The sequence below is a fragment of the Metabacillus sp. Hm71 genome (assembly GCF_051842955.2).
Classification (GTDB): Bacteria; Bacillota; Bacilli; order Bacillales; family Bacillaceae; genus Metabacillus.
This window is the reverse complement of sequence record NZ_CM200278.1, coordinates 803,700-1,726,445: the sequence shown is the minus strand read 5'-3', so window position 1 is coordinate 1,726,445 and position 922,746 is coordinate 803,700. Positions and strand designations below refer to the sequence as shown.

The following is a 922,746-nucleotide window of genomic DNA, read 5'->3' as shown; positions in this document are numbered from 1 at the left end:
CTTCATAAGATATTTCAAATGCATTAATATACATGAATAATTGCCCAAGCGTGTCTTCAAATTGGGAGGTGTTAAAATAACTTTGCTTCATATAATCGTTCTCATCATTTACTAGTGCGGTCAAAACACCGCTTATTCCAAAAGTAAGTAAAATAAACCATGTGACAATGGCAATTCTACTTTTCCATTTTGTATCCAATTCCCCATACCACCTTTAAATATCTCGGATTTTTAGGGTCGATTTCAATTTTTTCACGAATTTTACGAATATGTACAGCAACAGTGTTTTCTGCGTTATAGCAAGGCTCCTTCCACACCCGTTCGTAAATTTCAGAGATAGAGAATACTCGACCCGCGTTGACCATCAAGAGTTCCACGATTTTATATTCAATCGGTGTTAATTTAACCGGCTCGCCATTTACCGCTACTTCCTTTGCTGATTGGTCAATGGTAAGTCCGTTTAAATCAATTGTTTTCTTTATCCCTTCAAACGGTCCTAATTTTACATATCTTCTTAGCTGTGATTTGACTCTGGCAATCAGTTCTAATGGATTAAAAGGCTTTGTCACATAATCATCAGCACCGACCTGCAAACCTAAGATCTTGTCGGTATCTTCACTTTTTGCACTTAAAATAATGATTGGGATGTTTTTATCCTCACGTATTTTAAATGTTGCAGCAATACCATCCATTCTAGGCATCATAATATCTAATAAAATTAAGTGGACTTCATGTTCATTTATATATTCGATCGCTTCTATGCCATCCTTTGCTTTAAGCACGGTCATACCTTCATTTTTCAAATATATTTCAATCGCATCACGGATTTCTTTATCATCATCTACTACTAATACAACATAATCATTCATCTCCACATACCTCCTTTCCAAATTATAACATGAGTTTCATTTGCTTTTGATGACCTTAGTATAAACAGGAGATCTTAAAATAAAGATAGGGGAAAAATGAAGAATTTCTTAAACTTGAACAAAAGCGCAAGCTCCTTGGTCATCGCCGTATAAACTGGAGGAGCATCGACTGAGATAAAGGAAACACGGTAAGCAAAGCGAACCGATGTTGACTTATCGCAGGGAGATGATCTGAAGTTTGATAGGCGATAGGGAGGTGCTAGACACCAAAACTAAGTTCAAATTTTATGTTTATTACCTTTAAATAAAAACAAGAAAAAACCTCCATAGCACTATGGAGGCTCTTCAATTTATTCGTTTTTCATATAGGAAAGTATCAGGGGGGATACTGTCATTTTTTTACTACCCCCTGTTTGAACATCATAAACCTAATAATCTTACTTTTTTTATTTTTTAAGAGCTGTTGTATCAGGTCTTTTGATTTCCACTACATCAATACTAGGTGCTGGGGGCTTCTCCATTCCCTCACCGATAAAAAAGCTTGGATGCGGCGGTTGGTTGTACCCGACATTTTGCCATGCAATCGCTAATCGGTATTGCGGATCATGCATGAGCGTAAAGAGGCGATGATCTGTTTGCTCTGTTGTCGTAAAGATGCGTAATGCACTGCTATCTTCTGTACGCCAAATGATTTCCTCACGCCAATCGCCAAATAGGTCTGCTTGCAGCGCCGGAGTACCTTTCGTTGAGTTGTTAGAAAGGGTTCCTTCTGCAGTAAGCAAGTTTACTAGCTTGTTATTTTCATAATCACATTTGTCGATCTTACCTGCTCCTGTGCCTTTTGCTTCATCGTATTGGTGATCAGCTAATTCGCGAAGTAAATCACCATCCCACCAAATCGCAAAATTAGAGGTAGGAATACGATCAGAAATTTTTTCGCCTGTTGCTGTATGCAAACCGCCAACCTGGCTGTTCCACGCACCTGAAATGGCCCATGCTTCTGCACCAGCATGTCTTGGATCAATATCTGCGATCAGGCCTCTGCCTGTATCCTGGCCTGTTTTTTGGCCCCAAATGATTTCACCAGTTGCAGCATCCCGCATATCATAGCCATATTCCGCACTTTTATTTTCTTGTACAGCATATACTTCAAGCCCTTGGCGTTCTGGGAGGAAATCACTTACATGAAGAGCATCACCATGACCTAAGCCTGTTGTATATAATCCTGTACCGTCATCATCCACAACCATTTGGCCGTATACGATTTCATCCTTCCCATCCTTATCAACATCAGCAATGCTTAAAGAATGGTATCCTTGTCCGGCATATTCGCTGTTTCCTTCCTCTTGAGAGTCAAACGTCCACTGTTTTGTCAGCTGTCCGTCTCTCCAATTATAGGCAGTTAACACCGTTCTTGTATAATAACCGCGTGCCATCACGATACTTGGGCGTTCTCCATCAAGATAAGCAACCCCGGCTAAAAACCGATCGACACGGTTTCCGTATGAATCTCCCCATGAAGCGACATCACCGCGTGGCGGTTCATAGTTTGTGGATTGAAGCGCCTTGCCTGTCTTGCCATCAAAGACCGTTAAGAATTCCTCTCCTTGCAAGATATATCCCGAGCTATTGCGATGATCTGCATCTGTTCTTCCGATGACATTTCCTTGACCATCAATCGTTCCATCCGCTGTCTTCATGGCAATTTCAGCTGTTCCATCACTATCAAAATCATAAACTAAAAATTGGGTATAGTGAGCTCCAGCCCGAATGTTTTTCCCTAAATCAATGCGCCATTTTAATGTTCCATCAAGCTCATAGGCATCAATATAAACATTCCCGGTATACCCTGCTTGAGAGTTATCCTTTGAATTTGTTGGATCCCATTTTAACACCAATTCATATTCTCCATCACCATCAAGATCTCCAACACTTGCATCATTTGCACGATAGGAATATGGATCACCAAGTGGTGTTATCCCATCCTCAGGCTTTTGCAGGGGCACATCTAAATAATTTTTACTGAGAACCTTTGTTGTCTCTTGTTGTTTTAGTTCTTTTCCAGCTTCAACCGCTCGAATTTCATAGATTGAATCCATTTCTCCATATTTATCCATATAGTTCGTGCTGTCTGTAATTGGTGAAGAGGTTATTTTCTCGCCATCCCGATAAATATGGAAGCCTACTGTGTCTGGGTCTGTTCCTAATAGCCTCCAGCTGACAAACACACCTTCCTCCGTTTGTACCGCAACCGGTGAACGGCCTAAATCCTCCATTTGCCGTTTCAACACCGTAACAGCTGGTGTTTTAATAGTTTCTGATAGCTCGGAAATTCCACCTGCATTAACAGCTGCAACCTTATAATAATAAGGAATGGTTGTCAACACAGTTTCATCGATATATCTTGTCTTATCCGTTTTGCCAACTAAGACGAACTCTCCATCAGCTTTTTCTGAACGATAAATATTGTATGTGATCGCATCTTCCACCTTATCCCATTTAATAGTAAGATCATGTTTTTTCACTTTTGCTACTTCTAGATTCTTTGGTGCTTCTGGTACTGGCTGGGAAGGGTTAATCATGGAAACCTCAAACGGCATAGATGGAACCGTCTCCACATTCGCCCTGTCGATGGTTGTAACTGTGTATTCATATTTTAGACCAACATTAACAGTTGTATCTTTAAAGAAATTTGTTTCCGATTGGCCAACCAATTCATTTGCATCTGTGCCAGCCACTTTCCGATAAACATTGTATTTCTCCGCATCCTCAACTGATTTCCAAGAAAGGGTGACAGAAGGTTTTGAAGGATCAAGGTTTTTTTCCTCCACCTTAAGTTCTGAAGGAGCGAGCAATATTGGTGTCAGATCCACACCATTGACAATCCCTGTTGAACCGCCAAACTGAAAATTCATTTGGCCATCCTTAACAGATACTTCAGGAATCAGCTTCTCTGTATAATTATTTTTCGGTGCTGAAATTTGTCCATAATCCTGTCCTTCGATTTGAACAGTTGTTCTAGCACTTCCTGAGAAATCTCCTACATACACTTTTACGGCATAAAGCCCGTTTGGTACATCTGCATTAAATTTCCAGCCAACATTGAAATAACCAAGCCAGTCACGAAGAAGGTCACCGCCTGTTCCGCGATCCCTGCCGATCATCCCTGTTGCATCGACAATTCCGAAGCCTCTTTCAGAAGTATATAATGTTGAAAGATTTACTTCCGTATAGCCTTCAGCCACTGGCGTACCAGCTAAGCCAAAATCAAATTTTATTGTAGCTTGTTTTGTTTGGATGGTAACAACATCAGATTTCTCAGATTCACCTTTGCCGTTAACCGCCGTTACAACGACATCATAGGATTTACCTTCCTCCATTCCTGTCATGCTTAATCTTGGAACCGTTGCTGTTCCGATTAAATCAAAGGTGGATTCAGTTGAAGGTTTGCGATAAACTTTATAAATATCTGCTGTTTCCACCTCATTCCAAGTCAAAACAGCTCCTGCGTTGCTGATATTACTTGCCACTAAACCAGTTGGCTTATTCGGTACAGCTGCAGGTGGTTTAATATCAATAACATAGGATGATAATGGAATCTCTAGTTCTTTAATACCGCCAGATAACAATCTGGCAATTTGAATAGCACCATATTCTTGGAAATGAGTATTATCCTGTGAACCATTCGGAAATGCTGGATACATCCCCGGCTCTGTATGAAGAAAAACAGAAAGTGTTCCTTCTGGACCGATCGTATCATAATAAGCAACACTTAAAGAGCTTAGATCAACCAATGGGACATCAAGCTCTTCAGCAACTTCCTTCATTCCTTGAACATATTCAGGAAAGCTGACATTAAATTTGCCTGTATCTGCGTTGAAATCTCTGCGGCCAACAGGTGTAACCAAAATGGCCTCTGCTCCACGTTGACGAGTACCATTCACATATGTTCGTAAATATTCTTTATAATCAGGAACAGAAGTATAGCGTTCAGGTCGACTGATGGTTGCATCATTATGCCCAAACTGAATTAACAGGTAATCATTCGGTTTTATATTTCGCAAAATTGTATCAAGTCTGCCCTCATTATAAAAAGTCTTCGTACTTCTTCCGCCGATGGCATGATTATCAAAGGCAAGCTCAGAGCTGAAAAAACGAGAAATCATTTGACCCCAGCCCGCTTCTGGACGCCAATATTCATCATAAGTCTGAACAGTAGAGTCACCTGCCATAAATACGGTTGGGTGCTCACCCGCTGTACGTTCTGGAAGCTTTTCAATAATTAGTCCATTTAATTTTGGTGCTGAACCGGTAAATTCGATGGTAAGTTGTCCATCTATGAGTGCGATTTCAAACGTACGTTCAATATATTGGCCTGATTGAATTGAGGTATTTTGGATCTTCTGGATGCTTTCAGCCTTCACGCCAATTTCAGTCGCTTCTTGTTCATCACCAGAAATCACGGTAACTGAATAATCTCCTTTAGGCAGATCAACATTGAAGGAGGTTTCTATAGTTGTGATATAATCTGATTTTAATGGATCAGAACCAGTCCGATCGAAAGCTGTTACCTTGGAGGGATCGGCAAAACCATATTTGCTTTCGGCCGTATAACCTGTTTCAGGAGTAACCTTTGTATAGCCCTCCATAACCGGGCCCGTTTCAATACCAAAATCAAATTTCTTTACTTCAAACTCTTCTGCATTCGCTTGATGGGGAAAAACTGGAACTGATGACAATAGGAGTAATAAACTAAGAAGCATTGCAAAAATCTTATTTCCTTTGTTTGTTCGTTTCGTGGCCAATAAGTTTCCATCCTTTCAATATATAATATAAGCACCCTTCCATTTCGATGCTTCACCTCCATCCCACCAATAGAAAGCGCTTACAGGTAAATATTATCCGCTTGGCCATTTATTGGATATATAAAAAACAGATATTGTTGTTTAAAAAACAGATATGATCTAAAAAATAAATCTATTTAACTAACACTATTTTTATGACCTTAGGACTATACAAACTTAGTGTTTTGTTCTAAATGTACTTTTTCCAGTGTAAAAAGAACGAATAAAAAGCCTCCATAATAGGAGACTTTTATTCGTTCATTTTATCGTTACATAATTTGATAATGGAACATCCAGATCCTTTATTGCGTGAGCCATCAAGTACGCAATTTGATTAGCCCCATATTCCTGGAAATGTGTATCATCTTTAGCCCCATTAGGATAAGCTTTGTACACCCCTGGTTCGATATGTAAAAAGACAGAAAGTGTACCTTTTGGTCCTATTCGGTCATAGTAGGCAATGCTTAGAAGGCTTAAATCCACGAGCGAGGTATCAAGCTCAGCTGCGACCTCTTTCATTCCTTTGACATATTCGGGAAAGCTGCTTTTAAATTTACCTGTTTCCTTGTGAAAATCTCTTCTGCCTACAGGCGTAACTAATATAGGTATTGCGCCACGGGCTCGAGCTCCATTGACGTATAGCTTTAAATAATTTTTATATTCATGCACAGATGTGTAAAGATCATCGCGGTGTTTTTTGGCATCATTATGACCAAATTGGATTAATAAATAATCATTTGGCTTTATATGTCTTAATATTTTATCTAGTCTGCCTTCATTGATAAATGACTTTGAGCTTCTTCCCCTGATTGCATAGTTTTTAAAGGAAATCTTAGGACTAAAAAAATGTGGCAGCATTTGCCCCCAGCCAGCTCTTGGTTTCCATTTTTCAGAATATGTTTGCACTGTTGAATCCCCTGCTATAAAAACCGTTGGATGTTCTCCTGATGTCCGGACGGGAAGCTTCATTGATACAACAGGCACGGAAACCAACAATAAAAGCAAACTTAGGAATATTGCAATATACCGCTTATTCTTCCCTTTTTTTAACAAATGGTTCAAATCCTTCCCCTTTTATATCTTTTTCTCGTTTAAACTGTCTGGTATTTCAGCACTTCAATTAACGTTAAGTTTTGCATCACTTTATCTTTAAGAACAAATACTCACTTTTTTTATCATAACCTATAACAGGTTAGACATGTAATACTTTTCATGCTGAATTGGATTTATTTTAGCCATTTATAAACATCATTTTCATCATTCTAAAAAAGATTTTGAAAATTTCAAAAAACCAATTGACAAATCATAGAATAATAGAGAAAATGTACGCGTGTACATTTTTTTGGAGGTGAATGTCTTAGCTAACAGAAAAGAAGTGGCGAAACTGGCAGGTGTATCTGAAGCCACTGTTTCACGTGTTTTTAATAATATCGGCCCTTTGCGAGAAGAAACAAAACGCAAAGTCTTGCAAGCAGCCAAAGAGCTTAACTACCACCCAAATGCAATCGCGCAAAGCTTTGCAAGGGGGAAAAGCAACAATATCGGTGTGATTGTTCCGTATTTGCCAAAGGTTAACCTAATGTCAACCCATTACTTTTCTGAACTGCTAAGCGGGATTGGTGCCAGGCTCGGTGAATTAGGCTATGGCTTGCTGCTTTTATTTCAATCACCTGATGAGCCAAAAGACTATGTACAGCTGTTTCGTTCTCAAAGAGTAGATGGATGTATTATCCTTGGCTCTAAAAATATTCCTGGTGAAGTTGATGCGCTTGAAAAGCTTCATGACTTACATCTTCCCTACTGTCTTGTAAACCAAACATTTTCTGGCCATTCCTTCCACTCAATTGATGCTGACCATGTGGACGGCAGCTTCCAAGCAGTGTCCTCATTGCTAAGGAAAGGCTTTGAACATGTCATCTTTTTAAATGGCCCTATGGAATTTTCTAATAGTGCCGAAAGGTTACAAGGATATATAAAAGCGATCAGTCAAGCTGAAGTTGCATTCAATGAGAAAATTATTTTTAAAGGAAACTACAGTAGAAAAAGCGGTTTTCAAGCTGCTGCTGAAATTGCACCATTGCTGCCAGACTATAAAGCAATCTTTGCAGCAAATGACCGTATGGCAATTGGACTTATGCAAGGATTAAGTGAACACGGATATACAGCTGGCCATGATTACGCATTAATTGGATATGATGACTCAGAAATCGCCAAAATGACATCCCCTCCACTTAGCACTGTAAAGGTTCCGCTATTTGAAATGGGGCAAATGGCGGCAGAAAAGGTTTTTCAGCTCATTTCCAATGAAGGCAAAATAGCTGGCATTCAACGGCTGCCAGTTACATTGATCGAACGGGCATCATCGCTCTAGCGCCGTTAGAAAAAATAGTGAATGATTATCGGCGCTAGATTTTCACTATAAAAATACAAATAAGAAAAGGAGATTAGTATGGATAAGATTAGAGTTGGCATGATCGGCTATAAATTTATGGGTAAAGCACATAGTCATGCATATCGCGACCTACCATTATTTTTCCCAAAAACACTTCACCCTGAGATGAAGGTGATTTGCGGACGGAATGCACTTGGAGTAGCCGAAGCTGCTGCACAATTCGGCTGGGAGGAATATACAACAGATTGGCAAAGTCTTTTAGAAAGAGATGATATTGATTTAATTGATATCAATGCACCTAGTGATGTACATAAAGAAATAACGATTGCCGCAGCCCAAGCTGGCAAGCATGTTTTTTGCGAAAAACCGTTAGCGCTTACATTGAAGGATTCAAGAGAAATGCTTGAAGTTGTAGAAGCGGCTGGGGTTAAGCATATGGTCGGGTTCAATTATCGATTTGCTCCAGCTGTCATGTTAGCGAAAAAACTGATTGACGAAGGGAAATTAGGCGATATTTATCATTTCCGCGCATGGTTCTTACAAGATTGGCTGGTGGATCCAAACTTCCCGCTTGCATGGAGACTCCAAAAGGAGGTTGCAGGCTCAGGTTCGCATGGAGATTTAGGCGCACATCTCATTGACTTGGCTCATTATTTAATCGGTGACATCGATGAAGTCATCGGGATGAGCGATACATTTATTAAAGAGCGTCCAATTCCAACGAACATGACTGGCTTATCTGCTACCGGCAATGAAAATGCAGAAAAAGGTGAAGTAACCGTTGATGATGCTACACTGTTTTTAGCCAGGTTTGCTAATGGTGCCTTAGGAAGCTTTGAAGCAACCCGTTATGCTTCAGGCCATCGCTGCACAAATTCATTTGAAATAAACGGCTCAAAAGGCAGTGTCATCTTTGACTTCGAACGAATGAATGAACTTCAGGTTTATTTCACCGATGACAGAGAGGATGTTCAAGGCTTCCGTCGCGTATTGGCTACAGACCCTGCTCATGCTTATGCTGAAAACTGGTGGCCGCCTGGACATACAATCGGATATGAGCATACGTTTATACACGAAGTTGTTGAGCTTATGGAAGCACTCCGCGAAAACCGTCAGCCTGTCCCGAACTTCAAAGATGGCGTAAAATGCCAACAAGTTTTGGAAGCGGTTGATCTTTCAATTGATAAACGACAGTGGATTAGGATTTCTGACGTTTAAATAAAGAACGCTAGAATCACGCAGAAAATTGCAAGAATCCACTCGAAAGTTGCAAAATCACTACTGAACCTTATCCATTTATAAAAAAAGGAGTGTTTTCAAATGAAGAAAAGCGCATTAATCGTTTGGGGAGGCTGGGATGGTCATCAACCAGAGGAAGTTGCAGAGATTTTCAAAGGAATTCTGGAGGAGGAAAACTTCCAAGTAGAGATTTCAAATTCACTAGATTCTTATGCAGATCCCGATAAGCTAAAATCACTAGATTTAATCGTTCCTCACTGGACGATGGGAGAAATTGAAAAGAAATATGTAGTAAATATTTCTGAAGCTGTCATGAATGGCGTCGGCTTAGCTGGATGTCATGGAGGAATGTGTGATTCCTTCCGTAACAATGTTGACTGGCAGTTTATGACTGGCGGAAATTGGGTAGCACATCCTGGTAATGATGGTGTGGAATATATGGTCAATATCAAGCATTCGACAAGTCCGCTGTTAGAAGGGTTAACAGACTTTAAAGTGGTAAGTGAACAATATTACCTTCATGTGGACCCGGCTGTAGAGGTTCTTGCCACTACACGCTTCCCGGTTGTTGATGGCCCGCATGCAACAAATAAAGCTGTTGATATGCCTGTCGTATGGACAAAACGATGGGGACAAGGACATGTCTTCTATAATTCATTAGGCCATCAAGCAAATATCGTAGCCATGCCAGAGGTTTCCCTCATTATGCGCCGCGGCTTCCTATGGGCTGCCGAAGGAAAGAAACGAGCTCTAGAATTGGCAGCTTCTGGTGCATCAGGCATCGGAAATGGAAGAGTTTACACTGGAATGGGAGATAGTCAATAAGAAAAGCGCAAGCGCTTTGATCAGCCTAGGGCAAATAAGACGCTCATGAATAGAAGGTGTTCTTTGCCTTCAATTCATGAGTGGCTAGACCCTAGAGGGGCTAGGCGCTGGAGCTAGACACAAAAACTAAGTTAAAATTTTATACTTTCTTACCTTTTAAAAAAAGCGCAAGGCTCCATGCCCTAACTTACTATAACAATGCTTTTATAGAATGAAAAAAATGGAGGGTTACACTATGAAAAAGCTAAAAGTCGGTATTATTGGCTGCGGAAATATTAGTTCCATTTACATGGAGAATGTACAAAAGTTCGATCATCTTGAGCTTATAGCCTGTGCGGATTTAGATGAGCAGCGTGCACAAGCTCAAGCAGAAAAATACGGAGTTCCAAAGGCTTGTTCTGTTGAAGAACTTCTTTCTGATCCTGACATTCAATTAGTTATTAATTTAACGATACCGAAAGCACACGCAGCTGTTTGTATCCAGGCCCTTGAAGCAGGCAAGCATGTTTATACAGAAAAACCTCTTGCTGTTACACGCGAAGAAGGTCAGCTAATTTTAGAAACAGCTAATAAGCATCAGCTTTTAGTTGGCAGTGCACCTGACACCTTTTTAGGCGCTGGGATTCAGACAGCTATTCATCTTATTGAAAAAGGAGAAATCGGGGAACCAATCGGCGCATCTGCATTTATGATTGGCCGAGGACATGAGCATTGGCATCCAGACCCAGCCTTTTATTACGATATTGGCGGCGGCCCAATGTTTGATATGGGTCCTTATTATTTAACAGCACTGGTTTCATTATTAGGACCGATTACAAGAATCTCTGGTTCAGCCCGAATTAGTTACCCGGAACGTACAATCAGCAGCCAACCGAAAGCCGGCACGAAAATTAATGTAGCAACTCCGACACATATTTCCGGTGTCATTGATTTTGCATCTGGTGCCATTGGGACGATTACAACAAGCTTTGATGCCTTTGGCGGCACCTCCCTACCACCAATTGAAATTTACGGAAGCGAAGGCACCCTGCTTGTTCCAGACCCGAATACGTTCGGCGGTCCTGTCAAGATAAGAAAACGTGATGAAAAAGAATTTGTCGAGGTTCCCTTATCATATGGATATTCCCAAAACAGCCGCGGTTTAGGTGTGGCTGATATGGCTAAGGCAATCATTGAAGGAGGCAAATTCCGTGCAAATGGAGATTTGGCCTTCCATGTATTAGAAGCCATGCACGGTTTCCATGATGCGTCAGATAATGGTACACATTATCATATGGAAAGTACGTGTGAAAGACCTGAATCTTTAGCTGTTGAACAACAAGCTTCTAAATAAAATAAACAAAAGCGTCCAGAGCAGTTGCTTTGGGCGCTTGTTACTGCTAATTCGATTTCCCCAGATCTATATGATCTTTCACATGTTGAAGAAAACCATACGCAAGATAGGATAAACTAAACACTATGACAGTATCAACTAGTTTCCAGACGAAATGATCTGAAAAGGAATTCAAGTGCAAAAAGCTTAACGTCTTATCGATCATATCAATAAAAAAGACATGAATCGCATAGATCCCTAAAGCATTTGCTCCAATCCTTGTAAGAAACCTGCCCTTCCCCAGCTGTTTATTCGTTAAGATGTAGGAAAATAGTGAGAATGTTAAAAAGATGGTGGAAATAAAGTATTCTCCGTTTTTTGCCTCAATCACCTTTTCTAAAATAAAGCCTTCGACAACTTGAAGAATACAAAAAAGCGAAACAAATGACAGATATGCTTTCCTGCTTAAATGATTAACATCTGATTCAAGATTTAACGCAAAGAAAAAACCTAACGTCGTATAAAATATGCCAATAAATAAAGCATCACGGGTGTTTAGTGGAAATTCATAAAAGATAGCATAGGATTGCCCAAAAAGCCCTATTATGTTCAATACAAATGCAACGATGATGAGAATGTTTATCTTCTTCATCTTAAAAAAGAGATAAATAATGGTGATGCTCCATATTAAAGCGGGTAAAAACCATAATTGGTATCCGCTTGTCCCTTTTCCGTAATACAATACATTCAGCAATGTAAAATTTTTAACATAGTCCATTACATCACTCTGTAAATCATGGCTGCTTAATACGAGTATGAGAATATCATACATGGCATAGAAAACTACCCAGCAAACGTAAAGTTTTAAGATTTTAAGCACATATCTTTTAAAGTACCTGAAAGTTTTTCCATCTCGCTTCATTTTTTTCCCGAATAAATAGCCTGATGTTGAAAAGAAAAAAGGAACAGCAAATCTAGAAAGATTATCAAGAACGAACAGTCCAAAGATGCTATCCTTTGGGACAGTGTGAATAGTGACTACTGCTAATATCGCGAAAAATTTAATAAAATCTATGGCATAATTCCTGTCCATTTTGCCTCCTAGAGACTTTTAAAATATGAATATGCCCTTTTATTATTTGCCATCTTAGAGTAATCATTCCGTTTATTTAGAAAAGCGCAAGCGCCTTGATCAGCCTAGGGCAAATAAGCGCTCATGAATAGAAGGTGTTCTTTGCCTTCAATTCATGAGTGGCTAGACCCTAGAGGGGCTAGGCGCTGGAGCTAGACACTAAAACTAAGTACAAAATTTTATACTTTCTTACCTTAATAAAAAGACTGAGCTTTGTACAGAAGAACTGCTCTTCCATACAAACTCAGTCATTCAATCATCCTGTATGACTATAATCTCTTTTTGCCCGAAGCATAAATTCCTGTTGAAGAAGATTAACCTCAAATAATTTCAACGGATCATAGAAGATTTCTGGGTTTGCTTTCATCTCGCTTAGCCCTTCTTTACCCTCTTGAATCGTTGTCTCTGTTTCTTCGATGGTTTCCTTCACCTCATGAATTGGTCCAGTAAAGAATGAAGAAACATCTTGGCTTAATCCTTTTTCAAATAATTCAAACGGCAAGAAGATTTTTGTGACAATGGATTTTGTCACATCCTCATATGTTTCAATTTCAACATACTTCTTATATTGATTAACAAGCATCATTTTATTTTGATTGATCGCTCCAAATAATTTGCCAGCACTTTTTAAAATGAGCTGAGCCGGTTTATTCTTGAGCATAATATTTTCTTTTTCATAATGCATTCTACCTGTGATCCGATTAATATCACGGCGCCAATCGTCTATAATCGTAAACTCACATTGCAATAGCAGCTTTTCTTCCTGATAAATATCATTAAAAGTTTCGCTCATTTCAGCTAAGTATGCTTGACTATCAAGCAATTCTTCTTGAGAAGTTGTGATCCAATCTTCAAGTCTTTCACATATTTTTGGTAGCATATGCTGTTCAAAATAGTCCTGAATTTTAGCATTCATACTTTCATTTAGAACAAGATGAATTTGTTTAAGATCGCTGTCTTCTTTAATCAGCTCACTGCATTCCCTTAACATTTTCGGAATTGTCACCTTTGCTTCAGCTTTGCTTTCTTTCAAAAAGTCGTTATACGCTTTTAAAATGGAAGCAACTTTTTCCTGCTGAAGGTCAGTAAGTTTATTTGTAAAGCCCTTTAACCTTCCTAAGAGATCTTCATTCCACTGGATAGAGTCAATCAAGCCCTTCTCCATATCAACACGTTTTTGTAAAAGACTAGCTAAACTTTTACGGATGAGTGTTAATACTTTTGCTGTCCGTTTCTCTTGCTTTTCTTTTACATCATATTGAAAATGCGTATTGATAAATGTTGAAAGCTGGCTCAGTTGCTGGTGGAAAGGATGCAAGGACGAATATGGTAAAACGTCTGCTTCAGGATAGAGTGAGGCTATTTTTGCCTTAACTTCATCAGAAATGGCTTTAGCATCCGAATCACTTGCTATTAAATCAACTTTATTTAACAAAAAGTGGACGTTTAAACTTGGTGCAAACTTTTTCATTTGGGATAAAACATCATATTCTCTATCAGTTAATGGAGAAGTTCCATCCAGAACATAGAGCATTCCGTCAGCTAAAAGCAGGGAATCAAAAAGTTCATTTCTCATTTCCGCACTTCCATTTACAGGCGGTGTATCAATGATTGCACATTGATTCTCATGCAAGAATATACATGGACGCTTCACAAGAAAGAGCTCAGGATCCTCCCCCTGCATAAGTTCTACTAACTCACGTTGATTGTGAACAGGTCGTTTTTCAGCAGCTGAAATATGCTCCATTGAGATTTCATCATCATCATGCAGAACCACTAGGGAAGATGTCGACCCTTTGAATGGCTGATCACCTAATAAAGAATGCACAAACGTTGTTTTTCCGCTTCCAGCTTTTCCAGCTAAAAGGAAATGATGTTTTATTTTCGGATTGATCATTTCTTTCATCCACCAATTTATTTTATGATCAACCCCAACAGAATGAGTTTCTGCCCATGCATTAATTGTATTATAAAGCTGCAGCGCATTTTCTAAGCCGCTTTGTCCGTTGTCAGCTTCAAAAATAATGGTCTCTGCTTTATAAACAGCATCTGGAAGTACAGTACCAGGAAAGATTTCATTCCAAGCCAACACGGTTGCGGAAGGGAATAATCCATTAGCACGAGTTGAAAGCATCAGCCAATTTGCCAATAAATTCGGGATCACATCGTGCAGCTCTCTTAAATAATAAGAACCATCTGTTAACTCAAGAAATGTCTCTTCAAATAACACTGTGGTCTGACCCCAAGAATAGTCATTCTCTTCAAGGTCGACTGAAAAAAAGAAATCATTGATTGTTTTTAGCCATGTTAGGTATGATGTTTCATTTCGATAGCTTTCCCACAATGCTCCAATAAATTGGGCATAGGAGCTCTTACTTGCTTCAAATAACGTTAACATTGCTTCGGCAAAAAATTCAGGCTCAAACTGTTTCGTATATCCTGCTTTCACATACGAAATTAATACCTGGAACCATTCTTCCCGCTCTGTTCGAATGGATTCAGAAACCGCAAGCTTAACTGCATGGTCTGTATCATTTTTTTCTTCATAAAAGTCCCTGGCGATTCTTGTAACCTGCGGATAATCTGGGTTAATATGTAAGACCTTTTTAATAATGTCATAAGCATTTTCCACCTTATTTCTTTCTTGATAAAGCGAAAAAAGCTTAAGCGCCACTTCACTGCTTAATATTTTGTCTTCTGTTTCGATCGACGTGTATTTATCTTCAGCAGCAGAAAGCAGTCCTAGTCGATAATAAGCATCCCCAATATTCATCATGGCCCATGGCTCTAGCTCATTTTTTATATTCTCCCATTTAAAAATGGCTGCTTCATAATCCTGATCATGGTAATAAATTTCTCCCTGGGCATAACGTATATAGGACAAATCAAAGCTTTCATCACGATTTTGCTCCTCATAATAAGCTTCTCCAAGCACTTGAGAAGGCCGTCTTTGATCATGATCAGTCAAAAACGTCTCATAAAAAGTCTTATGAATTAATTGTTGTTCCGATGTCATGGTATCCTCCTGCAAAAAATGAAAGATAATCTAAAAACTTGTATTAAAGATATGGTTTGGGTCTACCTAAAGCTTTTGATCCGACAAAGCATTGAATGTGGGGGGGTATGCGTGATAAGTATCACTATCCATTTATTTTAGCAGAAATTCGCCTTGATAAAATGTAAATTTGATTTTAATTACGATCATTTATACTTTACTACCCTTTAAAAAAGAACAAAAAACCAAAACCTTCATATAAATTTCGAAAAAGGCTTTGGTTTTATTGGGGTAATAGGAATAAAAATAAAGAGTAAATGGAGTATTCAGGCAGTTGGTAAAAACGTTATCTACATGCTTGGGTAGAAAGACGGGATAGACGTTCACTTTTTATTCTTCTTAACAAAGTAAATAATCATCCAAATAATGTACCCAACAAGTAAGCCAGGAATAAGCGAAAGGATTGGCAGCCAGATAGGTCCTAATAAAACGCCATTTATTTTAAAAACGGGTGAATACATTAAGCCGACCGTAACAAAATAAGCACCAAAGACAAAGGGAAAAAATGAATATGGTGATCTATCTCCCTCAGCATCTTTAAATGCGTCCCACATCGCAAACATGTAGACACATGGATAAAACATGAGCCACTGATAATTAACAATGTGTACGGCTCTGTCAATTTCCCCTAAGAAGCTAGCCATAATGGCTGTGTTAAAATTACTGTTCACATTAATAAGGAATTCTAAAAAGATAAAGACAAAGCCTTTTAACAGTTTTCGATTAAGTATTTGGGCAAAACCCGGTAATGCTATGCTCCAAAATATTGCTTCTGTTTTTGACGTCATATTAAAGCTTCCTATTCTTCATTTTTAAAAATTTCGTTCAAAGTTCATTCAATGGTTAGTTGCTATACAAACATTTCAAAATACACTGGCTAACGTCTAAAACATCTAACTTTCATGAAAATTAGTGGTGTGTTCTCACGCATTCTTTGCTTATTACTATTTACAAAGCCTTCCAATTCTATTCTAAATTAATAAAAAAAAAGTAAAAATATGACAAAAAACATAACATTCTCATGAATTTTCCTTAAAACAAGCCTGTTTAACATTGAACTAACACCAATTTTTAAGAAATTCAATATCCTATCGTAAATTGTTTTTAAAGAAAGATGGTGATGTTAGTGATGACTGAAAATGCAAATAAGCAATACGCAAATACGCTGCCGTCAATTTGGCATGCGCTAAAAAAAATCAAGCAAATGCAGGAAAGAGCTGAGTATTTACGATCAACTCATAAATTAATTGAAGCTCCAGCCTATAAAACCATTCCTTTTATCCTGCAAACACAAAAAGGAGATCCCTTTTTTACATGGGGGAAAGCTGAAACAACTAATTATTTTGCAACAGTCTTCTTTAAAATTGTTAAACTGGAACATGATACAGGCTGTGCGACACTAGGGTTACTACGTCCAAATTTGTCTATCTGGGATGAAGAATTAGAACATGTAAAAATCGGTAAAATATATGAGATCGCTTTTGTAACGGAAACAGATGAGGTCGTGACAATTGCCCCCGCTAGCTATAGTGCAATCAAGTACTTTGATCCTGGGATGGTAGTGGAGGAAAATAAAGAGGAACATGACGAGAAAAGCGGATGACATGATAAATGGTCACCCGCTTTCATTCTTACTGGTTAATAAGTAAGTGATGCAGCAATAATCAAGCCAATAGAAACAGATAAAAATAATAAAAATAAGCCTACTGCCTGATTATCCTCGTCAATGGCTTTTGTAATATTAAATTTTGGAGTCAGCAGCTCGGCTGCATAAAAGATAATGATCTGAATAACAATAGCGACACTTCCCCAAACCACCATATCTAAAATGTTGACAGAGTTCGAAATAGATGAATACAAGACAATCGCTAAACCTAAAATCCGTCCGCCAAAAGCATAAACTGCTGCCTTATTTCCGTTTTTGATTAATTCAAATTCCTTATTCTTTGTTGTGACTTCAAATAGGGCAATTCCAATGATTAAAAGCACAACAGCTACTCCAATATAGGATATTGTCGATAAAAACAAATCTAAAAATGACATATTCTCATGTCCCTTCTTTAACGTTTTAGTCCAATTGGCAAGAAATAGGCATTATTATCGGTAATTTGCTTCCCTGCCCTTAACCCGATGCCAGATGGTTTTCCATTGATTAAAAAGCTTCCAATTAGCACTTTTCCTTCGTTCATTCCATCACATGTTTTTATTTCTTGGGCAGGCAGATCTATATACTTTTGAAAAACAGGCAATGATTTATCATAAGTTTTATGAGCATCCTCTAAGATTTTTTCTTTCCCTTTGTAAATGGATACGGTGTCTCCTTCTCGACCAAAACTTGGTTTTTTGACATACTTCACCCCGCTCTTTAAGAAAATGTCCTCTTCCAGATAAGTAGGTAAAAAATAAGTTGAAATCCATTGCTTTTCTTCTGCTGTAAAATAAGCATGATCACGTTCCATCATGCCCCAAATAACTGCTTGAACAGCCTTTGATTGCAGTAAAAATGCTGATATGGGGTTCACCATGTGCAGCTTGTTTAACGCAACAAGCTCAAGTAGCTGTACCCCGATTTCTTCATTTGTTTGTTCATCCATATCCTCAACCAAATGCTCTAACGGATAGGTTTGTCGATATAGGAGGTCAATTTTATTCCCTTCATCATCATACAACCCTTCTTGCTTTTTGATTGTCAGCTTATGTAAAGGAACATATTTTGCCGGGACATTGGCTGTTTCCATTAAAAACAAGGTCGTGTATTTGTCTTCCTCATGAGCTTCATGTGATGTAAACACAATGTTTGGTTCATGGTCAATCTCTGAACGGTGCAGCATTTCTGCTAACGCTTTGCGCATTTCTTTTCCTAACATTTCTGCTAAACCTTTATTGGGGTCTTCTACACCAAACTCTTTACATAGGACACCATTTACATAAAAAACCTCCTTTTCAAAGGTAGGTGTATCACTATTAAGCTCAAGCATCTTAAGCCCATCAGCTGTCTGAACTAAATCAACTCTGGAAATGACTGAATCAACGGGTAATGCACGATGCCTTATAAAGGGAAGGATGCTGTGCGGCAGATCCAACTGTAATAATGTTTCGTCTGATGAACTTCTCAGCAAGTTGCCTGTTTTAAAAAAAATGTGGCCGATGCGTAGCGTCGCTATGTGAATGTCAGCAATTTCCTGTTCTGTCATTAGAGCGATATCATATAACGCATATTCACTGTCATATAAATCGTGCCAAAAATGATTGACTTTGCTATAAGCATCACGCCGTTTGCTCAAATGCTCTTCTAAATGAAAGGAGTGTGACATTACCCGCCAAAACCTCCGCTAGAACCTTTACCAAATCCAGATCCGCCTCCTTTAAAGGAAGTGCTCGATTTATAGCTTTTATAAGTAGAGCTTGCGGTTAAGCTGCTTTTGGAATTATAGAATTTTCCGCCGTAATAATAATGACCATAATGAGATGAAGTATCATCATCACACTCCCAAACCCCTTCATCTGCTTCCCATTCCCAATCATCACAATCTGTTCCCTCTGGAACAGGCGGCAATGATTCATTATTACTGCAACCAGAAATCGTCATCATCGTTGCTGAAATGATTCCAGTTAATAATTTATTTGTCTTCTTCAATTGTCTTCCCCCTACTGTAAAAATAACAATCTAGTGATCTAATTAAGTAAACTCCTTAAAAACTGTTTAACTAATTTTAAATAATTCAAAAAGTCCATACATCATTTTCCACCCTCATATAGTATAGTAGAAATAGCCTAGACTTTGGAGGTAAATATGAAAAAAAACTATAAATTGGAATATCGTTTAAATGATGAGCAAAAAAATTACCCTGCATTGTATCATTATGAATTTTCTGAACCAACTGAGATTTTTTGTCGAAGACTATGTGATTATTTTATTAAAGATCAAAAGGTGTATCATAAGACATCAGCAAGTCTTGAAAAGGAATATTACGTTATTTATGTAGAATTAGATGAGGAAGAAGCGATTATTGAACATGCCAAAAGCTATACCCATGTTACGCTTGAAGTGCGTGACTATAAGGAGTATAGTGTGTCGCCGCTCATCCATACATATGATTTATATTCACATGAAGAGGCTTTATCCCTGATAGGAAATGATTTTTTATGGATAGACGAACAAGAATACAGAAAAATTTCTGCTGAAATTGATGAGGACCGGTCGACATATGTTCTTTACACGACAAAGGCATAGTCTCTAGAGGATTTTCATGGATCATTATAAAAAAGCTTGAATCTGCTGTTGGAGATTTTACGACTCTCTTATTCTTTATTTTACCAATTGTATTTTTTGTTGATTGGAACGGCTACAGCCCCTCAATTCTTTAGCTGGTGGTCCGCGAGCTGCCTAAAGGGTTTCTGAGCCCGCGGTGTCTCCTTTATTTCGTTGTTGCAGCAGTTATCCATAAATCAAACTAGATACATAGAGGACAACCGGCAATGTAACCAAGCTTAAAACCGTACTGAATAAAGTGGCTGTTGAAACGAATTGCGGTTCCGTATCGTATTGTAAGGCATACAGCGTTGTATTTGCAGCTGTCGGCATTGCTGAAAGGACAATCATAATTTGCTTTAATAAATCATCAATCGGCAGGATGAGGGTAATTCCAAACGCGATGACTGGTGATAAAAAGAGTCTTAACCCTAAGGAAAGCGAGAGCGGGGCAAACTCTAATTTTTTTACAGATATTTTCGCAAGCTGCATTCCTAAAATAATCATAATGGTTGGAACGGCCGCATTTCCAACCATCTCAATCGCTTCCATAAAAGAGCTCCCGATCGGAATCTCAAGGAGATGAAAAAGGATGCCGAACAAGGCTCCATATACGATCGGCACCTTTACAACCTCTTTCACAGCCATTTTTATTCCGCCTCCATCATGCGATCCCTTTGCAGCATAATAAATACCAACTGTGCACATAAGCAGCTGCTGAATAACCATCAAAATAACGGCATAATGCAGTCCGGCTTCTCCAAAAGCAAAGAAAATCAGAGGTGTTCCATAATTACCATTATTCATAAATGCAGAAGCTAGGATCATTCCACATGTTTTCTTTAAGGAATATCCTCTAATATAGGAAATGACATAAATAACAATGATAATCGAAAAGGCTAATCCTACCGTATAAAGCGTCATCATTGCATAATCAATCGTTAAATCCGTCGAATAAAATGTCTGAAAAGCCAGAAAAGGAAGCATTAAATAAATCGCCATCACCGATAGGGGCTTCGTATCAAACCCAATCATCTTCTCCCCAACGAATCCTATACCAAAAATAAAAAATATCGGAATTAATATCGTGAAAAATTCCATATCATCACCATGCCTACTCTTAATCTAAAATATTTTTTTACAAGGTAAAGCTACTCCATTCTAAATAGCTTTTATCTCTACCCCGTGTTCATAAAGGGTTTTCCTTATTTTTTTGGCAAATTCAACAGCGTTTTCGCCATCACCATGGATACAGATGGTGTCAGCAGAGATCGGCACTTCCACACCAGACACCGTGTCCACCTTTTGCTCTATTACCATTTTGAGCACTTGAGAAATCGCTTGGTTTTCATCCTTAATTAAGGCATTTTCCTTTGAACGCGGCGTTAACGTTCCATCTTCCATATACGTTCTGTCCGCAAATACTTCATTTGCTGTTTTTAATCCGATTTTTTTCCCCGCTTTGATCATTTCACTTCCTGACAGCCCATATAAAATCAGCTCAGGATTGATATCATATACCGCCTCGGCAATCGCTTCAGCCAGTTCTTGATTGACAGCTGCCATATTATATAAGGCACCATGCGGCTTCACATGGCTTAATTTTGCCCCTTCCGCTAAGACAAAACCGTAAAGGGCACCGATTTGGTATACGACAAGATCATATACCTCAGCAGCTGACACTGCCATCGTTCTCCTTCCAAATCCGTTTAAATCATTTAATCCGGGATGGACACCAATACTTACGGAGTAATCCATTGCTAGGCGAATCGTTTTCCTCATCGTACTTGGATCCCCTGCATGAAAGCCACATGCGATATTGGCTGAAGTAATCAAAGAAATAATCTCCTCATCAGATCCAATCGTATATCTGCCAAAACTCTCACCCATATCACAGTTCAAATCAATCCGAGCCATCATTCATCCTCCTAAACGCTTGTATTAATCCAATTTTGCATTTTGAAAACAGTTTTTCCCTTTGAAGCAACAGCTTTTGTGCATCAACAATACTAATTTCCTGAAACGTCAGTTGATTCCCCGGCAGAACCTGTGCTAATACAGGAAAATCAACACTGGCAACATACCCTATTTTCGGATACCCTCCAATGGTTTGACGATCTGCCATTAAAATAATTGGTTGTCCATCTTTCGGAACTTGAATGGTCCCCATTGTCACTGCTTCTGATAACAGTTCAAGATTTTTGCTTAATTCAAGTGGTGAACCTGATAGGCGGTAGCCCATGCGATCAGAATTCGATGTAACCTGATAGGAATCATTCAAAATTCGTTTCTTGGTTGCTTCCGTAAAGTGTTCAAAATGTGGCCCTTTTATAAATCGGATGACCGGATCTTTCTGATAATTCGGTTTCATTTGATAGCTGACTGTCCACGTTGTCGTACAAAACGAAGCTGAATTCATTCTCTTGCGAAGGAATTGCTCTAGCACCCTTGTATGACTGCTTTTTATTCCGTTCAGCTTAAGCACATCCCCCTTGTCAAGCGGACGACCGTGAAAGCCGCCAATCCCACCTCTAACGTAAGTACTGCGACTTCCCATGACAATTGGAAGATCAAATCCCCCTGCTGCCGCCAAATAGGTACGACAGCCTTGCTGTGGACGGCCAAAGCGCAAAATGCTTCCCTCTTTTACATAGACCGGTTTCCACAATGGCACCGGCTTGTCATCAATGGTTGCAGATAAATCTGCTCCGCAAATGGAAATAAGCGTGTTTTGCTGAAAAAGCAAAGTGGGACCCATTAAGGTCAATTCAAGTACTGCATCATTCTCCATGTTGCCAATAAGAGCATTCGCAATTTTGGCTGCTGTCTCATCCATCACACCTGACGCTACAACACCATATTGCTGATAGCCGACTCTGCCCAAATCCTGAACAGTTGTTGATAGACCAGCTTCCAGTAGTTTCATTGTCATCTGCCATCAGCCCCCCAGCTTTTAAATTGTTGTAGTGTGATTGGTTGAAATGAGACAAGATCTCCAGCTTGCAGAAGACTTGGCTGTTTCGCATCTTGCTGAAAAAGCTGCAGCGGCGTGCGGCCAATTATCTGCCAGCCGCCAGGACTTTCTATTGGATAAACACCTGTCTGCTCACCGCCTATACCAACACTTCCAGCGGGGATTTTTAGCCTTGGTGTTGCCTTTCTGGGCGTAGCAATTTCTTTCGCCATCCCTCCTAAATAAGGAAAGCCTGGAGCAAAACCAATCATATAGACTAAATACACTTGACTTGAGTGGATGCTGATGATCTCTTGCTGGGTTACTTGATGGTAATCAGCTACCTCTTGAAGATCTGGACCATAGTCTCCTCCGTAACAAACTGGAATGGTTACTGTTTTTGCTGGATGGTCAATTGTTTCAGGGAGTTCAGATAGCATTGATTTTAAGATGTTACTAACAATATCAAACGGAGAATTATTCGTCGCAGAAGCTTCAATCATGATGGGTTCATATGTAATCGTGACAGATGTAAAGCTTGGTATGACTTCAAGCAATCCAGAAAACGGGTGGGATTCAATGTATTTAGTGAAACTGATGACTTTACGGTGTATGTCTATATGTATGTAATCACCAAAATTTACGGTGACCGCCTTGTCACCTTGTGGATAAATAGTGTAAGTGATCAAAGTCTCCCCTCCTAGTGAATTTGCTCGATTTCATTCATCTAATGACTATTTTACCATCAATCGTTAAGTGTAAAAATAAAAGGAGCTTGCCCCTTAATTGAGGTACAGCCCCTTTCCGTTTTATTGACGAATCTGTCCGGTTCCATATACATAAAATTTACTCGAGGTTAAGGCATTTAATCCCATTGGACCGCGTGCATGAAGCTTTTGAGTGCTGATGCCGATTTCTGCGCCATAACCAAATTCAGAGCCATCTGTAAAACGTGTTGAGGCATTATGATAAACCGCTGCAGCATCAACTTTATTTAAGAATTTGGCAGCATGTTCCTGATCGGCAGTAATAATCGCCTCAGAATGATATGTTCCATATTTATTAATGTGATTTATTGCTTCATCAACACTTTGAATAACCTTTACACTGATCGAAAGTGCTAAATATTCTGTATACCAATCCTCTTCTGTTGCTGGCTTCGCAGCAGCAAGCACACTTCTTACGGCTTCATCTCCGTAAATTTCAACACCTTGGTCATGAAGTGAATCGAGGAGATCCTTGCCATATTGTGCAAACCATTTTTCATTGATTAAAATCGTTTCGATTGCATTACATACAGATGGACGCTGTGTTTTACCATTTATCACGATTGATTCAGCCATTTTATAATCTGCAGATTCATCAATGAACACATGGCAGTTTCCAGCGCCTGTTTCAAGAACAGGGACTGTTGACTCTCTAACGACTGTATCGATCAGGTTTTTTCCGCCGCGAGGAATTAATACATCTAAATATTCTTTTAAGTGGAAAAGCTCTTTTGCTGTTTCTCTGCTTGTATCCTCAATTAACTGGACAGCATTCACTGGCACATTGCTTTTTTCTAGTGCAGTGTGAATTGTTTTGACAAGAGCTTTATTTGAAAAGCTTGCAGATGAGCTTCCTCTTAAAATAACCGCATTTCCAGTCTTTAATGTTAACGTTGCCGCATCGACTGTAACATTAGGTCTTGCTTCATAAATCATCCCGATCACACCAAGTGGCACACGATTCTTTTTGATCAGAAGTCCATTGTCTTTTTGAATCGCTTCTAATGTCTCACCAACTGGATCCTTCAATTCGATTAATAGGCGAATCGCTTCTGCCATATCCGTGATCCTTTTTTCATTAAGCATGATGCGATCCAGGACGCTATCTGATAATCCATTCTCTTTTCCAGCTTCAAGATCCTTTTGATTTTCTTTTAAAATATACGCCTGATCTACTAATAACTGATCCGCTATTTTGGCTAATGCCTCATTTTTCTCCTCTGTAGACATATCTACCATTACAAAACTAGCTTCCTTTGCTGCTTTTCCCTTTTGTAAAACCTCACTCATGTTTTTTCCCTCCCTATGCTTTTACCCATTTATTTCGATGAATCACAACAATTGAAGAAAGAACCTTGTCCTCTCTCAATTCTTCACTTCGTTTCCCCATGATGTTTTTTAGCTCATCAGAAGAAAATAGAACCTCGCCCTTGCCCAGCAAGCCATTTGGTCCAACCACCTCAACAACATCACATTTTTCAAACGACCCTTTTATATCGTAGACCCCTGCAGGCAGAAGGCTTTTCCCGTTATAGACAAGGGCATCCTCAGCGCCTTGGTCCACATAGATTGTACCGGATATTTCAGAATGAAATGCGATCCACTGCCTGCTATTATTAATTGAGGCTAAGCCTTCCTTTCCGATATAGGTCCCATTTCCATCACCCTGAATAATCTCAATCAGCTTTTGACTTCCTTTTCCTAAACCAATAAACACTTGAACACCAAGTGATATTGCTGTTTTAGCCGCCATTAATTTTGACTTCATTCCACCTGTACCTACCTTCGACCCTGCTCCTTCTGCTGCTTTTAGCATGTCATCTGTTACTTCAGGAATGTAGTCGATTTTTTGTGCAAGCGGGTTCGTTCGTGGATTTGAATCATAAAGCCCATTAATATCAGTTAAAATAATTAGCTGATCAGCATGAACAAGACCGCTAACAAGTGCCGAAAGCATATCATTATCACCGAAGGTAAGCTCCTCTACTGAAACAGTGTCATTTTCATTAATAATCGGCAAAATCCCCCGCTCTAAAAGCTCTGAAATCGTTGCATAGGCATTTTTATAACGATCCTGCTTCGAAAAGTCATTTCGTGTAAGCAAAATTTGCGCAGGGATAATATCCAATTGACTAAATTGCTCAATATATGATTGCACAAGAAGACTTTGTCCAACAGCAGCTGCTGCCTGCTTACCTTTTAATGTAATCGGCCTCGTTGGATAGCCGAGCCTCGCAAAGCCAGCTGCCACTGCACCTGATGATACTAGCAGCACTTCGTGACCCGCTTTGCGAAGAGCGGCTACTGCCTGAACATGATCTGAAAATTTCTCCTGATCAATTTGCCCTTTGGCATTCGTTAACGAACTACTACCGATCTTGACAACAATCCGTTTCTTTTCCATGATTCTAAGCACCTCCACTTGCTTTGTAATTCTGCTGGGTTTGGAGAATTTGGGTATGGGGCGGGATATCGGTTTATGGGTGTGGTGCGCGGTTTATCGGCGAGTTTTCTGGGATATCGGCGGTTTTGCCCACTTTATCGGCGAGTTTTCCGATTTATCGGCGGTTTGCTCACTTTATCGGCGAGTTTTCCGATTTATCGGCGGTTTTGCTCACTTTATCGGCGAGTTTTCCGATTTATCGGCGGTTTTGCTCACTTTATCGGCGAGTTTTCCGATTTATCGGCGGTTTTGCTCACTTTATCGGCGAGTTTTCCGATTTATCGGCGGTTTTGCTCACTTTATCGGCGAGTTTTCCGATTTATCGGCGGTTTTGCCCACTTTATCGGCGAGTTTTCCGATTTATCGGCGGTTTTGCTCACTTTATCGGCGAGTTTTCCGATTTATCGGCGGTTTTGCTCACTTTATCGGCGAGTTTTCCGATTTATCAGCAACTTCCCCATTTTATCAGCGGATCTGCCTCTTTTTTCAGCGCCGCTACCTTCTTTTCAGCCACTCTATTACAAATCTCCACTCCTCAAGATGATTCCCTCTGCCAATGATACTAAAAAAGCCCTTTTCATCCCTATAAATAAGGACGAAAAGAGCTTGCTTCCGTGGTACCACCTTGATTGAATGTGAGAATTCACATCCCGCTTTGCCTCGTAACGTGAGGGGACGCCTATGTTTGCATAGGACTCGGGAGGTAGGTTCGGCGGCTTTAACGTTATGAAGTCTTCCAGCTTATAAACTTCACTCTCTATTACGAAAAGTCCCGCTTACTGATCCTCCGTAAACGTTCTCCGATTTTTTATTATTATGCCTAGTATTTGACAAACTGTCAAGAGGTTCCTCATTATTTTTAGAAAATTTGCACTTAGATAAACTAATTGTGTTAATTTTCACAATTGAATTTTACCTTTTTTATAAAGGAAACTTGGCTAGCGCCAAGCCTTAAGGCGCCGACGATTGCCTAGTTTCCCTTATACTTTAAACTTAACATTGTCCTCTACGTAGAACTTTCATCTTTGCTGACAATTTATGCTTTCTTAAAGTGTAAAAATAAAGGCATACACCCAAAAAGTGATATACCTCCTTTAAAAACATTTATTGTTCAATACGGTAAACTCGTGCTTCAAATGGTTTTAATGTTAATTTTTTTATAGCCACATGATCTTTCACATGATAATTGGCTAATAATAAATCATTTGAGCAAAGAGTAAAATCCAGTGCTTTTTCCCATGCAGCTGGCTCAGCAGATAGATTTGTAAATACGACAACCTTGTCATCATCCAGTGTACGGGTATAGGCATAGATTTGCTGATGATCTTCAAGAATAAGGTCATAGATCCCGTACGTAAATACTTCATGATTCTTCTTTAATTGAATCATTTTTTTATAGAAATGAAGCACAGAGGTTTCATCCGCCAATTGTTTTTCAACATTGATTTCCTTGTAGTTTTCATTTACACCAAGCCATGGTGTTCCTGTTGTAAATCCAGCATTTGGTTCAGATGACCATTGCATCGGGGTTCTTGAATTATCGCGGCTTGAAGCCCAAATGACTTCCATGATCTCGTCATGTGCTATGCCTTCTACACAATTGAAATGATAGAGATTTTTTGTTGCGACATCATTATATTGCTCTATATTCGCGAATTTGACATTCGTCATACCAATCTCCTGACCTTGGTAAATAAACGGTGTACCTTGCATAAAGAAATACATCGCCCCAAGTGCTGTTGCACTTTCATACCAGTATTCCGTATCATTCCCCCATGTAGACACTCTTCGCGGCTGATCATGGTTTTCAATAAACAACGCATTCCAGCCTTTATTTTCAAGGCTCTTTTGCCATTTTGTTAATACATTTTTTAACTCAATAATATCCAGCTGTTTCTTTTCACTTGCATCCCATAAAGACAAGTGTTCGAATTGGAAAACCATATTGAACTTTCCGTTTTCTTCTCCTACCCACTCGTCAAGGTCTTCCTCGTTGTCAGCCTTCACACCGTTTGCTTCACCAACAGTCATAATGTCATATTTCGAAAAAGTTTCGTCCTTCAGTTCCTTCAGGTATTGATGAATTCCCTCTACATTCATATGCTTATCAAAAGATGGTACATATTTTAGGCCCTTTTCATTTGGCATATCCTTTAAGCCTGCTTCTTTATTAATATGACTAATCGCATCAACACGGAAGCCGTCAATTCCCTTATCAAGCCACCAATTGATCATTTCGTACAAGGAATTGCGTACATCTGGATTTTCCCAGTTTAAATCAGGCTGTTTTGTTGAAAAAATATGCAGATAATATTGCTCTGTTTTTTTATCATATTTCCAGGCAGATCCGCCAAAAATGCTTTCCCAGTTATTTGGTTCCCGGCCGTCCTTTCCATCACGCCAAATATACCAATCACGCTTAGGGTTATTTTTAGAGGAACGGGATTCAATAAACCAAGGATGCTCATCACTCGTATGATTAATGACCAGATCAATAATAAGCTTCATCCCTCGTTTATGTACTTCCTCTAGTAATTGATCAAAGTCTGCCATTGTTCCAAACTCATCAAGGATATCTTGGTAATCACTAATATCATAGCCATTATCATCATTTGGGGATTTGTACATTGGACAGATCCATATGACATCAATTCCAAGCTCCTTAATATAATCCAATTTTGAAATCATCCCTTGAAGATCGCCGATACCATCACCATTTGAATCCATAAAACTTCTTGGATATACTTGATAAGCGACAGCCTCTTTCCACCATAGTTTCTTCATGTTGTTACCCCTCACTTTAATGTAGTCAAATGTTTCGTCTAGCCTTACTTTTTGCTTTTGCACGACTTTCGTTCTATAAACTTTGTCGGAATTGTGATTCGTTTTGGCAAGGTTTCAGGCATTTTTATTTTTTCAAGCAAACAATTTGTTGCTTCAAAGCCAAGTTGATAAATGCTTATATCAATCGAAGTTAATGGCGGTTTTGAATGCTCAGATAACATTAAATTATTAAAGCTGACAATAGAAATATCATCAGGGACTTTAATATTCATATCCTCTAAATGACTAATCATTTCATACGCGATTAAATCATCTTGCGTGACAAGTGCAGTCGGGGGATTTTTTAATGACATTAGCGATTCAATCGCTATTCTCCCGTTTTCCTTAATAAATTCCTCATGAACAAGATAGTCCTTATTAAATGGAATGCCTGCCTCAGCCAGTGCGAGCTTATAACCATTTAACCGATCGATGGTTACAACAAAGTCAGAACTTCCACCAACAAAAGCGATCGTTCGATGACCAAGTTCAATTAAATAATTGGTTATTTGTTTTGTAATATAAATATTATCATTGTCCACATATGTGATCCGTTCTTCATTTTCATAAGGTCTGCCGACAACAGAAAAAGGGAAGTTTGTTTCCTGTAAAAACTTCATTGCTTTATCATTAATACGTGAGTATAGGAGAATAATCCCATCAACACGTCTACCTTGTACCATTGACATAACCTCAGCATAAATCTCATCCTCTGTTGAGCCAGTCGATAAGTAGATCCCATACTTATTGGCATGAGCATTTTTACTGATACCTCGCAATACTTCAGGGAAAAATGGATTCTGGAAAGCATGATAAGCAGAATTTGGCATAATGACACCAATTGCTTGTGTGCTTTTAGCAGCTAAGCTTCTAGCTTGAAAATTTGGATGATACCCTAATTCCTCCATTACCTCCCGCACACGTTTCTTTGTCTGTTCACTAATACGAGGACTATTTGCAATAACTCTGGACACCGTTGAAGGTGCAACATTTGCTTTTTTTGCTACATCTTTTATTGTTACGATCATAGCTGCCTCCTTAAAAAATGTTTACTCTTTTGAGTTATATGTTTCCTTCCTTATTTACAACACCTTTTCCTGCTTCCATTGAAGGATACTTTTTTATATGATAAAACATATTGAACAATTTAAGCTAAAATCACACTCAAGGAAAACGTTTGCACTTATGTGTAAAAAATTTTCTTTTAACTCGTTAAAAATCAACATTTACACTGCTGATCTTCCTTCAAAATATTTTTGCGAAATCGTTTGCGCAACTTTATTTAAAATATATCATAAATCATTTATTTGTACAATGTTGAATTTTATTCATCTTACTCTTAAACGAGAGTAAAACTCCAACAACTGAAACTCTCGCATTTATTTATTATATTAAACCATTTTGTTAATGAGGCTGAATCAACAAAATGGTAAAAAACAAATCTTATATATTAATAATTGTACATAAAAAACCCGAATAAAGACCGTTATGATCTATACTCGGGTTTTTTACATTAGTGCATGGAGGTCATGACCCAAACAGTACCTACAACAATAACTAAAGCGATAAACGCTGCTGAAATCATTTTACCGACTTGCCAACCGCCGCTTGCTCCTTCAGATACGTGCATGAACATAAATAACTGAATGGCTGCTTGCAGAAATGCAAGAGAGAAAACAATGATTATCACTGTATTTAACGGCAGGTCTGTATAAAGCCCTAACCAAACTGCAAGAAACGTTAAAGCAATCGAAAAGAGGAAACCAATGACATGTGACCATGGAAAATGATGTTGATTACTTGTTTTATTTGCCATTATCCCACCAACCCTAATAGGTAAACACCTGTAAAGACGAAGATCCATACAAAGTCTAAAAAGTGCCAGTATAAGCTGGAGATAAATACCTTTTTAGCAGTATCTGGTGTTAAACCTCTTTTTGTTACTTGAAATACGATTAATAATATCCAAAAAATACCTATTGTAACGTGAAGTCCATGTGTTCCAGTCAATAGATAGAAACTAGACCAGAATGCATTTGTACCAAGAGTAGCTCCCTCATGTACCAAATGAATGAACTCATTGATTTCCATATATAAAAATCCAAGACCGAACAACAATGTGATAACGATCCAAATAAGCATTGATTTAACGTTGTTTCTTCTCATTTCATGAATTGCTAAGCCGCAAGTAAAACTACTTGTCAATAAAAGCATTGTCATGATCATTGTGTTCTTTAGATCAAAAAGCTCAGCAGGCAGAGGTCCTCCGCCTGTGTGGCCATCAAGTGTAAAAAATGTTGCAAAGATCGTAGCGAACAAGGCCATTTCAGCGCCCAAGAAAATCCAGAATCCAAATATATTCAGTCTGCCGATACTAGACTGATATTCTAAGGGCGTGTCAGGACTTAGTTTAGTATTTACATCTGCCATCAATCACGCCTCCTTTTTCTGTTCCGTTTGTATGATTTCTTCTACGCTGACATAATATCCTTCATCTTCTTTATGTGAGCGAAGTGAACGGAGTGCCATACATGCTAGAACACCGATTCCGCCTAAAATGGCCATCCACCATAGTTTAAATACCAATCCGAAGCCGGCAACAAAGAAAAGTGCTGACATCACAAATGGTGTACCTGCGTTACTAGGCATATGAATTGGCTTATACTCCACTTTTCCTTTATGCTTCTCTTGTTTCATAAGCCAGAATGCATCAAGACCCTTTACTTCAGGAACAACCGCAAAGTTATAGAATGGTGCAACCGCTGATGTTGTAGCCCACTCTAATGTACGGCCATTGCCCCATACATCGCCTGTAGTTTCCCTTTTTGAATAACGGAAGCTGTAATATACGTTATAAACTAACAGCATAAAGGCAATACCCATACCGACTCCGCCGATTGTAGAAATCACGTTTAATCCAGTCCAGCCGTCTTCAGGTCCGTAAGTGTATATACGTCTTGGCATACCGTCGAATCCTAATAAGAACTGCGGTAAGAAGCAGACATTGAAACCAATTGTAAAGAACCAGAATGTCCATTTGCCAAGTCGTTCATTTAATTTATGACCAAACATTTTCGGATACCAGAATACAAAGCCTGCAAAGCAAGCAAAAACCGTACCGGCAATTAACGTATAGTGGAAGTGAGCAACTAAGAAATAACTGTTATGATATTGGAAATCGGCTGCAGCCATTCCAAGCATAACACCTGTTACTCCTCCGATTAAGAAAGTAGGGATAAATCCAACCGACCAAAGCATTGGTACAGTAAATTCAATCCGTCCTTTATGAAGAGTTAATAACCAGTTAAAGATTTTTATTCCTGTTGGAATCGCAATAGCCATCGTTGTGATTGAGAAGACAGAGTTAACTGCCGCGCTTCCACCCATTGTAAAGAAGTGGTGAACCCAAACTAAAAAGCTCAGGAAGGAAATCGTAACGATTGAAATGACCATTGATTTATAACCGAATAATGTTTTCTTTGCAAACGTAGAGATAATCTCAGAGAAAATCCCGAAGGCAGGCAAGATAACAATATATACTTCAGGGTGTCCCCAAATCCAGAACAAGTTTGCCCAAAGCATTGGCATACCGCCGTCCGCCATTGTAAAGAAATGAGTTCCAAATAAGCGGTCAAAACTCATTAACGCTAACGTGACAGTTAATACCGGGAACGCAAATACAATAATAAATGCAGTAATGAGCGTTGTCCATGTAAACATTGGCATACGCATAAGTGTCATGCCTGGGGCACGCATTTTGATAATCGTAACAATAAAGTTAATTCCCGTTAATAGTGTACCGATCCCAGAAATCTGCAAGCCTAATAAATAGTAGTTAATTCCCGGTCCCGGGCTTCCTTCAATCGCTAAAGGAGCGTAATTCGTCCAACCTGCATCTGGTGAACCACCAAATACGAAGGAAATATTAAATAAAATCGCTCCAAAGAAAAATGACCAAAAGCTTAGTGCATTTAAATATGGGAATGCAACGTCTCTTGCTCCAATTTGCAGAGGAACGACAACGTTCATTAATCCCATAACAAAAGGCATAGCCATGAATATAATCATGATTGTACCGTGTGTTGTGAAGATTTCATTATAATGCTGAGATGTTAAAAAGTCATTATTAGGCACGGTTAATTGCGCCCTCATTAATAATGCATCAACACCACCGCGGAAAAGCATGACAACCGCTGCAATAATGTACATGATTCCAATTTTCTTATGATCGACAGTTGTTAGCCATTCTGTCCAAAGCCATTTCCACTTTTTAAAGTAGGTTAAAATAAACACGATCCCAATCGCTGTTAACAAAATGGAAATGTTAGCTGCAATAAGCATTGGATCATTTAAAATTAAATTATCCTTAATAAAATCGAACATATGGTGTTCCTCCTTCCTTAGTGGTGATGGTGTGAGCTTGATTCATTGCTTGTAGAATCACTCTCTTCTTGATTTTCTTGAGTATCTTTGTTTTCTTCTTGTCCGTGAGATTCTTCGTTACCGTGTTTATTAATAACAACTCCGTATTTCTCACGAACCTCTATTGCATATTCACCAGAATCTATCCCATGATCAACAATATCCAAATGGGTATTTGAGAACGTCATTTCATTCACTGTTTCTGGCAGCATTAATTTTTCATATGTCTCTTCGGTTAATTCAGGTGCGTTTTCTTGTGTGTCTTGTACCCAATCTTGATATTCACCTTCTGTCAGGGCAACGAAGTTAAACTGTTGATGTGACATCCCCTGACCTGTAAAGTTAGAGTTCATTCCTTCATATTCACCAGGTTCATCAGCCTGAAGATATAAGTCATTTACCATTCCAGGCATTCCATATTCCTGGCCGCCTATTTGCGGAACCCAGAAGGAGCTCATAGAATCGGCAGAAGTAATTTTAAAAAGTATTGGATGATCTTCTGGAACATTTACGTAATTAACTGTTTCAATATCTTCCTCTGGATAACTAAAAATCCATTTCCAATCCACTGAAGTTGCATGAATGACAATCGGCTCTTTATGAGCAGTCTCTTTTGGCGGTTCTTCCAATTGATAAAGAACCTTAACCGTAGGAATCGATAATGCAATAATGATAACAATCGGAATAAGCGTCCAAATAATTTCCAATTTTGTACTGCCATGAATGTCAGGTTCGTGATCCTTTGGATTGAAATTTTTGCGATCACGATATTTTACAATAACAAAGGTAAATAAAACGTAAACGACAATCATGATAAAGATCATAAAGTAAATGGAATACATAATAAGATCACGTAGTGTTTCAGCATTCGGCCCTTTCGGATCAAAGATTGCTAATTCACTACAGCCGCTCAAGATGGTTACAAAAAACAAACCCATCATAACACTTAAGAATGGTTTTACCTTTTTGAACATCTATGTTCACCTTCCTTTCTAAAAAGTAAGAGTTTCATAATTAATCAGATACATCACAATAACAAATTGTTTACATTTACACATAGTATCAAATTTTCAAAAAAACGAAATAGCTGAATCCGCTTTATTGAACAACATTCGAAATTTAGACTAAGTTTTTTCACAGATTGTTAACAATATTGGTAAAGTATTTAAAGATTGGTATATTAAAAATACCCTTTATGCTTTAAATCATAAACCATTGTATATTCGTTTTTTCAACTTTCAAAAAACTGTTACGAAATTGCAATAGCTTTATGACAATAGTGTGTATTTTTAATTTTGGAGAAGCAATTTCAGTACTTTTAGCTCATAATGAGAAAAGCGGAAGCGAATTGCGGTGCTAAGTGCCATGCTTATAGATAAAATATGGTACAAATTTTTACTTTATATAAAGAGGAGAATGGTTGTGAAAAACCCTGAATTGGTAGTAAAAGAATCATTTTCTTTGAAACATTATTTTTCATGGAAAGTGTTAAAACTGATCATAAAGACTGGAATTATTAAGTCCAATCTAATGGGAATGTTTGCAGGACTTTGTCTGGCTCTTTATGTATATGACATAAGCTTTGCTGAAAGGATTCCTGTCATTATTCTATCCTTAATTGGAACGGCCTTCGTTGTCGGAGGTTCCGGTGCAATAAACAATTATTATGACCGGGATATCGATGCAATTATGAAGCGAACACAAGACAGACCTACAGTTGATGGATCAATTCACCCGAAATTTGCATTATGGCTGGGCATCTTCCTTGTGGCGATCGGTATTGCGTTACTATTAGCTGTTTCCTATTTAGCAGCGTTTATTGGCTTTTTAGGCTTTGCCTTTTATGTATTTGCCTACACTATGCTTACGAAGCGGACAACGATTTATAATACGGAGGTCGGATGTCTTTCCGGAGCCATGCCTCCACTAATCGGATGGGCAGTCATATCAACAGATATTTTTCACCCTGTCGCGTTAGGTCTATTTGCCTTTATGTTCTTATGGCAGCCGCCACACTTCTATGCAATTGCCATACGGCGCTTAAAAGAATACAAGGCAGCTGGTGTTCCAATGCTCCCTGTAGTAAAAGGCATTTACCGGACAAAAGTTCAATCGATTATATACTTAGTTCTATTACTGGCTGCTTCTTTTATCTTTTGGCCATATAGCAAAATCATTGCCATTAGCATGTTTATCCTTACTCTAGCTTGGATGGTGCTTGGAATTTGGGGCTTCAAAAAGCTGAAGGAAGAAAAATGGGCTACGCTTATGTTTGTATTTTCCTTAAATCATTTAACAATTCTTTTCGGATTAATGATGATTATTTCGTTTATAGGTTAATAAGAAACAAAAGAGGTCAGTCCCCAACTTCGGGGTCTAACCTCTTTTGTGTAACAGCGCTATTTTACATTTCTTCTTTATCATGATCGATAAGATCCTCAAACCATTTTATTTTCTCGCGCAATTCAGCAACCTGACCAACTAAAACAATGGCAGGGTGTGTGATTTGATTTTTCTGCACTTCATCAACAATTGTCGCTAACGTTCCGGTAATTGCGACTTGTGAGGGGGTTGTTCCCCATTGGATAACCGACACTAGGGCTTCAGGACTTTTGCCGTATTCGATTAGCTTCTCGCAAATATAGGGTAAATTTTTAATTCCCATATAAAAGGCGATCGTATCGATTCCTTTTGCTAATGCTTCCCAATTAATCGTGTCTGTCTTCTTCTCTTCGCGGCCATGTCCTGTCACAATCGCAAATGATGAAGCAAAATCTCGATGTGTGACTGGTATCCCCGCATAAGCAGGTGCTGCAATACCAGAGGTAATACCTGGAATTACTTCATAAGGGATGCCGTTATTTCTTAACACCTCTGCCTCTTCGGCACCGCGGCCAAACACAAAAGGATCTCCGCCTTTTAAGCGGACAACCTCTTTCCCCGCAAATGCCTTCTCCACTAACACTTCATGAATCTGTTCTTGGATGAGTTCATGCTTTCCGGGCAGCTTGCCACAATAAATAAGCTCAGCGTCTTTTTTTGCATGCTTTAATAAATCCTTGCTTATCAGACGATCGTATACAATAACATCCGCCTTTTGAATGCATTCCAATCCGTACACAGTAATGAGCTTTGGGTCACCAGGACCAGCTCCAACTAAATAGACTTTCCCTATACTCACTGCTTCAACCTTCTTCCATAACCTTGATGATCATTTTGAATGTAGTTCATTTCTTTACAAGCTATTATAAGTGAAAAACACTCTAAAGTGGAAAAATATCAAAGAAATCCTGCATTTTTATTTGAAATTATCCTTAAATAAGAAGTTTTATTAAAAGCCAGAAAGGGCATATTACAACTAATCGCTTTTTGTTTGGAGGATACAAATGAATACAAAACCAGAATACATAAAAACTTCTTGTTTTAGTGAATATGATACCTTAAAAAGGGTTGTTTTATGTTCACCTGAATTTATGACGATTAGAGAACCAATTAATGAAACGCAAAAACAGTATTTAAAAGAAAATATTGATACAAAACTTGCAATGGAACAGCATCAACAATTTGTTGAAACCCTTCAACAAAACGGGATTGAAGTGCTGTTATTGCCCCCTTTAAAAAAATTTCCTGAGCAGGTTTTTACCCGTGATATCGGGTTTACTCTCGGAAATCAAGTATTTGTGGCAGAAATGGCACATGATGTTCGCAAAGGTGAAGAAAGACCTTTTGTGGATTTGCTGGAAAAGGAAGAAATGACATACACCAATCTTATCGGTGATAAAATTGAAGGCGGGGATGTGATCATTGATCGCAACACCATTTATGTAGGGATAAGTAATCGTACAAATGAAACGGCTATAAAACATTTACAAAGTTTATTGCCTTCTTTCGAAGTAATTGCGATCCCTTTCACCGATACATATTTACATTTAGACTGTGTCTTTAATATCTTATCTCCAAATGAAGCTTTAATTTTCCCAGGAGAAATTGAGCCTGAAAAAGGAAAAATCTTGGCAAGCCGTTATGATTTAATCGAGGTTTCAAAAGAGGAACAAGCAACATTAGGTACAAACGTCCTCTCGATCGGTGAGAAACGCGTCATTAGTCTTCCTATAAATAAGCAAGTGAATCAAAGGCTTAAAGAGCGCGGTTACCAAGTGATCGAGGTCGATATTACCGAAATTATCAAATCCGGAGGAGCTTTTCGCTGCTGTACACTTCCGTTAGTTCGGGAGTAAGGGAATTCGTAAAAATGAATAATCTTGATAAAGCTTCTTAATAATTTTTTTACCCATAAGAAAAATAAATTGTTGAGAAAGTACATGTTTAAAAAACACGTACTTTCTCAACAATCTGACCCTAGGGCAGTGATAAAATGCCTCCTGTATTTAGTGCAAACATGATGTGATACTTAAAATTCCAAGTCGTATGTACTAAACTCTATTAGTGTCTTTTGATATTAAAACTCCTCCTTGTGCTGATATTTTAGGTTTGCGAGCCAAAAATATTTTAGCACCGTGGAAGAGTTTTTTTAATACCACGCTGAAAGCTTTTTGGAACCCTAGTTTGCATACTGTTCTTTCCCCTTTTCATCCACTGGCCAATTTTCTAATGTATAAGCCATCTCCCAAAATGAGTATTCATATTGACTGCTAATAATAAAATGCTGTTTCATCCGTTCTCTGTCCGCTTCTGTCACGGTTTCAGCAATGGCATCTAAACGGGCAATTTGTTCCTCTACTAAAGTGCGGAACCAGTCAGAACCGTAGGCCGCAATCCATTCTTGATAAATGGGCTCTTCCGGCTTGGATCCTTTTAAATGTTCGCCAATTTCATAATAAAGCCAATAGCACGGCAAAATCGCTGCAATAATATCCCCTAAATGGCCATCATATGCAGCACGATACAAGTGCGATGTATATGCATAAGCAGTCGGTGCAGGTATAAAAGCAGCTTTTTCTTCTTCAGTAATACCTAATTTTTCGGAAAAGTTCCGATGTAAAGAAAGTTCCGCCTGATAGGTACCCTGTGCATGATGTGCCATACGGCTCGTCGTTTGAAGATCGGTTGCTTTCGCTGCTCCTAATGCTTGCACTCTGGCAAAATGGCTTAAATAATAGGAATCTTGCAGAACATAATAACGGAAACACTTTAAATCTAAGCTTCCTTCCCCCAACTTTGTCACAAATGGATGATGAAAACTTGCTTCCCAAATGGCATTCGCTTCTTTGCGCAGCAACTGAGAAAATGACATGTTAATCCCTCCTAGAATAAATGACAGGACCATAAAAATGAAAAAACCACTTTTTTCATACGTAAAGAAAGTGGTTTGGAATTCATTTTAATAACTAAAAGAACATACAAATGTCCCGTCACTTCCACTTTCCTACGCTGGCATCACCCAGATCAGGTTCTAGGGTCTCAAAGGTCACTTTGATCTCAGCCTTTCAATGGGCTCCCCTAGTGGATAGGTACCTACTATTAACTTTTCACTCTGACATTAACCATATCACAACTTTAGAAACTGTCAATTCTTTTTTCTATTTACATAGATTCAAACTTGTTTTCGTCTATGTTTCCACATAAGATAGCGATAGCGAATCGTACACCCAATACAAAATCCCATTAATGCAATACCTGCTGCTAAAGCAACCATAATACTAAAAATGACGCCTAATAATTCGTAACCAAAATAAAAGGATAATAATGATACACCTAAACATACTGTGGCTATCCATTGATTAAATAATTGTTGATCACGATCTTCTAGTACATATTGAGAATGTGGTTTTTTTAAGAATTTTTGCCCTATTATTATTACAAAGTTACGTTTTGTAATAAGGGTTAAAACCCCAATGATAAACGGAATAAATAATAACCATCTATAAAACAAAAGGGAAAAGAGAACAGTGACAACAATAAATGCCTGATTTGTTTGAACGAGTGGTTTAGGAATGTTCATATTAATACCTCCTTATATTAAATTAAATATGTCGTGTAACAATATATTTATTATTATAACAATGAAAGAATTCGAAAAAAAAAACTAAAAAAAGGTCCTATTAAATATAAGGACCTGGCTACGGTACAAGGTGATTTTTTCCAAATCCCATTTTTTATAGGATTTAGACTAATAATAATTATTTTTTCATTTACATCAATACCTTACACAGCTAACGGCTCGACATGCCTTAAAATCGTCTGTTTAAACTCCTCCAATGCTTTGTCAGTATCAATTGTATATCCACATTCCAGACCAACAAATCCGTCATAGCCTGTTTCCTTGATCGCATTTAAGATGTTTATATAATTCAATTCACCTGTTCCCGGCTGCTTGCGGCCTGGATTATCAGCAATATGGTAATGGTTGATCCGGTCGATATAGTTTGTGGCATTGCGAATCACATTGCCTTCTGTGATCTGTTGGTGATAAACGTCAAAAACAAGCTTAACATTCGGACTATTAACCAGATCAATAACAGCTGCCGCTCCATCTGAATATTGAAGAAAATGTCCATGATGATCAACAAGACCGTTTAATGGCTCTACCTCTAATATGATGCCAGCCTCCTCGCAAAGCTGGGCACATTGTTTCAATGTTTCAACCATTGCGTTCCTTTGAATTTCACGTGGAACACCTTCGATCACATTCCCTGTTTGGGTAATAATTGATTTTGTGCCAAGTATTTTACAGGCATCTATCGTTTGTTTTAATTCAGCTAGATATTCGTCACGTCTCGTTTCATCTACTAAATTAAAAATCTTTGTACATGTAGCAATAATTCCTACACCTATTCGTTCTTGTTCCCTTACCACCTGCTTTAGATCTAAATCCCACCAGCCGTAATACTCCAGACCATGAAATCCATGTTCCTTCACCTTTTCAAGATGGTAAATCACATCTTTCTCTTTATAGGCTCCAATGCATAGCGAGTATTTCATGTATGTGACAACTCCTTCAAAATAATTGACTACACAGTTTCTGCTGATTTTTTTCAGCCAATGTGACTTCATGCGTTATAAGGGCTTCTTGATTGTCTGTTAAGTTGTGAATAGCGTTAATAAAGACTTCATCCTCTACTAAACAACCTTAAGCAATCGATTAATCTTTAATCGCACCTGCTGCAATACCTGAAATAAACTGACGGCTGACAAACATAAATAAGATAATCAATGGAAGAGTCGCCAATAAAGTTCCTGCCATGACCATACCATAATCTGTGTTATAAATCCCATTTAATTGAGATAAAGTCACCTGTAAAGTATGTTTAGTCGGATCATTTAAGACGACTAACGGCCATAAATAATCATTCCACATGCTGATGAATGAGAAAATTCCCAGAAAAGCTAATGCAGGCCTCAATATTGGCAAGGCGATGTTCCAATATAAACGAAAGTTATTACAGCCATCCAATCTGCCGGCATCAAGCAGGCTATCGTGAATCGCTTCTTCTGAGTATTGCTTGATCCAGAATATCCCGAATGCATTCGCTAATCCAGGAATAATTAACGCCTGAAAGGTGTCGACCCAGCCAATCTTTGAAATCATGATGTATGAAGGAACAAACGATAGCTGAGACGGAATCATCATCGTAATCAAAAGTGAGGTAAAGAGAAACTTTTTCCCAGGAAATTGAAATTTAGCAAAGGTAAATCCTGCAAGTGAACAAAAGAATAAAATAGCGAGAGCTTGAGTTGTCGAAACAAAGATCGTGTTTACAAAGGATTTAAAGAAATCTACATTTTGCAAAACATTATTGATATTTGTAAACAGTTCCGAACCAAAGACAAGCTTAGGCGGAAATCTTAGAATATCGCTTGTCTTATTTGTCGACATGACCGCCAGCCAGTAAAACGGAAATATCGAAATAAATACACCTATTAATAAGAAGAAATGTAATATGACTTTTTTAATTCCAGCATTCTTTCCATCCATACAAGATCCTCCTCATGATCGTTACTTCGCTCCAGTTTTCTGAACAATTTTCCAATTTAGCAATGAAAACAAAGCAATAATGACAAAGAGCGCCCAGGAGACAACAGCAGCATAGCCATATTGACTATCACCGAAAGCCTGGTTATACATATATAATGTGATTGTCAATCCAGACCCGCCAACACCCCCGGAATTTCCAAGTAAAACTTGCGGTTCTGTAAATAGCTGCATCGAACCGATCGTTGTCATAAGCACGGTAAAGAGAATGATTGGTCTTAAAAGAGGAATCGTAATATGGAAAAACATTTGCATGAGGTTCGCTCCATCCATTTTCGCTGCCTCATATAATGAATTCGGAATTCCTTGTAATCCTGCTAGATAAATGATTGCATTATAGCCAGTCCAGCGCCAAACGACCATTGAAGCAATGACAATCTTGATTAAGAATTCTGATGAGAGCCATTCCAATGGCTCCAGACCAATCGTTGTCAAAACATAGTTTAGCAGCCCATAATTATCGCCAAAAATTGATTTAAAAATAATGGTAACTGCCACAATGGATGTGACATTCGTGACAAAAAACGCTGTTCGGTAAAACCCTTTAAATTTCAAGAATGGCGTATTCAGTAAAAAGGCAATCACTAGTGCACCGAACAGCATCGGAACGGTTGACAAAAACCAAATCGCAAAGGTATTTCCAACAGACTGCCAAAACACCGTATCCGTTAATAAATATGTAAATTGTTTAAATCCGACAAACTCCATTGCGCCAAGCCCGCCCCATTTGTGAAAAGACAAATATAAGGAAAATAAAATGGGGAATAAGCCAAAAATTAAAAATAATAGATAAAATGGGGAGATGAATAGATAAAGTGTTCGATTTTTATAGATTTCACGCCACAAGCTACCCTTCTCTGATGGCGTTAATTGTTGAACGCTTGCAACCTTTTTCGTATTTGCAACATTATTCATGAAATCCCTCCTTAAAGACCAGTGTCTGCGTTATAGCAAAAAGTACTAGGATGAAACAGGGTATCTATTTTACCTAGTACTTTTTGCTTTTTTCTATTAATTAGCGTGAAAGCTCTTTTTCGACCTGTTTCAATACCTCTTCCCAAGCCTTATCTGGATCAAGATCTTGGTTTGCCACATTTGTTAGTTGATCAAGGAACATCGTATTCACCGTACTGTAAGTCGGACCAAAATAGCGAGGTTTTACATTTTCAGCAGATTGACTAAAAATTTCCGTTGTGTTTTGATTCCCAAAAAACGGTTCCTCGCTGCTCATTTTCGGATCATCGAATACACCAGGAGTTGATGGAAATAAATCCATTGTCGTATATGCCTGCAGCTGGTTTTCCGGACTCATCAGCCATTTAATTACTTCATATGCCTCTTCTGGGTGTTTAGAGGCTTTTGTAATGCCGATGAACGAACCTCCATTATTTCCATCTCCGCCAGGAGCCCGTGCAACACGCCATTTTCCTGACGTATCAGGTGCTGCTTCCTCCAGGATTTTCTTTGTCCATACGGCACCGATAAACGAAGCAATCTCTCCATTATTCATGCCGGCATTCCACTCAGTTCCGTCTACCAAATTTGCGGCTAAGCCTTTTTCATGAACGGAAATAGCCATATCCCATGCTTTTTTTACATTTCCTCCATCGCCAATAAAATTGTCTTTTTCATCGAAGTAAACGCTGTCACTTTGACTGATATATTGAGTAAACACACGATTAATACTATCGAACATTTTCACGCCTGTTTCAGTCTTCAGCTTTTCACCGGCTTTTATATAGTCCTCCCATGTAGAGAGCTGTGCGGAAACCTCAGCAGGCTCTGTCGGCAAGCCAGCTTTTTCAAACAGATCTGCACGATAGAATAAAGCGGTTGGGCCTGTATCGATCGGCAGTGCAATTAATGTTTTCTTATCCGGTGTTAACGTATAATTCCATTTCCAATCTAAATATTGATCTTTTAATTCATCTGCTCCATAATCTAGTAGATTCACAAATTGATCGGAGTAAGGAAGAAATTCATTTGCCCAATCATTTAATGCAACGATATCTGGTGCACCAGATCCTGCAGCTAAGGTTGTTTGCAGCTTCGTTTTATAGTCTGCTCCATCAATTTTTTGCGGTTTAAGGTCTATATTTGGAAATTCTTCTTCAACCTTTTTGAGCAGCTCATCATCAAGTGAACGGTTCCAGTACCACAAGGTTAACGTAACCTTCCCATCACCATCAGAACTAGATTGTGAGGAACCACTGCAGCCTGTCATTGCAAAAACTAGTATTGACACTAAAAGAAAGCTGATTATTTTTTTCATCCCATACACCCCTTGTCATGTAATAACAAACGAGACCCAAAGTCAGCTGCTTTAAGTACTCACCCCCTTGAAAAGTACCAGCAACAATATGTATCCGCTTTCAATTAGGTTTAAAAAAATATAATCTCTGTCTCTAGGTAGCTGCTAAACCTAAATTGTAAGCTTGTCAAATTTATAATAGTATTAGTCTTGTCCAAGCATCAAGGGCGTAATTGAACATATGATTGGACAATTTGAACATGAAAGGAAGCTGTCTCATGAATGAGTTACCAATCCGTTTTGTAACCTCTCAGTTAAATAAGGATCTAATCCCATTGCAGCTCTATACAGTGGGTTCCAACATCCAAAATGCCCTTCATAGACCTAAGGGCTTTTCAGCAACTCAAGTGCTCATTACACTTAGCGGAAGTGGTAGAATCCGGATCAATGGGCAGCATGACCGGGTCGCAGCAAAAAAACATGCCTTTATCATTTATGAAGGCATCCCACATGAATATTTTCCAATATCGGATGAACCATGGCTGGTAGGCTTTATTTCAATAAGGGGTACTTGTGTTCCAACGATGCTGGATAATATGGAATTAAAAAACGGTGAGGTTTTACCAATCAATGAGCTGGAGCTGCTGTGGAAACTAGCCGAACAAATATGGACATTAGCTGAACATAATCGACCTGAACTAATATGGAAACTTTCCGAATTACTTTATTCTTTTCTATTAGAGTTTAGAAAACAGACGCTCTTCTTTCCCACACATACGCCAAAAGTCGATCATTCAAATCCAAGTGAAGCCGTTCTTGAGCATGTGACAACGATTTTAAAGGAGCATTATACACAACCTATTTCATTATCAGAGGTATCAAAGGCTTCAGGCTACTCACATCAGCATTTAAATCGATTGTTTCGCCAATATTATGGCGTCACCTTAAACCAATATTTACAAAACCTCCGTATTTTGCATGCGGTTGACTTAATTGAACGAAATAAGCATATCACATTGAACGAGATAGCCGATGAACTTGGTATCGATACAAGATATTTTACGAGATTGTTTAAAAAGAATATGGGAATGTCACCAGGGGAATATAAGCGGAAAGCCCATTGTTAATAGCTTGTGTTCTATTAATCATAAAATAAACAGAGGCAAAAACCTTAGCTAAGCATATGGAATGTAACCGATAGAAAGGGAATATCATTATAAGAAAACCATAAAAAATCTTTATTATAAAAAGATAAAAAGTTAGCTTTCAGTTTATTGCATAGTGGTGATGAAAGGAGATATTATTATGGATAAATATGCAATAATAATCCCTGTCCTTAATCCAGCAGAAAGCTTAGTTGAATATGTCCAATCTTTATTAGGAGCAGGCGCTGCTCATATCATTGTTGTCAATGATGGAAGCAAAGATGAATTAACGTATATTTTTACTCAATTAAAGACACTTGAAAGCTGCACAGTGTTAACTCATAACAAAAATAAAGGAAAAGGAAGAGCATTAAAAACCGCTTTTGCCTATTTTTTAACCCATTTTCAGGATTTGCAAGGAGTGGTTACTGCTGATGCTGATGGTCAGCATTCATTAGAAGATGTGTGCAAAGTGGCAAAAGCACTTGAAAACAAAAATGGTGAACTCATTCTTGGTGTTCGGGATTTTACCGGTACCAATGTCCCCTATCGAAGTTTGATTGGCAACAAGTTCACAAGTTTAGTCTATAAGCTTTTATATGGGTATAAATTGAAGGATACGCAAACAGGCTTAAGAGGGATTTCTAAGCTCCATCTCCCTTGGGTTATGAATCTTAAAGGAGAACGGTATGAATATGAAATTAACATGTTGATTCATGCGAAAAATAGGCATCTGTCATTCTATGAAATTCCGATTCAAACTATTTATTTTGATCATAATGCTGGATCACATTTTAACTCATTTCTAGATTCGATGAAGATTTTTATTAAGCTTATCTCTGGTTTTCTCCATTACTCATATGCCATTATCCTTTCAGGCATTATTGATATAGGCAGTTTTATTTTGCTTTCCAGCTTCCTTTTAAAGGGTCTGCAATTAGAACCGAGGGTTTTTTATGCGACATTTGTTTCCCGAATGCTCTCCTCATCATTCAATTTTTATATGAACCGGAAGTATGTTTTTAAAGCTGGAAATCATTTCATCCTTTCAATGGTCAAATATTATATATTATGCTTATGTCTCATCTACGCATCTTACCTTCTCATTACATCAGCCAATTTAGCAATTGGGATTCCAGTGATCATGGCAAAAATTTTTACAGATATCATCCTCGGCATCGCCAGCTATGAAATTCAACTTCATTGGGTTTTTAAAAACAATCAAAAAAACGTCGCAAAACAGTCTTCGTTAGGAGATCATCATGAAGGGTAGTCAGTACGGAAAGGTTTTTCGATTTTTTCAAGGACTGATTCGGCTGGTCTATCCAAAATATAGGATTCACATTCCGTTTGAACTAAATCGGCCTGTTGTTTATGTTGCACACCATCAAAATTTATTTGGACCATTTATCATCTTGCTTTGGTTCCCAAAATGCTTGCGTGCATGGATCCTCCATGTGTTTCTTGATCAGGAGGCATGCTATAAACAATATGTTAAATATACGTTTACGAAAAGATTCGGTTGGAACAAGAATGTTGCGAAAATATGTGCGTTACCGTTATCCTTTGCCATTACAACGTTTTTAAAATCTGGCAAGGGCATCCCCGTATACCGAGGATCGAGAAAAATCGTTCACACTTTTCATCAAAGTGTGGAAGCCCTTTGCAAAGGTGACAGTATCGTGATTTTTCCTGACATTGATTACACTGATTCTTCTTCACGAATAAAGGAGATGTATGATGGCTATCTTTTGCTGGATAAATATTATTATCAAGCCACAGGGGAGCATGTATGTTTTATCCCTCTATATATAAGTAAAAAGGAAAAATTATTGATTGCGGGTAATGAGATTTGCTTTAGAGATGGGGAAGATGTTAACCAGGAACGAAAGAGAGTGTATCAAGAGATCTCAAACACGCTAAATGATCTCGCAAATGAATTTGGGGATTAGTTGAGCAAACTAAGCAACTAATCCCCTGCACGTTTAATGTGGATAAAACGCATCAAATTCAGTTCCGCATGGACCTGAATCGGCATTCGTTTCCGGCTCGACCTTGCTGCCATTTTGCCGATATAATGGGCTGTAATAATGGCCAATTTTAGTCGTTGATTCTCCTGCATAGTGGCAAATAAAGGCTCTCCTAAATCGATCCTTTGATTTATTTCGATAAGAGCCATGAATTAAATTCCCGTTAAAAAACAGAACATCACCTTTATCCAATATCGCGGGTACTGCTTTTAATCCCTTTGGCACCTTAACAAAATGCTTTGTAAAGGATTCTTTTTCATCGGCTAATTCCGGACAATAAATTTCATCGTTATTTGTCTTTGGCACAACGAGCAATGTTCCATTTTCTTCATCAGCCCTGTCCACAGCTGTCCATGCTGCGATACATGTTCCCGGCTCAACTTTTAAATAGAAATTATCCTGATGCAACGCTTGGCCCCGTGAACGCGGCGGTTTAAAATAAAACATGCTTTGGGCAGCTAATGCTTGCTCACCATATAAATCAGCTAAGATGGTCATCACCTTTGGATGAAGCATGTATTTCATGGCCACATCATTTACACGATGAGGATGCATCATTCGCGGATAGCGCTTTAGCGGATCCTCATTCTCTGATTGTTCATCTATGACAGGTTCAAAGCAACCAGGAATCGCACTTTTGCTCATTTCCATAAAAGTCTCTTTAATTTCTGCTATTTCCTCTTGGCTAAATACTCCCTTCATGATTAAATATCCTTCTTTTTCAAACTGCTGCTTTTGTTCTTCAGAAATGGTTGTTAAACCTTCGACCATCAGATCTCATCTCCCTTTCCCCTTTATCGGGTTGTTACAAATAGTTTATAAAGTTGCGAGTAATTGTTGAAGTAACAATATAGCTAAAAACTATTACAATCCTGCTATAATGTATGGTAAATAATTATTATGAGGAGGGAGTAAGATGCCAAAACATGATTTTCCAACAGATTATGAAATTTATCCGGAGCCAGGCGTATTAATAGCAGGGCATTTTCTTGTAAAAGATACCTATCAAGCCGTGCGCTCTAAGGGGATGAGCGATTGGCTTATTACATTTACGCTCGATGGAGAGGGATTTTTTATCGCGGAAAACGATCAGATTACATGCAGAAAAGGTGACATTACATTATTAAAACCAGGAGTTTCCCATCACTACGGAACTAGTAAGGGGAAGGAATGGCATTTTCTATGGGCTCATTTTTCACCGGATCTTATTGAAGCAAAATACCTTTCAGACCAAAAGCTTATCAATCTTTCCTTTGAAAATGAGTATGCTCGAACTCGTATTAATAATGCTTTCGATCGACTTATCCAAGACTACCGGGAAAGACATAAATATTGGTATGAATTATGTCAAAATTCATTAAAAGAAATTCTTTTACTTGTAGCTCAAAGACATACTCATTCCCTTGATCCTCGGGTGGAAGAAATTCTCCATTTGCTGTCAAAGCGAATGAATCAAGTGATTACAATTGACGATCTTGCAAAAGAGGTCGGGCTCTCTCCATCTCGACTTTCCCATCTATTTAAGGAAAACACCGGAAAATCGATTATGGAAACATTTATTCAAATGAGGCTGAATCAAGCAGCCCTTTTATTAAAGTACACAGACCGAAATGCAACAGAAGCGGCTGCAGAGGTTGGTTTCGAAAACTATAATCATTTTGCTGTTCAGTTTCGAAAACGGTTTGGTATGTCACCAAGGATTTATAAAAATTGCAAGCAAGAAACTGATTAATATTTCTAAATAATCTTTGCTCAAATAAATAGTAAAGGAATAAACCATATTAAAAACAACATGACATCCTCTTAAATTACATATCACATTTAAGCTGAAATAAAATCTTTGACAAACTCATTAAAATGATGTAAATTATCCGATGGACGAACATTAAAACGTGAAAGCAATTTCAATATTCGTATTTAGGGGTGTGCAAATTGGAAAACGTATTTGATTATGAAGATATTCAATTAATTCCGGCTAAATGTGTGGTTAATAGCCGATCAGAGTGTGATACATCTGTAACATTTGGAGGACATACATTCAAGCTTCCGGTTGTCCCAGCAAATATGCAGACAATTATCGATGATAACATCGCTGTTTACTTGGCGGAAAACGGTTACTTTTATATAATGCATCGTTTTGAACCAGAAAAACGTGTTTCCTTTATTAAAGAGATGAAATCGCGTGGCTTGATCGCTTCGATTAGTGTTGGTGTCAAAGAAGATGAGTATCGATTTGTGGAACAATTAGCTGAAGAACAGCTTACACCAGAATTCATTACGATTGACATTGCTCATGGTCATTCAAATGCTGTAATTAAAATGATTCAGCACCTAAAAAAACATCTGCCAAACAGCTTTGTGATTGCCGGAAATGTTGGAACTCCTGAGGCTGTTAGAGAATTAGAAAATGCAGGAGCAGATGCGACAAAGGTAGGGATCGGACCAGGTAAGGTTTGCATCACGAAAATTAAAACAGGATTCGGTACAGGAGGTTGGCAATTAGCTGCACTGCGCTGGTGTGCAAAGGCTGCAACAAAACCAATTATTGCAGACGGAGGCATCCGTACACATGGTGATATCGCAAAATCGATTCGCTTTGGGGCATCAATGGTTATGATTGGTTCATTATTTGCCGGTCATGAAGAATCGCCAGGACAAACCTTTGAAATCGATGGAAAGCTTTATAAAGAATACTTTGGTTCAGCATCTGAATTCCAAAAAGGCGAGAGAAAAAATGTCGAAGGAAAGAAAATGCATGTAGAGCATAAAGGATCTTTAAAAGATACATTAATCGAAATGGAGCAAGACCTTCAATCCTCTATTTCCTATGCAGGAGGAAAAAATCTTGATGCCATCCGCCATGTCGATTATGTTGTGGTGAAGAATTCAATCTTTAATGGTGATAAGGTTTACTAATGATTTTGAAGAATGCTTGATTTTATATTTTACAGCTAGATGAGCAAAATACGTAAAGTACTTGCTCATCTATTTTTTGTATATAAGATTTGACATTTTGTATTCGAATGTTTTTTTAGTGAAAGATACTAGGAATAGTCATCGCTACACGGTATTCGTTTATGGGAGTTACATTAGGTATCAACGTAAATTCGAACGAACTGTATTAAAAATAACTTGTTTGAGTTCCGTTTTACCTTCCCCATGAATGGAAATATTTTTCCCTTTTTCCGGATCATATGCTGTAAAACTTACTACCTTCGCACCAGAGTTAATGAACAACTCTATGGTATGGAGGTCGATGAAAAATTCTAACGTCATTTCTTCATTTAAATTTTCGCAAATATGATCGATGTTGATTTGGTTCTGATGGCCGTAATCAGACACAAATGAAATCCTTAAGTTCTCCACATCGACTACTATTCGGGTAGATTGCGTTTCACTTTTGTTAAGTTCTATAGTAAACCGCTTCGTGTTTGAAGGAGAAAAAATTATCTTTAAATAACATGTGTGATCACCATTAATATCTACCTTTTCATTTGCATTTATCATAATTTGTTCATAATAACTAGAATGGGTGAAATATTCATCCAGTTTAACGGCTGGTTGTTGAATTAACTGATGTTTCTCTATCGTCAATCGTCTTGGGAGGGACATCATCCCATTAAATCCAAAATCTTTTGGAGGTGTCGTTTGATGCCAGCGATGCAACCAGCCAATTAGTAGTCGTTCTCCGTTTTTTCCTTCTGTTGATTAGGGAGCATAAAAGGTTTGGTCGTAATCAAGGAGACCATCACTTTCTGATCTAAATATTCCTTTTTCATAATCCATTTCCCCGATGACATAAACAGTTTTATGATTAACTTCCTCCTGAAATTCAGGGTCACACGGCATCACTGAGAAGAGTAATACATCCTTATTGCCTATACGAAACAAATCAGGGCATTCTAAAAGAGTATTTTCTTCAAATTTCGCTTGATAAATGGAAGAATGAAAGGTCCAATCTAGTAGATTACTTGACTTGAACATGATAATTTCCCCGCGTCTTTGTTTGTTTCTTACTGCCAAAACACAGTAATATACCCCATTTACCTGCATCACTTTTGGGTCTCTGAAATCACAAATCAGATATCCTTCAGGTAATTCTTTTTCACCAATAACAGGGTTTTGCTGGTACTTTTCAAATTGGATGCCATCATCAGAAAAAGCAATACATTGACGCTCAATGATTTGAGTTTCATCCCGATCAAACCCCATATTAGGGTCAATGTGACCTGTGTACATCAAATAAAGTTTTCCATCCTTTTCAATGGCACTACCCGAAAAACAACCATTGGCATCATACACTTTGTCATTAGCCATCGCGACAGGCTGGTAATTCCAGTTGATAAAATCATGAGTAGTTGCATGCCCCCAATGCATGTCATTCCAGACGACATCATAAGGGTAATATTGGTAAAATAGATGATATTTCCCCTGATAAAATGAGAAACCATTCGGGTCATTCATCCAGCCAATTTCAGGGGTGAAATGAAAATATGGTCGGTTTGATACCTTTTCTTTATTTTTTTGGATATACTCATTTGCTTTTTGTAATCTATTCATCATGCACCTCGCTTATTTGATACCACTTCGTACCGCACCTTCAACAATGTATTTTTGGAAAACAATATAGATAATGACGATAGGAATGGTTACAATCGTTAATGCTGCCATAATATGGCTTGTATAAATATTATAGGTGTCACTAAAAATGGCATTTAATGCTACTTGAATCGGCATTAAGTTTTCATTTGAAAGTGCCATTACAGGCCATAGGAAATCATTCCAAGACTCTAAAAACGTTAATATCCCTACAGTGACATACATATTTATACTGGATGGAACAACGATCCGAAAGAAACATCCGACCTCACCCAATCCATCAATCTTTGCCGATTCAATCAGTTCACCTGGAAACGATAGAAAGTGCTGCCTAAATAAAAATATATTCATAACATTAACAAAAAATGGTATTAGGTATCCTGGTACTGTATTAATCATCCCCATTTCATTTACGACTAAAAATAAAGGAAGAATGGTCGCTTCAATTGGGACAATCATGAGGGCTATGATAAATATTAAAATACCGTCTTTAAATGGAAAGACAAATCTAGCTAAGGCATACCCTGCTAACGAGTTAATGGTTAATCCAATAATAACAGTGACAGATGCATAAATTAAACTGTTTAATAAATTTCCAAAAATATTGTAGAAGCCAAGCAATTCAGTATAGGATTTCAGTGTTAAGTCTGAAAATTTCGGAACAACTGAAAAGATTGTACCGACATCCCTGTAAATGACCTCATCAATCTTAAAAGAAGAAAGAATCATCCAAATGAGAGGTACAAGGAATTGCAGCGCCAACACAATCGCTATCACGTAAAATAAGGCTTTCTTTACTTTCTTCACGCTGCTCTCTCCTCCCTAAATAGTTTCTTAATTCCTATAGATACAACAACCAAGAAAACCGTAAACATTAATGTAATCGCACTTGCATACCCAATATTTCGATGACGGAAACCGTACTCATAAATGTATTGCAGGATTGTCATCGTTGAATAGTCAGGTCCCCCGCCTGTCATGACCATTGGTTGTACAATAAGCTTAAATGCTTGAATGGTCGTTGTAATCACAAGAAACATCAAGATCGGTTTTAACGCAGGGAGGGTAATATACAAAAACTTATGCAGCGAATTTGCTCCGTCGATATCTGCTGCTTCATACATACTATTGTCAATGTTTTTTAATCCCGCCAAAAAAATCATCATTTGATATCCACAGCCAGACCAAGCAGATATCGCTACAATCGTAAGCATGGCTTGGTCAGGGCTAGTTAAAAATGGCTGTTTCGGTAAACCAGCATTCGCCAAAATAGCATTAATCAATCCCGAGGTAGGATTTAACATAACCGTCCAAAGAATGGATATCACGACTAAAGACAATACAGCAGGAGAAAAATAGGCAGTTCTAAAAAAGCTGATTCCCTTAATCTTTTTGTTCACGATCATCGCCAGGCCAAGGGCCATTGATAGTTGAAGGGGAACGACGAACAGGACGAATTTCATCGTGTTGTAAAAGCTTTTCATTAATATTTCATCTGTCAGTATTCGTTTAAAGTTTTCAAGACCAATAAATTGTTTTTCGTTAGGCTTTAATAAATAATAATCAGTAAACCCATACGTAAAAGCTAATATGATAGGTAGTACTATAAACAGGACTGCTAACACCATAGCAGGCGTTAAAAATCCAAATGCGGATATAGTATCGCTTCTCTTAAAGTGTTCGCTTTGTCTATAGTGTTCAGTTAGATTTCTCACTTTTACAAATTGCTTATAATTTAGATTTCTCACCGGTCCACATCCTTTCTCCTTTACATAAGAGGTGAGGGCCAAAAGCCTCACCTCTCGATCACACAGACTATTTTCTATATTTTTCAAACTCTTTATCTATTTTTTCAGTGGCTTCATCTAAATATTGTTTGATCGTTTCCGCATCGGTTGTTTTATTTTGTGCAATCTTTAAGAGGACATCTTTTGCAAACGTTTCAGATAAATATGGATATCCTGGTGATATCGGACGGGCCCTATTTGTATTTTCAACTTGATACTTTAATACATTCCAAGCCTCATTATAGTATGGATTATCAGTATTTGTATCAATTACATCGATTGCATTCATTCTTCCTGGAATCGATCCATCTGCTTGATAATATTCTTCAGCCGCTTCATCGTTAGTTAAATATTCCATCACTTCAACCACTTGTTTCAAACGCTCTTTATCTTCAATTTGTCCGTTTCTAACAAATGCCCAGCTACCTGATGGCGTATATAATCCATCGTAGTTCTCATTCATTTTCGGATAACGAACCGTTTTAAATTTTAAGTTCGGATAATTGCTTACAATTTCGTTAACATACCAGAACCCTGCAATTGCCAAAGCAGTCTTGCCAGAGTGGAATGCTTTTTCAGGCTCAGAAGCACTTGCCAACGGCTCTCCTTCAAATAATTGAGCATATTTTGTTAATGCTTCTACACTCTTTTCACTGTTTAGGACGCCATCTACTGTTACGCCATCATCAGCGACAATATTGGTATCATTCCCCCACATTAATGGTGCAAAATAATAAGTTCCCGTTTCATAAACTCCTGCGGTAACATCGGTTAGCAATAAGCTTGTCGCCAATTGATAGTCTTTAAAAGCTGGATCATTAGTTGTCTTTGCAAAATCATCAATTTTTCTAGCCAGCTTCACAAATTGATCCCATGTCCAATCTTCATCATGGGCTGGCACCAACGCTTTAATATCTTCAGGTAAAGCATTAATCATCTCTTCATTGTACATAACGGCAACAGCTGAATCCGTATAACCTAATGCATAAAATTTACCATCCACTGTTCCTTGATCAATCATTGATGGGGTGAACCCATCTTTAAATCCTTCACTCAAATAGCCATCTAATTCACCTACAACACCTGCTTCTACGTATGCTGCCACGTCTGGGCCGTCAAGGGTAAATATATCAGGCATGTCATTGGCAGTAATTGCTGCATTTAATTTATCAATATAACCTGAACCAGCACCAGCTCTTGTAATATTTTCAATGACAACCTGTGGCTTGTCTGGATTCTCTTTATTATATTGCTCTACTCGCTTTGCAAACATTTTTCCTTCCGGGTGGTCAGCTGCAGCTTGTGTCCAAATGACAATTTTGTCGTTCGTATTCGACTGAATCGAATTACACGCGACTAATGATACAGATAAAACTAATACTAGAATTGACAAGATTAATTTTTTCAATGTTTTTCCCCCTCTTTTCCTTCTATAAAACGCTTTCACAAGTAAATCATAATCCATATAAAGCGTTTTCAAAATGCGGTAATCCTCTCATTGATGTTTAAATTTTTCTACTAATTAAATTTTAAAAAAGGCTGACTCAAATTAATGGGTCAGACCTCTCAGGCCCCAATATATATATCACCTTAACTTATCTAAGGAACTACATATAGGGAGTATTTTGAGAGGGCGAACCCATTTTGAGTCAACCGCTTATTTTTGCTTGCTATTCATCAATCTCCGATATTCACTAGGTGTTTTTTTCATTTTCTTTTTAAAAACTTGGCTAAAATATCGTTGATCAGTATATCCCACCTTTTCCGCAATTTCATACGTTTTTAAATCCGAGTTCTTTAAGAATAGACATGCGTATTCAATTCGCAAATTTGTTAAATAATCAAGAAAAGTTATACCTGTTCTTTGTTTAAAAAGAAGACTAAAATAACTAACGCTTACCCCTACTTGTTCTGCAACTTGTTCCATACCCAAATCTTTCTGAAAATGGTCTTTAATATATGTCAATGCTTCGTCCATCAGGTCTGCAGCTGACTGTTTTGCCTTCATTTCCTCTTTTACCCGTTCTGCTGTAATAATATTTCCACTTATAAAATTTTCATATTTCATCAATTCTTTTGCATGGTGAACAGAATGTTTTATGTCAAATAAACAATCAACAGCTTTACCAATAGCTAATACGCATTTTTCGGGAACCTCATTTAATAGATGCTGTGCAAAATGATCACTAATGGTGTTTATCTGGTCTCTCAAGCAATTTGCTAATTCTACCACTACAATAACGATTTCGTCCGACATTTTGTAAACAAACAACTTTGTATTCTCATTCAAATATGGACCTTTGTTTCTAAGAATAATAGATTCCATATTGTTCGTCTTGGTTTTCACAATCATGGAAAAATAGGAAAGCTGTTTATTGATTACTTGGGAGTCAATTTCCCCTGTAGTGATTAATTCATAGATACCATATTTTTCATGCTCATACTCATTTAATTTTTGTCTTTCTAATTTATCAATCGCTCTTTCAATACATGTTTGTAATTCTTCATAATCAATTGGTTTTAAGATATAATCCCATGCATTATGTTTGAGTCCTTGTATAGCATATTCAAAATCATTATAGCCGCTGATTAAAATGACAATTGGTTTATGATGCATGCTGTTTATTTTCTTCAATAATTCAATGCCAGTAATGCCCGGCATTGAGATATCAGTTAATAATAGATCAACTTGGTGAATTTCCATCATTTCCAATGCTTCTTGTCCATTATGAGCAGTTCCAATTATTTCACAATCTAATCCTTGCCAATCTATGATTTGTGTTAGATTTTTTACAATTAGAAGTTCATCATCTGCAATGACTACTTTATATCTCATTTAATCACCTTTAACTGGAAATGAAATTTTTATAATTGTACCAGCATTTTCAGTTGAGCAAATGATTAGCCCATATTTCTCACCATAAAAAAGGCGTAATCGTTCGTCAACATTTCGGATCCCATGACCTAGCCGCTGATTGTTTTTTTCTACTTTCAAACTATTTAATTGCATCAATCTATTTTTATCAATTCCCTTACCGTTATCCTCAACCCATAATTCACCTTTTCGGTTCCTGATGGCACCTCTAATCTTGATGAACCCTTTGTGCTGATCTTGTTGTGAAAAAGCATGATGTAAACTATTTTCCACTAATGGTTGGAGAATAAGTTTTAGGACAGAATAATGATTCAAGTCATCCTCGACTTCGATTCCGTAGGAAAAGCTATTATCATACCTAATTTTCTGTATCTCTAAGTAACTAATGACATGACGAATCTCATCTTTAACCGTCACCTCATAACCGCCATTTATGCTTATTCGCAATAATTTCCCTAAATTTATCGTCATTTTACTGATTTGCTTCTGACCATTCATTGCAGCCAGTGCATTAATAGATTCAAGCGTATTATATAAAAAATGAGGGTTTATTTGCTGTTGTAACACCATGAACTGAGCTTCTCTTTTTCGCTCCTGTTCATTTTCCACGTCAACTAATAATTGTTGAATTCTCTTGACCATGTTATTAAATCCGATCGAAATATTCCTTAATTCTTTAAGCTTAAACGTTCCCATTCTCTTGTTTAGCCTTCCTTCTTCTACTTGTTTCATCCGTTTAAGAAGCTCTTGAATAAATAAAGAAATACGCTTTAAATATAAAACATTGAAAAAACCAGCGACCAATATCGTAAAAGCTACAATAACCAAGGTAGTGTTTCGTATTTGAACAATATCATTTCCGATCGTCTTCCAAGGTTTTATTGACACTAATATTAATGATGAATTCGTTCCGGTTTTAAAACTTGAAGGCATATAAGTAATCAGGCTTTTTTCATTGTTCCACTTATCAATTAAATATCCCATTTCATTCGTCTTCATCTCAGATATTTGCGAAATATCTAGATCCTGACCAATCAGATCCCGATTTAAGGAATACAGTATTTTCCCCTCATTATTTAGTATCATTTCATAAGAAGGACCGCCATAAATGTCTTCAAAAATAGTGTCAAATAGATTTAGCTTAATATTTAATACCAAGTACCCTAAATCATTAAGGGTATTAATATCCTTAATGACTCTTACCTGGGTTAACATATATTCCTCTTGTGGAAAAAGGTTCTTATTTTCATAGGGTGTTAACCATAGCGGACTCCCTTTTTGTTTTATAACCTGGTCAAAAACCCAACTCGATTTAAGTGTTTCCAAGGTTGGTACGTCTGCATGTGTAATATGGGTTACATTTCCATCTTGACGATAAAGAATAAAATCATCAATTTGTGAATTTCCATACATTGTACCTGCAATTGCTTGCTGCTTGTTATAAAATTCATAAATTGATGTAGTATCATTAGTACTTAAATAGGATTGAATCTCACTTGAAGAAATAACATAGTCAGAAAAGGAATCCACTTCAGAAACTGCCGCTAATAGGTTACGATCTACAGCACTTAATGTCTGAACAGTTTGGTTGCTTATATTTTGTTGAAGTGTAGCTGAAGAAATTGCGTAAGAAATGATGCCAAGTATAATAATTGGCAGTAATACAAAAAGTACAAAGGCTGTAATCATTTTATGTTGAAATCTAAGCATACAGGCACCTACTTCTGTTCATTCAAATCATGATATTTGTTAAACATGTTTTCTAGATTTGAAAGATAAGAATCAATATTCCTATCAAAATAAAACTGTAAAGTATATTTTCGAAAATCCGATTCTGCAGCAGTACCACCTGCCCAATAGTGATTAGGCCAATTTACTGATTTCCCCTCTTTTATTTTTTTAGAAAGTAAAGCGATTTCTTCCCGATTTATTGAGACCCCATTGACTGTACTTATCGATCCTTCAAAATTTGAAAGTCTTTTGGCATTTTCCTTTCTTGTCAAAAACGCTAAAAATTTCTTCGCTGCATTTGGATGTTTTGTATCAGCTGAAATAGCTAGTCCAATATCAACCCCTCCCAATACCTTATTATTCTCCGCTTGATTTGTTGCCGGAAATGGGAAAATGCCATAATTTAATTCAGGATTAACTCTCTCAATCGAAGATAAGGCCCATGTTCCCATAATGTACATTGAACCTTCACCATTTGCGAATTTTCGATTTACGGTATAATAATCATCCCGGAAAGAGTCTGGTTGGACATATGAAAGGACTGAAAGAATTTTCTCAGATACTTCTCTCCACTTTTTATCATTACTAATGGAAAACTCATCTTTTTCCCAATAACTACTATTAAATTCGTTAGCTACAAAGTTCAGATTAAATATACTAGAACGATTTGCTTCTTTATTTGGCATTAATATGGCTGTTTTTCCTTTAGATCTTAATTCTTCTAAAGTACGTACAAATGTATCCCATGTTTCCGGAATTGGCAGACCTAATTCTTGAAAATGATCCTTATTATAAAGGACACCAACTGCATTCTGGGTTAATGCAACACCGTACATCTTGCCGTTAACAAGATAACGATTTTGAATAGTTGGTTGGATATTTTTTAGGAATGGTTCATTTGTTAATTCAAGCAAATATCCTTTTTCCGCCCGAATGATATAATCTTGTTCAATTGGATAGGTAATAAAAATATCCGGTGTATCCCCTCTTGCAATTCTTGTTTTTAACACGGTCATTCCTTCAGGAATAATCACCTGATTAACATCGATACCAGGATTGAGTTTCTCAAACTCCTGTATTAACTCCTCAAAGATTCGTTCTGTTTCCGTTTTGTGTAAAAAAAATTCAAGTGTTATTTTTTCCTTTTTACTTATCGATCCTTCTAAAACGCTATCATTACATCCAGCTAATAATAGAAAAATAGTCAAGTGGATTAAACAAAAAAGAATTTTCATAAGTCTCCTCTCAAAAAGCAAAATAAATATTTGTTAAAACAATACTGTTTCTACATTTGATGCAAACTGAAAATTCAGAAAATATAGTCGTCTCTAAGGCGATTTAATCATTTTAAACTACTAAACCAAAAAAAGCTTCAATCCTTAAAAAAGGAAATGAAAGCTTTTTATAGTACAAGTGATTTCAAACAACCGATCTGCCTGTCAAAAGAATGAGTTATTATTTATTCTGTTGTCCCTCTCTGTGTAGAAATAAAATTCAAAATATGACGTTTTGCAGGAGCAGCATGAATCGCCCCTTTAACAGAGGCAGTTAGGGCACCACTAGCATTTGCAAAGGTGAGTATTCTCTCATGATTTTGACTAATTTGAAAACATAGATTTTCAATTGATATATCTATGGCTATTAATTCAGACAAAAAGCCGCCAATAAAAGCATCTCCCGCACCAGTAGTATCTGCAACCGTTACCTTAAAGCCTTTGTCTTCAAATTTTTTGCCGTTATTTAAATAAATAGAAGCACCCTTGCTTCCTTTTGTATACACAACCACTTTTACGTTTCCAACAAAAAGAGAGTCAATTGCTTCATTTTCTTCTTCAATTCCAGTTATAAACGTTAATTCCTCATCAGAAACTTTTACAATATCTGCAAGCGGCAAGAAATCGTTTATAGTTTGACGGCAGCTTTCCGCATCTGGCCATAAAGGCAGACGTACATTTGGATCAAAGCTTACGATTCCGCCTTTTTTCCGAACATCCTCTATCACTTTTTGATGTGTTTGTTTCATGGGACTTTCAATTAAGTCCACTGAACAAAAGTGAAGAAGATCTCCTTTCTGAAACCACTCTGATTTTACCTCTTCTGGTGAAAGCAATAAATCTGCTGCATTTTTCCGATAAAAGCTAAAGCTTCTTTCACCATTTTGGTCTACAGATACAAACGCTAATCCTGTCTCCCCTTCATCGCTTCGTAAACAATTTGACGTGTCTACACCATTTTCTTTAAGAACATCCATTATATAATCGCCAAAATTATCATTTGCAATTTTGGTGAGCATGACTGAATGTCCACCGTATTTTGCAATAGCAATCGCAACATTCATAGGAGCTCCGCCAGCTACACGTTCAAAATTTGTAACCTCTTTTAATGATTTATCCTTTTGTGCAGGAATAAAATCAATCAGTGTTTCACCAATACAAAAAACCTTTTTCAATATTTTCCCTCCATACCAAAGAACAAGTGGAAAACACTTGTTCTATTGCTGTTATTTTACTTCCATATATCTTTTAAATTCCAATAAGTAAATTCACTTACTTGTCCAGTACCATTTTCAGCAACTAATTCAATACCTAGTCTTTCTTCCTTTGGATAGATGCGGCTTGTCATTGTTGCCTCTCCATCATTTGCAAATACCTCAATAGAAGATCGGTCGATAAACACCCTTAAGGAAAGGTACTGGTTAGAATCAACCTTTGTACATCTAACCCCATCTTCCACCTTCCCGGACTTGGAGCAATCAAGGGTTAACTTTTGATTGTCAATATAATACATCAATCGTGTCTCTTCATTGTTAAGACCACGAATTTTTATACCAACAGATTCAGCAGTTGTAGCTGACAGGTCAAATTTTACTTTTAATTCAATAAGGTCAGCTGTTGTTTCCGATAGATAACTTTCAGAGATCGATTTGTTTGCACAGACATGATGCTCCGCTTCTCTTAATAAAGTTAGCTCTTCAACAGGATTCATTAATAGTTTGTTATTTTCACCTAATGTTAGCTCCCTTGGTAATGTTAAGGCACCACACCATCCATCTTCTTTCGTTGGCATGTTTGATTCCCACATATCCATCCATCCAATCGCAATGCGGCGGCCTTTATCATCAAGGAAGGTTTGCACGGCATAAAAATCATGTCCATGATCTAATTCTTTAAACTCGCCACGAGAGAATTCGAGTGTATCATAGCTGAAATCTCCTACAAGATAACCGGTTTGGAAAAGATTTAGATAGTTTTCACCTTCCGCTTTGATTCCCTGTGGTGAAAATAACAGAACATATTTCCCTCCTATTTCAAAGAAGTCAGGGCATTCCCACATATAGCCTTCTGTTCCGTTACTTTCAGCCAAAACACCAAGGTACTCCCATTGTCGCAAGTCCGTTGATTTATAGAGAACAACCTTCCCGGTATCTTCTTTTCGTGTGCCAACAACCATATACCAGTGGTCTTCATGCTTCCACACTTTTGGATCCCTAAAATGTCCTGATCCTTCTTCTGGATGCTTGGCAATAACCGGATTCGCAGCTTCCTTGGTGAAATGGATTCCGTCCGTACTTGTTGCAATGCATTGTGATTGGTCAAGTATATCTTTTTCACGATCTACAAATAGATTTCCCGTATAAATTAAGGTTAGTACACCATTATCATCAACCGCACTACCGGAAAAGCAGCCATCCTTCTCATATGCTTCAGTTGGGGCAAGAGCAACCGGCAAGTGTTCCCAATGAACCAGGTCTTTGCTTTTCACATGTCCCCAGTGCATTGGACCCCAATGTTCATCATATGGGTGATGCTGATAAAAGACATGGTACTCGCCTTTATACTGGACTAGCCCATTCGGATCATTTATCCAGTTCGCTGGTGCCATGATATGATAGCCTAAACGGTAACGATCATTGATTTTTTCCTTTGCCTTCTGAAGAGCTTCTTCTGCTTGTTGAATTCCTGTTTTTGTTAACATATTTAATCCTCCTAAACTACTTTTTGTAACACGTCGATATTTTTAGTAGTCGTTTTATTTTTTTTAGAATTTAATAAAGTAAAGATTGAAAGAATAGTAAAACCTAGTACTACCACTCCCATTATGAGATAGGTCTGGCGAAAACCGATACGATCATAAAGTATACCCGCAGCTGGCGAAAGGAAAGATTCGCCAATTTGTTTGGCAAATTGGAAACCAACCAGATATAATACAGAAGACAAGCGATTATCAAAATTAGCTGCCAAGTACTTAAAAATAGCGATTAACATAATCGGTAATTCTAAAGCGTGTATTAATTTCATCGATGAAATACCGATCGGCCCAATCACAAGTCCTGATCCAATAATCCGAATGGCCATTAATAATCCTGCTAAAATTAAACTATTCTTTGCACCAAGCTTATTGACCACAAAAGGTGCCAGGAACATCATTCCGGCCTCTAAAAACACTTGGAATGAATTCAAGTACCCAAATACTTGATTCCCCAGCGCTTCATTCGGGAATAACGATGAATAGTAAATCGGAAATTGTTGATCATAAACGCCGTAGATACATGTAACTCCAATAACATAAACCATCAGGAACCAAAAATCCTTTAATAGAAAGAGCTGACCAACATCTTTTAATGTAACGGAATCTGCTCTCTCCATCTCTTCGTTTGTCATTTCAATCTTCACAGATAAGATAATGGCAACTAAAATAACAGCTGAAATCGATGCTACCCAAAAATTAATATTTGGATTGATATTAAATAATTGACCAGCGAAAAAGGTAGCTGCTGCCCAGCCTAATGAGCCCCACATTCTTGATTTCCCATATTCAAAGTCATATTTACGGCCGATCTTTTCAATATAGGATTCGATTGCACCAATCCCAGCTAGAAACGCAGTCCCTAAGTAAAGTCCGCCAACAATTGCACCCACTATAACGTTATATTGTAATAACGGTCCATAAACATAGATATAAAATGGTCCGACAAATACTAGTAAAATACTGATAAAAAATAAGATATTTTTCTTTAATCCTATTTTGTCAGAAATATAGCCATAAAGCGGCTGCATACACAAAGCAAATATAGCGTTTACAGAAAAGATAATACCTGTTTCTGCTCCGCTTAAATGTATCTCTTGATCTAACCAAATTGAAAATAAAGAATAACTGGCAGACCAAGTGAAAAAGAAAAAGAAAAAATAGGCGCTTAATTTCCAATAGAGACTTTTTGATTTCGTCATGGTAACTTCTCCTTTATTGAATTTACATTATATTTGATGAAAGCATTTGCAACATTATTATATGTCAACCGATTTCATATGTCAACGGGTTGACATATGAAAAAGAAAAAAACATTGCTTCAAATGCAATGTTTTAAGCTGTCGTTCCTTTTACTAATTTTATAGGAAGATGTGATTCATGAGGAAGATCGGTCACTTCCTCCTCGATTTTTTTCATTAGCAAATCTATCGCTGTTTTGGCAATTAAATCGATAGGCTGTTTGATGGTGGTTAATTCAGGTAATAAGGTTTGTGTTGTTTCCGTACCATCATACCCAACGACCTTTATCTGTTCCGGCACAGCCCGCCCATTGCTGGTAGCAACATTTATAAAAGAAGATGCAAATAAATCATTTGTTGCAAAAACGCCATCTACTTCTGGACATTCTTGAAATATTTTACTTATAACATCTTGCTGACTTTGTCGATCAAATACTTCTGGAATTTCATAAATAATAGGAACCCTTCCATGTCTCTCCAATAGATCGATATAAGCTTTCCTTCTTAATCTTGCCGGTGTTTCTAAATCACCAACCCCATCAATTAGAACAATGCTCTGACATCCTTCTGAAATTAATAATTCTGTTGCTATTTTGCCGCCTTCATAATTATCAGAGCAAACAACAGGAATCGTCTCTGAGAGATAACGGTCAATTGCGACAACCGCTAAATTTTGCTTATGATAATCCAAAATGCCGCGGTTATGTGTCCCTACGATAATGCCATCAACTTGATTGCGCAGCAGCATCTCTAAGTATTTTTCTTCTTTATCAATCTGATTTAAACTATTGCAAAGCAACACCTTATAACCTCGAGCTGCACAAATAGTCTCGATATGAAACGTGAGTTCTCCAAAAAATGGATTGGAGGTTGTAGGCAGGATTACTCCAATTAAGTTCGATCTTTTATTAAATAACGAACGTGCCACATCGTTTGGGAAATAGTTAAGCTCGTTCATTGCTTTTTGAACCTTTTCTCTTGTTTCATTGCTTATATAGCCGCGATTATTTAAAACGCGCGACACCGTTGTTGGCGAAACACCAGCTAATTTTGCTACGTCTTCTATTTTAGGCTTCATTTTTAGTTCCTCCTGCATTCATTACAGACACTATTATAACAAAATAATCACGATGTCTTAGCAGAATTCTTTTTCGCAAGGCTCATGTCCTTCATAAAAATAAAGGTAAAAGCAATCAACGCAAGAAACATCAATAGTGAACTATATAAAAACACTTCTCTCATCCCTACTGACTCAGCCGTCATTCCGCCGAGAATACTTCCTGTTATTCTTGCGATTCCTAAGCTAATTAAGCCATACATCGTTTGACCGGAAGCCTTTAGCTCCTTTGGAACCTCTTCATTAATAAACATCGCCATTGTCACCATTAATACGATAAAGATCGCACCATGGAATAACTGAATTGGCAGAACAAGATAAGGACTTTCAACTAAGTAAAAGCAGAGCCAGCGTACCCCTGCAAAAAAGGCTGTACTTAATAAAATAAGAGGAACCCCAAACCGCTTAATAATCTTATCAGCAAAGAGGAGAAATGGGAGTTCACTAATGGCTGATACTAGCATTGACCAGCCCAGCAATGACGTATCCGCACCCAGTTCTTTATAAAAAATCGGGAAAAATGCATAATAATACCCTAAGCTTACCTGAACAATAAAGCTTAATAGAAGAAGAATGACGAGTTTACGATTTTTAAATACCACCCATATTCTTACTTTTTTGCCGCTGGCTTGATGCCCTTTTACTTTTGGCAATTTAAAGCTAATGACCATGGCAAGCAGCATAATCAAACTGTATACGATAAAGATCGAATCAATTTGATTCCGGGCATATAGGCCAAAACCAACTGACATGAGCGCAAATCCAATGGTTCCCGCTAAGCGGATCGGCCCAAAATTCCACTTTGTTTCCGTTAAATATTCAAGTGTGATCGCATCACTCATTGGGTAAATGGACGTTTGGAAAAAGGTAACCAAGCACATAATAACCAACAAATATACGAAGTGATTGGATAAAGGAAACAGCAGGACTGAGATAGCGCTCCCAAATAATAAGATCTGCAAAATAGTATTCTTTGTTTTAGAGCGATCCCCAATACTTCCCCATATCGGCTGTGCCAATATTGCCATGAGAGGCCCGAAGCTGAGCAAAGCAGCAATTTCTGTTTTACTTAAATCAATACTATCTAAATAAACAGGCAAAAACGTTAGAAATACGGCATTCCCCATATAAGCAACCGCATACAAAATTAAGAAAAAGAAATAGATAGTAGAAGACTTGCGGTCCACAAGATTCACCTCTTGCAATAGAATAAGATGGTATTTATTGTACACCTAATCTGTTAGCAGCCGCTACCTATTAATACTTAGTTATAAAGAAAACTTGGCTGGCGCCAATTCTTTAGGCGCAGTACGGCTGCCTAGTTGCACTTATACTTAATTCTTAAAATTTGCCACTACGTCGAATTCTCTCCTGCGCTGCAAATTTATTCTTTCTTAACGTGCAAAAAAAACCCGGGAAAAGCAAATTTCCTTCTGCATGGATCCCAGGTTTTACTAATTTTTTCACAAATATTTTCTAAAGCAAGCAAAACTCTTGCATACTTGCTTTGTTTTTCTTAAGAGGGTTATGGTAACTTACATATCCATCTTGACATTTCTTAAAGATTCATAGCAACGAAAATAGTTTTATTCTATACATCACTTGTTTCATTTGGAAAAATTTCCAATTATTATAACAACTTCAACCTATTTATTTTGCTCCTGCTTTTAGCAAAATTTTTCCAATCTCTTTAAAACCCTTTTCACGTGCATGTTGTAACGGAGTCACCTTATTATTGTCTGGAATGTTCACATCTGCCCCATGTTCTATCAGCAATTGCACCGTTTGCTGCTGCTTTTTGTCTCCATTATTTAAAATAATCGCCTCTAATAAAGCTGTCCAACCAAGATTATTGATATGATTTACATCAATATCCGTATGGGTAAGAAGTTCTTTGATTACTTCTACATATCCGTGTTCTGAGGCAGGGATTAAAGCAGTTCCTCCATACCTATTTGTAATTGTCGGGTCGGCACCTGCTTCTATCGTAAGTTTTAGAATATCGATATATCCTTCTGCACCAGCATAAAGGAAGGGATTGTTTTTCATATCATCCTGGATATTAACGTCTGCCCCGGCTTCGATAAGCACTTTAGCAGTTTTGACATCTTTATTATAAGTTGCGATCATCGCAGCAGTTCGCCCTTTTGAATCCTGTGCATTTATATTCGCACCTTTCTTAACGAGTTTGCCTATGATGTCTGCCTCTCCATGTTCTGCTGCTTGAAGTAGCTGTTTATTTAATTCTTCGCTCATAATTTCACTCTCCTTTTCTTGTTTTTTCTGTTCTCCATTGATGTTAGAGATGCAACCTTGAAGCAAGAGAATACACCCTATAAATGCCATCATCCACTTCCACATAAAATATCGGCCTCTATTCCAATAATGTTGTCTCTGGTCCTTAAGTGAGCTTTATTAATTCAATGTCTAGTTATTCCTTTGGAAGAGCTATTTGCTGATACTCCTTTAAATATTAGATATGATTTTTTTCACTAGCAAGAAATCATTTATTAACCTCCCTCAATGTTCTAGCTAACATCTGCAAAATTTTTCGCTTAAAAATGCATCGAGGTTTAAAACCGTTGTGAAAAATTTCTTTTCTTCTAAAATTATGATATCTTAGAAAGTAGTATATGAAAAATATAAAAAAAATTAATTTCACTTAAGTTTTTCATATAGTAAGGGAGTTTTTTCGCTGATGGATAACTATCTGCATCTTACGGGCTTAATACGGCTGAAAAATCATTATCTCTCAAAAACTGCTCAAAACTTTACTAATCTATTAACGAAGCACCTCCAGCAAAAAAACGGATTGACAGTGTTAAGGATATTCCAGTATTAAAAATCCCAATCTCTCAGTAATATCAATGAGAAATTGGGATCTAATTATATTTTAAACATCTCTGCTTCTGTTTTAGCTAACATGGCTTAATTTTTGATCTTCGTCTCCTACCATCACTTCTTTCGGAACGGCAAAGAAATAAGTGATAAAGAGTGCTGCAGCAAAAATGAGAATGGAAACCACAAGGTAAACAGCCAGCTGATTCCACTCATATATATACATTAAAGGTGAAAGTATAACAGCCAAGCCGTATGAATTTGCTTTGATGTTTAGAATAGAAAGAATCGCTCCTCCAACTGATGAACAAGCAATCATCACATAAAGCGGCTTCATACTATACCTCATGACAACACCAAACAAAGCGGGTTCACTAACACCGAGCAATTGTGTAGCAGTAGCACTTGCTCCCATAACTTTTACCGTACTTTTTTTCGCTTTAAGTGTAATTGCCAAGCAGGTGCCAGCATTAGCAAATCCGTACATTGCACAAAGAGTAATGAGTGGATTAAAACTTGTATTTGCAAGCAGAGTAGTTTCAATCATGATAAATAAATGATGCATCCCTGTCATTACGGCCAGAGGATAGATAAATCCGATCACAAGTCCGCCAATACCTAGTGGGGCTTCTATAAGTTGGGTAACAACTGTAATTAATCCCGTTTCTACAAAGTGCAATAAAGGTCCTAAAATGAGTAAGCCGGTAATCATCATACATAATAAAACAAAGAATGGAGTAAAGATTAAATCTAATGCATTAGGCATAACAGCTCGTAACTGTTTCTCAAGTTTTGCACCGAGAATCCCAACTACCAAAGCTGTCAGGACACTACCTTGATAACCAACAACTGGTATGAAACCAAATGCCATAATCGGTTCGACACCACTGTTGATGTCAGCTACAGCATACGCATTAGGAAGGGCAGGTGAAACGAGCATTAACCCAAGAACAAAACCAATAATCGGCATTCCTCCAAAATTCCTAAATGCAGACCAGCAAATTAAAGCTGGTAAAAAAGCAAAAGCTGTATCTGTCAAAACTGAAATTAACGTCTGCAAATAACCGGGTATATCATCAATGCTCATTCCCATTAATCCCAAAACCGCATCACTAAACAGCACACCTTTTAATCCAAGAAATAAACCTGTTGCCCCAATGATTGGGATAATCGGAATAAAGATATCTGCTAATGTTCGCACTGCCTTTCTAATTCCCTTGTCCTTACTAGTAGATGCGGCATCATTCTTAGTTTCCTCAATCTCTTGAGTGGTCCCATCCCCTCTTAAGGCTAAGTAGACTTTATTGACTGTACCAGTACCTAATATAACCTGATATTGTCCGGCATTAAAAAATACGCCTTTTACTTCATCAATCTTTTCAATTGCTTCATCATCAATCTTTTCACGATCTTTTACGGAAAAACGCAATCTTGTAGCACAATGGACATATGATTCAATATTATCCTCACCAATAACTCTTACAATTTCTTTTCCTATCCGCTCATATCTATTTTCACTCATGATGGCTCTCTCCTTGCTTTAAGAGTATTAGTGCTTGATATGGTTTTAAAAAGTATTCTTGCTCAGAAACCGTTTGTTTATCTTCTTTATAGTTGTCTAATAACACATCAAATTTATCATCTAACACAACTTTTTGCTCATCACATGAAAAATTAAAATAACAAACAATTTCTTCAGCATAATACTTCCGTTTATACGCAACAATTGTTGGGTGATCTTCTAAAATAGGTTCAATCTCTCCATAAATTAAGCATTCACTTTTTTGTCTAAGTTGAATGATTTTTTTATAAAAATGTAGAATGGAATTCGGATCCTGCTCTTGCTGCTCAACATTGATCGATCTGTAATTATCGTTCATTCCAAGCCAAGGCTTAACTTTTGAAAAGCCTCCATATTCCTGATCATTCCAATGAAATGGCGTTCTTGAATTATCACGGCTTCTTAAATTGATAAAATGTAATGCCTCTTCAGCGCTAAAGCCCTCATTCATGGATCGATAATACTGGTCAATACTTGAAATATCATCAAATTCTTCAATGCTCTTACGTTTAAAATTAGTCATGCCAATTTCTTGTCCTTGATAAATGAACGGAGTTCCTCGAAGATAAAAGAACAGTGCACCCAACATTGTTGCAGAATAAAAATTTCTGTTCTCTTCTTCTTTTATATACTTGCTTAATGAGCGATTCTGATCGTGATTCTCTAAAAAGTTTGCTCCCCAGCCGACTTTTTGGATTTCCGTTTGGCTTTTGAAGATCAATTTCTTGAGATCCAGTACATTCCACTCAACCCTTTTAAACCATTCACTACCTGAGGCTACATCAAGGTCTGCGTATCTAAAATCAAAAATCATTGAAAAGTATCCATTATCGCCGATGAAATCCCCGTACTGCTCATAAGGTACTCCAGGAGCTTCACCAATTGTCACACAATCATATTTAGTAAATGTCTCTTCTTTAAGTTCATGTAAAAACTCCTCAATACCCGCTTGATTTCGTGCCTTCTTCGTACATTTTACAAGTCCGTCAGCCCCATCAGCAGGAAGGTTATCAAAGTTTTGATCTTTCTTTATAAATGTAATCGCATCTACGCGAAACCCGGCAATACCTTTTTTTAACCAATAATTGACCATTTTATATAACTCGTTTCTAACCTGCTTGTTTTCCCAATTTAAGTCAGGTTGTTTCACCCCGAAAGAATGAAAGTAGTACTCATTAGTATTCTTCAAAGGCTCCCATACACTGCCTCCGAAAACAGAGCGCCAATTAGTAGGAGGCATGCCATCTTGTCCAGATTTCAAAATATAGTAATCTCTATATTTACTATCCTCTGGGTTCTTTAATAGATCTTGGAACCAAGGGTGTTCATCTGATGTATGATTGATCACGAGATCAAGGACAATTTTAATTCCTTTTTCTTTCGCTCTCTCTATTAATTCATCTAAATCTTTCATGTCGCCGAATTCTGGATTTAGTTGATAATAATCAGAAATATCATATCCGTTATCAGCCATTGGTGATTGGTAGATTGGACAAATCCATATCATTGTAATTCCCAATGACTCTAAGTAATCAAGCTTTTGCGTAATTCCTTTAATATCACCTATTCCATCATTATTCGAATCATAAAAGCTTTTTGGATAAATTTGATAAATAACTTCTTTTTGCCACCACTTCTTCTCCAAGTTGTTCCCTCCTAGTGTTTAAATAGTAGTTTCTTTGAATAACTCGATTGCCATCTGAGTATGGTATCGGTTCCATATATCTTCAAAAAAACAATTAGTAATAGGCGCTCGTTTACGTAAATGTAAAGTAAGTATTTATTCGACATATAAAGTTAAAACATCATAACAAAACACCTAAAACTATATGGTATCGGTTCCATATCTAATTAAAAAAACAGACAATTTAATCACTTGTTATTGGAACCGGTTTCCGTGTTTATTATACGTTTAGTATTTGTTCTCTGTCAACGCTTTCTTACAAAATTATTTTTTCTACATTATCCATTTCACCATACATTTCCTTGGTTTTCCAAGTATATCCCATAACTTTTCTAAAAAGAAAATACCAATCAGTTATGGGAATTTAACTTGTAGGAGGATCAATAATGCTTATTAACTAAGTGGACTGGCGAATAATTAATTCTATTGGCAACTCATAGTTTTTTATTTCTATCTCGGGATTATCAAGCATTTCGAGCATCACTTCTATTGATTTTTCTCCCATCTGATCAACAGGCTGACGAATGGTGGTTAATTTAGGGTCTAAAATTTCCGCAATTGGCTGATCATCAAAGCCAATGATTGCAAGATCAGATGGAATTGATAACCTCTGTTCTTTTGCTTCAATCATGATTCCAGCTGCAACTTGGTCACTTCCTGTAAAAATAGCCGATGGACGATCTTTCATTTCTAAAATTTGCTTTATTACCTGCTTTCCATCTTTAATGGTATGTTGATCGATAAAAATCCATTTTGGGTTGATCTTAATCCCTGCTTCATCTAATGCTTTTTGAAACCCTTGATTCCGATCTTTCCCTTTGCCCTGTTCATCAAACAAACCACCTGTACAGTAAGCAATTTTTTGATGACCTCTTTCAATCAAGTGCCTTGTGCCTAAGTATGCCCCTTTTGTCTGGTCCAGGCGGATCATTGGAACAACCGATTGATTTACGTAATCATTGCAAAGCAAAATAGGGCCGTATTGGTTATATGACTCAATCATTTCCCAATCATTTTCAATTGAGGTCATAATAATTCCATCTACCTGTTTTGTTTTTAATAAATTTAAAAATGCTAATTCCTTTTCTTTGTCTTCATAACTTTGTCCAATCAACACTTGATAGCCTCTTTTATAAGCCGCCTGTTCTATCGAATTGACTAAATAAGAGAAGAAAGGATTAACAATTTTAGGAACAATAACTCCTATTGTTGTCGTTAACTGTCCTCTTAGCCTTCTAGCAGATGGATTAGGTGTATAACCAAGCTCTTTCATTGCATTTAGCACTAATTCTTTCTTTTTATCCGAAACATAAGGATGATTATTTATCACACGTGAAACAGTTGTTTTTGATAATCCTGATAATTTTGCAACATCTGATATTGTAGCCACTTGCGATCACTCCACTGTAAAATATAAATATGAAATCAGTTCCATATTCATTTTACTTTATTAAAGAAACCTATTGCAATGGGATTTAATTGACCAAGTCATACATAAAATTATTCTGTGAGAAAATAGCAAAAACCCAGGAGAAGCAGATTTTTCATCTGCTTATCTCCCGGGTTTTTTCATTTTCAAATAACAATGCTAATTTATTCACTTGTTTGTTCAGTTAAACCTTCAACTGCTGCCTGTAAGGATGTTTTTGCAGCAGCAACCTTCTCTAGTGTGACTTGAGGATTTTTTATTACAGCCTTTGCCTCTGTTAATGCTTTATGGAAGGTGTTCCAGCTTTCTTTTGTGTAGTTTTTATGATCTTTATCCTTATTTGCTTCATACAATTGCTGTAATTGATCTTTGTTGACCTCCACTTTATTTCTTCCGGTAATAACATCAATACCGTCCAATACAAAAGTACCGGCCTTCACAACAACTTTAGCCGTGTGTTTGCTGTCCTTAAGTCCGCGGATGTGGTAAGAGGTTTGTCTATCACCTTTTGAATAAACTCTAACATCTTCATCAATTAATAGATCATCAATATATACATCTATTATTGAATCTGGTGTCGCTCCAAACAAATTGAAGCCTGAGCCTTCAAAATCGAAGATCATACTGCTGTTGCCTTCTTTAGGTGTACTGTAAATATTGACCCCGCGATAATCCATAAAAGTTTCTTTTCTTTCATTGTCTTTCAGCGATACCTTTAGGGTATGTGGATTTTCTTCCAAGCCTCTAACGGAATACATGACACCGTCTGCTCCTACACCAAAGTCGCCCATATTGACCCCATCAAGCTCGAAGTTATATTTCGACTTTACTCCGGTTCCGGCAAGGTAATCAATACCTGAGCCTGTGAAGTTAATCAAAAGGAATGGATCATCATCAAAATTCGCCCATGCATTGGTTGTATTTGAGCCCCAAGAACTATTCTTTCTAAATGCATACACCGTATTTTCTTCATTCCCAATTAGTGATTCATCTGATAGTTTAACAAGATCATTTGCTGCTAATTTTTCGACCGCTAATATTGCTAAAGGATCATTCGTCTCTATTTCTGCTTTGCTAAAGCTAGTATACTTGTCTTTTGCTACAACTTTCAGCGTGTGTACTTTTTCTTCAAGATTCTCTGCTGACCAAACAACCTGTTCAATAGAACTATTATTCACGTAATTGGCCTCGCCTACTAATTTGCCATCTAAATAAACATCGGCTGTTCCATTTGATGGATTTGTCTCGCCATACAGCCTGATTTCATTTCCCTTAAAGAATATTTCAAAGGAAGCACCTGCTGATCCCCAGGCATTTGCACTGTTCGATGACCAATTACCGGAATAGAACACTTTGTTTAAGGTCCCTTGTACCGTTGTTGAGTCACTGAAACCTACTGTTATTCCATTCCAAACAGGAAAATCTGTTTTCGCCGTCATTTGGGTACGGTTATGGTGCGCATACCCGGCTTGTTTATAACTCCAATCACCGATATAACCAATCGGATTCCATTTGTCAGTATTGTTTAAAGCTTCTTCTTCTGTTTCATATTTCTTACCTTGAGCATTGTCATATTTATCTGATTTATAGGTATAACCTTTAATTGGATCGATACGTAAATTATCGATAAAGGTTTCATAATAACCAGATCCCAGCACAACTCTTCCTGCCATTACAGTTGAATCTTCGTCCTTATAAGCAGCTATTTCTTTGCCGTCAAGATAAAGTGTAAATACATTTTCCTTCGCTTCAAACGCTAAATTATGCCAAACTGTGTTATCAAATCCTTCAATTGTACCTTCTTCTACAACATCGCCAAGTTTAAGGATTTCGTATCTTCCATCTGCATAGACACGTGCATTGTATGGTGCACTCGAATCTGCCCAACCTGCTTTCACTTGACGTACTCCAATTAAGGCATAGTTACTTCTGCCTTCTTTTTCAGGGGTATGAGTATCAAGTAAGAAATCATAGGAAACTTTATAGTTTACCCAGCGGAAATCACCAAGTACGGTGTGTGGATTAACACCAGACTCTGATCCATCTGTTCCACCCCAAACGGACCAATCTGCTCCAATAATGTCATGAGCTATTTTCTGTTGCAGCATATTTCCATGAGCTTCTTCATTTGGAATTTCTAAATCTACACGTTTTGCACTTCCACTAGCTGCCTGCTTGGTTGCATTTTCAACAACTTCAAAGGCACCAATCTGGTCAGTCGTATAACGTGGAGTGCCTCCGCGACGCTCAACATAATTTCTGCCTTGATCATCATTTTTATATTTTTTATATTCAAAATCATCTTTATATGGTAAAGGCATGATCGTGTCTTTTGATAAATCAGCTGGATTTGATTCATATTCAAAATCTTCAACTTCAGATTCCTTGTCCAATGTAGAGATCGTCACAATGGAATAAGGTTTCACTTCAATTTCATATTCACCATCTTCTGGTGTTATGACATTGATATTTTTAAACCAGTTTGCATCATAATTATCGCCTTCATCTGGTCCGCGTGTTTCCCATACGTAGACCTTTGCATTCTCTTTTCCACCTAGATTTGTAGCCTTAATCGTATACTTACGCGTATCATTTGTATTATTTGTAAATACGGTTGTATAGTCGTTTGTTTCAGGATCTTTTAACGTCATATAATTATGCGTACTCGTATCGACCTTAACTCCGCCATCACCTTCAGCACCGTCACTATAGGTAGCTCCCTTGACGTACATCCAGCGCTCGTTTTCTGTGGTTGTGCGATCATCATGCTCAACAAAGTTCATCACATGACGAACACCCTGTATCCCACCGTCTGCTTCATAAAAACCAGACCACGGATCAAAAGCACTAATTAGATGTTTTGGATTATATTGTGCACCTTGATAAAATGCTGCAACAGAAGGTTGGAAATCAAATGAAACAGCATTCAACGGATTTTTGGTTTCTCCAGTCCAAGAATAGATCGAAATAATCCTTGAAATGACATCGACAACCCCTACATTTCCTCCAATTCCATTATAATGCGGTTCCATATTTTCTCGATACCGAGCATTAATCATTGGTGAAACACCCTCAGATATCCAAACCTCTTTTGGTTTCTTTCCGTCAGCAATTAACTTGTTTTGCAATTGCGTAAGCTCATTTGATCCATTTAAATCATAGTGTGCACTTATTACATCAATTTCATCAATTAAATCTGGATTATTAAGCAGTACACGACTTATGGATGCTGTATCACGATAGCCATCTGCCGCAACTAGTTTAATATGTTTATAGTCTTCTTCATAATTTGGCTCTTCTTTAATCTTCGAAGTGAAGTATTTCAGCCAATCAACTTCTATTTTATTATTTCCACTTATTGCTCTTTCATTTTGAGAAATGCCAATATAATCTAGTTTAAAGCCATACTCCTCATATACTGCATCGATTGTTTGTTTATACCATTGATAGCGATTCTCGTACTCCTTATTAGCTGCCCCATTCCATGAAAAACGCGGCTCACCCCAACGTAAAATTTCGGTCGTGATATCAGGGTTGATTGATTTAGCATCAGCGGCAAATTGGAATCCCGCTCCCCTGAGCACATTTGCTGGTTCATCAGCATATCGCATCGTGGCAGGCTCGGTTCCAGAAGATGAATTAACATCAGCACCTAGCTCCACCTTGACATGAGTTAATCCAGCACCAGTATCTTTGTTAAACAGCTTGTTCATGATTTCCCAATATTTCTTCGGGTGCTCTTCTTTATAATCTAAAAGCAGCCGAGATGTATTATTAGCTGTAACCGTTCCAAACCCTTTGAATCGGTTATATTTATCTACATTGTTTCCATCGATTGTAATGGTTTTTGTGACAACTTCAGCTTTAGATTCATTTGGTTCGATAAAGCCAACAGAACCAATGAGCAAGACCGTAGCACATAAAAATCCGATGAATTTTCTACATCTTTTTCTTATCATCATCTTTCCATCCCTTCGCTAAAACTTTGAATCGTTTTGCTTACTGAGAGTTTCAGTTTGCATTTAGAGTTCGCCGAAATTTGCTTGATTAGCTGATATATCTGGGAGATCGCTGATATAAATTTGAATAGCGCCGATTCTCAATTTTCCGCTGATATTCTGATGATCTCCGCCGTAAAATCTTGGGTATCGCTGATATATTCAGTTTTTCGCTGATATATTTTGAAAATCGCCGATATTTTCGATTTTCCGCCGATATATTTGGAAATTCGCCGATATTTTCGATTTTCCGCCGATATATTTGGAAATTCGCCGATATTTTCGATTTTCCGCCGATATATCTGGAAATTCGCCGATATTTTCGATTTTCCGCCGATATATCTGGAAAATCGCCGATACCCCCAGCTATTTGCCGATAATAACGGTGCTTCCTCCAGCTGAACTACTAATCTTACAAAAAAATAATCCCCCCTTTATTATCAAAAAGGATGTTTATGTTAGCTGAATCAGGACCTCCTTCATCAGTTCTAACCCTCCATCTGAGTATTCGGATAATATTTTTTGTTAGCGTTTTCATTATTTCATATTACCTTTCATTTTTAATAACATTTTATTGACTTCATTTAATCTTTTTTTTACATCTTTGACTGTTTAAAAATCTCCTAGGGACCAAAAAATCCCGTCTCAGTCATAACCGAGACAGGATCATAGCAATTACATAATGATTCTAAATGAAAAACTCTCATCTTAATGGATCAATCTTTTGCTTAGATTACTATTGTAATTGTTTGTGCATTTGGTAAACGGACAATCATTTTTTCTGCGGTCACACTTACATCGGGAACATCGTCCCAACTACTTTCAAAACCTTTACCGATTGTTGGCTCACCATACACAGCGCTTACCAGCCAGCTAGTGCCAGGATTAATTCTCGTTTTAATTGTTGGAATAACAGTACGGGAGTTAATGAGATTAGTGTTTGAATTAGGATAAATAAGCTCTGCATTCCCATCTCCATATAGATTTTTAATCCCGGTTGCCCCCCATGAAACTCTAGCTAAGCATTCATTTTTATTTTGAGTTACTTCCATTTCAGCTTTCACATGTTTATTTTCTATTCCTAATGCAAATCCGCCATCAGCTGCATCCAAGAGTCTGCTTGATTGAATACAATGAATACGAATATGCCATGGAGTACCTGGTACAAGCCATGTTTTTACATCAACATCATGCCAAGGCTTCCATCTTGTATAAATAAATTGATCCTCTATAGCAAATTCCTCACAGTATCTTTTCACTCTATAGAGGTTATCACATTCACTTAAAGCCAGCATCGAATCAAACGCCCCTTGAGAGAGACCCCACTCAGCTCTGGGAACACTAAAACCAAAAATATTCGAATAAACAAATTTTTCATATTTTGCAGACGTATGTGTATGTTCATTTGTTGACATATGACCAGAGTTAAAAGCCAGTATATGTTCAGAATCCTTGTCCCTGCAAATGACCATATGTGGTTCCTTCTGAATAGAAGTATTCCCCAGTTCCGGAAGTGATTCTTCGTCAGCCTTCCAAAATGGATGCTCTTCATCTAATGCTAGCGGTAAAAACGTTTTTAATGCCCAATAAGGAGAGCCAGGAGAATTATAGTTTTCAGCCATTACTAGATTAGGATAAGTGTAACCTACTGTTAAAATGCCAGCGTCGTTAAACATTGGCTGCTTAAACCACCAGCGTAAATTTCTAAGAATGAGCCCTTTCATTACACCTAATGAAAAAGGTTCAATTTCAGCATAAACAGCAGCACTCCAAAATGATGACTGGGCAAAACGATAGGCAAGGCTTCTTCCATATGGGATAGAAGAACCATCAGATGAAAACCATGAAATAAAATCCTTAGCAAACACTTCAGCTCTTGTTTTATACTGCTGGGAACGAATTGGATCTTCTGTTTCCATTACTTTGGCGTAAATAAGACTATAATAATGGATTGCAAAAGGAACATAGTAATCACAATGTCCATTGATACCGTCTGAATACCAGCCGTTAGATAAATAAAATTCGTCGATACGATTTAAATTTTCCTCCATTATCTCCTGACTATAAGGTTCGCCTACATGTTTGAGACCTAGATTAACAAGAACAGGGAAGAAAAGCCAATTACAGTCCCAAACCTTGCAGCGATTAATTTGTCTTAACCAATGACTGAAATTACTTTTTTCTTCATCACTAAGAGGTTCCCATACCTTTTCAGGAATGAGTAAAAGCGCTAATCCAAACACAGCCATTTCTACTATTCTCTGGTCATAATCTTTTATATCTCCCCAATATTCATCATGATTAGGGTTCGTTCCATTTTTTATCCCTTGAAGCTGCATGTCCCATATTTCATATTCTTCATCAGTACCTGCAAAAAATGGGACTAGTCCCCATAACACCCTGGAAAAGCCCTCAAATTCAGCAATCGAATCAGCGTATGCAGCACTTGTGTTTCCCAGCTTTAGGCGAGCAACCCCCTTACTGTAATAAGGTTTTAATGGATTGCAGATTTGTTTCAGTAGTTCCCTTACATCTTCTCTTGTTTTAATCGGGTTCATTGTAATAGGTCTATGACTCGCAAGCATCTGGATCGTTTCACTCCTTTTTCGTCACTACATCATTTGTCTTTTCTATCTTTCACTGACATTACCAAAATAACTCTCTATGACCTTTTAAAATAGAAAGGCCTTCTAAAAAATAGTAGTCACCATAAATTAATGGGACATCAATGTTTTTGCCTTCTGGATAATGACTAGTACCACTAAGAATCAAGCCATCCTGATTAGGGTTCTCAAAATCACCATAATTTTCGTATAGGGATTTCAGAATCTTAACACCTGCATTTTCGTAAATTTCAGCTTCTGTTGGGGCTACTTGGTTAGCAAGAAGCAGTAATCCACATGCCGCGATTGCTCCTGCAGAGGAATCGCGGTATTTTGTTACTCCTTCTGGAAGCCTGAAGTCCCAATGAGGTACATAATCCTCTGGTAAATTCGCAATAAAGAAATGTGATACACTCTTTGCCGCTTGTAGATATTTATCCTCTTTTGTATGTTTATATAGAAGCGCTAATCCATATACTGCCCATGATGCACCTCTCGACCAAGCAGATTCAGGAGCAAAGCCTTGCCCGCCAATAGCTTCAACCCTTTCACCACTCTCTGGGTCAAACCTAATAATATGATGAACAGACCCATCTTTGCGGATAAAGTTTGACAGCACTGTCTCTCCATGCTTCTTGGCAACATGACGATATCTTGGATCACCTGTAACCTCTGATGCCCAAAATAATAGCGGCAAATTCATTAAACAATCAATGATTGCCCATCCAGAATTATCTTCACCTTCATGCCAAGGATTCCATGCCCTGATATAGTTTCCTTGAGCATTGAACCTTCCCATAAGTAAATTGGCTACTAAAAGAGCACGTCTTTTTGAATCTTCTTCGCCTAGAAGCTTATATCTTGCAACACTTGTTAATGTCCACATAAAACCCATATCATGGTCAAGCCTATAATAATCCGTAATGACTTTATCCAATTTTTCTTCACATTGCTCTGCTATTTTTTTTAGGGACTCGTCTTTCGAATCACGATAGACTAACCAAAGTAACCCTGGCCAAAATCCAGCTGTCCACCAGGAAGGCTCTTCTAATTGATAAATGCCATTTACACTTGCATGCGGAAAATTTGCCCCGATTTTTTTGCTCGTTCGATCAATCTTCGAGTTAACCTTAGACCATGCTTCATCTACCCATTCTAAATTGTTCATCATCATCTCACCTTTTTCTTAGATTAGCAGTATAAAATAAAGCCCTTACATAATAAATCAAGAAAAAATACATCTTCATACGTTCTATTAAACTTACTAAACTCCTTCTCTATTAAATGAAAATTTCAAGTTACACTCTTTCTCCTCTAAATTCAATTGGAGTCACACCTACATAATTTTTAAATACTTTGATGAAATAGCTTTGGTTGTCATAGCCTAATCTCTCACATATTTTTCCTACTGGATCAATTGTTTGCTCAAGTAATTCTTTTGCTCGATTCATCTTGGCTTTGGTCACGTACTCTACAAACGTTTCTCCGATTTCTTTTTTAAACAATCGACTAAAATAACTTGGATTTAAATAAAGATAGCTAGCAACTTCATCTAGCGTTATTTTCTTTTCCAAATTAAGTGCAACATATTTACAAGCTTCAACGACATCTTTTCGTCGTGATTTTGATGTAATTTCACCTACTGCAAAAAGCAGCGAATCAAAATAGTTGATTAACCATATTTTTAACTCATTTAATGAATCAATTCCGAGGATCTCTTCGTGGAGAACATCATCAGAATAGTTTGTCCCAAAAAACTGAAGCGCTTTTAATTTCACCTTTAGATCTAATAAAAGCTTTAACACCCAATCCTTTACAGCCTCAGCAGGATATTCTTTCTCCTGAAAAATTCCTGTCCACTTTGCCACAGTAGGGACAACTTTCTGTTTATCCTTTTCTATCATCAGCTGTCTTATTTCAACATATGCCTCGTCATACCATGAGAATAAGCCTTCAGATAATTTCATTTCAGATTGTTTTTTGGCAATTTCGCCATTTTTCATATAAAAACGTTGATTTGTACTTTTTAATAAACGTTCTAGTTCTGATCTAAAGGCTTCCTGGCTATCAAAGACATCACCAATGATAAAGGACAGTGAAATATTCAAAGAATGTAAAACAGCTTTTTGAATTTTACTTATACACTCAGTAGCTATGCCGAAGCTGTCGGATTTTAAGCTTGAACGATATGGAAAAAGAATAAAAGAATCTTTCTCTCCGAAAGTAATATGCACTGAACCATTGTTATACTCTCTTAGCACTTCCCCAATCACATTTTGTAAGGAAAAGACTAATGTTTCATTAGAAATATAGGCTTCCTTTGCTAAACGGAAATTTTGAACAAAGCATAACACAGGAATAAATGAAAGATTCTTTAAATCTAATCCTAAAGAATAGGCTTCTTTATACCATTCTTTCTCATTATAAATTGGTTGGTAGATTGTCTTTCTCAGAAAATCCCGTTTCATCGATTCTCGATTTCTCTCAACGATCGTTTCTAATTTAAATTCCTTTTGTTTTTTTGCACTTTCTTTGTCTAGATTTTCCTTTAATTTTATTAATAATATCGCTAAATCATCAGGATTTAGAGTATCTTTTAGGATATAATCCTGTACGTTTAACTTTAAAGCCTGTTGTGCAAACTCAAATTCATTATGGCAAGTTAGAACACATACCTGTATATTCGGATTTTGTGCTTTTATCTGTTTCGTTAATTCAATTCCGTTCATTTTGGGCATACCAATATCGGTTATTAATATGTCTGGCATTTCTTTTGAGGCATACTCTAACGCGCTAGCACCATTTTCATGTATACTTTGAAGTTTTAACCCCAGTTGTTCCCATTTAATCGTTTCAGACAACAACTCTAGTACAGGATAATCATCGTCAACTAGCATCACTTTATACATAAGATCTGTTACCTCCTCTAGAAACAAACATTATAACCTTTGTCCCTTTTCCTTCAATACTAGAAACTTGCATGTTAAATGCATCACCAAAGGTCATCTTCATTCGTTCATACACGTTGGATATGCCAATGCTTGAGAAACCTTTTTTATTTAGGGTATTAATTGTTTCTGTTTTAATACTTAAGTTTTTTCTTACATGATTTAATCTCTCTTCATCCATTCCCCGCCCACTATCTTCAATCATGATAACAAAATCATTATGATTGACAAACGCTTCTAACGAAATCGTTCCTGCACTTTGATTTAACCCATGTATAATTGAATTCTCAATTATTGGCTGTAAAATAAATCGTGGGATCTCTTCCAAATAAGCAGCTGGTGATACATTTATTTCCAATGTTACCTTTTCTTTTTGACGCATATTCATGATCTTGACAAAATCTATTACAATCTCAACTTCTTCTTTAAAAGAAATCATTCCTTTATCCTTATCAATCGTCATTCGTAATAGTTTTGATAAAGAACTAATCATTTCTGCACTCTCATAGTCACCTTTTCTCATCACTTTCATTCGAATCGAATTTAAAACATTGAAAAGAAAATGAGGGTTAATTTGCGCCTGTAACATAGCAAATTCTGCTTTTCGTTTTCTTACCTGTGTTTCTGTTATTTCTTTAATCATGTCATTAATTCGATCAAGCATTTGATCAAAAGAGTTTGAAAGCCTGCCAATTTCATCTTTACTTTTTAAATTTGAACGTACATTTAAATTACCGCCTTGCACAGTTGTCGCAACATTTCCTAAATGGACAAGCGGCTTTGTAATCGTTTGAAGTAAATATGTTAAGAGAAAAAAGAAAATGACAAATGAGATCAATTGCGCGAAAAATATTTTATTAAAAATTGAGTTTATTTTAAGAATTGCCTGTTTATATGGATTAATTGAAATAAGCTTCCACTTTGTATAAGGAATTTGATGTTCAGCATAAAGGTAATTTTCATTTGAAATTTCAATGATATTTGAAAAGTTTTTCTTGTTCACTTGTTCTGAATATGGGAACATTTGACCAATCATTTCGTTATCTTGATGGGAAAGAACTTTTTTTGATGAATCGAGTATCATCATTTCTTCACTACCAGGCATATTTTCAAAGGCTTGTTTGATTTTACTTTCCATAATTGAAACGATTACATAACCGTATATTTTAAAATTAGAATCTCTTAGCGTTCTTGCAACTGAGATTTGGTAAGGGCTGCTGCTTTGTTCAAATTTAAAAACAGTTGGCTGACTCCCAATCCAAATCGCTTCATACCCATAAACATGATCTAATTGTTTAAACCAAGGCTCCTTTATCAACTTCTTTGGATCATAGTCACTTACAGGGTAATTCGAATAAGATTTACCATTTTTAAGAAGAATCGTAACATATGATTTTTCACCAACTAATGTGATGTTTTCAATTGTTTTGGTTACCTTACGATCATCCAGATATTTCTGATATTGCTCACCTGGAACGGTACTTTCAGCTTTTTCAGTACCCATTTTTGCATTCTTTTTTAATATTGTATTTATTTCTGAATCAAGTTGAACAAAATTTGCCACATATAGCATATCTTCGAACAACTTTGTCACATATTCATTTGCTAATCTTAATTCTCGATTTGCATTTGAAATGGCTTGCTCCTTCATCGCATCTTTTGTTAAATAACTATTTATAAATAATGTAATTACTGCTGGAAGCACTAAACATATAACAGAAATCAAAATAACCTTAAAACGAAAAGAACGGGGCGCCAGCCTTTGCTGTATCCGATTCCACATAACCAACCTCCTCATCTAGAAAAATCTGAAATTTCGCCAAGGCTTTTGAGCGAGGTTTCAGTTTTTCTTATACTATCAGAAAATAAAAATTAGAGATAGTATAAAGAAAAAGATGGGGGCGGAAACGGTTTACGCCCCAACATTATTATTTTTCAAATCTTATTGATTATTATCAATAATTTCTTGTACACGTTCTTGAGCTGCTTTGATCGTTGCATCAATATCCTGCTCACCAAAAATTAACTTTTCGTACTCTTCACCAACTACTTTATTAATCTCAGATTGATAGGACACAGGTGGAATAATCTTTGAAGATTTAGCGTTTCTCAATACATTCACTAATGATTCTCGATCTACCTTCTCCGGAGTTGCTGTCCCTGCTAAAATTCCGTCAATAATTGATCCAAAATCTTCGTCACTTACACCATTCCAGGATGGGATGTTTTTACCTTGAACAATTTGTCCCTCTGTTGTGTACCAACGAATAAATGTATATGCTTCTTTCTTATGCTCAGAATTTGCTGCAACCGACATAAAGTCAGTTGTTACAGGAGTGTATCCACCTTCAGCACCAGCTTCATTCTTTGGATATGGCGCAACAGCTACATTAAAGTTTAGCGGGAACTGATCTGTTCCACCTAATTCTGTATTCATCCAGCTTCCAATTAAAATAGTACTAGCGTCTTGTCCAAAGAATTGATTACGATAATGAAGCTTCTGCGACATAATATCTGTATATGGTGTTGAGGATTTATCTTCTTTTTCCATTTTCACACGCATTTCTAATGTTTTACGGAACAGTGGACTATCAATGTTAGACGTCCCATCTGCTTTAATAAAGTCTACGTTATCCTCTTCACTAGCAAGTGCCAGTTTTAAGTATTCCATCCAACTATCACCTTGCGGGCCGTGGAAATAGGTTCCATAATGTTTATCGGTTGTTAGCTTTTTCGCGTATTCCATAAACTCGTCCCAAGTCCAGTCTGTTGGAACTTCAAGCCCTGCTTCATCTAAATGATTTTTATTTAGTAATACATACCAAGGATTAAATTTCCCTGGAAGAGCGTAATAACCATCATTTAATTTTGTATCAACTTTATATTCTTCAGAAACTGTATAGCCCTCTTCTTTAATAAATTCATCAATCGGTGCTACCATCCCTAATTCTACTCGTTGTGCATAGCTTGCTGGATCACTAAACATTAATACATCTAGTTGCTCTCCAGATGCAGCTGCTAAATCCAGCTTTTGAGTGGCTTCTTGAGTATCTCCTTTTTCACTTAGGATAACTAAATCTACATCAATTTTTGGATACTTTTCTTCAAAGGCTGCAATTGTTTTTTTCCAATTATAACTGGCTTCATTGCCATGTGTATGGAATTTAATCGTAACAGCCTCTTCATTCTTGTTGCTTTCTGCCCCTGATGTGCTTTCTCCGCTTCCACCTGAGCATCCAGCCAAACCGCCTAAGAGGATGGTTGATGCAAAAATAGTGGATAAGATCTTTTTCTTCATTTTATTTCCCCCTTTATTAGCAAATCAACTTAGAAAGCCCTTACAAACCGAATTATAGCAAAGGGCTATCACTATGAAATGTAAATAATTTTACCTATATTAATAAATATTTGACATTAATCTATTAAAATTTACCCTTTTACTCCGCCAAGCGCAATACCATCAATAACTTGCTTTTGACCTATAATAAAAATAATTAATAGCGGAAGGATTGCAGACACTGCTGCTGCCATGATAAGTGAATAAAATTCTCCATTTATTGTCGTAAACTTCTGCATCGCTAACTGAATGGTGTAAAGTGCATCCGTACGTAAGAAAATAAGCGGATTTTGGTAATCATTCCATGTCCAGATAAATCTTAAAATGGCATAGGTTGCAACTGCTGGACGAACAATCGGCAATGCAATCGACCAAAAGATTCTCCAGTGGCCGGCACCATCAATTTTTGCCGCATCAATATACTCATTATGAATCCCCATAAAAAACTGACGCAGCATAAATGTACCAAGAACACTAAAGCTTCCTAATAGAATCAATCCTAAATGACTATCAAACAAACCGATATTTCGATATAAAATAAACTGTGGTACTAAGCTTGCTTGAGGTGGAACCATATAAGTTGCTAAAACAATGATGAACAGCCATTTACCTGCTGGAAAATTCACCTTGGAAAACCCGTATGCTGCTAATGCAGAGACGACACAAGAAATGATAGTTGTTGTTACCGCTACTTTTATTGAGTTCCAATAGTAGATATAGAACGGATAATCTCCAAACCATACTTCATTATAATTATTAAAGCCGTTCCCTCTTTCAGGAATCCACTGAATCGGAAATGTAAAAACATCTGCCTCGATTTTAAAGGATGTAGAAAGCATCCAAGCAAATGGTAATAAAAATAAAATACTGACTAAAAAAACAATAATGGTTGTAATCATCTTTTGTAGATTTATTTGCTTTGTCACAACGTTTCCTCCCCTCAATAATTAACCCATTTTTTTTGACCGATCCATTGAAATATTGTAATTAAGAATACGATAAAGAATAAAATGACCGCCATCGCTGAAGAATATCCGATATCCAGATTAACAAATGCTGTGTCGTATAAGTGCCAAACAAGCATACTTGTTGAATGCATTGGACCACCTTTTGTTAAAACGGCGATTAGATCAAAGACTTTAAATGTAGAAATAATTCCAGTTATTAGTAAGAAAAATGATGTTGGAGATACCATCGGAAATGTAATTTGACGAAATTTTATCCATGAGTTTGCTCCGTCCATTTCTGCAGCTTCATATAGTTCTTTTGGAATCGATTGAAGACCTGCAATGTAGATAATTAAATTAAAGCCTACTGAAATCCAAATTTGAATAAACATAACTGAAATTAAAGCAAAATTCGGGTCTGCTATCCATTTCGGAGGATCGTCAATCCCTAAAGACATTAAGGTTTGATTAATTGGTCCAGCAGAAGGGTGAAATAATACTTGCCAAACAACTGCAATTGCGACAACACTTGAAATATAAGGCATGAAAAATGCTACTTTAAAGAAACTCTTCATGTAAACGCTTTTATCAATAACAACGGCTAACACTAAGGAAAAGATCATACAAATTGGTACAGTGAATAAAAAAATCGCATTATTTAGAAGTGACTTTTTAAATACTTTATCTCCCATTAAGTCTTTAAAGTTTTCAAAGCCCACCCATTTTAATTGGTCAATACTCTGTATAAATTTCCAATCAGCAAAACTTAAAATAAAGGTTGCAAAGATTGGGAGTAAAACTAATACTGAAACACCAATAAGCATCGGTGATACAAATAGAAAACCTGCCAGATTTTCAGTTCTTTCAACTGATGGCTTTCTCTTCCTTTCTTTTAGTACCTTTGAGGCAGAAGCTGTCTCCACCTTTGAACTCATAGGTCATCACCTCTTCTTGTAATATGGATTTATTATAAAAAATAAAAGACCTGGACACTTAACAGTATTTTGATGAGATTTGCAATAATTTTTACTTCTTGAAAAAAATTGTATGTTTCACTTATGAATGATCAGTTAAAAAGTATCCACTATTATAGTAAATTTTTTACTTTTATGAGGATTAATGTGCATTTATACATAACGTTATTAATCTTGAAGTCGCTGATAAAATCAGTATTCAGCCGATAAAATTGGAATTTCGCTGATATTTCTTGAATATCGCCGATAAAATTGGAATCCCGCTGATATTTCTTGAATATCGCCGATAATATTAGAATTCCGCTGATATATCTTGAATACCGCCGATAAAATTGGAATTTCGCTGATATTTCTTGAGAATCGCCGATAAAATTGGAATTCCGCTGATATTTCCTGAATATCGCCAATAAAATTGGAATTCCGCTGATATTTCCTGAATATCGCCGATTAAATTGGAATTCCGCTGATTTTTCTTGAATATCACCGATAAAATTGGAATTTCGCTGATATTTCTTGAGAATCGCCGATAAAATTGGAATTCCGCTGATATTTCCTGAATATCGCCGATTAAATTGGAATTCCGCTGATATTTCCTGAATATCGCCGATAAAATTGGAATTTCGCTGATATTTCTTGAATATCGCCGATAAAATTGGAATCCCGCTGATATTTCTTGAATATCGCCGATAATATTAGAATTCCGCTGATATTTCTTGAATATCGCCGATAAAATTGGAATTTCGCTGATATTTCCTGAATATCGCCGATAAAATTGAAATTCCGCTGATATTTCTTGAATATCGCCGATAATATTAGAATTCCGCTGATATTTCTTGAATATCGCCGATAAAATTGGAATTTCGCTGATATTTCCTGAATATCGCCGATAAAATTGAAATTCCGCTGATATTTCTTGAATATCGCCAATAAAATTGGAATTTCGCTGATATATCTAATGCAACAAGATTTACGGGTATCAGCCTAAAATAAAAAAACACTCATTACTCCCGTTGAAGCAAACAAGAGTTCAGAGTGTATTTTACATTTAAGTTAAACACTTGGTTCAATAGTAGTGAAAATAGAATAAGAAACATACATTAAAACAAAACTTAGACCACTTCCAAAAAAGAGAATGGCAACAGCTGGGAACAATAAGCTTACGAGAATACATGTCCCTATTGCAATGCCCATAAGGATCGTGCGGAAGGGAAAAGATGTTCCTAATAGTAGTGCAGATTTATAATAATGGAGAATCGTTCCCTCAAAGTGAACATACACAGGAAAAATAAAAATAAGAACAACTGTAAGCAAGAGAGCTATTAGTATAAAGCATGCTAAAAGAAAATAATGAAGAAATCCGCTCATCGAATTGATTAATACCCAATCAATATACATAAAAAAGAAAATGATTACTAATGAAAACCATAATTTATTAGCCTTTTTTAACTCCCTTTTATAAATTGACCAAAAGGAAGAAAATATAGAAATATCTTTCTCACCCATAATCCATTTTCTTACAATGGAAAACAAAGCAACCGTTGATGGAGCTAAACCGAAAATAATAAACCCAACAAATGTAAAAAATACCCATAGCAAATTTATATAAGCAAGTCTAGTCATCCATTCACAGATTCGAAATAAGCCTCCCGTCCAACCATTTGACTCCATTTTATCTCCTCCATTTAAAGAGAATGTTATAATGACTATTTTAGACTGAGTTGTTCCCTCTGGGTATGTATTTTTTTTACCTCTTTGACAATATTTTTACTATGTTAAAAGTAGCTGAATGTAGTTAAATCCAAAAAGGCGAGAAGACCATAAAATGATTGGAGCCTTCTCGCCACTTTTATTTGTTGATCGAATGCTTAAGAGATCTGTTTTGATCTTCCTAACAAATACTCAACATCCGCCTTTAGAAAAATATATACCTTTTCAGAAATTAGATTATTTTCTTTGTGATGGTCGAGCAACTCATTAAAATTTCCCAAATGATTGATGGCTTTTTTTATTTCATCCTTAGATAAAGTTTTTTACTTGTTCAGTTGTTTTCAACTTTATAAAACTTGAAATACAATTTCTACTTGAACAAAATCGCTTGGATTCTTCACAGCGAAATCCAACAATAACAAAGCTTCTTTTGCATCAAAATGGTTTATAAATTCAGCTTCTCTTATAAATAGTTCTAATTGTTCACGATTATATTTTACTCTTATTTTTTGCGTTCCATTCAAAATGAGGCCATCATGATCTTCCGTAATTTGAAGGAAAGGAGTAATAAATCGTTCAACAATTGATTCTGGCTTTTCAGAGAATTGATAAGTATCTCTCAATATCAGTTCAGGTTTAGCCTTCTTTTTCCATGAAAAATTTCTCCGCAACTTTTTTAGTGATTTAACATCATATGTGTTTGCCATATCGATTTCGAAAGTATCTATATCATCCGCTATTGAGGCATTCTTTACAGTCGCAAAATGATCTGCTCCCGCTGCTTGAAATTGATTATTTATGATTGGGACAGAATGCCCTTGTGAGCCATTACATAAGAGTGTATAACGCTCTTCACTAAAATAAGCTGCACTATACAATCCACTGCCTAAGTCTCTTAAAAATGTTTCACCATAAGCTTGCAAAATAAAATGGCCAATATCATTATGATTATGAGGTTCATCATTATGACCACCTTTACAGGCAAAAACAGAATGATCATTTCTTGATATAAACCATTGTGAGTCTCTAAGATAGTACGTATTATTTTGCCATGGCACGCCTTCTTCATGTTCATCAAACCATAGTAAATTTCTCAATGCCGGCGCCCATCGGCTGCAATGATCTTCAGTATATGAAGCTCGAAGGTCTACTTCAGGAGCTTCAACGTCTGGAAAGATCTTTTTTAAATAATGGCTAAGACCTAAAAAGATCGTTGCCTTTTGAACAGAATCTGAAAAATTAACAACTTGGTTTTTATATAGGAAGCACTTCTGCTGAAAAAGGGCAATCTGGTGGACTTTTTCTGAATCAAACAAATCTATTTTTCCATTTGTTTTTTTCTTAAGTAAATCCGCAAAATACACATAATATCCAAAGCCATATTGCCAATAACCATACCCTTCCATACAAGCACCATCATCATTAAATCCTTTTAAATAATAGTTCATGCTACTTAAGACACGTTCTAATATAGCTGAAAGCATTTCTTCATCTTCGATTATATGTAAAGCAGCTGAACCAATTGAACCTGCACATACGGAAGACCAGTTATGTGTCGATGTTTCCCATTCGAATGGAGGTTGATGGAAAAATGGTAAGAAAACCCTTCGATACACTTCCTCTACCATTCGTTTCTGAAGTAAAGGGTCAAGAAGATTCTTTGTTAACTTTAAAATTTCACTAAGGGTAAACGCTGTTTCAGCAGCAAATAAATCAATTGAATAGGTAGGTTGTTGTAAAGTCTGAGAAATTGATCCCTTACTATTTGTAGCCATCTCAGGACTATTTTTTAAATGAGCAGGTAAACACCAAGTATACTCATTACATATTGACCAAATGATATTTTGAAGCTCTTCCAAGTACTCTGAGTGCTTCGACTGCAGCAAAGTCATAATGACAAAGGTGTTAAGCCGTCTTCTTTTTGCAAAATATACCTTTTCATATTCAAGACGTGCCCCTGTATCTCTAAATATAGTAAAGGTGGAAAACGTTAATTCTTGAGAAGGTTCACTTAGCAGCCTATTCGCCTCGACCCTAATTTCTTCAAGCAAAGGCTGATAAGCAGTCTTTTTCTTTATCGTTTCGAACCAAATATCTTGTTCTTCTTGGCTTGAAAACAGAAGCGAACTCTTCTTATTGTCTATTACATTTCTTATTTGTTCAGAATTCATATACAAAATGGACACCTCATTCTTATATTTGTTCTTCAGTAACCTCTAAATGTCCTACTAATTTCATAAGTTGTTTTGACTAACACTAGCCTATTAAAAAAGCCGAAAGAATAAAGTAGTTTATGAGGTTGAAACCTACTCCTTACATTCCTTCGACGACTCTCGTATGATCTTAAAACTCGTGAAACTTTGTTGGAGATACATTAACTTATTTTGCAATATTATAAGGTAATGTTTTTTCACTTTTTCGACATCTCCCCATGAAACCGGTTGCAGTTTCACTATATAATTTATAAAAGTTCTTGTCAATTCATTGTCATACTAACGAGTGTCATTCTAATAAACTAAATTTTATGTTAAATAGCTAGCTCCACTACAGGCACTTGCCTTTTATACCAGTGTCCATGATCACTAAAGCACCCATCAATAAACATAATGGCACATTCAAAAATAGGCATTAGCAAAAAAAAACACTCTGATTCTCTAGAATCACAGTGTCATAATGTAATTTATAAATAGCTATGTCACCTTTTGACAGCCTTTCTCATACTATCCTATCTTAATGGTTTCAACGCACCGCTCCATGCTGCTACTTCATCAAGCATGACATTGACGTTTGTAAGATGTAATTCTTGAGGTTTAAATACAGAGCCATTTTCAAAGTCTGTAAATAAAGATAGGGTCGGATGTGTACGAACATCAGCAATTTTTAATTCACCGCAGATACCGCGTAGATGCTCAGCAGCACGTGCTCCGCCGGTTGAACCATAACTGACAATTCCTGCTGCTTTGTTGTTCCATGCCTCACGGGCAAAATCTAAGGCATTTTTTAATGCTCCTGTTATGCTGTGATTGTACTCTTGAACGATGAATACGAAGCCATCTAAGCTGGAAAGTTTTTCGTTCCACGCTGCAATTCCTGGTTCTGTACCATCAGTTGTTCCTAAAAACGGCAAGTTAAAATCTGCAATATCAACAATTTCATAGGTTGCATCCCCACGTTTGTCTGCAATGCTCTTTACCCACTCACCTACTTGCGGACTTACGCGACCTTGACGTGTGCTTCCTAAAATAATTCCAATCGTTAATTTTTCATTTGCCATTGTTTCTTCCTCCTTTGTTGAATGTCCAAATAGTTTATTTAAAAAACCCATGCTTTCACCACCTAACCTATTTCTCCTAACAAACTTACTTTCTTGTTTCCCTACGAATTATTGGAGCTACCTCTGTTGCTAGTAGTTCAATGCCTTCAGCTATTTTCTTAAACGGAATCCCGCCGATATCGATCTGTGCCATAAAACGATGGTGTCCAAACAGTTCATGCTGGTGCAGGATTTTTTCGATAATCTGCTGCGGACTGCCTACGAACAAGGCCGTATCCCCTCCTGTCAGCTGGTCAAAGTCTGCTCTTGACATCCTGCCCGTCATCCCGAGTTGACGGTTTACGTATGACCAATAATTTGAATAGTACGGGTAGAATTCATCTTTTGCTTGTTCGGTTGTCTTTGCAAGATACCCATGCCCTGTCACCCCAACTTTGAGGTTTTCAGAAGCATGCCCAGCTTCGCTACCGGTTTGACGGTACAAATCGACCAATGGTTTAAATCTTGCTGGATCACCACCAAGAATCGCTACAGCCATCCCGACACCGAGCCTGCCAGCCCGGGCTGCACTTTCCGGCGAACCGGCGACACCGACCCAAATTGGCAGCTGTTTCTGTAAAGGTCTGGGGGCTATTTCGGCATCCCTTAATGAGGAGCGGAAGTGACCATGCCAAGATGACATTCTCTCGTTTTCATTTAGCTTTAAAAATAACTCAATATTCTCCGAAAACAGGGCATCATAGTCATCCGTGCTAAAGCCAAAAAGAGGAAAAGATTCAACAAATGCTCCACGGCCCGCAATAATTTCCGCACGTCCATCCGAAAGTAAATCTAATGTTGCAAAATCTTCGAAAAGACGAACAGGATCAATTGTGCTTAACACGGTTGTTGCGCTTGTCAATTTTATTCTTTTTGTGTTTTGAGCAATGGCTGCCAAAACGACTGGGGGAGTTGATATCGCATAATCTAATCGATGATGTTCACCTACCCCGAAAATATCCAGTCCAGCCTCATCAGCAAGTTTTGCCGCTTCGATAATCTCTTTTAACCTTTGCCCAGCACTAATTGTCTGGCCGGTATTCGGATCAGGTCCAATATCTCCAAGAGTATAGAGGCCAATTTCGATCCCGGAATTCTGCTCTAGCATAGCTGCAATTACCTCTCTTTGCGAGTTCTCTATATCTGCACATTTTCGTCTAAGGTGATCTGCTTTCCTACAGTCGATTGATAGTTAAAAGTTAGTTACTTTATGTAAGTTATTATACTTTTATAATTAATTTTCGTCAAGTAACTAAATTGTTTTAAATCTATAAAGTTATCCACTTTACTTGATGAAAAGCATAATAAAAACACTAGTAACAGTGTTTACTGTATCTAGTGTTTTCTATCCCTCATTCCAACTTATAATTGCAGCCCCATCCACCTCCAATAAGTAAAATAGAAGACCATCATCACCATCAGATAAAGCGGCATTAATATGGCACTTAGCTTTACTAGATGACGTGCATCATATGAAATATTGTCATCTTCGTAAAAGAGCAGCAATGCTTTGGAGCTGACAGGAAGAGTTACACAATAGTTCATCCCTATTAAACTAAGAAAAACAACGGCAGAAGAATTTACACCGATTGTTTCACTAAATAATAGGAATCCTGGAATAAAGACGATGGCACGAGTTGTATGTGAAGTAATATACAAATGACTTGTTACCGTGACGGTTAAAATCATCAGTACAATAAACCAATCCGGAGCATCATTAAACAAATGCAAAACACTTAGCATGTTTTTTTCCATCCAGTTGACTACACCTGTATCCACTAAAACTTTCCCCAGTGCCGTTGCCGCAGCAACAAATAAAATTAAATTCCACGATATCGACTTTATCCCTTGTTTCCAGCTAATGATTCCCACATTAGGTGTCATCACTAAAACAGCACCTACCATCGTAATAAAGGCAAGATCATAGCCATGGATGCTTTCTGTCATCCAGCATACAACCAAAAGAGATACCAAAATCATTGTCTTTTTTTCTTTCCCATTAATCTTTTCTTTAGGTTTTCCCTCTTCTTCACGTTTTATATGACCTATTTCCTTCCAGCCGTCTTTCGGCCAAAGAAAAATTTTTATGATAAGAAAGGAAAGAAACGTCATCACTAACGCAAACGGTACTCCCCAGATAAGCCACTGAACATAAGAAATCGATTGATCCACAGTACTTTCTAGTAATCCCACTCCAATCAAATGCGAGCCCGCTCCGATCAGCGTGGCTGAAGTGCTCATTAGAATGATGACCGGTGTCATAATCGCCAACACCCTTTGTTCTGAAGCCGCAAATTTTTGACTAAGCTGATGAATCATCGGCAATGATAATGCTGCCCGACCGGAAGTGGACGGAATAAGAAATGCTGAGGCAAATAATACGGAACATACTCCAAGAAGCACATTGTTTTTTGTATTCAGGTTTTTTAAGAGAGAAAAGGTTAGACGGTTTGCTAACCCGGACTCCTTCACCGCTTCCCCTATAATAAAAGAGCCAATCATTAGCCATACAACTTCTTCTGACAGGGATTGGTATAACAAATCCTCTTCTCCGGCATTCATGATGATGATAAACACTATGAGGGATAGGGCGACAAAACCTGCAGGAATTTTTGTCGCCATCCAAAATATCATCGCCGATAAAAACGCAAATAACGCGATTTTTGCTTGAAAGTTTATGCCATCAATCATGAAAATGACGATTAAAATAAGTACATGCAAACTGCCAATAACAACTGACTTTGATGGATTATTTATCGTTAATTTAATGGGGTGTTCTTTTGCACTATGCCTCTCCATTCTTGTCATCATTTATGATAAACACCTTCACGAGGGAGCTTTCTCTGGGCAATTCCTAAGCCAATCGCAATTTGCCTCAAAACAGACTCCGTACTTTCTTCAATCCATTTTGGAGCTTTTTTCATTGCCTTTTTTAAGGAGGTTGGCTTTTGAATAATACTGCTATACGCATCTATGCCTGCTTGATAATTGACATTTGCCCCTTTCCCAATTGTTCCCGTAATGGCAATGACCGGGATGTTATTTTTTTTCGCAATCCGCGCAACCTCAGCAGGGATTTTCCCATTTGGAGTTTGGAAATCTATACTTCCTTCTGCGGTAAAAACAAGATCTGCTGCAGAAATTTTTTCTTCTATTTCTATGTAGTCTAAAATAAGATCAAATCTTGGATGTAAGATAGCTCCCGTAAAAGCAAGCAGCCCTGCACCTAATCCTCCAGATGCGCCGCTGCCTGGCATGGAACGGACATCAAGCCCCACCGCTTCTTGAATTAAAGCAGCATAATGATCCAATGCTTGCGATAATAGTTCAACCTGTTTTGGCGTTGCTCCTTTTTGCGGTCCAAAGACACGAGCTACCCCATTTTCCCCGCATAAAATATTCTTCCAATTACATGCAACATCGATTGAAACACGATGTAATCGTCGATCTAATTGAGTTGTTGTAATTGAAGCAGCCTTTAACAAATCCGCTCCGCCATTAATCTCAACGATTCGTTGGTTCTTATCATTAAACTGAACCCCTAAAGCTTGCGCCATCCCCGCCCCTCCATCTGACGTACCAGAATCACCGCAGCCAATTAAGATGTGATCAACACCTTCATCAAGTGCAGCCAAAATTAACTCTCCCACACCATAAGTCGTTGTTTTTAAAGGATTTCTTTTATTACTAGGAATGAGCTTTAAGCCGGAAACCGCTGCCATTTCAATGACAGCCGTACGCCTGCCATTTTCTCCATATACCCCAAAATAACTTTCAATTTGTCTGCCGACTGGCCCTGTCACTTTTCTGTAAACTAATTCTCCACCTTTTATATGAACGATTGTCTTCACAAATCCCTCGCCACCATCAATCATCGGGATTACGTCCAAATCGATCAACGGATCAAAGCGTCTTACACCGCGCTCCATCGCTAACGCTACTTCCTCTGCATCTAAGCATTCTTTAAATCCTGAGGGTACTATCACAATTTTCATCTAACTTTCCTCCCAAAAACTTTATTTCTTTGTAATGTACTATTAGAAAATGAAAGACTCATGAGAGGATGATGAAAAATCAGGCAGAAAAAAAGAAAAGTTTGATTAGAAGATCATTAGAGTGATTTAACTTTGTACTGTGCTTCACAATGTAACTAATGGACGAATAGTAAAAGAAAGACGACCTTCCACTCATTGCTGAATCAAAGGCCGCCTTTTCTTGGCATCATAATTTTCATTTAACTTATTTAACAAGGTCATGAAACGGACATTTACCTTTCATCGGTTTCGCATCATCTCCAATAAAATACTGTTTCCATTCGCGATGATCAGGATCACCGTAATGGCTGATATTTGGGTGCTTCGGCAGCTGATCCCATTTTTCCACACGTTCTCTTACCTTTTCTCTAGACATTGCCCCTCCTTTTGAGGTTCCCTCTAATCCCTCAAAAATACGGCGCGGTTGAAAACCTAAAACAAGACTGTTTCCTAAATTCCTTGTTTTCCGCTGTTTGTAAGCTGGTGCATTTCCAAAAACAAAAAATGGTTCCTTTGCAAATGAAAATGCCCACAGATGATGATCGGGATCATAGGGGATATCCTTTGGCCACGGTTTATCATCATTTTTATGTAAGTATTGCAGAATTCGCCAAAAATAGTTTCGATAATAGGTAATCGATTTCTCTTCTTTTTCAGGCTCTACGAAAAGAAATAAGCCGTGACGGACAAGCTTTGGAGAATCAAACAGCTTGATAAACCGTTGAATGGTATCAGGGAGATGTGACCAATCATCATGTGTAATGTATGAATAACGAAGTTCTCCCTTTTTCTCCGCACTCATTCCAAAATAACAAGGAAAAGTCGGATCTGTTACCGTTTCATTGAATGTTTTATATTCCTTAATCACCCATTCCGGCACAATCTCTTCGTTTACCATATCATCTTTTGTTAACAATACATCCATTTTTGTTTTCATTTTTTTCTCACCTCATTTTTGATTGTTCATTAATTAACCGAAGAGGCTGACCCTTCGGTGAGTCAACCTCTTCCTAATCTAACCTTTTTAATAAGAAGGGTTAGTCATTATTCCTTTGCTTGCTGCGAGCTTCGCCGCCTTTTTCGCCAATTTCTTGATAGAATTCCTTATCATGATTTTCAGATGTAGCTTCGCCGCCTTTTCTTCCAATCTCTTGATAAAACTCTTTATCATGATTTTCGGATGTAGCTTCGCCGCCTTTTCTTCCAATCTCTTGATAGAACTCTTTATCATGATTTTCAGAAGTCGCCTCTCCGCCTTTTCTTCCGATCTCTTGATAAAATTCTCTATCATGATTTTTTGATGTCGCTTCTCCACCTTTACGACCTGCTTCTTCTACTGTCATTTTTTTATCATCATTGTTTTTAGCCATTTTTAACTTCCTCCTTGTGAAATTTTGTGTTGTCCTCTCGGACTTAGTGTAACTATAACCTTCTTGTCCGTACGATAAACCATTAATTTTTAAAAAATAGTAATCTGTTACTTTTGGCTTATATAAGTCTATTTCTAGATTCTATTCATTCACAGTTTTAAGTTTTATAGGGAATGGGTAAGGAAACATAAAAGTCAAAAATGGAGGGAAAAAGAATGCTGACAAAAGAAGAACTTAAGTATTTTGAAAATAAACTATTAACCATCAAACAAGGAATTATTGATGAATTAGAATCTAATCACCAATTATCATTAGATGTTTACGGTGAGTTGTCCAGCTACGATAATCACTTTGCCGATACTGCCACTGAACTGGATGAACAAGAAAAACAAATGATGCTGTATGAGTCTTCCCAAAAACTTTTGGAGGATGTCAATGAGGCGTTGGAAAGGATCAAAAATGGAACCTATGGAATCTGTATCGATACAGGCGAACCTATATCTATTTATCGGCTAGATGCCCTGCCTTATGCAAAACGAACGATGGAAGCGCAAAAAAAGTACGAAGAAGAAACTAACCTAAAGCGCGATCAGGAAGAACGTTATATTGAACTTGATGCAGATAACGATATGCGTATCGATAAGGAATTACAACAAAAGCACGGAAACTCATCTCATTAATTTTTTATAAAATAGAAAGGATGACTTGATAATGGGAAACAAACCAGATCCAGTAAAGAATATCGTTATGGAGGAAAAACCGAAGATAACAAACGAAAATCCTCATGAAGAAAAAAATAAAGATCCAATCTCTGAAATTCGTTCTGAAATGCCTGTGAAAGAAGACCAAAATGGCCAAGAAATAACCAATCCTTATGAAATTGCCAAACGTTTAATCGAACGGGCAACCGAATCACTTCAACTCCCAAAAGGTGTCTATGAGATTTTAAAAAAACCAGCCAGATTAATGAAGGTTTCCATTCCGATTCGCCGTGACAATGGTGAATATGAAAGCTTCACAGGGATCCGCTCACAGCATGTAGATATCCTTGGTCCAACCAAAGGGGGGATTCGCTTCCATCCAAGTGTAACCGAGGATGAAGTAAAGGCTTTATCGATGTGGATGTCCTTAAAATCAGCCCTTATCGGATTACCATTCGGAGGAGGAAAAGGCGGAGTGATTGTTGATCCGCACGAGCTTTCAGAAAGAGAATTAGAGGAATTAAGCCGCGGATTTATTCGGGAACTCGAGCCGATTATCGGACCGGAAAAAGATATCCCTGCCCCTGATGTTAATACAAATCCGCAAATTATGGGCTGGATGCTTGATGAATTTGACCGGTTATCAGGTCATAGTGTCCCTGGATTTATCACCGGGAAGCCTGTGGTGATTGGCGGATCAGTCGGCAGGATCGAGGCAACTGGACGAGGAGTCGTCATCTCCATTCTCGAGGCCGCTAAACGGTTAAATCTCGAACTAACGAATCTTTCAGCTGTCATCCAAGGCTTTGGCAATGTCGGTTCCATCACTGCAAAATTATTACATCAATATGGAGTAAAGGTCATTGCGATTACTGATGCGAAAGGCGGAGTCTATCAACCAGAAGGCCTGGATATTATGAAGCTAATCGATTATGTCAATGAAACCGGAACGGTAAATGGGTTTGAAAACAATAAAAATATTACCAATGATGAACTATTCGCAATGGACTGTGATATCCTTGTGCCGGCCGCATTAGAAAACCAAATCACAGGGAAAACCGCCCCGACGATTAAAGCAAAAATAGTCGCTGAAGCTGCAAACGGTCCAACAACACCAGAAGGAAATCATATTATGGAGGAAAAGAACATCTTTGTCATTCCTGATATTTTATGTAACGCTGGGGGAGTAACTGTCTCCTATTTTGAATGGGTACAAAACTCCATGCATTATTTCTGGACAGAAAATGAAGTGAATCAAAAGCTGCAAGAAAAAATGACAAATGCGTTTGAAAGTGTGTATCGAATGAAAGAAGAGAAAAACGTGACGATGCGCGAATCTGCCTACTTAGTAGGAGTTGGACGACTAGCAGAAGCGATGAAGGCGCGCGGCTGGATTAAAAATTGGAAAATGCCGATTGAATGTTAGAGTAAAGGAAGCAATCTTCACCGGATTGCTTCCACTTCTTATTAATGTTTTTTTATTTGCTGCAGAAAATAATCTATCAAAATCGAGTGAATGATAGATTGAATCAAAGAATTAGTAATACAATTATTTATAGAATAACTTCCATGTTGAGGAGACTTATCCCCTCCTACACTTCTCGTGATTCTCTATACGTTCTAGCACTATTTGATAGCCTTCATTCCCATAATCCAATAATTTCTTAACCCTTGTTATTGTAGCAGATGAGGCGTTAGTTTCTAACTGTATGTCCATATAGGTATCGCCTTTTCTTAGCATTCTTGCAACTTCTAACCTTTGCATGAACGACTTTATCTCATTCATGGTACATAAATCATCGAAAAATGCTGCACACTCTTCTTCTGTTTTTAAGGAAAGGATAGCATTGAATAATTGGACAACAGTTTTCTCAGGTAATTTTTTTATATACATTGTTTTGCCTCCATCGTTTCCTCACGAATGAATTTTTATAGGTTTCTATTATCACTTGCTTCATGTGATATATAGTGCACTTTTTCAGATAATTTATCTTTTTGCGATTGATAATAGCAAAACAGGCAGACCCATCAACTTTTGATGATCTGCATGATTATTATTAATACTTATTATCCTTCTTTAAGAAAATTCTCTTTTTCAGTAATGTTCTCTTCCCTATAATTTGCGGCGTTTTTGACATAATGAAATGCACCTTGTTTTAAACGCTCGATATCTACCGAAGTAAGTGGACGAATGACCTTTGCTGGCACTCCGGCTACTAAAACACCAGGTTCGATTATTTTGTCTTCGGGAACAAGGGCTCCCGCAGCAACCAAAGCACCTTCCCCTATAACAGCGCCATTCAAAATGGTAGCACCCATACCGATTAATGCCCCATCCTTTACAGTGCATCCATGCAATACCACGTTATGTCCAATTGTGACATGTTCCCCCACATGAATCGGATATCCCGGATCAACATGGACAACCGCACCGTCTTGAATATTAGAGCCTTTCCCAATTGTAATTTTCTCGTTATCTCCTCTTAAAACGGCATTAAACCAAACAGATGTATGTTCTTTAAGTTCAATGTTGCCAATTACCTGAGCTCCTGGTGCAAGATAGGTGCTTGAATGTACCTCTGGAGAGTGCCCTTTAAATGCATACAACATTCTTTTATACCTCCGTGTTATTTAAATAGTGATTTCGATTAAAAAGTCCTCTAGAAAAACATGATTTAACAATCACGGTTTCATTAAAATATCTTCAATCTACCATAGCAAAATAATTCCTGAAAATATGCCAAAAATAATATAGATAAGCAGGATTCCAAGCGACCATTTTGCAGCATGTTTATGGAGATCACCTAATGAAATACCTGTTATATGAACTAGTAAATAAACCGATGCTACGAGCGGTCCCATAATACCGAAGGGAGTGCCATATAATGAAGCGGTTCCAATTTTTATAGCATCTATACCATAAGCTGCAGCCGTTTCAACCAAGACTGGAAGAATCCCGAAATAAAATCCATCAGGACCTATTAAAAAAAGAGCAGGCGCACTAATAATCGCAGTAAACAAGGCTAGAGAAGCTCCCATTTCTGTAGGAATAATGGAGGCCAGCGATTGGGCCATAGATTCAGAGACAGGAGTACCTTTAAAGATTCCTGAGAAAATTCCTGCAGCAAAAACCATGACAATAACGGCTAATGCATTAGGTGCGTGGGCAGCCAACCGATCCCGTTGATCATTTATATGCGGATAATTAATAAGCAATGCTATCGCGGTGCCAAGAAGAAATAGGACAGCTGCAGGCAGCGATTCAAGAACAATGGCAATCATAATCACGCTTGATAATAAAAAGTTAATCCAGATTAGTTTAGGACGTTTAAGGCTTTTGTCTTTTGGTACAATGTTTTCGATTGTAGCGCTTTCAATTGCAGCATCCATAATTCTAGCTTCAGACAAAGAAAGTGATTCACTGCTTTCCCTTTTATATCTAGCTCGTTCTCTCAAACCGATAAAGTAAGCAACGCCAACGACATACAGCAGGCTTGCAATCATTCCTGGCAGCATTTGAAGATATAATTGGGTTGGATCAAGATTCAGGACACTTGCTACCCGGCCTGCAGGGCCTCCCCAAGGAACAAGTGTGGTAATCCCGACTTGCATAATGGTGATCGAAGCCAGGATAATAGGGCTAATTCCCAATTTTTTATAAAGTGGCAGAAAAGCTGTAACAACAATCATCATTGTCGTAGAGCCATCACCGTCAAATCCAATAATTCCTGCTAACACCGCTGTTCCAACAATGATTTTAAGCGGGTCACCTTTTGCTAACTTAATAATCTTTGAAGTTAGTGGATCAAATAATCCTGTATCTAGCATGATACCAAAATACAAAATGGCAAATAACAAAAGAATGGCAGTTGGCGCTACACCTTGAATCCCTTCCATCATCAACGGTCCTAATTCTGTGCTAAATCCCCCGATTAAACCAAAAATAACAGGTACGATCGCCAAACCAAGAAAAGGAGATGTTCGTTTCGTCATGATCAAAAACAAGAAGGTGAAAATCATGGCAAACCCTAAAATCGACAACATATACTTTATTCCTCCCAATATTTGTTATGGATGCCGAGGGTACAAAATCAATGGTACCCTGACATTGATCGCTTCTGTTATGTAGAAGAGAAAGGTCGATTATTTGTCCATTGTTTGGCTATAAATGGTCTTTGGATTGTAAAAATTGAGAAGCGATGAAATCTATTAAACTCTTACTCTGAACGAGCTATTTTAGCTTACTTAGTTTTTCACCAATGACTTCTTCGTTATGTTGTCCAAGCTCAGGACCAATCCATTCAATGCTTCCAGGTGTTTCAGAAAGTTTTGGGACAATGCCTGGCACCAGTACTTGTTCTCCATCCGGTAAAGTAACAGGTTTAAGCATATCTCTTGCTTGAAACTGTTCATCGTTAACGATATCCTCAATGCTGTAGATAGGACCTGCTGGCACACCAGCTTCATCGAGAATTCTCTGTACCTCCTTCTGTGTATATCTCTTAGTCCACTCCTCAATGACCTGATCAAGGTATTCTGCATGCTCGGCTCTTCCCTGGTTATTTGAATACACAGGATCATTTGCAAAATCAGGACGTCCCATCGCAAGTGCAAACCTTTTAAAAATGCTATCACTATTCGCAGCAATGACAATATATTTGCCGTCCGAACATTGATACGTATTAGATGGAGCAATTCCCTCTAAAGTCGCTCCTGTTCTCTCTCTTACAATCCCCTTCATGTCATATTCCGGAAGAACACCTTCCAGCAGGGAAAAAACTGACTCCGTGAGAGCAACGTCTACGTACTGGCCTCTTTTTAAAGGATCCATATCTCTTGCTCTTAATGCTAATAACGTCCCATTTACGGCATAAAGACCTGCGATAGAATCACCAACAGCTAATCCGACACGGACTGGTGGCCGGTCAGGAAAACCAGTCAAATATCTAAGTCCCCCCATTGACTCAGCAACACTACCAAAACCAACCTTGTCTCTGTAAGGACCTGTTTGTCCATATCCGGATATACGAGTCATAATGATACTTGGGTTTATCTTTTTCAAATCTTCATAACCGAGCCCCCAACTCTCTAATCTTCCAGGCCGAAAATTTTCAATCACAACATCGGCTTCTTTTGCTAATTCCCGCACCATATCCTGACCTTCTTTTTCACGGAGGTTCAATGTAATCGATTTTTTGTTTCTTGCGTGCACATACCACCATAGTGAAGTTCCCTTATGCATAACACGCCAATTGCGTAAAGAATCGCCGCTTCTTGGATCTTCTACCTTAATCACTTCGGCACCAAATTCTCCAAAAATCTTTCCTGCGAAAGGAGCTGCTACAAAATTTCCTAATTCTAATACTTTAATACCATCTAATGGTTTTCTCATCAGACTCCCACCTTTGTTTCATTATTTGTTTATCTGATTTCAAAACTTTTTGCAAAACAGGTAAACTGAATATTCAGATAATGTATACAAAAATCAACAGAAGAAAAAAATCCTATCCTTAATCTTCATTACTTTTATACTGTTTTTGTTACAACTTGACCATCACTTAATAATTGAGGGAATGTACCATCAAATTTCTTTAGCATCTCTAAGTTCAAACCGGTTTTTATATTTTGTTTTTCCAAAAATTCCACAACACGGCTTGCCTGAATGTTTCCAGGAGACCCAGGTGCATATGGACACCCTCCCAAACCAGCTTGAGCTAAATCTATTAAATAAACGCCAGCCTGTATTCCGGCCATAACATTTGCCAGCCCATATCCATATGTGTCATGAAGATGCAAACCAATCGGGATGTTAGGAAATTTCTCTGCTAAACGGCTGCAATATTCATATACTTGTTTTGGAGTTGCCTTCCCGATTGTATCTCCAAGGCCCAGCTCATTAGCTCCATTGTTAACAAGAAACTCTGCTATCCTTTCTACTTCTGAATAAGGGACCACTCCAGAAAATGGACAGACAAAAGCGGTCGCAATCGCACCAATTGTCCTTCTGCCTCTTTTATTTGTTTCTTCAATTAAATCTTTTATTTCTAATAAAGATTCATCTGTACTTTTGTTTAAATTTGCTTGGTTATGTTTTGTGCTAGCAGAAAGGAAGAAAAGGGCGGTATGAATCTTTGAATCTAGGAATCTACTTAATCCCCGTTGGTTAGGGACTAAAGCTTCATACTCCACTCCATGATCCATCGGTAATTTTTGAGATAATTCATCTGCATCCTTCATTGCTGGAACCCACTTTGGATGAACAAAAGAAGTTACTTCCAAGCGTTCAAAACCTGCCGCAATTAATTGTTCAATCTTATTGATCTTTTGGTCAGTCTCGACAAAAACTGGTTCATTTTGCAAACCATCTCTCAATGTGACATCTCTTACTTTCATTCTTTTAGGAAAGATCAAATTCGTTCGCACTCCTTTACAAAATTTTTAGATTCCTTTTCTATTCACTCAGGTCTTCCCTCTTATCCGTTACACCAGAATGCATAGAATGATAAAATTGGAAATCACGTTGAATATGTGTTTTCATTAACTCCTCTGCCGCTTTCCCATCCCGGGATTGTATAGCCTGCCAGATCGCTTGATGTTCCTCAGCACCCTCTTCTAATCGCATTGGTATATTTAATACTGCATTACGGTAGAATGAAATTAACGAATACAACTGATTCATCATTTTTAATAAGTAAGGATTACCACTGCCTTTTACAATTAGGAAGTGAAACTGGGTACTTAAGGTTTTTAATTTTTCAATATCTTTCTTCCTAACCATCAGGTTCATTTCATCAACTACATTTGACATGTGGACACGACGCTTTTCATCCAAGCGTAAAGCAGCATAATAAGCAGCAGTTGGTTCAAGACTCAAGCGGCATTCGTATAGATAGTTAAAATCTGAAAAAGTTGGGCGATACACTCTTACTCCACCCCTCGGACTGACAGAAACTAAACCATCACTATTCAACCTTCGAATAGCCTCGCGGATCGGACTTCTGCTAACCCCTGTTTCCTGGGAAATTTGCTTTTCTACGATACGTTGACCAGGATTAATGTTTCCGCTTACAATTTTTTCGTGTAAATATTCATATACCTGATCTTGAAGAGTTTTAGATTGATCGATTTTTGAATTCAATTTGAGCCCACCAATTTGTCATAATTTTCTAATAATGTATACTAAAAATAATATAATATTTATCTTATAACAACTTGGTGCCTATGACTAGAGGGTCATGCCATTTTTCATCTCCTTTTTATATTTTAGCCCTAAATCCCCCTTTTTGCAGTTTTAAAAATTTGATGTAGCAAAAAAATCATTTTTCGATTTTTTTAAATCTTATAACCGAGTTTTTTTAACTGCAACCCTTTACATCAACGCGTTTTTTCTGTAAGTCAGTTATTCTTCACCGCATTAACGTAAAAGGTAAAAGCATGGAAGAACATGAACCTGGCATCAGTTCAGCGAGGCTTATGCTCTTTCATCTCTAGTTGAATTATTTTAAATCTCCCGTTTTCATCAATTTCAGTCTCAAATAAACCTTCTTTGGATAAATAGATTGAATACGCGTTCTTGCTAACTTTTTGATTGTTTATCTGGCGGATTGCTGAAGAAAACTTGCGAATATAATAATCTATATTTTTCTTTGACACATCAATTTCATTTACCAAGTATCTTTGCAGATAGACCATTTCCGTGTTCGGAAATGTTTTATAAAAGAATTCAAGGGGATGACCTTTTTGAAAATGATCATCAGAAGAGAAATAAGTAACACGGGACGTACCATCAGCTGCAAATCCAGCTAGCAAATAAACCGTTGCATAATCGTGTCCAGGATAGGAATGTTTGAAGAATTCCAAAGAAGCTCTAAATAATTTTTGAGAATAGGCTTCAATTTCTTCAAGTGAATTAGTTTGTAAGGAGAATGCTTTAATTTCTTCAATCGGCTCAATAATAATATTTTTGACACCAGCAAAGGCAAAAATGGCATTATGATTCAAAGCCATTATTTTTTTCTCATGATCTTTAAAGACATTCGTTCCCCTATAGGTAATTCTTCTATCAGCCATGATTAAAACACCATTTTCAAACTTTTTTCCAATCAATGCCGTCATTATATACTCCTTTAGAATAAGAGAATATCTTACTAATTTTAGCGTAGTGCTTTTCAAACATTTTACCATATATTGACCTATTCTAAAGGTTTGCAGACGATTATTCCCTTTGCCTTTATTATGCATCTTCCTGTTTGATCCCAGTTATATATTGATCAATTTTTTCATAAAGTTCCTCTGGCTCGTCTGTGACAATATTTTCACCATTGACAAGTGCAAATGGTTCCATTAAACATTGCCCGCAATACAGCAGGCATCTTTCTTCAATCACTTCTATATCACCGCGCTCTCTTAGCCTTTCTTTAATAGCTTCCAGCTCATCTTCGAAATTACAAGGACAGAATTTCACGCGAATATTCATGTTTACCACTCCTTAAATTTATTGGCAACATTTTAAGTTGATCGATAAAAAGCAAGCAAGAGCACACCTAGACGCAACCTAGTTTTAATATAATAAAGCATGAAAGCACTGTAGAAAAAACGCGTTAAAACCTAGGTTTGCGAGATACATTTTTCTGTCATATGATGGCTACATTACAGACAGTTTATTTAGAATATTCTGTCTACATAAAGAATGATAAGGAGCGGTGAAAATGGTAGAAAAAATGGGTCAAACACCTAAAGCAAAAAAAGAGGAAGTTTTTCCAGTCAAAAATGTACATTACGTTGAGATTTATACGGGAAATGCTAAGCAGGCTGCTTATTTTTACGCTAAAGCATTTGGTTTTAAGCTTGTGGCTTATAAAGGGCTGGAAACTGGTTCACGTGACCGTGTCTCCTATGTAATGGAACAGGGGACCATCCGTTTAATTTTAACTGGCTCATTATTAGATAGTACTGACATTGCTGCATTTATTAAGACTCATGGCGAAGGAGTAAAAGATATTGCCCTACTCGTAAAAGATTTAGAAAAAACATATGCAGGTGCCGTTGAAAGAGGAGGCATCCCTATCCGGAAGCCATGGATTGAAGAGGATGAAAACGGCAAAGTAAGAAAAGCCATTCTCGGCACTTACGGCGATACGATTCACACGCTTGTTGAACCACTTGATTATAAAGGCGTATTTATGCCGGGGTTTGAAGCTCGTGATGATATCTTATCTGCCAAGCCTACAGGCTTAATCGGTGTTGACCACCTTGTTGGTAATGTAGAAGTAATGGATGAATGGACGAGTTATTATGAGAAAGTATTTGGTTTTACTGTACTTAAACATTTTGATGATGAAGATATTTCGACCGAATACTCTGCACTAATGTCCAAAGTGATGATGAATGGTACAGGTCGCATAAAGTTTCCTATTAACGAGCCAGCTGAAGGAAAGCGGAAATCTCAGATTCAAGAATACCTAGATTACTATAATGGTCCGGGCGTTCAGCATCTTGCCCTGTTGACAAACGATATTATTGGCACCGTGGCTGCATTAAGAGCAAATGGTGTGGAATTCCTGACTACCCCTGATACTTATTATGAAGATCTCGCCAATCGTGTGGGAGAAATCGATGAAGATGTAAAACGCCTTCAAGAACTTAATATTCTAGTTGATCGTGATGATGAAGGGTATTTGCTCCAAATCTTTACAAAACCGCTTGTGGACCGCCCAACCTTGTTTATCGAAATTATTCAGCGTAAAGGTGCGCTAGGTTTCGGTGACGGAAATTTCAAAGCATTATTTGAATCGATTGAACGTGAACAAGCACTCCGTGGAAACATTTAATTTTTAAACCGGTCATACCGAGTTGATATCCGGTATGACCGCTTTTAACAGGAGGTGTAAGACGATTGCTAACAAAAGTCAATGTAAAGTGGAAAGAGGATGCGGTCAGTCATTTCATGACAGAACTTATTGATTATGCTGGACTGTTTCCGCCAGCTGCCCTTTCCCTTACGGAAGCAATAAAAAATTATCATTCGTATATCCATGGACCGAATAGCTGGATGCTTGGCCCATTTGTTCTCCCCGCTTCCCGATTGGGTGAACTGGAACCTTTTAGGGAGCAATTTAATGATCAGTATCCGCTTCGATTATCTGTTATCCTTAACAACTCTGGGAAGTTTGAACCGGAATTAATGACTTTACAACACTTTTGGGAAACCTACAAAAATGCAGGTTGTATAGAAGCCATTGAAGTCCCGCTTCCCTCACAGGTTGATTTAGCGTGTTTAGAGGAACTTGATAAACAGATTGCAGGTTACCGGATTTTTTGTGAAATAACAGGAACGAATGAGCAGCTACTAGCTAAGTTAGATTTGATTCAGAAGATCAATAAAATATCATCAAGGAGTTTCGGTATTAAATATCGTATGGGTGGCATCACTTCAAACATGTTTCCTTCTGCGAAACAAGCAGCATTTGTTATCCATGAAACCAAACAGCGAGGACTGGCCCTTAAATTCACAGCCGGCCTTCATCATCCAATCCGCCAATACCGAAAAGAAGTTGAAACATTTATGCATGGTTTCGTTAATGTTTTCACTGCTTCGATCATGGCATACTGCCGTTCAGTTAATAAAGCAACCATCCAAGCGATACTGCTTGATGAGAACAGCACCAACTTTTCATTTACAACAGACACACTTTCCTGGCGTAACTTGACCGTCAGTTCTTCTGAGATCAATCATGCCCGCAATTTTTTTGCAGCTTCATATGGGAGCTGCAGCTTTGATGAGCCGCGGGAAGAACTAGGAGAGCTTGCGATTTTTTATGGGGAGGGAGTACGGTGAACCATTCGTTTATCAAAACAAAACCAGATTCGCATTTTCCTATTCAAAACTTACCATACGGCATTTTTCAAAAAAGAGGCCATTCCCCGCGTGTCGGTACAGCCATTGGTAATTATGTTCTTGATTTATCTGTGATCGACGAAGCAGGATTATTTGACGGCACAGGAGCAGAAAGGAAAGAAATTTTTTCCGATTCTTCCCTCAATTCATTTATGGCCCTTGGCCGTCCTGTCTGGGCAGCTGTTCGTTCGAAGCTTCAATACCTTTTGAATGCAGACACGCCCGATTTACGTGATAATGAAGAACTGCGCACAAAAGCATTTCACTTAATGGCTGATGTGCAAATGCTTCTACCGGCTGAGATTGGGGACTATACAGATTTCTATGCCTCCAAGGAGCACGCCACCAATGTAGGTACGATGTTTAGAGGAAAAGATCAGGCACTGATGCCAAACTGGACACATCTGCCGGTTGGCTATCATGGACGGGCCAGTTCTATCGTTCCAAGCGGGACGCCCGTAAGACGCCCTTTAGGACAGCGAAAACCTCAGGATTCAGAATATCCGGTTTTCGGACCATCTATCCAACTTGATTTTGAACTTGAAATGGGCTGGTTTATAGGACCTGGCAACAATCTTGGAGAACCCATTCCGGTTAATAAAGCTGAAGACCATGTTTTTGGCCTTGTTCTTGTAAATGACTGGAGTGCGCGTGATATACAGGCATGGGAGTACCAGCCGCTTGGCCCATTCCTAGCTAAAAATTTTGCTACTTCCATCTCCCCTTGGGTTGTGCCGTTAGAAGCACTAGAGCCGTTCCGCGTAGCAGGACCGAAGCAGGAACCGAAACCGTTGCCTTACCTGCAGCAAACGAAAGATGGCGCCTTTAATATTAACCTTGAGGTTTATTTGACCCCAGAAAATCAAGAGGAAGCAACGAAAATTACCAAGACCAACTTTAACTATATGTATTGGTCAATTGCCCAGCAGGTAGCTCATCATACCATTACAGGGTGTAACATGCGACCTGGTGACATGCATGCTTCCGGAACAATCAGCGGGCCGGATCGTGCAGAACGTGGAAGCCTGCTTGAACTGACCTGGCGCGGTGCACAACCGCTTCGGCTTAATGGCGGAGGAGAACGCTGCTGGGTCGAAGATGGAGACACAATAACCATCAACGGCTGGTGTCAAGGAGACGGATATCGAATAGGCTTTGGTGAAGTAAGCGGCAAAGTATTACCAGCCGTTTCAATCACTGACATATTAGACGCCGAAAAAATGGAAATTTAACCGTTTTAATAAAAAGGTTAATGGAAGGAGTTTTTAATGATGACACATTACATTAAAATGGGACGCATTCCCCATAAACGTCATACTCAATTTCGTCAAGAAGACGGAAGTCTCTATTATGAGCAATTGATGGGCACAAAAGGGTTCTCTAGTATTCAATCGCTTATTTACCACATCAATCAGCCAACACAAGTAAAGAAAGCTGAAAAAATTCGTGATATACGGTATGAATATGAGGAAAAAGGAGCTCTGAGACACCGGCATTTTCGGTCATGGAACACGGAAGCGGGTGGTGACTTTCTTGAAGCACGGAAAATTTTCATGGCAAACGATGATGTGGCGTTAGGAGTCGCACGACCCAATCAACAGATGGATTATTTTTACCGTAATGGTGAAGGTGATGAATTGATATTTGTACATGAAGGAACGGGCAAAATTGAAAGTATTTTTGGCGAATTAAGTTTTCGGCCAGGTGACTACCTCGTTATTCCAATCGGAACAACTTATCGCGTCGTTTTGGAATCAGAAGAAGCCCGCTTTTTTATTGTTGAATCGAATTCGTCCATTCTAACACCAAAACGCTACAGGAATGAATTTGGCCAACTTCTTGAGCATTCCCCTTTTTGTGAGCGTGATATCAGAACACCAGAAAAATTAGAGCCGAAAAATGAAAAAGGCGAATTTGAAATTCGAGTACGTGCACAAGGAATGATCACTTCCTATACCTATGATTTCCATCCGCTCGACGTTGTGGGATGGGATGGTTATCTCTATCCTTACGCATTCAGTATCCATGACTTTGAACCGATCACTGGACGTGTTCATCAGCCACCTCCAGTACACCAAACGTTTGAGGCGCATAATTATGTAATATGTTCCTTTGTGCCGCGTTTGTACGACTATCATCCCGAAGCTATCCCTGCACCTTATGTACATAGCAATGTGGATAGTGATGAGGTTCTCTATTATGTGGACGGTGACTTTATGAGCCGCCGCGGCATTGAACAAGGATCCATCACCCTTCATCCGAGCGGACTCCCGCATGGGCCGCATCCAGGGAAAATTGAAGCAAGTATTGGCAAAAAAGAAACCCAGGAACTGGCAGTCATGGTTGATACATTCCGCCCTCTTTATATCGTAAAGGATGCTCATGCTCTAGAAGACGAGAAGTATATGAGCAGCTGGCTTGTAAAATAATTCACTACAACATCTATGCCGAAGCGGGATTCTATTTTGCTTCGGCATTTTTTGGATACTGACTACTCTAATTAGAAAACAATCCTATAGCAAGCTGATCAGCTGTAAAACTCCATGAAACATAGTAGGTGATTTAAAACTATAAATATAAATCTTTTTCTTCAAATACCTTTATTTTATTAATACGGGTTTCGTGTCTGCCCCCTTGAAAAGGTGTTGTCAGCCATATTTTAGCAATTTCCCGAGCTAATCCCGGTCCTATGACACGCTCTCCCATTGCTAATATATTTGAATCGTTATGCTCCCTTGTTGCTTTCGCGCTGAAAACATCATGTACGAGAGCACACCGAATTCCCAATACCTTATTTGCGGCAATACTCATCCCAATACCTGTTCCACAAATTAAAATCCCTCGATCAACTTCACCGTTTGCAACTTTTTCAGCTACCGGAATCGCATAATCTGGATAGTCAACAGATGTACTGCATTCACATCCAAAATCGACATACTCAATATTCAACTCTTCCATTAAAGAGATGATTTCCTTCCGTATCGTTATGCCCCCATGATCTGATGCAATTGCTACTTTCATTACTTTCACCCCTCATATATAATAGTTAGTCGCTCTTCTTAGGAACCTTAAAATAGGAAAACCCTTCTTGTTTCCTAATCAGAGATTCTATATAACAATTTAATAACAAATAGAGATATCCTAATTAAGATTAGCTTTTGTTGAAAAAGTGCAAAATGTTTCTAGCAATCTATTATTATCTTTATTGTCTGGCATTGTATTGTTTACATTTTCAAGCTCAACAGTCATTATTTTATTTTCTTTAATTCCAACAGCAAGGCCAGAATATCCATCTATTAACAGTTCTACTGCTTTTACTCCCATCTTACTTGCTAATACCCTGTCAAACGCTGAGGGACGTCCTCCTCTTTGTATGAAACCTAATACAGAGGTTCTTACACTAATCTTTAACTTTTCCTCAATAAACTTCTGAAGTTTTTGTATATCATGCATATTTTCCGTAATGATGATTACGTTATCATGCTTCCCAGTCTCTATTCTTAAACTTAATTGTGAGCAAATCGTATCAAAATCCAGTTTTCTTTCTGGTGTTGAGATAATTTCCCCTTCACCAGCAAGTGCGGTATAAATAGCTAAATCACCACAATTTCGTCCCATTACTTCAACGATAGTCGTTTTATCATGCGAAAAATTTGTGTCTTTAATTTTACCAATTGCATTCAAGATCGTATTTAAAGCCGTATCAAAACCTATTGAATAATCTGTATAAGTAAAATCATTATCGATTGTTCCAGGAATGGCTATAACATGAATGCCTAGATGATGTAATTTTTCTGCTCCTTTAAATGAACCTTCGCCACCTATAACAACTAAAAAATTGATCCCAAAACGCTTTAATTCGTTTGCAGCTTTTTTTCTTCCTTCTTCGTGCATAAATTCTAGGCATCGGGAAGTTTTTAACATCGTTCCGCCTTTATCTGCTAAATTCTCTACCTCGAAAGGAGTTAACCTGCAAATATTACCATCTATTAAACCTTGGTATCCGCCTTTAATTCCCAAGACTTCGACATTCTTTTGTTGTGCAGCTATCACAACAGCTCTTATTGCCGCATTCATTCCAGGAGCATCTCCCCCACTTGTTAAAATCCCCAATTTATTCATAGCTACCCCTCCTTATTCGTATATTTCTACTGATTAATATTTCTTACAATAAAACTTGTCAGGTTCGTACGAAACCATTTTATAGGCAGGATGGACTTCTCTTATCCCATATAATTGTTGTGGATAACGATTTCATTTATTTAGCGAGAATGCATTCGTTTGTCATCTTGTATACTAAGTTGACTTATATACATAGATTACTTATAATGTATGTAGGTGTCAATAGTGATGTTTACTTTTTTTATCATTATTTTTCATCATAGCTTGATAGAATGATAATTTATTTAGTACATAATACAAAGGAGGGATTTAACGTTTGTTGAATATGGAAGCGAAGGAACAACTCATCCATAACTATGTGGCAGCGATTGCAGCTGCACAATAAGCAGTACAAAAAAAGTTTTTTAAATTTGAGAAAAGAGTCGATAATCCCATCTCCTCAAAAAAATCCACCTGTAATCTGGTGGATTTCCCTGCTGCAAATGGCCATTCACTACTAAAAAGGTCTGCCAGCTCTCCAATAACTACCATATAAATTGTTCATATGAGCAGTCATCAATTCTACAGCTTCTTTTTCATTATGAATCCTCAATAGCTTTAATTAGTAATTGATGTTCTTTAAAGTTCATATCTCTATAGTCTGGACGAGTGACGGTTCGGTCGCGTATAAATTGCCACATTCCCTTTTTTTTCATAACTTGGCTAATAGCCGACATGAATGTAATAAATCAATCGTTATGTGAGGTTGTTGTAAATATGTCCCTGCTTATTCAATATACTTTTTAAGGTGATGGGTAGGTTTAAAAGCACTCGATGATCATCGAGTGCTTTTATGCAGATTACATAAATATATCTAAGATCATAATAAATCCTAACCCAACTATTGAAGTAATTGTTGAAATGACACTGTAGGTTGCAAACGTTTCTTTCATACTCATTCCCATGTATTCTTTTACCATCCAAAAAGCTGCATCATTTACATGTGATGCCATACAACTACCTGCCCCAGTAGCAAGTGTGACAAGAACTAGGTTAGCATCTGGTGTTTGACTAAGTATCGGAATAACTAAACCCGCTGTTGATAAAGTTGCAACCGTTCCAGATCCTAAAGCAATACGCAACAATGCCGCAACGGTCCACGCAAGCAAGATTGGCGAAATAGAAGTATCTTCAAATAGCTTAGCAATATAATCACCCACACCGCCATCAATAAGAACCTGTTTTAAAGCTCCACCTCCACCTATAATGAGGAGTAACATTCCTAATGCATTAATAGCTGAAGAACAAGAACTCATCAATTTTTTTATAGGAATTTTTCTTGCAATTCCCATCGTATAAACGGCAAATAGCAATGAAATCACAATAGAGGTTGAAGCGTTTCCAATAAAACGCATAAAGATAATAAACCCATTATCTGAAAATCCAACTGTCTTTTGTAACATATCAAATGCTGATCCTATGGTTATTAAGATTACTGGAAATATTGCTGTAAATACGCTAATACCAAATCCTGGTGTATCTTCTAATTCAAAATGCTTGTGTTCACCTATTGATTCAATTTTTCTATTAGTACTAAATATACCTGGCATAAATCTTTCAACAAACCTCGGATACAAAACACCCGCTATAATAACTGTTGGGATGGCGATAATAATACCAACAATTAATACCTTACCAATATCTGCACCATATTCCGAAGCAACAGCTGTTGCCCCTGGGTGTGGTGGAAGAAAAGAATGTGTAGCTAGCAAAGTTGCGCTCATGCGAAGACCTAATTTGATGATAGAAATGTTTAATTCTTTTGCAATTGTAAAGATTATTGGAATTAAAAGAACAAATGCTACTTCATAAAATAAGGTAATACCTACGATAAATGAAGCAACCACAACGGCCCACTGTATCTTCTTTTCCCCAAATTTGTTAATTAAGGTCATTGCAATCCGATGGGCTCCTCCGGCATCTGCTATTAATTTTCCAAGCATGGCTCCAAGTCCAAAAATTAGACCTATATGACCAAGTGTGCCTCCTATACCGCTTTCAATTGATGAAACGATATTTTCTGCTGGAATCCCTAATAACAAGGCTACTACAAATGAGACAATAATTAATGAAAAAAATGTATTTAATTTAAATCCCATTATTAAGATAAGTAGTAAGATAACCCCGATAGCTGTATATAATAATGGCATAATAATCCTCTCCAAATCATTTAATTATATCATTTATATAAACAGGCATACCAACCAATATGATATGCCTGTCTAAAAATTAGTCAACTATTAATCCATATGTGATCCACCGTTAATATCGATTTCCTCACCAGTAATATAAGAAGCTTCTTCTGAAGCCAAGAAAGCAATAGTTGAGGCAATTTCTTCTGTTTCACCTGGTCTGCCCATTGGAATTCCTGCAATAACATTTTTCGCATCTTCTTCCGGAAGTGATTTCCAAATCTCAGTATTAATAAGACCTGGTGCAACACAGTTTACAGTAATGCCATCTGTTGCAACTTCACGAGCTAAGTTTTTAGAGAATCCTAATACAGCAGCTTTAGATGCAGAATAGTGTGCTCCGCCGAATACTCCGCCTCCTCTTTTTGCAGATACAGAGGAAAGACTTACAATTCTACCAAACTTTTGTTTTTTCATTGTGTCTAATACCGCTTGAGTACATAAGAATAATCCAAACATATTAACATTAAAGACTTTTGTGATATCTTCAATTGTCATATCTTCAACTGTCACTTTTTGTGAAATTCCTGCATTATTAACTAGAATGTCAATACGACCATATTCTGCTAGAACCTTTTCAACCATCGCATCAACTGATTCTTTGTTCGTTACATTGAGCTCTACCCCTAACGCCTTTCCGCCAGCTTCTTGAATCGCATTTACTGTATCTTGGATTCCATCTACATTTAAATCAGCTATGACAACGGCTGCTCCTTGCTTTGCAAGTGTTAGGGCAATTGTACGTCCAATCCCTTTTTTTGAACCGCTTCCTGTAACAATTGCTACTCTATCATTTAATTCAAACATGTTCTTATTCTCTCCTCAAGTTAATAGTTTTATCATTAGAATTTGCTATTAAAGCATTTCTTTTGCAGTGTTAATAATATTTTCAACAGTAATGCCATTTAGTTCTAACAGTTTTTCATATGGAGCAGATTGTCCAAACTGATCTTGAACACCTATTCTTCTAACCTTTCCTTTGCCTTCTTCAGCAGCTACTTCACATACAGCGCTTCCTAGTCCGTTTAAAATATTGTGATCTTCAACCGTAATGATTCGGCCTAATTCGAGGCACTCTACGACAGCTTCGCGATCGATTGGTTTAATCGTATGCATATCTAGTAATTTGACAGAAATCCCTTGTCTTTCTAATTCCTTTGTTGCGTCTAAAGCAAGACGAACCGTGTCACCATTTGCAATAATAGCGATATCATTTCCATCTTTTAATTGTTTCGCTTTACCAATTGTGAACTCTTCATTTTCATCGTAAATGACTGGAACCGTGTCTCTAGTAAAGCGCAGATATACCGGTCCATATATATTGGCAGCCTGCTCGACTAGTTTTCTAGTAGAATAGTAATCAGCACCCATAATGACCGTCATATTCGGGAAACTTCTTAATACCCCCATATCTTCAATCGCTTGGTGACTTCCGCCATCATTAGCAGGTGTTAGTCCCCCATGAGAACAAGCGATTTTAACATTCAAATTTGGGTAGCAAACCTCTTGCCTAATTTGCTCAGCCATCCTTAACGAACCAAATACTGCGTATGTGCTTACAAACGGGATCTTACCTGTCGTAGCAAGCCCGGCAGCTAAACCGGCAGCATTTTGCTCAGCAATTCCGACATTAATATGCTGATCAGGTAATTCCTTAATGAAACCAGTTGTTTTACATGATTTTGCAATATCAACATCAATGACGTAAATATTTTTATTTTCCTTACCTAATTTTACGATTTCATCACCAAAGGCTTGTCTTGTCGCTATTTTTTTCGTTAGAGTTTTTTCCAAGATGCTCATTATTTTAAACCTCCTGCGATTTCTTCGATTGCCTGTTTGTACTCTTCATCATTAGGCGCAATACCATGCCAGTCGGCAACATCTTCCATATAAGAAACGCCTTTTCCTTTTACCGTGTCAAGGATGATGCATTTTGGTTTTCCATTTTTTAATTCTCTAATTTCATCTAATGTTTCCACAATTTCTTCCATGGAATGTCCATCAATTCGTTTTGTTTCAAAACCGAATGCTTCAAATTTTTTCTCTAAATCTAAAACTGGCATTACCTCATCTGTGAAGCCATCGATTTGAAGTCTGTTATGATCAACAAAGACAATTAAATTATCTAGCTTGTATTTAACTGCTGTTTGTGCTGCTTCCCAAATTTGACCTTCTTGGCACTCGCCATCTCCTAGTAAAGAGAACACACGGTAATTTTTCTTATCTCTTTTTCCTGCGATTGCCATCCCTACACCACAAGAAAGTCCTTGACCTAAAGAACCTGTTGAAATATCGATACCTGGGCACTTTTTCATATCAGGATGCCCTTGGAATGGAGAACCATATTCTCTTAACGTATAGACCGTTTCATATGGGACATAACCTAGTAGGGCTAATGCAGAATATTGGATTGGGCAAACATGACCTTTTGAAAGGACAAATCTGTCACGGTCTTCCCAAGTAGGATTTTTCGGATCAATGTTCATTTCTTTAAAATATAGCGCTGTCATAAGATCCGCAGCTGAGAGTGAACCTCCCGGATGACCAGATTGTGCATTGTGAATCATCGTTAAAGCTGTTTTTCGCATTTCAATCGCTTTTTCTTTTAATTCTTCTATACTTATGTTTTTCATCTCTGTCACCTCAATTAAGACTTTTAAAAATTCTAAACTTTCGACCTTGTTTACTTGTCTACTAAGTTTCCCTGTATGTGTAGTATACATTTCTTGTCGCAATTTGTCTACTAAGTACACAAAAAAATTCATCTTAATTTTTTATTAATTTCTTTCACTGAAAAAAGAGGCATAGTTTTTAAAACAATACGTTTGTATTTTAAGAACTTACACAATAAACACAGCTAACGAACAAACCTTTCGTTTATTAGACATTCACAATTAAACTAGAAAAAAACACCATATCGACATGTGGCGTTTTTTTCTAGTTTAAAATATTTATTTTTCCTTCTGATACTAATACAAAGGATAGACATTGGATCATCATAGTGCAAGAGCTGTGGCACGCAAAATCGTATACTCTTTTTTACAAAAAGAACGTAAACATTCCAATGCATTCATTCAACTTTCATTTAATTTTCATCAGTTTTTTATTTTCAGTACCGTCCCGGTCAATGACAATCATTTCCCAATATTCCAGGCAAGGAAGAGTGATTACTAACTCTTCTTTTTCCCATCTGTATTGAATTTTACTTAATTCTCCTTCATTACGATCCGGACTTGCTGTATAAACCTTTAAGTTAGGTAATTCATGTTCACTCTTACCGATTGGGTATCTTACTGATAAATTCTTATACACATCCGGTTTTAATGCTGCATTTCGCCAATTAGCGTCATTATTTAGTAGATTAACAAGATGAACGACATCGTAGTCTTCAAAGCCTTTATTATTTTTATTTTCACGGACTATAGACCAGATTGTATTTTTTTCTCCATCTCTGCTAACCTTAAGCGGCTGTCCCTTGTTTTCTACTTTAATCATCGAATCCGTTTCTTTACTATCAAATAAAAGATTTTCATAAGCAGCAAAGAATTTATAATAATCTTTCATCGATTCTTTTAAGGAACTGCTCATTTTTTTGCTTCGATTCGGGTAATATTCATGAGCCAACATGTTTGGCCCTTCTTTATATTTTTCCGCAGTACCGATTTCAATATGTGTTGCTCCCATTGCAGCTAAACCAGCATCCATTAAACGAACAGAAGGCTCGTCGAAAAGTCCAACGGTCATACGGCGCAAATTAATGGAACCTTTCTGTCCTTTTTCCTGTTTCAATGTCACTTTATGTTTCCCAGCTGATAAATGTGGTAAAACAACGTAGCCATCCTCACTATATGAGTCAATATTTCCCGTACTTTTAAATGCAACGGTGTAAGGGTTGCCTTTTTCATCTAGCACCGGTTTTCCATCTACATAAATTGTTCTTGCTGTTTCTGCTCCTGCATTCGCATATGTGAAAATAAAACTTGTTTCTCCTTCTTCTTTTAAATCAACATCAAATGTTACTTCGTCCCCTACATGACCAAAATTTAATAGTGTGTCTTTATAGATGTACATTGGCTGAAGGGCGGTCGCAGATTCAGCATGATACCTTTTATCTTTAATTTGTAAATAATCTAGCTTTACACCATCATCATCTATGTTTTCAACTTGAATCGTGATTGTGTTTTTCCCTTCTTTTAAAGGAATTTCTTTCATCGTAAGATCTTGCCACCCGTTACTAGATGGGAAAAGAATATTTTCGATTTTTTCTTCATTTACATATACGGAACGATTTGCATTACGCTTTGAGGCACTATCATTGTTATATCTCCAAGTTACATCATACGTTCCTGCTTTTGGACTATGAATATCAAAGGATAAGAAATCCCCTTCATCTTGAAAACCGTAAATATGTCCAATCGTTGTTGAGATTCCATGACCTTCAGGTGCAAATTCAGCTTCTTCAACCTGGTATTCCTCATCACCAACAAGTAAGCTATCTAAATTGATATACTCACCGCTTGATGCTAGTTCAAAGACAACTTCATGTTTTCCGGCAGGTATGGTTGCTTTTATTGATTTTTCAACCATTGCTCCGTCCCAGCCACCTGGTGTACTGGAGAATACGTTTTCTGAAATTGTTTTTCCATCCACATACATGTTGTTTGAAGGAATCAATTCTCCATCAACATAGATATTTACTCTAGGATTGTTTGCCGTTCGATATTTAAAGCTAAGAGTGCGTGTCTCCTTTTTGTTATTTACAGTAAAAATTACTCGTTGACCTTTATTCCCCAGATTGTTCGTAATTCCAGGAGCTGTGGAAACCTCGCTTGTTTTTGCTATAACAGGACTCCAACCGAGTTCAGCTTGCTCCGCTTCTATAAAGGTTTTATTTATTTCAAATTTGTCTATTTCAATTCCTGTTTCATCGGCTTGATCCTCCATCTTCAATTGAATCTCATTTATACCATTATAAAGATAAATGTTTGTTTCAACTTTACTCCAATTATCTCCGCTCGTTTGCGGCAGATGTACAACTCCTGCTTTTTTCCCATTCACTAGCAAGCTGCGTTTTGTTTCTTGGCCATTGTTCTTATAGAAAATAGAAATCGGAACCTCTTTTGCATTTTCTGAATCGATTTTGAATGTTAGATAATCTCCCTGTTGTTTAAAGTTGCTAATCTGATTTATTGCTTTTTCGATTAAAGGCTTCTTTGTTGGTTCCCAGCCGACTATGGCTTTTTCAGCCTGGTATCGTGTATCTCCAACAAACATGTAATCAATCTTTGCACCTGTATCATTAACATTTTCTACTTTTAATATGACTTTATTTTTACCAGCTTTTAATGGTACTTGAATGGCTTCTGAGTTTTTAAATGACTCCCATCCCCCGGTTGGTTCTAATTTAATAGAATCACTAACGGGCTCATCATTAACAAACAAATGACGATTGACTGCCACTCTTTCTACACCATAATGAAAGCTAATCGGATATGTGCCTGATTCAGCTTCATTTACCGTAAATTCAATAAAATCACCATCTGTTTCAAAATGATAGACATGTCCATATTTATCTACTTTACAGCTAATAAGCTCTGCATCCTCTGCTTCATATTCCTTTTCAAAAAAATCATTTTTAAGGATAATACTATCTACGTTTAACCAAAGATTATTCGTATTTAATTGCAGTTTGATTTCGTTTGTACCTTTTTTTAAATCTAACGTTACATTTTTAACAGCAATAGGATTTCCCCAGCCTGTTTTTTCATTAAAGGATATAGCGCTTTCTGCAAGTTGATCATTGACCGATAATTTCCCTTCAGGACTTTCACCATTATCATGTCCGTATTTAAGATCAACCTGATATGTTCCGGCTTCAGGAACATCAACAGTCCATATAATCTGATCCTCATCTTTTTTGCCGAAATCTCCAACCCAGCCTGGAACAATTTGAATCCGTGAGATAAATTGCTCTGACTTAGGAACTCCTTTGACATCGGCTGCTTCATAGTGATCTCCTGCAGCCTGCTTATAATTCATATAACCAGCGATAACAACTGCTTTTCCGCCATTTGTTTCCTGGGTTTCTTCCACCACTTTTACGAGATCACGGTAGTTGTCTTTATCCTGCCAAATTTCACTGTAATCAAAATCTGTTTTCGTTGATTCTACCGGAACATCCTGATAGCCTTCATTGCCGCCAACCATGTTAAACGTTACAACGCTCTTGTTCTTGTCATTATTTTCCAATGAAGCTTTTACAGAATTAATAAGAGAATCATAGTCTTTCGAAAAATGACGTTTATTTCCTTCATAATCATATAAATAATCATTATCGTGAAAGCCCCACTGATCAAGGTGCATTCCGTCAAAGCCAAATTCATTAACGCTTCTTACAAACTCTTTGTTTATGTAGTTTTGCCATTCTTTATTTCCTGGGTCTTGAAGAAATAAACCTGTTGGCGGATTTACCCAATCAAAGAAAAAACCTTCCTGATCAGCTATAGAAGGATGCGGAAACTTTGCTGATTTCTTATAAAGTCCCCATTCCTTTTTTACACCAAATGCTTCATAATTTTCCCTGGCCGCATAGTTCATTTGATAGGCCATTGCTGCTGCGTTGTATTTTTGCGCTGAATTAATTTGCTGTTTTACTGTTAGGGGATAAAGTTTACGTCCTAATAAATCATCGTAAGCAGTATCTTTATTGATCTCTTCAATAATAAAATTTCCATTTTCATCTAAAATCGGATTGCCTTTGCTGTCTGTTTTGGAATAGACAGATACATCATGGCGCCACATCCAGTCATAAAATTGAAACCCATTTAAGTAGTATTCCTGTGTTAGCTGCTTTATTTTCTTTTCACTTTCTGACGCTGACTCTTGAGGAAATTCGGTTGTATAGCCGTAGCGTGGAAAACGCGTCCAATCACTTGAAACATCTATCGCTGCTGTAAGCACTTGATCTGAACCCTCAATTGAGGCTTTAACCAGATAACCACGAAAATCATTAGCAGGCGGTGTCCACTCAATTTCCAATCCTTTCAGATTCTTTTTAACCTGTATATTTTTCTTCCCTTCAGCTATTTTTTCGTTTAATTGGAAGACCTCTAGATTTAGCTTCCCTTTCCAATCTTTTGAAGTATCAAATAAAAAGGACATTTTTACTTTTTCATCTGGATTATATCTTGCTTTGTCTACTAAGAATGCTTGAATTGGTTCATCAGGGAGCTGCTTTTTACTTGTTGAAATTTGTTGTGAACTGACCTGCTGTATTATTGTTTGGGCATTTGTTATATGTGTTACACTCAATGATGTCAAAGCCAAATTTAAGGCAACTAAACCAGCTAGCTGCAGCTTTAGTTTGCGTTTAGATAATTTCATGCCTTTCCTCCTTCATTTAAACAATATAAGAAAGCGTTGTCAAAAAAACCCAAAAAATATTAGATGACTCTCCTTTCATTAGATTTGGTGTATTTTCTTATATCCATTGTAAAAACGAAACCGCTAACATTAAGAAAAAAGTGTCATATATTATGTTTCTATTATTGATTGATAGGAAAATATATCCTAAATCTCTTTAAAAACAACAATTTTCAAAACTAAATGAGTCTTTTACCTTCTTTAAACCATATAAAGCAACATCTAATGCACTTTTTCCTCCGTAATTTTGAACAAACAGTTCAAGTGATAAAAAACCATTATAGCCAGTTTGAGAAAGCAGCTTTGCAAATTTTTCTGTGGGCAGGATACCGTCACCTGGAAACAATCGATCTTGATCTGTTATTTCTTCTCTCGAAGGAAACGATGGATAATCATTGACGTGAACAATTCCGATAGAGTCTCCGTTTAGAAATTTCAAACCATCAAAATCGCTTCCACCGGTATACATATGAAAAGAGTCTATCAACATTTTTGCATCATTCACCCCGCTTTTCAGGACAATATACATTGCTTCATAAAGTTTTGATAGTTTCCTAGCTTTTCCCCAAAACTCTAAGTAAGGTTCAATCCCAATATCGCGTGCAAGCTCTATTAAATTTGAAAAATAGTGTGCCATCGCTTTAAGAGATACATCTTCCACATTTCCGAAAGGGGGAGCTGTAACAGCTTGACAGCCTAAATCAGCAAGCATTTGCATTTCCCGTTTTGCCTGTTCAAATCCTTGCTGTCTTATTGTTTCATCTGCGTCAGACCATTTAAAAAAGGTAATGGCATTGACCAATAAAATACCTGTATCATCTATATAGCTTTTTAATTCTTTTACCGTTCCCCCTCCTTGAATATATGCTTCAATATCACTTACCCACAGTTCTATTCCTTCATAACCTGCCTTTTTGGCAATATCGATTTGCTCTTTAACATTCAGTTGAAAGGGCATTAGTGTTGATGTATTTAATGCAATTTTATAAGGAAACATAGTATTTATCCTTTCCTATGATCTGTTGACTTGTTCAAAGATTATCAAAACAGGATAGAATAATTGGTTCGATTTATTCAAATTTATTTTAGCTAAATACTTCACCTTATAAATCTCTCTGAATATTAATCAACTATTACCGTTTTTCCGCTTTCTGCAGACTGAATGATTCGTTCAAGCACTTTTTGGTTTTGATAGCCGTCATAGAAAGTCGGCGTTCCCGTCTGCTGATTGTTTGTTACCAGGTCAGCAAAATCTTCGAGTTGCTGTCTCTTATAACTTTCAGGAACTTTTTTTGTTTTAAAAACTGGCCGGTTATCTGTTCCATCACTGATGCAAATGTCGATCTCATCCGGCCGTTCGCAATTGACATGTATCGTACCATAATCACCGTATAATGTTACTTCGTGCTGGTTCCCTGACCCAACTGCATTTCTTGTCGTGATAAAATTGCCAATCACATGATTTACAAGCACCGCCTGAAAGCTCGCGTAGTCATCCACATCTACTACTATCATTTCTCCGCTGATTGGATCCTTTCTTTCGTGCACAAATGTTTCCATCAGTGCTGATACAGACTTGAATTCCCCAACAAAGAATCTGGCACTATCAATCATATGAGCACCTAAATCCCCGAGTGCTCCCGTCCCTGTAACAGCTTTATTAAAACGCCAGGCATAAGGTGCTTCGAATAGCGGTGCACCGAAAGATTGCAAATAACGGACAGCAATATGGCGAATTGCTCCAATCTGATTTTCTTCTAACAGCTTTTTCGCATAGCGAAATGATGGGACATAACGATAAGAAAATCCGACCATACATGGAATTGGCTGTTTTTCATATAACACTGCTAAAATCTCCGCCTCAGCAAAATTTAATGTAAAAGGCTTCTCTGCCATAATCGGCTTTTGATATTGAATGCATAATTCCAATGCCTTTGCGTGTAAAAGGTTAGGCACGATCGATATAACAGCATCAACATCCGGATCTGCAATCAAAGCTTCCATATTATTAAAACGCTTTTCTTGACTAATCCCTTCCTCTTCCCCAATTTTCGTTAAGAGTTCTTCATTCACATCACACAGAGCACCCAATTTTAATTGTTTCAATTCAGAGATCATTCTGCGATGGGCATTAGCCATTCCTCCAAGACCAATTAACCCTATAGTTATAACATCATTTTTGATCAAGTCTTTTCCTCCTTAAACAGCAAAGCTATTATATTTAATATCTATTGTAAAATGATCATAGACAGAGGAGAATACTTTTATTGAAAGCGCTTAATTAAAGACACCAATTCAGGAATATATAACACCAATTTATGCTATATCTACCTGCTATTTTTTGTACACCCTGTGTCAAGAAAGATGTGTGCAATCCTAAAACAAAATGCCTCCTTCCACAATACTGGAAGGAGGCATTTTGTTAAAAAAGAACTTGATACAGAACTCCATTTATATACCATTATCTTTCTTTTTAGCTTTTAGCAATTGATCAATTTCTGATGCAGCTTTTTTCAATCCTTCTTCTACACTGATCTTTTGAGTAAATATCAGCCTAATATAGTTATAATATACTTCATCAATTTTATCCCACTCTGCTACAGGCGGGCGCAGGAATGTTTGATCGATACTGTCTATATAACTTTTATAATAAGGATATTGCTTAATGATAGATGATATCTCAACAAGTCTATTTGTTGGTAATAAACCTGCTTGTAATAAAGCTTTTTGCGGGGTTTCAGTTGTCATCCATTTAATAAAGGTCCAGGCTGCTTCTGGATGTTTCGTGCCTTTTGTCATCACGATATTTTCTCCGCCTAAGATAGATGAAGGACCTCCATTACTAGGGAAAGGAGCGGAAACGGTTTGTTCATTTATTAAAGAAATCTCCTCCAATGAATGAACACTATAAAACCAAGGCCCATCATCAATCATAAAATAGTTTCCGCTTCTAACACTTTGCCATGTTTCAGGGTAACCACTCACGATTTGAGGAGGAAGATATGAATTTTTAAATAATTCTACCAGTCTCTTAATAGCCTGAATGCTTTCCCTGCTATCAAGAAAACCAGATGCTCTTGAATAGGATGGATCCGTTAACCTGCCGCCTAGCCCATAAAAATATGATAAGCTCCCCCATGAAGAAATATGTGTCATCCCGATCTTCAGGTTGTGCTCCTTAACAACCTGAATTAACTCATCCATTGTTTTAGGGGGGGTTAATAAACCAGCATCTTTTAGTAATTGTTTATTATAAATCGCTGACTTTGTATTTGTATTTAAAGGAAGACCGTAATATTTTTGTTCATATAAATTAGATTCTAAAGGTGCTTCATAGAAGCGCTCCTTTACTTTCTTAAAGTCAGCAAATTGACTAACAGGATATAAAAGCTGAAGTTCAGCAAATTTTGGAACCCATGTAATATCCATTCTTATGATATCCGGTTTCCTATTTACTGAAGCTCTTGAAATAAGCGCTGACTTTAATTGTTCATTGTAGGATTGACGTAAAGGCTTTACATCGATTTCTGGATATTTTTGCTCAAATAAAGGAATCAATTCGTTTTCAAAGATTCTTGTTTCTTCCTCACTATACGTATGCCAAATCTCAATCTGAATAGGTGCTTTTTCTTCAAATGTCATTGTAGGGTGACGGTCATCAATGATTGTTTGACTTCCGCAACCTGATATTAGGGATAATAAGAACAATAATAGTATCATTAGGAGTCGGAGCATTTTGCATTTCCTTTCCGCTTACTTACTTCTGATGATGGATTCTAAAATCTCCAGGGGATAAGCCTGTTACTTTTTTAAATAACTTGCTAAAATATTTCACATCATTGAAGCCCGATTTTCTAGCAACTTCATAAACCTTTAATGTAGTGTGAAGTAATAGCTCCTTTGCCTTTTTGACTCTAAGATCAATGACATAATCAATGAAGTTTTGCTCAAGATATCGTTTAAATAGGATACTAAAATAATTTCTACTTATATGGATATGGTCGGCAACATTCTGGAGTGTCAAATCTTGTGTATAATGTTCATGAATATAATAAAGCGCTTTGTCCAAAAGTTCGTTATCCGAATAAGGCTTACTTTTCTGATCTGATAATAGTTGGTGACATTCATCGATTTTGATCATTAACTGATGACGAAGATCATGAAGCGACTCACATGCCTCTATTTCAGAGCATTTCTCCAATAATAAAGCATGATCTAATGACAAAAAAAGAGTTGTTAAAATATCACATGCTTCACTTTTAATTGAGGCAGGTGTCATATGTTCACTAGCCCATTGCTGATATCGTTCTTGTAGAAAAGATTTAATCTTTGCTTCTTCATACGGCAAAAGCCCCGTTATTTGCCCTTTGCTAATAGGCTCAAAGGAAGTTTGCTCCGGCGCTCGATACGTAAAGACATGTTCATTTTCATAAAAAAAGTGTCGTTGAGATGCAAAAAGGCTGCGCCGATAGCCGTCTATTATTTCCGTCCATTTAGTAATCACATCATAGCCAAACGAAAAACTTATATTTGTCTGCTTTTCTATTTTAGCTATTAATTGATGGGTAACTGCAAGAGGATCACCGTTTTTTTTTATAAAAAACAAAAGCTCATTTTCCCCTATCGGAAAACAAACCCCATCTTCTTCCTCCATATAAAAACATTCTTGTATTTCTTCAAAGATCAGACTTTTATATAAAAAACCATACTTCTCTTCAACCATTCCAATTTGTTTCATTCTCATGCAAACGACAAGGAAAGGGAGATGACATCTCTCTTTCATTCTGTTATCATTCACCGTCTCTTTTTTAAAAAGAATTCGTTTCATTTCTTGTTCAATCTTTTTTCTTACCTGAAGTCGCTCCGTACGTTCAACTATATCTAACTTTTGTTTAATTGTTTGCTCTTCATCTATCTTTTGTACACATTTTTGAATGGTCTTTAAAAAGGATTCAGGTTCCAAAGTTGGTTTTAAGAGGTAGTCTACTGCACCATGTGTCAGGCCTTCTCTCACATACTCAAATTCATTATAGCTGCTAACCAACACAACCTTTAATTTTGGGTTTAATCGCAATGCCTTTTTCATTAATGTTAATCCATCCATAACAGGCATTTTAATATCAGTAATAAGGATATCAACACAACTCGTATTCTCCATTGCATGTAATGCTTGCTGACCATTTGAAAAGTCACCAAGTAACTGGAGATTCTCCCTTTCCCAATTAATAGAGGATTTTAACCCAAATCTAATAATTGGCTCATCATCAACAATTATGACGGTATACATGTTATTCACCTCTACTTTATAGGGATCAATATTAGTTTCACAATCGTACCTTCTTTGCTGCTTTGAAGTTCCACTTTTGAGTCTTGATGAAAGTAAAGTTTTATCGAATCATACACATGCCTCAAACCGATTCCAACAAATGAATTTGTTTCATTAGCAGATTGTTTTAACTGCCTTAGCAGCTTATGATCAAACCCTATGCCATTATCCCGGATTTCGATTTCAATTGCATTATTGATTTCCCTTCCAGTAATAGCAATTGTCCCTTCTTGACCAGTAGGAACAATTCCATGAAAAATGGCGTTTTCAACAATTGGCTGTAAAAGCATTCTTGGAAGTAAAAAATCTTCTAAACCTTTATCAAATTGAGTATGCAAAAAAAAGGTTTGTTCATAACGAATTTGTAAAATAACCATGAACTTCTTGATCATTTCAATCTCTTCTTTGATCGTTATAAACGTTCCTGTCTTGCCCATATTTGCTTCTAACAAACTGGATAAAGCCGAGAGCGCGTGATTTGCACGCTCTGTTTGATTGAATTGTACTAACCAGCGGATTGTACTTAATGTATTAAATAAAAAATGGGGGTTGATCCGATGTTTAATCGCCCGCAGCTCCGCTTCCTGCTTATGAAATTGCTCCTCTTTCACCTGTTCCAGCAGATCCTCAACCTGGTTGATCATATGATTAAACTGAATACTCATCATCCCGATTTCATCAGTTGAATTCACGCTCGTTCGAACATTAAAATCCCCATTACCAACAAGCTTCATTTGATTCGTAAGGACATTGACTGGCTCAGTTACTCTTTTAGCTAGTATAATCCCAATAAATATAGCAACAATTCCAAACAATGCTGAAGCTATGATGATTATCCTCTGGATCGTTGTAATTTCACCTGTAATTTCGCTTACTGGTACAACCCCTACAATTGACCAGCCATTCCCAATTTGTTGTTTCACACCATAAAAATTTACTTCATTTTCTTTAAATTGAAATTCTTGTTTCTTACTTAAAATGTGCTTACGTAAATCTTTATTTTCAACAGGGGAATTAATCGATTGTATATCAGAATCAATCATAATTTTCCCATCTTCATCTACAACGAAAAAATGACCTGTTTTCCCAAGCTTTATTTGGTTGATTTTTTCTAAGATGGCATTCCCGTCCAAACAAACTTGGATGTACGCAATATTATTTAGGTTATCGAAATCCTTCATGACACGGCTGATTGGCAGTACAAGATCTGTATTTTCACCTGCACCGCTAAACCGGTCGTATTGAAGTCCTTCCCAGACTAATTCCCCATCTTTTTCAATTGATTTCTTTACCCATTCCAGCTGAGGGAGATCTACCATAGATAATTTAAACGGTGAAAACGACCCGCTCCCCCAGCTTGTCCCTTTATCCTTTAATACATAGATAATTCTTACAAAAGAACTCGAATAAATAGTTGAGTTTAGATAGGATGTAATATACTCTTGACTTGATTCAAATTCAGCAGGTGAAAGACTTTCGTGTAAATCTTTTTTTACAATTTCCTGAATCCGTTCATTACTATAAATAAGGTCCGCCATATCACTGCCATTAGAAAAAATATATGAAAGAGAATCTGCTGCTTGCCGCGCTATCTGAAGGGATGATTCTCTTACATTTTCTTTTACAATATTTGAAGCAGAATGATAGAAAAAGAAACTATTAAAAACCGTTGGGATTAAACATACAATTAGTATCGCTACGATAACCTTTACAGCAAATCTTTTTTTTAATAGTTCAGTTATCATTGTTTAATCCCTCTTTGTGTAACATATTCTTGTTTTTATCATATCTATCGATTTTATATCTAGCAAGCTGTAATTTTGTTTATGATGTTACCCTTTGATTGCTCCTTCAGATTGACCGCCTTGGACAAATTTCTTTTGGAAGATGATATAAACGATCATAACCGGTAAAATGGCAATGATTGATGCGGCAAAAATCCATGCCCAGTTACTTGCATACTTCCCTTGGAACATCATTAGTGCAATTGGCAATGTTCTCATCGCCTCATCCTTGATGATTGTTAATGCAACAAAATATTCATCCCATGTTCCTGAAAAAGCAAAGATAGCCATTGTTCCTAAAGCTGGCTTCGAAAGAGGTAAATAAATTCTCCTAAAGATTGTCCAATTTCCCCCTCCGTCCATTAAAATTGATTCTTCTAATTCCTTTGGAACGGTTTCAAAGAATCCACGTAAAAAGAAAGTCGAACCAATAACCCCGCCTCCGACATAGATAAGCCATAAACCCCAATATGAGTTCACAAGACCTAACGATTTAATAACTGTAAATTGCGGCACGATGGCTAATACAAGAGGAATCATCATTGTAAATAGAAATATTCTAAATAAAACCTCCTTTCCAGGAAAAGTAAATCGCACAAATGAGTAAGCAGTCATCGCCCCTAAAAAAACACTTCCAATTGTCGCTACACCCGCAACTAATAAGCTGTTTAAGAAATAACGAAAAAAACTATTTTTATTCCAAACAATTTCATAGTTTTCAAGATTAGGAACAGCTGAAAAGACTTCATGTGGCCGTGGCAATGAATATGCTTCATTAATGAATGTTGTTAAGACCATATACACAAATGGCGTTATAAAAATCGCGACTCCAAGAATGAGCACCGTATAAACTATGAATTTCGTTAATAAATTTGCTTTCATTTTTCATCCCTCCTAGAATGCCTACATGAAGCGTTGATTTCCAAGCCTTTTCTGTTGGGTGAATGTAATAAGGAAAATCGTAAGCCCCATCATTACTCCTAATGCAGAGGAATAGCCAAAGTTAAAGTTGCTGAACGCTTCTTTATAAATCATGCTTTGCAATACCTCTGTTTGTCCCATTGGTCCGCCGTTTGTAATGAAATATACTTGCGGGAAAAAGTTAAATGCTCCCATAATTAGATTAATGAAGACAAAAGCAGTTATTGGTCCCAACATTGGAATCGTAATATGTCTAAACGATTTAAGTCCGTTGGCCCCATCAATTGCAGCAGCCTCGTATAAATTTTTTGGTATTCCTTGCAATGCTGCTAAGTAAATAACAACGGTCCAGCCTACCGTCTTCCAAATATGAAATAACCAGATGACAACCATCGCTGTCCATTGGTTCTGCAGCCAGCTGATCGGCTCATCTATTATTCCTAAATGTACGAGTCCATAATTGATTAAGCCATTTTCACCATCAGCGAATAAATAGCGAAATAGAAAGGCAACAACAATCCATGACGTGATAATCGGCAAATAATACAGTGTCCTGAAAGTAATCTTGTATTTTACAAATTGCAAGTTAATCAGACATGCAAAAAAGAGACCTAAAAACCAATTGATTGGAACCGTGACAACAGTATTTAAAAACGTATTTCGAACAGCAAATAAAAACGCTGGATCTGAAAAAGCCTTTTGATAGTTTTGAAAACCGACAAATGGGCTCTCTGCTCCGGGCATAATTTTATAATCCTGAAAACTCATCACAATCCCTTTCATTAACGGATAGACGACAAAAACACTTGCTCCTACTAACCCTATTAAAAGAAACGGCAGTACTTCCATCCATTGCTTAAAGCCTATTTTAAATCGTTTTGAAAAAGGCTTTTTCGGAATCATAATCGAAATATTATCTTCTATATTGTTTTTAACATGATTAGGCAGCATCGGGCTCCCTCCTTACATATCTTTTAATGAAAGAAGATACTCCACCGGCTAATAAACCTGGTGAAGTACCTTCTTTTATCGAACTACTTCTGAAGCAAGGCATCTGCCTTCTTTGCTGCATCATCCATTGCTTTTTTAGCACTCATTTTTCCACGTATAACTTTTTCAAAATTCAAATTAATGATTTTTTCTGCCTCAGACCATTGAGGAATCGGCGTCCGTGGCAATGCTGTTTCAATCTGTTTCACATAATCTGCAATATAAGGATTTTCTAAAACAGCTGGGTCATTAGCAGCTTTCTTATTTGTTGGAATTAATCCAGCTTCAGCCATCAATTTTTGCGGTTCTTCTGTTAACATCCACTTAGCAAAGGTCCATGCTTCTTCTGGATGCTCAGATCCTGTTAACGTAACTAAATTTTCCCCGCCGATAACGGAACGGCTTCCTCCAGGACCTTCTGGGATTAAACCGCTTACAGTATTCTCGATAGGATTGAATTTACTTCCTTTCTCATTCGCTAACACACTATAAAACCATGGACCATCGTCAATCATTAAATATTCATTGTTTTTCATGCCATCCCATGCACCTGGTTCACCGCCAAGTATAGTAGGAGCAACAAGACCATCCTTATGCCACTGTGCAATTTCTTCAACAGCAGCAATGCTTTCCGGACTATTTATAAACCCATCAAATTTTGTATAATCCTCATTTGTTAACGTGCCGCCTAAGCTCCAAAAGTAAGGCAGGAATCCCCAGGAATAGCTTCCGCCGATTCCAATCCCTCCTTTTGCACCAGATTCGACAGCCTTTTTAGCAATCTCTTTTAATTCCTCCAACGTTTTTGGCGCTTCGGAATAACCAGCTTTTTCTAATAACTGCTTATTATAAATAGCGATTTTCGTATTCGTATTAACAGGTACTCCATAATATTTCCCATTGTATAAGTTAGTGGCCATCGCTGATTCAAACACACTGTTTTTTACTTCTTCAAACCCTTCAAATGAACTTACTTCCTGCAATGCGCCCATTTTTGCAAATTCAGATACCCATACAATATCCATTCGCATTAAATCTGGTGCTTCCCCTCCTGATACACCGGCTATTACTTGTTGTTTTAAGCCTTCATATGGCATGCGGGTTAGCTTTAATTCGATTCCAGGGTGTTCTTCTTCAAATAGCGGCTTGATTTTTTCTTTTAATATCACTTCTTCTTGATCACTATATGTGTGCCAGTATTCGAGCACAACATTGTTCTTATTACCCCCATCACTACTATCACTACTACTTGATCCTGTTTCACTTGATCCGCCGCTGCATGCACTAGCTAAGAGCAGGATGGAAATGAATAAACCACCAACTAATGACTTTAATCGTTTCATTCCTTGAACCCCTTTCTTGTATTTGTGTTCATTATCTATGAAAATACCCCTATTAGTAACCGCTTACATTATGGAGATAGTGTCTTATATTTTGCTTTTTCATTTTGAATAATAGACAAATAACAAAAAGGTGTCGTAGATCTCTTTCGTAAGAGAATATACGACACCTTCTTTGATTTAAAATTGGAGGTTGCAACAATACCACCTCTCCAAGAATAAAAGAAAGGAAGCACCCCATGTACCTTATTTTTTCAGACTATTAAGCTCTCTAAATGTAAAAATAGAGTAGAGAAAAATTTCTCTACTCTACGGAAAATTAATACTTAATTTGCAGCTTTTTCATCTCATTAGCAGGAATATTTAAATAAAGAATTCCTTCTTTCTCATTAAAGAAATATGTTTCTTTATCTTCCTTCATTTCATCGATGCTATTTACTGCCTTATAAATGATGCTGGCTTGGATCGATTTTGGTTTCGTTTGGTCAGTGAGTTTCAATAGATAAGAAGAAAGCTTTGTATTGTTTTGTACGTTAAGGTCACGAACAATTTCAGTTTTGTTTATGTTCTTCTGATCCACCTTAAAGTAATGATTGTGATAGGCAGGGCTGAGCTGAATATTTTCAATCGTTAGTTTACCGCCAGCTTGTGTATTCGCTATATTTCCAATTTTCAAGATATCGCCTTCAGACACTTCTATATTAGAAATGGTGACCGTTGTCATGTCGTCGGTTTCTTGGATCTCTGCTGCTTGTTTGCATTTACCATTTTCCATATAAATAGCCGCTTCATCAAACTGACCGCTCCGTTTGACTTCAGCAGTCAACTTATAAATACCTGCTTTGGGAACAACATACTGCCAGAGGTCAGAAGTAAAAGCATCAGCACCAGCAATTTGCACGGCTCCATCAACAATTGATTGATTGACCATGTTGCTGCGGCTCCATTGGGCAAATCCGTCTTCGAAATCACTGTTTCTTAGAGATGAGGCTATTTCTTGATTCCTCGCTTCTCCCAAAGTAATCGAGTCAAGATTAAAGTTACCAGAGGCATAATCAATCTTTACAAGATTCGTTCCTTCATCAAGCTCAACTTCTACAGTTGCTTCTTTCCACTGATCATTCGTTGCCTCAAATGATACCTGTTTTGAAAGGGTATTTTTACCGCTCTTATCTTCTCTTACATGAACAGTTGCTTCACTATTTTCATCTGCATCATATTTCAAGTTCAGGTTATAGACTCCTTTTGAAGGGGCGTTTATTGCATAAGTAATGCTTTCATCCGACTCATTAAAGCCATTTAGATAACCAAACCCGGCATGTCTTTCCAATGTATTAGAGAATTCAACCCCTTTGGAATATGCCGCGACTTCTGCTTCAAACACTTTTTCAGCAGTTGCCGGGACAACTTTCAAAACAACACTATCATGAGCTTCAAGTGTTACTGAGTAAGAAGACTGAATACCAAGATCTTGATGAGACCATACATCTCGAACATGACCTTTTTCAATTCCAAGTTCTTTTTGAAAATTGAAATCAAACGCTTTGCTCTCATTCTGGCGATTGAACAATCCGATTACCCATGTACCATCAGGAAGTTGACCTGCCCAACGCTCACTGTCACGACTGTCGTTTGACTCTCCATAATGAACGGCACTTTCATAAATTGGTTTGCCAACAAGACCCATTTTATTAAACTCAATCAATTCAGTGTTTTGATAATACGGATAGTTGGCGCCAATTGTATCATACTGATCAGAAATGGCGATTGGAGATCCTGCAAGTGTATAAAGTGACAACGTTGTTTTCTTTTCATTTTCTGCATAAGGACCAGAGAATGTATTCAATCTGAGAAAATCACCATCCAAAATCAAGCTTGAACGACCCCCGATATCAGAAAAACCAGTAAACCCTTGGAAAGAATTCGCCCATTGTGACCAACCGGGTCTCCACTCTTGACGTCTGCCGCTGATATGCTCCCATCCTCCTGTAAACGTATCTTCATTTATGCGGATCATATCTCCATATTTATGTTCAAGTTCCCCATGATTTTTAAGGTGAGGCATAACAAGACTTAGGAAAACATTGTTTTCTTTAGAAGCTTCAGACATCCACTTTAACGATTTTTCATAAAGGCCTCTATCATGTGCTTGCCCTACTGTACCTATATTGGCATCTGTTCCAGTTTCATACCATGAAAGGAAATCAACACGTAGAAAATTAGCCCCCTGTTCAGCAAAAAAGTCAATGTAGCCCTTCACATATTTTTCAGCATCCGGGTGATTCACGTCCACCCAATAAAGTGCACGCTCATTTCCCTGACCACCGTTAAAACGGTCGCCATCTGTCGGATCATTTGGATCACCTTGATCAATTAAATCCACAACATATGTTGGACCATCAGGATTATTTTCCGTTCCTTTGACAATATATTTATCAGGGTTTTTCACTACCTCAGGACTAATCCAAAGCGGATTGTAGTAAATGCCAAATTCCATACCCTTTTCCTTTAAATAATCCCCCCAGAACTTCCAAGTGTGACCGTCTGGATATTTTTCAGATGGATACTGAAACGGTTCATTTTCATTACTGTCTTCCTCTGGTTTTTCACCAGTCTTATAAAGCTCAACATTATCAAGCTGGAATGAGCTGTGCTCTCCCTTGGCATCAATATAAAATTCAACCGTCAGCTGACCGTTTGTCACCTCCGACTGTAATTCGAAAAGTCCATAGCGTGCTTTACCGTATTCATCTGTCAATCCATTATTCAACTTAACTATTTGTTCAGGCGCTGTCTCCCCATCAGTTGCATCTGCATAGTTTTTTAACTTCATATTGGCTGTGCTCGTGCCACCAATGAAGTTATGAACATCATTAGGAAATTTCACCCTTGCCGTCAATGTATAGTTTCCATTTTCTAATCCTTTTACAGTTTGCGAAACCTTTGCTGTATGCGGCTTCGGGTCATACACCCACAATTTTACCCCTTCATAAGCATCGTTTGCATCTACCCCAAACATCGCATCTGTTTCTACTTGCCAACCATTAGCACTACCTTCTTCAAAATCTCCATTTTCAAGCTGACCAGGCGTGACTTCTTCTTCAGATCCATCCATATTTAATGGATTGGTCATCCATCTATCATTATGACTAACAACATAGCCATTTATATTCAGCAGTGTGGCACCCTCGATCCATCCATCCGTTGAAACCATGTTATATCCATATGGCAAGAAATGTTTTGCCATCCAATCAATATTTTCCTTAAGGCGTTTTTCGGGCATATAAGTATTTTTCGTCCATTGATGCTCATAGGTCATGAAATACATCGGCCCGGCTCCCTGCCTTGTAAATTGGCTGTCTTGCGCTGAAGCCGTTCCTGTAATCGCTGTTGCTAATGCTAGTGTTGAAAGAACAGAGAAGGCACGAACCCTACTGATCAAGCTCTTCTTTTTACCCCTATAGTTACTTATGCTTCTTTTTAAGCGTATACTCAAATAAACAACCTCCCCATATTTTAGTGAACATAGTTTCATTATGGTTGAAAGCGTTATCAAAATAAATCGCTTATATTATCAAAATAGTGTCTTATATTTGATATTTTCTAAATAAAATAAGTGTCTTTTCTTCCAGTTAAGAGGTTTTAAATGGAAGAAAAGACACCACCAAGCTGCGATTATTTATACTCTATCACAACCATATCCCAGTATTTAAGACTTGGAAGGGTAAAGCGAACCTCTTCATTTTCCTGTTTAAATGGGAGTGAAATCGGAATTCCGTTTTGGATGTCTGGTGAGGCCAGCCAAATTTTTTTAATGGACCTGGTCTCTTTAAGCTGTACATTTAGCTGCTTTCGATCTTGAGGCTCTGCTTGACTTCCATTTGTATCACGCCATTCTAACGTTTTTGCATCTACAAAATTAATGAAGTGAATGACTTTTATATTCATTTTTTGTTTTGCGTAATACCATACTTTCCCTTGTTCTGGTTGTGAAGAAAAAAGTACCCGATCATGTGAATGAATCGAGATTGGCACCTCTTGCAGATTATCTCGAAGCAAGTTTTCATAAGCAACAAGAAAATCATAATACTTGATCAGACTGCTTTGCAAAGATTGAGCTATTTTCAAATTTTTATGTGGAAAATATTCTTTTGATAGCATATGTTCTCCAAGTTCTAAGTGAGAGCCTCCTGCTGCAAAAATCACACTGTTTGCTAATAACACACCTGGTGTATTAAATTCCCCGGGCTGATTGGAAAATTCATAATTCATATAAGCAGCTAAGACTGTATTTTTATTTCCTTCTGAATAGTGTTCATTCTCATCAATGATGCGTTTTAAATCACCATAATATTTGTATCGATCCCATACCTCTGTATATAAAAAGTCTATAGTTGATTCTGCAATTTGCTTTTGACCAAATTGGTTGACGGCATTCATAACGATTCGTTTATCCATTGTCTCACTTTTTATTTTTTCTAAAAACGGTCGGAATGTATGATCTATTGCAACCTGATTTCCATTCACATCATAGACCTCTCCTCTTGGACCAAGCTGGTCAATATGCCAACCATCAAATGGAAGAGCATGATACACACTTTTTTGTTGACCAATAATATATGTCTGCCATTCAGGGTTTCCCGGATTCACCATAAACACATCACTTTTCCAGTCATCTGGAAGTGCATGATAGTCATGGGCATGTCCTTGCCGATCTTTAAATAATCGCCATTCTGTTTTAACTCCCTCTTTTTCAGCTTCAGCAAAAGCACCGTACAATAGATTATATGCCATCGTCTTCATATTCCGTTCATGAGCTAAATCAATATATTTTCTTATCGTAAGCAGGGATGTGGGACGATTGGCGATATCCTCCCAATAGGGGACAGGTTCATTGTTTTCCATTATAAGAGGCTGATGATGTTTATAATGCCAATCATAAAACTGCAATCCATTAATATGATAACGGTTCAACCTGGATATCACAGACTGCATCTCCTTAAACGATAGATCTTGAAAATTCGATAAAAATCCGTACCGAGGAAATTTAGACCAATCACTTGACACATCAACTGCAATTGTTTGGCTATCCTGTTTTGTATTGGATGTATACTGGACATGAACAAAATATCCTTTAAAATCTTCTTTTGGAGGCTGCCATTCCCACTTGGCTTCCTTATTGGTTACCTTTACTTCTTGCTTAAAAAGAATGTTCCCTAAATGGTAATAGGTAATGATTAGCATGCCATTTGAATGTCCATTCGTTAATTGAGCAGTAAATTTCACGGTATCCTTAACATGATAAGCTGCTTTATCCGTTGAAATATTTTTTATCATGTTTGTATGTTCGGGAATGATGTATGAAGTTTCTTTTTTGGAATCGTAATGAGGAGAAGAAGAGGGGTATTTTGTTACACCTATTATAATTAACAGTAATAAAATAATAGATAAGAAAATTAATATATTCACTTTTTTCGATAACATCAAATCTACTCCCAACTTGAAACAATATCCTATTTGAAGGAACTAACAATAAAGCTAGTCCCTCTTTTTTCTGCTTATTATTTATGCTTCGGCATATTGCTTACTTTTTCCAACTATAATCAGCATCCATTATCTTTTCAATTGGATGTCCGCCCTCAGTCAGTTTCTCTCTTCATTTCTATGTTTCATAAGGATGGCAAGAAGGAACTAGTTAATATTCCTTCTTGACCAAGTGCATACCCAAAATTATCGGATTTGAACTTTCTTCTCTTCATCTGCTGGAATGCTTACATATAGAACTTTTGCATTTTCATCATAGAAGAATGTGTTAAGGTTACCTTGAGTTTCCTCTAATGAACCAACTTGTTTATAATTCGTTTTTCCAGCTTGAATTTTTGTTGGCTTTACTGCATTATTTAATTTTAATGTGTACTGCTTCAACTGTGTTTCAGAATAATTCGTTGCCTTTTTCTTTTGTTCAAATGTAACATGGTATGGTTTTTGTTCCACTTTAAATTCAGTAACGTTATATTCACCATTCTTGTAGTCTTCAGTAGCACCATCATCTTCATAGAATGAATAAGCAGCCTCTTCTTTCAGATAAGTGTCTAGTACTAGATTTGTAAGCGGCTTTTCATCTGTATATTGTTGGACATCACGGGTTGGAATAATAGATTCATCTTTTACGAATATTGGCATATGTTCAAGCGGTACATCGACAGTAATTGTCTGTCCACCCTCATATTTTTTGCCTGTCCAATAATCTGTCCAACTAACGTCTTTCGGTAAATAAACTTCACGTGATGTTTGACCTTGTTTGACGACCGGAGCCAGCATCATCGAATCTCCGAACATGTATTGATCACTGATATCATGTGTCATTTCATCATGTTGGAATTGATAGACAAGCGGTTGCTGAACCGGTTTCCCGCTATCTGCTGCTTCTTTGAATTCATTGTATAGATACGGAAGCAATTTATAACGCATTTCAATGTATTTCTTACTGATTTTTTCCACTTCCGGACCAAATGCCCACGGCTCTTGACCTTGTTTCACGGTTGCTTTTGCATCACTATCATAGTGAATACGAGCGAATGGCAAGAATGCTCCTACTTCAATCCAACGAGCAAATAATTCTGCATCAGGACGTGATGCGAAACCGCCAATATCATTACCCACGAATGCAACTCCAGATAAGCCTACGTTCATGTTCATCGGAAGTGACATTTCTAAATGCTCCCAGTTACTGAAATTATCCCCTGTCCACAACGCAGCCCAACGCTGTGTACCAGCATACATATCACGAGTTAAGACGAATGGACGAGTGCCAGGCTTGTGCATTTTAAACGCATTATAAGTAGCTTCTGCTTCATCATGACCATATAAATTATGGTACTCAGTATGGAGAATTTTGTTGTCTTCAGTACCAAAATACGTATCAAGTGGCAATGTATGAGCATGTCTTTCATCATCACGGAAAACAGCCGGTTCATTCATATCATTCCAAATACCGTCAATTCCTTCGTTAAATAACACATCATGATTCTTTGCCCACCAATCACGTACTTCTTCTTTAGAGAAGTCAGGGAAAGCTGAATCTCCAGGCCATACTGGACCTATGTAAGGAGTACCATCTGGATTTTTTGCCCAAAAGTCATTTTTTGTACCTTCTTGATAAATTTTATAGTTTTCATCCTGCTTTACAGCCGGATCATTAATCGCAATCGCGTGGAAGCCTTCCATAGCTTTTAATTGTTTTAATGCATCTTTGTATTGTTGGTTCCAAGTAAACACACGATAGCCATCCATATAATCAATATCAAAGTGCATGGTATCTAATGGGATGTTCTTTTCACGGTACGTTTTCGCAACATTCACAATTTCCTCTGGAGTGTAACCCCATTTGCTTTGGTGTAAGCCTAATGACCATTTTGCAGGAACATCCATCTTACCTGTTAATTCAGTGTAACGGTCAATAACATCGCCAATTTCTGGGCCATATGCAAAGTAGTATGTTAATTTTCCGCCATTTGCATAGAAATAGTAGTAATCATCAGATTCACTGGCCATTTCGTAGTAGGAACGATGTGTGTTATCAAAGAAAATACCATATGCATTGTTATCTTTTAACCCAATAAAGAATGGAATCGAAGTATACAAGTATTTTGTATCCTTGTTATATGCGTAAGCATCTGTGTTCCATAAACCAATACTGTCTCCACGCTTATTAACTTCTAACCCTGCTTGCTCACCAAAGCCGTAAAAGTCTTCATCTTCATTCGTTTTCTTAAAGACGTAAGGCTTTCCGTTTTCATAACCTGATGTTGCACCTTGATTTAGGTAGTCTTCGTTAATGACATTCCCCTTTTTATCAAGGAATTTCACTCCAAACGGCTTCAATTTAATTTCAACTGTTATTTCCTTTGTTTTTAATGTGTAGGTATCTGCGCTAACGTTTGCACTGAATGGCACACTTTTCCATTCACTTTCTTTTTTCACGATCCCTCTTGATTCAAATTCTTCTTCACCTTTTTCCAGTACTGAAACTTTAACAAGATCTTTGGCAAAAACCCGAATATAAGCTTCGTATGTACCTAAATCAAGTTTGACCCCATTTGAGAGTTCAGTGACACCTTGGACACTTAACTTTTGGAGGTTTTCCTTTTGTAAAGGGGTATCCGCCTCCGGTTGTGTTACCGCTAGAGCACTTGGAACTGCAGTAGAAAAACTTACTGTAGCTGCAAGAGACAGTCCAGCTAATACTCGCAATGTTTTTTTGGATGAGAGCATTTTTTTCACCTCGTAAGAAAATTTTTGATTACGGATGAATCTTACCGATGGTAGAATTTTCTGTCAACTAACGAAAAAATCAAAAAATAAAGTAGGGAGATCATCTCAATGACATTGATACTTAAAGGATGAAAACGGCATACTTTTTCTTTGAAAACGTTTGTTAAAAAAAATGAAAATAAGGCATAGTATCTAGATTTTCACAATTTATTAATTTTTTTTTGGTTATTTAGAATCAATTATCACAATATTCTGACTATATTTCCGTCTTGTTCACGAGCTCTACTACAGACTAAATAGGCAAATGTCTCAACTTTTTTCTTTATCTACTTGTTATTTTTATTATTCTTACCTATACAATATTTTCCAAATAATTGCAGGATATATATTTCACCATAAAATTTAGAAGTATGTATTCATTGTCCCTTCCATTCAAAATCACTCTTTTTTTGTATCTCTATACATAAAATGTTATAAGGTTGAGTTTTTCTGATACAATGTAATGATTTACAAATCACTATTGTAAAATAACAACAAAACACGATCTTGCAAGAAGATCGTGCTGGCTGACTAATAAAAATAATGAATTACTCTTAATTATTTAAGAAATCTATTAATTGGAAAAGGTGTTTTATATTAATGATTTATAGTGAGATAAATAACACCATTTGAAATCTGGTAGGAGGGAGAGATTCCCCGACCTCTTACATACCAGACTTTTGACTATTCTCTCTCTCATACTTCTTTCGATCGTTGTTTCATTCGTATACCGTTTTGTAATTTGATTTGAATATCACTTTCTCTCATTAAATAAAACAGTATATTTCACTTGGTTCTTCCCATTTTCAGATGTAACAGTGATAACCGCTTCTCCAGGAATTGATGGAGGTGTTTCAATTTGATAGGTTGCAAATAAATTACTTGTTTCCGCCTCAATCGCCGGGACTTCCTGACCTTTCTTCTTTACGTTAACACGATATTGCAGAGTATCCTTATCAAATTCTTTTAATTGCTTCCCATTAATACGTATTGTTTCTAATGTTGCATCCCCGCTTTGACCTGGAATATGATTTTTGTTACCAATCCCTAATACCTCCATTTCAGAAATGGCGATACAAGTGCCTTCCCTTGCCTTCATGACTGTGCGAATATTTTTGGTTTTTAATGGAGTGAAGTCAATGGTTAGCTCCTTATTTTGAACATCGGTTTGAGTTCCTTCAATTTCCTTCCATTCTGTTCCATCAAAATATTCGAGATGCAAAAATTTTGCTGGTCTTGTGCCACCGTTGTCATCATAGAAGTGAAATTTCACTTCTGATATGGTTTCCTCTTTCTCAAATTCAACGGCAACCCAATCTTCTTCTCTCCAGTTATTTGGATCCCAATTCGTCCATCTCGCACTGGAGACAATGCCATCGTTGACATTCCTTGTGCTATCCCATTGGCCGGTAAAAGAAGCGGTTACTTTCGGATATTCATTGCCGGAATCAGAAGAATTTAAGGCTAGATTTTCTAATGCCGGTTCTGTCACCTGGACATTGGCAATTGCTTTCACTGGACTATTTGAAATCGATCCTTTTACTGAAAACTTACCTAAAGCTGCATATAGCGTTGGATCAATTTCTTCCCAATCAACCGATACATATCCAGATGTACCAATTTGCAGGTTTGCTATTACTTTATTTGGTAAGATTGGTGCATAGCCTGGTGTTGTTTTTAACTTGATCGGTTCAATACTTTCAATCTTACTGACTGTTATCGTTGCGACAGCTTTTATCGATGTTCCCTCAACAGATCCTTCAATCTTGAAAATATTTTCCTTTGCATATAACTTTGGATCGATTTCTTCCCAGACAACCTTTTTCTGAACCTTGTCTCCATTACCATAGATCGTTGTTACTTCAGTAGGTAAGACTGGTGCTGTCTTTTTCTTTGTCACAACAACATCAACCGGCTCTACTTTGGTGATACCAGCCTTGACAACCTTCCATTGCTGGTGGTTCCCTGTTGTCGGTTTCCACACGCCAACTTTTGCTCCTTCTTCCTTTGATTCACCGCCCACTTCTATCAAATCTCCGCTTTGAACGTTTATAAATGTGTACTCACCATTTCCATAGGTTGAGAGCATCCATTTTTGATTTGCTGAATCATCATTGTTTTGAAGCACAACTGAACCATTCTCTATACCAAGTACGCTTTCAGTAGCAGGATTCACAATCTTATAAATTTCTATTGTGCTATAACCATCTGTTATTTTTTGAATGCGAAAGCTTTGTGTTTCTTCTTCATGTATATTTGTTTTTTGAACAATTGATTTTCCATCTTGGTCAACAGCAAGCACTTTACCACTGTTTTTATTAATAAATTTGTATTCTTCGTCATTGTTCAAAAAGACATGATCCTTATTTACACCAGACACACCTGATATAACAAATGTTGTAATCGATTGTGGTTGTACGACTGCTGAGAGCTTTTTATCCGAGATCATGACATCAGATTTTTGGGCTAAATTATCCGTTTTCGATGTAACATAAGGTGTTGCTTTAGCACTTGCTGTTATGGTTTCAAAACCTGACAAATCAAAATTGATCGATTTCTCTTCTGCGGTAGAATTCGTATACACCACAACGACAGAATCCTCATCTTTGTTTATTGCGGCTAAGGTGCTGCTGTTAGTAGAATTAATCACTTGGTATCCTGGACGGATAAATTTGCTGTAATTCCCCATTGCATAGTATTTTTTGTTTTTATAAATTTCTACATCATCGAAATTTGCTGGAGCAAAATCTACTTGAATAAGTCCCCAGTTGCCATTTTCATGCTCTGGACTCATATTCACTTCATCTTCAATCGCTTGCCAGAGCACCCATGCTTCTGATTCTAATTGTTGAATATCCGTTGTGATTCGCTGAGATAAGGCAAGACCTGGTATGATATCTTCATGATTTTGTCCGCTGCCTGCACTAAGATCCACTTCAGACATCCACAGTTTTTTCCCTGCTCCCTTTGCAATATCCCTTGCACCGATCTGCTGGGTAGGACCATACGTATGCACGTTTAACTGTCCGATATTATTTCTAGTTGTGCTTTCATATTGCTCCCAGTTTTGTCTGAATTTTTGCGGATTTGTTTCATCCATAGCTGATACGACTGTGCCGAGACCTTTTTCAGCTAATTGTTTTTTAACTTCATTAATAATTTTAGCTTGTGAAGCTGGAGACCAGTTCGATCCTTCCTGTCTGCCTTTTGCTCGCCAATATCCGGTATTTGGTTCATTTACAGGTGAAAGAGTTTTAAATTCTATATCCATTTCCTTTTGTAAATGATCCACCACTGAAGTTAAGTATGTGGCGAAATTTCCAAATTGATCTGGCTTGATATTGTCATCCCATGGATTCCAGTTACCTGATACATAACCGCTTTGCGTCATAAAATAAGGCGGTGAGTTTGAAAATGCCTCAAACGTATCAGCTCCTCTCGCCTTTGCTGCACTTACCCACCAACGCTGGTTTGCGTCAGCTTCCCAATTCCAGTGCTCAGGATTTTCAGGATCCCACCAATTTTCTTGCTCGGTCCATTCTTCTGTAATCCCCTCTGGCGGGCCATATTCAGCAGGACGATTCCAATAACCTGGAACGGCTCCACCTTTCCGCATATATGGCTCTGTTTCAGGAGAATCTCCACCGCCAATATTGTAGCGGGCAATATTAAAATTCAGTCCTTCCTCACCAAATAGATCATCTGCAAGTTGATTTCGAAGTTCATCAGGCCAGCCTCCTGTTACATTTGCAAACCATACAAGTGCCGTTCCCCAGCCATCAAACGGTTCATGTTGATAGCTTGGATCTAGTGTTATGGACTCTGAAATGGAACTCACTTCATTTTCTGCCTCCTCCGCTTTCGTCACTGTAGGTAAAACCGGTAAAATACTTCCCGTTATAAGGAATACAAGGATACAAGAAATGAGTAACTTTTTAATAAACCCTACTTGTAACATTAAATAAACTCCCCTTTCGTTAGGTAATACAGAGAAAATGACGGTTTCTTCCCTGTTAACTACATTGATATTTAATTTCGTTTTTCCTCTTAAACGATCGATTTTGTACTGAACCTATCACCCCCTCAAAGGTAATGCTTAGATAGAAGAGCATGAAATGTAATCTTTAGAATAATAAAGACAATTCTTTGAAACGGGTTTCATTTTATAAAAAGACTAATAGTAATGACAAAATGAACTTTTCACTATTTCTTTTAAAATGTTTTATCAATTATATAGTTCTAATATTAAACGCTTTCAATTTTAAAGAAATAGACATTCTTTGGAGAAAAGTGCAAATTATTTCGATCCCTTCAAATCGAAAAAATGGTCTAAAAAATAGACTGTCATTTTAAGAACGACAGTCTATTTTTATACTATTCTCCTTGGATCCTCTTGTATCCTTCCTATTTAATAAAGCCTTTATAATGACGTTTCACCAGCTGACTTTCAAGCTGTTTCATTGTTTCAAGGGCAACCCCGACAACGATTAACAAGCTTGTTCCGCCAATCTGTGCAGATTGGGGCAGATCAGCAAATTGAATGAAGAAAACAGGAAGAACAGCTATAACTGCTAAGAAAAGAGAACCGACAAAAGTTAGACGATATAATACCTTTGTAACATATTCCTGCGTATTCTTACCTGGTCTGATACCAGGTATATAGCCGCCTTGCTTCTTCAAATTTTCTGCCATCTGCTCAGGGTTCACTTGAACAAATGTATAGAAGTATGTGAAAGCAATAATTAATGCGATATAGATGATCATCCCTATAGGATGAGTGTAATCAAATGTTTTCTGGATCCAATCCGTCACATCATTCGGACCAAAAAAGGCTGCTATCGTCGGTGGAGTAATAATAAATGACACAGCAAAGATAACAGGAATAACGCCGGCAGGGTTCACTTTTAAAGGCAGATGAGTTGTTTGACCTCCTCCCATATTGTTGTTCCCGGAACGCTTAGCGTACTGAATTGGAATCTTGCGAAGTGCTTGTTGGATGAAGATGACCCCAACGATAACGGCTAAAATAGCCAATACCAGAATGGCAACTGTTACAATTCGGATGAAAAGCTGATCGCCGGCATCTTGGAATTGTTGTGCATATATTTGGTTAATCGTTGAGGGAATGCCTGCTGCGATCCCTGCAAAGATAATAATGGAAATTCCGTTTCCAACACCTTTGGAGGTGATCTGTTCTCCTAACCACATTAAAAATGCTGTACCAGCTGTTAAGACAATCGCAATTAATAAGTACGTCCATATGCCAGGATTTTCGATTAACAATCCGCCTGACTGGGTATTGAACCCGTAGGACATACCTAACGCCTGGATGAAACCTAATATGATCGTAAAGTATCTTGTAAATTGTGCGAGCTTGCGCCGCCCAACTTCACCTTGCTTTGACCATTCAGTGAATTTTGGCACAACGTCCATCTGCAAGAGCTGGACGATGATCGATGCTGTAATATAAGGCATAATCCCCATCGCTAAGATCGAGAAGTTATATAAAGCACCTCCGCCAAATGTGTTTAAGATTCCGAAAACATTCAGTTCATCTTGTGCTTGCAACACATCAGCATTGACATTCGGCACAGGAATGAATGTACCAATACGAAATACAATTAACATTAAAAGGGTGAATATGATCTTATTTCGAATATCACCCACGCGCATAAAATTGGAGATTGTTTTAAACATTAGATCACCTCAGCTATAGTGCCAGCAGATTCAATTGCTTCTTCAAAAGCAGCGAATTTGTCAGCTTCACTTTAAGTTCAATTCTTTTTTCTATTTAACTAACATTAGTTTAATCAGTTATACATAATAAAACGAATAATAAAAGAAATACAAAAATCAATAATGGCAAAAAACACACTGGCAAATATAACTGTAGATAAAACTGTTATTGTATATCTTGTCAATTCCTTGCTCTTTGGCCAGCTAACCTTCTTCATTTCGCGATTAATATCTGCGAAAAACTTAACAATACCTCGTTTTTCTATGATTCTATCTGCTTTTAGCAACTCCTTATTCATAACAGCCCCCCCTATTTTTTAAATAGTAGAATTTTTCTCTTTTAATATGTATATACCCCATTGTAAAACGCTTTCATAACTAAAGAAATAGAAATTTTTTATAGAAAAGTAGAATTATTTTGTTTTCTCTCTTTTTTATATAGGTATTCTTCAGTACTCGTGAAATTTCATTTACATTCTATCGTTAACTTGAGTTTAAAAGCCAAAATATAAAGGTGTCCTAAAGCTAGGCTTTAGGACACCTTTTAATGACCATTTAATCCTATCATTGACGCAACTCACATTGTGCTGGTGTCAATCACGAAACGATACTTTACATCTGAAGCTAATACTCGTTCGTATGCTTCGTCAATTTGATCGGCTGTTATCACTTCAATTTGAGGAACAATGTTATGTTTTGCACAAAAATCCAACATTTCCTGAGTCTCACGGATGCCGCCAATCATTGAACCTGCAAATGAACGACGGTGACCGATGAGAGAGAACACATTAACTGCCAATGGCTCTGCAGGCGCACCAACATTGACTAGCGTACCATCCAGCGTTAACAGTGAGAGGTAAGCACTAATGTCGATACTTGCACTTACCGTGTTAATGATCAGGTCAAATGTACCAGCAAGTTTAGTAAATGTCTCAGGGTCGCTTGTCGCATAGTAGTTGTCTGCACCGAATTGCAAGCCATCATCTTTTTTCTTCAATGATTGAGAAAGAACTGTAACTTCTGCACCCATGGCGTGTGCAATCTTGACAGCCATATGTCCAAGACCGCCCAAACCAACAACAGCTACTTTTTTACCTGGACCAGCCTTCCAATGATTTAGCGGTGAATATGTTGTAATACCTGCGCAAAGTAATGGTGCTGCTGCATCTAGCTCAATGCTGTCAGGAATTCTGACTACGAAATCCTCCGTTACGACAATGTGGGTAGAATAGCCGCCTTGGGTTGGCTCGCCGTATTTGTCAACACCAGCATAAGTAGGGATATTTCCTTTGAGACAGTATTGTTCTTCTCCTTTACGGCAATTCTCACATTCGCCGCAGGAGTCAACCATACATCCGACCCCTACCCGGTCACCGACCTTGTACTTTGTGACCTCGGCTCCTACATCTGTGACAATCCCCGCAATCTCATGTCCAGGTACGAGAGGATAGTTCACTGGACCCCATTCGCCGTGTGCAGTATGAATGTCAGAATGACATATGCCTGCATATTTAATTTCAATTAGAACATCATGCAAATCAAGGTCGCGTCGTTTAATTTCAGCAGCTCGAAACGGTTTGTCAGGACCATCAACAGCTCGTGCTTTAGCAGTTATCATAAATAAAACCTCCTATAAATTTTACATTTCAAGAGAATGTGCTTGTACCAGGCAAATGAATAACGCAGGTGAAATCCTGCTTCATTCATTTCGATCCCTTCTTTTCCCTTACAAACCAATGTTAATACTTATAGTTAACTCTAGGTCAAGTGCTTAATTTATATTCCTTTTGAAAATCCTCCGGTCATACAGGTTTCATATCATCTATCAATCTAGCCAATAGTTAACTACATTTTTTTAAAAACTAAATATAACTCTATTTAACCGAGCACAATTTTCCTTTCCTTTAAGATGATTTTGACATTAAGCAAATACCATGATAGAATCCACTCATAAAAATAGAGTTAACTCGAGGTCTATATCATTAAGAAAGGGAGAGAAATGGTGAAGACATATTCTATCAGTGAAGTCGCAAAAGTGTTGAATCTTACAGTATATACATTGCGTTATTACGACAAAGAGGGACTTATGCCTTTTGTAGAAAGGACAACCAGTGGTACACGCTTGTTTAAAGAATCCGATATCGAAGCTTTAAAAGTAATTGAATGCCTGAAATCTACCGGGATGCCTATTAAGGAAATTAAAACTTTCATTGATTGGTGTTCTAAGGGGGATTCCACGTTGCAGCAAAGATATGACATGTTTATAGAACGGAAAGCTACTGTTGAAGCACAGATGGAAGAACTAAAAAAAACAATGGAAGTCATCGAGCATAAATGCTCCTATTACAAGACTGCATTGAATGCCGGAACGGAAGATATTCATAAAAACGATAAATTAGAGATTCCTATTACTAATTAACAGAAAGCCACCTGTGTATATCATTAATATGTATATAAAATACAGGTGGCTCTATTAATATTATTTACTACCAATGAACGTGTCTCTGAATTAAGCAAGCTACAATGGCGATTCTTCACCCACATATTATTTCAAACAAAAAATAAAGCTAGTTGTTCCATCCTACTTACTACGTGGTACTCCTGGAAGAATTCAGTGGAATTATTCGAACGTCATTAGGTTACTGATTTTCCCCCTTCTTACGCAAATATCTTGGTCGTTTCTGCACCAATTCCACTTGATTCCCCCATAATAACAACTTTTTCTGCAATGTTTCCCATGAACACCTACAATTTGGTTACCAAATCATCAGATATATGCTCCAACAAAAACACAGTAGGACTTTTTCCGAAAAACATTAATCGGTGCAATGGTCTGGTCATTGCCACATACAGTAATTTCAATTCAATTTCACTAAGCTCAAACACTTCGTCCAGCGCAAAAAGGAGGACAACATCAAACTCCAATCCTTTGGCTAGCTGTGAATGAACAATGATTACGTCTTCTTGGTTGATTTCTTCATTTTCACGAAGTAATTGGGTTCGTAACTCCCCGCCAGCGTGTTTCCTAAACAATTTTTCTATTTTTACACATTCTCTCTCTGTTTTCCCAATAACCGCAATGGTTTTCATTCCCTCACTAGATAAACGCTGAACTTCAGCTTTTATCTTTTCAACTGCTTCCTTTTCATCATTCCAATAATGAAATACCGGTTTATCGCCATGTCGAACGACTGGTTCTACTTTCGGAAGATCTAATGGCAATAATGAAAGAATATCATTCGCTGCCTGCATAATCTCTACCGTTGTTCTGTAGCTTTTTTGTAAAGTGGTATAAGTAGCTCTTGGAAAAATGTCTTTCTTTACTAGGCTCCAGTCGTTTAACCCTCGATACGAGTGAATACCTTGAGCTAGATCTCCTACGATTGTAAACATGTCTGTTTCCAAAGCACTTTTAAGTGCATACAGTTGAAAATAGCTGTAGTCTTGGGCTTCATCAATGACTACGTTACGGGCACGAAGCTCTTCCTTTATACCAAATATGTGATACTGTAAGTATAATAGACTCGCCAAATCTTCTACTTCAAATTGCCGTTTTTTTCTAAGATTTACTTGATAGTGATAAAAAAAGTCAAGTTGATCGTCATCTAATAGATCTCCGGCATATTTTACTAGTTGTTCTTTATCGGTAAAAAGTTCATCGAAATAATGAATCAGATCATGCTTTTCAACCTGCCTAATATATGCTTGGACCCCTGTTCGGGACTGCTTTTGAATGTCGTCCATAAGTTCAGCTTTTTTGTCCATTGCTTTTGTCACATAGCTTTTTCTTTTGTCAGGATCCAGCCTCGTACTAAATAGAGCCTTTTCAATTTTTTCATCGTAAAACTCTTCTACTTTTTTCAGTAGGATTTTCTTTTCTGTTCGAACATAGTTTTGCAAAACTTCCTTTACCTTTTCCAAACGTCGATAATAAGGTAGGTATGTGTATTCCTTATGCATGAGATGTTTTATTTTATCGGCACTATAAAGTTTAAATTTTGATAAATAAAAGTCCTTTTTAGGTGTAATAGCATTCAATATATCTTCTAAGTACCGGTCAATGATGGTTTTCATTTCTAATGAACCCTTAAAGCTAGAAATCCATTGGATCATTTCAGGATTTTCATAGGTTCGATCAATAAATTTTCCAAGCTTTTCAGATGGGGATGTTAGCTTGATTTTTTTCGAGATACAGGCTTTGACATAATCGCTGAACGTCATCTGTAAAATGCGGTCTACCCCAAGCTCGGGCAGGACCTCTGATATATAATCAATGAACAAATTGTTAGGAGCAAGAATCATGAGCTGCTCTGGTTTGAAATGTTCGGCATACGTATAGATAAAATAAGAGATTCGATGAAGAGCAATCGTTGTTTTTCCGCTTCCAGCTGCCCCCTGAACAATAATCGGTTTATTTAAATCCGCTCGAATGATTCGATTTTGCTCTTCCTGTATGGTTGAAACAATATCTGTTAACCGATTACTTGAACTAGCTGAAAGAGATTCCTGAAGCAGCTCATCTGTGGTTGTCAAATCGACATCTCGAATGTCTTTAAGCTCTCCCTCTTCAATGGTATATTGTCTTTTTAATGATAAATTCCCTTCATATAGTTCCCCTTCTGCTTCGTATGTTACGTCACCAAGCCGTCCATCATAATAAAGATTTGCAATAGGAGAACGCCAATCAACAATAATAGGATCTTGAGTTTCACGATCAAATAAAGACGCCTTACCAAAGTATAAAATCTCTTCATCACTTTTATCATTCGCCTTATAATTAATCCGAGCGAAATATGGCTTATGATAGATTTTTTTGAGACTACGTATTTCTTCTTCTGTTCGTTGAAGCATACTCGAATTTGTTAGCAAATTTAAATACCTTAAGCTGCTATCCTTTAAGTCAATTCCCTCCAATGATTCCTTGGCATTTTTCCTAAAGGATTCTTCATCAAGCTCCCTTGCTTGAATTAACATTTCCATATACTTTTTTGTAAACCTTAGCCGCTCCATTTCTTCGTAAAAATCAGGATGCTGCTTTTGTCCCAAATTTTTCACTCTCCTATTTAACCGAGTATTTTTCTTAAGGCAAACGTACAAAAACCATGAAAAAGGCATTTGAACCCTATCCATGGTATTAATAAGTATTTCTAAGATGTTAACAGGAAACCTATTCAGTTCTGACTAGTCGGAATTCCAATTATAAACGTTTTCATTTACATTTGCAATTTCCTTCCATTATTATTTTTGTTCTGAAGTTTTAAAAACCCGTCTATCATACTCAATCTCAGACTACTATGCGTAGATTGAATATAAAATTGTATATCCAGGGCCAAAAACGGACGGGTATTATTTTCAACCGTTTTTTACAAGTTCAGACTTTAGAGTGAGAAAAGTCTCAACTTATGGAGGATTACTGCCTTCCATCTATAATATAAAATAGTAAATAACAATTTTTGTAAGACCTCTATTCATCCTTATTTAGAGGGCATTGAACTTTATTATCTGGGAGAGTGATCCTTTTGTCAGAATTGATTTATGCAGGTTCATTACAGGCACTTGAAGATGAGGGAGCAAAGGTAATAAAAGGTGGCAGTCATGCAATTGCAGTATTCGTTTACGAAAAACAAGTTTTTGCGGTGGATAACCGTTGTCCTCATATGGGCTTCCCCCTCCATACAGGAAGCTTATGTGATGGGATTTTAACGTGCCACTGGCATCATGCTCGCTTTGATATAAAAAGCGGCGGAACATTGGATCCATGGGCAGATGATGTCCCAACTTACCCTGTCGAGATAAAGGAAGACGAGGTTTGGGTCCACCCTGTTCCTTACAATAAAGTAACAATCGAAAAATTAAGGCAGCGATTACGTGAAGGTCTTGAGCAAAATTTAAGTCTTGTCATCGCGAAATCGGTAGTTGGATTGATGGAAGCTGGTTTTCCAGCGACCGAGATTGCAAAGGTCGGAGTCAGCTTCGGAACCTCTCATAACCAAAGCGGCTGGGGCTCTGGATTGACGATTTTAACAGCGATGACAAATGTATTGCCTATATTGGATAAAACTGGTCAGATTTTAGCATTGTTCCAAGGACTGGTTCATGTTGCACGGGAATGTTCTGGAATGGGAACACATTTCTTACTAGGGTCCCTTCCTGTTTCAGAAGATAGGAATGCCCAATCATTCGAACAATTATCAGAATGGTATCGTCATTGTGTGAAAGTTCGTGATTCACAGGGAGCTGAACGAGTACTCTTGACCTCGATTGAATTAGGATTCTCGAATGAGCAGCTTGCTGACATGATGATGACAGCGATCACGGATCATTTTTATGTAAATACAGGTCATTCGCTCGATTTTCATAATAAAGCATTCGAGATTCTGGAGCAGATTGGTTCTGAGTACCGGCCATATGTTTTAACATCCTTGTTACCCGGAATCGGAAATGTATCCCGCAGTGAAGAATCCCATAGCTGGCAATCACCAGTGAACTTGGTCAAACCATTAATGGAAGCGTTTAAGGAATTGCCAGATATACTTGCAAATGCCCCATCACAAGGGGACACTGATGTGGATGAAGCAGCATTAGTTGAGCAAATTTTATCAGATAATGCGTTAAAAACGGTAAAGATGATGTTGGATACACTTAAAAATGGAGTCTCACCTGTCCGTTTGGCCCAGCTCGTAGCTTTGGCAGCGGCGGAGCGGATTTCCCGTTTCCATGTACAAAATGATTTCAGTGATTGGATTACTGTGCTTCATACTTTTACACACGCGCATGCGGTACATGAATCATTACGTCGTTCGACGACACCTGAATTGACCAGAGCTGTTTTCCATGGAGCGATGAGTGTCTATCTTGATCGTTTTCTCAATCTACCGTCTGCACGAAGACCGGAACCAAAGAATATAGAAGCTGAACCGCAGAATCCTGCTGAATTATTGGAGCTGATGAATAAACAGCAACAGGTTGCAGAATCAGCACGATGGGTGGTAAATTACCTGGCCCGCGGCGGTGATAAAAGTGAGCTCTTCAATACACTCGGTCACGCTTTACTTAGAGAGGATGCAGAGTTTCATTCGTTTCAAATGTTTGAAGCAGCGATGGTCGAACATGAGCATTGGCAACTTGAGGATTCCGAGCTTGCTCGTCATGCACAGGAAACGTTGATCCTCGCCGTAACACGTTATCTTGCAGGCCATGCCCCAACTGCCAGAGAAATGCCCCATACAGCACGGATTGCCATTCGCCTCCACCGCGGTGAAAAATTATTTGAAGATGAATAAGTAGTGAAAGGGTAAGGAAAATCTCGCTTGATCCATTTCAAGCGGGATTTTCTTTTAACTATCTATTTTCCCTCATGCCTTTCGAATTGTTCAATGAGGCAATTCAAACATTCATTACATGATTAAAATAAGCCTGAAACGATTTCTCCTTTGAACATCGTAGCTGCTCGTCGCGATCTTCTTGCAATCGCTTCAGCGGAACAAGATGCTTCAATAAACACGATGTTGGCATCGTCCCCGACTTGAGGCCAAACTTGTTCTCCAGTATGATTAAGCGGTGTTTTGCCGCCAGTAATAAAGTATAGAGCTTGTGCTAATGATCGTTCATCTATCCATCTTGAAACTTCCGCTAATCGGCCGGCACGTTCAAGCACATCTCCATTTCCAAACGGTGACCAAACATCAAAAATATTATCACAACCGACGGCAACCGATGCTCCTTTCCTGTGCAATAAGCCAACAGGCGGAAACTTTCTATCTAGCGGCACACTCGTAATAATAGTTATTCCTGCATCAGCCAATTGTTCTGCCATTTCTTCTGCTTGAGATGGAGGGATATCTCCAAGTCCAAATGCATGGCTAATCGCAACCTTGCCTTGAAGACCTGCTTCTTTCGTTAGCTGTGCCAATCTTTTCATTGTAAAGATACCTAAATGATCAGCATCATGTAAATGCAAGTCAATTCCCGCATTTCCTTCTACAGCGAGTTCGACCATCACTTGTAAGGAAGCCTCAATATCACCATCAACAGTAGCAGGATCAACGCCGCCCACCAAGCTTGCTCCTTGACGAAGGGCTTCCCTTACTAATTCCTTTGTCTTGGAACGCAATAAACCGTGTTGCGGAAAAGCTACAATTTCATAAGATAGCTTTCCTTCAAACGTTTGCAATGCCTTTTGGACTTCTTCTAAATTCTTTAATCCAACCTCTGGATAGATATCCACATGGGTTCTTAGATGTGTCACCCCGGATTTTAAATAATTGTCAATTAACTTTTCCGCACGTTCTTGCGTAGAAGTCTCCAAAGAAGGAAGAACTTTTTTCTCGATTTCGAGTCGTTCAAAAATACTATTAACAGGTGTTACAGAACGCCATCGATCGCCAAGCAATGTTTTATCCAAATGGCAATGGTTTTCTATAAACGATGGAAGAACCAACAACCCTTTCACATCTTTTTTTGGTAAATTGTCTGTAATGGTTTCATTAGAAGATACCATCTTTTTAATCTTCCCATCCTTAATCAATAAGTGGAAACATTCCGTTTTAGTTCCTGTAATGACGCCATGATCTACTTGGAAACCACTCTCCAACCGTGCATTTGTCAGCCAAAAAGGTAAGCTCATGACAATCTCTCCTTTCTATTTCAATAATTAAAGTACTCCAGCAGCTAAATTCCCTTTAAATAAAACAGCTACTCTTCTTGCTCTCCTTGCAATTGCTTCTGCTGAACAACTCGCATCAACCAAAACGAGATTGGCATCGTCCCCTACATTTGGCCAAATTTGTTTTCCTTCTTTATTTAAAGGAGTTACGCCTCCTGTAATAAATCCTAAGGTTTGTCCAAGTGAACGTTCATCACTTAAACCAAAACGCTCCGCTAACGTCCCTGCCTTTTCCAAGCTGTCTCCTTTCCCAAAAGGAGACCAATGATCTGTAATGCTATCATCACCGAGGGATACTTCCACACCTTTTTCATGCAAGATTGGAATCGGTATCGTCCTTCCGATCGGAACAGATGATGTAATTGAAATACCTTGATGAGCCAGCAGCTCTGCGACTTCACTCGCTTCCTTAGCAGAGATATCAGCAAAAGCCAACGCATGGCTTATGGTAACTCTCCCTTGCCATCCTGCTTCCTCAGTTAGAGCGGCCAATCGCTTAAACGTAAAAATACCCAGATGACCGGGGTCATGTATATGAAGGTCAATGTTTGCATTTGTTTCCACGGCAAGTTCCATTACCGTTTGTAATGATTTCTCAATATTTTCGTCAATTGATGCAGGGTCAACACCCCCTACTAATGTGGCTCCGCTTCGTAATGCTTCTCTTACTAACGGAACAGATTGGCTGCGTAATAATCCGTGCTGCGGAAAAGCGACTACTTCAACAGAAGCTTTTCCTTTATAAGCTTTCACTGCTTGTAAAGTAGCTTCCAGGTTTTTCAGCCCGATTACAGGATCGACATTGCAATGTGTGCGTATGTGAGTCGAGCCTGAATGCAGGAGTAAGTCTACTATTTTTTTCGCTCTTTCTTCGGCAACAGGCAATAAACGCGGAAGTAGTTCTTCCTCTTCTTCTAACCTTGTCAAAAGACCCTTAGTTGGAATCGTTGGCGCTTTCCAAGGACCTCCGTAATACGTTTTATCTATATGGATGTGCAAATCTCTAAATGATGGAAGCATTAAATAATGATTCGCATCCCGTTTAGGCAAATTGGTTTCTAACGATGTATCAGCTAAGACCATTTCATTTATTTTCCCATCTTCAATTCTCACATGGAAACGTTCTGTTTCTGTTCCTGTAACTTTACCATTTTCATAGTGGTAACCAGTTTCTAATCTGACATTCGTTAACCAGTATGCATTAGTATCTGTCACTTTCTTTTGCCTCCTTTTATTCGATTAAATGAAATGTTTCAAAAGATTCATTCCTAAAACATAGCCCATCACCTATCTTTACTGTGATGATAAGAAGCTCAAGCTGAATTATTCTAATCGCCCGTTCTTTAGAGGTAATACATCATGATCACAGTTGCTTTCACCTTATATATAAACATGGTAACATGGGGATAATTATATGAAAAATATAAAAATAATAAGATTTACTTAAGTTTTTCATATAATAAAAAGGAGTGTGTTTGACGATGGACATAAGACAGCTGCGATATTTTATAGCGATTGTAGAGGAAAGGAAAATCTCCGCTGCTGCTGAAAGACTTCATATCTCTCAACCGCCTTTAAGCCAGCATTTGAAATCAATGGAAGAGGAACTTGGCGCAAAATTAGTAGAAAGAAGCGGAAAATATTTTGAAGTAACAGAAGCTGGAAAAACGTTGTATAAATATGCCTTGGAAATGACCCAATTAATGGAAGAAGCCAAAATGGAAGTAAGGGGAGTCGGAAATGGGGTAAACGGAACATTGGCGATAGGCATCAATACATTTTCCGTTGCTGAGTTAACTGAAATACTTCATCAATTTAATACACAATACCCTAGGGTGACTTATAAAATTAAACAAAATGAATCCTCTCATCTTTGTAAATTAGTGAGAGACCGGATAGTAGAAATAGCGATCATCCGGATGCCGCTCGATCTGGATGATTTTTCAGTACTTCATCTTTATACAGAACCCTTTTACTTTATTACATCCCAAAAACAGAAACCGTTCGACTATGAAGTCTCACTTGATCAAATTAAAGACTATCCTCTCATTTTACCGAGTACAGAGGGATTAGGTGTACACTATTTAATATTGGAGGCATTTTCCCGGTTTCATCTGCGCCCCAACATTGTTGGTGAGTGTTCAGACATTACACTTTTGATGGATTTAATCTCATCTGATTTTTGTTCATCGATTGTTCCAGAAACGATGCTTAAACGACATAAAGGGTATTCTATACAAGCCCACAAAATTTCCAGTACAACTGAGATTTCTTCACCAGTCGGATTAATATGGCTGAAGAATCATAGCTTATCTAAAGCTGCTCAAAACTTTATCGATTTATTGAACAAGTGGTAAAGCCAACTTTTATCACTCAACTTGAGTTTGGCATTTCTTATGATTCTAGATTTAGAGATTATTGCCAAGCGTTTTTAATCTATCTGGACCTTATAAAATGAAGCGCTTATCCTTGATTTTTATGAAAGCACCCTTTTCTTGAATGGCGTTGAAATTCTTTATGTCAGTTAGAAATTCAGTGCCTTATTTTGTCGTATTCTTCCCCATCCGGCACAGGTCCATATGAATTCTTTTTGCCATCTGGATTACAGGACCATGCAAAATAACCTGCATGTGTCCCGTCAGCCATATACATGTTTTTCTTAGCTCATAACCAAATTCTGTAAAATCCGTCCTGCTTATCAAGTTGAACAGCATCATCATTCCATATGACATGCCCTCTGTGCGGACATCAAGATTACCTGTATCTAGTAAATATCCAGTATTATCTTCTTTTGTATAAAGGCACCTTTCACCTGTGTCAACCAAACATTCCACCTTTTTATGAATTGATTAAAAGTAAGCTAGATTATCATAAAAATTGAAAGAGATTATCTAAAACTCGTAATTTTCTGAAAAGATTTTTTGGGAAGTTGATTGACATCAAATAACAACGGCCAATTCTTCCTTCCTTTTACAGGAAAATTATCTAACCATGTATAATCATCTGCAACACCCCAGAAAGTAACGCTACTGATTACATCCCTATATTCCCTTATCATAGAAAACAACTGCTCATAGCGTTCCTCTTGTAACGCAATCATTTCAGTTGTTGGCTCTTTTAAATCTGTTCGTCCATCGGTAGAATCAAATACTGAAATATCTAATTCAGTAAGCTGAATTTGCAAGCCAAGAGATGCATATTTTTCAATTGCAGCACGGATGTTATCTAACGTTGGACTCGTTAAATTCCAATGCCCTTGCATGCCTATTCCATGTATGGGAACCTGTTTTTCGAGTAAAGATTTGACCAATTTATAAATTTTGTCACATTTTTGAGGGTGACACTCATTATAATCGTTATAAAAAAGCAATGCCTTTGAATCAGCTTCATGTGCAAACCGAAATGCCTTTTCGATAAAATCTTCTCCTACGATTTCCAAATAGTTTGATTTTCTTAAAAAGAGATCCTCACTGTCATCAATTACTTCATTCACAACATCCCAACTATGGATACGCCCTTTATACCGTCCTACAACAGTTGAAATATGCGTTTTCATGCGGTTTAATAGTAATTCTCTTGATGCAACTGAACCGTCTTGTGTCTTAAACATCCAATCTGGCGTTTGATTATGCCATACCAATGTATGCCCACGCATTTTCATATGATGTTCTTCTGCAAAAGCTACAAATTGATCTGCTATTTCAAACGAAAATTTGTTTTCATCAGGCTGGAGATTCTCTGGCTTCATTTCATTCTCAGCTGTTATACTGTTAAAATGCCTGATTAAGAGTTGTTTTGAGCTTTTAATTGTCCGTTGATTGATAGCTGCACCAATTGAAAAGTAATCACTATAAACATCTGAAAAAGATGGAATATTTAACTTAGATTGAAGCTGATTCATCTCTTCCCCTCCGATGACTAATTGATTTTATAAAGATTAAGTTATGCCGACCAACCTATACCTTGATTAATCCAAAATTAATTATTGTTTTATATAAGGCTTTTGTCCTCACTTCTTTTCTAGAACAGGAGGTTGCCCTCCCATCTAAAAAAGGCAGCCTGCGATGTTTAATCCATAATTGACCAATATGCAGGTTTCACGTTGTATTCAGGATCAAAAACAAATGGTGCATCTTTTCCGACTCCGTTATTGTACTGTTGTGCACGACCGTCTAACCATGTATGGTTATCAGCAATGCCCCAGAATGTGACATTACTAATCTTCTTATCTAATTTCTCATATAGAGCGAATAAAGCATCGTAACGTTCAGCTTGTGCTTGGAGCTTCTCTTCTGGAATGGATTCATAAGTCTCATAAGCAGGTCTTGGCGGCCAACCATAAAGACTAACATCAAGCTCAGTAATTTGATTATCTAATCCGAGACTAGCAAATAAATTAATCGAATCCTCAATCTGTTGATTAGATGGCCAGCCAATTTGGATATGAGACTGATGCCCCACACCATCAATTGGAACCCCCTGCTCCAATAAATCTTTCACTAAATTATATAAATTTGTTCTTTTTGGTTCTACTTCTGTATTGTAATCATTGATATAAAGCTTTGCGTCGTTTCCTGCATATTTTTTAGCGGTCTCAAATGCAACTTTTATGTAGTCAGTGCCAGTGATTTTGTACCATGGAGATTCACGTAAACCTTTTTCGTTCTGTGAGGAATCATCGATTACTTCGTTCACAACATCCCAAGAGTCTACCTCATTTTTATACCGCTTAACGATTGTTTTTACATGGGTTTCTAAGCGCTTTAATAAAAGTTTTTTGTTTTCCTCACGCTTTTTCGGTTCTGTCTCATCTACCATTGGATTTCCTTCCTTATCAAGGAAAAACCATTGTGGTACTTGGCTATGCCAGACAAGTGTATGAAAACGTAAGTCCATATCATTCTCTTTAGCAAACTTGACTATTTTATCTGCCTCTCCAAAATTAAACTTTCCTTCTTCTGGCTGTATATTAATAGGCTTCATAACGTTTTCTGCAACGATGCTATTATAATGGCGCTTTAGTATATCGGCAGTCTTTCCTTCTAATTGGTAAGGCTCTACGGCAGCACCAATTGAGAAAGAATCTTCATATCTTTCATCAATTGGTGCTGCATTTAAAGCGTCTAATGGTTGGTCTAAAGCAGATGCACCATTTGCTCCTAGAGGTATTAATAAGACTAATGCTAATCCAGAGAAAATTTGTTTGTGTGAAATTTTTAACATATATATACTCCTTTTCATTTTTTAGGATATTTAAAGTTACTTAAATGAGAAAAGGGACTTTTTTGAGTAAACATACGAAGTTGATATAGTTCTTAACTTGAAATTAAAAAATACCCCTTCGTTTATTCGTACAATAAACGAAGTTTTCAATAATTACTTTCTAATTTACTTCTCTAAAAATAGTATCTTCTATCCTGAAATAATCAAAATCTACGAATCCACCCGTTGTTTTTGTTGCATAGTTAAATAAAGCAAAACGGTAGCCCATAAAATGGTCTAATTTATAACGCATTTGAAGGATATTCCCTATTAGATTCCAATTAACATGGTCAAGACTATAATAAAAATATGCCTTGTCAGTCTGATTCCTGAAATTAAAATCAATCTTAAAATATACTCTCACCTGGGTAATAGGAATACTTTCAATAATCTCTGCAGAGCCAAAGCTCCCATTCACCATCACAATGGATTTAGAATCGCCAGACATTTTCACTCCAACAAACCCGTAATCTTTCTGAAAGGCGGCAAAACCAGAAACATCTCCGTCCCTCATGTTCGAGATTTCCATCGCAATATGAGCCGAGCATTCAGGTCCGAATGTTCTTTGGGTAAGCGTATTTTTAGCACCCTCTAAGTTTGTAGATATCCTTCCGTTTCTTAACCTCAGATAGCCAGGACGTTCGGTCAATGACCAATGTTCATTATCAGGATTATGATTCCATTGCCAAACTAATCCAACTTTATCGGTATCGGAATTAAATTCATCGGAATTCACAATGAGACTTCCAGACGTTTTATCACGAAATGGAAAAGTCATACGTTTTGGAAGCTTACTTTGCTCGCCAAAAACGGGCCACCCGTCTTCCCATGTAACTGGAATAAGACAAGGAGTTCGACCAACGGATTCGTTATCGCAAAACAACATGCCGTACCAAGTACCGTTAACTGTATCAATAATTCCTCCCTGTGCAATACCACTCGGATCATCCATAGCAATACGACCTTCATATTCACCATCAATACGCTTTGCACGGTGCACGAGTTGAACCCGGTTTCCATTCTTTGGCCATGTTATTGTGAATACGTAATAGTACCCATTAATTTTTTGGATGTGTGAACCTTCAGCCAGCAGACCTAAGCCCTCCTCCGCACTCGCAACTAGACTAGCATCTGAAATAATTACTTTGTTTAGTCCACCTCCTTTAATTGCTGTTACATCTTTAGTAAGCTCAATTACTTTTATATCACCATTACCATAAGTCATATACACGCGCTCATCATCATCAAATAGTAGTGACATATCATGGTAATACGCATCTAGAGTAAAGCATTTCCAAGGACCCTTTTCAATATTTTCCGTTTGAAAGATATAGGTTTTCCCAGTAGCTAAAGAGCCCACAACCACATAGAAGGTATCCTGATGATAACGAAGACTGCTTGCCCATGAACCTTTTCCATATTCATTCTTTCCGTTAATTAGCTTCTGTTCGTCGTTTTCAGCAAGAATATCATAAACATAATTAACGATTTCCCAATGCAAGAGATCGTACGATTTCATAATTGGTACCCCAGGGTTCATGTGCATAGTGGTACTAGTCATGTAATACGTATCACCTACCCTAATAACATCAGGATCCGGTACATCTGACCATATAATCGGATTTTCAAAGGTGTTTTGATCGTGTTTAATGAACAAGTTTGATTGTAGATTTAAATTTTCACTCATTGTTTTGATTTTCCCCTTAATCCCTTTCTTTCCTGGATTTTTCCTTTAGATGAAACCCACTGTGCTCCAAATTACTTGCTATATCCTTAAAATAAAGAGTAAATTATTTAACTGCCCCTAATGTCATCCCTTTAACAAAGTATTTTTGCAGAAACGGATACACACAAATAATTGGTAGACTCGCTACAATGGTCATAGTTGCCTGAATGGACTTAGGAGTAACAGCTTGGACAGCATGTTCACCATTTGCTTGGGCGGTATTCCAATCACCGTTTGAAGTTGCAGTATTTTGGAGAATTTTCATTAACTCATATTGCAATGTCGTTAGATTTTCATTGCTTGAGTTATACAAAAACACATCAAACCATTGGTTCCATTGGCCTACGGCAACAAATAATGCTACGGTTGCTAATACCGGCAAGGACAGAGGCAACACAATTTGAAAGAAAACTCTAAAGTCTCCAGCTCCATCAATTCGTGCTTGCTCAAAAATACTTTTTGGAAGACCTTCTATAAATGAACGCATAATAATAAGATTAAATGCACTTATTAATCCTGGTAAAATATATACCCAAAAAGTTCCGATTAAATGTAAATCTCTCATTAGTAGGTAAGTAGGTATTAACCCACCATTAAAATACATCGTCATAATAAAAATGATTGTTATTGATTTCTTGAAAATAAACTTTTCTTGTGCAATCGCATAAGCTACCATTGCAGTACATAATAATCCTATTCCTGTACCTATAACTGTTCTTGCTACAGAAACAATAATTGCTTGTATGATGGATGCTTGATTAAATACATACTCATAATTGCGCCAAGTAAATTCTCTTGGCCACATATATATTCCACCTTTTACAGAATCTGCTGCAGCATTAAAAGAAAGGGCTACTTGATTTAGAAAAGGATATAGCATTATGATACTAATTAAAATCATGAAAATAATGTTACATGTATCAAATATTACATCTTCTTTCGTTCTCATTAAACTCTTTCCTTTCTTACCTCTTTTCATTCTGTACCCCCCTAGTATAAACCGCCTTGTCCCATTTTTTTCGAGAATGAATTAGCTGCCATCAAGAATAGTAAACTAATAACCGTTTTAAACACTCCTGCCGCAGTAGCCATTGAAAAATTAAACATTGATATACCATAGTTGATAACAAATACATCAATATTTTCTGAGTACTCTACGTTCTGTCCATTCCCTAATAAATATTGAGGTTCAAATCCAGCCTCAATAATATACCCAATGTTCATAATTAAAAGAATCACAATAACCTGCTTCATTCCAGGAAGCGTAATATATCGTATTCTTTGTAATCGAGAAGCACCATCAATTTTGGCTGCTTCATATTGTTCTTGGTCGATCATCGATATTGCGGCTAAATAAATGATTGTATTCCAACCTACATTTTTCCAAACCTCTGAAGCACCTAAAATCCCCCAAAAATACTCACCGATTCCAAGCCAAAGAATTTCTTTGTCAATAAAATGAAGTCCCATCAATATTTCATTAATAATTCCATCGATAGACAATACAGACGAAACAAGTGCAGCTGCTACAACCCAAGAAAGGAAATGCGGTAAATAGCTAATGGTTTGAACGACTCTTTTAAATTTAAGGTTTGTTAATTCATTTATCAGTAGGGCTAAACCGATAGCAGTCACAAAACCTAAAACCAAATTAATGAGACTTTGAGCCAGCGTATTTCTAAGAACTCCTAAGAAACGATCATCTGTGAATAGAAAGAAGAAATGTTTAAAGCCTACCCATTCTTGTTCTGTAAAAGAACGAGCTGGTTTAAAATCCTGAAATGCCATTGTCCATCCCCAAACAGGAAAATACTTAAAAGTAAATACCCAAATAACAAATGGTACCGTCATCAATAATAATGATTTTTGACTACGGCATTTTTTAAGAAAATCTTTCATTCCCTTTGCTTGATTTGGTAACACAGCAGGGGATGAAAGTGCTTTTTCTTTTGTTTGTAATTGCATTTTATTCCCTCCTATTCCAATTTAATTAGTGAACTTTAATCCATAAAAACTATTGACAACAGATACAAAATCAGCAGCACAAAGGAACTTTTATACAAAGAAGGCTGAACTTCCTCATATAGATTATTCAGCCTTCACCTTAAATTCTTTTGTTCCTTAATTGGCAAGTTCAGCTTCTTTTTTAACCGATTCCTCCATTACTTCTTCATAGGCTTTATAAGGCAGCTTTTCAAATTCCTTCTTAAATTTTTTCCATTCGGCATCAAACTCAGATGGATCTGCAAGTATGATATCCGGATATGATCGTTTGATTAAATCGCGTGACTGTTGGTCATATAACTGAGCTTCAGAACCCGTCTCAATTGTTGCATCCCAAAACGGAAACCATGGTGCTGGTTCTGGCTCAGTGAATAAATCAGTAAACGTTTCTATGCCATATGCTTCTAAAAACTCTTTGTCCACTTCATCATAAGCAAGCTTGGCAACTTCAGGTTGCATAGCTGGATCAACAGAATTACCGTCATCAAATTTACCACTCATGATTGGCCAGTACCATCCTAGTGCAGAAAACCCAAATTCATCTCTAAACTCTTCTTTATTCACTAAATCAATTTGTTCCTGTGTACGATAAAAACGGCCATCCTCATTTACTTCATACGTTTCGCCTTCTATACCCCACGTAATAAGTTTTTGAGAATCAATTTTAGCGATGTGATCTAAAAATTTAATAATCCTAATTTGATCTTCTTCAGGAGTACCTGTCGTTAGTCCCATTCCTGGAGATGTTACAAAAGATTCTGGATTCAAGTATTGGTCTTTGATTCCTTCCTCAAATACAATAGGGAATCCCATAAAGTCATTATAAGGATCATCATCTTGCTCAAGTGTGTCTAAAGCTGTACCTGATTCCCATCGAGGTCCAAACCATCCTACAACACGTCCTGAAGATATTTTAGCTAAATACTCATCATAGTTTTGTGTAAAAGCTTCTCTATCAAATAGTCCTTTTGCGTTTAATTCATTTAATTTCCCTAACCATTTTTTGGTAATATCCTTATTATGATAAACGGAAACATCTAGTGTTTCATTATCAACAATAATTCCTTCCTGCTCACCCGATAAAAAGGCCGGTGGATCAAATAGTTGTCCAACATGCCAATCATATTGTAATAATGTATACGGAATTGTATCAGCACCATTTGTAGTTGGGTGGGCTTTTGCATATTTTTCAATGATATCAAAATATTCATCTATTGTTTTAGGATGTGGATAACCAAGTTCTTTTAGTGCTGCCCGTTTAATAAAGAATGCACTCTGTCCAACATTTGGAGGCTTTATATATCCATTGGATACACCAGATGGCAGAATATAAATGTTCCCATTCTCTTGTTTCATTTTTTCCCAGATTGGGTCATACAACTTTCTTAGGTTTGGAGCATGTTCTTCGATAAGATCATTAAGTGGTACAAATCCACCTGCATCAATCACGTCAGCTGTTGCATTTTGAGCATTTAATAATTCCGGATATTCACCACTGGCGATCATTGTACCGATCTTTTGGTTACTATCTCCTACAATATGTTCAATATCAAAGTTAACTCCTGTTGCCTCTTCGAACATTTTCCCAATTTTAGTATCACCCGTATTAACATCTTTTCCTGTTGAAGATGCATTAAAGAATGTGTAAGTAAAAACTTCTCCGTTTTTACTAGATTTATGATCTTTCCCCGTTTCTTCAACTTTCGAACATGCTGTAACGATGAACAACATGACTACTAAAGCAAAAGCTAGAAATTTGGATCTTCTTTTTAACAATTTGGCTCCCCCTTTGTTTAAGTTAAGCAATAGCAATGCAACCCCGTAATCGAGGCATTGTAAGCACTTTCATTATAGCCTGCTTGCTTTTTTTAAGTGACTATATAAAGTATAGTTTTTACTTTGTAAACTTTAGTACCTTTAGGAAAAATATCAATATAAGTGAAAAATATAGATTAATATGAAATAAGCATAGGAGGCAATAGGTTAAGTCTAGTTCTATCATGAAAATTACTCTCAAATACACTTTAATGCCAACACACATCAATCATACGACCGACACGTATTGGCATCAAAGTGTAGCTGTTTTAAAATGGATAGGGCTTAGACAAACCAGAAACTTCTAAGTTTGAAATGGTAAAACGATTCTAATTGTCGTTCCTGCTCCCCTCGCACTTTTCACTTTAAAATCAAAGTGATTTGCATAATGCAACTTTAAGCGAAAGTAAACATTTTTTATCCCCACATGTTCTCCTATGTTTTCAACCTCTTTTATGGATCGGATTAACCTTTCAAATTCCTCATTTTCCATACCTTTCCCATTATCGGTTATCTCACAAACGATTGTATCACCATCCCGCTTAATCGATATCTTTATCATTCCATTTCCTTTTATCGGTTCAATTCCATGTATACTTGCATTTTCTACAAACGGAATAAGAGACATATTTGGAATAATACACTTCTTAACTTCAGAATCGACCTCAATATGGTATTGCATTTTATCATCAAATCGATAATGTTGTATTTCTAAAAAGCACTTTATTAAATAAATTTCTTCTTCTACGCTGACCCAATCTTTTCCCCATATGAAAGATTTCCTAAGCATATTTGCCATATTTTGTATGATTTTTGCCGTTTCTTCCTCTTTCTTTAGAATACTTCTCATCCGAATGGTTTCCAATACATTAAATAGGAAATGTGGGTTAATTTGACTTTGCAGGGCACTTAGTTGTGCTTGTTTACGTTGTAATTCTAAATTCTTTTTCTGTATATCGGCTATATATACTTCATTGATAAGCTTCTTAATTTTAGAAGCCATCCGATTAAATGCTTGAGTAAGCTCACCTATTTCATCCTGATAGTTCACACCTTTAATAAGTTCAAAGTTTTGATCCTCTACTTTCCTCATATGCTTTAATATTCGTAATATACGTAAATGAAGGGAACTTGTCATATAAACAATAAAAAGAGATGGAAAGACTAAATTAATCAGAGCTAAATAGAGAATAAAATTGCGGGAACCTTCAACCTCCTCAAGTAATACCTTTTCTTGAGTAACACCGACTACCTTCCAATTATTTAAATAAGGGACATTAAATGATTCTTCAAAAACCAACGTATCATTTGATAAAGTAACAAAATGATATTGAGTATCTCCCTCTGACCATTTCACCTTTGGATTTGTTGTATATTCAATTGTTCCTTGCTCATCCAGTAAATAAATATCACCTGGAAACGTCACATTATGAAAAATATGATCCATTAATCCTAAATCAAATTGTAATTCCAGTATTTTCTGTGTGGAACCTTTTGTTGTAAAATAATCTAATTCTCGTATTATACTAAACGTATCTAGCTTTCCTGATTCTCCAAGTCGGCGAGTCAAAACAGGATAAGATTTTCTAATTACCTCTGATTCCTTATACCAATGAGACTCCTTAACAAGGGTATCAATTTTATTGACACCTCCTGCATAAATAACTGTATCATTATTTGTATATAGATTTAGTGAACGAACAGTTGAAAAAAGTGGTACTTCTTTATTAATTCCACTGTAATAATTTTGATAAGCATGGATAAAATCTATGGTTTTTTCGTATTTATTTTCTAGAAAATTGTACAACTCATAATCCGTATATAACTTGGATGAAATTTCTACTGCATCATCTATCGCTGTACGGAAATCATTTGAAATTTGCTTTACAGAAAGGGATATATCATTCATCTTTTGTGTTCTGACATTGTTAGAAGTAATTTGATAAAATGCGATGTGTGTTAATGTGATTGGGATGAAAACTGAGACAATATAAATAATTAACAGCTTATTTCTTAAACCAATATTATTAAAATTGAATCGATTCATTTTATCTCCATTTTTAAAATCTTCCATTAGAGTTTTTTTCGATATTGAGTTGGTGTCATACCAGTCGTTTTTTCAAATTGAGTGACAAAGTAATCAGGATTCGAAAAACCCACACATTCTGCTACCTGATAGATTCGCAAATCGGTCTGTCTTAATTTTCTTTTCGCTTCATTTATTCGGACTTGCAGAATATAATCTTTAAAATACATGCCATATGTTTTTTTAAACAATTGCCCCATGTAGACGGGGTTCATAAAGAATTTATTCGCTATCGTTTTCAATGTGAGAACTTCTTTGTAGTGGGCATCAACATATTTTTTTATTTTTCTTATGCTTCCTAACCCACACTCCTTATTGAGCCGATTTAACAGAGCAGCTGCCTCTAATAAAAAGTCTAGGAACAAGTTCTTAATTTCAGATAACGTTCGAGGCTCGTTGTCCCAATTTAACATACTTTGTAATGAGGCTAACTTTTTTTCATCACCATCCATCGACTGTAAGGTTTTAACCACTTCATGAACCACCCGATTTATAGATGTTTTTACTGCATCCTTCGCGAAAGCTTTCTCTTGAAACTGTTCAAACATCATCAAAACGTTTTTTCTAATCTCCGAGATTCGATTTTCTTCTATATGTTCCATTAACGATTGGTATTGTGATTGATCAAGCTCAATGTAATTAATAGACTTATTCTTCGTGCAGCCATATACGATCGGTTTATCTGATGCTTCTACATACTTAAATTGGAGGATCTTCATTGCAGTTTCATAAGAATCCTTTATATCAATTGGATGGTCTACTATCCTTCCGACGTAGATGGTGACATTTGCCTTCAAATGAATCGTTAGCTGAGCTTTTAATGTTTCTGAAAAATGAACAATATCCCTGCTTAATTGTTGAACTTCTTCATTTTTGACTAATAGGCCGATTCGGTTACTATCGTGTTCACGAAACAAAGTAGTGGCATTTAAATCCTCACCATGAATGGTTTTGCTAATGATTTCACGTACCTTTATCATATTTACAGCCACGTTATTTACCTCTATGATGACGTAGGCAAATCCTAATGTTTGATCAATATTCAATTTTTTGACACAATCATAGAGGAGATCTTCATCAAGTTCCCCTGTTATTAATTCATTGAAAGCTGTCGCTGCAAGAATATTTTCTCTATTTCTGGTTAATTGTAATTCTTTTGTATACTTATCTGCTACCTTTCTAAGTGTGTCTTCAATTTCTTCTTTATCTACTGGTTTTAAAATAAAATCGTGTACACCAAACTTAACAGCTTGTTGTGCGTAGCTAAAATCACTATACCCACTAATTATAATGAAGTTTGGGCTTGTTTTTTTTAGATCAACTGTATGCTTTATTAAATCAAGTCCATCGAGGACAGGCATCTTAATGTCTGTAATGACTAAATCTGGATTATACTTTTGAATATACTCCAAAGCATCCTCCCCATTATCTGCTTCTGCACAAACTTGGAAGCCGCAGCCTTCCCAATCAATAAGATTAATTAATCCTTTACGTACATAACGATCATCATCTACTAAAAATACTTTGAAAGCCACCGTAACCCATTCCTCCATTCACAAAGGACTAAATTAAAGCATGATCTTGACTATGAATAAGCGCTTTTATTTTATTTTTACATTTTAGCCCTACTAAAATCAGCTACAGTTCCCGGTTCGCTTGCTGCTTATATTCTAGTCTATTAAAATCATTTTTCAAACCCTTTAAATTAAGAAAACGGAACAGGAAAATTAACCCTTATAATTTTATCGTTTTTTGAATCACCTTTTTCATAAATGAGAAAATCAAACTATACAATGTGTAAATTCTTATATTATATCTTAAAAAAACGTATAGTCACTCTATAAAGTATAGGTTATACTTTAAAAACTATAGTTTTTTGTTTGTTTTCTTAAATTATTAAAGTTTCAAAAAGGAATATAATCGATCTGTCACGTTGTAGATTATCCTACTGCAAAGATAACTTATTTAAGAAACAAACTTTCCATCACTAACATGATAGATAACAAGACTATTTTATTTGGAAAAACATCGATCTTTTCTTCCGTCATAGTATTTCTGTTTTTCCTATTAAACACTTTACTGTAAAGTACTGGTTAAAAGAGTAAAGAAGCTGTGACTACTTATTAAGGACACAGCTTCTTGTTTTTTTAAGTTTTAGTTAGACAATAAGCGTTCTATTATAATTCGAGTGAAAAAACCTTTAGATTTATCTGCTTAATTAGGAACGACTGCTCACTTGAGCCATTTCCATAGTTGATAAGGATTCTTTCCTTTCCTCCAGCCATAATATGCTTGTTACACCTCTAGGGTAATACTTACTTCCAGTAATTTCACCAGAAATAATTTGGTCACTCCAGCTCCATACTGACAAAGTAGGATGTGTTAGCCATCCAACATGAGCGGCATCTGCTCTTTCCCCTTTTTCATCCCACTCAATTCCTAGGATCTTTCGAGCAATGAACTGACATAAGTAGATTTTACTTAGCCAAGAATTATTACTTGTTGATGATATTTTCCAGCCGCCATCCTCAAATAAGCAAATCCCTTCAACCAATACTGTTTCCAGATGCTTTTTTAGTGCTTTGATATAAGGACCGAAACGTCCATTTGGATCAAGGGCTTTTTGACAATTTGTATAATACGGGAAAATTAACCCCTCAATCGCAGGTATAATTTTTGAATCATTACCCTCGCCTACAACCGCCGGAATATAACCATCTTCTGTTACATGGCTAACAATGCTTACTGCACATTTTTCTGCTTGGATGCCTGCTTGTTTTGACAAATCATGAAATCCATTTTCAAAAAATAGTTTTTCTAATGCCACATAGGAAGACCAGCACTTTCCAGCCAGGTATATATTATTTCTTGCTTGGCCAAGTGAAACATCTAAACTATCATATGTGGTGATTTCTGCACCACCCATTACCCGTGAAGAATCTAACCCCATAATACCGTTTCGTTCGTTTGGATCTGGATGATCCCGATTTAGCATGCTTTCAAAGCATTTTATGAAAGTGTTCAAATTTGCTTGCAGCCACTCTGTATCTTTCGTGTTTTCGACGTAAACAGCTGCACATAACACCCAGTTTACTAACTGTTCATGAGTCATATGTGAAAAACAGCCATCAAGACCATACAATTCATAGGAGGAATAATGAGGTCTTGAGATCGTATTCGCAACACCCATATCATGGGTGAAGCTGATCCCTCCAGGATAAACCGTTTCGTCATTTGGAAAACGAACTTCATCCTCATAGCTAAAACGCTTAACAAACATATCTAATTCATTTTTAACTGTCCATGGATTCATTTTCAATTCAAAAAACAACTGATCAACGGTAAGATCAAATGTGTTCATCATTCGGTATTCACCTTCATTGACAACCCAGAATGGTTCTCCATCCACATCGAGAAGCTGTGTACAGCCAAAGTAGCTTCGGATGGAATGGGCCATCATAAAACGTTGATTCTCTGTTAAATGATCAGCATGCTCTATTAAATCATTTGCTATTTGTGCCCGTTTCATCATTTCTTTAGTGTTTTCTAATGAAAAGGCGGCCACCTCTTCGATATTTTTAAAATAGCGCGTATAGAAGTAACTTGCATCCAATCCCGCAGTTACAAACCCGGAACGATGAAAACAGATTGCAAATTGAAAAGTCCTGCATGTCCCAGCTGGCACATCCATAACCATCGCCCCAATTGGCCCTAAACCAAATCTCCAGTTCTCTTCAAACGGGGTTGTTAAAATATTCTCCATACTAAAGTGCAATGCTGACTTTACATCAGTATCGGCAGATGCTATTGCTGTGATTCTTCCTTGACCAACACCAGAAATCCCTTCACATGTATCATCCAATCGACGCATTGAGCTATAGGGATCATTTCCTTCATAGCCGAAAAATGCCCGCCTGCTTTTACTTCCTTTTGTATTATCAACCGTAACCTCTGCGATGACCGATGGTACAAGTGTTAGCATAAGCTCTTCTAGAGAAGCTGATGCAGGATCTGGTACAGACTGTGCTTGCGTATAAATGGTAAAGGTCAAATCCCCTGCTTTCCATGTGTCTGTACCAAGCTTGAATTCACGGACTATTTCATCTTTTGCAAACGGGAAAATGATTTTTGGTTTATTTTGGTCTGGATCCGGGTTTTCAATATCATAGCGCTTACTTTCATCTTCACTATAATCAAAAAATGGAAGTGCTTCGTAGATTCCTTCACGATTTAGTGACTCTACACCAATAAAGATATTTTTTCGGGGTGGACGGCCAAGCTCCAAATCCAAGCCGCCTCCGTTCCCCGGAAAACCTAATGTAAAGCTGGAAAATGCTCCAATTGGAGAGTGATGTGCATTAAAAAATTGATTTGTTACCATCGTACCGAACCCCTTCAACATATTAATATGGTAGTTTATCGTTTATCCTTTTACAGAGCCTGCAGCAATTCCCTCAACAATTCGATTGCTAAAGAAGAAAAAGGCAATTAAAATCGGGATGATACTGATCATGAGTGTAGCGCCGATTGCTCCCCAATCAGTCATATACTGTCCAATAAAGTTTTGAATTCCGACTGTTAACGTTTTATACGGATCAGAACTGATAAACGTATTAATGAACACAAATTCATTCCAGTTGTAAATCATATTAATAATCACAGTTGTTGATAAAACTGGTGTTGTCATTGGCAGCGTAATTTGAAAGAAAATCCGATGAATCGAGCACCCATCGATAATGGCAGCTTCCTCTACCTCACGAGGCAAGGTATAATAAAAACCAATTAAAATCATGATCGTAATAGGAAGGTTAAAGGCTGTATATGACGCAATAACCGCTAAAGGATGATCAATCAAATTGACTTTTTGAAAAAAGCTGAACAATGGAATTAAGGTAGAGTGCACAGGAATCATTAATCCTACCATAAACAAGCCAAGTACCAGTTTGCTTAGCTTCCATTTCATTCGCGTGATCGCAAATGTGACAAAGCTAGCTAAGAGCACCGTCAATAATACCGATAAAACGGTAATCCAGACACTGTTAAAAAAATAAAGACTAATATTTCCTTCCGTCCAAACCTTCAGATAATTATCCCATTTTGGATTTACTGGCAAAGCGAACGGTGAATTGTTGAACACTTCCTGATTATCTTTTAATGAGAAAAAGAATAACCAAATAAGCGGGTAAACCTGAAAGATGGCAATCAAGCCTAAGGCTAGATAGAGCAGTCCAAATCCGATTCTAGTTATCATTTTGTTCGATTGCTTCCCGGTTGAAAGAGGAGTAGATACGTTTGCTTGCGCTTGGTGATTTTGTAGAACACTCATGTTTTATTTCTCCTTTCTTAATATTGAATTTCTTCGTCAGTTGCTGTTAATTTTCGGATAACCCATGTGACAACAAGACAAATTAATAATAGGAAGAAACCAACCGCACTTCCGTAGCCAAAGTCATAGGTTCCAAAGGCTTTTTGATACATATAAGATGCCATTACTTCACTTGCCCCATTTGGTCCTCCGCCAGTCATGACGTAAATTAAGTCAAAATATTTTAAAGAACCAACAATCGCTAATACAATCGTCACTTTAATTACACCAGCAATTAATGGCACCTTTATTTTATAAGCAATTTGAAAAGCATTTGCTCCATCAATTCTGGCAGCCTCAATTAATGACTCAGGAATATTTTTTAATGCTGCATAATAAATCAAAATATAAAAACCTGCATACTGCCAGATAATTGGAACGAATAACGCTGCTAAAACAAGATTTGGTTCCGCCAGCCATGCTGGTGGATTTTTTATATCGAAAGATAGTAATAAACTATTTACTAATCCGTTTGAAGGGTGATAAATTTTAAGCCAAAGCTGTGCAATCGCAACAGAAGATAACAGCATCGGAATTAAATATATCTTTCTTAAAAAATTTGCCCCTTTTATTTTTCCAGCAAGAATTAACGAAATAACTAAATAACCGATTAAACTAATCGCAGAAAAAATAGCTAGTAAAAACGAATGATAGGCACTTTTCCAAAACTCTGCATCCTTAATGAGCTTTGTATAATTTTCAAGACCGATGAAAGTCATTTTTCCTATTCCATCCCACTTCATTAATCCGTAGTAGCCGGTTAATAGAATCGGCACATAGATTAGAACCATAATTAATAGAAGTGCTGGTAAGACATACAAGGTTATAACCAGTTTATTGGACATTACTTTATCCATGATAACCTCCCCTTTACTTTTTTGATTCATATTTCAGGCATAGAAAAGGACATATCACCTTATTTATCGATATGTCCTTTTCATGTTTACATCCTTACGTGATTACTAGAGTTCATTACTCCTGATTCGCAAGGGCTTCTTCCTGCTTGCTTGTAAATTCTTCAGGTGTAACTTCCTCTCCGAACAAAGCTTGGATTAAGTTCAAATGTTCTTGTGCAACAGATGCACTCATTTGAACATCTGCATATAACGTAATATTGCTGGCAGAATTTAATTCATTTAATACATCAATATACATTTGCGGCAATTCAACTTTAGATGTATCTACCTTGGTTGCAGGAATAACGCCGGCATCTGTTACAGAGCGTTCTCCCCATTTTTTTACAAAGAATTCAACAAATTTCTTTGCCTCTTCTTTAACCTTTGAATTTTCTGAAACGAATAATCCTACACCAGGACCGCCAACAAAACTGTTGATATCCCCTTTTCCATCTTCAACTGCTGGAAATTTAAAGAAGCCAACCGAGTCTCTAAACTCTTGTGGAACATCTTCATTCGTAGTATAGTTTGGTAATTCCCATGATCCCATTAAGTACATGGCAGCTTGTCCGTTCATGAATGGGCCTTTTGCTTCATCATTCGATAATCCATTGAAACCCTTTACAAAAGCATCCATTCCTACTAAATTCTGAATCTCTTCAGCTGCCTTTGTTAATGCAGGATCTTCAAAGGTTCCCGTGCGGTTTATTGCTTTTGTTAATGTTTCAGCGCCACCGATTCGATCTGCTAAATACATATACCACATGGATCCTGTCCAGCGATCTTTGTTTCCTAAAGTAATCGGTGTCACGCCATTATCAGCAAGTGTTTCCACAACTTGTTTAAATTCTTCATATGTTTTTGGTACTTCTATATTATATTGTTTAAAAATAGCTTTATTATAATAGACTGGGGCAATATTTAACTCAAGCGGTAACCCATAGGTGGTACCATCTACTGCAAATGCTTCCGTTGTACCAGAAATAAATTGATCTCCCAGTTCACCATCAAGTAAATCATCCAGCGGAGCAAACTTTTTCCCCTTTACATATGGTTCCATAAAACCGGCAGCCCACGTCATCCCGACATCTGGAAGTTCATTTGAAGCTGATAATACTTTTAATTTTTCCTTGTATTGCTCATTACTTAAAATTTCCTGTTCAATTTTGACACCCGGATTCTCTTTTTCATATTCTGCAGCAATATCGTTAACGATCTGATTATGTTGTTTAGAACTTCCTGCAGGCCATAGATGCATTAATTTAACCGTTACTTTGCCTCCTGAATCACCTTCACCGCCTGTCTCACTAGATCCTGAACAGCCAGATACAACTAAGCTAAGAATCATAGTAAGAGCAAACAATAGTGTAATCGCTTTCCTTTTCATTTAGAAATCCCCCCTTGGATTGATACGAGATGCGGTATTCGCATTTACAAGCTCATTATAGCATCGGAAAAATGCTGAAATAAGGTAACACTGATTGGGGAAAATTCTACTTTTTTTAGTTTTTACTCTCATTTATCGTGTTCGTTTTTCGAAAACGGCTAGGCGTCTGTCCTTCATACTCTTTAAACAGTTTAATAAAATACTTTGACGTGCTATAACCAACCTTTTCTGCAATATCAGCAACAGATAGAGTTGATTCGATTAATAAATTTTTAGCCTTTTGCAGTCTGCTTCTCGTCAAATATTCACTAAAGGTCATATTGACCTGCTCCTTAAACAGGACGCTAAAATAACTTGGATTTAGGTGTACATGATTCGCCACTTCTTTCATGGTAAGCTGTAAATCGATATGTTTATCAATATAATCTAAAGCCATAGGGATAGGTGCGTCTTCCTTGCGATCTCCCTGTTTTACTACATCCACCAGCTTTTCATCCACAAATTTATAGATCCTGCCTTCACGCTCTCTTTTTTCCTGGACTTCGATCGCTTGCTCTACGGCTTCTATAAGCTTTCGTTTATTCAAAGGCTTTACTAAATAATTGAGAACACCTAATCGAATCGCTTCCTGGGCATAATCAAATTCGGAATAAGCTGAAATGATAATCACAACCGGATTTTGTTGATAATCTTTTAAGAGCTTCAGCATTGCAAGTCCGTTTATCTCTGGCATCGAAATATCAGTTAGTAAAATATGAATCTTTCTTTCCTCAAAGATTGCAATAGCTTCATTTGCCCCCTCTGCACTGATCACTTCATAGCTTATATCTGCCCATCCTTCAAGTGTTTTTTTCAATCCTTGTCGTGTTTTCGGTTCATCATCAACGATTAAAATCGTCTTTTTTAGCATTAGCTGGCACCCCCATTTATTGGCACCTCAAATGTAAAACAGGTTCCATTATTTAATTCACTTGATATAACGATTTGTCCTAGATTATTTTCTTTATAGTAAAGCTGTAACCGTTTGTGTACGTTGGCAATGGCCATTCCATTTCCCTTAATGGAGGACACTTTCCCTGTATCAATGACAGTCATAATCCGGTCAATCGTCTCTTGATCCATCCCCGGACCATTATCTTTCACAGTGATGACCAAATGATCAGAAAATTCAGAAGGCTGAACACTAACGAGAACATAGCCTTTGCCGACTTTGTTCCCTACTCCATGTAAAATAGCATTTTCAACTATTGGCTGAATTAATAGTTTAGGTATTTTAACATGTTCAAATTCTTTGGGAATATCAACGCTCCAGGTAAAGCGATCTCCAAAGCGCATTTTCATTAACTGCATGTACATTTCCACATGCTCGAGCTCCTGCTTTATCATCACCCATTCATCTTGATGGTTTTTACTGATTGTGTAACGGAATAACTCAGACATCGCAATAACGGAATCCGCTAATTCCTCCTCTCCCTTTTCATCAAGTGACCAGTATAAAGCATCCAATGTATTAAACAAAAAATGAGGATTGATTTGGGATTGTAATGCTTTTAGCTCAGCCTGCCCCTTTAAGATTTCTTTTTCATAAACAACTTGGATTAAATGATTTGTATTTTCCACTAATTGGTTATAGGATTTATTTAATTCATTAATTTCAATTGTGGAGGCGATCTCTGGATTCAATTTGAGCTCACCATCTCCTGTCTTTTTCATCGTTGCTGTTAATCTTAAGATCGGTCGAGTGATCATCGAAGATAACAATATGGATAATATAAGGAAAATCATAAACCCAATGGCGCCTGATAAAAGGATCGCCATTCGTAAAACTGGGGTCCCTTTCATTAGTGCCTGAACTGGTGTTAAGATATGCATCGTCCATCCTGTAACCGAGGAAGTTTCTTTAACATGCATGAAATCGTTTCCATTTATAGCTGTAATGCTGCTTTTTTCTGGGATAATCGGTCCTATATCACCTTTAAAATTTGACATGATTGGATGACGATTTTGATCAACCAAAATCATATACTCTTGATCCCGATCTGTATCAGTAAACTCAAAATACTTTGCATTGATTTGTATCAAAAGATAACCGCCATTTGAAAACCACTGATCGACTAAACTAATTTGCCTGATTGCCAGAAAAAACTCAGGCTCTTTAGGATCTTGACCAATCCAAACCAATTTGCCTTCTGCACGATTTGCTTCCTTAATCCATTTGTAATCAATTCGAGAAAACAGTCCATCTCCATCTAGTGGTATGAGTTTTCGAAAATCCTTTGAATAGATTTCAAAAGCATTTATCCCATCTGAATACACTTGAAAGGTGGTGCCAACCTGCATCAATGCTTGTCTCTCACTAAAGCTTGCAAGCTTTCCTTTTGTTTCAGTTAATAACAGTTTTTGTACATACGAGTTAGTTGCCACCTGTTTAGTCAGCATATCAATTTGTTGAAATAATGATTCCATCCGTCCGCTAGCTTCGATAGCGGTTTGTTGAATTTGCTTTTCAGCGTTGGTTTTTAATAAATTTGATACAATGTGATAGGTCACAATTCCAACAAAACATAACACAATGATCATGACGGTTAAAAAAACAAGTAAGATTTGATTGCGCAATGTATTGTATTTTCCTAGCTTTAACCACATATACATTCAACCTTTCAAATGCAATAGAGAATTATTTCAACTTTTATCTTTTTTACTTTACCACACAAAATATTATTTTTACAGATTTCATATTGAAGGAAGTGAAGCTCCTGCTTAATCTATTAATCTAGTAGAAAAAGCTAAGAAATTGACTATATCTATATAGAGAAAGTATTACTATTTTATTGTTCTTAGCTTCCTGACGTAGGACACCCGAACCATTCCGACAAGAAGCTAAGAAGGCTAGTTAAAATCGGTCAACATAGAGAATACTCCCATGCATGACGGATACAAAAACCAGAATCACGATTATTTTTGACTCTGGTGGTTTAGAAGGAGCTTTTAAATTTATTTTTCTTTATAACGAAAATATTTAAAGTCAATATAATAGATTAAATCCTGCAGTAAGAAAAGCGCAAGCGCCTTGTTCAGCCTAGGGCAAATAAGACGCTCATGAAAGAAGGCGTTCTTTGCCTTCAATTCATGAGTGGCAGACCCTAGAGGAAGTCAAAAACGCGACGTCCTGTCGCACTGACTGCACTTACCACGCCCTGTGCTTCGGGGCTAGGCGCTGGAACTGGACACTAAAACTAAATTCAAATTTTATACTTTCTCTTAAAAAAGACGACCTTTATTCTACATCCTCGGTAATGACCGCTGGTTCGATGCTAACCTCTTCCATGTTCTCTAAGATCCGCTTTGCAATGAGTTTATATCCGCTAGTGTTCGGGTGGAAATTATCACCAGATAATAACTCTACATTAGAATTACTAAATAAATCAGAGATCGGAATATAATTTACATTATCAAATTCCTCTGTAACGGATTTACTAGATTCATTCCAATCGTTAACTATTAATTGTAATTCTTCAATATCACCAAAATAACGATCAAACGGATTATAAAAACCAATTAAATAAATATGTGTGTTTGGATTAATTTTATTGATCTTATTAAAGATTGCTGTTAATCTCTCAAGATAATCTGGTTTTTCTTGATTAAAAACTTCTATATTGAGATTGGTAAAATTGTTTCTGACAATCTTCATCATGTCGTTGGCGCCAATTGTAATGATAACAATATTAGCCTTTTGAATTGATTCTGCAATCTCTTTCTTTTCTAGCCGTTTTAATAATTGGTCTGTACGGTTTCCTCTTTTCCCATAGTTTTCAATAGTAATATTTATGTTATTATCTTCAAATGTGTTATTTAAGATCCCGACATAACCGCCGCTTTCTGTTTCATCTCCTACGCCTTGGGTGAGGGAATCACCAATTGCTACAACCTTTAAATCCTTTTTGAATAATTTTATTACACCATCTACTGCTTCCCTAACCGTTTTCCTGACATCTTCAGTCAATGTGATAAGTTTATTATTTTCGCCATCTGCTTCTTCTTCCTCTTCTTTATCTGCAATATTACCAGAAACATCTTCAACCTGTTCCTCTTTCTCAGGAGATGCATCTTCAGTAACCGTTTCTTCTTCAGTATGAGATTTACCTGTCATTTCATTAGAATCTGTCGCTCCATTTATAAACGATGTTTCTACATCTACCTGTTTTGTTTGATTAGAGTTTGAAAGAAATAAGTATAAGCTAAAGCATATTACTAGCAAACTAGCAATAATGATCGTTACTTTCAATCTCCCCATATTTAACCACACCCATCGATTTATCGAATTGTTCAGTTATTAAAAAAGCAACCTAAATAATATAAATAGTTTTTTTTATTTTAGCATGAATATTAGCCACAGCTTAAATAGTACCGTTCTTTGAGCATTAATAAGTTAGAAACATTTTATATATTTCATTAATTGTACTATAAAATTACAAACACTCTTGGGATTTTTCACCATAAATAGGCTGCTCCCATAGTTTCGGTATATTTCTTATAGATACTAGTCGGTTGTTAGGGTTCGATGACCTATAACAATCCCGAAATCTCTCATTACTATTTCTTCTTAGAATAATCTTTCAACAGGTTTTCCGCCCAAAGAAAAAAGCTAGCCAAAAGGCTAACTTTTATATTTTAGTTGAACTTTTTCCGATATTGCCCAGGGGTCATTCCTTCCATTTTTCTAAATGACCGAATAAAAGAAGCAGAACTGTTGTAATGGAACCTCTCAGCAATTTCCGATATTTTAATATTTGTTTCACTTAGTAATTTCTTAATTTGATTAATTCTATATCGCATTAAATAATCACTAAAACTGGAACCTGTTTCTTTCTTAAAAACTCTGCTAACATAGCTGGGATGAAAATTAATTTTTGATGCAACGTATTCAAGTGTAATATCTTTATAAAATTCATCTTCTATAATTGACAAAACACTTTCTGTAATATTCGTTTGCTGGTTTGTTCTTATCTCATTATACTTGTCGATTATGGGTGGGATAATGGATTGATTAAACCAGTCTTCAACCTCTTGAATAGTACCGAAACTGAATAATTCATCAAATACCATTGCTTTACCGAATAGTTGATCTGGGGATTCATCTACTTCTTGTACAAGTTCCAATATTTTAGATAATAATTGGGCCAATATGATTTGGCAATTATGGTAGGGTAGATTAAATTTTGTCATATAGGCGATAAATTCCTTTAACAATTTTCTAGATTCTTCTTGATTGGCACTTTTAATTGAATCAAGAAGCTCTAATGAAACTTGCTTTGGATAATTACACTTTACAGGATGGTTTACTGTAATATCATCGACATGTAAGATCACTCCAGGTTCCAAACGATGTCTATACTTCAGCGCTCCTATAGCCTCCTCATACCCTAGTGCGGTTTTTTCCAGTTGATCATATGGACGACCTATTCCTATACTAATTTTTAATCCCAGATGTTTTAAAACAAGAGTTTTTATTTTGGAGGCAACACTATAAAAATACTTTTTCTGATCAACAGAATTCTTTTCATTACTTAATAGGATGGTTACTTGGTAATCATTTAAAAATACAGGGCTAAAATGCTTGTCCTCAGCGATTATATTACGAACAATATTATTAATGGCAAATAAAAGTGATTCTTTGTCATCACTTTGATAGTTTGTATTTTCCAATTGATCTATGTTAATGATGACAACAGCTAACGCTTGCCAGGAAGTTGGAAACTTCAAATTCTCCAACATGCTATCTATCTCATTTGATTTTACCTGCCCCAAAAGTAATTTTAGCACGAAGTATTCCCTTAAATGGTTCAATTGATTATTTATTCGGTGTTCAAGCTGCAAATGACTGCTTTTAAAATCATGTATTTTTCTTTGGATACAATCAAATTCATCTTTTGAATCTGTATCATCTCCAGTTAACGAAACAACTGATTTATATACATTATGAATCGGGTTGTATAAGCGGCGTGACCATTGAAGGGCAATAATACTGATGATAATAATAATAACGATACAATAAATAACAGTATACCAAGCAATGTCTTTGGATTCTTTTGTAATAGCTTCTATCGGCACAACTGACAAATACGTCCATTGATTAAATGTAGATTTACTATAGTTGATGCCCACGCTTTTACCTTTAAGTTTCGTTGTAAAATAACCATTAGTGGACTTGCTATTTTTAATTTTATTTATTAAATCATTAAATAAAAAAGGGGACTGTTTAGGTGAATTATTTGAAATTAACTTATACTCCTTGTCCAAGACAACTATTTCATTTTCTTTGTTTTTTTCATTGATAAGTTCAGTAATTTTTTCATTAGTAATGGTAACAATTATTAGGCCTTTTGGATTTTTTGAAAGCAATGGAATTTTTTTAACTAGTTTAATCGACTGTCCGTTCTCCTCTGAAAATGTAAGCCAATCCGATGAATGGGGAGTTCTAGCTATTTTTAAATAGTGCTTTCTATAGTCTTCTTCCTTAAGTTGACTAAGACCTTTTTTATCTATCAACCATTTTTCATCATGATTTACCAGTTCCAAATTTTGATACCAAATTTTATCTGTTATAAATTTTTTCATAATTGTTGCAAGGTTTCTATATTCGATAAAGTCTTTTGGTGTAATGCTTTTTTGAAAATTGGAAGTAAAATCAGGTGACAAAATATTTGCGTTTACTTTTGTATCTAAGACCTCTAACTGATGTTCAACTCTCATTTGAGTTTGTAATAAAACTTGCATATTTTCTTTGGCAACTTTTTCTTCGATATCAGCCGAAGCTTTCGTATACGATAATATCCCTATTACAATGACTGGTAATGTTGATAATATCAAACTATAAATAAACAGCTTTTTATAATACCTATAATTAATGTTATTAATGGAAGATCCCCCCAAAAAAACGTTAAAATTATCTCAATAATCATCACTCACAATCATGTATTCCGGTTTGTTTTTTATGTGTAGGTTCTCCTCTGGAATAAATCGATTACTTTATGTGTAACATTCCATGTCATTTTGCTGATTTCCTGTCCTTAACATCCCCATCACTTTAATCGCTTTTTCACCCCCAACTACCTCCTTTTGCAAGATGTTATTCCTTGAGCCCTAGTCAAACTAAAACTACTGCACTCAAATAAATTAACTACTATCGTTGAAATAACAATAAAGTAAGCGCATTCAACCTTTTTTTAAATCTTACTTGCAGAATAAGATCGCTGTCAATCAGGCTTTAGTAATTTATATAAATTTATATACTGCAAGAAATTTAGTTCCCTTTCAAAATGAAAGTTTACAAGGATTTCATGCTCCTAGAAAGCCCATTCTCTAGATGAATGCACACAACACTTCCATCAAGGACTTGTTAAGCGGGATCTACATATACCTAGGTAAGGAAATATGGTCGGCTTCCCCAAAATCTCGGAGTCCATCTTGGTTCATCAAAACTGATCACTACTACCTTTCCACAGGTATCCTTACTCACAACTCGAAATAGAGTAAAGCGTACTAAAAAGACAGGTATATCTACCTGCCTTTTCGTATTTTTTTACATTTTTATCTTTTATTTTTTGTATTCTTTGGCATATTCTTCAGCAATTTGATCTCCGCCGCTGCTTCGCCAGTTTTTAATCTGTTCTTTCCATTCAACTGCATCTATTTCACCCATAATATATTTCGTATTAGCATCTTCAATAATCATATTTAATTGGGATCCTTTTTCAGCTTGTGTATCTGAAATTAAGTTAACCGCTGGATTATGAATGGCAAACGGTTCATTTTCTTTTGGAATTTCTATTTCTTTTGTTTCAAGTGGTGTTAATTCTCCTTTAAGTGCATTAACTTCTGCTGGTACAATTCCCAATGGTAATTGATATGGCAGTATTACCTCATTATGAAGATCTGATCCTTCGATAGGAACTGGTTTCCCATCAACCAATTCATAATGCCTTCCTTCAATTCCCCATTCAAACAATGTATGCATAGGCTCTTCCTGAAGCTTTTCAAAAAAGCCCAATAAATCTAGCAGTTCTTTTTCCGTTTTGACCGACGACTTAGGAAATACGAAGATTCCGTTATGGCCGCTCCCTGCTGGTACTCTTTTCCCCTGCGGGCCCTCAAGAAGACTAAATACACCTAACTCAACATTAGGATTCGTCTCTTTTATTCGATTATACATTCTTACAACCGCATTACTTGTATCAGGCCAAACACCTGCTTTACCAGTTGAAAAAGCCTCTTCCCATTGGGAACGCTCAATAACTGCAAAATCTTGAGTAATTAATTTATCATCATATAATTTTTTGAAGAAATCTAACCCATCTAAATACTCTTTGGTTGTTGCTGCGTGAAAGAATTTTCCGTTTTCTTCTCCCCACCCATTAGGTGCTCCAAATAATGGGGCAAATCGATTGATTAACCCTTGGCCCTCAACTGCCATTCCATACGTATCATCTTTACCATTTTGATCGGGGTCTTTATTCGTAAATGCATCAAGCATATCATAAAATTCATCCACTGTTTTTGGTTCTTTCATCCCCAAATTATCTAACCAATCTTTACGGTAGATATAAACATCACGAGCGATTGGACGTACTCGGGGAAGACCGTAAATTTTTCCATCTATTGATATGTTCTTGTAAATGATAGGATCTATACTAGATAGATTAGGAAACTGATCCAAATATGGCCCAATTTCCCAAAACACATCGCCACGGAATGCATTAATCATGTATGGTTCCCTAAACCAACTGCTTCCAATAATATCAGGCATATCTCCTGAGGCAACGACTGCTGGTAATTTTTCGGCAACAGTAGCCCCTGGCGCAGCTGATATGTCTAATTTTGTATCGGTATATTCTTCGATTGCTTTTTCTACTTCATTATCTTTTTTTGGAAACTCTAGTCCATCAAAATGCATCATAATACTAACTTCTCCATTAGAGTCTGAACCTGCTTGTCCCTCTTGATTACCACTAGCTTCTTCTTTATTGCTGCAACCAATAAGTGCAGTCGCAAGAACAATCATTAATAATATAGAACGACCAATCTTCCTTCTTACCTTCATTTCAGGCATCTTCTTCCCTCCAATATTGATAGAAACCGGGTCTATTTATGCACGACTAGCCTTTAACAGAACCTAATAATACTCCTTTTGCAAAATGTTTTTGCAAAAAAGGATAAACAATTAGGATTGGAACTGTAGATATGACAATGACAGCCATCTTTATTCCTTGTGAAAACACAACTGCATCATCAGCAATTTCACTTGAGTCCCCTATAGAACCCTGTGCTAAAATAACAACTTGTCGAAGTAATACTTGCACTGGCCATTTCAAGGGGTCATTAATATACAGAACAGCATTAAAGTATTGATTCCATAGCCCCACAGAGTAAAATAAGCCAAATGCCGCCATTGCTGGTAATGACAATGGGAGCACAATTTTGAATAAAATTCCTACTTCATGACAGCCATCAATTCTAGCAGCTTCTTTTAATTCTTCAGGAATACCTTGAAAGAAATTTTTCAAAATAATAAGATAAAAGGCGCTTATCGCATTTGGAATAATTAATGCCCAATACGAATCAAGCAATCCAGTCCCTTTTACAACAAAGTAGGTAGGAATCATTCCTCCGTTAAATAGCATTGTGAACACTATCATTAATAAAAATATTCGGCGGCCAGCCAAATGGGTATGGGAAAGCGCATATGCCATTAACGAGGTTAACAAAAGGTTAATAAATGTTCCTAGTACCGTGATATATACAGAGACTCCCATGCTGCGAGCAAACGTTTCGGTTGAAAAAATATACCGATAAGCATCTAACGAAAATTCAGTTGGAATTAATGCGCTTGTATTAGAAAACGATGAAATGACCACATAAATAAACGGTAGAACAGTTGCGAAAGCAACAATTGAGAGAAACGTATAATTAAAAATGTCAAAAATTCGGCTCCCAAGCGTCTTGTCGTTAGTCAATTTTCTTTCCCTCCTTTACTAGGCTTCTAGTAAATTCCCTCTTCACCAAATTTTTTCGCCAGTTGATTAGCACCAATTACTAAAATAAGTCCTACAACTGACTTGAATAATCCTACTGCAGCACTGTAACTAAACAGGCCTTGCCTAATCCCAACTGTATACACATAAGTATCAAATACCTCACCGACTTCACGGTTCATGGCATTTAACATTAAAAAGATTTGTTCAAAACCTAAATCTAAAAAGTTCCCAAGGCGAAGAATAAGGAGAATAATAATAACACTGCGAATAGATGGCAACGTAATATGCCACAAGAGCCTCCATCTATTTGCCCCGTCAATCCTTGCAGCCTCATATAATTGTGAATTTACCCCTGCAAGAGCGGCTAGGAAAATGATGGTTCCCCATCCTGCATCCTTCCAAACCATTTGAATAATAATTAGCGGTCTAAACCAATCTACATCCGTTAAAAATTGGACTTTATCTCCTCCTAAAGAGGCGATAAGTTCATTAATAACCCCACCCTCAGTACTCAAAAGAATGTAAGAGATACCAACGACAACAACCCATGAAAGGAAATGCGGTACATATACCATTGTCTGGACAAACCGTTTAAACATTTCTTTTCTAATTTCATTTAATAATAGCGCCAGGATGATTGTGATTGGAAAAAAAATAACTAAATCTAAGAAGGCGATATATAACGTATTCTTCATTAACATCCAAAATTGAGTTTCACTAAATAAACGTTCAAAGTGTTTTAGGCCTACCCATTCACTATTCCAGATACCTAGGTGAGGTTGATAATTTTGAAAAGCCATAAGCACTCCCCACATCGGAAAATACTTATAAATGACAAAGTACAATAAACCAGGTAATAGAAACAGATAAAGCCATCGATCCTTCCACAATCGAATATAAAGTGGTTTCTTTTCCACTTCTACCTTTTCTTGAAGTTTCGTCGTAATGACTTGCTGCGGTGATGTATTCAAGAAATCCCCTCCTTTAAATTAATTTAGATACAAAGAAATAAGTATTCTCCTTTCAGTTAACCAATTGGAAGCCCTTACATTTTTGTTTTGAATATTCTGAATAACTTAATTAGAACATATCAAACTAGATCATTTCATGTCCATATCCATCTCATGACAAGGTTGATGAGCCTTTGAAATATAGAGAAAAGTTGGTTTATATTGTAAAGATTTTCAAGGGAATATGCATTCTAAACTCTAAAACATCCATTTCATAACCTAGAAATAAAATTCTATTCAAGGCTCATTAAGACCTTCACTCATTTGCTGTGTGCAAATCAATGAGATTATAACCATTTATGCTAAGAAAATGAATGGGTTATTTAAGGACTTATAAAAGGGAAAATAAAGAATAGACAGATCAAAGGAAAACGATCCAAAAAGTAAGCGAGGTGATACGTCCGTTCATTAATAAAATGGACACTTTTGGTGTATACTTTAAAAGTTTAAATTAGATACGCCGCATCTCAGATGAATGATGGAAGTTTCGAATATAGTATGAAGTTCCCCACTGCAACAATTAAAGGACGAGCATGTGTCGTCGAGGGCAAATATGGATCTTTTCTATAAAGTAGAACTTGTAACATAAAGAAAATCTCTTTATTTGTAAAGGAGAGGAAATAATGAAAGATTTTTCCAACGTTGTCCACATAGGTGAATTAATAGCCGTTTCTAATGTTTTCCAACTAAATACATACCAAATGGTAACATTACTAGAAGATGGTTTAATGGAAGTATTCGAAAATAAGGAAGCTTTTTTAGAAAAATATGGAGATAAGGAATCTTATGGCGAATTAGATTGGTGTGAGTTAAATAATGGAAAAATCTTTACTAAACCAAAAATATAGGTAATAACGATAATATCTAGTTATTCTAGCCTATACCTAATGAGTAGAGAGGCTTTTTATTCGGTAATTTTTATAAGTATCATAAATTGCTCTTACAACTTCCACACAAATTAATTCGGTATATTAAAATAAAGAAAACTTGGCTGGCGCCAAGCCTTTAGGCGCAGTGCGACTGCCTAGTTGCACTTATACTTAATTCTTAAAATTTGCCGCTACGTCGAATTCTCTCCTGCGCTGCAAATTTCTTTCTTAACGTGTAAAAAACTAGCTTTCAGGTCCTAAGACTGGAAAGCTAGCTTATTTCTTAATAAATGTTTTATTGGCCTAATGCAAGGTAAAGCAACCTCTTATTTTACGCTCAATTGTTTTGATAAATTGATCAATAATTTTGCATTTTCTTCAGAAATTGATTTTCCACTTTGAGCTTTCACTTGATTTTCGTAAGCTTTTAGCTTGCCATTTACCGCTTCGTTGTTTCCTTTAGCTGCTGATGCTTTTGCAGATTGCAGCTTTTCGATTAGTGAATCAGCGACTTCCTTTTTCGTGACAAATTGTTCTGTCAACCTGCTTAAACTATCAATGTCAACAGTTATTGTAAATTGAATCTCAACTTTCGCACTATTACCCGCTTTGTCTGTCGCTGTAGCAGTGACTTTATTGATTCCTAAGTCGAATTTATAAGCTGGTCCTTCAACATTCGGACATTCTTTAGATGCAATTCCTGACAGCTCATCGGTTGCAATGCATGTGATGTTGATGTGCGAATCTGCCGAATAACTCTCTTGATGACCTGTAAATTGGATCACCGGTGCCTTTGTATCAATTGTGATCGTTTGCTTATACGTTTTGCTGATATTTCCGGCATAGTCCTTAAACTCTACAAATACGGTCTTCTCTCCATCACCTGATGGCAATGTTAATTCTTTTGTTGCTTTATACTCTTCCCAATCTGACCATTCTTTTGAATCAGTCGAATAGCGAACTTGATTGACTCCGCTTAAGTCATCAGTTGCTTTTAATGCTAAAGTGACGGTTTCCTTATTCGTAAACTCTGCACCAGCATTGATCGTAAACTGACCTTCTGGCGGTGTTGAATCTTTTTGCTTTTCAACCGTTACCTCACTCACAGCCATTAAACCGCCATCCACTGTTGACACGCTGATTTTTGCAATTCCTTCTTTGTGGGCAGTTACTTTTCCGTTTTCATCGACCGTTGCTACTTGTTCATTATTGCTTGACCATACAACCGCTTTATTGACTGCGTCATTAGGTGCAACGGTTGCGGTTATTTGTGCTGTTTTACCTTCCGAAAGCTTGAATGATTCTTGATCAAGCGTAACACTTGTTGGCTTTTGTTCCGGTGCTGGGACACGAACGGTTGGAACATTTGCCAGTAAAGCCTCATGCTCAGCTTTCGTAACCGGAATGACTGTTCCATGACGCGGACGTGCAGGTAAATCGTAGTTTTCAGACATCTTCCATTCACCTGACTGTAAATCGGTCGTTTCAAAAGGAACATATCCTCTGCCGCCAAACTCATCAATAAACATATACCATTTTTCTTCGGTATTCGATTTGAAGATCGTAGGTCCTTCACCTGCACCTATTGATCCTTTGCCAATTCCTTCTTGAATCAGCTCGAAGGTAGGATCAAGTACTGAATCTCCGACCTCTTGGAAAATAAATTTACCGTTTGGTGAAGATGGCGTATTGTTTCTTTCATCCTTTGATAAGCGATAGATTTTCTCGTCATGCTTAATCATCGTTGTATCGATGACGGAGTAGCCATAATCCATATAGACTTTTGGTTCTGTAAATGTATAGAAATCTCTTGTCTTACTGTACATCATTTTATTGTAGGGTGAACCAGTATGCTCTTCATTGTCATAAATCTTAGAAGCCCAGAATACAACATACTCGCCAGTCGTATCATCATAATAGACTTCAGGTGCCCATGTATTTCCTGCTTCTTTTGGTGCAACTTCGACCATTCTCTGTTCAGACCAATTGATTAAATCCGTTGATTCCCAAACCATGATCGATCTGCTTCCTGATCTTTGCGCACGATCCCAATTCCAATCCCCATTGATTTTTAGATCGGTTGCAATGAGGTAGAATTTATCACCTTCAGGGGAGCGAATAATAAACGGATCTCTCAATCCTTTTTCCCCTAAATTAGATGTGATGGCTGGTTCTTCATTATTCATCTCATTCCACTTAAGCGGATTGTTGCCATCACTTAAGGCGAAATAAATTTGCTCGCCGTTCGTGTAGCCTTCCCCGGTAAAATAACTAAAGACATACCCTTCATACTTTTCCTTTTTCGGCATTTCTTTGACTTTTGCTAAAAACGCCTTTGTAATCGATTCATTATTTAAGGCAAGTGTTGCCGTCAATTTAACGGTTGCATCACCTTCACCATGTGCAGGACGTATAACCTCGCCGGTTGGGGTAATGATCGATGAATTACTTGATTTCCAAGTAATTGAAGAGCCATTTTCCCCTGATGTTGGTAATGTTAGATTTCCGCGAACATCATGAATGTTATGAACCTTTAATGCTTCTGCATCTGATCTGACTGCGACAGAATCATGCGGTTTCTTTACAACAGTTACTGTAAATTCTTTTGTTGCCTCGTTCTTACCATCTGAAATCGTTGCTGTTATTTTCACTGTTTGGTTTCCTTCTTCAAAGGATGGTCTCGTAACCTTCCCTTCATTTGTAATGTTGTCTTGATTTTGTGATTCCCAAGTGATGGTTGTTCCGTTTGCTCCTGTCTTAGGGAATGATAGATCTGTTGTGATTTCATCCTTGCTTTCGTTTTCATTAAGGAATGTTGCGTAATCTAATTGGTTGATCGCATTTTGAAGCAATAAACCATCCATTTTTGCAATTTTTGCATCGGCTGCTTCTTTTAATTTGCTTACTTCTGTTGCTGTTAAAGCTCCATCATATACTTCAAAATCAGCCATCATTCCGCCAAAGTAAGGATCAGCAGAATAGAAGGAACGGCCAATAAATCCGCTTCTGCCATTACCATTGCTGATTTGTGCTAATGTATATCCGTTTGTAGATCCGGATGCCACTTCAACACCATCAATATACAATTTTATCGTTTTATCTTCACCAGACATAACGGCTGTCACCAGTTTCCATTCATTTGACTTTAAGGAACCCGTTGTTGCATTTGCTCCAGCCTCATTTTGCCAGCTTGTGATGCCAAGTCCTACCCGTGCAGATCTGTCACCTGAATTGCGTTTTGGTGTCATAAATAGATATTTATTGCTGTCCTGACCTAAAGCGAATAGCCATTCAGCCTCATTCTTGCCTTCCCAATTCACTAGTGAGGAAACGGTCACACTCTCCAGCCCGTTCAGTACGCCTTGAGGCATCTCAATATACGAGCTTGAGGAGCCGCCTTTAAAGCTGATAACTCCTGTCTCATCCCCTTTGATTAGTTCTGCATGTTGAGGATTAACAAGCTTTCCTTCAAAGGTACCTGTGTTATCTACTACTTTCGTGCCTTCAATCTTGCTCATATCATAATCAAGAATTAACTCAGCTTTTTCCGGCTCTTCAACTGGAGGCGCTGAAACTTCTTCATCTGCTAAACTAGCAATCTCTTCAGCGTTAAGAGCTCGGTTATAAATTTTAAAGTCATCAAATTTCCCGTTAAAGAGACTGTGATTTTCATTGCTGGACTTCCCTAAATAGTTCATTGTTGTTTCTAATAGCATTCTCGGCTCGACATTATACGTTGAGTTTCGTGACACTTCTTTTCCGTCTACATATAAAACGGCATCAAACCCTTCAATTGTTATCGCTACATGATGCCATTGTGCAGTTGAAAGCATTGGAGCTCTCACAGCATATTTATAGGAACTTCCTAAAAGTGAATTTTGATTTGCAAATTTTTCGGTGAAAGGTGTAACAATCGCAAATTCCACGTTACCTGAATCACCCTGTGTACTTAAATACATTGTATTGCGGTTTGCTACTCTTCCAGTATTTGAAGAAAAATCAAAGATTCGTTGGTTTGCTTGATTCCCCTCTACTTTCACCCAAGTAGACATTGTCATGCTTTCCAGGTTAAGGTCTTTAATCATATTTTCCGGCAGCTCAACATATCCTGTGCTTCCATCTAAATCTACTGCTCCTGAAGATTTGCCAACTGTGTCAGTTGCATCAATTTTCGCCCCGCCTACTAATGTTGCGTCAAAACCATTTTTGGAAACATCTTTTACAGTTGTTCCATCAACATCTTCCTGGTCAAATGTATAGTGTACAACAGGTTCCTCAGATGTCTCTGGTGAAGGCATGCCATATGTTTCTTGAAGGGCATTATATTCCGCGCGAGTGATTGGAATAACGGTCCCATGTCGTGGTCCTGGCGGCAGCGCATATTCAGATTCAGGGAGTAAATTGTTCACAAATTGTGATCCATCCTCTAAGTTAGTTGACCAGCGAACATGATATGGCCAAGAATCTAAGAACATATACCATTTATCTTCATGAATATCTTTAAAAATGGTTTGTCCTTCATTGTTACCTTGATGACCGATCAGTCCTCTGTTTCCATCTTTTGTACCCGAAATCACATCGTATTGAAATCCATTTTCCTTGATTCCGTCTTTATCTTGGAAAATATCTGTTGCTTTCTCGTAATACACTCTGTAATTGACTTCCGATTTTGTAAAACGATAAAATGTGCCATTATCTTCTACAAAACTTGTATCGATTGTCGGGAAGCCTTCATCAATAAACACTTTTGGTTCAGAGAATGTATGGAAATCCCTCGTTGTGGCGTAGTACATCACATTGTACTGTCCCGCCGGTCTTCCATTTGGGTAATCGCCATATGTTTCTTCATTTTTCATTGAAGACGCCCAGAATACAACATATTCACCCGTTTTTTCGTTATAAACGGCTTCAGGCGCCCACGTATTACCGCCTGTTTTAGGAGCCACTTCTACCATTCGCTGTTCGCTCCAATTGACCAAATCATCTGATTCCCAAACCATAAGAGAATGACTTCCAGTGATTTGCGCCTGGTCAAAGTTAGTGCTTTCACCCATTTTCAAGTCAGTCGCCAGCATATAAAATTTATCTCCTTCTGGAGAACGGATGATAAATGGATCTCTAAGTCCCTTTTCACCCATGTTTGACTGAATGACCGATTGACCATTATTCAAGGCACGCCATTTTAACGGATCTTCTGCTGTAGCGAAGGAAATTTCCTCTCCTCCTTCGTATTCTCCAGTGAAATAAGAGAAGAAATAAGCATCATACGTCAATTCACCTGGATTTTTCTTAACTGTAAGGTTAAATTCCTTTTTCGTTTCAGCGTTTCCTTTTGAAATGGTTGCTGTTAATGTAACCTTTGAATCTGCTTCAGGTCTTGTTACCCAACCAAGCATTTTATTATTTTCGGCTGCCTCTGCAGATCCTTTTACCATTACCGGGTTTGAGGATTCCCACGTAATGGTACTTCCTTCTTGACCTGATACTTGTAAGCTTAGATTTCCTTTTACGTTATCTGCATTAATAACGGCTAAGTTTGAAGCATCAAGCTCTACAACTTGTTCATCCGTATATTCCTTTAAAACAGTTACCGTAAATTGTTTCTTTGCTGTCAGACCTTCATAGGATAAGTTTGCTGTTAACTCAACTTCTGCATCTGACTCCGTTTTATCAGGACGAGTCACAGTGCCGTCATTTGCAATGACTTCTGGATTGCTTGAACTCCACGTAATATCTACGCCATGCTTGCCTTTTGCAGGAAGTGCGAGATCTTTCGTTATTTTGTCAATGCCTTCATCTTCACTGTCTACATATTCAGTAATATTTAAGGATTCTGTTGCATCATTGATAACAAGCTGATTGATTTTAGCAATTTTGCCAGATGTTTCAGTATATAAGTCTGTAACCTGCTCATCTGTCAATGCCCCGTTATATACACGGAAATCACCGATCATCCCTTTAAAAAAGGAATCGTTTTTAAAGATTGATTTTCCGATAAAACCAGAAAAACCTGCTGATGGATCAATAATTTCAGATAACTTTTTCCCGCCTGCTGATCCTGTTGCGACCTTCTCACCATTTACATATAAGGTAATCGTATTGGCTTGGCCAGAGAAAACAACCGTGGCTACTTCCCATTTATCCGCTTTCATGGCCGATGTTGCTTTGACTAGTGATTCATTTCTCCAGCCCGCTTTGGAAATTCCTGTTGCTGCTACATTTCCTGAGCCATGCTGCGGTGTAACGAAGAAATATTTATTGCCATTCTCAGCATCATCTGTTACAGCTCCCAATCCAAAAATCCAACGATTGGCCCCATCATTACTCCAATTCACAAGTGCTGAAACGGTTACATCTTGTAAACCAGTTAATAAATCTGAACCATTTTCGCTTTTTGGAATTTCGATATAACCGCTTTTTGATGTTGAACTTCCACCATTAAACGCTGCATATCCAACTTCCTCATTATGAACAAGTTGGCCATTTTCAGGATTTTTGAAAACCCCGTCAAATGTTGTGCCACTGCCGGACACATCTTTTATCTTCAGTTGATCCCCATCTTTTTCTGAAGTTTTCATGTCATAATGGAGAATCAGTTTAGGAGTTGTAGAGTTCGCTTCTTCCGCTGCTGAGACCTTAGGCCATAATCCGGAAAGCGTGTTAAACATCATAACCATCAATAAAAAGACGGACAATCTTTTTCTGTTTTTCATAATTCACACCCCTTTAATGTGCTGATATCGATGCTTGGTTCGACTTGCTTCTAGCTACGATGACTCGTTGTAAAACAATAAATAATAATAGCAAGGCTCCAATCGCAATCTTTGTCCACCAAGAGCTTAACGTTCCTTCAAACACGATCACTGTTTGGATAATCCCTAAAATTAACACCCCAACAACGCTGCCTGCTACATACCCGGCACCACCAGTAAGGAGAGTGCCGCCGATGACAACTGCTGCAATCGTATCTAACTCCAGCCCATTTGCATGTAATCCATAACCTGACAACATATAGAACGTGAAAATGAGACCGGCTAGGGATGAGCAAAACCCACTGATCGTATAGATCATAATTTTTGTTTTCCCGACAGGTAATCCCATTAATAGGGCAGATTGTTCACTGCCGCCTAATGCATAAACATTACGTCCAAATTTCGAGTAATGAGCAACAAAAATAGCGGCAATCACAACGACCATTGCGATAATGACACTAATAGAAATAAAATTCCCGCCGCCAACCGGGATTCTCGTGCTTGCCATAAAATTGAAAAAGCCATTGTCGATCGTAATTGATTCAACACTGATGAGATAACATAGGCCTCTCGCAAGAAACATGCCGGCAAGCGTAACGATAAATGGCTGTAAGTTAAAATAATGGATAAGGCACCCCATACAGAAACCAAGGACTGTACCAATAAGTAAACTGATTGGGATAACAAGAGCTGGAGAAAGCTGTGCGTTCATTGTCAAACTCGCTGCTACCATACTCGTTAGAGCAATAATTGAACCAACCGAGAGATCAATTCCTCCTGATAAAATCACAAAGGTCATCCCAACAGCTACAACAATTAGAAATGCGTTATCAATAAACAAATTTAAGAAAACTTGTGTTGAAAAAAAGCCAGTATAGCGAAGTGAGCCAAATAAGAACATTAAGATAAATAACAGAATCGTTGCTGTTAAAGGGAGATGTTTTGAGTCTAACTGGATCTTTTTCGTCATGATACGGTCACTCCCTCACGTTTCTTTTGTGATTTTTTCACTGCAAAACCGCCAAATACTTTCTTTCTGAACTCTGATGACTGCAATAGACAAACGAGTGATACGACGATTGCTTTTACTACAAGGTTGATTTCAGGTGCAATGCCAATCGAGTAAATCGTAGTCGTTAAACTTTGAATGATAAGAGCACCAATTACTGTACCCATTAAGTTAAATCGGCCGCCATTCAGTGATGTCCCGCCAATGACAACGGCTAAAATGGCATCAAGCTCATACCAAAGGCCTGCATTGTTTCCATCAGCACTCGCAACATTCGAACTTAAGATTAAGCCGCCGATTCCTGCACATATTCCAGAAAACACATAAACCATTACTAAAATATTTTTTGAATTGATTCCTGAGAGACGGCTAGCTTCCGGATTGGTTCCAACCGATTCAATAAATAATCCTATTGCTGTTTTTCTCGTTAAAAATGCAGCAATGGCCAAAACAGCAGCGACGATAAAAATGGAAAATGGCAGCATAAGGAGGTGCCCACCGCCAATGAAAGTGTAAGGGTCATAATAAACGGTCATGATTTGACCATCTGTTATTAGTTGAGCAATACCACGTCCAGCAACCATAAGAATTAATGTGGCAACAATTGGTTGTATTCCAATTCTTGATACAAGCACACCATTCCATAAACCGGCTATGATTGAGATCGCGATAACAAGAGCAATTGCCGTAAATAGCGGTCCTAAACCATCACCGTTTGCCCCGCTTACAGTCATAGCGCCAACTGCGCCAGCCATTGCAATTACTGAACCAACGCCAAGATCGACTCCTTTTGTCGCAATAACAAGGGTCATTCCGATCGAAACGAGTAACAATGGTACTCCCCTATTTAAAATATCAATTAAACTACCAGTTAAATAACCGTTTTTTACTTCAATAGAAAAGAAGTTTTTATCAAAGAAAAGATTGATTAATAAAATGATGATTAAGACGACGATTGGCCAAAATAATTTTGATTTCATTACGTTATCCCCCAGCCATTGCCTTCATTATGTCTTTTTGTGTCATTTGCTGATTGTTCTCAATTTCTGTCACCTTATGGTGATCCCTGAGGACAGCAATTTTACGACAAGTACGCAGCACTTCTTCTATTTCTGAAGAAACAAACAAAATTGACTTCCCATCTTTACTTAATGAAAGCATTAATTTTTGAATTTCTGCTTTTGCTCCTACATCTATTCCTCTTGTCGGTTCATCTAAAATGAGTAAATTCGGATTTGTAATTAACCATCTCGCAAGCAGAACCTTTTGTTGATTCCCGCCGCTTAAATTTTTGATTAATTGCTCCGGATTAGGCGGATTAATGTTTAATAGTTTGATATATTCATCCGCAATTTCCATTTGTTTTTTCTTTGGAATAAACTTGAACCATCCTTGGATACCTTGCATAGCTAAAATCATATTTTCTCGAATTGTGAGATCAGCAATAATTCCTTCTGTTTTTCGGTTTTCAGAACAAAAGGCGATACCATTTGAAATCGCTTGTTTAGGAGAGGAAAGATTCTCCTTTTTGCCGTTTATTTTAATTTCACCAGAATCAGCTCGATCTGCTCCAAACAGTAATCTTGCTAATTCCGTCCTGCCTGAACCGAGGAGTCCTGCAAGACCGACAATTTCGCCTTCATGGATATCGAGATCAAAAGGGGCAATTTTGCCTTTCTTTGAAACATTTTTTCCTTGCAAAAATAGCTTTTTCTTTTCAACGACATTGTTTTTTTCTCTTTCAGTCGTCTTAAGCTCATTTAGGTCCTTGCCGATCATCTTCGAAACTAATTCAAGCCTGTCAATTTCTTTCGTCATATATTCACCAATCCATGTCCCATTACGCAAGACGGTTAGCCGATCTGTGATTTCGTAAATTTGATCAAGGAAGTGACTGACAAAAACGATCGCTAAGCCATCTTGTTTCAATTTCCGCATGACATTAAACAATTGGTTAACCTCATTTTGATCAAGGCTTGAAGTTGGTTCATCGAGAATGAGTACCTTTGCAGATACTTTAAGGGAACGTGCAATCGCGATCATTTGCTGGATCGCTACAGAGTAGGATGACAACTGTTTGGTCACATCGATCTCTAGGTTTAGTCGAGCTTTTAGTAACTCCTTTGCCTGGCGAGTCATTTCTTTCCAATCAAGCCGGCCTCTTTTCATGATTTCCCGGCCGATGAAAATATTCTCAACGACTGATAAATTTGTACATAAATTAACTTCTTGATAAACCGTGCTAATCCCTAAATTTTGTGCTTCAAGAGGAGTGGTTACTCGAATTGGTTTCCCTTCCAACGTTACAGAACCTTCATCAAACGTGTATACACCTGTTAACACTTTAATAAGGGTTGACTTCCCTGCACCATTCTCTCCCATTAAGGCGTGCACCTCCCCAGGGTACAGCTTTAACTGAACATTTGATAAAGCTTTCACACCTGGGAACTCCTTGGTTATGCCTTGCATGACTAGTACTGGAGCTTGCTTCTTCACCATTTACCCTCCTAACAATCTTTTATTTTAATAGCCACTAGTTCGTAAATAGTAAGATTTACTACCTCCCCTAGTGGCCTTGTTTTCTATGTTAATTTCCTTGCTTAATATTCACGAGTTGGAAGAAGCTCTTCTGCTTGATCCATTGTATACATGCTTTCTTCTACCGCTACACGCTTTGGAATTTCTTCACCAGCAAAATGTGCCTCAATTAATTCAACCATTTGCGGACCAAATAACGGATTACATTCAACTGTGACATTCATTTTGCCTGCTGCCATTGCTTCGAATGCTCCTTTTACTGCATCAACACCAATGATTTTAATATCTTCACCAGGCTTTAATCCGTACTCTTCAATCGCTTGAATCGCACCAATGGCCATATCATCATTATGGGCGTATAACACATCAATGTTGTCACCTTCAGATTTTAAGAACGCTTCCATAACTTCTTTACCTTTTGCCCGTGTGAAATCACCTGTTTGTGATTTAATGATTTTAAGATTTTGATGATCTTTAATGACTTCTTCAAATCCTGATTTACGGTCAATCGCTGGAGCAGAGCCTACTGTACCTTGAAGTTCAACGATATTAACATCACCTTCTACATCAGCTGTTTCTTCTACTAACCAATTCGCCGCTTTTCTTCCTTCTTCCACAAAGTCTGATCCTAAGAACGTTACCCAAAGTGAATCATCTTGAATATCAACTGCACGGTCAGCTAGAAAGACTGGAATTCCTGCATCCTTCGCTTCCTGTAACACCGTTTCAAATCCTGTTTCAACAACTGGAGAGAAGACAATCGCATCTACTTTTTGCGCAATAAATGAACGAAGTGCCTTAATTTGATTTTCTTGTTTTTGCTGAGCATCTGAGAACTTCAATTCATGGCCAGCAGCTTTAATCGCATCCTGCATCGATTTTGTATTCGCTGTTCTCCATTCACTTTCTGCTCCAACTTGTGAAAAGCCAATGACCAGCTTATCGCCAGATTTCGAATCCCCTGAACCGGCACCAGCATTCTCCGCTTGTCCGCCTGTACCCGATGAGCTGCAAGCTGATAATAAAAGCATGAGCGCCATCATAAAAAATAAAATGGTTTTTCCTTTACATAATCTTTTCAATCTATTAACCTCCCTTTTTTCTTCCATTCAAAAATGTCCCCTAAGTCGTTTTTGAATTTGTATAAGCTGATTATAAAGCGTTTACAACCTTTGAGTGAATGGACTAACTTTCGAAAAAATTGTAAATTTATTTTATATGAAATCATCTATTGACCTGAATTTACTTCAAAATTTTTAAAAAAATTGCATTATTTTTTTACAAAACCTATAAATCTAAGTAGATGCGTGGTTACAAGATTTGCCCTCAATAAAATCACGTTTAAATTTGCTGGCTCTGAAATATTGAAGATTATCGCTCAATTTTAAAAAACAAATAATAGAATTTAAGATTCTGGCAACAATCATTTTTGTTGCCTGCAAAGGTAAAATATGTTAAAACTGTTTACGTTGCCAGCCACTGATGTGTTTTAAAGGATAAATTGAATAGTAGGTTAGGTTCAATGACATACTGAACTGGTTTTCTAGTTAGAATTAATAGTTATTAGAGGAGTGGGGAGGTTTTGTATCCTTACTAGTCAAAGAGAAAAGAGTAATAGAATTAGTACGTTGTAAGTATTTAGACAAGGAGTGTGATTCAGATGGCAAACATTTTAATGGTTAATTTTCCAGCAGAAGGACATATCAATCCTACTCTTGGCATTGTAAAAGCTTTTGCGGAAAGAGGAGACAACGTTCACTATATTACAACTGAAAAATTTAGAGAGCGCTTAGAAGGAGTTGGCGCAACTGTTCACCTTCAGCCCGATTTATTAAGTAAAGTTTCCATAGATCCTCATACAAATGCTGGTTTAAAAGCCTTTCTAAAAATTCAAATTCAAAATTCATTGGACACTTTAGAGATCACAAAACAGTTATCTCAGGACATAAATTTCCACTTGGTGTTTTATGAAAAATTTGGGGCGGGACAACTAGTGAGAGACTACTTGCAAATCCCTGGGATTTGCTCCTCAGCATCCTTTTTGTTTCCAAAAGAATTTCTAAAAAACATGCCTTTATCTCGATTGAAACCTGATGTAGAGGCTGAAAAGTTAATCGTACAAATGAAAGAATGTTATGGTATAGAGCCGGAGAGCATGGTTCAGTTTATGAATAATACAGCTGAATTAACGATTGTATTTACGAGCCGGTATTTTCAACCTCATAGCGAAAACTTCGATGATTCAAATATCTTTATTGGACCAACATTTCCACAAAGGGCTTCTACAGATAGCTTTTCCATCGAAACATTAGAGAACGAACAAGTTCTTTATATTTCAATGGGGACGGTTCTTGACCGTACAGAAGAATTTTTTAATACGTGTATTGATGCATTTTCTGATTTCAAAGGAAAAGTTGTCATTGCTACGGGTGAAAGAGTAGATATGACCAAAATTAAAGATGCCCCCGAGCATTTTATCATCTCTTCATATGTGCCGCAATTAAAGGTACTCGAGCACACGGATGTCTTTATTACCCATGGCGGTATGAATAGCGTGAATGAATCTATCCACTTCAATGTCCCAATGGTTGTTATCCCGCATGACAAGGATCAACCGATGGTGGCACAGCGTCTGAAGGATCTTAATGCTGGTTACAGAGTATCAAAAGACAATATAGAACCTGAGACGTTAAAGGATGCCGTTAAAGAAGTGCTAACCAACGAAAGTTATAAAGAGGGTATCAAAAAAATTAATGAAAGTTTTCAAAAATGCGGTGGAGCAGAAAAGGCTTTAGAAGTAATTGATGCCTTTGTTCAAAGCAAAAAATGAGGAGAGACACAAAGCCTTATTCAATTCGAATTGAATAAGGCTCTTTTTAAAAGTTGTTGCTTATTGATTACCTCCTAACAATCATCTACTTCGTTAATCACATCTTCTTTTAACTCCATACTGTTAAATTAAATTCTTTTTATAAGCATTTTTGTAATGCACCCTATTCTTGCATAACGAAAATTAAAGCGACATACGTATTTCTTTGTTAACTCTTATTACTCAATGCATAATTCTGAAAGATCCTTCCAGCCATACGCAACATCCTCTACTGTGGTTCCTCCAAACATACTAGTCCTATGAGTATATTCTTTTCCTCCCATACGTTCATAAAAACCAAGTCCAGATTTATTTTGTTTCATTACCCAAACCATCATTGAATAAATACCTTTTTCTATTAAATGCTTGGCAGTAGCTGAAACCAGCAGCCTTCCTATACCTAATCCTCTAGCTTCCTTTAAGAGATACAATGAATATAATTCTCCATCAAAATTTTCCTCATCGATTCTTTGACCTGATGCAAAACCAATCATTTTTCCGGCATCATTACTTGCAATGAAAATAAATGGTTCATTTTCATTTTTTAAAAAAGCAATCCACTTTGTTTCTGCCTCTTCGTAAGATAATGTGTCCAAATATTCATCAGGTACTAGACCACGATAAGTATTCTTCCAACTATCAACATAAACTCTTGAAACTACCTTTATATCCTCTTTACTTGCTTTCCTTATTTCCAAGTTAAGTGCCTCCAGTACAAAACATTTAAATACTATTATAACTATTCATGCTTTAACCCCAAGTAAACTTAACGAATGATATTCTATAATCTGGCAAGTTTGCTGAAAAAGAAAAAAATTATCCTGTATGTCACAGGATCTTTGATCAAACTTTTTTATATTATCGAATTTCATTTCAAAGATATATGTATACTTTGTTTCCTTAAAATAGAGCTAACAAGATGTTCATCATCATAGTTTCAATCATTTACCACAAAAATAGGATCATATCATTTTGCAGTTATAAGAATTATGGAAAGTAACTTCATTTCTCGCATGTTTCATTCTCAGTCACCCTAATAGAAAGTTGACACTTACTTTTTATTTATCTTTCAAAACATTGGTGTAGACCTCTGGTCGTTAATGGTGTATTATCTAACAATTGTAGAGATTGCGTGTTTAAAAATCATCTGCTGGTTTCCATTTGATTTAAAAACGATTGAAAATTTATCATGACCCTCAATTGTTCCTTTCATACGGAAACCATTTACTAAGATAAGCTCAATTTCTTTTTTACTGTTCATAATTTCATCTAATATCTTTGTTTGTAATTCCATTACATTTCTCCCCATTTTTTAAAATTAGCTATTTTTTATGGCATTTATTATTTTCGTCCTTAACTTCTCTGTTTTATTTTCACTGCTTAAAGCCTTCTCAATATTCGCCCAACCGATAACGTAAAGGATATCTTCATCTTTCTTAAATAATTCTTCATTCTTTAAATATAACTGTTTAAACCATTCTGTCGCTTTTAGTGATTCAATGTTCTGATTAATCCTTTTTTCATTTGGCATTCCACGAATAAACATAACATTAGTAAATATTTCAGTAAGCATCTCTTTCCCCACTAACTCAAAGTTGTTAATCTAATTATAGCAAAATATCCAAATTTTGTTAGCGAACTATTCTGCCTCGTTAGCATAATAATAAAGCGAACCTCCATTATCGAAGCATCGAACCGGTTTTAATCAATTTTCTATAATGCTGTTATTCAAGAAATTGACACGATTTTGAAGTATAACTAGGATGGTTTTTATATAGTCCAAAGAGAATCTATCTCTTCAGAAAAAAATGATGTTATACACGAAGTACTTCTTTTTATGATACTCCCTTTATACTATTATTCCATATTTCGCTTTTTACAATTTCCATTATTTTCATGTATAATTTTTCTTTAATACTTCAAACTACCATTAAGCAAGCTTGCATAATCTAATTCTTACAAACTTTAAGGAGATGATTTTATGGCACGTAATAATAACAGCAATCAATTAGTTGTTCCAGGTGCTAAACAAGCTATTGAACAAATGAAGTATGAAATTGCATCAGAGTTTGGTGTGAACCTTGGTGCTGAAACAACTTCACGCGCTAATGGCTCAGTTGGTGGAGAAATTACGAAACGACTAGTTGCAATGGCTCAACAATCAATGGGTCGTTTCTAATTATTGAATACGTATTAAGGAGGAGAAGAAACTTCTCCTCTGTTTATGTCATTTTTTTGGTTGCATGCTCTTAGGAGACATTGAACCTGCCATTCTACCATTAAACGAGATAAATGACCGGAATAAGAAAATTGATTTAGTTGTTTTTTTGAGATATGGATACCTTTACCCGCTTCAACATTGGTAACATCAGATAGCATACGTTTATATTCCTTTATTCACAGCATTTGATTTGACCTTACGAGTTTCGTGAGCATTTTTACTATTTACAATCCTTATTCCTGCCAGTACAAGTAATATCCCTGCTAATGTAGTCATTTTTAAGTTTTCATCCAAAAATATGATTCCAGAAATGACACCCACAATAGGTACAAGTAATAAAGAAATCGATGCTTTGCTTGCCTCTGTACGTTTCAAAATATGATTCCACAATACAAAAGCCAAGGCAGAGGCAACAACTCCAGAAAACAGAATATATACGGCCGGCATGAATCCCCAATCCGCTTCACCATGCTCAAATGAAAGAGTATATACCAATAATCCCATCGCTCCAATCGTCATTTGCCAAGTAGTAAATTGAATGGTATCACAATGCTTTAATTTTAGTTTAAAAAGCAAGTTAGCTATAGCCCAAGAAATAGCGGAGCTCAGTGCAAGTAACACAGTCCAAATGGATCCACCTAAATGAATGTTCATTGCAAGAAATAACCCCCCAATGCCTAGTATAATTCCAAACGACTTCCTTGCTGTCAACCGTTCACCAGGAATCCATCTATGTGCCATTATTGAGAGAAAAAGCGGCATACTGTAGGTCAAAACAGATGTAAGACCTGCACTAATGTAGTTTAGCGATATTTGAATAGCGATATTAAAATAAGTTGTTTGGAGCAGCCCGCATAAAACCAGCCACTTGAAATCCGATTTATTTGGCAGTGGTATTTTTCTCATCAAACACACACCCAGGAGGACAAAGGAACCGGTTAAAAATCGCCATGCTGCAAACTCGCCGGGAGGAAAAACACCATTTCCTAATTTCATGATAACAAAATTAAAACCCCATATCAGACATAAAATGGCTATCGCAGCTTTCATACGATTATTCCTCTCCCTTAAATAATCATTTTTTAGAAGTATGAAGTTCATCTAACAACGAATCTCATTTATTGTTCAGAAACATAGATCTAAGTCCAATTAAATTTCTCCAACTTCAGGTGTGTCAGTTCTTCCAGCTGTTCTCAAATTTCACTGATAACTAACATTTGAGGATCAATATATGGATTTTGACGAAACATTGTTGATTTGTTTTCATCTATAAAAAACTTTACAACGGGAATCAATTAGTGTCTAATATATAAAAATCACACTTTTAAGTCGTAAAACGACTTAATTGGAAGGAGTAATACCGTGGAGCTGCGTCAGCTAAAATATTTTACTGTTGTGGCAGAAGAGCTGCATTTTGGTCGTGCTGCCATGCGTTTACAGATGACACAACCACCTTTAAGTCAACAAATTTTACAACTAGAAAATGAACTTGGCGTAAAGCTGTTTGAGAGATCAAAAAGACATGTAGAGCTGACAAATGCGGGAAAGATTTTCTTGCAAGAAGTTCGTCAGGTCCTTACCAAATTAGAGGAGGCAAAGGCTTCAGCTCTTAAGGCACAAAATGGAATTGTTGGCCGGTTAGTGGTGGGGTTTGTTGGATCTGCAACATTTGATATTCTTCCTATCATTGTTCGCGGGTTTCAGGAACAGTTTCCATATGTAGATTTGATTCTTCACGAGATGCCTACACCAATGCAAATTGAGGCATTTCATAATAAGGAAATTGACATTGGTTTTGTAAGACCTCCTATAGTTGATCCGCTTTTATCACTCTTGTCAGTATATCAAGAGACATGCATCGCTGTCGTACCGAAGTTGCATCCATTTACGCAACGGGCTTCAATATCGTTGGCTGATCTGAGCACCGAACAATTTATTTTGGTGGAGAGGGAAATTTGGCCGAGTTGGTACGATGATATCATCTCTAAATGTCACAATGCTGGCTTCAGCCCCATCATACGTCAAGGAGTAAAAGAAATACAGACGGTTATAGGGTTGGTTGCCTCAGGATTGGGTATTAGTATCGTACCAAAATCAACATCGAATTTTCATATGCGGGATGTCACATATATAAACATAGAGCAAGAAGCCCCACGTGTAGAAATGAGTCTTGCCTGGCGGACGGATGAAGATTCAATTTTGGTTAAACAATTTCTTGATACAGCAACACAACTCATTAAATGCAGCAAGGATAGCAACAGTTAAAACCAACATTTATGAATAAAGGAGAAAGATTAAATGGAAGAATTAAAAGATTGGAAAAATGGAGCACGCGGGCATAAATTCATCACTTCTTTTAGCGGAGGAAAGGATAGTATTTTAGCTCTATATAAAGCAGCGAAGGTTGGGGAAGCGGTTGGACTAATCGTTATACTGGAAGAAAGAGGGAAACGTTCGAGATCCCATGGAATGCCTCCAGAGCTTATACGTGCCCAAGCTAACTCTATAGGTTTGCCGGTATATGCTGCGGCTGCAAGTTGGACAGATTATGAAAAAGTATTTTTGAACCTTTTAGAAACAGCAAAAAATCAAGGAGCAGAAGTGTTAGTAACTGGAGACTTGGATATGCCTGCTCATGGCTGTTGGCATGACAAGGTTACGAAAAAGGCTGGCTTAAAGCTTGGCATGCCTTTATGGGAAATGGATCATCGTGAAGCTGTCGAAGAGTTCATCAATCTGGGATTTGTAACGATGATTGTAACTGTTAATTTATCATTAGGAATGCGGGAAGACGATTTAGGGCGAACGTTAACCCATGAGTACGTGAAGGAGCTTGTAGACCGGGGTATTGACCCCTGTGGAGAAGGTGGAGAGTTCCATACCACTGTAATTGATGGGCCGATCTTTAAATATCCAATTCCCGTTCGTAAATGTGAAATGATTAAGGACGGAGAGTATGCTTTTTTGCCATTGGAGCTGGATCAGAAAGCATAAGCTAAAAAAGACTGTTCGGTGCTAGAACACCAACAATAGCCAGGTTCCCTTCAAGGGGATCTGCGATTCTTAGTACATGACTCACCCAATCTCGCTGCCAAGCATCAAAAATTGGTTATTTTTTGTCTTTAATAGATTTTCAATAAAAAATAGAATAGGTTTTCTTTTCATGAAAAAGTTCAGGGGCCACCCCCTGAACTTTTTCTAATGAGTTACTTGTTTACCTGATTATCTTTTTAAGGAATCAGCCAAAGACCCTAATAATTTACTATCTCGTTCGTGGTACCTGCTCAAGGTGTACTTCCACCAATTAGCAATTAACGGCATGCTTTGCACGATAATAAGAAAAGCGCAAGCGCCTTGATCAGCCTAGGGCAAATAAGACGCTCATGAATAGAAGGGTTCTTTGCCTTCAATTCATGAGTGGCTAGACCATAGAGGCAGTCACAAAAACGCGACGTCCTTATCTCTTGGCTGCACTTGCACGTCCTGTGCTTCGGGGCTAGGCGCTGGAGCTAGACACAAAAACTTGGTTAAAATTTTCTTTCTTACCTTTAAATAAAAAAATCGACTCCTATCTACCAAGGAGTCGATTCTTTATTTATGGACCTATAGTATAGAACCAATCAGGTATACTGTTCAATATAAAATGAGGTAGAAAGGTATTGCTTTAAAAAAAGTGATACATCCTCTGCTTCTTTAAGAGAACTAATACAAAATACTGTTTTTAAATACTCAATATTCTTAATATCACTTGAATCCAACAAAGCTGATCTACCGGTTTGCATGCATATAACAAGTGGTTTTCCCAAAAACATTTGGGTATAAACGATTCCAAAATCATATCGAATATGATCCGTTGTAAAGCCAACAAACCGTACGTCGGCTCTTTCATGCTCATCATATAATGTTTCATATAGTTCCAAAACAAACCCTCCTTATTTTTTTCACTTCTGTTGAAGAATCCGACTAGGTTCATGATTACTCAAGCAAAAAGCTAAAAAATGATAGAAGGAATCGATCATTCACTTTACAACAAAGCGAATATGTTTTTATAACAGGCGAAAAATGAAAGTTGAGCTTACATTGCAAGGTTTTATATTGGCTGGAAGGAAGTTTTCCTGGTTATCTCTCGAGATATCACGGAATGGTTAAAAACTGAAGAAAGAAAACTATTAAAAACAAGTGTTTATCAATTACTTGAAAAAAGCGAGTGAAGCGATGCCAATAAGAGGAGAAATTTTGGTTCTAAATCGATAAAAATGATTATATGTCTTCATTTATTACCTCCTTCTTTGTATCTTGTACTTATTATACATTATAGACATATTATTGGAAAGATTCTAAAGAATTTGATTTTTTTGTAGTGTTATATGCTTTTTCTGCTAATTTCTTATGTTTTTAGATTTTTAGTATAGAAGATCATTACGGTAAGTTGCATTAAGCATTAAAGACAAATCTCCGTCTAATTAAACGATATCGCCGGAAGGATTGAAAAATGCTGGATATTTGCAAAAAATATAAAATGATACATTGTTTTTATGACTCCCTTTTCAAAAACTGTAAAATTTTTAATTGAAATTGCATATTTTTTTTATCTACATTTAAATCTTTATATAGTAATATGGTTCTAAGAAGGAGGGATCATATTTGAAAGCGTATCCAAAGTTGTCTGATTTATCATTAAAGAGAAGATTAATTCTCGTTTTCTCGGTCATTCTTTTATGGTTGGCTACAGCTAACTGTGTTCAAATCTATCTTTTCCTTGGATATATTCAGCAGTATAACGCCATGATGGAAACGATTACGCTGACAAATTCAATTAATGGCTCGCTTAAGCAACAGCTCAATGATGAGATTAGAGAAATTGCTTATGGCAAGGTCCATTTTGAAAATGGAACCCAATACGACCATTTAAACAATATGTACCAAAATTTAGATAAAATCGAACGTGATGATAAAAATGGCCAATTTTCGAAGGAAATATCTGAGGTTCGCGAAACATTAACGACCACGACTGAATATATTGATAAGCTTGGCGAGCAAATACAAACAAATGTTTCAGCTGATCAACGAAATATCACATATGAATACATAACCATTCTTACCGACCTTATTGATGAAAAAGTTGAGGCACTTTTGCAAAAAACCCTCCTGGTTAAAGGAGAAGCGCAAAATATTATTTCCGCTAATTTAAAAAGAGACATAACCATTTATATTTGTGCATTTATTGGTATTATTATTCTCTCATTATTATTTGCTATCTATATATCAGGAAGTTTTGTCAAACCTATTCGCGCTTTAGGACAAAAAACAAATGAAATTGCGGAAGGAAACTTAACAGTAGGAGAAATATCGATTGCTTCTAAAAATGAAATCGGTGATTTATGTCGTGCCTATAATCGAATGTTTCATAATTTAAAGGATATTATTTTAAGCGTGAGAAATACAAATGATCTAGTCGTTTTAACTTCGAAGGATATACATCAAAGTATTCTTGAAAACAGATTGGCGGGTGAAGATGTTGCAGAAGCAACACAAACCATCTCAGTCAATCTTCATAAACAAGATCAACTCATTCAAAAATCAGTCTCTACATTTGAACATCTGCTTTTTAAATATAACGAGGTACTAGCAAAATCAAACAAAATGAATCTCCAATCAAACGAAACATTAAAAATGACGAATGAAATAAACAGCCAGCTTATTACCTTCCATGAGCTGCTTGAAAAAATAAGCCAAACTATACATCAAGTTAACCGTGATTCGGAGGAACTTCAAAAACTGTCAGGAGAAATGCATGAATATTTACGGCTCATTAAGCTTGTTGAACGGGAGACTAATCTATTGGCTCAAACGCTGCTTACTGAAATTCCTAAGAGCTCAGCAAATGAAAAAATTGAAAGCGTATTAACCCGGGTCAAAGTAGTCGCTGAGGAAGCGAACGCTATTTCCCAAGACTCTGATTCCAATATGAACCACTTAACAAACCTAATATCTACTATTAAAAAACAACACCTAGAGGCTCTCGAAATTATTCAATTTAGCAGAATCAAAACAGAACAAATAAATGGAGGCTTCCAAACGATTCGCTCCATTAGAAATAACCAGCAAGTCGAAATTGAAAGCATTAAGCAAGACATGCAGGAAGCGTTTGATCAAATGCTTTCTGTCCGTAAAATGATCTCAGACATTGAGCAGAGCTCCCAAATTAGTAATGCGGAAATTGCCGGAATTGCGGCCATGGGTGAAGAACAATTAACGACTCTTGAGGAAGTGTCTGATGCATCTTATAAGCTGGTCGAACGAATTCAAGAAATGAAAGAGAACATCAGGCAGTTTAAACTATAATCCCAAATCACTCTTATCATTATTTCAAATTCATTTATTCTATTATGGGCAGGTTGGATAAATCATGAAAATCACAAAATGGATTGCCTCTAGCTTACGTACAAAGCTTTTAATGATGTTTCTTTTTTTAACGGTCATACCACTCATCCTTGTTGGGGTAATCTCTTATCTGAAGTCCTATGATATTGTTGCGCAAAAGTCCTATTCACTAGCCCAAATTCAAATGGGTCAACTAAAAAGAGAATTTGATGTTGTTTATCAAGATATTAGAAGATTTACTGAAATTGGGAAAAAGGACAGCACCGTACAATTTTTAATTGACAAAGTAAATACGGCTGAGGAATCAAAAAGTATTTTAGGCATGATCAAGCTTTACAGAGAAAGTTATCAATTTAGTGACAGCATCATGAATATTAAAGTTATTGATCTTGAAGGGAAGGCAGTAAGTGAGGACCGAGGGGTTCATCAAATTGATAGAGAGACAATCACTAAGTCTCCTTATCTGGACCTGCGAAATCAGCCAACAAAGACAGTAATCGAACCGATCTATAAAAATAGTAATCCAGCCTTTTCGATGACAAGTACAATTGTATCGGACAGTTCTAAAAAAGTCATTGGTTACATTAATATTGTGATAAAAGCTTCCATTTTTAAAGATATTCTTCACGAAGCTTCATCAAGAACGCCCGGTACGATTCATATTGAGTCAGAAACAGGTCATCTATTATTTTCCCAGCCACAATTTGAAAAAGCTTCACCAATAACCGAGCGAAAACCTTTGGAAGAAAACCAATCTGGATATTTTACGGAGAATAAAACATTTATCGTCTATGATACATCTGAATTGACTGGCTGGAAATTTATTCGCTATGCATCGCTCGCAGAGATTACGAAGGAAGCTACTGAAATTAGAAGTTTAATTACATTAACTGTAGGGTCGATTTTACTTTTTACAATGGGATTCTATTTCTTTATCACATCTAGGCTGATTCTTCCGCTTCGTACATTAAAAGAAAAAATGAAACAAGCTTCTCAAGGTGATCTTGATGTGCAGATCGTGAACAAAGGGACAGATGAGGTTGCTGACCTGGGTGAAAACTTCAATAGTATGATTATGAAAATCAAGGCTCTATTAACAAAAAGTGTGAATGAACAAAAGCAATTAAAAATGGCGGAATTACGGACGATGCAGGCGCAAATTAATCCTCATTTTCTTTATAACTCACTCGAAACAATCATATGGATGGCAGAAGCCAAGAAAAGCCAGCAGGTCATTGATATCACAAAGGCCTTATCCTATTTTTTTAGAATTTCATTAAGTAAGGGAAAGGATTTTATTCTTATAGAAGATGAGATTAACCATATCCGCAATTATCTTACTATACAAAAAATGAGGTACCAAGATATTTTAGATGTTACGTTTCATCTAAATGAAGATATTTTGAACTATGAGATGATCAAATTAACCCTTCAGCCTATTGTTGAAAATGCGATCTACCATGGCATAAAAAATAAACGCGGGAAGGGATTTGTTCGCATTAAAGGAGATTTTACTCCAGAAGGATATATCTCAATTGATGTGATTGATAACGGGATTGGAATGAAAGAAGATAAATTACAAGATTTACGAAAACAATTATCTCAAGGAGTTCCCTTTGAAAAGAAACAAGGTGGATTTGGTATGGTAAATGTTCACCAGCGTATTTTACTACATTATGGAGAGCCATTTGGTTTAAAGATTAATAGCTGGTACGGCTCCGGCACTCGTGTTAGTGTAATTATTCCGGCAGAAAGGGGATCCCAATGAAAAAGGTATTTTTGGTCGATGATGAAATGGCGATCCGTGAAGGGATTGGCAAGAGCATTAATTGGAATCAAGAAGGATTTATTTTTTGTGGAGATGCTTCAGATGGCGAGGTTGCCCTTCCATTAATCGAAAAGCATCAGCCTGATATTGTGATTACTGATATAAAAATGCCGTTTATGGATGGACTGGAGCTAAGTCGAATTCTTCGCGAAAAAATGCCTTCCATCAAAATTATTATCCTTAGCGGACATGACGAATTTGAATATGCCAGAGAAGCGATGCGCATCCAAGTAACAGAATACTGCCTAAAGCCGGTCAGTTCACAGGATTTGCTGGCTATTTTGAAAAAGGTTGCCGCAAAAATTGATGAGGAAGAAATGAGCAATAAACGATTAAGTGACCTGGAAAGTCAATTATTGCAAACAAAATCTGCTTCTAGAGATAAGTTTTTATACGAACTTTGTGAAGGCGTCTATAGTTCTTCGTCTGCTATTAAAGAAGCTTCAAAATTAAATCTAAATCTTATCTCAAGCTATTATTATATTATTATTGTTGAATATACAAACGGGCCAAATTCCATTAATTGGATTGATCATGAATTTGTTTGTTTGCGCTTTAGCAGAAAAGTGAAGGAATCGATTTTTATCATGATGGGAGAATCGAAACAGGCGCTTGAAAGAGAATCCGAGATCATTAGACAACGCTTGATTTCTCATGACAATCTCCACCCAGACAACCCAATCATCTTTGGAATTGGCAGAGTAGAAAGCCGTATTCAAGGGATTACGTTATCATTCTCGGAAGCCGATGAAGAGAAAAGCTATTCAAGTATTATTCAGAAATACAGATCAAAGGAAACGGAGATTGATGCCGAGTCAAAAAAAGAATTGCAGCATTTTAATCGCCGGGACTTAATTGACTTTCTTAAAGTTGGACGATCAAGTGATATCTCTAGCTTTGCTCGTTCTTATTCATCCTATCTTGAAAAAGGAATGATTCGTTCTCCTTTTACCATGTATTACTTTTTAATGGATTTTACCATTTCCATCTCCCATTATTTAAAGGAAATGGAGATGGATAATCTTGACATCATGCAGAAAATCAATCAATTAGAAATAAAAGCAAGCTGGATTCGCTATTATCATGAAGCATTATCTTATATCGAAGAAATGCTGGATCTTGTTATATCAACTAGAGATAACCTTACTAGCAAATACTCTTCATCCGTACAAATGGCCGTAGATTATATTAACGAACATTTTGCTGACTCTCAGTTATCTCTTCAAGCTGTAGCAGACGCCGTAAATGTAAGCGCATCCTATTTAAGTCATATGTTTAGCCAAGAAACAGGAAAAACATTAATCGAATACTTAACGAACACCCGAATTGAGAGGGCAAAAAATCTTCTGAAGACAACAAATAATAAAACATATGAAATTGCCCATGAAGTTGGCTATAGTGATTCCCACTATTTTTGCAGAACGTTCAAAAAAGTGACTGGTTTGACAACAAAACAATTTAAAAACCAAACACATGTTTATACCGTTTAAATTTGTTATTATCCTACCAAAAAGCTTCCGCACTACTCATGTTGTGTGGAAGCTTTTAAAAATTAGAATATTACCAATAAACCCCATGTTTACATGATTATTATAGATGATAGGGCACGGTTTCGGTCAACTGTATAAAATAATCATTTCTAGTAATCTTATTTCGCAGATTTTACCGCTTCAATCGCTGCCTCATAATTTGGATGATTTGTCACTTCACTGACATACTCAGCATGTATGACCTTATCGTTAGAATCAATCACAAATACGGCACGCGCTAATAAACGTAACTCTTTCATATGAACGCCATATGCTTCACCAAATGAAAGATCACGGTGATCAGAAAGTGTTTTTACATGTTCAAGTCCATTTGAACCACACCATCTTTTTTGAGCAAAAGGTAAATCCACGCTAATTGTTAAAACTTCAACATTGTTTATACTGGAAGCATCTTCGTTAAAACGTCTTGTTTGAGCATCACAAACCCCTGTGTCAATCGAAGGCACGACAGAAATTAAGCGGACCTTTCCTTTTGAATCTGAAAGTGATACCGGAGATAAATCATGATCAAGAACTGTAAAATCTGGTGCTGTGTCCCCTACTTTTACTTCATTTCCTACTAATGTAACTGGGTCATTTAAAAATGTAATTGAAGCCAAATCAATTCCTCCTTTATTTTAGCGTAAATATAGATTGGTCATTAAGCTTGTAATAAACACTTTTGAAATTAGTATTCTTGTATACTAAGTATACCAATAACTATAGTTTACCAAATATCTTGCTAATGTCAATATGATGATAAAAAACCTCAAATCTAGTTAACTTATTTTAATAGAGACTAGCATGTCTGAATCCGTTCGTTTTCAAAATGACCTAAAACACGCAAGTTATCATCCAGAAGCCTTGAAAATACCTCCTCTCCGATTGGACTATCTATAAATCCAGAACGATTTTTATCGGAGATCCACTTTTCGTTAATGCAACCTCCATAGCATCACTAATTTGATCAAAATGAAACCGATGTGTGATTAATGTTTCCAGCTCGTACTTATTAGATGCGATTATTTCAATAGCAGTATGAAAGTCGTCTTTTACGTACATCGAGGATCCAAACATCTGAACTTCAGAAATCATAAATTTATTGAGATCAATCGCTACTTTTTCTTCAAATAAAGCAATGGAAATAACTTTTCCTTTTCTTCTTATGACAGACAAAGCGTCATCTAATATAGATTCATAGCCCGCCGTAAGAAAAACATGATCAAACTGACCAATAGTAGCAGAAACATAGTCATGCAAGGATTGAGATCTCACATTCACAACATGAGTTGCACATAGCTTTTTACCTATTTCTAAATTTTTATCGATGGCATCAGTCAGACAAATCGTTTCGGCCCCTTTATTATGAGCAGCAACTGCTGTAACCAGACCTATCGGCCCGGAACCAAGAATAGCTACTTTATCTCCTTTTTGAATGTCTGCAATATTTACCGCATGAACACCTACAGCCAAAGGTTCTGTTAGGACTGCTAATTCCGGTATTAATGTATCAGGGATTTTATATACAGCTTGCTCTGGAGCTACAATATATTCTGCAAAGCCTCCATCCCATTTTGTTGTTCCAAGCACCACTTTTTCTTCACATAAATTGTAATGCCCTTTTTTGCATGGATGACAAATTCCACAGCCTATCTGTGGTTCAACTGTCACCAAATCCCCAGCTCGAAAACTAGTTACCTTATTACCTTTATCTACTATTCGTCCAATTACTTCATGTCCTAATATACTTGGCGGATGACGAAAAGGATGCTTCCCTACATATGCATGCACATCAGAACCACATATTCCTGCTTGAATCACCTTTATGAATACCTCATGCTCCTTCATTTCGGGTGGTTCTTTTGCAATGACTGTAAAGTGGTTAATTCTATCAAATAATGCCGCTTTCAAGATTTTTTCCTCCCTTATACAACTATTTTGTAAGAAATAACGTTTTAGTAATCGCTTACAATTGTCCGGAAAACATTAATGAAACTGTAATAAATTTCTCAGCTCATCCTTGTCAGATATCTCAATTTACATTTACATAAGTAACTAGATTAATCGTCTAAGTTCCATTTTTTTAAAGCGATTACATCTTTAGCCAAACAATCATAATTTATGAACGGAATAATTTTAGATTTACAAATTTGTATACTAAGTTACTTATAAACAAAGTATATATACAGTTTCTAAGGATGTCAATGTCTATTAAATTAATTTCTGAAATTATCAATAATCTTGGACACGTCTTTTATTAGTAGCTACATGTTTTGGTCTAAGAAAAGCGCAAGGCGCTAAGCATAAGGCGACAAGCATAAGACGAATAGGAATAGAAGGTGTTCTTTTACCTTCAATTCCTATTTGATTAGACCCTAGAGCCGATGGCGCCTGGAGCTAGACACTAAAACTAAGTACAAAATTTTATACTTTCTTAAAGTCTAAAAAAACAAAAAGGAATGTATCAAGTATGGTTTCTTGATACATTCCTTTTCTTTATAAACAGATGATGTGTATATAACCTAGTAAACCTATTTAGTCTTTCCAATATCGATCGTACAAGTTCTGCATATGGGAAGTCATTAGCTCTACAGCTTCTTTTTCATTATGTTGTTCAATCGCCTGAATAAGCATCTTATGCTCTTTAAAATTAACCTCTCGATAATCTGGCCTAGTTACCGTACGATCACGAATGAATTTCCACATTTCCTGTTGCTTCATTGCATTACTAATTGCTGACATAATCTTAATAAATAGATCATTGTGGGAGGCCTTCGCTATACCATTGTGAAGCTCTTCATCTGTTTCAGGAACATAAATCCCTGCATTTGTTTCTTCTTCCATCTTTTTAATTGTCGAGCGAAGATCCGCTATATCTTGATCAGTAGCTCTTAAAGCTGCATATTTAACAATTAAAGGCTCAATATTCATTCTCGCTTCAACAATATCTTCTGGGGAAGTTGAATCAAACATAAAGGAAGACTCGGAGTTATTGGTTAACTGTGTATTTTTAACGTACACTCCTTCACCTTGGCGAGAATAAATAAACCCATTCAACTCAAGGGCGCTTAATGCTTGTCTTACTGGAGCACGACTAACTCCAAATTGCTCGCACAGTTCTCTTTCTGCTGGTAGTTTATCACCAATATTAAAGGATCCAGATTGAATTTCTGAAAGAATTTGATTATAAATTTGTATATATAATTTCTCACTTGATACTCGATTAAAGCTAATGTTAATCACTTCTCTCAATAAATATTCGTTTTAAACCACCATATAATTATAAGCGTTTCTTTTTTAAAGAGCAAGGTATCACTTGTATATTATGTTAATAAGTTTCATTAGTATTCAACATGATAACTTAACTTGACACAAAAGAGTGATGAATTAGATCATCACTCTTTTAGGAGATAGTAAAATTCTTATTCTTGGATCATTTGGTCAACATTCATCTTTATTGTAGTAATTTTTTATATTCTTTGCATCTCAATATCCGCAACTTTCCTTATACGATTTTCATGTCTTCCACCATCTTCATAAGAAGTTGTCAGCCATATCCTTGCAATTTCATGGGATAATCCGGGACCAATAACACGTTCACCCATGGCTAAAATATTGGAATTATTATGCTCTCTTGTAGCCTTGGCACTAAAGGTATCATGTACAAGTGCACAGCGAATTCCTTTGACTTTGTTTGCTGCAATGCTCATTCCAATCCCCGTGCCGCAAATTAAAATACCCCGATCTACCTCACCTTTTACCACCTTCTCTGCAACTGGAATGGCATAATCCGGGTAATCAACAGATATAGAACATTCACACCCTAAATCAATAAACTCAATATCCATCTCCTCCAATAAGGAGATCATCTCTTTTCGAATCGTGATCCCACCATGATCAGATGCAATGGCTACTTTCATAACATATCTTCCTCTTCATATTTTTTATCCTATTTTTCTATGTTTCTATTATCCTTTTTTGAATTATTACAGCACTCACACTTCGTATAAAGAACAGTTACCTTTTCATCCTCAAAATGATCAATTGTTACATTACAAATTTCACAAACTAATGTACCCATCTGTTCTTTTCCTCCAATCGTTAGCTTACTTTCATACTGATATATAAGGTATGATTAAACAGGCAGCCCAAACTGGAATGCCTGTTATCTCATTAATCCATGTGAGAACCACCATTAATATCTATTTCTTCTCCAGTAATATAAGAAGCCTCTTCAGTTGATAAAAATGCGATTGTTGAAGCTATTTCCTGAACTTCACCTGGTCTACCCATTGGGATACTAGCAATCACATTCTTCGCATCTTCTTCCGGAAGGGACTTCCATATTTCCGTGTTAATAAGACCTGGTGCTACACAGTTTACTGTGATGCCATTTGTTGCAACTTCACGTGCAAGATTTTTTGAGAAACCTAATACGGCAGCTTTAGAGGCTGAATAATGTGCTCCACCAAATACTCCTCCCCCCCTTTTTGCCGAAACGGAAGAAAGACTGATAATTCTTCCAAACTGTTGTTTTTTCATTGTTTCGAGTACTGCTTGAGTACAAAGGAATAAGCCAAACATATTCACATTAAAAACTCTTGTCATATCTTCAAGAGTCATATCCTGAACAGTGACTTTTTGCGAGATGCCGGCATTATTAACAAGTATATCGATTCTTCCAAATTCGCTTAACACTTTCTCTACCATTGCATCAACTGATTCTTTATTCGTAACATTTAATTCTACACCTAAAGCTTTTCCCCCAGCTTCAGTTATAGCGTTTACAGTATCTTCAACACCCTCTAAATTTAGGTCAGCGACAACAACAGCTGCACCTTGTTTTGCAAGCGTTAATGCAATTGTCCGTCCGATTCCTTTCTTTGAACCACTTCCTGTTACGATTGCTATGCGATCATTTAATTCAAACATGCATCTCCACTCCTGCATTTATAGTATGATAATTTTATTGTTTATTATTTAATAAGAAACACGCTTACTTTTTTATCGAAGCAGATCATTAGCTGTTTTAATGATATTACTTACAGTAATTCCATTGAGTTCCATTAATTTTTCATATGGAGCAGATTGACCAAATTGATCTTGCACCCCAATTCGTCTCACTTTCCCTTTCCCTTCTTCTGCTGCAACTTCACACACAGCGCTTCCTAAACCATTTAAAATATTATGATCTTCAACTGTAATTAAACGTCCAATTTCTAAACATTCGATAACAGCATCCCGATCTAATGGTTTAATTGTATGCATATCTAATAGCTTTACAGAAATACCTTCCTTTTCTAATTCCTTTGTAGCCTCTATTGCTAAATGAACCGTATCACCATTCGCTATAATGGCAATATCTTTTCCCTCTTGTAATTTCTTTGCTTTTCCAATTGTAAATTCTTCATTTTCATCATAAATTACTGGAACAGTGTCTCTTGTAAAGCGAAGATAAACAGGACCATACATTTTTGCTGCTTGCTCTACTAATTTTCTAGTAGAAAAGTAGTCTGCCCCCATGATAACAGTCATATTTGGGAAACTTCTTAAAACTCCCATATCCTCAATCGCTTGGTGACTTCCACCATCATTAGCTGGCGTTAGTCCTCCATGTGAACATGCAATTTTTACATTTAGATTTGGATAACAAACTTCTTGTCTAATTTGCTCAGCCATTCGTAATGAACCAAATACCGCGTAAGTGCTTACAAAAGGAACCTTACCAGTTGTCGCCAATCCTGCCGCCAGACCTGCAGCATTTTGCTCTGCAATCCCGACATTAATATGTTGTTCAGGTAATTGTTTAATAAAATTACTTGTTTTACATGATTTTGCAATATCAACGTCAATGACATAAATATCCTTATTCTCTTTACCTAACTTTACAATTTCATCACCAAAAGCTTCTCTTGTTGCTTTTTTTACTGTTAGCGTTTTCTCAATTATGCTCATTATTTTAAACCTCCTGTGATTTCAGCAATTGCCTGTTTGTATTCTTCATCATTTGGAGCTACCCCGTGCCAATCAGCAACATCCTCCATGTAAGAAACACCTTTACCTTTCACAGTGTCAAGAATCACGCATTTTGGCTTCCCATTTTTAGCTACTCTTATTTCATCAAGTGTCTCAACAATTTCTTTCATGGAATGGCCATGAATTCGTTTTGTTTCCAAACCAAATGCCTCGAATTTCTTTTCTAAATCTTGAAGTGGCATAACCTCATCACAAAAACCATCAATTTGTAGTCTATTATTATCAACAAAAACGATTAAGTTATCTAATTGATACTTTACGGCTGTCTGAGCAGCTTCCCAGATTTGACCTTCTTGGCATTCTCCATCACCTACTAAAGAAAAAACGCGATAATCTTTTTTATCTCGTTTTGCTGCTATTGCCATACCAACTCCACATGAAAGCCCCTGCCCCAATGACCCAGTAGAGATATCAATTCCAGGACATTTTTTCATATCTGGATGACCTTGGAACGGAGAACCATATTCTCTTAATGTGTAGATTGTGTCATATGGGACATATCCTTTTAAAGCTAAGGCAGAATATTGGATAGGACAAACATGTCCTTTTGAAAGAACAAATCTGTCACGGTCTTCCCAGTTAGGGTTGTTTGGATCAATGTTCATTTCTTTAAAATACAACGCTGTCATAAGATCTGCTGCAGATAGTGAGCCGCCCGGGTGGCCAGATTGTGCTTTATGAATCATTGTTACAGCTGTTTTTCTCATTTCAATGGCTATGTCTTCTAATTCTTCAATACTTATATTTTTCAACTTCGTCACCTCAATCAAAGATTTATAGAAAATTAGATTTGTAATGTTGTTAACTTGTCTAATAAGTTACTTACACTTATAGTATACACATTCAAATTCCACTTGTCTACTAAGTAAACAAACTTTAATCATCTTTTTTGAATAAAAAAAGAGAAGGAACTACTTTTCTCCTCTAAGCATAAATTCTCTAAAAAGTAGACTTTTCGTTTATAGAACCAATTAAAAATAACAATCCCTTAAAAAAGAGCCAAGACGTAAAAACTGACTCAAAAGATCGCAGCCAACGACCTATTGAGCTAGCCTCATTAAAGTAATAACAAAGATAACTGTGGAATAATCGCTATTATTGTCAAGCTAATCAGCATAATAAGAAAGGAACAACGCCTCTTACCAAGGATGACATACTTAACCTAGATATTCCCGAACCTACAAATAAATTCATACCAAGCGCGGGGGAATGAAACCGATTGATAACGTAACAATCATGATAATTCCAAAAGGTATAGGGTCCATTCTTACTTGGGCTGCAACTAGAAAAAGAATTGGTGTAAAAATAATGACTGCTGCGGAGGTTACGCTTTCGATTTTGAGGGAGGAAGGGATTTCTCGGTTAAGTTCTGCTGGTCAAAAGTAGTTTGTATATACTGAAAGATTCAAAAAATTTTTTTCCGGTTTTTAAAAAGTGCTGTCCGAAAAGTAGCTTTTCAACCCAATCTTGAAAAAGGGAAAACCCAAGAATGCTGTTATATCAACATTCTTGGGTTTTAAATTTTGAGTTATATTACACTAAAATGGACTTTTTAGACAACCCCTTTTGTTTAAGACTATTTTACTAAAACTAAGTTCCACTCAATGTTATTTAACTCCTCAAGAAGCGCATTTACCTTATCGGTTGAGAGTTTTGATCCTGGAAGATCAGCTAATTCTTGTAAAGATTTTGTTTTCATTTCAAAAATTCCCGGCGGGTTTGTGATTCCAGGTGCGTATTTCGTTAATAATTTCAATGTTTCTTCATGCTCAAGTAGATCCATTAGTCTCGATTCTTCAGTAAAAATCGGTCTTAATCCATGTTTATTTACATAGTTAAAGCGGTAGGTGCCCGAACCGACAGTAAGAATCACACCATCATTTGTTTCGTTGCTGGAATGAATCCCTGCAGTTGATACCAGAGGCTTCCCACTTTCCGATACATCGTTTAAGTGAGCATATGGTAACATGATTTCTGCTGTTGTATTTGCTGGAATTTCCACTTCCATCTCAATTTCTTCTTCAGTCATCCTCCAAGACGATCGGATTCGCCCATACATGGATTCATAGGACGCTTTTGCATAGGTTAGCTGAATACCGGCGAATTTCGGTGCAATTCGAATCTTTTTATACGCTGGAAAGGCTTCGTTCATATCCAACCCTGCAATCACCTTATACATCCAATTACCAATAGCCCCGTATGCATAATGATTAAAGGAATTCATTTCATCGCTCCAGAAGGTACCATCCTGCTTAATGCCATCCCAGTGCTCCCAAATCGTTGTTGCTCCTTTTTTTAATAGAATAGAGCCATGAAGGATAATCGTCCTGCATTAATAATCTGACCGCTGTTTCGTGGTAACCCGCTTTTGAAAGTGCCAGGCAAAGATAAGGTGTTCCTACGAATCCAGTTGTGAGATGATAATTGTTTTGAACGATTAGCTCATTTAGTTCAAACGCTGTCCTCTCTTTGACTTTTCCGTCAACCAAATCAAACATCAAGGCTAGAACATGAGCAGTTTGCGTTTGGAGATACCAATCTGCCTGATGGTGAAACAAACTCATAATTGAATTGTTCAATAATCTTATCTAATAAGGCGGTATATTCTTGAATATCATCATATTTTCCAATAACTTTCGCGGCATCGCGGAGAATTCTTGTTGAATAAGCATAAAATGCTGTAGCAATAAAATCCGTTGGAGTTGTTCCGCTATAACTCCCTTGAGGCGCATCCAAGGCTAACCAATCGCCATTTTGCCCTAGTTGTAGGAGCCCATATGGGGTGCCCCCCTTACATCATACTTAGCTACTCATACTAATTAATCTTAACTAGGACTTTATATGTTTATTGGGTTATATCACTTCCCAGTTTCTATTCTTTTTTGATACTATTTTAAATGGCGATTTTTTACGAAAAGGGGTGTTGTTTTTTGAAGAAAAACTACCACCTTCTAACAATTGCAGCATTGCTCATTTTTATAGGAGGACTATTTTTAGTATTTATAATTAAAAGTACCAATACAGAAAAAGGCCAAGAACAAAGTCAACACAAAATAGGAGAAGTACCTAAATCAGAACAACCGATTAAAGAGAAAAACCCCCGGTTAGAAACAGTCAATTCAAAAGTATTAATAGGATATGTACAGGATTTTCGAGATCCGGCATCGATTGATTATTCGAAGTTAACACATATTATTTTTTCATTTGCCCATCCAGAAAAAGATGGAAGTCTCATTTTGAATGGTGAGATGGCCTTATCAAATCTTCGCAAAACAGTAAAAAAAGCACACCAAGAAGATACAAAGGTGATGCTTGCTGTAGGTGGCATGAACCACTTGAAAGGCGGAGAATCTTATGACTATTTTAAAGCTGCTTTAGTAAATCCCACTTCTCGTACAAAACTTATTAACGAACTCATTGAAATAACGAATGAAGAGAATCTTGATGGGATTGATATTGACTTTGAGCACCCTCGTTCAAAAGAGGACGCACAATATCTAGCTGAATTTACAAAAACATTGGGAGAAAAGCTTCACTTACATAACAAGCAGTTATCTATAGCCGTATATTCAATGATTCATAGTGTAACAGGAACAGAAGATCAATCAGTCGTTTATGATCCATTCATGTTTCATCATGTTGACCATGTTAATATTATGGCATATGACGGTCAATGGGACGGGGAATATAATGCTGCAAATTTATCACCATATCCATTCACTGAGAATATCGTAAACTATTGGTCTCATTTATTTGACAAATATGAAATTTCAAAGGAAAAGTTAGTATTAGGAGTACCTTTTTATGGACAACCAGAAGAGGTAAAGAATAACCAAGTATCATATGATACTATCATTAATCATGATCCTGCAAATGCTGAACGAGATAGAATTAACTTGAACGGTACAACCTATCATTATAATGGTGAAACGACAATGATAAAGAAAACCAAACTTGCTCTTGATAACGGATTTGGTGGGATGATGTTATGGGAGTTGGGACATGATGCTAAAGGGAAGCGTAGTTTAACAAACGCTATTTTTGATGTTCTTATTAAAGGACAGGAAGATCAGGATATGGTTTATTCTAATGATTAGAATAAACCTCTATTTGTAATTTCACAAATTTGATTTATTACCTTGTTTCTTAATTAGTTCAATATCTTCATGTTGTCCTCGCTCTAATAGTTAATAACAACTGTAACCGAACTTAACAGTTTGCTGCATGGTTAATCTTAAGTTACCCATAAGAAAAAGATAACGGAAAAATGAAAAAGGATGCTTCACAAAAGTTATGCAATCTTTTGGAAACATCCTCATTTTCGAAAATTCTTAAATAAATGTTGTCAAAATGTTATTTTTTCGATGGAAAGGTGAGTGCTAAAACCCCCAGAATCCTTGATTTATAAAGGTTCTCGAGATGGTTTTTACATCATGCCGCCCATAGATTGTGGAGTTTTACATGAGAACATCATACAATCTAACCTTAATTAATGCACACAACGAAACGTTTGTTTCCCACTAGAATATTCAATCAACACTATAAATTAATATCGATATAGGCACCCATTCGGCACCTTTTTGTTACCCAGGGTGTTTTTCTTCTATTAAAACGGATCGTTAGCAAGAAGATATTGAGCTTATACACAAACGCTCCCAATAATTGAATAAACCTCTATATGGGGTACGGCAAGATCGTCATCTTGTTATTTATCGAATACAAATTCAGGATTAATGGCTACAGGATTTTTCATGACAAATAGCTTCTTCTGGATCATCGAAAAAAGGGGAGTCTTGAAAGCAGCAGATACGATGTATGGTCGGATCCCTTTCACAAACTTTGACGAAGTAAAAAACAAATTTCCCATTCGCTCTTGAATTTGGTGAATTTCCTCAATCTCCTCACTTCGAATTTCTTGGACTCTACTGAGAACTTTAGCTGAGACATCACGTTTTTGCAGCGTATCCCAAATAACATCAGCCGCCACAACTGCTGTAGTTACTGCTAATGAAACTCCTATTGCTCCTACAGGAGATGAACAATGAGCAGCATCACCGATCAGCAAGCACCCATTCTTTGCCCACGTTTTAACCATATGATTTTTAGCTTGAAGCGGTACGAATGGTTTAAAGTCAACCAAAGATTCAGCAAATTCATGAAATCCTTTGTTAGCATGCATAATTTCTTGACGAAAATTTTCTATCCCTTGTCGCTGTGTTTCTTTCCATTCACCTCGTGGTAAAGCAATGCCTACTTGAAGTAAGTCAGGGTATTTCGGCAGTGTTATATAGCTGTGTCCCTCTGTGATTTTAAATCGTAATTCTTCTCCCCAATGAGAAGGTCGTTTTACACTGAACCAGATTAGATCACCAGGATTATGTTGATATTCTAATTCAAAACCACCTAAACGACGAATCGTGGAAAACCGTCCATCAGCTCCGACTACTATTTTCGCCTGAATTTCAAGCAGCTCTTTATTTTCCCGCTCAACAACCACTCCTGTCACTGTTCTATCCTTCTCAAGCAGTTTTTTTACCGGGGCATGAAACATCATATCAAATGTTGGATATTCCTTTGCTTTTTTGTACAGTGCTTGAAGTAAAATAGGCTGAGGAATCCAGAGCGCATAAGGTGCTTCTGCAATCATGGAAGTGAAATCAAAGTCACCTTTCTTTTTATCATAATGATAAAAAGCACCTTTCTTTAGCTTAGAATGAGGCAATTGTTCGATATACTCACGTAATTTCAATTGATTAAGCAATTGAATAAAACGGGGCTGAAGCACTTCTCCACGGTATTCACGATCGAAATTATCGTGGCTCTCCAAGACGATTACTTGAACACCAACCTTAGCCAGTAATAAACCCAGCATCATGCCCGCTGGTCCTCCACCAACAACAATGACATCCTTTTGTAATTTTTCACTAATCATTCTATATATCTCCTCCATATATTCAAATATCAACATGGAATTATATGTGAAAAATTTGATGTAATGCTTGCTTTTGTTATTCAACAATCTGGCCAAATACACGAAAAAGACGCGTTCCTAAATAAAATCGCCCTATTCCAGAAGATCTTTAAAATGCTGTTATTTCGCAAGATTTCTAGAACTTTTAAAAGTGCTGACAATAAATATAAATAATCCTAATATGACTTATTTACTTAATAAAGCACTAAACTACATTGGAGAAAGTATTTTCATTTTAACAATAAGATTGATTACTTATTTCTAAGCAGTTAACTTTTATTTAGGTTTCTTTAGACTAACTAAACTCCAAACTGTTTTAAATGATGGTCAAGGTGCTTATAAATTCCTTTTCCCCATTGCTCGGAAGTAAGTTTACCGAAAAAAGGATGTGGATGAGTCGTACACTTCTCTGGACCATTATTTTGGAAAGTTATAATTTTTTGTTTCAGTTTTTCCTTCTCTGTTTCAAATTCTTTTTCATCTACAATCAAAATGGTCGGAATTGTGGACATATTTTGGACTAATGGCTTGTCGTTATAAAAAATTGGTTTCACAAAGTTTCCTATTAATATCCCTAACCAACCCCTCGCAGGAAAAGAATCTCCCATTGCAATGTCTTGAAAGGATGAGCAATGTCTAGCATTTGGGCAACATCCATTTTACCCCATTGGGGTTTTGAATTTGGGCTTAATTTGTCAATACGGTTTAAAATTTCCTCTGAATGCAATTGATTAAAAATATTTTTCATTTGTACACCTCTCTTTACAACTATACCTCTACATCACCACAAAAAATCCATTTATTCTGTTTTAACTCATTAGACAACAAATTTTTCCAAAACCTCATAACAATAATAGCATAATAACCCAATTTTGTTCGAAAATCTTATTCTATTAAATGGCTCTATAATGGAATATATAAGGACTAAATGTTTCTTTTTTTATAGCTATCTATATAATCAACAACACCATTTGTAATTTACAAATGCATGAGTCCGGCTATTACCGAATTCATGCCCAGGAAGCTGTTTAAATTTCGTGTCTAACGTTTTGGGTTCAGATTACTTTTTGCACATGAAAGATGTGCTCTGACAAATCTTGTTCTGGACTATAATATCTCGTAACTACATGAGCGTTCTCCTCATCATTAACTATAACATCCTCATATTCGATAAAAGTTGCATTCCTATCCATATAAATCCGTTGTAGTTCTAACCTCTCTGAACCCTCCAGACATACATTACGTCAATGAGTAAGTTGATTTTATTTATAAAATTTTTTCACCTCTTAATTTCAGCTATTTCAAGCGATTCTAACACACAATTTTAAATTTGTTACAGTTTATTCCAATGTTTTAAAGTTAAATTCTTGGAATTATTTAAGGGATAGTAATTACAATAAAATTGATATTTAAACAAATACTTCCTGTACACCATGAACTTATACCTAAATAATAATCATAAATACCTGACCTTTGTGTTGGGTATTATTATTTAATTTTTAAATAGATCAAGCCATGTGGAATAAAATGTATTTTTTTAGCCTAAATTGTATAGTTAAAAACCTAATGAAGGGGTGTATTTTTTGAAACAATATGTTTTCATTATCAACACAAACAATATGGAACGTGATCTTATTATTAACGCAAAAGGAATGACAGATGCTTTTAAACAAGTAACACAAAAAGTGAAAGCTAATGATAAGACTCAAACAAAAATTATTAAATTTAAAGGTGTAAAGTATTAATGGTAACTTTGTAACTATATAAAATTTTACAATTAAGTATAATTATAACTAGGGTGCAAGAATATTTCTAAATTCCCCGAAATTGTTTACTGTCCTACAACTAGCAAACTACCTTGCACCCTGCTTGAAATTTCTTTCCTCCATTAATATTTATCTCACCCTTATTTACCACTTTCTAATTTTATGGCCTAAATTGGTAATCTGATTAAAAACGGTATTTATTATGTTACTATACACCTTAATTATTAAAAGGAGATAAAAATGAACAACAAAGAAAACAACACCATAAATAAAAAAATTAGGTTAAAAGTTATACTACTGTAGGAAAAAATGGAGTTAAAGTTAAATATTCATTTACAGATAATGAAGAGGAAGATAAAAATCAAGAGAAATATTAAAGACTTCATTATAAGAGAGATTCTATAGCTATCTTATTTTCTAATTTGTGTATCTATCTAGCTAAATTCACTAAAACAAAAATAAAAAAGAACACTTAAATAGTGTCCTTTTACTTTCTTACTTCACTAACTAATCCATTTAACGGATTATAAACTCTTGCTATATCTCCATCATTTTCCCACATATAAGCGTTTGTCCATAATAATTGTGAAGGTGGATTATGCGTAGCTTCTCTTCCCGAAACAATTGTTACTAACGAACCTTTCTTTAAAACATAATTATTTGGAAAGTAGAATGTTTGTCCTCCATCAGCACTATACAATCTCCATCCAGTTAAATTTGGTTCCCTAGAATCGACATTTTTTATTACCACTTTATCTTTCTCTAAATCTAAGCTTGTAATCTCTTCCTTGGTACTTCCCTTCAAAGCTCAATCCCTTCGCGTTGACGCATTCTGATTAGATCACGTTCTAATTGATTTACACCGGCCATAACGCTTATTAAAAATTGGCTATACGAATTTTCTTCCGATATATATAACCAGGTGTCTTTCAAAGACTTTAAACCTTAGACCTCTAAAATCCACCCAAACTTGTCGTGTTCTTTTCCTAATTGAATATCAGTAATCGTTTTATATAATTTTCTTGATAAATCTCCTGTTTGATACTCATTTATAATCATTTTATTCTCATTCCAGTTTAATTCACCTATTGGAGATATGACAGCTGCAGTTCCTGTACCAAATATCTCTTCTACTTCCTCTTTACAGTATGATTTGTAAACGTCCTCTATGGAAATATCCTCTTCACAAACAGGTATTTTCCAGCTTCTTAAAAGCTCAATGACAGATTCCCTCGTAATCCCTCCTAGAATACTTCCATTTAATTTAGGAGTTATTACTTTTCCATTTATCTTAAAAAAGATATTCATATTTCCCACTTCCTCTACATATTTCTTTTCAATAGCATCTAACCATAGAACTTGTTCATATCCTAATTGTTTAGCTTTTATTTGAGCCTGTAAACTAGCAGCATAATTGGCTGAAGTTTTTGCAAATCCTACTCCTCCCTTTACTGCCCGTACATAATGATTTTCTACATAAATCTTAACTGCTTTTAATTGATTAGAGTAATAAGATCCTACTGGTGATAAAACAATCATAAATTTATATTGATTAGAAGGTCTTACTCCAAAACAAGGCTCTGTAGCAATAATAAAAGGCCGAATATATAAAGACGTACCTTCCTCGTTAGGAATCCATTCTTTTTCTAATTTAATTAGTTGTTTAATAGCTTCTAACACAAACTTTTCTTCTAAAGGTGGAATACTAATCCGTTCACTTGAAATATTTAATCTTTTAATGTTTTTTTCTGGCCTAAATAATAATATACGATTATCTGAAGACCTGTAAGCTTTTAATCCCTCAAATACAGCTTGACCATAGTGAAATATTGAGGCAGAAGGAACCAAATTTAAAGGCTCATAAGGTGAAATTCTAGGACTATGCCAACCCTTATACTCTTCATAATCCATGCTAAACATATAATCTGTAAAATACTTACCAAACCCTAAAGAATGAGGATCTGGCTTATCTTTCCTCGAAGTAATTTCAATTAATTCTATAAGCTGATTCAAAATTTATACATTCCTTTCAAGTTATAATCTCCTTATTACTCATGACTAATGAAATACTTTGATTCACTTAATCGTTTCAGATAGAACTGTCCTCATACAAACAGGTATAATAGCAGCAAGAACAATATAAACTTGTGATAATATAAACTTTTTTCATCCCTCTCTTTCAAAGTGATATACTTATTTCAACAATCTGAGTCTATATTATCCACAATATGATATAACAGTAAAAGGTGGAATATAACACTTATAGAGGTGAGTTTAACATGCATATCGAACTAAAACGTTCTTCCGATAAACCTTTGTCAAAGCAAATTGTTCAGACATTTACAGATCGTATACAATCAGAGCTTCTGAAACCTGGAACACAATTACCCTCTATACGTAATCTTTCTAGAATTCTGCATGTTAGTTTGGTTACCGTAAGTAAAGCATACAAGGAGCTTGAAGGACGGGGTTTTATTCGATGTATCCAGGGTAAAGGCTGTTTTGTTAATTCGGAGAAATTAAATGAAGCGATAAATGAGGAAGAAGGATCTACTGCATGGCAGCTGTCAACCATCGATTATCTACCAAGAGCACAAATGTTGAAACACTTTCAAAGTGCTTTTCAAGGTTCATCAACGGATTATCGTTATCAATTTCATATATCATCGATTCATCATGAATTGCTGCCTACTGAAGAAATCGGTAAAAATATTTATCAAATTATTTTAAATAACCCAACAGTGGTTGCAAATTACGGTCCTTTTCAGGGTGATTTGGAACTTAGGAATGCATTATCCGTTTATTTTGAAGAACGAGGAATTTCGGTTAAGGGTGAAGATTTACTCATTGTAAATGGAGCTCAACAGGGGATCGATCTCATTGCCCGTACATTTGTTGGTCCAGGTGATGTCGTATATATGGAAGCTCCTACTTATTCTGGTGCTATTGATGTTTTTGCAAGCAGAGGTGCAAAAATTATTACCGTTCCTGTTGATAATGAAGGGATGAAAATTGATCTTTTGACAAAAATGTGTGATGAATATCCTCCTAAGTTGATTTATACTATTCCGACTTATCATAACCCTACGGGAACCGTCATGAGCATCAAGAGGAGAGTAAAACTTCTTCAGTTGGCGCAAAGCTATAACTGTATCATTCTTGAAGATGATACCTTCAGTGATATTTGCTTTTCTAAACAGCCACCACGTACCATTAAGTCAATAGATTCATCCGGACATGTGATCTATGTGAAAACCTTCAGCAAAATTCTGTCTCCAGGCTGTCGTATTTCTGCTATTAACACATCCGGTCCTTTTTTAAACCGACTGATTGCTGCCAAAACCATTTCGGACCTTGGCAGTCCATTAGTAACACAAAAAGCAGTATTACCTTTTATTACATCAAATCGGATGAATAAACATATCAAAAATTTGAGATCAGTACTTTATTCCCGGTGTAAGCTAGTACTTGATTTACTTAAACATCATGCACCAAAAGGTGTCACTTGGACGCAACCAGATGGAGGATTAAATATTTGGGTAACATTGCCTTCTTGGGCCAGCACAAATGAATTATTTATGCAAGCACAAAAACAACAAATTGCTATTTTACCCGGATCAGTTTGTTATGCCGGCGAACCGGAATATAATCATTTTCGTCTTAGTTTTTCGTATTTAGAGGATGCTGTTATAAAAGAAGGAATTATTCAATTATGTAACCTTCTCCGAGTCTTTCTAGTCGATCAATCATTTACTTTAAATGAGGGGTCCCACCAACAAAACGCGGAAAACATACCCTAAGCAAACTTCATCGAATAAAGCCGATTTTTTACACTATGAAATTATCGGCTTTTGTGTATTAGTGTGGATAATATGTCAAAATGTTGGTGGCCCCTAATGTGTTGCAGCAACCATTAGGGGAATAATGGTACATATGGTTATTTTTGCATATACCCCTGAATAGGTTTATTATGAAAATCCCTCCTGAGACGTAAAAGATTCAGGAAGGATTTCGTAATACTTGATTGAATAATAGCTCTACTGTCTTATAAAGTTCGATCATTATCTACCTGTGATTCTCTTCCACAATCGCGCACAATTGCAGAAAATTTGTTTACCTTAATTCTGAATGGAAGTTAAGTGAAAAACTATTTTGTTGAACTGATTTTATAAAGATAGAAAACATAATCTGTGTGTACACTTGAGTAACCCTGATCAATTTTTGAGTCTTGCTTTGACTGCCAGCTTTTTCATAAAACAAGCCCATTATTCCCCACCACGATTTCCCTTAAAATCCTGTAATTATTCTTCAAAAGCAGTCTATATATAAGCATCTACAATTCCTTATTTCGAAAAAGCGCCCGATTGTTGAAATTAAAAGCAGTTGATACTTGCTCGCTTTTTATCGAACATTAGCAATGGAATAACACCAAATTTCAAAAGTAATGACAGACTTTTATAGCATGTATCTTAATTTCTTAAATGAGGAGCTAGTAATTTTTTTTGGAATTCCATATTGTTTTTTTCATCAGTATTTTTACTTAATGCTTGTTCCCAATCAGCTTGTTTATAAAAAGATTTCTGATTTCCGTAAGGGTTTTTTTTATTGGAGCAAATCAACTGTAGAAGATTTTTGTGAACAAGAAAAGCCCTTTTGACGTGGAGAACGAACAAGGAGTATAGACAGAAGGTCAAGGGGTTAGCAAAAAAGTTATTTGATGTTGCAAAGCTCCTTTAATCAAAAAACTTTTTGCCCCTTGACCTTCTGTTTATCCAACTTAGCTTCTAGAAGGTTGAGGGCGTAGCCTAGGAGGCTCAACCCACTGGAAGGTTAGTTGGATTACGAACTTGTACGATTCGTAGCGCAAAAGGGAGGAAAAACCAATAATAAAAGCAGCCCTTGGGCTGCTACCATTTTTCATTATGCTATTGTCTTTCGTATTACGGCTCGTTCGGTACGGCGGCTTGACGTAAATGGAACAGGAACCTACGGAATGTAGGCGATAGCCGTACAAACCGTTGTTATCAAGTTAAAGCCAACTTTCCAAAGATACTCGTTTTTTCCGTGTCGGCGAATGTATTCAACCCAAGCTTTCATACTGTCATATTGGTCAGCAAGCAAACGTTTGTCTCCATAGGCTTGGTATACTGCCCATGGGATAATTGTAGCGGCATCACCTCAAGCAGCTGCATTGGCACCATCGATTACGGCTGGAATAACAAATGGTACACCGCCATCAGGATGCTGTTTAGCCTTTAAATCACGAAGCCATTTCGTAAAAAATGATCCGCCATGATAGTTAAAAAGGGCCGTTTCTATAAAAACTTGAGCATCTCCTGTCCAGCCGAGTCGTTCATCCCGCTGCGGGCAATCCGTTGGAACGTCAAGGAAGTTTCCCCTTTGTCCCCAAACAATATTGCGTTGCAGTTGATTTACTAAAGGATTGGAGCTTTCAAACTCTCCTGCCCGCTCCATATCGGAATGGATAACTTCCCCCACAAAGTTTTCAAGCGGAAGTCCGTTTTCTTGTCCTGGATAACCTTCAACCTTTACATATCGAAATCCTTGGAAAGTGAAATGAGGTGCAAAATTCTCAATTCCTTCCCCCTTGGCAATATATTCAATCTTTAGATCGGCTTTTCTAAGATTCCCAAAGTAAATGTTTCCATCCTTATCAAGGATTTCTGCATGCTTCAAAACAATTCGTGTGCCTTTCGGTGCGCTTACTTTAAAGCGAACTCGCCCGACCATGTTTTGTCCCATATCAATCACTGTATCTCCAGAAGGGGTGACAAACGTGTCTATTGGCTTTATCACTTCCGTCACTCGGGTAGCCCAGTTTTCCTGTGCGACCAAATGTGTAATCGGCATTTCTTGTCTAATTGTTTTGCTCCAATCGGAATCGTTAAAATCGGGCTGGCTCCACCCTTCCTTTTCAAGCCTGGCATCATAGAATTCTCCTTGATAAATCTCAGAAAATAAAACAGGTCCTGTAGATGCCTTCCAGGTGGTGTCCGTCAAATAAGATCTTCCGTTCCGTCGCTATATTTCACATGAATTTGAAAGAAAGCTGCACGTCTATCACCATACACATTCCGCTTGTGATCCCAAGTGATGTTTCCTTTATACCAACCATCTCCGAGCATAATCCCAATTGCATTTGCACCATGTTGAAGCTGTTCGGTCACATCATATGTCTGGTATTTAAGGCGTTTATGATAGCTAGTCCAACCTGGAGCCAAAAGTTCGTCACTGACTCATTCTCCATTTAAATATAATTCACCGTTTGCAGGTTAACTCTGGAGTTGGAATATCTTTTCCACTTCACTGTACTGCAAATGGAAAGGTTTTCTTATCTTCAATGCCTGATGAAAAAATAAAAATGCTATTATCCGAGCCACTAAAAGCTTTAACACCTAATACAATCCTATCTATGGATCAACTGTTAAAAGAATTAGAACAGGTCCGTCAAAATGGGATTGCCTATGATAGAGAGGAAAACGATTTAGGGATTTGTGCAGTTGGTGGCATCATACACAGTACAACTGGACATATTGCAGCCGTGACGATCCCAGTTCCAGCACAACGTTTTTATCTAAATGAGGATAAGCTCGTTCATGCACTGAAGAAAACTTGTGATCTGATTAACTCAACTTTCGCACCAGTAAAATAAGTGCTAATCGCTGATTGCATTAAGCTTATAGTCTATTAGATTCTTCAAGAGAAAGAAAAGAGGCTTTAAGTTTTAAATGATAACTCATAAAAACCCTAAAGCAGACTTAAAAGGATTTAACACGAGGGAACATTCCTTTGTCAAGTTTACTTTAGGGTTACTTTTTCTAATAGTGACTATCCTATTTATATGCTGTGACAACTGGTTCTTCTAATTGAGCTGCCGGGCCAAAAAACTCAAAATGAATGTTTTCTGCAGGCACTCCCCATTCCTTAAGAACACGGTACATCATTTTCATAAATGGAACTGGTCCACAAAAATAAAAATCTGCTTGATTATTTGGGAGAACCGATTTCAGCCATTCTAAATCAATAAACCCTTCTTTATCATAATTCTTAGCTGCCTGATCTTCTACAGTAGGATCAGAGTAAACAACAAAGCTCTTAACATTTGCATTTTCATTAGCCAGTTGAGCGACATGTTCTTTCATTGCATGAACCTGGCTATTTAAGGCGCCATGAATAAACGTTACCTCGCGTTCCGGCTGTTGCTCGACAATGGTGTTTAACATGCTGACCATCGGCGTTAGACCTACCCCTCCGCTGATTAAAACGGCAGGTATTTCTTTTGATTCCAAAACGAAATCCCCTGCAGGAGCACTTACTGCTATAAGGTCCCCTTCTTGTACAGACTGATGCAAATAAGTTGAGACGACTCCTTTGTCTTCTCGTTTAACACTGATTCGATAATAATCTTTTCCCGGTGCATCTGATAAACTATAGTGACGAATCTGTGTATAGGTTTCTCCTTCAGGCTGGACTTTTACTGTGAGATATTGTCCTGCTTGATAAGAGGCAATCGCTTTTCCATCTTCTGGTTTTAAATAAAATGATGTGATAACATCACTTTCTTTGACCTTTTTCTCGATAATGAAATTTCTGAATCCTTCCCAGCCGCCATGTTGTTCCTTTGCTTCCTTATACATTTCTTGTTCAATGCCAATAAAGGCATCAGCAATAACGCCGTAAGCTTCCGCCCAAGCCCCGATAATTTCATCAGTAGCAGCCTCACCTAGTACATCTTTAATAGCTGCTAATAAAGTTTGACCAACAATTGGATAATGCTCCGGAAGAACTCCTAATGCTCTGTGCTTCTGTCCAATTTGTTTCACCACAGGAATGATGGCACCAAGATTATCAATATTGGCAGCCGCTGCATAAACGGCATTGGCCAATGCTGTTTGCTGTTCCCCTTTTCTTTGATTTGCATGATTAAAAATATTCAATAATTCCGGGTGATTGCTAAACAATAATTGATAAAAACGAGTGGTAATGTCTTTTCCATGCTTCTCAAGTACAGGTACCGTGCTTTTTATCACACTGATTGTTTTTTCACTTAGCATTTTGTCTATCTCCCTTAAAAGATATATTTTATTTACATGTTTATAATATACCAGGGGCACCAAAAAAAGATATATATGAAATACATCTTTTGAAAAGTTGTCACAATCTGAGGATAAAATGAACGAAAGGTTGTGTTTTACTTTTGCAGTAAAATTCTCACGCTATTAATAGGAAAGGTCTTTTAAATGTGCAACAGCACGAACAAGAAAATCAGGTTTACCAAAACTACCTGATTTTAAGACAATTAGCATATGGCGCCCTATTGCCAATCCGGACGGTACACCAGTCTCAATCTCTTTTAGCACATAGTTTCCTTTTATGCCCAATTTCCTGCTTACTGTCCCAGAAGTGTCTCCACCTGCTATCACCAATTTCTTTAAACTGGTGGCATTTGCAATCTGCTCTGTAACATCAGCCAACGTTGCTGACACCATTTTACTTATTGTTAAAGAATCGATATTTAGGTTGAAACCAATTTCTTTTGTTTCCAAAATCACTTCATCTTTAGTATCAGCCATAATTAATACGTCCTTGCCTTGTTTTAAAAGGAGATCGGCTGTCTGGAAAACACGTCTTATTTCTTTTTCACGTTCAAATTTAACAAACACTTTACGAGAATCTAGTACAACACAAGGAACTCCAGAAGAAATAAGATAAGCAGTCTGCTCTCTAGTCTGTGGAGTTAAACTTCCAGAGATGACTAAAGCTCCAAGATCATCAGTTATATTTAAATTCGTTAAGGAACTGCCTATTGGTTGCACTTGTAAAAACTTAGGCAGTTCCTCAGCAATCGCCGAACTGCCAGCAAGAACTTTATAATCATGAACAGCTTCTGCTACAATTGTTAAGTCTGCCTGTGTTTCGCTATCAATAATACAGTAGTTGAAAACTTTCCGTTTCTCCTCAATCACTTTTCGTAAAACAGAAGCTCCTTGTCTAACGGTCTCTATATCTACAAACGTCACTTTTCTATTCGTTTGTTCTTGCAAAATATCTACTAGATTAGATTGATGCATAGGGTGCACTGGATCACGTGCAAATTCAGAGTCTTCCAATAGTTTCCCATGCACCGTATGGACGGCGTTCTTTGTTTGTCTCCCATTTTTAGGGAATGCTAGACTGATAATAGCAAATTCCTCCCCAAGAGCATCTAGCATGGCATCAAATTCTTTTCCTATATTTCCGCGAAAGACGGAACATGTCTTGTTAAAAAATAAAGAACAGCCCATCTTCTGCAAGGTTTTAGTAGCTTTATAGACTTTTTCATAACTAAGGTCAGGTGAATCTAACCGACTGTCCGTATCAATAATAATGACATTAGAATCCACTTCCACGTTTTTTTCTTCACCATAAGTGACAATTTTTGCAGAATATTGATTCTTGCTGAACATCAAGCCAATATCATTTGCACCTGTCGTATCATCTGCTACAATACCGATGGTTTTTATCATTTCTATCCCTCTTTTTTTACGGTATTTCTAATCCAGTTTAAACAATCCAAGATGAAATACTTGCGACTGACAAGGTTTGTGCCAATATGATTACATCACAATGATCTAATCGTTTTGGTGTTTTTTGAATAAATATAACGTGCTGAGAATCGGCATCTACTGTTTCTCAACTTCAATTAGAAGACTTTCCGACTAATCTTTTCCTAGGTTTGTAGAAAGCATCTTCCAAAAAACTTTTAACAGTTTTTTCTGGAATTTTCCTTAATTGAACCCCTGATTCTTTTGCTTTTAAAATCATCCGGCAAGCCATCTCTAACGTTTCAAGTCTCATCTGTGCTTCTGACACACTATCATCAAATACAACAACCCCATGATTTCGCATCATAATGATATTTGCGTTTGGAGCTTGTTTAGTCACTGCATCAGCCAGCTCTTGCGACCCAGGATGAAAATATTCAACATAAGCGATATTTTCAAGATAATACATCGTTTCTATAAACAGTTCTGAGAAAATTGGTTCATTGCTGCATGCAAACAAGGTTGTATAAAACGGAGAAGAATGTAAAATGGCACTTACATCTTCTCGCTCTCGATAAATGCCAAGATGCATCGGTGTTTCTTTAGAAGCTTTCCTTTTACCTTTTGTTTCACCTGTCTCAATCTCAAACTCAACGAAATCCTCCATACTCAAATTAGCCATGTTTGTTCCAGAGGCTGTAATTGCCATTCGATTTTTATCAATTCGAGCGCTGATATTTCCTGATGTTCCCCAGGCCAAGTGATTTGATATAAGGTAATGACCCGTATTTATTAGTTGTTGCCTTGTATCCATAATTACTCCTCCGCTTCTATTGCCTCCTGAAAAACCCCTACTTCAGTAGAACCTTAATATTTCGTTTATTCCTTACCTTAATTCCATATCACGCTTTCGTATCATTACTCTCAATTCCTGCCTAAATCTTCATGAAACACTTTATATTACCAAGCAATAGAAATAGCCCCTGTAATCAAAGCAAACACGATTAACATAAGTGATAAAATCGTAACCGGAATTAGAGCATAACGCTGGAATTGTCCTAAATCTCTTCTAACAAGCTCTAATAACACCCATAATGGGGCAGATGTTGGTCCCATAGAATGAAGTGGTTGACCAATTACTCCTGCTCTTGCTATTTCTATTGGACTAATCCCATATTCAGAAGCTGACTGGGCAAGAACAGGCAAAGCACCAAAGAAGAATGCATCATTTGACATTAGGAAGCTAAGCGGCAAGCTGATGATAGCGACAATTACTGTGAAAAATGGTCCGAATGAATCTGGAACAATTGTCAGTAAGTCTGAGGCCATTGAATCGACCATTTTTGTTTCTGATAAGATCCCTGTAAAAATACCCGCACCTAAAACAAGCATAACTACAGGTACAGCATGACTTGCATTTTCTTTAATGACCTTTTTTTGTTCAGCTAGATTAGGGTGGTTGACTGAAAGAGCGATGACAAAACCTACTATAAATAAAATAGGTAGTGGTGCTAATCCTAATACAAGAGCTACCATCAGCGCGAGTGTCAGCAAGAAATTAAACCAAACGAACTTAGATGTCTTAGCTTGAGCATTTTCAACAGTAGCTGCGAATTCTGAATTCGCTTTCATTTCTTGATTGATTTTTTCTAGTTGTATGATCCCAATTCTCTTTCTTTCCATTCTTCCCATCACATAAGCAGTCAAAATAATCCAAGCTGAACCACATAAAATGGCAGGAATTAGAGGTGTAAAATATTCAGTTGCATCAAGTCCTAATACACTTATTCCTCTTGTGGCAGCTCCTCCCCACGGTGTCATCCCTGAAATGGTTCCAAGTGACATAACGGAAATTGTCGCTAAAACTAATGGATTTATTCCTAATTTTCTGTAAATAGGAAGCATAGATGAGCATATAATCATATAACTTGTCGTTCCATCTCCATCCAAAGCTACTAATAATGCTAGTATTGCTGTCCCTATTACTATTTTTACTGGATCACCTTTCGCGATTTTTAATATTGTTCTAGAAACTGGATCAAATAGACCAGCATTCATCATAATTCCAAAGTACAAAACAGCGAATAAAAGGAGAACAGCAGTGGGTGCAACCAGCTTAATTCCTTCCAACATCATTGGTCCTAGCTCAGCACCGAATCCCCCAATGATGGCAAAAATAATCGGAGATACAATAATGGCAACAAAAGCAGACATACGATTTGTCATAACCAAAAACATGAAAAGGATAATAGTCGAAAATCCTAATATTGATAACATTTATGAACCTCGCTTTTAAAGTATTTTTGTAACATCTGTGCTTATAGATAAAAATTTTTCAGTATGATCTCGTCGTTTGTTTCTTAAATGGATCGTCATTTAAACGCTTACATTATTGCATAATTAAACTCCTCTTTCGTTTGTAAGGATCTCCTTTAGAAATATCACTAAAGGAGATCCTTTCATCTTATATAGCAGTCCATCCACCATCAACTCGGATCGTTTCCCCTGTCACAAAATTAGCCATATCAGATGCCAAGAATAGCACAGCACCTGTGACATCATCCGGTTTTGCCAAAGATCCTAATGGAATACGACTTAATACATCCTGATAAAAACCTTGGTCATCAAACATCTTTTTCGTAAAGTCTGTTTCAATAAAGGTTGGTGCAACCGCATTGACCTTAATCTGGTGTTCAGCCCATTCGATTGCTAATGCTTTTGTTAGCTGTACTGCACCGCCTTTACTTGAACAATAGGCTGCCCGTTTGATATAGCCTACAAAAGCCATTTGTGAAACGATATTGATAATCTTGCCGGCAGTACGTTGTTCAATCATATGCTTGGCTACCCGTTGTGAACAGAAAAAGGTTCCTTTTAAGTTCGTATCCAACACACGATCCCAATCCTCTTCCGTCACTTCTAATGCCGGTTTAGGGATGTTAATACCAGCATTATTAATCAGCACATCAATTCGGCCTAAACGGAAAAATGCAGCATTAATCATATTGTAAATTTCGTGAACGTTTTGTATATCAGCAGTTAGGTAGAAACAGTTAGGATTAAACGCCTTTAGTTCTTCCGTTGTTTTACAAAGATCCTCTTCGTTCCTCCCTGTAATGACAACATCGGATCCGAGCCTTGCAAAAGCAAGCGCAATATCTTTGCCAATCCCTTTGCTACCTCCAACGACTATAACTTTCTTCCCTTCTAGTTCAGAAAAATAAGTCATATTCTTTCCTCCCGCTTCCCCATTCTAAAAAGTAGATAACGTATTTGATTATGTAGTGGCAAGAGATCGTGTCTCCACTGAACCGTACGCTTCTTCATAAATATTTTGAATTTCTTTTACTGTCAACCATCTTGGGTTATTATTAAGCAAACGATCCACTTTGCTTGCTTCTTCAGCAAGTCCAGGGATATCTGATGGAGTAACCCCTACATCCTTCAGACTTGCAGGAATACCTACATCTTCTGATAATTTTGCTAATGCTTGAACAGCGCGCTCTGCAGCTTCCCGTAGTGATAATCCATCCACATTTTCTCCCATCGCTTTGGCCACTTCCGCAAATTTCTCCAAATCCGCAATTGAATTATATTTCATCACAAATGGCAGTAAGAGAGAATTAGCCACACCATGCGGCACTTTATACTTTCCGCCAAGAGGATATGCAAGTGCATGAACTGCTCCAACCCCTGCATTACCAAGAGAAATACCAGCAAGTAAGCTTCCCATTGCCATATCCTCACGTGCTTTTAAATCTTTCCCGTTATATACTGCTTTGCGTAAAGATCTTGAAATAAGCTTGATTGCTTGTAAGGCAATTCCATCCGTTAATTCGTCTGCGCGAATTGCCGTATAGGATTCAACTGCGTGAACAAGTGCATCCATCCCAGTTGCTGCCGTAACTGCAGGAGGTACAGTTAACGTCAGTTCTGCATCCACAATCGCTACTTTAGGTAACAAATACGGACTGACAATACCTTTTTTCACCATATCTCGTGTATCTGTAAAAATAGCATTATAGGTAACTTCCGACCCTGTTCCAGAAGTTGTCGGAACTAGAATTGTAGGTACTCCAGGGTTTTCCACTTTTTCAATCCCAATCATATCGCGGACATCACCATGGTTTGTAAGCATGACAGAAAGTACTTTTGTTATATCAAGCGCACTCCCCCCACCGACACCTACAAGTAAATCATATCCTTTTCCTTCTATCTGAGTTATCATCTGTTCCAAGTTTTCAAAGGGAGGTTCTGGTACAACCTCATCAATAATGTCTACTAGAATACCAATAGCCGCCAATGGCTCTGTTACTTTAGACAGCAATCCGGTTTGACGAATCATCTTGTCTGTTACGATCATTACTTTCGATGCATTTAACTTCTTAGCTTGTTCTCCAATTTGTGCAATTGATCCGATCCCTGTTATCAACGTGTCAGCTGTACGAAAATACGCAATTGCCATGTTCATTTCCTCCTTATCGTAATTTGATTCCAACAAATTTAATTTCTGTCATATCTTCAATTGCATATTTTACGCCTTCTTTTCCGACACCACTTAATTTCACTCCACCATATGGATAGTTATCCTGACGATAGGTAGATGTCTCGTTAATCCATACGCCTCCTGTTTCAAGACCGTCTGCAACTCTCATAGCACGATTAATATCTGATGTGAACACGCCAGCTTGCAAGCCAAATACGGAATCATTTGCCATTTCAATTACTTCCTCTTCTGTATCAAATGGAATAACTGAAACAATAGGAGCAAATGTCTCTTCACATACTACTTTCATGTCAGGAGTTACATCGACAAGAACTGTTGGCTCAAGCAATGTTCCTTCACGTTTGCCGCCTGTTGCAAGCTTGGCTCCTGCTTTTACTGCTTCCTGAATCCACTCTTCCGCACGAATGGCTTCTCTTTCACTTATCATCGGTCCAATTTCTGTTGTTTCTTCCATTGGGTTACCTATCACCAACTTCTCTACTAATGGGACATATTGATCTAAGAAATCTTGATATACATCTTTTTGCACATAAATCCGTTGTGCTGAAATGCAAATCTGTCCAGAGTAGGCAAATGCTCCACGCACTAATCCTATTCCTGCAGCGTTTAAATCACCATCGTTAAATATGATGTTTGGGGAGTTGGATCCAAGTTCCAATGTTACTTTTTTCAAGCCAGCTTTCTTCCGTAAATCGATCCCTACTGATGGACTTCCTGTAAAGGTTACTTTGCTAATGCGTGAGTCTGTTACTAACACATCTCCTACTTCAAAACCTTTGCCAATGACTAAATTTAATGCCCCTTCAGGCAAGCCTGCTTCTTCAAAAAGTTTAACGAGCATATAGGCAGAAAGCGGTGTTTTGCCTGCTGGTTTTAAGACAACTGTATTTCCTGCAGCAAAGGCAGGAGCCAGCTTATGCAAAGCCAAATTTAACGGGAAGTTGAAAGGTGTAATGGCTGAAATAACACCAATTGGATGGCGCCGAACCATGCCGATTCGGTTTTCTCCGCCAATTGCAGCATCCATAGGAACGAGCTCCCCTTCGATTTTTTTTGCTTCATCAGCAGCGAAACGAAGAACTTGGACTGCCCTGCCTACTTCTCCTCTCCCGTCACGAATTGGTTTTCCTGCCTCTAAGACAAGAATTTTTGCAAATTCCTCTGTTCTTTCTTCTAATAAATCGGCTGATTTGCGGAGAATATTTGCTCGGCGATAGGCAGGCATTTTTTTCATCGTTTCATGAAAAACTCGATGTGCCGATTCGATTGCTTTTTCAGCATCTAATTGTGTAGCTAAACTTGCTTTTCCGACCACTTCTCCATTAAATGGGCTGATTACATCCATTGTCCTTCTATCTGTTTGACTAACAGCTTTGCCATTCACGAGTGAAGTCACTTTCATTAATTCAACTTGTATCATATAACGATCTCCCTTTTTGTAATTTCAGCGACAATCGATTTTACGCTAATTTCAGGACTTGTTAAGATAGTGGATGTTTTTATATCGAGTGTTTCTAATGCTCTTGCCATACTAAATTGCGCAAAGAGAATGGTATCACAATCAATAGATAGCTCTCGCACCTTTTGATGGATTAACTCATCGTGTTTTGTGCGATCCCCATTTTGTAATGCATAAAAAGCTTCCGGGATCATCACAGTTTTAATCATGATATCTTTCTGTTTTTTCGAGGAAATTTCTTTCAATAATGTTGTTGTTGTTGGGCCAGCGGCTTCTACTGTCGCAATAACTCCAATCCGATGACCAATCTCCACTGCCTTCTCCAGCATACTTAAATCAGCGCTTAACAACGGTACATCGAATAAGTGGCTAATATCGGCAACGACTGGTGTAAAAGATGAACAAGTTAGTAAAATACCATCTACACCACTCATTGCTGCTTTTTCTGCCAAATTCAATAAGCGTCGAGCCATACTTTTTGTTACAATGCCTGTTTCATTTAATTCAAAGATTAGGCTTTCATCCATAAAGTTCACTAATGTAACTTGTGGTGCATGAACTTGAAAAGCTTCTAAAATTGGCTGTACTGAGTTCATGGTCGCATGGATAAGCCCAATCTTGTAATCCTTTCTTGACAATTTACTACCTCCTGCCATTTTGAACACACCCTGAATTCGCTTTCAAACATAAATCTCAAGTTCATGAAGTTTTTTAGAAATACATTTGAAAAATGTTATGAGATTAATGTAATATAAACGGTATAATTAATAAAATATTGAATTTTTATAAATTCTAATAGAATTTTTCTATTTCTAGAGAGGAAGCTTCTCATGGACAAAAAAGACTGGCTTATTTTACAAATGGTTTATGCAGAAAAAAATATTACAAAAGCAGCTGAGCGCCTTTATATTTCTCAACCAACCTTAACGTATCGGCTACAACAAATTGAAAAAGAATTTGACATCAAACTATTTTATAGAGGAAGAAGAGGCGTTGATTTTACCGAACAGGGTGAGTTATTAGTTCAATATGCAGAAGATATGCTTAAACAGCAGAAAGAAATGGAAGAAATGCTGTGGAACTCAGGAAATGAAGTACGCGGCACCTTACGATTAAGTGTCTCAAGAACCTTCGCTTTTTATCGACTTCCGCAAATTCTAAAAGCATTTAATAAAAAATTCCCTAAAGTTGAATTTCATGTTAATACTGGAGTAAACATAGATGTCGTTCAAACGATTTATAAACAGGATGCACATATTGGGATCGTTAGAGGTGATCATAGCTGGCCAAGCAAAAAAATCACGATCACAGAAGAAAACATCGCTGTTCTTTCATCACAAGAAATAGATTTACAAGAACTTCCCACCATGCGAAGAATTAGTTATAAAACTGATCCCACCTTGGAAATGGTCATTGACAACTGGTGGAAAGATAACTTTTCTATGCCACCTACCAGCACGATGAATGTTGACAATGTAGAAATTGCCAAACGAATGGTTCTTAACGGATTAGGATATTGTATAGCACCAAGTATTGTATTAGAAAAAAACGATAAATTACATAAAATTTATCTTAATGATACAACTGGTTCTCCAATTGTATGGAAAACACGCATTTTATATCGTGAAGAACTTCTAGAATTAGCGATGGTAAGAGAATTCGTCCATTTTCTTCAGGAGTATCATCGTCATTACTTCGAAGAATAATATCCCAATTGAGAACTTGGATGTGAACCATTTCATTTTCCCCTAAGGCTTTAACTTTAAAGTAAACAAATAGAAATAGAAATATTTAATCATTTAATATAAAAAAACAATATTATATTAATTTCTAATTTTATATTACATTAAGGATATAAAGTTCAGGCTCTTTTAGGAACTATTAGCTACTTACCACAATATAACAGAGAGGAATGACCAAAAAATGACTGTTTATCGTCTTGGTGTACTAGCTGGGGATGGAATTGGCCCAGAAATTGTAAGCGCTACAGTTGATGTATTTAAAACTGCTGCCCATAAAGTGGGAGTCAACATTGAATGGACCTGTCTGCCGATGGGATGGGAAGGGATCAAAAAACATAACGATCCTCTTCCAGAGATCACGACAAAAGCATTGGAAAACACCCATGGATGGATACTAGGTCCACATGATTCTGCTGCTTACCCGCCGGAACATAAGGTGAAGCTTAACCCAAGTGGAGCACTTCGCCATACACTTGATTTATTTGCAAACATTCGTCCAGCGAAAACAATGCCTGGTATTAAGAGTGTAGTTGGAGAAGCGGATTTGGTGATCTTCCGCGAAAATACGGAAGGATTTTATGCAGATCGAAACATGTATGCCGGCCATGGGGAGTGGCAAATTACAAAAGATGTGGTTGTCACATCTGGTGTGTTTACTAGAAAAGCGGCAGAACGAATTGCTCATGCAGCCTTTAAAATGGCTATGAAACGCCGCAAAAAAGTAACGATTGTCCACAAAGCAAATGTTCTCCGTTTAAGTACGGGACTCTTTTTAAATGTGTGTCGTGAAGTGGCTGAACAGTATCCTGAAGTGGCGGTAGATGATTATCATATCGACGCAATGGCTGCTCACTTAGTCCGCCGGGCAAAAGACTTTGATGTCATTGTTACGGAGAATATGTACGGCGATATCCTTTCTGATTTAGCTGGCGAACTTGTAGGAAGTTTAGGATTGGCACCTTCTATCAACTCAAATGAAAAACTGGCTATGGCCCAGGCAGCCCATGGTTCTGCACCAGATATTGCAGGACTTAATATAGGAAATCCAACAGGTATAATGCTGTCAACCGTCATGTTAATGGAATGGCTTGCTGAAAAACATCATGATCACAAGCTTGAAGAATTAGGTAAACTGGTCGAACAAGGTCTTTACCAATCACTTAAAGATGGTGTGAAGACAAAAGACTTAGGCGGCAATGCCTCTACTTCTGAATTTGCAGAAGCTATTTCTGCGAGAATCAATCAAACTGTTTTAAGTTAATATCTTGACGATAATCCCGGATTTTTTGAAAGGTCCGGGATTTATTTTTCTAAGACTTAATAAGTAAATGTGATAAAACTAAAAAGTCAATCTTCATGAATAATGCCCATTCGATCAAAGAACTGTTCTATCTCTGAAAGGATATGGCTGTATTAATAATGTCATTTTTCGTTCTTCTGCCAAGGATTTAATGAGTCTTCTCAATTCTTTCATGCCAATAGGATTTAGTCTGAAAATCGTCGAGAAAATACTTTATTTAGGACTTTAAAAGCAGAGATGCTTGCTTTCTTCCAAATCCAGCTATACAAGATGGAAAAGATAAATGTCCCTAAAATAACCATACTACTAAACTGAGATGTTACCGAAGGCCCCAGTATAGGAAATTTAAATCCATATAATAAAATCATGATACCTAATGTTAAACATAATGCTGCAAATGGAATAATGAATATGCTTCTCTTTAAATACTTAAGACCAATGCCTAAACTGAGTCCTAATAAGCCGGTGGTAAAGAGGAACACTAATAGCTCACTTGGCTGGAACATGGCCAATAGAAAAATGGTGACGAAATAAGTCATCACACCGATTCTGAGTGACAATAGGCAAGCAAGCACGAGAGGACCAGTGCTCATCATGCTCAATATATAACCAATACCAGTAAAAATCCCCGCAGATTGAAAAATGACGGCTATTGAACCTAATAGGGCACCAACTACAAGCCTCTTTGTCTTCGAATCATTGTCTTTAGTTAGGATTAACTCATCTTCCCGAACACTAGATGTACCTTTTTTGAAAAATGACCCCATCTGACACCTCCATAATAGGTAAATGCAATGTGAAAGAAGTTTATGCTAGAAATTTGTTTAAAATAAGTTGTCTTTTTCATGTCATTTTCCAAATACAGTATTGAATCATTTTTGCTGTATGACACATATACGGAAAATGGTACAATGCCTTAAGATTCCTCACCCCTTACTGGTACTAATAGAACAGTTCCAATCATATTCTTTTAAAGCGAGACTTATCATGCTTAAAGCGCGACATCCTTATGTCTCGCCTGACTTGGACATCCTGTCCTTCGTCGGGTGTTTACGGGCTAGTTATCACCCGCCTATCTTCTTCTCTAGAATTTTTGAGGTAGGGGTCTTACTGCCCGATAAGAATGGAATAAAAGAATATAAGCAGAGGGAGTGTAAAGTTAGTTGACAAAAGTTAAGGTTCGTTTACGTCCCATTGTAAATAGGATAAATCTACCCACTGTTTTGAAAACAACGATACTTCCAGGTGACTCAATGGAAAGATTGTTTATTGCAACCCAGATAGGAGAAATCTTTTACATAGGAAACTCAGGATTAAGAACCTTTTTAGATATTCGCCCGCGAATCATAAAACTAGGTGCTTCTGGTGGATATGATGAGCGGGGATTGCTAGGGCTAGCATTTCATCCTGCATTTTATTCTAATGGTCTGTTTTATCTTCATTATTCAATAGCTGGAACACAAGGTCCTGGTGCTCGTCCTGAATCTTTTAATCCTAACCCTTGTGATCCCAACACGTTAAACCTAAGGTGGACGAATAGAGATAAACAATATGATCATATTGATACAGTTGAAGAATGGATCTTACAATCAAATGGGCAACCTAAAAAACGGCGAACATTACTTAACTTAAGAAGACCATTTTCAAATCATAATGGTGTAAATAGCTTAAACTTTTCACCTGAAACAGGAAAACTTGTTCTTACAACCGGAGATGGCGGATCAGGCTATGATCCATTTAATTTAAGCCAGGATGATATGGAAATAGCCGGTAAAATCATTGAGATAGATGTATATAGGAATACATCTATTTCTAATCCACCCGAAGTCACACGTTTTAACGAACTACCCGCACCTATTCAGGAAACTCTTACGGTAATAGCAAAAGGCGTTCGCAATATACCAGGGATTTCATTTCAAAAGTATTATAATCAGTATATTAAATATGCGGGAAATGTCGGACAGGATTTGGTAGAGTCGATTTTTTCATTCGTTCATTATAAACCAATACCGGTTACTCAGCTTATTCAAGCTTCTTTCATAAACTCTGAACCTGCCCAAGAAGGATTGATTAACTTTGGCTGGCGAGGTTGGGAAGGTGCTTTTCCTGCATCGATTATAAGGGGATGCTCTGCAAATCCGAAATTGGATGAGAAAACAATTGCTTATTACAATGAGGCAATTAAAACGGCAGTAAGGCGGCTTCAGCCTTTAACTAGTTATTACCATAAAGATCCCCGACCTGATAAATTTGCGGGAACTGCCATTACAGGAGTGCAAGCCTATATGGGGAGAGAGATCCCCGCTTTTACGGGAAGCGTTGTGTTTACTGATCTTGCCCGTAAGGAAGAATCTCAAACTCCGGTTAAAGGGGTTTTAGCTTATACAAGGGTAAGACAAGATTGTAAACTAAACGATTTTAGCGTGATAGAAACTGATTATCATTTTGGATCTCAATCTGCTTATTATGTTAGTCTGGGAACGAATCTAAACCAAACGAGATTATATTTAGGAGTTTATGGCTCGATGAAAGTGACTGATTTTAACCAAGGTACTGTTTTTGAAATTGTTCCATGACTCAAAACAATAAAATTCTACTTAATCTAGATAAATCTCTTGCTTAGACTGACATACAGTCTTTCCCCTAAAAAGTTATAAACATCTAAATTAACAAAATATAGAAGCAAAACTACAAGTCTTTTATTTTTGAACGGCGAAGAAAAGTAATTAAGATTTATCATATCTAGTTAATTAAGTTGACTGGGAAACGCCTTTGAGTACCAGTAACCGTAAACTTTCTACTTGTTCTTATGCCCTTTGATTATTTAGTTGTCTTGATTTTGCGGATACCCTGCAGGACTTAATTCTAAAACAGATCAAAGGGCTTTATATCAAAGTTTGGAAATAATATCCTTATTATCAGCTTCTCCTGTCCCTTTCAGCTATTTGAATTATGACTCATTCAATATAGAAAATTATTTTTCCTTCGTGCTTATAAAATTATCTAATACTCCAGCAGCATTATTGGCTTCTTTATTGCCTACTTCGGCTTTAAGAACTGATATTATGCCTCTCATTTGATGTTCGGTTAACCCGACATTAGACCCAATACTAAAATGAGCCTGCAATTGGGAGTTAACACCCTCCATATTGGCTAAGGCTGCAATGGTTGCTATTTCTCTGCTTTGGAAATCTAAATTGTCTCTTCCGAAGATGTCTCCGAACAGGTGTCCTTTCAAAAATTCATCCATAACCGGGACGAATTCATACACTGCCCCTGTAACTGGTCTTCCTGCCAGGCTAGTTTGAATTTCCGTTCCAAGTTCAATGCTGCTTTTGTCAGAAGGTAAGGGACTTGCTTCTTTACCAATTTCATCTTTAATGCCTTTTGCTTCCCTCTCTTCCAATACATCCATTAAAGCGGTGATACCATTCAAACTACGAGGGAATCCTGCATAAGCGTATAATTGTACGAGAATTTCTTTGATGTCATTTACGGTTAAACCGGCATTTAAACCTTCGTTCAAAGCAATTTTTAATTTTGGCAAATCACCCTCGGCAGTAAATGCAGCAATGGTAACTATATTTTCCTGCTTAGCGTTAAGAGCTTTTGTTTCATTTTTCAGTTTTTCTTTCTTCTGTTCTTCATCTTTCATACCATATTGCTCATCGCTAACCTTCTCCAGCCATTCAACGTTTTGGCCATCGTGCACTCCCGTGAGAGCGATATGCGTCATTGAAGTGGTTGGTGAGGCACCATGCCAATGCTTAACACCAGGTGGGCACCAGATTACATCGCCTTCTCTGATTTCCTCAATAGGACCACCCCACTCCTGTATCCAACCAATGCCTTCTGTAACAATCAGTCTCTGTCCTTTAGGATGTGTATGCCATGCGCTTCTAGCTCCTGGTTGGAATGTAACATAACCACCAGTATATTGTGCAGAATCATTTTCTGAGAATAAGGGATCAATGCGTACATTACCGGTAAAATATTCTGCCGCTCCCTTATAAGAAGCTTGAGATCCGCTTCGAGTGATTGTTTGTGAATTTGAATTTGATTCGTTTGCCAGTGCATGGCTTTTATAACCGCTAGCTGAAACAAGCAGTGAAAGTGAAAAAATAATTGCTGCAAATTTTTCCATTGTTTTCTCCTTTCGTACTATGCTTTCTTAAAAATTGGAAGTATTTTTTGAGACCAATGCTATTATTAAGCAAAGACAGACAATTCAGCAATAGGATACAGATTCCGACTTTTTAAGTTGATATTTCTGGCATAATAGAAAATCTAAAATTTTAATTGCAAACCAAATAACATCTTCTATCTTGCAGGGCATCCGCCTTACCGAAATTCTAAAAAGGAAACTTTTAAAAAAACTTATTAGGCTATAGCATTTAGTTAGTTCAACAAGTTGAATACAAAATAATTTTCATCTAGCTCATTATGTTCTTGGGTTGAAAAATTAATAATCCCCTCCTATTTATAAAATGTAGATTTTGGTAACCCCTTTGTTTTTAACAATAAGTACTTTTAATTAGAAAAAGATTATAGAAAGATTAGAATATGATTAGAGTAATAGTGAAAATAAACCAATAAATAGTATCTCAATATTTAATCAATAAAAACTTAATATTTCACGCTTTTTACGTATAAGCCCCATATAATATTACTAAGATTGATTGTTACATAAATTTAATAATAACCTTACAAAAAATATTTTTTGCTAATCTACTTTAACCAGTATGTTTAGAAGTAAACAGCTGTTTTGGAGTCGAAAGACTTTGTTTTTTTAATAAGCGTCTTACTAAAAAAATGAACGTCAATAAAGAAAACACAACAGATACTGCACTTACGGTAAACATTATTCGGTAGCTAGTGTATTCGGAAACCCATCCTAAGATGATTGCACCTAGTCCGATACCGAGATCGGTAGCAGTCGAAAATGAAGCATTAGCTACTCCTGTAGATTCTGGATTAACAAGACTAATCGTTGCCGCTTGAAGAGCAGGTTGCGCAGAACCGAAACCAATACCGTACATCACTGCCGAAAGGATTATACCAAACAAATTGGTCGAATACCCTAAGACAAGCAGGGCTGAAATCGTAATCAAAAGGGCAGGTAAAATGACAAATGTCTCACCTTTACTGTCTGAAAGTTTCCCCGCAACAGGACGGATAAGGACAAGTGTGACTGCATAAACCAGAAAGAATGTCCCTGAAGAATTTACTTTAATTGAATCAGCAAACAATGGTACAAAGGAGGTAATGCCCCCATAAGCAATAAACAAAAAAAATACTGATGCAGTGATCGGTACAACTGACTTTTCAAAAAACTCTATTTTCCTTGCTTCTGGTTTTGGCTGAAAAGACATTTTTGCTCCTAACGTCAAGAACAAAGATGCAGCAGAGAACCCTACTGCAATTAGAAACAAAGCATGGTAGGAAAGGTTCTGAGTAATCCAAAGACCAAACATCGGGCCAATTGCCATAGCCAGAGTCATTGCCATGCCAGACCAACCCATTCCTTCTCCACGACGCGAGGTTGGAATTAAATCCGTAACTGCGGTGAGAATGGCCGTTGTAGAAATCCCCCAGATAATTCCTTGTATTATTCTAATAGCTATCAAACCAGTAATTCCAATAACCCAATTATACATGTACATTGATATTGCAAAAAGTAACAGTCCCGAGACTATGAAAGGTCGTCTACCAAACCGATCCAACAATCCACCCACAAAAGGGCGACAAATAACCGCAGATAGCATAAATGCCCCCATAGCTAACCCGACCTGCGATTCGTTGCCGCCTATCTCCTTGATAAACAGCGGGAGCGTTGGGTACATCATATAAAATGCAGTGAATAGAAAAAACATCCCTACACTCATAAGAATAAATGATTTTGTCCAGAGACGTTCCACATTTCATTCCTCCTCGGATTATGAAAATATCGTTCCTTATTCTTACTTATATATGTCAATAGATTAGAGAATAGTTTTAAGTTATAAATCTACAACTTTCATATGAAAATTCTACAACAAGATAAATTTTTTCTTATAACTGAACTGAAAAATAAAATTAAAGGAGGCATTACTCCATAACTCGTTTCATAGCTATGTGTAGTGCCACCTTCAATTATCAATCTAAATCTTCGCCATTGCTTTTTATTACTTTTTTATACCAATCAAAGGATTTTTTCTTACTGCGTTTCAGAGTTCCGTTTCCATTATCATCTTTATCGACATAAATGAAACCATATCTTTTGCTCATTTCGCCGGTACTAGAGCTTACTAAGTCAATACAACCCCAGGTAGTATAGCCAAGCAAGTCTACTCCGTCCTCTTCAACAGCAGCTTTAAATGCTTTGATATGTTCACGAATATATTCAATTCGATAATCATCTTCAATAAAACCATTTTCATCAGGTGTATCTAAAGCACCCAATCCGTTTTCAACAATAAACAAAGGCTTTTGATAACGGTCATATAAAGCGTTCAATGTTATTCTCAGCCCAAGTGAATCAATTTGCCATCCCCATTCACTTCTTTTTAAATATGGATTTCGTAATGTTGGAAAAAGGTTTGCAGCTGTTTGGTTATTTACTTCTGGATCAGCACTTGTTAATCGTGAGCCATAATAACTAAATGAAACAAAGTCAACTGTATGATTCTTTAGAAGTTCCTCGTCGCCTTCTTCCATTTTTAAGGATATATTCATTCTTTCCAACATTTTTTTAGCGTAATTTGGATATTCTCCCCGGGATTGCACATCAACAAAAAAGTAATGTTCCCTATCCCTTGTCATTGCTTTCCATACATCTTCCGGTGCACATGTATACGGATACGTACTTGCTCCTGCAAGCATACAGCCAATCTTAAATTCAGGATTTATCCTATGTGCAATTTCAGTAGCTTTCGCACTTGCAATTAACTGATGATGTGCTGCCTGATACTTTACAGCTTCTTCATTTTCACCCTCTTCAAATACTAAACCTGAGCTCCCAAATGGCAAATGTAACAACATATTAATTTCATTAAAAGTAAGCCAATACTTAACTTTATCTTTGTAACGAGTAAAAATGGTTTCACATAATCTTTCATAATAATCAACCATCTTGCGGTTTCTCCAAGAACCGATTGTCTTTACCAAATGAATAGGTACATCAAAATGAGTGATGGTTACTAATGGTTCTATACCATGTTTTAAACATTCATCAAAAACATTTTCATAGAATTTTAAACCTTCTTCATTTGGTATTGCATCATCTCCATTTGGGAAGATTCTTGTCCATGATATAGATAATCGGAAACATTTAAAACCCATTTCTGCTAATAAGGCTATGTCCTCCTTATAATGATGATAAAAGTCTATTGCTTCATGACTTGGGTAAAAATGCTGATCATCGCATTCTAACATTTTCTTTTTGCCTTTCATTACTGCTACGCGATCTTTTCCAGCCGGTATAACATCGACTGTAGTCAATCCCTTATTCCCATCAAGATAACCGCCTTCACACTGGTTTGCAGCAGTTGCGCCTCCCCATAGAAAGTCTTTTCTTAAGCTCATTTACATACACTCCCGAAATCTATTATTTTATATGATTATAATTTTAGAACTAACAACTCATGATTGAAATCAATATTTTGATTACTGTTCTTTACTAGCACATCAGAATAATTATGAGTATTCGTAACAATAATAGGGGTTTGTGTTACGTAACCTTCCTGTTTAATTTTCTCTAATTCAAACGTTAATAAAGTCTGTCCTTTGGTCACTCTTTGACCTTGTTCAACGTATGATTCGAAATACTTTCCATTCAGTTCAACTGTGTTCAACCCGACGTGGATAAGTATTTCAACCCCGTCATCTGACAGTAAACCTATTGCATGTTTTGTTGGAAATAGTGAAACGATCTCCCCATTAAAAGGTGCAATGACTTTACCTTCACTCGGTTCAATGGCAATTCCTTTTCCCATTATTTCTGAGGCAAAGGCATCGTCTTTTACATCTTTTAATGAAATCACTTGCCCTTTAATTGGGTTCGTTATCGTTGTGCTATCTATCGTAATCGTTTTTATTTCTTGGCTATTTTCTATCTGCCTAGGCGTTTCTTTTTCGAACTTTAAACTTAAGAAATAAGTTACCACTGCAGTTACAACGGCTGTAATGACTGAAGCAATTAATATGTTATATAAATTCCAAATGTTTTCTCCGACGTAAAGTGGAATAGCTGGAATACCTGAGGCCCCTGTCGCATAACGCGATACTCCCATTAATCCAGCGTAAAGTCCACCGCTGGCTCCACCTATCATTGCAGCATAAAGAGGATATTTTTTAGGTAAATTAACACCATAAAGTGCTGGTTCTGTTATTCCCATCAAACCTGTAATTCCACCGGTATTTGCGATTTGTTTTAATGATTGTTCTTTCGTTCTCCAGCCTACTACCAATGCAGCAACACCTTGAGAAATATTTGAAATGATAGCTCCAGGGCCTAGGATATTTTCATACCCTAATGTTGTAATTTGCGCTAACGACAATGGTACAATGCTATGGTGAATACCAAACATAACCAGTATTGGCCATAAAGTAGCAACCAAGAAAATAATCAACCAAGACCCATAGGATCCTAAAAATTCAAATCCCATCGCCATATAATCCCCAACAAAAGAACCAAGTGGGCCTAATGCAGTTAAAGCTATAATTGCAGTGACAAAAATTGTAATCATCGGTACGAAAATAATCTTAATAGCATCCGGAATTATCTTTTTTACCCCGCGCTCTATATAAGACTGTGCCCAAACAATCAAAAGAATTGGGATTACAGAGGAACCATAAGAAACAAGTCTCATAGGAATACCAAAAAGGTGAACATCTTCTCCGGCTGTAATTAATTGAATAAAATTTGGATGTAATAAAATACCTGCTAGCACCATTGCTAAGACAGGATTACATTTTAATTTACTAGCAGCTGAATATGCCAATAAGAAAGGCAAAAAGTAAAAAGCAGAATCAGCAATGAAGCTCACTACATAATAGGTCTGTGACTCTCTTGGAACCAAATTAAATAAAACGAGTAAAGCTAAAAGCGCTTTTATCATCCCTGCACCAGCAATAGCTGGAACGAGGGGACTAAATGTTCCTGATACAAAATCGATAAGTTTGTCTAAAACGCTTACTTTTTCTTTTTTAGAAGATATAAGATCTGAATCAGAATGAGGCTTGATATATTTTATGACCTCTTCGTAAACCTCTTCAACGTGCGTTCCAATAACTACCTGAAATTGTCCGCCACTTTCTATAACATTGATAACTCCATCTAACGTTTTAAAAGCTTCTCGATCAGCCTTATCATTATTATTTAGAACAAATCTAAGCCTGGTCATACAATGAGTAAGTGTTGATACATTATCACTTCCACCGATATTATTTACAATTTCCAGAGCTAGGCTTTCGTATTTTTGACTCATCATTTCCCCTCCAAACTAATGACAGATTTATTATTCTTTATCTCTCTTAAAACCCTAAAATTAGACCTTAACTTTTCTTTTATTCATGAATAGTAGAGCAATTTCTTATCGATAAGAACTTAACATCCTTAATATAGCAAGAATACCTAAGTATAACTAATACCTATATTACATGTTTAATTATGCCTGTAAGGCATAGTTTTTAATAAAGAAGGAAAGACAAGATGGATAAGGAGAATGATTAAATTAAAAAAAGCCAAAACCATTTGTAAGTAAACGGTTTTGGCTTTTTTTGTATTAATAATGCTTATCTGTTTCATACGTATCTTTCATAAATTGAATAAATCTTGCGGTAGTAGGAGTAAAAACTTTCGTGTTCTTCCAAATAAACAAACAGCTTGAAGTATATTCAGGGGAAAATGGCCTAAAGCAAGTATTTTCAATACCTCGAATCTCCATTACACTCTCAAGACAGATAGCATATCCCAAATGCTGTTGTACAAGAGCAGCTGCATTGTAAATTAGATTATATGTTGCAAAGATCTGTAGATTATCATAATGATTCCCAAACCAACCTGCTATTTCTTGTTGGACGACTGGTCGATTCGGAATAATTAATGGCAAGCCAACAACATCTTCTGGGGTGACGTATTCTTTCTTACTGAGCACAGCATTGTTAGGCATAAGAATCCCCCATCTTTCCTGTTGGGGAAGCCTAATTGAATCGTATTTTTCAATATTAACTGGCGTTAGTAAAAGACCAATATCTAGTAAACCTTTATCTATCTTTTCCCTAATATCATTCGCATTTCCAGTGTAGAGATTAAATTTAACTTGCGAATATTTTAAATGAAAAGTTTTTATTAGATTAGATAAAATTTGTGAAGCCAATATAGACTCTACACTACCTATAGATATTGTCCCAGAAATATGGTTCTGTCCAACATCTCTTTCTATATTATCCATTAGAGTAAGAATTTCTTCTGCTCTTTGAGATAAAAGGACACCGTCCTCTGTCAATGTCACTCTTCTTTTTCCTCGTAAAAAGAGTTGTGTACCTAATTCTTCTTCTAATTGCATCAGTTGCCTGCTAAGTGTAGGCTGAGTGATATGTAAAATATCAGCCGCACGACTTATATTTTCTTCACGAGCAACTGTTAGAAAATATCGAAGCACCCTTAATTCCATAATGTCCCCTGCCAATTTAGTATTAACTTGTTCTCAGTTTCAACCATTTTCATTTGATTCATACTATTGTTCCATCCCACAAGTGGCCGTGTATTCGTATCTGGATAATCTTCCATTAATTATGCCCAACGATTGGATGTGGTACATATGGCTCCTCCAGAAACGCAACTTCTTCAGGAGTTAACTTAATTGAAAAAGCACCTAAGGCATCTTCTAAATGAGCTATTTTAGTGGCTCCAATAATAGGAGCTGTTACAGGTTCCTTCTGCAACAACCAGGCAAGTGCGATATGGATACGTGGAACATTATATTTTTCTGCAATGGTTGCTACTCTTTCTACAACCAATCGATCAGCATCAGCGGTCGCATCATATTTAGATTTTTGAATTTGATCTGTTTCTGAACGATACGTTGTTTCCGACCAATCACGAGTCAATCTTCCAGATGCGAGCGGACTATACGGTGTTACACCAATTCCTTCTTCCTTGCAAAGTGGTAGCATTTCTCTTTCCTCTTCACGGTATATGAGGTTGTAATGATTCTGCATTGATACAAACTTAGTCCATCCATTTTTGTCCGCTACGTGTAACGCTTTTTGAAATTGCCAAGCGTACATGGCAGAGGCACCAATGTATCTTGCCTTACCAGCCTTCACAATATCATGCAATGCTTCTATTGTTTCTTCAATAGGGGTATTGTAATCCCAGCGGTGGATGATATAAAGGTCTACATAATCAGTGCCAAGCCTCTTAAGACTCTTATCAATTTCGCTCATAATTGCCTTTCGCGAAAGTCCTGCACCATTTGGACCTTCATGCATACGACCATGGATCTTCGTTGCAATAACAACTTCATCACGGTTAGCAAAGTCTCTTAGAGCTCGTCCAAGAAATTCCTCACTAGTTCCCATTGAATAAACATTTGCCGTATCAAAAAAATTAATACCACGTTCTAGGGCTTTTTTAATTATAGTTCGACTTTTCTCTTCATCAAGAACCCACTTATGAATCCATTTTTCTGCAACGCCAAAACTCATACAGCCGAGACAAAGCCGCGATACATCCAATCCTGTATTTCCAAGCTTTACATATTCCATTTGATCCATTCCTCACTTTCTTTTACTTGGTAAAACAATTTTTATTGTAGTTTATCATTATTTATTCACTACTAATTATGCCAGAAATATAAAGAAGTCCTTATCCCATTCCTATCAACTTTTTGCCTAATCCTCTCACAGCATTTACATAATCGACGAATATGCTATAAAATGACTTTCAAATAATCTCCAATGATTTTTCGCATGTGGCATATTATATATGGTCTTTCCAAAGTATTACTCCTTCTATAAAAAACAAACGATAGTGCTTACGATTGATATTAAAATTGCCCTGTATAACAGGGCAATTTTAATATCAACTATTATTTACTTTGTTATATTCCTCATCTGATACTGGTTCTAACCATTCAGGAGTACCTGCAGTGATTGCTATATGTTCAAACCAGCTGTCTTTTGCGGCGCCATGCCAGTGTTTCACACCATCGTGAGTGACAATGACATCGCCAGCTTTTAAGAATTGAGCAGTTTTTCCTTCTTCTTGGTACCAACCTTCGCCGCCAGTTACTAATAAAATTTGAAATCCATCACGATGGATATGCCAGTTATTTCTGCATCCTGGTTCAAAAGTCACATTCCCAACACCAACGCTGACTTTAGGATCAGACACTAATCCTTTAAGATAACTTTGTCCCACAAAAAATTGTGAAAATGGATTTTTTTCGCCTACGGGGAAAATAACGCCATTTTTAACTTCTTCATGTTTCGCCATTTTGGTTCCTCCAATAAATATTATTAATATTTGTAGCCTACGGCTGAGCAATTGCTAAAAAAAGTCGACATTTATTACTTGTTTACTTTAATTTCCCGCCAAATACCGGAAAGAAGCTATGCTCACCATAATTCTGGATGTGCTCTACATTCTTCAAAGTTTCCATATCTGCAGCGCTGATAACAAAATCAAGTTCTGCATTGATTCTCATGTGATCTGGATTTGCCGTCTTAGGAATTACTACAAGACCAAGCTGGATATCATAACGTAGGCAAAGCTGAGCAATAGAAACTCCATACTTATCAGCTATTACCTTAATCTCTGCATTATCGAGAACCGCACCGTGTGCAATTGGTGAATATGCCTCTACCAGGATGCCATTCTTCTGACAGAATTCGATTAGTTCCAAAGGAGTATTGCTCACATGTGCCAATATCTGATTTACCATTGGCTTGATTTCACAGCTTGCAAGAATATTCTCTATATCATCTTGAAGGAAGTTAGAAAGACCGATTGCCTTTACCTTGCCTGTCTTATAAGCATCCTCCATTGCTTTCCATACTTCTTTGTTTTCCTCGAAGTAACGGTTCTCTTCACGGAACTCCTTCCAAGGCTGAGGACTGTGAATAATCAGAAGATCAATGTAATCCAGTCCCATCTTTGCTAAAGACTCGTCAATGGACTGCGTAACTGCATCATAGGTCTTTGCTTCTGCAGCAACCTTTGTCGTAATGAAAAGTTCTTCTCTTGCGATACCGCAGGAACGGATTCCTTCGCCTACACCTGCTTCATTCATATATGCCTGCGCAGTATCAATATGGCGATATCCGATAGATACCGCATCACGCACTGCCTGTGCTGCTTGTGCATCATCAAGCAGCCAGGTACCAAGACCTAATATTGGAATTTCTATATCATTTGATAATTTGTAAGTTTCATTAAACATGGTTTTGTCTCCTCTAAATTGTTATATTTTTTGTAGTACCTTTTCTTAAATACCAGTTTTTTCCATTTATTATTAGGAATTTCTTCAAATTAAACAGAGATGCTTGACTCTCCAGCGTTTACTGTATCTTTAAAAGTTTGAACAGTCTTATCATTAAGTTCTTTCTTTGGTTCGTCAGTCCTGCTAGGTGAATATTTAACAATAATGTGTGGCATCTCTTATTCTCTTTTCTTACTTTTCAGGAATAATTTCATTAACGCAAGCTAATGCGTTCAGAGTTCTCGGAAAACCCATATATGGAAGGCAATGAGTAATTGCGGCAATCATTGTTTCTTTGTCGTTGCCGACATTTTTGTTTCCTTGCACATGTGCCTTCACTTGACCTTCAGCACCGCCTAAGGCGCTAACGATACACAGAGTAAGCAACTCTCGCGTTTTCAAATCTAGTCCACCACGAGTGTAAAAATCTCCGAAACAAAAAGCGGAAAGATATTCTTGTATATGCTTTTGATTTGCCGGAGCTGATTCTTGCATTCTTTTAATCACATCTCCAAAAATCTCTGTTTGAACAGCAAATCCTTTCTCAAAACGGTTATCTTCAGTTACAGTCTTTTGGCTTTCAATTGGTAAAGCTATATTCTTTTCTTTGAAAACATCATTGACTTCGTTGAGGGCATTTAATGTTTTGGGAAATCCAATGTAAGGAGCACACTGATAAACAGCCTCTTTGATTTCTACAGGTGTGAGCCCGACGTTTAGTGCGGCTCCTACATGTGCCTTAAGTTGTGGTAATGTCTGGTTCGCGGCAAGCACAACCAGAGTGATAAGTTCACATTGCTTGTCATCCAGATTCCCTTGAGAAAAAACCTCTCCAAAAATGAAGTAGCTAAGAATGTCCTGAAAATCAGGATCGGTAGCGTATGCGGCTGGTACTCCATTTCCAAATAGCTGCTTGTACTTTTCCTTGCTCTTTTCTACACGGTCCATATATAACCTCCTGTTTGAAGTTTATTTACATTTATTATTCCAAAAATTAGCTAAACATGATGCTATAAAAATTAATATTGATCGATTAATCAACATCTGTTAATAATTATAAAAAAGCCATTCATACTTTCAATGGTTAGATTAACGCAATTCGTTGATTACTCAACAGAACAATTAAAATTGTTGATTATCTTTAGAAAGATTGGTGAATTAAAATGTCTAAAGTAGATAGAAGAATAGCCAAAAGCCAAATAGCTATAAAAAATGCTGTAACTGAACTAATGTCCGAAAAAAGTTTTGATAACATTACCATTCAGGATATTGCTGACAGAGCAAATGTTAATCGAGGAACCATTTATCTTCATTACACGGATAAATACGACCTCCTGGATAAGATGATAGAAGAACATATAGACAATCTCCGAGAACTATGCCAATCAGCATCTGAGATGACATTTCAAGAAGGAAATTATGTCTGGTATGAATATTTTGAACGTAATTATTTATTTTTTTCAACGATGTTAACGAGTAAAGGTGCACCATATTTTCGCAGTCGTTTTCTTGATTTAGTCATCGAAGAATTTAAAGCTGAAGTGGATATAGAAATAGGAAAAAACTACGGATTAAATAAAGAAGTTATTCTTCAATTTTTTGGCTCAGCGGTCGTTGGGGCAGTGGAATGGTGGTTCAAGAATGAAATGCCTCTGCCAGCCCGTGACATGGCTGAACAAACCGGTGCATTGTTAGATAGGAATCTATAAGTGGGCTCATAAGAAAAGCGCAAGCGCCTTGCTCAGCCTAGGGCAAATAAGACGAATTGGAATAGAAGGCGTTCTTTGCCTTCAATTCCAATTTGGCATTAATCGATTCTGTTGTCACAATTAAGTCGGTCCCTTGTCTTGCAGCTTCTTCTGTTAACTGTAAAACCTGGTCTACTACTTTTCCTTTACACTTAAAAATTTTTTCAACTGTAAATGGTTCAGAGTGATTTGTATCATAAAGAAATTCTTAACTTTGGATTAAACTGATTTTCATTTTAACCTCCCTTGATATTGTGGAATCCCTATCAATAAATATTTTTCAGCCAAAGATTAGAAACGCTTTCATTTTTGGTTTATAGTCGTTTGAAGCTGGGATGAGGAGGGATATATATTTTAGCAAATTGTTTTACTGAGTCTCTTTTTTAAACTATAATGGATATTTTTAAGATAAAATGATGTTTTTTAAGTTTGTTATGCAAATTTTTAAGAATGTGCTTACTTCCTACAAAACATATGAGAAAAAAGAAAAAGCTTCATTTCCTTCTCTTTCCTAGGATTGAAGCTTTTCAATTGAAGATTAAAAAGGGGTTCGAACTACCACTATATCAATTCACGCAAAATTGTTTGTTTGATTTATCTCACATACTGAAAAAGCTTATGTCCTCTCGCAAAATAGAAGTTGCCACCCGCGTCTTCTGCGAATAAGTTAGCATCTTCCACTATTACTTCATGTTCCAATGTATCCGAGTTTACTCTAAATAAATCGCTATGAGCTTGCCCATATAAATAAATCTTCATCAAACTCTAGAAATCCGCTTCTCAATAAATGGCTGATTGCATCCCAATTCATTGGAATAAGTGCATTTGGCGCAATCCACTTATTCCAAGCACTCTCAGATAATTTTGAAAGAAAACCAGGCATTATCAGACCATCATTAACTGAATATTTGCACTATAATGACATTAATGTAATCGCTAACATTAATTGGATTTGCGATGTCCAATACATAAAAGATATAGGCTGCTTATCCAGCAATGGACAAGACGAAGGTTACAGATCTGAGTTTGCTTGTATAAGTTGAACCGTTTGTTTAATATTAGGCACTTGCACGGATGCGAGGATGGGAAAGACTGATATTTCACTATGCTTTAAAGGAGGTGACTATACCCGTAAACCTAAGTTGCCTATGCCTTTTATTCAGAGAGACAAGGAATCTATGAAACGCTAAAAGCATGGTCAGCTCGGATCATTCGAATTACGAGAGGAGAATTATGATTGAAAAAAATAGGTAGTTTATTTTTGTTCGGTTGGATGCTTGCCATATTGTTTATGACTAGCGCTGTTTATGCAGATGGAGTTACAAGTCCCACAAGTTATTACATTTCTCCAACTGGTAGTGATAGCAATCCAGGAACGATAAGTGCGCCATTCAAAAGCATAATGAAAGCGCAATTAACAGCTTCCTCTGGGGATACAGTCTATATTCGCGAAGGGGTCTATGATGATTTTAAAATAGCAGAAACCGATAATCCACACGAGAATGTTTATCATTTTGTGCATGATATTAATAAGAGTGGGATTACCTATATGGCTTATCCTGGAGACGAAAGGCCTGTTTTTGATTTCAGTAATGTGCCAACAGATCAACGTGTAGCTGCTTTTTATGTAGGAGAAAATGTAACTGGTATCAACTTCAAAGGATTTGATGTGACAGGTGTTAAAGTAGGTGATCAAAAGCAATCCGAAGCTTTTAGAATCAGTGGTCAAGCCAATTTCGAGAATATGGCTGCTCATGATAATGAAGCAAATGGTTTTTACTTTACTGGAAGAGGGACAGGAATTGTTCTGAATTCTGATGCTTATAACAACATTGGACCTACTGATGTATCTGCTTCAAATACAGATGGTTTTGGTGCTCATGGAGGTGCCGTTTCGTTTATTAACTCCCGGGCATGGAATAACAGTGATGACGGATTCGACAGTATCAGTTCAACTGGGCCAGTGGTTTATGACCATTGCTGGGCTTTTAATAATAGGGGCAACCAGAATGGTATCGGCGACCAAAATGGGTTCAAAGTCGGCGGATATTCGTATCGAACAACTGGTCTTCCAGATCCATTGCCAGTTCATACTGTTCGATATTCTTTAGCTGTTAATAACGGAGCGAATGGCTTTTATGCGAATCATCAGCCGGGGAAAGCAGCTGACTGGATCAATAACACAGCATATAATAATGGCCTTTCTTATGGTGCTAACTTCAATATGCTGGAGCGAGTTAGTCCAACTAGTAAAGAAAACATCCCAGGTTACAGAGAAGTTTTACACAATAACATTGCTTACAAAGGTACATCCATCATAAATGATAATCATCCGCCAGAAAATGTAACGAATAATTCTTGGACGATAGATGGTGGTCTGGATATCAAACCTGAAGATTTTTATAGTCTGGATGTAACCCAATTATCAGCTAATAGAAAACCAGATGGCAGTTTACCTGATGTTACATTTATGCGTCCTGTACCTACGAGTCCTCTTTACAACTACGAGTTAGGCTACCTTGCTGACCAAAAAGATCCTATTTTATCCTTAATGGAACGAGTAACATCATTCACCAAAGACGGCACAATCGATCATCATGGAATCGCAAACATCCTCCAGAAAAAATTAACGAATCATAATCTATCTTCTTTTATTCATCACGTAGAGGCACAATCGGGAAAGCATATAGAAAAGGAAACAGCAAAAATTCTTCTTCGAGAGGCGAATGCGTGGAATGCGTTGATAACGAAATAAGGAATAACCGCTAAAGAGAAGCACCCCATCATCATAACGGGGTGTTTCTCGTTTTTTAACACAGTGGATTTTTTGTTATGTCCAATTACATTATGAAGCCTGCCGTGAATATCATTCGGTAGCTTTGCTGCACTAAAAAGGGACTTTAACAAGGAGAGACATAAATGGACCAAAACGAAAATGAACTTAGACATAAAGCTATCATTCGCGGTGATCCATTTCTTTTTAAAGTAGATATGATCGATTGACAGACTTACAAATATTGTATGAGATTTATTAAATTAAAATGAGCATTTTTTATAAAGGTTGAAAATACTATGAAGGGATGCAGTATGGCATTGCCATAACTGGTACCCTGGTCGTTTCTAATTGTACATTCGCGAAAATCAATCATGAAGAATAGGATTCGGTTCATTTCCAAGTCACTTATAAGATTTTCGTTGATAAAGGTTTTCTACTACTATTAGATAGTTCTTCTATCTAAAAATACTCAAATCTATTAACCTTTTATTCCACCAATCATAACACCCTTAACAAAATACTTTTGTAAGAAAGGGTATAAACAAAGAATTGGTAATGTTGCCACGACAATTGTAGCGTACTTTACAGTCTCACCAATTGGAATAGCATCCACTGAACCAACTCCTGATGTCATGCTACTTGTGTCGTTTGCAATTAAAATTTCACGCAAAATCAGCTGAACTGGAAATAGCTCCCTATCCTGCAAGTAAATCATCGCCGGGAACCACGAGTTCCAATGATATACGCCATAGAAAAGGATCATAACAGAGACAACAGGTAGTGACAATGGTAGAATGATTTTAAAAAGAATGGTAAAATCATTTGCACCATCAATACGGGCTGACTCTTCTAAACTAGCAGGTATACCTTGAAAAGCAGTACGCATGATAATAAGATTAAACGCACTAACTGCTGTTGGAAAAATCAACGCCCATCGTGTATCAATCATATTCAATTCACTGACAAGCAAATAAGAAGGAATAAGTCCTCCTTCGAAAAACATTGTGAAGACAATCATAAACATAATCAAGTTGCCCCACATCACATTTTTTCTAGAAAGTGCATAGGCACCTAAAGATGTTAAAAATATGTTTAAAGCTGTACCAACGACTACATAGAACAACGTGTTAAGGTAAGAAGAAACAATCATTGGGTTTTTAAATACCATTGTATACGCTTCAATGGTGAAATCCTTTGGAGCAAGCATGATCCCTCTATTTTGGGCAACATAAGTTGGATCACTTACAGATGCAAATAAAATATAAAGTAGTGGGTATAACGTTATGATTGATAAAAGAATAAGAAATATTGTATTCCCATAATCAAATAATCGCTCTCCCATTGTTTTTTTCATCTTGTATCCCCCCTACCACAATTTAGTGTCTCCAACTTTCCTTGCTATACCATTAGCTATGACTAATAACGCAAAGGCTATGACCGCCTTAAAAAGCCCAACAGCAGCACTGTAGCTGAAGTCACTCTCCAGGATACCTTTTCTGTAAACATAGGTTCCAATTACGTCCGCAGTTTCGTAGGTTGTTGGGTTGTACATTAATAAGATTTTCTCATCACCTACTGTCATAAACTTACCAATAAGCAAGATTAACAAGATAACAACTGTTGGCATGATCCCTGGTAACGTAATATGAATCATTTGTTTAAACCGACCGGCACCATCCATCTTTGCCGCTTCATACAATGCTGGATCAATATTAGACATAGCGGCAAGAAAAATAATGGAGCTCCAACCAACGTTTTGCCAAATGTCTGAACCTATAAAAAGTGTTCTAAACCATTCTGCTTCTCTCATAAAAACAATCGGTTCGATGCCAAATAAAAATACTAATATATCATTAACCACACCATCTCTTGCTGTAAAATCAAATAATATTCCGACGATAACGACCAATGAGACAAAGTGAGGCATATAAGTAATTGTTTGGACCGTTCGTTTGAATATTCTGCCTCGCACTTCATTAAGTAATAAGGCCAGGATGATTCCTGCAGGAAAAGCAAAAAGCAAACTAAAAAGGCTAAGTAGAATGGTATTTCTCAAGAGTCGCCCAAAATAGAAACTGTTAAAAAATTCTTTAAAATGTTCAAATCCTACCCACGGACTTCCAAGAAAACCAAGTACAGGTGAGTAATCTTTGAAAGCAATTTGTAATCCATACATAGGTCCATATTGGAAGATAATAAAATATAGAACAACCGGAGAAACCATTAAGTAGATAACTTTATTTCTCTTAAAATCTTTGATTACATTCTCTACAAAGGTACCCGCTTTTGGACCTAAGCTATTTTCATACTTTGAGTTAATAGCAGTAACTTTATTTTCCAATTTCGCCATTACTCCACCCCTCTCTCCATAATATTAGGATGTATAGAATGCTGTTGCGTTAAGTCTCTCTCAACGCAACAGCAGAAACACTGAATTATCTTGCCATATAACGGTCTAAAGCAGCTTGCTGAAGTTCAATTGCCCTTTCAATTCCCATTCCTTTTAATGTTTCAACGAAATCATCAAAATGATCTAGCGGCTCTTCTCCCATGATGAATTTAATAACTGTTTCATCATAATAAGTGTTTAAGTCACTCATAATTGAGTTGAATTCTTCGCTTTCTTCAGCATTTAAAGTAATTGGAGGCAGATTAATTTTATTCTCTGCTGTTTCCCCCCATATCTTAACCGCTTCTTTTTGTTCAGGTAATTCATAGTATTGTTCTAAATAACGTTTATCTTGAATAAGTGGCCCACCATAAGAAGCTCTTATATATTTACCTAGAGCTTGTGTCATTGGTAAACCATCTGGATTATCAGTAATTTCCTCCGTGTAAGTAGGGGATCCGTCTTTCATTTCATAGCTTTCACCTTCAATACCAAAGTTAAAGAGCATATGTCCTTCTTCAGAGTATGCAAAATCAAGCCATTTAACAATTTCTTCCGGATTCTCGGCTGTTCCTGAAATGGCAGCACTGTGCATACCGGAATATGCATGCTCTAAATGACCTGTCGCTGCCTTTTCCCCTTCTTTAAGGCTAGGATTAGGAGCAGGTGAAAGCTTAAAATCAGGATTTTTATCTTTCATTAACCCAGTATATTTACCAATTCCACCACCACTAAAACCAAAGAAACTACCAAGTTGGTTATTTGTAACCTTGGCATCCATTAGCTTAGAATCAACTGCAGCAAAATCTGGATCAAGTAATCCTTTTTTATACCATTTATTCATCGTTGTTAAGAATTCTTTAAATTCTGGTTGTATGGACCCATATTTGACAGTCCCATTGTCGTTATAAAATTGAGCATGAATTCCATATGCACCAACAAATGCTCCTATATGCTTAAAATCATTAAGCTGAACCATGAGCGGAATTTCATCCATCTCACCATTTCCGTTAGGATCTTCATTTTTAAAGGCTGTTAAGACTTCTTCCCATTCACTAATCGTCGATGGTACTTCTAAATTAAGTTTGTCCAGCCAATCTTGACGCATAATCATACCCAAAAATACCATAAGTGATTCATCGCCACGAAGGAAAGGAAACGTATAAATATTCCCATCATCTGTTGTAACCATTTTCCTTACTTCCGGGTTTTCATTTAGATATTGATTTAGATTTGGTGCATAATGTTCTATTAATTCATTCAAGCGTATGATTGTACCCGCTTCAATCGCCTGATCGGGCCCATTTGGAACAGTCCGCCAATTGTACTCAATAACATCAGGTAACTTTCCAGATGCAACCATAAGGTTAAACTGTTCCGTAATATCCGAACCTTCCCCTGATGGATGTTTAAACTCAACCTTAGTACCCGTAATCTTTTCTAACTCTTGATATGCTGCTACTTCGTTTAGGCTTTTTGATGTTGCTGCCACGTTAGGAACTAATTCAGTCCAATAAGTAATTTCATCTGGATATCCTACTTCCGCTGGATCCTTTAGTTCTATTTCTTCCCCTTTTCCTTGCTCATTTCCATCACTAGATGTCTCATTGCCAGAACATCCAACAACTAATAGGAAGAATAGTAGAAGCAAGAATAATCCCGATAGCGTTTTCATTGTTTTCGGCATGTTGATGCATTCCTCCCTTGCATAATAATTTGAAAACTTGTTTCGAACCAATCATAAGTCAAGTAAAGGCTAAAGCATATAGTACATTCTTTTGATTTGTTATCAATATGTTAGAAACGGTCATTATCTCTTCATTATCACGTTATCAATTCTTTATATATCGAAATATTTAGTAGCTGGTACTTAATTTTCACAAAAAACCCTCTACCTAAGATGCAAGTCCTAAGACTCAACCGGGAGAGGGTTATTAATACAAGTCGTATCACAATTAAATAATGTGTAAGTTTCCTTGGAAATAAAATATTGTTAAAAAAACTATACTGCCCCTTTACTAAATTCCCTATACTGACCAGGTGTAACACCCTCCACTTTTTTAAAGACCCTGATTAAACCAACACTGTTCGCATAACCTACTTTTGTTGCAATCTCCGATATAGTAAGTTTTCGATCTGGCAGCAACTTCTTAGATTCTTCTATTCTAACCTGAGTAATAAAATCCGATAGTGTAATACCACCTTGCTTCTTGAAAAAAGAAGACAAATAGGATGGATTCATCGTAAAATGTTCAGCTATCATTCCAAGACTAAGCATATTTTCATTAAAATTCTCTTGAATGAACATTACGATTTCTTGATATAACCGTTCCCCTTGAGTTGATTGATTTTCTTGAATTTTAAGACAGTAGTCATAATACAGAGACTTTATTTTATTCTGCAACTCTTCGACTGTGCTGCATTCTCCGATAGCTTTAAATGGATTATGCATTTCTATCATCCTTTTTTTATCTTCGCCACCTAAAGTACTTAGCAACTTAATCCAAGTACTTAATAAATCATAAGATAAACATTTGCTTATCTCTGGTGTCAATGCTTGGTGCACATTATGACAAAATATTTGGTCAAGCGTTTGTTCTACATTGACATAATCACCATTTTTGGCAAAGTTAAGGATCTGAACCTCCGTTTCCACAGGATAATGGTAATCATATCCACTATTATTCTTAATATCATGATAAAAAATAACGGAACTAGGTCCTTTTATCATTCTATAATCTAATGCCATGACTGACTCCCAGTAACATTCAGAGATTCTATTCAACCCTTGATGAATTTGACTGATGGCTACCGAAATCTTTATACCGAATTGTTGATCTAAGATGTCCATTAATTCTCTAACGCGACTAAGTTGTTTCGTTTTTTCACTGTCTGATTCATCACGATGGGAATTTAAAATGATCAGCTTATCCCGATCTATTTCAATTGTATATCCAGTATCCTCAAATAACTCTTCACTAAGGTTCGTGATAATAAATCTGGTTAACACCCATTTCGTATCAACATTTTCTTTTGTAAACTGACAGTTATCATCAATTTGAAGAAGGATCACGCTGAAATAATCTGATTTAAAGCTAACATCCATGCTATCTAACTCTTTTTTACAAAGAGTAGATACGTCAACTTGTCCTCTTATTAAGCGTAAAATGAAATTAGACCTGATAACTGGTTCTTGTTGAGAAACGATACGTTTTAATTGTGATTGTTTATTCATTGAGCTGACAATGGTTTCCTTGATCAATTCCATCTCATTTGTGTATTTGCCATTTGCTCTATTGGTACCGATAACCGTTTTAACTACTTCCCGAATTGGTCGATAATTTCTATTTGCTAAATAATAAGAGACAACAATTCCTATAATAATAGATATGAACATCATACCTAGTGCCCATGATTTCACATTATTTACTTCTGATAACACAACCTCCCGCGGTACTAAAGAAACATACGTCCACCCATTTTTCTCTGACTTAATATAGGAAGCAATCATATCATTCCCATTAATTTCTTTTGAAAAAAAACCTTCATTATCATTTAATAATGGTCTTATTTCCGGAAAAATTCCTTCATTATCACTTGTAGACATCATCATCTTTTTGTTCTCATTAGCTATATACATAACACCTTTGTTTAAGCCCTCAATTTGTTGTAGCATCTCTCTGATCTGATGTTCATCAATATGGATCATTAGTGCTCCTTTTACATCTGAAATTTCACCATACGGCAATGATTGTATAAACGTAATGATGTGCTCCTGTCCAGAATTCATCATTACTTTCTCCGAAGGAAAATAACTATTCAGATGAAAACCGGACAATCTATTATTCATTACTTCTTCATATGCACTATTTTCGTAACGCTTAATATGGTTAAAAAACACAGATGAATCCGTTTTCATTTTTGGTGAGAGTAACACATCAGATTCGGAAAAATACACATAATAGTCATTAATATATGAACTTACTGTCTGATATCTATTTAACTCCTTTACATAGTCAATATATTCGTAATTACTTATATTTTGTTGGTTCATCATCAATCGATCCAACTTCTGATCTAAGGAGATTTGTAATGATAATTGCTCGACTTCTTTAAACCTATTATCTAATACATCTCTTACTTGCTCCAACATTGCAGTATTTGAATTATTTGCATGTTCCATCATAATGGATTCAATCCTATTAAATAGAAATATGCCAATAATAACAGGTAAAAGTAATACGATTAAATACGAAACTAAGAGTTTGATAAAAACAGATTTGCGCATTTCATCCATACTAAAACGTTTCCATTTTAACATTACATTCACCTCGCAACATAAGTAGTTACACCTTTTTCAAACAAATTAACTTATGATTTTTGTTTCTTCTTTTAGAATTTACACTTCATTACTATTTATTTTTTTAGTTATATTAACAATAAATATGTCTATCTCAGGATTTGTAATGGAAAAAGCACCCCGGTTGAGGTGCAAGTGTGTATCATTCTGTTCTAGATGTTTATACAAGATCCTTTGCATACCAATGCTCAGGAATAATATCCTTTTCCAACTCTAAAAGTTCTTCAATAATTTGATCGGCATCTGCAATAGAGTTAACGAGAGGATCGGTCAGCATAGCCCTTCTAAGCTTCGTACGATCGCCTTCCACAACGGCTTCCGCTGTTAATTCATGTGTATCCAGTACCAGCTCCTGCATGCCGCGAATCCCACGAGGCATCTCGCCAACAGGTAAAGGTTTTACTCCATCCATAGTGACTTCACATAACAGTTCGAGGAATGAATCGTCGTTCATATTTGTTACCGCGCCTTGATTAAGTGTGTTAATGTAAAACGGTTTCCCTAATCCGCCCACCATATTTTCAATAATATCTGTCGCATGGTCCGGACCAAATGTATTCATATACTCGCTGATTGGTGTTTCACCGCTTAGGAAACGATCAATCTGCTGCCACATCTCATCATGGCGCTTATAACGGTCTTCCGTTTCCCAAATCGATAGTGGCGGTATCGTATCTTCCAGCTTGCCGAGCCCTTGCCAATAAGGAACATACTCCTTTGTATGAGCAGTGCAAGTTGGAACATAGCCGAAGATGTCATACAGTTGATAGCTGATGGCATCATTGTAAAGAGCCTTGGCCCCTGTGTCACCACCTACTGTTTCGGTCTCAGCCGAACGCTTTAATGATTCAGCAATAAGGGGAAGGACATTTTTCCCTTCATACTCCGCTTTTAATAGCCAAGTGAAGTGATTTACTCCTGCAATGCGCAAATCGAATTTACGGTCGATTTCTTCGGAGTACTCACTTTTATTATTGATAATCCCTGCACGTTCAGCATAGATTATTTTCTTATGCGGCATATGATGCGAATCACACAAAGCAAAAGTTTTTAAATTTGGTGCATATTTTTTTAATGCCATTCCATTGACCGTCGACGGGTTAATATAATTAATGACCCAAGCTTCAGGACAAATTTCTTCAATGTCTTTTGCACACTCCATAATCATAGGAAGCTCGCGCATCGCTCGGAAAATCCCACCTGGTCCAATCGTATCACCAGAGCACATTCTTATTCCATATTTTTCGGAAATCTCACAGTCTATTCCCCTGTACTTTACCGTGTCCTTAGCAAAACTAAGTACAACAAAATCCGCATCTTGAAGAACTTCCTTACGGTCAACCGATCCCTCAATCTTCAATTCTACTTGATTAGCATCGACAACCATTCGGGCTAATTCAACCAGTTTGTTTAACCGTTCTTCGTCTGTATCTACTAAAGCTAAAGTACCTTTGTTTAGATGTTTAGAATGAACCATTTGCCAAATACACTGGCGACCGAAAAACAAACTCCCTGCTCCTAACACGACTACCTTTGGCTTCTGAATACTAATAGAAATCCCCTCCAATTCATTTGTCATCTACAATTATAGAGAGCGGATACAAAATTAGAAATGGAAGAGAGTAATCACTTCATGTCAAATAGTACTATTTGATAGCCCTTACAAATTGATTTGCTATAATAAATAAATAAGAACATGTATAAAAGTATCAATAATACGACTAACAGTATGGGGGTGGTCTTACCGATGGATAGTTTAGATATATTCAACGAACTTTCTGAGCTCATCAAGCTCCAAATAAATTCTTGCAGCGAAGTTGCGCATCCCAATAGTTGGATTGAGAGAAGACAACATAAGGATTATGACTTATGGTGCATTCAAGAAGGACGGATTGAAATTCGTATTCAAGAAGAGGTGTATCTCGCTTCTGAGGGAGATTTGATTCTTTTCACTCCAAAGGTGGCCTATACTGCTACAACCCTAAGTACCAGTTGCAAATTTATATTCACACACTTTGATCTTAGTCTCGGGGATCATCTTCGGATATTAGACAATTTTCAGCTGTCCGGAATAATTAATAGCACGCTTGTTGAAGAGGAGATTCGCCTTTTTTTGGATACGTATGACCAATATAAGCGAAGTGCCCCTATGTCAGGGATTCGTTTCAAAGGATGTTTGACGATTTTAATCGCTAAGATTATGGAACAGTATGGTCGTAAACAATATCGAGGAGAATTTATTCATGATCCAACGAATCAGAAGTTGACCATGGATTTGGTTAAGCTTGAGCCAGTATTTGATTTTATCCATGAACACCTTCATCGGACCATTCGAGTTGAAGAGATTGCTGCAGTAGCGGGTATGTCAGAGAAGTATTTTATCTCTTATTTTAAGCAATCTCTTGGTCTGACACCAGGACGCTACATTTATCAATTAAAAATGAACCGTGCTCGAGAATTATTGTACCTTAAACGCTATTCAATTCAGCAAATTGCTAGTATGCTCGGATACCCTGATCCTTACAGTTTCTCTAAAGCTTTTAAAAAATATTATAAAGTTGCGCCTTCTAAGTTTGTATGGTGAGGTTAAAAGATCAATTGATAGTTACAAATCCTTCTTTAACCAAATTATAGACGCCTCCCATAAAGTATATCTGCGCCAACAGATATACTTTATGGGAGAATATACTCTCTATAAAAGTAATAACACCCTACAACCATTTATAGGGTGTTATTACTTTTAAACATTCTTCCCAAACTTATCTTTCAACTAACATAAAGTGATTCGATCTCTTTTACAACATCCGTAAACTCTTTTTCTTTCATACTAGTTAATTTTAGATGACTATTTTCAAATGAAAGGGTTTCGGTAATTTTATTTGGAACGATTACACATTTTAGGCCTGCTGCTACCGCAGCCTTTGAACCGTTTGCAGAATCCTCAAAAGCAATGGCTTCTGATGGATCGATTCCGAAATAGTTAATGACGTTCAGATATAATGCTGGATCAGGTTTCACCTTCTCAACATCATCTTTTGTTTGGATAATATCAAAGTATTCCAAGAGATTTAATTCTTGTAAAAAATATGTCACCCATTTTCGATCAGAGCTTGATGCTAATCCAATCTTCATCCCCAAGCTTTTTGCCTTTCTCAAATAATCCTCCACTCCATCCCTTGCAACAGGATTTTTCAGGTTATCTTTATGGAGCAAGGAAGATTTTTCGATAACTTCTTCTAACGTCATGGTGCCATTTGTTTTTTCTACAATAAAGTCATAAAGATCTTTAGAATCAGTTCCTATGTAGGTAGCATAATCGGCAATTGGGAATTCACTAGCTTCAAATTTTAGCAATTTACGAAATGCTTCATAAAGTGCTATCTCTGTATCAATAATTAATCCATCAAAATCAAAGACGACTGCCTTTATCAAATCAATCACCTTCCTTTATTTTGTTGACATCAAACTATTGCTACCTACCCCATATTGATTCAACCACTCTTCTCTGAATTTTTCTACATCCCTCTCCACTGATGGATGATGAAATATTTCCTTCATTAAATCTGGTGGAGCTGTAACACCGTGGGCACCAGATAAAAATACATCTTGAATTTGTTGGACATTTTTAAAGCTCGCTGCCAGCACTTTACAAGGAAGGTTCTGGGATGAAAAAATATCTACGATGTCAGAAACTACTTGTGTACCATTACCTGTTAAATTATCAATTCGGTTGACATAAGGTGCAACATATTCAGCACCTGCTTTTGCAGCCATTAAGGCACTCATTGGAGTATAAACTGTTGTAGCTAACGTTCGTATCCCTTCTTCTTGCAGCATTTTTATAGCCTTGATTCCCTCCAATGTTACTGGAACCTTAACTAGAATACTTCCTGTTATCGTGGTGCAAATATAACGTGCTTCCTCTACAATTTCCTCTGCTTTCTTAGAAATCGTTTGGACAAATAACTCCTTTTCCTCACCAATAATATTTCTTATTTCTTTTAAAAGTGGCAGAAAATCCCCTTTTTCTTTCACAATAATACTTGGATTTGTCGTAACTCCGTCAATTGGTAAAAACTCATTTAAATTCTTAATAGCTTCGACATTTGCAGAATCAATAACTAAATTCATATATCCCCTCTCCTCTTATAAGAAAAAACGACCGCTTAACTCTCTTGCTATTCCTTACTTACATAAGGTTTACCTAAGTTAAGCGAATCGTTTCTTGTTTATTTTGCCACTACTTGAATGAAGTCCCCGGTTTTCGGTAAAACAATCTCACTATCTTCTAAATACAATGTTCCAGGTAGCTCAGGTGCTGCAGACCCATCAAATTTTAAGGTGATGTGTCCAAGAGACGATAAATTTTTCTTTACCGCATCCCCTACAGACGTTATTTTATATTCATGTTCCCCAAGCTGAAGAGTATCTCCTGGTGAAAGATCATCTTCAACATGATTAACATCAATTAATAAGCAGTATTCTGCTAATTCAGCTGGAGCATTTTCTCCAAATAGAATGAGCATTTTTTCGCCAAGAAAATCCTCTATTGATGGTCCAATTTTATTAATTTGTGTTTTGTATTTTGTTTGCATTAGGTAAATCTCCTTTACTTACATTGTGAATCAAGATTTTTTTTAAACTTAACTATCATACATTCCGAAGCTTGCTAGCCAAGCAATAAAGACGGTGGGCGCTCCGGTCAAGAACCTTGAATAAAGTACAGATGGAACTCCTACTTCTACTGTTTCAACCTCAGCTTCTGCAAGACCTAGCCCTACTGGTACAAAGTCAGCTGCAGCTTGAGCATTAATTGCAAATAGCGCTGGCAACGCTAAATTAACTGGAATATTTCCTTTTCCAATTTCAACACCGATTAATGTTCCAACTACCTGCGCAATAACAGCTCCAGGCCCTAAAAATGGTGATAAGAGCGGGAATGAACATACTAACGCGATCACCATTAGTCCCCAAACATTACCAGCAAATGGTGATAAAATCTTTGCAAAAAGATCACCAATGCCAGATTCAAGAATGACACCGATTAAAAGCGCAACAAAGGCCATAAATGGAAGAATGGTTTTAATTACTGTATCAATTGCTTCACGGCCCGCTTGGTAGAATATGCTTGTAACAGAGCCCAATGCCATTCCTACTCGAGCTAACAATCCTTTTGGTGCTGTTTGTTCACTAATTTTCTTTTTCGTACTATATTTGCCTTCTTGTTTTTCCTCTTCCTTCACAGCTGTTTCAGCAGGAGTTGCTTCTTTTGAAGCTGCTGCATCACTTAACTGAATGTTCTCAACCTTAACACCTGAAACATAGATATCCTCTGTAATATGTTTTGCCAATGGGCCACTTTGTCCTGTAGGCATGATATTAATAGTAGGGATTCTTTTTTGCGGATATAAACCACAACGTAATGTTCCGCCACAATCGATGATCACACATGCCATTTCATTTTCTGGAACAGATGTCTTAAAACCATCAACTAGTTCGCAACCAGTTAACTCAGCAATTTTGTCTGCAATGTCAGGTCTTTGTCCACCTGTAATATAAACTACTTTGTTTTTTTCTGCTGTTGGTGTTATCACTAATGGACCACCAAAACCACCAGATCCTTTTGAAACTTTTATTGAATGAAATGTAGTCATCATTTCCACCACCTATAATTGAACTGTATCTTTTAATTTTACTTTTTGCTGTTTTGCAACATATGCTGTCGTTAAATCGGTAACCCAGCCTCGTAAAAAGTTTGTTGCAATACCAACAAGGAAATAGCGGAGGGCTAATTCTGTTGTATCGTGACCTAACGTTGTAATACCCGCCGCAATGCCAAGGAATACAAATAATTCACCTGGGTTTACGTGTGGAAACAATCCATTATGTGTATGGCATGAGTATGATGCTGCTGCATAGTAGCTTGGTTTGTATTTTTCAGGTAAAAATCTTCCAAGTGATAGTGTCATTGGATTTGCAAAAACAAATGTACCAATGACCGGCAATACGAAATATCTCGTAAACGGATTTTTCCCTGATTTTTTCGCAATTTTTTCTACTCTTTCTTCACCAACTAGACGAATAATCGCATTCATTGCAACTAATAACATAATTAATAATGGAACAATATCTGTCACAAGATCGATAAATACCTCTCCGCCATGGCGGAACAAATCCATAAACTTTTCTGCACCTTTAATAATGATATCCATCATTTCACCCTTTTCTTATTTCTTGCTAGGAATCAAATAATCAATCAAACCTTTTTTAACTCTCAGTTCTCCGCCTTTGGAGATAATGTCATAGCTTCTTAAGGCATCAGCTATCGCTAATCTCGTTAACTTATCAACACCATTAAAATCTGCTTCTGAAATTTTTAATAAATACTTTCCTTCGAAGCCTTTAAGATCCCTCACACGAGAGAACACTGTAACCCCTTGCATCTTTGCTGCCTTTACGATTTTATTGCGTTTATCTATGCAAAACATAACAACAGTGCCTGCACGAAACATCCCAGTCTTTTTACCAATGGCCACTCTTCCTAATGATCTCATCTCTGCATATTTTCGATTAAAATGCCGGATCTGCAAAAAGCCGAGTATACTCTGAACAAGCCATGCTGCACCTATTAATAGGATTAAATATAAAATCATCTCTTCACCCCTTTTCTTTGATGTTATTTTGGTGCGGAGTTGGCAACATAATGAAAAGCATAACCCTCAGCATGATTGCCCTTCACTGATAAACTCCAACCATAGATTAAAGCCCACTTTCAAGAAAATGTATGATTTCACGATATGTCTTTGATGTAGACAATTTTTCTATTAATTGCTTATCATTCGCTATACGGATAATTTCATCATAGATTTTCACAATTAAGTATTCACTATGATCTGTTTGCTGTTCCGGCAATCCCAATAAGAAAACCAGCTTCAAATCCTTCCCATCTGCTTTGACTGTTTCTGGGAATATGCCAAGCGCAAGTTCAATTTGATCTGAACGTTGATTAAAAGTATGCGGCAAAGCAATATAATTATCAAAAACCATTGAGCCCTTGCTTTCTCTTTCCTTCAACCTATCCTTAAAGCCATGATCCAAATACCCGTTTTCCACGAGTGAATCAACCATATTCCTTACATTTTCGTGATAATCTTTTGAACGATCTAAAATAAAGTATTTCTCCTCAGTAACCAGCTCTGCAACAACGGATAAATTGACCTTTTCATTCTTCACCTTTATTTTTCGCTTGTAGAGAGTCTTCTCGATCTCCCTTTTCACATTTTTTTCATCAAATATTTCATTAATCATGATGAATGGTGTTGTTGTTTCATAAGGTAGTTTCACAGTAGAAAAAATAAGATCATACCCGTTTAAAACTTCCTCTTGCACATCCATATCTGAATACAGATCAATTGTTGCCTCTTTATTAAGAATTCGCTCCAACTGTATGGCAATTAATTTTGCCGTACCTCTTCCCGTTCCACACACGACAGCAACTTTTTGAAATCGCTTTACCTTAGCATCGCTCTGGGTAATGAAGACTCCAAAATAAAAGGCTAAGTACCCTAGTTCATCTTCACTTACCTTCACATCAAATTTACTTTCAATCACTTGACCAGCCATTTCAGCCATCTTATATGCCACAGGATACTTTCTTTTTACATCAACTAGTAATGGATTTTTTAATCGTAATCCAAATAGCAAACGGTTAAGCATAAATGTGAGATGATATTGTAGATCTACGAAAAGCTGTTCATTCTCGTTAATAATTTCTTTATGAAATCCTAACTGCTCAACAATTTGTTCAAGTAGTTTTTTCACATCATCTGTAATGGTGATGTCGGCCATTGTTCGATTATTAGTAGGTGTTCGTCTCCCTGCAATAGGAATGGTGATAAACAATAACTCCGGTTCAGGAATTTTTATTGGCAACTGACTTTCTAGCGTTTTAACAATTTCCTGGGCAATTTGATAATCATGAGTGTTTAATAGCTGTTTATGTTTATTTTGTATCTCATCGATTGGATGATCTTTCAATAGCCGATCTAACATAATGATGATAAATTCCATTAGCTTCGTTTGCGTTGTCGATTCCAAATCATGCTTATGAAAGATTTTAACTAGCTCCTCTGAAATATCTTCATCAAGAGGGTACGATTTGTACAATACATCAAACAGATTATCTAAAATGAATAGCCTTAGATCTAGCTCTTTCCCACTTAAAGTCATCCCTATATTTTGTTTTCCTTGAACCTTTAAGTTATAGGTTTCCAAAGAGACAGACGCTTTTTTCAACTCATTTACAAGTGTCGTTCTTCCAATATTCATCTCAAAAGCCAGGTCATCTAATGTATAGGCTTCTTCACTGTTTATTAATCGGTCAATAATAAAAGCAATTCTTCGTTTTGGAGTATCAAGCAAATCATTCTCAAAACGATTTGCTTCAAGGAGTAGTTGAAACGACTGCTCATCAACAATTTTCAGCGTGTATCCCTTGCCCTTTTCTTTTTCTATAGTTGCAACATTGGTTAGATCCTCATTTATTTGTTTTATATAATTACGAATGGTTCTTGTACTAACTCCAAGTGATTCTGCTAGATAATCCAAGGAGCAGTAGGGTTGCTTATAAGCTATCTCAACGATTTTAAAAACCTTTTCATCCATTAATAGGTCAGACATGTCATCACCTCTTTATTAAAAAGAATGCCATTTTTATGAAGTGAACAGGGAAAGAATGTTACTAACAGAGTTCCCTGTTTCTTCGACATCCATAAGGCATGATCTGTCTCTATTCTTAATAACGCTTTCTTTACCCTCGGGACTTCCCACCTGAGATATTTATCGTTGTACCAGTAATATAACTAGCACGATCAGAAGCGAGGTAAGAAACAAGATCGCCTATTTCCGTTAGTTTTCCTTCTCGTCCAAGAGGGATTGATTTACTATAGTCTGTTGAAAGACCATCTACTGTTACGCCGCGAGTATATGCTAGTGCTTCGTTATAGGCATCTGTGCGAAGTCCAGTTGTTTCAATGATCCCAGGTGCAATGGCAACAACTCGAATGTTAAATTTACCAAGCTCTTTTGCCCAAGCACGAGTAAACGCAATGACTGCTCCTTTAGTAGCCGAATAGCAGCTTTGTCCAGCAGATCCCTCTTGTCCTGCTTCAGAAGAAACATTAATAATAACACCTTTGTTTTGCTTTAGCATTTCTTTGGCAGATGATTGTGCAAAAAGATAAGGTCCCTTTTGGTTTACTGCTACCATAAAGTCAAAATCTTTCTCACTTAACTCATATTCTGGTCTTTCTCCACGTTCATCAACCAATAATCTCGGCAAATTGACACCAGCGTTGTTTACAAGAATGTCGACTTTACCAAATAACTCTACTGTTAACGCTACTGCTCGATCTACGCTCTCTTTCTTTGTTACATCACACTTCACAAAATACGAACCATCTGGTTGTTGTCCTTCCTCACCATTTAAATCAGCAACAACAACTTTAGTTCCATTCTTTTTTAGTTCATTCGTGATATTTAAACCGATTCCAGATGCCCCACCGGTAACAATTGCCACTTTTTCTTCTAAACCAAGCCAAGAATTTCTCATGTCTTCTTCCTCCTGTCCATTTATCGTGAAAGCATTTTCAGCTATGTTGTTATTATAAGAATTATAGACTTGAAGATTAATACATACTTTTTCACAAAAAAATGAAAAGGGGTGAATGATTTGAAAAATTGTGAACGTTAGTGATTGTAACATAATGTTAAGCGGTATTCTCTGAAGTTATGAATCGAATGAACATCATTGGTGAACCCCTCGTAACTCTAGTTTTATCGGGTTAGACACTGCATATATTCCTATCTGTGGAGCAACAAGTAAAAAGTAGCGTTGGTTTCACATGAAAATGGGGATATTTTGTAAAAATTAATTCTTGGGAGCCTATCTCTCCTCCCGATTATAAGATTTGTATAATGTAATCATTTCCTAGCCTATGAACTTGTTAACTCTGGAGACTGATATAGTAAAATCGTTAGAAGAGATAAAAAGCTATTATTAATCTTCAATTTTCAATCCAAAGGTTAACATTTCATTCAAACCTACAAATAGAAAAAGGAGCGGGCATAGTGCCTACTCCGTTGATTGATGTTATTCACCATATGAAAACATTTCTTCTCTTACAATTTCTAAACTTTCAAATTGCTTCGATTTAATCACATCTTCCCGACCATACGCATTCCAACGTTTATATGTTCCTTCATCTAAAGCATATATCTCTACAGTTTCATTCAAAGGATCAACAATCCAATACTCGGTAACCCCAAATTATTGATATGCGTTATATTTTTTTATTCTGTCATTCCTACTCGTGGAAGGTGATAACACCTCTACAACTAGGCTGGGGGCACCTTTGCATCCATACTGATCAAGCTGATTCTTATTACAGACAATAGAAATATCTGGTTCAAATACGTTATCTGCATTTTCATAATCATCTACTTCAGAAAACCGAACTGTGAACGGGGAAGGAAATATTCTGCATTCTTTACCTTTGAAGTCCATTCCAAACTCTATAGTTAAAAAGAAGACGATCCCTTGGTGTTTCGTCGTTGGTATAGCAAGTAAAACAGGAACACCGTCAAAAATCTCTTATCGACTACCTACCTTCATCCCACGATAAGAAATCTTGAAATGTAAAATGCTTGTCTTCATTTCTTTGAATGCTCATTTTATCCTTTCCTCTCCATTTTAATAAGTTCGTTATCAAGTATATTTTAATAAGAAAGTGCCGAGTAGTTAACCGACACAATGCTAAAAGAGCAATTTTTTCTAAAATACGTTCACTTTCTTCATTTAACTATGCATTATATAAGTATAACATAAAATTCCAAATCAGTTATTTATTTATTTATTTATTTATTTATTTATTCTGCATTGTTACCTGCGGGTAACCACCAAATTCCCACTCTGAACAAATATATGGTCCTGGTCTTAATATTACGAAAAGATCTAGCTCTTGAGCTATTTTAATAAATTTCTTACTATCACACATAATGAGTAAATTATATTCATTTTTTATAGGTTCGTGCATGCTCCATGCAACATACGTTTCAATCGTATTACAGCCAAGTGCTTTTATCTTTCTTACTCTATCTTCCCAGTATTCTTGAATAACTCTAAAATAATGCACTGCTTCAGAAATTATTTAAAGTAAAATGCATCCTTTATTTCAAACATGTTCTCCTATTGAAGCATTTCAATGTTTTTTTAAGTCCAAAATTAATTAATAAAATTGAACATAAAATACAAACCCCAATCCTGGTCATTTGCCCACGGATCATAGAATCCTGCTTTTATTCCATTAACTTTAAAAGGTGTAAGCTTGGCACATGATGCACTACCATCTGCATTAAATAGGTTTAACACACCGCGAAATGAGGCTTCTGCTTTCCTGTAATATTCCTGATCTTTCGTTATATCTGCTAAGTTTTGATAGACACGTCCAGTTAAAGCACTCCAATAATGAGGGAATGTATCCCCATACAATCTATTCTTACCAAACCAATATCCATCCCAATGCCTGATTGCGGTTTCATATAAGTGATAATCTGGTTGTAAACCATTAAAGAGTTCCAATACGTCTACATGTTTTTTTGCTTCATCTAAATATTTTCTTTCATTTGTTAATTTGTACATATCGAGTAATAGATTTGCAGCGGGCGCAACGATTGTCTGCTCAAAATTGACTTCTGATTTTGGATAACTTAGCCCATTAGAAATTATTGTATCTACATGTTCTTTGAAATGATGCAAGATTTTGACTCTATAATCGATCAACCCCTCATCTTCCAATAAATTCACCATGTCATAGATTGGAAACTCAATTGGGTAAAAATCCGCTCCACCATGCTTGTAGTATGCTAATATTACTTTGGACATTTCCTTTAAATAATCTTTGTCTTTCCATGTAAGATATAACTCTTTAAATAAAACTGCGAGCCAAGGATAGTTATATAAACGGTGAATATCATTATTTTGTTTTATGTCATTGAAAACCATTCCGGTTTGTTGGTCGTATAGCTCTCTTTTTATATATTCTATATACTTTTTTAAGCTCTCTTCCATTTTTTCATTTGCAGAATCTCTAAGATATTTGGCAAGTAAGACTCCCATTGCAAATCTTTCTCTTCCACCATTATGATCATGATAGTGGGAATAATAAATATGGTGATCTTCATTATCGTATATTAAGTAAGCACCGTCTAAATGACTATAACTATTATGATATTGTTGCTTATTAACGATAAACTCACATCTACTTTTTATGAGCTCAGAGACCCTAGGTAGGACAAGAATAACTACCTCAGTATAAATGTCGTCTATGTTCACTGAATATCTATACTCTCCAACAGCTAAATTTACTTCATGAATCTTCACTAAGTTTTCTTTCCTAGTATATGGAATTGACATTACATCTCTTGAAATATTTATTTGTTTGTCACTCAAGCTATTATGAAAAAGAATCTCAATATTTATCTCTTCATTTTCAAACACAGTATAATTTTCTGCTTTCACATGTAAAAAATTAGGGAACTTTCGCAACTTATTATAAAAGTCCTCTTTCCCCTCATGCCAAAATAGTTCCCATTCAATTTCATAAGACTCACCAGGAGCTAAAACGAATTGAGCAGGATGTACTAAAAAATCTCCACGATCATTACTTATTAAAGATAAATCTCGTTCAACACTATAAGTTTTTAAACTTCCCTTCGTTAAAATTAATCCTAAATGTGGTCCTTCTCCACCCATTCTAAGCCCCATTATGTAACTAACATTTCCGCCACACCAAATATGTGCATGACATTTGTTCGTCATACATACATCTGATGATCCATAATCATCATTAAATGTTGTGTAAATTGAAATATCACCTACTTTGGTGAAAATATCAAATTCTGTTTTATTTGTAAATACGTAGTTTTCTCTAAGAGTACCTTTTTCCGTTAGAGTTCGTGTTACCTCACTGGCAATTCCGTTAGGGACTATAGTAGATCCCCAACATTGTGAGCCTTCTACCCAATTCATTCGATGATTATCATCTCTATGAGAGATCGAACTTATTAGGTTATTATCAGTATACTCAATAACAAAAGGTCCTTCACATTGCCTTAGTTTAGTTTCTTCCTTCATAACAACAACGCCTCCATTAAGAACAAATTTTAAGTTACCCTTATCCTTTTATCGACCCATTCATAACTCCGCCAATAATATATTTTTGCATAAACAAGTAAAACAATAATAATGGTAATACAGCAAGAACCATCATCGGAAACATACTTGTCCAATCGACAGAAAATTGTCCAACATTACGGTATACTTCTTGTAAGATTACGTTCTTTTCTCTTGATTGAATAAAATATAACGGTCCCATAAAATCATTCCATATTGTTAAAGTATTAAGTATAGCCACAGTTGCCACAACCGGTTTCATTAATGGGAAGGTAATCGTCCAAAAAATCCTAAAAAGCCCAGCTCCATCCATCCTTGCAGCTTCCTCTAATTCAATAGGTATTGTTGAAACAAAACTTTTAAAGAGGAATGTGGCAAATGGAATATTTACTGCAATGTTGATAAAAACAACTGCAGAAAGCGTATCCATTAAATGAAGCCCCTGAATCAATTTAAACAAACCTAAAACAGACATTTGATAGGGAAACATAATTCCTGATAAAATTATTATAAAAATAAATTGAATTAGTTTTAGGTGTTCCATTCGATTTAATACATATCCTCCCATTGATGAACAAATAACGACACCAACTACGGAAAAGAACGTGATTAGAAACGTATTTTTAAATGCTCTTGGATATTCCATTTTAATAAAAGCATCATAATATGGCTGGAAATTAAAATTTTCTGGCAAACTCATTGGGAAGAGTGCTGCTTCGGTAGACGTCTTAAAAGTCGTAACAATTAAATAATAAATGGGGATTAATACAATCAATGCTACTAAACACATAATGATAAAAACTACGATTGATTGTATCTTACTTTTTACTAATTGATTCAATTGAGTTTCCCCTCCCAAACTTTAAATAACCTTAATAGTACTAATGACAACAACAGACTAACTACTAAAAATACCATTCCAAAGGATGCAGCATACCCTAAGTTTCCTTCAGAAAATTTTGAAAACATTAAAGTTAAAATTGTTTCTGTTGAATATCCTGGACCACCTTTTGTTAAAGACACAACAATATCAAATACTTTTAAACCTGAAATCATACCTGTTACTAAATTAATCTTAATGGCAGGTGCTAACTGAGGCACAGTTATATACCAAAATGTCTGTAACTTCGTGCATCCATCTATTTCTGCTGCTTCATATAAATCTTGACTAATACTCTGCAAATTCGCCAAGTAAATGACCATTGCCCATCCGAACCATTGCCAAACTTGTGTTAAAATAATGACACCTAATGCCGTCTTTTCATTACCAAGAAAATTAATTGGTTCTACTCCAAAAAAACCAAGAAAGTTATTTAGTAGACCGTAATCACTTGAAGATAAAATATAACTCCATAAAAACCCAACAACTAATACACTCAGAACTGCAGGACTAAAGAATATAGCTCGAAAACCATTCCTGAATTTTAATTTTGAATTTAATATGACCGCAATAGGCAATGCGATAAGATTTTGCAGCAGCACATTAACCACCGCATAGATGAGAGAGTTTTTAATTCCAAGTAATAAAATTTTATCTTCAATCACTTTCTGATAATTCTCTAAGCCTATGAAAGTTGTTTCTTGAGAGTAATTACTCCAATCTGTAAAACTATAAAAAAACGAATAAATTAATGGTAATATATAAAAAGTAACAAATATTAACAATAAAGGTAGCAGCATCAATATATAAGGAATACCCTTCTTGAAATTAAAGACACTCATTCCACTCACTCTTTCTGCATGTTTCATTATAAGGAGTTAATTAATAGTCATTAACTCCATAGTACTTTAAATTAGTCTTTATATCTTATTGAATCCGCTTTTCCATCTAAAGCTTCTAAGAAGTATTCAGTATCTGTCGTTCCAGAGATCATCCCCTGAAGTTGTTTAATACCTTCATCAATCATAGTTTGTGCAGGCATATTAACTCCCCATCTATCCCAATTTACTCCTACCCTGCCAGAGCTTAATATCTCACTAATCGCACTATATTCTTCGGGTAATTCCTGTTCTATACCTTTAAAATAACTAAAAGCACCAGTATTACTTTCTAAGAAAGTTTGCTGCACCTTTTCGGATGCAATCACTTTTAGCACTTTTTTGGCATTTTCAATATTTTTACTATTTTTATTAATTCCGAAATTTACTGCAGGGCCTCCAACTAACCATTTTTCATTTGGATTGCTTCCTAAATGTGATATCATACCAAAATTAAGACCTGCATTTTTTAAGGTTTCATATTGCCACGGACCACCATTAAAAAAAGCAGTTTTCCCAGAGATAAAATCCGCTAATGCCTGTTCTCCAGACAAACCTAACATTTTTTCATTTATAAAGCCTTTATTTATTAATTCCTTCCAGTTCTCTACATAATCATTTACATTTCCATTTAATTTTTCTTCTCCGAGAGCAAACTCTTCGTCAAATTTTGTTCCAGGGCCACCGTTATGATAATATTCATTTTCCAAATAGCCTACTAATGAATGCCAAACCGTATCTCCGTCAGATAGCCCAAACCCCAAAGGTTGTATACCTTTTTCGGATAAAACATCACTAACTTTTATTAACTCATCGAATGTTTCTGGAGGTGTTAAGTTATACTCATCAAATATATCCTTGTTATACCACATCCCTGAATACCAACCGTATGAAGGAATTCCGTAAATTTTATTATTGGCTGATGTTAATTGTAATCCCGATTCATTAAAATCCTGTAAATACTCCTCTTTAGTAATATCTAATAGATACCCCGCCTTTATTCTGGCAGGAAATGATGCTCCATCGCTTATTATATCCGGCCCTTCTCCAGCCGCAAGCTGCGTACTTAAAACATTGTTATATTGTTTTAAATTTACAAAAGTATATTCCAGTGTTATTTCACCATTTAACTCTTCATTAATTGTATCAATTGTTTTTTTCATATTTTCTTCATCATACCATCCCAGCATCGTGATCACATTGTTGCTATCTTGTTCTTTGTTTTTCACTGAATTTTCAGTATTTGAACACCCAATGACCACTATCATTGCTAAAAGAAAAGTTAGTGTACAAAATAATTTTTTCCTCATAATTACCCCCACTTATCTTTGTACTAGTAGTTTAGACTATCACTACTTACTGTTATCGCTTACATACTAATGTTAACTCAAACATAACTTCCTAGAAATGCAAAAATTTTAATAAAGAATATCAATTTTTTCCTATAAGACAATAATTAATATTTGAGTAGTTTTAAAAAAGTCGAAATATTCGTATTCACTTTCTCCGACCAAATAGATGTAAAAATAAGCACGGGAATAACCCTTCCAATAAAATTGAAAGGGTATTCTCAGTTCGTTTAAAATACATTTTTGTATAAAATTATAATTTAGCTTTTATTCTAATACATACATCTGTACCAGATTCAAGAATAAAAATTTGAATACCAAATTCATCACCCGACAGCATTTTTACTCGCTCATTGACATTTCTTAGACCATATCCTGAACCGAAGTTTTCCATTTTGCCTTCACCATATTTTGTTACCAGCTCTTTCCCATTATCTATTACATGTAAATTAATTATGTCTTCAATCATATTTACATGTATACGAATTTCTCCACGCTCATTTCTTAGTCGATCAATACCATGAATTATCGCATTTTCAATTACAGGCTGTAGAATGAAGGCAGGTGTTTTGTAAGATAGAGTTTCTGGATCTATATCATAAAAAACATCAAAAGAATTATCTCTTGCAGCTAATTGCAGCTCTATATATGCCTTTGCATTGCTAATTTCATTCTCAATTGTACTAATATCTCTCCCTTCATTTAAAGCGGTCCTGTAAAACAAAGACAAATCGGTTGTAATTTTGCTAATCTTATCTTGATTATTATCTATTGCAATCCAATTAATCGTTGATAAAGTATTATATAAGAAATGTGGATTAATTTTTGCTTTTAACAGATTTAACTCTAGCTCCTTTTGTTTAATCTCTGCCTTATAAACTTTATTAATTAGTGAGTTAATATTTGATAACATTATATTAAAACTATTAGCTAAAATCCCTATTTCATCGTTTCGGGAAATGTCAACCTTGACATTGAAATCCCCCATACAAGCCTCCTGCATTTGATGAGTTAATACAAAAATCCTTTTTAATAACGACTTTGCAAGAAAATTAATAAATAGTCCAATTACTAATAAACCGATTAGTAGCAATAAGAACCATATGATTATCTTTTTATACAAATCGGGATAAAAGTAAAATGAAGATACTTGATATTCAACCTTCCAATTTTCACTGTGTTTTAAGTTTCTTTCAATATAGTATGATTCTTGTGGTTCAAAATCTTCTGTAGAAAACCCTATAAACTCTTTTCCATTGTCAACAATATTCACCTCTATTGGTATATGAAAGTAGGTTTTAAAACTATTAATAAATAAATCCGATTTTATCTTCATTTTAATTATTCCAGCACTTTTTTGAGTTATTGGTTCGATTATTTCTTGAGTTAAAAATAATTCATTATCCTCATACCACCAAATAAAACTGTTACTTTCTATTGTTTTATTATACCAATCTGTTTCTTCTACTTCCTCTGAGTCTTTGATTAAGTCATTAAGTACTGGTAATTCTCTGGAGGAATATATCTCTAATCCTTTAATGTATTTATTTGATAAGATAATATTATAAAGCAGTGGTCCGACATTGTTATCCGCCAATTCAACAAGCTGTAAGTTAGTATAGTTATCATTTAGCAACATATCTTGAAGAGTAAAGTTGTTTACTGTATAAAGCAGTGAAATTTGGCATTGCTGCATCTTACTCTCTATATCAAGTATATTTTGATCTACTTTATTGTTTGCTTCTTGTACTAATTGATTGCTTAAATAAGTAACAGAATTGTATATAAACAAAGAACCAAACATTATGGTTGGAATGAGAATGACCAAATAATATGACAGCTTTAATTTTTTACCAAAAGACAAATTTCTTAACCAACTTGTTATTTTATCCATCCGCTTGCTCTCTTTCTCTAAATTGAGCTGGACTCATTCCTTCTTTATTTCTAAATAAAGAGATAAAGTAAGATTGGTTTTGATACCCTACATGTAAACTCACATCTGAAATCCTTAGATCAGTACATCTCAATAAATACTTTGCTTTCTCAATCCTAACATTTGTTATATATTTAACTAAATTCTCTCCTGTTTCCAACTTAAATAATGTACTTAAATAACCTGAGGATACATCTAATTGCTCTGCTATCCAACTTAAACTTAAATTATGATCAGAAAAATGTTCTAACACAATATTTTTAGCCATAATGATCTTTTTGTTTTCTTTTGAAGTGTAACGATTCTGTTTTCTAATACGCTGGATAAATTTTGTAATTATTTTTTCTATTTCTTCTAAATTTTTAGTCATATAAATGCTATTAACGATTTCAGTAAACTTTGTATTATAGCCTGCAACATCACATAGTTGCTTTACCATTTCAGTGAAAAGATATTTAACATATATAGAATTCAGATCCTTTTTATTTTTAATATAATGAAATATTTGCTTTAATTCTAGATGAATACCATCATAGTTTTTAATCGTAATATTCGTGTAAATATTTTCGAAATAAAGAACTATCATATCACTTTCTGTACTAGCAATAATATTTTTATCTCGGTATAAAAAAGTACTTGAAGTAACAAAGAATTGATAGTCTAGTTGCTTTTGCATTTCATGGATTTCATTTTTAAAATTGTCAATCCCTTTTAATAAATTACCTAAGATCATAAACAAATAAATTTGAAAGTTTTTCTCAGCTATTTCAATCAACCAATTACAAATTTCATTAATAAATAGTTCTTGTTTCATTTTTTTTTCATAAAATAAAATGACCAAAATCTTATTTTCTTCTATATTAATGAATAGTGGTTCCTCATAAAAATTTCTTTTGAACTCTTGCTTTACAGTGTCCCAAAATTCATAAAAACCTGCTGCTTGACTACTAATAATTAAGGGTATATATTTCCCTTTAAAAAGAGGCTGAGCCTCTAATATATTTTTTTTATATTCTGGAACATTATTCTCTCTCTCTAAAAAATTAAAAATATTTTTTTCTAATTCCACATGTTGTAAGCGAGTTATAGCTTCATTAGTTTGTGCCTCTTTTTTTTCGTTTTCTTTCTGTAAATCACATATTTGAATTACATCATCTATTAAATCCTTAAACTCAGTTAAAGAAATTGGTTTCAATAGATATTTAATAACACCGAGTGAAACAGCATCTTGTGCATATTCAAATTCCCCATATGCACTATATATTATGCAAACTATCTTTCTATTTACTTTTTGAACTTCTTTTATTAATTCAATCCCATTTAAAAAAGGCATTTTTATATCCGTTATTAAAATGTCTATAGGCTGTTTTTGAATAATATGATAGGCTTCTTCTCCATTTTGTGCCTGTAAAATTTCCAAATTATAGCCCATTTTTAGAATAAGTTTTTGAATTCCTATACGCTCTCTAGAATCATCATCTACAATTAGGATTTTATACAATGAAATCACCCACTTATCTATTAAAATTTCATTAAAAGTATAATATCATAATAACGCTTTCATTTACGATTGAATCTTATTATGCATTTTATCCGATACTCCTTTTTTAAGTCTTTAATATGTTAAAGAAAGAATTAACCAGACTTGAGCAAGAACAAGCGTCTTCCACAATTTTATTATTAGGAACAAATTTAACGCCTGAACAAATCAGCATAGTATCAACTATTCAACGAAATTTAGTTGTTCTCGATACTTGCTATGAAACGTTGAATATCAATTTTATCGTGATGAATAATGTCCATGGGGCATATTTAGCCGGAAAGCATCTTATTGAATTAGGACAAAGTGAAATTGGTTATATAGAGTCCAATTCAAGAATGTATAATTTCGATATGAGAAAAAAGGGGTATTTACAATCACTAAGTGAACATGGAATAGAAATTAAGAAAGAGAATGTATTTTCACTTTCCCCAACAATGATTTTTTCCCAGGATGTATTTATAGAAAAGATAAAAAAGCGTACATATAATCTTCCTACAGCTTTGTTTTGTGAAGCAGACTATATGGCAATTAGTCTGCTTCTATGTTTTATGCATTTATATTATTTAATTCAATCACTCGATGACAAAGTCTTTGAATCAGCCTGGTTTCATGACTGACAACAACGATTCCCATCCCCCTCTCTTGGGCAACTTCCAGAACAGCATGCCAGATTTGAGCTTGTGTGTTTGCATCGAGCATTGTTGTCATTTCATCTGCAATGAGAAAACGAGTTTTTGGTCCCAATGCTCGGGCCACACAAATTCGTTGCAGTTCTCCTCCTGAAAGCTCGTTTGGCCACCGTGTTAGCCATTCCTGCTCAATCCCTAATAATGCTAGTAGGTCTTTATCTGGTTTCCATCCTTCGTTAAGAACCTTTTCCATCTTCCAACGTGGATTTACTGCTTTTTCCGGATGTTGAAATACTAGTTGTACAGGAAGATAACCTTTCTTTGGCAATAGAGTTCCATTTACGGTAATCCTGCCCTCGATAGGCTTCTCTAACCCTGCTAATATCCGACAAAATGTTGTTTTTCCGCTTCCGCTTGGTCCTGTAAGACCAATAATTTCCCCTGGCTCGAGGGTTAAATTGATCCCTTTAAACAACCATGGACCATTGTCAAAACGAAAGCCGATGTTTTTTGCTTCAAGTTGCATGGATACACCTCACCATTCCATTTCGAAGATTCCGCATTTCTGGTTGAGCGTGTCCACATTCAGGAGTTGCTTTTTCACAACGCGGTTCAAATAAACATCCAGATGGTAAAGCACTTGGATGCGGTTGTGAACCTGGAATAGGAATAAAGTCATTTTGAGGTAATGCCCTCCATAAGGCTTTACTATACGGATGTCGTAATGCTTCGCCATCGCCAGCAAAATTATCTGCAGGTGCTACCTCCACGATGGTTCCTGCATAAAATACAGCAATCCTATTGGCAATAGGTAAGACTGAGTCAATATCATGGGTTATTAGCATAACCGCACATCCCTTGTCAGCAAACTCCCTAAAGTTATCTAACGCTTCTTTAATGACAACTGGATCAAGCCCTGGTGTAGGCTCATCTGCAATAATTACGTTTGCTCCGCTTACCATCGCCGTTGAGAGAAGTGCTCGTCTCGCCATCCCTCCAGAAAGCTGAAATGGGTACATCTTCTCAACATGCGGGCTTAGATGATAACGTGCAAACACCTCTCGTTGTGCCGCCACTGCATCACCTTGATTCACAGACGTACGCACTTGATTTCCTACACGCATGAGAGGGTCTAAGTAATTTACTGATTGTGGCACAAGGGCAATGTCTTTACCGCGTAGTAAAGTTTGCCGTTCAACGGAAAGTTCTTTTCCATTATATTTAATGGTTCCACTCATGGTTGCATTGCTTGGAAGTATTCCGAGAATAGCATGAGCCAGCAGACTTTTCCCTGAACCGCTCGCTCCCACAACAGCCAGGATTTCTCCAGCTTCAAGATTAACATGTAAATCTAAGATTACTTTATGATTTTTCTGTTTTAAACCAGTTGTGTATTGTTTAAAAGATATCGATAAATTTTTCACTTCAAGAATGGACATATAGTAACTCCTCACAATCCTATTATGGTGATTGTTCCTTATCATTAAATGTTTATTCGTGAGCTCTAGTAGGATCCATTATTGTCCGAAGGTTTTCCCCAATCACATCAAATGTCCGAACGATTAACAGTAAACAAAGTCCTGGAAAAAAGGCAAGCCACCACATACCTGAAGACAAATACCTCATGGATTCTGACAGAATAATACCAATAGCTGGTTCATGCGGAGATAAACCTAAGCCTAAAAATGTTATGGCCGCTTCATGTAAAATTGCATGAGGGAATAGTAACATAAAACCAACTAAGATTTGTGGAACTAAATGTGGAAGAAGATGATGCAAAGTTATCCACCAACGTGATTTTCCCATTTTTTGAGAAACTTGCACAAATTGTGCTGTACGAATCTGCATTACTTCTGCCCTGATGATACGTGCAAGACTTGGCCAATGGGTTAATGCAATCCCAATAACAATTCCTTTAAATCCTCCGCCTAACGCAAAGGAAATAAGAATGAGGGTTACAAGATGCGGCACACTAAGAAAAAGGTCGATTAGCCATGAGATCAGACGATCTGCGGCTTTTCCCATTGTTGCTGCAGCTATCCCTAAGATTAGAGCAATTGACGCACTGCCTATAGCTCCAATCAATCCTACTCCCATACTTAAAGAAAGTCCCATCATCGTTCGAGTAAACATATCTCTTCCTAACCAATCCGTACCAAAGAGATGCTCTAGAGAGGGAGAGGCATTTCTCTCGTTAAGATTCGTTACAAGTTTCCCTTCATCAAGCAAAATACTACCTATTAAAATACTCACTAAGAAAACGATGGCAATGAGAATCATAAGAAGCGCCCTCTTTCTTCGATTCAAAGTAAAAGATCTACTCTTTTTTTCTTTGAGACTAGTACTCATATCCCCCTCTCCTCTCTTGTTCTTGGATCCACTACATGATAAATCAAATCAGCCACTAAATTTCCTACAAAAACAAAAATAGCACTAAATATCACTAATCCTAATAAAAGAGGAACATCTCCCCTCAAACCCGCTTCTACTGTAGCCTGTCCAAGCCCTGGATAAGAAAAAACTTGCTCGGCAAGTACTGCCCCGCCAAACAATTCACTGAAAGCAGCAAATTGTAAAGTAATTGCCGGTAAAGCAATATTCCTCATGCCATGTCTCCAGAACAATACGAAACCACGTTCACCTCTTGCCCTCGCGAACAACACATAGTCACTATTAAGAACATCTATCAACTTCTGGCGCGTATGTAATGCAACATTAGCAACGCCAATAATACTAAGTGTGATGGCTGGAAGCATGAGATGCTTTATTCGATCTCCAAGTGTGACATTTTCGGTAAGAACGCCAGTTGGAACCCCCAACCCAATTGGGAACCAGTCTAGCCACACGGCAAAAACCATAAGCATAAGAAGTCCCATCCAAAAGGCAGGAGTTGATGCGAGTGTGTAACAGTACCATTTAATGATTCGATCCACCCAAGTGCCTTTTTTCATCGCTGAAATAACACCCAAGGCAAAACCTATTATTCCTGATAAAACCCAGGCTGTAAGCATAAGAGCAAGAGAATGAAAGAACCGTTCACTAATAATTTCTGAAACCGGACGGCGGAAAATCATTGAAGTCCCCATGTCACCTGTAAGCAACGCGGATCCCCAATTTAAAAACTGCACCATCATTGGTTGATTCAATCCCCAATACTCAGCAATCTTCTCCCTTTGCTCCGGTCCTACATTTAACATATCTGCGCCAATATAGGCACGAACGGGATCAATAGGTGAGTGCTTGATTAACAGAAAGGAAATAAAACAAATGGCAACCAATAAAGTGGTCATTCTTATCCCTTTCAATAAAAGAAAAATTCCCAGCTTTCTATATCTACTTTTCCACACCTTACTCAGTCCATTTCCATTCTTCAATATTGTTTGTTACAGGCCAACCATGCCCATGAGGCTGGATTCTTTGTTCTCCAATATCAAGTCCCTCTTTTACTAAGTACAAATGATCAATGTTCACTAACCATGCCCAAGGAGCGTCCCCTTTTGCGCTTAACCCAGTCGTACCATCCCATTGTGCTTTTTTCCAATACTCCATTGCTTCATTTGAATCTGTTGCCGTTAGAGCCTTTTCAAAATATTCATCTACTTTTTTATTTTTATAAAATCCCGTATTATAGTAATCCACCCCTGCATATTTGCTGCTGTATACACTATACATTTCGTGAGGGTCGTGACTTCCCCATCCCATGAGTACTGCATTTGAAAACATCTTCTGTTCAATCGTATCCCAACTCGCTCCCTCTACTTTTATGGTTATCCCCAAAGGCTTGATCATGTCTGCAACAGCTATCGCAAGGGATTGTCTGATTGTATCTTCCGCTGGATAATATAAACGAAACTCTGCTTTCAATGTGCCTTTTTCTAAAATTCCATCATCATCTGCATCCTTCCAACCAGAGTCCTTTAATAAGGCTTTGGCACCTGCTACATCTGCATCTTCAAAAACAGTCTCCGGGTTCCACCAAGGTAAGTTATCAACAGAAGAGTAAGCTTTTGATCCATACCCTTCCAGCACACCGTCAATCAGTGCTTGTCTATCGACGGCAATATTAATCGCATGACGAATTGCTGGATCAGCTGTCACATCATTGCCAATTGGTAAACCATCTTTCGTTACATCCCCTGATTTCACGTATGGAAACACAATTCCCCGATTATCTACCGATTTTACTACTTCCAGCTTCATGCCAGGTACTTCCTGCTTACTAAATGAAGCCGAAATAGCTGCGACATCAACTTCTCCTGCCTGAGCAGCAGCAAATGTAGCATCTTCACTTAAGAATAAAAAAGTGATTTTTTGAAAATAAGGTTTTTTATCATAGTATTTAGGGTTGGCCTTTACAATAAGCTGCTGTCCTTTATCCCATTGAACAAGTTGATAAGGACCTGAGCCAATAGGCTTTTCTGCGTAATCTTTTCCATAGGCATGTTTTGGGACAATCCCTGTTACAACTAAAGAGTTAATAAATGTTGATTGTGCTTCCTTAAGCGTAAATTTTACGGTAGTATCATTTACTGCTTCCACTTTCCGCAATACATTAAGATCGACCACTGACCCGTTTTGCAGTGCTGTGTCGAATGTGAATTTAACATCATTTGCCGTTAATGGTTTTCCATCTGAAAATTGAACATCATCACGCAAAATAACCGTCCAAACCTTTCCATCTTCACTCACTTCGTAACTTGTTGCAAGATCATTGACAATATTAAGATCATCATCCCTTTTTAATAATGTACTTTGGAATAATGGTGATCCGTAACGTCCCCAGCCGGTCGTTGGATCAAACCCTGTATCAGGCTCTCCTTGAACAGAAAGCACAAGCTCGTCGTTTTTTTGCTTTTTATTTTTATCACTACTCTGACTGCCATTTGATTGTGTGCAGCCTGCTAACATACTAGAAAAGACGAAAATTAATACGATAAGTCCAAACCTTTTCTTAATCATGAGTATTCTCCTTTATTACTATTTACAATGCTATACTTTATCCTTTACTAAACCTTTCGTACAAAGTTGTACACGTATTGAAAGGTACTTTTGATCATTTTAAAAAGGAATAAGCTTTATTTAACCATCACACCTGTTCTACCGGTGCGACTGTAAACTTTCCATATGCCACGCCTTTTAAACTCAACAGTTTATTGCTGAGCTGCTTAATTTCTTTTACTTTTCCTTTTACAACAATAAGGTCGAGGCAGCTTTCGTGATCCAAATGGTTGCAATGATTAAATCATGCACACTATGCTGAAATCACTTAAATCCAAGCTACTTGAATTCTAGCATGAAAAGAGAGCTAGCAAAATAGAAAAGAACATTTAACTAATTCTGCATTCGGTTAATCAGAATGACTTCATTATGTAAGGTTTCTGATCATAACCTTACATGATTTATCTATCTAACTATCTAACTATCTATAGTTAAATAAAGAAAACTCACCGACTGGCGAGCCTGAAAGGTGAAGCGTGATGCATAGTTGCACTGATACTTTATACTTAAAATTGGCCGCTACGTCGAATTTCCATCTTCGCTGCTAAAAGTGCAAAAAACACTAGAAACAGTAGTTTTACTGCCTCTAGTGTTTTCTGCTTGATGATCCGAGAGGGATTCGCCCCCGGCCTCGCTTTACCCTTTTCTATCGATTTACATATAACGCATGATCCACTGACGAAGAACGTTGTTGAGTTTTTCAATATTTGATTCGATAATCCGACGGAGTCATTCCAGTTTTCTCTAAAAAAATTCGACTAAAATGAGAAGTGTGTTTAAATCCAGCATCTTATCCGACTTCTGAAATTGATAGGTTTATCATACCAGGAGGTGCAGCGCTTTTTATATGCGTTGTTTAATTACGGGCTTACACTATAGTTATGTTTTTTCTGGCATTGATGGGCTTTATTTTTCAAAACGAGCATTTTCCAATGCAGCAATATCAATTTTTTTCATCTTGAAGAGCTCCTCAGTAACTCTCTTGATTTCAGCTCTTGACCCTTTAAACATGACCTCATCCATGTTTTCCGGAACAATCTGCCATGAAACGCCAAATGGATCCTTTACCCATCCGCATTGTTCTGCCTCAGGTTCTGCAGAAAGCTTATCCCAAAAGTAATCAATCTCTTGTTGATCATTGCAGTTTATCATGAGTGAAAATGCTTCGTTAAAATTGAAATTTGCGTCGAAAGCATTATCCATTGCTGAAAAATGAATACCACTAAGATTGAAACCAGCATAATTCACCTTTGCCTTTGGTGACGCCGCTTCTCCTTCTTCATATCTGCTGATTGTCCCTATTCCTGAATCTTCAAATATTCCCACGTAGTACTTTACTGCTTCTTCAGCTTTCCCGCATGAATCACTTGAAAAAAGAAAATTCGGGGTAATCTTTTGTACCGTTTGTTCTTTGTCGATAAGCATCAACTGCCAAGACAACCCAAATCGATCCTGAACCCAACCATACCACTTACTAAAAGGATATTCACCCAGTGGCATTAATTCGGACCCGCCTTCAATGAAAGCATTCCATTTTTCATTTACTTCTTCTATCGAAGAACATGCCACCATCAAGGAAATCGATGGATTAAATTTAAAGTAAGGACCTGCACTTATCGCATCGAATTGTTGTCCAGCCAATTCAAAGCTCACATATTCCGCGTCTCCAGAAGGAGTATTTTCAAGAACTGTCACATTTAAAAGTTTCGAATCGTCAAATAAACGGGTGTAAAACAAGGCGGCTTCTTTCGCTTCTTTGTCATACCATAAATGCGGAACTATTTTTTGCATAGTGGTCTCCTTACTCTTACTTTATTTACCAGCATTCGTTAACTATTATACTCATTAGACACCACACTCGCAAATAAGAGAAAAGGGGGCGTCTAACCCTCAGTTACACTAAAAACAAGGGGACGAATTTTCCGATTTTTACACATTTCGGGTATTTCGTGTCTATTATCTATTATGGACCTCTTTTAGTAGGAGTAACTGCTCAGCTAAACGGTATTACAAATAACGGTGTGTTCTGTCTTATTGCTCTATTTATTCTTGGTTTTCTTATTTTAAGCCGAATACCGGAACCAAAATCTGAAATGTAACGTGGCGATTAATACTTTTATCGTAAAATAAAAAGGATACCGGCGATTAACCAATATCCCTACTACTATTCAAATAACCTAGTTCACCCATGCATCTTGAGAGTATCCTCGTTTTTCCCAATATCCGTTATGTTCATAATCAATTACCTCAACTCGGTTCAACCACTAAACAGACTTGTAAGCATACATTTTTGGTACGATCAAACGAACAGGTCCACCATTCTTTTCTGTGATTAATTCTCCATCTAACACCTTTACAACGAGAGAAAGACAATTTGTTGTACAGGAAGCATTGGAGATCTCATTGTGCTTTGTAATATCCAATTTCCAGTCATTCACACCAAATTAACATACACTCTCTCCCATTATGGATTTACACTTGATCGCTTCCGAAGAAATTACGGAAAGATTGAATAGCTGTGTCACGATTTAAGGCAGCAATCGATGTAGTCAATGGAATTCCCTTTGGACATGACTGAACACAGTTTTGAGAATTTCCACAATTTGCAAGTCCACCATCACCCATTATCGCTTCAAGACGTTCTGATTTATTCATTTCTCCTGTTGGATGTGCGTTAAACAGGCGCACTTGAGATAATGGAGCAGGGCCGATAAAGTTCGATTTACTATTTACATTCGGACATGCCTCTAAACAAACCCCACATGTCATACATTTTGATAATTCATATGCCCATTGACGTTTCTTCTCTGGCATACGTGGACCAGGTCCTAAATCATACGTGCCATCTACAGGAATCCAAGCTTTTACTTTCTTAAGAGAATCAAACATCCGTTTACGATCAACCTGTAAATCACGAACAACAGGGAACGTACGCATTGGCTCTAGTCGAATTGGCTGTTCTAACTGATCGACTAGGGCCGTACATGATTGACGAGGTTTACCATTTATCACCATTGAACATGCTCCGCAAACTTCCTCAAGACAGTTCATATCCCAATTGATTGGAGTTGTTTTTTTACCTTCTGCATTAACAGGGTTGCGTCTGATTTCCATCAATGCTGAAATAACATTCATGTTCGGACGATAAGGAATATCGAATGTTTCCTGATAAGGGGCAGATTCGGGCGATTCTTGTCGGCTGATAATAAATTGAACTACTTTATTCTCGCTCATTATTTATCCCCCTTTTTACTTTTTGAATAGTCGCGTTTACGTGGTTTAATTAACGATACATCAACATCATCGTAATGGAATGCAGGAGCGGTACGATCACCGATATGTTTAGCCATTGTCGTTTTTAAGAATTCTTCATCATTTCGATCAGGAAATGCCGGTTTATAATGAGCACCTCGGCTCTCGTTTCGATTGTAAGCTCCAAGTGTTACAACACGAGAAAGCTGAAGCATGTTTTTCAATTGACGCGTGAAAGCTGCACCTTGGTTACTCCATTTCGCCGTATCATTAATGTTAATGTTATCAAAACGTTCAATCAGTTCTTGAATTTTCTCATCTGTTTTAAGAAGTTTGTCATTATGTCTTACAACAGTAACGTTATCAGTCATCCATTCCCCTAGCTCTTTGTGAAGAACATATGCATTTTCATTACCATCCAAGCCCATAATTTGATTCCATTTCTCTTCTTCCTGTTTCACATAACCATCGAAAAGTGTTGAAGAGAGATCCTCGGCATTCTTATCAAGGCCATTAATATATTTAACTGCATTTGGACCAGCTACCATTCCACCATAGATTGCTGATAGTAAAGAGTTCGCACCTAAACGGTTGGCACCATGCATTGAGTAATCACACTCACCAGCAGCAAATAATCCAGGAATATTTGTCATTTGGTCATAGTCCACCCATAATCCCCCCATCGAATAGTGGACCGCAGGGAAAATTTTCATTGGAACTTTACGTGGATCGTCACCCATGAATTTTTCATAAATTTCTATAATTCCGCCCAATTTAATATCAAGCTCTTTTGGATCCTTATGAGATAAATCTAGATAAACCATGTTTTCTCCATTGATACCTAGCTTTTGTTCAACACAAACGTCAAATATTTCACGTGTTGCAATATCACGTGGAACAAGGTTTCCATATGCAGGATATTTCTCTTCAAGAAAGTACCACGGCTTTCCATCTTTATATGTCCAAACTCGTCCCCCTTCTCCCCGAGCAGATTCACTCATAAGACGAAGCTTGTCATCACCAGGTATTGCAGTAGGATGAATTTGAATAAATTCTCCATTTGCATAATAAACACCTTGCTGATATACAATTGAAGCTGCAGAACCAGTGTTAATAACTGAGTTTGTTGATTTTCCAAAGATAATGCCAGGTCCGCCTGTTGCCATAATAACAGCATCAGAACGGAAGGATTCAATTTTCATTGATGCCAGGTTTTGTGCTGTAATTCCACGACAAACACCATCATCATCAATAACAGCACCTAAGAATTCCCAACCTTCATACTTGGTTACAAGGCCAGCAACCTCATAACGTCGAACCTGTTCATCCAACGCATAAAGCAGCTGTTGACCAGTTGTTGCACCGGCAAATGCGGTACGGTGATGCTGTGTACCACCAAATCGGCGAAAATCAAGCAATCCTTCCGGAGTACGGTTAAACATAACACCCATTCGGTCTAATAGGTGAATAATAGCAGGAGCTGCCTCCGTCATCGCTTTAACTGGCGGCTGATTTGCCAGAAAATCCCCGCCATATACCGTATCATCAAAATGTTCCCATGGTGAATCTCCCTCCCCTTTTGTATTTACAGCCCCATTTATTCCTCCCTGTGCGCATACAGAGTGAGAACGTTTAACAGGTACTAATGAAAATAAATCTACTTGAACGCCGTCTTCAGCGGCTTTGATCGCAGCCATTAAACCAGCTAATCCGCCTCCGACCACAATAATTTTACTTTTACTCATGAAGCCCACTCCTTTTTATAGCTATTGCTGGATTAGACGAATGCAAATATTGCTCGAACTCCCACGATGGTAAGCGCTACAAATATTGCAAGCGTAACATACGTGGAAATAACTTGTGAGCGAGGAGTAACAGTGATTCCCCAGCTAACTGCAAATGACCATAACCCGTTAGCAAAATGGAAGATTGTTGAAATAACGCCAATTAAATAGAATACAAGCATAACCGGACTGCTTAATATGGAAGCCATCATATCATAATTCACTTCAGCTCCAAGCGCAGCAGCTATTCTCGTTTCCCAAACGTGCCAAGCAACAAAAATAAAAGTAATAATGCCTGTTACACGCTGTAACATAAATAGCCAATTTCGAAGAAAACCATAATTGCTTACATTGTTTTTAGCAGTAAAAGCAATGTAGACTCCATAAATAGCATGGTATAAAAGCGGAAGGAAAATGATCACAATTTCCAAAAGATACCTAAATGGCAGCATCTCCATAAAATGTGCTGCTTCATTAAATGCTTCTGGCCCTCTTGTAGCAAAGTGATTGACTACAAGGTGCTGAACTAAAAAAAGGCCTACAGGTATAACACCAAGTAATGAATGCAGTCTACGATTTAAAAATTCCTTATTTGCTCTCAAACATTATTCCCCCTTTGGAAAAGAGACTAGTTTTGGTCTAGAAAAATTCATTTATTAGAGTATTTTTGAAATTTTCTATACTTTATCATATAGTTGAGGTATTATAATGTCTAATTTATTATTTGCATAGTTTTCATGCATTTTAATTATGAATTGTGCTTTTTAATGATTAAGAGGTGATCCTGAAATGGAATGGCAACAAATTGAGTATTTTCGAGTTGTAGCACGTTTACAACATATAACACGTGCTGCAGAAGCCTTACTAATCTCTCAACCTGCTCTTAGTAGATCTATTGCTAAATTAGAAGAAGAATTAGGTGTTCCATTATTTGAACGTCAAGGACGTTCCATTAGACTAAATAGTTATGGTCAATTATTTTTAAAGCGGGCAGACCGAATAATGAAAGAATTTCAAGATGGCAAGCAAGAAATCCATGATTTACTTGATCCGGATTATGGAAATGTTTCATTTGGATTTATGCCTACCCTTGGTACTTATCTTATTCCTAACTTAATCAGTTCCTTTCGCGCTAATTATCCAAATATTAATTTTCAATTCAAACAAAATGGAAACGATTTGCTCCTTAATCAATTAGAGTCTAGTAAAATTGATTTTTGTCTAGTTTCTTCTATAGAATCAAAAGATCAATTTCGTTGGGTTCAATTATGGAAAGAAGAATTATTTTTAATTGTTCCATCAAAACACCATTTAGCAAAACATGAAAGTATTTCTATCCATGAAATAGCTAATGAACCATTCGTGCTCTTAGAAAAAGGAAATGGGCTGCGTGGAATTACTGACCAACTATTTGAGGAGGCAGGTATAAGGCCAAAAATTACATTTGAGGGTGAAGAGGTCCACACGATTGCAGCTTTTGTAGCTGCCGGACTTGGTGTTACAATCATACCCGAATTCAAAGGAATAGATTGGGATCATATAACTCGGATACGATTACGCGCTCCGAATATCCAGAGAGTAATTGGACTTGCTTGGGTAGAAGGAAGATACCTATCACCAGCAGCAAAACGATTTCAACAATTCATCTTAAATTATTTTAAAAAATAATTTTATTAACGTTTACTAACCAATACGGCAAAGATATAAGGTTAATGAAAAGATATTCTATTCAATGAAACTCGAATAGAATATCTTTTCTTTTACATTCCTTTTCTACGTTTTCTTAAGGTACTAATAATACTTTAATCGCTGATTTATTTCGATTCATCTCTACAGCCGGTTGCCAATTTTCCAGGGGTACTTTTTAGAAATCAGAGAAAAGACAATCACTTGTTTTTGCTAAACGTTTCTATATTTAATATCAATTCTACTAGAGATACTATTAATTAACATCTTTGCGCTTTTTCATAGCCTTTGTTAAATAACCTCCTTTAAATGAACGAGGTTCATATGAAACCATAAATGCCTTTGGTGCATTGCCATTTATAATTTCTAAGAGCTCTTTCTCCCGTGAACGTTTTGCAACTATATCCAAGCGATAACGTATGGAGTCAATACCTTCTCCCTCAAATACAGTAACGCCAAACCCAGATGATCGCAAAGCGCTTACCAATTCTTCGCATTTTTCAAGTAAACTCACATTATATGTAATATATCCAATTGCTAGTTTTCGCTCGAGATAGCCACCTAGTAATAAGCCTACACTAAATCCAATGACATACGCAGTGATGTTCCAGACATTAGATAAATCTTGAAAAACAATTCCTAAGCTTACAATATAAATACCGCCTTCTAATAATCCTACACCGGCTGCTGATTTTGTTTGATTTTTTACCAAAAGGATCGTTCTGATAGTCAACACAGGGACGTATATAATTTGTAATAAAAAAATAAGCAACGCTTGAATCATATTACTATCACTCCTTTACTTTCATATTTCCTTTCATATTTCCATATTTATAATTTATTGGGTCCTTCTGTTATTTACAAGAAAAATTCATTTAAATGTTGAATAAGTTATACATCAATCCATCCAAAAAAGCTTCCTCACACTATCGTGAGGAAGCTTTTTTCCTTACCTACTATAAGTCATTACATCTCCAACAATTTCTTTTTTTATAACATATAAGTAATAATCTTCTCATCTAAATCTTGACTCAATTTTATAACATCTGGATCAGCGAGCCCTTTTTTCATTGCCAGCTTAAACATATCCATACGGTGGTTTTCTATTGATTTCATCATATCTACTACATTTGATTGATTCATATAATGAAATTCCCTCATTTTTCGAATTGAAAGCCACTATGATATATCCATATCATTCATCTCTCTGTCTTTATATCTCATATAATAGAGCGTTTACAATGTAGAATAAAATAGAAAAAATTTCGAAAATGGCGGATTTTTTCTCTATTTTCTTAAAAATTATCAAAAAAGCCTCAACTTCTATATCAGAAGGAATTGAAGCTTCTATTCATCTACTAGTCCTCTTTTTTACTTTTTCTTGTTTTCAATTTCAGTAGTCGTAACATATTTCTTCTGCAATTCCACGTAAGCCTCAACAACCCGGTTCGCAATCGTTTTATTAATCGGATCTGAATCATTGCTGACCCATGGCACGACGACACTAAAGGCTACCTGTGGATGTTCTGAAGGATAGTAGCCTACAAAGTTTAAATTATTTGTCTCCGTTCCCCAGTACGCACGTTTCACGCCATAATAAGCGGTTTCAGATGTTCCTGTTTTACCAGCCACATCATGTGTAAATTTCCCTTCAGCGGTCCCGGAAGTCACGACAAGCTTAAATCCTTGTTGAACCCGCTCGATATCACTTGCTGTGTTATTGACTTTATTTAAAATCTCTGGTTTCTTGTCAACAATGATCGGTCCCAGCTCTGAGCCTTCCACAGGTTCATGAATGCTTGTCACAATCCGGGGCTGAATCCGATATCCTCCATTTGCGATAACCGAAACATATTGTGCCAGTTGCAGTGGTGTGTATGTGTCAAATTGTCCGATCGAAATATCTAAAAGCTTACCAGGTTCATCAGGCGGGTTCTGCAATCCTGATGATTCCCGTGGTAAATCAATCCCGGTTGGCACCCCTAAACCAAATTGCATAAAATAATTTCTTAGCTTCTGGAAATCCTCTGCTGTTGCATGAAATGGCCCATTTTTCACATAGTTGATCTCGGCGATTTTCATCGCAACAAAAAACATATAGACATTTGAGGATTCTTGTAATGCACTCAAATCAGTCATTAATCCTAAAGGGTACGCACTATAAGACTTCTTTTCAGGTGTACCTTTTAACTTGATCGGTGCATCATAATAGGTTTGACCGTGCGGCATCCCGTCTTGATAACCGGCAAGAACTGTCGCCCCTTTAACAGTAGACCCTGCTTCATATTGTGTGGTGAATGCTCCATAGGCATAATCAAGAACCTCGCTCCTGTTATCCGGGTCAAGCTGTTTGCCAACCATCGCTAACACATCACCTTGATAAGGATCCATCATCACAACAAAGACCCGATCCATTAAAGTATGCCTTCTGCCTGCTCGAAGCAATTCCTCCTCAATGATCTCTTCGACTTTCATTTGAAGCTCCATATCAAAGGAAAGCTTTAAGTCCTTGCCTCTTTGCCCCTCATCTATCACTTCTTCAGATACAATCTCTCCATTATTATCGGAAATATATTCGATCTTTGCTTTACGCGGATTTAAGTAATCTTCATATTGGTATTCTAAATAACTTTTTCCTACTCTTTCATTCCGGTCATAGCCTCTTACTGTATAAAAATCCTCCCGTGATTGCAGAATCCCTTGTTCAGATGTCGTTATCCCGCCAAAAATTGTTCTTAAATAATCACCGTACGGGTAGGAGCGGTCCCAATCAGTGATCACATCTACACCTGGCAATTCTTCTAAATGTTCAGCTACAGCAGCAATTTCACGATCCTTTAAATTTGTTGATTTTACAATTTGGGGTTCATATTGGTACCCCGAAGAAAAACGGGTGTAAATATAGGCAAGCTCTTGCTGGGCTGAACTAGCCTTCATTTTTTCCACGGCTTCATCTGGAACCCGCTCTACTTGTCGTTTGTATGTTTCTGATGGCTCTAACTCTACTTCATTTTTAGAAAGCAGTTTCTTAGCTTCCTCAGGGTTTGCTGCTAACCAATAATCTTTTAGATCACGATCCTTTAGCTCTTCCATTAAAAACTCAGCATCATAGCTGATGTACTCGGCAAGTTTTTTCGCTGTCTTGATCTTATCCTCCGCTTTTGTTGTTTTATCCACAGTATACGTAATGGCCGGTAAGCTTTTATTATCGACAACAACCCGATTATACCGGTCAACCATTTTTCCTCTTGGGGCCGGCAGGCTGGCATAATCGGCCTCCGTCTTTGAAACTTCCTTTGAAAACTCTTCCCCCTGAACAATTTGGATGATTCCTAAACGGACAATAAGTGCCACGAAGAGGGAAAAGACAAGAAAAAAGAAAATATTAATCCGAACATCCCTTGATTTTCTAAGCTTTCGATGGTCGGATGCTAGTACGTTTGGTTCTGTCAAATCCGGATCCCCCTCTAAATGCTTTTAGACGATCAGTTTAACAACTAATCTAGGAAACGAAGCTTATTTTTGTAAGTAATCAGCCAATATATTTCGCCCAATAGGTATCGCAGCACTGCTTCCGCCTTTCTCTTTCACATCTTCAAGTACGATGGCAAGAGAGATGGTAGCCGAATCGATATCTGTAGCAACGAACCAGCCATTTTCAGTTCCGTCCTCATCAGCTTGTGATGCTTTTATTTCAGCCGTACCTGTTTTGCCGGCTAATTGAACTCCTTCGATGTTGGCAGCACTTGCTGTTCCGCCTTGTTCTTGAATAACGGCAGACAATGCTTGTTGCAATGTCGCTAGATGCTCAGCTGATATAGCGGATTCTTTCCAAATCTCTGCCTTATGACCTTTTGTTTGAATAAGTGAAGGTGCCATGATATGTCCATCGTTTGACAAAGCACTATAAGCAAGAGCTATATGTAAGGACGTAACCATGATTTCTCCTTGTCCGTACCCAGAATCAGCAAGCAGGATTTCACGGCTAATGCTTCCATCATTTGAAATTTGGCTTTTGCTTAATGGATATCCCACATCCAGCTCATCCCCAATCCCGAATTTTTTTGCGCCGGCAATGAAGGCATCACTTCCCAAATCAAGTGCACTCATCGCAAAATAGATATTATCTGAGTGCTTCACAGCCGCTTTTAAATTGACAGCTGTTTGGTCATTCACTCGTGTAATGCTATAGTTGCCCCAAGAACTGTCTTTCTTCCATGATCGGGCGTTGATGGCGATTTGCTTTTCTGGATCTATTGTTCCTTTTTCAAGTCCGGTTGCAGCTGTCATTAATTTAAAGACAGAGCCTGGTGAGTACAATTTGCTAAAACGATTTTCTTCATCAGCAAATTGACTTTCTTCTCTCCTTTGTTGTTCTTCCCTTGTTATATAGGTTGTGTAGCGATTGGAATTATAAGAAGGAGAACTAACAAGAGCAAGGACCTCACCCGTTGTTGGCTGAACGGCTGCTGCTGATCCTTTTGCCCCCTTCATTTCATCATAGATGTTCATTTGTAAATCGAAATCAATGGACAACTGAAGATCCCTGCCATTTTGCGGCTCCTGTTTGGCAATGGTTTCTTCCCTTAATCCCTCTCTTTCTATATAAATCTCCGCACCATCTATTCCTCTTAATGTCTCTTCATAGACCTGCTCAAGACCTGCTTTTCCAATAAGCGAAGTCGAATGATACCCTTTTTCTTTTTTCTTTTCCAATTCCTCAGCCGTAATGCTTCCTATATAGCCAACCAGTCTCCCGAATGCTTCGTGATCCGCATATATCCTTGAATTTTTATTGTTGATAAAAATGCCGTCTTCTCCTCTTTCTTGTAACATTCCTACTTTTTCATCATCAGGAAGAAGATCGACAATTGGCACAAAGTAATTTGGATTTGAATTTTCATCTAGTTTTTTCTTAATATTTTCTTCGCTTATGTCTAATAAAGCTGCCAATTCTCTAATTTTTTCTTCTCGGTTGTGTTTGTCAAATACAGCTGGATTAACGCCAACCGTTTTGAAATCTCCATCCTTAGCGAGCGGATAATCATTTCGATCAAGAATACTGCCTCGAGTCGCTTTTATTGTTCTAACTCTGACCTTATCCCCTTTTTCCATCGCAGGGAAAATCAAGCTCTCATCCCATTGAAGCTTCCATTCCCCATCTTCTTTTACTAACCTTAACTGATAATCAGATCGATTCACTTTTCCAGCTGCTGTATCCATCTCCAATGAAAAAGGAATCACATTGTTTTCCCTTTCAATTTCATTTTTTACGATCTTAAGATCTCTTGCTTGGATACCAGAGTAGATATTTGAATATTTGGTCACAAAATCTTCTTCTGTTATGTACTCCTTTGATTCTGTTGATAATAAATCGTACAGTTTATGGTATTCCTGATTTGATAACAGATCAGAAAACTGTTCAAATGCTTCTGCTTGTTTCCTCTCATTTGAGCAGCCAAACAAAAGGATTGAACAAACCGCAATTAAAAGTATCAGAAAAATTAGCCTCTTCTTATTCAATTTGTTACCTCCTTACACTTGCCATTCTATTTAATAAATGATAGTTCGTTTTAAAACTTACAAACGTAATCTTTAAGAATTATTACACGTGTAAGTTTTAAAGTCAACAGTTTTCTTACAAGTGTAAGTTTTCGATATTTTACCAATTAAGATAGGACATTACTCTCGTTGACTTAAAAATTAACCGACGATATAATCAATTTATTACAAGTGTAAGTTTAGGATGGTTGATATGAAAAAAAAATTACCTCAAATATCTGAAGCAGAATTAGAAGTCATGAAAATCATTTGGAAGCACCCTTCGATTAATACGAATGAAGTGATTGAAAAGTTATCGAAAACAAGTAAATGGAGCCCTAAAACCATTCAAACGATGCTGCTTAGGCTATTAAAAAAAGGTGCCTTAAGTCATCATAAGGAAGGCCGCGTCTTTGCTTATACGCCAAATGTAGCTGAAAGTGATTACCTGGAAGTGGAAAGCCGCAGTTTTCTAAACCGTTTTTATAATGGGGCACTCAACTCAATGGTGTTAAACTTTATCGAAAATGATAAGCTCTCAGATGATGAAATTAATGAATTGTATCAAATATTAGAAGAACGAAAAAACAGGAAGCAGGAATAATATGGGAAACTCTTTCTTCTCTCTCTTTTTCATCTGTAATATCCTATTATGTGTGATGTTTGGTGTCATCCTGTTCATTAAGAAAATTGGAAAAAACCATATAACGGTTAAAACTCAATATGTCATCAGTATCATTGCACTTTTAACATTGCTGATTCCATTTGTACCCTATCAAACTCTTAACACCTCCACTTTTTTTGACTGGATAATGAATATAGATGAACAGCAGACTTCACTTTCTGAAATGAATTCTACGGATAAATCAACAGAACCAATGACTCAGAATGGAAATATGCTGCAGGATTTTTCGATGTCTGTTAACCAATCGCCATTTAAATTAATGGATACTGTTTTTTTCATTGTCTGGATCCTTGGAATTGTTGGCATGCTGCTGGCAACGTTAATCAGCAATCGAAAAATCAGCACTATAAAAAAGAGTCTTCAAAACGTTCCCAACGAAGAAGTCATTTCTCTTTTTGAATTATGTAAAAAGGATATACATTTACGGAAAAAGATTGTTCTCGGAGCTTCACCATTGATCCAATCACCGATTACCTTTGGTCTATTTCGTCCATACATTGTCCTGCCAAAAGATTGGTCTTCTCTATCAACAAACGAGCTGAAATGTGTCCTTCTTCATGAACTGTACCATTGCAAGCATCGGGACATGCTCGTAAACTACTTGATCTGTCTGTTTAGAGCGGTTTATTGGTTTAATCCATTTGTGTGGTATGTTTTAAGAGAATTAAAGACAGAGATGGAAATGAATTGTGATTATGCCGTTTTAATAACACTTGATCAGGAATCACAATTCAAATATGGAGAGGTTATTTTAAAATTTGCTTCCCTTCCACAACGTACCTCCTCTTTGATAGCTGCTTCGGAAATCGGCAGCTCATACAAACAAACGAAAAAGAGGATTGTGAATATCGTTAATTTTCAAGCGGCATCACTGCAGCTGAAAATAAAAAGTGCGTTCGTCTTTATTCTTGTGTTTGCAGTCATCATCATGAGCATTCCATCTTTATCCGTATTGGCTGTGAACAAAAATACGCATGCTTTATCGAAAACAAATGTCGTCTACAAAGATTACAGCAGCTTGTTTGATGAATTTTCCGGAAGCTTTGTACTGTATGATTCTAAGAAGAATATGTATACCATTCACAATAAAGAAGAGAGTACGACGAGGCTTACACCTAATTCTACTTATAAGATATACAGCGGCTTGTTTGCCCTGGAATCTGGAATTATTACAAAGGATCATTCGGCAATGAATTGGGATGGAACACCACATGAATACGATGAATGGAATCAAGATCAGGATTTATTCTCTGCAATGAAACGTTCAACTACATGGTATTTCCAACACCTTGATCAACAGCTAGGCAAGAAGAAATTAGAGCAGTACGTTGATAAGATCGATTATGGCAATGGTGATCTTTCAAGCGATATCACGACTTATTGGCTGGATGGAACATTAAAAATCTCACCTATTGAGCAAGTTGATCTTTTGAAAAAGTTTTATGATAATGAATTCGGATTTGAGCAAGCAAATGTCCAAACGATAAAAGATGCCATTTTTATAGAAGAATCAAATAATAAACGATTCTCAGGAAAAACAGGAACCTCTATTGTAAACGGAGAAGATATTGATGGATGGTTTATTGGCTATGTAGAATCAGCGGATAATACGTATTTCTTTGCGACCCATATTCAGGGTGAAAAGCAGGCTGGCGGAAGTTCTGCTGCGGAGGTTGCGCTTTCGATTTTGGCGGAGGAAGGGATTTATCCATCAAGTTCTGCTGCTCAGAACTAGTTTTTTATGTAAATACGTTTTAACACTTCACAACCGCAGATGAATATCTGCGGTTACACCTTTCAAAATACTTCATTTTAAGCGTAATTTACTGAATGACAAGTTTAATGTTCAATTATTTTATCTATTAATTAAAATGGAAATGGTTGTGGTTCTTTTTATACGGAGGTACATTGCAAAGATAGTATACCCGATGTTTTATTTTAGAATAAAAGGAAGCTTTCCATCCTCTCCCTTTTATAAAACAGAAAAAACCCGAATATTGGACTCTATTTTTAAAGTGTCTAATATTCGGGTTACAGTTCATACATATGAGAAGGTCATTTTTTTATTAAACTTAATTTCCTGTTTGAGAGCTTTGGCTAACAATTTGGCTTAAAGCTTCGTTTATTGGTGTAGCAGGGCGACCAAGTAATTTACATCACAACTTCATAACCTGAATCTATTTTTTTCTGATTTCCCACAAACAAGCGAAAGGGTAAAGCAAGTTGCCTCGCTTCACCCTTTTCTATCGATTTACATATAACGCATGATCCACTGACGAAGAAAGTTGTTGCGTTTTACAATATTTTATTCGATAATCCGACGGAGTCATTCCGGTTTTTTCTAAAAAGATTCGACTAAAATGGGAAGTGTGTTTAAATCCAGCTTCTAACCCGACTTCTGAAATTGACTTTTTTGGTTCAGTTTGCAATAGCCTTTTTGCCCGGTTTATTCGGCATCCCATTAGATACTTTATAATGGTTCCACCCGTCATTTCTTTGAATATATGAGACATGTAATATTTACTGATATTGAGAGTTTTCGCAATACTGTCCAATGTTACATTTTCATGGTAATGCTGTTCAATCCATACGATGATCCGTCTCACATGCTGTGCCTTTTCAGATTCAACTTGAATCAATTTATTTAAGTGAGTCTGACTTAATTCGAAAATTTCAAATAGCAGCTGGATCACTAATGTTTGCATTTTCGCCTCTTGAAAACGGCTGTTTAATGTCATGTCATGACTCATAGATGTTTCCTTACTTTCCTCATATAAACCTGCAATTTGTTCGATCAACTTCTCAATGCGTGATAGCAAATCACTTGGTATATCTCGAAACAAACAATTGTTAAACGTATTAAAAGGGCTTAATAATTCTGGAAAGTCAAGAACTTCCAGGTCTGATTGAATCGTTTCAGCAGAAAAATGAATGACGCTACGCTCATACGGTTCAGGCGGCAATGGATTCGCCCGGTGAAGCGTTAATCCATTCATCAAGATCATATCCCCTGGCTGCAAATAGTAAACCGTATTATTGATTAAATAGTTGCAATTCCCGCTATGAAACATAAAAATTTCAAATTCCGTATGGGAATGAAAATCAAAACTATCTGATTGAGGATTGCCCCTGTTTCGGTAGTAAGCGAGATTACATGTTTTCACCCCAACACCTCCAACTTCCATGTCAAACGATTATTTTAAACCGGTTGTCGAAATGCCTTCCACAAGGTACTTTTGAAAAAACAAAAAGATGATAAACACCGGCAACAATGAAACGATGGACATCGCAAACAGCGGTCCCCATTCCGTTACTGAAGAAGGATCGGAAAATAATCGCAAGCCTAGAGATACGGTAAATAAATTCGGATCATTTAAATAAATTAATGGTCCCATAAAATCATCCCATGTCCAGTAGAACGAAAAAATAGCAACGGTTGCCAATGTCGGCTTCATCAATGGCAGGATAATTCTGAAAAAGATTCCGAACGTGCTGCATCCGTCAATAACGGCTGCCTCGTCTAATTCCTTTGGAATTCCTTTTATAAACTGAATCATTAAAAAAATGAAAAATGCAGACCCGCCAAGGAAAGCGGGTAACGTTAATGGGTTATACGTATTGACCCATCCAAGCTTGTGGAACAAAATATACTGTGGTATTAACGTGACTTGTGTAGGAAGCATTATCGTTCCTAACAAACAGATAAATAATATCCGCTTTAACTTGAAATCCAAACGAGCAAATCCAAAGGCAACTAACGAAGAAGAAAATAGTGTACCGACTACTACAAGTAATGTTACAAAAGCTGAGTTGACAAAGAAAGAGCCAAAAGTAATCCCTCCAAAACCTTCCCAGCCTTTAACATAGTTTTCCCATTTTAGAACAGTGGGAATTAAGGACGCTGCATTTTTGAACACTTCTGATTCCGGTTTTAAAGAACTCGCCAAAGTCCACAAAATTGGGTAAAGCATGACAAAACCGATGCCGATTGTGAAAAAGTGAAAGACAAAGCTTCTTGTCGATTTTTTCATTTTACTTCCCGCCTTCCGATTCATAATAAACCCATGCAGATGATGACTTGAAGATTAATCCGGTAAAGATCGCAACTATTATTAACATAATCCACGCCATCGCAGATGCATACCCCATTTGAAACGTAGTAAAACCTTTCTCATACAAGTACACCGCATAAAATAACGTTCGGTCGAGCGGACCCCCGGCCGTAATGAGAAAGCTCTGGGTAAAGGTCATAAAACCACCAATAACCTGCATAACTAAGTTAAAAAAGATGACCGGTGTCAGCATTGGAAGTGTTATTTTCATAAACTGACTAAATTTGTTTGCACCATCTACCGCAGCAGCCTCATAAAGCTCGGCCGGAATTTGCTTGAGTCCAGCCAAAAAAATCAACATTGGAGAGCCAAACTGCCAAACAACGAGAAGAATCAATGTCCATAATGCAAAGTTCGGATCTGAAATCCAGTTCGGTCCTTCCATTCCAAAATAACCAAGAATGCCATTAACAGCCCCTTCAAGACCGAACAGCTGCTTCCACATAACAGCAACAGCTACACTCCCGCCTACAATCGAAGGGACATAATAAACAGCTCGATAAACACCGATTCCACGCCGAGGTTTTACAAATAACATCGCTACAAACAAAGCGAACGCAAGCTTTAATGGAACAGATATAAACACAAACGTAAACGTGACCTTAAGAGCGGTCCAAAACCTCGGGTCTTCCGTAAACATATTGATGTAATTTTCGAGACCGATCCATTTTGGAGTCGTTAACATATCATAATCTGTAAATGACAAATACAATGAAGCAATCATTGGACCGATCGTAAAAATAAGAAATCCAAGTAACCAAGGTGAAATAAACGCAAGTGCTGTACATTCCTTTTTCAAGCTTTTCCTTAAATTAGAAACTTTTGCACGCTGTTGAGTGAGTACTTCTACATTCGGCATCTCTTTTGCATTTGTATTCGCTTTCAATTTTCGCACCTCCAATGGAATGAATAAATAGTTATTTGTTTTTTGCTAATATTTCTTCCGCTTCTTTCCGGAATTGACTGGCAGCTTCTTCCACACTGATGTTTCCATAATTTAATCGCTCTATGATTCGATCAAACAGTGTACCTACTTCACCTGATCCTGGTGGATCTGGAGGATAAATCGGGCTTGAATGGGTTTCAACGCGTTCAACATAGTCGAACATTTCTTTCGCTGCGTCATTCATTTGAGGTCTTAAATGCTCCCGAACTTTTTCTGAAATGGGGACGCCTCTTTCGGCAGCAAGTATTTCATTTGCTTCTAGATCATTTGTCATAAAATCCACAAATTTCGCGGCAGCTTCCTGATGTTTTGATTGCTTTGAGACGGAGAAAAACTGGGACGGTTTTAAATAGAGCCCCTCTTTACCATCTGGAGTGCTTGGAAAGACGGCTAATTTAATATCTTGTCCAGCTGATTGCTGCAAAGCAACAATTTGGTTGCTGTGAAACCAAAGAAAAGGAGACTTTTCATGTACAATTAACTCATCTTCAAGCCCTTGTATGGCTGTTGTTACCTTTAGCGGTGCAGCGACACCCTCATTTAACAAATCATCCCAATACTCGAGGAAATCGATTAGTAATTGGTCATCTTCATATCCAAGTCCTGTGCCTTCGCTGTTATAAACTTCAAAGCCATGTTGTCTTAAATAAATGTTAAACCATGGCAGACCATTGGCAACTCCCCCTGCCCCATACAAACCTTCCCCGAATTTTTCTTGAAGCTGCTTGGAGACTTTTGCGTAATCCTCCCATGTATAACCTGGGTTAAACTCCTCTAACCCCGCTTCTTTGAACATTTCAGGATTATACGCAACCGCCGGCGAATTCGTGCCTAAATTAACGGCGTAAAGCTTGCCATCCACATATCCGCCTTCAATATGCGCCTTTCCAACATCACTTAAATCTAATACACCTGACTCAACATATGGGTTCAAATCGACAATAAGATCGCGATCAATATATTCCATTAATTTCGCATAATCCATTTGAATAACGTCCGGCAAGTTTTTACCTGCAGCTGCAGTCGCTAATTTTTCCCAGTAGCCATCCCAGCCGGTAAATTCAGGAATAACGTGTATGTCCGGATTCTCTTTTTCAAATAATTGTATGGCCCTTAAGGTTTTATCATGGCGATCCTGGGATCCCCACCAGGCAACCCGAAGCTGAATTTTTCCGTCTTTTACCCCTGAATTCGCACCGTTTACTGTAAAACTGCACCCCGACATGAAACCTGCCAGTAAAACGAAAATAATGACAATCGATAGTTTTTTCAAATGGTAAGACACATGCAACTCCTCCTTGGCAGTTATCTTTTGTACTATGATTTACATAGTTTATTCCAGCACTTATTGACAACGCTTTCATTTCCCTTGCTAGTCTATGAAAAGCATTAGAAGTGCCTTCCACCTTCCGAATGGAGAATAACCATGTACAATAGCCTCCTTTTTAGAGTTATTTTAATTATAGTAAAAATCTAAAAACGATGCTTGCTTCTCGTTGTGTTTTTTACTATGAAAATTTAACTCTCGTTGCTGTATGATTTTGAAATTCCTTGCAAATTATATTTTCCTGGCAATATAGAAAAAGCTGCCTAATTTAGGCAGCCTCCTTTTAAGAAATGCACTTTTATAGTTGACTTAAAGAAAACAATGATCTTTCGAATACGTAGCTAACTTGCATGAAAAGCACAATGAACTTCTCTAGTAAAATCTAAGACTTGCTTACACTTCTGCTGTTTGAAAAAACTGTGGTAAATGCTCCTTATGGGCTTCTAGCATTTCATCCAAAATCGCTTTCCCTACTTTATCAGAAGGAACTAGCGGATTTATTGTCATGGCTAGTAAAGCTGTATCGTAGTTTCCTGTTACTGCTGCCTCAGCTGCTACCCGTTCAAATGATTTAATTTGTTGCACTAACCCTCTAACAGCAACTGGTAAATCTCCATTAATGATTGGTTTTGGACCTTCTTTCGTGATGACACAACTTACTTCCACAGCAGACTCATACGGAATACTAGCGATTGCTCCATTATTAATTGTATTTACAGGCTGAATATCCCGCTTATCGTTATAAATGGATGAAATTAATCGAACGGCTGCATCACTGTAATACGCTCCGCCTCGTTCCTCTAACTGAGGTGGTTTGATGGATAAATTAGGATCTTTATACAGTTCGAATAATTCCTCTTCCAATTTCTTTACGACTTCCGCTCTCGTTTTGCCCTCTTTAAAGTTTTTCATCTCTTTTTCTAGCATTTCATCACTCTTATAATAGTAAAGATGATATGGACAAGTTAGAACATTTAATGCGCGAATAAATTCAGGCTCCCATCCTTGCCCTTCTATGTTTTTAACAAAGCTGCTGTTCTCCGGATTTGATAAAAGTTCGATTACTCTCTCTTTAACACTTACCCCGTCCAGATACACATCTAATCCATATACCATATGATTTAAACCAGCGAAATCAATTCGAATACGAGAATGGTCAACATCTAATAGCTTTGCTACCCCCATCTCAATTCCGATCGGAACATTACATAATCCAACGATTTTCTTATGGTCTGTATAGCGAAGAACAGCTTCAGTCACCATGCCGGCAGGGTTTGTAAAGTTAATCAACCACGCATCTGGACATAGTTCTTTCATATCTTTTACAATGTCCAAAATAATTGGTATCGTACGTAATCCCTTAAAAAGACCACCAGGTCCGTTTGTTTCTTGGCCTAATACTCCATGACTTAAAGGAATTCTTTCATCTTTAGCACGGGCATCCAGTAATCCTACGCGAAATTGTGTCGTAACAAAATCTGCATCCTTTAATGCCTCTTTCCTATCTAATGTTAGATGAACCTTGATTGGGAGTCCTGCCTTTTCGATCATTCTTTTGGCAAGGTTCCCGACGATCTCTAGCTTTTCCTTCCCTTCTTCTATATCAACCAACCATAATTCCCTTACAGGCAATTCAGCATATCTTTTAATAAAGCCTTCTACTAATTCAGGAGTATAACTTGAACCTCCGCCAATCGTTGCGATTTTAATTCCCTTACTCATGGATCATTCCTCCTAAAAAATATCGAATTTACAAAACCAATTATAGAGAAGAAAAAGCGAATAAAATATAGTTTTGAAAGCGTTAGACTTGTTTTACACCTAAAGACATTTGTTTCTTAAAAATTACACTATGTTTCTCTTTTGAAGTATAATGACAAAAGAAAGTTCACACGAAAGGTGAGAAGGATTTGTTTACGAATGAGGTCATTGCAACATTCAATGAATTGGAGATGCTGATTTACAAATACGTCATGCAAAATAAAGAAAAGGTCATTTATATGCGGATACGGGATCTTGCTGATGAGGCTCATGTTTCCACTTCTACAATCATGCGTTTCTGCAGGAAATTAAATTGTGAAGGCTTTTCGGAGTTTAAAGTAAAACTGAAGCTATTCATTGATGAAAAGAGAGACACAACGATCAAAAGCGGCCAGCACGTGTTAGCGGAGTTTTTTGAGCGCACTCAAAATGAGAAATTCATTTCTAAGCTAGAAGATGCTGCAGACACCATTTCTAAAGCTAATCATGTATATTTTATCGGGATCGGCAGTTCAGGTACGCTTGCTGAATACGGTGCTAGATACTTCTCAAGCTTAGGTACATTTTCTACATACTTAAAAGATTGGTATACCCCTATTCACGCCAACTTGAATAATTGCCTTACAATTGCTTTGTCCGTTTCTGGAGAAAATGAGTTTACCATATCTCATATACACAAGTTGAAAGATAAAAACAGTAAGATTCTAAGTGTGACAAACAACGGGCAGTCTACGATAGCCAAAATGTCTGACAAAAACGTATCCTACTATGTAACGGAGGAATTTTTTGAAACATCGAATATTACTACGCAAATTCCAGTTGTTTTTATATTAGAGGAATTGGCACGAAGGGTGTATGTGAAGAGTAGAAGGAATGATTGACTTAGGTAATCTTTATCTTCTAAATTGGTATAACAACTTTTATTTATACTAAAGCTGCCCTTGCCATACGGATAAACTGCCTCTTAAGAATAATATCAAAGGGAGCTGTCGTGACGATGCCTCCTTATAATATTCTCGTACTCGTTGGTAATATAAGGTTAACCGAAAATTAAACTGCACCCTATAGAGTAGACACTAAAAAGGGTTTATTTTATAGGGTGCTTTTAAGAAAACTCGCCAACTAGCGAGCCTGAAAGGCGAAGCGTAATGCGTAATTGCGCTTATACTTAATACTAAAAATTGGCCACTGCGTCGAATTCCCTTCTTCACTGCCAATTTATGCTTTCTTAAAGTGTAAAAAATTCTCCTTACTCATCAACAAGTAAAGGAGATTAGATTATTTATTCCAATATTGTAATCTTTTTTATAAAAGCAGTTTCATTGTTAGATAGATCAGTAGGTTCATCAAAAATAACTTGAACATTTTGATCTGGTTGAAGCTCTTCTAACTTTATAATCTCTCCATCTTTGCTTGTAATCTCAGTATCTTCTTCTACTGCAGCTCGAAGATCATAGCCAACCGTCTCTTCTGTGTTAGAAACATATTCAGTTACATCGAGAACGATTTCTATTCCACTTATTTCTACTATTCTTGATTCAATTTCATCAACTTTGTTATTGCAAGCAGCTAATAGAAAAGAGAAAATTAAAATACATAGAAATTTCTTCATCATTTTTCTGCTCCTGGTTTAATTATTCTTCTTACCAAGTAACCGGTGAAAAGTTCATATCCTTCTTTTCTTAAATTCTGTTAATATAATTTGCGCTTTCAATAAGATGTTTTATATTGTTAAGCTGAAAAGCTCCATATATTCTTTTTTGGGATGTAAGTTCATTTATAAAAAACTTTTGTAATTCCTCTTTATTCGTAAACCGTTTAACTATACTGTTATCTGACCAATCGTGTAACTCTTTTTTATCGTGATTAAAAAATACCAAGATGTTTATCCACGTTTCAATATCTTGACTTTTCAAATAGTTTGATAAGATGACGGCTGTCTGCTGAACCTGTTTAATTGGATTTTCATAAGTCTTTAAAGATATTTCTCCTGACTCAGCTTTATCAAATATTAGCGTTTCCTCTTTTTCACTGTTTAATAAATCTGCTAAAAATGAAAACTTTGGGGAGACCTCTCTTGTCATTCCCATCACAATATGGCCTTTCCAGCTTTTTGTTTCTATTACATATATACCAGTTGGGTAAAGTACAATGTGATCGATCTGCCGGACATTACCGTTTACATCCGGTATAAAAATGTTCGGCATAATAATCATTTCATCAGGAGAAATGATTCTGTTACTAATTAGATCTGATTTAAAATTTTCTAGTATTTGATGGGTAATTATTTCCCCATGGTTTCTATAATTTTTCCGTATATCTTCATTTTCAATCATCAGCTTTTCTATTTCGCGTTTGTATGATTCAGACAATAGTGTGACCTTCTCATCGAATGTTGCTGCTGCTGTTTCCATAGAAGCTTTTTGTAATTCTTTCATAGCTGCTAACTCTTGGTAATGGTCGTTTCTCATTTCTTTTTGTTTAGCCTTTTCTTTTTTTACTCTGTAAGCTAACCAAGCGACAGACACGGCAAGTAAAGTCGAAATTAACCAGGTCATTTATTTTCTCCTTTAAATTTTTTGTTCATCAATGAATTGGGGTTCTGGAAACCTCACTTTGTTGCATATCTCATTTATGGTGAATTTCGATTCCTGGTGAATAACTTATAGTTCATAGTTCGATTTATCTTGAAAAATCCCTTCTCTATTTCACGAATAAGGCGCTTTTCCCTCAAGTAATCTGCCCGTTCGTAGAGAGGACCCTTTAAATAAAGATGCGTTAATGCTAGGAAACTTTATGCTAAAATAAGCCTAGCAAAAAAGATTCCATCCAGTAAAAGACAATGTGTAAATAAAAAAGTTAGAACACAATAAATCAATGAATTATTATTGATAAAAGTGCTATAATGTGAGTACACACGATTCAAAAGGACTGAAAAATAAGTTAAAATAGGTACATGAAGAATAATTATCGCAACAATCCAGTACAAAAAAAATAACCGCAGTGCGCCAACACTACGGTTACCTGTACAATTGCGATCGCAAAGTGAGCGATTGGCATTAAAAGGTTTTTCACATAAAAGTAGTCCACTCTCGTCGCCAAACAGCAGGGTGGATTACTTTTTTATTTTCTCGATTAATAGGACGATTAAGTCACTAAAGCTATCGTAAACATTGCTATTATTTGAGAGATAAATAAAGAATAACATCTGCTTAGTTTAAAATTTCCTTCACTCTACCTACGATACCGTTCTCTAGCATCACCTTAATACCATGTGGATGTGTATCAGAATTTGTCAGTATTCTTAAAACAACACCTTCAGTTAATTTTCCAGAGCGTTGGTCTTGTTTTTGCACAACTCTTACTTTTGTTCCTTGTTTGATATTTTCTCTTTTAGTTCCTGGCATATTCTATATCTCCTTTTTCTTTAATTATAGCCAAACTTTTATAGGTCACTTAAAAATTCACAGAATAATTAATCTTAAATTAACATGTGAACCTTGAAACTGATTCATTTAGAAATAATTTTTAAAAAGCTAGAAACAGTATTTTTACTGCTTCTTGCTTTTTTCTGACGATCAGAGAGGGTTCGAACCCCCCCCCACTCCTCCCCTGTAAAAAAATGTTGTGGGGAATAGATATGAAGAAATCTTTATTCATTCAGCGCCCCTTTGTCTGGTTCGACTGTAATAACAGTAGCATTCATCTCTTTTAATTGTTTTAGTAATTCATCGTCAATGTTAACATCAGTGATCAAAATATCTACGTCTTCTATAGCAGCAACTTTGTTCATAGTTATAGTATTAAACTTAGAATAATCGGCCATAACAATAATTTTTTGACTATGAGTCATCATTAATCTTGAAACCTCAGATTCTCCCATATGGACATTTGTATAACCGGCATTTAAATCAATACCACCGATACCAAATATTCCTTTATCAACATATAGATTTTCAATTCCTCTATATGCTATTGGACCAAATAAGGATTTCTCATTTTTACGAACCGTTCCACCAATAATGATCACTTCAAAGTCTGAATAATCGATTATTTCATTAGCTATAGGCAATGAGTTGGTGATGATTGTTAAATTTTTTTTATTTAAAATCTCACGTGTAAAAAACCATGCTGTGGTTCCATAATCAATATAGATTGTATCTCCGTCCTCGATGAATTCGGATGCTTTTTTAGCAATACTACGTTTTTCAGCTTCATTTGTACTTTTTCGATTAGTATATTTTGTTTCAAGATTCGCTTTATTTAATATTGCTCCACCATGGACTTTTCGAACAAGTCCTTTTTCCTCCATTTCGTATAAATCTTTACGAATTGTCTCTCTTGTTACATTTAAATCTCTACTAAGATCAGATATTTTAACAGTCCTAAATTCCAGTAACTGTTTCATAATCTCTCTTTGTCTATCTTGCGGAAGCATTGCCTCACCTCCAAGAGTAATATTATCGGTTTTAATTAATTATAAAATAAAAAGTACTTTGAACATATAATTTACATAATATTATTACCCTAATAATTAATATCAGACTTTTCTTTTTGTTTTTTTCATAGTGCAGCTGCTTCAGTCAGCCCTACTAACTTCATCGATAAACTTCTTTTCATTACAATTCCTCTTAATAAATTTACTTGACCTTTATAGAAAAGAGAGAGTTCCTAATTGGAAACTCTCTCTTAATAAACAAATCATTCTTTTATCAACCATTAATTTCATATAAAAACTTTATTGAATGATTCTCAGAGTCGCGCATTTTATTAAAAGGGGTTTCTTTGTGCTCTAATTTATACATTTCATTAATTAATGGTTTCACATCTATCACACCATCTTTAATATATTGTAGAGCAGCTTTCCACTCATATCCTGGAAATGGTGCTGAATAAGACATCCAAGATCCTGTGATTTCAAGTTCCCCTCTTAAAATACGTTCAAATACTTTTGGAGGAAATGTGACATCTCTAGTTGCTGTTCCTATATATACTACTTTTCCGAGCTTTTCTACTACCTCAATACTTTGAACTTGTGTTTGAGAAACCCCGGCTGTTTCGAATACGACTTCCGGCTTAGTATGATTTGCAAAATATTCATTTAAGTCAACTTTAAGTGAGTTAATCGTAAAGGTTGCTCCTAATTCACTTGCTATGGCCAATTTATCATCGTTTATATCAACAACTGTAATATTCCCAGCACCTCGAGCCTTTAATGCTAATAATGTCATAATACCAATTGTGCCAGCACCAAAAACAAGAACTTCACTCCCAGCATTAAAACTAACTCTTTCAATGCCATGAATTGCTACTGTTAAAGGTTCTAGTAAAGCAGCTTCTTTTGTACTAACTTCATTGGGGATTACTAATAGATTTTGTTCAGGCACTGAAACATATTCAGCCATTGCGCCACTTTGTCTTGAACCTACAAAGCTGTATTGGTCACAGTGAGCTGGTTTACCACTTTGACAATAGCCACACTTACCACAAGGTACTAAAGGGGCAACTGCCACTCGATCTCCTATTTTGATTGAATCCACATTTTCCCCTACATTTTCAACAACTCCAGAAAATTCATGTCCTAATATAAGTGGAAAATTGTGGACTTTTCCTTCGAAATACCTAGCCAAATCAGAGCCACATACACCACAGTATGAGACCTTTACTAGCACCTCATTTTCAGAGATTGAAGGTTTATCAATTTCCTTAATAACTAGAGTTTGTTTATCTTCTAATACTAGAGCTTTCATTCTGTTTCACCTCCAAAAGTATCTTCAGAATAAAGCTTTTCTCTCTTAAATTGTATATATGTGAAGATTATGCTAAATAAATATAGAGCTCCGATTACAATTAATGGGGCAATATTTTGAAGCTTAAATATTTCTGTAAGGATAAAAGTAATTGGACTACCTCCTTGATCAAGAGAAGTAACTTGCCCACTATCAATCGTGCCAACATTCATAGCAAGTTTAGTATGAACACCAATCATCATATTTGATATCCAGATTGTAATAAACATGATAAAGGCGCCGGAAATGATCGTTCTAAATAAATTGCCTTTATGAATACCTACCGCCATTGATATAAAAAATCCAATCGTTGCTAAGTCTCCAAAAGGGAGTACTTTATTGCCTGGGATTAGAACTGCAATCACTAATGTTAATGGGACAAATAGTAGACTTGCAGCTACAACTTGAGAATTACCTAATAACAAAGCTGGATCTAGACCAATATAATAGTTTTGACCTTGGAATCGCTTATCCAACATTTCACGAGCAGCTTCTGCAATTGGCATAAGACCTTCCATAATATACTTAACAACAGTAGGCATTAATACCATAACTGCAGACATTTGCACTGCTAATTGTAATACTTCTGATACTGGATATCCCGCTAATAAACCTATAACAAGTCCTAAAAAGGCTCCTATAATAACAGGCTCACCAACTACACCAAATTTTTCTTCAATTTTATTAGAATTGAAGTTAATTTTCTTTATACCAGGCAATTTATCAAGAATAGCATCAATCACTACAGCAAATGGTGCTGTCCAAGCTCCTGATCCATGAGGAATTGCTATTCCTTCTAACCCGAAATACTTAGCAACAACTGGAGCAAACCAATCACCAAATTTATAAACAACTACTGAATGGATAACAACACCTAAGATTCCCAACCAAAAACTTCCTGTGGCTGTACTTACAATTGCTCCAGTAAATGTCATATGCCAAATATTCCATATATCAACGTTTACAACCCTAGTCATTTTAAAAAGTAACATTACGACGTTTACAAGAATGGCGACAGGAATTGCAACTGTACCTATACTTGATGCCCAAGCCATTGGAGATGCACCTGGCCATCCAACATCTACAACTGATAGTCCTAAATTAAATCGATCCGCCATATCTTGTGCAGCAGGACCTAGGTTATCAGTTAATAAACTGATAACCAACCCAATACCAACAAAACCTACACCAATTGTAATTCCGGCACGTAATGACTTTCCTAATCCTTGTTTTAAAAGTAAACCAATTATTAATATCACTAATGGCAACATTACGGCGGGTCCTAAATCTAGAATGTATTCTAAAACTGCCATTATTTCTCCCCCTTAAATATCTTTTTTAATTTAACTTACTGTAGTGTTTCAAGGATTTGTGCCTTTGTTTTTTCTAGTCCTACTCCTGAAATAAATGCGATACCGTGAATAACAGGAACTCCATAATCTCTATCTACCTTTGCAGTAGTTACAATTAAATCAGCATCACTTGCTTTTGTAGATAACTCACTTACACGACATTGTTGTACATCAGCATTAATATTATTTTCCTTTAAAATTGCTCTAATTTTATTTGCTGCCACCGTTGAAGTTGCTACCGCTCCACCACATGCTACGATTACTTTTTTCATTATAATTCCTCCTCAATTTCTAGCTCTAATTTATTTTCTAAAATGTGATAAGCTTCCTCTCTTGAATTAACGGATAATAAACCTTCTACAAATGAGGAATCTTGTATTAGTTGAATAATATTTTGTAATGCTTTTAAGTGATGCTTACCATCAGCAAATCCTAATAATATGACTAACTTTACATTTATTTTTTCAGAATCTCTCCCACCCATAACACCAAATTCTACTGGATTTTCAAGTGTCATTAATCCAATTTTACTACTATTAACAAAACTTGAATCAGTGTGTGGAATTGCTACTCCAACTGGCTCTACCGGAATACCAGTAGGATATTCACTTTCTCTATTCAATAACCCTTCGGTATAGTCATTGTTAGCGTATCCTTTTTCAATCATAACTGATCCAAGTTGGTGAAATACCTCACTATAGGTATTAGCATTAGAGTTTAACATAATTAAATCTTTATCTAATAGTTCAATCATCTTGTTCACTACTTTCTACGTCCACAATTATCAGACTCATATTATTATTTCTTAGCTTTTGTATTAATTCCTGATTAGTATTGGTATCTGTAATTAAAATATCGATCTCATCAAAAGAAGCTACTTTATTCATTGCTTGAGTATTAAATTTTGAATAATCAGCCAAAAGAACCCTCTTCTGACTATGCTTCACCATTAACCTCGAGACCTCTGATTCACCTAGATGAAAATTAGTAAAACCGGCTTCTAAATCTACTCCTCCAGTACCAAAAAAACCTATATCTACATACAAATCCTGTATTACCCGATAAGCTATTGGCCCAAAAAGAGACCTTTCATTTTTCCTTATACTGCCACCAATGACCACTACTTCATGATTTGAATAGTCAATCAATTCATTCGCAATAGGTAAAGAATTTGTTAAGATCGTTAAATTTTTCTTATCCAGAATTTCTCTTACAAAATACAATGCAGTGGTACCATAATCTATATACATTGTGTCCCCATCTGCTACCAATTCTGCTGCTTTCTTTGCAATACTTCGTTTTTCTCCATCATTTGTGTGTATTCGATGATGATAATTAGTCTCTAAATTTGCTTTGTTTAAAATAGCTCCCCCATGCACTTTCCTAACTAGACCTTCTTCTTCCATTTCATATAAATCTTTTCGTATCGTTTCCCTTGTTACATTTAAAGTTTTACTCAAATCTACAATTTTAACAGAACGATACTCATGTAAGTGTTTCAGAATTTGTTTCTGCCTTTCCTGTGGAAGCACTTCATAAATCACCTCTGCATTCTTCCTTAGCTGTAATCGCTTACTGATTTCACTTTAAATCATAAAACCAAAAAAAGCAAATATTTTTTTTTGCAAATAATTAAAAAAGCAAAAAATATCTTTGCATTTTTACTTTTTTCAGATTATTATGAGTTAGAGATGAGTTTGAAAAGCAACATCATCTTTCGTTAAATCAAATTAGATTTAACTATATAGATCAAAATAATCTTTTATTTTAAATCCATAAGGAGTGTTGACAAACATGATTCATGTTGTATGCCCAAATCCTGCACTTGATAGAACGATTTTTTTAAATAATTTCTATCAAAATGGTGTCAGCCGAGCAGAAAAATCAATGGATTTATTAGGCGGAAAAGGCTTTAATGTTATTCGTTCCTTTCTAGTAAATGAACGGCCATCTTTTCTAGTTCATACTTTTTTAGGAGGCTATACAGGGGATTATCTAAAATCAATGATTGATGACGAGCAAATTGACTGTATCGTTACCCCAACAAAAGAAACGACACGAATTTGCTCAATAATTGTTGATCAAACGTTAAGACAAGCACATTTAATTAACGAAAGCGGACCTAAAGTTGATAGGAAAGAAAAAAATCAATTCATTGAAAACTTAGTTAACCAAGTGAATCAAGAAGATTACGTAATTTTTTCTGGTTCTTTACCTGGAGGTATTGATTCAGATTTTTACTATAACTTAATTGATTTACTAGAAAAGAAAGGTGCAAAATGCATTCTGGATAGTAGTGGCGTTCCCCTTACAGAAGGTGTCAAAGCTGAACCATGGCTAACAAAAGTGAATGAGTTTGAATTTCTTGAGTTAGTTGACAAAAAGGATCAAAAGCCTACAGAAGAAGTAATTGTAAGTGAATTGAAAACCCTTTCGAATCATGAAAATTTCATTGTAACACTTGGCGGAAAAGGAACCATTGCAAAATTTGATCATGAAATCTATAAGATAGTTCTGCCTAAGATCCAAGTGACAAACGCAACTGCGTCAGGAGATATTTTCCTTGGAGCATTAGTTAAAGAACTAAACAGAAGTGAAACAATTGAAGAAGCATTAAGATCGGCCAGTGCTTACTCATTAACAAACTGCCTTTACTGGTATCCAAAAATTGGAGTAGAAGAACTGGATTTCTATACAAAACAAATTGATATTACAAAATTAGGAGGAATGAAGGGATGAAAAATTTAACTGCTGGAAAACGAAAAGGGCTAGAATTGATTTCAGATGAAAATAATATTATTTTTGCAACAGCAATGGATCAACGCGGTTCTTTAGGTAAAATGATTAATTCTATTAATCCCAGCATTTCGTATGAAGAAGGACTAAGTCAGTTTAAAGAAGGGATTAGTGAGATTCTTGGGAACAGGTCTTCCTCATTTCTTCTTGATCCTGAATATGGTTGGAGTGCAACAAAAAAATTAAACGATAATATTGGTTTAATTATGGCCTACGAAAAAACTGGTTATGATGCAAGTGAAAAAGGTCGTTTGCCTAATTTAGTTGACTACTGGGCAGTGCAAGATTTGGTTAAAGAAGGAGTCCATGCATTAAAATTACTAGTTTACTATGATACAAATGAAGAAGAAAAATATAATGATATTAAAAAGGCATTTATAAAAAGAGTCGGAGACGAGTGTAAGTATAATGACTTGCTATTTATCTTAGAACCAGTATCCTATGATGCTGAGGAAGCTCCTAAGTCTGAATTTTTAAAGAGAAAGCCAGCTCTTATTGGGTACTTCATGGATGAATTTTCAAAAGATGAATACGGTGTAGACTTATTGAAAGTTGAAGTTCCTGTATCTATTTTTAATATTCAAGGATACGACCAATACGAAAATTATAATCCAATATTCACTAACGAAGAAGCTAAAGAATTCTACCTAAATTGTTCTGAAAAGAGCCGAATTCCATTTATTTATTTAAGTGGCGGTGTAACAAATGAACAATTTGTAGATACTTTGCATTTTGCAAAAGAAGCAAAATCAGAGTTTTGCGGAATACTATGTGGAAGAGCAACATGGAAAGACGGAATCAAAACATTTGCATTAGAAGGAAAGGAAAAGTTTTATCAGTGGCTAGAAACTCATGGTGTTGAAAATTTAAATAAAGTAAGCGATGCTGTTCAAAATACTGCAACTCCATGGACACATTTTTCTAGATAATATCTCATAAAAAAAATAACTACCTGCTTCTATTTAGATGCAGGTAGTTTTCTGTTATTACTTTATTATTTTATCAATATGACACCTTCAAATTTTAATTCAACTGATAGGTAAAACTATAATCCCCCTTGGATAATAAATGGCCATTCAGCCAGTACCTTTCTTTACACAATATGAAAACATTTTCATAAATTCATGTGTAATAATTAACTTACAACTCTAGAGAAACTTTTTGAAAGGAGAACGTCTAATGATCTATACATGTACTCTGAATCCTGCCATTGATCTATTTGTTGATGTAGACTATTTAGAACCAAATGTGGTTAATCGTACAAATTCAGAAGATTATCAACCAAATGGAAAATCAATAAACATTTCAATTTTGTTAAAACAAATGGGGATAAACAATACAGCTATTGGTTTTATTGGAGGGTTTACTGGAAAATATATTGAAAATGAACTTCAGCAACTTGGAATTGTTACAGATTTCATTGAAATTGAGGGCATTACTCGAATTAATACTTTTGTCCGTACTAATGAAAAGGAATATAAAATTGTAAACAAAGGACCTTCTATTCCTAACATCAAAAAAGATGAAATTTTAAAGAAACTTGAATGTATTCCTAAAGAAAGCATTTTATTTGTTTCCGGTAGTCTTCCAAAAGGAATATCTGAAGAAATTTATATAGACATTGCTAAAATTTCAAAACAAAACAGTCTCAAGCTTATTCTAGATATTAGTTCAGTCAAATTACTTGATTGTCTCCCGTACCATCCATATTTAATTAAGCCTAATCAAGAAGAACTGGCAAATCTGTTTAATATGGATACCGTCAATAAAGAACAAGCATTTGAATTAGGGAAACAACTTTTAAAGCAAGGTGCAGAAAGAGTACTCGTATCGTTAGGTGAAGACGGGGCACTTTTTATTTCAGATGAAGAAACAATTAAGGTAACTACACCAAAAGGAAAAGTCGTAAATACTGCATGTGCCGGAGACGCTCTTTTGGCTTCATTTATCGGAAAATTAACGTTGGGTTCTTCTATAGAAGAAGCACTTATATTTGCATCAGCAACTGGTGCATCTACAGCTTTTTCTAAAGGACTAAGTGATTTAACTGATGTTAAACAATTAATGTCTCAAATTACTGTATCTCATCTTTGTGTTAATAAGGAGGGCTAAAATATGAGTAAAGTTAAAATAATTGCAGCTACTGGTTGTCCTACTGGAATCGCACATACTTTTATGGCCGCTGAGGCATTAAAAATAGCAGCAGAAAAATTAGGTGTTGAAATTAAAGTTGAAACTCATGGACAAGTTGGAATTGAAAATGAATTAACCGAACAAGATATCCGAGAAGCAGACGGAGTTATTATTGCTGCTGATAAGGATGTAAACGCTGACAGATTTACCGGTAAACCAGTAGTTGATGTTCCTGTAGCAAAAGGAATAAGAGAGGCAGAGAATCTTATTAATTTAATTATTGAAGGAAAAGCTAGCATATATAAAGCCTCTTCTAAGCAAAATGTTGAAGCAGAAGATAAAAACGAAATAAATAGCAGCCCTACAATTGGTCGAACAATATACAAACATCTAATGAATGGTGTATCAAACATGCTTCCATTTGTTGTAGGGGGAGGAGTATTAATAGCTATTTCATTTCTATTTGGTATTCATTCGGCTAATCCAGAACATGAAACATTTAACCCTACTGCAAAATTACTTATGGATATTGGAGGACTTGGCTTTCAATTAATGGTGCCAATTTTAGCTGCATATATTGCTGAATCAATAGCGAAACGTCCTGGTTTAGTTGCTGGTTTTATAGGTGGAATGATTGCTTCTACAGGAGGTGCAGGATTCATTGGTGGTATTGTAGGAGGTTTCCTTGCAGGATATGTAGTGGTTCTGTTATCAATATTATTAAGTAAAATGCCTAAGTCTCTAGAAGGATTAAAAGCAATTTTCTTATATCCAGTACTTGGAATTTTGATAACTGGTGCTCTAATGAAATTATTTGTTGAACCAATGACTGTAATTAACGAAGGTATGATGTCCTTTTTAGCTAATTTTCAGGATGCGAACCCAATTGTTTTAGGACTTCTCGTTGGAAGTATGTGTGCATTTGATATGGGTGGCCCTATTAATAAAGCAGCTTATGTTACTGGAACAGCTTTACTTACAGATGGAAATTTATATTTCATGGCAGGTGTTTCAGCTGCTTGTATCACCCCACCTCTAGTTATTGCATTTGCAACACTATTCTTTAAAAAACAATTTAATGAATCTGAACGTAATGCTGGATTAATTAATTTCATCCTAGGATCAACACATATTACCGAAGGGGCAATACCTTTTGCTGCAAAGAATCCAATTGTTGTCATACCAATTTTAATGATAGCTTCCTCTATTTCAGCAACATTAACTTACATGTTCAATGTACAAGTACCTGCTCCACATGGAGGTTTTTTAGTACTCCCCGTTGTAACAGGAGCATTTCAATGGGTATTAGCTATATTAATTGGCTCTCTAATAGGAGCATTGGGATATGGATTTTCTAGAAGTATTTCTTCTAAAAAAAATCAGATTGATAAGACTGATAAACTTACAGCATAATAAAAACTAAAAAAAGAGGAGATTTATATATGAATACTCTATTTCAAACCGATAACATTCGAACAAATGTTAATTTACACTCCAAAAAAGATGTTTTCAAACTTATAGCAGAAATTGCAGTGTCAAATAATATATCTTCAGCAAAGCAATCCATTATTGATGGATTATCCAAACGTGAACAAGAAGGTACAACTGGTTTTATGGATGGATTCGCAATTCCTCATACAAAATCAAAAGCTATAGACAAGGCAGCTGTCATTATCGTAACATTATCTAATGGAGTAGAGTGGGAATCAATGGATAATAAACCTATCCGTTTTGCAATTTCATTATTAATACCTGAATCAGAAGCAGGAACAACACATCTATCTTTATTATCTTCCATCTCCAGAATGTTAATCCATGAGGATATTCGGCAAAACCTATTAAATGCTACTAATCCTAATGAAATTATTGAAGTATTAAATAATGCTATGGTTAATCAATAATTAATATACTTTATTTAAATGATACAAAAGGACAGAGTGCAAGCACTCTGTCCTTTTTAAGCTGTTCTTATTACATATGCATCAAGTATAATTCTGGATATTACCTGTAAAGGTAAACGAGAACGCACTTCATAATCTGGAAAAAACGAATGGCTACCTTTATAGCCACATAAAGTTATTTCTGACAATCTTGCTAAAGTGGAATCTAAACTTGCTGTTATCGTCACGGTACTAATATTTTTTATTTTAAAATTTTTGCATGCCTCAACTAACTCTTCTGTCTCGCCATTTAAAGATATGAAGATTGCTAAATGTTTTTCTTTCAATTTGCTTGAAATTACTCGAATAATATTTGGGTCATTATGCATTTCACAATTCTTACCAAGTAATTGTAGCTTAATGGTCATTTCATTAGCTATCATCTCGGAAAAACCTCTAGCAAATATATAAATTTTATCAGCATCATATATTTTTTGTATTGTATCTTCGATCGTCCCCCTATTAATCATCTGAATTGTATTCAATACTTCAAGTTCATTCTTTTTTATAGCATGTTGAATTTTTGTATCAATTTCATCTATAGCTTCAATTGATTCTTTTGAATTCAATTTATCCTTAATATTGTATTTAAATGAGGTAAATCCGTCATGTCCTATTTTTTTCATTAAACGTACTATAGTCGCTGTTGATACATTTGCTTCTTCACTTAATTTCACAATAGATATATCTGGAATATTTTCTATATTCTTAAAAATGTATTCCAATAAGTATCTTTCAGATTCACTTAATTGCTTATAAGTTTCAGCTGGAATATTAAAAAGAAATTCATTCATTAGTATTATCACCTTTAATTCATTTGGCTTTTATAATAATCTTATATTTTTCACCTAATATTATTCTTTCCATTTTGCATATCCATTTATTATAATTATAAATATCTTATAAAGCATTTATTATTTTTAATAATATAAACTTTTGTTTAAAAATTCACTATTTTCTTTTAAATTTAATTTTAAAAACTGAACTAAAAAATAAGTAGAAGCCTTTTTCTATTTAATTTTGTTATATAATGAAAATGAAAAAAGGAAGATTCACTAATATGAATTCTTCCTTACTATTTATTTTTTAAGTATTTTTCATTATAGAATTTTAATAATTTGAACTTTACTTTTTTTATTGATTTAGAATTTGTTTATTTATTAAATTTAATTCTTGAAGCGTTGTATTTCCTTCCATAGGTCCTTTCTTTGTTACAGCCTGAGCACCTGCAATAGAAGCCAATTCAAATGCATCTCTTATATCAAAGCCTTGATTTAAACATGATAGGAAGGTTCCGCCAAAACAATCTCCGGCACCAGTAGGGTCTATTTCTTCTACCTTGTAAGCATCAACATTCATGGTCAAATCTGTTGAATACAAAGTAGCTCCTCTATTACCTCTTTTGATTATTATTATTTCTGCACCTTTGTTTAATAAGTAATTTACGCTTTCTACTTCGTCTTTTATATCAGTTAAATAAAATAATTCGTTTTCACCTGCTAATATTATGTCAGACAATAGAAGGATTTCTACTAATCGATTTCTTTTCTGGATATCTGTTACAATTTCTTTTCTTACATTCGGATCAAAGCTTAATTTACTACCGTATTTCTTAGCAAATTCAATACCTTTGAGAATGGCCCGATAAACATCATCATTGTATATTGAACTTCCCATAATGTGAAAGTACGTACAATTTTTAAAATCAATTTCTTCTATATAGCCCTCATTAATAAAACCACAAGCAGCATTTGAAATATGATATAAGAAATCTCGATCACCGTTATTTTGATAGGTTACAAAAGCCACACCTGTAGTTTCATTCTTTAGCTGTTTAATTCTTGAGATGTTAACACCACTTCTTTGTAATCTTAGTAAATTGATTTCACCAAATCCATCTTTTCCGACAGCGGATATGATCATAGAATCACTGCCGCATTTAGCTGCTTGATCTATAAAAATTGCAGGAGCCCCACTAGGAAACGGACCGATAAATTCTCCAGTCTCGTCGAATTTTTGACCAATCTCTTTTGCCATTACTTCAACAAGTATTTCTCCAATTGTTATTATTTCCGCCATATGCACGACTCCCTCCCATTACTTTCCTAGCATTCTCTCTTTATTCCTTACATCTATATATACTGCTACAATGATTATCAGTCCTTTTATAATTTGTTGATAAAAATAAGGCATCCCAATCAAGTTCATTCCATTATTGATTACACCCATTATTAACGCCCCAATAAATGTGCCAAAAACTGTTCCATACCCTCCTGTTAAACTAGTCCCTCCTAATACCGCAGCTGCGATTGCGTCTAATTCATAGCCACCACCAGCATTTGGCTGAGCTGAATATAATCTAGAAGAAAGTAATATACCACTAATTGCTGCGGTAATACCTGAAATCATAAATATTTTCATTTGTAGGGTTTTTGTATTTACTCCTACATACTCAGCTGCTAGTTTATTTCCACCGACCATTTTTGCTCGTCTTCCAAAGGTAGTTTTAGAGAGTACTATATGGAAAATGAGTAACAACATGATTACGATCACAACAGGAACGGGAATTATATCAAAAAGTTTTTGGTTTCCAATAAATAGTATGAAAGGGTTTTCGATTTGGATGGGCTTAGCATCTGTTATTGAAAAACCAATCCCTCTAAAGATCCCCATTGTTGCTACTGTAACAATGAACGTTGCAATTCTAAATTTCGCACTAACAAAACCATTAAATAAACCCGCTAATGCCCCAACAAGTAAAACTAAGATAATTGATAGAAATACATTTATTCCCATAGTTAATAAAACTCCTAATACTAGACCACTTAAAGCTAATATAGAACCAACCGATAAATCTATTTCACCAATCATTAGAACAAAGGTCATACCAAAGGCTAAAATAGCAATTATTGAAACTTGTGAAAGTATTGTTAGTAAATTATTTGTTGTAAAAAAATGCGGAGTGAAAAATGAAAATAACACCAGCAATCCTAATAATGCTAATAATACTCCACCATAACTTTTCAAAATTTTTTTTTCTGAAAATGTCTTTGTGTTCATACTTCCACTCACCTCGACTCTGTTATATATGACATTATTTCTTCTTGAGATGTCATCTTTGGATCTAGTTCAGTCACTATTTTCCGCTCCTTAACAACTAATAATCTGTCGGAAACATTTAATACCTCAGGTAAATCCGAAGAAATCATTATTATGCCAACACCTTTTTGAGCTAATTCAATCATTAATTTATAAATTTCATACTTTGCTCCTACGTCAATACCTCTTGTAGGTTCATCTAATATTAATATATCTGGGTCTATCTCAAACCATTTGGATAAAACAATTTTTTGTTGATTTCCTCCACTCAGTTTATTCACCATTTGGTATATACTAGGCGTTTTAATTTTTAAATTGTTTACATGCTCTTTTGTTTTTTTTACTTCTTTTTGATGGTCAATCAATTTAAAAGCATTTAAATATTTCCCGAGATTTGCAAAGGTTGTATTTTCATAGACGCTTGCAGTTAATACTAGACCTTCATTTTTTCTGTCTTCTGTTACAAATGCGATTTTATTTTGAATAGCAGTGAATGGGTTATCTATCTTCACCTTTCTCCCATGTAAAAATAATTCTCCACTATCTCGCTTTAACATACCAAATATCCCTTGAACTATCTCCGTTCGTCCCGACCCCATTAAACCATACAATCCTACTATTTCACCGGGTCTAACAAAGAAATTTATGTTCTCAAAGTAATTTTTTTTATTATAATCTTTAATTTCCAATAATTTTTCATCTCGAATAAAATGAAAATTCTTTTCAGGATAAACATTTTCCATTTCACGACCAACCATCATTTTAATAAGTTCTTCTGAAGAGGTTTGCTTTGTTTCTACTGTTCCAATGTAAACTCCATCTCTTAAAATACTAACATTATTAGTAATTTCAAATAGTTCTTCCATTCTATGTGAGATATAAATGATTGAAGTTCCTTTAGATTGTAATTTGCGAATGATTTTAAAAAGCTTTTTAGTTTCCTTGCTACTCAAAGCAGATGTTGGCTCATCCATGATAATAATCTTAGGGTTTGTACTTAAAGATTTGGCGATTTCTACCATTTGTTGATTGGAAATCGATAATTCATTTACTAACTTTGTTGGAGGGATATCTAATTCAAGATCATCTAGCAATTCTTTTGCCCGTTTATTCAATTCTCTATCATCTATGAGTCCTAATCGGGTCGGTTCTTGTAAGGCGAAGATATTTTCAGCAACAGTCATATTATTGCTCAGGCTAAGTTCTTGGTAAATAATACTTACCCCTAACTCCTTTGCATGTACCACATCTTTTATCTCAATTTTTTTTCCAAATAGAAAGATTTCTCCACCATCAGGTTTATATGAACCTGATAAAATCTTCATTAAGGTTGATTTTCCTGCACCATTTTCCCCTAATAAGGCTAAAACCTTTCCTTCTTCAAGCTTTAAATTCACTCCATTTAGTGCAATTACACCTGGAAAGACCTTTTTGATTCCATTCATTTCTAGAATAGTAGTCATAATTTCACGCCCCTTACTATCAAATAAAGTTTATAAGAAGAAATACCGCTAGGTATTTCTTCTACTAGTTTTTACTTGATAGTTACTTTATCATCATCAACTGTTACTTCGACTAATCCTTTACCATTAACATAAAGACCAGGAGTAATTGGGACTTCTTTTTCAACTGTTTCACCTTTTGCTAACCTAACTGCATTTATTACTCCTTCAGCCCCCATCTTATCTGGGAATTGAACTACAACAGCTTTAAAAGCATTATCTTCATCTACTGATTTTCTAGCCTCTTCTAATCCATCAAAACCAACCACTATTGCATCAGAACCTTTTTCAGCAACAGCAGTAGTTGCGGCAATTGCCATATCATCACCAAAACCAAATATACCGTTTAAATTCGGATGACTAGTAAGCATATCTTCTGAAGCTGTTTTTGCTTCCTCCCTATTTCTTCCTGGCAATTCAGTAACAATTTTTAAATTTGGATAAGTATCTGCAATCTTCTTAAAGCCCTCTATACGATCGTTAACCGATTGTATTTCTGGATATGTTATAAGACCTATTTCGCCTTTTTCATCAAGATTTTTAGCCATTGCTTCAGCAGCAATCATTCCTCCTGAATAGTTATCTGTTGCAATATGGGAGTCAACTTCTACACCATTTGCCTTTATATCTACAGTTACAACAGGAATATTAGCCTCTTTTGCTTTCATTATTGCGCCTTTAACACCATCAGAATCAACTGGTGTAATAATAATTGCATCTACACCCCTATTAATAAAATCTTCAATAGCAGAGATTTGTCTATTTAAGTCTTGATCAGCAACTGATACATCAAGTTCCACATTTTGATTTTTTGCTTCTGCTTCAATTGATTCTTTAATAGCTACATAGAATGGATGGGATTGAGTTAGAATGGAAGCACCTATTTTAATAGATTCCTTTTCCGATCCTTCTTGAGAATTAGTTTCTGCAGAGCCAGCACAACCTGTTAACAATCCAATTATTAATACAGAGATAAGATAGATTGACAACGCTTTCTTTTTCACTGTGATTCCCCCTATTTTTTTATGATGGGTATTTCTGATCAATATTTGTTTTTATCAACTCACAATTATCACCTCCTTTAATGTATCTAAGGCTATAGATAAAGCTTATTATTAATAATTTATAAAATAGAGTACTCATCCTTATATTCATTACCGTAATGATTTCATGCAGAAAATTATTAATATACTAGTACACGTCTCTATGTACTGAAAAGGTTTCTTTTATTAGTAAGATTATTTCATAACATGCACCGTAAATGTTTTCATAATTTGTAAACCTTTTCATAGGATAAAAAATAAAACTTACTTTATTTATCTTAAAGATTTCTTACTAATTGAAAATCTAACTTTTCTTAGAAATAGTAATAACAGATTTACCAGCTTTTACTGTTATAGCCAATTAAAAAAGGTTACTCATAAAAGCATTTAGGTTTTTATGAGTAACCGTAAATTATTGATTTAATAACATTATTGGTGTATAAAACGTTTAGTCGAAGAAGCTTTTCCTTGACTACCAACTAATAATATTTTAGATTTTGCTAGTTCTTTAGCTGCTTCTTTAGCAAATTTTAAATACTGGCGAGGATCAAGAGAGTCTGGTTCATTAATAAAATGGTCACGTATTGCGGCAGAGTAGGCATTCTTTAACTCAGTTGATACATTCATTTTTGCCATACCTAGAGATACACATCTTTTAACGTCATCTCCTGGAATGGCAGATCCACCATGAAGTACAAGAGGGACATCAACTAGTTCAGCTATTTGTTTAATTCTCTCAAAATCGATATCAGGATCTCCACTATATATTCCATGAGCAGTACCAATAGCTGGTGCTAAAGTTGGTACGCCTGTTAGCTTAATAAATTCTTTACACTCAAAAGGGATTGCTTTTTCTGCATCTTCATCAGAAACGACAATATCGTCTTCAACTCCTCCTACCTTACCAAGCTCTGCTTCAACATTAATATCTAAGAATTTCGCAATTTCCATTACTTGATTTGTTCGTTTTACATTTTCTTCGAAAGGATACATAGAAGCATCTATCATAACAGACGTATATCCAGCACGGATACATTTCACAATCACTTCAAACTCTGTACAATGGTCTAAGTGTAACGCCACCGGAATTTTATATTTCTCGGCTGCTGCACGGGCTGATGATACAACACTATCAGGTCCTAAATTTCGTACAGTTCCTACAGTAGTTTGGATAATGACTGGTGACTCTAACTCTGCTGCAGCCTCTACAACTGCATATAACATATCAAGAGAGTGAACATTAAAAGCTACAATTCCATATCCTGATTCTCTTGCTTGCTTTAACATAGGGGTTGATGATACAAGTGCCATTCTTACTCCTCCTTCAGATGTATACATCTTCACTTTAGAACATGTATAAACGATTCTTAATCTTTCCTTAATGGCATTATCACACATGAAACTACGAAAATGTTTTCAGAATTTGTAAACAATTTTCATTTAAAAAATATGTCACTCCTGCTTTTACAATCATCTATTAACCCGTACCTTTAAACCCCTAAAGATGTTGGGTTTCCCGTTTTGGCCTTCTTATTATGATAAGTAAGGTAATTATTATATAAATTTAACGATCAGCATAAAAAGTTGATAATCCATTTCAGACACCATTGCTAAAGCTAATCATGTATATTTTATCGGGATCGGCAGTTTAGGTACTCTTGCTGAATACGGCGCTAGATACTTCTCGAGCTTGGGTACATTTTCTACATACTTAAAAGATTGGTATACGCCTATTCACGCCGACTTGAATAATAGCATTACAATTGCTTTGTCCGTTTCTGGAGAAAATGAATTTACCATATCTCACATTCATAAGTTGAAAGAAAAAAGCAGTAAAATATTAAGTATTACAAACAACGGGCAGTCCACGATAGCCAAAATGTCAAACAAAAATGTATCCTACTATGTAACGGAGGAATTTTTTGAAACATCAAATATTACCACGCAAATTCCAGTTGTTTTTATATTAGAAGAATTGGCACGAAGGGTGTATGAGAAAAGTAGGAGGAATGATTGACTTAGGAAACTTTATCTTGTAAATTGGTATAACAACTTTTTTATACTAAAACCGCCCTTTCAATGGGAGCTGTCGTAACGATGCCTCTTTATTATATTCCCCTCGTTGGTAATATAAGGTTAACTAAAAATTAAACTGTACCCTATAGAGAAGACACTAAAAAAGGTCTATTTTATAGGGTGCTTTTATAAAAAAATGTTGAAAGCCACTCAAGAAAGAACACACTTTACTGCCAAATTTATTTTCACATCTTTTTATAGATAAAGGGTTTACCGCGTATACATCTCATAAATCTGTTCTAGCTTTTCCTTTAATCATCAAAGTGAACAAACTGATCCTCTCGTAGATATTCCTTTTGATCTTTAATCAAAAGCATAAGGAGCTGTTAAAATTAAGAATTTTTCTCAGCCCATAAATAAAGGAAAGTGGGTCGGAATGTGTGGAGAAATGGCCGGAGACGAAATTGCTATTCCAATTCTTATCGGATTGGGCTTAGACGAGTTTAGTATGAGTGCAACTTCCATATTATCAGCAAGAAATCAAATTTTAAAGCTTTCAAAAAAAGAAATAGACATAACAATTGATAAAATTTTAAATATGGCAACTACTGAGGAAGTTGAAATATTTGAAAAAATAGATTTTCAAAATAATTGTTAGTTAATTTAATTACTAGTTTCCCCTCATCTTATAGGTATCTCTAATCTCTAAAAAGGTGTGGGGATTAATTTTACATATGTTTTATCAAATACAAGAGGGGAAACTAGCTAAATGTAATGATCGATCTTGATAAAGTAGATAATTTTCCTTATCAGGATTTCATGTAATAAAAAAAGTTTTTAGTGTGGATACTGAATATTTTAGACGAGGTCAATATTAAAATACTAGGATCATCTCCACCCCTCTATTTATTTAGGATTATCACTATTATTTATGAGAGAATTTCCGTCCGTTCTTGACACATTAAATAATTTTTTCATATAGGAATCTTACATAAAACAAATCTGGACACCCGCTACAAATGAATCTCCTAATCCTATAGTATATTTAGGCCTATCGATATACTTAGTTGGAACTATTATTGTCCCACTAGCATAATTACTCTCGCCTATTATCTTCCAATTGGACATTCCTTTTTTACTCAGAGGAAGCTCTAACGTTTTTGATATCTGTTCCTTAGAACCATACCAACCAACCATAGCTTTTGTAGTAGCAAGCATATTCCCATACATGAGACCGCTTTCGATATCAACCTCAAGCTTATCTCCTACATACATTGAATAATCTTTTGTATGTACAATTACACCCTTGTTAATCTTTAAATTTTCTTTAATATATTTTATCCCTTCCACACATGAGATGATATCATCAATATTAATAGGAAAGTTATACATATTTAGTAGATAAGCCAATTCTTCTTCATTCATGCAGACAATGTCCACTTCTGAATATATCGTTTCGATACATAATTTTTTTATCGTATTACTATGATAATGAGCATCCTCAAAAAACACGATTCCTGATTCATTATTAGCCTTATACGATCTTATATGTTGTCTTACAAAATCTAATCGTTCTTCTAAAATTTCTTTATCTTTAAGGGCATTAAAACTAGATAGTACATTACTACTGATACCTTTTGCATTCTTTTCAATATAATCAAAATATGGTTTCGAGAATGGTAAAAATTCGTTCACAGTAATTTTTGTAATAATCAAGCGATTGGATATTGGTATAACTAATTCTTGATCTCCTAAACGAAATACATCTCCTTTTTTAAACTGTATAATATAGTGTATTTCTTGTTCAGATCTTTGTGTCACTTGGTTTGTCTGAATCAAATGACCATTTGGAGACACGGTATAAATGTGTTCTGAGTTAAGAATATCACAAACTTCTTTTGAATCATCAGTGAGATGAATCATCGATGGACATCCAATCGCAGCTAATGCCATGGCTGCTTGTGCTGAGGTTCCTCCAATGCCATTTTTTGTTGAGAAGAACTTTTCAATGATTTTGGGTTCTTCTATATCAACCTCACCACCAATTCCCTTCCCGCAATAATAAACTAAAGTTCTAATAAAATCTGGTACTGTTTTTATTACCTTTGCTGCTTTCATTTTACTTAAGTCCTCTCCCTGCATATATTCTTCAAGGAGTTTATTTAATATATCAATCTGAAAATCACATAAAACATCTAAATTACTTGTATATCCCATCGCAGGCATTTTTCTACTGGATTTACGAATATTTATATTTTTATCCATTTTTTCATAAAGTTCGATATACTTCTCTTCTATTTTCATTATTACACCCCTTTATATGTTATAGGTATATAAAACTCTAATGAGGACTTACTAATAGAACATAATCAAGCAAGCGTCCATTTCATTTGTTATTGCAACCTAGCTTTTAACAGATCCAGATGTCATTCCTGCAATGAAATATTTTTGGAAAAATAAGAATAAGAGTAATACCGGTAACGATCCAAGTATGCTCATGGCCATCATTTGATTCCATTCATAAGCATGCTGACCCATTAATAAGCTAATTCCTACAGGAACTGTACGAAACTCATTTGTCTTCGTTAAAGCTAAGGCAAATAGATACTCGTTCCACGACAACATAAAGGTATACATTCCGACAGAAACTAATCCTGGAACCGATACGGGAACTAATACAGACCAAAGCGCTCTAAATCTGGACCCACCATCAATCATAACTGCTTCATCTAAGTCTTTTGGCAACGTATTAAAATATCCGGTTATCATTAAGATTGCATAAGGTAACGTAAATAACAAATAGGTTAAAATCAAAGCACCATATGTGTTAAACAAACCAATTGTTACAATCAAACTTAAATATGGTATTAATAACACGATAGGCGGAACTGCCTGAACACTTACAATAAATGTATTGATTACTTTTTTGCCCGGAAAGTTAAACCTGCTGAAACTATACGAAGCTAGAATACTTACAATTAAAGTCAAAATGACTACAGTGATAGATATAAAGTAGCTGTTAATAAAAAATCTAATTTTTTCTGGATTATTGAATATCTCGACGTAAGCATCTAATGTGAAATTCTCAGATATCCACAATGGAGGCCATGCAAAGATTTCCGCGTTTGGTTTAAAGGAATTCAAGAGCATCCAAAGAACTGGGAAACCTGCAAAGATTGCTCCAAAAATTAATAGGATTACTGTTATACCTTTTATATACCACTTTCTTTCTCCTACCATATTATTCTTGCCCCCTCTGGTGTCGTACATAAATGATTGCAATGATTGTGCATACGACTAATAAAATTACTGAGCTAGCTGAAGCCAGAGCATATTGATATTTACTAAATCCTAATTTATAAATAAACGTACTAAGCATCTCAGTCGCATTTATTGGTCCTCCACCAGTGGTCATCCAAATAAGTGCAAATTGTTGTATTGTCCAAACAAAATCTAACAGAATTAAGCTTATTAAAATTGGTTTTAACTGAGGAAGGGTAATATAGAAAAAACGCTGTATGCTGTTTGCTCCATCAATCGCAGAAGATTCATAAAGATCTGATCGTATTCCTTGAAGACCGGCTAAAATACTAATCATAAAGAATGGGTAACCCGCCCAAATATTAATCATTGTAACCGAAAACAGTGCAAAATCTCTTGAGGCTAACCATTCTATCTGACTACTTGTTAAATTAAATTCTACTAAAAAGTAGTTAATAAAACCGTTTGGATTGAGTAACATCTTCCATAAAACGGCTATTACAGATGCCGTGAACATCCATGGTAAAGCGAAGATTACTCTGAATATTGCTTTGGTTTTCGAACTAAGATATTTTGTATTTAACAACATGGCAAAAGTCATACCTAGTATCATATGTACAATTACACTACCGCCAACAAAAATCCCTGTATTCTTTACGGCCGTTAAAAATGATTTGTCCGTTAATATTTCTTTAAAGTTTTGCAAACCTATAAATTCGGGATTCTTATTCGTAATGACATTATCGAAAAAGGAATAACGAATCACCATATAAATAGGTATAATTAACAATAGAACCATTAATATAATTGTTGGAGTAAGATATAAATATGGCTCGAATTTCTTTTTTAAATAATGAGCTTTTCTACTATGCTGTAACCCTCTTATTGTTTCAGTTTTGATATCTGTCCTCATCTGCCATTACCACCTTTCCAAACAGGGATGTATGTCAAACATACACCCCGTTGATTAATCAATCATTTGTTAATCAAATGATTGTTCCCATATTCCCTGCGTTTCTTTTAACATAGCATTTGCTGAACTTGTATCTCCATCTAAGTAAAGTTGTAGTTGTTCATCAAATGTTCTCATTAATTCTTCTGAAGTTGGAAGTCCAGTAAATTCGTTAATTGCATAACTGTCCTGGTATAGTTCATAAGCTTTTAAGAATAATTCATCTGCTGCTGAATAATCAGGTTGTGCTTTGGAGTTTCCTGGGAAGGCATTTGCATAAACAGCAATTTTCGCATTTACTTCAGGACTCATTAGGTATTGAACAAACTTCATCGCTTCTTCCTTATGTTCGCTATTTTCTGCAATTCCAATTCCCCAGTTTGCAACGTCCATACCACTTTTGCCACTATAGCCATCTTTAACCGGTACTGGAATAAAATCAAAGTTTAAATCAGGGGCTCCTTCTTTAATAGTTGTTAAGTGAGCTAGTGAATCCGTCATAAATGCTACACGCCCATTTGTAAACTCTTCAACCATATCCGCTTCTTTCATCGCGTATGCACCTGGAGCTACTACTTCAGCATCAAATAATCCTTTTACAAACTCAACAGTAGCAGTTAAGTCCTCATTATCAGTCAAAGCAGGCTTTCCTTCATTTAACATAGACCCCCCCGAAGCCCATAGCCAGCTCATAAAATTGTTTTGAATACCACTTGGAGATTCTGTGGACAATGGAATAGCCCATCCTGCCTTCCCTGTTGACTCAGTAATTTTGCTAGTTGCTTCAGTAAATTCAGACCAGGTTTTAGGTATTTCTTTAATACCAGCCTCTTTTAAAATATCTAGGTTTACATACATCGGATAGGCAAAATTCACAACAGGAATCATATATGTATTCCCATCAACTTTGATTTGATCGGATAACTGACTATCATCGTATCCATCAGCTTCCATTAATTCTGTCAAATTTGCAATTGATCCTTGTTTAGCAAAGTCATATACCCATGAGCCATCAAGGCCAACAACATCTGCCATTGTTCCTGCCGCTGCACCAGCTGCAATTTGCGTTTTTGTATCAGCATATGGATTGCTTAAAAGGTTTACCTTAATTCCCGTTTCAGCGGTAAATTCGTCCACGATTTCCTGAAGTGCACCATCTGGTAGTTCTACTCCCCACCATTGTTGGAATTCTAATGTAACTTCTTTGCTACCATCATCGCCATCAGTGTTGGATGTTTCTGAACCATTACAAGCTACTAGTGTAATGAAAAGACTCACTACCATTAAAATTGACAGAACAGGATTGTTAAGCGCTTTCAAATTATGATGTTTAAATATTTTCAAATTAAAAACCCCCTATTTTTCTATTAAAATACTTTGGGTATTTTTGCTAATTTCCTAGAGGTTGATCAATATGAGTCTGGCGCACACGAGGAATCCTTATAGTCTAGCGATGTAAAAAGTCCATTTCAATACTCTATCTTATAATTGTGTTACTTGATACAAGTCGGCCTTACCTGCTGAACCGAACAAATGCATTTTTTTCGAAATAATTGCCATAGCAGCTTCAGTTGAACTAGGAAAAAGCGCATCCGGCTCATAGCCATTTGGATTGTTATTCAACGTATTACGAAGTTTTATAAAAAACGCCCGCTTCATTTCACTCGAAAGGTTGATCTTTCCAACACCATACTTTGTGGATTCCCGAATATCGTCCTCTGAGTTATCGGAACCTCCATGCAAGACAAGCGGGATATTCACCCTTTCATAGATTTGAGACAAACGATCAATCTGGAGCTTAGGTTTCATAGTTTTTGGATATAAACCATGTGAGGTGCCGATTGCGATGGCAAGAGTATCTACATTCGTGCGCTCCACGAAATCTTTTGCTTGTTCCGGGTCTGTGTACAAAATCTCCTCCATCCCACTTTCTGAACTTGTGCCTGTATTCCCGATGGTCCCAAGTTCTCCTTCTACGGAAATATGTTGCGCATGAGCAATTTTCACGGCTCCTTTGGTTAGTTCAACATTCTCCTCATAAGGTAAATGTGATCCATCTATCATAATGGATGTAAATCCATTCCGAATAGCTCGAACAACATCATCGATATCGCGACCATGATCAAGATGGATCACTACCGGAACGCTCGCGCGATGAGCTGCTTGAACACAATATGCGGCAAACTCGTCTCCCATCAGTTCAATTTCATTCGGATGAATTTGAAGAATGACAGGTGATTTTTCTCTTTCAGCCGTCTGAATGACAGCCCTTACAAATTCGCTATTCGCAATATTGAAAGACCCCACTGCAAATTTTTCCTTATACGCTACACTTAGTAAATCTTCCATAGTCGTCAACATGTTAACACCTTCTCCACTATCTTTTTGTTTTTCATGTTAATACATGGTTAACCTATCTTTGCTCCTATTTTACTTTGCTCGCCTCCCTAGATTACTGATGTTTATTTACACCTCAAGATTAAACGCATTATGTTTGTTTGTCAACGATAATTTTCAGAATAAACATAAAATTAACATTATTTGTTTGATTATTTGTCCATTTCGTTTATTTCACTTGATTTATTCGTTTGGTTCCTTTATAAATAAAAGTAGAAACCAAATGAATGAGTGATTGGAGAAAATTATGTCTACTGAAACGCGACTAAAAAAACTATCTGAATTGATAATGAAAAAAGGAAGCTTATCCGTTCAGGATTTGGTTGACGAATTTCAAGTATCGGATATGACCATCCGAAGGGATTTGCAAAAATTAGAACAGAGCGGATTGTTCGAGAGGTATCATGGGGGAATCCGTCATGTAAGAGAAGAATCGCCTGTACAACGTGAGACACAAAGTAAAGATGAAAAAATAAAAATCGCTAAATATTGTTTGACACTTATATCCTCCAACGATACGATCTTTCTGGATTCCGGGACAACCGCAGATTATATTGCAACTGGATTGGCTGAATCATTACTTGAGAATGTTACAGTCATTACGAACTCTCTCACCACAGCATATCGCCTCCGCTATGCGCAGAATATTTCCTTATTTATGGCTGGCGGCGAGTTTCGGCAAAACTCCCAAGCGTTCCTTGGTAGTAGAACGAAATCTTTCCTTGAAAGCTTGTACGTTAATAAAGCATTTATTGTAACAAGTGGTGTTACCGAAAGTGGCTTTAGCGTATACCACTTCTCCGACGCCGAAATTAAAGAAACCATGATTAATTGCAGTGAAGAAACTTACATGATAGCCGATGCATCCAAATTCGGAAAACGTTCGATGAATCTTTTTGCACCACTCGAAAGCGTCGATATGATTGTAACAGATAATAGATTATCAGATTACTGGGATTCTGTTGTTGAAAATAAGGATGTCAAATTAATCAAGGTGTGAGGATTTAACTAAATTAAATTACTAAAGGAGGTGATAAATCTTTCATAAAATATTGGAATATGTAAATTTTTTAGGGGTTTTTAGTAAGCGCATACAATAATAATAAACTTTATTTAAAGGAGAGATTACCTGTATGTTAATTACAATGAAAGAATTATTGACTGTTGCAAAAGAAAATCAATTTGCTGTTGGTGCGTTTAATGTTGCTGATAGTACATTTCTAAGAGCTGTAGTTGAAGAGGCTGAACAATTAAATTCTCCAGCAATCATTGCCATCCACCCTTCTGAACATGAATTTTTAACAGATGAATTTTTCTCTTATGTTAAACACCGTGTATATGAAAGCAACGTTCCATTTGTGTTACACCTGGATCATGGTGGTTCTATGGAAGAAGTATTAAGAGCGATTCGTTGCGGATTTACATCGGTCATGATTGATGGATCTTTACTTCCATACGAGGAAAATGTCAGTGTAACTAAAAAGGTCGTTGAAATTGCTCATGCGGTTGGTGTTTCAGTTGAAGGTGAGTTAGGAACGATTGGAAGCACAGGAAATTCAGTTGAAGGCGGCGTATCCAAAGTTACATATACTAATCCTGATGAAGCAAAGGATTTTGTTGAAAGAACAGGTGTTGATTCATTAGCAGTGGCGATAGGTACCGCACATGGTATCTATCCAAAACATATTAAACCAGAGTTACAAATGGATATTCTTGAAGAAATTAATAACCTTGTTGATATTCCCCTCGTATTACATGGTGGTTCATCTAATCCAGATAGTGAAATTGCTCAATCTGTCAAACTAGGAGTCAGTAAGATTAATATTTCTAGTGATATGAAGTACGCTTATTATAAAAAAGCGCGTGAAATTTTAAATTCTACTGAATACTGGGATCCAAATGTTATCTATCCAGACTGTATTCTAGAAGCTCGTAAGGTGATCAACCGCAAAATGCATCTATTTAACTCTGTAGGCAAAGCTAGTCTTTACGACAAGGTGGTTACACCTAAAAGAACTGAAAAAACAGTAGCTAGTAACTTATATCAGTAATATCTTTACGAAAATAAACCCACAACTAGAATCTTCACAATGCGAATCTCACAAATATACCATACTTTGAACCTCACAAAAGATCTCACAAAATATCTGTTAAGATTTGGCTTAATAAGAGGAGTTGTTTTATATGGCTAAACTGCAAACAAAGGATTATCGGGCAATAGTAACGAATATGCTCGCTAATACGGGAATAATCTTAACTCAAGCTGAACAAGAAGCGATTGAGATAACAGACTTTGGCTTAAATAATCTCGAAAAAACGGGACTGCAATTAATTACTTATGTAAATACCGAGCGTTATTGTGCGAAAGACTTAGTTTTGTTTCCGCATCAAACCTGTCCTGAACATCGCCATCCACCTCGAAAAAATGGAGATCCTGGCAAGTTAGAAACGTTTAGATGCCGTAAAGGAACAGTTTATCTGTATGTAGAAGGAGAAGCTACAGTATCACCGAAAACATCTCCTCCTGCAGAAGATTTCAAGTACTATACGGTATTCCATGAAGTTGTATTGCATCCTGGTGAACAATATACCATCCCAGAAAATACGAAGCACTGGTTTAAAGCGGGAGAAGAAGGAGCTATCGTATCGGAATTTTCATCTAATAGTGAAGATGAGACAGATGTCTTTACTGACCCAAGAATAAAACGTGTTCACGATTAATTAGAGAGTAAAAAATAGATAAAAGAATATACAGTTAAAATTGAGCGTTAGTTGAAAGGATACAAGAAAGAGAAGCAGTAACATTATTTTCAATATAAGGGGGCGTTTTCTCCCTCCATCTTTAAAGGGAAGGTCATTAATTCGAAAATCCCATCAGGAGAGTGAATTAGTTGCTTAGATCATTTTCCTGGTGGTTTTTGTTTTTTATTACGTTTCTGGTCAATTACGAAGTAATATATTCTATTATTCATAACTATCCGGCCAAGTAGTGCAACAAAAAAAACAGCCATCCTCCATTATTAAATCATCACATCCATTAGTTGAGAACCTATCTTCTTTCCTCAAATAACATTAGGCATTATCTTTACTACTTTATTTTCATTTTTACAAATGTTATTCTTTACTTAATCCCAATACAAAATATTGCATTAATATGCATCGGCATTTAAACCACACTATTGAAAAATTCTTCCCGTTACTCTCGTAACGAAAAAGGGGAACCTTAGTATTATTGGTTCCCAAGTATTGACACCCGTTAAGAAATATTTTTAAGACAAGTCATTATACGAATAACATAGAATGGTTCAATCCAAAACCTATTACAAAAAAGCTTCAATCCCTTTCATATCAAGGAATTGAAGCTTCACTCTAATGATTCCAGAGGGATTCAAACCCGCCACTTCTCCTGCCAATCTAATCCAACTTTTTAAACGTAACATAATCCAAATCAGCCATTCCCTCATCCTTTAAAAAGCTGATCCGATTAATCCCTTCTTTTAACTCCACCTGAACAGAAGCGAACTCCCACTTATCCCAGCCAGTATGTTGATAGGAAACAGAACCAACTCGCTCATCATTTGCATTTACTCGATGTGTACTCATTGAATTTGTCCCATTTGCATATCTTACCTGCAGCTCATAAACCCCAGCTTCAGGAACCTGAATTGGAAAAGTGATCTGACTATCCTCATCGTCCATTTTTTCTACTTTTTGATAGTTTGAAGAAGTTGCATCAGCACCAATTTCCGCATTTTCTACTTTTGCATGCTCTGCCTCATACTTATACATAGATTGTTGTTTCGGGATTAATTCAATCGAATCAATTTCCGCATATAGCTTGCCTTTTGAAAGTCGAATGGTGTTTTCCTCTTGATTTAGCTTTAGGTCCATTTCGGCATCTTTCCAGGAATCCCAGCCAAAGCTGTCATATGTTAACTCTTCTTGGTCTTGTCCGTTAATCGTGACATAGTGGCTTGATTGTTCTCCCATCCCGTTTGCGTATCGAACCTTCATCGTGTATTCGCCGGCTGGTACTTGAACGTCAAATTCTACAAAACTATCTTGAAAATCAATATAGCCAACTTTTGCTCCACCTGAAGCAGACGTATTATTGACAATTTTGGCATTGTTAATAGTTGCTTGTTCTGCCTCATACGTATAAACAACCCCTGGCAGCTGTGGAGTCAGTCTTCCTGTCGACTCTCCAGAAGGTACGCGCTGCAATGTATCGGCCGCTACAGGGACGCCAAAGTTAGGTGTTCCGTCGTCATTCCATGAGAACTTTTGCATCCGAACATTCCGGTTCCATCCAGCCCCTTTGAACTTAGCGGCATGATAAACGATCCAATCTTCCTTTCCATCTGGAGATTTAACAAAACTATTATGACCCGGACCATATACACCAAGTGCAGGATTCTTTTCAAATACTGGTGTTGGGTTCTTCCTCCAAGAATTCGGATTAAGCGGATCCTTACCTGTTAACGTCAGCATTCCAAGACAATAATCATCAGTCCAGCTTCCACTGGCAGAATATACGATAAACACCTTCCCTTGTTTGTTTTTTAAGATTTGCGGACCTTCATTGATGAGCGGGAATCCATTCTTTTCCCATGAAAGCTCCGGCCGGGAAATCTCCACCCGCTCCCCGCTGATCGTCCAAGGATTTTCTAATCGGGCTATGTATAAGTGCTGACTAACATTGACATCGCCCTCCCATCCTGACCAGACAAAGAATAATTCATTTTTATACTCCAAGATTGTTCCGTCAATAGCCCATTTGTCGGAAGGGTCGGTGATTTTTCCAAAATCAGTTCCCTCTGGATGATGATAGGGTCCAAATGGGTCAGAGCCCTCTGATTCCAGCACATACATTCTTTGTTTTCCCATATCACCAGCTGATCCAGCAAAATAGATGTACCATTTTCCATCAATAAAATGCATTTCCGGAGCCCACATATGATGGGCATTCGGCGCATCTGGATCAGGTGTCCACACAACCTTCTTTTCAGCCTGCCCTAAATCAGATAGATTTTTTGATTTCCAAATCGTAATATTATTTCCCGTTGTTTGCGTGTAATAATAGTAACCATCCGTATGTTTGACAACCCAAGGATCTGCCCCTTCGCCCACCACTGGATTTTTAAACAATTCAAATGCCTCCTTTTTAGAAAATACCGAGTTTAAGCTGGTATTGTTAGCATGTTCAGAAGCTAATAATTGCTGTGGTGAACTTCCGAAAATAAAAGGCAAGAGGAATGCTGCTGTTGCTAGCTTATAAAGCTTCTTTTTTTTCATTGGATCTTCCACCCTTTCCTATTCAGTAGAATCTTCCTTTTTAACTCTTGTGAAAAAAAGACTTTTTATTTGGCTGTTTTCATAAAATTTGTTGATATTTAACAAGTAGTGGTGAGTGGTTGATTTCCGCTCCAGGATGCTCGCTTTCCGCGGGGCGTGCGGTGAGCCTGTCTCGGCGTAAACGCCTGTGGGGTCTCACCTTGTCCCGCTGCTCCCGCAGGAGTCTCACACCTTACGCTCCAATCAACCTAATCAGTTATTCTACAAGAAACCTAAAAAAAACAACCTTTAGCTTTTTATAAAAACGGCTTCTTTAAAAGGTTCATAGATAGGTAGACACATAGGTTTACCTATCTATTTGTAACTAATTCTCAATCGCCCTTATTAGCCTTAAAGCATCTGCCTCAAATATCTGTCTTACTTCTTCAGCTAGATCACGTTCTTTTTCTACAAGTCTTCTAAAATCATGAAGATGTTTGATCGATTGGTCCATTTTGCTATTGTTAAAATGGTGCTCGGACTGCTTCAACTTGTTTGTTAATTTTTTATATCCACTAACCGTAATTTCACCTGACTTTCTCAGCGCATCAAGCTCGTTTTGCATTGATAAATGAGTGATCACAATTGGTTTTACAGCAACGTTATCGAATTTCGTTTCATTATAGTGGGATCTTAACCCTGCCTTACCTTGGGTAAATGCCGTGCTGCTGGTATCTGTGTAATCGATTTTAGGGGTCTCCATATCACCGACATATACCTTTATATTCGTGCCCTTTGCCACAACCTTCATATGCTGCCATGAATCTAATGGCTCATTCAATTCAGCACCTTTTAAGTAAGTCCAATCATAATTCATTTTCCCTAAATGAACGCCATCCTTATTGATATACGCCACATATCCTTGCATAAAATCAGGATTGTTTTGACCAAGCTCAATTCCATTTGCTGGGTTATTGACTCTAAAAATCAGACCACCGTCACCTTTTCCAGAACCCACATTGATATCTGCTTCAACAGTATAATCCTTCCACAAGCGATCTCCGATGACAGATTTTGCAAAGGTGCCTGGTGCTGTGCTGTACTCTCCTTCAATTGCCGGCGGCTCTTCATCGTTATCTAATGAAAAATCGATGCTTCTAAAGTCGAATTCTCCTTTGACCATTTCGACCTTAATGGTGTGCTTTCCAGCTGGTAAAGAGACATTTTCTTTTATAACACTTTCCCAGTTATCCCAGCCTCCTGTTGTTGGGACATCAATTATACCTGTTAAATCAATCGTATTATCAAGCCAAAGTCTGATTTGGCTGCCCTCTATTTGAGTGGCCGCTTTAATATCTACTTGATACTTGTCCTCTTTTTCAATATCAACATGATAGTTTAACCATTCACCAGCTTGATTCCAGCCAACATTATAGCCCCCCTCCGGATTCACACGGATATCAACAGCATCTCTTCTATATTTGCCGCCAATATTTTCAGGTGAAAGATCATGATAGCCAACACCTTCTCCACCGGTTATATAATCAGCTGCCATGATGGTACCCGGAAGCTTTTTATGATGGTCAAATCGGTGCAGCGTTAATCTCGAAATATCAATTTCTCCCTGGACAGTGACAAGCTTTAATGTGTGTTTCCCGGCTGGTAATGATAGATCCTTTAATGAAATGGTTTGCCAGTTATTTAAATCACCTGTATTTGGTATGCTGATTTCCCCTGTTAAATCAATTTCATCATCTAATATAAGTTTTACTTTTCCTCCATCTTTGATTGCCGATGTAAGGAGATCAAGACCATATATGCCTTCTTCTTCAATGTTTACATCATATGCCAGCCATTCTCCTGTTTGATTGGAGGTAACTGCATAACCGCCTTCTGGATCTTTTCGAAGATCAACACCATCTTCTCTGTAAACATCTCCAGTGTTTTCGGCAGTATTGTCATGATAGCCTACACCTTCACCACCTAGGTTGTAATCTTCCGCTTCGATGATTCCAGGCACTGGCTTATGAATATCAAACGAAGTAAACTCAAGACTAGTAAAATCAAATTCTCCTTCAACGATTTCAACCTTAATTGTATGTTCACCCTCAGGCAATGTGATCCCTTGTTTTATGACAGGCTGCCAATTATTCCAATCACCTGTATTAGGAACATCCAGCACACCAGTTAAATCTATTTCATCATCAAGCCATAAGCGAACCTTTGCGGAAGGAAACGTTGTTGCCGTATTTAATTGAACATTATAGAGCCCCGCTTCTTTTATCGAGACATTGTATTTAAACCATTCCCCGGTTTGATTCCACCCAACTGCCGTACCACCTTCTGGATTGTTACGGATATCGACAGAATCTCCCCTTAGTACACCGCCGATATTTTCAGCGGTTGTATCATGGTAAGCGATCCCTTCGCCTCCGGTTATATAGTAAGCCGCACCTATCGTCCCTGGGATTGGTTTATACGCATCAAATGAGCTTGGTTTATTTGTTTTAACCGTCCAATATCCTTCAATTTCTTCCCATCCATCGCTAGTGCCATCATTAAAGTCTGTAAATAATTCTTCCACTTGTTTATTTTCTTGGAAATGCATGTTGGATAAATCAAATGTTCCATTTTCAACGACAACTTTCAGTGTATGCTGACTCTTCGGTAATTCAACTCCCTCAATTGAAAGTGTTTTCCACTCATCTGTTTTTGGAATATTGATGACACCAGTTAAATCAGTCGAGTCATCTAACACTAATTTCACTTGTGCATCAGCACTAGATGCAGAAACTCTTAGATCGACATTATAAGTACCGGATTCTGCAATATTGACATTGTAATTTAGCCATTCAGAATCATTTAAGCTTACGTGATAGCCACCTTCAGAATTTTCTTTTAACTCAACAGCATCACTTCGATATTTCCCGCTAGTACTCTTAGGTGTTGTATCATGATAGGCTGTACCTTCACCGCCCGTCTTATAATGTACCGCCTCAATTTTTCCCGGTACTGGCTTGTAGGCATCAAACACATTGCTTCCATTCACTTTATTGCTGAATGCCGTATACCCGAAAGCGGCATGAAGATCAGATGTTGCATATCCGATTTTCCCTCCAGCTAACCCAGCAATTTCACGGGTTTGCTTTTGCATGCCATCAACAAAAAATTTAAACATTGATGAAGACTTTTCTATCCGTATTTGATGAAGCTTCGAATAATCATAGCCCTCAGGTAAATCTGTAGTCTCCCTCTTTTGTTCAACACCATTTACGATAAAGAAGGTTTCCAATTGATTTTTCTTAGGGCTTAATAATGCTAAGCCGTAGTTGTTTTCATCCTTATAGGAGAATACGGCACCAAAGGTGGGGTTACTGCTCGAGCCTTGTTTAATGGTTTTCATATTGAATTCTGCGGTGTAGTCTGAAGCAGTGGAAGTTTTGGTCACTTTTTTCACCATTTGCGTGTCATTGATTGCCGTTTGTTGAAGCCATCCAGCCATTTCCGGGGCAATACTCCAGCTTCCTCCATTTATCGTTTCCCAATTTTCATCAAGTGATGATGGTGAAAAACGTTCACTAAAATCAGGCAAATCCGGGTTAGGCTGTTCAGTTGTTGTTGGGCCCAGAACGAGCATTTTATCTCCATTCCACGCGATTCGATCAAGATTCATATATCGTCCTGGATTGGCATGACTATGGTAAACCATATATTCGGAATCAAGATCCGGCCCGCGAATAATTGAATTATGACCTAGTCCTACATTTTCCCCTTCTGTGTTCAGTAAGATTGGATTTTGTTCAAATTCATGTGAAAAACCAGACATTGGAGAATCACTGCTGGCATAATCAAGACGGTATGCCTTGTTCCAAACATGGTTTCCTGTATAGGTCATATAGTATTTATTATTTCTTTTTAGAATGGTTGGCCCTTCTGTCCAGCCATTCATTTCTGCACCAGTGTTTGATGCTTGACCAAACGTAAAGGGATTTGACATAGGACGAGCATCAATTCGCTGAGCACCCGTACTATAGAAGTACCATTTTCCGTCATCGTCAATAAAGACATGGCCATCAATACCCATTCCCAGGTTATCTGTTTGCTTGACGAACGGTCCTAGCGGCGATGAGCTTTTGTACACATAATGACCATTTCCGCCAGGTGATGTGTACATATAAAAATCGCCATTCCAGTACACAACCTCAGGAGCATAGGCAGCCTTCGTTGTAGGCTCCTCTGTCACTAATCCGCCGTACTCCCAATTCACCAAATCCTCTGATTTCCATGCTTTGACACCATGCTTATCATCCACTGTACTGACATAAAGATAATAAGTACCGTTGTGCTTTAAAATATAGGGATCACCTTCTCCATAAAATACCCCTGTATCCCACTTCCAAGAATCCGAAAATTTGAAGGGATTGCTGTAGGCTAATGCGGATAATGGGATAGTTAAAACAAAACTAATCACAATGGCTATCGATAAAACCTTTGTCAAAAAATCTCCTCCTTTTTTCGCTAAACTGCAATTAGACTAGAATTCTATAAACAAATGACTCAAATTCCTCCTCTCAGATAGGTAATCGCTAACATTTTTTATACTAAAACATCTATTTTTTAGATTCACATTGGCAGCTATGTATTATAGATGCATAAGTAACGAACTAGAGCGGAAAAATACAAAAAAAAATCAACCTTTAACCAAGGAAAGGATAAAACCCTTCCTTGGTTATATCCTATTGATTTTTAATGGGCCGATAGTGACGAAAACAGCACGACAATTATTTTATTGATTTTGTAAATGATAGTTTCCGAGCTTAGCTATCGATTTATTTTTAGCTAACGCCAGAACCCCTGCAGATAGAAACATGATGGATCCTAAAACATCCATTACGAAATAGGATGCCACCCCCAGAACGATAAACCAGATTGGCTTTTTCATTTCAGCTTGATCATCCTTCAGTGATTTCGCTAAAACCAAGTTTAAGATTCCTAGAATAACAAAGATCATCCCAAAGGAAACGGAAAACATATACAAGCTGCCAAAAACAGACTGTGCTGCCTCAAGCTGTGCAATCGTGTTATAGGAAGAATTCAGCCCTTCCTTTTTAATAAAAGAGGCATACACAAAAATCGTAAGGAGACCTGAAACAATTTGCCATATCGCCCCGATCCTAATGAATCTTCTTTCCAGCTTTCTACTCATTCCTAAACCTCCTTCATAAACACCTTTGATTGATTACCCTTTAACCCCTGATGATAGGGAGAGGGATTCCATAAAGTATTTTTGTGTGAACAAATAAAGGATAAATGTCGGAACCATCGCAATTAGTGCCCCAGTTAAAGAATGAGCAACCTCCAGTCCGCCATAGATCCCCTGAAGTAATTGCAATCCAGGTGTAAGCGGCAATTTTTCAACTTCATTAAAGACAATCGATGGCCATAGGAAGTCATTCCATGAACCCGTAAAGGTAAATAACGCGACAACGGTTAAAACAGGTCTTATTAACGGCAAGATGAGCTTCGTAAAAATCTGAAAGTCTGAAGCGCCGTCCACTCGTGCCGATTCATCAAAATCCTTAGGGATCCCTTGCATAAATTGCCTTACGAGGAAGATACTAAAAACTCCAACTGTCCCCGGAACAATCGCTGCCAAGTAGTTGTTTACCCAGCCAAATGTATCAATAATTTTGTAAAGCGGAATCAGATTTACAACGCCAGGGAACATCATCGTTGCCATTAAAAAGGCGAAGATCGCATCTCTTCCCTTAAATTTCATTCTTGAATAGCCATAACCTGCTAATGAAACAAGCACTAATACTAAAACCGTTTGTGAAACAGATATAATCAGCGAGTTTATAAACCACTTTGCTACTGGAGCACTCGTATTCTCAAAAAGAACATCCTGATAGTTACCAATCACCCAATTAATCGGTAAAATCGTAAAGGCGCTTGATTGAATATCAGCCTCACTTTTGAACGTTGATAAGGTTGTATACAATAATGGGACAATCCATATAAATGCCATAAACAATAAAAAAATGAATGAAAATATTTTAGAAATCGATTTTTTCTTCAAGGTAGGCACCTCCTAGTCACGTTGTCTTAAAAAGAAGAATTGAATAGCCGAAACGATCATAATGCATATACCAAGAATAACTGCCATTGCAGCCCCAATACCGGCAATTGATATTCCAGAGCCAAAGGCATTTTCTTGAATGTACATTAACAGCACTGTCGTCGAGCTTGTTGGCCCGCCATGTGTTAACATGAGCGGCTGCCCGTATACATTGAATTGGGCAATGGTCGTGATTACTACGGTATATAATAGCTGTGCTCTTATACTAGGAAGTGTGATTCGAAAGAACTTTTGAACACCATTTGCTCCATCTATAGAGGCTGCTTCATATAAATCGTTTGGAATACCGTTAAGAGCGGCTTGATAAATAATCATATTTCCACCGATTGTCCACCAAACCGTTACGATCACTAATGTAATCCACGCGTAAGGCTGATTAGATAGCCAGTTTGTATCCACATTTAGATAATGATTAATCGGTCCAAATGAAACACTAAAGAGCATGGAAAAGACAATCATGACGGCAGAAACAGAAAACAATGTCGGCATGTAAAATAATGCCTGAAAAAAGGTCATTCCTTTCGGTTTTGTATGAAGAGCGGCAGCTAAGAGCAACGGCACAATAATACAAGCAGGTACGGTATACAAAACAAATTTAAACGTATTTCCCAAACCGATTCGCAACTGTTCATAAAAGGTGGAATCTTTATTAAATAAAATTTCTGTATAGTTTGCCATTCCTACAAACTCAGGCTCCCCAATGAGGTCCCAATTCGTAAATGAAATGTAAATTCCATATAAAGTTGGAAAGAGAAAAAAGATACCAAATAAAATGAGATGTGGTCCAATATAAAGATAGGGAGAAAGGTTCAGCCGTTTTTTATTCGAATATTTACCTAATGCAGCGGACACATTTACTTGCCTTTTCGCTCCAGTATTTATCATTATTTTAGCTCCTATTCTTTCGTTCTCGAATAGAGGAGGCTGCCGCAAAGGGACTGCCCCCTCATGTACGCTGGGGTTTGTCCCTTTGATGTTTAGACAGTCTCAGGCGTTCCTTTTTCAAATCATAGAGAAACGTTATTTTTTATTATTGTTTGCGATTTTATCTTCAACTGCTTTTTGAGCATTTTCCAATCCTTTTTCAATTTCAAGCTTTCCAAAAATGGCATCGCCAGCTAGTTTATCAACCTCTTCAGCTACGAAGCCATTATACTTATAATCAAAGATTTTAAGTGACTCTTGTAATTTAGGATCTTCGAGTAAAAATGATTGCGGCAGCTCTTTGAATTCAGGATTTTCTAATGTCGCTAAAGCTGCTGGGTTTTGTCCAGCTTTTGCCCATGGAAGTGAATTTTCTCTCACATAATCAAGGAAGTCCAGCATTCCCTTTACTTTTTCATTAGATCGGTTTTCATCCTTAAACATGACGAATTGGTGAGAGGATGTCCAGTTGACAATTTTATCAGGTGACACTTGCGGGAAGCTTGTCAGACCCCACTTTAATTTTTTCACTTCATTTAAGCTGTTTTGCATCCAAATTCCTTCAGGATAGAAGATCGCTTTATTTGATTTAAATAACTGTCCAGGGTCTTCTCCATCTTTGTTGGCAATTTTGTCATCCACTAATCCTTTTAATAACTCCAGTGCTTCTTTCGCTTCAGGTGTATTAAGTGTTGGTGTTTCGCCGTCACTTGTAATATCTCCGCCTAATTGATTGTAAATCGATAAGAACATCGGACGTGTCCACGTGATGCCAATCCCTTTAATACCGTCTTTACTAGACTTTTCTCCAGCTTCTCTTACTTCATCAAATGTAATCACATTGTCATCAAGAGCATTGGGCGCATATTTTTCTAGCAAATCTTTGTTGTAATACATAACAAAGCTGTGTACATCTAACGGAACACTGTATCTGCTGCCATCAATTTCCCCGATATTCCAGCCGGCTGGTACATAGTTTTCTGCTTTAATTTCTGGATAATCAGCTAATAGATCATCATATGGCAGCAATAAATCATTGTCTACAAATTGCTTAATTCTTTCAGCATGAACAATGGTGAGGTCAGGTATCCCTTTTCCCGAGTTAACAACTGTTGGGATTTTCGCATACATATCATCTGCACCAATCGATACATTCTTAATCTTGAATTTTGGATTTGTTTTATTATATTCATTGACAATTTGCTTCATATTTTCACCATCAGGACCTGTAAATGGATTCCAATAAACGATTTCATTTTTAGCAGAACCAGAGCTCGAAGAACTGCTGCAGCCTGATAAAGCCATCACAAACACAAAAAGGATCGAAAACATGAGTAGTGCTTTTTTCTTCATTTTGTTACCCCCCAATTAAATTAGTTTGTACATGCACCCTTTGTTTTAAAGCGTTTTCACAAAAGTGTCGGACTATCAAAAATTTATATAAGATGAATCCCTTGACTGAAATCAATTGACTTCAGCCAAGAGAGAGTCCACTTCATTCATCCATTCGAGTTATTTAACGACCTCTGCATGCCACATATCATTTATTCGTTTAATCTTACGCAAATCACATTTCGGCTTGCGATCATAGGTCAAAATCCCATTAATCTCCTGTTCAACATCTGTTAGCTGTGTATAGCAGAAGCCATGCAATGCGCTAGATTCATAGACTGCTTTCATCACTCTTTCATAGTCTGCCAGATACTCTTCCTCATTAGTGACTGTCGTATACCCCCAGCCATTTTCTTCTCCCACTTTATAACCAATTCCGCCAAATTCGGTTAAGAGAATGGGCTCACCGTTATATTCGAATCCTTTCGTATAGATGCTCCAGCCTGAAGGTTTTGACTGAAGGATCTGTTCTGTTGTTGCTATAGAATGACGAAATGCATCGTATTTTTCAACTTCATCCTTGTGGCCATGGCTGTAGTTGTGGACCGCACAAATATCTGTTTTCGTTAATTCCCAACCATCATTTGAAATCACTAGCCGAGTAGGATCGAGCGAATGGATCAAATGATACATTGCCAAAGAATGGTGCTTTTGCTGTTCATTTGTGCAGATGAAAGGAACTCCCCAGCTTTCATTAATAGGTACCCATGTAACGATACAAGGGTGATTGTAGTCTCGCTCAATGATCTCAATCCACTCTTTTGAGAGCCTAGCAACAGCATCCTCACTAAAGGATGGAGAGGCAGCACATTCTCCCCATACTAGAAACCCTAATGTATCTGCCCAATATAGGAATCTTGGATCCTCAACCTTTTGATGCTTCCTGCACCCGTTAAAGCCCATTTCTTTTGCCAATTCGATATCGTTCTTTAAATCCTGATCGGTAGGTGCAGTCAATAAACCGTCCGGCCAGTACCCCTGGTCAAGAACCAGCTTTTGATAATACGGTCTGTTGTTAAGATAGACCATGCCATTTTCCGTATGGATTTTTCTCATTCCGAAGTATGAAGTGATTTCATCAAGTACTGCAGCTTCTTCTTTCAAGCGGATCTTGACATCGAATAAATTTGGCGTTTCCGGTGACCAGTTCCACCCAACATGATGGAATCCTGTTCTGAATATTTTTCGATTATAGAGATTGATTGATCGTTTCGTAAAACTTTCATATAGTTTGACCGTTTCTTTAGCTACATGCTCACCTTTAAAGCTGATCTCAATTTCAACATCTTTATTTATATATTCACCTGTTACCTCAAGATCAATGGTGATATCGCCATTATCAATGTCAGGAGTAAACCTGACTTTGTTGATATGTGTTTTATCTACTGCCTCTAACCATACCGTTTGCCAGATGCCGGTGGTCCGTGTATACCAAATCGCTGCCGATTTTTCAATCCAATACTGTTTGCCGCGAGGGATTGTTTCGTCTCTGGAAGGGTCTTCCACTCTGACAACAACTGATTGTTTTCCTTCTATTAAATAGTTTGTAATATCGAAGGAAAAAGCAGTGTGGCCACCTTCATGGGAACCAACTAGATTTCCGTTAATAAAAACCATTGCCCGATAGTCTACAGCACCAAAATGCATGATGATGCGCTTGCCAAGCATGAATTCGGGAATATCAAATTCTCTGCGATACCAAACCCAATCATGAAAGGCAGGATCATGAATACCGCTAAGCTTTGTTTGATAAGCAAAAGGAACATTGATTTTTTGCTGATATTCCCTTCCTTTTTCAAACCATTTTTCTTCTAATCCAATATTCTGGTCATCAAATTGAAAATCCCATTCACCATTTAAATTAAGCCAGTCTTTTCTCATTAATTGCGGGCGCGGGTATTCTTGTCGAAATGTCATAGCTTCTCCTTTTATCCAACCTGAAATTATTTACGGTTAATCTCTCTGATTTTCTTAAGTTCTATTTTTGGAGTTCGATCTTCATATAGAAGACCATTCACCTCTTGCTGTACATCCGTGATTTGGGTATAGCAATAGCCGCAAAGATATGGCGTATCTTTAATTGCTTGAGTGATCGATTCATAACGAGCTAGAAAATCCTCTTCACTCTTCACTTGATTGCCATAGCCCCAGCCTTTTTCTGACTGGAAGGCAATGCCGCCATATTCCGTCAACATGACCGGCTGACCTTTATACTCATAACCTTCTGCAAATGCATACTTATGATGGTTATGAGTAATCTCATTGTTTAAGATTTGATCCTTATTTTGATAACGTTTTAAAAATACTTCGCCTAACTCCTCATAATCATGAAGGGCGATGATATCCGAAATTGTATGCTCCCAGCCGTCATTCACAATAACCGGCCGCTCGGGATCAATCGATTTTGTTAAATAATAGATCGATTCTGTAAAAGCTTGCTGCCTTTTATCTGTAAAGATATTAGATACTCCCCACGATTCATTAAAAGGAACCCATGTAACAATCGATGGATGATTGTAATGCTGTTGAATAATCTCGAGCCACTCTTTTGTGAAATTCTCTACCGCTTCATCGGAAAACTCATAGGTCGCTGCCATTTCGGACCAGACAAGTAATCCCTTTTTATCGCACCAATATAAGAAGCGTTCATCCTCAAGCTTTTGATGTTTTCGAACACCATTAAAGCCCATCTCAAGCGTTTTCTCGATATCCTCTAAGATCGCTGCATCTGAAGGCGGGGTAAGCATCGTATCTGGCCAATATCCTTGATCTAATAAAAGCTTCTGGTAAATTGGCTGATTATTCAGCAGGACCTTGCCATCTTTGATCGAAATTTTTCTCATTCCAAAATAGGAATGTACTTCATCTGCCACTTCTCCATTTACGGTCAAGCGGAACGTAACATCGTATAAATGCGGATGTTCCGGTGTCCAGTACAACACCTTCCAATTATGTACCTCTGAAAGGAGATCAACCTCCACTCTTGTATTTGCACGATCAGGTACAGTTGAGAATTGCTTTATTTTTTTGCCGTCATAACTAATCGTTGTTTCTAATTTCCAACTATCATTTAAATCCCCATTAAGCTTGTATTCAAACGCAACAGAGTTCTTATCAATATTCGGAGTCATTTTCACTCGTTCAATGCATTCATCGTTTAAAAATTCCAGCCAAACCGTTTGCCATATCCCCGTATTTTGTACATACCAGCATCCAAAGTTTTCCTCTATCCACCGCTGCTTGCCCCTTGGTTGAGCACAATTATTGCTATCTTCAACTTTCACAACCAATTCGTTTTCTTTCGAGTTATCGATTGCATTTGTAATATCAAAGGAAAAAGCTGCATTTCCGCCAACATGTTGGCCGATAAAGTTCCCGTTCACCCATACCTTTGTTAGATAATCGGAAGCTTGAAACCGTAAAATGGCTCGTTTTCCTGCTTCCTCTTTCGGAATCTCAAACACCCTTTGGTACCAAATATACGGATGAAAGGTTTCATCTCCAATTCCACTTGCTTTTGTTTCATATGTAAAAGGAACCTGTATTTCTGTTGAGAATGCCGGCTTTTCATACCATAAACCTTTTTCTCCAATATTGTTGTCATCAAAGGCAAATTTCCATGTTCCATTTAAGTTTTTCCAAGAATTGCGCTGAAATTGAGGGCGCGGATATTCTGTTCGCTGATAAGTCGTTATAGTGGTTGATGTCGTTGTCATTTAGATACTCTCCTTTTCATCTTTGCTTTTTGAGTCGTTTTCTGTTTTTTTAAAATTAAGAAAATAATAATTTCATAGAGATTAAAAATTACTGAAAAAATGTTTTATTACAACTTTTCTGTAACTTTAATTAAAGAATACGCTTTCAATTATTCGTTGTCAATATGTTTTTTTATAGTTATTTGTTTAATTACAGATTTTTTGTAATAAAGAAACCTCGCCGACTGGCGAACCTGAAAGGTGAAGCGTGATGCGCAGTTGCACTGATACTTCACGCTTAAAATTGGCCACTACGTCGATTTACTTTTCCGCTGCCAATTCATACGCTTAACGTATAATAAAAAGCCTTCTTATCACAAGAAGGCTTCTCTTTAGTAAGTATGAAGTTAATAGAATGATATCTTCAATTTAATATCCTGAGGGTGGTCACCTAATTCACGACCAAACAGATTCATTCCGCCTTTGTGAACGGCGTCCTCTTTAATCCCAATTCGAAATGACAAGAATTCCCTCTCTAATATACCTAAGTCCTGGATGGTTATATTCGAAAGGTAAACATCATCGATTGTTGCCCTTTCTTCTGTTACTTTCCACGTTTTTAAGGTTCCATATTGTGTCCGGGTTGTTTCCCCCCATGCCTTAGGATTCAGTTTTCCAGGGCGATCCCCAAAATCACCAGGGCTTGTCCACGTCCCAATTTCTACCCCATTTAACCAGACGGTAATATCAGATGGCCAATTATGGTCATAATTTGGCGCCTCAGAACAAACCTCTGCCGAAACCTGAACTGACTTTACCTTTGCACCAGGTGGAATGACAAGCGGAAACTTATAATCAAAGTAGCCTTTTCTTGTCCATATAAGCTGTGCGCTTGAACGAGCTGGGCTATAGAAATGAACCGGTTCATCTTCCGGTATGATCAGCCCATCTTGATCAGCAATACCGCATGTTGGTGAAACAAGGAAGTCGGTATATTGCCCGATCGGCATTTCAAGCTCATAACTTTCATAATCATTCATACTTCTTGGAGCATTTAAACTGATATGAATGTCATCAAAATTTCGTGTACAAACCTTCATCGCACCTCTGCTGGCAGGGCGAAGTTGAGTTAAGATCAATCCTGCTTCTTCAAGCACCTTTATGTGGGATGCTGCCGTTGATACAGGTATATTCAACATATCTGACAATTGATTTATGTTCACATTCCCTGTATTTAACAGGTCTATGATTTTTAATCGAACTTCTGATGATAAAGCATGCGCAACCTTACGCAGCTTCTCAGGCTGTTTAAGCGATAATTCTAACAAGGCTGTCCCCCCAAAACTCCTATTTGTTCAAAAAAATTGTTATATAACTTAATAATAACAAAAAATGTGTAATAATTTAAGTTTATTGTAATCGTTTACCTTCGTCAAGAAAACAATCCAACATTCGTTTTTTTCATTACGACTGTACTTACCCTTAATAGTAAACTTTTGATATAGCAATGACAATTTTGGTTTTCAAAGTCTTATTGATCAATTGGCGCAGCCTAGGTGAAATAAGACCCTCATGAATAGAAAAGACGTTCTTTGCTTTCAATTCATGAGGGGCTAGGGCTAGTCACAAAAAATTAAACGACTTAAAAAGCCTTGCTAACACAAAGTTATCAAGGCCTTACCTAATGATTATTTATTTGTTTTTTACTAACTCATCTCTATCCAATGTCCGTGGCGGCTCTTCAAACCAACCATTGCTAATCATAAGATTTGCTCCATCCTCTGCATATAGCGCGATATCCCTTCCAAGACTCGCATATTTAACAGCAACATCTCTTCTAGGGCTTGAAGAAGTGCCCGCTCCGTAATATGAAAGACTAATTGCCGTTAACGCCGTTGTATAAAACATCATTAATTTATCTGAGAAAGTAAAGCTTGTCGAAGCTGTTACTTCGGCATCCCAAGTAGTTGGAACAGGAAGCTCCTCTTCCTTAAGAAGATTCCCTAACTTTTCACAGTGTTGTTGTGCGATTTCTTTCCCTCTTTTAAGGTATTGTCTTACCTCTTTTGATTGAGCTATCTGACTAAATCCCATTAAGGTCGCAATACCTAAAGCATTTCGTTCATAATTTCCAAAAATATTGGTAATCTCCAGTGCAGTCAATGGTCTTTTATCAAAGTAGCCGCTTAGGAAATTTTGCTTTTTTACGAAGTCAATGTGATCAGGAATTTCAAGATAAGGCGACCTTATGTACAAGCCTTTGGATAATAAGACCTCATTCGTTTGTCGAAGCAGCTCAGTGGATTCCTTAAAACATTCATTAAAAAAACTAAAAACATCTGCCCTTACAGCTAATGATACCCCCATACTATAGGCATTTAACCCGATTCTGCCCATCTGGAAGTAAATATTGCAATACATAATGATCCGAAAACAATCTGGGAGCATTGACATCTACATCTTCTTCCATTTTAAATCCATACGGTATCGGAAATTTATCTTTATTCATTATGTCAGTTAACGTACCTATATGTGCTTGCGAAAGCTTTAAAGCATGCTCAATAACGGGTTTAACGTCATCATCTTCCACCTTGTTCAAAAAATAAGCTAATTGACAAATTGCTGCACTATCATTCATATAAGCAGACCAGAGCTGAGAAATCTCTGCTGCTGTAAGCTTGATAACTTTTCCGTCTATTTTCATTCATTAGTCCCCCTTCAATTTGGAGCAACTTAATAAAAATAATTCTAACTAAATTTTCCGCTGATTTAACTTTTTTACACATGTTAATAACTTCCAAAACAAAGTGATGAAGAAGCAAAGGGAAAATAACGAACGAAAAATATGTCAAAGAATGATTAGGAAATTGATTAAATGAACGAAATCCTATGTTTCCATTAAAATTGAACTTTTATTGAACATTTTGTTACACATTTTTGTCTTTTCGACAATATCAAACAGGAAGAAAATCTCACGAATGATTAGAATTACATAAATTTCTACCTTACTATGTAATCAAGGTTTTTCTTACGAAAGGTACAAGGATTAAAAGCTTCTCACAATTCCCCTCTGTGTTTCATAATCCTTGTACCTCTTTTTTTAAAAAGGATGGTGTTTATAATGAAGCAATTTGTCTTTATCATTGATTCAGATGAGCTTGTCATTAAAGCCAATAGTATTCTGGAAGCTGTTGCAAAATTAAAGGAAATTGCAGGGGAAAATCGCAACTTAAAATTTAAAGGAATTAAGTATTGATCCATTTCATCTATTAGAATTTAAATATTTTTGAATTTACTCCATAGATACTGTTACACTATTAAAGGGTGCAAGGGTCTGCTTAACTACCCCTATAGTTTGTTTTGTCTTACGACAAATAAGCAATCCTTGTGCCCTCCATTTTTAATCCGTATATATAATATATTTCTGTTTTTATATTTATTTTCCTCACAATTTCCAAGATTGAAGTACCTTAATTGGAATCGTTTCTATCCTTTATTCAGTAAAATGAAAAATCCTCCGACTAATAGCTAGCCATTAGTCGAAGGATAGTGAAAAAAGAGAAAACTTTATTTTTATAGATATTTCCAATTTGTTATGAGGTATCTCATTCATCTCTCTGTTCAATCACTAACCCATTTTCTACCTCTTCCACCTTTACAAAAAGCGGTTTTTCGCTGCCATGAGGTGTATCAGGATAGTGTGTACATATATACAATTGATCCTGGAAGTCTCGGAACAGGCTTGAGTGACCGGCATTCCGATCCATTAACAAAGCCTTGTCATGTGTCCATGGTCCTTCCATTTTGCCTGAGGCAGATCGTGCCACAGCTACTGTATAACCACCGTAACCGGCATCACCAAAATTCTGTATCGAATAGCTGGACCATAACATGATTAAATCTCCGTTTTTAGCATGATACATAAATGGTGCATCCGTTAAAAATCCATCTTTTTCAATCCGGGGATCGCCAAATTTGCGAATCCATTCCATATCTGCTGCATTTAAGATTTGTACCGCTTCTCCCTGTGCTTCCGTTAAATCGCGAGTTAAACGAATCGCCTTGATTTTTCCTTCATACTCTTGCGTCCATTCATGACAGAAAACCATCCACCTTTGGCCTTGGTTATCTTCATAAAATGTTCCGTCTAAGCATTCCCATTCTTTTGGTGTTACAGGACCATTGCTATGAGGCTTGTAGGGACCAGCAGGATGATCAGCAACCAAAATGCCTGTCCCGCGATGTTCACCTATCCCTCCTTTAAAGGTAGCAAACATATAAAAACGCCCATCAATTTCAAAAACCTCAGGAGCCCAATAATGCCGGACTCCCCAAAAACCTTTTGGAGGCTGAAACGCAACATAAGGTCCTTCCCAGGTTTCTAAATCTTCGCCCACATAGACTTCAAAGACTGGTTCCTTGTCTCCGCATCCATCAGCAAAGGTTGTTCCAAATAAGAAATATTTTTCTTCTTTTTCATAAGGAAAAACAAATGGATCTCTCATATGGATATCATCCGTTTTCAGCTTTTTTATCGTTCGAAATCCCTTTTCCATGTCTCCTACCACCTAATCCTTTATGATTTCCTGGTGCCACATATCATTAATCTTTTTTATCTCTAATAACTCACATTTTGGTTCACGATTATAGGTTAATAGTCCGTTAATTTCTTGTTCAACATCTGTCAATTGTGTATAGCAATAACCGTGGAGGGCTTTAGAACTGTAGACTGCTTCCATTACACGTTTGTAATCACTGAGAAATTCTTCAGCATTGCTTGCAGACGTATATCCCCAGCCTGCATCTTCCCCTATTTTAAAGCCGATTCCACCGAACTCTGTTAAGATGATCGGTTCGCCTTGGTGGTCAAAACCATTTGCATAAATTTTACGTTTAGCTGGCTGTGATTTAAGAATACTTTCCTTCGTTGCGATGGACTCTATAAATGCCTCGTATTTTGCCGCTTCATCTTTGTTGCCATGATTATAATTATGAACAGCACAAATATCAGATTTTGTAATTTCCCAGCCATCGTTCGAGATGACAAGACGTGTCGTATCCAACGAGTGAATCAAATGATACATGGCAAGAGAATGATGCTGTTCCTGCTTATTCGCACGAACTCTCGGGATTCCCCAGCTTTCATTTAAAGGGACCCATGCGACAATTGACGGGTGATTATAATCTCTTTCAATGATTTCCATCCATTCTCTTGTTAATCTAGCAACCGCATCTTCACTATAAGAGGCAGAAGCTGCGCATTCTCCCCATACTAGGTAACCTAATTGGTCTGCCCAGTATAAAAATCTCGGATCCTCCACTTTTTGGTGCTTCCTGCACCCATTGAATCCCATTTCCTTTGCAAGCTCGATATCCTTTTTCAAATCTTCATCTGATGGTGCAGTTAATAACCCTTCCGGCCAATATCCTTGGTCAAGAACAAGCTTCTGGTAATAAGGTTTATTATTTAAATAGATCATTCCATTTTCAGAATGGATTTTCCGCATCCCAAAATACGAATCGATTTCATCCAAAACCTGATGATCATCTCTCAACAATAATTTCACATCAAATAGATTTGGATTTTCCGGCGTCCAATTCCAGCCATCGTGATGAAAACCGGTTCTAAAGATTTGTCGATTATATAGATGAATCGCTCGTTTTGTATAGCTTTCATGAACGTCTATAATGTCTCGTGCAATGACTTCAGTTTTAAATCGTATTTCTATTTCCGCTCTTTTCCCTTGGTAATCACCTGTCACTTCAAAATCAATTTTTATCTCTCCATTATCTACATCAGGAGTAAATCTTACTTTCGAAAGGTGTGCAGGACTTACCGGTTCCATCCAAACCGTTTGCCAAATTCCTGTAGTACGCGTATACCAAATAGAATCTGATTTTTCAATCCAATATTGCTTACCTCTAGGGATTGTTTCATCTGTAGAAGGATCTTCCACTCGAACGACAACGGTTTCTGTCCCGCCGGTCAAGTAATTTGTAATATCAAAGGAAAAGGAAACATGGCCGCCTTCATGAAATCCGACAAGCTGTTCATTTACATAGACCCACGCGCGATAGTCAACTGCACCAAAATGTAAAATCGTCCGTTTTCCTTCCCAGCCTTTTGGGACCTCAAATGTGCGACGATACCAAACAACATCATGAAAGGATGAATCTTCAATACTACTAAGCTTTGTTTGATAAGCAAACGGCACATTGATGCTTTCGTTAAATTCTTGGGTTTTTTTAAACCATTTCTCTTCTAAACCAATATTTTGATCATCAAATGCGAAATCCCATATGCCATTTAAATTCACCCACTCTTTCCGTACGAGCTGGGGTCGTGGATATTCTTGACGATAGATCATATTATTCTCTCCTTACACACCAATTATTTAATTCCTGAATTTGTTACACTCTTAACAAAGTATTTATTTGCATACAAAAATACGATAATTGCCGGGATCGTTGCTATGACAGTAGAAGCCATCATTTTCGCAGGATTGACAAAGTTAGCTCCTTGTATTAAACTCGCAATCCCTGTCGTAATTGTCCTCATTTCATTTGAATTCACGACCAATGACGGCCATAGATAATCATTGTAAATATTCATAAAGGTAATAACGCCAAGTGTCATGACTACCGGCTTTATCGCCGGAAAAATGACTTTCGCTAAAATGTCCCACTGTGAGGCACCATCTATATATGCTGCTTCCTCCAATTCTTTCGGAAAGGAAAGCAAAAAGTTATAAATAAGAAACACCCCAAGTGTACTTGCAGTATACGGGAAAATAAGTGGTACGAAGGTATCTAATAAATTTACACTTTTGAACAGATAAAAAGCCGGAAAAAGTGTGACAATCCCTGGAATGGTTAGCGCACCTACTACTAAAAGTAAAATAACCTTTTTCCCCGGAACATTAAGCCTCGCCAACGCATAGGCAGCTAATATATCAACAATGACGACCAGAACTGTCCCAATTAAGGTGATGATCCCCGTGTTAAACAACCATAAGATGATTGGGGCTTGAGAAGCATCTGTAAAAATTCCCGTATAATTTATCAACGTCCATTCCTTTGGAAACAAGGAAGTACTTGACATAGACTCTCCTAATGTTTTAAAAGAGGTAAAAACCATCCAAACAAGCGGAAGTAAAAATATTACCGACAGAATAACAGCAATGATGACGATTGGAATCGATTTCTTATTGCTCATGTTCATTTTTAAGTCACTTCCTTTAATTCCTTCTTTTTGTAAGTCATCCAATACTGAGCTCCAGTTACCAGCATCATAACGAGCCCCATTAGTATGGCCATTGCTGATCCCACACCTAGCTGGTTCAAATTAAAAACAGTTTGCTGAGTATTCATAATAAGTGTGGTTGTTGATTGTTCAGGACCTCCAGCTGTAATCAGTTGCGTTTGTCCATACAAATTAAATGAAGCGATGACAGTTGTGACTAAAATAAAAATGGTCACATTACGAATTTCTGGAAGAGTAATATATCTGAATTTTGCAAATGGTCCAGCACCATCTAATCCAGCCGCTTCGTATAAACTTCCATCCACCTCATCCAAGGCATTCACAAATAACAGCATATTAAAGCCAATCGTCCACCATACGGTTGCTATTAGAATTGTTATCCATGCATACGGCTGATCTCCCAGCCAATTTATTTGACTACCAAAAAGATTGTTAACATATCCGCCATTTCCATTAAATAGCCATAAAAAGATCGCAGAAACGGCTGTGACGGATACAGAATAAGAAAGAAAATAAATCGTTCTAAAAACTGGCTTTAACTTATCAGGCAAATGATCGATCACCAGAGCCAGACCGAGACTGATCAGAATTAGTGGCGGTACACTAATGACGACAAATAGTAATGTGTTGACTAACCCCTTCATAAAAAGTTCATTATAGATCGTGCCTGAAGTAAGAATATTGACGTAATTTTTTAACCCTACAAACCCGTTATTGCCATTTGAGATGTTCCAATCATGCAGGCTAATCCATACTCCGTAAAGTAGAGGCACCAGCCAAAACATAACAAAAAACAAGATGAATGGAGATATCATCAACATAGCCCAATTTCTTGAAGATTTTTTGTTAAACATTTGTTACCTCCATGCTTTTGAATTTTATAAAAAGTCTTCTTCACTTACTTTTTAGGTTCTGCGTTGCCTATTTGTTTTGCTAAATCTGTAGCCTTATTTAGTTCATCCATTAATTGCTCTTTCGTGAAGTTTTTGTTGGAAACTAATTTAGTAAAAACAGTTGTGTTCATATAACGCATTTGTTCTCCAAACAAATACACTTGTGGAGCTGGTACGAATGTATCGAATTGTTGAGTGTTTGCATAGGCAACTTCATACTTTTCTTTATGTTCTTCCATTAATTTGATCGTCGGTAGATGGAGCGGTGCTTGTCCTCCTTCAGCCCAATGAATTAAATGCTCTGGAGTGTACAAATATTCTAAAAAGGCTGAGATGCCCTCCAAAACTTCCGGGTCTTCCACTTTCGAAGATAAAGCGATCGTATGTGAATTACCGTATACCGCTTGTTTTTCTCCTAGCTTAGGAACGGATGTAACTCCCAGCCTATCTCCATACTGTTCCTTAGCAGCACCATAAAACCAAGGTCCTGTTAAGGCAATGGCTGTTTGGGCAGTACCGCCTCCTCCTTTAGCCTGCTTCATAAACGATTGAAATTCGCCATCTAAGCCAAGACCAGGTGGAGAAATCTTGTCTTTCCAAATCATGTCGTGAAAGGTCATTAATGCATCTGCAAACTCAGGTTGACTAAAATTCAAATAATTATCTTTTTTTAAGTCAATCCCGTTTTGAGCTGCGATCGTTAACATGTAAAACTCTACTAAACCGCTTGATGGAACTCCTAAAGCGTATACATTTTTGTTTTTTGCCTGTAATACAGTATTTAATTTGATTAAGTCTTCATATGTTGACACTTCTTGAGAAACAAAATCTTTGTTATATAACATAGTTAAAGGGTGAATATCCAGAGGGGCAGCAAATAATTTGCCATCAAGCTTCATTATTTTTAGTCCAGCTGGGTGAAAATCTGTTTCCTTAATCCCCGCTTTTTCCAGCACTGGAGATATATCCTGAATTAAGCCGTCTTTCTTATATGTGTCCAGATTATTTCCATGAATGACTACCAGATCATAATTGCCGGATTTAAACTTTGTGTAATGGTCTTTTTCCTGAAGTTCAACAATATGGTATTTATCTTGCGATTGATTAAATCCATCCGTAATTTTCTTCATGTAGGCACCATCGCCGCCTGTAAAGCCATTTATAAAGGCTATTTCTACTTTTCCCTTTTCTGTATTGGCAAAGTTTTCTTCATAATACGAGCGATAGAGAAAATACCCGCCAAAGAATAACATGAGCGATGTAACCACTAAAAACATTTTTCTTTTCGTCACATTAAACCCTCCCTCGTACGTATTATTACATGTTTTATTGTAATTAATCAATAGTTTTTGTAATAATATTTTACATAATAAAAAGCGTTCCATAACATGGAACGCTTTTTATTATGTTGAAGAATATTTAATTTTCATTATAAGGCCCTGTTCATAGTTACCAAATTGCGACCCAAATAAATTCATTCCGCCATTATTTACCGAGTCTTTCTTTACTCCAAGTTTTAATGAAATAAACGGCTTTTCCAAAAGCTCCAAATCTTTAATGGTTGTGTTAGATATTTTTAAGCCATCAATAAAACTTCCTTCATGATTTACTTTCCATTTTTTTAATAAGCCATACTGTGTATTATGTGTTTCCCACCAACTCGGAGTTAAAAATCCCCTTTCCCCTCCGAAATCACCTGGAGAGGTCCAGTAACCAAGCTCTTTATCATTTATCCAGCACGTAATATCTGAAGGCCAATCCACCTTGTGATAAGGAGCTTCCGAACATATTTCCGCTGAAAAACTAAGTTCTTCTATATTTACTCCATAGGGTATCCTGTTTGGAAAATGGTATTCCACGAATCCTGAGCGAAACCAAATTAATTGTGCCTTTTTTCTTTCCGGCTCGTAAAAAGAACGCGGATCGTCCAGGATATGGATGATTTCTTGATCGCCAAGCAGACCGCAAGATGGTTCAACATCACAATTAACATATTCGCCAATTGGCATTTCAAACGTTAAGGAATCTTCGTTCACCTGCTTTGGCTCTTCTAAATTTATGATAATTCTGTCATATAGTTTGGTGTTAATCTTTTGGCTTCCGCGTCCAGGGATCATTTCAGTACCAATTAGTCCCGCTTCCTCCAATTTTTTCACATTCACAGCAGCCGTACTAAATGGAATCCCAAGTCGATCTGATAAATCATTTACATTCTTTGGTCCATCAGCCAAAATTTTAATGATTTCCATTCTTTGTTCATGACCAAGTGTTTTACATATTTCAATCGCTTCATGTAAAGTTAATTGTAATGTTCTCACTATAACCTCCACTTTATTACAATTTTTATTGTTATAAAAATTATCTTAAATATGATTAGGTGATGTCAAGGGTTGGAATAAAAAATAAGTTTGTCATTATAAGTAGTCATTAATAGGTCTTGTCTCTAGCATTAGATGAACCCCGAAGATGACTTCTTTCTAGCATTTTAATGACGTTTTTAGAGATAAGTAACATCATTGTACACAAATATAACCTTTCCCCTTGATATTCATAAGTTTTTCTTTCCTTTCAGCTAGTATTGGGATATTATCATAGCTAAAATAAACCAATTTTCATTAAGAGAGGTCTCTGTAAGGACTACAAATACGAGTTGGTAAAAACCGATGATCTTTTGCCTATTAAACTCATCCTTCATACCTCAGATAAACAAAACTTTATCCCAAGATATTGGCATGAGAATCTAGAAATTTCTTATGTTCTAGCTGGAAAGATCGATCAAATTTTGTAAGCGTTCAAAAAACTTTAAGGAGGTTATCCATTTGTTTGAAGGAATGAAAAAACATGCAAAAACAGATATGTTAAGTACTTTAGTTGCCGGTACAACACTTTCTTTTAAGCCAGAAACAAATGCAAATGAGCTGAAAACACAGCCATCATCCTACAGAACTGTAACAGAAATTGAAGATTGGGGAGCAGTTATTACGAAAGTAATTGTTGATTTAGGAAAACCAGTACCAAATGATTCTGTTTCAAAAGACACTTTTGAGGTGCATGTATCAAGGAGTGATAGCCGTTTAGCTAATCCGTTTTTAGAAGAAGGGTCTCGTAAGGTCACAAATGCCTTTGTAGCTGATGAAAATGGAACCCCAGCTGTTAAAACTGGAAAATACGTTATGTTAGAGATGCAAATTGCCCCTGACATTTCCTTAGGTTCTGCAATTAACTATGACGTTGAAGGATCAGGATATAATGACTGGAATGAAAATAAATATACCATTACTCAACAAAAGGAAATAGAAACTCCTGCAGGGACCATTTCAGAACTAGTCGTGGATACGTTTAATGGTGGGGTAAGAGAACTAGTGGATGACTTCTCAACAGGAAAGGCTACATATGATGATGTCACGTTAACTTACGCTGATTATACTCCAGTAAAAGATAATGGGAAAAGTCCATTAATCATTTGGTTACACGGAGCAGGTGAAGGTGGAACAGACCCTACGATCGCTATTTCGGGAAACAAAGCAGCAAACTTTGCATCAGAGGAAATACAATCTTATTTTGATGGAGCGTATGTGCTTGCCCCGCAAACGCCAACCTTCTGGATGGATGGTTTCACTGGCTTTGGTGACGGTACTTCAAAATATCAGGATGCTTTACTATCCTTAATCAAGGATTATGTTGCAAATAATAAGGATATTGATCAAAATAGAATTTACATTGGAGGAGATTCCAACGGTGGATATATGACCATGCTGATGATCAGAGATTATCCTGAATACTTTGCAGCAGCTTTTCCAACCTGTGAAGCACTTAAAGACACCCTCATCACAGATGAAGACATTGAGAACATGAAAAACCTGCCAATCTGGTTTATTCATGCCAAAACAGATAACGTTGTCCCTGCTGATCAATTTGTTGTTCCAACCTACAATCGCTTAATCGAAGCAGGAGCAAAAGATGTTCACCTTTCCTTATTTGATAATGTAGTAGATACTTCAGGATTATACCAAAATGCTGATGGCACAACATACGAATATCATGGACATTGGTCATGGATTTATGTGTATAATAATGAAGTTGTGAAAACCATTGATGGAAAGAAGATATCACTAATGGAATGGTTAGCTAATCAATCGTTAAATAAGTGATTATATCCCCTTTGTATTTTTCTTCTTAGAGATTCATTTGAAATGTAATTAAGAATACAGATTGTTTTTTCTATTCGTCCCATTTCACGTAAGGCAATGGTTACGTTCATTGTACAGAACTATAGAATATTTCCCTTCTTGAACGAGAGCGATTGTTGTATAATGTAATCGCTCTCTACATATTGAAAAATTGGGCAGGATTATTGAAAAAGGGGAAGTAAGATGAAAACCGTTGTTAAGGCAAATATTGAAGATTTGGACAAAATAGTGAATATAGACAGTGGGGTTATTGGCAACACAAGCAGACGAGACTATATTGAGAATGCCATTAAGCTAGGACACTGTATAATTGCTAAAGAAGAAGAATACATTGTGGGATTTCTAATTTACGATACGAACTTCTTTGAATGTTCTTTTATATCACTAATTATTGTGTCACCGTCCAAAAGACGAAAAGGATTTGCAAGCTTACTGATGGATTATATGATTCGCACTTCTCCTACTACGAAGGTATTTTCTTCTACTAATCGTTCTAACATTAAAATGCAGAAAGTATTTAATACAAATGGATTTATTCAGAGTGGTATAGTTGAAAATTTAGATGAAGGAGATCCTGAAATCATATACTTTAAATCAAAGTAGTAGTTATTCAAGATTAAGGGGCAAAAGAGGAAGATAATTATTAATGTCTTTTATGATTATTTTGAATTCGAGTCTTCCACATAAGGGCGCTGCTATTGAATAAACCCTTATGTCAATTTGTTATTAACAGCAGTAATTTTTTGTGAAAGAAATTGAAATGAAAAGCCTTAAATGCATTATTGTAAAGAGGTGTATTGAATGAAAATAAATGTTAGGTTGGCAACGAAAAGCGATGCAGAAGCTCTATCTGTTCTAAATCAAGAATTTAACGGCGGTGTCAGAAGAACTGTGACTGAAATTATAGATAGTCTTAATCAAAACAGCGAATTGGTTGCGGTAGCTTTTATAAATGACGAAGCTGTAGGGTTTGCATGCGCACAAAGTTTTTCATCGTTTTGTTATCATGAGCTTCAGGGAGAAATAACAGAAATGTATGTCAGAAAATCAGCCAGAAGACAGGGCTTAGCCACTTCTATGATCACTTTATTGGAAGAAAAACTTTGTGATCGTGGAGTGAAAGAAATAAAAGTATTAACAGGCAAAACAAACGCTGGCGCAATTAAAACTTATGAGCTTTCCAACTATGAAATAAAAAATGAACTTATGCTTTATAAAGAACTATGATTTAAATCATTCAGATAATCCTTTTTAGTCAGATTACTAATAGGTGACTTCAGTTTAGTATCTCACATTCAATAAATATGAGCTCTTTAAATATATTAGTTTATTCCGTAATCGGACGCTTTAATGGAGCAATGAAAAAGCCTCATTTCTCATAATGAACTGTATCCGGAATAATGGACACTTATAAAAAGGTCCATTATTCCGGATACAGTTCATTAACAAGGAGCTAAAGCTTTTATTTTCCATATGAGGAGGAACTTTAACTCACTCCCTTTTTTTAAAAATTAGGATTTTAAAAGAATGGGGACATTCTTTGCCAAGTGGATGGTTATTTTCTACAAGGATTTCTTTATTATTAAAAGGAATACAAGTAAGATTATCAAGTTTCAAATAATCCGTTCAAATCTATTATTTGTCCTAGGATAATAACAGTAATTTAAATTTAGAAAGTAACGGAGATGGTCTAATAATGACATGGACGTTTGTAGTTATGTTAATTTTTGCAGCTCTTGCTAAAATAGTATTGACGTGTCTTCCAACAGGTGTTGTTGAATGGCTCATTAGCAAATTCGAATTACATCCAACACTTCATGAGGATTCTGTTAATTCATTATTGAGGTGTTTTTGCATAGCATCTGTCTCATTTGAAAAGCTAGCTACAAAGCCGGTTCCCGAATATCTTGGCTCGGAATATCACATTCCGAACCCTTTTGATTTCATGTGATACTCCCATTTACTAGATTATCGTTTAGATACTATTAATTCGCACTCTCCAACCACTTCAAAGTCACCCATACCTACTGGAACAATTAAATGCTTCCCTTTTATTAATGAATAAATGTCTCCATTATGAATCAGGGAGCCCTTTCCTTCTATGACACTCATAAGCAAATATTGATCATCGATAGAAAAATGAGCACTTCCTTTTACGTCCCATTTATAAACTGAGAAGAACTCGGAATGTACAAATCTGGTGATTGAGGAAAAACAGCATCTGTCGGGTTTCCAAAGAGTTCTGGTTGTTCATTCCATAGCTTATCCAATGTTTGACCAGCAAAAGGTCCATTTACAATAACAGATGGCCCATTCGGATTGGCGGAAATAGCCCAGCATAAACAATACAAGCTCTGCTATTACCTTTTCTGGTCTACTAAAGGGGGGGATCATCTCAATGAATATTAATAGATTTAGTTCGGATAATTTTAAATTTACAAAATATAAATCTCGTGATTTTTGATGGCTTGCTTTTAAGCAATTTTTTACTAAGTAGCAAGTCATAAACGACCAAATAATTAAATACATTGATGTTAGATTAAAAATGACTATTGTTGGATGAACTTTTTATAAACATAACATTTACCTTACTAAATATAGGTAAATAATTAATTTTTATAAAGGACTAGGTGATAGCGATGAGAATCTACATTGCAGACATTGGTGAAACGTTGCAAACAATCACAAAAAAATTCAACCTCTCTATGGAAAATCTACTATCATTAAATCCAAGCATCTCTCACCCCGACCATGAAGTAGCTGGTAAAAAAATTTGTTTGCCCTCTGATTCTCATAGTTCAACTCTTTTTTCAGATATGCCGAATTGCGTTAATCCTTTTCTATATCCGTTTGAATATTATTTGGATCAGTGGATTCCTTTGATATCAATTGAAGAGATGGCTAGCAAAGAATATGACGTAATTATTGTAGGTACAGGATTCGGTGGTGGAGCAGTGCTTTGGAGGCTATGTGAAAAATGGAGAAACACTGGTAAGCGTATTGCTGTCATCGAAGCAGGTGATTTGGTCTTACCAACTAACATGAATAATATTCCAACATTAAACGGTGATCGCAGTATGCGTTTTTTTACAAATCCTAAACGTTGGAGAACCATTTCTAGAGCAAATTCAATTAGTTTAGACCAACAAGATCTTCTAAATTCGTCGCCCTACTATTTCAATGAATTCTTTGGACTAGGCGGAAGAAGTATTTATTGGGGCGCGGTTACCCCTCGAATGCACCCAATTGATTTAGCGCAATGGCCTGTCTCTTTGAAAGAGATGAACCGTTATTACACGATTTCTGAGCAAATTATGAATGCTTCTACTGAATACGTAAAAAACTCTTCATTTTCAGAAATCCTCCTTAACCGTCTGCTTAATAATGGATTTCCAGAAACATCCTTATTACCTATTGCAGCTGACACACAACCATCACAATATGGAAATGTTCGTTCTAATGTATTTTTTAGTTCTATGGAGTTTTTTGCTTGGGCCTTAAGTTTGTCGAGCTTTGATCTTGCTGTAAGAGCACGTGTGGCGAAAGTGCTTACCGATAAAGGAAAGACTGTAGGAGTTGAAGTCATGGCCCACGATAAAAAGAAGCACCACATAAAAGGGAGGAATGTTGTCTTATCCGCAAGTACATTTGAAACTCCGCGAATATTACTTCACTCTGGTATTCACGGCAGAGCGATTGGGCATTATTTTACAACACATTCTCGTGTGGAAGGAGTCGTCACCTTTCAAACAGCAGACTTCCCAGAAATACTAGGGACTGCGGGGGTGTTAATTCCTCGAACAGCAGAAAAAGAGTATCAAATTCAAATCGGTTATAATGCATATTTATATGAATTAATTCCTAGAGCCATGCAAGAGGATGTCTGGTTCGGTGCTTCCGGTGTTATTGAATCACGATATGAGAATTACGTATCACTGAATCCAGACAAAGTAGATGATTATGGAATTCCTGAACTTGAAATTCAATTCTCTTATAGTACGAAGGACAAAGAAGTAATTCAGCAGATGATTGAAGGAATAAAAAGCGCATCAGTTGCTGCGCAAGGCTCGTTAAAATCACTTTGTTTAGGTGACCCAGGCCTTGTCTATCATGATATGGGTACTTGCCGGATGGGAACTGACCCTGCTACTTCTGCAACTAATCCAGATGGCCAAATTCATGGTATCCAAGGACTTTATGTAGCCGACAATAGTGTGATACCGACAAGCGGAGCAGCAAACAATACATTAACAACTGTTGCTTTAGCGATCAGGACTGCAGATAAACTGATGAAACACTTTTAATAAAAGGGAACAGAAATATACCTATTTTGGATTTTCAGAGAACTCTTAATACCTACTACCTAAAATGAACGTTTTAGGGAAGATCCTTATTTATCAAGGGTTCCAACTTAGCTTTAAAACAACAAATGTTGTATAGTGGTTTAATAAAACATTTGTTGTTTTAAACGTTATCGCCCCTCAACCTGCACCAGATCTAATTATGAATACATCATACTCATTTTCAGCCATTTGCTCCAAAGGTGTAAGCGGAATCTAATGTGCAAAAACTTTTAAAGGGTAAAGGCAGGATACATTCGGAAATATATGTCTGTCTAGTGGGTGTTCTTTCCAGGGAAGGGACAAAAACTTTACTGCCTATTCATAATGGGATTTAATCTGTGGAGATACCTCCCCATTTTACCCAATTTAGAAACTTCGTTAACCCTTTGCTAGGATCTTCAATTGGAAAATACTCCAAGGCTACATATCCATTAAAACCAGTTTCCTCAATCGCTTTTAAGATGTTTATATAATAGAGCTCACCGGTATATGGCTCGTGTCTTCCTGGAACTCCAGCTACATGAAAATGTCCGATTTTTTCAATATTTTCAGTAATTGTAGAAATAATATTACCTTCCATAATTTGCATATGATAAATATCGTAAAGCACCTTAACATAAGGGCTTCCCACTTCTTCAACAATTTGAAACCCTTCCTTGGCACTATCTAAATAGTAACCCTTATGATCGACAATGGTATTGAGCGGTTCAATCACCAACGTAATACCTGACTCCTTTAAGAAAGGAACACATGCCCTCAGGCCTTCTACAATACTGCGGTGCTGTTCCTCACGAGAGATTGCCGGAATCTCTTGACCAACCTGAGAAACAATGGTGCTGCAACCGAGCATCTTAGCAACATCAATTGTTTGTCTGACACCCTGCACATATTCCTGTCTTTTGGCAGGATCAGTCAAACTGATGAATTTGGTGACAATGCTGGAAAGCTGAAGATGAAAAGCGTCTTTTGCTACCTTAATTGCTGACAGGTCTTTATCCCACCAACTCCAAAATTCAAAGGCATTAAAGCCTAATTGTTTAACCTCTCTCATACTCTGGATAAAATCCTTGCCCGCATAAACGGCTCCAATTACAACAGAAAATTTCATTGTTATCCCCTTTTCATTTCAGTAAAGTATCCTTCTAAAAATAAATTAATGGTTACTTGAGGTATTTGTTAAAATCATCCAAAATATGAACGGACCGTGATATAAAACGCTGTCCGTTCAATACATGGAATCTTTCTATTTTTTATCCTGTCCCCTGTATAGGCCCGGGAGGAGGCTCTAGTATAGGCCCAGGAGGAGGTTCCTGTATAGGTCCAGGAGGAGGCTCTAGTATAGGCCCAGGAGATGTCTCTGGAGTAATTTCAGCAGGAGTTTCCTGAATTGTTTCAGCAGGAATCTCAGGTGTAACTCCTGTAGGGATACCCGTTGTTGCTCCTGTAGGTGTCCCTGGCGTAGATCCTGCATGTGTAATTTGTTGTTCACTGATCGGCATACTTTTAAAATCTTTACCGATATTAAGTGATGCAGATGCATTCATTGAATTAATATTTATATTAATAATAGTAATATTTATATTATAGGGGGGATTACTGATTGTACATTGTTTCGAAGGGGGGAGCAGCTTTATTTTAAAATCCTGGAAGTTATGATAAGTCTCCAAATTAATTCCCCCCTTAAAAAATAATTATTTGCAACGTTTTTAAAAATCTTAAAAGTAAAATTTCCAGTATGGATTAGATTGCAAATGTAATGCTACCCAACATAGTAAAGCTTTTTCTATAATTTATGATTGTTGAATGAAAAAGGTAATAACTTATGTCATTTTGTAAAGGGACCTTTAATTCTTTATTGTCATATTATCACTTCTGTTATGCTTGTCCATGGGTTGACTCCTTTATAATTAAGGATTTGAACAAGATTGCCAAACTTAATTATAAGGAGTTTTTTTGTGTTCTAACAGATATTTTTCAAAAACTATTGACAAAGAGGTAATTCATTTAGTGCAAAGCCAGTGTCATATTATAATAATAATGTTACGGAATTGTTCACTAATTCCCTTATTATTTCTCAATAGAGGGTAAACAATGAGTGGAATGACTATTGGCGGGGGAATAATGATATTGGATCTATTTATATCATGCGGTGCTGATTTTTGAAAATGTATTATGCAAAATAACGTCCATATACTGCTCGTCCATAAGGTGAATGTAATAATAATTTTACAGTTCTTTTGTTTTTTTCATAAAGATATTATTTAATGGAAACTTCTGTCTTTTGCATCTATCCGGAGTTTAATACCTAAAATAAAACGGATAACGCTGTTCCAGTTCCTCATTAAATTGATAGAACTTTGAATTTACTAATATCAATTATGTGAAAACTGCCTGTCGCTTTTTAAATCATTAAATAGTATTAGCATTATTATTCCCAGGATTGTTATAGGCATTACCGTTACCGGTGTTAAACGAACCTGCTCCACCTTTTTGGTTTGTATAACTTACTGTAGGTTGATTAGTCATTGGGAAATTAATAAAATTATTTCCCGTATTTACTGAAGAAGATTGATTCATGTTTGTGATTGTTATATTTTGAATATTGAAAATCATAAAAAAAGACAACTCCCCGTTTAAATAACCTTTTCCTTATTTTATCAACAGCATACTACTATATATATGTCACTTTAAGCAAAACGAGAATTGTAATTATAAAATATGCTTTGAACCCTAAAACTGTTATAACTTTTTAAGGCTAAAAGGCTTCCAATCATAGATTGAAAGCCTTTATTTCATTGCATTTTTACGGATGTAAGAAAATTCCCTTTAACTCAGCCAAGTTTGCAGATAAATCTTTTTTAGCCGCTAGTGATACATGTTCTCCCATAGATTCATTATTGAGGTGCTTTTGAATATTTTCTATATGGATGACCGCCTGCTTCAGGTGACCTTTTTCAAACTGCTCCTTCACTTCCTTAAAGCTATTGGTTATTTTAGTAAGCAGGGGTTCAGTTAATTGTCCTGTATCAGTGTACTTAGTCATTAAGTCTTGAATTTTTTGTATCTGTCTCTTTTCTAAATAGGTAGGCAAGTCAGGTAGTTCATCCCGTGTTAAAACATACTCATGGTTATATACCTTTTTTAAATGCTCGGGAGAATTATGTTCTTTTAAAACGCTTCCATTCCAAGTGTTAAACCAACTATAATTTGCATGATAAAGCGGCAGAAGGTCAGGATCCGGGATTGGGCCATTTTCAGCCATCGCAACAATTTTTTTGTTGCTTGATAGCTTAACCAGAGCTTCATACTGGCTGCTCATAGGGCCGTAGTTATGTGCTCCTGGATATGAATCAAAGCTAACAATATCAACATAATCATCACCTGGATACCACTCTTCGTCAATCGAATTCCATACCCAAATTAAATTATTTAATCCATGAACATTTGTCATGCGATCATACATTAATCTCCACAATTCCTTAGCAGGTTCTGGTCCCTTCGCTCCCCACCAAAACCAGCCGCCTTCCGCTTCATGAAGCGGTCTCCATAATACAGGTACACCTGCATCTTGAAGCTTTTTTAATTCTGCTGATATGACATCAATATCACGCAAAAGCAATTGATAATCATCTGAATCTGGATTGTTTAATGCATACTCAACATCAAAAGTCGTTGCTCTAGTATAAAAACCACTCCACCACTCATTACCCGGCTCATCAATTAAATCTTTAGGAGCGTTCCAGTGCCAAGTAAAAGTAACAATACCGCCCTTCTTCCACCAATCAATTGCTACAGGTGTTTCATCAGCTGAAGCACCTCGTTCTACTCTTGAAGGACTATTGTCAATAAAATCGAGTCCTAATATCGCAGGGTATTTTCCAGTCGTCTGATAAATATAATTCAAATCACCAGGACGGGTGCTTGGATAATCTTGCTGCCCAGATAGAATCTTTTCACCAAACTGATCGACCAAATAGCTTAATAAAGCCTTTGTCTCTTTTGTCGCATTAGGATTGATCAATGTCTTCTCCACCTCATGCTTCACTGGTTCAAGTACAGGTTTCATTTTTATATAATCAATCGCAAACCATGTCCAATTCGGTGTAATTTGAATCGTATTTTTTCCAGCATTTAAAAGAACTTTCCCTCCTGAAACTTCCCCAAATCCATTCCCCATTGTAAAAGAACCTTGATTGTTACCATTAAGAACAATATTAGCCACTTTACCGCTTCCATAGATTGAACCGTAACCAACAGTCAAGCTATATAATGTCGTTTCAGGTACCTCAACCGTAAATGTCACAGTGTCTGTCTCATTAGAAAAGCTAGCTACATAGCCAGACCCCGAATAACCCGGCTCAGAATTTTCGACCGTTACACCATTAAGTGAGGCATCCTCTGCTTCTAGTTTCACTTCTCCTGCAGCTTTTGCAGGCATTCCTGTTATCGGAAGGACAGTTACGATTAACGCGAAAATAATAGATAAAATAAACATTTTTTTTCTTAAAGGTTTTAAGAGATACATAGTTTCCATCAGTCATTATTCCTCCTATCCTGTATTTCATATAGGTACAAAATAAATTTCATTATGATCTTAATAAATAGAATGATAATGAATAGGGTCCGTACCTGGACCCTATTTATTCAAAAGACAAAATAGTTTACTTGTTTAAAAGTATGAAGCATTTCCCTTGATTTAGGTTATTCTACTCGCTCCACAACTCCACTGTATCCTTCACAATTTTAGTGAATTCTTTTTCAACTTCTTCCACTCCCGCTTTCTCTAAGTCCTTCATAAATTGATCCCATACTCCATCAAAATCTTCCGGATCTGCTAGAATCGCTTCTGGAATTCGCTTAAATGTAATATCTAACATTTTTTTGTTCGTTACTTCAAGTTTCGAGCCTGCAGGGATGGCAAGATTATAGGCAGCACCCCATGGTTTCACTGGAAATTCATCAGCAGAAGGGTATAAATCTTTCCATAATTCCGCATCATAATTTTTTAACACTTCTTTTTCTACATCTGTTAGTCCTTCGATCGCCAGCTCACGCGTATTTACTGTATATGTTTGGCCAGTTGAATCTAACGCACCATCACCATACCGCGGCGCAAAGCGTTGGAAGTTATAACCAATCCCTGTTTTCTTTAAATAGTCTTTATCGTTTCGGCGTTTTTCCCATTCTTCTTCTGGAATGACACGTTTGCCGTCTACAATCTCATAATGTTCTCCTTCAATTCCCCAGTTCAACATAATTTGTGTCTCTTCTGAAACTAAATAATCAAGAAACTTTATCGCACGAACAGGATCTTCACAATCAACTGTAATTCCGATCCCCCAGCCTACTTGGAAACCTGGGCTTTGATAAGCATGGTGCTTATATTCTTCACTTAAAGTGATCGGATAAAAGCCATACATTCTCTCGAATTTCCCTGCATCGCGCAAAGCATTTTGCGCTTCATAGATCATCCAGTCCGGTGCAATCGTAGCTAATGCACGTCCTGTAGACAATTTCGCGATCCATTGATCATGCTTTTGGATAAACGATTCAGGATCAAGCAGTCCTTCTGCATTCATCTTGTTATACCAACGAAAAACTTCTTTCTCTTCTGGACGACGATAATGCAATGTCGCTTCAAATGTTTCTGGGTCAATAAAATATTCTCCATCATCAGAACCGCCAGTCATCATAAATCCGCTATTTAAAGTAGAGGATTGAAAACGCCAGCCATCTGTCTGAAGAGTTAGAGGGATCGTTGGCTGTCCTTCTATTTCAGGATGGCGTTTATAGTATTCTCTTAAAGCGCTTTCTAAATCTTCTAGTGTTTTCATTTCCGGATATCCTAATTCCTTCACCACATCATGCTGAATCAGTGCAGCATAGCCAGGTGTCATTGCTTCGTGATCCACTGCTGTATTAGGCAGCACATAAATAGAAGGATCTTCCTTACTCCATTTCAAGCGATTGATTTCATTACCAAGCATTTTTTTAATGTTTGGTGCATGTTCTTCAATTAGCGGAGCAAGGTCGATTAAAGCTCCCGCTTCCACAAGTTGGCTGGCACCCTTTGATGTAATCAAATCTGGATATTCTCCGCTAGCAACCATTAGAGGAATTTTTGTTTGTCCGCCTTCCAAATCAAATTCCGGATCAAGTGTTACACCAGTATCCTCTTTTATTTTCTGACCTACTGGACTCTCCATATTCTCCCAGTCGCGATTCGCATCCGAATCAAAAACGGTAAATGTGATTGGTTCACTTTCATCTGAGGTGCTTTCACTATCAGATGATGTATTTTCATTTGAACATGCTGCTAGTAATAAGATCGCAGCGAAAAAAATCAAACGAAAAAACCTTTTCATTGACTTCATTTCCATGTTCCTCCCCTTTTCTATGTCATGTATTGTATAAACAGGATTGACCTGTATTTACTGTTTTACCGCTCCCAAGGTCATCCCCTGGATAAAATATCTTTGCACAAAAGGATAAACCATTATAATTGGCAGCACCGTAACCATGGTAATCGCCATTTTAATCGACTCAGGTGACACCATATTTGATTGCTGCTCGGCATTTGGCCGCATTTGATTGGCGTCCATATTTCCACCCATTGAGGTATTTTCTAAAATTTTCATGAGCTCATACTGTAAAGTAGTTAAACTTTCATTCATACTGTTATATAAATAAGTATCAAACCAGCTATTCCATTGGCCTACTGCAATAAATAATGCGATGGTTGCTAAAACCGGTTTGCAAAGCGGAAGAATAATTCGATAGAAAATCGTAAAGTCATTTGCCCCATCCATTTTTGCAGATTCTTGAGGAGAGAATGGGAGACCATCCATAAATGAACGAATGATAATAATATTGAACGCACTTACTAAACCAGGTAGAATGTAAACCCAAAACGAGTTCATCATGCCTAAATCTCTAATTAACATATAGCCCGGAATTAGCCCTCCAGAAAAATACATCGTTAATACAATAAAGGTTGAAACAAACTTTCTTCCTTGAAAATCAGCACGGCTCAGTGTATAAGCTACCATCGCTTGTACAAACACACCCAACACAGTACCAATCACTGTTCGAAGCACGGAATTTATGAAACCAGTTACTAAATGATCGTACTTGGTTATTTCCAGGTAATTACTAAAGGTAAACTCTCGGGGCCATATATAAATTCCTCCCCTCACCGTATCGGTTGATTCATTCAATGAAATAGCCAATACATTTAAAAAGGGGTATAGAGTCACAACCATAACAACTGTTAAAAAAGTATAATTAAGAGCGTCAAATATTCGATCATTCTTTGTTTTCAAGGCTCTATTTGCAGCCATGTCACTTCCTCCTTACATAACACTTTGGTTAGAAAAGCGCTTGAAGATCCCATTTGCAAGGAACAATAAGATAATACTAACGACAGAATTAAAGATTCCTATTGCTGTTCCATAAGAAAATTGACCTAATCCAATCCCATAGTTAAGCGCATACAAATCCAATACTTCGGAATAATCAACAACTAGGGAATTACCAAGCAGCATCTGTTTTTCAAAGCCAATACTCACTAAGTGACCTATATTTAAAATGAGAACAACTAAAATAGTTGGACGAATCCCAGGTAATGTAACATGCCAAATCCTTCTTAATCTTCCTGCTCCATCTACCTTTGCTGCTTCGTAAAGCTGAGGATCAAGACCCGCAATGGCTGCTAAGAAAATGATGGCATTCCAACCCATTTCCTTCCACAAATCTGAAGCAACAACAATTCCCCAAAACCACTTTCCTTCCGCCATAAATTGGAAAGGTTCATCAATAATACCAATCCTTAGCAGCAAATCATTCACAATACCGCCGTCTATTGATAACATTTTTGTCACAATGCCTGCTACAACAACCCATGAAACAAAATGTGGTAAATAGGTGATCGTTTGAACAGTCCGCTTAAATACTGAATGGCGAACCTCATTAAGCAATATGGCAAATAGTATTGGAACCGTAAAGCCAACGATTAAACTGAGTAAACTCATCGCAAGTGTGTTTCGAAGAACAAGGTAAAAACGTTCATCCGTAAATAAAGTAATAAAATGCTCAAATCCTACCCACTCTTGTTCAAAAAATGACCTGGCGGGTCGATAATTTTGAAATGCCATTGTCCATCCCCATAAAGGTAAATAATTAAAAACAAAAACCAATATGACAAACGGAAGCGACATCATATACAGGATTTTTTGGCTGGAAAACACCTTCCAAAAACTGCGCTTTTTTTCTTTTTTCAACGCATAGTTTCCCTTTGTAAACGGTTTACTTTTTGCGGTTTCCATTAATCTTCCTCCTTTTCTGTAACTTAATTTTAAGCTAAATATTAACTTAAGGATACCTTAATAATTTTCTTAAAATTCATACAAAAATGCGACAAAGCTATACATGAATAAAAAGAGGCTTCTATCAAATCGGGATCTCTTTCCCATAAAGATAGAAGCCATCCATTATTAGGCAGCGAATTACTTGGATTTATACTATTAAAAATAATATAGATTGCTAGATAGAATGAAAATTATTCCATTAACTTCTCTTTTCGATAAGCAGATGGAGACATCCCTACATAGTTTCTAAATTTAAAATGAAAGTAATTAACATTGGAAAAGCCTGTTCGTTTCGAAACTTCATAAACTTTATAACCTTGTAATAATAACTTCTTGGCATTTTCAATCCTCACTTTATCCAAATAAGTATTGAAATGTTCTCCTGTATAGGACTTAAATAATTTTCCCAAATAGGTTCGATTATAGTGAAGGAGTTCTGACAACGTTTCAAGCTTGATGTTTTTATCATAATTCTTTTCAATTAGATGAATCATTTTTTTTACAAGAACCCCTGTTTTATCGACATCCATCTTCTCAAGAATTTCTGCTATTAATCCATTTACATAAGTTAAGAGCTGCTTTATTTTTCGTTGATTTTCAATCTCATATACCATAAATAAAACGTTTGATAGTTCTCCCCGAATTTCATGATATTGATACATAAGCTTGTGTATTAGTGAAGAAACAATGTGAATAAAATGTTTCTTACTATCATTTTCTGTGTATCCCGCTTCAATCATTCGCCAGCCTATTCTCATGCAAATTCTCTCAATGGCATCCCTGTCTCCTATCTCCATCGCAAATAGTAATGTTTCAACGCCATAAGTTAAATTTAGCTCATTACGTTCCTCTTTTAGATCATTTCTTCCATCCAATAATACAGGCTTCGAGTGCTCAGACAAAATGGCACCATCATCAAAGAAAAATTGCTTTGCAATAAGCATATTAGTTGCTTGAAAGGCTGTGGGTAATTCTTGAATATCCTCAAACACAGTTGATATTGCAGCAGTAAAAGGAAGCTGACAATCGTTCATCAGAACTTTTAACACACGATAGATATCATCATGGTGCTTGCTAAATTCAAGCTCCGCATTTAACAAAATGCCGTAGTAATTTTTGATGCTAAAGACAATTCCAATGTTATTATTTTCAAAAAATCCTTTTAAATTCTTTTTTAGCATCATTGAATCAGCATTGCATTGGTCCCCTGCTTTCACTAATAAAAGCCGGTAGGTTGTCCATTGTACATAAAATTTGGAACCCTTTATCTCTTCTGGCTGTTCTCCGTTTAAAACGGCTTGAATAAAGCGTTCCTTATTTTCCTGATCAATTTTCATTTCCAGTTTTCGATATTCTAATTCCTTTTCCATCATTGGTTTTAACTCTAGCAAATAATGAATCATTTCATTCTCATCAAGAGGTTTTAATAAATAACCTTTTACGTTATATTTCATTGCCTTCTTGGCGCATTCAAATTCAGCATGTTCACTTAAGATCAAAAAGTATACATTAGTATTCATTTCAGCGATTTTTTCGATTAATTCAATTCCTGATAAACCAGGTATCCTGATATCCACAATCATTAAGTTGGGGGATGCAATGTGAAATTTTTCTATTGCTTCATTCCCGTTTGCAGCGGTATCTGTTACCTGAAACCCATACTTTTCCCATGGCACTAAATTGACTAAACCTTGACGGGTAGTCGGTTCATCATCCACAATCATTACGTTAAACATCTACTTCCTCCTCAATAGGTATTAAGAAAGCTTTATCCGTACCCATGCATTCCTCGCTATGTATGGTAAGGCCGGTAGCTTTGCGGTATGAAAGCAAAAGTCTCTGATGAACATTTCGTAACCATACGTGGTCTCCTTCTCTTTCTTAAAAAAGAAGAAAAAGGAAAGAAAATAATCGTTTCATAGGTTTCTTTCCTTTTATCCTGCATCCTTGTTATTTCAAAACCTATTCATCTTGAACAAGCATAGCGGCACCAATTACACCTGCTTTGCCTCCTAATGCAGCAGGAACAATTTTAATAGAAGAAGCTAAATCAGGATATACATATTCTTTTACCTTTTCCTGAAGCGGCTTTAGAATGAATTGCTTTGAATTCATCACACCGCCACCCATTACAAAAATGTCAGGATTAACCGTATGGGCTATATTAGCTACCCCCATTGCTAAATAATCAACAACTTCCGTTATGATGCTGTGCGCCCTGGCATCACCTTGAGCAGCAAGCTCAAATACTTGCTTTGCACCTCCAGTCATACCATATCGTTCGATTGCTGCTCTTGCAATCGAAGTACCGCTAGCCATCCCTTCAAGGGAGCCTTTATTTAAATGTTGATGCTGATACCCGTTAGGCTGTACAATCATATTCCCTATTTCTCCAGCATATCCTTTTGCCCCATTGTATAACTGCTTGTTAATAACGAACGCCCCGCCAATCCCAGTACTTACAGTCATATAGAATACACTCTCATAATCTGCACCACTACCAACGATCGCTTCAGCTAATCCAGCAACATTTGCATCATTATTCAAACATACATCTACCCCAGTATGTTCTTTTACGACCTTGACAAGGTTTACATTTTTCCAACCAGGCAAATTTGGCGGACTCAAAATAACCCCTGTTTGATAATCTAACGGCCCAGGGGCACCAATACCGATTCCGCAAATCCTGTTACCATTTGTAACTTCTTTAATCATATTTAACATCTTATCAATCGTATAATGATGCCCCTTTTCAGCTTCTGTAGGAGCCTGACAAATCTTTACAATCTCTCCTTGTTGATCAACAAGGGCAACCCTTAGGTTTGTTCCACCTAAATCAATTCCGATCCGTAAACTCATTTACAATCCCTCTTCCCAACAGGAGTTTGGGCGATATCAAACACACTTCGTATTTTCAGCTGTTCCTTAAACGCTTCCAGAGTTAATCCTTCACTTACGCTTTCTTTATTTACCACAACTGTTTTTTGATTTCCGGCAGACAAATCGAAGTAATTTTCACTAAATTTACAATCAGCTATCGTCAAGTCAAGCTCAATGTATTTTGCTAATGCAGCTGATGATAAGGTAATTTCAAACGTCTCATTTGTCTCCGCTACCTCTAGCGAAAAGTCTGGATTTAAGAATTTAAAATGCTTTGGTTTTGTAAATAAAAGAGTTGTGACTGTTTTTTCTTCACCGTTCACATATAATGTACATTCAAGATACGTTGTTCTCATCGTTTCCTGAGTTAAATATTCTGCAAAAGAAAGTCTCTCACATTGTTTTGCTGTTAAACTGTCTACTTCAGATTGTATCGATCCTTCTTGAAGAACTTCTGATGTATGTTTGCGCAGCTTCCATTCCACCCGGGCATTCACTTTTGTTAATGAATCATTTGTCACATGAATTTCTACATCTGTTCCATCTTCTCTTAGTGATAATAAGACTGGTGAATAAAATTTCTTTGCAAAATAATGCAGCGCTTTCCAACGACCGTAATAATCAATACTTGACCATGAAGCAACAGGCCAACAGTCATTTAATTGCCAATACAATGAACCCATGCAACGCCCGCGATTTCGTCTCCAATGCTCAACACCGTATTTAATTGCTTCTGCTTGCAATATTTGTGAAGCATAGAGTAAGGAATCAAAATCTTTCGGATATAAAAAGTTCTCGGAAAGATAAAATAATATCTTTCCGTTTGCAGCACCATTTTTCTGATGCTTTTCCATCACATAAGAGAAAATATTACGATCCTCTGGTTCTGTAAAAGAATGAATTGTTTTCATAGATGGAAATGATTGAAATCCGAATTCAGAGCAAAAACGAAAATGAAACTTCTGATATTCAGTAAATGGTTTTAACCCATGCCACACTTCCCAATAATGCATATCTCCTTCATTTGGATTTCGCGGTTCATTGAATCCCCCGCCAGAAGAAGGTGATGAAGACCAGTAAAAGGTCTGTGGATCTAGCACTTTTACAAGTTCAGGTATAATAAATTCAAATAGCTTAATATAGTCAGCTTTGTGCTTGTAATCATCGTCAGGCATATTCCCCCAATAAACCCACGCTTCTTCCACTTCATTATTTCCACACCAAATCCCAAGACTTGCATGATGACGAATTCTTTTCACATTATCAATGACTTCTTGCTCCACAGTTTCTCTAAACTCCTCGTTTAAATCATACATGCTGCAAGCAAACATAAAATCCTGCCAAACGATGATCCCTTTCCGATCACATAAATCAAAGAAATAATCCTCTGGATAAATACCGCCGCCCCAAACACGAATCATGTTAAAGTTTGCAGCTACGCAGTCATCAATCAATCTTTCTGTTCGTTCTGCTGAATTTCTCGCCAATAGGTTATCTTCAGGAATATAGTTTGCACCCATCGCAAAGATAGATAGACCATTTACTTCAAACTCAAATGATTTTCCCCATTGATCCGGCTCATGCTTTACATTTATAGTGCGCAGGCCAATTGTTAATGTTTTACGATCTAACAACAATGAATCATTTGAAACAAGGACTTCTACTTGATATAAAGGTTGTTCTCCATATCCATTGGGCCACCATAATTGCGGATCTGTAACTTCAAACGAAACAGTTTGCTGAGTTTTCATTTTTGTTACTTTACTTAAAATCTTTTCACCAGATGGACTAAAAAGATTAACTGCAAGCTGTAATGGTCCTTCGCATTCGTTTACATTTACTCGTACTTGTACACCAACATTATTTTCACGATGCTCCTGACTCACATACACATCGTCGATACGGGCAAGATCCCATGCTAAAATAGAAACATTCCTCCAAATTCCTAAATCAGGAATTTGCGGTCCCCAGTCCCATCCGAACATACTATGCCCTTTTCGCAAATGAGGATAACCTTCGATCGCATCACCTACTCCTGATAAGTTTGTTTCTTTCTGTTTTTCCGTAATAAAGTTAATTGGAGAAAATAAGGTGATCTTCAATTCGTTTGTTCCAGCTATTAAAAAAGGTTTCACATCAAATTCATACGTTCGATGCATGTTGTTTGTCTTTGCTAGTAGATTTCCATTTAAAATAATTTCAGAAAGCGTATCTAACCCCTCAAAACGAATAACAATATGTTCATGATTTATAAACTCCTCTGTCAACGAAAACTCACGAATATATTCATAATCCTTTGAAGCAATCTCAAATGCCTCGTCCTCATTGTCACGGTAAAACGGATCATTGATTTTTCCATGTCTTAATAAATCATTCATAACAGATCCAGGAACTGAAGTTTCAAGCCATTCGTTATTAGCAGTGCTTCTCATCAACCAATCACCATTTAAATTAATCTTCTTCATTCTCTTCTCCCCTATTTGTTATTTCTGTTAATTAATTTGTTATTATAGAAAAAGTAAATAGTTAGTTTATAATTAACTTTATTTAAGTAATAAAAAAAGTAGACCTAATATTACCAAAGATGACTACCTTTTTATAGTTTTTTATTTTGCCAAATAAAAATCGTAAATAACCTTTTCTGCAGGCTTACCGAACACGGCATAGTCATCATTCGCAAATGCTTCATTTTCATCATGAAGAAGGGCTTTCCAATCCCAAAGACCAAAACCCTTTACCCATTCTTTTTGACCCGCTTTTTCAAACATCACTTGATAATAATCCGCTTGCGCTTTCATATCTGTTTTACCTTCAAGCCCCCAATCATTTGGAATATACGGGGAATTTGAACGGCTAGGACAACCTGCTTCAGCAAAGAAAAATGGTTTATTGAAAGGTTTTAAGATGCTTTCAATTCGAGCCAATTGCTGATCCCAATCATCAATCGGATAATAGCCGCTTGATGAAATGACATCAACAGCATCCCACCATCTCACATTTCCTTCTTGGTATTTATCGGTATTATAAGTAATGGGCCCTTTATATATCGCGCGGACCTCTTTTATTAAGTTGCGCCATTCCTGTTCTCTACGCTCTGTTTGTACCATTTCACAGCCGACAATGAACATATCACAATTTGTCCTTTGTGCAATTTCAGCGTAGTGCATTTGGTACTTCGTATAGCTTTTAAACCAATCTTTCCATTTCGGCTCACACGGAACATCAAGATCAAAAAAGTTAATATGCGCCCGCCATGTGCCATCCTTACAGTTGACAGTCGGCTTTAACATCACCTTCAAGTCCATGGATTGAGCATATTCAACCATCTCGATCAATTCTTCATCAGCCACCATGTGGTCGCCAGTATAATCAACGACCGTTGAATGTGGTCCATCCTGGAGTGCGGCAAGAGATATAATGACACAATTTGTATTTGTTCTTTCTTTTAAGAGTCTCATCGATTCTTTAGCCTCTGGCTTCGTAAAGTCTCCTCTTCGGCTCATCCACCCATACGTAAACCCTTTAATGAATTCCAAAGCTTCTCCTCCTTTTTAAACGAAGTTGTAATAAAAAACAGCAGCACTCCCCAAACACGTACATGTTCTTTTTCAAGTAATGACAATCTATGAGAACGATTCCCTACTGTTCCTTACAATCCCCTGCCCATTTTCATTCCATTACTTAACTGAACCAGCCATTCCATTGTAAATATGCTTCTGCAAAGTGATAAACGCAATAAGCGTCGGAATGATGGCGATCATGATACCAGCACATATAACTTCCCACTGTGATCCGTACGGCCCTTTAAACTTAAATAATGCTGTCGATATAACATGAAGCTCCGACTTAGGCATATAGAGAAACGCTGTATAAAAGTCATTGTATACGTTAACACCTTTTACAATAATTACCGTTACAATTGCAGGCTTGAGCAGCGGTAAAATAATCTTACGGAAAATGGTAATATAGGATGCACCATCCAACATGGCCGACTCATCTAAAGAAACAGATATGGAATCCATGAATTGCAAAAAGATATAGACCGCGATAATATCTGTACTCATATATAAAATGATGGCCGCCCATCTCGTATTAAAAAGACCTAGTTCATTTATAATTTGGAAAGTAGCAACTTGCGTAGTTACAGCAGGAATTAATGTCGCAAGCAGGAAAGCACCCATTAAAAGCTTGCTTCCTTTAAATTTGAAGCGGTGCAGCACAAACGCTATCATCGAACCTGTCAATGTCGCGCCAATAATTGAAATCACTAATATAATAGCTGTATTTATAAATCCCATCAGCATATTTCCTTCAGTGAAGGCGCGTGTATAATTCTCAAAATTCAACCAGTTTTCCGGCGGTGTAAGCGGACCTGTGCTCGTATATTCGTCACCCGTTTTAAAAGAAGCAAAGAATACGACAACAATCGGAATCAACGCAACAAATGCCCCAAGTAAAAGGGATGCGTATTTACATACATTTGCTAGTGCATATTTAAGTTGATACATTTTAGTCACGCTCCTTAAATAGCTTTTTCTGGATGACACTCACCAACACAACAATCATTAATAACACGACAGCCATAGCCGATCCTAGTCCAATCTTGCCGAACTTAAAGGCAATATCAACCGTTTGAATAACAAATGTTTCACTTCCATTTGAACCACCTGTCATGATATATGGGATCTCAAATGTTGAAAGCGCTCCGCTAATCGCTAAAATCAAATTGAGTTCAATAATTCTCCGAATACTCGGTAAAATAATGTACCTAAACTGATGCCATTTATTCGCACCATCTATTTCTGCAGCTTCATAAACCTCTTTAGGAATTGAAGATATCGCTCCTAAGAAAATAATAAAGTTAAAGCCCATGTACCTCCATACAGATGTACCAGCTAGAGATATATTTATCACATCCGGGTTTCCTAACCACTGTGTAATCAACTCCCCTAAGCCAATTGCTTGCAAAACGGTATCTAATGTCCCTTCAGGTCTAAAGAAAAACAAAAACATAAACCCGATCGCAACACCATTTAATAAGTAAGGAAAAAATAAAACACCTTTGAAAAAATTCTTAAATCTCACGTTAAAGCTTAAAATAGTTGCAAAATATAAAGCTAGTCCCATCTGAACAAATGTCGCAGCAAAATAATACAAACTTACTTTAAAAACCACAAAATACTCTGGTTCTGTAAAAATCGTGACATAGTTTTCAAATCCTACAAATTCCTTGTCACTAAACCCATTCCATTCTGTAAAGCTGTAATAAAACATATTCGCTACCGGTACATAAGCAAACGTGATAAGCAATGCTACCGGTACAAGCGAAAACAGAAGAATAATAATACGCCGTTGCGCACTATATGATAAGTTTGAAAATTTAAACAAGAACTACACCTCCCGGTAGTATTGAAAGCGAAACCTTGATTTTACCTAATGTATAAGTCACTCATGAAATGAAGAATTGTAATCCTCTACAGTCGATGTTGAGACTTTATTTTCTCAAGATTCGTCTTGTGTTTAATAACAAGGGAATATCTTAAGAGGCTACTCCCTTAAGATATCTCCTTGGAATTTCTGTTAATCCCTTATTCAGCTAGAACTTCTTCCCGCGCTTCATTCCACTTAGTATTAAGTTCTTTCATAATGTCTTCGAACGATTCATCACGATTGCCAATCGCAGCTTCTATAATTCGTTTAGGAGTATCTTCTAACCACAGGCCAATTTCCGCTTCTTTATCAATCTTATCAAGCAATCCTTCTTGACCTTCTATCGCTGGTTCAAGCAATTCAAATGTTACATCTTGTTCTTCATATTTCTTTAATTCTTCAGGAAGCGGGACACTCTTAGAAGCACTGATTCCACCAGCCTGTTCTACAGCATAGCCTGATTCATGAATAAACCAATCTACCCATGCCAATGCTGCTTCTTTATTTTCACTATGCTTATTAACAGCGATTTGTAAATCAGCGCCTAATGGTAAAATAACGTTTTCTGCATTTGTCGGAAATGGCATATATCCAATATCATCCGGATTCTCTGCCACTGCTTTAATTTGTTCAACAGCCCATGAACCCAGTACCATTGTTCCAACTTCACCTTTCCCCATCATTGCTTTTGATGTTTCCCAATCAGTTGTTAACGGATCTTCTTCAATTAATCCTTTGTTCGCAACATCATACATTAGATTCCACATTTCATATTGGGGTTTACCAGCAGTAAATTGATCTTTTTCATTAACCATTGTTTGATTATAGTAAGCCGGGTCTCCAGCAACAGTTGTGAAGGCACCTTCCCATTGTGTTAACGGCCATCCAGCAGCGTAGTTGGTATATAAAGGAACCGCTTCTGTATTGTCTTTGATCTTTTGTAATGCAGCGAGAAATTCATCCATTGTTCTTGGGATATCTGTTACACCTGCTTCTTCGAATACTTTCTTGTTATAAACAACGCCAGTATAAGTAATTGCAATCGGTATACCATAAACTGTGCCATCGACCGCTTTTTCTTCAACACCCATATACTCTTTTTCCATCTCTTCAAGTTTTCCCAGCGGCTCATAGAAATTTGGAATATCTTTAATTGGAACTTGAGTCGGAATTAACAAAACGTCACCATAATCTTGAGTATTCATACGCGGTGTGATTTGACCGCCGTAATCTGTTAATGCCTCAAATTTCACTTCTACGTTCGGATATTTCTTTTGGAATTCTTTCTCATATTCAGGGAATACAGTATCAACAATATCTGTTCTTTGAGAAATAAACGTAATTTCCCCTTCGATTTCTTTTGGATCTTTCTCTTTCCAACTTAGATCCGGCTCAGTTGAATTTCCTCCACCTTCTGAACTACCATTGGATGAGCAACCAGTAAGAGCTGCAAGCAAAACTAGAATTAAAACTACGTATAAGTTTAGCAATCTACTTTTCTTCATTTTTTCGACCCTCTCTTTAAAGATTTTATTAAGTTATCGTATACCTAATAAATTAATTATATTGTGGTAACGCTTACCCGTCAATAACTTTTCTTTTGATTATTAAGAAATAACTTTAAATTTTAGGTTACCGTTAAAGTTAATGGATTGCATCACAAATAAAACAGCGCTGTAAGAAAAAATAGAATTAGTCTATTTTCTCTTACAGCGCCTAGATTATTTCTATTTCCCTCCATGAATTTTCACTAAGGAAAACAAGACTCCCAAACCATATAAAAACGGTCCGAATATAACAAAGAATGCGAGGTTATAACCTGCCGATACATAAAGAAAAATCAAAACAAAAAGAATCGCAATACTATTAACTGGGTTTTTAATAATGGCTACAAATGAATAAGCATTCGCATCCTTTGCATTCATTTTTTTAAATGCCATTAAAGTTGTACTATAGCTTAGCATCAATAACGTCAATGCTAACAGATAGAAGATGATAATTGAAAAAAGCAACGAATACTGACTTGTTTGTTTATTTACAAAGAATTGACAGGTGTATAAAATCACCAAAATAATCGTATAAAAGAAAGATAGCAACTTGTATTCTTTATATTGGTCAAAATACCGATGATATCTTTTTTTCACAGATATGTGTTCTTCTTCATCTTCACTATTATTAATGTCCTTTAAAACTAAAAAAAGAGCACAAAAAGTTGGAATGATACTATATATAAAAAACCCTTTTATGAAAGACAACCAAAAAAACATACTTGTTTGAAAGTACTTATATAGATAATTAAAAAATACGATTACCTTACTATTCATCTTATCACTTCCTATAAAGCGAGTCTTAAACGAAAAGTCACTTAACAAACATAACTGCAATTAAGAAAAGCGCAAGACGCTTAGCATTCGGCGTCAAGCATAAGGCCAATAGGAATAGAAGGTGTTCTTTACCTTCAATTCCTATTTGACTAGACCCTAGAGCCGATGGCGCCTGGAGCTAGACACTAAAACTAAGTTCATTTTATACTTTCTTTCCTTTTAAATGAAACTAAAAAACAAGGCCCATCAGGTTACCTTGTTTTTTAGTTTCTTCACTGAATTTCGATATACAATTTTACCTTTTACTAATACTCTTCCAAAAGATTTAGTAGGGTTCTTTATTTTCTCAAGAACAAAATTTACCGCATTATTGGCCATTTCTTTAATATCTACTTCGACAGTTGTCAAGCCAGGTTCAGTAATTGTGGCATATACATCATTATCAAAGCCTACAACCGAACAGTCCTCAGGTACCTTATAGCCTAACTTTGTCAACTTATGGACCAAATTATGTGCTACTTGGTCACAATTACAAACAAATGCCGTTGGCAGTTGATCAGGGATTTGAATATCAATGTAAGCACCTTGCTCATCACGATCATTTAATATATAGTCTTGCTTCAGTTCTAAGTTATGCTCAAGCAATGACTTATAGAATCCTAAGAAGCGATCTTGAATACTGCTGGTAGAATACAAATTTCCAACATAGGCTAGTTCACGATGACCATTATGAATCAGATAGTTAGTAAGCTCATAGGCTCCATAAAAGTTGTCAGTAATAACTGAATCAATATCTGCATGTTCATCATAAAAATCAAGAAAAACCTTAGGCAGCTCAATTGTTTGAATCTTTTCAATATACTGTTTGCTAATTTGGCCAAGAATAATAAAGCCATCAACCTTTTTTTCCGTGTAAATCCTCGGAAGATTTAATTGTTTTTCATCTTCATTACTCAGGATATACAGAATCCCATAGTAACCGCGATTCTCCAATACTCTTGTAATCGTTTGGTAGACATTTAAATAAAAGGATGATTGCTCAGAACCAGCAAATCGCTCAGGAACAATGACCCCTATATTATAAGACAATCCCTCTTTCATCGATTTAGCCAGCGTGTTGTAGCGATACCCCATTTCTTCGGCGAGGTTTTTGATTTTTATTTTAAGCTCCTCACTGACACCCTCTTTATCGTTAAGGGCTTTTGAAACGGTTACACTACTGATTCCTAACCGATCCGCAATATCTCTCATCGTTACATTGTTTTTCATTTTTCTTTTCCTCCGAGGAAACATTTATCGACTTAAAATGATCTATTCATAAATAGCATCTTACTATTATTTAATTTTACTTTCATTATAATAATAAAATTATACCATAACAATAAGACCAATTAGGTTACTTTTCAACCTTTTTAAGTAATTCTAGATTCCTCGTAATTAATTTTTTTCTTTGCTCAGCACAATCCAATGAACGAAATGGATCTTCAGGCGTATTGAATGTGTAATCAACAAGCTTTTCTATTGTTGTTGTAGCAACGTGAATACGTGTATCACTTGATGCATAATAGATAAATACTTCATTGTTTTCATTCACGACTGCTCCGTTGCAGAATATAACATTCGAGACATCTCCTATACGCTCAGCATCATATGGAGCGATGAAATGCCCGCCAGGAGTCGCAATGACTTTTGAAGGATCATCTAAACTAGTTGCAATTGTGTACAATACATAACGTAACCCAGCAGCTGTATTCCTTACCCCATGAGCAAGATGGACCCACCCCTTCTCTGTTTTGATTGGAGCTGGTCCTTGGCCATTTTTCACTTCATAAATAGTGTGATAACGCTTTTCATGCATCACTTTTTCTTCATGGATCACCGGATTTAAGATATCTTCGCATAATGCAAATGCTATACCGCCACCTGTTCCTGTTGAAATAAATCCATCCTGTGGACGAGTGTAAAACGCATATTTGCCATCCACAAATTCCGGATGTAAAACGACATTTCGTTGCTGCGGGGATGATGTTTGGATATTCGGAAGGCGCTCCCACTTTTTCAAATCCTTTGTACGTACCAAACCTGCTTGCGCTACAGCACTAGACGTATCAAATGCTGGTGCTTCAGGGTCCTTGCTTTCCGAACAATAGATTCCATAAATCCAGCCATCTTCATGCTGAACTAATCGCATGTCGTAAATATTCGTTTCATTTCGATCAATATCTTCCCATGTTAAAGGTGTATCAATAAATCGGAAGTTATCAATTCCATTTTCGCTCTCCGCAATTGCAAAGAAAGATTTACGATCTAACCCCTCTGTACGAACGACAAGGTAGTATTTCTTATTTATATAAATAGCACCTGGATTAAAAGCTGCATTGACTCCCAATCTTTCCATGAAATGCGGGTTTGTTTCTTTATTTAAATCAAAACGCCAGTGCAGTGGAACATGGTGACGTGTGATAACAGGATTTTCGTAACGGTCATAGATCCCATTGTAAAATTCTTCTTTTTTCTTGTTTTTCTTACTTAATAATTCATACTGTTTATTTAATAGTTCAAAGTATTTTTCATGGATCATTTTTCCCCAACCCTTTCCATCATTTCTAAACAAAATCTCGAATTATGATAAGGTGTTTTCCAAGGCTCCCCAACTGCTCTTTCCGTAGGCTTGCCATCCGGTTCAACTGACCAATACCATTCCCCTCCTGGACGTTGATCGACAATATGATTTTTTGTGTATTCCCATAATCGATTTACTATCTTTAAGAATCTTTCATCTTTCGTTCTTTCATAAGCGTTTTGAAATCCGACTATCGCTTCTGCCTGAACCCACCAAATACGAGTTAAATCAACATGTTCATTTTCCTGTTCGTTTGCGAGTGAACCATCTTCAAGAATAGCTGCATCTGCAATATTGTAAGCAATATCGGTCACCATTCTTACATAACGCTCATCTTCAAGATTCAAGGCTTTAAGCGCATCATCAATTAACCAGCTAGCTTCAATGTCATGTCCAAAGGATTTCAATTGAAGCAGCGTGTTCCACTGTTTATCAAAAAACACATGTAAAAATTTCGTTTCTTTGTCATAGATTTTTTCATAGAATGTCCCAACTAAGCTTGTTAACCGTTCTTTTACAAGAGAGTCATTCGTAGCCTTGTAAAGCGTCGTATAGGCTTCTAATACATGGAGATGAGTATTTGTTGTAATATCAGCGATTACGCCATTTTCACTTAACTTCTCATTAGGCAGCTGGTTCCACTCACGATCAAATTCCTCTAAATAAGCATTGTTCTCCTTATTAAATCCTTGAGTTTCCATAAGATTAAAAATAAGCTTTGCAAAATGTAATGCTTCTTTATTTTGTGTTGCACGGAAATACTCACTCAATGCATAAACTCCGAATGATTGCGTATAGATATGTTTTTGACTTTCAACAGGATTGCCTTTGTAATCGACAAGCCAAAATAAACCTTGGTGTTCATGATCATAAACCTTATCAACTAGAAATTTATAGGCGTGATGAGCGCATGCTAAATATTCGGGCTTTTTTGTTATACGATATGCTGCAGAAAATGACCATAAAAACCGAGAAGCCGCAATCCCTCCTTTATCCGCTTCCTTATCTACACTTAGATCATAATGAACTCTCCCATAAAAACCACCATGCTCTTCATCCTTTAGCTTCATCCAAAAAGGTAAGATATGTTCAAATAAATGTTGTTCAATTTCTTTTTTAAGCATTTTGATCCTCCAACTTTTAGTTTATCGGTAACTTTATATTTCATGTTAATTTGCAAACCTTATTATGTCAATGAATTTTTTAAACGGTTTCAGCAGCAAAATTTATTCGTATTATATGCTATCTTTTCACCTTAGATATTTTAAGATTTACTATCTTTTTCAGAAAAAGATGATATAATCATTTTAAACAAAATAATAACTTTACGTTAACTTTACTATATAAACATCATTGATTTACTTTCTAAGTTTCGTAAGGATATTTGAAAAGGATTACACTCTATTAATCCAAAGTAAACAAATAATCATTTTTATTAGGAAGGTGATTCTAGTGCCTATTAAAGTAAATGAAAACACGAAAGAATTTCACTTATTCAATGAAAATATAAGTTATATTTTCAGAGTGTTGGAAAAAAGTAATCAATTAGAACACTTATATTACGGAAAAAAGATAAAACATCGCGAGTCTTTTCATCATCTTCTAGAACGTGAAATTAGGCCGTCATGCAATATGTTTGAAGGCGACCATACCTCTTCTTTAGAACATATTAAACAAGAATATCCGAGTTATGGAACAACAGATTTCCGTTTTCCCGCACACATGATGACAAATCGCATTGGAAGTCATATAACAGACTTTCAATATGAAAGCTATCAAATCACCAATGGGAAACCGGCTCTTGAAGCTCTTCCTGCAACATATGTGGATGAAGCACACGAAGCTGAAACATTAGAAATTACGCTTGTTGATCCTGTCTTACAAGCAAGATTAATTCTAAGCTATACGATTTATACTGATCGGAATGTATTAACTAGAAATTCGCGTTTCATTAATGAAAGTGAAGAAGCATTTTATCTTAATCATGCCATGAGCACTAGTGTTGATTTACCAGATGATCAATTTGAAATGGTTTCCTTGTATGGAGCTTGGGCTAGAGAAGCACATGTTGAGACTAAAAAATTATCCAAGGGCATTCAATCTATTTCAAGTACTCGAGGAGCAAGCAGTCATGTTCACAATCCATTTTTGGCGCTAAAAAGATTCGACACCACTGAGCATGCCGGAGAAGTATATGGCTTTAGCTTAGTTTATAGCGGAAATTTCCTTGGTCAGGTTGAAGTTGATACGTATAACGTTACGAGAGTTTTAATGGGAATTAATCCATTTTTATTTAATTGGAAGCTAAAACCTGGAGAGTCGTTTCAAACGCCTGAATGTGTTATGGTCTATTCTGATGAAGGGTTAAACGGTATGAGTCAAACATATCATGAGCTGTATCGTGATCGATTGGCACGTGGATATTGGCGCGATAAAGTACGTCCGATTTTAATTAACAACTGGGAAGCAACATATTTTAATTTTGATGAGGCAAAAATTTTAACCATTGCCGAAGCAGCAAAGGATTTAGGTATTGAATTATTTGTTCTTGATGATGGTTGGTTTGGGGTGCGCAATGATGATTCTAGTTCATTGGGTGATTGGTTTGAAAATACAGATAAGCTGCCAAACGGTATGAAAGGTCTCTCAGAGAAAGTTGAAGCTTTAGGATTGAAATTCGGATTATGGTTTGAGCCTGAGATGATTTCTAAAGGGACAAAGTTATATGATGAACATCCAGATTGGATAATTTCCTCTCCAAACCGCAAGGCATCACATGGCAGAAATCAATTTGTTTTAGATTTTTCAAGAAAAGAAGTTGTTGATCATATCTTTATGCTGATGGATGACATTATAAGCCAATCAAGGATTTCTTATATAAAATGGGATATGAACCGTTATATCACGGAGGCATATTCTTTTGCCTTAGAAGCTGATCAGCAGGGCGAATTTTTCCATCGTTATATTCTGGGTGTTTATCACTTATATGAGCAACTACTTGAAAAATATCCGGAAATCCTATTTGAATCTTGCGCAGGAGGCGGAGCACGTTTTGATCCAGGCATGTTATTTTATGCACCACAAACATGGGCAAGCGATAACACAGATGCAGTGGAACGATTAAAAATTCAGTATGGTACCTCTATGGTTTATCCGTTAAGTTCAATTGGCAGCCATGTTTCCGCTATTCCAAATCACCAAGTTGGCCGTATGACACCAATTGATACTCGTGCAAATGTTGCTTACTTCGGCACGTTTGGTTATGAATTAGATGTGACAAAACTAACCGCCGAAGAACAGGCAAAGGTAAAAGAACAGGTAGCATTTTTTAAGGAAAACCGTGAATTAATCCGCAGCGGCAAATTTTATCGTTTGTTAAATCCATTCCACTCAAATGAAACGTCATGGATGGTTGTATCACAGGATAAAAAGGAAGCGATTGTCGGTTATTACCAGGTGTTGGCAAAGCCAAACCCAAGCTATAGCAGAATCAAATTAAAAGGACTTGATCCAAACAAGCTCTACACCATAAATGGAAGCTCCGCCACCCATTATGGCGACGAATTAATGAATATTGGAATGATTCTTGCTGATGATTATACTGACAGAGCGTCAGATTATTGGTCACGTGAACACCCACATGACTATTCCTCTTTGTTGTTTGTCATAAAAGAATTTAGTAAGTAATCATTCATTTTCTACAAATGAATCCCCCTGATCTCATTCGATCAGGGGGATTCAAGGTTTGTTCTTCCCGTCTATAAACACGCTAATACTCATTCTTTATTTATAAAATCAATTGCTGATTGAATAATACTAATATCATTCGTTATTAACAAAACTGGAAGGAATAAAAAAATTAGCAAGAGCAATACATTAGCTCCAACAGTCATTCGAAATACTTTATTCAGACTCATATTCATTTTAGATTCCTCCTTTGTAATATATAAATATTATCTATTATAATACTACAAAAAGCAACATAAAATTCAGAAAATTAAAAATATTTTTCACCTGATGCTATTATATTTGTTCTTCAATTAACTTAAAACCAATTCTATTCGGTGGCTCTTTTTCATTCTGTTTCGGTAAAGCCATTAACAAGAAACTTATTTGATTTACATGTTGAATTAATTTCACTTTTGATCCATTATTTAATCTACCATGAAACGAAATTAAACTAGGATTATAATAACCTAAATCTTCAATATGGAATTGAATTGTTTGGCCAAAGGATACGAGTCGAACCCCTATTTCCTCTTGATCATTTAAATCTAATTCAAATTCATTAATCATTTCAATTAGCCTGTTATAAAACTCACTTGCTAAATTTTGGTTAGTGACTTTCAATGGCGGATGTTCAATGTTTGGCACATTAAATTTTGTTACGTCAAAATTCATTTATTCCATCCTCCCTTCTTACCTACTAAAATTCGACAAGAAAAGAGAATATTCCTGTTTTTCAATAAATAAATTCACCTATAAACAAATAGGCCCTAAAATGTGTAATTTTGATCTAGAATTGTGGGAGTATATTCGTTCGATTAAGGAAGATATTGAAAATGAGGAGAATAATTATAAGATATTATGAAAAGAAGATGAAAACTACATTTTGTAGAAATTCATCTTCTTTTTTGTTTGAAGGAGGTTTTCAACAGCCTCTAACTAAGAACTTTATAGCGCTCGATACTTTGCTCGTTTTTTCTTTTCGATATAAAGAATAGCTCCGCCAAAACCTAGGATCATGAATCCCAGCAGCAAAAGATTATGCACCGATGTTGCAGTTGCTGGAAGCTCATTTTTTTCCATGACTTTTACTGGCTGGTGGGTATATTTATCCGAATCAACCTGTTTATTCACATCAGATGAATTAGGATCATTTTCCGTCTTTTCACTCTCAATTTCTGATTCCTTATCTGTTCCTGATCCCTTGTTATCTGAATCCTTATCCTGGTCATCATCTTCATCAGGCGTTGTGACAGAAGCTGTTTTGTCCATGTTAACTTCAAAACTTTTATATGCTTCAACATTACCTGCGTTATCAATACTTCTATAATCCACACGGTTCTTACCTTCAGCAAAGGAGTTAATAGGTTCAGTATATTCCATCCATTCACCGTCATTCATTCTGTATTCTGTTTTTGCTGCTCCAGAATGTTTATCAGAAGCTGATAATGTTATGGAAACATCTTTATTTGTTTTATTTGTTGGAACATCGCTTGCTGCTGAAACTGGTGCTGTCTTATCTATTTTAACTGCTTTACTTTTCACTTCTTCTTCATTAACGGCTTTGTCAATACTCTTATATTCAATCGTATGAATACCTTCGTTTTGTAATTTAAATGCATTCGTATACTTGTTCCAATCACCATTATTTAGTTTATATAATGTTTTAGCAACTCCCGATTGATCATCAGTCGCATGTAATGAAACATTGACATCACTAGAGTACCATTCATTACCCTTTGGTGAAGAAGATTGCAGTTCTATTTTTGTTACAGGCGGTGAGCCTATAGTAATACGGTAATTGCTTTTGCTTACTTCCCGGTAATCGTAATTACCTTTTTTATCATATAAATAAATGCGATCTATTTTCCATTCACCTTCACCCTTATCCTTCTCAACGCTATAGGTACCCTCATATTTTCTGGTTTTAGAATTATAGTTGAGGGGAATCCCTATACCATAAGTGTTTGGATTACCTTTTGGATTTGTATAAAGAACATATACACTACTAACCCCTGATTCATGATCTGTTACATCTGCAGATATCTTAACTTTATCACCAACCGTAGCCTCTTTAGGCGATACTGTAAAACTATTTAATGTCGGTGGTGTATCGTCAAAACCGGTTCCGTATACTTTGATACTATAGTTGCTTAAATCTCGGTATTCATTAGTATCGCTTTCATCATATTTATAATTTGGATCGCCCTGAAAAGAATACTCATTACCTTGATTATCATATACATAAATGGAAGTTAAGCGCCATTCATTATCAATATCATCCTTTTCAACGTTGAAGATACCCTCAAACTTTCCGGTTGTAGAGTTATAGTTGAGGTTAATACTTTTACCATGACTAAATTCGTATAGAGTTGAATAATGAACTCTTACATTTTTAACCCCTGTTACATCATTTGTTACATCTGCCGAGATCTTAACTTTATCACCAACCGTAGCCTCTTTAGCCGATACTGTCAAACTATTTAATGTCGGTGGTGTAATGTCTGGAATCCCGTATAGGTTGATATCATAGTTGTTTAAATCTCGGAGGAATTCGCTTTCCGTATATGAATTATATCCGTTAGGAAAACTATCACCAGTAGAATTAGTATAAATTACACTAATATCGTATACTCTCCATTTACCATCACGATCATCCTTCTCAACGTTGAAGGTACCCTCATATTTTCTAGTTGTAGAGTTATAGTAGAGGGAAATTCCTTTAGTACCAGAATCGTTTAGATTTTTATAATAAACACTTACATATCTAATCTCTTTTACATCATTTGTCACATCTGCCGAAATCTTTACTTTATCACCAACTGTAGCCTCTTTAGCCGATACTGTAAAACTATGCAATGTCGGTAGTGTATCCTCAAAACTGGTTCCGTATACGTTGATATTATAGTTTAAATCTTTGAATTCGTCGTTATAATAATAATAATTACCTTGGTTATCAATCACACGAAGGGAATATATTCTCCATCTCCCTTCAACATCATACTTTTCAACGTTGAAGGTACCCTCATATTTTCTGGTTTTAGAGTTATATTTGATAGGAATTTCTTTACCATTAGATCCGCTTGGTTTTGTAAAATGAACAGTTACATATTTAATCCCGTTAAAATCACTTGTCAAATCTGCCGAAATTTTTACTTTATCACCAACTGTAGCCTCTTTAGCAGATACTGTAAAACTATGTAATGTCGGTCGTGCAATATCACCTTGTGCAAAGCTTGTTGTTGCTGGAGATAATAAGGATAAAATCAACAATAAAACCGTTATTTGTGCAAGAAAACGTTTCTTCCAAACTATCATCAAACCTATCTCTCCTCTGCTTATCATTTAAACCCTATTAAATATAATAGTTTTTATTTTTTTCCAAAAGGTTCAAAATACATATGTTTATCATGACTTTATTACCAATTAATACCACGAAATGGTTGTTAACTATGGTTTAGTAGACTTAAAGTGTTTGTAATATATCAGTAAGATGAACTGTATCTATACTTGGTTGAAATTATTATGTATTTAACATTTCAATTATATATCCATTTGCTTTTCCAAAAATTATCTGTTATTCTGTATAAGAATTATTTTTGTTCGGTCTGTAAGGAAAGATAAGTATTTAAACTTTTCGCCTTTGATATCTAATTGAGCAAGGATAGTATTAAACAGTGGATTTATTCCACACAGGAGGCACCAAATATGCAACAAGGTACAGTAAAATGGTTTAACGCAGAAAAAGGTTTCGGGTTTATCGAAGTTGAAGGCGGCAGCGATGTATTCGTTCATTTCTCAGCTATCCAAGGCGATGGGTTTAAATCTTTAGATGAAGGTCAAAAAGTGACTTTTGATGTTGAGCAAGGTCAACGTGGACCACAAGCAACGAACGTAAACAAAGCATAATGAACAAAAGGACTCTAATTCATTTTAGAGTCCTTTTTATTTTTTGATAATAAAAATCCCCACTCAATAATGAATGGGGGAGGTAAACATGAAACAGGTATTAAAATGGTTAGGTAAAGCATAACACACTATTTGTAGAATACCTAATTAAATTAAAATTACTTTCTTAACTAATTAACCTTCTTAATTTAATCTTATTCATCTTCAATCAACTCATTTTGGTGACATTCCCCAATTTCTCAAAATAAATTGGACTTTTTTCATTTTCTATATAACCTAACGTCAGCAATCAGTATATGACTTAATTCAATTTAAGGATTTAAATCATATATTCGACCCTTTATTAGATAAGCTGCACTTTCTGCAATATTGGTAATATGATCTGCTGTACGTTCAAGATAACGATTGACGAATAAGTATTGCACCAACTGATCTGTTTCATCTGGATGTTCTTTCAGATGGTTAGTGATCATTTTAAATGTCTCACCATTATATTGATCAACTTTGTCATCCAAATCGCCTACTTCTTTAGCAAGAACGATATTTTCTTCAAAGAATGATTGTAAGGCCTTTTGGAGCATATTGATCGATATTTCTTTCATTTGCTCAAGATTTGTTATTTTCACCACTGTTGTTGCATTTCCAATGATGATGGTTGATTTTGCAATATTTACAGCAAAATCAGCAATACGCTCAATCTCTGAGGAAATTTTTAAAGAACCAATCACTTTGCGCAAATCCCTTGCAACAGGTTGCTCTTTTGCCATTAGCCATACTGCAAATTGATTAATATCAATTTCAAGCTGATCTATAACTGTATCTTCCTCAATGACTTTTAACGCTAATTCGATATCTTGTGTTTTAAAAGCGCTAAAAGCTTTTTCTAGAGATGTAACAGCAAGTTCACCCATTTCAGCCATTTTAGCTTGCAATTCTAGCAATTTATTTTCAAAATTTTCACGAACGACCATTGATTCCCCTCCAAATTTAACCGAATCTGCCAGTAATATAATCTTCCGTTCTCCTATCTTTTGGCATCGAAAAGATCACATCTGTTGCATCATATTCGACAATTTCACCATTTAAGAAAAATGCTGTTTTATCAGATACACGTGCAGCTTGTTGCATATTATGAGTAACAATCACAATGGTATAATCTTTTTTCATGTGTGCAATCAATTCTTCTACTTTTAACGTGGAGATTGGATCTAATGCTGAAGTAGGCTCATCCATTAGAATAATTTCAGGCTTCATCGCAATCGCACGTGCAATACAAACACGCTGCTGCTGACCACCTGATAGCCCTAACGCCGATGTTTTTAGACGATCCTTCACTTCATCCCAGATTGCCGCACCACGTAAGCTTTCTTCAACAATCTTATTTAATTCATGTTTATTTTTTATCCCTTGCATCCGGGGGCCATATGCTACATTATCGTAAATACTCATCGGAAATAGGTTTGCTTTTTGAAAGACCATACCTACCTTTGTTCTTAATTTTATGACGTCATTGGTTTGGTAGATATTTTCGTTATCAATGATAATATTGCCGTTAATCTTCACGCCATCAATTAAATCGTTCATACGGTTTAGTGTTCGTAAGAATGTTGATTTACCGCAGCCAGAAGGACCAATTAAGGCTGTAACTTCCTTCTCTTGTATATCCAATGATACTTGATAAAGGGCTTGTTTTTCTCCATAAAACAAATCCAAATCTCTTACACTAATTTTCGCTGTACCATCTGATTGCTGCTGCATATCTGCCTTTCCCTTCTTTACAGGATTACGTTCAAACATTGTTATCGTCATAACATTCACCTCATTTAATAATCAGCTTTATTTAATTTCTTTGATATAAACGTCGCTGAAAGGTTCAAAACCAATATGATCACAATTAAGACAATCCCAACTGCCGCTGCCAGTTCAATGTCCCCAGACTCCTGTGTAACCAAATAAGAATGAACGGTTAATGTTCTCGCGGATGAGAAGATGCTGTCTGGCATCGCTGCCACCGTACCAGCTGTTAAAAATATCGCAGCTGATTCACCAACAATTCTTCCAATGGAGAGAATAATTCCAGATAGGATACCAGGCATTGCGCTTGGCAAAATGACTTTATATAAAGTTTGCAGCTTAGTCGTTCCCAAAGCCAGAGAGCCTTCTCGATACGAATGAGGGACGGTTTTTAATGATTCTTCAGTCGTTCGGATAATGACAGGCAATACGATAATGGTCAATGTCAATGAGGCAGCGATAATAGACATGCCCAATTTTAAAGTGGTCACAAAAAAGACTGCCCCGAATAAACCATAAATAATTGATGGGATTCCTGTTAAGCTTTCTGTTGCAAAACGGATCACTTTTACCAATCTCCCCTGTTTGGCGTACTCTTGCAAGTATACAGCAGCCAAAATCCCGATTGGGGTCGCAATTAATAATGAGATGGCAATTGTATAGATTGTCGTAACAACCATCGGCCAAATGCCGCCATCTCCCGTAGGAGAATAATCACCTAAAATAAAATCGATGTTTATCAATCGATATCCCTTATAAAATATATAACCAACAATGGTAACTAGAACGGCAACAGTCAAGAAAGCTGATAGCCAAAGCAGTCCACGCAATAAGTTATCTTTAACCTTTCTCAACTTACTTACCACCTTTCGCACTTATTTTTGCTAATACAAAATTCAACAATAGGATAAAAGAGAATAAAACAATCCCTGTGGCAAACAGCATTTCTTGATGTGTTCCAAATGCATATCCCATTTCTAATGCAATATTAGTTGTTAATGGACGAATACTATCTGTTATGCTAGTAGGTATAATTAAACTGTTTCCTGCTACCAATATGACAGCCATTGTCTCACCGATCGCTCTTCCCAAGCCTAAAACGATCGCAGCCATAATTCCTGACTTAGCTGCCGGGACAACGACTTTAAAAATAGTCCCTATTTGAGAAGCCCCAAGTGCTAAAGACCCTTCACGATATGTTTTTGGAACTGCCCGAATGGCTGTTTCAGCTACAGTAACAATCGTTGGAAGCATCATAATAGCAAGAACAAGAATAACGGCAATCAAGCTTTGTCCTTTCGCTAAGTTCAAATTATTTTGCAAAAATGGGACAATGATGGCAAGGCCGAATACACCATATAAAACCGACGGGATACCTGCTAACAACTGCACAGCTGGCGAGATGATTTTTGCGATGCTTTTTGGCGCGATTTCTGCTAAGAATATTGCTGTAAATAAGCCGATAGGGACTCCAATGATTAATGCACCAATTGTGGCATAGATGGATGCCACAATCATTGGTAATATCCCAAATTTGTCTTCACTTGGTACCCAATCCACTCCGAAAATAAAGTCTATAAAATTATATCCCTTTGCCATAAATGGCAGTGAGCCTTTATAAAAGACAAATCCAATGATTAACAATAAACTGAAAACTGAAAGAAGTGCACAAATCAGAAATATTCTTGCTGATACCTTCTCCAGTAAGTACTTCCTTTTATTTGATTTTCCAATAACCTCTTGTTTTTCAACAGGTAGGCGTGGCATACGTCATTCCTCCAAGATCATGATTACACCTGATGTTTATGCTTAACACATCACTATTACATCAGTGAAATGGTCATTATTTTACTGGTATAGCTCCTGATTCTGCTACAATGGCTTGTCCCTCTGCACTTAAAATATATTCAATGAATTGTTGTCCGGCATCCGTTAATTGGCCATCCTTGTGGACAAACAAAAATGGACGGGATAAACGATATTTTTGCTGAAGAACATTCTCTGCTGTTGCCTCGACTCCATTTATTTTTACGGTTGAAATAGAGGGATCAATATATTCAAAGGAAATAAACCCTACTGCATACTTATTGGTTGCTACAGTTGTTTTAATATTACCGTTACCGCTCGCAATGATTGAACTTTTCACTAATTCGCCTGAAGAATATCCGACTATTTCCTGAAATGCATCACGCGAACCTGAGCCATCCTCCCGGGAAACAACCACAATTTCCATATCATCTCCCCCAAGCTCTTTCCAATTCGTCACCTTACCAGTAAAAATATCCTTTACTTGTTCCATCGTAAGATTTTCAACCTTATTACTAGGATGAGTTACCACGACAATTCCATCATAAGCAATGATTGTCTCTATTAGTCCACTAGCTTTTTCCTCTTCTTTCAAATCACGCGAAGACATTCCAATCTCTGACACACCGCTTATCGCATTTGTAATACCAGCAGATGAACCGATCTGATTGATCTCTATATTAACCTCATTTTTTTCCTTATATTTTTCTGCAATTTTTTCAGCTAGAGGTCCTACAGATGTAGATCCCGAAATAGCAATTGTATCTGAACTATTATTAGTAGATGATTCTGATTCATGATTACTATTATTACATGCCGATAAAACGACAACTAAGAATAGTACCAATAAGCTGATCGTTGACTTACTCTTAAACGTCATTTTCAAACCTCCAAGATGTTCTATTGGCAACTTCTTTCTTTCATGTTTTTATTAACCCAACATTAAGAATAAACACGTTTTGTAAATGTTTTATGGGTTTTTTGTAAAGGTTTTGTAAATTTATTAATCATGGGTAAATTTGGTTAAGGTAGTGTTAATAAATATCAAACTAATAGAGGTAAATTCATCTCATTTCTTTCACAACTTGGCCATCCACTTTATGACCCGCTAAATATCAACTCTTTTGGCTGTACAATAAAAAAATGCCAGGTTCATAACTTTACCTGGCATTTGGAATCAATATGAAATAACACTTATTAACCGTACAACACTTGAAGGCTCGAGTTCTTGTTTATTCAATACTTGCAAAATTGGCCAAGTCGTCTCTGTTACCAATAACAACTAATAGATCTCCTTTGTTAAGAGTCATATCTGGTGAAGGAGATATGATAATTTCCTCTTCCCTGACAATGGCAATGACACTAACATTATATTTAGCACGAATGTTAAGTTCCTTTAAACTTTTTTCCGCCATTTTTGAAGGAATCATAATTTCCTCTATATTGTATTCTTTTGACAGTTCGATGTAATTCAGCATATTAGGTGATAGGAGCTGGTTAGCCACTCTTTCCCCCATATCCCTTTCAGGATAGATAATCCAATCAGCGCCAATACGTTCTAAAACCTTTCCATGACGCTTGCTTAATGCTTTGGCGATCACTTTTTTTACGCCCAGGTCCTTAAGAAGCATAACCGTTAAGATACTGGATTGCATATCATCCCCGATCGCTACGATGACACAATCAAAATTGCGAATCCCAATTGAAGTGAGTGCTTTCTCTTCAGTAGAATCTGCTACGACAGCATGGGTTACATATAATTCTGCATCCTCAACTCTTTCTTCATTTATATCAATTCCTAAAACTTCTTGTCCTGCTTCATTTAACCGTCTTGCTATACTTGTTCCAAACCTGCCAAGGCCAATTACTGCGTATTGTTTTATAACCAAAATCAATCACTCCTGAATGTTAATGAATTATCCAATCATAAGATTTCCTTTTGGATGACGAAAAGCTTCTGATGTACGTCTCTTCGTAATGGCAAACCCAAGGGTTAAAGGACCCAATCTCCCTGCAAACATAGTCAAAATAATAATGATGCGACCAATAGGTGAAAGCTCAGGAGTTAATCCCATTGATAAACCAACAGTACCAAATGCAGAGGCAGCTTCAAATAGATACATAATGAAATTTTGCCCCTTATCGGTAATACTCAATAAAAGAGTAACAATAATCACAATGATTAAACCACTGATGGCAATGGTAAATGCTTTTAATATGGTTTCAATCACAATGCGCCGTTTAAATAAAACAACATCCTCTTTTCCTTTAATTTGGGACCAGAAAGTTGCCATTAATACAGCAAATGTCGTAATTTTAATCCCACCGGCAGTAGATCCTGAACCAGCTCCGATAAACATTAGCAGGATTGTCAGGAATAAAGTAGAATGTGTTAAATCGGCTATTGGCAGCGTATTTGAACCAGCAGTTCTTGGAGTAACCGCATGGAACAATGCTCCTAAAAATTTACCGAACTCGGATAAAGGACCTAAAGTTTTAGCATTTCCATATTCAAATAGAAAGATTAGTATCGTTGAACCCAATGTTAGAATGAGTGTAGTAACCAATACCACCTTTGTATGGATAGATAACCGTCGTGTTTCACGATACTCATAAATTTCGTTCATGACTATAAACCCTAAACCACCTAACGTAATCATCGCACAAACAGTAATAACCACAATTGGGTCGTCAACATAAGCCGTTAAGCTGCGATATTCTCCCATTAAATCAAAGCCAGCATTATTGAAATTAGAGATGGCATGAAAAAAGCCATAATACATTGCTTTTCCGACCGGCATATCGAAAGAAAAGCGAATCGATAAAATCATTCCTCCTATCCCTTCAATTAATGCAGTAAAAATCAAGATTCGTTTTACCAACTTTACAATTCCAGCCAGGTGGATATTATTAAATGCCTCTTTCAATAATAACCTTTCTTTTAATGAGATTTTTTTTCCTAACAAAAGAAAGAAAAATGTTGCAAAGGTCATAAACCCTAATCCGCCAATTTGAATAAGGGTTAGAATGACCAACTCCCCAAAGGTTGAAAATGTATCACCCGTATCAACCACAACAAGACCTGTCACACATGTTGCTGATGTCGCAGTAAATAAAGCATCCAGAAACGGGAGACCACTTTGATCTTCTGTAGCAATAGGTAGCGTCAATAATAATGCTCCTATCATAATAACAACAGCAAAGCCCAATACAAGGATTTTAGGTGGATTAAGAAAGTCTTTCGTTTTATTCATTTTTTTCTCCTAATTGGTTAAATAAATTTGAAATTACTCTTAATATCTCCATAAAGGATGTAACTATTGATAATTAATTTACAAAAAGACAGGGAGCATCCACATTAAATCTAAGATGTTACAGGGTAGCAATATTGACATTTCTTCTTCACCGCCATCTGAAATTAAGGCAAAATAAATAGACCTACGTATGTTTAAAGATACTAATTTGTTCTTTTAACACAACAAAAAAGCCTCCTTAAATAGGCGGTCTTATGACCTCCTCCGCTTTAGCCGACGAAGTTAGCTGACGGGTAGGATGGCGAAAGAGTCTCTCATCCCTTCTGCACATGCAGAATTAACCCCAAAATAATGGGTCCTCCGTTCTCAGATTCCCTGAGATTTGGCCGATATAAAGTTTGAAATTTATGTAAATCATTCTACGCCTGTAAGATCATCTTTGTAAATACGTAAAAAGAACAAATTATCACCAAAACAATCCAAATCTATTCATATACCACAAATTTTATTGCTATATCTCAATCTAGCGCATTAATTCTTCGTTTTTTTTAAATTTATTATCATTTTGTAAAAATTAATCATATTCCATTGACAAAATGCTTAATTGGACATTATGATAACACCAAGTTTCAAACAAATGAAGTAAAAGGTAAGCAATCAGAGGATTCCTAAACATCTACTTTATTTTTTCCATTAGAATAACAGATTATTATATTATAAACATAATAGGTACTGAATACCCTTTACTAAAATGCTTTAAACTTGCATGTTGATTTCAGCTAAGTGAATTAATAATTAACATTGATTAATAAAAAATGAATTTATTATTTTTTTAAAGGTGGATATTATGGAGAAAACATCTTATCGATTTGTCATTAATGCAATTGGCAAAGGTGGAGAAACATATTATACTCATTGTCAGGATAAATACGCTTTGAAGAAATGGATAAAAGAACACGAAAATGATCTCATAATGGATGAGCTAAAGATTACGGATAAAAATAGACATCCATTATTAAAGTTTTTCCCTTTCGATAAGTTAAAATAAGGATCATCTCAAAACATTTTATAAAAAGACCGGTCAACATAATATTTACAGAGAATAAAAAGCTCAACCCCTTGTTTCAAAAGGATTTGAGCTTTTTCCTATCTCTCCTCTGCTCATAATTTAAACCCAATTAAATAATAGATTTTATTTTTTTCCAAAAGGTTCAAAATACATATGTTTATCATGACTTTACTACCAATTTATACCATGAAGTCGTTGTTAACCTAAATTAATTTAGTAGCTAATAAAATAATTCGATATTAAATAATTCTGTGGTGGATGTCTAAGGACATAAAGGCTTTATATATATTTCTTTCACAATAATGCGTTATTGGAGATCAGAAATTAGTTTGGATCATTGATTGGTTAGTTAGAAGCTTATTTAGAAAAGAACAAAAGCGGAAGTGTCTTGATTCCTTCAGGCAATAAGACGACTTGGAATAGAAGGCGCTCTTTGCCTTCTATTCCAAATTGGCTAGACCATATAGAGGGGCTAGGCGCTGAATGATTAGTCCCTTTTTTATAATCTTATTGAATTAAGGTGCAGGTAGATCAATTAGTTTTATTCCATTTAATGGCCCGTTTATTGGACAATATCACCAAGAATAAATGAATCCTTTATCCAAAATTAGTTACATAATGAGAGTATCATTATCGGACACAACATAAAGTTAATGAAAAAAAAGATGCACACTTCATATAGTAGATATTCATCTTCTTTTTTGTTTGAAGGGTATATTTGTCAACAGCCCCGGCTAAAAGATCCTTTTATAATGCTTATTGAACTATCTAATAACAGGTTGGTTAATAGTGCCATACTGAGAAAAACATGACGTTTTAAAGTGGCTCCTCTACCACCGTAAAATCAACTCGAACCTTCTGACATCTTCCTCAAACCATACAGGAAAATGTTTTTCGTTGGAGTCAATTAAATAAAGAGGTATTTGTTTCCCAATTTCCTCCTGGGCGTGCCATATAATCATCAGGGTTGTAAAATTCATCTTCTTCCCATAAGTGGCCACCAACATACAAATTTTCATTATCTTTAACACGAACGATCTGTTCCCTATAATCTAAATACACACTTTTCGCAGAAATGTTAACCCCATCTGATTCTCTCCACATCTCTCGTGGTACTGAGTCTGTATTTGCCCAAAAATCACCATAAATTTCTACATTTGCACCTGGATCGGGACCGGTACTTTCGCAATAAATCCCATGTAGCTAACTTTAGCAAGTTTACCCATAACTTTTTCATCTCCTTTAAGAATTCTCATTAAATCAATATTAAAATACAATTGGTTTAATTCGGAAATGAATGGCAATAAAAGTATTTGTGGTAAATCTAAATTCCCCCAAATTTCCCCAATTACTATTTAAGAAAACAAGCTATTATTAGGTATTCATGTTAAAATCCTGCAATGCTATTAGGGGTAAAGAAAATTGAGTGTACTACAAATGGACAGAGTTTTCTATTTAAGAGCATTTGATTCCTTTTGAAAATGAGCGAAAATATTGGTTATCCATTTTGATACCAACATTACAAGTATATATCCCAAGAAATAGGTAGAAATAGTTTATTCCTTGATTTGTTTGGAAAATTCCTAAGATAGACAAAAATGGTCTCCATAAAAAAGAAAGAAATAGGCAAACACCTGTTGCAAAAAGGTAGTAATATTTGTTATGGTTTAGTGTCTATTGGTAAACCAACATAAAAACTACTGGAGCAAAAGCAGCATCTAAGGAAAAGCTGGCAGTTGAAAAAGGATTTAGTACATATGGATAGTTCCATAATTCATTTGCTATTGCAATTTCATCGAACTAAGTTAACCAAACATGAAAATTAAAACCAAAAAAGCCTAAAAGTAATGCCTTTCTTCGGTCAATAAAAAAATAAAGGATCGTTAACGATAATACAAGTACACCTACTAAAAACCAAAATTGCCATGAATTCAAATTGGAATACTGTTGCCAATAATCAAACTACATCTGTAAATTGCCTTTTTAATTTACTGATTTGTTCAATTGCTTCGTTTGTTCAGGTCAAAGTAGTTCTCCTCTTTCAATAATGGAATGAAAAGGATTGTAAAAATAGGGTTAATTATTTATTTCCTTCCTATTGGTTAGTTTGTCTTTATCCAGTGTTGTAGGTGGTTGCTCTAACCATCCATTTTGAATCATAATATCTGCTCCATCCTTGGCAAATTGAGCAATTTCAAGTGATAGACGTTCATAATTTAGAATAAGATCACTTCTTTGACTAGCAGCTGCTGCAGTTGCATAATTACCTGTTCCTGCTGCACTCATAAATCCCATGTGAAAAAGTGTCAGTTTATCTGAAAATGGTGGTATTGTTGAATCAGTAATCGCAATATCTGATGAAACAGGTGATTCTATATCATTATTTAGAAGTGCTTTTGCAAACAATTGAGCATGCTTTTTTGAAATATCTCTTCCTCTTAACATCCATTTTTGAATGTTTTCCCTTGGTGATGTTTGAGCAAAACTAATCGCAAGCTTACTTCCTATTGTGTTAGTTTGAATGTTCATGTATAAATGGGATATTTCAACAGCATTTAATGGTCGTTGTTTGCTGAAAATAGAAGTACCACTTAAATATTTTTTACTGTCTACATAGTCCGTTGATGTTGGATAAGCTATATAAGGGGCTCTAACAAATAACCCTTTTGTAAGCAAAACCTTTGAGCTTCGCTCAAACAATTCCGATGTTTCATTTAGAGCTTCTCTATAATAAGCTCTCATATCATCCCTTGCACTCATGGAAACAAATCCACTATATCCAATCAATCCAAGCTTTGCCATATGGTTTATATAAATTAACATAAAAGGGTCTGTATAAAGACGTGGGGCGTTCATATTTACATCTTCATTTGTAAATCCTGTTGGTATTGGAATCAGTTCTTCCTGAAATATGATTGTTAATTTTTCTAAATGGGTAGATGAAAGGTCATAAGCAAATGCGATAACAGATTTAATTTCTTCATCTTCTACATCTTTAAGGAAATAACCTAAAATACATTTGGACATACTATCATTCATGTAGGCAGTCCAAATTGAAGCAATTTCAGCCGAAGTTAGTTGAGTATGATGTTCAGTCAAAATTCGATACCTCCAAAGAATATTATTTCATGGCATGAATATATTCTTTGCAAATAACCGTATATTATAACAAAAAGGGCTGTCTAAAAAGTCCATTTTAGTGTAATATATTTCAAAATTTAAAACCCAAGAATGTTGATATAAATGCATTCTTGGGTTTTGCTTTTTTCAAGATTTGGGTTGAAAACTTACTTTTCGGACAGCTCCTTTTGTTACTTCTTGTCTGGCTAACCCAATAGATAATTAGGAATTTATGTTTATAGCAATTAACGTAAAAAAAACTCACCAATAATAGGTGAGGATGGCAATAAAATATGCCGAATAATGACTTATTTAATATAACATTTTTAGAGAAATACAACAATGCATGAATTTTTTTCTACTTTACAAAGTAAAATGTCCACTTTAGGATCTTAAGAATGCTTTGTACAAATACTCAGATAATTTTTTTCTACCGCAGTCAATGCATCTGCTTTGGTAACATGAACAGTACCAAATGGATGATTAGGAGATCTAGATGGTTCAGATTTTGGAGCCAAATTGTAAAAAAATACGATTCTTAAGAAGATTGCTTTCCATGATCTACGACATTCCTCTGCTTCTTATTTATTGAGTAAAGGATTTAGTATGAAAGCTATTAAAGAACGACTTGGCCATAAAGATATTTCAACCACAATGAACCTCTATCTATACTCACGTAACTAAAAAGATAGATTCAGACTTAGGAAATGCGTTTTTGGAGGTAAGAAATTAGTTTGGTCAGTTGTTTGGTCAGTTAGACGGTTGTTTAGACAATAAAAAAGGGTTCCTCATTTACGAGAAACCCTTTTTTATCAATGATTTAACAACGATGACCTGTGAGGGACTTGAACCCCCGACCCCTTCCCTGTCAAGGAAGTGCTCTCCCACTGAGCTAACAAGTCGTTTTATTTAAGTTACATTTTATATTATATTTCTTGCTTTCTCTTTAGTCAACCTTTTTTCATAAAAAACATATCTTGGCTTAGCTAAATCCCACACCTTTCGACTTATTTCCCGGAAAATAGGAAAAACCTGATTAGCCTCGTATCGAGGATCAGGTTTTTCGTTATGTTATGCTTGTGCCGACATTTGTGGTTTGTTATGGCTGTTCCGTTTCCATATATATTGTAAAGCAAATAAAGCGGCAAACATGATCAATCCAGTTATATCGGAAATGCGTTCAGGATAAATTAGTAGCAATCCTGCGATACAAGCAAGGATTCTTTCCAGCCAATACATGCCTCTCATCCAATATCCGATTACCCCTGCACCAATTGCGATCATGCCTATGGTTGCGGTAAATACAACCCAAATGACTTCAAGCCAAGTTGTATCGATCATGAGCAGTTCTGGTGAAAGGACAAAAATGTATGGAATGATAAAGGCTGCGATGGCTAATTTTGATGATTCGATTCCTGTACGCAGCGGTTCTCCTCCCGAAACACCAGCGGCAGCAAAAGCCGCTAATGCAACTGGCGGGGTAATATCTGCTACAATACCAAAATAGAACACAAATAAATGGGCTGGTAAATCTGCTACACCTAATAAGATCATCGCTGGAGCTGCAATGGTTGATGTAATAACATAGTTTGCAGTTGTTGGCGCCCCCATTCCAAGAACAAGCGATGCGATCATAGTTAATATCAGTGTTGGAATTAATAATCCTCCCGATAGGTCAATTAATCCGTTTGCAAGCTTTAGTCCTAACCCGGTTTTTGTCACAATTCCCACTATAATTCCAGCAGCCGCAGTTGCTGCAGCAACACTTAAAGCAGTTCTTGCACCATCTACTAATGCATAAACAATGTCAATGATTTTCATTCTTGCATCTTTATTAATAAACCCAACTACAATCGAAATAAGAATGGAATACAAAGCAGCATGTGTTACGGTTATATTTGACATAAGCAAAATGATGATCGCAATAATTGGAATTAATAGATACCATTTTCCAAATACTTCTCTCCTGCTTGGCATTTCTTCTTTTGTTAGCCCACGCAGACCTAATCTTTTCGCTTCAAAATGCGTCATAATCCAAATACCAGCAAAATAAAGGACCGCTGGTATTGCAGCAGCTTTTGCAATATCCCAATAGGTGATCCCATTTCCGATAAATTCAACCATTAGAAATGCTGCAGCCCCCATAATTGGCGGCATCAATTGCCCGCCAGTTGAAGCTGAAGCCTCTACTGCTCCCGCAAATTCCTTCTTATAGCCAAGATTTTTCATCATTGGAATGGTGAAAGCACCTGAGGTAACAACATTGGCAACTGAACTTCCGCTGATCGTACCTTGAAGAGCACTTGAGAAAATGGCCACCTTTGCAGGTCCGCCAATCCTTCTGCCTGCAATCGCAATAGATAAATCATTAAAATATTGACCAACACCTGTTTTAATCAAAAACGAACCAAACAATAAGAAAAGGAAGATAAAAGTTGACGAAACAGCTAATGGTGTTCCTAATATCCCTTCTGTTGTAAAGAACATCGTTTGAACGAGTCTTTCTAAAGTTAAACCTCTGTGTCCGAGAAACCCTGGCATATAAGCTCCATAAATGCCGTACAGCAAAAAGATCACTGCAATGATCGTAATTGGCAAGCCAACCGCACGTCTAGTTGCCTCCAAGACTAATAGGATTGCAATCAAGCCAACAGCAAAATCAAGCGTGTCGAGCCTTCCAACACTCATGACAAGATCTTCAAAAAAGATTGGCCAATATGCTCCAACACCAATACTTAAAATAGCTAAGATGATATCGTACCAAGCAATTTGCAGCTTACCTTTCTGCTTTTTCTTTCGATTTGCCGGAAAGAGCAAGAAGATTAAAGATAGCGCAAAGCCTAAGTGCACTGTCCGTTGGATTTGTGCGGTAAAAACACCAAAAACTGCTGTATATAATTGAAATAAAGAGAATGCCAGTAATCCAATAAAAGCGATCCATCCTAAGATCCCGGTAAGTTTCCTCGTTCCAGCTTCTACATCATATTTTTCAATCAGTGCTTGCTGCTCTTCTTCCGTTAATACTTTCATTTCTTCTTTTTCAGCCATTGATGCTCACTCCTTTCAATTGTTGCCATATCGATAATTTTGTGACAGAAATTCTTACCCATGTTCCAGGCTTTATGTAGTTTGATAATGTATATGTCTTATCTTTATAAATAAGTCGATGATTCGCTCTAACTTGTCCAATTCTCAAATCAATAAATGGAAAAGAACGATTCATATTCCTTATATAGTATCTTCCATCAACTTCCTCAAACACCTCATCCCCTTCTGCATTAGAAGGCATTCCGACCGCAAAATCTTCATAGGAAAGCTCTGTTTGAACGATATGTTTAGCCGATAAACGATATGATTCAAATACATCCGAAAGATGGATGGAATGTGTATACTGTATTTGAAAGGATTTGTCCTGTTTAAGCGACAAATAGGCAAGTAATTGCCCTTTATCCTCATATGTAAACGCAATCACTTGTTTATAAGGAAAGAAAAACAAAAATGCGCTGAAAAGGAGCATGGTGACCAAAAAAAGCACACCAGTCATCCATTTATTTCTCAATGATTATCCCACCTAAAAAACGAAAAAGGAAATCGATAGATCGCAGGGCGATCTACCGACTAATAAATATTTTACTTGGAAACACCTTTTTCTTCAAAGTATTTCGCTGCACCTGGGTGAAGCTCCATTTTCCCTAAGCCTTCAAGTGCTGTTTCTGTTGTAATGAATTCACCTTTAGCATGAGTAATCTTATCTGTATTGTCATACAATGCTTTTGTCATTTCATAAACTAAATTTTCATCAAGATCCTTTGAAACAACTAACATTGCTTTAACCGCAACTGTTTTTACATCAGATTTAATATTGTACGTTCCGCTTGCAATCGTTTCTTCTGAATAGTAAGGATATTTCTCAATCAAACTTTGAATTTTATCATCTTCTAATGGCACTATCACAACATCATTTTGTGCAGATAATGCTTCTACAGCACCAGTTGGAGTACCTGCCGTAACAAATGCCGCATCAATTGTGCCTGATTGAATTCCATCTGTTGACTCATCAAATGAAAGGTTCTGTGCTTTAATATCATCAACTGTTAACCCATGAATCTCTAAAATTTGCATTGCATTAATATAGGCGCCAGATCCAGGTGCACCTACTGAAACTGCTTTCCCTTTAAGATCCTCAACAGATTTTATTCCGCTATCTGCTGTTGTCACAAGTTGTACAGTTTCAGGATAAAGTGATCCGATTGCTTGAATATTATCAATTGGATCCCCTTCAAACATTTCTTTTCCTTCAATTGCATATGCTGCAATATCCGTTTGTGAGAATGCAAGCTCCGCCTCTCCAGCTCTCAACGTATCCATGTTTTCTGCAGAAGCACCAGAGGTTTGTGGTGTAATTTGCGCATCGGTATTATCAGAAATAATTTTTCCAATTTGTCCACCAAGTGGATAGTATGTACCGCCTGTACCACCTGTTAATAAGCTTAAGTTTTGGCTTCCTCCCTCGTTGCTGCTTGAGCCTTCGCCACCTGACGCACTTTCATTGCCGCCGCTGCCGCATGCTGCTATCAACATGGAAAGTGTCAACAACATCACAAACAAAAGTCCCTTGTGACTCTTTTTCATAAAATTTCCCCCTTTTGTTATATAGTGTAAAAGCATACAATCTTATCTTAACATATGAAACAATAAAACTGTCAATTACGATAATTTTGAAAACAAGCGGTTTCTTGTCAAAAAATCAAGTAATTTAGCAGGTCAGCCTTATTAATTTTTTTTACCTCAACTCATGAAAAACACTATTTTCGTATAAACATTCTATTTTTCACCAACTCTATGTATAAATCTAGTATGATCTATTAAAGAAGTTCTTGTCTTTATTCTTGTAACATTATTTTACATTTATTTTTTGGTATCCTTCAAAAAAAAACTGACCCAAATGAGCCAGCTTTATCGAACACTTTCTTTTCTATTTATCTGTGGCAGCTTCTCGAGCGCCTCTGCAAAATCCTTGATTAAATCATCCACATTTTCCAAGCCTACGCTTAGTCTAAGCAGCCCATCTGAGATTCCGCGTTTTTCACGTTCCTCTGGAGGCATTGCCGCATGAGACATTTTCGCTGGATAGGATAGAATCGATTCTACCGCCCCTAAGCTTACAGCAAATACCGGGAGCTTAACGTTTTGAACGAGTGTTTTCACTGCTTCCCCATCTGCTAGTTTAAATGAGAGAACCGCACCGGCTCCTTCGGCTTGATATCGTTGTGTTTCATAGCCAGGGTGAAAGCTTAGTCCTGGATAGTAAACTTCTTCTACTTTCGGATGCTCACTTAAAAACTTTGCTAGTTTAAGTGCTGATTCAGAGGATTGCTTTAGGCGTACATGCAAGGTTTTTAACCCTCTTAATACAAGCCAAGCATCCTGTACACCTAACACAGCACCAAATGCATTTTGCAGCTTATATAGTCGTTCTCCTATTTCAGCATCCTTCACAACAGCAAGTCCAGCGAGTACATCACTATGGCCTGCTAAAAACTTTGTCGCACTGTGTAAAACAACATCAACACCTAATTCCAGAGGTCTTTGCAGCTCCGGTGTTAAAAAGGTGTTATCCAAAAAGGTTAGACAGCCATTCGCTTTTGCAAGATTAACAATACCGCGAATATCTGTCACCTTTAGCAATGGATTTGAAGGTGTTTCCATATAAATAACCTTTGTATTTGGACGAATTTCTGATGCAACTTGATGAAGATCTGTCATATCAACAAATGTATGCTCAATGCCGAATCTCGTTAAAACATCGGTGATAATTCGAAACGTTCCGCCATACACATCTTCGGTCACAAGGACATGGTCCCCTTGAGAAAGCAGCAGAAACGCGGTTGAAATAGCCGCCATTCCTGAAGAAAAAGCTAGTCCTCTTGTTCCGCCTTCTAATTCAGCAATTGCCTGCTCAAGCGCTTCACGAGTTGGATTGCCTGAACGTGCATAGTCATATTTTCCAAATTTATCAACATCAAATTGATGAAAGGTTGAGGAATGGTGGATCGGTACACTTACCGCTCCTGTCCCTAGGTCTACCTTTGCTTCATTGTGCAGCAGCTTTGTTTGAAACGACCACTCATGATTGCTCAACAGTTTCAGCCCCTTTCATCTGTTTAAAGCTTTGCGCTAAATCTTCCATAATATCCTCTGCGTGTTCAACACCTACTGAGAAACGTAACAGCCTATTACAGACGCCATTGGCAATTCGAATTTCCTCTGGAATATCCATATGCGTTTGTGTCGCCGGATACGTAATAAAGCTTTCGATTCCACCTAAGCTCTCTGCAAATGTAATCGTCTTAAGACTCTTTAAAAATGGATTTACCCATGCCTCATCCTGTAAACGGAATGACAACATTCCACCCTTACCTGGATATAAAACATCCCGCACATCTGGATGCTCCTCTAAAAAGCTAGCAACAGCTTTGGCATTTTGCTCATGCTGTCTCATCCGCAGCGACAAGGTCTTCATGCCGCGCATTAATAACCAGGAATCAAATGGAGATAACACGGCACCAATCGCATTTTGATGCTGGAAAAACTCTTCGCTTAATTGTTCTCCCTTTGTCACGACAAGGCCGGCCAGCACATCATTATGTCCGCCTAAATATTTGGTCGCACTATGGATGACGATGTCCGCGCCATCTAGAATTGGTGTTTGAATAACAGGTGTATAGAACGTGTTATCGACGATCACTAATAAATTGTGTTTTTTTGCTACTGCAGCAAGTGCCTTAATATCAGCTTCCTGCATTAAAGGATTTGTCGGTGTTTCGATAAATAAAGCCTTCGTTTTTTCAGAAATTAATTTTTCTGTTTCAGCCGGGTTTGTAAAGTCATCATATTGAAAGGATAAGCCATATTTTTTCCACTCTCTTTCAAATAAACGATATGTCCCGCCATACAGGTCAGAAGATACGATTAGTTCGTCACCGCTCTGAAAGAGGGCCATAATCGTTTGGATCGCAGCCATCCCTGAGCTGAAGGCAAAGCCGCGGTCACCGTGTTCTAAATCAGCGATTGCTTTTTCCACTAATAATCGTGTCGGGTTTCCAGTACGTATATAATCAAAGCCTGTAGATTCTCCAATTCCTGCATGTCGATAGGCTGTTGAAAAATAAACAGGGGGATTTACCGTACCTGTAACATTTTCACTGCGATTGCCGATTTGTGCTAATTTCGTTTCAATTCGTTGATTCATGTCTGTCACCATCCTAAGTGAGTTATTTTTCTAGATTATGATCATGAGAGGAAGCATTTTTAGACTTTTAAATAAAATAAAAAGTCTTCCCCGTTAAGAAGAAGACTGTGTATTTGGATGCGCTTCTTCTTATCTCTCAAGCATAATGCTGGTGTGGCTTGCTGGATTTAGCACCTTGGCACTCGGAAGATCTTGGTGGTTATGAAATCGTTGATTTTACATGTTGAAATTAGGAGGCTTTTAAATAGTGTTGTTTGGTTTTTTACAGCACGCAAGTGCTTGCGGCTTGCTTTGGCAAGCTTGGGGCAGATAATGAAAAATGCTTCGAACAAACAAAGGCGCTTTGTTCGAGTCATTTTCCATTATCTGCCCGTGCTGTAAAAAACAACATAGAGCCTCGCTTTAAACATAGCAAAATTAATATTCACCAGATCTTCACTCGTTTTGACCGGTTGCTGAGGCTTCATTGGGCCAGTCCCTCTGCCTCTCTTGATAAGAATGTATGAAATTTTTATCGTTTACTTTTTTTACTACTTTACATGATTCAAGTAAAGATTGCAATAATATTATTGCAATAGTTTGATATCTTCGACAATTTTTTCAATTTAGAAGGACATGAAAGAGATGCCTCACCCGAAGGAGGCATCTCTTTCATGATTTGTAGTTAATTTGATTCCGATAAATTTCATTTCTGTCATATCTTCAATGGCGTATTTAATTCCCTCTTTGCCAATACCGCTTTGCTTGACACCGCCGTACGGGTGATTATCCTGACGATATGTCGAGATTTCATTAATCCACACACCGCCCATTTCCAATTGGTCTGCAACGCGCATTGCCCGATCAATATCCCTTGTAAAAACACCTGCTTGCAAGCCATAAATCGAATCATTGGCATATCCAATGACTTCCTCCTCGCTCTCGAAAGGAATGACAGATACAATTGGGGCAAAAACTTCCTCAGCAATAATTTTCATATTTCGATCCACATTTGTCATGATCGTTGGCGCAAGTACCGTTCCGTTGCGTTCTCCGCCTGTTTCGATTTTTGCCCCTTTTTCAACCGCATCATCGATCCATTGCTTAGCCCGCTTTGCTTCTTTTTCGGTAATCATTGGGCCGATCTCTGTGTCTTCTTCCTTCGGATCACCAATTTTCAAGGCACTCGTTTGCTTTATATATTCTGACAAAAATGGCTCATAAATGCTCTTATGAACATACACTCTTTGTGCTGAGATACATACTTGTCCTGAAAAAGCGAAAGCACCTTTTACTAATTCTTTCACAGCACTTTCGATATGAGCGTCTTCAAACAAAATATTTGGCGAATTGGAGCCTAATTCCAACGTTACTTTTTTGAAGCCTGCTGACTCGCGAATTTTCCTTCCTACCGGCAAGCTTCCGGTAAAGGTAATTTTATGAACCTTTTCATGTGTGACAAGCGGTTCACCAACCTCTTCTCCTGTTCCCATTAACAGGTTTAATACTCCATCTGGAAGACCAGCCTCTTGAAATAGCTTCACGAGCTTATAGGCGGAAATAGGTGTTTTTTCAGCAGGTTTAAAAACAATTGTGTTTCCGGCTGCAATTGCTGGTGCAAGTTTATGAAGGGACAAATTTAAAGGAAAGTTAAAAGGAGTGATGGCACCCACAACACCCAGCGGAATTCGTTTAACAAACCCCATTCGGCTTTCACCGCCAATTGCCGCATCCATCGGAAGAACTTCACCAGTAATATTCTTGGCAAGCTCTGAGGCGAAACGCAAAACCTGAATGGAGCGGTTAATCTCATCGCGGCTGTACTTGATTGGTTTTCCTGCTTCCTGCACGATCGTTTCCGCAAATTCCTCTGCTCTTTCTGTCAAAAGATCGGCAGTCCGTCTTAAGATGTCAGAGCGTTTATGAGCAGGCATAAATTTCATGGTCGAATGAAAGGTTTCAAAGCTATTATTGACCGCCTCTTCAAGATCTGTACGAGTCGCTAACGCAAGTTCTCCAACTTTGTCTTGATTATAAGGGTTATGAACAGCCAGTGTTTCACGATTGTTTTCGTTCCGTTCTTGACCATTAATGATAGATCCGTATCGCATCATGCTTCCTCCTATCCTAGCAAAGAATTTTTCCAAGCTTCTCCGTTAATTTCATGTTTTCACTGTAATCAACCGGGCAATCAATTAAGACTGGCTTTTTCATTGCAATAGCTTTTTCTAACGCTTGCTTTAACTCTCCACCCTTTTGGATTTGAATCGCTTCAAAGCCATATGCTTTTGCCAGCTGGATAAAATCAGGGTTTCCAAATTTAATATAAGAAGAACGCTTAAACTTTTTCTGCTGATGCCATTCAATCAGACCATACCCTTCATCTCTCCAAAGTAAAACAATTATAGGGAGATTTAGACGTTTCGCTGTTTCAAGCTCTGCACCTGTCATCTGGAAGGATCCATCACCGCAGACTGCTACGACATTTCGCTCAGGGTGGACAAGCTTTGCCGCGATCGCTCCAGGAACCGCAATCCCCATTGAGGCAAGTCCATTTGAAATCAGACAAGTATTAGGCTGATACGTATGATACATTCTCGCCATCCACATTTTATGGGCACCGACATCAGAAATCACAATATCCTCTTCGTTTAGCACAGAACGTAAATCGGAAATGATTTTTTGCGGCTTTACCGGAAAGCTTTCGTCATCTTTAAATTGCTCAAGCTCATCTATTGCTTGCTTGCGAACACTTAATACCCAATCATTATTTCGTTCCATTGAGGAAACGACCTCATTTAGCTTCTTTATATTTTCATTGATATCACCAATGACATTTAATTTGACTGGATAATGGGCATCTGTTTCAGCCTCTTCTGTGTCGATGTGCAAAATAGGTGTCTTTGCTTCCGGATTCCAGTTTTCCGGAGGGTATTCTGCCATATCAAAGCCTATCGCAATAATTAAATCAGATTGATTAAAACCGCACGTAATATAATCATTGCCGCCCATTCCCGCTGTAAGCAAGCTAAGCTCGTTTTTCCACGATAGCGCCCCTTTCCCCATAAACGTATGGACAACAGGGATCTTTGTTTTTTTAACAAGGGTTAACAAACTTTCTGAAGCATGTCTTCTCGTAATTCCATTTCCTGCCAGAATGATCGGACGCTTTGCTTTTTCAATGATCGCTGCCGCTTCTTTGATCACACCATCATCTGCTTCCGATTTCGAATGATGAATAATTTCGAGTGGAGATGCTTCAATCTCCATATCGGCAATATCCTCTGGAAGATCAATATGTGTTGCTCCCGGCTTTTCCTTTGTCGCGACATGGTATGCTTTACGAACCACCTCAGGTACAATCTCGGCCTTTTTAATCTGGGCATTCCATTTTGTTACCGGTTCATAAAGATCAACTAAATCATAATATTGATGTGAAATTTTATGTTGGCGGTCTAACCCAGCCTGACCAGTAATCGCAATTAACGGATTCAGATCCATATTCGCATTGGCTACACCAGTTAAAAGATTTGTTGCTCCCGGCCCTAAAGTCGCCAGACAAACACCAGGCTTATCGGTAAGCCTTCCGTATGTACCAGCCATAAAGGCCGCACTTGTTTCATGTCTCGTTACAATAAATTCAATATCCGAATCCAGAAGTGCGTCCATAAGGTCGATGTTTTCTTCTCCAGGTATCCCAAAAATATACTTAACACCCTCATGTTCAAGACATTTAACGAATAATTCAGCAACTCTCATTTGTAAACACCCTTTGCAGATTAGTTCGATTCTATTTTTTAGTTTCCTTAAAAAGATGTTTTTTAAACTGATTTTTGAAAAATAATGGATTAAATGGTTTATTGGACAAAAAATTAGGGAAGTCAAATGGGGTAATCTGTCTTTAATTCCATGTATAGGTAAGGCCCATAGATTGTATGGTTTAGTAGTATTGATGAAGACTTAATGTTGAAGATGTCAGGGAGTGTCTATAAATTCTAAATAAAATCAATTAATTGATGAAATTTTACATTCTTGTACCACCACCATCGAACATAGAAGTACCTGAATATGGAACTAACAAAAATGGAGTATAATAATTAATGTGATTATATACTCCATTTTTTATCAATTTCCATTTTTTACATTTTATTAAGACTTAAGTGTCTTCTTTGGTATCAGCCAAGTTATCTATAAACCCATGTTTTTCAGAAGCCGGCATTTTTTCTTCAAATTTTTTATTTTCTTCTGCTGAAAGGCGCAATTCTCCTTGAAGGCCTTATAATTTTGGAATAACCGGTAACAAAATATGTGAAGGGTATTTCTCATTATGATAAATGGTTTGGGTGGCAGTATTAAACTTATTACCTTCCAACATAGTTGTACCATTATTAAAATTTACATCAAAACGCGGAAAATTGCTTGATGAAATCTCAACCCTAATTTGGTGACCTGCCAAAAATACATTACTCGTTGCCCATAAGTCGATTACATAAGGAATAATTTGATCTTTAATAATATTACGTTCCTTTTTATAGCCTTTACGAAAAGATGAACGAACAATACCGTCCGTTAAATTATAAGCGGTTCCATCCGGAAAAACATCCACTAATTTTGCTGTAAAGTCAGTGGAGCAGGCATTGGTTTTTGCATATAGAATTACCTTAATTGGACCTGTAACTTCAACAGCCTCTGTTAAAACATTACTCGTATAGACTAAAATATCTTCGCGTTCTTCTACAGTTCTTTGATCAATCGGACCAACTGAATGCAATTGATCAAAAAGTGTTCCTCCACCTATACTTGGTACTGGGTTTGATGGGTCAAAAATATATCGGTCTGTTGGTTCTTCTTTTGGCATTTCAACGGACAATCTACCGTCCCCAAATCTAGTATTAGCTTTCCCTTTACTATGGAAGTAGAAAGGGATATACTCAGTTTGCGGAAGCGGCCATGTGTCTTCTTCACGCCATGTATTTGTACCCATTACAAAGATTTTTACAGGTTTTTCTTGGAGAATATTTGTTTCTTTCTCTTTTAACCAATAATCAAACCAACGTAGGTGAAGATCTGTTAAATCTTCCTTATAGTCAATCCAGGCCTGGGAAGAATGTTGCCCGAATCCTCTTTCCCCAATCTGTGAACTAAAATCACCATGCGCCCAAGGTCCTATCATTAACTTTTGTGGCTGATCTACAAACTCTTTTAAATAAACATAGTTTGCAATAGTAGGAGCTAGAAAATTATCAAACCAACCTCCTAAATGAAAAGCGGGAACTGTTATTCCTTTTAATTTTTCAATTCCTAATGAAAATTCATCCCAAATCTTATCCTCCATTTCACACTCCAGCATGTCATAAAAGTACTCGGCTACACCCAGCTTCCTTAATGCAGGCCATTCTTTAATAGGGTAGAAGCGAAATTCCTCTTCAATATTATCTATTGTTTCAGCTAATTGAAGTATCTTATGTTTATACTCTTCCGGATCGGTAAATTTACGTCTTATCGCATCTGGCGCAATAGATTCTAAAGCCCAGGTCATATTCATTCCCAACCCATACGCTCCATTTTGAAAAAAGCTTCCTGCTCTTAAGTCATTAAATGTCTGGGCAGGGAAGATGGCCTTTAAATGAGGCGGATTTTCAGCAGCGGCAAGTAATTGTGTAAAACCGTAATAAGAAAGACCAAACATCCCTACCCTCCCATTCGAATATGGAAGCCTGGCAGCCCACTCAATAGCTTCAAACCCATCTTTTCCTTCATATTTAAAAGGGTAAAAATCACCTTCTGAAGCAAAACGCCCTCTTACATCTTGGATAATAACTACATATCCATTTTCAACTAAACGGTTAGTGTCCAAATAGCGGTGAGAATAATATGGATCATTCTTATTATACGGGAGACGGGTCAGTAATATCGGATACTGTTGACCATCGTAAGGACGATAAACATCAGAATATAAAATGGTTCCATCAGATAGCAGGCAAGGTACATTTTTTTCTACTATTATTTGGTGTTCCCCCAATTGTTCTCCCTTCCCTTCTGCAACTGCTTTTTAGTGCCTAATTTCTGTATTTCTTTAAGAGTCCATGTAATTTAAGCAGAGAAAAAATGTTGAAAATATCGTTAGATCAAGTGCTTACTCCACCAGTCTCCTATAATTACGATATATTTTTTTGGCTGACGTTTTCATGCAAGATTGTATTCTTCCCTTTTCTTTTAAAAGCACTAACAGTAAACATAAAAATTATGTTCACGGAAATAGCAGCAATACCAATATCAAGGTCCTGAATAAAAGAAGGAGCATCTGGGAATATACCGGCCATTGTGGCCTCTGTTAAAGTTAGATAAGCAACCAGCGCCACCCCTACTATCATTCCGACAGAAGCACCCTCTTTACTAACAGGGTTTTTCTTCATCAAGCTAAATAATAAAGATGGAAATAGCTGTAGTACAAAACTATAAGCCATCGTTAGCAACGCAAGCATCGTGTCCCCCCCAAAAAATGTAAAGTATAGAGAAACTAATGATATGATGGGAACAAAAATACGTGTTAATTTAGCAAGCATTTCATCCGAAGTGTCAGGTTTAAATCCCTTGTAGATATTTTTTGACAGCATCGTTGCTGATGTCAAAATTAACATCGAGCAAGGAATCAGGGCTGCAAGCATCCCGGCTGCGCCGACGAGGCCGACAAACCAAGAAGGAAACGCATCTTTTGCAATTTTAAACAAGGCAAGGTCACTATCTGCTCCTTGTAGGTTTGGGACTTGCAGAACAGCCGTAAAACCGATAAACAATATAAAAACAAGAACAATTTGATAAAGGGGCAAAATTGCTGCATTTTTTCGCAAAGTCGATTCATTTTGTGAAGATAAACTGGCACCAAAACAATGCGGCCACATATACTGACCTAATGCAATAATGACGCAAAGAGATATATACCATGAAATACTTAGTCCTTCATCAGCAAACGATAAGAAGCCTGGCTTTTTTACCTCTAGTGTTTCAAACATTGGCTGTATACCACCAAAGTAATGGATAGGTAAGTAAATGCCCATAATCAGAATAACGACAAGCATGAGGATATCTTTTAACATCGATGTCCATGCCGATCCATGAATTCCTGAAACGTAAACAAAAATTGTCACGATAAGCATTCCGATCCAAACAGCTAACGTAGAGGAAATCACACCGTATGACGCTTCTGATACAATAATCTGAAAGCCCTTTAATTGAATGACTATATAAGGAATCATTGAAATGACTCCAATAACCGCGACCAGCAACCCCAAAGACTTACTAGCATACTTTTTTGCAAAAAAATCAGATTGTGTCAATAAGTTGTATTTCTTCGCGTAGCGCCAAATAGGAGGCAAAATCCAGAAAGGAACAATATAAGTTAGTGCGCAAAATATATAAATGGCAGGAGCACCAAGTCTGTAAGCAGCACCGCTTGCTCCTAGAAATACGAACGTCGAAAACATCTCCCCTGCCATAAGAACAAACATGACTAAAGAACCGAAATTCCGGCCCCCGACTGCCCATTGCTCGAGCTGCATTTCCTTTCCTTTTCGTGCTCGTATTCCTAAATAAAAACCAAAAGCAAGAATTGCAATAATTATTAGGATGGAACTGTTCATTTATTTTCCTCCTGTTCTTGTCTATCATAAAGAATACAGCTAATATAAAGGAAAATTGACGTTAAAATAAGCCAGGCCGCAGCCCAGAAGACAACGAAAGGCAAGCCAAATATATAAGGTTCCACACGATTAATAACCGTTAATGAGCCAATTGCAGGTATGATGCTCAGCAGTATAATTAGTTTTTTCATTTTATATCCCCCGTTTGGAAGCGCTTTTATAATTTCGCTCAGTGTTGCATGAATTCATCATACGACACCGATCTATTCATTATTTTACTATTACATCCTTAGATGAAAAGATTGACGAAATAAGGTCCCTCACCCTGTCTCCTACTTCTGAAGTAGAAGCCGCTCCATTCATATCCGGTGTCAGCACCTGATCTTCCAGCAAAAGCTGCTCGATCGCTTCAAGAACAACCTTTCCATGCTTTTCGTAGCCAAAAAAGTCAAGCATTTGGCTTGCAGACCAAATTGATGCGAGAGGGTTGGCGATCCCTTTGCCCGCAATGTCAGGAGCTGATCCGTGAATCGGCTCAAACATCGAAGGGAAGTCTCTTTCAGGATTAATATTCGCTCCGGCAGCTAGGCCGATTCCTCCTGCAATGGCAGCGCCCAAATCCGTTAAAATATCACCGAACAAATTCGATGTCACAACAACTTCAAAGCGCTTCGGATCTTTGATCATCAGCATCGCCGCTGCATCGACAAGATAAGAAGCCGTTTTAACCTCTGGGTATTCTGTACTTACTTCTTCAAAAACCTGGTCCCAGAAAACCATTGAGTAGTTTAGGGCATTCCCTTTCGAAATGCTCGTCAGCGATCTACCCTCTTTTTTCGCTGTTTCGAACGCGTAACGGATAATTCGCTCTGTGCCTTTACGGGAAAAAACGCTATTTTGCAAAACAACTTCGTGATTCTCCCCCTTAAACAGCCAGTCCCCTGCACCTGAATATTCACCTTCACTGTTTTCGCGAATAAATAGCATATCGATATCCTCTCGTTTCACATCAACAAGCGGAAAATAGGCCCCTTTTAACAACCTCACAGGTCGTATATTAACATACTGGTGATAGCTTTTGCGGATTTTTAACAACAAATCCCACAGTGAAATATGGTCAGGGACGCCGGGAAACCCGACTGCCCCCAAATAAATCGCGTCAAATTCCTTTAGCTGTTCAAGTCCGTTATCATCCATCATTTTTCCATTTTTAGTGTAATATTCGCATCCCCATGGAAAATAAGTAAAATGAAATTGGAAACCTGAATCAAGCTCTGCCACTTTTCTTAATACTTTGATCCCTTCATTAATTACTTCTGGGCCAATGCCGTCTCCAGCGATAACTGCTATCTTAAATTGTTTCACAATGATCTCCCTCGTTTTTTAGCTTTGGTTCCAAACGACCAATTTCATTTCAGTCATTTCTTCCACCGCGTATTTTATTCCTTCACGACCTGTCCCACTTTCTTTTACACCGCCATATGGCATTTGATCGACTCGATAGGTCGGTACGTCATTAATGATAACCCCGCCAACCTGCAATTCCTGAGAAGCGTACAAAGCGTTTTTCACATTGTTTGTGTATATTCCTGCCTGTAATCCGAAACGGGAAGCATTCACTAGCTTAATAGCTTCTTTAATTGAACTTACTTTGTTCACAACAACAACCGGAGCAAATGCCTCCTGGCAGGATACGTTTAACGAATGGTCTGCATTTGTAATAATTGTTGGCTCTAGAATGCCGCCTTGCAATTTACCACCCGCTGTGATCGTTGCATTACTGCCCTTCGTTTCTTCAATCCAACCAAGTACTCGTTCTATTTCCCCTTTAGAGATTAAAGCGGAAATATACGTGTCCGGTTCAAGCGGGTCGCCAATTTTCAGTTTTTGCGCTGCTTCAGTGAACTTCGCAACAAATTCTTCATACACATCCTCATGTGCATATACACGCTGCAGGGAAATACATACTTGCCCCTGATTGGAGAAAGCACCCATGATGCAGCGGTCAATGATTTGATCTATGTCAATTTCCTTGTCGATAATTAAAGCTGAATTTGAACCGAGTTCGAGCGTCGTCTTTTTCAATCCCGCCTTGTTGCGAATACCGATTCCGACGCTAGGGCTCCCTGTGAATGTGACCATACTCACGCGGTCATCTTCAACTATTGCATCTCCAACAACGCCTCCAGGACCTGTGACTACATTTAATGCCCCCGCCGGAAGACCAGCTTCTTCAAATAATTCAGCGATAAAGAGAGCAGACAGCGGAGTTTGCGACGCTGGCTTTAAAACAATCGTATTGCCAGCAGCAATCGCCGGTCCGACTTTATGAGCGACAAGATTCATCGGGAAGTTAAACGGCGTGATCGCGCCAATGATCCCAATCGGTTCTCTTAACGTGTAGCCGATCCGGCCGACGCCGCCAATTGCTGCATCAAAAGAAATCGTTTCACCGTGGATTCTTTTTGCTTCCTCGGCTGAAAACTTATACGTTTCAATCGTTCTTGCCACCTCAGCCTTTGCAAACATAATTGGCTTCGCGGATTCACGAGAAATAATTTCTGCCGCTTCATCCGCTTTTTCTTTTAATAGCTCTACAACTTTTTCTAAAATTTCCGCCCGCTGATACGCCGGCATTTTCGCCATTACTCCCCGCGTGTTGTATGCAGCGGCAATTGCCTTTATAGTCAGCTCTTTATCCGCCATCGCAATTTGAGCGATTTCTTCCCCAGAATACGGAGAATATAACGGAGCATAGATAGCTGTTTCTACTTTTTCACCATTAATCATCAAAAAACGTTTCGGCGTTTTTACGTTATTTACTAATTTACTCATTGAGGGCCTCCAACACCATTTCATGAAATTGTACAATTGCTTTTTCTGAAGAAGAGTATCTTCCTTTATTAAATGCCCGGGAGCGGAAACCAATTTGTTCTAATTCTACAAGCTCCACATCTTCCTGTCGGACTTGTTCAGCAAAAGCGACTAAGTCTTTTTCTTCCTGAGTCAAATTCTCATCACGGAAATAATAAGTGTATACAGCCAAAGTGGTTTCATGGTCAATCGGCAGCATTTGAATTGTTGCCATATTGCCGGGACCCGGATAAATCGTCAACATTAAGTTTGGCCACAGCCAGAAGAAAGACCCGCCTTGCATTTCTGCTTGATTAAGATCGACTGTACCGTAATTTTTATCAGGTTTAACAATTGTCCCTTGCAGTGAATAGTTGTCACATGTAATGATTTGATAATCATCCATGTCAAGCGCTGAAACAAAGCCTGGATGGGCAACATGGCAATGGTCACACTCCAAATAATTATCAATAAATGCTTTCCAGTTAGCTTTAATCACCCGCGTTTTCTGGTTTGTTCTTTTTAACTCGCTTAAAAATGGGAATTTTCTCAAGCGGTCGAAAAAATCACCGTAGGATTCACTTAGCGGTTTCGCATGATCATCCAAGTTTACAAAGATTAAAGATTCTAAGATTTCCATGCGGACCGAACGCAAACATGCATCTTGTACACAAGCCGCATCTTCCCCTCTAAAGTTTGGTGCCTTGTTTAACTTCCCATCCAATTTGAAAGTCCAGCCATGATAGCCGCACTGTAAAATTTTCTTCTTGCCTGACTCGCTTTTTTCAAGCTTTGTCGCACGGTGCGGACAAACATTATAAAACGCGCGGATCACTTCATCTTGGCCTCGAGTAACGATAATCGGCTCGTTAGCTACTTCAGTGGTAAAAAAAGCACCTGCTTTTTCCAACTGGCTAACATGTCCCACAAGCTGCCAAGTTTTCGAGAATACAAGATCCATTTCTTTTTCAAGTACGTTCGGGTCTGTATATTTGTCATATGTCAATGTTCTTTCAAATGTCCGATTTGATGCATTTTCTACTTTGTTATAAGCCATACTTGATTCTCCCCCATACTAAATGATGATCACTAATCCTTGCTTGCAAGTCTAATATTTTCTTTTTTTGATAGAGATTGAGCAATTTATTAAATTATCCGGCTTGAACGGTCCTACATGTAAAAGGTTCAGCAGACACCTTAATGGAATCTGTTGGGCAACCGTCAACGGCATCTTCTAAATCTTCCTCCAATTCGTCAGGAACTTCAGTTATGCCTTTGTTGTTATCAAGGATGGCAAAAGCAATTCCCTCGTCATTATAGTCAAAAATTTCCGGTGCCGTTGCTCCACATGCCCCGCAAGCGATGCATGTTTCCTGGTCTACTATTGTGTATTTAGCCATGTGGATTCCCCCTATTTCATTTACAAAGTTAAACGGCTGAGCCGCTTTTTTCTTTTTCTCCCATAATGCTTGTACTGTGAAGCGGCTGAACTTTCGCACTTGGATCAATATATACTTTTGCATTGCTCACAGCTGTCGGAGCTTCCCCAAAACCGCTTGCAATCAGCTTCACTTTGCCTTCATACGTGCAAATATCCCCCGCTGCATATATACCCTTGATGTTTGTTTCCATTTTAGAATTGACAACGATTGAGTTACTTTCAATTTCAAGCCCCCAGTCTTTAATCGGACCGAGCGATGAAACAAAACCGTAATTGACTAGGACATCATCGACTTCAATTTCAAGCAGCTCCCCGCTCTTTGCTTCTCTCACAACCACGTTTTCGATTTTTTTATCGCCAATCAGTTTTGCAGGAACGTACGGAGTTAAAATTTCAACTTTGGAATTTTTCAAAAGCTCGACACTGTGCTCATGAGCACGGAACTTATCTCTGCGGTGAATGAGCGTGACTTTTTCCGCAATTGGCTCAAGCATCATAGCCCAGTCTACGGCAGAATCTCCGCCTCCAAACACTACCACTTTTTTGTCAGCAAAATGATTCAAGTCCTGAACAAAATAATGAAGGTTCGTATGTTCATATTTTTCTTCACCTTCCATTTTCAGTTTGCGCGGCTTAAATGCGCCATTTCCTGCAGTAATAATGACTGCTTTCGTACAATGAGTTTCTTCGTTAGTTGTAATGGCAAAAGATCTGTCTTCTCTACGAACAATGCTTTCCACTGATTGTTCAAGGCAAATTGTCGGTTCAAATTGACTCATTTGCTCCAGCAATAGATTGACGAGTTCTTGTGCACGCACTTTCGGAAACCCTGCAATGTCATAAATAAATTTTTCAGGGTACAAAGCAGATAACTGTCCGCCGAGCTGAGGAAGACTTTCGATTATTTTCACCTTCGTCTGGCGCATCCCTGCATAAAAAGCAGTAAACAAGCCAACCGGCCCTCCTCCGATTATGGTAATGTCAAAAACCTCCTGTCGTTTTTCCATATTCATACCTCCCTAACTGTCAAACTTCTAAGAATTGCGTATTGCTTTATTTTCAAATGCACTACAAGTAATGACATGCTTCGTTTTAGCGTGTCAATTTTATATATGCAATTCTTGTGCCAACTTTTAAAATTGGTGGAAATACACAAAAAATTTCGAATTATTTATGAGAACGCTATCACTTTGAGTTATAATGAACTCAGATTGATGCACCATTAATCAAAAGTAACTCATCACTTTTAAAAAAGAGAGGATCATGTTATGAAAAGTCCGGAAGCAACAGGAAATGTTGAGATGACGCTGGAAACTCTTTTAAAAATTCTCGATTATTCCTCAGATGAGATTTTCGTCCTCGACGGTGAAAAGCGGATCCTATACGTAAATCAGGTATGTGAGCGCCATTATGGGCTGAAGCCGGCTGATGTCATTGGTAAATACAATGTCGACTTATTTGAAAAAGGCTACTGGAAACCCTCTATCGTTCCGGAAGTATATAAAAGAAAAAAGCCTTGCTACATGAAGCAGCAAACATATATCGGAGCTGAGCTGCTGACATCAGCGATTCCACTCTTAAATGATTCCGGGGAAATTGAGCTCGTTGTCATCACCGCAACTGAAACGCAGACGTATAAAATGATCAAGGCGAATGAAGCGGGTGGTGAGTCAGAAAGCACTCAAGAAAAAAGAGAAACGGGCAGTATCATCACAAACAGCGGCAAAATCAATCGTATTCTGACTTTTTGTGAAAAGGTGGCACCAACAGATTCTACCATTCTAATCCAGGGAGAATCAGGAACTGGAAAGGGTGTGCTCGCGCACTATATCCACCGTATCAGTAAGAGGAAAAACGGCCCGTTCCTAACGATTAACTGCGCAGCTATTCCGGAAGAGCTGCTCGAATCAGAGCTATTTGGCTATTCAAAAGGCGCATTTACTGGCGCGAACAAAGCCGGAAAAGCAGGATTGATCGAAGCTACGGAAGGCGGCACCGTTTTTCTTGATGAAATCGGAGAAATGCCACTCGCTCTACAGGCAAAGCTTTTGCAAGTAATCCAAGATAAACAGTTTATTCCTATTGGCGGCAGTGAAATGAAAAAGGTCGACATTCGCATCATCGCGGCAACAAACCAGAATTTAGTGGAAATGGTCAATGACAAAAGATTCCGGGAGGATTTATTTTACCGGTTGAATGTGATCGATATTCATCTTCCGCCGCTACGTGATCGAAAAGAAGATATTATTCCGCTCACATACAACTTTTTAAATAAATTCAATAAAAAATACCATGAAAACAAAGTCATATCGGAAGAATGCCTGAACATCTTAATCCATTATTCTTGGCCTGGCAATGTACGCCAGCTCGAAAACCTGATTGAAAGATTAGTTGTCATTAGCGACTCTGTAATCCAAGTGGGCGATTTGCCTGAAATGATCACTGAAAATGTTGAACAAGTCACCCAGTTCGCTCTGCCTACTTCACTTGATAAAGCACTCGACGAAACAAAGCGAATCTTCGTCAGAAGATCTTACCAAACATATAAATCATCCAGAAAAGTGGCAAAAGACCTTGGTATTAGCCAGACAAAAGCCTCTAAGCTGATACGAGAATATTGCGGGGATTTGATTAATAACTAAGGTTCTGGACTTACCCAGGCTGAACTTCTATGGATACGTAGTTGCTGTCTCTTGTATATGATTAGGTGACGATATTGGGAACTTCAAGTTAAGTGAAGCTCCCCCTAATCCTTGAAAGAGCCTTTACTCCCGTTGAGTAAAGGCTCTTTTTGATTCGTATCTTTAGAAATTATTAATCGCGTTTCTTTTAATTAAAGAATCAATATTAATTTTAAAATAATACCAACTGTCCCATTAATAAATTCTAACTGAAGATTTTATATATTAGAATAAGTAAACCCTATAATATAATCCAAAGTTTAAAGCCCCATCCTATCAAACTCCTTAGCTAAAACTGCCTTTTTTAACCTTTTTGACTTTATGAGATGTTTCATATCAGAAATATTGTCATAGGATAATTGGATATGAAAGTAATTCATGTACTCCGCTATTGCAAAGAGGTAAATAAAGCCTGCCAGCATCATCCCCATAACAGGTTTAGGTCCTTCTATCATGAATATTTCAGCAAGCAAGATACATTGGCCAAAAATGATTAATAAGATGTTACACTTTTTCATTTTCTTTAAAAATTTCACTAGCCAGATTGGGGTAGCGGATCGATTCGTGTTTTTTTCAATCGGTTCCATTTCCCAAACCAATAAAAGCTTCCTTGAATGAGGATAAATTCTAAAATGAAAAAAGAATATAAAAAGGAAAACAGTGAATATAACTGCAAATAAGGAAACGCATTATTTATTATAAGACTAATAGGTATAAATGCAATGATTGAAGTTAATTCACCTGTATAAAAGGAAAACAACCGCTTTTCTATTATTTTCTTCAATATTGTCACCACTTTAGTTCCTGTAATTGATGATTTTAACATCTGGAAAGGGTTTCGAGAGAATTTCCATAAACTCCTCTCTATTTTTTGGAGAAATTAGGACAGAATGATGTGGCTTGTATTCAATCTCGAGTCTTTACTGGTTTTTTTGACAGATGTTATTTGTTTTAATGGTTTCGTTTTTTTAATGGTCCGTATTTTATCATTAAGTTGTTTTCGTCTAATACATAATAGGTTGTTAACTGGATAGGCTACACTTAGTTGGACAGAACTTTTAAGGTCAAGTAGACTACAGATAATACTATTGAGGAGAATCTACATGACTAAAAGAGAACGTCGAACTTTTACGGAAGAATTTAAAGAACAGATCGTACAACTATACAAGAATGGTAAACCTAGAAAAGAAATTATTCGTGAATATGATCTCACTCCATCTTCTTTGGATAAGTGGGTGAGTCAAAGTCAGAAATCCGGTTCTTTTAAATCGAAAGACAATTTAACTCCAGAACAAAAAGAACTAATTGAACTACGTAAACGAAATAAGCAACTTGAAATGGAAAATGACATTTTAAAGCAAGCAGCGCTGATACTAGGACGAAAGTAAATATGATTAAGAACAATCAACACAAATACTCGATATCAGCAATGTGCAAGGTCCTACAACTATCAAGAAGCACCTACTACTATGAAGCAAAAGAACGTTCTTACGAAGATGATATTACTTCAGATATCATAGAAATTTTCCATGCGAGTCGTCAAAATTATGGTACACGAAAGATTAAACATGATCTTAAGAAAAGAGGAAAAGTTGTTTCTAGACGTCGCATTGGGAGAATTATGAATGAGCAAGGACTCGTTTCTTCTACACAGTCGCACAATTTAAGCCACACATGACCAAACCGAATGAAAATCAACAGCATAATGAATTAAATCGTGAATTTACTCAAGGTAAACCACTATCAGTTATAGTTAGTGACTTAACATATGTGAGAGTCAATAAAAAATGGCATTACATATGTGTATTTGTTGATCTCTTTAATCGAGAAATCGTCGGTCATAGTACAGGGCCAAACAAAGATGCATTATTAGTTTATCGGTCGTTGGCATCCATTAAAGCAGATCTTAATCATATTCAGCTTTTTCATACAGACCGAGGAAGTGAGTTCAATAATCTGCTGATTGATGAAGCATTAAAGACATTTAACATTGATCGTTCATTAAGCATGAAAGGATGTCCCTACGATAATGCGGTAGCTGAGGCTACTTTTAAAATTATAAAGACTAAGTTTGTCAAAGGCCGTCATTTTGATAGTTTAGAAGAGTTGACAAGAGAATTACATGACTATGTTCACTGGTTTAATCATATTCGAATTCATGGAACACTTGGCTATTTAAGCCCGATTGAATATAAACTTAAACACCTTAAAAAAGTTGTCTAGTTTAGTGTTGACAATCCAAACCACATCCACAAAATGAAAGCAGGAAGAGCAACGGCAAAAATCAACGTAAGTAAAAAATCCAACATTCATTGAATGTTTAATTAGTTCATAGCAGCCACCTCCTATTGCGAGAAGCATTATTCCCCAAACAATAACTGTTAACCACCAGTCTTGCTTTGATATAAATTCCAATTCACCTTAAGAAATGTTTTTATCTTAAATACGGATAACTTTCCAAAAAGTTCCTTACTATAAAAAAGAGTGGTCCAAACATGATAATAGGCCCATTACCTTAAAAGTTAAGCGTCCTTAAGTTTTCATCATTCAATTTACCTAAATACTAAATTAGTTTTTTACACTCCAACTTGAAGGATGAGTTTTACTGATTGGAAAGAATGGGATAAAATAAAAAAGTGTTGCATTATTGCCTCGAGGAGAGATTAATATGAGCAAACAATCGGGTATTATTAAAGAACATCTTTTTTATTCAGCAGCCTTACAGGAAGAATTAACATTGCTTATTTATCTTCCCGAAAATTTTTCACCCCTTTATAAATATAGCTTGCTTATCGCACAGGATGGTCAGGATTATTTCCGTCTGGGACGTGTCGGCAGGCAGGTTGAAGCGTTAATGAAAAACGAAGAGATTGATAATCTTATTGTTGTTGGAATCCCTTATCATGATGTTGATGACCGAAGGAAAAAATACCATCCGAGCGGAGCAAAATGTCAAGCATACATACGATTTCTCACCCATGAGCTTGTCCCATACCTCGATCAGGAATTTTCAACTTACCAAGTTGGCTATGGACGTGCTCTTATCGGAGACTCATTGGGAGCGACCGTATCATTAATGACAGGACTTGCATACCCAAACACATTTGGCAAGCTGATCCTGCAATCTCCTTATGTTAATGATGTTGTGATACAAGCTGTGAAAGAATTTAAAGCCTCTTCCAGACCAACGATTTACCATCAAATCGGAAAGAAAGAGACAGAAGTTAAAACAACTCATGGGGAGATAGAGGACTTCTTAACACCAAATCGTGAATTAAAAGCAGTGATTTCTGAAAAAGGTTTTTCTTATACATATGAAGAATTTGATGGGGACCATACATGGAAGTACTGGCAACCTGCACTAACACCTATTTTACGTCAAATGTTTGAGTAAAATTTCAGAAACTCTGCCGTTCATATGTTTATTTTTGAAAATTTGATATACTATCATTAAAACAATGATCTAGGAGGGAAGAATATGAAATACGGAATTGCCCTTTTTCCATCAAAAAAGCTACAAGATTTAGCAAATTCATACAGAAAACGCTATGATACACACTATGCGCTCGTACCGCCGCATGTAACACTGAAGACAGCTTTTGAAGCAACTGATGAAGAATTGACACAGATTACAAGAGAGCTTCGAAAGATTGCAGAGGAAACCTCACCTTTAACGCTTACAATTAAAAAGGTTAGTTCCTTTGCACCCGTTAACAATGTCATTTATTTAAAAGTGGAACCAACCGATGAGCTTCAAGCCTTGCATGAAAAGCTTCATCGCGGCGTTTTACAAAGCCAGCCTGAATATTCTTTTGTCCCTCATATAACAATCGGGCAAAACTTATCTGATGATGAGCATTCTGATGTGCTTGGCAGTTTGCGAATGCTTAATATTACTCATGAGGAAGTTGTTAATCGCTTCCATTTATTATATGAACTCGAAAACGGCTCTTGGACCGTTCATGAAACATTCTTACTCGGAAAGGATTGCAATTAATTGAATGTACAGCAAGTAACAACAAAAGAACAACTCGAGGATGCATTTTCAGTAAGAAGAACCGTATTTGTCGATGAACAGCAGGTACCTGAAGAAGAAGAAATTGACCAATTTGAAGATGAAGCAACACATGTTGTGTTATATGATAATGGGAAGCCAGCTGGCGCTGCACGTGTTCGTGTATTAGATGGGATTGGCAAGCTTGAGAGAATTTGTGTTCTTTCATCAAGCCGAAAAAAAGGTGCCGGAAAGCTGCTCGTATTAAAGTTGGAGGAAATAGCATCCGCTCAAGGCGTTACTAAGTTAAAGTTAAATGCGCAAACACATGCCATCCCTTTTTATGAACGATTAGGATATGAAACGGTATCTGACGTGTTTATGGACGCCGGAATTCCTCATGTCACTATGATTAAATATACTCATTAATTTCATAGTCTCTTTACGAACGAGTTTGGTTATCCAAGCTCGTTTTTATGTGGTTTTCATCCTATAGTCTCCTCTATCTAAATGGATAGAATAAGCGAAAATGGAAAAAACTATTTGCAACGGTGTCTCTGATGGAGGTTATTTCATGCATTATGCACAAATTACTGTAGAATTAGTTTTAGGCTTAGTCTCCCTTTTTGTCTTGACAAGGATTTTAGGTAAAACCCAGATCACCCAAATTACCACATTTGACTTCATCTCGGCACTCGTTTTAGGAGAGCTTGTCGGAAATGCGATATTTGATGAAAAGGTTGGTGTATTTCGAATTATTTATGCAGTTATTATATGGGGACTGCTTATTTACATCTTAGAGATCATTACACAAAAGTGGAGTAGCACACGTGGTTTATTAGAGGGTAGACCATCAATCATCATACGCAATGGGAAAATCATCAGAGAAAGCTTGAAAAAGAACAAGCTTGATATCAACCAGCTTCAGCATCTCATTCGCTCTAAAGGTGCATTCTCCATTCGCGAACTGGAGTATGCGATTTTAGAAACAGATGGAACAGTCAGCATCTTAAAAAAGCCTTCTTATGAAACACCCACAAAAGGCGATTTACAGGTCAATCTTGATCAGGTACACCTGCCAATTACATTTATAAGTGACGGTAAGATTATTAAAGATAATCTCATGGAAGCAGGCTTTAATCTAACCTGGTTAGAGCAGCAGCTTAAACAGCAAAATATTCTTAATGTTAAGGAAGTCTTATATGCTGAATGGCTTGAAGGGGAAGGGCTGCATGTTCAAACATTTTAATGAGGGTGACACGAGACGATGTCACCCTTCCTTTTATATTCAGACATATTCGTTTATAAACTGCCCTTTTCCCGAAAATGAATCGAAATCCTTATTCGTCTTTGGAATTTTTATTTTTTGATCATAAGGTGCTGCTAACCGTTGTTGTTTTAATTCCTTCTTTGCGGATGGCACTGCAGCAATAGGATAAGTATGTGAATAATGCTGTTGCATAGGAACAGATCTGTTTGCATATTGGATGTAGGCATCATGCTGGATTGGTAGGATATACCCCATTTTTGACTCTCCTTCCTTTCCTTCTCCTCTACATTTACCTTTTCGATAAGGTCTCATTCTGATAAGATAGTGTTTGTCGCTAATTTTTATATGAATGATCTGCGAAATATAGAAATTAATCTTCTTAATAATATTTATCGATTATACCTTACAAACCCTGCTTCATTTTTTATATACATATTCGATGGAAGAAATTCTTTTCTGGAAGGGGGATCATCTTGAAATATGCGAGAATGAAAGATTTAGAGCTATCTCTAACCACTTTGCCTCGAGAGGATTATCAACGAATCTATGAGGCTAGCTTAAAAAATGACGTAACATGCAAGGCTTGTGGAAAGCCTGTGAAACTATATATTGGCATCAATCAGCAGCCCCATTTCTATCATCTAATGAAGGAAGATAGCAAAACATGCAATAAACTGGATTCCCATCCTTCAACTCAATCTAAACTAACACTACAACAGTCTATTATGGAAAGTAACTATACGGAGCAAAACGGTTTCCGTCTTCCAAAATCAAGAGCGATTGCAACGACCGAAAGGCCAATCGTGAGCGAGTGGCGCCTTCCTACAGCGCTTAAGGGGCGGACACCTTTCATCGTAAAATCCCAGCCAGTTTCATCCTTGCTTGGGATACCGCTTGATAGTGAGCAAAGAAAAGCTGTCACGACAATCGATGGACCGCTGCTAATTTTAGCTGGTGCAGGCAGCGGAAAAACCCGTGTACTAACAACGAGAGCACTCTATATGATGGAAGAAAAATCAATCGATCCAAAATCGATGATGCTTGTAACCTTTACAGCTAAGGCTGCCAGAGAAATGCATGAACGGATTAAAACTAACGCAACAAAGTCAGCTGGACAATTAAACCAGCTTGTCATTGGCACTTTTCATAGCATCTTTTATAAAATGCTTCTTCATCATGACCGTGAAAAATGGAGCGGTCAGCATTTGCTTAAATGGGAATGGCAAAAGGAAGCCTATTTGAAACAAGCCTGCAGGGAAATGCAGATTGATGAAAAGGATTTTCCCTTTGACCAGGCGCTCCAGCAAATCGGCTATTGGAAAAATACGATGAAATCGCCACAGGACATAACCCCTAATGACGACTGGGAAGAAACGGTACTGAAGCTTTATACGTATTATGAGAAACAAAAGCTTGGGCGCGGGCAATTTGATTTTGACGATATGCTTGTCAAATGCTATGACATGCTAAAAGGTAATCCGCCTTTGCTCAAAGCCTATCAAAATCGGTTTCAATATTTTCTCATTGATGAGTTTCAAGATATTAATCCTGTTCAATATCATCTTATTAAACTCTTATCAAATCATACGAATCATTTATGCGGAGTTGGCGATGATGATCAAACGATCTATAGCTTTAGGGGCAGCGAGCCCTCCTTCATTTTAAATTTTAAAGAGGAATACCCTGAGGCAATGATCATTACCCTTTCAGCAAACTATCGTTCAGACCACCATATTGTTTCATCTGCAAATGAAGTAATTTCCAAAAACAAAGAGCGCCTATCAAAAAAAATGTATGCACAGGCGCAGTCTGATCATTTACCTGTCTGCTTCTTCCCATATGACGAGGAAGAAGAGGCAACGATGATTGTCAATGATATTAAGGAAAAAATTGCACAAGGGGCAAATCCCGATGAATTTGCGATTTTATATCGTACACATGCAGGAGGACGCGCAGTCTTTGAACGTTTTGTTCAATCTAGTATTCCTTTTGTTATTGAAAAAGAACAAAGTTCATTTTATGAGCGGAAAATGGTTCGCGGCGCTCTCAGCTATTTACGACTAAGTGTTGATCCTGATGATACGTCAGCCATTAGCGATATCATCCGCGCTTTATTTTTAAAGCAATCAACTCTTAATGATGTCAAGGCCTTATCCATTCTCCACGATTGTTCACTTGTTGAGGCGTTACTACATTTAAATGGATTGCCTGCTTTTCAAATGGCCAAACTTAAAAAAATTATCCCGCGAATAAGCATGTTAAAAAATGAAAGGCCGGCTGTAGCATTACATATCATTGAAAAAGAGCTTGGTTTCCATGACTATGTAAAAAAACAAGGAAATGAAGGAAATGCAATGGACAAAGGCTCAGATGACCTGCATGATTTAAAAGTAGTCATCAAGAAGTTTTCAACGGTAAAGGAATTCCTGGCGCATGCTGATCATATGATGCTGACCCAAAAAGCGTTAAAGGGCCAAAAGGATGCAACGGAATCTGGGGTTCAGCTAATGACGATTCATCGCTCTAAGGGGCTTGAGTTTAAGCATGTGTACATCATAGGTGCAGTCGATGGTTCCCTGCCTCATGATTTTGCACTTGATGCAGCTAGAAAAGGCAATCATCAATTTCTTGAGGAAGAACGGCGTTTACTCTATGTTGCAATGACGCGTGCAAAGGATCAGCTGTTCATCTCAATTCCATCATACCGGCGTGGACGGAAAGCAGCAGCTTCACGGTTTTTAAAGCCATTAATGAGCTGATTCGCTTCGTATAGTGTAATAGCTCCTAAAAAAACAGCCATCTTCTTTACTGAAGATGGTTTAAAATTTGTAATGATCGAATCTCCTGTTTTGTTTCTACGGTTCCAAGCTGATAAATCTTTTCGTACAGATTTTTTATTAACTGATCCTGCTTCTCCCGATGTTCTATTCCGTTTTCTTCATTTAGCGATGTTAGAATTGGCTTGGGATCTAATTCTGTTTTCGTGATATCTCGTAACATCTTTCTGATTTCTTGGATCTGCTCATTTGTCGCATTAATTTCATAATAAATTAAGTGATCATCTAATCTGGATTCTTGGATATCTTCCGTTTCAACTGATACATAATAGGTTTTTGTCATTTCAATCATCCCCATTTCTTACTGATACAAAATTTTAACTAGTTGGTTTCCGTATTTTTATTTTCATCATCAATCTCGTCCTTTTGTCCCCCATCACTAGGACCATTATCTTGGTCTACACCATCGCCTACTCCATTTTCCTCCAATTCCTGTTCTGCGTCATTCATATCTTTTTGTAATTCGTCACTTACTTCGTCCGCTTCATCGACATTTTTCTCTGCTTCATCTATTTCATCTCCACATCCAGTTAGACCAACTAATGTTACTGTCGCGACCATTCCTCCAACAAATAACTTTTTCTTCCATTTCATTACTATTCATTCCTCCTGTCATTTAACTAACGAGTTCTTTATAGGATTCCTACCCTTTAATAAACACGCCTAAACAAATAGCCTCATACCTAAGCAGTATGAGGATCTATTTATTGTGAATTCCGTGGTAAAGACCAAGACTGCTTGTATATTAGACGATAACCCGAGTCTCGTTTAACTTGTCTTTCACCTTATACAACATCATTTCATCATGAATTCTTTTCATTTTCATATCGAGATAGTGAGCAATTTCTGCCGCTTCTTTTAATTCATTTGTTAATGAATCAGGAACTCCCTTATCATATTTGTAGTAAATCTTATGCTCTAAACTTGCCCAGAAATCCATGGCGATGGTACGTATTTGAATTTCAACCTTTATCTTTTCTGTTCGATTGGTTAAAAAGACTGGAATTTCCACTAGTAAATGAAGACTTTGGTAGCCATTTGGTTTAGGATGTTTAAGATAATCCTTTACCTTTAAAACGTTAATATCATCTTGACTTGAAATCATGTCAAAAATGCTGTAGATATCAGACATAAATGAACAAATGATTCGGACCCCTGCGATATCATGGATATGTTTAGCTGCTTCTTCGGTTGTTATCGCGAGACCTTTTCTTTGCAGCTTACTTATTATACTCGTTGGCTCTTTAATTCTGGACTTAATATGTTCAATCGGATTATGCTGGTGCGAAAATTCAAATTCTTCATTTAATATCTCAAGTTTTGTATTGATTTCATCCAACGCAAATTTATATAGTAGTAAAAAACTTCTCCATTTTGCGATCTGTTCTTTATTCTGTTCCATTTTGGTCACCTCTTTTTGTCACCTTCACTATAAAGGAGAATTGTGAAATTAAGGTGAAAGAATGATGAACAAAGTATTAAGAAAAGTGAATGGCGAATGGCGAATAAGAATTAGAAAATGTACTCTCCCTTCAACTCCTATTTAACTAGAACCTAGAGCTAACCAGTTAAACTTAGTACAAAGAACAAAAGCGCAAGCGCCTCGTTCAGCCCCGACAAGCATAAGCCACAAATGAATAGAAGACGATCTTTGTCTTCAATTCATTTGTGGCTAGACCCTAGAGGGGCTAAGCGCTGGAGCTGGATGTCGTGCGCTTATTTACAGTTTAAGAATTTTATAATTTCCTAAAATAATTAAAAAGGTGAATCAAATGAGTTTCCACTCCCTTGATTCACCTTATCCTTAATTATGCCAGTCAGTCTTTTATTTACTTCTTATTAATCATTTTTGAAATCGTGTTAAAATCTAATTTTTCATTTCCGTTGACAATAGATTTAACAATTTTGTCTTCCATTTGCTTTGATACAGGTTTGTTTGCAATTTGTGATACTCGGCGGATCACATTGCGAACCGTTTTTTCATCTTTAAAGTTGGCACCTTGTAAAGAATTCGCTAAAGCAAATACATCATTCATGTTTACACCCGTTTTATTTTCGATATTTTTGAAGAATTTATTATCCATTTTCCCGCCTCCTTTTTGATGTTATATCTTATGACTTTCTAGGCAAAAGGTGAAAAGAAATTGACTGACCGCCTAGTTTCAAGTTCTTCGCAAAAAGAAAATACGAGCAAATTTGCTCGTATTTTCCCTTTGGATTATCCATCTTAGTTATAGAAAGAAGCACCAACAATGATTAAAAGGATAAATAATACAACGATTAATACAAACGTGCTGCCGTAATAACCGCCGCCGCCATAACCACCATAGCCACCATAGCCGTAACCCATGCGCCATGCACCTCCTCTTCCTATCATTACTACACTATATGAAGGAGGGGGCAAGTTTGTTTGGACTTTTGCGGGGTGTTTTTTACAGTTCCAATTTATTTCATTTTTTTATGTTTGATCAGCCACTTCTCCATTTCTACAGCAGCAAGCTCCATTTTTTGTTCAAACTCATTAGCCAAGACATCCATTTGATCCAGTTCCAGCTGTTTTCGCTGAAGTTTTTCATCCTCATTTACTTGAATGTGGTCATGCTGGCGATATACATTCTCTACCAACCCACGAAATACCTGTTCAATGATCCTCATGGTTCACTCCTTTTTTAGACAATCCATCCTTGTAATGATCAAGATAAATATTTCCTAAATGATCCACTTGACCAAGAAAAATTTCCTCCACTTTTGCTTTACGCTTTTGAAGTTGAGTTTTTACCCAATCCAAACTGAATCCGCTCTCATAAATCGCTTCTTCAATTAAATTTCCGTCCATAATAATCGTCTGAGGAGATTTTAGTTTCTGGCCTTTTCCAAATAGATCTTCCCAAAGCACTGGCTTCTTTTCTTGTTTTAACAAAACACTTAATTCCCCGTTTGTTTCTAGTGTTGCAAATTCAACATCCCCTACGAAAAAAATATCCTTTTTCCTTAATTGCTCCATCAATTCATCTGTCGTATATTTTTCACGTTTTAAGTTCTCTTCAAGAATTTTTCCGTCCTGTATAAATGTAGTAGGAGTCCCTTCCACGATATTTCGAAAAACCATGCTTTTTAAAGATGCAACAGATACAATGATCGGGAATAACGACCAAATCAATAAGGATATCACACCATTTACTACATTTAATTCAATATCCATTGAAATCGTTCCAGCGATATCTCCAACAGTAATCCCAACAATGTATTCAAAAAAAGATAGTTTTGATAATTGCTTCTTGCCCAATAATTTAGTGATAAAGAATAATCCTAAAATGATAAGTACTGAACGTATGATGACTTCCATCCATGCTGGCATACCTCATTCACCTTCACATCTTAATTTGTTATTTTATTACAACATTATCATTTGCTTTCATCATCATTTTATGTGAAGGAGAACATTCAAAAATTATAAGCAGACTCTGAATAAAATTAGTGATTTGCGTTTAGTTAAAGGCAATCATTTGTTATTACCTTTATATGCTCTTGATCCTCAGCGATTAGCTTGATTTTGTACCTTCCCTTAAATTTTATGTACTAGTTAATGGGGCTGCCTTTAAAAAGCTTAATTATGATAACAGGGATATTTTCAAATTCGTCACGAAATTTTAAACTAGCAGTACTTGATCTTCGTGATCGCGGACTTTCAGATAAAGCAAGGGATGGATATGACAATTCTCGCTTATGGTCTGATGATATTCAAGCAATGATAGAAATGAGCAATATATAAAGAAAAAGCTGTCCTAAAAAGTCGATTTTCCTAACGACCTTTTGGGACAGATTCATTTTTTAAAACATTGGGTTGGTAGGTTCTGAATTATATTATTCGGCTTTTAACTAACTGTGCAATTTCACAAACTCTACTTGCTATTTTATCTTGGAAAGGATTTATCCAATTTTCGCTTGTTATTAACAACCGTTTTATTCGTATTGTTTTAAATGATAATAGCCGCATTTAGCACAGCGAATAGAACCTGAAACGTATTTTATGACATATGGCTTGTCATTACCGCATTGCGGACAAAATTTTAAATTCGTATGTATTTTTTCAGTTGTTCGTCTCATCTAAATTCCTCCTTTCCATAAATAAATTATTAAAAATTATGCTAGGGAAATAAAAAAAAGACATTTCGCTAAAAAAATAATAAAAAAGGACTACCAAGGTGGAGGGTAGTCAATAAACGCTAAGGTCAAGAAGATGAAACACATCATATATATTCTGATTTCATAAACGTAATACAAATATATTTTTGGAGGATTTTATGATAAGTAAACTGAACCTTGACCTAGCATACTTCTTAAAACGATTCGGAATGATTTAACTCCAAACCACTGTCGATAATCTAAAAAATCCTAGGAGCTTCTTTTTTTCTTCCCGCAACCGCATCCTCTTTTCTTTACTTTTCTCTGTCTCTCTGTATATCGTTTTAATATATTCGATTCATTTGAATCATTCAAATTGTTTGAGTCATTTGAGTCTTTGGAAGGATTCACCCTTTTATAATTCATCATTTTCCCACCTTCCTTTAATTTAATTACTTAAACTGAACTGTATATAACATTCATCATCATATCTTATACTATGTTGAACATCGAATTTCGTTCTAAGAATTTGGCCTAATCTAAAAGCTTTGTCATTATTGTTTCAATACACCCGGCAAATCCGGCAATGGCTAAAATAAATAGCAACGGCTCTGCAATAAAAGGACATATTTGACAAAATGCAAATAAAAAAGCAGAACACCAGACTCCTGTACACCAATAACAGCTTAATAACTCACCAATCCATGCTCTTATGCCCGTTCCCTTTATTTCAATGTAGGTCTCTACATTGCCTTCTTCATCCATTTCCTCCACTTCACGGTGAAATGGGCGACGAATAAATTCTGTGATTTTATCAAAGACAAGCAATCTTGTTAAACGAAAGGCAGCAAGTGCAAAAATAGCTAACTGCAGCCATGTTGACATATAGGCTCACACCTTTTTTTAGTGATGTCTATATACTTTATGAACGAAATGTAGATTTCATGATTGCTTCGTTATAGACCTATTATAAATCTTTCAATTGATTAACAAGACTCATAACATTTGTTTCTAATGTAGATAGCTTATTTTCACTATTAGTTAAAGAATGACCTTTTATTGCAAAATAAAACTTCACTTTCGGCTCAGTTCCAGAAGGACGTACTGTAAACCAAGAATCATCCTCTAAATGAAATTTAAGCACATTTGATTTTGGTAGTTGGATTTTTTCAATTGTATTCGTTTGTACAATTGTTTTTTTACTAGATTGATAATCTTCAATTGTTACAATTTTAACTCCTGCTACTTCTTTTGGAGGGTTAGAACGGAATGATGATAAAATATTTGCAATTTGCTCAGCTCCGTCTTTTCCCTTTAGAGTTAATGATTGAAGTGATTCTTTATAAAAACCATAAGTTTCAAATATTTCCCGTAATCCTTCATATAACGATTTTCCTTTTTTCTTATAATAAGCTGCTACTTCAGCTATAAAAACTGCTGATTGAACCGCATCTTTGTCACGTACAAAGTCTCCAATTAAATAACCATAGCTTTCTTCATAACCAAACTGGAATTGATATTCTCCTGTTTGGTTAAATTCATTAATTTTCTCCCCAATGAATTTAAAGCCAGTTAAAGTATCAATCGTTTCTATATTAAAATGATCTGCTATCGCTCGCCCGATTTCAGATGTGACAATTGTTTTTAAGACAACACTATTTTTTGGCAGTTGACCTTTTTCTTTCTTTTGTGACAGTAAATAATGAAGCATTAATGCCCCCAAGTGGTTACCCGTTAACACAACGTATTCACCATTTTCATCTTTAACTGCAACACCTAAACGATCTGCATCTGGATCTGTTCCCATGATCAGATCGGCGTCAATTTCTTTTCCGTATTTAATAGCAAGGTCAAGTGCTGCATGTTCCTCAGGATTTGGAGAAGCAACTGTTGAAAAATTTGGATCTGGCAATTCTTGTTCTTTTACAACAAAAACATTAGTAAAACCAAATGCATTTAATCCAGCTCGGATAAGTTTGTTAGAAGTACCATGTAATGGTGTAAAGACGATTTTCAAGTCTTTTTCTATTTTCCTAACAATATCACGGTTTAGTTGAATCGTTTTCAATTGTTGAATATAGGATTGTTCAATTTCTTCACCAATGTATGTTAATAAATTTCGATTAAGTAATTCATTCACTTCCAATACTGGAACGGTTAATTCATTTTCTACAGTTTGAACAAAAGAAATAATTTTAGCTGCTGCATTTGGCGGAATTTGTCCGCCGTCTTCACCGTATACTTTATAGCCGTTATACTCTGGTGGATTGTGACTTGCTGTAATGACAATACCTGCAAATGCATTTAAATAACGAACGGCAAAAGATAATACTGGTGTAGGGCATAATTCTTTGAAAATATACGTCTTAATATCATGTTTCCCTAATACTTTTGCGACTTCCAGCGCAAATTCAGAAGATTTATGACGTGAATCATATGCGACTACTACACCTCTTTTTTTAGCTATTGCTCCACTATCTTCAATATATCCAGCTAATCCACTTGTTGCTTTGCGAATCATGTATTTATTTATACGATTGGTTCCTGGTCCGATTTCACCTCTCATACCGCCTGTGCCAAATTCAAGACTTTTATAAAAAGCATCTTCTAATTCTTTTTCATTATCTTTCATCATGAAAAGTGCTTCTTTTAATTCATTATCTAAATGCTCGAATGTTAACCATTTATTTAATTGTTCTTGCCATGTCATCATTACATGCTCCTTTTACAAATATTTCATTTAATTTAGAGAAAATACATAATGAAGAATCTACTAAAGAAATCAAATAACTTTAAATATAGCCAAAATAATATAAAAGAATGATCATATTATTTTTATGTCAATTTTTTCTGACTGTACATAATATCAGCCTTTTTTCGATTGATTTTTCCTACAACAAATTTGTAAATTTTCATTTATAAATAAGTGGAAAAATCTTATAAAAAGTTTCATCTAAATTCAAATGCTCCTCTTAATTAAGTATAAACAGATAGAATCTTTACTTAATAAGTTTGGTTTTTAACTGTTCTTTATGATTAGGATAAGAACACAATTTTGACAAACTAGTCAACACACCACTCGATATTCTACCGAGACACATATGCTATTTTATGTTGTGCCGAATATGTAAATACGAATGTTGAGGTGTTGATCATTGAAAGTTGTAATTATGGCAGGGGGACAAGGAACCCGATTTTGGCCATGGAGTATAAAAGATAGACCAAAACAATTTTTACCGTTAATGGAAGAAGATACGATGCTACAACAAACCTATAATCGATTTAAGAAATGGCTTCCGTCTGAAAAAATATATATTGTAACAACTGAGGAATATGTACCTTTAGTTAAAGAACAGTTACCTTCAATAACCAACAGCCAGCTTTTAGTGGAACCTATGCCTAGGGATACAGGACCGTGTATTGCATTGACTGCTTGTCACTTTTTAAAGGATAGTGATAATGAGGCATTTGCTGCTGTACCCGCCGACCATTATATACCTGACTGTAGCGTCTTTCCAGAAATATTTAAGCTGGCAGAAAAGATTGCTGATGATGAACGTTCAATTGTAACATTAGGAATAAAACCCACACGTCCAGAAACAGGATACGGTTATATTCAAGCTAAGGAGGATGAGGGAAGCAACAGTGGAGTACTTAAGGTTAAAGCTTTTATTGAAAAACCATCCATGACTAAAGCTAAAGAACTATTGGAAACAAACAATATTTATTGGAACAGCGGAATATTTATTTGGAAACCCTCAACGATTGCTTATTATATGGAAAAGTATCAACCAGAGATATGGAAAAAAATAATAGATAGTGAAGTAGTTTCAAAAGCGAAATACTCTCTTGTTCCTAAAATCTCTGTAGACTATGCCATATTGGAAAAAGCTGAGACGATCTATACGATTCCGGTCAATTTACAATGGGATGATGTAGGGAGCTGGAGTGCATGGGAACGCCTTAATAAAAAGAGTAACGATGATAACCTCCTTCAAGGAGATGTTCATCTATTATCAACAAAAAATTGCGTCATTAAATCAGAATATCAAAAAGCAATTATAATTGGAGCAGAAGATTTAATTATTGCCTCTACGGAAGACGGATTGTTAATCTGTCATAAATCACTAGAGCACAAAATTAAAGACGTACTAAACGATAAACAATAAACAATTATCATAATGATAATTTATACTTTTAATCTCCACATTCCTAAAATCAAATGAGGTTATAAAAATAGAATTAAATAAATTATTAAAATAGGTTTGGAACATTATGAGTTTTTACATTTTTTTCATTAATTTCAATAACCGCCTTTAAATAGGCGGTTAAATCATGAGTTTTTTCCAAAGCAGTTAAATAATAGATTTCTTCCCGCAAAGTTGCTAATATTTAAAATGCTGTTTTATCCATCGTTTAACATATAATTCTCCTTTTTCAAATTCCTTCAAGAAGTCGTACTCTTCTACAGATAGGGGGAGAATGTCTGAAATCTTATAAATATTATCTTCAGTTTCTCTATTTATACTTGTAACAGAAAATTTATTTGTATTATTAGTTGAAATAACAGGAATTTTGAGCTCAAAGGGTCCTTTCTTTATATTTATTTGTTGAATCAATTGGTCATTTAGAAGAAAATTGCATATTATGTTTTCATCTGTTTTATTTGTTCCTTTTATAAGGATGGCATGTAATGGTTTACTAGGATGATTTTGAATCATACTATAAAATTCTTCCTGAACCCCAGTACTCCTATCTAGGTTAGATTCTGTTATACAAGGACTATCTATAAAAATAGAATATGATTTAAATAATTTAATAAACCAACATATACCTTTACTTCTATAGTGTTTTAGAAATAAATTAAGCCAAGCAGTTGATACCATCCCGAAGTGTTTTTTACTTGTCTTAATAATTTCTGGAAAACCCACATCAGCATATTTTGAACCGGTCTTACTATCAGGATAGTATCTTGAGTTTGCCAAAATTACTTGTACATTTCCAATCTGATAGCCTGATTTAGCAATTCTAATCCATAAATCATAATCCATACAAAAATCTAATCTTTCGTCAATACCTTCCAACTCCTCTAATGTTTTTTTTCTAAGGAATACTGCCGGTTGACATATAGGACAACTTTTGAATAAATCATTTAACCTGACCGGTCTCGCTTTAAATTGCGAAATAATTTCATTTTCAACATTCGTAATATTTGCACTTCCAAATATCATTGAATAATACGGATTCTGGATAAAAGTAGTCACTACATGATTTACAGCACCTGGTACATAGGTATCATCTGAATTAAGCCAGCCAATTATATCTCCTTTTGCCATTTTTAAGCCTTTATTAATCGCATGGGATTGCCCATTATCAGGTTCAGAGATAAATCGAAATCTTGAATCCAGCTCCCTGTACTCCTTTAATATTTGCAAGGTTTCATCAGATGATCCTCCATCAACTACAATATGTTCTAAATTCTTATAATCTTGTGTTAATACGCTTTCAATGGTCTCCCGAATAAATTTTCCTTGATTATAGGATGGAGTAATAATGGAAACTAGTGGATATTTAGTTTTATTCATCAATTTCCTCCTCGTTCTAAGTATGAAATGTACATAAAAGATCTTCTTCCTTTATTTCCTCAATAAAGTTAACTTATCAAAAGGGTTCTTTTTCAAATCCAATATTTACTTATATGAGCTCGAGTAATCAACAGTGATAATATCCATAAAAATAATAAAATTAAAAAAGTAAGGATAATCATCCCTGTCACCTTTTCAATCGAAGCATACATTATCATATGTTGTGTCAAAAGAAAAAACAGGAGTTGGTATAATGAAAAAAGCATTGATTACCGGCATAACTGGCCAGGATGGATCATATTTAGCCGAGTTTTTATTAAGCAAGGGTTATAAAGTATTTGGATTAAAGCGACGGACAGCCACACCTAATTATGAAAATATCATTCATTTACTAGATAAAATTGAATTAATTCCTGGTGATTTATTAGACCTCCCCTCGTTAATTGACGCAATTAGAATTTCAGATCCTGATGAAATTTACAACTTAGCAGCTCAATCATTTGTTGCTGATTCGTGGGTACAATCCATTTATACAGGTCAGGCTACTGGAATAGGTGTCACAAACATGTTGGAAGCAATTCGATTAACCAATCCAAAAATTCGATATTATCAAGCTTCTAGTAGTGAAATGTATGGGAAAGTGTTGGAAATTCCACAAAAAGAAACAACTCCCTTTTACCCTAGGAGTCCATACGCTGTAGCAAAAGTATACGGACATTGGATAACAGTCAATTACCGAGAAAGTTATGGAATGTATACATGTTCAGGAATTTTATTTAATCATGAATCACCTAGAAGAGGTCATCAATTTGTAACTAGGAAGGTAACAGATGCCGTTGCAAGAATTAAATTGGGCCTACAAAATGAACTTCGGTTAGGTAACCTTGATGCAAAGCGCGATTGGGGCTATGCAGGTGATTATGTTAAAGCCATGTGGTTAATGCTTCAACAAGACGAACCTGATGATTATGTTATTGCAACAGGTGAGACGCATTCGGTGAAGGAACTTGTAGAAATTGCATTCAGTTATGTTGGTTTAGATTGGAAGAAATACGTCGTTATAGATCCAAAGCTTATCCGTCCAGCAGAGGTAGATATTCTGTTAGGAGATCCTCAAAAAGCTAAAGAAAAACTTGGATGGAATCTTGAAGTGTCTTTTGAAGAATTAATTAAAATGATGGTTGACAGTGACTTAAAAAAGTTTTCTCCTTAAGTATATGACAATTATTTAGTGAATTTACTTTGAAAACAAAAACCATAGAAATTTTTTATGCAAGCTGTGTATCCTTATCATATAGATACAGATACATCACTCACTAAAGATAAGAACATTCTTTGTTATTTAGAAAGAGTTGTCATAAAACTAAATTAACTCCAGTAAGGAGGTAGAACATTGGCAAAAAACACAGATTTACCTTTAGTAAGTATTATTACTCCCTCATTCAATCAAGTAAAGTTTATTGAAGAAACCATAAAAAGTGTGCTAAATCAAGATTATCCAAACATTGAACATATAGTTGTCGATGGAGGTTCGACAGATGGAACATTAAAAATTCTTAAAGAGTATAGTCAATTTCACAATCATTTTCGCTATATCTCTGAACCAGATCGAGGGCAATCACATGCTATTAACAAAGGGTTAAAAATGGCAAAAGGAAAAATTATTGGCTGGTTAAATTCCGATGATACTTATCTGCCAGAAGCAATAAAAAAAGGAGTGAATGCTCTTAGTCTTCATCCTGAATGGGGCATGGTATATGGAAGAGGATATTATATTAATGAAACAGGTAAAATTCTTTATCCTTATGGTGTTAAAGCTAATAATGATCAAAAAAGCTTATTTGTAGATTGCACTATTTGTCAACCTGCTACCTTTATAAAAAAACATGTAATGGACGATTTAGGCGGAGTTGATGAATCTTTAGATTTTTGTATGGATTATGATCTATGGATAAGGATCGCTAATAAATATAAAATGGGATTTCTCGATGATTATCTAGCAAATGCCAGAAGACATCCTTTGTCAAAATCTATTATAAATTGGGAAGAAGTTGGTTTACCAGAAATTCTAAAAACAGTTGTAAAATACTACGGAACCGTTTCAGATCATTGGCTATCACTTTATTTAAAAGCACATGCTTCTAAAGGAGAATTTTGGCTTTTAAATCAGTTTAAATCCCTATCTATATCCAATAAAACATCTTCCATTCAAATCATGAATCGTTTTGAAGACTTATGGGTGCCACAATCTTTTCATATTCTAATTCGAGCTAACCCGAAAAATCCGCTTCGAAGCTTGATTATTAAAGGAAGAAATTATCATCAATTTGACGATCTATCTTTAACAGTACTTGTAAATGACCAACAAATACAAAACTACTCTATTTCAGAAAGAGACTTTACACTAGATATTCCTATCGATTCAAATTCATATACTAGTATTGTTGAGATTATAAGCAATAGATATATTGTTCCAGCAGAGCTTGGTGTAAGCTCTGATAATCGTCCGTTAAGTATAATTGTTGATGAAGTCCTGCCCTTATCACAACATGAATATAATTTTATGAAGGCATTTAGAGAAGAAATAAATTCAATTAATAAATAACCTTATACAAAAGACCAGTAGTTGAAAATAATAAAAGCCCTTAAGTAACAAATGGAAAAATCGGAAAAAATCACCTACGAAAACAGGTTTAGTTACTGATTTTAAACAAAATAATCAACCGCAAGGATCAATTTAATAAATCTAATTAGTAAGATTTTATCAATTAGATTTATTGCGATTTCCCTCAAATGTTTTAAATGAGAAACTTTTAATCAAAATACAAAATTATGGGGGAGTATATATGAATCAACCACTCGTAACGGTCATCACACCGTCATACAATCAAGGAAAGTTTATTGAAGAGACTATTGAAAGTGTACTTCAACAAGATTATCCATTCATTGAATATATTGTGATTGATGGAGCTTCGACTGACAATACCCTAGAAATTCTAAGTAAGTATACAGATAGGATTAAATGGATCTCAGAACCAGATCAAGGACAATCTAATGCTTTAAACAAAGGTCTTTCTATGGCAAAAGGAAGTATTATTGGATGGTTAAACTCTGATGACCTTTATTGTCCAGGTGCAATCAAAAGGGTTGTTGAAACTTTTCAACAACACCCCGATATTTCTGGTGTTTATGGTCCTATTAAAGATATTGATACAAATGGTAACGTAATTGGCGAATATCTTAGTAAAAATTTTCAATATTCTCTGTTGCCACATGCTTGTTTTATTGCACAGCCCTCATGTTTTATGAAAAAACAGATGCTTATAGATGTTGGTGGATTTGATGAAACTTTAAAGCATTGCATGGATTATGAATTGTGGATGAGAGCAGGAAAAAATCATAAGTTTTTGAATATTACTTTGCCTCATTTAGCATGTAATAGAAATCATACAGACACCAAAACCAATAAGCAGTTTCAAACTGTGGGTTTATTTGAAATATTCAGAATCAGTTTTCAACACTTTCGTTATTTATCGAAATATTGGATTAATAAGTATTATGAATTTTATCCTAATACAAATCTGGTTAATTTTATGGAGCTTTTGAAAAAGTATGGCGCTTCACCCTCCATGCCATCAATTTTATCTCTAGACAGATATTCTGATTTTTGGGTTTCTGATCACTTCACTTTTAGAATTAAAAACACATCACAAAATCCAGTTAAGTACATTCATTTAGTAGGCAGAGTTAGGCCTTATTTAGATAATCAAACGGTATCTATATTTGTTAATGAAAGATTTCTAACTAAAATTAATATCACAGGAAATCATTTTGAAGAGGTAATTTCTTTAACTGAACATCCTGATCTTTCAGAACTTGAATTTAGATTAATTTCTGATAATAATCTTGTCCCTACAAATTATGGAATACAAGATAATCGCTCACTGGCTTTTCTCCTTTTTAATCTCCTACCTTATTCAGATTTTGAATTTGAAATATATAATCATTTAAAAAAAAAAGAGAAAGCTATAGGCAATTCTAAAGATAGCTATAAAAACAGTCCTAAAGTCGCCTCTAAAGATGAATCTAAAAATAATCATAAGGTCATGTCTAATGATGAGCCCAATAACAATCCGAAAGTCATGTCTAAAGATATATCTAAAGACCATCATTTTTTACTAATTAAATCATGGGAGAGTGGATTCTGGTGTCAAATGGAGCACGTATCTGGGGAACTTATGGTTGCAGAATTAACCGGTCGAATTCCTGTTATTTATTGGGGACCAGATTCATTCTATTCCTCTGATAAACCTTTGGAAGAAGACGCATTTTCAATGTATTTTTTACCTGTATCAAATTACACCATTAATGACCTTGAAAAACCAAACTACACATTCTACCCTTCAAGATGGAATCATCGTAATTTAAGATTACCTGACACAAAGAAATTAGAAAATTCAGAATGGGTATCTAGTCATCGATTTAGCCGGACTGAAAATGTGCTTGTAAGCAGCTTACATCTCCGTATAATAAACTTTGAAAAATTGATCAACAAAAATCATCCCATCTATGGTTTAGAAGAACATGAAAAACACAGATATATATATAAGAAATATTTCAAATTACAACCATTTTTAAAAAAAGAAATCGAAAATTTTTACTCCAAAAAAATGAAGAATAGACACCCGATTTTAGGAGTGCATGTTCGTGGCAGTGACAAAATTCAAGAACAACCGCAATTACATCAACTTAATAAAACTTATTTCTCAAAAATTGATGAGTATCTAAAAAACAACCCGACAGCTTCTATTTTTTTACTAACTGATAGTGAACAAATCCTCGCAAAATATCGAAAGTTATACGGTGAAAAACTTATTTACACTGACTGCATTAGAACTCCAGATGAAAATGTATCTACTCACTATGGCCTACCTAAGTATAATAATAAGCAAAAGGGGATAGATGTGATTAAAGACACTTATCTCGCTCTCAAGTGTGATCACTTTATTGGTGCAGGTTTTTCAAATGTTTCATTAGCAATATACCGACTAAAAGATTGGGCGAAAGGTACAATTACACTTTTGCCATAATAACTTTTATACAAAAATTTATTGAAAATGTATCTTGAATAAGTACAAAAAATAAGAATCAGATAAATTGATTATTTACCAAAATGAATCTAGCTGAACATCTACCTCCATAATTCTACTCCGACTTAAAAATTCTGATTTCAACAGAACAAAAGCGCAAGCGCCTCGATCAGCCCCGACAAGCATAAGACGAATTGGAATAGAAGATGTTTTTTGCCTTCAATTCTAATTTGGCTTATAACCTCGAGGGGCTAGGAGCTGGATGCCGAAGCACATATCCATAGTTAAAGCATTTTATCATTTCCTGGTAAACGATAAAAAAGCTGATTCCATGTTTGTTTTAACTTAATAGCTAGTGAAATGCTGAAATGACAAGGTTATTAATAAATTTATCCATTGGAATGTTTTTTAGAGAGGAGAAATATAATTGGATCAAAATAAATTATTAATATACATGCATATACCTAAAACTGCTGGTACTTCTGTTAAATGGGTACTGGATGGAGTATATCCTAGAAATTCAATTTTATATTATTATGAGGACCCAGAGTTATTTAAATTGTCAGCCCCAAATAATATTAAACTTATTTATGGACATTTAATGTTCAAAAAACCTTCTCATTTTTCAAGGCCATTAACCTATATTACGATGCTGAGAAACCCTATAGAACTTGTTGTTTCTTTGTACTTTTATATACAAAGAGAGCCTTCACATCCTCTTCATAAAGAAGTAACAAAAATGAGTTTTGAACAGTTTATTGATCATGAAACATATAGTTGTCCAAATATCCAAACGTATTATGTTTCAGGAGAAGTAAATCCTAATTTATCAAAAGCAAAAGAAAATATAAAAAAATATTTTTCAGTCGTAGGTATTACTGAAAAATTTGATGAATCCATATTTTTAATGAAAAAAGAATTGGGATGGAATAATTTTAATTATCAAAATATGTTTAAAAAAACAAATGTTACAAAAAATCGCCTTCAAGCATCTGAAATCCCACAAAAGATAATAGACAAAATAAAAAAGAAAAATCACTTGGATTTTGAATTATATAAATGGGCAGAACAAAACCTTAATGAACAATTTCGCAACTTAGACAACGCATCAAAACAAGAATTCCGAAATTTTTTAACTAAAATTAACAAATTTAGAAAGTAAATTCATTTAGTATTTATTTTTTATTATAAGGGAGATTGTTGTAATGAAACTTTCCTCTAAAATTTATATAGCTGGTCATCGAGGACTTGTAGGGTCTGCCATTAAAAGGCGACTTGAACAATTAGGATATCAAAATTTATTATATAGAACTAGCGCAGAATTGGATTTAAGAGATCAAAAAGCGGTAGATACATTTTTCAAAAATGAAAAACCTGAATTTGTATTTTTAGCAGCTGCTAAAGTCGGAGGAATTCTAGCCAATAATACTTATCCGGCTGAATTTTTATATGACAATTTAATGATTGAAACAAACATAATAAATGCTTCATATAATAACAGCGTAAAGAAATTATTATTTTTTGGAAGTTCCTGTATTTATCCGAAATTTGCTTCCCAACCAATTAAAGAAGAATATTTACTAACTGGCGAGTTAGAGCCGACAAATGAGCCATATGCTATTGCAAAAATAACTGGAATTAAGTTATGTGAATCGTATAATCGTCAATATAATACTAATTATATCTCAGTCATGCCGACAAACCTATATGGGATAAATGATAATTTTGATTTACAAAGCTCACATGTATTACCCGCATTAATTAGAAAATTTCATGAAGCAAAAGTGATGGGAAAGGAATTTGTAGAGGTTTGGGGAACTGGAAATCCAAAGCGGGAATTTTTATATGTTGATGACCTTGCTGATGCTTCTGTATTTTTAATGGAAAATTTCGGTACAAAAGATAAAGGTTCTTTAGTAAATGTTGGTACAGGAAAGGATATATCAATTGCAGATTTGGCTAAGTTAATAAAAAAGATTGTTGGATTTAATGGAGAAATTCGTTTTGACTCCTCTAAACCAGACGGTACACCTAGAAAACTACTTGATGTTACAAGGTTAACAAATCTGGGTTGGCAAGCACAAACTAGTCTAGAAGATGGAATAAACAAAACGTATAAGTGGTTTATTGAAAATGATCATTCCTAATTTCAAACTCATACGACAAATTGGCCTAATATCACCTAATAATATAAGAACCTTAAAGGAGGTATCATATTTTGTCTAATGTTAAACAAAAAATGTTAGTAGCTACTTCTATTGCTCCAAATAATATAGAGAGACAAAAAATGGCTATTAATACTTGGATAAACCTAGGATTTGAAGTTGTATCATTAAACAGCCAAGAGGAAATAACAAAGCTTTCACCTTTTTTTCCTAATATTAAATTTCAAGTTGTTACTAGAAATGCACAAGCAAGGTTTGGAAAACCTTATGTTTATATTCATGATTTTATGCAATATTTTAAAAAAACTGACTTTAAAGTTTGTGGAATAATAAATTCAGATATTCATATTAAAGGCATCGATAAGGGATTCCTTAACTTCCTTTACAATGAATCACTTGATAGCCTTGTTTATGGTCATAGGGTTGATGTAGATAATTTGAGTAAATTAAACGGGACGCAAAGTTCTGGAATTGACTATTTCTTTTTTGATAAAAAGTTAGCAAATATATATGATGATGATGGACTTTGTATGGGACGACCGGCGTGGGATTGGTGGATGGTCGTTGTCCCAGTTTCTAAAAATATTAAAACTAAAAGATTACTAAATCAAATTGCATTCCATAAAAAGCATCATCAACAATGGGATCAATCACTTAATGATCAGCTTATAAATAGCATAGTTTGTCAAAAATATCTCAAAAAATTATATCCAGCTTATGATATGCAAAAATTAAGGGGAAAACTAAATGAAATTATATTAAATAATAATAATTATATCATTTATCATGCAAAGTGATTGTAATATGATTATTAGAATATTTTAATCGCTCAATATATTATTATCCCTCTACAATTCTTCGAATTAAAAGCTAAACTTGTACACATCAAAAAATCTACTCATGAGTTCAATTTCATCATAGGAAGAAAGAAAATAATATTTTTCTTTCTTTACAATATTTAGGTCAATGCCATGAGAGGAATACACTTCATCGTCATGGCTTTTTACATATACTATCTTTTATTGAATTTACCCTTGATTAGTATGAATATAATCAAGGATTTCAAAGGTGCTTTACCTTCTGCTATTGTATTTGTAGTTTTCGTGCAATCAACCTCAAAACCTTTTGCGAATTGGTGAAAGTGCTATTAATCTTTCCTGTTCGATATTTATTACAGACTCATCCATGACCATTTTCATGGTTATCTGTCATGATTTCCTTGTGACAACTGCAATTGTTTCAAAACACCTTATTAGCATAAGATCATCGTATACTTTGAGATTTAAATAGAAATAAAAAACATCTATGATAATATGGGGAAAATTTCTTTCCCATACAGTTGAGCCTGATCAGCTTTTAGATTCAAAACAAACCACTTGATGTTTTGAGTTTGTTCGTATTCCGTAAAACCAATTTATTATTGGAACATTGACTTTCTTGATATGTAAGCTCTAATAGTAAAATGTGAACAATCTAGACCATGAATGTCTTTCAAGCTTTGCTATCACTTGTTTACAAAATCCTTTAGCCGTACGTTTATAATAAAATGCCAAAAGCAAGCAAAGAGCTTATAGTGAGACTACCATTATGTAGGGGATTTTCTTCATCCCCTACTTAATGGTAACGAAACTTATCACGCTTAAAACACTACGCCCCTTTGGCTTCTTCTGAATTGAACATCCTTTCCTTTTTCGGAATTTCATGGACATTTTATCCCTACCTATCTTCTATGCTTCTTTAAAAATCTTAGATAGGGTTCTTACTGCCCTATCTATTATCTATTGGTTTTGATTAGTAAGTAGGAACTATATTTGATTGATGGTACTAGATTTGTTTGTAAATACAAAATCTGTCTGAAAAATAAATGGTAGAGTTAGTATTTTAGAATGTATAATTAGAAGATTGCTTTACTTTGAAAGGTAAAACTATCTCAGCTTAATTATATTTTTGACTACACTTTTACACACATACTAACGTATCTTAAGAATTATTAAAGGCCTTTTATCAGCAAAAAATTCTATTTACTAGACTGAAAATTTACTCTTTGTATGAATATAGATATCATCAATATCTAATTTTTCTACTAATCTAAAACCTTCCTTGGTTAGATAATCTTCGACATCTTCATCCTGATAATTATTTTCCACTAAAATACATTCAATTTTTACCTTTTTAAAATCAATTGACTGAAGAACTGCTAATTCTGACCCTTCAGTGTCAATACTCAATAAATCAATATGTGTGATATTATGATTTTCTAAAATAGATTGTAAAGTAAATGTTTTAACCTTAATAAGTTTTGAATTTCCACCAGTTCTCTTTAATAATTTTTCAATTCTTTCTATATGTCTATCATCATATTCATTCACTATTCCACTATGCATTTCAAATTCCAAATCCCCTGTTAACATCCTAAAATCCTGATATCCTTCTTCAGTAAATATTGCACCCTCTACACAAATGCACTTCCTGTTTTTTTTCAATAATTTAAACACATTAGGCAATGGCTCTATACAAATCCCATTCCAGTTTTTGTGTTTTTCAAAAAAATAGCTATTACTAAAACCTATACCATCATGTGCGCCAATATCAACAAAGAAACCATTTTCAATGTTCTGAAATATCTTTTCATTCACATATTTATCCTGACCATACTGGCTATAATATTGCATAGGATCCCCCTATCTTAATAGTTTAAATCTGTATTCTCAAATTTAAAGATTTCATTACGTATTAATATATGAAATTTTAATAGTTTTGATTCAGCATTAACAATGATTTATTATAACTAAATAACTTATTATTAATAAATAGAAGATAAAAGATAGAAAGTATATTTGAAATCTAAAAATCTATATTAAATTTCCTAAAATACCAATCATCATCATATTTTCGTTTTTGAAAATAGATTTCTCTTTGCTTAATCACATCGTCTTGCAGTACCTGTAATTCAATAATCTTTGCTTTTCTTTGTGAAAACAATGTCTTACATTTTTGTATACGTACATCGTTAAAATGTAAATAAGCCATTCTTAATAAATTGTAATAAACATCATTATTCCGAACGATATAAGGATGTTTTTTTCTAAATAAATGCAAAATCGTTACTTCAGGAAGTACATGGCAGCGGTATCCAAAAAGCCATAGCTTGATGGATAATTCAACATCTTCATGACCCCACGTTTTGAAACCAGCCTCAAAACCACCAACATTATCAAATACTGTTCTCGTGATGGCCAAGCAACCTCCAGGCAACACAGCTGTTTCAAATAAGGAATGTTGTTTACTATTCCATCTTGTTTCAAGCTTTGGAGATAAAGTTTGACCGTAACCAATCGAGTCTGGATGATCCATATCTGCTATACCTGGTGATATAGCATCAGATTTCTCGGAAATCAAAGTTTCTATTATGCGGTCGATCCACCAATTTTCAAACTGCAAATGTGTATCACAAAAAATAAGATATTCTCCCGATGCTTTTTCCGCTCCTAAGTTTCTTGCGTTAGCAGCTCCAATACCTTTTGTTGGAATCAACTTTACACGATCATTATTTTGATATGTTTTGAGGAAACTGCAACATCCGTCCGTTGACCCATCGTCAACGACAATTACTTCAAATTCATGTTTTGTTTGTGTTGAAAATAATGAATCAAGTGTTAATCTAACGTTTTCACCTTCGTTCTTCGTTGGAAAAATAATTGAAATTAATGGATATGGTTTCATTCAAATTTTTCTCCCCTTTATAAAAGACCTCTTTCAACAATGTATGATTCCAATTAATCATTGTGAAGAAAATTTTTAGTTGTATTTAAAGCTTGGAATTCAACTGAAAAATTCAAGAAATATTAGTGACATACTGAGGTTAAGTACTGCAAAATTTCTAATTTAATTAAAAATATGCAAAAGTCTATCCACACGAGTCCATTCCAATTTGTACTACAAGACATATACAATAGTATGTCAAAAAGAAACGAGTCATTGACACAATAACGAGTTTGGACTTTAGTTTCTTTTGATGATCAAAAATTTTTTAAGGAGTGGTATAAATGAAAAAAAATACTGGCTGTGGTTGTAACGATTCTCATTCTCACGGGTGCCCACCAGCTCCAGCTTGTGACAAAGTTCATTCAAAGACAGGTGATTGTACTGTTGAACCTTTTCCAGCGTTAGCTGAGGAAGAAAGAACAGTTGTTCTCTCAGATATATCTTTGCAGGCTCTTGTCGAAGCGGATATTAAATTACCTGATTTTGCAAGGGAAATCAAACATATCCGTAAAAATGTTTCATTAACACAATGTAAAGCTATTCCTTCTTTCCGATTCCCATCTACACAGGTAAAGTTATTTGTTGAAGGTATCGTTCACAAAAATATTCAATATGTTGAGGACTGCAGTGGAGTTATTAAAGATTATAGCGTAGATGTTCCATTTCGCTGTTTTCACTTTGTAGACCTTGAAAATCCTCTATTCTTCCCGTTTGGCGAGTTTAGTCAAAAAGGTTCAGTTGATGAAAGAAGAGAACTCAGTAAGGATGGCCATGGAGCAGACCGTTGTACATTTGGTACTTTAACTTGGGAAGTATTTACTGAACCAATCGGTTGTAAATTACTCTTCGCTGCTGTAAATGAGTTGGATATTCTTGAGAATTTCGATAATTGGGGTCGATTTAACAAAATCACAGAAAAAATGGAAGTATTCCTTATTCTAAAATTATCCCAAAAACAACAAAGAGACGCAGTTCCTCCAACTTTACCACCACCTGCAAATGGAGTAGCTACAGCTCAAAGTTCAAATGTTTACGACAGTATTAGAAATATTATTAATCGTTAATAAATTAATTAATGAAAGGGTGTCTCATTAAAAGAGGCACCCCTTGTAAATATGCTTGTGCTTTAAATCTGCTCCTGATGAATTTAGATCAATATACTGCGGCTGCAGTATATCAATAGCAAGATTGGCTCTTCCTTGAATAAAGACCTTTGGCGTCTCTTCAAAAGAAACTAATTCATCATGCCATATCAAGTTGATGCTTCTCAAATCATGCTGAATTTGATCAGCAAAGTCCTCGCAAAATTCATAATGTGAGCTTTCTGCCCCTGTATGTTGTGATAAAAACATATATTCACTTTGACTTCTGCTTGGTAAGACTGGTGAATAAAGCCACTTAGTCTTAGCAATTTTCTCCCACGGTATTGGAATCTTAACGATCTGAAGTGCCTTTGATTGCTTCTTATTTACATATTGAATTTCTGCAATTAGTATGCCTTTCAAGAAAACGGTAGTTGAAGGAAAAAGCACATGGCAATCAAATGAATCAAGGGACCAATCGATTTTAGTTATATTTGCAATTGACAAAGGCAATTCGAAAGAATCAAATAAATTGATATCAGTGTTCACTTGAGCAAGTAGAACAGGAAGCTTTACAATAGGAAGTTGTGATATTTTTGGTGAACACTTTAATTCATGTTTAGGTTTGCAATATTCTTCTTTACTTTTCTCTTCTATAATTACCTCATTATCTAATCCATTATCACTAGGAGCTTCCTTATCCTCATTTATAGCTGGGTCATCCTCTACAGATGAATCTTCTAACATTAAACAAAATTTATCTAATAAATAATCAAATCTGTTTAAAGGTAAGGAGGCACTACTAAGAAACTCATCTTTTGCAGTATAATCTTTATTCAGCAAAAGAGAAACTTCTTTATCTGTTAAGGAACATTTTTCGAATGCAGATGATATTTCCTTTTTCTTAGCTCCGTCTCCTTTATACTGTAATAGATATTCCTCTTTGATTGATCCAAAATTTTTTCGTCGAGAATCTTCTTCTTCTAGTGATTGAAATTCCCCTTCTGACTCGTACTTTTTAGTAGATATTTCTTCAAAATCAACTGAAAAATCATCTTCATGATACGATAATTGTTCACTGTCAGATGAAGATTCCTCCTGTAAGGAAAAGGATTCTTCAAGCATTAAAGTAAATTGTTTCTCCTTTTCAGCGATCCTTTCCTTACGTTGGACTAATAATTCATTTAACTCTTCTTTATCTGATGTTTTTGGTTCATTAAAATCATCCACATACTCATGTTCTAAATTTTTCTTTTTCTTTTTCGTTGATTTTATTTGTTGAGCTCCCACACTTGGCCGAGGTAAAATTAAAGGATTTGAGGAGTTTTTATTGCTTGATGATCCTTTTGTTTCCTTGCTTTTTTTGTTACTCATACTCTGTTTATTTTTACTTCCATTTTGGCGTTCTTCGACATATTTTTTTGAATCTACATCTCTTTTTCTGCGAGTTGTGTAAGTTCCATTATATGCATTGCGAAAATTATCCATTTTTCCTGAAAGGTGCTACAACGCATCCTCTCCAATCACCTCCTTACTCCTCAATTTTCGGAGAAGCAAACAAATGTAAAACCAAGATTAATCACATTCGCAGTCATCATCATAGTCATGATAGCAATCATCATTAGTAGTAGAAGAAACGCGTATTTGTTGATTTTGAAGTACCTTTAATGTAATATCAACAACCATCTTTTCTTCTATCTTAGTAAAGTACCCTTCTCCGATAGGTGCATTTGGAAGATGAACTCGATCTATTGCTTCATCCCATTCAATAATTTTGCTGTTAATTAGTTCACAGAATGGGATTTCATTATAAAATTGGCTGCTTTCTTGATGAAACTGAGAAAGATCACTTGTTAATAATTCATCTTTTTCCGGGAATCCCGATGGTAATGATTTTGAAACAAAGAAATCAAATTCCTGCCGTTTGTTTACCTCTGGCATTACTGGGCAAGCTAAAAAGTCTTTGATTTCTGTTACACAATGGAAAGGAATATCAACCGTATAGGAATGTATATCAGATGCTATCGACTTAGAAGTATTTTGTTCAATATCTTTGCTTGGACTTGCATATTGTATATTTTTTCGAACAAAACCTTTTACAAATAATTTGTTTGTTGGCAAAAGCAATCTGCACTGAGTTAATTTCACTTGTTTTTTAATATCTTTAATCTCTAATACCGGCTCTGGAAAATCAATAAATGCATCTACATTCACTTGTAAAGTTAGCTCTGCTAAAACAACAGGTACCTTTGCAATAATTTTTCCAATACTAACATGTGGTTTGTGAGGATGATTTTCACAATCACATTGTTTTGTTGAAACCTTGCAGTCATGTGTTTTTTTATTTATTTCAGACATTTGATATCCTCCTAAAATTTCAAGATAGTGCATCGTATGCGTGATAAATAACTATGATTGGGCTCTTGCCTATAATTTTCTTTCTGAACAAGTACAAATGCCTATAAACAAAAGAAATCTGGTAAAAAAAAATTTTTTAACACTTTCGCAACTGCTTCCGAAAAAATTGAAAAAATATTTTTTATGAATTGATTCATTTACACTATCCATTTATATAAAAAATAATATGTATATTAAGAGAGGGTCTCTCCTTAGAAAAACAAAATAAGGTAATCCTATTCTTCCCAATAGGATTACCCGGTGCTTGCCTTTCTGAAAAATCCTGCCACTCGCCAAAGTAAGTAGGATTCCGTATTTTCCAACTTATAAAGCTGTAATCCTTACTTGCTGTTTTTGCAAGATTTTAATTGTAAAGCGTAAGAACATTTTTTCTACTATTTCATGGAATGTTCCTTCTTCGAACGGAGCATTGCCAGGAAGTGGTTTACGATCTATTGCTTCATCCCATTCAGTTATACTGCTTGATAATAACTCGCAGAATGGAAGTTCATTATAAAACTGAGTGCTTTCCTGATGGAACTGGGAAAGATCGCTCGAAAGAAGATGATCTTTTTCAGGGAAACCGTGCCCTAGCTTTTGTTCTCTAAAGAAATCAAATTCTGTTCGAGTACCTACTTGCGGCAATTGAACTGGATTATCATCTGGTTGATTAAATTCAACAGTAGTCACACATTCAAACGGAACATCAACTGTAAGAGACTTGATTTCGGAAGACACACACGATCCTGAAGAATTCGGGCAAGGTGTCGCGTATTGGATATTTTTACGAACAAATCCTTTTAAAAATAATTGAAAAGGCCCGGTAGAGAATGTAGGATCTGTAGTTGGAGCTGGTGGAGTCAAAAGACGACACTGAACAATTTTCAACCTCTTTTTAATATCTTTGATTTCAAGTACAGGATCTGGAAAATGAATATTTGCAACAAGACTAGATCTAATTTCTCTTTCCGCAAGGGTAACAGGAACTTTTATTATTGTTGTTCCAGCTGGTGCAGTAGCCGGTGGAACAGCAACATTATCACAATGGCTTATAGAAGCGGATTGATTAACATCTACACAATTTTTATCTTTATCCATTTATTTTTTTCCTCCTATAGATTAGGTTTAATTTAACCAAACCTCCAATTGTTTTAGGTTCATGTTATCCTATGTGAACCTATAGATAAATGCAGTAGTACAAATGTGGAATTTTTGAAATGGAAAAAGCCCATATAAAATTTATGGGTACTTGCACCATGTAACGCCCAACCTGCATAGGATTCAATAGGAAGGAGTGAGAACATGGAAAGATTAAACTTTCTTGCTGTTGATCTAGGAAACAGTTGGTATAAGGCTTTGACTTCTGATCAAGGAATGGTATGTGAATATCAAATTCCAAATGCAATTTCATCATTTGATGAGGAATTTTATGAAAAGCCTTATGATGATGATGATGTTGTCTTTGAAGAAAACCTTATTGTTGAAGTAAAAAGTCAGGCAATTGTAGATAAAAGAGAAATCTATTATATTGGAAAGGCAGCTGCTAAGCAGAGAGATGTAAGTTTAACTGCTTTTAATAATCAAAAAGCAGATGAAGATCGTACTTATATTTTGCTCTTTGGCCTTGCTGCTTATCATGCAGTGCTCTTACAGCCTGAAGAGTCTGAACTGTCTTATACAATTGACCAATTAGCTGTTTCATTACCTACTACACAATACAAAGAAAAGAAGGAAGGCTTTAAAAAACGATTAATTGGTACTCACACTGTAATCTTCCATAAGGTTCCAGGTATTGAAGAGCCAAAAGAGTTAGTAATCAAACTTCATGTAAAAGATGTGATTGTAGGTGCAGAAGGAGCTTGTGCTTATCTGGGCTTGACACGTGATCAAGCAACACTGGGAATAAAGGATGAATCTCTGATTAATGATTCACGTAAAGGCATCATTATTGGAGATCTTGGGGGAGATTCCGTTGACTTTGTAGGTATTAAGAACAATAAACCTGTTGCATCTATAGAAGGAGAACAGTTCGGGATCAATCAATTTTTAGATAATATTATCCAAAAGGTTAGCAAAAATGAACTTTACAAATTTGATTCAAGAGCAGAGCTTGAGGAAAAATTAACAGCTGGCCAATCCGAGTGGTATGTTGAACCTTTTGCAGGAGTACGAAAAGACATTAGCAAATACATTATTCCTCAATTAAAATCAATGGCCATAAAATATCTTGAACATTTCGATCGAGTCAGAAGCAGTTCAAGTGAAATTAAAGGCGCTACAAGATATATAGCGGTTGGAGGAGCGGCAAAATTAGCGAAAAGGCAAATTCAAGAAGCGGCAGTAAAGTGGTCTGAAAGAGGGCGGCCGATCGATTTACTGTTCCCAGAAGATATGGAGAAGCTTAATGTTCTAGGGTTGATGATACTCGCAAAGATGAACCAAATTAGGAAAGAAGATTTTGTTTCCACTAAGGTTAAAGGGTGATTTGGATGTCAGAAACATACACCGATTACCTAAACAAAACAATTTTAACACTTCCAGAAAAATTCATCGATGTTAAAACAGGTCAATCATATCCAGTATCCCCCAAAATCCTGGAACAAGTTGAATACCATACAAATAACAATACACTGATTCATCTAGTATTATCAGCCCTTTATAGTTACCTTCATCATAAACCGCTGAATGGGGGTAACGAAAAAATATTATATGAGCTATTAGAAATCAAAAAGATGATGCAAATGGGATATGTTCCAAATCATAAAATTCAATTTCCAATTACTAATCATGATAAAGCACCATTAAATTTGGAATTAAATGACATAGAGGATGTTCTTGAGTCTTTTGGAGGCTAGAATTTCTATGGATCATCACTCAACGCTCTCGGTTCTTCTTAATGTACTTGCAAAACTAATTAAATTCAATAAGAATGACAATGGTTGTCCAATTTATAACATCTTTTATATAATAGCAATTTTTTTAGAAAGCCTAGCTATATAGCTGGGCTTTAAAGATTTTTTATTTCTATACATGTACTGCTGGCAAGCATGTAACAGCGCAAAAGCAGGAAAGGTCGACATTAATGCAAATGCCAGTAGCAACTAAATCATCAACATCTTCATGATTTATTTGGCTGCATGGTGAACATGGTTCTTTATAATCGCATTTCTTGTCAGAATTAAAGGTCAATAGTTCAAGAACCGCACAATTATCTTCCAGATCCTTTATTCTAAAAATGAATGAGGTGATACAAACAAACTTTTTCTTTTTACAATGTTTTTCAACTGTTGTTACCCCAGAAGCTTTAAAAGGTGAACAATCACCACAGTAAAGAATAAAAGGAATTGTATTTTTCTTTGATTTTCTTGATTCTCCTATTAGATCTTTAATTGAATCATGACAAGATGTACTGCATTCCTGATCTTTCTTTACTTTCCATTGTGCTTTTAATATTGCCTCTAAAATTTCCTCTACACAGCCATCATGACAATTATTGACTTTCTTATGCTCTTTGGAATTACATTTAGAACACATAATCGTATTTTCACTCCTTCACAAATGAATATTCAAGAACAGTATACGATTGGATGTGATCTTTCGAGTGAGAATCCCGCCTATCCAATGAAAAAAAACTTTAGCAATTTGTGGATATAAAAAACTGTCTAACCAAACATAAGATCAATTTTTGCCTGCGTTCCCTTCAGCATGAACACATATAAACTCGAAAATAACAGGAAATGGACGGAAACGATCCTCTTTTAATTGATGATATTGTTCATTTAGAAACTCTTACCTAGGATTCATAGATAATCTTAATAATGGTTGTCCATCGTTTCCGTTAACTTTCCTTGTTTTCTTTTAATCTACTGTATACATTAGCAAGAATATTACGCCAAAAAACCTTTTCATATATCGTGAGAAATAGCCTTTTAGGGTTGCATTACATAAAAGTTTTTCCTGAGCTCCCGAGCTTTAATTTCGTCAAAGAATTTTAACTTAAATACAGTGTTTTATTCCTATTAATTACATTTGCAGCATTTACATTTATTATTTTCTTCTAATAAAACAAAATCTTTGAAAAGTACCAATGCTTCAATTGAGTCTAGTTCTTGATTATTAACAGCCGTAGCATTAAATACAACTTTTCTATTATAATTACTGTTCAGAATAGTTACACGTACTTCGTATGATTCTACCAATGCAATATTTGCATAGAAGTGCTGTGTCTTGCCCGATGGAATTTCAAATTCTTCAGCAGGAAGCACCGTAACGGCTACTGGAGAAGTAGAAGTTCCTGGAGGTGAGGCAGAATTATCTGGATCCCCCCAATTAAATACTTCTACTTTAACAAAAGCAGAATGATTACCAAAGTTTGTTAAAGATACATATAAGTCTTCCGCAATGTTGCCTTCAGTCGTTTGCGTGCTATCATTCGCGATCACTCCAGAAGTATAGACTTTTTGATACATACTATCCCCTCCTTTTTGAAGGATTTCATTTAGTGCATTTTGTAGCACTAAACTACTATTAAATTATTCTGGAATTCTATCATATGACTGGGGAAATATAATAGTTTCTTAAAATGTGTACTAGTTTAAGAAATTAAGACTACCTAGTTTTATGAATTGATTATTTTGTTCTTTAAAAAAATCTGGTTAAGTAAGTCTGAACTACTCCTATATATTCTATCTATCTGCCGCATAAGTAAGAACTCTGGATACATGAAAGCATTGACTATTTTGTCCACATTAGTGGATTTTCTCTCTTTTTGTTTTAAAAACCATTGCGTTTATCTATTCATATCTCTACCATCTTCATACTATATAATGAGCAATACTCAAAAAATCATTTTAAGGGAGTGAATTAAATGTCATCTTTAAAAAAGCACTTTTATGATCAATTAGTAGATTGTGACCATCATTACGAAAAGAAATGTTGTTGTAAATGGGAACACAAATGGGAAAAAAAATGCTGCTGTGAATGGGAACTCAAATGGGAAAAAAAATGCTGCTGTGAATGGGAACTCAAACGGGAGAAAAAATCCTGTTGTAAAAAGCACCATGAAGAGGAGAAGAAATCCTGTTGTAAGAAGCATCATGAAGAAGAGAAGAAATGCTGCTGTAAGAAGCACCATGAAGAGAAGAAATGCTGTTGTAAGAAACACTATGAAGAGGAGAAGAAATGCTGTTGTAAGAAACACTATGAAGAGGAGAAGAAATGCTGCTGTAAGAAACACTATGAAGAGGAGGAGAAATGCTGCTGTAAGAAGGAACATGAATGGAAAAAGAAATGTCCATGCGGACACGACCATAAGTAGTAAAAAAATAGTAACGATTATATCCAAATAGTCAAAGAAAAAATTCATCTCCAAATATTTGTTATCCTTTCCAATCCTCCAAAAAAGAAAAAGCCCACAAACAAAACATTGGACAATTGCCCACACAATCTGGGAATACAATCATATTCTGTTAAGGACTAAAGTCAAATATTAGGATTAAGGAGATGAAACTAATGGGTTGTAAAGGAAAAGACCGGGAAAACCATTGCGTATGTGATGCAGTTGAACAAATTTTAGCTGAACAAGAAGCTGTTGAAGAAATTGCTTGTCCGACAAGCTGCTTCAGTAATTTATTAAGTCCAGCAGCAAATCCAGGTAGAGACACAATACCATTCATTTTATTCGATAAAAAAGGTGACCTTTTTAAAGCATTTGGAAATGTCGGTGAGTTGAATAATGGATCTTGCTTCAAAACCGTTTTCTTCCGTGTTGAAGCTGTAAAAGATTGCTGTGCAACATTATCATTATTACGCCCAGTTAATGGCTCCGGTCAAACGGAATGCTGCATTGATCCTTGTGATCTAGTTGCATTAGAAAAATCAGAATTTTGTATTGAAGTAGACCTAGACTGTTTCTGTGCCATTCAATGTTTGTCACCTGATTTAGTTGGCCGCGCTATTTCCCCTTGTTAATAAATGAGTGACTGCTGGTTATCAGCAGTCTTTTTACATATTGATACTTGCATAATTTAACTAAAAAAATTATTAAAATCATAATTTGCCTTAATTTAGATGGGACTAACCACTGCATTTAAGAAAAGTCTGAGGACTCATTGAGGTTGTGATAAAAAAATGAGTCCTTTAAGACTTCCAATCACTAAGTCTCATTATAAACCTATTACATTGATTGCAAGAATGTTTTCAAGCTGAATATCGAGCGGTTTTGGATGATTTAAAGTACGTATCGTTACAATCCCTTCTTCTTCGGACATAATGATACCTCGATAGGAACCATCAGTGGTTTCAATAAGACATAATGATTTCGGCATATTTTTTGGCAGGGTCGTAAAAAACTCAATTTTTTCTTGTATACTCATCTGTGAAATTCGTTTTCTTACTTTTCTTTTTGGTTCCATTTTTTCATCTTTGTTATCTTCTTGAATCTCATTATCTGCAGTTTCAATTACCGATTCAACTGGTTTATTCATTTGAAGCTCGTCATTTGTTTCTGTCTCTTCTAATTCTGAGGGTACAAAAGGTAAGCTTTCCTGCTTAGTCCCCGCCTTTTTTATGACTAACTCCTGCATTTGTGGAGTAATTTCCTTATACTCCGGTTGGACAATATACATAAGCGGCCTTATTTTCTGATTCCTGCTCATCGGATTACCTCCTCAAAAGAGTCTGCTTTCTAGCAGTGTATGCTCATTTCTAGGTTATGTGCCTATTTCTTATCATTGATAAGAGCATTCTAACTAAAAATAGAAATTTTACATTATATTTACTCTGTCTTAATAATTAATTGATATTGTCGAATTACGTAGATTTTAGTAACCCACATAGACAGTGCAACAAGGACGTGCTTGTTTTATTAAAGGAGAAAAGACATGAACAATGATCAAACCGCCCTTTCTGATAAAGGAGCTTCTTTGAAGGAACAATTTATGACAATTCTTGAAAAGAAGCAACTCACCATTCATTTTCAACCGATTGTTCATTTTCACAGCCAGCAAACATATGGGTTTGAGGCTTTATCAAGAGGACCGCATGAAAGTCCTTTTTATAGCCCTTCCCTTCTATTTCCTTATGCCGAGAGAGAAGGATTATTATATGCTTTGGAAAAAATCGCAAGGGAGCGTGCATTTGCAGAAAGTAAAGGGATTTTAAACGATAAAAAACTGTTTATTAATTTAAATTCCCAAGTAATGTATGATCACCAGTTTAATCCCGGCCATACCATTTCATTGTTAAACCATTATGGGATTAGTCCTGATCATGTAGTTTTTGAAATTACCGAAAGAAATGCGATTCATGACTTTGCCGCTTTTAGAAATGTTCTAAATCATTATCGTGAACAAGGCTTTCAAATTGCGATTGATGACGCAGGTGCGGGCTATTCCTCTTTGCAATCAATATCTGAATTAATGCCCGATTATATAAAGGTTGATCGCTCATTAATAAGCGGCGTCGACCATAATGAAGTAAAATTCCATATTCTCGAGGCATTCGTCATGTTTGCGAAGAAAATGAAATGTGAAATTATCGCTGAAGGAATTGAAACAGAAGCTGAACTTCAACGGGTGATTGATTTAGGAATCACCTATGGACAGGGCTTCTTTATCGCAAAGCCGAATAACCCAATACCAACTATTACAGAATCGGCTCAGAAATGCTTAGCTACATTTGAGCAAAGGAAAGGCAGGTCAGTGACCATAGATGTAGCCGATGAAATAATTATTGTTCAAAATGGGACTGTGCTCAAACGTCAACATGCACGTGAATTACTGGGAAAAATTGTTTAGATATAGTAAGAAAAGCGCAAGCGCCTTGATCAGCCCCGACAAGCATAAGACGCTCATGAATAGAAGGCGTTCTTTGCCTTCAATTCATGAATGGCTAGACCCTAGAGGGGCTAGGCGCTGGAGCTAGACAGTAAAACTAAGTACAAAATTTTATACTTTCTTACCTTTTAAAAAAGGACTGACCCCATTTTATTTTAGATTGGGGGCAGACCTTTTTTTCATTATGCGATAATGTGATATCCTGAATCAACATGCAGGTTTTCGCCAGTCATGCCTCTTGAAAGATCACTGAATAAGAATAGGGCTGTATCGCCTACTTCTTCTGGCGTTGTTGTTCGGCGAAGCGGTGAACGCTCTTCAATTTCTTTTAGAATAGAGTTGAAATCACTGATTCCTTTAGCAGAAAGTGTACGAATTGGACCAGCGGAAATCGAATTCACGCGAATGCCATCCTTGCCAAGGTCACTTGCTAAATATCTGACACTTGCTTCCAAGGAAGCCTTAGCAACGCCCATTACGTTGTAGTTTGGCAGTACACGCTCTCCGCCAAGATATGTTAACGTCACGATGCTGCCGCCTTCTGTCATAATTCCTCTTGCTTCCTTCGCAACAGCAGTTAAAGAATATGAACTAATATTGTGAGCTAATAAAAAGCCATCACGTGTTGTGTTCATATATTCTCCTTGCAGCTCTTCTTTGTGGGCAAAAGCGATACAGTGGGCAACACCATGAATTACGCCAACTTCTTCCTTAATTGCAGTAAAGCATGTTTTGATTTCCTCATCATTTGTTACATCACAAGGTAAAACAATCGAATCATTGCGCTCTAAGGACTCAGCCAGGTCACGAACTGACTTCTCCAACCGTTCTCCAGCATATGTAAAAATAAGTCTAGCACCAGCATTATGTAAAGAGCGAGCAATCCCCCATGCGATGCTGCGTTTGTTTGCTACTCCCATCACGACAATATTTCGTCCATTAAGTGATAAGCTCATGTGCATCCTCCTAATATTAATACATGTTATTAGTACCTGGTTATAATTATATCATTAAAATCCAAATAGTGCTATCGATTTCCTTCTTGAAGCATGTTCTCTCATCTCTTACATTTTCCCATATAGATTCTACTTATAAGCACCTTCTTTTAAAATGTGTCGTTGACTATGGAAAATTGTCCACTCTATAAATGACTTTTTGAATACAGTACTAATAGGGAAAGCAAGGGAGGTGAGGCATCATGTCAAATTGGGGAAAAGATAATGAAGCTGAAGCAAGAGCTAAAGCTAAAGCAGACGCAGAAAACAAAACAAAAGTAGATAATGAATTGGATAACGAAAATGATATTGAACTAAAAGATAAAAACGTTAATAATGCAAAAGTCTTTAATAGTGGTAATGCGAAAGTAGATATTCATATTGTGGTAGATAGTGACTCCCGTGCAAGAGTAAAAGCAGAAGCAGATTCCGACCAGGAACAGGATCAGGAACAAGAACAAGACTAATAAATGATATTCAAAGAGGCTGTCTCAAAACCAAAGGGTCAGACCCTTTCGAGCCAGTCTCTTTAAACTAGTAGATAGGAGGTAAAACAATGGATGAAAATAAAGTAGAAAATTTAGTAGAACAGAAATTTAAAAATTTAAAACATAATGATAACAAGTCTAGTATTGATGCTAGTGGCAATTCCAATGTAGATATTTCAATTGATATTGATACAAAAGCGATCGCATATGCTATTCTATGCTCATTATATGCGACAGATAAATTAAATGAAAGCCAATTTCAAAAAGCACTAGAAAAATTCGAAACGGTGATGAAGAAAGAAGACGAAAAGAAAAATGGTTATAATCAATCAAATGTCATTGAATATCAAAGACCGAAAAGAAAATGGATTTAAAGAGAGGTTTTGGCGATAAAACTAGGTTACAGAGTAGACAAAATGCCAAAACCCTCTCTGTCTACCTTTGAGAGGGCTTTTATCCTTACTATATTATTTAGCCAACATAGCGATGATAAATCTTTTTCGCCTCAGCAATGTCCTTCGTCCCATGAATTAAGGCTCGTCCGTCCTTAAATAGAACGATTCGATGACTGCCAAAGGTCATTGATAATAAAAATGGATTTTCTAAAAACGCGTCAGCAATTGGTTTAACTCTTTCGGAAATTTGCTCAAAGGAAATCTGTTTCCCTGTACCTGGACGAAGCTGTACCGTATCCCTTCCGCAAAGAACAGCTGCTTTTGTTTCTTTTTCAGCCGATAAATAGGGATATACAGGGTTTGTTCCACAAGAAGGACAAGCCTTATTTTTCAGCTTTTCCATGTTGATCGATGAATATTGATTTTTCCAAAGGTCAAAGGATACAAGCTTGCTGCGCAGGTTTTCCTCGTCTCCAACAAGCAGCTTTAACACTTCTGCTGTTTGATGGGAGGTAACCATGCTGACAATTGGTGAAATAACCCCAACTGTATCACATGTCATTCCATCAAACGGGATATGCTTTAATAAACAATGCAGACATGGCGTTTTATTTGGGATGACCGTAAACGTTAGACCATAACTGCCGACACACCCGCCATATACCCACGGGATCCCATGCTTTAATGAAGCATCATTGATTAATAATCTTGTTTCAAAGTTATCTGTTGAATCCACGATCACATCAACACCATCTAACAAGTCTTCTATATTGGCTGATGTTAAATCTTCTACAATGGCATGAACTTCTACTTCAGAATTAATTTGCTGAAGACGTGTTTTAGCAGCTATTGCTTTTGGCATTCGATTTTTTGCATCTTCCTCTGTATAAAGCTGCTGTCTTTGCAAATTGCTCCATTCCACATAATCGCGGTCTATTATCGTTAATTTCCCAATACCGGCACGTGCAATCATTTCCGCATTTGCTGTGCCTAGTGCTCCGGCACCGACAATGAACACATGCTTTTGTTTGATTTTTTCTTGCCCGTTTTCCCCGATTGGCGAAAATAAGATTTGTCTTGAATATCGCTCCATTAAGTGGTCATCATTCCTTCTGTTGGACTGCTTGCTGTTGCATATTCCTTTTTAGGAATTCTGCCGGCTTCAAAGCCAAGTCTTCCGGCCTCGATTGCAAGCTTCATGGCAACGGCCATTTTCACCGGATCCTTTGCCGCAGAAACGGCTGTATTTAATAAAACGCCATCTGCTCCCAGCTCCATGGCACGTGCTGCATCTGCCGGTGAACCGATTCCTGCATCGACAATGACAGGAACATTGGATTGTTCAATGATAAATTTAAGATTTAAAGGATTTAAAATCCCTTGACCAGATCCAATTGGTGAAGCACCAGGCATGATGGCATGAACGCCTAATTCTTCTAATCTTCTTGCTAATACAACATCATCTGATGTATATGGTAAAACAATAAACCCTTCTTCTAACAGCATTTCACTAGCTTTTAATGTTTCTACTGGATCAGGAAGCAACGACCGGTCGCAGCCAATGACTTCAACTTTTATCATATCACATAAGCCAGATGCTTTTGCAAGCTTGGCAATTCTTACTGCTTCCTCTGCCGTTTTAGCCCCTGCTGTATTTGGAAGAAGCGTATACTTAGAAAGATCTAACTGCTCTAAAAAGTTTGGCTGTGATGCTTCAAAGATATTCATACGGCGAACCGCAAACGTTAGGATTTCTGCCTCTGATTGTGCAACAGCTTCCTTTTGAATTTCAAATGACGGATATTTCCCAGTTCCCAATAATAATCTTGAGTTAAATTGTTTATCTGCAATGTTTAACATTGGCTCATCCTCCTCCTACAAAATGAACAAATTCAACTTCATCACCGTTTTGGATTGATGTCGTTTCATATTGATCTTTTAAAATAATTTCTCGATTATGCTCGACAATGACAAGACGGTCCTCCAGCTTGTAATGTGCTAGCAGTTGCTGAATCGTCGTAACATCATTTCCCAGCTCGACAATTTCTCCATTTAACTTAATGCTCATTTTCCCACCTCACGCCTGTACATAAATTCGGTTGATCGAAAATGCCCTTATATAGTCTTCATTTTGCTGCCTGTTCAAAATCAGATCCCTTATCATCATCCCTGTTTGCGGGGCTAAAAGGATACCGTTTCGATAATGTCCTGTTGCAAAATAAATCTGTTCTCCTTCAGGATGCTGACCAATATATGGTTTTCCATCATGTGATTGCGGCCTTAATCCAGCCCATGTCTCAACCAGTTGAGCTGATTTTAACTCCGGCAAGAGTGGTGCCACTTTTTCAATAAGAGACTGGATTCCTCCGATTGTCGGCTCAGTACTCCAATCATCCTCAACCATAGTTGCCCCGATAACAAATCTGCCATCACCCTTTGGAACGATATAACAATGATCATAAAAAATCGTTCGCTCTAAGCCGATTTGATTGCTTTTTACAGAAAGACATTCTCCTTTTACAGGCTTCATCCCAGCGTTAATACCCAACTGGTTAAAAAAGTGCCCGCTCCAAACGCCATTTGCGACAACAACCTTGCTGCAAGTGAAATCGGCAAGCGGGGTAGAAAGCATATATTCGTTTGCAGCACTCTTCTTGATTGTATGGACAGGAGTATTCTCTAAAATAGTTGCACCTAGCAAACTAGCAGACTTTGCAAAAGCCGCACAAACATGTTTTGGTGAAACATGGCCATCCTCTGGGATGTAAAGGGCCCCTTTAATCCCTGCAGATAACATTGGCTCATGCTCAAGCACTGTTTCTTTTTCATGCCATGCTACTGTTTCATATTGTGTTACCGCTTCTTTTAAGGAACGTGCTTCAGCATCCGTCATGGCGATCTTGTACATGCCTTTATCGACAAGCTGAATATTAATTTGCGATAATTCTGAAAGCTCATCCCTCAGGACACGATAGTGGCGCTGACTCTCCTTTGCGAACTGAAAGAAGGCATCATTATTTTCAAGCTCAGAGTTTGCACCAAGCATCCCTGCCGCAGCTCTTGTTGCCCCGGTACCGATCTTATTTCCCTCTAACACAAGGACAGATACGCCCTCTTTCGCCAGCTGATAGGCTATCGATTGACCAATGATTCCGCCGCCGATGATGCCTACATCATAATGCTTTTTCATTTGATTTCACCTCCGTTAAGCTTTTCTTAATTTCCCGCAAGGCATGACGAGGTTCACTGCTTGACATAACATAGGACATCACCGCAACCCCGCCAGCCTTTAATCCCGAAAGCTTTTGAACAGTTTCAGGGGTCATTCCGCCAATGGCGATAACCGGAATTTCGATCCTTTCACATATTTCAGCGAATTGAGGTATGCCCCGTGGTGCTAGACCAGCCTTTGAGTTAGTTGTAAACACGTGTCCAAACAACAAATAATCTGCACCAGCTTCTTCAGCCTCTATTGCTTCCTGCAGAGAATGAACCGAACGGCCAATCCTTAAGGATGGTCTTAGCTTTCTTACCTTTTCAATGGAAAAGCTATGACCAGGCAAATGGATATTAAATAAATCGTTTAATATTGCTGCATCAACGCGATCATTGATCACAATCTTTTTCTTAGGGACTCCACCGGTTATCAGAATTGAAACAATTTCCATTAGTTCTGAGGCTGTTTTCGTTCTTTCACGAATGTGAATATAATCTGCTTCTTCGTGAAAGCGTAAGATTTGTTTCGTTAATTCCTCAACCGTTTGCTTCCCATCTGTAATGACATGAATTTCCAAGTTTTTCACTTCCAATAAAAAAACCACTTTCCTATAGGTAAGAAAGTGGTTTACATACATAATTAGAATATGCCGTAATTCCACTTCCCTACGCTGGTACAAACCAGATCAGGTTATAAGGGTTTAAAAGAAACACTTTAATCTCAGCCCCTCAATTGGGGATCCCCTAGCGGTTTTCATCATTATTTACTTATCTCTATCATACCAAATGTTTCTCAACTTTCAAGAAAAAATTCATCAAATAAGCTCAAGTTCTTTCAGGTCCTGAAAAACAGTTCAGATTTTTTACTATCTATATATAATTTAACTAGATTAAATTTTTATCTAAACTCTATTATTTTTCAAAAAACTCTTTAATGCTCGATATAATTCTTTTCTGTTCCGAAAGTGTTAATACTGGGTAAATAGGGAGAGCTAAAATCCTTTTTGAAATATTCTCTGTTATAGGAAAATCGCCTTCTTTATACTTTAAATATTTGAATGCTTCTTGAAGATGAAGTGGAATTGGATAATAGATAGCTGTAGCAATATTTTTATTATTTAAAAATAGAGATAGTTCATCACGTTTATTGGTTTCTATACAGTATTGATGGAAAGTATGCTCTCTGGCTTGGAATATTGATGGGGTTTTTACGATTCTATTTAGTTTCTCGGTATATCTTTTAGCAATTTCTCTTCTTCTTTTTAAAAACTCATCCAAGTATTTTAATTTTTCAATTAAAATAGCAGCTTGAATATCATCTAATCGACTGTTATGACCAATTACTTTATGAATATATTTATGTTTACTACTACCATGATTTCTTAGTTCAATGATTTTTTCATATAAATCTCTTTCGTTGGTAACTATCATCCCAGCGTCTCCAAAAGCCCCTAAATTTTTAGATGGAAAAAATGAAAAACACCCCACATGACCGATAGATCCAACTCTTTTCCCCTTATATTCTGTACCAATTGCCTGACAAGCATCTTCTATAACTTTAAGATTATGTTTTTTAGCAATGTCCATAATTGAATCCATTTCTGCAGGATATCCAAATAAATGGACAATAATTACAGCTTTGGTTTTCGACGTTACTGCTTCCTCTATTTTTTTAGGATCAATATTATAAGTATTTTGATCAATATCTACAAATACTGGTTTTGCACCTGAGAGTGCAATAGATTCTGCAGTAGCAAAAAAAGTAAAAGGAGTTGTAATAACTTCATCTCCCTCCCCAATTTTTAGCGCTTTAAGTGCTAAAAGAAGGGCATCACTTCCATTTGCTACTCCAATCGCATAAGAGGTTTTAATATACTTAGCTATACAATTTTCAAGCTCTTTTCCCTTACTCCCTAAAATATAAGAACCACTATCAAGAACTTCTTTAACAGCCTTATAGATTGGTTCCTTTATCAATTCTAATTCCTTCTTTAAATCAAGCATGGGAATCACTTTAAAAACCTGCCTTTATCTATATTTTATCCCTTTACATCATTGAAATTTTAATTAGTTACCTATACCTTTATATTCAATCCCTAATTTTTCAATTTCATTTTTATTTAAAACATTTCGTCCATCTATGATCAGCTTACAATTTGAAAAGTTTTCAAACTTTAATTCTCTATATTCATCATGAAATGCCTGTAATATGATTATGTCAATATTTTTTACCATCTCATCCTCCAATGATAAAGGAGTAACCCCATAAGATGAGATCTCGAGGTTAGTATACAGTGGATCGTTTATAAATATATTTGCTTCTTTTTGTTTTATTAAATCAACTAATAATAATGTAGAAGATTTAAATACTTCCTTAACATTTTCTCTAAAAGAAAGACCTAAAATGAGTATATTTTGTTTTTTTATATCCCCAATTTCTTTTTCAATTAATTTAACAGCATATTTTGACATACTATCGTTAATTTTTCTGGCTGTAAAAATTAAACCGTTTGCCAATCCCCTATTAATAAAAAAGTAGGGATAAACCGGGATACAATGTCCTCCTACACCTACTCCTGGATAATGTAAATTAGAAAATGGTTGACTATTACCAGCTTTTATTACTTCTAACATACTAACTCCTTTTTGATCAGCATATACAGCTAACTCATTTGCTAAAGCAATATTTACGTCGCGATAAACAGATTCTGCAACTTTAGTAAACTCTGCTGTTTCAAGATTACTTACTTTTATTACTTTACAATTTAAAGCTTTTGCATAAAAGTTTGAAGCCAATTCTAAACTTCTTTCGTTAATTCCACCAACAATCTTTGGATATTCTTTTAGATTATTAAGAATATGATTTGAATAAACTCTTTCAGGACTATAGGCTAAATAAAAGTCATTCCCCATTTTCAATCCTGATATTTCTTCAATCTTTTTACCAAATCGATTTCTTGTATCACCAGTAGGGATGGTAGTCTCAAAAATAACAAGAGTTCCCTTCCTTATTCCTTTAGCAATCTCATATACGGCTGAATCAATAAATTGGTAATTCACATTATTGTTATCATCAATTAGTACTGGAACAATGACAACAACTACTTTAGATTTACTTACCGCATCAACTGTATTTATTGTTGCTGTCAATGTTTTAGCCTGATGGGCTTTTTCCAATAGCGTATTTAATCCTGGCTCATTTGTAATATGGGATTTCCCCATATTAACTAGGGAAACTATCTTTTTATTTATATCCGCTCCATTAACATAAAAACCATTGTTAGAAAAAACAGCTGCCAATGGCAATCCAATCTTCCCTAAACCCACTACTGCTACAGTATTATGCTCCAATCTTTAACCTCCTTGATTTACAATAAGAGTTAAACAATTACTTCCATAATTTTAGTTTATGGTTTTTATAGAATATATGTTTAGACACCTTACTTATTTTTGATTATTTCTTTTTATTGTGTGAAATTACCAAATAAAAATATTATTTTTTTCTTTTTTTCATATATTGTTAAAAGCAACATAAAAAGGGGTGTTAACCAATTATGATGAAGAAAATAAAAATTTTAGTGTTTATTAAACCATTTTGGAAAAGGCTAGCTAAACATAAAGTAAAATTTGACATGATCAAAGCATTTGAAGAATATGCCAATATTTTTTATTGGTATAATGACGGTGATATCGAACAGATCCTTAAAAACCTATTAGAAAATCATAATTTCAAACCAGATTTTATATTTTTATACGATAACTCTCTTATTGACCTTGCACCAACTATCTCAGGTTTAAACAAAATAGCTATACCTAAAGGGTACTTAATAATAGATGTCTATTGGCCGACTAAGAAACAAGTAAAAATACAATTTATAGAGGATAACAAAATTGATTTGATTTTTTCAGTAACTAAAGAAGCTTTCTTAAATGTCTTTCCACAATATAAAAGTAAATTCAGATGGTTACCATTTTCCATTAACCCGCATGTATTCAAAGATTGGCAACTAATAAAAAACATTGATTGTCTTCTTATGGGATTAATTAATTTTCCTTCAAAGAATACTTACCCATTTAGAAAGACTGTTTTAGAAGTCATGAGGAACAAAGAAGGTTTTGTTTATCATCAACATCCTGGTCATACAGTAAATTATGAAGAAAAGGCCTTTGTTAATGAAAAATATGCAAAAGAAATAAATCGGTCAAAGATTTTTTTTACCTGTGGAAGTAAATATTACTATCCAGTTTTGAAGTTTTTTGAGGTACCCGCTTGTAGAACCTTACTCTTAGCGGAACCGAATCAAGATATATTGGAACTGGGATTTGAAGATGGAGTGAATTTTGTAGCCTGTAATCAATTTAATTTTGAGGAAAAAGCAATATATTACCTTAAAAACGAAAAAGAGAGAAAGAGAATTACAGATAATGGATACCATTTAATACACACAAACCATACTAATAGAGTTCGGGCATTGCAATTTATAAATTATGTTAAAGATTATATAGAGAAATAATTTCATTAATCATCAATATAATACAGATTCCCACTCCTAGAAAAGTTATTAGTTTATATACGTCCATAAACCAACCCTTATGTTTCGGATATATTTTATTTCTAAGTTTGTAAGATACTCTAAAATAAAAAAGATGGTGTTTTTTAAGTTGAAAACACCATCTTAATATTATTTACAATTTAAAAATTTATATCTTATTATAAAGATCTATCAATTGTTTAGCTACAATATTAGCATCATAATGTTTTTCAACATATTTTCTCCCTTTAACACCAAGATTGTACCTTTCCGTCGGATTTGACAATATATGTTCCAAAACATTATAGATCGTTATCGGACTCGCATTAACAATTGGCAAATTAGAAGGATATGTTTTAATTAAATCGTCTCTAATAAAACAAATGACGGGTTTCCCCAAAGCCATTGCTTCTAGGCTAACTATACCAAAAGCTCCTATACATAATTGGTCAATAATAATATCTGCCTGACGATAAAGTTGTAACGCCCTTTCATTCTTCATTTTTTCTATAAGCTTAAATTCAAATAAATATCCAGCCGCTTTTAAGCGTTGTACTGCGTCTAACACAAACTCTGTTCCTTTCACTTTTTGGTGGGATGGCGCATGAACAACAAGAGGTTTTTTATTTGTACGCGATGGATATGAAGGAGAAATTTTTTCTAAATCAATAACTTGATTTATAATATGAACATTTTTATAAAAATCTTTAACATAATGGTAAAGTTCATGATCAGCAACTACTGCTTGATCAAATATATTTGATAATTTTTGTAATAATGCAGTAATTCTCGATTCATCTTGCCAAAACTCTTTAACCTGTACATACGGATTATTAAAACTTCTGGCTACCGATAACCTACGCACCTCTGATCCACAGTGTTGAATGACCATTTTTTTTCCTAATTTTTTAAAATATTTTAGTTCGGATTGACTTGGAAAAACAGTTAAATCTGTAAAATGAAAGTGGAATATATCATATTTATTTATTACCTGTTCATAAAAGTTCTTTAATTTTTGTTGTTTTAGTTTTTTATTTTTTATTTTTTCTAAGTACAAACAAATATCATTATGGTCTTTAAACCCAAACTCATGATCGACAAAATTACATGCTTTTGCCTCAACCCCATTTTCTCTAAGTCCCTTACATATTATAGACATCTGAGATGCATTTAATGGTAAATGAATTACTTTCATATTTCTCCCTTCGGCTAAATAAATAATTAGATTATATATTTTGTTTATCGAAAAACTAATCTATCTTTATGTGAATTGTAATTTATAATTTTTTATATATTTCGATATAATGTTCTGCTACCCTATGGATACTATGATACTGCTCGACATAAGATCTTCCGCGAATACCAAGCTCCTTCCATCTATTTGGCTGGCTAATAAGTCGTTTTAAAACAGGGGTGATCGAATCAGGATTTCCGTTTACAATTGGAAATCCTTTTGGATATTTATCAACCAAATCTTTCCGAATATAACAAATTACCGGTTTTCCAAATGCCATAGCCTCTGTACTAATGTAACCGTATGCTCCAATTCTTAATTGATCAATGACGATATCCGCCCGAGATAAGAGATGTTTTGTTTCCTGATGAGAAACTCCTTCTATTAATTGAAAATCAAAGGGAATTCCAGATTTTTTCAACTGGGTTACAGCATCTAAAATAAATTCTGTTCCCTTCAAATCACGTAGAGTCGGCGCGTGTACAACGAGTGGTGATGATTTTGCTTCAGGATAATTTGGTTGAAAATCATTAAGATCAATTGCATGAGGAACCACGTGAATTTCTTTATAATAATCCCTGATATAACCTTCTAATTCGAAATCTTGAACAAATGCATGATCGATATAGCTAGATAAAAGGGATAGATTTTTATGAATCCTTTCTTCAGTCCACTCCGGTTTTACACGAACAAAAGGGTTACGACTTTTTGCAACACTTAGAAGGCGAACTTCCGATCCATGATGATGGACGACTATTTTCTTACCAGCTCGTTTCAAAATTTCCAAATCACTTTTATCAGGTAAAAAAGTCTCTCCAAAATGGAAATGAAATATATCATATTTCTTTATTGCCTCATTTAAGTACTCCTTTAGTTTTTTTTCTCGTAAATTACTTGAAACATTATTCATATTCAAGCAAATGTCTGGTTTGAAGTTGTAGCGGTTATTATAAAAATGACAAGATGTAGCATTGATCCCTTTCAAACGTAAGGCACGGCATAAATCAATCATTGGGGACCCATAAGGAATATGCAATACATTCAAATTCATCTGTCCCTTCATTGTTTTTGTTTTATCTTTTAATTTAAAGTCCTTTTGATTCCTGAATAAGTTTTGTTAACAGATTTAAAAATCTCTCATATTTTCCTGATTAAATATTATAATTTAAATCTTGCATTCTTTGAGTTTAATGAATCATAGACATTAAACAACCTTTTTTCCATCTGTTCCCAGCTATAACTCTCCATTACTTTACGAGCATTAATACTCATTTGTTTTAACTCATCTTTATTGTTGTAAAGGTAAATTAATGCTTTTGTATAATCGGCTGCCGTTGGGTTCATTTTGTCAATAACGAGACCACAATGGTAGGTACGTATGAACTTTTCCATGTCACTGCACTTGTTTACTAAAACCGGAATACCATTGTTGAGATAGCTGAAAAATTTATTTGGCATCGCAAACATATTATTAAGCGAATGGGCTATTTCCAAATCAATCCAACCCACATCCACATCTGACATCTCATCGGGAAGGGATTTGTAATTCACCCAACCGCTAAAAACCAGGTTTTTACGTAAGTGATCTGGGACATTTATAGTTTCACCATATCTTGGTCCTCCAATAATTTTAAATTGAAAATTTAATACTTTCCTACATGAGTCTGTAATAGAAAATATTTTATTTATATTTCTATTAGTTTTAGATAAATTGCCTTCATGGCAAACGACAAATTGTTTATCATGACTTCCTCTTTTTCTAAAGGTTGGAGTCAACGGTGGAGAATTGTAGATTACTTCAACTGGGAGTAGGGGATCCAAAGCTAAATACCAGGATTTGATGGATTCTGAAACGGTAATAACGTAGTCTACTTCCTTAAGCGATTCTAGAAGCATCTTCTGCCAATCCTTCTTTGTTTCATCATTTATACTAGTTGAGAAAGGATCTGGAACAAGTTGACGGCTATCATAAATTAACTTAACCTCTTTTCCTCTTTGTTTCCTTAACGTTCGTTTAATTTCCTTTCCGTAGTAAAAAGAGTTCAATTCATGGGCATGGTATATATCCGCTTCTTCAATTAATCCCAACCTATAAAGGGGATCTGTTAATGGATTGGCTGTTCGTTTACCTGCATCATACGTTACAATTTTTACACCTTCATGTAAAAAGGATTTCTCCAAAAAGCGATTAGTAAATGGTGTTCCGTCAATATTGATCAAGTAGCCATTATTTCTAGGAACAATCATTGTTACTGTATACCCTTGCTTCAAGAGACTTTTCGCTTCATTTTCAAAAATCCTTGCATCAAAAAATGGAAGGTAACACAATAACATACATACTTTTTGACCCATTTTCCTTTCCTCCGATCATACTTTTTCCAACACTTTATTCCCTGCTTCAATGTCCTATTCTTCCAAATAATTGTAAATCCTAAAAAAACAAGATGGTACAGGGAATGAGTGCTTTTTTATTTGGATAAAGGATTAAATTGTCACTACTCATCTTATGAGAAATTAACCATTAGTAATAAGCTGTGGAAATCACATAAAAACTGTTCCAAGAACACCTCTTATGTAATAATTAGGTAATCCTAAATTGCCGGCATAGGATGACTGAATTCCTAACTCTTTCTTCTTTTCTTTTAATATATTATGTGTGAATGCTATAAACGGCATAGATATAACAAATGAGCGTATCCCTATTTTCAATATTGATTAGATATATCTTATAAAAAATAAACAAGTGTATTGTGAAAAAAGACCAAGCATTTTCTAATATCAATCATAAATTACTAATACTTCAGAAATAGAGGAGGTGAAATCCATGGCACTCTTTTATTCTACAGGTCCGGTTGACAACTCTAGTACCCTTCTTGATAATGAATCTTCAACTGTCACCGTTTGGATCTTGAATAATAATAATCTCACGAGTGAAACCGGTCAAATTAAAATTTTTGAATTGGGAACTGGAGGGAAGGTACAAATTAATGCCCGTGCTTTCGCTGTTCTTCCTAACTCCTCCGATTTTAAAGTGTTCAGTGTCTCCAATACAGTTGGGTATGAAGTCCAGATTAGAGTAGATGACGGTACAGATACGCTAGTCGCCGTTTGGGGGAAAAATATTCTCAGCAATATCATTCCGCAGCACCGTTTTGACCATCAAGAAATGGCACCTATTTCCGCACTCTCTTAAAAAACAATACTTTTAAATAAAGTTCAAACCCTGCTCTTCTGGGTTTGAGCTTTTTGTATAAATTAAAGTTATATTATAAAGAGCAATAAGACCACCCAGACATCCCCCTCACTTTGCAAATTTTTATGATCCAATTTATGTTTAATTTAAGCTTATTTTAAGCCCGCTGTTCGGTGTGTCTACTTATTCAACTAAACATCACCTAAAGAATAAAGCTGATGTTGTCAGCCATAGAGGTCGAAAAAGAAACTAAAGTGTCTTATCTAATCGGATACTATAAAAAAACGATTTTAAAGCTGATATTGAGGCAAATGTAGAATGGATGAAACACTCGTTCTAAAGATAGCTCTACTTAATACCTCAGTAATACTACCGCTAAAAATGGGATTTCATTTTACATATTTTTCAAAAGTTTCTTTCCAGTCTCCTTGTTATGTTTTTTATAAATGATTTTTGCTGTCCTAAGAAAGAGGACAAGAAAATTTTACATGTACCTACATATGAAATTTGAGATCATTATTTATTAATTGATCGTAAACATTAAATAGCCTATCCTCCATCTTTTCCCATGAATACAACTCCTCCATTACTTTACGGGCGTTCACACTCATTTGCTTGAGCTTATCTTTATTTCGATGAAGGTAAAGAAGAGCATCTGCAAAATCTTGTGCTGTAGCATGTGTTTTATCAACCACAAGTCCACATTGGTGAGCTCGTATAAAGCTTTCCATCTCATGACATTTGTTAACCAAGACCGGTACTCCGTTATTTAGATAACTAAAAAATTTATTCGGCATGGCATAGGATCGATTAAGAGAATGTTCTAAGCTATCATAATCAACCCAACCAACATCTACCTCTGCCATATGTTGCGAAATGGAATAATAATCAACCCAACCAGTTAATTTTATGATACTCCGAAGATGTTCCGGTAACGACATTGAGTCACCAAACCTAGTACCACCGATAATCTTAAATTGAAAATTGATACTTTTTGAACAGATTTCAGAAATACCAAAGATCTTCTCTTTACTTCCTCTTTTTTGATCCATGTTCCCTTCATAACAAGTGATCAAGCCATTGTTGTTATACGCCTTCGGTTTGTATCTTTCATCTAATGGAGGTGAATTGTAAATAACTTCTACAGATAAACAGGAATTTTGGGCTAGATACCACGATTTTATAGAATGAGAAATAGTAATAATGTAGTCAATTTCTTGAAGCATATAAAGAAGTTTTTCTTTTAGATTTCTTCTTACTTCTTCAGAATATCTTAAATCAAAAGGATCCGGTGTTAGTTCATGACTGTCATAAATTAGTTTTACATCTTTTCCTTTTGTTTTTTTCATTATTCGCTTTATACCTATCCCTGCAAAAAGGGATAGGTACTCATGTACATGGTAGATATCTGCATCCTGTGCTATTCCAAGTTGCGTTAAAGGATTATTAAACGCTCCTCCTTTTTCCCATGTATTAACATTACTTAATACTTTACTCAATTGTTTTCTACTATCCTCCCAGTTGTAAGTTACAATTTTAATTCCTTCATGGGTAAAAGATCTACCTAAAAACCGATCAGTGAATGGTGTACCATCTATATCAAAAAGGTATCCGTTCTTTCTAGGTACAATCATGGTGACATCATACCCTTTTTTTTGTAAAGTTTTTGCCTCCTTTTTAAAAATTCGTGAATCTATAAATGGATGATCTGCAACTACCATGCAAACCTTTTTTGACATACTTATCCATCCTTCCTTAACTAGGAGCTTTTTATTCCCTTACTGAATATTATATTTAAGGCTTTTGATTTTTATTTTATATTCCAATATGCAACTCTGCTAACAGTCTCTTTTTTCATAATATTTTTAGGGGTCCGAAAATATCCCTGACACATCTCAAAAAACAGGTGAAAATGGGGAAAAGATTAATTTCACAGTTCATATTATGGATCGTAAGAATAAATGTGAGAATGAAATCATTCGTTACGAGAAAAGCCGCTGCCTATAATAACTGAGAAGGAGAGATAATGATGAAAATTTTAACAGTAATTGGGGCAAGGCCACAATTTATTAAAGCATGTATGTTATCTAAAGCTTTTAAATCGAAACCAAATATTAAAGAAATCATCGTCCATACCGGACAACACTATGATGACAATATGTCTACCGTTTTTTTTGAACAGCTTAAACTTCCAAAACCGAACTATTATTTGGGAGTTGGATCAGATACACATGGGAAACAAACTGCTAAAATGCTAACAGAACTGGAACGTGTGATGATAACCGAAAAACCAGATATTGTTTTAGTATACGGGGATACGAATTCTACCCTTGCCGGTAGTTTGGCAGCTGCTAAACTTCATATCCCTGTTGCACATGTGGAAGCCGGATTACGTAGTTTTAACAAAAAAATGCCTGAAGAAATCAATCGTATCTTAACTGATCATCTTTCTACCTGGTTGTTTTGTCCGTCTCAGACAGCAGTAGAAAACCTAAAACGGGAAGGGATACAAAGTGGAGTATATCAAACTGGAGATATTATGTATGATTCCGTTCTTTATTATAAACCTTTTGCTTTACAACATTCCAACATTCTTTCAAGATTGAATCTTTCCGCAAAAACCTACTATCTCGCTACCATTCACCGTGCAGAAAATACTGATGATCCCCAAAAACTAAAAGCACTGCTCGAAACATTGCAAAAAATGAATGAAGTTTTGGTCTTCCCCATGCACCCAAGAACCAAGCATAAAATCCAACAATGGGGTTTAACCAACCTTACTTTATCTCCTAATATTAAAATAGTGGAGCCCCTCAATTATTTCGATATGTTAACTGTTGAAAGTCAAGCAAAAGCAATTTTAACTGATTCAGGCGGAGTACAAAAAGAGGCATATATGCTGGGTGTGCCTTGTATTACATTACGAGAAGAAACTGAATGGGTAGAAACTGTAAGCGCAGGGTGGAACCAGGTGACGGGTGCTAATACTCAGTGTATCTTGGAAGCCGTAGCGACAATAAATGTTCCTAAGAACTATCCTGCTTTGTTTGGAGATGGCCAATCTTCTAAGCAGATATGTGAAATTTTAGCCGGCCTTAGGAAATAGTTATTGTTAAAGTTACCTTAGAATAAAATCAATATAGCCGACATAAAAAAGCTGAGGTGATCATATATCACCTCAGTCTATGCACCATATTTGTCGTCCTTTTAAATGTTATTCCTCCTTAAAAATCACGGTCTAACATCATTACGTTTATCATACAAAAATGGTGATGGAATCATCGAAGGTAATCCATTTTCAAAAGCAGATGATTTTTTACTATATGTCAGCCTTTGCTTAAGGAGTTAATTTGCATTTTCCTAGCAAATAACCTTTCCATCTAACTAAAGCTTCATTTAGTTTAATATTTTTTTCTATTGAATTGATGGCTGCCAGTAGATGGATATGGGTAATATGGTACCCCCATTTTGCAACATTTGGGTAACCACCATCAGTTGTATAATGAGTTAAATCATATGCCGTTCGGTTTCCTAAGTCGTATAATGGAAGCATCCTTTTCAAAGAGTCTATTCCCAAATTATATAAATTTAAAGTCTCATTATCATTTGTTGCTTGATATAAATCGTATAAACCAATTAGCGAGTACATAAATCCATTCAAAATAAAACTAGGCGGATCTGTTGGACATTCCTCATAAAAATAGAATTTATCTTCAAATTTGGAAAGAATTCCATTTTTCTCAACTGGGGTTTGAAAAATTTTAACGGATTTTAAGGCACTTTTTGTATATTTATTGTCCTTGGTAAGATAAGATGCTCTGGATAACACTGACATCGCCATCCCCAGCCCTATAGCTGAATACCAAGGTGCCTTGATCTTTTCCAATCTTCCAGGATAAAAATGAAGGTCAAATTTGTATGACCATCCCCCATGGCTATCCTGATTATTTATAAACCAGTTTGCAACCTTTAAAAATTTCTCTTTACTTTGGTTGTCACTGTTGATTAAATACAAGCTATAGTGTTGTAAACCGTAATGTGCAATAGTAGATGGATTGTAGTACTTTCCGAATGAATACTTGGTTTGTGGAATTCCGGTGTTATCAAATTCCACACTCCAATTTTCCACTTTGTTCCTATCAAAATGTAAGTAATTCCCTTTGTAATCATAATTGTTAATCTCTAAAGCTTTTACTTTAGTTACATGAACCTTTAAAGTATTTTCTTTACTTAACCATTCTCGTTCCGTATGATAAGCTTTTTCGATCAAACTATATGGAATGTAGTATTCATCTCCAATCACTTTTCCCACAGCCTCGAACTGATTATGCATAATGACCTTAATATCGCTCATTTGTTTAGACTCCACCGAATCCCGCCTTTCTTAAATACCAATAATAAAAAAGAAGCTCTTTCTTTAAAATTTGGAGCTAATAAAAGAGATTTACAATCAAGTACTTCATAACTAGATAATTAAAAATATCTTAGCTCTATTAATCTCTTTTATGTATTTGTATTTGTTACAAATACATAGACAAGCTTGCATGTTAACTTTATTATCAATAAACTTGTTTCCTTATGCTTTTCACTAGAAATCACACACGCGGAAACTCATGTTACTCTTAATTAACAATTTGAATGTATATAAAATTTTAATAGTATACCCTAAAAACATTTTATTAACTTTGATTAAGAATCATTTTAGGTTTCCTTTTTTAGAAATCCTTTATTTTTTTAGCAGGTATCCCAACAACTATTTCATTATCCTCTATGTTTTTTGTAACAACTGAACCTGCCCCTACAATCACGTTTTCTCCTATAATTACACCTGGTAAAAGAGAAGCGTTATTTCCTATTTTTGCTCCCTTTTTTATAAAAGGTCCCATTAGTTTAAATTCTTGTGCTCCCATATATTTATCATTTGACATTGAAACACACGGACCAATGAAAACATGATCCTCTATCGTTGTGTCTCCTGTTACATATGCAAGTGTCTGTATTGTACAACCTTTTCCTATTGTACTGTTTAATTCGACAATTGCTGCCCTTCCGATTACAGAACCTTCCCCAATCGAAACATTTTCCCTTATGCTTGCATGGTCACCAATAAAAACATTATTTGAAATTTTGGTGCCAGAGTAAATAGTTACGAGATTTCCAACCTTGGTATATGCATTAACTGTTAACCCTCCCCCATTTGTTATTATGTTACGCATTTTTTTATTTCCTCCTGGTTGAATACCCAAAACACAATTGGATCCTATTGTAACGTAATCCCCAATATACGTATCTTTTAATATTACCGAATTATGACCGATTGTTACATTTTTACCAATATACACTCCCTCCTCAATTACTACATTCTCTCCTAAATTTACACTCTTATGAATGTTATTTTTCAAGGAAAAGCCTCCAATCATTTAACTAACTATAAATTCTATTCATTAATATTCTATGAATATTCTAAAAAAATGTTTAAATTATTTTATTAATGCTATTGATAAAATTGACTACTTATTATAAAAACATGATATTTGCCAGTTTCTCTTTTTACTTAAATGAGTATTATACAATACCAAATAATAAAAGGGAGGTTCAGCATGAGGATAGGAGTTATCGGGACAGGTGTTATGGGAGAAAACCATGTGCGAGCCTATACTTCTCTATCGGATCATTGTCATTTGGTAGGCATATATGATGTAGATGGTCTTAAAGCAAATGAAATTGCAAAAAGATATCAAATAAAGAGCTTTGAATCATTAGAAGAACTTTTACAGAATGTGGATGCTGTTAGTATTGCTGTTCCAACTGAATATCATTATGAGATCGGTTTAACTTGTATTGCTCATAAAGTTCATGTACTAATGGAAAAGCCAATTACAAGAACAATAGCACAGGCCAAAGATTTAATTAAAAAAGCAGAAAAAGCTGGTGTAAAACTTCAAGTAGGCCATATTGAGTTATTTAACCCGACGATTGAAGTTTTAAAAAAAATATTAGTAGATGAAGAAATTATTGCAGTAGATGTCCATCGAATGGGTCCTTTTCATCCACGACTTTTAAATTTAGATGTTGTAGAGGATTTAATGATACACGATATCTATATCTTATATCATTTGTTAAACAGCAAAATCGAGCACTTTTATGCATTGGGGCGTCCTTATGAAAACACTATGAAACATGCAATGGTCATTTCAAAATTTAAAAACGGTATTATTGCACAAATAACCGCAAGTTTTAAATCAGAAGAAAAAATCCGATCCCTCCGTTTCATTACTAAAAAGGCATTTATACAAGCCAATTTATTGAAAAAGGAAATTTCAATTTATCGATCAGCAGATTTCGTCAATAAACTTCCTAAACATTATAAACAACAAAATATTATTGAAAAAATAATAGTTCCTGAAAAAGATTCTTTAAAAATGGAGCTAATAAATTTTATTAATTGTATTAAAAATGACTTAGAACCCACTACAACAGGAGAAGATGGTCTTATAGCTTTGGCAACTATCAACAAAATTATTAATCATATAAACAATAAATATACAAACTAACTCTTAAATTCTTATTTGCAAACAAATTAAATAATCCCCCAAGTTTTATCCTTTTTTCACCAATAACAAAAAGCATATACACTATTAAGTAATTACTTAAAATTCAACCTAACAGTATTGTTAGGTTGAATTTTTAAGATTAAATGAACACCAATTAAATAGGAAAGTGATGATAATTTGAAAATTTTATTTACATTTTACTTGGCTAGTGGTGGTATAGTAACACTAAACCTTCAAAGATACCAAGCTTTACAAAGTGAAAAAACCGATTGCCATTTTTTGTATTTAACAGGAGGCCCTGGACTCCAAAACATGGATCCGACAAAAACATTTGTAACAAATAAAGATGAGGAAATTCGAGAAATTATTTCCAAAGAATCTTATGATCTTATCGTCGTCATTCTAGATTATTTATTTGTTTCCCGTTTACGTCGTTTAGGATATAGAGGAAAGATCATTTATGATGTGCAAGGGTTTGGAATGCAAATTAAGGAACTTTTAGAAACCGCAAAAGAACATATCACTTCAGAAGTCGATGGAATCCTATCACCGAAAACTCCTCATTTGGAGAATTTGATCGATCATTATTTCCCTACTATAAAAAAATTTCACTTTCATAATTGCATCAATTTTTCTTCTTTCAATTACCAAAAACTTCCGAAACATCCAAATAAAATTATTGGTTGGGTTGGTCGTATTGATCCAAACAAGAATTGGAAGCTATTCTTACAGCTTGGAGCGGAGATTATTAAAGAAGATCCCACTATTGAATTGTGGATGTTTGAGGATCCACGATCTGCAACATCTCAGGAAAGAAAAAGGTTTAAAAAAATGGTTACTAATTTAAATTTAACAAACAATTTAAAATCCCATTTTAATGTCCCTTATCAGAAAATGGCAGATTATTATTCGATTATTGGGGATTCAGGTGGTTTTCTATGTTCCACTTCCAAGAAAGAAGGATTTGGGTATGCCGTTCTTGAGGCAATGTGTTGTCATTGTCCAGTTTTATGTACGGATTCAGATGGAATAAAAAGCTTTGTTCTTCATAATCAAACTGGGAAAATCATCCCGGACAACAACCTGCAAGCTGCAGTTGAAGAAACAAATAAATTATTGCATGATGAAAACTTACGAAAAGAATTAAGTACAAATGCATTAAAGCATATCAAAGCAAATTTTACTCCATCTATCTTACGGGAAAATTTTTTGGAAATGCTCCATTCTATTGATTTAAAAGAAAGCTTAAATAATGGTTGAAATGTCCATAAAGCAATAGAGTAGATCATTGTATCAGAAATCTTTTTAATATTTTTCAGCAAAATATTATATAGGTCCAATCCTTTTATATCAACGTTGAATATAAAATGTTAGAAAGGATCTATTATTCCTTTTTAATTATTTAAAAAAGGAGGATCATCGATTATAGCACACCAATAATTTGCATGAATGCCGCCAAAAACTGAGTGAAACTAAGAGAATGTCGTGCTAAACATGCAGAAGTTCGAGAAGAACTAAAACAATGCCGAGAAGAATTAGCGGAATGTCGTGGATTAAAAATAAATAAGAGAATAAGGAGTGATATAATGGCACATAATCCATTGCACAATTGTCTTCAAAAACTCGGACAAAGAATTGAGACAATCAGACGAAAAGATGAGGAACTAAGAAGAAAAAGTGAGCAACTAAGACAATTTAGAGAATCGCTTAAAGAATGTCGTGAGGAATTAAGAGAATGTCGCAGGGAATTAGGAGAATGTCGTAGGGAATTAGAAGAATGTTGTCCCCCATATGACTTAACGACAATTCAAAATCTTAACTCGTAATTCTATTTAAAAATAAAACGATATCCGCTTTTTAATGGATATCGTTTTTGTTTTTGAATTGTATTTTAAGCAGAACCTTGTTTTTCCTACCTAAAACGTTTTTTTTAATCCAATTGGGGATCCCCTAGCGGTTTTCATGATTATTCACTTATCTCTACCATACCAAATGTTTTTCAAGTTTCAAGCAAAAGATCATCAAATAAGCTCAAGCTCACGTTTTAATTCATTCACATATTCTCGTGATCCGGTAACAATTAAACGATCTCCAAGCTTTAAATCTGTGTCGCCATGGGGAACGATTGAATCCTTCCCTCTAAAGATTCTCACGAAAATGATATCCCCTGTGAATGGAAAATTACGTAATAACAAATTATCATATTTTGCATTATTCAAATTGATTTGGTAAAGCATCGTTTCTTGATTCGTAATAATTCTCATCACACTTGGTGCCTCGATCAATGCCCGCAGCATTGTTTTTGTTGAAAGCATGGTTGAGAAAACATCAATTCCATGCTCCTTCATTTTCGCATCCATTTCAGGTGATCCTACGCTTGCAATAACACGGTCTACTTCCTCTTGTTTAGCAAATAGCGCAATATCGGCATTTCGCTCCTCATCACCCGTTGCGACAACGATTAAGTCAACATCAAATGCCTCATGCTCCTTAAGCGTCTCAACCTGAAAATCTTTTATTTCTACGATTTCAAACAAAGATTCTGAAATTTGCTGATCAAGCTTATCCTGCTGAACATGGTAAATGGTTGTGTCATATAAATCCGGGTTCAGCTCTCTTGTTACTGGCAATGTCATTTGATTGGCACCGATAAAAGCAACCTTAATTTTTGGATTCTCATTTTTATGTCGAGGGAAGAGCTTTTTAAAGAATATCGGTGTAACAATACTAGTTATGACCGCTACCAGGATGAGAGCACCTGACATTTCTGACGTGATAATCTCCATTCTTACACCAATCGTGGCTGCTGCAATAACTAATGAAAGGGTAGAAGTTAACAGGAAGCCAGCGGCAAAAGTTGTCTTCGTGTCATACCAGCGCTTTAAATAAAGGATTGGAATCACTTTTGAGATTAACAATCCGATAAACAATAACGGAATTAAAAAGAGTATTTTAGGATCTTTAAATAATGCCCAAATGTCTAAATCTACTCCAACCATAACAAAGAATATCGGAATTAAAAATCCATATCCAAATGAATCCAGCTTCTGAACCATTTCTTTATTCGGTGATAAAAGGGAAACAAGCACACCAGCTAAGAAGGCGCCAAGAATGTTTTCAGCCCCAATTGTTTCAGAAATGGCTACCAATACAATAATAAGTGTAAAAACAGCTCTTGTGCCGATTTGGATTGTTCCCTTTGACATCGTTTCAATAAAGGAACGATTCTTGAATGCTTTTCCTAAGAAATACAGTAATACACCCGCTCCAAAGAGAATCAATAATAACCATGTATTGCTTTCTCCATCACCATAAATAGAGGCAAACACTGCAAGCAATATCATCGTCACTAAATCGGCAATAACAGCTACCAAAAGGATAATTTGCCCAATATTTGTTTTCATGAGTTGACCGTCTTTTAAGGTCGGTACAACAACTCCTAATGAAATGGTTGAAATAATAAGTGTCATAAAGAATGCATTATTAATTAGTCCGATCCAGACAAAGATATAGGAAAGCAATAAGGATAAAACAAAAATCCCTACAAATACGATGCTGGAAACTAAAAATGTATTAGGGGCATATTTGCCAGAAGGAAGCTTTTCCTTCTTTTTCCCGCCCGCAAAAACCGTAAAATCAATTTCGAGGCCACTCAAAAACATTAAGAAAATAAAGCCAAGCATCGATAAGGTTTCAAGCCACATATCTTGGGAAACAACATTAAAGCCTGTTTTCCCAATAATCAACCCAACAATGATTTCAGCAACAACAACTGGAATGAAATTCAGTTTTAATCGGTGTAACAGAATCGGGGTAAGAAAAGCAGCAAGAATCACGATAACGAGCGATGTTACAGATGCACCATGCATGTTTTGCCTCCTTTATAATCAGGGTATTCTCAGATAAAAAACCGTTGTTATATAGTATAGCCTGCATTACCTGCAACATGATTGCAGACAAATTCAACTAGTCGTTGTATTCAAATTAAGTATTTCATAAATAAAGTAGCCATTCCAAAATAAATTAGAATACTGATAATATCATTAATCGTTGTAATAAATGGACCTGAGGCTACAGCAGGGTCGACCTTAAGACGGTGCATGACCAGCGGAATAAAGGCTCCTGCAATTGTTGCTACGGTTAATGTTGCCAAGATCGAAATGCCGACTAAAATTCCTAAAAAGATATCACCTTGCCAGACGAAAACAACAAGCGTCACAACCACGCCACATATCGTTCCTGTTATAAGGCCTGTTCCAGCTTCTCTCATAATCATTCGAAAAACACTTTGCTCTCCCGCGTCACCAACTGCAATTCTTCTGACCGCCACGGCTAAAGCCTGTGTACCAGTATTACCAGCCATACCCGCAATTAATGGAATAAAAACAGCTAATATCGCCACTTTATCCAAGGTTTCCTCAAACCTTCCAATAAGGCTCGCCGTAAACATCCCTAAAAATAGAAGGATGATCAGCCAAGGCAGTCTTTTTTTGGCCGCGGAAAACGGACTGCGATCATGTGAATCAACATCTGAAATCGCAGCAAGCTTTGAGTAGTCATCACTTGCTTCTTCATCAATGACATCAACGATATCATCAACTGTAATAATTCCCAGTAAATGGCCCCTAAAGTCGATAACAGGAAGGGCCAAAAAGTTATAGTCCTTCATTTTTCGGGCAACCTCTTCCTGATCTTCAGCGACACTAACGGAATATACCCGTTCATTCATCACTTCTGAAATCATGATGTCTGGTTCATTAATAATTAAATCCCTTAAAGATATAACGCCCACAAGCTTTTTATCCTCATCAATGACGTAGACATAGTAAATGGTCTCAGCGTTAGGAGCCTCATTCTTTAAAATTTGCATCGCTGAATGAACGGTTTGATTGGCATGAATGGCAATATACTCCGTCGTCATAATACTTCCGGCTGTATATTCTTCATAATGGAGCAGCTCCCGAATTTCTTCAGCAGCTTCATCATCCATGATCGTTAAATAGCTTGCTACTTGGTCCTTGTCAAGCTCATTTAATACGTCTACAGCATCGTCCGCATACATATGACCAAGCATCTGTGCCGCAAATGTTGGCTCCATTTCCGATAAAAATAGTTCATATTGATCATCATCATGCTCAATATTTTCAAAAACAGCGGCCATTTCCTCCGGAGATAGAAATTTATATACGGTTAATCGCTGTTCCTCTTCAAGCTTCACAAAAAATTTAGCTTGATCATAAGGATGCTTATCTAAAAAAGCCCCGCGGAATTCGTCCAAATTCTGACTAGCTATTGCAGATTGTAATGTTTCTTCCTCCAGTTCCACTAATTCTCTCTCATCTGACATTTTCAAGGCCCTCCTCTCTGTTGTACATGCGAATTGCACCTTTATTAATGGAAGTTCCTTTAATAAACATTTTACTTGCTGGATTTTTTTTCATCTTTTCTACATATTGCGCTGATTTTTATAAATACTATAATATTCTATATGAAATCAATAGAGCAAACAATCAACAGCCATTACATTCAAAAAAATTTTACATTTTTGTAATCTGTGAAAAAGGATTCTTTGCAAATCGTTCACAATCAATTAAGATGGTTAATGATACAATGACTATGGGCAGTTCCCCCACTTTTTCTTTTGAATTCTTAAGTGGGGGTTTTCTGCCCGTTAAGATAGAATTATTTTTTAAAGTTAAATGAGTAGAAAGGGTCCACTATGACAAATGAAAAATCCCCTCAACAACAGATAGATTTTACGTTACTTTTTATTATGTTTTTATTAGCAATTGTTAGTACGATCGCGATTAATAGTGCAGAAGCAACTCTGCCTGCAAATCTCCAAGCCATTAATTTTTCCATAAAGCAGATTCAATGGTACATAATCGGTGCATTTGCTGTTGCCATGACTATGCTTATTGATTATGACCGTTTCAGACAGCTTTCTTGGTATTTGTACGGGTTTGGTATGGTGCTATTACTCGGTTTGGAAATATTACCTGCTCCAATTGTTCAAACGATAAAAGGAGCAACAAGCTGGTATAAGCTGGGACCGTTAGGAAATTTCCAGCCATCTGAATTGATGAAAATCTTTATGATTATTGTACTAAGCAAAATTATTGCCGATCACCGTGAAAAATACCCTAATAATACGTTAACAGATGACTTTCTCTTAATAGGAAAGCTTGCAGCTACTGCTGCACCGCCGATTCTTTTGTTAATCAGACAGCCCGATATGGGAATGACAATGGTGTTTTGTGCCATTATTGCTTCATTGATTTTAGTATCTGGTATTAAATGGAGAATTATTTTAACTGCGGCTTTTTCAGCTCTTTTTGCCATCGGATCGATTGTGTTTATCTTTATTAAATTTCCTGACTTTTTCCTTAAATATATTTTACGGGGTGAAGAATATCAGCTTGACCGATTTTATGGCTGGTTAAATCCCTATGAATACTCTGGAGAGCAAGGGTTTCAGCTAGTAAAATCATTACTGGCAATCGGCTCGGGAGAATTGAAGGGAAAAGGCTATAAAAACCTTGAAGTCTACTTACCTGAAGCACATACCGACTTTATCTTTTCGATCATTTCTGAACAATTTGGCTTTATCGGAGGAAGTCTCGTCGTATCGCTTTTCTTCCTATTAATTTATAGAATGATCCATATATCGTTAGAAAGCAATGATCCGTTTGGAAGCTATCTATGTACAGGAATTATCGGCATGATCACCTTTCAGGTATTTCAAAACGTGGGCATGACTATCGGCCTTCTTCCAATCACAGGTCTTCCACTGCCTTTCGTAAGCTACGGCGGAAGCTCCCTCGCAACGTATATGGTCGCAATCGGAATTGTCCTTAACGTTCGGTCACGTACAAGGAAATACATGTTTGATTAAGAAAGATGGTACCCTATTATTGGGTACTTTCTTTTTTTAAAAGCTATTTTGGGGGACTTTCCCCCAGTATTAAATGAGGTGAATACGTTGAGAATCGATGTAATCGGTGATATTCATGGTTGTTTTAAAGAGCTCGAGTTGTTAACAGAGCGGCTTGGGTATAATTGGAGTTCGGGTATTCCTGTTCATCCAGATAATCGAATGCTTTCGTTTGTTGGTGATTTAACAGATCGCGGTCCGGATTCTTTGCGTGTTATTGAAGTTGTGTATCGATTGATTAAAGAAAAGAAAGCGTTTTATTCACCTGGGAACCACTGCAATAAGCTATACCGGTTTTTCCTTGGAAATAAAGTTCAAATCAGTCATGGACTTGAAACAACTGTAGCGGAATATGAAGCCCTTTCTCCCAAACAGCAAAATGAAGTGAAATATCAGTTTAAATGGTTATATGAAACAGCGCCCTTGTACCAGGTGCTTGATGATGGTAACTTGATTGTCGCACATGCGGGAATTCGCGAGGATTACATCGGAAAAACAAGTAATGCCGTTAAAACGTTTGTCTTATATGGCGATATAACTGGCAAAAAGAACCCTGATGGAACACCGGAACGCCTTGATTGGGCACAACACTATCAGGGGAAAGCACTTATTGTTTATGGACATACACCAATTAAAGAACCAAGAAGGATCAATCGGACAATTAATATTGATACAGGTGCAGTTTTTGGCAATAAACTTACCGCCTATCGCTATCCAGAAGATCAACTCGTTTCTGTTCCTTCTTCTCTTCCTTTTGATGAATCACGGTTTAGAGATTAATAAAGAAGAGGCTGTCACTTAAAGACAGCCTCACTGTGTTAATCGCTTCATATCCTCAGGCAGCTCTGAACTAAACTGAAACTCCTTTTCCAGCAATGGGTGCCAAAACGACAGCTGTGAGCTGTGAAGGGCTTGACGCTTTATTTCATCTTCCCTTCCTCCGTATAATGTATCACCACAAAGCGGATGTCCGATCGAAGAAAGATGCACACGAATTTGATGGGTGCGGCCAGTTTCAAGCACAAGCTTAATATGTGTTTTACCATGAAGCCTTTGAAGCACTTGAAAATGTGTAACTGCTTGCTGACCATCTTCTCTTACTTCACGCTCGATAATGCTGTCTGGTTTCCTGCCAATCGGCTTTGAAATCGTTCCTGCTTCGTTAATAAGTACGCCATGAACAATCGCTTCATATGTACGATAAATTTCCTTTTTCTTTTGCTGATCGGAAAATAAGGAGTGGGCGAATCGATGCTTTGCGACAAGCATAAGCCCTGATGTATCCTTATCTAATCGATTGACAATATGAATGGTAGAAGAGATCTGCTGTTGTTCATAATAGCGGATCAATCCATTTGCTAATGTCCCCCTAATATGGTCACGTGATGGAATCGAAGGGACAAATGGCGGCTTATCGATTACTAAGCAATGGTCATCCTCATAAACAATGTGAAAGGGAACATCATCAGCCTCAAGACCTGAGCCTCTTTCTTCTTGCGGAAAAATAACCGTAAGAACATCACCATCTTGAAGAAGATACCGGACCGTTACATGCATATTATTTACTAAAATATCGCCGCCGTTAAATTTTATATCTGTTAACGCACGCTTTGAAAGTTTCTTTTCTTTTACATATTCTAAAATCGATTTGCCAGCATCCGCCTCTGTGATCGTCCATTGCAGCCGAAATGATGTCATTATAAAAACCTTCCTATGCTTAGCGTTCTAAATCTCCTACAAAGGAATCACGTACCCTTTTCCAGAAAGGGAAAGGTTTAAAGCGGGCAAACCTTACATTTTCATTTGCCACACGGCATTGTATCGATTTTACATCCTTATGCAAAAGGGTTAAATGGTCAATGGTAACTTGGAAGTCCACATCATTTACCGGCTTCAACATACATGTATGATGCTCAGGCAAGATGAGCGGCGAACCGATTGTACGGAATACCCGGTTATTAATCGATGCCATTTCAGCAAGCTGAATCGCCCGTAAGGAAGGATGAAGAATGGCACCACCTAATGCTTTATTATAGGCTGTACTGCCTGAAGGTGATGAAATACAAAGTCCGTCTCCCCGGAATGTTTCAAAGGTTTGTCCTTTAATTTCAACATCCATCACAAGGGTGCCTTCAATGCTTTTCACGGTGCATTCGTTTAAAGCCAAATACTTCGCTTCACGCCCGCCATCATTATGTCGGACGATCACCTCTAAAATTGGATATTCTACAACCTGGTAAGGTGTTTTGGCTATCGCAATCACAAGCTTTTCAACCTCATCAGGCACCCAATCCGCATAAAATCCAAGATGGCCTGTATGAACACCGATAAATGCGGTCTTATCTAATCTTGAGCGGTAACGATGAAATGCATATAAAAGGGTTCCATCTCCGCCTACAGAAATAACAATGTCTGGTTGGTCTTCATCATACTCCAACTGAAAATCGACTAAATATGTTTTCATTTTTTGCATAATCGAGTTTGATACAGAATCACCCTTTGATGTAATGGCAAACTTCATACGATTCGACCCCTTTATTATTCGGATTCTTTTCCATCAACTTATTTTTCAGTTTTTCTAGAGAAGATAGCTTGTGCTTCCTGTACTTCTCCTTTTATTTGGGACATTTCTTCATCTAATGAATAAGCTGCTTCAGCAGCTCGTTTTAGACGTGCTTTTATATCATCAGGAATTTTCCCGCTATATTTATAATTTAATGAATGCTCAATCGTTGCCCAGAAATTCATTGACAATGTTCGGATCTGGATTTCAACAAGCAGCTTCTTTTCTCCCTGTACAGTTTGTACTGGGTACTCAGCCACAACATGATAGGATCGATAGCCGCTTTCCTTTTTGCTAGTAATATAGTCCCGTTCTTCAATAATTTTTAAATCATGTCTATTTTTTAACATGTCTACGACAACTTTAATATCATCAACAAACTGACACATCATCCGAATTCCCGCTATATCCTGGAGGCCTTCCTCCAATTTATCCATTGGAATCCCTTTGCGCTTCGCCTTATCAAGTATACTAGCAATCGGTTTTACCCTGCCTGTCACAAATTCAATTGGAGAATTTGAATGTTGAAGCTCATATTGTGATCTAATTCCTCTAAGCTTTACCTTTAACTCCTCTACAGCTTGATGATAAGGAGCTAAAAATAACTTCCAATCTTCACTTTGCATAAATATCCCCCTTAAGCCACCGCAACAGTTGTACTACTCTTTTATTTATGTAAAAGAAATTATGTTAACGAAAATAACTCCACAACCTTATTCTCCATTTCTTCCCCATAATTAGCATTTCCCTTGATATTCTCTAAAAGGTAATCAAGTTCATCATGTATATCAACTAATTCTATTTCATTTTCATTAATTTTTAACATAACCCTTTGGCTACTATCCTTTGCTTCCTTAAGTTCTTTCCAGATTGTGTGAGGCAATCCTGCGTAGACAAATTCATCAGCTGTTTCTAAAATATAGATAAAAGCGAGTTGGTCTGAATCAACAAGCATTTGTCCTTTTGCCTGCAGATCTTTTAGTTCATTAGGAAAGGATTCAGGCTCTAAAATTAATTGATTATCATCAATCGTTGCTTTCGTTAGTTCTATTCTTTTATTCATAAAAATCTCCTTCCGTTACACATTACAAGATTATTTTATCATATTAAAATGACACATGATAATATTGCGAGTAGAATACGAATAAGAGAGTTCACGCTTTAAAAAATAACAAGTTTAATCATAGAAAGGATTTCAAAAATGTCACAGGAAATAGAGATCGAATTTAAAAACCTACTTACTGAAACGGAATTTAACAAAATAAAAACCAAGTTTCTAATAAAGGATGATGAGTTTTTCTTCCAAGAAAACCATTATTTTGATACCCCGCAATTTTCATTAAAACAACTTGGAGCAGCTCTTAGAATTCGAAAAAAGCAGGATAACTACGTGATTACCTTAAAAGAACCGGCAACCATCGGATTATTAGAAACACATCAAGTCATTACAGAACAAGACGCAAACAAGATGATTCAAGCAGGAAAACTCGTAAAAGGGCAAATTAGCGAACGCCTTGAAAATCTGGGGGTTGATGTAAATACAATCACGTACTTTGGTACACTTTCAACTTCACGGGCTGAAAAAAAATATCAAAACGGTTTAATTGTGCTTGATCATAGCCGATATTTAACAGTAGAGGATTATGAGCTTGAATATGAGGTTCAGGATGAAGAGCTAGGAAAAACCGAATTTCAACAATTATTAAATGACCTAAACATTCCAATTCGAGAAACAAAGAATAAAATTCGCCGTTTTTATGAGCAAAAATACAAAGAAATGGGGTAGGCGGTTTTGGATATTAAAATGAAGTACTTTAAATCCTTGATCGAGCTTCAAGCCCTGCAAAGCTTTAATCATCAAACAGCAAACAGTCAACCTTCTTCTTTTGCTGCTAGTTTTCAAGAGCTTTTACAATCCTTAGTGGATCCTGCTCCTGAAGAGCCAACGGCAACTAAGCAAACAGCTTCTTCTTTAAACACGATTTCTCCTTTGATCGAATATTCAACACCAAAACACGATCAGCCAACGAACAATTCCGCTTCCAATCAAGCTGGAAACATGGATGAAATCATTGCAAATGCCGCTGAAAAATATGGGATTGATGCAAAGCTGATTCCAGCGGTTATCCAACAGGAATCCGGATTTAAAGCAGATGCAAAAAGTCATGCAGGGGCTCTTGGATTAATGCAGCTGATGCCAGCAACTGCCCGTTCTCTTGGTGTTGAAGATCCCTTTGATCCGGTGCAGAATATTGAGGGCGGTACAAAATATTTAAAGAAAATGCTGACCCGATATAATGGAGATGTTTCTTTGGCTTTAGCCGCTTATAATGCCGGTCCTGGAAATGTTGATAAATATGAAGGCATCCCTCCATTTAAAGAAACGCAAAACTATGTACGAAAAATTACCTCAAGCTATTTTACATAAGGCTGTCTTAAAAAGGATCAGATTTCGCTAACGAACGACATATTCCCCGCCTTCTAAGGTCCGATATGTTGTTCCCGAGTGAAGTGATCCTTTTGTTTTAGGCTGCCTTCTTAAGAAACTCTATTGTTAAATAGGTAATTATTAGTAAAACCGTATGCCCATTTCCTTCATACAAACCTGTCTTTCACATATAATAGGACTAAATGACAAAGCTGTCCGAGCGATTTGTTTGAGATAAATAATACCGCTTGTTAAAATAAACATACACAAAATTCGATTTTGCATAAAAGTCCAACACAAGTACAATAAACAAGCAAAATATTAAAGGAGTTATCAACATGACTGATCGATACTTAACACCATATGAAGCGATAGGAGAAAAGACTCTTTCGCAACTTGTTGATTGCTTTTATGGAAAAGTACAAAAACACCCTTTATTGGCTCCAATATTTCCTGATGATCTAACGGAAACAGCTCGGAAACAAAAACAATTTCTCACTCAGTATCTTGGGGGACCACAAGCTTATTCCGAAGAGCACGGACATCCAATGCTAAGAGCCAGACACTTGCCCTTTCCGATCACACCAGCGCGTGCTAATGCGTGGATTAGCTGTATGAAGGAAGCTATGAAAGAAGTTGGACTTGAGGGTGAACTTAAGGATTTTCTTCTGCATCGTCTTCAGCTTACCGCTCATCATATGGTAAATACGTCTGATTCGGATGAAAATAGTATTGTTCAGAAAGAGGTTAATGACAATGATGAACAATCATGAGGAAAAGAACGCTTCTCTCTTTTTCTCTCATTGCAGCGGGCATCCGGAAAAACCTTTAGAGATCTATATGTTTGTTGACCCATTAAGTCCAGAATGCTGGGCACTTGAGCCAATTATTAAGAAACTGCAAATTGAGTATGGCCGCCTTTTCACATTAAAGCATATTATCAGCGGACGTCTTGCAACTTTGAATATCACAAAAAGAAAAAGACCTGAAAGTTTAGCCCAAGCATGGGAGAAAACAGCAAGCCGTACAGGAATGTCCTGCGATGGGAATATTTGGATGAAAAATCCTTTATCACAGCCTTATACAGCATCTTTAGCAATCAAATCTGCAGAGCTCCAAGGAAGAAAAGCAGGAATACGATATTTGCGAAAGCTTCAAGAGCAGCTATTCATTGAAAGTAAAAATATTTCTGAAGAAAACATGTTAATAAAAATTGCTCAAGATGTGGGCTTGGATGTGACAGAATTTCAAAGGGATCTTCACTCAGAGAGTGCGGCAAAAGCCTTGCAATGCGACTTAAAAATCACTTCAGAGATGGATGTACACGAAATACCAACCCTTGCCTTTTTTAGTAAAAATGTTGAAGAAGAAGGATTAAAAATTACGGGCATTTATTCTTATGATTTATATGTACACGTTTTAGAGGAATTCATTGGTGATGCGATTAAACCGTCACATACACCTCCACTAGAAATCTTTTTGAAGCATTATCAATTTGTCGCGTCAACAGAAATCGCTACCGTTTATAATATGACATTATCTGAGGTAGAAAAAGAGCTAAAAAAACTTGTTTTATCACAAGCAGTTGAAAAGGTACAAGCAAAGCACGGAACATTTTGGCGATACCTTAAGTAAAAATGTCTAGCTTATATATATAAAAGGGAATGAATACGAACCGTTCATTCCCTTTTCTTATGCTTTTTTAGCCCTAGCGAATATACCCTCTTTCGGTATCTGAAAGAGCATCAGATAGCCAGCAAGGATGCATATTAAGTAAATTAGATGGTAAAGCTTGCGGAGAAAAAAAGCCTACCTCCAACGATTCATTTAAGTCTATGTGAAGCTTTCCACCAGCAATCCTTGCCGAAAAATAGGTTGTAATAAAATGAACCACCCGGCCATCTGGATAGTAAAATACCTGTGAGCTCGGATCCGAATATACTCCAATTAATTTTTCAATCTCAATATGTAACCCTGTTTCCTCGAAAACTTCCCTTTTTGCGGCTTGTTCTACCGTTTCTCCAGGCTCAACATGCCCAGAAGGGAGCCCCCATAATCCCACGTCTTTACGTTTTTGCAGCAATATCCTGCCTTCTTTATCAAAGATAATCACTGTTACGGCAGGATAGACACTTGTTATTTCCATACGGCTTTTCCCTTCTTCTTTATTTTGTCTATTCTATTTTACATGTTTACCTAATAAATTTTTCGACAAATACAATTTTTTAATCAAAATAAAAAGACCCCATACCTAAGGTACAGAGTCTTTTTCTATGTCTTAACGACAACAAAGGGGATGGGAGAAATTTTTCACGGTCAAACAAAGGGGTAAATGTTTGTATGTGATTAATTTCACATCTCTACTATATCAAATCTTGTCGACAAATGACAAGTCTGATAACTGTTTTTCACAGAAATGTCACAATAAATATTGTAGATGATTAATCTGATCAAAGTAAATGTGGGATAAAAGGACATCCTCTATCATATACAGTAAATAAGAAGAAACTAGAGGATGTGAAGGAAATGAAGTGGATCATTATAGGAAGCCTTGCAATCTTACTATTATTTATCGTCAATACTTTAGCGTTTATGGAGATCATCCCTCTTTATATTACCTCACCACTATTATTTATCACGATCTTCATAACACTTTATCTCATCAATCACCGAAAAACATTTAGGGGATTCTAAAAAAAGGAATATATCGGCGCTTTCCTAGCTTTATCAGCGAATTTCTGATTTTATCGGCGGGTTTCCAATTTTATCAGCTAATTTCAGTCTTTATCGTCACTTTTCTGATTTGATCAGCGGATATTCTTTGTGAACAGCGTGAAAAGGAATGCGGCATTTTTGCCGCATTCCTTTTCTTTTTATTAATTATTTACCTTGGCTAAAAGCTCTTCCATTTCATTAAGCTTTTCTTCGAATACTTTACAAGCTTCTTCTATTGGTGCAGATGAAGTCATATCAACACCTGCTTTTTTCAGAACCTCAATCGGATAATCGGAGCTGCCCGCTTTTAAGAATTCAATATAACGATCAACTGCCGGCTGGCCTTCTTCTAGGATCTGCTTGCTTAATGCTGTTGCAGCACTATAGCCTGTTGCATATTGATACACATAATAATTATAGTAGAAATGAGGAATTCTTGCCCATTCTAAACCAATCTCTTCATCCACAACAATATCTTCACCAAAGTATTTTTTGTTTAAATCATAATAGATTTGTGTCAGAAGCTCAGGTGTTAACGGTTCTCCGTCCTGAGCCTTTTGATGAATAATATGTTCAAATTCAGCAAACATAGTTTGGCGGAAAACTGTTCCTCTAAAGCCTTCCAGGAAGTGATTTAGAAGATAAAGGCGTTCTTTTTCATCCTCAATTGTATTTAATAAATAATCATTTAATAAAGCTTCATTACAGGTTGAGGCAACCTCTGCAACAAAAATTGAGTAATTTCCATATGGATATGGCTGATGTTTCCGTGTATAGTAGCTATGCACAGAATGGCCGAATTCATGTGCAAGAGTAAATAAATTATTGACATTATCCTGCCAGTTCATAAGGATATATGGATTTGTTCCATATGTACCAGATGAATAGGCACCGCTTCTTTTCCCTTTATTCTCATGAATATCAACCCAACGATTTTCAAAGCCTTCTTTTAAAATCGAAATATACTCTTCCCCTAAAGGCTCAAGTCCTTTCAGGATATAATCCTTTGCCTCATCATAGGTTACTTCCATCTTAATATCTTTCACAAGCGGTGTATAAAGATCATACATATGAACATCATCAAGCTTCAATACCTCTTTACGAAGCTTCACATAACGCTGCAGGAGATCAAGATTTTTGTGAACCGTACTAATTAAATTTTCATAAACAGATTCAGGAATATTATCACTGCTTAATGCAGCATGTCTTGCTGAATCGTAATGTCTTACTTTCGCGCTGAAATTATCCTTTTTTACTTGTCCGCTTAAGGTGCTGGCAAATGTATTTTTAAAATCACCATATGTTTTATAAACCGCTTTAAAGGCATCTTCTCTTACTCTGCGGTCTTCACTTTCTAAGAAACGAATATACCGGCCATGGGTGATTTCAACTTCCTCACCATTTTCATCCTTTATGGTCGGAAATGTAAGGTCTGCATTGTTAAGCATGCCAAAAGTATTGCTTGAGGAGCCTAATACCTCTGAGGCTTGTGCTAATAATTCCTCTTGCTCAGCAGAAAGAACATGCGGTCTTTGACGATTGATTTCATCAAGAGAATGTTCATAAAGCTTTAGCTCTTCTTTTTCATCGATGAATTGTTTAATTTTTGCCTCATCAATCGATAAAAGCTCTGGAACAATATAGGAGCTTAAGCTTGATGCTTGTGTGTATAAATTTCTTGCCCGATCATTTAATGCTTGGTATTTAGAATTTGTCGTGTCTTGATCATATCTCATGTGTGCATATGTATAAAGTTTGCCAAGACGCTCCATTACTTGATCTTGATACGAGAGTGCCTCAAATAACGCAGTTGCGCTGTCGCCAAGCTTTCCTTTAAAATCACCAAGCTTCGGCAACGCGGCTTTAACCTCATCAAATTCCTTCTCCCACGCTTCGTCCGTTGCAAAGATATCCTCTAATCTCCAGGTATCCTCTTGTTTAATTTCACTTCTAGTTGGTAGTTTTTTAACTGCTGTTTGTTCGGCCATTGCGCTTCCCCCTTTAGAATGAATTGCAAATGCGGAGCTTGTATTGGTACAGCTCATGATTGTAAGTGCTGTCACAAGAAGTAACATTCTTTTGTGCTTCATACCCATCCCCCAATCATCAATGCTCTCCGCATAAGCCAATTAACCTTCATTTCGGCTGTAATCCACCGGATGATCAGGTGAGTATGAATAAATGGTGTTATCTCTATCTTGACCCTGTCTGGCTTCTTTTGTCAAATAGAAAGCTGCAGCACCAGCTCCTAACATTGAAACAGTGAAAAGAAATGGATTTCTTCTTCGTCTCTTATTAAACATATGACCACCTCTTTGTTAATATCTCCCTTTTAATTTGTTCAAAAAATAAATTGCTATTCATGGATGGAATGGTTACTAGAAAAGTCTCCCCACGATCTCTTCATCTGTTTTCAATAATTCGTTCAAGCTCGTTGTCCAATGTATGTTTCTTTCCTTGAAGAATACGTTCTTTTGCTGCTGTTTAATGATTGAAAATCCGCATAGCTTGAGCAAATAATCTTTGAGCGCAAAGGAGTAATCGAGGTCAATATGTGGTAAATGACGAATCGTTAAGATTCCTTCTCTCACTTTCCTAGCCATATACTGATACACACCATGGTAAGTAAACGTGTCATGAAGTGGAATGCTCTCAATATATAGCAGAATCCAACCTTGCCATACATAAACTGGTGATTCTATTAAATAATTGGAATGAAGCGGAAGAAAAGCAAGGGAAGACAAATGAGAAAGAGGCAATTGCTTTGTCTTGTACAGGAAGTGATTAATCGCTGCAACATCTTTTCCTTTAAAGCTAATTGCCTGAACACGAAGTCGTTTGATCTTATTTAGCCAAGCTGTCATAAGCTTTCTTTTATTTGCATGCTGATTCTGAAGCTCAAAATAAGAGGTTGAACAAAGGGGATAGGTTTGATGGTTTGCAATAACCGAACGTGAAGAAAATGGAATAATCGAATTCAGGATAATAAAGGATTTAAGGTTTGAACAGTAAGAAAAAAGAGTAAGCGGATCATCTGGATTTTTCATCCTTGTAAAAAGCCACTGAAAGGGAGTAAGCTGAAATGACACCATCCCCGTTCTTTTAAGTGCTTTGGCCCCCAATATCCAAAGGACATCCATATTTGCTTCCAGATAGCTTTTCGTTCTTTTATAAAATAAGCTGGAATCAATTGTAGAGCACTGAAATTCAATCGCATTCCATTCATCACCATTTGAAAATAATAAGTCCGGCCGTTGCTTAATCTCATGGAGATATGGCTCTAACTGAACCTCTGCAAGCTTTTGTTGCATATTCAGCCATTCAAATAAATCTTGTTTTCCTTGCATATGATATATACTTTCAGGTTCACCCTTCACCCGACATTCGGTTAATTTTTTATGGGCAAAATGAGCGGTAATAATTGATCCTATTTTTAATTCCATTTCATTTGAACAAGTCGGACAACGAAATGTCTTGTTTTCTCTTAACTTGATTAATCTTTCTTTTGACCACTTTTTTTCAGCAACATTGATAAGAATACCTTTCTCATCGTAAGCTACAAACAAGCATACATCACTCCTCCCTATGTATGCATTTTATTATCCACACCTCACCGTTTTCATCAAATTGCAGAAAATGCATTTTCTTCTTAAAAAAGGGGTAAAATTAGGAATTGTCCCCATTTATAGCAATGGGGATAAAAGTCTTGCTGTTGATTCGAAGAGCTTTTTATAAAAGGCACGTTTTGCGTATTCCTCCAAGATGATTTCCCTTGATTGCTCTATATCCTTTATAAATTCATCAACTAGCTTTTGAGTGCTTGCCGTCCGATATAAAAAGGCGTTCACCTCAAAATTCAAATGAAAGCTTCGCATATCCATATTGGATGTTCCAATTGATGCAAGCTCATAATCCACAATGATAATTTTGCTATGCATGAACCCTTTTGTATATTCATAAACCTTAGCCCCTGCATCAAGAAGCTCAGGAAAATACGACCTGGACGCATAATAAACAATTTTTTTATCAGGACGATACGGTACAAGCAGTCTGACATCAATTCCGCTGAGTGCGGCAACTTTTAATGCGGAAAGAATATCTTCATCAGGTACAAAATAGGGAGAAGCAATCCAAATTGATTTTTTTGCAGAAATAATCATCGAAAAAAATAGATTTTTGATCACATCCCATTTATTATCCGGCCCTCCTGCAATCAACTGAACACCACCTGTTTGCTCCGGCTTATCTAATACGTTCGTTAAATATGTAGGAGATGACAGCTTTTTATTCGTCATGTAATACCAATCCTGTAAAAAGATCATTTGCAGTGTTCGAACAGCTTCCCCTTTAAGTAAAAGATGTGTATCACGCCAATAACCAAAATGGCTGTTCTTTCCTAAGTACTCATCTCCCACATTTAAGCCGCCTACAAAGCCGACTGTCCCGTCAATGACGATGATTTTCCGATGATTACGAAAGTTAATTTTATTATTCAATAGAGGAATGCGAACAGGTAAAAACGGAATCATTTCAACACCTGATTTATTCAAATCTCTGATATAATTTTTAGACAATTTCCAACAGCCAACAGCATCATAGAGGAAGCGTACCTCCACCCCCTCATTCACTTTTTCAATCAAAACTTCCTTTAGTTTTTGGCCGACTTGGTCATGCCTGACAATATAATATTCAAGATGGATATGATGCTTCGCCTTTTTTAATTCTCGAAAAATATGCTCAAATGTTTCAATTCCATCAGTTAGTGCTTTTGTTTTCGTTCCAAATGAAATGGGACTATGTCCTAATCGATGTGCCAGCTTAAATAACAATTGCTGATGCTCACCCATATGCTTCATCTTATCTTGATACGAGGATCGATTACCTTCAATTTCTAAAAAGGCTTTTTCATCAGTTAATGCTTTCCTTGCAAATAACCGTCTTTTCTTAACATTTCTCCCAAAAAACAAATAAAAAAAGAAGCCAACTAATGGAAATGCCCCTAAAACAACCAGCCATGTTAGAGTATAGGAAGGATGACGATTTTCCAGAAAAATGACAATGCAAATAAAAATAACTGACAAAGTAAAGAGGACACTTACTGTACCAACAACCCGCTCTCCCCAAAGGTTTTTAGTAAGTATGATGACGGAAGCAATCACTGCAATAAATAGCAGTAAACGAAATTTATTTTTCATGGTTTCACCCTGCTTTTTTTCTTATTCTTACTTCCTTTATTTTGATGAAACGAACAAACGGCATTTAGTATGTAATTGTGTCGTTTTTATTATCTATAGTTTTTATTTATTGCTTTATATCTATTCAGTATTAAAGTAAGACTTCAATCAAGTTAGATGTAATACTTAACAAATAGTATGTGTCATGACCTTGGGAGAAATAATGAAAAATCTTTGGTATCCCTATAAAAAAAAGCCGATTTCAAATTGAAATCGACTTTTGCTTATGAAAAATACTGCTTTATAACCTTTAGTGCATGGTCTTTTGCAATTTCTTTACCGTATTCTTCGAGGCGGTGAATCGTCACTTTTGACTCTTGTCCATATTCGAGTATGATACTCAACGTAGTCTCGATTTCCTCATCAAGAGCTTCATCATCAAACTCAATAAATAAATAATAATTTTGGTCAAGTGAATATAAATGATTCGTCATTCCAGCTGGCAGCGAATATTTAGACAAAGAAATAAGATTTTCCAGATCATTAAATTTAAAGACAAATTGCAGCTGGTGCTCGAAATCATCTGATTGACCATTGTCTGAATCATCCGATTTATTAAAGTGATGTTCTAATAACGATTCGATATTTTCATCAACAGGCAGCTCTTTTAACTTATCATCTGAAATGGGAAGTTCAAGCTTTTGCCCGTCCTTTGACACTTGTGCCTTCGTTACAATGACCTCCAAGCCTTTATCAAGCGCCTGTACTTGAATCCAAAGAGGGCCTTCAACCATAAAGTCCTCTTCCTCATGAACCTCATCCATCATTTCCCAGAAAAGCTCTTCACTGCGATCGCGATTGTACCAAATTTCATCACGGTCAAAACCACGCTCTTCTATATCTAAATACGAAATATAAAACTTAACGGTATTTTCGTTAATACGTTCGATTTCCATTAACTAAAACCTTCCCTTCTATATGAGATGTTGAAGGGACAACCCCCTTCTAGGGCAGTTGTACTTTACTACACTTTACCCAAAATACGCTTAATTTAATCGCGGATAAAGAGAAAGTATGTTGGCATAACCTTAACAAATTAAAGGAAATACCACACTTTATTCAAAACCTTCAATGGTGTAAGAATCTTGTACTCCTATTTTATGATAAAACGCTCTTAAAGGAAATAAAAAAACTCCGAATTTACAAAAACAGTTATTTTACCTATATTGATTTGTACTCATATTTTTTCATTATGTTCATATACATGTACGAGCAGTCAATAACCTGAAAGAGGGTTTACGCATGGAACAGGATTTTCTTTTATCTTTATTAGCGATCATTGGAATTGACCTTGTACTTGGCGCAGATAATGCCGTTGTAATTGCCATGGCATGTCGTAATCTACCCGTTCATCAGCGAAATAAAGCGATTATATTAGGGACTATGTTTGCTATAGTCTTCCGAATCTTTATTACATTAATTGCTGTTTATTTATTAGAAATCCCTTTCTTACAGCTTGTTGGCGGTATTTTCCTCTTGTATATTGCCTTCCATTTAATTACTGGAAAAGAGGATCATACAAATAACATCAAAAGTCATCACTCGCTTTGGAAAGCTATTCAAACAATTGTTATTGCTGATTTATTAATGGGATTTGACAATGTTATTGCGGTTGCTGGGGCTGCCCAAGGGCATATGATGCTTGTAGCGATTGGTTTACTAATCTCTATACCTATCATTATATGGGGTAGCAAAATGGTGCTTACGCTGTTGACTAAGTACCCGATGCTCATTTATGTTGGCGGAGGTTTGCTTGCACTTACAGCGGGAAAGATGATGGCACAAGAAGATCAACTAGATTCCCTTTACATGTCACATCCACTATTGGCACATAGCTTACCTTATTTAACAACAGCCTTTATCCTTTTGGGCGGTATGCTTTACCAACAATTGTTCCGTGATCAAAAAAGCGAATAAATGAAAAAAGAGGCAAATCTACTGAATAAACTAAGTTAACCTGATATCGCCATTATATCATGCTGAGGTTAAGTTTACATTCGTTAGATAGTGCCTCTTATTGGTATAATTAATTTACTAAGCGCTGTGCTTCTTTAAGCTGAAATGTTCGAACTCGACGTGGTAGAAAACGGCGAATTTCATCTTCGTTGTAACCCACTTGAAGTCTCTTTTCATCAATAATAATCGGACGTCGCAATAGACCAGGATTTTCTTGAATAAGATTGTACAAGTCTTGCAGCGGCATTGACTCTAAATTGATATTTAATTTTTGGAAAATCTTCGAACGAGTTGAAATAATTTCATCTGTACCGTCCTCAGTCATTCTTAAAATTTCTTTAATTTCTTGAATCGTTAAAGGCTCAGAGAAAATATTTCGTTCAATATATGCTATATCATGTTCTTCCAACCAAGCTTTTGCCTTTCTGCATGAAGTACAACTTGGTGATGTATATAATGTTACCATTCATCCTTCACTCCTCTAATTATAGAATGAGTTACATCAACTAAAAAGTGTATAGAAATTGAAATTACTTTAAATAAGAAATTATATTTTGATTATACTATAAAAAAGTAAGTATGCATATAGAAATTAAATTAAAAGTGTGACAAAACCATTACATTCATTAATAATCCTTAAAAATACTGGGTTTGTGAAGGAGTGGTTTTTTTAAAAAATTTGAATTAGAAAATGAACTTCACTTCATTTCAATCCAAATCCCATTCTCAATTAACTTAACTCATCGAAAATGTTCTTGTTTTTCCCTTCCCCATCTAAGGTCAACACCTCGGCTGCAGGCTGATATGACTCCCCATAAAGCTCCTTATCCTTATATGTATGAATCATCTTATATGTTTTAATCATGGCGTCATATATATCTTTTTCTGACTCATTTTGTGGAGCCCAATAAAGAATTTCCATTTTGTTCACTTCATTTGTCGCTAAAGAACGTCGCTCATAGCCTATTGAATCAGCGTGCTTAAAACCTTCTCTTTGATAAAACTTTAATCTTTTCTCTGTATCAGAGTCTTCATAATTAACAGGTTCTACCTCAAGAATGATTGGCTTCCCTTTTTTCTTCAGCTTTTCCAGCAGCTTATGTCCAAGTCCTTCGCCACGGGCATCCTTTGAAACAAAAATGTAATCGATAAAAATAAAATCATCAAGCTCGGCATACATCATCACATGGTTCTTGCCCTCATCCTTATGATAAATATCAGCTCTCTCTTTAAGCAAAGCTTCCATATGCTCTTTTGATTTCATTTCTTCAATGGGAAAATACTGATTTAACTTCTCATACCAGTTCATAAATCGACTCCCTTATCTTTAATAAATTCTCCCATGTTTAGATATACCCTTCTTTTTTTTGGAATAAACATGGAAATATTTTACCTTCGTGGTTCTTTGATGGAGAGAAGCTTATAGCTTGAACTTGGGGGTGAAATGATTTAGTAGCTAGGACTTTGATTTAGCTGATCTTTTTGAGGTTCATTTGATAAATTGGGATTTTCGCGGATATTTCGAGATTCCGCCGATTTATTCGATTTTGCGCCGATATTTCTGAGATTCCGCCGATATATTCAATTTTTCGCTGATATTTCTGAGATTCCGCTGATATATTCGATTTTTCGCCGATATTTCTGGGATTCCGCTGATATATTCGATTTTCCGTTGATATTTCTGGGATTCCCCTGATATATTCGATTTTTCGCCGATATTTCTGGGATTCTGCCGATATATTCGATTTTTCGCCGATATTTCTGAGATTACGCCGATTTATTCGATTTTTCGCCGATATTTCTGAGATTACGCCGATATTTTCGATTTTCCGCCGATATTTCTGAGATTCCGCCGATATTTTCGATTTTCCGCCGATATTTCTGAGATTCCGCTGATGTATTCGATTTTGTACCGATATTTCTGGGATTCCGCTGATATTTTCGATTTTTTCGATGATATTTCTGAGATTCCGCCGATATTTTCGATTTTTCGCCGATATTTCTGGGATTCCGCTGATATTTTCGATTTTTCGCCGATATTTCTGAGATTCCGCCGATATTTTCGATTTTCCGCCGATATTTCTGAGATTCCGCCGATATTTTCGATTTTTCGCCGATATTTCTGGGATTCCGCTGATATTTTCGATTTTTCGCCGATATTTCTGGGATTTCGCTGATATATTCGATTTTTTCGATGATATTTCTGAGATTCCGCCGATATTTTCGATTTTTCGCCGATATTTCTGGGATTCCGCTGATATTTTCGATTTTTCGCCGATATTTCTGGGATTCCGCTGATATATTCGATTTTTCGCCGATATTTCTGAGATTCCGCCGATATATTCGATTTTTCGCCGATATTTCTGAGATTCCGCCGATATTTTCGATTTTCCGCCGATATGTTAAAATTTCCGCTGATATAGTTGAAACTTTTATAGGAATTGACTACCTGCTCTTAGAATATTCCACTAGCTAATTGTATTGAACCACTCAAATTAATATAAAAAGCTGCCTTTTTCTAATAAGGCAGCCTTTTCAATCATTATGAATATTGCTTTTTATATTGTTCAAATTCCGCTTGGGAGCACATGACAAAGTGACCTGGTTTGATTTCACGGAATTCTACTTTGTCTTCTGGTTTATAATTGTGTTGGCTTGGATTATAGGACTTTCTTACACGGGTGCGTTCGTAATCTGGATCCGGTAGTGGAATCGCAGATAATAATGATTGTGTATATGGGTGAATTGGATTGCTGTAAAGCTCATCCGCATCTGCAAGCTCAACTAATTTTCCGAAATACATAACACCGATACGATCGCTTATATATTTAACCATGGAGAGGTCATGGGCAATGAATAAATAGGTTAGCCCTTTTTCCTTTTGAAGCTTTTTCATCAGGTTAACCACCTGTGCCTGAATCGAAACATCCAGTGCAGAAATCGGTTCATCGGCAATGATAAATTCAGGTTCTACTGCTAGAGCACGGGCAATCCCGATACGCTGACGTTGTCCGCCGCTAAATTCATGCGGGTAACGGTTAGCATGCTCTTTATTTAATCCAACTGTTTCAAGCAATTCAATGACACGCTTCATCCGATCTGCTTTCGATTTAGCCAAACCGTGAATATCGATTCCCTCGGCAATAATATCTGAAACCTTCATTCTCGGATTCAAAGAGGCTTGCGGATCTTGGAAAATCATCTGCATTTTACGGTTAAATTCTTTAAGCTGTGCTTTTGATTTCTTTCCGTGAACATTGACTCCGTTATATAAAACCTCACCATCGGTCGCATCATATAAACGAATGATCGTTCTTCCAGTTGTCGATTTTCCGCATCCTGATTCGCCAACCAAGCCTAATGTTTCACCTTTAAAAATATCAAAGGAAACATTATCAACCGCTTTTACCTCATTTGGCTTTCCCACATTAAAATATTGCTTTAAATTTTTTATTTCAACTAATTTTTCCTGTTTCGCCATCTTATTTTCCCTCCTTTATCTGAGGGAATTGACGCTGACGCCGTTTTACTGCAGCAGGCGGTTCAACCTTTGGCGCATCCGGATGAAGCAGCCATGTTGCAGCATAATGTGTATCAGAAACCTTAAACATTGGCGGCTGCTGTTCCAGATCAATTTTCATCGCATATTCATTACGAGGTGCAAACGCATCTCCCTTTGGCGGATCTAATAGATCTGGCGGCGTACCAGGTATGGCGTATAGCTCTTCGTCTTCGCTGTCAAGACTTGGCATTGAACTAATTAAGCCCCATGTATATGGATGCTGCGGGTTATAGAAAATCTCGTCTACCGTACCAATTTCAATAATCTTCCCGCCGTACATAACAGCAACGCGGTCTGCTACATTTGCTACAACACCAAGATCATGCGTAATAAAAATAATTGACGTATCAATTTTCTTCTGCAAATCCTTCATAAGCTCCAAAATTTGCGCTTGGATCGTTACATCTAAAGCTGTTGTTGGCTCATCGGCAATTAACACCTTTGGATTACATGCAAGAGCGATCGCAATTACCACCCTTTGTCTCATCCCGCCCGAAAATTGGTGAGGGTATTGGTTAAAGCGCTGTTCAGGCTGAGGAATCCCAACGAGTCGAAGCAAATCAATCGCACGCTCTTTCGCAGCAGCCTTGCTCAATTTTTGATGTTTTACAATCGGCTCAATAATTTGTTTTCCCACTTTCATCGTCGGGTTTAACGATGTCATTGGATCCTGAAAAATCATCGATATGTCTTTACCGCGAATTTTTTGCATCTCTTTGCCGGATAATTTCGCTAAATCTTTTCCTTGAAAAAGGATTTGACCATTCTTAATTTCAGAATTTGATTCAGGTAGTAGACGCATAATCGCTTTCGTTGTGACAGATTTCCCTGAACCTGATTCCCCAACGATTGCTAGAGTCTCTCCTTTTAACAAATCAAAATTAACACCACGAATTGCCTGCACTTCTCCTGAAAACGTATGGAATGAAATGTGCAAGTCTTTTACTTCTAACATTTTTTCCATTTATCCTTCACCTGCCTTTTCTAGTCACGCATTTTCGGATCTAATGCGTCGCGTAGTCCATCTGCAATCATATTAAAACAGATCATAATTAAACTGATAATAATTGCGGGTATAATCATTTGATATGGGTAAAGTTGAAGAACCTTAAATCCATCATCAATCAAGGTACCCAGTGATGCTAGTGGTGCCTGTAAACCAAGACCAATAAAGCTTAAAAATGCTTCAAAGAAAATTGCATTCGGGATTGTAAACATAGTATTGATTATAATAACACCTGCCAGGTTTGGAAGCAGATGTTTCCAAATGATTTTACCATTTGAAAGTCCAAGCGTTCTTGCAGCCAGCACATATTCCTGCTGCTTTAATTTCATAACCTGGGCACGAACGACCCTCGCCATACCAACCCAGCCAGTGATTGTCAAGGCAATGGTAATGGATAAAATACCCGGGTCTAATAAAATAATCATTAAAATTACAACCACCAGGTTAGGAATTCCTACCAAAATTTCGATGATACGTTGCATCACATTATCTGTTTTACCGCCAACAAAACCGGAAATAGCTCCGTATAAGACACCAATAACCATGTCAATTACAGCAGCTAAAACAGCAATATATAAAGAAACTTGAGTCCCTTTCCATACACGTGTAAATAAATCGCGTCCTAAGCTGTCAGTACCCAGCCAATAATACTCATCGACTTCCTTTTGCTCATACGCATTATAGACATCCCCGTTCTTTTTTTCCAAATTACCATCAAACGGCAGCCAGCTTATATTCTCTAAAACTGGAATTCTTGGGGGAAGGTTATTATGCTTTAAATTTTGCTCATCATAACCATGTCCAGTTAGATGGGGACCTACTAGAGCCATAATTGTTAGGATGGCTAATATCACTAAACTAATGATGGCACCTTTGTTTTTTCTTACACGAAGCCAGGCGTCCTGCCAGTAGTTTAAACTTGGTTTTGAGATCTTTTCACTTTTACTTGAATCTAACTGCGCGGGTGAAAACATATCTTTTGAAATTTTTTCTTGTGCCATTATTTTTTCCCTCCCGCTAAACGAATCCGCGGATCAATGATTCCATATAGTAGATCGACAATTAAAATAACAACGACGAACAAGACTGAAAATAAGATGGTTGTCCCCATTATAACCGGGTAATCATTTACAGTAATAGATTTAACAAATTGCTCGCCAAGACCCGGAATACCGAAGATTTTTTCGATAACTAATGAACCAGTCATTAAACTAACAACTAATGGTCCTAAAACGGTAATTACCGGGATTAATGCATTTCGAAGCGCGTGCTTAAAAGCAATTTCAAACCAGCTTGCTCCTTTTGCCTTTGCAAGGGTAATGTAATCTGATTCTAAAACCTCGATCATTTCCGTTCTCACAAACCTTGCTGCTGTTGCAAGCGGGAACATTGCTAATGCAATTGTTGGCATAACGGAATATTCCGGACCACGCCAAAACGCGACTGGGAACCACCCTAATTTAACTCCGATATAATATTGCAGTAGTCCCGCAAAAACAAAGGATGGGATTGACTTTCCTAATACAGCAAGAAACGTTGAACTATAATCCACCCATGTATTTTGGCGCAACGCTGACGTTACTCCAAGAATAATGCCAAAAAATGTTCCGAATAAGATAGCTTGAAATCCAAGTACAGCCGATGGTCCAATGCTATCCATGAGAATTTCTGTCACACCAACGTTATCAAATTGAAAGGAAACACCTAAATCCCCTTTCAGCAAATTAACCATATAGTTCATATATTGAACAGGAACTGGTTCATCCAGACCATACTTATCTTTCATGATGGTAAGTTGTGTTTCAGATAATTTACCAGCATTCGTAAAAGGTGTACCAGGGATTATTTTCATGAGGAAAAAAGTAAACGTGGCAATTAAAAATAGAGTTATTATCATGTAAATAATACGTTGAGTAATATATTTCGCCATATGAGTGCACCCCCTAAAGAATTTTGAATTTTCAACAATGTTCGACAATTTCCCAACAAGGGAAAAGAGAGTATATTGACAAAAATATACTCTCTTTCTTACTTATTAAGACATTGTCATACCTTGTTGCTTTTTATTTAACTGAAGTCCATTTAAAGCTATATTCAGGTCCTACTAAATGATAAGTAAAGTTTTCAACTTTCTCATTTACTAATACGTTAGATGAACGTTGATAAAGAGGTGCAATCGCAGCATCTTCTTCAAGCAAGATTTTTTCTGCTTGAGCAAGAGCTTCGTAGTACTCAACTGGAGTTTGAGCTAAAGTTGTTTGCGCATCTTTTATTAACTTATCATATTGTGCGTTGGAGTAATCCATCTTATTGTTTCCTCCGCCTGTTAACCATAAATCTGAGAACGTCATAGGATCTAGATAATCAGGTCCCCAACCAGCTAATTGAATATCATAATCTTGAGAATTTTCACGATCTAAACGTACGCTGAATGGAACGCTTTCGACTTTAAGTTTTAAACCAGGAAGATTTGTTTCTAATTGGTTTTTAATGTATTCAGCTGTTTTCTTAGCATTTTCAGTGTCATCGCCTAAGTATCTAACTTCAACTGTATCAGTACCTAAAGCAGCTAATCCTTTTTCCCAAGAAGCTTTTGCTGCTTCTAAATCATATGGAAGCAATTCATTACCATTAATCTCACGGAAATCCTTTCCAGTTTCAGGATTCTTCGCGAATTCTTGCGGTACTGCATAGTTTGCAACAATTGAACCATTGTTTAATACGCTTTTTACATAATCCTCTTTGTTAATTGCTTGTGCAATCGCCTTACGAATATCAGGATTTTTTAGTGCTTCATTTTCTTTTTGGTTAAATTTCAACCAGAAAATTGTAGGCTCTAACCATGTAACTAAACGATCGTCACCTTCATATTGAGGTACGATATCTGATGAAAGTTTGCCAGTAACGTCAGCTTCACCAGTTTCAAATGCATTTGCAGAAGATTGCGAATCTTTTAGTACGTTCCATTGCACTTTTTCTAGCTTAACTGTTTCAGCATCCCAGTAATCTTCATTTTTGGAATATGTCCATTCTGAAGCTGTGCTTCCGCCCCAATCAGATAATACGAATGGACCATTATATACTAAGTTTTCAGCTGTTTTCCCGTAGTTTTCACCTTGTTCTTCAACAAACTTTTGGTTTTGCGGATAGAACGTTGGGAATGCCATTAACGATGTAAAATATGGAATTGGTCTTTCTAATGTAACTTCAAGTGTTTTATCATCGATTGCTTTAACACCTAAAGTATTAAGATCGTATTCTTTTTTCGCTGCACCTGCTGCAGAAATTTCAGCAGCCCCTTTAATCTTTCCATCCATCATATATGGACCATAAGGAGATGCATTTTTAGGATCGATGGCACGCTGCCATGCATAAACAAAATCTTGTGCAGTTACAGGGTCACCATTTGACCATTTCGCATCTCTTAATTTAAATGTGTAAACTGTTCCGTCTTCACTTACTTCAGGTTCACCTTCAGCCAAACCTGGAACAACTTCTTGTTTTGGATCAAGACGGTATAAACCTTCCATTACATTATTTAAAGTAGTGAAACTAACAGTATCCTGAGCCATTACGCTATCCATTGAAGGAATAGCTTGTGATTCTAAAGCTGTTATTTCTTGTACTGCCTCTTTTTTGCCTTCATCTCCGCCAGTATCTGTCTCTTGACCAGCATCTCCTCCGCCATAACATGCCGCTAGGAACATGCTAAGAACGAGTGATAAAGCTAAAAGTAGAAAATATTTCGACTTTTTCACTAATAGACCTCCCTTTTATTTATGTACTAGTTGTACTTACAACGAATATTATACAAGTATTCAAACAATTATGCATTTATTTTTTTAATAAAATTTACACAAATGCAATAATATTAAGAATTCGAGACAAAAAAATAGTTCAAATTTACTATATTACTTTTGTAACCCTTTCCCATTTTCACAACAAAACGCTTTAACGCGTTGACTTGTAAAGGGTTACAGAATCTAACACTATTCTACTTAATAAACTATTAACATTTGACATAATTAATAGAGATTTTTGTGAATTTCCACTCAAAGTGTATTACCAGAATAACTTTATACCTCTTTTTAACCACTCCTTTCTTTTGATATAATAGTTCTTATTGAATAATTGGAAGAGGATGGTTAAATTTGCTCCCAAAAACGTTTACGCTTTTTATTTTGTCTTTATGTGCAACAATTTTACTATCATTTCTCATTTACCATAAATTAACCTTGTTGTATTTCATTAATATTTCCTTTTTTATTGCAGGTTCATTTTTATTCCTTGCCCTCCTGACGATGACGGTTAAAGGCGGATTCTTCGACGGGATTACCTATGGATTCCGGAGGACGTTTGTTTCAAAAGGCAAGGAATTATCAAAAGATGAGATTCAAGAAATGACGCCGGTTTCTGAAATGATTACCTTTCATTATTCACCATTTCTAAGAAACGGCCTCCTCATGTTAGCTGTCATGCTCATAGCTCTCTTTATTTACTACAATCGTTAGCCCATTTTTCTTGAAATCATTTGCAAAAAATGGCTTCGTTCCTTATAATAAGTAAAAAAATAGTTGGCTATGACAAAGATTAGTACATACAACAATCATTTAAAGAGAGCCTGTGGCTGCTGGGAACAGGTAATGAAGTGTATGGAATGGACTTTTGAGCTTCTGTGCAGAAACTTTAGTACGTACAGACGTAATCTTGCGTTAAAGATCTAAGTGATTTCTACTAAAGAAATAAGTAGGGTGGCACCGCGGTCCATCGTCCCTATCAAATGGGTACGAGTGGGCTTTTTTTATTTTAAAGCGGAAGCGCCTTGCTCAGCCTCGGGCAATAAGACGCTCATGAATAGAAGGTGTTCTTTACCTTCAATTCATGAGTGGCTAGACCCTAGAGAGGCTAGGCGCTCATGAATAGAAGGTGTTCTTTACCTTCAATTCATGAGTGGCTAGACCCTAGAGAGGCTAGGCGCTGGAGCTGGACACTAAAACTAAGTCCAATGATAAGTCATAACAATTAAAACAAGGAGGAAAAATGATGAAAACCATTTTCTCAGGTATTCAACCAAGCGGATCTGTAACACTAGGTAATTATATTGGCGCATTAAAGCAGTTTGTCGATTTACAGGATGAATATAATTGTTACTTCTGTATTGTTGACCAGCATGCCATCACTGTTGCACAAGATCCTGCGGCACTAAGAAGAAACATAAGAAGTCTCGCATCACTTTATCTTGCTGTTGGAATTGATCCAGAAAAAGCTACTCTGTTTATTCAATCAGAGGTTCCGGCACATGCCCAAGCAGGATGGATGCTGCAATGCGTCTCCTATATCGGTGAGCTTGAGCGCATGACACAATTTAAAGATAAATCTCATGGAAAAGAAGCTGTTTCAGCAGGTCTGCTCACCTATCCGCCTTTAATGGCTGCTGATATTCTTCTTTATAATACTGATTTGGTGCCAGTTGGAGAGGATCAAAAGCAGCATTTAGAATTAACACGTGATTTGGCTGAACGTTTTAACAAAAAGTATAATGACATCCTTACGATCCCTGAAGTACGTATTCCAAAGGTTGGAGCCCGCATCATGTCACTTGCAGATCCAACTAAGAAAATGAGCAAATCAGATCCTAACCAAAAAGCATTTATTACATTATTAGATGAACCAAAGCAAATCGAGAAAAAGATCAAAAGTGCTGTAACAGACTCAGATGGTATTGTTAAATATGACAAAGAAAACAAGCCAGGGGTTTCAAATCTCTTATCCATTTACTCGATTTTAACTAATGAACCGATCGACCAAATTGAAGCAAGATATGAAGGAAAGGGCTATGGAGATTTCAAACGTGATGTAGCAGAGGTTGTCATTAATACATTAGCACCTATTCAGAAGAAATATAAGCATTTGATGGAATCAAAAGAATTAGATGAAATTTTAGACAAAGGTGCAGAAAAGGCCAACGCTGTTGCAAGTAAAACTCTTAGAAAGATGGAGAAAGCAATGGGGCTTGGCCGTAAATAAGAAAAGCGCAAGGCGCTTAGCATTTGGCGACAAGCATAAGGCGAATAGGAATAGAAGGTGTTCTTTATCTTCAATTCCTATTTGACTAGACCCAAGAGGCAGTTAAAAACTACGGCGGCCTTATCTCTTAACTGCACTTGCACGTCCTGTGCTTCGCCGATGGCGCCTGGAGCTAGACACCTAAACTAGGTATAAATTAAAATTCAAAAACGATGCGCTCTAAATGCTTATCGAACATTTAGATCACATCGTTTTTTGATTTTTCCTATGCTTGTCCAAGCTAGTTTACCTTTGACTCTTGCTCCATATCCCAGAGCTTTTCAAAGAATGGTTGTCCTTTAATTAAGTTCTCACATAGTTGAGCATGTTTAGGTGACCATCCGTGCAATGTTTCCTCATAAAGCCTTTGCCACACTTCATGAAATTCTCTTTGTTGAATGTCGTGATACATGGTTGGATTCCATTCTGTGTACCAGTACTTAACCTCAGCAGCATTTTTCGTTGCTTGTAATTGGTCAAGTGCCATAAATAATAGCTGTTTTAATTGACGCTCTTTTCTTGTCAACCCACGTACATGCTCTGGTGCTAATGATAAAATATGATATTCTTTTTCCTCTGATCCATTTTGAATGAATTCAGTCGAATACTCTTCTGGCTCAACATCCTTTACCATTTCAAAGACAAGCTGCTCTTGCCGCGGAATGATCCGGCTTTTACGAATTGGCATCGTGTAGCCGATCGTATCAACAGCTAAAATTCCAATACCATCTGTAACAACAAAACAGTAGTCTAATTGAATTCTTTCATGGTTTTTACGAATATAAGCCTTTTGAAAAATATCTTTTAATAGACCAGGCGGTAACTCCGATAAGTTATTTTCTATGTAGTCAAAAAGTAAGGAATTAACCTTTAAAAGGGGGACCTGATCAAGGAGTTCAACACTATCATCCTTTCTCCATTCATGGAAATGACAGACATTGTACCCGTTCTCTTCACCTTCAAACCAATTTACCCAAACATCATGAAGAAATAACATTTAAAATCCCTCACTTCAGTACCATTTGTCAAACAGTATTGGCAATAAAAAGAGAATTTATTCCAATCTATACAGAATATACATAGATTTATTTCCCAAAAACTTGTCTTTAGTCATCACTATGTTTGAAGGTGGAAGGATATGAATAAAAATGGTTAGTTTCTCTTTATTATTTCTTCAGCTGGTGTACCTAGCAGATCGATCGTTTTTTTTCCGGTTTGGTTCATATAGTTTTTCACAATGTAATAGCCAACTGCATAACCCAGCATGTTTGGATACAGTCCTGTGCCATACATTAATTGGGAATAGTTACGACTTTCAATCGATACATCCCTTTGCGGATAAATAATTCTTTCAAAAAAACGTTCACATTGGGCATCAGTATAAAAGGTAGTCCATGCAGCAACATGATGATCACCCATTTTTTCTCGAACAGCATTTTCCGCCAAGCCCTCCAAAATAACGGTATCGATGATGGTAAAATCTTGTTCTTTCTTGCTTACAGAGCTTATGCGGCAAACATGATGATATTCATGAATCAAAACAGACTTAATATTACTTTTTACTATATTTAGTGATAAAAACAAAAACAATTTATCGTGAAAAGCCAAACCTGCTCTTCCTTTATATTCTGTTTCGATTTTTCGATTATTCATGTCACTTGGAAAGATAAAAATCGGTATGTTTGGACCATTCCATTCCTCTTTTAGCTTTTGCTCTTCTTCTTTCACAAATTCATAGATGCTTTCCTTTTCCATTTTTTCAAGCCATTCATCTAGTTTGCCGATTCTTTTATACATGCCAAACGAATTCAAATGCTTAGTGATCTCACCTGTTTTTAAATGCGGGAAATAAGCCTTTAATTTTCTGCAGATGTCAAGCTGATCAGGTGTTTCCTTTAACCATTTTTTTGTGTCAATAACGCTCATTTTTAACACCCCTTCCTTACCTAGCTTATGAAAAGCTTTGAAGAGGTGTTCTTTTAGAAAATGTAAAAAAGAAACTGTCTTAAATAGGTAAACCCCACCTGAGACAGTCTCTATCATTGCTTCATTTAGTTTTCATATTTTTTAAAGATAATCGTAGCGTTATGTCCGCCAAAGCCTAAAGAGTTACTAAGGGCAGCTTTGACCTCTAGCTTTCTAGCTTCGTTCGGAACATAGTCAAGGTCACATTCCGGATCAGGTGTTTGATAGTTAATCGTTGGAGGAATAATGCCTTCTTTAATAGCTAAAATACTTAGTATAGCTTCTACTCCACCTGCAGCGCCTAATAAATGACCTGTCATTGATTTTGTTGAGCTAATTGCTAGCTTATAAGCATGATCTCCAAAAACCTCTTTAATCGCCAATGTTTCGAATTTATCATTGTAAGGAGTACTTGTACCATGGGCATTGATGTAGTCAATATCTGTGATCGCAAGTCCGCTGCCTTCAACCGCTTGTTTCATTGCTCTTGCCCCGCCCTCGCCATTAGGAGCCGGTGCAGTAATATGATAGGCATCACCTGTTGCACCGTAGCCAACGATTTCAGCATAAATTTTTGCACCGCGAGCTAGTGCATGTTCTAATTCTTCAAGTACGATGATACCTGCACCTTCACCCATGACAAAACCGTCCCGATCCTTATCAAATGGTCTGCTTGCTGTATTTGGATCAGGATTTGTTGATAAAGCCTTATTTGCTGTAAAGCCTGCAAAAGACATCTCTGTCAGAGGAGCCTCTGCACCGCCTGTTACCATAACATCAGCTTCTCCTCGCTCAATGACTCGAAACGCATCACCGATTGAGTTTGTCCCTGTTGCACAAGCTGTCACTGTACATGAGTTAAACCCTCTTGCCCCTAAAGCAATTGAAACTTGACCTGTAGCCATGTCAGGGATAAGCATTGGAACGAAAAATGGGCTGACACGACGCGGACCTTTTTCGAGTAGCGTTCTGTATTGCTGTTCGAATGTTTCCATTCCGCCGATACCTGAACCAATCCATACTCCAACACGCGGAGCATTTTCATCCGTAATTTCTAAATCCGCATCTTTCACAGCCATCAACGAAGCAGCAACCGCATATTGTGTAAAACGGTCCATTTTTCTTGCATCTTTTTTATCCATAAACTGTTCGACATCAAAATCTTTTAACTCTGCAGCTACTTTAGCTGGATAATCATCTGGGTTTACACGAGTAATTGGTCCAATTCCTGAAACACCCTTTATCGCATTTTCCCAAGTAGTTTGTACATCATTTCCAATTGGAGTAACCGCTCCTAAACCCGTTACGACAACTCGTTTCTTTTCCATGATGATTGCACCTCACCTTTTTTGATCGTTTTAGACTTTACCACTGTTGCTAAAAGCCTAATCGTAATCAGTTTTTATTTATGATTGACGTATTGTAATTGCTCTTTAGTATAAACATAAAAGAATCTTCTTAAAAAGTTATTTCTTAACGCCCCCAACGCAGGGCAATGGCCCCCCAGGTTAAACCGCCGCCGAAACCAACCATAACGATAACATCGCCATCCTTGATTTTGCCTGCTTCTACTTCCTCCACTAACGAAATAGGAATCGAAGCTGCAGATGTGTTTCCATATTTATGCACCGTTTTTGACATTTTTTCAACTGGAAGCTCAAGACGTTCTCTTGCCGCTTCCATGATGCGAATATTTGCTTGATGTGGAATGAGGAAATCAACATCTTCTTTACTTAGACCGGCTTTTTCAAGAACATTTACACTTGATTCACCCATTTGTCTAACAGCAAATTTAAATACTTCTCTGCCATTCATAATAATGTATTCATCTTGGTATAGATGCTTAGCTCCTGTCCCATCTGCACCAAGCTCAAAGGATAAAATGCCCTTGCCTTCACTAACCGGCCCAATAACGGCAGCACCAGCCCCATCGCCAAATAACACAGCAGTATTACGGTCTTCCCAATCCGTGATTTTTGAAAGCTTTTCAACACCTACTACTAATACATGCTTATAAGCACCTGTTTCGATAAACTGCTTGGCTGTAATGACACCATACATAAAACCGGCACAGGCAGCACTAATATCCATTGCAGCCGCTTTTTTAGCCCCTAATCTTTCTTGAAGCATACATGCAACAGTTGGAAAAGGTTGATCAGGGGTTACCGTTGCAACAAGGATTAAATCTAAGTCCTCAGCGGCAATCCCAGCATTTTCGAGAGCCTTTTCAGCAGCCAATAATCCCATATCCGATGTATTCATAGAATCATCAGCAATCCTGCGTTCTTCAATTCCTGTTCTTGTTCGAATCCATTCATCAGAAGTATCCACCATTTTTTCTAAATCGGCATTTGTTAGAACCTTTTCTGGTGTGTAACGTCCGATGCCTATAAATCCAGCGTTCATATATGCAACCCCTTTTTATAAAGTTAGGTATAGTTTCTTTTAATTTTCAAGACTTTATCATCAATTATTATGACTTGGTACTAATTTTATCTTATTGGCCTTTCTTTTTCAATCATAATGTTTTAGGACAACCGACTAGAACAAGTACAGTACTTAGTCATAATTTAATAGTAAATGAAAGATATTTCATCTTAATGGGGGTGATATCGATGGATCAAGGTGATCAATTTGAGGAAAAGAATGCCCATGAGGCAGAAATTGAATTTGAAGAGGTTGAAAAAACTGAAAAAGTTGAAGAAATGTCAGAAGCCGACCGTTTTAATGCCTTTTTATTCGGGTCAAGAGCTATAAATGGCAGACAGAGACGAAACCCTTCACAACAATCTTCCCACAAGAACTTGAATCAAACAGATGAGGTCAACTATTTTACTCTATTTGAACAATTAGATGATATTATGACATCAATTAATAATCTAAAACCAATGCTTGAGGAGATTACTCCAGTCATTAACTTTATTAAAACCAAAATAAAAAAATAATAGCGCCTTCTAGACTCAGAAAATTAAAAAACATTCCAGATTTGAAGGTGTTCTTTGCCTTCTGCTCAGGAATGTTGGGAAGGGGCTGTTTTAAAACAAAGGAACAGATCCTTTTTAAGCAGCCCCCATTATTTATTGTGCGTCTTTCTTTCCTAATTCGTATGCTTCTCCCATTACTTTCGTAAATAATTCCATCATCGGTTGAATTGTTTCCATTGACAATTCAATGCCCGATCCTTCAAGCTTTTGCTTCGCTTCAGGTAAGTATTTCATTGCGATTTGCATAAATTCCATCGCTTTAGGATGTTGTTCCATTATTCTCACTCCAGCTATTTTTTTATCATTTCTATCTTATAATGACTAATTGAAATTGTATAGACTGATTGCAATTGATTTAGAAAGTATCTCGTTTCAGTTTGTATTTTTTAGAAGACCTTTATACCCTTTTGTTCCCTAGACTTAATCATCAATCCTTTCAGGAACGAGCATGCCTAGATTCCTTAATAATGTGGGTTGTCCACAACAAAAAGCGAAAATAGTAAAAGAAAGATAAGTCCAAGCTTTTTGGGCATGCCCCCCTCTTTCATTACTATCTCGTCGTTAGATTACACAAGTATTATTTGACTAAGGACTAAGAATATTACGGTATTTTTTAATAAATTCCAACTGTGCTTTTAAGCCCTCCTCTAAGCTTGTTATTTCTTTAATCAGATAGGTTTCAGAACCTTTATTATGTCGCTTGCTGGCATTAAGTTGGATTTCCATAGAAGCTAGCGATACCTTCTCTTGTTTCATTTCACTTTGTAAAACATAATCTTTTCCTTGAACACTGACTTCTAATAACTCCCATATTGTATTAACGGCATCTTCAATGAAAAGAATCGGTTCATTAATATGCAATACAGCTTCACGTTGGTCTTTCATTAAAAATTGATGAATTTCTTCTGTTATTGGTTGATATGGTCCAAATAAAACAGGAAGACGAAACGTCGTGCAGCTCTCTAAATGACTTGAAACATATTGCTCACAAAACTCCATATGCTCTTTTCGTAATCCATCCTGACCATTATTATCAGAGGTAATAAAAACATATGGAATCTTTAATTTTTTTGCTAAATTCACCGAAATGGCTAGTTGCTTACGATCTTTAGCGATCAATGGTGCTTCAATTCCGTCATCACAGCAATGGATGATCATGTCAGCCGAATTTTCTTCCTCAGATGCTTCATATCCTTCCACCTTTCGAAATAAAGCGTTTCTTCCGATCATCATAAACCGCTCATTTAATAGATGTTTATTTATAGGATTGGTTGGGGATGAATAAATCCCTTTTACCTCTATTCCTTCATTAATCAACCGTTCACAAATGGCAAAGCCAACATATGAGTGTGTTCCAAAAACAATAACGTGGTTTAACATTCCGTTCCTCCTAAATAGAAAGATATTGTATCGTATGCATTGCCTGATAAAATTAGTCCGTTTAGAAAAACTCGACTTGTACCAAATCCTAATGGAGAAAACCTAAAATTTTTATGCTTTCTGGTGTAGAAAAAAGAACACGCCAACTTTGAAGGAGCTATTCTCCAGTTGGCGTGTTTAAACGAGCAGTAAAACTGTAAGTCGCACTTTATTACAAAACCCTCTCATTCTCTTTATAAAATTTTATGATGGATTGGTTGATTCGGTAAGGATTTTCTCCTAAATGATAAATAAGTCGAATTGGGCTGCCACTTTTTTTTCGTATTTCTTCATATTTTTTGCAATGATCTTTTGGTGAATAAGTCGCGAGATTCATTCTTTGCCAAATCCGAACTGGTTGATTAGACGTACTATCATACATCGATGGCAGATGTACTGATTTAATCTTTTTTTCGTCTATTTCATAAGCGACAGAAATTTCCCTCATTAAACGCTTATAAAAAAACTTATGCTCTTTTTCCTTTTCGAGATGGGCTTGGAGGTCAAGGCAAGGATTCATCATCGCGACAGAGCGGATCTTATCAGGCATAGTTTCCATTAATTGCAATGCTGTTAATCCACCCATACCTTCTGTTAGTACATGAATACGCTGATTTAATATTTCCTTTTTCATGATTAAATGGTAAAGCTGCTTTGCCATTGTCACAGCACGAGGGCTACCCCAATTACTACCATATAAATTTGAATGAAATAATGTGTACCCTTCGTTCATTAGCTCTTTAATTAGCTGGTTTCTTCCGTAATGTTGATGCCAAAAGCTTGAGTTTTCATCTACAAAGTCTGAACGGTCACCAATTATTAAAATTCCAAACCCATTCGGTCTTGTTGGTAAATGAACAACATTCCATTCTGTTTCAATTTGAAAAAAGCGCTCCGTAATTGTCATCACTTGCCCACCACCTTTCTCATTTGCAAATTTTGAATGCGGAAAAGAGGTTGTGAAAACATCATATTCCTTTACATTCTATATAATGTATGTATACCGATTTAAAAAGAATGGGACGTTATCACTATTATCAAAAATATAGACGAATATCACATTGAATAGTTTATGAACGTTTTAAAAGGTGCTTTTACTATTGATTAAATCTGTGATAAGATAGAATCAGAATTCGTCTGGAAATAGAGGTGAATAGCAGTGCGTTTCTTTTGGACATTTTTCTGGGGGTTTTTATTAATACATATGGCATCATATGTTGTTAATTCAATGACAGGCGGTCATTATGATTTCATGACTTCAACCATTCTTTCTGTTATTGCAATCGTTGTCATCTTTATTATTGCGGAAGTCATCCCTAACGAGCCAGCAGCAAATGATCATCATTAAATGATTGTTCGACTTCACAATCAAAAAACCCTACATCGTTGTAGGGTTTTTTCAATTAATGAAAAATAAAGTAAGTAAATAGTATGGTTTTTATACTTAGTTTTGGTGTTAGCTCCGAAGCACAGGACGTGCAAGTGCAGTCAATGTGACAGGACGTCACGTTTTTGACTGCCAGCGCCTAGCGACTAATGAACTTCCGCTTTTCGTATTAAGGTTTTCTTTTATATGTCCATTGGCGGTTATGGTTTGCCGTTTCAGGGAAACGATCTCCCGCTTTTAATTTGATTTGAGCAGGATTTTTCACATTGTCCCCTGTTTCACCTATTTCTACATAAGTCCCATTATTAGGTGCCTTCTGACCTGAGCGAAAACGATGCTGTTGGCCCATTCTATCCCCCTCCTCTCTTGTTTGTGTATAGTATCTCCTGACTCATATATTTCATGAGCACCCATTAGGGAACTACTTATTTCCTGTTCTGTAGAAAATTGGTTTTTCTGTTATAACAAAAAAAGAAGGCGTAATTATGATTACACGCCTTCTTTTCTCTTCTTATTATTAAGCAAGCAATTCCTTCAACAACGCCTTTTGAACATGCAGACGGTTTTCTGCTTGTTCAAATACGGCTGAATGCTCACCATCAATGATGGATGCTGTAACTTCCTCTTCGCGATGTACTGGCAGGCAGTGAAGAAAATGGTAATCTTCTTTTGCATGCTTTACAAGTTCATCATTTACCTGGAAGTCTTTAAATGCGATTAAACGCTCTTGTTGTTCACTTTCCTGACCCATGCTTGCCCATACATCTGTGTATACGATGTCCGCATCTTGAACCGCTTCGACTGGATCATTTGTAATCACAATTTTCGCTCCAGTTTCCTCAGCAATTTTTTGTGCTTTTTCAACAATCTCTTGATTTGGTTCATAGCCTTTAGGACATCCTAATGAAAAGTCCATGCCAACCTTTGCTGCGGCAATCATTAATGAGTGTGCCACATTGTTTCCGTCACCTAAATACGCTGTTTTCACACCAGCAAATTGACCTTTTAAGCGATAGATTGTTTTTAAATCAGCAAGTGCTTGACATGGGTGGAATAAATCTGTTAATCCGTTAATAACCGGAATGCTCGCATGCTTTGCAAGCTCTTCAATTTTATCATGACCAAACGTACGAATCATAATCGCATCAACATACCCTGATAAAACCTTTGCTGTATCAGATACAGGCTCCCCTCTGCCTAATTGAAGGTCCTGGCTGCTTAAAAACAGGGCATGGCCTCCTAATTGAAGCATGCCTGTCTCAAACGATACACGTGTCCGCGTTGATGATTTTTCAAAAATCATGGCAAGTGTCTTGCCCGCTAAAATCGGCTGCAGGGGATTTTCTTCTAATTTAAATGCCTCGTCAATAAGATGAAGAATCTCTTCTTTGCTATAATCAAGCAGTGTCAAAAAGTCTCTTTTGCCTACTGCTGTTTTTTCCTTTAGATTTACATTGCTCATTGTTTAACCACTTCCTTTTTGGTTAGCTCCTGAATCGATAATACATGATCATCGTCTGCAGAAAGTGCTTGTATGCTTGCATAATACGTTGCAAGGTTTGTAAATAGGATCATTCCTTTTTCTAATGCAGCTTGTCGGTCTAATTTTGCCGCTTCACTATCATCTAATGAAACAAAAATTCCTTTCTCCCCTTCAACCCATGCAGCATAATCACTTGTAACCGCCTGAAGACCAGCTTTCTTAGTCGCTTCAATTGCTTCCTCATTTATTGTATCAAAATAAACACTTGTTACTTGTTGCAAATCTTTATAAAAAATCTTTCGATAGACTTTTTCTACATTTTGACCGACACACATGCCTTCTCCCGTTGCCTTCATTTCCGGTCCAAGTGTCAGATCGACATCATGAAGGGCGTGGCTTGAGAATACTGGATATTTAACAGCAACCCAATCGTTTATTTCTGAAGGCTTAATCGCAAGCTCACTTAATGTTTTTCCACATAATAAATACGTAGCATGCTTAATAATCGGGATACTTGTCACCTTACTGATAATTGGTGCTGTTCGGCTTGCACGAGGATTTACCTCAAGCACATAAATTTGCTCATCCTTCACCAAAAATTGAATATTCATGATCCCACGGTAATTCAATTTTTTCACAAGTGCCTTTGCATACCCAGCAATGACCTGCTTATGTTGTTCTGTGAAGCTCTGTGAAGGAAGAATCGCTAAGCTATCACCTGAGTGAACACCTGCAGGCTCAACATGTTCAATATAGGTTGGGATAAACGCTTCTTTCCCATCTGAAATAAGGTCAATTTCACCTTCAACCCCTTGAACAAACTGATCGATTAAAACAGGATAGATCATCGTTGTACTTTCAGCAAGCAATTTTGTTAATATTTCTTCATTATGAACAACGACCATTCCTTTACCACCGATTACATAAGATGGTCTTAACAAAATCGGATAGCCGATTTCACTTGAACCTTGGATTGCTTCCTCGGCATTGTTTGCCGTTAATCCTGCCGCATGTGGTATGGATAGCTCATCTAATAATTGATAGAACTTATCACGGTCTTCAAGCCAGTCAAGTGTTTCAGTATCTGTTCCGAGTAATTTCACACCTGCTGCTTCTAGTTGCTCTGCAAGATTGATCGCTGTTTGACCACCGTATTGAACAATGACTGAATCGATTTGTTCAGATTCAACAATATTTAAAACATGCTCAAGGGTGATCGGTTCAAAATATAAGCGGTCTGCTGTTTCAAAATCGGTACTAACGGTTTCAGGGTTATTGTTGATCATAATGGCTTCATAGCCCAACTGCCTTAAAGCTTTGATCCCGTGGACAGCACTATAATCGAATTCGATTCCTTGACCGATTCGAATTGGGCCAGATCCGATAATTAAAATTCGTTTCTTATCAGAAAGAGCGGGCTGTTCATTTTCCCCAAAGTAAGTGGAATAAAAATAGTTTGTACGAGCTTCAAATTCAGCAGCACATGTATCTACATATTTATAAGCAGCGGTTACTCCACTCTCTAGTCGAAGCGCTCTTACCTCTGCTTCAGGTGCTTGAATCAAAGATGCGATTGTTCGATCAGAAAAGCCTTTTTCTTTTACTTTAGTTAATAAGTCAGCATCTAACGTAGCAATCGTTTGCTGTTTCAATTGCTGCTCAAGGTCGACAATCTTTTTAAAGCAAGACAAGAAATATAGATCCATTTCTGTCATTGCATGTATTTCTTCAATCGCCATTCCTTTTCTAATCAATTCCATCACAGCAAAGAATCTGCGGTCATCTGTTTTATTCATTACCGCTGTAAGTTCATCGATTGATAAGTCCTTGAACTCTGGTAAATGTGTCCCGATATTATCTAGCTCAAGTGAATCACAAGCCTTTTGCAGCGCAGCCTCTAAATTGCGCTCAATCGCCATTACTTCACCGGTTGCTTTCATTTTCGTACCAAGCTTGCGGTCAGCTTTATTGAATTTATCGAACGGCCATCTTGGGAATTTTACGACAACATAGTCAAGTGCCGGCTCAAAGCTCGCATACGTACTCATTGTTAATGGATTTTTCAATTCATCCAATGTATAGCCAACTGCCAGCTTTGCAGCAATTTTCGCAATCGGATAGCCTGTAGCTTTTGATGCTAGAGCAGAAGACCTGCTGACCCGTGGATTAACTTCAATAACATAGTATTGCTTGCTTTTAGTGTCCAAAGCTAATTGAATGTTACATCCACCGACCACACCAAGAGCTGAAACGATTTTTACTGCAGCCGTTCTGAGCATATGATAATCTTGATCAGTCAAGGTTTGAGATGGTGCAACAACAATCGAATCCCCTGTATGCACACCAACTGGATCAATGTTTTCCATGTTACATACAGAAATACATGTTCCCTTATAATCACGGATCATCTCATATTCAACTTCTTTAAAGCCTGCAATACTTTTCTCGATTAAACATTGGGTAATCGGACTTGCCTGCAAGCCGCTTTTTACTAATTTTTTGAATTCCTCGGGATTATTAGCGATCCCGCCGCCTTTACCGCCTAATGTGTAGGCTGGGCGAATGATGATCGGAAATCCAATTTTATTGGAAAATTCCAAAGCTTCCTCTAATGTAGTCACAATTGAGCTTTCTGGTATTGGTTCATTTAAATCATACATTAACTGGCGGAACTCGTTTCGGTCTTCCCCTTTGCGAATCGATTCAATCGAGGTACCGAGCAATTTGACTCCGTATTTTTCCAACACTCCTGCTTCATGAAGCTCCATCGCTAAATTAAGTCCTGTTTGGCCGCCTAATGATGCAAGTAAGCCATCAGGTCTTTCTTTTTCAATAATCTTTGTAACACTTTCAACCGTTAAAGGTTCAAAGTAAAGAACATCTGAAAATTCTTCATCTGTCATAATGGTTGCAGGATTGTTGTTAACTAATACAACTGTATAGCCTTCTTCTTTTAAGGCTAAGCAGCCCTGTGTTCCGGCATAATCAAATTCTGCCGCCTGGCCAATAACAATTGGCCCAGAACCGATGACAACGATTTTTTTAATTGATTTGTTTTTAGACATAAAGTATTTCTCCTTTTGCTGCAGCGACTAAATCTAAAAATTCATCAAAAATCCATTCACTATCCGAAGGTCCTGGATGTGCTTCCGGATGAAATTGTGCTGTTAAAATTGGTAATGTAGAATGCGATAATCCTTCGATTGAATCATCATTAATATGATAAAAACGCTTTGTTAAATTTGTGTCTTTTAAACTCTCACCGACCACAACATAGCTGTGATTTTGTGAGGTGATAAAAACTTTTTTCGTTTTCGTATCATAAACCGGCTGGTTTGCCCCTCTATGACCGAACAATAGTTTTTTTGTTTTTGCCCCAAAGGAAAGAGCGATCAATTGATGACCTAAACAAATTCCGAGAGTTGGGTATGCAGAAACAACTTCTTTAATTTGTGAAAAATAGCTTAAAAGCTGCTCCGGGTCCCCTGGTCCATTTGATAATAGGACACCATCTGGCTTTAATTTTGTGACTTGATCCATCATTTTAAATGGAACGGTTGTTACCTTACAGCCTCTATTAAGCAATGAAGTAAGGATCGATTTTTTATAGCCAAAATCAATTAATGCAATATGCTTTTCACCATTTCCATAGGTTTGCATTTGTGTTGACGCTACTTCAAACACACCATCTTCGTAGATTTCACAAGGCTTGCTTTCTTTGTTTTGCACCTGAGAAATTGTTGCAGCCATTGAACCGTGGTTGCGGATCTTTTTCACAATCGCCCGTGTATCAATGTGATGAATGATTGGAATATTCCACTTTTGCAAATATTCCTTGAAGCTATACTTTGCTTCAAAGTGAGAATAATTGTCTGTACATTCATACATGACCACTGCTTTTACCTGCGGTTGTTTACTTTCATCATCACTGATGTTTATCCCGTAGTTTCCAATTAGCGGATACGTAAAGACCACAATTTGATTTTTATAAGAAGGGTCTGTTAACACTTCCTGATACCCTGTCATCCCTGTAAAAAATACAATTTCTCCGTTTATATCCTGTGAAGAACCATGTTCCAGCTCACCGGTATATACTGAACCATCCTCTAAATGGAGATATCCTTTCATCTGTTTGCACCTCTCGTTTGTCTTAATTGATCCTTCTAAACGTATGCTCCTCATAGTTGTAAACCTATTTGGATATTTATTAAACACTGAGTATTTTTATTCAATCACCTGTAAAAAAAATGCTCAAATTAATGAGCGATAGCTGTTTGCTGAGAAAAAGCTTTATCAATGATTTCAATTGCCTTATCAATTTCTTCATATGAAACGGTTAAAGGCGGGATCAGACGGATGACATTTGGACCTGCAGCAATGACGAGCAAATGATGTTCTCTTAACTGATCAATCATAGCTCCAGCCTGTTTCTTACATTCTATCCCAATTAATAGCCCTTTTCCACGTATTTCTTTTACAAGTGGATGATTTCCTATTATTCTATTCAGCTTATTCACTAGATAGTCGCTTTTTTCATTCACTTCTTTTAGAAAATCATCATTGAAAATTTTTGCTAGAGTTGCCTTTGCTGCTGCCATTGCAATTGGATTACCGCCAAAAGTGGAACCATGGCTCCCTGCTTGAAAGGCTTCGATAAGCGATGCTTTACCAATCATGGCTCCGACAGGCAATCCATTTCCCAACCCCTTAGCAGATGTTATGATATCAGGGGAAATCCCGTAATGTTGGTAGCCAAAAGCCTTGCCTGTTCGGCCAATTCCTGTTTGGATTTCATCGATGATGAGTAAAGCACCAATACGCTTGCATGTTTCCGCAACTTTTTCAATAAATTCCTGTTGTGCTGGAATAACTCCGCCTTCTCCCTGAACAACCTCAAGCATAATGGCTGCCACATCATCCTCTAACTCCTCTAGTGCAGCTGCATCATTGTAAGGAAGATAGGTAAATGTTTGAAGAAGCGGTCCAAAGCCTTGCTGAATTTTTTCCTGACCTGTTGCAGACATCGTTGCAAATGTTCGGCCATGGAAGGATTGAAGGAACGTCACGATTTTCGATTTGCCTGTATGCTTTCTGGCAAGTTTTATCGCAGCTTCGTTTGCTTCTGCACCACTATTACAAAAGAAAACAGCATCTCCATCACTATTCTCAACGAGAACCTTCGCAACATCCTCTTGAATCGGCTGATGAAACATATTGGACGTATGCCAGTATTTTGCGAGCTGATCATGAACAGCCTGGATAATTTCCTCATTTGCATGACCTAAATTACATACAGCAATCCCTGAGACAAAATCTAAATATTTAGTGCCATTTTCATCAGTAATCCATGTGCCTTTTGCTTCTTTTACGGTAACATTCCATCTTGCATAGGTCGGAAATAAATAACTCATGACAAAACCTCCTTCTCGCTTACAATTTTAGTTCCCTTAAATTGGTCATCCTCGATAAATGCTTGCTGTCCACTGACAATCATGACCTCTTTACATACATCTGATAAGGTTGCAGCAGCAGATTGCACCTTTGGAATCATGCCGCCAGTAATGACTTCGTTGTTAATCAGTGTCTCGATTTCAGATGGCGTAATTTTATCAATCAACTGCTTCTCTCCGTCCAAAATTCCCGGTACATCTGTTACGAATAAAAACTTTTCAGCTCCTAAAGCATAGGCAATTGCTGCTGCAGCTAAGTCTGCATTGACATTTAGAGTCTCATTTGTCACAGTCCGTGCAAGTGGCGCCATCACAGGTATATACCCATTTTCCATTAGCAATGAAACAATGGAGGTATCGACAGTTGTCACTTTACCAACTAAGCCTAATGTTTCTTTATTTAAATAATCAGCTTGTAAAGTCCTCCCATCACTACCTGATATTCCAATTGCTTTAAGTTCTTTTTGTTGTAACAGGTTTGTCAGCTGTTTATTAATCTTGCCTGCTAAAACCATTTCAGCAACTGCCAAAACAGCTTCTGTTGTTTTACGTTGCCCGCCTACGAACTCTGTCTCAATATTTAAAGCTTTCAGCATATTTGTGATATCTGGTCCGCCGCCATGGACAATCATGACCTTCCAGTTGTTCTCAACTAATGCATGTAAACTTTGAAAAAATGATTCTGACAATTGGTTTACTGTGCTTCCGCCACATTTTAATACGACTGTTTTTGACATTTTGATCTCCTTATGTTCTGTAACTTGCGTTTATTTTCACGTAATCATAGGTTAAATCACAGCCCCAAGCTTTGCCCGCTTCCTCTCCAACGCCTAGGTTAACTGAAATTTTCACTTGATCCTTTTTTAAGTATTCACTTGCTTCTTCCTCTGAAAAGAGTTGTGGGCTATTATTTGTAAATAAGCAAAGATCCCCTAGATAAATATCGATGTTTTCCGGCTCGACTGCTGCTTCACTATAGCCGACTGCGCAAATAATTCTTCCCCAGTTTGCATCAGCACCATACACAGCTGTTTTTACCAGGCTTGAGCCAACGATTTTCTTCGCAACAAGATTTGCTTCCTGCTTCGTTTTCGCTCCTGTCACTTCAACCTCAATCAGCTTTGTTGCCCCTTCGCCATCTTTGGCAATCTGTTTGGCAAGCTCTTCACTAACCATTTGAAAGGCAGCTTTAAAATCATTCCACTGCGGATGGTTTTCATTTAATTGCTCATTTCCTGCTTGACCATTTGCGAGTACAAGCACCATATCATTTGTTGAAGTATCGCCGTCCACTGTAATTTGGTTATATGTTTTATCAGTAATTTCTTTTAAGGCACCTTGCAAAGATGCTGAATCGATATTCGCATCAGTTGTCACAAAGGCAAGCATTGTCGCCATGTTTGGGTGAATCATGCCCGAACCCTTTGCAGCTCCGCCGATCGTCACCTTTTTCCCGTCAATCATCACTTCATAGCATGATGTTTTCATGACTAAATCTGTTGTAAGAATTGCTTGTTGGAATTCAACAGCCGCTTCCTTTGTCGCCTCTGGCTTTAATTGGTCGATCCCTTGGCGAATTTTATCCATTTTTAAAAATTCGCCGATAACACCCGTTGAAGCAACAGCTACATAGTGATTTTCAATCTGAAACAACTTCGCTGTTCGGTCTCTCATCTCGTATGCATCTTGAAGACCTTGTTCACCTGTACATGCATTGGCATTCGCACTGTTCACGATAATGGCTTGCAGGAGACCTTCCTTTGCAATACTTTCTTGTGTTACCTTTAATGGTGCTGCCTGAAAGTGACTTTGAGTATAAACTGCCGCACAATTAGCAGGAACTTCACTATAAATAACGCCTATATCATTTTTCGAATATCTTAATCCCGCGTGAACACCATCGGCTGAAAATCCTTTCGGTGTAACGACAGATCCATCTTCAATTTTTGTATAGCAAGGGGTTTCCTCTGTTTGTAACACTGCTTTTTCCTCCCTGGTTGTCATTATGGATAAATTGGTGCATGGAATAATCCGGTTGTTTCGTCAAATCCGTTCATAAGATTGAAGTTTTGTACCGCCTGACCTGCCGCACCCTTCATTAAATTATCAATGACCGATACAATCGTCACACGATTTGTACGCTCATCTATTTTTATACCTATATCGCAAAAGTTTGAACCGTAAACTTCTTTTGTTGATGGAAACTCGTTTTGCTTCCGAATGCGGACAAATGGAGAGTCCGCATAAAATTCTTTATATAAATCTAGTAATTTTTCCGTTGTATACGTATCTGTTAAACTAGCATAAATCGTTGACATAATTCCTCGTGTCATCGGAATTAAGTGTGTGCTAAAGGAAATATAAGAAACCGCGTCATTTAATGCGTGAAGCGCTTGTTCAATTTCCGGTACATGCTGATGCTCATGAACTTTATAGATCTTTACATTTTCGTTTACTTCAGAAAAATGAGTTGCTTGTGATGCATTACGTCCTGCACCTGAAACGCCTGTTTTTGCATCAACTATAATGGACTGCTCATGAATTCGTTTTTCCCGGACAACTGGTGCTAGACCTAATATCGTTGCAGTTGGAAAACATCCTGGATTTGCGAGTAAATCAGCCTTTGTTATGTCCGCTTTATTTAATTCGGAAAGACCGTATACAGCTTTCTCTAGAACATCTTCAGCTACACATTCACGTTTATACCACTTTTCATATTCGCTCTTATTTTTTAACCTTAAGTCCCCAGACAAATCGATGATCTTTACATCTGATCCAATAAATTGCGGTGATAAGGTTCTGGATACACCTGGCGGGGTCGCAAGAAATAAAACCTTTACGTTGTTTTTTATTTCATCCACGTCAATATTATTTAGTATATGGCTGCTTAAATCCGTTAAATGCGGAAACGAATGAATATATGGAACATCCATTTCAGAGGATGAATATAATATACACTCCTCAACATATGGATGATTAGACAAGATACGATATAGTTCGACTCCACCATAACCGGTAGCCCCGACAATTCCGACTTTCACCAAATCACCTTCTCTTGTTAAGTTCGATATCTTCTAAATTATTTCTCATTATAAATATGTATAAAAATAAAATCAAGCGTATAAAAAATATTTTTATGAATTTTTCAAAAAAATCCTTTAAAGATAGGATAAAGAACAATTTTTTCTCCCTGTATGCCAATTTATATATATGCATTGATTTGCATAAAAGAAGATCATTCTATTCGAATTTAAATAAAAAAACACCAGTGAAGTATGTTTCCACTGATGTTTTGTATTATCTTATTGAATGCCTAAAGCAATTTTTGCAATTCTGGACATTCTATCCTTTGTCCATGGAGGACTCCAAACGATATTGACTTCAACTTCCTTTACTTCCGGGATATCATAAAGAGCATTTTTCACTTGCTCAACAATCGTGCCTGCTAAAGGACAGCCCATTGATGTTAAAGTCATCTTAACCTCTGTTTTCCCTTGTTCATCCATATCAACGTCGTATACAAGTCCAAGATTGACGATATCAACGCCTAGCTCCGGATCGACAACCGTTTCAAGTGCTCCAAGTATATTTTCCTTTAATGCTTCATCCATGTTTACCGCTCCTCTCTTAAGATCGTACATCAAGTATAGTAAAGAAACCTCATGATTAAAAGGTAAATGCCTCTTGAATCCTGATTTGAGAAAACTACAAATAACGGTCAAACCATTCCACCAACGCTAAAACCCCTTTGCGGGAAACCTTATGATCTGCTAACGGATCGGCAATAAACTTTAAATTTTCAGGTGTTTTTTCATACATCGTAATGATATCCTTGTAAAATTGAAAGGTAGGCGCAAATGGAACAACTTGATCTTGTTCCCCATGCCAAAATAATAATGACCGGTTTTGCAGCTTTTCTTTATGAAGGCTTAAATCATATGGCTCTAAAAGCGAAAGCTGTTCTGCAATTTCTTCCTTTGATAAAGGCAATTCCACTCCATTTTTCTCTAAAGTCGCTAACTGGTCCTTTAAAAGAAATGTATAACAAGGGCTGCCCATAAGACTTACTGCTGCTTTGATCCAATCATATTGAGTTAAAGCACCTAAGGTAGTAATTCCTCCCATAGAGGTACCCGCTACCCCAATTCGTTGATTGTCAATCAACCCGCAATCCTCAAAATGCTCTTTAAGTATGTTAATTTCTTTTATTTCATTTAAAACGATTTTCCAAAACCTCATGCTTAATTCCTTTGTATCATGCTGTTTGCTTCGTTCACCATGATACATTGCTTCAGGGAGTACCACTCTGACTCCTTTTTCAGCTAAATAATAAGCATAATGCAAATTGTTTTCCTTCGCACTCGTAAAGCCATGGACAAAAATAACAAAAGGAGTTTTTTTATCCTTATCTGAATGATTTACAATATGTAGTAGTGGAATGTCTGCTACATTCATTTTTTCAATAATTACCAAGCTAAAACGCGCCTCCCTACTATTTTGCCTCTAATTCATTGTAACATGTAGACATGAAACTTGGAAAAAAGATACACTATTACTAAAGCGCAAGCGCCTTGATCAACCTCGGGCAAATAAGCCACTCATGAATAGAAGGTGTACTTTACCTTCAATTCATGAGTGACTAGACCCTAGAGGGGCTAGGCGCTGGAGCTGGACGTCAAAAACTTAAACAATTTACAATAACAGTTTGATTTCACAAAAGAAAAAACAAAATCTGTCGAAGATAAAAAGGAGACTGTATGGAAACAAAACCCTTCTTAATTGCTTTAGACTTAGACGGCACTCTTTTAAAGGACGATAAGACGATTTCACCGGATTCAAAGGAAGTTATTCAAAAGGCCATGGCAGCTGGGCATATCGTCTGTATTGCGACAGGAAGACCCTTTCGATCAAGCTCCATTTATTACGATGAATTACAACTTACAACCCCGATTGTTAATTTTAATGGGGCATTTGTCCATCATCCTCAAAACGATGAGTGGGGAACCTATCATACAACACTTGAACTGAAGGTTGTAAAAGAAATCATTGACGCAGCAGAAAAGCATCGTATACATAATATGCTCGCTGAAATAGTGGATGATGTGTATTTCCATTATCATGATGAAAAGCTTTTGGATATCTTTAGCATGGGAAATCCTAAGGTTAAAATTGGGGACTTGCGAGAAAGCCTTGGAGATGATGTGACAAGCATCCTCATTCATGCTGATGAAAAGGATGTTGAAAAAATTAGAACCTATTTATCAGATGTGCATGCAGAAATTGTTGATCATAGAAGATGGGCAGCACCATGGCATGTTATAGAAATCATAAAGGCAGGAATTAATAAAGCGGTTGGCTTACAAAAGATTGCAGCCTATTATAACATTCCGGCGGAGAGAATTATTGCTTTCGGAGACGAGGACAATGACTTTGAAATGATTCAATATGCCGGACATGGAGTGGCTATGGGAAATGCAATTGATGACCTTAAAGCGATTGCTAACCATGTTACTAAGTCAAATGAAGAGGATGGAATTGCCCATTATTTAAAAGATGTTTTATCCCTTTAAACAGCGGTGTCAACGCAGATACAATTTGCCATTTATATATCCTTTCATTTCGTACAAAATAATATGGACGTTGAATCAACGTCACCATTTATAAAGGGGGGCTTTATCAATGGGTAAACGTAACAAGTCTAGACGTTTTGTTCAACAAGGCAAAGATACAGTTACTAAGCACGATGAGAGGTTCCCTTACCATACAACTTTATCAGAAGCCGAAGAACGTAATGCAAATAAAGCGATTGATACCCTTGGAGGGATATAAATGGGCAACCAATTGTTTCAACAAGCTCGAGAATCTGTTGCATATGCAGCTTCTATTGCAAGTGGAGCCGCTCAAGGTGATAAATACGAAGCGATCTTAAAAGCAAAAAATGCGTTATCCTCCGCGTATATGAATTGCACAGACGCAGAACGAGCCCAATTGCGAGAGTTTCAAAAAACAATTGATTCTATTTAGATCACTAAAGGTCTGACCCTTCTTAAATGAAAGGAGCAGACCTTTAGGTTTATTCAGGTATTTGAAATGATACTTTCTCAACAAGTTTTTCTTCATTGCGAGCTAAAATAGTTATTTCAGCCTCGTATTCACCAGGTTTTATCCCTTGACCTGTAAACTTCCATGCTTCATTCCATTTCATGCTCTCTTCCGGTTTTATAAGAGCATACTCCATTACCTGAGCAAACATTTTCCCTTGAGAATAACGATACACTTCTTGTTGATTTGCATCCCTGACGATGATTTCATACTTTTGGCTTGTAGAAAATTCAAGTTTTTTCGTCTCTGTTGAATGATTTGTGATCGTCAGCAAAAATTCGACTTGATCTGAAAAAGGATTTACGTCAACTTCAAAATCGAGCTCTTTTTTCTCCACTTCTTCCTCCCCTTCTTCAACAATGGTATTTGCAGAATTTTCATTTCCATTTGCACAGCCTAGTAATAACAAAAGCATCATTCCGAAAGCCAAAAACGACCTTCCCATTCCATTCACCTCATTAATCCTTCCTGAAGAAGCCCATTATTCCTGTTGTTTGAATAATATTTGTAAACGCATTTGGATCTACTTGCTTAATAATTCTCTCTAAATCATACAATTCATAACGAGTTATGACAATAATTAACATATCCTTTGGTTCGTTTGTAAAGCCTCCTTTAGCAGGAAGGGTGGTAATCCCTCTAACTAACTTGGCATGGATTGCCTTTTTAAGCTCATCCGCTTTTTTTGTTACAATCATCGCAGTAAGCTTAACATGTCTCGTATGGATTGTATCAATAACTCTTGTTGTTACATAAAGGGTCACAAGGGTATATAAGGCTTTTTCCCACCCATACAACAAACCGGCTGTTAAAATAATGATGGCATTTAATATAAAAAAGTAAGTACCTACAGGCTTATCCTTCATTCTGGAAAGAATCATTGCGATAATATCCAGTCCACCAGTGGAAGCACCAAATTTCAAGGTAATCCCCACACCAATTGCAAGAATGACACCCCCAAACACAGCATTAAGGATGATGTCTTCAGATAAAGATTCAATTGGAATAAACTCTAAAAATACAGTTGTCGCTGCTACGCTTAAAAAGCTATATAGTGTAAAGGATTTCCCTACCTTTTTCCACCCTAAAAAGGCAACCGGAATATTCAATAGTAATAATAGAATACCTGTGGAAAGATAAAAAGGAGTATATTGCTCAATTACGCTGGACAAAAGTTGAGAGACTCCTGTAAAACCGCTTGAATATACATTTGCCGGAATTAAAAACAAATTCAACGCAATTGCATTTAATAATGCTCCAATAAGGACAACAATTATTTTTTTGACTTCACCTTTTACCATGAATAAATTTCCCTCCTTGCATTCAAAATGCCTTACCCTTGTTGTTCCCATTTTTATAAGAAATGAATACAAAGATTGTATTTTAAACGGGGCATGATAAACTTAAGAAAAGCGCAAGGCGCTTAGCATTCGGCGACAAGCATAAGTCAAATAGGAATAGAAGGTGTTCTTTACCTTCAGTTCCTATTTGACTAGACCCTAGAGCCGATGGCGCCTGGAGCTAGACACGAAAACTAAGTACAAAATTTTATTTCTTAAACTTAAGAAAAGCGCCAACGAAAGCAACAATCTTTTAGAAAAAAGCATTAAATTAAAACGACATCTTACATACTATAAATTTTTTCACAATTATGAGAACAAAAATCTACTCAAATGAGGTGTTTGAATGAATGTACACATCATAGCCGATAGTGCGTGTGATTTACCGATCAACTATTTTGAAGAACATTCCATTTCATTTCTTCCACTCAGTGTAGAAATGAATGGAGAACAGCTCGCAGATCAAAAAGAAATAAAACCTAAGCAGCTTTATGATGCTATGAGAGAAGGAACAGTTGTCAAAACATCACAGGCATCCCCGCTTAGTTTAAAGGAACTATTTACCAGCTTAGCAACCACAGGAATTCCAAGCCTTTATGTGGCATTTTCCTCAGAGCTTTCTGGCACATATCAAACGGCGATGATGATGCGCAATGAGGTGCTGGAAGAATATCCTGACTTCCATTTATCAATTGTTGATTCAAAGTGTGCTTCACTTGGGCATGGTCTTGCTGTTAAATATGCAAAAGAGTTATCTGAAAAAGGGCAATCTTTAAGCGAAATCGAAACAGCCGTTACAAGCTACTGTTCAAAAATGGAGCATATCTTTACAGTTGATGATTTAGAATATTTAGCACGCGGAGGAAGAATCAGCAAAACATCTGCCTTTGTTGGAGGTCTTTTAAATATAAAGCCGTTGCTTCATGTGGAGAACGGAAAGCTTGTTCCGCTTGAAAAAATTCGCGGCCGCAAAAAGGTATTCAAACGGATGATTGAAATCATGAGAGAACGGGGCGTGAACCTGCAAAATCAAACAATAGCAATTAGCCATGGTGATGACGAAAAAGCCGCAAATGAATTGAAGGAAATGATTGAAGAAGCATTCTCACCAAAGGAAATCTACATCAATTACGTTGGAGCAGTTGTTGGTGCACATGCAGGTCCCGGCACGCTTGCGGTCTTCTTCTTAAATGATGAACTATAATACATAGTTCTTCCTTATATGGGCATGATAAGGCTACATTCGTTTGAAAGGAGCTTTATCATGCCACACACTAGTGACAACGACAAAAAGGCAAAAGATAATAATGCGAAACGTCACGAAAAAAATATGATGCGCGAAAAAAACCGCCAAGCAGGCGAACATCAATATTCTAAGAGAACGGATCATAAATAATAGTAAAGAGGATGTCTCACTCTGAACTCTTCAGTGGAGTTTTGAGACATCCTCTTTTTAATCCTGCTTTATTTTTCTGGACTCACATAAATGGTTAGGCAATTCATTTGCAGATCCATCCTGCCATAATGATAAACCTGATTACCGTGCAAAAAATAGTTTTGATCTTTTAAATTTTTATATTGTTCCCTAGTTAAGACTAATTCGTTATGTACACCATTTTCGACTGCCAGAACCTTTATTTCCATCCCCATACCAAATCCTTTTACCTGTTATATTGGTACTTTTAACCTATTCATTCTTTTAAAAATAGTATATTTTGTAGGACATAAAATCGTCAAGATCTTTGATTAAAGTCTTTTCTATATTCCACAATTGGTAACTGTCCCCCGCTTAGCCTCAACCCACCTCACAACCTTATTGGTCGTTGTTTTCTTTAAAGTATGTCCAGCCATCCTGCTGATAGACTCTGCCATGTTTCATTAAGTGGCCTAAAGCACGTTTAAATGCTCCCTTACTTAGTCCAAATCGTTCCTTAATATCGTCTGGATCACTTTTATCTGTATAAGGCATGGCACCGCCTCTTTCCTGCATATATCCATAGATTCTTTCAGCATCACCGCTTAACGCTTCATGCTTACGTGGTAGTAAGCTAACATTAACCGTTCCATCCTCTTTCACATCGATCACTCGTCCCGTAACTGTCTCGCCTAAACGAGGTTCAATTGTCCTTTGTGATGAATGGATAAACCCTTTATATCCTTCTTCTGTTAAAATAAATGAACCTGCAACAATCATACGGTAGACCGTGCCTGTTACTTCTTTATTAAATATTGAACGATCAGCTTTTTTACTTAGCGGGACGACAATCTCCTCAGTTGCAAGTCGTGCAAAAAATCGGCCATTTCCTGAAACCTTTAATGTACAGTAAAGGTTATCACCTGGCTTTGGCCATACCTCACGTAAATAAGGGAGATGATCTTTGGCCACAAGGGCATCCTTGCTTAAGCCAATATCGACAAATGCCCCGAATTCCTCGACAACATCCACTACCGTTACCCAAGCATATGTATCCTCTGTTATAAGCGGCTTTTTCATCGTGGCAGCTAAGCGGTCCTGTGCATCTAATACGAAAAAGACCTCAACCTCTTCACCTACTTCAATTTCCCCGACCACTTCATTATGATGTAAAAGCACACGCTCTTTTCCATCCGTTAAAAAATAACCAAAGTCGACCTTCTCATCTATTGTTAATGTTGCAAAAGTACCTGGCATCATCTTTATATCGATCCTTTCATCTTTAAGTAAAACGTAACTTAATCTCTCATCTTAATTATATCCATTACAGAACACAAGTCTCGTTTTGGATTGTAAAAAGTTGTGATCATTGTCTTATTTTACTATAATCTAACCATATTATATACATAATGGAGGATGAATATGGCGAAAGATAGTTCATTTGATATTGTATCCAAAGTCGAGTTTCCTGAAGTTTCAAATGCAATCAATATTGCAATGAAAGAAATTGCTACGCGCTATGATTTTAAAGGAAGTAAAAGCAATATTACATTAGAGAAAGAAGAACTTATTTTAGTTTCTGATGATGAGTACAAGCTTGAGCAATTAAAAGATGTTTTAATCTCAAAGCTAATCAAGCGAAATGTCCCAATAAAAAACATTTCATACAAAAAAATCGAGAATGCATCAGGCGGAACTGTTCGTCAAAGAGCTGAACTAGTTTCAGGCATTGACAAAGAAAACGCGAAAAAAATAAATACTATCATTAAAAATACAGGATTAAAAGTCAAATCACAAATCCAAGATGATCAAATCCGTGTGACCGGAAAAAGCAGAGACGACCTCCAGCAAGTCATTGCCGCAATCAAAGGAGCCGACCTGCCAATTGATGTACAGTTTATTAATTACCGATAAGTAAAGACTGATTTTTACAATGGCAGTATCACAGCATGTGAGCTGCCTTTTTCTAACACAAATACTACTATTCCACCTTTTCCCATCTGTATTTTTCAATAAAAAATCATTTAACTATTGATATTTTTCGCAATATTAGATAAATTAGTTGTAACACTTTTCAAGATATTAAAGTAAATATGTTAATTTCATATCTTATCAAGAGAAGCTGAGGGACTGGCCCAATGAAGCTTCAGCAACCGGTCAACAACGAGTGAAGATCTCAGGATTCGGTGATTGTCTCAAAGTTCGAAAATAACCCTAAGTTGTTTTCTTTCAGCACCGAAAAATAATAAAAATGAATCGAACAAAACGCACTTGTTTGTTCGAAGCATTTTTTATTATTTTTCACAAGGATTGCTAACCAAGCCGCTGGCAAGCGTAAGCTTGCCGGTGCTGAAAGAAAACAAACAAAACTAAGATTGGGTCATTTCTTTCAACTTTCCAAAACAATCAACTTTTCACCCTCCTAAGATCTTCCGAGTGCCAAGGTGCTAATTCCAGCTAAGCATGTAAAATGCTTGAAAGATAAGGGGAAGCTTTGAATCATTCAGTCTTCTGCTTAAGAAGGCTTTTTTTATTAGAGATCGATTCATCTATTTCCTCGCCACTTTATTAAATAGATCGGAGGCTTTTCAATGAGCTTTTTGGAAGACTTACAGAAAAAGATTTTAATTGGAGACGGAGCAATGGGAACAATGCTTTATACCCACGGTGTCGATCGCTGCTTTGAAGAATTAAATCTTTCAAAGCCTGAGGACGTGCTGCGTGTTCATCAAGCCTATATTCAAGCTGGTGCAGATGTCATTCAAACGAACACATATGGAGCAAATGATATTAAACTCTCACGTTACGGCTTAGAAGATGACATTAGACAAATTAACAAGCAAGCAGTAGAAATCGCAAAACGGGCAGCAGCACCTTCAACATATGTCTTTGGCACAATCGGCGGCATTCGTACCTTTAAGAAGAGCGCACATACTCTAGAAGAAATTAAGCGAAACTTCAGAGAACAGCTTTTTATTCTCTTAAATGAAGATGTCGACGGGATTTTATTAGAAACCTACTATGATTTAGAAGAAATGAAAACGGTCCTGCAAATCGCAAAAAAGGAAACAAACAAACCGATCATTGCCAATGTATCCCTTCATGAAGCGGGTGTCCTTCAAGATGGAACATCCGTAACAAATGCCTTTTCCCTTCTAGAGGAGCTTGGTGCAAATGTCATTGGCTTAAACTGTCATTTAGGGCCATATCATATGATTCAATCTCTTGAAGAAGTACCGCTTCTGGGTCATGCCTATTTATCAGTGTTTCCAAACAGCAGCCTGCCTGCCTTTAATGAAGGACGTCTAGTCTATGAATCTGATGAAGGTTATTTTAAAGAGAGTGCACAAAAGTTTAGAGAGCAAGGAGTTCGTTTAATAGGCGGATGCTGCGGTACAACCCCAAAGCATATTCAAGCAATGGCTGAGGCAGTTTCCCATTTAGCTCCTGTTACTGAAAAAAAGGTGAAAACTCCAAAGCAACAGCAAGAAACGATTGTTACAAAAAATAGTGAAGCACTTCCGCCTCTGCAAGAAATGGTTAAGCAAAAACGTTCTGTCATTGTTGAGCTTGATCCGCCGAAAAAGCTTGGGATGAATGTATTCCTTGAAGGCGCCCAAGCATTGCAAAATGCTGGGATCGATGCCTTAACCCTTGCTGATAACTCGCTTGCCTCTCCTCGGATAAGCAATTTGGCTGCTGGAATATTAGCAAAAGAAAAAACCGGTGGAAGAATGCTGATTCATATTACATGTCGTGACCGCAACCTAATTGGACTACAATCTCATTTAATGGGCTTGCATTCTTTAGGATTAACAGACGTATTAGCAATAACCGGGGACCCTTCGAAAATCGGTGATTTCCCTGGAGCAACATCTGTTTATGATTTATCATCATTTGATTTAATCAGTTTAATTAAACAATTTAATGAGGGTGTTTCTTATTCTGGAAAACCATTAGGAGCGAAAACAAATTTCTCAGTTGCCGCTGCTTTTAATCCAAATGTACGCCACTTAGACAAAGCAGTTGTAAGGCTTGAAAAGAAAATTGCCCATGGTGCAGATTATTTTATCTCACAGCCGCTATATTCAAATCAGCAAATCATTGATGTTTATGAAGCGACACGCGAGTTGAAGGCACCGATCTATATTGGCATCATGCCGTTAACTTCAAGTCGTAACGCTGAATTTATTCATAATGAAATTCCGGGCATTAAATTATCAGATTCCATTCGCGAAAAAATGGCTGCTGCAGGAACGGATAAAGAAAAAGCACGTCAAGAAGGCCTTGCCATTGCCAAGGATTTGATTGATACAGCATTTGATTTATTCAATGGCATTTATTTAATTACTCCATTCCTACAATACGACCTTACAGTGGAGCTTACAAATTACATCCATGAAAAGGAAAAACAACTGGCTGAAAGGAAGATTACACATGTGTAGCATCAGGGATGAACTAAAGAAACGAATCCTTGTACTTGACGGTGCAATGGGTACAATGATTCAAGCTGCCAATCTCACACCTGCTGATTTTGGCGGAGAAGAATATGAAGGCTGTAATGAATATTTAACATTAACAGCTCCAACAACAATCGAAAAAATCCATGAAGCCTACCTCGAAGCAGGCTCAGATATTATTTCCACAAACACATTCGGTGCTACCGGTTTAGTCTTAGACGAATATGAATTAGGCTCACTGGCTCTCGAGCTTAATATTGAATCAGCGAAACTTGCAAAAAAAGCCGCTGAAAAATACTCAACACCCGAGAAACCGAGATTTGTTGCCGGTGCAATGGGTCCAACAACAAAAACATTATCTGTTACAGGTGGTACAACCTTTGATACATTGGTCGATAACTACGAGGAACAAGCCAGAGGATTAATCATTGGCGGAGCAGATGTTCTTCTCCTTGAAACAAGCCAGGATATGCTAAATGTAAAAGCTGGTTTTATCGGGATCCAAAAGGCTTTTGAACAAACAGGGAAAGAACTTCCGCTTATGGTATCTGGAACAATTGAACCGATGGGAACAACATTAGCCGGTCAAGATATTGAAGCATTTTATATCTCCTTAGAGCATATGAAGCCAATTTCTGTTGGTCTAAACTGTGCAACAGGTCCTGAATTTATGACAGACCATATTCGAACGCTTTCTGGATTGGCTAGCACAGCTGTAAGCTGCTATCCAAATGCAGGGCTGCCTGATGAAGAAGGCAACTACCATGAATCACCTGAATCACTTGCGAAAAAGCTTGTTGGCTTTGCTGAACAAGGCTGGTTGAATCTTGTTGGCGGCTGCTGTGGTACAACACCTGAGCACATTAAAGCCATTTCAGAAGCCGTTTCTGCTATTCCTCCACGCAGCATTGAGGAGGTTTCAAACGGTCATACTGTTTCAGGTATTGATGCGCTTCTTTATGAAGAAGGAATGCGTCCATTATTTGTTGGAGAACGGACAAATGTCATCGGCTCTCGTAAATTCAAACGATTAATTGCCGAACAAAAATTTGAAGAAGCTTCAGAGATTGCCAGAGCACAGGTGAAAAATGGAGCACATGTTATCGATATCTGCTTGGCAGACCCAGATCGCGATGAAATGGAAGACATGGAAGCATTCATTAAAGAGGTTGTAAAAAAAGTAAAGGCACCGCTTGTGATTGACTCAACAGATGAAAAAGTAATCGAACGAGCTTTAAAGTACTCGCAAGGAAAAGCGATTATCAACTCGATTAACCTTGAAGATGGAGAAGAACGGTTTGATGCAATTGTCCCGCTTGTTAAAAAATATGGCGGTGCATTAGTTGTTGGGACGATTGATGAAGACGGCATGGCCTTAACTGCTGAAAAGAAGCTTGAAGTAGCGATTCGCTCACATGACCTTCTTGTTAAAAAACATGGCTTAAAAGCTAGTGATTTAATATTCGACCCGCTCGTATTTCCGGTCGGAACTGGTGATGAACAGTATATTGGTTCTGCAAATGAAACGGTGCGCGGCATTCAGCTTATTAAGGAACGCTTGCCGGAATGCTTAACCATCCTAGGAGTTAGTAACGTATCCTTCGGTCTTCCGCCTGTTGGACGCGAGGTATTAAATGCCGTTTATTTATACCACTGTACACAAGCAGGTCTTGACTATGCGATTGTTAACACAGAAAAACTAGAACGATTTGCCTCCATTCCTAAAGAGGAAATTCAGATGGCTGAAGATCTATTGTTTAAAACAACAGATGAAACATTAGCAACGTTTACGAACTTCTATCGCGGCAAGAAAAAAGAGGACAAAAAGCCTGTTCAAAATCTTACCTTAGAAGAACGGCTTGCCAATTATATCGTAGAAGGAACGAAAGAAGGACTTATTCCCGATTTAGAATTGGCACTTAAAAAATATCCTGATCCTCTATCGATCATTAATGGACCACTTATGGCCGGAATGGCTGAGGTTGGTGCGTTATTTAATGACAATCAATTAATTGTTGCCGAAGTACTGCAAAGTGCTGAAGTCATGAAAGCATCGGTGTCCTTTTTAGAGCAATTTATGGAGAAAAAAGATGATAGCGGAAAAGGGAAAATACTTCTTGCAACCGTAAAAGGTGATGTTCACGATATCGGAAAAAACCTTGTAGATATTATTTTAAGCAATAACGGCTATAAGGTTATCGACCTTGGCATTAAGGTTACACCTCAAACCCTAATCCAAGCAGTAAAGGATGAAAAGCCTGATTTAATTGGGTTATCAGGTCTTTTAGTAAAATCCGCCCAGCAAATGGTGATTACCGCTCAAGACTTGCAGGAAGCAAATTGCAATCTGCCAATTTTAGTCGGCGGTGCTGCCCTTTCAAGGAAATTTACAAAAATGAAAATAGCACCACAATATAAGGGCCCTGTTGTATATGCGAAGGATGCGATGGATGGTTTATCGTTAGCGAATCAATTACGAACGACACCAGAGCTATTCGCTGAAAAAGAAGCTGCTGTAACAGAAGAAGCCAAACCAAAGGCAGCACAAACAAAAGCAGTTACCGAGCTCTTAGAAAAACGCGGGAACCTAAGCGAAGCACCAATCTTCACGCCTGTTGATACGAAGCGTCACATTTTGAAGGATATTGACCTAACGCAAATTATCCCGTATGTGAACATGCAAATGTTAATTGGCCACCACCTTGGATTAAAAGGAAAGGTCAAGGAATTGGTGAAAAAGAAGGATCCAAAAGCGGTGGAATTAGTCGAGTTAATCAAGGAATTGCTGAAGGATGGTGCAAAAAAGCAGTGGTTTAAGCCAGCTGCTGCTTATCAATTTTTCCCATCTTATAGCGAAGGGAACAAATTGCATATACTTGATCCAAATGATACGACGACCATACTGCAAACATTTGATTTTCCTAGACAGGAAAAGATGCCATATCGTTGTATTTCAGACTATGTTCGTCCTAAACAGGATGATGATTTTGATTATGTTGCAATGTTTGCTGTTACAGCTGGAAGCCAAATTCGCGAGCTGGCACAAGGCTTTAAAGAACAAGGTGATTATCTAAAGAGCCATGCCGTTCAAGCCCTTGCCTTGGAGCTTGCTGAAGGATTAGCAGAGAGAACGCATCAACTCATTCGTGACCGTTGGGGCTTCCCTGACGCACCTGACTTCACAATGGATCAACGCTTCTCTGCCAAATATCAGGGACAACGATATTCATTCGGTTACCCTGCATGTCCGGACCTAGAGGATCAAGAAAAACTCTTTAACCTATTGCGCCCGGAAGATATCGGCATTCAATTAACAGAAGGCTTTATGATGGAGCCTGAAGCCTCTGTTACAGCGATTGTTGTTTCACATCCAGACGCGAAATATTTTAATGTTATGTAATTCATGATGAAGAGCCCTGAAGCCTGTTGCTTCAGAGCTCTTTTTTTGAGGTGCGAATTACGGAGGAACTGTGCTCATACGAGAAGAAGGATTTTTTCTTTACATCCTAACTAAGAGTTGATGAAGGGACTTTTCCTTGACTCTCTTCCCCTTCTTGTCCTTCATACCCGGAATGATAGCCTTCCTCATTTAAATGGAAAATTCAGGTTTAACCTCCTAGCCATACGGGAATATCAAAACCACTCCAGAAAAACATACTTTCATCCATTTTTTCACATACTACAAAAATCGAATTCCATTTAGGAGGTAATTAATTTGAGTAGCAATCAAAATCAACCAAAACAAACGATGCCGCCACAGCATCAAAATGTGCAGCCAGGTCATGAGGATATTATGAATCCAGCACCTGCATTTGAGGATAAAACCTATATTGGCAGCGGAAAGCTGAAAAACAAGGTAGCAATTATTACTGGAGGAGACAGCGGAATCGGACGAGCTGTTGCCGTCTTTTTCGCCAAAGAAGGTGCAGATGTTGTGATTTCCTATTTAAATGAACAAAAGGATGCAGAGGAAACAAAACAACATGTCGAGGAACATGGACAAAAATGCTTACTCGTTTCAGGGGATATTGGAGATGAATTAGTTTGCCAGCAAATTGTGTCAGAGGCAGTCAATGCTTTTGGAAAAATCGATATTTTAGTAAACAATGCTGCTGAACAGCATCCGCAAAAAGGTATTGAACATATCACAAGCGAGCAACTTGAACGAACATTCCGAACAAATATTTTCTCTTTCTTCTATTTAACGAAAGCTGCTCTTCCCCATTTAAAGGGCGGCAGTGCGATTATTAACACATCATCGATTACTGCTTATGCTGGAAATGAGCAGCTAATTGATTATTCAGCAACTAAAGGAGCGATTACAACCTTTACTAGATCCTTATCCCTTTCTTTAGCGGGCAAAGGGATCCGTGTAAATGCTGTTGCACCAGGTCCAATTTGGACTCCATTAATTCCGTCAACCTTCCCGGCAGATCAAGTTGCCACATTTGGAGCTGATACACCAATGAAACGACCAGGTCAGCCGGAAGAATTAGCACCAGCATATGTGTTCCTAGCTAGCGATGATTCGTCATATATGTCTGGACAAACCCTTCATGTAAATGGCGGGAAGGTTATTAACGGGTAGAGAAAGATGACAAGTGGCTGTTTCAAAAAGATATAATCATTTTGAAACAGCCTTTCCCCTCTTAAATAAAACTACACCAAAAGACTTACGACAAAATCAGGAAGAAACATCCTCCGTTAAAATGATTACGTCCCTTCGCTTTTCAAATAAACTATACGTTAGAAACACCTAAGTTTAATCATTTGACTTTAGGAATGATATTTTTTAAATTTAAATAGTATGTATAGCAACCTTTTTGTTATGATTTTAAAAAAATCGTGTAGAGGGGAATCAAAGTTGCTATAACAACTAAAAACTGGAGGAAGATGTATGTCAAACGTATTATTTATTAAAGCAAATTCACGCCCTGCGGCACAGGCGGTTAGTGTCCAATTATATGATGCTTTCTTGCAAAGCTACAAAGAGTCACATGCTGAAGATACAATCATGGAGCTTGATTTATTCGAAGAGAATTTACCATATTACAGCACGGATATGATTAACGGCATGTTTAAGTTAGGAAAGGGGCTCGAGTTGACTCCAGAGGAACAAGCCGCAACAAAAACGGTTAAAAAATATTTGGATCAGTTTCTTGCAGCAGATAAAATTGTCATTGCCTTCCCGCTTTGGAACTTTACTGTTCCTGCTGTACTGCATACCTACATGGATTATCTTGCTCAAGCTGGTACTTCATTCAAATATACGCCGGAAGGGCCAGTCGGGTTACTTTCTGATAAAAAAGTTGCTCTCCTTAATGCTCGAGGTGGCGTCTATTCTGAAGGGCCTGCTGCTTCAAAAGAAATGGCTGTTAACTATGTAACTACGATTCTAGATTTCTTTGGTATTAAAGATGTGACCAGCATCATTATTGAAGGGCATAATCAAAACCCGGACAAAGCAAATGAAATCATTGAAAACGGACTTAGAGAAGCAGCAACTGCGGCAAATACATTTTAATGTTCGTTTCTTTAGGCTAATCAAAAGGTTAGCCTTTTTTCATTTTCATCAGGCAAATTGACATTAAGATGGCTTCAATCTAAACTTATTTTAAGACAATAATTGGGAGTTTAGATGAAATGAACCTAGCATTAGATGACTATATCAGTATTTATATCCATCAATCCGACTTAATTTTTACAAGCTACATTAAAAGTAAACTGGCCCCGCTTAATATTGCACCAGAACAAAATTTAATTATGATGCTGCTGTGGAAACAAGATGGCCTAAGTCAAAATGAGGTTGCGGAAAAGCTCGACAAGGATAAAACAAATATTGCCAGAATGGCTCACGGCCTCGAACAAAAAGGATTTATCAACAGGTTCAGCTGTCCAAATGACCGCCGAATTCAGCGATTATATTTAACTGAAGCTGGACGGCAATTAAGTCAGCACGTTATTCCGATCGCTGAAGAATTTCATGAAACGCTTTGTAAAAATATCTCCGAGGAAGAGTTGCTGCAGCTACGAAGCATTCTCTCAAAGATGAGAGAAAATTTAAAATGAATGTTCTTGTTCGCCATTTTTAATACTTAAGTGATCGTCAATAAGAGCTGACCAACCGGATCAGCTCTTTTCCATTACTCTTTTCTTTTCCCTCGCTTTTTTGCCAGCACTAAAAACACAATAAACAAAACGGGTACAAGAATAAACACACTAATAAACGGCAGATTCAAGCCCTTTTTTTCGTTCACTTCATAAATCTCAGCTATTTCGCGATCAAGGATAAACTCATATTCTCCATTTTCTTCTTCAAATGTATCACCCGTTAATAATCCTTGAAGCTCTTTATTTTCAGCAATATCAGCCTCAGGGATCACGACCTTTTGTGAAGCAGATGTATTGTTGATCGCTACAATAACTGTTTCGTCCTCAAGTGTCCGTGTAAAAATGATCATACCATCTTTTTCATACAAGACATGATAATCCCCTTTAGTCAGGGCTGGCAGACTGTTGCGAATCTTTGCCAGCTTACCAATATAATCAATCAATTCCTCATCAGATTGAAAATTCATAAGCGGGCGATTTTCAGGAGGCTCTCCCCCATTCAAGGCAATTTCTGTTCCATAATAAACGAAAGGTGTTCCAGGAATCGTGTACATATAGGATAATGCCATTTTCAAGCGAATGCCTGGATGCTGGTTATTTCCAACTGATTTTCTCGTAAAGCGGACATCATTATCACTATCAAGATAGGTTGTCAGTGCAGGTGATGAATTCTCTACAACGTCTGTCATAGCCGCAAAAGGCAGATCAACCTTTGCAAACATGTCTGATGCTTCTTGAAAAAATTGTTCATTTAGAATGGAATCAAAACCTGACTCAAGGTACATAGATTCATTGCCAGAGGCTAGCAATGAACCGATTAAATAAGCATCGTTGTTTACCTTTTTCATCTCGCTATAAAATAGCTGCCAAAATTCTGTTTCACTCGTATCAGGATGATTGATGTAAAAACCATCTGCGTTTGTTTCCTCAAGCCACCATGCAGCTGTTTCAATTAAATAATCTCTCGTTTCTTCGTTTTCAGTCGCGAGATCAGGTAATCCGTTAACCCAACCGTTTAAGCGGTTTTCTTGATCTTGGACATCTGTTAAGTCATCTTTTTGATGGAACCATTGCTGCTTTTCCTCGATCCAAGGATGATTCGGTCCAACATGGTTTGCGACAAACTCTATGATGACCTTCATCTCCCGTTTATGGGCCTCTTCAACCAACCGCTGGAGATCTGCCATGCTTCCAAAATGTTCTTCTACCTGTTTATGGTTTTCAACAAGATTTCCAGTATAATCTTCACTAGCCATAACGGATGATAAAGCGATTGCGGTAAAGCCCATTTCTTTTAAATAATCGAGCTTTTTTATAACCCCTTCTAAGTCTCCGCCATGATAGGCAGCGGGATCCTGTAAATTTCGATCTTTCCCGTCATTATGTGGATTACCGTTATTAAAACGATCAACAACTATGTAATAAACGATTTCCTCCTGCCATGGATGTTCTTCTTTTTCAGCTGCACTTACTGGTAAGGCGTAAAAAAGAAGAAACGGAATGAGTAATCGTATGAAAGCCTTTCTAACCATTTAATTTCCGTTCCTCCTAAACTCAAGGTTTTTTCACTCTATTGTTAAGAGTAGCGCTTTCACTTATCGAACGTCAAACGGAAATTGGTTATTTTTCTAAATATGTGTCAATTATATTGATAGTTTGAATCTATGAAAGGCTCATAAAGGAGGAATCTATGTTTAAAGAGGCCATTTACCATCGACCAAAAAATCAATTTGCCTATGCCATTAATGAACATGCCTTACATATTCAGTTAAAGGCAAAACGAAACGACATACATTCTATTACCCTTTATTATGGCGACCCGTTTGAATTTGAAGACCACCGTTGGAAGCATTCTACTGTCGATATGCAAAAGAGCGGAAATGATGATTTATTTGATTACTGGGCTGTTGAAGTCATTCCGCCTCAGCGCCGTATGCGTTATGCCTTTCAATTAAAAAATCATGAACAAGAGTTGTTTTACACAGAAAAAGGGTTCAGTGATACGGTTCATGATGATTTTTCAGCTTATTTTTGTTTTCCGTTTCATCACCCGTCAGATTGTTTTTCTGCTCCAGAATGGGTGAAAAACACGATTTGGTATCAAATTTTCCCTGATCGGTTTGCAAATGGAAATCCAGAAAATGATCCGCATGGGACACTGCCATGGAATAGCACGGAACCAACAGCTTCCACAATCTTTGGCGGGGATTTTGACGGGGTTATCGAGCGGCTTGATTATTTAGTTGATTTAGGAATCAATGGAATTTACTTTACACCTATTTTCAAAGCTCGTTCCAATCATAAGTATGATTCAATTGATTATATGGAAATCGATCCGCAATTTGGCGATAAGAACACATTTAAACGATTGGTGTCCGAATGTCATAAACGCGGGATAAGGGTTATGCTTGACGCAGTGTTTAATCACTGCGGCGAGGAGTTTCCAGCTTTTCAGGATGCTTTAAAAAATCGTGATGCCTCTCAATATAAGGAATGGTTTCACTTTTCTTCCTTAACTCATGAAGGTGAACCGCATTATCATACCTTTGCATTCGAAAAGAAAATGCCAAAATTAAATACCCAGCATCCTGATGTCAAAAAGTATTTGCTGGAGGTTGGACAATATTGGGTTCGGGAGTTTGGAATCGATGGGTGGAGATTGGATGTGGCAAACGAAATTGATCATCAATTTTGGCGGGATTTTAGGCAAGCAGTGAAAGCCATTAATAAGGATGTTTATCTTGTTGGCGAGGTTTGGCATGATGCTTTGCCATGGCTTGCGGGTGATCAATTCGATGCAGTCATGAACTATCCGTTAGCAAACCATCTTCTCCGCTTTTTTGCTTACGATGCTATAGGTGCCGAACAATTTAGTCACGACCTGCAAAACTGCCTTCATCAATACCCAAAACCTGTACATGAGGCTGCATTTAATTTAGTTGGAAGCCATGATACACCTCGATTATTAAATCTAGCAAGAATGAATCGACAAAAGGTAAAGCTGTTGACAGCTTTTCAGCTCAGCTTTCTTGGCTCCCCCTCTATTTACTATGGGGATGAAATTGGACTGACCGGCGAGCAGGATCCCGGCTGCAGAAAATGTATGGTGTGGGAGATGGAGCACCAGGACCATGACATGCTGAACTTTTTTAAAAAGCTGATCAACTTGCGGAAGAGCTACCCTATCTTAGCAAATGAAGGAAAATTTAACATCTTGGCTGCTGAAAATGAACGGAATTATCTCTGCTATAGCAAAGAAAATGAGCATCAGCTTTTCATTGCTGTTATGAATAATCATCCTTCAACACAAACTCTTCCCTTGCCTCTAGACTTACATGATAAAACCATCCTTGATCTATGGAGGATGGAAGAGTTTGCAGCACATGCCAACGAGCTTTCCGTCACATTAGAGCCCTATGATTTTACTTTTTTGCTGATCACTAAATAAGTTCAACTTCTTTGCTGTCTCCTATGAATCACTTTCCGATACTCAAGAGGGCTTATGCCCTCAATTCTTTTAAAGAGCTTTGAAAAATAGGTTGAATCAATAATCCCTACTTCCTGTGAGATGTTTGCTACTTTATCATCAGTAGTGGCCAGCAGTTTTTTCGCTTGATTCATTCGATATTGATTTAAATACATATTTGGTGTGACACCGATGACTTTTTGCATACATCGTGTGATATAATCAGGATGAAAATGAAGGGTATTCGCGATATCTTCCATCTTGATCTCCTCTTTAAATTTCTCCTGAATATATTTAACCGTTTCTTCAACAACACGCTCTGCAGCAGAAGGGATTTTGCAGGCCTCCTTTTGTAAATGGAGAAGAAATTCTTGAAAATACAGCTGCTGCCTTAATTGATAATCAGGTGTTTGATGATCCATGCTCATTAAGTTATCAAAAATATTTTCTACAAACTTCATATTCTGGGTTTCTCCAAAACTTGGAAGGCAAAAACGATACGATGCCGGAGTCACAAAGTCTCCCTCTGATTCTTGGATATCCGCCCAATTCTCAATCCCTTCCTCTACAAGCTCGTGATCTAAAGGAATTAAAAAATGCAACCAATAATATTCCGTCTTTACTTGGCATTCCTTATGGCCAAAATGTTCAAACCCCGGCACTAAAATGATGTATTGCCCCTCACCAACAGTATAAGGAGTTTGATCCTCGGTTATATATAATTCTCCTGACTTCACATAGATCAAATCAAACACTGTAAATACCCTTTTAAAATGTTTGGCTCCCTTTTCAAATACCGCATACCCGCCTTTTATTAAGGTCGGAAATGGCGGAACCTTAAATGCAATGTAAGCCATACGGCATCTCCCTTATAGTCGTATTTCTCCAAAAGTTGTCGTTATCCTCTCTTTCTATTATACTACAACGTCTGTAAACTAAGTAAGAATTGTTAACGCATAATCGAAGGAGTTGAGAGAAAATGTCATTAGGAAAACCAGATCGTAAAATGACATTATTTGCTCTAACATGGCCAATTTTTATAGAAGTAATGCTCCATATGTTATTAGGGAGTGCTGATACACTGATGCTAAGTCAATATTCTGATAATGCAGTAGCAGCTGTTGGTGTATCAAATCAAATTTTATTTCTGATCATTGTCATGTTTGGTTTCATTGCAACAGGTACGACAATTCTTGTTGCTAGGTATTTAGGTGCGAATAATTTTAGAGAAGCGAAAGAGATTTCGTCTGTATCTCTTTCAGCAAACTTTTTAATAAGCATGATTATTAGTGTAGCTATTGTCATAGCAAGTGAAGAGATTCTATTACTGATGAATCTTCCTAGAGAACTATTGCCAGAAGCAACTATTTATTTACAGCTTGTAGGGGGCTTCTCCTTTATTCAAGCATTGTTTATGACAGCAAGTGCCATTCTTAAAAGCTATGGCTATACAAAGGATACGATGTATATCACAATTGGGATGAATATTATCCATATTATAGGTAACTACTTTTTTATTTTCGGTCCATTCGGCTTACCTGTACTCGGAGTTCCAGGTGTTGCGATATCAACAGTTGTATCACGTATAATAGGTTTAATTGTCATCGTTTATGTATTGAAGAAACGTGTTCACTTTACGATCAATCTTAAAGAGCTGTTTAAGCTGCCAGGACACCATATTAAAAACCTTTTGCATATCGGTGTACCTACTGCAGGTGAACAACTTTCTTATAACACTTCCCAGATGGTAATAACATTTTTTATCACCATGTTAGGAACAGAGGCATTAACAACAAAAATTTACACACAAAATCTCATGATGTTTATGATGTTGTTTAGCTTAGCAGTCAGCCAAGGGACACAAATATTAATTGGTTATTTAATAGGAGCGAAGGATTATGATGCCGCTTATACGAGGGGATTAAAAAGTCTCTATTCAGGGATTCTAATTTCTACGCTAATGGCCATCATCTTTAGTATATTTTCTGATCCCCTCCTTGGCATTTTTACAACCAATGAAAATATTTTAGAAATTGGCGGTATTCTTGTTCTTCTAACGATATTACTTGAGCCTGGCAGAGCTTTTAATATGGTTTTAATTGGATCACTCCGCGCTGCCGGAGATATCCGTTTTCCAACTTATATGGGGATGCTGTCCATGTGGGGTGTAAGTGTACCGGTTGCCTATCTATTAGGCATTCACTTTGATTTAGGACTTATCGGCGTTTGGATAGCATTTATAGCAGATGAATGGCTTCGAGGAATTATTATGCTTCATCGTTGGAAATCACGGGCTTGGATGACTAAAAGTTTTGCTCAGAGACCCGTCACACAATAAATAAAGGATAGACTAAGGGACTGCATGTTTGCAGTCCCTTGCTACTTTAATCTTACATTTTTTACCGCTCATCAATATTAATCTTATAGGTTTCAAACCATACATGTATTTGTGCTAGGTGTGCTAAAAGCTGCGGTCCTGACATTAGCTGGCCAAACCAAGGAACCTGGAATGCTTTTCCTTCTGATTCAATAATATCTTGTAAGGCCTGTTTATTTAATAATACATGTAAGATTGAATCTTTTTTGGCTGAAAGTGAAGAAAGCCAATTTTTCACCAGCCTTGTATATTCCGGGTTATGTGTCTTCGGATATGGACTCTTTTTTCGATACAATACTTCATTCGGAAGAATTCCCTCTAATGCTTTACGCAAGATTCCTTTTTCACGATCACCATGCATCTTTACTTCCCAAGGGATATTCCATACATATTCAACCAAGCGATGATCCGCAAATGGAACGCGAACTTCTAAGCTCGCTCCCATGCTCATCCGATCTTTACGGTCTAATAAATTTGTCATAAACCAATGCATATTTAAATAAAAGAGCTGGCGCCGTTGTGCTTCTAATTCCGATTCTCCATCAAGAAGCGGGGTTTCATTAACCGTTTCTTGATAACGTGCTTGCACATATTCATGTAACTTTAGCTTTTCCTGCCATTCTGGTTTTAACAGCTTTATTCTTTCATCGGTTGAACGCATCCAAGGAAATGCCGATCTTGCTAAATCATCTGGTCGGTGAAACCATGGATATCCTCCAAAAATTTCGTCTGCACACTCCCCAGACAAGCTAACGACAAATTCCTTTTTGATCTCCCGGCAAAACCAAAGCAGCGAAGAATCAACATCAGCCATACCTGGTAAATCACGTACAATGGTCGCTTCGATTAAGTTATCCACTAATTCCTGCTGGGCAATCACACAGCGATGATGTACTGTATTGAATGTTTCACTCATCTTATTAATCCATGGAGCATCGGAATTTGGCTGAAACTCATTTGCTTTAAAGAATTTATCATTGTCCTCATAGTCAATCGAGTACGTATGGAGTCTGCCTTTTCCTTCCTGCTTGTAATGCTCCGCGGCTACCGCTGTAATCGCGCTTGAATCGACCCCACCGGAAAGAAACGTACATAAAGGCACATCTGATACAAGCTGCCGTTTCACGGCATCTGTAAATAGGAAGCGGACCTTTTCAGCTGTCTCATCCAATGAATCCTCATGCGGCTTGCTTTCGACATTCCAATAGCGCCATTTCTTTAACCCATTTTTTGTAAAGGTAAGGGCATGAGCAGGGCGAAGTTCATCGATTCCTTTAAAAACGCCATTTCCCGGAGTTCTGGAAGGGCCTACACCAAATATTTCTGACAAGCCTGTTTTATCTAACACTGCTGAAACAGATGGATGGGCTAAAATCGCTTTTAATTCTGAACCAAAAATAAGCGATCCGTTAGCTTCCTTGTAAAATAAGGGTTTAACCCCTAAACGGTCCCTGCCTATGAATAACTTCTCCTTTGCAGAATCCCAAACCGCAAAGGCAAAAATCCCATTTAAATGGTGAACACATTCCTCTTCCCACTCAATATAGGATTGCAGCAAAACTTCAGTATCTGAATGACCTTTAAAGGTGTATCCTCTTGCTAACAGGACCTTTCTAATATCCTCTGTGTTATATAGTTCACCGTTATAACAAATCGTATAAGAATTCCCTTCCTTTGTCCGGGTCATCGGCTGAATGCCGCATTCCGGGTCAACAACAATTAATCGTTTGTGACCAAATAAGACATTTCCTTCTCCCCATATGTTTGTGTCATCTGGCCCCCTTTTCGCCAAGGTTTCTGTCATCTTTTTAACAGTATCCTGTTTATGAAGGATATTTTCTCTAAAGTTTATCCATCCGGTGATCCCACACATTGATGCATCATCTCCCTAGGGTAAATTATCATGTTTGTTAAACACATCACGTCCCATTACTTCTGGCAGATTGTATTGTATGCCCATCTTAATCAATTGTTGAATTGTCCCAGAAAATTCTGTTCATGCATAAACCTGATCACTTTTGTCTAAAACGTTGATAACAGTATTTCCATAACTATCGTTACATGTTTCACAATCACTGGAGGGTTTAATGAATGTATTCTTCTAAACGAGCAGACTTATTATTAAATCAAAAACGTTCGTACGTTATTGGCTTAATCGAAGTAACGAACGAACAATATGTCATATATGATGATATGAATGATGAACTTCATTTATTAGAAGAGATTCAAGATAATTATTTAGAAATTTTAAGTCCTCACGGGTGGAAACCCGGAAAATGGCTGGGGTTAGGGAAGGTGAAAACAGAGCTTGGCTTAACATCATTGAATTGCGGGGATACCGTTCGTATCAGAAAAAGGCTGCCTATTGCACTTGATGAAATGCTAAAGGAGCTTCACGATGAAACCTTTATGCGCCTGATTAGACAGCTTAACAGCTTATCATTCTCGCCTTTTGATTGTATATATTCCTATAACCATCTCTATTTTTTAAAAAATAAAGTACATAAAAAGGGGGTTTCCTTTTATCAATTTGATAATGAAAATACTATTTGCGGTCTACAGCATCATTTTGAGCGGGGTGTTCATTGCTCAGACCGATTTGAATTTACGACCAGTCTTGGAGAAAGAGGGCTTATAAGTTCTAAGTATTAGTCATAGAAGCTCCTCGCGATGACTAGGATTGATTAAAAAGGAAAATCCAACTAAAAATGAAGATAAGATCTATTTTCGGGCGCCATGATCAATGTGAAGGCGCCCTATTTCATTGAAAAAGAATCTTCATCCCTCAGTTGAACCTCTATTTTTCACAATCATTAAATTAATATTTCTTTTGTTACAAACGGATTGCTGAATGAGGTTTTAAATCGTTTATAAACGGGTATTTACTACTAAACACCAAGAATAGGAGGTTGGATATGCTTGATAAAAATGACTACTTCCTTTTTTCTAGAGAACTCGAACGCTTAATGAGCGATTTTAAACGATGTAATGATCCATCTGTTAAAAAACTTATAAAACTAGAAATACACCATTTACGTTCTATACTGGAAGATCGTAATTAAGTTCTTTTGTAGCACAATATTTAAACGTATTGCATAGGCATTTTATCTATATTTCCTTTTATGAAAAGTGCTCCCACAATTAATCTTAATCTTAAAAAGATAAATTGCTCCAACAATAATTTCAAACAAGCCGTATGAACCTATAAATATTAATGTTTATTCCTCTTGCCACTTTCATTTGTTTTATTCTTTCGTTGCACTTACCAGAATTGCCTCCCCAATGAATGAAGTAATTTGAGTATCATTTATTTGAATCCGAAATTTTCGTTTTACCTTTTCTGTAGTCTTGAGGATAAATTCGTTTAAATCGGCTTTCTGCGAATCTGATAAATGCATCCGATCACACCAGTTCTCAAATTCAAATCGTTTTTCGAAACGATGCCATTCTTGTATTTCAAACCCATTTAATTCTAGCTTTTGAAGCCACTCTGATTTTTTCCAAGCCCGGTAATGGCTATAGTCCCTCATTTTTTCAAGAGTATTATAGAATTGATCGAATTCCTCATCCTCGGGAGCGACATTATCATCCAATAAGAAAGTTCCTCCGTGTTTTAACACACGATAAACCTCGCTAATAAATTGTTCAATGTTTGGGAAATGATGCGGGGCTATACGACACGTAACGAGATCAAACGTTTCGTCAGGAAAAGGCAATTTTTCAGCATCACCTTCAACAAACACAACATTATCATGTCCGTTTTCTTTTATAAACCTTTCAGCAGCTGATAACATTTCAGGTGTTAGATCCAAGGCCGTTACCTTTTGAACATGCGGAGCAAGAGCATTTGCTGTATGTCCACCCCCTGTAGCTACGTCAAGAACCTCCTCGCTTCCCGTTACATGAGCCATTTCAACGAGTTTTTTCAAATCCCCGCCTTTACGGTGTCCTTTGCTTATTACATAATGATTCGCACTGCGACCAAATTGCTGTTGAACATCCTTTTTAATATCCATCGTTTTCCTCCTTCACTTAAATGCTAGTGAATTTGTTCTATATCAGTTTCCAATTCATGGTGATTTCACTCTTATACTATTACTATATTCGAAAATAAAAATAAGAAAATGATAACTTATTTATAAGTGGCGATAAGGAAATGTTATCACCAGTAAGTAGTCAACCAACTTCATCTAAAATTCGATAAGATAAATTTTTGGAATAGACAATTTATATTTAGATACAAGAAGTTAATGGTATAAAAAAAAGAGCCAATAGCTCCTTTCAAATTCAACAAAAAATTTTATTCAACTTATGGAATGTGAATACCACTCCCAGTTTACAAATTCTCCATTTGCAATGCTGTTTTCGATTGATCGCGATTAAATAAACCCATCACATCAACAGTCTGTGTAATATTTACAAATGCGTTCGGGTCAACCTCACGAATACATTGTTTCATATCAGCAAGTTCGTATCGGGAAATAACGGTCATCAATATCTTGCGCTTAATTTGTGTATAGCCGCCCTCTCCGTCCATAATCGTAATTCCGCGGTAAAGCTGACTTAAGAGCTTATTACGAACTTCTTCGCCTTTGTCCGTAATAATAGTGACTGTTAATTTCATGTGGTGAGTATGAATGGAATCAATTACTTTCCCTGTAATAAAAATTGACACTAATGTATAAAGAGCAGAATCCCAATTTAGTAGGAATCCTGAAACCAAAATAACAATTCCGTTTAATCCTGTCAAAATAGCTCCTATTGGGAAATCCATTTTCTTAGCTAGTATCATTCCGATTATGTCAAAACCGCCTGTGGATCCTGAGTATCTCAATATTAAGCCGATTCCAATGCCAGACAATACTCCGCCAAAAATGGATGAAAGAATTGGGTCTGAGCTAACCGCATACACCGGTAAGTAGTAAAGGGCTGCCGAAAGAACAATAACACTCAAAATGGTATAGGAGATAAATCGTTTTCCAAGCTTCATCATCCCTAAAATAAGCAATGGCAAATTCAATAATAAATTCATTGCCCCAGTATCAAAAGGTGTTAATAAGCCAACAATTATGGCAATCCCACTAATTCCAGCACTCAACACTTCGTGTGGGATCAGAAATTGATTATAGGCTATTGCTATTAATAGAGAACCAATAAAAATGACGATTGGTCTAGTCAAATCCCTCATCCTTTCAAATAAAGACAAGACTAATATTTATTCATTATGAGAGAATTATAATCGATTTTAAAGAAAACGAAAATTTAAAAGTTTATTCTGAAAATATATTCAAAAGCTATTGATATAAACATTATCAAAAGGATAATAATATGTATCAAGAAAAAATAAGCACTTTTGTAAAACGCTTTCAGGTGAATAAATATTAATAATAATGCATTAATATTATCTTGAACTTATAAAAAAACACTATCCTTTTTATTCTTTTACGAAGGATAGCGTTTTTTCGTTGAATTACCTTAGGTTGGTACCCATCATGAAGTGAGACCTGCCTAAAATGGAGTTAAATTCATTCATATCTTTGAGCTCTAGAACATTCGCTAAACCTCCTGTTTTACAAACGGCATTCATCCTGATGCGACAAATGCCGCAATTACAAATTCATCAAAGAGCCTTGTACGGTTCCTTTTGGGATTACATTAGGATTCTCAATATCACCAACTAATTGTATATTTCTTTCTATCTTTACGTCTTTATCTAAAATAACGTAGTTTAATAAGCTGTTCTCTCCAACGCAGCTTTTTTGCATGACAATGCTATTTTTAACAATTGTACCTTTTTCAATCTTAACCCCCCGGAAGATTATACAGTTTTCCACATATCCTTCAATGACACACCCATTGGCAATCATGGAATTTTTTACAACAGCTGTTTTTGTATAGCGCGTCGGAGGTTCATCTTTTGCTTTTGTGTAGACGGGTCTATCCTTTACGAATAGCAGCTCCCAGATTGGCCGATTCAACATTTCCATGCTGCTGTTGAAGTAGGAAGAAATGTCGGATATAACCGTTGTATAGCCTTCATGTTCATAACGGGAAAAGCTATATTTCGAAGAAAAGGATTGAAGGAACTCACTTAATGTTTTCACATGGAAACTTTCTTGATGAATTAAATCAATCAATAAAGCTGTTTCTAAAATGTACAGATGAAGCGATTGTTCTTTGTGATAAACTTCTGTAATATGAGCATTTGAGCGAATATGATAATCCAGAACATCCTTAAAATCAATATTGCAAATCGTGCAACTATTGGTAATGACCGCATATTTTTGCTTGCTTCGCAAAAAGTAATCAATATGGTAACGCAATTGGGAAACGATGGAAGATTGATCTAATGGATAATCTGCCCTTGGGGGGAAAACAAAGAGACCGTCTCTTTTCCGAGCCAAATCCCATTGTTTGCCTGAACCAAGATGGTCTAATAACGAACGGGAGTTAATTTTCGGAAAAAGCGCAACGCTATAGATGCCGGAGTTAACCAGATTAGATAACATAAAATCAACTAAACGGTATCTTCCCGCAAACGGAATTGCAGAGAATGTACGGTGAGTTGTTAAAGGCTTTAATTCATCTGTGTATGGTGATGCATCAATAATTCCCAACATTTGCTTATTCATTGCGTTCATCTCCTTCGTTTGCTTAATAGTCTCGTCTTATAACGCAGAAAGCAATTCTTCGGAAACTAAAATAACCTCATCCTTTTCTGAATCAGCGCGAATGATTGTGCCGTCTGGAACATGCATCTCTGGAGGAATAATTACATTTTCAATATAAACATCAGCTCCTATTTTAGCATCCGTCATCACAACAGACTTTTTGACAACCGAATGCTCTCCAACCTGGGCTCCCTGGAACAGAACGGAATGATAAATATTTCCTTCTACAATACAACCCTCGTTAATTAAGGACTCAACGACCTCAGCAGCAGGGGCGATATATTGGGGAGGCTGATTTGGATTAACAGAGTAAATGCGCCATGATTGTTCAAATAAGTTCAGTTGTGAATTCACCGATAGTAAATCCATATTTGCCTCCCACAAACTTTTCACAGTCCCTACATCTTTCCAGTATCCTTTAAACGGATATGCAAAAAGCTTTCTCTTTTGTTCCAAAAGCAAAGGAATGACGTCTTTTCCAAAGTCGTGATTCGAATTTGGGGCGTGCGCATCTATTTCGAGATACTTGTTTAAAATAGACCATTTAAAAATATAAATGCCCATTGAGGCTAAATTATTCTTTGGGTGATCAGGTTTTTCCTGAAACTCCAAAATTTCCAACCTTACATTTGTACTCATAATAACGAAACGGCTTGCTTCTTCCCAAGGTACTTCGATAACAGAAATTGTGACATCTGCCTCTTTTTCAATATGGAAAGCAAGCATTTCACTATAATCCATCTTATAAATGTGATCTCCTGATAGGATAAGCACATACTCCGGCTCATATTGTTTTATATAATTAATATTTTCATGGATTGCACTTGCTGTTCCTTTATACCATCGGACTCCTGAAGATTCCGAATAAGGAGGCAATACAGTGACCCCGCCTTCTGGACGGTCAAGGTCCCATGCACTTCCAATCCCGATATATGAATGCAGTACAAGAGGCTGATACTGCGTCAAAACTCCTACTGTTTCAATACCTGAGTTTGCACAATTACTCAAAGTAAAGTCAATGATGCGATACTTACCGCCAAATGGAACAGCCGGTTTAGCTAAATTTTTGGTCAGAGAGCTAAGACTGCTCCCTTGTCCACCTGCCAGCAGCATTGCAACGCATTTTTTTTTGACCATCTTTTTTCTCCCCCCTTTTGATTTCTGAGTACATAATATACGTAAACCTAATGATAGAATATTCATTTCACTATGATAAATTTTTCCGTGAAATTCCCCTTCCATTCAGCTCTTTCTAGCTTATAACACCCGAACCTCCAAAAGACACGGCATGGCTATTCATGACTACTATGTATGACTTAGATAGCGGCACACCGGCTGTTTATAATTTTCAGAATATTAATGCCGATATTTCGTGTAAGCGTTTTCTTATCGGACGAAAAATAATTTTTCGGAAAACATTATAAACAAAGGAACAGCTAGCAGAAACACTATGACCAAACACTTCCAACTTAATATTATGTTAGAAGCCACCCATAAGTGGAACCACTTGGTGCCTTTTTATTAAAGTTTAAAAAAGTATTCAATCGATCTATAAGGTTTTATATAAAATGTAAACATTTTTTGTTGCTTCTATTTTGAGGTCTAAAAACAACTTTTTGTTTCATTTATATTCTTTAAAATTTTTATTAGACGTTGGCAAATCAATGCTCAACGTCTTTAATGTTAATTTATTTTTACAAAGTACTGAGTTAACTTTTCCATTTTTATCGTTATGCCACAAATTGTATGCGAATTCTAGTATTTTCAAGAGTTTAATAGTTTGTAACTTTTTATAACAGAATTGTTCATTAATGAAATCCTGCATAAAAGAAATATAAATCTGCTTTAAACCTTTTCAAGGCATTGTTCTAATTCCTTCATGAGGAGATTAGCACCTTCACGACTTAACGTGATTTTTCCGTTAGCGATAATAAGATTTTCATCTGAAATTTCTCCAGTAATGATACATTCCTTTTTTTCCTTAAATTTCTTCAAAATAATTTGATCGTTATTAACGTAAATCTCTACTGGATCTCCAACACCTATCCTAAAAACTCTGCGCAATTCAATTGGAAGGACAATTCTTCCTAATTCATCCACTTTTCGTACTACCCCTGTTGCTTTCATAAAACTCTCCCCTTTACAATATTTTTCCATCCCCAAATACCAAAGAGGCTAAGCTTATAGAAAAATAGCTGCTTTAGAAGTTTTCTTAACTTCATGAAGATATTTCCTTACATTATTTTCTGTATGATAAGGGTATGGATATCCTAGCTTGGTGCCAACCTCTACCCCTAATCGCTTAAAAAGATCAGCTGTTCTAAATATTCCATTCCAATTATTCTCTATGTTAGTCTCAGCAAATATCGTTTCAAGTTCCCTCCAGGTTTGCGTATCTAAATAACTTTTTAACCATCTGCCAGTTTTATTAGGATTTACATTCCAACCGTGTTGTACACCAATGTACCAGTCTGTTACTTTTTGAAATAGCATATTAAAACGTATTACGTTGTCTAACATAAATTTGGAAAAATATCGTTCATCATGCAAAAGATTCTTTGCCGCATAAGTTGCATTCCACCAAAAGTCATTCATAAGTTTAGTGTATTCTTCTTCTGTTGGTTTTTTGGTGACAAATGCTGAGTATGATGGAGGTTTTATACCGTGTGTGAGGTTATCTTTATCAAGTAATACCTTATAGCCATTATCATATACAGGAGGTAGTCGAGATGCATTAACAAGTTGCTTTACTGATTCATTTGTTGAAATTTGAAAATCAATCCTTACTCCGTCTTCATAAAGAACTAAACGTGTAACCCAATTTTCACTAACAACAGCCTTTAATGGTTGCAGAGATACTATTGTACCAAAATCCCCAACCCATTCATCACTTAAAAAAGGTTGTAAGTCGTTAACAAACAGCTCAACATTAAAGTCAGAAAACAGATCCCTAGAAGCTTCAGGGTTTGCAAGAGAATTTGTAAGAATGATTGTTCGAATTTCTTCATTACTCTTAGCCCAATTAAGCATCATGCTAATTTTTTCCACATCCATAGGTATCACCTCTCTGAAATTACTTTACTCAATTTACTAGAAAACCTAATAAAAAGGAGTTTTGAGGATCATGTTGAGTTAGGAAGTTTATTAGAAAAGCGCAAGCGCCTTGATCAGCCTAGGGCAAATAAGACGATTTAGAATAGAAGGCGTTCTTTGCCTTCCATTCTAAATCGGCTAGATCCTAGAGGGGCTAGGCGCTGGAGCTAGACACAAAAACTAAGTACAAAAAGTTATACTTTCTTAAACTTGTTAGAAAAACGTGGCTTATCGCTAAGTCCTAATGGCGAAAGCCTTAGTTTTTTTCTTATTCTATCATCCATAAAATCTTTACTTTCTGATAGTATAAAAAAACCGTGATAGCTGAATGACTAAAAACAGGGATTAGAGTAGACTAAGATTTTTTACCATTCATACTAGAACTCTTTTAAAGTTCTTATTGGGATGTTAGGGATATAGTCAGATTTTTATGGCAGCACCTCCTTTTTGGATAGAACGAGATCAACCTAGTTCATTAGCATTTTCTTATATAAATACTATCAAGGGGTAACATCGGATTTTAACTATTTTACATTTTTGAACTTTATGAACAAAAACACTTAGCTTTCTCGCTAAATCGTGTGGATAGAAAAAGTAGTTTTGGAGGGTTCATATAGAGTGGTGGGCATAAATAAAAGCATTGATTACTAAAATCAAAATCAATTTAAATTGGTATTAACGTTGGAAAGTTAGGAACGCCTTTTTTATATAGCATAGTTTATTTTTAATCGTATTGCTTTAAATGAAAATAGCCGCATTTAGCGCAACGAATAGTGCCGGCTGCGTAATTTATTACATATGGCTTTTCTTTTTCACATTGAGGACAAAATCTTACATTCGTTTGTACTATTTTTTCAGTTGTTCCATTCATATCAATACCCCTTTCCACATAGTTTAAAAAGTGAATTCTTTAAATGGGATCTTCTTTACCTTTTTAATAAAAATCGTGTTGATATTTGTCCTAATAATAACTAATTTTTCATATTTTGTAAATATTCAAAATAATTTGAATTGTAAGTTTTATGCTAATTTTCCTCGTTATTTCTTTCGATTTCAACAAATTCCGCCTATTTTAGTTATCAAAGCTATGAAATATTTCCTCAAGTCATTCTCTCTATCTATACTTCTTTATATCAACTTAATTGCTTTTTAATAACAATCTATCTCCTCCAAGTTTGAGAGAATGCATTTATCACAACAAATAGCGACCTTACTCATCTTAATTAGAATGGTGAGGTCGCTTATACTATTTTCTCATTCATTATATTAATCCTTTCGTTTTATCTAAGTTGGTGTTTTTAAAAAAGCCCCTTACCATTAAGTTTAGCCTAAGAAAAATAGAACTTTTCATAACTTGCACTTTATAGATTTTCGAGTGGCATCTCCTCCCATATTATATGTTTGAATGTTGATGTTTCAATCCATTCCGCTGGAAAGTCATTTCCACATTTTTCACAAAAAACAGATTTCATCTCAGAGATACAGACAACACTATCACCTTGTTCAAAAAATCGAAAACAGTCATGGCAAAACCAAGAATTAGTTTTCATCTCCATTTCATTTCACTCCCCTGAGAGAGGATATTTTTTGGATAAAAAATTCTAACATTCTTAATCCCCAGCGCATAGAAATACGCCTTCGCCTAACTTATTTCATTGGAATCACCTTCTCATTCAAATTGCTTTAAAGCTTGTCCCATGTACAATTCTGCACACATTACATTTGACTGATTTACTGGTAACTCCCTCATTCTTCATGGTCAATTACGTCTCGTAAAATGTCTCCATTTATTACCTCCTTTTTTGGGTCTTGTACTTATTATACATTATAGACATATTATTGTGAACTTTCCAAAAAATCAGAAAATTAATAGTTTTATACGCTTTTTCTACTTATTTCTCCCTTTTTCTATCAATTTCTTATGTTTTTAAATTTTTTAAATGAATCCATTATATTGTTAGCATCGTTCATTTTTACAGGTGGACCAAAACGGGATTTTTTATACCAAAATCAATATCAATTGCTGAAAAAATAGTTTCAAAATGATCTCTAAATCGAATAATACTTGTATGTCAACAGACTTTCTTAAATGTATGTTGTTTCCAGCAAACTTATATGAGAGTTTTCATAGTAGATTTTCGGCGTATTCCTTTTATTTTGGGCATATTATATGGTCCAATCGTTCACTTTTCTTTTTATGTAAATGTATTTGTATTCAGACTGTAACATGGTATTACGCGTATCTCGATCACCCCCATGATGAGATGTTTGGATTATTAAATGCCTTCTGTTTATTCTAAAATCACTTCTTCTAACGGAGGGATGGGTAAAATAACATTAACGATTGTTCCTTTATTGATTTCACTTTCAATCGTAATTTTCCCTTGATGCTCTTCAATGATTTTATAACACATCATTAATCCTAACCCTGTTCCTTTTTCTTTGAGGCTATAAAAAGGTTCTCCGAGATATGGAATACGCTCTTTTGGGATCCCGCATCCTTGATCAATACAACGAATGACAACGTGGTTGGGATCGTGTTTCATTACATGAACCACAATTTTCCCTCCACATTTCATCGCTTCAATAGCGTTTTTTATGATGTTAATAAATACTTGTTTTAATTGGTTCACATCACATCGAATCAATGGAATGTCGGCTTCCGTATCAATGATAATTTGTATATTATTCATGGTTGCTTCAGGATAAACAACAACTGAAACCTGCTCGATTAACATTCGTAAATCTTGAAGTTGAATGGTGACAGCCTGCGGCTTTGCTACTGCCATAAATTGATTGGTAATGGATTCAATTCGATTAATCTCAGATGCCATCACATCCAAATACCATAAATTGCTCTCATCTATAGAAGATTGTAACAAACTTAGAAATCCTTTGAGAGAAGTTAACGGATTTCGAATCTCATGAGCAATTCCTGCTGATAATTGACCGACTACAGCAAGCTTCTCCGATTTTCTTAATAATTCTTCCGTTTGCTTCAGTTCTGTGATATCACGTCCTATCATCACTAGTCCTTTACGTCTGCCATCAGGATAAAAAATGGGAACCTTTATAACATCAAAAATAATTGATTGGCCGTCAGGTTGTGGAATCACTTCTTCACTTCGGGTAATATGGCCATTTTCCCACGTTTCTTGATCTGATTTTTCACAACAAGAAAATGTATCTCTATAGAGTTTATTGTATAGAGATAGTTCGCTATTTTTTTTCCCCTGATAAGGAACATTCTCAAACTGAAAGTAGGAAATGGTGGTATCGTTCGCTTCAAGCCATCTTCCCTCACCATCTTTAAAGACAACAACGTCAGGCATGGCATTAATTAAAGTGCGTAATCGTTTCTCGCTTTCTTTCAATGCTTCTTCCATGCGTTTTTGTTCCGTAATATCCCTTAAGATGGATACAAAAGCTGTCACATTCCCCTTCGCATTTACAATTGGGGAGACGAAACTGCTAACATCAATGAAACTTCCATCTTTTCGCTGCCTAATCGTTTCAAACGACATAACATGCCTGTTATTCAATATTTTTTGAAGAATATCAGTATACTTGTCAACTAAATAGTCGGGAATAATAGGCTTTTTTCTTCCTATTACTTCTTGTTCAGTCCAACCAAATACTTCTTCAAAAGCTTTATTTACTTTTATCACATTGTGCTGTATGTCAAAAATAATAATAGAATCCACTGTATTTTTAAGAAATAAATCCAATTGTTGTTTGGTTGATTTTAGATCTGCTTCCATTTGTTTATTTTTGGTAATATCTTTTACAATCCCATGAACTCCAACAATCTCATTATCTATAATAATCGGGAAATTTTTTACTTTTAAATCTACCCGGTATCCATTTTTGTGCTTAATCGCCACCTCATATTCCTGTGGCTTTCCTTTTATTGTTGTTTTCAAATACCTTAATTTAACTTCTAGATATTCTGGAAGAACTAGTGATTTGAGCGCAATCTTTTGAAGTTCTTCAACTGTATATCCCACTATTCTCTCCAATGCCGGATTCGCATCTAATAAACTTCCCTGTAAATCACAAGAATAAACACCATCAGGATTATGATCAAAAAGTGATTTATAAAACTCAGTACATTTAATCGATTTTTTCACCTCAACTTGTTCCTTAACATCAAAATTAGAGGCTAAATTCCCGGAATTTATACTAGGTAAAGATTGGAATGTCTCTTCTATTGCTCTAGGGAAGGAATAATTTGGAGCAAAGTTCATATTCATAAAACTTGTTGGAGGAAAAACGTGAACAACAGCACCGATAGATATTCCTCCATAAATAAACGGGGTTAGCTCAAAACGCCAAATTCCATTTATATGTTCATATTCCCAATGTGTCCTTGACGTTAAGGATAATGATAGAGAAGGAGTGCTGACCAAGAAATGGTCCGAATCAATCAACCTTAGTTCATATAAGATAGAAGATGCTTTAATCACTTTCCATCCGCGATCTAAAACGGCTAAATAGGACTTTGACTGCAGTGAAATATTATAGTTTTGGTAATATTCAGATAACTTAAAGCGTTCCAACTTTAATTGGTTGCGCAGCATCCCACTTACATCTTGAGCCGCTGAAGTTACTACTGATAAAAAATGAGGATGGTTGACTGACCATAGTCCAGTCAAGTCAATGACTCCCAAAAGTTTTTTGGTAGCAGGGTCATAGATAGGAGCAGCTGAACATGTCCACTTTTGTACCTCATGGCAAAAGTGTTCTCCAGCAAACACTTGAATCGGAGAACCAGTAGCAATTGCGGTTCCAATGGCATTCGTACCTGCGTTTTTTTCTGCCCATGATGAGCCGGCGACAAAATTCATATCCTCAGCCTTGAGCATTAAAGACAAATCTCCGTCTAAATAAACGATATCTCCGGAAGGATTACAAAACGTTATCAAATGGCCGGAATCCATATACAAATCCTTTAATTTCGTTAGTACCGGTTTTAACGTACGAAATAAGGGGTCTGTAGACACATAATCCTTAATTTGTTCTTCACTGAGGGTAATAGAAGTCTTCCTTTGCAGCGGACTGATTCCTTGGTCTAAACAACGTTGCCATGATTCATACATTAAAGGGCGGATTTTTGGGGTATTGTTATTTCCTGAAATAAACTTTTCCCATTCACGCTCAAGCTTTAGCTTTTCTGCTTTCGAGCAAGTATGCTTATCAATAGCAGTTAGTTTATTCATTATCATACCTATTCCCCCAAATTAATGATTGTATAGAACAGATTTCTTTCAAATTATTCATTAAAGTTATGTATTTATAAATATTGTAAGCGCTTCCTGACAGATTGTAAATTTAAATATTTTTTATTATCCAATTGTTATCTTTTGTTTATGAGTAAATTTAGTATAAATTAAGTCTGATTTCCATTCATTACAAATTATTATACTTTCACTCATCATTTGTATTATAATATTATATAATGACTTATACAGAGGGGAGAAACTTCATGAAGTTAAACAATTCAAGTTCGCGCCCTTTATATGAACAATTATTGTTAAATATAAAGGATGGAATAAATAATAACGTATACCGTTTAGGAGAAAAAATTCCAAACGAAGCCGAGCTATGTGAAATTTATAATGTTAGCCGAATTACGGTAAGAAGAGCGATTCAAGAATTAGTAGATGAAGGGCTATTAGAGCGAAAACAGGGAAAGGGTACTTTTGTATCAAGAAAAAAAGTTTCCAGAGAATTAGTTACGGTCGAAGGGTTTTCTGACTTTAGCAAACAGCTTGGCAAAAATTCCTCGAAACGAATTTTGGCATGTGAAGAAATAAAGGCAACCGAAAAGATTGCCAATGACCTGCAAATCGCAATCGATTCTCCAGTTTTGAAGCTTTCGCGATTAATGTTACTTGATGACCAGCCATTTACCATTGATATTACTCATTACTCCCTTGAGCGCTTTCCAAAATTGACCGAACGGATCTTTGACTACGAATCTACTTATGATGTTTTAAAAAACATCTATCATATCGATATGAAAAAAACCTCTCAGACCAAAGTACTTACAGCAGTACCAGCTACAGAGGTGGAGGCTGAATATTTAGAATGTGAAATTGGTGATACCCTCTTTAATATTGATAAAACGGTATATGATGACCAAAAAATCCCGATTCATCTCTCTACTTTTAAAACGCCGACAACCCATATCGCTTTTACTATTTCAACATAGCAAAACCCTTAAAAGGGTCTGACTCAATTGAGTCAGACCCTTTTAAGACAGCCTCATTCCTTCTTACGCCATGAGTCGCTTTCCATGCCCAAATGCACCGTTTACCTCACAAGTTTTCGCTGCTTTTACTGCAGCAACCTTTAGAGAGTCTTTAACAGAATACCCATCGAGATAGCTTGTTAAAAACCCTGCGATAAAGGAATCACCTGCACCTAACGTATCAATTACAGTTGCTTTTTCAATCCCTTGTAAAAATCGGTGATGCGGATTCGCCATAATGACCCCTTTGGAACCTCGTGTCACAATAACATTTGGGGTACCTAATCTTTGGATGGTAATGATTAAGTCCTCAATTTCTGTATCTAGTAAATCGCTTCCCGAAACAAAGGCAAAGGTAAGATACGGACATACCTTTTTTAGCAAATCCTCTGTAAAATGATTTGAGAAGTCATATGAAATTGGTAACAGCTTTTGCAATAGCGGCAGCTCTTCATCAAGATTGCTGTATATACTTGTGTGCAACACATCATAGCGTTGGATATAGTCATAATCTTCTCGATTAAGCTTTAGTTTAAGCTTTGATTGAATGCCGCCTTTATTTGAACTAACAAATATTCGGTCTCCTTCATCATTCAGGTCTACATAAGCTTTTCCGCTTTCTCCATATGCTTTTCGAATGTTACGTATATCAACATGATTTACCTTTAAAGACTCCACAATATGCTCGCCTTCAATATCGTTTCCCACAATCCCGATAAAGGCAGTTTCTGCAGCACCATACTGTCTAGCTAAAACGGCTACATTCAATGCATTTCCTCCAGGAAACATTTCATTTCGGTCTTTATATATATCAACAACGTTATCACCAATAGCGATTAATCTCATATTCTTTCTCCTTTCTTACCCTTTCACACTGCCTGAAGCAAGTCCCCGGATAAAATATTTCTGCATAAAGATAAACAGGATGATAATCGGGGCCGCAGATATCATTAACCCTGCCAGCAGAACACCCCAATTTGTTTGTAAGGCATCACGAAATTGCATTAATCCTGCTGGGATTGTTTTTAACGCTTCAGTATCAACAAAAATTAACGCAAACATAAATTCATTCCATGTAAAGTAGGCTGTTAAAACAACCGCTGTTAATAAAATCGGCAAGTTCATAGGAATAAATATTTTTGTGAAAACTTTCCATGTATTACACCCATCAAGAAAAGCTGATTCTTCCAATTCTTTAGGAATCTCAAGAAAAGCTGCTCGAACCAGCAAAATTGTGATGGGAATCCGATAAGCAACATAGGGCAAAATTAGCGCTAAATACGTATCATGTATACCTAAAGCTTGGATCAATTTGTATAAAGGAACTAAGCTTACTTGAGGAGAAAGCATCATCCCGCCCATACAAAAAATGAGTAAGAAGTTTTTCCCTTTAAAATCAAATCTCGTTAGACCGTATGCGCCAAGAGCACTTAGGAAAACGGTCAAAAAGCAAGTGGTTACGGTGACGAATGTACTGTTAAAGAAATAACCTGAAATTCCTGTGTTCCATGCATCGATATAATTCGAAAACAACCATTGTTGTGGTAAGGACCAGCTATTAGAAAAAATCTCCTCAGTCGTTTTAAATGAATTAATGACCATCCAAAACAATGGGTATGCAATGATAATAAAATAGATAATTAAAATAGTATACAAAGGAACAGATCCAAGGATGGCTGTTTGCTTAATTTGTTTTCTTGTATTTGAACGATATTGATAGTCTATAGCTTCTCTTTTCATTTCCACATTAACCATCCCTTCCTGTTCTGAATAGTTTCATTTGGACGATTGAAACAAGTAAGGTGATCAGCAAAATGACGGTTGCAATTGCAGAAGCATACCCCATTTCATCTTTAAAGAACGCCGAATGATAAAGAAGTGTCCCTAGCACTTCACTTGCATTTCCAGGGCCGCCTCCTGTTAAAATGTACGGTTCATTAAAGACGGTAAAAGCTCCGGTTAGCGTAATTAAGGTGGCAACAAAAAACATTTCTCTCACTTGTGGAACCGTCACAGAAAGAAACTTGCGGATCTTGCCAGCCCCGTCAATCTCGGCTGCCTCATATAATTCTTTCGGAATACTTTGAATTGAGACGATAAATAGCATCATAATATAGCCAATACTTTGCCATTGTGAAACAGCAATTACGGCAAAGATCGCTGTTTCAGATTCTCCTAACCATGCTCTTGCCCATTCCTCAGCTCCTATTAAATGTAAGAAACTGTTTAATATTCCGATATCAGGGTTATATACAAAACTAAATAATAAAGCAATCACCGTTATCGAAATAACGACAGGGAGAAAAAAGATTGTTCGAAAAAAACTGCTAACAAATCTAGTCACAGGATCTTCAAGGATTGCTGCTAAAATAAGCCCTCCAAAGACCTGAAAGATGATGGATATAATCGCATACCAAAGATTATTTTTTAAAGCTATATAAAAAACCTCATCTTTAAATAGAGTAAGGAAATGTTCAAATCCAACAAATACTTTATCTGGAGAAAATGCTGAGAATTCATAAAAACTAAAGCGAAAATTTTCCACAATTGGATAATACACAAAAAGTCCCATTAAGAGAATACAAGGTGTTAAATATAAGTAAGGAACGATTTTTTTATTAGGCAATGTTGATCACCTCTGCTTTTTAAAGAAAAGGCGGCCATTTTTAAACCGCCTTTTTCTATGAATAAGTTTATTTTTCTTTTACTTTTTTATTAGCTTTGATTACATCTGCCATCACTTCTTCTGCGGTTTTCTTTCCATCCAGCATCTGTTGTGTACCATTCAAATAAGCATCTACTATTGAAATATCAACTGCAGTATCAAACCATAAATAAGTCTTTTCAGCATTTATGATTAAATCAATTGCTTCTTGCTGAAGCGGTGAAGCGTTTTCAGAATTTGTCGTTCCTTTTACGGCACTATATTCACTTACTTCAGTTAATTGCTCGGTTCCCTTTTCTTTAGAGGTTAAGAATTTAATAAATTCCATTGCTTCTTTAGGATGCTTTGTTTTTGAAGAGATCATAATTCCTTCAGGAGCTGCAGTAATCGAATTAGGGTTCCCCTCTCCTCCTTCAATTGCAGGAGTATTAAAAACACCTAAATTTTCTTTAAGAGATGGTTCAATCAAGCCAATTTCAGCAAGCTGGAAGTAGCCTATTGCCGCTTTTCCACCATTGAATAATTCCCTTGCATATTGATGATCGACAGAGTTAACACCGGTATTAAAGAAAGGTTCCAGCTCCATGAATTTTTCGAGTGCCTTGACATATCCAGGATGGGTAAAATCGCCTTCTGGATTGTTGCGATCATAATCTTTAGCAATAACCTCTTCTGGTACCATTAATTGATTTAATGAACCAATATAATGAGAGATCGTCCATGGTGCTTTGCTTCCAAACGCAATCGGAGTAACCCCCGCTTCCTTTATTTTCTCTGAGACAGCAATTAATTCAGCCCAAGTGGTTGGAATTTCAAGATTCAAATCAGCAAAAATCTTTTTATTATAAAAGAAGGCTTTTCCATCTGTGGACCATGGAATACCGTAAATTTTCCCATCAAGTGTGAACGGTTTAAACTGGGACTCAATGATTTGACTTGACCATTCCTTATCGGCATTCACCGCCTCTGTTAAATCTAACGATTGTCCAGCACGGACAAAGTTGTAGGCAAACTCGCCACTCCAAGAAAAGAAGACATCTGGTGGATTTTTAGAACCTAACACGACTCTAATTTTTTCTTTATACGAGTCGTTCAACACTGCTTCTGTTTTTATTTTTATATTTGGATGTAACTCCTCAAACTCTTTAACGGCATTTTCAAAGTATTGCTTTTTTGGCTCAGTAGGCCAGCGGTGAAAAAATCGAAGCTCAACGGTTTCATCATTTGAAGATGTTTCATTAGCTGAGGAGCAGCCTGCTATCATCGAAAGGAATAGAATGGACACAATACTTAAAATCATTAACCTTTTCATAACCTTCCCCCTTGTAAGTACTAAAGCGATATCATTGCGGAAAAGCGTATGTTTCTCGCTTTTCCGCCCTATTAGTTTAGTATTCTACTTTCCACATATATCTGCGTTTTGATAGAGGATGATTGCGAGCTTCCGCAAGATTATCCGCATACTTCCTTAACACAAAATTTAACACCAGGGGTGCTATGTAACCTTCAACCCCTTCTTGAATTCCTGTAAAATCGAATTCTTTCGCATCCAGGATCACTAGCTTTTTGCCATATCGTTTGGAAAACTCTAATGCTCTTTCTTCTAAATGTCTTGTTTCATCCAACCCTAGTAAAATGATAAAAGGGGTTTCTTCATCAATAATTTCAAATGGACCGTGGAAGTACTCACCTGCATGGATGGCATGAGAGTGGATCCACTGCATTTCCATTAAAATACAAATAGCAAAAGAGTAAGCTACACCATAATTTGCACCGCTAGCCATCGTATAGATTATTTTTTCATCTTTATAAGCTTGTCCAAATTGTACAGCTTTGTCGTGTGATTGGGAAGCAGCTTTTTCATAAACCGTTTGGAGGTTTTCTAAGCTCGCCTCAATCAAATCGAATTTTGGATTATCTTCTACTGTTTTAAGTACACCAAAGACCAATTGATAGATAACCGAATAATTCGTTGTGAAAGCGTTTACTTCCTGCCCCCATTCATATTTCAGAACAACATCTGATGCCTGTGCTAATGGAGAACCTATTTCGTTTGTTAAGGAAACCGTCAATGCACCTTTTGATTTTGCAAATTTTGCTGCTTCTACTGTTTCAGGTGTTGTACCAGAGTGAGAACATAAAATAACAAGCGAATGATTGCCAAGCTTAGAATGATTCCGATAAATGAATTCATTAGAACTATAAAGATGTGCATCCATCTTCTTCGCTTCCCGATCAATGACATATTTGCTCGGGTACATAAGTGCAGAGGATCCACCACAAGCTACGAAAAAAACGTTTTCAACATTCTTTTTCTTAACCTCTGCCAATGCATGTTTTATTTGATTTTTCACATCTACTACTAATTCAGTTTCCATATGAAAGCCTCCCCTTATTTTTTTGGATAAGTAGTTACTACCTATCCACCATAAACAACACACAACATTATAATACGTTATATATTGTTATATTTGATTATATAATATACTGATCTCATCTATGAGTCAATGGAGTTTTTAGAAAATTCAATCGACAATTTTTGCAACTAGATTTCTTATCAATTCTCTTAAATGAAGAAGCCGCCCAAAAGAGGCAGCCTTCTCCATTTTTATATTTGTAATTGAAGTTGTTCCTGTTTTTGTTTATGTTTAATTGTAGCTTGAGCTGCTGCAAGGCGTGCAAGAGGCACACGGTATGGTGAACAGCTTACGTAATCCAATCCTACATCATGGCAGAATTGGATTGAATTCTTTTCTCCTCCATGTTCTCCGCAAATACCTGTTTTTAACCCTGGCTTTCTGCCTCTGCCTAGCTTTACGCCAGTTTCAACAAGTTTTCCTACTCCTTCCTGATCAAGAGAAGCGAATGGATTTTCTGGGAGCACTTTGTTTTCAATATAGGCTTGAAGAAATTTACCCTCTGCATCATCTCGGCTGTATCCAAAAGTAGTTTGCGTTAAATCATTTGTTCCAAACGAGAAAAAGTCCGCCTCTCCGGCAATTTGGTCAGCTGTTAAAGCCGCTCGCGGTACCTCAATCATTGTACCAATGAGATAATCAAATTTCAGTCCTGTTTCTTCCTCAACTAGCAAGCCCGCATTGATCACTAATTGTCGCATTTCTTTTAACTCATTTACATGCCCAACCAATGGAATCATAATTTCTGGTTTGACGACCATTCCTTTTTCCATTACCTTCGCAATTGCATAAAAGATTGCTTTTGCTTGCATCGCGTAAATTTCCGGAAAAATCATTCCCAATCTGCAGCCGCGGTGACCTAACATTGGATTAAATTCATCTAATTGGCGTACTTTTCTTAACAGCTGCTCTTTTTCCTGTAATTCCTTAGATTTTGAATTTGTTATCTGAAGTTTTGTCACCTCAACCAGAAGTTCTTCTTTATCTGGCAAAAACTCGTGAAGAGGAGGATCTAAAAGACGAATCGTTACAGGATTCCCCTGCATCGCTTCAAAGATTCCTTCAAAATCTTCTTGCTGCATTGGCAATAACTTGGCTAGTGCTTTTTCTCGCTCCTGATGTGTTTCTGCAAGTATCATCTCTTGTACAATTGGAATACGCTTGGCATCCATAAACATATGTTCTGTGCGGCATAGTCCGATTCCACCTGCTCCAAACTCAAGAGCTTTTTTGGCATCTTCAGGGTTGTCTGCATTTGCTCTAACGCCAAGTTTTCGTTCCTCATCTGCCCAAGAAAGCAACAATTGAAACTCAGATGAAAGCTGCGGTTCAATCATCGGAATTTCCCCTAACATAATTTCACCCGTTGAACCATCAATCGTAATGACATCACCTTGTTTTACGATCGTGTCTCCTACTTTAAACTGCTTTAATTTTAAGTCAATTTTTAATGATTCACAGCCGCATATACAAGCTTTTCCCATACCCCTTGCAACAACTGCTGCATGGCTTGTCATTCCTCCGCGGCTAGTGACTGTTGCCCCAGCCGCAACAATTCCATGAATATCATCAGGTGTGGTTTCTGGGCGAATAAGAATCACCTTCTTTTTCTCATCCTTCGCTAATCTTTCTGCTTCATCCGCATCGAATACGACTTCTCCTGTTGCTGCCCCAGGAGAAGCTGGCAGACCTTTCGCTAAAGGCTTTCGTTCATATGAATCATCAATGCGGCGATGGAGGAGTTGATTGAGCTGTTCTGGATCTACACGCAGAATAGCCTCCTCCTTAGTAATGATTTGTTCATTTACTAATTCAACTGCGATTCTAATGGCTGCTTGAGCTGTTCTTTTCCCAGTCCTTGTTTGAAGAATAAATAGCTCGCCACGCTCGACAGTAAACTCAATGTCCTGCATGTCTTGATAATGCTTTTCAAGAAGGTGGCAGGTCCGGATTAACTGCTGATATACTTCTGGCATTTCTTCCTGGAGAGAAGCAATCGGTTGCGGGGTACGAATCCCGGCAACAACATCCTCTCCCTGAGCATTTATCAAGTATTCACCGTAAAGCTTTGCTTCCCCTGTTGATGGGTTACGAGTAAAAGCCACTCCAGTACCAGAATTGTTGCCCATATTTCCAAATACCATGCTCTGTATGTTCACTGCTGTTCCAAGATGATCGGGAATATTCTGAAGACGACGGTAAACAATTGCACGTTGATTATTCCATGAATCAAAAACAGCGCGAATCGACAGGAATAACTGCTCCTTTGGATCCTCAGGAAATGTTCTTGTCGAATGCTTAGCTACAATCCTCTTGTATTCTTGGATCACTTCTTTCCAATCTTCTGCAGACATTTCTGGATCTGAACTATATCCCTTTTCTTCCCTGATTTCGTCTAAAAATTGTTCAAAATAAAAACTATCTATTTTAAGGACAACATCGCTAAACATTTGAATAAATCTACGATAAGAGTCATAAGCAAAACGCGGATTGTTTGTTAAGTTTGCCAGCCCCTCAACAGTCTCATCATTCAGGCCAAGATTTAAAATGGTATCCATCATGCCTGGCATTGAATGCACTGCACCAGAGCGGACGGAAACAAGCAGAGGATTGGATGGATCTCCAAGTTTTTTTCCTGTTTTTTCTTCAAGGATATTAAGGGCTTCTAAAATCTGAAATTCAATCTCTTTTGAAATTGATTTTTCCGCATCATAATATGTATTACATGTCTCTGTTGTTATTGTAAAACCATAAGGAACCGGTAACCCAATTCGGGTCATTTCTGCTAGGTTAGCTCCCTTACCTCCTAAAAGTTCCTTTTGTTTGCTGTTACCCTCATCAAACATATAAACAAATTTAACCATGGAATACTGCCCCTCTCTTTTTTAACATTGATAGTATTAAATCAGCCGTCTCTTCTATTGCTTTATTTGAGACATTAATGACCGGACAACCTATACGTTTCATTATTTTTTCAGCATATTCTAATTCTTTAAGGATCCGATCAAAATTCGCATAATTCGCTTGGGTTGTTAACCCTAAATTTTTTAATCGCTCTATGCGAATTTCATTTAATTTATCTGGTGATATGATTAACCCAACACATTTCGTTTTAGGAATAGTAAAAAGTTCATCAGGAGGTGCAATTTCCGGTATTAAAGGTACATTTGCCACCTTAAATCGTTTATGGGCCAAATACATGGAAAGCGGTGTCTTCGATGTTCTAGAAACTCCAATTAATACAATATCTGCATGCTTAATCCCTCTTACATCTTGTCCATCATCATATTTTACTGCGAACTCAACCGCTTCAACTCTGCGGAAATAGTTATCATCTAATTTCCTCATTAGTCTTGGCTGCCGAATCGGCTCTTTATTAAATGTTTGAATAAATGCTTCCATAAGCGGGTTCATTAAGTCAATCGCCATAATTCCTGCCTCTTTTGCCTGCTGGTCAAGAAATTGCTTTAAAGACGGTATAACGATCGTATAGGCAATGATGGAATGATGATATTTCGCGGCCGTAATGACATTACTAATATCGTTTATATCCTCTACATAGGAAATATGCTTAATTTCAACATCTTCCCTATTAAATTGTGATGCAACTGCTTTTACCATCAGCTCAGCTGTTTCGCCAACCGAATCAGATACGACATAAACAATTTCCTTCTTACTCACTTCTGACCTCCTATTCCTTTGCCTCTTTTTATTGTTTCATAGAGTTATTATGTTATACTAATTAATCAAAATATGAAATAATGTGTCATACTTTTTAATTAAATAGTATATTACCACTTATTATACTTCGATTCAATCCCTTTCTTTGAATCTAGTTCAAAAAGTTCAACATTATCTTGCGGGTATATCGATCTTTCAATATAGGTGAGGTTTCCTCAGGATTAAGACGTTTGCTTATTGACTATACAAAATAGTTTCCCTCTATAAATCTTTTGTTTATCAACTATCCCTTGCCTTTATTGCCTATGTGATAATGAGAATCTTAACAACTATAAACCGGGGAGCAATAGAAACAGCCAAGGCTCTCATACGCACCTGGCTGTTTTCTCTCTTCTCTCTAATTAGCAAAATTAAGCCATTCTACTTTTCTTCCAAGTCCCCCACAGGATTTTTACACAGATTTCACGACACAATACGACTCATTTCTTACTTACTATTATTAAACTAAATTTATTAATCTTACTTAAACATTCATAAGTTCCTTTTCAAAAACCTTTTCCGGTGAAACAAAATGATAACCAAGTTCTCTCGCCACAGCTTCGTATGTGATTTCGCCGTTTGCTATGTTTAATCCAAGCTTTAAGGATTCGTTATTAGAAATTGCTTTCAATACACCTTTGTTTGCAATCTGCAACGCGTAAGGAACTGTGACATTTGTTAAAGCAATGGTAGAAGTTCTTGGGACCGCCCCAGGCATGTTTGCCACTGCGTAATGAACCACACCGTGTTTTTCATATGTTGGGTTGTCATGTGTTGTAATATGATCAACCGTCTCTACAATACCTCCTTGGTCAATGGCCACATCTACGACTACAGAACCAGGTTTCATTGCTTTTACCATTTCTTCCGTTACCAGCTTAGGAGCTTTTGCACCTGGAATTAACACAGCTCCGATTAAAAGATCCGCTTCAGCTACAGCTTGTGCAATGTTGAATGGATTGGACATTAATGTTTTAATTTGATTGCCAAAGATATCATCTAATTGACGTAATCGATCTGCACTTAAGTCAATGATGGTGACATCAGCCCCTAAACCGATTGCCATTTTCGCTGCATTTGTTCCCACAACACCCCCACCAATGATGGTCACCTTGCCGCGACTGACACCAGGAACACCTGCAAGAAGGATACCTTTACCGCCATTTGATTTTTGTAAGAATTGAGAACCAATTTGTGCAGCCATACGACCTGCTACCTCACTCATTGGAGTAAGGAGAGGAAGAGTACGATTTACCTCAACAGTTTCATAGGCAATAGCAATAACTCCTTTGTCCTTAAGAGCTTGACCTAAGGCCGGCTCAGCAGCTAAGTGTAAGTAAGTGAATAAGATTAATCCTTCACGGAAGTAACCATATTCGCTTGGAAGAGGTTCTTTTACTTTCATAATCATTTCAGCTTGAGACCACACATCTGCAGCATTTTCAATAATCTCTGCACCAGCATTGGCGTAATCTTCGTTTGTAAAACCACTTCCAGCCCCAGCATCTTTTTCAACCAACACCTTATGTCCAGCATTTACAAAAGAAATTAATCCAGCTGGTGTAAGAGCTACACGATTTTCATTATTTTTAACCTCTTTTGGTACTCCAATAATCATGTTAATCTTCCTCCTAAAGTAAGTAGTTTCCTAGAATAAAATAGATTTCTCCAACCTCTTAAACTAAAATTGGTTTTGATTACGGTTAGAATTGTATTTCAAGTATAAGCATTGGTTGCTTGAACTTCATTAGACACACTGTAAAATACATGGTAGATAGGATACGACATTGTGGACGTTCATTTTACAGCGGTTAAACACAAAAAAACGGATATTTCCTTAAGACTAGGAGATACCCGCTGTTTTTATACTCATATTAATAAATTCCATGCTATGATCCTCTCAAGATTTTTTGATACAGAAACATTCTAATTATATTGCTGCTGTTCCACCTTCTCCTTATCAAGTATTGTCTCAATTACCTTCAGTATGTTAGATGCTTTCATTTTTTGGTAAAATGTTGCCCATTTTCGTTTTTACGATCCTTTTTAATTGTTTTTCAAATGCAAACACAAGGATCCCAAAAACAATGATGATGCCGCCGATTACTTGAGAAATTATGACGGTTTCTCCTAGTAAGATATAAGCTAAAATAATAGCTCCGACGGGTTCAAACAATATCGAAACCGAAATGACATTCGTGCTGATCCATTTTAATGACCAATTAAACAATGAAAGACCAAATAAAGTAGGAACGACGGCTAGCAGCAAAAAATATACCCAGTCTTGAAGAGGATAGCTCATTAATGGATATTGCAAAAAAATGCAGTAAATAAACAATGTAATCGCACTAAAGCTGTATACAATAAATGTATAAGCGGTTAAAGAATGCCTTTTTCTCACTTCTTGACCAAACAGCAAGTAAGCAGTCACCATCGCACAAGCTGCTAATGCGAGAATATCTCCAAATAAAGCCATACCGCTGACATGAAAATCTCCCCAACTAATAATGAAGCTTCCGATTATAGCAATCACTGAGCTTATAACAGCAGTGAACGATATTTTCTCTTTAAAGAAAAAATAAGTGCCGACAAACGAAAAGAGAGGCTGCAGCGTAACAAGCACAACCGAACTTGCAACAGAAGTAAAATTAAGAGATTCAAACCATAAAATAAAATGGACTGCTAAAAACACGCCGGCAACACTCGAAAAAAGCCAATCCTTTTTTGAAAAAGCCTTTAATTCAGGTAAGTTCCTAAATAAAAAAAACGGCAAAATAAGCAGTGCTGAAAAAATAGTCGATAAAATGCAACCACAGCTGAAGGTGCTGTTGTTAATTTAACTAAAACAGCTGAAGTCGAAACAGCTATTACTCCTATAACCAGCGCTATATATGGCATAGTAAATGATGACTTCACAAAATTCCCCTCTCTTTTTCGATATCTCTATTAAATATGGACGAGATATGCTAGGACATTATGGGCACTCATTTCACATTGGTAAAAAACGAATACCCCCTTAAGTCTAGGAAATATTCGCTATTTTTATAATCATATTAATAGATTACATGCTATGAGCTTCAATCTGTTCACTCAATAATATCCCTGGCTAGAATATAATTCACATATGCTTTTGCACTTTCTTTTATTTCTTCATCCATTGCAGTATATGTTCCGTTGAAAATAAAAGCCGGCAAAAAATTAGTCCCTATTAAATTACTAGTTGCCTGGAATGGTTTTAATAGTTCGCTCATAGAGTAATGATTACGTCCACCAGCTTGGTATCTTTCTTTTGCACTGCCTGTTGTTACTGCTAAAATGAGCTCTTTATTATGCAATTTATTCCCATTTGAACCATATGCCCATCCATGAGTAAGTACTTCATCCTGCCATTTTTTAAGAAGTGGTGGAGAACTATACCAATAAAATGGAAACTGCCAAACAATCCTATCATGTTCTTCACATAACTTTTGTTCTCTTTCAATATCAATTTTTTCATCTGGATATTGCTTATAAAGTTCATGAACAGTTATATTGGGGTACTTCTTCAATTCACCTATCCATGTTCTGTTCACAGTCGACTCTTCAATATTTGGATGAGCTACAATGACCAATACCTTCATCAATTTTACCTCCATGCTTAAATTTTTAACATTCCGTATCTTAACCTGAAAACGTGAATAACGAAAATGATTTTCTGATAAGTCAACTAAAAATACCCGCATTAGTCCTTCTTCTAATACGGGAAGCATTTTTTGCATACTTACGTTCAGTAAAACACTAACAAGACTTAAAAAATTCGATCCGCAATTAGATCAAGAGCTTTTTCCCACGAGATTCATAAAATTTATGATGAAGTTCCGTACGCGCTTCTTCAATGCCTGGCTGGAATTGGATAAGCGCTTTGAGCCGTATTTCCATAACCCCCGCTATAGCCGCATCAATTTTCTCATCAGCACGATCCACTAGAGCGTTAAGTTCACGTGCAATCGCAAGTCCAGCTACTGTTCCTTGGGCCCTAGCCACTTTAGCACTTTCAACACCTGTGATATTGCCTGCTACATATAAACCAGTGAGATTAGTTTGCATAAATTCATTATGCAAAGGAACATGTCCTCCTAGTTCGGGAACATAGCAGAAAGAGCAACCAGCAACAGCCGCAAGTTCGGACATTGGTGTGAGACCGCCTGCAATACAGACGAAATCAGCAGATACTATTTTGTCCGTTCCGGATACAACCTCCCCAGATGCAGAAATATCAGCAACGCGCACACCTTCCACTTGCTTTTCCCCAAGTATTTCTAGCGCTGTTTTACGGAGTTGAATAGGAATATCCCACATTTTAAATCCATTTTTCGGATACAACCGTGCTCCAAGTTTCGGGCTTACCCACTTCCCGCCAAATCGGATTAAAGGTGAAGGTGCTAAATGTGATAATCGTAAAAGTGATTCCATCATTTTCTCCGGATTGGCGGCATCGCCAGATAAAAGACCCGGCTGTGGAAGCAAGATACTCTCAATGTGAACGCCACATAATTGCAATTCCCTTGCAATTGCTACTGAGAGGACATTAACACCGATAATGATCCCTTTCTCTCCCGGCTTCACACGATGTACATTCCCCATTACCTGAGCTGCTCCAATCGACATGACACCTGGAAGAGTCCATCCCGGAATCGGAATAGGAGTTTCGGAAGCTCCTGTAGCAAGCAAAAGACATTTAGACTCGATTGCTTTATCAGTAGTATATACACACCACCCATCGTCCAATTTCATTAAATCATATACGGATACTCCACATAGGATATTTACCCCAAGTTGAATGGCACGTTCATGGAGTTTTTGTGCTTCCGCAATCCCGTTCACCCACTTGCCATCAGGTTCCTCATGCAGCTGCCCCAATAAACGGCCTCCAGGCTTTACGAACTCATCTAATACACACACTTCTAATCCATTTTCGGCTGCCGATATGGCTGCGCCTAACCCAGCCGGGCCCGCACCTACAATCACAAGATCAATCATAACTTACCTCCTTTTTGAGAAGTTGCAGAGAGAGAATAGACCTGATTCAATTCGCATATTGTTTTCTACTGGAGTTAAACAAGCCCTAACTGTATTTTTGCCGTTTACTCTTACCCGGCACTCAAAGCAATGACCTATATTACAGTAAATCCCTCGTGGAGTGTCCTTGTCCTCATGACGACGAAGGGTACGAACTCCGGATGCAAGCAAGGCAGATGCAATGGTATCTCCTTCATAAGCGACATATTGTTGATCATCAAAGTAAATCTTTATTTTTGTTTGTTTTTCAAGATTTCCTAAAACAGGATGATCATTAACTCTCATTGAATTCATTTTGTCTCCCCTCCTAATACACCAAATGAAACTGGTCGGACAGGAGGACGATAGCTAAGTGACACTTCATTAGAAACCGCTGGTCCACCTAATTGCTCTACCAATCGATCGATCATACCTCGACAAGTACGTCCCCCGCATGGTCCCATCCCTGCACGAGTTCGTAACTTTACCTCACGTGAGGAACATTGAAAACGCTCAACCGTTTCTTTAATTTCTTTCAACGTTATTTCTTCACATCTACATATTACGGTTTGATTTTCACTCATGGGATTTCTCCTCCATTGTTTCTAGTCTAGGTTCTCTTTAAATGTGTAAGGAACTATTGTTCTCCACATATAATTACGGTTATATAAACGAAAGAGACATCAACATTCATCCTGTGTAAAATAGATGTGCTGCCAACTATTTTTACGCAGAGTGAACGTTTGATGTCTCATACGTACTTAAGTAGCACATTAGAGGATATTATTGAAATACTGCGATGCTTGTTTGTTTACATGCTACGTTTAACTTAATCTATGTTTTCACGATATTTTTTAGATAAAACCATAATATGGTTTTTGACTAGTTGCATAATGAGCCCATTTGATCATGGTAATAAAATCAAATACCGGAAGTTTAACAGCTCTTTGAATATCAGCTGCATACGGCGGTAAATCACTGCATTCCAATAGAATCGCGCCGATATCAGAATTTTCATTTACCATATTGACAGCTGCATCTACTACTTCTCTTCTTACCTTTTCATTATCAAAAGATCCTCTGCTCTCAATGATGGCTGAAAATTCAGGCAACCTGCCTAAATCTCTTACTACACAAATATTTGGATCATCTATACCACAACTTTTAAATAGGTTTGGAGTAATTCCATTTGCATCTGCTGTCAACATACCAATTTTTTGGCTGGGTTTTAGGCCAGTCTTAATCCAAGGTACTTGAACAACACTTGAAAGATAAACTGGAATATCAACAGCTGCAGCTACTTTATCTTGGAAATTGCCAAAAAATCCACATGCCGCACATATTGCCCGCGCTCCTTCTGCTTCAAATTCTTTTGCAGCTTTTATAATATCGTCGAGTAATGTAGGATCACCTAAATGAATTCTTTCTTGATTACAATTTGGCACGACTTTTAGCCTTACAGGAAAGTCATAGGTAGATAGATTTGCAACATTTCCTGGTAAAACAGGGTACCAGCATTCATCTAAATAAAGGATTCCAACTGAATATCCCGCTACATACTGGCCTTTTTTCATCGTAATAATCGTACTCTCTTTTTCTTTGCCTAAATATCCATATTCCCGTGCATCGATCAAATCTTTAGAGATCAATTGCGGTTCCTCCTTATAGATTCAGAGAATACTTTTGTATTCTCTGAATCTATTTAATCTCAATCTTTTTTAGTTGACTGAATACCCTGATTCTTTAAGTTTTTCATTTATACCCCAGAAAAACTTGGCTTATCCGATGATTTAACTTTATATCCTAACTTTACTAGTTCCTCTTTAATCTTTTCTTTTATCTCGTCTGTAGGTTGTGTTAAAGGCTTTCTCACTTTCCCGCCTTTCATTCCGATCAGGTCCATGCCTGCTTTTACCGGCCCTGGATATGGATTACCTTCCGCCTCCATTAAGCCATAGATGCCTGATAATTTTCTATTCAAATCACGCGCAGCATTTAGATCGCTCTTCTCAACTGCCAGTTCGTATATCTCTACTAGTTCCTTAGGAAGCAAATTAACGAGGATTCCAAAAGCACCCTGTCCTCCAACGGAGAAAGTAGGAAGGATAAAGTGTTCTTCACCAGTAAATACAGTAAAGTTTTCAACATCCTTCGTCAAAGCCACAACTTCACATAAGTGACCAAAATCTGCTGATTCTTTAACACTTACAATGTTTTCTTCCTGGCTTAATTCATAGATCATTTCAGGAGAAATGGTAACACTGGTTGCTCCCGGATAATTGTAAATAACGATTCCGACATTTGATTTTGCAGCTACTTCCTTGAAAAATTCCCGAATTCCTTTTTCACTAGTCTTATGATAATAAGGAGGCAGAACCAGTCCCCATTTAGCGCCACAATCTGCAGCATAATTGGCAAGTTCGATTGTTTCTTTGGCAGTTGGGCATCCAACACCTGCCATAACAGGTACTCTTCCTGCAGCATATTCACAGCCAGCCTTGATTAAACTTTTCCGTTCCTCTAATGACATAACATGGTATTCTCCTGTTGTGCCTCCAACCAGAAGACCATGGACTCCGCTTTCAATTTGAAAGTCGATTACTTTCTGATAAGACTTAAAATCAATGGTTTCATCATCATTGAATGGCGTTATTAATGGTACAAAAATTCCTTTTGGTGCAATGCTCATCATTTATTCCTCCAATTATTATAATTTTAGATATTAATAGCTTGTTTTTTCTTGTATCTAGAATAATTCAATTTATCAATGTTAAAATCTGTTGGCTCACCTGTTATGAGCTGAGCCACCATTCTTCCGGTGATCGGAGACATACTGATTCCATCTCCTTCATGCCCACTGGCAATAAAGAACCCAGGGACTTCTTCCACTTCTGACACAATTGGAAGGTGGTCTTCAACCCAAGGTCTCACTCCAGCATAGGCTCTTATGCAGTTAATTTCTTTTAAGACGGGCAAGAAGCGAATGGCCCTCTCTGCAATGGCACGCATAACCTCGACTTCTGAGCTAATATCAAACCCTCTAAAGGCCCGATGTCCTCCTACTAAAAAGTTATTTGCGTCAGTAGGCTCAATCGTAAAAGCGACATTATGTTTTTCAACTAATTCACTTACATTTCTTTTAAACTTAATATCTTCGAATTTAGATAACATGTATCCGAATTCATGAACTTTTTGACTTGCCACCTTCAATGGCGTTTTCTCAGATATTAAGACCATGCCTTTTCTTGGCTTAATCGGGATATGAACCCCTACCATTTCTGCTATTTTAGGTGACCATACTCCGGCACAATTAACGATTCTTTTTGTTTTGAAGGTGCCTCGGTCTGTTACTACACTTTCAACCCTTCCTTTGTCATCAAGTGTAATATTTTGCACAGCATGATAGTCATAAACTTTTAGACCCAGCTTTTTTCCTTCTTCAACAAAGGCATAACATAATTTATATGGGTTCATGGACGAATCTACTTCTGTCCATATTCCTCCGGCTAAATCATCAGCTAAATATGGTTCAATTTCCTGTAATTCATGTCTGTCAACCATGCGCATATCATAACCATCTTTTGCTTGCTGAGAAACATATTCCCTGGCAATTTCCAGCTCTTTTTCTGTTTCACAAACATATAAACTTCCTCGTGAAGCAAACTCGAAATCGACTGAAAATTCTCTGGCTAATTGTTTAAAAAGCTGGATACTTGCATAGCCTATTTCCGTATCAATACCAGGTTTTTTATCACAAATTAATGCAACTGCGTCACATCTGCTCGAAGTACCTGATGCAACACCGCCTTTTTCAATCAATGCAACCTCAAGACCCTTTTTTGCCAAATGGTATGCTACACTAGATCCAATTACACCAGCTCCAATGACCACAACATCAAAATTTCTCATTTGAAATCCCCTCTAAGAAAATATGGTTTCTCTACTGCTATTTCCCCTGAAAAAATCCTGATGGTTCAACTTTAAGGTTTACATTAATCTGCTTCGTTTCTAGATACTCTTCAAAACCATACGTTCCCAAGTCTCTGCCGATTCCGCTTTGCTTGTACCCGCCCCAAGGCGCTTCATTAAACGTTGGGTGATACGTATTGATCCATGTAATCCCTGCACGCAACCTGCGAATCACACGATGTGCTTTAGCGCCGTCATTCGTGAACACAGCACCAGCCAAACCAAAAGCTGTACCATTCGCTAATTCTATGGCTTCCTCTTCTGTTTTGAAGGTTTGAATCACTAAAACCGGACCAAAAATTTCTTCCTGAACAATTCTCATGTTAGGTGTTGTATCTCCAAAGATCGTAGGCTCAACAAAATAACCCTTACCATAATCACCCTCGACAATTCGGTTTCCTCCACAAAGCAAGGTAGCCCCTTCCTTTTTTCCGATCTCAATATAGTCAAGGACAGTGTTCATATGATCTTCTGAAACGAGTGGTCCCATTTCAACATCTGCTTCCCAACCTGGACCAACTTTGATCATCTTGGCACGTTTGACTAATTCAGGTACAAACGTTTCATATAGACTTTCTTCCAGCAATAACCGTGAGCCTGCTGAACACACTTGGCCTTGATTTGCAAATATAGCAAATAATGCATAATCAACTGCTGTTTCAAAATCTGCATCAGCAAAAACAATATTAGGAGATTTTCCGCCTAATTCTAAACTAATCTTCTTCACTGTATCCGCTGCCGATTTCATTAACCTAATGCCTGTATCAGTTCCACCGGTAAAGGAAATTTTATCAACGTCAGGATTAGACACTAATTCTGCCCCTACTTTACTTCCAGGACCTAACACTAGGTTAACGACACCAGGTGGAAATCCTACTTCATCAATTATTTCAAATAAGCGAATGACAGAAAGTGGCGTCTGTTGTGCTGGTTTCACAATCACTGTACAACCAGCAGCAAGGGCGGCAGCAATTTTTTGATTTGCCATAACTAACGGGTAGTTCCAAGGAACGATAAGTCCCACAACACCGATCGGTTCACGGACAACCATTGCTTGAATGTCATCGGGAACATCGTAAGTTTGACCATGTGGCTTTGTTGCTAACCCAGCATAATAACGTAATTGATTTACAGCATCTTCAACGTCAGCAATTGACTCTCTTAATGTTTTTCCATTATTCAATGTATCCAAATAAGCAAATTCTTCTTTTCTTTCATCTAATTTATTTGAAATCTGAAGAAGTAGTTCTGCACGATGTCTAGCTTTGCTATTCATCCATCCATTTTCATAAAATGCCTGTCGTGCAGCTTCAATTGCCTTTTTGGCATCTTCTGCCGTCCCCTCAGTAACTATTCCAATTACCTCTCCATTTGCAGGATTAACAATTTCTCTTGTTTGATTTGATTCACTTAATGCCCACTCACCATTTATGAACATTTTTTGAGTAATACTATTGCTGATTAAAACTGATTCAATATCAGTTTTTTCTAAAATCATTAAGATCACCTCTTCATCAATTTATACAAATTGTAAAATTAAGAATTTTGTAAATACTATCTGCTTTAAAGATACATCAGGTATTAATGTTCTTCATTGGACAATGTGTAAAATATATCTAGTCATTTATTTAACACTAATTGAACTAGATTGATCTTTTATAGTCACAGTGTCCTCTCACCTAGTAATCTTGAAGTATAATGTATAAAAAAACAGATCGCTTCAAGAAACGTCTGTTCAATATTTTCTACTATTTATTTTCAGAGGATTACTTCAGTATCCTTTCTAAAGTGATATAGATTAAAATACAGGATCTACCTCCGCCTTTTCTGCATTTCATAAACTTTTAAAAAGACAGCAATATGGTTTACTCAAGCTATAACCCTTATTGTATAACTACATTTATAGAAAAAAAGAACCTAAACAAATAAAGGTTCTTTCCATTAGCACCATAATCACTTTTGCATGATTAAACTTAATTTGAATTACAAAATTATTTTACTGAGTAACCTCCATCCACGAAAATATGAGTTCCAGTAATGAATGACGATTCGTCTGAGGCCAGAAAAACAGCTGGACCTATAATATCTTCTGTCTCACCTACCCGGTTAAGCATGGTTAGACTACTTTCACGCTCCATTACCCCTTGATCCGCCAACCGTGCTTCAGTCAGATTAGTCCGAATGGTTCCTGGTGCAATCGCGTTTACTCTGATTTTCATTCCTCCGAGATCTGACGCCATATGACGTGTCATAGCAGCAACTGCTCCTTTGGAAGCACCGTATTCTACAGTGTTCGGTTCTGCAAGAATAGAAGTAGTAGAAGAGATATGAATAATTGCACCTCCTCCTTGTTCGGACATAACACGAGCCGCTTCTTGACTACATAGAAATACTCCCTTAGCATTGACCTGCATAACACGGTCGTAATCTTCTTCTGTTAATTCAAGAAAAGGTTTCCGTATCGTAATTCCCGCATTTGCTACGAGAATATCTAACCGGCCAAAATTCTGAACTGTCAGCTCTACGCAATTTTTTACATCTGCTTGATTACCAACATTGATATATGTAGCAAGCCACATTTCCTCTGATGCTCCTGATTCTTGAGCCGCTCTTTGTGCTGATTCTATATTAATATCCGCAAAGACAACTCGTGCACCTTCTTTAAGATATCCTTGTGCAATCGCGGCACCCATACCGGATCCAGCTCCTGTCACTAACGCCACTTTATCTTTAAGTCTCATTTTCACCACTCCTAAAATGTAGTTGTATTCCCATCCTTCTTTAACTAGAAATTAAATGTCTTTTTATTCCTTAAGCAAGAGAACCATATCATTAATAATTAAAACAAATGTCTCAAAATCGGATAAATAGAATGAATAATCTGATTTTTATATTAATAGTTTCTTTATTAGTACTTATTCTTATTATCTTTAATAACAACTTCTTCCACTAATACGTTTTTTCGTGGTTTGATACTTTCCATGATGATATCTGCAACATCATCCGGTTCCATAAACGTTTCTTCTGTTTTAGCTCCCTCCCATAATTCAGTTTTCATATTCCCCATATAAGCCCCAAATACCCTAATAGCAGTATGCTCAAGTTCAAGCGCTAAACTTTCAGTAAATCCCCTTGCACCAAATTTACTTGCACTATAAACCGACTCGGTAATTTTTCCTCTCTTACCTGATAGAGAAACAATGTTGACAATATTACCCTGATTTCTCTTTTTCATGTCGTTTAATACTTCTTGAGTACAAAAGATGGTACCTTTTAAGTTAATATCAATCATTTGGTGGATAGATTCTTCGCTTATATTTTCCGCCAAATCAAAGACCCCAACTCCTGCATTATTAATTAATAGATCAATTTGTCCAACTTCTTCTTTAATTAATTGCAAAACTTTTGCTACATTATTTTTAGACGAAACATCCACTTCATAAATAGAATGACTGTAGCTTAATGTTTCAGCTGTTCGACTAAGTTTTGTTTTCGTTCTTCCGAGCAAACATACGTGGCAGCCTAGGTCAGAATATTTTTTTGCCAACGAAGCCCCTAACCCACTTCCAGCACCTGTAATAACAACAACATTAACATCCATGTAAATATAACTCCTCCTTTATCCCAATATTAGGTTGACCTCTTGATGGATGGACAAAGATCATGACAAATACTATTAAAAAAAAAATGAGATAAATACTACACCTCTGCCCATATTATTCTGTGATCAGAATGACATTTTACGGTTGAAAATAGCCCAACCATTTATAGAGGCAAGCCTAATGTTTCCTTTCATTTAAGAAGAGATAGATGCCCTTTTATTCTGTTCTTGATTCTCAATGTACTTATTTTGTTTTAAATTTTTATATTCTTTTTCCCAATATTCAGCACCTGTTATACCCAGCTTAGCAGGGTCAAATACAGGATCTTTTCCTTCCTTCCTCTGACTCTCGTAATCTTTTAATACTTTAAACGCTTGCTTAGAAAGGAATAAAATAGAAAATATATTCAACCAGGCCATGCTTCCAATTCCTAGGTCTCCTAATCCCCAGGCAAGTGACGCTGCTTTAATACTACCGTAGAAAACAATTGCCAAGATGACAAACTTTAAGACATGCTCTGTCCAAACTCGCTTCACTTTTCCCATTGCATAAGCAAGACATGTTTCTGCACTATAATAATAGGCTACTAATGTAGTAAAGGCAAAGAGTAAAATGGCAATTGCCACAAAAGGAGCACCAAATCCTGTCAGCACCGATTCAACTGCTTTTTGTGTGTAAATTGTACCCGGTTCAACATTCCCCAGATTATTCACAAGTGGTTTCATCCCATCCGGCGTCACATTATACATACCTGTTGAAAGAATCATAAACCCAGTGGCAGAACAAATAAGTAGCGTATCCACATAGACAGCAAAAGACTGAACTAGCCCTTGTTTAGCAGGATGAGAAACTTCTACCGCTGCGGCCCCATAAATTTCACTTCCTACTCCGGCTGCATTTGAATAAATACCTCTTCGAACCCCCCAGGCAATTGCCGAACCTATAATCCCTCCAAATGTTGCATCCATTCCTATAGCACTTGTAATAATAAGTGAAAACATGTGAGGAATTTCAAAAAAATTAACACCTAAAATAATGAAACAAACCAAAATATATCCAACAGCCATAAATGGGACAAGTATCTCTGCAAATTTTGCAATTCGTTTCACACCGCCAAAAATAATAGTAGCTAGAGCAACAACCAATAGGACCCCAGTTACTGAAGGTTTTATCCCAAATGCAGTTTCCATACCAACTGCAACAGTATTTGCCTGTAAAGCCGGTAATAGTATTCCCTGCGCGAGCACTGTGACAATGGCGTAGATTACAGCAAGCCACTTCATTTTTAACCCTTTTTCTATATAAAAGGATGGACCTCCACGCAATTGCCCATTCACTTTAACTTTATATACTTGCGCGAGCGTTGTTTCTACAAAAGAGGTAGCAGCTCCTAAGAATGCCATAACCCACATCCAAAAGAGAGCACCTGGCCCCCCAAACGCGATAGCGGTTGCCACACCTGCAACATTCCCTATTCCTACTCTACTGGAAAGCGTCATGGCTAAACCCTGGAAAGAAGATACCCCCGACGCAGAACTTCCACCTTCAAAAATTAACTTTCTCATATCCTTAAAATGCCTTATTTGAAGAAAACGAGTAGCAACAGAATAAAACACCCCTACTCCTAGGAAAATGTAAACCAATGCTGAACTCCAAACAATTCCATTGAGCCAATTTACAAATGTCTCCATAAAAAATCCCCCATCCGAAAACTAAAGTTTTTCTCTAAACCCCTCGCTTTTATATAGTTTTAAACAACATAATGATGAGATTCATAGATAGATTTCAAATTTTTCAGAATACTCGAAAGTCAGTAAATATCCGCATAGAAATTATCATACAGTTCAAAAATAACTATTAATAGCTGTTCAATCTCCCCTATACTTTACCAAGTAATTTATTTAATTCACCTCCTCATATTAATAGTAGATGCCCCAATAAAATTGATAGCTCATTCTCTTTTTCTGTCAATTTCTTACGTATCTTTTCATTTAGTACTACTCTAATTATTTTGGCATCTTGATTTAAAACCAAACAGAATCTTTTAATTATTACAAATATAAATAATATTTAGATTGCTAACATTGGACATAGTGTTAAAAATTAATAGCTATTAATTTAACATTGAAGTTGGAATGGCTACAGGTTTCAGCTTACATACAACTAAGTTGGGAGAATGAAGCGGGTTAGATCGTTAAGTGTAGACTAAATCTTCAACTGTTTATCATAACTAATAGTTGATTTAACAAAGTACTACTGGGTCAACTCAACTACGATATTACGAGATTTGTTTACCTCCGATAAAAACCTAGAACACGAAAAAAAGAGGGAATATTTTAATAAGAAAAACGCAAGGCGTATAGCATTCGGCGACAAGCATAAAACGAATAGGAATAGAAGGTGTTCTTTACCTTCAATTCCTATTTGACTAGACCCTAGAGCCGATGGCGCCTGGAGCTAGACACTAAAACTAAGTACAAAATTTTATACTTCTTAAAGTGAAATAAAAAACGATTGCCCTCCTTTTTATGGAAGGCAAAGTTGAAAATTATAATAAAAAGTGAATTAATTTAAGTTGAAGATTTAGGAGCCCTGACAATAGCTAAAGCATTTGCTGTAATCCCTCCTACAAGCTTCCAAACAATAATGACTTTACATATGTTCAATTATAATTAACTACAATTGAAATATACTATCCTTTAACGTTTTAACAATAAAAGTAAAGTCATCTTCTGTAATGCTTAATGGAGGAGAAAGTTGCAGAACATTATTGAATCCTGCAACAGTGTCACCATTTTTGCCGATAATCAGACCTTTTTCTTTACAAGCACTGATGACTTTGTTCACTTTTTCAATGGCAGCAGGTTCTTTTGTTTGCTTATCTTCTACTAGTTCAATGCCTAAGAGAAGACCTTTTCCTCGAACATCTCCAACGTTTGGATGGACTTTTACATCCTCTAATTCAATTAATAGTCGTTCACCCAATTCCTTGGAGCGTTCAATGAGCTTCTCATTCTCCATAATTTCTAGGTTCTTCAAAGCAAGGGCGCAAGCAGCAGGATTTCCTCCAAACGTATTCACATGGCGGAAGCGATCATAATCTTCACTGCCTGTATAAGCATCGTAAATCTCTCTTCTGACTGCCGTTGCAGATAACGGAAGATATGCACTTGTAATTCCTTTTGCCATTGTAATGATATCTGGTTTGACGCCATAATTCATAAATCCGAATGGTTTTCCTGTCCGGCCAAATCCGCATATCACTTCATCACAAATAAGCAATGCACCATGCTTCTCGCAAATTTCTTTTACTTTTGCCATGTATCCATCAGGTGGCATTAAAATTCCGCCCCCGGTAATAATCGGTTCCATGATCACACCAGCCAATGTTTCGCTCAACTCCCATGTCATGACACGGTCGATTTCATCTGCGCTTGCCAATGTATGAACATCATCCGGATTACGATACGTGTCAGGAGGTGCTACATGGAGAAACCCTTGTCCCAATGGCTCATATTTATATTTTCGTTGTGCCTGTCCTGTTGCAGCAAGGGATCCCATTGAATTACCGTGGTAAGCCCGATAGCGTGAAATAAACTTATAGCGTCCATGATCCCCTTTTTGATGATGATATTGGCGAGCAATTTTAAATGCTGTTTCGTTCGCTTCTGAACCACTGTTAGAAAAGAAAATGACGTAGTCGTCACCAAGCCATTCATTTAATTTCTCTGCTAACTTAATGGCAGGAACATGACTTTGTGATAAAGGGAAATATGGCATTTCCACAAGTTGTTCAAAAGCCGCTTTTGCAAGCTCTTTACGGCCATACCCCACATTCACGCACCAAAGACCTGACATGCCGTCTAAATAACTGTTTCCATCTATATCCGTCACCCATGCCCCATCTGCTTTTGTGATAATTAAATTTGCTGGATTAGGCGCTGCCCCCCTCATTGCATGCCAAAGGTATTTTTCATCTGTTTTTTGCAAATGTTGTGCTTGTTCTGTTGCTTGCATCATCATCAACTCCATTCTCTCCTTTTATGGTGATACACCTTTTCTTCAATATCGAGCTGTAAGCATTTTTTTACGAGTATAGAATTCTACCCCATCTTTTCCATTGGCATGGAGGTCACCATAGAAGGATTTCTTATAGCCTGAGAATGGGAAGAATGCCATGGGAGCAGGAACTCCAAGATTCACACCAAGCATACCTGCATCAATTTCTTCACGGAATTCACGAATGGCTTTAGCACTGTCAGTATATAAACATGCACCATTTGCGAATTCAGACTTATTTGTAAGTTCAATTGCTTCCTCTAAAGTTTCCACTCGAACAATCGATAACACCGGGGCAAAAATTTCATCTTGCCAAATTTTCATATCCGTTTGTACGTGATCAAAAATCGTAGGGCCAATAAAGTATCCTTGCTCATTCTTTGCATCATTTCTTCCATCCCGGATAAGAGAAGCGCCCTCATTTTTACCATTTTCAATATAATTAATGGTACGTTTTTTATGTGACTCCCGAATGACTGGCCCAAGGAATACGCCTTCATCCATACCATTTCCTATTTTAATTCCATCGGCAGCTTTTTTAAGTCGACTTACTAATTCATCTGCAACGTCTCCAACTGCAACCACAACGGAAGCTGCCATACAACGCTCACCTGCAGAGCCAAATGCAGCACCGATAATATTGTTTACAGCATTGTCTAAATCTGCATCCGGCATGACGATTGAATGATTTTTTGCTCCAGCAAGAGCCTGAACACGTTTGCCATTAGCCGCTGCTGTTTTATATACATACTCAGCCACAGGTTGAGAACCAACGAAGGATACCGTTTTCACATCCTCATTATCTAAAATGCCATTTACAACGTCATGTGCACCATGCACAATATTTAATACACCATCTGGAAGGCCAGCTTCTTTAAACAATTCAGCTAAGCGATTAGCCAACAAAGGTGTTCTTTCGGATGGTTTTAATACAAACGTGTTTCCACATGCAATTGCGAGCGGGAACATCCAGCATGGAACCATCATCGGAAAATTAAACGGTGTGATTCCTCCAATTACTCCAATCGGGTAACGATACATACCCGATTCAACTTCAGTAGCTATATCCGGAAGCTGCTGTCCCATCATTAAAGTTGGTACACCCGCAGCAAATTCAACACATTCAATCCCTCGAAGAACTTCCCCATATGCTTCGTTGTAACTCTTTCCATTTTCTAATGTAACTAGAGTTGCCAATTGGTCCCAATTTTCAACTAATAGTTGTTGATAGCGAAATAAAATTCGAGCTCGTTTAGGTACAGAGACTTTTCTCCACTTTTTGAATGCTTCTTTAGCAACGGCAACTGCGTTATCTAAATCTTCCCGAGTGGAAATTGGCACACGAGCTATTATCTCTCCTGTTGCTGGATTTGGTACTTCTTCAATTTGATTACCTGTAGATTCTATCCATTGTCCACCGATAAAGTTTTTTAATGTTTGGACAGTTTGTGTTAGCTCCATTGTAAAACCTCCGATTTTTGAAAGTATATCAATCCTTTGAGCTAATTATATTTGTCATAAATACCCCTATCATTAGACAATGTGTAAAATATTCCGCATTTTTTTTCTACATTATGAGTGATAACCTTTGAAACTATTGACAAGTTGTCTTTATATAAGAAAAGCGCAAGGCGCTTAGCATTCGGCGACAAGCATAAGGCGAACAGGAATAGTAGGTGTTCTTTACCTTCAATTCCTATTTGACTAGACCCTAAAGGCAGTTAAAATCGCGACGGCCTTATCTCTTAACTGCACTTGCACGTCCTGTGCTTCGCCGCTGGCGCTTGGAGCTAGACACTAAAACTAAGTACAAAATTTTATACTTTCATAAACTATAAAAAAAGAAACCCAGATTTAGGGTTTCACTACAAGTTATGATGACTTAGTTATAGAAGCATATTCATATGGTGACTTAGACGCAGAGGTATATTCATATGCAGATATCGCAACTTCAATTGCTTGACGCTTATAAGGATCCATGAAGTCCCTTCCAATTAGTTCATACAATTTGTCAAGTCGATGATAAAGTGTTTGTCGAACAATATGAAGTTGTTCAGCTGTTTCTTTTTTGGCCCCCTTACATTGCAAATAGACTTTTAATGTTTTTAGTAACTCTCCATTATTCTGTTGATCATGTAATAATACAGGTCCTAAATAATCGGAGATGAATTCACAAAGAATTCCTTGTTCATTAGCTGCTAACACTAATCGGAAAATATATAAATCCTCATAAAAATAATTACTTAATTCATTCGGCATTTTTTCTCGAATATTCAATGTTTCTTTTGCTGTATGAAAACTATTTTTAACATGACTTAAATCATTGACAAATTTTCCTACACTAAATTTAAGTTGGGAAAATTTCTGTTTTTTGATAAAGTCGGACTTTTTTAAGCAATCTATTCCTTCTTGCACCCTGCGCTTCAAATCATCCGTTTTCCACTTATTGAGTAGCACAAAAACCAATTGATTTTTTTGTACATAAGATAACAGAAAGATACCTCGTTGTTCAAAAATAGAGCGAAAATATACTTTTAAATAAGTGAATTCTGAAATAATTTTATCTAGATTATCGGCTTTACAGATTAAAACAGTACATCCATTTGGCTTGAGATTTGGTTCAAGCTCCGAAAGGTATCTGTGAATTTGTTCATTACTATGACCTCCTTCAAGCCAACAACTAACCCATTCCGCTTCTTTCGCCTTTCTTTGTTCTTCAATGTATAATTCGCGTAAAAGGCTTTGAGCTAATGCTATAGCACTACGGTCTAATACTAGAGATTCAAACTCTGTAATGGCCTCGGCTTCCGAAATGATGAACAGATCAGCAAAAGTCTGATTCAATGCTTGCACAGATTGATGAGCAACATTCATAAGTCTAGGTATCTTATTACCTTTCAAAAGTTGAACTAATTTATCTTGTTCTTCTGGTGATTTTTTTGAGATAACTTGAACTTTCCCTTGGTTTGAAATATAAAAAACTGTCATTTTTAAATGATCATGTAAAAGTTGCAAGATTTTTTGCTGTGGATTAGAGGAAAGAAGTAATTGATTTAATCTATTCGAATATTCTTCTAGATCTGAAAGGATTTGATAGTGCTTTTTAATCAAGAGACTATGTATCTCTTGTGTAATATCAATAAACCGTACTTCCTTTGTAAAAACAATTAATGGAAATTCATGGGCGTCCGCTAATTCTATAATTTCTTGTGGTATTTTAGATACATACGATCCTAATTCAATACAAAGCCCAGCTGCATTGGAATTAATAGACTGTTTAACTAATGAACCAAAAACCTCTTTATCTCCTTTCCATCCAATCCCTGTAGAAAGGATAAGCTCATTTCCATTTATAAGATTTTCAATTGAGGTTACTTCCATAACATGGACCCATCGAACGAGCCTATAAAGGCCAGCTTTCCCCGCTATTACTTTTGCATGCTCAAAATGCTTATTCTGTAAAATTTCGTGCACCGATAATTTAACTTCAAAGTTCATTAACAACTTCCTCCCCTGCCTAGGTTTTGGAAAACTTTAATAACTTGTTAATTACAATGGACCAATCAATACTCTTTGTTAATTAAATAGATTCCTTTAATTTCTTACTCAGATTTAAAATGATATTCTAATAATTAACAACTAGCGTAAATATCCCATTCAATACACCAATTATTATATTCATAAATCTATCTCCCCCTTCAATAACGATGTTACATATCCTTACACATTATTTTCAAAATTACATTTTAGGAGGAAAACAATAAGATTAAACCTTTTAAATCAAATGTTTTTTTAAGGCTCAAAAAATGTAAGCGGTTAAAAAATAAAAATCAAATAGCAGTTACCCTTATTTATTTTTGAAGCGTTTTCAATTATTCTGAAATAACTTATTGTTTTCTTGAATTACTTCTTAATAAATAGTTGGCATAGATTTTCGACACACCACTTATAATACCGTACTATCGCACCGAAGCCTTATGCAGCTTCCACTAGAACACTTTTTCAACCGGCAAATACTATTTTCGATTCTTAATTGGAATGTAGATAAGTTATTTTCAGTATAAACGAAAGACTTTCCATGAGTAAAATGAATATTTATAATATTATGTATGAAAAAAACTAATGTTCGAAGGAGAATAAGATGACAATTAGTCGATTTGAGGTCTTTCACGCTGTAGTCGAAACGGGGAGTCTAACAAAAGCCGGAGAAATGTTAAACTTAACGCAATCAGGTATCAGTCATGCCATTAATAGTCTTGAAACTGAATTTGGCTTTTCTTTACTAACCAGAGGGCGATCTGGTATTTATTTAACAAGTAATGGGGAGCGTATGCTTACATATATTCGTGAAATCCTGACCTTAAATGATAGAATGAAACAAGAGGCGGCAGCAATAAACGGTTTGGAAGTGGGGATAGTGAGAATCGGTACATTTACTAGTGTTGCTACACAATGGTTACCCCATATAATAAAACAATTTGAGCATAATCATTCAGGAATTGTTCTAAAATTGTATGAAGGCGATTATTCTACGTTAGAACAGTGGATTTTAAACGGGGTAATTGACTGTGGTTTTCTCACTTTACCTATAACCAAATCACTTGAATTTCTCCCTTTAAAAAAAGATAAAATGCTTTGTATTCTATCAGATCAACATCCACTTCATAAACTAGATAGTATTTCCTTCAAACAAATACAAGAAGAACCCTTGATTATGCCTAAGGAAGGTTGGGACCATGAGATTAAACAAATTTTCAGAGAAAACAATATAAAGCCAAATGTGAAGTACGAGGTATCAGATGACCAAGCGATCATTGCTATGGTCCAAAATAATTTAGGTATCAGCATACGGCCTGAGATGACTTTATCCCATATTCCCAAAAACATTCGTATTCTTAATTTGGAAAACGAGTCTTTTCGTTTTATAGGCATCGCTACAAAACCAAATATGTCTCCTGCCACCAAAAAATTTATTGATTGTGTCCACTCATGGTTATGCGACCACAATTTACTGGATTTGTAGCATTATTAACGTCTTTTCAGGCTAACATATAAAATCCCTTAAGTTTTGCCCTCCTTCATGGTGTGTCTTACTAGTGGGATAAAAGAGAAAATAAAGGATTTGAAGTGATTTTTTTAACAAAGTATGTTATCTTTTTTAATAGAAGATGTGTATAAATAAAAAGAACGGTAAGGTGCTGCTAACACCCTACCGTTAGCACAACATAAATCCTCTGTTTCAGAGGGAAGCAAATGAGTGATTTACCTATTGAAACCACCCTGGCTGAGCTAAAGGGTGGTTTTCACTTTCTTTGTAAAAGATAAATATAATAGAAATAGGTGAAGCAAAGATGGAGTTGGATACATTATATAAAACATATCAACCGTACCTTTTTTCCATTGCATATCGGATGCTTGGATCCATTACCGATGCAGAAGATATGGTTCATGATTTATTCCTTCAGCTTAAGACTGATACCAACCAAATTAAAGACTTGAAAGCCTATCTCGCAAAAGTGATAACAAACCGATGTCTAACTTTCTTAAATTCAGCTCGAAAAAGAAGAGAGCTTTATACAGGGCCTTGGTTACCCGAGCCTCAGGTGCACCAAGCAGAACAGCCTTTAGATAAAATGCTGACAGATGAAACAGTGTCATATGCTTTTCTCATTTTGCTGGATCACCTTTCACCAATTGAAAGAGCAGTGTTTGTACTTAGAGAAGCATTTTCTTATGAGTATAGAGATATTGCTGAGATACTGGAAAAGTCAGAAGTAAATTGCAGAAAAATCTACAGTCGAGCTAAGAAAAAATTAAATACGGATCTGCCTGTTCATCCGAAGAATACTAGGCAGGTTGACCTTATAGCAGAGTCATTTATAAAAGCATCGGTTACCGGTAACTTTGAGGAATTTATTGATCTTCTGACAGAAGATGTTGTACTTATATCCGATGGTGGCGGAAAAGTGCCTGCTGCATTAAATCCAATTGTAAACAAACAGCGTGTATCTGCTTTTCTTAAAGGAGTTACAGCTAAAGGAAGTTTCATAGGAGAAGTTCTTCCAGTGATCGTAAATGGTCAAAAAGGGATCTTGCAAGTAAAAGAGGGACATCCTGACAAAGTCATCTGCTTTGAATTAGATTCTCAACAAAAAACGATCCAGAGAATCTTTATTATCCGAAATCCTGATAAATTAAAGCATATCCCTATTCCTTAAAAAGAATAAACCGAGAGCTCTAATTTGAGCTTTTTTAATGTCACAAATCAAACCTCTATTTAGTCTTAATAGTGAAACATAAATTAATTAAATGGAGGTTATCTACATGGAGCAACGTATTAACTACATGCAAACAAATCGAGAAGTCTTTAGATTAATGAGACAACTGGAGGACTACAAGAAAACAACAGGATTTGATAGTAAACTCATCGAATTAGTGAAAATTCGTGCGTCTCAAATCAATGGCTGTGCTTTCTGCTTGGATATGCACACAAAGGATGCCCGGGCAATTGGTGAAACAGAACAAAGAATATACTGTTTACCGGCTTGGCGGGAGTCACCCTTCTATTCTGAAGAGGAAAGGGCAGCGTTAGAATTAACGGAAGCCGTTACAACCATTTCCGCAAACGGGGTACCAGATGATCTGTATCAACGGGTTCGCAAGCATTTTGATGAAAAACAATATATCGATCTCGTTACGATCATCATCACCATAAACGGATGGAACCGTTTGGCTATCTCAGCAAATAGCATACCAGGACTTTACCAGCCTGTAGCAGAAAAATAATGTTAACAGCATGAGAATGGGGGTGTCTCAACCTTTTGAGACACCCCCATTTTACTCTCTCTTTACTCATTTATTGATTGACCGGCGTAACTGCATCCGTTAGCTCTCGTTCTAATTGTCTTGTAAATTCAGCCGTTTGCTCCTTCGTCCAACCAAGCTTTTCTTCCATAAATGCAATGACCTCATCCTTCCAGCTGCGAACCCAATCAATGTTAAAGAATAAGGCTCCTGTACGGCGAATAAAGAAATCCACTGGCTTTGTTGCCATTTCCTGTTCAATCGCGTACATTAACTGTGCATAAACGATGCGTGATAGCTTCGTTTCTACTGTGTCATACTGTTTTCCGTAACGGAAAAGCTCATCAACATTCGATCCATACATAGCAGCTAAGTGATGTCCCTCTTCTTTTGTGAATCCGGATTGAAGAGCTTCTATTGCTTTTTTTGCAATAAATGGCCCTAACCCTTTAGAACCGCCAACATTTCCTCCTGAAATTGGGTATGTTTTTGTTTGGCTTTCTTTGAATCCTTTCCCCTGTTCTTGAAGACGTTTGGCAATAAGATCAACTACAGCCTCCGCCATTTTCCGGTAGCCAGTAAGCTTCCCGCCCGCGATGGTAATCAGCCCGCTTTCAGCCTCCCAGATTTCATCCTTACGGGAGATTTCAGAAGGATCCTTTCCTTCCTCATAAATTAATGGTCGAACACCAGCCCAGCTTGATTCAACATCCTTTTCTGTTACCTTGACATCAGGGAACATAAAATGGATCGCTTTTAAAATATAATCACGGTCCTCAGCAAGCATCTTCGGATTCGCCGTATCCTTGTCGTAAAACGTATCTGTTGTACCTACATATGTTTTACCATCACGCGGAATCGCAAAGACCATCCGTCCATCAGGTGTATCAAAATAAACGGCTTGACGAAGCGGGAATTTTGACTGATCAATGACTAGATGAACACCTTTTGTCAAGCGAAGCTGTTTATTATTTCTTGCATAATCATGTTTCCGAATCTCATCAACCCAAGGGCCGCCCGCATTTACTACCTTTGCTGCTTTTATTTCATAAAGCTTGTTCGACATCATATCTTTTACAACAACACCTGTTATTTGTTTATTTTCATATAGAAATTCTTCCGCTTTTGCATAATTGATAACATGTGCGCCATTTTCAACAGCCGCTTTCATCGTTTCGATGGTTAAGCGTGCATCATCTGTCCGGTATTCAACATAATATCCGCCGCCTTTTAATCCTGCTTTTTTCACAAGCGGCTCTTTACGCAATGTATCAGTTGCTGAAAGCATAGAACGGCGTTCAGATTTTTTAACACCTGCTAAAAAGTCGTAGACACGAAGACCAATTGACGTACTAAATCTTCCAAAAGTCCCGCCTTTATGAATCGGTAATAACATCCATTCAGGTGTTGTTACATGCGGACCGTTTTCATAAACAATGGCCCGCTCTTTCCCAACCTCAGCAACCATACCGACTTGAAATTGTTTTAAATAACGGAGACCTCCGTGAACAAGCTTTGTTGATCGGCTCGAAGTACCCGCTGCAAAATCCTGCATTTCCACTACCGCTACCTTCATCCCTCTAAGTGAAGCATCTAATGCAATGCCGGCACCTGTAATACCGCCGCCAATAACTAACAAGTCATATTGATCCTTAATCATTTCTGTTAATTGATCTACTCTGTTTAAAGCCGAGAATTTTATCGACATTTCGTTTTTTTCCTCCTATAATTAATGACCTTATTGTTAAAAATATCCAATTATCACTAAAAAAGAGAGACCACGACTTTATTATAGCCCTTTTAAGCTATAACACAGTCTTGGTCTCTCTGAATCTCAAACCAATTTATTAACTTATTTTTATTATAACATATTTCGTTTAATATTGAAGTAGAAAGTTATAAAAAAGAAGGTGTTTCAAGCATAAAGTTTTGAAACACCTCCTTAATCACTTATTAGCCTAATGGGGAAAAGCCTAATGGCAAACGCAAACCTAATAAAATTGTTAGAATAAGTGAAATAATGAAGATAATCCAAAAAACTTTATTTGGCTGGCTTTTTTTCGCCTTAACTAATACCATTTCCATCATACCGATCGTTACGATTCCTAAGATGATCTTACCAATATACTCTCCACTAAATAGATGAATACCTGAAGCAATAAGCACACCTGTCACAATGATTAAAATATAAAACAGTCTTAAAACCATGTGAACTACTTTTTCTTTTCCTGATTTTAATAGTGAGTTTGCTACGAAGAAAAGGATAATGGCGATTACCCATGTCGTAATATGTGCATGTGTCATATTTTTTCCTCCTTAATAGGTTCAAACAACCCTATTTTAGCATGATTCACTAAAAATATTAATGAAACTGGTTCAAAGAATTGTCTGCTTGTGTCTATTTTATGAAATCCTGCCTTCATCATTAGGAATTCATTATTCGATTTCTTAATACCCCGATCTTTTCAATCTCAATCTCTACTAGATCGCCAGGCTGTAAAAACTTAGGAGGGTTAAATCCTTTCCCTACCCCGGCAGGTGTTCCTGTTGCAATAATATCACCTGGTTCAAGCGTTGTTCCTTGTGAGATCGTTGAAATAATATGTTCAATCGTAAAAATCATATCCTTTGTATTGCCATCCTGTCTTACTTCATCATTTACTTTTGTTGTAATTGTTAAATCATAAGGGGTTTCGATTGCAGATTTATGAACGATATAAGGACCGATCGGACAAGAGGTATCCAGGCTTTTGCCAAGCAAAAATTGTTTATGCTGCGCTTGCACATTTCTTGCCGTAATATCATTTACGATCGTATAACCAAACACATAATCCATTGCTTCTGCTTCATTAATTTGCTTGCCTTTTTTTCCAATTACAACCGCAAGTTCTCCCTCATAATCAAGCTCTTTCGTTAGATGTAGATGCGGATCTATTTCATCTTCATGGCCAATGACAGAAGTTGGTGCTTTTGAAAACAACATGACATGTTTCGGTACATCTGCCTCACTTCCCATTTCGATTGCATGTTCTCGGTAGTTTTTCCCTACACAAAAAACATTTTTAGCTGGCCTTGGAATTGGGGAAAGCAGTTTTACATCTTCAATTGGGTAAAGATAGCTTTCAGATCCGTCTTTACCTGCAATTTTATCAACAATTTGTTTTACATTTTGAACAAACTTGTCACCTAATGCCACACAATCAACCATGGATTTTGGGAAAGATGTTAATTCAAAAATATCCTTTTCCGCTTTTTTTAAATCAATGATTTTATCACCGTATACTGCTCCAATAAACTGCTCATTATGTATTGACGCTGTTACGAATTTCATATGTCCCCTCCGTATAGAATCGTTTTGTGTTTGTTGTTACTTTTTCTCTTAAGCTGTGAATCGGGATAGTAAGAATATTCGATAAGCACTCACTGATTTCCTTTAATAATAATGGGGATGTTTCTCTGTCTTTAAAAGGGCCATGATACTTCCAAGGTCCATCTGTTTCGATTAAAAGCTGATCCATCGGGATTTGTCTAGCTAATTTCTGATCTCGTTCCCGGTAACAAACTTCTGGTGTAACAGAAACATAATATCCGCTTGAGACAATATCACTTACTACATCCTCCCGGGCCTTTAACCAATGGAAATGTGCGTGTGGAATTTGCTGCCTCTTTAAGCAGGTTAATGCTTTTTTCGCTTCTTCATGCACAGCATGTAAAACAACTGGCAATTTTATCTCTTTCGCCATCTGCAAAAAAACTTCTAGTACAGATATGTATTCTTCTTCTTTATACCGATCATAAAGCTCCTTTTTTTGATAAGTCGGCAGCCCAATTTCCCCAATAGCAGATAAATGCTTCCGTTCCTGTTTTATCAGATCTAGGAGTTCAGCTAATTCCATACTTGCTGGTGGGGGAGCTTCCGGATGATGTCCGATTGCTGCATAGACAAATTCAGGAAAGCGTTGCTTAAGCTTCAATATCTCATAACTTGATTGCAGGTTTGACGCAACTGCTACAACAGCTTCGATTCCATTTTCCTGCCATCTTAAAATGGCCTCATCTAAATTAGAGTGATATTGATCAAGATGTATATGTGCATCAATCATCAACGAACTCCTCCCAAGGATTATTGTTTAAAAAACTATTTTTTATGGTACGGAAATAACTTATTTAGCAAAGAAATGTGTGTACCTCATATGTAACTGTTGGAGATATTTTGCACTTTTATTTTACACGAATAGAAATAAGGATCATACATATTATTCCTGATAATATGTATGATCCTGCCTTAGACTAATCAAAAGAATTGAACTAGTTGTACTCCATGATATCGTTTTTTTCCAATAGAAAAGTACGACTAATTTTTATCAAGGACTTTATTTTAAATCGGCAATGCTCCGGTTAATGTATAAACAGCTAGATAGATAAAGATAATGGGCCAAGCATACATTACATACTTTATTTGAAAGTTGACAAAGTTTGTCTCTGTAGAATCAACCAACATATATAGTGCTGGAATAACTGGTGAAATTAGACGGAATGCCTGTCCTACCATGGAAGCGACAGCCGCTTCGCTAGCAGAAATTCCATATTGCCCCATAACATCCGCCATTACGCCAGCAATCCCAAAGTAGAAAGCATCTTGCGGTAAAAATGTAATGGCAGGTGCTGCAATTAACGCATAGATTGGCGCCATATTTGAGCCTAATGTTTCTGGAATAATAGCTGTAATAGATGTGGCTAAAGCAGTTGACATCCCACTACCTATTAAAATACCAGAGAAAACCCCAGCAGCCAAGGTTGCCAAAGCTGGTGCCAAAGCATCTGCAGCTAAGTCATCAATTCGTTCATTAATAAGACTTGCAGACTTATAGTTTACCGTAAGGGCAATTGCTGCACCTATCCCAAATAAAACACCGCCATGTGCAACATCCATCACAAGCATAACTAAAATAGCAAGCGTTAAAATTAAATTAAAAGCAAATAGTGTTGGTCTCTTTAATTCAGGATCTTTAAGACGAATAGCATTTAACATGCTTTCCATTTGCTCTGGAGAAATATCCTTAGCAGTCTTAGGATCATACTTTAAACGTTTTCTTTCTTTGATTCCGATAACATAAGCCATTAAAATGGCGAATACTTCAGCAACCAGCATTCCTGGCAGTAGATCTGCAAACAATTCGCCAATACTTACACCCATCGCTGTGGCTGCAGCAATTGTTGGGCCTCCCCATGGTAACTGATTAAAAATTCCAATAGGGGTAACAATAATGACTGCTAAATAAATTAACTTAATATGCATTTGTTTATAGAGTTGAAGGAAAGCAGCAACACAAATAATAATCGTTGTAGTCGTATCACCATTCATCGTGACTACTGTCGCAGTTAAAACTGTTGCCATTGTCACTTTCAATGGGTCACCTTTTGCTTTTTTAATAAAGAATTCGCATAAAGGATCAAACAAACCGACATTAAGCATTATACCGAAATACAACACCGCAAATAAAATAACAATTGCAGGTGAAATAACTCCGGTAGAAACCTCTCCTGTTTCTTCATCTACACTAAATAAAATACCTTCTTTAACCCATTCAAAGAGATCCAAAAAAGAAGCATCCGTTACAAAGGTTGCAATTGCTCCAAAAACAAATGGAACAATTGTTAATGCCCCGAATACAGATAATTTATTTTTTGAAAGAAGTACTATAAATACTATGATCATTAATAATGCTAGGAATGTTAACATACAAACCATCTCCCCCTATAATTTATGAAATCAAATTATTTGTCATTTTAAATAGTTAAGTGTCCGGAACATTATCAGAAGGATCAACTTTTAATGAGGTTCACATGGAAGCGTATACAAAGATTTTCATCCCTTATGATAATACGAAAAAGCAAATCGTGTCATCCAGAAGAATAAATTGGTAGGCATCTTGCTGAAATGATCTCTTTTTACCTACACCTCCATTTCTTTATTTTTTCTAATCTTTAAATTATCAACTTAAGAATGATCACAGATAAAACCCAGCTGAAAGCGCATTCAATAATATCACTCCTTTATTTCAAGGTGTGAGAAAATTAAACAATAAAATACCAATTGACTAGATTGTATGTTAATGTATGCATTAATGTCAACACAATTTTTAGACTATTTCCAACACTACCATTATATTATTTATAGAAAAAACAAATAATACATGTGTTTTTATATATTAAAAGGCATCCAATCGTATTTATTCAAAAAATAATTTTCATTAAAATGCATGAAAAGTATTGACTGTAATGTATACATTATTTAATAATTAGTTCATAAGATATTCACATTAACCCTGATTCAAATAAAAGAGATGTGGAGAGTGGTAGGAGCTGTACGTGTTTTGCATCTAGCTGTTCCCCCCTGAAGAAGGAATTTGAAAAGAAAAATGTGGTTACATGTGTTGTCTCATTTAACTCAAGATCATACGGGAAATCCTCTTTTGAAAGCGATTTCCTCATTATGGTTGTGTGTATTACTTAGAAAATAGACGTATATGGGATGCTAGAGGATTAGAGAAATAGGTTTACTCACTTTAGGCAAAAGCAATCGATAAAGTTGGAACCGGGCATAATAGCCGATTCTAATAGGAGCTTTGGGTGGTTACCAATTTTCTTTCATTTCTCAACTAACTAAATTAAAAATAAAAAGGAGAGTTATTATGAGTGTAATGATTGATAAGACGCAGCAAAAAGAAAAGATGACTGATCTAATGTCAAAGTTTATATCTCTTGTCAGCTATAAACTTCCTGATGATGTCGAAAATAAGTTGAAAGAATTAAGTGAAGAGGAAGACAATAAACTAGCAAAAATCATCTATAAAACTATGTTTGATAACCAGAAGCTGGCTTATGAATTAAAGAGACCTTCATGTCAGGATACAGGTGTTCTCCAGTTTTTTGTTAAGTGTGGACAGAACTTCCCTTTGATTGGCCAGTTAGATAATATTCTGAAAAATAGTGTGTATAAGTCAACTCAAGAAACACCTTTGCGACACAATTCTGTAGAAACATTTGATGAATACAATACAGGAAAGAACATCGGTGATGGTTCACCAAGTATCTTCTGGGAGATTGAAGAAGACAGTGACAAAGTAGAAATCTATACGTATATGGCAGGGGGCGGATGTACCCTTCCTGGAGTGGCTACGGTTCTTATGCCAGGTGAGGGCTATGAAGGTGTGGTAAAGTTTGTGCTTGATCGGATGACAAGTTATGGAATTAACGCCTGTCCTCCACTTCTAGTTGGTGTCGGTGTCGGCACTTCGGTTGAAACAGCAGCTATGAACTCTAAAAAAGCTCTTATGAGACCTGTTGGAAGTCGGAATGAAAATGAAAATGCGGCTAAGATGGAAAAGCTTCTTGAAGATGGAATTAACGCCATTGGCCTTGGACCTCAGGGACTTAAAGGATCTAAATCTGTCATGGGTGTAAATGTTGTGAATACAGCAAGACATCCGTCTACGATTGGAGTTGCAGTCAATACAGGTTGCTGGTCCCATAGACGAGGAAAGATCACTATTGATCGTAATTTAAACTATGTAATTGATACTCACAAGGGGGTAACATTATGAGCAAGAAGGTATTAACAACACCGATAAAAGATGAAGACCTGAAGGATATACGAGTTGGGGATATCATTTACCTAACTGGTACACTGGTTACTTGCAGGGATGTTGCCCACAGAAGACTCATTGAAGAAAAAATCCCTTTACCTGTTGACCTTAAGGGGAAAGCGATTTTCCATGCTGGTCCCATTGTTAAAGACCTTGGAAATGAAAAGTACGAGATCGTTTCTGTTGGTCCAACAACGAGTATGAGAATGGAAAAATTCGAAAAGGAGTTTATTAAAGAAACAGGTGTTAAACTCATTGTTGGAAAAGGTGGAATGGGGAAGAACACTGAGGAAGGATGCAAGACTCACAAAGCGTTGCATCTTGTTTTTCCAGCCGGAAATGCTGTTTATGCAGCAACAAAGGTTGAACAAATCAGAGAAGTGCACTGGAAAGACCTTGGAATGCCTGAATCTCTTTGGGTATGTGAAGTAAATGAGTTTGGTCCTCTTATTGTTTCAATTGATGCAGAAGGAAATAACATATTTGAAGAAAATAAGGTGGAGTTTAATAAAAAGAAGGAAGAACAATATGCGTTAATCAGCGAACAGGTAAGATTTATCAAGTAAGTTACGGAGATGGTGTGGTATGCAGGTACTGCAAAAAATAAAAACGATCGTTCGCTATCAGCGACATAACGGCAAAATATATTACGGAATTGTTGAAGATGACGAAATTTTACAATTATCTAGTAGTTTTTCAGAAATTGCAAATGATGAACTGAAATATGATGGTTCAAGAGTGAAATATAGTGATGTGAAGATTTTGGAGCCAGTAGTACCATCAAAAATTGTTAATTTTGGCTGGACATACGCTGAACACGCAAAAGAAACTGGGGGAAAGGCAAATCCGCAAGAACCGTTTTTGTTTTTAAAACCGACTTCTTCCATGATTCCAGATCAGGGGGAAATCGTTCTTCCCTCAAGTGATTTAACCGATCAGGTGGAAATGGAGGGGGAAGTAGCACTCGTTATTGGAAAACGCTGCAAAAATATTAAAGAAGATGAAGCATTGGAGTATGTTTTTGGCTGTACGATATTTAATGATGTGACTGCAAGAGATCTTACGAAAACTGATCCACAGTTTACGCGCGGGAAAGGCTTTGATACTTTTGGTCCGTTGGGTCCGTATATTGTGAAAGGAATAGATCCAACAAATTTACAAATCGTTACAACCTTAAACGGGAAAGTCGTCCAAGAGGGGAATACGAATCAGATGTCCCTTTCAATTCCTTTCCTTATCAGTTGGATTTCACAGGTTATGACATTGGAGCCTGGAGATGTTTTGGCTACTGGCTCACCTTCAGGGAGTTGTCCAATGAAGTCTGGAGATATTGTAGTTGTTGAAGTTGAGCAGATCGGCAAGCTTTGTAACTATGTAAAATAATACAAAAAGGCTGTAGTTGATTTCTGTGAAATCTCTACAGTCTTTTTTTACACTTTAAGTATAAATCTAGATTCTTACACCGCGGAAAAGTCTCCTTCCATTACCGTTTCTCTTCCGGGAATGGATGCATAGATCGAAGAGCCTCCAGAATTTCATTACGTGCTCTATAGCGATGAGATTGTAACATAGTTCGTACAGCTTCAGGATCCCCTGCCCGCATGACTGCTAGAATTGCCTTATGTTCAATCACTGAACGTGTTGGCTTTGGTCGATGTTCTATTGTGTATAAGCGTGCTCGATGGAGTTGGTCAGACTGACTGTCCACAACACCTCTAAGGCGTGGATTTTGCGCTAAATCAACAATGTAATTATGAAATTGATCATCTAGGTCTGTCCATGCAAGTAGATCGCTTTGTTCTAATGCCTTTTCTTGTTCTTCAATCATACGTTCAAGTTGGTTTAACTCTTCGTCGGTAGCACGACCGGTAGCAAGTTTACCTGCAACACCATCAAGCGCTTCCACCACCTCATAAATTTGTTGAAGATCATCCGCTACTAATGGTGCAACAATAAAACCTCGACGTGGTATAAGCCGTACCCATCCTTCCGTTTCTAACCGCACTAGAGACTCACGCACAGGTGTCCTGCTCATGCCGAGGATTTCCGCTATTTCCCTCTCTAGCACAGTCTGTCCAGGTGGTAATTGAAGGTTGCGAATAGAATGCCGAATGGCCAGATAAGCGCGTTGCGGCAATCGTGTCTCTCCATTCACATCTAAAGTAGACAAAAAGGAACGAACTACCAGCGCAAGATCTGACTGATCTAGTCGTTTAAAATTAGATTCAGTTGTTTGAGGTGTTTTTTGATTATTCATTATCACTCATCCCGATAGGTCTCAAATTTTATGTAACAATATAAGCAAATACTGTTGATTAAAAAATTATATTATAACTTTGCAAGAAAATCATAACAGAAAAATAAACACTCCCTCAATTGATAAAATAGAAAAACAGAAAATTTAGGTAAAGGTCATAATTGATGATGAAAGAATAAGAAAAGCGCAAGCGCCTTGATCAGCCTTGGGCAAATAAGACGCTCATGAATAGAAGGCGTTCTTTGCCTTCAATTCATGAGTTGCTAGACCCTAGAGGGGGGCTACTAGGCGCTGGAGCTGGATATCAAAGCGCTTAGCTACAAAAGAAGGTTCATGACCGTTATAAAACTTGACTAGTATCTATCCTGGTGGAATTTTTCCCCTTAACCTGCTTTAACGTCGCTACGATAAGAAAGCTAACAATTACTAATAAGAGCCATGAGCTCACCTTCCCAAGATGAACAAGACTCCATGCCTCTGTTTGGTTTGGGTATTCCCAAGCTCCAAAGTACGTTGCTATATTTTCTGCTATCCATATAAAAAATCCTATGAGCACAAAAGAAAGTGCGAGTGGCATACGGTAACGAGTTCCATTAACCTCGTATATGACCCATGATTTCCAAAAAACAATGATGACAAGACCGGATAACCAAAAGCGGACGTCAATCCAATAATGGTGTGTGAAAAAATTCAAATAAATCGCAGCTGCAAGAGGTACAACGACCAAAAACGGCGGCCACTTAACAAGTTCAACTTTAAGCCTCCTCCACGCCTGGCAAAGATAACTCGCTACACTTGCATACATGAATCCGCTGTACAAAGGTACACCAAAAATTTTAAAATATCCTTCCTCTGGATATGACCAGGAGCCCATATGTACCTTGAAAAGTTCAAGAGCAAGACCAATAAGGTGGAACAATGTGATAACCTTTAGTTCATCCCGTGTTTCAAGCCCGGAACGCACCATCCACCACTGCATCAGAAGGCAGATGAGGAGCAGCCAGTCATACCGTGGCAGAAAGGGAAGCGGGATGATTTGTGTAAAAGCCAAAGAAGCGAAAATAACGACAGGAAACAAACATGATAGGGCCTGCTCCCACCCAAAACGAACGAGCTGCTTTAGTGCTCCCATAATGCGTAACATTAAAGTTTTTTTCTGAGCACCTTGGATGGTTAAATTCATGAATAACTCCCCTTTTGAATTCGATTCATTAAAAAATTCCCTTTTTCCTTTCCCTGTTGGTTATTACCACTTTATTATTCTTGGGTATCTTCATCACTTCGGTATTCCAAAATATCTCCGGGTTGACAGTCTAAAGCCTTACAAATTGCTTCTAAAGTTGACAGTCGAATCGCCTTTGCCTTTCCATTTTTCAATATAGAAAGATTAGCCATCGTTATTCCAACTCTCTCCGAAAGCTCTGTAACGCTCATTTTCCTTTTAGCCAGCATCACATCAATATTAATAATAATTGCCATGTTCATCACCTCAGACTGTTAAGTCATTTTCTGATTTTATATCAATCGCTTCTTGTAAAAGTCTCTGAAGAACTGCAGCGAAGACTGCGATCACCATTGAAGCAAAAGGAACAACCAAACCAACAAAGATGACACCTGGGGCATCGTCTATTTCCGCAAAGAGATAAAAGAGCGGCAAGACTAGAACATGCAAACAACTGATTGTCATTGCACAGTATTTGATTTTCTTTAAAGCAGTTACAGAAATTTGCGAAAAAGCTTCATTTTTATCAATATAGCGTAAAAGTTTGAAAGCCTGATACAAAGCAAAGTAAAAAGGGATCGCCGATGCATAAAAAACGATGAAAACGAGATATTTTATAAAAGCAAACTCTGGAAGCAATTTTGCTGCAACACTCCCTAACTCAGGTACCAAAAAGATGCACAATGCAAGAACTGGTAATCCCAAAAGAATAACAGCTATCTTTAAAAAGAGCGTTGATACTAATTTCATAAAAAGCACCTCACTTATTTATTGTCAATTTGAATTTAGCATATCATTTATCGTTTTTCAATAAATTTTTATTAATTTTTATGATGTTTTTATTGCTTTGCACTAATAAAAAAGCATTTCCCATTCACCATTCAAGTAATAAGAAATGCTTTAAAAAACTTAATATTATTCAATTTTTTAATAGTTCATACAGATGATTAAATTGGATTATTCACTCCAAGGTAATATTCGTGAATTTTAATTGAAGAATAACCCTATAATATAAATCCCATACACCGTTTTTTTCCGCATTTGTCACACCATTTCCCTTCCCCATCATAAGGTATAATATGGCGCCTAAAAAATACATGAAGCATTTTTGTGCCATTATTTAATAAATAAAAAAGGATGTTCGATATGCCAGCTATTGTAGGAGCCTTTAAGGTAAATAGTGTCGGAACGAGCGGTATTGTTCATATTGGCGATGTGATTACCATTTCCCCATATAGTGAGGTAAAAACCTTTGCTGGTGCTGGCTCCTTTAATACCGGGGATGGTCTTAACATTTATAATCAAAACTCTGTTACGAATACGTATGACAATGATGTAATCGATCAACCGAGTGCAGGAAATCTATAGGGAGTGTTGACGTTGAATTTTTATATCAATCAAACCATTTGTATTAATTATTTGCGGGTGGATGCTGTGAATAATTCCTCCGTTTTGCAAATTGGCAGCGCCGGAATCATCAAACCACTTTCAAACCTCTATAATACAGGCGGTTTTACTTCACCAGCACCGCTTATTGAAACAGAAACACCTACTGGAGTTGTATCAGAAACCTCTGCAGAAACATCACTAGTTCCATTAACATCACCAGCATCATAGTAAAAAATTGTGATAAATGGGCATTCACCCATCTTTGCCTTATTGCATATATAGTAATTATCCTTAATTTGTGCGATGAAGAAAAGGTGGGTGATGATCTTGCATAATAACGACCTATTCAAATACATCTGGCAGCTTCACCAATATATTCAGCATCAGGATCAAAGAATTCTCCAATTAAATCATATGATTCGTGAGCTTAAAAAGGATGTTGAAAAAATAAAGAGTCAGCCTGTTACCAACGTTGAAAAAATTGAGTATAAGTTTGATCAATTAAAGGTTGAACAGCTTGATGGTACATTAAATATTGGATTAAATCCAATGACTCCAGATCAAATCGATAATTTTGATGTTCAACAAAAAGGAATGAACATAAACGGAGTACAACAACAACTGCGCGAACAGCTTTTCCGACAATGCAATGAGGAAATAAATCAATTTTTAAATACAGATTGTGTCGGCTTTATTGAACAAGCGGGGCAGCAATTTGACCTGCGTCTAGATGAACCGCACCGCAGGCATATCATTGAGGACATCCGAAAACAGATCGAAAGCCGAATCAACTATTATATAAATAGCCAGCCATTAACAGAGCAGGATTCTCTTTTAGATAAAAAACAAGAAATCCTTTTGCAGGTCAAAAAGGATGTTGAGAACTCAATTATGCACTTTTTACAGCATTTACCTAAAGATTCTTAAATAAAAGGTGTGGGACACAAATGAATTTTACTGTGGTAAATCACGATTTACAGGTAGGTTCCATTCGTATAATTGGTGTATCAAGTTCATCTGTTTTTTTAATTGGGGATACAAATACCATTTCCCTTTCTTCCGTATTTGACACACCGCCTGAATCACTTATCATTGGCCCGTTTGTGCCGCTGGCTCCAGAATGATTAGTCGATTCTCAAATGTAAATAGAGCCTATGTTAATACAGTTGGAATTAGCTCGGTTTTTAATATCGGCGATTCCATGCAAATTACACCATCGATAAAAGTATTGGCTATTCAACGGGAACAAGAGATTTATTATGATGAAGAAGGAAAGTTTTCGCAGTTTCCCATTTTTGAAGAAGAGATTCCTCAGCCTGTTTTTTATGAACAGTTGACAACAAATTTTTTTAATAAAAATCCTAAAATAAACGTAGATTCTATATCGGTAACTTCCATTTCAAGTTCAGCTATATTGCAGATTGGGTCAACGAAAGATATTGTATGTGAGTCACGTACGAAGCATATCCGGCAATCGAAAAACTAGACGATTCTCATCTCCGCTAATGAACACTCCGCAAACCGATGCATAGACTAAAGTGAGACTTCCATCAGAGGGGGATTTCTCGAAGTACAGGAGCTACGAGTGCCGGTTTCTTTATAGGACGCGGCGAAGTTAATCGGCCATCCTTGCTGATGGTTAGTGAAACGTATCAATTACCATCTAAAACAAAAAGGATGTTTTTCATATGCCAGCGATTGTAGGACCCATTAAGATTAATAGTGTAGATGGCGGAGTCATAAATTTTGGGGATTCCTTCTACCTCTCTCCTAAAAGCCAATCAAAATCAGCGTCTGGCTCTGGTGGAGGAAGCACAGGAGATTTCCATATCATCAATAACGGAATTAGTATAACAAATATGGTAGACCCTGATGTAACAGATCAGAATATGATTGCAAATAATTAAGGAAAAAGGGGATTGGACGATTCTGTGTCCGCTCCCCTTTTTTAAAGTTTAAAGTATAACTTTTTGTACTTCGTTTTTGTGTCTAGCTCCAGCACCTAGCCCCGAAGCACAGGACGTGCAAGTGCAGTCAGTGCGACAGGACGTCGCGTTTTTGACTGCCTCTAGGCTAGGGTCTAGCCAATTTGAAATTGAAGGCAAAGAACGCCTTCTATTCCAAATCGTCTTATTTGCCCGAGGCTGTTCAAGGCCCTTGCGCTTTTTTTATTCACTTTGCTTTAAATGATAATAGTCGCAATTAGCACACCGAATCGAACCCGTTACATAAATAATGACATATGGTCTTTCTTTATTACATTGAGGACAAAATCTCAAATTGGTATGTACGATTTTTTCAGTCGTATCATTCATATAAAAACCACCCTTACGTTTAGAAATCATATAAACAAATAAACTAAAAAATGAACTCTCAAAACATATCATCTCGAAATAACGCAATAACAGATTATCCTTTGTATCAGCCCCACCTATGCCAAATACTATGACGGCCACTCGCGCCATCCAACCCAGTATTATTATATATGAAAACGTTTACATTTGTAAATATTAATCTACCAAAAGATTTGAATCATTTTTTATTATTTAACTTTAAGAAAGCTTTACTAGCAGCTATTGAGCAACCTTTGTAAACTTACTATTTACCAAAAATCATGAAGCATAAATTGGGGCAGCTAAGCCGGTAACATCCATAACGAAAAACCTCTTGGATCTCAAGAGGTTTTCGTTATGCATGATGGAGATAAACTACAATGACTCAATATAAACAGAAGATCCTTTTCCGGAAGGCTCTGCCGGTTCAACAATTAGCTTTCTTGGCAATCTTGCCCTAAGCTCTGAAACATGGCTGATAACGCCTACCGATAAATTTTGGGACTGGAGCTTTTCTAGAGCTGTTACGACTGTATCGAGCAGCTCTCCATCCAATGTCCCGAATCCTTCATCAAGGAAGAAAAATTGAAGCGGGTATTCCCCTCTTAGCTGTATTTGTGATGATAAGGATAATGCCAAGGCAAGTGAAGTTAAGAAGGTTTCTCCACCTGATAGCGTCGATACAGGCCGTCTTACCCCTCCGTTCGCATCATCCCTCATGATAAATCCTCCTTGTGAGTCAACCTCGATGGCATATCTGCCGCGGGTTAACAGACGAAGTCGTTCAGAGGCATCTCGACTGACTTGTTCAAGCTGTTCTTCTGCAACATATTCAACAAAACTATTGCCCTTGAAAACAGATTGGAGTTTTTCCAGCTTTTGCAGGAGATCATCCAATTCTTTTTGCTCGTTTTCAATCTCCATGAAGCGATCATGCTTATCTAACAGCACTTGAAGGGCTTTCGTCTCCGCTCCTTTGCTGGCAACAGCTTCATCAACCTGTTCCTTCACCTCAGCTTTTATTTGCTGAATTTGTTCCCACTCTTCTAATGACAGCTGTTTTCCAGCAAGCTTCTCCTCAATCCGCTGCAGTTCTGTATGAAGCTGCTTAACCTTATCAGAAAAACGCTCAATTTTTTCCTTCATTTGCTGTCTTTTCTCTATTTCTAGGAGAGATGCGAGTGTTTCCTCTATCGTCTTAAAGCTTGTACCTTCACAGACAGACTCCCATTTCTTTTTAGCACCTGCTAGCTTGTTTATCGTTTGCTCAAGCGATTTTTCATATGCTGCCAGTTGGCTTTGCAGCTGGTGATGCAGATTTGAATGGTGCTGCCTTGATTGATATAAGTCATTCTCCTTTGAAATTAATTGCTTGATTTGTTCATCTGTCTCCTTTAATTGAAGGGTTATGCTTTCCCCTGTCCCTGCTTCTTTAAGCTTTTCCTGCTTTTCAGAAATTAACTGGTCACGATGCTTTAGTTGTGAATGTAATTCAATTTCCTGTTCTGTTAACTGCTGATTCAGTCTTTGCTGTTGTTTAACGATTTCTTCCTGTTCTTGAATGAATGCAACACTTTTTTCGATTCGAGTATTTAATTGCTCATAGGCTTTATCTTTTTCAGTGATTTCTTGTTGAAGCTGCTCCACCTGGTCAAACGGAATGGCTGTGAAATGATTTGTATAGGCAGCTTGCTCATGATCAAAATTCCGCTTATACTCATTCAGTTTTTCTTTCCACTCATTTGCATCTTGTTCAGCAGAATAAATAAAATCGTTACGTCTTACCTCCTCCTGCTGCAGCTCACGAATCTTTTTCATCACGTGGTCAATTGCCGCTTTTACTTGAAGATAATCCTGATTGATTGCTTTATATTCATCATGAAAAAGCTTATAGCTCGACTCAAGAGAAAGCTCTTTTTCATTCATGATGAGTGGATTTACCTGTATATTGTTTAGTTGTTTCAGATCATAAAGAAAAGAAAAATCTGCTGTTACTTGTTGTGAGATACCTTCAAGCTTAATTTTGATTGAATGGCTTTCTTGGCTTAAGCTTTGAAGCTGCTCAAGCTGACTTTTTATCCATTCCGATTGTTTTTCTCCTTCTCGTGTCTCCTCTTCTTCGTCATGAACAGGATTTGGGTGATGGGATGAACCGCAAACAGGACATGGCTCCCCGTCATGGAGCTGCTTAACTAGCTCAAGAGCAAGCTTATGGCTCTTTTTCTCCTCTTCTTTAGCAAGGATAAGATCCAACTGATTTTTTATGAAATCAATGTATCTTTCATGCTCCCTTCCCCGTTCAGATACGAGATAATAAAGCTGATTTAAAGAGATAAATTGCTCTTTCAGCTGTTTTTTATGTGTTGACAGCCTCTCTTTAACTTGTAAGATCTTTTGTTTTTCTACATTAATTGCGGCTGTTTTTTTGTCAACAAGCTCTTGTGTCTCAGCTACCATTTGTTGGCATTGCATAATCTTTCGCTTTACGTCTAATGCACCGCGGATTTCCTCGCGTGCTTTTGAAGTAACAGTGTTTGACTTTTGTTGTTCGATTAGTTCTTTTTGCTTTGCAACAGCTTTTTCAACCAACTGCTCCGCCTTTGTAAGGAGAGCTCGGCTTTTTTCGCGGTGCCCCTCAAGCTCCAGCTTTTTATTTGCTAATTCTGATCGCAGCTTTTGATCTTGTATGAGTTCATTTTCGACCTTTTGCAATTGAAGAAGCTTTTCACGTTTAGCCACTAATACCGGTTCTTGTTCTGCCTTGTTCTTGCGAATTTCGTCATAAGAACGGCTTATTTCCTCATACTGCTTCTTCACCTTGTGATATTCATTTTTCGTTGCTGCAAGATGAATCTCTGCTTCCTGTTTTTCTTGCTTAAGTGCTTGAACGCTCTCGGCATATGGCCGCAAAGCCTCTGCCTCTTCAGCCCTTTTCAGCTGCTCCTGCAAATCTTTTATGACAGCCTCTTCAGCTTCTATCTTTACTTTTTCCTTTTCGATACCGGCCTTTTCTTGCTGCAGCAGCCATATTATTTGCTTTTCTTCAAAGTCTTTTGTGACACTCTCTAGCTCTTTATTTCTTTTTTCCAGCAGGATTTCTGCTTCCTTAAGACGGTTTTCTGCCTCTTTTATAGCTTCTAATGACGCGTCTCCTAAGCCTGTTTTCTCTGCTTCAAGCTCATTGCGCTTATTTTTGGTTGAGAATAAGCGGTACTTTAATTTTTTCAATAACTGATCACCATATTGTTCAAGGTGAAATAAGCGCTGAAGCATTTGTCTTCTTTCTGCCCCCTTTAAGGACAGAAATTCTGCAAACTTGCCTTGTGGAAGCACGACTGCGCGAGTGAAATCGTCAATCGTTAAACCAAGTAATCCATATACCTTTTCATTTACATCCACCGCTTTATCGGCAAGTACGATTGTCTCATCACCGACTTCGATCAAGCGGCAAATCGAGGTTTTTACCCTTATCTCATCCGTACGTTTAAACACACGCTCGACGGTATATTGTTTTTTTCCAGAGGCATTCTCCAGCTCAAAGGTAAAGGACACTGTAAGCTGATCTTCAGCATGATTTAAAATCCCATAGGTATTATTCATGGCACGTTCGACTTTTCCATAAAGAGCAAGTGTCATCGCATCCAAGATCGAGGACTTTCCGCTTCCAGTCGGCCCGAAGATTCCAAAGATACCGCTATCGCATAATGACCTAAAATCAACTGTCTGTTTTTCTCTGAAGCTATGCAAACCAGCAACAGCTAACTGTATCGGCTTCATTCTTCATCACCACCCTCAAGATCATCATCCTGCTGCACAAGCTCTAAGAAAAGCTTCACCAGCTCATCCTCCGGCTTTGCCCCGCCGGTTTGTTTTTCATAAAACTGTGTAAATAATTGGTCGATTGGCAAATTAGCTTGGCGTGCTGCAGCCACCTCACGCTCCTGTTGAAATACCGGACGAATATGAATAAATCCTGGATGCCATTTACGCAGATTATGGATTTCTTCAATTGACAATGTACTTGTCAAATGGATTTCTAAATCAATCCATGCAGATGCATCGCGGCCTTCATCTAACCAGCTGTGCACCTGGCTGATCCCTTCAGTTGCTTTCCATCTCACAAGCGGCTTTCCAGAAGAAAGAGGGATTTCCTTCATCATAACAGGCTGATTTGGCTCAGCGTCTACAATGGTTACAGATTTTGCATAACCGATTTCTGAGAAGCTGTAGGCAAGCGGTGACCCGGAATACCTTGTTAATGTGCTGGCACGCTTGATGTTTTGCGGACGGTGCAAGTGACCAAGCGCCACATATTGAGCTGCTTCAGGCATGCTGGTTGCTGCTACGGTATACGCACCCCCAACCTCAATCGGACGTTCAGAATCAGATGAGCTTCCCCCTGCAACATGAATATGGCTCATAGCCAGATTTACCGTATCGTCTCGGAATTGCTTGCTCATCCATGCAAAGAAATCTCGAATTCTTTCATCATATTTATTTCTTAAGAGAATTTCATCGTGAGCTTCTGACAGCACTTGCTCAAGTCTTGCTTCTGATGGATAGGCCAATGCGGCAACCATCATCTGCTGCTGCGCTTTTGGAACATCTACTAAAAGAACCTCATGCTTAGGATAACCTATTAAATGAATTGAATGGTTCCCAGCTAAAGGAGATGCTGCAGAAAGACGATCAGGATTATCATGGTTTCCGGCAATGACAATAATCGGCCGTTTCCCATCATCCGACAGCCGGGAAAGTCCATCATAAAACAGCTGCTCTGCTGCTGCCGGCGGATTCACTGTATCAAAAGCATCACCAGCCATTAAGATCGCATCGACTTTCTCTTCCTTGACAATTCGAACAAGCTCGTCAATAAATTGCGCTTGCTCTGCCAAACGGCTTCGACCTTCGAGCGCTCTCCCCAGATGCCAGTCTGCCGTATGCAATATTCGCATTCGTTCTACACCCTTTCAAATGAACATGAGCTAAGCGCTGCCTGAAGCCCTAAAAGCTGATAAGGCGGCGCTAGTCTTCAATATCTCTTTCTCAATTTTACATGTCGATTAAATATCCACCATCAAAGAAATATAAATATTTTTCCTTTAAAGGTTTCTGGGTAATCTCTTCAATTGCATTAGTATATAGTTCAATTTGAACGCGATATCTTTCTCTTAACACCGCTTCTGCCTCTTCTATTCCTCTTGGAAAGCGGCCTTTAATTGTATCAGTCTTATAATCTAGTAAAACAAAGCCTTCTTCATCTTCAAACAAACAATCAATCACACCTTGAACCAATACAGGCTCATCTTTCAAATTGTCATAAAGCTGTTCTGCTTTAAGCGCGTAGCTGAATGGCACTTCCCGATACACTTGTTTGGCCTGAAGCAGCCTTTTCCCGATTGGGGATGAGAAAAACTCTACAATCTGTTCACGGTTGATGACCTCAGCTAATTCTGCAGAGAGAATTTCCTTTTCAACCAATTCTTCCACTTTTGCTGTTACAACATCCAGCGAAACCGGCTCTGTCAATTTTATATGCTGCATAACCGTATGCATCGCAGTTCCTCGTTCAGCTGCAGAAACCGATTTGCTTTGCATAAACCGTGGGCGATTATATAAAAACGATTGGATTTGATTCCTTTTTATCAACTGCTGATCACTATATTCATCTTGAACCTCTCGCTGTCTTTTCAGTTCTGACACCGATTGCTTTGAACGGCTGCTTGCTGCTGTTTTAAAAGGATACACCCATGTTAATTGTTCATTCACCTGTTCTACCTGTTCACTCTCAAAAGCTACAGGTTCACCATTGCTAATCGCCGATAAGCGTTCATGATTTAGTTCCTCTTCAGCTTTAAAGGTTTCAAGCAGCTCCTCACTTTTTACAATGTCAATCGTCCATTTAGACGGATGCTGGGCAATTTCTTTATTTAAACAGATCTGCCCATCACTTAAAACCGAACAATCCTGATGGCGCACTAATGCTGGTCCAACCCAATCTAAATAGGTTTTCGCTTTGGAGCGTTCAAAATCCGGCAGCAGCCATTCAGTATGTGATACATGCTTCCTCCACTCAGCAATCGTTTTTTCAGGATTTTTTAACGTTCCCAATAAATAAAGCTTTTCTTTTGCCCTTGTTAAGGCAACATATAATACACGCATTTCTTCTGCGAGAAGCTCCATTCGCATTTTTTTCTTTAACGCAATATAAGGCAGCGTTGGATAGCTGATCCGTAATGTTGGATTGATCAGTTTTGTTCCAAAGCCAAGCTCCTTATCAAGCAAGTACTTTCTATTTAGATCCATCATATTAAACTGCTTCGAGAGCCCTGCAACAAAAACAACCGGGAATTCCAAGCCTTTACTGCTATGAATCGTCATTAACCTGACGACATCCTCCTGCTCACCAAGGGCACGTGCTGCACCGAGATCATCTCCGCGCTCCTGCATCCGCTCAATAAAACGCAAAAATCTAAATAAACCTCTAAAGGAGGTTGCCTCATATTGGCGTGCGCGGTCATAAAGGGCACGTAAATTTGCTTGTCTTTGTTTTCCGCCTGGCATTCCGCCGACAAAGTCAAAAAACTTTGTATCACGATAAAGCTGCCAGATTAAGTCTGATACTGAACCTTGTCTAGCTTGCTCGCGCCAGCCTTGCATAAGCGTTATAAATGGGTCCAGTTTGCTGAAAAGTGCTTGATTGGCCAATGAACCCTCTGCTAAAAATGCTTTCACCGCATCATAATACGTCCCTTTTTTGTCAAATGTACGAATCAATGCGAGTTCATTTGCATCCAATCCAACGACAGGAGAACGGAGCACTGATGCTAAAGGTATATCCTGGTACGGATTATCAATGATTTTTAAGAGTGAAAGCATTATCGCTACTTCTGTTGCTTCAAAATATCCGTTTGATAGATTTGCATAGACAGGTATTCCCGCCTGCTTAAACTCCTCCATAATTTGCGGCGCCCACGGCATGGAGCGCAACAAAATCACCACATCCCGATAAGTGATAGGACGAGTGCCGTTTATGCTGCGGTCATAAACCGGGAACTGCTGATCAATAAGCGATTTGATTTTCTTAGCCATCAATCTCGCTTCCAGCTGAACCGTTTCTAATTCCTCTTCATCAAAAACAGCCGGTTCTTCCTCCTGATCAGCTTCCTCGCCATCGCTGCGCTCTACTAATAAAAGCTCTGCATTCATTTCTTCATTTTGGGGATATGACGCTCCAAGCTTAAGCTCTGCATCATGGTCATAATCAATTTCTCCAACCTGCTCACCCATGATTTGCTTAAATAAAAAGTTCGTCCCATCCAACACTTCTGCCCGGCTTCTGAAGTTTTTCGATAAATCAATTCGCAGCCCTGTTTGATTAGCGTTTTGGGTAAATCGTTTATATTTGCTTAAGAAAAGAAACGGCTCTGCCAGACGGAAGCGATAAATCGATTGCTTTACGTCACCGACCATAAACAGATTCCCTGTCGCTTCATCGTCCTTTGTGACAAGCTTAAGGATTGTTTCTTGAACGAGGTTTGTATCCTGGTATTCATCGACCAATACCTCAGAAAATTGATTCTTATAATACAAAGCAGCTTCACTTGGCTCGTTATCCTCGGTTTGCAGAATGTCTAAGCAATAATGCTCTAAATCGGCAAAATCGACAATCCCTTTTTCCTTTTTTATCCCTTCATATCTTTCTGCAAATTCCTTTACAAGCGACACTAGCTTCGAGACAACTGGGTTTAGATGGGTAAAATCGAGCACATAGTTCTTAAGGTGACGCGAAAACATCTCATCACGGAGCTGTTCAATTTGTTTTTTTACTGCATTTCGCAAGGCTGTGACTTGATCGGTTAGGGTTTTATCATATTGATCACCTCTTACCGTTTTTGCTCGTGATAATTTAAATGTTTTTATTTGCTCGCCAAGCTGCTCCCACGAATCCTTTACACGTAAAAGCTCTGAAATTTGCTTTAAATCATCTTCTAGATTTTCTGCGCGTGGTGCCGGTCCAGCCGGCAGCTTTGTCAGCTCCATCGCCTGTTCAAGCTGAGCCTTTGCACCAGTCAGCTGCATGGCGATGTCCTGAAGCAAATAGCGGACAAAAGGCAATGATTCAATTTCTTCTGTTTCTTTCAAATCATACATTTCTGCAAGTTGATCTAACCAAATACTTGGTGTTGGATGTGATCTTGAAAAAAAGTAAAGCTCGCGAATCAATGTTTGCAGCTCAATATCATTGCGATCAGAAGTATAGCGATCAACGAGATCAAAAAACGCCTCATTATCCTCTCTGCTATACTCTTCCTCGAACATATCATCAAGCACTTCATCAATAAGTAATTGCCCTTCTGTTTGATCGGCAATTCTAAAGCTCGGGTCAATATTGATTAAATAATAATACTTTCTAACAACCTGCAGACAAAACGAGTGCAAGGTCGAGATCGATGCTTTATTTAGCAATGTCAGCTGTCTTCGCAAATGAAGAGAGGATGGATTTTCTTTTAATGCTTTTTCCAGCGCTTCGCCAATCCTGCTTCTCATTTCAGCGGCCGATGCATTTGTAAAGGTAACAACAAGCAAAGAATCAACATCAACAGGATTTTCCCTTGAAACGATTTTTCTTATGATTCTTTCAACCAGCACCGCCGTTTTTCCAGATCCAGCCGCTGCAGCAACTAAAATATCCTGTCCGCTTGAGACAATTGCCTTCCACTGATCATCTGTCCATTGACTGTTTTCAGGCTTTGCTATGATTTCACTCATCGCCAGCACCCTCCTCTCTCATTCTTTTTAACACCTCATCGTTCTTTTCACTTTTTAAGATTCGATACGAATTTTCTTCTAATGATTCATCAAACTGGCAGACTGATTTATATTCGCAAAAGGTACACGGAATTTTATCTTTTAACTTAAATGGACGAATATCAATGATTCCATCGGTAATATTTGTGCCAACTTTTTTAAACGTCGACCGGACATGCTTTCTTAATAAAGCGAACTCCTCTTCACTCGCAATGGAGGAGGTCGAGCGGAAGCCGCCTTCTTTTTTCAAGCCAGCTGAGATGATATTTGATGTGCTGCCTTCACTTAGCGTGTTGTCCATAAGCCTTACTGCTTCCTCATCGCCAAGTAATAGCCCCTTCATTTTAAACTTCTTAAAGATTTCCTCATCCAGCTTTTCCTCTGTCATCAACGTCTTAGCTTGAATCATTGGGTCATGGACATGGAAATACAACACACCTGCAGGGGTTGCCTCCACTCCAAGCCACATACTGGAGTTCGAGATGATGACGTCCAAATAGGTAAGCATTTGCAGGGCCAACCCGTAATAGACCTCAGAAAGCTGAACATTTTTTTCGCTTGATTTATAATCGATAATTCGCAGCAAAACACGTCCTGAGCCTGTTGCTTTATCCACTCGGTCGATTCGGCCAGCTACCTCCATCGTGCAGCCATTCGGCAGCGTAAAGCGAAGCGGAGGCAGCTCTCCCCCCTTGCCAAAACCGAGCTCTAAGCCGACAGGTGCAAACCCGCTCGCCTGGGCATGCTCACTCAGGATCACTGCAGCGCGAGTAAGGATTTTTTGCAGCTTTCGTTTAATATAGTGGAAACGATTTGAGCTAAGCAGAATCTCTCTTTGCAATCGCGGGGCAAGGCGATCAACGGCATCATTTGACAGCCGTTCACATTGCTCCTTTGTCAGCTCTCTCCAATCAAGATTCAATTGCTGCAAGCGATCAGATATGAGCTTAAGGGACGAGTGGAACATTTGTCCAATATCAGGTGCTTCAAGCTTGAAAAATTGCCGTTCTTTCAGCTTTAGTCCATGTGAAGCGAAGTGCGAAAATGGACAGCTATTAAATTTCTCCATTCGGGAGACACTTCCTTGAATATGCTCACCGTAGAGCTCACGGCTGATCGATGTTTCAAGCTGTTCTGGTTTGTTTTGATACGTTAAGCTGCTTAATACTCTTTTTGTTAGCTGGCGATTATCCGATGTAATAAAGTAGTTATAAGCATCCCACCAAATTGGATGGATTGGATAGCCGCGCTTCCAGGATTGCAGCTGTGAGGTGACATACGATAACGTCACATGCTTATTCACCATAAAGGATAGCTGTTCATTTAAAGACAGCTGTTCAGGCTCATTAAGAAGTCTTAGCTTTTCAACCATTGGAAACATTTCTTCCACTCGCTTTATAATGACAGAAGGAAGCAGGGCTTTCCCTTCTTCATCAGCCATTGGATACGATAAATAAAGCCTTTCAGCCGGACTTGATAATGCCATATAGATCAGGAAGTTTTCATCAAGGAGCTGCTGTCTTGCCGTAGGAGCAAGATTGATCCCTTGATAATGAAGGGCCTCACGATCATCTTCTGTTAAGATTCCCTCTTCTTTCGGCCTTGCCGGGATCACCCCATCATTTACCCCCACGATAAATGAGCATTTCACATGAAAGAAACGGGATTTTTCAAGATCGGCAATTAAAACTTGATCAATAGCAGGCGGGACCAAGGAAAATTTCATTGATTCCATGCCTGTTTCAAGAATTTCAGCAAACAGCTTTAATGAAACCTGTTCGTCAGACAGAATCTCTACAAATTCATCTAATAGATTCATAACCGCCTGCCAAACTTGATCATGCTCTCTCGCTTCCAGGAGCATTCCCTTTTCTTCTGCTGCCAGACGCAGTCCTTCCATTTTTTCAGGAATGTGTAATTCCTCCAGATACAGATATAAGCTTTCAGCCAAAGCTCGTCCTGACTTGCTGCGTTTTAGCCGATTTTGTAAAGCTTTAATTGGTGTAACAACAATGTCGCGCAGCTGATTAAGCTTTTCCTCCATTTGCTTTTCTTCATCTGTTACGACAAAGTCATCATCAAGTGAATAATAGCGGCGGTAGCGCCAGCGTTCATCATTCGTCCATTTTGAACCTTGGATCCCATATGATAAGCAATAGTTTTCGAGCAAATCCATTTCCTCACGCATTTCCTGCTTATGACGATCAAGCGGATAAAGCAGCTCTGTCTTTACAGCACGAAATACTGCCTCGTAACGCCAATGACCATTGATGATTTCAAGCGTCGAACGAATCAGCTCTACCAAAGGATGGTTCAGCATCGAACGCTTTTGATCGATAAAAAATGGAATCTCGTAATCACGAAAAACTTGTTCTATCACATCGCGATAATCATTTTGATTGCGAATAAGCAGAGCGAGATCACGATAACGATAGTTTTCCTTCCGTACAAGTGTATGAATTTGTCTAGCAATACCTTCAACCTCAGACCGGCGATTTGCCGCTTGAAAAATGGTTAAATCAGGTTTTTGCTCGTAGACAGTTGTTGGTCTCGTATCATAATATTTTTCTAAATGTCTTAAGGTCGGGTTGCCATACCGGTGCTGCTCATTTAAAATAAGCGGAAGCTCAACCTCTTTGCCTTTTTCAAGGGCAAGCTGGAGAACTTTATTGTAGGTTTTTCCTGTCATTTGAAAGAGGTGCAGCTCATGCGGCAAGTGCTCTTCATATGCTTTATCAGCCGTAAGGGCGATCTTCACATTTGCTGCATGCTCCATTAATGCTCCAACAACCTCATATTCTTGAGGAGTAAAGCTATGGAAGCCATCTATATAAATATCGGCTGACTGTAAAAAGTCAGAATCCTGAACCTTTCCCGCTAATAAATGGAGATAATCCTCAGAATCTACGTATTTATCACTAAGCTGAATTTCTAACTGTTTATATAGCAAGGCCATATCATGGAGCTTGTCTGTTAAAGAGGTTTTATCCACTTCGGTAGTCGCACCTGCTAGATACTCCTCCAGCTCCTGCGGTGATAGGAGGTAACGTTTAAATTCAGTTAACATCGCCTCAAGCTGCTGAATAAATCCATTTTTATCACTAGCCTTCGTAAACACCTTAAATTCCTGCTTATATTGCTCGACCAGCTTTCTTAGCATCATCTGAATCCCGGTGCTTGAAAGGTGATGGCGAGTCATTCCTCCTGTCTCCTGGAGAACTCTCCAAGCCAGTCTGCTAAAACTGAACGTTTGTGCACGAATCATTCCGCCTAAACTCGGTGTCTTGATTAATTCATACTCCGCCCCAAACGTCATCTGGTCAGGAACTAGATAAATGATCGGCAGGCCGATCGGTTCTTCGAATAGCTTGTCTCTAATTTGATTTAAGATCTCTTCAGTTTTCCCGCTCCCTGAGCGACCAAGAATAAATTGAATGCTCACTCTTATTCTCCTAACCTTGTTATTTAAAAAAGAAATACCACAACTAAAGATAGTGTGGTAATATAGTCTGTTTTTATATTGTATCCTCTATTATTTTACTTTACTTTTAAGGGAAATTCCATTTATCAGTTATACCAAGTTTTGTATCAACTCAAATCATTTCTAACGAAAAAAATCCAACCAAGTTTGGAAAAACTAAACTTGGTTGGATTTGTCTGCTTTGCAAAGGCTTCCAAAAAGAGTCACTCATAATTCCCGCCTGTCGTAATGGCTTCATCTGCAAAGTTTTCAATGGACGTTTTCTTTTCATAAAAATGAGTTACATACTTTAAAACCCCTTCCCTCGTATAAAAGGGACTAGCAGAAGTTAGCGGAAGCTCCACTGTTTCTCTTAAACTTGCAGATTGATAAATAGCTGTGATTAATTCAAGTGTTTGCCTTCCTTGAATACCATCCACTAGCACATTCTTCTTACCTTGCATAGCTTGCAGAACATCGTGTATTTGTCCAGCATGACCTTCATATAGTAAATCCGCTTGCTCATTATAAAGCTTTTGGATTTTTTCTTCTAATTCTAGGTCATCCTCTGGGAAACCGTTTTGTCTTGATTTTGATGCTTTTACTTTCCATGGAACGGAAACTCGTGCATTTTTCCCCTGGAAAATCAGTTGCTGCTCTTCGCCATGATGAATAACAGAACTCGTGATTTGAACCAAACCGCCATTGTCATATTTCCCGATGGCAACTGAAATGTCTTCAACTTCAGCATTTTGATGTGCAGCATTACTCATAACAGCAGTAATCTCTGAAGGCATCCCGTTCATCCACTGCAGGATATCAATATGGTGAACAGCATGATTTAAGGTAGGTCCGCCGCCTTCCTTTTCCCATGTTCCTCTCCACCACAAATCATAGTAGCAAAAGCCTCGCCACCAATAGGAATCGACTTGTGTATGGACAATGTCCCCCATTAATTTGGAATCAAGGACATGCTTTAATTTCATCATTGGCGATCGAAAACGATTCTGTGCCACAACGGATAAAATCTTTCCATTTTTCTTTGCTGCAGCATTCATTGCATCACACTCTTCTAAAGAGGAGGCCATTGGTTTTTCAACAAGTACATTCTTTCCCGAATTCAATAAAGCAATGGCCGTATCAGCATGTGTGTATGGAGGTGTGCATATCGATACTAAATCTATGTCATGACGTTCAGCCAGCTGTTGATAATCATCATAAATATCCACATTCAGACCATGTTTTTTTGCAAGTTTCTCTGCCTTTTCAGGATAAATATCACATAAAGCAACAATTTTACACGCTTCTGATAACTCCAAGTAACCGTTAATATGGGCAGGGGCAATCGCTCCAGCACCAATAATCGCAACATGAATCATAGACAGTATCCTCTCCTTTTTTCTACTAAGCACTTAAAGGCTCAGTCCCCTAATTTAAACCCCGGAATAAGCCATAAATCCGCCATCAACAGGAACACTGATCCCTGTTACAAATCCACTTGTTTCATCATCAGCCAACCAAAGCAATGTACCTAATAAATCCTCTGGATTACCGAGTCTTCTCATTGGCGTATGGGCGAGTATTTTTTCCGTTCTTTCTGTATTTGTACCATCTTCATTTTTCAGTAATTTTTCATTTTGTTGTGTAAGGAAAAAGCCAGGTGCAATGGCATTTACCCTAATACCTGCTTCAGCCATATGAACCGACAGCCATTTTGTAAAATTCTCGATTCCAGCCTTTGCTGCACTATAGGCAGGAACTTTAGTCATTGGACTAGGTGCACTCATCGAGGATATATTAATGATCGTTCCCTTTTTTCCCACCATTCTTCTTGAGAAAATTTGCGTTGGAATTAATGTCCCGACAATATTCAAGTTAAAAACAAATTGAAAGCCTTCCGTTGTTAGATCAAAAAAGGTTGTAATCTCCTTGTTTTGCAAATCAGATAAATCAAAAGTTTCTTTTGTGGTAACACCTTTCGGATGGTTGCCTCCAGCACCATTGATTAAAATATCGCATGCTCCATATGTGTGATATACCATTTCCTCGGCTTTTTTCACACTTTCAAGGTCCAATACATTGCATTCAACGGCAAATGCTTCTCCGCCATTCTGCTTGATCTCCTCAGCAACCGTGACAGCCTTTTCAAAAGTGCGATTTAAAATCGCTACCTTTACACCTTGTCGAGCAAGCTCCTTTGCCATACAGCTGCATAAAACTCCTCCGCCTCCTGTCACAACAGCTGCTTTTCCTTTTAATCCTTCATATTTTGGTAACATCTTATCCTTCCTTTCTGTTCAGCACTTTTAATATTTTTATAGAATCCATTACATAATAGCTTATCGGCGGCTTCCGAAATATATCGGCGAATTTCTGATTTTATCGGCGGCTTCCGAAATATATCGGCGGGTTTCTGATTTTTTCGGCGGCTTCCGAAATATATCGGCGGGTTTCTGATTTTTTCGGCGCTTTCCGAAATATATCGGCGAATTTCTGATTTTTTCGGAGCTTTCCCAAATATATCGGCGAATTTCTGATTTTATCGGCGGCTTCTGAAATATATCGGCGAATTTCTGATTTTATCGGCGGCTTCAAAAATATATCGGCGCTTTTCTGATTTTATCGGCGCTTTCCGAAATATATCGGCGAATTTCTGATTTTATCGGCGGCTTCTGAAATATATCGGCGAATTTCTGATTTTATCGGCGGCTTCCGAAATATATCGGCGAATTTCTGATTTTATCAGCGCTTTCTGAAATATATCGGCGGGTCTCTGATTTTATCGGCGCTTTCTAAAATATATCGGCGAATTTCTGATTTTATCGGCGGCTTCCTAAATATATCGTCGGGTTTTTCTATATCACTTTTTATGTAGATGACCGCTTTTTAAAGAAATTCTCATTCATGGTTAAAGATCCACCCACCTGAATGTTAGCGCTATCAATAAATGACAGAGAGCTTTTGCAGCTCTGTCCCAAATCTTATATCAATTAGAAATAATCTGGATAGCGGTCCTTAATCTCATCCTTTTCAAAATTCACCAATTTCAAGTGCTGTACCATTAATCTTTCTGCCTTATTCGGGTCTTTTTCCATAATCGCTTGGTAGATTTCTTTATGTTGCGAGACAACAACATTCCAATCTGTATTTGCAGCAAGCCTTAAAACCCTTAATCGGTCAAAGTGGCTGTTCATGTTGCGAATCATTTTCCATGTTCTTAATTTGTTGCATTCTTCAAATAAGATCTTGTGAAATTCTTCATCAAGCTCAAATAATTGATGATACGTTCCTTTTCCTAAGCAAAGCTCTTGCATCGCAACATTTGTTTCTAAACGAAATAGCTTGTTTTCATCAAATACTTCACAAGCTAATCTAACTATAGCTTTTTCAATGTTTTCTCTTGTAAACCTTGCTTCCTCTACATGGTCCAAATCAATTTTTGAAACGATCGTTCCACTTTGAGGATAGATTCCTAATAGCTCCTCTTGAGATAATTTTAGAAAGGCCTCCCTAACTGGTGTTCTGCTTACCTCTAATTTTTCAGCAATTTCCTTTTCGGAAATTTTTGTTCCAGGCTTTAATTCTAAATTAATAATGCGAGTTTTTATTGTTTGGTACACATAATCTCTTGTTGAGCCATTAATCCGTGTGTTCATAGTTGAAATGGCGACCACCCCTTTTTCTGTCCATCTAGGTATTTTAATATCCTAGCTATACTAGCATGGTAGTTATTAGTCAATTATAGTGGAAGTCTAGTAACTTTTCAACCATTTTTTTGAAAATGCTATCAGGATATTCATTGAAAGTAATATGCAATATGTCGTATCAAAAGAGGGCCACACCCCGCAGGCAAACAACAATATATTGTATTAGAGGGGGTGACCCTTAGGTTCTCTAACTAATTATGATTCTCTCTTTCTACAAACAACGCTACACCAATACCTCCGCCTACACATAAGGACGCAAGACCTTTTTTGGCGTCTCTCCGTTCCATCTCATGCAAGAGACTTACGACTATTCGTGAGCCGGTACAGCCAATTGGGTGCCCTAAACTAATACCGCTCCCGTTGACATTCACCTTTGCTCGATTTAAATGGAGCTGTTTTTCTACAGCTAGATATTGAGCGGCAAACGCCTCATTAATTTCAATGACGTCTAAATCGTCTATCGTCCAATTTAACGAAGCGATCCCCTTTTGAATGGCTGGAACAGGTCCGATTCCCATTAACTTTGGATCGACTCCTGCAATTGAATAGTGGGAAATTTTAGCTAAAATAGGGATTCCTCTTTTTTCCGCATCCTCTCTAGTCATTAACACAAGTGCTGCAGCCCCGTCATTTAATGAGGAAGCATTTCCTGCTGTAACGGTTCCATTGTCTTTAAAAATAGCCGGTAATGCTGCAAGCTTTTCAGTTGTTATCTGTCTAGGACCTTCATCCTTCGCTACGATGACTTCTCCCTTTCTCGTTTTAACTGAGATCGGGACAATTTCCTTCGTAAATGTACCTGCCTCTATCGCAGATAAAGCTCGTTGATGACTTGATAATGCAAGTTCATCCTGCTCTTCTCGGGAAATGTGAAATTCCTCTGCAATATTTTCAGCTGTTTCCCCCATCATGATATGATGAATCGGATCCTTTAATATCTCCCATACACTGTCTGTCACCTGTCCGTGCTGCAGCCGTGAGCCCCAGCGATGCTGCTTTAATAAATATGGACTTGAACTCATTGCTTCCACTCCGCCAGCAATCACGATACTGGATTGACCTGTTTGAATTTGCATGGCAGCAGAAATGATCGCCTGAAGCCCTGAGGCACACTGTCGTTGGATAGTGTACCCTGTTGTTGTCTCAGGGAAATTTGCCAAAAGTGCTGCTGTCCGAGCTGTGTTCGGCTCATCTGTTCGCTGAATACAATGACCGAGTATGACTTCGTCCACGTCATGCTTTTCAAGCTTGCTTCTTTTTACAGCCTCATCCAGTACCGGTACAATTAATTGAGTTGGCAACAACTCTTTGAAAGCGCCGCCAAATGAACCAATAGCTGTCCTTGCCGCAGCCGTTATGACCACCTCGCGCATATTCCATCCCCCTGTCATGATTAACTTTAGGATATAAAAAACTCTTATTTTCATTATAATATAGATTTTTGGATATATTTCGGGTTTCTGTAATAAATGGTTAATTATACAATTATGATCTACCAGGGGCAGTCTTAGGGAAATAAGGATTTACACCAGGAAATATAATAGAAAAGCCCAATTTCTCAGCATTAAATTTTGAGAAACTAGGCCTTTTTCGGTGCTCGTCTACATAATATTTCTTTGTTTAACTAAATGGTTTGTACACATACTTACAAGCACAAATACAACAAGTGATGCAACGACAGGAATCGTTACACTATTCATACCAAATAAATTGCCATGGAAATGATAAATATAAATATATGAAACAAGTCCGACAATCATCGAGGCAATTGCTCCGTATTTATTTGCATCTTTCCAATAAAGACCTAGTACTATATTCCATAAGAATGCCGATTCAAGCCCGCCAAATGCAAATAAGTTTAACCAAATTAATAATTCCGGCGGTTTCAATGCAAATAATACAACAGCTAATCCAACAACTGTTGTCACAATAAAGCTTATCCTTTTAATTTCAGCATCTTTTGCACTTGGTTTAATAAAGTTTAAATACACATCTTTTACAAGTGTCGAGCTTATTAAAATTAATAATGCATTTACCGTTGACATAATGGCTGCCATTGGTGCTGCCAATACAATTCCGGCAAGAACAGGCGGTAAAATATCAAGTGTTAATGTTGGCATCACTTTATCCCCAATTTCAATCCCTGGAATCACGGCACGTCCGAAAACACCGATTAGGTGCATCCCAAACATAATTGTTCCAATACCAATTGTCCCAATGATGATTGCACGATGCATTCCTTTCGAATCTTTATAGCTCATCGCACGAACTGCGATTTGCGGCAAGCCAATTACACCGATTCCAATTAAAATCCAGAATGTTGATACATAAAGTGGCGAAAGACTTGAATCTGCTCCGTACGGCGAAACAAGATTTGGATTTTCTTGAACAAGTTTCGCCATGATAGCCGAAACCCCGCCTCCTTCAATAATAACCGCTGAAAGTAGAATGACCGTCCCTATAATCATAACTAAACCCTGCAGTGCATCTGTTAAGGCGACAGCTGCAAAGCCGCCAATAATGACATATACAAGCACCGCAACTGCAAAGATTAACAATGCACCTTGATATGATAACCCTGTTAATGACTCGATTAAACGTGCACCACCAACCCATTGTGCTGTCATCGAGGCGAATAAAAAGACAAAAATAGCAACCGCAGATATCAGCACGATTGAATTTGATTGATAGCGAGCCTTTAGGAAGTCAATCAACGTAATTGCTTCATATTTACGTGCAATAATCGCAAACTTTTTCCCTAAAATCATCAAGACAAAATATCCCGCTGGCAATTGAGCCATCGCAAGCAGCACCCAGCCTAAACCTGTATTATAAGCCACACCAGGTCCGCCAATAAAACTTGACGCACTTCCATATGTCGCCATCATTGTCATGGCAAGCAGGAAGCCGCCCATTTCCCGACCACCAAGGAAATAATCCGATAGGAACGAGTCTGATTTTCGAACACGAGCATTTGCCCAAAAGCCAATAAAGAAAATAATGACAAGGAATAATGCAAGGGGAATAATTACTTGCCAATTCATTCTTCCTCTTCCTCCTCAAGTGAAACTTCGGTAAAGAAGAATTTCATAACGATGGCAATTGACACAATCATAAAAATCGTACCAGCAATACAGCTATAAAAGAACCATGCCGGAAAACCGAGAATGTACGCATATGTCATCGGATCCTGATCTCCGAGTCCATATGCAAACCCATACCAAATGGCAAAGTTGATTAACACAAGAATGATACCTATAATTGCTTCTCGATGTGCAATTTTAAAACGTTTATCTTCCATCAGTCCACACCTTTCCATACTTCATTTTAAGCGTAATTTTCTGAATGACAAGTTTAATGTTCATTTATTTTACCGATTAATGAAAATGAAGATGGTTGTGGTTCTTTTTATCCGGACACCCATTGACTTACTTTTGTTTTTGTTAAAAGATATTATACCCGGGTAAAATCTCATTATTTAATCACTCATGTTTTTAACATAAAGAGTCGTCCCCTTCTCCATCGTGATGTGAACATACATTTTTCCTAATGATGATTCTTTTATTGTGATCCCTTCACCAGTTAGTACAGAGTTTTTTGCAAAAGAAGGTAGCTTCAACGTAAATTCTGAATCACGCTCAGCAGTCATTTCTCCACATAATGATTGCGTAACTACATTCCATGAAAGGCTAACCCGCCCAGTCATAAAACGAAAATTCTTTACTTCCCCCTTTTCCCACTTAGTTGGAAGAGCTGGAAGCAGTTTAATTAGTTTTGGAGAAACATACAGAAGCATTTCTTGAATTGCATTAACAATGCCCATACTAGCATCTAATTGGATTGGTGCTGTCTCAATTTCCATACTTACCCCCATATTTCTCCAATCATTGTGAACGGTGAAAAGGTTATTTAAAAGGCATGAACGTGAGAGTATATCCAAGCATTCCAACGCTTTGTCTCCGTCATTCATTCTTGCCCATATACTCGACATATGTGCTAATGACCACCCAGTTTGTGCACCTAATCTTCTCTTTGAAACAGCCATTCTAAATGCTTCAAACAGGTTCTGATCTTGTTCTTGGTTGATATCTCTACCTGGGAACACAGGATAGATGTGTGAAAGATGACGATGGTTGTAGCGATCATCAAAGGCAGGGTGTAACCATTCCCGCACGGCACCATCTTTATTCACTTCATAAGGCGGAATACGTTCAAGCATTCCCTCCCACTTTTCAATTTCATCTAAATACAATGAGGTCTCTTTTGCTCCCTCAATTAAGTGATTTAGCACTTCTTTCATAATGGCAAAATCCATTGTTGCATTTATGGTGGTTGGCATCGGATGAGCAAGTTGTTTTCCGTCCTTGGGCATAAAATTTTCTGGGGTATTCTCAGGTGAAACAGAAGGAAAAAATTGATAAAGACCATTCTCATCCAAGACGAGAAAATCTTCATAAAAGAGCGCCACTTCTTTTAAAAAGGGAAGTACTTTTTCGATCAAAAGTTTTTCGTCTCCTGTGTAGAGATAATAATCATAATAATGCTGTGCCAGCCACCCGGCTGCTCCCGTCCAATTCATAATAACAGGGACGATTTGATTTGGTATACCAATACCAGGAGTTGTCCCTGCTGGTATATAAATGCCGCGGCAACCATATAACTTTCTAGCATTTTCTCGAAAATCATCCATCATTTCCTCGTAATAGTTGAATAATGCTGGCACTAATTCAGATAGTCCTCCTACTGATGCATGCCAATACATCATTTGAATGTTCTCATTTGCCATCCGATGGCACCACATTAGATTGTAATCGCCACCCCAAAGACCATACATCCCAAATGGTTGTCCCTCAGCTCTTGTACCAGAGATAAAAAGATATCGTCCATAATTCCACAACTTTTCTAGCAAAGGAAGAGGGGCTTCTCCTTCATAAGCATCTAGAAGAAGTTCTTCAATCGATTGTTCGCCTTCAGCATCACTTAATTGTAAGGAAGCTGTGTGGAATAGCTGTGCGTGTAAAGGAATATGTGCACGCAGCAAGTATTGATAATCACCGTTTATCTCTAATAACTCTGCTTGAAGACGTGCCCACTCTTCGCGATGATCTCCTTTAATAAATACTTTCAATATCATTTGAATGTAGTTAGCCTCTTCACAACGGAGACGATTTTTATCAACACTGGTCCTTCCTCCCATAGGAATCAACCGTATGACGGCTCCATAATCTGAATGATCATCATTTTTGGCAGAAAAAAAGATAAATTGATTTTCTACTTTGAGCTGGACCGTACTTTCTAATTCTTTAAGCCGCTGTTCCATGTTTTTATGGTCTGTCTTACGGATACCAAGCTCAAACTCAGCTGTCAGTGATTTCCCCGTTGATGTTATTTCATAGACAACCGCATCGTCTGCTCGTGAAACAAACAAATTCCGTTCATATCGCTCATTCCCCTCTTCCCATCTTACTGATACCTCTCCTGTTTCCATATTGACTTCTCTGCGATAATGTTTAAACCCTTCAGTTTGCTTCATCCTAATGGTTAGTTCAACAAGGGGTAAAAATGATGCTAAGCGGGTGCTGTATCCTTTCTCTTTTAATGTATTTGTTAAATGCCAGCTTGCTTCATGATATTTTTCCTTTTTCATGAGATCCCTTGTTTCGCTGAGTGTATAGCTAACATCGGGAAGTGTATCCTTTCTTCCCATATGCCATAAGCCTTCGTGATTAATTAAAATCTTTTCCAGGCTCACGCCACCTGAAACAGAAGCACCTACCTTTCCGTTCCCTGAGGGCAGCCCTTCTCTCCACATATTTCTCCACCATCCGGCAGGATATTTCAGCGATAAGCGATTCCTGCTATCATTCTTATCTACCAATATGTTAAACCTCCAATCAATTCTGTGAAAAAAATAGGCTGTCACAATAACGAAGGGACAGACCCTTCCTGAGACAGCCTTATTTCCAAATTCTATTAATCAATCATTGCGATACTTTCAAGCACTCTTCATTTTTTACTTTTACTAATTTCTCCATCTCCAAACTTGCCAATAAAAATGGAGCTACTCCCATCAGATCATCACTTACGATTTGCTCACTCATATAGTAGTCATAAGAACCATCACGATACTTAGCACCTCCAAGACCCGCACCCTTGCATATTTGATGAAGGTGTACTCCTTTTTCATCTTCCGTGACAAAATGTTTAAGAATACCATTGTATGAACGGAACACGATATCCGGATCTATACCAGACAAATAACCTAGACGGATTCCCTTTGCTAAAGCATATGTCAGCATACAGGAGCCGGATGCTTCTAAATAATTCCGCTCTCTGCCGTTTTGGTCAAGCAGCTGATACCAGAGGCCGCTTTCTTGATCTTGAACATTTTTAATGTCATGGGCCATTCTTTCAAAAATCCCCATGATTTGCCCTCGTTTTGGGTGATTCACTGGAAAGTGTTCGAGTGAATCGACAATAGCCATGGAATACCATCCCATTGCTCTTCCCCAGGCGTGGAATGACCTTCCTGTTTCTTTATCACACCAGCGCTGTTCCCTGCTTTCATCCCATGCATGATGCAGAAGTCCTGTCATTGGATTGCGCGTTTTCGCTTCGATCAACAAGATTTGCCTAGCAACCTCATCAAATCCTTCTGAAACATGAAACGTTTTAGCATACTCCGCTAAAAATGGTGATGACATATAAACACCATCAAGCCACATTTGAAACGGATAGATTTTTTTATGCCAGAACCCGCCTTCACTTGTTCGCGGCTGTCCTTCAAGCTGTGTGACTAACTGCTGAATGGCTTTTTCATACTTTTCCTTTCCAGTTCGATTCCAGAGCGAGAACAAATTTTTTCCTTTATTAATATGATCTAAATTATATTCTTCGATTGAATAGTCTTTAATCGTTCCATTTTCATTGATGAATAGATCCATATGATTCTTAACGAAGTTATGATAGTTTTCGATGCCGCTCCATTCTGAAAGCCAATCAAATGCCTTTAATGTCATTCCCGCTACATATCCCCATTTATTAGCGATTTTCGGATGGTATCCATTATCACAATGCGAAAGGATCGTTTCCGCTATTTTTATTGACCATTGGTTTGCTTGCATGTTTCACTAGCACTCCTTTCCAGAGTAACCTTTGCTAAAACTACCTATTTTGTTTTTTATAGTACGCTATGCAGCCCTTCCCATTTCACTTTCCAGCGACCATCCTGCGGGAAACCGGGACAACTGCGATCGTTACCATTCTTCCAGCCGCAAATCATCATGGCAACGGCTGTCAAAAGCCCTCCATTACCAGGCAAGTATGCTGTCAAACCTGGCCTTTGATAATTATGGCCGTTTGCTAGATACGTATTTTTCGTTGCCTCCATTAAAAGGAAATCTACAGCTAGTTCTCTTTCACCTAATCTGGCAGCAGTCATTGCACACATAGGAAAATCCCAGCCCCATGCAGATTCCCAGTCCCATACAGCTTTTACTTTATACAATGTATTTCTCATAATCTCTTTATCTACTAATGTACCTGGTAAAATTCCCAGTGCACCAAGCATTGAAGGATGATCATGATTTTTCTCAGTAAAAGTATTCAAACAATTCTCATGTGCCAGATAAACACCATCTTCATCACGAGGCTTCGCCAAAGAATTTGCTACCTTAGACCACAGCGGATTTTCAGGTACGTTTAATCGTTTCGCCCAACTTATGGCGATTTCCAGCCCATATTTCCAGTATTCCAGCTCATAAGGAGGGTTCATGCTTTCATAAATATAGTGACATTCCTGAGCAGGTATTAGTGGAGGTCCAAGAACATAGGCTTTCTTTTTTTCATCCCAATGTGCATATGACACCATGAAGTCTGCAGCTTCAAACACGATTGATTGAAAATGTTCAAGAAATTCTTTAGTTGGATGAACTTGATAACACATTTCTGCTAACGCCATTGGATGTGGTTGTTGCCAAATCAAACCCGGCGCTACCGGGGAAGGACTCTGTTTGCCGTCAATCCCAACCATTTTTGGCCATCTAGCACCGAGATAGCCTTGTGATTCAGCTAGTTCCCTTGCTTGAGGCAAAATGTGCAGATACCATTCAAGACTTTTCTCTAAATATTCCCTTCTTCCCCATATTGGAAAATGTGCCCCATGCCACCAATGCATCTCCAAATGGAATTTTCCAAACCAGCTATTATACATATAACCTGTTTCTTGCGGCGGCAATGACCCGCCGCTGTGAATAGCGGTTAAATACTGTGAAAGAACAACTCTTCGTTCAAGCTCCATTGCACGCGGATCTGTGCATTCAGAAAAATCCACTGCCGCACCTTTTTGCCAAAATGCTTCCCAATAAAAACGGCTTGATTCAAAAACCTCTTCAGGTTTAACAAACAAAGGTTCCTTTTGTGCATAAGAAAAGGTAAACTCTAACGTATCTGAGCATCCATCCCCCATTAACGTATATTCATGAACCCCGGTTTGCTCTAATGAACCTTGATTCCAATCCCATCTTGCGTAATATTGATCCTGATCCATCCTTCTTGTAAATAAAACGGCTTTATCAGAAATCATTTGATAATTTGTTACATGCCTTTCATCATGTCCCCAGTCCGGATGTATCGCTTTTGACCAACTATTATGTGTAACATCTGGCGCTGGGAAAAGTGAAAACACTTGAATACGCTTCTCTTTTAACAATAGAGAAGATACTTGTACAGCGATAACATCATGCTCTGGATGACATGCTGTCTTTACCTGCACAGGAACTCCCTCTACCAAAAATTCACTCGCAACGATTCCTGTCCATAAGTCGAGTGTTTGATTGATTTCTGTCATCTCATCGGGTTTTACAGGCTGATTATTTTTTGATAAAAATCGAAAGGAAACTCTTCCAAGCTGCAATCTGTGAGGATTTTGCCGTAACCAATGGTAAGCTTCCTCTTTCCCTTCAGGCTTCATCGGGTACTTCACCTGACGGCCATATGTATCATAACGTTGATACACGATATCTTCTTCTGAATATAGATTTGGCCGGCCAGTATAATGCCATCCCCAATTTGATTGCGTTCCTAATGGGGTTTCATACACCTCTGGGAAAGTCTGTAACCCTGTAAAGTCACAGCTAAATCCAAATTCTCTGTTTCCAATTGATAATGGTGAAAGTGATTCGATCTTTTGAATAATCGGATTGTGACGTTGGACTATTTGCCTTTTATCTAACAATTATGAATCCTCCTCAAATTTATTGAATACTTCCATCGAACGAAGAATATTACATCACTTCTTTCCTGGATTTTAATACTTCCCGATATTTACCTGGCGTGATATTATTGCATTTTCGAAAGGCCCGAATAAAGCTATTTTCATGCTGATATCCAACCTTTATCGCAATATCTGATATTTTTTCATCCGTATTGACCAATAAATCTGCAGCCCGTTTCATTCTCATATTTGTAAAATAACCGTAAATCGTTTCATTCTTTTCTTTCTTAAATATGGCGCTTGCCAAACTTACACTAATGCCAATGGAATCAACAATTTCTGTGATTCCGATTGGCTCAGCTATATGCTTCTCCATATAATCAATCATCTTTTCTATTAAGAGGGATTCCTTACTTATTCCGATTGTCTGAACCTCTTCTATCAATGCACTTGCTTGTGAATGAAGAAAAACTGCAATATCATCGATGTGCATCGTGTGGAGTTGATTAAAGAAATCCCTTTCCTTATTTTTCACTTTATCCTCATCACGGCTAAGTCGAAGAAAGCGGTCACCAGTCCTTGTGATTATTGACAACGCTTTCTTTTGGCTCATACAACTTCTCCTGATTTCTCCAATGATATGGTCAATCAAGTTTCTGGACCGCAAGCTGTCCCCTGTTTCAATCGCTTCTGACAACTGATCCAAAACATGATCATTTATCGTTATTTTTCGAGAATTCTGTTCCACGAATTCTTCAAACTTTAATATCCTTCCATAGCCTGAATATAACCTGTTTCCAAGCGCTGTATCTGCCTCAAAAATAGCCTCTACCAACTTTCCAAAATCAGTTTTTTGACTGCTGATTCCGATTGAAATACTGAAATCTAGTAATTCCTTAACAATTTGAAGTGCTTCCTTTAGTTTTTTTTCTAAAAGTATTTCATCTTCACCTGGACGAAGAACAATGATTTGTTTATCTTTTCCCAGATCGATACATTCACTATGTGAATATGACTCTGCTATTTCTGTCATAATATTTGCTAAAGCAAATTTTAAAAGGGAATGATCTGAAGCTGGAAATCGATAAGACCATTCATAAAAATGATCAATAGAAATGATCGCAACTTTTAATAGCTGATTGGTTGAGTCTTGGAAATACCCGCTGCATTTTTCACGAATCTCTTTTAAATTTGTGATATTTTTATGATATATATCACTAAAAAACTTTGCTGAGGCTTCTGTTTTTGCCTTTCGTATCATTTGTGATAATTGCGCATGATCACTTAGTAATTCCCCTGCAAGAGCTTCTAAGTGCAGTAAATCATGGTGGTCCATGTCCCGGTTTCCAATATTGAACAACTTTTTCATACGGCGGATCGGTCTAAAGGCGATATTGTTGATATAAAAAATGGCAACTCCACCTAATAATAATGCGAGGATTGAAACGGAAAGAACGACATGACCGACTTTTTTCGATTTGGCTAGTAAACTATCTTGAGGGACAAGAGAAACATATTTCCAGCCCGTGAGCGGTGAAATATTCTGGCTTACGAGCAGTTGGCTGCCTTGATAAGTAATATCGCCCAGATGTTCCTCATTTAATTCAGATACGGCACTCACAATGGCTTTAGAATCTATTTTTTCACTAGAAGAAGTTGAAGTAGAATATATCATTTCATTTTTTTGATCGATAATATAACGTGCACTGCTTAATTTTGCCATATTTGGTGAGTTAAATGGTTCAAAAAGGTCTTGATAGCCAAGATTTATTGCAACGATTCCTTTGAATTCACCTTGTATCATGATTTTCCTAAACAACGTTATTTCGGAACGATTGTATTTTTCTCCAACCTGAACATTTCTTTTTTTCACAATCACTTTTTTATCGCCAAATTCGTCAGCCACCCCTAACCAGGTTGAATCACTAAAAGTAGATTTACGTGAGCTGTATCCATATGGCATTGAAACAAAACTTCCATGTTTCATATCATATATGTAAATACTGTTGATGGTGGATGAACTATTGATAAGAGTAGATAATAACTGGTAAATTTCAGTAACAACATAATATGAATTCTGAATATCGCTATTTAAGAACTTGTAAACATTAGTGTTTAAGGCAACCTTGATCGCAATGTTATCGCTTTCACGAATGTGATTATCAATAATATCCATACTCACTTGCAGCATTTGCTGCTGCGGTTCATTTAACTCCTGCTGCAGCACAGATTTAGATGTTTGATAGGATGTGAAACTCACGATAAGAATGATAAAGAAAACAGCAATCGTTAAAAATAAAATAAGCCTTGTCTCGGTTTTATGAAATGAATATTTAAGCCATTTTTGGAAAGATTGGAGCATTCTTTTCAACCTCCTTTTTTGGCATTATACTACATATTCATTTACGTGAAGGAGATTTTTTACAATCATAACGATTCAAAAGCCTATTCTTGATTTCTTAGTAATTTCATCGTTTCTACCCCAGCAATAAAACAATTCTCATTACGTGTGTCTTTTACAAGAGCGTTGCCCAAAAATTAATTTTTGAGCAACACTTTCTGTAAAACTGATAAATCCGTTATTATTTGTTTACTTTTTCATACCATTCTTGTACTCTTTCAGTAATTTGCTCTCCACCTGCTTTATACCATTTGTCCACAAATTCATCGAACTTCTCGATCGGCCATTCTCCAATTACGATCTTCGTTAAATATTCTTGGAATAATTTATGTGATTGGATATCCGGAAAGCCTTCGTATACAGTAGACGGCAAACCATCTCCAGCAATTCTTCGGGCATCCGCAGTACTCACCTCAAAAATATCCTTCACCATTTGTTGTTGATAGTCTTCCATTGTTTGCTCTATCCGAATATCCATGTCCTCTTTCGTTATTAAATTCTTCATACCTAATGCAATCGGTGTTTCATCATTTTGCGGAAGCAATATCTTTTTCCCATTCTCCACCTTATGCTGTGCACCTTCGATTCCAAAAGTGGTAAATTCGTCATTTGCAGGATCATAGAAGAAGTCTAATAGTTTTAAAGCAGCTGCAGCCTTCTCCTCAGATGCTGCTGGAATCATCCATTCTGGTTCTCCCATGCTTTTTTGAGTGATATATCCGTCAAATCCCTCTGCCTTTGGAAGCGGCATTCCGGCAACATATGCATCTGGTGCCCCTGCAAGCATGGCATTGTGACGCTCACTTAATTTAGAGGGTAGATGGTACCAGCTCCCTACTAAATTGTTATTGATCTTCGCTGTCCAAACCTCTCCTTTATTTAAAAATGTTTCATTGTCTAAAAGTTTTTCTTCATATAAATCGCGAATGAATGAAATAGCTGCTTTCATATTTTTGGTCACACCAGCATATTGAATTTCGCCCTCATAAATATCCCATTCAGGCACACCTTCCCACATGGCGACACCATAGATCGCAAATAAGTGATCCATCCATTCTCCGAATTCCCTTCCTGTTGTCGGAATTTCATCTTGTTTACCATTTCCATTCGGGTCCTTATCACGGAATGCTCTTAAAAGCTCTTTATACTCCTCTACTGTTTTTGGCATCTCCATTCCTACAGCTTCAACCCAATCCTGACGAATTAAGGCTGCTCGTTCTGTAACAAGATTGACTTTTGGTACATAATAAATTTTCCCATCAGGCGTAGCAGAACGTACAACATCCCATGCTTCTTTAGGAATTCTATTCCATACATGTGGTGCATACTTCGGAAGCAGGTCATCCAAAGGTAGTGCTGCACCTTGGCTGATCAAGGTTTGTTCAAATCCACCAATCGGGCGGAAAATATCTGGATAATCTTCTGATGCAAACATCAAATTTAACGCTTCAACCGGGTCAGATCCTGCCGCAGTTGACATTAATTCATATTGAACACCTGTAGCTTCTTGTACTTTTTTCACATGCGGATCGTCGGGTCCAGGTAGAGTCCCTTTACCCAAATGACTTTTAAACACTTTTACTTTTGTTACTTCTTTTGATCCATTGTCTTCAGAAGTACTGGACGTACTTTCAACCTCCTTATTATTGGCACAACCAGCAAGAGTGCCAATAATAAGCATCAAGGCGGTTAGGACAACTAATAAAGACTTGCTGTTACTCTTAACCATTCAACATCCCCCTTTGTTTCATTTCATCATTTATAAAATCAAACCGTTATTCGGTTTAATCTATTTATTCCTTGAGAGAACCGAGGACAGCACCCTTCACAAAATATTTTTGTAAATATGGATACACCAATACAATTGGTATGGTAGCAAAGATGATTGTAGCCGCTTTCAATGTAATCGTGTTGAAATCAAAATCACCCGTAACTAAATTAACATCAGCTAGAGCTTCTGGTGATTCAAAATATCCTCGAAGTCTCAACTGTAATGGCCATAGGGTTTGATCACGTAAAAATAGTACAGCCGATTGGAACGTATTCCAATAACCAACCGCATAAAACAAGCCGATTGTTGCAAGTACGGGCTTTGATAAAGGCAAATAAATTTGAAATAACAAGCGAAAATCATTACATCCATCTATTTTTGCTGCATCATCAAGATCACTCGGTATTCCCATAAAGAAGGTCCTAACGATGATCATATTAAAGGTACTTAATAATCCCGGAATAATGAGCGCCCATAATGAATCCATCAACCCTAGCTCCCTAACTGTTAAAAAGTAGGGAATCATTGGAGCGTTAAAAATCATTGTGATGACGATCGCAACCATCATCGGCTTTTTTAAGAGGAAATCTTTTCTCGACAATGGAAATACAGTCAAAACGGTAATTAGCAGACTCAAAAATGTTCCGACAACCGTAATATAAATTGTCACCCCAAACGATCTCCAAAGCACTTCATTTTGCAGAATATGTTTCCACGTGCCCAAAGTAAATTCCACTGGAAGGAGGAATACCTTTTTGGATTCAGCAGCAATCGGAGAACTGAACGATACAGCTAACAATTGAAGCAAAGGCAGAATCATCGTTGCAGCAATAACACAAAGAAACGTGTAGTTAAATACACTAAAGCATTTTTCTCCCAATGATTTCTTCATTACCATAACCCCTGTCCTGATTTTCTTGCGAGCCTATTAAATATCCAAAGTAAGATAAAGCCTACAACTGATTGAAACAAACCAATTGCTGTTGTAACACTGAATTGCCCTTGAAGCACCCCTGCTCGATAAACATATGTTTCAATGATATCACCAACGGAATAGGTCATTGGCGTTAATAGGTTAAAGATTTGATCAAACCCAAGCTCTAAGAAATTTCCAATATTCAATAAAAATAACGTTAAAATAGTAGGGTACAATAATGGTAGTGTAATATATCTAATTTGTTTCCATCGATTTGCGCCATCCATGACAGCTGCTTCATATAAATTTGGGTTAATCCCTGTTATGGCAGCTAAATAGATAATGGTTCCCCATCCAACCCCTTTCCATATCCCCGAGATAACGACAATTGAACGAAAATAATCCTCTTCCTGCATAAACAAAATGGGTGCTGCTCCAAACAACTCGCGAACGGCATTAACAATTCCTTCTGCAGCCAACAATTCAAAGACGATACCGCCAACAACTACCCATGATAAAAAATGAGGGAGATAAAACAAACTTTGTACAGTTCTTTTAAAGGCCATTAATCGTATTTCATTAAATAACAACGCTAAAATAATCGGTGCCGGGAAACCAAAAATAAGCTGATAAAAAGCAATCAGGAGGGTGTTCCTAAGAACCTGATAAAAATCTTGATAGGAGAAGATAAATTTGAAATTCTCCAACCCAACCCATGGACTGCCTAGAATCCCTTTAAAAATTTGATAATCTTGAAAGGCAATAACACTTCCAAGTAATGGGATGAATTTAAAGATGATGTAAAATAAAATTCCTGGAATGATCATGATATATAGCATCCAGTTTTTTTTAATATTTTCTAAATACAACCTGATAAGACTTTTCTTTTTAATAAGTACATTTGCATGAACTGTCAGGTTTTCATGATGTTGTTTGACCGGTGTATGATCCATCTCTCTACCTCCCTTTTATTTTTTTGAATATTCGCAAATTGATTATAACGATCTTGATCACGCTTAGACAATCATCCATTTTTCCACGAAATGCACAAATTGTAGATAATAGGACAAGTGGCGTAGATATACCAAGATCGTAAAAGATATTATTTGTAAGCGTTTTCCCTTGTGGGTATAAGCTTTTATACAAATGGTTTGTTTTATGTAAGATCTGTTTGTTCAATTTAGGCGATATGTGAGAATGGTAGGTAACAAAACAAGAGCGATATCCCTGATTAAGGAAAAAAATCAGCTTACTTGGGTTATACCGGATATCGGGTATCGGGTATAAGGAAAAAAACGCCTTTCATAACTGGGATGAAAGACGTTTATTTGTTAGTTCCCTTATCCATTGTCCTTCATAACCGAGATGAAGGACATCTTTTTACTCGTTACCTAATCTATTGTCCTTCTTGACTGAGATGAAGGACATCGACTATTGCTTTTCTTAACGAAATGTCCTTCATCAAAATTTTGATGAAGGACATTCTGTAATTATCCGGCAAAAATTATTTCCTGTTAAATAATTCTGTAAATCAACAATTAATTAAAATCTGCTTGCATCTTTACATGGAACCCGTTTATATCTTGCAAACAGCCTTATCTAAACTGTAGACTCCCTTATTTTCCGTGAGTGAAATTTAATTTCCATTTTCAAGCTTTTTAATGAATAACTGTGCATAATTAGAAAGGGTCATTTTTGCCTCAGGCGATACATGATGCTGCATGGTCTTTTGATTAAGCTGTTCAACATATTTGTTCATAAATGCAACGGCTTTTTCTTTTGAACCCATTTCCAAATGATTCTCGGCTTGATTTAGAGTATTTGTTAATTGGGATACAAGTGGACCTGTTAAATCTCCTGTTTTCTCAAATTGATCCATATAATTTTCTAAAACTGTTATAAACCCTGGTGTAACCTTGACGGTGTTGGATCTTTCAGATTCCCCGCTTGCATTTTGGGCTTTAATGTAATAGTTGTATTCTACACCAGGTTTAGCCGTTCGGTCGTAGTACGTATTGACTTTGGCATATCCGATATATTCTACTTCCCCATTTGCTTCTCTGTAAATATTTACTTGGTTTTCTCCACCATTGGATGTCCAAATGAGTCCGACAAATGATTCGCCTACTAGACCGATAGTCAGATCAGATGGTGTGTTAGGGATAGGCATTGTAATTGTAAGTTCATCTGATGCTTTAGTCTCCCCCATTTCATTTACTGCAGTAATTTTATAGGTATAGCCTGTTTTACTTACACTAATACTATCGTCTAGATAAGTGGCTGAAGTTGTACTATCGACCTTAGAAAAAGCACTGTCTCCATTCGCTTTTCTGTATATATTGTAGCTTTCTGCTCCATCCACCGAAGTCCATTTTATTTCGAATGCAGCTGTGGTCACTTCACCTGAAGCTAGTCCTGATGGGACCTCTGGTAATGTTACAGGAGGCTTAGTCGTTGTTGTGACACTGTCAGTTTTTTCTGATTCACCGCCAATGGCTATCGTCGAAACCTTATAGTAATACGTTGTTGAAGGAAGTACGGTATCATCAATATATTCTGCAGTTGCTGTACTGCCTATCTTCTTATAGCTGCCATTTTGTTCAGTGGCTCTGAAAACAGAATAACTAATCGCATTCTCCACTGGAGTCCAATCCAGCTTAACTGATAGACTCTTTATTACAGGTACATTTAATCCTGTAGGTGCAGGAGGAGTTGGTTGTGTAGAATCAAAGGTAAGCACTTCCACACTATTAGATAAAGGTGATTCACCACCGGCATTAAGTGCAGACACCTTATACTGATAGGTGACACCTTGCTCTACTGCAGCATCTACATACTCTGGGATTTTAGAGCTTGCCACCGCTCTAAATACAGGATCCTTTGATGTTGATCGGTAAATGAGATAAGCATCTGCCGCACTTACCGATGTCCAATTAACTGTAATCGCAGCATCCTCGTTTAGTTCACCTTTCAATCCAGAAGGACTGACTAACAGTGGATCTTCATCCGTATTTGTTGGTTTGATGATAACAAAATAATTCATTTTTGACGTATTATTATTCGCTCCCATTACGACAAAGGAGCCGGATGAATAATGCTTTTTGTATAGAGTGTACTCAACCGGTTGATCATCTTGAATACTAGTTCCTGTCTCCTCATAGGAGTTTATTAACCATTCCGGCTTATCAGTAATTCTTGAATCATGCGCCACATAAACATCAGCATCAGCAGTCAAATAGAAGGAAACTAAATCCTCACTTGTAGCACTTCTCGAGCCTACTGCAGATCTGATCCATTCCATGCCCTGCAATTCATCTGGTATTGACTGGAATTTATAAGCCGTTCTATCTCCAGCAACCAGGTCGCCAATTTGAAGATTCTTTTGAACAGACCAATTTGACGCATTCACAGTTCCGTTGCTGCTATTATCGTTGATTGTTACATTCCTAATGATATCTCCGTTCATACTTTCAACCGGTTCCGGAGTTGGTTCCGGCTCTTGTTCGACCGGCGGCTCAAACGGTATTCCTGACCATTCAGGCGGTGTTGTAGGATAATTTTCCGGGAAACCAGGTGCCGCTAATTCATTCAAATATTCTTCTAGATTTGTATAACCATTTCCATTGTGATCTCCGTTTCTGTCCTCCGGGTCAGCAGGATTAAATCCATTATCCTGTTCCCATTCATCAGACATTCCATCTTGGTCAGTGTCAACAGGGGCTATTCCTTTTTCCAGTAAAGGGAACCCTCCAACATCATTTTCATTGCCAATAATGACTCCGGTTTGATTTTTCACGCTATTAATCACACGTTTGTCGACTGCATCCCGCACTAAAGAGGCACCGACATGGTCCAGAACAAGGTTATATGCTGTTTCAGGATCTTGTGTGTGTACTGGAGGGTATTCAAATCGATCCGGAACCACAACACTAGGCCTTTCAACCTCGATAATATCTGTTCCTGTATCAGTTCCATCAAGAACACCGTTTTTATTACTATCAATCCGGTTGTTTTCAATATACACACTATAATTCTCATTGCCTCGTACAATGGCATACTCAGGATCAGCAGAGTTTTTCCCTGCAATAAAATAATTTCCTACAACATTTCCATACCCTTTTGTCCCCGATTCACCACCGGCTACATACGGGAATCCTCCCCAGTTATAGACGATATTGTTAACAAAGTCGATCTGTCCTTTTGTTTTAGGATTTCTGTCATTATTGTGGGCATAGAGATTATGATGCATGCTGATTGTATTCATCTCAATCAACCCGCCCATTGAATGAGTTAGTAGACCTTCAGAAATAATCGACCATTGTACCGTAATATTTTTTGATTTTGGATTTTCATAGTCTTTACTTTTGATCGATAATACCTCATCTGTTCCCCATGAAAAAGTCGAATGGTCGATGATAACATTCTGACAATCTTCAAAATACATCGTATCATCATTAAAGCTCAGATCACCCAATCGGAAGCGAACATACCTGATAACAATGTCACTGCAATCAATGAAACGAATATTGTTCCCTCGAATGGTCACTCCGTCTCCTGATGCTGTTTGACCAGCGATGGTAATATTTGATTTATTTCTAAGCACAATCTGGGGGATGGTTATTTCTCCAGAAATATCAAATACAATGGTACGAGGTGTTTCTCCAGCTGTTGTCAGCGCATCATGGAAAGTCCCCGGACCTTTTAGCTCATAGCTTGTCACATGATAAACCTCTCCACCCCTTCCCCCAGCTGCAGCATACCCGAAGCCTTCTGCTCCAGGAAATGCAGGCAGTAACGCAGTATCAGCTTTTACTGAAGGAGCGACCATTTGAAATAGGGAAAAACACAATATAACAGATAAAAACACGGATAAAAACCTCTTCATCTTATACCTCCCATTACATATTTTCATGCTGACTGAGTGGTATTCTGAGGCTGCGTTGCAATTTTATTAGATTGAGAGGGAAGAATTTTGTTTCATGAAAAATTTGATTATTAAGAAGATAGATGTTTCGTCTATTTGCATACTAAAAAAGCGCAGCCTTACCATCTCATTTCATCCAAAGCAAATGACATACACTTCGTCGCCCCCATTTCCCCTATCTGATTTGATAGGAGATATATGTAATAACCGGGCTGCTGGTGACAGCGCTCTCTTTCTTGCGTATCTGTTTGCTAACTCCCCCCCCCTTTTTTAAAATTCATAACCATTATAGCGATCGATTTCACACGAGAACAATCAACCATTTTTCCATTAGGTATACAAATTATAGAGTAAGCCCACTATATTAAATAGGTTTATCCGCAGCAAGAATCGTTTATAAGCCGGCGAACGCAATGCCACATATTTCTATTAAAATAAAAAAAACGCAAGGCGCTAAGCATTCGGCGACAAGCCTAAGGCGAACAGGAATAGAAGGTGTTCTTTACCTTCAATTCCTGTTTGACTAGACCCTAGAGGCAGTCAAAAACGCGACGTCCTGTCGCATTGACTGCACTTGCACGTCCTGTGCTTCGCCGATGGCGCCTGGAGCTAGATTCAGAAACGCAAGCTATGTTAAGAAAATATATAAATTTTGGTGTTACAAAAAATACTAACCCATCAGACTGCACCATCATCAACTGACGAGATGCTTGCCAATGTGTTAGTATTTATTCCGGTTCTCCAACTGTCCCAATCACATCGTCTATTTTAACCAAGCCAAAATGACGGCTGTCACGGCTTTGAAGACGATTATCTCCAATAACAAAAATATACCCTTTTGGAATTTTTGTTTTATCGATAATTTCTTCTAAGGTAAAATTGCCAATCTGCTTTGTTACTTGATTTTCCTTAATAGAAGGTAAAAACGGTTCATCAACTGCCTTGCCATTGACATAAAGTTGATCATCTTTATAGTAAATTTCATCACCTGGTAAGCCGATTACTCGTTTTACATAAATTTGCTCACGATCAGGCAGATGAAAAACAACAATATCAAATCGATCAAGCGAATCAAAATATAAGGCCAATTTATTAATGGAAAGGAGCATTCCTTCCTCGTACGTCGGTTGCATCGAAACACCTTCAACTTTGTATTCGACAAAGATAAGGTTTTTTAAGAAGATAGCCATTAAACATATACCAACTGTTGTGAAAGCTATTCCCCGTTTTTTCATGGTACCCCCCTACAACATTTTGCGGCCACTTTTTTTTACAGTCATTGACATATTTAAACGTCTCTCGACTCTCTTTCCAATAAACCATAATGAAAGGATAACAACCGCTACCATAATGGATCTTTCTGGCTGTGTGATGAGTGCATGTAAATCTTGACCAATAAAACTTACCACAAAAATCATGACAAACTTTCCAGCTAATACGGCTAATGTGAATTGCCAAAAGCTTACTCTAGAAAGCCCGGCAACTACATTAATTGCAGCAGACGGCGTAAACGGAAAACATAAAATGAGAAACAACGGGCCAAAGCCCCTCCGTTCAATCCATGTCAACAGCTTTTTAATCGCTTTTTTCTCTCGTAACCTCTGAAAGACTTTCCATTCGCCAAGTTTTCTCATGATAATAAATACTATAATAGCACCTGAACAAGCTCCAATCCAAGATAAAAAAAATCCCAGCCAAAGCCCAAACGAATTCACATTTGCCACAATAAATGCTACAAGGGGCAGAAATGGAAAAAATGCTTCAAGCAATGGTAACAATATTCCATAAAACGGACCGAACGAGCGATACGTTTCAAATGCCTCCATTAATTGTTTTAACGAAAAAAAATCCTGCAATGTCTCCGGGTTCATTCTATTCTCCTCAAAAGTCCTTTGGTATCTATTTTACACATTTTTGTCAAAACTTGAAAGCTAGGAACAACTTGCTAAAAACATTTTAATGACTTATAATAAATACGAACAAATGTTCTGTAATTTAAGGGGGCATTTCTGTGACAAGAATACCGAAGGACATCCGAGATATGATCGAATTATCTATTTATTTGCCAATGGCTGTTTCGATCTTCAACCGTGATTTAACCGTTATCGAAAAAAGTCCGTTTAAACTTCATAAACCATACTTAGTGCTGGTAGAAGAATCCCTTAAGCTGGTACAAAAGGATTTAGCAATTGTTAAGCAAGAGCTGCGCAAACGGAATATAAAAGTACACCAGGTCGAACGAGACGAAGCGTTCACGCTTTATTCCTTTCTTTACAACGGCTATGAAGAAAAACATAATTATTTTAATCCAAGAATACGGAACAAGGTATGCGAGCTTATGGAGGAGTATTTATTTAAACCGCAAAAATAAATGGTTTACTTTGGAAAAATTCCATTCTTTTTTATTTAAACGCTGAAAGACACCCCTCTGTAGCAGCAGGTGTCCCTAATTTTCCTAAATCCAGTCTAAAGCTCGGAAAATAAATCGAATCACATACCACAAAACTCTAAACGGAAAGATAATAAGTTCTGGAATATAGAAAAATACTTCAAAAAGGAAATCAGCAAACGCATAACGGCCCCTAAACGACAAAAAAGAGACTGTCCTAAAATGTCCAACTTCTCCAGCAATCACCAACTGAACAGGACTTCATCCTTTTTTGAGGGATCCACTTGTTGGGTTAGAGGAGCTGGACATTTCTATTTAGAATCAGCCTCCATGCATCTTATTAAATTAAATCATCAATATAGTTTTCGTTGAAATTCTCTTATAATTTGTTCATAAATAGCATTTACATCTTTTTCACTTGGCTTGAGAAGCTTGTTTATCTTTTGCTGTTCTAGTTCAATTCGTGATGTGATGATTGTTCGAAGTTGTGCTGTGCGAAAGAGTTGATTTTCAAATGATCCAACTGAAAGTGGTAGAGTGATTGTTTTTCCATTCGTAAAGGTTATCTGTGTATTATCATGCTTTGCTTTTGAATATTCCTTTACATAACCATGAGAAATCCATACACAATGCGATTTCGTTGAAGATGTCGTAGGGAAAAAGTAAATCGAATTTGCTGGATCAATAACGATCGGCGATTTATGGGTAATTCTCATCAGGCCCTTTGTCCCTTCTTTTCTCCCATTAAAAGATATGATACTACTAAATTATTTTATTTCGCTAAAAGTATATACCTCCGAAATCAAAGCTTTCTTCTCACACATGTCCTTCCATTTCTTTTTCCGATCTTCCGTAGTCGTGTAGATTTTCAAAATAGGAGTATGATTGAGTTTCTTTTTAAGTTGGGGGATAGCTTCTGCATATCTAGAAAGTTTCTTCTGGTTGTCTACCATGTGGCGAGTGTGGTCAATTTCTACGAGTTGAAGGACATTGTTTTGTCTGAATACTGCATCAGGGATAATGTATTTATTTTGTTGAATACTATTAGATCCGATCAATCCAATAATTTGATTAGTGTTTTCAACTTCATATTCTAACTTCACTTCATTAGCCCAATCCTCAGGGCAACCGTATTGTATGAAAACTTCATTTCTTAATAACGTGTGAACAATCTGTTGATTTTGTTTCACTTCATTTGTTGAACCTATTAATTTCCTCCCTGATGTATTCAAATAAAAAACTTTCCCTTTAATTTCGTATGAATGGATATATGTTTCATTTAAATACTCTGTAATTTGTTTTATTACCCTCGTTACATTTCTATAACAGCCTAAGTCCATTATTTTCATGATTTGCTTGTATGTGGCGAAATCCAATCGATCAATTATTTGCAGTATCAATTCTGTCCTTTCCTGAGTCTTGATCAATGATAATACCTCCTGTTTCCTTAAAATAAGGCACTTGCATTTCTATTTTCTTCTCAGTTTTGTATATAGCTCTTCCTGGTATGTGTGGTAGCTTCTCAGCTCCTTCTTCATCTAAAATAACCATACTTCCGACTAATTGAGGTACAAGAAAGCTAACACGCGCTACAGTGTTCATTTTTATCTGCATCGGTACAACTTCTTTAATAGGGTATTGAGTGGAAAAGATCAATCTAAACCCTAAACCCCCACCAATACGAGCAATCTCAGATAAAGCAGCCTGACATTCTAAAAGAACCTTCTTAATCCGTTTATCAGCTTGAAAATTAGGACATAGTTCCGCGCCTTCATCGACAATAATAAATGTACGTTTTTTATGTGGTGTATCAACTACATTATTCCATCCTTTTTCCTTGAACAACTTCTCTCTGCTTTTTAATTCATTAACCAAGAAATATAACGTCTCGTAGCTTTCTAGAATGTCACTAGACACGCTTTTTACTTGGGGGTATACATCATACTTCGAGAACTCTAAACCACCCTTTAAATCAAGTATATAGATCTCTACATTATCAGGCTGTGAGTAAATCAGCGAATGAAGTAATGACTTAAGAAAAACAGTTTTACCGAATCTTGTTGTACCTCCATCAATCAAATGAGGGTATTTATCGAAATCGTGATAAATAATTTCATCGTGACTTTTACCGAATGGGATTTCCCATGTATTAGGTTTGATTAAATTAATATCATAATCCCACTTTATAGGGAGTTTTTCCTCATAGACCTTGATAGACAACTTATTATTAAATTCAATTACAACATGTTTATCCAGAGCATCTTTGAAAACAGGTTCAAACTTATTAATGATTAAATCTGAGCTTAATCCATACGGAAGGCTATAATTGTATACCGTATGATTTTCACATTCTCTCATTGATTTAAACCTTGGATATTGGACATAGTTATTTTTAGGGATCCCAATACGAGCATTCTCGAACACTTTTTCGATTTTCTGCTTGTCAGTCAATTTCCTCTTTTTAATTAAAAGACTACCTCCTAATATTGCAGCCGGTACAGCGAAAAATTCTATCATGGATACCCTCCCTATCTATAGATAGTTCCAACTCAATCGGCTGAAAAGATCACTTGATAACTATTGATATAACACACTTTGAATAAGTCAATGAAAGATTCACACGTTGAACACTTCATTGAATTGTTAAATGAACATTTTGACCAAGTTAACAACCACAGTTGCAACCGTCCCATATCCAACTAAAGACAAGACCAGACGTACTATATCACCATCAACCTTCCCCTTCTTCTCTAAAAAGGAAAGGAACATCAAAACACCACCAACAGAACAAACAACCCCATATCCTATCGCGATAGATGAACTCATTTCTTTAAATCCTTTTTGATCTTATTTGCTAATTCAAAATACCCTTCATAATCCTTATCAATCACATCGTGATAAGTCATGTGTTGATACAACATGATTTTCTGATCTGTACTTGCATTCTCATAAAGTTGATTTAAATAATCGGAAGAGTATAAAAGATCGTAGTCAGGTAAGTATGAGTAATTCTTCATGGAAGGATGTTTCTCTCGATGCTCCTTATAACCTTCAAAAATCGAATATAAGATACTCATTTCTTTAATCCACTTAAAAAGTGTAGGACTTTATCAGATTTCTTTTCATCCACCTGATTTTTATTAAGAAGCTCCTTACCCTCTTTAGTAATGTAGATTTTAAATGTTTGACGTTTCATTTGAACACTTCCTTTCAGTTTTCTTAGAACAATACTATGAAGTGTTTTGTTTGTCTTATTCATAATTTCTGAACAAAAATTTATTTTTAACAAACAGGGATAGTCCATTAAATTGTTGAATAAGTATTAAGGTGATGAAATGAAAATAAAATGCAGATTAAATGAATTGTTAGATGAAAGAGGTATAAAGAAGAGATTTATTGCAAAAAAATTAAAGGTGTCACCACCGACTGTTACAGCGTGGAGCAATGATACAAACTTTATTCCTATGGATAAAGCTTTTGAAATAGCCGATATATTAGGATGTAAGGTTGATGATCTTTATAAAAGGGAGAGAGAGACATGATATTTGTAGGGGCGTTATTAGCTTCGTGGATTGTAATGAATTTGTTTTATATCATCATTAATCCATTAACGAGGTATAAAAGGGGCAAAACATTTTTATATGTAGTATCATACGGTTTATACGTGATTTTAGCATTTTTTATTTTATTTGAAACAAGCATTTATTATATTACTGCAGGATTATTATGGTTAGTATGGTATATATATAAAGATAAAAAGAAAGAAAGGAGAGAGGTAAATGGGGAAAGTCACACCAGGGATGAAGATGGAAGGAATTAAACCAGGTGGTTATAGAGCATAAAAAGAAAAGAAGCCCCCAATAAAGAGGGCTTTTTCTTTATACAATTTCGTAATACCAATTACGTTCTTTAAGCCACGCTTCAAACTCAGCTCTCATCTCAGGAGATAAACCACCGGATAAAGCACGTGGGTTTTGATCTTTCTTCCCTTGAATTTGAAACCACCAATTTTTATCAATGAAATAGTCTGTTATTAATTCGACTGACTCTGGACTTAATCCACCTGTCAGAATTTGAACAGATTCTTCTTTTTTAGCAGGTTTAGCAGGTTCCAACAAGGCTTTTACATAGTTCTTAAACTCTGTAAATTCTTTTGGATTCTTAACCCATGGCGCAGGACAATTTTTACGTGTTACATCATAATGACGTACAATATCGGTGTTAGGATCCAATTTATATTTTCTACATAAATAAGACACTTCAATGGCAGCTTTCTTAATCGTCTCAGGATGGAAAGAACCGTCCTTCTCAGGACATAATTCAACGCCAATAGATAAATAGTTAGCATTAGGTTTAAGCTCTCCCACGCCCCTGTATGACCCGTCATTTGCGTGGTAAGCTACTTCATTCAAAGGGATGATGCAAAGCGCTTCTGTTTTATCAATAAAGATATGAGCAGATGCATAACGATCCTTAAGGTTGTTGAAATATTTATAGTGATTGTAAGCCGAAGCACCAGGGTTAGCCGTCCAATGACAAATAATTTTCCTAACTTCTTTTAACTTTTTACCAGGTCGTGAATAAGGATTTTTATTAATGAATTGGTTTTTCATTATTTATCCTCTCCTTTGTTATCTGATTGAATCACATGCAATTTATCCAGAATAACAGATGGTACTTTCACACCAATTTCAGCGAGGTTTTCAACAACGGATAACCCTTCGTTGGCAATATAAAATAGCACCGTAGCATAAGCCACCGCGCCTTTTAAATCTAAAACAACATCAATAATATTTGCTGCAATAATCGCTCCAAATACTCCAATCTTACGAACATATCCGAACCATGCAGTACGACTTCTTAACCGCTTGTTTTTCCAAGCTTTAATAACTCCGGTAATGATATCTAATCCCATCAACACTGCCAATAAATCGAGGAATTTCACCCCTCCGAATAAGTACCCTTGTACGATTTGTAAGTTTTCAATTGCCATTTTTAATCACCCTTTCTAGGCAAAATAAAAAGAGAGCTAATTTTAGCCCTCTTTATCAACGTATTTTTCTTCTTTGGTTTGTGGAAGGAAAACCATAAGAAATCCTATACCACCCACCGCGAAAATTGCTAACCATAACCACCAAGGTTTATCAGGTATAACCGTAAAGACTACACCTGCAACAATTATTAACCATCCTGCTACCCAATGATACCACGCCATTTCATCACTCCATGCTTCTGAGGTTCTTAACAGCCTTTCTCGCGATATCGTTACGTTGTTCATTAAGTTTATTTAATTGATTGCGCTTTTCAGATCCGTTAAGCTCAGAACTATTTTCAATTTCACGCATCTTCTTACTAATATCACTGATTTCTTTTGTGATATCAGCAACATAATCATACTGTCTTTCTTTCGGGAACTCTTGACCTTTTTCCTTTGCAGTTCCTCTTTGTCTCTTAAGTTTCTCCTGTAGATCATACAGTTTACCCACAGATGCACCGGTTGAACCTTGGTTTACAAGGAAAGATCTTGCTATAGGTTGCTGACTTGGTAATTTATCAGCTTTTTCCGGTTTTTGGACTACTCCTGTTCCTTCGAGAATCGCATCAATAGCATTAGTTGCATAAGTACCTAAACCACCAGTAAACCCTCTTATCGTGTTGTCAATGATACGAGGTGAACCAAAGTTCTTGAATGCTCCTTCTCCACCTGTAAGCTTATTAATACCTTTACCTAAGAACTTTGCAGTCTCAGAAGTATTAATATCATGCTGCTCTGGATATTCAATATCATCTTCACGTTGTGGGATAATACGACCTTGCTTAAAGAATGAGTAGTTAGCCATTCCTTCTACAATAGGCGCAAGCCCGGTTAACATGACTGGTATAGAGTATGATGATAATGTTTCTTTTGCGAATCCGTCAAAAGCATCCTTGTTATCTTTATACATGTAATCAAGGAATCTCTCAGGTAAATTCGCAAAGATTGGAGCGAGATCAAATGGTTTAGGGATACGAGCTACTTGATTAGTTCCAGGAACAGGGACTAACCAGAAAGAATTTTTAAGCCAATTCGGTGCATCCTCAATTGTTTCTTGTTGTTTTTCATTAGATAAGTATTTCTGAGCCATGAATGCACCTAAAGTAGGTAATAATACAGCCTTTGCAGATCTTGCAGTAACACCCATCCAATCATCTTGAATAGCACGAATTAACTTACTCTTACCTTGAATGTTCGCATTTAAGAAGGCTACTACCTTGTTAGCTTCACGAATACTTGAACCAGAACGTCCAAAGTCCATGATATCCCTTGCTCTGTATGCAGCTTCTTCTCTTGAAACACCCTTACGTAATGCAGCACGATATTCACCTAGTTTAGTAGCAGTTTCAGAAACATCAGCAATTGCACGTAACACATCGAGATAAGTATTAGGGTTAATAACATTAAGGAATTTTTTAGTATTGCCCTCTTTGATAACATTTTCAAGTGCTTTCTTGTGTACATTACGGTCCATAGAAACAATATTCCCATACCCTGCATTATCTCTTATAAATTGTTGATATAGTTTACCTGGTGTGGTGTATTCCTTATTGCCGATTTTTATCTTCTTACCTTTACCGATTGCTTGAACTAAACCATAAGTAAAGTCAGTAATAGGATTAAAACCGGAATTAGAAACTACATAGGCTTGAACAACGTCACGCATAGGGTTACGCAAACTAAACTCAGGTGTTAGGGTTGCCCCTGCTCTAAGTGTTGATGCCGGCTTTTGAAGTATGTTTATTAATAGATTAGATGATTCTCTATCCATATTCAACATTGTTTTGTAAACATCTGGTGGAACTTCGTATTTTACCTTCTCGCCATTCTCCATAACACTTACAACATTTTTACGCCCAACATCCTCATTTGATTCTAATTTTCGAATAAATTTGTTTTCTGTATCTGCCTTAGAAAGCTTAGAAAGTTGTCTTGCTACGGTATTTCGATCTGCTACTGTTGTAGATTGGAAGATATTTTTAACCATGCTTTCAATTGGATCAATAACTGTACGGTCAGAACCTTCTAACTTTTTAATAGGACTTGATACATTCGCTAATGCTTTGCTTAATCCTGATTTAAAATCAACCTTATCGTCATCAAAGGAACGGAATAAAGGCATGTAGTTAGGCCATTTCTCTCGCATAGCTTCAACGGACTCTTTGCTTAATACTCCTGTATTCGCTAAGTTATCGAGCAATCTGTCGCTAACACCAACTAATTGCTTGCGTGCTGCTTCCATTTCTGGTGTACCTAACTTTTTAATAACTGCTTCAACCTCTTGGTTAGTAAAGCCTGAGTTCATACCCTTAGAGTTAACATCACGAGCGTGAACAGCTAAAGCATAGTCACCAAGATCCTGATATGAGTAACCTTTCTTCTGGATGTCATCGATAATTGGAGCAAGTTCAGTTCTAACAATTTCGTTAGCTTTTGCAGGACTTCCTCTAAACAATCGAGCTTGCTTATACAGGCTATCTTCTGCACTTCCTACCTTGCCCTTGACATTCTGTTCAAGAACTCTTAACGGGGTCATATCGTCCGTAAAATTAGTTTGTAGACGTTGTAATAGGTTGTTAAAAGGTTTTTCCTTCTGAGGGTTACGATCTACCTTAGAAGAGAATGAAGCTAATGGATCGCTAACTGTTTGATTCTGTTTTTCTGCTAAACTTTGTACTGATGGATCGATACGTCTTAATCCTGGATCTTTTCCTGCTGAAATGGCTTCGTATGGTTCTCTTACTCTAGGAGCGCTTATTCTTTTTAACCCTGGATCATTTTGTACAGGTGTAATAGGTTGACTTAAAGCTTCATCGAATTGAGATAGAATCGCATCTCTTTCCTCTTCTAATGCTTGGATAAGAGGTCTTAAAGCAGGTTCTTGTTGTGGGTCTACCATCAACAATTCATTTAATTGCTCTAACTGATCTTCAATTTCTGCAACTTCTTGTGGTCTCCACGCAGGAACATCCCCAAACTCATCACCAAAACCATTTCTTACTTGTTGTTCAGCTAATTGACGTAATTCTGTATTGTTAGGAACACGACCATTTTGAGCATAAAATTCTTGATACCAAATAGGATTCTCAGAAATACGTCCATAACGGTCTACAACCTCACCTAGTTCATCTCTAATGACTCCACCTTGCTGCACACCTCTACGATTAGCCAATGAATCTTTTAAATAATTATACTGTTCATCTACTGCACGATTAAAGGCTTCTATCGACTCGCTGAACGGGTTTTCTTGAACTCTAGGTGTATTTACCTCTGCTTGTGTTCTTCCAATCTCAGGAGGTCTTAAACCGCGTTCCCCTAATTGATCATATAAGCCAGTGGATCTGTTAGGTCTTAACCCGTCAAGTAATGGATTCGATTGTGTTCTAGGTGCTAAAGCATCTAATGAGCTTGCGCTTGGTCCTCCGGAATAAGTAGGTACATCACCTTGAATTAATCGGCTTAATCCTCTTTGAGCGAGCTTACCAGCACCGTATAAAGCAGGATCCGCAATAGCACCAGTAGCAGCACCTAATCCAATATGTCTAAGGTTTTCAGATGCTGAATAATCATCAGGGTTTAATCCTTCACGAATACCTACCTCTGCACCTGCAACTCCTGCGCCAGTAATAGCACCTTTTGCAGCTTCCGAGCCTAAACGTTGACCAATACCCCTCGAACCGAATTGAGTTAATCCTCTCCCTGCTCTAGTTGCGTTTAAAGCCCCATATGCACCGATACCAGGCAGAAGGTAACCTGCACCTGATGTAAGCATGTCAGTGACTCCACCCTCGCCTATGTCACGCTGAGAGGTGTAATAAGGTGTGCGGTTATTTACCTTTTTATCTAGGTTGCTTAATCCACCCATTGTAGCAGAATCAATCGTACGATTAGATCCCCTTGCTATTTCTTGAAAGGCTTTTGATTGGTCCCGATTGATAAAGCTGTCTACTGCTTCTTCTGCACTTACATCATCGAACGGATTAAAGAATTGACCAGCTGCCTTTGCTGCTGCGCCTAAATCATCTAGTAATGAAGGTTTTTTCTTAGCTTTCTTTTTAGGTTTATCATCATCAGCCTTAATGGTAACTTTTTTGCGAAGTATACCACTTTCATCCTCTTTAAAGCCTTTACTCTTTGATTTAGATGTATTTGGAGTAGCTGCCCATCTATCTTGTGGAGTGTTTTCCATATCCTTAGTAGTGAGCTTACCTTCTCGCATTTTACGGTTAAGTTCTTTTCCTTTTTTAATTCGCTTTTGATTGTTCGCGTCTTTTTCTTTCTCCCATTTTTCCTCTAGCTTGATTCGATCCTCTTGAGCCTTCTGAGCCGCTTTCATAGCCTTTTCAAGCTCTTTAACACGTCTTTCATAGTCTGCCTTCTCAAACTCTGCCTGAGCCTGTGAGCGACCTATTTCGCGTGCAGAAGAAAGACCGGCATCATAAGAGCCGGCCCCATATCTACGTTCAAATATTTCCTTGTACTTATTTTGATTAAAGGTTACCATAATCCACCGCCTATCTTAGCATCGATAATGCATCTTGTAACTCTTGTCTAAATCGGTTTGCAACACTTCGTTTGATTGCTGATGATGAAGAACTGAAATACTTATCTACTTTCATACGTTCTGCATAAATACGTCTAATGATATCAGCTTCGGACATGCCTTGCCTTACCCCTGCGTTCTTAAATAATCTGTTTGCTCCACCAGTACCATGTTGAGTAGCTACAGACCAAAGAACGTTTTGTAATGCAGGAGAATAACTGTTTACATTCAATCCTATACTACTTTGGATTTTCCTTGCAGCAGGATCATAATGTGTTCGTTTGATAAATTGATGTTGCAAGTTATTGAAACGTTCACCATAATTCTTAGCTAACGTTTTCCACTCTCGATCAAAACCACTTGAACCAGGAGAATACCTTGCTAATACCTGATAAAAAGAAGGATCGGCACTCTTTAAATAGTTCATGAAACTTTTCATCGTACCTGTATTAGTGGCTATCTGATATGTTCCGTAAGAAGCACCGCCCCAATCACCACTATTTCGAGCGATAGTTCCTGGACCCGAACTTCCCGACTCATATTTTTTACTTAATGAGCCAAGTTGGGAACTACTTACGGCATTAGAAAACCCGAGTTTCTATACAAATCAATCTGAGCATCATTCATGGATTTTTGAAGATTTCCATTGTATTGAAGCTCAAACATTCTCCAAGCAGCATCTTCACCATATTGAGACTTAGCCCAATCCAGTGTAGCTTTTTCATTAGCTGACATATTTTTATATGTGTACTCTCTCCATGCTTTTTCTTGAGCATATTGTTGTTTCTGCCAGTTGAAATTACGATTATCTTGTTGTTGTTGATACTCGAATTGTTGTCTATAACGAGCATCTTCAACCTGATCTCTGTCAATCTGATAATCTTGTTGATCCAAGTAACGTTGATTTTCCATTAACGCTTGGATTCTTTGTGCTTCAAGTTCCAACGCCTTACGGTTGATTTCATTTCGTGCTGCCTGTTCAGCAATGTTAATGTCATTTAATGAATTTTGTCTCTGAGCATTTAACCCAACCTGAGCAGTAACATTTTCACCACTACCACTTAAACCATTTGCAGCCATGATTTCACGTAGCTTTTGAACGTTCTGCATATTCACTACATCAGCTTGGTTTCTTTTTTGTTGATATTGTGGAGCTAAATCCTTCGCTTGATCTTTATAGGCTTGTGATTGCTTGTCATACATCTGATTGATCTTGTTGTTCGTGTCAAAACGACTGAGCGCCTGTTGTGTATCTGTACGATTAGCGCCGCTGATACGAGAAATGTTATTATATCCTGTAGCTTTTAAGCGATTTTCAAGGGATTGAGTAATCCCACCCGCAGCATTAGCGCCACCTAATAAAACAGGATTATGACCACGATCATAAGCGTTTCTAATTGTTTGGATAAGAGCGCCTTGGTTAGATTTAGTTGTATCGAAAAACTCCCCTTGTACACCTCTTGCCTTCGCTGCCGCAATGTCTGTTGCGTTACCAAAATATTTTGGTGTGTATTGATTCATTGTAGCCATATTTTCACCTCTTTCGGCAAAATAAAAAGACGAGCATTAGCCCGTCTGTGTTATGAATGAATTAGCTATACCCTCTGCCTGTACCTAAATACCTAACATTGAATGATACTTGAACGGATTCCGTTTTTGTATTATTAGCATCGAAATTTAGGTTATAATAACCATCTCCACCATTGACAAATGTAGGATTACTCAATCCGACTATAGGAGTTGTAGGAGTTATATTTGTAACAGGCGTTGTAACTGTTACTCCAGAACCAATTAAAACTAAATGCATACCTACGCTTGAAGAAGTGTTGTCTAAATCTCTAATTTTCGCAAAAACTTCAAATGCTAATATTCCAGGTGTAGTTGCTAACGGAGGAACTAAAGTTCTTACAGATATAGGACTAGTAGTTGAAGCAGATATTGTGTAAGAATCAGATTCAAAAACATCCGTTGGTCTATTATACTTTTGAAGAATTCCTCCGCAATTAGTAAAACTTATTAATCCAGTTACACCAGTAGGGTTAATTGCAGCATGGCAAGCAATTAAATCAACTTGACTTGCACTATCAAACTTATAACTCGCTTCTTTTGTTTTCGCTCCTACACCGTTTGAATGACAGCCTATCAACTTAACATTCTTCGCGTTATAAAAAGCAAAATCACTTTGATTAGCAGTTACGTTTGATGACTTATATCCCCAACAATCGACTAGAGTCAAACCGTCAGTAGTGTTTGAAATTTCATAACCATTTGAACCGTTTGTATCAGCATAACAACTATTCAATTGCGAGTAAGAAGCACCCACAAGATAAAACCCATGCCTTGTATTGTTGAAGGAGTGAACGTGATGTGCAGTAATAGAACCAACACCATTTGAGTAAAGTCCATCTCTATTGCCTTCTACATAAGCATTTTGTATATACAAGTCAGGCTTTAATACGTTAATCCCAGATGTTGTACCACCTTTGTACTTACCTAAAATAACAATCGTTTCTAGACCGTTTACTTTTAGAGCGTCAACGGTTGTACCCGTTACAGTACAGTTATTCAATAAGTTTCTAAATCCTTTTGTTTCAATACCTGCACTTGCTCCGCCTGTATCTCCGCTTATATATCCATTGTTTATAGTTACGTAATCAGCGTTTATTGTAACAATTGCACCTGTTGATCCATTACTTTTTAATTTAGCTCCAGGACCAAAAGTCAATTGTTGTTCAGTAGTATTCAACGAAAGGTTGGACACTAGAAAAGTTTTACCCGAAGGGAGATAGATATTCTTTTTTCCTGTATCAATCGCCTGTTGAATCGCTAATGTATCATTTGTTATTCCATCCCCTACGGCATTATAAGGTTTTTCCGTTACATCAACCCAACTTCCTGTTTTCTTGTCATTATCCGCGAATTTTTCATCATGATCTTGGAATTTTGCCTGTACTTCAAACTCTATTGTAGGCTGTGCTAAGATAGCAGGATCTAATTGATCTACCCCAACAGCACCAAGCGCAATTTTTTCACGAATAACCTCTAAATTTTTGAGTTTATTGCGGTCTACCCAATAATTAGCGTTTAAATCATCAACCAACTTATTTAATGTGGACATCAACTCATCAGCAGGAGTCTGCATATATGTTTTAATGTCCGATGGTGAATAATTAGGTGATGGTTTATCAGGTAAATCGGTTGTTTTCTTTGTAAATGGTGACTGTTTTATAAATGCCATCACTTCACCTCATTTTGAACGTTATATTTAATGCCTAGTGAATTTATTTCAAGACTTTCGTCTAATTCATTGTTTTCTAATTTCAATTGAATGTGTGTTATCTTCTTTTCTTTAACCTTTTCAGCGACTTCTTGAGGTATATCAGAAGTCATAAAGGTGAATTTAGTGAAATCAAACGACCAGAAATCAATTTGATCCATTCTGCTCGTACTCTCAAACTCTTCTCCCTTCCTATCTGTACGGATATACAAGCTACAAGAAGTATGAGAACCAGGCTTAAGAGCGTAAAAGATACGACTCACAAGCTTTGTGTACTCAGGTAAACCAAAATTGATTAATTTAGAGTACCAATAAGCGTTAATCGGTTGACCATCGTCATTATAAGGATTTAATTCAGTTTCTTTCTTAAATCTGTAGATTAACCCTTCTGTATTGCTTCCGAAATGCAAATAGCCATCCTTCTCAACGAAACATGACGCGTTAACATTATTGTATATATACCATTCATTCACTTCATAATCATATATATAAACATTCCCATTGACCGCCAACCAATATTTCATATCGAAATCTATTGAAATAGCTTGATCTAAGTTGGGTTCTCTTAATAATCGAGCATCGATATTAGCAGATATATGCTGAGTATTCCTTTCATCCCTTACATTCGATGCGACAAGCATGTGAACACCTGTTTTATTTAACGAAACAGGATTGTTACTAAGGATTTGTATGGAATTTTTTGCATAAGTTCCCACTTGGTCATTGATTGGCCTTATCGGAAATGAAGGATCTCCATTATTTAATTCGAACTGCATCATCCATTTAGTGCGCTCCTTCTCAATAACGAGATAATCGTACTGTTTGGCAAACCCTTGGATCTTTTCGGAGTCATTACCAACCTTATAAAACCCATTCTCAGGGAAATAAGTTGGTTCATACAACCCACTTTGCCACATGTAATTAGGGTAATCAGGGTTTCCACTTACAAACACCCTAGAATCATTAGCACCACCAAATAAAACGTTTAGTTTGCATTTGAATATGCGTTCTTTTAATCCAGAAATGATCTTACTTGCATAGATAATAACATTGTTTGTGCCTGCAGCTGGCGCAGTATTGAAAGTGACCTTACCTTGCGCACGATTAACAGTAAAATCCACGTCTTCTGTTAATCCTACCCCATTGACCTCAGCTGACATCAATCCACCACTAAGATTAGTTAAAGACATTTGATATACAGTTGATGTTCCATCACCACTAAAACTATCTTTGAACCACGAGGTTATAAGGTTAAAGTCCTCATAAGGCTCTCCACCACCGGAAGGATTACGAGATATTGTCAACGTTGGAATATATGCATTCGACTCAGCATCAAACATACCATCAAAAACCGGATCGTAGTAAGATAACTCTTCACCGTCTTGGATATAGCAATAATCTCCAATGGTAAAGAAATTAACAGGTTGACCAGACAAACCACCATCAATAAATACAGGTTGATTGTTCCCTTCTTGTCTATAAAGAGTGTTTCCATGAGCAATCAAAAAAATTGATGTGCCATCCTTTTTTCTAAATAGGAACATTCCGTTTATCTTACCTGTACCTAATGACGTTGAGAATAACTTCTCATATCCTGTTCTCTTCGCAAGTGTACCTTGTGAGCCAATTCGCATGTTAAGCATGTCAGGCGATTGACTGTCATGTATGATTGTTGGATTAGAATTTAAGTTTATCCCTCTAAAGGGGTTTATACGGAATATAGGAGGGTCATTCTTGCGGTTGTTTCCCATTCGAGCCATATTAACACCCCATTCCGCCTAAAACGTCATATACGTCTGTTATAGGCTCTATAGACGTACTTATTTTTCTCTTTAATTCCTCATATCTGTCGTTGTAGAAAGGTGCTGCATCATTATTTTCAACCAATAGCAAATGTGCTGCCAATCCATAAGGTAATACACCCAACGCAATACGATCAGATACTAATAAATTAGAAGATATGTCGGTAATCGGCACAGGTGTTATAGACTGTGGTAACAATTCAGTTTGTAACGCGGTTAAGATTGATAAGGATTTAGATTTATAGTATTCTGGATCATCAGCAAGGATGGCTCCTGTATCTGACACCTCATCCATAAAAACCAACGCCATATCATATACTTGTTGTGCTGTTACTGCCATTTATACCACCTTCTTTACGATTTTTGCGTTTGAATTGTTCGTGAACTTCGACTAATTATCAAGAGAACCCCTCCTATATACAAATAAAAAAGGGGCAGGAAAACCCTACCCCCATCATGTTACTTCTTCGTTGTAGACTCTTTAAGCCCAGCTTTCTCAAATGCTGCTGCTTGTATATCATCACGAGCAATAAGCTTATTTCCATTTCCAGCTACGAAAGTAATTGGATATTTTTTCTCACTCATAAAGTATCACCTCAACTATTAAAGATTTTTATGAATGAAGATCGCATTCTTTTTGTTTTCTAATACGAAAGCATCATAACGTTTACGTCCTTCTACTAACCAACCATTGATCATTTTGTTATCGCAAAGGCTTTTTATCCTCTACTTCTACATGTTTCCATGCAGTTCAGCATACATTTTCACCCTGTCAATACGACTTAGGGGGTCGACACTCGTGGGCGCATTATATTCTGTGCAATAAAAAAAGCACAGGTTCAGCGCCTATGCGTTACGGTGAGCCACATCTTTTACAACGTGCTTTACCTCGGTATTGCCTTCAAACCAACTCCAATTATCGAATTGTTCTTTCGTGTTGTTGCCATACCCAAAACTTTTATGAAAGTTGTTATGACATACTTCACATAGCGTTACACCATTATCTACATTCAATCTGTTTTCTACATCCCAATTATAACCGTTTAAATGATGAGCATTGAGATTATTTCCTCTATCATCACCGCAAACCTTACAAGTGTAATTATCACGCTTAAAAACGTTGATTCTCCACTCAATAATAGCGTAGTAATCTCTATTCAATATTCTTTCTTCATCGGTTATATTAGGATTGTATTTGAAGTGATCCTCTTTCTTTGGTCTGCCACATGGTCTACATAAGCGCCCTTGTTCATCGTTTCTGAATTTATGGAATGAAATCTCATTTTCATGTCCACAACGAGCGATGTATTTCAATTTCCCTCTCCAATTAGCATATTCAGTAGAAATTAGTTTGCATCCTTGTTCTTCGAAGTATCGCTTCACATAATCGTAATCAAATTTGCGTTTAGATGAACCTACTTTAAAAGAACACTTCCTGCAATATAAACCCTTTTCTGCTCTTAGGTTGTAAAGGGATAATTCTTTTTCGTGACCACATTTAGCAATACACTTCATTTTGGTATCAACACTTTTGAATGCATCTTCTAGTAACACTAATCCACGATTTTCAAACTCTCGTCTCGCTAATTCGATATTCCATTTCATACACCAACCACCCCTACCATTATTATACATGGTTGGTTAGTTGATTGGAAGAAGTTGTGCTAAGGTTTCTACCGATTTTGCCGACTATTTTTCATCAACATTACTGTTGAGCCTGGCATCAAGCGTTGGTTAAGCCGCTAGTTGTTTACCAGGAGGGTTATCATGTGTTTTGTAATCTTCTAGTTTTTGAGCTGCTACAGTCGCAACCGGATGTGTCAAGATGAACTCAGTATTTGCAGGAAGGTAAGTAGATGGAACTTTAACAATCTTCACTCCATCAACCTCACCAACTTGACCATTGATAAGCATTTTTTGACCAATTTCAGAAGCTTTGATAAATGAGTTATCAAGTTTCAAGAAATTGTAGAATGAAGGCTTAACGAATGCGATACGACCTGTAGCAGGCACTTTATCTTCGTCTAATGCTTCGCCTGCTTCTAAAAGAGAAGAATAAGCATTTGTTGCATCGATTGCTAATGTTGCTGTATGACCATTTGCAGTCGCAGCAGAACCCATTGCAGCAAGACGATATACATCGATCTCAGGTACAATTACTTCGTCAATTTGACGAGCAAGTGCTTTACCTGCTTGCATAACCATTTGAGTGTCTTGATGATTCGCGCGGTCGATAGTGAACGTGAATGAACGATCACGAGTTAATGTCATCGTTTGTACAGTGTTGTCTAACTCTGCCGCAGTACCATAACGACTTAAACCGGATTTAGTGTAGTCGTTCATTGCTACTGTTGGGATAGAGTAAACATTGATTGAGTTAACTCCATTCCAATCGTATTCGCGGTTTACTGCAGACTCTGTAAGAGATTTTAATTTAAAACGCTCGTCTACCTTCTGACTATATTTACTGGCGAGATTTACTGCCATTTAAATCACTCCTTAAATTGAATTGAAGCCCTTTAAGAAGTCATCTTCACTTGCGGTTTCTGTGCTACCATGTGAAGTAACGCTTCCTATCGGCGCTCGTTTTTCATTTTCTTTGTTTTGTTTTAATATTTGCATTTGTGTCTTAAGCTCATTGTTGTAATGTTCCATGTATGCATACTTTAGAGGAACTCCGTTTTGATGCGCATCCCAGACTTGTTGGGGAATTTCATCTTTGCCTGGTACAAAATCGCGATTATTAACTTGATTAAAGTAAGCGAAGAAATCTTGAAACTCTACATTTCTTTTCTCTTCCTCTGCTTTGGCCTTCTGCTCAGATTCATATTGCTGACGGAATTTCCTGTTTTCAAGCAGTTCCTCTGCAACTTCCTCTGAGATACCTTTTTGAACTAGTTCATTGATTCTATCTTGATACTCAGCTTGTTCTACTGCTTGTAGATACTCTTCAACTGACATATTGTGTTTCTTAGCTTGTGTTTCAACGAATGATAAGCGAGGATCAGTTTCTAAGGCTTGAAGTCTCTCTTGTAGTTTGTCGTAGTTCAAACCCTTCTGAGCAAGCTCACGAGCCTTCTCTTCATCAAGTTCTAACTCTTCCTTGTTGTATTTCACCTTTAAGAAAGCTGCCTTCTGTTCCTCTGTCATACCTTGTGTCTCTGCATCCTCTGTTTGTTCAGACGGTGTGGTATCCTCTTCTGATTCAAATCCAGTGTCTACAGGTTCTTGCTCATCTACTGTTTCTTCGAATGTTTCCTCTGCCTGTGGTAGGGCTTCTTGGTAATCATCCGGAAGGATAATATCTTCATTTTCAAACATTGTGATTCTCCTTTCCCTATGGTTGGGGAATGATTTGTGTGTTAACGCCCACCCAATTAACACCGCCAGTCCTCCTAATACTTAGTAAACGACTTGGCTTCCCAAATAAATCATTTAATCTCTGAATCTGATATAACTCGTTTAGGGTTGTTTAAATCATTGCCAGGGTACGTAATACATTTCTGATTAGCACAAATCAAAGCGACTTGCTCAGTCTCATATGTCTTACCTACTCTTAGAATTGAATTGCAGTATGGGCAAACATCCATTAAATCACCTCATAATAAAAACACCTACATCATAGGTGCTTGTGGTTGTTGCGCCATTTGCGCTTGTAATTCAGCTAATATTGCTTGTTGTTGCTCAGGGCTTGCAGATAAGAAAGCCTGCTGTTCTTCTGGTGGTAACATTTGAATTAGTTGTTCAGATGAAGCAGGTTGTGCCATTTGCTGCATTCTCTCTTGAATACTTGAGATTAATTCCTCTTTTTGTGGTATATACTCAACTGGAACACGATCCAGATAATCGATAATGTCAATATGTCCATTGTTCAATAGGTTGTCTAGTGTTTGTATTGAAGCAATCTCAGACCAGTAAGATGATTCACCTACATCTGCTCGAACATCGAACCACATTTCCTTAAATACACTAAAATCGAAAGGTACTATCTGTTTCTCGCCCTCTATATCCATAGCAATAGGTCTAGTTCCGTAATAAGTACCCATCATGTCAAACAGAATCTTTCCTATATCCTCTATCCACTCATACAGATTCGCTTTAGGATTCTCTAATGGGATAGCAGAGGACTTTTGCACCGCGATAATAGCTGATGTATTCTTAGGATCAATCTGTCCTAGAGCAGCATCAGAAGCGCCTAGAGTCTCTTTCGTGTATTCCATAGCTAGCTCAATTGTTTGGATGATCTGAGTTGACATGTTACCAGGTTCTAAGTATCCGGCAACGTTTTTGATATTCTGATCAGGACCCATGCTGTGAATTGGAATAGCAGCACCAATCTCATTATTCCATGTAGGAACTATATCAGCGTTATATACTGCCTTAGGAAATGCTGTCATCATTAGATGGTACATAACCATTGCAAACATACGGTTAATGAATATCTGATTAGGTAAGATACCTGTACATAATGCACGACCGTGGTATTGGTTCTTTTGCTTTTCCCAATTCAACCATGCAACAGGATAGTGTTCTAAGCCTGTATCAATCTCTTTATAGATATAAGCATTCTCTACACTTTTACTTGCTACGATGGTTTCTACCTCTTCTGTAACAGGGTTGCCCTCTTCATCTAGCATATCCATGCCCATTTCATCTTTTTTAGTACGCTTAACCTTCTTCTTACGGTATACGATAATATATAAGGCTTTACCATACTCATCTGCTTCTACTTCAATCTCACTGCTATCGCCTGATTGGTATTCGTAATGAGCATCAGAGCTAATGGATTCAATCTCTTCCTCTTTCGTCTTATATCGTTTAGCTTCTGCTTTAAGGCTATCGACCATATCACGACCAGAAATGATGATATAAGGCTGTACGTCCACTCTAGAGTTGTTTGCATTACCAAAGAATACATTAGTACCATCGACTAACTCCATACAAATCTCACCGCGTATGTCGTTTGTAGATCCATATGGTTTCTTGGATGTATCAAAATAGAAATGCGCACACGCATCACCTGTTACAGCTGCATCTGTCAGAGCTTCTTTAATCTTGAAGTCCATCTTGTATTTCTCTAGCAAGTTTTGCACCTGGTTATTAGCGAACTCAGCAGGGTTTACCTCATCCTGTCCGTTAATATCCGGTGTATTATGCAATGGTTCAAAGTGTATCTTTACCTTTGATGATGTTAGAGAAGCAACAAAGAATGTAATAACACGTTTGATAATGTTAAACACCGGTTTAGGCATGTTATCAGCTTTTAAGTTTCTCCACTGATCACCTTGAAAGAAGGCTATATTTGCATCTACTGTATCGTAATAGTTAGGTGTTAAACGGTTATTGTAGCTCTTACCTGCTTCGTACAATATCCAATCCTTAGTACGTCTATCATCCATCGTGGTTCACCTTCTTCCGTTCTAACGCTTTATTTACGTCATAATTCATGACTTGTAAGAATCCTTGATGTAATTCCTTCGCTCGTCTTAACTCTTCGCTATCAGCTTCTACAGGCTTCACACGCTTATTGCCAACAAGACGACCAACCTGATAAGCACTGTATATAACGACAAATAAGGCTATCCCAATAAGGAAGCCAAATACAAAATCCATAATTCTCACCTCACCATTGTGTGAACACATTTGTTTGTGGTGTTCCTCCTGTCATATCCTTAACCATCTTCTCATGTCTTTCCTCTGGTGTAGGATTATCAGGATCAGATTTCTTTTTCTTATGCTCCTTAAACTTCATAGCTTCATCATTCAGAGCATAACGCACCATATCTATCGCATGGTTGTTTTTATCCGGAAACTTCGCTTTAAAGTCTCCATTTGCATCCTTCTCTAACTCGTAAGTAAGAAACTCATGAGCAGTGTGAGGACATCGTGTATCATCTATTATGATCTCTTCTAAGCTTTGTAAGAACTTAATCCCATACTCAACAGAGTCAGGACCTTTCTTAACACCTACGATCCGTAAACCGTATTGTCTAAGCTCGTTTATACTCTTAGGCTCAGCAGAGTCAGCCTTGATTAAATCATTATCGATGTTCTCTTCTTTAATGTGATTGTATGCAGCACGATTAGATAAACCAACCTTGTAAAGCTCGTGGAAGATGTATAAGCGTTTCTTCTTCCTGTCATAGTGCATTACACCATAAGCCAGGGGATCTATCGCATAACCAAAATCTAAGCCTCGTTTGATGTTCCAGAACTCTTTTATCTCATCATCCGTAATAGGACGTATCTTGACGTTATCAAATACTTCTCCACCTGTTCCGGTTACTTCCCCTAAGTATTCATGTCTATATGAATTAAGTTTAGTCTCTTTCAAGTGTTCAGCTTCTACAATAAACTGTTCACCTAACCACTCTCTAGGAACAGTAAGGTAATTACTATGATGAAATAAGCGATCTTCCCTGGTGAGTACAACTTCCGCATTCACCCAGTTATTAGATGACTTAGGAGGGTTGTAAGAATAAAATACAGTGAACTTCTTCCCACCACGCATTAGCGATTGGTTAATCATCCGTATTTCTTCCATGCCTACAAACTCGTCAACCTCTTCATACCAGATAAACTTACAGTAACCACGACTAAACTTGATTGACTTGATCTTTTTAGGATTATCAGCACCACGAAAGATTATCTTTTGTCCTGTCGGCTTATAAGTTAATCCAAGTGGACTTATACTCTTATGCCAGTAATGATCAACACCAAGCTTCTCTATAGCCCAAGATAGCTGTTCATATACTGAATCCTTTAATGTATCTTTAACCTTACGCAAGGCTACTGCATTAGCGTTAGGATCACTCATAATGCCTAATATGATCTCGATAGCAACAAAGGATGACTTTGTACTACCACGACCACCACCTAGCCAGTAATGTGTATGACCATCATTCTTTAAGTCTCGATGCACCTCATGGAACGATGGAGCAATCACACTAGATAACTTAACTTTAATCATCTAGATCATCTACTATCGTCACACCTATGTTACCCTCGATTTCTTTTCTGTCAGTCCATAGAGTATAACGCTTGCCAAGTAATTCTAGAGCTTTGATTCTATCCTTAGCACTCATTCCCTTAGTTGTAATCTCAGGTCCATTCTCACCGAATACTACAACGTCCTCATTCTCTTCACCACGAGCAATAGATGTAAGTAAGGTCATAACCTCTTCGGCATCCATAATACGCTTGTTGGACATCTCAGTGAGCTTAGAATCTATATAAGATTTAACACTAGGTTTTGCTAGGTTCTTGAACCCTTCTACACTAGCTGTCTTTTCTGTGCAATTGTAAGCTCTCCTATATGAATCAGTCGCATTACCCGTCTCTATATAGAAGTCAGCAAACCTCTTTTGTTTCTCTGTAAGCTTCATTACATACTCACCTCACTCCTTTACCTTATCCAGTCCACTTTGATATCACGTTTCTTCTGTTCTCCCCTCAACGTGACTACAGCCTGACTAGGGAAGCTTTCTTGATATCGGAACTTCTTAGCGTATTCTGCTGTCTGGACTATTGTATTACCGCATATTAACCATTTCTTTACTTCTCTCACGCATTTGTTATAAGGATCTAAATTATATTCTTTAAATGGTTTAGCAAACTCTTTATGCCAATGCCCACAGTAAAATACATCAGCAGTGGTTTTCCTCATCTTTGTCATGTTTCTCTCTACAGATCCTATTGTCCCACCGCCACCTGTACCATGAAACATTTCAACAGAGTAAAAGCATTTATTCCATGCGTACCCTACTACACCTTCAAACTCCATATACTTATCAAGGATGTCTAATTCCTTACAGAACCATTTGACGATGTCTATACTGACTTCATCCTCTATCCTGTAATCGTGATTCCCTTTTGTTACCCCGTCTATAAGATCCTTATAAGGCTTGAATGTCTCTACAGCAAATTCTAACTGTTCTTCTGGTGTCATTCGTTGAGTGTAAATATCACCTTTGCTATTCTTCGTTACACCCTCGATTAAGTCACCGTTTATTAATATCCTGGTGTTCTCTCGATTTGAAGCAATAAAATCAAATACTCTTTCTAATAATCCATAATCTACAGCTTCACTACCGAAATGTAAGTCATTCATTAGCACCAGATTAATTTCTTTTGGTTTCCCTTGAATATTTGCTTTTATATACTTCAAACCCTCACCACCTTGATTTTTGAATGAACAGGCCCCACCCATTTCTACTCACTGCCTCATAGGTTCATTCGTTTTCCCACTAAAATACGGATAAGGATTTGCACCTTATATGATAAGTAGTTCAGACACTTAACTCGTATGGGCTGTCGAAAGCCCCACTACCCCTGCTACTAGCGTTTACCTATTCCGCCACCGTATTTGTGTACCTCTAGCCTTACCACTCGTACACTTGCACGCTCCCACGACTCAGCGTGTAACCCTCAAAAGAAAAAACGCCTACCCTATTGGATAGACGCTTAACATGACGAATTTACGTTGATTCCCAAATTGACATCTTAAAATTATCACTGCCGAAATTTCCGAGCAGTGTATAATTTTCTATACTTACATAATATCATGGATTTTAATGCCAAAAGTGACATGAAAGTGACATGTTTATACAATCTCAAACGTTTCAACTTCATTTGTTATTGGCAAAGGAATACCTCTAAACTTATGACCTATAATCCGATTTTCATCTTCGAAGAGTTCAATATTGTTATATTGATTCTTATATTCATCTGACATTAATTCATGAAAATATGCAGGATTAATTTTAATCATTGTTGGGTTATTTCTTTTGTTCTTCTTTCTCCATTCATGAATCGCTTCTAATAAATCATTTACCTCCATCCTAACACCTCCGCAACCGCATATACTATCTCATCACGCCATCTCATAGCCTGACGACTTCCTATAAACAGTTTATCAGCTATTCCTTCCCATGTTAAGGTCTGAGGTTTAGTCCAATACTTAAGCCTTACCAACTTCTGATAATCCTCTGGTAATCCTGTATAAACCTTCTGTATAGCGTTCGCAATCTCTTCAAGCTGCCCTAACTTCTTATGAGTCGCTAACCTTGTACCGAGTCTCCCTGTAGGATCTGAGAGGAAGGATGACCTTCCCCCACCTATATTCTCATCATCATTTTCTTTGCAAAACATGATGTTTTTTCTTAACTCTTCAATCTCATTTAGAGTATCTTTATATGAATAAAGTTCTGACTCTATGTGTTTGAATGTGGCTTTCTTTATCTTTACAGCTGTAGTCATCCAATCACCTTCTTAATCTTGTGCTTAATCGTCACCAGATACACTAATTCATCCATCTTTTCCTGCAGCACATGATCTATCCAATCTGAAAGGGTATATTCATCAACATCTACTGTATTACCGTACTTCTCTAATCCCTTTGCTGTTTGTGCTTCTAATAAGTCTTGTACCTCTTTTAATACTGCATTGTTGTTTATCTCTTCTTGTATAGGAGAGTTTTCAAAATTCATGTTAGGCTTAGCTTTACATACGTCTTTATGATCAAACGCCTCAGACAGATATTTAGTTTTGTATCCACATACAGAACATTTATAATTCATCCTACACGCCCCCTCCTGCTACATCCTTCATATCCTTTAACTGTAGCTTCATGATATTTATTTGCTCTAACGTACTGGTATAAGCATTCTTCCATCTTGTCGCTTCTGCTTCTGCCTCTGCTTCTTTCCGTCTGCTCTCTGCAGCTGCAACCTCTGCCATATTCGTTTTATCTGCTACCGATCCGTCACTGTATGAATAAGCACTCGCTAACGCTTCTCTTCTTGTTGCTTCTGCTAATTTCCAAGCCTTCACACTGTTTGCATGAAAACCGCCCAATAGCTCTAGGATCTTTCCGTATAGAGTGAGCTTGCGTATTATGTCTCCTGGTAATTCCTCATTTAACGAGTTAGCTTGTTTATATAATTGTGAGAGCTTTTCAGTGTTACTCATTCTTCATCAACTCCAGGAACTTATCTAATGTCATTGTTACTAACCAAGGTTTGTTATCCACCTTTATAGCGACTGCATCCGGTTTCTCTCTTTCATCCAACACCCAATCATAAAGCGTTTTAAATCCTGTTTTACGGGCTTTTACCTCGAACGCTAACCCTAACCCTATAACATCATTTGAATAGCCTTCTTGCGCCCCTGAGAGAGGGACACGATGACCTCCAATGAGTTTAGCGAACTCTCTTTCTCTTCTTTGTCCCTTGTCTCTTTGGCTTTTCCCCAAGACCTAACACCCTCTTCTCATACAATCTCTTTAACTTTTCATCTGTATATCTTCTAAGCTCTATCCGATCAATTTGAGTGCTATCCTCTAACATTGAAATCATGTTATTTCTGTCCATCTTTCACTTTCCCCTTATTCCCGTTGATATAGTTTTTATGGACTAATGCGTATTCTTCACCTTCTACGAGGATCTTTGTAGGTAGTCCATTTCTAGCCTTAAGTATCTTAATTACTTTAGTCATTGTTTCACCGGCTTTTCTCTCGATCATACCGTCACTCCTGTACTTCCAAAGCCACCAGTTCCTCTTTCGCTTTCGCTTAACTCGTCCGATTCCTCGAATATCGCTTGGATTACTGGTGCTATTACACCTTGTGCTATACGATCACCTTTTTTTACCCTCATAACAATCGGTCCTATATTGTCTACAATCGCGCAAACTTCCCCTCTATACCCTGCATCCACCGTCCCAAACTGAACACGCAGCTTAGTTTTAGATGTAATTCCCGATCTCGGCCTTACTTGCAACTCGTATCCCTGAGGTATATCAAATGCTAATCCCAAAGGTACTTTTTCAGTTCCTTCTGAATAAATAATCACGTCCTCAGTAGCAACAAGATCAAACCCCGAATCACCTTGTTTAGCATACTTAGGTATTACTGCATGTTCTGATAATCGTTTTATCTTTACATTCATTCTTAAGCCCCCACCTTGTAATTTTGAATACTTAAATCACTGATTCGTTTACCGCATAATTTCTCAGTCGCTTTTTCCATCCGTCTACAAATACCGGCTTTAGAGACTGATAGCATCTCTCCTATCTCTCGGTATGAATAGCCTTTTAAGTAAAGCTTGAATGTTTGTTTTTCTCCTGGTGTTAATTGATTCATTTTCTCTTCAAACATGATTTTCTTTATTACTTCACGTTCTACATTCATATTTGATCTGAATAACTCAGCGTAAGTATCTCCATTTTCATTACGCACTACATCTATGCTCTGAATATTTTCGTATACTTTTCTCATTTCTGCTTTAGCTGCATTCTCTAAGTCTTTTAAATATGTTCTTAAGCAAATGGCTAAATAGTACGAGAAGGGTCTATATCCTTGTTTGAATCCTTTTACCACCTTCACTATTTCCATTCTGCAATTTTGGAATAAATCTTCATCGGGTATCCTTAACACCTTAGTTGCTATATCGATAACATTAAATCTTCTGATGATTGCCTTTTTAATCAACCCATCAAGCAGATTTCTGTTTAACATTTCATGTACAACCCCACCAAGTAATTCAGTGGGGCAATTTATATCATTCGTAATAATCGTCTTTAGTTGTTCATCTGTAGCCAGGTGATATCTCATTCAATCACCTCAAAAAGGAAGCGAATCATCCATGTCTACTGGCGTACCACCGAATGGATCGTTATTTGATTGATTTGTATTCTGATTGTTTTCTTGTTTCTTGCTATCCAGGAACTGAACAGAATCTGCCACAACTTCCGTAACATATACAGTTTTATCTGATTTATCTTTGTAAGTACGCGTTTGTAATTTCCCATCGATCCCAACTAAAGAACCTTTCTTGCAAAAATTCGCTGTATTTTCCGCAACTTTTTTAAAGCAAACGATACTCGGAAAATCGGCTTCATCTTTACCGAAACGATTCACTGCGATGTTAAAGGAACATACTGCATTTCCTGATTGTCCGTATCTAAGCTCTGGATCTCTAACCATTCTTCCTACTAGTACGACTCTATTTAACATGTTTAAACTCCCTCTCTATTTCCATGATTGTTTTAAATATTGGATATATCTGTTGTGGTACTACTGCATTTCCTAACGCTTTAATTCTGTCCACCCTATTGGGAACCCCATTAGCCACTCGACCCACGTTGGGTTCAACTGTCCAGGTTGCTCCTGTCTTATCGCATCCGGCAAGCTGTTCGTTGCTTTTCTTCCCTTTTCTGCTAATTTCTCTGGCGTTCTCGCTCCCTTCCAATCTCTCGCTGTTGGAGTCGGATACATCTTCACTGCAGTTGCCAGACCAGTTCCTGAGTTTTTCGAAGCGCCTTTCTTGTTGTAATTCCCGTGGACGGTTGGAGTGGGCCACAACAAAAGTTCTGTCTCTTCTATGTTTGGCGTTGACGGCACAAGCCGGTATAACAAACGTCCTCCATCTGTAACCGACACTTTCCAAGTCAAAAAGCGTTCTGTCGAGTTCCATATTGACGAAGTTAGCAACATTTTCGCCAACAATCCAACTTGGTTTGAGTTCTTTGATAATCCTAAACATCTCCGGCCAGAGGTCGCGGTCATCTTCCGTGCCTTTGCGCTTCCCGGCAACACTGTAAGGTTGGCAAGGGAATCCTCCTGAAATAATGTCAACTGTTCCACCTGACTCAATCACTCCTTTTTCCTCAAGCACTTCTCTGTTTAAAGTTCTTACATCATCAAATATCGGAACCGAAGGCCAATGCTTATTAAGCACTTTCTGACAGAATGGTTCACGCTCACAAAACGCTACAGTTTCAATCCCTGCCCACTCTGCAGCTAAAGCAATTCCTCCGATTCCGGCGAACAACTCAATACTTTTCATGTTGTTCCCCTTTCCGTTCGTATCCAATTTGCTATATATTATATATTGGTGACTTATTGACTTTTTTCTGATTGAGATTTAAAAAACCTATCATACGCCTCTGGTGTCGTGTTATTTACCAACCCTTCTTTAAATAACGTGTATACGTCCTTCCAGAAGTGTTCACCATGTTCTGCTGCTCGTTTAACCCTCAGATACTCAGCAAACTCAAAATCCTTATGCGCTCGATCATGGCACCTCTGACATAATGGAGCTAAGTTTCTCCAATTACCCGATCCCATCGAACTTCTAAAAACTAGATGGTGAGCAAATATAGGTGTATATCCGCATTCTTGGCAATACGCCCCGTATTCTTCTATCATCCGGTTATAATTCTCTTTTGTGATCTTGGTCCGTTCTTTCCTGGATGGAATGACTCTTCCTCGATATAGGTAAGGGTTCTTTTTCTTCTTAGGTTTCTTCACTCGCAGCTTAGGTGTATCTTTTTCTCTTTTCTGTTTTGTAGGTTTAGGACATGGATGGAAGCCGAAGTCTACGCCCATAAACGAATCACTTCTCTAAGGGCTTCATTTTCCTTTGTAAGCTGCTCTAATGCTTCTCGAGTAATTTCTATTGACCGTTTATAATTTTCTAACTCAGCGTCCTTCTCGACTACCAGACCTTTATAATGTTCTTTAAATTGTTTTTCCTCTTTAACTCTTTCTTCCAGATCCTTTAACAGCATTTCATAATCAGCTAGTCTTTTTAGTAAGCCCATATACAACACTCCGATCACCGTTTTTATAAGCTTCTAATTGCTCTGGTGTTAGGAACCATGTTTTTACTGAATAATCATGTGGCTCTGGTCCTCTTCTGCCAAATCTCATATCGCTATTTTTATAAGGTGATATTTTAGTTGTCATATTAATCCTCCTTATTCAAATTTAAAATCGTGTATAGAACCGTCATTGTCTAAATGGAGCATAATCATTTGTACTTCCCTAAGCGTTAAATTAGGGTTTTCACGAATAATTTTTCTTAACCCGTTCCATCTTCTAGCGTGATTCTCTTTCCTGATTTTTTCTGAATCCTTACGCCAATAATCAGCAACAGCTCTCATCGAGAAGAAAATGTCATGCCGATCTTTATCACTCATCGGTCCGTTTCTGTTCTCGCCTAGCTTATAACATAGGTCATGTGCAGCGTATTCGATTCTTGGATCTAGATTCATCACGCTTCCCCCTTCTCTAAAACACGTAATCTATCGGTAAGCGATAAGAACCAATCCTCATCGTCATACTGCAAAGCTAAATTGATCATGTCCATTAAATCAGCTTCCTGGTGTTCAATCTCTGCCGGATCTATATCCTCAAACTTTAATATCGATGTCCGGTTCATCTTATAGCCTGCTGATGATCTGATAAATCTGCCTGATATTTCATTTTCATGTACGTTCGTGATGTATCCTAAGCATTTGTATTTATCAAAAACCCAATCACCTTCACGATACATGTAATCACCCCGTTTATGATTTTCACCCACCCGATCAAACTAACCCAAAGCACCAAGCTTATTGGAGTCGCATATATTACCCCTTTGAAGAAGTTCACTCATTCACCTTTGTCGGTTTTATTTAATTTAATTCGCAATTCAGTTAAGAAATCTAGGAAGTCAACATCTAATTCAGAATACAATCCAAAGGAAGTGTGCTTATGAGAATGGAGAACCTCTTCTTGTAAAAGTAATTGGCGTAAATATTCTTTCTCTATATCGTTAAATAACAGTGATTCTAATTCAATTCGTCTGTCTCTTTCTTTGATGTACTCTCTTTCGAATAACTCATATTTTTCGCGTTCGCGTTTCCACATAGCCTTAAGCCTTTTCACTCTCATATCCTTGAAAATTCCAAGTATCACAATTACCCCCTACTTGTTTCATACTCCCGTAAATACTCATTCATCTTGTTAGATAATCCCTTTCATTCCTCGATCTATCACTAGTATCGCAACCTCTTCTGGTGATCTATCAAACTTATTTGCGATGTAAAAAATCAAATCTTTTGAAGGTGTTCCGTATTCAATCCCTTTTCGCCACATCTTATCGAACTGTCTGACTTGATGAATGTTCCAATGGAAATCTATGTCCTCACAGGCTACATATAAGCTTCTGTTATTGCCTTTCATAAAGCTCCTGTGAATGGATGCTATAGCGCAATCTTCGGATCTAAGGTCAAGCTGTTCCCGACTTAGCATGTGCTTTCACCCACTTCTCGTTAAGGAGATCCCTTAAATATTTCATTCGTTGCTTAAACGCTTCTTGATCTGTTGGGCAAGAGCAAGGGATAAATTGATATATCCCTGCTCCGTTTTCTTGAGTTACTTGTCCGCATTTAGGACACATTTTCAACAACACCCTTTGACCATTTAGCGAATAAATCTACTCTTTCCCCTGTTATAGAACCGCGTCTCATGTCTGTTGGTGTTTGGTAATATACGAACAACCCTTCTACACCCACAACCAATCTTTTTCGTTTTCCACCGTTATGATATGTTTTACCAACCTCGATATCTTTGATTAACACGTTCAATCCTCCACTCGTTTTGATTTCCGATAATCATCAGTAAATAAATCTATAAACCTCGTATTCTCATACATCCGAGAGTGCGCCCTTTCACCAACAAAGTCTGCAAGTTTAGAATCATCTAAGTTTGTTGTCCAAATATTAGGTAATCCCAATCTGCAATTTATAATTTCGTTCCATGTTCTAATGGTCCAACTTACATCAGAAACTTTCGTTGTCTCAACTCCGATATCATCAATCACCAAAACGTCCAGTTTCTTCATATCAGCGAATATTCTTTCTGCTGACCCTTTACCATCAAATGTTGCTTTAAACTTGCTAAACAGGTCTACAGAAGGTATAAAGCCTACTTTGAAACCTCTTGACTTTAATGTCCTTGCTATCGCTTTACTAAGATGTGTTTTACCTGTCCCTGGATTACCCATGATGAGCAGGTTCTTTTCGTCACTTAAACTCTTTTGGCTCAATCGTTGCATGTAATTGATTGTCTTTTCTTTCGCCTTCGTAGTAACTTCATTAGTTGGTTTGTAATTCTTAAATCCTGATTCGTCGTTATCTTCAATGAACCACCAGTTATTAAGGAATTGGTCTAAGCGTTTCTGTTCAAACTCTGTTGTCAATTCCTTTGCCATAACTTTGTTTTTACACTTGGTACACATTTGATCTGCTAAGTATTGGTGTTCTATATCGTCTATGTTGTATTTCCAACCGAATAGCTGACCTTCATCACATTCCGCACATTTTAGCTTTATCAGTTCAATATTTAATGCTTTATTTCTTAAATCAGGCTTGACGTTGAATAACATCCGTTCCATTCGATCTTCGCCAAGGATTCCTAAAATATCTCCAATCGGTTTAATAAGGCAACTCCTCCTCTATTTGTCTCATTCGTTCTTCTTCTTCGGGAGTAAGTGGTTTTATAGCTGCCTGTCTTTTCTTGCTTTCCTCCCCTTGTTCAAAGAGAGAACGTTTTTTAGGATTTTGTTTCTTACTTTCTTCTTTAGCTTTAATGCTTAATGTTGTATAGTGTTTTCTAAGATTGCTAGGTGATAAGATAACCGTTTTCCAGAAATGGTGATTTTGTGACCAGTCAATAGCTTTTTTTATTTGATCGTTTGTTTTTCCATCTCTCTCTCTAATAAGCCTTATTTCATTAGCCCATTTTTCCATATCTGGATTTTTAACTTTGTTTTTTCCATCTCCGTTATCTTGAATAAAATCAAACAACAATTTAGCCAACTCCATGTCAGAAGATTCATACTTGAATTTCTGACGAGAAGTATTTTTCTTTCCATTTTCTTCATTCTCAACATTATTAACATTCTTGTTTGTGTCAATCTGTTGTGGTTCTGTTGTTAATTTGCTGTCATTTTGTTGTGGTTCTGTTGTCAAACTCTCTTGGTACTCTTTCCAGTTAACTATTGATATAACGCTATATTTGTTGAATGATTTGATGTCAAGATTGCCCATCTTTTCAAGTCGTTTTAACCAACTCCATAGCGTTGTATCTTTGGTTTGTTTTCTTGGAGGAATACCCTGATTAAATTCTTGGTGCAAGCTAAATCTTCCCGTAACAAATTGACCAGGTTCTAAGTTCACTTCCTGTTTGTCCACCAAGATGTTCCTTTCCTTATGACTAGCTTTCATAAGGCAGTACATCCAAAGTCTGAACAAGTCAGGATCAAGCCATATAGGACTATACATCATCTTCCTATAAACTTTGATGTACCCCTCCACTTTTCCACCTTCTTAAAAAAAGTTGCATATTTTTCCTAGAACTGTGCTATACTATTAGTATCTAATTTTTATAAACGGATTTTTCAGCCTGGTGCGGTCAACACTAGGCTTATTTTTTTATCTTCTTAATCGCTCGATCAATAACTTCTTTTACATACTCATTATCCGTGTTTTCTCTAACTGCGATTAATTCATTAAGTATCTCTTCATTAGTCATTTGCTCACCCCTTTCTTAATCTCAATGAGATCATTAATTTCACAACCTAACTCAGTGCAAAGCGTGTAGATCGTTGAAAGGTCAAGTCTAGTTGATTGTCCTTTTTTAAAGGATGTAAGAGCATATCTACTAATCTTCGTCTTTTCACTAAGCTCATTAATTGATTTGATGCGCTTTTCCCACATCACATCTTCAAGTTTGAAGTGAAAAAGGTCTTGTACTCCTTCTGGCATTTTTTCACCCCTTTCTATAATTCTATTGTAACACTAGCGATACAATTTTACAATGCTATTATTACTATTTTTAATTTATATATTGCTTAAATTGTAACACCCTGTTATCATAATTGTGTAATAAGCGTGCATACTATAAAGTAAAGGCGGTGAAATCCACATGGGTAATATTAAATCTAATCTGCATATCTTGATGGGCGAAAAGAAGATCCGTAGTATTAATCAGTTGTCTAAAGAAACTGGGATCAGCCGCCCTACTTTAACCAGAATATATAACGATGAAAGTGATCGTATTGAGTTCACAACTATCTATAAGTTGTGCCAATTCTTTGGCTGTGAGGTTGGTGACTTGTTCACTATCGTTAAAGATTGATCAGTGTATTACAGTATTAGTCTATTAGACAAAACTAATTTTAAAGGAGGGCATACCAATGCCAGGACATTACAAAGCACCGACTTATAAACCAACTACTTCAATTACTCTTGATGAAACTTTATTCACTCGTATCGATAAGTTTAGACATAGAAACGAATTTGACAGTCGTAGTGAAGCAATTGACACATTGATTAAATTAGGATTTAAGTACCTTCAAGAGAAGAAAGCTGCTAAACAAGCTGTTGTGTAGGACTATTCCATTCGCGGACGGTCCTATTTTTTTGTGCTTGTCCCTCATAAAACTTCGAAACCTTTTCTTCTCATTTTCATTTTCCAATTGGTGTAGTAGTCGTAGCTTAATTTTAATTTGTTGTATATTTCCTTGTTTTTAAACCCTTGACTTCTTAACTCATTATTGATTCTCAAACGTTCTTGATCATTCATATATAACCTTGGCAATCTTTTGCCTATTACATTGTGGCGTATCTTCCAATCTCGAAAAGCTTGAAGGGAAACGAAAAGGATATTTTCATAGATGTAACGATCTGATTTTCCCTCATCCTTTAATCTGAAATATTCTTCAACAGTGAAACCGGAATCTTCAATTAAGAAACTTTGGCTCATGTGGATACTCCTTTCATCTTCCTTTTATTTGGTGGTAATTTAGGAGTGGAGATAGCTTTCGATATACTCCACCCCAACACCCTAACCCTGTCCAAAACTAATTTTCGATTAAGCCCAATTTCAGCAGCGCTTTTGAAATGTTCCTCAGTGATGCCAAGATAGTTTTTGCATGGTTTTCTGTTCTTCAATCCGTTTTTCTTTTTGTATACCTTTAAGGTGGTAGTACTCATGAACATTAGTTCTGATATTTCTTCGTCTGTAAGGTTTTTTGCTTTGTGTGATAAGTATTCTTCTTTGAAATTTTCCATGGTTTCTCCTTCCTGCGGAATATGTGCGAATACCGAACCAGTTTAAACGGAATTTAAACCGAAATACTGTTCAATTCTCTTTTCAGATGCAGGACTCATAAAATCCACAACTTCACTTTTTTCATTCAATGGAAATATTTCATAAAAACATTCTAATAACCAAGATGGCGGTAATTCCCAACTTTCATGTTCTTTTGGATTCCAAGTCACAACCATGTTGTCAAAAAGATATTGAACAAACACATCGTAATTAGGTATTTTAATTATTTTTCTCAACTCCTTATGTCGCTTTTTACGTCAATTCTTCATCAATTCAAATCCAACAACGCCGGCAAAAACACGATCATACCGATTAAAAACGCACCTACTGCATATGGCAGCCATTCAAACTTAGTGGGGATATGCACGATATCATCTGTAAGCTTTATATGAGTGCCATTATCCATCATTTGTTCGATGGTAACCCTAATATACTCTTCCGATGTTTGAAGGCGTGTAGCAAGCTCTGAGAGGGTTAAAACCTCTTTCTCTTTTACAAGGTCTAATATGGTGTGCTTTAAAATTAACATTTCATTTCCTCCTTATATGCAGAGGGGAAAGATCCCCTCCGTTTATTTAAAATCCTACTTGAGTAACGGCATATGCCGCATCTTCTTGGCTGTGACCTTCATATACCAATTGTTCAATCAACCCTTGTTTTGAAAATGATGTGTAATCAAGATAACTTTTCGCAGTAAGAACCGCTTGTTCTCTCCAATCAACTTCAATGTTATCGACAGCGAAAGTCGCATCTTCTGTTGAGAATCCTTCATACTCTAATTGTTCAATTAGACCTTTCTTTGAAAATGAAGTGTAGTCAAGGTAACTTTTCGCTTGTTCAATAGCGTTTTGTTGTGAAAGTGTTAGTTGTGGTTCTTCTTTCACTTCTTCCTTTGGTTCTTCTACAGGTTCCTCAACAACTTCCGGTTCTTCTACTACTGGTTCTTCAACAGTCTCCTCTACAGGCGCTTCTACTTCCTCTACAGGCTCATTTACTGGCTCAGTAATAGTTTCTTCTTCCTCTGTGCTAAAAATGGCACTACAAGCCCCTACAATCATGAAAAACGCTAAGACTGCTAAACTACCTTTTAGAAATTTCTTCATTTTTCAATTCCCCCTGTTCTTTTATCCACTGTTCAAATTCTTCTTTCGTTAACCCTAATTCAATGGCTTCCTCTACAAGTGCGATCCATTCATCATCCATTGTTTTTCTCCAATGATTTCATCCAAGATACATAATCCTCTAACCACTTGACGTTCTTCTCCAATTCCTTCAACTGCGCTTCACGCTTTTCTGATGGAGTCATTATGCAGACTTCCTTTTCATTAATTGTTGGGTAAGAATGGCATCCATTTCGTTATGGCCTTTACCTTGATCGATCATCCTTTGATACCACTCTTCAAAGCCATCTAATGAGCCTTTTCCGGTTTGATATTTACTCTTAATGATTTCCATACTGATAGTAGGTAAAGCCCACACAGGAAGCTGTGGAGTGTCCCAGTAACCCTTTACATTTGCTTTCTTATCATTGATGTAATTCTCACCTTTTTCTTTTACATCAACCCAAACTTCTTCAAGGTTATATAAGTATCGACCAATGCCCCATTGGACCGCAGCTCTCTTCATTGATCCAGAGAAACCGCCCTTGACTGCTTCTATGTTCGTTTCTTCTGCTCCATCCCATTTTGTGATCCATTCATCACCGATCTTTACGGAGATACCGCATAATACACCGTTACTTCTCCATTCCTTATACTCGTTCTTCCATCCATCAATACCGAAAACTTCATCTAAACGGTTCATGATCGCTCGATTGGTTACATAAGGAAGAACTACAGCTTTATTACCCCTGGTTGTATTCATGGCGCGTTGCACACGAAATTCAATGTCTTGTGGATGGAAAGGCTCTTTTAATCGTTCTAATGAGTTAGTCATGATATCCCTCCTGTTCTAATTCGTAAGGTGAAGCTAAACGCAATTCTCCATCTTCGTCCTTTACAAATGGCTTACCGGAGATCCAAATGAAATTCATCGTTTTTCCTCCTCGTTTTGTGGTACAATCTCATTAGATTCTTTAGGAAGCAGTTCTCTTGCGTGATTTATGATGGTGTCATACTCGCTAACGAGCTGCTCCTTTTTCTCTAAAACAGTTTTTAAGTATTTGATTTGTTCTTCGTATTTCTCGATACGCTGATACGCTTCATTGATTTCACGTTGCTCGTAATTTCGAGACTTGACGATTTCTTTGAAAGCATCCATTTAAGACACCTCTTCCTCATCACTTGTGATTCCAGGTATATCAATTCCTAAGATTTCCGAAATTCTTTCAATAGCATACATTTGACCTTTTATATGTCTCGTCATATGTTCACTTTTATATTGTTTTAATTTTCCTTCTGCTAATTTGTAAAAATCTAAAATCTGTTCTTCTGGTGTTAACTCCACTTCATAACCGATGTAAACAGCCTTGATAAGTGTTTCTAAATCCATTCCGTTTAATGGTTTATATTCATGTAACCATTCACGATTATTCGCATTTCCAAGTATGATATTTTCAAGCTCTGCACCCATCGATACACTAATATTTGTTTTAGCAATTTCAATTGCTTGAGCTTGCTCTTTCGTCAATTTAACTTTCTCCACTTAATAAACCTCCTTATACTCAGCTATACCGCGTGTAAACAACATTTCAGCGAAATTCTCAGGATCTTGCTTGATTGCTTCGATTAATTCTTCTTTTGATCTGTAATGGAACCCGTTTTCCTCAATGTATTTATCGCCCGTTTGTAATTGTTTGCCTTCGAATACGAAATTCATGTGATTACCTCCTGATGTTGTTTGTTCTTACTACTCATTAATTGTTAATTCGTTTTTATTACAATTCCAACAATCAAAACCGACTTCATAACTATAAGTAGCCCATATGTCAATTTTATTTTCTTGTCTTTTTGATCCATCCTCTACTTTTCGTTCGTTCCCACAAATATTGCATTTAATAGTGAAACTCATTCCAACCCTCCTTTTACGACACTTCACGTTGATTCTCTACACGAAACTTCTCTAACTCAGCCATCTTCTCTCGATGAGTTTTAGGCTTCACAAACTGATTATCAACACCGTTCATATCACTGACACCGATAAAGCGCTCAATTACTTCCTCGATCATTTCAAGCCCATCAAGGGTAAGATCGTGACCTATGGCTTCCTCGACTTCCTCACAATCAGGTATATAAGCTTCGTTATCGTAGCAAGCTCCTACATAGTCCCAAATGAGATCGAATGGCTTCATGATACTTTCTCCAATTTTTGAAGCTTCTCAGCTGTAACCAACAGATCATTTAATGTTTCTAATTCATCTTCCAACCCGATGACAACACCTTGGAACAACATCTTTTCTGAATCGTATTCATAAGGTTTATTCTTCCAATAAGTGATTCTTCTTTCACAACTTTTGATTCGAGCTTTGATTGCTTGGATCATGTTAATCCTCCTCATTTAATTACTCTTAACGTATCTAAACGATTGTTACGATCTTCTATATCTTCGAGAGCATTGCAAATTTCTTGAATTGCAACATCAATCAATGTTTGAAGATGTTCTTCTCTACTCTCCAGAACCGTTCTAGATCCATTTTCATCGGTGATAGTCACTTCGTAAAATGGTTTCCTGTCCATATAAGAACTTGTAAGTATGTCAATAGCCTCGTTTAATTGATTGATTATCTTTTCATCGAACTTCATTTAATTCGCAACCTCTGCGCGTTTAAATTCTTGGAGTAATACATCTGTCAATTTGATTTGTCCTTTACCAGTGATCATTGTTGTTCCACTCTGAATGTCACCTTCTGTTCTTTTAACAATCGTTGGTTTTAATTCAAACAAACCTTGTTCAACATACTGCTGTTTAGGGAAGTTCTTCTCTCTTCCACTTTTGATTAGATATCCTTTATCCCTTAACCACTCTAATAATTTATTTCGGCCTATTTTAATGCCATGTTCATCGTAGATAAGCTTAGCGAATGCTCCAACATTGATTGATCCATCACTTATCGCAACTACCTTACCGAAGTTGGTATACTGCATATCACTCTTAATCTGATTTTCAAGTTCGAGGATTTTTCGTTGTTGGAAATCCATTGCTCTTTTAATAACCATGTCGGGACTGTTCCACATTTTTTCAAGTTGTAAAAAATATTGTCTTGCTTCTTTACCTTTATCTGACCGTTGGATCATTGCTATTTCTTTTGCCATATCTAATTTGATGTGGTGATCTTGTTTTGGTCTGCCGCCAGTACTTTCTAACATTTTTGTTATAAAGTCCTGACCTTCTATAAATCCGTATTCTGACATGCGTTCAAACCAAATTGTGTAAGGTGTAGTTACTTCTAAAAACTCATACAACTCTCTACCACTCATGATGATTTCACCTTGTTCGTTTTGTGATGTAGTAATTAGTTCGTTCATTTCTCCATCTCCTTTGAAGGATTTTTTAAATTTTTATCGTATTATTACTACGCTGCTGATTTTTTTGCTTTTCTTCGTTCTTCTTTGAGGATTCTTGGAACGCTTGTTTTCATAAAGAACTTAAGTAATTTTTGCTTTGCATGTTTTGGCATTTTTTAACACCCCTTTATCGTCATGTGCGTTTAACGAACATAGATTATAAAAATAAATCATTCATGGACATATTAAGAAGAGAAGATAATTTGCTTGCTACTCTAAGTGATGGGTTATGTTTACCATTTTCTATATTAGCAAGATAAGCTCGAGAAATTCCCGCTTTCTCTGCTAACTCTTCTTGAGTCCATTTTCGTTCTTTTCGAACTTTTACGAGCTTTTCTCTTGGTGCGTTCATTAGTTCACCTCTTTTCTTGTTCGTTTAACGAACCTTATAGTCATAGTATAAGTGCGTTAAATGAACATGTCAACACTTTTTGTTCAAAAAACGCACTGTTTTTTTAACGAACATTTTTTGTTAAAATAAACTACGAAAGGAGGAGTTGAAATGAGCTTCTCTAAACGATTTAAAGAATTAAGGGAAAAGAAAGGATTGTCTCAAGAAGCTATAGCTGAAAAGCTTAAAATACCTCGTTCGTCTGTAACTCATTATGAAAACAGTGACGATAGGGTACCAAGACAAAAACGACTAAATGAGATTGCTGACTTCTTTGGCGTTAGTGTTGATTATCTTATTGGTCGTTCAGACACAGAAGAATTAACGATTAAAGAAGAGCATTTTTTGCAGGACATCGATAAGTTAAGCATTGAAGAATTAAAAGAAAAACATGTTCTTACTATCGATGGTAAACCAGCAACTAAAGAAGAGATTGAAGCAACCATTGCTTTCATACGATCTTTACGGAGTCTAAAGTAGGTTTGCTTTTTTCATCTTCCTTCTTAATTAATTTACTAATTAGTTCAATCAAATCAACAGATCCATTCATCAAGCAGCAACTCCTTAAGTTGATGTAGAAAGGGTGTCTATTTGGCTTACAGGGTCGGAAGATGCCTACTACGAGATCGACTTGACGAGGTTGGTATGACACAAATTGATTTAGCCGCAAAATTGGACGTAAAAGTACAACAAATTAATAAGTATGTACTAAATAAACAAAAGATGTCTCTCCGAGTTGCAAAGAACATCGCGGTTATTCTAAATTGTCATATCGAAGATCTCTACGAGTGGATTGAAGAAGTAGGCGGTAACGAGTAGATTTATCTGCTCGCACCCTTCATTCAGCCGAATAGCTTAATTAAGAAAATTATACCATATTTCTGTGAAAAATGTTACAAATGTTACTGGTAATTTATTACAATTGTAACATTACGGTAATATTTCTTATTTCTATAGTATCATAATACGAACGTTTGTTCCATATCTATAGTAATGTTTTTATAAAGAAGGGGAATAAAAATGAAAACAGCTATTTATATACGTGTTTCCACTGAAGAACAAGTAAAAGAAGGATATTCGATATCAGCACAAAAACAAAAATTAAAAGCTTTTTGTATTGCTCAGGACTGGGATGTAGTTGGTATTTATGCCGATGAGGGTATTTCAGCTAAAGATACAAACAGACCTCAATTACAACAAATGATTAAAGATATTGAATCTGGAGAAATAGATTGTGTATTAGTGTATCGTCTGGATCGTCTAACGCGTTCTGTTTTAGACTTATATAAATTACTTGAAATTTTCGATCAAAACGATTGTAAATTCAAATCAGCAACAGAGGTTTATGATACTACAACAGCAATGGGTAGAATGTTTATCACAATTGTTGCTGCGCTTGCACAGTGGGAACGCGAAAACATGGGCGAAAGAATCAGTTTTGGATTTGCTGAAAAAGTAAGGCAAGGTAAATACGCTTTGAATTTCAGACCAATCGGCTATAATTTGGATAAAGAAACAAGTAAGCTTTCGATTAAAGAAGATGAAGCCAAGATAGTACGCATGATATTCGATCTATATTTACAAGGTTACAGCGCCAACCGATTGTGTAGGTATTTGAATCATAGAAATATCAGAACCAAGGAAGGTAACACCTGGGGCGATAAACCACTAATGCAAATCCTTAAAAATCCGCTATACAGAGGTGCCATTCGTTGGAATGGAGAGGTATACGAAGATACTCACGAACCAATTGTTTCAAAAGAACAATTTGATGAAGTTCAAAGAACAATCGAAAGCAGAAGAACAAAAGCACCAAGAAGAGTATCGAGTAGGTATATTTTCTCAAGTAAAATAAAATGTATAAAATGCGGATATCCTATGCAAGGATACTACGTAAAAGCCAAATTAGCATCTGGTGAAACAAAATTATACGAACAATACAGATGTTTAAAGAAAAAAACCGGAGAATGCCATGGCGCGCGATCTATTTCAGAAAGGAAATTAGAGGATGCTTTCGTTTACTATCTGGGAAGTTTTGATTTTCTAGAAGATATAGAGGAAATTGCGGCTACCTCAGAAGAAGTGGTGCAACCATCAGAAAAAGTAAATATTGATGAACTTATGAAGGAATTGGAAAAAATCGAAAAAAGAAAAAAGAAATGGCAATATGCATGGAGCGAAGATATGATGTCTGATGAAGATTTTCGCAAAAGAATGAACGAAGCTGATAAAGAAGAAAAGGCCATTAAAGAACAACTCGAAGAATTAGAAAACCTAGAACCCGAAGCTGAATACAGTATTGAACAAATCAAGGAAGTATTAATTGATATTAGAAAAAACTGGAATAAATTAGATAACGATGAAAAGAAAGCCCTTGTTGATTCAGTTGTAGATCGAGTTCACTTTGAGTATGATGAAAAGAACAGATTATATGTTACAGGTGTAGACTTTTATTAGGTCTACACCTTTTTAGTAGTTGTATAACCTTTGTGCCCGAATAACTGCTTCCAAAATATCTGCAGCTTTGATCAATGATTTCCATCGGACGTTTATGTACGACCACCTCCTCTTCATATTCAATGACTTCTGAGTACATTCTGTTTGAATCAGGAATGATCGCCATTGTAAATCGGTTAATAATGTAATCCTCTAAAACATTTTTCAATTCATTCACAACCTTTCTCCTCCTACTTTTTTATTAGGTAATTTTTCACAATTCCAATCTAGCATGTCTAAAAATAAATTTCTATAAATTTTACAAAATCTCAACAAAAAAATGACTTCCTTAACATTTTCTTAAAGAAGTCATTTCTCCAGTATCTTTTCATCCAATTCTTCATTTTCATTTTTATCGTTCAAGCTCTCAATCCCTACCAAAGGATTTAATGCAGTTGGCGAAAGCTCACGTTCTTTTTCTTTATCCATGTTTTCACACCCTTTTAGAATAGCTTATCCAACTAAATGTATTTCATACACGGTTAAAATATTCTGATTAAATTTTTTAAAAATTTTAACTATTTGGTTGATTTTCACTACCTAATTCCATACAATATAAAAAAGGCATCAGGGGGTATCTTTCATGAAAAATAAAAAGTCTTCCTACACTGAGATCATGAAGTCCCGCAATTCAATGAAAAACGTTCCATCCGAGCATCCTGTGTTAGACATGTATATTCAAATGGTTTTAGACGAAGCGTTGTTTAACAGGAAAAGATTTTTGCTAGAAGAACGTATAAATGATGCACTTGACACGAAGAACGAACCATTATTCATGAAGCTATCAAAAGAATACAAGGTATTACGTAAGTTAGGATAAGGGCTGCCATATGGCAGTCTTATTTTTTTGTTGTTTAGGAATTATAAAATTCATTGAACTGTGGATAAGCACTGCGACATCCAGCTCCGAAGTACAGGATGTGCAAGTGCAGTCAGTGCGACAGGACGTCGCGTTTTTGACTGCCAGCGCCTATCGCCTATCAAACTTCAGATCATCTCCCTACGATAAGTCAACATCGGTTCGGTTCTGTTCGCTTACCGTGCTTCCTTTATCTCAGTCGATGCTCCTCCAGTTTGTACGGCGATGACCAAGGCGCTTGCGCTTTTGTTCTCACTAAGCATCTATACAATGATTTAATCGTGAACCCTTTTTCTATTAAAATAACTGGTTTAATTTGCGGCCGTTTTTGGGTAGATGCATTATAGAACACAAAAAAACTAAAAGGAGGAATAAGCATGGACAAGCATAATCAACGTTTTGCTAGAATTTATGATACAGAAGAAGAAGCGATCTCAGCTGTGGAGGATCTAAAAAGACAAGGCTATAAAGCAGAAGAGATCTCTGTAATAAGCAAAAATCAGGATGATGTCGACACAATTACAGATGAAACAGGTACAACTGCGGGCGAAGGAGCAGCAACAGGTGCAGTAGCAGGAGGTACACTTGGCGGGTTAACTGGTTTGTTGGCAGGCGTAGGAGCCCTTGTCATTCCTGGTATTGGACCGATTTTAGCAGCGGGACCAATTGCTGCTACGTTAACGGGTGCGGCTGTAGGAGCAGGAGTCGGCGGATTATCTGGGGCACTCATTGGATTAGGCATTCCAGAAGAAGATGCAAAGCACTACGATACATCTGTTAAAGAAGGCAAAATCTTAGTCATTGTTGACCAAAAAGAAGACTCTGATAAAGGAAACGAACAATCCATTCCTCCAGAGGTAGATACAACCCCTGTTGAAGGAAGTGTTATTCGCGAAAATGATTACAATAACTACGAAGATCGTGATCCTACGATAAATGAAAAGGATAGGAACATAAATACCGGAGCAAATATTGGTAGAAAATGGTAGAGATATATTTTTGGGACAGTTCCTTTAATGTTTTGAGGAACTGTCCCCATTATTTTTTATCCCCTTTGTTCTAGTCACCCTCACGAAAAGCAGTGGGGTATTCCCCATTAAATTAGTGCTTTCCAATACATGCCTCTGTAAGCTGTTCAGCTTCAGTTGAGCCCATAATTTGGAAGAACAACACTCATCAGTGGTATTATTTGGAACTGTCCTACCACCTCAATTTCAAGCCTCCGTAAACTGCTCCGCTTCCGTTGACCCCTTCAACGCGGTTGTCGATGATGTTCCGCCAGAGATCGTTTGAGCCACTTCATCAAAGTACCCAGTTCCAACTTCACGCTGATGTCTTGTTGCTGTATATCCATATACTTCGCTGGCAAATTCACGCTGCTGCAGCTCTGAGTATGCTGCCATGCCATGATCACGGTATCCTCTGGCAAGCTCGAACATGCTATGGTTAAGGGCGTGGAAGCCTGCAAGTGTTACGAATTGGAATTTATAGCCCATTTTCGCAATTTCTTTTTGGAAGTTTGCGATTGTTTGATCATCAAGCTTTTTCTTCCAGTTAAATGATGGTGAGCAATTATAGGCTAATAATTTTCCAGGGAATTTTTCATGTATCGCTTCAGCAAATCTTTTTGCTTGTTCCAGATTAGGTTCAGAGGTTTCACACCAAATTAAATCAGCATATGGTGCATAGGCAAGTCCTCTGCTAATCGCTTGGTCAATGCCGGCACGAGTTCGATAAAAACCTTCAACCGTCCGTTCACCTGTAATAAATTCTTGATCAATCGGATCAATGTCACTTGTAATTAAATCTGCGGCATCCGCATCTGTTCGGGCAATAATGATGGTCGGTGTGCCCATAACGTCTGCTGCCAATCGTGCAGAGATTAGATTTTTTACAGCTGTTTGTGTTGGCAGCAATACCTTCCCGCCTAAGTGTCCGCATTTTTTCTCAGAGGATAATTGGTCTTCAAAATGAACACCCGCTGCACCTGCTTCAATCATTGATTTCATTAATTCGAATACATTTAACTGACCGCCAAAACCAGCTTCTGCATCGGCAACAATCGGAGCAAACCAATCGATATTTCCCTCTCCTTCAAGATGCTGAATTTGATCGGCACGCTGAAGCGCTTGATTGATGCGCTTTACAACATGCGGCACACTGTTTGCCGGGTATAAGCTTTGATCTGGATACATGTTACCGGAAAGGTTTGCATCTGCTGCAACCTGCCACCCGCTTAAGTAGATGGCCTTTAATCCCGCTTTCACCTGCTGTACAGCTTGATTTCCAGTTAACGCTCCTAATGCATGGATATAATCCTCAGTTTGCAGATAGTTCCAAAGCTTTTCTGCTCCGCGTCTAGCAAGAGTATGTTCAATCTCAATAGAGCCCCTTAAGCGAATTACCTCTTCTGCACTGTATGGGCGGGTAATCCCTTCCCAACGCTTATCGAATTCCCAGCTTTCTTGTAATGCTTTTATTCTTTGACCGTTCATTTCCCATTCCCCCATTATTTATTTTAGTTTGTTTATATGGATAGTCGGATATTCTAACTGACTTCTCCTTATCCGTCGATAAATTTTAAAGTTTTTCATAACTTGGTATCGTTAAAAAATCAATAAATTCATCACGCTTCACAAGCTCATCAAACACGGCAATTGCTTCGTTAAATTTCCCCTTTTGAAACCCTGCTTCACCGAGTTCTTCTTGAATCTTCCTAATCTCTTCATCTCTTAATTGCTCATAAAGTTCAAAAGTCAGCTTCCTGCCATCATCAAGGATTCCCCGTGGATGTCTAATCCATTGCCACAGTTGAGCCCGTGAAATTTCTGCGGTTGCGGCATCCTCCATTAAATGATGAATAGGTGCAGCCCCCCTTCCGCTTAGCCATGAGGCAAGATAACGGATGCCAACATCGATATTTGTCCTTACTCCAGCTTCTGTAATCGCACCATCTGGTACCTCAAGTAAATCCTTAGCTGTTACCATAACATCTTCCCGTTTGCGATGAATCTGGTTTGGTGTTTTCATATGCTTATCAAAAACTTCCATTGCCACCTGTACAAGTGCTGGATGTGCCACCCAAGTCCCGTCATGCCCATCAGTTGCTTCACGTTCTTTATCAGCGCGAACCTTTTCAAATGCCTGTTCATTTGCCTCCTGATTATGTTTAATCGGTATTTGTGCAGCCATTCCTCCCATTGCATGAGCGTTACGCTTGTGACATGTTTGAATCGCAAGCAGCGAGTAGGATCTCATAAACCCGACAGTCATTGTTACCTGTGCACGATCTGGCAGGATAACAGGTTCACAGTTTTTAAGTTTCTTTAAATAGCTGAAAATATAATCCCAGCGTCCGCAGTTTAACCCTGCTGAATGTTCTTTTAATTCATAAAGAATTTCATCCATTTCAAAAGCAGCCATAATCGTTTCAATTAAAACCGTCGCTTTAATCGTGCCTCGTGGAATACTTAATTCGTCCTGAGCGAAGCAAAACACATCATTCCAAAGCCTTGCCTCAAGGTGGCTTTCCATTTTAGGTAAATAAAAGTAAGGTCCGCTGCCTCGGTTTATCAGCTCCTTGGCATTATGAAAAAAGAATAATCCAAAATCAACTAAGCTTGCAGAAACTCTTTTTCCATCGAGCTCAATATGCTTTTCCTCAAGATGCCAGCCTCGTGGCCTTACCTTTAATGTAGCGATCTCTTCGTTTAGCTGATAGATTTTACCGTTTTCATTTTCAAAGGAAATCGATCTGCGAACTGCATCTCTTAAATTAACCTGCCCGCTCATAACATTTTCCCAGCTTGGAGATGTTGCATCCTCAAAATCAGCCATGAACACTTTTGCCCCAGAGTTTAACGCATTGATGACCATTTTCCGATCAACCGGTCCGGTAATTTCAACCCGACGATCTTGAAGGTCTTCCGGAATCGGTGCTACTGTCCAATCTCCATTGCGAATATGCTCTGTTTCGGGCAAAAAACACGGTAATTTCCCCTGATCAATTTCCCGCTGCCGTTCGATTCTACGCTGTAATAATTCCTTTCTTCGGGTGCCAAAATTCCTTTCAAGCTTTTCAATAAATTGCAACGCTTCTTGTGTTAACACCTGGTGAAATTCATTTGTCATTTCTCCAATAATTTTACAACCAGTCATTTGTGTTGCCATGATTGAAAGAACACCTCACTCATTATTGTTATAATACAGTTTGTTATTACTAAAACTAATATATAACAGATGAGCAAAAAATGGAACAATTTTCTTTAAAGAATTTTCGAAAAATTTTTTGCCGAGCTCTAATTGCTTAGTTATCGCCAGTTACCATCAATATTTTGACAAACAAAAAAGACCTGGCTTTTGATCACCAGATCCTTGTTCTTAATTGCCTGATTGCTTTTCTCCGTGCTCTTCTAAATAAAGAATCCTCTCAAGCATCGTAGGGTGGGTATAGCGGAAAATCTTGACTAAAGCCGGCGGATTCACCTGGCTTAAACCGGCCTTTGCTAATTCCTGAAACGAGCTTACAGCTGCTTTATGGTTCTGTGTCATCTCAATGGCATACATATCCGCAGATTTTTCCTGGTATCTGGAAACGGTGTTAACTATTGGGCTTGAAGCAAAAGTAAGAACACCTAAAAGAATTAAAAATAACGGAAACGCTGTCAGTTCTTTTATTGATTTTATGTGGAGAAGATTCCCACATTTCTTTACGATCGCCTTCATCATCAAATGGATCAAAAATAATCCGAATAAGCTTAAAATCAAATAACCTGCAATTCCAATATAAATATGGTTCATCACATAATGTCCCATTTCATGTGCCATGATAAATAAAATTTCGTTTTCACTCAACCGATTTAAGGTTGTATCCCATAAAACAATTCTGGAGTTCGAGCCAATTCCATTTACATAAGCATTAAGGGCATTTGTTTTTTCCGACATATTCACTTCATAAACATGTTCAGCCGGAATATCCGCTTTAGCAGCTAATTGCAAAATTTCCTCTTCAAGCTCCTTGTTCTTCAACGGGTAAAAATCATTGTATAAAGGATCTATCACGACCGGCTGTACAAACATTAGAAACAGGGAAAACGGTATCGAAAGCAGCCATGCGTACAACCACCATTTTTTCTCAAATCGTTTAATCAGTCCGTACAGAACAATAACAACCACAGTCATTAATGCATAATTCACCCAAAAATCAATGAGCTGATCCTTCATCCATGAGGAAAACAATTGTGTGGTTATATTGTATGTTTTCGAAATCTGATACCCAATCCACTCAACCGGGAAAGAAATGATTGTTACAAAAAGTGAGAGCCAAAAAAAATAGACAGCTGATTGCAGGCTAAAATATCGCGAAGTCGCATTAGACCATTCCTGCATTTTCTTAGAAAAGCCAGTGATAAGAAATACAAATAATAAAAACCATTCAAAAGGCATTGTAACAAAATAAAGGAAATTTCTTATCGTTGAATATTCCTCTGATAAAATCAGTTCTCTTCCTGACATAAAAGTGGCAGGGTCTGCTGATGTTCCCTCATACGGGGCAGGGACACCAGATTGTGAAAATATAAATAAATACCAATAAACAATTAAAGCATATAGAAAATATAACACGATCGATCGTGTTAACCATTTTCTCAACAGACATCCCCCCTAAAAACAAGCTCATATTCTAGTGTAGTTTTAGACTCCTTTTATTAGAACATAAAATGGGCAAGCACTTCCATCATTCTACTCTTTCTTTCTTTCCTTTGCCAGATAGGGTACAGTTAACTTACAAACTCTTTTTTATATGAGGTGTAGCCATGCTATCAACATACTTTACAAAAATTCAAGATAAACTCCAGCTCGTTTTAGATAAAGAGTCGGAATCAATGAAAATCGTTGCTGCAAAAATAGCAGAAAGCATCCAGCAAGGAGGAATTATCCAATTATTCGGCTGCGGACACTCGCATATTCTGACAGAAGAGGTCTTTTTTCGCGCTGGCGGACTAGCCCCTATTAAGCCAATTCTCATTGAACCACTCATGCTTCATGAAGGGGCGGTTAAATCTTCACAGCTGGAACGACTAAATGACTATGCCGCTCATTTTCTCGATCGCCAGGATATCCAGCCAAATGATGTAGTCATTGTCCTTTCAACTTCTGGTATCAATCCCGTTCCGATTGATGTAGCACTATACGCTAGAGAAAAAGGAGCATTTGTTGTTGGCATTTGTTCGTTTGATTATAGATTAGACCAAACATCAAGGCATAAAAGCGGAAAATTTCTCGCTGATGTTGTTGATCTTGCTCTTAATAATTTTTCCGTAAAGGGAGATGCGATTCTTTCTCATGATAGAGTTAAAGTTCCGTTCATCCCTACCTCAACAGTTATTGGAGCCGCAATGCTAAACGGGATATTAGCAGAGGCAATTAAAAAAATCGCTGATGCAGGTACGGAGCCGCCAATCTTTTTAAGCGGAAATATCGCAGGGGCTGATGAACATAATAAGAAGTTAATTCAGAAGTATAGTAAACGCATTGAGCTGCTAACGAAGGGAATGGATTTTTAAAAAAAGCCTTGGCTTTTTCACACTTATCCACTTCTCTTGTTATTCCTGTAGATAAAAATCCAGCTTATCCTGTAGCAATCGAAGTGTTTTAAAAAAAACAGTAGCTATCAACCACAAATTGTTACCTAGCTGGATAAGGTCTATTGGGTTGAATCAAGTAATTGGTTGCCTCAAATGATACTTCGATTTTAAAAGCCCTATCGAGAGAGCTTTAAACCGAGTCGAATTCACGCGAATGTCCTGCCAGTTAAACGGTTTTGTCTCCCTTAGTATAGTAACTGGGAAGTTTTCAGAGAACATTATCTCACCGGCTAATGAAAAAGTCGTGTTAAGCAGTAAAGAAACTATGATCTAATAAAAAGAATTAAAATCTATACTACAGCTCACACAATCTATCCAGTTGAAAACAATAAGAAAAGCGCAAGGCGACAAGCATAAGGCGAATAAGAATAGAAGGTGTTCTTTACCTTCAATTTCGATTTGACTAGACCCTAGGGACGATAGGGCCTGGAGCTAGACATACAAAATTTTATACTTTCTTAAACTTCGAAAAGAAGAGTGTTGACTCAGTCAACACTCCTTGCGACTGCCCGTCGCACAAAAAAATGCCAGAAGGCATCCAAATAAGGCAAGTGAAATTTCTAAATAACATCGTGGAACAGGATCATCGATTCTTTAAGAGAAGAGTTCTTCCTTTGTTAGGGTTCAAGTCTTTTGAAACATCTACATCCATGCTTTTGTGAGTAGAAGCGATGCATATGATTAAGAAAAGCGCAAGCGCCTTGATCAGCCCCGACAAGCATAAGACGCTCATGAATAGAAGGCGTTCTTTGCATTCAATTCATGAGTGGCTTATGACCTCGAGGGGCTAGGCGCTGGAGCTAGACACAAAAACTAGGTTAAAATTTTATACTTTCTTACCTTTCTAAAAAAAGAGCAGATTGATTTTCGGGATCAGTCTGTCCAAAATCAGAAAAGATTCATCCATCAATTGTTTGAGCATACAGCATAAGGTACGATCCTGCTAGGAATATATACTCTTTATTTCATCTTTGTACAAGAATCATTTAATTGTTTTTGTATAAAAACAAGCAAAACTACGAATCAATGGAGTAGCAGCAGCCTCTTGTACCTTTAACCTTAGTTGATCTGTAGCAACCGGTTCAAATTGATCAATTTTCTTATGACCTATCGCACTGCCCTTTACTAACGTTACCCAGTCGTCTCCTTGCTTAGCTTCGAGAACATATTTCCTTACCCGTTCTCCATAGGCAATCTCTTCCATTAAGATGACATGGTCTATCACTGATTCAACAGGGAGAGACAACACAATTTCATTTCCTTCACCTGACGTTGCAGCAATAGAATTTGCAAACCGTTTTTTTATTTCCTTTCCAAATTCTTGCACTCTTTGGACATCAACATCTGGAATAAGCCCCCGATTATCAGGTGCTACATTCAACAATAAATTCGTTCCATGGCCGACCGAACGATAATAAATATCCATTAATTCATCTAATGAAAGGAGGCTTTGTTCATCGTTTGGATGCCAAAACCAGTGTCTTTTTCGGATCGGTACATCGCATTCCGCTGGTACCCAGGCCGGTGTTTCAGGCATCCATGTCAACATGTCACTTGTGTACATGCTGACTTTTGCTGTTTCAGCCGTATTCCAGCACGGATAAGGGGCAACACCGTCTTCATTGCCGACCCAGCGAATCGTCGGTTCACCCATGTTAAAAATCATTGCATTCGGCTGGTGTTTTTTCACCAAGCCTATAATCCGTTTCCAATCATATTCCCGGCCTTCCGAGCCAGCCCCGTCAAACCACACTTCCACTAACGGACCATAATTGGTTAAAAGTTCAGTTAATTGTTGACAATAAAAGTCATCATACGCTACTTTATCCGAATAGCATGGCTCGTGGCGGTCCCATGGAGATAGGTACAAACCAAACAACATTCCTTGTTCTTGGCAAGCTTCCTCGACCTCTCGAAGGACGTCCCCCTTGCCGTCTTTCCATGGGCTTGATTTTAAGGAATAATCAGTTGTTGCGGTTGGCCATAGACAAAAACCGTCATGATGTTTAGCCGTTAAAATAAAGTATTTAAATCCAGCTTCCTTTGCCAGCTTCACCCACTGTCTTGCATTTAAAGAGGATGGGTTGAATGTTTCTGGTAATTCAGTACCCTTGCCCCATTCCTGGTCGTGAAAGGTGTTCATCCCAAAGTGGCAGAACATGCCCATTTCAAGGTCTTGCCATCTCATTTGCCGCTCAGTTGGTTTGGCTAAATTGGTTGTTTTCATCTTCTCACTCCCTATTATTCCTCAAACAATTCTAACTCAATAACAGTATCCCATTCATCTGGAAGTTGGGCTCCAGTTAAATGTATAAATGCTCCGCTGGAAATATCCGAATATTGCTCTGCCATCCATGGCGTTTGTACTTTTATCTCCGAACCATCAGCTAATAAACGTGCTTTTTTAATCTTTCCTTTTAACCCTTGGAAGTAAATTGGGCCAATCCCGCGGTCATATACATGGGCATAAAGCAAGTTTCCTTTTTTGGTGTAGCGGCCCCACTCCGGCTTTGGCAAGGAAGATGCTCCGCATCCGTAAATGCTTTCCCCGTTTTTCTTCATCCACTTCCCTACGGCTTCTAAAATTTCAAGCGATTCACTAGGGATTTCTCCTTTAGCATCAGGTCCAACATTTAATAGAAAGTTTCCATTCTTGCTTACACATTCTACTAATGTACGAATCACTTGTTTAGGAGATTTATAGTTTTTGTCATGGGCATGGTAACCCCAATGATCATTGAGCGTGATACACGCTTCCCAAGGAACTTGTACCCCATTCTCATTTAATATGCCTTGGGGGGGAACGATTTGTTCAGGAGAATAAAAGTCCCCTGCGTACACCTCAGGATTGCTCGCTTTAATGTTTCCTCCAAGACGGTTGTCGATCAAAATATCCGGCTGCAGGGAACGAATCATTTCTACAAGTTCTGTTGCTCTCCATTTTTCCCCTGTCATATCGTCATAAGAAAAATCAAACCACATCACATCAATTTTCCCATAGTTTGTAAGAAGTTCTCTCACTTGTCCATGCATATATTCGAGGTATTGATCAAAATCGATCTCCTCATCTTTGTAACGTTCATTATCTCTCATTGGATGCTGACGATCTCCGTATTTTGGATAATGGTCATGGTACCAATCAATGATTGAATAGTAGAAACCGACCTTAATCCCTTCTGCTCGAAAAGCCTCAACGTATTCTTTAATTAAATCCCGCTTTGCTGGGGTGTTTGTTGCTTTATATTCGGTTAGTTTGCTCTCGAACAAGCAAAAACCATCATGGTGTTTTGTTGTTAGCACAGCATATTTTTGCCCTGCTCCCTTTGCCGCCTTCGCCCAGACACGCGGGTCGTAATGAATCGGATTAAATTCGTCAAAGAAAGGCTGATAGTCTTCTATACTCAGTTTTTCAAAGCTTCTTACCCATTCCCCGCGTGCCGGAATGGCGTACAATCCCCAATGTATAAACATACCAAAGCGGTCATCTAAAAACCATTTTGTGCGTTCTTCTCTATTTTCCATCGTTTTCACCTCATTTATTAAACTTCACTGTTGGATTTCTCTCAATTGTCCAGCATCAGTTTCAAGGAAAGAATTCCACCTTATGAAGTGAACGAACACTCAGTGGGGATCAAGCGAACACCACTGAGAGAAGTTTCACTTTATCTAACTGACAAACACATAGGTTACTCTTTATACTTAGCGTCATATGCTTCTTGATAGATTTCAAGATATCTTTTCAAGTTCATGCCGTCTAATGTTTGAATATAGGTACCCCAACCTTTTTCAATATCTTCATCGCCTGTAACAAAACGGGCTGTCATTTCTTTGACATAGTCATTGATGGTTTTCTCAAGTTGTGAAAGTTCATTCGACTGTTGATCAGTAAAGAATAAAGTAGGAACAATTTGATCTTCGGAAGCTTTGTATGGTTCGTATAACTCTTTTGTCGCAGTATTTAAAGCTAATCCAAATTTATCTTCACCTACAGCCTGTGCATCCCGAAATTCCTTCGTACGTAAAGATGGCCCCGTTTGATCCCAAGAACTATTTTGAACACCGCTAGCTCCTGGTTTACCCGGAATTAAATAATATTTTGCCTGTTTACCGTTAAATCCAAGTTCACCTTCTTTAGCTTTTCTCCACTGTTTCCCCTCAATTCCTAAAACTGCACGCATCGTCATTGCTTCGTTATACAACGCATCTGCTAATCGAAATGCAACGTCTGGATGTTTCGCATTTTTCGTAATGACAAATTCCGCAGGACGCGTTACAGGATTTGGTAAATATTGTGTCACTTGATTGCCTTCTGGACCTTTTAATGGCGGAATAGCTACATAATCTCCTGATCTAGAATTTGAGAAGCAGCCTTGGGTTGCACAAATTCCCGCACCCAAAATCGGATCTCCTGGATGTTCACCCATTTTCAAAAATTGGTTTCCGTCTTGTATAAAGGATTCGGAAGCTAGTAATCCTTCTTTATTTAGTTTATGCAGCCACATTAATGCTTCTTTCCACTGTGGCTTGTTGTAAACAACATCTATTTTCCCATTATCTAAAATCATATGATTCGAATTACCTGAGTAAATAAACGGACTAATTAAGTATCCATCAACTTGAGCCTCATATGATTGCGGTGTTCCTGCTAATGGGATTTCGTCCGCTTTTCCATTCCCATTCGGATCTTTTTCTTTAAACGCCTTTAACATGTTGTAAAATTCATCTGTAGTTGTTGGTACTTTAAGTTGGAGCTTGTCCAACCATGGCTTATAAACCCACAGTTTTTGCGGCATGGAGCAGTGATAACAAGCATTTACTTGCGGCAAAGCATAGATATTACCGTCCGGTGCTGTAATGGAATCTTTCACTATAGGTAATTGTTGAAAGATTTTCTTTGTTTCAACTCCATACTTGTCAATTAAATCATTTAGGGCTAGAAATGTACCATTTTTCCCATAAATCATCAACTGAGCTGGTGTAATCGGTGCATCCATAATGACATCTGGAAGATCGCCACTGGAAAGGATTAGATTCAGTTTTTGTTCGGCACCTTGCTCTGGGAGAACTTCCCAGTCAATGTGGACATTTGTCTTCTGTTCCAATTCTTTTGTAAATTTATTCGTCTTGAAATCTTGTACCAGACTGTTTCCTTTGACGAGAATTTTAATTGTTGTCTTTTTCTCCGTAATCGGGAATGATCCCGCTTCCGTGACGATTGGTTTTATTTCTTCCGTTGTATTTTCACTGCTAGTCTTTTCATTGGAACAAGCTGATAACACGATTAATAAAGCTAGGATTAAAAAGAAAAACTGCATAGATAGTCGCTTCATAATATCTCTCCCTTTAATGAATGTATGAAAGCTGGTTTTTACTTTTTTCTCGAGCAGGTCTACATCTGTTTTATATATCCCGTTTGAGTTACTTCTAGATACAAGCTACTCGCATTCACCTCCTCCCCCCTAGATACCCCGCATTACTCTTTTAATCCACCGATCATTACCCCTTTGACAAAGTGTTTCTGTACAAACGGATAAATGATCAAAACCGGCACCGATGCGACGATTATCAATGAGTATTTCAATAGCTCACGTAACCCCGCCTGTTTTTGCAAAACTTCTGTATCTTGTAACAGCGTCGGATCGACCTGATTTTGTACTAGTATATTGTTTAAAATCAGTTGCAGCGGGAACAAACTTGGGTCTCTTAAATAAATCAAGGCGTTAAAGAATCCATTCCAATGCCCAACCGCATAGAACAAAGCCATTACAGCGATAATAGGGCCAGAAAGTGGAATAACAATTCTTGTTAAAAACTTGAAGTCACTACAGCCATCCAGTTTGGCCGCTTCATGTATTTCATCCGGAATTGTTGTCTTTAAGTACGTTCTTGTTACGATGACATTAAATACAGATAACGCACCAGGAATAATCATGGCCCACCGGGTATCTAGCATGCCGAGTTCTTTTATTAATAGATAGGTAGGAATTAGTCCGCCGTTAAAAAGTGTCGTAAAGAAGAAAAGAAACATAAAGAAATTTCTACCGTAAAATTCTTTTCTTGATAGCGGGTATGCTGCGAGTATTGTCATCACTATATTAATCAATGTCCCTACAACGGTATAAAAAAGTGAATTTCCATATCCTGTCCAAACTGATTTGTAATTAAAAACGGCCTTATATCCTTCGAGACTAAAATCCACCGGCCAGAGCCATACCTTTCCAGATAAAACCGCTTCTGTTGAGCTAAAGGAAGAACTAATAATAAAAATAAGCGGATAAAGAAAAACAACGAGTAAAATACTTAAGATCGTATAATTGACGACCGTGAATATTCGGTCACTTCTTGTTTCTTTAATTTTGCCGATATCCAATGCGGACACCCCTTTCTACTCTGATTACCACAAGGACTCTTGTCCTATTTTTTTCGCTAGTTTATTTACCGTAATGATCAAAATAAAACCGATAATCGATTTAAACAACCCAACGGCGGCTGCAAAAGAATAATTCGGTATCGCCGAGACGAGACCCACTTTATATACATATGTATCAATAACTTCGGAAGTCCGTAAATTCAAAGGGTTTTGCAAAAGTAATGCCTTTTCAAATCCAATGCTTAATACATTTCCCATATCCAAAATAAGCAGGATAATCATAATCGGCATAATTCCTGGAATATCGATATGCCGTATCCTTTGAAGCTTCGTCGCACCGTCTACAATAGCAGCTTCGTGCAACGTCGGGTTTACACTTGATAAAGCAGCTAAATAAATAATGCAGCCGAAGCCAATATTTTGCCAAATACCTGACCAGACGTAAATCGATTTAAAATAATCTGGATTCCCCATAAACTGAATAGGTTCTTTACCAAAAAGGTGCAATAGTTGATTAATTGGTCCTGTAGGCTCTAGAAACACTAGAATGATACCGACCATAACAACGACCGATATAAAATGCGGGGCATAAGATATCATTTGAACCGTCTTCTTGAAATATTTCTTATTCACATAATTTAAACTAAGCGCCAGTAAAATTGGAAACGGAAAGCCAATGATAAGCTGATAAAGGCTGAGTCCTATTGTATTTTTTATGACTCTCCAAAATTCGTAAGAATGAAAGAAAGCCTCGATATGTTTAAATCCAACCCACGGACTTCCTAATATTCCTTCCGCAGGATTAAAATCTTTAAATGCGATCGTAATTCCGTACATCGGAATATATTGGAAAATAATAATGTAAGCGAGTGGCAGAAGAAAAATTACATATAGCTGCCACGAACTTTTTATTTTCTTCCATGCAGAATTGTTCGTTTTCGTCTTTTTCTTGCTCGTAACATTGGCAGGAAATTCAGTTTTTTTAGAAGTTTTCACAATTTCCAATGTTTACTCCCTCCCTTTGCGTGTTTGTTTTTTAAGCGCTTACAAATAACAACAGACTAAGTAAATCTGTGGTTTTAACTTGATAAAAACAGTCAGTATTTCTCTAAACAGTTTAATTATTTCTTCTGAAGGGTTTACTTTCGAATAGCAGATTTTATCACATGATGTTGATGACAATTCTTCGTTGAGGGAACTCTTGAAGTAAAGTAGATATAACTGTAACTACTAGGGTAAATCAATATTTTAAGAGGAAAATCTTCATTTACAGGTGTCGATATTTTTCACGCCTTGAGATCGTAAATCCATCGAACATCTCACAAATCTTGTAACCTAGGTCGAATTTCAACCTTCAATCTAAATCAAAGTAAAACTTCTCTTAAAAGGTGATGATTCAAACTCAAGCGAGCGGAAGACACCTGCAATTAAATCATTATTGGAGATATGATATTTCAATGTTACCGATAACATTAAAATATCATGAACCGGACCATGTGTCAATCTATATTAAGTGAATTATTATTTTCTGCACATTTGAACAATTTGTTGTAGCTAATATTTTTCACCCCTCCAGCTAAGTACTGCAAGGACAGGTTTGTGATCAGATGCTCCACCATTATTTAATGCTTGTGTGCTGATGACTTGCCATTGATTTCGTCCTCCATACATAATATAATCAATTTTCCCATCTTCTTCGCACGTTGGTTCCGTAATTTTAGCTGTGGCATCATCCCAATTTGTTCTTAATATATCAATTGCAGCAGATTGAGGTGTAGCATTTAAATCACCAGCCAAAATTAAAGGAGTTGTTGTCCCAAATTGATTTTTCAGTTTTTCTGCTTGGGCGATCTGGCACTCCTTCGATTCAAATTCAAGGTGTGTTCCGATAAATGTAAAGGGTGGTAAGTCATTTTCAGGAACAAATTTTCCAACTAACGCGACACGTTGTTCATTGTTAGCTGGATTAGGTAAAGAGATCGTTTCGAATGAGTCTAGCGGAAAGCGATATAATAATGCCTGACCATATTCACCGCCATCAAAATCAACTGCCTTACCAAAAGCGACATTCATCCCAGTCAACTGACCTAATAAATCGGGCTGATCAACATTTTCTGTTCTTTTTACATTTTTATCTACCTCTTGGATCGCTACAAGGTCAGGTTTAACATTATTGATGATAGCAGCTATGCGATTCAAATCAATAATACCGTCATTTCCTTCTCCGTGATGAATGTTAAAGGTTAGAACCCGTAGCTGAGGCTGATTTGCTATTTCAACTGTCATGCTTTGCATCCCCTTTATGTAAATGTCAAAAAAATTTATCTGTATAATTTACCGAAATAAATTCTATTCATCTTCAATTATTTAACCAATACTTCAATAAAATATGGGGGCTCAAAAGAAAAGCAGCCGTTATTTCACACGTATATTCCATGGATTCATTATTTTTTGATATATTTATGTTGCCGATAACCTAAAAACATGCTTTCAAACTTGCTGTCAATTCCAATTTTTTTGTAAACTGTTAATAGATGCTGTTCAGGAGGAAGGAAGTCTCAGATGGTAACTATTTACGATATAGCACAAAAAGCCAATGTTTCACCAATGACCGTTTCAAGAGTGATTAATAAATCCGGTAACATTAGTGAGACTACAAGAAAAAAAGTAGAAGAGATCATAAAAGAAATGGGCTATATACCCAATTCTTCTGCCAGAAAACTGTCAACAAATAAATCGAAAATTCTCGCTTTAGTTATTACTGACATAACGAACCCATTTTTCACAAAAGTAACAAGAGGCGCGGAAGATAAAGCTATGCAAATGGGTTACCAGCTCATTTTATGCAATACGGATGAAAATTTAAAAAAAGAATCTGATTATATTAATATGCTCATCTCATCTGGAGTCGACGGAGTATTAATTACCCCAACTGGAGACCAATCGAAAAAAAATTTACGAACGTTAATCAAACATAATATCCCATTTACCTTACTCGACCGAAAAATAGAAGACATTCAATCCGACGAAGTTAATGGAGACAGCCGTGAAGGAACTAGAAAATTAATAGAACATCTTATTAATCAAGGACATGAAAAAATCGCTTTATTTAACGGGCCGCTGAATACTTCTACGGCACGGGAACGTCAAAAGGCCTATATTGAAACCTTAAAAATTTACGGCCTCGAAGCAAATGAAATTTATCAAAGCCATTATAAACAAGAAAATGCGAACGAAAACGTTAAAAAATTATTATCCCTTTCGATAACAGAACGCCCGACAGCTATTTTTGCAGCAAATAATTTCATTGCAGTTAATACGATTAAAGCGCTTCACCTTCATAATGTAAATGTTCCTGAAGAAATGTCAGTTGTTTGTTTTGATGATTTAGGACCTGTGGATCTTTATCCATTCTTAACCGTTGCATCACAGCCGGCTTACAATTTTGGCTTTACTGGGACCCAGTTATTAATTGATAGAATTGAAAAAAAAGCTCCGCCTGAATATCGAAAAATTGTCCTTCCAGCAGAATTGATCGTTCGAAAATCTTCTATCAATATAAAAGACACCAAAACCCTTTCTTAAACAAACAACCGGGAATCCTTAAATAAGGATCACCCGGTTTTTCGTAATAAATGATTATGTTCCTTTTATTTAGAGTGTCATTCCACGGTTAAAACCTGCTATTTAGCGATGGTGACAACAGCTTCTTGTTTCTGGTGTTCGTTAAGGATCCTGCCTTTTCAATCTCAATTTGTTACAACATCTCCACCTTCAGTCATTCTTATTTCTCAGGCGGAAGCCATCACAAGATATATTCACTATAAGGCTAATAAACTATTAGTCGAAATCCGTTAACACACCTTTTTTTAAAATAATGTTTGCATAGAGCGCTTTTTCACTAGTCGCAACGATAGCATAGGCCTTTTTTGCCCGCTCATAAAATGCAAACCTATCAAGAATCTCAAAATCGTTTAATGGTCCATTATATTCTTGAATGATTGTTCGATACTCATCCCAGATGACAGGCTTTATTGAATCGCCCGGTACTACCTTCATTAATGCCAACGGCTTTTCCACATATGTATCAAGGGGGAATAATTTCATAACGGCATGTAACAGCACCGGAATTTTGTGACCATCACATCTAACTAACCTTTGTGCACAGCTTGCAGAAGGAAAGTTTCCGTCAGCAAACACAATTTCGTCACCGTGTCCCATTTCTAATAGGATTTTCATAAGGTCAGGCGATAATATAGATGGAATCCCTTTTAGCATAGAAGATCATCCTTTCTGTATGTAGAAATAGGATGGTGTGCAGGTTCATGGAACACATCCTAAGTTCCTTGTAAAGAATTTTATTAGCTAATGCCAATTTGGTTGATGCTAATTACTTATAATCGATAATTTTCGTTTTCATTAAGTGAAAGTTGTAATCAAATTCCATTCCGCCTTAGCCCCTTTCCCGTAACCGAGAGTTGCTCCTCCGTCGACCACTATATGCTCTCCTGTTATAAAGGATGAATCATCGCTTGCAAGGAACAGAGCGACTTTTGCAATCTCTAGAGGCGATGCTGTACGTCCCAACATATGGGAACGATCTTGGGCAACAGAGGCCTCTTTCGGGTCTTTCTGCTGCTTTAACCAGCTTTCTAATAAAGGGGTTTGTACACCAGCAGGACAAATGGCATTTACCCTTACTTCAAACGGCGCCAAATCGATAGCCAGCGCTTTTGTTAAAGCGATAACTGCCCCTTTTGAGGCTGAGTAAGCCGGATTGTTTTGTTGACCAGCTACCCCAGTCATCGAGGCCATATTAATGATCGTTCCTTTATTGTATTTAAGGTGGTCTATGACGTATTTCGCAGTGAGAAACATGCTCTTTACATTAACGTGAAATAAATGATCCCATTCCTCTCCGGTCGTATCTTCCAGTTTTTTCGGCAAAATCGTTCCAGCATTGTTAAACAGAATATCAATTTTGCCATACTGTTCAACTGCTAAAGAGATTAGCCTCTTTACATCGGACTCTTCAGAAACGTTACAATTCACCCCGAAAGCTTCGATACCTTGATCTCGTAAATGCGTCACTACACGGGCAATGTTTTCTTCACTAATGTCAGCAATGACCAATTTAGCTCCTTCAGAAGCAAATAATGAAGCAGATGCCTCACCGATTCCACTTGCACCGCCTGTAATAATCGCTGTTTTATTAAGCAATCGCACTGTCATTCCCCCTAGATAATTAAAGTTTTTAACTGTAAGTGATAAAACCGCGCTATAGAAATCGCTTTCATTTCTATAGCTGTTAATTCCTGTGGCATATGGATAATGTCTGCACTAAACTGTGGAAGCTTTTTTAAAAGAGTAATGATGTGCGGCAAATGCTGAGGATAACTAAAATATCAACAGGCAAATCATTTGCTGCTAAAGAGGAAATTTAACAAAATTTTATTTTGCATAACGATGTAAAGTGTAATGATGAAATCCCCTTTATGTTATCGATAACATAAAAATAACATGATTGATTTCTAGTGTCAACTCACCAATTCGTTTTGATTGGAAAGGGCCTAGTGAGAGCAAAAGAAAATAGCTGAGTCCTAACTCAAGGTAAAGCAAGAGTCGAGTCTCAGCACCACTTATTTTCTTTCAATATCAATTTTAAACTTATATTTATCAGCTCGATAAGACGATCTTACAAGCTCCAACGGCGTTCCGTTTTCTAAATACGTCTCCCGTTGAATCAGTAAAACCGGGACACCTTTTTTTATCTTTAAATGTTTACTATCCCCTTCGTTAACAAGAGCAGCTTCAACCGTTTGAGTAGCGTGCCCGATGTTTAATCGCAATTCATTTTCAATATAGGTGTATAACGATTTCTCTAAAATTTCCGGGGTTAATCCAGGGACAAGCTTGACTGGCAAGAAGCTCGTTTCAAGGGCGATCGGCTCCTCATTTGCCAGACGAAGCCGCTTTATTTTATAAATAAGCTCGTCATCATCTAATGAAAGACGTTCCTTTATATCAGGATCCGCAGGGTAAATTTCAAAATGCAATAATTTATTTCCCGGTACTAAGTTACGTGCTTTCATGTCCTCTGTAAAACTCGTAAGGCCTTGTAAGTTTTGTTCGAACTTTTGATTTGATACAAAGGTGCCTTTTCCTTTTTCTCTAAAAAGATAGCCTTTATTCACTAGGTTGGTAATGGCTTGTCTTACCGTCATTCGGCTTATTTGATAGCTTTCGGAAAGCTCGCGTTCTGAAGGCAGAGCGTCCCCGGGCCTTAATTGTTCAGATTCGATCGTTTTTTTGATTTGCTCTTCTAACTGATAATACAAAGGTAGAGGAGAATTTTTGTCAATCACCGAAGAATCTCCTTTCAGTTACACTAATCCACACTATTGTCATTATAATCATCTTTCTTCTTTATGAAAAGTATCGTCATGATCGTCTCTAAAGTTAAACAGAAAACTACCTGGTTAACCATCAGGTAGTTTTCATTTTTGATATTTTAGCCTTTACGGATTTTTTCAATTTCATCTGCTACAAATTGAACTTGTGTCCCTACAATTACTTGGATGCTTTGAGGTCCGACAATATTGATGCCAGGTACACCTGTTGACTTAATTTTATTTTGATCAACGGCATCCATGTCTTTTACTTCAATACGCAGACGTGTTACACAGTTATCTACAGATGTTACATTTTCATCTCCGCCTAAGCCTTCATAAATCTTTTCTGCCATCACAGCGAACTTATTATCACCTGTGGTTGCTGTACTTGCTGTATCTTCTTCTGTGTCCTCTTCTCTTCCTGGAGTAGCTAAGTTAAACTTCGTGATTAAGAAGCGGAATAATACATAGTAAATCACAGCAAATACTAAACCTTGAAGAAGCAGCATATATGGCTGATTAGCTAATGGAAGTCTAGAGCTTAAGACAAAGTCAACTAAACCTGCACTGAAGCCAAAGCCTGCAGTCCAATGGAAGAACGCAGCGATTGCTAATGAGATCCCCGTTAAGGCAGCATGAACAACATATAATGCTGGCGCTAAAAACATAAATGAAAATTCAAAAGGCTCAGTAACCCCTGTAAAGAATGAAGCAAAACCTGCTGCTAGCAACAGGGATGCCGCTTGTTTTTTTCTTTTCGTTTTCGCAGTATGATACATCGCTAGAGCTGCTGCAGGAAGTCCAAACATCATGATTGGAAAGAAACCGGCCTGATACATTCCTGTAATTCCCTTTGTTCCAGTTCCTGCCCAGAAATTGCCGATATCGTTAATACCAGCGACATCAAACCAAAATACGGAATTTAAAGCATGATGCAAGCCTGTAGGAATTAATAATCGGTTAAAGAAGCCGTACAATCCTGCACCGATAAAGTCCAATTTACTAATCGCTGTACCGAAAGATACTAAACCTGTAAAAATAACCGGCCATGCAAAGAACAATACAACTGAAGCAACTAACATGGAAACAGCAGACATAATTGGCACTAATCGTTTTCCACTAAAGAATGCCAATGCCGCTGGCAATTGTACTTCACTAAAGCGATTGTACATAATGGATGCTATAATCCCTGAAAGAATTCCAACAAACTGATTCTCAATTTTTACAAAAGCTGGATTTACATTTTCTGCGTCAATCCCTTGAAGCATAGCGACAGAATCTGTTGAAAGCAAGGTTGTTACGACCAAGTAGGCAACCAACCCGCTCAAAGCCGCGGAACCGTCTTTGTTTTTAGACATGCCGAGCGCTACCCCTACGGCAAATAAAATAGACATGTTATCGATAATTGAAGATCCTGCCTTAATTAAAAATGCAGCGATTGGATTACCTGCTCCCCAGCCCGCTGGGTCTATCCAATAACCGATCCCCATTAAGATCGCAGCAGCTGGCAAAACGGCTACTGGCAGCATTAAAGAGCGACCAATTTTTTGTAAGTACTTCATCATGTTATCTTTTCCTCCTATCAGAAAACCCTATTTTCAAGAAAAATAATAAATACAAAATTAGTAAATATTCTTACCAAAGACGTAGTAAAAAATGATGATCCAGGTAAAACTTCTATAGAATGATTATGTCTGAACCCATAAAAAAATGATGGTCGTTAATCTCTCCCTTCATCACTCTGGAAGCGTTTCACACAATTATAGTAACATCTAATTATATAGATGTCTATACCAATTTCCTTAACCAAATACAGGTAATAACTAAGAAACACAGTTTTTCAACAAAAATTCCACTAAACTGGTATAGACAACTATATAATCAAGTGCTATTCTAAAAATAAGGAAAACGAAAAAGGAGAATGTGGCCATGAGTTCATTTCATAAAGTAATTCTTCAGAACGGGACGATTTATACAGAAAATGAAGTAATCGAAAATGCTTATTTGAAAATAGACGAAGGAAAAATAACGGAATTGGGCCCAATGACTGCACTTACTGATCTGGCTAATTGCAACATCATTACAATTCCTAATGGTTTTAGTTTGATCCCAGGAATGATCGATATTCATATCCATGGAGCTAACGGTGCTGATACAATGGACGGAACAAAAGAAGCACTTGATGTAATGGCAACTACCTTGCCAAAGGAAGGTACAACCAGCTTTTTAGCGACCACGATGACAGAGGATGCAGCAGCCATAGAAAAGGCACTGGAAAATGCTGGGGAATATATCACTTCACAGCAGTCAGCTGGTAACGCAGAAATTCTCGGCATTCATTTAGAAGGTCCCTTTATTCATAAAAACAAAGCAGGCGCTCAACCAATTCATCATATTTTAAATCCAGATTTAGAAACGTTTAAAAAGTGGCAAATGCTTTCTGGAAATCAAATCAAACAAGTAACACTTGCTCCTGAGTGCCCAGGAGGAAAGGAAGTAATTCAATATTTGAACAAAAATGGCATCATTGCATCGATTGCCCATTCCGATGCAACATATGATCAGGTAATAGAAGCGATTGAAAACGGGCTTAATCAAGTCACACATCTCTTTAATCAGATGACCGGCCTTCATCATCGTGACCCGGGTATTGTGGGTGCTGCATTTTTAAGAGATGAACTAATGGTAGAGCTTATAGTAGATGGAATTCATTCCCGACCCGAGGCTGTTAAACTTGCTTATAACCAAATAACAGACGAGCGAATGATCTTGATCACCGATTCAATGAGAGCAAAATGGCTTGAAAATGGAGTTTATGATTTAGGCGGACAAATGGTAACAGTAAAGGATGGCCGTGCATTATTAGATGAAAATACGTTGGCAGGCAGTGTATTAAAAATGAAGGATGCTTTTAAAAACATTCAGGAATTTACACAATGTGATATCCAAAGTGCCATCAAGATGGCTTCTGAAAATCCTGCCAAACAATTAAATGTATTTGACCGCAAAGGAAGCATTTCCGTTGGGAAAGATGCAGACATCGTTGTTCTAGATGAACAAATGGATGTTTATATGACACTATGTAAGGGGAAAGTTGCTTATTCAAAGAATTTGAAGGTTAAAACAGAATCCGAACAAGCAATTAATTAACTATATCTCAACTACAAAGGAGAGGTCATCATGAAAATAATTGAAGTAAAGAATTATCAGGAAATGAGCCAGAGAGCTGCTGAATATATGATCGAAAAAATAAAAAGCACACCAAATCTTACTCTAGGTTTAGCTACAGGCGGGACACCGCTGGGGGTTTATCAGCACTTAATAGAGGATCATAAGCAAAACGGCACATCTTATGCAGAAGTGACAAGCTTTAATTTAGATGAATATATCGGGTTAGCTAAGGATAATCCAAATAGCTATTATTCCTATATGTATGAAAATCTTTTTAAACATATTAATATTTCACCCGAGCGGACACATATTCCATCTGGAATGAATAAGGATTTACAGGCTGAATGTGAAGAATATGAAAATAAAATTGAGCAGCATTTAGGAATCGATTTACAGATTTTAGGGATTGGCAGTAACGGCCATATCGGGTTTAATGAACCTGGAACATCCTTTCAAGCGAAAACACATGTTGTTGACCTGGCACAATCCACCAGAGAGGCTAATGCCCGCTTTTTTAACAGTCTCGATGAAGTTCCAACACAAGCGATCACGATGGGAATTCAAACGATTTTTAAAAGCAAGGAAATTCTTCTTTTAGTATCGGGAAAAGCTAAACAAAATGCCATGATTCAGCTTTTAACTGGGGATGTCACTGAAAGCTTCCCTGCTTCGATTTTAAAACAGCATCCGAATGCAACAATTATTGCGGATGAAGAGGCAATGTTAGGTGTAAAGGATAACAGCTTATTCAAATGAAAATTAGAAAAACAAAAGCTTATCGCCAAGTCCTAATGGCGATAGCCTTTGTTATACTTACTATCATTCATAAATCTTATACTGATAGTATAAAAAATGCCTGCCCCATAACGATTAAGTCTGGGACAGGCATTTTTACTATCCCATCTTAACGGGCAGTAAAACCATCATCTTTCAAGTTTTATGAATAGCTAGCAACTGATTTTGGGATAACTGCCAGTAAAGATCCGATAAGTCTCGCTTTAAATGAGCAGCGCCTTGTCTGATAAAGAACTATCCGATTTTATTTTTGAGAATTCCTCTAACAAAGAATTAACGGTTAATCCTTGCTTTTCTTTCCCTTCTGCTTCAAAGACAATGCTTCCTTTGTCCATCATAATGAGTCGATTTCCTAAATCAACGGCCTGCTGCATATTATGGGTAATCATTAATGTTGTCAGATTGCCATTTTCAACAAGCTTCTTCGTTAGATTTGTAATAAGGTCGGCACGTGATGGATCAAGTGCTGCAGTGTGTTCATCCAATAGTAAAATATCGGGCTTTGTGAAGGTTGCCATCAGAAGTGAAAGAGCTTGGCGCTCACCGCCAGATAACAGTCCAACCTTAGCGGATAAGCGGTTTTCAAGTCCTAACCCTAAGAGCTCTAGCTGCTCCTTAAAATACACGCGCCGTTTTGCTGTAACACCTGGCTTTAATGTACGCTTATGAATCCGCGAATAGGCAATAGCCAGATTTTCTTCAATCGTTAATGTTGGTGACGTACCGGCCATTGGGTCCTGAAATACCCGGCCGATCGATCTTGACCGTTTATATTCAGGAACATCCAACATCGACTTCTCCTTAATAAGCACATCACCATCATCCGGAATCAGCCGCCCGGCAATGACGTTGAGCAGTGTTGATTTCCCTGCTCCATTACTTCCGATGACTGTAACAAAATCGCCTTCTTTTAATGATAATGTTAGGTGATTCAATGCGACTTTTTCATCGATGGAGCTTTCATTAAACACTTTAAAAATTTGCTTTAGTTTCAACATGGCTTACACCCCGCTTTCTGCGTAAGCTTTTTTTCCGTTTATCCTTTTGCTTATTAACAATTTGCGGTATGACAAGCGCACCGATGACGATACACGCTGTAATTAGCTTCATATCTCCAGTTTCAAAAAAGTTGATTCGCAGCGCCATTGCTACGATAATACGGTAAATAATGGCACCGACGATAACCGCCAATGTTGCACGGATAATCGTCTTTACCCCGACTAATGCTTCCCCGATAATAACTGAAGCCAAGCCAATTATGATCATTCCGATCCCCATTCCAACATCACTAAAGCCACCATGCTGTGCAATAAATGCACCTGAAAAAGCAACAAGGGCATTGGATAAGCCTAAGCCGACGATTTTCAGCATATCTGTATTAGCCGAAAAGCTCGTAATCATATTTTGATTGTCACCAACAGCTCTTATCGCTAAGCCTAGCTCTGTCTTCAGGAAGGAATCAAGAAGATATTTTATCACTAAAATTAGGATTAACATCGTTACGACAACTGACCATGTTTGCGGGACAAAGTTCTCTAAGCCAATCGATACGAAAAGCTCCTGAAGAGCTGCATCAATACCAAGCTTATTCCACCAGTCCAAAAGCTGTGTAAATACCGTTTCTTCTTGTAGAAGCGGTACATTTGATCTTCCCATGATTCTTAGATTGATTGAATACAAAGCAATCATCATTAAGATCCCTGATAAAAGCGGGTTAATATTTCCTTTTGTATGCAGCACACCTGTTATACAGCCTGCCAAAAAGCCGACAATTAATGCGACCAAAGTGGCCAGAAAAGGATTAACCCCATTAACAATCAAGACGGCGCTGACCGCTGCACCTGTTACAAAGCTGCCGTCAACCGTTAAATCCGGGAAGTCTAATATTCGAAATGATAAGTATACTCCAAGAGCCATGATCGCATAAATTAAGCCTGACTCTACTGATCCAAATAGGGCTGTAAACATTGCTTCTCACCTTTATTCAAGAATTTCTGCTGCTTCTTTCCATTCTTCTTTTATCTCAATTCCCATATCTTTAGCAGCCTTTGCATTAATTTGCAGCTTTAAGTTTTGTGGATATTGTACTGGGATCTCACTTACTTTTTTCTCTCCAGTTAAAATACTTGCTGCCATTTCCCCTGCTTCAAAACCGATATCGTAATAATCAAAGCCATATGCTGCAAAACCGCCGCGTTTAACTGAGTCTAACTCACCAACAAATAACGGAATATCTTTATCACTTGCAACATCAATCACACTTTCCAGCGCGGAAACTACCGTATTATCTGTAATAACATATAATGAATCTACTTTACCGACTAAAGATTCTGTTGCTTGCTTTACTTCTGCAGATGTTGAAACAGATGCTTCGACAACCTCTAGATCAGTACCTTTCATTGCCTCCTTAACGAGATCAATTTGTGCAACAGAGTTTGACTCACCAGAGTTATAAATCATTCCAACTTTATTTCCATCAATATTCTCGTCTATGAATTTAACTGTATTCGGAATCGCATCCGGATGTGTATCGGTTGTACCGGTAATATTCGCGCCCGGCTCTTCAAAGCTTTTTACTAAGCCGCTTCCAACCGGATCTGTAACAGATGTAAAGACAATCGGAATCTCTTTTGTCGCATTTAATGCACCTTGCGCACTTGGTGTTGAGTTAGCAAAAATTAAATCTACTCCATCACCAGCAAAGTTATTGGCGATCGTTTGGTTGTTATTTTGATCGTTTTGTGCATTTTGAATATCGTATTCTACATTTAAACCTTTTTCCTCTAAAGCAGCCTGGAAGCCTTCTAAAGCTGAATCAAGTGACTGATGCTCAACAATTTGGGTCACTCCAATTTTATATGTTTTTTCACCTTCTGAACCTGAGTCACCACCAGAACCCTCTGTAGCATTGTCATTATTGCCGCAGCCTGATAATGCTAGAAAACCAGCTAGCATCATACCCATTCCTAATTTCCAACCCTTTTTCATATGTTCATTCCCCTTTTTAACGTTTTTCACTGTTATGCGTTTATGCTTTTGTTGATTAAATTATACAGGAACAAGGAAATAGTTCAATATTTTTCGAATATTTTAATAACATTTTTTCTTCCAAATAATTTTGAAATCTAGTAAAAACATGTGAAAAACACAGATACAACAAGAGTGTCTGTGTTTTTTCACAAAAGTAATTTTTCACTTAATCATTTCGATATAGTTCTATTAAAATACTATTTTTGTAAAACTTGATCTTTTAAAGCTCTGCGTAATATTTTCCCTGTCGTATTTTTTGGAAGCTCCTTCAAAAACTCTATTGATTTAGGAATTTTATACTTTGCTAAATGTTCCTTACAGTAGTCAAGAAGCATTTCCTCTGTTATGTCATCATTATTTACCACAACAAAGCATGTAACTGCTTCACCTGAATTCGGGTCTGGTCCCCCAAGAACAGCTGCTTCAACGACCGCATCATGATTGTAAAGAACCTCTTCCACTTCACGAGGATAGACATTATAGCCGCCAACAATGATCATATCCTTTTTGCGATCAACAATATAAAAATAACCATCCTCATCTTTTCTTGCGAGATCACCAGTATAGAGCCAGCCTTCACGAATAGTATGAGCGGTTTCCTCAGGCATTTTATAATAACCCTTCATTACATTTGGACCTTTTACGACTAATTCACCTACTTGGTTCGGTGGCAGCTCTTGTCCCAGCTCATTGACTACTTTATTTTCGACATTGACAATATTTGTTCCAATCGATCCTGGTTTTCTCGGGCGATCAAGCGGGTTGAAGCAAGTGACAGGTGATGCCTCCGATAAACCATAGCCTTCAGAAACGATTACCTTAAATTTCTGTTCAAATTCTTTAAGTAACGCAACCGGCATGGATGCCCCGCCTGAAATACATAAACGTAACGTTTTTAAATCATCAGGATTTGCTTGATCATATTGAAGCAGAATGTTATACATCGTTGGCACCCCGGCAAAAACAGTAGCATGATAGGTTTTAACCAATTGAAAGATAGCGGCAGGGCTAAACTTTGGCACGATTAGCATGGTAGCACCATTCATTAACGGTGCATTTAACGAAACGGTTAAGCAGAAAACATGGAACATCGGTAATGTGGTGACGACCACATCATTCTCAGATATCTTTAAATAATTTGCCGTATCAATCGCATTACTGTATAAATTTTTATGTGTGAGCATGGCTCCCTTTGGCTTACCGGTCGTACCTGATGTATAAAGGATGACGGCGACATCTTCTTCATCAATTTCCGGCCTCGAATAATGGATCGAACCAGTTGACAATAACGTTGTGAACGTTTTCATTTTAGTGGTTATAGATCGATTTGGACCAGCTACCTCTCCTGTGTGCTGAGATGGCGTTGTTTCACAGACGATGAAATGTTCAACCGTTGGCAGGTGTTCATCAAGTCTAGAAAATAATGGAATAAGCAAATCTGCTGTTATAACGATTTTTACGTCGCCATTATTGATCATATATTTGATCTCATTCGGTGTGTAGATAGGATTTATCGGTATAACCGTCGCTCCTGCTCGCAAAGCCCCATATAAAGAAATAATATAATGTGGTGAGTTCCCTAAAACGACTGCTATATGATCCCCTTTATTTACGCCCAAATCATGCAAGCTGCTTGCAAATTGATTAATGGCTACATCAAGCTGCGAATAGGACGTTTCTTTACCCTCGTAAATAAACGCAGGTTTGTTACCAAACGCTTTTACCGTTTGTGTTAACCGTGATGATAAATTCATTCTCTCCCACCCCTTTGATAAAATGAATGAATAACCATTCATTTTCCTGATTAAAAAACCCCTACTTTTCATTATATGGAATGTTTAAGGAATAGACAATCTCTGGGAAGGATTCCAGTTGCATGCTATAGAAATTTCTTTTCATTTCTAAATCAATGAAAGGGCCTAACCTCGCTATGGAAGCAAGAGGCCAGACCCTTACCTATTATTCACTTAAATCAACATTGTGGTACACTTGTCTAACATCTTCTAAATCTTCCAATGCATCGATCATTTTCTCAAATTGTGCCTTCGCATCTTCTGGAAGTGTCACGTCATTTTGCGCCAACATGGTTAATTCTGCGACGGTAAATTCAGTTATGCCGCTATTTTTGAATGCTTCTTGAACGGCATGGAATTGATCAGGTTCAGCATAAACAATGACCTGATCTTCTTCTGCTAGAATATCACGAACTTCTACATCTGCTTCCATTAAAAGCTCAAGAACTTCTTCTTCTGATTTGCCTTCAACGCCGATTACTGCTGTGGCATCAAACATATAGGATACCGAACCGCTTACACCCATGTTACCGCCGTTCTTGCCGAATGCAGCACGCACCTCTGATGCGGTACGGTTAACATTATTGGTCAGCGCATCTACAATCACCATTGATCCGTTTGGTCCAAAGCCTTCATAACGAAGCTCATCATAGTTTTCCTCTGCTCCGCCCTTTGCTTTTTCTATCGCACGGTCAATAATTGTTTTAGGTACACTGTATGTTTTCGCGCGTTCGAGAACAATTTTTAACGCTTGATTTGATTCAGGATCTGGTTCACCTTGCTTTGCGGCTACATATATTTCACGTCCAAACTTTGCATAAATACGACTTGTATTCGCATCCTTTGAAGCTTTCTTTTCTTTAATATTGTTCCACTTACGGCCCATCATGAACACTCTCTTTCTACTTTGAATCTAAATTTAAAAGTTTCTATTACTATGTTCTATTATACCTTAAACACTAGGTAAATGGATAACCTTCATTGTTCATTTCAATTCAAAAGGCAGCTTATTAATAAATAAGCTGCAGAAAATCTGTTTTTTCAATATTTCCAAAGTATTTCTTTACATCTATTTCTTGCAGCGCTTTTTCCAAATCCGACCTATCATACCTCGTACCTATTAAAACCTGTTCTATCTCTGTTACATCGCCAACGCCAAAAAAGTCTCCATAAATCTTACAATTTTCGATCATACCTTTTTGCACTTCTAACCGTACATCAATCTGTCCAATAGGGAATCGGTGTGAATGTTGATAGTTAAATTTAGGGGATTTCCCATAGTTCCAATCCCAATTTTGATAGCGTTCTTTAGAGATCTCATTGATTTTCTTCCAATCTTCATCGGTTAAATCATATGATGGAATTTGATCTGCTCCATTAAAAATATACCGCAGCAAAAGCTCTCTAAAATGTTCAATCGTAATTTTCTCTTCTAAATACTCACTTATATTGGCGACCCTGCTTCTAATTGACTTTATTCCTTTTGATTCGATTTTATCCTTTTTTACTTTTAATGCTGAAACTACACTATCGATTTCCGAATCAAATAATAATGTCCCATGAGAAAACATGCGCCCGCGTGTAGAAAATTGCGCATTTCCAGAAATCTTTCGCCCATCGCTTGCGATAATGTCATTCCGGCCGCTCATTTCTGCTTTCACCCCCAGCTTTTCAAGGGCTTGAACAACAGGTTCGGTAAACTTTTTGAAATTATGAAAGCTATCACCATCATCTTTTGTTATAAAGCTGAAATTCAAATTCCCTTTATCATGGTAAACGGCACCGCCGCCGGAAAGCCTTCTAACAACATGGATCTTATGTTCTTCAACATATGATGTATTAATTTCTTCAATTGTATTTTGATTTTTCCCGATAATAATCGATGGTTCATTTATGTAAAACAATAAATAGGTTTCATTAGGATCTAAATGTTTAACCGCATACTCTTCAATGGCTAAATTTATTCTTGGGTCTGTCATCCCGTTATTATCGATAAACAGCATATCCATTCCTCCATTTAATGATTGCTCCATTCAAGACCGGTGCTTGCCAAGATAACCTGTCCAGTAAATAGCTCGCGAGCTTCCTTTACTAAATTTTCATGATCACCAAAATGCGGCAAATGTGTTAATAAAAGCTGCTTTACACCAGCACCTTGAGCGATTGCTGCTGCTTCTTTGCAATTCATATGACCTGCACTTGTTCCATCTTGATTGCCATAATAGCTCGATTCTGCGAGTAAAAGATCTGCTCCTATCGAAAACGGAATGAAGTCTTCCTTAAAGCTTGTATCGGCTGTATAAACAATCGTCGATTGCTTGTCAGTGATCCTCATGGCAAAACAAGGAGCAGGGTGAACGGTCTGTAAAAAGGTAATCTCAAATGGCCCGATCGTTAATGACTGATTACCATCATACGGTATACCAATTGTTGCATCTTTATAGGTAAGCTTAGCAAAGCCTGCTTGATCTAAAGTATGAGCATAAATTGGGATGGTTTTTTTTGAGCCTTTAATAAATGATGTTACATAACTTGCATATTGCAATGGTCCGATATCTGCTATATGGTCATGATGATAATGAGATAGAATCACAGCGTCCAGTTCATCTATGGCAATAGTCTCCTGGAGTTTTGATAAAACAGCACTTCCGCAATCCACTAACAATCGAAACCCATTTGCTTCAAGCAAATAGCCTGAGGTTGCTTCATTCGGTCCCGGAAATCCGCCCCAGTAACCAATCACCTTTAGTTTCATCTGCTCATCAACCTTTCGTTTCCCATTTATTTTACTATTCAATATTCTCATTATACTAAAGGGCTAACACGAATTCACGTTTACTGGCTTTGCTTCCAAATCCTCTCAACGAGTTCTTTAGATTACCTTTGGGTATAAGCACATTTTTCATAATCCTTGCTAATTTCATCACAAAAAAGGTTTTTTCAGCGAAAATTGTTACAAAACAGTTATTGACACAACAAAACTGTTATAATACAATTAAAGCAACAAATGACAACGGAGGGATTCAAATGATCATGAAAATAACTGAATTTTTCAGAAATTTACCAAAAAAACAATGCAAAGAGTGTGGCCAGGATATTGAGGAACAGCATGAATGCTATGGCAACACATGCAATGAGTGTCTTCATGTAACAGACATATAAGTAATGGCTTCTGCAATCATTCTGTACTAATACACATCCACCATTCTCCATACAAAAAGGATGGCGAATCACTCGCCATCCTTTTTGTGTTTTTAGCTATTAAAGCCTTCTATTTAAGATGTCGCAACTAGCTTCCTTTTCATCATGGTTGATTCCCTTACAGCCAGCTGTGAAGAAAACTCATGCTTTTCGTAAGAGCGGTACTGTTTTTTATGTATTTTATCATAAATAACGTCCATTGATTTCAAGGCCATTTCCTGAACAGGCTGTATCACTGTCGTAATCTGCGGATCTAATATCTCAGTAATTTCCATGTTATCAAAACCAACTACAGCTAGATCCCCTGGTATGCTCCACCCATGTCTTTTTGCTTCAGAAACAACACCTGCTGCAACTGCATCTCCTCCAGTAAAAATAGCTGTCGGTGAAGTTTTCATGCTTGCGATTCTTTTAAAAATTTGTCTTCCATCCTCAACACTTAAAGCTTGTTGAAAGTGAAATTTTTCATCAAAATAACAGCCTGCCTCTGCTAAAGCCTGTTTAAATCCATGTTCCCTTGCCTTCATTCCCTCACTTACCATTCCGTTTGAACAATAAGCGATATGTCTATGACCCCTTTCAAGCAAATGGTTGGCAATTGTATAGCCGCTATATGCTTGATCCATATACACCATCGGAATTTGCGCATTCTCCACAATTTCATTGCAAAGAACAATTGGACCATAGTTTAAATAAGCATCGACAACTGGCCAGTCATTTTCAACCGACGTCATAATAACGCCATCAACCTGCCTCGTTTTGAGAAGATTCAAATAATTTCGTTCTTTCTGTTTTAAGAATTGTGTTTGGCAAATAATTAGTTGATAGCCTTTTGCAGAAGCAGCCATTTCGAGTTTTTCGATCAGCTGACTAAAAAATGGTGTGGATATTTTCGGAATTAAGACAGCGATAATGCCTGTTTTCTGATTTCTTAAGCTTCTCGCAGCAGAGTTTGGAACATACCCCAATTGCTCCATTGCCTGCTGGACAAGCTTCTTTTTCGTATCGGAAACATAAGGATGATCATTTAACACACGTGAAACAGTTGTCCTAGATAATCCCGCTAGTTTCGCGACATCTTCTATGGTAGACAAATTTCTCCCTCCCCACGGCTCTATGTTGCCCACCTTGTTTGACATCTGAAAACGTTTTCATATATAAGTATATGAAAATATTATTTATTTTTCAACCTTTTTTATAAGAAATCTACCTTTTTTTATGACATTTCGGGATTTACTAGAAAGAGAGGCTGATTCATAGCCCCTCTTTTCTAATAGACTAAGCAGAAACCTCGTTCAGTGCCCGCTTTTCCTTTTTCAATTTCATTGTAAAGTAGAGAATTGTACCTGCTATTGCCATGACAAAATATCCTGCTAATACAAGTGCTTGTGACCACATATAATCAAAATTGCCGCTAGAAATAATCGCTTTAAAGCCGGCAACAGAATAGGTCATTGGCAGCCATTGATTAATTTTTTGAAATCCTTCTGGAATTAACTCAAGCGGAAACGTTCCTGCACTTGTTGTTAATTGTAGGATTAACAGGATGATTGCCATGAATCTGCCCGGATCGGCCATCGTTGTTACCAAGAATTGAACAATCGCTATAAAGGTTAAGCTTGTTACTATGCTGAATAGGATAAATAAACCAATATTTTTTACTTCTAATCCTAAACCATATAAAAGGACAAGATCTGCTAGAATCGCTTGAATGACGGCTACAAAAAACAGCACACTAAATTTGCTGGCAAACCAAGCGAAGCCAGATTTCGGTGTTCCAGATGTTTTTCGTAATGGAAACACAACGGTTACTAACAGTGTTCCAACAAACAAAGCAAGTGATAGGAAATATGGTGCAAGACCTGTTCCATAGTTTGGAACCTCGTTTACTTCCTCTGTGTTTAAATCAACCGGATCTGCAACCATATCATAGACCTTATCAGATCCTTTTACATCCTCTGTTTCATCTGTTGCTTCTTTTAGTTTTGTTGAAAGGACAGTTGTTCCATCCGAAAGCTGTGATAATCCGTCATCTAATTGATCAGCGCCATTTGCCAGCTTTTTAGATCCATCTTCTAATGCGATCGAACCATCAGCTAACTGACCAATTCCTTGCTCCAGGGCAGATCCCCCATTTACTAATTGTTCAGTTCCGGATTTTGCTTCAGTTAGCTTGTCACCGAATACATGTAAACCTTCTGTTAAAGACGATTGACCTTGGTTCACTTGAACTGCTCCATGATAAAGCTTTTCCTGTCCTGCAGTTAGCTGATTTATGGCAGCTTCCACGGAAGCAGTTCCTTCATATAGTTTTTCAGCATTAGCCGGTAATGCTGCCACATTTTTGTTAAGCTCACCCGCACCTGCCGCTAATTGATTAAGGTTAGTTGATAGCTGTTTTCCACCTTGATCTAAACTGTTTAGTGCTTCCGCTAATGCTAAAAGCTCCTGTTGTTTTTCTTCAGGTAAAGGCATTCCTTGTAGATCGGAAATCACCTTATTAACCCCAGCAGTCACCTGTGATAAATTTTGTGATAAATCCGCTGCTCCTTCATGAGCAGCAGTGCTTCCATCTGCAAGCTGTTTAGTGCCTTCCACCAGGTTCGGAGCACTATTTTTTAAGGCTCCAACCCCCTTTGTCAAGCTTGGAAGATTATTTTGCAATTTCTTCATGCCTGTTAATGAATCATTTAATCCTGTTACTAATTGTGAAGACCCCGATTCGAGTTTGGCAGATCCGTCATATAATTCCTTCTGCCCCTGTTTCATGGCAGCTAAACCACTATCTAATTCACTTATCCCCTCTACAAGCTTCGTTGACCCTGATGAGGCGTCCTGTAACCCATCTTTAAAAGTAAGTGATTTCGTTACAAGCTGATGAAGATTTTCTGAAAGTTTGCTTGAGCCTTCCTTTAGCTCGCCAGTACCATCGTTAATTTTTTCGGCACCTTCGCTTGCATCTCCAATTCCATCTGCCATTAGCTCAATATTATCAAAAATCGATTCTGCATAAGTTTTCGTTATTGTATTAGCGACCTCTTCTTTAATTTTTGCAACAGCACTTTCACCGATTTGTCCGGAAATAAAGTTATTCCCTTTATTTGTGATAAACGTAAGCTCTAAGTGCTCCGGTTCGTTGCTTTGTAATGTTGTCGCATTGCTTGAAAAGTTTTTTGGAATTTCAATGACCATATAATAGTCTAGTTGTTCAAGACCTTCTTCTGCTTTTTGCTGATCGACAAAATGCCACTCAAACTTCCTGTTTTCTTTTAAATGATCAACTAATTCATTCCCTACATCCAGCTCTTTTCCCTCATAGGTGGTGCCAGTGTCATTGTTGACAACCGCAACAGGCAGCTGATCAAGCTTTCCATATGGATCCCAAAAGGCACCAAGGTAGCCGCCGCTATACATTAGCGGAATAAAAAGAACCCCGATGACAGCGATCAAAACTTTTTTATTTTTAAATAATGCCTTCCATTCTTGTTTGATGAATGACAATTTCCTTCAACCTCCTGTATATCCAAATGACCGTTTTGTTCATTTGGTCATAATGTGGCAAAAAAGTGAGGATTATCAGATTGATAATCCCTTTAACAAATACTGATCAAATACTTCAGCAATTTTTTCTTTTTCGAGCGGTTCATGATGTTTTTCCCAATCAAAAATTAATGAGATATAGAGCTTTAGTAAAATAAAAGCGGTCAGCTCCGGGTCACATGGTTTGATCTCTTTATTTTCAATTGCCACAATGATTTTTTGCTTAATATAATTCAAAATCATCTGTTCAACCTTTTTAACACCTTCATTCACAGTAGGTGTTCCAAGCTCATTACTTTCCTGAAAAAGCTTGATCGTCAATTGATGTGTTTTTCGAAATTCCAAAATACTGTATAACGCTCTATGGACATTTTCTAAAAATGACCTATTGGGATCAAACGCATTCTCTGCAGCTTCCTTCATATCCGCCAGCAGATCATCAATGATTTCAGAGAATAGTTCTTCCTTATTTTTATAAAACGTATAGATTGTTCCTTTTCCGACGTTTGCAAGCTTTGAGACTTGATCCATTGTTGTTGCTTTATATCCAAATTGGGTAAAGGATCTTGTTGCGGCCTCCAGAATTAGCTGCTTTCGATTGATGCCCAAGCTATTCACTCCTATTACTAGAATGACCAAATGAACAAATTGGTCAGTTTTCATATTGTTACTATAACATGTGGTTTAATTGATTTCAATAGCTGGTTTGGGAGACTGTCTTTTAATACAGCATCTCTCTTATCTACCTAACTTTAAACCTATTCATTTATCGCTTTTAACGCACCCTGTAAGGCATCAATAACCCGATCACACCAAAGGTCGAATTCCTTATCTTCTGTTTGAAGCTCTGGGTTAGCTAATATGTTTTCAATCGTTTGCTTAATTCCTTGGTCAACTCGGGTTGTTGCAACAAAATCTGGAACAAGTCGTTTTAGCTTTGAATTATCGAATACAACGGTATTCGCCTTATCTCCTAATAATCCGCCTCTGTAATCCTCTTTACTGCATGCGGCTAAAAATTCGGATGGAACATGGACAGCATTAAGTTTTACGCCAAGGGCATCGGCAATTATTTCGTAAATTTGATTCCAGGTAACGCTTTCATCTGAGGTAATGTGAACAGCTTCTCCAATCGCATGAATATTGCCCATTAAACCGATAAAGCCTTTAGCAAAATCACGATTATGTGTCAACGTCCATAAGGATGTACCATCCCCATGAATAATCACAGGTTTGTTCTCTAACATCCGCTTAGCAACCTGCCAGGATCCCTTTCTTCCATGTACACCAAGCGGAATGGAACGTTCATCATAGGTGTGGCTTGGCCTTACAATTGTTATAGGGAAGCCAGTCTCACGATATTGTTTCACCAAATACTCTTCACAGGCAATTTTATTGCGGGAATACTGCCAATATGGATTTGCCAAAGGCGTTCCTTCTGTAATTCGATAATCTGACAAAGGTGTTTGATACGCGGAAGCAGAGCTTATAAAAATAAATTGCTTCGTTTTGTCGTTAAATAAACGATAATCTCTTTCCAACTGAGCTGGTTCAAACGCGATGAAATCTGCTACAACATCAAACTCTAAATCTTCGATAAGTTTAGCTACATGCTGTTCATCGTTAATATCAGCTTGAATCAAGTTGACAGATGCAGGCAAGTGCTTCGTTCGATTTCCTCTATTAATAAGGTAAAGTTCGCAGCCTTTTTCTGCTAGTTGATTTGTAATTGCTGAGCTAATTGTTCCAGTTCCACCAATAAATAACGCTTTCATACTTTTTAACCTCCGCCAGTATTTTTTTCTTTACATACCCTAAATCCTCGATAATGGCCACCTGCAAACGCCTTTAATGCAGCATGTCCAATACAAGCATCCGTTTCACTCATGAGTATTTAACTGGATGACTTTGGACGCCTTATTTATATATTAATCTATTTTTTTCGTCCTCAATACCCGATTTTCTATAAAAATACGTATTGATTTGATCACGCCATTCTTTAGCACTTCTAAGCTGCTCACTAAAACGGTCCAGTACGTTATGAAATGCCTTTGGAGAAATCTCACCTTCTAGTTGCTTCCATAATTCCATGTATTTCTCAACTTCTTCCACACCTTCAAAATGAGTGTCATAAATATGCTGAATTACCGTTTTTCCTGATTGTAGTCGATGTGTATAGGAAACATGGTGGAAGAATAATAGTAACTCATCTGGACATGTTTCTACGTTTTCATAAATTTCTATGTTCTCAGGGAAATATTGACCTGTATAGCCTGTTCCATCTTTTACTGTTCGATTGACACCAATGCCATTGCGATCGGCAAAGTGATACGTTCCCCATACCGAATATTCATAACCATCGACATTTGGCCCATAATGATGTCCTGGATTCACCATAAACCCAATCCCTAACGGAGCCGTATATTTTTCGTATGTCAGCCAAGATCCCATTAGTATTGTATAAATATGTGTAAACACTTTCTCCTCTTTACCAAAGGTCAATTCAATCCATTCTTTGGCAATTTCTTCTGACGTTAAATCAGGATTCCAAATTAACCGGCCATAGCCATATAAATTTGCTTGGGCTAAAGTATGTCCTGTCCAATTATCGTCATCACCAATATTCGATACCGCTGCTACTCCTGCCAATTCTCTCTCATATAAGGAGCCATCAACAATTGATTTAATTTTTGAGTTCTCCCCTTTTGCATATGTATCAAATTCAAAAACTTCCTTCCATTGAGGGACAAGGAAACAAACATGCTTTTGTTGACCTGTATACTCTTGGGTGATTTGAAATTCCATCACGTGATTCGTCTTTTCTATTGCTCCTAATAAAGGAGAAACAGGCTCTCGTACTTGAAAATCGATTGGACCATTTTTTATTTGCAGAATAACATTATCTAGGAACTTTCCGTCTAATGGTTTGAAATGATCATATGCCGCTCTTGCACGATCTGTACTTCGATCACGCCAATCTTGTAAGCAATTGTAGACAAAGCATCTCCAAATCACAACTCCGCCAAATGGTTTCAATGCCTCAGCTAAAACATTTGCCCCATCCGCATGATTTCTTCCATACGTAAACGGTCCTGGCCGATGTTCCGAATCCGCCTTCACCACAAATCCGCCGAAATCAGGAATATACTGATAAATTTCTGCCGCTTTCGTTTTCCACCATTCCTGCACTTGCGGATCTAAAGGATCTGCGGTACTTAATCCTCCTAACTGAATAGGACTTGAATAATTAATACTTAAGAATAGTTGAATTCCATAGGCACGAAAAATATCAGCTATTTCAGCGACTTCTGGTAAAAACTCTTTATTAATTAATTTCGTTTCTATTTGATGAACATTAACATTATTAATAGAAATTGCATTAATCCCCACGGAAGCCAAAAGCCTTGCATAATCTCTTATTCTCGTTTTATCTTCTACTATTTTTTTATCAGCATAGAATATTGACTTTCCAGCATAGCCCCTCTCCACACTGCCCATCGCATTTGTTTCATCCATATTATCCCATTGGTTAATCATTCTTATTTTATTTCTCGGGTTTTCACTAATAGATAGGCTGTTTAGATCTGCTCCTCTTTGGATTAATCTGAAGAAATGATACATTCCATATAAAAGGCCTTTATCATTGGAAGCGATAACATAAATTGTTTGATGAATTGTTTTAATGGCATAGCCTTCATCATTCATCACATTTGAAAACTGGTTTCTTATCTCACCCCAATCGTCCAATGTAGAGAAAACGATTTGACAATCTGGTGTTTTCTTTTCATTAAGTCTAATCTCTCTTTTAAAAGTATGAGTAAAGGTAGAAACGATTTCACTTTTCACTGTATTTAATATAGGAGAATCACCTATTACTGCCACATCATTAATTGATTGGATAAACTCCTTATTAAACTCTCCTTCAGCTCTTGGTAGCCAGCATAGATCAGCTTGTCGTTCAGACGTATTCATTACTCCCATCATATTCTCTCCCTTGTCTAATTATTTCGGCTTTTAACCAAACGAGCTTACACCCCATATAGTAAGCCCTTTCATTTTTTTTGCAAGAAACTATGTACAAAATCTTTGTGAAAATTTACATATAAATATAATAGCAATCTGGTTATGCACCTACACACAAAAAGTGTATACTAGTATGGTAGATTAGTTTATTTTATCTCATTTTTATCGAATATTCAACTTATTTCTACTGCATCGTCGAATAAACAACCAAAAAACGAGCTTGCTTCCAAGCTCGCTTTCCGCTAATTCACCTCATTCAAATGCTTTAAAACAACCGTCCCAAGACAATCAATAAACTCCTGCTTTGCATTTGGCATTTCCGGACGATAATAGTGAGCGCCTAGCTCATCTGTCACAACCTTGCACTCATAATCATTGTCATAGAGTACTTCTAGGTGATCTGCGACAAAGCCGACAGGAATATAAACAAATGTTTTGTATCCTTCTTTATATAAATCCCTAGTCAAATCCTGGACATCTGGTCCTAACCATGGCTCCGGCGTATTTCCGGCACTTTGCCAGCCAATGACATAATTCTTTACGCCTGCTGCTTCTGCAATTAAGTCAGCCGTTTCCTGTAACTGCTGTGGGTATGGGTCGCCATGTGCCGTGATTTTTTCCGGAAGACTATGTGCAGACACAATGAGTACAGCAGCTTCTCTTTCCTCAGCTGACATGCTTTCATATGTACCTTTTACACGATCAGCCCAGTAGGTAATGAATTTTGGCTCTGTATACCAGCTTTCAACAGACGTTATGTTGACGCCATGCTTGTCTGCCTCTTCTTTTGCCCGTCCATTATATGACTTGACACTGAAGGTTGAGAAATGAGGAGCTAATACGATGCTTACCGCTTCCGTAATCCCGTCTTCATGCATTTGCTGAACAGCATCCTCGATAAATGGTTCAATATGCTTTAAGCCAATATAGAGCTTAAATTCAATCTCATCCTGTACACGATTTAAGTGCTCCTCCAGCTTTTCACCTTGCTCCACCGTAATTTTGGCCAATGGAGAGATTCCGCCGATTGCTTCATATCTTTCTTTTAAATCCTGAAGCATTTCCGGAGCAGGCTTACGGCCATGTCGGATATGTGTATAGTAACGTTCAATATCTTCTTCTTTGTATGGGGTCCCATATGCCATGACTAATAACCCCATTTTTTTCTTAGTCAAAATGATTCACCTCTAGTTCATTTCTAAATTTCTCGTTGTTCTTTATTAAAAAAGCAGATTAAGCGTTCACTTTTACTTTTCTTGAATAATCGTGAATAAAAGTAGTCAACTTCTTCAGATTTTCCGGATTTACCTCAGGAAATACACCGTGTCCAAGATTAAAGATATAACCATCAGTTTGCATTCCTTGGTCCAAAATTTGCTTTGCTCTTTCTTCAATAACTTCCCATGGAGAGAGCAAAATTGCAGGATCAAGATTTCCTTGGAGTGTTTTTGTTAGTCCCATCGAACGAGCTTCCTGGATCTGAAGTCTCCAGTCAAGACCAACAACATCCAAAGGTAGATCATGCCATTCTTTGGCTAAATGACTTGCTCCGACACCGAACATGATTAATGGAACATTCTCTGATTTAAGCTCACTAAAAATCCGTTCCATCGTTGGCTTAATATAATAGCGATAATCTGCCACATTAAGGGCGCCAACCCATGAGTCAAAAATTTGAATCGCTTTTGCCCCTGCTTTAATTTGCGCCTTTACATAGGTAACGCTCATGTCAGCAAGCTTATCCATTAAAGCGAACCATGCCTTCGGTTCTGCATACATAAATGCTTTTGTCTTGTTATAATTTCTAGAAGGACCTCCCTCGATCATATAGCTGGCCAGTGTAAAGGGTGCTCCCGTAAATCCGATTAACGGTACCTCAAGCTGTTCTTGAGTAAGCAGCTTAATCGTCTCTAATACATAGGCAACATCTGTTTCAGGATCAATTTCCCCTAGCTTTTCAACATCACTAAGAGAACGAATAGGGTTATCAATGACCGGCCCGATTCCTGACTTTATTTCAACATTCACGCCGATTGCCGGGAGTGGAGTCATTATATCTTTATAAAGAATTGCAGCATCAACATCATACTGTTCCACAGGCAATCTTGTTACATATGCACATAATTCAGGCTGATGTGTGATTTCAAAAAGGCTGTATTTTTCTTTTATTGCACGGTATTCAGGCTGTGATCGCCCAGCTTGTCTCATATACCAAACCGGAACATAGTCCGTTTTTTCACCGCGACAAGCTTTTAAAAACGTATCATTTATTTTTTTTTCAGCCATCCAAAAAGCCACCTTTCTATCCTAAGAAGGGAAATCCCTTTTATTAAATAATAATAATTATAATCTGATATTAATTCTACATTAAAATCTCAACACTTACAACTATAACGTTTTCAAACCATGTTGTATAGTTATGATGAGGAAATGTCGAAAAAAAGTCGAATTACGAATTATACTTCTACAAAAGAAAACCCATCTTAACGATGATCACCCGTTAGATGGATGTTTCTCTTCAAAAGGTAAGAAAATTATAACCTAGTTTTTTGTGTCTAGCTCCAGCGCCTAACCCCGAAGCACAGGACGTGCAAGTGCAGTCAGTGCGACAGGACGTCGCGTTTTTGACTGCCTCTAGGATATAGTCACTCATGAATTCAAGGCAAAGAACGCCTTCTATTCATGAGCGTCTTATTTGCCCTAGGCTGATCAAGGCGCTTACGCTTTTCTTATTTATTTGAACCAAATAAGCTTGGTTTCGAGAATTCAACTGCGACCCCTTCTTCCCTGGTTTGGACATTAAATGGGGCAACCTTATACGTGCTTTCTGAAAAGACATTTACATACGGAATTTCATAAAATCCTTTACCTGTAACGGTTCCGACAAGCTTTTGTCCACTTTCAGATTGTTCATATATTCGGTATTCCACTCGCTCATCCTGTTGTGCTTCCCATTGAAGTGTTAACGTGATTAATCCAAGCGGTTTAAACGTGTATCTTGCATCTACTCTATCGATTTCCTTGAGGCGGATTGGACTTTCTAAATCATTCACACCTTCTGGAACCTTAAATGCCACGTTTTGTTCCCACTTTGCCTCAGTTAAAATATCCTTAAACAATTTAGTAGGGTAGGAGCTTCCATGTTTTAAATAATGAGTTTTATCGGTCTTATCATATCCCATCCAAATAGCGCCAACGACATTTTCGGTAAAACCAACAAACCAAGCATCCTTCGCCGCTCCCTCAACCCCTGGGAATGAAGTCGTCCCTGTTTTCCCAGCAAGTTCACCTTGAAACGCGCCATGCTTTGCTGTTCCTTCACTCACGACATGCTGAAGCATTCTCGTCATATCCCAGGCCGTTTGCGGAGAATAAACCCGCTCCGCCTCTTGTTTGTTTTCAGCAATGACTTCTCCCTTGCGATCCGATATTTTTTCGATAAGATGATGTTCACTGTAGTTTCCATTCGTTGTGAACGTGCGATAGGCATTTGCCATCTGAATAGGTGTTACCCCTTTTGAGAGTCCTCCCAAGGCGATAGCTAATCCATTATCCTTAAAGGAAATCCCTACCTTTTGTAAATACTTCTTACTGTTCTCAATTCCTAATTCAGATAATGTCCAGACGGCTGCCGCATTTTTAGACGAAATAATGGCATCAAACATGGTTACCTTTCCAGCATATTGGTTATCATAATTTTCCGGTAGGTAATCTCCATATTTTAGCTTTTCATCCTTTAATAACGAATAAGGATGAAACAAGTCTGATTCAATCGATGGGGCATAAACCGCAATCGGTTTAAATGTTGAACCCGGCTGTCGCATCACATTCAATCGATTTAACCCCTTTGGCACGTAATCCCGTCCGCCAATAGCTGCCAAAACGCCTCCTGTTTTATTATCAATTAAAATAAATGCACCTTGTGCATGTTCATCTGTTCCCGGAAAGTACTCTTTCTTTTGGAACAATTCATAAGCAGACTTTTGAAGCTCTTCCTGAAGGGAAACAGTAATCGTATATCCTCCTCTTAATAACTCCTCATTAGAAAGAGCATACTTTTCTTTTGCTTCATCAAATACCATATCAATATAGGTTGATATCCACGGGCTCTCCTGTTTTTTGTTTACTTTTAATTTCACTGTTTTTCCTTGTGTTCTAACAACCTCTTCGTATGAAATATAGTTTTGATCACCCATTAAGCTTAAAATAACATTTCGGCGTTCTCTGCTCTTTTCAGCATTGTCGATTGGCGAGTATGTTGACGGTGCTTTCGGTATCCCTGCTAAAAGGGCCCCTTCCTCAAGAGTCAGCTCTGAAACATCCTTATTAAAATAAAACTTTGCTGCAGATTTAATTCCATAAGCACCGTGCCCAAAATAAACTTGGTTTAAATACATTTCCAGTAATTTTGCTTTGCTGTATCGCTTTTCCAGATTTATAGCGATAATCGCTTCCTTTGTTTTCCGAAGCAGTGTTTTGTCATTTGTCAAAAAGATATTTTTCGCCAGCTGCTGGGTAATCGTGCTGCCTCCTTCAACTTTGCTGCCAGCAAGGATATCCTTATATAAGGCCCTGCCTATCGCTCTCATGTCAATGCCATAATGCTCATAAAACCGTTGGTCTTCAACTGAAATAAATGCCTGCTGCACATGATCCGGCACTTCAGAAATGTCAACAAGCTCCCGATTCTCAATATAGAGCTTTGTTATTTCTTTTCCTTCTATGTCAACGAGCTTAGAAGCTGTGTTCATAACTAATTTCTCATCATCTATTACGTAATTCCCCATAAAAATAATAAATATATAGCCTAAAAACGAGAAAGCAACAGTAATTATTAGTATCAGACACGATAAAAGAAGTTTCTTTTTCATATGCTCACCCCTTATTTCTTTTAGTATTGTTAAAAATAGGCAGGTATATGTGTGAACACAATAAATTTTGGGAAAAGGTGAATAGTAACTGGTATACTAAAATGACCATTTAGCATAATGAACAATGAGGTGATGAGAGATGAAGCTTTACATAACCTATGGTACGGTTGATTACTTAGCCAAGCTGGTGAAGAAACACACCGATAAAAAATTAAGGCTTATGACTAACAATCAAACCGCTGTTTTATTTCATGAAACGGATGGTAAAACGATCTTTAATGTTCCCAAAAAATATGACATCCTTTATTCATCAGGGGATTTGGCGAACGGAGCATATGCTCTCGTGAATAATATCCCTGTTTCATCTGAAGCTAGACCGTTATTCGAAAAAACCTTTCAAGACGAGTCACTAAAAATGGAAAAACAAACCGGCATCTCAGCCATTCGTATATTGCGACCTTTAAAAAGTGATACTTACATTATTTTAACATTATGGGAAAGTGAACAGTACTCTAAGGCATGGCAGGGGTCGACCTCTTTTGATACGATTCTCAAAAAAACGGGCTCAAACGGAGGATTAGGTCAGCCCCTTGCAAATCCTGCATATGTTGCGAAATACTATTCTGTTGATTTGGATGAATAATAATAATGATGGCTGTGTTGCAATAGGAGATGATTGGAAGAAGTCTTCAGGAGTAAAAGATAAATTTTATACTCGGATTCATGAACTAAACTTTGGGATAGAAACACTGACAATGGGATTCTTGGGAATTGAACCACGAATTGTTGGGATTGAACCACAAACTTCATTAAATGAACCACAATTCGTGGGATTGAATCACAAATTTCGATATTTGAACCACTGACAGCGGGATTACCTTCTTTTCTTGGTCCAACCCACGATTAGACAACTTATGCACTTCTGACAATATTTCCTTGGAAATGACAACTTCTTTCTACATGGCTTATGCATGAAATTTTCTTGCCCCACTCACATTCTCTTTCACTCATTCATACAGTATTAAGAACCTATTATAGGCATTTTCCCTACAGGAGTGATAGAAATGGAAATAGATCTTACACTCATTCATTGGATCTACTTAACATTTATTCTTGCAATCGTTGGCTTTATGCTCTTTCGCCGTGATACGACGATTATTTGTATAGTTGGTATACTCTCACTTGCTGCTGCATCGACATTTTCTGTTAGTGATTCTATTAGCAGTCTTTTTAATAGTTTTATCTTTGCCATCACCGAATTATTGCCTACGATTCTTGTTATCTCCATTATTGTTGCAATGAGTAAAATATTAACGATATCAGGCATAAATGAAGTGATGATCTCTCCCTTCTCAAAAGTCATAAAAAATCCGACCACTGCATACTGGACAATTGGGATTTTAATGATGATGATTTCGTTTTTCTTCTGGCCATCACCAGCAGTTGCCTTAATTGGAGCTGTCCTGCTGCCAGTTGCTATCAGAGCAGGCTTGCCGGCGCTAGGCGTTGCGATTTCAATGAATTTATTCGGTCATGGTATCGCTCTTTCAGGTGATTTCATCATCCAAGCTGCAGCAAAGCTGACGGCAGATGCTGCAGGCTTGCCAGTTGGGGATGTCATTCAAGCAAGTATTCCTCTTGTGATTACAATGGGAGTTGTTACAACCATTTCTGCTTATTTTCTCTTAATGAGAGATATTAAGTTAAAAAAACCCTTTCCAACAGTATCAACCCCATCGCCTATTCAGGACTCATCTGATAAACAATTATCAACAGCAGCTAAAAAAATCCTAGCTTTGTTGATACCGATTATTTTTCTAATTGATGTTATCCTCATGTTCACTTTAAACCTTCAAGGCGGAGATGCAACTGCTTTAATCGGTGGAACTGCATTGCTCATTTTAATTGTGACAACTTGTCTGACCCACAAAAAACGCGGTCTCGAAGAAACCACAAACTACTTGATCCAAGGATTTCAGTTTGGATTTCGTGTATTCGGTCCAGTTATACCCATCGCTGCGTTTTTTTACTTAGGGGATGCTGGATTTTATTCCATCATTGGAGAATATTTACCGAAGAGCTCAGAAGGAATTATTAACGATCTCGGTGTTGCCCTTGCCAATGTCGTACCTCTTACACCAGAGGTCGCAACCATTACGTTAACTGGTGTCGGAGTTTTAACAGGACTTGATGGATCGGGCTTCTCAGGTATTTCCCTTGCAGGCTCGATTGCACAATTGTTTTCAACGGCTATTGGGGTTAGTGCGGCAACCTTAACAGCTTTAGGTCAAGTAACAGGAATTTGGGTAGGAGGAGGAACGTTAATTCCGTGGGCATTAATTCCAGCGGCAGCAATCTGCGGTGTTGACCCCTTTGAATTGGCAAGAAAAAATCTAATACCCGTTTCAATTGGGCTTGTTGTGACAACTTTTGTTGCGATGTTTTTAATATAGAAGAAAAATCTAACAATGTCTTTAAAGAGACTTTGTTAGATTTTTTTATTTTGCCTGATAAAAACCATTACGTAATAAAAATTGCTCCATATCCCATAGCCCCAACAATAACAAGGGCAGGGTGCACCTTCCACTTTTCTAATAATAAAAAACTGATGACGATTAGAAAAAGTGTCTGCCAAATACCAGTATCAATGTAGGCTGTAGAAAAAAAGCTAAATGCCATAACCCCAAGTAATACAGCAATTGTCGGTCTAATATAAGTAGTCATTCTTTTGACTTTAGGAGAATCTTTATATTTATATAAAAATCCTAATAATACGATCATTAAGATTAACGATGGGGCAACAGTCGCAAACATGCCTACAAAGCTTCCTAGGATACCACCTTGCTGATAGCCAATATAGCCAGCCATCTTTGTCGCGATTGGACCAGGAAGAGCATTGCCTAATGCAAGCACCTCGCTAAATTCGTTTACACTCATCCAACCGTAGCGATCTACAACCTCATTTTCAATTAATGGAATGGAAGCTGGGCCGCCTCCATACCCTAGTATTCCCGGAATAAAAAAGGCAAGGAAGATTTCCCAATAAATCATGAAGCATTCCCCCTCTCAACAGTACGATCTGATTCAGGATTTTTATCTTTTTTAAAGATGGCTGCAAGTAAAAGGCCGCCAATCAAAATGGCTGGATGTAACCCTATAACCTCCAATAACAAGAAACTGCCGACTAAAAATAGAATTGATTTTAGCCATCCCAAGGATTCTTTAGATTTCGCAAAAAATTCCCATGTTAAGGTTGCAAGCATAACGCCAACTACAGGAACGACCGCAACAGTCATCCCCTGAACCCAAGGATAGTCTTTAACAGAAGAAATAGTCGTTAGCAGAACGATCATTAAGATAATTGTTGGTAAAATAGTCGACAAGGTTGCATTAATAAGCCCTAATATTCCTGCTACTCTATAACCGATATAACCAGCCATTTTAGTAGCAATTGGACCCGGCAATGTGTTGCCTAATGCCAAAACATCGGCAAATTCATCATCATTCATCCATTTATAATGATCCACTACTTCTTTATGTACAAGCGGTATAGAGGATGGACCTCCGCCATAGCCCAAAATCCCAACACGGAAAAACGCTAAAAATAATTGAAGATGTTTCATATGATCTTCCTTTGCAAATTATTTTTTCTGCTTACATTAAATCATGACTTATCTTCCCCGAAAGCATTTTTTCTTTTTACCTTCTATACGATAAACTTTATGATGAATAATTTATTTTATGTCATTTTATATCCGATTGTTAATCTATATTGAAATATAACCTAACAAACGGAAGTTGTTTTACTCTTTTACAATTATAGAGTAAAAATTCACTTGTTTCTATAAATTCTTAAATATTTTTCAAAAAAAAGAGGTTAAGCTCATTTCCCCTTTTCTCAAGGGCATAATGAGAGTAACCTTCTCGAATAGCCATTCTATAATTTCAAGCCGCTTCGACTCTTAAAGCGTCGAAGCAAAATATGGCTCTCTACTCTTGTAATTCCTTCAAGTGCATACAGCTCATTATTGATAAACTTTTCTAACGCACCAAAGTCATCTACTAACACATGCATATGCAGTGTACTTGGACCAGTCATTTGATAACAGCTGGATACACAAGGATTATCTGCTAACGTTTCTGCAACCGATACTAAGGATCCAGGCTCACAATCTACTTCAAAAAAGGCAGAAACATTCTTTCCCATTTTTTCGGAATTAATCACGACGCTGAATTTTTCAATGACTTCATTTTTTATTAATTGGTTTACACGTTCGCGAACAGATACTCTGGACAAATCCAGTTCTTTCCCTATATCAGAATACGACATTCTTCCATTAACTGTTAGTAACTCAAGAATTCTCCTATCAATGTTATCGATCTTCACATTATACCCATCCTTTAGCATTATTTAGTATGAGTATAATATTAACAGACATTGGATGAAAGCCTTTAAGACGAAAGAAAGTTTATACCTAAAATCATTCAACCAGATTTTTAGGAAGTCAATTTATCTTCCAATAGCAGCTCCGTCACTTCTTGGATCAACTCCGCCATGCAGAAAGCCTTGATCATCAACCATTATCGCATTTGCATGCCCCATAATTCCATCAAATTCACCTACCCTTTTAACGAGATGCCCCGCTGCCATTAATTGCTCAATAACAGCTAAAGGTACGCGGCCTTCAATTTTGAGCTCTTGTGTAGCTTCTCCCCAGGTTCTGCCCCATACAAATCGAGGTTCACTAATAGCCTGTTGTGGATCCATACCATAATCGATCATTCTGGTTACCATAACGGTTTGTGTTTGCGGCTGTCCTTCACCACCTTGGGTACCGTAGAGAATCCGAGGTCGTCCATCTTTAAACGCCATCGCAGGCATTAGTGTATGGAAGGTTCTTTTTCTTGGCTCCAAACGATTGACATGTGAAGAATCAAGCGAAAAGAATGAACCCCTGTTCTGCATAATAATTCCAGTATCTCCTGCAACTACTCCTGATCCGAATTCAAAGTAAAGACTTTGTATAAAGGAAACAGCATTCCCCTCCTCATCTATAACTGCAGCATGAGCGGTATCACTGCCAACCGATTGTGTTTGAATATGCCTTGCTCGATCAAATTGAATTGAGCGTGCCATTTTTTGTGCATAAGATTTACTCAGTAATTTATCTAATGGAATAGAGTGAAAGTCCGGGTCAGTTAAATAATGATTGCGATCCTGAAAACATCTTTTTAATGTTTCTACTAATAAATGATAATATTCATATGAGCCTTCTAAAATCGAAGAAAAGTCATAGTTTTCAAGGATATTTAGGGCCATTAGACCTGTAAAGCCTTGTGAATTAGGCGGTGCTTGATACATTTGGCAGCCTCGATATGTAGTTGATATCGGCTCAGTCCATACTCCCTTATGTTCAGCAAAATCAGCTTCAGTAAGCAATCCGCCTTTTTCTTTTAAACGATGGATGATTCGCTTTCCTAACTCGCCTTTATAAAAGCTCTCCCTGCCGTTTCTGGCAATCTCCTTCAATGTGTCGGCTAAATCAGCTTGGATAAATCTCTCATTTACATTTGGCACCTTGTGATCAGGAAGAAAAATAGCTGCTGCATCGTCATCTCTTTGCAGCATCTCAATACATTTCACCGTATTCTCATGCTGATCCTTTGAAAAAGGAAAGCCTGTTCTTGCATACTCGATAGCCGGTTCTAGTACTTCTACTAATGATAACCTTCCATACTCCTTCAGGATTGCATCCCAGCTATCAACCATTCCCGGTACGGTTATGACACTTTCAATCCCGCGGGTCGGAATGGAGCTTTTCCCCTTGTATACATCACGTGTTACGTTAAATCCTGACCTGCCGCTTCCATTATAAGCACGGATCCTTTTATCCTTAGTACTATATGTCAGCCAAAAGGAGTCACCTCCAAGCCCGGTCATATGCGGATATACCACCGCAAGGCAGGCACTAACCGCTACTGCTGCATCAAAAGCATTTCCCCCTTTTTGAAGAATCGTATTTCCAGCCTGTGATGCAAGATAATGAGGGCTTACAACCATTGTCTTGCTCCCTACAATTGTTTTACTCACCCTGCTTTACCCTCCTCAGCTAATTTTCCTACCTTGACAGTTGATGAAGAATCAATTGTTGGTTTAATTTGCTTATCTGTAAAGATAAACAGAATCCCTCCTACGATTAAGAGCACTCCTGATAAATAAAAGCCGAATTCAAGACTTCCCGTTTGATCAGCAAAATACCCGGTAATGTAAGGAGCAAAAATAGAAGATAGCATGCCGCTAAAGTTAAAAAATCCATAAACTCTCGAATACATGGAAGAAGGGGTAATATCAGCCATATACGAAATTAAAACCGGATCAAGCGCTAATTTTCCAAGTAATCCATAAAGAACTAAACCTATAAGAAGCAAGGAATAGTTTTCAATATAAGGAATGGCAAATTGACATAATGCCCCCGCCAACGCCAATAAAATAATTAAAGGCTTTTTGCTTTTTATTTTGTCTGATAAAATTCCAAAGATGATGGCACCAGGAATTGAAGCCCATGGCACTAAAGATGCAATGATGCCAGTTTGTGAAGCATCCACTCCTCGGGCGGTTTGTAAATAGTAAGGAAGCCAAGTCAGCATCCCAAAAAATCCATATAAAGAACAAAAGATTAATAGATACACAAAAAGATGATTTTTTGTAAATAATAGCTTCATATTGCCTTTTTCTTGTATTGCCTTCTCTTGCTTTTGCTCTTTATGGTGATTGTCTTTAACAAATATTCCTATTAAAATCGCCACAATAATTGTCGGTACAGCAAATACATAAAAAGGAAATTGCCAGCCTTTATTTAATGTATATGTAAAATAACTAGATGCAATAAATCCGAGCGAGATCCCAAACGCCATTCCGCTGTTAATCAAAGCCGATACAAGTCCCCGATATTTTTTAGGTGTTATGCTCGATGATATTCCATACTGGGAACCATAATACGTTCCTTCTCCTAAGCCTGTTAAAGCTCTCATCAATAAAAAAATAGCAAAGCTGGCGGCTAAACCGCTCAAATAGGTTGCAACACCAAATAACACATACCCGGCAACTAACACTTTTACCCTTCCAAACTTATCAGCTAAAAACCCTGTAGGTATTTGCATAAGGGCATAAGCAGCAAAAAATACAGTTGACATTAAACCTAACTGAGCTTTATCAAGTTCCCATTCTTCTCCGATGCTGCCCATAACCGGAGAAAGGATGTTGCGATCAGCATACATAAATACCCAACCTAAAAAAAAGAGAAAAATAACAAATGCCGGATGTGTCTTTTTCATTAAAAATCCTCCTCCTATTGTCTGAATATTGAGATCATTATAACAACATTCTTTTCAATAGAAGGGGTTCTTGTCACATATTCTCACCCAGTTTTTTAACGTTTTGAAATTAATCAATTAATTTTAGTTTCGTTTCGAAGGCTTTTAACGTTTTTTAATTCTCAAAACGAAACAGAGTAGCTCAACCACCGTTAATGCTATTTTTAAGCATGTTAGATTTCATCTTACACAATAAAAGGAACAACTATTACCATCAAAAAGTGGTCAAAAAATTGACCAAAATCTCTCAGAGGATTTTGGCCGACATGCTAATTTATTTTTTATTAAAATAATTTACCGACGAAACTTCTCAAGAAACCTTGTCGGATATTCACTCGGAAGCTTGCTAACTTCATCGAGTTTATTCCATTGCTCTTCTGTTAATCTCCAACCAACACTGCCCATATTTTCTTCGAATTGCTCAAGGCTGCTGGCACCAAAAATCGGTGAGGTGATTTCTTCTTTATTTAGCAGCCAATTTAATGCGACTTGAGCAGGGGTTTTGTCCAGTTCATGCGATGCTTCCTGAACGGCTTTTAAAATAGCAAAGTTCCTTTCCGTGGCTCTATATTCCCAGCTGGATTCACCGCCCCCATGGGAAAGTCTTCCGCTTTGAGGTTTTTCACCTTGCTTGTATTTCCCAGTTAAGAAACCTCCTCCAATTGGTGCCCACGGAATGACACCGACATTTTCTTCTTTGCACAAAGGGAGAACTTCCCTATCCATTTCACGACTAAGCAAACTATATTGTGGCTGTATGGAGATAAATCGAACAAGATTATGAAAATCACTATAAGATAAAGCCTTCATCATTTGCCACGCCAAAAAGTTTGAACACCCTATGTATCTTACTTTGCCAGAGCTGACAAGATCATCTAATGTTCTGATCGTTTCTTCAATAGGTGTGATATTATCCCAGACGTGAAGCTGATAAAGATCGATATAATCCGTGTTTAAACGCTTCAAACTTTGGTCGACACCTTCCATAATGCGACGGCGTGAATAGCCAAAATCATTCGGATGAGGGCCTACCCGCATTCTTACCTTTGTTGCCAGCACTACTTCGGAACGGCGATCTTTAATCGCCTTGCCGACAATCCGCTCAGATTCCCCGCCTACATAAACATCTGCTGTATCGATGAAATTTCCTCCCTTATCCAGGAAGCGATGAATCATCTCAATAGATTCAGATTCATTGACCTCCTTTCCTAAGGTCATGGCACCTAAACAAAGTTCTGATACTAATAAACCGCTTTTGCCCAATACTTTGTATTCCATTTGTCTCTCTCCTATCTCGTTTTCTAACTTTCAATATATTATTCGAGATAAGAATGTTTATTCCTTTAAATGAATAAAGGTGTTAAATTGTAAAATCTTTATTCTACTGAATTTACCCGTGCCACTGTATCAATTGTGCAATAATAAGAAATACAATGGCCAGCACAAGCCAGATTAAAAACAACGGCATGTAGAAACGGACCCATTTTTGCCAAGGAACACCAGCAAGTGCCAAAGTTGCCAAAAAGTATCCGGAAGTTGGGAATAATATATTTCCCAGACCATCACCAAATTGATAGGCTAATACAGCCGTCTGCCTTGTTACGCCAATTAAATCCGAAAGCGGCGCTAAAATTGGCATTGTCACCAGGGCTTGCCCGCTTCCAGAAGGAACTAAGAAGCTAAACAGCATTTGGACAAAGAACATTCCAATTGCGCTAAAAATAGCTGGAAATTCACCAACAGCTGCACCTAAGCTATTCACAATCGTATCCATCACCTGGCCATCTTCCAATACGACTGCAACCGCTCTGGCTACGCCAATAATAATGGCCCCAACCAACACCTCGCGGAAGCCTTCATTAAATCCTTCACAAATATTCGTTAGGCTTAATCCGGAAATTATTCCAACGACGATTCCCATCAAAATGAACAGTCCAGCCATCTCTAGCATAAACCATCCTTTTGCTAATACTCCATAAACGAGTAAAACAAAAAACCCAAAAAGGACAAGGAATGCAACTTTTTGACGCATTGTTGCACCTGGTTTATTTCCTTCCGATTTATTTAAATAAACGGTTCTCTTACTTACATCTTCCTCATATACCAGACTTGACTTTGGATTTCTTTTTATCTTTTGAGCGTAACGGACAATATAAAAGATTCCGACCAATACAAATACAACGAAAGCGATGAATCTCATCTCTATTCCCGAAAACACGGGAAGACCTGAAATCTTTTGTCCCAAGCCTGTATTTATTGGATTAAGAAACCCAGTCATAAATCCTGCAGTAGTTGCAACTAAAGCTACCGCAGCAGCAACCATTGAATCATAGCCCATAGCAATCATCAACGGTAAGATAACCGGAACATACACCAGACTTAATTCCTGTGTACCGATCAAACTGCAGACAGTGGCAAACACAACCATAAGCACGGGAATTAGTGTAATACTTCTGGTTGAAAACTTTCTTGTTAATCTGTCAACTCCTATTTCAATAAGCCCTGTATTTCGAATAACCGCAAAGATACCGCCAATAATAAATGTAAAAAACACAACCTCGCCAGCAGCAACCAAGCCCCTCGGTATAACTGTCATAAATTCAGTCAATCCAACAGGTGACCGTTCAACCCATTGAAATGAATCAGGATCAATTGTTGTCCTCCCCTCAGGACCAGGTATTCTTTCATATACTCCAGCAGGAACGAAATAAGTAGCGATAGCTGCAAGAGTAATAAACAAAAATAAAAGAACGTAAATATGCGGCAGTGTGAATCTCTTTTTAACTTTATTGGATTCCATTGGAATATCCAAAGCAGCCTTCTCCACTTTCTCTAACGTCATTCTTACTCCCCCTTTTTTGTTATAATAACTATCATGTAATGTTAATAAACATAACATTCAATTTATGACTAGTTTAACCGATCAATTTATAAGTTTCATTAGAAGATTTGTGAAATTTCATACAATTCCTTGTACAATTTAACTAAATGAATAAGGAATTATATAAAAACATTCACTTCAATGTTAATAAACCTCACATTCAATAGAGCTTTATTCTTTAAAAAAAAGGAATAAAAAAACTTCAGCACCTCGACCTTAATGGTCCAAGTACTGAAGTTTAGTGTCAAAACTCTATCCTCATTCATATTTACATAGCAGCATCTTGATTGATTTTTCTCCTTTCTAGCTTGCTATGTACGAATTTATCGATTGAAATGAATCCGATTAACATTAATCCCCCTGTTATAACCCCGCCAATCACATCGGTGAAAAAATGCTCTCCCTCAATTAACCTGCTAAATCCTATTAACAGAAGCAGAAGTGATGCACCTATAATAATCGGCTGCCTTGTTGTCTCATGTCTGCTGAATTTAACCAAGTAATAAGCAATCATTCCATATAATATCAGTCCCACCATAACATGGCCGCTTGGAAAAGTAAAGCCATCCTCCATATGCAGGACAAAAGACGGACGTTCCCTCCCGATTATCGCCTTTAATAGCTTGTTTCCAATATTCCCAAGAAGGACAGATAAAAACAAAAGCAATGGTGCAAGTATACTTTTTTTAAGTATTAGAAAAAGAAGCATGGCTAGAAATAGGACGGAAATAATACCTGCTGTTGATCCCAGCTTTCCAACCCAATTTATAAGAACAAAGAAAGGCTGATCATGAATACTGTATAGCCCCTTTCCAATCATTGTGTCGAACCTGTTGATAGCATTGGTTTTAATAACTAAGATAAGTCCAAATAAGGCAAATAACAACAATAATACTACATATAATTTTTTCACCATTATCCTCCAGTCGAATTAAATTCTTGAATTTTTTAAATTTTTTAACTACAATCAAGCTAATATAAATTCCTTACTTATTCTAATACATTTTGATATCGAGATATATGTTTTTATAAAGCTGTTAACAATTTTTATCTTTGAGGAGGAGGAATTATGCTAGATCAGTTATGGTCATCATTAGATGCCCATTATTCAGAAATGGTAGAGATTCGCCGGTTTTTACATATGCATCCAGAGCTCTCCTTTCAGGAAGTAAATACAGCCAGCTATATTGAGAATTACTATAAAAAGCTTGGTATCCCCGTTAGATCCAATGTAGGCGGAAACGGTGTTGTGGCAACCATCAAAGGAGATTTGCCGGGTCCCACCGTTGCATTACGAGCAGACTTTGATGCCCTTCCGATACAAGATGAAAAAGATGTTGACTATAAATCTACGGTTCCTGGGGTCATGCATGCATGTGGTCATGACGGCCATACCGCTACATTGCTTGTCTTAGCAATGGTGCTTCACAACAACAGACATCTAATAAACGGAAAGATTATTCTGATCCATCAGCATGCAGAGGAATATGCGCCAGGTGGAGCACTTTCGATGATCGAAGATGGCTGCTTGGAAGATGTTGATGTAATTTTTGGGACACATCTTTGGGCAACTGAGCCTGTTGGAAAAATCCAGTACCGGGTGGGACCGATCATGGCTGCAGCTGATCGATTTGAAATCACGGTCCATGGGAAAGGCGGTCATGGAGCGCAGCCACATAAAACAAAAGATGCCATCCTGATCGGCTCCCAAATCGTCACCAGCCTGCAGCAAATTGTCAGCCGCAAAATAGATCCTACTCATTCCGCAGTTGTGACCGTTGGTTCATTTGTAGCTGAAAATGCCTTTAATATCATTGCCAACTCTGCCAAACTAATCGGAACAGCACGTTCATTTGAGGAAGAGGTAAGAAAACAACTCGAACAAGAGATAGAGCAGGTGGTTAAAGGTACGTGTCTTATGAATGGAGCAGCATATGATTATCTGTATTATCGAGGCTACCCAGCTGTTGTAAACCATCAAGCTGAAACCGAATTTCTTAAAAACATAGCCGAAAAGGTCCCAGGTGTTTATGAGGTAGAAGAAAGCCCGCTGCAAATGGGCGGTGAAGATTTTGCCTATTATCTGCAGCATGTGAAGGGAACATTCTTTTTCACTGGAGCCATGCCGGCTAAAAAGGAAGCAGCTTATCCACATCACCATCCTAAATTCGATATTGATGAAAAGGCGCTTCTTATTGCCGCTAAAACATTATGTAAGGCGGCGATTCAGTATCAGCTTGATTCGGTGAGTGATCAGCCAATTTCAATTTAGAAAGGTTCAGACTAAAGGCGCTTTCCATTAAGGAAGCGCCTAAGAGTTTAATAATCTAGAAGATTAACGGTTTCATATATTCTGTTGATTATTTTCAATAGATAATGCCTTACCACTGCCATGATCTAACCTATTTACATGAGGAACTGTATCAGTGCCATGATTCACTGTCCCATTTGACCTTGATGCATAAGATTTGATTAACTCCGCTACATCAATACCAGTCATTTCCTTTAACGGCTCCTGCATATCTACCATTGTTCTCGTAATACTTTTGCCAAAGGAAGGCACCCCCTGGCCATTGCCTGAATCAATAATTTTAACAGATTCAATATTGTTAAGCGGCTGGGCAATCTTTTCTGCAAAAACTGGTAGCATTTCGATTAATTTTTCGGTGATAATCACCTCGCCATGCTTTTCCATCGCTTCAGCTAATAGCTTTCTTGCTTCAGCTTCGGCTTTCCCTCGTTCACGGATTACATCTGCTTCAGCAGAACCCTCCTCCCTGCGGATTTTTGCTTTTGCTTCACCGGCAATTTCCGCTTTTCGGGCTTCTGCTTCTGCTTTACGAGTTGTTTCATAGTATTCGGCATCCGCTTTTGTTTTTCGAACCTTGCTTTCTTCTTCCTCAAGCTTAACTGCACGTTCACGCTCTAAAAATTTTAGCGTTAATTCTTCTTCTTTTACTTCTTTTGCTAATTTTGCCTTTTCCAATTCATAGGATTGCTCTGATTTTGCCCGGGCACGTTCTGTTTCTTCTTTAAACGCGGCATCCTTAATATCCTTTTCTTTTTTCGATTCCGCGATTGCAATTTGGCGTTTGTATTCTTCCTCTTTCGCCTCTTGATCGGTTTGTGCACGGTGAATACGAGTTTCTCGCTCACTGTTAGCCTCAGCGATTTCCGCCAGTTTACGAACCTCAGCAATACGCGGTCTGCCCAGATTTTCCAAATAGCCATTCTCTTCATCTGCATCACGTAAGTCTGTTAGTCCTAATGAGGTTATCTTAAAGCCCATTAAGTCAAGCTGCTTTTGCGCTACCTCGGATACATCCTGATTAAATTTTTCCCGGTTGCTGTTAATATCTTCAACTGTCATCTTTGAAAGAATCGCACGCAAATTACTTCCGAGGACCTCAATAATTTCCGCTTCAATCTCTGATTGCTCCTTGCCTAAAAACTGCTCTGCATAGTTTGCGATACCGTTTAACGTATCAGCAACCTTTACCATTGCGACCGCATCTGCAACTATTGGGACACCGCCATTTGTGTAAACTCTTGGTGTGGATAGCTTTAATTGAAACGAAGTCAAATTAACAGGTGTAGATGTCTGAAAACGTCTAAGGCGATACCCGCCGCCACGAATGATTTTCATCGAGCGGCCTTCTTGATCGGTAAATATATTCGTTTCCTTCTCAGGATCTCCTAATCTTGGTCCTGTAATAATTAAAGCTTGGTTGGACTTTGCTGTACGGTAGCGATATTTTATCCAAAAGAAATAGCCAACTCCTGCAAGTGCAGCAACAATCAATATGGGAATTAAAAACATAAGTACTCCTATCGCATCTAACATCTTAAGCTTCCCCCTTCATTATATATATCTATATAACCCATGCATCTATTAATGCATGGAAATTGAACTTTTCCCTGTACGAGGTTGGTTAATCTTGCATATTGATCAATATATATTGTTATACGAATCGAAAAGGGAAAGGTTTCAAAATTGGGAAATTTCTACCTAACTCCTTCTTCCACATGTTAAATCTTAAAAGAAAGCGCAAAAAAACAGACTTTCATCCTTATATATATAATAGGGGTTTAGACTGCTATACATAGCTACTACCTGAGGAAAGGAGAAATCCATTGAACACGGATCAAGCATTTACCTTGTTAAAGGAAGCTGGGATAACGGATAATATTGAAACCTTTAAGCGGTGGCTCCGTGAGGGCAGAATAAAAGCAACTGGATTCACGGTAGATGATAAGGCCTTAATGCGTTTTATGAAGGAGCAAACTAAGCTGGATAAGGACGAGGTCATTCGCCAATTAAAAATAAAAATAAAAGCAAAGGATGAGGAAATTAAGGGCATAGAGGAATTACATGCAAGTTCAACAAGGATACTCATCCAGCAAAGAGATAAGCTATATAATGAAATTGGCTTATTGCAAATTGAAAGGAATCATTTAAAAAAGGAAACAATCAATTTATTAAAAGAAAATATTGAATTACGGGATGAGTTGATTGCATTAAAAGAAAAGTTCCATAACGGGGAAAAAGATGGGGATGCTACTCATTCCACCTCAATGTTGAGTGATTTTCGCCAAAAATTGAGCCTTTCAAAAAAAGCAGATGAAAAGGAGATATTTACAGCATTTAAAGAATTATTAAAAATAGCTCATCCAGACCATGGCGGCAATGAAAAAATCTTTCATTATATAAAACAAGAATATGACCAGTTTAGAAACTGGACCAAGTGATAAATACCGGGAATTGTCCTTTTGTGTGGCCATTCTATCGACTGTTTTTTGTCTATCTTATCGTGTTTTGTCCCTTTCGCAGCCTGCTACGGGACTTTTCCTCGTTTCTCTTACCTTATTTTGTCCTATAGAAGCAGTGATTTTTACACAAAATGCAAAAATCACTGCTTCATTTAATTTCTCCCAAATACTCATTAATTCGAAAAGATCCGCAACCGATAGCAATTCATGGCACATTCACCAAGCTGTTGAACAAGGTGATAATTAGCCACTCCCCCTACAACAGCACCAATGCCTGGAAGAATCTGCATTAACTTGACAACATCAATATAATCTCGATATTCCTGCTGAAACACCCGCCAGTCCAAATCCTTCACTTCGTTTTTTAGTGTATCCCAATGTTCGATCTTTTCAAGAGTTTCTTCTTTATGTGTCTCACTTGAAAATGCCAGCTGAAAAACATATAAAAGAAATAGCCTTTCCTCATATTCCTTCGTGCTGTATCCATAAATGCTGGCCACTTCAAATAAAAACTTCATCTTGATACTTAGGAACAAAGGGAAGTCGGCAAGCCCTAATAAAATTCCTCCGGCACCGGTTGAGGCACCTTCAATGGCAGCTGTCTTCTTAAATGTACCTATCGTTTTTTCGACAAGCTGTTCACGTTCCTCAAACGTAAGGTTTTCAATTCTTTTCGGAAATGTGGTAACATTTGAACCTACAAGTGTGGCTTGAACCATTTTTTTAATACTTTCTGTAATAGTTGTATGTACCTTTTCTGGAATCAATTGATTCATTTTCGTCTGCGCTTTTTTAGAGGATCTTTCTAAAAAAGAAGGTCTTCGCAACTGCCTTTGCTTCCAAAGTCTTGCCTCTTCTGCCATCTGCGTTTCATAGGTCATCTGTTATGCACCCTTTTCACTCTTCTTTAACCTCGTTCCCATATACATATATGTAAACAGACTAGCAAACACCACATTTACAGCTAAAGTGATGACAAAAATGAAAGCTGTTGATGTTATCAGTGTTACTACAGAGTAGATAATTGCTTGAACAATAAGCACGCTAAAAATAATTTTTAAAAAGCTTTTTAACTTTTTTCTTTCCGCAATCGGATAAAGATTAGGCAGCTCCAATAAATCAAAATGCTTAAATAAACTCATTATCTGTATCCCCGTTAAGAATGAAAAAATGACCACGATGATCACATTCCCAATTAGCTGTTGATTAATAACCGCTAAAATCACACTGCCGATTATGGTAAGTCTCACCACGATCCCAAAATAATCCCCAGATCGTAAAAATGCTCTACCAAATAAATATTCATAAACATGATCTTGATGGTATGATACTTGCTTTAAGAACAAATCAAGATACTTACGGCGTTTCGCTTGTTTTTTCAATTTAGGGACATCGGTAAATAAGTTGGCCAGCTTATAAAAGGACTGTTTCCTTTCCTCTTCCATCTTGATCAGCTGATCCCATTTAATGGCTTTCGATTTAACAAGCTTGGAAAAATAAGCATCATAGCCCACCATAATGAGAAAAATCACCAGCACAAAAAGATACTGTCCGGAAAGGATAAAAAAGATCATACAACCGTTCATGACAAATCTAACAGCGAGATCGCTCCATTTTGCAGATGCTTCCGTTAAGTATCCCATTTTCCAGCTTATCCGCAAATTCCACACCTTCACGCCAAGCAGCAAGATCAAACTTATGATGAGGCTATTTCCATTTGCGGTCGTTGCTTTAAAATACAATGGAGCAAATAAAATCATGACCACAATTATTAGAAAGCTCTGTGTTACTAAACTATAGGTAAAAGCCTTTTGAAAGTAACCTTTAAGCTTATGCTCCATAGGAAGCAGGAACACGATGTCAGCCTCTTTTAACAAAGTGCGGACATGGGAACGAAGCAAAACCAACGAAAAAACGGTCGCCATGATCAGAACAGCTGGAAAATCAGGAGACAAAGTCTCAAGCCATTTTTGATAGGTGACAGCCCCGCCCGCTGCTAAGAAAATAACCACAAATAAAAGATGGTCATTTAACATGTATTTCAAATATGCCCTTGTTTCATTTATATGATGATTAACCCTTGATTTCCAAATTTCATCAATGCTCTTCATCTTGATCTTCCTTTGTCAGCTGAATATAAAGATCATCAAGTGTAGCATCTCTCATGCCAAACTGTTCCCTTAGCTGCATTAACGTTCCTTTGGCACGGATTTCGCCATTATGTAAAATAATAAAAGAGTCGCAATACCTCTCCGCAGTAGCAAGTATATGTGTAGACATTAAGATTCCTGAACCTTGCTGTTTAGCCTTTTCCATCATTTCCAAAAGAGAATTGATCGCTAACGGATCTAATCCGACAAACGGCTCGTCAATAATGTACAGTGCCGGCTCAATTAAAAACGCGCACATGATCATGACCTTTTGCTTCATACCCTTTGAAAAGTGAGCAGGAAACCATTTCAGTCGTTTCTCCATCCTAAATTCCTTTAAAAGCGGATGAAGGCGTTTTTCAAATGTAGACTGATCAAGACCATAGGCCATTGCCGTTAATTCCAAGTGCTCATATAAAGTTAATTCATCATATAAGATCGGTGTTTCAGGTATAAAGCTGAATTGTGAGCGATAGGCCGCTGCATCGTCAGCAAATGTTTTTGCATTTATTGAAATGCTGCCCTTATGTGCCTCCATCAATCCAATAATATGTTTAATGGTTGTGCTTTTTCCTGCACCATTTAAGCCAATAAGACCAACTATTTGACCTTTATCTACCTCAAACGAAATATCCTTCAAGACAGGGTTTCGCGTATACCCTCCAGTTAACTGATCTACTTTTAACAACACCATTTTTTAGTTGTTCTCCTTTTTTCTTTTTATCTTATCATAAGAAATGCGTAAGCGCCTTGCTCAGCCTAGGGCAAATAAGACGATTTAGAATAGAAGGCGGTCTTTGCCTTCAATTCATGAGTGGCTAGACCCTAGAGGGGCTAGGCGCTGGAGCTAGACACCAAGACTAAGTACAAATTTTATACTATCCAATCAAAAACACTTCTCCTAATGAAGCAAACTTTTTCGCATAATGAAGCACGAACAGGACATCATAATCAATGAGGAAGGGATAGCTTGTCAAACAAAACCCAAAAAAATGAGGTGTTTGTTCCAGACAACTATTTTTCTCAAAGAGCTAGGGAATTCTTTGCTTAACCATTGATGTAAAACACTTACGAAATGAGGTGTCTACGGGCCGCAATTCTCTGAATTAAACGCTCGCATATAATCATTTTGTAAATGAGGTGTTTGTCAAAGACAATATCTTTGATTGTTAAGATTGATTTAACACTTAACAAGGGGATGATCGCTTTGAACAATGGTGATTTTCACATCAGATAGCATTTACTAAAATGTTAAATGAGGTGTTTGTCAAAGCAAACTTCTTATAAAAGAAGCAAAATTGTTTAACCATTGAAGAACAACCTTACGAAATGAGGTGTCTACGGGCCGCAATTCTCTGAATTAAACGCTCGCATATAATCATTTTGTAAACGAGGTGTTTGTCAAAGACATTTTCTCAATCTGTTAAGAAGGATAATCACTTAACAAGGAGATGGTCGTTTTGGACAATGGTGATTTTCACATCAGATAGCATTTATTAAAATGTTAAATGAGGTGTTTGTCAAAGACAATATCCCGAATTTTGAGTAACCTTTCCCTTCTTCTGGAACAGGGTGAGCATCGTTCACCTTGTTCTTTTTTCTTTTCCCCTAAAAATTGTGATAAAATACGATTATCCATAAAACATAACATAATAGCTCTAAAAAAGATGTTGAAAAATGTTTTACTAAAAAATTTAAAATAAAGGTGTGTGAGAACATGAGTGATTGTATTTTTTGCAAAATCATCAACGGTGAGATTCCGAGCGCAAAAGTATTTGAAAACGAGCATGTGTATGCATTTCTTGATATTAGTCAAGTAACAAAAGGACATACCCTTGTTATTCCAAAAGTACATAAAGAAAATATTTATGAAATGACGCCTGAAATTGCAAGCAAGCTGTTTGAGGTTGTTCCGCAAATTGCCAATTCAATTAAAAAACACTTCGAGCCTATAGGATTGAATTTATTAAATAATAATGGCGAAAAAGCCGGACAATCCGTTTTCCACTATCATATGCACATCATTCCTAGATATGGTCAAGGAGACGGGTTCGGGGCTGTTTGGAAAAGCCATGCTGACCAATATACACCTGAACAGCTACAAGAAATTGCAACAACGATTAACGAAGGTATTTCTTAAAAGGGTCTGTCTGTTTAGACCCTTTTTATACCGTTAAAAAACATGTTTTATTAAGTGCCTAACCTCTCATTCATTACTCTTTAATATTGATAACGCTTTCCTTATCAACATTCACAAAGATGAAAATATTCAGTCTATATTTCCGGCAATTTTCATGTTAGGATATGAGTATTATTCAACGTACAAACCAAGGAGGCAATACAGTTGAGAGCTTATAATTTCAATGCAGGACCAGCGGCGATTCCATTACCTGTGCTTGAACGGGCACAAAAAGAATTAGTTAATTTCCAAAATACAGGAATGTCTGTAATGGAGCTTAGCCATCGCAGTAAGGATTATGAGGAAGTACACAACCGAGCAAATGCTTTACTTAGGGAGCTTTTAGGTATTCCCGACACATATGAAGTCCTATTTTTACAAGGCGGGGCAAGCCTGCAGTTTTCAATGATTCCAATGAATTTCCTTCACGAAAACAAAACAGCTCATTTTATTATGTCTGGGGCATGGTCTGAAAAAGCACTAAAAGAAGCACAGCTTTTAGGAGAAACCCGTATTTTAGCATCAAGCAAGGATGAGAATTATACGCATATCCCTAAAGACTATTCTTTAAATGAGATTGAAGATGGAGCTTATTTGCATATCACATCTAACAACACGATTTTCGGCACTCAATGGAAGGAATACCCAACTAGTCCAATCCCATTAATTGCTGATATGTCCAGTGATATTTTATGCAAAGAAATCGATGTGGAGAAATTTTCACTTATTTATGCTGGAGCACAAAAAAATCTTGGTCCTTCAGGTGTAACAGTTGTTATTGTGAAAAAAGACTTTTTAGAAACAGCACGTACGAATGTGCCTACCATTTTAAAGTATTCAACACATGCGAAAAATAACTCTTTATATAACACACCGCCAACCTTCGCCATCTATATGCTGTCACTTGTATTAGAGTGGGTTAAGGAGCAAGGCGGCGTGAAAAGCATTCAAAAAATCAACGAAGAAAAAGCGGGCTATATTTATGCCGCTATTGACGAAAGCGAAGGGTTTTATAAAGCACACGCTACTGAAGACAGCCGTTCTTTAATGAATATTACCTTCACGCTGCCTAACGAAGAGTTAACGAAGAAATTCCTTCAAGCAGCAAAGGAACGTAACTTTATTGGTCTTGCAGGCCATCGTTCAGTAGGCGGCTGCAGAGCTTCTACTTACAACGCGGTTCCTAAAGAAGCATGTATCGCATTAGCTCAATTCATGACTGAATTTAAAAATCAACATCAATGATCTACTTCTTAACGGGCTGACTCATCATCTAAAGAGTCAGCCCTTTTTTCACTTGCTGAAAAATTCTGTACGTTCTGACACTTTATTGCTATAATATGACTAACATCTCTCGCATTAGGAAATCAGTTCACTATTGGGGAGAAATTAGTTCATAGTTTAGAAGAGGAGAGTGGAGAAATGAATACAAGAGTGTTAGTTATCCTTTCTTTATTTGCTGCGATCGGGGCCGTGCTTCATATGGTGATCCCGCCCTTTTACCAAGGGATGAAACCGGATATGATGCTGATTATGATGTTTATTGGAATCCTTTTATTTCCTAGTTTAAAAAATGTCACATTACTTGGGATTGTGACAGGAATTCTGTCTGCCCTGACAACACAGTTTCCAGGCGGTCAACTTCCAAATCTCATAGACAAATTCATTACAGCATTTGTGTTCTTCGGTTTATTGTTAGCAGTAAAGAAAATAGCCCAAAAAGTAGTAACGGCTACAGTGCTAACTGTAATCGGAACAATTGTTTCAGGAACTATTTTCTTGTCATCTGCTCTTGTTATAGCTGGTTTACCTGAGGGTACAGCCTTTACCGCACTGTTCTTAACAGTTGTTTTACCAGCAACATTATTTAATGGAGCAGCAATGGTCATTATTCTGCCAATTATTCAAGCTATTTTTAAACGCTCAAATTTAACAACTACTGTCTAAGTATCGTAACCCGATCCATTCCATGATCGGGTTTTCTTTTTCCCGCCGTTTTTTGACTTTCATCAAAAGCAATAAGCTACCCTTAAAAATCTATTGAAAATAAAGCAAAAGTACACCAATCAGCAATGCTACTGCCCCTCCAGAAGCAAGAACAGTTATTTTTTGTTTGACAATTTTTTTAGGTGGATAAGATGCTGATTGCTGGAGAAGTTTAAAATAATGAAAAGCTCCAATAAAAAGTAATAGACTAATCACAAAAAATAAAAAGATCACACCTGCCATACTCATCCCCCTTTAAATTTTTTTGCTCTTTAAACTAGTTTGTTGATTTCCGCTGCAGGAGTTCATCTTTAGCGGGTGTTCCGGGAGCCTTCTCAGCGTTTCGCGCCTGATTAGGTCTCCCCTGTCCCGTTGGCTCCCGACCTTAGAACATGTCCAATGATAAACCTGCCTAAACAACCAAGCCACTTAAGCCTTATATAAATAACTATGCCAGATACGATTATTCTATGTATAATGTTTAATGAAGACAGATTTGGGTACTTTGGTAAGAAGGATGTTTTTTACTGATGAAGAAATTTACATATACCAATAATGATTGGAGTGCTGAACATGTCAAATAACAAATCATTATTATGCGGTTTCGTTGTTGGCGGCATTATTGGAGGAATTGCTACGTTACTTGCGGCTCCTTCGTCTGGAAAGGAGCTTCGCAGCCAGCTGAACCTTAACCGTAAAAAGCTTGAGGAAACACTAAACCAGTTGAAGTCCGAAAGCATTGCCTTAAAAAATCAAGTGATCATAACAGCTAAAGAAAGCTCTGAAGTCATAAAAGAAGTTTCCACTGATCTAAAAAGAACCATTAATCAATTTCAGAAAGAAATCGAACCACATAAAAAAGATCTGCAAAAAGAAATTGAAGAAGTAGAACAAAAAATAAAGCAGCTTGAACAAACGTTACAATCATAGGACAAGAGTCTCTGCTGCAAAATCCGCATAAAGACTTATTTTAATCGCTTTTCCCTAGTCATTTGATAAAGTTTTTCCCTTGCTTAAATTAACATTTGTTCATCTAAATATTTTTGTTTTCAAATAAAAAGTGTGTTAGACAAAATTTGTTAACACACTTTTTTATGCCGTCAAGTCTTGATATATAAGGAATTATGAAAATATTTAAAAATTTCGTAAATTTACATCTTTATTAATCTTTATTTTATTGGCATAATAGAGAATAATACATTTAGGGAAGAACAGGGGTGACCGGTGATGAAGCATAATGAAAAGGAATATACAATTAAAGAAGCCTTATTATTTAGTCAACGCGTTGCGCAGCTTAGTAAAGCATTATGGAAAACAATCGAAAAAGATTGGCAGCAGTGGATCAAGCCTTATGATCTGAATATCAACGAGCACCATATTCTTTGGATTGCTGACCATTTAAATGGGGCTTCCATTTCAGAGATTGCTAAATTCGGAGTAATGCATGTATCTACTGCATTTAATTTTTCAAAAAAGCTTGAGGAAAGAGGCTATTTAGAGTTTTCCAAAAAAGTTAATGATAAGCGAAATACGTATATTAAGCTTACTAAACAAGGTGAGGAAGTTCTTGCACAGCTTTTAGAGGATTTTAGCCCAGAAAGGAACTCTGTTTTTAAAGGGGCTCTCCCCCTCCAAAATCTGTATGGGAAGTTTCCTGAAATGATTGAAATGATGTGCATCATCCGTAATATTTATGGAGATGATTTTATGGAGATTTTTGAACGCTCCTTTAATAATATTGAGAATTCATTTTATGAGGAAAATGGTACCCTTACAAAAAAAGAACGTAAGACTGAGCAATTATTATCCTCGAGCTGACGTTACTCCATGCATTCTTCAAATTAGGGCAAGAAATTCTTTCATTAAAGAGCGATACAAGCCCTGTTTTGCCATAGCTTGAATGGTTTCACCGATTTCAAGCTTTTCATTTAGCTGACCTGCAAACTGCGTAAGGAGATCTGTAAAGATCACTAATCCTTGCGCTTTTTGTTCCTCATGAAGAAAAGCGAGTTCATCGCATATTTTATATAGTTCTTCTATTTCATCCCTCGTCAATCCTTTTTCCATAACCAAACGATAGAAAGGAAATCGATTGGGCTCAATCATTTGCAGCAACAACGTTTGATAATATTCCAACGTCTCCAAACGTTTTTCTAATGAATCCATGCCGTACCTTCTTTCTAATCACCATTCTTGACCTTTATTGTATAGTATTTCCTGTTTTTTAGAAAGCTACAAAAGACAAACGCGACCAGATTTTTTTACTTTTTTCGTATACTGTTAGAATGAAAGGTAAATGATGTTATTTGATTAATAGGATCTTGATTTCCCATCCAGGACGTAGCGGTTTAAGTACGATAAGTACTAAATCTACTAGCTTAAGCTTCAAAATGATCATAACGACCAGATGCTTTTGTCACTTTTTTACATTTTCATCATTTTCCTAAGATTCAAAGCTATCTTTTTCATAAATAGTTTGGTAATCTAATATGTATAGTGAGGGAAGGGGGATCTCAAATGTTAATTTTCTTCATTTTGTTTGCAGTCTTTATCTTGTTTTATATAAACAAGCTTACAAATGCTTTATGCTTAGTACGTGAGATTCCTGAAGACCGCCAAACAAAGGTATTTAGAACAATAAATGTTCTTATTACGATTTTGTTAATTTCTTCATACATAGAAATCTTGTTTACTTAGGAATTAATAACCTGGACAGATGAGTTAAAATGGCAATTCAATTCATAATTAATGATGGGCTGTATCAATTGGTCTTTAACATTAAACAAAGAGGCTGCCTCTTTTGTTTGAGACAGCCCCATTTTCTCATCTTATAACCATGCTGCACCAACAATGATTAACAAAATGAACAATACAACGATCAAAGCGAATCCGCTTGCGTATCCTCCGCTCATTATGACACCCCCTTTCAATATAGTTACGGTATCCTATGCTGAAAAGCCTATGACCGAATAGGCATCTGCCGCATTTATAAAAAAATTATCCAGTTTCCGGTCCTCTTTTAACAAAGATAAGAAGCCCCAATAATGATTAGCAAAATAAACAATACGACAATCAATGCAAAGTTGTTATTATATCCTTTACTCATATCAATTACCTCCTTTATCTTTTCAAAATATCCTATGATAAATGGTCCTATATGTTTGGACGTTAGCCCAGTTTTTTAAAAATTCATCTTATTCCCTAAAAAGAAACGTCTAAAAATGTTGAATAACCTTGAAAAAACTTTTTGATTTTGTCACATTATGGTATAGTATTTCTTGTACTATCTTGGAATGTAACGTTTTTATTTCTGGGGCAGTATAAGAATAACAGCGTCTTTCGCCATTTAGACTTGGCGTTTTACCAATGTAATACTTTCTAAATATCATGACTAGGAGTTGTATCAAAGGATGAAAAAGGTAGCAATTGCACTAGCTGCAGCGACAAGCCTCTTTGCTTTAAGCGCTTGCAATAACGGAGATTCAGAGGCTGTTGTAGAGACGAAAGCAGGTAATATTACAAAAGAAGAATTTTACGGAGCGATGAAGGAACGATTTGGTGAAGATGTTCTAACAGAGCTTGTTCATGAAAAGGTGTTAAGCGAAAAATATGAAGTTTCCGATAAGGAAGTTCAGGCAGAGTTCGATAAATATAAAACACAATTAGGTGCTCAATTTACAAGCATGGTTGAAATGCAAGGAGAAGATGTTGTTAAACAAATTCTTAAAGTCGACTTGCTTAGAAAGAAAGCAGCCGAAGCTGAAGTAAAAGTGACAGATGAGGACTTAAAGGAATACTACGATACGCTTGAAGGTAAAGTGAAAGCAAGCCACATCTTGGTAGAAGATGAAGCGAAGGCGAAAGAAGTAAAGGATAAGCTTGCTAAAGGCGAAAAATTTGAAGACCTAGCAAAAGAATACTCAACAGATCCAGGATCAGCGCAAAATGGCGGAGATTTAGGCTGGTTCGGGAAAGGTCAAATGGTGAAAGAATTTGAAGACGCAGCCTTTAAATTAAAAGAAGGCCAAGTGAGTGAACCAATTAAAACAGATTACGGTTATCATATTATTAAAGTTACCCAAACAGTAAAACCATTTGATGAAATGAAGGAATCCTTAACAGAGGATGTACGTAACCAAAAACTCCAGCAGCCTGACACAGTCCAATCTGCGTTAGATAAAGCGATAAAGGATGCAAATGTTGAAGTAAAGGATGACGACTTTAAGGATTTATTTAAGGAAACTGAAGCTGAAACAGATACAAAAACAGAAGCTGACTCAGAAGAAAAATAATAAACACCCACCGAAAGCATGGTGTTGTAACAAAGAGAAAAGAGGCTGAAATCCAGCCTCTTTTTTGCATTAAAGTTTTTAACTCGCAGATTGGTCATTTGGAACCTGTTGTTGTTCCAATAATTCCCGCTTCTTTTGGCGCTCTTGTTCGATTCGGTCAATAAATACTTGGCCTTCCTTCTCGATAAACTCATCATCAATCTGTTTATCCTCCCGAGCGGTTTTAAACGCCATGTAACCACTAACAAGGATCCCGATAATACATACATATATCCACCACGGTAATAAAAGCATGTATGCTCCCCCTTTTATAACTTGTGTATGATATGACAAGCCCTTTTACTAAAAACTATGCAAGGAAAGCAAATGTTATTCCTACTATAGATGGATCGATCATTTATTTATGAAAGGTTGGCTTGTAAAAAGAGCGGTTATCTAAGGCAAACACTCTCTCTGTATATTCGCCTGGCTTCACTCGTTCAAGAGCACGATCGAGCATGTTCATTTTCGCATCAAGGTTATCAATATAATGAAGAATTTCTGCCTCTTTAATCATTGGAGGTTTTGGACTTCCCCATTCTGCCTTGCCATGATGACTTAAAACTAGATGCTGAAGAACAACCACTTCTTCTCCTTCAATTTGCAAATGCTCAGCAGCTTTGGCAATTTCATTTACCATAATCGATATATGACCTAATAGGTTTCCTTCGACCGTATATGTTGTGCTGATTGGGCCTGAAAGTTCAATTACCTTCCCTAAGTCATGCAGGATAACACCTGAATAAAGCAAGTCGGTATCAAGACTTGGGTATAAAGTGGCAATTGATTTGGCTAAATCAAGCATTGAGACAACATGGTATGCTAAGCCTGAGACAAATTCATGATGATTTTTTGTTGCAGCTGGATATTCCATAAAGGCTGCTCCATGCTTTTTCAAGAGATATCTTGTTATCCGTTGAATTTTGGGGTTTTTCATTTCAAAAATATATTGTGTAATTTTATCGTTCATCACGTCCTTTGGAACTGGAGCCGTTTCTAAAAAGTCCGAGATATCAACAGTCTCATCCTCATTCTTTGGACGTATGTTACGAATTTTCAATTGATTTCGGCCGCGATAATGGTGGATATCTCCATAGATTTTTACAATGCTTTGGGGAGCATAGGTAGCCTCATCTTCCGGAGTAGCATCCCAAAGCTTTGCTTCTATTTCACCTGAAGTATCTTGTAAAATTAGTGTTAAGAATGCCTTTCCATTGCTGGCAATCCCCTTTGTTGAAGACTTGATAAGCAGATGTACATCCACTTGCTCCCCAACATCATAATAGAGTATTCCTTTCCCCATAATCAAAGCTCCTCTCAGTTTTTAAAGTTTCTGTTTAAGGTATATTTCATCAATGCCATTTTGCCATTGTTAGCAAATTACCTTTTCCAAAATACATATCTTTTTATCTTAAATCATTTATGTATGGTTTAGTATAGCATAGGAATCGATTCTACGGCTTTATCACACATAAATCTTACCTTATCCTGCATTTATCTCTGATAGATTGATAACATGATGAAACAAAGCTGATTTTGCCATATGCTGATGACATGTAAAGTAAATGACCTGGTTTTCCTGCTTAAGCTCCTGTAAAAGCTTCACGCTATTAGCCGTTCGCTGATGATCAAAATGAACAAAACTGTCATCAATCATAATCGGTAGTCGAATCTGTTCATTGATGGATTTAATCAAAGCTAAACGAATCGACAGATACAATTGTTCGGCAGTTGCTTGGCTAAGTTCTTCCGCATAAAAGCTAATCCCATCTTTGCGTTCAACAATAAACGATTGCTTATTTTCAGGTAAAAACACATGCCGATATTTATTAGATGTGAGCTTTTTAAAATACAGTTCAATATAGGTGATTAATGCGGGAAGCTTCGTTTTCCGATGTCGTTCTACTGTTTGGTTTAATAAATCCTTTGCTAGCGCCCGAATGACCCACTGCTCAGCATACTCCCTCACCACAGCCTTTTCATTTTCAAATGCATGGCGGAGATGTGAATACATACCGCTTTGTTCCATGTCCTTAAGCTTAATAATGACACTGGAGTATTTTTGCTGTGCTGCTTTTTCACTGTTTTCAACAGCCTCTATCGCTTTTTCGAGTTCAAGTAATGTTTCATCAATCCCCTCACATTCGGCAACATGAATCGTCTCTAGATCAAGCAGCTTTTCTGTAGTCAGCTGCTTTTCAATCCACAATAACTGTTTATTTAATTCTTCCCTTTCAAGGTGGCTTTTGGCAAGCTTACGGAATTCTTCCTCATCCTCAACGTCCACTTTCTTTAATAACGTCCCCTTTTCCTGTTTCAAAAAGCTAATCTTTTCTGTTAGTGTGTTCATTGCTTCTATCGTTTCTGCTTTACGTTCCAATACTTTCATTCGCTTCCTATTCTTATCAGCTTCGATACTGGAAAGATTCATTAACTCATATACCGCTTCTTCAATCTCAGATTGTGTAATGCCACAAGCTTCCTTTGCTTCAGCAACTGCTTGTTCATATTGCACCAGCTCTTCCTTTATTCCTTTTAGCTCTGAGAGAAGCTGCTGTTTTTTTAGCAGCAGCTGTTGAAGATGCTGCAAAAGGTCAAATGCTTCTAACAAAGCTTCTGCTGAGGTATTTTTCTCTAGTTTTAGCTGTTTCGCTAATTGAGCAATCCGCTCTGAACATTGAAATTGGTCTTTTTCCCATTCCTCATAAAGCTTTAACACACGATCATAGGTTTTTTCATGCTGTTTATGCAGAAGCTGCTCATGATGAATCTCCTGCTTTCGTTTATTATCTTTTTCAAGCAAATTCATCATTTTGGACAATGATTGAACGTCTCCGTCTCTTTCCCTAAGTGATGATAGTTCTCTTTCAAGTGCCTGCTGTTTTTCCCTTAAATGAATGATCAGAGGGTCCTCTTTTTGCAGAACACGCTTTACTTGCAGACAGGCTAAAATCATACCGCTTATCAAAATGCTAGCAACCAGCCAGTTTTGTTGAGTGCTGAAATAAAGGGCAATTATTAATAATAAGACAGACAAACCGCCAAGAAGAAAGCCGCGTTGTTTAATCTCTTGATTATGCTCACCTTTTCTCTGCTTTATTTGTGAGAGAATTTGCTGATGCTCTGTTTTTAAATGGGATGGATTTAACGCTTCTTTTTTCGCAATTTCATTTTCCAATGAGATTCTTTCCGCATCTGATAAGACATCCTTTTCGAGATCACTAAGCTTCCATTCAGCTTCTTCCAATGAGGTTTTAGCTTGCTCAAATTGGCTGTCTAACATTTCCTTCCGCTGTTTTAAGTGTTGGTCATCAGCTAGTACCTTTTTGATTGACTCCTTTATTGGAACAGTGGCTGGAATCTTGACTATATCCTCATCTTGGAGGTGAGGATATAACCTCTGTTTATAAAGAGCTAATTCATTTTGCAGCTGCTCAAGACTTTGTTCCTGCTGATGTCTTTTTTTGCTTTTTTCCTTATATAATGGAAGCTGTTCACGCAAAGAGTGAATGTCTGGAAGCATATGCAGCAGCGTCTCATTGACAATAAGCTTTTCCTCCTCAGCTTCGTATTGCCGGATTTTACTTTGCATGGAATGCAGCTGTGCTTCCATTGGCTGAAGAGTCAATAACAGATGATCCAGTTTTTTCAACCCATCCTCCGGAAAGCCCGCCGTATCGGGAAGCAGTCTTAATTGTTCTAGACACCAATTTTTTTCCCTGATCATAGGAAGAACCGATTGCAGCTTTTCAAGCTCCCTTTGCTTTGTTACATACTGCTTTTTTTCCTCATCTAACGAATGGAGCTGTTCTTCCAAAGATTCTCTTTCATCTGCTAAATATTGGTACTCATTGTTTTTTCGTTTTGCTTCAAGCAATTGACTATTGCTCTCTTTTAGCTTCGAAAGGGCCTCATTCAGTACGGGCCTTTTTCCGCTAGGCTTATAGAGCGAGTCTTGTTGCTTGATAAGGGAATGTTCAACTGCAAATAAGGCATCTGCTCCATAAATGCTTGATAAAAACAAAAACTTTCCAATTTGATCTGAATTTAGTTTTTGGACCTGTTGAAGCCCGTGTATATCAAAAGAGAAAATCGACTTATACGTTTCTCTGTCTATCCCTCCCAGCAATGTTTGTAAATACTCTTCTTTAACCATATCACCCTGTTCTGATTCAATCTTTAGTTCTCCACCAGCTTTTCCAGGGCGTCTTTCAATTTTTAATCGGGTATTGTCTATTGTTCGTACAATCAAGTAACCACCATATGCAGAGCCATTTTTGGGTTCATAACGATTTTCGGTTTGCAGCTTTGTAGGAAATCCAAATAGAATGCTATGAATAAAGGACATAATTGTCGATTTTCCGGCTTCGTTTTCACCGTAAATGACCTGGAGCTCTGGATCTTCTAATGTAATACGTTGATTCTCAAACTTTCCATAGCCATATATCATTAGTTCTTCAATTTTCAAGACTTCTTCACCTCACTTTGCTCTACTAATTCTTTATGTATAAGCTGTTCTGCCTCTGCTAATAGCTGCTTTTGTTCCTCCAACGTAAACGCAGCAATGTATTTTCGGTAGAGTGGATGCTGAGCGAGCGGCTGAATGACCTCTTCAAAAGACTGATAGTTTTCAACTGTCGTATGCAAATCATTGAAAAAGGAAGAAAGCTTTGGATTTTTTTCAATAGAATCGGTCGCTTGATTAACAATTTTGACCACCCAAACAAACGGGTCATATTCGGCTTCTTCCTCATTAAGCGCATCGATTAAATCTTGTATCGTTTCCTTGGATTGCAGAGAGCGGGATAAATCACCCGCACCTGTTAATGTTATCGTTAAACAAGCAGAGCGTTGATTCTTACGAAACTGTTCAATTGCACTTTGACACTCACTTATTAATTCTGAAAAACTAGTAAGGCTGCTAATTGAGAGTTCAACATCTTCCCAAATCACTTCCTCTGTGGAAATGAACTCCATACTCGCCTTGTCTTCATGCATAGCAACTAAATAAAACCCTTTTTCTCCTGCTTCCTTACGATGCCTTCCTTGAATATTTCCCGGATACGCAATAATTGGATTTCGTTCATGAAGAATCTGACGTTTATGAATATGTCCTAATGCCCAATAATCAAAGTCCTTGCTAACTAAATCACTGATTTTAAACGGACAATACACATCATGCTCTTTATTTCCCTCTATTGAACCATGCAGCATTCCAATGTGAAAAACAGAATGGTTGTCCTTTTTCTGATAGTGAGTTGTCATATTTTCGATAACCGAACGGGAAGGATAGCTATATCCATATATATAGGCATGAGGAGTTCCGCCTTTTGAAAAGATCTCCATTTCAACCTGCTTGCTTGAGAAGACATGAACATTGCCGGGCCAGTTGAGATCCAGCCATTTTCCTCCCAAATGATCATGATTGCCATGAATAACATATACTTTTATGCCAGCTTGAGCCAGTCGTTCAAATTCCTTTTTTACCCTTAGCTGTGCCTTTAGACTTCTCTCCTCAGCATCATATAAATCCCCTGATAGAAGGACGAAATCAACCTGTTCTTTAATCGCGATTGAAATTAACTTCGAAAAAGCTAGGAACGTGCTTTCCTTCATTTTCTCAAATAACTGTGAAGGCAAATGCTTTAAGCCTACAAACGGACTATCAATATGCAAATCTGCGGCATGGATAAATCGAATTGATTTTCTCATAAATTTATTCCACCTTTATATTTGGACCTTCTCTATCTGTTTCCCATCTTAATGATAAAGTCTTACTTTATTTTACCATCGTTAAAATACGAATGCACGTTCCCAATACATAATAATAGGGGCTGCCTAAAAAAAATCAGCCCCATTTTTAGCTTAAAGCAAGTACATGTGCAAATTCACTCTCACTTAATGGCTTATAAAATAAATACCCCTGCATAACCTTACAACCATTATTCAGCAGGTAATGCTTTTGATACTCTTTTTCAACTCCTTCTGCAATAATATCTAATTAGTAGCCCCACTTATCTGTATGATCAGGATTACTGGAGGCAACTTCTGACCAATAATTTGGAAAGGTTTGCCTTTCATCAACGTTAACCGGTTGTTCGGAAAAAAGCTGCTGAAATGCTGTATACCAATACCCTACCCCTTAGTAAACATATTGATTTCATATGGATCTGATGATTTAACTCCAACAACCATAAGCTCCTTCTCAAGCTCTCTCATCCTATTATTGGCAACGTCCTGATGATTAGGTGGAAGTGAATTTCTAATAGCAATGGACGCAGTTCACAGTTCCCTGCCAATAATGTTTTCTACATAGAGAGAACCTTCCTTAGCAGTCTCTACAAGATATGATAGCTGCTGGACGATTAATGAGATTTCCCTTTCATTCGATAGAATTAAATTATTTTTAGAACGTATTTAATGAATGGTATTGTTTGCAATTAATATCCAAAGGACAAGTGTAGAAAAAATTAAAGGTAATTTCTTTTTGATTGACATCGAACTACCTCCGTTACTTTTAGTCCGATTAAGGGAATTCATAATGCGAGACCTTCCCTATGTCTCGCCTGACTTGGAAAAACAATCCTTCCTCGAATTTTTACGGGCAGATCCCCCACTTATCTTCTTTGCTTCTCTTGAATATTAAAGTTGGGTTTTACTACTCGTTAAGATCAGGGATAAAATTAGAATTCCCAATATTTTGGTGCTGAATCACGTATTGTATCAAAACTAAAAAAACAGCATTACTTTAACGTAATGCTGCCCTTATTCAACGATATTTTTATTCCACTTTTCATTTTCAACTTTATTGCCTGATCAATTGCGCGATTGTCACATTTCTTAAGCTATCCTTCATAGCCTGTTCAGCCGTTTCTAGCGACTGAATGGTTGCATTTGCAATCTTCGTTGCTAATTCGCTTGTTAAATTAGACGGTACATCCATTTTAAATAATGGACGATCCTGTTCAATTGCATAAAAAATATCAAATAACGTTATGTCTTCTGCATCTTTAGCTAATCGGATGCCTCCCTTTGCCCCTTCTCTTGTCTCCATAATTCCAAACCGGTTTAATGATTGTAAAATTTTAACTGCTGTTGGCACAGGAATGCCAAGTGATTCTGATAAATGTCTAGTAGAAACAAATTCATAGTATCCATGCTCTACTTTAACAGCAGTATAAACGACAATCTCAATGCCTTGCCACAAAGCTAATGAATAGCTCATGCTCTTTTCAACTCCAACTCTGTACAACCTTTATCCCAATCTTAACGGACAGTAAATCCCCCACTCAAAATTCAAGAGAAGCTATGAAGTAGGGGATATCTGCCCCTTAAGATCCGATAAGTTTTCGCTAACCATCAGTGAGGAATAGCTGACTAACTTCGACACGTCCTGTGGCAAAGTCGGCACCTGTACATCCTGTACTTCGAGAAAACCCTCACTTTATAACTAAATATAACAAGTTAGCTAACTTTGTCAATTTATCACCAAGGATCGAAAAAAATACAATTTTCATTGACAAACACTAATAAATAAACTATATATAAATTATATATAGTTTATTTATTTCTAATTTATTAAGGAGGTAAAATGATGTCTAGCAATAGTTCCCCAGAACCATCTGCATTCAGTCCAGAACAGAAACCTGTCCTCCACACACTTGGCCGCTTCATCGTAAAAAGGAGATATCTCATTATTATCATCGGTATAATTTGGATGATTGTTTCAGGAATCATCGCTGCAGGAACCTTAGGAAAGCTAACTCTTAGCAGATTTGAAGTACCTGACTCTGAATCAAACCGAGTGTCGCACCTATTAGAAGAAAATTTTGGGACGGGAAGCTCTAATCTCGTCTTATTAGTCACTGCTAAGACAGGGACGGTCGACAGTAAAGAGGTGAAGGAAGCGGGTCTTGCATTGACAGAGGAATTAGCAAGTGAAGAAGCTTTGCATGAGGCTGGATCCTATTGGTCCAGAGGAAGCACACCAACACTTCGGAGTGATGATGGCAAGCAGGCATTAATTTTAGCGCATATGGATGGCAGTGCAACAGAAGTTAGAGTGAAACTTGGTGAACTGTCTCCAAAATTTACGAGAGAGAACGAATTAATCAAAGTAGAAGTTGGCGGGCAAGACGAGATCTTTAGACAGGTTGGTGAATATGCACGGCAGGATTTCTTGCGGGCTGAACTGATTATTTTACCAGCAGTTTTTGCTATGCTAGTGTTTATGTTTCGCAGAATACGCGTAGCGTTGCTTACCCTAGGAGTAGGATTCTTTGCAATGCTTGGAACTTTGGCTGCTCTTGGCGGTGTGGTTCTTTTTACAGAAGTCTCAACATTTGCCTTGAATCTAACGCTTGTTATGGGATTAGCACTCGGCATTGATTATAGCCTTTTCATCGTTTCCCGTTTCCGGGAAGAAATTGCTACAGGGAAGAATTCCTTTAACGCTGCTGTCCGGACGGTAGAAACAGCTGGAAGAACAGTCATTTTCAGTGGTGTTACAGTTGCCGCTTCCACTGCTGTATTATTTGTTTTTCCGTTTCCTTTTTTACAAACCTTTGCTTACACAGGAATTTTCGTTGTGATGTCAGGCTTGATTGGTTCCGTCATCATCCTCCCGGCAGCCCTGGCTATTTTAGGCCATCGAGTAGCTCGTAAAGGAAATAAACCCTCCACCACTTCAAGGAAAGTTCAAACTGGTTTATGGTATAAAAGCGCGATAACCGTGATGCGTCGACCTTTACTATATGGAGGTATTGCTCTCCTTATCCTCCTTACCCTAGGTTCTCCGATCACCAATCTTAAGTTCGGGCTTCCAGATGATCGTTCCTTGCCAGCAGATGCTTCCAGTCGTATCGTCCAAGAACAAAAACGCGATGGTTTCCAAGCAGAGGAAACGGATGCCATTCATATTGTAGCACCTGCGCTTAAAGATCCTAATTCCGTGCTCGAGGTGATTGATCAATATTCAAGAAGCCTATCCTTAATTCCTGGCATCTTCCAGGTAGACTCAATAGCGGGTTCCTTTTCCGAAGGGAATCGAATTGCTGAGTATGGGGAACATCATGAACGCTTTAATAGCGAAAACGCTGGTACATGGTTGTCGGTGATTCCTTCACAGAAAAGCCTGGAAGAGGATGTGCCTAGGCTCGTTGGCGATATCCGGGAACAAGATGCTCCCTTTGATGTATTGGTCGGGGGCTACCCTGCAGATATGACGGATTTTCGTTCAGCTTTACTTGAACGAATACCGTTGGCGCTCATTCTTATTCTTGTTATCTCATTCACGATTTTATTTCTGATGAGTGGGAGCATTTTACTTCCCTTAAAAGCTACACTGCTCAATATGTTTAGTCTATCAATCATGTTTGGGGCACTTGTCTGGGTTTTCCAGGAAGGAAACCTGTCACAAATATTAAACTTTACTTCAACCGGAACGATCGAACCTAGTATTCCAATCCTGATGTTCTGCATTGCTTACGGCCTTTCGATGGATTATGAGGTGTTTATTCTTTCACGTATTAAAGAGGAATACGATCGAACGGGAAAATTGGAAGAAGCAGTAGCAATCGGTATTCAGCGAAGCGGACCGCTTGTTACGGCTGCAGCTGTCATTTTGGCATTTTCATTTGCCGCTTACGCAACAGGGGATGTCGTCTTTTTGAAGATGCTTGGAGTAGGTATGACTCTAGCCGTCCTTGTTGACGCAACATTGATTAGAGGTGTTCTCCTTCCTTCCTTTATGAAGCTCGCCGGCCGTGCAAATTGGTGGGCGCCAGCAGGACTTCGCCGAATTTACGATCGTTTCGGCATATCTGAAGGAGATTCAGGACTTCCTTTTGATGACAATAAAGGTAATGGTGTGAAAACTTATCATTAGCTTAGATTATTTCAAGATAAGAGCCGGTTTCCTAATATTGGAGTCCCGGCTCTACTAATGCTTATTGCAAAATTATCTAAACACAAAATCCGTTCAAAAAAGAAGGCTTTAGTGTTCAATGGAACCAAAAGATGCAATAAGCATTAGCAGACATCAGAAACGATGATTAAGGGGTAAAACCAGCAACTAAACGATGTTGCCAGATTTACCCCAAAAAGAATTATTTGTATACAAAGTTAGTTTGTGATTATATCATCATCGTTTGGGCTATCAGAATGAGATAAATCTTTTTCTAGTAGGACCACATTCTCTCTTTCATTCCAAATTACATCATATCCTAATGACTCTGCGACTTTTATAACAGGTAAATACGATTTTTTATTCGATTGGTATACCATTAAATCCGTCGAGTCAATAACGCCAGTAGCCTTATATGGATTAATAAGCTTTCTTCTTTCTTTTATGTATTCTTCATCCAAAAGTCCCTTTGTCGGTACATCATAAAAGTCTTCATCTGCCATATAAGCTGCTCGATCAGCATAAGCCAAATGCATTGCTTCTATTAAATGATGAAGATATTCTGGTGAGTTCACTCCCATCTTTTGTACATCGTGATCTTCCATTAATTTTAAATTTTGTTGAACAGTCAAACCCCCTGAACTTGGTGGAGCTGCACTTACAACTTCAAAATCCCGATAAGTTGATTTAACAGGCTCTCGTTCTTTCACTGCATAGTTTTCCAGATCTTCTGTTGTCATCGTTCCTCCACGTTTTTGCACTTCTTTGACAAGTGCTACATTTTTAAATCAACTTTATTGTCACTTAACACTTATAGTTTAACTACTTATCCTTCGACATCAGCAAAGCCCTTTTTAAATCTTTAAAGGACGAGGACTTCCCGTAAATGAGAACACCGCCTTTATATACCCGGGCGCCAAAGATAGCCAGCAGCGTAATGGAAGCAATGAGAATGACAAACGATAATCCGATCTCCCAAGCCGGAATATTCAGCATACCTACCCGCAAAAACATAATCATCGGAGTAAAAAATGGAATATAGGAACTAATGGTAATAAATGTAGTATCCGGGTTTGACAGTCCAAACATCGCGATCATAAATGCTCCAACGATTAAGAAAATCATTGGTGAGATTAATTGCTGGGCATCTTCAATTCTGCTGACAAGCGAACCAAGAAAGGCTGCGAGTGTTGCAAATAGGAAATATCCTAATAGGAAGTAAATTCCTGCATAAATAAACGTTGAGAGCGGAAGCTCGGTAAATCCTAAAAACCCGCCTGTTACTGCATTTAAATCTTCAAATTGGGATCGAATCGATAAATACCCGCCGATAAGAATAATAACCATTTGCGTGATGCTCACTAAACCAATCCCAATTAACTTTGCAAACATTTGATTTACTGGAGACACACTGGATATGAGTATTTCCATCACTCGAGATGATTTTTCTGTGGCGACTTCAGTTGCGATCATGCTGGCATAAAAGATTACAGAGAAATAGATGACAAACAGCAATACATAGACAAGCCCTCTCGCTTGATTCAATTCCTCTTCTGATTTCGCATTATTTTCTAAAGCGACTTTATTTACTTCAACAGGCTGAAACAATTGGGTTAATTCGTCCGACTCAATGCCTAGCCGCTCTCTGCCTATTTCCAGCTTTGATTGCTGGAGAACCTGCTCAATTTGAGTAAAGATCTCTTGATCTGTTATTGATAATGTTTTAACAGTTGCTGTGGGAAACTGGCTTTCGTCATTAGCTAGGATAATAAAGCCATCCAGTTCCTCTTCCAGCACTTGATTTTTAAGCGCAGATTCAGAAGTTGCAGCTTTTTCCACCTTAAAAGGCACTCCACTGGCTTCGAGATTCCTTTCAAACACAGGATACAGATTTTCTGTTTGATCAAGAACAGCAAAGGTTTTTGGACCATCGTCATTAGAGAAGGTGTCAATAATGGTCGTGATATTTGATAAACCAAAAAGAATGAGTACCGTCAGTAAAGTAGTAATAATGAAGGATTTTGTTTTAATTTTGTTCGTATACGTGTGTGCAACCATAATCCAAAACTTATTCATAGGAAGCACCTACCTTCTCTACAAAAATATCATTTAATGATGGTTCTTCAAGGGCAAATTTTCGAACAAAGCCTTGATTTTGCAGCTTCTGAAAAATATGTTGTGAGATTTTCTCATGTTCAACTTGGAGCTCGACACCTTCAGAGGTTTTCTTAAATTTTGTCACACCAGGGGTTTCCTTTAAGAAGTCCATATCAAAATCACCTTGTACAAATACGTTCTTCTTCCCAAATGATCTTTTAATCTCACGAAGTGAACCATGAACAACAGGTTTTCCATGATGCATGATACATAAATGCTGGCAAAGCTCTTCAACATGCTCCATACGATGGCTCGCAAATACAATCGAGGTTCCAGATTCTTTTAAATCAACGACGGCTTTCTTTAATAATTCAACATTTACTGGATCCAATCCGCTAAAAGGCTCATCTAAAATAAGAAGCTTTGGTTTATGTAAAACAGCTGCAATAAATTGAATTTTTTGTTGATTTCCTTTTGAAAGCTCCTCGACCTTTTTATTTGCATATTCAGGAACTTTAAACCGCTCAAGCCAACGATCCATTTCAGCTAACGCTTCGTTCTTGGACATTCCTTTTAATCTACCTAAATAAATGAGTTGGTCCTTTACTTTCAGCTTTGGGTACAAACCTCTCTCTTCAGGTAAGTATCCAATTTGATTACTTTCTTCATAGGAAATTTTTTTATCATTCCATGTAATTGATCCTTCAGATGGGGTTAATAATCCGAGAATCATCCGAAAGGTTGTCGTTTTGCCGGCACCATTTGCTCCAAGGAAACCAAAAATCTCCCTTTCTGGAATCGCTAGTGAAAGCTGATCAACTGCAGTATGTGAACCGAACCGTTTTGTAACATGATCTATATGCAGACCCATACGCTCTCCTCCTTTGTGACTATTTATACGAACAACATTGATAAAGGTTTCATTTACCAAGCAGGAAATCAAAAGAAGACTAAGAATGATATAAGCATAATATTTTTTACAAGGGAAGGAATGGGAGAATGGCCATTTACTATTTAACCGTTTTCGAGAAAAATGGGGAAAAGCTTTGTGATGAAAGCTTTGAAGCTCAATCCGAGCAGGAAGCAAAAGAAATCGGGCAGCGTAAGCTTAAAGAAAATAATTGGGCAGAAAAAACACACCGCTGCACTTCAGCATCTGGAAAGCTCTTATTGTTTGGACGTTAAATCGAGACTTCCATCAGTGAGGGTTACTGCCTTTTAAGATACGATAAAAAGGGCTGCGCCTCAGCCCTTTTATCTTGTGTTTAATTTCCGCTAAATTGCGGCAAACGCTTCTCTAAAAATGCTTGAACCCCTTCACGATGATCGTCTGTGCCCCTCATCTCGAGCTGTTTTTCCGCTTCCTGATTAAGTGTATCGATTAATAGAGGTAGTCCTTGTTTCCTAAAAATCGCTTTTGTTGCAATCATAGCCTTTAATGGCCTTGCTTCCATTTTCCGTTTCAGCAGCTCAAGCTGTTCTTCTGTATCCCCCTCATACACCGCGTCAATTAGCCCTGCCTGCAAAGCTTCATCTGCAGTCATTGCTTTCCCTTCCCAAATCATCTGTTTAGCTGCATGCTCACCAAGTCGATTCTTTAAGAAAAAGTGGCCGCCGCCATCTGGAATAAGTCCTATATTAATAAAATTCATTGCGGTCTTTGCCTGTTTTTCTGCCATGACATAATCACATGCTAAGGCAAAGCTAAGTCCTAGTCCTGCAGCCGCCCCATTTAAAAGGCTCACCGTGACAGCAGGCATTGTATAAAGGGCCAGCACCATCTTCTTAATATTGTCCATGACAGGCTGATATCCTTCATCACTTGTGCTTGAAAGCATTGTCTTTAAATCCCCTCCAGCTGAAAAAGCGCGGCCTCTTCCAGTGATAAATAAAAGCTTGATATCAGATGCTGCTATTTCCTCTAACATTTCTGATAATTCCTTGATCATTTGTATATCCATTGCATTTAAGGAATCCACTCTATTGAAATATAGAGCAGCCGCCTTTCCGTCCTTCACAAATTCAACCGTTTGATTGCCCATCCCATACACCCCTTATTTATATTAAAATACCATTTCGGAATACCGGCACCTTTTTCCTGCTTTTGATAAGAAAATAAATAAGAACGAAAAAAAGCAGTGAGTTTCTTTACCAGTACTCACTGCCTGTCATATTGATATTTTTGTAAGATTAATTAGCAAACAATTCTTCCAAAATGGCAATTTTCTCTTCTGTATAATGCTTAAAGCCGTCATTGTACGATTTTGGATCTTTCGGATTCGCAAAATGAGTAATTTTCTTCGTTTCCGGATGAACAAACTTGCTTGAAGCACCACAGCCAATTCCAATAATCGTCTGCTGCTCCTCCATAATCATAATATTATAAATGCTATCCTGACCTTTTAAGGCATAGCCGACATTTTCTAAATTTCCAAGGATGTTTTTTTGGCGATATAAATAGTATGGTGCATAGCCGTGCTCCTTTGTCCATGTAACGGCATGATCCATCATCGTGCTGATCTCCTCGCGGCTGGCCACCTTATATTTATGTTTATTTTTCGTCATTTCAGAAGCACGTTTAAAGGATAAGGTATGAACCGTTAATGACTCGGGCATAAGCTTTGCAGATTCAGCTAATGTATAATCAAATTCTTTCACACCTTCTCCTGGAAGCCCAATAATCAAATCCATATTAATATTATTCATTCCCATGCTTCTTGCTAAATGGAACTTTTCGATGGTTTCTTCAACAGTATGGTGGCGGCCGATCGCCTTTAATGTATCCTGAATATAGGATTGCGGATTGATACTGATGCGATCAATCTTCCATTTGTTTAAAACGTCCAGTTTTTCCTTTGTAATCGTATCCGGTCTTCCTGCTTCAACCGTAATTTCTCGAATGTTTTCAACATCTGGGAACGACTCGACCATTTCTTCATAGAGCATATCCATTTCTTCTGCTGTAATACTTGTTGGTGTTCCCCCGCCATAATAAACGGTTGTAATCTTTATTCCTTTTTCCTTTAACCAGCGGCCGATTTCCCTCATTTCATAATGCAGCCCGCCAAGGAATGACGTAACAGAGCCTTGACGGCCGTTGATTGCATATGCCGGGAATGTACAGTACGCACATTTTGTCGGGCAAAACGGAATACCGATATAGATGCTGACCTCATTAGAAAGAGAGTCAAGATCAGGAACGACCTCCAATTGACGTTCGACGATTTGCTTCATCAGCTGGATTTTTTCATCTGAGAGCAAATATTCAGCTTTAAACATCTGATGAATCGCTTCTTCTGACATACCTTCCTGACGTTTTTTATGATAAAGCTTTGTAGGACGGACTCCAGTAAGAATCCCCCATTTTTGAATGATTCCTGTATACTCCTGAAGAATGGTTAAATACACATAGGAAAGGGTATTTTTTACAAGCTTTAAACGATCCTTTCCTTCAAGGTGAGAAGGAATGTGCTGTTCTTTCATTGCCGTATATTCTTTTTCATCCTCCGTACGTAAAAAGCCAGTTATTAAAACGCCTGCATCGCTCTCCGTGAAGGAAAACTCAGCTTCAAGCTTTGCCTCTCCTGGTGTGAAGCAAAGCTCGGTTTCTTCAAAAAATAAATTCCCGATCAAGCGCAGCGGCCGATGGAAACGTTCATCCTCTATACCTTTTATATAAATTTTCATTTGTAATCACCTTAACTTATTTTCAAAACTTCTTTAAGTGTACAAAAAAGTTTCTATGCTGGTCAATGTTAGATGTTAGGAGTGTATAAATGATCTTTTTTCTTGCAAGATATCACCAGACAAATGCATATTCTTAAAAAGGACAAACATACAATGGTAATAACTAAATTCTTTAGGAGGCAGAAACCGTTGAAAAAATTTGCTCCTATTTTTATTATTGTTGCAACGATCGCCATTATTGGATACTTTGATTCTGCAATCTTCGCAGAAAAGGAAGAAGCGATTACAAGCTTTCCCCTCCCGGTTGAAGATACAGCTTCTGCGGCTTCTTCAAATGAAGAAACCGATGAACAATCTCCGCAACTACCTACACTTGAAACAAAGCTGGTTGATATTACTATGGAAGATGGATATGTCGTTGAGGTTTATCGCGAATATGAGGTTTATAAGGACGAAGAAGGAAACATCATTGATACAGTCGCAACAGATAATTATCAATATTTACGCTATAAAGAATAGGAATAGGGCTGACTCAAGTTGTCAGCCCCTTTTCATCTTGTTACATAATATCAAAAAAGTACCGTATCACATGGAAAAATACGGGTGAGGAGTATGTTAGACTACAAACTGGAATAAAATCGATAAGTGTTTCACCAATACAAAAAACCTTTTTCATTCTCCTCACCCCAAAACAAAGATCAAGTGGAAAAGCACTTGTTCTTTGTAATTTTATTTTTCTCTATTGAATAAATGGTTCTGGTGCAAAAACCATTTGATAGAGACATAGAGCCTACATGGACTGTTCAATAACAGATTATGATGCAATTCCAAACAACTTATGCATGAATCCAACTTTATTTTGGGCAGACTTCACCTGTGGGTGAAGTTGTCCTTTTTTCATCATTTGCATGGCTTCAACGCCACTCAATATAGAAGTGGCTGTTTCATACGACTTGAATCCCAACATAGAACGCACACGTTTCTTAATGAAACGGTGATCTTGTTCCACTATATTATTGAGATATCTAACTTGCCTTATTTGTATGCCTTCAGGCTTTGTAGATGATCGGAATCAAATTAAATGTAGATAATATGGGATAGATATTTAATCCCATTGATTTTGCGAAATGCCTCTTTTGCTTCCTCTTCTGTATCGAATTCAAACATTTTTATCCCATTCTTTAAATAAAGCGTTAGAATCCACATAATAACCTCCTGTTAAGTAATCTGACTAGCAAGAATACTAATTATTTATTAACCGAATCTACTAAAATAATTAAAACTTTATGCTACTTTTCTGAACCAAGAACTAGATACTTAAACTTTAAATTCGGAACTAAATAATAGAGAAAAAACAAATATATTATTTAACTTTTTGATGTTTTTCATAAATCAACTTTGCTGTCAAAATGTCAAAAATTGCATTCCCAACAGACTTAAAAATAGTTAATTGGCCTTCTTTGTATGCTTTGCTTCCAATATTTGAAAGTTCATTTAAAGATAAAACTTTTGTTTCATCTTTTCCGAATTCTTTTGCTTTAATCATATCCTTAGACTCTAAAAAGGCATCATACGTATCTACAAAGATTCTATCTGCCTTTTTAATAATGGAGTCAGGTAATTCCTGCATAAATGGTTTAAAAGATCCTGAAGCTGCAAAATGCTTTCCAGCCATATCTACATTCAAATTTTCAGGAATAACTGGGTCCTTAGATGTTGTTGTTGTAATAATAATTTCTGCTTCTTCGACAAGTTCTTCAACAGTAGATGCTTTTATTTTAATATTTGGAAAATGTTTCTTTGCTGTAGTAATAAATTCTTCCATTCTATCAAAACTTCTATTATTAACTAATACTTCTTCGATTTGACGAACTGCACATGCTGCTTTCAAATGGCTCCATCCTTGATCTCCCGTTCCAATAACTCCAACCTTTTGGGCTAATTTATTTGATAAATATTTCATACCCAAGCCACTGACCGCACCGGTACGTAAGGCTGTTATTGTACGTGCATCAAATACCCCTAGTGGTTCCATCGTATTCCTATTAAATAATATTAATACTCCTCTTAGTGTAGGTTCCTTAATTTTGGCATTTCCTGGAGCTATACCCACCAATTTTGCAACATAATATTCTTGATAAAAAGAAGGCATCAATAAAGCTGTAGTATCCTTATCATTAATAAACAAACGTTCTGGAACAAATTCTCTTTTCTCACCATCACTAAGGTAATAACTTTCTATGGTTTCAATAACATCGGAAATAGTGATTAGGTTATTTATATCTTTGTCATTCAAGATAATCATTTATTGATAACTCCTTCCTTTTCTATTTAATGAATTCTCAGAAATAACCAATTCTTAACAAAGTACTGCTTTGATAGTGATATGAAAAATTCAAATACAGTTTGGCCTTACTCACGAGAGTATGAGCTAGTTTGCCAAATTACACTTAAAAGGATCCAGTGTTTCTACGCTGCACTTTAAGCATTTATTCGAACATACTTTTTACTACACCAGGGAAGTGTTGTCCTTCTTATTCTTTTTCGGTATAAGTTAGAACAGTATATTTTAGTTTGTTTCCACAATATGAATTCCTCCAAGTTGCATTAAGACTCTCCCCAATTTAATAAACTACCTGTCGTATATAAAAAAGCGCAAGCGCCTTGATCAGCCCCGAAAAGCATAAGACGAATTGGAATAGAAGGCGTTCTTTGCCTTCAATTACAATTTGGCTTATGACCTCGAGGGGCTAGGCGCTGGAGCTAGACACTAAAACTAAGTTCAAAATTTATACTTTATCTCTTAAAAAAAGACCGGGAGAACTCCGGTCTGCATTTTGTAATAAAGAGTAAATTATTCCTCTCTAAATTATTATCCCTGAAGAAAGATTAATTACCCTTTATAAAAACTGTCTTAATAGCAGTATAGAATTCCTTCGCTGTTTCTCCTTGTTCCCGGGAGCCACTACTTGAAGATTTCATGCCTCCGAATGGGGCCTGAAGCTCTACTCCTGCACTTTCCGCATTGATTCGAACTAGACCAGCATCAATTTCGTCAATAAATTCAAGTAAAGAGCTGATGTTAGATGTAAATATGGATGCACTCAATCCATATTTTGTATTATTTGCTATTTCAATAGCTTCTGTTAAGTCTGATGCACGAAGAAGGGTAATAACAGGGCCAAAAATTTCTTCCTGAGCAATTCTCATTTCTGGTTTTACATTCCCAAAAATGGTAGGTGTTATATAAAAGCCTTTGCTATACTCTTCTCCAGATAATGTCTCTCCACCAACTATTAAAGTAGCACCTTCTTCTTTTCCTAGTTCGATATATTCTCTTACGTTATTAAACTGGTTTTCGCTGGCACAAGGCCCCATCCAGATCCCTTCTTTTAGACCGTCTCCTACAGTGATCTTTTTTGTAGCTTGGACAAGTTTTTCTATAAATGTATCATAAATTTGGTTTTCGATAATCACACGACTTGAAGCGGTACATTTTTGTCCAGTTGAACGGAAACCTCCACTAATAACAGCTTCGACAGCTTGGTCTAAATCAGCATCTTTGGTAACAATAACTGGATTTTTCCCTCCCATTTCTAATTGAAACTTTATTCCACGGGATGCTGCTGAATTTGCGACTACTTGCCCCACACCTTCTGATCCGGTAAATGTGATTGCATCTAAGAAGGAATGGTCAATTAATTGTTGTCCTATTACAGAACCAGATCCTGTAATAAAATTCAATACTCCTTTTGGGACTCCGGCTTTTGCAAAACAGTCGACCACTTTTGCAGCAGTAACAGCAGCTTCAGTTGCTGGCTTAAACACTACTGTATTTCCATACACAAGTGCAGGTGCAATTTTCCAAATAGGAATCGCAACAGGAAAGTTCCATGGTGTAATTACACCAACAACCCCAACTGGAGTCCGTTTTGTAAACATAAGGGCATCCTTATCTGATGAAGGGATTACATCGCCATCTTTCCTCATACCTTCACCCGCATAGTATCGAAGAATAGCAACGCCTCGTGCCGTTTCTCCCTTTGCTTCAGGAAGTGTTTTCCCCATTTCCCTAGTCATTGTTTCCGCAATGTCATTTAAGTTTTCCTCAAGAATGTTTGCTACTTTAAATAAAAATTGACCTCTTTCTGCCTGACCAATTTTTTTCCATGATTTTTTAGCTTGATATGCAGATTTAACTGCATTATCTAAATCATCTTTTGTTGATTTCTGTATATAACCTACAATCTCATTTTTATTAGCAGGGTTAATACTTGCTTCTACTTTTTCATTTAAACTTCTAACCCACTGACCGTTAATATAATTTAAATGTGTTGTTGCTATTGTACTTACATTCACTCCTATCACCCTTTCTTCCATTAAAAATGAATGGGCACAATTTTTAATGGAATTATGTACCCGTTCATTTAGCTTTTTATCTATTAAACAGTTAATTGTTTAGAATAATTAAAAGCTTCTTCTATTTTTTGATAACTTTCTTTACTTAGTGGTAAACGAGGTGGACGTGTAGGACCTACTGGTTTACCAGCTAATTCCATCATATATTTAATAGATTGTACAAGCTGAGGGCTAGCATCATAACGGAAAAGTGGTAAAAGATGCTTATAAAGCTTTAGTGCTTCTTCTACTTTCCCCTCTCTTCCTAACCTGAATAATTCTACACCTTCTTTGGGTAAAGCATTTGGAACACCTGAAATCCAACCAGTAGCTCCAACTAAAGCTCCTTCAAGGGCAAGATCATCTACCCCCACCATTACTTCAAGGTCAGTTCTTTCTAAAATTTCTTGCATGCGACGTACATCACCTGAGAACTCTTTAACCGCAACGACACTTTCAAATTTTGAAATTTCCACAAGTAAATCAGGAGTTAAGTCAGTTGGATAGTCTTTTGGGTTATTGTAAGCAATGATAGGAAGACCAACTTCAGATAATGCTCTGTAGTGTTCAATTACTTCACTTTCTAGAGGCTTATAGTTGATTGGAGGTAAAGCCATAATGCCTGCTGCTCCGTGATCCTTTGCATGTTGAACCCATTTAACTGACTGGGCAGTTGAAGGTGCTCCAGAACCTACCACAACAGGAACCCGACCATTTGCTGCTTCGATTACAGTTTCAACTAATTTTGCTCTTTCTTCGGCAGTAAGTGTAGCATATTCTCCTAAAGAACCTCCTGGAACAAGACCATCTACTCCTTGCTCAATTAACCAATTACATAAATCAGTTAATTTGCCGTAATCAATCTGATGATCCTCTGTAAACGGGGTAACAAGTGCTACATAAACTCCACTGAATTTTGCCATAAGTAAATTCCTCCTAATATGAATTATTTTTATTAATTAAAGTACCACTTCAATTTTATTGTAAAATTGAAGTTTTACTTCACTTAATGTGATATTAACATAAACATCAATGTGTTGCAAACAGAATTTTCAAACTTTTTATAAAATACCTATGAAAGATACTATATTCTTGAAATATAGAGTAATTTTGTTTCTATCTCCTCTTGATTTTGATTAATATATCCATTAGGATAGGATATATTTTAATTGAAGTGACACTTTAATCATTGTATAGAGAGTTTTATATATTTTAAATTTATAAAATGTTAAAGGAGTATATACAAAATGGACGATTCTATCGGGATTAAAATAAAAGAGTTGCGAAAAGAACGAAGACTTACATTAAAACAAATCTCAGAGAAAACTAATCTTTCTATCAGTTTTCTTTCACAAGTAGAACGCTTAAAATCATCCGTTACACTTGAGTCACTAAAAAAGATTTCTGAAGCCCTTGATGTTAATCCGAGCTACTTTTTTTCAAATCCAGTGAAAAAAACAACACCGATGATTATAAGAAACTCTTTGAGGGATCTAAACGACAGAACAAATAGCTTTATTTATAAAGATTTAGTCGTTAACATAGAAAATCCCCTTTTTACCCCATTATTGGTTATGTTAAAACCAGGTGAAAATAGAGGCAACTCTTATTCACATAAAGGACAAGAGTTCCTTTATGTCTTAGAAGGAACTCTTACTGTATTAATTGACGATGAAGAACAAAATTTGCACCCTTTTGACTGTATTTATTTAGATTCAACTACTCCACATAACTGGATGAATCACACGGATTCCGATGTGAAGTTTTTATGCATTTCTTCTAATCCTGCCTAATATCAAAAATAAAATTAGTGACATTGACGTACTTAAAATAGAGCAGGTTCACTTATGTGTGAACTCTGCTTAATGTTATTAAAAATTTTTTAAAACTGTTTGGTATTACTTATAATCCAAAATAGTTAATTGTTTTTACTTAAGGTTTTATACAATCTCTTTCCTAGAACTTACATCACTATTATTAAAGTGAAGGCTCTCCCAAATCTCCTTCATTTTGCTTCTGCCACTATCAATCTCAGGATTGAATTGGATTGCAGCTTGTTGACGAACAGTACGGACATTTTGTATTGCTTGTTGCAGTTGCTGGTCAATTGTTTCCAATTCTTTTTTTGCATGTTTGGCAATCGATAAGCCTGCAATTGTTCCTTGAGCCATGGCAATTTTGCCGCTTTCGATACCGGTGATATTACCGGCTACAAATAGCCCGTCGAGAGGGGTTTCCATCGTCTCTGAATGAATAGGTACATGGCCACCAAGTTCAGGAATGTATTGAAATGGACATCCCGCAACTGCAGCAAGCTCTGCCAGCGGATACAAGCCGCCTGCTATACAGACAAAATCTGCTTCGTAAATCATTTCAGATCCTGTAACCATATTGCCATTAACATCAATATCGGCGACGCGAACTCCTTCGACCTGATCTTTACCGATAATTTCGAGTGCTGCTTTACGAAGTTGGAGAGGGGTACCATTCACTTTCATGCCATTTTTCGGATAAAAGTTCAAACCGATATTTCTAATCCAGTCATTCTTCATGAAACGGCCTCCGATACGCAATAGCCTTGATGGGGCGAGATGAGCAGCGTTTAAGAGCGATTTCATGACCTCCCCAGGTTCACCCGCCTTTTGGCTAAGAACACTCTTTTCTGGGAGTACAATCCGATCAACCGTTATACCAGCTAATTGTAATTCATTTAAAATCGCAAATGCTAAAATATTCGCTCCGATAATGATCCCTTTTTTACCGACTTGGACGCGGTGAACATTCGTCATTACTTGAGCCGCACCGATTGACATTACACCGGGAAGGGTCCAGCCGGGCAATGGGATAGGGTATTCAGCGGCTCCGGTGGCTACTAGTACAAATGGTGCCTCTAGCGTACCTAAGCTCGTATACACACTCCATAGATGGTTTTCTTTTTCTAAATTGTAAACGGATACACCACAACGGATATCGACTGATAATTTTTTCGCTTCCTGATGGAGACGTTCTGATTCTTTAATTCCGTTCCACCATTCACCGGAGGGTTCTTGATGAAGTTGTCCAAGCAATCTGCCACCTGGCTTTATAAATTCATCAATAACAGTCACTTTGAGACCAAAGCCCGCACAGGCCTTAGCTCCTGCTAGTCCAGCTGGACCTCCTCCAATCACAATTACATCCATCATCGCTTTTCTACCATCCTTCTTACAATATTAGGAAGCTGTTTGCCACTTTCAACAATCATATCTTTTTCTACAACCGTTAAGCAGGCTCTTACGTTTGCTTGATTATTGACCGTTACACGGCACTCCAAGCAATGGCCGATGTTGCAATAAATCCCCCTAGGTGTCCCGCTATCTTCGTGAACACGCAGTTTTCTTATCCCATTTGCCAAAAGAGCTGCAGCAATCGTTTCATTCTCATATGCTTCATATCTAATTCCATCAAATTGAAAAGAAACACGTTCTCTATCATTTAAATTCCCTAAAACAGGATGTTCTATTATTCTAGTCATTGATTTTCACCTACCGTTCCAAATGTCACCGGCCGAATTGGGGGCTGGTATTTTAGCGGAATTTCACCCGGTGACACATTAGGAATAACACATTCGATAATCTTATCTAAAGTCAGCCTGCACGTGCGGCCTCCACAAAAGCCCATTCCGGCCCTCGTTCTTAATTTTAATTCTCTTGCTGTGCATTTATGTTCATTTGCTGTTGACTGAAGTTGCCCGTAAGTAACCTCTTCACAACGGCAAATAACCATGCTCTCTTTGTTAGCCATTTGAATTCCTCCTCATGATCTTTGTATAAAAATATTATGCAAAAATCGTGCCAACTTAGAGGAGGAAGGGGATTACTTTAAGCCAAGTCGCTTCAATCGATTGTATAACGTAGTTCTTGTGACACCGAGTTGTTTAGCACATTCTAGTTTATTGCCATCCAAAATCTGTAACGCTCTTTTAATTACTTTTTTCTCGTGTTGGTCCATTTCTTCTTGCAGAGATAAAATGGTGACATCACTTTCCTTACATATATTTGATGCAATTTTTTTTGGGGTGTCAAAGCTAATATTGTTTGTATTAAAGGGCAAATAATCTCTTTTTATTACGCCGTCTGTCGCGAATACGACTAGCCGTTCAATGACATTGCGTAGTTCGCGAATATTGCCGGGCCAATCATAACGAAGCAGTTCATGTATTACTTCTGGGGATAATTCATGAATCGTTCGCTGATAACTCAATGAAAAATCATTTAAGAAATAATGGGTTAATTCGATAATATCTTCTTTCCGATCCCTTAAAGGAGGGATGTGTAGGCTGACTACGTTCAAGCGATAATATAAATCTTCACGAAACTTCCCTTCTTTTATTAATTCTTGTAAATCACGATTTGTGGCAGCGATGATTCGGAAGTCGATATTAATTTCCTTTTCTCCGCCAACACGATAATATTTCCGTTCCTGCAGTACTCGCAGAAGCTTCACCTGCATGTCGAGCGGCATTTCGCCTACTTCATCAAGAAATAATGTCCCCCCTTTTGCCAGTTCTATTTTTCCTTTTTTTCCTTTACTGTCAGCGCCGGAGAAGGCGCCTCGCTCATACCCAAATAATTCACTCTCAAATAAAGACGCCGGTATGGCGCCACAATTAATTGAAATAAAAGGTGCGTTTGATTCTTCGCTTGCTTCATGGATGGCTTTAGCAAACACTTCTTTTCCGACACCGCTTTCGCCTAGTATGAGAACCGTTGATTTAACAGAACATACTTTTCTAGCTATATGCACTGTTCTTTGTATGGCAGCACTCTTTCCTTTAATGAAATTAAAGGGATCAAATGAGTCCTTATACTTTGCTACTTCTTGTTCTAAACGGTGGACTTCGCTGGACATGTTAAATAATTTTTCATTAAGCACAACTTGATTCGTGACATCCGTTTCTGAAACGACTGCACCGATAATCTGGCCATTATAATAAACAGGGTTAGAGTTAATTAAGACAAACAAATCAGACCGAGCCTGATGATACTGGCCAACAATACTTTTCCCTTCATGTAGTGATTGCAAGATTTCTAGGTTTTCAAAAAAATCAGTAATAGGTCGGCCAAGTATTGCTTCACGATTAATTGAAAATATCTTTTCTGCTCCTTCTGTCCATGTACAAACGAGCTCGTTATCATCAATGACCGTAACTGAGGCATCCGACGTTTGAACGACTGCTTCATAAAATGCTTTTAATTGATTATAAGAGTTATAAAGCAAATTGATCATTTGTGTGGCTGTTATACAGCCTACAGGATTTTTGTTTGCATCAAGAATTATAGCTGTGGAATGATGACTAAACGCCTGAATCAAGGTGTTGAATGAATCATCCTCATATACGACCTTGCATGAAAGCTCAGGTGTTTTTGCTGTTGAACGATAATAAAATTCACCGTTTTTCTGTTTAATGTCATACTGATCGAACGGTGTATCAATTAGAAGCTGTCTTATGATTTCTTTTACTGATGGTAATGAAAATGCCATGATACCCTCCCAGACTGTAAAAAAATATTAACACTGTAAATGAAATTATACACTTTTTCATAGAATATTCAAAATATTTTTACAGTGGATTTTACCTCAAATTAATGAAAGGTAAAACTTTCGCTTCTAGAAATCGAGGGACCTCATCAGAAATAAATGCCAATAAATTCCTGATTATAGAAACAAAGATTTAATAGCGCCACATCCTCTAAAAGTTATCGCTTTTCCTTTATACTATTGCTTTTGCTTCCAAAGCCTTCTTTACTGTACAACGTTTTTGTTACCTGCACCTTACCATCAGTAGTATTGAAATTGTAATTCATTGCGGAAGTTTCACTATAGTTGGCACACTAATTGCATTATAAGATGATGAAGTCATTTCATCGAGGGGGGATGTTATGTGAAACACTGTGACGTTTTAGTCATTGGTGGGGGAATTATTGGCTGTTCGATTGCTTATTATGCTACTAAATATGGAAGAGACGTAACAATCATTGAAAAAGGGGAATTTGTCAGTGGCACGTCTTCACGATGTGACGGAAATATTTTAGCAATTGATAAAGACCCAGGTTTTGATAGTCAAATGTCATTGTACAGTCAGAAACTAGTTGATGAATTAAGTAGAGAATTGGAGCACCCTTTTGAGTATCGTGCACCAGGTAGCATCCTTGTCTGTGAATCAGATGAGGAGATGGAAGCGGCACAGAAATGGGTCGACCGTCAAAAAGCTGCCGGTTTACCATTCCGCATGCTTGATCGACAGGATATAAGGCAGGAGTCTCCCTTTTTTGCAGATGATTTATTAGGTGGTTTGGAATGTGCTACCGATTCCACCGTGAATCCTTATCTTCTAGCGTTTTCTCTTCTTGAAGAAGCAAAAAAACTAGGGGCTAAAGCCTTGAAACATACCGAAGTAAAACGAATAAAAAAAGAAGAGAGCGCTTCATTTATTGTAGAAACGACAAATGGAGTTTTTACCGCAGATCATGTCGTTAATGCCGCTGGGGTATGGGCACCTCGAATAGGAGAGATGCTTGGTCTTTCAATACCGATTAAACCAAGAAAAGGGCATATTATCGTTGCCTCTAGGCAGCAACATGTGGGATCTCGAAAAGTAATGGAATTTGGTTACTTAATTTCTAAGTTTGGTGGACATCGTCGCGTTGATCCACTGACTGAAAAATACGGAGTAGCTCTTGTCTTTGAACCAACGGAAAGCCAAAACTTTTTAATCGGAAGCAGCAGAGAATTCGTTGGCATCAATACGAAAGTAAACAATGAAGTCATTAAATGTATTGCAAACCGGGCAATCCGCTTTTATCCGAAAATGGCCGATATGATGGTAATTCGTTCGTATGCAGGGTTGCGACCGTGGACGGAAGACCATTTACCAATCGTTTCAAGGGTGGATAGATTCCCAAATTATTACATCGCGGCCGGCCACGAAGGTGACGGAATCAGCCTCGCAGCAGTAACAGGGAAAATAGTAGAAGAACTAATAAATGAAAAAGGAACGTCTATTCCTATTGAACCGCTTAGATTTAACCGTTTTAAAGAAAGGATGTTGAGCAGATGAGGGCACAAAGAGTCTTTACAACCATTGATACACATACAGGCGGGAATCCAACGAGGACGCTGATTAGCGGTCTTCCGAAACTAGTTGGAGAAACAATGTCAGAAAAAATGCTCCATATGAAAAAGGAGTATGATTGGATCCGTATGCTTTTAATGAACGAACCGCGTGGTCATGATGTGATGTCTGGCGCTTTGTTAACGGATCCGTGCCATCCAGAAGCGGATATCGGCGTGATTTATATAGAAACAGGAGGATATTTACCAATGTGCGGACATGATACCATTGGTGTCTGTACTGCTCTAGTTGAATCGGGATTGATCCCCATTCAAGAACCAATTACTTCATTAAAATTGGATACACCTGCAGGACTTGTCGAAGTAGATATTTCCGTAGAAAACGGAAAAGCGAAAGAAGTATCTTTTTGCAATATCCCAGCGTTTCTATTAAAAAGGGTTTCCGTTGATGTCGAGGGAATTGGGCGTGTAGATGCTGATATTGCGTATGGCGGCAATTTTTACGCAATCATTGACGCTAAATCTGTTGGATTGGATTTAATTCCAGAGAATGCTTCCAACATAATCGAAAAAGCGATCAATATCAGAAATACTATTAATGAAAAAACTGAAATCGTTCATCCGCAATATCGATTTATTCGAGGGCTAACCCATGTTGAGTTTTTTACCGACCCAACCCATGAGGAAGCAGATGTGAAAAACACAGTTATTGTTCCTCCAGGAGGAATCGACCGTTCTCCATGTGGAACGGGTACTTCTGCCAAATTGGCTGTCCTATATGCTAATCAAGAAATTTCAATTGAAGAAGAATTTGTTCATGAAAGCATTGTTGGTTCCCTATTTAGAGGACGGGTACTGGAAACAACAGATGTGGAAGGCGTTGAGGCTGTAGTGACCAAGATTACAGGATCAGCTTGGCTAATGGGGATGCATCGGTTCTTCTACCATGAAGAAGATCCGCTTAAAGAAGGGTTTCTGCTTATTCCCCCGATGGAACATGAAACGGAGGACGTAAAATGAAGATTCAAAAGGTATATTTAACAACGGATGTACACGTAGCCGGTGAGGCGTTCCGTGTTATCAAAGATGCTCCATTCATTCATTATCAGAACTTGGAACAGTTAAATGAGCAGTTTCCGCATGTATTTGCAGAAGAGATCAATCTTTTATTGAATGAACCGCGCGGGTTCGCAGGATTAAATGGCTGCCTTGTCGTCCCGCCGATTAGCCAAGAAGCAGATGCGGCAGTATTATTTTTCAATCATGAAGGAACGGTTCCTCTTCATTACAGTGGTATCGTTGCTGTGATGACAGCTTTATTAGAATGTGGCCATTTGCAGCCAAGGGCATCGAGTGAATACAAAATCGAAACGGTAAGTGGTTTGATTTCGGTTACCGCTATTATGGAGAAGGATGAAGTAGTTTCAGTGGTGATAGAAAGTGAACCATGCCAAGTCATTCAATCAAACGTCCCATTGTCTCATTTACATTTAAATACAGACTTTTCTCTCGTGAAAACGGATCAATTATATGCAGTGTTTGAGAAGCGCGATTTTCCTGCAGAGATTTGTGTTGAGGAACTTTCTGAATTGAAGAGATGGGGGAAAACAGTGTTTCAAGCTCTCGAGTCAAAAATTCATGTAAAAGGTGCCATTTTAATGGATGACTCTCATCTAGAAAAGGGGCAAATTAAAACAATCACTTTCCGTGAGGACCAGTATATTGTTCGGTCTCCTGGCTTCGGATCGACGATGGCATGTTATACAAGCTTAATATCTAAAGGTGGATTATATATGGAAAAGCCATTCGTAAATGAAAGTATTTTTGACAGCCGTTTGACAGTACAAGCAGTTAAACAAACAGAAAGTGGCTACCAGTTCAAGTTGACAAGCCGCGGCTTCATTACAGGAATGCAGACATTTGTATTAGATCCGACAGATCCTCTACCTGCTGGATTTTTATTAAAATAATCGAAATATAACCGTTACCTATATTTTTGATTTTCGAGACTTTAAGGGTGAACAAAACGAATGCCAACATACCACTATTGTTATTGGCGAATCCATATCATGATTGCCCTTTATGTCGGATATTCAATTTATTAGTTCACTCGAAAAAGTTTTAACTATGTGATGCCTTCTATGTTGGTAGATCTTGACATGACAGTCAAAGATGTCGGAATATTAATCACTGCTTTTTACCTTGTTTATGTGGCATCCAAGTTTGTTTCTGATAATATAAGCGATAAAGCCAACCCTAGGTTTTTTATGGGTGTGGGTCTAATTCTTACAGGCATCATCTATATTTTCTTTGGATTTAGCTCTTCCCTGATTGCATTTATTTGTCTGTGAATATTGAATGCCTTTTCCAAGGTTGGGGGTGGCCACCGGCTGCTAAATTAATATTCTCGTAAAGAGCGAGGGTTTTGGTGGGCGATTTGTAGTAATACCTCACATAATATAGGCGAAGCATTAATTCCTTTACTTGCCGGTGGATTGGCGGTCACCCTTTTGTGACGTTATGGCATTTTTGTTCCAGGAATAATTGGTATTGCCGCAGGAATAATTGTCATTTGACGTTTACGGGATCGTCCTGCTTCTATGGGCTTACCTACGGTAGGTGAGAATTGGCGTAATGTTCCAATAGAATTAGAACAGGAGAGAATTGGCGTAATGTTCCAATAGAATTAGAACAGGAGAGAAATAGCAAAAAAATGCCAATGACTCAGAATTCTTATTCGTTATATTATTACTAACAAATATATTTGGTTATTATCGTTTTCCTACATCCTGATTTATATCGTCCCGACCAGGATTAAAGACTGGGCAAACCTTTATTTGGTGCGTGAATATGATTATGACTTGGTTAAAGCTAACTCTGCTCTTTCATTGTTAGAAGTAGGCGGCTTTTTCGGTACTATATTTGCAGGATGGGGATCAGATGTTCTATTCAAGGGAAATCGAACCCCAATGAATATTATCTTTATGATTGGTATCGGTGTTGAGGGCTTTATTATGAATTTCCCTAGTCTTGGCTATAGGTTGATCGCCGCTTGCTTTTATGCAATTGGTTTCTTTATCTTTGGTCAAAAAATGCTCATTGGTATCGCAGCATCTGAAACAACTTATAAAGATTCTGCTGGAGCGGCCGTAGATTTTGTCGGTTTATTTGGCTATTTAGGTGCAGATTTGTCTGGTTATCCGCTTTCTATAGTAATTGAGAATACTGGGTGGAATGAGTTTTTTATAACAATGATTGCATCTACCTTATTGTCTGCACTTTTATTGATACCATAAAGGAGACTGTTTAAAAGACTGAGAGATGTTGGGACTGAAAATAAAATCGTTCTCTAAACAGTATCTACAATTTCCACAATAAATGGAAGCGCTTTCGAACACGTTGTGAGGCTTAGTCACAAAAGAAAAATATTACTTAGGGATTATTAGAATCGGACTAATATTCTTGTATTTTTAAGGATGTTAAAAGAGTTCAATTTTTTCTTATAAAGTAAGTATAAACTTTTGGGGGGATTGGAATGGAGAAATTAGTAGAATGGTTAGTTGGGCAGGTATGGAGTATAGGATTGGTTTTCTTTGCACTGGGAGCAGGGTTATTTTTTACTATTGCAACTAGATTTGTGCAAATACGGTATTTTAAGGAAATGATTAAATTGCTTTTCGAAGGCAAGAGTTCAGATTCAGGAGTATCATCTTTTCAGGCTTTTTGTATGGCTCTAGCAGGACGTGTGGGAATTGGGAATATAGCGGGTGTGGCTACGGCCATTGCCTTTGGAGGTCCAGGGGCCGTTTTTTGGATGTGGGTAATGGCAATATTGGGAGGAGCCAGCGCCTTTATAGAATCCACTCTTGCCCAAGTGTTTAAAAGCAAAGTGGGAAATGAATACCGGGGCGGTACACCTTACTTTATTGAAAAAGGTTTAAAGATAAAATGGTTCGCTACTTTGGTGGCTATTGTTGTCACAATTTCCTATGGAATTTTACTGCCAGGCATACAATCGAGCACGATTGCTGTCGGGTTTGAAAATACATCCGGAATAAATAAAGGCATCACAGGAGTTCTATTGGTTGCCTTACTTGCAGCGATTATTTTTGGAGGTGTAAAACGAATTGCCAGTGTTGCGGAAAAAATAGTTCCTTTTATGGCGTTAGGATATGTGATCGTTACATTCATCATTTTATTTGCGAATATGACGGAAGTTCCTGCTATGTTCTCTCTTATCTTCTCTAGCGCATTCGGTTTGAATGAGGCCTTTGGGGGAATTGTAGGTGCAGCGATTGCCTGGGGGGTCAAGAGAGCGGTGTTTTCGAACGTTGCTGGTGTTGGTGAAGGAACGTATAGTTCGGCAGCGGCTGAAGTTTCTCACCCTGCCAAGCAAGGATTAGTCCAAGCTTTTTCGGTCTATATCGATACGATTGTTGTATGTACGGCGACAGCTCTTATGATTCTTGTAACGGGCATGTATAGCGTTACTCCAGAAGGAAAAGAACCAATTGTTGAAACAATGGGAAATGTTGAAGCTGGACCCATCTATACTCAGGAAGCGGTAGAAACTGTATTACCGGGATTTGGCTCTATGTTCGTTTCCATAGCCATCTTCTTCTTCGCTTTCACGACCCTGATGGCATATTATTATATTTCCGAAACGACCCTTGTCTATCTTGATAAAAAATTAAAGCTGCAGTGGTTAAAAACAGTCCTAAAAATTGTATTTTTAGTAATGGTGTACATTGGAAGCGTCGAATCAGCATCTTTATTATGGGCTCTAGGAGATTTAGGGATAGGAAGTATGGCGTGGCTCAATCTTGTTGCGATTTTACTTCTGACAAAACCAACCTTAAAAGTATTAAAGGATTATGAAAGCCAGAAAAAAGCAGGGAAAGATCCAGTTTTTGATCCACGAAAAGTTGGTATAAGCGGTGCTGATTTTTGGGAAGAAAAATCCCCAGATAAGAAAAATAATACTTCTAAAGAAAAAGTGTCTATTTTTCCAAGAAAAGACGCTAGTCTCTAGAAAGAAGGTTAAGGAGGTTTTGATAGTAAAAGGAAGGAATTATAAAAAACCCCACTTACTAGTTAAGAATGGGGTTTCTTCTGTACCTAAAATCCAATTATAAAGTTTATTAGAAGTTATGAGTATTATTTTTTGCTTATAAAAATATGTATATATAGTAAGAATCCTTGCAATTAACACTGCATTAAAGTGGTCACGACTTCCAATCAACCGCTTGCTACTAATATTAACTTCCCATTCTTTTCTTAGGTCTTGTTTTGATAACTTTATAGCTTATTTTGAAGATAAGCTAGGAATTATGCCCTTTTAGCAAACATTTAACCTCCCCCAGCCGGGAAGAATTTAGGTTGGGGGGTACATTCTAAAATGACATTTATATTTTTTAAGACCCCGAATATGGTATAGCGTGGGTAGGAAGTCGGAATGGTACGTGTCAACCAAGAAACAGCTGGAGTTGAATACCAAGCCCCATTTGGCGGCATGAAATGGTCTAGTTCTCACACTAAAAAACAAGGGCAATCAGCTTTGGATTTTTATTCACAAGTAAAAACTTGTGCCATTAAATATTCTTTTAAATTTTTCATCATAAATTGTACATGATTATTAATAGTACGGTGCAAAAACTATTTAATGGAAATATAAAGGCCATCATAACCTGTTAAATTACAGTTAATCAAGGGATTCTTAACAACTTATGTATGAATGTGACATCGTTTTAAGCAGACTTTACCAAGGTAAAGTCTGCTTAAAATCTAAAAGAATTTATCAATAAATTTGTAATTGTCCCTGAAACGACTAATAACACGTGAGTAGATCCCGAAGTTTTTTTGCAGCTCGGAGTTTTGCATAAATTCCTTGTGTAATTATTGGTTCGTACGTGATGCTTATGCATCATTCACGTCATTCTTATTAAGTGAATTATTATTAGTTTCTTTACTTCATCTAACATGTTGTGGATTGAGATTACTAGGAATCGTAACTTTTTAGTTAGAAAAAAGTTATACATAAAATTTGATCACTAATTTAATTACCTTTTTAATTTAATCACTATTTTAATTCCCTTCCCGAAAAATGTTTCAAATGGAGGGTTACTTCTTAAAAGCCTAACACTGTAAACTCAGTAGAAAAAGAAGTTAACACTTTTGCGTTTCCCGTTTCTTCTATATACACATTTTCTTCAATTCGTACCCCGCCATAACCTGGAATGTAAATTCCGGGTTCTATCGTAAACAATAATCCTGGTTCCAATATCAGTTTATTTTTTTCATGGATAGATGGTTCCTCATGTACTTCCATTCCTAAACCATGGCCTACCCTATTATTAAAATATTGTCCGTAACCGTTAGTTTTAATGACATCGCGAGCTGCAATATCTACACTACCTGCTGTATGCCCTACCTTTACAGCATTAATCCCAGCTTGAACAGATTCTCGGACAATCTCATATATTTTCCTTTGTTCAGCCGTACCTTCTCCTACTACAAAAGTGCGGGTAATGTCTGAACAGTAGCCATTTAAGATGACTCCCATATCAATTAATAAAAAATCGCCACGATTAATTTTCTTCTGATCTGGTTGCCCATGAGGAAGCGAAGACTTTTCACCAGATAAAACAATCGTTGAAAACGATGGCCCTTCTGCTCCATACTTTCTCATTAAATATTCCAGTTCCGCCGTTAATTCCAACTCCTTCATGCCCACTTGAACGCGGTTAATCCCTTCAGTAAGCACTTTTTCGATAACATAAACCGCTTCTTGTACCATTGCGCTTTCCTCTGGAGTCTTCTTCATCCTCTGAACTGCAATGAACTGCCCAATATCTTTATAGAGAAATCCTGGATAAAATAAATTGAACTGCTCCTGCTGATATAAACTGAAATTTTTGGTTTCTATTCCTATCGTTTGTACACCTTCCCCAATTTTATTTTTCAAGACTTGATAAGGATTTTGTTCGTCAAAAATGGGGATAATTTTTTTTATCGATGATGTTGCTTCTGCAGCCTCCAAGTCAAGTGCTGGAACAAATAAATAGTGATGTTGATTATGTAAATCGAGCACTAACGCCATAAACCGCTCATGCGGATCAGAATAAAAGCCAGTGTAATAAAAAACACTTTTTGGTGATATGACAATGGCTAAATCTATTTGTTCGCTTTCAAGATACTGGAGTAATAATGCCAGTCTTTCTCGATGTTGATTATTCATCGTAAACACTCCCTAAACAAATGATAAGCTAAGCAATGTTACACAAAGAAAAAATTCCTGCTTTCATGGATCTTTTGAATATTTCATCATAAATTTCTTTCACAATCTCTAACTCTACACTTCTATCTAAATCAGAATCATTAAAAGCTTTTCTCCAAATGATCAACAATAGTGCCAACATGCCTAATTGTCTGCTTGATAATGCTAGTAGTTGACATGTCCAAATCTGCCATTTTATACAAATCCAGCCCCTTTATATTTCCGCCTTGCTTCAGAACTTCAGTCCATTGCTCACCAATACCTTTACCTTCTTTTTTTATTCGTTGTGAAATGATTGTTGCAGCAGATATCCCGACCGAATAAGTAAAAGGATATAGGCCCATATAATAATGCGGCTGTCTCATCCATGTTAATTTTGCCCCTTCATCTATCTCAACTGTTTCTCCCCAGAATTCAGATAAAATTTTCCCTTTTGTTTCGCTAATACTCGAGGTAGTTAATGCTTCTTTATTTTCAACCATCTTATAGAGCCTCCGTAATAACTCTGCCTCTAACACATGTGTGACACAATTATGATGGTAACTCATCATTAAATACATATTTAACCAACGATTAAGTCTCGCGTCGTTTCTCTGTTCCTGTAAATAATGAACTACTAAATGTTCGACTAGTGTAGATGGGGCTTCTACAAATAGCATGGATTGTGAATTATTAATAAATCGTTGATTTTGAGCAGAAAGTGTATAATGGATGGTATGCCCAAGCTCATGACTTAAAAGGAGCATGTCAAACAAGTTGCCTCCCCAAGGATAAAAAGAATAGCCATGGACACCATGAACACCTCCACCAAAGGCAATCATTCTTCGTCCAATATTATCCCCTCGGTAAACCCACCTTTCTGAGAATGCTTTGTGCATTTGATTTTGATACTCAGAACCTAGTACACCTACAGCTTCAGTGATGATTTCTCCTGCTTCCTTATAGCTTATTGGTGGATCAAACTCAGGATCTAAGGGAGCTTTAACATCAGAAAATAAAAGTGTATCTAATCCAAGCTGCTTTTTTCTTAAACGGGCGTATCTTTGCATATGTGGCGATAGCTCATTTTGGAATGTGTCTAATATTTGTTCAAAAAACTCAGTAGAAATTTCATCTGTGGTATAAAAATTAGTTGATGGTGGTGAAAATTGAAGGTGCATATCAAGTACAGATGAAAAACCTCTTATTTTTGCTAAAGTCACATTTTTATTGATTTCATTTGATAAAATTTTTGCAAGTCCATGCTGATGACTCTTTAAACCTTTTGTTAAGGATTTAAAGGCATTTCTACGGAGTGTTGTATCTGGAGATGTTTCAATCTGTGTCATATACGTGTGTAAAGAAACAGGTATTTGATTCCCATTCTTATCCTTTACTGGCTCAAATTTTAAGTCAGAAGATGTAATAGTGAGATAGAATGTTTCAGGTGATTCTAGAGTTTGACCTAATGATGCCAAAATTTCTTCCATTTCTGGGGTTAATGCATGTTGACGGGCTTCGTCAATCCTTTGTAAAAACCGATTATATATTTGAAGATCTTTTTCTTCTTCCATGTATTTTGTCATATCTTCCTTAGGTAATTGGATTAAGGTATTCACAAATTTGGCCGATACCATATTTCCCTTACCAACTAATAGCTGTACTCGTCCCATTAACTTTTGAGCATCCGGATCTGATTCATCCTCCGAATATTTGAACATAGCATAACTTGAGATTCGATGAAGTCTTTCCATTAAATTATCGTATTTTCGGATAACATGAAGTATTTCAAACGCTGAAGATAAAGGGATCTTTCCGCTTAACATTTCATCTATTTCTTGTTCTGCAGCTGAATAAGCTCTCCCCAATTCAATTTCAGAAGAAAAAATATCAGTTAAATTCCATGTAGCTTCTTCTGGAACATCCTTTCGCATTACCAAATTCATAGCAAACTTCCCCTTTCCTAAATATTTTGTTCTTCTTACACCACTTGATTTGGGAAAGAAAAGAGCCGCGTTTTATATAATTGTTTAGCAGAATCATTTAGTAATCGAATATCTATTTTTATGCTTAAGACTCTAATCTACTCAGCAGACTCTGTAACCGGAGTGGCGACAGTCACCTTTTCTTCCCCTTTTATCATTTCATTTGGGAGTGCACAGTTCTGATTGGAAATTTTTTCAACATCTTATATCCCCTTAGTGTAACCAACTAAATACTCTCCATCTATTAGAATATTAACCTGCATTCATAAAGTTTTTTCTGCTTCATTATCCAAGCGTCAAACCATTTTGAGGACTTCCTTCATAAAGAAAACGACATTCAAATCAATAGGGAACATCCCTCCCATCCCGCCTTTCCTTAATCATTCATTTTATCCCTCATGGATCCAAACCCTCATTTGCCCAGATGCTCGATTATTCCATGCATAATATGGGATTGCGGTTATTTGAAAAGGCTTGTTTTTTGGTTTAGTGGTGGAATAAAGTTTATTCTCCCAATCGTCGTCAACTAGTTCTGCCTCTCCTATGATCTTTACAACTCCTCCTAGAAGTGTTTCATCATAAATAGAATGAAGTACTCCTTCCTTCGGGAGAGAAATTTCATGTAAAGAGTAAATATTATCAATTGATTCTAAACAATATATAATCGGTCCTCTTTGAATAGCTACAGTATTTACATTTTGCCTAACTTTCGGATGAGAATATATCCTTTCAATCGGCATAAATAACTCTAATTCTACTCTATCGTCATTTTTCCACTCACGCTCAATACGGACATACCCCTTATCAAAATGGTCGGTAATTTCCAACTCTTTATTATTCACTTTAAGTTTTGCCGTTTTGCACCATTCTGGAATTCGCAGTTTTACTCCAAAGGTATCTGGACACTCTAATTCAAGATTAATAGAGATTTTCTCATTCCAAGGATAATCAGTTTTTTGCCTTAGTTTAATTTGCTGTCCATGTAAATTAAACCTTGCTTCGCCTTGGACATATAAATGGACAACAATATCATCAATGCTTTGTGAATATAGATAATTTCCTAAAGAAGCCAGCAACCTAGCAAGGTTAGGAGGACAACAGGCGCATCCAAACCATTCTTTTCGATGTCGGTCACCAATACTTGCTAAAGGATTAGCGTAAAAGAACTTTTTGCCGTCTAATGAGACACCGCTAATCACACCATTATAAAGGGCACGTTCCATGGCATCTGCATATTTCCCGTCACATTCCAATTGAAGCATTCTATGATTCCAATAAACCAATCCAATAGCTGCACAGGTTTCTGCATATGACGTCTCATTTGGGAGATCATAATCGTAAGTAAATCCCTCATTTTTACCTGTGGATCCAATTCCACCTGTAATAAACATATTTTTCGTATGTAAATGCTCCCATAGTCGTTCACATGCTTTTAATAGTGATTCATCGCCAATTTCTCCAGCAAGATCGGCCATTGCAGAATACATATACATCGCCCTTACTGAATGTCCAACAACTTTATTTTGCTCTCTCACTGGCTTATGAGATTGGTTGTACTCTTTGATGTTATCCAAGTGATTCATAAAATTGTCAAAAAATCCTTTTCTTTCCTTCTTCTCAAGCGTAAAATAATGAGGCTCTTGTCCACGTTCATCTATAAAGAATTGACTTAATTTCAAATAACGTTTTTCACCGGTTACTCGATACAATTTAACAAGGGCCAGCTCGATTTCTTGATGGCCGCAATAACCTCTCTTCTTTCCTTCTTCATATCCAAAAATGGATTCAATATGGTCGGCATAGCGGCAGACTACATCAAGAAGTGTTCGTTTTTTTGTTGCCTCGAAATGAGCTACCCCAGCTTCAATCAAATGTCCGGCACAATATAATTCATGGGCATCACGCAAATCAGTCCAACGTTCACCTGGTTTAACCACAGTAAAGTAAACATTAAGATAGCCATCAGGCTGTTGTGCAGAACTAATTAAGGCAATCACTTCGTCTACCAGCAAATCAAGCTCAGGATCAGGATGAGTGGCAAGGCTGTAGCTTGCCGCTTCCAGCCACTTGGCTACATCAGAATCCCAAAATATATGGGGTTCATTTTCCATACCATGTTTCCAATTAAGTTTAAATGCATCAATTCTCCCAGATTCTTTACATTGCTTATACTGATGAGGAATGGTTTGCTCCCGATTAACTTTAATTCGCGGTGCCCAAAAGACATCATCTATCACTACATTCGTGAAAGATACCGGTTTTAATATTTTTTGTTGCAGTAAATTCATTTTTGTGAACTCCTTTCTAAATAGAAAACGATTTTTATAGAAAAAATAAAGGTTATCTTTATGACTAACCCTTTATACCAGTTAAACTGATCCCTTCAATAAAGTAACGCTGTCCGATAAAGAAAATGACAATTGCAGGAACGGTCATGACTGCTGCTGCTGCCATCATGAGATGCCAATCAGCTGCGTATGAACCTTTTAATTGTAAAAGACCAAGAGCTAACGTATACTTTGCTTCATCATTTAAGAAAATCAATGGTCCAAAAAAGTCATTCCATACACCCATGAAAGTAAAGAAACCTACTACTAACATTGGCGGCTTAACTAATGGGAGTAATATTTTTGTGAATATCTGAAAATGGTTTGCTCCATCAATTAAGGCGGATTCATCTAGTTCTCTTGGAATGTTCATGAAAAACTGGCGCATTAAAAAGATAAAGAAACCGCCGCCGCCAAAAAAAGCAGGAATAATTAACGGCCAAAATGTGTTAATAGCCTCTAACTCTGACCACATTAAAAATGTAGGTATCAGAGTAACAGCTCCTGGGAGCATCATTGTTGCAATAATAAGAGAGAACCAAATATCTCTACCTGGAAATTTCAGTCTGGCAAAGCCATAGCCGCACATACAGCAGGTGATAATCGTCCCAATAAGAACAGGAATTAAAATGATTAAAGTATTTTTAAAGTAAAGCAAAAAATCAATAATGGAAAATATTTCAATATAGTTTGACCACTGGAACTCTTCAGGAAAAAGTTTTGGCGGAAACTCAAATATTTCCGTCGAAGTCATTAAAGAGCTGCGGATAAGCCATACAAAGGGAACTAAGCTTATGACGGCACCTACAATTAATACAGATAGCGAAATTATTCGATTTACAGTTTTTAATTTCATCTTACTTACCTCCCCCGTAATGCACCCAGCTTTTAGAAGACTTAAAGATGAACAATGTAAAAATAAAGATTACTATAAACAAAATCCATGAAAGCGCACTAGCATATCCCATATTATTTTTCTGGAATGCCTCGCGATAAATCAGAAAAACATAAAATAGCGTGCTGTTATTCGGTCCGCCTTCTGTCATGACATAGGCTTGTGTAAATGCTTGAAAGGAGCCGATCAGACCCATAATAAGATTAAAGAAGATTACCGGTGATATTGATGGAACAGTGACGAATCTAAATTTATGCCACCAATTTCCTCCGTCAATATCAACTGCCTCAAGCAGCTGCTTAGGCACGTCTTGCAGCCCTGCAAGAAAAATTAATGCTGTACCACCGCATCCCCACATACTCAATAATATTAATGAAGGAATTACGGTCGTTTCATCATAAATCCACATTAGCTTCGGAAGATGGAAAAAATCTAATATGCTGTTTAATAAACCGAAGTCAGGGTTAAATAGCCATAGCCATAGTATATTGGAGGCAACTGCTGGTACGATAACAGGTAAATAATACATTGTTCTAAATATGGATTGGCCTTTTATACTTATGTTCATAAGTATTGCTACGAATAATGCTGCTAAGAGGGTAAATATTGTACTTCCTATAGCAAAATAAAAAGTCACAAACAGCGATTTTTTGAAATTTAGATCGTTCTTAAAAATCTCCACATAGTTTTGAAATCCTATCCATTGATAATCTCCAACCACCTTATAATCCGTAAAACTAAAATACAAACTTGCTAGCATAGGGCCGATTGTCCAAATTAATAATCCTAAAATAGCTGGAAGGGTAAAAAAATAACCCCAAAATATTTCTTTTTGACGCAATTTAAGATTGCTTTTTACTTTAACCCCCACTTTTGTACTATTAGATTTTATAGGTATATTTCCAATACTCATTTGATCCCTCCTTAAATAAACACAGCAGAGCATCGATCGTTTTTTTAAAACAAAACTTAATTTTAGTGGCTTGTTACGAAGCTATGCACTTCGTAACAAACCTATTTTCAAAAAAGAATTCATTATTTGTATTCATCGCCAAACTTTTGATTTAATTTTGGCATAATGACATCGTTCACAACTTCTTCCGCTTTCTTTTTATTCGTCCAAATTTGGTCTAATCCAGGAGTAATAATTTGACTCGCTTCAGAACGGTCCTTCCAATAATAGTTTGGGTTTTGACGAACATTGTTCATAGCCCAATCGATGACTGATTCTTTAAATTCTTCTGGGTGAATCTCGGTATCAGTCCACTTTTTAATTAACTCAGGATCCTGATACCACTTTTCTTCATTAGGCATCCATAATCCACCAGTAATTAACGGTAAACTATTCTGAGGATCCATTACAAATTTTAAAAATTCCTTTGTTTCATCCCAATTTGCTTTTGTATTGTCAGTATTAAACACCACAATTGGCGTTCCATAACTTGTTGTTACAGCATTTTTCATTTTTGGCAATACACCGATTCCTAAATTTAAATTCTTTTCCTTTTTAGCTTTACCAAGTTCCTGCAACGCCCAATGACCATCAATATTCATGGCAACACGCTTTGTTAGAAGTGCTGTATCCACATTAGGAATAGTGGATAAATTAGCTGGAGTAGGCATTACATGATGAACATACATTAAATCCTGCATTTTCTGTAAGGATTCTATTGTCTCAGGTTTATCAAGGATAATATCCTTTCCATCTTCGGAAATAATCCCTCCATCGTTACTAAAAAGGAATGTCTCATAATGATAAGTAAAGTTATTAACACCATAAGTTTTAATATTTTTTGGATCAAATCCATCTTCACCAGGATGTTTGCCATTTCGGTCTACAGTCAGTTTTTTAGCTACTTCAACAAATTCCTCCCATGTCCAGGCCTCTTCTGCTTTTGTTGGCGGGTATTCTACCCCTGCTTCATCAAATAAATCTTTGTTGTAATAAATATTTGCTACTTCATTAGCCACACTGGAACCAGCAATTGGACCGTTTTCCTCAAACTGAAAAATTGAGTATTTTAATTTGTCTCCGAATTCACCTGAATCAAACAGTGGTTTTAAATCTTTAATCGCACCGCTTTCAAGCCAAGGTGGTAGGCTTCCTTCTGGGAAATAGCCCAAATCCGGAAGAGTATTCGAAGAAGCCATCGTCGTCATTTTTTCTAAATAGTTCCCTTGAACTTGTTGTCCTTTTACTTGAATGTTCGGATGAGAATCGTTAAAGGATTTAAGTAACGCTTCAATTGACTCCTTCTCAAGAGGTCCTCCCCAATACGTGAACTTTAGTTGAACAGCATCTTTATTTCCATTGCTCTCTTCTACATTTCCTGTTGCACTGCTGCCGCCAAAACAACCGCTTAATAGTCCAACAATCAATATTAAGACAACAGAAATTGCAAGATAGAATTTACGTTTTCTCATTTCCCCACACCTTTCTCTATTTTTTCTTATTTAAATTTTCATGTAAGATTCAAGGATGTTTTAGTGATTGAAAAATTGTGTAAAATTTTGGATATTTTTGAAATATTAATTAAAGTATAGAATTATAGTCCGCAGAGGGAGAATGTCAAATGGTGTATAAATCTGACTTTTTCAAAAATAATAGGGTTAATTAAAGATCAATTTGATCTTTTTTTTGACCTCGATTATTAATATTTTATTAAGTCTTAAATAACGTTTATTTCCTGTCTTTCTATAAAAAAGCCTTACTACTGCTAAGACTATTTTTGAGGAATTATAGTACAGTTGCATTACTGAAAACAGAATCAGTATCTTCCATTTATTTTCATCCAGCCTTTATTTGAATGAAAGAATAAGCTAATTTTAATAAATTGATTAATAAAAATGATTAATAGAAACCACTAACTATTTGATAAAATAAAATATTGATAATTTCACCTATATGAACTACCCCCTTCTGAAATCGCTTACCATTCATAATAATCTTAATTTTTAGAATTTTGTTATCCACTAAAATAATATCATTTGGCCCTAAATTTTGTCAGTGGTCCAACTATTACATTAGGTGTATAAATCCGACTATAAATTTAATGGTTTTGGAGGCTTTTCATAGAATTACTTATTAAATTGATAAACGTAAAATTTCATTTGATAATGGAAGTGTATTAAAACCGACGATCACTATAGATAAGTAGATATTTCCCATCTAAAAGTGCTATAGCTTGGTAGAGAGTATCAAATACTATTTTATTATTATTGGAGTGCCCCAGAACATAGCTAACAATTGTGCAATCATATAGATCACGAATAGCACTTAAATAGGCCTTTTTTGATTGTCTATCCTTAAATTCGTAACATTTGTAACCTTTCGGAAATCTGCTTGTATGCCAAAGGTTTTCATAATCAGTAGATTCTATTAAAGTTAAATTTTAGATTGAACATAAAAAGCTCCCCTTAGGGTAAAACAGATTTTTATTTTTAATCTGTCTACCTTAAGGGGAGCAATTCAAAATAATGCGCCTATTTAATATCATTTATTACCACATTTTTTGAAGTAGTGCTTTAAAGTGTCAAATTTTCTTATCATGTACTCTACTTTCTTACTTGAAGTACAGGGTTAATGCTGAAAGATTTTGACTTGTTGTTAATCTAGACCATCAAGTCTTACTGCCCAGATAAAATCTATATAATTGTTAACTCTCTTATAGATTGAGTAAGTACTTCATTTCCATTTTCTGCAACAAGTAAATCATCTTCAATTCTTACACCGCCAAGATTGGGAATGTAAATACCAGGCTCAATAGTTACTACCATTCCTGCTACTATTTTTTGAGGTTTTCCTTTTGTGCTAAAAAATGGATTTTCATGAATATCTAGTCCTATTCCATGACCTGCACCGTGCCCAAAATAATCTCCATAACCTTTTTCTTGAATGTAGCTGCGTGGTAGAGCGTCTACTTCATTTGTCGTAAGTCCTGCCCGTAATCCAGCGACACCTTTATTAAGTGCTTGCAAAACAACTTGATAGACTTCCTTTAGTTTTTCATTCGGCTCTCCAACAGCTACAGTTCGAGTCAAATCTGAACGATATCCATTATAATATGCACCAAAGTCAAGGGTAACCATATCACCTTTTTCAATGACCTTGTCTGATGCGATGCCATGTGGTAGTGCTGAACGATATCCAGAAGCCACTATGATATCATAAGCAGAGGATGCAGCCCCTTCTCTTCTCATGACAAACTCTAATTCATTTGCAACTTTTTTTTCTGTTATTCCAGGTTTAATATAGTTTAATATATGTTTAAAAGCAATATCCCCTATTGCTGCTGCTCTTTTAATAGCGGCAATTTCTTCTTCCGTTTTGATTTCACGAAGCTTTTCAACTACCCCAGAAGTAGGTACAAAAGATACATTAATCGCTTCAGTGTATTTTCGGAATTCTTTATACGAAAGATGTTCTTCCTCAAAGCCAAGTTTGGTAATTCCTAAGCTTACAACCTGTTTTGCTATTTCTGCTGTTAAATCATCTTTATACTGCACAATATTGTACCCTTTTGCTTGGCTGTTAGCTTGCTCTATATACCGAAAATCAGTAACAAATACTGCTTCCTCTCTTGAAACAATTACAACACCCGCAGTTCCAGTAAATCCAGTCATATATCTTCGATTCGTTGGGCTAGCAATAACAATTCCATCAATTCCCAAATATTCAAACTCGCATCTAAGCTTCGTTATTTTATTCAATGGTTCCACTCCCTAATAGTTTGTTTTTTAACATGTATTCATTTAATTATTCTTTTCAGTACGACTAATACCCCAATATAATTCTTTTGACCAATAAGATTGCTGAAACTACCAATACAGCAGAAGCAGACATTATTAGATGCCAATCTGACGTATATGCACATTTTAGTTACTTTAAACCTAGTCCATGTGTATATTAGTTTTCAACATTTAATTAATTTAATGAAGTTAAGAAATCATTCCAAACCTCGGTGCAAATCTTTCACAAAAACGATTATTAACTTTTATCGTGTCATCATCGTTATTGATTGTTGATTTCAATAAAAGGAATTATATTTGTAAAATATAATTCTATACCTTTTTTCAATCATATAAAATCAAGGGTAGTTTTCCTTTCATGTATTAGTTTAACTTTTGTGGATGCGTTTTCAAACGAAATGATAGCATCAACGAATATTAAATGTCAGTAGCTAAAATTAAATATTAGGTGGATTATTCTTACCTTTTAGTAAAATTTGAAATTTTTCATTAAAAAAACGCTCACTCAGCTCCATAATATCTTCTTTCCGGTCTCTTAAAAGTGGAATGTATAAACTTACTAAATTAAGCGGTAATATTTTTGAATTTCTCAACTACGGAAAAAAGATGAGGTTCCCGAATATGTAGTTGAGAAATCAAACCTAATGTGGAGAAAAAGATGCAAAAATTAGGGAGATTTGACAGAACAGGTTAACGAATAAGGGATAGATAGAATATTAATTACCAAAGAGGGGCATATTACCCCTCGATTTTTTTATTCTTTATTTAAATGTGTCCGATAGTAAGCTTTCCGAAATTGTGTTGGGGTTAATTTTTCGTATTTTTTAAATAGCTTCATAAAATATTTTTCATCAGAAATTCCGATTGTATAAGCAATCTCTTTAATGCCAAGGTTTGTAGAAGATAATAGTTCTTTTGCTTTAGATACCTTGAGAATATGAATATATTCTTGGATATTTATTCCGATTTTTTGCTTAAAAATGCGAGATAAATAATCTTTATTGTAATTGAACTGTTCTGCTACTGAAGTAACTGAGATATTATCCGTTGTATGTATACGGAGCCATTCAACAATCTTCACAAGATTTTTGTCAGCTTTTGTTTTTTCTTTTGTTGTTTGGAAATTGGTAAGAGCTTGTTCTGATATTTCAATTAACAAAGTTGTGATTATATAATCAACACTTCTTTTGTTATAGTAGTTTGCATTGGACACATCCAGTAATTGATTAAATAGTATATTAATTCGCTCAACTCTTTGAGGTTTTGAATAGATTGGTATAAAAATATGCGGGTTAGATCGATCATAAGCGGGATTAGAACGAAATGATATTACTTCATCTTCCATAGTCTTATCATCAATCAATGTAAAATGGTTACTGCAATTAAAATGGCACCAATAAAATGATACCCCAGGCTTACACTCCCTATGACCATGATGGGTTTGCGAGCTTAACAAAAGTAAAATATCCCCGGGCTTAATTTCATACTGCGTACCTTCTTGCGTAATGTAAAGAATCTCTTTCACACCAATAATAATTACAAAACTTTTTAGGTTTCGTTTGGTGTGCGTCCAAGGTTCCCTTGATAAAAATTGGCCACATGAAATAAATTCGATAGGTATATTTACATCAGTTTTTAGGAATTGACTCAATATGTTTCATCCTCTATATGTAATTTCATTTATCCTTCTTTCATTCTCATATTTTTTTAAAAAAGGTCAGTTTTATACACCTAATGTAATTGTTGTACTACCGACAAGGATAAGTTACAAATGCTATCATTTTAACAATTCAACTATTCTGAATATTCCACCATTCGTGAACTTTAAGATGTAAACTAACACTATTTTATCACAAATCCAGATGACACAGATATCAAACTTTTTAGGAGGTGGTTCAAATTCATTAAAAATCGAAAGCGTGTTTATAATGTTGTAACTGGGAGTAAAATCATGAAAAATGTAGTAACTTTTGAATGGAGGTTTAAAAATGAATAAAAAATTATTTATTGTTTTAATTCTTACAATGATTGCATCTTTAGTACTTTCTGTTCAACAAAGTTTTGCGGCAACATCAAATTATGTTTTACAAGATCAATCAAATAACAATATAGCTTCTAATAAAACAGTAACTAAACCAAATTCAAGTGAACTTTCAAAAACTCAGATCTATGATATGTTCGGAAGAAGCATCAACAATTATGGCGTTGAACTGGTGGACTGGCAGGGATATATCGCAAACCCTTATGTAAAACTTACAGTTAAACCGCCAAAGGATGCTGTCTTTCCTGTAACCATAACAATTAAAGCAACAGGAACCTCACGTTTAATGATGGATTTGCCAAGCGAGTTGTCTAAAGATGGGGCGACAAAAACGTTAACATTTTTCCAACGCTGAAGAGAAAAAGGATTTTAAACTGGCCATTCATCCTGACCGTATTGGTGGTCCGAATGAAGTTGAAAAATATAAATTAATATTTAAAACTTCGGACAAAATTGGCAAAGGACATACTCAAAACATACCTATTAGAGTTTGGGATCAGGATGATAATAAAGAAACAAATTTCCCTCTGCATTTTGATTATCGTTCTGACACAATTACAGGATACTTTAAGGATGAAGGAATCAGAAATGCTGCAGAACAGGCTGTTAAAGACTGGTTTTACTTCTTTGATATGGAACCCTTTGATGAGGTTCCAGCAAACTCTGAAAGTATTATGATTCCGGGTGATAATTGGGAAAATCATGTAGAAGTAACAAACAATTTACCTTATAACGGTATGTGGATCGCTATGAGAGGACTTAATGATCCATGGTCTACAGGGTATCCAGCTAATAATGGAAATTACCATACAAGAAACGGTGAAATGGTTCCTGGAGAAATCCATAGATCGCTAGGTTTAATTTTAGAGTTTATAGATGGAGCCATTCCATTTACATTACTAGATGATGAAAAATGGTATTTAACTGATTTATATAAAGTAACAGATGTTTATGGACTAATGATGCACGAATTTGGGCATTCATTAGCATTTCATGAGTATTGGTCTGGTATGCAAGAATATAAAGTGAATGGCGGTAATGATCCGGATGTAATTAATTATCAGGGATACCCTGTTCCACTTGATAGCAGTTACCATATACCAAGTGATGAGAAATTTTGGGATCGTATAAGCGGTCAAAGTGCAGGTTGGAAGCATTATTTCCCTACAAGGAGATGGATGTTGACAAAACTTACTCTATTAGTTGCAGAAAATGCCGGATGGAAACTGAACAGAAACCTAACACCTTTTCTTAAACCTCAAATTGTTACTACCTCTCTAGATAATGCAAAAAAAGGCAATAAATATACACAAACGTTATCGGCAATGGGTGGTGTCCCATTTTATGATTGGAGAATAGTGGAGGGCTCTCTTCCTGAAGGATTAAGTTTAAACAGGTTTACCGGAACCATCAATGGAAAAGTATCAAAAAAACAAGCAAAAGAGAACTACACCTTTACCGTTGAATTAAGAGATTATGATGAAAAAAGCATTCCGGTAAAGAAAACATTTTCAATAAAAATACGCTAAACAAAGGTCTCTGAAACAGCGTTTCTTCTATCTCTATTCCAAAAAAGTGTTGACATATTTTCCCTGCACTTTTTTTATAAATATATACAATATATAGTCAAATTAATCCACCTAATCTTTTTTTTCAACTACCGACAGTATTGACCATTTTTTATATGCTTTTTATGTAAGCGATTTACACATAATGATTGGAGGATAAAAAATGCCAAATGTATTAAGTGCAAGAGAAATTGTTGAAAAAGATATTGAAGCTTTATATCTAGGAAACTTAAAAACAGTAGAATTTGATATAAAACTTCCGACTGAAGGAAAATTTGGATCAAAAATTACTTGGCGTTCAAAGGATGATCGATGGATCGATGGGACAGGTAGAGTTCACCGTCCAGAATATGGTAAAGGCGACCGAATTGTTCCCATAACTGCAACTTTTTCATATGGTGAAGTCTCAATAGATAAGATTTATGAAGTTAATATTTTAGAAGAAGAAAATAAAATTCAATTAGAAAAGGTTTTTCCAATTATTCTTGAAAAGAAAGTAAATGAAGAATTTTACCTTCCGTCAGTAGTAGCCATTCAAACAAAAAGTGGCGATATCATTGCACACTCAATTACCTGGAACGAAGAAGAAAGAAAAATTTATGATGAAATAGGTGAAAAAACTGTTTATGGAAAATTAACTGATACTGACTACGATATAAAAGCAACAATCAAAATTAAAAGAAATATTGATATTCATCAGGAAAAATCCACTAAAGTAAAAAGTATTTCAACTACTAAAGTTCGATTGAAAGAGAATACCCTTTTCAAGAAGGCTCAGGACCGGCGTTTAGCATTTCTACTTTCTGTAAACGATGATCAGATGCTATATAACTTTAGAAAAACTTCCGGTTTGGATACGAAAGGTGCTCCTGAAATGATTGGGTGGGATTCACCAGATAGTTTACTTAGAGGTCACACTACAGGGCATTATCTATCTGCACTCGCCTTATGTTATGCTGCAACGGATAATAAAACTATATTTGGAAAACTAACCTATATGATCTCTGAACTTAATAAAGCTCAGTTGGCATTTGAAGCAAATGGAAACTATGGATACGGATTTCTCAGTGGCTATTCCGAAGAACAATTCGATCTTTTGGAACAGTATACACGTTACCCCAAAATTTGGGCTCCTTATTATACATTGCATAAAATATTTGCCGGCTTATTAGATAGTTACAATTTAGCCAAAATTGATTTAGCATTAACCATTGCCGATAAACTTGGGGATTGGGTATACAACCGTCTAAGTGTATTACCAAACAAACAATTGAAAAAAATGTGGGGCATGTATATTGCTGGTGAATTGGGTGGAATGAATGAATCAATGGCTGAATTATATATGTATACCAAAAAGGAAAAACATATTAAGGCAGCAAAACTATTTGACAATGATCGATTATTCTTCCCTATGGAACAAAAGATTGATGCATTGGGTTCACTACATGCCAATCAACACATTCCGCAGATGATCGGTGCAATGAGAATTTTTGATGCCACAAAAGAGAAAAAATACTACGAAATCTCTCATTTCTTTTGGGAATCTGTGGTAAACGCACATATCTATTCAATTGGCGGAACCGGTGAGGGAGAAATGTTTAAGCAGCCTTTTCAAATTGGGGTAAATATTTCCGATAATACTGCAGAAACCTGTGCTTCCTATAATATGCTAAAATTAACAAAAAATCTTTATGAATATGAAGATGATGTAAGATTTATGGATTATTACGAAAGAACAATGTTCAATCATATCCTTTCAAGTACAGATCATGAATGTAAAGGAGCAAGCACGTATTTCATGCCAACCCGTCCGGGCAGCCAAAAAGGATTTGATGGAGAAAATACTTGCTGTCATGGTACAGGATTGGAAAATCATTTCAAATATACGGAAGCTCTATATTTTTCTGATGAAGAATCCCTGTATGTGAATTTGTTTGTCTCTTCTGAAATTAACGATGAGAAAAACGGCATACAAATAGAGCAAAAAGTTCATAACCCATTTTCAGGATCAATTGAATTGGATATAAAAAAATTGAGGAAAAATGCGTTAAAAATACGCTTACCTTATTGGCATAAGGGTGCTGTGAAAATTTTGGTTAATCAATCGGAATATAATGCAAAAGAACTGGCTGGATACTTAGTAATTGAAAAACAGTGGTTTAAAGGTGATAAAGTATCTATCCAATTTTCTCCAACCTTGAGACTTGAATCTACACCCGATAAGAAAAACATTGTTTCTATTGCCTATGGGCCATATATTTTAGCAGCCATTTCGAATCAGGAGAATTATTTAGAATTACCAATAAGCGAAGAGAATCTTCATGAAAAAATTATAAGAATTGGGGGGACGGATCATTTTATGTATGAAGCAGAACAAATTAAATTTGTTCCACTAGCTGAAATAAATCATGAGCACTACCACCTTTATATAAAAACAAAGTAACACTTATATAAAGGATTAAACTCCATATCTCAAGAAGATTTATTCCCCGTTTCTCCTTAAATCTAGAACGGGGAATTTTCTTCATATAATTATTAAGAATCTTAGCCATATTGATCTCAGCCAAACATTTGATTTGAATTTACCACTTTTCAATCAAAGTCATTTTTAATTCTTAAATTTTTTGGGAGTGTTATGTTAATGATCAAAGCTAATTCTTAAGCTTGTTTACTATCATTATGGAGTTTTTCACCATTTATTCCAATGCTCTTTCCAGATCTTAGATTCAACTATACACTTAAAATCATCAATTTACATTCCATAATTTCAGAAGTTAGTACCACCTAAACTCAAATTTTATGAATACTTCGCGTTAAGATGGTATAAAAGGTAAGAAGGAGAAGCATTGCCTCCCCTTCTTACTTATCTATTTTTATTTTCTCTAAGAAATCTAATCTTTGCTGCTTGCGGAAATGCTCTTTTACCATATATGCTACACCCTGTTGGTTATTCGATCTTGTGACCCAATCCGCCACGCGCTTTACTTCAAATGGTGCATTCCACATGGCAACACCTAAGCCCGCTGAGGTAATCATACCAATATCATCCTCAGCATCACCAATCGCAACCGTTTTTTCTAAAGGAATTTTTAGATGGCTCGCTAATGCACGGAGTCCACTTTCTTTTGAAACACCTATTTTCACAATTTCTAGCTTTTTCGCTTGATGATCTCTCACTTCAATTGAATCAAATGCTTCACTTATTAACCCTGCTGCCTCTTCTTTTTCTTCCTCACTGGAGAAGTGTACATCAATTCTCCTTGCAGCTACTGGCTCATCCCGCAGTGAATCACCTAAAGAATCAACAAATTGCACCGGATAAAACATCGAATCAGATGTATTCAAAATGGATTTACTCAGTAAGTTCGATGCGATTTTTTTTCGATTTCCGATTGAAAAGCGCTCATGGGTGATTCTAATATTACATTTAAAATTTTCTAGCACTTGCACAAGATTAAACGTCTGCTCCTCAGAGATACTTTTTTCAAATAAAGGCTTATCAAGATTATCAGAAATAAATGCTCCTCCATGTGCTACTAAAATCGATTCCAGCTTTAATGCTTTTGCAAGTTTTTTGGCAGATTGAAAATGTCTATTCGTTACAAGAGTGACATAGATTCCTTTATCCTTAACATACTCAATCGCTTCTTTCGTTGACGGCTGGAGGCGACCATTCGAACGAAGCAATGTTCCATCAATATTTAGTGCAAGCAACCGATAATGAGTCACTGTGGTTCCCCCTTCTACTGATGTCTTAACCTAATAAGAGGTTATGTCCTTTTTCGCGAAAATAGAACAATAGAAGAGAATATTAGAAAAGCGCAAGCGTCTTGATCAGCCTAGGGCAAATAAGACGCTCATGAATAGAAGGCGTTCTTTGCCTTCAATTCATGAGTGGCTAGACCCTAGAGGGGCTAGGCGCTGGAGCTGGATGTCGTGCGCTTATTCACAGTTTAAGAATTTTATAATTTCCTGGTAAACGATAAAAAACAGAATGGAAAGATCCCATTCTGCTTAAACACCATTTTCTATGTATTTTCCTCGTTTACTGAGCTCCGTACATCTCTTCTAGCGGCTTCATAATAATTTTATTCAAATCTGTTATCACCATGCTTAAGCGCTGCTCGGCAGCCATAAGCTGAGAAATTTTTTCATGTTGTTGAACTAATTGAACAGATTTTTGTGCATGTTCGATTTCTTCTTGTGTAATTTCTTCTCCAGTCATTTGCTTTTGCTGAAGGTTTAATTGAATATCGCGGAAGTTATCAAACATTTTTCTCGATGATTCATCTGCATTTACTTCATCATAAAGACGTTTTAACTCTTTGAAATCGTTACTTTCACGTAATGCCTTCTCTAAATTGTATGCAACATCATATAAATTATCTGACATATGATGAGCCTCCTTTCTTGTCGCTTAGGAAATTATAAAATTCTTCAACTGTGGATAAGCGCTGCGACATCCAGCTCCGAAGCACAGGATGTGCAAGTGCAGTCAGTGCGACAGTACGTCGCGTTTTTGACTGCCAGCGCCTATCGCCTATCAAACTTCAGATCATCTCCCTACGATAAGTCAACATCGGTTCGCTTCGCTTACCGTGTTTCCTTTATCTCAGTCGATGCTCCTCCAGTTTGTACGGCGATGACCAAGGCGCTTGCGCTTTTGTTCTTTTAACTTATGCAGGCTCTATCTACACTATAACAAACTATTAGCAATATTGCATTTTATGCTTATAGGAACTCCATTCATACCAAAAATTTTTAAACGTTCAATTTATAGCAGTATCACGAAAATTGCTTGTAACCCGCCAATGATCCCGCCTAATAGCGCACCTAAATAGGTAATCATCTTAAATTCCCTTTTCGAAATCGATAAGATCATATCCTCAAGGCGCTCAACAGCAAATGTTTCTACTTGTTCCCGAACAACATCCTCTAATTTTAACTGTTTTAATATGCCCTCAAGATGTGAAACAAGATACCCTGTTGACAATTCTATAGCACGCGGGAGCCATTCAACAATAATGGTTTGCTCTCGTGGCTTTAAATAAGTAGAAATTGGCGTTGAAAATAAATCCTCTACTTTTAATTGTTCAACAGCCATATCAAGCAGATTGGATCCTTTTTCGATGATTCTCCACTTTTCGTCTGCTTCTTCAAGTGTCATCTTCTGAATGTTATTCCATTCACGACCAATTAATGTCGTGATCAAATTCGTTGTTTCTTGATTTTTTAAAAACTTAATAACTTCTGGCTGTACTTTATCAAGTAAGCTCTCATTTCCTAAAAACATCCCGATCATATTGCCCAGCATCCCTCTTGTTGAGAGAAAATCTTCGATCATTTCTCCGAGACGGTCCTTGCCTTCCTTGCTTTCAAAAAAGGAAATTCCTTTAGCAATAATGAATTGAGCTAGTTTTGGAATCGCAACATATACATCATCCTTCATTTTTTCCGGAATCATTTGCTCAAGTGTTTTGTTCCTGTTCCCTAAAATAGCATCATCAAATTTGCCTTGCAAAAACGTCTTTAATTTCCCTTTTACAAGCTCTGAAGGATTTTCGATCTTCCATGCAGCCATAATCTGTACAGCCGTTTTATCAGAATTCGTGACCTTTCTTACCTGTTCTTCAGCCCAGGCAAGAAGTTGTTCTTGAAATTGCGCCTGCAAAAACTTGCGCTTCAGCCCTTCTGCTGTTAATAAATGCTCCACAACCATTTTCCCCATTTGATTAGCAAGTTCCTCTCTTCTTTTTGGAATGAGGCCCGGGGTGAAAGGAACCCTTTTACCAAACAAGTATAGGGGCTTGTACGGACGAAATAGCATCTTAATGGCCAAATGGTTCGTTACACCGCCAATTGCGGCGCCAACTACTATCATCATTAATGTCGTCATTAAAATGTTCATAACCATCTACCTTCCAAAACTTCACCGATTTTGTATAGATATCATACGATGTTTTATAGAATAACTGCCTATGAACATTATAGTGCTTGTCCGTAAAGCGATCAAATGAGGGGTTTTATATGAAACACGAAATAATAGAAATGACACCTTTACAACATGCTCCCAGATCTACTTGGTGTGAAATGAGTGAAAAGCTTAGACAGAGATTACATCTTCCTAAAAATCTAACCTCCTTGAAAATTGGGTGTGGAATGCATACTGTCACCTGTACAATCGTATTTATTAAAGAGGATCACTTTGGATTATCTCTTAGTGAAGATGTGTTAAATAAGCTTTGCTTACCTATACATTCCCTATCACTTCAAGGAACACTAAAAAATAATCAGCAGCTCCAGCTTGGCCCTGTTATTGGTTTATTAACTGAAGTAAAAACGACCGAAGATGGTGTAAGATTTGGATCCATTCATGAATTTTGTAAGGAGCTTGCAGCATATTGTATGAACAAAGGGGTCTTTTTTTATATTTTTTCTTTAACGACATACAACAATCAACAAATTGAAGGATACTATCTACATGAATCGGAATGGAAAAAAAGCATTGTTCCCTATCCAAACGTCGTACACAATCGAATAAGTTCAAGAAAGCGGGAGCGCTCAAAAGAATTTTTACAGGTTATCTCTGATATCATTGAAAATAATGTTCCCTATTTTAATGAACGGTTTTTAAACAAATGGGAGGTTCATCAAATATTATCTGAATCTGAACATCTGAAGCCTTATTTACCGATGAGCCAATTATATGAGTCGAAATCTTCTTTAGAATATATGCTCACTGTTAATAAAGATATATTTATAAAACCGATAAATGGCAGCCAAGGGAGACGGATTTTTCGAGTCAAGGAAAAGGATGATCAAACCTATCTTCTAGACTTCACCACTTTTTCCGGTGAAATCAACACTGAATTTACTAACCTGCAAAAACTATATTCCGCTCTTTCTCCCCGTCTAAAAAAAGGACGCTTTTTGTTACAAGAAACAATCCAGCTTAATAAATACCAAAATCGTACACTTGATTTTCGTTTCCTTTGCCATAAAAAAGATTTTCATCAATGGAAGGTTACCTCAGCTGTTGCAAGAGTTTCAGAAGATAACCAGTTTGTAGCAAACCTGGCAAGAGGCGGACAGATTTATCCTATTAAATCCGTTTTAAGTGAGTTATATGGGAAAGACGAAAGCCGTCATCTTCGAAAAATGTTAGCTGAGCTTTCTCTTGAAATTGTAAACACTGTATCACTTCATGCCGGCGGAGAATTTGGCGAATTCGGCATTGACCTTGGGCTGGATCCAAAGGGACATCCGTGGATCATTGAGGTAAATACGAAGCCATCAAAATTAGAGAATGATCAAAAAAGCGAAAGAGTTAGACCTTCCGCACGTTCAATTATAAATTATTGCCTATTTCTTTCCCAACTTAACGGACAGTAAAATCCAAGATTCATAAAAGCTACTAAGTTCAGGAATAACTGCCTGTCATTCTAAGGAGAAGGACAGGATATCTAGTCAGACGAAAGCCATAGGGGGTAGAGGTTCAAGCGTGATAAGTCTCAGCACACCCATCAGTGGGATGAAGTACCTTCTCACTGATGGCAATTTTATGGACTAACTAGTACAGTGAATGGAGTGACCAGTTTGGAACAACTAACATTAGGTTTTTTAGCCATTAATAAAAATCATGAAAATTCATATGCTACTGAAATTGCAAAACGAAGTGAACCATATCAAATTCAATGTGTTCGATTTGAACCTACCTCCATCGACCCTTCCACCTTACTTATAGATGGAGAGAAATTTGATCATCATTCACAAAGCTGGATACAAGCAAAGTTCTCTATCCCAACGTTTATTTATGATCGCTGCTTTTTCAATCAGAAGCAAACTATTCAAAAGAGCAAACCGATAGTGGAATGGCTTAAAAAAAATCCGCAAACAACCTTTTTAGGGATAGGATTACCAGATAAGTGGAAGGTTTACAACTTGTTACAAAGCGACCCTATCATTAGCTGCTATCTTCCCAACACAGAGCTCGTGCAGGAGGCTGTTCAAATCATTCACCATTTAAAGTTACATTCTACTTGTCTCTTAAAGCCATTCACTGGTTCTCGAGGTGCCGGGATTGTCGCAGTCAAACAATTATCTGACTCTATTATGATTACCTACCATAAGGGCCGGGATAAAAAAACAAAACTGTTCGTTTCATTAAAGGAATTTTCAGACTGGTGTGAAAAGCTTATCCAGCAGCAAACTTACCTTCTCCAGCCACTTCTGCCACTTTTAGATAATCAAGGATATCCGTTTGATATACGACTATTCTTGCAAAAAAACCAGCATGGAAAATGGGCCCTTGTTGGCAAAGGGGTTCGTAAAGGATACTACGGCTCCTTTCTTTCAAATTTAAATAGCGGTGGTGAAGCAATCACCTATGAAGAATGGTCCTCCTCCCTGTCAAAAAAGCAAATTGTTTTATTAGAAGATGAGCTTCGCACGATCATCTCGAAATTACCGCCTTTGCTTGAAGAGAAATGCGACCGTTTATTTGAAATCGGGCTTGATATTGGCTATGCGAAGGATGGCTCAGTATGGATCTTAGATATGAATTCAAAGCCAGGCAGGAAAACAATGATAGCTACAAACCCCAAATCAATCGAAAAACTTTATCAAGCACCTCTAGCCTATTGCAGCTATTTGCGAAATCAAGCAGCCATAAAGGAGTCGAACTAAATGAGTACAACATATACCATCCAAATAACGAGCTCCAAAGATGATCGTATACACTTGCCATCAGCTACAATGAAATACGGTCACATCAATCAACTATCATTCGGATCCAGATCAGTTCCTTGTAAGGTTCTGTATAAGGAAGGTCTTGAGAATCAAATTGTATTACCAATAGAAACAGCAACAGATCTGATGCTGCCGGATAAAGGAAAAATCCATCTTTTTTTCAAAGATGGAAATTTGCACTTAGGGTCCTTAGTAGGGGTTTTCACAGCAGGCTTTACAAAATCCGCCCATCGTCCGCTGGGGGAACGCTCGTTGTTTTTCGCTAAATATTTATCCATGGACCAATCGGTTGGGGTCTTTTCCTTTGTTTTCGGGTCCAACCATATTAATTGGGAGGAAGGCACAATCAATGGATTTACTTACGATACTGATGGATGGAAGCAAGTACTCTTTCCGTTTCCAAACGCGGTTTATGACCGACTCCCAAATCGCCGTGTAGAAAATCATCAGGCATTTAAAATAGTAAAAAAGCGCTTCACAGAGGACTACTCGATTCCGTGGTATAATCCTGGTTTTTTTAATAAATGGACGATCCACAAACTCTTAATTCACGACACAGCAGCAGCTAAATATTTGCCGGCAACCTACCACCCTCCTACGATTAGCAGGATGGAAGAAATGCTTGCTTCTTATCAAAGCATTTATTTAAAGCCGGCAAATAGCAGCTTAGGGAATGGCGTCTATCAGCTTATGTATTCAAGAGAAGATAACCAATACTATTGTAGATATCGCGATGAAAAGCAAACGAATCGTTTAAGAAAATATCCTTCTATTGAACATTTCTTAAAGGTAACGTTTAAAGATGAGCTTTCTCATTATATTGCCCAACAGGGAATTAAGTTGCTGCGTATTGATGGAAAGCCTGTTGATTTTAGAGTCCACACAAATAAGGACGAAGAAGGTATTTGGAAGGTAACGGCAATCGCCGCAAAAATAGCAGGAAAAGGAAGTGTAACGACACATTTAAATAACGGCGGTGTTGTAAAAACCCTTGAAGAAATTTATAAGGATGAACAGGAACGGAAAATAGCTCTTCGGAACCTTACAGATGCCTCGATTATTTTAAGTAAAAGCATCGATGACAAAGTTCAAGGATTTGTTGGAGAAATTGGATTTGACTTAGGGATAGATCAAAACGGAAGTGTCTGGATGTTTGAAGCAAACTCGAAGCCGGGAAGATCGATCTTTTGTCATCCCGATCTCAAGGAAGCGGATATCCTTTCACGTAAAGCATCACTTGAATATGGATTATTTTTATCAAAGAAGGCAATATACAACCCTGAGGAATTGATGTATGAAGAACGCTAGCTATTTTCCGCTTGTTGGGATTCTTTCAAGTCCAGGCAAAACAGAAGACTCATTTCGCGGTAATCTGAAGGTTTTTAAAGCCATTCAAAAGGAACTAACAAAAATTGGCGGTCTGTCGTTTATTTTTACAACTAATGACTTCAACGAACACGATGTGAACGGGTATTTTTATTACGAGCATGCTGACAAATGGGGAAAACGTACTTTCCCCATACCCGACCTCATCTATAACAAGATTTCGTTTAGGAAAGAAGAGTCATCTGCCCTATTCCTTTCTCTAAAGCAAACCTTTGAAAATGATGGAAAATATTTCTTTAATCCGTGCTTTTTTGATAAATGGGAAGTCTATCTTGCCCTTGTTAAATCAACTACATTAAACGGTTACCTCCCAAAAACATGGATGTTTACGACGATAAATGATTTGCTCGAAAAATTGAATACGTACCACTCCCTTTATGTAAAACCTGTTAATGGTCATAAAGGGCAAGGAGTTTACAAGCTCTCTTATGATGGCACGAGCTATTACATTTACAAAAAAAATCAAACAATCAATTATGTACAGGCTGATTTTGTGCAAGACACTGAAAAACTATTAATGAAAAAGCCCTACCTCCTTCAAAAAGAAATTCAAACCGATACGATAGATGATTGCAAATATGATTTACGAATCCTCTGCCTGTATGAAAAAGGAGTTCACAAAATCATCGGAATTGGTGTTCGAAAAGCGGATGAAAACTCAATTATCACACATGTACCAAATGGCGGAGAAATCATTCCCTTCCAACAGGTCCAAGATCGGTGCTCTGAGGATAAATTAGATTGGCTGGCTGAAACAGTCGGTAGGCAGCTGATAGAGAGGTATGGCTTTGTCGGTGAATTCTCAATGGATGTGGGAATAACACCTCAAGGGGAGCCAATATTATTTGAGGTAAATTCAAAACCAATGATTTTTGATGAAGTCGATATTCAAACGAAACGAATTGAACGAACGGTTAAATTGTTTGCAGATTTAGCAAATAGTACCAGTCAAAACAAGAAGGAGTTTTAAGTTTTTTTGCCGTATTATTTACAAAGAAGGCAAGGAGACCGAACTGCACCATCTTTCGGTTTTCCTGTTAGTTTAGTTGAAGTCCCCGGACAACTAACCGCCTTAAACCGAGCTGTGAAAGGAGCAATAAGGTTTGATTACACATTTTCAATATAAACCATTGATAAAACAGGCAAGCTTACCTGGTTGGCGAATTTCCTTTTACTTTAGAGGGATTCATTACGATGGGATATATCATAAAAATGGAAAAATCGAATGGGCAGCAACGACGCCTCCAAAAGAGGAAGAAACGGAAATTCAATCACAGATTCATGAACTCATGCTTTTCCATGTGTACGAATAATGAATGATGAAACCGACTCATGCACAAGCTAACAGAGATGAGGAGGTTGTAAAATGAGAAAAAAGGTTGAAGGTGTCAAACAAGATTTGAACTATGAAGGAAAAGATGAAGTGTATTTAGATATTGACAGAATGATAAATGAAGGACTATCTGGCGGCTCGGTCCATCGAAAAGACGACGGTGCCAATATTGAAGAAGCACGGGACCTTGTAAAAGAGGAACCGCCATATTAAGAAAAGCGCAAGCGCCTTGATCAGCCTAGGGCAAATAAGACACTCATGAATAGAAGGCGTTCTTTGCCTTCAATTCATGAGTGGCTAGACCCTAGAGGGGCTAGGCGCTGGAGCTAGACATTAAAACTAAGTACAAAATTTATACTTTTCTTATCTCTTAAAAAAAACCGGGCAAAAACCACGCCCGGTTTTTCTTATGTCTAACTTTTACGCTTTTGCACTTATACTGTTACTTTCATGCTTTGTCAATCTTTTCTATAATAGAAGAAAGACCTATGCATTAAAGGAGCATATCGATGATAGAAAATTTATTGCGACATTATCAAGATGCAATGACAATGACCTATAATCCTAAAGACACCAATTATGAATGGTTCCAAACAGAGCATGGACAAACCTTTGGAATTGTTAAAGCGTCTTTATCAGATAAAGAGATAGAACTGCTAACTTCCTTGTTCCAGTCAGTAGAAACCGTCAATGAGGATCACTTTTCTCTCTCACAGCGCAGGTGGTTTGATTACCTTTTTTCAGAAAGGAAGATTAGTGAACCGCCTCTCCCAGCTGATCATGCAACAATACGGTTCTACTATTTCTATTTAAAACAACCTATCGATGAAAAACAAAATTTTGAAGAAGCTGTCCAAGGAATTATTGATTCAGATCTTATCATATGGTTGAGCCTTTCACATGGAATCATTATTGACGAAAAGCCGTCTATCACATTAGATGCTAAAATCTTAAAGGATTTAAGTGATACTCTTACAACCGATTTCTATGTTGAGCCCTATCTTTATATTGGCCAGCTTCAAAAAAATGATGCTGACCTAAGAGAAAAATTCATACTAGAGCAAAGCTGCTTTCAAGTCTTGCACCGTTCTGCCCATCGGGAAAAAGCCCTAACCTTTTATGATGCAATGCCGCTGTTAATTATGACATCGCCATCTGCCATAAAAAAGGACATTCTCTCTAACCAATTAATAGAAGCAATTGAGGATAAAGAACTCCATCATACGATTGAAGCCTTTTTACAGTCAAATTTAAATGCCTCCTCGACAGCTAAACGATTATTTATTCATCGAAACAGCCTGCAATATCGTTTAGAAAAACTGCTAGAAAAAACAGGTTTAGACATCCGGACGTTTTCTAATGCAACATTCATCTTTCTAGCAACGATTCTCGTTCGTCAAGAAAGTTAGAAAAGCGTTTACAAGTTGCACAAAAGAGCCTAGTATTTTTCGTGCAACTTGTACGTTTACTTTCTTTCCTGAAATCCCTTACAATAAAACCATGATAAAACGCTTTCAAAAATGGGGAGGAATTCAAAAATGGCAGAGTTAAGACTAGAGAATATTTACAAGATTTACGACAATAAAGTAACAGCAGTAGAAGATTTCAACCTTCATATTCAAGATAAAGAATTTATCGTATTCGTTGGTCCATCTGGTTGCGGTAAATCTACTACACTTCGTATGGTTGCAGGATTAGAAGAAATTTCAAAAGGAGATTTCTACATTGATGGAAAGCGTATGAACGATGTTGCTCCTAAAGATCGTGATATCGCGATGGTATTCCAAAACTACGCTCTTTATCCACATATGAACGTTTATGATAACATGGCATTCGGATTAAAGCTTCGTAAATTACCAAAAGACGAAATTGACCGTCGTGTTAATGATGCTGCTAGAATCCTTGGTCTTGAGCAATACTTACAACGTAAACCAAAAGCATTATCAGGTGGTCAACGTCAGCGTGTTGCATTAGGCCGTGCGATCGTTCGTGATGCAAAGGTATTCTTAATGGATGAGCCTTTATCTAACCTTGATGCTAAGCTTCGTGTACAAATGCGTGCGGAAATCACAAAATTACACCAACGCTTACAAACAACAACAATTTACGTAACACATGACCAAACTGAAGCGATGACAATGGCAACACGTCTTGTTGTACTTAAAGATGGTATCATCCAGCAAGTTGGATCTCCTAAAGAAGTGTATGACAAGCCAGAAAATGCATTTGTTGGCGGATTTATCGGATCTCCGGCAATGAACTTCTTTAAAGGAAAACTGACAGATGGCAAGTTCTCATTCGGTACAACAACTGTTGCTGTACCAGAAGGTAAAATGAAATATCTTCGTGAGCAAGGCTATGTAAACAAAGAAGTCTTAATGGGTGTTCGTCCTGAAGAAATTCATGATGAGCCAGTATTTATTGAATCCTCTCAAGGTTCAAAAATCTTAGCTAAAATTGAAGTTGCTGAGTTAATGGGTGCTGAAACAATGCTTTATTCTGAAATTGACGGTCAATCATTCGTAGCACGTGTTGATTCTCGTACAGATGTTAAGCCTGGTCAAACACTTGAATTAGCATTAGACATGAACAAAGCTCACTTCTTCGATATTGATTCAGAACAAAGAATTCGCCCAGCTGGTGAAAAATAATAAGAACGAAACACTGAGGGTCAGGCCTTACCAAACACTTATATAGAACGTTAAACAAGGTTCTATATAGTGTGTTTAAAGGGTCTGACCCTTTTATTATCTCATTCCTTGATGGCATTTGTTTCTTCATGCTGACAAGTTGGGCAATAAAAATAATGAATGCACTGATGATTCACCAACGAGTTCACATCCCCATCAAAAAGCTTCATCATATCGATATCCATATACGCACTGTAATCATCCAAATAATCTGTAATCTTCCCTCTGTCTTCCATAATTGTATGGCAATTCGGGCATTGAATGATTCGAGCTTCTAACCCATTACATAAAGGACACAAATCCATTTCTTCATCCCCTTAAAAAACATGCATACTTTTAGAATCTCAAAACCATCATAATTTATGTACCATAAATGCTTTTCCACATTACAAAGATTTATATTTGCAAGGACAATTAATTGAAAAAAATTACCAATAAATCACTGCATATAAACAAAAAAATCAACCATAATACTTAGTAACAACGGTGCAACAACGCATCAACCCATACAAATCAATGGGTTAAGCCGAGTTAGGCAATGAAATCTAAATTGGTTTCATATGTTGGTGCAAATCCAACTAACCCAGCCAAAATAATCTAAATGAGGAGATGAATTAACATGGCTCAAAACAATTCAAACTCTAATCAACTTGTTGTACCAGGTGCAGCTCAAGCAATCGATCAAATGAAGTATGAAATTGCTTCTGAATTTGGCGTAAACCTTGGTGCTGAAACAACTTCTCGCGCTAACGGTTCTGTTGGTGGAGAAATCACTAAACGTTTAGTATCAATGGCTCAACAATCTATGAGCGGTTTTTCACAACAATAATAATTAAATAAATTGGCTAAAAGAGGCTGGCACTTTGTGTCAGCCTTTTCATTTCTAATGTATCAAACAAGGTTCTCCCACCATATATTATAGGAAAACGTTCATGTGTTTTTCCCCTGCACTATCACCCGTTTCGATCCCCAAATGAAGGACATACATTCGTTAACATCATGTTCGTTTCAAACCATAAAGGAGCGGATAGCTATATTTGATGCGATTGATTGGAAGCTCATTGGTTTTGTCGGTTATACTTTATTCCACGAATATGTTGTTCATATACGTTTTCCACAAATACAATATTGGGGGCAAACAAAGAAAAAAGGATAATCGTGCCGGTACAAAGTAAAAAGAGAAAGGCTAAACAGAACACACCAAGTCTTTCTCTTACCATTAATTCATTAGATTCTTATTCCTCTATTAAGATGGCTGTTCCGTAAGCAATAATCTCAGAAGCATTTTGCATAATAGCTGAAGATTCTAATCTCATACAAACAATGGCATTAGCACCCTTAGCCTTTGCATCTTCCACCATTCTCCCTATCGCCTTTTGCCTGGCTTCTTCCATCATTTCCGTATATTCTTTGAGTTCACCGCCAACGATTGTCTTCAATCCAGCCATAATATCTTTTCCGATATGCTTCGATTGAACCGTACTTCCCCTTACAAACCCTTTATATTCCTTCGTTACTTTACCTGGTACTGATTCAGTAGTCACGATAATCATGCTCATCATCCTCCTTTTTTTCATCTAATCTTGTTTTAACAAACACAGCAAGCAATACGAGTAAAGAGAAGAAATAACCAATGAATAGTCCTATAGCAATTTTTATGTTAAAAAATAAAAAAATAATACCTGTCAACTGAGTGCAAATTGCCGTCAACATACTCACATACTTTACTTTTTCCATCTCCGACTTCCTTTCCCATTCCCTTTTTTTACTATAGCTCTTTTTTGGAAAAAAATGAATATTTATTATCCAGGAACTTACACCTGCCAACCTAGAGATAAAGGACTATCTTACTATTTTCCATTTAATGAGTTTTCAGATTAACTATTTGAGGTATGTAATGATTAACGATTACTTCTCGGAGGTTATATATGGATAAATTAATGACAATAAACTTATTTATAAAGAAGCAATTACGGATTGATCAGCTGTTGAGGGTGAATCAGCTGGCAAAAGCTTATGACGGAAAAATTTATATTTTGCTGCGAAATAAATCGATCATTGATGCGGCTAAGCTCCCATCCTTAGTTACCTGCTTTTTAACCGTTAAAGATGGACAAGCATTGAAAATCTTAATCGATGGTCCCACACCGCAACAAATCATAAATGATTTAAAAGAAATTTGTTCTAAAACGATTACCTTACAACAAAAGCATCTCTTACAGCCTGCAATGAAAGTAAAACTTTAATTACATTTTACAGTTTTACATTTGCCAGGAGGTGGTATATATGTTAAGAACAATCTTTTTAGTTGTCGGAGCAATCGTTGTTATAGGATTTTTACTTAATTTACTTTTTTAATAAACCACCATCATCCAGAAATCTCCACAAATTATAAAATTTTGAAAGGATGATTAAAATGAAAGCATTTGAACGCATAGTTGTAGCTTTTAATAGTTCGGAGGATGGTAAAGAGGCTCTTGAGTTAGGAATTCAGCTTAGCAAGCAGCTGGATGCAGATCTATCCGTAGTTCACATCCAAAAGAAAGCGCTTTTAGACGATAACAATAATTTTGGTACCATGATTCCAACTAGCAGTTATGAAGGAGAAAACACGAGACATTTTCCAGTAATTCCTGATCCTGTTGAACATACCGGAGCAGAGGAATATGACAAAGAAACAATGGCTATACAAAGTGAAGCAAGAAGAATGTTGGATCACCATCAGGCAAGTGGAGAGGTGACAATCCTAGATGGAGACCCGTCCGATGTCATTGTTTCATTCGCAAGGGAAAACAACGCAGACCTGATTGTGGTCGGAAGCCGGGATCACAGCGGCTTAAAACGCTTGTTATTCGGAAGTGTTAGTGAAAAAGTTTCCCAGCAATCTAGTATCCCAGTATTAATCGCAAAATAATTCTATTTGTCTCAAAAGGTCAAGATCTCCCAAACACCAGTTGTGCTTGGAGGTCTTGACCTTTGTGTTTATGAGGCTTTTATTTTTGCATCAACTTTCCTTTTCTTACTATTTTTTTGATTACCTATTAATAGTTGGATAAGTCAGTCGATATACCTAGTAGAACGATTATTCGAAAATACCAAAGGAGATTATTTTTATGGGTTTTCTGTCATTTATAAAAGATAAAAAATCAGCATCTAATGAAGCAGCTATTGAAAAAGATCAAGAACTTATCCAGCAAATTGCTTTAACTGTTGATGAGCCCTCGCTGCAAAAGCAGATTAAAATGGTCGGTTTAACAAAAAATGATCTGCTCCTTTCCTCGAAGCTTAAGCCTTATATTGAAGATAACATTCAAAACATCGTGAATGCCTTTTATTCTTCCTTTGATTTTGAGCAAGCGCTAAACGATATCATTGAAGCATATAGCTCTGTTGAACGATTAAAAACAACGCTAAAGAAGCATATAATCATGATGTTTGATGGTCGTTTCACAAACGATGATGTGAACAGAATTAGAAGAATTGCCTATATACATGTAAAAATTGGCCTTGAGGCCAAATGGTATATAGCAGCCTTTCAACAGCTTTTTTCTTCTGTGATTCAAACAGTTGAACAACATCTTACAACAAAGCAAGACATGGTGGATGCTGTCTTAAGCTTATCCAAATTATTTAATCTGGAACAGCAAATTGTCTTAGAGGCATATGACAATGAGTATGCAGCAGTACGAGCTGAAATTGAGCGTGAAAAAGAACAAATTCGTGCAGACGTTAACGAGCTGGCGATACAATTAGCTGAAGCAAGCGAAGAAACAAATGCATTTGTTCAGGAAATTGTTTCCCAATCAAAGGAAATCGCCTCCTACTCCATTGATCGATCAGAGGTAGCTGCTACAGCAGAGAAACAAGCACATAATGGCAAAAAGGATTTAGATGAACAAAATCAATTAATGTCGTTTATTGAAACAAATACAATCGATATTTTACAACAAATGAAAGTACTGGAGCAAACCTCCGAAAAGATTAATCATGTTGTCTCCATTGTGACTTCTATAGCTGAACAAACAAATTTACTTGCGCTGAATGCTGCTATCGAATCAGCACGTGCCGGCGAATATGGCAAAGGATTTGCTGTGGTTGCAAGTGAAGTTCGCAAGCTAGCCGAAGAGACAAAAAATTCGGTTCAAGGTGTTTCAAGTTTAATTACCAATATTCATTCACAAATCGATAGTATGTCTACCTCTATTAATAAAGTGGCTGAGCTTACAAAAAAGGGCACAACGCAAATGAATGATATGAACTTAATCTTTGATACGATTTTATACATGCTGAATGACAACAAACAACAAAGCGAACAAGCCAAAATGGATTTGTTAAACTTCACCAATGTCATTAATGATGTCTCAAAATCAATTGCGCAAATTGCCGAAACATCTGACAGCTTAAAAGAGATGGCAAAATCCATATAATTAAATCCAACAAAGGGTCAGTCCCACTAACAAGCACCTATTTTACGATCTTTAAAATATGTGTTTGTAGGGTCTGGCTCTTTTGTTTTGAGACAGCTTTTTCGGGCTGTAATCACTATACCAATAAAATCTATAGCTTTATTTACCAACTATAAGAAAAGCTATTTATTAAGACTAATATACTGAGTTTTCCATATTGCAGATTGACAAAGAATATTAGATTGATATAATATTCTTTGTTGTGCTTTTATGCAAAAAAGCATCAAAGCGTTTAAGTTGTAAAGGAGCAAGTATATGATAAAAAGTACAGCATCGTTTCATTTTAAAGAAGCGGTTTTCATTTTATTCCTTATATTAGCGATTATTTTTACTAGTTTATTTGTATGGAAAACAGAGCCGCATCTAGCTTTATTAAATTGTTTGATACTCGTTTCATTTCTTGGCTTGATGAAACGATATACATGGAAAGACTTAGAATCAGGAATCATCAAGGGAATCCAAAGGGGCATACAGCCAATTATCATCCTTGCCTTAATCGGAATCCTAATTGGTGCTTGGATGTCCAGCGGTACGATACCAACTGTTATGGTGTATGCTCTAACCATAATCCGTCCTGATTATTTACTGATTACTTCTTTATTTTCTTGTATGGTGATCTCAAGTCTTGTCGGAAGCTCCTTTACCACTGTTAGCACCGTTGGAGTAGCTCTTATGGGTGCTGGAATGGTAATTGGCCTCCCTGCCCCTTGGGTCGCTGGAGCCATCATTTGTGGTGCATGCTTTGGCGATAAAATGTCACCAATGTCTGATACAACGAATTTTGCCTCAGGGGTCGCTTCTGTTGAGATTTTCACGCATATTAAACATATGACCAAAACAACGATTCCTAGCATCGTTATCACAACGGCTCTTTTTTATTTTCTTGGCACAATTGCACCTATCCATACTGTATCACTTACGGAAATGACAAACATGGTTACGATCATAAAAGACTCCGTTCAAATTAGCAGTCTTACGTTACTTTCACCACTGTTGGTTATCCTTTTAGCGTTTCGGCAGTTCCCTGTTATTCCTGCATTAATCGTTGGAATCATTACGGCAGGAATCACTTCTATCTGGTTGCAGGATGTAACAATTGGCGAGTTTCTTCATGTCTTACAAAACGGGACTACGTTCACAATCGAAAATGAACAGGTCGCTAATATGCTAAATCGCGGCGGCTTACAATCAATGATGTGGTCCATTTCACTCATCATGATTGCCTTTGCTTTTGGCGGTTTGTTAGAGGCATTAAATATTATCCCTGCTTTAATGAACGGATTGATTGAACGTGTTCAGGCAAAGGGTCAGCTTATTCTTTCAACAGCTGCTTCCTCCATTGGGGTGAACCTTTTAACAGGTGAGCAATACTTATCGATTCTAATTCCTGGACAATCCTTTAAAGGCTTGTATGATAAAATGAAAATTGAACGCAAATATATGTCACGGACATTAGAGGATGGAGGTACACTGGTGAATCCGCTGGTTCCTTGGGGGGTAAGCGGCGCCTTTTTTGCACAAACACTTGGTGTTCCTGTTATCGACTATTTGCCTTTTGTATTTTTCTTATATTTATCACCTTTCTTTTCAATTCTTTTTGGATTTATCAGGAATAGGAAAACTGCCTTCTAAATTTTTTAGTAAGTGGATCTGGCGCGAAGTCAGATCCCTTTTTCGTTTTTTTTTTGCAAAATTCTTTGAATCTAGATAAATTTCGACAATTAGTAAGAATTGGTTGATTAATTTACATCTGTACTTTATTATTGATATAGAAACAACACATCTATATATTGATGTGCGTCTAAACAACAAAAACTATATATTGTATCTTTGCGAGTGAAGGCGCCGTTTAGGCTGAAAAGGGAATCTGGTGAAAATCCAGAACTGTCCCCGCAACTGTAAGTGTGACGAACTGAGATTGCCACTGTACACATGATGTATGGGAAGGCCTCAAAGTAGGACGAGCACAAGTCAGGAGACCTACCTATTACTTGCAAAAGTTTCAATTTCTTCGGGGGCTGAGAAGATGAAACGATAGTAAGGATTAATGGGCTTTTTCTCTAATACTGCCCTGCTCTTCTTATCTGTCGTTTTTCCCCACCCCCTTAGTAAAACGAACAGATGGAGGAATTATTATGAATACGACAACAACCCCTGTTATTATTTGCGGGAATCATCAAGAAGCATTTGACCTGAATAAACTTACATCATTTATTAAAAACATACATCAGCATTTCCCTTCACTGGAAATAGACGATTTTCTTACTAGAATCGAAAACACCATTCTCCAAAGAGATTCATATACATCTGAACAACTCACAAATTTGCTCATTTTAGAAGGATTATCAAATATCAATGAACAAGAGCCTGATTGGACCTATTTTTGCGCACAAATCTATTTAACTAAGCTTTACAAGGAAGCTGCTGCAAATAGAGGGTATGATAAATCGCAAAAATACGGAAGCTTCTATCAATTGATTGAGACCTTAGTAACGAAGGGACTTTATCACAGCAAGCTCCTCGATCAATACACAAAAGAAGAGATTGAAGAAATTGGTTCTTATATCAATCCTGAAAACGACAGGTTATTTACATACATTGGTTTAAGAACATTAGCAGACCGCTACTTAACACGTGACTACTCAAAGCAAACCTATGAGCTTCCCCAGGAACGATTCTTAATCATTGCCATGACTTTAATGGCTAATGAAAACAAGGAGCATCGCCTTGAGCTTATAAAACAAGCGTATTGGGCAATGAGTAATCTTTATATGACAGTGGCAACTCCAACCTTATCAAATGCTGGTAAACCTGTCGGACAGTTATCCAGTTGCTTTATTGATACGGTTGACGATAGCCTGCAAGGAATTTTTGACAGCAATACTGACATTGCCAATCTATCAAAATCAGGCGGCGGAATCGGCGCTTATTTAGGAAAAATCCGCAGCCGCGGCAGTGATATAAAAGGCTTTAAAGGTGTTTCATCAGGGGTTAATGATAGCCCTCTTGTAGCGTAAGTTACGAGTAATAAAGGTGGTCAATTGCGGGAAACTCCGAGTATCTCAAGGTAGGATACCATGCAGCAATGACATGGCGAACCCTAAAAAACCGAGAGTGCGGATAATCTGCAGCCGAGCTTCCTAGTTTACTAGGTTGAAGGTTCAACGACTAAGTAGTTATAAAAGAGATTTTATAACTCGAACCACCTATCCACTTTTCGAAGTGGATAAAGATATAGTCTGTTCTGTACAGCGATGTACAGAGGTAGGCAGAGATGACCTATCCCTCTAAATTTTTTTAGAGAGTAACAATTTAAGAATTCCATGGATGAAACAGCTTAACAATACAGCCGTCAGCGTAGACCAGCTAGGACAGCGCAAAGGTGCAATTGCCGTTTATTTAGATGTTTGGCATAAAGATATTTTCTCTTTTCTCGATGCTAAGCTGAATAATGGTGACGAACGCATGCGTACCCATGACTTATTTACAGGCGTTTGCATTCCTGATGTTTTTATGGAACAGGTGGAAGCACGCGGTGATTGGTACTTATTTGATCCTCACGAGGTTCGCAAAGTAATGGGCTACAGCATTGAAGATTTTTATGATGAGGAAAAAGGCAATGGCAGCTTCCGTCAAAAATACTGGGAGTGTGTCAGCAATGATCTGCTAACGAAAGAAAAGGTCCCAGCGATTGAAATCATGAAGCGCATCATGATCAGCCAGTTAGAAGCAGGTACGCCATATATGTTCTATCGCGATGAAGTAAACAGACAAAATGCGAACGCACATCAAGGAATGATCTACTGCAGCAATCTTTGCACAGAAATCACGCAAAATCAAAGCGCAACGACAGTCGAAGAGCAGTATACAGAGGATGGAAAAATCATTACCGTTAAAACGCCGGGTGATTTTGTTGTATGTAACCTCTCCTCTATTAATCTAGCAAAAGCTGTCACAGAAGATGTGTTAGAAAAACTGATCCCAATTCAAGTAAGAATGTTGGACAATGTGATTGATTTAAACACAATTCCTGTGCTTCAAGCAAAAATCACCAACCAGAAGTACCGCTCCATAGGTGTAGGTACGTTCGGATGGCATCACCTGCTGGCACTAAAACAATTAAGATGGGAGCACGAAGAAGCCGTTCAATATGCTGACGAGCTTTATGAAAAGATCTCCTATCTAACAATTCGTGCAAGTATGGAGCTTGCAAAAGAAAAAGGCTCCTATTCCGTATTTGAAGGGTCTGATTGGCAAACTGGCGCTTATTTTGAAAAGCGAGGCTATCTGTCAAAAGAAAGCACTCTTGACTGGGAGCAATTGAAGGAAGAAATAAAAACAAATGGAATTCGGAATGCATACTTAATGGCCGTTGCACCAAACGCATCGACATCCATTATTGCCGGAAGCACAGCAAGCATTGATCCGATTTTCCAAAAGGTTTACTCAGAAGAAAAGAAAGATTATAAAATTCCTGTTACCGTTCCTGATTTAAATTCTACGACAACATGGTATTACAAATCGGCTTATTTTATTGATCAGCGCTGGAGCATCAAGCAAAATGCGGCTAGACAACGCCATATCGACCAGTCGATCTCTTTTAACTTATATGTACAAAACACAATCAAAGCAAAAGACTTATTAGACCTGCATTTAACAGCATGGAAAGAAGGGCTTAAAACAACCTATTACCTCCGCTCAACATCAAGCGAAATCGAAGAATGCGAATCCTGCGCGAGTTAACCGAAAAGCGGAAGCGCCTTGCTCAGCCCCGACAAGCATAAGACGATTTAGAATAGAAGGCGTTCTTTGCCTTCAATTCTAAATTGGCTTATGACTCGAGGGGCTAGGCGCTGCAGCTAGACACCGACACTAATTTATAGAAGGTTATAGTTATTTTTCAAACACCTGAAACGGCTGACACAGCCCCAGGCAAATAAGACGCTTAAAGAAAGATGTATCTTACCATCATTCTTAATCGTCTAATCTTCATTGTTAAATAACGAGAGATAAATAATAAAGGAGCTCACTAAAATGGAAAACACTACACTTATGAAACGGAAAATCATGGATGCTGCTGCTCCGAATCGTTCAACTGCGATCATCAACGGAGAAAGCTCCAATGTGTTAAACTGGGATGATGTTGCCTACCCTTGGGCATTTCCACGTTATAAAAAAATGCTTGCCAATTTCTGGACGCCTTTTGAAATCAATATGGCACAGGATATTAAGCAATATCCTCATTTAACAGACGATGAAAAGGACGCTTTTTTAAAAATCATTGGTCTTCTCGCCCTTCTTGACAGCATTCAAACTGATTATGCTGGAAAAGTCGCTGATTATATAACAGATTCAAGCATTAATGCATTAATGATCATCCTTGCCCAGCAAGAGGTCATTCACAACCATTCCTACTCATATGTCCTTTCAAGCCTTGTTCCGAAACAAACACAGGATGAGGTTTTTGAATATTGGAGAAACGAGCCTATCTTAAGGAAACGAAATGAATTCGTAACCAATGGCTATCAATCCTTTGCTGAGCAGCCAACAATTGAACACCTGTTAAAATCGATTGTGTACGATGTGATCCTAGAAGGACTCTTCTTTTATTCCGGGTTTGCTTTCTTTTACAATTTGGCGCGAAATCAAAAGATGGTTGCAACAAGCACGATGATTAACTATATAAACCGTGATGAACAAATACATGTCGACTTGTTCGTTCAAATCTATAAAGAGGTTTTAAAACAATATCCAGAATATGATACCGAAGAGCTTGCGGATTTTGTAAAAAGCACATTCATGAAAGCTGCCGAGCTCGAAATCGAATGGGGACGTTTTATTATCGGCAATAAAATTGATGGGATCAATATGAAGGATGTTGAGGATTACATTAAATTTTATGCAAATGTCCGATGCAATCAACTAGGCTATGAACGTCCTTTTGAAGGATATCGTACAAACCCTTTAAAATGGATAAAAGCTTATGAGGAAGTTGATTTAGGGAAGTCAGATTTCTTCGAACAAAAATCACGTCAATATACAAAGGTTAATCATGTCGATAATGGATTTGACGATCTATAAGAAACGCGCAAGCGCCTTGATCAACATTTCGCAAAACAAAAGGGAGCGACCTATGATCGCTCCCTTTCCCTTTTTCTACTTGTCTGTATCTCTATCTCTAACCTTTTCTTCTAAAAGCTTAGCTTCAAAAATTTCTTCGTCTGTTTCTTCTTTAATACGTTCTTCCACTCGGATTCTACCTTTTCCCATAAGATATCCCTCCTAAGAAAGCTTATATCCATTATGAAAAAGACTAAACAAAAAGTAAACATAACAAAAGTACTAAAAATCTCAGAATTTTTACAATAAATATCAAAAAATGATTTTTTTCATCAGGAACCTGATACAAATTTCAACATTTTTTGAATTTCGTTTGAAATCATTATTTTTGTGGTAAGTACCATTTAAACGAATTCAATTGATAAATTATGTGATAAAAGAATGATAAAAGTGAGGTAAATATGTAAAGCAATTAAAGAGATTGGATTAACACTTTGCTTAGCTGGCAAAAAAAGTCATTTGATGGTCAGCCTTTTCAAACAAATTCCAGGACATGATTATTTAACAATCATAACCGGGCACTCTACACGTTTCGCAACCTTATGACTCACACTGCCTAAAACCATTTCCTGCAATTTATTTAAACCTCGGCTGCCAATTACGACTATATCAAAATGTTGCTTATTGGCATACCTCACTATTTCTGGACCTGGCTCGCCCTTAAGGATTTCAACAGTATAGTTTATCTGCTTCTGCTTTAAAATTTCTTCAGTAGGTCTAATCTTCCGTAACCGCCTTTCATATACTGCCTCCTTGCTTCCATCTGATAATACATCAGATTTTGAGGTTGAACCATCTACAACATAGATAATCGTAATATTGGCATCATCACTTAATTTTGCCACTTCAGCGGCCTTTATTGCAGCTCGAAAAGCATGCTCTGATCCATCAGTTGCCAACAAAATGTTTTTAAACATCCATTCTCCCCCATTTTGCTTTACTACTATTTTACAGCATCACTTACCTCTTTAATATAAATTTAATTCTACAAATTTCTGCTTAAACTGGAGAGAATTTGAGTTAATCAAAGAAATCTATACAAGTATACGCTTACATATAAATACATATTTTCAATGAATGATGCTATAATATTCCCCGTTAACAACGGCCCCGACTTTCATGAGAGTTGAAAGTCACCTAAAAATTTAATAAGAAAAAGAGGTGCTGTATTGAATACACAAACATTAAAACAACAGTGGTTTGGAAATATCCGTGGGGATATCCTTTCAGGCATCGTTGTTGCCTTAGCACTTATTCCTGAAGCGATTGCGTTTTCGATTATCGCAGGTGTTGACCCGATGGTTGGGTTATATGCCTCATTTTGTATCGCAGTCGTCATTGCCTTCGTAGGAGGAAGACCGGCAATGATTTCTGCAGCCACAGGTGCAATGGCGTTAGTCATGGTTACGTTAGTAGCTGAACACGGGCTCCAATATCTCCTTGCCGCAACGATTTTAACTGGAATAATTCAAATCGTTCTCGGCATTCTTAAAATAGGCAGATTGATGAAGTTTATTCCACGTTCTGTTATGGTTGGCTTTGTTAACTCCTTAGCCATCTTAATTTTCATGGCACAACTTCCCCACTTTGTTGGTGAATCATGGGTTATGTACGCAATGGTTGCAGGTTCATTAGCCATTATATACATTTTGCCTAGGTTTACAAAAGTTGTTCCCTCACCACTTGTAGCGATTATCGTGATGACGATTTTTGCTATTATGTCTGGGGTTTCGGTTCGTACTGTCGGAGATATGGGAGAATTAACACAGGCTTTACCAATGTTCTTAATTCCGCAAATCCCGATTAATTTTGAGACGTTGCAAATTATCCTTCCTTATTCTATCGCATTAGCGCTTGTCGGCCTATTGGAATCACTTTTAACGGCCCAAATTGTTGATGATCTGACAGATACGGAAAGCGATAAAAACAAAGAAGCAAAAGGACAAGGAATCGCCAATATTGTCGCGGGATTTTTTGGTGGAATGGCAGGCTGCGCGATGATCGGCCAATCTGGTATTAACGTTAAATCTGGCGGGCGCGGCCGTTTATCTACACTGGTTGCCGGTGTTTTCCTTATGATCTTAATCCTTTTGTTAAACGATATTCTTGTGCAAATACCAATGGCCGCTTTAGTCGGCGTTATGATCATGGTATCAGTCGGAACATTTGATTGGTCTTCACTGAGAAAGCTGCACGTTATGCCAATTACGGACTCAACTGTGATGATCGTAACAGTTGTCACTGTCGTCTATACACATGATTTATCTAAGGGAGTCATTGCAGGTGTCATCCTTAGTGCGGTTTTCTTTGCCGCTAAAATTTCAAAGGTCCATGTGGACACAAAACGTGATGAAAGCAATCAAAAAACCTATATTGTAAAAGGGCAATTATTTTTTGCTTCTGTTTCAGATTTGGTTACAAGCTTTGACTTTAAAGAAGATATTCAGCATGTGGTTATTGATTTTAGCCAAGCACATTTATGGGATGATTCAGCCGTTGGAGCAATCGATAAAATTGTTTTCAAATTCAAACAAAATGGTACTGATGTGAGGATTGTTGGATTAAATAAAGACAGTTCTACCCTCGTCAAAAAACTCGCTGTTTATGACAAAGCAAATGCTAAAATAGCGAATCATTAATAAGAAAAGCGCAAGCGCCTTGATCAGCCTAAGGCAAATAAGACGCTCATGAATAGAAGGGTTCTTTGCCTTCTATTCATAAGTGGCTAGACCCTAGAGGCAGTCAAAAACGCGACGTCCTGTCGCACTGACTGCACTTGCACGTCCTGTGCTTCGGGGCTAGGCGCTGGAGCTAGACACTAAAACTAAGTACAAAATTTTATAAACTTTAACAAGAGAAGAGAGCCTGATCGAAATGATCAGGCTCTTAATATTAAAAGGCGTTCACCCTAAAAATCTTATCTTATTGTTCAACATCTCTTGAAGTCTCATTTGCTGGTACATCTTCATCTGACAAAAGATGGAAGGATTGCATTAAGATTAATGCCGAGCGGTTTTGATCCTTTGGGTGCGGAACAACTTCAGCCTGGGCAAAAACTTCATTGTTATAGAAGTCTTCTTCTTTTTGATCCATTTTTCTCAATCCTTTCTATTTGCGGTTGTTTACATTTTTACCTTAGAATAGAAATTTATGAGGAAATGCTTTAATCTATAAATAAAATCCTCTACAAAAAGAACCTTCTAAAGTAGTAGAAGGTTCTTTGAACTTTTATGTCATTCAGTTGTTCGAGGTGTTTTAAACCTCTTCACTAAATAATAAACAACGCCCATGAGCACAGCAAAGCTCATGATCGGAATCAGGTATGGACGGGCAGCTTCTTTTATATACATCCAGTTTGAGCCTAACTCGATCCCTAAATATAAAAAGAAAATCGTCCAAGGAATCATTGCAGCAACAGTGTAAACGGTAAATTTCCATAATGGCATTTTGGCAATTCCAGCCGGTATACTTATTGCATGTCTAACAACTGGAATAAATCTGGCCCCGAAGATAACCCCAGAACCATATTTCTCAAACCATGATTCAGCAACATCCAAATGATGCTTATTTATAAACAGGAATTTTCCGTATTTCTCAAGAAATGGTCTTCCTCCATAACTGCCTAGCCAATATAAAAAAAGCTGAGCAATTGTTCCGCCAATCACACCTGCTGCAAATGCGCCTAAAAAGCCGACTCTTCCCATGACAATTAAGTACCCGCCATATCCAAGAACGATTTCACTCGGTATGACCTCAAGCATTAATCCAATGGCTATGCCCAAATATCCTAGGCTTGTCAGCCATTCTAATAGATCGAGAATCGCTTCCTCCATTCGTTCACACCCTTACCCTAATAGTCCAAGCATCTCTTGTCCCTATATACGTATGAAGGAATGGAAGAAAATAACCCTTTTCGCCAAAACTTTATGGGTAAATTTAAGGACCAATTAGTGAATATCCTTTTTCTTGAATCTTCCGCCGCGAACCTCTGCGATATTGGCCACGGCTAAAAAGGCGGATGGATCATGGTCTTCCACGATCGATTTTAATTTTGCTTCCTCTAAACGGGTAATGATACAGAAAATAACCTTCTTATCATCTCCTGTGTAAGCTCCCTCGCCATTAAGGTATGTAACACCGCGTCCCAGCCGGGCTAAAATGGCATCTCCGATTTCCCGGTATTGGTCACTTATAATCCATGCAGACTTTGATTCGTCAAGTCCTTCAAGAACAACATCTATTGTCTTAAATGCTACGAAATAAGCAATCAGTGAATACATGGCCCTGTTCCAGCCAAAGACAAAACCCGCGCTTCCTAGAATAAAAATATTAAAAAACATGATAATTTCGCCAACAGAAAAAGGAAGCTTCTTATTAGCAAGAATCGCTAAAATTTCAGTACCGTCTAATGATCCGCCATATCGGATCACAATCCCAACACCAACACCTAAAATAATTCCGCCAAATACGGTGGCCAAAAGCAAATCCTCAGTAAAAGCGGGTACAGGATGCAGCAAAGAAGTAGCAATGGATAAAACGATAATACCGAACAAGGTTGATAGCGCAAATGTTTTTCCTATTTGTTTATAGCCAATAAAGAAAAAAGGAATGTTTAACAAGAAAATAAATAATCCTAGCTTCCATCCTAATAAATGAGAGAGAATAATCGAGATTCCGACAATTCCCCCATCAATTACCTTGTTGGGAACTAAAAAAATTTCTAAACCGACTGCCATTAACACAGCACCGATAAAAATAAACAAAATTCTTTTCAATAATTTAGTTTTCGTTAAGCCTTGATGTTGTTTAATTTCTCTTTGTAATTCAGCTGGAATTTCTGTCATAAAAGACCCCCTAATCTCTTTACCGTATATTATGATTGTCTTTTCATTATAACGTACAATCATAAATTAGTGGATTTTTACGCTTTTTATGTGAAATTGTATAATAATTTATATTTTTAAACAAAAAAGCTTGAATTCGTTCCAATATGTCGAAAACGAACTCAAGCTATATAGTGTTTATTTACGAGATTTTTTCTCGTTATGCTTTGTTTCGGCTAAATCATTGCCAAAGTCTTTATCAGTATTGATGGCATCACTTGCTTTTTTCATTTTCTTTTGTTGATTTTTGTGACTATCTCTTTCGGCCATTATCTGTTCTCCTTTCTATTAATGAAAGTCGACGTCAATCTTCTTTTTGTTGTCCTTCATTAGCTTCGGCATTCTTACCTCCAGCACTCCATTTTTATAAGTTGCTTTGACTCCTTCATCAGAAACAGGACTAGGAAGAGAAACAGAGCGATGGAAACTGCCAACATATCGTTCCTTACGATGCATATTTTCCTCTTTTATTTCATTTGTTCGATTAATTGAACCGCTGATCCTTAACATATTATTTTCAATATCAATATTGACATCTTCTTTCTTTTCAAGTCCAGGAATATCACATGTAGCAATGATTTCGTTGTTAGTTTCGTGAACATCGACTCTGATGCCAGCCAGATTATGTTCATTTCCTAAAACGGTCGGAAAGTCTGAAAAAAAGCGATCAAATTCTTTTGACAAACCTGCAAATTGTCTAAATGGTTCGTATGGAACTAATGCCATGCTGTTTCCTCCTAACTTATTTAATACAGGGATATTTTTTGCAATTTTATTAAAATCATTCCAATTTATTTTGGTGGAAAATGGTGTACTTACTTGGAGGAAACAAATGAAGAGTTCATACAAAAACTTCTGGGCAGTCCCCCATTGCTTTAAAGCAGTGAGGGACTGTCTCAAAAACAATCACTTATCCGCTGGATAGATTAAACCAATCTGCTTTCTGGCATCCTCCAAGATTTTCGCTGTAGTTAAAGAGTTTGAGTGCGAGTTGAGTTGTGATTGGTGATTTTTGTTTTTCACTAATTCGATAAATTCCTTTGTTTCATAAAACATGCTGGCAGAATCCTGGGGTTGTGTAAGATCTTCAATTCGTCCATCCTTGTAATGAATTTTTACACTTTCCGGAGTGTGAATCTTATCAATAATGATGCTGCCGTTTTCCCCTTGAATTTCTGAAGGAACATAAGAGTTTGTAATTTTGGAATACATAATAACCGCATCCATTTCATCATATGTAAGCAAAAGACTGCCTTCACCATCAACGCCTGACTCAAGCATATAGCTTGAAGCCTTTATTTGCTTTGGCTCTCCAAATAAAACGACTGCAGGGTAAACACAGTAAATGCCGATATCCATAAGTGAGCCATTAGAAAATTCTGGTTTGAATGCATTTAATACAATACCTTCTTTATATTTGTCATAGCGGGAAGAATATTGACAATAGCTTGCAAAATAGCGGCGGACTTTTCCAATTTTGTGCAAATTTTCTTTGATCGCTAAAAAATTAGGCAAAAAGCTTGTTTTTAGTGCTTCCATTAACACAACAGAATGATCATTTGCCGCCTTCATCATTTCGCTTACTTCTCTTGTATTTGAAGCAATTGGCTTTTCACAAAGAACATGTTTCCTATTATTCATGCACAAGATCGCCTGCTTGGCATGCAATGAATTAGGGCTTGCAAGATAAACCGCATCAAACACGTCACTGCTTGCAAATTCCTCTAAATTTGTAAACGTATGCTCTATGTTAAATTTTTTTGCAAATTCTTCTGCCTTTTCATTCGTTCTTGAATAAACAGCTGTAAGTGAAAAATCCTCTACTTTACTAGCGGCTTGAATAAAGCTTTCTGTAATCCAGTTCGTCCCAATTATTCCAAATCGAACCATGCTAATCCCTCCATTAACTCTCTTTACTCTTGGAAAGTATAACTTTTTTTCTCGAAAAGCAAAAGGGCATTGTAGCCATTTTAAAGTTTTACTAATATTTCATGCTTTTTTACTAATTAATTATCGGAAAATATGTCATAATAGATAATTGAGTAATCATGTATATTATTTTTCATATATTCAGAATCCAACCGTTGCAAAGGAGACACACAAGATGAAAAAATTAATCGCAATTGACCTTGATGGAACATTGTTATCGTCAAACATCGAAATTTCTAATGAAAATGTGGAGGCGATTCAAAAAGCGCAACAAGCCGGCCATGTTGTGATGATTTGTTCTGGACGTGCACCGGAAGATATCAAACAGCTCATTGATCAAACACCGCTTGATTGTCCTGTAGCAGGAAGTAATGGCACAAAGGTACTTGCAGACGGAAAATTATTAAGTCAAATTTCCATAGACAAAGAACACGTGAAAAAAGTTGCTGCAATCCTTAACGAGAAAAAATACCCATTTAAACTTTATACAAGCCACGGGATATTAGTTGCTTCCACTTGGACAGAGCGTATGTTGGCATTCCTTGAGCAAAATCAGGAATTCAGCAAAGGTTTAACACCTAAAGAATATAAATTCCTGACTGAACAGCCAAAGGAGACAGATACAATTAAAGTATTTGATGAAATTGAAGAAGTACTTAAAATCGAAGAGATCGCAATTCAAAAGTTCTTCATCCCAACGATTTCAGGAAAAGACGAGCTAATCGCTACCCTTAAAGCGATTGAAGGCATTTCTATTACAACTTCAGGGCCGTTCAATATTGAAATTATGGACACAAATGGACATAAAGGCAACGGAATTAAAGTAATGGCTGAGTATTTTAATATTCCAATTGAAAACACAGTGGCAATCGGAGATAATTTCAACGATGTTCCGATGCTGGAGGCAGCCGGACTTTCCATTGCAATGGGCAATGCTGATCCAACTGTTAAAGACATTGCTGATGTTGTAACTTTAACGAACAATGAGCATGGGGTTGCACATGCAATTGAAACATATGTTTTAGAAAAATAATCTCGTTTTATCTTCTAAAAAAGCTAACAAGTCGTATCAATCCACTTGTTAGCTTTTTTGGATTTGCTGTTTATTTAATTGTGTTTCCTTATTTTCAGAGTCATCCGGATAAACCTTATAAATCATATTAAATAGTTTATTTGATATAAAGCACATTAACATATGGAACGGAAAAAGGATAAGGATCGTCTTTTTGTTTTTTAGTACGTTTTTTTGATACAGGACAAAGTCAAATATAACAACAAATATCATTCTGTAATAAGTAGATAACCTCGTATTTACTTTGTATGTAATCAATAGCACTGCTGATAAGATAAAGGAATACCCAGGTACAATAATAAAATGCTCTCTCCACGAATGAATAATACCTAAACCAAATTTTATTTTACCAAATAATGCAAGAATATATAAGATACTCACATTGATTGAAGTGATTGTTAAATACGAGGTAACCCCTTGTGCGACAGGATGATTATGTTTTAATAAACGATGACAGATGTCACTGCACATAAATGAGATAGGTATGAAGATAAGGGTATAATATGTTTTCCACCATTTCTTGTTAAAGATCTTCATCGAAATAAACAGCCGTTCAATTAAAGCATAACTGATGGCAACAAGTAGTTTAGAACCAAAACCTAATCGAAATGCAGTAAGAGCTGTCGCAGTAATCGGTACATACATCCCCTGAGAAAAGATTGCACCCAAAATATTATCAAAATACTTGTTCCTAAATATTTTAGGCTTATACCGATATCCTTGGAATAAATTGAGAACAAAATACTCGAAAAAATAGGAAAAGCCAATGTTCGTAAATAATAAGATCAAATAGCTTTTATGTCTTTTTTTATATAGGGTATACATTAAAAGAAGAAAATGCATGATTAATAAAATAAGGAATGGTGTAGAATTTTTAATTGTTTTCTTCTTTATCCGCATTTTCATAATCCTGCTCCTAATCATTAGGTTAGTAAGTAGTTTTCGTCTATTTCCCCTTAATTATTCAATAGGAATAAGGAGGCGATATTCTTCTTGAAAACGTAACTATACTGCATATTTTCTCAACAATTACACATTAAACTAGTATGATAAAGAAGATTTTATTTATTCAAAAAAGTGCAATGGGTGAACAAGTATGAACATTTCAGTTAAATTAGGCTTATGGTTTTTTATTTGTATTTTTATCATTGAAACGTGTTCCATGATCTTTCTTCATCGCAACATCGTGCAATCCCTTGTCAGCGATGAGCTTGATTCATTATTGGCAAGAGGAAATAGTCATCGGGATGTATTAGAAATGTCACTTGATAAAGCTACACTTCATCACATTGGATTGATGGAATCTCAAACGGATACAGAAGTTGTCATTACGAATAAATCCGGTGAAGTAATTGAATCCTCCAATCCAATCGATCACGATATGGAAGCCATTCTAAAGTTGAAGGTTGATGACATTCCAAGAAAAGGATTAATTTTACAATCAGATTGGCAAAAGAAGAAGTACATTTCAACAGTTTCACCGTATAATGGAGGAAACGAATCAAAGGGCTATGTTTACATGTTCAAGAGCAAAGATCAGATTCAACATTTAATTTTACAATTAAATAGCCATTTCCTTTTTGCATCATTACTCATTCTATTTTTTCTGTTCATAACGATTTTCTTTTTATCAAGGGCATTAACGAAACCGCTTATCTCAATGAAAGAAGCAACCAGCAGGCTGAGTAGTGGAGATTTTTCTGTAACACTTCCGGTCTCATCTAAGGATGAGCTTGGCGAGCTGGCCCATTCGATCCAAACATTAGCGAACGACTTAAATTATTTAAAAAAAGAGCGTAATGAATTTTTAGCAAGTATTTCTCATGAACTTCAAACACCATTAACTTACATAAAAGGTTATGCCGATATTGGCAAAAGAAACTCGATTGATGAAACCGCAAGATTGCAATATTTACACATTATTCATGAAGAAGCTGATCGCGTAAGCAACCTGCTAAAAGAATTATTTGACCTTGCAAAAATGGACCAAAATACGTTTACCATTACGAAGGAAAAAATCACTCTCTGTTCTTTCCTTCAATCCATTTGTCGAAGAATCCTGCCTGTTTTTACAAGCAAAGGGATCCAATTATCCTATCATTGTCAAAAAGATCTGATTGCTGAAATCGATCCAGTGCGCTTTGAACAAGTCTTATTCAATCTCTTAGATAACGCGCTAAAGTACTCAAATGAACAGACAACCACTGAGATAAAGGCCATCAAGGAGAAAAAGAACATCATCATTACGATTAAAGATCAAGGAATAGGCATTCCTTCTGATGATTTACCCTATATTTTTGACCGCTTATTCCGCGTTGACAAATCTCGCTCAAGGTTAACTGGGGGTTTTGGATTAGGCCTGTCAATTGTAAAAGAAATCGTGGAAGCGCATGATGGTGAAATTTTCGTAGAAAGCCAAATCGGGAATGGAACTTGCTTTAAAATATTGTTGAAGGAGCCATAAAATGAAAACTGTTTTACTTATTGATGACGAAGAAAGGATGCTAAATTTATTATCTTTATATTTATCACCTCATGGCTACAAATGCATAAAAAAAGTGTCAGCAGAAGATGGAATCATTTATTTAGAAAATGAAAAGGTTGATCTTGTCATACTTGATGTTATGATGCCTGGAATGGACGGTTGGACAACCTGTAAAAAAATGAGAGAGTTTTCAGATGTACCGATTATTATGCTAACAGCAAGAGGTGATAAAGCAGATATTGTTAGAGGGCTTAAAATCGGAGCTGACGATTACTTATCTAAACCTTTTAATGAGCAAGAATTAGTAGCAAGAATCGATGCTGTAATCCGTCGGACAGGCAGACAATTTCATAAAGATAAACTGCTGTCATTTAACCATTTAACGTTAAATCCAACAACCTTTGAAGTGAAATATTTGAATAAAGGTATCACCCTGACACCGAAGGAATTTGCCTTGTTAGAATTATTTTTACTATACCCGAATAAGGTGTTTTCACGTGATCACCTTCTTACAACCGTATGGGGGCTAAGCGCTGAAACAGAGGACAGAACAATAGATTCCCATATTCGAAATATTAGAGAAAAACTGCGAAATCGAGCATTTCCAGTTGACCTGCATCTGAAAACAGTTTGGGGAATCGGATATAAATGGAGTACAGAGGAATAGCCAATATGGAAAAAGAGCTTATTTAGCAATTAAGCTCTTTTCCCTTTTAGTTCCATTCTTATTCAGGTGAAAGTTCGCTTTCCGTTACCCATTTGTGATTTTTAACCTCTTCCCCGCCACTTGCCGGTGTGTAATCGACCATATAGACGGTTGTTTCCTCTGCTGCTTCAATGACAGCTGTTGCTCCATTCATCCCTTCCATATGATCTGCTTCTAAGATAACCTCTGAACTAGCTTCTAGTGGCTCTTCACCTGCATTTTTTATTTCCTCATGAATAACCCATTTATGACCTTCCACTTTATCACCGCCTGTTGTTGGTGTATATGTAACAACATAGGCTGTTGTATTATACGCTCCAACAATCGTTGCTTTAGCGCCTTTCATCCCTTCCATATGGTCGGTTTCAAGAATCGCTTGACTGCCAACTTTATAAGCAGGATTCTCTGCTTCTTTCAGCCCTTCAGGAACTTCGCCCGAGCTGGAATGGTCCATATTTGCATGATCCATCTCTGCGTGATCGTTTTCCATCTTTTCTTCTGATCCTGCATTCATCTCGGTGTTTTTCTCCTGCTCAGCTTCCTCCGTATTCGCAGCACATGCTGATAGTATTGATGCGAAAAGAATGGATGTAATTCCTACACTTATTTTTTTCTTCATTTATGTTCCCTCCTCAATATTGGTTACCCTTCAGGTACTTCTTTATTAAGAGGCTAACAAAATAGTTTGCAGAAAATATGCATTTTAACTTAATCAATTATTTCGATAAACACATCAAGTAATTTATTTAGGGAGGGGAACATGATAACTGGTGTCTGACCAGATATGAGCTTTTGCCCATCATTCTTCAACAAAGAGTGCTTTCCAAAGAAGAAATTTACCGTCTATTGCTACTCTTGAATTTAAGTACTATAAAAAATCATCCTTTTTTATATGAAATTTATGAAATATTACTACTATGGCTATACTACTCTTTATAAAATGAATTCCGATTGATTATTACATAATAAAGGTTGAATGCCATGGTTCAAATTACAAAAATTCAATTATTCTCCTTAATGTTATTATTTGAAATTGGCAGTACAACACTGTTTGCATTAGGAATTGGAGCAAAACAGGATGCTTGGATTGTCATATTGATTGCTAGTTTTATGAGTTTGGGTTTATTATGGATTTTTACCGAGATTCAAAAACAATATCCTGATAAAAATTTGGTGGAAATTCTACAATCCCTTTTAGGAAAATGGCTTTCTTTCCCGCTTATTCTTCTTTATGCTTTGTATTTTTATTCGAATGCAAGTTTTAATTTCTATGAATTTGGCGAAATTATTCGAACTACGTTTCTGGAGAATACACCACAACTCGTAATCTTAAGTGTTTTTATGTTTACGACTATTTATATGGTTTTTTTAGGAGTTGAAGTTATTGGTCGAACAGCTGAGATATTAATGCCTGTTCTTATCATCTTTCTCCTATCAACTTTTTTTTTAGCAAGTATTTCAGGAGCCCTTGATTTCCGGGAATTATTTCCTGTTTTGGAAAATGGATGGAATCCTGTTTTAAAAGAAGTTTTAAATGTAGTAAATTTTCCGTTCGGAGAAAGCATCATATTTTTTATGTTTTGGCACTTCATTGATAAAAAGGAATCGGCACGTAAAATTTCTTTGCTCGTCGTGGGTATAACAGGTACAGTTCTTGTTCTAACCAACCTGATCATTATTATGGTATTAGGTTCTGAGCTTGCGGCGAAAGCCGAAATCCCGTTATTAAGAGTTCTCTTTGATATTAATATCGCTGATATTATCACAAATCTTGATATTATTGGAGTTACTGTGCTCTTTATTGGCGGCTTTTACAAAACCCTTCTTAACTTTTACGGTGCTCTATTAACCGTTACAACACTATTCAAGCTTACAAACCATAAATGGACAGCTATCATTATGGGAATCAGCTTAATCGCGTATTCAGTGATCTATTTTCAAAATATTACATTTCACCGATGGGTCGGTACTGAAATGAATACACCTTATATTCATAGAATTTTCCAATCAATCCCTATTATAATTTTAATTATGATTTGGTTAAAAAATAAACCAAAAAATCAACTAAAAAGAAAAGGAGCGTAAAATATGTTAAGTTTACAAACATTATTTGAATTCGGTATTGTGCCAAGCATCTTATACATCGGAGGATTACTATACATAGCAATCCTCATTTTGTTAAACTTTTATTATGCCATTTTTTATTTCATCAAACGTCTTTTTAATAAATCAAATACCTCACCTTAATCTTTCATTTTTAAAGGTTCTTTTAAAAGTTCCCGTGTACCGATATCAGCCTTTACCTTTACTTTTACAGCTGCGTTTGAAAATTGATCCTCCATCCACTTATCTTTTACTTCCTTCCACTTCTTAGGATTTTTTTTATTTAAAGCATTTCCAAAGCCAAAAATATCTGCTTTTAAATCTTTTTGTGCTTTTTCGATTACATTATTGATTTCTTGTTCAATTTTTTTTTCGAGTTCTTTTTCCAACTGATTTAAATAGTCATATTGCTCTTTTCTCGTTTTAAGAGTTCCTTCACCTTGTTGTTCAACAAGCGCTCCAGATGTCTTAATTTCAACGTTAAAAGAGATCTCATTTCCTTTTATTTCAGGCTTTATATTCGAACGGGCTTCCCTAATCTCGATCGAAACTAATTTTTCTTCCTCGAGTAAAGAAGGAAGGGTAAGAACACCGCTATTCACTTCACCAATGATCCAATTATACCCGCGAGCTTCTGTTTCATTAAGAAATCCAACTAACTTGTCATTTTTTATTACAGCCCCTCCTGAGAGTTTCACCTGTTGAGATGCATCCCCCGACCCTACAATCATTTTCAATACTCCGATGACAGGATCGATACCGCCCTTTAATGATTTTTTATAATAGTCATTTAGTTTTATAACCGCCACATCAAAATTTAATTTTTGGTTTTCAAGAATGCTTTCTAAATAATTTGCTTGCACTTTTTCAATTCCTTGCTGTTTCACATCAAGGATATCTCTTGCCTGTGAATCTTTTGTCACACAAAGCCATATATACCCGCGAGCTTCTCTTCCTCTTGTAATCCCATCAAGAATTGGCAATATCCCTTCTCTTGCTAACTGCTCACTTATGATTATTACTCTATTGTGGGCATAAAAATTTTTGCGGTCAAATTCCTGATGGGTATTTCGAATCGCTTTGTAAACGGTATCACCTTTTGTCGTAATTAATTTCACAGGAGAACCTGTTCCTCCAGCTTCAGGTTTTAATGCAGAAGGGTTTAACACTTGTGAGGTAAAAAGAAATTCACCTGTATCGATATCTTTATCGATTCCAACCGCAGAAACGATCCCTATTTCTTTTAACTCCCTTCGATCCCAACAACCAGCTAATAGCAATAAGCTACTTATAACAATAACAACACGTTTCAACTTTCATCACTTCCATCATCCTGCTTTTGGGGGTGAGGCTTTTGATCAAAACCTTCACGTCTTGATTGATGCTGCCAAACAATGGATTGAGGTCTTGCATTCATTTTCCAAAGCGGTGCTCTTATTAAGGTATCTTTCCACTCTCGCAAAATAATAGGTGCATGGGGAGTTAAATAGGGAGTACCAAAAGAGCGCAGTGAGCACATATGAGCAAGAATAATTAAAAAGCCGATTAAAACACCATACAACCCTAAAATACCTGCCAGCAGAACAAAAAAGAGTCTAGATAGAACAACAGCATCATTTATAGCAGGAACAATAAAGCTTGAAATCCCTGTCAATGCCATCGCAATTACCATTGGGGCACTGACAAGTCCTGCTTGAACAGCGCCTTCGCCGATAATTAATGCACCGACAATTGAAATAGCTGAGCCGACTGGTCTAGGCAATCGAACACCTGCCTCCCTTAGGATTTCAAACGCTGTGCCAATTAATAACGTTTCAATTAAGACTGGAAAAGGAACGGCTTCTTCGGCTGCTGCCATTGATGTTAGCAAAATAGTTGGAATCATCGCTTGATGATAACTGGTAAGCGCTACATAAAACGCTGGCGTTGTGACTGTCAAAAATAACGCCAGCAGTCTTAATAACCTAATCGTAGATGCAAAATATGGACGTGAGTAATAATCTTCACTAATTTGTAAGTTCTCAATAAATACGTAAGGAACAATTAATACAAAGGGGGTACCGTCACATAGGATTGCTACTTTTCCTTCTAATAACTTTGCCGCAATAATATCAGGCTTTTCACTATTTCCTACTGTAGGAAAAACCGAATTAGGATGATCTTCAATCAACTGTTCAATATAGCCTGACTCTAAAATGGAATCAATATCAATTGTTTGTAATCTTTTTTTTACTTCTTCAACGATTTTCTTATTTGCAATCCCATCAATATAAGCAATGCGGATTTTAGTGTGAGTCTGTTTTCCAAGTGTAAACTTTTCAAAAAACAGATTTGAATTAATAATTTTTCTCCTAATTAGCCCTGTATTTACTTCAATATTTTCAGTAAATCCTTCACGCGGACCTCTAACAACCGATTCTGTATCAGGTTCAGTAACATTTCTAGAAGCAAACCCTTGTGCTTCGATAATAAGTACAGTGTCATACCCATTAATAAATAGTGCGGCTTTTCCTGATAATATACCGTTCAAAATATCATCTACCGATGAGACTTCTAATAAGCCTCCAACATCCAATACATTTTTCTTAATAACCTGTAGTATGTTTTCTTCGGAGGAAAACCTTTGTTCGTTGATGAAATTTGGTTCCATTAATGGCTTTGCAACATATTGGTTAAGATATTCATTATTTGCAAGAGTTGATAAGTAGCAAAGAAAAACTTTAACCGGCTTATTTATAAACGTTTCAAACTCTCTAAAAACAGCATCATCATTTTTTCCAAGCAGCTTCTTAAGTGTTAAGATATTGTTTTCAATACGTTCATCAATTGTTTGAAATTCTGAAACTGAAACTGCTTTTTGTTTAATAAATGTTCTTTTTGATTGTCTTTTTTTTGAAAAGCGAAATAATTTAAACACGTTTACCACCTTCCAAAAATAGTCGCTCAGTGTAGTATTTGTTGTAATTAGAAATTTTAACAAAAATAAATTAACTTCTTATTATGATTGATCAAGAAGATGAAAACGATGGACTTGATTTAAGTTTTTTTGAGGCAAAAGCAGCTTAAATTACTAACAATGAAATATTAATTCCGCCGAATTTGGACCATCAACTGCGCCAAATATTGTAGAAACCATTGCGATACTAATAGCAGTTGCCCGTTGTTTCTTAATAGCTAAGTCCGTCCCAGCAATTACGAGCTTAGCATTTATTTGTTAGATACCTAATCTTTTCTAAATTATTTCAATCTATAATTACTGTACTTTATCATCAAGGGAAATATTGTAAAATTTTATGGCAAATCTTTATTTTGTGTGGATAACATCCAAAAGGAAAAAAGCCACTGAACACTCAGTGACTTTTCTACTTTATAAATATTTCCTTGTCACACTCTTCCCATCGTAAGAAAACAGCACAGGCTTATCTTCTAACACGCTTTCCATATGAACAGGTCTTCCCCAAAGTTGATACACATATGGCAGAACCTTCTCCAAATATTTAAGATCAAGCTCGATATCTTCATACCAATGTTTTAAATACAGCTCATTGTTTTTCAAATAGTCGCCATCATTTACGGTGATGTATGGGAATCCGCCATTCACCCTCATGCTTACCAGCTGATCCCGTACAGCTTCCCATTCCTTATCAACGATTTTGTAATCCCTGCCCTGCTTTTGGAACAAGTACATATCCTCACGCATAATAAGGTCCTTTGTTAAATAATTGCGAATAAAGGAAATGTCAGATTCAATTTCACGGACTTCAAATATCTTCTCACGGCCAGAGCCTGGTACAACTCCTAACTTTTTCATCTCTTCGGTTGGGTTATTATAGCGTTCTTCAATGTCCTCGAAGATTTTCAATCCTAAATAGTAAGGGTTTATACTTGTTCGCGATGGCTGCACAACACCTGCGTTCAACTTGGCAAATTCAATGGATTCATCAGATGTTAAATCGAGCTCACGGATAATTCGTTGATGCCAGTAGGAAGCCCAGCCTTCGTTCATGATTTTCGTTTCAAGCTGCGGCCAAAAGTACAGCATTTCCTCACGCATCATCGTTAAAATATCCCGCTGCCAATCCTCTAGCTCACGGCTAAATTCCTCAATAAATAAGAGAATATCTTTCTCAGGCGCAGGAGGAAATTTTCGTTTTTTCTTTTTCGGTGCAGGCTTCGGATCTTGTTTTTGATCAAGCTTCCATAGATCATCATATGGTGTTATCGTTTTTTCCTCTTCCTCCTCGAACTCAATGTCATCCATTGTCCATGCGAGCTTTGGACGAACTAATGATGGATCGATATGCTCTTGGATGGAGAGAACAGCGTCTAAGAATGTTTCGACTTCCCGCCTTCCATATTCAATTTCATATTGCTTAATTCGCTCGGCTGTTGCTGCCATGCTTTCGACCATCTCGCGCTTTGTATTACTGAAGCGGGAGTTATTTTTAAAGAAATCACAATGGGCTAACACGTGGGCGACAATTAATTTGTTTTGAATCAAAGAGTTCGTATCTAATAAAAAGGCATAACATGGATCAGAATTAATCACAAGCTCGTATATTTTACTTAGCCCAAGGTCATATTGCAGCTTCATTTTGTGAAATTGCTTCCCAAAGCTCCAATGTGAAAATCTAGTTGGCATACCATATGCCCCAAATGTATAAATAATATCAGCAGGACAGATTTCATATCTCATTGGATAAAAATCTAAGCCGAACCCTTTTGCAATCTCCGTTATTTCCCCAATTGCATACTCAAGAGCCTTATGATCAGCTTCCCTCATGGTCTCCCCCCTAAGCTATTGTTACAATAGTTTATGAGCGAGGGTGTGGAAACATGCTCCTTGATCTTTTCAACTCTTTTGAAATACTTTTATTCTTAGTTCTTTTGAAGGATATTTCTCCGTTCAAGCAATTTGGTAAAGTGCTCCAAGCCTATACTTTTTGCTCCAATGCTGACAGCAGATGATTCTCCATAAAAACCGTGAAAGTCAGATCCACCTGTTTGAATGAGATCCCACTTCTCAGCTAAAGCCCTTGCTTTCTTTTCCGCTTCTTTATCATGTAATGGATGCAAAACCTCGATTCCTTCTAACCCTGCCTGAACCCAATCTTCAACTGCTGAAAAATTATCAAATTGTCCAGGATGTGCGAGAATCGGTAACCCGCCAGCTTCTCTAATAACACGAATCGCATCCATGACATCAATGTACTCAATCGAAATGAAGGCTAGTCCCCGATCATTCGGTGAATCTCCTCTTTTAAAGAGCTTATTATATAAATCACCATAGATCCGATCCGTATATCCTTTTTTCAGTAAAGCATGCATAATATGTTGCTTATACACCCCGGTTCCTTCTTTGCAAAACTCAAGAACCTCTTCCCATGTAATATCATATCCAGCCTCTTGAATGCGTGACACCATTTGCCATGATGCCTCATGCCTTTTTGCAACCAATGGGCTGCATAATTCATCAATCGATGCATGTCCAGGGGTAATATACAAGCCTAAAATATGAGCTCTTCTATTTCTCTCATAATCATAGGCAGAAATTTCGATTCCTGGAATAATTTCTACTCCTAATGACTCTCCTATTTCCATAGCTTGAAAAAGACCTTTCGTCGTGTCGTGATCGGTAATTGCTAAATGCTTGACACCGTTCAATTTAGCAAGACGAATGACTTCCTCAAATGAATACGAATTATCAGAAATATTTGTATGACAATGTAAATCTATCATATCGATCAGCTCCAATTAGATGATTTTAAACGACGATCTTTTTATTTAAAGCACCATTTTCTAGATGGTAATGGGAATCTACGACAGCTTCCATAAATTCAAGATCGTGAAAAATACCGATCATACTTGTTCCTGATTGTTTCAGCTGTTCAATCATTTCTTTTACAGATTGTTTCGAAGCATCATCTAATGAAGCAGTTGGTTCATCAAGCAATAACAGCTTTGGTTTCTTTACCATGGCTTGCGCTAAATTTAATCGAAGCTTTTCACCGCCGCTGAATGTTCTTGGAAAGGAGTTCCATAGGGATTCTGATAATTGAAAATGTGCGAGCATCTTTTTGGCTTGTTCTTCTGCTTCGGTTGTGCTTACGCCCATTTCTAAAATCGCATCCATGACAACCTCCAATGCTGTCACCCTTGGCATCACATTTAGAAATTGTGACACATAACCGATTTCTCTTTTTCTTAAGGCAATGATTTCACGTTCATTAGCTGTGACAAGATCAATGGGGCCAAACTGGTCTGAGTGGAAGATGAGTTCTCCTCCCGTAGGCAGATAGGTACGATAAATCGTTTTTAAGATCGTTGATTTTCCTGCACCGCTTTGTCCGGTAATCCCAATAAACTCTCCTTCACTCAACTCAAAGCTTATATTGTTGCAACCAACTACATGCTCCCCATGTAAGTAATGCATGACAAACGTTTTTACTAATCCCTTCATGCTTAAAAGCACAGCCATATCTTTTCCTCCTCTCAAAAAAACTTATGAGTATTTCTTAATAAATTCCTCTACATTGTTTAAATCTTTATACCGTTCCTCGATCAGCTTACGATCCCAATTCCACCATTCAATTTCCATAAGCTTTTCCGCAATTTCATCTGAAAATCTATTTTTAATTGGTTTGGCTGGGACACCAACAGCTATTGTATAGGCAGGAACATCTTTCGTGACAACCGATCCCGCTCCAATGACCGCACCTGTTCCAATTGAGACTCCAGGCATGATAATAGCGCCGTGACCAATCCACACATCATGCCCGATCGTAACATGATGCTCTCTACGCCAATTAAAAAAATCATGATCATCTTCGTCAGCTAATTGATATTGTGTGAGACGATACGTAAGATGATGCTGTGTCACTCGCCACATCGGATGATTCACAGGGTTGATCCGAACATGTGAGGCGATCGAGCAAAACTTACCAATCGTTGCATAAATGATTTCGGCATCACCAGATGTGTAACTATAATCACCAAAATACGATTCTTCTATTTTTGTATTCGGACCAATTTCCGTCCACTCTCCTATGAAGCTATCTACGATTTGCGAGCTCGGATGGATGGTTGGCTCGTTTGCTAAACGTTTTTTCATAGAGTAAACGTCCTTTCTACACCCTTCCTGTTACAGAAAGCGGCATTTGGTAATTCATTTGACAAACAACCTTTCCATTTACAAGTACAGTTTGTAATACAGGGCGTGCCTTTTCCTCTCTCACAATTAAAAGATCTGCTTTTTTGCCAACTTCGATTGATCCGACTTCATGATCAATATGCAATGCTTTTGCAGGATTTAATGAGACCATATTCATTGATTTATTAATTGGAGTCCCTTGTTTATAAAGTTTAAAGGCAGCATGCAGCAAGGAGGACGGATAATAATCTGAGCACAAAATATCAACAACCTCATGTTCTAATGCTTCCATTGCCGATAGATTATTACTATGAGATTTGCCTAATAAAGCATTCGGAGCACCCATCACAACAAACAGTCCCATTTCTTTTGCTTTCTTGGCTACATGAAGTTCGATTGGAAATTCACTAATAGAAGCATTCCAGTCTTTTACAAGCTTGAGTTTTTCTAATGTGTCATCATCATGGGACGCGATTGGAATATGATGTTCATGAGCTAAATCTGCTAATTCCTTTAGAACATGCTCCTCTAATTTTTCTTGTTTTTTACTTTGCTCAATGATTTCCATTGCTTCTTCTTCAGAAAAGCGACGGTGTTCCACTAACAGCTTTTTATGAATTTCAATGTCTCTAAACTGTCCTTGACCAGGGGTATGGTCCATAAAGGAAAGCTGATTGATTTTCTGTTGTTTAAGTAACTCCTTAACTGGATTAACTGCACTTATATTTGTAATCTCGTATCGCAAATGAGTTTTGTGGCGAATAAGGTAGGCACCTTGAGCCAAGCGGTTAATTTCTTCAATAACAGATAGAACGGTTTTATTTTGTCTAACAAATTTTTTTGCATTTTCTTCAAGTAAAGAGAGAGAATGATAGATGGTTGTAATACCTTCACCAACTAGTTTTTTCTCTAATTCATAGAAGGATACTTCAATAGGAAACGTACTGCTCGGACGAGGCTCGAGCTCCATTTCAATGGCATCACTATGTGAATCAACAAGACCAGGAAGCACCCATGCCCCTTCGGCATCTATATCACCTGGTTGAATATTCTCTGGTTTTCCTTTTAAAATTTGTGAAATTTGATCATCTTCTATGATAATGGTTCCGTTATAAATAACTTCATCAGGTGTGACAATATTGGCAGAATGAATCTTTAGCATGTTCATCATCGTTTTCACCTCATCATTTTTATAAAAGCGAATGGACAAGCTGCTGTGTATAAGGGTGCTGCGGATCCTCTAATATTTGATCTGTAAGGCCTCTTTCAACAACACGCCCATGACGCATCACCATCGTACGATCAGCGAGCATTCTGATCACACCTAAGTCATGGGATACAACAATCATCGCTACACCTAAATCACGTTGAATTTTTCGAATTAAATCTAGTACTCTAGCTTGAACAGAAAGATCAAGTCCGGTCGTTACTTCATCAAGCAAAAGAATCGGTGGATTATTCGCCAACGCTTTCGAGATTTGAACCCTTTGCTGCATTCCGCCGCTAAAATTTTTGGGAAGCTCATCCATTCTGCTGATCGGAATTTCCACATGCTCTAATAACTGTTTTGCCCGGTCTCGTATCGTGCCGACATGAAGAGTACCTGAAGCAATTAACTTTTCCGCAATATTGCCGCCACTTGAAAAAGACATTTTCAACCCTAAGTAGGGGTTTTGATAAACCATGCCCATCATATAATTTCGGATGTATCGCTTTTGTTGAGCAGATTCTTCAAAAATGTTTGCCTCTCCATTTTTATAGGAAGAAATGGTAGCGCGGCCCGATGAAATCCCATCATCAAAATATAAGCTCTTCACTAATGAGCTTTTTCCAGATCCGCTCTCACCTACAATTCCTAAAATTTCCCCTTTATACAGCTTTAAGTTAACATCAATACACGCCCAAACACTCCCGCAATTCGGGCAGCGGTTATCTTTTGCTTGAAGCATTTCAGGTGTTTGGCAATGGGAACACCCTTTTCCATATCTTTTATTTAAGCTATGCACTTCAAGCTCAGGTCCTTCTATTTGCATCGAATGTGTAATCAAACGACATACCCTCTTTCCTTTTGCTGTGTTTGACAGTATCCGGTGTCTGAGCATTGGTATCTTTTCTCTCCGGTTTCCGCATCATAAATCTCATCAAGAAAAACATCTTGGCTGCCGCAACAATGACAGGATAATCCATCAAATTTTTCTACCTCAAATGGGTAATCATCAAATTCAAGCGGCTTTACATCTGTAAATGGCGGAATCGCATAAATCTTCTTTTCTCTGCCTGCACCAAATAAAAACAAACCTTTTGCTTGATGCAATTTCAATAAATCATAACGCGGGATGGGGCTAGGGTTAAAAATATATCGTCCGTTCACCATGCTCGGATAATCAGCACCAATCGTAATTTCACCCCACCTTACGATATCCTCATATAATCTCAGCCAAATGCTGCTGTAATCCATTTCGGCATGAAGTCTTTTTGTATCCTTTTCCTTTGCTTCTACTCTTCTTAACGGTTCTGGTAATGGAACCTGTAAAACCAATATTTGATCCTCTCTCAAAGGAACCTCCGGGATTCGGTGTCTCGTTTGAATAAGAGTAGCCTCTTCAGAATTTTCTGTCGTTCCTATATTCGAACAAGCTTGTACTAATCGTTTAATACTGACGGCATTTACGCTGTCATCATGACCCTGGTCAATGACTTTTAACGTATCCTTTTCACCTATAAGTGAAAGGGTGATTTGTAATCCTCCTGTCCCCCAGCCCCTGCCGATCGGCATCTCTCTTGATGCAAACGGGACTTGGTAGCCAGGAATGGCGACAGCCTTTAAAACGGATCTTCTTATTTCCTTTTTAGATCCTTCATCTAAAAAGGCGTAATTATAAGTGTGGGCAACCTCCATTTTCATTTCCCTTTTCCTCCTTTGCATTTGGTCATACAAATCATCTTAAAATGGACTAAACGTCACAGGCTGTTCTTGCAGGGTATCATTTTGCTTCTTATTTTTTGCTTCTCTAATCCGATCAAGCTTTGATTGGAATGTAATATAATGCGGCAATTTTAAATGTGAAACAAACCCATGTGCTTCAACACTATCTATGTGCAAAAGAACAAATTCCTCATCCTGTGTAGGAGACGTTCCCTCTGTTTCTAAGCTTCTTTCTAAAATCGCCATGGCAATGGCCTTTACTTCGTTTTGTCCAAACGTTAAGCCATATCCTAGTAAAAATTCCACATTTCCTTCTTCGGTTTCAGCAAAAGAATTGATCGTTTCTACCTCGGTTACCATCACCTCACCAATGTAAATGGAGTCTTCTTCATCACCATATGGATAAGGGATATACACTTCCGTATAGCCGACTCTTAGCTCACCTATTGTCGGGTGAACAACACCATATCCTCTCATACTGCTATAGGCAAAAGAGGTCATCGCCCCTGTTTCACCTCTTGAGAGAATTTGCAGGCGTGCAGAACGAGACGCTGGAAAAATAAGCTTGTCCCTTGTTACATCAAAGGGCTCAATCTCTTCACACTGTTTGTTACCGATCAATCCTTCTTTTTCCAACAAGTCGGCCACTTTGCCAAAAGTTGCGGCCTCATGTTCATTAAGCTTTTCATTTAATGCAAAATCAGCTAAAAATTGCTTTATCACGTCTGTTTCTTCTTGGTGCAATTCGAAATTTAACAGTCTATGCGTATAATCATAGGTTGGTCCTAATAATTGACCTCCGGGTATATCTTTAAATGAGGAAGATATCTTTCGTATGACTCTCATCTTGCTAGGTTCTACTGTTCGAGAGTAATAATTTCTCGGTAATGTTGACCGATAGGCTCTTAGTAAAAAGGCTGCTTCTGCCGGATCACCTTCAGCCTGTTTCAACGCTAAAGCAGCATATTCTGGTGCATATAGCCCTCCTTCTCCCATAACCCGGTCAATCAAAAGCCGGAGCTGTGATTCGATATCATTTACCTTCAGAACTTGATCAGCATTTTTTAAACGATAGTATTTGGTCAGAGTATCAGCCTCTTCAATTGCCTTTTGTCCCCCTGTTACTGCAACATAACCCATCTACAATCCCTCACTTTCTACTAATGTCGTTCTAGGTAGTGCCATGATTTCACCACAATTCGTTGTCAGAATAAAATCAATTCCTAAAGGGAATTCACTTGTCGCAAGGTTTCGTTCTTCGATCCACTTGGAAGAAAGTCCCTTAATGTAGACAACGTTACTTGTTTCAATACCAGGCCCTCTCATCGTAAGTTTTAAAGAGGAAGGTACTTTGCTAACCGTTATTTCGTCGACACAAAGTACGACAGTGGCACTATCATGCGGATCTGATAGCGTTCCGTTCTTTAGCTGTTGAATACATTCCGAAATGTTATCCACTTCTTCTGGATGATTGATAAAAAGATAATCGGCAGCATTAATTGGGCTGCCTTTACTATATGTTTTCCATTCCATAGACCGTGTGATTATTTCGGAATGTTCCGCTAGAATATGGAAATTCACTTCCCGATCAATTAGCGTATAAGCGATTCCTTGGAGGGACTTGGAAAATCTCTCTATTTCCTGATTAGTAGCAATCTCTTCAGCGATCCTTTCAATTTTCCCTGGTCTAGCCATACAGTCTAGTAATTTACGAAAAATACGCTGTGTGTCATGTACCATATCAAATGAAGCATCATTAGCTTTTTGCATTGTAATCCTCCATCGTATCAAATTGAACTTTTGTTTTGGCAATTCGTGCTGCTTCTTCTTTTACTTTCTGCTGGATATATGCTTCTTCGAATTCCAATTCGATCAGTAATTGATTTGTGATTGGAAGCTTCGCATTCATCGCCGCATCGATTACTGCGATCTGATAGGATCTTACCGGATCATCGCCCATGACTATCCCTATTCCAGAATGCTGATCAAGAGAAACTGAACATTCTGTTACGAGAACCTCTCCCATATAGAATGGTTGATTTGAGACAGAATCCCGTGTTTTAAGCATGACAAGGCCAGTTGAAGGAGCACGATCAACGCTGACTATCGATGCTTTTTCAATGGCATCTGTCCATTTAGCAAGAAACTCTGGTCTGCCTTCAACGAGAATTTTCATCAACCTCGATTTTTTCAATTTGGATAACCTCCCCATCGTATTGTTTCTTCAATCTTTGTGATACATAAAAGGTAACTTATTGATAAGTTACAATGGTTAAGCTATTGTAAATAACATATGAAGATTTATTAAAGATGCGATCCTTGCGCTAATTTTCTTTTTTTAGCTTTAAGGACAGAACAAAAGCGCAAGCGCCTCGTTCAGCCTAGGGCAAATAAGACGATTTAGAATAGAAGGCGTTCTTTGCCTTCAATTCTAAATTGGCTAGACCCTAGAGGGGCTAGGCGCTGGAGCTGGATGTCAAAGCGCTATCCACAGTCCAAGAATTTTATAATTTCCTAAGCAAAATAAAAGCACAAGAGTTTCCTGTGCTTAAAAAGAATAATAAAGTTATATTTTCACTCGTAATCTTGTTTTAATTCTTGTTGCAATCATTTCCAGCACAATAGCAAAGAATAGGATGAAGAATGTAATTGTCCCTACTTCACGTAAATCCAGATAGAAGCTGCTGGCCATAAACATATCAAAGCCAATCCCGCCTGCACCTGCAGCTGCTCCCATTGCGACCGCAACACCAAAGTTGATTTCAAATCGCAAAAAGGTCCACGAAACGAGATAGGTTAAAGAAGATGGAATAACTGCTTGAAAAACGATCTGCCACCAGCTTGCACCGCTTCCTCGCAGTGCCTCAATAACTCCCTCATCCAACTCTTCAAACGATTCTGAGTATGCTTTTATTAAATATCCAACAGAATGAAAGGTCATTCCAATAACAGCTGCTACACTCCCTAACCCTGCAGCAACGGCAAAAATTAATACCCACAATACCGTTGGAACAGCTCTTATAAACGCAACAACTCCTTTGATTATATTGGATACCTTTTCTGACGATAAATTTTGCGCAGCAAAAAGCGCTAGAAAGAGTGCAATGAGTGCTCCTATTAAGGTAGTTAGTAGCGCCAAACCAATTGTAACCAATACTTGATAGGCTGCATCAGTAAATGAAAAATGTACGAAATGAGGTTCGAGAAACATCACTTTTAAATTAGTAAGTGTAGAAACTACCCCTTCAAATAGATTGATATCCTTATAGTCAAATGTAAAAAACCCATATATTGTAAGGATAGCTAGAATCACAATTGTTAATCTTATTGTCAAAACTGCCTTACTTAATGGTTTAATTTTCATATTTTGAAAAGGATTATTGTGTGAAGGCTCTTCTTTGCTAATGTCAGCAACTCTCACTATAAAATCACCCTTCTTACATAGTTTGAAATGAATTCAATGGTTAGAATCGCAGCAACAATTGTCAGCACCACTAAGCTTGCTGCATTATAATTCAAGCTTTTATAAAACAAGTCAAAGGAAAATCCGATACCTGTGCCAGTCAGGATTCCGACTAAAGTGGCACTGCGAATATTCGTTTCGATCATAAATAACACCCAGCTGATGATCTGGGGAATGCTTGAAGGAATAACAGAATGAATAATAATGGATGTATAGCTGGCACCTGTTGCCGTTAATGCCTCAACAGAATGAAGACCAACTTCATCAATAGTCTCCATAAAGGCTCTTGTTAAAAATCCAAACGATACAAAAAACAGGGCAAAATATCCAGTTAATGAGCTTTGTCCAAAGGAAAAGAGCAAGATCATTGCCCATGCCGCTACATCAATATTACGGAATAATGTCGCAATCCCGCGGCTAATTGCACTTAAAAAACCGTTCATTTTTGTTGTCTTGGATCCGAAGATTGCAAATACAATAGCAAAAACAGATGCAACAGATGCCGCTGCAATTGAGATTAATACAGTTTCCTGCAATTTTTCTAATATACTTGGGAGCTTCTCAAGTGATTCCTGTGTTGGATAAAAATTAGAGAACCCCCACATAATCGCATTAGGAATGGAATGTAAACCCTTTATGACATCAAATTCAGTGATAAGGATGGATCCATATGCAACAATTATGATTAAGGAAAGGACAAGAACCGACTGTGCTCTTTTCTTTAAAAAGAACTTATCCAACGTTTTTTCCTCCTAGATTCATCATTAATTCACCTGCTTCAGATCCATAAATTTTGTGTATCGCTTCATTTGTTATGTCTTTTGGAGATCCATTATATACCACTTCCCCCTTACATACACCGATGATTCGATCAGAATACGTAAGGGCAACGTCAACTTGATGTAAATTTACAAGAACGGTGATACCCATTGTTGTGGATATATTTCGTAAGTGATCCATAATGACTTTTGATGAATTAGGGTCTAATGATGCGATAGGTTCATCACATAAAAGCATTTTTGGATCTTGTATGAGGGCCCGCGCAATTCCAACACGCTGTTTTTGTCCCCCGCTTAATTGATCACATCTTTTATAAACCTGATCTTCTAACCCTAACGTTTTTAATAAAGAAAAAGCCTGTATTTTTTCGGCTTCACTATAGAGACCGAGTGCACCGCCAATAACTGATTTGTATCCTAGTCTTCCATGCAGGACATTCTCAATAACGCTCAGCCTGTTTACGAGATTATAATGTTGAAAAATCATGCCAATCCTTGTTCTTAATTTCCTAAGATCCCGCTTTTTTAAAGCCAGCACATTGACATCATCAAAAATGATATCCCCTCCGTTAGCATCAATCATGCGATTAATGCAGCGAAGGAGAGTCGACTTCCCTGCTCCAGACGGACCAATAATGGAAACAAACTCTCCTTCTTTAACAGAGAAGCTAACATCTGATAACGCAAATGCATCTTGACCATATTGTTTTGATACATTTTTTACTTCAAGTAACGTTTTCATTGTTAACTCCTTTTTTATTTTTTCGAATTACTTAGATAATTCTCTAATCGGATCGAACCAAGCATCTTCAACTTGTAAGAAACGCTCTTTATCCGTTTTCTTAAACAATCCAGTAGCATCTTCCGGGACAAAAATTTTGTCATTATTCGCCAGTTCATCAGAAGTAAAGGCATCAATTAGAGCTTGTCTATCTTCTTCACTAACCGTATCTGTATTAATCGCAAACGGTGCATTTAATACTGGTGTAACGGAGATCAATTTAAACTCTTCACCAGGAACCGTATTGAATGGTTCAGCTGCATCAGCTTTTACTTTATAAGTTGCGCCTGGTGTATTCTCTTCACCATCTGCCAATTCTACATAATTGCTTACACATGTATCACAAAAAGCAGCGACATCTGCTTTGTCAGTCAATAGGTTAACTGCAGAGCCCTGATGCGACCCTCCGTAAAGAACTTCACTAAAGAATTTTCCTCCTTCAAGAAGATCTTCTGGAGTGAGATCCTTGTACTCTTCTTTTTCACTAAAGTGAGAGACGATTCCATCTGAAGGTACCTTAAACCCTGAAGTGGAACTATTTGATACAAAAGAAAACTTTTTATCTACGATGTTATCGATTGAAAACTCGTCACCATTCATATAAGCATCTTCATTTCCCTTTTTAACTGCTAGCCAGCTGTGATATACAGCATCATCTAATGTTCCTGAAGGACCGCTTGGCACAACTAAAGGCTGAACCTTATCATTTTTTGCATTTGCCTCAATATATCCTTGTGCACCCATGAACGCTAAATCGGCATTACCTGAAGCCAGTGATTCAATGGCAATAATATAATCAGTCGTTGTTTTATGTTCCACTTTCTTTCCAGTTGCTTCTTCAATGACCTTTCCTATTTCATCACGCGCATCTTTCAGATCTGCTCCTGACTCATTAGGGTACCAAGCAATCGTAAGCGTATCATCATCACTTGAACCGCTTGCTTGTGTCCCGCCACCAGCTGAACAAGCTGCAGAAATTACTGTCATCATTAAAGCGATCACTAATAATAATGCCTTTTTCATTTTCCATTCCTCCTAAAAAGTAAATGTTTTTTATAATCATCCTGGAAGTGTTAGCGATTCTTCCAATGTTGATTCAACTTAAAATTCCACCAGGCATTTATGCATATCGCCTCTTATTCGTGCAACACTGTATTCAATCGGGTTGCCGCTTGGATGATTCATAATGCTTTCCATTTGAATAATTGGCACACTTTCAGGGATTTCGAGAACTTTTGCATCCTTTAGGATCGGCAATAAAGCTTGGAATATGGATCTGGATCTTACAGGACGTAATTGATAATAATCTGACAGAATCCGGTAAAGTGATTTGAAATTTTGTAAATATTGTTCCAGTTGCGGGACTTCTTCCTCAGGCATGACCGTAGTGGTAATAGAAATAGGCTGCCCTTCTATAAATCTAAGAATTTCTAAACGGTAGATTGTTTGATTTTCTGATAGAAAGAGATTCTTCTGTTCAACATCACTTGGCAATCCTTTTTCCCAAGTTAATAATCTACTCTGATACACAAGACCCAAATTTTCCATATTATCTGTAAAACGAGTCCTTGATGACAACACATACTGAATAGGCTTTTGAACACTATTTACATAGCAGCCCTTTCCTTGAAATGGAGTGATCCAGCCTAAATTTGTCAGCCTTGCCAATGCCTGTCTGATAACATGGCGATTGACATTAAATTGCTGACAAAGCTCATTTTCAGAAGGAATCTTCTGATTTTCCCGAAAGACACCAGATTGGATTTTTTGAATGAGGTACTCTGAAATTTCCAAATGGCACGGCATGTCCTCTTTTAATCTCATCGTCTTGTTTGACTCCTTATTTGTTTCTTTCGACAATTCCACTCTAACTTATCGACAAGTTTCTTAGGTTAAGCTAGAGTAAAAGTTGCATGAAATTTCCTTCCTTTTGTTAATTTATTTTTAAGAAATGATCACTCTTGAAAAAAACCCCTTTACATTTTTACAACCGCTTCAAATTCACAAGGAAAATTGACGTATTTTTTACAAAACAAGCATTTCTCCCTATAACCATTCTCCTATAAACGGCCATGTATATTTATGTGTCATTCAGAAATAATGATGTAATATGTTAAATATTTCTTATCGTTTCCTCAGCACCCTCACGTTTCACGGAAATTCTCAAATAATCTTTTCCAGATGCACCTGATAATTCAAAATTAACGTCTTTGATTCAAGTTTTTGAATAGATGTGTGGTAAGATACGATAGAGTAGATAAATAAATCTAATATGGTGAGGGTATTAAGCATGAGATTAACAAATTACACAGATTACTCTCTTAGAGTTTTAATATATTTAGCGATGAAACCAGAGGGTGAGCTATCGAATATAAAAGAAATTGCTGAGGCTTATAACATTTCAAAGAACCATTTAATGAAGGTCACCTATGAACTCGGCAAAATGAATGTAATTGAAACCATTCGCGGTCGCAATGGCGGCATCCGCCTGGCCCACTCTCCAGAACAAATTAATGTCGGAGAGATCGTCCGTAAAACCGAGGAAGATTTTCATATTGTGGAATGCTTTGATGCAGATCATAATCATTGTGTGATCTCACCTGTCTGCGGATTAAAGCATGTCCTCAATAAGGCCTTACAAGCTTATCTAGCCGTGCTTGATGAGTATACCTTAGCTGATTTGGTTAAGAATCAGCATTCCTTATTAACTTATTTTTCTCTTGGTGAAAATAAGTAATAATAAGAAGACGCTTCTACAAAGGAGCGTCTTCTTTCTTTTCAAGATTTACTGTAATAAGCTTACCTGTCTTTGGATTAAACACAACATTCACATAGACAATAAATTGCTTGTCTTTTTCCTTTACTTTCACATGAAAAATATCCTTTGATTCCTCTTCATTAACTTCCTCTCGGTTTACATATTTATAATCGATGAGCTGGGATTCCGGATATTTTTCTTTTACAGCTGATAAAGCAATTTTACTCCACTTCTCATAGTCAACATTTTGTTCCCCATACGCTTTCATTCCTGCTGTTAAAATAACCATTAATGCGACAATTGTGAATAGGACTTTTGAAAATGATATTGATTTCATAACATCCTCCATAGTTGCTTTTGCTATGAAATTAATTTGTCCTAAATCGTTTGATCCTATTCGACTTTCATTTCAAAAATTCACTCTCTGCATACTTTGCTAAAATGAGTCCCACTTCCTTGTTTCGTTCCCACTCTTCAGGCAAGACAGATAACGGCGGGCTTGTTTCATAATATGGCGGGCTCACTTCGATCGTAAGAGCAGGTCTTTTATATCTTTGAATAAACCAATCGGTAAACCCTCCGCCAACAGCATTCGCTGGAGGATAGTCAATTTCATATCCCGTTGCATGTGCAACCTGCTCAATTATTTGATAATCACGGAAAAGATGTTCAAGCTCATTAAAATAGTACCAATAAATCATCTGTCCAGAGGTATGGTAAGATGCAGCTATAAGAGGTTGAATTTGTTCAGTAAAGCTAACCAGTGCCTTTGCTTCCTTTGCTTCAAGAGGTTTTTTCCCTTTATAACGAGAATATGAGGCATATTCTTGACTTCCCTCAATATTCTCCCACCCCGCAGGATATTGGCGGTTAAGATCCACTCCGAGTCCATTTGCTTTCCATCTTGAAAAGCCTTTTCTCCCTTTATTCATATCCATATATACGTCCTGTAATAAAAAGGGGAACCCCTTTATTCCTTCCTGCTGTATCGTTACCCCATCAGGGTTCACCATCGGGACAAACCAAATCGAAATATGATCTAAAATCTTCAAACAATTTCCATATAATAATTGCTTTTGATCATAAGCTGATGCGTATTCCTTCATCATGTTCATGATGATATGAGTTGTCAGCCACTCACGTCCATGATGACTTCCTGATATAAGAATAGAACGTTCACCTTTACCAACTTTAACAGCCAAAAGCTCTCTTCCAAATTCGGAATGTCCAATCGTTTTTAATTCCAACTGATATGTTTCAGCTAAATCAGTTAATTCATTCTTCATGGATTCATATGTATAAGGTTCAGCAGCCTCGATAACGTCTTGATTCATTCCTAAAAAAACCAACATAAAAAGTATGAACAACCTTTTCCGCATTTTATAGATAACACCCTTTTTTTATCTTTTCTTAACTATCCCATTTTATAAAGGGAATCACTACCACAGCTAATCTAACAACAACACCAAGTTTTTCACAGTAAAAAAAGCCTTAATTCGCACACAATAATCATATCTCCTTAAGAGGGAGGAAATGAAATGAACAATGTTGATTATGATAAAGCCTTGTATTACACACATCGTTCACAATGGGATAACCTTCTTATCCTAATGGTCCGTACAAAGGACGATTTTTTATCAAAGAAAATTGAACATTTTTTACATGCCTATAACTTTGAACATGACTATAAAGAAGTCGAAAAACAGTTATATGCATTACTAAGATATATTGATCACGCTGTTGAAACTCCAGAACTGGAATATGCATATCAGATGTGATAGCACAAAAAAGAGGCTTCACTACAAAGTATTTCCCATACTTTGTAATTCAGCCTCTTTTTTACACTTTAAGAAAGGATAAATTGGCAGCGAAGAAGGAATTTCGACGTAGTGGCCAATTTAAAGTATAAAGTATAAGTGCAACTTCGCCTCTGTCTTCGCCTTTCAGGCTCGCCAGTCGGCGAGTTTTCTTTATTGATTTAACACACGACGTGCGTTTGTGTATACTGTTAATTCATCAATTAATTGCTTAACAAGCAGTGCAGGTTCAGTTTTAATTTCCCTGTTTTCATAATCAAAGCAAATTGGATCTAAAACAAGTTGCTTCGGTATCACATTTGCATAAACACCGCGCATCACTGTTCGCATATTATTTAAGGCATTTATCCCGCCTTTTCCGCCGCCGGCAACTGCAATTAGCCCTACAGGCTTATGCGCAAACTGTTCGCTGCTAAGAAAATCTAATGCATTTTTTAACGCGCCGCTCATACCGCTATGGTATTCAGGAGATAATAAAATAATCGCATCTGCACTTACAACTGCTTGCTTTAATTCATTCACTACTTGCAGCTGTTTTTGCTCCTCTTCTCCATTAAATAATGGTAATTCCCGTTCACTTAAATCGAAGTATTCAGCATTATAGGTTGCCGCTATAAACGATGCCGCTATTCTTGTTCTTCCGGTTTTTCTAGGACTTCCATTTACGACTAAAAATTTCATATCATTAACTCCTAACTTTCGTTTTCTAAATACCCATTTTTTACAGCATATAATGCAGCCTGGGTACGATCTGCCAGCTGCAGCTTAGATAGGATATTTGATACATGTGTTTTCACAGTTTTTTCAGTTATAAATAAGGACGAAGCAATTTCCTTATTGCTTTTCCCTCTTGCAAGCTCGTTCAAAACTTCTTTTTCCCGATTCGTTAACTCACCTATTTTTGAGGATTTTTGACTTGCCCCCATCGATAAATGTGTCATAACATGTGATGTTACCTTAGGGTGGAGTTTACTCTCCCCTCTTAACACATCCCGAATCGTTTGTACCAAATCATCAGGTTCTATATCTTTCAACTGATAGCCAGAAGCCCCTGCACGAATGGCTGGAATGACATGATCCTGATCGGCATAACTAGTTAAAATGATAATCTTTACTGAATCGTTAAGCTCTCGAATGGCTTTCGTTGCCATCACACCATCCATTTCAGGCATAGACAAATCCATTAAAACAACATCCGGTTTTAGCTTAGCAACTAACTCAACCGCTTCTTTCCCATTTTTTGCTTCACCAATTACCTCAATGTCTTTTTGTGTTTTAAGAAAAAATAATAAACCCCTGCGAACGACATGATGATCATCCGCTATTAATATTTTTATTTTTGACATAGTCAGCCCCCCTTTCACAATGGAATGATGATTTTAATCATCGTACCTTGACCAGGTGCACTTGTCAGGTTAAAGCATCCACCTAATTTCATGACCCGATCCCTCATACCTTTAAGACCCAAAGTTGGAATAGACGTTGTTTCATCATAATTAAACCCGTTCCCTTTATCTCTGACAATCATTTCCACTGTTTGCTTTGAACGTGTAATGGATAGATAAACCTGATTGGTTCCAGCATGTTTTTTACAATTATTTAATGCCTCCTGCCCAATTCGCCAAAGCTCCTCTTCGATATGGCATGGCAACGTACTAACACCAGAAATGTCCGACTCTATTCTTAATCTTAATACATTTGCATAATTTAATAGGGCTGCAGCAATTCCATTTTCCAATCCTTGCGGCCGCAGCTGCCAAATGAGCGCCTTCATCTCTGTTAATGCTTCCTGTGATAGCTCCTGTAAATAAGTAAGCATTTCTTGTATATCCGGCTGATTGGTCATTTCCTTCGTGCCTCTTGCTGTCAACATAATGGAAAACAACAGCTGATTGACAGAGTCATGCAAGTCTTGAGCAAGCCTGTTTCGTTCTTCGATTAAGGCATGTCTTCTTTCCTTTTCTACCAGCTGATTACGTTTTATGGCCGTACCGATTTGGAAAGCAACAGCCTCTAATAATGCGAGCTCTCCATCGGAAAAATGTGTTTTCTTTGGTGCAGCAACATTTAACAAGCCAAACTTTTCTTTGCCCGCCCTCAACGGAACGGTAGCATGATGTGTAATTCCCCTCGTCTCTCCCCATTTGTGTTCAATCACATCTTCAATTCGTTTGCATGAAATAATATTGGCAGCTGTTTTCAAACGTCCATCCTTGTAACGATCAATACACCAGCAGCCGCCTGTACACAAAGGCTGTTTCCGGTTCCAAGTTAAGCCTTCCGGTAAAGAATAGTCTGCGGCTAATTCATATTCTCCCTGCTTGTTAATTAAGAAAATCCACCCTGCATCAAGCTCGATCAGATGAAGCAATTCCTTTAAAACATCCCTTAACATATCCCTTACATCTGTTGCTTCGTTCAGCTTTTCAGCAATTGTTTTTAACGTATTTAATTCATGTATCCGATTATCACTCATGCAAGCCTCTCCCAGCCCCAATGTTTTCTACTTTTATTATAACAATTCTTATCAATTACGACCTTCTCAATCCGTATGAATTTACCCTAAGACTTTTGGAGTAGGGTTAAAGCAAATAAAAAGAAAAAGCGGACAAATAGGCTTGTCCGCTTTCTCCTTTTTATTTACTCAATTCTGCAATTAAATCATTTACTTTTTCCATTACTCCTGTTTCCAGTGTTGCAAGCTGCTGTTCACTTTGTTCGAGTGAATCACTCTTAACGCCAAAGTAGAACTTTGCTTTCGGCTCTGTACCTGATGGTCTTACACAGAACCAAGAATTATCCTCAAGTGTGTATTTTAACACGTTAGAGCCTGGCAGATCGATCTTTTCAGTGGTGCCAGCTAAAACATTTTGACGCTCGCTTGTTTTATAATCTTCGATTGTTGTAATTTTTTTGCCAGCAACTTCTGTAGGAGGATTTGTTCTGAAGGAATGAAGAATGCTTTGAATTTGTTCGGCTCCTTCTTTTCCTTTTAATGTTAATGACTGCAGTCCTTCCTTGTAATAGCCGTATTGTTTGAAAATTTCCAGCAACCCTTGATATAAGGTTAATCCTTGCTTTTTATAGAAGGCACAAACTTCTACAGCTAATAGTGCTGCTTGTACCGCATCTTTATCACGTGCGAAATCTCCGATTAAATAGCCATAGCTTTCTTCATAGCCAAACTGGAATTCATATTGTCCAGTTCTTTCATATTCGTTGATTTTCTCACCGATAAATTTAAATCCTGTTAATGTATCAATTGTATCTAAGTTATACGATTTTGCGATCTCACGGCCAATTTCAGATGTCACAATCGTTTTTAACACAACCCCATTGCTTGGAAGAGTTCCATTTGCCTTTTTCTCAGAAAGCAAATAATGAAGCAGCAATGCACCTGTTTGGTTTCCTGTTAATACAACATACTGTCCCTCATTATTTTTTACGGCAACTCCAAGGCGGTCAGCATCAGGATCTGTTCCGATCAGAATATCTGCATCAATTGCTTCACCATCACGAATCGCAAGTGTGAAAGCTTCATGCTCTTCTGGATTAGGAGATTTAACTGTAGAGAAATTAGGATCTGGAAGCTCCTGTTCCTTTACAACCGTTACATTTTTATAGCCCAACGCTTCTAACCCGCGGCGAACAGGCTTATTTGCTGTCCCATGTAATGGTGTAAAAACGATTTTTACATCCACTTCAGTTGATAAAGAAGGGTTAACAGAAATCGTTTTTAATTTTTCTGTATAGGCTTGGTCAATTTCTTCGCCGATCATTTTGATTAGACCTTGTGCTTTTAATTCTGCCTCTTCTTTCACCTCAACAAGCAATTCGTCCTCTACTTTATTGACATAAGAGATCACGGTATCAGCTGCTGCTGGGGGCAATTGGCCTCCATCCTCACCATAAACCTTGTAGCCATTATACTCTGGCGGATTATGACTTGCTGTTACAACAATTCCTGAAAATGCATTTAAATAACGAACTGCAAATGAAAGCTCTGGAGTAGGGCGTAATTCTTCAAATACATATGTTTGAATGCCGTGTGAAGCTAATGTCTTAGCCGCTTCCATTGCAAATTCCGGTGATTTGTGGCGAGAATCATACGCAATCGCTACACCGCGCTTTTTCGCTTCTTCACCAAATGAATCTATGTAAGTTGCCAATCCTTCAGATGCTTTTCGAACAGTATAGATATTCATTCGGTTTGTACCAGGTCCAATCTCACCGCGCATACCGCCTGTTCCAAATTCTAAGTCCTTGTAAAAGCAATCTTCTAATACTTTGGCATTTCCTTCGATCGTACTTAATAACGTTTGTAATTCTTGATCTAAATCCTGCTTATTTTTCCAACGTTGATAGCTTTGTTCCCAGCTCATCTTTACCTCCTGGATTCTTCATAGTATTCTCCCCGAAATAACATTCCTATTTTAGCATATTCTTGGACTTTCCACATACTTGAATTTCTACAAATTCCAACAGATTTGGTGATGTTCTGAGGAAGTTTATAGGCAGAAGTTATTTTAAAACAATGTTGGGAAGTATGGCAAAGATTGATAAGCAACATTCAACTTATTTTTTATTTTTTCAGCATAATAATTAATCGACAAAAGCCGACATTACGTGGAAAAGTATAAAAAGGGTCAGTCCCCGAGTTGATTGAGGACAGACCCTTTTGATTACTTGTTCTTTTTATAATGAATGGAATAGATATCATGTCTGCGGTCCTTTAATTGATTAACCGTACCGGATTGGCGCTGGCGTCTTAAGATCTCCAAGTCTACATCTCCGATGGCAACCATTTCAATATTCGGATTGCATTCAACAACAATGCCATCGCGGGCAAATTCAAAATCTGAAGGTGCGAAAACAGCAGATTGTGCATATTGAATATCCATATTTTCGGTTTGCGGCAGGTTGCCGACAGTTCCAGCGATCACTGTATAAATTTGATTTTCAACAGCACGAGCCTGCGCACAATACCGGACTCGCAAGTAGCCTTGGCGGTCTTCCGTACAAAACGGAGTAAAAATGATCTTCGCTCCTTTATCTGTCGCAATCCTTGCAAGCTCAGGAAATTCAATGTCATAGCAAATTTGGATGGCAATTTTTCCGCAGTCAGTATTGAACACTTTTACTTGATCGCCTCTGCTAATCCCCCACCATTTACGTTCGTTTGGCGTAATATGAAGTTTATATTGCTTTTCAATTGTCCCGTCTCTTCTAAATAAATAGGCAATATTGTAGATTCGTCCTTCTTCCTCTACAACATGTGATCCGCCAATGATGTTGACATTGTATCGTACTGCTAACTCGGTGAATAGCTCGATATATTCTTCCGTATACTCAGTCAGCCTTTGTATCGCTTTACTTGGTACTTTTTCATCAAGGAATGACATAAGCTGTGTTGTAAAGATTTCTGGAAAAACAGCAAAATCGGAACCGGCATCTGAAGCGACATCTGTGTAATACTCTACTTGCTTCGCAAATTCCTCAAAAGAATTAATTTGCTTCATCATATATTGCACAACACAGATCCGAACGGGATGAGATGTTTTATAAAATCGTTTTGTATTTGCATGATAATCAACATTATTCCATTCCATAAGTGTTGCGTATTTATAAGAGGCTAAATCATCCTGCAAATAATTAGGATTAATTCGCATTAACGTAAACCCGTTTAATAATTGGAAAGAAAGAACTGGATCATAAATTTTATGTAAGGTTACTTGCTGAACATATTGTCTTGGTGTTAATTCGTCTGCATATTTATAATAATTAGGAATTCTTCCCCCAATAATAATACTTTTTAAATTCAGCCTTCTTGCAAGATCCTTTCTTGCTTCATATAAACGGTGACCGATTTTCATCCTGCGGTAGTTTGGATGGACCATCACTTCAATTCCGTACATATTATAGCCATCAGGATTATGGTTTGTAATATAGCCGTTATCTGTAATATCATCCCATGTATGACGGTCATCGTATTCATCAAAGTTAATTAACAAGCTGGAACAGGAACCAATAATTTTTCCATCTAATTCTGCACAAAACTGCCCCTCTTGAAAATGTTCAAGATGGCTTTCTAAATGCTCTCGCTTCCACGGTGTCATTCCTGGAAAACATTTCGTTTGCAGCTTTAAAATTTCATCAATGTCACTCTCTTCAATATTGCGTATAACCATTTTCTTCTCAAATTTAGATAAATCTAGCTTTTCCGACATAATGGGTACTCCTCCTGATCTAATTTCAGTATATTTTACCCTTTATTGCTTATCTAAAAACGAGATTAATTCCTTTAATTCCATATGTGCCATTGATTCTAAGCTATGATCCACTTCGCAAAACGTTAAATCCTTTGTGACAGTGTTTGGAACTGTAACACATTTCATCCCCGCTCGCTTTGCTGCTAAAGCGCCATTTGCCGAGTCTTCAAAAGCGATACACTCGTCAGGCCTTACCCCGAGGCATTTGGCAGCTTCCAGATATAGTGCTGGATCAGGCTTTACGTTTTGGACCTGGTCTGATGTACGGATACATTCAAACCGCTCTAATAGGTTTAGTCTTTTTAAGTGTGATGACACCCACTCGTAATTAGAGCTCGATGCCAGGCCAACCTTGAGACCTAGAGTTTTTGCAGCATCTAAATAGTCCACGACACCAGGCCTTTCCTTTTCTTCGACGATCCTTTTCATAAACAGTTCCTTTTGGCGTTGTGACAATTCATTGTGATCAAGTGTTTTCTTCGCCTGCTCTTCAAGATATGTGTAAGGATTAAAATCAGACTTCGTTCCGATCAATTTCCCCCAAAGACTTAAAGGCAATTCACAGTTATGCTCAGCAAAGATTTCACATAAGACTTCATATTCATGGGTTTCCGTATCTAAAATCAATCCATCAAAATCAAAAATTATCGCTTTTATCATATCGATCACCTCTACCTCATTATACAGAAATTAACATTACTTTTCATTTTTGAGGTGTAGGCCTAATTCAGGAAGCCTGCTATGAGACTTTTCTTTGGTTCACTTACTGGTTTTTGTCCTTTATACGCCTTCTATGGGACTCTTTTTGGGTTCTCATACTGGGTTTTGTCCTCTATAAGCCTTCTATGCGACTTTTTTTCAGTTATCTCAATGGGTTTTGTCCTTTATACGCCTTTTATGGGACTCTTCTTAGGTTCTCTTATTGTGTTTTGTCCTTTAAATGAAAAAGAGGACTGACATCGTCAGCCCTCAAGGAGATTTCTGCTTAAGTTGTTTTGTTTGGTTCAGAAATGTTTGTTAAGGCTGCACCTGCAGCTTGGTCTGACAATTGGTTCGTTGCAAGGTCACCTAATGCAACGATACCAACTAGTTGATTGTTTTCGACAATTGGCAAGCGACGGATCTGATGCTGTGCCATAATCTTTGCTGCTTCAGCAGCAGACATTGATTTGTGTCCTGATACAAGGTTAGTGGACATAACCTGTGAAACAGGTGTATTACCATCAAGTCCTTGTGCAGTTGAACGAACCGTGATGTCACGGTCAGTTACAATTCCTTTAAGCTGACCATTATCAACCACCGGGATTGAACCAACATTATCTCTACTCATTAATTCTGCTGCTTCTTTAATCGTTTGATTAGAAGAAATCGTGTCAACATTTGTTGTCATACATTCCTGAATTGTATTATTCAACATCATCATCTCCTTTCGTACATAGTTTGAACAGATTGCTGTACTTTATTTATAGAAAATTTTCTCGGGAATAGTAACGGATAATTCGTTTTCTTGTATAGATCATTTCACTTCTGTTCACAATCTATACATTTTACAGATCATACAGATTACGACTATAATTTAAGAAAACATTATCACTGTGAGGAGATGTCATGTCGAGTACTAAGGAAAAGCAGATTGAAAATTTATTATCCATCGGCTGGATTGCTTCATTTATTGCTACATTAGGCAGTCTCTATTTCTCAGAAATATTACAATATACACCATGTGATCTTTGCTGGTATCAGCGAATATTTATGTATCCTTTAGTCATTATATTAGGTGTTGGCGTATTTAAGAAGGATGCTTCAATTGCGCTTTATTCACTTATTCTGTCAGCCATTGGCGGCTGTATTTCCATTTACCATTACAGCATCCAGAAGATCGACTTTTTGGGGGAAAAATCGATTTCTTGCGGGATTGTCCCTTGTACAGGTGAATACATCAATTGGCTGGGATTTATTACGATCCCGTTTTTGGCACTTGTCGCATTTATCATTATTTTCTCCACAAGCTTACTAATTTTAAAAAAGGCAGGTCGTTAACTTGAAGAAAATACTTATATTTGGTGCAATCATAGTCATTTTATTTGGGGCACTCGCATTCATCACTACCTATCAAAATAAACAACAAGTAGAAGGAAATGTATATGGAAAAGATAATCTTAAGCCAGCAACTATTGATCAACTAGATGACCCGAATTATCAAAACATTATCCTTCCGGACGAGTTGGAAGCAAAGCTGGAAAAGAAAGAGGAAACCATTGTTTACTTCTTCAGTCCAGAATGTACACATTGTCAGGCAACAACCCCTGTTCTTATGCCTGTTGCAGACGAGGTTGGTGTTGAGATTGACCAATTTAACTTGTTAGAATTTGAGGACGGCTGGACCCAATATGGTATTGAGTCAACACCAACGCTTGTTCATTACAAGGATGGAAAAGAGGTTGCCCGCAGTGTAGGTTCAAATACGGAGGAATATTTCCGTAATTTGCTGACTGAATGGGAAGCTAAATAAACATGTAAAAAGAGGATGTTCTAAGGGTCAGACCCTTTTGAAACATCCTCCTTTTTTGTTAAATGATTAAGTTATTTGCCGGTTTTATAAACTGACTAAACTCCCCATCCTGACTTTCAGCTTCTTTGAATTGAGAAAAAGACAGCGGAAAAAAATAGCCATATTCATTTAAATTATGACTGTTTCGTTCAAACATTTCTTGATATTCTTTTTCATGCTTGCAATCGTCAATATGATCAAGCACCGCAATAACCGCTTGAAGGCTTGAAATAATATGAAAGGCATCCTTTAAAGTCCCATTATACATTTGATCAGATTCTTGCGGCTGTAATACCTTTTGTCCTTTTAGCAATTTAATTTCTTTGTCTGGAAAAAATCTCGGAAAAATCTCCGTATATAATTGTTCAACAAGTTCATCTATATGACGCTCTTGTTCCTCAGTTGACGCTACAACAACCTTCATTTCAATCACCCTTTTTATTCTTCCTATCAATTCTTCTTTATCTTGAACTACTGTAAGCATACCATAGTATATTCGGTCATTTTAGAGGTAAGTGTTACCGGAACTAGATTGTACATCCAATATTGGTTCTGTATACTTTTTAAAGAGAAATGAAAACATATAAGGTTGGTGGAATTCTTGAAACGAGTGGGTGAATGGCTCGAAATCAATATCCCGGAAAACTGGGCAAACCACACCGTCTTCCATATTCTAACTAAAGAACTTGGCGCTTCAAAAGCCCTCGTTCAAAAATGGAATCAGATGAAGGCCATTAGAAAAAATGATCAGCAAGCAGATGTAAATCATAGGCTTCATATCAATGACAGCTTATCCTTGCATTTATTTAAAACCGAGGATTATGGTGTAATTCCAGAGCAGCTTCCTATTGAAGTCCTTTATGAGGATGACCATATGCTGATTGTGAATAAACAGTCAGGTATCGATACACACCCAAATGCGCCAGAACAAACAGGGACATTGGCAAATGGCATTGCCTATTACTATCAAATGAACGAACAACAACTCAAAGTAAGGCATATTCATCGACTTGATAAGGATACATCGGGAGCCATCATTTTTGCTAAGCATGACCTGGCCCATACATTATTGGATAAAGCTCTTGAGCAAAGAAAAATTAAACGGACCTATATCGCTATAGCTGAAGGCAAGCTTGCTCAAAGAAAAGGAACGATTGACAAGCCGATTGGAAAGGACCGTCACCATGCGACACGAAGAAGGGTATCACCTGCCGGTCAGAGGGCGATAACCCATTTTCAAGTCAAACATTATATCCCTGATCAACAATTATCAATTGTTGAACTCAGGCTTGATACAGGAAGAACTCATCAAATTCGTGTGCATCTAAGCTCGATCGGCCATCCGATTATTGGTGATGTGCTATATGGGGCGAAAAAGCGAATCATGAACAGACAAGCACTACATGCTGCAAAGGTGACACTTATCCATCCCTTAACTGGAGAAAGGGTCGAGGTTGAAGCTGAATTTCCAAAGGATATGCTTCCCTTCCTTTGAAAAAGGGCAAATGTTCACTAATTCGATGATTTATTTTTGAAGAAGACGACTGATTGATCTACGAACTTTATTTGACAAACAAAGGCACCACATTTTCCGAGAATTATTTCCTATGGTTCACGGATTATGTGGTGCTTTTTGCCTGAATTTCTGATTTAATAAAATATTTACAGTACATCAACATGAAGTTAATAATTTATTGATAGTTTGTACATAGGCAGGATTTTCTCGGTACTTTAACATCAATATTTATAATTGGAGGTTTCATATGTTACAAAACATAGGTATACCAGGACTGATCTTAATTTTAGTTATTGCATTAATTATTTTTGGCCCTTCAAAGCTACCGGAAATTGGACGTGCTTTCGGATCAACCTTAAAAGAGTTTAAAAAAGCAACAAATGATTTAGTAAATGGTGACAAAAAGGATTCAGATAACGAGGAAGATGATAAAAAGCTTCATGCGGTTGAAAGTGCAAAAACGAAAACTGGAAGCTAACATAAGTTGATGTAGGCAGGAATAATCCATAACTTGCTTACATCTTTTTTCTCTTATGATGAATTCGAATCTTTCTTTTTTACGGAAAGGAGCAATGGAATGGACTTAACAGAAAAGAACGTGATTGAACACTTGAGTGAGCTGCGGAAAAGGATCATTATTACCTTGAGTTTTTTCCTCCTCTCCCTCCTTGCCTCCTTTATCTTCGTAAAGGACATTCATGATTTTTTAGTAAAAGACCTTCATGATAAATTAGCCATTTTGGGGCCAGGAGATATTCTTTGGATTTATATGGCGATCGCAGGTTTTAGCGCGATTACCTTAACGATTCCTGTTGCAGCTTTGCAAATATGGCTTTTTGTCAAGCCTGGGTTGAAAAAAGAGGAGCAAAGGGTTACGTTAGCATTTATTCCTGGAATTTTTATTTTATTTCTTTCAGGGATTGCCTTTGGTTATTTTGTATTATTTCCCATCGTCCTGTCGTTCCTGCAAAGCCTTGCTGGAGATCAATTTGAAACCTTTTTTACAGTCGATAAATATTTTCGTTTTATGATTAATCTTACTTTACCTTTCGGATTTTTATTTGAAATGCCCGCGGTTGTCATGTTCTTAACAAGACTAGGTATTATTAATCCGCAGAGGCTAGCAAAAACAAGAAAGGTCTCTTATTTTGTTTTAATCATCATTTCTGTTTTTATTACACCTCCTGATTTTATATCAGATATTTTAGTGATTATCCCTTTATTGCTGCTCTATGAGTTCAGCATTACCTTATCAAAAATTGTGTACCGTAAGAAGATTTCTCTCGAACAAACCATGCTGCAATCAAATGAAAAAACAGCCTGAGCTTTCTCACTTCTTCAGGCTGTTGTTTACTATTAAACACTCTTTTTCTTGGCATAGATAATGTAACGTTGCGGAGCATTGCCAACATAGCTGAACGGATAGCAGGTTGTTAAAAGAAGCTCCTCTGTTTCATTTTGTAAGGTGATAATGCTGACATCATCTGCTTCGACAATTTTTGTTTTCGTGATTTCATATTCAAAGCTGCCATATGGCAAACCAATTTCGAGCGAATCACCGATTTTAAGCTCTCCAGCTCTGCGAAAGACAGTATCCCGATGTCCTGATAGAACAATTTGTCCATTTTCACCCGGATAATAACTGCCTTTATAGTGGCCTACACCTTTTTCGAGATCATCAGGATCTGTTCCCTCCACAATCGGCAAATGCGCATTTAGCCTTGGTATATGTAAGATCCCAACCGCTTCCCCTACCGGCGGTTTAAATGCCCCATTCTTATCCTTAAACACTTCTTTAGCAGGCGGAGATTCAACCATTGCTTGAGCTTCCTCTAATGATTTTGACGTTTGCATTTTGGTATTAACCATTTCCCAACCAGCATATGCCACAATACAAAGGCCAACAACAATTAATAAATAGGATAGCTTCTTCATCTACCTTCCACTCTTTCTTCTATTAATAAGTTCATTATATCACAGAGAAGATGTCCTTTATTAAAAGAGCAGAGTAAATAGGGGGTTTAATTGTTAAATTTTTGTAAATGCCGATCATTCCGATAACTAACTGTGAAACTAATTTATAAAATTTCCGTTATCCCTTTAATTTCCTTTAACATTTTTTCTCTCGTTTCCTTATCAACATGGGGCACGGAAAATAAGAATTTATGTGTGATCACATTGATTCCGCAATAATCAAAAATCCCAACATCCATTGACGTTTCCATGGATGAAACAAGCTGGTTGGGCTTCATAAACTCTTCTGTTTGGCTGGTCGTTTGCAATATGATGGCTCGTTTCCCTTTAAGAAGACCGTCAATCTCCCCTTTTCCAAATCTAAATGCAAATCCATTTGTAAACACACGGTCAATATACCCTTTCAGAATTGCTGGCATGCCGCACCACCAGGTAGGAAAAATAAAGACGAGGTTTTCCGCCCAGGTTATCTCATTTTGTTCTTCCAAAATGTCTTTAGGAAGCTTAGTTTGATAAAACTCTGTATGATTATCCTCTGTTAATAGTGGATCAAATTTCAGCTTATAGAGATCCCGTATTTTAACCTCAAAATTTCTCTTGGTTAAATGTTCTTTTACCTCACTGCAAATAGCATGATTAAAGCTATCCTCATTAGGATGTGCCAATATGATGAGCGTTTTCATACAAGCCTCCAAACGTTATTTTTTTCTAGTATGGATCTTTTCGTGGCCTGTATTCATAAAAAAGCTTTACAAATAATGATTGTTCAACAGGAACATGGCATAAAAGTCTGGTTGAGGTCATATTGCCGGTTATTTGCCTGCATGCTCATTCTCCCTACTCCAGTATGAGCATGTCCAATTTCGATTATATATGGATTATGTTTCAAGATCTTCAATTGGCAATAAAATCTTCACTTTTGTACCAATATTCACCTGACTTTTAAACTCGATGGTTCCTTTATGATTTTGAATCATTTTATAGCTGATCATTAAGCCTAAACCGCTGCCTTTTTCCTTATTGGAGTAAAAGGGTTCCCCGAGAGTATCCAGCCTTTCCTCGGCAATCCCAATGCCCTCATCTTCAATGAGTATATAGACAAATTGATTCTTTTCTTTGCCGAGCTCAATAGAAATGGTTCCGCCATTTGGCATCGCCTCAATCGCATTGTCTACGATATTTCTCAATACTAATTTAATCTGACTTTCATCACAAAAAATGGAAACAGAAGGATCAGCGACTTTTAATGAGAACTGAATATTTAACAGGCTTACCTGATCCTTTATGTCAGACAAAACCTCCTGAAGAAGTGTATACAAATTCTTTTGCTCCCGCTTTATTTCATGATGCGGATTTGCAAGCAGCAAAATTTCAGTGATAAAATTTTCAATTTGCTTCAGTTCTGACAATAAAAGATCCTGAAAAGGAAACTGAGTGTCATTTATTAACTGCATAAAGCCTTTAATACTTGTTAGCGGGTTTCTTATTTCATGAGCAATACTTGCAGCTAATTGCCCTACCGCTGCCAGCTTATCTGCTTTTCTAAGGAGATCTTCCTTCATTTTTGCTTCCGTTATATCCTCGGCAACCCCTGCGATTTGATTGATTGATCCGTCCTTATTTATGATTGGTACGACGCGATGACGTATCCAACGCATTGACCCATTTGCATGAAACATGCGGGATTCAAAATCTACTCTTTCCTTACGATTATTAAAACTTTTCAGGGTGAAATCAAGATCATCCGGGTGAATAGCGTTTAGCCATAGCAAAGGATTTTCGCTATACTCCTCAAAGGTCCTCCCTGAAAAATCATGCCATGTCGAACTCAAGTATAAAAGCTTCTCTTCATTTAAATCATACATCCAAAAGGCTTCTTTAATATTGTTCACAATTTGTTGAAAGCGATCTTGACTTTCCTTCAGCTTTTTTTCTGATTGGATTCGCTCAACTTCATTTCCAATCCATTGGGCCATTAATTGCAAAAACTCTAAGTCTGTATAACTTATTTTATAAGCAGCCTGTTTATCAGATAAAAAGCAAAACGTTCCATAGAATTGATGATTGACAAAGATTGGTGCTCCGATATACTCATTGATTTTGAAACCATTAATATTATATGGAGTTTGTTTAAGATGAATCGGCTCTAAAGCTTCAGCCACTTTGGATGAACAGGTTTCTTCCAATGGAAGTTGATCTCCTGATTTCAGAAAGCCTGTCTCAGTTTTGGCCTCCAAAACCTTATACGTTCCATCATTGATCCGGGAAACAATCCCGTGGGGCATCTGAAACCGTTCACAACCTAATTCCAAAAGATTTTTTAACTTTTCCTGAAAACCCAGTTCAAGATTACTAGTTACTTCATGCAGAATCCTGATTGATCGTTCACTAATGGTTTTCTCCATTAAGTCTGCCTTTAAATCAATTTCTGCTTTGACCCAATTGCTTAAATCGATTAATGTTTTTAAATCTTCATCACTGAACGAACGGGGCTTTGTATCGATAATACATAAAGTACCTAATACATTATTATTTTTTGTTACAATCGGCGCACCTGCGTAAAAACGGATATTGTATTCTTTTACAAGTCGATTATGAACAAATCTCTCATCCATTAATGAATCCTGAACAACCATTGGGTTCTCATCAACCACTACATAATGGCAAAAAGCAGCACTTCTTTCAGTTGAACGCGAATCCTTCAAGTTCTCAGGTAAACCAACGCAGGATTTAAACCACTGTTTATCCTCTGTTATTAACGTAATGAGAGAGATAGGAACGTTAAAAAGCTTGCTTGCCAATTTTGTAATCCGGTCAAAAGATTTTTCTTCAGGAGTATCAATGAGATTAAGATGATATAGTTCTGTTAATCTCCTCTGTTCTTTTTCTAAAAAAGAGGAGCTATTTTCATTATACATACCCTCTAGCTTAAAAATAGAAATCACTCCAAACATTTAATCACATGTACCCTATCCGAAAATTCTATGTTTAGAAAAACTTGGCTTATCGCCAAGTCCTAATGGCGAAAGCCTTAGTTTTTCTTATACTATCATCCATAAAATCTTATACTTCTAATAGTATAAAAATACAGCATCCCTTTAGGGTTTATTGGCCAATGAGATATAAAAATTACCTTACTTTTCAAACTATATTTATCCTACCATATTTAAAAGTAAATACTTGAGGTACTATTGTACTAGTGAGAGAAAAAACAAAAACTGGAACCTATTATTGTCCCAGCCCCTATTGTACAAAATGTTTAAAGTTCCTATATGAGATAAAAGACCTTTAATAAACAAGAACAAAAGCGCAAGCGCCTTGGTCATCGCCGTACAAACTGGAGGAACATCGACTGAGATAAAGGAAACACGGTAAGCGAAGCGAACCGATGTTGACTTATCGTAGGGAGATGATCTGAAGTTTGATAGGCGATAGGCGCTGGCAGTCAAAAACGCGACGTCCTGTCGCACTGACTGCACTTGCACATCCTGTGTTTCGGAGCTGGATGTCGCAGTGCTTATCCACAGTTCAATGAATTTTATAATTTCCTAAACGAAAACAAAGGCTGCCAAGAAGTCAGTTTTCACTAACTTCCTTTGACAGCCTTCACACAAATTATTGTCCTAATTCAGCTAATACTTCTTCAATTTTTGCAAGTTCAGATTGTAAACCGCCGCCGCTTAAGTACCAAAGTGGACCATCTAAGTATATGATACGATTGTTTTTATAAGCTGTCGTTTGCTTAATAATGTCGTTTTCCATGTCTGCTTCAATGCTAGATTTGTTACCATTTGTTGCCGCTGTGCGGTCGATTACGAATAATACTTGTGGATCAAATTCTAAAATTGCTTCGAATCCGAAGTTTGAACCGTGTGATGAAGCTTCAATATCTTCTGTTACAGGTTTGAAGCCATATAGATCATAAATGTAACCGAATCGAGAATTTGGTGCGAATCCTGATAAATTCCCTTCGTTGTACATCGTAACCAATGACGTTTCATAGTTACCAGCTAAAGCTTTAATTTCTTCAAAAGCTGCATCAAATTTAGCTAGGTATTCATCAGCTTCAGCTTCTTTACCAAACATTTTAGCTGCGGTATCTACAGAAGCTAAGAATGTGTTCCAGTAATCATCTTGTGAAGTACCAACGAATACGACTGGAGCGATTTCTTTTAATTCTTCATAGAAGGCAGATTGACGACCAGAGATAAAGATGACGTCTGGTTCAAGTGCTGCGATATCTTCAAGTAAAGGGGTTTTTAAATTACCAATGTTTGCATACTCATCACTTTCATATTCTTCAAGGTGAGCCGGTAAGCTTGAGTCTTTAGCAACCCCTACGATCCCTTCAACTCCAAGAGCATCTAATGTATCTAACATACCATAATCAAATACGGCGATTTTTTCCGGCATCTTTTCAAATGTAACATCCTCAAAACTAATTGTACCTGCTTCTTCACTTTCGGTTGAACCAATTGTTGGAGATACAGTCATTGGATAAACAGGACCTTCTCCTTCTTTAGCTTCTTCTGTTCCTGCTGCTTGATTTTCAGCTGCAGTCGTTTCATTTTGTTCTTCTGTTGAAGCTTCTTCATTAGAACCACATGCAGCAAGCATTAACAACATAGCTACTAGTACAATGGCTAAATTCCATTTTTTCATTTGCCTTACTCTCCTCTTATCTATTTATTTTTATCATTAATGATTATCATTATCATTGATAACGATTGTCATTATAAGATCATTTAATCATTAGCCTCAATACATTTAAAAAATATATTAGACAATTTCGAATAACAATACCTAGAGAAAAACATTATACTTGATAGATATTTTCTCTAGGCTGGTCTTTACTGCTGGCTCACGTATGTGAATTGAAGTATACACAAATACGGCATCCATTTTGTTCTTGAATTGGAATATCCATATCGTAAATATCCCGCAGTGCATCCGAATTAATAATCTCATTTGTTAATCCGTTTTTAACAAGCTTACCGTTTTTTAATGCAACAATGCGGTCTGAATAAACAGATGCAAAATTAATATCATGCAGGACAATGATCACTGTTTTCCCAAGTTCATCTACAAGCTTACGCAAAATCTTCATGATTTGAACAGAGTGCTTCATATCCAGGTTATTTAAAGGCTCGTCAAGCAATACATAGTCCGTATCTTGCGCGATAACCATCGCAATAAACGCACGTTGTTTTTGCCCGCCCGATAATTCATCTAAAAACTTATCCTGCATCTCTGTCAAGTTCATATATTCAATTGCTTGATCAACAAATTTTTCATCCTCAGCTGTAAGACGACCTTTTGAATACGGATAGCGCCCAAATGCAACAAGCTCACGTACCGTTAATCGAACATTAATAAAGTTTGCTTGCTTCAAAATCGAAACTCGCTTAGCAAACTCAGACGACTTCCACTTTTTCACATTATTTTGATCAAGTAATACTTCCCCTGTATCTGCTTCTAATAATCGGCTCACCATGGAAAGAAGTGTCGATTTACCGGCCCCATTTGGTCCGATAAACGATGTAATCGTCCCCGGCTCAATTGTGACAGATACGTCTTCTACAACAGGTTTCTTACCAAATCGCTTCGTTAATCCCTTGATTTCAATCATCCTGCTGCCCTACTTTCCTTTAATAATAAGTAAATGAAGTAAATACCACCGATGAAGTTAATAATGACACTTAGCGTTGTCCGTAATTCAAAAATATGTTCAACAAGGAACTGACCACCGACTAATGCAATAATACTAATCAAACTTGCTCCTAAAATTAATATAGAGTGCTTATACGTAACTAAATATTGATAAGAAAGATTCGCCACGATTAAGCCAAAAAACGTAATCGGGCCAACAAGTGCTGTGGATGTCGCAATTAAGACGGACGATAAAATTAAAATATTCATTACCATACGGTCATAGTTAATACCTAGGTTAATCGCATTTTCACGACCAAGTGACATAACATCCAGCTTATCCATAATCGAATAACCGTAAATAAACGCAATAATTAATATAGCAATTGAAATATATAATAAATCAGCCTTTACATTTGCAAAGCTCCCGAATAAACGAGATTGCAGACTTAAATATTCAACCGGATCGATCAGTACTTGCAAAAATGTGACAAGACTTCCTAAAAGCGCACCTAAAATCATTCCTATTAAAAGGAGTAAATAAATAGGATGCTTATCCGCTCGGAATAAGAAACGATATAATAGGATAGCAAATAAAACCATGGCAAAAATCGCTGCACCGAAATTTAAATATTTATTTAATACCCAAATCGACATTGACCCAGCAAAGAAATAAATTAATGTTTGTACGACTTCGTACATCGAGTCAATGCCCATTACAGAAGGTGTTAAAATACGGTTATGTGTAATTGTCTGGAACACGACTGTTGCATACGCAATCGCAACCCCTGTTACAACCATTGCCGTCACACGAATCATACGTCGTGGGAAGGCATAATCAAAGCCGCCTTTTATATCATAAAACCCGTATAACAAAATACAAATAATGGCAATTACAGCTAATAATATCAACTTCGTACTATTTCGCATATGCTCTCCCCCTAAATAACATAATTAAGAAGATCGCACTGCCGATTACTGCTACAGTTACATTAACTGGAATCTCATAAGGGTGAATAACGATTCGGCCAATAATGTCACATATTAATAGGAAGACAACCCCTAATACTGCCGTATGCGGAATTGTTTTCCGTAAATTATCACCTAAATAAAGAGAGACAATATTCGGTACGATTAAACCTAAAAACGGAATAACCCCGACTGTTAGTACAACTGTTGTCGAAATAATCGCAACAAGGATAAGACCTATATTTAACACAAGCTTATAGCTTAAGCCTAAGTTTTTCGCGAAATCTTCGCCCATACCTGCGACAGTAAATTTATTTGCATAAAGATACGCTAAAATGACAGCAGGAATACTTACATATAACAATTCATAACGACCCGCAATAATTAAGGTGAAACTCCCCATTAACCAAGAAGAAATATTTTGAATAAGATCTTCTTCATATGCAAAAAACGTTGTAATCGATGATAATATATTTCCGTACATAATCCCGATTAACGGGACGAAAATGACATCTTTAAATTTAATACGATCGAGAATTTGCATAAAAATTAAGGTGCCAGCTAAAGCAAATCCAAAGCAAAAAATAATTTCTTGCATATATGTTGTATTTGTAAAAAACAGCATAGAAATTAAAATTCCTAGTTTTGCTGCATCTAACGTACCAGCAGTCGTTGGCGATACAAATTTATTTCGACTTAAAGACTGCATAATTAAACCCGCAATACTCATTCCTGCTCCCGCCAAAATAATCGCCAATAAACGAGGTACTCGACTGATCAAGAAAAGCTGCGTCTTATCCGAATTCCAATCGAGCAAGTCACTTATCTTGATATCAATCGCACCTATAAAAAGCGAAATACATGACAGGATGATCGTCGCAATCACTAACATCCATAATCTCATATGTAATCCTCATTACGTATTTATTTTCAGCATGACAATTGGAAAACGATTATTATTCCAAGTGATAACTTTGTTTAACTATATTTGATAATCATTATCATCGGACTCAAAAAAAAAATGAGCTTGTTTTGATTCAAGTTCGTTATCAATGAGATTGATTATCAACTACATTATTTAATGTATCACAAAAAATATTTAGTGGAAAGTACTATTTTTGTAATATTTTTATTAAATAAATCAAGTTCACAAAATTTCCAAATATTTATTTACGCAGGTTCCATTTTTCTATTAATAATGAGACGGCATAACAAATCCCCCCAATGTAAACAGACTTTTATCTGTCCACTTCGGAGGGATCAATCCTATCATATACGTATCCTCTAGAGTTTTCTAATCATTTCCCTAATCGTTTCTGAGATATCCATATCCTTTTCACGACAATATTGGCTAAGCTTTGCGTATGCCTCATCATCCAGTCGTACATGGATTGAATGATTAAACTTGTCTGAATCAAGCTTTTTCGGCCTGCCTCTCGCTATTTTTCTTCTGCCAATTTCATCCTTCCACACGTTGATGATGACATAGCCATGCTTTTCAATCCAATGGTCACAATCATTTTCTTTCCACATTTTATTTGCTCTTTCTTTAAATTCATTTTTAAATGTGGTCAGCTCTTCACCTTCCAAACCTTTCATGACTGCCTTTTCCATCGCCTTATGCTCAATAAATTGCTGGAATTGAGTATATGATTTAAATGTAAGTTCCTTCATTTTCCCTCTCCTGAAATACGAAAAGCGCAAGGCGCTAAGCATTCGGCGACAAGCATAAGGCGAATAGGAATAGAAGGTGTTCTTTACCTTCAATTCCTATTTGACTTATGACCTCGAGCCGGTGGCGCCTGGAGCTAGACACTAAAACTAAGTTCAAATTTTATACTCTTACCTTTTAAGAAAATGATAACCTTTTCGCAGTACGAATGTAAATATAATTCGTTCATTGGGATTTATTTCAATGCTTGCGGGCAATGTGTAGGAGCTAATTGGAGATTTTCAAAAATAGTCTGTAAGTTTATCTTGTAGACGGTCGACAAAATGGGTATTATTACTTAGGTAATATGTATGGTTCACTAGTTAATTCCCTTATTCAAATAAAATAAAGTAGAAGTGATAGGTGAAATATGGAAGGCTTTATTCGTTTTCTGTCCGAATTTGTCTTTTGGTATCCTTTAATGATGTCTTTGCTTTGGATAGCTGGTTCCAGTCTATTCTTTAAATATCGTGAAAAAGAAGAAGTCATTGACTTTGAACATATTGATTGGCCATTGATTAGCATTTTGGTCCCTTGCTTCAACGAGGAAGAAACGATTGAAGAAACAATCAAGAATTTAACTAGAATCTATTATCCGAAGAAGGAAATTATCGTTGTAAATGATGGAAGTAAAGATGACACATTTAAAATCCTTCGGAAGCTAGCTAAACAGCATCAAGATCTAAAGGTTATTGATTGCCAAGAAAATAGAGGGAAAGCAAATGCTTTAATTATTGCAACTCATGCATCGAATGCTGAGTATCTTGTATGTGTAGACTCTGATGCTTTATTGGATCCATATGCAGCACATTACCTTGTTTACCATTTTCTTCATAAAGGAGAAAGATTAGGGGCAGTAACAGGTAACCCTAGGATCCGTAATCGGGATACACTGATCAGCCGTTTACAGATCGTCGAATACGCATCAATTATAGGAGCAATCAAAAGGACCCAAAGAATACTCGGTAAAATCATGACTGTTTCAGGAGTAGTTGTTGCTTTTCGAAAAAAAGCACTTATTGATGTTGGACTTTGGGATAGAGATATGATCACTGAAGATATTTCTGTTTCTTGGAAATTGCAACAGCGCTTTTGGGATATTCGCTATGAACCTCGTGCATTATGCTGGATGCTTGTTCCCGAAACCATAAAAGGCATTTGGAAACAAAGAATCAGATGGGCTCAAGGTGGACAAGAGGTGATGATGAGATATTGGCGGATTCTATTAAACTGGAAACAAAGGAGAATTTGGCCTGTTTACTTAGAACAATGGGCGAGTTTAATATGGTCTTTTTCATGGGTTTTCGTCACTCTTTATTATTTATTATCAGCATCATCCATACAGCAGTTTTTTATCTGGATTACTTTTTCATCCTTTTCCCTTGTTTTTATGAGTCTTATCCAGCTTTGGGTATCGATAAGAACAGATTCAAAGTATGACAATATTTTAATGTATTATTTATGGGCTGCGTGGTATCCTGCAATTTACTGGTTATTGAACACGGTTATAGTGATGTTTGCTCTTCCAAAAGCAATTAAATCCAGATTAAATGGGGGTTATGCTACATGGGTAAGCCCAGACAGAGGCAACAGAAAAGTGGGTTAATCGTTCATACAAAAATGAATTGGTTAAGAGAACTAGTAATCTCGATTTTTTCTTTAGTTGTTTGGTCTTATTGTGCACTAGTTGTTATCTTTTTCATTACTGCTATATTTGATTATCATGATCCATACAGCAGTCTTATAAAAATGTCCTTTAAAATGACTAATAGCGACATCCGTGCCTTTCTTTTTATTATCCTATTCATTTGGGCTATCTTTTATTTAGTGCTTTGGGGCTGGAAAATTTACAACAAAAAAAGATTTGGATCTTTAAATAGAAGAACCTATCCAGCAAATGCTACAAAAGAAGATCTTCTAAGTCTTCAGTTCATGAGCGAAAAAGATTATGACTCATTACAGCAATCAAATGTTATTATATTTGAAAAAAATCCAATAAAAGAAATATAATAGGTGCATTTTTATGAAGAAAAAAATTATTGGTGCCAGTATTGTTTTAATTGTTGCTTTTGGATGTATTTTTTTTTTCATAATATGAATGATTCTAAATCAGCCATGTTTTTTCCAGAAGAACTTGATTCTAATGGATGTTTAGGATTAAATTACCATCGTATTCGCGAAGACACGTTATTTAATAGAACAATGGAATTTTTAACAGGTGCTGATGAATTAACAATGTATAACGTGTATGAAGAAGACTTTAAAAATCAAATTAAGCTATTAAAACAAGAGGGTGCGACGTTTCTTGACCCTGATAAAATAAGAGAAGCTCAAGAAACAGGCAAATTTCCAGAAAATTGTGTGTTTGGGTTTCCTTTGATGATGTCGACATATCGGTTTATCAAAATGCATTCCCCATTCTAAAAAAATATGATGTACCATTTACGATTTTTGTTATTGCAGGGCATGTTGGAAAGGATTTAGGAAACTTAAAACTGTCATCATGGGAACAATTGAAAGAAATGGTAGATAGCGGATTAGTTACTATTGGTTCACATACCTATAATATGCATAAATTAATTGGTGAGGAGCCAATATTTTTTAAAGAAGACCAGAAAAAAAATTTTGAAGAAGATCTTCTCCTAAGTAAAAAAACAATTAAAAAGAACTTAAACATACAAGTGAAAGATTTTGCCTACCCTTATGGCAATGGCCGAGAGGATTTAGCAGTCTTGATCCACCGTAGTGGATATGAGAGTGCCTATATCCTTGCTCCCAGATCGATCACTGCAGATAACGATAGATTCTGGATGAATCGTATACTTGTCAATGATGAAGTTTTTCATGAAATTGTAAAAAAGTGGATTGAGTAATTTTGATTTTAAATAGTTGTCCTTCCCCAATAAGGACAACTAAATCTGAAATAGGATAAAATATGAGGATGCCAACGCATTCGTAGGAACTTTTGAGAGCTGAGCTTGTATTGATGTGACTATATTAGTCGTTTCTCTTTCTATCAAGGAATCTACATGAATTTCGGCCCCAATCTTGCCCTTATGGTCTGCGAAAAATAAAAAAAGCTGACGAAAATAATTAACCTCAACATATTGTGAAGTCATTCTTTAGTCAGCCATTGCTTCACTATTATTGTTTTAAAATCTCATCAATCATAGCTAATTCTTCTTCTGAAAACGAAAGATTATTAAGTGCAGCAACATTTTCTTCGATTTGACTTACCTTGCTTGCGCCAATTAAAGCAGAGGTTACTCGTCCTTCTCGAAGCACCCAAGCCAATGCCATTTGTGCAAGGTTTTGGCCGCGTTCTACCGCTAGCTCATTTAGCTGTCTCAAGCGGCTTACTACTTGCTCTGTAACCCTGTCCCTATTTAAGAACGTATTTGCTTTTGCCGCTCTCGAGTCAGCTGGAATGCCGGAAATATATTTATTCGTTAGCAGACCTTGCTCTAAAGGACAAAATGCAATCGAACCAACACCATTTTCTGCTAATACATTTTGAAGCCCGTCTTCAATCCAGCGATTGAACATGGAATAACTTGGTTGATGAATGAGTAATGGTGTACCTAGATCGTTTAAGATTTTCACCGCTTCTGCTGTTTGCACTGCATCATAGCTTGAAATCCCAACATATAATGCTTTCCCTTGTTTAACAATCTGAGCTAAAGCACCCATTGTTTCCTCTAAAGGTGTGTTTGGATCAGGACGGTGGGAATAAAAAATATCAACATAATCGAGCCCCATCCGTTTTAAGCTTTGATCAAGGCTGGCAATCAAGTATTTTTTTGATCCCCAGTCACCATATGGGCCATCCCACATATGGTAGCCCGCTTTTGTCGAAATGATCATTTCATCTCGATAAGCAGCAAAATCTGTTTTCAACATCCTTCCAAACATTTCTTCCGCACTTCCTGGCGGCGGTCCGTAGTTATTCGCGAGATCGAAATGGGTAATTCCTAAATCAAATGCTCTATGCAATATTGCACGGCCATTTTCAAATGGATCCACTCCGCCAAAATTATGCCATAACCCTAGTGAAATGGCTGGTAATAACAAACCTGAGTTCCCAACACGATTATATTTCATCGTCTCATAACGCTCTTTACTCGCTATATATCCCATATGTATCCCCTTTCAAAATTACTTTCTCCTCCATTCTACCTCAATTTCTTCTCTATTTGTGTTCAAAATAAATGAAGCCAGCTTTTTTTAAAAGCTGGCTTCATTCAAGTACTTCTTCCTCAGTCTTTTCCATTACTGATGCACGTAATTGCATAATTCGCTTATCATTCATTTTCTCTACTTTAAACACGATATTTTCCAATTCAACTTCAGGCTTTTCATCCTCATTCGGAATATAGCCAAGCTGCCCAATGACAAAGCCGCTTAATGTATCAAAATCCTCTGTTGGAAAATGAATGTTTAAAAGATCTTCAACAACATAAAGATTGGTCATCCCAGGTATGAGATATGTGTTTTCATCAAGCTCAATTATTTCTTCTTCATCGATCCCACGATCATCGTATTCATCAAAGATATTTCCCACGATTTCTTCAATCACGTCTTCAATTGTTACGAGCCCATCTGTACCTCCATATTCGTCAATGGCAATTGCCATATGAATATTATTCATCTGCATTTCTTTAAACAATTCATCAATTCGCTTTGACTCTAAAACAAAATAGGGTTCTCTTAATAGTTCCTTTAGTTTAAATGCTTGTTCATGGCAATTTTCAATAAACTGAATTAAATCTTTAACATGTAAAATCCCGACAATATGATCGATTTTTTCTTCATAAACCGGGAATCTTGTGTATTTCTCAACATTCACTAACCGAACGGTTTCAATTAACGTATAGTCAAGAGGGATCCCGACAATGTTTGTCCGATGTGTCATAATATCCGAAACTGTTTTGTTATCCAATTCAAAAATATTATTAATCATGATTTTTTCTGTTTCTTGAATCGTTCCTCTTTCTTTTCCCACATCGACCATCATGCGGATTTCCTCTTCCGTGACATTTTCTTCATCCGCATTTGGGTCTACTCCAAATAAACGAACGATGAAATTCGTCGATAATGTCAACAATTTAACAAATGGAGATGATATTTTCGATAAAAGGGTAAGCGGGGTGGCAGCAAATGATGAGATCGCTTCAGCTTTTTGCAACGCAAGCCGTTTTGGTACAAGCTCACCTAAAACTAACGTGAAATAGGAAAGAACGAGTGTAATGACAATCACCGAGATTGTCCCTAGCAATTCCTCAGAAATTGGCACACCCCATTCATACAGCAAGCTGGCTAATTGCCCTGCAAAACTTTCAGCCGCAAATGCACTCGCCAAAAATCCTGCAAGCGTAATCCCAATTTGAATCGTTGCCAAAAAGCTGCTCGGTTCAGACAAAAGGTTATTCAACATTTTCGCCTTCTTGTCCCCGCCCTCAGCTAATATCTTGATCTTGTTATCATTTAAAGAAATCAAAGCAATTTCAGAAGCAGCAAAAAATGCATTTACTATAATAAGGACGATTAGAATCATAATTTCCAATGCCAATAAGACCAACCCCCGGTGTTAAAAAAATCATTTCGATACAAATCCAAAGTATAATATTTTATCATGCCCTAAATTGCTGATTTTTTTAAGGAAGATATTTCTGAATAAAAAAAGCGCAAGGTGCTTAGCATTCGGCGACAAGCATAAGGCGAACAGGAATAGAAGGTGTTCTTTACCTTCAATTCCTGTTTGACTAGACCCTAGAGCCGATGGCGCCTGGAGCTAGATTCAGAAATGCAAGCTATGTTAAGAAAATATATAAATTCTGATATTATTACAAAAGCGCAAGCGCCTTGGTCATCGCCGTACAAACTGGAGGAATCGACCGAGATAAAGGAAACACGGTAAGCGAAGCGAACCGATGTTGACTTTTCGTAGGGAGATGATCTGAAGTTTGATAGGCGATAGGCGCTGGCAGTCAAAAACGCGACGTCCTGTCGCACTAACTGCACTTGCACATCCTGTGCTTCGGAGCTGGATGTCGAAGCGCTTACCCACAGTTCAAGAATTTTATAATTTCTTAAGCAATAAAAAAAACCCGCTCAGGTCACCTGAGCAAGGGTCTTGTCTTTAGGCATATAGTTTACTTTCATCATCTTTCCTAAAGAAACTTTTCATTGCTTGGAAAACATCTGCTTTTTGCTTGAGGATGTAATAGCGGAACTTCTCATCATTGATATTTTTATATGCGGACATTAACGTTGAATGGCGGTTATACTGATTGACTTCACCATAACCAAAAATATTCGATACCTTCATCAGCTCAGTTACAAGTTTTACACATCTGGCATTGTCTGATGTTAAATTATCACCATCTGAGAAATGGAATGGATAAATATTGAACCGTGATGGGTTATACTTTTCTTCGATAATTTCAAGTGCTTTTCGATAGGCGGATGAACAGATGGTTCCGCCGCTTTCACCTTTTGAAAAGAAATCTTCTTCAGAAACAACCTTCGCTTCTGTATGATGGGCAATAAATTCAATATCCACCTTTTCGTATTTTGTTCTAAGAAATCTTGTCATCCAGAAGAAAAAGCTTCTTGCCATATATTTTTCCCATAATCCCATCGAGCCGCTCGTATCCATCATCGCAATAACGACTGCTTTTGATTCCGGTTTAACGACTTCATTCCATGTTTTATACTTTAAGTCTTCAGGAAAAATCGGATGAAATTTTCGATTGCCAGACATTGCATTCCGTTTATATGCCGAAAGCATGGTTCGTTTTTTATCAATATTCCCCATTAAACCTGTACGGCGGATGTCATTAAACTCAATATTTTCAATGACAATATTGTCCCGTTCCTTTTGTTTTAAGTTAGGCAGCTCTAACTCTTTAAAAAGTGCGGCTTCCAGCTCGAGTATCGAAACTTCAGCTTCATAATAATCTTCACCGGCCTGATCTCCAGCTCCCTGACCTTTTCCCGGACCTTTGGCATCTGCTTGTGATCCGTCTCTTGCGACCACATCACCAACCTTACTTTCTCCATCTCCTTGGCCAACATGCTTATTTTTATCGTAGTTATAACGAATTTTATATTCGTCCAATGAACGAATCGGGATTTTCACAACATCCTTCCCATTAGACATGATAATACTCTCTTCTGTAATGAGATCAGGTAGGTTGTTGCGAATAGCCTCTTGTACTTTTTCTTGATGGCGTGTTTGATCATCATGGCCTTTACGATGGAGGGTCCAATCTTCTTGAGAAATAACAAAGTTTTGTTCTTCTTTTCCTGACATCTAACCAACTCCCCCTCCAAAAATATTTTTTAAAAGTGTCACATAATTTGTTTTATTAGCATACATTAACGTGGATGAGTAAATTTCATACACAGTCAGACTTGTAATTCTTTGGATTACTCTATCCTATGCGAAAGATTTGATTTATTGACAAATAATTTCGAAAATAAATACGGAATCCTTAAAAATAAGACAAGACCCCAAAGCCTATGAAATAAGGCTTTAAAAGACATTTAGCTGTTTCAAAATGAAATGGGACAACCCCTTTTATCCCTCTCTGTGCATCAACCTGAATTTTCCAAATCAGAATAGAAAAAACAAAGCTGACAATGGTTAATTGCCAGCCACAATCCTCAGGTTTTTTATCTATTTAACAAGCTGCCAACATAGCGTAGTAATTCATTAGCAGAGGTTGAATTGTATCCATGCTCATCGATTAGACGTGCAACAACCTCGTTGATTTTCTTAAGCTGCTGTTCGTCTGGTGTTTTAGAGGACGTTGTGATTTTAACCACATCTTTTAGATCTGCAAATAGCTTTTTCTGGATTGCTTCTCGTAAACGCTCATGTGAATTATAATCAAATCGTTTTCCTTTGCGTGCATAGGCCGAAATACGAATAAGAATTTCCTCACGGAACGCTTTTTTAGCATTTTCCGAAATCCCGATTTGTTCCTCAATCGAACGCATTAATTTTTCATCAGGATTCATTTCCTCACCTGTTAACGGATCACGAAGCTTGTTTTTATTGCAGTAAGCTTCCACATTATCCAGATAGTTATCCATAAGTGTTTTGGCAGATTCTTCATAGGAGTACACAAACGCTTTTTGAACTTCTTTTTTCGCCATATCATCATAAAGCTTACGTGCAACCGAAATGAAGTTTAAGTATTTCTCACGATCTTCATTTGAGATGGAAGCATGCTGATCAAGTCCTTCTTTCAGAGCCCGTAAAACATCAAGTGCATTAATTGATGGTACTTCCTTGCGAATGATGGTTGAAGAAATCCGGTTAATCACATAGCGGGGATCAATGCCTGACATTCCTTCATCATTGTATTCCTTTTGAAGCTCTGCAACATCAACGGAATTAAAGCCTTCTACAATTTCCCCATCATACAATCTCATTTTCTTCACAAGATCGATGTCGCCCCGCTTCGGCTCTTTCAGGCGAGTTAAAATCGTAAACATCGCCGCTACCTTTAACGTATGTGGCGCAATATGAACATCGGAAACATCACTTTCTTTAATCATTTTTTCATAAATCCGCTCTTCCTCAGACACTTTTAAATTATATGGGACAGGCATAACAATAATCCGCGAGTGCAAGGCTTCATTCTTTTTATTTGAAATGAACGAACGATACTCTGTTTCATTCGTATGGGCAACAATTAATTCATCAGCCGAGATTAAGGCAAAACGACCAGCCTTGAAATTACCTTCCTGAGTGAGGGAAAGCAAATGCCATAAAAACTTCTCATCACATTTCAGCATTTCTTGGAATTCCATCATTCCTCGGTTCGCTTTGTTTAATTCCCCGTCAAAACGATAAGCACGAGGATCAGACTCTGAGCCATACTCAGCAATGGTTGAGAAATCTATGCTTCCCGTTAAGTCGGCAATATCCTGTGATTTAGGATCTGATGGACTGAATGTCCCAATCCCCACACGTTTGTCTTCGGATAGAAATACTCTCTCGATTCTTACATCTTCGATACGGCCGCCGTATTCTTCCTCCAACCTCATCACATTTAATGGTGAGAGATTTCCTTCGATACGAATCCCGTATTCTTCATAGAAATCATCTCTTAAATGATGTGGAATCAAGTGAAGAGGGTCTTCATGCATTGGGCAGCCTTTTATCGCATAAACTGCTCCTCTGTCTGAGAGTGAATACTTCTCCAACCCTCTTTTCAGCATGGTAACTAGTGTTGATTTACCGCCACTAACAGGACCCATCAATAGCAAAATCCGCTTTCTGACATCTAATCGTTTTGCAGCAGGATGGAAATACTCTTCTACCAGGCGTTCGAGTGCATTCTCTAGTCCATATAGCTGATGGTCAAAAAACTTATACGTTCTTTTGCCATCAATCTCTTCTATACCAGCATCTTTAATCATATTGTAAACCCTGGAATGAGCTGATTGTGCAACCCAAGGCTTTTCCTTAACAATATCCAAATACTCTACGAAGGTTCCTTCCCACTTTAAGCGTTGCTCATCTTCCCTAAACTTTTCAATTTTCTTTAAAATATCCATAAGGACCTCCTTCATCATTTGGTCGTAGTTGTAAAAAACTCGTGCAGATTAATACACTTTATGCGAGGATGTCCTCTAACATTCTTCTTAGAAGGGAAAAAAGCTATCTATAACCTGCGACAAATGGGATAAATTTTACGGGAAAAATTTTGTTACACGTTCACATCACATTTTGATTAGGTTATAATGAAACTAGCTATAAAAGGGGAAGCTATACATACCCTTACTTGTTCCAACGAGTGATCGATTAGTTAGGAGGCAAAGCGATGAACACGATTTTAGTTTTAGGTGTTAGTTTAGCATTCTTGGTAGCAATCTTTACTGCGGGATATGAAAGCAAACCAGGTGTAAAAAAATAATGCATCAAACAAAGAGGGTCAGCCCCCTGTAAATACAATATATGGAACTTCAAACTGATTTAGTCCTGTATATTGTATTTTTAGGGATCTGACCCTTTCATTTTTGCGAGGCTGTTTTTAAAAGCCTTTTTGTTCATGTGAAAAAGAAAAATGCAAAGATTCTTCTTCTTGAAGTAAGAGGTAAGAAGTTGGACTAGAAGCAATCGGTGAATGACCGATTGCCTTTAAGACATTGATTCTTATGTTAAGCCAGGATAGTTTTG

General features: G+C 37.0%; 805 protein-coding genes, 1 tRNA gene, 28 pseudogenes, 5 riboswitches and 1 other annotated feature (2 of these 840 running past the window's edge). Of the genes and pseudogenes, 209 read left to right on the top strand and 625 right to left on the bottom strand.

All coding sequences use genetic code 11. The annotated features are described in order from the left end of the window. The 4 genes from ACSVDH_RS08235 to ACSVDH_RS08220 all read right to left on the bottom strand — a co-directional run. On the bottom strand, positions 1-199 hold the 5' end (the start) of the coding sequence (locus ACSVDH_RS08235; protein ID WP_439252259.1) for a HAMP domain-containing sensor histidine kinase. The gene continues 2,033 nt to the left of window position 1, outside the view; the window shows 199 of its 2,232 coding nt (coding positions 1-199); its start codon is at positions 197-199; its stop codon lies off the left edge, out of view. Next, a complete protein-coding gene (locus ACSVDH_RS08230; protein ID WP_299092980.1) occupies positions 177-869 on the bottom strand; it encodes a response regulator transcription factor in 693 nt (230 codons plus the stop codon). The genes ACSVDH_RS08235 and ACSVDH_RS08230 overlap by 23 nt, the downstream gene beginning before the upstream one ends. A 446-nt stretch (positions 870-1,315) precedes the next feature. After that, on the bottom strand, positions 1,316-5,632 hold the full coding sequence (locus ACSVDH_RS08225) for a rhamnogalacturonan lyase family protein (RefSeq protein ID WP_439252352.1): 4,317 nt from the start codon (positions 5,630-5,632) through the stop codon (positions 1,316-1,318). Positions 5,633-5,971: 339 nt separating this feature from the next. Further along, entirely contained in the window at positions 5,972-6,775 is an 804-nt protein-coding gene (locus ACSVDH_RS08220) for a rhamnogalacturonan acetylesterase (RefSeq protein ID WP_439252258.1), read from the bottom strand. Positions 6,776-7,061: 286 nt separating this feature from the next. On the opposite strand from ACSVDH_RS08220, the gene ACSVDH_RS08215 reads away from it, so the two are divergent. The 4 genes from ACSVDH_RS08215 to ACSVDH_RS08200 all read left to right on the top strand — a co-directional run bounded on the left by ACSVDH_RS08215 (position 7,062) and on the right by ACSVDH_RS08200 (position 11,502). Continuing rightward, positions 7,062-8,084: a LacI family DNA-binding transcriptional regulator gene (locus ACSVDH_RS08215; protein ID WP_299093011.1), complete on the top strand. Its 1,023-nt coding sequence runs from the start codon at positions 7,062-7,064 to the stop codon at positions 8,082-8,084. Between the two features lie 78 nt (positions 8,085-8,162). Further along, positions 8,163-9,323: a Gfo/Idh/MocA family protein gene (locus ACSVDH_RS08210; protein ID WP_299092985.1), complete on the top strand. Its 1,161-nt coding sequence runs from the start codon at positions 8,163-8,165 to the stop codon at positions 9,321-9,323. A 102-nt stretch (positions 9,324-9,425) separates the two neighbouring features. Next, a complete protein-coding gene (locus tag ACSVDH_RS08205) occupies positions 9,426-10,169 on the top strand; it encodes a ThuA domain-containing protein (RefSeq protein ID WP_439252257.1) in 744 nt (247 codons plus the stop codon). 235 nt (positions 10,170-10,404) lie between these two features. Beyond that, a complete protein-coding gene (locus tag ACSVDH_RS08200; RefSeq protein WP_439252256.1) occupies positions 10,405-11,502 on the top strand; it encodes a Gfo/Idh/MocA family protein in 1,098 nt (365 codons plus the stop codon). Between the two features lie 46 nt (positions 11,503-11,548). On the opposite strand, the gene ACSVDH_RS08195 is transcribed toward ACSVDH_RS08200, so the two are convergent. The 3 genes from ACSVDH_RS08195 to ACSVDH_RS08185 form a co-directional block, all read right to left on the bottom strand. Further along, positions 11,549-12,574 (bottom strand): acyltransferase, encoded by a 1,026-nt coding sequence (locus ACSVDH_RS08195; RefSeq protein ID WP_439252255.1) that lies wholly within the window; start codon positions 12,572-12,574, stop codon positions 11,549-11,551. Between the two features lie 295 nt (positions 12,575-12,869). Beyond that, complete coding sequence (locus ACSVDH_RS08190; protein WP_439252254.1) at positions 12,870-15,629, bottom strand: GTPase domain-containing protein; 2,760 nt, start codon at positions 15,627-15,629, stop codon at positions 12,870-12,872. Between the two features lie 362 nt (positions 15,630-15,991). Beyond that, on the bottom strand, positions 15,992-16,456 hold the full coding sequence (locus tag ACSVDH_RS08185) for a hypothetical protein (RefSeq protein WP_439252253.1): 465 nt from the start codon (positions 16,454-16,456) through the stop codon (positions 15,992-15,994). Between the two features lie 341 nt (positions 16,457-16,797). On the opposite strand from ACSVDH_RS08185, the gene ACSVDH_RS08180 reads away from it, so the two are divergent. Further along, the gene (locus ACSVDH_RS08180) at positions 16,798-17,271 is read left to right on the top strand and encodes a CotY/CotZ family spore coat protein (RefSeq protein ID WP_439252252.1); all 474 of its coding nucleotides are present in this window, start codon (positions 16,798-16,800) and stop codon (positions 17,269-17,271) included. Positions 17,272-17,306: 35 nt separating this feature from the next. On the opposite strand, the gene ACSVDH_RS08175 is transcribed toward ACSVDH_RS08180, so the two are convergent. Genes ACSVDH_RS08175 through ACSVDH_RS08165 form a run of 3 tightly spaced genes read right to left on the bottom strand, consistent with a single transcriptional unit; the run spans position 17,307 to position 19,305 of the window. Beyond that, a complete protein-coding gene (locus ACSVDH_RS08175) occupies positions 17,307-17,711 on the bottom strand; it encodes a DUF350 domain-containing protein (RefSeq protein ID WP_299093000.1) in 405 nt (134 codons plus the stop codon). Between the two features lie 17 nt (positions 17,712-17,728). Next, a complete protein-coding gene (locus tag ACSVDH_RS08170) occupies positions 17,729-18,982 on the bottom strand; it encodes a glutathionylspermidine synthase family protein (protein ID WP_439252251.1) in 1,254 nt (417 codons plus the stop codon). Continuing rightward, positions 18,982-19,305, bottom strand: a complete 324-nt coding sequence (locus ACSVDH_RS08165; protein WP_299093003.1) for a hypothetical protein — start codon at positions 19,303-19,305, stop codon at positions 18,982-18,984. Before ACSVDH_RS08165 ends, ACSVDH_RS08170 begins: the two co-directional genes overlap by 1 nt. Positions 19,306-19,461: 156 nt before the next feature. Here ACSVDH_RS08165 and ACSVDH_RS08160 point away from each other — a divergent pair, with 156 nt between their 5' ends. Further along, positions 19,462-19,902 (top strand): hypothetical protein, encoded by a 441-nt coding sequence (locus tag ACSVDH_RS08160; protein ID WP_439252250.1) that lies wholly within the window; start codon positions 19,462-19,464, stop codon positions 19,900-19,902. Between the two features lie 204 nt (positions 19,903-20,106). On the opposite strand, the gene ACSVDH_RS08155 is transcribed toward ACSVDH_RS08160, so the two are convergent. The 6 genes from ACSVDH_RS08155 to proB form a co-directional block, all read right to left on the bottom strand. Then, a complete protein-coding gene (locus tag ACSVDH_RS08155; protein WP_439252249.1) occupies positions 20,107-21,021 on the bottom strand; it encodes an AEC family transporter in 915 nt (304 codons plus the stop codon). A 60-nt stretch (positions 21,022-21,081) separates the two neighbouring features. Further along, the gene (locus ACSVDH_RS08150) at positions 21,082-21,837 is read right to left on the bottom strand and encodes a LamB/YcsF family protein (protein ID WP_439252248.1); all 756 of its coding nucleotides are present in this window, start codon (positions 21,835-21,837) and stop codon (positions 21,082-21,084) included. Then, positions 21,824-22,852 carry a 5-oxoprolinase subunit C family protein gene (locus ACSVDH_RS08145; RefSeq protein ID WP_439252247.1) on the bottom strand — a complete coding sequence of 343 codons (1,029 nt, stop codon included), beginning with the start codon at positions 22,850-22,852 and terminating at the stop codon, positions 21,824-21,826. Before ACSVDH_RS08145 ends, ACSVDH_RS08150 begins: the two co-directional genes overlap by 14 nt. Continuing rightward, positions 22,849-23,562: a 5-oxoprolinase subunit PxpB gene (gene pxpB / locus ACSVDH_RS08140; RefSeq protein WP_439252246.1), complete on the bottom strand. Its 714-nt coding sequence runs from the start codon at positions 23,560-23,562 to the stop codon at positions 22,849-22,851. Before pxpB ends, ACSVDH_RS08145 begins: the two co-directional genes overlap by 4 nt. A 120-nt stretch (positions 23,563-23,682) precedes the next feature. Then, entirely contained in the window at positions 23,683-24,930 is a 1,248-nt protein-coding gene (locus tag ACSVDH_RS08135; RefSeq protein ID WP_439252245.1) for a glutamate-5-semialdehyde dehydrogenase, read from the bottom strand. Between the two features lie 13 nt (positions 24,931-24,943). After that, positions 24,944-26,044: a glutamate 5-kinase gene (gene proB, locus ACSVDH_RS08130; protein ID WP_439252244.1), complete on the bottom strand. Its 1,101-nt coding sequence runs from the start codon at positions 26,042-26,044 to the stop codon at positions 24,944-24,946. 55 nt (positions 26,045-26,099) lie between these two features. Here proB and ACSVDH_RS08125 point away from each other — a divergent pair, with 55 nt between their 5' ends. After that, positions 26,100-26,627 (top strand): hypothetical protein, encoded by a 528-nt coding sequence (locus ACSVDH_RS08125; protein ID WP_518617784.1) that lies wholly within the window; start codon positions 26,100-26,102, stop codon positions 26,625-26,627. A gap of 560 nt (positions 26,628-27,187) precedes the next feature. Here the strand turns inward: ACSVDH_RS08125 and ACSVDH_RS08120 are convergent. The 6 genes from ACSVDH_RS08120 to qoxA all read right to left on the bottom strand — a co-directional run bounded on the left by ACSVDH_RS08120 (position 27,188) and on the right by qoxA (position 34,302). Continuing rightward, a complete protein-coding gene (locus ACSVDH_RS08120) occupies positions 27,188-28,867 on the bottom strand; it encodes a glycoside hydrolase family 13 protein (protein ID WP_439252239.1) in 1,680 nt (559 codons plus the stop codon). A gap of 44 nt (positions 28,868-28,911) precedes the next feature. After that, positions 28,912-29,934: a LacI family DNA-binding transcriptional regulator gene (locus ACSVDH_RS08115; RefSeq protein WP_439252238.1), complete on the bottom strand. Its 1,023-nt coding sequence runs from the start codon at positions 29,932-29,934 to the stop codon at positions 28,912-28,914. 485 nt (positions 29,935-30,419) lie between these two features. Then, the gene (gene qoxD / locus ACSVDH_RS08110) at positions 30,420-30,722 is read right to left on the bottom strand and encodes a cytochrome aa3 quinol oxidase subunit IV (protein ID WP_299094940.1); all 303 of its coding nucleotides are present in this window, start codon (positions 30,720-30,722) and stop codon (positions 30,420-30,422) included. Next, on the bottom strand, positions 30,722-31,336 hold the full coding sequence (qoxC, locus tag ACSVDH_RS08105) for a cytochrome aa3 quinol oxidase subunit III (protein WP_439252237.1): 615 nt from the start codon (positions 31,334-31,336) through the stop codon (positions 30,722-30,724). Before qoxC ends, qoxD begins: the two co-directional genes overlap by 1 nt. A gap of 3 nt (positions 31,337-31,339) precedes the next feature. Further along, positions 31,340-33,289 carry a cytochrome aa3 quinol oxidase subunit I gene (gene qoxB / locus ACSVDH_RS08100; protein ID WP_439252236.1) on the bottom strand — a complete coding sequence of 650 codons (1,950 nt, stop codon included), beginning with the start codon at positions 33,287-33,289 and terminating at the stop codon, positions 31,340-31,342. A gap of 17 nt (positions 33,290-33,306) precedes the next feature. Then, the gene (qoxA, locus tag ACSVDH_RS08095; protein WP_439252235.1) at positions 33,307-34,302 is read right to left on the bottom strand and encodes a cytochrome aa3 quinol oxidase subunit II; all 996 of its coding nucleotides are present in this window, start codon (positions 34,300-34,302) and stop codon (positions 33,307-33,309) included. 448 nt (positions 34,303-34,750) lie between these two features. Between qoxA and cyoE the strand changes: the two genes are divergently transcribed. Then, positions 34,751-35,668: a heme o synthase gene (gene cyoE, locus ACSVDH_RS08090; protein WP_299094949.1), complete on the top strand. Its 918-nt coding sequence runs from the start codon at positions 34,751-34,753 to the stop codon at positions 35,666-35,668. A gap of 64 nt (positions 35,669-35,732) precedes the next feature. Here cyoE and cobA read toward each other — a convergent pair whose 3' ends face one another. Continuing rightward, positions 35,733-36,509, bottom strand: a complete 777-nt coding sequence (gene cobA / locus ACSVDH_RS08085) for a uroporphyrinogen-III C-methyltransferase (RefSeq protein WP_299094950.1) — start codon at positions 36,507-36,509, stop codon at positions 35,733-35,735. 205 nt (positions 36,510-36,714) lie between these two features. On the opposite strand from cobA, the gene ACSVDH_RS08080 reads away from it, so the two are divergent. Further along, positions 36,715-37,566 carry a dimethylarginine dimethylaminohydrolase family protein gene (locus ACSVDH_RS08080; RefSeq protein ID WP_299094952.1) on the top strand — a complete coding sequence of 284 codons (852 nt, stop codon included), beginning with the start codon at positions 36,715-36,717 and terminating at the stop codon, positions 37,564-37,566. A gap of 323 nt (positions 37,567-37,889) precedes the next feature. Here the strand turns inward: ACSVDH_RS08080 and tenA are convergent, their stop codons facing one another. The 6 genes from tenA to ACSVDH_RS08050 form a co-directional block, all read right to left on the bottom strand. Continuing rightward, positions 37,890-38,582, bottom strand: a complete 693-nt coding sequence (gene tenA, locus ACSVDH_RS08075; RefSeq protein ID WP_439252234.1) for a thiaminase II — start codon at positions 38,580-38,582, stop codon at positions 37,890-37,892. A 112-nt stretch (positions 38,583-38,694) separates the two neighbouring features. After that, a riboswitch (TPP riboswitch) is annotated at positions 38,695-38,800 on the bottom strand. Positions 38,801-38,882: 82 nt separating this feature from the next. Next, entirely contained in the window at positions 38,883-39,290 is a 408-nt protein-coding gene (locus ACSVDH_RS08070) for a DUF4395 domain-containing protein (RefSeq protein WP_439252233.1), read from the bottom strand. Positions 39,291-39,493: 203 nt separating this feature from the next. Next, positions 39,494-40,270, bottom strand: a complete 777-nt coding sequence (locus tag ACSVDH_RS08065) for a hydroxypyruvate isomerase family protein (protein WP_439252232.1) — start codon at positions 40,268-40,270, stop codon at positions 39,494-39,496. 160 nt (positions 40,271-40,430) lie between these two features. Continuing rightward, positions 40,431-41,264, bottom strand: coding sequence for a carbohydrate ABC transporter permease (locus ACSVDH_RS08060; protein WP_299093976.1), 834 nt, complete (start codon positions 41,262-41,264; stop codon positions 40,431-40,433). 21 nt (positions 41,265-41,285) lie between these two features. Next, on the bottom strand, positions 41,286-42,236 hold the full coding sequence (locus ACSVDH_RS08055; RefSeq protein WP_439252231.1) for a carbohydrate ABC transporter permease: 951 nt from the start codon (positions 42,234-42,236) through the stop codon (positions 41,286-41,288). A gap of 100 nt (positions 42,237-42,336) precedes the next feature. Further along, on the bottom strand, positions 42,337-43,593 hold the full coding sequence (locus tag ACSVDH_RS08050) for an ABC transporter substrate-binding protein (protein WP_299093975.1): 1,257 nt from the start codon (positions 43,591-43,593) through the stop codon (positions 42,337-42,339). A 257-nt stretch (positions 43,594-43,850) separates the two neighbouring features. Between ACSVDH_RS08050 and ACSVDH_RS08045 the strand changes: the two genes are divergently transcribed. The 3 genes from ACSVDH_RS08045 to ACSVDH_RS08035 all read left to right on the top strand — a co-directional run bounded on the left by ACSVDH_RS08045 (position 43,851) and on the right by ACSVDH_RS08035 (position 46,669). Then, positions 43,851-44,699 (top strand): AraC family transcriptional regulator, encoded by an 849-nt coding sequence (locus tag ACSVDH_RS08045; RefSeq protein ID WP_439252230.1) that lies wholly within the window; start codon positions 43,851-43,853, stop codon positions 44,697-44,699. Between the two features lie 178 nt (positions 44,700-44,877). After that, positions 44,878-45,990 carry a glycosyltransferase gene (locus ACSVDH_RS08040; protein WP_439252229.1) on the top strand — a complete coding sequence of 371 codons (1,113 nt, stop codon included), beginning with the start codon at positions 44,878-44,880 and terminating at the stop codon, positions 45,988-45,990. After that, the gene (locus tag ACSVDH_RS08035; RefSeq protein WP_439252228.1) at positions 45,980-46,669 is read left to right on the top strand and encodes a lysophospholipid acyltransferase family protein; all 690 of its coding nucleotides are present in this window, start codon (positions 45,980-45,982) and stop codon (positions 46,667-46,669) included. Before ACSVDH_RS08040 ends, ACSVDH_RS08035 begins: the two co-directional genes overlap by 11 nt. A 33-nt stretch (positions 46,670-46,702) precedes the next feature. Here the strand turns inward: ACSVDH_RS08035 and ACSVDH_RS08030 are convergent, their stop codons facing one another. Then, the gene (locus tag ACSVDH_RS08030; RefSeq protein WP_439252227.1) at positions 46,703-47,518 is read right to left on the bottom strand and encodes a phytanoyl-CoA dioxygenase family protein; all 816 of its coding nucleotides are present in this window, start codon (positions 47,516-47,518) and stop codon (positions 46,703-46,705) included. Between the two features lie 145 nt (positions 47,519-47,663). Between ACSVDH_RS08030 and ACSVDH_RS08025 the strand changes: the two genes are divergently transcribed. Together ACSVDH_RS08025 and guaC are read left to right on the top strand one after the other, a co-directional pair. Continuing rightward, complete coding sequence (locus ACSVDH_RS08025; RefSeq protein ID WP_439252226.1) at positions 47,664-48,479, top strand: helix-turn-helix domain-containing protein; 816 nt, start codon at positions 47,664-47,666, stop codon at positions 48,477-48,479. A gap of 200 nt (positions 48,480-48,679) precedes the next feature. Beyond that, positions 48,680-49,663, top strand: a complete 984-nt coding sequence (gene guaC / locus ACSVDH_RS08020) for a GMP reductase (protein ID WP_439252225.1) — start codon at positions 48,680-48,682, stop codon at positions 49,661-49,663. Positions 49,664-49,843: 180 nt separating this feature from the next. Here the strand turns inward: guaC and ACSVDH_RS08015 are convergent, their stop codons facing one another. The 34 genes and pseudogenes from ACSVDH_RS08015 to ACSVDH_RS07850 form a co-directional block, all read right to left on the bottom strand. Further along, a complete protein-coding gene (locus ACSVDH_RS08015) occupies positions 49,844-50,254 on the bottom strand; it encodes a GH32 C-terminal domain-containing protein (RefSeq protein ID WP_518618283.1) in 411 nt (136 codons plus the stop codon). A 63-nt stretch (positions 50,255-50,317) separates the two neighbouring features. Further along, positions 50,318-51,307: pseudogene (locus ACSVDH_RS08010) on the bottom strand (glycoside hydrolase family 32 protein); the annotation flags it as partial. A 12-nt stretch (positions 51,308-51,319) separates the two neighbouring features. Then, positions 51,320-52,153, bottom strand: coding sequence for a carbohydrate ABC transporter permease (locus ACSVDH_RS08005; RefSeq protein ID WP_439252224.1), 834 nt, complete (start codon positions 52,151-52,153; stop codon positions 51,320-51,322). Continuing rightward, positions 52,150-53,094: a carbohydrate ABC transporter permease gene (locus ACSVDH_RS08000; RefSeq protein WP_439252223.1), complete on the bottom strand. Its 945-nt coding sequence runs from the start codon at positions 53,092-53,094 to the stop codon at positions 52,150-52,152. Before ACSVDH_RS08000 ends, ACSVDH_RS08005 begins: the two co-directional genes overlap by 4 nt. Positions 53,095-53,161: 67 nt before the next feature. Next, positions 53,162-54,541, bottom strand: coding sequence for an extracellular solute-binding protein (locus ACSVDH_RS07995; protein ID WP_439252222.1), 1,380 nt, complete (start codon positions 54,539-54,541; stop codon positions 53,162-53,164). A gap of 249 nt (positions 54,542-54,790) precedes the next feature. Further along, positions 54,791-55,969, bottom strand: coding sequence for a response regulator transcription factor (locus ACSVDH_RS07990; RefSeq protein WP_439252221.1), 1,179 nt, complete (start codon positions 55,967-55,969; stop codon positions 54,791-54,793). Beyond that, positions 55,970-57,718, bottom strand: a complete 1,749-nt coding sequence (locus tag ACSVDH_RS07985) for a cache domain-containing sensor histidine kinase (RefSeq protein WP_439252220.1) — start codon at positions 57,716-57,718, stop codon at positions 55,970-55,972. It lies immediately after the preceding gene. A gap of 8 nt (positions 57,719-57,726) precedes the next feature. Continuing rightward, positions 57,727-58,974 carry an ABC transporter substrate-binding protein gene (locus ACSVDH_RS07980; protein ID WP_439252219.1) on the bottom strand — a complete coding sequence of 416 codons (1,248 nt, stop codon included), beginning with the start codon at positions 58,972-58,974 and terminating at the stop codon, positions 57,727-57,729. A gap of 224 nt (positions 58,975-59,198) precedes the next feature. After that, positions 59,199-60,188 (bottom strand): carbohydrate kinase family protein, encoded by a 990-nt coding sequence (locus ACSVDH_RS07975; protein WP_439252218.1) that lies wholly within the window; start codon positions 60,186-60,188, stop codon positions 59,199-59,201. A gap of 56 nt (positions 60,189-60,244) precedes the next feature. Next, complete coding sequence (locus ACSVDH_RS07970) at positions 60,245-61,714, bottom strand: glycoside hydrolase family 32 protein (protein WP_439252217.1); 1,470 nt, start codon at positions 61,712-61,714, stop codon at positions 60,245-60,247. Between the two features lie 11 nt (positions 61,715-61,725). Beyond that, a complete protein-coding gene (locus tag ACSVDH_RS07965) occupies positions 61,726-62,967 on the bottom strand; it encodes an MFS transporter (protein WP_439252216.1) in 1,242 nt (413 codons plus the stop codon). Positions 62,968-63,100: 133 nt separating this feature from the next. Then, entirely contained in the window at positions 63,101-64,084 is a 984-nt protein-coding gene (locus tag ACSVDH_RS07960) for a LacI family DNA-binding transcriptional regulator (RefSeq protein ID WP_439252215.1), read from the bottom strand. A gap of 47 nt (positions 64,085-64,131) precedes the next feature. Further along, on the bottom strand, positions 64,132-65,310 hold the full coding sequence (locus tag ACSVDH_RS07955) for an MFS transporter (protein WP_439252214.1): 1,179 nt from the start codon (positions 65,308-65,310) through the stop codon (positions 64,132-64,134). 463 nt (positions 65,311-65,773) lie between these two features. Next, positions 65,774-66,484, bottom strand: coding sequence for an ankyrin repeat domain-containing protein (locus ACSVDH_RS07950; RefSeq protein WP_439252213.1), 711 nt, complete (start codon positions 66,482-66,484; stop codon positions 65,774-65,776). 553 nt (positions 66,485-67,037) lie between these two features. Beyond that, positions 67,038-68,483, bottom strand: a complete 1,446-nt coding sequence (locus ACSVDH_RS07945; RefSeq protein WP_439252212.1) for a PTS transporter subunit EIIC — start codon at positions 68,481-68,483, stop codon at positions 67,038-67,040. Further along, complete coding sequence (locus tag ACSVDH_RS07940) at positions 68,476-70,167, bottom strand: glycoside hydrolase family 13 protein (protein WP_439252211.1); 1,692 nt, start codon at positions 70,165-70,167, stop codon at positions 68,476-68,478. Before ACSVDH_RS07940 ends, ACSVDH_RS07945 begins: the two co-directional genes overlap by 8 nt. A 436-nt stretch (positions 70,168-70,603) precedes the next feature. Then, positions 70,604-71,596 carry a LacI family DNA-binding transcriptional regulator gene (locus tag ACSVDH_RS07935; RefSeq protein WP_439252210.1) on the bottom strand — a complete coding sequence of 331 codons (993 nt, stop codon included), beginning with the start codon at positions 71,594-71,596 and terminating at the stop codon, positions 70,604-70,606. Positions 71,597-71,799: 203 nt separating this feature from the next. Then, positions 71,800-75,594, bottom strand: a complete 3,795-nt coding sequence (locus ACSVDH_RS07930) for an S-layer protein (protein ID WP_439252209.1) — start codon at positions 75,592-75,594, stop codon at positions 71,800-71,802. A 767-nt stretch (positions 75,595-76,361) separates the two neighbouring features. Then, a complete protein-coding gene (locus ACSVDH_RS07925; RefSeq protein WP_439252208.1) occupies positions 76,362-78,218 on the bottom strand; it encodes a DUF2264 domain-containing protein in 1,857 nt (618 codons plus the stop codon). A 61-nt stretch (positions 78,219-78,279) separates the two neighbouring features. Continuing rightward, positions 78,280-79,407 carry a glycoside hydrolase family 88 protein gene (locus ACSVDH_RS07920; RefSeq protein WP_439252207.1) on the bottom strand — a complete coding sequence of 376 codons (1,128 nt, stop codon included), beginning with the start codon at positions 79,405-79,407 and terminating at the stop codon, positions 78,280-78,282. A 127-nt stretch (positions 79,408-79,534) separates the two neighbouring features. Further along, positions 79,535-81,145 (bottom strand): response regulator transcription factor, encoded by a 1,611-nt coding sequence (locus ACSVDH_RS07915; protein WP_439252206.1) that lies wholly within the window; start codon positions 81,143-81,145, stop codon positions 79,535-79,537. Further along, positions 81,138-82,967 carry a cache domain-containing sensor histidine kinase gene (locus ACSVDH_RS07910; RefSeq protein WP_439252205.1) on the bottom strand — a complete coding sequence of 610 codons (1,830 nt, stop codon included), beginning with the start codon at positions 82,965-82,967 and terminating at the stop codon, positions 81,138-81,140. The genes ACSVDH_RS07915 and ACSVDH_RS07910 overlap by 8 nt, the downstream gene beginning before the upstream one ends. A gap of 159 nt (positions 82,968-83,126) precedes the next feature. Continuing rightward, positions 83,127-84,482 (bottom strand): ABC transporter substrate-binding protein, encoded by a 1,356-nt coding sequence (locus ACSVDH_RS07905; RefSeq protein WP_439252204.1) that lies wholly within the window; start codon positions 84,480-84,482, stop codon positions 83,127-83,129. Between the two features lie 131 nt (positions 84,483-84,613). Continuing rightward, complete coding sequence (locus ACSVDH_RS07900) at positions 84,614-85,420, bottom strand: carbohydrate ABC transporter permease (RefSeq protein ID WP_439252241.1); 807 nt, start codon at positions 85,418-85,420, stop codon at positions 84,614-84,616. 41 nt (positions 85,421-85,461) lie between these two features. Continuing rightward, complete coding sequence (locus tag ACSVDH_RS07895) at positions 85,462-86,403, bottom strand: carbohydrate ABC transporter permease (protein ID WP_439252203.1); 942 nt, start codon at positions 86,401-86,403, stop codon at positions 85,462-85,464. A 1,089-nt stretch (positions 86,404-87,492) separates the two neighbouring features. Then, positions 87,493-88,110: a YesL family protein gene (locus ACSVDH_RS07890; RefSeq protein WP_439252200.1), complete on the bottom strand. Its 618-nt coding sequence runs from the start codon at positions 88,108-88,110 to the stop codon at positions 87,493-87,495. A 197-nt stretch (positions 88,111-88,307) separates the two neighbouring features. After that, a pseudogene (locus ACSVDH_RS07885) lies at positions 88,308-88,454 on the bottom strand (FIMAH domain-containing protein); the annotation flags it as partial. 42 nt (positions 88,455-88,496) lie between these two features. Next, complete coding sequence (locus ACSVDH_RS07880) at positions 88,497-90,320, bottom strand: heparinase II/III domain-containing protein (RefSeq protein ID WP_439252199.1); 1,824 nt, start codon at positions 90,318-90,320, stop codon at positions 88,497-88,499. A gap of 554 nt (positions 90,321-90,874) precedes the next feature. After that, positions 90,875-91,474 (bottom strand): NADPH-dependent FMN reductase, encoded by a 600-nt coding sequence (locus tag ACSVDH_RS07875; RefSeq protein ID WP_439252198.1) that lies wholly within the window; start codon positions 91,472-91,474, stop codon positions 90,875-90,877. A 34-nt stretch (positions 91,475-91,508) separates the two neighbouring features. Next, complete coding sequence (locus ACSVDH_RS07870; RefSeq protein WP_439252197.1) at positions 91,509-92,570, bottom strand: LLM class flavin-dependent oxidoreductase; 1,062 nt, start codon at positions 92,568-92,570, stop codon at positions 91,509-91,511. 254 nt (positions 92,571-92,824) lie between these two features. Further along, positions 92,825-94,273, bottom strand: a complete 1,449-nt coding sequence (locus tag ACSVDH_RS07865; RefSeq protein ID WP_439252196.1) for an SLC13 family permease — start codon at positions 94,271-94,273, stop codon at positions 92,825-92,827. After that, entirely contained in the window at positions 94,270-95,457 is a 1,188-nt protein-coding gene (locus ACSVDH_RS07860) for a glycerate kinase family protein (RefSeq protein ID WP_439252195.1), read from the bottom strand. Before ACSVDH_RS07860 ends, ACSVDH_RS07865 begins: the two co-directional genes overlap by 4 nt. Positions 95,458-95,701: 244 nt before the next feature. Beyond that, positions 95,702-96,433: a YqcI/YcgG family protein gene (locus ACSVDH_RS07855; RefSeq protein WP_439252194.1), complete on the bottom strand. Its 732-nt coding sequence runs from the start codon at positions 96,431-96,433 to the stop codon at positions 95,702-95,704. A 100-nt stretch (positions 96,434-96,533) separates the two neighbouring features. Further along, positions 96,534-96,866 carry a KGG domain-containing protein gene (locus ACSVDH_RS07850; RefSeq protein WP_439252193.1) on the bottom strand — a complete coding sequence of 111 codons (333 nt, stop codon included), beginning with the start codon at positions 96,864-96,866 and terminating at the stop codon, positions 96,534-96,536. 215 nt (positions 96,867-97,081) lie between these two features. Between ACSVDH_RS07850 and ACSVDH_RS07845 the strand changes: the two genes are divergently transcribed. Both ACSVDH_RS07845 and ACSVDH_RS07840 read left to right on the top strand, forming a co-directional pair. Then, positions 97,082-97,546: a TraR/DksA family transcriptional regulator gene (locus ACSVDH_RS07845; protein ID WP_439252192.1), complete on the top strand. Its 465-nt coding sequence runs from the start codon at positions 97,082-97,084 to the stop codon at positions 97,544-97,546. A 148-nt stretch (positions 97,547-97,694) separates the two neighbouring features. Further along, positions 97,695-98,993 carry a Glu/Leu/Phe/Val family dehydrogenase gene (locus tag ACSVDH_RS07840; RefSeq protein WP_439252201.1) on the top strand — a complete coding sequence of 433 codons (1,299 nt, stop codon included), beginning with the start codon at positions 97,695-97,697 and terminating at the stop codon, positions 98,991-98,993. A 156-nt stretch (positions 98,994-99,149) separates the two neighbouring features. On the opposite strand, the gene ACSVDH_RS07835 is transcribed toward ACSVDH_RS07840, so the two are convergent. The 8 genes from ACSVDH_RS07835 to ACSVDH_RS07800 all read right to left on the bottom strand — a co-directional run bounded on the left by ACSVDH_RS07835 (position 99,150) and on the right by ACSVDH_RS07800 (position 106,043). After that, positions 99,150-99,461, bottom strand: a complete 312-nt coding sequence (locus tag ACSVDH_RS07835; protein WP_439252191.1) for a YerC/YecD family TrpR-related protein — start codon at positions 99,459-99,461, stop codon at positions 99,150-99,152. Positions 99,462-99,634: 173 nt separating this feature from the next. Further along, on the bottom strand, positions 99,635-100,177 hold the full coding sequence (locus tag ACSVDH_RS07830) for a gamma carbonic anhydrase family protein (protein ID WP_439252190.1): 543 nt from the start codon (positions 100,175-100,177) through the stop codon (positions 99,635-99,637). Between the two features lie 99 nt (positions 100,178-100,276). Next, positions 100,277-101,611, bottom strand: a complete 1,335-nt coding sequence (locus ACSVDH_RS07825) for a CitMHS family transporter (protein ID WP_439252189.1) — start codon at positions 101,609-101,611, stop codon at positions 100,277-100,279. Positions 101,612-101,798: 187 nt separating this feature from the next. Further along, positions 101,799-102,959, bottom strand: a complete 1,161-nt coding sequence (locus ACSVDH_RS07820; protein WP_439252188.1) for a CaiB/BaiF CoA transferase family protein — start codon at positions 102,957-102,959, stop codon at positions 101,799-101,801. A 134-nt stretch (positions 102,960-103,093) separates the two neighbouring features. Then, positions 103,094-103,978: a hydroxymethylglutaryl-CoA lyase gene (locus ACSVDH_RS07815; RefSeq protein WP_439252187.1), complete on the bottom strand. Its 885-nt coding sequence runs from the start codon at positions 103,976-103,978 to the stop codon at positions 103,094-103,096. A 40-nt stretch (positions 103,979-104,018) separates the two neighbouring features. After that, a complete protein-coding gene (locus tag ACSVDH_RS07810; protein WP_439252186.1) occupies positions 104,019-104,705 on the bottom strand; it encodes a GntR family transcriptional regulator in 687 nt (228 codons plus the stop codon). 323 nt (positions 104,706-105,028) lie between these two features. Continuing rightward, complete coding sequence (locus tag ACSVDH_RS07805) at positions 105,029-105,682, bottom strand: hypothetical protein (protein WP_439252185.1); 654 nt, start codon at positions 105,680-105,682, stop codon at positions 105,029-105,031. 118 nt (positions 105,683-105,800) lie between these two features. Further along, the gene (locus tag ACSVDH_RS07800) at positions 105,801-106,043 is read right to left on the bottom strand and encodes a DUF1450 domain-containing protein (protein ID WP_439252184.1); all 243 of its coding nucleotides are present in this window, start codon (positions 106,041-106,043) and stop codon (positions 105,801-105,803) included. 232 nt (positions 106,044-106,275) lie between these two features. Between ACSVDH_RS07800 and hppD the strand changes: the two genes are divergently transcribed. The 4 genes from hppD (at position 106,276) to ACSVDH_RS07780 (ending at position 110,893) form a co-directional block, all read left to right on the top strand. Next, a complete protein-coding gene (hppD, locus tag ACSVDH_RS07795; RefSeq protein WP_439252183.1) occupies positions 106,276-107,397 on the top strand; it encodes a 4-hydroxyphenylpyruvate dioxygenase in 1,122 nt (373 codons plus the stop codon). A 65-nt stretch (positions 107,398-107,462) separates the two neighbouring features. Then, positions 107,463-108,404, top strand: a complete 942-nt coding sequence (locus tag ACSVDH_RS07790; RefSeq protein WP_439252182.1) for a hypothetical protein — start codon at positions 107,463-107,465, stop codon at positions 108,402-108,404. Then, a complete protein-coding gene (gene fahA, locus ACSVDH_RS07785; protein ID WP_439252181.1) occupies positions 108,401-109,696 on the top strand; it encodes a fumarylacetoacetase in 1,296 nt (431 codons plus the stop codon). The genes ACSVDH_RS07790 and fahA overlap by 4 nt, the downstream gene beginning before the upstream one ends. Positions 109,697-109,735: 39 nt before the next feature. After that, the gene (locus ACSVDH_RS07780) at positions 109,736-110,893 is read left to right on the top strand and encodes a homogentisate 1,2-dioxygenase (protein WP_439252180.1); all 1,158 of its coding nucleotides are present in this window, start codon (positions 109,736-109,738) and stop codon (positions 110,891-110,893) included. Between the two features lie 139 nt (positions 110,894-111,032). Here ACSVDH_RS07780 and rpiB (ACSVDH_RS07775) read toward each other — a convergent pair whose 3' ends face one another. From rpiB (ACSVDH_RS07775) to ACSVDH_RS07665, 23 genes and pseudogenes are all read right to left on the bottom strand, one after another. Further along, a complete protein-coding gene (rpiB, locus tag ACSVDH_RS07775) occupies positions 111,033-111,485 on the bottom strand; it encodes a ribose 5-phosphate isomerase B (RefSeq protein WP_439252179.1) in 453 nt (150 codons plus the stop codon). Between the two features lie 120 nt (positions 111,486-111,605). Further along, positions 111,606-112,586 carry a 6-phosphofructokinase gene (gene pfkA, locus ACSVDH_RS07770; protein WP_439252178.1) on the bottom strand — a complete coding sequence of 327 codons (981 nt, stop codon included), beginning with the start codon at positions 112,584-112,586 and terminating at the stop codon, positions 111,606-111,608. Between the two features lie 496 nt (positions 112,587-113,082). Beyond that, positions 113,083-113,329, bottom strand: a pseudogene (locus tag ACSVDH_RS07765) (FCD domain-containing protein); the annotation flags it as partial. A 96-nt stretch (positions 113,330-113,425) separates the two neighbouring features. Then, positions 113,426-114,775, bottom strand: coding sequence for a gluconate:H+ symporter (locus ACSVDH_RS07760; RefSeq protein WP_439252177.1), 1,350 nt, complete (start codon positions 114,773-114,775; stop codon positions 113,426-113,428). Between the two features lie 90 nt (positions 114,776-114,865). Further along, entirely contained in the window at positions 114,866-115,624 is a 759-nt protein-coding gene (locus ACSVDH_RS07755; RefSeq protein ID WP_439252176.1) for an SDR family NAD(P)-dependent oxidoreductase, read from the bottom strand. 48 nt (positions 115,625-115,672) lie between these two features. Next, positions 115,673-116,620: a transketolase family protein gene (locus ACSVDH_RS07750; protein WP_439252175.1), complete on the bottom strand. Its 948-nt coding sequence runs from the start codon at positions 116,618-116,620 to the stop codon at positions 115,673-115,675. Next, positions 116,620-117,453, bottom strand: a complete 834-nt coding sequence (locus ACSVDH_RS07745; RefSeq protein WP_439252174.1) for a transketolase — start codon at positions 117,451-117,453, stop codon at positions 116,620-116,622. The genes ACSVDH_RS07750 and ACSVDH_RS07745 overlap by 1 nt, the downstream gene beginning before the upstream one ends. 448 nt (positions 117,454-117,901) lie before the next feature. After that, positions 117,902-122,203 carry a glycoside hydrolase family 66 protein gene (locus tag ACSVDH_RS07740; RefSeq protein ID WP_439252173.1) on the bottom strand — a complete coding sequence of 1,434 codons (4,302 nt, stop codon included), beginning with the start codon at positions 122,201-122,203 and terminating at the stop codon, positions 117,902-117,904. A gap of 196 nt (positions 122,204-122,399) precedes the next feature. Next, positions 122,400-123,239 carry a sugar phosphate isomerase/epimerase family protein gene (locus tag ACSVDH_RS07735; RefSeq protein WP_439252172.1) on the bottom strand — a complete coding sequence of 280 codons (840 nt, stop codon included), beginning with the start codon at positions 123,237-123,239 and terminating at the stop codon, positions 122,400-122,402. 125 nt (positions 123,240-123,364) lie between these two features. Then, positions 123,365-124,429 carry a Gfo/Idh/MocA family protein gene (locus ACSVDH_RS07730; RefSeq protein WP_439252171.1) on the bottom strand — a complete coding sequence of 355 codons (1,065 nt, stop codon included), beginning with the start codon at positions 124,427-124,429 and terminating at the stop codon, positions 123,365-123,367. A gap of 264 nt (positions 124,430-124,693) precedes the next feature. Continuing rightward, on the bottom strand, positions 124,694-125,977 hold the full coding sequence (locus tag ACSVDH_RS07725) for an extracellular solute-binding protein (protein WP_439252170.1): 1,284 nt from the start codon (positions 125,975-125,977) through the stop codon (positions 124,694-124,696). Positions 125,978-125,999: 22 nt separating this feature from the next. Beyond that, positions 126,000-127,529, bottom strand: coding sequence for a response regulator (locus ACSVDH_RS07720; RefSeq protein WP_439252169.1), 1,530 nt, complete (start codon positions 127,527-127,529; stop codon positions 126,000-126,002). Between the two features lie 11 nt (positions 127,530-127,540). Further along, positions 127,541-129,313: a cache domain-containing sensor histidine kinase gene (locus ACSVDH_RS07715; RefSeq protein ID WP_439252168.1), complete on the bottom strand. Its 1,773-nt coding sequence runs from the start codon at positions 129,311-129,313 to the stop codon at positions 127,541-127,543. A gap of 87 nt (positions 129,314-129,400) precedes the next feature. Beyond that, entirely contained in the window at positions 129,401-130,234 is an 834-nt protein-coding gene (locus ACSVDH_RS07710) for a carbohydrate ABC transporter permease (RefSeq protein ID WP_439252167.1), read from the bottom strand. A gap of 21 nt (positions 130,235-130,255) precedes the next feature. Continuing rightward, entirely contained in the window at positions 130,256-131,224 is a 969-nt protein-coding gene (locus ACSVDH_RS07705; protein WP_439252166.1) for a carbohydrate ABC transporter permease, read from the bottom strand. An 83-nt stretch (positions 131,225-131,307) separates the two neighbouring features. Further along, positions 131,308-132,606: an extracellular solute-binding protein gene (locus tag ACSVDH_RS07700; protein ID WP_439252165.1), complete on the bottom strand. Its 1,299-nt coding sequence runs from the start codon at positions 132,604-132,606 to the stop codon at positions 131,308-131,310. A 316-nt stretch (positions 132,607-132,922) separates the two neighbouring features. After that, the gene (locus ACSVDH_RS07695; protein WP_439252164.1) at positions 132,923-136,099 is read right to left on the bottom strand and encodes a CBM35 domain-containing protein; all 3,177 of its coding nucleotides are present in this window, start codon (positions 136,097-136,099) and stop codon (positions 132,923-132,925) included. Between the two features lie 179 nt (positions 136,100-136,278). Next, positions 136,279-138,087: a glycoside hydrolase family 66 protein gene (locus ACSVDH_RS07690; protein WP_439252163.1), complete on the bottom strand. Its 1,809-nt coding sequence runs from the start codon at positions 138,085-138,087 to the stop codon at positions 136,279-136,281. A gap of 246 nt (positions 138,088-138,333) precedes the next feature. Further along, positions 138,334-140,877 carry a glycoside hydrolase family 31 protein gene (locus ACSVDH_RS07685; RefSeq protein WP_439252162.1) on the bottom strand — a complete coding sequence of 848 codons (2,544 nt, stop codon included), beginning with the start codon at positions 140,875-140,877 and terminating at the stop codon, positions 138,334-138,336. A gap of 793 nt (positions 140,878-141,670) precedes the next feature. Continuing rightward, positions 141,671-144,874, bottom strand: a complete 3,204-nt coding sequence (locus ACSVDH_RS07680; RefSeq protein WP_439252161.1) for a glycoside hydrolase — start codon at positions 144,872-144,874, stop codon at positions 141,671-141,673. Positions 144,875-145,320: 446 nt separating this feature from the next. Continuing rightward, positions 145,321-146,613 (bottom strand): preprotein translocase subunit SecY, encoded by a 1,293-nt coding sequence (gene secY / locus ACSVDH_RS07675; RefSeq protein ID WP_518617745.1) that lies wholly within the window; start codon positions 146,611-146,613, stop codon positions 145,321-145,323. Positions 146,614-146,726: 113 nt separating this feature from the next. Then, positions 146,727-146,951 (bottom strand): preprotein translocase subunit SecE, encoded by a 225-nt coding sequence (gene secE / locus ACSVDH_RS07670; RefSeq protein ID WP_439249127.1) that lies wholly within the window; start codon positions 146,949-146,951, stop codon positions 146,727-146,729. Positions 146,952-147,229: 278 nt separating this feature from the next. Then, the gene (locus ACSVDH_RS07665; RefSeq protein WP_439249126.1) at positions 147,230-148,270 is read right to left on the bottom strand and encodes an NAD(P)-dependent alcohol dehydrogenase; all 1,041 of its coding nucleotides are present in this window, start codon (positions 148,268-148,270) and stop codon (positions 147,230-147,232) included. 384 nt (positions 148,271-148,654) lie between these two features. Between ACSVDH_RS07665 and ACSVDH_RS07660 the strand changes: the two genes are divergently transcribed. Continuing rightward, positions 148,655-149,071 carry a MerR family transcriptional regulator gene (locus ACSVDH_RS07660; RefSeq protein WP_299090272.1) on the top strand — a complete coding sequence of 139 codons (417 nt, stop codon included), beginning with the start codon at positions 148,655-148,657 and terminating at the stop codon, positions 149,069-149,071. A gap of 326 nt (positions 149,072-149,397) precedes the next feature. Here the strand turns inward: ACSVDH_RS07660 and helD are convergent, their stop codons facing one another. Further along, positions 149,398-151,698, bottom strand: a complete 2,301-nt coding sequence (gene helD / locus ACSVDH_RS07655; RefSeq protein ID WP_439249125.1) for an RNA polymerase recycling motor HelD — start codon at positions 151,696-151,698, stop codon at positions 149,398-149,400. A gap of 473 nt (positions 151,699-152,171) precedes the next feature. Here helD and ACSVDH_RS07650 point away from each other — a divergent pair, with 473 nt between their 5' ends. Next, the gene (locus ACSVDH_RS07650; protein ID WP_439249124.1) at positions 152,172-153,935 is read left to right on the top strand and encodes a Rieske (2Fe-2S) protein; all 1,764 of its coding nucleotides are present in this window, start codon (positions 152,172-152,174) and stop codon (positions 153,933-153,935) included. A 122-nt stretch (positions 153,936-154,057) separates the two neighbouring features. On the opposite strand, the gene ACSVDH_RS07645 is transcribed toward ACSVDH_RS07650, so the two are convergent. Together ACSVDH_RS07645 and ACSVDH_RS07640 are read right to left on the bottom strand one after the other, a co-directional pair. Further along, positions 154,058-155,278: an amidohydrolase gene (locus tag ACSVDH_RS07645; protein WP_439249123.1), complete on the bottom strand. Its 1,221-nt coding sequence runs from the start codon at positions 155,276-155,278 to the stop codon at positions 154,058-154,060. A gap of 27 nt (positions 155,279-155,305) precedes the next feature. Beyond that, on the bottom strand, positions 155,306-156,532 hold the full coding sequence (locus ACSVDH_RS07640; RefSeq protein ID WP_439249122.1) for an amidohydrolase: 1,227 nt from the start codon (positions 156,530-156,532) through the stop codon (positions 155,306-155,308). Positions 156,533-156,798: 266 nt separating this feature from the next. Here ACSVDH_RS07640 and ACSVDH_RS07635 point away from each other — a divergent pair, with 266 nt between their 5' ends. Further along, a complete protein-coding gene (locus ACSVDH_RS07635; protein WP_439249121.1) occupies positions 156,799-157,674 on the top strand; it encodes a LysR family transcriptional regulator in 876 nt (291 codons plus the stop codon). A 193-nt stretch (positions 157,675-157,867) separates the two neighbouring features. Here ACSVDH_RS07635 and ACSVDH_RS07630 read toward each other — a convergent pair. The 20 genes and pseudogenes from ACSVDH_RS07630 to ACSVDH_RS07535 form a co-directional block, all read right to left on the bottom strand. After that, positions 157,868-158,103: pseudogene (locus ACSVDH_RS07630) on the bottom strand (glycosyl hydrolase family 8); the annotation flags it as partial. Positions 158,104-158,204: 101 nt separating this feature from the next. Then, positions 158,205-159,218 (bottom strand): endo-1,4-beta-xylanase, encoded by a 1,014-nt coding sequence (locus ACSVDH_RS07625; protein WP_439249120.1) that lies wholly within the window; start codon positions 159,216-159,218, stop codon positions 158,205-158,207. Positions 159,219-159,385: 167 nt separating this feature from the next. Beyond that, positions 159,386-160,540 (bottom strand): endo-1,4-beta-xylanase, encoded by a 1,155-nt coding sequence (locus ACSVDH_RS07620; protein WP_439249119.1) that lies wholly within the window; start codon positions 160,538-160,540, stop codon positions 159,386-159,388. A gap of 160 nt (positions 160,541-160,700) precedes the next feature. Continuing rightward, positions 160,701-162,266 (bottom strand): glycoside hydrolase family 43 protein, encoded by a 1,566-nt coding sequence (locus ACSVDH_RS07615; RefSeq protein WP_439249118.1) that lies wholly within the window; start codon positions 162,264-162,266, stop codon positions 160,701-160,703. A 103-nt stretch (positions 162,267-162,369) separates the two neighbouring features. Beyond that, positions 162,370-163,284 (bottom strand): carbohydrate ABC transporter permease, encoded by a 915-nt coding sequence (locus tag ACSVDH_RS07610; RefSeq protein ID WP_439249117.1) that lies wholly within the window; start codon positions 163,282-163,284, stop codon positions 162,370-162,372. Between the two features lie 11 nt (positions 163,285-163,295). Continuing rightward, positions 163,296-164,270 (bottom strand): ABC transporter permease, encoded by a 975-nt coding sequence (locus ACSVDH_RS07605; RefSeq protein ID WP_439249116.1) that lies wholly within the window; start codon positions 164,268-164,270, stop codon positions 163,296-163,298. Between the two features lie 156 nt (positions 164,271-164,426). Beyond that, complete coding sequence (locus tag ACSVDH_RS07600; protein ID WP_439249115.1) at positions 164,427-166,085, bottom strand: extracellular solute-binding protein; 1,659 nt, start codon at positions 166,083-166,085, stop codon at positions 164,427-164,429. Between the two features lie 343 nt (positions 166,086-166,428). Then, positions 166,429-168,171: a cache domain-containing sensor histidine kinase gene (locus ACSVDH_RS07595; protein ID WP_439249114.1), complete on the bottom strand. Its 1,743-nt coding sequence runs from the start codon at positions 168,169-168,171 to the stop codon at positions 166,429-166,431. A gap of 26 nt (positions 168,172-168,197) precedes the next feature. Then, the gene (locus ACSVDH_RS07590) at positions 168,198-169,745 is read right to left on the bottom strand and encodes a response regulator (RefSeq protein ID WP_439249113.1); all 1,548 of its coding nucleotides are present in this window, start codon (positions 169,743-169,745) and stop codon (positions 168,198-168,200) included. Positions 169,746-170,428: 683 nt separating this feature from the next. Further along, positions 170,429-172,591, bottom strand: a complete 2,163-nt coding sequence (locus ACSVDH_RS07585) for a glycoside hydrolase family 52 protein (RefSeq protein WP_439249112.1) — start codon at positions 172,589-172,591, stop codon at positions 170,429-170,431. A gap of 42 nt (positions 172,592-172,633) precedes the next feature. Beyond that, complete coding sequence (locus ACSVDH_RS07580; RefSeq protein WP_439249162.1) at positions 172,634-173,461, bottom strand: carbohydrate ABC transporter permease; 828 nt, start codon at positions 173,459-173,461, stop codon at positions 172,634-172,636. A 92-nt stretch (positions 173,462-173,553) separates the two neighbouring features. Continuing rightward, positions 173,554-174,432, bottom strand: a complete 879-nt coding sequence (locus ACSVDH_RS07575; RefSeq protein WP_439249111.1) for a carbohydrate ABC transporter permease — start codon at positions 174,430-174,432, stop codon at positions 173,554-173,556. Positions 174,433-174,547: 115 nt separating this feature from the next. Next, on the bottom strand, positions 174,548-175,858 hold the full coding sequence (locus tag ACSVDH_RS07570) for an extracellular solute-binding protein (RefSeq protein ID WP_299090250.1): 1,311 nt from the start codon (positions 175,856-175,858) through the stop codon (positions 174,548-174,550). A 115-nt stretch (positions 175,859-175,973) separates the two neighbouring features. Beyond that, complete coding sequence (locus tag ACSVDH_RS07565; RefSeq protein ID WP_439249110.1) at positions 175,974-176,768, bottom strand: response regulator transcription factor; 795 nt, start codon at positions 176,766-176,768, stop codon at positions 175,974-175,976. Continuing rightward, on the bottom strand, positions 176,768-178,504 hold the full coding sequence (locus ACSVDH_RS07560) for a cache domain-containing sensor histidine kinase (protein ID WP_439249109.1): 1,737 nt from the start codon (positions 178,502-178,504) through the stop codon (positions 176,768-176,770). The genes ACSVDH_RS07565 and ACSVDH_RS07560 overlap by 1 nt, the downstream gene beginning before the upstream one ends. A gap of 631 nt (positions 178,505-179,135) precedes the next feature. Next, entirely contained in the window at positions 179,136-180,155 is a 1,020-nt protein-coding gene (locus tag ACSVDH_RS07555; protein ID WP_439249108.1) for an SGNH/GDSL hydrolase family protein, read from the bottom strand. A 377-nt stretch (positions 180,156-180,532) separates the two neighbouring features. Next, a complete protein-coding gene (locus tag ACSVDH_RS07550) occupies positions 180,533-182,731 on the bottom strand; it encodes a helix-turn-helix domain-containing protein (RefSeq protein WP_439249107.1) in 2,199 nt (732 codons plus the stop codon). 727 nt (positions 182,732-183,458) lie between these two features. Beyond that, on the bottom strand, positions 183,459-184,970 hold the full coding sequence (locus ACSVDH_RS07545; protein ID WP_439249106.1) for an extracellular solute-binding protein: 1,512 nt from the start codon (positions 184,968-184,970) through the stop codon (positions 183,459-183,461). A gap of 46 nt (positions 184,971-185,016) precedes the next feature. Next, the gene (locus tag ACSVDH_RS07540; RefSeq protein ID WP_046516489.1) at positions 185,017-185,874 is read right to left on the bottom strand and encodes a carbohydrate ABC transporter permease; all 858 of its coding nucleotides are present in this window, start codon (positions 185,872-185,874) and stop codon (positions 185,017-185,019) included. Positions 185,875-185,900: 26 nt separating this feature from the next. Further along, positions 185,901-186,812 carry an ABC transporter permease gene (locus tag ACSVDH_RS07535; protein ID WP_439249161.1) on the bottom strand — a complete coding sequence of 304 codons (912 nt, stop codon included), beginning with the start codon at positions 186,810-186,812 and terminating at the stop codon, positions 185,901-185,903. A gap of 716 nt (positions 186,813-187,528) precedes the next feature. Between ACSVDH_RS07535 and ACSVDH_RS07530 the strand changes: the two genes are divergently transcribed. After that, positions 187,529-187,753 (top strand): hypothetical protein, encoded by a 225-nt coding sequence (locus tag ACSVDH_RS07530; protein WP_299090242.1) that lies wholly within the window; start codon positions 187,529-187,531, stop codon positions 187,751-187,753. A 347-nt stretch (positions 187,754-188,100) separates the two neighbouring features. On the opposite strand, the gene ACSVDH_RS07525 is transcribed toward ACSVDH_RS07530, so the two are convergent. From ACSVDH_RS07525 to ACSVDH_RS07505, 5 genes are all read right to left on the bottom strand, one after another. Then, positions 188,101-194,487 (bottom strand): immunoglobulin-like domain-containing protein, encoded by a 6,387-nt coding sequence (locus tag ACSVDH_RS07525; protein ID WP_439249105.1) that lies wholly within the window; start codon positions 194,485-194,487, stop codon positions 188,101-188,103. 13 nt (positions 194,488-194,500) lie between these two features. After that, positions 194,501-195,496 carry a galactofuranose ABC transporter, permease protein YjfF gene (yjfF, locus tag ACSVDH_RS07520; protein ID WP_439249104.1) on the bottom strand — a complete coding sequence of 332 codons (996 nt, stop codon included), beginning with the start codon at positions 195,494-195,496 and terminating at the stop codon, positions 194,501-194,503. After that, the gene (locus ACSVDH_RS07515; RefSeq protein WP_439249103.1) at positions 195,493-196,515 is read right to left on the bottom strand and encodes an ABC transporter permease; all 1,023 of its coding nucleotides are present in this window, start codon (positions 196,513-196,515) and stop codon (positions 195,493-195,495) included. The genes yjfF and ACSVDH_RS07515 overlap by 4 nt, the downstream gene beginning before the upstream one ends. Before the next feature lie 4 nt (positions 196,516-196,519). Beyond that, positions 196,520-198,034 carry a sugar ABC transporter ATP-binding protein gene (locus ACSVDH_RS07510; RefSeq protein WP_439249102.1) on the bottom strand — a complete coding sequence of 505 codons (1,515 nt, stop codon included), beginning with the start codon at positions 198,032-198,034 and terminating at the stop codon, positions 196,520-196,522. A gap of 101 nt (positions 198,035-198,135) precedes the next feature. Further along, positions 198,136-199,155 carry an ABC transporter substrate-binding protein gene (locus ACSVDH_RS07505; protein WP_439249101.1) on the bottom strand — a complete coding sequence of 340 codons (1,020 nt, stop codon included), beginning with the start codon at positions 199,153-199,155 and terminating at the stop codon, positions 198,136-198,138. A gap of 578 nt (positions 199,156-199,733) precedes the next feature. Here ACSVDH_RS07505 and ACSVDH_RS07500 point away from each other — a divergent pair. Continuing rightward, the gene (locus tag ACSVDH_RS07500; RefSeq protein ID WP_439249100.1) at positions 199,734-200,903 is read left to right on the top strand and encodes a macrolide family glycosyltransferase; all 1,170 of its coding nucleotides are present in this window, start codon (positions 199,734-199,736) and stop codon (positions 200,901-200,903) included. 218 nt (positions 200,904-201,121) lie between these two features. Here ACSVDH_RS07500 and ACSVDH_RS07495 read toward each other — a convergent pair whose 3' ends face one another. From ACSVDH_RS07495 to ACSVDH_RS07485, 3 genes are all read right to left on the bottom strand, one after another. Continuing rightward, on the bottom strand, positions 201,122-201,640 hold the full coding sequence (locus ACSVDH_RS07495; RefSeq protein WP_439249099.1) for a GNAT family N-acetyltransferase: 519 nt from the start codon (positions 201,638-201,640) through the stop codon (positions 201,122-201,124). A gap of 410 nt (positions 201,641-202,050) precedes the next feature. Then, positions 202,051-202,236: an RNA chaperone Hfq gene (hfq, locus tag ACSVDH_RS07490; RefSeq protein WP_231597508.1), complete on the bottom strand. Its 186-nt coding sequence runs from the start codon at positions 202,234-202,236 to the stop codon at positions 202,051-202,053. Between the two features lie 24 nt (positions 202,237-202,260). Further along, the gene (locus ACSVDH_RS07485; RefSeq protein WP_439249098.1) at positions 202,261-202,515 is read right to left on the bottom strand and encodes a hypothetical protein; all 255 of its coding nucleotides are present in this window, start codon (positions 202,513-202,515) and stop codon (positions 202,261-202,263) included. 408 nt (positions 202,516-202,923) lie between these two features. Between ACSVDH_RS07485 and ACSVDH_RS07480 the strand changes: the two genes are divergently transcribed. Next, positions 202,924-203,121: an alpha/beta-type small acid-soluble spore protein gene (locus ACSVDH_RS07480; RefSeq protein ID WP_299090234.1), complete on the top strand. Its 198-nt coding sequence runs from the start codon at positions 202,924-202,926 to the stop codon at positions 203,119-203,121. Positions 203,122-203,325: 204 nt separating this feature from the next. Here ACSVDH_RS07480 and ACSVDH_RS07475 read toward each other — a convergent pair whose 3' ends face one another. Continuing rightward, on the bottom strand, positions 203,326-204,213 hold the full coding sequence (locus ACSVDH_RS07475; RefSeq protein WP_439249097.1) for a DMT family transporter: 888 nt from the start codon (positions 204,211-204,213) through the stop codon (positions 203,326-203,328). A 312-nt stretch (positions 204,214-204,525) separates the two neighbouring features. Here ACSVDH_RS07475 and ACSVDH_RS07470 point away from each other — a divergent pair, with 312 nt between their 5' ends. Both ACSVDH_RS07470 and ACSVDH_RS07465 read left to right on the top strand, forming a co-directional pair. Further along, positions 204,526-205,428, top strand: coding sequence for a LysR family transcriptional regulator (locus tag ACSVDH_RS07470; protein ID WP_439249096.1), 903 nt, complete (start codon positions 204,526-204,528; stop codon positions 205,426-205,428). 33 nt (positions 205,429-205,461) lie between these two features. Continuing rightward, positions 205,462-206,157: a Dph6-related ATP pyrophosphatase gene (locus tag ACSVDH_RS07465; protein ID WP_439249095.1), complete on the top strand. Its 696-nt coding sequence runs from the start codon at positions 205,462-205,464 to the stop codon at positions 206,155-206,157. A gap of 626 nt (positions 206,158-206,783) precedes the next feature. Here ACSVDH_RS07465 and ACSVDH_RS07460 read toward each other — a convergent pair. Beyond that, positions 206,784-207,083 (bottom strand): DUF3055 domain-containing protein, encoded by a 300-nt coding sequence (locus tag ACSVDH_RS07460; RefSeq protein WP_439249094.1) that lies wholly within the window; start codon positions 207,081-207,083, stop codon positions 206,784-206,786. A 724-nt stretch (positions 207,084-207,807) separates the two neighbouring features. Here ACSVDH_RS07460 and ACSVDH_RS07455 point away from each other — a divergent pair. The 3 genes from ACSVDH_RS07455 to ACSVDH_RS07445 all read left to right on the top strand — a co-directional run bounded on the left by ACSVDH_RS07455 (position 207,808) and on the right by ACSVDH_RS07445 (position 212,865). Then, positions 207,808-209,508, top strand: coding sequence for a methyl-accepting chemotaxis protein (locus ACSVDH_RS07455; protein ID WP_439249093.1), 1,701 nt, complete (start codon positions 207,808-207,810; stop codon positions 209,506-209,508). Positions 209,509-209,572: 64 nt separating this feature from the next. Next, entirely contained in the window at positions 209,573-211,315 is a 1,743-nt protein-coding gene (locus ACSVDH_RS07450; protein ID WP_439249092.1) for a sensor histidine kinase, read from the top strand. After that, on the top strand, positions 211,312-212,865 hold the full coding sequence (locus tag ACSVDH_RS07445; protein WP_439249091.1) for a response regulator transcription factor: 1,554 nt from the start codon (positions 211,312-211,314) through the stop codon (positions 212,863-212,865). Before ACSVDH_RS07450 ends, ACSVDH_RS07445 begins: the two co-directional genes overlap by 4 nt. A gap of 158 nt (positions 212,866-213,023) precedes the next feature. On the opposite strand, the gene tpx is transcribed toward ACSVDH_RS07445, so the two are convergent. The 12 genes from tpx to ACSVDH_RS07385 all read right to left on the bottom strand — a co-directional run bounded on the left by tpx (position 213,024) and on the right by ACSVDH_RS07385 (position 221,676). Continuing rightward, positions 213,024-213,524, bottom strand: a complete 501-nt coding sequence (gene tpx / locus ACSVDH_RS07440) for a thiol peroxidase (RefSeq protein WP_439249090.1) — start codon at positions 213,522-213,524, stop codon at positions 213,024-213,026. 274 nt (positions 213,525-213,798) lie between these two features. Next, a complete protein-coding gene (locus ACSVDH_RS07435; RefSeq protein WP_439249089.1) occupies positions 213,799-214,815 on the bottom strand; it encodes a zinc-dependent alcohol dehydrogenase in 1,017 nt (338 codons plus the stop codon). 624 nt (positions 214,816-215,439) lie between these two features. Further along, a complete protein-coding gene (locus ACSVDH_RS07430; protein WP_439249160.1) occupies positions 215,440-216,147 on the bottom strand; it encodes a FadR/GntR family transcriptional regulator in 708 nt (235 codons plus the stop codon). Positions 216,148-216,374: 227 nt separating this feature from the next. Beyond that, positions 216,375-216,824, bottom strand: coding sequence for a ribose 5-phosphate isomerase B (rpiB, locus tag ACSVDH_RS07425; RefSeq protein WP_439249088.1), 450 nt, complete (start codon positions 216,822-216,824; stop codon positions 216,375-216,377). Between the two features lie 29 nt (positions 216,825-216,853). Then, a complete protein-coding gene (locus ACSVDH_RS07420; RefSeq protein ID WP_439249087.1) occupies positions 216,854-216,985 on the bottom strand; it encodes a GapA-binding peptide SR1P in 132 nt (43 codons plus the stop codon). 92 nt (positions 216,986-217,077) lie between these two features. After that, positions 217,078-217,836: an SDR family NAD(P)-dependent oxidoreductase gene (locus tag ACSVDH_RS07415; protein WP_439249086.1), complete on the bottom strand. Its 759-nt coding sequence runs from the start codon at positions 217,834-217,836 to the stop codon at positions 217,078-217,080. Positions 217,837-217,908: 72 nt separating this feature from the next. Further along, positions 217,909-218,859, bottom strand: a complete 951-nt coding sequence (locus ACSVDH_RS07410) for a transketolase family protein (RefSeq protein ID WP_439249085.1) — start codon at positions 218,857-218,859, stop codon at positions 217,909-217,911. Further along, the gene (locus ACSVDH_RS07405; RefSeq protein ID WP_439249084.1) at positions 218,859-219,692 is read right to left on the bottom strand and encodes a transketolase; all 834 of its coding nucleotides are present in this window, start codon (positions 219,690-219,692) and stop codon (positions 218,859-218,861) included. The genes ACSVDH_RS07410 and ACSVDH_RS07405 overlap by 1 nt, the downstream gene beginning before the upstream one ends. A 438-nt stretch (positions 219,693-220,130) precedes the next feature. Continuing rightward, positions 220,131-220,235: a hypothetical protein gene (locus tag ACSVDH_RS07400; protein WP_439249159.1), complete on the bottom strand. Its 105-nt coding sequence runs from the start codon at positions 220,233-220,235 to the stop codon at positions 220,131-220,133. A gap of 281 nt (positions 220,236-220,516) precedes the next feature. Further along, a complete protein-coding gene (locus tag ACSVDH_RS07395; protein WP_439249158.1) occupies positions 220,517-221,197 on the bottom strand; it encodes an alpha-L-rhamnosidase C-terminal domain-containing protein in 681 nt (226 codons plus the stop codon). After that, positions 221,193-221,498: an alpha-L-rhamnosidase-related protein gene (locus tag ACSVDH_RS07390; protein ID WP_439249083.1), complete on the bottom strand. Its 306-nt coding sequence runs from the start codon at positions 221,496-221,498 to the stop codon at positions 221,193-221,195. Before ACSVDH_RS07390 ends, ACSVDH_RS07395 begins: the two co-directional genes overlap by 5 nt. Next, the gene (locus ACSVDH_RS07385; protein WP_439249082.1) at positions 221,431-221,676 is read right to left on the bottom strand and encodes an alpha-L-rhamnosidase-related protein; all 246 of its coding nucleotides are present in this window, start codon (positions 221,674-221,676) and stop codon (positions 221,431-221,433) included. The genes ACSVDH_RS07390 and ACSVDH_RS07385 overlap by 68 nt, the downstream gene beginning before the upstream one ends. 194 nt (positions 221,677-221,870) lie before the next feature. Here ACSVDH_RS07385 and ACSVDH_RS07380 point away from each other — a divergent pair, with 194 nt between their 5' ends. Next, on the top strand, positions 221,871-223,037 hold the full coding sequence (locus ACSVDH_RS07380) for a glycosyl hydrolase family 18 protein (protein WP_439249081.1): 1,167 nt from the start codon (positions 221,871-221,873) through the stop codon (positions 223,035-223,037). A 608-nt stretch (positions 223,038-223,645) separates the two neighbouring features. Here ACSVDH_RS07380 and ACSVDH_RS07375 read toward each other — a convergent pair. Together ACSVDH_RS07375 and ACSVDH_RS07370 are read right to left on the bottom strand one after the other, a co-directional pair. After that, positions 223,646-224,872, bottom strand: a complete 1,227-nt coding sequence (locus tag ACSVDH_RS07375) for an FAD-dependent monooxygenase (protein WP_439249080.1) — start codon at positions 224,870-224,872, stop codon at positions 223,646-223,648. Between the two features lie 338 nt (positions 224,873-225,210). After that, positions 225,211-225,659, bottom strand: a pseudogene (locus ACSVDH_RS07370) (DUF1569 domain-containing protein). Between the two features lie 835 nt (positions 225,660-226,494). Between ACSVDH_RS07370 and ACSVDH_RS07365 the strand changes: the two are divergent. Next, positions 226,495-226,656 (top strand): hypothetical protein, encoded by a 162-nt coding sequence (locus tag ACSVDH_RS07365; protein WP_439249079.1) that lies wholly within the window; start codon positions 226,495-226,497, stop codon positions 226,654-226,656. Between the two features lie 508 nt (positions 226,657-227,164). On the opposite strand, the gene ACSVDH_RS07360 is transcribed toward ACSVDH_RS07365, so the two are convergent. The 3 genes and pseudogenes from ACSVDH_RS07360 to ACSVDH_RS07350 all read right to left on the bottom strand — a co-directional run bounded on the left by ACSVDH_RS07360 (position 227,165) and on the right by ACSVDH_RS07350 (position 228,690). Further along, a complete protein-coding gene (locus ACSVDH_RS07360) occupies positions 227,165-227,482 on the bottom strand; it encodes a lamin tail domain-containing protein (protein WP_439249078.1) in 318 nt (105 codons plus the stop codon). Next, positions 227,482-227,619: pseudogene (locus ACSVDH_RS07355) on the bottom strand (recombinase family protein); the annotation flags it as partial. The gene ACSVDH_RS07360 and the pseudogene ACSVDH_RS07355, both read right to left, overlap by 1 nt. A 3-nt stretch (positions 227,620-227,622) precedes the next feature. Next, positions 227,623-228,690, bottom strand: coding sequence for a branched-chain amino acid aminotransferase (locus ACSVDH_RS07350; RefSeq protein ID WP_439249077.1), 1,068 nt, complete (start codon positions 228,688-228,690; stop codon positions 227,623-227,625). A 266-nt stretch (positions 228,691-228,956) separates the two neighbouring features. Between ACSVDH_RS07350 and pdxR the strand changes: the two genes are divergently transcribed. Together pdxR and ACSVDH_RS07340 are read left to right on the top strand one after the other, a co-directional pair. Next, positions 228,957-230,477 carry a MocR-like pyridoxine biosynthesis transcription factor PdxR gene (pdxR, locus tag ACSVDH_RS07345; protein WP_439249076.1) on the top strand — a complete coding sequence of 507 codons (1,521 nt, stop codon included), beginning with the start codon at positions 228,957-228,959 and terminating at the stop codon, positions 230,475-230,477. A 1,034-nt stretch (positions 230,478-231,511) separates the two neighbouring features. Further along, positions 231,512-231,676 carry a hypothetical protein gene (locus ACSVDH_RS07340; protein ID WP_439249075.1) on the top strand — a complete coding sequence of 55 codons (165 nt, stop codon included), beginning with the start codon at positions 231,512-231,514 and terminating at the stop codon, positions 231,674-231,676. Positions 231,677-231,705: 29 nt separating this feature from the next. Here ACSVDH_RS07340 and ACSVDH_RS07335 read toward each other — a convergent pair. Then, positions 231,706-232,958 (bottom strand): annotated as a pseudogene (locus tag ACSVDH_RS07335) (family 78 glycoside hydrolase catalytic domain); the annotation flags it as partial. A 5-nt stretch (positions 232,959-232,963) separates the two neighbouring features. On the opposite strand from ACSVDH_RS07335, the gene ACSVDH_RS07330 reads away from it, so the two are divergent. Further along, on the top strand, positions 232,964-233,350 hold the full coding sequence (locus ACSVDH_RS07330; RefSeq protein ID WP_439249074.1) for an IclR family transcriptional regulator C-terminal domain-containing protein: 387 nt from the start codon (positions 232,964-232,966) through the stop codon (positions 233,348-233,350). A gap of 181 nt (positions 233,351-233,531) precedes the next feature. On the opposite strand, the gene hmpA is transcribed toward ACSVDH_RS07330, so the two are convergent. From hmpA to ACSVDH_RS07290, 8 genes are all read right to left on the bottom strand, one after another. After that, positions 233,532-234,752, bottom strand: coding sequence for an NO-inducible flavohemoprotein (gene hmpA / locus ACSVDH_RS07325; RefSeq protein WP_439249073.1), 1,221 nt, complete (start codon positions 234,750-234,752; stop codon positions 233,532-233,534). A 165-nt stretch (positions 234,753-234,917) separates the two neighbouring features. Then, complete coding sequence (locus tag ACSVDH_RS07320) at positions 234,918-236,204, bottom strand: four-carbon acid sugar kinase family protein (RefSeq protein WP_439249072.1); 1,287 nt, start codon at positions 236,202-236,204, stop codon at positions 234,918-234,920. A gap of 172 nt (positions 236,205-236,376) precedes the next feature. Continuing rightward, on the bottom strand, positions 236,377-237,036 hold the full coding sequence (locus ACSVDH_RS07315; protein ID WP_439249071.1) for a class II aldolase/adducin family protein: 660 nt from the start codon (positions 237,034-237,036) through the stop codon (positions 236,377-236,379). Positions 237,037-237,182: 146 nt separating this feature from the next. Beyond that, positions 237,183-238,499, bottom strand: coding sequence for a CitMHS family transporter (locus tag ACSVDH_RS07310; RefSeq protein ID WP_439249070.1), 1,317 nt, complete (start codon positions 238,497-238,499; stop codon positions 237,183-237,185). A 187-nt stretch (positions 238,500-238,686) separates the two neighbouring features. After that, a complete protein-coding gene (locus tag ACSVDH_RS07305; protein WP_439249069.1) occupies positions 238,687-239,451 on the bottom strand; it encodes an SDR family NAD(P)-dependent oxidoreductase in 765 nt (254 codons plus the stop codon). A gap of 48 nt (positions 239,452-239,499) precedes the next feature. After that, complete coding sequence (locus ACSVDH_RS07300) at positions 239,500-240,687, bottom strand: iron-containing alcohol dehydrogenase (protein ID WP_439249068.1); 1,188 nt, start codon at positions 240,685-240,687, stop codon at positions 239,500-239,502. Between the two features lie 13 nt (positions 240,688-240,700). Continuing rightward, on the bottom strand, positions 240,701-242,149 hold the full coding sequence (locus ACSVDH_RS07295) for an aldehyde dehydrogenase family protein (protein WP_439249067.1): 1,449 nt from the start codon (positions 242,147-242,149) through the stop codon (positions 240,701-240,703). After that, on the bottom strand, positions 242,146-242,826 hold the full coding sequence (locus ACSVDH_RS07290; RefSeq protein WP_439249066.1) for an aspartate/glutamate racemase family protein: 681 nt from the start codon (positions 242,824-242,826) through the stop codon (positions 242,146-242,148). The genes ACSVDH_RS07295 and ACSVDH_RS07290 overlap by 4 nt, the downstream gene beginning before the upstream one ends. Before the next feature lie 192 nt (positions 242,827-243,018). Here ACSVDH_RS07290 and ACSVDH_RS07285 point away from each other — a divergent pair, with 192 nt between their 5' ends. Beyond that, complete coding sequence (locus ACSVDH_RS07285; RefSeq protein ID WP_439249065.1) at positions 243,019-243,894, top strand: LysR family transcriptional regulator; 876 nt, start codon at positions 243,019-243,021, stop codon at positions 243,892-243,894. 217 nt (positions 243,895-244,111) lie between these two features. After that, positions 244,112-245,191 (top strand): isocitrate/isopropylmalate dehydrogenase family protein, encoded by a 1,080-nt coding sequence (locus ACSVDH_RS07280; protein ID WP_439249064.1) that lies wholly within the window; start codon positions 244,112-244,114, stop codon positions 245,189-245,191. Positions 245,192-245,283: 92 nt separating this feature from the next. On the opposite strand, the pseudogene ACSVDH_RS07275 reads toward ACSVDH_RS07280, so the two are convergent. Together ACSVDH_RS07275 and ACSVDH_RS07270 are read right to left on the bottom strand one after the other, a co-directional pair. Beyond that, positions 245,284-245,419, bottom strand: a pseudogene (locus tag ACSVDH_RS07275) (ABC transporter ATP-binding protein); the annotation flags it as partial. Beyond that, positions 245,416-245,997, bottom strand: coding sequence for a hypothetical protein (locus ACSVDH_RS07270; RefSeq protein WP_439249063.1), 582 nt, complete (start codon positions 245,995-245,997; stop codon positions 245,416-245,418). The pseudogene ACSVDH_RS07275 and the gene ACSVDH_RS07270, both read right to left, overlap by 4 nt. Positions 245,998-246,393: 396 nt before the next feature. Between ACSVDH_RS07270 and ACSVDH_RS07265 the strand changes: the two genes are divergently transcribed. Continuing rightward, positions 246,394-247,806 carry a PQQ-dependent sugar dehydrogenase gene (locus tag ACSVDH_RS07265; RefSeq protein ID WP_439249062.1) on the top strand — a complete coding sequence of 471 codons (1,413 nt, stop codon included), beginning with the start codon at positions 246,394-246,396 and terminating at the stop codon, positions 247,804-247,806. A gap of 398 nt (positions 247,807-248,204) precedes the next feature. Here the strand turns inward: ACSVDH_RS07265 and ACSVDH_RS07260 are convergent, their stop codons facing one another. The 10 genes from ACSVDH_RS07260 to ACSVDH_RS07215 form a co-directional block, all read right to left on the bottom strand. Further along, on the bottom strand, positions 248,205-249,374 hold the full coding sequence (locus tag ACSVDH_RS07260; RefSeq protein WP_439249061.1) for a (R)-mandelonitrile lyase: 1,170 nt from the start codon (positions 249,372-249,374) through the stop codon (positions 248,205-248,207). Between the two features lie 589 nt (positions 249,375-249,963). Continuing rightward, positions 249,964-251,148 (bottom strand): MFS transporter, encoded by a 1,185-nt coding sequence (locus ACSVDH_RS07255; RefSeq protein WP_439249060.1) that lies wholly within the window; start codon positions 251,146-251,148, stop codon positions 249,964-249,966. A 217-nt stretch (positions 251,149-251,365) separates the two neighbouring features. Next, positions 251,366-252,793: a 6-phospho-beta-glucosidase gene (locus tag ACSVDH_RS07250; RefSeq protein ID WP_439249059.1), complete on the bottom strand. Its 1,428-nt coding sequence runs from the start codon at positions 252,791-252,793 to the stop codon at positions 251,366-251,368. 35 nt (positions 252,794-252,828) lie between these two features. Beyond that, positions 252,829-254,697 (bottom strand): beta-glucoside-specific PTS transporter subunit IIABC, encoded by a 1,869-nt coding sequence (locus ACSVDH_RS07245; protein ID WP_439249058.1) that lies wholly within the window; start codon positions 254,695-254,697, stop codon positions 252,829-252,831. 297 nt (positions 254,698-254,994) lie between these two features. Continuing rightward, entirely contained in the window at positions 254,995-255,885 is an 891-nt protein-coding gene (locus tag ACSVDH_RS07240; RefSeq protein ID WP_439249057.1) for a LysR family transcriptional regulator, read from the bottom strand. Between the two features lie 115 nt (positions 255,886-256,000). Next, the gene (locus tag ACSVDH_RS07235; RefSeq protein ID WP_439249056.1) at positions 256,001-256,981 is read right to left on the bottom strand and encodes an aldo/keto reductase; all 981 of its coding nucleotides are present in this window, start codon (positions 256,979-256,981) and stop codon (positions 256,001-256,003) included. Between the two features lie 316 nt (positions 256,982-257,297). Beyond that, positions 257,298-257,711 carry a cupin domain-containing protein gene (locus ACSVDH_RS07230; protein ID WP_439249055.1) on the bottom strand — a complete coding sequence of 138 codons (414 nt, stop codon included), beginning with the start codon at positions 257,709-257,711 and terminating at the stop codon, positions 257,298-257,300. Positions 257,712-257,793: 82 nt separating this feature from the next. After that, positions 257,794-258,657, bottom strand: coding sequence for an aldo/keto reductase (locus ACSVDH_RS07225; protein WP_439249054.1), 864 nt, complete (start codon positions 258,655-258,657; stop codon positions 257,794-257,796). An 89-nt stretch (positions 258,658-258,746) separates the two neighbouring features. Next, positions 258,747-258,872, bottom strand: a complete 126-nt coding sequence (locus tag ACSVDH_RS07220) for a tautomerase family protein (RefSeq protein ID WP_439249053.1) — start codon at positions 258,870-258,872, stop codon at positions 258,747-258,749. A 16-nt stretch (positions 258,873-258,888) separates the two neighbouring features. Beyond that, positions 258,889-259,644, bottom strand: a complete 756-nt coding sequence (locus ACSVDH_RS07215; RefSeq protein ID WP_439249052.1) for a carboxymuconolactone decarboxylase family protein — start codon at positions 259,642-259,644, stop codon at positions 258,889-258,891. 215 nt (positions 259,645-259,859) lie between these two features. Here ACSVDH_RS07215 and ACSVDH_RS07210 point away from each other — a divergent pair, with 215 nt between their 5' ends. Continuing rightward, positions 259,860-260,405 carry a TetR/AcrR family transcriptional regulator gene (locus tag ACSVDH_RS07210; RefSeq protein WP_439249051.1) on the top strand — a complete coding sequence of 182 codons (546 nt, stop codon included), beginning with the start codon at positions 259,860-259,862 and terminating at the stop codon, positions 260,403-260,405. A gap of 766 nt (positions 260,406-261,171) precedes the next feature. Here the strand turns inward: ACSVDH_RS07210 and ACSVDH_RS07205 are convergent. Continuing rightward, positions 261,172-261,327: a hypothetical protein gene (locus ACSVDH_RS07205; protein ID WP_439249050.1), complete on the bottom strand. Its 156-nt coding sequence runs from the start codon at positions 261,325-261,327 to the stop codon at positions 261,172-261,174. A 354-nt stretch (positions 261,328-261,681) separates the two neighbouring features. Here ACSVDH_RS07205 and ACSVDH_RS07200 point away from each other — a divergent pair, with 354 nt between their 5' ends. Next, positions 261,682-263,199, top strand: coding sequence for a right-handed parallel beta-helix repeat-containing protein (locus ACSVDH_RS07200; protein ID WP_439249049.1), 1,518 nt, complete (start codon positions 261,682-261,684; stop codon positions 263,197-263,199). A gap of 499 nt (positions 263,200-263,698) precedes the next feature. On the opposite strand, the gene ACSVDH_RS07195 is transcribed toward ACSVDH_RS07200, so the two are convergent. From ACSVDH_RS07195 to ACSVDH_RS07175, 5 genes are all read right to left on the bottom strand, one after another. Continuing rightward, positions 263,699-264,574, bottom strand: a complete 876-nt coding sequence (locus tag ACSVDH_RS07195) for a carbohydrate ABC transporter permease (RefSeq protein ID WP_439249048.1) — start codon at positions 264,572-264,574, stop codon at positions 263,699-263,701. 12 nt (positions 264,575-264,586) lie between these two features. After that, complete coding sequence (locus ACSVDH_RS07190) at positions 264,587-265,570, bottom strand: ABC transporter permease (protein ID WP_439249047.1); 984 nt, start codon at positions 265,568-265,570, stop codon at positions 264,587-264,589. An 85-nt stretch (positions 265,571-265,655) separates the two neighbouring features. Next, positions 265,656-267,296 (bottom strand): extracellular solute-binding protein, encoded by a 1,641-nt coding sequence (locus tag ACSVDH_RS07185; protein ID WP_439249046.1) that lies wholly within the window; start codon positions 267,294-267,296, stop codon positions 265,656-265,658. Between the two features lie 315 nt (positions 267,297-267,611). Continuing rightward, positions 267,612-269,930 carry an AraC family transcriptional regulator gene (locus tag ACSVDH_RS07180; RefSeq protein ID WP_439249045.1) on the bottom strand — a complete coding sequence of 773 codons (2,319 nt, stop codon included), beginning with the start codon at positions 269,928-269,930 and terminating at the stop codon, positions 267,612-267,614. 199 nt (positions 269,931-270,129) lie between these two features. Next, positions 270,130-271,548: a family 4 glycosyl hydrolase gene (locus tag ACSVDH_RS07175; protein ID WP_439249044.1), complete on the bottom strand. Its 1,419-nt coding sequence runs from the start codon at positions 271,546-271,548 to the stop codon at positions 270,130-270,132. 168 nt (positions 271,549-271,716) lie between these two features. Here ACSVDH_RS07175 and ACSVDH_RS07170 point away from each other — a divergent pair, with 168 nt between their 5' ends. Then, positions 271,717-272,553, top strand: coding sequence for an AraC family transcriptional regulator (locus tag ACSVDH_RS07170; RefSeq protein WP_439249043.1), 837 nt, complete (start codon positions 271,717-271,719; stop codon positions 272,551-272,553). A gap of 182 nt (positions 272,554-272,735) precedes the next feature. On the opposite strand, the gene ACSVDH_RS07165 is transcribed toward ACSVDH_RS07170, so the two are convergent. From ACSVDH_RS07165 to ACSVDH_RS07090, 16 genes and pseudogenes are all read right to left on the bottom strand, one after another. Continuing rightward, the gene (locus ACSVDH_RS07165) at positions 272,736-273,398 is read right to left on the bottom strand and encodes an HAD family hydrolase (RefSeq protein ID WP_439249157.1); all 663 of its coding nucleotides are present in this window, start codon (positions 273,396-273,398) and stop codon (positions 272,736-272,738) included. 18 nt (positions 273,399-273,416) lie between these two features. Continuing rightward, entirely contained in the window at positions 273,417-274,100 is a 684-nt protein-coding gene (locus ACSVDH_RS07160; protein ID WP_439249042.1) for a fructose-6-phosphate aldolase, read from the bottom strand. 98 nt (positions 274,101-274,198) lie between these two features. Then, positions 274,199-274,564: a PTS glucitol/sorbitol transporter subunit IIA gene (locus tag ACSVDH_RS07155; protein ID WP_439249041.1), complete on the bottom strand. Its 366-nt coding sequence runs from the start codon at positions 274,562-274,564 to the stop codon at positions 274,199-274,201. A 48-nt stretch (positions 274,565-274,612) separates the two neighbouring features. Beyond that, the gene (gene srlE / locus ACSVDH_RS07150) at positions 274,613-275,623 is read right to left on the bottom strand and encodes a PTS glucitol/sorbitol transporter subunit IIB (protein WP_439249040.1); all 1,011 of its coding nucleotides are present in this window, start codon (positions 275,621-275,623) and stop codon (positions 274,613-274,615) included. A gap of 12 nt (positions 275,624-275,635) precedes the next feature. Further along, positions 275,636-276,181 carry a PTS glucitol/sorbitol transporter subunit IIC gene (gene srlA, locus ACSVDH_RS07145; RefSeq protein WP_439249039.1) on the bottom strand — a complete coding sequence of 182 codons (546 nt, stop codon included), beginning with the start codon at positions 276,179-276,181 and terminating at the stop codon, positions 275,636-275,638. Between the two features lie 15 nt (positions 276,182-276,196). Next, entirely contained in the window at positions 276,197-276,622 is a 426-nt protein-coding gene (locus ACSVDH_RS07140; protein ID WP_439249038.1) for a transcriptional regulator GutM, read from the bottom strand. Between the two features lie 106 nt (positions 276,623-276,728). Next, entirely contained in the window at positions 276,729-278,648 is a 1,920-nt protein-coding gene (locus ACSVDH_RS07135) for a BglG family transcription antiterminator (protein WP_439249037.1), read from the bottom strand. Positions 278,649-278,778: 130 nt separating this feature from the next. Next, on the bottom strand, positions 278,779-279,579 hold the full coding sequence (locus ACSVDH_RS07130; RefSeq protein ID WP_439249036.1) for an SDR family oxidoreductase: 801 nt from the start codon (positions 279,577-279,579) through the stop codon (positions 278,779-278,781). Positions 279,580-280,119: 540 nt separating this feature from the next. Next, positions 280,120-280,617: pseudogene (locus tag ACSVDH_RS07125) on the bottom strand (Uma2 family endonuclease). Between the two features lie 274 nt (positions 280,618-280,891). Beyond that, the gene (locus tag ACSVDH_RS07120; protein WP_439249035.1) at positions 280,892-281,161 is read right to left on the bottom strand and encodes a beta-galactosidase; all 270 of its coding nucleotides are present in this window, start codon (positions 281,159-281,161) and stop codon (positions 280,892-280,894) included. Between the two features lie 89 nt (positions 281,162-281,250). Then, positions 281,251-283,161 (bottom strand): glycoside hydrolase family protein, encoded by a 1,911-nt coding sequence (locus tag ACSVDH_RS07115; protein ID WP_439249034.1) that lies wholly within the window; start codon positions 283,159-283,161, stop codon positions 281,251-281,253. Positions 283,162-283,201: 40 nt separating this feature from the next. Further along, positions 283,202-284,041 (bottom strand): carbohydrate ABC transporter permease, encoded by an 840-nt coding sequence (locus tag ACSVDH_RS07110; RefSeq protein ID WP_439249033.1) that lies wholly within the window; start codon positions 284,039-284,041, stop codon positions 283,202-283,204. Beyond that, a complete protein-coding gene (locus tag ACSVDH_RS07105) occupies positions 284,038-284,922 on the bottom strand; it encodes a carbohydrate ABC transporter permease (RefSeq protein ID WP_439249032.1) in 885 nt (294 codons plus the stop codon). Before ACSVDH_RS07105 ends, ACSVDH_RS07110 begins: the two co-directional genes overlap by 4 nt. Positions 284,923-284,993: 71 nt before the next feature. Then, a complete protein-coding gene (locus tag ACSVDH_RS07100; protein ID WP_439249031.1) occupies positions 284,994-286,268 on the bottom strand; it encodes an ABC transporter substrate-binding protein in 1,275 nt (424 codons plus the stop codon). 292 nt (positions 286,269-286,560) lie between these two features. Further along, positions 286,561-288,201, bottom strand: a complete 1,641-nt coding sequence (locus ACSVDH_RS07095) for a sensor histidine kinase (RefSeq protein WP_439249030.1) — start codon at positions 288,199-288,201, stop codon at positions 286,561-286,563. Continuing rightward, the gene (locus ACSVDH_RS07090; protein WP_439249029.1) at positions 288,194-289,741 is read right to left on the bottom strand and encodes a response regulator transcription factor; all 1,548 of its coding nucleotides are present in this window, start codon (positions 289,739-289,741) and stop codon (positions 288,194-288,196) included. The genes ACSVDH_RS07095 and ACSVDH_RS07090 overlap by 8 nt, the downstream gene beginning before the upstream one ends. A 119-nt stretch (positions 289,742-289,860) precedes the next feature. Here ACSVDH_RS07090 and ACSVDH_RS07085 point away from each other — a divergent pair, with 119 nt between their 5' ends. Further along, positions 289,861-290,400, top strand: a complete 540-nt coding sequence (locus ACSVDH_RS07085) for a substrate-binding domain-containing protein (RefSeq protein ID WP_439249028.1) — start codon at positions 289,861-289,863, stop codon at positions 290,398-290,400. On the opposite strand, the gene ACSVDH_RS07080 is transcribed toward ACSVDH_RS07085, so the two are convergent. From ACSVDH_RS07080 to ACSVDH_RS07025, 12 genes and pseudogenes are all read right to left on the bottom strand, one after another. Next, complete coding sequence (locus ACSVDH_RS07080; protein WP_439249027.1) at positions 290,330-290,938, bottom strand: ABC transporter ATP-binding protein; 609 nt, start codon at positions 290,936-290,938, stop codon at positions 290,330-290,332. The two genes, ACSVDH_RS07085 and ACSVDH_RS07080, sit on opposite strands and share 71 nt — an antisense overlap. Continuing rightward, the gene (locus tag ACSVDH_RS07075; RefSeq protein ID WP_439249026.1) at positions 290,928-291,851 is read right to left on the bottom strand and encodes an ABC transporter ATP-binding protein; all 924 of its coding nucleotides are present in this window, start codon (positions 291,849-291,851) and stop codon (positions 290,928-290,930) included. Before ACSVDH_RS07075 ends, ACSVDH_RS07080 begins: the two co-directional genes overlap by 11 nt. Before the next feature lie 52 nt (positions 291,852-291,903). Beyond that, positions 291,904-292,761 (bottom strand): ABC transporter permease, encoded by an 858-nt coding sequence (locus ACSVDH_RS07070; protein WP_439249025.1) that lies wholly within the window; start codon positions 292,759-292,761, stop codon positions 291,904-291,906. Beyond that, complete coding sequence (locus tag ACSVDH_RS07065; protein WP_439249156.1) at positions 292,758-293,735, bottom strand: ABC transporter permease; 978 nt, start codon at positions 293,733-293,735, stop codon at positions 292,758-292,760. The genes ACSVDH_RS07070 and ACSVDH_RS07065 overlap by 4 nt, the downstream gene beginning before the upstream one ends. Before the next feature lie 25 nt (positions 293,736-293,760). Continuing rightward, a complete protein-coding gene (locus ACSVDH_RS07060) occupies positions 293,761-295,371 on the bottom strand; it encodes an ABC transporter substrate-binding protein (RefSeq protein WP_439249024.1) in 1,611 nt (536 codons plus the stop codon). 127 nt (positions 295,372-295,498) lie between these two features. Further along, positions 295,499-295,636, bottom strand: a complete 138-nt coding sequence (locus tag ACSVDH_RS07055) for a CopG family ribbon-helix-helix protein (protein WP_439249023.1) — start codon at positions 295,634-295,636, stop codon at positions 295,499-295,501. Between the two features lie 474 nt (positions 295,637-296,110). Next, positions 296,111-296,188 (bottom strand): annotated as a pseudogene (locus ACSVDH_RS07050) (hypothetical protein); the annotation flags it as partial. 128 nt (positions 296,189-296,316) lie between these two features. Beyond that, positions 296,317-297,201 carry a VOC family protein gene (locus tag ACSVDH_RS07045; protein ID WP_439249022.1) on the bottom strand — a complete coding sequence of 295 codons (885 nt, stop codon included), beginning with the start codon at positions 297,199-297,201 and terminating at the stop codon, positions 296,317-296,319. 473 nt (positions 297,202-297,674) lie between these two features. After that, a pseudogene (locus tag ACSVDH_RS07040) lies at positions 297,675-297,851 on the bottom strand (molybdopterin-dependent oxidoreductase); the annotation flags it as partial. A 31-nt stretch (positions 297,852-297,882) separates the two neighbouring features. After that, positions 297,883-298,644, bottom strand: coding sequence for a succinate dehydrogenase iron-sulfur subunit (gene sdhB, locus ACSVDH_RS07035; RefSeq protein WP_439249021.1), 762 nt, complete (start codon positions 298,642-298,644; stop codon positions 297,883-297,885). Continuing rightward, positions 298,644-300,407 (bottom strand): succinate dehydrogenase flavoprotein subunit, encoded by a 1,764-nt coding sequence (sdhA, locus tag ACSVDH_RS07030; RefSeq protein WP_439249020.1) that lies wholly within the window; start codon positions 300,405-300,407, stop codon positions 298,644-298,646. Before sdhA ends, sdhB begins: the two co-directional genes overlap by 1 nt. Positions 300,408-300,439: 32 nt before the next feature. Then, positions 300,440-301,048, bottom strand: a complete 609-nt coding sequence (locus ACSVDH_RS07025; RefSeq protein ID WP_439249019.1) for a succinate dehydrogenase cytochrome b558 subunit — start codon at positions 301,046-301,048, stop codon at positions 300,440-300,442. A gap of 187 nt (positions 301,049-301,235) precedes the next feature. On the opposite strand from ACSVDH_RS07025, the gene ACSVDH_RS07020 reads away from it, so the two are divergent. Continuing rightward, on the top strand, positions 301,236-302,114 hold the full coding sequence (locus ACSVDH_RS07020) for a LysR family transcriptional regulator (protein WP_439249018.1): 879 nt from the start codon (positions 301,236-301,238) through the stop codon (positions 302,112-302,114). A gap of 274 nt (positions 302,115-302,388) precedes the next feature. On the opposite strand, the gene ACSVDH_RS07015 is transcribed toward ACSVDH_RS07020, so the two are convergent. The 4 genes from ACSVDH_RS07015 to ACSVDH_RS07000 all read right to left on the bottom strand — a co-directional run bounded on the left by ACSVDH_RS07015 (position 302,389) and on the right by ACSVDH_RS07000 (position 307,655). Beyond that, entirely contained in the window at positions 302,389-302,916 is a 528-nt protein-coding gene (locus tag ACSVDH_RS07015) for a DUF2179 domain-containing protein (protein WP_439249017.1), read from the bottom strand. Positions 302,917-303,122: 206 nt separating this feature from the next. Continuing rightward, positions 303,123-303,248: an aspartyl-phosphate phosphatase Spo0E family protein gene (locus ACSVDH_RS07010; RefSeq protein WP_439249016.1), complete on the bottom strand. Its 126-nt coding sequence runs from the start codon at positions 303,246-303,248 to the stop codon at positions 303,123-303,125. 255 nt (positions 303,249-303,503) lie between these two features. Then, complete coding sequence (locus ACSVDH_RS07005; RefSeq protein WP_439249015.1) at positions 303,504-305,585, bottom strand: peptidoglycan D,D-transpeptidase FtsI family protein; 2,082 nt, start codon at positions 305,583-305,585, stop codon at positions 303,504-303,506. 63 nt (positions 305,586-305,648) lie between these two features. After that, on the bottom strand, positions 305,649-307,655 hold the full coding sequence (locus ACSVDH_RS07000; protein WP_439249014.1) for a penicillin-binding transpeptidase domain-containing protein: 2,007 nt from the start codon (positions 307,653-307,655) through the stop codon (positions 305,649-305,651). Positions 307,656-307,887: 232 nt separating this feature from the next. Between ACSVDH_RS07000 and ACSVDH_RS06995 the strand changes: the two genes are divergently transcribed. Together ACSVDH_RS06995 and ACSVDH_RS06990 are read left to right on the top strand one after the other, a co-directional pair. Next, positions 307,888-308,277 (top strand): BlaI/MecI/CopY family transcriptional regulator, encoded by a 390-nt coding sequence (locus ACSVDH_RS06995; protein ID WP_439249013.1) that lies wholly within the window; start codon positions 307,888-307,890, stop codon positions 308,275-308,277. A 1-nt stretch (position 308,278) separates the two neighbouring features. After that, the gene (locus ACSVDH_RS06990; protein ID WP_439249012.1) at positions 308,279-310,093 is read left to right on the top strand and encodes a BlaR1 family beta-lactam sensor/signal transducer; all 1,815 of its coding nucleotides are present in this window, start codon (positions 308,279-308,281) and stop codon (positions 310,091-310,093) included. Positions 310,094-310,601: 508 nt separating this feature from the next. Here ACSVDH_RS06990 and ACSVDH_RS06985 read toward each other — a convergent pair. The 5 genes from ACSVDH_RS06985 to ACSVDH_RS06965 all read right to left on the bottom strand — a co-directional run bounded on the left by ACSVDH_RS06985 (position 310,602) and on the right by ACSVDH_RS06965 (position 316,465). Beyond that, entirely contained in the window at positions 310,602-311,522 is a 921-nt protein-coding gene (locus ACSVDH_RS06985) for a helix-turn-helix transcriptional regulator (RefSeq protein WP_439249011.1), read from the bottom strand. A 30-nt stretch (positions 311,523-311,552) separates the two neighbouring features. Beyond that, positions 311,553-312,389 (bottom strand): carbohydrate ABC transporter permease, encoded by an 837-nt coding sequence (locus ACSVDH_RS06980; protein WP_439249010.1) that lies wholly within the window; start codon positions 312,387-312,389, stop codon positions 311,553-311,555. A 1-nt stretch (position 312,390) separates the two neighbouring features. Next, positions 312,391-313,356, bottom strand: a complete 966-nt coding sequence (locus tag ACSVDH_RS06975) for a carbohydrate ABC transporter permease (protein WP_439249009.1) — start codon at positions 313,354-313,356, stop codon at positions 312,391-312,393. Positions 313,357-313,387: 31 nt separating this feature from the next. Next, positions 313,388-314,701, bottom strand: coding sequence for an ABC transporter substrate-binding protein (locus ACSVDH_RS06970; RefSeq protein ID WP_439249008.1), 1,314 nt, complete (start codon positions 314,699-314,701; stop codon positions 313,388-313,390). Positions 314,702-315,136: 435 nt separating this feature from the next. Beyond that, positions 315,137-316,465 carry a 6-phospho-beta-glucosidase gene (locus ACSVDH_RS06965; RefSeq protein ID WP_439249007.1) on the bottom strand — a complete coding sequence of 443 codons (1,329 nt, stop codon included), beginning with the start codon at positions 316,463-316,465 and terminating at the stop codon, positions 315,137-315,139. A 188-nt stretch (positions 316,466-316,653) separates the two neighbouring features. Here ACSVDH_RS06965 and ACSVDH_RS06960 point away from each other — a divergent pair, with 188 nt between their 5' ends. Continuing rightward, positions 316,654-317,385 (top strand): MurR/RpiR family transcriptional regulator, encoded by a 732-nt coding sequence (locus ACSVDH_RS06960; RefSeq protein WP_439249006.1) that lies wholly within the window; start codon positions 316,654-316,656, stop codon positions 317,383-317,385. A gap of 401 nt (positions 317,386-317,786) precedes the next feature. Here the strand turns inward: ACSVDH_RS06960 and ACSVDH_RS06955 are convergent, their stop codons facing one another. The 9 genes from ACSVDH_RS06955 to ACSVDH_RS06915 form a co-directional block, all read right to left on the bottom strand. Next, positions 317,787-318,119 (bottom strand): hypothetical protein, encoded by a 333-nt coding sequence (locus tag ACSVDH_RS06955; RefSeq protein ID WP_439249005.1) that lies wholly within the window; start codon positions 318,117-318,119, stop codon positions 317,787-317,789. A gap of 67 nt (positions 318,120-318,186) precedes the next feature. Continuing rightward, positions 318,187-319,062 carry a nuclease-related domain-containing protein gene (locus tag ACSVDH_RS06950; protein WP_439249004.1) on the bottom strand — a complete coding sequence of 292 codons (876 nt, stop codon included), beginning with the start codon at positions 319,060-319,062 and terminating at the stop codon, positions 318,187-318,189. Positions 319,063-319,716: 654 nt separating this feature from the next. Then, positions 319,717-319,911, bottom strand: a complete 195-nt coding sequence (locus ACSVDH_RS06945; protein WP_439249003.1) for a YwbE family protein — start codon at positions 319,909-319,911, stop codon at positions 319,717-319,719. Positions 319,912-320,156: 245 nt separating this feature from the next. Beyond that, the gene (locus ACSVDH_RS06940) at positions 320,157-320,942 is read right to left on the bottom strand and encodes a DeoR/GlpR family DNA-binding transcription regulator (protein WP_439249002.1); all 786 of its coding nucleotides are present in this window, start codon (positions 320,940-320,942) and stop codon (positions 320,157-320,159) included. Positions 320,943-321,216: 274 nt separating this feature from the next. After that, positions 321,217-322,254: a galactitol-1-phosphate 5-dehydrogenase gene (locus tag ACSVDH_RS06935; protein WP_439249001.1), complete on the bottom strand. Its 1,038-nt coding sequence runs from the start codon at positions 322,252-322,254 to the stop codon at positions 321,217-321,219. After that, positions 322,251-323,606: a PTS galactitol transporter subunit IIC gene (locus tag ACSVDH_RS06930; RefSeq protein ID WP_439249000.1), complete on the bottom strand. Its 1,356-nt coding sequence runs from the start codon at positions 323,604-323,606 to the stop codon at positions 322,251-322,253. Before ACSVDH_RS06930 ends, ACSVDH_RS06935 begins: the two co-directional genes overlap by 4 nt. Before the next feature lie 35 nt (positions 323,607-323,641). Then, positions 323,642-323,917, bottom strand: a complete 276-nt coding sequence (gene gatB, locus ACSVDH_RS06925) for a PTS galactitol transporter subunit IIB (protein WP_439248999.1) — start codon at positions 323,915-323,917, stop codon at positions 323,642-323,644. Continuing rightward, positions 323,917-324,399, bottom strand: a complete 483-nt coding sequence (locus tag ACSVDH_RS06920; RefSeq protein WP_439248998.1) for a PTS sugar transporter subunit IIA — start codon at positions 324,397-324,399, stop codon at positions 323,917-323,919. The genes gatB and ACSVDH_RS06920 overlap by 1 nt, the downstream gene beginning before the upstream one ends. Next, positions 324,392-325,189: a DeoR/GlpR family DNA-binding transcription regulator gene (locus ACSVDH_RS06915; protein ID WP_439248997.1), complete on the bottom strand. Its 798-nt coding sequence runs from the start codon at positions 325,187-325,189 to the stop codon at positions 324,392-324,394. Before ACSVDH_RS06915 ends, ACSVDH_RS06920 begins: the two co-directional genes overlap by 8 nt. Before the next feature lie 250 nt (positions 325,190-325,439). Here ACSVDH_RS06915 and ACSVDH_RS06910 point away from each other — a divergent pair, with 250 nt between their 5' ends. The 5 genes from ACSVDH_RS06910 (at position 325,440) to ACSVDH_RS06890 (ending at position 330,475) form a co-directional block, all read left to right on the top strand. After that, positions 325,440-326,384 (top strand): 1-phosphofructokinase family hexose kinase, encoded by a 945-nt coding sequence (locus ACSVDH_RS06910; RefSeq protein WP_439248996.1) that lies wholly within the window; start codon positions 325,440-325,442, stop codon positions 326,382-326,384. Further along, complete coding sequence (locus tag ACSVDH_RS06905; protein ID WP_439248995.1) at positions 326,381-327,370, top strand: tagatose 1,6-diphosphate aldolase; 990 nt, start codon at positions 326,381-326,383, stop codon at positions 327,368-327,370. The genes ACSVDH_RS06910 and ACSVDH_RS06905 overlap by 4 nt, the downstream gene beginning before the upstream one ends. A 250-nt stretch (positions 327,371-327,620) precedes the next feature. Further along, a complete protein-coding gene (gene pfkB, locus ACSVDH_RS06900) occupies positions 327,621-328,553 on the top strand; it encodes a 1-phosphofructokinase (RefSeq protein WP_439248994.1) in 933 nt (310 codons plus the stop codon). Positions 328,554-328,556: 3 nt separating this feature from the next. Further along, positions 328,557-329,987, top strand: a complete 1,431-nt coding sequence (locus tag ACSVDH_RS06895) for a PTS fructose transporter subunit IIC (RefSeq protein WP_439248993.1) — start codon at positions 328,557-328,559, stop codon at positions 329,985-329,987. A 29-nt stretch (positions 329,988-330,016) separates the two neighbouring features. Continuing rightward, the gene (locus tag ACSVDH_RS06890) at positions 330,017-330,475 is read left to right on the top strand and encodes a PTS sugar transporter subunit IIA (RefSeq protein ID WP_439248992.1); all 459 of its coding nucleotides are present in this window, start codon (positions 330,017-330,019) and stop codon (positions 330,473-330,475) included. Positions 330,476-330,531: 56 nt separating this feature from the next. Here ACSVDH_RS06890 and ACSVDH_RS06885 read toward each other — a convergent pair whose 3' ends face one another. The 6 genes from ACSVDH_RS06885 to ACSVDH_RS06860 all read right to left on the bottom strand — a co-directional run bounded on the left by ACSVDH_RS06885 (position 330,532) and on the right by ACSVDH_RS06860 (position 337,469). Next, on the bottom strand, positions 330,532-331,308 hold the full coding sequence (locus tag ACSVDH_RS06885; protein WP_439248991.1) for a MurR/RpiR family transcriptional regulator: 777 nt from the start codon (positions 331,306-331,308) through the stop codon (positions 330,532-330,534). 340 nt (positions 331,309-331,648) lie between these two features. Next, complete coding sequence (locus ACSVDH_RS06880; RefSeq protein ID WP_439248990.1) at positions 331,649-332,593, bottom strand: sugar kinase; 945 nt, start codon at positions 332,591-332,593, stop codon at positions 331,649-331,651. Positions 332,594-332,611: 18 nt separating this feature from the next. Further along, on the bottom strand, positions 332,612-333,574 hold the full coding sequence (locus ACSVDH_RS06875; protein WP_439248989.1) for an ABC transporter permease: 963 nt from the start codon (positions 333,572-333,574) through the stop codon (positions 332,612-332,614). An 8-nt stretch (positions 333,575-333,582) separates the two neighbouring features. Further along, positions 333,583-335,076 carry a sugar ABC transporter ATP-binding protein gene (locus tag ACSVDH_RS06870; RefSeq protein WP_439248988.1) on the bottom strand — a complete coding sequence of 498 codons (1,494 nt, stop codon included), beginning with the start codon at positions 335,074-335,076 and terminating at the stop codon, positions 333,583-333,585. Positions 335,077-335,147: 71 nt separating this feature from the next. After that, a complete protein-coding gene (locus ACSVDH_RS06865; protein WP_439248987.1) occupies positions 335,148-336,119 on the bottom strand; it encodes a substrate-binding domain-containing protein in 972 nt (323 codons plus the stop codon). Positions 336,120-336,587: 468 nt separating this feature from the next. Then, positions 336,588-337,469, bottom strand: a complete 882-nt coding sequence (locus ACSVDH_RS06860; RefSeq protein ID WP_439248986.1) for a class II fructose-bisphosphate aldolase — start codon at positions 337,467-337,469, stop codon at positions 336,588-336,590. Positions 337,470-337,764: 295 nt separating this feature from the next. Between ACSVDH_RS06860 and ACSVDH_RS06855 the strand changes: the two are divergent. Together ACSVDH_RS06855 and ACSVDH_RS06850 are read left to right on the top strand one after the other, a co-directional pair. Then, positions 337,765-338,175, top strand: a pseudogene (locus ACSVDH_RS06855) (SIS domain-containing protein); the annotation flags it as partial. A 417-nt stretch (positions 338,176-338,592) separates the two neighbouring features. After that, positions 338,593-338,832: pseudogene (locus ACSVDH_RS06850) on the top strand (putative PEP-binding protein); the annotation flags it as partial. A 329-nt stretch (positions 338,833-339,161) separates the two neighbouring features. On the opposite strand, the gene ACSVDH_RS06845 reads toward ACSVDH_RS06850, so the two are convergent. The 5 genes from ACSVDH_RS06845 to ACSVDH_RS06825 form a co-directional block, all read right to left on the bottom strand. Further along, complete coding sequence (locus tag ACSVDH_RS06845) at positions 339,162-340,478, bottom strand: ADP-dependent glucokinase/phosphofructokinase (protein ID WP_439248985.1); 1,317 nt, start codon at positions 340,476-340,478, stop codon at positions 339,162-339,164. Between the two features lie 99 nt (positions 340,479-340,577). Next, entirely contained in the window at positions 340,578-341,414 is an 837-nt protein-coding gene (locus ACSVDH_RS06840; protein WP_439248984.1) for a carbohydrate ABC transporter permease, read from the bottom strand. A gap of 1 nt (position 341,415) precedes the next feature. Then, positions 341,416-342,348, bottom strand: coding sequence for a carbohydrate ABC transporter permease (locus tag ACSVDH_RS06835; protein WP_439248983.1), 933 nt, complete (start codon positions 342,346-342,348; stop codon positions 341,416-341,418). A gap of 69 nt (positions 342,349-342,417) precedes the next feature. Continuing rightward, positions 342,418-343,731 (bottom strand): ABC transporter substrate-binding protein, encoded by a 1,314-nt coding sequence (locus ACSVDH_RS06830; RefSeq protein WP_439248982.1) that lies wholly within the window; start codon positions 343,729-343,731, stop codon positions 342,418-342,420. 138 nt (positions 343,732-343,869) lie between these two features. Beyond that, positions 343,870-344,748, bottom strand: coding sequence for a ketose-bisphosphate aldolase (locus ACSVDH_RS06825; RefSeq protein ID WP_439248981.1), 879 nt, complete (start codon positions 344,746-344,748; stop codon positions 343,870-343,872). 283 nt (positions 344,749-345,031) lie between these two features. Here ACSVDH_RS06825 and ACSVDH_RS06820 point away from each other — a divergent pair, with 283 nt between their 5' ends. The 3 genes from ACSVDH_RS06820 to ACSVDH_RS06810 all read left to right on the top strand — a co-directional run bounded on the left by ACSVDH_RS06820 (position 345,032) and on the right by ACSVDH_RS06810 (position 347,505). Continuing rightward, positions 345,032-345,784: a DeoR/GlpR family DNA-binding transcription regulator gene (locus ACSVDH_RS06820; RefSeq protein ID WP_439248980.1), complete on the top strand. Its 753-nt coding sequence runs from the start codon at positions 345,032-345,034 to the stop codon at positions 345,782-345,784. A gap of 133 nt (positions 345,785-345,917) precedes the next feature. Then, positions 345,918-346,835: a ketose-bisphosphate aldolase gene (locus ACSVDH_RS06815; protein WP_439248979.1), complete on the top strand. Its 918-nt coding sequence runs from the start codon at positions 345,918-345,920 to the stop codon at positions 346,833-346,835. Positions 346,836-346,968: 133 nt separating this feature from the next. Further along, on the top strand, positions 346,969-347,505 hold the full coding sequence (locus tag ACSVDH_RS06810; protein ID WP_439248978.1) for a cupin domain-containing protein: 537 nt from the start codon (positions 346,969-346,971) through the stop codon (positions 347,503-347,505). 693 nt (positions 347,506-348,198) lie between these two features. Here ACSVDH_RS06810 and ACSVDH_RS06805 read toward each other — a convergent pair. From ACSVDH_RS06805 to ACSVDH_RS06755, 11 genes are all read right to left on the bottom strand, one after another. Further along, positions 348,199-350,079 carry a family 43 glycosylhydrolase gene (locus ACSVDH_RS06805; protein ID WP_439248977.1) on the bottom strand — a complete coding sequence of 627 codons (1,881 nt, stop codon included), beginning with the start codon at positions 350,077-350,079 and terminating at the stop codon, positions 348,199-348,201. 364 nt (positions 350,080-350,443) lie between these two features. Next, positions 350,444-354,556: a carbohydrate-binding protein gene (locus ACSVDH_RS06800; RefSeq protein ID WP_439248976.1), complete on the bottom strand. Its 4,113-nt coding sequence runs from the start codon at positions 354,554-354,556 to the stop codon at positions 350,444-350,446. 288 nt (positions 354,557-354,844) lie between these two features. Beyond that, a complete protein-coding gene (locus ACSVDH_RS06795; RefSeq protein WP_439248975.1) occupies positions 354,845-355,264 on the bottom strand; it encodes a hypothetical protein in 420 nt (139 codons plus the stop codon). Between the two features lie 33 nt (positions 355,265-355,297). Further along, positions 355,298-356,146 (bottom strand): carbohydrate ABC transporter permease, encoded by an 849-nt coding sequence (locus tag ACSVDH_RS06790; RefSeq protein ID WP_439248974.1) that lies wholly within the window; start codon positions 356,144-356,146, stop codon positions 355,298-355,300. A gap of 3 nt (positions 356,147-356,149) precedes the next feature. After that, the gene (locus ACSVDH_RS06785; protein ID WP_299093988.1) at positions 356,150-357,082 is read right to left on the bottom strand and encodes a carbohydrate ABC transporter permease; all 933 of its coding nucleotides are present in this window, start codon (positions 357,080-357,082) and stop codon (positions 356,150-356,152) included. A 135-nt stretch (positions 357,083-357,217) separates the two neighbouring features. After that, entirely contained in the window at positions 357,218-358,474 is a 1,257-nt protein-coding gene (locus ACSVDH_RS06780; protein WP_439248973.1) for an extracellular solute-binding protein, read from the bottom strand. Between the two features lie 159 nt (positions 358,475-358,633). Further along, positions 358,634-360,430: a glycoside hydrolase family 2 protein gene (locus ACSVDH_RS06775; RefSeq protein WP_439248972.1), complete on the bottom strand. Its 1,797-nt coding sequence runs from the start codon at positions 360,428-360,430 to the stop codon at positions 358,634-358,636. A 26-nt stretch (positions 360,431-360,456) separates the two neighbouring features. Further along, complete coding sequence (locus ACSVDH_RS06770; RefSeq protein ID WP_439248971.1) at positions 360,457-362,229, bottom strand: glycoside hydrolase family 2 protein; 1,773 nt, start codon at positions 362,227-362,229, stop codon at positions 360,457-360,459. 386 nt (positions 362,230-362,615) lie between these two features. Then, positions 362,616-363,536, bottom strand: coding sequence for an ArsR/SmtB family transcription factor (locus tag ACSVDH_RS06765; protein ID WP_439248970.1), 921 nt, complete (start codon positions 363,534-363,536; stop codon positions 362,616-362,618). A gap of 364 nt (positions 363,537-363,900) precedes the next feature. Beyond that, positions 363,901-364,662, bottom strand: a complete 762-nt coding sequence (locus tag ACSVDH_RS06760; RefSeq protein ID WP_439248969.1) for a DUF3231 family protein — start codon at positions 364,660-364,662, stop codon at positions 363,901-363,903. Further along, entirely contained in the window at positions 364,577-364,912 is a 336-nt protein-coding gene (locus ACSVDH_RS06755) for a DUF3231 family protein (RefSeq protein WP_439248968.1), read from the bottom strand. Before ACSVDH_RS06755 ends, ACSVDH_RS06760 begins: the two co-directional genes overlap by 86 nt. 417 nt (positions 364,913-365,329) lie before the next feature. Between ACSVDH_RS06755 and ACSVDH_RS06750 the strand changes: the two genes are divergently transcribed. Then, a complete protein-coding gene (locus ACSVDH_RS06750; RefSeq protein WP_299093994.1) occupies positions 365,330-365,464 on the top strand; it encodes a hypothetical protein in 135 nt (44 codons plus the stop codon). Positions 365,465-365,813: 349 nt separating this feature from the next. Here the strand turns inward: ACSVDH_RS06750 and ACSVDH_RS06745 are convergent, their stop codons facing one another. From ACSVDH_RS06745 to ACSVDH_RS06720, 6 genes are all read right to left on the bottom strand, one after another. After that, entirely contained in the window at positions 365,814-366,764 is a 951-nt protein-coding gene (locus ACSVDH_RS06745; protein ID WP_439248967.1) for a glycoside hydrolase family 43 protein, read from the bottom strand. 12 nt (positions 366,765-366,776) lie between these two features. Further along, a complete protein-coding gene (locus ACSVDH_RS06740) occupies positions 366,777-368,576 on the bottom strand; it encodes a glycoside hydrolase family 2 protein (protein WP_439248966.1) in 1,800 nt (599 codons plus the stop codon). Positions 368,577-368,599: 23 nt separating this feature from the next. Beyond that, entirely contained in the window at positions 368,600-369,475 is an 876-nt protein-coding gene (locus ACSVDH_RS06735; RefSeq protein WP_439248965.1) for a carbohydrate ABC transporter permease, read from the bottom strand. Continuing rightward, positions 369,433-370,326: a carbohydrate ABC transporter permease gene (locus tag ACSVDH_RS06730; protein ID WP_439248964.1), complete on the bottom strand. Its 894-nt coding sequence runs from the start codon at positions 370,324-370,326 to the stop codon at positions 369,433-369,435. Before ACSVDH_RS06730 ends, ACSVDH_RS06735 begins: the two co-directional genes overlap by 43 nt. A gap of 44 nt (positions 370,327-370,370) precedes the next feature. Then, positions 370,371-371,657 carry an extracellular solute-binding protein gene (locus ACSVDH_RS06725; RefSeq protein ID WP_439248963.1) on the bottom strand — a complete coding sequence of 429 codons (1,287 nt, stop codon included), beginning with the start codon at positions 371,655-371,657 and terminating at the stop codon, positions 370,371-370,373. Positions 371,658-371,768: 111 nt separating this feature from the next. Continuing rightward, the gene (locus ACSVDH_RS06720; protein WP_439248962.1) at positions 371,769-372,683 is read right to left on the bottom strand and encodes an ArsR/SmtB family transcription factor; all 915 of its coding nucleotides are present in this window, start codon (positions 372,681-372,683) and stop codon (positions 371,769-371,771) included. Positions 372,684-373,196: 513 nt separating this feature from the next. Here ACSVDH_RS06720 and ACSVDH_RS06715 point away from each other — a divergent pair. Next, on the top strand, positions 373,197-374,516 hold the full coding sequence (locus tag ACSVDH_RS06715) for a prolyl oligopeptidase family serine peptidase (RefSeq protein ID WP_439249155.1): 1,320 nt from the start codon (positions 373,197-373,199) through the stop codon (positions 374,514-374,516). Here ACSVDH_RS06715 and ACSVDH_RS06710 read toward each other — a convergent pair. Then, positions 374,516-374,623: pseudogene (locus ACSVDH_RS06710) on the bottom strand (Tn3 family transposase); the annotation flags it as partial. The gene ACSVDH_RS06715 and the pseudogene ACSVDH_RS06710 sit on opposite strands and share 1 nt — an antisense overlap. A 115-nt stretch (positions 374,624-374,738) precedes the next feature. On the opposite strand from ACSVDH_RS06710, the gene ACSVDH_RS06705 reads away from it, so the two are divergent. The 3 genes from ACSVDH_RS06705 to ACSVDH_RS06695 all read left to right on the top strand — a co-directional run bounded on the left by ACSVDH_RS06705 (position 374,739) and on the right by ACSVDH_RS06695 (position 376,506). After that, positions 374,739-375,158, top strand: a complete 420-nt coding sequence (locus tag ACSVDH_RS06705; RefSeq protein ID WP_439248961.1) for a GNAT family N-acetyltransferase — start codon at positions 374,739-374,741, stop codon at positions 375,156-375,158. Positions 375,159-375,356: 198 nt separating this feature from the next. Further along, positions 375,357-375,782: a GNAT family N-acetyltransferase gene (locus ACSVDH_RS06700; protein WP_439248960.1), complete on the top strand. Its 426-nt coding sequence runs from the start codon at positions 375,357-375,359 to the stop codon at positions 375,780-375,782. A 469-nt stretch (positions 375,783-376,251) separates the two neighbouring features. Then, positions 376,252-376,506 carry a YfmQ family protein gene (locus tag ACSVDH_RS06695; RefSeq protein ID WP_439248959.1) on the top strand — a complete coding sequence of 85 codons (255 nt, stop codon included), beginning with the start codon at positions 376,252-376,254 and terminating at the stop codon, positions 376,504-376,506. Between the two features lie 17 nt (positions 376,507-376,523). Here the strand turns inward: ACSVDH_RS06695 and ACSVDH_RS06690 are convergent, their stop codons facing one another. Together ACSVDH_RS06690 and ACSVDH_RS06685 are read right to left on the bottom strand one after the other, a co-directional pair. Then, complete coding sequence (locus tag ACSVDH_RS06690; protein WP_439249154.1) at positions 376,524-376,760, bottom strand: hypothetical protein; 237 nt, start codon at positions 376,758-376,760, stop codon at positions 376,524-376,526. A gap of 2 nt (positions 376,761-376,762) precedes the next feature. Continuing rightward, a pseudogene (locus ACSVDH_RS06685) lies at positions 376,763-376,891 on the bottom strand (mannose-6-phosphate isomerase); the annotation flags it as partial. 303 nt (positions 376,892-377,194) lie between these two features. On the opposite strand from ACSVDH_RS06685, the gene ACSVDH_RS06680 reads away from it, so the two are divergent. Further along, a complete protein-coding gene (locus ACSVDH_RS06680) occupies positions 377,195-378,859 on the top strand; it encodes a GMC oxidoreductase (protein ID WP_439248958.1) in 1,665 nt (554 codons plus the stop codon). 370 nt (positions 378,860-379,229) lie between these two features. On the opposite strand, the gene ACSVDH_RS06675 is transcribed toward ACSVDH_RS06680, so the two are convergent. From ACSVDH_RS06675 to ACSVDH_RS06590, 18 genes are all read right to left on the bottom strand, one after another. Continuing rightward, positions 379,230-380,006 (bottom strand): hydroxypyruvate isomerase family protein, encoded by a 777-nt coding sequence (locus tag ACSVDH_RS06675; protein WP_439248957.1) that lies wholly within the window; start codon positions 380,004-380,006, stop codon positions 379,230-379,232. A 142-nt stretch (positions 380,007-380,148) separates the two neighbouring features. After that, entirely contained in the window at positions 380,149-380,565 is a 417-nt protein-coding gene (locus ACSVDH_RS06670) for a hypothetical protein (RefSeq protein ID WP_439248956.1), read from the bottom strand. Between the two features lie 742 nt (positions 380,566-381,307). Beyond that, entirely contained in the window at positions 381,308-381,511 is a 204-nt protein-coding gene (locus ACSVDH_RS06665) for a hypothetical protein (protein WP_439248955.1), read from the bottom strand. A gap of 190 nt (positions 381,512-381,701) precedes the next feature. Beyond that, positions 381,702-383,432 (bottom strand): glycosyl hydrolase, encoded by a 1,731-nt coding sequence (locus ACSVDH_RS06660; RefSeq protein WP_439248954.1) that lies wholly within the window; start codon positions 383,430-383,432, stop codon positions 381,702-381,704. A 172-nt stretch (positions 383,433-383,604) separates the two neighbouring features. After that, positions 383,605-385,272, bottom strand: a complete 1,668-nt coding sequence (locus tag ACSVDH_RS06655) for an ABC transporter substrate-binding protein (RefSeq protein WP_439248953.1) — start codon at positions 385,270-385,272, stop codon at positions 383,605-383,607. Between the two features lie 57 nt (positions 385,273-385,329). Further along, positions 385,330-386,238, bottom strand: coding sequence for a carbohydrate ABC transporter permease (locus ACSVDH_RS06650; RefSeq protein WP_439248952.1), 909 nt, complete (start codon positions 386,236-386,238; stop codon positions 385,330-385,332). Positions 386,239-386,250: 12 nt separating this feature from the next. After that, complete coding sequence (locus tag ACSVDH_RS06645; protein ID WP_439248951.1) at positions 386,251-387,222, bottom strand: ABC transporter permease; 972 nt, start codon at positions 387,220-387,222, stop codon at positions 386,251-386,253. 233 nt (positions 387,223-387,455) lie between these two features. Beyond that, positions 387,456-389,000, bottom strand: coding sequence for a response regulator (locus tag ACSVDH_RS06640; protein ID WP_439248950.1), 1,545 nt, complete (start codon positions 388,998-389,000; stop codon positions 387,456-387,458). A 226-nt stretch (positions 389,001-389,226) separates the two neighbouring features. Beyond that, positions 389,227-390,123, bottom strand: coding sequence for an ROK family protein (locus ACSVDH_RS06635; protein WP_439248949.1), 897 nt, complete (start codon positions 390,121-390,123; stop codon positions 389,227-389,229). Then, positions 390,120-392,609, bottom strand: a complete 2,490-nt coding sequence (locus ACSVDH_RS06630; RefSeq protein ID WP_439248948.1) for a beta-mannosidase — start codon at positions 392,607-392,609, stop codon at positions 390,120-390,122. The genes ACSVDH_RS06635 and ACSVDH_RS06630 overlap by 4 nt, the downstream gene beginning before the upstream one ends. A 141-nt stretch (positions 392,610-392,750) precedes the next feature. Further along, positions 392,751-393,680, bottom strand: a complete 930-nt coding sequence (locus ACSVDH_RS06625; protein ID WP_439248947.1) for a glycoside hydrolase family 113 — start codon at positions 393,678-393,680, stop codon at positions 392,751-392,753. A 141-nt stretch (positions 393,681-393,821) separates the two neighbouring features. Next, positions 393,822-394,652 (bottom strand): carbohydrate ABC transporter permease, encoded by an 831-nt coding sequence (locus ACSVDH_RS06620; protein WP_439248946.1) that lies wholly within the window; start codon positions 394,650-394,652, stop codon positions 393,822-393,824. Between the two features lies 1 nt (position 394,653). After that, complete coding sequence (locus ACSVDH_RS06615) at positions 394,654-395,532, bottom strand: carbohydrate ABC transporter permease (RefSeq protein ID WP_439248945.1); 879 nt, start codon at positions 395,530-395,532, stop codon at positions 394,654-394,656. Positions 395,533-395,732: 200 nt separating this feature from the next. Continuing rightward, positions 395,733-397,079 carry an ABC transporter substrate-binding protein gene (locus ACSVDH_RS06610; RefSeq protein ID WP_439248944.1) on the bottom strand — a complete coding sequence of 449 codons (1,347 nt, stop codon included), beginning with the start codon at positions 397,077-397,079 and terminating at the stop codon, positions 395,733-395,735. Positions 397,080-397,301: 222 nt separating this feature from the next. Then, entirely contained in the window at positions 397,302-397,898 is a 597-nt protein-coding gene (locus ACSVDH_RS06605) for a YesL family protein (RefSeq protein ID WP_518617665.1), read from the bottom strand. Positions 397,899-398,144: 246 nt separating this feature from the next. Continuing rightward, positions 398,145-399,167 carry a substrate-binding domain-containing protein gene (locus ACSVDH_RS06600; RefSeq protein ID WP_439248942.1) on the bottom strand — a complete coding sequence of 341 codons (1,023 nt, stop codon included), beginning with the start codon at positions 399,165-399,167 and terminating at the stop codon, positions 398,145-398,147. 127 nt (positions 399,168-399,294) lie between these two features. After that, the gene (locus tag ACSVDH_RS06595) at positions 399,295-400,479 is read right to left on the bottom strand and encodes a glycoside hydrolase family 130 protein (RefSeq protein ID WP_439248941.1); all 1,185 of its coding nucleotides are present in this window, start codon (positions 400,477-400,479) and stop codon (positions 399,295-399,297) included. Continuing rightward, positions 400,476-401,645, bottom strand: a complete 1,170-nt coding sequence (locus ACSVDH_RS06590; RefSeq protein ID WP_439248940.1) for an AGE family epimerase/isomerase — start codon at positions 401,643-401,645, stop codon at positions 400,476-400,478. The genes ACSVDH_RS06595 and ACSVDH_RS06590 overlap by 4 nt, the downstream gene beginning before the upstream one ends. Before the next feature lie 328 nt (positions 401,646-401,973). On the opposite strand from ACSVDH_RS06590, the gene ACSVDH_RS06585 reads away from it, so the two are divergent. Then, a complete protein-coding gene (locus tag ACSVDH_RS06585) occupies positions 401,974-404,208 on the top strand; it encodes an alpha-galactosidase (protein WP_439248939.1) in 2,235 nt (744 codons plus the stop codon). Positions 404,209-404,544: 336 nt separating this feature from the next. Here the strand turns inward: ACSVDH_RS06585 and ACSVDH_RS06580 are convergent, their stop codons facing one another. Together ACSVDH_RS06580 and ACSVDH_RS06575 are read right to left on the bottom strand one after the other, a co-directional pair. Further along, the gene (locus tag ACSVDH_RS06580; protein WP_439248937.1) at positions 404,545-404,922 is read right to left on the bottom strand and encodes a DUF6173 family protein; all 378 of its coding nucleotides are present in this window, start codon (positions 404,920-404,922) and stop codon (positions 404,545-404,547) included. 273 nt (positions 404,923-405,195) lie between these two features. Continuing rightward, a complete protein-coding gene (locus tag ACSVDH_RS06575) occupies positions 405,196-407,565 on the bottom strand; it encodes an OmpL47-type beta-barrel domain-containing protein (protein ID WP_439249153.1) in 2,370 nt (789 codons plus the stop codon). A 390-nt stretch (positions 407,566-407,955) separates the two neighbouring features. On the opposite strand from ACSVDH_RS06575, the gene ACSVDH_RS06570 reads away from it, so the two are divergent. Continuing rightward, the gene (locus tag ACSVDH_RS06570; RefSeq protein WP_299094006.1) at positions 407,956-408,156 is read left to right on the top strand and encodes a cold-shock protein; all 201 of its coding nucleotides are present in this window, start codon (positions 407,956-407,958) and stop codon (positions 408,154-408,156) included. 311 nt (positions 408,157-408,467) lie between these two features. On the opposite strand, the gene phoU is transcribed toward ACSVDH_RS06570, so the two are convergent. From phoU to ACSVDH_RS06535, 7 genes are all read right to left on the bottom strand, one after another. After that, complete coding sequence (phoU, locus tag ACSVDH_RS06565) at positions 408,468-409,127, bottom strand: phosphate signaling complex protein PhoU (protein WP_299094007.1); 660 nt, start codon at positions 409,125-409,127, stop codon at positions 408,468-408,470. A 16-nt stretch (positions 409,128-409,143) separates the two neighbouring features. Further along, complete coding sequence (gene pstB, locus ACSVDH_RS06560; RefSeq protein WP_439249152.1) at positions 409,144-409,914, bottom strand: phosphate ABC transporter ATP-binding protein PstB; 771 nt, start codon at positions 409,912-409,914, stop codon at positions 409,144-409,146. A gap of 65 nt (positions 409,915-409,979) precedes the next feature. Next, positions 409,980-410,804, bottom strand: coding sequence for a phosphate ABC transporter permease PstA (gene pstA / locus ACSVDH_RS06555; RefSeq protein WP_299094008.1), 825 nt, complete (start codon positions 410,802-410,804; stop codon positions 409,980-409,982). A 1-nt stretch (position 410,805) separates the two neighbouring features. Further along, positions 410,806-411,717, bottom strand: coding sequence for a phosphate ABC transporter permease subunit PstC (gene pstC / locus ACSVDH_RS06550; protein WP_439248936.1), 912 nt, complete (start codon positions 411,715-411,717; stop codon positions 410,806-410,808). A 76-nt stretch (positions 411,718-411,793) separates the two neighbouring features. Continuing rightward, positions 411,794-412,636: a phosphate ABC transporter substrate-binding protein gene (locus tag ACSVDH_RS06545; RefSeq protein ID WP_439248935.1), complete on the bottom strand. Its 843-nt coding sequence runs from the start codon at positions 412,634-412,636 to the stop codon at positions 411,794-411,796. A gap of 352 nt (positions 412,637-412,988) precedes the next feature. Further along, positions 412,989-413,645: a potassium channel family protein gene (locus tag ACSVDH_RS06540; RefSeq protein ID WP_299094011.1), complete on the bottom strand. Its 657-nt coding sequence runs from the start codon at positions 413,643-413,645 to the stop codon at positions 412,989-412,991. A 27-nt stretch (positions 413,646-413,672) separates the two neighbouring features. Further along, positions 413,673-415,010, bottom strand: a complete 1,338-nt coding sequence (locus ACSVDH_RS06535) for a TrkH family potassium uptake protein (RefSeq protein WP_439248934.1) — start codon at positions 415,008-415,010, stop codon at positions 413,673-413,675. Between the two features lie 257 nt (positions 415,011-415,267). Then, positions 415,268-415,408, bottom strand: a riboswitch (cyclic di-AMP (ydaO/yuaA leader). Positions 415,409-415,857: 449 nt separating this feature from the next. Between ACSVDH_RS06535 and ACSVDH_RS06530 the strand changes: the two genes are divergently transcribed. Further along, a complete protein-coding gene (locus ACSVDH_RS06530; protein ID WP_439248933.1) occupies positions 415,858-416,058 on the top strand; it encodes a hypothetical protein in 201 nt (66 codons plus the stop codon). 924 nt (positions 416,059-416,982) lie between these two features. Here the strand turns inward: ACSVDH_RS06530 and ACSVDH_RS06525 are convergent. Beyond that, entirely contained in the window at positions 416,983-417,183 is a 201-nt protein-coding gene (locus ACSVDH_RS06525) for a hypothetical protein (RefSeq protein ID WP_439248932.1), read from the bottom strand. A 972-nt stretch (positions 417,184-418,155) separates the two neighbouring features. Then, a complete protein-coding gene (locus ACSVDH_RS06520) occupies positions 418,156-419,178 on the bottom strand; it encodes a DUF3231 family protein (RefSeq protein ID WP_439248931.1) in 1,023 nt (340 codons plus the stop codon). A 555-nt stretch (positions 419,179-419,733) separates the two neighbouring features. On the opposite strand from ACSVDH_RS06520, the gene ACSVDH_RS06515 reads away from it, so the two are divergent. Further along, positions 419,734-419,883 (top strand): tyrosine-type recombinase/integrase, encoded by a 150-nt coding sequence (locus ACSVDH_RS06515; protein ID WP_439249151.1) that lies wholly within the window; start codon positions 419,734-419,736, stop codon positions 419,881-419,883. Positions 419,884-420,029: 146 nt separating this feature from the next. Here ACSVDH_RS06515 and ACSVDH_RS06510 read toward each other — a convergent pair. The 16 genes from ACSVDH_RS06510 to ACSVDH_RS06435 form a co-directional block, all read right to left on the bottom strand. Further along, positions 420,030-420,101: transfer RNA gene (locus tag ACSVDH_RS06510), tRNA-Val, on the bottom strand. A gap of 169 nt (positions 420,102-420,270) precedes the next feature. After that, the gene (locus tag ACSVDH_RS06505) at positions 420,271-422,247 is read right to left on the bottom strand and encodes a TRAP transporter permease (protein WP_439248930.1); all 1,977 of its coding nucleotides are present in this window, start codon (positions 422,245-422,247) and stop codon (positions 420,271-420,273) included. Continuing rightward, the gene (locus ACSVDH_RS06500; protein WP_439248929.1) at positions 422,240-422,758 is read right to left on the bottom strand and encodes a DUF1850 domain-containing protein; all 519 of its coding nucleotides are present in this window, start codon (positions 422,756-422,758) and stop codon (positions 422,240-422,242) included. The genes ACSVDH_RS06505 and ACSVDH_RS06500 overlap by 8 nt, the downstream gene beginning before the upstream one ends. A 71-nt stretch (positions 422,759-422,829) precedes the next feature. Further along, positions 422,830-423,831 (bottom strand): TAXI family TRAP transporter solute-binding subunit, encoded by a 1,002-nt coding sequence (locus ACSVDH_RS06495; protein ID WP_439248928.1) that lies wholly within the window; start codon positions 423,829-423,831, stop codon positions 422,830-422,832. A gap of 324 nt (positions 423,832-424,155) precedes the next feature. Beyond that, a complete protein-coding gene (gene metC / locus ACSVDH_RS06490; protein WP_439248927.1) occupies positions 424,156-425,340 on the bottom strand; it encodes a cystathionine beta-lyase in 1,185 nt (394 codons plus the stop codon). Next, entirely contained in the window at positions 425,327-426,451 is a 1,125-nt protein-coding gene (locus ACSVDH_RS06485; protein WP_439248926.1) for a methionine biosynthesis PLP-dependent protein, read from the bottom strand. The genes metC and ACSVDH_RS06485 overlap by 14 nt, the downstream gene beginning before the upstream one ends. 359 nt (positions 426,452-426,810) lie before the next feature. After that, positions 426,811-426,950: riboswitch (SAM riboswitch) on the bottom strand. Positions 426,951-427,080: 130 nt separating this feature from the next. Then, positions 427,081-428,544 carry an aldehyde dehydrogenase family protein gene (locus ACSVDH_RS06480; protein WP_439248925.1) on the bottom strand — a complete coding sequence of 488 codons (1,464 nt, stop codon included), beginning with the start codon at positions 428,542-428,544 and terminating at the stop codon, positions 427,081-427,083. 13 nt (positions 428,545-428,557) lie between these two features. Next, positions 428,558-430,189, bottom strand: coding sequence for an acetolactate synthase large subunit (locus ACSVDH_RS06475; protein ID WP_439248924.1), 1,632 nt, complete (start codon positions 430,187-430,189; stop codon positions 428,558-428,560). A 517-nt stretch (positions 430,190-430,706) separates the two neighbouring features. Further along, on the bottom strand, positions 430,707-432,452 hold the full coding sequence (locus ACSVDH_RS06470; RefSeq protein ID WP_439248923.1) for a CocE/NonD family hydrolase: 1,746 nt from the start codon (positions 432,450-432,452) through the stop codon (positions 430,707-430,709). Positions 432,453-432,588: 136 nt separating this feature from the next. Next, positions 432,589-434,070: a sodium:solute symporter family protein gene (locus ACSVDH_RS06465; protein ID WP_439248922.1), complete on the bottom strand. Its 1,482-nt coding sequence runs from the start codon at positions 434,068-434,070 to the stop codon at positions 432,589-432,591. Further along, positions 434,067-434,261: a DUF3311 domain-containing protein gene (locus tag ACSVDH_RS06460; RefSeq protein WP_439248921.1), complete on the bottom strand. Its 195-nt coding sequence runs from the start codon at positions 434,259-434,261 to the stop codon at positions 434,067-434,069. The genes ACSVDH_RS06465 and ACSVDH_RS06460 overlap by 4 nt, the downstream gene beginning before the upstream one ends. Before the next feature lie 79 nt (positions 434,262-434,340). Next, the gene (locus ACSVDH_RS06455) at positions 434,341-435,435 is read right to left on the bottom strand and encodes a tartrate dehydrogenase (RefSeq protein ID WP_439248920.1); all 1,095 of its coding nucleotides are present in this window, start codon (positions 435,433-435,435) and stop codon (positions 434,341-434,343) included. A gap of 18 nt (positions 435,436-435,453) precedes the next feature. Further along, a complete protein-coding gene (locus ACSVDH_RS06450) occupies positions 435,454-436,905 on the bottom strand; it encodes an aldehyde dehydrogenase family protein (protein WP_439248919.1) in 1,452 nt (483 codons plus the stop codon). Next, on the bottom strand, positions 436,898-437,980 hold the full coding sequence (locus tag ACSVDH_RS06445) for an aromatic ring-hydroxylating oxygenase subunit alpha (RefSeq protein ID WP_439248918.1): 1,083 nt from the start codon (positions 437,978-437,980) through the stop codon (positions 436,898-436,900). Before ACSVDH_RS06445 ends, ACSVDH_RS06450 begins: the two co-directional genes overlap by 8 nt. A gap of 94 nt (positions 437,981-438,074) precedes the next feature. After that, positions 438,075-438,323 carry a ferredoxin gene (locus ACSVDH_RS06440; RefSeq protein ID WP_439248917.1) on the bottom strand — a complete coding sequence of 83 codons (249 nt, stop codon included), beginning with the start codon at positions 438,321-438,323 and terminating at the stop codon, positions 438,075-438,077. Between the two features lie 28 nt (positions 438,324-438,351). After that, positions 438,352-439,371: an NAD(P)/FAD-dependent oxidoreductase gene (locus ACSVDH_RS06435; RefSeq protein ID WP_439248916.1), complete on the bottom strand. Its 1,020-nt coding sequence runs from the start codon at positions 439,369-439,371 to the stop codon at positions 438,352-438,354. Between the two features lie 261 nt (positions 439,372-439,632). Here ACSVDH_RS06435 and ACSVDH_RS06430 point away from each other — a divergent pair, with 261 nt between their 5' ends. Then, positions 439,633-441,006, top strand: a complete 1,374-nt coding sequence (locus ACSVDH_RS06430; RefSeq protein ID WP_439248915.1) for a sigma-54 interaction domain-containing protein — start codon at positions 439,633-439,635, stop codon at positions 441,004-441,006. Positions 441,007-441,305: 299 nt separating this feature from the next. On the opposite strand, the pseudogene ACSVDH_RS06425 reads toward ACSVDH_RS06430, so the two are convergent. Both ACSVDH_RS06425 and ACSVDH_RS06420 read right to left on the bottom strand, forming a co-directional pair. Beyond that, positions 441,306-441,829, bottom strand: a pseudogene (locus tag ACSVDH_RS06425) (general stress protein). Between the two features lie 13 nt (positions 441,830-441,842). Then, entirely contained in the window at positions 441,843-441,956 is a 114-nt protein-coding gene (locus tag ACSVDH_RS06420; RefSeq protein WP_439249150.1) for a hypothetical protein, read from the bottom strand. Between the two features lie 192 nt (positions 441,957-442,148). Here ACSVDH_RS06420 and ACSVDH_RS06415 point away from each other — a divergent pair. The 5 genes and pseudogenes from ACSVDH_RS06415 to ACSVDH_RS06395 all read left to right on the top strand — a co-directional run bounded on the left by ACSVDH_RS06415 (position 442,149) and on the right by ACSVDH_RS06395 (position 446,288). After that, positions 442,149-443,268: pseudogene (locus ACSVDH_RS06415) on the top strand (IS3 family transposase). A gap of 445 nt (positions 443,269-443,713) precedes the next feature. Then, a complete protein-coding gene (locus tag ACSVDH_RS06410; protein ID WP_439248914.1) occupies positions 443,714-444,439 on the top strand; it encodes an alpha/beta hydrolase in 726 nt (241 codons plus the stop codon). Positions 444,440-444,523: 84 nt separating this feature from the next. Next, positions 444,524-445,042, top strand: a complete 519-nt coding sequence (locus ACSVDH_RS06405) for a YjcG family protein (protein WP_439248913.1) — start codon at positions 444,524-444,526, stop codon at positions 445,040-445,042. After that, complete coding sequence (locus ACSVDH_RS06400) at positions 445,043-445,468, top strand: GNAT family N-acetyltransferase (protein ID WP_299093932.1); 426 nt, start codon at positions 445,043-445,045, stop codon at positions 445,466-445,468. It begins immediately after the preceding gene. Positions 445,469-445,613: 145 nt separating this feature from the next. After that, positions 445,614-446,288, top strand: a complete 675-nt coding sequence (locus ACSVDH_RS06395) for a YetF domain-containing protein (protein ID WP_439248912.1) — start codon at positions 445,614-445,616, stop codon at positions 446,286-446,288. A gap of 39 nt (positions 446,289-446,327) precedes the next feature. Here ACSVDH_RS06395 and ACSVDH_RS06390 read toward each other — a convergent pair whose 3' ends face one another. Then, positions 446,328-446,564: a hypothetical protein gene (locus ACSVDH_RS06390; RefSeq protein ID WP_439248911.1), complete on the bottom strand. Its 237-nt coding sequence runs from the start codon at positions 446,562-446,564 to the stop codon at positions 446,328-446,330. A 218-nt stretch (positions 446,565-446,782) separates the two neighbouring features. Here ACSVDH_RS06390 and ACSVDH_RS06385 point away from each other — a divergent pair, with 218 nt between their 5' ends. After that, complete coding sequence (locus tag ACSVDH_RS06385; protein ID WP_439248910.1) at positions 446,783-449,068, top strand: UvrD-helicase domain-containing protein; 2,286 nt, start codon at positions 446,783-446,785, stop codon at positions 449,066-449,068. Between the two features lie 46 nt (positions 449,069-449,114). Here the strand turns inward: ACSVDH_RS06385 and ACSVDH_RS06380 are convergent, their stop codons facing one another. The 10 genes from ACSVDH_RS06380 to ACSVDH_RS06335 form a co-directional block, all read right to left on the bottom strand. Then, complete coding sequence (locus ACSVDH_RS06380) at positions 449,115-449,429, bottom strand: hypothetical protein (protein WP_439248909.1); 315 nt, start codon at positions 449,427-449,429, stop codon at positions 449,115-449,117. Between the two features lie 38 nt (positions 449,430-449,467). Further along, on the bottom strand, positions 449,468-449,740 hold the full coding sequence (locus ACSVDH_RS06375) for a hypothetical protein (protein ID WP_439248908.1): 273 nt from the start codon (positions 449,738-449,740) through the stop codon (positions 449,468-449,470). 151 nt (positions 449,741-449,891) lie between these two features. Continuing rightward, complete coding sequence (locus ACSVDH_RS06370) at positions 449,892-450,548, bottom strand: GTP pyrophosphokinase (protein ID WP_439248907.1); 657 nt, start codon at positions 450,546-450,548, stop codon at positions 449,892-449,894. Between the two features lie 427 nt (positions 450,549-450,975). Further along, complete coding sequence (spoVIF, locus tag ACSVDH_RS06365; RefSeq protein ID WP_439248906.1) at positions 450,976-451,230, bottom strand: sporulation-specific transcription regulator SpoVIF; 255 nt, start codon at positions 451,228-451,230, stop codon at positions 450,976-450,978. Between the two features lie 143 nt (positions 451,231-451,373). After that, a complete protein-coding gene (locus tag ACSVDH_RS06360; RefSeq protein ID WP_439248905.1) occupies positions 451,374-451,496 on the bottom strand; it encodes a YjcZ family sporulation protein in 123 nt (40 codons plus the stop codon). 95 nt (positions 451,497-451,591) lie between these two features. Continuing rightward, the gene (gene yjzK / locus ACSVDH_RS06355; RefSeq protein ID WP_439248904.1) at positions 451,592-451,801 is read right to left on the bottom strand and encodes a protein YjzK; all 210 of its coding nucleotides are present in this window, start codon (positions 451,799-451,801) and stop codon (positions 451,592-451,594) included. Beyond that, positions 451,788-452,504, bottom strand: a complete 717-nt coding sequence (locus ACSVDH_RS06350; protein ID WP_439248903.1) for a DUF421 domain-containing protein — start codon at positions 452,502-452,504, stop codon at positions 451,788-451,790. The genes yjzK and ACSVDH_RS06350 overlap by 14 nt, the downstream gene beginning before the upstream one ends. A gap of 605 nt (positions 452,505-453,109) precedes the next feature. Further along, positions 453,110-453,253: a hypothetical protein gene (locus tag ACSVDH_RS06345; protein ID WP_439248902.1), complete on the bottom strand. Its 144-nt coding sequence runs from the start codon at positions 453,251-453,253 to the stop codon at positions 453,110-453,112. 552 nt (positions 453,254-453,805) lie between these two features. Continuing rightward, positions 453,806-454,156, bottom strand: coding sequence for a DUF1360 domain-containing protein (locus ACSVDH_RS06340; protein WP_439248901.1), 351 nt, complete (start codon positions 454,154-454,156; stop codon positions 453,806-453,808). A gap of 82 nt (positions 454,157-454,238) precedes the next feature. Next, entirely contained in the window at positions 454,239-455,981 is a 1,743-nt protein-coding gene (locus ACSVDH_RS06335) for a phospho-sugar mutase (protein WP_439248900.1), read from the bottom strand. 445 nt (positions 455,982-456,426) lie between these two features. Here ACSVDH_RS06335 and ACSVDH_RS06330 point away from each other — a divergent pair, with 445 nt between their 5' ends. Further along, positions 456,427-457,440 (top strand): mannose-1-phosphate guanylyltransferase, encoded by a 1,014-nt coding sequence (locus tag ACSVDH_RS06330; protein ID WP_439248899.1) that lies wholly within the window; start codon positions 456,427-456,429, stop codon positions 457,438-457,440. A 216-nt stretch (positions 457,441-457,656) separates the two neighbouring features. Here the strand turns inward: ACSVDH_RS06330 and ACSVDH_RS06325 are convergent, their stop codons facing one another. Then, positions 457,657-458,856, bottom strand: a complete 1,200-nt coding sequence (locus ACSVDH_RS06325) for a glycosyltransferase family 2 protein (protein WP_439248898.1) — start codon at positions 458,854-458,856, stop codon at positions 457,657-457,659. Between the two features lie 253 nt (positions 458,857-459,109). Here ACSVDH_RS06325 and gmd point away from each other — a divergent pair, with 253 nt between their 5' ends. The 6 genes from gmd (at position 459,110) to ACSVDH_RS06295 (ending at position 466,908) form a co-directional block, all read left to right on the top strand. Further along, on the top strand, positions 459,110-460,069 hold the full coding sequence (gene gmd / locus ACSVDH_RS06320) for a GDP-mannose 4,6-dehydratase (RefSeq protein WP_439248897.1): 960 nt from the start codon (positions 459,110-459,112) through the stop codon (positions 460,067-460,069). A 180-nt stretch (positions 460,070-460,249) separates the two neighbouring features. After that, positions 460,250-461,461, top strand: a complete 1,212-nt coding sequence (locus tag ACSVDH_RS06315; RefSeq protein WP_439248896.1) for a glycosyltransferase family 2 protein — start codon at positions 460,250-460,252, stop codon at positions 461,459-461,461. 241 nt (positions 461,462-461,702) lie between these two features. Beyond that, entirely contained in the window at positions 461,703-463,946 is a 2,244-nt protein-coding gene (locus tag ACSVDH_RS06310; protein ID WP_439248895.1) for a glycosyltransferase, read from the top strand. Positions 463,947-464,373: 427 nt separating this feature from the next. Further along, positions 464,374-465,108, top strand: coding sequence for a sulfotransferase family 2 domain-containing protein (locus ACSVDH_RS06305; protein WP_439248894.1), 735 nt, complete (start codon positions 464,374-464,376; stop codon positions 465,106-465,108). A 25-nt stretch (positions 465,109-465,133) separates the two neighbouring features. Beyond that, positions 465,134-466,093 (top strand): GDP-L-fucose synthase, encoded by a 960-nt coding sequence (gene fcl / locus ACSVDH_RS06300; RefSeq protein WP_439249149.1) that lies wholly within the window; start codon positions 465,134-465,136, stop codon positions 466,091-466,093. 71 nt (positions 466,094-466,164) lie between these two features. Continuing rightward, on the top strand, positions 466,165-466,908 hold the full coding sequence (locus ACSVDH_RS06295) for a hypothetical protein (protein WP_439248893.1): 744 nt from the start codon (positions 466,165-466,167) through the stop codon (positions 466,906-466,908). 1,227 nt (positions 466,909-468,135) lie between these two features. Here ACSVDH_RS06295 and ACSVDH_RS06290 read toward each other — a convergent pair. Further along, a complete protein-coding gene (locus ACSVDH_RS06290) occupies positions 468,136-468,783 on the bottom strand; it encodes an FkbM family methyltransferase (RefSeq protein ID WP_439248892.1) in 648 nt (215 codons plus the stop codon). A 172-nt stretch (positions 468,784-468,955) separates the two neighbouring features. Beyond that, positions 468,956-469,834 (bottom strand): glycosyltransferase family 2 protein, encoded by an 879-nt coding sequence (locus tag ACSVDH_RS06285; protein WP_439248891.1) that lies wholly within the window; start codon positions 469,832-469,834, stop codon positions 468,956-468,958. A 323-nt stretch (positions 469,835-470,157) separates the two neighbouring features. Between ACSVDH_RS06285 and ACSVDH_RS06280 the strand changes: the two genes are divergently transcribed. Then, positions 470,158-470,940, top strand: a complete 783-nt coding sequence (locus ACSVDH_RS06280; RefSeq protein WP_439248890.1) for a CsxC family protein — start codon at positions 470,158-470,160, stop codon at positions 470,938-470,940. Between the two features lie 27 nt (positions 470,941-470,967). On the opposite strand, the gene ACSVDH_RS06275 is transcribed toward ACSVDH_RS06280, so the two are convergent. The 3 genes from ACSVDH_RS06275 to ACSVDH_RS06265 form a co-directional block, all read right to left on the bottom strand. After that, positions 470,968-472,446 (bottom strand): hypothetical protein, encoded by a 1,479-nt coding sequence (locus ACSVDH_RS06275; protein WP_439248889.1) that lies wholly within the window; start codon positions 472,444-472,446, stop codon positions 470,968-470,970. Between the two features lie 87 nt (positions 472,447-472,533). Beyond that, complete coding sequence (locus tag ACSVDH_RS06270) at positions 472,534-473,316, bottom strand: CsxC family protein (RefSeq protein ID WP_439248888.1); 783 nt, start codon at positions 473,314-473,316, stop codon at positions 472,534-472,536. A 363-nt stretch (positions 473,317-473,679) separates the two neighbouring features. Then, the gene (locus ACSVDH_RS06265) at positions 473,680-474,453 is read right to left on the bottom strand and encodes a CsxC family protein (RefSeq protein WP_439248887.1); all 774 of its coding nucleotides are present in this window, start codon (positions 474,451-474,453) and stop codon (positions 473,680-473,682) included. Between the two features lie 204 nt (positions 474,454-474,657). Here ACSVDH_RS06265 and ACSVDH_RS06260 point away from each other — a divergent pair, with 204 nt between their 5' ends. Both ACSVDH_RS06260 and ACSVDH_RS06255 read left to right on the top strand, forming a co-directional pair. Continuing rightward, positions 474,658-475,839 (top strand): ParM/StbA family protein, encoded by a 1,182-nt coding sequence (locus tag ACSVDH_RS06260; protein WP_439248886.1) that lies wholly within the window; start codon positions 474,658-474,660, stop codon positions 475,837-475,839. Positions 475,840-475,844: 5 nt separating this feature from the next. Continuing rightward, positions 475,845-476,210 (top strand): hypothetical protein, encoded by a 366-nt coding sequence (locus ACSVDH_RS06255; protein WP_439248885.1) that lies wholly within the window; start codon positions 475,845-475,847, stop codon positions 476,208-476,210. A 169-nt stretch (positions 476,211-476,379) separates the two neighbouring features. On the opposite strand, the gene ACSVDH_RS06250 is transcribed toward ACSVDH_RS06255, so the two are convergent. Further along, positions 476,380-476,889: a CotY/CotZ family spore coat protein gene (locus ACSVDH_RS06250; protein ID WP_439248884.1), complete on the bottom strand. Its 510-nt coding sequence runs from the start codon at positions 476,887-476,889 to the stop codon at positions 476,380-476,382. Positions 476,890-477,374: 485 nt separating this feature from the next. Next, complete coding sequence (locus ACSVDH_RS06245) at positions 477,375-477,824, bottom strand: hypothetical protein (RefSeq protein ID WP_439248883.1); 450 nt, start codon at positions 477,822-477,824, stop codon at positions 477,375-477,377. A 441-nt stretch (positions 477,825-478,265) separates the two neighbouring features. Between ACSVDH_RS06245 and ACSVDH_RS06240 the strand changes: the two genes are divergently transcribed. Beyond that, positions 478,266-478,703 carry a hypothetical protein gene (locus ACSVDH_RS06240; RefSeq protein WP_439248882.1) on the top strand — a complete coding sequence of 146 codons (438 nt, stop codon included), beginning with the start codon at positions 478,266-478,268 and terminating at the stop codon, positions 478,701-478,703. A 163-nt stretch (positions 478,704-478,866) separates the two neighbouring features. Then, positions 478,867-479,325: a CotY/CotZ family spore coat protein gene (locus tag ACSVDH_RS06235; protein WP_439248881.1), complete on the top strand. Its 459-nt coding sequence runs from the start codon at positions 478,867-478,869 to the stop codon at positions 479,323-479,325. 194 nt (positions 479,326-479,519) lie between these two features. Here ACSVDH_RS06235 and ACSVDH_RS06230 read toward each other — a convergent pair whose 3' ends face one another. Next, positions 479,520-480,011: a CotO family spore coat protein gene (locus ACSVDH_RS06230; protein WP_439248880.1), complete on the bottom strand. Its 492-nt coding sequence runs from the start codon at positions 480,009-480,011 to the stop codon at positions 479,520-479,522. 225 nt (positions 480,012-480,236) lie between these two features. On the opposite strand from ACSVDH_RS06230, the gene ACSVDH_RS06225 reads away from it, so the two are divergent. Then, complete coding sequence (locus ACSVDH_RS06225) at positions 480,237-481,151, top strand: EAL domain-containing protein (RefSeq protein ID WP_439248879.1); 915 nt, start codon at positions 480,237-480,239, stop codon at positions 481,149-481,151. Positions 481,152-481,372: 221 nt separating this feature from the next. On the opposite strand, the gene fabI is transcribed toward ACSVDH_RS06225, so the two are convergent. Next, entirely contained in the window at positions 481,373-482,146 is a 774-nt protein-coding gene (fabI, locus tag ACSVDH_RS06220; RefSeq protein ID WP_439248878.1) for an enoyl-ACP reductase FabI, read from the bottom strand. A 242-nt stretch (positions 482,147-482,388) separates the two neighbouring features. Between fabI and ACSVDH_RS06215 the strand changes: the two genes are divergently transcribed. Together ACSVDH_RS06215 and ACSVDH_RS06210 are read left to right on the top strand one after the other, a co-directional pair. Further along, complete coding sequence (locus ACSVDH_RS06215; RefSeq protein WP_299092546.1) at positions 482,389-482,652, top strand: hypothetical protein; 264 nt, start codon at positions 482,389-482,391, stop codon at positions 482,650-482,652. Between the two features lie 89 nt (positions 482,653-482,741). After that, positions 482,742-483,047, top strand: a complete 306-nt coding sequence (locus ACSVDH_RS06210) for a hypothetical protein (RefSeq protein WP_439248877.1) — start codon at positions 482,742-482,744, stop codon at positions 483,045-483,047. Positions 483,048-483,144: 97 nt separating this feature from the next. On the opposite strand, the gene ACSVDH_RS06205 is transcribed toward ACSVDH_RS06210, so the two are convergent. From ACSVDH_RS06205 to ACSVDH_RS06175, 7 genes are all read right to left on the bottom strand, one after another. Beyond that, entirely contained in the window at positions 483,145-484,161 is a 1,017-nt protein-coding gene (locus ACSVDH_RS06205; RefSeq protein WP_439248876.1) for a thiazole biosynthesis adenylyltransferase ThiF, read from the bottom strand. Then, a complete protein-coding gene (locus tag ACSVDH_RS06200) occupies positions 484,161-484,928 on the bottom strand; it encodes a thiazole synthase (RefSeq protein WP_439248875.1) in 768 nt (255 codons plus the stop codon). Before ACSVDH_RS06200 ends, ACSVDH_RS06205 begins: the two co-directional genes overlap by 1 nt. Before the next feature lie 4 nt (positions 484,929-484,932). Beyond that, on the bottom strand, positions 484,933-485,136 hold the full coding sequence (thiS, locus tag ACSVDH_RS06195) for a sulfur carrier protein ThiS (RefSeq protein WP_439248874.1): 204 nt from the start codon (positions 485,134-485,136) through the stop codon (positions 484,933-484,935). A 9-nt stretch (positions 485,137-485,145) separates the two neighbouring features. After that, positions 485,146-486,258 carry a glycine oxidase ThiO gene (thiO, locus tag ACSVDH_RS06190; RefSeq protein ID WP_439248873.1) on the bottom strand — a complete coding sequence of 371 codons (1,113 nt, stop codon included), beginning with the start codon at positions 486,256-486,258 and terminating at the stop codon, positions 485,146-485,148. Beyond that, the gene (gene tenI / locus ACSVDH_RS06185; RefSeq protein ID WP_439249148.1) at positions 486,242-486,871 is read right to left on the bottom strand and encodes a thiazole tautomerase TenI; all 630 of its coding nucleotides are present in this window, start codon (positions 486,869-486,871) and stop codon (positions 486,242-486,244) included. Before tenI ends, thiO begins: the two co-directional genes overlap by 17 nt. 59 nt (positions 486,872-486,930) lie before the next feature. Beyond that, a riboswitch (TPP riboswitch) is annotated at positions 486,931-487,040 on the bottom strand. 156 nt (positions 487,041-487,196) lie between these two features. After that, positions 487,197-488,288 (bottom strand): DegT/DnrJ/EryC1/StrS family aminotransferase, encoded by a 1,092-nt coding sequence (locus ACSVDH_RS06180; protein ID WP_439249147.1) that lies wholly within the window; start codon positions 488,286-488,288, stop codon positions 487,197-487,199. A 63-nt stretch (positions 488,289-488,351) separates the two neighbouring features. Further along, entirely contained in the window at positions 488,352-489,635 is a 1,284-nt protein-coding gene (locus ACSVDH_RS06175) for a nucleotide sugar dehydrogenase (protein WP_439248872.1), read from the bottom strand. A gap of 203 nt (positions 489,636-489,838) precedes the next feature. Between ACSVDH_RS06175 and ACSVDH_RS06170 the strand changes: the two genes are divergently transcribed. Then, on the top strand, positions 489,839-490,798 hold the full coding sequence (locus ACSVDH_RS06170; RefSeq protein WP_439248871.1) for a glycosyltransferase family protein: 960 nt from the start codon (positions 489,839-489,841) through the stop codon (positions 490,796-490,798). Positions 490,799-490,985: 187 nt separating this feature from the next. On the opposite strand, the gene ACSVDH_RS06165 is transcribed toward ACSVDH_RS06170, so the two are convergent. The 3 genes from ACSVDH_RS06165 to ACSVDH_RS06155 all read right to left on the bottom strand — a co-directional run bounded on the left by ACSVDH_RS06165 (position 490,986) and on the right by ACSVDH_RS06155 (position 494,402). Further along, positions 490,986-492,011, bottom strand: a complete 1,026-nt coding sequence (locus tag ACSVDH_RS06165) for a glycosyltransferase family 4 protein (RefSeq protein ID WP_439248870.1) — start codon at positions 492,009-492,011, stop codon at positions 490,986-490,988. Positions 492,012-492,093: 82 nt separating this feature from the next. Further along, positions 492,094-493,101, bottom strand: coding sequence for a glycosyltransferase family 4 protein (locus ACSVDH_RS06160; RefSeq protein ID WP_439248869.1), 1,008 nt, complete (start codon positions 493,099-493,101; stop codon positions 492,094-492,096). Between the two features lie 107 nt (positions 493,102-493,208). Then, positions 493,209-494,402, bottom strand: coding sequence for a glycosyltransferase (locus ACSVDH_RS06155; protein ID WP_439248868.1), 1,194 nt, complete (start codon positions 494,400-494,402; stop codon positions 493,209-493,211). A 472-nt stretch (positions 494,403-494,874) separates the two neighbouring features. Between ACSVDH_RS06155 and ACSVDH_RS06150 the strand changes: the two genes are divergently transcribed. Continuing rightward, positions 494,875-495,243 (top strand): hypothetical protein, encoded by a 369-nt coding sequence (locus ACSVDH_RS06150; protein WP_439248867.1) that lies wholly within the window; start codon positions 494,875-494,877, stop codon positions 495,241-495,243. Positions 495,244-495,737: 494 nt separating this feature from the next. Here the strand turns inward: ACSVDH_RS06150 and ACSVDH_RS06145 are convergent, their stop codons facing one another. Continuing rightward, positions 495,738-496,982 carry a glycosyltransferase gene (locus tag ACSVDH_RS06145; protein WP_439248866.1) on the bottom strand — a complete coding sequence of 415 codons (1,245 nt, stop codon included), beginning with the start codon at positions 496,980-496,982 and terminating at the stop codon, positions 495,738-495,740. A 290-nt stretch (positions 496,983-497,272) separates the two neighbouring features. Here ACSVDH_RS06145 and wecB point away from each other — a divergent pair, with 290 nt between their 5' ends. Continuing rightward, complete coding sequence (gene wecB, locus ACSVDH_RS06140; RefSeq protein WP_439248865.1) at positions 497,273-498,349, top strand: non-hydrolyzing UDP-N-acetylglucosamine 2-epimerase; 1,077 nt, start codon at positions 497,273-497,275, stop codon at positions 498,347-498,349. Between the two features lie 231 nt (positions 498,350-498,580). Here wecB and ACSVDH_RS06135 read toward each other — a convergent pair whose 3' ends face one another. Together ACSVDH_RS06135 and ACSVDH_RS06130 are read right to left on the bottom strand one after the other, a co-directional pair. After that, positions 498,581-499,597: a D-glucuronyl C5-epimerase family protein gene (locus tag ACSVDH_RS06135; protein ID WP_439248864.1), complete on the bottom strand. Its 1,017-nt coding sequence runs from the start codon at positions 499,595-499,597 to the stop codon at positions 498,581-498,583. Between the two features lie 361 nt (positions 499,598-499,958). Beyond that, on the bottom strand, positions 499,959-500,645 hold the full coding sequence (locus ACSVDH_RS06130; RefSeq protein ID WP_439248863.1) for an N-acetyltransferase: 687 nt from the start codon (positions 500,643-500,645) through the stop codon (positions 499,959-499,961). A 198-nt stretch (positions 500,646-500,843) separates the two neighbouring features. Here ACSVDH_RS06130 and ACSVDH_RS06125 point away from each other — a divergent pair, with 198 nt between their 5' ends. From ACSVDH_RS06125 to ACSVDH_RS06115, 3 genes are all read left to right on the top strand, one after another. Beyond that, positions 500,844-501,797: a Gfo/Idh/MocA family oxidoreductase gene (locus tag ACSVDH_RS06125; protein WP_439248862.1), complete on the top strand. Its 954-nt coding sequence runs from the start codon at positions 500,844-500,846 to the stop codon at positions 501,795-501,797. A 177-nt stretch (positions 501,798-501,974) separates the two neighbouring features. Continuing rightward, positions 501,975-503,057, top strand: coding sequence for a glycosyltransferase family 4 protein (locus ACSVDH_RS06120; RefSeq protein ID WP_439248861.1), 1,083 nt, complete (start codon positions 501,975-501,977; stop codon positions 503,055-503,057). Between the two features lie 326 nt (positions 503,058-503,383). Continuing rightward, complete coding sequence (locus ACSVDH_RS06115; protein WP_439248860.1) at positions 503,384-503,623, top strand: hypothetical protein; 240 nt, start codon at positions 503,384-503,386, stop codon at positions 503,621-503,623. Between the two features lie 195 nt (positions 503,624-503,818). On the opposite strand, the gene ACSVDH_RS06110 is transcribed toward ACSVDH_RS06115, so the two are convergent. Both ACSVDH_RS06110 and mgtE read right to left on the bottom strand, forming a co-directional pair. Then, on the bottom strand, positions 503,819-505,666 hold the full coding sequence (locus tag ACSVDH_RS06110; RefSeq protein ID WP_439248859.1) for a monovalent cation:proton antiporter family protein: 1,848 nt from the start codon (positions 505,664-505,666) through the stop codon (positions 503,819-503,821). 110 nt (positions 505,667-505,776) lie between these two features. Continuing rightward, positions 505,777-507,144 (bottom strand): magnesium transporter, encoded by a 1,368-nt coding sequence (gene mgtE, locus ACSVDH_RS06105; RefSeq protein WP_439248858.1) that lies wholly within the window; start codon positions 507,142-507,144, stop codon positions 505,777-505,779. Between the two features lie 372 nt (positions 507,145-507,516). Here mgtE and ACSVDH_RS06100 point away from each other — a divergent pair, with 372 nt between their 5' ends. Together ACSVDH_RS06100 and prpE are read left to right on the top strand one after the other, a co-directional pair. Continuing rightward, positions 507,517-508,692, top strand: coding sequence for an FtsW/RodA/SpoVE family cell cycle protein (locus tag ACSVDH_RS06100; protein WP_439248857.1), 1,176 nt, complete (start codon positions 507,517-507,519; stop codon positions 508,690-508,692). An 87-nt stretch (positions 508,693-508,779) separates the two neighbouring features. Continuing rightward, a complete protein-coding gene (gene prpE, locus ACSVDH_RS06095; RefSeq protein WP_439248856.1) occupies positions 508,780-509,511 on the top strand; it encodes a bis(5'-nucleosyl)-tetraphosphatase PrpE in 732 nt (243 codons plus the stop codon). 30 nt (positions 509,512-509,541) lie between these two features. Here prpE and ACSVDH_RS06090 read toward each other — a convergent pair whose 3' ends face one another. Genes ACSVDH_RS06090 through ACSVDH_RS06075 form a run of 4 tightly spaced genes read right to left on the bottom strand, consistent with a single transcriptional unit; the run spans position 509,542 to position 512,357 of the window. Then, positions 509,542-510,429, bottom strand: a complete 888-nt coding sequence (locus ACSVDH_RS06090; RefSeq protein ID WP_439248855.1) for an RluA family pseudouridine synthase — start codon at positions 510,427-510,429, stop codon at positions 509,542-509,544. A gap of 19 nt (positions 510,430-510,448) precedes the next feature. Beyond that, positions 510,449-511,252 (bottom strand): NAD kinase, encoded by an 804-nt coding sequence (locus ACSVDH_RS06085; protein WP_299092560.1) that lies wholly within the window; start codon positions 511,250-511,252, stop codon positions 510,449-510,451. Positions 511,253-511,293: 41 nt separating this feature from the next. Then, on the bottom strand, positions 511,294-511,920 hold the full coding sequence (yjbM, locus tag ACSVDH_RS06080) for a GTP diphosphokinase (RefSeq protein WP_299092562.1): 627 nt from the start codon (positions 511,918-511,920) through the stop codon (positions 511,294-511,296). A 59-nt stretch (positions 511,921-511,979) separates the two neighbouring features. Further along, positions 511,980-512,357 (bottom strand): UPF0738 family protein, encoded by a 378-nt coding sequence (locus tag ACSVDH_RS06075; RefSeq protein ID WP_439248854.1) that lies wholly within the window; start codon positions 512,355-512,357, stop codon positions 511,980-511,982. A gap of 138 nt (positions 512,358-512,495) precedes the next feature. Here ACSVDH_RS06075 and ACSVDH_RS06070 point away from each other — a divergent pair, with 138 nt between their 5' ends. From ACSVDH_RS06070 to ACSVDH_RS06055, 4 genes are all read left to right on the top strand, one after another. Continuing rightward, complete coding sequence (locus tag ACSVDH_RS06070) at positions 512,496-513,080, top strand: CYTH domain-containing protein (RefSeq protein WP_439248853.1); 585 nt, start codon at positions 512,496-512,498, stop codon at positions 513,078-513,080. 6 nt (positions 513,081-513,086) lie between these two features. Next, on the top strand, positions 513,087-513,722 hold the full coding sequence (locus tag ACSVDH_RS06065) for a lytic transglycosylase domain-containing protein (protein ID WP_439248852.1): 636 nt from the start codon (positions 513,087-513,089) through the stop codon (positions 513,720-513,722). Between the two features lie 338 nt (positions 513,723-514,060). Continuing rightward, a complete protein-coding gene (locus ACSVDH_RS06060; protein WP_299092569.1) occupies positions 514,061-514,495 on the top strand; it encodes a globin domain-containing protein in 435 nt (144 codons plus the stop codon). After that, on the top strand, positions 514,482-515,357 hold the full coding sequence (locus ACSVDH_RS06055; protein WP_439249146.1) for a ClpXP adapter SpxH family protein: 876 nt from the start codon (positions 514,482-514,484) through the stop codon (positions 515,355-515,357). The genes ACSVDH_RS06060 and ACSVDH_RS06055 overlap by 14 nt, the downstream gene beginning before the upstream one ends. A 73-nt stretch (positions 515,358-515,430) precedes the next feature. On the opposite strand, the gene ACSVDH_RS06050 is transcribed toward ACSVDH_RS06055, so the two are convergent. Further along, the gene (locus ACSVDH_RS06050) at positions 515,431-515,868 is read right to left on the bottom strand and encodes an NUDIX hydrolase (protein WP_299092570.1); all 438 of its coding nucleotides are present in this window, start codon (positions 515,866-515,868) and stop codon (positions 515,431-515,433) included. Between the two features lie 380 nt (positions 515,869-516,248). Here ACSVDH_RS06050 and ACSVDH_RS06045 point away from each other — a divergent pair, with 380 nt between their 5' ends. Then, a complete protein-coding gene (locus tag ACSVDH_RS06045) occupies positions 516,249-516,416 on the top strand; it encodes a hypothetical protein (protein WP_299092571.1) in 168 nt (55 codons plus the stop codon). Between the two features lie 182 nt (positions 516,417-516,598). Here ACSVDH_RS06045 and pepF read toward each other — a convergent pair whose 3' ends face one another. The 5 genes from pepF to mecA all read right to left on the bottom strand — a co-directional run bounded on the left by pepF (position 516,599) and on the right by mecA (position 522,567). Then, a complete protein-coding gene (gene pepF, locus ACSVDH_RS06040) occupies positions 516,599-518,425 on the bottom strand; it encodes an oligoendopeptidase F (RefSeq protein ID WP_439249145.1) in 1,827 nt (608 codons plus the stop codon). Positions 518,426-518,566: 141 nt separating this feature from the next. After that, positions 518,567-518,740 (bottom strand): hypothetical protein, encoded by a 174-nt coding sequence (locus ACSVDH_RS06035; RefSeq protein WP_299092572.1) that lies wholly within the window; start codon positions 518,738-518,740, stop codon positions 518,567-518,569. A gap of 75 nt (positions 518,741-518,815) precedes the next feature. Then, a complete protein-coding gene (locus ACSVDH_RS06030; protein ID WP_439248851.1) occupies positions 518,816-520,003 on the bottom strand; it encodes a competence protein CoiA in 1,188 nt (395 codons plus the stop codon). 117 nt (positions 520,004-520,120) lie between these two features. Further along, positions 520,121-521,632 (bottom strand): cardiolipin synthase, encoded by a 1,512-nt coding sequence (gene cls, locus ACSVDH_RS06025; RefSeq protein WP_439248850.1) that lies wholly within the window; start codon positions 521,630-521,632, stop codon positions 520,121-520,123. 263 nt (positions 521,633-521,895) lie between these two features. Continuing rightward, positions 521,896-522,567, bottom strand: coding sequence for an adaptor protein MecA (gene mecA / locus ACSVDH_RS06020; protein WP_439248849.1), 672 nt, complete (start codon positions 522,565-522,567; stop codon positions 521,896-521,898). 346 nt (positions 522,568-522,913) lie between these two features. Between mecA and ACSVDH_RS06015 the strand changes: the two genes are divergently transcribed. Continuing rightward, a complete protein-coding gene (locus ACSVDH_RS06015) occupies positions 522,914-523,588 on the top strand; it encodes a TerC family protein (RefSeq protein ID WP_439248848.1) in 675 nt (224 codons plus the stop codon). 109 nt (positions 523,589-523,697) lie between these two features. Here ACSVDH_RS06015 and spxA read toward each other — a convergent pair whose 3' ends face one another. From spxA to ACSVDH_RS05980, 7 genes are all read right to left on the bottom strand, one after another. After that, positions 523,698-524,093 carry a transcriptional regulator SpxA gene (spxA, locus tag ACSVDH_RS06010; RefSeq protein ID WP_299092578.1) on the bottom strand — a complete coding sequence of 132 codons (396 nt, stop codon included), beginning with the start codon at positions 524,091-524,093 and terminating at the stop codon, positions 523,698-523,700. Between the two features lie 264 nt (positions 524,094-524,357). Continuing rightward, on the bottom strand, positions 524,358-524,936 hold the full coding sequence (locus ACSVDH_RS06005) for a GNAT family N-acetyltransferase (RefSeq protein ID WP_439248847.1): 579 nt from the start codon (positions 524,934-524,936) through the stop codon (positions 524,358-524,360). Positions 524,937-526,169: 1,233 nt separating this feature from the next. Continuing rightward, positions 526,170-527,108: an oligopeptide ABC transporter ATP-binding protein OppF gene (gene oppF / locus ACSVDH_RS06000; protein ID WP_299092580.1), complete on the bottom strand. Its 939-nt coding sequence runs from the start codon at positions 527,106-527,108 to the stop codon at positions 526,170-526,172. Position 527,109: 1 nt separating this feature from the next. After that, on the bottom strand, positions 527,110-528,153 hold the full coding sequence (locus tag ACSVDH_RS05995; RefSeq protein ID WP_439248846.1) for an ABC transporter ATP-binding protein: 1,044 nt from the start codon (positions 528,151-528,153) through the stop codon (positions 527,110-527,112). Positions 528,154-528,173: 20 nt separating this feature from the next. Next, positions 528,174-529,196, bottom strand: coding sequence for an oligopeptide ABC transporter permease (gene opp3C / locus ACSVDH_RS05990; RefSeq protein ID WP_299092583.1), 1,023 nt, complete (start codon positions 529,194-529,196; stop codon positions 528,174-528,176). Then, the gene (opp3b, locus tag ACSVDH_RS05985; protein ID WP_299833900.1) at positions 529,196-530,125 is read right to left on the bottom strand and encodes an oligopeptide ABC transporter permease; all 930 of its coding nucleotides are present in this window, start codon (positions 530,123-530,125) and stop codon (positions 529,196-529,198) included. Before opp3b ends, opp3C begins: the two co-directional genes overlap by 1 nt. 133 nt (positions 530,126-530,258) lie before the next feature. Continuing rightward, the gene (locus ACSVDH_RS05980; RefSeq protein ID WP_439248845.1) at positions 530,259-531,953 is read right to left on the bottom strand and encodes a peptide ABC transporter substrate-binding protein; all 1,695 of its coding nucleotides are present in this window, start codon (positions 531,951-531,953) and stop codon (positions 530,259-530,261) included. A 393-nt stretch (positions 531,954-532,346) separates the two neighbouring features. On the opposite strand from ACSVDH_RS05980, the gene ACSVDH_RS05975 reads away from it, so the two are divergent. Both ACSVDH_RS05975 and trpS read left to right on the top strand, forming a co-directional pair. Beyond that, complete coding sequence (locus ACSVDH_RS05975; RefSeq protein ID WP_439248844.1) at positions 532,347-532,706, top strand: DUF3899 domain-containing protein; 360 nt, start codon at positions 532,347-532,349, stop codon at positions 532,704-532,706. A 60-nt stretch (positions 532,707-532,766) separates the two neighbouring features. Then, positions 532,767-532,973: a binding site (T-box leader), on the top strand. A gap of 265 nt (positions 532,974-533,238) precedes the next feature. After that, a complete protein-coding gene (trpS, locus tag ACSVDH_RS05970) occupies positions 533,239-534,222 on the top strand; it encodes a tryptophan--tRNA ligase (protein WP_439248843.1) in 984 nt (327 codons plus the stop codon). Positions 534,223-534,502: 280 nt separating this feature from the next. On the opposite strand, the gene ACSVDH_RS05965 is transcribed toward trpS, so the two are convergent. The 4 genes from ACSVDH_RS05965 to ACSVDH_RS05950 form a co-directional block, all read right to left on the bottom strand. Continuing rightward, the gene (locus tag ACSVDH_RS05965) at positions 534,503-535,258 is read right to left on the bottom strand and encodes a YjbA family protein (protein WP_439248842.1); all 756 of its coding nucleotides are present in this window, start codon (positions 535,256-535,258) and stop codon (positions 534,503-534,505) included. A 155-nt stretch (positions 535,259-535,413) separates the two neighbouring features. Continuing rightward, the gene (locus ACSVDH_RS05960; protein ID WP_439248841.1) at positions 535,414-536,187 is read right to left on the bottom strand and encodes a DUF2268 domain-containing putative Zn-dependent protease; all 774 of its coding nucleotides are present in this window, start codon (positions 536,185-536,187) and stop codon (positions 535,414-535,416) included. Positions 536,188-536,312: 125 nt separating this feature from the next. After that, positions 536,313-537,554 (bottom strand): beta-ketoacyl-ACP synthase II, encoded by a 1,242-nt coding sequence (gene fabF, locus ACSVDH_RS05955; protein WP_439248840.1) that lies wholly within the window; start codon positions 537,552-537,554, stop codon positions 536,313-536,315. Between the two features lie 145 nt (positions 537,555-537,699). Next, on the bottom strand, positions 537,700-538,632 hold the full coding sequence (locus ACSVDH_RS05950; protein WP_439248839.1) for a beta-ketoacyl-ACP synthase III: 933 nt from the start codon (positions 538,630-538,632) through the stop codon (positions 537,700-537,702). Between the two features lie 209 nt (positions 538,633-538,841). Here ACSVDH_RS05950 and ACSVDH_RS05945 point away from each other — a divergent pair, with 209 nt between their 5' ends. Next, a complete protein-coding gene (locus tag ACSVDH_RS05945; protein ID WP_439248838.1) occupies positions 538,842-539,171 on the top strand; it encodes a hypothetical protein in 330 nt (109 codons plus the stop codon). Between the two features lie 132 nt (positions 539,172-539,303). On the opposite strand, the gene ACSVDH_RS05940 is transcribed toward ACSVDH_RS05945, so the two are convergent. From ACSVDH_RS05940 to ACSVDH_RS05930, 3 genes are all read right to left on the bottom strand, one after another. Beyond that, the gene (locus ACSVDH_RS05940) at positions 539,304-539,486 is read right to left on the bottom strand and encodes a ComZ family protein (protein WP_299092648.1); all 183 of its coding nucleotides are present in this window, start codon (positions 539,484-539,486) and stop codon (positions 539,304-539,306) included. Positions 539,487-539,795: 309 nt separating this feature from the next. Next, entirely contained in the window at positions 539,796-540,590 is a 795-nt protein-coding gene (locus tag ACSVDH_RS05935; RefSeq protein ID WP_439248837.1) for a hypothetical protein, read from the bottom strand. A gap of 211 nt (positions 540,591-540,801) precedes the next feature. Next, positions 540,802-541,536: an alpha/beta fold hydrolase gene (locus ACSVDH_RS05930; protein ID WP_439249144.1), complete on the bottom strand. Its 735-nt coding sequence runs from the start codon at positions 541,534-541,536 to the stop codon at positions 540,802-540,804. A gap of 252 nt (positions 541,537-541,788) precedes the next feature. On the opposite strand from ACSVDH_RS05930, the gene ACSVDH_RS05925 reads away from it, so the two are divergent. After that, the gene (locus tag ACSVDH_RS05925) at positions 541,789-541,977 is read left to right on the top strand and encodes a YjzD family protein (protein ID WP_299092650.1); all 189 of its coding nucleotides are present in this window, start codon (positions 541,789-541,791) and stop codon (positions 541,975-541,977) included. Positions 541,978-542,185: 208 nt separating this feature from the next. Here ACSVDH_RS05925 and ACSVDH_RS05920 read toward each other — a convergent pair whose 3' ends face one another. From ACSVDH_RS05920 to ACSVDH_RS05875, 10 genes are all read right to left on the bottom strand, one after another. Beyond that, the gene (locus tag ACSVDH_RS05920; protein ID WP_439248836.1) at positions 542,186-542,365 is read right to left on the bottom strand and encodes a YjzC family protein; all 180 of its coding nucleotides are present in this window, start codon (positions 542,363-542,365) and stop codon (positions 542,186-542,188) included. Positions 542,366-542,533: 168 nt separating this feature from the next. Further along, on the bottom strand, positions 542,534-543,478 hold the full coding sequence (argF, locus tag ACSVDH_RS05915; protein ID WP_439248835.1) for an ornithine carbamoyltransferase: 945 nt from the start codon (positions 543,476-543,478) through the stop codon (positions 542,534-542,536). Next, on the bottom strand, positions 543,475-546,564 hold the full coding sequence (gene carB / locus ACSVDH_RS05910; protein WP_439248834.1) for a carbamoyl-phosphate synthase (glutamine-hydrolyzing) large subunit: 3,090 nt from the start codon (positions 546,562-546,564) through the stop codon (positions 543,475-543,477). Before carB ends, argF begins: the two co-directional genes overlap by 4 nt. After that, the gene (locus ACSVDH_RS05905; RefSeq protein WP_439248833.1) at positions 546,557-547,627 is read right to left on the bottom strand and encodes a carbamoyl phosphate synthase small subunit; all 1,071 of its coding nucleotides are present in this window, start codon (positions 547,625-547,627) and stop codon (positions 546,557-546,559) included. Before ACSVDH_RS05905 ends, carB begins: the two co-directional genes overlap by 8 nt. A gap of 128 nt (positions 547,628-547,755) precedes the next feature. Then, on the bottom strand, positions 547,756-548,910 hold the full coding sequence (argD, locus tag ACSVDH_RS05900) for an acetylornithine transaminase (RefSeq protein WP_439248832.1): 1,155 nt from the start codon (positions 548,908-548,910) through the stop codon (positions 547,756-547,758). Next, a complete protein-coding gene (argB, locus tag ACSVDH_RS05895) occupies positions 548,907-549,686 on the bottom strand; it encodes an acetylglutamate kinase (RefSeq protein WP_439248831.1) in 780 nt (259 codons plus the stop codon). Before argB ends, argD begins: the two co-directional genes overlap by 4 nt. 10 nt (positions 549,687-549,696) lie before the next feature. After that, a complete protein-coding gene (gene argJ, locus ACSVDH_RS05890; RefSeq protein ID WP_439248830.1) occupies positions 549,697-550,929 on the bottom strand; it encodes a bifunctional ornithine acetyltransferase/N-acetylglutamate synthase in 1,233 nt (410 codons plus the stop codon). 23 nt (positions 550,930-550,952) lie between these two features. Next, on the bottom strand, positions 550,953-551,990 hold the full coding sequence (gene argC, locus ACSVDH_RS05885; RefSeq protein WP_439248829.1) for an N-acetyl-gamma-glutamyl-phosphate reductase: 1,038 nt from the start codon (positions 551,988-551,990) through the stop codon (positions 550,953-550,955). Positions 551,991-552,251: 261 nt separating this feature from the next. Next, positions 552,252-552,560, bottom strand: coding sequence for a metal-sulfur cluster assembly factor (locus tag ACSVDH_RS05880; protein WP_439248828.1), 309 nt, complete (start codon positions 552,558-552,560; stop codon positions 552,252-552,254). Positions 552,561-552,654: 94 nt separating this feature from the next. Further along, the gene (locus tag ACSVDH_RS05875; RefSeq protein ID WP_439248827.1) at positions 552,655-553,422 is read right to left on the bottom strand and encodes a prolyl oligopeptidase family serine peptidase; all 768 of its coding nucleotides are present in this window, start codon (positions 553,420-553,422) and stop codon (positions 552,655-552,657) included. 284 nt (positions 553,423-553,706) lie between these two features. Between ACSVDH_RS05875 and ACSVDH_RS05870 the strand changes: the two genes are divergently transcribed. The 3 genes from ACSVDH_RS05870 (at position 553,707) to ACSVDH_RS05860 (ending at position 554,973) form a co-directional block, all read left to right on the top strand. Beyond that, complete coding sequence (locus tag ACSVDH_RS05870) at positions 553,707-554,519, top strand: Cof-type HAD-IIB family hydrolase (protein ID WP_439248826.1); 813 nt, start codon at positions 553,707-553,709, stop codon at positions 554,517-554,519. A 109-nt stretch (positions 554,520-554,628) separates the two neighbouring features. Continuing rightward, the gene (locus ACSVDH_RS05865) at positions 554,629-554,778 is read left to right on the top strand and encodes a hypothetical protein (protein WP_439248825.1); all 150 of its coding nucleotides are present in this window, start codon (positions 554,629-554,631) and stop codon (positions 554,776-554,778) included. After that, positions 554,779-554,973 (top strand): DUF3813 domain-containing protein, encoded by a 195-nt coding sequence (locus ACSVDH_RS05860; protein ID WP_439248824.1) that lies wholly within the window; start codon positions 554,779-554,781, stop codon positions 554,971-554,973. A gap of 49 nt (positions 554,974-555,022) precedes the next feature. Here the strand turns inward: ACSVDH_RS05860 and ACSVDH_RS05855 are convergent, their stop codons facing one another. Both ACSVDH_RS05855 and ACSVDH_RS05850 read right to left on the bottom strand, forming a co-directional pair. Continuing rightward, positions 555,023-555,496: a BsuPI-related putative proteinase inhibitor gene (locus tag ACSVDH_RS05855; RefSeq protein ID WP_439248823.1), complete on the bottom strand. Its 474-nt coding sequence runs from the start codon at positions 555,494-555,496 to the stop codon at positions 555,023-555,025. A gap of 13 nt (positions 555,497-555,509) precedes the next feature. Next, positions 555,510-556,352, bottom strand: coding sequence for a YitT family protein (locus ACSVDH_RS05850; RefSeq protein ID WP_439248822.1), 843 nt, complete (start codon positions 556,350-556,352; stop codon positions 555,510-555,512). 385 nt (positions 556,353-556,737) lie between these two features. Between ACSVDH_RS05850 and ACSVDH_RS05845 the strand changes: the two genes are divergently transcribed. Both ACSVDH_RS05845 and ACSVDH_RS05840 read left to right on the top strand, forming a co-directional pair. Next, the gene (locus tag ACSVDH_RS05845) at positions 556,738-557,595 is read left to right on the top strand and encodes a DegV family protein (protein WP_439248821.1); all 858 of its coding nucleotides are present in this window, start codon (positions 556,738-556,740) and stop codon (positions 557,593-557,595) included. Between the two features lie 60 nt (positions 557,596-557,655). Continuing rightward, positions 557,656-557,787 (top strand): DUF3941 domain-containing protein, encoded by a 132-nt coding sequence (locus ACSVDH_RS05840; RefSeq protein ID WP_299092676.1) that lies wholly within the window; start codon positions 557,656-557,658, stop codon positions 557,785-557,787. Between the two features lie 68 nt (positions 557,788-557,855). Here the strand turns inward: ACSVDH_RS05840 and ACSVDH_RS05835 are convergent, their stop codons facing one another. Both ACSVDH_RS05835 and ACSVDH_RS05830 read right to left on the bottom strand, forming a co-directional pair. Then, positions 557,856-558,035 (bottom strand): hypothetical protein, encoded by a 180-nt coding sequence (locus tag ACSVDH_RS05835; RefSeq protein WP_299092677.1) that lies wholly within the window; start codon positions 558,033-558,035, stop codon positions 557,856-557,858. 169 nt (positions 558,036-558,204) lie between these two features. Continuing rightward, positions 558,205-559,065 carry a CvfB family protein gene (locus ACSVDH_RS05830; RefSeq protein ID WP_439248820.1) on the bottom strand — a complete coding sequence of 287 codons (861 nt, stop codon included), beginning with the start codon at positions 559,063-559,065 and terminating at the stop codon, positions 558,205-558,207. Between the two features lie 162 nt (positions 559,066-559,227). Between ACSVDH_RS05830 and ACSVDH_RS05825 the strand changes: the two genes are divergently transcribed. The 6 genes from ACSVDH_RS05825 (at position 559,228) to ACSVDH_RS05800 (ending at position 568,334) form a co-directional block, all read left to right on the top strand. After that, positions 559,228-559,719 (top strand): YajQ family cyclic di-GMP-binding protein, encoded by a 492-nt coding sequence (locus ACSVDH_RS05825; RefSeq protein ID WP_439248819.1) that lies wholly within the window; start codon positions 559,228-559,230, stop codon positions 559,717-559,719. 677 nt (positions 559,720-560,396) lie between these two features. Continuing rightward, a complete protein-coding gene (locus ACSVDH_RS05820; protein WP_439248818.1) occupies positions 560,397-562,250 on the top strand; it encodes a bifunctional homocysteine S-methyltransferase/methylenetetrahydrofolate reductase in 1,854 nt (617 codons plus the stop codon). After that, positions 562,243-565,665 carry a methionine synthase gene (metH, locus tag ACSVDH_RS05815; RefSeq protein WP_439248817.1) on the top strand — a complete coding sequence of 1,141 codons (3,423 nt, stop codon included), beginning with the start codon at positions 562,243-562,245 and terminating at the stop codon, positions 565,663-565,665. Before ACSVDH_RS05820 ends, metH begins: the two co-directional genes overlap by 8 nt. Before the next feature lie 315 nt (positions 565,666-565,980). After that, on the top strand, positions 565,981-566,853 hold the full coding sequence (locus ACSVDH_RS05810) for an SDR family oxidoreductase (RefSeq protein ID WP_439248816.1): 873 nt from the start codon (positions 565,981-565,983) through the stop codon (positions 566,851-566,853). A gap of 309 nt (positions 566,854-567,162) precedes the next feature. Then, entirely contained in the window at positions 567,163-567,789 is a 627-nt protein-coding gene (locus tag ACSVDH_RS05805; RefSeq protein ID WP_299092687.1) for an FMN-dependent NADH-azoreductase, read from the top strand. A 119-nt stretch (positions 567,790-567,908) separates the two neighbouring features. Further along, positions 567,909-568,334, top strand: coding sequence for a MarR family winged helix-turn-helix transcriptional regulator (locus ACSVDH_RS05800; protein WP_439248815.1), 426 nt, complete (start codon positions 567,909-567,911; stop codon positions 568,332-568,334). A 74-nt stretch (positions 568,335-568,408) separates the two neighbouring features. Here the strand turns inward: ACSVDH_RS05800 and ACSVDH_RS05795 are convergent, their stop codons facing one another. Then, complete coding sequence (locus tag ACSVDH_RS05795; RefSeq protein WP_439248814.1) at positions 568,409-569,908, bottom strand: alpha-amylase family glycosyl hydrolase; 1,500 nt, start codon at positions 569,906-569,908, stop codon at positions 568,409-568,411. Between the two features lie 158 nt (positions 569,909-570,066). Between ACSVDH_RS05795 and ACSVDH_RS05790 the strand changes: the two genes are divergently transcribed. Further along, a complete protein-coding gene (locus ACSVDH_RS05790; RefSeq protein WP_439248813.1) occupies positions 570,067-571,824 on the top strand; it encodes an alpha-glycosidase in 1,758 nt (585 codons plus the stop codon). Positions 571,825-571,826: 2 nt separating this feature from the next. Here the strand turns inward: ACSVDH_RS05790 and ACSVDH_RS05785 are convergent, their stop codons facing one another. After that, on the bottom strand, positions 571,827-572,699 hold the full coding sequence (locus ACSVDH_RS05785) for an AraC family transcriptional regulator (protein WP_439248812.1): 873 nt from the start codon (positions 572,697-572,699) through the stop codon (positions 571,827-571,829). A gap of 122 nt (positions 572,700-572,821) precedes the next feature. On the opposite strand from ACSVDH_RS05785, the gene ACSVDH_RS05780 reads away from it, so the two are divergent. Continuing rightward, entirely contained in the window at positions 572,822-574,180 is a 1,359-nt protein-coding gene (locus ACSVDH_RS05780; RefSeq protein ID WP_439248811.1) for an MATE family efflux transporter, read from the top strand. Between the two features lie 61 nt (positions 574,181-574,241). On the opposite strand, the gene asnB is transcribed toward ACSVDH_RS05780, so the two are convergent. Further along, on the bottom strand, positions 574,242-576,092 hold the full coding sequence (gene asnB, locus ACSVDH_RS05775) for an asparagine synthase (glutamine-hydrolyzing) (RefSeq protein ID WP_439248810.1): 1,851 nt from the start codon (positions 576,090-576,092) through the stop codon (positions 574,242-574,244). A gap of 218 nt (positions 576,093-576,310) precedes the next feature. Here asnB and ACSVDH_RS05770 point away from each other — a divergent pair, with 218 nt between their 5' ends. Continuing rightward, the gene (locus ACSVDH_RS05770) at positions 576,311-576,871 is read left to right on the top strand and encodes a DUF2777 family protein (RefSeq protein ID WP_439248809.1); all 561 of its coding nucleotides are present in this window, start codon (positions 576,311-576,313) and stop codon (positions 576,869-576,871) included. A gap of 593 nt (positions 576,872-577,464) precedes the next feature. Here ACSVDH_RS05770 and ACSVDH_RS05765 read toward each other — a convergent pair. The 8 genes from ACSVDH_RS05765 to ACSVDH_RS05730 form a co-directional block, all read right to left on the bottom strand. After that, the gene (locus tag ACSVDH_RS05765) at positions 577,465-578,235 is read right to left on the bottom strand and encodes a class I SAM-dependent methyltransferase (RefSeq protein WP_439248808.1); all 771 of its coding nucleotides are present in this window, start codon (positions 578,233-578,235) and stop codon (positions 577,465-577,467) included. A 320-nt stretch (positions 578,236-578,555) separates the two neighbouring features. Further along, positions 578,556-579,407 (bottom strand): YitT family protein, encoded by an 852-nt coding sequence (locus tag ACSVDH_RS05760; RefSeq protein ID WP_439248807.1) that lies wholly within the window; start codon positions 579,405-579,407, stop codon positions 578,556-578,558. 421 nt (positions 579,408-579,828) lie between these two features. Beyond that, a complete protein-coding gene (locus ACSVDH_RS05755; protein WP_439248806.1) occupies positions 579,829-580,851 on the bottom strand; it encodes a GlgC family sugar phosphate nucleotidyltransferase in 1,023 nt (340 codons plus the stop codon). Between the two features lie 36 nt (positions 580,852-580,887). Then, the gene (locus ACSVDH_RS05750; protein WP_439248805.1) at positions 580,888-582,027 is read right to left on the bottom strand and encodes a glucose-1-phosphate adenylyltransferase; all 1,140 of its coding nucleotides are present in this window, start codon (positions 582,025-582,027) and stop codon (positions 580,888-580,890) included. 708 nt (positions 582,028-582,735) lie between these two features. Beyond that, entirely contained in the window at positions 582,736-583,017 is a 282-nt protein-coding gene (locus tag ACSVDH_RS05745) for an AbrB/MazE/SpoVT family DNA-binding domain-containing protein (protein ID WP_439248804.1), read from the bottom strand. 54 nt (positions 583,018-583,071) lie between these two features. Beyond that, a complete protein-coding gene (locus ACSVDH_RS05740; RefSeq protein WP_439248803.1) occupies positions 583,072-583,944 on the bottom strand; it encodes an aminoglycoside 6-adenylyltransferase in 873 nt (290 codons plus the stop codon). Between the two features lie 763 nt (positions 583,945-584,707). Further along, positions 584,708-584,854 (bottom strand): hypothetical protein, encoded by a 147-nt coding sequence (locus tag ACSVDH_RS05735; RefSeq protein WP_439248802.1) that lies wholly within the window; start codon positions 584,852-584,854, stop codon positions 584,708-584,710. Between the two features lie 1,420 nt (positions 584,855-586,274). After that, complete coding sequence (locus tag ACSVDH_RS05730; protein ID WP_439248801.1) at positions 586,275-589,208, bottom strand: PAS domain S-box protein; 2,934 nt, start codon at positions 589,206-589,208, stop codon at positions 586,275-586,277. A 260-nt stretch (positions 589,209-589,468) separates the two neighbouring features. Between ACSVDH_RS05730 and ACSVDH_RS05725 the strand changes: the two genes are divergently transcribed. After that, positions 589,469-590,197 (top strand): GntR family transcriptional regulator, encoded by a 729-nt coding sequence (locus tag ACSVDH_RS05725; protein WP_439248800.1) that lies wholly within the window; start codon positions 589,469-589,471, stop codon positions 590,195-590,197. Between the two features lie 63 nt (positions 590,198-590,260). Here ACSVDH_RS05725 and ACSVDH_RS05720 read toward each other — a convergent pair whose 3' ends face one another. The 23 genes and pseudogenes from ACSVDH_RS05720 to ACSVDH_RS05610 form a co-directional block, all read right to left on the bottom strand. After that, positions 590,261-591,082 (bottom strand): PfkB family carbohydrate kinase, encoded by an 822-nt coding sequence (locus ACSVDH_RS05720; RefSeq protein WP_439248799.1) that lies wholly within the window; start codon positions 591,080-591,082, stop codon positions 590,261-590,263. 15 nt (positions 591,083-591,097) lie between these two features. Further along, positions 591,098-591,976, bottom strand: coding sequence for a carbohydrate ABC transporter permease (locus ACSVDH_RS05715; RefSeq protein ID WP_439249143.1), 879 nt, complete (start codon positions 591,974-591,976; stop codon positions 591,098-591,100). A 7-nt stretch (positions 591,977-591,983) separates the two neighbouring features. Then, a complete protein-coding gene (locus ACSVDH_RS05710; RefSeq protein ID WP_439249142.1) occupies positions 591,984-592,808 on the bottom strand; it encodes a carbohydrate ABC transporter permease in 825 nt (274 codons plus the stop codon). A gap of 121 nt (positions 592,809-592,929) precedes the next feature. Continuing rightward, on the bottom strand, positions 592,930-594,213 hold the full coding sequence (locus ACSVDH_RS05705) for an ABC transporter substrate-binding protein (protein WP_439248798.1): 1,284 nt from the start codon (positions 594,211-594,213) through the stop codon (positions 592,930-592,932). A gap of 76 nt (positions 594,214-594,289) precedes the next feature. Continuing rightward, a complete protein-coding gene (locus tag ACSVDH_RS05700) occupies positions 594,290-595,279 on the bottom strand; it encodes an SIS domain-containing protein (protein ID WP_439248797.1) in 990 nt (329 codons plus the stop codon). Between the two features lie 230 nt (positions 595,280-595,509). After that, entirely contained in the window at positions 595,510-598,182 is a 2,673-nt protein-coding gene (gene ppdK / locus ACSVDH_RS05695; protein WP_439248796.1) for a pyruvate, phosphate dikinase, read from the bottom strand. Then, on the bottom strand, positions 598,175-598,999 hold the full coding sequence (locus ACSVDH_RS05690) for a pyruvate, water dikinase regulatory protein (protein ID WP_439248795.1): 825 nt from the start codon (positions 598,997-598,999) through the stop codon (positions 598,175-598,177). Before ACSVDH_RS05690 ends, ppdK begins: the two co-directional genes overlap by 8 nt. Before the next feature lie 523 nt (positions 599,000-599,522). Further along, positions 599,523-600,656, bottom strand: a complete 1,134-nt coding sequence (ald, locus tag ACSVDH_RS05685) for an alanine dehydrogenase (protein ID WP_439248794.1) — start codon at positions 600,654-600,656, stop codon at positions 599,523-599,525. Between the two features lie 372 nt (positions 600,657-601,028). Next, positions 601,029-601,936, bottom strand: a pseudogene (locus tag ACSVDH_RS05680) (DMT family transporter). A 188-nt stretch (positions 601,937-602,124) separates the two neighbouring features. Further along, on the bottom strand, positions 602,125-602,658 hold the full coding sequence (locus ACSVDH_RS05675) for an NAD(P)H-dependent oxidoreductase (protein WP_439248793.1): 534 nt from the start codon (positions 602,656-602,658) through the stop codon (positions 602,125-602,127). Positions 602,659-602,845: 187 nt separating this feature from the next. Then, positions 602,846-604,057, bottom strand: a complete 1,212-nt coding sequence (locus ACSVDH_RS05670; protein WP_439248792.1) for an NAD(P)/FAD-dependent oxidoreductase — start codon at positions 604,055-604,057, stop codon at positions 602,846-602,848. Positions 604,058-604,060: 3 nt separating this feature from the next. Next, on the bottom strand, positions 604,061-604,381 hold the full coding sequence (locus tag ACSVDH_RS05665; protein WP_439249141.1) for a (2Fe-2S)-binding protein: 321 nt from the start codon (positions 604,379-604,381) through the stop codon (positions 604,061-604,063). 5 nt (positions 604,382-604,386) lie between these two features. After that, on the bottom strand, positions 604,387-604,659 hold the full coding sequence (locus tag ACSVDH_RS05660; protein WP_439248791.1) for a (2Fe-2S)-binding protein: 273 nt from the start codon (positions 604,657-604,659) through the stop codon (positions 604,387-604,389). A 270-nt stretch (positions 604,660-604,929) separates the two neighbouring features. After that, positions 604,930-605,724 carry an aspartate/glutamate racemase family protein gene (locus ACSVDH_RS05655; protein WP_439248790.1) on the bottom strand — a complete coding sequence of 265 codons (795 nt, stop codon included), beginning with the start codon at positions 605,722-605,724 and terminating at the stop codon, positions 604,930-604,932. 107 nt (positions 605,725-605,831) lie between these two features. Then, a complete protein-coding gene (gene dapA / locus ACSVDH_RS05650) occupies positions 605,832-606,764 on the bottom strand; it encodes a 4-hydroxy-tetrahydrodipicolinate synthase (protein ID WP_439248789.1) in 933 nt (310 codons plus the stop codon). A 26-nt stretch (positions 606,765-606,790) separates the two neighbouring features. Beyond that, positions 606,791-607,984 carry an NAD(P)/FAD-dependent oxidoreductase gene (locus ACSVDH_RS05645; RefSeq protein WP_439248788.1) on the bottom strand — a complete coding sequence of 398 codons (1,194 nt, stop codon included), beginning with the start codon at positions 607,982-607,984 and terminating at the stop codon, positions 606,791-606,793. A 37-nt stretch (positions 607,985-608,021) separates the two neighbouring features. Then, positions 608,022-609,542: an aldehyde dehydrogenase family protein gene (locus ACSVDH_RS05640; RefSeq protein WP_439248787.1), complete on the bottom strand. Its 1,521-nt coding sequence runs from the start codon at positions 609,540-609,542 to the stop codon at positions 608,022-608,024. A gap of 493 nt (positions 609,543-610,035) precedes the next feature. Further along, positions 610,036-610,785 carry an SDR family NAD(P)-dependent oxidoreductase gene (locus ACSVDH_RS05635; protein ID WP_439248786.1) on the bottom strand — a complete coding sequence of 250 codons (750 nt, stop codon included), beginning with the start codon at positions 610,783-610,785 and terminating at the stop codon, positions 610,036-610,038. Positions 610,786-610,952: 167 nt separating this feature from the next. After that, on the bottom strand, positions 610,953-611,645 hold the full coding sequence (locus ACSVDH_RS05630) for an SDR family oxidoreductase (protein ID WP_439248785.1): 693 nt from the start codon (positions 611,643-611,645) through the stop codon (positions 610,953-610,955). A gap of 195 nt (positions 611,646-611,840) precedes the next feature. Continuing rightward, positions 611,841-613,337, bottom strand: a complete 1,497-nt coding sequence (locus ACSVDH_RS05625) for an alanine/glycine:cation symporter family protein (RefSeq protein WP_439248784.1) — start codon at positions 613,335-613,337, stop codon at positions 611,841-611,843. A 985-nt stretch (positions 613,338-614,322) separates the two neighbouring features. After that, entirely contained in the window at positions 614,323-615,663 is a 1,341-nt protein-coding gene (locus ACSVDH_RS05620) for an aspartate aminotransferase family protein (protein WP_439249140.1), read from the bottom strand. A 45-nt stretch (positions 615,664-615,708) separates the two neighbouring features. Further along, on the bottom strand, positions 615,709-617,166 hold the full coding sequence (locus ACSVDH_RS05615) for a CoA-acylating methylmalonate-semialdehyde dehydrogenase (RefSeq protein WP_439248783.1): 1,458 nt from the start codon (positions 617,164-617,166) through the stop codon (positions 615,709-615,711). Between the two features lie 411 nt (positions 617,167-617,577). Next, a complete protein-coding gene (locus ACSVDH_RS05610) occupies positions 617,578-619,203 on the bottom strand; it encodes a PucR family transcriptional regulator (protein ID WP_439248782.1) in 1,626 nt (541 codons plus the stop codon). 643 nt (positions 619,204-619,846) lie between these two features. Between ACSVDH_RS05610 and ACSVDH_RS05605 the strand changes: the two genes are divergently transcribed. The 3 genes from ACSVDH_RS05605 to ACSVDH_RS05595 all read left to right on the top strand — a co-directional run bounded on the left by ACSVDH_RS05605 (position 619,847) and on the right by ACSVDH_RS05595 (position 622,491). Then, positions 619,847-620,728 carry a LysR family transcriptional regulator gene (locus ACSVDH_RS05605; protein WP_439248781.1) on the top strand — a complete coding sequence of 294 codons (882 nt, stop codon included), beginning with the start codon at positions 619,847-619,849 and terminating at the stop codon, positions 620,726-620,728. Positions 620,729-621,056: 328 nt separating this feature from the next. Next, a complete protein-coding gene (locus tag ACSVDH_RS05600; RefSeq protein ID WP_439248780.1) occupies positions 621,057-621,923 on the top strand; it encodes an RNA polymerase sigma-70 factor in 867 nt (288 codons plus the stop codon). 106 nt (positions 621,924-622,029) lie between these two features. Then, positions 622,030-622,491, top strand: coding sequence for a carboxymuconolactone decarboxylase family protein (locus ACSVDH_RS05595; protein ID WP_439248779.1), 462 nt, complete (start codon positions 622,030-622,032; stop codon positions 622,489-622,491). A gap of 70 nt (positions 622,492-622,561) precedes the next feature. Here ACSVDH_RS05595 and ACSVDH_RS05590 read toward each other — a convergent pair whose 3' ends face one another. The 5 genes from ACSVDH_RS05590 to ACSVDH_RS05570 all read right to left on the bottom strand — a co-directional run bounded on the left by ACSVDH_RS05590 (position 622,562) and on the right by ACSVDH_RS05570 (position 628,252). After that, positions 622,562-624,217 (bottom strand): glycerol-3-phosphate dehydrogenase/oxidase, encoded by a 1,656-nt coding sequence (locus ACSVDH_RS05590; protein WP_439248778.1) that lies wholly within the window; start codon positions 624,215-624,217, stop codon positions 622,562-622,564. A gap of 245 nt (positions 624,218-624,462) precedes the next feature. Next, a complete protein-coding gene (locus ACSVDH_RS05585; protein WP_439248777.1) occupies positions 624,463-624,813 on the bottom strand; it encodes a YisL family protein in 351 nt (116 codons plus the stop codon). 121 nt (positions 624,814-624,934) lie between these two features. Next, positions 624,935-625,840, bottom strand: coding sequence for a fumarylacetoacetate hydrolase family protein (locus tag ACSVDH_RS05580; protein WP_439248776.1), 906 nt, complete (start codon positions 625,838-625,840; stop codon positions 624,935-624,937). Continuing rightward, a complete protein-coding gene (locus tag ACSVDH_RS05575) occupies positions 625,812-626,612 on the bottom strand; it encodes a TatD family hydrolase (protein WP_439248775.1) in 801 nt (266 codons plus the stop codon). The genes ACSVDH_RS05580 and ACSVDH_RS05575 overlap by 29 nt, the downstream gene beginning before the upstream one ends. A gap of 275 nt (positions 626,613-626,887) precedes the next feature. Beyond that, a complete protein-coding gene (locus tag ACSVDH_RS05570) occupies positions 626,888-628,252 on the bottom strand; it encodes a citrate:proton symporter (RefSeq protein ID WP_439248774.1) in 1,365 nt (454 codons plus the stop codon). 952 nt (positions 628,253-629,204) lie between these two features. On the opposite strand from ACSVDH_RS05570, the gene ttdA reads away from it, so the two are divergent. The 3 genes from ttdA to ACSVDH_RS05555 are packed head-to-tail and all read left to right on the top strand — an operon-like array spanning position 629,205 to position 631,541. Further along, positions 629,205-630,116 carry a L(+)-tartrate dehydratase subunit alpha gene (ttdA, locus tag ACSVDH_RS05565; protein ID WP_439248773.1) on the top strand — a complete coding sequence of 304 codons (912 nt, stop codon included), beginning with the start codon at positions 629,205-629,207 and terminating at the stop codon, positions 630,114-630,116. Further along, positions 630,113-630,724 (top strand): L(+)-tartrate dehydratase subunit beta, encoded by a 612-nt coding sequence (ttdB, locus tag ACSVDH_RS05560; protein WP_439248772.1) that lies wholly within the window; start codon positions 630,113-630,115, stop codon positions 630,722-630,724. The genes ttdA and ttdB overlap by 4 nt, the downstream gene beginning before the upstream one ends. A 19-nt stretch (positions 630,725-630,743) precedes the next feature. Then, positions 630,744-631,541, top strand: a complete 798-nt coding sequence (locus ACSVDH_RS05555; RefSeq protein WP_439248771.1) for a fumarylacetoacetate hydrolase family protein — start codon at positions 630,744-630,746, stop codon at positions 631,539-631,541. Positions 631,542-631,641: 100 nt separating this feature from the next. On the opposite strand, the gene ACSVDH_RS05550 is transcribed toward ACSVDH_RS05555, so the two are convergent. From ACSVDH_RS05550 to ACSVDH_RS05535, 4 genes are all read right to left on the bottom strand, one after another. Beyond that, positions 631,642-632,415 carry a GntR family transcriptional regulator gene (locus ACSVDH_RS05550; protein WP_439248770.1) on the bottom strand — a complete coding sequence of 258 codons (774 nt, stop codon included), beginning with the start codon at positions 632,413-632,415 and terminating at the stop codon, positions 631,642-631,644. Between the two features lie 340 nt (positions 632,416-632,755). Then, on the bottom strand, positions 632,756-633,547 hold the full coding sequence (locus tag ACSVDH_RS05545) for a DUF817 domain-containing protein (RefSeq protein WP_439249139.1): 792 nt from the start codon (positions 633,545-633,547) through the stop codon (positions 632,756-632,758). Between the two features lie 125 nt (positions 633,548-633,672). Further along, positions 633,673-633,894 (bottom strand): helix-turn-helix domain-containing protein, encoded by a 222-nt coding sequence (locus tag ACSVDH_RS05540; RefSeq protein WP_439248769.1) that lies wholly within the window; start codon positions 633,892-633,894, stop codon positions 633,673-633,675. 10 nt (positions 633,895-633,904) lie between these two features. Next, complete coding sequence (locus tag ACSVDH_RS05535) at positions 633,905-634,387, bottom strand: DUF2975 domain-containing protein (RefSeq protein WP_439248768.1); 483 nt, start codon at positions 634,385-634,387, stop codon at positions 633,905-633,907. Between the two features lie 396 nt (positions 634,388-634,783). Here ACSVDH_RS05535 and ACSVDH_RS05530 point away from each other — a divergent pair, with 396 nt between their 5' ends. From ACSVDH_RS05530 to ACSVDH_RS05505, 6 genes are all read left to right on the top strand, one after another. Further along, the gene (locus ACSVDH_RS05530) at positions 634,784-635,005 is read left to right on the top strand and encodes a spore germination protein (RefSeq protein WP_299091818.1); all 222 of its coding nucleotides are present in this window, start codon (positions 634,784-634,786) and stop codon (positions 635,003-635,005) included. A 12-nt stretch (positions 635,006-635,017) separates the two neighbouring features. Further along, on the top strand, positions 635,018-635,254 hold the full coding sequence (locus ACSVDH_RS05525; protein WP_299091820.1) for a spore germination protein GerPB: 237 nt from the start codon (positions 635,018-635,020) through the stop codon (positions 635,252-635,254). Positions 635,255-635,353: 99 nt separating this feature from the next. Beyond that, positions 635,354-635,953: a spore germination protein GerPC gene (gene gerPC, locus ACSVDH_RS05520; protein ID WP_439248767.1), complete on the top strand. Its 600-nt coding sequence runs from the start codon at positions 635,354-635,356 to the stop codon at positions 635,951-635,953. 20 nt (positions 635,954-635,973) lie between these two features. Further along, a complete protein-coding gene (locus ACSVDH_RS05515) occupies positions 635,974-636,150 on the top strand; it encodes a spore germination protein GerPD (RefSeq protein WP_299091824.1) in 177 nt (58 codons plus the stop codon). Then, positions 636,147-636,512 carry a spore germination protein GerPE gene (locus ACSVDH_RS05510; RefSeq protein WP_439248766.1) on the top strand — a complete coding sequence of 122 codons (366 nt, stop codon included), beginning with the start codon at positions 636,147-636,149 and terminating at the stop codon, positions 636,510-636,512. The genes ACSVDH_RS05515 and ACSVDH_RS05510 overlap by 4 nt, the downstream gene beginning before the upstream one ends. Before the next feature lie 202 nt (positions 636,513-636,714). Further along, positions 636,715-636,933, top strand: a complete 219-nt coding sequence (locus ACSVDH_RS05505) for a spore germination protein (protein WP_299091829.1) — start codon at positions 636,715-636,717, stop codon at positions 636,931-636,933. A gap of 261 nt (positions 636,934-637,194) precedes the next feature. Here ACSVDH_RS05505 and ACSVDH_RS05500 read toward each other — a convergent pair whose 3' ends face one another. The 21 genes from ACSVDH_RS05500 to ACSVDH_RS05400 form a co-directional block, all read right to left on the bottom strand. After that, the gene (locus tag ACSVDH_RS05500; protein WP_439248765.1) at positions 637,195-637,341 is read right to left on the bottom strand and encodes a hypothetical protein; all 147 of its coding nucleotides are present in this window, start codon (positions 637,339-637,341) and stop codon (positions 637,195-637,197) included. Positions 637,342-637,734: 393 nt separating this feature from the next. Next, the gene (locus ACSVDH_RS05495) at positions 637,735-641,136 is read right to left on the bottom strand and encodes an AAA family ATPase (protein ID WP_439248764.1); all 3,402 of its coding nucleotides are present in this window, start codon (positions 641,134-641,136) and stop codon (positions 637,735-637,737) included. Further along, positions 641,133-642,314 (bottom strand): exonuclease SbcCD subunit D, encoded by a 1,182-nt coding sequence (locus ACSVDH_RS05490; protein WP_439248763.1) that lies wholly within the window; start codon positions 642,312-642,314, stop codon positions 641,133-641,135. The genes ACSVDH_RS05495 and ACSVDH_RS05490 overlap by 4 nt, the downstream gene beginning before the upstream one ends. Positions 642,315-642,411: 97 nt before the next feature. Beyond that, the gene (addA, locus tag ACSVDH_RS05485) at positions 642,412-646,131 is read right to left on the bottom strand and encodes a helicase-exonuclease AddAB subunit AddA (RefSeq protein WP_439248762.1); all 3,720 of its coding nucleotides are present in this window, start codon (positions 646,129-646,131) and stop codon (positions 642,412-642,414) included. Continuing rightward, on the bottom strand, positions 646,124-649,612 hold the full coding sequence (gene addB, locus ACSVDH_RS05480; protein ID WP_439248761.1) for a helicase-exonuclease AddAB subunit AddB: 3,489 nt from the start codon (positions 649,610-649,612) through the stop codon (positions 646,124-646,126). Before addB ends, addA begins: the two co-directional genes overlap by 8 nt. A gap of 242 nt (positions 649,613-649,854) precedes the next feature. Then, the gene (locus ACSVDH_RS05475) at positions 649,855-651,009 is read right to left on the bottom strand and encodes a Gfo/Idh/MocA family protein (RefSeq protein WP_439248760.1); all 1,155 of its coding nucleotides are present in this window, start codon (positions 651,007-651,009) and stop codon (positions 649,855-649,857) included. Between the two features lie 54 nt (positions 651,010-651,063). After that, positions 651,064-651,909, bottom strand: coding sequence for an SDR family oxidoreductase (locus ACSVDH_RS05470; protein WP_439248759.1), 846 nt, complete (start codon positions 651,907-651,909; stop codon positions 651,064-651,066). Positions 651,910-652,620: 711 nt separating this feature from the next. Further along, positions 652,621-653,286: a GntR family transcriptional regulator gene (locus ACSVDH_RS05465; RefSeq protein WP_299091843.1), complete on the bottom strand. Its 666-nt coding sequence runs from the start codon at positions 653,284-653,286 to the stop codon at positions 652,621-652,623. A 242-nt stretch (positions 653,287-653,528) separates the two neighbouring features. Beyond that, entirely contained in the window at positions 653,529-654,710 is a 1,182-nt protein-coding gene (locus ACSVDH_RS05460) for an acetyl-CoA C-acetyltransferase (protein ID WP_439248758.1), read from the bottom strand. A gap of 228 nt (positions 654,711-654,938) precedes the next feature. Further along, complete coding sequence (panF, locus tag ACSVDH_RS05455; RefSeq protein WP_439248757.1) at positions 654,939-656,381, bottom strand: sodium/pantothenate symporter; 1,443 nt, start codon at positions 656,379-656,381, stop codon at positions 654,939-654,941. Then, a complete protein-coding gene (locus ACSVDH_RS05450; protein WP_439248756.1) occupies positions 656,378-656,638 on the bottom strand; it encodes a YhdT family protein in 261 nt (86 codons plus the stop codon). The genes panF and ACSVDH_RS05450 overlap by 4 nt, the downstream gene beginning before the upstream one ends. Before the next feature lie 177 nt (positions 656,639-656,815). After that, positions 656,816-659,215 carry a glycosyl hydrolase family 95 catalytic domain-containing protein gene (locus tag ACSVDH_RS05445; RefSeq protein WP_439248755.1) on the bottom strand — a complete coding sequence of 800 codons (2,400 nt, stop codon included), beginning with the start codon at positions 659,213-659,215 and terminating at the stop codon, positions 656,816-656,818. Positions 659,216-659,318: 103 nt separating this feature from the next. After that, entirely contained in the window at positions 659,319-660,461 is a 1,143-nt protein-coding gene (locus ACSVDH_RS05440; protein WP_439248754.1) for a glycoside hydrolase family 88/105 protein, read from the bottom strand. A 56-nt stretch (positions 660,462-660,517) separates the two neighbouring features. Beyond that, positions 660,518-662,572, bottom strand: a complete 2,055-nt coding sequence (locus tag ACSVDH_RS05435; protein WP_439248753.1) for a glycoside hydrolase family 65 — start codon at positions 662,570-662,572, stop codon at positions 660,518-660,520. Positions 662,573-662,621: 49 nt separating this feature from the next. Next, positions 662,622-664,913 (bottom strand): AraC family transcriptional regulator, encoded by a 2,292-nt coding sequence (locus ACSVDH_RS05430; protein ID WP_439248752.1) that lies wholly within the window; start codon positions 664,911-664,913, stop codon positions 662,622-662,624. A gap of 220 nt (positions 664,914-665,133) precedes the next feature. Continuing rightward, positions 665,134-666,681 (bottom strand): extracellular solute-binding protein, encoded by a 1,548-nt coding sequence (locus ACSVDH_RS05425; RefSeq protein WP_439248751.1) that lies wholly within the window; start codon positions 666,679-666,681, stop codon positions 665,134-665,136. Positions 666,682-666,745: 64 nt separating this feature from the next. After that, positions 666,746-667,615, bottom strand: coding sequence for a carbohydrate ABC transporter permease (locus tag ACSVDH_RS05420; RefSeq protein ID WP_439248750.1), 870 nt, complete (start codon positions 667,613-667,615; stop codon positions 666,746-666,748). Next, positions 667,615-668,478: an ABC transporter permease gene (locus ACSVDH_RS05415; RefSeq protein ID WP_299091901.1), complete on the bottom strand. Its 864-nt coding sequence runs from the start codon at positions 668,476-668,478 to the stop codon at positions 667,615-667,617. The genes ACSVDH_RS05420 and ACSVDH_RS05415 overlap by 1 nt, the downstream gene beginning before the upstream one ends. Before the next feature lie 797 nt (positions 668,479-669,275). Then, complete coding sequence (locus ACSVDH_RS05410) at positions 669,276-672,524, bottom strand: FIMAH domain-containing protein (protein ID WP_439248749.1); 3,249 nt, start codon at positions 672,522-672,524, stop codon at positions 669,276-669,278. Between the two features lie 767 nt (positions 672,525-673,291). Then, positions 673,292-673,798 carry a signal peptidase I gene (lepB, locus tag ACSVDH_RS05405; protein WP_299091878.1) on the bottom strand — a complete coding sequence of 169 codons (507 nt, stop codon included), beginning with the start codon at positions 673,796-673,798 and terminating at the stop codon, positions 673,292-673,294. 9 nt (positions 673,799-673,807) lie between these two features. Then, positions 673,808-674,434: a TVP38/TMEM64 family protein gene (locus tag ACSVDH_RS05400; protein WP_439248748.1), complete on the bottom strand. Its 627-nt coding sequence runs from the start codon at positions 674,432-674,434 to the stop codon at positions 673,808-673,810. A gap of 140 nt (positions 674,435-674,574) precedes the next feature. On the opposite strand from ACSVDH_RS05400, the gene ACSVDH_RS05395 reads away from it, so the two are divergent. Continuing rightward, entirely contained in the window at positions 674,575-674,934 is a 360-nt protein-coding gene (locus ACSVDH_RS05395) for a YhjD family protein (RefSeq protein ID WP_299091882.1), read from the top strand. 371 nt (positions 674,935-675,305) lie between these two features. Here ACSVDH_RS05395 and ACSVDH_RS05390 read toward each other — a convergent pair whose 3' ends face one another. The 6 genes from ACSVDH_RS05390 to ACSVDH_RS05365 form a co-directional block, all read right to left on the bottom strand. Then, positions 675,306-675,707, bottom strand: a complete 402-nt coding sequence (locus ACSVDH_RS05390; RefSeq protein WP_439249138.1) for a competence protein ComK — start codon at positions 675,705-675,707, stop codon at positions 675,306-675,308. A 12-nt stretch (positions 675,708-675,719) separates the two neighbouring features. Beyond that, positions 675,720-676,379 carry a replication-relaxation family protein gene (locus tag ACSVDH_RS05385; protein ID WP_439248747.1) on the bottom strand — a complete coding sequence of 220 codons (660 nt, stop codon included), beginning with the start codon at positions 676,377-676,379 and terminating at the stop codon, positions 675,720-675,722. Next, a complete protein-coding gene (locus ACSVDH_RS05380) occupies positions 676,333-677,469 on the bottom strand; it encodes an FtsK/SpoIIIE domain-containing protein (protein WP_439248746.1) in 1,137 nt (378 codons plus the stop codon). The genes ACSVDH_RS05385 and ACSVDH_RS05380 overlap by 47 nt, the downstream gene beginning before the upstream one ends. Positions 677,470-677,595: 126 nt before the next feature. Continuing rightward, entirely contained in the window at positions 677,596-677,778 is a 183-nt protein-coding gene (locus tag ACSVDH_RS05375) for a hypothetical protein (RefSeq protein ID WP_439248745.1), read from the bottom strand. Beyond that, entirely contained in the window at positions 677,775-678,029 is a 255-nt protein-coding gene (locus ACSVDH_RS05370) for a hypothetical protein (RefSeq protein WP_439248744.1), read from the bottom strand. Before ACSVDH_RS05370 ends, ACSVDH_RS05375 begins: the two co-directional genes overlap by 4 nt. Further along, positions 678,026-678,148 carry a hypothetical protein gene (locus ACSVDH_RS05365; protein ID WP_439248743.1) on the bottom strand — a complete coding sequence of 41 codons (123 nt, stop codon included), beginning with the start codon at positions 678,146-678,148 and terminating at the stop codon, positions 678,026-678,028. Before ACSVDH_RS05365 ends, ACSVDH_RS05370 begins: the two co-directional genes overlap by 4 nt. Positions 678,149-678,287: 139 nt before the next feature. Here ACSVDH_RS05365 and ACSVDH_RS05360 point away from each other — a divergent pair, with 139 nt between their 5' ends. Both ACSVDH_RS05360 and ACSVDH_RS05355 read left to right on the top strand, forming a co-directional pair. Next, positions 678,288-678,494, top strand: a complete 207-nt coding sequence (locus ACSVDH_RS05360) for a helix-turn-helix transcriptional regulator (RefSeq protein ID WP_439248742.1) — start codon at positions 678,288-678,290, stop codon at positions 678,492-678,494. After that, positions 678,491-678,772, top strand: a complete 282-nt coding sequence (locus ACSVDH_RS05355; RefSeq protein WP_439248741.1) for a hypothetical protein — start codon at positions 678,491-678,493, stop codon at positions 678,770-678,772. The genes ACSVDH_RS05360 and ACSVDH_RS05355 overlap by 4 nt, the downstream gene beginning before the upstream one ends. Before the next feature lie 58 nt (positions 678,773-678,830). Here the strand turns inward: ACSVDH_RS05355 and ACSVDH_RS05350 are convergent, their stop codons facing one another. The 40 genes and pseudogenes from ACSVDH_RS05350 to ACSVDH_RS05155 form a co-directional block, all read right to left on the bottom strand. Beyond that, positions 678,831-679,565 carry a peptidoglycan recognition protein family protein gene (locus ACSVDH_RS05350; RefSeq protein ID WP_439248740.1) on the bottom strand — a complete coding sequence of 245 codons (735 nt, stop codon included), beginning with the start codon at positions 679,563-679,565 and terminating at the stop codon, positions 678,831-678,833. Next, complete coding sequence (locus ACSVDH_RS05345; protein ID WP_439248739.1) at positions 679,565-679,945, bottom strand: phage holin family protein; 381 nt, start codon at positions 679,943-679,945, stop codon at positions 679,565-679,567. The genes ACSVDH_RS05350 and ACSVDH_RS05345 overlap by 1 nt, the downstream gene beginning before the upstream one ends. Positions 679,946-679,987: 42 nt before the next feature. Beyond that, entirely contained in the window at positions 679,988-680,167 is a 180-nt protein-coding gene (locus ACSVDH_RS05340) for a hypothetical protein (RefSeq protein WP_439248738.1), read from the bottom strand. A 4-nt stretch (positions 680,168-680,171) separates the two neighbouring features. Further along, on the bottom strand, positions 680,172-684,491 hold the full coding sequence (locus tag ACSVDH_RS05335; RefSeq protein ID WP_439248737.1) for an LPD38 domain-containing protein: 4,320 nt from the start codon (positions 684,489-684,491) through the stop codon (positions 680,172-680,174). 10 nt (positions 684,492-684,501) lie between these two features. Then, a pseudogene (locus tag ACSVDH_RS05330) lies at positions 684,502-685,080 on the bottom strand (VgrG-related protein); the annotation flags it as partial. Between the two features lie 23 nt (positions 685,081-685,103). Continuing rightward, complete coding sequence (locus ACSVDH_RS05325) at positions 685,104-686,060, bottom strand: hypothetical protein (protein ID WP_439248736.1); 957 nt, start codon at positions 686,058-686,060, stop codon at positions 685,104-685,106. A 61-nt stretch (positions 686,061-686,121) separates the two neighbouring features. Continuing rightward, the gene (locus ACSVDH_RS05320) at positions 686,122-687,768 is read right to left on the bottom strand and encodes a glycosyl hydrolase family 28-related protein (RefSeq protein WP_439248735.1); all 1,647 of its coding nucleotides are present in this window, start codon (positions 687,766-687,768) and stop codon (positions 686,122-686,124) included. Further along, positions 687,768-689,567 (bottom strand): hypothetical protein, encoded by a 1,800-nt coding sequence (locus tag ACSVDH_RS05315; protein WP_439248734.1) that lies wholly within the window; start codon positions 689,565-689,567, stop codon positions 687,768-687,770. The genes ACSVDH_RS05320 and ACSVDH_RS05315 overlap by 1 nt, the downstream gene beginning before the upstream one ends. Before the next feature lies 1 nt (position 689,568). Then, positions 689,569-689,949, bottom strand: coding sequence for a hypothetical protein (locus ACSVDH_RS05310; RefSeq protein WP_439248733.1), 381 nt, complete (start codon positions 689,947-689,949; stop codon positions 689,569-689,571). Positions 689,950-690,068: 119 nt separating this feature from the next. Beyond that, positions 690,069-690,194 (bottom strand): hypothetical protein, encoded by a 126-nt coding sequence (locus ACSVDH_RS05305; protein WP_439248732.1) that lies wholly within the window; start codon positions 690,192-690,194, stop codon positions 690,069-690,071. 261 nt (positions 690,195-690,455) lie between these two features. Next, a complete protein-coding gene (locus tag ACSVDH_RS05300) occupies positions 690,456-691,214 on the bottom strand; it encodes a hypothetical protein (RefSeq protein ID WP_439248731.1) in 759 nt (252 codons plus the stop codon). A gap of 129 nt (positions 691,215-691,343) precedes the next feature. Continuing rightward, positions 691,344-691,952 (bottom strand): N4-gp56 family major capsid protein, encoded by a 609-nt coding sequence (locus ACSVDH_RS05295; RefSeq protein WP_518617579.1) that lies wholly within the window; start codon positions 691,950-691,952, stop codon positions 691,344-691,346. 156 nt (positions 691,953-692,108) lie between these two features. Beyond that, on the bottom strand, positions 692,109-692,930 hold the full coding sequence (locus ACSVDH_RS05290; protein ID WP_439248729.1) for a hypothetical protein: 822 nt from the start codon (positions 692,928-692,930) through the stop codon (positions 692,109-692,111). A gap of 293 nt (positions 692,931-693,223) precedes the next feature. After that, positions 693,224-695,008 carry a portal protein gene (locus ACSVDH_RS05285; RefSeq protein ID WP_439248728.1) on the bottom strand — a complete coding sequence of 595 codons (1,785 nt, stop codon included), beginning with the start codon at positions 695,006-695,008 and terminating at the stop codon, positions 693,224-693,226. Then, positions 695,001-695,222, bottom strand: a complete 222-nt coding sequence (locus ACSVDH_RS05280; RefSeq protein WP_439248727.1) for a hypothetical protein — start codon at positions 695,220-695,222, stop codon at positions 695,001-695,003. Before ACSVDH_RS05280 ends, ACSVDH_RS05285 begins: the two co-directional genes overlap by 8 nt. A gap of 10 nt (positions 695,223-695,232) precedes the next feature. Further along, the gene (locus ACSVDH_RS05275) at positions 695,233-696,579 is read right to left on the bottom strand and encodes a PBSX family phage terminase large subunit (protein WP_439248726.1); all 1,347 of its coding nucleotides are present in this window, start codon (positions 696,577-696,579) and stop codon (positions 695,233-695,235) included. Beyond that, positions 696,572-696,994: a terminase small subunit gene (locus ACSVDH_RS05270; RefSeq protein ID WP_439248725.1), complete on the bottom strand. Its 423-nt coding sequence runs from the start codon at positions 696,992-696,994 to the stop codon at positions 696,572-696,574. The genes ACSVDH_RS05275 and ACSVDH_RS05270 overlap by 8 nt, the downstream gene beginning before the upstream one ends. Before the next feature lie 20 nt (positions 696,995-697,014). Beyond that, positions 697,015-697,776: a metallophosphoesterase gene (locus ACSVDH_RS05265; RefSeq protein ID WP_439248724.1), complete on the bottom strand. Its 762-nt coding sequence runs from the start codon at positions 697,774-697,776 to the stop codon at positions 697,015-697,017. Positions 697,777-698,211: 435 nt separating this feature from the next. After that, positions 698,212-698,448 (bottom strand): hypothetical protein, encoded by a 237-nt coding sequence (locus ACSVDH_RS05260; protein WP_439248723.1) that lies wholly within the window; start codon positions 698,446-698,448, stop codon positions 698,212-698,214. Next, positions 698,439-698,867 carry a DUF722 domain-containing protein gene (locus tag ACSVDH_RS05255; RefSeq protein WP_439248722.1) on the bottom strand — a complete coding sequence of 143 codons (429 nt, stop codon included), beginning with the start codon at positions 698,865-698,867 and terminating at the stop codon, positions 698,439-698,441. Before ACSVDH_RS05255 ends, ACSVDH_RS05260 begins: the two co-directional genes overlap by 10 nt. After that, complete coding sequence (locus ACSVDH_RS05250; RefSeq protein ID WP_439248721.1) at positions 698,864-699,187, bottom strand: hypothetical protein; 324 nt, start codon at positions 699,185-699,187, stop codon at positions 698,864-698,866. Before ACSVDH_RS05250 ends, ACSVDH_RS05255 begins: the two co-directional genes overlap by 4 nt. A 1-nt stretch (position 699,188) precedes the next feature. Next, a complete protein-coding gene (locus tag ACSVDH_RS05245) occupies positions 699,189-699,578 on the bottom strand; it encodes a hypothetical protein (RefSeq protein ID WP_439248720.1) in 390 nt (129 codons plus the stop codon). Continuing rightward, complete coding sequence (locus ACSVDH_RS05240; protein WP_439248719.1) at positions 699,571-699,861, bottom strand: PDDEXK family nuclease; 291 nt, start codon at positions 699,859-699,861, stop codon at positions 699,571-699,573. Before ACSVDH_RS05240 ends, ACSVDH_RS05245 begins: the two co-directional genes overlap by 8 nt. A 104-nt stretch (positions 699,862-699,965) precedes the next feature. Beyond that, entirely contained in the window at positions 699,966-700,130 is a 165-nt protein-coding gene (locus ACSVDH_RS05235) for a hypothetical protein (RefSeq protein WP_439248718.1), read from the bottom strand. Beyond that, on the bottom strand, positions 700,127-700,555 hold the full coding sequence (gene dut, locus ACSVDH_RS05230; protein ID WP_439248717.1) for a dUTP diphosphatase: 429 nt from the start codon (positions 700,553-700,555) through the stop codon (positions 700,127-700,129). The genes ACSVDH_RS05235 and dut overlap by 4 nt, the downstream gene beginning before the upstream one ends. Before the next feature lie 2 nt (positions 700,556-700,557). Continuing rightward, complete coding sequence (locus ACSVDH_RS05225; RefSeq protein ID WP_439248716.1) at positions 700,558-701,220, bottom strand: sigma-70 family RNA polymerase sigma factor; 663 nt, start codon at positions 701,218-701,220, stop codon at positions 700,558-700,560. A gap of 9 nt (positions 701,221-701,229) precedes the next feature. Beyond that, positions 701,230-701,622: a single-stranded DNA-binding protein gene (locus ACSVDH_RS05220; protein WP_439248715.1), complete on the bottom strand. Its 393-nt coding sequence runs from the start codon at positions 701,620-701,622 to the stop codon at positions 701,230-701,232. Beyond that, positions 701,612-702,454, bottom strand: coding sequence for a DNA cytosine methyltransferase (locus tag ACSVDH_RS05215; protein WP_439248714.1), 843 nt, complete (start codon positions 702,452-702,454; stop codon positions 701,612-701,614). Before ACSVDH_RS05215 ends, ACSVDH_RS05220 begins: the two co-directional genes overlap by 11 nt. 53 nt (positions 702,455-702,507) lie before the next feature. Continuing rightward, positions 702,508-702,996: an HNH endonuclease gene (locus ACSVDH_RS05210; protein WP_439248713.1), complete on the bottom strand. Its 489-nt coding sequence runs from the start codon at positions 702,994-702,996 to the stop codon at positions 702,508-702,510. Beyond that, on the bottom strand, positions 702,987-703,211 hold the full coding sequence (locus tag ACSVDH_RS05205) for a hypothetical protein (RefSeq protein ID WP_439248712.1): 225 nt from the start codon (positions 703,209-703,211) through the stop codon (positions 702,987-702,989). The genes ACSVDH_RS05210 and ACSVDH_RS05205 overlap by 10 nt, the downstream gene beginning before the upstream one ends. Continuing rightward, entirely contained in the window at positions 703,186-703,356 is a 171-nt protein-coding gene (locus ACSVDH_RS05200; RefSeq protein ID WP_439248711.1) for a hypothetical protein, read from the bottom strand. Before ACSVDH_RS05200 ends, ACSVDH_RS05205 begins: the two co-directional genes overlap by 26 nt. 11 nt (positions 703,357-703,367) lie before the next feature. Continuing rightward, positions 703,368-703,664 carry a hypothetical protein gene (locus ACSVDH_RS05195; protein WP_439248710.1) on the bottom strand — a complete coding sequence of 99 codons (297 nt, stop codon included), beginning with the start codon at positions 703,662-703,664 and terminating at the stop codon, positions 703,368-703,370. Next, the gene (locus ACSVDH_RS05190) at positions 703,664-703,945 is read right to left on the bottom strand and encodes an IDEAL domain-containing protein (protein WP_439248709.1); all 282 of its coding nucleotides are present in this window, start codon (positions 703,943-703,945) and stop codon (positions 703,664-703,666) included. Before ACSVDH_RS05190 ends, ACSVDH_RS05195 begins: the two co-directional genes overlap by 1 nt. 98 nt (positions 703,946-704,043) lie before the next feature. Then, the gene (locus ACSVDH_RS05185) at positions 704,044-704,349 is read right to left on the bottom strand and encodes a hypothetical protein (protein WP_439248708.1); all 306 of its coding nucleotides are present in this window, start codon (positions 704,347-704,349) and stop codon (positions 704,044-704,046) included. A gap of 48 nt (positions 704,350-704,397) precedes the next feature. Further along, positions 704,398-704,616, bottom strand: a complete 219-nt coding sequence (locus ACSVDH_RS05180) for a hypothetical protein (RefSeq protein WP_518617571.1) — start codon at positions 704,614-704,616, stop codon at positions 704,398-704,400. 46 nt (positions 704,617-704,662) lie between these two features. Next, positions 704,663-704,833: a hypothetical protein gene (locus tag ACSVDH_RS05175; protein WP_518617569.1), complete on the bottom strand. Its 171-nt coding sequence runs from the start codon at positions 704,831-704,833 to the stop codon at positions 704,663-704,665. Then, positions 704,823-705,014, bottom strand: a complete 192-nt coding sequence (locus tag ACSVDH_RS05170) for a hypothetical protein (protein ID WP_439248706.1) — start codon at positions 705,012-705,014, stop codon at positions 704,823-704,825. Before ACSVDH_RS05170 ends, ACSVDH_RS05175 begins: the two co-directional genes overlap by 11 nt. 2 nt (positions 705,015-705,016) lie before the next feature. Beyond that, positions 705,017-705,829, bottom strand: a complete 813-nt coding sequence (locus ACSVDH_RS05165) for an ATP-binding protein (protein WP_439248705.1) — start codon at positions 705,827-705,829, stop codon at positions 705,017-705,019. A gap of 40 nt (positions 705,830-705,869) precedes the next feature. Further along, a complete protein-coding gene (locus ACSVDH_RS05160; protein WP_439248704.1) occupies positions 705,870-706,661 on the bottom strand; it encodes a phage replication protein O in 792 nt (263 codons plus the stop codon). A 303-nt stretch (positions 706,662-706,964) separates the two neighbouring features. Further along, the gene (locus ACSVDH_RS05155; protein WP_439248703.1) at positions 706,965-707,201 is read right to left on the bottom strand and encodes a helix-turn-helix domain-containing protein; all 237 of its coding nucleotides are present in this window, start codon (positions 707,199-707,201) and stop codon (positions 706,965-706,967) included. Between the two features lie 160 nt (positions 707,202-707,361). On the opposite strand from ACSVDH_RS05155, the gene ACSVDH_RS05150 reads away from it, so the two are divergent. Both ACSVDH_RS05150 and ACSVDH_RS05145 read left to right on the top strand, forming a co-directional pair. Next, the gene (locus ACSVDH_RS05150) at positions 707,362-707,574 is read left to right on the top strand and encodes a helix-turn-helix domain-containing protein (RefSeq protein WP_439248702.1); all 213 of its coding nucleotides are present in this window, start codon (positions 707,362-707,364) and stop codon (positions 707,572-707,574) included. Between the two features lie 58 nt (positions 707,575-707,632). Continuing rightward, the gene (locus ACSVDH_RS05145) at positions 707,633-707,827 is read left to right on the top strand and encodes a CopG family ribbon-helix-helix protein (RefSeq protein WP_439248701.1); all 195 of its coding nucleotides are present in this window, start codon (positions 707,633-707,635) and stop codon (positions 707,825-707,827) included. A gap of 44 nt (positions 707,828-707,871) precedes the next feature. Here the strand turns inward: ACSVDH_RS05145 and ACSVDH_RS05140 are convergent, their stop codons facing one another. The 16 genes from ACSVDH_RS05140 to relB form a co-directional block, all read right to left on the bottom strand. After that, positions 707,872-708,201, bottom strand: coding sequence for a hypothetical protein (locus ACSVDH_RS05140; RefSeq protein WP_439248700.1), 330 nt, complete (start codon positions 708,199-708,201; stop codon positions 707,872-707,874). Beyond that, positions 708,198-708,509 (bottom strand): hypothetical protein, encoded by a 312-nt coding sequence (locus ACSVDH_RS05135; protein ID WP_439248699.1) that lies wholly within the window; start codon positions 708,507-708,509, stop codon positions 708,198-708,200. The genes ACSVDH_RS05140 and ACSVDH_RS05135 overlap by 4 nt, the downstream gene beginning before the upstream one ends. 42 nt (positions 708,510-708,551) lie before the next feature. Next, positions 708,552-708,785 carry a hypothetical protein gene (locus ACSVDH_RS05130; protein WP_439248698.1) on the bottom strand — a complete coding sequence of 78 codons (234 nt, stop codon included), beginning with the start codon at positions 708,783-708,785 and terminating at the stop codon, positions 708,552-708,554. Positions 708,786-708,817: 32 nt separating this feature from the next. Continuing rightward, positions 708,818-709,078, bottom strand: a complete 261-nt coding sequence (locus ACSVDH_RS05125) for a hypothetical protein (protein ID WP_439248697.1) — start codon at positions 709,076-709,078, stop codon at positions 708,818-708,820. A gap of 46 nt (positions 709,079-709,124) precedes the next feature. Then, entirely contained in the window at positions 709,125-709,652 is a 528-nt protein-coding gene (locus tag ACSVDH_RS05120; protein ID WP_439248696.1) for an Ltp family lipoprotein, read from the bottom strand. Beyond that, entirely contained in the window at positions 709,630-709,752 is a 123-nt protein-coding gene (gene sinI / locus ACSVDH_RS05115; protein ID WP_439248695.1) for a DNA-binding anti-repressor SinI, read from the bottom strand. Before sinI ends, ACSVDH_RS05120 begins: the two co-directional genes overlap by 23 nt. 102 nt (positions 709,753-709,854) lie before the next feature. Continuing rightward, positions 709,855-710,484 carry a Rad52/Rad22 family DNA repair protein gene (locus ACSVDH_RS05110; protein ID WP_439248694.1) on the bottom strand — a complete coding sequence of 210 codons (630 nt, stop codon included), beginning with the start codon at positions 710,482-710,484 and terminating at the stop codon, positions 709,855-709,857. Between the two features lie 93 nt (positions 710,485-710,577). Further along, a complete protein-coding gene (locus ACSVDH_RS05105) occupies positions 710,578-710,808 on the bottom strand; it encodes a hypothetical protein (RefSeq protein WP_439248693.1) in 231 nt (76 codons plus the stop codon). After that, on the bottom strand, positions 710,809-711,192 hold the full coding sequence (locus tag ACSVDH_RS05100) for a hypothetical protein (RefSeq protein WP_439248692.1): 384 nt from the start codon (positions 711,190-711,192) through the stop codon (positions 710,809-710,811). Further along, positions 711,193-711,366 (bottom strand): hypothetical protein, encoded by a 174-nt coding sequence (locus ACSVDH_RS05095; protein ID WP_439248691.1) that lies wholly within the window; start codon positions 711,364-711,366, stop codon positions 711,193-711,195. Positions 711,367-711,396: 30 nt separating this feature from the next. Continuing rightward, positions 711,397-711,558, bottom strand: coding sequence for a hypothetical protein (locus ACSVDH_RS05090; RefSeq protein ID WP_439248690.1), 162 nt, complete (start codon positions 711,556-711,558; stop codon positions 711,397-711,399). Between the two features lie 13 nt (positions 711,559-711,571). Then, entirely contained in the window at positions 711,572-711,838 is a 267-nt protein-coding gene (locus ACSVDH_RS05085) for a hypothetical protein (protein WP_439248689.1), read from the bottom strand. Further along, positions 711,835-712,029, bottom strand: a complete 195-nt coding sequence (locus tag ACSVDH_RS05080) for a hypothetical protein (RefSeq protein WP_439248688.1) — start codon at positions 712,027-712,029, stop codon at positions 711,835-711,837. Before ACSVDH_RS05080 ends, ACSVDH_RS05085 begins: the two co-directional genes overlap by 4 nt. Before the next feature lie 11 nt (positions 712,030-712,040). Next, the gene (locus ACSVDH_RS05075) at positions 712,041-712,289 is read right to left on the bottom strand and encodes a hypothetical protein (RefSeq protein WP_439248687.1); all 249 of its coding nucleotides are present in this window, start codon (positions 712,287-712,289) and stop codon (positions 712,041-712,043) included. Next, positions 712,290-713,012, bottom strand: coding sequence for an antA/AntB antirepressor family protein (locus ACSVDH_RS05070; RefSeq protein ID WP_439248686.1), 723 nt, complete (start codon positions 713,010-713,012; stop codon positions 712,290-712,292). Between the two features lie 196 nt (positions 713,013-713,208). Next, positions 713,209-713,403 (bottom strand): type II toxin-antitoxin system RelB family anti-toxin, encoded by a 195-nt coding sequence (gene relB / locus ACSVDH_RS05065; RefSeq protein ID WP_439248685.1) that lies wholly within the window; start codon positions 713,401-713,403, stop codon positions 713,209-713,211. 150 nt (positions 713,404-713,553) lie between these two features. Between relB and ACSVDH_RS05060 the strand changes: the two genes are divergently transcribed. The 3 genes from ACSVDH_RS05060 (at position 713,554) to ACSVDH_RS05050 (ending at position 715,899) form a co-directional block, all read left to right on the top strand. Continuing rightward, positions 713,554-713,922, top strand: coding sequence for a helix-turn-helix domain-containing protein (locus tag ACSVDH_RS05060; protein ID WP_439248684.1), 369 nt, complete (start codon positions 713,554-713,556; stop codon positions 713,920-713,922). A 111-nt stretch (positions 713,923-714,033) separates the two neighbouring features. Then, entirely contained in the window at positions 714,034-714,261 is a 228-nt protein-coding gene (locus ACSVDH_RS05055) for a helix-turn-helix transcriptional regulator (RefSeq protein WP_439248683.1), read from the top strand. Positions 714,262-714,462: 201 nt separating this feature from the next. After that, a complete protein-coding gene (locus tag ACSVDH_RS05050; protein ID WP_439248682.1) occupies positions 714,463-715,899 on the top strand; it encodes a recombinase family protein in 1,437 nt (478 codons plus the stop codon). On the opposite strand, the gene ACSVDH_RS05045 is transcribed toward ACSVDH_RS05050, so the two are convergent. Beyond that, positions 715,877-716,116 carry a competence protein ComK gene (locus ACSVDH_RS05045; protein ID WP_439248681.1) on the bottom strand — a complete coding sequence of 80 codons (240 nt, stop codon included), beginning with the start codon at positions 716,114-716,116 and terminating at the stop codon, positions 715,877-715,879. The genes ACSVDH_RS05050 and ACSVDH_RS05045 overlap by 23 nt on opposite strands. A 405-nt stretch (positions 716,117-716,521) precedes the next feature. Here ACSVDH_RS05045 and ACSVDH_RS05040 point away from each other — a divergent pair, with 405 nt between their 5' ends. Beyond that, positions 716,522-716,758: an IDEAL domain-containing protein gene (locus ACSVDH_RS05040; RefSeq protein ID WP_299091885.1), complete on the top strand. Its 237-nt coding sequence runs from the start codon at positions 716,522-716,524 to the stop codon at positions 716,756-716,758. A gap of 416 nt (positions 716,759-717,174) precedes the next feature. After that, positions 717,175-717,786, top strand: a complete 612-nt coding sequence (locus tag ACSVDH_RS05035; RefSeq protein ID WP_439248680.1) for a general stress protein — start codon at positions 717,175-717,177, stop codon at positions 717,784-717,786. A gap of 225 nt (positions 717,787-718,011) precedes the next feature. Here the strand turns inward: ACSVDH_RS05035 and aceA are convergent, their stop codons facing one another. The 3 genes from aceA to ACSVDH_RS05020 all read right to left on the bottom strand — a co-directional run bounded on the left by aceA (position 718,012) and on the right by ACSVDH_RS05020 (position 722,446). After that, the gene (gene aceA, locus ACSVDH_RS05030; protein WP_439248679.1) at positions 718,012-719,292 is read right to left on the bottom strand and encodes an isocitrate lyase; all 1,281 of its coding nucleotides are present in this window, start codon (positions 719,290-719,292) and stop codon (positions 718,012-718,014) included. Positions 719,293-719,377: 85 nt separating this feature from the next. Next, positions 719,378-720,967: a malate synthase A gene (aceB, locus tag ACSVDH_RS05025; protein ID WP_439248678.1), complete on the bottom strand. Its 1,590-nt coding sequence runs from the start codon at positions 720,965-720,967 to the stop codon at positions 719,378-719,380. Positions 720,968-721,177: 210 nt separating this feature from the next. Then, positions 721,178-722,446 carry a M48 family metallopeptidase gene (locus tag ACSVDH_RS05020; RefSeq protein WP_439248677.1) on the bottom strand — a complete coding sequence of 423 codons (1,269 nt, stop codon included), beginning with the start codon at positions 722,444-722,446 and terminating at the stop codon, positions 721,178-721,180. A gap of 164 nt (positions 722,447-722,610) precedes the next feature. Here ACSVDH_RS05020 and ACSVDH_RS05015 point away from each other — a divergent pair, with 164 nt between their 5' ends. From ACSVDH_RS05015 to ACSVDH_RS05005, 3 genes and pseudogenes are all read left to right on the top strand, one after another. Continuing rightward, the gene (locus ACSVDH_RS05015) at positions 722,611-723,360 is read left to right on the top strand and encodes an SIS domain-containing protein (protein ID WP_439248676.1); all 750 of its coding nucleotides are present in this window, start codon (positions 722,611-722,613) and stop codon (positions 723,358-723,360) included. After that, positions 723,354-723,443 (top strand): annotated as a pseudogene (locus tag ACSVDH_RS05010) (IS6 family transposase); the annotation flags it as partial. The gene ACSVDH_RS05015 and the pseudogene ACSVDH_RS05010, both read left to right, overlap by 7 nt. Before the next feature lie 516 nt (positions 723,444-723,959). Then, positions 723,960-724,103, top strand: a pseudogene (locus ACSVDH_RS05005) (IS6 family transposase); the annotation flags it as partial. Between the two features lie 320 nt (positions 724,104-724,423). Here ACSVDH_RS05005 and ACSVDH_RS05000 read toward each other — a convergent pair. The 6 genes from ACSVDH_RS05000 to ACSVDH_RS04975 all read right to left on the bottom strand — a co-directional run bounded on the left by ACSVDH_RS05000 (position 724,424) and on the right by ACSVDH_RS04975 (position 732,097). Then, complete coding sequence (locus ACSVDH_RS05000; protein ID WP_439248675.1) at positions 724,424-725,668, bottom strand: alpha-L-fucosidase; 1,245 nt, start codon at positions 725,666-725,668, stop codon at positions 724,424-724,426. 14 nt (positions 725,669-725,682) lie between these two features. Further along, positions 725,683-726,963, bottom strand: coding sequence for an alpha-L-fucosidase (locus tag ACSVDH_RS04995; protein WP_439248674.1), 1,281 nt, complete (start codon positions 726,961-726,963; stop codon positions 725,683-725,685). A 164-nt stretch (positions 726,964-727,127) separates the two neighbouring features. After that, a complete protein-coding gene (locus tag ACSVDH_RS04990; RefSeq protein WP_439248673.1) occupies positions 727,128-728,771 on the bottom strand; it encodes an ABC transporter substrate-binding protein in 1,644 nt (547 codons plus the stop codon). 143 nt (positions 728,772-728,914) lie between these two features. Further along, entirely contained in the window at positions 728,915-729,805 is an 891-nt protein-coding gene (locus ACSVDH_RS04985; protein WP_439249137.1) for a carbohydrate ABC transporter permease, read from the bottom strand. A gap of 30 nt (positions 729,806-729,835) precedes the next feature. After that, positions 729,836-730,807: an ABC transporter permease gene (locus tag ACSVDH_RS04980; RefSeq protein WP_439249136.1), complete on the bottom strand. Its 972-nt coding sequence runs from the start codon at positions 730,805-730,807 to the stop codon at positions 729,836-729,838. A 558-nt stretch (positions 730,808-731,365) separates the two neighbouring features. Further along, positions 731,366-732,097, bottom strand: coding sequence for an endonuclease/exonuclease/phosphatase family protein (locus tag ACSVDH_RS04975; RefSeq protein WP_439248672.1), 732 nt, complete (start codon positions 732,095-732,097; stop codon positions 731,366-731,368). Between the two features lie 276 nt (positions 732,098-732,373). On the opposite strand from ACSVDH_RS04975, the gene ACSVDH_RS04970 reads away from it, so the two are divergent. Then, entirely contained in the window at positions 732,374-733,396 is a 1,023-nt protein-coding gene (locus tag ACSVDH_RS04970) for a LacI family DNA-binding transcriptional regulator (protein WP_299095327.1), read from the top strand. 255 nt (positions 733,397-733,651) lie between these two features. Here the strand turns inward: ACSVDH_RS04970 and fucU are convergent, their stop codons facing one another. The 4 genes from fucU to nagE form a co-directional block, all read right to left on the bottom strand. Next, a complete protein-coding gene (fucU, locus tag ACSVDH_RS04965; RefSeq protein WP_439248671.1) occupies positions 733,652-734,089 on the bottom strand; it encodes an L-fucose mutarotase in 438 nt (145 codons plus the stop codon). Positions 734,090-734,230: 141 nt separating this feature from the next. Next, positions 734,231-735,037, bottom strand: coding sequence for an SDR family NAD(P)-dependent oxidoreductase (locus tag ACSVDH_RS04960; RefSeq protein ID WP_439248670.1), 807 nt, complete (start codon positions 735,035-735,037; stop codon positions 734,231-734,233). A gap of 413 nt (positions 735,038-735,450) precedes the next feature. After that, the gene (locus ACSVDH_RS04955) at positions 735,451-736,176 is read right to left on the bottom strand and encodes a GntR family transcriptional regulator (RefSeq protein ID WP_299095333.1); all 726 of its coding nucleotides are present in this window, start codon (positions 736,174-736,176) and stop codon (positions 735,451-735,453) included. 146 nt (positions 736,177-736,322) lie between these two features. Further along, positions 736,323-737,768 (bottom strand): N-acetylglucosamine-specific PTS transporter subunit IIBC, encoded by a 1,446-nt coding sequence (gene nagE / locus ACSVDH_RS04950; RefSeq protein ID WP_299095335.1) that lies wholly within the window; start codon positions 737,766-737,768, stop codon positions 736,323-736,325. Positions 737,769-738,132: 364 nt separating this feature from the next. Between nagE and nagA the strand changes: the two genes are divergently transcribed. Then, positions 738,133-739,353: an N-acetylglucosamine-6-phosphate deacetylase gene (gene nagA / locus ACSVDH_RS04945; RefSeq protein ID WP_439248669.1), complete on the top strand. Its 1,221-nt coding sequence runs from the start codon at positions 738,133-738,135 to the stop codon at positions 739,351-739,353. Positions 739,354-739,383: 30 nt separating this feature from the next. Further along, positions 739,384-740,130 carry a glucosamine-6-phosphate deaminase gene (nagB, locus tag ACSVDH_RS04940; RefSeq protein ID WP_439248668.1) on the top strand — a complete coding sequence of 249 codons (747 nt, stop codon included), beginning with the start codon at positions 739,384-739,386 and terminating at the stop codon, positions 740,128-740,130. A gap of 242 nt (positions 740,131-740,372) precedes the next feature. On the opposite strand, the gene ACSVDH_RS04935 is transcribed toward nagB, so the two are convergent. The 7 genes from ACSVDH_RS04935 to ACSVDH_RS04905 form a co-directional block, all read right to left on the bottom strand. Continuing rightward, positions 740,373-741,167, bottom strand: a complete 795-nt coding sequence (locus tag ACSVDH_RS04935; RefSeq protein ID WP_439248667.1) for an ABC transporter ATP-binding protein — start codon at positions 741,165-741,167, stop codon at positions 740,373-740,375. Next, a complete protein-coding gene (locus ACSVDH_RS04930; RefSeq protein WP_439248666.1) occupies positions 741,142-742,137 on the bottom strand; it encodes an ABC transporter permease in 996 nt (331 codons plus the stop codon). The genes ACSVDH_RS04935 and ACSVDH_RS04930 overlap by 26 nt, the downstream gene beginning before the upstream one ends. Positions 742,138-742,149: 12 nt before the next feature. Then, the gene (locus tag ACSVDH_RS04925; RefSeq protein ID WP_439248665.1) at positions 742,150-743,157 is read right to left on the bottom strand and encodes an ABC transporter substrate-binding protein; all 1,008 of its coding nucleotides are present in this window, start codon (positions 743,155-743,157) and stop codon (positions 742,150-742,152) included. A 239-nt stretch (positions 743,158-743,396) separates the two neighbouring features. Next, positions 743,397-744,953, bottom strand: a complete 1,557-nt coding sequence (locus ACSVDH_RS04920) for a fatty acid--CoA ligase family protein (RefSeq protein ID WP_439248664.1) — start codon at positions 744,951-744,953, stop codon at positions 743,397-743,399. A gap of 205 nt (positions 744,954-745,158) precedes the next feature. Continuing rightward, entirely contained in the window at positions 745,159-745,878 is a 720-nt protein-coding gene (locus ACSVDH_RS04915) for a YebC/PmpR family DNA-binding transcriptional regulator (RefSeq protein ID WP_299091332.1), read from the bottom strand. A 124-nt stretch (positions 745,879-746,002) separates the two neighbouring features. After that, positions 746,003-746,995, bottom strand: coding sequence for a lipoate--protein ligase (gene lplA / locus ACSVDH_RS04910; RefSeq protein WP_439248663.1), 993 nt, complete (start codon positions 746,993-746,995; stop codon positions 746,003-746,005). Between the two features lie 14 nt (positions 746,996-747,009). Further along, the gene (locus ACSVDH_RS04905; RefSeq protein ID WP_439248662.1) at positions 747,010-747,747 is read right to left on the bottom strand and encodes an MBL fold metallo-hydrolase; all 738 of its coding nucleotides are present in this window, start codon (positions 747,745-747,747) and stop codon (positions 747,010-747,012) included. Between the two features lie 272 nt (positions 747,748-748,019). Between ACSVDH_RS04905 and yhfH the strand changes: the two genes are divergently transcribed. Next, a complete protein-coding gene (yhfH, locus tag ACSVDH_RS04900) occupies positions 748,020-748,154 on the top strand; it encodes a protein YhfH (RefSeq protein WP_299091339.1) in 135 nt (44 codons plus the stop codon). A gap of 113 nt (positions 748,155-748,267) precedes the next feature. On the opposite strand, the gene ACSVDH_RS04895 is transcribed toward yhfH, so the two are convergent. From ACSVDH_RS04895 to ACSVDH_RS04860, 8 genes are all read right to left on the bottom strand, one after another. Continuing rightward, a complete protein-coding gene (locus tag ACSVDH_RS04895; protein ID WP_439248661.1) occupies positions 748,268-749,287 on the bottom strand; it encodes a LacI family DNA-binding transcriptional regulator in 1,020 nt (339 codons plus the stop codon). Positions 749,288-749,471: 184 nt separating this feature from the next. Next, complete coding sequence (locus ACSVDH_RS04890) at positions 749,472-751,694, bottom strand: YhgE/Pip family protein (protein ID WP_439248660.1); 2,223 nt, start codon at positions 751,692-751,694, stop codon at positions 749,472-749,474. Positions 751,695-751,769: 75 nt separating this feature from the next. Beyond that, positions 751,770-752,342, bottom strand: a complete 573-nt coding sequence (locus ACSVDH_RS04885; RefSeq protein WP_299091345.1) for a TetR/AcrR family transcriptional regulator — start codon at positions 752,340-752,342, stop codon at positions 751,770-751,772. Between the two features lie 149 nt (positions 752,343-752,491). Continuing rightward, entirely contained in the window at positions 752,492-753,508 is a 1,017-nt protein-coding gene (locus ACSVDH_RS04880) for an SDR family oxidoreductase (protein ID WP_299091348.1), read from the bottom strand. 142 nt (positions 753,509-753,650) lie between these two features. Further along, positions 753,651-755,714, bottom strand: coding sequence for an alpha-glucuronidase family glycosyl hydrolase (locus ACSVDH_RS04875; RefSeq protein WP_439248659.1), 2,064 nt, complete (start codon positions 755,712-755,714; stop codon positions 753,651-753,653). A 284-nt stretch (positions 755,715-755,998) separates the two neighbouring features. Further along, the gene (gene hemH / locus ACSVDH_RS04870) at positions 755,999-756,931 is read right to left on the bottom strand and encodes a ferrochelatase (protein ID WP_439248658.1); all 933 of its coding nucleotides are present in this window, start codon (positions 756,929-756,931) and stop codon (positions 755,999-756,001) included. Positions 756,932-756,989: 58 nt separating this feature from the next. Beyond that, positions 756,990-758,042: a uroporphyrinogen decarboxylase gene (hemE, locus tag ACSVDH_RS04865; protein WP_439248657.1), complete on the bottom strand. Its 1,053-nt coding sequence runs from the start codon at positions 758,040-758,042 to the stop codon at positions 756,990-756,992. Positions 758,043-758,485: 443 nt separating this feature from the next. Beyond that, positions 758,486-760,627, bottom strand: a complete 2,142-nt coding sequence (locus ACSVDH_RS04860; protein ID WP_439248656.1) for a transglycosylase domain-containing protein — start codon at positions 760,625-760,627, stop codon at positions 758,486-758,488. A gap of 139 nt (positions 760,628-760,766) precedes the next feature. Between ACSVDH_RS04860 and ACSVDH_RS04855 the strand changes: the two genes are divergently transcribed. Both ACSVDH_RS04855 and ACSVDH_RS04850 read left to right on the top strand, forming a co-directional pair. Continuing rightward, entirely contained in the window at positions 760,767-761,270 is a 504-nt protein-coding gene (locus ACSVDH_RS04855) for an antibiotic biosynthesis monooxygenase family protein (protein WP_439248655.1), read from the top strand. Positions 761,271-761,691: 421 nt separating this feature from the next. Next, on the top strand, positions 761,692-763,080 hold the full coding sequence (locus ACSVDH_RS04850; RefSeq protein ID WP_439248654.1) for a hypothetical protein: 1,389 nt from the start codon (positions 761,692-761,694) through the stop codon (positions 763,078-763,080). A gap of 67 nt (positions 763,081-763,147) precedes the next feature. Here ACSVDH_RS04850 and ACSVDH_RS04845 read toward each other — a convergent pair whose 3' ends face one another. From ACSVDH_RS04845 to ACSVDH_RS04810, 8 genes are all read right to left on the bottom strand, one after another. Further along, the gene (locus ACSVDH_RS04845) at positions 763,148-763,678 is read right to left on the bottom strand and encodes a chromate transporter (protein ID WP_299091362.1); all 531 of its coding nucleotides are present in this window, start codon (positions 763,676-763,678) and stop codon (positions 763,148-763,150) included. Beyond that, entirely contained in the window at positions 763,675-764,250 is a 576-nt protein-coding gene (locus tag ACSVDH_RS04840; RefSeq protein ID WP_439248653.1) for a chromate transporter, read from the bottom strand. The genes ACSVDH_RS04845 and ACSVDH_RS04840 overlap by 4 nt, the downstream gene beginning before the upstream one ends. 314 nt (positions 764,251-764,564) lie before the next feature. Beyond that, positions 764,565-765,014 carry an Lrp/AsnC family transcriptional regulator gene (locus ACSVDH_RS04835; protein WP_299091367.1) on the bottom strand — a complete coding sequence of 150 codons (450 nt, stop codon included), beginning with the start codon at positions 765,012-765,014 and terminating at the stop codon, positions 764,565-764,567. Positions 765,015-765,137: 123 nt separating this feature from the next. Beyond that, positions 765,138-766,718 (bottom strand): gamma-glutamyltransferase, encoded by a 1,581-nt coding sequence (gene ggt / locus ACSVDH_RS04830; protein WP_439248652.1) that lies wholly within the window; start codon positions 766,716-766,718, stop codon positions 765,138-765,140. After that, a complete protein-coding gene (locus ACSVDH_RS04825) occupies positions 766,715-767,962 on the bottom strand; it encodes an MFS transporter (protein WP_439248651.1) in 1,248 nt (415 codons plus the stop codon). Before ACSVDH_RS04825 ends, ggt begins: the two co-directional genes overlap by 4 nt. 333 nt (positions 767,963-768,295) lie before the next feature. After that, a complete protein-coding gene (locus ACSVDH_RS04820; RefSeq protein WP_439248650.1) occupies positions 768,296-769,279 on the bottom strand; it encodes an aldo/keto reductase in 984 nt (327 codons plus the stop codon). A gap of 112 nt (positions 769,280-769,391) precedes the next feature. Continuing rightward, a complete protein-coding gene (locus tag ACSVDH_RS04815) occupies positions 769,392-770,843 on the bottom strand; it encodes a YfcC family protein (RefSeq protein WP_439248649.1) in 1,452 nt (483 codons plus the stop codon). A gap of 307 nt (positions 770,844-771,150) precedes the next feature. Then, a complete protein-coding gene (locus tag ACSVDH_RS04810) occupies positions 771,151-771,795 on the bottom strand; it encodes a phosphatase PAP2 family protein (protein WP_439248648.1) in 645 nt (214 codons plus the stop codon). Positions 771,796-771,951: 156 nt separating this feature from the next. Here ACSVDH_RS04810 and ACSVDH_RS04805 point away from each other — a divergent pair, with 156 nt between their 5' ends. Then, the gene (locus ACSVDH_RS04805) at positions 771,952-773,154 is read left to right on the top strand and encodes a M20 family metallopeptidase (protein WP_439248647.1); all 1,203 of its coding nucleotides are present in this window, start codon (positions 771,952-771,954) and stop codon (positions 773,152-773,154) included. A gap of 72 nt (positions 773,155-773,226) precedes the next feature. On the opposite strand, the gene ACSVDH_RS04800 is transcribed toward ACSVDH_RS04805, so the two are convergent. After that, positions 773,227-774,726 carry a flotillin family protein gene (locus tag ACSVDH_RS04800; RefSeq protein ID WP_439248646.1) on the bottom strand — a complete coding sequence of 500 codons (1,500 nt, stop codon included), beginning with the start codon at positions 774,724-774,726 and terminating at the stop codon, positions 773,227-773,229. A 290-nt stretch (positions 774,727-775,016) separates the two neighbouring features. Between ACSVDH_RS04800 and ACSVDH_RS04795 the strand changes: the two genes are divergently transcribed. After that, positions 775,017-775,631: a hypothetical protein gene (locus ACSVDH_RS04795; protein ID WP_439248645.1), complete on the top strand. Its 615-nt coding sequence runs from the start codon at positions 775,017-775,019 to the stop codon at positions 775,629-775,631. Positions 775,632-775,825: 194 nt separating this feature from the next. Here ACSVDH_RS04795 and ACSVDH_RS04790 read toward each other — a convergent pair whose 3' ends face one another. The 3 genes from ACSVDH_RS04790 to ACSVDH_RS04780 are packed head-to-tail and all read right to left on the bottom strand — an operon-like array spanning position 775,826 to position 778,496. Next, positions 775,826-776,533, bottom strand: a complete 708-nt coding sequence (locus ACSVDH_RS04790) for an EcsC family protein (protein WP_439248644.1) — start codon at positions 776,531-776,533, stop codon at positions 775,826-775,828. A gap of 3 nt (positions 776,534-776,536) precedes the next feature. After that, positions 776,537-777,763: an ABC transporter permease gene (locus ACSVDH_RS04785; protein ID WP_439248643.1), complete on the bottom strand. Its 1,227-nt coding sequence runs from the start codon at positions 777,761-777,763 to the stop codon at positions 776,537-776,539. Continuing rightward, positions 777,750-778,496, bottom strand: coding sequence for an ABC transporter ATP-binding protein (locus ACSVDH_RS04780; RefSeq protein WP_439248642.1), 747 nt, complete (start codon positions 778,494-778,496; stop codon positions 777,750-777,752). The genes ACSVDH_RS04785 and ACSVDH_RS04780 overlap by 14 nt, the downstream gene beginning before the upstream one ends. A gap of 1,023 nt (positions 778,497-779,519) precedes the next feature. On the opposite strand from ACSVDH_RS04780, the gene ACSVDH_RS04775 reads away from it, so the two are divergent. The 3 genes from ACSVDH_RS04775 (at position 779,520) to ACSVDH_RS04765 (ending at position 781,928) form a co-directional block, all read left to right on the top strand. Continuing rightward, entirely contained in the window at positions 779,520-779,942 is a 423-nt protein-coding gene (locus tag ACSVDH_RS04775; protein ID WP_439248641.1) for an HIT family protein, read from the top strand. Positions 779,943-780,140: 198 nt separating this feature from the next. Beyond that, positions 780,141-781,226, top strand: a complete 1,086-nt coding sequence (gene serC, locus ACSVDH_RS04770) for a 3-phosphoserine/phosphohydroxythreonine transaminase (RefSeq protein ID WP_439249135.1) — start codon at positions 780,141-780,143, stop codon at positions 781,224-781,226. Positions 781,227-781,403: 177 nt separating this feature from the next. Beyond that, entirely contained in the window at positions 781,404-781,928 is a 525-nt protein-coding gene (locus ACSVDH_RS04765; RefSeq protein ID WP_439248640.1) for a tryptophan transporter, read from the top strand. 90 nt (positions 781,929-782,018) lie between these two features. On the opposite strand, the gene yhzF is transcribed toward ACSVDH_RS04765, so the two are convergent. Next, positions 782,019-782,210 (bottom strand): membrane protein YhzF, encoded by a 192-nt coding sequence (gene yhzF / locus ACSVDH_RS04760; protein ID WP_299091402.1) that lies wholly within the window; start codon positions 782,208-782,210, stop codon positions 782,019-782,021. Between the two features lie 330 nt (positions 782,211-782,540). Between yhzF and ACSVDH_RS04755 the strand changes: the two genes are divergently transcribed. Both ACSVDH_RS04755 and ACSVDH_RS04750 read left to right on the top strand, forming a co-directional pair. After that, positions 782,541-782,897: a YtxH domain-containing protein gene (locus ACSVDH_RS04755; RefSeq protein ID WP_299091404.1), complete on the top strand. Its 357-nt coding sequence runs from the start codon at positions 782,541-782,543 to the stop codon at positions 782,895-782,897. A gap of 297 nt (positions 782,898-783,194) precedes the next feature. After that, positions 783,195-783,785, top strand: coding sequence for an HTH-type transcriptional regulator Hpr (locus tag ACSVDH_RS04750; RefSeq protein ID WP_439248639.1), 591 nt, complete (start codon positions 783,195-783,197; stop codon positions 783,783-783,785). 18 nt (positions 783,786-783,803) lie between these two features. Here the strand turns inward: ACSVDH_RS04750 and ACSVDH_RS04745 are convergent, their stop codons facing one another. Continuing rightward, the gene (locus ACSVDH_RS04745) at positions 783,804-784,133 is read right to left on the bottom strand and encodes a DUF1878 family protein (RefSeq protein WP_439248638.1); all 330 of its coding nucleotides are present in this window, start codon (positions 784,131-784,133) and stop codon (positions 783,804-783,806) included. A gap of 351 nt (positions 784,134-784,484) precedes the next feature. On the opposite strand from ACSVDH_RS04745, the gene ACSVDH_RS04740 reads away from it, so the two are divergent. Beyond that, the gene (locus ACSVDH_RS04740) at positions 784,485-784,664 is read left to right on the top strand and encodes a hypothetical protein (RefSeq protein ID WP_046586239.1); all 180 of its coding nucleotides are present in this window, start codon (positions 784,485-784,487) and stop codon (positions 784,662-784,664) included. A gap of 131 nt (positions 784,665-784,795) precedes the next feature. Here ACSVDH_RS04740 and ACSVDH_RS04735 read toward each other — a convergent pair whose 3' ends face one another. Both ACSVDH_RS04735 and ACSVDH_RS04730 read right to left on the bottom strand, forming a co-directional pair. Continuing rightward, positions 784,796-784,879 carry a YjcZ family sporulation protein gene (locus ACSVDH_RS04735; protein ID WP_299091467.1) on the bottom strand — a complete coding sequence of 28 codons (84 nt, stop codon included), beginning with the start codon at positions 784,877-784,879 and terminating at the stop codon, positions 784,796-784,798. Between the two features lie 107 nt (positions 784,880-784,986). After that, on the bottom strand, positions 784,987-785,073 hold the full coding sequence (locus ACSVDH_RS04730; RefSeq protein ID WP_439249134.1) for a YjcZ family sporulation protein: 87 nt from the start codon (positions 785,071-785,073) through the stop codon (positions 784,987-784,989). Positions 785,074-785,377: 304 nt separating this feature from the next. Here ACSVDH_RS04730 and ACSVDH_RS04725 point away from each other — a divergent pair, with 304 nt between their 5' ends. After that, positions 785,378-786,259: a peptidylprolyl isomerase gene (locus tag ACSVDH_RS04725; RefSeq protein ID WP_439248637.1), complete on the top strand. Its 882-nt coding sequence runs from the start codon at positions 785,378-785,380 to the stop codon at positions 786,257-786,259. 78 nt (positions 786,260-786,337) lie between these two features. Here the strand turns inward: ACSVDH_RS04725 and ACSVDH_RS04720 are convergent, their stop codons facing one another. The 5 genes from ACSVDH_RS04720 to ACSVDH_RS04700 form a co-directional block, all read right to left on the bottom strand. Beyond that, complete coding sequence (locus tag ACSVDH_RS04720) at positions 786,338-786,553, bottom strand: sporulation YhaL family protein (RefSeq protein ID WP_299091418.1); 216 nt, start codon at positions 786,551-786,553, stop codon at positions 786,338-786,340. A 103-nt stretch (positions 786,554-786,656) separates the two neighbouring features. Then, on the bottom strand, positions 786,657-787,601 hold the full coding sequence (yhaM, locus tag ACSVDH_RS04715; RefSeq protein ID WP_299091420.1) for a 3'-5' exoribonuclease YhaM: 945 nt from the start codon (positions 787,599-787,601) through the stop codon (positions 786,657-786,659). A 180-nt stretch (positions 787,602-787,781) separates the two neighbouring features. Then, complete coding sequence (locus ACSVDH_RS04710) at positions 787,782-790,766, bottom strand: AAA family ATPase (protein ID WP_439248636.1); 2,985 nt, start codon at positions 790,764-790,766, stop codon at positions 787,782-787,784. Continuing rightward, positions 790,763-792,010, bottom strand: a complete 1,248-nt coding sequence (locus ACSVDH_RS04705) for a metallophosphoesterase family protein (protein WP_439248635.1) — start codon at positions 792,008-792,010, stop codon at positions 790,763-790,765. The genes ACSVDH_RS04710 and ACSVDH_RS04705 overlap by 4 nt, the downstream gene beginning before the upstream one ends. Before the next feature lie 1,093 nt (positions 792,011-793,103). Next, positions 793,104-793,523 (bottom strand): Rrf2 family transcriptional regulator, encoded by a 420-nt coding sequence (locus ACSVDH_RS04700; protein WP_439248634.1) that lies wholly within the window; start codon positions 793,521-793,523, stop codon positions 793,104-793,106. Between the two features lie 369 nt (positions 793,524-793,892). On the opposite strand from ACSVDH_RS04700, the gene ACSVDH_RS04695 reads away from it, so the two are divergent. Further along, positions 793,893-796,184: an MMPL family transporter gene (locus ACSVDH_RS04695; RefSeq protein WP_439248633.1), complete on the top strand. Its 2,292-nt coding sequence runs from the start codon at positions 793,893-793,895 to the stop codon at positions 796,182-796,184. Positions 796,185-796,602: 418 nt separating this feature from the next. On the opposite strand, the pseudogene ACSVDH_RS04690 reads toward ACSVDH_RS04695, so the two are convergent. The 3 genes and pseudogenes from ACSVDH_RS04690 to ACSVDH_RS04680 all read right to left on the bottom strand — a co-directional run. Next, positions 796,603-796,978, bottom strand: a pseudogene (locus ACSVDH_RS04690) (gamma-glutamyltransferase); the annotation flags it as partial. 46 nt (positions 796,979-797,024) lie between these two features. Further along, entirely contained in the window at positions 797,025-798,278 is a 1,254-nt protein-coding gene (locus tag ACSVDH_RS04685; protein ID WP_439248632.1) for an ABC transporter permease, read from the bottom strand. After that, complete coding sequence (locus ACSVDH_RS04680) at positions 798,271-799,170, bottom strand: ABC transporter ATP-binding protein (protein ID WP_439248631.1); 900 nt, start codon at positions 799,168-799,170, stop codon at positions 798,271-798,273. The genes ACSVDH_RS04685 and ACSVDH_RS04680 overlap by 8 nt, the downstream gene beginning before the upstream one ends. A gap of 128 nt (positions 799,171-799,298) precedes the next feature. On the opposite strand from ACSVDH_RS04680, the gene ACSVDH_RS04675 reads away from it, so the two are divergent. Further along, positions 799,299-799,484, top strand: a complete 186-nt coding sequence (locus tag ACSVDH_RS04675; protein ID WP_439248630.1) for a YhzD family protein — start codon at positions 799,299-799,301, stop codon at positions 799,482-799,484. A gap of 80 nt (positions 799,485-799,564) precedes the next feature. Here ACSVDH_RS04675 and ACSVDH_RS04670 read toward each other — a convergent pair whose 3' ends face one another. Beyond that, positions 799,565-800,341: an enoyl-CoA hydratase gene (locus tag ACSVDH_RS04670; protein ID WP_439248629.1), complete on the bottom strand. Its 777-nt coding sequence runs from the start codon at positions 800,339-800,341 to the stop codon at positions 799,565-799,567. 148 nt (positions 800,342-800,489) lie between these two features. Beyond that, a complete protein-coding gene (locus ACSVDH_RS04665) occupies positions 800,490-801,986 on the bottom strand; it encodes a coproporphyrinogen III oxidase (protein ID WP_439248628.1) in 1,497 nt (498 codons plus the stop codon). A 189-nt stretch (positions 801,987-802,175) separates the two neighbouring features. Between ACSVDH_RS04665 and ACSVDH_RS04660 the strand changes: the two genes are divergently transcribed. Next, positions 802,176-802,505, top strand: a complete 330-nt coding sequence (locus ACSVDH_RS04660) for a hypothetical protein (protein WP_439248627.1) — start codon at positions 802,176-802,178, stop codon at positions 802,503-802,505. A 295-nt stretch (positions 802,506-802,800) separates the two neighbouring features. On the opposite strand, the pseudogene ACSVDH_RS04655 reads toward ACSVDH_RS04660, so the two are convergent. From ACSVDH_RS04655 to ACSVDH_RS04635, 5 genes and pseudogenes are all read right to left on the bottom strand, one after another. Next, positions 802,801-803,040, bottom strand: a pseudogene (locus ACSVDH_RS04655) (DDE-type integrase/transposase/recombinase); the annotation flags it as partial. Between the two features lie 23 nt (positions 803,041-803,063). Continuing rightward, positions 803,064-803,192, bottom strand: coding sequence for a hypothetical protein (locus ACSVDH_RS04650; protein WP_439248626.1), 129 nt, complete (start codon positions 803,190-803,192; stop codon positions 803,064-803,066). 157 nt (positions 803,193-803,349) lie between these two features. Next, positions 803,350-804,291, bottom strand: a complete 942-nt coding sequence (locus tag ACSVDH_RS04645) for an ornithine cyclodeaminase family protein (RefSeq protein WP_439248625.1) — start codon at positions 804,289-804,291, stop codon at positions 803,350-803,352. A gap of 584 nt (positions 804,292-804,875) precedes the next feature. After that, complete coding sequence (gucD, locus tag ACSVDH_RS04640) at positions 804,876-806,366, bottom strand: alpha-ketoglutaric semialdehyde dehydrogenase GucD (protein ID WP_439248624.1); 1,491 nt, start codon at positions 806,364-806,366, stop codon at positions 804,876-804,878. A 62-nt stretch (positions 806,367-806,428) separates the two neighbouring features. After that, positions 806,429-807,307, bottom strand: coding sequence for a dihydrodipicolinate synthase family protein (locus ACSVDH_RS04635; RefSeq protein ID WP_439248623.1), 879 nt, complete (start codon positions 807,305-807,307; stop codon positions 806,429-806,431). Between the two features lie 324 nt (positions 807,308-807,631). Here ACSVDH_RS04635 and ACSVDH_RS04630 point away from each other — a divergent pair, with 324 nt between their 5' ends. Continuing rightward, positions 807,632-808,177, top strand: a complete 546-nt coding sequence (locus tag ACSVDH_RS04630; RefSeq protein WP_439248622.1) for a helix-turn-helix domain-containing protein — start codon at positions 807,632-807,634, stop codon at positions 808,175-808,177. A 147-nt stretch (positions 808,178-808,324) separates the two neighbouring features. Here ACSVDH_RS04630 and ACSVDH_RS04625 read toward each other — a convergent pair whose 3' ends face one another. From ACSVDH_RS04625 to ACSVDH_RS04610, 4 genes are all read right to left on the bottom strand, one after another. Then, positions 808,325-809,569 (bottom strand): NAD(P)/FAD-dependent oxidoreductase, encoded by a 1,245-nt coding sequence (locus ACSVDH_RS04625; RefSeq protein WP_439248621.1) that lies wholly within the window; start codon positions 809,567-809,569, stop codon positions 808,325-808,327. After that, complete coding sequence (locus ACSVDH_RS04620; RefSeq protein WP_439248620.1) at positions 809,566-809,898, bottom strand: (2Fe-2S)-binding protein; 333 nt, start codon at positions 809,896-809,898, stop codon at positions 809,566-809,568. The genes ACSVDH_RS04625 and ACSVDH_RS04620 overlap by 4 nt, the downstream gene beginning before the upstream one ends. After that, positions 809,895-810,167 (bottom strand): (2Fe-2S)-binding protein, encoded by a 273-nt coding sequence (locus ACSVDH_RS04615; protein ID WP_439248619.1) that lies wholly within the window; start codon positions 810,165-810,167, stop codon positions 809,895-809,897. Before ACSVDH_RS04615 ends, ACSVDH_RS04620 begins: the two co-directional genes overlap by 4 nt. Before the next feature lie 72 nt (positions 810,168-810,239). Further along, positions 810,240-811,907 carry a sigma-54 interaction domain-containing protein gene (locus ACSVDH_RS04610; RefSeq protein WP_439248618.1) on the bottom strand — a complete coding sequence of 556 codons (1,668 nt, stop codon included), beginning with the start codon at positions 811,905-811,907 and terminating at the stop codon, positions 810,240-810,242. 400 nt (positions 811,908-812,307) lie between these two features. Between ACSVDH_RS04610 and ACSVDH_RS04605 the strand changes: the two genes are divergently transcribed. The 7 genes and pseudogenes from ACSVDH_RS04605 to ACSVDH_RS04575 form a co-directional block, all read left to right on the top strand. Further along, positions 812,308-813,483 carry an NAD(P)/FAD-dependent oxidoreductase gene (locus tag ACSVDH_RS04605; protein ID WP_439248617.1) on the top strand — a complete coding sequence of 392 codons (1,176 nt, stop codon included), beginning with the start codon at positions 812,308-812,310 and terminating at the stop codon, positions 813,481-813,483. Beyond that, positions 813,480-814,517: a proline racemase family protein gene (locus tag ACSVDH_RS04600; RefSeq protein ID WP_439248616.1), complete on the top strand. Its 1,038-nt coding sequence runs from the start codon at positions 813,480-813,482 to the stop codon at positions 814,515-814,517. The genes ACSVDH_RS04605 and ACSVDH_RS04600 overlap by 4 nt, the downstream gene beginning before the upstream one ends. After that, the gene (locus ACSVDH_RS04595) at positions 814,514-815,467 is read left to right on the top strand and encodes a proline racemase family protein (RefSeq protein WP_439248615.1); all 954 of its coding nucleotides are present in this window, start codon (positions 814,514-814,516) and stop codon (positions 815,465-815,467) included. The genes ACSVDH_RS04600 and ACSVDH_RS04595 overlap by 4 nt, the downstream gene beginning before the upstream one ends. 150 nt (positions 815,468-815,617) lie before the next feature. Further along, positions 815,618-815,848: pseudogene (locus tag ACSVDH_RS04590) on the top strand (MFS transporter); the annotation flags it as partial. Positions 815,849-816,334: 486 nt separating this feature from the next. After that, positions 816,335-816,793, top strand: coding sequence for an MFS transporter (locus ACSVDH_RS04585; RefSeq protein WP_439248614.1), 459 nt, complete (start codon positions 816,335-816,337; stop codon positions 816,791-816,793). A gap of 239 nt (positions 816,794-817,032) precedes the next feature. After that, positions 817,033-818,529: an alanine/glycine:cation symporter family protein gene (locus ACSVDH_RS04580; RefSeq protein ID WP_439248613.1), complete on the top strand. Its 1,497-nt coding sequence runs from the start codon at positions 817,033-817,035 to the stop codon at positions 818,527-818,529. Positions 818,530-818,943: 414 nt separating this feature from the next. Continuing rightward, a pseudogene (locus tag ACSVDH_RS04575) lies at positions 818,944-819,129 on the top strand (aldehyde dehydrogenase family protein); the annotation flags it as partial. Between the two features lie 495 nt (positions 819,130-819,624). On the opposite strand, the gene ACSVDH_RS04570 reads toward ACSVDH_RS04575, so the two are convergent. The 8 genes from ACSVDH_RS04570 to ACSVDH_RS04535 all read right to left on the bottom strand — a co-directional run bounded on the left by ACSVDH_RS04570 (position 819,625) and on the right by ACSVDH_RS04535 (position 832,359). After that, positions 819,625-820,734, bottom strand: a complete 1,110-nt coding sequence (locus tag ACSVDH_RS04570) for a M24 family metallopeptidase (RefSeq protein WP_439248612.1) — start codon at positions 820,732-820,734, stop codon at positions 819,625-819,627. Between the two features lie 140 nt (positions 820,735-820,874). Next, entirely contained in the window at positions 820,875-822,698 is a 1,824-nt protein-coding gene (locus ACSVDH_RS04565; RefSeq protein ID WP_439248611.1) for a M3 family metallopeptidase, read from the bottom strand. A gap of 428 nt (positions 822,699-823,126) precedes the next feature. Then, positions 823,127-825,025, bottom strand: coding sequence for a glycoside hydrolase family 127 protein (locus ACSVDH_RS04560; protein WP_439248610.1), 1,899 nt, complete (start codon positions 825,023-825,025; stop codon positions 823,127-823,129). Positions 825,026-825,089: 64 nt separating this feature from the next. Continuing rightward, the gene (locus ACSVDH_RS04555) at positions 825,090-825,920 is read right to left on the bottom strand and encodes a carbohydrate ABC transporter permease (RefSeq protein WP_439248609.1); all 831 of its coding nucleotides are present in this window, start codon (positions 825,918-825,920) and stop codon (positions 825,090-825,092) included. Between the two features lies 1 nt (position 825,921). Continuing rightward, a complete protein-coding gene (locus ACSVDH_RS04550; RefSeq protein WP_439248608.1) occupies positions 825,922-826,872 on the bottom strand; it encodes a carbohydrate ABC transporter permease in 951 nt (316 codons plus the stop codon). A gap of 122 nt (positions 826,873-826,994) precedes the next feature. After that, entirely contained in the window at positions 826,995-828,383 is a 1,389-nt protein-coding gene (locus tag ACSVDH_RS04545) for an ABC transporter substrate-binding protein (protein WP_439248607.1), read from the bottom strand. 1,221 nt (positions 828,384-829,604) lie between these two features. Continuing rightward, the gene (locus ACSVDH_RS04540; protein WP_439248606.1) at positions 829,605-830,669 is read right to left on the bottom strand and encodes a M24 family metallopeptidase; all 1,065 of its coding nucleotides are present in this window, start codon (positions 830,667-830,669) and stop codon (positions 829,605-829,607) included. A gap of 793 nt (positions 830,670-831,462) precedes the next feature. Further along, positions 831,463-832,359 carry an AraC family transcriptional regulator gene (locus ACSVDH_RS04535; protein WP_439248605.1) on the bottom strand — a complete coding sequence of 299 codons (897 nt, stop codon included), beginning with the start codon at positions 832,357-832,359 and terminating at the stop codon, positions 831,463-831,465. 337 nt (positions 832,360-832,696) lie between these two features. Here ACSVDH_RS04535 and ACSVDH_RS04530 point away from each other — a divergent pair, with 337 nt between their 5' ends. From ACSVDH_RS04530 to ACSVDH_RS04520, 3 genes are all read left to right on the top strand, one after another. Next, complete coding sequence (locus tag ACSVDH_RS04530; RefSeq protein ID WP_439248604.1) at positions 832,697-833,104, top strand: hypothetical protein; 408 nt, start codon at positions 832,697-832,699, stop codon at positions 833,102-833,104. A 277-nt stretch (positions 833,105-833,381) separates the two neighbouring features. Next, entirely contained in the window at positions 833,382-834,278 is an 897-nt protein-coding gene (locus tag ACSVDH_RS04525; RefSeq protein WP_439248603.1) for an Ig domain-containing protein, read from the top strand. 202 nt (positions 834,279-834,480) lie between these two features. Next, positions 834,481-836,760, top strand: coding sequence for a beta-L-arabinofuranosidase domain-containing protein (locus ACSVDH_RS04520; protein ID WP_439248602.1), 2,280 nt, complete (start codon positions 834,481-834,483; stop codon positions 836,758-836,760). 416 nt (positions 836,761-837,176) lie between these two features. Here the strand turns inward: ACSVDH_RS04520 and ACSVDH_RS04515 are convergent, their stop codons facing one another. The 3 genes from ACSVDH_RS04515 to ACSVDH_RS04505 form a co-directional block, all read right to left on the bottom strand. Continuing rightward, positions 837,177-838,046, bottom strand: coding sequence for a Cof-type HAD-IIB family hydrolase (locus ACSVDH_RS04515; protein WP_439248601.1), 870 nt, complete (start codon positions 838,044-838,046; stop codon positions 837,177-837,179). A gap of 316 nt (positions 838,047-838,362) precedes the next feature. Next, the gene (locus ACSVDH_RS04510; RefSeq protein ID WP_299093331.1) at positions 838,363-838,710 is read right to left on the bottom strand and encodes a YlbF/YmcA family competence regulator; all 348 of its coding nucleotides are present in this window, start codon (positions 838,708-838,710) and stop codon (positions 838,363-838,365) included. Positions 838,711-839,091: 381 nt separating this feature from the next. Then, positions 839,092-840,225, bottom strand: a complete 1,134-nt coding sequence (locus ACSVDH_RS04505; protein WP_439248600.1) for a DUF445 domain-containing protein — start codon at positions 840,223-840,225, stop codon at positions 839,092-839,094. Between the two features lie 119 nt (positions 840,226-840,344). On the opposite strand from ACSVDH_RS04505, the gene ACSVDH_RS04500 reads away from it, so the two are divergent. The 8 genes from ACSVDH_RS04500 (at position 840,345) to msmX (ending at position 848,435) form a co-directional block, all read left to right on the top strand. Then, positions 840,345-841,709 (top strand): YheC/YheD family endospore coat-associated protein, encoded by a 1,365-nt coding sequence (locus ACSVDH_RS04500; protein ID WP_439248599.1) that lies wholly within the window; start codon positions 840,345-840,347, stop codon positions 841,707-841,709. Positions 841,710-841,913: 204 nt separating this feature from the next. Beyond that, positions 841,914-843,002, top strand: a complete 1,089-nt coding sequence (locus tag ACSVDH_RS04495) for a YheC/YheD family endospore coat-associated protein (protein WP_439248598.1) — start codon at positions 841,914-841,916, stop codon at positions 843,000-843,002. Then, positions 843,003-844,373, top strand: coding sequence for a spore coat-associated protein YheD (gene yheD, locus ACSVDH_RS04490; RefSeq protein ID WP_439248597.1), 1,371 nt, complete (start codon positions 843,003-843,005; stop codon positions 844,371-844,373). It abuts the gene before it with no gap. Further along, positions 844,360-845,421, top strand: coding sequence for a YheC/YheD family endospore coat-associated protein (locus ACSVDH_RS04485; protein ID WP_439248596.1), 1,062 nt, complete (start codon positions 844,360-844,362; stop codon positions 845,419-845,421). The genes yheD and ACSVDH_RS04485 overlap by 14 nt, the downstream gene beginning before the upstream one ends. Before the next feature lie 133 nt (positions 845,422-845,554). Then, positions 845,555-845,764 carry a YheE family protein gene (locus ACSVDH_RS04480; protein WP_299093322.1) on the top strand — a complete coding sequence of 70 codons (210 nt, stop codon included), beginning with the start codon at positions 845,555-845,557 and terminating at the stop codon, positions 845,762-845,764. A 53-nt stretch (positions 845,765-845,817) separates the two neighbouring features. Continuing rightward, a complete protein-coding gene (locus ACSVDH_RS04475; RefSeq protein WP_299093320.1) occupies positions 845,818-845,997 on the top strand; it encodes a hypothetical protein in 180 nt (59 codons plus the stop codon). Between the two features lie 296 nt (positions 845,998-846,293). Continuing rightward, positions 846,294-847,193 carry a PucR family transcriptional regulator gene (locus tag ACSVDH_RS04470; RefSeq protein ID WP_439248595.1) on the top strand — a complete coding sequence of 300 codons (900 nt, stop codon included), beginning with the start codon at positions 846,294-846,296 and terminating at the stop codon, positions 847,191-847,193. Between the two features lie 129 nt (positions 847,194-847,322). After that, on the top strand, positions 847,323-848,435 hold the full coding sequence (msmX, locus tag ACSVDH_RS04465; protein ID WP_299094992.1) for an oligosaccharide ABC transporter ATP-binding protein MsmX: 1,113 nt from the start codon (positions 847,323-847,325) through the stop codon (positions 848,433-848,435). 101 nt (positions 848,436-848,536) lie between these two features. Here msmX and ACSVDH_RS04460 read toward each other — a convergent pair whose 3' ends face one another. After that, positions 848,537-848,779: a hypothetical protein gene (locus ACSVDH_RS04460; protein ID WP_439248594.1), complete on the bottom strand. Its 243-nt coding sequence runs from the start codon at positions 848,777-848,779 to the stop codon at positions 848,537-848,539. Positions 848,780-849,093: 314 nt separating this feature from the next. Here ACSVDH_RS04460 and ACSVDH_RS04455 point away from each other — a divergent pair, with 314 nt between their 5' ends. Then, on the top strand, positions 849,094-849,303 hold the full coding sequence (locus tag ACSVDH_RS04455) for an alpha/beta-type small acid-soluble spore protein (protein WP_299094987.1): 210 nt from the start codon (positions 849,094-849,096) through the stop codon (positions 849,301-849,303). A 406-nt stretch (positions 849,304-849,709) separates the two neighbouring features. Here the strand turns inward: ACSVDH_RS04455 and ACSVDH_RS04450 are convergent, their stop codons facing one another. Together ACSVDH_RS04450 and ACSVDH_RS04445 are read right to left on the bottom strand one after the other, a co-directional pair. Further along, on the bottom strand, positions 849,710-850,027 hold the full coding sequence (locus ACSVDH_RS04450; protein ID WP_439248593.1) for a YbjQ family protein: 318 nt from the start codon (positions 850,025-850,027) through the stop codon (positions 849,710-849,712). Next, a complete protein-coding gene (locus ACSVDH_RS04445; RefSeq protein ID WP_439248592.1) occupies positions 850,008-850,211 on the bottom strand; it encodes a hypothetical protein in 204 nt (67 codons plus the stop codon). Before ACSVDH_RS04445 ends, ACSVDH_RS04450 begins: the two co-directional genes overlap by 20 nt. A gap of 191 nt (positions 850,212-850,402) precedes the next feature. Here ACSVDH_RS04445 and ACSVDH_RS04440 point away from each other — a divergent pair, with 191 nt between their 5' ends. The 7 genes and pseudogenes from ACSVDH_RS04440 (at position 850,403) to ACSVDH_RS04410 (ending at position 859,021) form a co-directional block, all read left to right on the top strand. Next, entirely contained in the window at positions 850,403-850,720 is a 318-nt protein-coding gene (locus ACSVDH_RS04440) for a hypothetical protein (protein ID WP_439248591.1), read from the top strand. Positions 850,721-850,890: 170 nt separating this feature from the next. Further along, on the top strand, positions 850,891-851,388 hold the full coding sequence (locus ACSVDH_RS04435; protein WP_439248590.1) for a universal stress protein: 498 nt from the start codon (positions 850,891-850,893) through the stop codon (positions 851,386-851,388). Positions 851,389-851,587: 199 nt separating this feature from the next. Continuing rightward, positions 851,588-852,901 (top strand): protoglobin domain-containing protein, encoded by a 1,314-nt coding sequence (locus ACSVDH_RS04430; protein WP_439248589.1) that lies wholly within the window; start codon positions 851,588-851,590, stop codon positions 852,899-852,901. Positions 852,902-853,198: 297 nt separating this feature from the next. Beyond that, on the top strand, positions 853,199-854,572 hold the full coding sequence (gene nhaC / locus ACSVDH_RS04425) for a Na+/H+ antiporter NhaC (protein WP_439249133.1): 1,374 nt from the start codon (positions 853,199-853,201) through the stop codon (positions 854,570-854,572). A 191-nt stretch (positions 854,573-854,763) separates the two neighbouring features. Next, positions 854,764-854,943, top strand: a riboswitch (cobalamin riboswitch). 132 nt (positions 854,944-855,075) lie between these two features. Then, positions 855,076-855,933 (top strand): annotated as a pseudogene (locus tag ACSVDH_RS04420) (ribonucleotide reductase N-terminal alpha domain-containing protein); the annotation flags it as partial. Positions 855,934-856,258: 325 nt separating this feature from the next. Further along, a pseudogene (locus tag ACSVDH_RS04415) lies at positions 856,259-857,683 on the top strand (ribonucleoside-diphosphate reductase subunit alpha); the annotation flags it as partial. Between the two features lie 291 nt (positions 857,684-857,974). Continuing rightward, positions 857,975-859,021: a ribonucleotide-diphosphate reductase subunit beta gene (locus ACSVDH_RS04410; protein ID WP_299094957.1), complete on the top strand. Its 1,047-nt coding sequence runs from the start codon at positions 857,975-857,977 to the stop codon at positions 859,019-859,021. Between the two features lie 75 nt (positions 859,022-859,096). Here ACSVDH_RS04410 and ACSVDH_RS04405 read toward each other — a convergent pair whose 3' ends face one another. Together ACSVDH_RS04405 and ACSVDH_RS04400 are read right to left on the bottom strand one after the other, a co-directional pair. Then, positions 859,097-859,210 (bottom strand): YhdX family protein, encoded by a 114-nt coding sequence (locus ACSVDH_RS04405; protein ID WP_299095455.1) that lies wholly within the window; start codon positions 859,208-859,210, stop codon positions 859,097-859,099. A gap of 347 nt (positions 859,211-859,557) precedes the next feature. Next, on the bottom strand, positions 859,558-859,977 hold the full coding sequence (locus ACSVDH_RS04400) for a universal stress protein (RefSeq protein WP_439248588.1): 420 nt from the start codon (positions 859,975-859,977) through the stop codon (positions 859,558-859,560). 252 nt (positions 859,978-860,229) lie between these two features. Between ACSVDH_RS04400 and ACSVDH_RS04395 the strand changes: the two genes are divergently transcribed. Further along, on the top strand, positions 860,230-861,699 hold the full coding sequence (locus ACSVDH_RS04395; RefSeq protein ID WP_439248587.1) for a SulP family inorganic anion transporter: 1,470 nt from the start codon (positions 860,230-860,232) through the stop codon (positions 861,697-861,699). Between the two features lie 283 nt (positions 861,700-861,982). Here ACSVDH_RS04395 and ACSVDH_RS04390 read toward each other — a convergent pair whose 3' ends face one another. The 6 genes from ACSVDH_RS04390 to ACSVDH_RS04365 form a co-directional block, all read right to left on the bottom strand. Then, the gene (locus tag ACSVDH_RS04390) at positions 861,983-862,153 is read right to left on the bottom strand and encodes a transcriptional regulator SplA domain-containing protein (protein WP_439248586.1); all 171 of its coding nucleotides are present in this window, start codon (positions 862,151-862,153) and stop codon (positions 861,983-861,985) included. A gap of 140 nt (positions 862,154-862,293) precedes the next feature. After that, entirely contained in the window at positions 862,294-862,893 is a 600-nt protein-coding gene (uptA, locus tag ACSVDH_RS04385) for an undecaprenyl phosphate transporter UptA (RefSeq protein ID WP_439248585.1), read from the bottom strand. A 114-nt stretch (positions 862,894-863,007) separates the two neighbouring features. Next, a complete protein-coding gene (locus ACSVDH_RS04380; RefSeq protein WP_439248584.1) occupies positions 863,008-863,904 on the bottom strand; it encodes a YitT family protein in 897 nt (298 codons plus the stop codon). Between the two features lie 177 nt (positions 863,905-864,081). Next, positions 864,082-864,213 carry a hypothetical protein gene (locus ACSVDH_RS04375; protein WP_269431578.1) on the bottom strand — a complete coding sequence of 44 codons (132 nt, stop codon included), beginning with the start codon at positions 864,211-864,213 and terminating at the stop codon, positions 864,082-864,084. 18 nt (positions 864,214-864,231) lie between these two features. Next, positions 864,232-864,669: an Hsp20/alpha crystallin family protein gene (locus ACSVDH_RS04370; protein WP_439248583.1), complete on the bottom strand. Its 438-nt coding sequence runs from the start codon at positions 864,667-864,669 to the stop codon at positions 864,232-864,234. A gap of 180 nt (positions 864,670-864,849) precedes the next feature. Continuing rightward, positions 864,850-865,833 (bottom strand): Gfo/Idh/MocA family protein, encoded by a 984-nt coding sequence (locus tag ACSVDH_RS04365; protein ID WP_439248582.1) that lies wholly within the window; start codon positions 865,831-865,833, stop codon positions 864,850-864,852. Positions 865,834-866,047: 214 nt separating this feature from the next. Here ACSVDH_RS04365 and ACSVDH_RS04360 point away from each other — a divergent pair, with 214 nt between their 5' ends. Beyond that, positions 866,048-866,905, top strand: a complete 858-nt coding sequence (locus ACSVDH_RS04360) for a Cof-type HAD-IIB family hydrolase (RefSeq protein ID WP_439248581.1) — start codon at positions 866,048-866,050, stop codon at positions 866,903-866,905. Between the two features lie 48 nt (positions 866,906-866,953). On the opposite strand, the gene ACSVDH_RS04355 is transcribed toward ACSVDH_RS04360, so the two are convergent. Then, complete coding sequence (locus tag ACSVDH_RS04355) at positions 866,954-867,850, bottom strand: hypothetical protein (RefSeq protein WP_439248580.1); 897 nt, start codon at positions 867,848-867,850, stop codon at positions 866,954-866,956. Between the two features lie 190 nt (positions 867,851-868,040). Between ACSVDH_RS04355 and ACSVDH_RS04350 the strand changes: the two genes are divergently transcribed. Both ACSVDH_RS04350 and ACSVDH_RS04345 read left to right on the top strand, forming a co-directional pair. Further along, the gene (locus ACSVDH_RS04350; RefSeq protein WP_439248579.1) at positions 868,041-869,408 is read left to right on the top strand and encodes a HAMP domain-containing sensor histidine kinase; all 1,368 of its coding nucleotides are present in this window, start codon (positions 868,041-868,043) and stop codon (positions 869,406-869,408) included. A 1-nt stretch (position 869,409) separates the two neighbouring features. Next, entirely contained in the window at positions 869,410-870,096 is a 687-nt protein-coding gene (locus ACSVDH_RS04345; RefSeq protein WP_439248578.1) for a response regulator transcription factor, read from the top strand. Between the two features lie 58 nt (positions 870,097-870,154). On the opposite strand, the gene ACSVDH_RS04340 is transcribed toward ACSVDH_RS04345, so the two are convergent. Next, complete coding sequence (locus ACSVDH_RS04340; protein ID WP_439248577.1) at positions 870,155-870,754, bottom strand: YdhK family protein; 600 nt, start codon at positions 870,752-870,754, stop codon at positions 870,155-870,157. Positions 870,755-871,116: 362 nt separating this feature from the next. Between ACSVDH_RS04340 and ACSVDH_RS04335 the strand changes: the two genes are divergently transcribed. Continuing rightward, positions 871,117-872,220, top strand: coding sequence for a GerAB/ArcD/ProY family transporter (locus tag ACSVDH_RS04335; RefSeq protein WP_439248576.1), 1,104 nt, complete (start codon positions 871,117-871,119; stop codon positions 872,218-872,220). A 3-nt stretch (positions 872,221-872,223) separates the two neighbouring features. Further along, positions 872,224-872,382: a hypothetical protein gene (locus ACSVDH_RS04330; protein ID WP_439248575.1), complete on the top strand. Its 159-nt coding sequence runs from the start codon at positions 872,224-872,226 to the stop codon at positions 872,380-872,382. Here the strand turns inward: ACSVDH_RS04330 and ACSVDH_RS04325 are convergent. The 18 genes and pseudogenes from ACSVDH_RS04325 to ACSVDH_RS04240 all read right to left on the bottom strand — a co-directional run bounded on the left by ACSVDH_RS04325 (position 872,379) and on the right by ACSVDH_RS04240 (position 889,161). Further along, positions 872,379-873,551 carry a Ger(x)C family spore germination protein gene (locus ACSVDH_RS04325; RefSeq protein ID WP_439248574.1) on the bottom strand — a complete coding sequence of 391 codons (1,173 nt, stop codon included), beginning with the start codon at positions 873,549-873,551 and terminating at the stop codon, positions 872,379-872,381. The two genes, ACSVDH_RS04330 and ACSVDH_RS04325, sit on opposite strands and share 4 nt — an antisense overlap. Continuing rightward, positions 873,548-875,155 (bottom strand): spore germination protein, encoded by a 1,608-nt coding sequence (locus ACSVDH_RS04320; protein ID WP_439248573.1) that lies wholly within the window; start codon positions 875,153-875,155, stop codon positions 873,548-873,550. The genes ACSVDH_RS04325 and ACSVDH_RS04320 overlap by 4 nt, the downstream gene beginning before the upstream one ends. Before the next feature lie 180 nt (positions 875,156-875,335). Then, a pseudogene (locus ACSVDH_RS04315) lies at positions 875,336-875,431 on the bottom strand (MFS transporter); the annotation flags it as partial. Positions 875,432-875,605: 174 nt separating this feature from the next. Then, positions 875,606-877,021 carry a SpoVR family protein gene (locus ACSVDH_RS04310; protein WP_439248572.1) on the bottom strand — a complete coding sequence of 472 codons (1,416 nt, stop codon included), beginning with the start codon at positions 877,019-877,021 and terminating at the stop codon, positions 875,606-875,608. Positions 877,022-877,116: 95 nt separating this feature from the next. Next, complete coding sequence (locus ACSVDH_RS04305; protein ID WP_439248571.1) at positions 877,117-877,977, bottom strand: PHP domain-containing protein; 861 nt, start codon at positions 877,975-877,977, stop codon at positions 877,117-877,119. A 25-nt stretch (positions 877,978-878,002) separates the two neighbouring features. Beyond that, the gene (gene phnL / locus ACSVDH_RS04300) at positions 878,003-878,716 is read right to left on the bottom strand and encodes a phosphonate C-P lyase system protein PhnL (RefSeq protein ID WP_439248570.1); all 714 of its coding nucleotides are present in this window, start codon (positions 878,714-878,716) and stop codon (positions 878,003-878,005) included. Between the two features lie 24 nt (positions 878,717-878,740). Continuing rightward, positions 878,741-879,349, bottom strand: a complete 609-nt coding sequence (locus ACSVDH_RS04295; RefSeq protein ID WP_439248569.1) for a DapH/DapD/GlmU-related protein — start codon at positions 879,347-879,349, stop codon at positions 878,741-878,743. A 16-nt stretch (positions 879,350-879,365) separates the two neighbouring features. Beyond that, a complete protein-coding gene (gene phnM / locus ACSVDH_RS04290) occupies positions 879,366-880,556 on the bottom strand; it encodes a phosphonate metabolism protein PhnM (protein ID WP_439248568.1) in 1,191 nt (396 codons plus the stop codon). A gap of 22 nt (positions 880,557-880,578) precedes the next feature. After that, complete coding sequence (locus ACSVDH_RS04285) at positions 880,579-881,421, bottom strand: ATP-binding cassette domain-containing protein (protein WP_439249132.1); 843 nt, start codon at positions 881,419-881,421, stop codon at positions 880,579-880,581. 11 nt (positions 881,422-881,432) lie between these two features. Further along, entirely contained in the window at positions 881,433-882,293 is an 861-nt protein-coding gene (locus ACSVDH_RS04280; RefSeq protein WP_439248567.1) for an alpha-D-ribose 1-methylphosphonate 5-phosphate C-P-lyase PhnJ, read from the bottom strand. A 39-nt stretch (positions 882,294-882,332) separates the two neighbouring features. Beyond that, a complete protein-coding gene (locus ACSVDH_RS04275; protein ID WP_439248566.1) occupies positions 882,333-883,454 on the bottom strand; it encodes a carbon-phosphorus lyase complex subunit PhnI in 1,122 nt (373 codons plus the stop codon). Beyond that, positions 883,455-884,084 carry a phosphonate C-P lyase system protein PhnH gene (phnH, locus tag ACSVDH_RS04270; RefSeq protein WP_439248565.1) on the bottom strand — a complete coding sequence of 210 codons (630 nt, stop codon included), beginning with the start codon at positions 884,082-884,084 and terminating at the stop codon, positions 883,455-883,457. After that, positions 884,071-884,508 carry a phosphonate C-P lyase system protein PhnG gene (gene phnG, locus ACSVDH_RS04265; RefSeq protein ID WP_439248564.1) on the bottom strand — a complete coding sequence of 146 codons (438 nt, stop codon included), beginning with the start codon at positions 884,506-884,508 and terminating at the stop codon, positions 884,071-884,073. The genes phnH and phnG overlap by 14 nt, the downstream gene beginning before the upstream one ends. A 372-nt stretch (positions 884,509-884,880) precedes the next feature. Then, complete coding sequence (locus tag ACSVDH_RS04260; RefSeq protein WP_439249131.1) at positions 884,881-885,678, bottom strand: PhnE/PtxC family ABC transporter permease; 798 nt, start codon at positions 885,676-885,678, stop codon at positions 884,881-884,883. Positions 885,679-885,734: 56 nt separating this feature from the next. Beyond that, entirely contained in the window at positions 885,735-886,517 is a 783-nt protein-coding gene (locus ACSVDH_RS04255; protein ID WP_439248563.1) for an ABC transporter permease subunit, read from the bottom strand. Further along, positions 886,510-887,298: a phosphonate ABC transporter ATP-binding protein gene (phnC, locus tag ACSVDH_RS04250; RefSeq protein WP_439248562.1), complete on the bottom strand. Its 789-nt coding sequence runs from the start codon at positions 887,296-887,298 to the stop codon at positions 886,510-886,512. Before phnC ends, ACSVDH_RS04255 begins: the two co-directional genes overlap by 8 nt. 27 nt (positions 887,299-887,325) lie before the next feature. After that, the gene (locus tag ACSVDH_RS04245; protein WP_439248561.1) at positions 887,326-888,360 is read right to left on the bottom strand and encodes a PhnD/SsuA/transferrin family substrate-binding protein; all 1,035 of its coding nucleotides are present in this window, start codon (positions 888,358-888,360) and stop codon (positions 887,326-887,328) included. 78 nt (positions 888,361-888,438) lie between these two features. Further along, positions 888,439-889,161, bottom strand: a complete 723-nt coding sequence (locus ACSVDH_RS04240; RefSeq protein ID WP_439248560.1) for a GntR family transcriptional regulator — start codon at positions 889,159-889,161, stop codon at positions 888,439-888,441. A 466-nt stretch (positions 889,162-889,627) separates the two neighbouring features. On the opposite strand from ACSVDH_RS04240, the gene ACSVDH_RS04235 reads away from it, so the two are divergent. Beyond that, a complete protein-coding gene (locus tag ACSVDH_RS04235; RefSeq protein WP_439248559.1) occupies positions 889,628-890,074 on the top strand; it encodes an RrF2 family transcriptional regulator in 447 nt (148 codons plus the stop codon). A 16-nt stretch (positions 890,075-890,090) separates the two neighbouring features. Here the strand turns inward: ACSVDH_RS04235 and ACSVDH_RS04230 are convergent, their stop codons facing one another. Together ACSVDH_RS04230 and ACSVDH_RS04225 are read right to left on the bottom strand one after the other, a co-directional pair. Then, positions 890,091-890,432 carry a DUF3889 domain-containing protein gene (locus ACSVDH_RS04230; protein WP_439248558.1) on the bottom strand — a complete coding sequence of 114 codons (342 nt, stop codon included), beginning with the start codon at positions 890,430-890,432 and terminating at the stop codon, positions 890,091-890,093. 67 nt (positions 890,433-890,499) lie between these two features. Further along, positions 890,500-891,447, bottom strand: a complete 948-nt coding sequence (locus tag ACSVDH_RS04225; RefSeq protein ID WP_439248557.1) for a M14 family zinc carboxypeptidase — start codon at positions 891,445-891,447, stop codon at positions 890,500-890,502. A gap of 186 nt (positions 891,448-891,633) precedes the next feature. Here ACSVDH_RS04225 and ACSVDH_RS04220 point away from each other — a divergent pair, with 186 nt between their 5' ends. Next, a complete protein-coding gene (locus ACSVDH_RS04220) occupies positions 891,634-891,873 on the top strand; it encodes a YhdB family protein (protein ID WP_299092751.1) in 240 nt (79 codons plus the stop codon). 192 nt (positions 891,874-892,065) lie between these two features. Here ACSVDH_RS04220 and ACSVDH_RS04215 read toward each other — a convergent pair whose 3' ends face one another. The 7 genes from ACSVDH_RS04215 to ACSVDH_RS04185 form a co-directional block, all read right to left on the bottom strand. Beyond that, positions 892,066-892,593 carry an NADPH-dependent FMN reductase gene (locus ACSVDH_RS04215; protein WP_439248556.1) on the bottom strand — a complete coding sequence of 176 codons (528 nt, stop codon included), beginning with the start codon at positions 892,591-892,593 and terminating at the stop codon, positions 892,066-892,068. An 11-nt stretch (positions 892,594-892,604) separates the two neighbouring features. After that, positions 892,605-893,258, bottom strand: a complete 654-nt coding sequence (locus ACSVDH_RS04210) for a response regulator (protein ID WP_439248555.1) — start codon at positions 893,256-893,258, stop codon at positions 892,605-892,607. 14 nt (positions 893,259-893,272) lie between these two features. Next, positions 893,273-894,388, bottom strand: a complete 1,116-nt coding sequence (locus tag ACSVDH_RS04205) for a GAF domain-containing sensor histidine kinase (RefSeq protein WP_439248554.1) — start codon at positions 894,386-894,388, stop codon at positions 893,273-893,275. Positions 894,389-894,548: 160 nt separating this feature from the next. After that, positions 894,549-896,294: a phospho-sugar mutase gene (locus ACSVDH_RS04200; RefSeq protein ID WP_439248553.1), complete on the bottom strand. Its 1,746-nt coding sequence runs from the start codon at positions 896,292-896,294 to the stop codon at positions 894,549-894,551. Positions 896,295-896,594: 300 nt separating this feature from the next. Continuing rightward, positions 896,595-898,139 carry a GNAT family N-acetyltransferase gene (locus ACSVDH_RS04195; protein ID WP_439248552.1) on the bottom strand — a complete coding sequence of 515 codons (1,545 nt, stop codon included), beginning with the start codon at positions 898,137-898,139 and terminating at the stop codon, positions 896,595-896,597. Between the two features lie 42 nt (positions 898,140-898,181). Then, positions 898,182-898,841: an HAD family hydrolase gene (locus tag ACSVDH_RS04190; RefSeq protein ID WP_439248551.1), complete on the bottom strand. Its 660-nt coding sequence runs from the start codon at positions 898,839-898,841 to the stop codon at positions 898,182-898,184. A gap of 325 nt (positions 898,842-899,166) precedes the next feature. Further along, a complete protein-coding gene (locus ACSVDH_RS04185) occupies positions 899,167-899,598 on the bottom strand; it encodes a CBS domain-containing protein (protein ID WP_299092764.1) in 432 nt (143 codons plus the stop codon). A gap of 191 nt (positions 899,599-899,789) precedes the next feature. Between ACSVDH_RS04185 and ACSVDH_RS04180 the strand changes: the two genes are divergently transcribed. Beyond that, the gene (locus ACSVDH_RS04180; RefSeq protein ID WP_439248550.1) at positions 899,790-900,221 is read left to right on the top strand and encodes a disulfide oxidoreductase; all 432 of its coding nucleotides are present in this window, start codon (positions 899,790-899,792) and stop codon (positions 900,219-900,221) included. 1 nt (position 900,222) lies between these two features. Further along, positions 900,223-900,693, top strand: coding sequence for a thioredoxin family protein (locus ACSVDH_RS04175; RefSeq protein ID WP_439248549.1), 471 nt, complete (start codon positions 900,223-900,225; stop codon positions 900,691-900,693). A 58-nt stretch (positions 900,694-900,751) separates the two neighbouring features. Here the strand turns inward: ACSVDH_RS04175 and ACSVDH_RS04170 are convergent, their stop codons facing one another. Next, positions 900,752-901,156: a DUF5365 family protein gene (locus ACSVDH_RS04170; RefSeq protein WP_299092793.1), complete on the bottom strand. Its 405-nt coding sequence runs from the start codon at positions 901,154-901,156 to the stop codon at positions 900,752-900,754. 177 nt (positions 901,157-901,333) lie between these two features. On the opposite strand from ACSVDH_RS04170, the gene ACSVDH_RS04165 reads away from it, so the two are divergent. From ACSVDH_RS04165 to tatC, 3 genes are all read left to right on the top strand, one after another. After that, positions 901,334-902,227 (top strand): RluA family pseudouridine synthase, encoded by an 894-nt coding sequence (locus tag ACSVDH_RS04165; RefSeq protein ID WP_439248548.1) that lies wholly within the window; start codon positions 901,334-901,336, stop codon positions 902,225-902,227. Positions 902,228-902,495: 268 nt separating this feature from the next. Beyond that, entirely contained in the window at positions 902,496-902,726 is a 231-nt protein-coding gene (tatA, locus tag ACSVDH_RS04160) for a twin-arginine translocase TatA/TatE family subunit (protein WP_299092769.1), read from the top strand. Positions 902,727-902,825: 99 nt separating this feature from the next. Next, on the top strand, positions 902,826-903,572 hold the full coding sequence (gene tatC, locus ACSVDH_RS04155) for a twin-arginine translocase subunit TatC (RefSeq protein WP_439248547.1): 747 nt from the start codon (positions 902,826-902,828) through the stop codon (positions 903,570-903,572). A 32-nt stretch (positions 903,573-903,604) separates the two neighbouring features. Here the strand turns inward: tatC and srtD are convergent, their stop codons facing one another. The 8 genes from srtD to ACSVDH_RS04115 all read right to left on the bottom strand — a co-directional run bounded on the left by srtD (position 903,605) and on the right by ACSVDH_RS04115 (position 912,514). Then, complete coding sequence (gene srtD, locus ACSVDH_RS04150; protein ID WP_439248546.1) at positions 903,605-904,183, bottom strand: class D sortase, LPxTATN-specific; 579 nt, start codon at positions 904,181-904,183, stop codon at positions 903,605-903,607. Positions 904,184-904,326: 143 nt separating this feature from the next. Further along, positions 904,327-904,905 (bottom strand): NAD(P)H-dependent oxidoreductase, encoded by a 579-nt coding sequence (locus ACSVDH_RS04145; RefSeq protein WP_439248545.1) that lies wholly within the window; start codon positions 904,903-904,905, stop codon positions 904,327-904,329. Between the two features lie 195 nt (positions 904,906-905,100). After that, complete coding sequence (locus ACSVDH_RS04140; RefSeq protein ID WP_439248544.1) at positions 905,101-907,176, bottom strand: GAF domain-containing protein; 2,076 nt, start codon at positions 907,174-907,176, stop codon at positions 905,101-905,103. Positions 907,177-907,837: 661 nt separating this feature from the next. Continuing rightward, the gene (locus tag ACSVDH_RS04135; RefSeq protein WP_439248543.1) at positions 907,838-908,884 is read right to left on the bottom strand and encodes a siderophore ABC transporter substrate-binding protein; all 1,047 of its coding nucleotides are present in this window, start codon (positions 908,882-908,884) and stop codon (positions 907,838-907,840) included. Positions 908,885-909,083: 199 nt separating this feature from the next. Then, on the bottom strand, positions 909,084-909,851 hold the full coding sequence (locus ACSVDH_RS04130) for an iron ABC transporter ATP-binding protein (RefSeq protein WP_439248542.1): 768 nt from the start codon (positions 909,849-909,851) through the stop codon (positions 909,084-909,086). Then, positions 909,848-910,801, bottom strand: coding sequence for an iron chelate uptake ABC transporter family permease subunit (locus tag ACSVDH_RS04125; protein WP_299092778.1), 954 nt, complete (start codon positions 910,799-910,801; stop codon positions 909,848-909,850). The genes ACSVDH_RS04130 and ACSVDH_RS04125 overlap by 4 nt, the downstream gene beginning before the upstream one ends. Continuing rightward, complete coding sequence (locus ACSVDH_RS04120) at positions 910,791-911,744, bottom strand: ABC transporter permease (RefSeq protein WP_299092781.1); 954 nt, start codon at positions 911,742-911,744, stop codon at positions 910,791-910,793. Before ACSVDH_RS04120 ends, ACSVDH_RS04125 begins: the two co-directional genes overlap by 11 nt. A 380-nt stretch (positions 911,745-912,124) precedes the next feature. After that, entirely contained in the window at positions 912,125-912,514 is a 390-nt protein-coding gene (locus tag ACSVDH_RS04115; protein ID WP_439248541.1) for a ribbon-helix-helix protein, CopG family, read from the bottom strand. A gap of 407 nt (positions 912,515-912,921) precedes the next feature. Here ACSVDH_RS04115 and pgaC point away from each other — a divergent pair, with 407 nt between their 5' ends. The 4 genes from pgaC (at position 912,922) to ACSVDH_RS04095 (ending at position 915,424) form a co-directional block, all read left to right on the top strand. Continuing rightward, entirely contained in the window at positions 912,922-914,157 is a 1,236-nt protein-coding gene (gene pgaC, locus ACSVDH_RS04110) for a poly-beta-1,6-N-acetyl-D-glucosamine synthase (protein ID WP_439248540.1), read from the top strand. Beyond that, positions 914,118-914,561, top strand: coding sequence for a poly-beta-1,6-N-acetyl-D-glucosamine biosynthesis protein PgaD (locus ACSVDH_RS04105; RefSeq protein WP_439248539.1), 444 nt, complete (start codon positions 914,118-914,120; stop codon positions 914,559-914,561). The genes pgaC and ACSVDH_RS04105 overlap by 40 nt, the downstream gene beginning before the upstream one ends. Positions 914,562-914,624: 63 nt before the next feature. Then, a complete protein-coding gene (locus ACSVDH_RS04100; protein ID WP_439248538.1) occupies positions 914,625-914,975 on the top strand; it encodes a polysaccharide deacetylase family protein in 351 nt (116 codons plus the stop codon). Next, positions 914,909-915,424 carry a polysaccharide deacetylase family protein gene (locus ACSVDH_RS04095; RefSeq protein WP_439248537.1) on the top strand — a complete coding sequence of 172 codons (516 nt, stop codon included), beginning with the start codon at positions 914,909-914,911 and terminating at the stop codon, positions 915,422-915,424. Before ACSVDH_RS04100 ends, ACSVDH_RS04095 begins: the two co-directional genes overlap by 67 nt. Positions 915,425-915,695: 271 nt before the next feature. Here the strand turns inward: ACSVDH_RS04095 and mgrA are convergent, their stop codons facing one another. From mgrA to trmL, 5 genes are all read right to left on the bottom strand, one after another. After that, positions 915,696-916,688: an L-glyceraldehyde 3-phosphate reductase gene (gene mgrA / locus ACSVDH_RS04090; RefSeq protein WP_439248536.1), complete on the bottom strand. Its 993-nt coding sequence runs from the start codon at positions 916,686-916,688 to the stop codon at positions 915,696-915,698. A 100-nt stretch (positions 916,689-916,788) separates the two neighbouring features. Then, entirely contained in the window at positions 916,789-918,120 is a 1,332-nt protein-coding gene (locus ACSVDH_RS04085; RefSeq protein ID WP_299092790.1) for a hemolysin family protein, read from the bottom strand. A gap of 570 nt (positions 918,121-918,690) precedes the next feature. Then, the gene (gene yhbH / locus ACSVDH_RS04080; protein ID WP_439248535.1) at positions 918,691-919,866 is read right to left on the bottom strand and encodes a sporulation protein YhbH; all 1,176 of its coding nucleotides are present in this window, start codon (positions 919,864-919,866) and stop codon (positions 918,691-918,693) included. Positions 919,867-920,228: 362 nt separating this feature from the next. Continuing rightward, positions 920,229-922,124, bottom strand: a complete 1,896-nt coding sequence (prkA, locus tag ACSVDH_RS04075) for an ATP-dependent protease PrkA (protein ID WP_299090455.1) — start codon at positions 922,122-922,124, stop codon at positions 920,229-920,231. Positions 922,125-922,722: 598 nt separating this feature from the next. Further along, positions 922,723-922,746 carry the end of a tRNA (uridine(34)/cytosine(34)/5-carboxymethylaminomethyluridine(34)-2'-O)-methyltransferase TrmL gene (gene trmL, locus ACSVDH_RS04070; protein ID WP_439249130.1) on the bottom strand. It continues 459 nt past the right edge of the window, so 24 of the gene's 483 nt are visible here — the last part of the coding sequence; its start codon lies off the right edge, out of view; the stop codon is at positions 922,723-922,725.

Bases quoted from the DNA above. Each gene is read 5' to 3' on its own strand.
- ACSVDH_RS08230 (WP_299092980.1), bottom strand. From the start codon at position 869: ATGAATGATTATGTTGTATTAGTAGTAGATGATGATAAAGAAATCCGT.
- ACSVDH_RS08225 (WP_439252352.1), bottom strand. From the start codon at position 5,632: ATGCTTCTTAGTTTATTACTCCTATTGTCATCAGTTCCAGTTTTTCCC.
- ACSVDH_RS08210 (WP_299092985.1), top strand. From the start codon at position 8,163: ATGGATAAGATTAGAGTTGGCATGATCGGCTATAAATTTATGGGTAAA.
- ACSVDH_RS08205 (WP_439252257.1), top strand. From the start codon at position 9,426: ATGAAGAAAAGCGCATTAATCGTTTGGGGAGGCTGGGATGGTCATCAA.
- ACSVDH_RS08200 (WP_439252256.1), top strand. From the start codon at position 10,405: ATGAAAAAGCTAAAAGTCGGTATTATTGGCTGCGGAAATATTAGTTCC.
- ACSVDH_RS08195 (WP_439252255.1), bottom strand. From the start codon at position 12,574: ATGGACAGGAATTATGCCATAGATTTTATTAAATTTTTCGCGATATTA.
- ACSVDH_RS08190 (WP_439252254.1), bottom strand. From the start codon at position 15,629: ATGACATCGGAACAACAATTAATTCATAAGACTTTTTATGAGACGTTT.
- ACSVDH_RS08185 (WP_439252253.1), bottom strand. From the start codon at position 16,456: ATGACGTCAAAAACAGAAGCAATATTTTGGAGCATAGCATTACCGGGT.
- ACSVDH_RS08180 (WP_439252252.1), top strand. From the start codon at position 16,798: ATGACTGAAAATGCAAATAAGCAATACGCAAATACGCTGCCGTCAATT.
- ACSVDH_RS08175 (WP_299093000.1), bottom strand. From the start codon at position 17,711: ATGTCATTTTTAGATTTGTTTTTATCGACAATATCCTATATTGGAGTA.
- ACSVDH_RS08170 (WP_439252251.1), bottom strand. From the start codon at position 18,982: ATGTCACACTCCTTTCATTTAGAAGAGCATTTGAGCAAACGGCGTGAT.
- ACSVDH_RS08160 (WP_439252250.1), top strand. From the start codon at position 19,462: ATGAAAAAAAACTATAAATTGGAATATCGTTTAAATGATGAGCAAAAA.
- ACSVDH_RS08155 (WP_439252249.1), bottom strand. From the start codon at position 21,021: ATGGAATTTTTCACGATATTAATTCCGATATTTTTTATTTTTGGTATA.
- ACSVDH_RS08150 (WP_439252248.1), bottom strand. From the start codon at position 21,837: ATGGCTCGGATTGATTTGAACTGTGATATGGGTGAGAGTTTTGGCAGA.
- ACSVDH_RS08145 (WP_439252247.1), bottom strand. From the start codon at position 22,852: ATGACAATGAAACTACTGGAAGCTGGTCTATCAACAACTGTTCAGGAT.
- ACSVDH_RS08135 (WP_439252245.1), bottom strand. From the start codon at position 24,930: ATGAGTGAGGTTTTACAAAAGGGAAAAGCAGCAAAGGAAGCTAGTTTT.
- proB (WP_439252244.1), bottom strand. From the start codon at position 26,044: ATGGAAAAGAAACGGATTGTTGTCAAGATCGGTAGTAGTTCGTTAACG.
- ACSVDH_RS08125 (WP_518617784.1), top strand. From the start codon at position 26,100: ATGGGGCGGGATATCGGTTTATGGGTGTGGTGCGCGGTTTATCGGCGA.
- ACSVDH_RS08120 (WP_439252239.1), bottom strand. From the start codon at position 28,867: ATGAAGAAACTATGGTGGAAAGAGGCTGTCGCTTATCAAGTATATCCA.
- ACSVDH_RS08115 (WP_439252238.1), bottom strand. From the start codon at position 29,934: ATGATCGTAACAATAAAAGATGTAGCAAAAAAAGCAAATGTTGCACCT.
- qoxD (WP_299094940.1), bottom strand. From the start codon at position 30,722: ATGGCAAATAAAACAAGTAATCAACATCATTTTCCATGGTCACATGTC.
- qoxC (WP_439252237.1), bottom strand. From the start codon at position 31,336: ATGGCAGATGTAAATACTAAACTAAGTCCTGACACGCCCTTAGAATAT.
- qoxB (WP_439252236.1), bottom strand. From the start codon at position 33,289: ATGTTCGATTTTATTAAGGATAATTTAATTTTAAATGATCCAATGCTT.
- qoxA (WP_439252235.1), bottom strand. From the start codon at position 34,302: ATGTTCAAAAAGGTAAAACCATTCTTAAGTGTTATGATGGGTTTGTTT.
- ACSVDH_RS08080 (WP_299094952.1), top strand. From the start codon at position 36,715: ATGAATACAAAACCAGAATACATAAAAACTTCTTGTTTTAGTGAATAT.
- tenA (WP_439252234.1), bottom strand. From the start codon at position 38,582: ATGTCATTTTCTCAGTTGCTGCGCAAAGAAGCGAATGCCATTTGGGAA.
- ACSVDH_RS08070 (WP_439252233.1), bottom strand. From the start codon at position 39,290: ATGAACATTCCTAAACCACTCGTTCAAACAAATCAGGCATTTATTGTT.
- ACSVDH_RS08065 (WP_439252232.1), bottom strand. From the start codon at position 40,270: ATGAAATACTCGCTATGCATTGGAGCCTATAAAGAGAAAGATGTGATT.
- ACSVDH_RS08060 (WP_299093976.1), bottom strand. From the start codon at position 41,264: ATGGATGGAAAGAATGCTGGAATTAAAAAAGTCATATTACATTTCTTC.
- ACSVDH_RS08055 (WP_439252231.1), bottom strand. From the start codon at position 42,236: ATGAATAATGTTGCAAATACGAAAAAGGTTGCAAGCGTTCAACAATTA.
- ACSVDH_RS08050 (WP_299093975.1), bottom strand. From the start codon at position 43,593: ATGAAAAAAATAATCAGCTTTCTTTTAGTGTCAATACTAGTTTTTGCA.
- ACSVDH_RS08045 (WP_439252230.1), top strand. From the start codon at position 43,851: ATGAATGAGTTACCAATCCGTTTTGTAACCTCTCAGTTAAATAAGGAT.
- ACSVDH_RS08040 (WP_439252229.1), top strand. From the start codon at position 44,878: ATGGATAAATATGCAATAATAATCCCTGTCCTTAATCCAGCAGAAAGC.
- ACSVDH_RS08035 (WP_439252228.1), top strand. From the start codon at position 45,980: ATGAAGGGTAGTCAGTACGGAAAGGTTTTTCGATTTTTTCAAGGACTG.
- ACSVDH_RS08030 (WP_439252227.1), bottom strand. From the start codon at position 47,518: ATGGTCGAAGGTTTAACAACCATTTCTGAAGAACAAAAGCAGCAGTTT.
- ACSVDH_RS08025 (WP_439252226.1), top strand. From the start codon at position 47,664: ATGCCAAAACATGATTTTCCAACAGATTATGAAATTTATCCGGAGCCA.
- ACSVDH_RS08015 (WP_518618283.1), bottom strand. From the start codon at position 50,254: ATGATAAATGCAAATGAAAAGGTAGATATTAATGGTGATCACACATGT.
- ACSVDH_RS07990 (WP_439252221.1), bottom strand. From the start codon at position 55,969: ATGAGATATAAAGTAGTCATTGCAGATGATGAACTTCTAATTGTAAAA.
- ACSVDH_RS07985 (WP_439252220.1), bottom strand. From the start codon at position 57,718: ATGCTTAGATTTCAACATAAAATGATTACAGCCTTTGTACTTTTTGTA.
- ACSVDH_RS07980 (WP_439252219.1), bottom strand. From the start codon at position 58,974: ATGAAAATTCTTTTTTGTTTAATCCACTTGACTATTTTTCTATTATTA.
- ACSVDH_RS07970 (WP_439252217.1), bottom strand. From the start codon at position 61,714: ATGTTAACAAAAACAGGAATTCAACAAGCAGAAGAAGCTCTTCAGAAG.
- ACSVDH_RS07965 (WP_439252216.1), bottom strand. From the start codon at position 62,967: ATGACGAAATCAAAAAGTCTCTATTGGAAATTAAGCGCCTATTTTTTC.
- ACSVDH_RS07960 (WP_439252215.1), bottom strand. From the start codon at position 64,084: ATGAAGCCTAAAATAGAAGACGTAGCAAAATTAGCTGGTGTTTCGCCA.
- ACSVDH_RS07950 (WP_439252213.1), bottom strand. From the start codon at position 66,484: ATGTGGAAGTGGATGATGGCATTTATAGGGTGTATTCTCTTGCTTCAA.
- ACSVDH_RS07945 (WP_439252212.1), bottom strand. From the start codon at position 68,483: ATGAGTGAAAATAGATATGAGCGGATAGGAAAAGAAATTGTAAGAGTT.
- ACSVDH_RS07930 (WP_439252209.1), bottom strand. From the start codon at position 75,594: ATGATAAGAAAAAGATGTAGAAAATTCATCGGATTTTTATGTGCTACG.
- ACSVDH_RS07925 (WP_439252208.1), bottom strand. From the start codon at position 78,218: ATGCTTGCGAGTCATAGACCTATTACAATGAACCCGATTAAAACAAGA.
- ACSVDH_RS07920 (WP_439252207.1), bottom strand. From the start codon at position 79,407: ATGATGAACAATTTAGAATGGGTAGATGAAGCATGGTCTAAGGTTAAC.
- ACSVDH_RS07915 (WP_439252206.1), bottom strand. From the start codon at position 81,145: ATGTATAAAGTGATGCTAGTTGACGATGATTATCCTGTACTAGAGTTG.
- ACSVDH_RS07910 (WP_439252205.1), bottom strand. From the start codon at position 82,967: ATGTGGAATCGGATACAGCAAAGGCTGGCGCCCCGTTCTTTTCGTTTT.
- ACSVDH_RS07905 (WP_439252204.1), bottom strand. From the start codon at position 84,482: ATGAAGAAAAAGATCTTATCCACTATTTTTGCATCAACCATCCTCTTA.
- ACSVDH_RS07900 (WP_439252241.1), bottom strand. From the start codon at position 85,420: ATGATTACAACCATTATTGTTTTTTTAGTCAGTATTTTATTTTTATTA.
- ACSVDH_RS07895 (WP_439252203.1), bottom strand. From the start codon at position 86,403: ATGAGTTCAAAGGTGGAGACAGCTTCTGCCTCAAAGGTACTAAAAGAA.
- ACSVDH_RS07890 (WP_439252200.1), bottom strand. From the start codon at position 88,110: ATGGAGTCAAATGGTTGGACGGGAGGCTTATTTCGAATCTGTGAATGG.
- ACSVDH_RS07880 (WP_439252199.1), bottom strand. From the start codon at position 90,320: ATGAATTCTGAACAAATAAGAAATGTAATAGACAATAAGAAGAGTTCG.
- ACSVDH_RS07875 (WP_439252198.1), bottom strand. From the start codon at position 91,474: ATGGGTTTTTTAAATAAACTATTTGGACATTCAACAAAGGAGGAAGAA.
- ACSVDH_RS07870 (WP_439252197.1), bottom strand. From the start codon at position 92,570: ATGCTAGAGCAGAATTCCGGGATCGAAATTGGCCTCTATACTCTTGGA.
- ACSVDH_RS07865 (WP_439252196.1), bottom strand. From the start codon at position 94,273: ATGATGACAAGAATGGAGAGGCATAGTGCAAAAGAACACCCCATTAAA.
- ACSVDH_RS07860 (WP_439252195.1), bottom strand. From the start codon at position 95,457: ATGAAAATTGTGATAGTACCCTCAGGATTTAAAGAATGCTTAGATGCA.
- ACSVDH_RS07855 (WP_439252194.1), bottom strand. From the start codon at position 96,433: ATGAAAACAAAAATGGATGTATTGTTAACAAAAGATGATATGGTAAAC.
- ACSVDH_RS07850 (WP_439252193.1), bottom strand. From the start codon at position 96,866: ATGGCTAAAAACAATGATGATAAAAAAATGACAGTAGAAGAAGCAGGT.
- ACSVDH_RS07845 (WP_439252192.1), top strand. From the start codon at position 97,082: ATGCTGACAAAAGAAGAACTTAAGTATTTTGAAAATAAACTATTAACC.
- ACSVDH_RS07840 (WP_439252201.1), top strand. From the start codon at position 97,695: ATGCCTGTGAAAGAAGACCAAAATGGCCAAGAAATAACCAATCCTTAT.
- ACSVDH_RS07835 (WP_439252191.1), bottom strand. From the start codon at position 99,461: ATGTATATAAAAAAATTACCTGAGAAAACTGTTGTCCAATTATTCAAT.
- ACSVDH_RS07830 (WP_439252190.1), bottom strand. From the start codon at position 100,177: ATGTTGTATGCATTTAAAGGGCACTCTCCAGAGGTACATTCAAGCACC.
- ACSVDH_RS07825 (WP_439252189.1), bottom strand. From the start codon at position 101,611: ATGTTGTCGATTTTAGGGTTTGCCATGATTTTCACCTTCTTGTTTTTG.
- ACSVDH_RS07820 (WP_439252188.1), bottom strand. From the start codon at position 102,959: ATGAGAAAACCATTAGATGGTATTAAAGTATTAGAATTAGGAAATTTT.
- ACSVDH_RS07805 (WP_439252185.1), bottom strand. From the start codon at position 105,682: ATGACGGCATTGATTGGAAAAAAGTTTGAAAATGGTGTTTTAATCATG.
- ACSVDH_RS07800 (WP_439252184.1), bottom strand. From the start codon at position 106,043: ATGAATATTCGCGTGAAATTCTGTCCTTGTAATTTCGAAGATGAGCTG.
- hppD (WP_439252183.1), top strand. From the start codon at position 106,276: ATGGTAGAAAAAATGGGTCAAACACCTAAAGCAAAAAAAGAGGAAGTT.
- ACSVDH_RS07780 (WP_439252180.1), top strand. From the start codon at position 109,736: ATGACACATTACATTAAAATGGGACGCATTCCCCATAAACGTCATACT.
- rpiB (WP_439252179.1), bottom strand. From the start codon at position 111,485: ATGAAAGTAGCAATTGCATCAGATCATGGGGGCATAACGATACGGAAG.
- pfkA (WP_439252178.1), bottom strand. From the start codon at position 112,586: ATGAATAAATTGGGGATTTTAACAAGTGGGGGAGATGCTCCTGGAATG.
- ACSVDH_RS07760 (WP_439252177.1), bottom strand. From the start codon at position 114,775: ATGCCATTATTATATACAGCTATCGGGGTTATCTTACTACTTATCTTA.
- ACSVDH_RS07755 (WP_439252176.1), bottom strand. From the start codon at position 115,624: ATGTTTGAATTAAATGATAGAGTAGCAATTGTTACAGGAAGCGGTTCA.
- ACSVDH_RS07750 (WP_439252175.1), bottom strand. From the start codon at position 116,620: ATGAGCATCTTGGAAAAAACTCTAACGAAAAAAATAGCGACAAGACAA.
- ACSVDH_RS07745 (WP_439252174.1), bottom strand. From the start codon at position 117,453: ATGAAAAACATAAGTATAGAAGAATTAAAAGAAAAAGCGATTGAAATG.
- ACSVDH_RS07740 (WP_439252173.1), bottom strand. From the start codon at position 122,203: ATGAAATTATCTAAACGCAAACTAAAGCTGCAGCTAGCTGGTTTAGTT.
- ACSVDH_RS07735 (WP_439252172.1), bottom strand. From the start codon at position 123,239: ATGTTTCCTTATAAAATTGCATTAAATACATCAACACTAATGCCCTTT.
- ACSVDH_RS07725 (WP_439252170.1), bottom strand. From the start codon at position 125,977: ATGCTCCGACTCCTAATGATACTATTATTGTTCTTATTATCCCTAATA.
- ACSVDH_RS07720 (WP_439252169.1), bottom strand. From the start codon at position 127,529: ATGTATACCGTCATAATTGTTGATGATGAGCCAATTATTAGATTTGGG.
- ACSVDH_RS07715 (WP_439252168.1), bottom strand. From the start codon at position 129,313: ATGATAACTGAACTATTAAAAAAAAGATTTGCTGTAAAGGTTATCGTA.
- ACSVDH_RS07710 (WP_439252167.1), bottom strand. From the start codon at position 130,234: ATGAAAGCAAATTTATTAACGAAATTCATAGTTTATACGGTGCTCATT.
- ACSVDH_RS07705 (WP_439252166.1), bottom strand. From the start codon at position 131,224: ATGCTGCCTAATCATGTTAAAAACAATATAGAAGATAATATTTCGATT.
- ACSVDH_RS07700 (WP_439252165.1), bottom strand. From the start codon at position 132,606: ATGAAACGATTAAAGTCATTAGTTGGTGGTTTATTCATTTCCATCCTG.
- ACSVDH_RS07690 (WP_439252163.1), bottom strand. From the start codon at position 138,087: ATGTTATCGAAAAAAGTGAATATATTAATTTTCTTATCTATTATTTTA.
- ACSVDH_RS07685 (WP_439252162.1), bottom strand. From the start codon at position 140,877: ATGCTCTCATCCAAAAAAACATTGCGAGTATTAGCTGGACTGTCTCTT.
- ACSVDH_RS07680 (WP_439252161.1), bottom strand. From the start codon at position 144,874: ATGTTACAAGTAGGGTTTATTAAAAAGTTACTCATTTCTTGTATCCTT.
- secY (WP_518617745.1), bottom strand. From the start codon at position 146,613: ATGTTTAAAACAATCTCCAATTTTATGCGCGTGGGTGATATTCGAAAT.
- secE (WP_439249127.1), bottom strand. From the start codon at position 146,951: ATGAATAAGGAGTTGCTAAAAGCAGATAGAATCATAGAAAAACGAGGT.
- ACSVDH_RS07665 (WP_439249126.1), bottom strand. From the start codon at position 148,270: ATGATAACTGCTAAAGCACGAGCTGTTGATGGTCCTGACAAACCGTTT.
- ACSVDH_RS07645 (WP_439249123.1), bottom strand. From the start codon at position 155,278: ATGAGCTTACCTTTTTGGCTGACAAATGCACGGTTGGAGAGTGGTTTC.
- ACSVDH_RS07635 (WP_439249121.1), top strand. From the start codon at position 156,799: ATGGACATAAGACAGCTGCGATATTTTATAGCGATTGTAGAGGAAAGG.
- ACSVDH_RS07625 (WP_439249120.1), bottom strand. From the start codon at position 159,218: ATGAATCAGCTTCAATCTAAGTTAAATATTCCATCTTTTTCAGATGTT.
- ACSVDH_RS07620 (WP_439249119.1), bottom strand. From the start codon at position 160,540: ATGTTAAAAATTTCACACAAACAAATTTTCTCTGGATTAGCATTAGTC.
- ACSVDH_RS07615 (WP_439249118.1), bottom strand. From the start codon at position 162,266: ATGAGTGAAAATTTAAATCTACAATCAAACTTGTTCATTAAACACGAT.
- ACSVDH_RS07610 (WP_439249117.1), bottom strand. From the start codon at position 163,284: ATGAAAAGAGGTAAGAAAGGAAAGAGTTTAATGAGAACGAAAGAAGAT.
- ACSVDH_RS07605 (WP_439249116.1), bottom strand. From the start codon at position 164,270: ATGCAATTACAAACAAAAGAAAAAGCACTTTCATCCCCTGCTGTGTTA.
- ACSVDH_RS07595 (WP_439249114.1), bottom strand. From the start codon at position 168,171: ATGAATCGATTCAATTTTAATAATATTGGTTTAAGAAATAAGCTGTTA.
- ACSVDH_RS07585 (WP_439249112.1), bottom strand. From the start codon at position 172,591: ATGGTAACAAATCAATTTTTTAATGCACATCACTCTCCAATTGGAGCA.
- ACSVDH_RS07580 (WP_439249162.1), bottom strand. From the start codon at position 173,461: ATGATAACTAGAATCGGATTTGGACTGCTCTATCTAGCCTTAGGCTTG.
- ACSVDH_RS07575 (WP_439249111.1), bottom strand. From the start codon at position 174,432: ATGGATAAAGTAATGTCCAATAAACTGGTTATAACCTTGTATGTCTTA.
- ACSVDH_RS07570 (WP_299090250.1), bottom strand. From the start codon at position 175,858: ATGAAAAGGAAAGCGATTACACTATTGTTTGCTCTTACTATGATTCTT.
- ACSVDH_RS07565 (WP_439249110.1), bottom strand. From the start codon at position 176,768: ATGCTAAAAAAGACGATTTTAATCGTTGATGATGAACCGAAAACACGA.
- ACSVDH_RS07560 (WP_439249109.1), bottom strand. From the start codon at position 178,504: ATGTGGTTAAAGCTAGGAAAATACAATACATTGCGCAATCAAATCTTA.
- ACSVDH_RS07555 (WP_439249108.1), bottom strand. From the start codon at position 180,155: ATGGGGAGATTGAAAGTAACGATCATTATTGCTAGTTTGCTAGTAATA.
- ACSVDH_RS07545 (WP_439249106.1), bottom strand. From the start codon at position 184,970: ATGCCTGAAATGAAGGTAAGAAGGAAGATTGGTCGTTCTATATTATTA.
- ACSVDH_RS07530 (WP_299090242.1), top strand. From the start codon at position 187,529: ATGAAAGATTTTTCCAACGTTGTCCACATAGGTGAATTAATAGCCGTT.
- ACSVDH_RS07525 (WP_439249105.1), bottom strand. From the start codon at position 194,487: ATGAAAAACAGAAAAAGATTGTCCGTCTTTTTATTGATGGTTATGATG.
- yjfF (WP_439249104.1), bottom strand. From the start codon at position 195,496: ATGACGAAAAAGATCCAGTTAGACTCAAAACATCTCCCTTTAACAGCA.
- ACSVDH_RS07515 (WP_439249103.1), bottom strand. From the start codon at position 196,515: ATGAAATCAAAATTATTTTGGCCAATCGTCGTCTTAATCATCATTTTA.
- ACSVDH_RS07510 (WP_439249102.1), bottom strand. From the start codon at position 198,034: ATGGTGAAGAAGCAAGCTCCAGTACTAGTCATGCAAGGCATAACCAAG.
- ACSVDH_RS07500 (WP_439249100.1), top strand. From the start codon at position 199,734: ATGGCAAACATTTTAATGGTTAATTTTCCAGCAGAAGGACATATCAAT.
- hfq (WP_231597508.1), bottom strand. From the start codon at position 202,236: ATGGAATTACAAACAAAGATATTAGATGAAATTATGAACAGTAAAAAA.
- ACSVDH_RS07485 (WP_439249098.1), bottom strand. From the start codon at position 202,515: ATGCTTACTGAAATATTTACTAATGTTATGTTTATTCGTGGAATGCCA.
- ACSVDH_RS07480 (WP_299090234.1), top strand. From the start codon at position 202,924: ATGGCACGTAATAATAACAGCAATCAATTAGTTGTTCCAGGTGCTAAA.
- ACSVDH_RS07475 (WP_439249097.1), bottom strand. From the start codon at position 204,213: ATGAAAGCTGCGATAGCCATTTTATGTCTGATATGGGGTTTTAATTTT.
- ACSVDH_RS07465 (WP_439249095.1), top strand. From the start codon at position 205,462: ATGGAAGAATTAAAAGATTGGAAAAATGGAGCACGCGGGCATAAATTC.
- ACSVDH_RS07450 (WP_439249092.1), top strand. From the start codon at position 209,573: ATGAAAATCACAAAATGGATTGCCTCTAGCTTACGTACAAAGCTTTTA.
- ACSVDH_RS07445 (WP_439249091.1), top strand. From the start codon at position 211,312: ATGAAAAAGGTATTTTTGGTCGATGATGAAATGGCGATCCGTGAAGGG.
- rpiB (WP_439249088.1), bottom strand. From the start codon at position 216,824: ATGAAAGTAGCCATTGCATCTGATCATGGTGGGATCACGATTCGAAAA.
- ACSVDH_RS07420 (WP_439249087.1), bottom strand. From the start codon at position 216,985: ATGGGTACATTAGTTTGTGAAATTTGTAATGTAACAATTGATCATTTT.
- ACSVDH_RS07415 (WP_439249086.1), bottom strand. From the start codon at position 217,836: ATGTTTGAATTAAATGATCGCATAGCAATCGTAACAGGAAGTGGTTCA.
- ACSVDH_RS07410 (WP_439249085.1), bottom strand. From the start codon at position 218,859: ATGAGCATAATTGAGAAAACGCTAACAGTAAAAAAAGCAACAAGAGAA.
- ACSVDH_RS07375 (WP_439249080.1), bottom strand. From the start codon at position 224,872: ATGATTAGTGAAAAATTACAAAAGGATGTCATTGTTGTTGGTGGAGGA.
- pdxR (WP_439249076.1), top strand. From the start codon at position 228,957: ATGCATATCGAACTAAAACGTTCTTCCGATAAACCTTTGTCAAAGCAA.
- hmpA (WP_439249073.1), bottom strand. From the start codon at position 234,752: ATGCTAAGTGAAAAAACAATCAGTGTGATAAAAAGCACGGTACCTGTA.
- ACSVDH_RS07320 (WP_439249072.1), bottom strand. From the start codon at position 236,204: ATGATAAAAACCATCGGTATTGTAGCAGATGATACGACAGGTGCAAAT.
- ACSVDH_RS07315 (WP_439249071.1), bottom strand. From the start codon at position 237,036: ATGGATACAAGGCAACAACTAATAAATACGGGTCATTACCTTATATCA.
- ACSVDH_RS07310 (WP_439249070.1), bottom strand. From the start codon at position 238,499: ATGTTATCAATATTAGGATTTTCGACTATTATCCTTTTCATGTTTTTG.
- ACSVDH_RS07305 (WP_439249069.1), bottom strand. From the start codon at position 239,451: ATGACTTATTTTTCTGAACTAGAAGGGAAGAAAGTTATAGTCGTTGGA.
- ACSVDH_RS07300 (WP_439249068.1), bottom strand. From the start codon at position 240,687: ATGGCAATTGCGTATTTTCGTACAGCTGACACGTTGATAACAGGGATC.
- ACSVDH_RS07295 (WP_439249067.1), bottom strand. From the start codon at position 242,149: ATGATACAAGTTGAATTAATGAAAGTGACTTCACTCGTGAATGGCAAA.
- ACSVDH_RS07285 (WP_439249065.1), top strand. From the start codon at position 243,019: ATGGACAAAAAAGACTGGCTTATTTTACAAATGGTTTATGCAGAAAAA.
- ACSVDH_RS07280 (WP_439249064.1), top strand. From the start codon at position 244,112: ATGACTGTTTATCGTCTTGGTGTACTAGCTGGGGATGGAATTGGCCCA.
- ACSVDH_RS07270 (WP_439249063.1), bottom strand. From the start codon at position 245,997: ATGGGGTCATTTTTCAAAAAAGGTACATCTAGTGTTCGGGAAGATGAG.
- ACSVDH_RS07260 (WP_439249061.1), bottom strand. From the start codon at position 249,374: ATGGAAAAATTTGCAGCAATTATTTTTTCACTTTCACTGCTTGTTTCA.
- ACSVDH_RS07250 (WP_439249059.1), bottom strand. From the start codon at position 252,793: ATGAGCTTAAGAAAAGACTTTCTATGGGGAGGCGCAACTGCTGCAAAC.
- ACSVDH_RS07245 (WP_439249058.1), bottom strand. From the start codon at position 254,697: ATGAGTCAAAAATACGAAAGCCTAGCTCTGGAAATTGTAAATAATATC.
- ACSVDH_RS07240 (WP_439249057.1), bottom strand. From the start codon at position 255,885: ATGGAATTAAGGGTGCTTCGATATTTTCTAACAGTTGCTCGTGAAGAA.
- ACSVDH_RS07235 (WP_439249056.1), bottom strand. From the start codon at position 256,981: ATGGAATATGTAAAGCTTGGAAATACAGGATTGGATGTATCGCGGCTT.
- ACSVDH_RS07230 (WP_439249055.1), bottom strand. From the start codon at position 257,711: ATGGCGAAACATGAAGAAGTTAAAAATGGCGTTATTTTCCCCGTAGGC.
- ACSVDH_RS07225 (WP_439249054.1), bottom strand. From the start codon at position 258,657: ATGTTTAATGAAACTTACAAATTATCAAATGATATAGAAATTCCAATA.
- ACSVDH_RS07220 (WP_439249053.1), bottom strand. From the start codon at position 258,872: ATGCCACACATTATTGTTAAATATTCACCTAGCAGGACTGACGAACCA.
- ACSVDH_RS07215 (WP_439249052.1), bottom strand. From the start codon at position 259,644: ATGGACCGTGTAGAAAAGAGCAAGGAAAAGTACAAGCAGCTATTTGGA.
- ACSVDH_RS07210 (WP_439249051.1), top strand. From the start codon at position 259,860: ATGTCTAAAGTAGATAGAAGAATAGCCAAAAGCCAAATAGCTATAAAA.
- ACSVDH_RS07205 (WP_439249050.1), bottom strand. From the start codon at position 261,327: ATGCCTGGTTTTCTTTCAAAATTATCTGAGAGTGCTTGGAATAAGTGG.
- ACSVDH_RS07195 (WP_439249048.1), bottom strand. From the start codon at position 264,574: ATGAAAAAAACAATGGGAGAGCGATTATTTGATTATGGGAATACAATA.
- ACSVDH_RS07190 (WP_439249047.1), bottom strand. From the start codon at position 265,570: ATGGCGAAATTGGAAAATAAAGTTACTGCTATTAACTCAAAGTATGAA.
- ACSVDH_RS07185 (WP_439249046.1), bottom strand. From the start codon at position 267,296: ATGCCGAAAACAATGAAAACGCTATCGGGATTATTCTTGCTTCTACTA.
- ACSVDH_RS07180 (WP_439249045.1), bottom strand. From the start codon at position 269,930: ATGTTAAAATGGAAACGTTTTAGTATGGATGAAATGCGCAAATCTGTT.
- ACSVDH_RS07175 (WP_439249044.1), bottom strand. From the start codon at position 271,548: ATGACAAATGAATTGGAGGGGATTTCTATTAGTATTCAGAAGCCAAAG.
- ACSVDH_RS07170 (WP_439249043.1), top strand. From the start codon at position 271,717: ATGGATAGTTTAGATATATTCAACGAACTTTCTGAGCTCATCAAGCTC.
- ACSVDH_RS07160 (WP_439249042.1), bottom strand. From the start codon at position 274,100: ATGAATTTAGTTATTGATTCTGCAAATGTCGAAGCTATTAAGAATTTA.
- ACSVDH_RS07155 (WP_439249041.1), bottom strand. From the start codon at position 274,564: ATGCAAACAAAATACAAAACACAAATTAATAAAATTGGACCATCAATA.
- srlE (WP_439249040.1), bottom strand. From the start codon at position 275,623: ATGACTACATTTCATTCAATAAAAGTTTCAAAAGGATCTGGTGGTTTT.
- srlA (WP_439249039.1), bottom strand. From the start codon at position 276,181: ATGGATATCATTATTAAAGGTGCAGAAAAGTTTATGGATTTGTTCCGC.
- ACSVDH_RS07140 (WP_439249038.1), bottom strand. From the start codon at position 276,622: ATGATTTTATATTTAATCCTATTAATAGGTGCAGCATGGCTTGTTCAG.
- ACSVDH_RS07135 (WP_439249037.1), bottom strand. From the start codon at position 278,648: ATGTCTGACCTATTAATGGATGAAAAGGTTTTTAAAATCGTTGAGATA.
- ACSVDH_RS07130 (WP_439249036.1), bottom strand. From the start codon at position 279,579: ATGAGAAATTCTTGGCTTGGTTTAGAAGAAAAAGTGGCAATTGTTACC.
- ACSVDH_RS07115 (WP_439249034.1), bottom strand. From the start codon at position 283,161: ATGAAGGAAGAAACTAAACTAAGGCAATGTGAAGGACCTTTTGTTATT.
- ACSVDH_RS07105 (WP_439249032.1), bottom strand. From the start codon at position 284,922: ATGAGTGTCTTTAATTTCAAGAAGGGTATTCCTTATATATTGATGCTG.
- ACSVDH_RS07100 (WP_439249031.1), bottom strand. From the start codon at position 286,268: ATGAGGAAAAAATTATTTTGTACACTAACTTTTCTTTTAGCAATGATA.
- ACSVDH_RS07095 (WP_439249030.1), bottom strand. From the start codon at position 288,201: ATGGATAAAATAACAAGTTGGTTAAGAAATTTGTCTTTTGGTAAAAAA.
- ACSVDH_RS07085 (WP_439249028.1), top strand. From the start codon at position 289,861: ATGTTAAAGAAAGAATTAACCAGACTTGAGCAAGAACAAGCGTCTTCC.
- ACSVDH_RS07080 (WP_439249027.1), bottom strand. From the start codon at position 290,938: ATGCAACTTGAAGCAAAAAACATCGGCTTTCGTTTTGACAATGGTCCA.
- ACSVDH_RS07075 (WP_439249026.1), bottom strand. From the start codon at position 291,851: ATGTCCATTCTTGAAGTGAAAAATTTATCGATATCTTTTAAACAATAC.
- ACSVDH_RS07070 (WP_439249025.1), bottom strand. From the start codon at position 292,761: ATGAGTACTAGTCTCAAAGAAAAAAAGAGTAGATCTTTTACTTTGAAT.
- ACSVDH_RS07060 (WP_439249024.1), bottom strand. From the start codon at position 295,371: ATGATTAAGAAAAGGTTTGGACTTATCGTATTAATTTTCGTCTTTTCT.
- ACSVDH_RS07045 (WP_439249022.1), bottom strand. From the start codon at position 297,201: ATGCAAAAAATAGTTCCGCATTTATGGTATGACAAAGAAGCGAAAGAA.
- sdhB (WP_439249021.1), bottom strand. From the start codon at position 298,644: ATGAGCGAGAATAAAGTAGTTCAATTTATTATCAGCCGACAAGAATCG.
- sdhA (WP_439249020.1), bottom strand. From the start codon at position 300,407: ATGAGTAAAAGTAAAATTATTGTGGTCGGAGGCGGATTAGCTGGTTTA.
- ACSVDH_RS07020 (WP_439249018.1), top strand. From the start codon at position 301,236: ATGGAATGGCAACAAATTGAGTATTTTCGAGTTGTAGCACGTTTACAA.
- ACSVDH_RS07015 (WP_439249017.1), bottom strand. From the start codon at position 302,916: ATGATTCAAGCGTTGCTTATTTTTTTATTACAAATTATATACGTCCCT.
- ACSVDH_RS07010 (WP_439249016.1), bottom strand. From the start codon at position 303,248: ATGAAATCAATAGAAAACCACCGTATGGATATGTTTAAGCTGGCAATG.
- ACSVDH_RS06995 (WP_439249013.1), top strand. From the start codon at position 307,888: ATGAAAAAAAAATTACCTCAAATATCTGAAGCAGAATTAGAAGTCATG.
- ACSVDH_RS06990 (WP_439249012.1), top strand. From the start codon at position 308,279: ATGGGAAACTCTTTCTTCTCTCTCTTTTTCATCTGTAATATCCTATTA.
- ACSVDH_RS06980 (WP_439249010.1), bottom strand. From the start codon at position 312,389: ATGAAAAAATCGACAAGAAGCTTTGTCTTTCACTTTTTCACAATCGGC.
- ACSVDH_RS06965 (WP_439249007.1), bottom strand. From the start codon at position 316,465: ATGAGTAAGGGAATTAAAATCGCAACGATTGGCGGAGGTTCAAGTTAT.
- ACSVDH_RS06955 (WP_439249005.1), bottom strand. From the start codon at position 318,119: ATGATGAAGAAATTTCTATGTATTTTAATTTTCTCTTTTCTATTAGCT.
- ACSVDH_RS06950 (WP_439249004.1), bottom strand. From the start codon at position 319,062: ATGACCTGGTTAATTTCGACTTTACTTGCCGTGTCTGTCGCTTGGTTA.
- ACSVDH_RS06945 (WP_439249003.1), bottom strand. From the start codon at position 319,911: ATGCCAGGAACTAAAAGAGAAAATATCAAACAAGGAACAAAAGTAAGA.
- ACSVDH_RS06940 (WP_439249002.1), bottom strand. From the start codon at position 320,942: ATGCTTCCGCAAGATAGACAAAGAGAGATTATGAAACAGTTACTGGAA.
- ACSVDH_RS06935 (WP_439249001.1), bottom strand. From the start codon at position 322,254: ATGAAAGCTCTAGTATTAGAAGATAAACAAACTCTAGTTATTAAGGAA.
- ACSVDH_RS06930 (WP_439249000.1), bottom strand. From the start codon at position 323,606: ATGGCAGTTTTAGAATACATTCTAGATTTAGGACCCGCCGTAATGTTG.
- gatB (WP_439248999.1), bottom strand. From the start codon at position 323,917: ATGAAAAAAGTAATCGTAGCATGTGGTGGAGCGGTAGCAACTTCAACG.
- ACSVDH_RS06920 (WP_439248998.1), bottom strand. From the start codon at position 324,399: ATGATTGAACTATTAGATAAAGATTTAATTATGTTAAACTCTAATGCT.
- ACSVDH_RS06910 (WP_439248996.1), top strand. From the start codon at position 325,440: ATGATTCATGTTGTATGCCCAAATCCTGCACTTGATAGAACGATTTTT.
- ACSVDH_RS06905 (WP_439248995.1), top strand. From the start codon at position 326,381: ATGAAAAATTTAACTGCTGGAAAACGAAAAGGGCTAGAATTGATTTCA.
- pfkB (WP_439248994.1), top strand. From the start codon at position 327,621: ATGATCTATACATGTACTCTGAATCCTGCCATTGATCTATTTGTTGAT.
- ACSVDH_RS06895 (WP_439248993.1), top strand. From the start codon at position 328,557: ATGAGTAAAGTTAAAATAATTGCAGCTACTGGTTGTCCTACTGGAATC.
- ACSVDH_RS06890 (WP_439248992.1), top strand. From the start codon at position 330,017: ATGAATACTCTATTTCAAACCGATAACATTCGAACAAATGTTAATTTA.
- ACSVDH_RS06885 (WP_439248991.1), bottom strand. From the start codon at position 331,308: ATGAATGAATTTCTTTTTAATATTCCAGCTGAAACTTATAAGCAATTA.
- ACSVDH_RS06880 (WP_439248990.1), bottom strand. From the start codon at position 332,593: ATGGCGGAAATAATAACAATTGGAGAAATACTTGTTGAAGTAATGGCA.
- ACSVDH_RS06875 (WP_439248989.1), bottom strand. From the start codon at position 333,574: ATGAACACAAAGACATTTTCAGAAAAAAAAATTTTGAAAAGTTATGGT.
- ACSVDH_RS06870 (WP_439248988.1), bottom strand. From the start codon at position 335,076: ATGACTACTATTCTAGAAATGAATGGAATCAAAAAGGTCTTTCCAGGT.
- ACSVDH_RS06860 (WP_439248986.1), bottom strand. From the start codon at position 337,469: ATGGCACTTGTATCATCAACCCCTATGTTAAAGCAAGCAAGAGAATCA.
- ACSVDH_RS06845 (WP_439248985.1), bottom strand. From the start codon at position 340,478: ATGAAAATAGAAGAGAAGTATATCGAACTTTATGAAAAAATGGATAAA.
- ACSVDH_RS06840 (WP_439248984.1), bottom strand. From the start codon at position 341,414: ATGGTAGGAGAAAGAAAGTGGTATATAAAAGGTATAACAGTAATCCTA.
- ACSVDH_RS06835 (WP_439248983.1), bottom strand. From the start codon at position 342,348: ATGAGGACAGATATCAAAACTGAAACAATAAGAGGGTTACAGCATAGT.
- ACSVDH_RS06825 (WP_439248981.1), bottom strand. From the start codon at position 344,748: ATGTTGACGACTATGGAAGATTTACTAAGTGTAGCGTATAAGGAAAAA.
- ACSVDH_RS06820 (WP_439248980.1), top strand. From the start codon at position 345,032: ATGTCTACTGAAACGCGACTAAAAAAACTATCTGAATTGATAATGAAA.
- ACSVDH_RS06815 (WP_439248979.1), top strand. From the start codon at position 345,918: ATGTTAATTACAATGAAAGAATTATTGACTGTTGCAAAAGAAAATCAA.
- ACSVDH_RS06810 (WP_439248978.1), top strand. From the start codon at position 346,969: ATGGCTAAACTGCAAACAAAGGATTATCGGGCAATAGTAACGAATATG.
- ACSVDH_RS06805 (WP_439248977.1), bottom strand. From the start codon at position 350,079: ATGAAAAAAAAGAAGCTTTATAAGCTAGCAACAGCAGCATTCCTCTTG.
- ACSVDH_RS06795 (WP_439248975.1), bottom strand. From the start codon at position 355,264: ATGAGTAGAAAGCTGGAAAGAAGATTCATTAGGATCGGGGCGATATGG.
- ACSVDH_RS06785 (WP_299093988.1), bottom strand. From the start codon at position 357,082: ATGATAAATACTGGAGCGAAAAGGCAAGTAAATGTGTCCGCTGCATTA.
- ACSVDH_RS06780 (WP_439248973.1), bottom strand. From the start codon at position 358,474: ATGAAGAAAAAAGCACTACTCATGTTTTCGATCCTTTTTGTGTTTGTG.
- ACSVDH_RS06775 (WP_439248972.1), bottom strand. From the start codon at position 360,430: ATGACATTTCGACAAGAATACCCGCGCCCGCAATTAATGAGAAAAGAC.
- ACSVDH_RS06770 (WP_439248971.1), bottom strand. From the start codon at position 362,229: ATGACAACGACATCAACCACTATAACGACTTATCAGCGAACAGAATAT.
- ACSVDH_RS06760 (WP_439248969.1), bottom strand. From the start codon at position 364,662: ATGTCAATGCTCCCAGATTGTTTTCGGATCATTATGTATTGCAATATT.
- ACSVDH_RS06755 (WP_439248968.1), bottom strand. From the start codon at position 364,912: ATGAAAATAGACGGAAAAGTTATCAAGCTTACAGCAGCAGAGATTTCT.
- ACSVDH_RS06750 (WP_299093994.1), top strand. From the start codon at position 365,330: ATGAAGCAATTTGTCTTTATCATTGATTCAGATGAGCTTGTCATTAAA.
- ACSVDH_RS06745 (WP_439248967.1), bottom strand. From the start codon at position 366,764: ATGGAAAAGGGATTTCGAACGATAAAAAAGCTGAAAACGGATGATATC.
- ACSVDH_RS06740 (WP_439248966.1), bottom strand. From the start codon at position 368,576: ATGATCTATCGTCAAGAATATCCACGACCCCAGCTCGTACGGAAAGAG.
- ACSVDH_RS06730 (WP_439248964.1), bottom strand. From the start codon at position 370,326: ATGTTTAACAAAAAATCTTCAAGAAATTGGGCTATGTTGATGATATCT.
- ACSVDH_RS06715 (WP_439249155.1), top strand. From the start codon at position 373,197: ATGAAAAAACATGCAAAAACAGATATGTTAAGTACTTTAGTTGCCGGT.
- ACSVDH_RS06705 (WP_439248961.1), top strand. From the start codon at position 374,739: ATGAAAACCGTTGTTAAGGCAAATATTGAAGATTTGGACAAAATAGTG.
- ACSVDH_RS06700 (WP_439248960.1), top strand. From the start codon at position 375,357: ATGAAAATAAATGTTAGGTTGGCAACGAAAAGCGATGCAGAAGCTCTA.
- ACSVDH_RS06695 (WP_439248959.1), top strand. From the start codon at position 376,252: ATGACATGGACGTTTGTAGTTATGTTAATTTTTGCAGCTCTTGCTAAA.
- ACSVDH_RS06680 (WP_439248958.1), top strand. From the start codon at position 377,195: ATGAGAATCTACATTGCAGACATTGGTGAAACGTTGCAAACAATCACA.
- ACSVDH_RS06675 (WP_439248957.1), bottom strand. From the start codon at position 380,006: ATGAAATTTTCTGTTGTAATTGGAGCCGTTTATGCGGGCAAGGATTTT.
- ACSVDH_RS06665 (WP_439248955.1), bottom strand. From the start codon at position 381,511: ATGATTTTCAATATTCAAAATATAACAATCACAAACATGAATCAATCT.
- ACSVDH_RS06660 (WP_439248954.1), bottom strand. From the start codon at position 383,432: ATGGAAACTATGTATCTCTTAAAACCTTTAAGAAAAAAAATGTTTATT.
- ACSVDH_RS06655 (WP_439248953.1), bottom strand. From the start codon at position 385,272: ATGAAGTCAATGAAAAGGTTTTTTCGTTTGATTTTTTTCGCTGCGATC.
- ACSVDH_RS06650 (WP_439248952.1), bottom strand. From the start codon at position 386,238: ATGGCTGCAAATAGAGCCTTGAAAACAAAGAATGATCGAATATTTGAC.
- ACSVDH_RS06645 (WP_439248951.1), bottom strand. From the start codon at position 387,222: ATGGAAACCGCAAAAAGTAAACCGTTTACAAAGGGAAACTATGCGTTG.
- ACSVDH_RS06640 (WP_439248950.1), bottom strand. From the start codon at position 389,000: ATGTTTAACGTAATGATTGTGGATGATGAACCGACTACCCGTCAAGGT.
- ACSVDH_RS06635 (WP_439248949.1), bottom strand. From the start codon at position 390,123: ATGAGTTTACGGATCGGAATTGATTTAGGTGGAACAAACCTAAGGGTT.
- ACSVDH_RS06630 (WP_439248948.1), bottom strand. From the start codon at position 392,609: ATGAAGAAGATTAATTTAAATGGTGATTGGTTGATGAGAAGCACTGCT.
- ACSVDH_RS06620 (WP_439248946.1), bottom strand. From the start codon at position 394,652: ATGTATCAACTTAAATATGCACTAGCAAATGTATGTAAATACGCATCC.
- ACSVDH_RS06610 (WP_439248944.1), bottom strand. From the start codon at position 397,079: ATGAAGAAAAGTAGATTGCTAAACTTATACGTAGTTTTAATTCTAGTT.
- ACSVDH_RS06605 (WP_518617665.1), bottom strand. From the start codon at position 397,898: ATGAATAGTAAGGTAATCGTATTTTTTAATTATCTATATAAGTACTTT.
- ACSVDH_RS06600 (WP_439248942.1), bottom strand. From the start codon at position 399,167: ATGAAAAACAATGTAACGATGAGAGATATTGCGGATCGGTTAGGAATC.
- ACSVDH_RS06595 (WP_439248941.1), bottom strand. From the start codon at position 400,479: ATGATCCATGAAAAATACTTTGAACTATTAAATAAACAGTATGAATTA.
- ACSVDH_RS06590 (WP_439248940.1), bottom strand. From the start codon at position 401,645: ATGCTTAAAAAAGAAATTGAACAACATTTATTTGAACATATCTTACCT.
- ACSVDH_RS06580 (WP_439248937.1), bottom strand. From the start codon at position 404,922: ATGAATTTTGACGTAACAAAATTTAATGTGCCAAACATTGAACATCCG.
- ACSVDH_RS06575 (WP_439249153.1), bottom strand. From the start codon at position 407,565: ATGATAGTTTGGAAGAAACGTTTTCTTGCACAAATAACGGTTTTATTG.
- ACSVDH_RS06570 (WP_299094006.1), top strand. From the start codon at position 407,956: ATGCAACAAGGTACAGTAAAATGGTTTAACGCAGAAAAAGGTTTCGGG.
- phoU (WP_299094007.1), bottom strand. From the start codon at position 409,127: ATGGTCGTTCGTGAAAATTTTGAAAATAAATTGCTAGAATTGCAAGCT.
- pstB (WP_439249152.1), bottom strand. From the start codon at position 409,914: ATGCAGCAGCAATCAGATGGTACAGCGAAAATTAGTGTAAGAGATTTG.
- pstC (WP_439248936.1), bottom strand. From the start codon at position 411,717: ATGCCACGCCTACCTGTTGAAAAACAAGAGGTTATTGGAAAATCAAAT.
- ACSVDH_RS06545 (WP_439248935.1), bottom strand. From the start codon at position 412,636: ATGACGTTTAAGAGTAAGTCAACGATCAGCTTATTGGTACTATTCTTA.
- ACSVDH_RS06535 (WP_439248934.1), bottom strand. From the start codon at position 415,010: ATGAATAAAACGAAAGACTTTCTTAATCCACCTAAAATCCTTGTATTG.
- ACSVDH_RS06530 (WP_439248933.1), top strand. From the start codon at position 415,858: ATGGAGAAAACATCTTATCGATTTGTCATTAATGCAATTGGCAAAGGT.
- ACSVDH_RS06525 (WP_439248932.1), bottom strand. From the start codon at position 417,183: ATGTGGAGAGAATCAGATGGGGTTAACATTTCTGCGAAAAGTGTGTAT.
- ACSVDH_RS06505 (WP_439248930.1), bottom strand. From the start codon at position 422,247: ATGGCTGAAAAAGAAGAAATGAAAGTATTAACGGAAGAAGAGCAGCAA.
- ACSVDH_RS06495 (WP_439248928.1), bottom strand. From the start codon at position 423,831: ATGAAAAAGAGTCACAAGGGACTTTTGTTTGTGATGTTGTTGACACTT.
- ACSVDH_RS06485 (WP_439248926.1), bottom strand. From the start codon at position 426,451: ATGAATCAACGAATTGAAACGAAATTAGCACAAATCGGCAATCGCAGT.
- ACSVDH_RS06480 (WP_439248925.1), bottom strand. From the start codon at position 428,544: ATGATGCGATACGGATCTATCATTAATGGTCAAGAACGGAACGAAAAC.
- ACSVDH_RS06475 (WP_439248924.1), bottom strand. From the start codon at position 430,189: ATGAGAGTTGCTGAATTATTCGTTAAATGTCTTGAACATGAGGGTGTT.
- ACSVDH_RS06465 (WP_439248922.1), bottom strand. From the start codon at position 434,070: ATGAACAGTTCCATCCTAATAATTATTGCAATTCTTGCTTTTGGTTTT.
- ACSVDH_RS06460 (WP_439248921.1), bottom strand. From the start codon at position 434,261: ATGAAAAAACTAATTATACTGCTGAGCATCATACCTGCAATTGGCTCA.
- ACSVDH_RS06450 (WP_439248919.1), bottom strand. From the start codon at position 436,905: ATGAGTAAATTAGTAAATAACGTAAAAACGCCGAAACGTTTTTTGATG.
- ACSVDH_RS06445 (WP_439248918.1), bottom strand. From the start codon at position 437,980: ATGGCTTATAACAAAGTAGAAAATGCATCAAATCGGACATTTGAAAGA.
- ACSVDH_RS06440 (WP_439248917.1), bottom strand. From the start codon at position 438,323: ATGGCTAAATACACAATAGTAGACCAGGAAACATGCATCGCTTGCGGG.
- ACSVDH_RS06435 (WP_439248916.1), bottom strand. From the start codon at position 439,371: ATGGAAAAACGACAGGAGGTTTTTGACATTACCATAATCGGAGGAGGG.
- ACSVDH_RS06430 (WP_439248915.1), top strand. From the start codon at position 439,633: ATGAAAAGTCCGGAAGCAACAGGAAATGTTGAGATGACGCTGGAAACT.
- ACSVDH_RS06410 (WP_439248914.1), top strand. From the start codon at position 443,714: ATGAGCAAACAATCGGGTATTATTAAAGAACATCTTTTTTATTCAGCA.
- ACSVDH_RS06405 (WP_439248913.1), top strand. From the start codon at position 444,524: ATGAAATACGGAATTGCCCTTTTTCCATCAAAAAAGCTACAAGATTTA.
- ACSVDH_RS06395 (WP_439248912.1), top strand. From the start codon at position 445,614: ATGCATTATGCACAAATTACTGTAGAATTAGTTTTAGGCTTAGTCTCC.
- ACSVDH_RS06390 (WP_439248911.1), bottom strand. From the start codon at position 446,564: ATGGGGTATATCCTACCAATCCAGCATGATGCCTACATCCAATATGCA.
- ACSVDH_RS06380 (WP_439248909.1), bottom strand. From the start codon at position 449,429: ATGACAAAAACCTATTATGTATCAGTTGAAACGGAAGATATCCAAGAA.
- ACSVDH_RS06375 (WP_439248908.1), bottom strand. From the start codon at position 449,740: ATGAAATGGAAGAAAAAGTTATTTGTTGGAGGAATGGTCGCGACAGTA.
- ACSVDH_RS06370 (WP_439248907.1), bottom strand. From the start codon at position 450,548: ATGGAACAGAATAAAGAACAGATCGCAAAATGGAGAAGTTTTTTACTA.
- spoVIF (WP_439248906.1), bottom strand. From the start codon at position 451,230: ATGGATAATAAATTCTTCAAAAATATCGAAAATAAAACGGGTGTAAAC.
- ACSVDH_RS06360 (WP_439248905.1), bottom strand. From the start codon at position 451,496: ATGGGTTACGGCTATGGTGGCTATGGTGGTTATGGCGGCGGCGGTTAT.
- yjzK (WP_439248904.1), bottom strand. From the start codon at position 451,801: ATGAGGATCATTGAACAGGTATTTCGTGGGTTGGTAGAGAATGTATAT.
- ACSVDH_RS06350 (WP_439248903.1), bottom strand. From the start codon at position 452,504: ATGCCAGCATGGATGGAAGTCATCATACGTTCAGTACTTATCATTTTA.
- ACSVDH_RS06345 (WP_439248902.1), bottom strand. From the start codon at position 453,253: ATGAGACGAACAACTGAAAAAATACATACGAATTTAAAATTTTGTCCG.
- ACSVDH_RS06340 (WP_439248901.1), bottom strand. From the start codon at position 454,156: ATGTCAACATGGCTGCAGTTAGCTATTTTTGCACTTGCTGCCTTTCGT.
- ACSVDH_RS06335 (WP_439248900.1), bottom strand. From the start codon at position 455,981: ATGACATGGCAAGAACAATTAAATAAATGGTTAACATTCGAGCATTTA.
- ACSVDH_RS06325 (WP_439248898.1), bottom strand. From the start codon at position 458,856: ATGAATAAAACTAAATATCCACTAGTTTCCATTATTACTCCATCCTAT.
- gmd (WP_439248897.1), top strand. From the start codon at position 459,110: ATGAAAAAAGCATTGATTACCGGCATAACTGGCCAGGATGGATCATAT.
- ACSVDH_RS06310 (WP_439248895.1), top strand. From the start codon at position 461,703: ATGAATCAACCACTCGTAACGGTCATCACACCGTCATACAATCAAGGA.
- ACSVDH_RS06290 (WP_439248892.1), bottom strand. From the start codon at position 468,783: ATGCAATATTATAGCCAGTATGGTCAGGATAAATATGTGAATGAAAAG.
- ACSVDH_RS06285 (WP_439248891.1), bottom strand. From the start codon at position 469,834: ATGAAACCATATCCATTAATTTCAATTATTTTTCCAACGAAGAACGAA.
- ACSVDH_RS06280 (WP_439248890.1), top strand. From the start codon at position 470,158: ATGAAAAAAAATACTGGCTGTGGTTGTAACGATTCTCATTCTCACGGG.
- ACSVDH_RS06275 (WP_439248889.1), bottom strand. From the start codon at position 472,446: ATGGATAATTTTCGCAATGCATATAATGGAACTTACACAACTCGCAGA.
- ACSVDH_RS06270 (WP_439248888.1), bottom strand. From the start codon at position 473,316: ATGTCTGAAATAAATAAAAAAACACATGACTGCAAGGTTTCAACAAAA.
- ACSVDH_RS06265 (WP_439248887.1), bottom strand. From the start codon at position 474,453: ATGGATAAAGATAAAAATTGTGTAGATGTTAATCAATCCGCTTCTATA.
- ACSVDH_RS06260 (WP_439248886.1), top strand. From the start codon at position 474,658: ATGGAAAGATTAAACTTTCTTGCTGTTGATCTAGGAAACAGTTGGTAT.
- ACSVDH_RS06255 (WP_439248885.1), top strand. From the start codon at position 475,845: ATGTCAGAAACATACACCGATTACCTAAACAAAACAATTTTAACACTT.
- ACSVDH_RS06250 (WP_439248884.1), bottom strand. From the start codon at position 476,889: ATGTGTTCTAAATGTAATTCCAAAGAGCATAAGAAAGTCAATAATTGT.
- ACSVDH_RS06245 (WP_439248883.1), bottom strand. From the start codon at position 477,824: ATGTATCAAAAAGTCTATACTTCTGGAGTGATCGCGAATGATAGCACG.
- ACSVDH_RS06235 (WP_439248881.1), top strand. From the start codon at position 478,867: ATGGGTTGTAAAGGAAAAGACCGGGAAAACCATTGCGTATGTGATGCA.
- ACSVDH_RS06230 (WP_439248880.1), bottom strand. From the start codon at position 480,011: ATGAGCAGGAATCAGAAAATAAGGCCGCTTATGTATATTGTCCAACCG.
- ACSVDH_RS06225 (WP_439248879.1), top strand. From the start codon at position 480,237: ATGAACAATGATCAAACCGCCCTTTCTGATAAAGGAGCTTCTTTGAAG.
- fabI (WP_439248878.1), bottom strand. From the start codon at position 482,146: ATGAGCTTATCACTTAATGGACGAAATATTGTCGTGATGGGAGTAGCA.
- ACSVDH_RS06215 (WP_299092546.1), top strand. From the start codon at position 482,389: ATGTCAAATTGGGGAAAAGATAATGAAGCTGAAGCAAGAGCTAAAGCT.
- ACSVDH_RS06210 (WP_439248877.1), top strand. From the start codon at position 482,742: ATGGATGAAAATAAAGTAGAAAATTTAGTAGAACAGAAATTTAAAAAT.
- ACSVDH_RS06205 (WP_439248876.1), bottom strand. From the start codon at position 484,161: ATGGAGCGATATTCAAGACAAATCTTATTTTCGCCAATCGGGGAAAAC.
- ACSVDH_RS06200 (WP_439248875.1), bottom strand. From the start codon at position 484,928: ATGTTAAACATTGCAGATAAACAATTTAACTCAAGATTATTATTGGGA.
- thiS (WP_439248874.1), bottom strand. From the start codon at position 485,136: ATGAGCATTAAGTTAAATGGAGAAATTGTCGAGCTGGGAAATGATGTT.
- thiO (WP_439248873.1), bottom strand. From the start codon at position 486,258: ATGAAAAAGCATTATGATGTAGGCATCATCGGCGGCGGAATCATTGGT.
- ACSVDH_RS06180 (WP_439249147.1), bottom strand. From the start codon at position 488,288: ATGCTTGATTTAAAGAAGGAATTAGAATTGATAAAGGAACCAATCTAT.
- ACSVDH_RS06170 (WP_439248871.1), top strand. From the start codon at position 489,839: ATGATGAAGAAAATAAAAATTTTAGTGTTTATTAAACCATTTTGGAAA.
- ACSVDH_RS06165 (WP_439248870.1), bottom strand. From the start codon at position 492,011: ATGAAAGTAATTCATTTACCATTAAATGCATCTCAGATGTCTATAATA.
- ACSVDH_RS06160 (WP_439248869.1), bottom strand. From the start codon at position 493,101: ATGAATTTGAATGTATTGCATATTCCTTATGGGTCCCCAATGATTGAT.
- ACSVDH_RS06155 (WP_439248868.1), bottom strand. From the start codon at position 494,402: ATGGGTCAAAAAGTATGTATGTTATTGTGTTACCTTCCATTTTTTGAT.
- ACSVDH_RS06150 (WP_439248867.1), top strand. From the start codon at position 494,875: ATGGCACTCTTTTATTCTACAGGTCCGGTTGACAACTCTAGTACCCTT.
- ACSVDH_RS06145 (WP_439248866.1), bottom strand. From the start codon at position 496,982: ATGTCAAAAAAGGTTTGCATGGTAGTTGCAGATCATCCATTTATAGAT.
- wecB (WP_439248865.1), top strand. From the start codon at position 497,273: ATGAAAATTTTAACAGTAATTGGGGCAAGGCCACAATTTATTAAAGCA.
- ACSVDH_RS06135 (WP_439248864.1), bottom strand. From the start codon at position 499,597: ATGAGCGATATTAAGGTCATTATGCATAATCAGTTCGAGGCTGTGGGA.
- ACSVDH_RS06125 (WP_439248862.1), top strand. From the start codon at position 500,844: ATGAGGATAGGAGTTATCGGGACAGGTGTTATGGGAGAAAACCATGTG.
- ACSVDH_RS06115 (WP_439248860.1), top strand. From the start codon at position 503,384: ATGGCACATAATCCATTGCACAATTGTCTTCAAAAACTCGGACAAAGA.
- ACSVDH_RS06110 (WP_439248859.1), bottom strand. From the start codon at position 505,666: ATGCATGGTGCATCTGTAACATCGCTCGTTATCGTGATTCTTGCTGCT.
- mgtE (WP_439248858.1), bottom strand. From the start codon at position 507,144: ATGTCAGATGAGAGAGAATTAGTGGAACTGGAGGAAGAAACATTACAA.
- ACSVDH_RS06100 (WP_439248857.1), top strand. From the start codon at position 507,517: ATGACAAATGAAAAATCCCCTCAACAACAGATAGATTTTACGTTACTT.
- ACSVDH_RS06090 (WP_439248855.1), bottom strand. From the start codon at position 510,429: ATGACATCATTTCGGCTGCAATGGACGATCACAGAGGCGGATGCTGGC.
- ACSVDH_RS06085 (WP_299092560.1), bottom strand. From the start codon at position 511,252: ATGAAGTTTGCCATTACATCAAAGGGTGATTCTGTATCAAACTCGATT.
- yjbM (WP_299092562.1), bottom strand. From the start codon at position 511,920: ATGCAAAGTGAAGATTGGAAGTTATTTTTAGCTCCTTATCATCAAGCT.
- ACSVDH_RS06075 (WP_439248854.1), bottom strand. From the start codon at position 512,357: ATGAATAAAAGAATAGAACTAACGAAAGCAACGATTGATGATAATCAA.
- ACSVDH_RS06070 (WP_439248853.1), top strand. From the start codon at position 512,496: ATGTCACAGGAAATAGAGATCGAATTTAAAAACCTACTTACTGAAACG.
- ACSVDH_RS06060 (WP_299092569.1), top strand. From the start codon at position 514,061: ATGACTGATCGATACTTAACACCATATGAAGCGATAGGAGAAAAGACT.
- ACSVDH_RS06055 (WP_439249146.1), top strand. From the start codon at position 514,482: ATGAACAATCATGAGGAAAAGAACGCTTCTCTCTTTTTCTCTCATTGC.
- ACSVDH_RS06050 (WP_299092570.1), bottom strand. From the start codon at position 515,868: ATGGAAATAACAAGTGTCTATCCTGCCGTAACAGTGATTATCTTTGAT.
- ACSVDH_RS06045 (WP_299092571.1), top strand. From the start codon at position 516,249: ATGAAGTGGATCATTATAGGAAGCCTTGCAATCTTACTATTATTTATC.
- pepF (WP_439249145.1), bottom strand. From the start codon at position 518,425: ATGGCCGAACAAACAGCAGTTAAAAAACTACCAACTAGAAGTGAAATT.
- ACSVDH_RS06035 (WP_299092572.1), bottom strand. From the start codon at position 518,740: ATGTTTAATAAGAGACGAAGAAGAAATCCATTTCTTTTCACTGTTTCA.
- cls (WP_439248850.1), bottom strand. From the start codon at position 521,632: ATGAAAAATAAATTTCGTTTACTGCTATTTATTGCAGTGATTGCTTCC.
- mecA (WP_439248849.1), bottom strand. From the start codon at position 522,567: ATGGAAATCGAACGTATTAACGAAAATACCGTTAAGTTTTATATTTCG.
- ACSVDH_RS06015 (WP_439248848.1), top strand. From the start codon at position 522,914: ATGGAACAGGATTTTCTTTTATCTTTATTAGCGATCATTGGAATTGAC.
- spxA (WP_299092578.1), bottom strand. From the start codon at position 524,093: ATGGTAACATTATATACATCACCAAGTTGTACTTCATGCAGAAAGGCA.
- ACSVDH_RS06005 (WP_439248847.1), bottom strand. From the start codon at position 524,936: ATGAACTGGTATGAGAAGTTAAATCAGTATTTTCCCATTGAAGAAATG.
- oppF (WP_299092580.1), bottom strand. From the start codon at position 527,108: ATGGCGAAACAGGAAAAATTAGTTGAAATAAAAAATTTAAAGCAATAT.
- ACSVDH_RS05995 (WP_439248846.1), bottom strand. From the start codon at position 528,153: ATGGAAAAAATGTTAGAAGTAAAAGACTTGCACATTTCATTCCATACG.
- opp3C (WP_299092583.1), bottom strand. From the start codon at position 529,196: ATGGCACAAGAAAAAATTTCAAAAGATATGTTTTCACCCGCGCAGTTA.
- opp3b (WP_299833900.1), bottom strand. From the start codon at position 530,125: ATGGCGAAATATATTACTCAACGTATTATTTACATGATAATAACTCTA.
- trpS (WP_439248843.1), top strand. From the start codon at position 533,239: ATGAAAACCATTTTCTCAGGTATTCAACCAAGCGGATCTGTAACACTA.
- ACSVDH_RS05965 (WP_439248842.1), bottom strand. From the start codon at position 535,258: ATGTTATTTCTTCATGATGTTTGGGTAAATTGGTTTGAAGGTGAAGAG.
- ACSVDH_RS05960 (WP_439248841.1), bottom strand. From the start codon at position 536,187: ATGAGCGTTATTGACACAAAAAAATGGTTAAAGGAAACACCTGATCAG.
- fabF (WP_439248840.1), bottom strand. From the start codon at position 537,554: ATGGAAAAGAAACGAGTTGTCGTAACGGGTTTAGGAGCGGTTACTCCA.
- ACSVDH_RS05950 (WP_439248839.1), bottom strand. From the start codon at position 538,632: ATGAACGCTGGATTTATAGGCATCGGACGTTACACACCAGAAAAGGTT.
- ACSVDH_RS05945 (WP_439248838.1), top strand. From the start codon at position 538,842: ATGGATCAAGGTGATCAATTTGAGGAAAAGAATGCCCATGAGGCAGAA.
- ACSVDH_RS05940 (WP_299092648.1), bottom strand. From the start codon at position 539,486: ATGGAACAACATCCTAAAGCGATGGAATTTATGCAAATCGCAATGAAA.
- ACSVDH_RS05935 (WP_439248837.1), bottom strand. From the start codon at position 540,590: ATGTTAAACCACGTTATTGTTTTTGGAACACACTCATATGTTGGCTTT.
- ACSVDH_RS05930 (WP_439249144.1), bottom strand. From the start codon at position 541,536: ATGACAATTACGGAGCGCTTTTTTCAAATTGAAACAGAATGGAATGTT.
- ACSVDH_RS05920 (WP_439248836.1), bottom strand. From the start codon at position 542,365: ATGGGCCAACAGCATCGTTTTCGCTCAGGTCAGAAGGCACCTAATAAT.
- argF (WP_439248835.1), bottom strand. From the start codon at position 543,478: ATGAGCAATGTAAATCTAAAGGAAAAAACAGCAGTAGGCAAAAGAGAC.
- carB (WP_439248834.1), bottom strand. From the start codon at position 546,564: ATGTCTAAAAACAAATCAATTAAAAAAATCGTTGTCATCGGTTCTGGG.
- ACSVDH_RS05905 (WP_439248833.1), bottom strand. From the start codon at position 547,627: ATGAAAGGATATCTCCATTTAGAGGATGGTTCAGTATATACCGGTGAG.
- argD (WP_439248832.1), bottom strand. From the start codon at position 548,910: ATGAGTTATTTATTTCCGACCTATGCAAGATGGAATGTTACCGTAAAA.
- argB (WP_439248831.1), bottom strand. From the start codon at position 549,686: ATGTCAAAAACAGTCGTATTAAAATGTGGCGGAAGCACAGTAAACCAA.
- ACSVDH_RS05880 (WP_439248828.1), bottom strand. From the start codon at position 552,560: ATGGATGAAGCATTAAAGGAAAATATACTTGGAGCACTTGAAACGGTT.
- ACSVDH_RS05870 (WP_439248826.1), top strand. From the start codon at position 553,707: ATGGAAACAAAACCCTTCTTAATTGCTTTAGACTTAGACGGCACTCTT.
- ACSVDH_RS05865 (WP_439248825.1), top strand. From the start codon at position 554,629: ATGGGTAAACGTAACAAGTCTAGACGTTTTGTTCAACAAGGCAAAGAT.
- ACSVDH_RS05860 (WP_439248824.1), top strand. From the start codon at position 554,779: ATGGGCAACCAATTGTTTCAACAAGCTCGAGAATCTGTTGCATATGCA.
- ACSVDH_RS05855 (WP_439248823.1), bottom strand. From the start codon at position 555,496: ATGGGAAGGTCGTTTTTGGCTTTCGGAATGATGCTTTTGTTATTACTA.
- ACSVDH_RS05850 (WP_439248822.1), bottom strand. From the start codon at position 556,352: ATGGTAAAAGGTGAAGTCAAAAAAATAATTGTTGTCCTTATTGGAGCA.
- ACSVDH_RS05845 (WP_439248821.1), top strand. From the start codon at position 556,738: ATGAATGTACACATCATAGCCGATAGTGCGTGTGATTTACCGATCAAC.
- ACSVDH_RS05840 (WP_299092676.1), top strand. From the start codon at position 557,656: ATGCCACACACTAGTGACAACGACAAAAAGGCAAAAGATAATAATGCG.
- ACSVDH_RS05835 (WP_299092677.1), bottom strand. From the start codon at position 558,035: ATGGAAATAAAGGTTCTGGCAGTCGAAAATGGTGTACATAACGAATTA.
- ACSVDH_RS05830 (WP_439248820.1), bottom strand. From the start codon at position 559,065: ATGATGCCAGGTACTTTTGCAACATTAACAATAGATGAGAAGGTCGAC.
- ACSVDH_RS05825 (WP_439248819.1), top strand. From the start codon at position 559,228: ATGGCGAAAGATAGTTCATTTGATATTGTATCCAAAGTCGAGTTTCCT.
- ACSVDH_RS05820 (WP_439248818.1), top strand. From the start codon at position 560,397: ATGAGCTTTTTGGAAGACTTACAGAAAAAGATTTTAATTGGAGACGGA.
- metH (WP_439248817.1), top strand. From the start codon at position 562,243: ATGTGTAGCATCAGGGATGAACTAAAGAAACGAATCCTTGTACTTGAC.
- ACSVDH_RS05805 (WP_299092687.1), top strand. From the start codon at position 567,163: ATGTCAAACGTATTATTTATTAAAGCAAATTCACGCCCTGCGGCACAG.
- ACSVDH_RS05800 (WP_439248815.1), top strand. From the start codon at position 567,909: ATGAACCTAGCATTAGATGACTATATCAGTATTTATATCCATCAATCC.
- ACSVDH_RS05795 (WP_439248814.1), bottom strand. From the start codon at position 569,908: ATGGTTAGAAAGGCTTTCATACGATTACTCATTCCGTTTCTTCTTTTT.
- ACSVDH_RS05790 (WP_439248813.1), top strand. From the start codon at position 570,067: ATGTTTAAAGAGGCCATTTACCATCGACCAAAAAATCAATTTGCCTAT.
- ACSVDH_RS05785 (WP_439248812.1), bottom strand. From the start codon at position 572,699: ATGGCTTACATTGCATTTAAGGTTCCGCCATTTCCGACCTTAATAAAA.
- ACSVDH_RS05780 (WP_439248811.1), top strand. From the start codon at position 572,822: ATGTCATTAGGAAAACCAGATCGTAAAATGACATTATTTGCTCTAACA.
- asnB (WP_439248810.1), bottom strand. From the start codon at position 576,092: ATGTGTGGGATCACCGGATGGATAAACTTTAGAGAAAATATCCTTCAT.
- ACSVDH_RS05770 (WP_439248809.1), top strand. From the start codon at position 576,311: ATGTATTCTTCTAAACGAGCAGACTTATTATTAAATCAAAAACGTTCG.
- ACSVDH_RS05765 (WP_439248808.1), bottom strand. From the start codon at position 578,235: ATGGATATTAAAAAGGATGTTCAACAGCAATTTGGTCGCAGTGCGAAT.
- ACSVDH_RS05760 (WP_439248807.1), bottom strand. From the start codon at position 579,407: ATGAGGGATTTGACTAGACCAATCGTCATTTTTATTGGTTCTCTATTA.
- ACSVDH_RS05755 (WP_439248806.1), bottom strand. From the start codon at position 580,851: ATGAATAAGCAAATGTTGGGAATTATTGATGCATCACCATACACAGAT.
- ACSVDH_RS05750 (WP_439248805.1), bottom strand. From the start codon at position 582,027: ATGGTCAAAAAAAAATGCGTTGCAATGCTGCTGGCAGGTGGACAAGGG.
- ACSVDH_RS05745 (WP_439248804.1), bottom strand. From the start codon at position 583,017: ATGAAAGCAACAGGGGTAGTACGAAAAGTGGATGAATTAGGAAGAATT.
- ACSVDH_RS05740 (WP_439248803.1), bottom strand. From the start codon at position 583,944: ATGGATGTGGAAAAAATTAGCATGATGCTTAATTGGGCTAAGAGTAAT.
- ACSVDH_RS05735 (WP_439248802.1), bottom strand. From the start codon at position 584,854: ATGAATGGAACAACTGAAAAAATAGTACAAACGAATGTAAGATTTTGT.
- ACSVDH_RS05730 (WP_439248801.1), bottom strand. From the start codon at position 589,208: ATGATAATGAATAAACTAACTGCTATTGATAAGCATACTTGCTCGAAA.
- ACSVDH_RS05725 (WP_439248800.1), top strand. From the start codon at position 589,469: ATGAAGTTAAACAATTCAAGTTCGCGCCCTTTATATGAACAATTATTG.
- ACSVDH_RS05720 (WP_439248799.1), bottom strand. From the start codon at position 591,082: ATGAGATTAATCGCTATTGGTGATAACGTTGTTGATATATATAAAGAC.
- ACSVDH_RS05715 (WP_439249143.1), bottom strand. From the start codon at position 591,976: ATGAAAAGAGAAGCTATAGACTATCAATATCGTTCAAATACAAGAAAA.
- ACSVDH_RS05710 (WP_439249142.1), bottom strand. From the start codon at position 592,808: ATGGGACTTTTTGTGTATTATCCAATTGTGGAAAATTTTCGCTTTAGT.
- ACSVDH_RS05705 (WP_439248798.1), bottom strand. From the start codon at position 594,213: ATGAAAAGGTTAATGATTTTAAGTATTGTGTCCATTCTATTCCTTTCG.
- ACSVDH_RS05700 (WP_439248797.1), bottom strand. From the start codon at position 595,279: ATGGAAACTGAATTAGTAGTAGATGTGAAAAATCAAATAAAACATGCA.
- ppdK (WP_439248796.1), bottom strand. From the start codon at position 598,182: ATGGTTAAATTTGTTTATATGTTTGATGAGGGTAACAGCAAACAAAAG.
- ald (WP_439248794.1), bottom strand. From the start codon at position 600,656: ATGATTATTGGAGTACCAAAAGAGGTTAAAAATAATGAAAATCGTGTA.
- ACSVDH_RS05675 (WP_439248793.1), bottom strand. From the start codon at position 602,658: ATGAAGGTATTGGTCATTGTAGCTCATCCAAATATTGAAGAGTCGACT.
- ACSVDH_RS05670 (WP_439248792.1), bottom strand. From the start codon at position 604,057: ATGATTGATCTTGTGATTGTAGGTGCGGGCCCGGCTGGGTTAGGCGCA.
- ACSVDH_RS05665 (WP_439249141.1), bottom strand. From the start codon at position 604,381: ATGAGAGTTAATGATCATCCTGTTTTAGGAAATCTTGAAAAACAAACA.
- ACSVDH_RS05660 (WP_439248791.1), bottom strand. From the start codon at position 604,659: ATGAGTGAAAATCAAACCGTAATATGTAGATGTGAAGAAATAACGTTG.
- dapA (WP_439248789.1), bottom strand. From the start codon at position 606,764: ATGAGCATTGCACCAAAAGGAATTTTTGTACCATTAATAACGCCATTC.
- ACSVDH_RS05645 (WP_439248788.1), bottom strand. From the start codon at position 607,984: ATGAGAAATTTTGATGTTGTGGTCATTGGAGCTGGTGTAATTGGATCT.
- ACSVDH_RS05640 (WP_439248787.1), bottom strand. From the start codon at position 609,542: ATGATTTTAGAAAAAACTGATATTGAATCAGTTTTAATCAGCAATAGT.
- ACSVDH_RS05635 (WP_439248786.1), bottom strand. From the start codon at position 610,785: ATGAGACTTAAAGATAAAGTGGCGTTAGTGACAGGAGCTGGATCCGGT.
- ACSVDH_RS05630 (WP_439248785.1), bottom strand. From the start codon at position 611,645: ATGGATGTTAATGTTGTTGTTATTACAGGTGCTGGAAGTGGGTTAGGG.
- ACSVDH_RS05625 (WP_439248784.1), bottom strand. From the start codon at position 613,337: ATGGAGACATTTGTAAATTGGCTCAATGGAATTGTTTGGAGTTCAGCA.
- ACSVDH_RS05620 (WP_439249140.1), bottom strand. From the start codon at position 615,663: ATGCAAGCAACAGAACAAGCACAACATTTGCAAAAAACAGATGAAAAA.
- ACSVDH_RS05615 (WP_439248783.1), bottom strand. From the start codon at position 617,166: ATGGAGCTAACACAAACTGTCCAAACATTAAAAAACTTTATCGGTGGA.
- ACSVDH_RS05610 (WP_439248782.1), bottom strand. From the start codon at position 619,203: ATGAACTTTGAAGTTAAATTATCGGTGCACGAAATTTTACAGAATAAG.
- ACSVDH_RS05605 (WP_439248781.1), top strand. From the start codon at position 619,847: ATGACAATTAGTCGATTTGAGGTCTTTCACGCTGTAGTCGAAACGGGG.
- ACSVDH_RS05600 (WP_439248780.1), top strand. From the start codon at position 621,057: ATGGAGTTGGATACATTATATAAAACATATCAACCGTACCTTTTTTCC.
- ACSVDH_RS05595 (WP_439248779.1), top strand. From the start codon at position 622,030: ATGGAGCAACGTATTAACTACATGCAAACAAATCGAGAAGTCTTTAGA.
- ACSVDH_RS05590 (WP_439248778.1), bottom strand. From the start codon at position 624,217: ATGTCGATAAAATTCTCGGCTTTAAACAGAGTAGATCAATTAACAGAA.
- ACSVDH_RS05585 (WP_439248777.1), bottom strand. From the start codon at position 624,813: ATGACACATGCACATATTACGACATGGGTAATCGCCATTATCCTTTTC.
- ACSVDH_RS05580 (WP_439248776.1), bottom strand. From the start codon at position 625,840: ATGAAATTCGTAACAGCGTCAATACATAATGAGCAGTTTATTGGAGCA.
- ACSVDH_RS05575 (WP_439248775.1), bottom strand. From the start codon at position 626,612: ATGATTGATGCACATATACATCTTGATCAATATCACTCTAATTTAGAT.
- ACSVDH_RS05570 (WP_439248774.1), bottom strand. From the start codon at position 628,252: ATGTTAACATTCCTAGCATTATTAATGATCATAGTATTTATAGTACTT.
- ttdA (WP_439248773.1), top strand. From the start codon at position 629,205: ATGAGTGTAATGATTGATAAGACGCAGCAAAAAGAAAAGATGACTGAT.
- ttdB (WP_439248772.1), top strand. From the start codon at position 630,113: ATGAGCAAGAAGGTATTAACAACACCGATAAAAGATGAAGACCTGAAG.
- ACSVDH_RS05555 (WP_439248771.1), top strand. From the start codon at position 630,744: ATGCAGGTACTGCAAAAAATAAAAACGATCGTTCGCTATCAGCGACAT.
- ACSVDH_RS05550 (WP_439248770.1), bottom strand. From the start codon at position 632,415: ATGAATAATCAAAAAACACCTCAAACAACTGAATCTAATTTTAAACGA.
- ACSVDH_RS05545 (WP_439249139.1), bottom strand. From the start codon at position 633,547: ATGGGAGCACTAAAGCAGCTCGTTCGTTTTGGGTGGGAGCAGGCCCTA.
- ACSVDH_RS05540 (WP_439248769.1), bottom strand. From the start codon at position 633,894: ATGGCAATTATTATTAATATTGATGTGATGCTGGCTAAAAGGAAAATG.
- ACSVDH_RS05535 (WP_439248768.1), bottom strand. From the start codon at position 634,387: ATGAAATTAGTATCAACGCTCTTTTTAAAGATAGCTGTTATTCTTTTG.
- ACSVDH_RS05530 (WP_299091818.1), top strand. From the start codon at position 634,784: ATGCCAGCTATTGTAGGAGCCTTTAAGGTAAATAGTGTCGGAACGAGC.
- ACSVDH_RS05515 (WP_299091824.1), top strand. From the start codon at position 635,974: ATGAATTTTACTGTGGTAAATCACGATTTACAGGTAGGTTCCATTCGT.
- ACSVDH_RS05510 (WP_439248766.1), top strand. From the start codon at position 636,147: ATGATTAGTCGATTCTCAAATGTAAATAGAGCCTATGTTAATACAGTT.
- ACSVDH_RS05505 (WP_299091829.1), top strand. From the start codon at position 636,715: ATGCCAGCGATTGTAGGACCCATTAAGATTAATAGTGTAGATGGCGGA.
- ACSVDH_RS05500 (WP_439248765.1), bottom strand. From the start codon at position 637,341: ATGAATGATACGACTGAAAAAATCGTACATACCAATTTGAGATTTTGT.
- ACSVDH_RS05495 (WP_439248764.1), bottom strand. From the start codon at position 641,136: ATGAAGCCGATACAGTTAGCTGTTGCTGGTTTGCATAGCTTCAGAGAA.
- ACSVDH_RS05490 (WP_439248763.1), bottom strand. From the start codon at position 642,314: ATGCGAATATTGCATACGGCAGACTGGCATCTGGGGAGAGCGCTCGAA.
- addA (WP_439248762.1), bottom strand. From the start codon at position 646,131: ATGAGTGAAATCATAGCAAAGCCTGAAAACAGTCAATGGACAGATGAT.
- ACSVDH_RS05475 (WP_439248760.1), bottom strand. From the start codon at position 651,009: ATGATTCATGTTGCGATTATTGGTGCTGGAGCGATTGCCCCTGCCCAT.
- ACSVDH_RS05470 (WP_439248759.1), bottom strand. From the start codon at position 651,909: ATGTTACCAAAATATGAAGGATTAAAAGGAAAAGCAGCTGTTGTGACA.
- ACSVDH_RS05465 (WP_299091843.1), bottom strand. From the start codon at position 653,286: ATGAACACACGGATTAATGGCTCAACAAGAGATTATGTGTACCAAACA.
- ACSVDH_RS05460 (WP_439248758.1), bottom strand. From the start codon at position 654,710: ATGCGCGAGGTGGTCATAACGGCTGCGGCAAGGACAGCTATTGGTTCA.
- panF (WP_439248757.1), bottom strand. From the start codon at position 656,381: ATGAATTGGCAAGTAATTATTCCCCTTGCATTATTCCTTGTCATTATT.
- ACSVDH_RS05450 (WP_439248756.1), bottom strand. From the start codon at position 656,638: ATGGAAGATAAACGTTTTAAAATTGCACATCGAGAAGCAATTATAGGT.
- ACSVDH_RS05440 (WP_439248754.1), bottom strand. From the start codon at position 660,461: ATGCAAGCAAACCAATGGTCAATAAAAATAGCGGAAACGATCCTTTCG.
- ACSVDH_RS05430 (WP_439248752.1), bottom strand. From the start codon at position 664,913: ATGCTCCAATCTTTCCAAAAATGGCTTAAATATTCATTTCATAAAACC.
- ACSVDH_RS05425 (WP_439248751.1), bottom strand. From the start codon at position 666,681: ATGGTTAAGAGTAACAGCAAGTCTTTATTAGTTGTCCTAACCGCCTTG.
- ACSVDH_RS05420 (WP_439248750.1), bottom strand. From the start codon at position 667,615: ATGAAGAAATCATTGGGAGAAAAATGCTTTAGTGTATTTAACTACACG.
- ACSVDH_RS05415 (WP_299091901.1), bottom strand. From the start codon at position 668,478: ATGCTATATATCATGATCATTCCAGGAATTTTATTTTACATCATCTTT.
- ACSVDH_RS05410 (WP_439248749.1), bottom strand. From the start codon at position 672,524: ATGAAGAGGTTTTTATCCGTGTTTTTATCTGTTATATTGTGTTTTTCC.
- lepB (WP_299091878.1), bottom strand. From the start codon at position 673,798: ATGAAAAAACGGGGAATAGCTTTCACAACAGTTGGTATATGTTTAATG.
- ACSVDH_RS05400 (WP_439248748.1), bottom strand. From the start codon at position 674,434: ATGAACCCGGAGACATTGCAGGATTTTTTTTCGTTAAAACAATTAATG.
- ACSVDH_RS05380 (WP_439248746.1), bottom strand. From the start codon at position 677,469: ATGATAGAATTTTTCGCTGTACCGGCTGCAATATTAGGAGGTAGTCTT.
- ACSVDH_RS05375 (WP_439248745.1), bottom strand. From the start codon at position 677,778: ATGAGTTCATCTATCGCGATAGGATATGGGGTTGTTTGTTCTGTTGGT.
- ACSVDH_RS05370 (WP_439248744.1), bottom strand. From the start codon at position 678,029: ATGAGTATCTTATATTCGATTTTTGAAGGTTATAAGGAGCATCGAGAG.
- ACSVDH_RS05365 (WP_439248743.1), bottom strand. From the start codon at position 678,148: ATGAAACGTCAAACATTTAAAATCTACATTACTAAAGAGGGTAAGGAG.
- ACSVDH_RS05360 (WP_439248742.1), top strand. From the start codon at position 678,288: ATGAAAATAAAATGCAGATTAAATGAATTGTTAGATGAAAGAGGTATA.
- ACSVDH_RS05355 (WP_439248741.1), top strand. From the start codon at position 678,491: ATGATATTTGTAGGGGCGTTATTAGCTTCGTGGATTGTAATGAATTTG.
- ACSVDH_RS05350 (WP_439248740.1), bottom strand. From the start codon at position 679,565: ATGAAAAACCAATTCATTAATAAAAATCCTTATTCACGACCTGGTAAA.
- ACSVDH_RS05345 (WP_439248739.1), bottom strand. From the start codon at position 679,945: ATGGCAATTGAAAACTTACAAATCGTACAAGGGTACTTATTCGGAGGG.
- ACSVDH_RS05340 (WP_439248738.1), bottom strand. From the start codon at position 680,167: ATGGCGTGGTATCATTGGGTAGCAGGATGGTTAATAATTGTTGCAGGT.
- ACSVDH_RS05335 (WP_439248737.1), bottom strand. From the start codon at position 684,491: ATGGTAACCTTTAATCAAAATAAGTACAAGGAAATATTTGAACGTAGA.
- ACSVDH_RS05325 (WP_439248736.1), bottom strand. From the start codon at position 686,060: ATGGCTACAATGAATCAATACACACCAAAATATTTTGGTAACGCAACA.
- ACSVDH_RS05320 (WP_439248735.1), bottom strand. From the start codon at position 687,768: ATGGCATTTATAAAACAGTCACCATTTACAAAGAAAACAACCGATTTA.
- ACSVDH_RS05315 (WP_439248734.1), bottom strand. From the start codon at position 689,567: ATGGCTCGAATGGGAAACAACCGCAAGAATGACCCTCCTATATTCCGT.
- ACSVDH_RS05310 (WP_439248733.1), bottom strand. From the start codon at position 689,949: ATGGCAGTAACAGCACAACAAGTATATGATATGGCGTTGGTTTTTATG.
- ACSVDH_RS05305 (WP_439248732.1), bottom strand. From the start codon at position 690,194: ATGAGTGAGAAAAAATATCCAATTACTTTCGTAGCTGGAAATGGAAAT.
- ACSVDH_RS05300 (WP_439248731.1), bottom strand. From the start codon at position 691,214: ATGAAATGGAATATCGAATTAGCGAGACGAGAGTTTGAAAATCGTGGA.
- ACSVDH_RS05295 (WP_518617579.1), bottom strand. From the start codon at position 691,952: ATGAACGACTACACTAAATCCGGTTTAAGTCGTTATGGTACTGCGGCA.
- ACSVDH_RS05290 (WP_439248729.1), bottom strand. From the start codon at position 692,930: ATGTTTGAAAATGAAGATATTATCCTTCCGGATGATTACCAAGAAGCC.
- ACSVDH_RS05285 (WP_439248728.1), bottom strand. From the start codon at position 695,008: ATGGATGATAGACGTACTAAGGATTGGATATTGTACGAAGCAGGTAAG.
- ACSVDH_RS05280 (WP_439248727.1), bottom strand. From the start codon at position 695,222: ATGGATTTTGTATTTGGCTTCCTTATTGGGATAGCCTTATTTGTCGTT.
- ACSVDH_RS05275 (WP_439248726.1), bottom strand. From the start codon at position 696,579: ATGATTAAAGTTAAGTTATCTAGTGTGATTGCTCCATCGTTCCATGAG.
- ACSVDH_RS05270 (WP_439248725.1), bottom strand. From the start codon at position 696,994: ATGAAGCTTACAGAGAAACAAAAGAGGTTTGCTGACTTCTATATAGAG.
- ACSVDH_RS05260 (WP_439248723.1), bottom strand. From the start codon at position 698,448: ATGGAGGTAAATGATTTATTAGAAGCGATTCATGAATGGAGAAAGAAG.
- ACSVDH_RS05255 (WP_439248722.1), bottom strand. From the start codon at position 698,867: ATGACTACAGCTGTAAAGATAAAGAAAGCCACATTCAAACACATAGAG.
- ACSVDH_RS05250 (WP_439248721.1), bottom strand. From the start codon at position 699,187: ATGAATTATAAATGTTCTGTATGTGGATACAAAACTAAATATCTGTCT.
- ACSVDH_RS05245 (WP_439248720.1), bottom strand. From the start codon at position 699,578: ATGAGTAACACTGAAAAGCTCTCACAATTATATAAACAAGCTAACTCG.
- ACSVDH_RS05235 (WP_439248718.1), bottom strand. From the start codon at position 700,130: ATGATCGAGAGAAAAGCCGGTGAAACAATGACTAAAGTAATTAAGATA.
- dut (WP_439248717.1), bottom strand. From the start codon at position 700,555: ATGAATGTAAAGATAAAACGATTATCAGAACATGCAGTAATACCTAAG.
- ACSVDH_RS05225 (WP_439248716.1), bottom strand. From the start codon at position 701,220: ATGAGATATCACCTGGCTACAGATGAACAACTAAAGACGATTATTACG.
- ACSVDH_RS05220 (WP_439248715.1), bottom strand. From the start codon at position 701,622: ATGTTAAATAGAGTCGTACTAGTAGGAAGAATGGTTAGAGATCCAGAG.
- ACSVDH_RS05215 (WP_439248714.1), bottom strand. From the start codon at position 702,454: ATGAAAAGTATTGAGTTGTTCGCCGGAATCGGAGGAATTGCTTTAGCT.
- ACSVDH_RS05210 (WP_439248713.1), bottom strand. From the start codon at position 702,996: ATGGGCGTAGACTTCGGCTTCCATCCATGTCCTAAACCTACAAAACAG.
- ACSVDH_RS05205 (WP_439248712.1), bottom strand. From the start codon at position 703,211: ATGGGCTTACTAAAAAGACTAGCTGATTATGAAATGCTGTTAAAGGAT.
- ACSVDH_RS05200 (WP_439248711.1), bottom strand. From the start codon at position 703,356: ATGACAACTAAAATATCACCTTATAAAAATAGCGATATGAGATTTGGC.
- ACSVDH_RS05195 (WP_439248710.1), bottom strand. From the start codon at position 703,664: ATGAATCTAGATCCAAGAATCGAATACGCTGCACATGACCTATGTTAT.
- ACSVDH_RS05190 (WP_439248709.1), bottom strand. From the start codon at position 703,945: ATGTATCGTGAAGGTGATTGGGTTTTTGATAAATACAAATGCTTAGGA.
- ACSVDH_RS05180 (WP_518617571.1), bottom strand. From the start codon at position 704,616: ATGAAAGGCAATAACAGAAGCTTATATGTAGCCTGTGAGGACATAGAT.
- ACSVDH_RS05175 (WP_518617569.1), bottom strand. From the start codon at position 704,833: ATGTGTCCTAAATGCGGACAAGTAACTCAAGAAAACGGAGCAGGGATA.
- ACSVDH_RS05165 (WP_439248705.1), bottom strand. From the start codon at position 705,829: ATGGAACGGATGTTATTCAACGTCAAGCCTGATTTAAGAAATAAAGCA.
- ACSVDH_RS05160 (WP_439248704.1), bottom strand. From the start codon at position 706,661: ATGAAAGCTAGTCATAAGGAAAGGAACATCTTGGTGGACAAACAGGAA.
- ACSVDH_RS05155 (WP_439248703.1), bottom strand. From the start codon at position 707,201: ATGCCAGAAGGAGTACAAGACCTTTTTCACTTCAAACTTGAAGATGTG.
- ACSVDH_RS05150 (WP_439248702.1), top strand. From the start codon at position 707,362: ATGGGTAATATTAAATCTAATCTGCATATCTTGATGGGCGAAAAGAAG.
- ACSVDH_RS05145 (WP_439248701.1), top strand. From the start codon at position 707,633: ATGCCAGGACATTACAAAGCACCGACTTATAAACCAACTACTTCAATT.
- ACSVDH_RS05140 (WP_439248700.1), bottom strand. From the start codon at position 708,201: ATGAGCCAAAGTTTCTTAATTGAAGATTCCGGTTTCACTGTTGAAGAA.
- ACSVDH_RS05135 (WP_439248699.1), bottom strand. From the start codon at position 708,509: ATGGAAAATTTCAAAGAAGAATACTTATCACACAAAGCAAAAAACCTT.
- ACSVDH_RS05125 (WP_439248697.1), bottom strand. From the start codon at position 709,078: ATGTTAATTTTAAAGCACACCATATTAGACCTTGTAAAAGAGAAAGAG.
- ACSVDH_RS05120 (WP_439248696.1), bottom strand. From the start codon at position 709,652: ATGAAGAAATTTCTAAAAGGTAGTTTAGCAGTCTTAGCGTTTTTCATG.
- sinI (WP_439248695.1), bottom strand. From the start codon at position 709,752: ATGGATGATGAATGGATCGCACTTGTAGAGGAAGCCATTGAATTAGGG.
- ACSVDH_RS05110 (WP_439248694.1), bottom strand. From the start codon at position 710,484: ATGACTAACTCATTAGAACGATTAAAAGAGCCTTTCCATCCACAAGAC.
- ACSVDH_RS05105 (WP_439248693.1), bottom strand. From the start codon at position 710,808: ATGGATGCTTTCAAAGAAATCGTCAAGTCTCGAAATTACGAGCAACGT.
- ACSVDH_RS05095 (WP_439248691.1), bottom strand. From the start codon at position 711,366: ATGAATTTCGTATTCGAAGGCAAACAATTACAAACGGGCGATAAATAC.
- ACSVDH_RS05090 (WP_439248690.1), bottom strand. From the start codon at position 711,558: ATGAGTTTCACTATTAAATGCAATATTTGTGGGAACGAACGAAAAGTA.
- ACSVDH_RS05085 (WP_439248689.1), bottom strand. From the start codon at position 711,838: ATGAAGCCATTCGATCTCATTTGGGACTATGTAGGAGCTTGCTACGAT.
- ACSVDH_RS05080 (WP_439248688.1), bottom strand. From the start codon at position 712,029: ATGATCCAAGCAATCAAAGCTCGAATCAAAAGTTGTGAAAGAAGAATC.
- ACSVDH_RS05075 (WP_439248687.1), bottom strand. From the start codon at position 712,289: ATGAAGTTCGATGAAAAGATAATCAATCAATTAAACGAGGCTATTGAC.
- ACSVDH_RS05070 (WP_439248686.1), bottom strand. From the start codon at position 713,012: ATGAACGAACTAATTACTACATCACAAAACGAACAAGGTGAAATCATC.
- relB (WP_439248685.1), bottom strand. From the start codon at position 713,403: ATGAACGCACCAAGAGAAAAGCTCGTAAAAGTTCGAAAAGAACGAAAA.
- ACSVDH_RS05060 (WP_439248684.1), top strand. From the start codon at position 713,554: ATGAGCTTCTCTAAACGATTTAAAGAATTAAGGGAAAAGAAAGGATTG.
- ACSVDH_RS05050 (WP_439248682.1), top strand. From the start codon at position 714,463: ATGAAAACAGCTATTTATATACGTGTTTCCACTGAAGAACAAGTAAAA.
- ACSVDH_RS05040 (WP_299091885.1), top strand. From the start codon at position 716,522: ATGAAAAATAAAAAGTCTTCCTACACTGAGATCATGAAGTCCCGCAAT.
- ACSVDH_RS05035 (WP_439248680.1), top strand. From the start codon at position 717,175: ATGGACAAGCATAATCAACGTTTTGCTAGAATTTATGATACAGAAGAA.
- aceA (WP_439248679.1), bottom strand. From the start codon at position 719,292: ATGAACGGTCAAAGAATAAAAGCATTACAAGAAAGCTGGGAATTCGAT.
- aceB (WP_439248678.1), bottom strand. From the start codon at position 720,967: ATGGCAACACAAATGACTGGTTGTAAAATTATTGGAGAAATGACAAAT.
- ACSVDH_RS05015 (WP_439248676.1), top strand. From the start codon at position 722,611: ATGCTATCAACATACTTTACAAAAATTCAAGATAAACTCCAGCTCGTT.
- ACSVDH_RS05000 (WP_439248675.1), bottom strand. From the start codon at position 725,668: ATGAAAACAACCAATTTAGCCAAACCAACTGAGCGGCAAATGAGATGG.
- ACSVDH_RS04995 (WP_439248674.1), bottom strand. From the start codon at position 726,963: ATGGAAAATAGAGAAGAACGCACAAAATGGTTTTTAGATGACCGCTTT.
- ACSVDH_RS04990 (WP_439248673.1), bottom strand. From the start codon at position 728,771: ATGAAGCGACTATCTATGCAGTTTTTCTTTTTAATCCTAGCTTTATTA.
- ACSVDH_RS04975 (WP_439248672.1), bottom strand. From the start codon at position 732,097: ATGACAGTTGAAATAGCAAATCAGCCTCAGCTACGGGTTCTAACCTTT.
- ACSVDH_RS04970 (WP_299095327.1), top strand. From the start codon at position 732,374: ATGGTAACTATTTACGATATAGCACAAAAAGCCAATGTTTCACCAATG.
- fucU (WP_439248671.1), bottom strand. From the start codon at position 734,089: ATGCTAAAAGGGATTCCATCTATATTATCGCCTGACCTTATGAAAATC.
- nagE (WP_299095335.1), bottom strand. From the start codon at position 737,768: ATGATGAAGTACTTACAAAAAATTGGTCGCTCTTTAATGCTGCCAGTA.
- nagA (WP_439248669.1), top strand. From the start codon at position 738,133: ATGAGTTCATTTCATAAAGTAATTCTTCAGAACGGGACGATTTATACA.
- nagB (WP_439248668.1), top strand. From the start codon at position 739,384: ATGAAAATAATTGAAGTAAAGAATTATCAGGAAATGAGCCAGAGAGCT.
- ACSVDH_RS04935 (WP_439248667.1), bottom strand. From the start codon at position 741,167: ATGTTGAAACTAAAGCAAATTTTTAAAGTGTTTAATGAAAGCTCCATC.
- ACSVDH_RS04930 (WP_439248666.1), bottom strand. From the start codon at position 742,137: ATGTTTACAGCCCTATTTGGATCAGTAGAGTCAGGCTTAATTTATGCG.
- ACSVDH_RS04925 (WP_439248665.1), bottom strand. From the start codon at position 743,157: ATGAAAAAGGGTTGGAAATTAGGAATGGGTATGATGCTAGCTGGTTTT.
- ACSVDH_RS04920 (WP_439248664.1), bottom strand. From the start codon at position 744,953: ATGAATTTATCATCACGGTTAACACAAACGGTAAAAGCGTTTGGTAAC.
- ACSVDH_RS04915 (WP_299091332.1), bottom strand. From the start codon at position 745,878: ATGGGCCGTAAGTGGAACAATATTAAAGAAAAGAAAGCTTCAAAGGAT.
- lplA (WP_439248663.1), bottom strand. From the start codon at position 746,995: ATGCTGTTTATCGATAATAACGGGATGACAGACCCAAGAATAAATTTA.
- ACSVDH_RS04905 (WP_439248662.1), bottom strand. From the start codon at position 747,747: ATGAAACTAAAGGTGATTGGTTACTGGGGCGGATTTCCGGGACCGAAT.
- yhfH (WP_299091339.1), top strand. From the start codon at position 748,020: ATGATCATGAAAATAACTGAATTTTTCAGAAATTTACCAAAAAAACAA.
- ACSVDH_RS04880 (WP_299091348.1), bottom strand. From the start codon at position 753,508: ATGAAAGCGTTATTTATTGGTGGAACTGGAACAATTAGCTCAGCAATT.
- ACSVDH_RS04875 (WP_439248659.1), bottom strand. From the start codon at position 755,714: ATGGGAGTAATGAATACGTCTGAACGACAAGCTGATCTATGCTGGCTA.
- hemE (WP_439248657.1), bottom strand. From the start codon at position 758,042: ATGGCTGAAAAAAAAATAAATGATACGTTTTTAAAAGCTTGTCGCGGT.
- ACSVDH_RS04860 (WP_439248656.1), bottom strand. From the start codon at position 760,627: ATGAAAAAGAAACTTCTTTTATCGTGTCTGATACTAATAATTACTGTT.
- ACSVDH_RS04855 (WP_439248655.1), top strand. From the start codon at position 760,767: ATGAAGCTTTACATAACCTATGGTACGGTTGATTACTTAGCCAAGCTG.
- ACSVDH_RS04850 (WP_439248654.1), top strand. From the start codon at position 761,692: ATGGAAATAGATCTTACACTCATTCATTGGATCTACTTAACATTTATT.
- ACSVDH_RS04845 (WP_299091362.1), bottom strand. From the start codon at position 763,678: ATGATTTATTGGGAAATCTTCCTTGCCTTTTTTATTCCGGGAATACTA.
- ACSVDH_RS04840 (WP_439248653.1), bottom strand. From the start codon at position 764,250: ATGAAACATCTTCAATTATTTTTAGCGTTTTTCCGTGTTGGGATTTTG.
- ACSVDH_RS04825 (WP_439248651.1), bottom strand. From the start codon at position 767,962: ATGAAAAAGACACATCCGGCATTTGTTATTTTTCTCTTTTTTTTAGGT.
- ACSVDH_RS04820 (WP_439248650.1), bottom strand. From the start codon at position 769,279: ATGGAATACAAAGTATTGGGCAAAAGCGGTTTATTAGTATCAGAACTT.
- ACSVDH_RS04815 (WP_439248649.1), bottom strand. From the start codon at position 770,843: ATGACGTTAGAGAAAGTGGAGAAGGCTGCTTTGGATATTCCAATGGAA.
- ACSVDH_RS04805 (WP_439248647.1), top strand. From the start codon at position 771,952: ATGCTAGATCAGTTATGGTCATCATTAGATGCCCATTATTCAGAAATG.
- ACSVDH_RS04800 (WP_439248646.1), bottom strand. From the start codon at position 774,726: ATGTTAGATGCGATAGGAGTACTTATGTTTTTAATTCCCATATTGATT.
- ACSVDH_RS04790 (WP_439248644.1), bottom strand. From the start codon at position 776,533: ATGACCTATGAAACGCAGATGGCAGAAGAGGCAAGACTTTGGAAGCAA.
- ACSVDH_RS04785 (WP_439248643.1), bottom strand. From the start codon at position 777,763: ATGAAGAGCATTGATGAAATTTGGAAATCAAGGGTTAATCATCATATA.
- ACSVDH_RS04780 (WP_439248642.1), bottom strand. From the start codon at position 778,496: ATGGTGTTGTTAAAAGTAGATCAGTTAACTGGAGGGTATACGCGAAAC.
- ACSVDH_RS04775 (WP_439248641.1), top strand. From the start codon at position 779,520: ATGAGTGATTGTATTTTTTGCAAAATCATCAACGGTGAGATTCCGAGC.
- ACSVDH_RS04765 (WP_439248640.1), top strand. From the start codon at position 781,404: ATGAATACAAGAGTGTTAGTTATCCTTTCTTTATTTGCTGCGATCGGG.
- yhzF (WP_299091402.1), bottom strand. From the start codon at position 782,210: ATGGCAGGTGTGATCTTTTTATTTTTTGTGATTAGTCTATTACTTTTT.
- ACSVDH_RS04755 (WP_299091404.1), top strand. From the start codon at position 782,541: ATGTCAAATAACAAATCATTATTATGCGGTTTCGTTGTTGGCGGCATT.
- ACSVDH_RS04750 (WP_439248639.1), top strand. From the start codon at position 783,195: ATGAAGCATAATGAAAAGGAATATACAATTAAAGAAGCCTTATTATTT.
- ACSVDH_RS04745 (WP_439248638.1), bottom strand. From the start codon at position 784,133: ATGGATTCATTAGAAAAACGTTTGGAGACGTTGGAATATTATCAAACG.
- ACSVDH_RS04740 (WP_046586239.1), top strand. From the start codon at position 784,485: ATGTTAATTTTCTTCATTTTGTTTGCAGTCTTTATCTTGTTTTATATA.
- ACSVDH_RS04735 (WP_299091467.1), bottom strand. From the start codon at position 784,879: ATGAGCGGAGGATACGCAAGCGGATTCGCTTTGATCGTTGTATTGTTC.
- ACSVDH_RS04730 (WP_439249134.1), bottom strand. From the start codon at position 785,073: ATGAGTAAAGGATATAATAACAACTTTGCATTGATTGTCGTATTGTTT.
- ACSVDH_RS04725 (WP_439248637.1), top strand. From the start codon at position 785,378: ATGAAAAAGGTAGCAATTGCACTAGCTGCAGCGACAAGCCTCTTTGCT.
- ACSVDH_RS04720 (WP_299091418.1), bottom strand. From the start codon at position 786,553: ATGCTTTTATTACCGTGGTGGATATATGTATGTATTATCGGGATCCTT.
- yhaM (WP_299091420.1), bottom strand. From the start codon at position 787,601: ATGGGGAAAGGAATACTCTATTATGATGTTGGGGAGCAAGTGGATGTA.
- ACSVDH_RS04705 (WP_439248635.1), bottom strand. From the start codon at position 792,010: ATGAGAAAATCAATTCGATTTATCCATGCCGCAGATTTGCATATTGAT.
- ACSVDH_RS04700 (WP_439248634.1), bottom strand. From the start codon at position 793,523: ATGAGCTATTCATTAGCTTTGTGGCAAGGCATTGAGATTGTCGTTTAT.
- ACSVDH_RS04695 (WP_439248633.1), top strand. From the start codon at position 793,893: ATGTCTAGCAATAGTTCCCCAGAACCATCTGCATTCAGTCCAGAACAG.
- ACSVDH_RS04685 (WP_439248632.1), bottom strand. From the start codon at position 798,278: ATGAATAAGTTTTGGATTATGGTTGCACACACGTATACGAACAAAATT.
- ACSVDH_RS04680 (WP_439248631.1), bottom strand. From the start codon at position 799,170: ATGGGTCTGCATATAGATCATGTTACAAAACGGTTCGGTTCACATACT.
- ACSVDH_RS04675 (WP_439248630.1), top strand. From the start codon at position 799,299: ATGGCCATTTACTATTTAACCGTTTTCGAGAAAAATGGGGAAAAGCTT.
- ACSVDH_RS04670 (WP_439248629.1), bottom strand. From the start codon at position 800,341: ATGGGCAATCAAACGGTTGAATTTGTGAAGGACGGAAAGGCGGCTGCT.
- ACSVDH_RS04665 (WP_439248628.1), bottom strand. From the start codon at position 801,986: ATGAAAATTTATATAAAAGGTATAGAGGATGAACGTTTCCATCGGCCG.
- ACSVDH_RS04650 (WP_439248626.1), bottom strand. From the start codon at position 803,192: ATGTGGATTCTAACGCTTTATTTAAAGAATGGGATAAAAATGTTTGAA.
- ACSVDH_RS04645 (WP_439248625.1), bottom strand. From the start codon at position 804,291: ATGATTATCTTGAATGACAAAGATATAAATAACCTAATCACTATTTCC.
- gucD (WP_439248624.1), bottom strand. From the start codon at position 806,366: ATGGAAGAAAGGGTGATAGGAGTGAATGTAAGTACAATAGCAACAACA.
- ACSVDH_RS04635 (WP_439248623.1), bottom strand. From the start codon at position 807,307: ATGGCAAAATTCAGTGGAGTTTATGTAGCACTTGTTACCCCGTTTACA.
- ACSVDH_RS04630 (WP_439248622.1), top strand. From the start codon at position 807,632: ATGGACGATTCTATCGGGATTAAAATAAAAGAGTTGCGAAAAGAACGA.
- ACSVDH_RS04625 (WP_439248621.1), bottom strand. From the start codon at position 809,569: ATGATGGATGTAATTGTGATTGGAGGAGGTCCAGCTGGACTAGCAGGA.
- ACSVDH_RS04620 (WP_439248620.1), bottom strand. From the start codon at position 809,898: ATGACTAGAATAATAGAACATCCTGTTTTAGGGAATTTAAATGATAGA.
- ACSVDH_RS04615 (WP_439248619.1), bottom strand. From the start codon at position 810,167: ATGGCTAACAAAGAGAGCATGGTTATTTGCCGTTGTGAAGAGGTTACT.
- ACSVDH_RS04610 (WP_439248618.1), bottom strand. From the start codon at position 811,907: ATGGCATTTTCATTACCATCAGTAAAAGAAATCATAAGACAGCTTCTA.
- ACSVDH_RS04600 (WP_439248616.1), top strand. From the start codon at position 813,480: ATGAGGGCACAAAGAGTCTTTACAACCATTGATACACATACAGGCGGG.
- ACSVDH_RS04595 (WP_439248615.1), top strand. From the start codon at position 814,514: ATGAAGATTCAAAAGGTATATTTAACAACGGATGTACACGTAGCCGGT.
- ACSVDH_RS04580 (WP_439248613.1), top strand. From the start codon at position 817,033: ATGGAGAAATTAGTAGAATGGTTAGTTGGGCAGGTATGGAGTATAGGA.
- ACSVDH_RS04570 (WP_439248612.1), bottom strand. From the start codon at position 820,734: ATGAATAATCAACATCGAGAAAGACTGGCATTATTACTCCAGTATCTT.
- ACSVDH_RS04565 (WP_439248611.1), bottom strand. From the start codon at position 822,698: ATGAATTTGGTAATGCGAAAGGATGTTCCAGAAGAAGCTACATGGAAT.
- ACSVDH_RS04560 (WP_439248610.1), bottom strand. From the start codon at position 825,025: ATGAATTTACTGCAACAAAAAATATTAAAACCGGTATCTTTCACGAAT.
- ACSVDH_RS04555 (WP_439248609.1), bottom strand. From the start codon at position 825,920: ATGAAATTAAAAACTGTAAATCGAATAATTTCGCTATCTGTATTAATT.
- ACSVDH_RS04550 (WP_439248608.1), bottom strand. From the start codon at position 826,872: ATGAGTATTGGAAATATACCTATAAAATCTAATAGTACAAAAGTGGGG.
- ACSVDH_RS04545 (WP_439248607.1), bottom strand. From the start codon at position 828,383: ATGAGAAAACGTAAATTCTATCTTGCAATTTCTGTTGTCTTAATATTG.
- ACSVDH_RS04530 (WP_439248604.1), top strand. From the start codon at position 832,697: ATGAATAAAAAATTATTTATTGTTTTAATTCTTACAATGATTGCATCT.
- ACSVDH_RS04525 (WP_439248603.1), top strand. From the start codon at position 833,382: ATGGAACCCTTTGATGAGGTTCCAGCAAACTCTGAAAGTATTATGATT.
- ACSVDH_RS04520 (WP_439248602.1), top strand. From the start codon at position 834,481: ATGCCAAATGTATTAAGTGCAAGAGAAATTGTTGAAAAAGATATTGAA.
- ACSVDH_RS04510 (WP_299093331.1), bottom strand. From the start codon at position 838,710: ATGTCAGATAATTTATATGATGTTGCATACAATTTAGAGAAGGCATTA.
- ACSVDH_RS04505 (WP_439248600.1), bottom strand. From the start codon at position 840,225: ATGAACATTTTAATGACGACATTAATGATGATAGTAGTTGGCGCCGCA.
- ACSVDH_RS04500 (WP_439248599.1), top strand. From the start codon at position 840,345: ATGAAACACGAAATAATAGAAATGACACCTTTACAACATGCTCCCAGA.
- yheD (WP_439248597.1), top strand. From the start codon at position 843,003: ATGAGTACAACATATACCATCCAAATAACGAGCTCCAAAGATGATCGT.
- ACSVDH_RS04485 (WP_439248596.1), top strand. From the start codon at position 844,360: ATGAAGAACGCTAGCTATTTTCCGCTTGTTGGGATTCTTTCAAGTCCA.
- ACSVDH_RS04475 (WP_299093320.1), top strand. From the start codon at position 845,818: ATGAGAAAAAAGGTTGAAGGTGTCAAACAAGATTTGAACTATGAAGGA.
- ACSVDH_RS04470 (WP_439248595.1), top strand. From the start codon at position 846,294: ATGATAGAAAATTTATTGCGACATTATCAAGATGCAATGACAATGACC.
- msmX (WP_299094992.1), top strand. From the start codon at position 847,323: ATGGCAGAGTTAAGACTAGAGAATATTTACAAGATTTACGACAATAAA.
- ACSVDH_RS04460 (WP_439248594.1), bottom strand. From the start codon at position 848,779: ATGGATTTGTGTCCTTTATGTAATGGGTTAGAAGCTCGAATCATTCAA.
- ACSVDH_RS04455 (WP_299094987.1), top strand. From the start codon at position 849,094: ATGGCTCAAAACAATTCAAACTCTAATCAACTTGTTGTACCAGGTGCA.
- ACSVDH_RS04450 (WP_439248593.1), bottom strand. From the start codon at position 850,027: ATGATTATCGTGACTACTGAATCAGTACCAGGTAAAGTAACGAAGGAA.
- ACSVDH_RS04445 (WP_439248592.1), bottom strand. From the start codon at position 850,211: ATGGAAAAAGTAAAGTATGTGAGTATGTTGACGGCAATTTGCACTCAG.
- ACSVDH_RS04440 (WP_439248591.1), top strand. From the start codon at position 850,403: ATGGATAAATTAATGACAATAAACTTATTTATAAAGAAGCAATTACGG.
- ACSVDH_RS04435 (WP_439248590.1), top strand. From the start codon at position 850,891: ATGAAAGCATTTGAACGCATAGTTGTAGCTTTTAATAGTTCGGAGGAT.
- ACSVDH_RS04430 (WP_439248589.1), top strand. From the start codon at position 851,588: ATGGGTTTTCTGTCATTTATAAAAGATAAAAAATCAGCATCTAATGAA.
- ACSVDH_RS04410 (WP_299094957.1), top strand. From the start codon at position 857,975: ATGGAAAACACTACACTTATGAAACGGAAAATCATGGATGCTGCTGCT.
- ACSVDH_RS04405 (WP_299095455.1), bottom strand. From the start codon at position 859,210: ATGGGAAAAGGTAGAATCCGAGTGGAAGAACGTATTAAAGAAGAAACA.
- ACSVDH_RS04400 (WP_439248588.1), bottom strand. From the start codon at position 859,977: ATGTTTAAAAACATTTTGTTGGCAACTGATGGATCAGAGCATGCTTTT.
- ACSVDH_RS04390 (WP_439248586.1), bottom strand. From the start codon at position 862,153: ATGGATCAAAAAGAAGAAGACTTCTATAACAATGAAGTTTTTGCCCAG.
- uptA (WP_439248585.1), bottom strand. From the start codon at position 862,893: ATGGAGGAAGCGATTCTCGATCTATTAGAATGGCTGACAAGCCTAGGA.
- ACSVDH_RS04380 (WP_439248584.1), bottom strand. From the start codon at position 863,904: ATGACAGAAATTCCAGCTGAATTACAAAGAGAAATTAAACAACATCAA.
- ACSVDH_RS04375 (WP_269431578.1), bottom strand. From the start codon at position 864,213: ATGGCCGAAAGAGATAGTCACAAAAATCAACAAAAGAAAATGAAAAAA.
- ACSVDH_RS04370 (WP_439248583.1), bottom strand. From the start codon at position 864,669: ATGGCATTAGTTCCATACGAACCATTTAGACAATTTGCAGGTTTGTCA.
- ACSVDH_RS04365 (WP_439248582.1), bottom strand. From the start codon at position 865,833: ATGGTTCGATTTGGAATAATTGGGACGAACTGGATTACAGAAAGCTTT.
- ACSVDH_RS04360 (WP_439248581.1), top strand. From the start codon at position 866,048: ATGAAAAAATTAATCGCAATTGACCTTGATGGAACATTGTTATCGTCA.
- ACSVDH_RS04355 (WP_439248580.1), bottom strand. From the start codon at position 867,850: ATGAAAATGCGGATAAAGAAGAAAACAATTAAAAATTCTACACCATTC.
- ACSVDH_RS04350 (WP_439248579.1), top strand. From the start codon at position 868,041: ATGAACATTTCAGTTAAATTAGGCTTATGGTTTTTTATTTGTATTTTT.
- ACSVDH_RS04345 (WP_439248578.1), top strand. From the start codon at position 869,410: ATGAAAACTGTTTTACTTATTGATGACGAAGAAAGGATGCTAAATTTA.
- ACSVDH_RS04340 (WP_439248577.1), bottom strand. From the start codon at position 870,754: ATGAAGAAAAAAATAAGTGTAGGAATTACATCCATTCTTTTCGCATCA.
- ACSVDH_RS04335 (WP_439248576.1), top strand. From the start codon at position 871,117: ATGGTTCAAATTACAAAAATTCAATTATTCTCCTTAATGTTATTATTT.
- ACSVDH_RS04330 (WP_439248575.1), top strand. From the start codon at position 872,224: ATGTTAAGTTTACAAACATTATTTGAATTCGGTATTGTGCCAAGCATC.
- ACSVDH_RS04310 (WP_439248572.1), bottom strand. From the start codon at position 877,021: ATGAGGGAAGCTGATCATAAGGCTCTTGAGTATGCAATTGGGGAAATA.
- ACSVDH_RS04305 (WP_439248571.1), bottom strand. From the start codon at position 877,977: ATGATAGATTTACATTGTCATACAAATATTTCTGATAATTCGTATTCA.
- phnL (WP_439248570.1), bottom strand. From the start codon at position 878,716: ATGGCTGTGCTTTTAAGCATGAAGGGATTAGTAAAAACGTTTGTCATG.
- ACSVDH_RS04295 (WP_439248569.1), bottom strand. From the start codon at position 879,349: ATGAAAAAACGTTTAGCAAACGAGCCAACCATCCATCCGAGCTCGCAA.
- phnM (WP_439248568.1), bottom strand. From the start codon at position 880,556: ATGAACATGCTAAAGATTCATTCTGCCAATATTGTCACACCTGATGAA.
- ACSVDH_RS04285 (WP_439249132.1), bottom strand. From the start codon at position 881,421: ATGCAAATAGAAGGACCTGAGCTTGAAGTGCATAGCTTAAATAAAAGA.
- ACSVDH_RS04280 (WP_439248567.1), bottom strand. From the start codon at position 882,293: ATGAAAATGGAGGTTGCCCACACTTATAATTACGCCTTTTTAGATGAA.
- ACSVDH_RS04275 (WP_439248566.1), bottom strand. From the start codon at position 883,454: ATGGGTTATGTTGCAGTAACAGGGGGACAAAAGGCAATTGAAGAGGCT.
- phnH (WP_439248565.1), bottom strand. From the start codon at position 884,084: ATGCAAAAAGCTAATGATGCTTCATTTGATATGGTACATGACACACAG.
- ACSVDH_RS04260 (WP_439249131.1), bottom strand. From the start codon at position 885,678: ATGAAAATTAAACCATTAAGTAAGGCAGTTTTGACAATAAGATTAACA.
- phnC (WP_439248562.1), bottom strand. From the start codon at position 887,298: ATGAAAACGTTACTTGAAGTAAAAAATGTATCAAAACAATATGGTCAA.
- ACSVDH_RS04245 (WP_439248561.1), bottom strand. From the start codon at position 888,360: ATGAAAAAGGCATTATTATTAGTGATCGCTTTAATGATGACAGTAATT.
- ACSVDH_RS04240 (WP_439248560.1), bottom strand. From the start codon at position 889,161: ATGAGATTAAAAGAGGACATGCCGTGCCATTTGGAAATTTCAGAGTAC.
- ACSVDH_RS04235 (WP_439248559.1), top strand. From the start codon at position 889,628: ATGAGATTAACAAATTACACAGATTACTCTCTTAGAGTTTTAATATAT.
- ACSVDH_RS04230 (WP_439248558.1), bottom strand. From the start codon at position 890,432: ATGAAATCAATATCATTTTCAAAAGTCCTATTCACAATTGTCGCATTA.
- ACSVDH_RS04225 (WP_439248557.1), bottom strand. From the start codon at position 891,447: ATGTTGGTTTTTTTAGGAATGAATCAAGACGTTATCGAGGCTGCTGAA.
- ACSVDH_RS04220 (WP_299092751.1), top strand. From the start codon at position 891,634: ATGAACAATGTTGATTATGATAAAGCCTTGTATTACACACATCGTTCA.
- ACSVDH_RS04215 (WP_439248556.1), bottom strand. From the start codon at position 892,593: ATGAAATTTTTAGTCGTAAATGGAAGTCCTAGAAAAACCGGAAGAACA.
- ACSVDH_RS04210 (WP_439248555.1), bottom strand. From the start codon at position 893,258: ATGTCAAAAATAAAAATATTAATAGCGGATGATCATCATGTCGTTCGC.
- ACSVDH_RS04205 (WP_439248554.1), bottom strand. From the start codon at position 894,388: ATGAGTGATAATCGGATACATGAATTAAATACGTTAAAAACAATTGCT.
- ACSVDH_RS04200 (WP_439248553.1), bottom strand. From the start codon at position 896,294: ATGAGCTGGGAACAAAGCTATCAACGTTGGAAAAATAAGCAGGATTTA.
- ACSVDH_RS04195 (WP_439248552.1), bottom strand. From the start codon at position 898,139: ATGTCGGAAAAGCTAGATTTATCTAAATTTGAGAAGAAAATGGTTATA.
- ACSVDH_RS04190 (WP_439248551.1), bottom strand. From the start codon at position 898,841: ATGATAAAAGCGATAATTTTTGATTTTGATGGATTGATTTTAGATACG.
- ACSVDH_RS04185 (WP_299092764.1), bottom strand. From the start codon at position 899,598: ATGTTGAATAATACAATTCAGGAATGTATGACAACAAATGTTGACACG.
- ACSVDH_RS04180 (WP_439248550.1), top strand. From the start codon at position 899,790: ATGTCGAGTACTAAGGAAAAGCAGATTGAAAATTTATTATCCATCGGC.
- ACSVDH_RS04170 (WP_299092793.1), bottom strand. From the start codon at position 901,156: ATGAAGGTTGTTGTAGCGTCAACTGAGGAACAAGAGCGTCATATAGAT.
- tatA (WP_299092769.1), top strand. From the start codon at position 902,496: ATGTTACAAAACATAGGTATACCAGGACTGATCTTAATTTTAGTTATT.
- tatC (WP_439248547.1), top strand. From the start codon at position 902,826: ATGGACTTAACAGAAAAGAACGTGATTGAACACTTGAGTGAGCTGCGG.
- srtD (WP_439248546.1), bottom strand. From the start codon at position 904,183: ATGAAGAAGCTATCCTATTTATTAATTGTTGTTGGCCTTTGTATTGTG.
- ACSVDH_RS04145 (WP_439248545.1), bottom strand. From the start codon at position 904,905: ATGAAAACGCTCATCATATTGGCACATCCTAATGAGGATAGCTTTAAT.
- ACSVDH_RS04140 (WP_439248544.1), bottom strand. From the start codon at position 907,176: ATGTTTGGAGTGATTTCTATTTTTAAGCTAGAGGGTATGTATAATGAA.
- ACSVDH_RS04135 (WP_439248543.1), bottom strand. From the start codon at position 908,884: ATGAAAAAATGGAATTTAGCCATTGTACTAGTAGCTATGTTGTTAATG.
- ACSVDH_RS04130 (WP_439248542.1), bottom strand. From the start codon at position 909,851: ATGATTGAAATCAAGGGATTAACGAAGCGATTTGGTAAGAAACCTGTT.
- ACSVDH_RS04125 (WP_299092778.1), bottom strand. From the start codon at position 910,801: ATGCGAAATAGTACGAAGTTGATATTATTAGCTGTAATTGCCATTATT.
- ACSVDH_RS04120 (WP_299092781.1), bottom strand. From the start codon at position 911,744: ATGAGATTATGGATGTTAGTGATTGCGACGATCATCCTGTCATGTATT.
- ACSVDH_RS04115 (WP_439248541.1), bottom strand. From the start codon at position 912,514: ATGAAGGAACTTACATTTAAATCATATACTCAATTCCAGCAATTTATT.
- pgaC (WP_439248540.1), top strand. From the start codon at position 912,922: ATGGAAGGCTTTATTCGTTTTCTGTCCGAATTTGTCTTTTGGTATCCT.
- ACSVDH_RS04105 (WP_439248539.1), top strand. From the start codon at position 914,118: ATGGGTAAGCCCAGACAGAGGCAACAGAAAAGTGGGTTAATCGTTCAT.
- ACSVDH_RS04100 (WP_439248538.1), top strand. From the start codon at position 914,625: ATGTATTTTTTTTTTCATAATATGAATGATTCTAAATCAGCCATGTTT.
- mgrA (WP_439248536.1), bottom strand. From the start codon at position 916,688: ATGGGATATATAGCGAGTAAAGAGCGTTATGAGACGATGAAATATAAT.
- yhbH (WP_439248535.1), bottom strand. From the start codon at position 919,866: ATGTCAGGAAAAGAAGAACAAAACTTTGTTATTTCTCAAGAAGATTGG.
- prkA (WP_299090455.1), bottom strand. From the start codon at position 922,124: ATGGATATTTTAAAGAAAATTGAAAAGTTTAGGGAAGATGAGCAACGC.